Raw genomic sequence first — 906,786 nt, forward strand, 5'->3', positions numbered from 1 at the left:
GCCGGCCCCGCACAGCGTCCAGACGCCGTACCAGCCGGGTCCGTACCAGTCCCAGCCCGGCCCGTACGGCCCGGCGACGCCGGCCCCCGCCACGAATCCGTCGTACGGCTACCCGCAGACGCCCGCCCCGGCCTACCAGAGCCCGGCGCCGATGCAGCACCAGACGCCCGCGCCGTACACGGTCTCGCCGCAGACGGCGGCGTCCCCGGCCTCGGGTGGCGCCAAGCGGAACATGCCGGTGATCATCAGCGCGATCGTCGTCGCGCTGGTGGCGATCGGCGGCCTGATCACGGTCATCGCGCTGAACGGCGACGAGAAGGACAAGGGCGGCACGGACGCCAAGACCACCGAGTCCCCGTCCGGCGACCACCGCGATCCGGAGCGGAACCGGACGATGAAGACCGAGAAGTGCACGGACGCGTCCGAGGACACCAACGACCCGCAGAAGGTCGACGCCCCGAACTTCATGTACAAGGACATCCTCTCGGTACGCGCCTGCGCGGACGCGGCGGGCTGGACGATCAAGCAGAAGAAGGTCGCGGGCAACGCGTACGCGGAGGACCAGGTCATCAACCAGTTCCCGTCGCCGGGGACCGCGGTGCCGGAGGTCGGGGCACACTTCGAGCTGGAGATCTCCACGGGGGACCCCGCGTAGTTCCGGCGTCGCCCCCCGTGGTCCCCGCGTAGTCCCGGCGTCCTCGGAGCGGGCCGGGCGCATGGCTCACCGGCCGCGCGCCGCCATCCGTACGCCTCACCCGGGATGCCGGTCGTGCCGGCGCGTGTGACGGTGACCGCATGGCTTCGGGACGGCTCCATGTGCGCTGCTCCCGGGGCGTGGTCTGCCTGGCGCTGACGGCGGCCGCGGCCCTGGGGGCGGCGGCTCCGGACGCCTCGGGGCCGCCGTCACCGGCCCCCTCGTCCAGCGGCTCGCCGTCCAGTGCCTCGCCGTCCAGTGCCTCGCCGGCCGGCGATTCGCCGGGCGCCGGGGACGTCCAGTCGCCGCTCGCCGGGTGGCCCGCCGGGGCGGGGCGGCAGCGGCCCGGGCGGTCGGCCGCCGAGGTGGCGCGGCAGGACGCGCTGGAGGACCGGCAGCCGCGGCCCTCGCCCTCCGAATCCGCCGCCGTGCCGGCCTTCACCCCCGACCCGGCCGACTTCCGCGATCCCCCGCCCGGGGGGCGGCAGGCGCTGAACGGGGCGGCCGTCGAGCGGTTCCAGCGGCTGTCGCTCGGCGCGGGAATCGCCCTGGTCGGGCTGGGGCTCGGCTTCCTCGCGCTGCGGATGCGCCGGGCCCGCTGACCGTACGACCCTTGCGGTGATCAACATACTCGGTATACATACTCAGTATGTCGATCCGCCACGGGCTTCTCGCCCTCCTGGAGCGCGGGCCGCGTTACGGCTCCCAGCTCCGCACCGAATTCGAGTCGCGCACCGGCTCCACCTGGCCGCTCAACGTCGGGCAGGTCTACACGACGCTGAGCAGGCTGGAGCGCGACGGCCTGGTCGCCCAGGACGGCGAGGACGACCAGGGCCACGCCCTCTACTCGATCAGCGACGCCGGGCGCACCGAGCTGCGCACCTGGTTCGAGACGCCGGTCGACCGCAGCAACCCGCCCCGTGACGAGCTGGCCATCAAGCTGGCCATGGCGGTCGGGGCGCCCGGCGTCGACATCAAGGCCGTCATCCAGGCCCAGCGCCACCACACGGTGAAGGCCATGCAGGACTACACCCGCCTCAAGGCGCGGTCCCTCGCCCAGGCCCCCGCCAACCGCGACGAGGTGGCATGGCTGCTCGTCGTGGAGCAGCTGATCTTCCAGGCCGAGGCCGAGGCGCGCTGGCTGGACCACTGCGAGGCCCGGCTGATCCGGCTCGCCGAGGCCGCCGCCACGGAGCCGGCGGAAGGCCCCTCCCCGGGCCCGGCCGCCCGCACCACCGCCCGGCCGGCCGCCAGGTCCGCCGCCCGCTCCCGCACGCGCCGCTGAGTCCGGCGCCCGCTCCATCCACCGTTCCGAGAGGGAACCATGTCCCTGCACGTCCCGTCTCCGTCCGCCCCGCCCCTGCCGGTGGACGCGCCGGTGCTCGAACTCCGCTCGCTCACCCGCACCCACGGCACCGGCATCGCCGAGGTGCAGGCGCTGCGCGGCATCAGCCTGTCGGTGCACGCCGGTGAGCTCGTCGCCGTCATGGGCCCGTCCGGCTCCGGCAAGTCCACCCTGCTCACCCTCGCCGGCGGTCTCGACACCGCGAGCGGCGGCCAGGTGATCATCGAGGGCCAGGACATCTCCACGCTCGGCCGCAAGGGCCTCGCCGCCCTGCGCCGCCGCAGCGTCGGCTATGTCTTCCAGGACTACAACCTGATCCCCGCCCTGACCGCCGCCGAGAACATCGCCCTGCCCCGCGAGCTCGACGGCGTCTCGGTCCGCAAGGCCCGCAAGGAGGCCCGCGCCGCGCTGGAGGAGATGAAGCTCCTGGAGATCGCGGACCGCTTCCCGGACGAGATGTCCGGCGGCCAGCAGCAGCGCGTCGCCATCGCCCGCGCACTGGTGGGCGACCGGCGCCTGGTCCTCGCCGACGAGCCGACCGGGGCGCTCGACTCGGAGACCGGCGAGACCGTCCTCGCGCTCCTGCGCAACCGCTGCGACCAGGGCGCGGCCGGGGTGATGGTCACGCACGAACCGCGTTACGCGGCCTGGGCGGACCGGGTCGTCTTCCTGCGGGACGGTTCGATCGTGGACCAGACGCTGACGGCCGACGCCGATTCGCTGCTGGCCGCCGGGGGAGCCGAGTGAGCCTCTTCACGGGGTGGCGCGCCGCCCTCCGGATAGCCCGCCGCGACGCCCTGCGGGCCAAGGGCCGCAGCGCCCTGGTGGTCGCGATGATCGCGCTGCCGGTCCTCGGGGTGACGGCCGCCGACATCACGTACCGCAGCGCGGAGCTGAGCCCGGCCGAGCATCTGACGGCCCGGATCGGGGCGGCCGACGCGATGTACAGCGACGTCGGCCTGGGCCCGATCCAGCAGATGCCCGACGGCGGCATGTACGACAGGGCGGGCGGCAAGGAGCCCTCCGAGGAGCCGAAGCCGATCGACATGCGCACCGTGCTCCCGAAGGGCGTACGGGCGATCACCGAGCAGTCCGTGTCCGCGACCGTCACCACCTCGTACGGCATCGCGAGCACCGAGATCACCGAGTTCAGGACGTCGGACCGGATGGCCCGGGGGCGGATCGACCTGGTCGGGGGCGCGTTCCCGCGTGGCACGGGCGAGCTGGTGGCCACCGAGGCGTTCCTGAAGTCGTCGGGCCTGCATGTGGGCTCCGACGTCACGGTGACGACGTCCGGCAAGAAGTACCGGATCACCGGCGCGGTCGAGCTGCCCGCCGACCTGGACGCGAAGGCGCTGTACGCGGAACCGGGCGCGGTCATCGCCCCCTGGGCGGCGCTGGCCGGGCGCGACAAGAAGGTGCCCGCGCCGCAGCCCGGCGAGACGCGGTGGCTGGTCGAGGGGGCCGGGGACGCCGGGATCGGCTGGCCGGACGTGCTGGCCGCCAACAAGGCCGGTGCCCTCGTCAACTCCCGGCAGGTCTTCGAGAACCCGCCGCCCGACTCCGAGATCCCGCTGCTCCGGTCGAACCCGCAGTACGCCGCCGACCGCGTCTACGAGGACAGCGAGACCAGCGCCGCCCTGATCACCGTGGTCGCGATGGCGCTCCTGGAGGTCGTGCTGCTGGCCGGGCCCGCGTTCGCCGTCGGCGCCCGCCGCTCCCGGCGCCAGCTGGGCCTGCTCGGCACCTGCGGCGGCGACCGGAGCCAGGTCCGGGCCGTGGTCCTCGGGGGCGGTCTCGTCCTCGGCGGTGTCGGCGCGGTCGCCGGTGTGGTGACCGGTCTGGTGCTGACGGTGGTGTTCCGGCCGATGATCGAGGGCTGGGCCGGTCACCGCTTCGGCTCCCTCGCACTGCACCCCGCCGAGCTGCTGGTCATCGCCGTGCTCGGGCTGGTCACCGGCCTGCTGGCGGCGTTCGCCCCGGCGATCGTGGCCGGCCGGCAGTCCGTGCTGGAGTCGCTGACCGGCCGGCGCGGGGTGCGCCGCGGCTCCCGGGTGCTGCCGATCACCGGCGGCTGCGTGCTCGCGCTCGGTGTGCTCATCGCCGTGTACGGGGGCACCAGCGGCAATTCCACCCTGGTCGCCGGCGGCTCGGTCGTCGCCGAACTGGGCCTGCTGGCCTGTATCCCGGTGATCGTCGGGCTGCTGGGCCGGCTCGGGCGCAGGCTGCCGCTGTCGCCCCGGATGGCGCTGCGGGACGCGGCCCGCAACCGGGGCCGTACCGCTCCGGCGGTGGCCGCCGTGATGGCCGCGGTCGCGGGCTCCGTCGCCATCGCGACGTACATGTCCAGCAGCCTGGCCGAGTCCGACTACCGCTATATGCCGATGCTGACCAAGGGCACGATCGCCCTGACGGCCGGCGACCCCGAGTCCGCGGAGCGGCTTCCGGCGGCCCGCGCCGCCGTCGAGCACGACATGGCGGTGACCGGCCGCCGGGCCGACATCTCCCGGGTCTGGGCGGGCAGCGACTGCAACGTCTACTACGAGGACGAGAACGGCTGCGGCTCCCTCTCGCTGGTCAAGCCGGCCGGCAAGGGCCACACCTGCCCGCTCGACTCCAAGGGCGCCAAGGAGCTGGCCGCGCGGCTCTCCGCCGACGAGCACCGCGCGATGATGCGGACCCCCGCCTGCGTGGACGTCCACAATTCCGCCGGGTCCTTCAGCTACGACTCCGACAACATCGTCATCGGTGACGCGGCGCTGCTCGACACATACGTGAAGCTGGACGACCCGGCGGCGGCCGCCGCGCTGAAGGCCGGCACCCCGGTGCTGCTCAACGAGGCGTACGCGGAGAACGGCGAGGTCACCCTGAAGGCCGTCCACACGTACAACGCCAAGGACAAGAAGAACCGCGAGCTGCACCCCGGGCCCGCCCGGAAGACGACGGACCGGCTGAAGGTGTACATCGCGAAGGCCGAGTACGCCACGACGCCCGGCATCCGCATGATCCTCCCGCAGCGGACCGCCGAACGCCTCGGCCTGCACACGCAGCCGCTCGGCAGTGTGTACGCCGTCGGCCACGAGCCCACGGACGCGGAGAACCAGCGGGTCACCGCGGCCATCGACCAGGCCGGGGGCGGTGTCTGGGTGCAGACCAACTCCGGGCCCAACGACCGGGGCAGCACCATCCTGCTGATCCTCACCCTGTTCGCCGGGGTGGTGACGGTGGGCGCCGCCGCGATCACGACCGGTCTGGCCAAGGCGGACGCGGAAGCCGACCTCACCACGCTCAGCGCGGTCGGCGCGCCCCCGCGCGTGCGGCGGTCGCTCTCCGGATTCCAGTGCCTGGTGGTGGCGCTGACCGGGGTGCTGCTGGGGACGGCGGCGGGTCTGGTGCCCGCGGTGGCGCTGCGGCTGGTCGATCTGCGCGCGGCGATGGAGTACATGCGGCAGGAGCCCATGGAGTCCGCGTACACGCCGATCGTGCTGCCCTGGGCGACCATCGCCCTGCTGGCCGTGGCGGTCCCGCTGCTGGCGGGCGGCCTCGCGGCACTCTTCACCCGCTCCCGGGTGGCCCTGGCGAGGCGGGCCGGGTAGACGGCTGCGCCGATCGGTGCCCCCGGGTGCGGTGGATCAACCGTTTCCGGGGGCACCACAGTGTTGAGCACCGTGTGTGCGAGACAATGGCGGCATGGAGATGCCGAGGAATGAACGGTCGCAGGAGCACCCCCAGGTCCTCGTAGTGGGGCAGGACGGAATGGCGATCGGCGGCGGTGGCACGGACGACGAGTCGCGGGAGGTCCCGGTGACGGAGATGGTCGAGCAGCCCGCGAAGGTCATGCGGATCGGCAGCATGATCAAGCAGCTCCTGGAGGAGGTCAGGGCCGCTCCTCTCGACGAGGCGAGCCGGGTCCGGCTCAAGGAGATCCACGCCGGTTCCGTCAAGGAGCTGGAGGACGGTCTCGCGCCGGAACTGGTGGAGGAACTGGAGCGGCTGTCCCTGCCGTTCACCGAGGACTCGGTCCCGTCCGAGGCGGAGCTGAGGATCGCCCAGGCCCAGCTGGTGGGCTGGCTGGAGGGCCTTTTCCACGGCATCCAGACCGCGCTGTTCGCCCAGCAGATGGCGGCCCGCGCCCAGCTGGAGCAGATGCGCCGCGCCCTGCCGCCCGGCAGTGGCCCGGAGGAGGACGGCGGCATCGACCCGCACGGCCCGGTCCGCTCGGGGCCGTACCTGTAAACCGACCACGTACGGAAGGGGCCCGGCACATCGCTGTGTGCCGGGCCCCTTCCGTACGCGTGTGATCAGGCGGTCGTCGGCGGCTGGAGCAGCACCTTGCCGATGTGGGTGCTGGACTCCATGACGCGATGGCCCTCGGCCGCGTCCCGCATCGGCACCGTGCGGTCGACCACCGGCCGCACGACGCCCTCCTCGATGAGCGGCCAGACGTGCTCGCGGACCGCCGCGACGATCGCCGCCTTCTCGGCGAGCGGGCGCCCGCGCAGCGAGGTCGCCATGACGGCCGCCCGCTTGTTGAGCAGCATGCCGAGGTTCAGTTCGCCCTTGGCGCCGCCCTGGAGCCCGATGATCGCGAGCCGGCCGTTGACGGCGAGCGCCTGCACGTTCCGGTCGACGTACTTCGCGCCCATGATGTCCAGGATGACGTCCGCGCCCGCCCCGGCCGTGGTCTCGCGGATCTCCTCCACGAAGTCCTGCTCGTGGTAGTCGATCAGGATGTCCGCGCCCAGCTCCGCGCAGCGCGCCAGCTTGTCGGGGCTGCCGGCCGTCACGGCGACCCGTGCGCCGACGGCCTTGGCGAGCTGGATCGCCATCGTGCCGATGCCGCTGGACCCGCCGTGCACCAACAGGGTCTCGGCGGGCCGGAGGTGGGCCACCATGAACACGTTGGACCAGACCGTTGCCGTCACCTCGGGCAGCGCCGCGGCCCGCACGAGGTCCAGCCCCTTCGGTACGGGGAGGAGCTGGCCCGCCGGGACGGCGACCTTCTCCGCGTAACCGCCGCCCGCGAGGAGCGCGCACACCTCGTCGCCCACGGCCCAGCCGTTGACCCCGGGCCCGAGGGCCGAGACGCGGCCGGAGCACTCAAGACCCGGGTAGGGGGACGCTCCCGGCGGCGGGTCGTAGAAGCCCTGGCGCTGAAGCACATCGGCCCGGTTGACCGCACTGGCCGCGACATCGACGAGGACCTCGCCCTCGCCGGGGACGGGATCGGGCACCTCGGCCCACACGAGCGCCTCGGGGCCACCGGGTTCGGGGATCGTGATCGCATGCATGGCCGCGAGGCTACTCCGTGGGCGGGGCGGTCTCAGGAACGCGGGATGCCCTGGTGCGGCGGGTAGCTGGGCGGCTCGTTCGAGGCGCGGACGATGGTGATCAGGCGGTCCGTCAGCTGCAAGGGGCTCGCCGCCGGGTCGTCGTAACCGAGGAGCCGATGGCCCCGCAGCACGTTGACGACGAGGTCGTCGGTCTCCCGCACGCTCTTGCCGACCTCGCTCTTTATGACCGGACGTTCGACCAGGTCGAGGCCGCTGCCCTGCTGGATGAGGTCTTCCATGACCGTGCCCGCGCTGGGGCTGAGCACGGAGAGGCCGAGCAGCCGGCCCGCCGCACTGGCGCTGGTGATGACGGCATCCGCACCGGACTGCCGCAGCAGCGGGGCGTTCTCCTCCTCGCGGACCGCGGCCACGATCTTCGCGCCCCGGTTGAGCTGGCGGGCGGTCAGCGCGACCAGCACCGCGGTGTCGTCGCGCTGGGTGGCGATGATGACCTGACGGGCCTTCTGGAGCTCGGCCCGCAGCAGCACATCGCTGCGCGTGGCGTCCCCGATGACACCGGTGAAGCCCTCGGCAGTGGCGATCTCGATCACCTTGGACTGCGGGTCCACGATGACGATCTGTTCCTTGCTCAGCCCGGTGGCGCACAGGGTCTGGATGGCCGATCGGCCCTTCGTGCCGAACCCGACGACGACAGTGTGGTCACGCAAGTTGGTTCTCCAACGCTTCAGCCGGAAGTCCTCCCGGGTCCGCTCCGTGAGGACCTCAAGGGTGGTACCGACCAGGATGATGAGGAAGAGCACGCGCAGCGGTGTCACGAGCACCACATTGATGAGACGGGCGCCGTCGCTGTACGGGGTGATGTCGCCGTATCCCGTGGTGGAGAGGGTGACCGTCGCGTAGTACACCGAGTCCAGCAGGTCGACCTTGCCATCGGCCGCGTCGTGGTAGCCGACCCGGTCGATCCAGACGATGAACACGGTGATGGCCAGCACCATCAGAGCCATCATCAGCCGCTTGGCGACCTGGCGCGCCGGCCCGTCCACGACCCGGCGCGGAAGCATCACACGGGTGGGGACGACCTGTTCGTCCGCCCGCCTGGCCATCGCGTCTTGGCCGGGAAGTTTCACGTGAAACACCCTTCAGTCCACGGCATCGCCGTGGCCCACGGTAGATCGAGGATCTCCACCTCGGTGCCGGACCGTACCCCGCCCGGCTCCACGACGGCCAACCCGTCCGCGGCGGCGATCCCGCGCAGCATGGCGGGGCCGTTGTAGTGCAGGGGTACGACATGCTCCGCCCCGCCCGCGTTACCGGGTTCTCCGGCCGCCCGGTGGACGACGGGCACCAGCCGGGTGTCGCACGGATGCCCGTGCACATCGTCGCGCACGGCCGCCCGGTAGGGATCATCGGGGGTGCGGCCGGCCAGTCCGGCGAGGACCGGCCCGGCCAGGGTGAGCAGTCCGGAGGCGGCGGCCAGGGGGTTGCCGGGTAGCCCGACGAGCCAGGGCCCGTCGTCGGGGAGCCGGGCCAGCAGCATCGGATGGCCGGGACGCACGGCGACCCCGTCGACCAGCAGCTCGGCCCCGATCAGGTCGAGGACGCGGTGGACATGGTCGACGGGCCCGGCGGCGGTGCCACCGGTCGTGATGATCAGGTCGGCCCCGGAGCCGGTGACCGCCTTCCGCAGGGCCTCCGCGTCGTCGCCGATGCGCTGCGGTGGTGTGACCTCGGCGCCCAGCGCGTGCACCCAGGGCCCGATCATGGGGCCCAGCGCATCGCGGATCAGCCCGTCGTGCGGCAGCCCGGCGGTGAGCAGTTCGTCGCCGAGCACCAGGACGTCGACGCGCGGCCGGGCGCGGACGGGCAGCTCGTCGTACCCGGCGGCCGCGGCGAGTCCGAGGACGGCGGGCGTGACGACCGTGCCGGCGGGAAGCAGGCTCTCCCCGGACCGGCACTCCTGGCCGCGCGGCCGGATGTCCTGCCCCTGGCTCACGGACCGCTGCGCGTACAGCACCCCCTTGGCCTCGTCGGCCTGGGCGTGCTCGCTGCGGATGACGGCGGTGACATCGGCGGGGATACGGGCGCCGGTGGCGATCCGCACGGCCTCCCCGTCGGGCAGCGGGGCGGGCGCGCCGTGCCCGGCGAGGATGCCACCGCCGTCCTGGATGTGCCAGGGCCCGGGCCCGGCGACGGCCCACCCGTCCATGGCCGAGGTATCGAAGGACGGCAGATCGGTGAGCGCCACCAGCTCCTCCCCCAGGACCCGCCCCAGCACCCTGCCGAGCCCGAGCCACTCGGTACGCACGACACCGCGCCGTCCGACCCGGGCGGCGATGCCCCGGGCCACGGACCAGGAGACCGCCGCGTGCCGGTGAGCGCGGGACCGGGGGCCGGGCTGGTCCCCGGCGGGGGAGGCGCCGGGCTGGGAGAACGATGCGTCGGAACCGCGACTTCCCGGCCGGCCCGTACGGCCGGCGCCGCTCAGCGGTCCGCCACCGGGCCCGGGCTCCGACGACGCGGCGGTGCGGCCGTCCGGCGCACCGGGGCGACGGGGGGCGTCGCCCGCCTGCGCGGCGGGCGCGTCGTGGCCGTGGCCTTCTGACGGGTCGATGCGGCCGGCGGGGCCGGCTCCGGGGCCAGCGGTCTTCGGTGCGGCGGGATGGGCGCCGCGCTCACCGGGGGCCGGGGCGTCCGCCCAGTCGTTGTGGAGGCTGGTGAGCCAGTCGGACGGCGAGGGGGAGTGCCGGCCGCTCGGCGGGGCGGTGAAGACGGGCTCGGGCGGGGGCGCGGACTCCGCGTCGCGGGGCGACCGCCCGTTCACGAGGGCCAGGACCTGGGCGACGGCCCGCTCCTCGTCGGCCCGCGCCTCCGCCTCGGCGACGGCGCGCGCCCCGGCTGCGGCGCGAGGGCCGCCCTCGGCGCGATGCCCGTCCGCGGAAGCCGCGTTGCCGCCGCAGCCTTCCGGCTTCACGGGCCCCCCGGCCCCCGTCACGGTGTCTCGTTCTCGTCCGCCCACCGGAGCGCGAGCGCGGCCGCCTTGCGGGCGGCCTCCGCCACGGCCTCGGGCCCTCCGCCGTCGCCGCTCGCCTTCGCCGCCGCGTATCCGACGAGGAAGGTCGTCAGGGGCGCGGCGGGCCGGGCGACGCCATGGGCGGCGTCACGGGCGAGGTCGAGCAGGAGGCCGGTGTCGACGTCGAGGTCGATGCCGAGTTCTTCCTTGACTGCGGTGATCCATTCGTCCAGCACGGACCCATGTTCTCTGATCCGGGCCCGGGCCGAAGCGATGTCCTCCCAGGTGTCGCAGTCGAACGAGGCGAGAGGGTCCGCCGTCACCCGGCACAGCGTCAGCTCCTGGGTGAGCAGCCTCAGCGGCAGCCCGCCCAGGCCCCCGTGCTCGGCGGCGAGGCAGGCCAGTTCGCGCCGGAGCGGTTCGCCCCGGTAGACGGCGACGAGCGGCTGGTCGCGCCCGCCCTCGTCGGAGCACAGGGCACCCTCGGCGCCGCCCCGCTCCGAGGCGGTCAGCAGGGCCGCCACCGTATCGGCGCCCAGGAACGGCAGGTCGGCGGAGAGCACGAGCACCCGCTCCGCCGAGGTGTGCCGCACCCCGGCGCCCAGCGCGGCCAACGGGCCGCCGCCGGCCGGGGCTTCGCGCGCCCAGGTCACCACCCGCGCGGTGGGCCGCCGGTCCCCCACCACCACGGTGGTCCCGGCGTCGGGGCAGGCGGCGAGGACCCGGTCGAGGAGCGGACGGCCGCCCACCCGCACGGCCGGCTTGTCGGCACCGCCCAGCCGTTTGGCGGCCCCTCCGGCGAGAACAATGGCGTCGTACGCGGTCATGGCCCGAGTATGCGGGCCCGGCCGGACCCCTGGTAGGCCGACCGGTTCCCGGTGGGACAAGCCCGCACGCCAGAAGACCTCCTACACGCTCCGGAGCAGCAGGGCCGGCTGCTCCACGCAGTCCGCCACGTACCGCAGGAAGCCACCGGCGGTGCCGCCGTCGCAGACCCGGTGATCGAAGGTCAGGGAGAGCTGGACGACCTGACGCACGGCGAGCCGGCCCTCGTACACCCACGGCTTGGGGACGATCCGGCCGACGCCCAGCATCGCGGCCTCGGGGTGGTTGATGATCGGCGTCGAGCCGTCGACCCCGAAGACCCCGTAGTTGTTGAGCGTGAACGTGCCGCCGGTCAGGTCGGCCGGTGTCAGCCTGCCCGTTCTGGCCGCCTCGGTCAGCCGGGCGATCTCGGCGCCGATCGACTCCGTGGTGCGGGTGTGGGCGTCCCGCACGACGGGGACGACCAGGCCCCGGTCGGTCTGCGCCGCGAACCCGAGGTGGACCTGCGGCAGCCGGACGATCTCGCGCGCCTCCTGGTCCACCGTGGAGTTCAGCTCCGGGTAGCGGGCCAGGGCCGCCGTGCAGATACGGGCGAGTAGGGCGAGCACCGACACCTTGGCCGCCCCGGCCCCGGAGGCGCCGTTCATCGCGGCGCGCGCGGCCATCAGCTCGGTCGCATCGGCGTCGACCCAGCAGGTGGCGTCGGGGATCTCCCGCCGGCTGCGCGCCAGCTTGTCGGCGACCGCTCCCCGTACCCCGCGCAGCGCGACCCGCTCACCGGCGGGGGAGGCGGCAGCGGCGGGCTCCGGAACGGGCGCCTCGGCGGCCGACCGGATCGCGGACTCGACGTCGGCGCGCAGGATCAGCCCATCGGGCCCCGACCCGGCAAGCCGGCGCAGATCCAGATCATGCTGCCGCGCGAGCCTACGAACCAGCGGCGACACAACAGCGACCGGCCCGAACGCGGCATCGGTGACAGGGGCCGGGGCTGATGCCTGAACCTGGCCCGGGCCAGGGGCCGGGGACAGTGCCGGGGCCGGCGCCTGAACCCGGGCCCGCGCCAGGGCCGTGCCCGCGGCCTCAACGGGCGCCGCGGGCACGGCGGCGGCCGCCGCCTTCAGCCCCTCCGGCCGGACCCGCCGGCGCCGCACCGGCGGCGCCCCGGTCCCGTACCCCACGAGCACGTTCCCGGACCCGGAATCCTCCGTACCGGAATCCTCGTCCACTCCGCCCCCGGCGGATTCCACGGGCGATCCGACGGCCACCGTCAGCAGCGGCGCCCCCACCGGAAGCTCGGCGCCCTCGTCGCCGAAGCGGGCGGTCACCACACCCCCGTACGGGCAGGGCACCTCCACCATCGCCTTGGCCGTCTCGACCTCGACCACCGGCTGGTCGATGGCGACGACGTCCCCGACCTCCACCAGCCAGCGCACAACCTCCGCCTCGGTCAGCCCCTCGCCGAGATCCGGAAGTCTGAACTCAAGAACCTGGGCCATCAGTTGTCCGCCTCCCACTGGAGCCGCGCGACGGCGTCGAGGACCCGGTCCACACCGGGCAGGTGGTGCCGCTCCTGCATCGGCGGCGGATACGGAATGTCGAAACCGGCGACCCGCAGCACCGGCGCCTCCAGGTGGTGGAAGCACTGCTCGGTGATCCGGGCCGCGATCTCGCCGCCGGGCCCGCCGAAGCCGGTGGACTCGTGGACCACGACCGCGCGCCCGGTGCGGCGGACGGAGGCGGCGACGGTCTCGTCGTCGAACGGCACCAGCGAGCGCAGGTCGACCACTTCGAGGTCCCAGCCCTCTTCGACCGCAGCCTGCGCGGCCTCCATGCAGACCGGCAGGGACGGACCGTAGGTGATCAGCGTCGCGCTGCGGCCGGGGCGGCGCACGACGGCGCGGCCGATGGGCTCCACGGCGGTGGGGTGCTCCGGCGACCAGCCGGCCTTCGACCAGTACAGCCGCTTCGGCTCCAGGAAGACCACGGGGTCGTCCGAGGCGATCGAGGCCCGCAGCAGCCCGTACGCGTCCTCGACCGTGGCCGGGGTGACGACATGGAGACCGGGGGTCGCCATGTAGTACGCCTCCGAGGAGTCGCTGTGGTGCTCGACGCCCCCGATGCCGCCGCCGTACGGCACCCGCACGGTGATCGGGAGCGGCATCGCGCCCCCGGTCCGGTTCCGCATCTTGGCGACATGGCTGATGAGCTGCTCGAACGCCGGGTAAGCGAACGCGTCGAACTGCATCTCGACCACGGGCCGCAGCCCGTACATCGCCATGCCGACCGCGGCCCCGAGGATGCCCGCCTCAGCGAGCGGGGTGTCCGTGCAGCGCTCGTCGCCGAACTCCTTCGCCAGGCCGTCGGTGATCCGGAAGACCCCGCCGAGCGTCCCGACGTCCTCCCCGAGGACATGCACCGTGGGGTCCTCGGCCATCGAGTCGCGCAGCGCGCGCCCCAGTGCCTGCGCCATGGTGGCGGGCTTGGCCTTCGCCGTCCGCTCCCCGGCCGTCACCGCTGCCGTGGTCATCGCGCCGTTCCCCCGTCTTCCGTGCCGTGCTGGTCGTTCTCCGCGGCCAGCTCCTGGCGCAGCCGGGCCGCCTGCTCCCGCAGCTGCGTCGTCTGCTCCGCGTACACATGGGTGAAGAGGTCCATCGGATCGAGCACCGGGTCCGCGTTCATCCGGTCCCGGAGCGCCGCCGCCATCCGCTCGGCGGCCGCCCGCGCCTCTTCCACCCCCGCGTCGTCGAGCAGGCCGCGCCCGGTCAGCTCGCGCTCCATGAGCTGGACGGGATCGTGGTCCCGCCACGCCTCGACCTCGCTGTCGCCGCGGTAGCGGGTCGCGTCATCGGCGTTCGTATGGGCGTCCATGCGGTACGTGACCGCCTCGACCAGGGTCGGACCGCCACCGCTCCTGGCCCGGGCGACCGCCTCGGAGAGCACCTGATGCACCGCGGCCGCGTCGTTTCCGTCGACCAGCCGGCCGGGCATGCCGTACCCCACGGCCTTGTGGGCCAGGGACGGCGCCGCCGTCTGCTTGGCCAGCGGTACGGAGATGGCGAAGCCGTTGTTCTGCACGAGGAAGACCACCGGGGCCTTCCAGACCGCCGCGAAATTCAGCGCCTCGTGGAAATCGCCCTCGCTGGTGCCGCCGTCTCCGACCATCGCCAGCGCGACCACGTCGTCGCCCTTCAGCCGCGCCGCGTGAGCCAGGCCCACGGCATGCGGCAACTGGGTGGCGAGCGGGGTGCAGAGCGGGGCGATGCGGTGCGTACGCGGGTCGTAGCCGGTGTGCCGGTCACCTCGCAGCAGCGTCAGCGCCTCGACCGGGTCAAGGCCCCGGGCCACCGCCGCGAGCGTGTCGCGGTAGCTGGGGAAGAGCCAGTCCCGCTCCTCCAGGACCAGGGCGGCCGCGATCTCGCACGCCTCCTGGCCCGTGCTCGACGGGTAGACGGCCAGCCGGCCCTGCTTCGTCAGGGCCGTCGCCTGCGCGTTGTACCGCCGCCCGCGCACCAGCTCCGCGTAGAGCCGCCGCAGCAGCTCGGGGTCGGCGTCGGCCACCGCGTCCGTACCGAGGACCCGGTACGGCTCCGGGTCCGGGAGCAGCGGCGCGGGATCGGTCAGCGGCTTCCAGGCCGGGGGCGGCGTGGGCCGGTAGGCGGCCGCACCGGGCAGCTCTTGGACCGTCATGACAGGCACCTCCGAGCATCGAGGGGTGTCGACATATGGTGATATATCGAAAACAGCGTGAGGCACAGGTGTGGCGCGCCTCACCTACCGATTGTTCGGTCGCGAGCGCATTTTGGCTACAGGCACCGCCAGCCTGTGGACAAACGGTTTTCCACAGCCTGGGATAGGGGCAGGTCGTCCAGGACGGAGAGGCGCGGGAACATGCCAGCTGAACAAATGGCCGACGGGGCCGACGGGCCGGGCCGGATTCCACCGGCACGCCCGCTCGACTCCATCGACCACGCCATCCTGCGACTGCTCCAGACGGACGGACGCGCCTCGATACGGTCGGTGGCCGACCGTGTCCACGTATCGCGCGCGAACGCGTACGCCCGGATCAACCGGCTCATCGAGGACGGCGTGATCCGGGGCTTCGGCGCACGGGTGAACCACGAGCGGGCGGGGCAGGGCGCCTCCGCGTACATCACGCTCAAGATCGTCCAGAACTCCTGGCGGACCGTCCGGGAACAGCTCCAGGCACTGCCGGGAGCCACCCATATCGCGCTGGTCAGCGGCGACTTCGATGTACTGCTGCTGGTGCACACACCGGACAACCGGACGCTGCGCGAGCTGGTGCTGACCCGCATTCAGGCCATTCCGGAAGTGCTCTCCACGCGCACGCTGCTGGTGTTCGAGGAAACGGACCTGAACCCGGGACCGGACCGCCCCACGGAGCTCGCCTGAGCGGATACGGGCAGGTCAGGACCCATATTTCGCGAGGAAGCCACGCACCTTGGCCCAGCGCGCGTCGTCGTGGAGCAGCGCCACCCCGTGCGCGCTCTCGTCCTGCACGTAGACCAGCTCGTGGTCCGGCGATTTCGTGCTCTTCTCGTTCATCTCCCGCACTCCGGAGCCGAAGTCGCCGTCCAGATCGGCGACCATGTACAGCACGGGCGAGGTCAGTTCGGGCACGGCCCGCAGGGCGTTCATACCGGCGTACCGCGTCGGGGCGGAGAGCGCGACGACCGCGTCGGGCCGCGGTTCCAGCCGGGGCGCCGCGGCGAGCACCGCGGTGCCGCCCTTGGAGGCGCCCATCAGCAGGAGCTTCTTGGCGCCCTTGTCCCGCAGATAGGCGGCGGCGCCGATGACCTCGGCGACCTCCTGACCGTTCGAGTTGACCGCGAGCACCCGGTAGCCGGCCTTGCTCAGCTCGTCGGCCTTGTCCTTCCACTGGCAGGCCGTTCCGTCGGACTGGTGCGCGAGCACGATCCCGGCGCCGGAGCCGCCGCGCGGCGCGTACGCACCGGTTTCGGAGCCGTCCCCGACCGGGAAGGTGATCGACGCCCGCGCGGCCTCCTCCGGCGTCAGACAGCCGAAATCGTCCGGCTTCCCGGCCGATACGCCACCGCCGTCGCCGTCACCCCTGCCGTCCCCGCCGTCCGACGAACAACCGGCCAGCGAGGCAGTGACGAACAGCGCGGCAGCGGCACAGAGGAGTCCGGGCACCCGGAGCGCAGCGGTCATGGGCGCGATATTGGTCTGGGCCTATGCGGTAGTCAACGGCGGTCCGGACCGGCCTTCATGCCGTCGAAGGCGAGCCGCACCACCGTGTCGGCGAGGCGGTCCCCGTCCGCGCCGCCGTCGGGCAGCGGCCGATACCACTCCACGAGCGAGTTGACCATCCCGAACAGCAGCCGCGTCGCGAGCCGTATGTCCACGTCAGAGCGGAGATCGCCGTCCGCGACGGCCGCCTTCAGCAGCTCGGCGACCCGCTGGTCGAACTCGCGCCGCCGCTCCAGAGCCCAGCGCTCGGTCTTCGTGTTGCCCCGCACCCGCAGCAGCAGCGTGACGTAGGGGAGTTCGGATATCAGCACCTCGACGGTACGGCGAGTGACGTACTCGACCCGCTCGATCGCGCGGCCCCGCGTCGCCCCCGACTCGTCAAGAATCCCGAACAGCCCGTCCAGGGCCCGGCTGACCGCCCGGCGCAGCAGCTCCTCCTTGCCCGCGACATGGTGGTAGATGGACGATTTGGAGATTCCGGCCGCCTTGGACAGGTGCTCCATGGACGTGCCGTCGTAGCCTCGCTCGTTGAACACACGGACTGCGACGGTCAGCAGAGTCTCCGGTGTGTACGTGTCCCGCTTGGCCGTGGTCATGTCCGCGATCCTCCCCTACGAGTTGTCCACAGGTTTCGTGGGCCCCCTTGTCCCGACCGATCGTTCGGTTACTCTAACTCTGTCCGCCCGTCCCTGCCCAGCTCGATGAGGAGTTGGTCCTTCATGGCCGCCGAGCTCTCCCCGCACCTGCTGTCCGAGAAGCACCGCCCCACGCTGGACCGGGCCCTCGAAGCGATCCGCACACGTGATTACTGGTCCCCGCACCCCGAGCACCCGAAGGCTTACGGAGAGGGCGGCGCTCCGGGCAGCCTCGGCGCCGCCGAGGGCAAGGCCGCCTTCGACGCCGTGCTGCGAGGCCGCCTCGACCTCGGGCAGCCGGGTACCGACGGCTGGACGGGCGGGGAGGTCTCTCCGTACGGCCCCGAGCTCGGCGTCGAATACCCGCACGCGGACCTCGACGTGCTGCTTCCGGCGATGCGCGCGGGCATGCCGGCCTGGCGCGAGGCGGGCCCCGAGACCAGGTCCCTGGTCTGTCTGGAGATCCTGGCTCGGATCAGCGCCCGCACCCATGAGTTCGCCCACGCCGTGATGCACACCAGCGGCCAGGCGTTCATGATGGCGTTCCAGGCCGGCGGCCCGCACGCCCAGGACCGCGGCCTCGAAGCCGTCGCCTACGCCTACGATGAGCAGCTGCGCGCGCCCCGGACGGCGGACTGGTCCAAGCCGCAGGGCAAGCGCGACCCGCTCGCGCTGCACAAGACGTTCACCCCGGCGGGCCGCGGCATCTCGCTGCTGATCGGCTGCAACACCTTCCCCACCTGGAACGGCTACCCGGGCCTCTTCGCCTCCCTCGCCACGGGCAACCCGGTCCTGGTCAAGCCCCACCCCCGCGCGGTGCTTCCGCTGGCCCTCACGGTCCAGCTGGCGCGCGAGGTGCTTGCGGAGGCCGGCTTCGCCCCCGATCTCGTCGCGCTGGCCGCCGAGCGCCCGGGCGAGGGCATCGCCAAGACGCTGGCGGTCCGCCCCGAGATCAAGATCATCGACTACACGGGCTCCACGGAGTTCGGCGACTGGCTGGAGGCCAACGCCCGCCAGGCCCAGGTCTACACGGAGAAGGCCGGCGTCAACACGGTGGTCGTGGACTCCACGGACGACTACCGCGGCATGCTCGCCAACCTGGCGTTCTCGTTCTCCCTGTACAGCGGCCAGATGTGCACCACCCCGCAGAACGTGCTCATCCCCCGCTCCGGCATCACCACGGACGCGGGCGACAAGTCGTACGACGACGTGGTCGGCGACATCGCCGCCGCCGTCACCGGCCTCCTGGGCGACGACGCCAGGGCGAACGGCCTGCTGGGCGCCCTGGTCAACCCGGATGTGAAGGCCCGCCTGGAATCGGCGGCCCAGCTGGGCGAGGTCGCTCTCCCGTCCCGCGAGGTGACCAACCCGGACTTCCCGGACGCCACCGTCCGCACCCCCGTGATCGTCAAGCTCGACGCCGCCAAGCCGGACGGCGAGGCCCCCTACCTCTCCGAGTGCTTCGGCCCGGTCACCTTCGCGGTCGCGGTCGACTCGACGACGGACGCCCTGGAGCTGCTCCGCCGTACGATCCGCGAGAAGGGCGCGATGACGGTCGGCGCGTACACCACGTCCCCGGAGGTGGAGCGCGCGGTGGAGGACGTCTGCCTGGACGAGTCCGCCCAGCTCTCCCTGAACCTCACCGGCGGCGTGTACGTCAACCAGACGGCGGCGTTCTCCGACTACCACGGCTCAGGCGGCAACCCGGCGGCCAACGCGGCTCTCTGCGACGGAGCCTTCGTAGCGAACCGCTTCCGCACGATCGAGGTCCGCCGCCAGAAGTAGGCCCGCACGAATCCCGAATCCCATCCTCGCGGGCCTGCCCCCAGCCTCGCCCGCGTGAATCCCAGCCTCGCCGGCGTTTGAGGCGCGGGGTCCGGGGCGGAGCCCCGGTTTCGGGAAGGGGCGGGGAGGGGAAGAGGCCCGCCGCAGGCGCACGCCCCACCCCGCCCCGCACCCACCTCACCCGGGAATCACCGCATACCGCCCCACCCAGGCATGCATAGCGATGGCGGCGGCCGCCCCCGCGTTGATCGACCGCGTAGACCCGAACTGCGCGATGGAGCACACCACCTCCGCACACCGCCGAGCCTCCTCCGTCAACCCGGGCCCCTCCTGCCCGAACAGGAGGACACACCGCCGAGGCAGCACCGTCCGCTCCAGCGGCACCGCACCCGGCAGGTTGTCGATCCCGACGATCGGCAGCCCCTCGGCCGCCGCCCAGGCGGTCAGGCTCGCGGTGTCGGGGTGGTGCCGGACATGCTGGTAGCGGTCGGTGACCATCGCCCCGCGCCGGTTCCAGCGCCGCCGCCCGACGATGTGCACCTCCTTGGCCAGGAACGCGTTCGCGGTCCGCACCACGGACCCGATGTTGAAGTCGTGGCCCCAGTTCTCCACGGCCACATGAAAATCGTGGCGGCGCAGATCGAGGTCGGCGACGATCGCCTCACGGGTCCAGTACCGGTACTGGTCGCCCACGTTGCGCCGGTCTCCCCCGGCCAGCAGCTCGGGGTCGTACCGCTCGCCCTCGGGCCAGGGCAGCGGATGCGGTCCGACACCGACCTCCGTCCCGAACCCCTCGTCGTACTGCGCGGGCTCATCGCCCACGGGCGCGCCGCTGCCGTTGGTCTCACCGGTGCTGCCGGTCTCACTGCTCACCCGACGAGGGTATGGCTCCCGTCGCCGTCGGGCTCAGGTGCCTCCGGGCCGCCGACGGTGGCGCGCGGCACCGGCACCCGTCCCCGCCGCCGGAACACCCGCTCGCGCCCGGCGGTCACCCGCGCGCCGAGCCACACCAGGAAGGCGGTCGGCAGGAAGACGGCGTCCGCGGTGATCATGGCCATCGAGAAGAACGGCAGCCCCAGCAGGACCGCGATCCCCGCGTGCTCGCAGATCATCGCGCCGAGCAGGAAGTTCTTCACGCGCCGGTTGAAGAGGGTGAACGGGAAGGCCACCTGCACGATGACCGTGGCGTACGACAGCACCATGACCATGACGCCGCTGGACGCCAGAAGGCCCGACAGGGCGGGCCACGGCGTGAAGTACTCCAGCTTGAGCGGGTAGTACAGCGCGGTGCCGTCCTGCCAGCGCGAGCCCTGGATCTTGTACCAGCCGGCTGTCGCGTAGACCAGGCAGACCTCCGCCATGATCACGACGAGGGTGGCGTTGTGGGCGAGGTTGGCGATGACGTCGAGCAGGGTGCGGAGCTCGTTGCGCGGCGCGTACCGGTTCACGGCCCACCAAGCGCCCTGGCCGAGCCACAGGCACCACAGGAGGAGCGGCAGCCACACGGTCCCGCCCAGACCGCCCGCCACCGAGGCCCCCACCAGGACGGCGCCGAGCACTGCCCACAGCACGATCCCGGCCGGCTCCCCGGGCACCCGTCGCCCACCGGCCCCCTGGCCGGCGTACTCCGTGGACGCGCGGCGCCGCACTCGTGCGGCGTCCAGCGACCAGACCTGCCCGCAGCGGGTCAGCACCAGGTAGACGGCCATCAGATGGATGACGTTGTCGCCGCCGTCGCCCATGAAGATGCTGCGGTTCTGAAGCGAGAGGACGCCCGCCATGAAGACCACGGAGACGGCGCGGGTGTGCCAGCCGAGCATCAGCAGGAGGGACGAGACCAGCGCCAGCGCGTAGACGATCTCGAACCAGAGGCTGCTGTCCGACCACATGAGGGTCGTGAACGCCTGGTTCCCGGATATCAGCTGCCGCGCCAGGTCCCAGCGCCAGGGCGCGTCGGGGCCGTACATCTCATGCCGGTGGGGCAGCTCGCGGAGCAGGAACAGCAGGAAGGTACCCGCGAAGCCGATGCGGATGACGGCGCTCTGGTACGGGCCGAGGGCCGAGGCCGTGATGCGCTGGATGGAGCCGGCGAGGCCGCGGCCCGGGTGCGGGGTGCTCACTGTCCCGCCTCCTCGGACCGGTCGTCGGCGGTGACCGTCCACCAGGGCAGGACCCGGTAGGACGGGCCGGTGCTGATCTTCTCGTCGCTCCAGTCGGGCGCCGCGACGGAGCGTGTCTCGGACCTGACCTGAATCCTCAGGACGGTCCCGCCGTCGTCACGGCCGCCGAGGCGCAGCATCACGAGGCGGCGGACGTACTTCTCGGACAGGGTGCCGCGCAGGCCGTTGGCCCGGTTCTTGTCGTCGTGCGATCCGACGTAGAAGTCCCAGGCCCGGCGGAGTTCGTTCTGCTGGACGTGGCTGGGCAGCAGATTGCCGCGTATCGCCCGGCCGTCCTCGGCGGAGAGGTCCCGCCAGGCCGTGGTGCGGGGGCCATCGGCGCCGGCTATCTCGGTGCGCACCTGAACGGCCACGTTCTGTTGCAGCGGGTTGGGCGCGAAGAGCTTCCAGTTCTGTTCGAACTCGGGGTACACCCACTCGTCCACCGCCGCGCCGTGCTGCTTGGTGAGCGTGTTCGAGGGCGCGACGTGCAGGAAGACCATGGCCAGATGCATGCAGGCGAGCACCCCCAGGGCGGCGAGCGCCACGGCGGCGACGATCTGGTACGGAAACGAGAGCCCGGCCATTCCGCCGACCGCCGCGGGCGCCGCCTCGACGGCGATATCGGGTCCGCCCTCGCCGCCGGCGACCCTGTCGTCGTCCGAATCCATCCCGCCCCGATCGCGTCGGTTATCCACAGGGTTGACACCCTACGGGCCCCGGACTCACCATTGAAGACATTGAACCGAACGATCGGTCGGTAGGGAGTCCGGGATGGCGGCAGTGACTGCGGGCCAGACAGCGCAGACGGCAGCAGACGGCGAAGCGGGGCCCGACGCGGCCCTCCAGGCCGCCTTCGACGCGGCGGTGGCCGCCGACGAGCGCATCGAGCCGCGCGACTGGATGCCCGACGCGTACCGCGCCTCGCTGGTCAGGCAGATGGCCCAGCACGCCCACTCCGAGATCATCGGCATGCAGCCGGAGGCCAACTGGATCACCCGCGCCCCCTCGCTGCGCCGCAAGGCGATCCTCATGGCCAAGGTGCAGGACGAGGCCGGTCACGGCCTGTATCTGTACAGCGCGGCCGAGACCCTGGGCACCGGCCGCGAGGAACTGCTCGACAAGCTCCACGCGGGCCGCCAGCGCTATTCCTCGATCTTCAACTACCCGACGCTGACCTGGGCGGACGTGGGCGCCATCGGCTGGCTCGTGGACGGCGCCGCGATCACCAACCAGGTGCCCCTCTGCCGCTGCTCCTACGGCCCGTACGCCCGCGCGATGGTCCGCGTCTGCAAGGAGGAGTCGTTCCACCAGCGCCAGGGTTACGAACTGCTCCTCGCGCTGAGCAACGGCACCCCCGCGCAGCACGAGATGGCCCAGGACGCGGTGAACCGCTGGTGGTGGCCCTCCCTGATGATGTTCGGCCCGCCGGACGACTCCTCGGCCCACTCGGCGCAGTCGATGGCGTGGAAGATCAAGCGGCATTCCAACGACGAGCTGCGGCAGCGGTTCGTGGACATCTGCGTCCCCCAGGCCGAGGCGCTCGGCCTGACCCTCCCCGACCCGGACATCCGGTGGAACGAGGAGCGCGGCAAGCACGACTTCGGCGCGATCGACTGGACCGAGTTCCAGGAGGTCCTGAAGGGAAACGGCCCGTGCAATGAGCAGCGCCTCACCCAGCGCCGCCGCGCACACGAGGAAGGCGCCTGGGTCCGCGAAGCCGCCGCCGCATACGCCCACAAGCACACGCCCGGCGCGGACCCGGCCGTACGGAACGGAAAGGCGACAGCATGAGCAGCTCGACGGACTGGCCGCTTTGGGAGGTGTTCGTCCGCTCGCGGCGCGGGCTCTCCCACACCCACGCCGGCAGCCTCCACGCGCCGGACGCCGAAATGGCCCTGCGCAACGCGCGCGACCTCTACACCCGCCGGTCCGAGGGGGTCTCGCTGTGGGTCGTGCCCTCCTCCCAGATCACCGCGTCGTCGCCGGACGAGAAGGGCTCGTTCTTCGAGCCGGCCGGTGACAAGCCCTACCGGCACCCCACGTTCTACGAGATCCCGGACGGGGTGAAGCACCTGTGACCGCGGCCCTCGCCCTGGGCGACGACGCGCTGGTGCTGTCACACCGGCTGGGGGAGTGGGCCGGCCACGCACCGGTGCTGGAGGAGGAGGTCGCCCTCGCCAACATCGCCCTCGACCTGCTGGGCCAGGCCCGCCTGCTGCTCTCCCTCGCCGGCGACGAGGACGAACTCGCCTACCTCCGCGAGGAACGCGCCTTCCGCAACCTCCAGCTGGTCGAGCAGCCGAACGGCGACTTCGCCCACACCATCGCCCGGCAGCTCTACTTCTCGGTCCACCAGCAGGGCCTGTACGAGCAGCTGGCCGCCGGCGACGGTCCGTTCGCGGGGATCGCGGCCAAGGCGGTCAAGGAGGTCGCCTACCACCGGGACCACGCCGAGCAGTGGACGCTGCGCCTCGGTGACGGGACGGACGAGAGCCATGAGCGGATGCAGCGGGCGGTGGACGCGCTGTGGCGCTTCACCGGCGAGCTGTTCCAGCCGGTCGAGGGCGTCGACGTCGACCGGCAGGCGCTGCACAGTCGCTGGCTGGAGGCCGTCACCGACGTCCTCGGCCGGGCCACCCTGACCGTGCCGACGGGCCCGCGGTCCGGCGCCTGGACGGCGGGCGCGGGCCGGCAGGGCATCCACACGGAGTCCTTCGGCCGGATGCTCGCCGAGATGCAGCACCTGCACCGCAGTCACCCGGGGGCGTCATGGTGACCTGGACCTCCGTCGAGGAGGAGCTGCTGAGCCTCGCGGGCTCCGTCCCGGACCCGGAGCTGCCCGTGCTGACGCTGGAGGACCTGGGGGTGGTCCGGGGTGTGGAGGTGCACGCCCCGGACCATGTCACGGTCAGGCTCACCCCGACGTACACCGGCTGCCCGGCGATCGAGGCGATGTCGGCGGACATCGAGCGCGTGCTGCACGACCACGGTGTGGCCGAGGTGGCCGTGGAGACGGTCCTGTCGCCCGCCTGGTCGACGGACGACATCAGCACCGAAGGGCGCCGGAAGCTGGCGGAGTTCGGCATAGCCCCGCCCCGGCCGCACGACACCGCGTCCGGCGGTCCGGTGCCGCTGACCCTGTCCGTGCGCTGCCCGCACTGCGGCTCCACCGAGACGCAGCTGCTGAGCCGGTTCTCCTCCACGGCGTGCAAGGCGCTCCGGCGCTGCGTGGCCTGCCAGGAGCCGTTCGACCACTTCAAGGAGTTGTAGATGTTCCATCCGCTCCGGGTCAGCGGGATCGAGCGGCTCACGGACGATTCGGTGGCCGTCACCCTCGCCGTCCCGCCCGGCCTGCACGAGACCTTCCGGCACAAGCCCGGCCAGCATCTCAATGTCCGCTACACCGTGGGCGGCGAGGAGGTCCGCCGCTCGTACTCGATCTGCGCACCGGCCCCCGAACCCTCGGCCGGTCCGGCGCTGCGGGTGGGCATCCGCCTCGTGGACGGCGGCGCGTTCTCCACGTACGCGCTCAAGGAGCTGCTGGTCGGGGACACGATCGAGGCGATGCCCCCGATGGGACGCTTCGTCCTGACCCCCCGCGCCGGGCAGTTCGCGGCGATCGTCGGCGGAAGCGGCATCACCCCGGTGCTGTCCATGGCGGCCACCCTGCTCGCCCGGGAGCCGAACGCCACGTTCTGCCTGGTCCGCAGCGACCGGACGGCCGCATCGACGATGTTCCTGGACGAGGTCGCCGACCTGAAGGACCGCTACCCGGACCGGTTCCAGCTGGTCACCGCTCTGTCCCGGGAGGAGCAGCAGGCCGGTCTGCCCTCGGGCCGGCTGGACGGCGAACGGCTCTCCGGACTGCTGCCGGCGCTGCTGCCGGTGGCGGAGATCGACGGCTGGTTCCTGTGCGGGCCGCTGGGCCTGGTCCGGGCCGCCGAGGTCGCGCTGCACGGGCTGGGCGTGGACCGCTCCCGCATTCACCAGGAGATCTTCCACGTCGAGGGCACCCCCGCCGCGCCCGCCGGGCCCCGGGTCGAGACGCCGGTCGGCGGCGTCCTGACGGCGACGCTCGACGGCCGCTCCGGCACCTGGCCGGTGGAAGGCGGCGAGTCGCTGCTGGAAACGGTGCTGCGCAGCCGCTCGGACGCCCCGTACGCGTGCAAGGGCGGCGTCTGCGGCACCTGCCGGGCGTTCCTGGTCTCCGGCGAGGTGCGGATGGACCGCAACTACGCCCTGGAGCCGGAGGAGACGGACGCGGGCTATGTGCTGGCCTGCCAGTCCCATCCGGTCACCGAGGAGGTGGAGCTCGACTTCGACCGCTGACGCCGCCGGTGCCGGAGGACCGGGGCGCGGGTCGCGGGTCGGGCTGGTCGCGTCAGACGACGAAGGCCGGGGTGCCGTTGTCGGTGACCATGGGGCGGCCCGCGCCGTCCCAGGCGAGCATGCCGCCGTCGATGTTGACGGCGTCGATGCCCTGCTGCACCAGGTACTGGGTGACCTGGGCGGACCGGCCGCCGACCCGGCACATCACGTGCACGCGCCGGCCGTCCTCCACCGCCTCGGTCAGCTCACCGAAGCGGCCCACGAAGTCGCTCATGGGGATGTGCAGGGCGCCCTCGACGTGTCCGGCCGCCCACTCGTCGTTTTCCCGGACGTCCAGCACGAGGCCGTCCGTCGGGACGGACGCGACGTCGACCGTGGGAAGCGGGCCGAAATTCATGGGCATGCCTTCTCTCGTCAGTGCGCTCGGGGTCACCGAATCAGTGCGCTCGGGCCGCCGAAAACGCTACTGCACCAGAGCCGCGAGCTCCGCCTCCCGCTGCGAGACCTCGCCCAGCAGCTGTTCGGCGATCTCCTCCAGCAGCTGGTCCGGGTCGTCCGGGGCCATCCGCAGCATGGCGCCGATCGCGCTCTCCTCCAGCTCCTGGGCCCACTCGGTCAGCAGTTCCTTGCGCTGGGTCAGCCAGTCCAGCCGGGCGTAGAGCTCGTCGGCCTCGCTCAGCTCCTGCCGCGGCGCGGCCGGTCCCGCCGCCCACTCCTCGGCCAGTTCGTTGAGCTGGGCCTCGTCCCCGCGGCCGTAGGCGGCGTTGACGCGCGCGATGAACTCGTCCCGCCTGGCCCGCTCCGCCTCGTCCTGGGCCAGGTCCGGGTGCGCCTTGCGGACCAGGTCGCGGTACAGCTTGCGGGCCTCGTCGGTGGGCCGGACCCGCTTGGGCGGGCGCACCGTCTGCTCGGTCAGCATGGCCGACGCCTCGGGGGACAGGCCCTCGGAGTCCATCCAGTTGTGGAACAGCTCGTCCACGCCCGCCATGGGCATCACGACCGACCGCGCCTCCTCGGCCTTGCGCAGGTCCTCGGGGTCACCGGTCTTCGCCGCCCGCGCCTCGGCGATCTGCGCGTCGAGCTCGTCCAGCCGCGCGTACATCGGGCCCAGCCGCTGATGGTGCAGCCGGGAGAAGTTCTCCACCTCGACCCGGAACGTCTCCACCGCGATCTCGAACTCGATCAGCGCCTGCTCGGCCACCCGCACCGCCTGAGCAAGCCGCGCCTCGGGCCGCTCCGGCGCCCCGCCCTCGGCCGCGCCGGTCTCGGCCTCACCGGTACCCGCCGAACCGCCCCCGGCCTCACCGGCCCCGCCCCCGGCCCCCGCCGCGTCCCCGCGGCCGGTATCCCGTACGGCGTCATCCGGCCGGCCGGCGTCCGGCCGTGCGTCGTCCTGCGGGTCATCGTCGTTCCGGGAGACCGGCACCCCGGCGGCTTCGTGGGTCACCCGCCCAGCGTATGGCCCCGGGCCCCCACCCCGGACACGCGGTCACCGCAGCAGGCACCCGGCCAACAGCCGGGCCCGCGTGGACCGCCCGCCACCCAGCACCCCGACACACCCGCTCCCCGCTACACGCCCGTCACAGCTACACGCCCGTCACACACCCCGCTCCGCGGCGATCCGCCCCGCCCCGATCGCCCGCACCAGCTCCCCGTGGTCCGCCTCCGTGCGGTCCGCGTAGGTCACCGCGAACGCCGCCATCGCCTCGTCCAGCTCGTCGTTCTTGCCGCAGTAGGCCGCCAGCAGCCTCGGGTCCGCGCTGTGCGCGTGGGCCCGCGCCAGCAGCGCCCCGGTCATCCGGCCGTAGTCGTCCACCTGGTCGGCGGCCAGGGCGGCGGGGTCGACGCTCCCCTTGCGGTTCCTGAACTGCCGCACCTGGAAGGGCCGGCCGTCCACCGTCGTCCACCCCAGCAGATGGTCACTGACGACCTGCATCCGCTTCTGCCCGAGCACCACGCGCCGCCCCTCGTGCGCGACCTCCGGCACCGCGAACCCCACGGCCGCCAGATGCGGCCCGAGCACCGAGGGCCTGGCCTCCTTCACCTGGAGCACCAACGCCTCCCCCCGGTGGTCCAGCAGCAGCACCACGTACGAGCGGGTGCCCACGCTGCCGGTGCCGACCACCCGGAACGCCACGTCGTGGATCGCGTACCGGGCCAGCAGCGGCAGCCGGTCCTCGGAGACGGTCCGCAGATAGTCCCCCAGCCCCGCCGCCACGGCCGCGGCCTCCACGTCCGGGACCCGGCGCAGCACCGGCGGCGCGTCCACGAAGCGGCGGCCGCCGTCCTCGCAGTCCTCCGTGGACTTCGCCGCGAAGCGGGCGCCGGTGTTCCTCCGGGCCTTCTCGGAGACCCGCTCCAGAGTGCCGAGCAGGTCCCGCGCGCCGGTGTGGGAGACAAGCTCCTCGTCCGCGATGGCGTTCCACGCGTCGAGCGTGGGCATCCGGGCCAGCAGCCTCATCGTCCGCCGGTAGGCGCCCACGGTGTCGTACGCACCCTTGCGGCAGGTGTCCTCATCGGCACCGGCCTCCCGGCCCGCGAGCACCAGCGAGGTCGCCAGGCGCTTGAGGTCCCACTCCCAGGGCCCGGTCACGGTCTCGTCGAAGTCGTTCAGGTCGATGACGAGGCCGCCCCGCGCATCGCCGTACAGCCCGAAGTTGGCCGCGTGCGCGTCGCCGCAGAGCTGAGCGGCGACCCCGGTGACGGGGGTGCCCACCAGGTCGTGGGCCATCAGCCCGGCCGAGCCGCGCAGGAAGGCGAAGGGGGTGGCGGCCATCCGGCCCACCCGTATCGGCGTCAGCTCCGCCACCCGGCCCCGGTTGGACTCCTCGACCGCGCGCACCGCGTCCGGCCGCCCGGCCGGCAGGACCAGCGTCGCGTGCGCGGACCTGGGCACCCGCGCCCGCAGCGCCTTGCCCTTCTCCTTCGGCCGGCTCCCGGCCGCCGCATCAGCCCTGCCCGTACGGCGTGCGAAGCCCGGCACGGCCGGTATGCGCGGCCCACCCGGGGCCGCGGGAAGCACGGCCCCCGTCACCGCAGCCTCACCGTCGAGCTCAACGAGCCGCACCGGCGGCAGTCCCGTCCCGGCCTTTTCCATGGCGCGCAGCCTCCCCCGCCCCCGCCCGGCGCAGCCGCCGGGTACCTGCCCCAACATCAACTGCCGCCGACGGTACCGCCGCACACCGACCGCCGTCTGCCCCCGCCCGGCGCCCGGGCCGCACTCGTAAAACGGGTGTTTCACGTGAAACCAAACACACAGGAAAGGGATCGTCCCCGAACGGAAGAAGCCCCCCGGGCTGATGCCTGGGGGGCTTCCTTCTTGTGCGCGAGGGGGGATTTGAACCCCCACGTCCCTAAGGACACTGGCACCTGAAGCCAGCGCGTCTGCCGTTCCGCCACTCGCGCAAGAGTGGTGCTTCCGGGCTCTCTCACTTTTCGGTGCGATCGCCTGGCGACATCCGGAAGATTAGCACGCTGGACAGGGTGGATTCACATCCGTTGTTCGACCCCCTGATCACCGGGTACTCGCCGCACGCTCGGCCGGCGTCCGCAGAACATCCGAGAGGAACCGGGAACCCCCGGCGGTCTCCCCCCACTCCTCCTGAGTGCGTCCAAGGTGCGGGACACTGTGAGGAGGCCACCTCTACGATCCGTGTGAGGGGGGCCACTCGTCCCCAGGGCAGACAAGGGGAACCAGCCGATTTCCCGACGCGTGGATACGATCAGTAAGCAGTACAGGGACGATGACACCGGAGGAGGTGCCCCATGGGAGTGATGAAGCGTTTCGAGCAGCGTCTCGAAGGTCTGGTGAACGGCACTTTCGCCAAGGTCTTCAAATCCGAGGTCCAGCCGGTCGAGATCGCGGGTGCCCTCCAGCGGGAGTGCGACAACAACGCCACCATCTGGAACCGTGAGCGCACCGTCGTCCCCAACGACTTCATCGTCGAGCTCAGCGCCCCCGACTACGAGCGCCTGAGTCCGTACTCCGGTCAGCTGGGCGATGAGCTCTCCGGCCTCGTCCGGGACTACGCCAAGCAGCAGCGGTACACCTTCATGGGCCCCATCAAGGTCCACCTGGAGAAGGCCGAGGACCTCGACACCGGTCTCTACCGGGTCCGCAGCCGCACCCTGGCGTCGAGTTCGTCACAGGGCCAGGGACACGGCCAGGCGCCGAGCCCGGGCCAAAGCTATGGCGGCCAATCCCCTCAGGGGTACCCCGGCCGTTCCGCCCCGCAGGCCCCCGGCGGTTACGGCTACCCGCCCACCTCCGCCCCGCCCATGCCCGCAGGCCCGCCGCCGGGCGCCGGGCGCCACAGCGGTTCCGACCGGCGTCCGCCGGCCACCCCCGCCTCCCCGCCGAACGTGCAGGTGCGGCGCTGGATCGAGATCAACGGCACCCGCCACCAGATCTCCCGCCCGACGCTGGTCATGGGCCGCAGCACCGACGCCGATGTGCGCATCGACGACCCCGGCGTCTCCCGCCGGCACTGTGAGATCAGGACCGGAACGCCCTCGACGATCCAGGATCTCGGGTCTACCAACGGCATCGTGGTAGACGGGCAGCACACCACCCGCGCTACGCTCCGCGACGGCTCGCGGATCGTCGTGGGCAGCACCACCATCGTTTACCGGCAAGCCGAAGGGTGAAGCGGGGGCAATGTCAGAGCTGACCCTGACGGTCATGCGGCTAGGTTTCCTGGCTGTTCTGTGGCTGTTCGTGATCGTGGCCGTCCAGGTCATTCGCAGCGACCTGTTCGGAACGCGCGTCACGCAGCGCGGCTCACGCCGCACCGCGAACGACGCACGTCCGCCCCAGGGACGCCAGAACGCGGCACCGCCGCAGCAGCGCCAGCAGCCCGGCCGCCAGCGCCGGGGAGCCCCGACCAAGCTGGTCGTCTCCGAGGGCACGCTCACCGGCACCACGGTGGCGCTCCAGGGCCAGACCATCACGCTCGGCCGGGCCCATGATTCAACGATCGTGCTGGACGACGACTACGCGTCCAGCAGGCATGCCAGGATCTACCCCGACCGTGACGGCCAGTGGATCGTCGAGGATCTCGGGTCCACCAACGGCACGTACCTGGACCGGACCCGTCTCACCACCCCGACGCCCGTTCCGCTGGGCGCGCCGATCCGGATCGGCAAGACCGTCATCGAGCTGCGGAAGTAGTACGACAATGAGCGAGCGGAGCGAGCGAGCCGCTGGGGTCCGGGCATCGGACCCGGCCAGGCTCCCGACCGGAGGGTGGGCAGTGTGGCTCGAGACCGGCTGTACCCCGAACCGACGGGTGAGGTGCGCATGAGTCTGTCCCTGCGCTTCGCCGCCGGGTCGCACAAGGGCATGATCCGGGAGGGGAACGAGGACTCCGGCTACGCCGGTCCCCGCCTCCTCGCGATCGCCGACGGCATGGGCGGCCAGGCGGCCGGCGAGGTCGCCAGTTCCGAGGTGATCTCCACCCTCGTCCAGCTCGATGACGACGTCCCGGGCTCCGACATCCTCACCTCGCTCGGTACGGCGGTCCAGCGGGCCAACGACCAGCTGCGGATGATGGTCGAGGAGGACCCGCAGCTGGAGGGCATGGGCACCACGCTCACCGCCCTGCTCTGGACCGGCCAGCGCCTCGGCCTGGTGCACGTCGGCGACTCGCGCGCGTACCTGCTGCGCGACGGCGTGCTCACCCAGATCACGCAGGACCACACCTGGGTCCAGCGGCTGGTGGACGAGGGCCGGATCACCGAGGAGGAGGCCACCACCCACCCGCAGCGCTCCCTGCTGATGCGCGCGCTGGGCAGTGGCGACCATGTCGAACCCGACCTCTCCATCCGTGAGGTCCGGGCCGGCGACCGCTATCTGATCTGCTCCGACGGGCTCTCCGGCGTCGTCTCCCACCAGACGATGGAGGAGACGCTCGCCAGCTACCAGGGCCCGCAGGAGACCATCCAGGACCTGATCCAGCTCGCCCTGCGCGGCGGCGGACCGGACAACATCACCTGCATCGTCGCCGATGTCTTCGATGTCGACAGCAACGACACCCTGGCCGGGCAGCTCAATGACACCCCGGTCGTCGTCGGCGCGGTCGCCGAGAACCAGGCGGCCCAGCTGAACGACGGCGGCGCGATGCAGACGCCGGCGGGCCGTGCGGCCGGCCTCGGCCGTCCCGTACCGCCGCCCTCCGGCAGCTTCGGCCCGCCCGGCAGCGGCGACGACGGCGACTACGGCGACATGCCGGAGGGGTCCTTCGGCTCCTACTCCGACGACGACTTCGTCAAGCGCGGCGGCCGCAAGTGGCTGAAGCGGTCCCTGTACATCGTGCTCGCGCTGGCGGTCGTCGGCGGCGGTCTGTACGGCGGCTACCGCTGGACCCAGACCCAGTTCTACGTCGGCGCGAAGAACGACAACGTCGCGCTGTACCGGGGCATCAGCCAGGACCTGGGCTGGCTCTCGCTCTCGAAGGTCGAGACCGACCATCCCGAGATCGAACTCAAGTACCTCCCGCCCTACCAGCGCAAGAAGGTCGAGGCGACGATCGCCGAGGGCAGCCTCACCGACGCCCGCGAGAAGATCACCGAGCTCTCCACCCAGGCGTCCGCCTGCAAGAAGGACGCGGCCCGCCGCGCGGCGGAGAAGCACGGCGACGAGGGCCAGGCGCAGGGCACGGACACCGACGCCACCAAGGCGTCCAAGTCCTCCAAGACGTCCGGTGGCGACACCAAGTCCGAGCAGACTTCCACGACTCCCACTCCTGGGCCCAGCCTCTCGGAGGAAGAGAAGAAGCTGGTCCCGCAGTGCGGTAAGAAGTAGAGCCGTAGGGGGCCTTCAGCACCATGAGCGTTGTCACCAACACGACCACGGTCGGCGCGATCAACGCGCCGAGCCGACGCAACACCGAACTGATGATGATGGTCTTCGCCATCGCCATCTCGGTGTTCGCCTACGCCAACGTGGGCCTGGCGCTGGACGGCAAGCTGCCGTCCGGAATGTTCGGCTACGGAGCGGGGCTCATCCTGCTCGGCGGTGTCGCCCATCTCGTGGTGCGGAAGTTCGCCCCGTACGCGGACCCGTTGCTGCTGCCGCTGGCCACGCTGCTCAACGGGCTGGGGCTGGTGCTGATCTGGCGGCTCGACCAGTCGCCGCGGCTGATCCGGCGTGCGGAGTACCTGTACGGGTCGTACAGCGCCGACGCCCCCAAGCAGCTGCTCTACTCGGCGATCGGCGTCGCCTTCTTCGCCGCGGTCCTGATGATCCTCAAGGACCACCGCATCCTTCAGCGCTACACGTACATCTCGATGGCCGCGGCGCTGGTTCTGCTGGTCGTCCCGATGTTCTTCCCCGCGGTGAACGGCGCGAAGATCTGGATCAGCCTCGGCCCGTTCTCCATTCAGCCGGGTGAGTTCGCCAAGATCCTCATCGCGATCTTCTTCTCCGGCTACCTGATGGTCAAAAGGGACGCGCTGGCCCTCGCCAGCCGCCGTTTCATGGGCCTGTACCTGCCGCGTGGACGCGACCTCGGTCCGATCATCACCATCTGGGCCCTGTCGATCCTGATCCTCGTCTTCGAGACCGACCTCGGTACGTCGCTGCTGTTCTTCGGCCTCTTCGTGATCATGCTGTACGTCGCCACGGAGCGGACCAGCTGGATCGTCTTCGGTCTGCTGATGTCGGCGGCCGGCGCGGTGGGTGTGGCCTCGTTCGAGCCTCACGTACAAGAACGTGTGACCGCCTGGCTCAACCCGTTCGGCAAAGAGACGATGGCACACAGCGACCAGATCGCGCAGTCCCTCATGGCCTTCGGCTCCGGCGGCACCATGGGCACCGGCCTGGGGCAGGGCAACTCCGACCTGATCCAGTTCGCCGCCAACGCGGACTTCATCCTCGCCACGGTGGGTGAAGAGCTCGGCCTCGCCGGGATGATGGCCGTCCTGCTCATGTACGGACTGATCGTCGAGCGCGGCATTCGTACCGCCCTCGCCGCCCGCGACCCCTTCGGCAAGCTCCTGGCAGCAGGGCTCTCCGGCGCGTTCGCCATCCAGGTCTTCGTCGTCGCCGGCGGCGTCATGGGCCTGATCCCGCTCAGCGGCATGACGATGCCGTTCCTCGCCTACGGTGGTTCGTCCGTTCTGGCCAACTGGGCCCTGATCGGCATCCTCATCCGGATCAGCGACACCGCACGCCGCCCCGCGCCGGCACCCGCACCCTCCACCGACGCCGAGATGACCCAGGTGGTCCGACCGTGAACAAGCCCCTGCGCCGGATCGCGATCTTCTGCGGCGTCCTGATCTTCGCCCTTCTCGCGCGGACCAACTACCTGCAGTACGTGAAGGCCGACGATCTCAACACCCGCGACGAGAACCGCCGCGTCCGCATCGAGCGGTACGCCCACGAGCGCGGCAACATCATCGTGGACGGCAAGTCGATCACCGGGTCCGCCGAGACCAAGGACAGCGACTTCAAGTACAAGCGGGTCTGGAAGAACGGCCCCATGTGGGCCCCCGTCACCGGCTACTCCTCGCAGGCGTTCGGCGCCACCCAGCTGGAGAGCATCGAGGACGGCATCCTCACCGGCAACGACGACCAGCTCTTCTTCAACCGCACCATGTCGATGTTCACCGGCGACGAGGAGACGGGCGGCAACGTCGTCACCACGCTCAACGGCGCCGCCCAGAAGGCCGCCTTCGAGGGCCTCGGCAACAAGAAGGGCGCCGTCGCCGCCCTCGACCCGCGGACCGGCGCCATCCTGGCGCTCGCCAGCACCCCCTCGTACGACCCCTCGACCTTCGCGGGCAACAGCTCGTCCGACACCAAGGCGTGGCAGTCCCTGTTGAAGGACAAGGACAAGCCGATGCTCAACCGGGCGCTGCGCGAAACCTACCCGCCCGGCTCGACCTTCAAGGTCGTCACCGCGGCCGCCGCTCTGGAGAACGGGCTCTACGACGATATCGACGCGGACACGGACTCACCGCTGCCGTGGCGCCTCCCGCAGTCGCGCAAGGACCTGGACAACGAAGGCAACATCCCCTGCAAGAACGCCTCGCTCCGTGAGGCGCTGCGCTGGTCCTGCAACACCGTCTTCGGCAAGATCAGCGATGACCTGGGCAACCAGAAGATGATGGACGAGGCCGGCAAGTTCGGCTTCAACAAGGAGATCTTCACCCCGGTCCGCTCGAACGCCAGCGTGTACCCCGAGGACAACCGGCCGCAGAACGCCATGGCGGGCATCGGCCAGGCGTCCAACCGCGCCACCCCGCTCCAGATGGCGATGGTCGCCTCCGCCGTCGCCAACGACGGCAAGCTCATGCAGCCGTACATGGTCGCCGAGCGCAAGGCGCCCAACCTGGACGTGATCTACACGCACGAGAAGGAGGAGTTCAGCCGTCCCCTCTCGGCGGGGAACGCGCAGAAGCTCCAGGAGATGATGGAGACCGTCGTCAAGAAGGGCACGGGCACCAACGCCCAGATCCCGGGCGTCAAGGTCGGCGGCAAGACCGGTACCGCCCAGAACGGTCTGAACAACAAGGGGAACCCGTACGCGTGGTTCATCTCGTACGCGAAGACCGACAGCGGTTCCCCGGTGGCCGTGGCCGTCGTCGTGGAGGACAGCGACGCGACCCGCGAGAACATCTCCGGTGGCGGCCTGGCCGCCCCGATCGCGAAGGCGGTCATGAAGGCGGTCATCGAAAGCGAGAAGTGACACCGCTCACACTCGGCCGCGAAAGCGCCTCTGCGGATACCGGTCGGATATCAGGTACTGCCTGCGGGCCGATCAGCTGATGCGCGGCCGGTAGCGTATGCGCGAACAGCACACCGCCGGACCGCACACCGGTGCGGTCAGGACTGACGGAGAGGGCTGGAACAGTTATGGAAGAGCCGCGTCGCCTAGGCGGCCGGTACGAGCTGGGCTCGGTGCTCGGCCGTGGTGGCATGGCCGAGGTCTACCTCGCCCACGACACCCGGCTCGGACGCACCGTCGCCGTGAAGACGCTCCGGGCGGACCTCGCCCGCGACCCGTCCTTCCAGGCCCGGTTCCGCCGTGAGGCCCAGTCCGCCGCCTCGCTCAACCATCCGGCGATCGTCGCGGTGTACGACACCGGCGAGGACTACGTCGACGGGGTCTCCATCCCGTACATCGTCATGGAGTACGTCGACGGCTCGACGCTCCGCGAGCTGCTGCACTCCGGGCGCAGGCTGCTGCCCGAGCGGACGCTCGAAATGACGGTGGGCATTCTCCAGGCGCTGGAGTACTCGCACCGCGCGGGCATCGTCCACCGGGACATCAAGCCGGCCAACGTCATGCTGACCCGGACCGGACAGGTCAAGGTCATGGACTTCGGCATCGCCCGCGCCATGGGCGACTCCGGTATGACGATGACCCAGACCGCCGCCGTCATCGGCACCGCCCAGTACCTCTCCCCCGAGCAGGCCAAGGGCGAGCAGGTCGACGCCCGGTCCGACCTCTACTCGACCGGCTGCCTGCTCTACGAGCTGCTGACCGTCCGGCCGCCGTTCGTCGGGGACTCCCCGGTGGCGGTCGCGTACCAGCACGTACGGGAAGAGCCGCAGCCGCCGAGCACCTTCGACCCCGAGATCACGCCCGCCATGGACGCGATCGTGCTGAAGGCCCTCACCAAGGACCCCGACTACCGCTACCAGTCGGCCGACGAGATGCGCGCCGACATCGAGGCGTGCCTCGACGGTCAGCCGGTCGCCGCGACCGCCGCGATGGGCGCGGCGGGTTACGGCGGCTACCCCGGCGGGTACGACAACGACCAGCCCACCACCGCCCTGCGCGCCGCCGACCAGGGCGGCGACCGTACGTCGATGCTGCCGCCGGTCAACCCGGACGACGGCGGCTACGGCTACGACGACCGCCCGGACCGCCGCAGGCAGAAGAAGAACCACACCTCGACGATCCTGCTGGTCGTCGCGGGCATCCTGGTGCTGATCGGCGCGATCCTCATCGGCAAGGCGGTCTTCCCCGGCGGCGGTGGCGACGACGGCGCGTTCGACGTGCCCCCCATGGTCGGCATCACGCTCCAGGACGCTCAGAAGCTGGCCGACAACACGAACATCATTCTCAAGGTCGGCCCGAAGGAAGAGTGCAAGGAGCAGCCCAAGGGCAAGATCTGCCGCCAGACACCGGCGGACGGGAAGATGAAGGAGCAGGAGACCGTCACGGTCTTCGTCTCCAGCGGCCCGCCGAAGGTCGAGGTCCCGGACGTCACCGAGAAGTCCGAGGCCAACGCCCGCGAGATCCTTGAGAAGCGGGGCTTCACCGTCCACGTCACCTCGGTCGAGTCCGACCAGGCCGATCCGGGCACCGTCCTGGAGCAGTCCCCGAAGGGCGACACGAAGGCCGAGGAGAACTCCGAGGTCACGCTGAAGGTCGCCACGGAGAAGCTGCTCACCATGCCGCCGGTGACGGGCCGCTCGTACGACGACGCGGTGAACCAGCTGACCGCCTACGGCTTCAAGAACATCGGTCGCAGCGATGTCGACTCCGACAAGCCCGCGGGTACGGTCGTCGAGCAGACCCCCGTGGCCAACGAAAAGGTCGGCAAGGACACCTCGATCATCCTGAAGGTCTCCAAGGGCCCGACGCAGCCCCCGACAGTCCCCATCCCCGAGATCCGCATGCACAAGGTCTCCGAGGCCAAGCAGATGCTGACCCAGGCCGGCTTCACGAACATCCAGTTCGCCGAAGGCAGCTCGGACGACGACAACGCCATTGTCGCCAATGCCGACCCGCAGCCGGGCACACAGTCCGACCCGGCCACCACCACGGTCACTCTCACCACGGTGGGCGGAGGCAACGTCGTCGCCGGGCCGAACGGCGGACAGCGCCACTGACCCGCTCCACACCCCGTACGAACAGAGGGCCCCGGTCACCGCGAAGGTGACCGGGGCCCTCTGCCGTAACGCCTTTCAGCGCAGCTCCACCGGCTTCGTACGGGCGCGGTCGACCTTCTCCGTACGGACCAGCTCGCCCCACACGATGTAGCGGTACTTGGACGTGTAGACCGGGGTGCAGGTCGTGAGCGTGATGTAGCGGCCGGCCTTCTTGGCGCCCGAGCCCTTCGGGACGGGTCCCAGCACGTCGACGTTGTACTTGGACGTCTGCGGCAGCTCGCTGAAGACCTTGTAGATGTACCAGGTGTCCTTCGTCTCGAAGACGATCGCGTCCCCGGTGTGCACCTTGTCGATGTTGTGGAACTTCGCCCCGTGCCCGTCCCGGTGGGCGGCCAGCGCGAAGTTGCCCTCCTTGGCCGAGGGGAGCGCGGATTTCACCGGATCGGTGTAGTAACCGGCGACACCGTCGTTGAGGATGTCGGTGTCGGTGCCCTTCTTGACGAGCACCTCGCCGTTCTTCATCGACGGGACGTGCAGGAAGCCGATGCCGTCCTTGGTGTCCAGCGCGCCGGGCCCGTCGGCCCACTTGTCGCGGACGGTGTGCCCCTGCTTGGTGGCCTCGCGATCGGCGAGCACGTTCGTCCACCACAGCGAGTAGACAACGAAGAGGCCGAGCACCAGACCTGCGGTGATGAGCAGTTCACCGAAGAAACTGACCGCCGTCGCGATGGGATGGCGGCCGCCCTTCCGCGCGGGCGGCGCGGACTCGTCGGTCAGCTCCTGGTCCTCGGTCGTCGCTGTCATCGCACTGCCCTGTCGTCATGGCGTCCGGCCCGTTCAGTCCGCGAGCACGTCGGGCTTCCCCTCGCTGCGCGGCCGTTCGTCGACCATCTTGCCCCAGACGATCAAACGGTACGTACTCGTGAATTCCGGCGTACACGTCGTCAAGGTGATGTACCGGCCGGGCTTGGTGAACCCGGACTGCTCCGGCACCGGCGCGATCACGGAGACGTTGGAGGGCGAGGTCTGCGGCAGCGCGCTCGTCATCTCGTACGTGTAGTACGCCTCCCGGGTCTCGACCACGATCGGGTCGCCGGGCTTCAGGCGGTTGATGTAGCGGAACGGTTCGCCGTGGGTGTTGCGGTGAGCGGCCAGCGCGAAGTTGCCCTGCTTGTCGGAGGGCATCGCCGTCTTCAGCGGCTTCTCGCTGTAGTGGCCGACCATGCCCCGGTCGAGGACCTTCTCCTTGCTGGTGCCCTCGGCGATCGGCGTGACGACGTCCAGCTTGGGGATGTGGATGATGGCGAAGCCCTGCCCCGGCTCGAACGCCTCCTGCTTCACGGGGGTGTTCTCGTTCTTGGCCCAGTCGTCCTGGATCTTGTGGGTCTCCCGGCCGGCGATCTGGTCGGCGCGCACATTCGTCCACCAGAGCTGGTAGGTGACGAACAGCAGCATCAGGACGCCCAGGGTGATGAAGACTTCGCCGATGCCCCGGCTGATGACGATCGCGGGGCTGTCCTTGGCGGCCTTGGCCGCACGGCGCGCCTCCATGCGCGTCATGGGCTTCGCCGGGGTGTCGTCCGCCCCGGCGCCGGGCGGGCGTGGCGCCGGGGCGGCGCGCCGCCTGCCACGGCTCTTCGCGGCACGCCTGCGCTCGGCGCGGCCGCCGGCGGGCGGCTCGGGCTCCGGCCCCGGGCGGGGCGCCGGCCCGGCCGGGTCGCCCGCGTCTATTCGGCCGATGACCTCCGTGGCCGGCTCCACGGCCTCCTCGGCGGGGGGCTGCGGAGGGTCCAGGGGCGGCTGTACGGGCCCCTGGTGGCCGTACCAGTCCCGCTGGTACCCATCGGGGTCGTACCACTCCTGCGGGGCCTGCTGGGGGCCCTGTGGCTCGTAGGGCACCTGCGGCTCCGGGGCCACGGACTGCGGGCCCCCGGGCTCCGGGCCCGGCAGCGGGTCGTTCAACGGGTCCGCCAGCCGGTGGACCGCCGCCTCGAACGCGCCCGGTTCCTCGTACGCCCGCGGATCGTGCGGGTCGTCCTGCCCGGCCCCGGCTCCGTGGCGGGGTGGGGTCACGCGACGGCCTTGCCCACCACCGGAGCGAGGCCCGCCGACCTCTCGACGGCTCCGGTGTCCCCGCAGCGCACCAGCCAGTTGGCCAGCATCAGGTGGCCGTGCTCGGTGAGCACGGACTCCGGGTGGAACTGCACGCCCTCGACGGCCAGCTCGCGGTGGCGCAGGCCCATGATGATGCCGTCGGCGGTCCGCGCGGTGACCTCCAGCTCGTCGGGCACGGTGTCCGGTTCGGCGGCGAGCGAGTGGTAGCGGGTCGCGGTGAACGGCGAGGGCAGTCCGGCGAACACGCCCGCGCCCTCGTGGAGCACCGGCGAAGTCTTGCCGTGCAGCAGCTCGGGGGCGCGGCCGACGACGCCGCCGTACGCCACCGCCATGGACTGCATGCCCAGGCAGACCCCGAAGACCGGGACGCCGGTCGCCGCGCAGTGCCGCACCATGTCGACGCAGACACCCGCGTGCTCCGGGGTGCCGGGGCCGGGGGAGAGCAGGACGCCGTCGAAGCCGTCCTGCGCGTGGGCCGTGGTCACCTCGTCGTTGCGCAGCACCTCGCACTCGGCGCCGAGCTGGTAGAGGTACTGGACGAGGTTGAAGACGAAGCTGTCGTAGTTGTCCACGACCAGGATGCGGGCGCTCACCGGGCGGCCCCCGTCGGCGCGCTCGCTCCGTCGACCGTCACATCGCCGAACGGAAGCAGCGGCTCCGCCCACGGGAAGACGTACTGGAACAGCACATAGACGACCGCCAGGGCGAGCACGAGCGAAATGAACGCACGCACCCACACGTTGCCCGGCAGATGCCGCCAGATCCAGCTGTACATCCAGACCCTCCATTCGGTACCGGGTCCAGACTAAAGGGCCCGGGGCCCGGCGTGGGATGCCTGTGGAAAGCTGTGCGGCGCCTGTCGCCGTCTGCTACTTCACCGGCTCCGCGTAGTGCAGGTCCACCGTGCCCGAGTAGCCGGGGAGGGTCGCCGCCCCCTGCTCGTCCACCTTCCAGCCGAGCCCGTACGCCTTCACGTACAGCAGGTAGTTCTGGATCGCCGGCGAGGCGTCCAGCGCCCGCCGCAGCGCCGCAGTGTCACCGACCGCGGTGATCTTGTACGGGGGTGAGTAGACCCGGCCCTGGAGGATCAGGGTGTTGCCGACGCAGCGCACGGCGCTGGTGGAGATCAGCCGCTGGTCCATGACCTTGACGCCCTTGGCACCGCCCTGCCACAGGGCGTTTACGACGGCCTGGAGGTCCTGCTGGTGGATGACCAGGTCGTTGGGCTGCGGGTCGGGGTAGCCGGGGCTGGCGGTGGCGTTGGGCGGGGCGTCGTCGAGCGTGACGGAGACGGCCGGGCCGGACAGCTCGGTGGTGCCCGCGGTCCGCTCCAGCGCCTTGAGCCTGGCGGCCTCCGCCTTGGTGCTGCCGTTGTCGCGCTGGGCGAGGCTGTCGATGTCCCCGCGCACGGATGCGGCGGACTCCTCCAGCGCGGCGTTCTTCTCGCTGCGCTGCTGGATGAGGTCGGACAGCTTCAGCAGTGAGGCGTCGGTGCGGATATTGGTGCCCTTCGCCGTATTCGCACTGGTCACGAAGATGAGCCCGGCAAGGGCGAAAACGGCAGCCGTGAGCACTCTGGCCGGGTGCCGGAAGGTGCGGCGGACCGGCCCGGGGGGAGAGTCGGCAGAATTGCTCAACGTACCCTTATCTCCTTCGGTGCCACGGAAGGACTACGCTAACGGACGCCCGGGGGAGGCCACATTCCCCCTCGCGCCCCGCCCCGGCGCCAGCCACAGTTCCCTGCGCGGTCACGCAGCGCATCGACAGGAGAGTTCCTCGTGCCGAAGTCACGGATCCGCAAGAAGGCCGACTTCACGCCGCCCCCGGCGAAGCAGGCGACCAACATAAAGCTGACCAGCCGTAGCTGGGTGGCGCCCGTGATGCTGGCGCTCTTCCTCATCGGGCTGGCCTGGATCGTTGTTTTCTATGTGACCGACGGCGATCTGCCGGTGGAGTCGCTGGGGAACTGGAACATCGTCGTCGGGTTCGGCTTCATCGCCGGCGGCTTCGGCGTCTCCACGCAGTGGAAGTAGCCCGCGCGACCGCGTAGAACCACACCCCGGCCCCGCTCCGCAACCCCTGCCCTGAGTTACCCACAGCGTTATCCACAGGTGGGGGAAAAGGTCAGACGATCTGTGGATAACTCTCAGGCCGTTGACGCCGGTGTGACTGCATCCGCCCCCACCCCGGGGCGGGACGCCCCTTGTCCCGACTGGAAAAACCCAGCTCAGGGACAAGGGGCACAGTTGTGCCCGCGATATGCACAAGATCCGGATCAGGCTGTGGAACCCTGTGGACAACTTCGGTCACAAATAGTCCACAAGCGTCCTGTGCGCGTGTACGGGGACGGCCGGATGCGCCCGCTAGGTCAGGGCGGCCGTTCTCGTCACCACGATCAGAACGACGGCCACGAGCACCAGGGCGCAGGTCCCGAACTGCACCAGATCGCGTCGCTCACGCGGGGCGTGCACCATGCCGATCCCAATCAGCACTCCGGCGATCAGTCCCCCGACATGCGCCTGCCAGGCGATCCCGCCCCAGGGGTTGAAGGTGATGATCAGATTGAGCACGAAGATCGCGATGACCGGGCGCATGTCGTAGTTCAGCCGGCGCATCAGTACGGCGGTGGCGCCCAGCAGCCCGTAGATGGCGCCCGAGGCTCCCAGCGACGGCTGGTTCGGCGCCGCGAGCCAGTACGTCAGGGCGCCGCCGGCCAGCCCGGAGAGCAGATAGAGCGCGAGGAAGCGGACCCGGCCCAGCTTCGCCTCCAGCGGTCCGCCCAGCCACCACAGGCCCAGCATGTTGAAGGCGATGTGCCACACCTCCTGGTGCAGGAACATCGACGTCACCAGCCGGTACCACTGGCCTTCCGCGATGCCCTCGGGCGGCCCGCCGTAGTAGAAGTTGGCGCGGCCGAGCAGCATCAGGCGGTCGACCAGCGAATCGTCGGCCAGGACCGCGGCGAACACCGCGATGTTGATCCCCATCAGGATCTTGGTGATCAGCCGGGGGTCCGCCGCGACGACGCCCCCGGCCAGGGTGCGCGGCCGGGCGGCGGACGCGCTGTGCCCCGTACCCGATCCCCGGCGGACGCAGTCCGGGCACTGGAAGCCGACCGACGCGTCGACCATGCAGTCCGGGCAGATGGGCCGGTCGCAGCGGACACACCGGACCGCCGTCTCCCGGTCCGGGTGGCGGTAGCAGTGGGCCGGCCCCTCGACGGGCGGCGGCGGTCCGGCCGCGCCCGGCGGCTGCTGGTCCATCGGTCCCATGGCTTCCCGGTCCCCTCGGTCCTCGTCGTCGCACGGATGCGCACGACACCGCCCCGCGCATCCGTTCTGCCATGAGATACGGACGGGCGGGGCGGTTGGTTCCCGAACGTGGAGTCGGAGAGTGAGAGCGCGAACGCGGAGGGCGATCAGCGCCTCTCGATGGTGACCGACTCGATGACGACGTCCTGCACCGGACGGTCGGTACGCGCGTTGGTCGCGGTGCCCGCGATGGCGTCCACCACCTGCCGGCTCTTCGCGTCCACCACCTCACCGAAAATCGTGTGCTTGCCGGTCAGCCAGGCCGTCGGCGAGACCGTGACGAAGAACTGCGAGCCGTTGGTGCCGGGTCCGGAGTTGGCCATGGCGAGCAGATACGGCTTGGTGAAGGCGAGATCGGGGTGGAACTCGTCCGCGAACTTGTACCCGGGGCCGCCCGTTCCGTTCCCCAGCGGGTCACCGCCCTGAATCATGAAACCGCTGATCACGCGGTGGAAGACGGTGCCGTCGTACAGCCGGGCCCGGGTCGGCTGCCCCGTGGCCGGGTCGGTCCACTCGCGCTCCCCCTCGGCGAGCTCGACGAAGTTCTTGACCGTCTTCGGAGCGTGGTTCGGCAGGAGCCGGATCTCGATGTCGCCCTGATTGGTCTTCAAGGTGGCGTAAAGCTGCTCGGCCACGATCTGCCTTCCGTGAGTCTGCACGTGTGTGCTGCGCGTCTGCGCTGCCCGCCGGCCCGCACCGCTGACCGGGCCGGACCGACGCCCCGATCCTTGCACGGGCCGCCGCCAGGGCGTCCGAGGCGGGAGCCGGGAACCTCCGCGCCGCCGCGGCGCGGACGATGCGGCCAAGTGCGTGACGAACCGGCGCGACAGCGGATGAACCGTGGCATGGTCATCGGAAGGTACCGAATGACCCGGATGCCCGCCCCGCATGCCGCACAGGGCACACGCAGGCATGATCTCGAATTGGGTGGAAAGGCGGAGTACTACCCGCCACCAAGGAGGAGGATCCCGTGACCCGCATCGACAGCGTGCGTGCCGCAACCGACTCGGCGAGGGACAGCGTGCAGCACGCCGCGGAAGTGGTGGCGCCCTACGCCGACTCGGCCAAGGACCAGGCCGTCCACTATGCGCACGAGGCCCGCACGCTGCTCGCACCGAAGGTGTCGAAGGCAGCCATGCAGGCCCGTGTGCAGTACGGCGCGCACGTCGCCCCGCGTATCGAGCTCGCCCGCACACACGTACCCCCCAAGGTTGACGAGGTCGGCCGGCGCGCCGCGCTCCGCACCCGTCGGGCCGCCCGCAGCGCCGCGGACTACACCGTCCCGCGCATCGAGAGCGCCCGCGCCGCCGCCCAGCCGGTGGCGGAGGAAGCCGCCGCGCGCAGCGCCGCCGCGGTGGCCGCCCTGCGCGGCCAGGTCACGGCGAAGCAGATCCGCAAGCTGGCCCGGAAGCACGAGCGGCGGGCCAGGGCGGGCAAGGCGTTCAAGGGCCTGGCCGTGACCGGTGTCCTGGCGGCCGTCGGCTACGCGGTGTGGCGCTGGTGGGACAAGCAGGCCAACCCGGAGTGGCTGGTGGAGCCGCCCGCCCCCACCGAGGTCGACGACCGCGCGCCGCTGTCCTCCGTCGACGGCAGCCCGCACGCCTCGACGCTCCTGGACCCCGAGGTCGAGGCCAAGCAGGCCGACGCCGAGGCAGCCGGCGAGGACGGCCCGGACGACCGCGCCTGACCGGCGTACACCGCGCGGCGGCAAGCGCACCGGAACGGGCGCCGGAGGACCCCGAGGTCTCCCGGCGCCCGTCCGCGTACCCGGGAACCCACCTCCGTAACCGGCCTCGCGCAATGCAAAGAGGCTCCCTGATCCGCGTTTCCGCAGTTCAGGGAGCCTCTTGGGATGTGGAGCCTAGGAGATTCGAACTCCTGACATCTGCCTTGCAAAGGCAGCGCTCTACCAACTGAGCTAAGGCCCCGACAGCACGCAGCCCGAACACCTCGATGTTTCGGCCACCGCCGCAGAACAGAGTACCGGCTCACCCCGGTGATCCTGCAAAAATTCGGGGACTCCCCGTGTGCGACCACGCTCCGTAAGATGCTGGTCGAGGTTCGCAGCAGCGAAGCCGATGCGAAGGGGAGACGCAATGGATGCAGCGCAGCAAGAGGCGACGGCCAGAGCCAGAGACCTCCAGCGCAGTTGGTACGGGGAGCCGTTGGGGGCGCTCTTCCGCCGGCTGATCGACGACCTCGGCCTCAACCAGGCCCGCCTCGCCGCGGCACTCGGACTGTCCGCTCCCATGCTCTCCCAGCTCATGAGCGGTCAGCGCGCGAAGATCGGCAACCCGGCTGTCGTCCAGCGCGTCCAGGCCCTTCAGGAGCTGGCCGGCCAGGTCGCCGACGGCAGCGTCAGCGCGGCCGAGGCCACGGCCCGCATGGAGGAGATCAAGAAGTCCCAGGGCGGCTCGGTCCTTTCCGGCACCGGCCAGACCACATCGAGCGGCGGAGCGCCCACCGTCCGCCGGGTGGTCCGGGAGATCCAGTCGCTGCTGCGCTCGGTCGCGGCGGCCGGTGACATCATCGATGCGGCGGACTCCCTCGCCCCGACCCACCCGGAACTGGCAGAGTTCCTCCGGGTGTACGGAGCAGGGCGCACCGCGGAAGCGGTGGCGCACTACGAGAGCCACCAGAACTAGGCCCCGCACGGGACAGGGCACGGGCCGGAACATGAACGGGGAGCGGGCGCAGCGCCATGGGTGAGGTCTTCGCCGGACGGTACGAACTGGTCGATCCGATCGGACGCGGTGGGGTCGGTGCCGTGTGGCGCGCCTGGGACCACCGGCGCCGCCGCTATGTGGCGGCCAAGGTGCTCCAGCAGAGCGACGCGCACACGTTGCTCCGCTTCGTCCGTGAACAGGCGCTGCGCATCGAGCACCCCCATGTGCTGGCGCCTGCCAGCTGGGCCGCCGACGACGACCAGGTCCTCTTCACCATGGACCTGGTCAGCGGTGGCTCGCTGGCCCATGTCATCGGCGACTACGGCCCGTTGCCCCCTCGGTTCGTCTGCACCCTGCTCGACCAGCTGCTGTCCGGCCTCTCGACGGTGCATGCCGAAGGTGTCGTGCACCGGGACATCAAACCGGCCAACATCCTGATGGAGGCCACCGGCCGGGGCCGCCCGCATCTGCGCCTTTCGGACTTCGGCATCTCCATGCGCAAGGGCGAGCCGCGTCTCACCGAGACGAACTACGTGGTGGGGACGCTCGGTTACTTCGCACCCGAGCAGATGATGGGTGCCGAACCGGACTTCCCGGCGGACCTCTTCGCGGTCGGCCTGGTCGCCCTCTATCTGCTCCAGGGCACCAAGCCCGACTCGCAGCAGCTCATCGAGCACTTCGCGGAGCACGGCACGCCCAGTGCCCCGGACGGCGTCCCGGAGCCGCTGTGGCAGGTCATCGCGGGGCTCCTCCAGCCGGACCCGCAGAACCGATTCCGTACGGCCACGGGGGCGCGCAAGGCCCTGAACGCCGCCGTCGAGATGCTTCCCGAGCCCTCGGACGCCGAGGAGCCGGTGGAGGTCTTCGACCAGATCGGCCCGCTTCCCGAGGGCTTCGGCCCCGACGGCCCCGTGCCGCCCGGCAGTCCTGCGTCAGCGCACTCACCTGGTCCTCAGACAAGTGCCCCGGCTCCCCAGCCGGCGACGCCCCTGGCGACCGGCCCGCACTCCGGCGGGCAGCAGCAGCCCTACCCCTCCGCGCCCGCTCCCATGTCCGAGACGGGCAGCTTCCACCTCCCGCCTCCCGGCCCGGGCGTTCCCGCGCACCAGGCCCCGCAAACCGCCGCACCCGCCGCGGCCCCGTACGGCTACCCGAACCCGGCCGGCTACACCGCCCCCGACGCGGGTCCCGTGCACGCACCGGCTCCCGGCCCGCAGGATCAGTCCTTCACCCACCCCTACACGGCCCCCCGGCAAGGGGCTGCCCCCTTCCAGGCACCGGCGGCCGCCCCGGGAAAGCGTCCGGGACCGCCCCCGAAGGTGACGGTCCCGGTCCTGCTGGTGGCGCTGGTCTGCTTCGCCGTGGGCATCTGGGCGCTGACCCAGTCCTGAGTACGAGGACGGCCGCCCCGCCTACCAAGCCTGGGGCGGCCCTCCGTACGGGTACTGCCCGCCCGTGGGTGCGGCCGGTGCGGCCGCCGCACGGCGTCGCGCGATCAGGGTCCACGCCCCCAGCCAGAGCACCAGCACGGTGCCGGCGCCGATTCCGGCCGCCGCGACCAGCTTCATCGTGCCCCGCTCGCTCCTGGCCTCGGCGGCCTGCGCGCCGCTCTGCCCTTCCCGCGCCGCGTCCTTGTCGCCCTGGGTCACGGTGAAGATCCCTGCATCGCCCTTGTACGGCGACTTCCCCGCCTCGCCCTTCACAGTGATCTTGAGGGTCAGCGCGATCGGCTTCTGCCCGTACGCCTTCGCGACATCCGGGCTCAGCGTGACGGAGAGGTAGTACCAGCCCGCGAACCGCATCCCGCCGACATCGTCACTGGAGTCGTACCGGTTCCGGTACGCCACCGGGGGCAGCGGGTCGAAGGGGACGGAGACCGGCTTTCCCGAATAGGACGTCGGCGACACATCGGTGACATGCCCCAGCGCCGGGTTCTCCAGCGACACCGACAGCGCGTTGCTGACGTACGTGTTCTTCGCGGCGGTGCTGTTGCTCAGCTCGGTGGTGGCGAAGAGCTGCTGGCCCCAGTCCACCGGCACCCGGTAGAAGAGCGTCTGCCCGGGCTCGATCCGGTCCTTCCACTCACCGGTCTCCAGGCTCGTGGCGTCGTAGTAACCGGCGCCCCCGCGACGCGTGGAGTCCGTGGCGGCGGTGGGCGGCGGCGGTGACGCGGATGCCCAGGACGTCGGGGCGCTGGACGGCGCGGAGGAGGGTTTCGCGAGCTCCGGCTCGGAGGCGTAACGCAGCTCCAGGTCCCACTCCCCCTGATCGGAGGTCGCCTTGCTCTCCCGCTCGATCAGCGCGTAGTACGTACCGGCGTCCTGGCAACTGCCGTCGTTGTCGATCCGCCGGGAGGCATAGGCGGCGATGGGGCGCGGATACTGCGCGGACCCGAACACGGCGTCCTGCGAACTGCACTCGTCGTCCGAGCTGTCCCGGATGCTGACCGTGATCCCGTCCCCGTACGACACCTTGCCGCCGCCCTTCGGCACGACGACGGCGGAGACATAGGCATTCGTCTTCGCGTCCAGGTCCAGCCGGTAGTACAGCTTCTGCCCGCCCCGGATCGCGCTCTTGTAGACCCCGCCCGGCTTCAGCTTCGTCGCCTCGGCACTGATCTCGGCGCCGCCGGCCGGCTCTGCGTCCGGATCGAAGGTGTACGAGCCGGAGGCACCGGCCGCGTACGCCTGTCCCGGCAGCGCCGCCACCGCGAACACCGCCGCCACCGCCGCGAGCGCCCCCCGTATCCTGCTGCGCCGCCTCATCACGCGCTTCCCCTCGTCATCCGTACGGCCGCCCGTCGACGGCCGCGTACATATACGAACACGGCCAGAATCGCGGCCATGGCGGCAGCCCCCGCGCCCGCGGCCGCAACGACCGCCCATCCTGCCCCTCCCGCACCACCACTGTCTGCGGCGGCGACCGAATCATCCCGCTTGTCCGCCCCCGTGCCCTCCGCGCCGCCGGTCTTCCCGCCCGCCGGTCCCGTAACCGCCGGAGCGTCACGTCCCGGCCCGGAGCGTTCCTCACCCAGCACCGCCACCCGCAGCACCACACCGACCTCCGGGTTCTCCGCGATCTCCGCGGCCCGGGCGCCCAGCGTCACCGAGATGTAGAAGTCGCCCCCGACGCGCACCGGCTGGACGTACGACCGGCTCTCGTAGCGGTTGGTCCAGGCGATCGGGACCCCGCCCATCCGGACCGCCGCGGGGCTGCCGTCGTACAGCGTGCTCGTGTGGAACTCACCGCCCCCGTCGAGCGGGAAGCGGGCCGGTGTGTAGAGCCGGGTCGCGCCGTACGAGTAGGTGTGGTGGGCCCGGTCCACCGTGGGCTCGTTCGCGAACTCGACGGCGTAGGACACCTGCTGGCCCCAGCCCGCCGGGACCTTGTACCAGAGGGTCTGCGAGGGCAGGACGCGGTCGCGCCACACGCCGGGACCGAGCTTCCGCGCATCGTTGAAGCCGGTGCCGCCCCGCACATCGCGCGGATCGCCCATGGGCAGCTCGGCGTCCGCGTCGCCCTCGCCGAACTCCGTCTCCGACTGGGCGGGCGTCACCCCGTCCGCCGGCGGCGCCTCGGTCCCGTACACCAGCTCAAGGGGCCAACGGGCCGCGTCCGAGCCCTTCTTGCTCGTCCGCTCCACCACGAGCCGGTAGCGGCCCGCACGGTCGCAGACGCGGCCGCCGTCCGGGGAGGGGACCCGGGCGACGGCGGCCGTCAGCGGCACCGCGCCCTCCCGCTGCGAGAAGCGCGCGGTGTCCGTCGCGCAGTACCCGTGTCCGGTGTGCTCGATCCTGGTGGTGAGGGCGTCGAACGTGTCCACGGCCGCCCCCGGCTGCGGGACCGCCGTCGCGGCGAGGTCCGCGGTGGAGACGGCGTCGAAGTCCACCGCGTAATACCGCTTCTCGCCGGGCCCGATGGTGTCCAGGTACTGCCCGGGGGTCAGTACGGGTGCCCGGTCGGCGGTGGCCGCGCCGGTCACCCGGCGGCCCTTCAGCCGGTAGCCGTCCGCCGAGAGCCGGGCGGCGCGCTGGAGTTGGCGGGCCAGCGCGTCGGCGTCCGGGGCGTCGTAATAACGGCCGTTGCCCGCACGCGCGATGCACTCCAGCTGTTCGCGGGCGGGGCCCTTCACCTGGAAGCCGACGGTGTCGATGCGCAGCCCGAGCCCTTCCCCGCCGAGCCGCTCGGCAACCTCGCAGGGCGCCGGCGCACCGCAGTTGTCCTCGCCGTCCGAGACCAGCAGGATCGTGCGCGTACCGATGGCGCCGTCCGCCGGTTCGGGCAGGTCCTCGGCCGCCTTGCGGAGCGAGAGGCCGATGGGGGTGTCGCCCCGGGGCCGCACCGCCTCGACCGCCCGCTTCAGTCCGCCTCGGTCCAGCGCGCGCACCGGCTGGACGAGGCGGGTGTCCGTACAGCCGTGCGACCGGTCGGCGCCGTAGACCCGCAGCCCGGTCGGGAAGCCGTCCGGAAGGCCGTCCACCACCGTGGAGACGGCCGCGCGGGCGCTCTCCATCCGGGTGCGGCCGGTGCCGTCGTCGTCCCCCATGGAGCCGGATGAGTCGAGCACCATCACCAGGCTGCCGTTGCCGCCGGACCGCGCGGCGGCCGGTTTGCCCTGGGCGGCCGTTGCCGCCGGGGTGGGCAGCGCACCCGCCACCAGGGCGAACAGCGCCCCACCGATCAGAATCCCCGCCCGCGCACCGCCGCGGTGATGGCCTGTCCTCACCCGTGCCCCCTCGACCGAACAGCCAATGTCTTTGCTCACGCAAGCTATTGATTTGCTTACGCGAACTCAAGAGCACGGCTGTCACGGTCCCGCAACAGCACGAAGCCCCGGCCGCGTCAGCGACCGGGGCTCGTACCAGGCTGTTCTGTCTCAGACACCCGAACCTGCGGGCACGGAGTCGGTCGCCTCCGTCCACAGATCCTGCTCGGCGCGATCCGCCTGGATCTGGCGGTACACGAGGAGCCCGCCGATGGCGGCCAGTGCGACCAGGAGAAGCTTCTTCACCGCGCGACCTCGTCCTTCGTTGACGTAGGGGACTTCTGGCGCCCGACTATACACACCGGCCGATATCGACCGGTGACCTCCCCGCAACCCAATTGGCGCCTGCCGACGTGCGGCCGGAACCCCTCTGTGCGTGCCCTTCGGAAGCCCTCACGGGAGGCCGGGACGGACCGGTTGAACCATACGAGTGGTGTTCATCTGAAGATCGGCGCATGCGCGGCGTCGGTCCACGAAATCGCGGGCCGGATCCACATCATCGGAAAGGTAAGCAAACCGGACCACCTGAAAGTGAGGGGCCATGAGCACCGTCTCGGCCAAGAACCTCTGGACCGCCCTCGTCACCGCGTTCCTCGCACTCCTCGCGGCCCTGGGCCTCGCGAGCACCACGGCCACCGCCGCGCAGGCCACAACCACGAACACGGAGCCGGCGGCCACGGCCCACGAGCACACCCCCGCCGCCCGCGCAACCGCGACCGGACCTTCGGTGCGATGGACCCTTCCGCGTGACCGGGCGCTGCCGCCCACGATGAAGCAGCGCATCCGCGCCGAGGCCCACGGCTCCTCACCCGCCACCCGGCATCTGTCCGCGGACACGAAGAACGCCGTGAACACCACCGGCTCCGCCCGCACCTCGCACGGCACTCCGGCGCAGGACGCCTCGCTCCTCCCACCGTGACAGCGCCATAGCACCTGACCCCCTGAGCCCCCGGGCCGGTTCACACCGGACGGGGGCTTTCCCGTGCGCCCTGTGAGGGAAGCCGGGGCCCTGCATCTCGTACGAGCTCCAGGCCGGCAGGGCCGGCACCGGGACCTCCCTCCACGAGAGGCCGCCCCACCCACGCGTGAGCACAGACGGATGACGGGCTACCGCTTCAGCGCTCGGTAGCGCTTCAGGAGAGCAGTGATCTTGTCAGGATCAGCACGGCTGTTCAGCTCTGCCAGAAGATCGTCGGGACAGAGTTCGTAGAGGTCACCCCACCAGCGTCGCCCCTTGTTGTCCCAGATCCTGTAGCCGCCCGGCACTCCGCGTGCGACGTACCGCCGTCTGCTCACGCTGCCCCTCCCGTCGTTGTTCCCCTGGTCAGCAAAGCAGGAGGGAGGCCGTGCGTGCGGCTGTACCTGATCCCGGTCCGCATCCTGGTCCTCGGCCTGCGCCGCAGTGAGATGAACGACGAATCGTGGGCGCCGGTGGGCGTCAGCCGTAGATGTCGAAGGCCCCCCACTGTTTCCGGTGAGGGGCCTTCGTTCTGGTGGGGCTAACAGGATTTGAACCTGTGGCCTCATCCTTATCAGGGATGCGCTCTAACCAACTGAGCTATAGCCCCGCCGCGCTTTTCCGTCGCGCTGACTTCTGAAGATTAGCGCACGTCGGGGCCAGTCCCAAAATCGATACCCGGTGGGCTACTCGTCCTCCGCCAGCGTGAGCTCGACACCGCCCACGAAGCCCGCCGACAGGTTGTAGATGAAGGCGCCCAGGGTGGCCAGCGCGGTGGCCAGGACCACGTCGATCACCGCGATGACCGAGGTGAAGATCAGGACCCTGGGCAGCGACAGGAACGCCTGGAGGTCGAAGCCGTTGCCCTCGTTGGAACCGGTCGCCTCGCTGATGGTGCCGCCCACGGTGGAGAAGACGCCCATCGCGTCCATCACCATCCACAGGACCGCCGACGCCATCACCGTGCAGATGCCGAGCGCGATGGACAGCAGGAAGCTGACCTTCATCACCGACCACGGATCGGCCTTGGACACCCGCAGACGCGCCTTGCGGGTACGCGGAGTGGTCCGCGCCCCCGTCCGCGGCTTGCGGGCCGTCTGGGCCGGTCCCACGCCCTGCTGAGCACCGTAGGGCCGCCCACCGCCCTGAGTCCCGCCCGGAGGCGAGGGGTAAGCCTGCGGCGGGTGGTACGGGCCCGCCTGGCCAGGTGCGGGTTCCCGCTCTCCGGGCAGCGGCCCGGTCGCGTAACCCTCGTACTGGGGCTGAGGGCCCCGCGTATCCGTCACAGTGCCCCCTTGGGAGTCCGTGGCGGGGCCACGGGCACCGTTACCTCCGGCTCCGGAAGCGGCCGAACCGGCGCCCGTGGCTCCACTCACGCTTTACTCCTCGTGCTCCCTGGTCGAGGACGACGTGTCCTCGACATTGCTGTCGACCGTGCTGCCCGCGGCCTCGTCGGCCGTGGTCGCCCCGGTCGTGCCGCCTTCGGCGTCGCTGTCGACGGGTCCGTCGACCTCGTCGGCCTCGCGGCCCGCCTCGGCATTGCGGGCGATGCCGACGACGGCGTCCCGCTTGCCCAGATTGATCAGTTGGACGCCCATGGTGTCACGGCCCGTCTCCCTGACTTCGTTGACTCGCGTACGAATCACACCGCCGCCGAGCGTGATGGCGAGGATCTCGTCCGTCTCCTCCACCACCAGCGCGCCGACCAGCGAGCCCCGGTCCTCCACGATCTTGGCGGCCTTGATGCCGAGGCCACCGCGACCCTGGACGCGGTACTCGTCGACCGCGGTCCGCTTCGCGTACCCGCCGTCGGTGGCAGTGAACACGAAAGTACCGGGCCTGACGACATTCATCGAGAGCAGTTCGTCTCCCTCACGGAAACTCATGCCCTTGACGCCCGAGGTGGCGCGGCCCATCGGCCGCAGCGCCTCGTCCGTAGCGGTGAACCTGATCGACTGGGCCTTCTTGCTGATGAGCAGCAGATCGTCATCGGCCGAGACCAGCTCCGCGCCGATCAGCTCGTCGTCGGCGCCGTCCGCGGTCTCCCGCAGATTGATGGCGATGACGCCGCCGGAGCGGGGCGAGTCGTAGTCCTTCAACGCGGTCTTCTTCACCAGGCCGCCCTGGGTGGCCAGGATCAGATAGGGCGCGGCGTCGTAGTCGCGGATCGCCAGGATCTGCGCGATCCGCTCGTCCGGCTGGAAGGCCAGCAGGTTCGCCACGTGCTGGCCGCGCGCGTCCCGGCCGGCGTCCGGCAGCTCGTACGCCTTGGCGCGGTAGACCCGGCCCTTATTGGTGAAGAACAGCAGCCAGTGGTGCGTCGTGGACACGAAGAAGTGGTCGACGATGTCGTCTTCCTTGAGCTTCGTGCCGCGCACGCCCTTGCCGCCGCGCTTCTGCGAGCGGTAGTCGTCCGTCTTGGTGCGCTTCACATAGCCGCCGCGGGAGATCGTGACGACGATGTCCTCCTCGGCGATCAGGTCCTCGATGGACATGTCGCCCTCGAAGGGCACCAGCTTGGAACGCCGGTCGTCGCCGAACTTGTCGACGATCGCCGCCAGCTCCTCGCTGACGATCTGCCGCTGCCGCGCCGGCGAGGCCAGGATCTCGTTGTACTCGTTGATCTTCGCCTGGAGCTCGTCGTGCTCGGCGGTGATCTTCTGGTGCTCCAGCGCGGCCAGCCGGCGCAGCTGCATCTCCAGGATCGCGTTCGCCTGGAGGTCGTCGATCTCCAGCAGGCCCATCAGGCCCTCGCGCGCGATCTCGACGGTCTGGCTGCGCCGGATGAGGGCGATGACCTCGTCAATGGCGTTCAGGGCCTTCAGCAGGCCGCGCAGGATGTGCGCGCGCTCCTCGGCCTTGCGCAGCCGGAACTTCGTACGCCGGACGATGACCTCGATCTGGTGCGTCACCCAGTGGCGGATGAACGCGTCGATCGACAGGGTGCGCGGCACCCCGTCCACCAGCGCCAGCATGTTGGCGCCGAAGTTGGACTGGAGGTCGGTGTGCTTGTACAGGTTGTTCAGAACGACCTTGGCGACCGCGTCCCGCTTCAGTACGACGACCAGGCGCTGGCCGGTACGCGAGGAGGTCTCGTCGCGCACGTCGGCGATGCCGCCGATCTTGCCGTCCTTCACCAGGTCGGCGATCTTCTGCGCGAGGTTGTCGGGGTTGGTCTGGTACGGAAGCTCCGTGACGACCAGGCACTGGCGGTTCTGGATCTCCTCGACCGCCACGACCGCGCGCATCGTGATCGAGCCACGGCCCGTGCGGTACGCCTCTTCGATGCCCTTGCGGCCGACGACCAGCGCACCGGTCGGGAAGTCCGGGCCCTTGATCCGCTCGATCAGGGCTTCCAGCAGCTCCTCCTGGGAGGCTTCCGGGTTCTCCAGGTACCACTGGGCGCCGGACGCGACCTCGCGCAGATTGTGCGGCGGGATGTTGGTCGCCATGCCGACCGCGATGCCCGCGGAGCCGTTGACCAGCAGGTTCGGGAAGCGCGCCGGGAGGACCGTCGGCTCCTGGTTGCGGCCGTCGTAGTTGTCCTGGAAGTCGACGGTCTCCTCGTCGATGTCCCGGACCATCTCCATGGACAGCGGCATCATCTTGCACTCGGTGTACCGCATGGCGGCGGCCGGGTCGTTGCCCGGGGAACCGAAGTTGCCGTTGGAGTCCACCAGCGGCATGCGCATCGACCACGGCTGGGCCAGGCGGACCAGGGCGTCGTAGATCGAGGAGTCGCCGTGCGGGTGGTACGTACCCATGACGTCACCGACGACACGGGCGCACTTGTAGAAGCCCTTCTCGGGGCGGTAGCCGCCGTCGTACATCGCGTACAGCACCCGGCGGTGGACGGGCTTGAGGCCGTCCCGCACGTCGGGCAGCGCACGCGAGACGATGACGGACATCGCGTAGTCGAGGTAGGAGCGCTGCATCTCCGTCTCAAGCCCGACGGGCTCGACACGCATACCCACACCTTCGACGGGCGGAACCTCTTCGGGCGTCACGGGTGCGGGGGTGTTCTCGTCGGCCATTGCTGGTCAAAGTCCTTTCGCGCTGCGGCTTGCTTGTACGGCCGACTCAGATGTCGAGGAAGCGGACGTCCTTGGCGTTGCGCTGGATGAACGAGCGCCGCGCCTCGACGTCCTCACCCATGAGCACCGAGAACAGGTCGTCGGCCTGCGCCGCGTCGTCCAGCGTGACCTGGCCGAGCACCCGGTGGTCGACGTCCATCGTGGTGACGCGCAGCTCCTCGGCGTTCATCTCGCCGAGACCCTTGAAGCGCTGGATCGAGTCTTCCCTGATCCGCTTGCCGTTCTGCTTGCCGAGCGCGACCAGGGCGTCCCGCTCGCGGTCCGAGTACGCGTACTCGGAGTCGTCGCGACCCCACTTGATCTTGTAGAGCGGGGGGCGCGACAGGTAGACGTGGCCGGCCTCGACCAGCGGACGCATGAAGCGGAACAGGAAGGTCAGCAGCAGGGTGTTGATGTGCTGGCCGTCGACGTCGGCGTCCGCCATCAGGATGATCTTGTGATAGCGGAGCTTCTCGATGTCGAAGTCCTCGTGGACCCCGGTGCCGAACGCCGAGATCAGCGCCTGGACCTCGGTGTTCTGAAGGATCTTGTCGACCCGGGCCTTCTCGACGTTCAGGATCTTGCCGCGGATCGGCAGGATCGCCTGGTACATCGGATTGCGGCCGGACTTGGCCGAGCCGCCTGCGGAGTCACCCTCCACGATGAAGATCTCGCACTTGGTGGGGTCGTTCGACTGGCAGTCGCTGAGCTTGCCGGGGAGCGACGCGCTCTCCAGCAGCCCCTTGCGCCGGGTCAGGTCGCGCGCCTTGCGGGCCGCCACACGGGCGGTCGAGGCGGCGATGCCCTTGCGGATGATGTCGGCCGCCTCGTTGGGATTGCGGTCGAACCAGTCCGTCAGCTGCTCGTGGACGACCTTCTGCACGAAGGTCTTGGCCTCCGTGTTGCCCAGCTTGGTCTTCGTCTGGCCCTCGAACTGCGGCTCGCCCAGCTTCACCGAGATGATCGCGGTCAGACCCTCGCGGACGTCCTCACCGGTGAGGTTGTCGTCCTTCTCGCGAAGCAGCTTCTTGTCGCGGGCATACCGGTTGACCAGCGAGGTCAGCGCGGCGCGGAAGCCTTCCTCGTGCGTACCGCCCTCATGCGTGTGGATCGCGTTGGCGAAGGAGTACACACCTTCGCTGTACTGCGTGTTCCACTGCATGGCGATCTCGACCGAGAGCAGCCGGTCCTTGTCCTCGGCCTCGATGTCGATCACCGACTGGTGGATGACATCGCCCTTGCGGGAGTTGAGGTACTTGACGAAGTCGACGATGCCGTTCTCGTAGTGGTACGTGACCGAGCGGGCCACTTCCTCCTCGGGAACCTCCACCGCCTCGGCGCTGTCCGCACCGGCCGTCGCCTTCGCCGACTCGCGTTCGTCGGTCAGCTTGAGAGTGAGGCCCTTGTTGAGGAAGGCCATCTCCTGGAAGCGGCGCGAGAGCGTCTCGAAGGAGTACTCGGTCGTCTCGAAGATGTCGCCGTCGGCCCAGAAGGTGACGCTCGTGCCCGTCTCGTCGGTGGCCTCGTTACGCGCCAGCGGGGCGGTCGGGACACCGAACTTGTAGTCCTGGGTCCAGCGGTACCCGTCGGTCCTCACCTCGACGGCCACCCGCGTGGACAGGGCGTTGACGACGGAGACACCGACGCCGTGCAGACCACCGGAGACGGCGTAACCGCCGCCGCCGAACTTGCCGCCCGCGTGCAGGACGGTGAGCACGACCTCGACGGCGGGCTTGCCCTCGGACGGCACGATGCCGACCGGGATGCCACGACCGTTGTCGACCACGCGCACCCCGCCGTCGGCGAGGATCGTGACGTCGATGGTGTCCGCGTGCCCGGCCATGGCCTCGTCGACCGAGTTGTCCACGACCTCCTGTACGAGGTGGTGGAGACCGCGCTCACCGGTCGAGCCGATGTACATGCCGGGTCGCTTGCGGACCGCGTCCAGACCCTCCAGCACGGTGATCGCGCTGGCGTCGTACGAGGGCTGCGCCTCGGCCGGAGCGGGAGCGGCATCGCCCTCGTCCTGGGTGGACGGAATGTTCTCGTTGGGGTTGCCGGAATCGGCCACGAAGCGCCCTTTCTGGCACAGCACAGGCCGTTCTCCGGGCAGGCGGGAGCGGCTGCGTCGTTCGGCTTGTATCGACGAATCCCGCAAGACACGGGATTGTTCATCAGTCTACCGGTAGCACCGACCCGAATGGGGGTTTGCGGGTACCTGAGTACGCATGTGCCGCCCTGAATGAGCGGCTGACGACTCCCCATATCCGGGACGGGGCCTCAAGGGGCTCACACAGGCGTTGAGCGCTTCGGCCTGTCAGCCCTCCGCTACGGTGAGGGACGCCCGCCCACCACCACCTGGTTTCACGTGAAACGTGACCGGGTCCCCGGACAGCCGGAACCCGGCTCAGGTCCGGCTGCGGATGCCAAAAGCCCAGGTCGCAGCAGGTCAGCCGTAGGTGTCGCCCGGGCCCGTGCTCCCCGGGGCGCGCAGCGGACCGTACCGGTGCTGCGGCCCGCCGGGACCCAGCACCTTGATCATCCGCACCGTGCCGTTTCCCAGGTCCGCGTTGAGCCGGGCCACCAGCTGGGGAGCCAGCAGCCGCAGCTGCGTCGCCCAGGCCGTCGAATCGCACTGCACCGTCAGTACGCGCTGGTCCGGCTCCTCGTCGTACCGCACGGGCACGCAGTGCAGCGCGAGGTCGTCGCCGACGATCTGTGGCCAGCGGCCCATCACCCCGCCCACCGCCGCCGGGGTCTCCCAGCCGCGCTCGGTGATCAGCCGGTTGATCGCGGCGCCCAGCGGCAGCGGATCGCGGCCGTCCCGCCGCGCCCCGGAGCGCAGCCCGCCGCCGCGCCGGGCCTGCTTCTTCTGCTGCGCCGCCTCACCGCGCGCCCGCGCCTGCTCCTTCGCCGCTCGCAGAGCGACCCGAGCCAGGTCCACACCGGACGGCTCCGCCGGCTTCGCCCCGTCCTCGGCGCCCGGGGCCTTGCCCTCACCGTCGCCGCTCACACCCGCTCCACCTCGCCGGCGGACACCGCGTACCGCGTCCCCGCGAGCGCACCCGGCACGTCGTCGTCCACCGCCGCGGTCACCAGCACCTGCTCGGCCGGGGCCACCAACTCCGCCAGCCGCTCCCTGCGGCGGGCGTCCAGCTCGGCGAACACGTCGTCCAGCACCAGCACCGGTTCGTTGCCCTCGCCGCGCAGCAGTTCGTACGAGGCGAGGCGCAGCGCCAGCGCATACGACCAGGACTCCCCGTGGCTCGCGTACCCCTTGGCGGGCATGCCGCGCAGGCCGAGCACCAGGTCGTCGCGGTGCGGGCCGACCAGCGTCACTCCGCGCTCGATCTCCTGCTTGCGGACGCCGGCCAGGGCTTCGATGAGCTGTGCGTACAGCTCCTCACGCGTGCGCGCGGGGCCGGCCCCGCCGCCGACGGAGCCGCGGTAGTCCAGCGCCACCGGGCCGCCGCCCGGCGCCACGTCCCCGTACGCCTTGTCCGCCAGCGGCTGGAGCGTGGCGATCAGATCCAGGCGCTGGGCCAGCAGCTCCGCGCCGACTCCGGCCAGATGCTGGTCCCACACGTCGAGCGTCGACAGATCCAGGGAACGCCCGCCGTGTCTGCGTGCCATCGCGGCGGACTTCAGCAGCGTGTTCCGCTGCTTGAGCACGCGTTCGTAGTCGGAGCGCACCCCGGCCATCCGCGGCGCCCGCGCGGTGATCAGCTCGTCCAGGAACCGCCGGCGCTCGCCGGGGTCGCCCTTGATCAGGGCCAGGTCCTCGGGGGCGAACAGCACGGTCCGCACGATGCCGAGCACATCACGGGGTCTGACCTGCGACGATCGGTTGATCCGGGCGCGGTTCGCCTTGCCGGGGTTGAGCTCAAGCTCGACCAGCTGCGAGCGCTCGCCCTGGGTGACGGCCGCCCTGATCACCGCGCGCTCGGCGCCCATGCGGACGAGCGGAGCGTCGGAGGAGACACGGTGGCTGCCGAGCGTGGCGAGATAGCCGACGGCCTCCACCAGATTCGTCTTGCCCTGACCGTTGGCCCCCACGAACGCGGTGACGCCCGGGTCGAGGGACACCTCGGCCCGGGCGTACGAGCGGAAGTCGGCCAGCGACAGATGCGTGACGTGCATGTGGTGCGCCGACCTTCCCGGCTTCCTGCTCCGTGCTCCGTCGGTGGGAGGGCCGGTCCTGCCCCTCCCACCGCTCGTCGCGGGGTTACTTCTTGTTCTCGACCGCGTGGCCGCCGAACTGGTTGCGCAGCGCGGCGATCATCTTCATCTGCGGGGAGTCGTCCTGGCGCGAGGCGAAGCGCGCGAAGAGCGACGCGGTGATCGCGGGCAGCGGCACCGCGTTGTCGATCGCGGCCTCCACCGTCCAGCGGCCCTCGCCCGAGTCGGCCGCGTAGCCGCGGAGCTTGTCGAGGTGCTCGTCGTCGTCCAGGGCGTTGACCGCCAGGTCGAGCAGCCAGGAACGGATGACCGTGCCCTCCTGCCAGGAGCGGAAGACCTCGCGCACGTCGGTGACGGAGTCGACCTTCTCCAGGAGTTCCCAGCCCTCGGCGTACGCCTGCATCATGGCGTACTCGATGCCGTTGTGGACCATCTTGGCGAAGTGGCCGGCGCCGACCTTGCCCGCGTGGACCGAGCCGAAGTCACCCTCGGGCTTCAGGGCGTCGAAGATCGGCTGGACCTTCGCCACGTCCTCGGCGTCGCCGCCGTACATGAGCGCGTAGCCGTTCTCCAGGCCCCAGACGCCGCCGGAGACGCCGCAGTCCACGAAGCCGATGCCCTTGGCGCGCAGCTCCTCCGCGTGCTTCTCGTCGTCGGTCCAGCGGCTGTTCCCGCCGTCCACGACGATGTCGCCGGGCGACAGGAGCTCGGCCAGCTCGTCCACGGTGGACTGGGTCGCGGCTCCGGCCGGGACCATCACCCACACGACCCGGGGGCCCTTGAGGCTGCCCACAAGCTCTTCCAGGCTGTGGACGTCGGCGAGATCCGGGTTGCGGTCGTAACCGATGACGGTGTGGCCTGCGCGGCGGATGCGCTCGCGCATGTTGCCGCCCATCTTGCCGAGGCCGACGAGACCGAGCTCCATCAGAGATTCCTTAGCGTTGTGCCGATTCGTACCCGCATCCGAGCCTACGCCCGGAAGGGGACAGGACGCCGGGCGTGCTCGGCGCTGAACACGCCCGTCGGGCCCCGCCGGGGCGGGGCCGGGAGAGGTCAGCCGGAGAGGCGGACCGGCATGATCAGGTACTTGTACGCGTCGTCCGCTTCGGCGTCCACGGCCGGGCGGCCGCTGAGCAGCGCCGGCTTGGTGGAGGTCGTGAACGAGAGCTGGGCGACCGGGGAGTCGATGGCGCTGAGGCCATCGAGCAGGAAGGTCGGGTTGAAGGCGATCGAGATGTCGTCGCCCTCCAGCACGGAGTCGACCCTTTCCACAGCCTGTGCGTCGTCGCTGGAGCCGGCCTCCAGGATCAGGACGCCCTGCTCGAAGGTCAGCCGGACAGGGGTGTTGCGCTCGGCCACCAGGGCGACGCGCTTGACGGCCTCCACGAAGGGGGCGGTCTCGATCACGGCAACCGAGTTGAACTCGGTGGGGAAGAGCGTCCGGTACTTCGGCAGGTCGCCTTCGAGCAGTCGGGTGGTCGTACGCCGTCCGGCGCCCTCGAACCCGATGAGCCCTTCGCCCGCGCCGGAGCCGGACAGCGCCAGGGTGACCGTGTCACCGCTGGTGAGGGCCTTGGCGGTGTCGAGCAGCGTCTTGGCGGGGACCAGGGCGACGGCGGACGCCTCCGGGTCCTCCGGCTTCCAGAGGAACTCGCGGACCGCGAAGCGGTAGCGGTCGGTGGAGGCGAGGGTGACGGTGTCGCCCTCGATCTCGATGCGGACGCCGGTCAGGACGGGCAGCGTGTCGTCGCGGCCCGCGGCGATGGCGACCTGGGCGGCGGCGGAGGCGAAGACCTCACCGGGCACCGTGCCGGTCGCGGTCGGCATCTGCGGGAGCGCCGGGTACTCCTCCACAGGAAGGGTGTGGAGTGTGAATCGCGAGGAGCCGCAGGAGACGGTCGCCCGTACACCGTCTGTGGAGATCTCCACCGGCCGGTTGGGGAGGGCGCGGCAGATGTCGGCGAGCAGCCGGCCGGAGACGAGGACGGTGCCGTCCTCCTCGACCTCGGCCTCCACCGAAACCCGCGCCGAGACCTCGTAGTCGAAGCTGGAGAAGCTGAGCGCTCCGTCCTCGGCCTTCAGCAGAAGGCCCGCGAGAACGGGCGCCGGCGGACGGGCCGGAAGGCTGCGGGCCACCCAGGCCACCGCCTCCGCGAGTACATCGCGCTCCACCCGGATCTTCACCGGAACCGCCTCCTGCTGTTCTCGCCCTGTCGGCCTTCGTCGTCTGGTCGGGTCGCTCCACCGATGAGAGAGGGGAGGACGCCGGGGACCAGTCTGACGCACCGCACCGACACTCGTTGCTGCTCGGGGTCAAATCGCGGCGAGCGGCCCGGAGCGCTCCGAGGGCGAGTTGTGCACAGGCCCCACTTCGAAACGGATTCCGGGCTAACTATGGGTGGTGGTAGTAGTAGGCCCTGTGGAAACCGTGGATAACCCCGTTTTCGCAGCTCAGAGCCTATTTTTTATCCACCGACCCTGTGGGTGGAACCGGTGGACAACCCGGGCTTTCTGTGGACACCCGAAAGTTGTGCACAACCCGTACACAGGGGAGGGCGGTTTCTCCCCAGGTCTGTCCCCAGCTTTACCCCCGTTCCCCACAGGCCAACCCTGCCCCTCGGTGTGACGCCTTTCACTCGGGGCGGTGACGGGGCCTGTCGTGTTGCCGAACAGTGGACAGCGATGTGGAGAAGCGGCCTTCTGCTGGGGAAAACAGCCCCGGACCTGTGGGTAGCCGGTGGACAACCACGATCGCGGCCTGTGGACGAAAATCTTGTCCACAGGCTGTGGATCATCGTTGACCACAAATCCCCAACCCGCTGAGCTGGCCTGATGTCCTCCCGGAGGTTCTGCCTGTGGATGCAGTATGGACAACTTTTGGATCCCCAGGCTGTGGAGGGAAAAAAGTGCCCGGATCTGTGGAGAACACCCGTGTCCTCCCGACTAATCGAACAGACCGGGCCCTCAGGGAGCGGACCCGGTGGACGGCCGGCCGGCGTCCGGAGCCGCGCGAAGGGGGTTGCGAGCCGCTTTTTGGGGAACACAGAAGGGCGCTGTGCGGACTCCTGACGAGTCCGCACAGCGCCCTTCGGGGACGTGCGGGAGCCGGCGCGGGGCGCCGTCAGCCGTTCTTGATGCGGTTGGTGAGCTCCGTGACCTGGTTGTAGATGGAGCGCCGCTCCGCCATCAGCGCCCGGATCTTGCGGTCCGCGTGCATCACCGTCGTATGGTCCCGGCCGCCGAACTGCGCACCGATCTTCGGCAGTGAGAGATCGGTCAGTTCGCGGCACAGGTACATGGCGATCTGCCGGGCCGTCACCAGCACCCGGCTGCGCGACGATCCGCAGAGGTCTTCCACCGTCAGGCCGAAGTAGTCCGCGGTCGCCGCCATGATCGCGGACGCCGTGATCTCGGGGGCGGTGTCCTCGCCCCCCGGGATCAGATCCTTCAGCACGATCTCCGTGAGCCCCAGGTCCACGGGCTGCCGGTTGAGGCTCGCGAAGGCCGTCACCCGGATGAGAGCACCCTCCAGCTCACGGATGTTGCGCGAGATCCGCGAGGCGATGAACTCCAGCACCTCCGGAGGGGCGTTCAGCTGCTCCTGCACCGCCTTCTTGCGCAGGATCGCGATCCGGGTCTCCAGCTCGGGAGGCTGTACGTCGGTGGTCAGCCCCCACTCGAAACGATTCCGCAACCGGTCCTCCAGAGTGACCAGTTGCTTCGGCGGCCGGTCTGAGGACAGCACGATCTGTTTGTTGGCGTTGTGCAGCGTATTGAAGGTGTGGAAGAACTCCTCCTGCGTCGACTCCTTGCTCGCCAGGAACTGGATGTCGTCCACGAGCAGGATGTCGACATCGCGGTACCGCTTGCGGAAGGTGTCGCCCTTGCCGTCGCGGATCGAGTTGATGAACTCGTTGGTGAACTCCTCGGAGCTCACGTACCGCACCCGGGTGCCCGGGTAGAGGCTTCGCGCGTAGTGCCCGATGGCGTGCAGCAGATGGGTCTTGCCGAGTCCCGACTCCCCGTAGACGAACAGGGGGTTGTACGCCTTCGCGGGCGCCTCGGCCACCGCCACGGCCGCGGCGTGCGCGAAGCGGTTCGAGGCTCCGATGACAAAGGTGTCGAAGAGGTACTTCGGGTTCAGCCGGGCGTGCGGCTCGCCGGGGCCGGGGGCCGGTGCGGGCTGTGCGCCCATCGGGCCCGGGGCACCGCCGGGCCGGCCGGTGCCGGCACCGGGGCGGTGCTGCGGCTCCGGCAGCTCGGCGCGCTCGGGGCGGGGGTGTTCGGCGTGCTGGGGCTCGTACCCCTGGTGCTCGGGCGGCTGCTGACGGTAATCGCGCTGCGGGGGGCGGCCGCCGCCGTACGGCTCGCGCCACTGGTCGGCCGCTGGCTCGCGGTCCTGGAACCCGCCGAGCCGGGGCTGCTGCCAGGACAGGTCCTCCTGGGTGCGCGGCCAGGCCCCGGGCTCCGGGCGCTGCTGCTGGTAGTCCGGGTAGGCGGGCCGTGCGGTGGGCATGCCGTCGTCCGACGGCCGGCTTCCGTAGCCGTCGTATGCGTCGCCGTGCCGGCCCTCGTCGTGCTGCGGGCCCTGATAGCGGTGGGGCGGCTGGGGGGACTGGTGCAGCGGGGGCGCAGGCGGGCCCGACGGCTCGCCTGCGGAGTCGTCCACCGTGATCGCGATCCGGATGGGCCGCCCGCACTCGCGGCTCAGCGTCTCGCTGATGAGGGGGGCGAGGCGGCCTTCGAGGACCCGCTTGCCCCATTCATTGGGGACGGCGAGGAGCGCGGTGTCGGCGACCAGGGCGAGCGGCTGGCAGCGCTCGATCCACTGCTTGTCCTTCGGTTCAATGCCCTGTTGCCCCTCCCCGAGCAGCTGCTCCAGCACTCGCGGCCACACTGCGGCAAGATCGGCAGGTACGTCAGCCACAGGGCACGCTCTCTCGCTGGTCCCACGAATGTGTGGTTCTCGGGACGGGATGGGTCGGGGTGGGTGAGGACCGGCAGGCGGGAAGAAAAAGAACCGGAGTTCAGCCACGGTAGTCAGCCCGACCCGCGCGGTTCAAGTCGTTGTCCACAGCCTGTGCACAATGGGGGGTGCGACCGGGTCGGTTTGACCGGATGGCGTAGCCGCGCGTACCGTGACCAGGTCGAGTTGTCGATGGCTGCTGCCGCCTGCCTCCGATGGGCAAAGATCACGATCTGTGATTGTGAATGCGGTGCACTAGGGCGTTTACGCGAGTCTCTCGTGGGCGCACGGTGACAGCCAGGCGATGTCCCGCCAACACACGAGTCTTTTCTGGAGCCCCCGAGTGAGCAAGCGCACCTTCCAGCCGAACAACCGTCGTCGCGCGAAGACCCACGGCTTCCGGCTGCGTATGCGCACCCGTGCCGGCCGCGCGATTCTCGCGTCCCGCCGCAGCAAGGGTCGCGCCAGCCTGTCCGCCTGATCGCGTACAGGTCGTCATGACGTGCTGCCTTCCGAGAATCGGCTGAGGCGGCGCGAGGACTTCGCGACCGCGGTGCGACGAGGACGCCGGGCCGGTCGTCCGCTCCTCGTCGTCCATCTACGAAGCGGTGCAACCGACCCGCACGCGCCTGGGGAGAACGTTCCCCCGTCGCGTGCGGGTTTCGTTGTCAGCAAAGCCGTGGGTGGTGCGGTCGTCCGCACAGCGGTGAAGCGCAGGCTTCGCCACCTGGTCCGAGAACGGCTCGCCCTGCTGCCCCCCGGTAGCCTGGTTGTCGTACGAGCGTTGCCCGGATCGGGCGATGCCGGCCATGAACAGCTGGCCCGAGACCTGGACGCCGCCTTGCGGCGGCTACTGGGAGGGGGCGTGCGATGAAGTACCCGCTGCTGGCTCTCATCAAGCTGTACCAGTGGACGATCAGCCCACTGCTCGGGCCTGTCTGCCGTTACTACCCGTCGTGTTCCCACTATGGATATACGGCGATCGACCGGCACGGAGCGATCAAGGGAACGGCGCTGACCGCCTGGCGCATCCTGCGATGCAATCCGTGGTCACCCGGCGGCGTGGACTACGTACCACCACGCAAACGTCCGCGTTGGCACGAACTGCTGCGCAGCGCCATACGCGGCGGCAAGGGCGGGGACTCCGCCGCTGACGTGCCTCCCGGGGGTTCGGCCACCGAGCTCCCGAGTTCGGCCGCAGAGACTTCGCCCAATGCTCAAGGAGCCTGATTAGTGGACACGATTGCCAGTCTGTTCAGCTTCATCACCTGGCCCGTCTCCTGGGTCATCGTCCAGTTCCACAAGTTGTACGGGTGGATCTTCGGCCCTGACACCGGATGGGCCTGGGGTCTGTCCATCGTGTCCCTCGTGGTGCTCATCCGTATCTGTCTGATCCCGCTGTTCGTCAAGCAGATCAAGTCGACGCGGAACATGCAGCTGCTCCAGCCGAAGATGAAGGCGATCCAGGAGCGCTACAAGAGCGACAAGCAGCGTCAGTCCGAAGAGATGATGAAGCTGTACAAGGAGACGGGTACCAACCCGCTCTCCTCGTGCCTGCCGATCATCGCGCAGTCGCCGTTCTTCTTCGCGCTGTACCACGTACTCTCCGCGATCGCCTCGAACAAGAAGATCGGCGTCATCGACCAGTCGCTGCTGGACAGCGCCCGTCAGGCCCACATCTTCGGTGCTCCGCTGGCCGCCAAGTTCATGGACAGCGCGGAGAAGGTCGACGCCCTCGGCGCTTCGCTGACCGACGTCAGGATCGTCACCGCGGTCATGATCGTGATGATGTCGGCCTCGCAGTTCTTCACGCAGCGCCAGCTGATGACGAAGAACGTCGACCTGACGGTCAAGACGCCGTACATGCAACAGCAGAAGATGCTGATGTACATCTTCCCGCTGATCTTCGCGGTCATGGGCATCAACTTCCCCGTCGGTGTCCTCGTCTACTGGCTCACCACGAACGTCTGGACCATGGGTCAGCAGATGTACGTGATCAACCAGAACCCGACGCCGGGCAGCAAGGCGCAGGAGCAGTACCTCGGGCGCGTGCTGAAGAGCGTCACCGCGCACGGTGAGGTCCGCGGCCGGACCCGGCGCAATACCGTCAAGCGGATCGTGGCCAAGGGCCCGGACCGCAATGACATCGAGCGGAAGTTCGTCGTCGGACTGGCCAAGCTCGGCCTCGCTCCCCAGGAGGACGGCACGGTCACCAAGAGCGACACCGCCGCCGCCGAGGCCGAGGGCAGTGCCCCGCAGCGTCGCCAGCAGCCCAAGCGGCAGACGAAGGCGCAGCGCCAGACCGGTGCGGCCCACCAGGGTGGAGCCGGCGACGACTCCGACGAGCCGGAGTCCAAGACCTCCCTGAAGAAGAGCTCCGCGCAGGACGACAAGTCGAAGCCGGCGGGCAAGGCCGCGTCCGGCTCCTCACGCCAAGCCAAGTCCGGACAGCGCAAGGGCCCGCAGCGGCCCAAGCACCCGTCCAAGAAGTAAGAAGGAGTCCATCCGTGACGGAAGGCACCACCTCCACGGCCGCTGAGGGCAGCGACACCCTGACCCGCCTTGAGCAGGAAGGGGAGATCGCAGCGGACTACCTTGAGGGTCTGCTCGACATCGCCGACCTCGACGGCGACATCGACATGGACGTCGAGGCGGACCGGGCCGCGGTCTCGATCATCAGTGACTCGGCGCGCGAGCTGCAGAAGCTCGTGGGGCGCGACGGCGAGGTCCTGGAGGCGCTTCAGGAGCTGACCCGGCTCGCCGTGCACCGGGAGACCGGTGACCGGAGCCGTCTGATGCTGGACATCGCCGGGTTCCGGGCCAAGAAGCGCACGGAGCTCGCCGAGCTGGGTGCCAAGGCGGCGGACGAGGTCAAGAGCACCGGTGCGCCGGTGAAGCTGGACCCGATGACGCCGTTCGAGCGCAAGGTCGTGCACGACGCAGTCGCCGCGGCGGGCCTGCGCAGCGAATCGGAGGGCGAGGAGCCGCAGCGCTTCGTCGTCGTCCTGCCGGCCTGACCGGCTCCTTACCTGTCGGCCCCGTCTGTTCGCAGACGGGGCCGATCTTTGTCAGCCTGATAGACAGCCACCCATGGTGCGTAGTGCGGTATGGAAGGACGGTCCCCCGTGACGGAGGAAGTAGCGCTTCCCCAGGCGCCCGACGAGGCCCGGGAAGTATTCGGTGAGTGCTTTCCCGAGGCTGTCCGGTACGCGGAGCTGCTGGCGGACGCGGGTGTCACGCGCGGGCTGATCGGGCCGCGTGAGGTCCCGCGTCTGTGGGAGCGGCATCTGTTGAACTGTGCGGTGCTCTCCGAGGTTGTCCCCGAGGGGGTCACGGTCTGTGACGTGGGGTCCGGGGCCGGGCTGCCGGGCATCCCCCTGGCGCTGGTGCGCCCGGACTTGAAGATCACCCTCCTGGAGCCGCTGCTGCGTCGGACGAACTTCCTCCAGGAGGTCGTGGAACTGCTGGGGCTCGATCATGTGACGGTTGTCCGCGGCCGGGCCGAGGAGGTTCTCGGCTCTCTTCAGCCGGTGCATGTGGTGACCGCCCGGGCGGTGGCCCCGCTGGACCGGCTGGCCGGCTGGGGCGTGCCCCTGCTGCGCCCGTACGGCGAGATGCTCGCGCTCAAGGGTGACACCGCCGAGGAGGAGATCAACGGTGCTCGGGCCGCGCTCAGCAAGCTGGGCGTGGTGGAGACCGAGGTGCTGCATGTTGGCGAGGGCGTGGTCGACCCGACATCCACCGTGGTCCGAGTGGTGGTCGGCGAGAGCCCGGGCGGTGTGAGGTTCGCCGCAAAGCGTGCCAAGGCTGCGCGGACCAGCAGGACACGACGTCGTCGCTGAGCCCTGCGCGGAGTGTCGTAGCTCCGTAGCCACGCAGCGGAGGCATCGTGTTTCACGTGAAACGTCGTTCTCTGCTGCATGGAATCATCGGCCGCGGTCATGAGGCAGCCGCCCCGCCCCATCGCAGGCCCGTTAGGGCTACGGAGTTGTCCACAGAAGTGGTTTCATCCACAGAAGAGCGGGCCTCGCTGGTTCACGACCCCGAAACCATGACAGGCTCTGCTCATTGCGAGCCTGAAGTCGAGGAGAGTGAATCCTTGCGGTCCGACGCCAACATCGCGGGGCCGATGACCGATCCGGTCCCCGGTCCCCGAACCGAATCGGCGGGGAACGGTGTTTCACGTGAAACACCGCCGCCGATGGACGACACACCCATCGGTCGTGCGGCCCAGCTGGCGGTGGAGGCCCTGGGCCGAGCCGGCGAGGGGCTGCCACGGCCCGAGCAGACCCGCGTCATGGTTGTGGCCAACCAGAAGGGCGGGGTGGGCAAGACCACCTCGACGGTCAACCTCGCCGCGTCGCTGGCACTTCACGGGGCACGGGTTCTGGTGGTGGACCTCGACCCGCAGGGCAACGCCTCGACGGCTCTGGGTATCGATCACCACGCCGAAGTTCCCTCGATCTATGACGTTCTGGTGGAGAGCAAGCCGCTCTCGGACGTGGTTCAGCCCGTCCCGGACGTCGAAGGTCTCTTCTGCGCCCCGGCCACCATCGATCTCGCCGGTGCGGAGATCGAGCTGGTGTCGCTGGTGGCGCGGGAGAGTCGACTCCAGCGCGCCATCCAGGCGTATGAGCAGCCGCTGGATTACATCCTGATCGACTGCCCGCCCTCGTTGGGCCTGCTGACGGTCAACGCGCTGGTGGCCGGTGCGGAGGTGCTGATCCCCATTCAGTGCGAGTACTACGCGCTGGAGGGCCTGGGCCAGCTCCTGCGGAACGTCGAGCTGGTCCGGGGTCACTTGAACCCCGACCTCCATGTCTCGACCATCCTGCTCACCATGTACGACGGCCGGACCCGGCTGGCGTCACAGGTCGCGGAGGAGGTCCGCAGTCACTTTGGCAAGGAGGTGCTGAGGACCAGCATCCCCCGGTCGGTCCGCATCTCCGAGGCGCCGAGCTACGGGCAGACCGTGCTCACCTACGACCCCGGGTCCAGCGGGTCGCTGTCCTACCTCGAAGCAGCCCGCGAGATCGCGCTGCGAGGGGTCGGGGTGCATTACGAGGGCCAGCACGCCCACACGGGCGGTTTGATCAGTCAGCAGAGCAATTCGGAGGGGATCCAGTGAGTGAGCGTCGTCGAGGGTTGGGGCGAGGGCTCGGTGCCCTGATCCCAGCCGCTCCGCAGGAGAAGCAGCTGTCGCCCGCCGGCTCCGGGGCTTCCGCGCCCGTACTGACCACGGAGCGGGGGGTGGCCGCCGCTAAGGTGGCCACGCTCGGGGCCACTCCCGTCGTGCCCGAGCCGAGCTCGCCGATGTCGGGGGCCGAGCCCACGGTCTCGGGCGACGTGGCCGGTGCATACTTCGCCGAAGTCCCGCTCGACTCCATCACGCCGAACCCGCGTCAGCCGCGTGAGGTCTTTGATGAGGACGCGCTCGCTGAGCTGGTCACCTCCATCAAGGAGGTCGGTCTCCTCCAGCCGGTCGTGGTGCGCAAGATCGGGGCCGACCGCTTCGAGCTCATCATGGGCGAGCGGCGCTGGAGGGCCTGCCGCGAAGCGGGCCTGGAGCGCATCCCGGCCATCGTCCGGGCCACGGACGACGAGAAGCTTCTTCTGGACGCCCTCCTGGAGAATCTGCACCGGGCTCAGCTGAACCCGTTGGAGGAGGCGGCTGCCTACGACCAGCTGCTCAAGGACTTCAAGTGCACGCATGACCAGCTGGCGGACCGGATCGGCCGTTCCCGGCCGCAGGTGTCCAACACTCTGCGGCTGCTGAGGCTGTCCCCGCCGGTGCAGCGCAGGGTCGCCGCCGGGGTGCTGTCGGCGGGCCACGCGCGTGCCCTGCTGTCGGTGGACGACTCCGAGGAGCAGGACAAGCTGGCCCACCGCATCGTGGCCGAAGGGCTCTCGGTGCGTGCGGTAGAGGAGATCGTGACGCTCATGGGCTCCAGGCCCACGAGCGCCAAGAAGGCCAAGGGACCCCGGGCCGGGGCGCGGCTCTCCCCGGCGCTCTCCGATCTGGCATCGCGGCTCTCCGACCGCTTCGAGACCCGGGTGAAGGTCGACCTCGGGCAGAAGAAGGGCAAGATCGTCGTGGAGTTCGCCTCGATGGAGGACCTGGACCGCATCCTCGGCAGTCTCGCCCCGGGCGAGGGCCGGGTGCTGGACCACGCTCCCTCCGAGGAGCCGGCCGAGGACGACGAGAGCTGACGTACGCCGAACTCTGAGGGCGGGCTGTTTCCGGTTCACGGATTACAGCCCGCCCTTTGCTTTCTCACGGTGTCGGCTTGATCCGGCGGTGGTTACGATGCGTTCTGGCAGGGCATTTCCGTTCATGGCGCAGTGGGCGAGAGAAGTGAGGAACAGCCTTCATGGGGCGTCGGCTCGTACCGCTCACGCTGGACAACCTTCCCGACCTCCCCCGGCGCTGCCGCTCCTGTGTCTTCTGGGAACTTGACCCGGTCAGCGGAGAAGCCGCCGCCAAGAGCGGGACATCTGCCGGGGAAAAGGAGGCGTGGATCTCCGGGGTTCTTCTGGAGTGGGGTTCCTGCGGGCGGGTGGTCTACGTCGATGATGTGCCGGCCGGCTTTGTGCTCTACGCACCACCCGCGTACGTTCCGCGCGCCACCGCCTTTCCGACGAGCCCTGTCTCCCCTGATGCCGTTCAGCTGATGACCGCGCTGATCATGCCGGGGTACCGGGGGCAGGGGCTGGGCCGGGTCATGGTGCAGACCGTTGCCAAGGATCTGATCCGCCGGGGGTTCAAGGCGATCGAAGCCTTCGGAGATGCCCGGTGGAAGGAGGCGGCCTGCGTGCTGCCTGCCGACCATCTTCTGGCGGTGGGGTTCAAGACGGTGCGGCCGCATCCGGTGCACCCTCGGCTGCGGCTGGAACTGCGTACAACGCTCTCTTGGAAGGAAGACGTAGAGCTGGCCCTGGACCGGCTCCTCGGAGCGGTCCAGAAGGAGCCTGTGCTGCGACCGTTGTGAGGCGCGCGTTCCTGGGCCGCATGCAAAACGGGCCCGTCCTGGGGAGGACGGGCCCGTTTCACGTGAAACAAGCGGACACAGCTTCTTCTTACTGGTCCTTGTCGACGATGAAGCCCGCGAGGTCGCGGAGGATCGCAGCCTTCGGCTTGGCGCCGACGATGGTCTTGGCGACCTCGCCACCCTGGTAGACGTTCAGCGTCGGGATGGACATGACGCCGTACTTGGCAGCGGTGGCCGGGTTCTCGTCAATGTTGAGCTTCACGACCTCGATCTCGCCGTGCTCGGCCGCGATGGCCTCCAGCGACGGAGCGATCTGACGGCACGGGCCGCACCAGGCGGCCCAGAAGTCCACCAGCACGGGCTTGTCGCTCTTGAGGACGAGCTCCTCGAAGGAGTCGTCGGTCACGTTCTTCAGGGCGCCGGCCACGGCGGCCTCCTAACTTCGCGGGGTGTGTGGGGATGTGAGTGAGGCGTGGATCAGACGGCGGCCGCGGGGGCGGCCTTCTCGTCGTCGGCGAGCGCGGCGAGGAAGCGCTCTGCGTCGAGGGCGGCGGAGCAGCCGGTGCCGGCCGCGGTGATCGCCTGGCGGTAGGTGTGGTCGACAACGTCACCGGCGCCGAAGACCCCGGAAAGGTTGGTACGCGTCGAAGGCGCGTCGACCTTCAAGTAGCCCTCGTCGTCAAGTTCGAGCTGGCCCTTGAAGAGCTCGGTGCGCGGGTCATGGCCGACGGCGATGAACAGGCCGGTCACGGGCAGCTCGGACGTCTCGCCGGTCTTGGTGTTGCGCAGCGTCACACCGGAGAGCTTCTGTTCGCCGTTGACTCCGGCGACCTCACTGTCCCAGGCGAACTTGATCTTCGGGTCGGCGAAGGCGCGATCCTGCATGGTCTTGGACGCGCGCAGGGTGTCGCGGCGGTGGATGATGGTGACGGACTTGGCGAAGCGCGAGAGGAAGGTCGCCTCCTCCATTGCGGTGTCGCCACCGCCGACCACGGCGATGTCCTGGTCCTTGAAGAAGAACCCGTCGCAGGTCGCGCACCAGGAAACACCGCGTCCGGAGAGGGCGTCCTCGTTGGGGAGCCCGAGCTTGCGGTGCTGGGAGCCCGTGGTGACGATGACCGCCTTGGCGCGGTGGACGGTGCCTGCCGTGTCGGTGACGGTCTTGATGTCACCGGTGAGGTCGACGGAGACCACGTCGTCCGGGACCAGCTCGGCGCCGAAACGCTCGGCCTGGGCGCGCATGTTGTCCATGAGCTCGGGGCCCATGATGCCGTCCTGGAAGCCCGGGAAGTTCTCCACGTCGGTGGTGTTCATGAGCGCGCCACCAGCGGTGACGGCCCCCTCGAAGACCAGCGGCTTCAGCGAGGCGCGCGCGGTGTACAGGGCGGCTGTGTAGCCGGCCGGGCCGGAGCCGATGATGATCACATTACGCACGTCGCTCACGGGTTTCTTCCTCGTCTCTGCAGACTGCCTACTGTCCACGCCTACTGGGGCCGGTTCAACGACTCTCACCCCACCCAACGGATCCTACGGGGGATGCATTCCCGACGTGCCGGGGCGGCTGGCGGCGCGGTTCTCAGGGGCGTGCGTAGGCGTGCGTCAACAGCAGCTTCCCCTTGGAGGAAGGCTCGGCTCCCACACAGGCCGCGTCCACGACATACGCCTGAACGCTGTCCGGGTTCGTGGGATGGGGCAGAACGACGAGGAACGCGTCGGTGCCCTCGTAGCTGCCCCTCTCGATGGCGAGCGCCGGGCTGTTGCGGCCGATACCTTCTTCCACGCACGCGGGGACGGGCACCGCAGAGGCCCGGAGCGGGGACTCGGGGGACATGGAGTCCGAGGGGTCCGCTTGGAGCGAGGGTTGGGACTGCGGAGAGGACTGGGATCCGATGGAGGGAGCCTCTTCGTTCGCCTTGGGGGCCTGTGGGCTCGACGTGCCGGAGCCCGTGACCAGTAGTGCGTGCACCTGGTCCTTGAGGGTGGACGCGGAGAACTCCTGCGAGCGGCTTTTCGGGGCTGTGACCCTTGTGTCCTGGCTGACCCCGGCAGCGGAAGTGTCGCTTCGCTCCGCTCCCGGGAGGTTCTGGAGCAGGAAGACGCTCATGCCGACCAGGGCAGCGGCCCCGAGTGCGGAGGCGAGCAGAGTGCTACGGCGACGCCTCCGTCCTGGACGTCGGCCGGGACCGGTGTTCGCACGCGCATGTCCGGCCGGACGATCCGGGGCATGTACCCGGGACGGAGGATTCCCGGCTATGCGCGCGGGCTCTGTTTCACGTGAAACATCGGTCGCTGTATCCGGTTCAGCGCGATGCGTCCGCGCCTCGGCAGCGAGAGCGGCATCGATGCGGTTGGCGATATCAGCGGGCATGGGCTCGGGGGCCGACAGCTCGCTGAGTAGCCCGTGAATCTCCTCCAAGGAGGAGAGGACATCGGCACAGAGCTCACAGACGTCAACGTGGCTGCGGATCTCGGCTGCGCGCACTTCGGGGAGCAGGTCCTCGGTCAGGTCGGAGATTTCCGAGACTTCCGGGTGCTGGGTCGTGCCGGGTATTGACGTCATCGGTGTCCACCTCCGCCCTTCATCACAGTGGGGTCGCTCGTGCCCGTGTCTCGTGGACCGGCTGCCGGTGGGACGGATGCTCTGGGCGTCCGGTTCCCTTCCGTACCGGGCGCCTCTCCGGCGCGGCCGTCGCTGCGTAGATGCGTCAGCAGGGGTGCCAGGCGGGCCCGGCCCCGTGCGCAGCGGCTCTTCACGGTGCCCACGGGCACATCAAGGATGCGAGCGGTCTCCGCCACCGGATACCCCTGCATGTCCACGAGGACGAGCGCCGCGCGCTGCTCGGCGGGGAGGGTGGCCAGCGCGGCGAGGAGTTCGCGGTGGAGATCGTGGCGTTCCGCGGGGGCCTCCGCGGACTCATGCGGCTCCAGCAGCCGGTCGAGCCGCTCCGGGTCGTCGACGGGCGAGGTCTTCCGGGACGCGGCCTTGCGGATGCGGTCGAGGCAGGCGTTCACCGTGATGCGGTGCAGCCAGGTGGTGACGGCGGACTGGCCCCGGAAGGTGTGGGCGGCGCGGAAGGCGGAGATCAGGGCGTCCTGTACGGCGTCGGCCGCTTCCTCGCGGTCGCCCAGCGTCCGCAGGGCCACGGCCCACAGCCGGTCGCGATGGCGTCGAGCCAGCTCGCCGAAGGCATCGGGGTCACCGGCGACATGCTGCGCGAGGAGGTCCGCGTCGCTCGGTGGATCGGCGGCACCGGAGCCGTAGTGCTCACGGTCTCCCCCCTCAGCTGTCGCCATCCGTGCATTCAAACCGATCGCCGACGGGAAGTAAATGGCGAGGTCGGCTGGGGTGTATGAGCGATAAAAGGGGATGATTCGGTAGCGCGTCGGACAGGAAATGGGGCTGGGCCGGATCTGAATCCGGCCCAGCCCCATTCTCGGGTTCGAAGCTGTCAGCTGGTGACCTTGATGTCCGAGATCTTCCCCCGGAAGTCGCCCTCGCCGCTCGGCGGGAGCTTTGTGAGCCAGACGAGCAGGTACCGCGCCTGCACAGGCTTGGAGGGCTTCAGCGACACCTGGGTTCCCGACCCCTGGGCGACCTTGTTGAAGCCGGTGGGGCGGGTCGGCACCGTGGAGCCGTCGGTGGTCCGCAGCTCGACCGAGGTGGCGCCGCCGAGGAAGGACACGTCCACCTTGCCGACACGCTGTGTCTTGCCGAGATCCAGGACGACGCCGACGCCTTCCTTGAGCCTGCCGAAGTCGGCTGAGGCGTACCAGTCGGTGTGCCAGTAGGAGCTGGGGTCGTCGTCGTAGACGTTGCCTATGCTCTGCGGCTTCTCACTGCCGTCGCCGAGCGGGTCGTAGTCCTGGGCGGTGACGATCGGAACGGGCTTGCTCTTCTCGACCGGCGGTGGGTCGTTGTTCTCCGGGTTGGACTGGGTGGTGCCGGGGTCACCGCCCGAGTTGTTGTCCCGGTCGATGAGCGTTTCCGCGAGCTGCCAGCTGCCCAGGCCCAGGGCGGCGATCAGCAGCGCGGACACGACCCACTTCAGTGCCCTGCCGGTGCGGCTCTGCAAGGGTGCGGGGGGCACCGGCACGACGGGCTGGGTGACGACGGCACCGGCCGCCGGCCGTCCGTACGTGCCCTGCTGGTAGGTGGTCCGCTGGTACTCGGGCGGGGCGGTGAAGACGGGTTCGGGCGGGGGGATGCGGGGCATGGCCGCCACGGCCTTGGCGAGCTCGTCGGGCGTGGTGCACGGCTGCTCCTGGCGGGACGCCGTGGCACCGTCGTTGGCGAGCGCCCGCATGGCGATCTCGGAGAGGCCCCGGTGGACTCCGGCCCGCACCTGGTCGGGCGGGAGCAGCCCCATCCCCTTGGGCAGACCGGTGAGCCCGTACGCATCGCTCTCGTACGGCCAGCGCTGGGTCAGCGCGGCGTAGAGCAGGGCCCCGATCGCCTCCGTGTCGGCGCGCTGAGGGCCGTCGGACGTGATGCCCCGCAGGGCAGCGTTCACCGCGAGGCCGCGGATGCGGTACTGGCCGGACGAGCTGCGCAGCACGGCCCCCGGGGTGAGCCTCAGGTGGGCCAGGCCCTCCCGGTGCGCGGCCGCCATGGCCTGGGAGACCTGGCTGACGAGCTGGTACGCGTCGTGGGCGTCCATCGGGCCGGCGCTCAGCAGCGCCGTGAGCTCGATGGCGTCGGGAAGCCACTCGTGGACGACGTAGACGAGCTCGTCCTCCTCGACGGCGTCGAGGACCTGCACGAAGCGAGGGTCGCCCAGCAACGCGGAGGACCGGGCGGCGGCCAGGACCGAGCGTGCCCGTGGGTGGTCCGCGGGCAGGAGGTGGACCCCCACCGCGCGGCGCAGCTTCTCGTCGACGGCACGCCAGCTGCTGAACCCGTCCAGACGGGTGACGCATTCCTCCAGCCGGTACCGGCCGGCCAGCTTGTGACCGCTGTGCAGATCCGGGGTGGCCGGGAAGGTCTTCGATGCGGCCTTGTCGTCGTTCTCCTCCTGGGAGCCCGTGTCCGCCGCGTCCTGCGCTTCTGCCGTACCGTCGGTCGTGGCCTCGTCCGCCTTGGCGGTCAGCGGTTCGTCCCCGCTGTTGTCGGCCACGTCGACGGCAGCCGTGCTACGTTCCGCCACCGTCGTTCCTGCCTCCCCATCCGTTGCGCGATGCCAGCCAGCTCTGCTCTGCACAGTCACGCCAATTGTGCCCACACTCCGGCGCTATGCACGACACGCGGAGACCGGCGATGGTTGTGCGGGCCGGCCGGCCTCAGCGGCCGAGCCGCCCCCTGACCATGCCGACCATGCCGTTGATCTCCTCGATCCGCATTTTCCTCGCCGCGACGAAGAACACTCCCAGCAGCAGTGCACCGCCGCAGACGAGCGCGACGAGCGAACCGAAGGCTCCTTCGCCGAGCACCTGGAGGAGGCCGAAGCCCACGGCTCCGCCGACCACGGTGGCGGGCAGTGCGGCGAGGCACAGCCTGGCGTAGGTGCGGACCACGTGCGCGCCGTCCAGGTCGCCGCCCAGGCGGTTGCGCAGCCGGCGCCAGGCGATCCCGACACCGACCGCGTAGGCCAGGCCGTACGAGGCGGCCATGCCGACCACGGCCCACTGGGCGGGCAGCACGACGTAGCAGAGGGCGGAGGCCGCCGCGTTGACCAAGGCGACGATGACGGTGTTGTAGAAGGGCGTCCGGGTGTCCTCGTACGCGTAGAACCCGCGCAGCACCACGTACTGCACGGAGTAGGGGATCAGGCCGAGGCCGAAGGCCATCAGGATGAAGCCCATGGAGCGGGCTGCCTCGGGGCCGCTGGACGAGTAGAGCAGGGTGCACATCGGCACACCCAGGGCGAGGAACGCGAAGGCGACCGGGACGATGGCCACGGCGGAGTTGCGGAGCCCCTGCGAGATGTCGTCGCGGACGGCGCCGGGGTCGTTGTCATGGGCGGCCCGGGAGATCCGGGGTAGCAGGGCGGCCATGACCGAGACGGTGATGATCGCCTGCGGCATGCCCCAGATCAGCTGGGCGTTGGAATAGGCGAGAAAGCCCGCGCCGTCCTTCCCGGATGCCTTGCCGGCCGAGGTCGCGAGCTGGGTGACGACCAGCACACCGGCCTGGTTGGCGAAGACGAACAGCACCGTCCACTTCGCGAGCTTTATCGTCTTGCCCAGCCCGTGGCCCTTCCAGTCGAACCGTGGACGGAAGCGGAAGCCGGCCTCGCGCAGATACGGGATCATGGCCAGCGCCTGCACGACCAGGCCGAGCAGGGTGCCGATACCCAGCAGCCGCACGCCCTCCGGCGGGATCGTGTCCACGCCCATGTGGGACTCGTGGGACGTGCCGTAGACCCAGATGAACATCCCGAAGGTGAAGATCATGACGATGTTGTTCAGGACCGGGGTCCACATCATCGCGCCGAACTTCCCGCGGGCGTTGAGGATCTGCCCCATCACCACGTGCACCCCCATGAAGAAGATGGTGGGCAGGCAGTAGCGGGCGAAGGTGACGGCGACGCTGTTGGCCGCCGGGTCGTCCGCGATCGTCGAGGACATCAGCCGGATCAGCCAGGGGGCCGCGAAGACCACCACGGCGACGATGAGGCCGAGGGCGACCATCACCAGGGTCAGGAGCCGGTTGGCGTACGCCTCGCCGCCGTCCTCGTCGTCCTTCATCGAGCGGACGAGCTGGGGCACGAAGACCGAGTTGAGGCCGCCGCCCACGGTGAGGATGTAGATCATCGTGGGCAGCGTGTACGCGATGGTGAAGCTGTCGCCGAGCAGGGCCGCGCCCAGCGCCGCGGTGATCACGAGGCTGCGGACGAAGCCGGTGAGGCGTGAGACGAGCGTGCCGGCCGCCATGACCGCGCTGGACTTCAGCAGGCTTGAGGCGCGACCGCCGGACTTGGCCGGTGCCGGGGTGGGCTCGGGCTGGGCCGGTGCCGGAGAGGCACCCGGGTTCGCGGGGCCCTCCTGGTCGCGGAAGAGGTGGGCGAAGGCGTCGGGCTCGTCGCGATCGGCTGAAGCCTGTGTGACGAGGTCGTCCACTCCCACGAACTGGGTCGTCGCGGCGTTGTCACCGTACGGGAGATGGCGCGAGGGCCCGGCGGGCTCGGGCGGCGGCGTCTGGGCCCAGATGCGCGGGTCGGGGGCGTACTGCGGCGCCGGCGGCTGCTGGTAGAGCGGCTGTGGCTGCTGGTAGGTGCCGGGAGGCGGCGGCGGATGCGCGGCGCGGTCGTACAGCGCCTCGTCCACCGGGTCCTGGGCGGAGAGGTCCTGCGCCCGGTACGGGTCGTGGTCGTACGCGGACTGCAGATACGGGTCCGGCGCCGGCTGCTGCTGCGGGTCAGGGGGCACCGGAGGGCCGCCGGAGTACCCGGCCCCGCCCGCACCCTGACCGCGGTCACCGTCGTACGGCGCGTTCATCGAAACCCCACCTCATCGTCCCCGGCCGACCGGCCACGACAGACATCGCTCAACGGTCCACTTTCTCACCCGTGCCCGACGGCTCCGCGCTTTCGGGACCGGTGTCCGGTGTCGGGTCACTCGGCTGCTCGGGTTCACTGCCGTCGTCGCCCGCCGCGCCGCCCGCGTTGGCGCGCTTGCGATGTGCATACATCCTGATGCCGGCCAGCACCAGCAGCAGGAGCCCGCCGGCGATGACCAGAAGCACCGTCGGGGTGATCTCGGAGACCTTCACGGTGAAGGCCATTTCCTCGCCGTACGGGGTCCCGTCCTCCGTGTAGAGCTGCGCGGTCATCTGGACCTGGCCGTTGATGTTGGCCGCCGCGTCGAACTTCACGGACTGGCTGTGCCCGGCACCGATCTCGATGGGCTGCTCCGCGATGCTGCCGCCGTCGTTCAGCTTGAGCCGGGTCGCGTTGTCCGACTTCAGCCGCAGCACCAGGTGATCGACGTCCTGCAGCAGCCTGTTCTGCACGGTCACGGGGATCGTGGCGCTCCGGCCGGACAGGGTGATGTCCGACTTCGGGACGAGCTGGACCTCGCCGACGAGCCCTTGCAGATAGGTGCGGACCGAGTCCCGGTACTGCTGGGCTTTCAGCGGCCTCCCCCGCCACGAGGTCGACATGGACCGGTTGACGGCGTTGCCGAAGGGGGTCACCACACGCTCGGGGTGGGTGAGGATGACCTGGAAGTTGTTGAGCGAGGACTGGATGGACTTGATGTCCTGGAACGCCTGTGTGGGCAGCTCCTGGCGGCGCAGCTTCTTGGGATACCGGGAGGCCGGAGGCACATCGGTGGTCGCCTCGGAGTCCGGCTTGGTCGCGGCAGCCTGGGCCAGCCCCTCGGACTTCGTCCAGCGGTCGTCGTCCAGGGCGTGGAGGGCGCGTGCCATCGACTGTGCCTGGGCGACCGTCGGCGTGCGCTGGGGTGCCACGACGACGGAACGGTCCTTGTCCGTGTCCTGCTCGGTCAGGGCGAGGGTCAGGGCGAGGAACTTCTGCACGGCGAGCGTGGAGTTCCCGGCGTTGCCCATGTCGCCCTGGAAGGCGGTGGAGAGCCTCGCGTCGGAGACGACCGCTGTGGTGCCGCCGCCGATCGGGCGGGCTGCGGAAGGCGTGTAGACCAGGTTTCCGGTCTCGTCCAGGCTGTCGCTGCGGGCGATCACATAGTGGGCGCCGGCCGAGGTGGCGACGTCCACGATCGACGGGTCCACCGCACCGTCGACCGGCCATGCGAAGTCGGTGGACGGCTTCAGATGGAGGATCGTCTCCACCGTCATCCCGGCGACTTCACTGGCGGTCTGTAGATGGCTGAGGGTGCCCGAGACGTTCTTGCCGCGGTGGGCGATCGAGGCCAGGTCCGGGTCGCCGAACGGCAGGGCCACGACCTTGCCCTCGGACACGGCCGCTTCAAGCGAGGTCAGCCATTTCTTGGCCACGTCCTGGTTCGTCCCGGCGACCGTGGTGTCCCCGGACTTGACCCGGTAGGGCTTGGTCATCGCGTCGACGCTGGCCAGCAGATCCGGGTCGATGACCCAGGTCACGGGCAGCCGGCTGCCCAGGGAGACCATCTGTTCGAGTCGGCCGCCCGGTGCGATCTCCGCGGCGAGGTCGTCGTCGGCGAACACCGGGGTCTGCTGCTCGTCCGAGCCGGTCTCCGCCGTGAGGTGTGCGGACGCGATCAGTGGCCAGAGGTAGCTGATGCCGATCTTGGAGTCGCGGTCGCCGTCCTGCCAGGGCAGAAAGGTCCGCTTGATGCCGAGGACCTGGTCGTACACGGTGTGCGAGGTGCGCCCCGACAGCGATACGCCCAGCTGGTAGACCCCGTCGTCCCCGAGATTCAGCTTGCTGACCGGAACGGACAGCGTGAAGTCCTGGCTGATTCCCGAGCGCAGCTTGTCGATCTCGACCGTGTACTTGCCGCCGATCGGATAGGGATCGGTACCGGGCAGGTATCCCGTGCGCCGGGCGGCCGCGTCGATGGCGGTTCTGCTGAAGAGGCGGGGGCCGACCCGGAGGTCGACCTGGGCGTCGGTGACGGTTTCCTTGCCCTTGTTGGTCAGCGTCCCGGAGATCCGGAGCGTGTCCCCCTTCTCCGGGGCGCTGGGGGTGATTTCGTCCAGGGACACCGCCACCGTGCTGGATCCCGTCGGAGCCTTGGCCGGGGCGTCGGCCCGGGCCTGCGGGGCTGCGGCGCCCGCCAGCAGGGCGGCGACGAGCGGCGCCCCGGCGAGCACGGCGGCGGTGCGCCGCAGCCACCGGCGGGCAGGAGAGGGATTCATCCCCTGGATGTCTGCCGCCTCGGCCACGCGTACCCGTCCCTCGTCATCGTCAACTGCTGTGGATCGTCGTCCGTTGCTGCGTCCCCGCATGGTAACGAGGTGCGTCGGGGCTAAGTGCCGGGGAGTGCGCTGCATGATCGGGAGAGTCTCGCAGGGCTTGGGAAATGGGTGACGCCCGGACCGGTCCGTGCACGTACCCTTTTCTGTTGTGCCGAATGCCAACGAAGACAACCCCAGCGCCCTGACCCAGGTGCAGCACCGCGCAGTCAGCGAACTGCTGCGGGTCGCCCCGGTCGCCGACGATCTCGCCCGCCGATTCCAGGATGCCGGATTCAGTCTTGCACTGGTCGGCGGCTCGGTCCGTGACGCGCTTCTCGGCAGGCTCGGGAACGACCTGGACTTCACGACCGACGCCCGCCCCGAGGACGTGCTGAAGATCGTCAGGCCGTGGGCCGACTCCGTGTGGGAGGTCGGGATCGCCTTCGGCACGGTGGGGGCGCAGAAGCACGGCTACCAGATCGAGGTCACGACGTACCGGTCGGAGGCGTACGACAGGACCTCACGCAAGCCGGAGGTGTCCTACGGGGACTCCATCGAGGACGACCTCGTGCGGCGCGATTTCACGGTCAACGCTATGGCCGTCGCGCTGCCGGAGAAGGTCTTCATCGACCCCCATGACGGCCGGAAGGATCTGGCCGAGCGGGTTCTGCGTACGCCCGGGACGCCTGAAGCGTCGTTCTCCGACGATCCGCTGCGCATGCTGCGGGCGGCACGGTTCGCCGCGCAGCTCGACTTCGAGGTGGCCCCCGAGGTCGTCAGCGCGATGACGGAAATGGCGGGCCGGATCGAGATCGTCTCGGCCGAGCGGGTGCGCGAGGAACTGAACAAGCTCCTGCTCTCTTCCCATCCCCGGAAGGGCCTGTCCCTCCTGGTGGAGACGGGGCTGGCCCAGCAGGTTCTGCCCGAGTTGCCGGCGCTCCGGCTGGAGAGTGACGAGCACCACCGGCACAAGGACGTGTACGAGCACTCCCTGACCGTCCTGGAGCAGGCGATCGCCCTGGAGGAGGACGGGCCGGACCTCGTTCTGCGTATCGCCGCCCTTCTCCATGACATCGGCAAGCCGAGGACCCGGCGCTTCGAGAAGGACGGGCGGGTCTCCTTCCATCATCACGAGGTGGTGGGCGCCAAGATGACCAAGAAGCGCATGACGGCGCTCAAGTACTCCAATGAGATGGTCAAGGACGTCTCGAAGCTGGTGGAGCTGCATCTGCGCTTCCATGGCTACGGTGACGGCGAGTGGACCGACTCCGCGGTGCGCCGCTACGTACGGGATGCCGGCCCGCTTCTGGAGCGGCTGCACAAGCTGACCCGGTCGGACTGCACCACGCGCAACAAGCGCAAGGCCGCTGCTCTCTCGCGCACCTACGACGGGCTTGAGGAACGCATCGCCCAGCTGAAGAGCCAGGAGGAGCTGGACGCGATCCGGCCGGACCTGGACGGCAACGAGATCATGCAGATCCTGGACGTGGGTCCGGGGCCGGTCATCGGCAAGGCGTACGCGTTCCTGCTGGAGCTCCGCCTGGAGAACGGCCCGCTGGAGCACGATGCGGCGGTCGCGGAACTGAAGAAATGGTGGGAGACGCAGAGCTGACGCTCTCGCTTCTGTTCAAGCGTCGGCGCTCATGTTTCACGTGAAACATGAGCGCCGACGCATACGCCGAGGGCGTTGTTTCACGTGAAACAACGCCCTCGGTCGGTGTTCTGGGTGCTGCGGAGGTTCAGCCGGCCGGATTGAGTGGTGTCAGACAGAGCACCACGCTGTCCCGGCTCTTACGGCGACCCGAGCTCTCGGTATAGGCGGAGTACTTCTCCGCGTCGCAGAGGTCCGTGTCGGTCGTGTTGTCATGCACCTCGGCGACCTTGTACTCGGCGGCGGACGAGTCGCAGTCGACGGAGTTCATGTCGGGGTCGAAGTTGGTGCCCTTGTTCTCCAGGCAGTCCCCGACCGAAGCGGCCTTGGCGTCGGACTCGAACATGTCGCCCAGGCCGAACTTCAGCACGGCGAGCACAACGAGGCCCACGACGATGATGACGATGTTGCGGGTGGCGAGGAACGCCTTCTTGCCGCCCGAGGGTTGCGAAGGCCCCTGAGGAGGAGTGCCCCAGCCCTGCGGCTGCTGAGGCTGCTGCGGGCCGCCCCACCCCTGCTGGGGCTGTTGCGGAGGGTAGCCGTATCCGCCCTGCTGTGGCGGATACGGCTGAGGCTGCTGGCCGTACGGGCCGTTGCCCTGCTGCGGCGGGTAAGTCATCTGGATGCCCCCGTGATTCGTGCGTCGTGTTTGACGCGGGCACGCTATAGGACATCACCGTCCCGACTCCAATGCGTGAGGCACAGGGCAGAACTTGCGTAGAGCACCGCCACGCCGATCACCAGCACGGCGGACCGCCCGTCAGACGGAAGCATCAGCGCGGCGACTGCCGCCGCGGCCACGAAGGCCACGTTGAACAGCACGTCGTAGAACGAGAAGGCCCTGCCCCGGTAGGCGTCGTCCACGGCGGTCTGCACCACGGTGTCCGTGGCGATCTTCGCCCCCTGCGTGACGAGCCCGAGGACGAACGCGGCGACGAGCATCGGCGCCGGAGCGAACCACAGCCCCAGGGCCGGTTCGAGGATCGCGGCGGTGCCCGCGCAGACCACCATCCAACGGAGCCGCCCGAACCGCCCCGCGGCCCAGGGTGTCAGTACGGCCGCCGCGAAGAACCCCGCACCGGAGACGACCACCGCCAGGCCGAGGAGGGCCAGACCGTCGTCCTCGTTGTCCGTCCAGGCGTACCGGCAGAGCATCAGGACCATGACGGTCAGCGCCCCGTAACAGAAGCGGATCACCGTCATCGCGGCCAGCGCCCGGGACGCGCCCCGGTGCTCCAGCAAGTGCCGCAGTCCGTCGAGGAGCCCGCCGGCCGCCGCCGTCAGCGCTGCCCGTAGCGACATGCGGCCGGCCTCGCGGTCCGGCCCGAGGAGCCCCGCCGCCAGGCTCAGCGCCGCCAGCGCCGAGGCCAGGTACAGCGCCGCCCCGAGCAGCACCACGGCGGAGTCCGAAGCCGCCAGCAGCCGCACCACGAAGGCGAGTCCACCGCCCGCGGTGGCGGCAAGGGTGCCCGCGGTCGGCGACAGCGAGTTGGCGAGCACCAGATGCTTCCGCTCGACCACGCGCGGCAGAACGGCGGAGAGGCCGGCGAGGACGAAGCGGTTGACCGCGGTGACGCACAGCGCGGACGTGTAGAAGAGCCACGCCGGAGCCGCGACGATGATCAGGAGGGCGGTGCAGCAGGCGAGCCCGGAGCGCAGCAGGTTGCCGTAGACGAAGACCTGACGCCGGGGCCAGCGGTCCAGCAGCACCCCCGCGAAGGGCCCGACGAGTGAATAGGGGAGCAGCAGCACGGCCATGGCGGAGGCGATCGCCCCGGCGGACGCCTGCTTCTCCGGAGAGAAGACCACGTATGTGGCCAGCGCCACCTGATAGACGCCGTCGGCCGACTGGGACAGGACCCGCACGGCCAGCAGGCGGCGGAAGTCCGGGAGGCGGAGAAGTATGCGCAGGTCGCGCGCGACGGGCATGGGAGCAAGGGTCACACACGACGAGGGCCCCCGGGCGGATTGCCCAGGGGCCCTCAACGGCGCGGCAGCCGAGAAGCGTTGCCGCTCCTCATCTGCGCGGCTGACTCACGGGAGTCAGTTGGAGACCTCACCGCGGATGAACTTCTCGACGTTCTCGCGGGCCTCGTCGTCGAAGTACTGCACGGGCGGGGACTTCATGAAGTACGAGGACGCGGAGAGGATCGGGCCACCGATGCCGCGGTCCTTGGCGATCTTCGCCGCACGGACGGCGTCGATGATGACACCGGCGGAGTTCGGGGAGTCCCAGACCTCCAGCTTGTACTCCAGGTTCAGCGGGACGTCACCGAAGGCGCGGCCCTCAAGGCGCACGTACGCCCACTTGCGGTCGTCCAGCCAGGCCACGTAGTCCGACGGGCCGATGTGGACGTTGTCCGCGCCGAGCTCGCGGTCGCGGATCTGCGAGGTGACGGCCTGCGTCTTGGAGATCTTCTTGGACTCCAGGCGCTCACGCTCAAGCATGTTCTTGAAGTCCATGTTGCCGCCGACGTTCAGCTGCATCGTGCGGTCCAGGATGACGCCCCGGTCCTCGAAGAGCTTCGCCATCACGCGGTGCGTGATGGTGGCGCCGACCTGCGACTTGATGTCGTCGCCGACGATCGGGACACCGGCCTCGGTGAACTTGTCCGCCCACTCCTTGGTGCCGGCGATGAAGACCGGGAGAGCGTTGACGAACGCGACCTTGGCGTCGATGGCGCACTGGGCGTAGAACTTCGCGGCCACCTCGGAACCCACCGGGAGGTAGCAGACCAGGACGTCGACCTTGCGGTCCTTGAGGACCTGGACGATGTCGACCGGGGCCTCGGCCGACTCCTCGATGGTCTGGCGGTAGTACTTGCCCAGGCCGTCGTGGGTGTGGCCGCGCTGGACGGTGACACCGGCGTTCGGCACGTCGCAGAGCTTGATGGTGTTGTTCTCGCTCGCACCGATGGCGTCCGAGAGGTCGAGGCCGACCTTCTTCGCGTCGACGTCGAAGGCGGCGACGAACTCGACGTCCCGCACGTGGTAGTCGCCGAACTGGACGTGCATCAGACCGGGCACCTTGCCGGCCGGATCGGCGTCCTTGTAGTACTCGACGCCCTGGACCAGCGAGGCGGCGCAGTTGCCCACGCCGACGATGGCTACGCGAACCGAACCCATTCCGGTTGCTCCCTGTGTGTAATGGATGTTTCTTATGAGCCCGCCGCGGATCTGCGGTGAACTCACTTGGCGGTGTCGCCGGACGGATCCGGCGGGTTGTCTCCCCGCCGGGGCAGGCCGTCAGGCTCTCCTGAGGTCTTCTGCTGAGCTGAGCCCTCGGGCGAGGATCGTCGCTGATCCCGTCCCGACCGCTCGCTCTCGATGAGCTCGTTCAGCCAGCGCACTTCGCGCTCCACGGACTCCATGCCGTGTCGCTGTAGCTCAAGGGTGTAGTCGTCGAGGCGCTCACGGGTGCGTGCCAGAGAGGCGCTCATCTTCTCCAAGCGCTCCTCCAGCCGGCTGCGACGGCCTTCCAGCACCCGCATTCGCACGTCGTGCTCCGTCTGCCCGAAGAAGGCGAAGCGAGCCGCGAAGTGCTCGTCCTCCCAGGAGTCGGGGCCGGTGTGCGAGAGCAGCTCCTCGAAGTGCTCCTTACCTTCAGCCGTCAACCGGTAGACGATCTTGGCCCGGCGCCCCGCAAGGGACGAGGCGGGAGCGACGGGCCGGCCGGAGCCGGATGCCGCCTCCGCCGGAGCGGTCCCCGGTTCCTCGATCAACCAGCCGTTGGCGACCAGCGTCTTGAGGCAGGGGTAGAGCGTCCCGTAACTGAAGGCACGGAAGATGCCCAATGAGGTGTTGAGACGTTTGCGCAGCTCATAGCCGTGCATCGGGGATTCGCGGAGCAGTCCGAGGACGGCGAACTCAAGGATGCCGGAACGTCTGCTCAACCTCGCCCCTCCTTCTCCGCGTGCTCTCACTTGTCCCTTTGTACCGGGTCGATGTACCGAGCTGATGTATCGACTCGATACATCAGCACGATAGATCGGACCGGCGGCGCCGACAAGGGGAGCCTCAGTGAGCGGCGTCACATCGCCAATTCCTAGGAACCGACTTGCGTTGTTTGGGGTGAAGTTCGGTCCCAGGAGGGTTTTGACCGTGCGTAGTCTGTGCGGCATGCAGACCACCGGGAACCGCGAGACGCGTGCACGCGCGAGTGCTCGCGGGTCATCCGGACGCATAGCGGGCGAGCCCGTCGCCGGGCCGGCCCGTCATTCGGGGGACCGGATCTCACCTGCCGCTTCCAGGCGTTCTCGCCTGCCCGAGGAGTAGTCGTTCGATGAGCGAGCACCGTCGCAAAACGTCGCAACCGCAAGGCGGCGGACGTGCCGCGGCCCGACGAGCCGCCCAGCAGTCCTCAGGACTCCGCGCGGCACCGTCACGCGGAGTAACCTCAGCCTCACCTGCCGGCTCGTACGGCGACGAGGCCCCGTACGAAGGCCGTGCGGCAGCCAGACGGGCGGCCCAGCGCGGTGGCGGCGGCCGTGGAGGTTCCGACGGTGGCGGCGGTGGACGGCGTCGCGGTGGCGGGGACGGCGGGCACGAGGGCGGCGGGCGCGGTGGGCGGCGCCCGGTCAAGAAGCGCTTCATCGACTATCCGCGCGCCGGCCACCAAGGTCTGCGCCGCTGGGTTCCGTCCTGGAAGCTGGTGTCCAGCCTGTGCATCGGCTTCCTCGGCCTGCTGATGGGCCTCGCCGGTCTCGCGTACGCGATGGTCGCCAAGCCGGAGGTCAAGGACGCCGCGAAGGCGGAGAACAACGTCTACTACTGGGCGGACGGCAGCCAGATGGTGGCCACCGGCGGTGAGGTCAACCGCCAGGTCATCGACTACGCGCAGATCCCCGAGGCGATGCGCAACGCCGTCATCTCAGCCGAGAACAAGTCCTTCGACACCGACCATGGCATCGACCCCATGGGTATCGCCCGTGCCGTCTTCAACATGGCCAAGGGCGGCGAGACCCAGGGCGGTTCGACCATCACCCAGCAGTACGTCAAGAACTCGCGGCTGTCGCAGGAGCAGACCCTCAGCCGCAAGTTCGAGGAACTCTTCATCACGCTCAAGGTCGGCAGCGAGATGAAGAAGAAGGACGTCATGGCCGGGTACCTGAACGTCTCGTACTACGGGCGCGGCGCCTCCGGCATCCAGGCCGCTGCCCGTACGTACTACGGCAAGGACGCCAAGGATCTGGACGCGAGCCAGTGCGCCTTCCTGGCCAGCCTCCTCAAGGGCGCCAGCTATTACGACCCGGCAGGTGCGCCGGAGGTCGACTCGGTGCAGGCGACCGCGGAGAAGAACCTCGCGCGGGCGAAGAAGCGCTGGAAGTGGATCCTCGACGAGGAGGTGAAGGACGGCCGGATGTCGCAGAAGGAGCGCGACGGGTACACGGAGTTCCCGATGCCCGACAAGCCGAAGCGGGCCGCACAGCTGGGCGGTCAGATCGGCTACCTCGTCAACACCGCCAAAGCCGAGATCTTCGAGCGCACCAAGATCACCAAGGACATGCTCGACCAGGGCGGCTACGAGATCCACACGACCTTCGACAAGAAGAAGGTCAATCAGCTCAGCAAGGCCGTCAAGCGGGTCTACGACGAGAACATCGACCCCAAGAAGCGTCCGGAAGACACTCACGTGCAGTTCGGCGGTTCGTCGGTCGACCCCAAGACCGGCGCGATCCAGGCGATCTACGGCGGTGTGGACGCGACCAAGCACTTCCAGAGCAACGCCGGTCCCACCGGCGCCGCGGTCGGTTCGACCTTCAAGCCCTTCGTGCTGGCAGCCGCCATGGAGTACGGCAAGCGGGACCCGTCCGGTGGCCCGGAGCAGGACGAGTCGGAGCGTACGAAGGTCTCGCCGCTCAGCATCTACAACGGCGCCGACGGGCTCAAGATCAGGAGGTACGACGGCGACGTCTGGACCGACAAGGAGGGCAAGGAGTGGCTGCAGACCAACGACGACCATGAGTCGTACGGCAACATCACCCTGCGTGAGGCCATGCAGTGGTCCGCCAACTCCCCTTACGTGCAGCTGGGCATGGACGTCGGCACGGACAAGGTGAAGAAGGCGGCCATCGCGGCCGGGCTGAAGGACGACCGGTACATGGCGGACTCCAGCGTGCCGTCGTTCTCGATCGGCACGTCCTCGCCGAGCGCGACGAGCATGGCCGGCGCCTACGCCACCTTCGCGGCCCGGGGCCAGCAGCGCGATCCGTTCTCCGTCACCGAGGTGAAGAAGCGCGGCAAGCCGGAATACCAGCACAAGGTGGTCACCAAGAGCGCCTTCGACAGCGTCATCGCCGACAACGTCACGGACGTCCTCAAGAACGTCGTGGCGAAGGGCACCGGTACGCCCGCCCAGCTCCCGGGCCGTGAGGTCGCGGGCAAGACGGGTACGACCGACGACAACCTGTCGGCGTGGTTCGTCGGCTACACGCCGCAGCTGTCGACGGCGATCAGCATGTACCGGCTGGACGACAACGAGAAGCACAAGAACCGCGGGTTCGAGGAGATGTACGGCACCGGTGGCAAGGACAAGATCCACGGTGCCTCGTTCCCCGCACAGGTCTGGCACGACTACATGGTCGAGGCCATGAAGAAGGAGAAGGCGGAGCCCTTCCCGAAGGCGGAGCCGATCGGGGAGAAGGTCTACGGCGGCGGCGCGTCCAAGAAGCCCTCGCCGACGCCCACGCCCACGCCGACCGAGACCGAGACGACGAAGCCGACCCCGACCCCCACGCCCACGCAGGACGTCCCGACCCCCGACCCGACCGACACCTGCGGTACGTGGGACTGGAACTGCCAGAACAACAACGGCGGCGCCAACGCGGGCACGAGCCAGGGCAACGACGGCGGCACGGACACGGGCACGAGCCAGGGCAACGACGGCGGCACGGATACCGGCACCTCCACCGGCACGACGGGTGGGGACGACGGTTCGGACGGGGGCACCACCACCGGAACCAGCAACGGCACCACCGGAGGCAACACCACCGGCACCGGGAACAACAGCACCGGGAACACCAACTGGTGGGGCGGCACGAACGGGTAGCGCCCGGCACGACAGGCGATGAGGGCCGCGGCACCCCGGTGCCGCGGCCCTCATCCTTCCCACAGCGCCGTACGGCAGGATGTGCGGCATGCCAAGCGCAGAGGACACGAGCGTGCACCAGGAACGGCCCGTCGTACGGCCCACGCACCGGGACGAGGTCGCGGCGGCCGGGAGCGAGCTGATCGGCGGGAGGTCGGGCCGCTGGTCGCGGCTCGGCAGCGCCGCACTCGCCCCGGTGGGGGCGGTCGCCCTGGTGGCCATCGGGATGTTCGCGCTCGGCATGGTGCAGAAGCTGCCCTGCTACAACTGGGCCTGGTTCAGGGGAGCCGGCTCCCAGTACACGCACGCGTGCTACTCGGACATCCCGCACCTGTACTCGGGGCGCGGCTTCGCCGACGGACTGGTGCCGTACTTCGACCGGCTGCCCGGGGACATGCAGTTCCTGGAGTACCCCGTCCTCACCGGGGTGTTCATGCAGGTTGCGGCGTGGCTGACACCGGGCGGCTCCATCCAGGAGCAGGAGCAGGCGTACTGGCTGGTGAACGCGGGGATGCTGATGATCTGCACCGCCGTGATCGCCGTCTGCGTCGCCCGCACGCACCGGCGGCGCCCCTGGGACGGCCTGCTGGTGGCGCTCGCACCCGCCTTCGCGCTCACCGCCACGATCAACTGGGACCTGCTGGCCGTGGCCCTCACGGCCGGGGCGATGCTCATGTGGTCCCGGAGCCGCCCGCTGGCTTTCGGCATCCTGATCGGCCTGGCGACGGCCGCGAAGCTTTACCCCGTCCTGCTGCTGGGGCCCGCGTTCGTCCTGTGCTGGCGGGCGGGGAAGTGGCGGGAGTTCGGGGCGGCGGCGCTGGGAGCCGCGGGCTCCTGGCTGGTGGTCAATCTGCCCGTCATGGTCTTCGCACCCGAGGGGTGGAAGAAGTTCTACACCTTCAGCGAGGAACGCGGCATCGACTTCGGGTCGTTCTGGCTGGTCATCACGCAGCGCACCGGTGAGTCCATCGACGTCGGCACGGTCAACACCGTCTCCACGGTGGCCACCATCGCGCTGTGCGCCGCGATCGGCGTCCTGACCCTGACGGCACCGCGCAGGCCGCGCTTCGCGCAGCTCGCGTTCCTCGTCGTCGCGGTGTTCATCCTCGTCAACAAGGTCTACTCACCGCAGTACGTCCTGTGGCTGATCCCCCTCGCCGCGCTGGCCAGGCCCCGCTGGCGGGACTTCCTGATCTGGCAGACGTGCGAGGTCCTGTACTTCCTCGGGATCTGGCTGTACCTCGCCTACACGACGAGCGGCGACAAGCACCAGGGGCTGCCGACGGAGGGCTACCAGCTGGCGATCGTGCTGCATCTGCTGGGCACGCTGTACCTGTGCGCCGTCGTCGTACGGGACATCGTGCTGCCGGAACGCGACGGGGTGCGGCGCGACGGCTCGGACGATCCGTCGGGCGGGGTGCTCGACGGGGCCGAGGACGTGTTCGTACTGTCCCACCTGGTCACGCCCGGTGCCGCACGCCGGGAGGCGCTGCCCGCGGCGCCCGGGCCGCGGGTGGAGTGGGGTACCGCCGGCGCGCCCGCCGCCGACTGAACGGGGCGGGCGGCGCGCGGACTCAGCGCTCGACGATGCGGTCGTACTGCGTGGTCGTGTGGCGCAGATGGGCCACCAGCTCGTCGCCCACCCGGGGCTCCTCGGCGTCCGAGGGCACGAACAGGATCGACACCTGCATGTGCGGCGGCTCGGCGAACCAGCGCTGCTTGCCCGCCCAGACGAACGGGGACAGATTGCGGTTCACGGTGGCCAGGCCGGCCCGGGCGACACCCTTGGCGCGCGGCATCACACCGTGCAGCGCCTTCGGGGCCTCCAGGCCCACACCGTGCGAGGTGCCGCCGGCGACGACGACCAGCCAGCCGTCGGACGCGGCCTTCTGCTGCCGGTAGCCGAACCGGTCGCCCTTGACGACGCGGGTGACGTCGAGCACGGCGCCCCGGTACTCCGTCGCCTCGTGGTCCCCGAGCCAGAGCCGGGTGCCGATGCGGGCGCGGAACCGGGTCTGCGGGAACTGCTGCTGGAGCCGGGCGAGCTCGTCGGCGCGCAGGTGGCTGACGAACATCGTGTGCAGCGGAAGCCGGGCCGCCCGCAGCCGGTCCATCCACGCGATGACCTCCTCGACCGCGTCCGACCCGTCCGTACGGTCCAGCGGCAGGTGGAGGGCGAAGCCTTCCAGCCGTACGTCCTCGATGGCCGCGTGCAGCTGCCCGAGCTCCTCCTCCTTGACGCCGTGGCGCTTCATGGAGCTCATGCACTCGATGACGACCCGGGCGCCCACCAGGGCGTGCACCCCGTCCACGGAGGACACCGACCGTACGACGCGGTCGGGCAGCGGCACCGGTTCCTCACCGCGCCGGAACGGTGTGAGGACCAGCAGATCGCCGCTGAACCAGTCCTTGATGCGGGCCGCCTCGTAGGTGGTGCCGACCGCGAGGATGTCGGACCCGAAGCGGATCGCCTCGTCGGCCAGCCGCTCGTGACCGAAGCCGTAGCCGTTGCCCTTGCAGACCGGCACGATGCCCGGGAACTGGTCGATAACGGATTTCTGGTGCGCCCGCCAGCGCGCGGTGTCGACGTACAGGGAGAGCGCCATGGCCGGTCCGGAACCCTTCTGGTGGCTGCGGTGGATCAGGGAGGAGAAGCGTGTTCAGGCCCCATTGAAACCAATGGAGCCGGTTTCGTCAGCTGTGGGGCTCGGATCAGCGGCGTGACATGTAGATGTCGAGCGCCTTGTGCAGCAGCTTGTTCAGCGGGAAGTCCCACTCGCCGAGGTATTCCGCGGCCTGGCCGCCGGTGCCGACCTTGAACTGGATCAGGCCGAAGAGGTGGTCGGTCTCGTCCAGCGAGTCGGAGATGCCGCGCAGGTCGTAGACCGTGGCGCCCATGGCGTACGCGTCGCGCAGCATCCGCCACTGCATCGCGTTCGAGGGGCGGACCTCGCGCTTGTGGTTGGCCGAGGCGCCGTACGAGTACCAGACGTGCCCGCCGACGATCAGCATGGTCGCCGCCGCGACGTTCTCGCCCTCGTGACGGGCGAAGTAGAGCCGCATCCGGTTGGGGTCCTCGCTGTTGAGGGCCGTCCACATGCGCTGGAAGTAGCCGAGCGGGCGCGGGCGGAAGCGGTCGCGCTCCGCCGTGATCTCGTACAGCCGCTGCCACTCGGAGAGCTCCGCGTAGCTGCCCTGGACGACCTCGACGCCGGCCTTCTCGGCCTTCTTGATGTTGCGCCGCCAGAGCTGGTTGAAGCCCTTGTGGACATCCTCCAGCGAGCGGTTCGCCAGCGGCACCTGGAAGACGTAACGGGGCTGTACGTCACCGAAGCCGGCGCCGCCGTCCTCGCCCTGCTGCCAGCCCATCTTCCGCAGCCGGTCGGCGACCTCGAAGGCGCGCGGCTCGATGTGGGTGGCCTCGACATCGCGCAGGCGCTTTACGTCCGGGTCCTGGATGCCGGCCTTGATGGCCGCGGCGTCCCAGCGGCGGATGATCACCGGCGGGCCCATCTTCACCGAGAAGGCACCCTGCTGCTTGAGGTGCGCCAGCATCGGCTGGAGCCAGTCGCTGAGGTTGGGGGCGTACCAGTTGATGACCGGGCCCTCGGGCAGATACGCCAGGTAGCGCTTGATCTTGGGGAGCTGCCGGTAGAGCACCAGGCCGGCGCCGACGAGCTGACCGGTCTTGTCGAACCAGCCCAGGCTTTCGGAGCGCCACTCGGCCTTCACGTCCGCCCAGGCCGGGACCTGCATGTGGCTGGCCGCGGGCAGACTCTGGATGTAGGCCAGATGCTGCTCTCGGCTGATGGTCCTCAGGGTCAGGCTCATGCGGGGCGCTCCTCGGCAGGTGTGTCCCCATCGGTCAGGGGCTCCGGCTCTCGCGCCGAAGCCTACTGTGGCCGTGAAGCGAGCGGTCTGGCCCCGTATGCCTGTACGCGTGCGGGGGCGGCCCCGTCCGGTGACGGAGCCGCCCGGGCCGGACCCGGGAGCTCAGCCGATCACGCCGCCGAACAGTCCGCCGTGGGCCATGCCGAGGAAGAACCCGAGGGCGGACGCACCCATGCCGATGATCAGTGGGAACCTTTCGCGCGTGGTGACGGAGATGTACTGGCCGTACGCCCCCGTGAGGATCCCGATGAGGCCCGCCCATGAGCTGAGCAGGTGCAGGTTGTGGAACATCGCCGAGATGAAGGCGAGGGCGCCCAGGACGAGCGTGACCGCCACGAGCGCGTCCTGAAGCGGATGGGGCCTGCCGTCCGTGGCGAAGAGGGAGACGGAGGGGCGGGTCCGCGTTACGTGTGCCATGGAGTACCTCCTGGCCGACATGCGGCGCTTCGTGGCGCCGCTCACACCCGATGTGTACAGATTGCGTCCCCTGACCACTGGATTTCAACCGGAAGGCGGTCTGCGGGTACTCTGGTCGGTCTGCACCGGTGTCTGCCCAGGCCAGCACGGACCGCCCCTCTTACCGAGGGCGCTGTCAGTGGGGGCTGTTTTACTCGGGCACCGTTGCTCAACGCATCACGACCCTCCTGCCACGGAACGACCGTGGCCGCTGAGTCCAAAGGAGGTGGGTTCCACATGCGTCACTACGAGGTGATGGTCATCCTCGACCCCGATCTCGAGGAGCGAGCAGTCTCCCCGCTGATCGAGAACTTCCTCTCCGTCGTCCGTGAGGGCGAAGGAAAGGTTGAGAAGGTCGACACCTGGGGCCGTCGTCGTCTCTCTTACGAGATCAAGAAGAAGCCCGAGGGCATCTACTCGGTCATCGACCTCCAGGCCGAGCCTGCGGTCGTCAAGGAGCTCGACCGCCAGATGAACCTGAACGAGTCGGTCCTCCGGACCAAGGTCCTCCGTCCCGAGATTCACTGAGCTTCCAGCTCAGAGGTCATCGGGTCCGAGTAGCAGCAAGCAGCCAAGAAATCCCCGCCGAGAGGTTCACCCATGGCAGGCGAGACCGTCATCACGGTCGTCGGCAATCTCGTCGACGACCCCGAGCTGCGCTTCACCCCGTCCGGTGCGGCGGTCGCGAAGTTCCGTGTCGCGTCCACTCCCCGCATCTTCGACCGGCAGACCAATGAGTGGAAGGACGGCGAAGGGCTGTTCCTCACCTGCTCGGTCTGGCGGCAGGCGGCGGAGAACGTCGCCGAGTCGCTCACGCGAGGCATGCGCGTTGTCGTGCAGGGCCGGCTGAAGCAGCGGTCGTACGAAGACCGCGAGGGCGTCAAGCGCACGGTCTACGAGCTGGATGTCGAGGAAGTCGGCCCCAGCCTCAAGAACGCCACGGCCAAGGTCACCAAGACCACCGGTCGCGGTGGTCAGGGCGGCCAGGGTGGATACGGCGGCGGCCAGCAGGGCGGCGGTAACTGGGGCGGCGGTCCCGGTGGTGGCCAGCAGGGTGGTGGCGGTGCTCCCGCCGACGACCCGTGGGCCACGAGCGCGCCTGCCGGCGGCCAGGGCGGGGGCCAGCAGGGCGGAGGCGGCTGGGGCGGAAGCTCCGGCGGTTCCGGCGGCGGCTACTCGGACGAGCCCCCCTTCTAGGGAAGCTCGTACCCCCACTTCTTGATCACACAGGAGAAACACCATGGCGAAGCCGCCTGTGCGCAAGCCTAAGAAGAAGGTCTGCGCGTTCTGCAAGGACAAGACCCAGTACGTGGACTACAAGGACACGAACATGCTGCGGAAGTTCATTTCCGACCGCGGCAAGATCCGTGCCCGCCGCGTCACCGGCAACTGCACGCAGCACCAGCGTGACGTCGCCACGGCAGTCAAGAACAGCCGTGAGATGGCGCTGCTGCCCTACACGTCCACCGCGCGATAAGGGAAGGGTGACCGAAACATGAAGATCATCCTCACCCACGAGGTCACTGGCCTCGGTGCTGCGGGCGACGTCGTGGACGTCAAGGACGGGTACGCCCGTAACTACCTGGTTCCGCGTGGCTTCGCCATCCGCTGGACCAAGGGTGGCGAGAAGGACGTGGCGCAGATCCGCCGCGCCCGCAAGATCCACGAGATCGCGACGATCGAGCAGGCCAACGAGATCAAGGCCAAGCTTGAGGCCGTCAAGGTCCGTCTGGCCGTTCGCTCCGGCGACGCCGGCCGGCTCTTCGGCTCCGTCACCCCGGCCGACATCGCCTCGGCGATCAAGGCCGCCGGTGGTCCGGACGTCGACAAGCGTCGCGTTGAGCTCGGTTCGCCGATCAAGACGCTCGGCGGGCACCAGGTGTCCGTCCGTCTGCACCCCGAGGTCGCTGCGAAGCTCGGCGTCGAGGTCATTGCCGCCTGATTGGGCCGCACCTCAGCAGAACAAGTGAAGGGCCGCACCCTCCGGGGTGCGGCCCTTCGCCGTTTCACGTGAAACATGCCGGGTCGGTCAGCGGGTCGCGCCGGTGACCAGCCACTTCCCGGAGCGGGTACGGAGCCAGAGCGTCGCCATCCGCACGAGCATCATCAGCGCCATCGCGCACCACAGGGCGCCGAGCCCGCCGCCCAGGGCGGGGACCAGGAGCGCCGCAGGGGCGAAGACGACCAGTGTCACGAGCATGGCCCAGGCCAGGTACGGCCCGTCGCCGGCGCCCATCAGCACGCCGTCCAGGACGAAGACGACACCGGCGATCGGCTGGGTGGCCGCCACCACCAGAAGGGCGGGCAGCAGGGCATCCTGGACCGCCGTGTCGCTGGTGAACAGGGGAACGAACAGTGGGCGGGCCATGATGATCAGTACGCCCAGGACCACGCCGGACGCGATGCCCCACTCCACCATCCGGCGGCATGCCTCGCGTGCGCCCTGCGCATCGTCCGCGCCCAGGTAGCGCCCGATGATGGCCTGCCCGGCGATGGCGATGGCGTCGAGGGCGAAGGCCATCAGGCTCCACAGGGAGAGGACGATCTGGTGGGCCGCGATATCGGTGTCACCGAGCCGGGCGGCGACCGCCGTGGCGATGAGCAGGACGGCCCGCAGCGACAGCGTCCGGACCAGGAGGGGCGCGCCCGCCTGGGCGCAGGCCCTGATGCCCGCGGCGTCGGGGCGCAGGGAAGCGCCGTGGCGCCGGGCGCCCCGCACGACGACGACCAGATACGCGGCCGCCATAGCGAGCTGGGCGATGACGGTGCCCCAGGCCGAGCCGGCGATGCCCAGACCGGCGCCGTAGACGAGGCCGGCATTGAGGGCCGCGTTGGCGGCGAAGCCTCCGATGGCGACGTAGAGCGGGGTGCGGGTGTCCTGGAGGCCCCGGAGTACGCCGGTCGCGGCCATTACGACCAGCATCGCGGGGATACCGAGGCTGGAGACCCGGAGATAGGTGATGGCGTGGGGCGCCGCTGTGGAGGAGGCGCCGAACACATCGGTGAGCCAGGGGGCGAGGGGGAGCGTCAGGGCGATGACGGCGACGCCGAGCAGGAGCGCCAGCCAGATGCCGTCCATGCCCTGGCGGATCGCGGAGGCCAGATCGCCGGCGCCCACCCGGCGGGCGACCGCTGCCGTGGTGGCGTACGCGAGGAAGACGAAGATGCTCACCGCGGTCGTCAGCAGGGCGGCGGCGACCGCCAGTCCGGCCAGCTGGGGGGTGCCGAGATGGCCGACGATGGCACTGTCGACCATCACGAAAAGCGGCTCGGCCACGAGCGCGCCGAAGGCGGGGACGGCGAGCGCGACGATCTCGCGGTCGTGCCGTCGGCGGCGGGAAGGCGGGGTCCCCGGTGGCTGGATCATGGCAGCCAATCTAATCTTCCACAGGTAAGAGATGCAATCAGCTAGGAGTCCTTACATTTGCTTGCCTGTGGGCAACTCTTGTGCTGGACACATGACGATCTCGGCCCGACCGTCCAACTTTTTCTCCCCCACAGCCGGTGGATGGGAAAGCGGCAGGTCAAGGCGGTATTTGCAGGTGGTCTATGAGTTTGTCCACAGTGCTGTCCCCCGGTCCGTGCACAGGTTCCGGGGGGTTCTCCACAGCATCTGCCCGCCCATCCACAGGCCCTGTGGATAACCAGATTGGCTGACGGTGCCGAGCCGCCTACCGTAGTCCGGCGCCCCCACCCTGTTTCGGCTCTGCGTCCCCGCAGAACTCGACACACCGGAACCGGAGTCGGGGGTCTTGTTTGTCGGTGCCGTGCCGTAAGAAAGAGAAGCACGGCTAGGTCCGCGGAGCGGACGGGAGGAGGTGGCCGGGTGAGCATTCCCGAACCCTTGGACGACCCATGGGCGGACACCGGCCCCAGTGACCGGCTGCCCGTATCCCGTCAGCGCCGGGGTGAGGACCGGGACCGGGGCGACCGTCATGACCGCGGCCGTGAGTCCACCGACTGGGAGGGCGGTTCCGCCGGCTTCGAGCGGGTGCCGCCCCAGGACCTGGACGCGGAGCAGTCCGTGCTCGGTGGCATGCTCCTGTCCAAGGACGCCATCGCGGACGTCGTGGAGATCATCAAGGGCCACGACTTCTACCGCCCCGCGCACGAGACCGTCTATCAGGCGATCCTCGACCTCTACGCCAAGGGTGAGCCCGCCGACCCGATCACCGTGGCCGCCGAGCTGGTCAAGCGCGGCGAGATCACCAAGGTGGGCGGGGCGCCCTATCTGCACACCCTGGTCCAGTCGGTGCCGACGGCGGCCAACGCCTCGTACTACGCGGAGATCGTCCACGAACGCGCGGTCCTGCGGCGGCTCGTGGAAGCCGGTACGAAGATCACACAGATGGGATACGCGGCCGACGGCGATGTCGACGACATCGTGAACTCGGCCCAGGCGGAGATCTACGCCGTCACCGAGCAGCGGACCAGTGAGGACTACCTGCCGCTCGGCGACATCATGGAAGGCGCCCTGGACGAGATCGAGGCGATCGGCTCGCGCAGCGGCGAAATGACGGGCGTGCCCACCGGGTTCACCGACCTCGACGCCCTGACCAACGGGCTGCACCCGGGCCAGATGGTCGTCATCGCGGCCCGTCCCGCCATGGGTAAGTCGACCCTCGCCCTGGACTTCGCCCGTGCCTGCTCGATCAAGAGCAACATGCCCAGCGTGATCTTCTCCCTGGAAATGGGGCGGAACGAGATCGCGATGCGCCTGCTGTCCGCCGAAGCGCGCGTGGCTCTGCACCACATGCGTTCCGGCACGATGACCGACGAGGACTGGACGCGGCTGGCCCGTCGCATGCCGGACGTCTCCGCGGCCCCGCTCTACATCGACGACTCCCCCAACCTCTCCATGATGGAGATCCGGGCGAAGTGCCGTCGCCTCAAGCAGCGCAACGACCTCAAGCTGGTGGTGATCGACTACCTCCAGCTGATGCAGTCCGGTGGTTCGAAGCGCGCCGAGAGCCGTCAGCAGGAGGTATCCGACATGTCGCGAAACCTCAAGCTCCTGGCCAAGGAACTCCAGCTGCCGGTCATCGCGCTCTCCCAGCTGAACCGTGGCCCCGAGCAGCGCACGGACAAGAAGCCGATGGTCTCCGACCTCCGTGAGTCCGGCTCCATCGAGCAGGACGCCGACATGGTGATCCTGCTGCACCGCGAGGACGCGTACGAGAAGGAGTCGCCGCGCGCCGGCGAGGCGGACCTGATCGTGGCCAAGCACCGAAACGGCCCCACGGCGACGATCACTGTCGCCTTCCAGGGCCACTACTCCCGCTTCGTGGACATGGCACAGACCTGACCGGCACCGGACCGGGAAATGGAGTCGCCATCCGCCGGTGCGGACGGTAGTTGTTGATGATGACCTCTCCAGCTGAACAGTTGCTTCCCAACACCCGGCGGGCCTTGCTGCACCGCGTCGCCACGGCTCAGGCCGAAGGGCGTACCCCCTCTCTCGTCGCCGCCGTGCAACGGCAGGGGCAGGTGGTCTGGGAGGGCGCGCGCAGCTGTGTCGACGGGCATGCCCCGGATTCCGACACGCAGTTCAGGATCGGGTCCCTCACCAAGACCTTCACCGCCGTGCTGGTGATGCGGCTGCGTGACGAAGGGCTGCTCGGTCTGGCGGATCCGCTGGAGAAGCACCTGCCCGGCACCGGTGCGGGGGACGTGACCATTCATCAGCTGCTTGGCCACAGCGCGGGGCTCGGAGCCGAGACGACCGCGCCCTGGTGGGAGCGGACACCCGGCAGCCTGCGCCCCACGCTCGCGGACGTGCTCGATGAGCAGGTCGCGATGTACCCGCCCGGCAGTCGGCACCACTACTCCAACCCGGGCTACACGCTGCTCGGTTCGCTGGTCGAGGCCGTGCGCGGGGCCTCCTGGGAAGAGGTGCTGCGCCGCGAGGTGCTGGAACCCCTCGGTATGCACCGGACCAGTGCGCTTCCACAGGCTCCGCACGCCGGCGGCTGGGCGGTGCACCCCTGGGCGGACGTCCTGCTTCCTGAACCGGCGGAGGACCTGGGCCTCATGGCACCCGCCGGACAGCTCTGGTCCACGACCGCGGATTTGCTCCGCTTCGCGGCCTTCCTCGCCGAGGGCGACGACCGGGTGCTCGCCGCGGCTTCCGTGGCGGAGATGAAGCAGCCGTCGGCCGCTCCCGCGCCCGGTGAGTGGGTCGATCACTACGGGCTGGGGCTGCAACTGGTCCGGCGCAAGGACCGCACCTTCATCGGGCACACGGGCTCGCTTCCCGGATTCCTGGCTGCCCTCTGGGTCAGCACCGAGGACGACGTGACGGCCGTGGTGCTCGTCAACGCGACGTCCGGGGTCGCGATCGGCGAGGTGGCCGCCGACCTCGTGGACATCGTCGCCGAGGCCGAGCCCCGCATCCCTGAGCCATGGCGCCCGCTGCCCGAGGTGGACGCGGAACTGCTCGCCCTGACCGGGCCGTGGTACTGGGCCACGCGCCCCAACATCCTGACGCTGACCGCCGATCGCGGGCTGGAACTGCGGCCGGTGAACGGCCAGGGCCGGGGTGCCCGCTTCACTGCCCGCCCCGACGGCACCTGGGTGGGCCTGGACGGTTACTACGCGGGGGAGACGCTGCGGATCGTGCGGAACGCGGACGGCGGCGTGAGCCACCTCGATCTGGGCTCCTTCGTCTTCACGCGTGAGCCGTACGATCCCGCCGCAGCGGTGCCCGGCGGGGTGGACGAGGAGGGGTGGCGCGGTCTGGGGGACTGAGCGCAACCGACGTGCCCGGAACAGGTGTTGTCCGTTTCACGTGAAACGGACAACACCGCTGCTCAGGCCGTCAGCTCCCTTTCCAGCGGGGTCCGGAAGCGCGGGGTGATCCGGGCTTCCCCCACCCAGCCCGCCAGCCGAGCCGCCTCGGCCTCGATCGCTGCCGTGGCCTCCCGGCCCGGATCGGTCAGCAGCCGCCAGATGAGCTCACCGTCGCCCCGCTGCGCCCAGCCGCCGACGATCCGGCCGTCCCACCACACCGTGGGGCCGATATTGCCCGAGCGGTCGAAGAGGGCTGCCCGGTGCTCGGCCGGCAGATGGAAGCCGCGGTCCGCCCAGCCCATGCCGCTCGGGTCGAGCCCGGGCAGCAGGGCCGCCCAGGGCGCCTGGGCGGGCTCGGGCTCCGTGTCCCCGGGGGCGACCCAGGCCGGTGCCCCGTTGTCGAGCCGCACCTCCACGGCCCCGGCCGCCGCGAGAGCGGTACGGACCTCGCGGGCGCCCCAGCCGGTCCACCACTTCAGGTCGGCCTCGGTGCCCGGACCGTACGCCCGGAGCCAGCGCAGAGCCAGTTCCGCCTGGGCCGGAGCGGTCTCCTCCACCGGCCGGGGGCGGGCCAGGGCCCAGCGGAACTGGCTGGAGGTCCAGGAGCCCCGTGGCCGGTCCCTGCGGATTTGGCCCTCGGCGGCCAGTACCCGGATCACCCGGGTCGCGACGCCCTGGACCGTTTCCTGCTTCTTCCCGGGGAAGACGGTGATCTTTGCGCGGAGGGCGGGCACACCGGCGGCGAGCTCGCTGCCCGAGACCGGACCGCTGCCCTCCAGGAAGGCGAGGGCGCTCCTCTCGGTCTCGTCCAGCCAGCGTTCGTCCAGACCGTTGCCGTCCTCATGGAGATGCTTGAGCAGGTTGCGGCGCTCCTTGGCCGCCACAGCGCGTGCGTTTGCCGCCTCGACGTGCGGGGCCATCTCGTTCGACACGACGAAGAGGGTGTTGCGCATGGAGAGCATCCGCACCAGCGAAACGTCGTCGTAGAGACACCGTTCCACTGCGGCGGTGCCCGGCTCGGCGAGCCTGGCGCAGGCCGAGAGGAAGACGGTGGCCGCGTCGGTCGCGTGGAGTGCGACAAGGGCGTCGGCCACCGCGACGGGCGACGACGTGCGTCCCCCGGGGGTCAGCAGATGGCGGCGGACGATCCGGATACGGCGCTGTTCGTCACTGATGCGTTGCACGGCGGCTCCTCGGGAACGCGGCAGGCAGGTCAGAGGGCGAGCTTGAAGCCCACATGGCTGGCGACGAACCCCAGCCGTTCGTAGAAGCGATGCGCGTCGGTGCGGGACATGTCGGAGGTGAGCTGGACCAGCTGGCAGCCCTGCCGGCGTGATTCGTCCACCGCCCACTGGATCAGCCGGGTGCCGAGACCGCTTCCCCGCTCGTCCGCGTGAATGCGGACCCCCTCGATCACGGACCGGGTCGATCCGCGCCGGGACAGCCCCGGGATCACGGTCAGCTGTAGGGTCCCGACGACGCGCTCCTCGCGCACGGCGACCATCATGTGCTGATTCGGGTCGTCGGCCAGCCGCCGGAGCGCCGCTCGGTAGGGCGCGAGGTCGTCCGGCGACTCGCGCTGGGCGCCCAGCGGGTCGTCGGCGAGCAGGGCCACGATCTCGGCCAGATCGGCAGCGGTCGCGCGGCGTATCTCCAGATCGCTCATGATCCGCAGCCTACGCAGTCGGCAGACCTTGAGCGGGAACGGCCTTCAGTTCCTCGACGGCCCGGACGAGCGGGGCCAGTTCGGGATTCTCGGCGGCCTCGTCCAGTGCGGTGCGCAGAGCTCGGTCGTTGGTGGGACGGGCCTCGGAGAGCAGGGTGAGCCCGTCGGGGGTGACGTCGGTGTAGATGCCCCTGCGGTCGGTGTCGCAGAGATACCGGGTCAGCAGTCCGCGGTCTTCGAGGCGGGTGACCAGGCGCGTGGTGGCGCTCTGGCTCAGCCCGACGGCGTCCGCCACCTGCTTCATCTGTAGGTGTCCGCCCGGACCGCTGTGCTGGCGACTGAGCACGTCCAGCAGGGAGAACTCGCGCACGCTCAGCTCATGGCCGCTCTGCAGGGCCCGCTCGATGCGGGTCTCGATCCTGCCGTGGAGCAGGGACAGCGCGATCCAGCCCTGGGAGAGGGCGGTGAGGGCCGGGTCAATGGCGGTCATGGTCTCTCCTCCTGCCGGAGCTGTTACGTCCAGAGTAGCCGACGTCCGCAATAGCCCGCGTTTGCAATTAAAGAGCGTCTGCAACTATTGTCTACACATGTAAGGCGCAGTAGCAATCGTCTGGGAAGGGAACCCATGCCGCTCGCACTCCTCGCCCTGGCCATCGGGGCATTCGGTATCGGGACCACCGAGTTCGTGGTCATGGGGCTGCTTCCCGAGGTGGCCGCCGAGTTCCAGGTGTCCATCCCGGCCGCAGGCTTCCTGGCCACGGGCTATGCGCTCGGCGTCGTGCTCGGGGCGCCGTTGATGACCGCGCTCGGCACGAAGGTCAGCCGCAAGCGGATGCTGATGCTTCTCATGGGGCTGTTCATCGTCGGCAATGTGGTCACCGCGGCCGCCCCCGTCTTCGAGGTGATGGTCGTCGGCCGTGTGATCGCCTCGCTCGCCCACGGTGCCTTTTTCGGCATCGGAGCGGTCGTGGCGGCCGATCTGGTCGCCCCGCAGAAGAAGGCGGGCGCCATCGCCCTGATGTTCACCGGGCTCACCGTCGCCAATGTCGTAGGGGTGCCCGTGGGTACCTACATCGGGCAGCACGCCGGCTGGCGGGTCACGTTCTTCCTGGTCGCCGCGCTGGGCGTCCTCGGCCTGTTCGGCGTTGCCCGGCTCGTTCCCGAACAGCCCCGCGACGAGGGCGTCAGGCTGCGGCAGGAAGTCGCCGCCTTCCGCAATGTGCAGGTCCTGCTGGCCATGGCGATGACGGTCCTCGGATTCGGCGGCGTCTTCGCGGCGATCACCTACATCACGCCGATGATGACGGAGACCGCCGGGTACTCGGCCTCCGCCGTCACCTGGCTGCTGGTCCTCTTCGGTCTCGGCATGGTCGGCGGCAACCTGATCGGCGGCAGGTATGCCGACCGCCGCCCCGCGCTCATGCTCACCGTGTCGCTGGGCGGCCTCGTCCTGGTCCTGGCCCTGTTCACGCTGACCGCCCACAACAAGATCGCGGCCGCGATCACCCTCGTCCTGATCGGTGCCTTCGGCTTCGCGACCGTGCCTCCGCTTCAGAAGCGGGTGCTCGACCAAGCGGTGGACGCCCCGACGCTGGCCTCCGCGATGAACATCGGTGCCTTCAACCTAGGCAATGCGCTCGCGGCCTGGCTCGGCGGGATCGTCATCGGCGCCGGTCTCGGCTACACCGCCCCCAACTGGGTCGGCGCGGCACTCGCGGCATCGGCTCTGGTCCTTGCCCTCGCCTCCAGCGCGCTGGAGCGCCGTACGACCGCACCGAGCCGCCTTGTCGCCACCCGCACCCCGGAGCCGGCAGCGGTCCCCGAGCCCCGAAGCTGATTCCGGGGGTCAGCCCGTGGCCAGGCTGAAGGGCGCGAAGTACCGGGGCCAGTCCGCGTACTGCCGCCCGCCGAGTGTCATCACCGTGGTTTCCACGCTCGACCGCAGTCCACAGCGTCCGAGCCAGTCCAGCAGGTCCTCATGGCGGGCGTCGACATCCACGCGCAGCGGCCGGTCCGTCGCCTCGGCCAGCGAGGCCACGAGCAGCTGCGCCGTGGAGGTGTCCTTGGCGATCAGCGGCCCCACCGCATGGTTCGCCGCGCTCGGCGAGAGCGCGGCGAACCCGGTCAGCTCCCCGTCCTCCTCGGCGACCCGCAGGTGATCGGCGAACGTCGGGAGCCGGGTCAGCAGATGCGTACGATCGAGCCCGAAGACGACCGAGTCCAGCTCCACCATCGCCCGCAGATCGTGTGCGGAAGCAGACCGGATGGCAGTTCCCGAGCCACCGAGAGACCTCGTGCCGGTGGCCGGAGCCGGTGTGAAGGCCCCGCCCAGGCGGACGGTGCGTCCCACCGGGGTGAATCCGAGCGCTTCGTAGAGGGGGCGGCCCGCCGCTGTCGCATGGAGGCTGAGCGGGGTGTCCCCGGCAGCCTCGATCACCCGCTGCATCAGATACCGGCCGACTCCGCGCCGGGCATGGTGCCCGGCAACCAGCAGCATGCCGACGGCGGCCATCTCGGGGCCGTACGGAACCACCACGCAGGTCGCCATCAGGCCCTTGCTGTCGGGGTCATCGATGCCGTAGCCCGTGCCGGCGGCGAGCAGCAGCGTCCAGCGCTCCTCATCGCGCGGCCAGCCCCGGTCCTCGCTGAGGTCGGCGCAGACGACCAGGTCGTCCCGCGTGAGGCGCCGGATGGGGAGATCGGACAGCGGGTGGGGCAATGAGCTGGGCATACGGGCCAGGCTCTCCGACCGATGATCGCCCGTCCACCGCTTTACCGGAACTGGTCGGGTCCCGCAGCGAAATTTGAGCCCGGGCCCCGGCCGCGAACGGTTTCACGTGAAACATGAGCAGGTGCGCGAGCCGGCCTCGTGCGAGCCCGTCGGCACGGGCCGCCCGCGCGTCAGCCCAGGTCGGCGGCGTGCAAAGCCCGGACCCCCTCGATATTGCCGTCCAGATAGTGCCGCAACGACAGCGGTACGAGGTGCACCGCGGCGATGCCGACCCGACTGAAGGGCACGCGTACGACGTCGTACTCGCCGCAGGGGGCGTCGATCTCGGGGCCGTGGCGCAGGGACAGGTCCATGGAGTCGAGGCGGCAGACGAAGAAGTGCTGGACCTTGACGCCCTTCACTCCGCCCTCCTCGATGTGCTCCACGGTGTCGACGAAGCAGGGCACCACGTCGGTGATCTTGGCGCCCAGTTCCTCGTCCACCTCGCGGTGCAGGGCGTCGACAACGGTGGCGTCCTCGGGTTCGACGCCGCCACCCGGCGTGAGCCAGTACGGGTCCACCCCGGGCTTGGTGCGCTTGATGAGGATGAGGTCGTCACCGTCGAGCAGGATGGCGCGTGCGGTGCGCTTGACCACAGGACGTTCGGTCATGGCAGAAGCGTGGCCCATGGGACCGGTTCTGAAACACCGGGGCGCTGGCGGGCGCTCCTGCGGTCACCAGCCGGCCGCCGCCCGCACCAGCCATTCGTGCGCCCGGGCGAGATGTGGAAGGGCGAGCGTGCCGGTCCGCGCGGCCAGGAAGTACGTGCGCAGAGGCGGGACCGGAGGATCGAGAAGCGCCACCACCTCGCCGCGTTCCAGCGCGCCCTCGCACAGATAGCGCGGCAGCACGGCGAGCCCGGCGCCGGCGGCCGCGCACTCCAGGACGGCCCGCAGGTCCGGGGCGATGACGGCACCCGCGGCCGCGGGCGCACTGTCGAAGACGGTGGCCCAGTAGCGGGAGACGAGCGGCAGGCTCTCGTGCACCTCCACCACGGGCAGCTGTTCCAGGATCACGGGACCGTTGCGTCGCAGCGTGCCCGGGCCCAGCCGGCCGGCCCAGCGCGGGGCGGCGACCAGGACGTGCTCCTCGTCGCAGAGCGGGGTGGCGGTGAGCAGTTCCCCGCGCGGCCGGACCGTCACGACGGCCAGGTCGTGGTGGCCGGCTGCCAGGCCCTCCAGGGTCTCGTCCGTATCGGCGGAGAATGAACCGCGCAGCGCGAGGCCCTGGGTGATCAGCGGTGTGAGCGCGGGCAGGACGCGCAGGGCGAGGAATTCCGGTGGGCCCGCCAGATGCAGGGTCCGTACGCCCGACTCCTCATCGAGGTCGGTTTCGGCGATCTCGACCAGTGCGTCCAGGTGCGGGGCTGCTCGGTGCGCGAGTTCGTCGCCGATCGTCGTCGGGGTGACTCCCCGGGCCCTGCGCAGGAACAGCGGCCGGCCCAGCTGGCGTTCCAGGGTGCGTATCTGGGAGGTCACGGCGGGCTGCGAGAGGCCCAGCAGTGCGGCGGCACGGGTGAAAATGAGCCGGCTCGGTGGACGGTGACGAAGGTGCGCAGCAGGGCCAGATCCACGTCCGTCCCTCCCGCCCTCACGCAGTGACGCATCCGATGGGACCCGGACAACTATAAATATGTCGATAGGTCACTGCCGCTACTGTGATTGGACACTGACACAGGGTCAATTAGCCTTGTCGAGGCGGCTCTTCACGGGGTGAAACGCGAGGGGCCGGGGCGGTCCGAGCCACGAGGGGGGAGGCTCGGACCGCCCTGCCGTGCGACGGGATCAGCTCCCGGCGGTGGCCGCGGCCAGCGCCTGTTCGACATCGGCCACCAGGTCGGCGGTGTTCTCGGCGCCGACGGAGAAGCGGATGAAGCCTTCCGGTACGGCGTCTCCGCCCCAGCGGCCCCGCCGCTCGGCGGTGGAGCGTACGCCTCCGAAGCTGGTGGCGTCCTCGACCAGTCGCAGGGCCGCGAGGAAGCGTTCCGCGGTCCCCCGGTCGGCGAGCACGAACGACACCACGGAGCCGAAGCGCCGCATCTGGCGTACCGCGTTCGCGTACGAGGCGTCGGTGGGCAGGCCGGGGTAGCGCAGCCCGGACACGGCCTGGTGCTTGACGAGCACCTCGGCGAGCGCGAGGGCGCTGGCGGACTGCCGCTCGATCCGCAGCTCCAGCGTGGCCAGCGACCGGTGCGCGAGCCATGCCTCCATCGGGCCGGGGATCGCGCCGGCGATCTTGCGCCAGCGCCGCACTCCTGCTGCGAGCTGGGGGTCGCGGCAGGTCACATGGCCGAGCAGTAGATCGCCGTGGCCCGTCATGCCCTTGGTGTCACTGGCCACGGAGAAGTCGGCACCCAGCTCCAGCGGGCGCTGGCCGAGCGGGGTGGCGAGGGTGTTGTCGACGGCGACCAGCGTGCCGCCGGCGTGCGCGGCCTCGACCAGCCGACGCACGTCGCAGACGTCGAGGCCCGGGTTGGAGGGCGTCTCCAGCCACAGGAGCTTGGCGCCCTCCAGGACGGCGAGCTGTGCGTCGCCGCCGGTCGGCGCGGTCCGCACCTCGACTCCGTACGCCTTCAGCTGCTCGCGCAGCAGGGGAAGCGCCTGATAGCCGTCATCGGGGAGGACGACGACATCGCCGGTGCGCGCCTGGGAGAGGACGACGGCCGAGATTGCCGCCATTCCGGAGGCGAAGACGGTGGTCTCCACGTCCTCGCCCGGTGCTTCGAGCTCCCCGATGGCCTGTTCCAGCCGGGTCCAGGTCGGATTGCCGTCCCGGCCGTAGGTGTAGGGGCCGGTCGGCTCGCCGGACAGGTGGTAGTGCGCGGCGAAGACCGGTCCGGGGAGGGTGGGCTCGTACTGCTGCGGTTCCGGCAGTCCCGCGCGTACCGCACGCGTTCCGTCGCCCTGGGTGCTCATGGTTCGTCCTCGCTTCTCTCCCCGGCCGGTCACCGGTCCTGGTCGCACTGTTTCAGGTGGACACGGGTCGCACCCGCCGGGCGGGTCAGTCCTCGTCCGGGAGGACGACGTTCAGCGCCCAGGACACGATCGAGACGATCAGGCCGCCGAGGACGGCGGTCCAGAAGCCCTCGACGTGGAAGCTCAGGTCGAGCACTCCGGCCAGCCACGAGGTGAGCAGCAGCATCAGGGCGTTCACCACGAGGGTGATCAGGCCCAGCGTGAGGATGAAGAGCGGCAGGGTGAGCAGCTTCACAATCGGCTTGACCACGACGTTGACCAGGCCGAAGACCAGCGCGACGAGGATCAGGGTCAGGGCCTTGCGGCCGGTGCTGCCGCCGGTCAGCGTGATGTCCTGGACCAGCCAGATGGCCACGGCCAGCGCACCCGCGTTGGCGATCGTCTTGACTACGAAATTCTTCATGTGTCTGATCGTGGCAGACATGATCGGTGGTGGACACCGGCTGGGCAGAGGCAAGGGGCGGACGGTCCATGAAGGCATTCAGACTGGACGAACTGGAGGCGGAACGGGCCGCCAACGACGGCGCGTACCTGCAGTTTCTTCGCGAGCGGAACATGTCGGTCGGTCTGTACGCCCTGGACGCAGGCGAGCTCGACCCGCAGAAGCCGCACAGCCAGGACGAGGTCTACTTCGTGGTCAGCGGTCGCGCGTCGATCACCGTCGGCATGGAAACGACACAGGTGGGAAGAGGAAGTGTCGTGTACGTACCCGCGGGCACGGCCCACAAGTTCCACCACATCACCGAGGACCTGCGCGTGATGGTGGTCTTCTCGCCGCCCGAGGGATGAGTCCGTCGACGGTGCGTCCCAGGGTTCCCTAAGGGATCGATCAGGGGAGGACAAGGGCTTCCCGGGGTCCGGAGGCCGCCTTTCGCCTCTAGCATCGAAGCAAGGAACTCACAGAGACGAGGTAAGGACGATGGCCGTGCGGGAGATATTCGCTGGGATGCCCTGGTGGGTGAAGTGGATCGCGGTGCCCGTGATCGCGATCGTCGTGTTCGGCGGTCTGATCGCCAGCCTGGTCGCGTTCGTGGTCGGTCTGCTCTTCAAGATCCTGATCTTCGTGATCCTGGTCGGCGGGCTCGTTTTCGTCGTACGGAAGTTCCTGTCGTCGTCCTCCGGGAACGGCTGGTGACCGCACGCCCGACGGGGGATTAGCCCAGCTGAGCTAAGGGAAAGGTGAATCGGCTCCCGGTCACAGGGCGGCCGATACAGTGGCACTCCTCTGCCATCACCTGGGAAAACACCGTAAGTCGCCACCCCGACCAGTGGTTTGTGCGGGATCCGGTCTCCGGACCCCCAGGTCTGCGGCAGACCTGTGGGGGCGGCCCCCACGGGCGGGCTGACCGCCCGTCACCACGCCTGGGGGTGACCGTTGACCACGGCATCGAGTACGGCTGTTCCGACGCTCATCGGGTCGGTGCAGCGGGCGCTGAGGCTGCTGGAGGCTGTGGGTACCCATCGCGACGGGGCCCCGGCCAAACAGCTCGCGAGGGAAGCGGGGCTTCCCCTTCCCACCGCGTACCACCTGCTGCGGACCCTGACCCATGAGGGATATCTGCGCCGGGAGAACGGCGTCTTCCGCTTCGGCGCCGCCGCCGAACGGCTGATGGGTGACCGCGCCGCCCAGAACCGCCGCAGTGTCCTGGCCCGTTCGCTGGGCCGCTGGCGGGACATCGTCGGAGCCCCGGTGTACTGCGCCATCTACCGCGAGGGCGAGATCGAGCTCCTCGCCGTGGCGGACACCCCCGAGCGGCCGGCCGTCGACGAGTGGGCGGCGTTCCGCGAGACCGGGCATGCGCACGCGATCGGTCAGTGTCTGCTGAGCCGGCTGGACGAGAAGGCCCGCGAGGACCACCTGGACCGGCACCCGGTGCGCCCGCTGACCCGGTATTCGGTGCGCGACCGTGCGGCGTTCCTCACCCGGCTGCGGTCGCTGGAGCGTACGGAGCCCGTCATCGAGCGACAGGAGTACGCGCTCGGGACCGTCTGCGCGGCCATCCCCATCACGGCCGGATTCACCGCCGCCGCGATGGCCATTTCAGTACCCCTCCACGAGGAGGATCGGTTGCTGCCCGCAGTCGAACGGCTACGCGGTGAAGTGTCTAGCCTCTTGCGTTCGTTCGTGTTCTCTATCAGTATCTGAAAAATCACTCCTTGTGATCTGCTATCGCGTGCACCACGATGGCGTCAATAGGGCCATGGGGGATCATTCCTGGCCAGATTCATCTACTGCGGGGTTGAACGATGCGCGAGTCGGTTCAAGCTGAGGTCATGATGAGCTTCCTCGTCTCCGAGGAGCTCTCATTCCGTATCCCGGTGGAGCTCCGGTACGAAGTGTGCGATCCGTACGCGATCCGGATGACCTTCCATCTGCCCGGCGACGCCCCCGTCACCTGGGCCTTCGGCCGTGAGCTGCTGCTCGACGGCCTCAACAGCCCCAGTGGTGACGGCGATGTGCATATCGCGCCGACCGAGCCCGAGGGGCTGTGCGATGTCCACATCCGGCTACAGGTGGGCGCCGACCGTGCGCTCTTCCGGGCGGGCACGGCACCTCTTGTCGCCTTCCTCGACCGTACGGACAAGCTGGTACCGCTCGGGCAGGAGTGCACGCTGGGTGACTTCGACGGCAATTTGGAGGAGGCGCTGGGGCGCATTCTGGCCGAAGAGCAGAACGCGGGCTGAAGCGGTCCACGGCCCGGGGAGCCGTCGTGCCACTCGAACACGACACCTGCCGATCGGGTGAATCACGCTGTGTGTTCCGGTCACGACCTCGCCCGCCGTCGCCGGCCCCTGCCGCTCCGCACGGGTGCCGAAGCCCCGGCTTCCGCGCCGACCCCCGTGCGGTCCGCGGTGACGACCAGCGCCGCGAGCGCGGTCGTCACCGGCACGGAGGCGACCAGTCCGATCGAGCCCACGAGGGTGCGCACGATCTCCTCCGCCACCAGCTCGCTGTTGGCGACCGTCCCCACACTGCTCTGCGCGACCGTGAACAGCAGCAGGAGGGGCAGCGCGGCGCCCGCATAGGCGAGCACCAGGGTGTTGACCACGGAGGCGATGTGATCGCGGCCGATTCTGATCCCTGCCCGGTAGAGCTGCTTCGCACTCATGGTGGGGTTCGCCTGGCGCAGCTCCCAGACCGCCGAGGTCTGGGTGACCGTGACGTCGTCGAGCACGCCCAGAGAACCGATGATGACGCCGGCCAGCAGCAGTCCGCTCATGTCGATGTGCGGATACAGGCCGTGGATCAGGCCGGTGTTGTCGTCGGTGTTCCCGCTCAGGCTCGCCCAGCCGATGAAGAGCGAGCCGAGCAGCCCGATCAGGAGCAGTGAGATCAGGGTGCCGATGACGGCGACGGAGGTGCGGGCGGTCAACCCGTGGCAGATGTAGAGCGCGATCAGCATGATCGCACCGGCCCCGACGACCGCCACCAGCAGTGGATTCGAGCCCTGAAGTATGGCCGGAAGGATGAACAGGGTCAGGACGGCGAACGACAGTGCGAGCGCCACCAGGGCCATGACCCCGCGCATCCTGCCCACGAGCACCACCGCGAGGGCGAAGATCCCGGCCAGCAGCATCAGCGGGAACTTCCGGTTCACGTCCGTCACGGAGTACTGGAGGTCATGGGGTGCGTCGGGAGCGTACGCCACCACCACCCCCTGGCCCTCCCGCAACTGCCTCGGGGCGTCCGGCTGGACGACCTCGACGAACCGGCGCCCCGAGTCGGGGCCGGTGGTGACCTCGACGGTGGCCTTCTCGCAGAGTCCGCCGGAAACCGGCCGGTCCTCGGAGGGTTGGGTCTCGCCGCTGACGGGAAGCTGGGCGGCGTTCACGTCCTTGCAGTCGACCTTGACGACGCTCACCACCTTTCCCTGCTGGGTCTGCCGGTCGAAACCGACACCGGTCCGTTCGTGCGCCGGCGCACCATTCGGCCAGAGCGCCACGAGACCGACGAGTACGGCGGTCGCGAAGGGGATCAGCACGGCGGCGATCACCTTGCGCAGATGGGCGGAGACGGGTGCGGCCGGGCCATGGCTGTGCGTGTGCTGATGGCCCTGCGGTTCTGGGTCGCGATGAGGGGGCGTCACCGGCCGATCATCGCAAGAAGGGAGGGGCCCTCTGTTCAGCTCGCCCGTCCGGGGGCTAGCGTGGTGGCACCTTTGCACACGCGGGAGCTCGGAGCACCGGGCTGAGAGGGCGCTGACCGCCGTACGACCGTACGGGACGCTGCGCCGACCGCCGAACCTGTTACCGGGTAATGCCGGCGTAGGGAGTAGGTCTCATGACCACATCGGACACACGCACGCCTGCCTCCGACCAGAGCGACGAGGCCGGGAAGTCCATCGGCTGGCACAAGGGATACGTCCAGGGCCCGCGCCCCGACATCCGGGTGCCGGTCCGCCAGGTGCACCTGACCAACGGCAAGGACGTGACGCTGTACGACACGTCCGGGCCGTACACCGACCCCGCGGCCGGGACCGACGTCCGGCGCGGACTCGCACCGCTCCGGGAGAACTGGGTCATCGCCCGCAGTGACACCGAGGAGTACGCGGGCCGCCCCGCCCGCCCCGAGGACGACGGGCTCAAGCACACCTCGCCGCGGGGTGGGCTGCGCAACCTGGACGCGGTGTTCCCCGGCCGGCCGCGCCGCCCGCGGCGGAGCCGGGACGGCCGTCCCGTCACCCAGCTCGCGTACGCCCGCAGGGGCGAGATCACCCCGGAGATGGAGTACGTCGCCATCCGCGAGAACGTGCCGGCGGAGGTGGTGCGCGAGGAGATCGCGGCCGGCCGTGCGGTGCTGCCCGCCAACGTCAACCACCCGGAGACCGAGCCGATGATCATCGGGAAGCGGTTCCTGGTGAAGGTCAATGCCAACATCGGCAACTCCGCGGTGACGTCCTCCATCGAGGAGGAGGTGGACAAGATGACGTGGGCGACCCGGTGGGGCGCGGACACGGTCATGGACCTTTCCACCGGCCGCAACATCCACACCACCCGTGAGTGGGTTCTTCGCAATTCACCCGTACCGATCGGAACCGTGCCCCTCTACCAGGCCCTTGAGAAGGTCGACGGGCGGGCGGAGGAACTGACCTGGGAGATCTACAAGGACACCGTCATCGAGCAGGCCGAGCAGGGCGTGGACTACATGACGGTGCACGCCGGCGTACGCCTGCCGTACGTGCCGCTGACCGCCCGGCGCAAGACCGGCATCGTCTCGCGGGGCGGCTCGATCATGGCGGCGTGGTGCCTGGCGCACCACAAGGAGTCGTTCCTGTACGAGCACTTCGAGGAGCTCTGCGAGATCCTCGCCGCGTACGACGTGACGTATTCGCTGGGCGACGGGCTGCGCCCGGGGTCGATCGCGGACGCCAACGACGAGGCCCAGTTCGCCGAGCTGCGCACGCTCGGTGAACTGAACACAGTTGCCAAGCGGTTCGGCGTGCAGACGATGATCGAGGGCCCGGGGCATGTCCCGATGCACAAGATCAAGGAGAACATCGACCTTCAGCAGGAGATCTGCGAGGAGGCGCCGTTCTACACGCTCGGCCCGCTGACCACCGACATCGCGCCGGCGTACGACCACATCACCTCGGGTATCGGCGCCGCGATGATCGCCTGGTGGGGGACGGCGATGCTCTGTTACGTGACGCCCAAGGAGCACCTGGGGCTGCCGAACCGGGACGATGTGAAGACCGGGGTCATCACGTACAAGATCGCGGCGCACGCCGCCGACCTGGCCAAGGGGCATCCGGGGGCGCAGGAGTGGGACGACGCGCTGTCGGACGCCCGGTTCGAATTCCGCTGGGAGGACCAGTTCAACCTGGCGCTCGACCCGGACACGGCACGGGAGTTCCACGACGAGACGCTGCCGGCCGAGCCCGCGAAGACGGCGCACTTCTGCTCGATGTGCGGTCCGAAGTTCTGTTCGATGAAGATCAGCCACAGCATCACCGAGCAGTTCGGCGGCGCGGACGGTGCGGAGGCGACGGCCGAGGAGATCGCCGAGGGGATGCTCGGCAAGTCGCGTGAATTCGCGGCGGGCGGGAACCGGGTCTATCTGCCGCTGGCCGACTGACCTGGGACGGGACCGGCCGCGCACGGCTCCGGCGCCTTCCGCCGGAGCCGTGGCGGTCAGTCCGGTTCGTGCTCGGGACCGCCGAAGTCGGGGCTGGTGAAGTCCGGGCTGCTGTACGTGGGGCGGGGCGCCGCCGCCGGGCCCTCGTCCGGGCCTGCGAAGTCGGGCCTGCTGTAGCCGATCTTGGGGAGGCGGCCCGCCGGGCGGTACGGGGCGGGGACCGCGGGTCCGGCGGGCTCGGTGAGGGCGTCGCGCAGGAAGGGCACGATGCCCCGCTCCAGCAGCGCCTGTCGCCAGGCGTCCTTGGCGAGGGCCACGTCGTCGGGCAGTCGCTCGTGGGCTTCCCGGGCCGGCAGGGACGTCGAGCCGTTGCGCAGGGCGGCGATGAGCAGGCCGATGGCGGCGATGAAGATGGCGGCGGCCGTGACGGCGGCGAAGAACCAGCCGGCGTCCACCATGGGGCCTGCGAAGGCCGGTGGTGGCTCCAGCATCTTCAGGAGGTAGCCGACCAGCAGGAATATGGTCGCCGCCGTACCCGCCAGCATGGGCGCCAAAACGGTGACGACCGCTCCTATGCCGGCGCCCGACTGACCGAGGCCGTCCGGCGCCGTGCCGGAAGCCGTGTCCCGGGTGGCGGCGCGTGCTTCGTCACGAGCCTTCACGTACTGCTCGTACTCGGCTGCGGCCGTGGCGGTGATCAGGGCGACGGCGGTCAGCGCCATGGTGCGCAGCTGGGCGGCGCTGAGGCGTTCGCCGACGGCGGCCAGCTCCGGTCGTTCGTGTGCGTGACGCAGTGCGTCGTCGAGGAGCCGTTCGTACTCGGGCCGGTCCTCGGTCAGCAGGTGCGGAGCGCTGTTCATCTGCATCCCCCGATGCTCCGTCGGGCCTGTGTGCCCGCTGGGTCCGGGCAGTTCGGGCGGAAACGGAGGAGAGCCTGCTACTGATAGGCCGATGGTAGAGCGCGCACAGCGCGGGGTGACAGAGGGTTTCCGGAAATAGCCCCTGCACTCGGCGTGGTCAGCTCGGGATGCGTCTTCCCCGCAGGGCGTCAGTCATGCAGGGGGAGTTGGACGACCAGTAGCTTTCCGGCCATGGTCACCCCGCCGTCCATAGCGATGGCGAGCCCCTCCGCGTACACATGCGGTCCGTCGACCTGAGGCCCGGCACCGTCCTCGCCGTCCTCGGAGCCGACCTCGCCGGTCAGGTACGGGATGGGGCTGTGACCATGGACGACGCGCCGGCCGCCGTACGCCGTCATCAGCTCCTGGACGGCCTGGGCGCCCGAGTCGTCGCGGAAGGCGAACCGCTTGGTGAGCTTGCGGAACAGGTCCCAGCACTCGTCGGCGTCGTTGCGCGTGAGGATGGCGTGGACCGTGTCGTTGACGTCCTCGATGGTGGAGCCGTAGTCGAGGTACGCCGTCGTGTCCGAGTGCATCAGGAGGTGCCCGTCCTCCTCGACCACGGCGTCGAGCCGGGACATCCACTGGAGGTGGACGTCCTGAAGGCGCTCCATGTCCGTCTTCTGCCCGCCGTTGAGCAGCCAGGCCGCCTGGAAGGTGGCCGTGCCCGCGCCGGAGTTCACCGGGGTGTCGCCGAACCGCTTGGCGCCGATGAGCAGCAGCTCGTGGTTGCCCATCAGGGCCTTGCAGTAGCCGCCGGCGGCCGCGGCCTCGGCGGAGAGCCGCATGACGAGGTCGATGACGCCGATGCCGTCGGGGCCCCGGTCCGTGAAGTCGCCGAGGAACCAGAGGCGCGCGTTGCCCGCCGCCCAGCGGCCTTCGGAATCGATGAGGCCCTGCTCCGCGAGGGCGGCGAGCAGCTCGTCCAGGTAGCCGTGGACGTCACCGACCACGTAGAGGGGGCCGAGGCCGGGGTCGGCGGAGGGACGCGGTTCGGGCACGGGCTGCACCTGGGCGGGTTTGTCGACGCTGATGACGGGAAGGTCGCGCGCCGTCGGGGTGTACCCCTCCGGCGTCTCGCCCTCGGGGAAGGCGTTCCCCGGGTGCGGCGACGCGGGCGGTGCGGGGGACTGCGCATAGGGCGGTACGCGGAAGTCGCGCAACGTCGCCGTCCGCACCACGGGTTCCTGACCGGCCCCCTGTGTCATCGACCCCTCCACACCACCGTCGCGCCGCCGTACACCTGACGGGCCCTGCTGGTCGGGTTGGTCCGCGGTGTCGTCCGCCCATCATAGGAATGCAGATCGTGCTCTGGGACGCACCAGGGGTGGTGAATCCTTCCGCATGCCAGGTTCGTCGGTCGATTGGTCCTGATTGGGATGATCAGTCCCCTGCCGGGGAACGCGGCGCACTGACCGTGGTGCGGGGTGGGCGGCGTTGCGAGGATGTCCGGACGATGAGCTCCGTCGGCACCACCCGTTCCACCGGACCGTCCTGGTCGACTCCCTCGATGGCGTCGATGAGCAGCTGGACGACGGCCGTGCCGATCCTCCGCGGCTTCAGCGAGAGCGTCGTGATGGGCGGCTCGGTCGTCGCGTACACCGTGGATTCGCTGCAGCAGACCAGGAGCAGGTCCTCGGGGACGCGCAGGCCGTAGCGGCGCGCGGCCGCCAGCAGGTCCGTGCCGTTGGGGTCGAAGAGCCCGTAGACGGCGTCGGGCCGGTCCGGACGGGCCAGCAGCCGGTCGGCGGCCACCGCCCCCGCGCACGGGTCGTGGGCGGGATAGGACTCGTAGACCGGATCCTGTCCCACACGCTCGCACCAGTGCAGGTAGGCGGTGGTGGAGAGCCGGGTGTACGTGTCGGTGGTGGTGCCGGTGAGCAGTCCGATACGGCGGGCCCCGGCGGCGGCGAGATGGTCGAGGAGGTCGAGCACGGCGGCTCGGTGGTCGTTGTCCACCCAGGCGGTCACGGGCAGCGACCCGGCGGGCCGGCCGTCGGAGACGACGGGCAGCCCCTGGCGGACCAGCTCGGAGACGACCGGGTCCTGGTCGGACGGATCGATGACGACGGTGCCGTCGAGCGCCACGTTGGACCAGACGTCGTGGCGCGAGGTCGCCGGCAGGATGACCAGGGCGTAGCCGCGGGCGAGGGCCGCTGAGGTGGCCGCTCTCGCCATTTCCGCGAAGTACGCGAACTCGGTGAAGGTGAAAGGTTCATCCCCGTACGTCGTCACGGTCAGGCCGATGAGGCCGGACTTGCCGGTACGGAGCGTGCGGGCCGCTGCGGAAGGGCGATAGCCCAGGCGCTCTGCGACCTCGCGGACATGGCGGCGGGTGGCGTCCGGGAGCCTGCCCTTGCCGTTGAGCGCGTCGGAGACGGTCGTGATGGAGACGCCGGCGGCGGCGGCCACATCCCGGATTCCGGCACGTCCCTGCCTGCCGCCGCGCCGGGGGGTCTCCGTCCGGCTCACCTGGTGCTTCCCTGCTGCTGTCATGGCGAGCCGATAGTAGGGGTCTGGCGGGGCATTGGTCCGGTCGCATATTCACGCGTTGACAGGCACGTTTCTGCAAGGTCATCGGGTACCAACCACCTTGTGAAACAAGGATGTTGGCGGGATCTGTCGTCATGTGTCATGCATCCGGCCGGATGGACCTGCCGAGGGTGCAAGGTCTCGGGGAGGTCTCAACTCACCTTTTCGAGGGACGCGCGCCACGGAGTGAGCCACCGGCGCGCGCCACTGCCGGTCGCGCTCCCCCTCATTCCGGGGTCCACCGGACGAATCCGCTCTCCACCCGTTCGCAGCGGCGCCCAATCCTCATAAGGTGAGCAGTATTGATGTGTACGGATGGTCGAGGAGGACCTGCGGTGAGCGAGACGAGCCCCAAGCTGCGCGCCGAACTGGACGGCGTTCCCGCCTACGTTCCGGGCAAACCGGCATCGGCGGACGGACCCGCCGCTTTCAAGCTGTCCTCCAACGAGAACCCGTATCCGCCGCTGCCGGGCGTGATGGAGAGCGCCCTCGCGGCCGCCGAGCACTTCAACCGCTACCCGGACATGGCCTGCACCGGTCTGATGAACGAGCTGGCCGACCGTTTCGGTGTGCCCGTGTCGCATCTGGCCACCGGCACCGGTTCGGTGGGCGTGGCCCAGCAGCTGCTCCAGGCCACGTCGGGCCCGGGTGACGAGGTGATCTACGCCTGGCGCTCCTTCGAGGCGTACCCGATCATCACGCAGGTCAGCGGCGCGACCTCGGTCAAGGTGCCGCTGACCGACGGTGAGGTGCACGACCTGGACGCGATGGTGGACGCGATCACCGACCGGACGCGGCTGATCTTCGTCTGCAACCCGAACAACCCGACCGGCACCGTCGTGCGCCGGGCCGAGCTGGAACGGTTCCTCGACCGGGTGCCGAGCGATGTGCTCGTGGTGCTGGACGAGGCGTACAGGGAGTTCATCCGCGACGCCGAGGTCCCCGACGGGCTTGAGATCTACCGGGACCGCCCCAATGTGGCGGTGCTGCGGACGTTCTCCAAGGCGTACGGGCTCGCGGGGCTGCGGGTCGGCTTCGCGGTGGCCCACGAGCCGGTGGCGGCCGCGCTGCGCAAGACGGCGGTGCCGTTCGGCGTGAGCCAGCTCGCCCAGGACGCGGCGGTGGCCTCGCTGCGCGCCGAGGACGAGCTGCTCGGCCGGGTCGGCTCGCTGGTGTGCGAGCGGGACCGGGTCTCCGAGGCCCTGACGCGGCAGGGCTGGACGGTGCCCGTGTCCCAGGCGAACTTCGTCTGGCTGCGGCTGGGCGACCGCACCCTGGACTTCGCGGCGGCCTGCGAGAAGGCCGGTGTGGTGGTCCGGCCGTTCGCGGGTGAGGGCGTGCGCGTGACGATCGGCGAGAGCGAGGCGAACGACCTGTTCCTGAAGGTGTCGGAGTCGTTCCGCCAGGAGCTGTAGCCGGCGCCGTCCGGCGACCGGGCCCCGTGTCTCGTGAGAGGTGCGGGGCCCTTTCGTATGCCCGGTGCGGGGCCGGTCGGTGACAGGGGACCCCGGGCGAAGGTCTCGAAAGTGGGTGCGCCATAATTGCTTGTGAATGTGAACGCGTTCACAAGCGTGTCCTGCTTCCTCCCGTGATCCGTTGGATTTCGCGGACAAATCGTCGCTGTGGCGGCGGTGACGTAAGGAGAAGACGACGTGGAGCTAGCTCTGGCGCCGGAGACCCTGGCGCGATGGCAGTTCGGTACGACGACCGTCTACCACTTCCTCTTCGTTCCTCTGACGATCTCTCTCGCGGCGCTCACCGCCGGCCTGCAGACCGCTTGGGTGCGGACGAACAAGGAGAAGTACCTCAGGGCCACCAAGTTCTGGGGAAAGCTCTTCCTGATCAACATCGCCATGGGTGTCGTCACCGGCATCGTCCAGGAGTTCCAGTTCGGGATGAACTGGTCCGACTACTCGCGGTTCGTCGGTGACATCTTCGGGGCTCCGCTCGCCTTCGAGGCTCTGATCGCGTTCTTCTTCGAGTCCACCTTCATCGGCCTGTGGATCTTCGGCTGGGACAAGCTTCCGAAGAAGATCCATCTCGCCTGCATCTGGATGGTGTCCCTCGGCACCATCCTCTCCGCCTACTTCATCCTGGCGGCCAACTCCTGGATGCAGCACCCGGTCGGCTACCGCATCAACAAGGAACGCGGACGCGCCGAGCTCACCGACTTCTGGCACGTGCTCACGCAGAACACCGCGCTGACCCAGTTCTTCCACACCATCACGGCCGCCTTCCTGGTCGGTGGCGCCTTCATGGTCGGCATCGCGGCCTTCCACCTGGCCCGCAAAAAGCACATCCCGGTGATGCGGACCTCGCTGCGGCTGGGCCTGATCACCGTGGTGATCTCCGGCCTCCTGACCGCCGTCAGCGGTGACCAGCTCGGCAAGGTGATGTTCAAGCAGCAGCCGATGAAGATGGCGGCGGCCGAGGCGCTGTGGGACGGGCAGAACGCTGCCCCCTTCTCGATCTTCGCCTACGGAGATGTCAGCAAGGGCCACAACTCCGTCGAGATCTCGGTCCCCGGGGTGCTGTCCTTCCTCGCCGACGACGACTTCCACTCGTACGTGCCGGGCATCAACGACATCAACAAGGCGGAGCAGGAACGCTTCGGCCCCGGTGACTACCGGCCCAACATCCCCGTCGCCTTCTGGAGCTTCCGGTGGATGATCGGCTTCGGCATGGCCTCGTTCGGCCTCGGCATCCTCGGCCTGTGGCTCACCCGGAAGAAGTTCATGCTGCCCGAGGCGATGCGCACGGGTGAGGACGAGGTGCCGAACCTGGTCCTCTTCAGGACGAAGGCCCTGAGTCCGCGCCTCGCCCGGTGCTACTGGATCGTCGCCCTGTGGACCCTGCTCTTCCCGCTGATCGCCAACTCCTGGGGCTGGATCTTCACCGAGATGGGCCGGCAGCCCTGGGTCGTCTACGGAGTGCTGCGGACCCGTGACGCGGTCTCCCCCGGTGTCTCCCAGGGCGAGGTGCTGACCTCGCTGATCGTCTTCACCGTGCTTTACGCGGTGCTCGCCGTCATCGAGGTCCGGCTCCTCCTGAAGTACATCAAGGCCGGACCGCCGGAGCTGACGGACGACGACCTCAACCCGCCCACCCGGATCGGCGGCGACCACGAAGACGCCGACCGGCCCATGGCCTTCTCCTACTGAGAGCGGGAGCCGAGAAATGGAACTCCACGACGTCTGGTTCGTGCTCATCGCCGTCCTGTGGACCGGCTACTTCTTCCTGGAGGGCTTCGACTTCGGGATCGGTGTCCTCACCAAGCTGCTGGCCCGGGACCGCAAGGAACGGCGGGTGCTGATCAACACCATCGGCCCGGTCTGGGACGGCAACGAGGTCTGGCTGCTCAGCGCCGGCGGAGCGACCTTCGCCGCGTTCCCGGAGTGGTACGCCACGCTGTTCTCCGGCTTCTACCTGCCGCTGCTGGTCATTTTGCTCTGCCTGATCGTGCGCGGCGTTGCCTTCGAATACCGGGCGAAGCGACCCGAGGAGAAGTGGCAGACCAACTGGGAGCACGCGATCTTCTGGGCCTCGCTGATCCCCGCCGTGCTGTGGGGTGTGGCCTTCGGCAACATCGTGCGCGGCGTGAAGATCGACGCGCACATGGAGTACACGGGCAGCGTCCTGGACCTGCTGAACCCCTACGCGCTCCTCGGTGGCCTGGTCACCCTCACCCTCTTCACGTTCCACGGCGCGGTGTTCGCCGGGCTGAAGACGGCCGGTGACATCCGGGCCCGGGCGCGTGGGCTGGCCCTGAAGCTGGGCGCCGTAACAGCGGTGCTCGCGCTCGTCTTCCTCGCCTGGACGCAGACCGAGAACGGGGACGGGCGGAGCCTGATCGCGATGGTCGTCGCCGCGCTGGCGCTGGTCGGTGCGATCGGGATGACCGCGGCGGGGCGTGAGGGGTGGTCCTTCGCGCTCTCCGGCGTGGCCATCACGGCGACGGTCGCCATGTTGTTCCTGACGCTCTTCCCGAACGTCATGCCGTCCTCGCTGAACGACGCCTGGAGCCTCACGGTCACCAACGCCTCGTCCAGCCCGTACACGCTGAAAATCATGACCTGGTGCGCCGGCATCGCCACCCCGGTCGTGCTGCTCTACCAGGGGTGGACGTACTGGGTGTTCCGCAAGCGGATCGGCACCCAGCACATCGCCGAAGCCCACTGACGCAGTGCGTCCCCTGACCGCGCCGAGCCGCAAGGGATGTTTCACGTGAAACCGATCGACCCACGCCTGCTCCGCCACGCCCGCGCCACACGCCTGTTCATGGTGGCCGTGGTGGTTCTCGGCCTGGCCGGGGCGGCGCTGGTCATCGCCCAGGCCATGCTCATCGCCGAGATCGTGGTGGGCGGCTTCGAGGACGGGCTCACGACGGGTGGGCTGCGCACTCCGCTCCTGCTGCTCGCGGGGGTCGCGCTCGGGCGGGCCCTGGTCGCCTGGCTCACCGAACTGGCCGCCCACCGGGCCGGTGCGGCAGTCAAGTCCGAGCTGCGCCGACGGCTGCTCGACCGGGCTGCGGAGCTGGGGCCGGACTGGCTGAGCGGGCAGCGCACCGGCTCGCTGGTGACGCTGGCCACCCGGGGGATCGACGCCCTGGACGACTACTTCGCGCGCTATCTGCCCCAGTTGGGGCTCGCGGTGGTCGTGCCGGCGGCCGTGCTGGCCAGGGTCGTCACCGAGGACTGGGTGTCGGCGGCGATCATCGTGGTCACGCTGCCGCTCATCCCGCTGTTCATGATTCTGATCGGCTGGGCGACCCAGTCGCGTATGGACCGTCAGTGGCGGCTGCTCTCCCGGCTCTCCGGCCACTTCCTCGATGTGGTGGCCGGACTGCCGACGCTGAAGGTGTTCGGCCGGGCGAAGGCGCAGGCCGAATCCATCCGCCGCATCACTTCGCAGTACCGGCAGGCCACCCTGCGCACCCTGCGGATCGCCTTCCTGTCATCGTTCGCCCTCGAACTCCTCGCCACCCTCTCGGTGGCTCTCGTCGCGGTCACCATCGGCATGCGGCTCGTGCACGGTGAACTCGATCTCTACACCGGCCTGCTGGTCCTGATCCTCGCGCCCGAGGCGTATCTGCCGATCCGGCAGGTGGGGGCGCAGTTCCATGCGGCCGCCGAGGGCCTTTCGGCGGCGGAGGAGGTCTTCGCGGTGCTGGAGACGGAGCCCCGCCCGAGCGGTACGGGGGAGGTGCCCGGGTCGCTGCGGCTGGAGCTGGAGGGGGTGACGGTACGCCACGAGGGGCGGTCCGAGCCTTCGCTCTCCGCTGCCTCGCTGACCGTCGAGGAGGGGGAGACGGTCGCCTTGACCGGTCCGAGCGGTGTCGGAAAGTCCACCCTGCTGAGCGTGGTGCTGGGCTTCACGGCCCCCGACGAGGGCCGGGTGCGGGTCGGCGGCACCGATCTGGCGGACGTTTCCCTCGAACACTGGCGGGAGCGCATCGCCTGGGTGCCGCAGCGCCCCCATCTCTTCGCGGGCACCATCGCGGAGAATGTGCGGCTCGCCCGGCCCGCCGCCGACGACAGCGCGGTGACGGCGGCGCTGCGCGACGCGGGGGCGTACGAATTCGTACGAGGGCTTCCGGACGGCGACCGCACTGTGCTCGGTGAGGACGGCGCCGGTCTCTCCGCAGGTCAGCGGCAGCGGATCGCGCTGGCCCGGGCCTTCCTCGCCGACCGGCCGGTGCTGCTGCTGGACGAGCCGACCGCGAGCCTGGACGGCGAGACGGAGGCGGGAATCGTCGAGGCCGTACGGCGGCTGGCCGCGGGCCGGACCGTGCTGCTGGTGGTGCACCGGCCGGCGCTGCTGTCGGTCGCGGACCGGGTGGTGACGCTGACGGGCCCGGCTGGTCTTGCGCGGGATGCGTCTGCTGAGCTGCCCGGCTCCGCGTTCCCGCCCGGTTCCGCGAGCGCTCTTGGCTTCGTGAGCCCGCCCGGTGCCGTTCTGCCGGCGGGGCCGGCGCGCGCAGCCGAAGCGTCCGAGGAGGCCACGCCGGCGCGCGGGCACGTACTGACCCGGGTCCGGGACGCCGCAGGCGCCCAACGTGCCAGGTTCGGGCTCGCCCTGCTGCTGGGAAGCCTGGCTCTGGGGTCCGCCGTGGGGCTCATGGCGGTGTCCGGCTGGCTGATCTCCCGGGCGTCCGAGCAGCCGCCCGTCCTGTATCTGATGGTCGCGGTGACGGCCACCCGTGCCTTCGGCATCGGGCGGGCGGTCTTCCGTTACGCCGAGCGCCTCGTCTCGCACGACGCGGTCCTGCGGATGCTCGCCGAACTGCGCGTCGCCGTGTACCGCAGCGTGGAGCGCATCGCGCCGGGCGGCCTGCGCGGTGCCCGGCGCGGTGATCTGCTCTCGCGGCTGGTCGCGGACGTGGACGCGCTCCAGGACTACTGGCTGCGGTGGCTGCTGCCCGTCGGCACCGCCGTCCTCGTGGGCACCGCGTCCGTCGGCTTCACCGGCCGGCTGCTCCCCCAGGCTGGCCTGGTCCTGGCGGTGGGGCTACTGCTGGCGGGCATCGGGGTGCCGCTCGTCAGCGGTGCCTGTGCGCGCCGCGCGGAACGCAGACTGGCCCCCGCCCGCGCCGGTCTGGCCACCCGGATCACCGACCTGCTGGGCGGGACGGCCGAGCTGACCGTGGCAGGTGCCCTGCCGGGGCGTGTGGCCCGCACTCGCGCGGCCGACGCCGTCCTCACCCGGATCGCATCGCGTGCGGCGACCGCGACCGCGCTCGGGGGCGGCCTCACCGCTCTGATCGCCGGCCTCACCGTGGTGGCCGCCGCCTCGGTCGCCCTTCCGGCGGTGGCGGACGGCCGGCTCGCCGGCGTGGAACTCGCCGTCGTCGTCCTCACCCCGCTGGCCGCCTTCGAGGCCGTGACCGGTCTGCCGCTCGCCGCCCAGTACCGGCAGCGGGTCAGGCGGAGCGCGGAGCGTGTGTACGAGGTGCTGGACGCCCCCGTGCCCGTACGAGAGCCCGAAGCACCGGCCGCGCCGCCGGTGAGCCCATTCCCGCTGGAACTGCGCGGGCTGTCGGCCCGGTACGCGGAGACGGCCCACGACGCGCTCGCCTCCGTCGACCTCACCTTGGAGGCGGGTCGCCGGATCGCCGTCGTGGGGCCCTCCGGGGCCGGGAAGACCACGCTGGCCCAAGTGCTGCTGCGCTTCCTGGACGCGCGGGCGGGCACGTACCGGATCGGCGGCGTGGATGCCTCGGAGCTGGCCGGGGACACCGTGCGGAGGTTCGTCGGGCTGTGCGCCCAGGACGCCCACATCTTCGACAGCTCGCTCCGGGAGAACCTGCGGCTCGCCCGCCCCGCCGCGACCGAGCCGGAACTGCGCGACGCCTTGGCGCGGGCCCGTCTGCTCGACTGGGCGGACGCGTTGCCGGACGGGCTGGACACCCTCGTCGGGGAGCGCGGCGCCCGCCTCTCCGGAGGGCAGCGTCAGCGGCTCGCCCTGGCCCGGGCCCTGCTCGCCGACTTCCCCGTCCTCGTGCTGGACGAGCCCGCCGAGCACCTGGACCTGCCCACGGCGGACGCCCTGACGGCGGACCTGCTGGCGGCGACGCTGGGACGTACGACGGTCCTGATCACGCACCGGTTCGCCGGCCTCGACGCCGTGGACGAGGTGGTGGTGCTGGAGGCGGGCTCGATCGTGCAGCGGGGCCCGTACGACGTACTGGCGTCGGTTGAAGGACCGCTGCGCCGGATGCTGGCGCGGGAACGGGAGAGCACCGGGCAGCCGGCAGCGGCCGTGGGGGCACGCTCGTAGGTCCTGCCCGGCTGCGGGTCCTCGCTTCAGGAAGGGGCACACCGGCTTCAGGAAGGGGCACACCGGCTTCCGGAAGAGGACCGACCTCGCTTACGACTTTCCATGGCAAATGGGACTAATTAGGCTCGCGGTATGTCTGAGGAGGATCCGGGCAGGAACATGCAGGGCCTGTCCGCCGAGCTCACCGCCCAGGTGCCGCGCCTGCTGGAAGCCATGCGCTCCGTGGGGACCGGCCTCGAGCTGCATTCCACGCTCGACCGGATCTGCGAGACGGCAGCGGAGCTGGCCCACGCCCGCTACGCCGCGATCGGGGTCGTGAACGAGGAGGGCGAAGGGCTCTCCGACTTCGTCACCTATGGGGTGCCCGACCCGGTGGCGCACGAGATCGGCCGGCTGCCCGACGGGCACCAGGGTCTGCTCGGTGCCCTCATCCACGACCCTCGCCCGCTGCGCCTCGCGGACCTGACCAGCGATCCGAGGTTCGCCGGCTTTCCGCCCGGCCATCCGCTGATGCGCACGTTTCTCGGTGTTCCGATCAGGGTCCAGGGCGAGATTTTCGGCAACTTGTATCTCGCCGAGAAGGACGGCGGCGAATTCAGCGACTACGACCTGCACCTGGTACGCGTACTGGCGACGGAGGCCGGGATCGCCATCGGCAATGCGCGGCTGTACGAGGCGGCCCGGCAGCGCGAGCGGTGGATCGACGGCTCGGTCGCCGTGACGACCGCCCTGCTCTCCGGCAGCGACGCCGACGACGCCCTCACGGTCGTCGCGGAGCAGGCCCGCCGGCTCGCGGGGGCCGCCGCCGGCATCGTGCTGCTGCCGGCCGAGGGCGGCGGCCTGGAGATCGTCGCCGTCTCGGCGGACGATCCGGCCGACTCGCTCGGGGTGATCGTGCCGGCCCAGAGCCCGGTGGTGGGCATGCTGCTGAGCGGCGAGGCGGTCTTCGTGGACGACTCAGCCACCGACACCCGCCTGATCACCAGGCTGGCGGATCCGTTCGGTCCGAGCATGCTGCTGCCGCTGCGCAGTGGGGGCCGGGTGCTGGGCGCGCTGGCCATGCCCCGGGCCAGGGGCGACCGGCCCTTCACGGAGACCGAACGGACGCTGGCCACCCAGTTCGCCTCGCAGGCCGCGCTGGCCCTGATGATGGCCGACGCCCAGCGCGACCGGGAACGCCTCGCGGTCTACGAGGACCGCGACCGGATCGCCCGTGACCTGCACGATCTGGTCATCCAGCGGCTGTTCGCGACCGGGATGATGCTGGAGAGCGCGCAGCGCCGGTCGGATGTGCCGGAGGTGCAGACCGGGGTCGGCCGGGCGGTGGACGAGCTGGACGTGACCATCCAGGAGATCCGGACCGCGATCTTCGCGCTCCAGCAGGAACCGGCGGAGGCGCCGTCCGGGCTGCGCACCCGGGTCCTGCGTGAGATCAACATGGCGTCCGTGCCCCTGGGCTTCAAGCCGTCCCACCGTTTCGTCGGGGCGGTCGACTCACTGGTCGGCGAGCTGACGGCCAAGAACCTGATCGCGGCGCTGCGGGAGGCGCTGTCCAACGCCTTCCGGCACGCCGGCGCGGCCCGCATCGAGGTGGTCGTCGACGCGACCGTCACGCTGGACGACGGGCGGGAGGCCGTGCGGCTCTCGGTCGCCGACGACGGGGTGGGCATGCCGGAGGGCGGGCGCCGCAGCGGACTGCGGAATCTGGCCCGTCGGGCGGAGTCGCTGGGCGGGGCCAGCTGGTTCGAGCGGGGAATCGGCGCGGGCGGCGGCGGTACGACGGTGGTGTGGCAGGCGCCGCTGTGAGCGCTGGTGCGGGGTGCCCCGGGCCCGCCGGGCCGGGCCCCGGCTCAGCGGCGGCCCGTGAGGCTTCCCGCTCGTTCGGCGAGGATGCGCTCGATGACCACGGCCACACCGTCCTCGTTGTTGGTGACCGTACGGCCGGACGCGGCGGCCAGGGCGGCCGGGTGGGCGTTGCCCATGGCGTACGAGGCGCCGGCCCAGCTCAGCATTTCCACGTCGTTGGGCATATCGCCGAAGGCGACGACCTCGGCGGCCGCGATGCCACGCTCGGCGCAGCACAGTTCCAGGGTGCTGGCCTTGGAGACGCCCGGCCCGCTGACCTCGATGAGCGCGGTGGGGCTCGACCGGGTGAAGGTGGCCCGCTCCCCGGCGGCTGCCCGGGCCAGTGCCAGGAACTCGTCCGGGTCCAGGTCACCGTGGCGGGCGAGCAGCTTCAGCACGGGCGCGCCGTCGCCCGCGGTCTCTTCGTACAGCAGCTTCTCCGCGACCGCGACGGTGGCGCCCGGGTCGAGGTAGAAGGGCGGGTAGGCGGGCTCGTAGTGGATGCCGGTGGCCAGCTCGACGGCGAAGGACGTGCCGGGCGCGGCGGCGCGCAGTGCGTGGACGACGTCGAGCGCCGTCTCGCGCTCCAGGCCCCGGACCTTCATCAGCCGTCCGCCGGCATGCAGATCGGCGACGGCCGCGCCGTTGGCGCAGATCGCCAGACCGTGTCCGTGGACGTGGTCGCTGACGACGTCCATCCAGCGGGCGGGACGGCCGGTGACGAAGAAGACCTCGACCCCCGCTTCTTCGGCGGCCGCGAGCGCCCGGACCGTGCGGTCCGAGACGGTCTTGTCGTCGCGCAGAAGAGTGCCGTCCAGATCCGTGGCGATCAGCCGGGGAGCGACGGGCGCGGACTGCTCGATAACGGTGGTCACCCGTACATTCTCGCGCACGGAAGCGCACGTGCGTGCGGAGGGTCGCACATTTGAGAGCATGCGCCCCTGACCTCAGAACATTCCTCCGGCATATGTCCGCGTCGTCCTGGGAACCCCTCCGCGCCGCGCACGCGATGCGGTGCCTCCTCGTCCTCTCGTAGGGTCGCCCCATGCGACTGAGCACTGTGATTCTGCCGATCCACCGCTGGCACCAGGGCGGACGCGAGCGCTGGCGGCGCGCCGAGGAACTGGGCTTCCACGCCGCATACACCTACGACCATCTGTCCTGGCGGGCCTTCCGGGACGGCCCGTGGTTCGGTGCGCTGCCGACCCTCACGGCGGCCGCGGCAGCCACCGACCGGCTCCGACTCGGCACGCTCGTCACCTCAGTCAAGCCTTTTTCGCCTATCGCAGCGTGACCTGGGCCAACACGGTTCGAGGAGTCGCTTAGGGCCTCAGATGGCACCCGAACACAGCCCTTGCAGACGCTACTTCAACGCCCCACGTCGCAGGTCGAGGACCCAGGGCGCCAACCGGGCACCCCAGCCGTGCCCAGTTTCACGATCAGCACGGCAATGCAAGGTCAGTATCCACTAGGGTTGTTCGCATGACGGGTGGGGACCAGCGAGAGATTGCAGGCTCGCAGGAGACAGAGGACGAGCGGAAATCTACCAGCGTCCCGGAAGACAAAAGGAATTCCGCCCCAGCGACTCGCGCGCGATTTGAATATCAAGACGAGTGTATCGCAAACCTTGTACTTGATCACCTTTCGGGAGATCTCGATGGGGTGCTGATCGAGCACTCAACGGACCTTATCCTCATCCCCTGCGAGGGACCCCCAGAGCTCGTATCAATCAAGCACAGAGAGCCTCATCACGGTGTCGATTCAGGATGGACCTGGAGCGCCCTCAAGAAGGACGCGGTACTAAAAGATCTATACGAAGCCTGGGTTGCCTCAGAGCGACAAGTCACAGTCGCCTTTGCTAGCAATGCCGGGTTGAGTGGGCCAGCTAAAGCCCTCTGGGCCGCACATCGTGGGGTCGATGCTGCGGCACTTCAAAAAGTCGCCTCACGCCTCTCCAAAGAATTTAAGATTAGCGAGAATGAGGCCCGAGTCTTTCTGTCGATTCTGCATTTCCCGAAGAGCCCGCTACCTCGGCGAAATGAGATCACAGATGTAGGGGTGCGCAAAGTGGAGGCGTATCTCGCCGCACTGGGAAAGCGTGCGTGGTTCGCCGAATCCTGTTACAGGGCGCTTGTGGCCCGGATATGCGCAGCAAGCACGGACCTCCCTGATTCTCGTGGCAGCAGGAGCCCAATCTCTGGTGCAACCGTACGGGAGCGCGTCGCAAAGGAGGAGCAGTATCGCCTAGAAGGTCGATACATCTCGGCGGAGGAGTTGCGCTACCTGCTGGTTTCAGAGTACGAGCGCATGCAAGCAGAGGCCGCCCCTCTGACCACAAGGACGGGCACTGTCTTGATTCGCCCTCTGGGTGATCTTGATCCGGTTATCGACCTCGGCGTGCACGTCCCCATGCGGGTTGAGGGTTGGACCGAATTGCCAGCCTACGTCGCGCGTACCGCCGATCTCGATCTTGATCAAGCCCTTACAGCGGGAGGCTTTGTTCTCATTGAAGGGAACTCTGCAGCAGGAAAATCCCGCACTGGGTACGAAGGGCTCTTGCGTAACGTAAAAGACGCAGGCTGGAAAACCGTGGCGGTTCCCAGTAGCGGTGCAGTCCTTCGCGACCTTATCCTTACAGGTCATGATTTTAATAACACCGTTGTGTGGCTCGACGATATCGAACAATACGTGGGTCACGGCGGCTTGGATTCCGGGATTGTGAGGACTCTTCTCTCATATTCAAACCTCACGATCCTTGCCACCGTTCGGTCACGCGCAATGGCTGAGCTCCTCGGCGCCAGCAGGGAGGGATTGAATAACTCCGGAATCCGAAAGATCTTTTCTGGGGCGGCCAAGATCTCATTGGGCCGCAGTCTTGGTGTGGAAGAACGTGCTCACGCTGCCGATTTGCGCGAAGATCCGCGCATCGCTGCAGCCTTGGATAAGGCCGGCGAAGCCGGCTTTGCAGAATATCTGGCGGCGGGGCCAGCCGCAGTGGAACGCTGGAGAAACGGGAAGCACGGCGAAAACGAGGTGGGGGCAGCCCTCGTATCCGCCGCAGTTGACTTTCGGCGAGCCGGATACATGGCTCCGGTTCCGAAGACCTGGCTCACTGCAACCTACAGGCACTACTTGGAAACTCGCACGCATCGGCGGACTTCCGATGCAGCCATTTACGAAGGGTTTATTTGGGCCTCCGTAATGGTCGAAGGGGCGAGTTCATGCCTTGAACCGGTAGCCGATGGCGAACGTTACGAAGTGTTCGACTACCTCGTGGACTATGCCCAGTCGCAGAGGAGGGATGGAGACATGGAGGCGTTGGTCAAAGTGGATGACATTCCAGACGCCGTTTGGCATGAATTGGCTGACCGGATTAGTCTAGACGACCCTCAGTTCATGAGTTGCGTGTCCATTTCTGCCGAATCCCGACATCCTGGCCTTGCGTACGCCTTCAAGAACAGCATGCGCTCGGGTCAGATTCCCACAGGGTACTTCGCAGATCCCGAACGGCTATTCAACTTTGCTCGCTCTTGCATCGCCATCAATTTCTGCATCGCCTGTAAGTGTGCATCCCTGGGCGTGGATTTGGGAATCCTGATTCGGAATTCTCTAGAGTCCATCCTGGCCTTCCATGATTCACCGGGCGAAATTCCCGATTTGCGACAAATTACATGTCTCGAAATATTTGAGCAGTTCGCTAACGAGGGCGAGCTGGAAGCCTCGGATACAATGGTCCGCAATGTGGTCGATGAAATACCCCTGAACTCGCTGCGCAAGTTGGCGACGGTCCTGCAGCGAGAGGGGCGGGTAGATACTGCGCAGCTATGGATAAACTTTATCGACACGCGCCAGTTGACTGAAGGATTGCAACTCCCGTTGCCTGGCATGGAAAAGTAATCGGCACCGAACTGACTGCTCTTTCACTTACGGCGGATCAGCCCAGCTGGTCAAGGGCCTCCGTGGCGATCTCCTCGAAGACGGCCAGGTCCGTGGCGAAGTCGGAGTCCGCAATCGGCCAGTGGAGCACGAGCTCGGTGAAGCCGAGCTCTTGGTGGCGGCCGGCGAAGTCGACGAAGGCGTCTACGGACTCCAGCGGCCTGTTCCGGTCGGGGGTGAAGCCGTGGAGCAGGATTTTGTCGAGGTCGGCGACGTCCCGGTCGGTCTCGGCGCACGCCTTGCCGAGCCTCTCGATCTGCCCGCGCAGCGCCTCCACCGACTGCTCCGGGGTCCCCTCCTCGTACAGCTTCGGGTCACCGGTCGTCACCCACGCCTGCCCGTACCTCGCTGCGAGCTTCAGGCCGCGGGGGCCGGTTGCCGCCACTGCGAACGGCAGTCGGGGGCGTTGTACGCAGCCGGGGAGGTTGCGGGCCTCCTCGGCCGTGTAGAAATCGCCCTTCTGTGAGACGGCGCCCTCGGTGAGCAGGCGGTCGAGCAGTGGCACGAACTCGCCGAACCGGTCCGCCCGCTCCTTGGGCGTCCACGGATCCTGGCCGAGTGCGGTGGCGTCGAAGCCGTTGCCGCCAGCGCCGATGCCGAGGGTGACGCGTCCGCCGGAGATGTCGTCGAGCGAGATCAGTTCCTTGGCGAGCGTCACTGGGTGCCTGAAGTTTGGCGACGTAACCAAGGTGCCCAGGCGCAAGCGGTCCGTAGCCGTGGCGGCTGCGGTGAGGGTGGGCAGCGCGCCGAACCACGGGCCGTCGCGGAAGCTGCGCCAGGAGAGGTGGTCGTAGGTGTACGCGGCGTGGAAGCCGAGTTCCTCGGCGCGCTGCCACTTGGCGCGGCCACCCTCGTGCCAGCGGTCGACAGGAAGGATCACGGTGCTCAGGCGCAGGCTCATGCCGGTGAGCCTACGTCGAGCGCGTCCTGGTCTCGGCTCGACGTAGGCGAGTCCCCACTGTTCAGGCCCCGGGTGCCGTGTGGCCGCCGGGCAGCCCAGAACAGCGAGAAGATTCACCTCGTGACGGTGGCCGGCCATCCGTAGCGGGAGAAGGACGGGCCACCATCCCTGTACGCAGCCAGGGCTCGTGCGGCCGTCGGGAACGCGGGCTCAGGAAGGCGTTCTGCCGCAAGCCACTGGACTGCGAGGTGTTTGTCCGGTTCGGCGTTGGTCAGTTCACCGGTCCATGTGTCGGTGGCGAAGGCGAAGAGCACGAACTGCCCAGACCGGTCCCAGCCCTGCTCGACGTGAACGACGTGGACGAGTGAGAGGTTGGCCGGGTCGACGAGAAGGCCCGTCTCCTCCTTGAGTTCGCGGGCGGCGGCCTCGTCGAGGGGTTCACCGGGTTCGGCCTTGCCGCCGGAAGGGTCCAGACCGGTTTCGGGGACCAGCTACGGGCCCCGTAGAGCAGGGATGCGACCGTGTCGGTGTTCTTGTCGTGGACGATCACGCAGACCGCATTGCGACTGTTCATCACATTCTTGCTGCTCACCGTGTCCGCTCCTTGTCGACGTGCTTCGGATTCTTCGGGGTCGTGCAGGCATCAGGGGGTGCCGGCTCCCTCTGGGAGCGAGGGCGCCTTCAACGCCTAGACGCGAGGTGGTCCGCATCGGTGCGCGAGAACACCAGGTCGGTCATCTCCTTGGGGACCGTGGTGCATCGAACGGGCGGCTGCGGGTGGCGCATGGTCCTGGGATAGGTGGCCGGTTCATAGTCGTTGGCGAGTTTGTACGCGTGGAAGCCGTTCTCGCTCAGGATGTCGATGATCCCGGTGGCGCTCTCGCCCTGCTTGGCCAAGAGCCGAGGGGTGACCTCCACGACAAGTTCCGCGTCGTCCGGCAAGTGCGCGAGCGCCGGTAGGAGTCCGCGAAGGGCTGCTGCTTCGGCGCCTTCGACATCGATCTTGATGACCCGAGTGGTAGCGAACTGGGCGCTGCTGATGAGGCCGGCCAGGGGTGCGGTCTGTACGTCGAAGGCCATGTGGGCGTGGCGGGGCCGCACGGCGGTGGTGTGGCCGAGGTTGGTGGGGTCCTCCAGGTACAGGGTCTGCCTGCCGTGAGTGTCGGAGACTGCCGATCGGATCGACTGGATGTTGGTGCGGCGGTTGGCAGTGATCGCGGCGGTCAGGTCGTCGTGGAACCGCGGGGATGGCTCTACGGCGATGACGTGGCCGTGGGGGCCGACTACGTGGGAGGCGAGGAGGCTGAAAGCGCCTCGGTGGGCTCCGACGTCGATGAAGGTGTCTCCAGGGCGAAGCCGGTCACGAAGGAAGGCGCTCAAGTTGGGCTCCCACTCGCCGAACAGGTACTGGTAGCGCTGGATGACGTCGCTGGTGGTCACGCCGATCTTGTCGCCGGACCGCAGCCCTACGGTGGCGTGGACGGGGTGGGTTCGCAGGTGCTCGTCGAGGAAGCGACCGACGAGCCGGGCCTTGCCCAACGTTCCGGGGGCGTAGCGGACATAGGCCCGCAGCACGCGGGCGAGTGCGGAGGCGGACACGGGCGGTTCCTTCGGGTGGTGGTCAGGCGGAACTGGGCTCTGGGCCGGCCGACGGTGACAGACTGGCCAGGGGACGTTGGTGGTGTGAAGGGAGTTGGCGGTGGCCGAGCGCACTCCGGTGGTGTTCCTGCTGGTGGGGCTCACCGGCTCGGGGAAGACCACCTATGCCCAGCGGAGGTTGGAACCGGAGGGCGCTGTGCGGCTGTCGGTGGACGAGGTCGTCCATGAACGGCACGGTCGGTACGGCGTCGACTACCCGGAGAACACCTACTTCGAGAAGGAGGCTCCGGTCGTCGCCGAGCTGCACGAGCGGCTCGCCGAGTTGGTTGCCGAGGGCCGGGACGTGGTGTGGGACCACGGGTTGTGGCCGCGTAAGGACCGCGATGCGATGAAGGAGCTAGTAGAGGCGGCCGGCGGCCGGTGGCGGCTGCTGTACTTCCCGGTGGAGCGCCAGGAGCTGCTGCGCAGGCTGGCGGAGCGCAATGAGCGGGAAGACGCCAACGCGCTGGTCGTGACTCCGGAGGCGCTGGACGACTTCTTTGCCCGCTTCGAGGAGCCTCAGGACGAGGGCGAGGAGACTGTCGAGCCGGGCTGGCTCTGAGCCGTGTGCGGGCGCCAGATGGCTGTGATCTTGGCGGCTTCGGTGGCCCAGCCGCTCGGCAGCCGATCAAGCGTGACGTGCCGGAAGGCCAGACGCGGGTCGGCGACATCGATTCGGCCATTGTGGCGGTCGATGTGCTGCAACAGGCGGGACGCCTCGCTGCGGACAGCCGGGGTGTGTTCAGCCCAATCGCCGGACGTGAACCGGTCGACCCTTCGGCGCAGGTCGTCCAGGATGCCCGAGCGCCACTTGAAGTGGTGCACGCATGCGAGCGTGTTCAGGTCGGGCTTGTGGCCCGGTGCCCGGTGGTTGCCGGACGCAACGGCCACCGAGGAGTGGGCGAGGACGATCTTGCGGGGATCGCCCTTGAGCAGTCGGTGGGTGAGGTGCCCGCCGAGTGGGAAGGACCGGTCCAGTCCGATTTCCGGGCGCCACAGCGCCAAGCGGCCGTCGTTCGTGGCGCGGTCGAGCATCAGCCCACCGATCACCTTGTGCTTGGCGGCCTCGGCCCAGGCGATCATCTCGTTGAGCGGGGCGGGGTAGGTCTGGAACTCGTCGGAGTCGGCGATCAGGTGCCAGCCGGGGCCTGCCTGCTCGCGCAGGAAGTCGCGGAGCCGGGTGTTGGTGTGCTCGTGCCAGGGGCCGGTGCTGATCCGGGCAGGGACAATGCCGAGGTCGTGGCTGGCTGCGACGAGCTGGTGCCGCCAGGCGTCGTGGATGTGGTCGGGGAAGTGGAAAGCGAGGTGGAACCGCTCGACGCCGAGCCGGCGGTAGTGGGCGGTCCAGGCGGCCAGCAGGGCCGGTTCGACCGGGCCGACCACCGCGACCAGGGTGGGAGAGACGGGTGTTTTCATCGGCATTCCTTGATCAGGCGGGTGTAGGTGTCGGTGAGGAAGGCGGCCTGGTCGGCCGCCGAGTTCATGTCCAGAGCCCCGCACGCTGACGGACCCGGGCGGGCGGGAATGTCTGCCGCGAGCTGGTCCAGCGCCTTGGCGAGGGTGTTCGCATCACCGGAGGGAAAGAGCCTGGTCCACGGCTCCCCGGCGAGGCGGGCGGTCAGCTCGGGGTCGTGCGCGGAGACGATCAGCGGTACGCCGAGGCGGACGGCGTCCATGACCAGCCCGGATTCCTTGCCCACGCCGGACTTCCGGGCGACGAGAGCCGCGTCAGCTGCCGCGTACACGAGCCGCAGCACCTGATCACCGACCGGGCCAGGCACGGTGTGCAGGTGGACGTTGGGTAGTTGGTGCCAGCGTGTGAGGACGGCGTCGTCCAGTGGCGTGCCGCACACCAGGACGTGAAGCGGGGCGGTGAGGCGGGCGAGGGCGGCATCGATGGTGGGGATGTCCTTGTAGGGCCACCAGCCGCCGATCACACATACCGCCGTTGCGTCGGCGGGGATCGTGAAGGCGCTACGAGCCCCGCTGCGTTCGGCGTCGGTCAGCGGGCATCCGTCATCAACCGCGAACGCCCTCACCACGCCGGGAAGGTGAGGGAAGCGCGGTCCGACCTGTTCACGGACGGCGGCGGTCGGGTACAGCGCGATCACCTGTTTCTCGCCTTTGCGGGCGAGCCGGCCCAGCCACCGGATGGGACGATCTTCGGTGGTGATCGCCTCGTGGACGAACCGCAGATGCGGGGCCCCGCCGAGCAGTGCGGTGGCACCGTGCAGGGCCTCGCTCGCGCTGAGGATCACCACGGACGAGGATCGCGGGGCGAGACGGCGTGCGGTACGAAGACAGGCGGCCTCGGTCAGGCACCTGGCGAGAAGGGTGACCTGGTGCGGGGACCTGCGGATCGTCTGCGGCCAGCTCCGGGTGGCGAATACCCGCTGACCGGCGGCAGCGACGCGGGCTGCCGCCCGTGCGACGGCCATAAGGATCCTCGCTGCCGGCCCGGCCGGACCGGCAGCGACTCGGACGCCCGACCGAACCAGCGGGGCCAGGTCCTCGCTCAGGCCGCCGGGGGCGATGACGAGGCTGCCCGGCCGTTCGGGGGCGAGCGCCGCCAGCGTGCGCTGGTGATGTCCGCCGCCCCGGTGGGCGTACGGCTCGATCAGCACCAGCGGCCCGGGAGCGGTGCTCATCCGGTGACCGCCTGTTCGCCGTACAGCGTGGTGAAGTGCTGGTGCAGCCAGGGCGGGTCGTTGAGAGCCTCGAAGCGCTCAGTATCTCGGGCAGCGGCCTTGGCGAAGCCGAGTCCGTCACGGGCGCCGGCCGCCGCATAGACGGCGAATTCGCCGTCGCGGCTGGCCGTCCAGGCAGCAACGCGTTCCTGGGCGGAGGCGTCAGTCATGCCGTACTCGCTGCCGCGCGCCAGCATCGCGCACTCTCGGAAGCCTGCCTTCCACGCGTGGAAGGGGCTCTGATTGAACCGCGTGACCCCGGCGGTCCGGCGGCAGAACTCGACCCGGCCGGGCAGTGCGGCCAGCACGTCGACGGCCTGGCCCATCTCCCTCAGCGCCGCGCGTCGGATCAGCTTGAGCCCGCCGTAGCCGTAGGTCAGACCGTTGACCGGGTTGACCGCCTGCCAGACCCGCATCGCCACACCGTCGGCCAGAGGCTGGACCGCTGCGGTGGGGAACTCGGGGTCGATGGCGAAGTCACCATCCGCGAGGAAGAACTGTTCGGTGTCTACCAGCTCGGCGGTGAGTCGGTAGGCGCGTCGCATCCCGCGCACTCCGTGCAGGCGCTTGACGGTGCCGCCCAGCACCCGGGTGAGGCGGGTGTGCAGAGAGCCGGCCAGTGGCTCGTCGTACGAGAGCTGCACTGCCTCGAATCCGGTCACTTGATGGCCTCCAGGTAACGGGCTGCCACCACGGCGGGCGTGAGGTCGGCGGTGGAGGCATGCGCGCGCTTGGCGTGCACCAGGTAGAACTCGGCATCCGTGGCGAGCCGCTCGGCGATCTGGACTGCCTGCTCGTCGGTTTCGAACAGCAGCTCGTTGTCGATGTGCTCGGCCAGCCAGCCGGTGCGTGGGCCGATCACCGGCAGGCCCATCGCCTGGCAGTCGATCACCGACATGGACCAGGGGCAGCCCGGGCGGAAGGGGGCGATGCCGAAGTGGGCGCCGGCCAGCAGGTTGCGGTAACGGATGCGGTCGCCGCGGTCGGAGGCGATGGTGACGCCGTCCGTGGTCGCCAGCTCCTCCAGGTGCCGTTCGGGGCTGGGGTCGAGGCGGATGCGCTCGGGGCTGCGGGTGCCGAACAGGTCCATCACGGTGAGCCGCACCGGGGAGTCGGCGACGAGGCGGCGGGCGAGCTGAGTGAAGCGGGCGGTGCCGTAATGCCTGTACAGGCGGTGGTTGTAGATGCCGGTGGCCCTGCCTGCGGGCGGGGTGATGTCGGCCGGATCGCGCACCAGTCGCACGTCCCTGGGGGCGGGGACGACGTGCAGCTTGTCGCCGAGTTCGACGCCGGTACGGGCGGCTGCTGCGGCGGTCCAGGAGGCTGCGGTGGAGGAGTGGACGAGGACGCGGTCGCAGGCCCCGAGGCCGGCGGCGAAGGCCAGCAGCACGCTGCGGCCCAGGCCCCGGTCGTTCATCGCGGGGTCCAGCTCCAGGACGCCGGTGTCGGTGAAGGAGAAGGGCAGGTAGTGGCAGTAGCCCGCGATCAGCGCGTCCACCCCTGCTTCCAGGAGCGCGGCCCGGATCGCGGGAGCGGCCTCGATCTGATTGGCCACCACGACCTCGGGTCGCCGGTCGCGGATCAGGGCGACCAAGGCGTCCATGCCGGGATCGAAGCGGGCCCGGTACTTGGTGGACGGCGAGGCGGTGAGCGCGAAGTGCACGCGGGCGTCGCCGACCGGGACGGGCGAGGCCACGGTCACCTCTGCCCCGGCGTCGGTCAGGGCCGGGGCGAGCATGTCGGCGAAGGTGTAGCCGGAATCAGCGGACAGCTGACTGGCGTTGGAGACGTTGAGCAGATACAGCACGCGCATCGCTGAGACCCTCCTCGTTGGGGCCCGGGGGTCGACCTGGGCCGGTAGAGGAAGCAAACTGGCGGACGGGGCCGTGACAGAATGGTGAATCGAGATCACTCACGGTTCATTCATCTCATCCGATGGCCGGGGCGGGGGCTTTGATGGATGCGCGGAACGATGCCTTGACGGTTGAGCAAACCGCCGAGGCGTTCGCGGCGGAGGTCGCCTACTGGCGTGAGGTGCGGGGCCTGGCCAAGCGGGAGTTGGCCAGAAGGATGGGCTTCGACCCGTCTTACGTAAGCCACGTCGAGTCGGGCCGGCACAAGCCGACGGGGGACTTCGCCCGTCGTGCGGAGGAGGCCCTGAACGCCGGCAAGGCCATCTGGAAGCGCTGGCTGGACTACGAGACGGCCAAGGCTCCCGTGGCACCGGCGACGGCTGTCCCCGTCCCCCGCCGGACCGAGCAGCCATACGCGACCGGCTCGGCGATCGTCGTCGAGCACGACGCGGCCCGCCTCGACTACGACGGGCGCCTCTACAGGCTCACGATGCGCCGGCTGCTGCGGAACACCGGAAGCGAGCCGATCACCCGCTACCTGATCCGCATCAGCGTCGACCGCTACCCCGGCGAGCCTGAACAGTCCAACGCCCACTATCGCGAGCATCCGCTGACCTGGGACGAGCTCTCGCTGACCGCGACCTGTCGAGGGGAGGCGATGCGCTGGCAGGCCAAGCACGATCGTGACGCCTTCAAAGAGGTGTGGCTGCTGTTCGAGAACAAGCAGGGTCGCTTCCCTCTCTACCCGGGTGAATCGGTGTGGATCGAGTACGCCTACTCGGTGGGCGAGGAGAAGTGGGGCCGTTGGTTCCAGCGCGCCGTCCGCCTGCCTACCGAGCATTTGGTGGTTGAACTCGCCTTTCCTGCTGAACTCGACCCTGCTGTGTGGGGCACCGAGACGTCCATGACCGCCGAAGCGGCGCCGCTGCGAACGGCGCCGGTCCAGCGCGAGGAGGGAGGAGCGCGCGTCTTCGCGTGGAGCACTTCCGCACCCGCGCTCCACGCCCGATACCGTTTGGAGTGGCGGTTCCGGGCCAGTCCCGAACATGAAGCGGATAACGGGGAGTTCAGGTGATCCAGATGCGACCCAGTGACCAGATGCGGGACCTCGGCGTCGTGCAGCGCGGGGCCCCCGTTCTTGCTGAGCGGGCGCGCGTCTTCGACTTGCCGACTGAGCGCGAGGCGGCCGAGCAGGCCATCGAGCGGCTGTTCGCTTCGATGGAGCGGATCGGGCAAGTTCACCCCTTCGCCAAGGGCATGGGCATCGCGGCACCCCAGATCGGCATCGGCTGCGCCGCCGCCGTTGTCCAGCCCCACGCCCCCGAGGCTCCGGCGATTGTCCTGCTGAATCCCCGAATCACCGACCGTTCCAGCGAGGAAGATGAGCAGTACGAGGGCTGTCTGTCGTTCTTCGACGTTCGCGGCATGGTCCCTCGGCCGCTGTGGATCACCGTGGAGACCACCACGCTGGAGGGCCGTCTGGTGACCACCACTTACGAACGAGGGCTCGCCCGGTTGGTCCACCACGAGATCGACCACCTCGACGGCCTGCTCTACACCGCACAGATGCGGACGGGCGTCGCTCCCATCCCTGTGGAGGAGTACCGCCAGACCGGCCAGGCGTGGGCCTACGAGCAGTAGCAGCCGAGGCAGGGCCAGACCTTCCTTTCCAGCTGTCAGCGCTGCTGGCGGCGTTGATCGGTGAGGGGCGCAAATGCCCTGGTGGGCCTTGGCGCTTGGGGCTGGTGTGTGCTGTGCGTGGAAACGAGCGTCGAGCGGAGGCGGGCGGCTTCGGCGCGGAGGTTGCGTGCGGGGTTGCGGCTGGTGTGCTGGATGCGCGTGATCAGGACGCGGGCGGGCTGGCGAGCGGTACCTAGTTCGCGCTGGGCGGCGGCTTCCTTGAGGAGCTGGTGGGGTTTGTGGCCGCCTGCTTCGGCGTCGGCGAGGACGGTGGCGAGGGCCGGCCAGGCGGGGTCGGTGAGGATGCGGTCGGCGTGGTCGGGCACGGCCGCTCGGACGTCATGGGCCAGGGTTCGGCGGGCCTGGTCGCCCGGCCGGCGAGCGGCGAGGTTGTCGATGACCGGGACGAGCGCATGGTCGGCGGCTGTCTGGAGGTTGTGGAGGGTCTGGCGGGCTGCTTCGGCCTGGTGGGCGTGGTTCTTCGCCTCGTGCCAGCGGGCGGCGATGATCGTGGCCCAGACGAGAGCGGCGAGCAGGGCGGCGAAGGCACTGCCGTCGGGGCCGGTTCCGGTGTGGGCGATGTCGCGGGCCGCACGACGCAGGGTATGGGCGGCCTGGTTCTCAGCGCAGATCTGGGAGCGCTGGGCGCGGGCGAATGTCCTCGCTGCGGTTCGCAGTTCTGCTCGGGAGTAATCAGGGGCTTTCTGTGCGGTGGCCTCAATGAGTTCGCCGAGCGCCGCGATGTGGGCCTGGGCGTGGGTGTCGTCGGTCATGCCCTGGTGGAGGGTGTCGAGGGCGTCAGTGGCCTGGTGCCAGGGGGTGGTGGGGCGCTGTCGGCGTGCGGTGGGGTGTTCTTCAGGTGCGGTGGTTTCGAGGCGGGCCTTGAGCTTGGGGAGGGTGAGGTCGGGGGCGATCTTTCCGCCGGGGTGGAAGATCTGTTTCCCGTCCTTGTTGAGGTCGCCGGGGCGGCCGGCGGCGTAGCCGAGGAGGTCTCCGGACGGTCCGCGGCGGGGTTTGATGGCGATGCCGTCGGCTTCGAGGTAGGCGAGGAGTTCTTCCGTGTTGCTGGCGTGGGGGATGGCGGCGCGGATGCGGTCCTGGAGCCAGTCGGCGCTGGTCTGTTCCCAGCCGAGACGTTGGGCCTTGTGCATCTCGGCTTGGGTGGGGCGGCGTCCGGCGGTGCGGTCGCTCTTCTTCAGTTGGCGCAGGCCGTAGTCGGTCTCGATCTGGCGGCAGGCGTCGCCGACGCGGATGCCGCTGCCGTGGAGTTTGGGACGGCGGCCGTCTTCGCGGACGGTGGTGGCGAGGATGTGGATGTGGTCGTCCGCGTGGCGTACGGCGATCCACCGGCAGCTGAGGTCGTCGCCCGGCGGGGCGATGCCGGCGGCTTCGACGATGCGCTGGGCGATGTCGGCCCACTCGGCATCGGAGAGGTGCCGGTCCTCGGGGGCCGCGCGGACGGGGCAGTGCCAGACGTGGTCGGTGATCTTCTTCCCGAACTCGCTGTTCCGGAGATGCACCGGCTCGTCCAGGTGGTGGGCGAGCTGGGTGAGGGTGGCGTCCGGGTTCCGGCCGGGGTCGGGCATACCGAGCATCGCGAAGCCCGTGACGATGTGCGGGTCGAGGTGCTCGTCGTGGCGGCCGGGGCCGTAGAGGTAGGCGAGCAGGCCACGGGTGTTGGTACCGGCCGGTTTGATGGCGGCTATCACGCGGCCTGCTCCTTCTCCGCCTCGGCGGGGGCACGCAGGGCCTGGGCGAGCAGGTCCAGCAGGTGGTGCAGCTCGTCGAGGCGGTGACGTACGTCGGGTGGGGTGAGGTCGCTGTTGAGTGCGCGGGCGATCTGGTTGACGTTGACGCCGATCCGGTTGAGTTCGCGCAGTACCTGGGCGCGGAACATGTGGGTGCGGCGACGGTCCTCGGACAGCGGCAGGTTCGCTGTGAACCGGCCGGTGATGAAGGCGAGGGCGATGTCCGCGGTGAAGCCGGATTCCCCTTTGTAGCCGTGCTCGGCTGCGGCCTCTTGGAGCGCGGCGTGCTCGTCTCCAGTGAAGCGCAGCGGGCCGACACGGACGGTCCGCTTGGTGCCGGTGAAGCGGCGGATCGTTGGTTGCACGCTCTGCGGTGCTCGTTCGCCGGCTGTCGGATCGGTGGCGGGTGCGGGGTTAAGGATCTGCTGCTGGACGGCGTGGAGCTCGTCCTGGTCAGAGCCGCCCTCGGCCCCGACCTCCCGGCCCAGCGCCCCCTGGCGCTGGGCCGACTCCGCCACCCCTGGGGCGGAGATCCCCGAAGACCGGCCTTGAGTCGGACTCGGGGTACTACTGGCTCCGCCCGGGGCAGCCCGTCCGAACGCCCGACGCAAACGGTCCAAGATCCTGGAGGACTTCGTCGGCGACGGACGTGCGCCGGGGGTACCGATGGGGTGGCGGTCGTGCATCACGATCGGTTTCTCCGTGAGGGGGGTGAGGAGCTAGCCGGGGCGCGGGCTGCGGGCCTTTGGGACGGGGCTTCAAATTCCGGTCGGCCACGAGGATCGTCAGCTGCCGGTCGGGATGGATCCGGCCTCGGTATCGAACTCGGGCCGAAGGGCGTTCATCACTTCGGTCAGCCGTTTACCGCTGACCGAAAGTCCCTTGTCCCGTATGGCCTGCTGGACGATCGCCCGTGTGAGGCTCCTCTTCTCGGCGACGGCGATGCGGCCTATCTCAACCAGTTCATCGAGAGTGGCGCCGGGCGGTCGACCACCGCGTGCCGTGCTCTGCGGAACTGTTCGTTGGGGTTCCGGTCGCTGAACGGAACTACCGGCCACCGAATCAGGGAGTTGATCGGGAACAGGAACCGGACGGTCGGTGGGCTCGGCCACGAGCTGGTGGAGCTGCCGCATCAGGACGCCGAAGGCGAGGAGGGCGGCGCTTGGCGGGACTGCGGCGACGACGTAGTCGAGCCAGTGCGCAGTGGGGGAAGCGTCGGCTCCGCTCACGCCCGCCACATTGAGCGCGATGGAACCGACCGACCCGATGGTGGTGATGGCGATGGCCCATCGGTCGGTCACCTGGCGCAGACCCGCACGGAGCATGAGCAGCTCGCCCGCGATGATGAAGGCGTCCAGGGTGGCAGGCCATGTCCATCGTCGCGCGGGGAAGCCGCCGAGCCCATGCTGCCCTGCGACCTCGGCGAGGTGCGCGTACGAGAGCCAGAAGGCGCCGATGGTGAGGGCGACGATGACCCCTCCGGCCGCCGCGAGCGCGTATCGCTCGGTGCTCTGCTTGGTCATGCCCGCGCTCCCGTCGCAGTGGCGACAAGCGCTGGGGTGGTGTCGGCCGGGGATGTGGTGACGAGCAAGGGTGGTTCTCCACGGGCTGTGAGGGCGGAGGCGTCTACGCTGCCCCCTCTCCAAGGAGGGGGCAGCGCGTACGCGCCCAGGGTGTGAATGCGCCGTTCGATGGCGCGTAAGCGTCTGATCTGCGGTTTCCCGAGATTCGTACGCGGCGGAGGCGGTGCGTACACGCCCTCGGCGGGTCGGGGCGCGTACGGCACCGCGTACGGGTCCGCCGGTCAGGAAACGGCGGTCATGTGGCGGGTGACGGCCTTCCATCGGGTTGCTTGGCCGCCCCCGGTGCCGCCGCCGGCACCGGTCTCCTGGGCAGCGAGCCCGCTCTTGGTGAGGTTCTCCAGGCGACGCCGCGCCCTGGCGATGTCCGCCGCGACGGGCTTGTCCTCGCCGGTGACCTGCGTGGCGAGCTGGCGGGCGGTGAGGCCGTGGGAGCCCGCCTGCCGCAGGAGGGTCAGCGGGTCGAGGCTCGTGTCGACGCGCGACGTACCACGGGGGTGGTCGTGGATGACCGGCAGCGGGCCGATCTCGTCGTTGATGGTCTTGAGGTGATGGAGGTGGACCACCGGGTCCCCGCCCGCGCCGCTGAGGAACAGAACGCTCCCCGCGCCCGCGGTGAACCAGGCTGAACCGTAGACCTGGTCGAGGACAGGGCGCTGGGTGCGCGAGGCGTCGGGGCCCTGCTTGCGCTGGTGGTGCAGTTCGAGAAGCTCGACGCCGTCTCGCAGGAGCTGCTGGCGGGCGTTGTTGTACGCGAGGCCGGCCTCGTCGTCGGTGAGCTTCCCGACCACGTCCTTGAGGCTGTCGATCACCACGGTGTCCGCACCGTGCTCGGCGGCCAGCTCGGCGAGGAGCTGAGGCTCGGTGTTGAGCGAGGCGGGCAGTGGTCCCGACCAGAAGACCAGGCGCCGACCCAGGATGTCCCGGTCGGCCTGGTGCACGACCCGGGTGAAGGCTCGGGCGAGCTGGCTGGGCCGGTCCGCTGCGATGTAGAGGACCTTCTCCCCCTCGCGTACGGGCATGTCCAGGACTTGGGCGAGCAGGCCGAGGCGGGCGAGGACGATCTGCTGGGCGATCGTCGACTTCCCGACGCCGGGAGGCCCGACGAGCATCAGGCTTTCACCCGATGCCCAGGCCGCTTTTCCCGGCGTCCCCCACACGGGTTCGGTGGTGGTGGGGGTGTCGGTGACGAAGGACCAGCCGTCCACGGCGTACCGCTGGAGTCGCCCGCCCGAGCTGTGGCGGGCTCGGTCGGCGGCCTCGCTCAGCGATGCCGCCAGCAGGCTTCGTACCTCCGCCGGGTCGGCTCCCGGCGCGGTGGCGCCTTGGAGCACGCGCAGCGCCGTGGACTGCAGGGCACGCAGGTCGGCGTGGCTGCGGATGATGTCCGCGTAGTACGTGGCACCTGAACCCACGGTCGCCGAGGCCGCCAGGGAATGCAGGTATGAGGAGCCGCCCACGCGCGTGAGGTCACCGGTGGTCTTCAGCTGGTGCGACAGCGCGATCGCGTCGGTCGGCGCTTCCCGCCTGCGCAGCTCCAGCAAGGCGTGCCAGATCGTGGTGTGAGCGGGACGGAAGAAGTCGCCCGGTTCCAACGCCTGCCGGAACTCGTCGATGGCCGCGCTGTGGAACATGCAGGCCCCGAGCACGGCGGCCTCGGCGTCGGCGTCGTGGGGCTGGGGGGCCGTGACGCCGATCGCGTCCTGCGGGCCGGTGTGGGGGTGAGCGGATGGTGCTTGCCACTGCGGGGTCGTACCCTGGGGCACTGAGCTTCCTTGTCTCGGGCCGATACGGACTGGCAGGTCCCGGCACCGTGTAGATCGTTTGGGCGGTCGTCTTGGGAGTAGCAGCGGCCTTGGTGCTCCAACACCGGGGCCGCTTTTCTGCGTGGTGGCTCAGGCAGCCGTTTCGTATCGCGACGCGGTCATCAGGTCGGCCAGCCGTGCCGCGCTGTGAGGGCTGATCGTCGTGGTGAAGCCGGCGCAGACACGCCGCAGGGCTTGGGCTCGGGCTTCCTCGTGTCGTGCGGTTCGGGTCGTGGTGGCGGTTGTCGGTGCTGGGGTCGCCTGGGGCGGCGGGCGCACGGGCAGCTCCTTGCGGCCGATGCGGGGATGGCAGTCCCCGCACCGCGTGAGGTCGTCGGGCGGTCGGTTGCATCGCGCTGCGTCCAGGTGCTCCAACACCTGTGGCCGCGCGTGCCGCGCTCATGGCCGACTGGCAGGCCGTCCGAACGCGACGCCCTTAAGTTTCCGGAGGATCGCCGGTTGGGTGAACCGGCGATCTCGTGGATAATCCGCCCCCGCCCGAGCCTGCCCGGCCCTCAGAGCTGGTTCTGTTCGATGTCGATGCGGTCCCAGTCGAAGACTCCGCTCGGCTTGCCGGACGCGTCTATGACTACGCCAGCGAAGAGGAAGCGGAGCACCGCGTTGCGCCGCTCGTCCGTCATCTCGTCGGCCTCCCAGGCCGCCCTGGCCCCCGGACCCGTAAGTCCGTCGAGCAGCTTCACCGGACGTACGACCATCCGCTTCTGGGCCTTGGCGATTCGGTCGGTGATGCCCTTGCGCATCGCCCGGTACTCCGCCGTGGAGACCTCCTTGGCGGTCCACATCTGGTTGAGTTCGGCGAGCTGCCGCTGGTCCGCCTCCACCGCCTCGGTCAGGGCGTTCGTGGGTGTGGCGGAGGAGAGCCGGCCGGAGACGGTGAGGCGGCCGAGCAGGTCGATCGCGGCCTCGGTGACGAACTCCTCCAGCTTCACAGCGGCGATGCGGCGGACGCACTTCTTCTCGTCGTTACGGCTCTTGCGCGTGCACAGGTACGAGGGCACCGCCCCGACCTTGGTGCCGGACATGAGGGTGCCGCAGCGCCTGCACATGACCAGGCCGCGCAGCAGGTAGAAGCGGCGCAGTTCCAGGTTGGTCTGGTGGATCGCGGACCGGTACTCGCGGCGGGCGCGGACCTCGGCCCAGGTGCCGGCGTCGATGATGGCGGGCCACTTCCCAGCGCCGACCTCCTCGCCCTGGTGCATGCGGATGCCGGCGACGTGGCGGGAGTCGAGCAGCGCCCGGACGGTGCCCTGGGTCCACTCCTTGCCGTACACGGTCCGGATGCCGCGTTTGTGGAGGACCAAGGCGATGGCGACCGGGCTCTGGCCCTTGAGATAGCGGTCGAAGACCTCGCGGACGATCTCGGCCTCGTCCTCCCTGACGGTCATGCCGTCGGGCTCGTACCCGAACCGCCGCTTGCCCGAGTGCGGCATGCCTGTCTCGGCCCGCTCCGCGAGCGCGGACTTCAGGCGGCGGGAGGTGTCGTCGGAGGAGCGGCAGGCGTGGGCGACCTCGATGCGGAGGATGAAGCGGTCGTCGGGGTCAGAGAGGTTCCGGCGGTTCGCCTCGCCGTGCAGCACGATCTCCTGCTCGTCGGAGACCTGGAGCAGCTCCTCCAGGTCGCGCGGCTGCCGCATGAGCCGGTCGGGGTGGTACGCGATGATGTGCCGGAACTCGCGACGCCGGGCGCGTTCGAGGAGCTGGTCCCAGCCGGGTCGCTTGCGGTCGCGGCGCCAGGCGGAGCGGCTGTTGTCAACGAAGACGTGGGCGGGGTCGATGGCCAGACCACGGCGTTCGGCGATCTCCCGGCAGATACGTTCCTGCCGGTCGACGCCGGTCTGGTCGTCATCGTCGGCCTGGGATATTCGGCAGTACAGGGCGGCCGGTTCACCTGGGGTGACGGTCGGCTCTCGGTGCTTGGGGCGGGGCATGGCACCGATGGTATGAGCAACGCTTGGGCTCGCCGAACTTCCGCCACCCGGTCACTCTGGCCAAGGAACTGATCTCGCTCGACGACATCTCGGCGGGCCGGATCACGCTGGGCATCGGTGCGGGCGGCAACGGCTTCGACGCGACGACCCTGTTGCGGAGCGGCGAGGTGCCGTGGACGCCGAGGCAGCGCGCCGACCGCTTCGGCGAGTTCGTGACCCTGCTCGACGCCCTGTTGCGCGAGCCGGCCGGCAAGTCGTACGCGGGGGAGTTCTACGCGGCCACCGAGGCGCGGAATCTGCCCGGCTGCGTGCAGCGGCCCCGCCTGCCCTTCGCCGTCGCCGCCACGGGGCCGCGCGGTCTGGCGCTGGCCGCGCGCCACGGTCAGGCGTGGGTGACCACGGGGGACCCGAAGCTGTACGAGGCGGGCAGCGGCGCACAGTCGGTGGAGGCCCTCGGCCGGCAGATGGACGGGCTGGGGCGCGCGTGCGCGGAGGCCGGGCGGGATGCGGCGGGGCTGGAGAAGGTCCTGCTCACCGGGTTCACGCCGGAGTTCAACCCGGGCCTCGCCGGGGGTGGGGGCCGGCCCCTCGACTCCGTCGACGCGTTCGTGGACTTCGCGGGCATCCATGCGGAGCTGGGCTTCACGGAGATCGTCATCCATGCGCCGGTACCCGCGGACGGGCCGGGGTTCGACGCGGCGGTTCCGGACGAGAAGCTGTTCGAGGAGATCGCGACGCGGGGCGCTGCGCAGCTGGCCGGCTGACGGCGGGGCGCGGGGGCCTGTGCGCTCCCGGGTCCCGATCAGCCCGGCAGGCGCAGGAACTCGGCGGGTACGGCATCGGTGAGCCACACCCCGTTGGCGCTGACCCAGAACGTGTGGCCCGCGCGGTGCATGGCGCCCGTGTCCACGGACAGCACGACGGGGCGCCCGCGCCGGGCTCCCACGCGGGTGGCGGTCTCGCGGTCGGGCGAGAGGTGTACGTGCGTACGGTTCATCGGGCGCAGCCCCTCGGCACGGATCGCGTCCAGGGCCCGGCCGACCGTGCCGTGGTAGAGGTACGCGGGCGGTTCGGCGGGCGGCAGCCCCAGGTCGACGGCCACGGTGTGGCCCTGGCTCGCCCGGATGCGGTCGGCGTCCACGGCGAAGCGCTGCTTGTCGTTGGAGGCGACCACATGGTCGAGCTCCGCCCTGCTGATCGGGAAGCGATGGCGAGCCGCGGCACTCAGTAGCTCCTCGATCGGCACCCAGCCGTGGGCGTCGAGCGTGAGCCCGATCCGCTCGGGCTGGTGCCGCAGGTGCTTGGAAAGGTATTTGGACACCTTGACGGTGCGTCTTTCATCCATCCACTCAGCGTGCCCCTGACACCTCCTCGATGCATCTCCATTTCTCCCGGGCTTCACCGGAAAGATTTTCGCTTCGAGGTTTGATCCACAGTCAGTTTGGGTTATCCACAGGTAAATTGGCATCAGTGTGGACAACTGACGTCTGTAATGGGTGTTTTGCTCAACTTGTCAGTCTCTGTGGGTTGGTGAGGCGAGCGCATCCAACGTCCTCTTGTTCACCTCCCGTTCGGAGGCGGCGGCAATGAAGGCGCCGACCCCGCCCGGCCCAACCAGGCGCTCGACCGCGTCGATTATCGAGACCGGGAGGCTCATGGATACCTCGTTCCTGGCGGCGCTGACCGCTCCGCCGGGCGCATCGACGGCGAGGTGATCCTCCAGGTGCCGCGTTGCGAACATCCTCATCGCACGCGCGAGTTCGACGTCCACAGTCTGCTGGGCGAGTGGTCTCAGCCGCCGCACCATCGATGCCGCGTCATCCGCGTCCGCGTCGGTCGGGGGCCGATGGCCCAGATACCGGGCGAATACATGCTCGGTCGTGAACTCCAGGAAGCGGCAGGCGATCTGCTCGACCTGGCCGCGAAGTTCCCTCAGCTGACCGGCAATCGCGGACAGCGGCACACCCGCCGCGTACAACTCGGCCGCGACCGCGAGTTCCTGGGGGCTCGGTACGGCGAACTCCTCGTTGCTTCCCGGCAGCCGTTCGAGGACGCCGAGCTCGATCGCCTCGGTGATGGCGTGCTCGTCGGCCTCTCCGCCGAATTTCTCGGCCAGTTGGGCGCGGCTGATGCGACCGGCCCGCTCGTCGGTCCACGGGCCGTGCACCTCGGCGACGAGCCCCAGCACACCGCCCAGCCCGCGCCCCGTGTCCCAGGCGTCCAGCAACTCCTTGATGCTGGCCAGGGTGTAGCCCCGGTCCAGCAGATCGGCGATCTGCCGGAGCCGGCCCAGGTGGGCGGGCCCGTACACATTGGCCCGGCCCCTTCGCTCCGGGGCGGGCAGCAGTCCGCGGTCCTGGTAGCTGCGAATCGTACGGACCGTGGCGCCACTCGCGTGCGCGAGATCCTCGATCCGGTATTCAGGCACCAACGGAACCGGCGCCGAGCCAGGTTCGGGCTCGGAGCCCCCGTCCCGCGCCCGGCTCACAGCGGCGGCTTCAGCCGGGCGACGCCCCGCAGCACACCGGGGCCGACGCGCGAAAGGAAACGTACGGCGTGGGACTCCGGCGTCACCGGGACGACGGCCTGATTGCGCACGACTGCACGCAGGATCGCCTGCGCGACCTTCTCCGGTGGGTAGTTGCGCGCGCCGTAGAGCTTGCCGGCGCGCTTCCGCAGGCGCTGCTCCTCCGCCACGTCCGTACCGACGAACCGTGCCGTGGCCGTGATGCCGGTGTTGACGATCCCGGGGCAGATCGCGCTGACCCCGATCGACTTCTCGGCGAACTCGGCGCGCAGGCACTCGCTGAGCATCAGCACGGCGGCCTTCGACGTGCTGTACGCGGGAAGGGCGCGGGACGGCTGAAAGGCCGCCGCGGAAGCGGTGTTGACGATATGGCCGCCCTGCCCGCGCTCCGCCATCTGGCGCCCGAAGAGCCGGCAGCCGTGGATGACCCCCCACAGATTCACATCGAGGACGTTCCGCCAGTCCTCTGACGACGTCTCCAGGAACGGGCCCGAAAGGCCGATGCCCGCGTTGTTGACCAGCACATCGACCACGCCGTACTCATCGGCCACCCGGGCGGCAAGCTTCTCCATGGCCTGCTCGTCGCTCACGTCCACCGCCTCGGCCCAGGCTTCCGGAGCCCCGGCCAGCCGGGCCGACTCGGCGGTCCGCTCGGCCCCTTCGGCATCCCGGTCGACGGCCACCACCCGGGCACCCGCCTCCGCGAAGGCCAGCGCCGTGGCACGCCCTATCCCGCCCGCCGCCCCCGTCACCAGCACGAGCCGTCCGCCGAACCACTGCGCGTAGGGCCCACTCGCACGGGCCTCCACCGGAGCGCCGGTCGTCCGGGCCGACTCGGTGGCCGTCACGAACTCCCCGATCCACGAAGCCAGCTGGTCCGGCCGGGTGCGCGGCACCCAGTGCTTGGCCGGAAGCGAGCGACGGGTCAACTGCGGGACCCAGGACTCCAGATCGTCGTAGAGCCGCTCCGAGAGGAACACGTCCCCGGTCGGCGTGATCAGCTGCACCGGCACGTGTGCGTACGCGTCGGTGCGCGGCCTGCTCAGCCGGGCCCGGACGTTGTCCCGGTAGAGCCAGGCCCCGTGCGCCGCGTCATTGGGCAGCGAGGACGTCGGGTAGTCGCCCGGGGGTACCTTCTCCAGCCGCTCCAGGATGCCCGGCCACCGCTTGCCGAGCGGCCCGCGCCAGGCCAGCTCCGGCAGGACCGGGGTGTGCAGCATGTACACGTACCAGGACTTGGCGCCCTGTCCGAGGAGCTGACCGACCCGGCGCGGGGTGGGCCGGTTCACCCGGTGCTTGATCCAGTGCCCGAAATGGTCCAGGGAAGGGCCGGACATCGAGGTGAAGGACGCGATCCGGCCCTCCGTACGGCTGACCGTGGCGAACTCCCAGGACTGGACCGACCCCCAGTCGTGCCCCACCACGTGCACAGGACGGTCCGGACTCACCGCGTCGGCCACGGCCAGGAAGTCGTCGGTCAGCTTCTCCAGCGTGAAACCGCCGCGCAGCGGCTTCGGTGCCGTCGAGCCGCCGTGTCCGCGCACGTCGTACAGCACGACGTGCCACGCGTCGGCCAGTCGGGCGGCGACCTGTGTCCAGACCTCCTTGCTGTCCGGGTAGCCGTGCACCAGGACGATCGTCGGCCGCTCCGGGTCGCCCAGCTCGACCACGCACAGCTCGATGCCGCCGGTGGCCACCCGGTGCTCGCGCGCGCCCGGCAGATCACGCAGACGCGGGCCGCCGTTCCCTCCGGACCGCCCCGTGCCCACGGGCCGTTCGCTCTTCCCTCGTGACGCCATGCCACCGTCCGTTCGCTGCTGTGTGCGGTACGTGCTCGTAACGTGACACTGATGAATGTGACAATGACTGGCGGCTACGTCAAGGGGTGCGCATGGCCTGTGGATAACTCTCCGCGCAGGCCACGACGGCTTTCGGCCCGGGGCGCCGTGGTCCTCAGTGAGGTCCCCTTACGGGTCCCCTACAACTGAAGGCTGACGCGATCCAGCCGTCAGGTCTGACGACCGCTGTGGTCCGCGCCACTACCGTCGTATCCGTGAATGTCATCGCTGCCGAAGGTCTGAGTAAACGGTTCCCCCGGGTGACCGCGCTTGACCGGCTCACCCTGGACATCGGCCCGGGTGTGACCGGGCTGGTGGGCGCCAACGGGGCCGGCAAGTCCACGCTGATCAAGATCCTGCTGGGGCTGTCCCCCGCGACCGAGGGCAGGGCCGCCGTGCTCGGGCTCGACGTCTCGACCAGCGGCCCCGCCATCCGCGAGCGGGTCGGCTACATGCCGGAGCACGACTGCCTGCCGCCCGACGTCTCGGCCACCGAGTTCGTCGTCCACATGGCGCGCATGTCCGGTCTGCCCCCGACCGCCGCCCGCGAGCGCACGGCGGACACCCTGCGCCATGTCGGCCTGTACGAGGAGCGCTACCGCCCCATCGGCGGCTACTCGACGGGCATGAAGCAGCGGGTGAAGCTGGCCCAGGCGCTGGTGCACGACCCCCAGCTGGTCCTGCTCGACGAACCGACCAACGGGCTCGACCCGGTCGGGCGCGACGAGATGCTCGGCCTGATCCGCCGGATCTACAGCGACTTCGGCATCTCGGTCCTCGTCACCTCGCACCTGCTCGGCGAGCTGGAACGCACCTGCGACCACGTCGTCGTCATCGACGGCGGAAAGCTGCTGCGCTCCAGCTCCACCAGCGACTTCACCCAGACCACGACGACCCTCGCGGTCGAGGTCACCGACAGCGACAGCCACCCGGACGGAACGGGCGCCCTGCGCCGTTCCCTCATCGAGGCGGGCGTCAAACTCGTCGGGCTCGACGGACTGGACACCCAGGGGCTGCCCGGCGCCGGTCACATCCTGCTGGTCGAGGCGACGGGCGAGGAGACGTACGACCTCGTACGCGACAGCGTCGCGGGGCTCGGCCTCGGTCTCGTACGCATGGAACAGCGCCGTCACCACATCGCCGAGGTGTTCCGCAGCGACGAGGCGCCGCCCGCGGCCGTGCCGGCCGGAGCCGTACTGCAGAAGGGGAGCGGACGCGATGAGCACTGAGACCGGCGCCGCCACCGGGAACGAGACCTCCCGGATCCACAACATCGGCTACCGCGCCTACGACGGCCCGCGGCTCGGGCGCGCGTACGCCCGCCGCTCGCTGTACTCGCAGACCCTGCGCGGCTCCTTCGGGCTCGGCCGGTCGGCCAAGTCCAAGGTGCTGCCCATGCTGCTGTTCGGCGTGATGTGCCTGGTGGCGGCGATCATCGTCGCCGTCGCCATTGCCACACCGGGGACGACGAAACTTCCGATCAAGTACACGTCGTTCGCGATCTACCTACAGGCCGTCATCGGCCTGTTCATCGCCGCGCAGGCGCCGCAGGCGGTCTCCAGGGACCTGCGGTTCAAGACCGTACCGCTGTACTTCTCGCGGCCGATCGAGCACGGGGACTACGTCCTCGCCAAGTTCGCTGCCATGGCCTCCGCGGTCTTCGTGCTCACCGGGGCGCCGGTCGTGATCCTCTACATCGGCGCGCTGCTGGGGAAGTTCGACTTCGGCGATCAGACCAAGTGGTTCGCCCAGGGGATGGTTTCCGTGCTGCTGCTCTCCGTGCTGTTCGCCGGACTCGGCCTGGTGATGGCCGCCCTGACCCCGCGCCGCGGCTTCGGTGTGGCGGCCGTCATTGCGCTGCTGATGATCACGTACGGCGCGGTCTCGACCATCCAGGGCATCGCCTGGTCCACGGGTTCGGAGGGCGCGGTGCCGTGGCTGGGGCTGTTCTCCCCGCTCACGCTGGTCGACGGGGTGCAGACCGCGTTCCTCGGCGCGAGCTCGGCCTTCCCCGGCGGGAACGGTCCGGGCGCCGGCACCGGCGTCGTCTACCTGCTCGTTGTCCTCGCGCTCGTCGCCGGCTCGTACGCCGTACTGATGCGCCGCTACCGGAAGGTCGGGCTGTGACCACGATCGAGATCGACCACACCTCCCGCTGGTTCGGCAACGTGGTCGCCGTCAACGACGTCAGCATGACGGTGGGACCCGGCGTCACCGGTCTGCTGGGCCCCAACGGCGCCGGCAAGTCGACGCTGATCAACATGATGGCCGGATTCCTCGCGCCGTCCACGGGTACGGTCACGCTGGACGGGAAGGCGATCTGGCGCAACGAGGCCGTGTACCGGGAGATCGGCATCGTCCCGGAGCGCGAGGCGATGTACGACTTCCTGACCGGCCGCGAATTCGTGGTGGCCAACGCCGAGCTGCACGGACTGGGCGCGGCCGAGGCTGCCGCGGCACTGGCCACGGTCGAGATGGAGTACGCGCAGGACCGCAAGATCGCGACGTACAGCAAGGGCATGCGCCAGCGCGTGAAGATGGCGTCCGCGCTGGTCCACAACCCGTCCGTGCTGCTGCTGGACGAGCCGTTCAACGGGATGGACCCGCGCCAGCGGATGCAGCTGATGGACCTGCTGCGGCGGATGGGCGCGGAGGGCCGGACGGTCCTCTTCTCCTCGCACATCCTCGAAGAGGTCGAACAGCTCGCCTCGCACATCGAGGTCGTCGTCGCGGGCCGGCACGCGGCGTCCGGTGACTTCCGCCGCATCCGCCGGCTGATGACGGACCGTCCGCACCGCTATCTCGTACGGTCCAGCGACGACCGGGCCCTGGCCGCCGCGCTCATCGCCGATCCGTCGACGGCGGGGATCGAAGTCGACCTGAGCGAGAACGCTTTGCGTATCCAGGCGATCGATTTTGCCCGCTTCACCACGCTGTTGCCCAAGGTCGCACGCGAGCAGGGCATTCGTCTGCTGACCGTTTCACCGTCCGACGAGTCCCTCGAATCGGTCTTTTCCTATCTCGTAGCGGCCTGAGGCCGACAAGGAGCTGTGACGTCATGTACGACCCCACAGTCGCCCGGCTCACCTACCGGGCGCTGCTCGGCCGGCGCCGGGCCGCCATCCTCTTCGTGCTGCCCGCACTGCTGATCGTTATCGCGGTGGCGGTACGGATGTTCGCGGGGGCCGACGACCAGGTGGCCTCGGACGTCCTGGGCGGATTCGCCATCGCCACCATGGTGCCGCTGATCGGCGTGATCGCCGGCACGGGCGCCATCGGGCCGGAGATCGATGACGGCTCGATCGTCTATCTGCTGTCCAAACCGGTGAGCCGGCCGACGATCATCTTCACCAAGCTGATCGTCGCGATCGCGGTGACCATGGTCTTCTCGGCGGTGCCGACGATGATCGCGGGCCTGATCCTCAACGGCAACGGCCAGCAGATCGCGGTGGCGTACACCATCGCCGCCCTGGTCGCCTCGATCGCCTACAGTGCGCTGTTCCTGCTGCTGGGCACGGTCAGCCGGCACGCGGTCGTGCTCGGCCTCGTCTACGCGCTGGTGTGGGAGGCCCTGTTCGGCAGCCTGGTGCCGGGTGCGCGCACGCTCAGCGTGCAGCAGTGGTCGCTCGCGCTGGCGGAGAAGGCCGGCGGCAACGGTGCGATCACCTCGGACGTCGGTCTGCCGCTCGCCACGGTCCTGCTGGCCGTGGTCACCGTCGCGGCGACCTGGTACGCGGGGCAGAAGCTGCGCACGCTGAAGCTGGCCGGCGAGGAGTGAGCGGACCGCCGTCCGACATGTGACAACCCCCGGTCATCGGCTGGGGGTTGTCACATGTCGGACAGTCTTACGCGTAACTGTACGTTTATCGGTGCGTTGTTCACGGTGCGTGGAGGCAACTGGAATCCGTGGCGTCGTAGCGTTCGTGAAATGTGCAGATGGCCGATACGGCGAGGGAGTACCCCGTCGGTCGGTTCCTTGAGTGAGTGGCAACCGTGAGCGTCCTCCGCCCCTGAAGCCCGGGGAGAGGGCTGTCCATTTCCGCGAAGCTTTCACGAACGGAAGGCAGCTCATGCCGACGGAAGTCGCCTTGCTCGAATCACGCGCCCTGCGCGTCGAACAGATGGGACGCGTCGACGTCCTGGACAAGGTGAAGTGCCTTGTCATGCTCCCGGATGGGATTCACCTTCGCACAGAGGACGTGGCTCGTTACTTCGAAGTATCCACAAGGACGGTCAGGAGGCTGACCGACCGGCATCAGGTCGAGCTCTCGGAGAATGGTATGCGCGTACTGCGTGGCTCTGACCTGCGTGACTTCCATAGCGACATGGTGTCGCTATGGGGTGGCGACGAAGGGGAAAGTTATCCACAGGCAGCCACTCAGCTGCGTCTCTTCACCCGCCGGACCGTCCTCAACGTCGCCATGCTTCTTCGCGACAGCGACGTCGCCCGGTGCGTGCGTACGTATCTGCTCGACGCCGAGCAGGACCTGCGCGCGGGATACGCGTCGCTCGAACACCGCGTAACCCGGGTCGAGAGCCACCTGGCCGGTGTGGGCATCGCGCTCCAGGAGCTGGGCCCGGTCCTCAACCGGATGTCGCACCGGCTGGACAGCCTCGACCGCAGGCTGGAGGCGACCCACCAGGTCGTCGGCGCCATGAGCGTCAGGCTCAGCGGGGTCTCCGAGGACGTGGTCCGGCTCGACGACCGCATGGACGCCCTGGCGCGCAATCTGAAGGAGCTGAACCGCCGCAACAAGCGCTGATCCGGCGGACCCGGCAGGCGTAAAAAGCTCAGGGACCGAGGCGGCGCCCCGGTCCCTGAGCCGCGCGAAGAGTGTGGGCGGTCTACGACTCCCGCAGCAGCCGTTCCAGCACCACCGCGATCCCGTCGTCATCGTTCGACGTGGTCGTCTCCTGAGCGACGGCCTTCAGATCGGCGTGGGCGTTGGCCATGGCCACGCCGTGCCGGGCCCAGGCGAACATGGGGATGTCGTTGGGCATGTCGCCGAAGGCGATCGTGTCCGCGCCCTTCACGCCCAGCCGGCGCGCGGCGAGCGAGAGGCCGGTGGCCTTGCTCAGTCCCAGCGGCAGGATCTCCACGACCCCGGGCCCCGCCATGACCACGTCTACCAGATTGCCGACCGCCGCCCGCGCGGCCTTCGCCAGCGCGTCGTCGTCCAGCTCCGGGTGCTGTATGTACACCTTGTTCAGCGGAGCGGCCCACATCTCGGCCGGGTCCTGGACGAAGACGGCCGGACGCGGTCCTTCCTGGACGCGGTAGCCCGGCCCGACCAGCACCTCGCCGTCGAGCCCGTCGCGGCTCGCGGCCAGCGCCAGCGGACCGACCTCGGCCTCGACCTTGGAGAGGGCGAGCCCGGCGAGCTGCCGGTCCAGGGTGAGCGACGTGAGCAGCCTGCGCTCACCCGCGTGGTAGACCTGAGCGCCCTGCGCGCAGACGGCCAGTCCCTCGTAGCCGAGGTCCTCCAGGATGTGCCGGGTCCACGGGACGGCGCGGCCGGTGACGACGATGTGCGCCGCGCCGGCGGCGGCGGCGGCTTTCAGCGCCTCGCGCGTCCGCGCGGAGACGGTTTCGTCGTCGCGCAGCAGGGTGCCGTCGAGGTCGGTCGCGACGAGCTTGTAGGGGAAGGTCACTTGGCGACCGGCTCCAGAATCTCGCGCCCGCCCAGGTAGGGGCGGAGCACCTCGGGCACCCGCACCGAACCGTCGGCAAGCTGATGGTTCTCCAGGATCGCGACGATGGTGCGCGGGACGGCGCAGAGCGTGCCGTTCAGGGTGGCCAGGGGCCGCGTGGTCTTCTTGCCGTCGCGGTTGTCCCGCATCCGGACCGAGAGCCTGCGCGCCTGGAACTCGCCGCAGTTGGACGCCGAGGTCAGCTCGCGGTACTTGCCCTGGGTCGGGATCCACGCCTCGCAGTCGTACTTCCGGGTGGCCGAGGCCCCCAGGTCGCCGCTGGCGACGTCGATGACCTGGAAGGGCAGTTCGAGGCCGGTGAGCCACTGCTTCTCCCAGTCCAGGAGGCGCAGGTGCTCGGCCTCCGCCTCCGTTGGGTCGACGTACGAGAACATCTCGACCTTGGTGAACTGGTGCACCCGGAAGATGCCGCGGGTGTCCTTGCCGTACGTCCCCGCCTCGCGGCGGTAGCAGGAGGAGTAGCCGGCGTAGCGCAGCGGCAGCTGCTCCGCGTCGATGATCTCGTCCATGTGGTACGCGGCGAGCGGTACCTCGGAGGTGCCGACCAGATACTGGTCGTCCTTGTCCAGGTGGTAGACGTCCTCCGCGGCCTGGCCGAGGAAGCCGGTGCCCTCCATGGCGCGGGGGCGGACCAGGGTCGGGGTCAGCATCGGGGTGAAGCCGGCCTCGGTGGCCTGGGCGATCGCCGCGTTGACGAGGGCGAGCTCCAGCAGTGCGCCGACGCCCGTCAGGTAGTAGAAGCGCGAGCCGGAGACCTTGGCGCCGCGCTCCATATCGATCGCGCCCAGGGCCTCGCCGAGCTCCAGGTGGTCCTTGGGCTCGAATCCCTCGGCGCCGAAGTCGCGGATCGTCCCGTGCGTCTCCCGGACGACGAAGTCCTCCTCGCCACCGACCGGTACGTCCGGGTGGACGATGTTGCCGAGCCGCAGCAGCAGGTTCCTGGTCTCCGCGTCGGCCTCGTCCTGGGCGGCGTCTGCCGCCTTGACATCGGCCTTGAGTTGCTCGGCGCGGGTCAGGAGTGCGGTGCGCTCCTCGGGAGAAGCCTTGGGGATGAGTTTGCCGAGCGATTTCTGCTCGGAACGGAGTTCGTCGAAAGCGACCCCGGACGACCTGCGCCGTTCGTCGGCGGAGAGCAGGGCGTCGACGAGTGCGACGTCCTCTCCCCGGTTGCGCTGGGAAGCGCGAACACGGTCGGGGTCCTCACGAATCAGGCGAAGGTCAATCACTGCTCCAGGCTACCGGTGTCGGCTTGGCCCACTTGAACCGATAGGGACAAGCGTGGCGCTTTGCCCGAATTGCCAGTATTCGTCATTGTGGAGCGAGTGGGTCACGAGGCTTGCGTGGTGGGGTAGTTGGGCGGCGCTTTTCCACAGGAGTGGCCGACAGGTCAAAGTTATCCACAGGCTGTGGGGGAAGTCTGTGGACGTGGAGGAGATCATTCCGAGGGTCTGGTGGGAACGCGTGGATTCAAGGTTCAAACCCGTTTCACGCTCTCGTTCGAGTGGGAATTGCTAGCCCTAAAGAGTTGATCAACGGAATTGGGCTGACACGGGATGAACAGACGCCCTGTGGATGGGTGTGAGTAGGCCGTGTCGGTTTGTCGACCTTGTCGCATTGTGGTGTCGACTTGTCCCCAGGTGTAATCCCCTACCTGTGGATAACTTTTCCCGAGTTGGAACAATCCTCTGATCACACCAGTCCTGTGGACACAAAGCGGCCCTGGGCCGGGAGACCCAGGGCTCGGTCAGGCCCGCCCGTCCTGGTTGCGTGCCAGCCAGTCGGACGCCTCGGTGAACTCCGCGTCGGACGTTCCCGCGCGCAGCGCGCGTACATCCTCCGGAGTCACACCGGCCCGCGGGTAGGAACCGAGGAAGCGCACATTGGGGCAGATGCGCTTGAGCCCCATCAGGGCCTCGCCGACCCGGCGGTCGGAGATATGGCCCTCCGCGTCCACCGCGAAACAGTAGTTGCCGATGCCGGCCCCGGTCGGCCGCGACTGGATCAGCATCAGGTTCACCCCGCGCACCGCGAACTCCTGGAGCAGTTCGAGCAGGGCGCCGGGGTGGTCGTCGCCCAGCCAGATCACCACGGAGGTCTTGTCCGCACCGGTCGGCGCGGAGGGCCGGGCCGGACGGCCCACGAGCACGAAGCGGGTCTGCGCGTTCTCCGCGTCGTGGATCTCGGTCACCAGCGGTTCGAGGCCGTACCTCTCCGCCGCGAACTCCCCCGCGAAGGCGGCGTCGTAGCGGCCCTCCTGCACGAGCCGCGCACCGTCCGCGTTGGATGCCGCCGACTCCCAGACCGCCTGCGGGAGATGTGCGGCCATCCAGTTGCGTACCTGCGGCTGCGCTGCCGGGTGAGCGGTGACCGTCTTGATGTCGGACAGCTTGGTGCCGGGCCGTACGAGCAGCGCGAAGGTGATGGAGAGCAGCACCTCGCGGTAGATCATCAGCGGTTCGCCGCTGGTGAGCTGGTCGAGGGTGGTGGTGATGCCGCCCTCGACGGAGTTCTCGATCGGTACGAGCGCCGCGGCGGCCGTTCCGTTGCGCACCGCGTCCAGCGCCGCCGGTACGGAGACCATCGGGACGAGTTCGCGGGTGGCGGCCTCCGGGAGCGTACGGAGGGCGACCTCGGTGAAGGTGCCTTCGGGGCCGAGATAGGCGTAGCGCGTGGCGGACATACCGTCACCCTAATGCGCGGTGAAGGCGCAAAGGCCCCGGACGGGTGGGCCCCTGCGGCTCAGGACTCCAGAAGCCGCTGCCCCACGTACTCACCGGCCGCCGCCCCGCCCGGCACCGCGAACAGCCCGCTCGCCTCGTGGCGGATGAAGGGGGAGAGCGCGTCCCCCCGGTCCAGCTTGCGCTGCACCGGGACGAAGCCGCGCAGCGGGTCCGCCTGCCAGCAGATGAACAGCAGCCCGGCGTCCGGGGTACCGTCCTGGGAAATCCCGTCGTGGTACGAGAACGGCCGGCGCAGCATCGCCGCACCGCTGTTGCGCTCGGGGGACGAGATCCGGGCATGCGCGTTGTCCGGGATCAGCAGCTTGCCGTCCGGGCCCGCCTTGTCGAGGTCCATCGCGGTGGTCTCGGTGCCGCCGCTGAGGGGGGCGCCGTCCGCCTTGCGTCGGCCGATGACCCGCTCCTGGCGCTCCACCGCAAGCTTCTCCCAGTCGTCCAGGAGCATCCGGATCCGCCGGACCACCGCGTAGGAGCCGCCCGTGAGCCAGTCGTACGCCGGGTCCTGGCCACCGGGGACGAACAGGCGCTCGGTGAAGTCGTCGTCCGTGGGCTTCGGGTTGCCGGTGCCGTCGATCTGGCCCATCAGGTTGCGGGCCGTCATCGGCTTCGCGGTCGCGCCGGGCGTGCGGTTGAAGCCGTTCATCTGCCAGCGCACGGTGGCCGTCGCGGCGGCCTCCTTCTGTACGGCCCGCAGCGCGTGGAAGGCGACGAGCGCGTCGTCGGCGCCGATCTGGACCCACAGGTCCCCGTTGGACCGGCCGGCGTCGAGGTGGTCGGAGGAGAACGGCGGCAGCGGGGCGAGTCCCGGCGGGCGGTGCGCGGTGAGGCCCGTGCGTTCGAAGAAGGTGGCGCCGAAGCCGAAGGTGACGGTGAGCGAGGACGGGCCCGCGTCCAGTGCGACACCGGTGTCGTGTCCGGTGCCGTCCGCCGCGCCCGTGGTGGGTTCGCCGGCCATCAGTCGCCGCGCCACCGCGGACCACCGGCGCATCAGGGCGGCGGCCTGCTTGCGCCCGGCTCCGGGGGCGAGGTCGAAAGCGATCAGATGGCCGGACGCCTGAAGCGGAGTGGTGATCCCCGGTTGATGTTTCCCGTGAAACATCACCTCGGTGGAGCCGACCGTGGTCAGCGCGGCCGGTGCCTCGTCACGGGTCGCGGCATAGCCGGTGGCGCCGCCGGCCGCGCCGAGGACCAGTCCGGTCGCCCCGGCGGCGCCTGCGGTGCCGAGCAGCCGCCGCCGGGAGAGGGCCTGGGTGTTGCTGGTGTCGCTGCTCGTGCTTTTTCCGCTCACGGTCCTGCTCAGCCGATCTTCACGTTCTTGTCGACCGTCGTCTGGTCGATGTCGGAGGTCCGTACCGTCACCGCGACCTTCCAGTCGCCCGCGATCGGGAGCTGGAGGCCGGTGGCGGTCCAGTGGCCCTCGGTCAGCCGGACCGGGGCGGCCGGCAGGGGGCCGATGTCCTTGGACTCCAGAGTGAAGGCGATCTTCACCTCGGGGACGTCCATGGGCTTCTTGGAGGGGTCCTCGATCCACAGGTGGATCACGTTGGCACCGGTGCGCCCCGGGTCGATGTCCACCCGTACCGTGCCCTTGCCGTTCGCACCGCCCGTGTCGAAGGGCATCGCGAGATTGACGGGACCGCTGTCCACGGGGCCGGCCGCCGCCGCCGACGTGGAGCGGGCCGCCTCTTCCTCCGTACGGCCCGGCTCGGTCGACGTGAGCACGGTGGTCACCGCCAGCAGGGCCACGGCGACGCCGACCTCGGCGAGCACGGAGCGGCGCAGCCCCGACCGGCCGGGGTCGGCGTCGCGTATCCGCTTCTTGTCGGCGGTGGCCACGGCGGCCCGCTGCCGGGCGAGCTGAGCGGCCCGCGCGGGGTCCTCGGCGGTGTCCGGTCCGGGCTCCGGCTCGGCGTCCGGTCCGGCCCCGGGCTCCGCGTCGGCTTCCGGCGTAATCGAGGCCGGGGCATCGCCGCCCTCCGCGAGCCTCGCCGTCCACCGGCGCGACATCGACGCGATCCCCACCAGGACGGCGACGAGCCCCACCTTGACCAGCAGCAGCTGCCCGTAACCCGTGCCGGTCAGCGCCGACCACGTGCCGACCTGCCGCCACGACTGGTAGACGCCCGTCGCGACGAGGACGACCACGCTGACGAAGGCGATCGTGGAGAAGCGGCGTACGGCCGCCGAGGTCAGATCGGGCGTGCGGTAGAGCGCGGTCAGCAGCGCCACAAGACCGCCCAGCCAGGCGGCGACGGCCAGCAGGTGGAGCACGTCCACGGGCATGGCGATGCCGGGCTGGATACCGGTCGACGCGTGCTCGGCGAGCGCCCAGGTGCCGGCGATACCGGCGGCGATGACCGTGCCGCCGATGGCGAGGCCGAAGGTGAGGTCCCTCTTCTCGCGCGGGTCCTCGCGCTTGGCGTACGCGCCGAAGAGCACGGCGACGAACAGCGCACTGGCGCCGAGCAGCAGGAGCCGCGAGACCAGGGCGGCACCGGGCTTGGTGTCGAGGACCGCCTTGAGGCCGTCGAGGTCGAGGACGTCCCCCAGCTTCCCGGACCCGGTGTACGAGCTGCGGAGGAGCAGCATCGCGAGGGTCGCCGCGGTGAGTGTCATCCAGCCGCGTACGACCAGACGTTGCAGCGGACGCGCACCCGCGCCGCGCTGCCAGCAGGCCAGAACGAAGGCGGCACCGCCCGCGAGCACGATGAACCCGGCGTACGCGGCGTAGCGCGCGATGTCGTAGAGCGTGCCGACGAGCCCGCCCCCGGCCTCGTTGTCGGGGAGGGCGACGGAGGTCTCGGAGGGAGCCCCGATGGAGAAGGTGAAGGCGCCGGAGACCGGGTGGCTGTCGGCGGAGACCGCCTGCCAGGCCACGGTGTACGTGCCGTTGCCGAGGCCGTCGCGCAGGGCGACGCCGTACTTCACGGTGGACCCGCTGTGCAGGTCGCGCGGGGCGGCCTTGGTGTCGGCGCGCTTGCCCGAGGGGTCCAGGACGCGGATGGAGTCCGTGCCGAGGGCGACCTGCTCGGAGAAGGTGAGGGTGATCTGTGTGGGTGCCGTGGCGACCACCGCCCCGTCCTGCGGATCGCTCCCGGTGAGCGCGGCATGGGCCGACGCGGGGGCCGCGACGGCCAGCAGCAGACCGAGGACCGCGCCGAGCAGCGCGGTGAGCAGTCCGGCCGCGGCGAGCGGCCGGCGCAGGGCGGACGGGGGCGGCCCGAAGGGCGGGGCGGTGGCTGTCATGGCGTGTCAGTCCCTCACTGCTTCTTCGGGTTGTGGGTGGTCTCCTTCACGGGAAGGTCGACCTCGATCGCGCCGGCCTTCTCGAAGTGCAGTTCCACGGACACCTTCTGGCCCTGCTTGGGCTGCTTCTTGAGCTTCATGAACATGATGTGGTTGCCACCACGTTCAAGGTCCAGCTCACCGCCCGCGGGCACGTCGAAGGACGTCACCTTCCGCATGACCTGGTTCTTCGTCTCGTGGATCGTGACGTCGTCCGAGAGCGGGCTGGTGACCGAGGTGAGGCGGTCGTCGCCGGTGCCGTTGTTCTGTACGACGAGGAAGCCGGCCGCCATGTCGTTGACGGGCTGCGGCATGAACCCGCCGATGACCTTCAGCTCCGGCTTGTCCGAGGAGGTCGAGCACCCCGCCAGCGTCAGGCCGGCGGTCACGGCCAGGACGGCGGCGAGGGTGGCGCGGTGGTTCACGGGTTCTCCCCTTCGACGATCTTGGGGAGGTCCTTGGTGTAGTCGTCGGGTGTGGTGTCCTCGCTGTACAGCAGGTAGCCCTTGTCGGTCTTCGGGGAGAAGGCGATGACCTGCGAGCCGTGCATCGAGACGACCGTGCCGTCCTTCTCCTTCGTCGGCGCGGAGATGCCGATGCCGATCTGCCGGGCGCCCGCCTGGATGGCCGGGAAGTCGCCGGTGAGACCGATGAAGGAGGGGTCCTGCGCCTTGAGCCAGCTGCCGAGGGAGGCCGGGGTGTCCCGTTCCGGGTCGGTGGTGACGAAGACGACCCGGAGGTTGTCCTGGTCGGCCTTGGGCAGGGCCTGCTTGGCGATGGCGATGTTGCTCATGATGAGCGGGCAGACGTCGGGGCAGTGGGTGTAGCCGAAGTAGATGAGCGTCGGCTTGCCCTTGGTCTCCTTGCGCAGGTCGTACTTCTTGCCGTGCGTGTCGGTCAGGACGAGGTCGGGCTTGGTGAACGGCTGGTCGAGCACCGTCGCGGCCTGCGTCTTCGTCTGCATCGACACGTCGGCCACGGGCTTCTTGCTGTCGTTGTCACTGCCGCCGCAGGCGGACAGGGTGAGCGCGGCCGCGACGACGAGCGCCGCGGCCGGAACGATCTTCTTAACCATGGAGCACTGTTCCTGAGAAGTTGGTGGAGCGGGTGGGGGCCAGGAAGAGCCTGGCCCCCGTGGGACCTGTCAGGCCGTACGCCGACGACCGGCCAGGACACCGAAGGCCACGCCGGCGACGCCGATGACGATGCCGACGATGCCGAGCACCCGGGCGGTGTTGTCCGAGGAGTCGGAGGAGGACGCCGAAGCGGCGGTCGTCTCGCCGCCCTTCTCGGCGGAGTCCGAGGACTTCGCGTCCGCGCCGGCCGCCCCGTGCGCGTCATCGGCCGCGGCCGTCAGCTTGAGGACGGGCGCGGGGGACGCGGGCTCGTCGGCGCCCTCCTTGGCCTCCTCGATCCAGCGCACGACCTCCTTGTTGGAGTACGTCTGGATCGCCTTGAACACCAGCTGGTCGGCGTCCTCGGGGAGCTTGCCGACGGAGAGCGGGAACTGCTGGAAGCGGCCGGGCTCGATCTTGCCACCGGTCCAGGTGACCTTGGAGACGGCCTCGTTGATCGTCTTTCCGTGCATCTCCAGCGGCTTGGCCAGCTTGCTCGTCGTCACCTCGATGTCCCAGCCGGGCACCGGCTGCGGCATGACGGACGCCAGCGGGTGGTCGGTCGGGAAGTTCACTTCGAGCTTGGTCGTCGAGGCGTTGTCACGCTCGTTGGGGACCTTGAAGTTGATGACGGCATAGCCGCCCTTGGCGGCCTCGCCCTGCGGCTGGACGGTGACGTGGGCGGAGGCCGTACCGGCGAGCAGCAGCACGGTGGAAGCGGCGACGCCGCCGACGAGGGCGATGCGGGAAACGTTCATAACAGGGATCACTCCACAAGGCACGAAGGGAAGGTGCTCCGGCGCACGGGTGCGCACCGGTATCGCGACGCCATGTCCGTACGGGTGAATGCGCGCCGAAACCCGAAGGGGCGGGTGCGCATCGTGTGGAGGGCGTCGCGTCAGGCTGCGAGAGCGAGCGCGGAGGGCGGTCCGCGCCTGATCACCAGGTGCTGCAAGGGATCCCCGGTGTCCGGGCGCGGTGCGTCCACGGCGGTACGAGGGGTGCGTGGCCCGGTCGCGGGCTCACCGGTCAGGCCGCTGCGCAGGGCGGCGACCAGCCGGAACGCGTCGCGCAGCGCCCGGAGCCGCGCCCCGGCCGCGACCTGCTGGGCACCGTGCGCCGACAGCCGGGCGAGCCGGAACAAGGCGACCTCTCCCCGCCGCAGCAGCCAGCCGGTGGCCAGGGCGGCCAGCAGGTGCCCGAGGAGCATGGGCAGGCCGGGCAGCGTGTGGAGGAGGCCGGCCGGGGTGGCCCAGGCCGGGCCGGAAGGGGCGGCGGCCAGATGCTGGTGCGCCTGAGCGGTCACCGCGGCCGGGTCGATGCCCGCGGTGCCGACGATGTGCCGCGCGTCGGCGGCGTTCAGCTGCTGGGGTCCGGCGCCGCAGACGAGGCTCGCCGCAAACCGGACCAGCGCGTCGTCGCCCGTGGTTCCGGGGGCCGTGGTGTGCGTGCCCAGCCCGAACAGGGTGTGCAGGGCGAGCTGTCCGCCGGCCAGGGCCGCGGTGATGGACGGCAGTGCGCGTTCGCGTCCGGCGAGGGGGACGGCCACCGCGAGGACGCCGAGGAATCCGGCGAGCAGCGTCCACCAGGGGACGGTCGCGCAGGCGGCCAGCGCGTGTCCGGCCGCGGACAACGCGACGCAGACCGCGGCGAACACCGCGGCCCTCAGTAGCCGTAGACCGGCTCCGGCGCGTCCCACTGACACAGACATGGCGGGGCCATCATCGCACCCGGCCCCCCGCCCCCGTACGGCAGGTCCGGAAGGTCGTCTTCCGGACGGATTGGGTGTGAGCAGGGCCGTTCGCGCGGATTCCGGCAGCTCCCGGGCCGGGCGAAACGGGCGTGTGGGACCGGGATACACGGGTGTGGTGCGTGCGGCTATCCGCCGAATGGGCGGCATCAGGGCATCCACGTGCTTACGACCGCCCCGGTGCGGCAATACGTAGCGGTATGTCTAGCCGCAACCAGGAGGCCGGAGCATGAGCATCTGGTGGTCACTCCATTTGCGGCGCGACGCTGCGAGCGTCCCGCTCGCCCGCCGGTTCCTGCTCGGCACGATGGAATCCGCGGGCGTGGACCCGGACATCTCCTTCGACCTGTCACTCGCGCTCAGCGAAGCCTGTGCGAACGCGGTCGAGCACGGTGGGGAGCACGACGCCGCCGCCGACGGCACCGGGAACGACCGGGACGGCTGGGAGGATCCGTCAGCCAGCGGCCAGTACCGGGTCACCGCTTATCTGGACGGCGAGAAGTGCCGTATCGAAGTCGCCGATTCGGGGCCCGGCTTTCCCACCCGGGGCGGGCCTCACACGTCGGAGCGGCAGCCCGGGTGCGGACTGCCGGACCCGCAGTACGCGTCGTATCCGCCCGTCACCGCCGAGGAGGGACGGGGCCTGTGCCTGATCGAACAGCTTGCCGACCACGTCCACTTCGGCAACCGCCCGGGGTGCGCCGGTGCGGTCGTGAGCTTCGACAAGGTCCTGAAATGGCGGAAGGACGCCCTGCTCATGGTGTCCTGAGCGGGCGCCCTCCCGTACGTACGGCAGGCGGCGGATCAGCCCTTGAGCCGGGCCATCCACGCCTCGACCTCGTCGGCCTGCCGGGGCAGCTTGTCCGAGAGGTTCCGGTTGCCGTCCTCGGTGACGAGGATGTCGTCCTCGATCCGGACGCCGATGCCGCGGTACTCCTCGGGCACGGTGAGGTCGTCGGCCTGGAAGTAGAGACCGGGCTCGACGGTGAGGCAGACGCCCGGCTCCAGGGTGCCGTTCACATACGTCTCGGTGCGCGCGGCGGCGCAGTCGTGGACGTCCATGCCGAGCATGTGGCCGGTGCCGTGCAGCGTCCAGCGGCGCTGGAGGCCCAGCTCCAGGACCTTCTCCACCGACAGGTCGCCGAGCAGGCCCCACTCGACGAGCTTTTCGGCGAGGACCCGCTGAGCGGCGTCGTGGAAGTCGCGGAATTCGGCCCCGGGCCTGACCGCGGCGATACCCGCCTCCTGCGCCTCGTACACCGCGTCGTAGATCTTGCGCTGGAGCGGTGTGAACGTGCCGCTGATGGGAAGGGTGCGGGTCACGTCGGCCGTGTAGAGGTCGTTGGTCTCCACCCCGGCGTCCAGCAGCAGCAGCTCGCCCGAGCGGACGGCACCGTCGTTGCGCACCCAGTGCAGGGTGGTCGCGTGCGGTCCGGCGGCGCAGATCGAGCCGTACCCGATGTCGTTGCCCTCGATGCGGGCGCGCAGGAAGAACGTTCCCTCGATGTAGCGCTCGCTGGTGGCCTCGGCCTTGTCGAGGACCTTCACGACGTCCTCGAAGCCGCGCGCGGTGATGTCGCACGCCTTCGTCAGCTCGGCGATCTCGAAGGCGTCCTTCACCAGGCGCGCCTCGGAGAGGTGGACCCGCAGCTCCTCGTCGCGCTCGGCGGTGACCTTGTCGGTCAGGGCGGCCTCGATGCCGGCGTCGTGGCCGCGGACGTTGCGGACGGGGCCGGTGGCCTCGGCCAGCGCGGCGGGCAGCTCGCGGACGTCCTTGGCGGGGATGCCCAGCAGCTGCTCGGCCTCGGCGAGGGAGTGACGGCGGCCGACCCACAGCTCACCCTGGCCGTCGAGCCAGAACTCGCCGTTCTCCCGGTTCGAGCGGGGCAGCAGGTAGAGGGTCGCCTCGTGGCCGTCGTCCGTCGGCTCCAGGACGAGGACGCCGTCCTGCGTCTGGTCGCCGGTGAGGTACGCGTACTCGGTGGAGGCGCGGAAGGCGTAATCGGTGTCATTGGAACGGGTCTTCAGCCGCCCCGCGGGAATGACCAGCCGCTCGCCGGGGAAGCGCGCGGAGAGCGCGGCGCGGCGGTCGGCGGTGTGACCGGCCTGGGCGATCGGCTCCAGGCCGGTCAGCTCGGTGTCGGCCCAGCCGGACTGCATGCTGGCGGCGAGCTCGTCGGAAACGCCCGGGTACAGGCCGTTCTTCCGCTGCTTGACCGGCTCTGTCTCTTCGGTCTCCGGGGTCTCCGGGAACTCCTCAGACACGACTGTTCTCCTTGATACGACACTGGACCACCTCCATCGTACGGGCGTACGGAAGGGGGCCCAGGGCCGGAAGACCTCTTACATGCGAAGGTCCCGGCTCAGTCGAACCGGGCCGCGAGTACGACCACGTCCTCGGCGCGGTCGGCCCGCCCGGCCCCGTCCGGCAGCACGGTGCGCACCACGTGGTCGGCCACCGACGCGGCGTCCCCGCGCAGCGCCCTCGGGACGCTCGCCGCCGCCGACTGGAGGCGCGCGTACGCCCGGTCCATCGAGTCGCCGGCCCGGCGCAGCAGTCCGTCGGTGTACAGCAGAACCGTCTCTCCGGGTGCGGCCGTGAGGTCCACGCTGGGCGCCTCCCAGCAGGACAGCATGCCCAGCGGGGCGGAGAGCGTGGTCTCCACGTACGAGGTGCGGCGCTCACCGATGATCAGGGGCGGCGTGTGCCCGGCCCCGGCGAGCAGGATTCTGCGGCGGGCCGGTTCGCAGTACGCGAAGAGCGCGGTCGCCGAACGGGCCGGCTCGGTCAGCCGGAGCAGCAGTTCGAGGTCGGAGAGCACGGCGACCGGGTCCTCGCCCTCCATCACCGCGTACGCGCGCAGTCCGGCGCGCAGTCGTCCCATGGCGGCGAGCGCGCTGGGGCCCGAGCCGCCCACCGAGCCCACGGCGAGGCCGAGGGCGCCCTCCGGCAGGGCCAGCGCGTCGTACCAGTCGCCGCCGCCCTGCGGGGCCACCTCGTGGCGGACGGCGAGCTGGACGCCGGGGACCCGGGGCAGCCGGGTGGGCAGCAGCTCCTCGGTCACGGTGGCGACGTCCGCCCTGGCCCGTTCCAGTTCGAGCAGGCGGGCCAGGTGCTCGGAGGCGTATCCGGCGTACAGGCCGACGAGGTGGCGCTGGCGTTCCAGGGGTTCCGCGGGTTCGTCGTAGAGCCAGACGGCGGCGCCGAGCCGTCCGGTCCTCGTGGTGGCGAGGGGCAGTGCGTAGCTGGCGGCGTAGCCGAGGCGGGCGGCGACCTCGCGTCTGCGCGGGTCCAGTCCGGTGTCGCCGAGGAGGTCGGGGGTGGTCAGCGGGCCGTCCGGGTTGGGCAGGCCCTCCAGGATGCGTCCGTACGAGGTGGCGCTGCGCGGCACGGTCTCGATCTGGCCCAGTTCGGCGTGGGCAAGGCCGAGCCCGATGGTGCTGACGGGGCCGCGCCGGTCGGACGGTTCGAAGGCGACCAGGCCCCGGCGGGCGCCGACCAGGGCGGCTCCGGCGCCGAGGAACTCGTGCAGTGCGTCGTCCAGGGTGCTGGTTCCGGCCAGGCGCTCGGTGAGCTCGTGGAGCGTGGTGAGGTCGGAGACCCAGCCGGCGAGCCGGTCCTGGATGAAGGCGCCGGGCGCGGCGGGTGCCGCCTCGATCGGCCCGGCAGTCTCATCCGAAACCGGAACTGTGGGATCGATTCCAGCCACTTTTGGCAGGTGCGGAGCGCTCATGTTCGCCGGCTTTCCGAGCGGTGTGTTCCGTCGAATAGCATCGCAAACCCCCATGTCATTCTGCGCCGCTACCAGTGCATCCACATGTACACGCACAAGTGAGGCGATGTCCAGCATTGTCCCCTCGCGAAACCCGGTGTCCATGCCCAAATCAACTTGGCCAAAAAGCGCACCTCGCCGTGTGCATTAGCGGTCGACTGGGTCTGCCCGACGGGGGTGCACCTCCGGGTGAAGTCCCTGGGGCGCGTCATTCCAGGCATGCTGGGTACGTAATTCTTTGGATGGCCAGGGGTGGCCCCGCCCGCCCCCGGAACCTGGCAGCGGGCCCGGACGTCCTCTCTTGTGACGGCCGCGCCCCGCCCCCGAGTGGCGAGGCCGTACGCACGGGCCGCAGGAGCGCGGTGCGCCCCACACCTCGCCACGATGCCGACCGCAAGCAGTTCGATCCGGCTCAGCACGGCTCACGCTCGGTACCGACGAACAACCCGTACCGCAGGCTCGACGAGCACGTACACCCAGAAGATCCGCAGCATGGTGTGACCACGCACGATGCGAGGCGGACCCTCGGCGTTCAACGGAAAGGAACGAGCCCTCATGCGCGAGATCCTCGGAAGGCGACGCAGGCTCGGCCGCAGGGGCGGCTCCGCCCGGCTCGACGCGGCTCTGACCTGCGCCACGGAGTGGCGGTGGCCCGTGCTCCCCGGAGCGGGGCTGTGCGGGGACGGTGCCCGCGGCCGGCGCTGCGCGTGCCCCGATCCCGAGTGCGCGGTGCCCGGCGCGCACCCCTTCGACCCCGGACTGCTCGCCGCGACCACCGATGCCCGGATGGTGCGCTGGTGGTGGACGAACCGGCCGGCCGCGCCGGTGCTGCTCGCCACGGGCGGCCGTGCGCCGTGCGCCCTGAGCCTGCCGGCGGTGGCCGGTGCCCGCGCCCTGACCGCGCTCGACCGGGCGGGCCTGCGCCTGGGCCCCGTGGTGGCGGCGCCCACCCGGTGGGCGCTGCTGGTCGCCCCGTACACCCTGGAACGGCTCGGCGAGCTGCTGTACGCACAGGACCGGGTGCCCAGCTCGCTGCGGTTCCACGGGGAGGGCGGCTATGTCGTTCTGCCGCCGTCGGAGATCGGCACCGGGCAGGTCCGCTGGGAGCGCGCGCCGGAGCGCACTCCGGATGCGCACCCCAAGGGCGCCGCGCCGGCCGCTCCCTGGCTGCCGGACGTCGAGGCCGTGCTCGACGCCCTGGTCGAGGCGAGCACGAGTGCCCCGGACGGCGGTAGCCGGCTGACGCACTGAGCGGTTGGGGGCGGGGTTGGCCAGATTCTGATGCGCGCGTGTTCTTTCAGATGGCATTCATTACGGAGTTCTGTCGCTTCCCTGCCCGGTCCCTGTCCGGTCTCCGGTGAATCCCTTCCGTTCTTCCTCACTCCCTCCTGCTCCTTACCGTCTTGCTTCACGATTTCCGGGTAAACGGCGGCGTTGCTTGAGGCGCATCCGTTTGTCCGGAGGTGTCGGTGATGCCGCGGAATTCAGGGGGTCGCGAAACCCGGTGGGGCGAAGCATTCTGATGGCGCCTCGGGCGCTGTTCCCGTCCCGGCGCAGGTCCAACCGGCTTCCTGGGCAGCGGGGCTGACGCCGGGCCATCGCGCGGAGAGCCTGGGACGGGTGGGCGGCGGGGCGGACCGGGAGGGGCTCGTACGCGGGCCTGTGCGCCCCGGGTGCGCGGAGCGCGCCGTACCCGGAAATGAGGATGCCCGGTCGCTGGCGACGGGGGATGCACCAGCGACCGGGCTTCTTGAACCGTAACAAGAGATCTGCCGTTCGCAAATTCGATCTCGCGTATTCGGACAGCGATTTACCTGCCAGTACGGCGAGTTGTGACGGGCGTCACCGTCCGGTCCGAGCGACGGTCACGGTCAGCTGAGCGTCACCTGGCGGTTGGTGAGACCACCGCGTGCCCGCCGCTCCTCGGCGGTGAGCGGCGCGTCCGACGCGAGTGCCGTCGCGAGCCGCTCCGCGAACGCGGCGGCGGGCTTTTCGCAGTCCTCGGCACCCATCGCGCTCGGCAGGTCCCAGACCGGGACCATCAGCCCGTGCGCCCGGAACGAGCCGACCAGCCGGGTGCCCTCACCGAGCGAGGACTCGCCCGCGGCGTGCAGCCGGGCGAGCGCGTCGAGGAGCTGCTCCTCGGCGTGCGGCATGACCCAGCGCAGGTGGTTCTTCTCCGGCGTCTCGCACCAGTAGGCGGCGTCCACGCCCGACAGCAGGGCGGTCGGGATCGCCGCCTCGTTCGCGCGTTCGAGTGAGGCGGACACCTCGGCCGTGGCGTTCTCCGAGTCCGGCACCCAGAATTCGAAGCCGGAGTGGACGACCGGGGCGAAGGGCGCCTCGTCGTCCAGGAGGTCCTGGAGCCGGGGCCCGTCGGCCGGCACCCGCCGGGCGGCCACGGGTGAACCGGGCGCCGCCTCCAGCGCGCGGCTCAGCGTGTCCGCGAGGTCCCGGCTGAGGTCGCCGGAGGAGGTGTCGTTCTGGAGGGCGAGCAGGACGGAGCCGTCGTCGCGGCGCAGTGCGGGCCACGCCATCGGCAGGACCGTCGCGAGCGTCACCGAGGGCACGCCCTCGGGCAGGCCGCCCTTGAGCGTCAGCCCGGCCGTGGCCGCCGGGACCAGCTCGCGCAGCGCGACCCAGTCGCACTCCCCGGCCAGACCCTCGAACGGGCGCTGGACCAGCTCGGTCACCGCCTGTGCCGCGGCGCGGCCGTGACACGCCTTGTAGCGGCGGCCCGAACCGCACGGGCAGGGCTCACGAGCCCCGACCACCGGGATCTCGCCGTCCTTGAGCTGCTGCTTCCCGGCCTTGGTCTGAGGGCGCTTCTTCGCCATGGTGGGCTAACTCCCGATTGCGACAGTGCGGTCTGGCCCGCGAGCCTAGCCGCCCCACCGCTTCCCGGGGCACCACCACCGTGCCCGCCGGCTCAGCCCACGTACGCGACCCGCACGGCCCCGCCCGGGTGTTCAGCCCGCGTCATCGAACGCGTCGTCGAACGCGCCGCTGAAATCCAGCCCTTCGAGCCCCGGCACGACGGTGGCCTTCGATGCGCCCGGCAGTCCGGTCATCCCGGCCGGCCGCCCGCCGCCCCGCGTGCCGTGGGAGCCGTGGCCCCCGTCGACCAGCACCCAGACGGTGACCTCGCCCGGTGCGTCGTCCCGTACGCCCCACTCCTGGGCCAGGGAGCTGATGATGTTCAGCCCCCGGCCGCCGCGAGCGGTCACCGAGGGGGTGGCCGGAATCGGCCGGGTCGGGCCGCCGCCGTCCGTCACCTCGACGGTCAGTCCGCCCGTCCTGTCGACACGCCAGGCGGCGCGCACATCGCCGTCTCCCGTCTCGGTCTGCCAGCCCAGCGGCCTGCCGTGCCGGCAGGCATTGCTGAGCAGCTCGGAAAGAATCAGTACCGCATCGTCGACGACCGAATCCGACACCCCGTGGCTGCGCAACTGCTCGCGCATCCGGTGCCGCGCCTGGCCCACGCCCGCAGGGCCATGGGGAACGGCCATGCTCGACGACGTGGGCACCTCCTGTGCCACCACCAACGCCACCCCCGAGACCTCCTTTGCCCCACGCCACGGAGTGGATGCCCTCCTGAGCTGTGCCGGAAACCGGCCAAGGGGCTGTGAGTGACGCACTCGTCACCAACAGGCACAGTCCGAGTGCGCCGGTGTACTCCCTGTAGTTGATCTCCTGATGGGCAGATGGGCTGATGCGTTCATACGTAAAGGTGTGGCGAGGTGCGCCGCTGTCACTGACGGCCGAGCTGGGCCAGGACCTGCTTGGGGCGGTTGGTGATGATGGCCTCGACTCCGAGCCGTACGCAGAGCTCGACGTCCTCCGGCTCGTTGACCGTCCAGACGTGCGCCCGGTGTCCGGCACGGTGGAGCCGTTCGATGTAGCCGGGATGGCTGCGCACGATCCGGACGCTCGGCCCGGCGACGCGCGCACCGGCGGGCAGCCGTCCGTCGCGCAGCCGGGGCGACACGAACTGCATCAGATACACGGTGGGCAGATGGGGAACGGCCGCCCGGACGCGGTGCAGCGAGCGGGCCGAGAAGCTCATGACGCGTACCGGCGAAGGGGTGCCGGCCGGCGGCGGCGCGTCGAGCTCGAAGCGTTTCAGCAGGTGCAGAAGACGCTCCTCGACCTGGCCCGCCCAGCGGGTCGGGTGCTTGGTCTCGATCGCCAGCTGGAGCGGCCGCCCGGACGCCCGCGTCTCCACGAGGAGTTCGAGCAGGCGTTCCAGGGTGAGTACGGAGGTGAGCTCGCCGGGCACCGGGTCCCAGTCCGGCGACTCCGTCTCGTCGCGGTCCTTCCAGGAGCCGAAGTCGAGGGCGGCGAGGGCGTTCAGCTCCAGGGCGGAGACCGCGCCGCGCCCATTGGACGTACGGTTCACCCTGCGGTCGTGTACGCAGACGAGGTGGCCGTCGGCGGTGAGGCGTACGTCGCACTCCAGGGCGTCGGCACCGTCCTCGATCGCCTTCCGGTACGCGGCGAGGGTGTGCTCGGGGGCGTCGTCGGACGCGCCCCGGTGAGCGATGACCTGGATGGGATGCTGCATGGGGTGCTGCTGCCGTGCTCGGTTCACCCGGGTCATGGTGTCACCGCGGGAACACGGCCGTGCACACCTTGCGACGCGGGGCCGTTTTGTCCGATGTAAGGGTCGTGCGCAGATGCACAGCTCCTGCTTACAGTGGCCTGACGTGTCGTGGGAAAAGCTGACTGCGGACACGTACACAGCGGATCTCTTGCCGAATGACTGATGTGGAACCGAGGAGTAAAGAGCTGTGAGCACCGAGAACGAGGGCAACGAGGGCAACGCGGCCGAGGCCGCCCCGTCCGTACCTCCCGTGCCGGCCGACGCTCCCCAGGTGCCCCCCGAGGACGCGCCCCCCGCCGCCTCCCACCCGGACGAGACGGTCACCCGGCAGCAGCCGGTCGCGCAGGCGCCGGACCAGCAGCCCGCCGCCGTCCCCGTCCCTTCCCCGCCGGACCCCGCGACCGCGCAGACGGCCGCCTACCCGGCGAACCCGCAGTACACACCCCCGCCCCCGCCGCAGTCGGCGGCCGACGCGGGCTGGCCCCCGCCGCCGCCCGCCGTCCCGGCGTACGCCCAGCAGGCGCACGGCGGTGGCGGCGGCCCGGTCTGGGGCCCGCCCGGCGCCACGCACACGCCGGAGGCGCCGCGCAAGCGCGGTGCGGGCGGTCTGGTGGCCGCCGTGGTGGTGGCGGCGCTCGTGGCGGGCGGCATCGGCGGTGCCCTCGGCTACTGGGCCGCGGACCGCAACGACGACTCGGGCTCGACCACGGTGTCCGCCTCGGCGAACCCGCAGGACCTCAAGCGCGACGCGCACACGGTCGCCGGTGTGGCCGCCAAGGCGCTGCCGAGCGTCGTGACGATCGAGGCTCAGGGCGGTGACGGCGAGGGCGGTACGGGCACCGGCTTCGTGTACGACAAGGAGGGCCATATCCTCACGAACAACCACGTGGTGGCCTCCGCGGCGGACAGCGGCCAGCTCACGGCGACGTTCTCCAACGGCAAGAAGTACGACGCCGAGGTGGTCGGCCGGGCCCAGGGCTACGACGTGGCCGTCATCAAGCTGAAGAACCCGCCGCAGTCCCTGACCCCGCTGCCGCTGGGCGACTCGGACCAGGTGGCGGTCGGCGACTCCACGATCGCGATCGGCGCCCCGTTCGGCCTGTCCAACACGGTCACCACGGGCATCATCAGCGCGAAGAACCGCCCGGTCGCCTCCGGTGACGGCAACGGCGGCAGCAACTCGTACATGAGCGCCCTGCAGACCGACGCCTCGATCAACCCGGGCAACTCCGGCGGCCCGCTGCTCAGCTCGGCCGGCGCGGTCATCGGCATCAACTCGGCGATCCAGTCGACCGGCAGCTCCGGCCAGAGCCAGGCGGGCTCCATCGGCCTCGGCTTCGCGATCCCGATCAACCAGGCGACGACCGTCGCCCAGCAGCTGATCAAGACCGGCCAGCCCGTCTACCCGGTCATCGGCGCCACGGTGACGATGGACGAGAAGGGCGACGGCGCCGTCATCGCGGACCGGGGCACGGGCGGCACGGACGCGGTCACGAAGGACGGCCCGGCGGCCAAGGCGGGCCTGCGCGCGGGCGACGTCATCACGAAGTTCAACGACACCCCCGTCGACAGCGGCCCCACCCTGATCGGCGAGATCTGGACCCACAAGCCGGGCGACCGGGTCACCCTGACCTACGAGCGCGACGGCAAGACGGCGACGGCCGAAGTCACCCTGGGGGAGCGCAAGGGCGACAGCTGACCGGCTAGGCTGTTCCCCGCGCCGGACCGGTCCTCACCGACCGCGCCGGCGCGGGGTGGGTTGCCCGAGCGGCCTAAGGGAACGGTCTTGAAAACCGTCGTGGCGCGAGTCACCGTGGGTTCAAATCCCACACCCACCGCCACAGGTCAGAGAATGCGCAGGTCAAGGGCGGGTCTCCACTCCGGAGGCCCGCCCTCTGCGTTCACCTTGTCTCACCCCGGGTGCCTGTTTCCCGGTGTCGGCCAGGCCGTGTGGGCCATACGTGGGCCAGAACCGCGCCCTACTCCTCCGCGCGAAGCCCCTGCTCAACGAGCAGATTGGCCGCCGCCGAGCCGCCCTTGAGCAGCTTGGCGTAGAACCGGTAGAGCACCGCGAGGCTGTGGCCGGCGCGGGACGCGGCTTCTACCGGGTCCATGCCGGACTTGATCCAGAGGGAGATCGCGGCGTGCCGCAGGGAGTACGGGTCCTCCGCCAATGCGGTTCGGAGCTCCTGCCCGCTGAGTACAGCCTTCCGCGCTTCGCTCCAGACCTCGGAGTACTCGTTCGACGTCAGACGACCGCCACGCACCGCCCGTAACAGTCGGCCGTCCGGTGCAACGCCGAAGCGCGTGATGTGGGCGCGGACCATGCGCACGTATATCGGCGGGACGGGAACGGCCCGTACAGCCTTCCGAGCCCGGTGCTTCAGGCCGCGCTCGTCGTGTGACTTGCCGCTGTCGGTCCAGCTCCCCCGACCTCCGGGTGGCTCTCCGGCACGAGCACTTCGCCCCACGCCTCCGGCTCGCTCTCCGAAGGCAGGATGAAGTCCGACTCCTTGAGTGCCGCGGCTTCGGTGCGGCTCGGGGTCCTGCGCGGGCTGTTACGCGGGCGCGAAGACCGGTCGTGCATGCCGCGGGCCTCGCCCAGCGTCCGGTAGCGGTCGGCCCACCGTTGGGCGGTCGTCGGGGAGACCTGGAAGCGTTCGGCGGCCCGCCGAAGCGGCCAGCAGTCCTCGACCACGCAGCGGGCCAGACGCAGGCGTCCGGTCTTGGTCAGGGGCGCATTGCGGTGGGCATGAGGGCCTTCTGATCGTTCGGTGGAGATGTCGCAATCCACACCGAACCCGGAAGGCCCTCACCCGTTCAAGATCCCTCAGCCGAGACCTGCATCACCCGTCCACAACCTCCCCAGGCAATACACCTAGCCCGGCCCCACGCCGGTCAGGAGACACGTGGGTCGAGACGGAAGCATGTGCACGATCTTCTGAACTGGCGCTTCACGGTTACGCAGCAGCTTTAGAGTTCCCTCGGAGACTCCGCTGACCAGGCACCACAGACCCGCCGCTTGGTGCGACACCCACACGATTAGGCAGTCCACCTATCGCTCGAGACTCAACAGCCCATAATATGCGCACCGAGAGTGACGGATTGCCACGTCAGATGACCTGGGTGCAGGCGACTAAGTCCGTAGGGGGCCGCAGTGGGGTTGGAAGCAGCAAGCGACGAGGGCGCCGAGCAGTTGGCCATCGGCGGCGCGGATGCCATCGAGCCAGGGCCTCGCGTTGCCGTGGCCGACTTCGTTGGGGTCACACGAGACGCGTCCGCCGTCGTGCCCGTGCGCATATCCCTCGAAATCATTGAACGCTTCTCTGAAGGACTTTACAGCTCCCCGAACAAGACATTCGAAGAGCTGGTCTCTAACTCCTACGACGCCGGCGCAAAGCGGGTATGGGTTCACATGCCTGCCGACCTAGAAGCGCCACACGCCTCCATCCTAGTGATCGATGACGGCCTCTCCATGGACGTCTCGGGGTTGAAAGACCTATGGCGCATCGGGAAGTCACGTAAGAGAGAAGCAGATAAGGCGTCACCTCGCGTCCCCATTGGCAAGTTTGGAATTGGAAAACTGGCGACGTATGTTCTCGCCGAAGAGCTAACTTACATTACGCTCAAAGACGGCGCGTATCGGGCCGTCACTATGGACTACAAAAAGGTCCAGGGCGACATGAGTGACCCTCACAACCTTAGTCTGCTTGTTCTGGAGCTCTCGAAAGAGGAAGCTAAGGAAGCTCTCCTTACAAACCTTCGCGACTACGGAACTAACATGCGTCCGGTGATTGAAGCCCTTTTCCCCGAATCAGAGGAGGGACCAGAACACTGGACCGCCGCCGTCATGACGCGCCTAAAAAAGCCGGCACACAATATCAGGCAGGGTCGACTTCGTTGGGTGTTGTCAACCTCGATCCCTTTGAACCCTTCGTTCAAGCTGTACTATAACGGCGACGAGATCGAGGCATCGAAGGCGCAAGGGAAGGAACGCTGGCGCTTCACCATCGGCGAATCGGAATCGCAACTCGCCCCTGACCGTCAGATCGGCGAACCAACTCGGGTTGAGATCGACGGAGACATGGTTCCAGCATATCGACTTCCTAAAGCTGGGGCGGTTTGGGGGTACGCTCAGCTATTCGAAGATGGCCTACAGAAAGGCAAAAGCGAGTTGATTGCCCGCAGTCACGGATTCTTTGTTCGGGTCCGGCAGCGGCTTATTAATCTGGACGATGCTTCTTTCAACGTTGGGCCGGAACTCCATCACGGTACCCTCACGCGCTTTCACATGGTGATCAACGCCGACGATCTAGATGGATTGGTGGCTAGCCCTCGTGAGAGCTTGCAGGACTCTCCGGAGGTAATAGAACTCCGACAGTACATGCTCGCAGTCTTCAATAAGGCTAGGTCGGTTACCAAGACGTCCGATGACGCCGATACCATGCCAGTACTTACGAAGCAAGGACGCATTTCTAACCCCCCTCCCGGCCTTACGCAGGGCCCGCTAAGGCGCATGGTCCGGCGAGCCTCACAAGGTGACGCGGCAATTCGAGAAGTCCTTGGCATGGATCTCTCAGATGCGCCTGAGGCTCAGACGCTAATTACGGAGAACGATGACCTTTTGGAAAAGGTGATCGTTGAACCAGTCGGAGATGATCGACGCCTCGTCAAGTACGACGTTAATCGCCGCGCTGCGATTCTGAATCAGGCACATCCTTTCGTCAGCAATTACATCGATCAACCAGGAATGCAAGAAGCACTGCAGCTCCTTGGGCTGACAGAGCTCCTTACACAGGCATATATGATCGATGAAAGCATTGAGGCGGAGGTTGTGAACCGTATCATGAAGCGGAGAGATGCATTTCTCCGTGATCTGGTGAAACGACACCCAAACTCTGCCCCCGTCGTAGCACGCCAACTACGCGATTCAAGTAGCAACGAGACGGAACTCGAAGACGCTGTTGCAGACGCCCTAGAAATCATGGGATATAGCGTGCAGAGGATTGGAGGAAACGGGCGCCCTGATGGGATCGCCACTGTCAGACTCGGCAGGCGCGGTAACGGTAGTGAGAGCTACGCCTTGACTTATGACGCAAAATCCAGTGGAAAAGAGGCGAGGCAGGCCATGGGCGGGAGCACCTCGGCGAAGCCTCCCAAGATCCAAGCTGGAACAGCCCGCACCTCCATCCTTCGAGTCCACCGCGAGAAGGCTACCAATGCTTTCAATCTGGACGTAAAACCTTCCTACACTCTGATTGTCGCGCCAGGTTTTCAGGGCGACGGTGACGAGGACGCGCTAATCGGTTCCATCTGCAAGAACGATGGCGTTACGCCGATCACAATCACCGATCTGGCTCGACTGGTCGAGCTCTTCCCTTTGAGGCGACTCTCGCCTCTAATTCTTCGAGATCTTTTTAAGCACCACACTCCCGAGGGTGCACGTGCATTCGTCGACGCTATCGAAGCGCAACCTGCTCCGCAGGCCCCGCCAGTAACCGAGGTCATCAACCTTCTGGTCCGTTACTCCGAGCGGAGGACACCCGTTAGAGTCGACACGATCATGACTGCAATCTATGAACGTACTGACGGAGCCATCGATCTAACTCCCGAGGAGTTGACGGCCATCATTCGCGGCCTGGCAGCACTGGCGCCATCGAGTATTTTCTTTGACGGTCAATTGATCGCGCTTAACGCAACACCAAAGGCCCTCTTGCAGGAGCTCAACAGCACCCTGAGGGACTATCCCGCGAGACTCGCCGAAGCTTACAAAGCCGCGGTGCCTACTGAGCTACAGACGGAAGGTCCACAGCGCCGTGAAAATTCAGACTAGGGCGGCGGTACATCCATTTCCCGCACGCATGGCACCAGAATTGGTTGAACGGAAGATTTCAAGCCTTTCAGCCAATGCAGTGGTACTCGATCCCATGATGGGCTCCGGAACATTTCCACTTGCGGCAGGGCTATCAGGACACACTGCTTTTGGGTGTGATACAGACCCCCTAGCTCTTATGATCGCACAGACGGTTGGCACAGATTACGATCTCACTTCCTTTGCGGAGCACGCTAGGGCCATCGCTGGCCGAGCAGACAAGGCGAGGGACCAAGAAATCCAAGTCGATGCGGAAACATCCAAGTTCATCGACTTCTGGTTTGACCCAAAGACGCGACTGCGCTTGACTGCACTTGTAGCTGAGATTGCGATGGCTCCGGAACATTTCAAGGCGCCACTTTGGTGTGCCTTTTCGAGGCTCATTATTACGAAGGACTCTGGTGTCTCGAAGGCCCGTGACGTCTCCCACTCTCGACCGCACCGGGTACGTGAAGCAGCCTCGTTCGATCCCATTGGTAGGTTCGCCGCGTCGGCAGAGACCGTCGCTTCTCGTGTTCGGACACTCCGAAGCGGTTTCCCAGTCGCCTCGATTGAAGCGAAGCTAACAACGCTAAGGGCGGATGCCCGTTCTTTGCCGCTTAACAGCAGCACTGTCGATGCTGTCATGACGAGCCCTCCCTACCTCGTGGCGATTGACTATCTCAGGGGTCATCGGATGAGCCTCGTATGGATGGGGTACTCAATTGGATATCTACGTGGGTTGCGATCGACGAATGTCGGTTCTGAGGTTGGCATGAGGCCAGCCTCAGAGATCGAAGAAATCGCCAAGTCCTCTACGTCTCCAGACATTGCTTCTCGGGCTGCCGGAGTCGTCTACAAATACACCTCAGACATGGATGCCGTATTCTCCGAGATCTCGCGAGTGCTGAAGCCCGGGGGTACAGCATCGTTTGTCATCTCCGATGCTAGGATCAACGGCTTCGAGGTCTCCATTGATCGAATGCTTCAAGACCTTGGCCGGCGTCATAAGCTCGAGCTCCGCGATCGGCATTCCCGCGCTTTGCCGGAAAGTCGACGCTATCTTCCACCGCCCCGAGGCGGTACAAATTCGCTCGACAAGCGAATGAAGGAAGAAGTGGTTCTGACGTTCGCTGTATGAGAGCAGGCTGTAGTTGCCCACAATGCAGCCATGGTCGGAGCGCTAGCCAAAACCAGTGACAGACCCACATGGCGAAATCCGTGGCATGTCTGGACCGAGATCCCATGATCGCTAATCAGATTTTCTGACCTGCAGGTAGTGGGCCACACATACGGGCTCCGGAGCCTTTTTGCACGGAGCAGCTAAGGGCTGTCTCGTAAATGATCTCCTAGTCGCCTCGGGCATGGTTGACCGCCGTGCGGCCCGCTGCCCTATCCGACGAGGGCGAGGTTGTGCATCCGGGTGATTCCGAGCATGGCGTGGTGGACTCCGTCTCCTTTGAGGTGGCAGTCGCGGAGGATCTTCCAAGTCTTCATGCGGGCGAAGACATGCTCGACGCGGGCGCGGACCTGCTTGTGGGACTTGTTGTGTTCTTCTTTCCAGTCCGGAAGTTCGGTCTGGCCGTGCTCGCGCCGGTGAGGGATGACGAGTCCGGCACCGGTGTAGCCGCCGTCGGCGATCGTGAGGGTCTTGCCGACGACGGCCTTGGCGCCGGATTCCTCCCATGCTTTGCAGTCGTTGCGGTTCCCGGCGAGCGGCCGGCCGACCGCAACGACCAGGCGAGTGTCGGCGTCGATGACGACCTGGTGGTTGGTGGAGTACCGATAGTTCTTCGGCCGTTCGGCGATCGTGTGATCCCGGGTCGGGACCAGGGTGCCGTCCAAGATCAGCGCGGTGTCCTTGGCGAACCGCTTGCGGGGCTGGAGAGCGAGCATCGGTCCGAGGTGGTCGATGATCCGGTCCGCCGCCGACTTGGACACCCCGAACGGCGGCGCGAGCTGGCGCATGGCCAGGTTCGTGCGCCAGTAGGCCGCGACCAGCAGGGTCCGGTCCTCCAGCGGAAGGCTCCACGGCCGGCCCTTGCGGACCGGGTCCGCGCCCTCGCGCCTCAGAACCGTCACCAGCTTCCCGAACTGCCGCGGGCTCGGCCCGGTGAACGGGGCTATCCAGGACGGCTCCGACGTCGTGATCACACCAGCCACACCATGATCATCTCGTCCGTGACCAGCAGTTGCGGGACAGCCCTTAGCTGTGAGAGGGCCACGGCAGCCGGCCGCCTGCGGCGTGACCTATGGGATGCCTGGGGCGCCACCCCTGACGATGAGAGAGTGAGACAGATCCGAGATGAGGTACAGACCGTGGGTCGGTCCTTCTCTGAAGCCGTCGACCAAGTCCTTGAGCCTCTAGAGCAGATCAGGATGCTCGGCCCTGACATCGTCGTCAGCGAGGCGGAGTACACCTTGGGGGCTGTGCGACAGTTCGAGGACTCTATGAGTCCAACTGGAGACCCTTTCAAGGGGAAGGGGCACCTACGAGTTCAGCGGGCCACGTTCGCCGTCGTGGCCCGCCAAGTGCTTCTGCAACCCCCAGGAGCGCGTGACGGTTGTAGTAACCGAAGAGTGAAGGGCCGTGCCTCCTAACTCGGGGCCGTTCCGCTGCTGACGGGATCCTGGCTGGGCAACGAGCTGCGATGAGAGGCCAGCATCGTCGGCCTCATTGAGCAGTGCGTTGACGCGGCATGGGCCATACGCGGGCCAGAAGTTAGAGCCGGGGCGGCGTACAGCGCGTAGGTGCAGGTCAAGGCCAAGGTGGTTGTGGCTGCTGCGCGGTCTTGAAAACCGTCGTGGCGCGAGTCACCGTGGGTTCAAATCCCACACCCACCGCGGTGAACGGCCCCCGGCCGGGCGAATCGGTCGGGGGCCGTTCGTGTGTGTGCGGGGGCTCCTAGGATGGCCGGTGGGGGCGGGGTCGTAGCGCAGAGGTCGTCGCGCGCGGTCTCCAAAATCGTGAGGACGTCGGTTCGAATCCGGTCGGGTCCGCCTCCGCCTTTCCCTCGTTCGAGGTCGCTCATGCGGGCGCTGGGCGCATGGTTCGCTCCAGGTCAGGGGTTTGGTTCGGGTTTCTCACGCTTGCGGGGGAACCGGGAGCTGTGGGTGGTTCGGTGGGGTGGCGGTGGGCAGTTCTGGTGCGCGACGTCGTGATCAGCACCGGGCGGGTGGCCGCCGGCCCGGGTCCAGCCTCAGCCCTATTTCCGGTTCCTGGAGGAACAGACATGGCAAGCATCCGTACCGCTCGTGTCCTCGCCGTTGTTGCCGCGCTGCCGCTGGCCGCCGTTCTCCTCGGCGGGGTGGCCCAGGCGGACAACGGCTCGTTCGCGAGCAGCGGTTCCAACGCGGGCGTGGCCACGATCAGCGGCAGCGGGGTCGGCCGGGACAACGCGGGCAACTCCTCGACCTCGCAGCAGCAGGCGACGGGGTCCGGAGCGTCGAACCAGAGCACCTCGGCGCAGGTGAACGGGTCCGCCTTCACCAACATCGACCAGTCCACACACAACCTGGCGGTGAACTTCACGAACCTCTGGTGAGCCCGCGCCGTCCGCCTCAGGGGTGACCCCGACACCCCTGGTGCACCCCCTCCACCTACAGGAGGTGGAGGGGGACCCGGTCCTACACCCTGAGGCGGACGCGGTTTCGGGACCTGGGGGCGATTTGGGCGGCGGGCCCCGCTCCTAGCGTGGAAGCATGACCACGCCAGTCCGCACGGGCACCCGCAGAGGAGCAGCACCGGTACGCACGTACGCGTCGGCGCCCCATCTCCCGTACCCCTCGTTCACGTCGTTCGTGCAGGCGCGCGGTCCGGTGCTGCTGCGGGCGGCGCGCTCGCTCACCGCCAACCCGAGCGACGCCGAGGACCTGTTGCAGACCGCGCTCACCAAGACGTACGTCGCCTGGGACCGGATCGAGGACCACCGTGCCCTCGACGGCTATGTCCGCCGGGCCCTGCTGAACACCAGGACCTCGCAGTGGCGCAAGCGCAAGGTCGACGAGTTCGCCTGTGACGAGCTGCCCGAGCCGGAGGCCGTTCCCGGCCCCGACCCCGCGGAGCGGCAGTCGCTGCACGACGCGATGTGGCGCGCGGTCCTGAAGCTGCCGGCCCGCCAGCGGGCGATGGTCGTCCTGCGCTATTACGAGGATCTGAGCGAGGCGCAGACCGCCGAGGTGCTCGGAGTGTCCGTCGGCACGGTCAAGAGCGCGGTCTCCCGGGCGCTCGGCAAGCTCCGCGAGGACCCCGAGCTGACCTCGGACCGCTGAGCGGTGGCCGCCGCGGAGGCGTGACAGGGTGATCCGGCCCGGTCCCGGATGGTGTGACATTGCGGGACGACACCGATTCGTACCCCCGGAAGTAGTGACATACCAAGTGGTATGTGCGCAGAATCAGCGGAACCCTACTGCCGCGTAGCGCCCACCGGGAGGACGCCGTGCTCAGCACCATGCAGGACGTACCGCTGACTGTCACCCGCATCCTGACGCATGGGATGACGATTCATGGGAAGTCGCAGGTCACGACCTGGACCGGAGAGCCGGAGCCGCACCGGCGCAGCTTCGCGGAGATCGGCCGGCGCGCCACCCAGCTCGCCAACGCCCTGCGCGACGAACTCGGCATCGACGCAGATCAGCGCGTTGCGACGCTCATGTGGAACAATGCCGAGCACGTGGAGGCGTACCTCGCCATCCCGTCCATGGGCGCCGTGCTTCACACGCTGAACCTCCGTCTTCCCGCCGAGCAGCTGGTCTGGGTCGTCAAGCACGCCGACGACAAGGTCGTCATCGTCAACGGCTCCCTGCTGCCGCTCGTCGCGCCGCTGCTTTCCCAGCTGACGTCGGTGGAACACCTGATCGTCTCGGGTCCCGGCGACCGTTCCGTCCTGGACGGCGCGGCGGTGCGCGTGCACGATTACGAGGAGCTGCTCGCCGGCCGCCCCACCAGCTTCGACTGGCCGGAACTGGACGAGCGCCAGGCAGCAGCGATGTGCTACACCTCCGGCACGACGGGGGACCCGAAGGGCGTCGTCTACTCCCACCGCTCGATCTACCTGCACTCCATGCAGGTCAACATGTCCGAGTCGATGGGCCTGACCGACAAGGACACCACCCTCGTCGTCGTTCCGCAGTTCCATGTCAACGCCTGGGGTCTGCCGCACGCGACGTTCATGTCGGGCGTCAACATGCTGATGCCGGACCGTTTCCTCCAGCCCGCCCCGCTCGCCGACATGATCGAGCGTGAGCGCCCGACGCACGCCGCGGCCGTTCCCACCATCTGGCAGGGCCTGCTCGCCGAGGTCACCGCCCATCCGCGCGACCTCACGTCCATGGCCAACGTCACGATCGGCGGCGCCGCCTGCCCGCCCTCCCTCATGGAGGCGTACGACAAGCTGGGCGTGCGCCTCTGTCACGCCTGGGGCATGACGGAGACCTCGCCGCTCGGCACCATGGCCAACCCGCCCGCCGGACTGACCCCGGAGGAGGAGTGGCCCTACCGCGTCACCCAGGGCCGCTTCCCGGCCGGTGTCGAGGCGCGGCTGGTCGGCCCGGCCGGCGAGCACCTGCCGTGGGACGGCGAGTCGGCCGGTGAGCTGGAGGTGCGCGGCGCCTGGATCGCCGGTGCGTACTACGGCGGTGCGGACGGCGAGGCGCTGCGGCCCGAGGACAAGTTCAGCGAGGACGGCTGGCTGAAGACCGGTGACGTCGGTGTGATCAGCGAGGACGGCTTCCTCACGCTCACCGACCGGGCGAAGGACGTCATCAAGTCCGGTGGCGAGTGGATCTCCAGCGTCGAGCTGGAGAACGCGCTGATGGCCCACCCGGACGTCGCGGAGGCCGCCGTCGTGGCCGTCCCGGACGAGAAGTGGGGCGAGCGTCCGCTCGCCACGGTCGTTCTCAAGGAGGGCGCCACCGCCGACTACGAGGCACTGAAGGCGTTCCTCGCCGAGTCCGGCATCGCGAAGTGGCAGCTGCCGGAGCGGTGGTCGGTCATCCCGTCCGTGCCGAAGACGAGCGTCGGCAAGTTCGACAAGAAGGTCATCCGGAAGCAGTACGCGCAGGGCGAGCTGGACATCACACAGCTCTGAGCCGTTGTCCGGTCCTCTGAGGACCGGACGGAGCGAGGGCGGCACGGGTGCGTTCCCGTACCGCCCTCGTCGTATGCCTCGGTACGCCGGTCAGTTCGTGCCGATCTTCGCGAGCAGGTCGACGATGCGGGACTGCACCTCGTCGCTCGTGGAGCGCTCCGCCAGGAACAGCACGGTCTCGCCGGAGCCGAGCCGCGGCAGCTCAGCCTCATCGATGCCGGCCGAGGTGTAGACGACCAGCGGGGTGCGGTTCAGCTGGCCGTTGGCGCGCAGCCAGTCCACGATCCCGGCCCGGCGACGGCGCACCTGCATCAGGTCCATCACCACCAGATTCGGCCGCATCCGGGTCGCCAGCGACACGGCCTCGCTGTCCGTCGCGGCGCACGCCACCTGCATGCCCCGCCGCTCCAGCGTCTCCGTCAGCGCGGCCGCGATGTCCTGGTGCTCCTCGATGAGCAGGACGCGCGGCGGGTGCTGCTCGCTGTCGCGCGGCGCGAGCGCCTTCAGGAGTACGGCGGGGTCGGCACCGTACGCCGCCTCCCGCGACGCCTGTCCCAGACCGGCGGTGACCAGTACGGGCACCTCGGCGGCGACCGCCGCCTGCCGCAGGGACTGGAGAGCCTTTCGGGTGATGGGCCCGGTCAGCGGGTCTACGAAGAGCGCGGCGGGGAAGGCCGCGATCTGCGCGTCCACCTCCTCGCGCGAGTGCACGATCACCGGCCGGTAGCCGCGGTCGCTCAGCGCCTGCTGCGTGGAGACGTCGGGCGCGGGCCAGACGAGCAGCCGGCGCGGGTTGTCCAGCGGCTCCGGGGGCAGCTCGTCGTCAACGGGCTGCGGGGACGGGCGGTTGGCGACCTCGACCGCGCCCCCGGGGCCGTCCAGCGGCTCCGGTCCTTCGGCAGCGCCCTCGTCGGGTGCCCCGATGGCGTACGCGCGCCCTTCGGCCGCGGGTGCGGAGAGCAGCTGCCCCGATCCCTGCCCGTGCGCGGTGGCGGCGGGCGCCGAGGGTGTGGGCGCGGGCTGCGGGGGCGCCGGGGCCGGAGCCGGGGAGGGCGGCGCGGGGCGCTCGTCCTGGCCGGGCTCGGGCTCCGGCTCTGGGGGTGCGGCCAGCTTGCGGCGCCGGCCGACGCTGCTGCCGCCGCCCAGGGTCTGGTTCTGCTGGTGGGCGATGTGCTGGGCGAACGGCACGCCCTGCCCCAGCGTGCGCACGCTGAACGCGCGCCCCTGCGTCGAGTCCGACGCCCCCGGCATCGGTGCCTCGGCCGGCAGCGGCTGCCGACGTGCGTCGAGCGCGGGCGCCAGCGTACGGGGCCGGGCGGGGGGCCCGGCGGGGGCGGCCGTGCCGGTGGCGTGGGTGGTACTCCCGGTGCTCTGCGTCTCCGGCTCGGCGGCGGGCCCCTGCCCGGAGGCGTTGTCGTCCTCCCAGCCGCCGGGGGACAGGTTGGCCGGAACGGCGGGCTGCTCCGGCTGGGCGGGGGGCGCGAGGGGGGCGCCCGGGACGCCGAGCCTGGGGTCGGCATCGGGGCCGGCGGGGGCGGCCTCGGCGGCCGGGCCGGCCGCTGCGGGCAGCGCGAACGGTGCCGGCTGCGCCTCCTGCGAGCCCGTGTCCCCGTGACGGGCGCGGCGCCGGCCGGTGGGGGCGGGCTGCGCCTGCGGCGGTACGGGGGTGGGCTCCGGCTCTCCGGCCGGGGAGCCGGCGGGGGCCCCGGGTACGGCGTCCGGTCCGCCGGGCAGTCCGACCCCGGGCTGGAACGTGGCGGGCTCGGGCTCGCTCGTACCCGGGCGGCCGCCGCGCGAACCGGGGGCGGCGGCTTCGTTCGTGCCCGTGCCGAGTCCGTACGAATCGGGTGCGGCGCCCTCCTGCGTACCCGCCTCGACGCCGTGCGAACCGGCTGCGCCAACCGCGTCCGTACCCGCGCCGACCTCATACGAACCCGACTCGGCGCCTTCAAGCGCGTCGGCGGACCCCGGAACCCCGACGCCCGCGCCCAGGGACCCGTCCGGCCCCCCGGTATCGGGGGCTGACCGGTCCGCTTCGGCGGGTGGGAGGGCGAAGGGGGTGCGGGGGCCGGACTCGGCGGCGGCCGCGCGTTCCTGGGCGGCGGCCAGGGCTCGGCGGCGGCGGCCGGTCGGCTGCGGGGCCGGGGCGGGCAGCTCCGGCGAGGAGGCCACCGGTGCGGGGGCCGGGCGGGCGGCGTCTTCGAGGTTCGAGTAGGCGGCGGGTGCCGTGGACTCGACGGCGTTCACCACCGGGGGAAGGGCGAGGCGGCCCTCGTCACCCGTGTTCCCCCGGTGCCCGCCGGCCGGAACGCCCTGCGGGGGCACCGTCTGCCCGAGCTGCGGCCGCCCACCCTGCGCGCCCTCGGCGGCGGTCACCACGGACCCCTCCGACGGAGCGGCCGCGGGCAGCGCGAGAGCCTGCCCCGGTGCGCCCGTCTCGGCGGGGCTGGGGCGCCCGCGACGGCGTCCGGAGCCCTCGGTGGCCTGCTGGGCGGGGACCAGCTCGCTCGGGGCGGCTTCGGGCGCGGGGGCCACACGGCGCGCACGCCGGCGCCCGGTGGGCGCGGCCGCACCGGTGTCCCCGGGGGCCGCTTCCAGTTCGCCGCTGCCGTCGGAGCCGTCCATGGGGCTCTCCAGGAAGGCGTCGGTGGAGGAACGCCGCGCACGGCGCCGGCCCCTACCCGCCTCGGGCGCGTCCGACACCACCGGCGCCGGATCCGCATGACCGGCCTCCCCGAGGGGAAGGGGCGAGGGCGCCACCGGGGGAGGCGCCACGGTCCCCGCACCCGCTCCGATCGGCACCTCAAGCACGTACGCACTGCCGCTCATGCCCGGCATCTCGTGCGTCTGGAGCACACCGCCGTGCGCGCGGACGATGCCGCTCACGATGGGCACGTGCACCGGGTCTCCCCCGGCGAACGGTCCGCGCACCTCGATGCGTACGACATCACCGCGCTGGGCGGCGGCGACCACGACCGTAGAGTCGACGTAACCGCCACCGGGCACGACGCGCGCCTTGCCGGTCGAGTCGACGCCGGCCACGTCCGCGACGAGGTGGGCGAGGGCGGTCACCAGACGTCCGGCGTCGACCTCGGCCTCGATCGGCGGGGCGTGCACCGCGAACTGGGCGCGGCCCGGCCCGATCAGCTCGACCGAGGCATCGATACCGGCCGTGACGACGCCGTCGAGCAGCACGCGCGTCTTGACCAGCGTCTCGGCGCCGGCGTCGAGACGCTGGTAGCCCAGCACGTTGTCGATGAGCGTCGTCATACGCGCGTAGCCCGCGGCCAGGTGGTGCAGGATCTGGTTCGCCTCGGGCCACAGCTGGCCGGCGGGGTCGGCGGCGAGTGCGGAGAGCTCGCCGCGCAGCTCCTCCAGGGGGCCGCGCAGCGACTCGCCGAGCACGGCGGTGAGCTGGGTGTGCCGGGCGGTGAGGTCGGTCAGCCGTTCGGTCTGCTCCTCCAGCTCGGAGGCGTAACGCTCGGTGCGGTCGGCCAGCTCGGCGGCGTGCGCCTCCTTGAGGGCGGTGAGCTCGGCGGTGTGCCGCTCGGTGAGCTCGCCGACCTCCGCGGTGTGGCTCGCGGTCAGCTCGGCGATCTCGTCCTTGCGCCGCTGGTCCAGCTGCTCATAGGGGCGGCGGTCGGTGAACGTCATCACGGCGCCGACGAGCTGGTCGCCGTCGCGGACGGGGGCGGTGGTCAGGTCGACCGGCACCTGTTCCCCGCTCTTGGACCACAAAACCTGCCCGCGCACCCGATGTTTGCGTCCCGACTTCAGCGTGTCGGCGAGTGGGGACTCCTCGTACGGGAAGGGCTCGCCCTCCGCGCGGGAGTGCAGGATCAGCGGGTGCAGCTCCTGGCCGCCGAGATCGCTGGCCCGGAAGCCGAGGATCTGCGCGGCGGCGGGGTTGACCAGGACGACCCGGCCGTCCGTGTCCGTACCGACGACACCCTCGGCGGCGGCGCGCAGGATCATCTCGGTCTGGCGCTGCGAGCGGGCCAGCTCGGCCTCGGTGTCGACGGTGCCGGAGAGGTCGCGCACGACGAGCATCAGCAGCTCGTCACCGGTGTAGCTGCCCCCGTACGAGCCCTGGACGTCCTTGTAGGCCGCCTGCCCGTCCTCCAGGCTGGCGCTGGTCACCTCGACGGGGTACTCGTTGCCGTCGGTACGCCGCGCGATCATGCGCGTGGGCTTGGTACGGCCCCGCTCGTCCGCAGCCTCGGGCCGGCGCATCGACCCCGGGATCAGCTTGGAGTCGAACTCCGGCAGCAGATCGAGCAGCCCGCGGCCGACGAGCGCGGTGCCCGGCGACTCGAACATTTCGAGGGCGATGGTGTTGGCGTTGACGACCGTACCGTTGCAGTTGACGAGCAGAAGCCCGTCCGGAAGGGCGTCGAGTATGGCTGCGAGGCGAGCAGCGCCTCGGGATGGCCTGCTGCTCACGACGACGCTTCCTCCCTGATTACTGCACCTTGCCGACAGCGGCCCCATCTTGCCCCTCGGGCCTCAGGCTGTCACTGAAGGAGTCTAAAGGCAGGGGAGGGGCGTGGGGCCGCGGATGAGGGGGAGCTCTCACCAAGGTTTGATGCGTACGTTGTACGGCTCCGAGTCGCATCGCGCACCGTGGCGAGCCGCCGACGGGCCTCGGGCCCGGTCACCGCACGTTCGGCAGGACCGGCCGCAGACCGTTCCACCGGGCGATCTCGCACCCGTTGGTCCGCCGGAACGAGGCGTCGACGTGGCGGCCGTGCCAGGTGCCGGTGACCCGGGCGGTGGCTTCCCCGCCGAACTGCTGCGTACACATCGCGTCCCGGGGAACCGGCGCGAAGGGGTCCGTCCCCTCCCCCTCCAGCTGATCCAGCCGCTCGCACGCCTGCGCCGCGACCGGGTGGCTTCCCTTGGCCGGCCCGCACTCCAGCTCGTACCTGCCGTCCGCCTCCGGGTTCCCCGACCCGGCGACGACCACGGTGAGCCGTGTCCCCGCGCCGTCGTTCTGGAGGAGCGGCAGGGACAACGGCAGCGGGAGGGGCCCGGACGCGGCGGAGGCGGCGGGTGCGGCGGCGGACAGCGCGGCGAGGGACGCGACAGCGGTGAGAGCGAGACGGCGCATCATGGCGGACTCCTGTGGCGGAAGAACCTGCGGGGGCGGCGCCCCCGCCTTGCCTAACGCGCGACGCGCCCCGGCGTTGCGCACCGCAACCGCTTTGCCCTCGTGGCCGCCCGCCTAGTACCGTAGGCCGCGATTGGTGGCGCAGCGTGCAGCTGTGTCATCATCTGCACGCACCACCCGCGCTCGCGCGGGCGTTGCGGATGGAGGCGTCGCCTAGTCCGGTCTATGGCGCCGCACTGCTAATGCGGTTTGGGGCTTACCCCCCATCGAGGGTTCAAATCCCTCCGCCTCCGCACCACACCGAAGCCCCGGTCCCCAGGACCGGGGCTTCGGTCGTTCCTCGGCGTCTGCCCAGCTCAGGCCGGGTGCGCCTAATGGATTTCGCGTCCCGGCGCAGGTCATGTAATGTTGTTCTCGCAACGCCGACGGGGCAGAAAAACCCCAGAAGCACAAGCACTCGTAGCTTAACGGATAGAGCATCTGACTACGGATCAGAAGGTTGCAGGTTCGAATCCTGCCGAGTGCACATAGACAAGAGGCCCCGGAGCAATCCGGGGCCTCTTGCGTTGCCTGGACAGCGGCGAAGTACGGCAACCGTGTCAGTCGGTACCGCCCATCGCGTCGCGCACTTCTTCCTCGCTCGCTTCGGCGTGGAACCTCCAGCGTCGCTACAGTCCCGGACATGAGGCTGGGGAGACTGAGGCGGTTCGGCGCGTCGTACATTCGGCATGCTCGCCGGTGTGTGGGCTGTTCGATCGACCCTCCCTCGAAGCCAAGAAGATCAGCAGGCCGACGATTGAATGTGCGGAGCCCGACATCACCGGCTGACACCAGCAAGGACGAACAGCAGCGGACGATCGCCTGCGGAGCGGGCAATGATCGACCTTGATAAGCCGGGCCTCTGGCGTTTGGCGTAGGCGTGAGATCGTCGGGACGTGATCGAGTCCTGGGTGATCGACGACGCTGGTTCTCCTTCCCTTTCGTGTGAGGTGGTCTCTTCAGCCCTGCTGGCGAGGGCGGACGGTGGGCGGCTTGAGACGTGGTTGCGTAGTTCGCGGGGGCGGTTGTTGGCGTTCGTGACCAATGGCGAGCGGGCCATGGTGGTGTTGCTCGACGGGGAGGGCGATCCCGGGGAGCATGCCGTCGATACCGGGGCCGACGGGGAGAGCGACGGGTTCGTGCTGGCCAACGGGCAGGACGACGAGTACCCGGACCGGGACACCGTGCCGCTCGCGGAGGGGCTTCGGATCGTGGAGTGCATCGTGGGGACGGGGGCGTGGCCGGCTGATGCGCGGTGGGTTGTTGATCGGTGAGGGCGCCGAACGTCCGCGTACCGTGGCTGCGTGGCGAACGATGATCTGGGGCGGACTCTGCGGCGGCTGCGGCGGTTGGCTTCTCTGACGCAGGAAGAGTTGGCCGAGCGGGCGGATGTGTCCGTCGATGTGATCAGGCAGCTTGAGCAGGGGCGGAAGCAGTCGGCACGCCTTCCTACGTTGCATGCGCTCGCGAACGGTCTCGGCGTGGAGCTCACCACGCTTCTTGGGGACCCGCCCGCTGTCGCGTCCTCGGGGGAGAACGACGGGCCGCGCTTCGTGGCGGTACGTCGCGCCATCATGCCCGCGCTCTGGGGGCCGGAGCCGGAGCCGCCCGGGGACGGCTTCTCGATGGATCGGCTGCGTGAGCGGATCGCGGAGGGGTGGACGCAGTACCACTCCGCCGAGTTCGACGCCGTGATGACGGCCTTGCCGGAGCTCATTTCGGATGCGCGCGCGGCCAGCGTTTCACCCGAGGGGGATGTGCGGCGGGCCGGCTTCGGCGCACTGGGCAAGGCGCTTCAGCTTGCCGGGCATGTTGCTGTGCGGATGGGGAAGACCGATCTCGCTCTCATCAGTTTGGAGCGCGCGATAGAGGCGGCCGGGCTGTCGGCCGATCCGCTGCTCGTGCCGATGATCGTCAACTCCACGGCGTGGACGTACCAGCGGCAGGGCCGTCTGGAAGACGCGTTGGGCATTGCGCTGCGTACCGCTGACGAGATGGTGAGCGCGGGACGACTCGACACCGTTGACGGGCTGAAGGTGTGGGGAGCGCTGACCATGAGTGCTGCCACGTCCGCCGCGCGGAGTGGGGACTACGACCGTGCGGCGGCGATGATGGGTGCGGCGGAGAAGGAGGCTGCGCGCGTCGCCAAGCTGCCGGAGGGTGGTGACAACCGGATGGTCAGCGTCTTCAGCCCGTCCTCCGTGCGGATTGAGCGTGTTCGGCTGGCCGTTCAGTACGGGCACCCGCAGGATGCCCTGGCTCTGGCCAAGGGGATGCGGCTGAGCAAGGACACGCCGCCGTCCTGGCGGACGTGGTTGCTTCTGGACGTGGCACGGGCGCACACGGACACCGGGGATGCGGCCGGAGCCGTAAAGACTCTCGAATCCCTGCGCCGGGTGGCACCTACGTGGATGCAGCACCACACCTTGGCCGTGGCCATCGTGCGGGACCTTTGGTCCCTGCCCAATCACCCCGTCGGCCTACGGCCGTTGGCCGAGTTCCTGGAGGTCTGCGTTCAGCGTTCTGAAAGTAGGACGTGTTGTGCGGAGGTCTCAGGTGAGGCAACTGAGGACGAGTAATTCCGGCGGGCTCGGGAAGAGCGTAGGGCCGGAGTCCGCGACTACTTGCGCTTCAGCGCTTCCCGTACGGCTGCTGGGTCTGGCGTTCGGTGGTGGACTCGCACACCGTTTTATAGTCCTGGTCCAGGCTGGCCTGCTGATAGTTACGCGCGGCCTGGACCGGGGTAGCCGTGCGGTCCTCGCCGGGGTCGTCGTCGCAGGCCGTCAGCGGCAGGAGCGCCGCGTATATGAGTGCTCCTGCCATCCGTCCGGTCCGCGTAGCCATGTTTGTCCCCGTCCCCCTGTGTTTACGCGGATTACAGCACAGCCCGCCTCCCTCACTGCTCCCCAGCCGCCACCGGCGTGACCGGGGTGGACACCGCGACCGGGCGGCGCCGGGTCGGCATGCCCGTTGTCGGGTTGGCCACGCCCCAGGCGGCGCCCTTGCAGACCAGTTCCTTGTAGACGGCGGCGATACGGCCCGTCAGCGCGGCCTTGACCGCGCGGTCGTCGGCGGTGACGTACTGGATGAGGCCGTCCTTGCGGCCGAGCGAGACGCACTGGTTGAAGTAGCGCAGGGGGGTGGAGGGGATCTTGGTGCCGGCGAGGCGGGCCGCGAGGGCGTCGGCCGCCTGCCAGGCGGTGGGGATGCCCGAGGCGCAGGACATCCGCAGTGGCTTGTCGCCGGGGCCCGCGACGAGGGCCGCGTCCCCGATCGCGTACACATCGGGGTGCGAGACCGAGCGCATGGTCGCGTCGACCACGATCTGGCCGGTCTCCGAGGTCTCCAGGGTGGTCGCCGCCGCGAGCGGGTGGACCGCGAAGCCGGTCGTCCAGACGGTGACCGCCGCCGGGAACGAGGTGCCCTTGGCCGTGGTGGCGTAACCGGCGCCGACCTCCGCGACGGCGGTGTTCTCGTGGACGGTGATCCCGAGCCGGCCGAAGACCTTGCGGACGTGGGCGCGGCCGGCGGGCGAGAGCCAGTCGCCGAGTCCGCCGCGTGCGGTGAGGGCGATGTCGAGGTCCGGGCGGGCCTCCGCGAACTCGGTCGCCGCTTCGACGCCGGTCAGCCCGCCGCCGACGATCAGCACGGACTGGCCGGGTGCGAGGGCGGCCAGCCGTTCGCGCAGCCGGAGCGCGCCGGGGCGGCTCGCGATCTCGTGGGCGTGCTCGGCGGTTCCGGGGACGCCCTGGGTGTTCCAGGCGCTGCCTAGGGCGTAGACGAGGGAGTCGTACGTCAGCTCCTCCTCGCCGTCCGCGCTGCCGACGGTGACCGTCTTGCGGTCGACGTCCACGGCGGTCACCCGGCCGACCTTCAGCTCCACGCCCGTACCGGCGAACATCTCGGTGAAGGGGCGGGGCTTGAGGTCCTGGCCCGCCGCGAGCTGGTGCATGCGGACGCGCTCCACGAAGTCGGGCTCCGCGTTGACGAGGGTGACGCTGACGTCCTCACGGCGCAGCCGCTTGGCGACGCGGCCCGCCGCGATGGCTCCGGCGTATCCGGCTCCGAGGACGATGATGCGGTGCTGCTGCATGTGCCTGCTCCTGTCTCGCGCGGGTTCAGCCCTGCGGGGTGGTTTCTCGCCCCTTGAACCGGGTAGCCCGCGCTTTCCTGACAGGAGAGTGATGTGACCTGAGTCACCAGATGATCAGAAGGCCGTGAGCAGCGGCTTTCCATGTTCCATGGCCGCCCACCGCCGGGTCGCGCGTTCCAGCTTGTCCGGGTTGACCTGGTTGCGGAACGAGGCGATTCCCTCCGGAGTGACTTCTACACACATGACGCCGATGACGCGTTCGCCGACGACCGCCAGGACGGCGGTGGCGCCGTTGGCGTGGGTCATGTGCAGCTCGACGGAACCGCCGGTGTACGCGGTCTTCGCCTTGCCCGGCTTGAGCAGGCCGCGCATGAACGTCGCGACGGCCTTCGCGCCCTCGAACGCCTTGGCGCGTGCGGGCACCTTCCCACCGCCGTCCCCGACGGAGATCGCGTCGGAGGTCAGCAGTTCCACGAGCGGTTCGGTACGGCCGCCCGCGGCGGCGAGCAGGAACTCCTCGATGACCCGGCGGGCGGCGGCCTCGTCCACCTCGGTGCGCGTCCGGCCGTCGGCGATGTGCTTCTTCGACCGGTGGTAAACCTGCTGCACGGCGGATTCGCTCAGTTCCAGGATCTCCGCGATCTCCCGGTGCGGATAGCCGAACGCCTCGCGCAGTACGTATACGGCCCGCTCGCCCGGCGTCAGCCGCTCCATGAGCGTGAGCACGGCGTACGAGACCGACTCGCGCTGCTCCACCGTGTCGGCGGGGCCGAGCATCGGGTCCCCGGCGAGCAGCGGCTCGGGCAGCCAGGCGCCCACGTACGTCTCGCGGCGGACGCGGGCGGAGGTGAGCTGGTTGAGGCAGAGGTTGGTGAGGACCTTCGTCAGCCACGCCTCGGGGACCTCGATCCGACCGGTGTCGGTGGTCTGCCAGCGCAGGTAGGTGTCCTGCACGGCGTCCTCGGCCTCGCTCGCCGAGCCCAGGAGACGGTAGGCGATGGCCTCCAGCCGGGGCCTGGCCGCCTCGAACCGGTCCACGTCCTGCACGGTCGTCATGCCCGGAATCGTAACGCCGGGCCCGTTGTCAGTGCCCGCCCGTAGGCTGCGGGCATGGACTGGCAGTGCACCGGCCTCCGCTGGCCGGAGGGCTCCGACGGCCCCGCGCTGGGCTGGCGCAAGGGGGCGCGGACGCGGGTGAGCGTTCTGGCGTACGGAACGGAGTTCGGCTTCCGGACGTCCGGTGAGCGGCGCTGTTCCGGGGCCCGGGGCAACGCCTGCCCCCTGGGGGCCGTGGTCCCGGCGGGTTCCACAGGCGGCCGCTGCCCGGAGTGCGGGCGGCTCGACCGGGCGCATTCGGTGGCCGCCGACACGATCCCGGACGACCCCCGCACGTACCGGGTGTACCTCGCGTGGTTCGGGCCCGGCATGGTGAAGGTCGGGATCACCGGGGAGGAGCGGGGCGCGGCGCGGCTGCGGGAGCAGGGGGCGGTGGTCTTCAGCTGGCTGGGCCGGGGGCCCTTGATGGCGGCGCGCCGGGCCGAGGAGGTGCTGCGGGCGGCCCTCGGGGTCCCGGACCGCATTCCGTACGCCCGCAAGCGGGAGGTGCGGGCGGCCCTCCCGGACCCGGTGGAGCGGGCGGGCGAGGTCGCGGAGCTGTACGGGAAGGCGGCGGCCCTGGAGGGCGGTGGCTGGCCGGAGGCGCTGGAGCGGCTGCCGTTCGCGGCGGTGGACCATGCGGAGGTGTTCGGGCTGGGGGAGGCGGCGAGCCGGACGAAAGGGGCCGGTCCCGGCGCGACAGCCCGGTCCGGGCCTGCGATACCCCGGTCCGGGCCGGTCCGTGCGGTGGCCGGGCTGGTGGACGGGGGCGCGGTGGCGGGGCGGCTCGTCGCGGCGGCGGGACCGGACCTCCACCTGGACGCGGGCCCGCAGGGCCTTGTCATCGTGGACACCCGGATGATGACCGGCTGGACGCTGACGGCGGCCGGGGCGGGCGGCGCGGCCGGGGTGAGCGTGCCGACCGTCGTGGTGGGGGGTGGGGCGGCGCAGGACGGGCTGTTCTGAGATGGTCGCCCGTATGGGTGACGATCACGACGACGTGGTGCGGTTCCGGCAGCGGCTCGGGCTGCCCGGGCTCATCGACGTACACACGCATTTCATGCCGGAGCGGGTCCTGCGCAAGGTGTGGGCGTACTTCGACTCGGCGGGTCCGCTGACGGGTCTGGAGTGGCCGATCGCCTACCGGCACGAGGAGGCGGAACGGCTGGCCGTGCTCCGCTCGTTCGGGGTGCTCCGCTTCACGTCGATGCTGTACCCGCACAAGCCGGGGATGGCGGCCTGGCTGAACGACTGGGCGGCCGATTTCGCCGCGCGGACGCCGGACTGCCTGCACACCGCGACGTTCTTCCCGGAACCGGACGCCGGGCGCTATGTGCGGGAGGCCGTGGAGGCGGGGGCCCGGGTCTTCAAGGCGCACCTCCAGGTCGGTGCGTACGACCCGAACGACCCGCTGCTCGACCCGGTGTGGGGGCTGCTCGCGGAGGCGGGCATCCCGGTCGTGACGCACTGCGGTTCCGGCCCGGCGCCCGGCAAGCACACCGGCCCCGGTCCCATCGGCCGTGTCCTCGCCCGGCATCCCCGGCTGCCGCTGATCGTGGCGCACATGGGGATGCCGGAGTACGCGGAGTTCCTGACACTCGCGGAGACGTACCCGGAGGTCCGGCTCGACACGACGATGGCGTTCACGGACTTCGTCGAGGGGCTCAGCCCGTTCCCCCCGGCGGAGCTCGGCCGTGTCGCGGCCCTCGGCGACCGCGTGCTGCTGGGCACGGACTTCCCGAACATCCCGTACCCGTACGCCCACCAACTGCACGCCCTGGAACGCCTGGGTCTGGGCGACGACTGGCTCCGGGCGGTCTGCCACGACAACGCGAAGGCGCTGTTCGGCGTCTGAGAGCCCCGGCGCGGCTTTCTCAGGGAATTCACAGAAACGGAAAAGAACTCTCTCAGAGCCGTCCCGGAGGCTGGCGTCATGACGACGACGACCTCGCCCCAGGGGCGTACCGAACTGCTCAGGCCGGATCGCACCCCCGTGCGGGTGCTGGTCGTGGACGACGAGGCTTCGCTCACGGAACTGCTGTCGATGGCGCTTCGTTACGAGGGCTGGGAGGTACGCAGCGCGGGCGACGGCGCGGCCGCCGTGCGTACGGCCCGCGCGTTCCGGCCCGATGTGGTGATCCTCGACGTGATGCTGCCCGACATGGACGGGCTCGCCGTCCTCGGCAGGCTGCGCCGGGAGCTGTCCGATGTGCCGGTGCTGTTCCTGACCGCGCGGGACTCCGTGGAGGACCGGATCGCCGGGCTCACGGCGGGCGGCGACGACTACGTCACCAAGCCGTTCAGCCTGGAGGAGGTCGTGGCCCGGCTGCGCGGCCTGATCCGGCGGTCGGGGACGGCGGCGGCGGCGCGCGGCGAGTCGCAGCTCGTCGTGGGCGACCTGATGCTGGACGAGGACAGCCACGAGGTGAGCCGGGGCGGGAAGAACATCCACCTGACGGCGACCGAGTTCGAGCTGTTGCGGTTCCTGATGCGCAACCCGCGCCGGGTGCTCAGCAAGGCGCAGATCCTGGACCGGGTCTGGAACTACGACTTCGGCGGCCAGGCCAACGTGGTCGAGCTGTACATCTCCTACCTGCGCAAGAAGATCGACGCCGGCCGTGCGCCCATGATCCACACCCGGCGCGGGGCGGGATACCTGATCAAACCCGGTGAGTAGCGCGATGCGGCGGCCGTGGACCCTGCGCACCCGCCTGGTGGTCTCGGCGGTGACACTGATCGCCGTCGTCGCCGCCGTGATCGGCTCGGTCACCGCGATCGCGTTCCACAGTTACATGTACGGGAAACTCGACGACCAGCTGCGGGACATCGCGGTCCGGGCGCAGCGGGCGCCGGGCGTTCCCTCGCCCGGGGGTCCGAAAACATCCCCGGAGCGTGATCCGCTCGGTTTCATCGGCATGGGCGGTCAGCCGCTGGAGACCTTCGGCGCGCTGGTCGAGCGGGGGGAGATCACGGACTCGGCCGTCGTGAAGGACGGCGGGTTCGACGCCGGTGAGAACACCGAACCGCTGACCGACGCCCAGCGGGACGCGGTGACGGCGGCCGGTGTCACGGCGGACGACCGCGCGCACGACGTCGAGCTGCCCGGCCTGGGCGGCTACCGGGTGCGGGCGGTGCCCGCGGACGACGGCGGCACGGTCCTCGTCGGCATCCCCACCACCGAGGTGAGCCGCGCGCTGGGCACCCTCATCCTGGTGGAGGTCTGCGTGACCGGTGCGGGGCTCGTCGCGGCGGGCATCGCGGGCGCGGCGATGGTCGGTATGGCGCTGCGGCCGTTGCGCCGGGTGGCGGCGACCGCGACCCGGGTCTCCGAACTGCCCCTGCACAGCGGCGAGGTGGCCCTCTTCGAGCGGGTCCCGGACGCGGAGGCGGACCCGCGTACGGAGGTCGGCCAGGTCGGCGCGGCGCTCAACCGGATGCTGGGGCACGTCGGTTCGGCCCTGGACGCGCGGCAGCGAAGTGAGACACGGGTGCGCCAGTTCGTCGCGGACGCCAGCCATGAGCTGCGGACACCGCTGGCTTCGATACGCGGCTACGCCGAACTCACCCGGCGCGGTCGGGAGGACCCCGGTCCGGACACCCGGCACGCGCTCGGCCGCATCGAGTCGGAGGCGCAGCGGATGACGGGCATGGTCGAGGATCTGCTGCTGCTCGCCCGGCTGGACGCGGGCCGCCCGCTCTCGTACGAGAGCACCGATCTCTCGCCGCTCGTCGTGGACGCGGTGAGCGATGCCCGCGCGGCGGACCGCGCCGAGCCCGCCCGCCAGTGGCGCCTGGACCTGCCGGACGCCCCCGCGACGGTCCTCGCCGACCCGACCCGCATCCACCAGGTCCTGGTCAACCTGCTGGCCAACGCCCGTACCCACACCCCACCGGGCACCACGGTCACCGCCCGCGTCCTGGCCGGCCCGGAAGCGCCCTGGGTCACCCTGGAGGTCCAGGACAACGGCCCCGGCATTCCCCCGGACCTCCTCCCCCACGTCTTCGAGCGGTTCGCCCGGGGCGACGCCTCCCGCTCCCGCCACGCCGGCTCGACCGGCCTCGGCCTGGCGATCGTCCAGGCGGTGGTCGCGGCCCACGGCGGCGCGGTGGAGGTGCGGTCGGTGCCGGGCGAGACGGTGTTCGCGGTCCGGCTGCCCGCGGAGCGGGCCGAGGCCGGAAAGCCGTGTGACACGGCCGGTCGGGCGCCTCGATCATGAAATGAGTTCTGTCTGTCCTGAGCCATGGCTGTCGGGGCGGTCGAGCGTGGCGAACGGCAGCCGCCGATAGTGGTCGCAGACCGAAGGGAGCGGCGCATGGCAAGGGTGACGGAACTGATCTGCTACCCCGTCAAGGGATGCGCGGGTACGTCGGTGAGCGAGGCGGTCCTGACGCCTGCGGGGCTCGCGCACGACCGCAGCTTCATGGCGATCAGCGAGGACGGGGTCTTCCGCACACAGCGCCGGCATCCCCGTCTCGCCCTGATCCGGCCCGTCGTCAGCGCCGACGGGGCGCGCCTCGTCCTCGGTATGGACGGGCACGGCTCGGTGGGCGTCGATGTGACGACGTCCGCGCCGCGCCGTGATGTCGATCTGTTCGGCGACACGTTTCAGGGGATCGACCAGGGGGAAGAGGCCGCCGCCTGGCTCTCGGAAGTGCTCGGCACCCCCAGCCGTCTCGTCCGTGTGCCGCCGGAGCACGACCGGATCGCCGATGGCCTGGTCTCCGGCCCTTCCGGCTACGCCGACAGCAGCGCCGTGCACCTGCTGTCCGTCGCCTCCCTCGGCCTCCTCAACCGGCGGATGGCCGAGCGGGGCGCCCCGCCGCTGCCGATGGACCGCTTCCGCCCGAACATCGTGGTCGACGGCGGCTGGGCGGGCGAACCGCACGCCGAGGACCGGGCGCGCCGCGTCGTCCTCGGTGGCGCCGAGCTGGGTTACGCGAAACTCGCCGTGCGCTGTGCCGTCACCCTGGTCGCGCAGGAGGCCGGGGTGCGGAGGGGGCCCGAGCCCCTGCGCACGCTCGCCGGCTATCGGCGGGCGGCCGGCGGGGGCGTCGTGTTCGGCGCGAAGTTTGCCGTGGTCGCACCGGGGAAGCTGTCGGCCGGCGACGAGGTGGCCGTCACGGAGTGGGGCGAAGCCGAGCTCTGAGGGCGGGTGTCCCGGACATTTCGGCGTCCGGGACCACTCACATGTGGCCCACAGCCTCAGCACATGGCCGTGACAGCGGAGTTGGCGACTGTCGATGTCATGCGAACAGAGACTCCTTGGAGCACCTTGCCGGCCCGGGACCACCTCCTCGTCGGCGTGGGCGGTGCGGCGGGTGCGCCCGTGCTCGATGTGGTGGTACCCGTCTACAACGAGGAGAAGGACCTCGAACCGTGTGTGCTGCGGCTGCACGAGCACCTGGCCCGCACCTTCCCGTACGCCTTCCGGATCACCGTCGCCGACAACGCCAGCACCGACCGGACGCCCGAGGTGGCGGAGCGGCTGGCGCGGTCGCTGCCGGGGGTGCGGTCCTTCCGGCTGGAGGAGAAGGGGCGCGGCAGGGCGCTGCGTACCGTCTGGACCCACTCGGACGCGCCGGTCCTCGCGTACATGGACGTCGATCTGTCCACCGACCTCAACGCACTGCTTCCCCTGGTGGCACCGCTCATCTCCGGGCATTCCGACCTCGCCATCGGATCGCGGCTCGCGCGCAGTTCGCGGGTGGTGCGGGGGACGAAGCGGGAGTTCATCTCGCGGGCGTACAACATCATCCTGCGTTCGTCGCTGGCCGCGCGGTTCAGTGACGCGCAGTGCGGGTTCAAGGCGATCCGGCGGGAGGTCGCGCAGCGGCTGCTGCCGATGGTGGAGGACACCGGCTGGTTCTTCGACACCGAGATGCTGGTGCTCGCCGAACGGGCCGGGCTGCGTATCCACGAGGTGCCCGTCGACTGGGTGGACGACCCCGACTCCACGGTCCACATCGTCCGGACCGCCACCGAGGACCTGAAGGGCGTGTGGCGGGTGGGGCGGGCGCTGGCCGTCGGCGCGCTGCCGCTGGACCGGCTGGCGCGGCCCTTCGGGGACGATCCGCGCGACCGGGCGATCGGCGGGGTGCCGGGCGGGCTCGCCCGTCAGCTCGTCGGGTTCTGCGTCGTGGGCGCCCTGTCCACGCTGTTCTACCTGGGGCTGTACTCCCTCTTCCGGCTCGGCGCCGGGCCCCAGCTCGCCAACGGGGCCGCGCTGCTCGTCTCGGCCGTCGCGAACACCGCGGCCAACCGGAGGCTCACCTTCGGGGTACGTGGCCGGGGCGGCGCGGTCCGTCACCAGGCGCAGGGGCTCGTGGTCTTCGCCATCGGGCTCGCCCTGACCAGCGGTTCGCTGGCGGCCCTGGGCGCGGCCTCCGGTTCGCCCTCCCACAGCACCGAACTCGCGGTGCTCATCGCGGCGAACCTCGCGGCGACGGTGCTGCGCTTCCTGCTGTTCCGCGCGTGGGTCTTCCCGGACCGGGAGCGGGGAAACCCGGTGACGGCTGCCGCACCGGCCGCGCCCTTCCCGGCCGCGGGCCCGGGAAACCCCGCGCACTCCGCCACGCCCCCCGCCGCCGTTCCCGCACACCCCACCGCCGAAACCGTCCCCGACCCGAGGAACGTCCGATGACCACGCTCGACCCCGCCCACGCTCCGGCCGCCCGGCCGGACACGCCCCCGGGGCACGCAAGGCCAGGTGCCTCCCTGCCCCGCCGGATCTGGCGCGGCCGGGCCGAGGACGCGCCGTGGGTGCGCCCCGCCTTCCTGGCCCTGCTGCTCGTCATCACGCTGGCGTACCTGTGGAACCTCAGCGCCTCCGGTTACGCCAACTCCTTCTACTCCGCCGCCGTGCAGGCCGGCAGCCGCAGCTGGAAGGCGTTCTTCTTCGGCTCGCTCGACGCGGCCAACGCCATCACCGTCGACAAGCCGCCGGCCACCCTGTGGCCCATGGCCCTGTCGGTGCGGGTCTTCGGGCTCAGCTCCTGGGCGATCCTCGCCCCGCAGGTGGTGATGGCCGCCGCGACGGCCGGAGTGCTGTACGCGGCCGTACGCCGCCGGTTCAGCGCCGCCGCCGGGCTCATCACCGTGGCGGTGTTCGCGCTGACGCCCGTCGCCGCGCTGATGTTCCGCTTCAACAACCCGGACGCGCTGCTCGCGCTGCTGATGACGGTCACCGTCTACTGCGTGCTGCGCGCGATGGAGAAGGGCCGCACGAAGTGGCTGGTGTGGGCGGGCGTCGCGGTGGGAATCGCGTTCCTGTCGAAGACCCTCCAGGCGTTCCTGATCCTGCCGCCGCTGGCCGTGCTGTACGCGGTGTTCGCTCCGGTCCCCGTACGCAGGAGGTTCGGGCAGCTCGGCCTGTCCGCGCTCGCCATGGTCGTCTCGGGCGGCTGGTGGGTGGCGGCCGTCGAACTGTGGCCCGCCTCCTCACGCCCGTACATCGGCGGTTCGCAGAACAACTCGTTCCTTGAGCTGACCTTCGGCTACAACGGACTCGGCCGGATCAACGGCGAGGAGACCGGCAGCGTCGGCGGCGGAGGCGGCCGGGGCGGCGGCGGTCAGTGGGGCGAGACCGGCATCGGCCGGATGTTCAACTCCGAGGTGGGCGCCCAGATCTCCTGGCTGCTGCCCGCCGCGCTGATCCTGCTCGTCGCGGGCATCTGGCTGACCTGGCGCGCAGGGGGGCGCCTCCCAGAGGTTAAGCGCTGGGGGAGCACGGACACCGCGCGGACGGCGTTCCTCGCGTGGGGCAGTTCGCTGCTGATGACGGCCGCCGTGTTCAGCTTCATGGCCGGGATCTTCCACCAGTACTACACGGTGGCCCTGGCGCCCTATCTGGCCGCGCTGATCGGCATGGGCGTCACGGTCCTGTGGGAGGAGCGGGCCCATTGGTGGGCGGGCGCCGCGCTGGCCGCGACCGTCGCGGCGACGGCGTACTGGGCGTATGTGCTGCTTGGCCGCACCCCGGACTACCTGCCGTGGCTGCGGACCGCCGTGCTCGTCACCGGGCTCGTGGCGGCGGTCGGCCTGCTGCTCGCGGCCCGGCTCGGCCGGCAACTGGCCCTCGTCGCGGTGGTCCTGGGCTTCGCCGCGTCGCTCGCCGGGCCGGTCGCGTACACCGTGAGCACCCTGAACACGGGCCACCAGGGCTCCATCGTCACCGCCGGCCCGTCCTCGGGCGGCATGGGCGGCGGTCCCGGCGGCGGTGGCGGCCGGGGCGGCGGCCCGGGCGGCCCGGGTGGCGGGGGCGGCGGCATGCCCCCGGGCCAGGGCGGCACGAACCAGCAGGGCACCAACCAGCAGGGCACCAACCAGCAGGGCACCAACCAGCAGGGGACCAACCAGCAGGGCACCAACCAGCAGGGGACCAACCAGCAGGGCACCAACCAGCAGGGCACCAACCAGCAGGGGACCAACCAGCAGGGCACCGGCATGGGACAGCCCCCCACCGGTACCCCACCCAGCCAAGGTCAAAACCAGGGCCAACCCCCCACGCAGAACGGCGGATCCACCCAGAACGGTCGTCGCGGCACCCCGCCCGACATGGGTGAACGCGGCGGAGGCGGAGGTGGCGGCGGCATGGGCGGCCTCCTCAACGGCGCGTCCGTCGGCTCCGAGGCCAAGGCGCTCCTGGAGAAGAACGCCGGCAACTACACCTGGGCCGCCGCGGCCATCGGCTCCCAGAACGCCGCGAGCTACCAACTCGCCACCGAGGAACCCGTCATGGCGATCGGCGGCTTCAACGGAAGCGACCCGTCCCCGACGCTCGCGCAGTTCAAGAAGTACGTCGAGGACGGCCGCATTCACTACTTCGTCCCGGGTGGCGGCATGGGCGGCAGCGGAAGCGGCACCGCCTCGCAGATCTCCTCCTGGGTGGAGAAGAACTTCAAGGAGGTGACGGCGGGCAGCGCCACCTTCTACGACCTCACCCAGCCGACGACGGACAGCTGAACCGCGGAACTCAGCGCCGCAGCAACAGATCGGCCACGACAGGGCGGTGGTCCGAGGCGATCGTCTCCTCGGCCACCGCCGCGTCGCGTACCCGCACGGTGTCCTTCGAAACCGCCACATAGTCGATCCGCTGCACCGGATTCTGCGCCGGGTACGTCGGCCCGCCCGGCTCGATGTCGGTCAGCTCCTTCCACAGCGGCGCCAGCTCCGGCGCGGCCGGCGTCGCGTTGAAGTCACCGAGCAGGATCTGCCGTACCGGCCGCCGTTCGTGGGCCTGGTCCTCCGCCATGATCCGCCGGGTGTCCGCGACCTGGGCGACACGGACGGACGGGTCGGCCCGGTAGTCGAGATGCGTCGCGTACACATGGACGGGAAGGCCACGCACCTTCAGCACCACCTCGCCGAAGCCGGGCGCGGGCGCCGGGACCGGGTCCGGGTCCTGTGTGGAGAGCCGGGTCAGATCGTGGTTCTCGGCGCTCACGATCCGGTACCGGGACAGCACGGCGACGCCGAACTCCCGCCGGGGCGCGCCCTCCTCCACCGGGTCGAGGCTGTAGATCGGCGCGAAGGAGACATGCATCCGCAGCCGGCGGCCCAGCTCGGCCGCCAGGTCCCGCCACTCGCTGCGGTCGCCCCAGCGGACGTCGACCTCCTGAAGCCCGATCACATCCGCGTCCAGGGCGCGCAGCGCGGCCACCTGCCGGTCGAGATCGAAGACGTTGTCCATGCCGGCCCCGGCATGGATGTTGTACGTGGCGACGCGCAGCGGGACCGACTGCCCGGGCGCCCGCCCGTGCCCCGCCGCCGTCGCGGGAGGCGCGAGCGCGACCACCGACAACCCCGCGGCCACCAGGACTTCCACCGTACGACGACGCAGTGACATATCACTCCAGCTTCCGGGGCAGGTCGTATCCGATGCGGCGACCGGCACCGTACCCACGAGAAGACACTTGTACGCCCCAACCACCGCGATACCCGGCCGCCCGGCCGTGACCGCGGCATAGCATCGGGCGGGACCTGCCGGAGGGAGTGCGCCATGGTGTCCGCGGCCGACCGTGTGAACAACCCTGTCCGGTCCAGCGTGTGGCTGAAGACCCGGCAGCCCGCGCGCTCCCGCCGCGCCGACCAGCCGGCCGGGCTCGACCGGGAGCGGATCACCGCGGCCTCGGTCCGGCTGCTGGACGCCGAGGGGCTGGCGAAGTTCTCGATGCGCCGGCTGGCCGCCGAGCTGAACGTGACGGCCATGTCCCTGTACTGGTACGTGGACACCAAGGACGACCTGCTGGAACTGGCCCTCGACGCGGTCTACAGCGAGATCGCGCCGCCGTCCGCCGACGCCCCCTGGCAGGACCGGCTGCGCGCGGTCGCGGTGGCTTACCGGGGGCTGCTGGTGCGGCACGTCTGGGTCTCGCCGCTCGCGGGCCGCTTCCTCAACCTCGGCCCGCACGCGCTTCTGGTGACCCGCACCGTGCGGGACGTCATCCGGGCGACCGGGCTGCCCCCGGAGAGCCGCGGCGGAGCACTGTCGGCGGTCTTCCAGTTCGTGTACGGATTCGGCACGGCCGAGGGCCGGTTCGCGCGGCGCAGCGCGGAGGCGGGGCTCAGCCAGGACGAGTACGTCCGGCAGGCGATGGCGGCGATTCAGGAGCAGCCCCGGCTCGACGGCTTCGTGGAGGATTCGCCGGGCCTGATGGCGGCACGCGGCGGGGCCACCGTCGAGGAGACCCGCGAACGCGACTTCGCCTGCGCGCTGGACCTGCTGATCGCGGGGATCGACGCGATGCGGGGGCGCGCCCGCTGAGGGCTCAGTAACCCCGCCCCGTGTCCACCCTGAGCGCCGGTACCCGCCCCGCCGCCACCTCATGCCAACACGCCGCGAAGTCCGTGACGATGTCCTCGTCCGCCGTGATCCCCGCGGAGTGCGAGGTGACGACCGTACGCGGCAGCCGCCAGCACGCGTCCCCGGGGGCCGCCGGCTCGTCGGGCAGCACATCGAGCACCGCCCGCCGCACCGCCCCGGAACGCAGCGCCCCCTCCAGCGCCCCCAGATCCACCGTCGCGCCCCGCCCCACATTGAGGAACGTCGCCCCGCCCATCGCCGCGAACCGGTCCGCCCCGAAGTAGCCGGTGGTCGCCCCGGTCAGCGGGAGCGCGGCGACCACCCAGCGGGCGGGCACCGGTTCGTCCGCCGGGACCACCGCGTCGAAGCCGGGCGGCACCGGGCGCGGGGTGCGGGCGGCCGCCACGGTCCGGATGCCGCAGGCCCGGAGCAGCGCGGCGACGGCGGAACCGATGCGGCCGGTCCCGTGCACCACGGCGGTCTGTCCGGCGACGAGTTCGGAGTCGATGCGGCGCCACTCGGCGCGGGCGTGCTGGGCGGCGAACTCCTGGACGGACTGGCACTCCGCGAGCACCCAGCCCAGTACGTACTGCGCGATCCGCTCGCCCATCCGCCCCACGGTCCGGGTCAGCAGCACGCCGTCCGGCCAGGGCCCGGGCCGCAGCAGCGCGTCCGTACCCGCGTTGACGCTGTGGAACCACACCAGGTCCGCCCCGCGCACCGCGTCGGGCAGCGCGGCACCCACGTATACGAAGGGGCCCTCACCGGGCCCGCGTTCGATGGTGCGCCCGGTCGCCGCCGCCAGGCCGCGCACGGCGGCCTCGCCGACCTCGGGCCCGGCGACGATCCGGGCCCGGGCGGGCAGGGCGGCGGAGATCACGGGGCGAGGTGGGCCGGGAAGCCGCCGGTGGCGATGGGGCTCCAGCGCTCCGGGGTGATCCGGATGATCGACTTCCCCTGCTTCACCATCGCTGCCCGGTACTCGTCCCAGTCCGGGTGCTCGCCGGAGATGTTCCGGAAGTACTCGACCAGCGGCTCGACCGAGTCCGGCGCGTCGATGACCTCGGCGGAGCCGTCGATCTGGACCCAGGGCCCGTTCCAGTCGTCGGACAGGACGATCACGCTGACCCGTGTGTCGCGCTTGGCGTTACGGGTCTTGGCGCGCTCGGGGTACGTGGAGACCACGATCCGGCCCGCGTCGTCCACGCCGCAGGTGAGCGGGGAGCCCTGGGGGCGGCCGTCGGCCCGGGTGGTCAGCAGGATCGCCCGGTGCCGGGGCCGTACGAAGTCCAGCAGTGCGTCGAGTTCCACGGCGGTGTTCGTTGCGATGTTGGGTGCCATGGACCCGACCCTACGACGGAGGTTTGTCAGACGGTGGGCAGGGAATCGCCCTGCACGGCCTGGATGTCCAGCTCGACGCGGAGTGTGGTGCCGATCGCCGCGATGCCCGCCTGCACCACCTGGTTGTAGTTCATCGCGAAGTCCTCGCGGCGCAGTTCGGCGGTCGCGCTGAACGCCGCGCGCACCCCGCCCCACGGGTCGGGCCCGGTGCCGAGGTAGCTCAGGTCGAGGTCGACGGGCCGCTTCACACCGCGCATCGTCAGCTCGCCGCGCACGGTCCAGCGGTCGGGGCCGGCCGGGGTCAGCCCGCTGGAGCGGTAGGTGATCTCCGGGAAGCGGTCGGCGTCCAGGAAGTCGGGGGAGCGCAGGTGCTTGTCCCGCATGCCGTTGCCGGTGTCGATGCTGGACGCGTCGATGACCGCCTCGACCCGGGAGCTCTCCACGTCCTCGGAGATCTCGACGCGTCCGCCGAACGCGGTGAACCGGCCGTGCACGCTGGAGATCCCGAGGTGCTGGGCGACCGCGCCCACCGAGGAGTGCGCCGGATCCAGCGACCAGGCGCCCGGCGGCGGCAGCTCCACACCGCCCTGGCGGCCCAGCACCACCGTGCCCGCCTCGACCATGCCGCTCGCCGTGACGAGGGCGGTGGAGGCGGCGGGGGCGTACCCGACCGCCGTCACGATAACCGTGTACGCGCCCGCGGACAGCGGGGTGTCGGCCCGTACCGCCCCGGCCTCGTCGGCGCCGGCGCGCAGCACCTGGGTGCCGGTCATGTCAGTGACTGTCACGACCGCGTGCTGTACGGCCCAGCCGTCCCGCGTCCGTACCTGTGCGCGAAGTCCCATCCGTTCTCTCTCCTTGCTCATGACCCGTCGTCCGTCCACCGGACCGGGGCATTCAATGAGTCGGGCCCCGGGGCAGGGGACGGCAGGCCGTCCCCTGCCTGCCGTCCCCGCCGCCGGGGCCCATTTCCGCCGGCGGGTGCGGCACCTCCGCTCGAAGAGCGCCGCCCCCGCCAGGGGTCTTGTAGGGGCCCGGGGTCTACCCCGGACCGCGTGGATTACTCGCCTGGGTGGACGAGTTCGATGTCGTGGCCGTCGATCCCGTGACCGGCCACCGTCAGGGCACCGGCCACCGGCGGGTAGCCGGTCGCGATGACCGTGTACTCGCCCGCGTCCAGGTCGGCGAAGGCGTACGCCCCGTCCTCCCCGGTGGTCGAGTTGGCGATCACGTTGCCGGCCGCGTCGACCAGCGTGACCCGGGCGTCCGGCAGCGGGCGGCGGCTCGCACCGGCCCGTACGACGCCCTGGACCAGCGCACCGGCCCGGAGCTCGGCGTCGACCCGGGTGACCCCCTGGCCGCCGATCTCGACCGGCAGCGCCAGCGGGCGGAAGCCGGCCGCGTTGACCGCGACGGTCACCGCGCCGGGGACCAGCTCGCCGAAGGCGAAGTCGCCCGTCTCGGCGGATTTGCCGGTGGCCAGGACGTCGCCGCGCACATCGGTCACGATGACCATGGCGTCCGCGACCGGTGTGCCGCTCTCGGCGGCGCGCACGGTGCCGGCCAGGCCGCTCGTACCCGCGAGGAGGATGTCGTACACCAGCGGCTCGTCGCCGACGACCACGGTGGACGCCTGCGGCTGGAAGCCGTCGGAGGACGCGATCAGGACGTACGAACCGGCGCCCGGGGCGGCCAGCTCGTAGCCCCCGTCGGCCTGCGCGGCGGCGATGCCCAGCTGCCGGCCGCCGAGCGAGATCAGCGTGACGGCCGCCCGGGCCACGGGCGCGCCCTCGGCGCCCCGGACCACACCGCGGACGGGGGTGCCGCCCTTGCCGAAGTCCATGGGGGCCCCGGCCTCGGCGACGGGAGCCGCCTCGGCGGTGTCGACCGCGGTGACCCCGGCGGCGCCCTCCGCGACCGCCTCGGTGACGGATTCGGCGGGGACCTCGGCGGGCACCCCGGCCGGAGCCTGGGCGTCGTTGCCGGCCCGGGTCTTCAGCGCGACCTCCTTGATGAACAGCGTGATCAGGAAGGCGAGCAGCGCTGCCGGGGCGGCGTACAGGAAGATGTCACCGACGCCGTGCCCGTAAGCGGCCTCCATGACCGTACGGAACGGGGCGGGCAGCTTGTCCAGGTCGGGGATGCCCCCGCCGCCGGTGCCGCCGTGGCCCAGGGCGGCACCCTGCGGACCGAGGTCCGCGAGGCCGTCCTTGACGTAATGGGTGACGCGGTTCGCCATGACGGCGCCCAGCGCCGAGACGCCGATCGCACCACCGAGGGAACGGAAGAAGGTGACGACGGAGCTGGCCGAACCGAGGTCCTTCGGGTCCACCTGGTTCTGCGTGGCGAGCACCAGGTTCTGCATCATCATGCCGATGCCGAGGCCCATGACGAACATGAAGACCGCGATGTGCCAGTACGTCGTGTCGTAGCGGATCGTGCCGAGCATGCCGAGCCCGGCGGTGAGCAGGAAGCCACCGCTGACCAGCCATGCCTTCCAGCGACCGGTCTTGGTGATGATCTGACCGGAGACCGTCGAGGAGAGGAACAGACCACCGATCATCGGAATGGTCATCACACCGGACATCGTCGGCGACTTGCCGCGCGCCAGCTGGAAGTACTGGCTGAAGAAGACCGTGCCGGCGAACATCGCGATACCGACGAACAGCGAGGCGAGCGAGGCGAGCGTGATCGTCCGGTTGCGGAAGAGCCGCAGCGGAATGATCGGTTCGCTGGCGCGGGACTCGGTGAGGACGAAGAGCAGTGCGAGGACCAGGGAGCCCGCGAGCATCACACCGGTCTGCCAGGAGGCCCAGTCGTACTTGTCGCCCGCGAAGGTCACCCACAGGAGCAGCAGCGAGACGGCGGCGCTGATGAAGAAGGCGCCGGTCCAGTCGACCTTGACCTCGCGCTTGACGACCGGGAGCTTCAGGGTCTTCTGGAGCACGATCAGGGCGATCACCGCGAACGGCACACCCACGTAGAAGCACCAGCGCCAGCCCATCCAGCTGGTGTCGGTGATGACGCCGCCGAGCAGCGGGCCGCCGACGGTGGCGACGGCGAAGACCGCGCCCAGATAACCGCTGTAACGGCCGCGCTCGCGCGGGGCGATCATGGCGGCCATGACGATCTGGGCGAGCGCGGAGAGACCGCCGACGCCGATGCCCTGCACCACGCGGCAGGCGATGAGCATGCCGGAACTGGTCGAGAGCCCGGCGACGACCGAGCCGCCGACGTAGATGATCAGGGCTATCTGGACCAGCAGCTTCTTGCTGAACAGGTCGGCGAGCTTGCCCCACAGCGGGGTGGTCGCCGTCATCGCCAGCAGCGAGGCGGTGACCACCCAGGTGTACGCGCTCTGGCCGCCGCCCAGGTCGGAGATGATCTCCGGCAGGGCGTTGGAGACGACGGTGGACGACAGGATCGCGACGAACATGCCGAGCAGCAGCCCGGTCAGCGCTTCCATGATCTGCCGGTGTGTCATCGGCGTGCCGTCGGAGGAGTCGTGGCCCCCGTGCTTGGCGTGGCCGCCCCGCACACCGGTCGGTGTGGTCGTAGCCATGTAAGTCCTTGTCTTTCGCTTCTGTTACGCGGGTGTACGGGTGTACGAGCCGTCATGGCTGTCGGCCCGGCGCGGGCGGCAGTCGCCGCTGTGCTTTCCGGAGGCGCACCCTCCGGTGCCGCGGCAGGAGAAGCTGTCGCGCAGCCGGGCCAGCAACGTGTTGAGCTGCCCGACCTCGTCGTCGGACCAATCCTGAAGATGGCAGGCGAACATCTCGGTCGACCGGCGGTAGAGGTCCTCCAGCACCTCCTGTCCCGCGGGGGTCAGCCGCAGGATGCGGGAGCGCTTGTCCGCCGGGTCCGGGAACCGTTCGATCCAGCCCCGTTCCGCCACGTGGGCGACGTGCCGGCTGGTCACCGACATGTCGACCGCGAGGAGCTCGGCCAGCCGGCTGATCCGCATCTCCCCGTGCCGGCTCAGCAGAGTCAGCACGGCGGCGGAGCCACCGGGGCATTCGGCGGGCAGGATGCGGGCGAGACCGCGCTTCACGGCCCCGATGGCACTCAGCTGCCGGGCCAGTTCTTCGTACTGACTCCGTGCGGCCACGGGACCCCCAGACAATCTCACCGGTCATCTTGTTGCTTAGGGCAACCATAGAAGCCATTGGTTGCTACAGGCAAACGAAAAGGGGCTTGCTGGAGTAAAGGAACGCAAAAGGCTGCGCCGGGTCCTGGTCAAACCCGCAGTGTCTGCGGTATTGGAGGGGGCGGTGTGGTACGCGCCACACCGGTGGTGGATCGGTGGGCGGCGCCCGGGGGTTGGGCCGTTCGCCCGAGTTCGCTAGGGTCCTGCGACATGGCACACAATCCCCACGCACCGCAGGGTCCCGAGGGCTCCTACGACCCGGCCGGCAGCACCCAGATGTTCCGCGCCTTCGTCGACGAGGGCGGCGAGCCGCAGCGCGCGCAGCAGCCCGCCGCCGTCTCCTCCGGTCCGCGGACCGGACTGATCGCCGGAATCGTCGCGGTGGTTATCGTGCTCGGCGCGGTCGCCTGGCTCGCGCTCGGCTGACCGACCCGTTACGCGCTCCGACCCGCATCCGTCTTCGCGCCGCTTCCTCGCGCTGATCTCCGCGCCGTTCTTCGCGCCGCTTCCTCGCCGATCCGCGAGGGGGCGGCGCTTCGGTTTGCGGCCGCCGCGCCATGGGAACGCGCACCGGCCGCCGGGGAGGCCCCGGCGGCCGGTGGTGAGGCGGGTCCGGACTCAGTCCGCGATGAGCCCTTCCCTGAGCTGGGCGAGCGTACGCGTCAGCAGACGGGAGACGTGCATCTGCGAGATGCCCACCTCCTCGCCGATCTGCGACTGGGTCATGTTGGCGAAGAACCGCAGCATGATGATCTGGCGCTCGCGCGCCGGGAGCTTGGCCAGCAGCGGCTTGAGCGATTCGCGGTACTCGACGCCTTCCAGCGCCGTGTCCTCGTAGCCCAGCCGGTCGGCCAGCGAGCCCTCGCCGCCGTCGTCCTCGGGGGCGGGCGAGTCCAGCGACGAGGCGGTGTAGGCGTTGCCCACGGCCAGACCGTCGACCACCTCCTCCTCGGAGACCCCGAGCGCCCGGGCCAGCTCCGGCACGGTCGGCGAGCGGTCCAGCTTCTGCGCGAGCTCGTCGCTGGTCCGGGTGAGGGCGAGCCGGAGCTCCTGGAGCCGGCGCGGCACCCGCACCGACCACGAGGTGTCGCGGAAGAAGCGCTTGATCTCGCCCACGACGGTCGGCATCGCGAACGTCGGGAACTCCACGCCCCGTTCGCAGTCGAAGCGGTCGATCGCCTTGATCAGGCCGATCGTGCCGACCTGGACGATGTCCTCCATCGGTTCGTTACGGCTCCGGAACCGCGCCGCGGCGTACCGCACGAGGGGCAGGTTGAGCTCGATGAGTGTGTCCCGCACATAGGCGCGCTCCGGGCTGTCGGTCCCACCGGGGCCCGGAGCGGGACCCAGCGCGGCGAGCCGCAGGAACAGGGAGCGGGAGAGCGTGCGGGTGTCGATGGCTTCCGGCGAGCTGGTGAGCGCAACGGGTGCCGGCTCGCTCTTTTCGAGCGTGAGCACCTTCGAGCTGCCCTGTTCTTCGGACATGCCACCCCCTTGAGGTCGCGGACGGTCGCGGTGGCCACGACCATCGGAGGAACGCAGCCTCCACCTGAATACCGGAGGTGGGGCTGCGGCAAACTCACTTCCCGCAGAATGTCACATGTCGGCAACACGCTGTAGTGACTTGTCGACAAGTCTGGGGTGAGTCTGCGCAGTTAACAAGGGGTGTGGGGCTTTTGGACCCGGGGAAAAGCTCCGGGAACGGTCTACCCGTTTCGGTTACGCCTCGATCCTGTTTGCGGATCGGAGTCTGGCGAAACTCCGGGCCAGGAGCCTTGACACATGCATCTGAGAGACCCCCAGCTCGGCGCTGATCTGGGACTGCGTCAGGTTGCTGTAGTACCGCAGCAGCAGAATCCGCTGCTCCCGCTCGGGCAGTTGTACGAGGAGGTGCCGGACCAGGTCGCGGTGCTCGACACCGGCGAGGGCCGGGTCCTCGTAGCCGAGCCGGTCGAGGAGGCCGGGGAGCCCGTCGCCCTCCTGGGCGGCCTCCAGCGAGGTCGCGTGGTACGAGCGGCCGGCCTCGATGCAGGCCAGCACCTCGTCCTCGGAGATCTTCAGCCGCTCGGCGATCTCCGCGGTGGTGGGGGAGCGGCCGTGTGCGGTCGTCAGGTCCTCGGTGGCGCCGGTGACCTGCACCCAGAGCTCGTGCAGCCGGCGGGGGACGTGGACGGTGCGTACGTTGTCCCGGAAGTACCGCTTGATCTCGCCGACCACGGTGGGCATCGCGAACGTCGGGAACTGCACGCCGCGTTCGGGGTCGAAGCGGTCGATCGCGTTGATCAGCCCGATGGTGCCGACCTGGACGACGTCCTCCATCGGCTCGTTCCGGCTGCGGAACCGCGCGGCGGCGTACCGCACCAGCGGGAGGTTGGCCTCGATCAGCGCGGTGCGCACCCGGTCGTGCTCCGCGGTGCCCGGTTCCAGGTTCTTCAGCTGCCCGAAGAGCACCTGGGTGAGCGCCCTGGTGTCGGCGGTCCGGGACCTGGCGGGGGCGGCCGTCTCGTCGGGGGTCTCGTGGACCGTCGTCTGCACCTGGCCCGGCGGCGGGGCGGGCGGCCCGGCGGGCGGGACGGCCGGTGCCGTCTGGTGGACCTGGGGAGGCACTTGAGGCGCTGTACTGGCCGGCACGATGACGCCACCCCTTCGCGGTCAACAACTACGGCTTGCGGTCAACTTCGGTCATTTCGTCCCTCAAAGCGGTCATAGCATCACAAGACATGACCACTATGTGCAAGCACCCCATAGCGCCGTGTTGACCTTGCCCGGGTTTAAAACGTGTGCCGGGCGTCCATCGGGTCCTGGGACAAAGAAAAGCCCCTCACCGTCGCGGTGAGGGGCTCGCAGGGCCGAAGGCGTCAGAACGGGTAGTCGGCGATCACCCAGGTGGCGAATTCACGCCACTGACCGGCGGCCGCCTGATGGTCGGGGTGCTCGATGTAACGCTTCAGCGCGGCCTCGTCCGCGACCGCCGAGTTGATGGCGAAGTCGTACGCGATCGGCCGGTCGGTGATGTTCCAGGCGCACTCCCAGAACTCCAGCTCCGGGATGGTCCCCTCCAGCGCCCGGAACGCCTCCGCACCCGAGACGACCCTCGGGTCGTCCCGCTCGACGCCGTCGTTCAGCTTGAACAGGACCAGATGGCGGATCACGCGGTACCCCTAGTTGACGAGCTCGGACATGAAGTCGCCGACGGCCTGCGCGGCGTCCGCGATGCCCTCGAACCCTACTTGCACCAGGTCCGCGGCCCGGGCGGGGGAGTTGATGATCGTGTAGAGCACGAAGACGACAATCACGTAGAGAGCTATCTTCTTCGCTTGCACCATCGGCCCCTGACTCCCCTTCGATCCCCTGCGGTTTCGATCCCCTGTGCGGTCGGGCGAGTCTATCCACACACCTGCGCGGATTCGTCGGCCGTTTCCGTCACGTGCCGAGTCCGTGGCTCCGACGGCCAGGGGACCAACGTCCCGCGCATCGGGGCCCTTGGTCTGCCCGCGCGGGGGTCCCGGCGAGGCAGGATGGAAGATGAGCCCCCCGGACTCCGGGGGGCCGGGAACGGGAGCCCTGCCGGGGACCCATGCCGTGGCCTCCCCCGACCGCGGCAAGGAGCGGCAGGCCCCGTGACCGGGGGAAGCGGCACATCCCCCCGATGCCGCTTCCCCCTTCCTCTCTCTACTTCTTCTCGCGCGAGCCCTGCGCATCGCCCAACGCGTCGTACAGCTCCCGCCGGCTGATCCCGAACGGCCGGAGCACCGTGCTCAGGGTGCGCGCGGTGACCCCCTGCTCCACCAGCAGCGGGACCAGGGGCCGCAGGTCCACGTTCCAGGCGGCGCGCTCCGGCGGCGCCAGGACATACACACCCTCCTCCTCGCCCCCGCCGGCCTCCACCGCCTCGGAGAGCTGCAGCCACGACACCCCGTGCCCGAGATCGGCGGGCCCGTCCGGCACGGCGATCCGGCGGTCCCCGGCGGACCCGGCCAGCACCTCGGCGAGCACGGCGAGATCGGCGGCGGGTGCCCGGAACACCACGGGGGCCGGTGCCGTCCGCACCAGCTCCGTCTGCGGCCCGGCCGCGAGCGCCCGGCGGTCGGTCCGGCCCAGGTGGACCGCCGGCGCGACCGGCAGGCCCGCCGCGAGCAGCGCCGGTACGGTCCCGGTCGCGTCGCCCGTCACCTCGAACCGGGCCCCCTGACCGGCCGCATCGGCCAGCCACGCCCCGGCCGCCTGCGAGACGCCGTCCAGCGGGCCGGAGACGGACGCGGCGATCACCCCGCCGTCCGCGAGGGCCGCGCGCGCCTCGTCCGGGACGCGCGCCGCGTCCAGGTCCACCGAGGCGTCCGCCGCGCGCCACAGCAGCCCCGGGCGCCCCTCCGGCTCCGGCAGGCCGCGGCGGTGGACGAGGACCAGCGGCCGGCGCGGCCCGGTCTCGGTGAGCGTCAGGGTCACCTCGGTCGCCGGGTCGCCCAGCGCCGCCACGAAGTCCGGGTCGAGGTCGCTCGCCACCAGGGTGCTGCGGAAGGCGAAGGTGTCCGGTGAGGCGTGGTCGCTGCGGCGGAGGACCAGGCGGTCGGTCACCTCGTGGTGCGGGTTGACCACGGCGGTGCCGGTCGCGACGTGCGGCCCGGCCGCGAGGCGGACGGCGACGGGGCCGCGCAGGAGGGCCAGACCCTCCTGGTCGAAGGCGGCGGCCACCCCGACGACGCAGGTCGCCCGGGGCGTGATCTCCCGCTCGCCGGTGAACTCCAGGGTCTTCGCATGGGTCGCGCGGACGTGTCCGTGGCCCCGGGCGTGGATCTTCATTGCCTTCTCCAGGGCCTAGGTGCGTTGTCCGGACCGGTCATCGTAGTCCGCGTCCGCGGGCGCGGAGCGGGCCGGCGGGGGCCCAGTAGACTTCCCGGCATGTTCGAACACCTCCGCCATAAGCCGGGCACCCCCCTGCTCCGTAACCGCGAGCTCGTCATCGCGTGCTCGGCGTTTCGCAGCCGTGTGAATCTGTCCAGCGTGGTGCGCACGGCGGGGTGCTGCGGAGTCGAGCGGATCATCGCCTGCGGCAATGTGAAACTCGACCCGAAGATCGCGCGCGACGGTGCCGACAACGTCGAGATCGAAATGCGCCGGAGCCTTCCGCCGGTGCTGAAGAAGATGCGCGAGGACGGTTACACCGTCATCGCGCTCGAACAGGCCACGAATTCGAAGAGCCTGCACGAGATCAGCTTCCCCCGTAAGTCGGTCATCGTCCTCGGAAACGAGCGGACCGGCCTCAAGGAGGACGAGCTGGCGTGCGTGGACGAATGCGTGGAAATCCCGGTCTGGGGCTCCCCGCACAGCTACAACGTCGCCACCGCCGGCGCCATGGCCATGTACGAGTACTGCCGGCAGTTCCCGACCGGCTGACCCGGCCGGCTCACTCCTCCGGTCCGGCCGTGACCGCTGTCAGGGTCGCGATGACCTCGGTGCTGTCCGAGTCCAGCCGGCGCGCCCACGACGAGGAGACGGCAGCGGCCTCCTCGGCCTTCGTGAGCTGGAAACCGGTGACCTTCCAGCCGGCCGCGAGCGCCTTTCCGGTGAGCACCTCTTCGACGTACGGAGGGGTCAGCTCCGGAAGTCCCTGGATGTCCCGCGGCACGGGCTCCCGCCAAATGCTGGTGCCGACCGTCGCCGTGAGCGGCGCATTCGGCCTGGCGACGGTACGAAGACCGCTCCAGATGTCCTCGTCGCCGCGTACGAGACCGTGGAGCAGTTTCCCCCACGGCATCAGGACCAGCAATTCATCGGCGGCCCCCCGAAGCTCCTCCGGGGCATTCTCGATCGCCGCGTTCACGAGCAGCAGATTGGGTACGCCGCCCTTGGCGGGTTTGCGGCGGCTGCGAATGCTCGTCTGTGTCATCCGCTGCCACGCCGGGTCCACGCCCACGACCAGCCAGTCCGGATTCTCCTTGGCGATGCGATAGGACGCCCGGGCGTCCCCCGTACCGACATCGACGACGACCCGGGAACTCTCCTGGACCAGCCGCTCGAATTCACCCTCGGCGGCCTTTTCGAGCTTCTTGCCCCGCACGATCTGCATCACGGCCAGTGCTTTCTTCTCTCGGCTGTCCGGACGGCGGCGGCCGGTCCCGGCGGGCGTCCCGCCGCCCCCGGCATGATCCCCCAGCACGGGGCCCGGTGACCAACCGGCACCGGAGGCGGGCACACGTAAAACCGCCCCCGATCCGTTCACACGGTTCGGGGGCGGTTCTCGCTGGCGGTAGCGGAGGGATTTGAACCCTCGGTGAGTTTCCCCACACTCGCTTTCGAGGCGAGCTCCTTCGGCCGCTCGGACACGCTACCGAGAGAGAGCTTAGACCATGTTGGCCGTACGCCGAAATCCGTTACGGGGCGACGCCACGCGCCCCGGCCGGGCCAGGTCAGCGGTCCCGGAAGAAGGCCGTCAGCGGGGCCGCGCACTCGGCCTCCAGGACCCCGGCGACCACCTCGGGGCGGTGGTTGAGGCGGCGGTCGCGTACGACGTCCCAGAGCGAGCCGGCGGCCCCGGCCTTCTCGTCCCGGGCGCCGTAGACCACCCGGTCCACCCGGGCCTGCACCAGGGCGCCCGCGCACATCGTGCAGGGCTCCAGGGTGACCACCAGGGTGCAGCCGGACAGGCGCCACTCGCCGAGTGCGGCGGCGGCCCGGCGCAGCGCCAGGACCTCGGCGTGCGCGGTCGGGTCGCCGGTCGCCTCGCGTTCGTTGTGCCCGGTGGCCAGCGGGGCGCCGTCCGGGCCGAGGACGACGGCGCCGACCGGTACGTCACCGGTCGCCGCCGCACGGCCGGCCTCGGCCAGGGCGCGGCGCATCACCGCCCGCCACGGGTCCCGTACGGGATCGGGCAGGTCCGGGTCGTGCGGACGGGATGCTTCGCTCACCCGCGGGACCCTAGCGGACGGTCTCCAGCACCTCGGCCGCCCCGAGGGCGTCCGCGATCTCGGCCAGGGCGTCCGTCCGCAGCATCAGCAGCTCGGCCTCGGGGAGCCCGAGGTCGGACAGGACCCCGGAGTCGCCGATCGGGCCGGCCGGGACGACGCCCGCGGAGGGCCCTTCGTCGTCACCGTCGTCGTCGTTGGATGCGGTCTCGGGCTCGCCGTCCTCGGTGCCGTCGAGGCCGACGAGCTCCTCCAGGGCGGCGATCGTGTCCTCGGCGCCTGGTTCGCGGCCGAGCAGTTCGTCGGTGAGCAGGATCTCCCCGTACGAGGAGCGGGCGGCGGCGGAGGCGTCCGAGACGTAGATCCGGGGGTCCTCCTCACCGTCCACCCGGACGACGCCGAACCAGGCGTCCTCCTGCTCGATGAACACGAGCACCGTGTCCTCGTCAACCGAGGCGTCACGGGCCAGATCCGTCAGGTCGGACAGGGTCTCCACATCATCGAGCTCCGTGTCGCTCGCTTCCCACCCGTCTTCGGTGCGCGCGAGCAGTGCGGCGAAGTACACCGTGACTCTCCCTCTGGTCTCGGGGCCAAGGGCCGGTCCGGGCGGGGAACAGCCGGTGCTCCGGCTGCCCTGCGTCCCGCCCATTCGGCATCGTGACAGATACCGGCGCTCCGCGAGAGCAGTTCGGCGGTTGAGTCGGCCACCAGTTCTCTCCACCACCGTCACCAGCGGCTTTTCCGCAGGTCGGAGGGGCTACCAGCGGAACGTGCGCATCCGCATGGCCTGGCGCATTCGGGCGGCTTTGACCCGCCGCGGCTGGACCCGGTCGCGCAGCGCCTTCGCCTCGTGGAGCTCGCGGAGGAACTGGGCGCGCCGCCGCCGGCGCTGTGCGTCGGTCTCAGGAGTGTCGGGGGTGTCCGGTGCGCCGGGGGTGTCCGGTGTGCTCCGGGGAGTCCGCGCGTTCCGGGGGTCCTCGGCGCTCTGTGCCCCGTCGGCCATCGGCTCTTCACCCCCAAGGCTGGCTGCGTCGCTGGGTCCGTATGCCACCACCTTCCCCCCGAACGTGTGGATGATGCCAGCGCACGGGTGCGGGAGGCGCGGCTACGCTGGGAGTCATGCGGATCCACGTCGTCGACCACCCGCTGGTCGCGCACAAACTCACCACCCTGCGCGACAAGCGCACCGACTCCCCGACCTTCCGGCGCCTCGCCGACGAGCTGGTGACCCTGCTCGCGTACGAGGCCACCCGCGATGTGCGCACCGAACAGGTCGACATCGAGACCCCGGTGACACCCACCACCGGAGTGAAGCTGTCGTACCCCCGCCCCCTGGTCGTCCCGATCCTGCGGGCCGGTCTCGGCATGCTGGACGGCATGGTCCGGCTGCTGCCGACCGCCGAGGTGGGCTTCCTGGGCATGATCCGCGACGAGGAGACGCTCAAGGCGTCCACGTACGCGAGCCGGATGCCCGACGACCTCTCGGGCCGCCAGGTCTATGTGCTCGACCCGATGCTGGCCACCGGCGGCACGCTCGTCGCGGCCATCCAGGAGCTGATCAGGCGCGGCGCCGACGACGTCACCGCGGTCGTGCTCCTCGCCGCCCCCGAGGGCGTCGAGGTCATGGAGCGCGAGCTCGCCGGGACGCCGGTCACCGTGGTCACCGCCTCGGTCGACGAGCGGCTCAACGAGAACGGCTACATCGTGCCGGGCCTCGGCGACGCGGGCGACCGCATGTACGGCACCGTCGACTAGACGCCCGACTGGGCACCCGACCGGGCGCCCACCGCGCGAACGCCCCGCCCGGCGCCTTCCCCGGCAGTCAGCAGGAGGAGGGCGCCGGGGAGGGCTTCGTCAGCGCGGACAGCGCGGCGGCGGCCGTCTGCGGCTTGCTGAACGCCGTGAACTTCTTTCCGATGATCAGATCGACCTCCGCGTTCTTGCGGGCGTCGGTCTTCGTCGTGGCCCCGGGCAGCTGGGCGCCCAGCACCGGGAAGGTGCCGTCGGCGGCGGCCGGGGCGCCGAGCAGGATGCCCGTACCCGGCACCTTCTTGTCGTACGCGGCGGTGGCGTTCCCCACCTCGCCGATCTTGAACCCGCGCTTCTTCAGCTCGTCGGCGGCCGCCTTGGCGAGACCGCCGCGCGTGGTCGCGTTGTAGACGTTGACCGTGATCTTCGCGGGCTGCGGCAGCACCTTCGCGGGTTTCGACGCCTGCGGGGACGGGCAGCGCTCGTTCCGGTCGGCGGCACTGGCCGTCTTGTCGCCGCCGGTGAAGACATCGATGAGCTGGAGCGTGCCCCATCCGGCCAGCCCGAGGGCGACCACGGAGGCGATGGTCGCGAAGATCATTCTGCTGCGGCGGCGGGGGCGTCGCATGCGGGGGTACTTGTCACCCGTGATGCGGTACTTTCCGCCCATGCCGGGGGGAGTGAGCATGCTCATGGGCGCAGCGTAGTGCGACCTGGTGATGATGCCTACTAAATGATCAACGGATCGCACCCGTCCGGGTGGGAAAACACCCGAACGAACCCCCGTACGGGCCCCGGGGCGTCAGCCGAGTTCGAGCACGCGGGCGTGCAGCACCTGGCGCTGCTGGAGCGCGGCACGGACCGCGCGGTGCAGCCCGTCCTCCAGATAGAGGTCGCCCTGCCACTTCACGACGTGCGCGAACAGGTCGCCGTAGAACGTGGAGTCCTCGGCGAGCAGGGTTTCGAGGTCCAGCTGGCCCTTGGTGGTGACGAGCTGGTCGAGGCGGACCGGGCGCGGCGCGACGTCCGCCCACTGCCGGGTGCTTTCCCGGCCGTGGTCGGGATAAGGCCGCCCATTTCCGATGCGCTTGAAGATCACACGGAAAGCCTACCGGTCAAGAGCCACCGGGCGCAGCCACGATGGCCACCACGCCGCGCACAAGAGGGCTCACTTGCCCTTCGCCGCGGCTTTCGCGGCCTTCGCGGCCTGCTTCGCCTCCTGCTTGTACGCGCGTACCTCGGCCAGTGACTCGGGGCCGGTGATGTCCGCGACGGACCGGTGCGAGCCCTCCTCGCCGTACGCCCCCGCCGCCTCCCGCCAGCCCGGCGGCCTGACCCCGAACTGCTTGCCGAGGAGCGCGAGGAAGATCTGTGCCTTCTGCGTGCCGAACCCGGGCAGGGCGTTGAGCCGCCGGCGCAGCTCCGCCCCGGTCGCGGCGTCGCTCCAAACGGCGGCTGCCTCACCGTCGTACTGCGCCACCAGGAACTGGCAGAGCTGCTGCACCCGCTTCGCCATCGAGCCCGGATAGCGGTGCAGCGCGGGTTTGGCGGTGAACAGTCCGGTGAACGCCTCCGGGTCGTACGAGGCGATCTCATGGGCGTCCAGATCGTCCTTGCCCATGCGCTGCGCCAGGGTGTGCGGGCCGGCGAAGGCCCACTCCATGGGCACCTGCTGGTCGAGCAGCATGCCCACCAGGGCGGCGAGCGGACTGCGTGCGAGAAGCTCGTCCGCCGCCGGCTCCTGGGCGATCCGGAGGGTGATGTCTCGGCCATCGTCGCTCTTGGTCATGGGCGGCATCATGACGAGCGCCGGGGGCGACGGCCAGCACAACCACCGCCGACCGGACGGTTTGCAGCCGTTTGCCGGTCAGCGGGGGCCGCTCAGGCGCCCGCGGGCGCCGGAACCGGGGCGCTTCCCGGCTCCGGGGCCGGCGTGCGGCGGGTGCGGCGCTCGGCCTGCGCGAGATGGGCGATCACGTGCGAGTGAAAGCGGTCCACGGCGTTGTCGACGCTGCGGATGAACCCGGTCTCGGCGTTGCCCCGGGTGGCGCCCATGCTCTTGAAGAGGGAGAGCCGGAATCCCGTGATCCGGCCGCCGTCGCGGGGAAGCACGTCGCCCGGCTCCGGACGGAGGCGTTCCAGGGTGCCGCGCGGGCCGTTCTGTCCCTCCACCAGCGTTTCGACGTGCAGATCGGCGGGCGCCTCGGCGAGCTGCCGCATCAGGCGCTTGGCCGACGTCAGCGGGTAGGCCCCCTCGGGCACCGGGATCTCCACCGAGGTGCGCAGCTTCCCGGTCCGCAGGTCGGCGACGATCGTGATGGTGCCGGGCGATCCTTCCACCCGCAGTTCGGCGGCGAGCCGCCCCTCCTCGCAGAGCCGGTCGGCGTGTGCCGCGCGGCGCGAGAGGGCGGTGGTGCCGCGCTGGGTGCGCTGGACGGGCAGGGCCTTCTGCCCCAGCTCGCCGCCGATCCGCAGGCAGACCTGGCGGATGAGCCGTTCCCAGCTCTCCACGACCTCCACGGCGCGCGGGTCGCCCTGGCTGAGCGTCTCCTCGTCGATGCCGTTGCGCACGGGCACCCAGGAGGGGCCCATGTTCTGGAAGCCGTGGCAGCCGGAGTTCTCGTGCTGGAGGTAGTGCAGCAGCTCCTGGAGGAGCCATGCGTGGGCGGCGTTGCCCACGCCCTCGTGCCGGATGAGCATCTGGGCCTGGTGCGCCACCTCCGCCCACGACAGGTGCCACAGGGCCACCTTGTGCTTGCGCCGCCCGTCCGTCTTGACCTCGACCAGCGGGCTGCCCTCCAGCGCCACGTCGTTGGAGAGCGTGATCACCGCCTCGTAGCCGCGGCGGGCGGCGATGTCCATGTAGTTCTGGACCTGCTCCGACCTCAGCGCGTTCCCGTTGGTCTTCGTCTCCACGAGCGCGGTCCACAGCTTCCCCGCCCGCTCGACCCGGATCACCCCGTCGGGACGTTTCGGGGTCTCGCCGTGTGGGAGGGAGACCTCGGTGAAGGTCTGCATACGCCCTGCGGGGGCCCCGAAGGCGGCGGTCAGCCGGCGCCCGAACTCCGGGACCTGCGCCATCACGGACAGCAGTACGGAGGTCGCCCGGACCTCGCGCTCCTTGTCGCTCTTGAGGTTCGATGCGGGGAAGAGGCGTGCGGCCCGCCAGGAGTCGTTCTCGGCGAGCGACTTCGTGGCGACGGCGGGCAGGGTCACCTTCTTCTTCGCCGTACGGGCACGGGGGCGCTTGGGGGCGGGGGCGGGTGCGGCTGCGGCCGGCTGCTCGGCCGTCGCGGTTTGCGGGCCCGGCTGCGCGGGAACGGCGGGGAGCGGCTGGGCGGCTCCGGCGGACTCGACGGCGGGCGCGGCGCCTTCCCCGTCACCGGGGTCCGTAACCCTTTCCGCGGCCTCTTCCGCGGCCCCGTCCGACGCCTCGTCCGCGACCTCCGACGCCTCGTCCGCGACCTCCACCGCCTCGTCCGCGACCTCCGCCGCCTCGTTCTCCCCCTCGTCGTCCACATCGATGCCGAAGTCGGTGGCGAGGCCGGCGAGCCCGGTCTCGTAACCCTGGCCGATGGCCCGGTACTTCCACTCCGTACCGCGTCGGTACAGCTCGCCGAAGATGAAGGCGCTCTCCACGGACGCGTCGCCGATCGAGAACCCGAGCAGCACCTCGCCGGAGCGGTCGGCGACGGTCATCCGCAGGTCGTCCAGGTCGCCGAAGCGGGAGCCGCCGTACCGGCTGGCGGCGACGACCAGGCGCTCGACGTCTTCGGGGACGGCGGTCAGGTCGAGGCTGATGCGGTCCTCGCTGCCGCCGTCCGTCGGCGTCTTGCCCAGCAGCTGCACGCTGCCGTCGGCCGCGGAGGGGTTGTTGTAGTAGAAGAAGTCGGCGTCGCCGCGGACCTTTCCGCCCGCGTCCAGCAGAAGCACGGACACGTCCGCGTCACCGTCCCCCGCGGCGCTGCTCCAGCTCAGGCTCGCGATGACCGTGCCGGCATCCTCGCTGAGGTCCGCCAGCCCGACGTTGGCACCCTTGGTCATCTCACGCATGCAGTCCCCCTAGAGCCTGTCGTCAAACTGCCGTCTGCCGGGCGACGCCATGCACGCACTCTCGCCGCACCGGCCCCAGACCCCAGTACATCCAGTACAGAGGTCTGGGGCCGGCACGCCGAGAGCACGCACCTGACGCCGCCCGGCCCGCCCTCCGGGCGGACGACGCCAGTTTGACGACAGGCCCTAGAGCCTTTCGTTCGGCCCAGACGCGCGGCCGCGTCGGGTCGCGCCCTGGCGACGGCAGCAGGTTGTTCCGTGACACAGCGCAACTCGCCGCACACGGGAGAACCGTATCGCCCGTATGGACCACTCGTGAAGGAACCGTGAAGTCCGATTGCGGTCCGCGCGGAGCCGGTGAGGCGGCCTGCCGATATTGCGGGTCGTACGGGGCGCGCTGATTGCTACCGTCGGTGCGACAACGCACCGACCCGTTCGCCGGACGAGAAGGATCTTCCTCATGCATGATGCCCGCGCTCTGATCGACATGGGTGCCGAAGCGGTACGCCGGCTCGCTCGTCGCGGTTACACGCTGGACCTGCCCGCGCTGGAGGATCTCCAGTCCCGGCGGGTCCAGAACATCCGCTCGGCCGACGAGCTGCGCGCGGAGTCCAAGCGGGTGGCGAGCGAGGTCCAGCAGACGGCGCGTCAGGGCGGTGACATCACCAAGCTGAAGGAGCGGGCCCGCGAGCTGAAGGACGAGATCCGGAACATCGACGCGGACCAGGAGCAGGTCCAGGAGCAGCTGAACGACCTCCTCCTGAGCATCCCCAACCTCCCGGCCGACGAGGCCCCGGACGGCGACAGCGACGCGGACGCGGTCGAGGTCAGGCGGGTGGGCACGCCGCCGGTGTTCTCCTTCGAGCCGAAGGACCACGTCGACCTCGGCGAGGCGACGGGCATCCTCGACTTCGCCCGGGCGACCAAGCTCTCGGGCTCCCGTTTCGCGGTCACGCGCGGCGCGGGCGCGGCCCTGGAACGCGCCCTGGCGACCCTCTTCCTCGATCTGCACACCCGCCGCCACGGCTACGTCGAGCACGCGGTCCCGTATCTGGTCACCCGTAAGACCATGACCGGCACCGGGCAGCTCCCGAAGTTCGAGGAGGACCTGTTCAAGACGGGGGTGGCCGAGCGGGAGCTGTTCCTCATCCCGACGGCCGAGGTCCCGCTGACCAACCTGTACGCGGACGAGATCATCCCGCCCGCCGAGCTTCCCCTCGCCCTGACCGCCCAAACCCCGTGCTTCCGGTCCGAGGCGGGTTCGTACGGCCGGGACACCCGGGGGCTGATCCGGCAGCACCAGTTCTCGAAGGTCGAGATGGTCCGCATCGTCGACCCGGCGGAGGCCGACGCGGAGCTGGAGCGGATGGTCGGCCACGCCGAGGCGTGCCTGAAGGAGCTCGGCCTCGCCTACCGCGTCGTCATGCTCGCCGCCGGCGACACGGGGTTCTCGGCGCAGCTCACGTACGACATCGAGGTCTGGATTCCGAGCCAGAACACGTACCGCGAGATCTCCTCGGTCTCCCACTTCGGTACGTTCCAGGCTCGTCGTGCCCATATCCGCACCCGCGACGAGAACGGCAAGCCCAAGCTCGTCGCCACCCTCAACGGCTCCGGCCTGCCCATCGGCCGCACCCTGGCCGCGCTCCTCGAACAGTGCCAGCAGGAGGACGGCTCCCTCGTCCTGCCGGAGGTCCTGGCCCCGTACCTCGGCTTCCGCCGGATCGCGGCGGACGGGACGCCGGAGGCGTAGGGCGCCTCAGCCGGCCGCCGCGCGCGGCACGCCGTGGAACACCTCGCGCGTGTGCCAGTCGCGGTGGTCCGGGGCGACCGGGGCGGCGGCGGACTGCGGTCCGATGAGCGGGCGGCCGGCGAGCGCGATGACGTGCGCGCCGGCCGCCGCGCTGTGGCCGACGAAGCTCTGCGAGACGAGGATGCGGTCGTCGGCGCCGAGGCCGAGGACACCCTTGTCGAACAGCTTGTGGTGCAGGGAGCAGAGGCAGAGCCCGTTCTCGACCACGTCCGGCCCGTCGAACGCCCACCACCGCACATGGGCGGCCTCAAGCCCGACGGGCACGGCGCCGATGCGCCCGTCGTACCCGCAGAACGCGCACCGGTACTCGTACGCCGTCAGCACCTGCTCCCGCATCCGCGGATCCCGCCCCCGCCGCGCGGCCGGCAGCGCCTGCGCGGTCTCGGCCGGCTGGAGCTCCAGCCCGACCGCCTCGCACAACTCCTCGTGCAGGGAGGGCGGGAAGTTGAGGTCGAGCAGTACCCGCGCCATCCGCCCGAGCAACGACGGCTCCCGCCGCAACGCGTCCCGCAACTCCGGCACCAGCCGCCCGGTCGCCCCCGTCGCCCGCAACTCCCGTACGCCGGTGCCGGGACTCCCCGCCCCGTGATCGGTGCGCACCTCCCACACCCCGTCGCTCACGAGATGGTGGAACGGATACGCGGGCGTCGTCGGGCGCCCCGGCCCGTACTCGTCCAGCAGCCGCTTCAGGTCCGCCTCCACGGAGCTGTACCGCAGTTCCCCCGCGGCATCCCGCTGAAACCGCGCAAGCGCGTACAACACCAACAACGGCTTGTGCGGCGCCCGCACCCCGCTCCGGGTCCACTGCCGCAGGGTCGCGGTCCGTTCCAGCCAGTCCATCCGTCAGCCGGCTCTCCTCGTGAGGGTTCGGCCGATCATGGCACACGGCTGCCCGGCTGTTCCCGGCGCTTCCTCAATCGCGCTGTGCCTGGAACACGCGGCCCCGATCGGAGGCGTACGCACTCCCGGACAGCCCGGCGGACCACACCGGTTGGCCCGTTTTCGGCCCTCGCTATCCGGCGCCTCCGGCTCCCGATAGCGGCCGGATAGAGCGGCGGGCAGGGGCGGATAGAGGGCTTCGGGAGAGTGGGCTCTGCCAGGCCGCCCCCGCCCAGATCGTGAGGACTCGAAGATGATCCAAACCCAACCGCGCCCGGTGCCCGAGGAGGTGACGTCCTCGGATGCCGTAAGGCTCAGCTCCGTCGTGAAGCGGTTCACCGATTCCAAGGGAGAGCGGTTCACCGCCGTCGACGGCATCGACCTGCGCATCCGGCGGGGTGAGATCGTGGCCTTCCTCGGACCGAACGGCGCAGGCAAGACGACCACCATCGACATGCTGCTCGGGCTGACCCGGCCCGACGAGGGCTCGGTGCGGTTGTTCGGACGCGAGCCGCGGCAGGCGGTGCGCTCCGGGCAGGTCGCGGCGGTGCTCCAGACGGGCGGGCTGCTGCCCGACCTGAGCGTCGAGGCCACCGTACGGATGCTGGGCTCGCTGCACCCCGGCGCCGACGTCGACGCGGTGCTGTCCCGGGCCGGGCTCGACCAGCTGCGCCGCCGCCGCGTCGCGGAGTGCTCCGGCGGCGAGCAGCAGCGGCTGCGGTTCGCGCTGGCCCTGCTCTCCGGGCCCGAGCTGCTGGTCCTGGACGAGCCGACGGCCGGCATGGACGTCGTCGCCCGGCGGGACTTCTGGGCCACGGTGCGCGAGGACACGGAGCACGGCATGACGGTCATGTTCGCCACCCACTACATGGAGGAGGCGGACCGGTTCGCCGACCGGGTGGTGATGATCGACAGCGGCCGTGTGGTCGTCGACGGACCGGTGTCCGACGTGCGGTCCGCGCTCAGCGGGCGCACCGTGTCGGCGCGGATCGACGAGCGGGGCGCGGCCGCGCTCGCGCAGTCCCCGCTGGTCCGCGCGTACGAACCGCGCGGCGGGCGGTACCACTTCGACACCGACGACTCCGACGCGCTGCTGCGCCTGCTGATCGGGGAGACGTCCGCCACCGACATCGAGGTCACCCCGCGCAGTCTCGAAGAGGCGTTCATGACCCTCACCCACCACAGCCGTACCGAAGGGGGCACCCGATGAACTCCGCCTCGGCCACCCATGAGGTGCGGACCTCGCCGTTCAGCGGCGTCAACACGGTCTTCATCGGCTACGAACTGCGGCGCCGCTTCAACCGGCAGACCACGATCTTCACGCTGCTGCTGCCGGCCGTCCTCTACCTGGCGCTCTTCCGTACCGAACCCGACGGCGCCACCCTCCCGCACGGCAACTTCGCGGCCTGGATGATGACCGGAATCGCCGTGTACGGAGCGGCGACCGCGGCGGTCAGCTCCGCGGCCACCATCTCCGTGGAGAAGGCGTCCGGCTGGATGCGCACCATGGCGCTCAGCCCGCTCGCGCCCCCCGGCTATCTCTTCGTCAAGGTGCTGTCCTCCGTGATCATGGCGGCGGTTCCGGTGGCCGTCGTGGGTGTGCTCGGTGTGTTCACCGGAGTCGAGGCCACGGCCACGGTGTGGGTGTCGTCCCTGCTGGTGGCATGGCTCGGCGCGGCGGTCTTCGCCGCTCTCGGCATCACGCTGGGGCTCGCGCTGAAGCCCGAGACGGTGATGCACATGCCGGGGCTGACCATGACCGCGCTCGCCTTCCTCGGCAACCTCTTCATCCCGCTCTCCGGCACCATGCTGGAGATCTCCCGCTACACGCCGATGTTCGGCGTCTCCACGCTCGCCCGCTACAGCCTGACCGAGGGCTACTCGTTCAGCGGTGAGCACTCCAGCCTCACGATGGCGGTGGTCAACACCGTCGCCTGGTTCGCGGCCTTCTCCTTCATGGCCGTACGCCGCTTCCGCAAGAGCACCGGCCGCAACTGAGGCCCGCGCCCCTCCCTTCCCCTCCCGCACGGCACGACACACCGGGCCCCCGCACCGGTCGACGACAGCTCTACGAAAGGAGATTCGAACTCATGTACGCATTCGTTGCGCCGGGACAGGGCTCCCAGACCCCGGGCATGCTGGCCGGCTGGCTGCGCGACCCGGTACACGCCGAGCGGCTGCGCGCCTGGTCCGAGGCCGCCGATGTGGACCTCGTGCACCTCGGCGGCAGGGCACCGGCCGCGGAGATCGCCCGCACCGAGAACACCCAGCCGCTGCTGGTCGCCGCCGGGCTCCTCGCCCATGAGGCGCTCACCAAGGGCGAGCCGGACGGCCCGCTGGTGGCCGCCGGGCACTCGGTCGGGGAGCTGACCGCGGCGGTGTACGCCGGAGCGCTCGCCCCCGCCGACGCCGTGCGGCTGGCCGCCGTACGAGGCCGGGCGATGGCCGAAGCCTGCGCCGAGGTCCCCACCTCGATGGCGGCCGTGGTCGGCGGCGAGGAGGCCGACGTACTCGAACGCATCAACGAACTGGGCCTGTACGCGGCCACGTTCAACGGTCCGGGCCAGATCGTCGCGGCCGGGGCCACGGCGGACCTGGAACGGCTCGCCGCCGCCCCGCCGCGCTCCGCCACGGTCAAGCCGCTCCAGGTCGCCGGGGCCTTCCACACCCCGTACATGGAGTCCGCGCGCCGGGCCGTCGCCGAGGCGGCCGAGCGGACGCCGTTCCAACGGCCGGCCGGGGCCCTCCTGTCGAACGCCGACGGCTCGGTCGTCCGCGAACCGGACGACATCCGCCGCCGCCTGGTCGAACAGGTCGTCAAGCCGGTGCGCTGGGACCTGTGCATGGAGTCCCTGGGCCGCATCGCACCCGAGGTGACGGTCTGTCTGCCGCCCGCCCGCACCCTCTCGGGCATCTTCAAGCGCCGGCTGCCCGACCTGGCCGTCGTCTGCGTCACCACCCCCCGCGACCTGGACAAGGCGCACGCCCGGATCGGCGCCGCCGGCGCCTGGAACGAGGAGCTCGTCCATGCCGGTGTCTGAGCTGTTCGCACACGCCCGCGCCGAGCGCCCCGGGCACCTCGCCCTCGTCGACGCCACGGGTCCGCTGACCTACGCCGAGCTGGGCACCGAGACCGACCGGGCCGTCGGCTGGCTGCGCGGCCGGGGAGTGGGCGCCGGTGACCGCGTGGTCTACGCGGGCGGCGGCGACCGCACCCTGCTCGCCCTCCTGTGGGCCACGCTCCGCATCGGGGCGGTGTTCGTGCCGGTGCACCCCGAGCTCACCGACCTCCAGATCGACCACATCGTGCGGGACTGCACGGCCGCCCTCGCCATCTGCCCGCCCACCGCGGGCGGCGCCGCCCGCCGGACCGTGGCGGCGGAACAGGCCGCACGGGAGATCGCGGACACGCCCGAGGACCACACCGCGGCCGAGGTCGCCGACGACGCGGTCGCCCTGCTGATCTACACCTCCGGCACCACCGGCCGCCCCAAGGGCGTCGTCTGCCCGCACCGGCAGATCCTCGCCGCGGTGCGCGGCATCAACGCCGGACTCGGCTACCGCGCCGACGACGTGGTGCTGTGCCGGCTGCCGCTCTCCTTCGACTACGGCCTCTACCAGGCCCTGCTGTGCACGCTGGCCGGCTCCGCCCTGGTGCTCACCAACCGGGGCGGCGACGTCGGACTGATCCGGGCGATCGAACGCCATGGCGTCACCGTCGTCCCGCTGGTCCCCTCGCTCGCCCAGATCCTCGTCCTGTTGCAGCGCAAGCTGCGCCGCTCCACCAAGGTCCGGCTGTTCACCAACACCGGCGCCCGGCCCAGCCCGGCGATGATGCGCGAACTGCTCGACGCCTTCCCGGACTCCGTGTTCGCCTCGATGTACGGGATGACCGAGTGCAAGCGCATCTCGGTCCTGGACCCGGCGCTCTACGAACGGCACCCCGACTCGGTGGGCCGCGCCATCCCCGGTGTGCACGTACGGATCGCCGGCCCGGACGGCCGGGACCTGCCGCCGGGCGAGACCGGCGAGATCGTCGTCCGGGGCGAGACCGTGATGGCCGGCTACTGGGGCGTCCCGCTGGAGCGGCAGAGCCGGTACGTGCCCCTCGGCGACGGCTCCCTGGAGCTGCGCACCGGTGACCAGGGCCGGTTCGACGCCGACGGGCTGCTGTACTTCGTCGGCCGCGACGACGACGTGATCAAACGGCGCGGGGTGCGGATCGGCCTGTCCGAGATCGAACTCGCCGCCGAGCGCATACCGGGCGTGTACGCCGCCGTCGTACCGCGCCCCGCCGATGAGGACGCCCCGCTCCTGCTCGCCGTACAGACCGAGCTCGACCCGCAGGAGGTCCGGGCGGCTCTCGTGGACCGGCTGGACCCGGCCCGTCGCCCCGACGGGATCGTCCCGATCGACTCCGTGCCGCTGACCGCCAACGGCAAGCCCGACCGCGCGGCCGTCGCCCTGCTGCTCCAGGCCGGGGCCGGCACCGCACCCTCCACCACCGTCCCCGCCGCACTCACAGGGAGCTCCCATGGACCAGTCGCAGTTTGACCAGCTCGTAGAAGAGATCTGCGCCGTGCAGGTCAGCAGCTCCGAAGTGCCGCTCGTGGACCTCGGCGTGGACTCGCTGCACACCGTCGCCCTGGTGATGGCCGTCGAGGACAGGTTCGACATCGAGCTGGACCCCGACGCGCTCGCCGACCTCTCGCTCACCTCGTCGGCCGGCCTGCTCGGGCTCGTGCACGAGCAGCTGGCGAGCGGTGCGAACGCGCTGTCGGGGAGCTGACCGCCATGTGGACCGACGTAAGACCCTCGCCCGAGATGCCGCAGCTCTTCGAACGGGGCGGCGACCTGATCTCGTTCGCCGGCGGCCTGCCGGACCTGGACCTGCTGCCCCTGAAGGAGCTCTCCGAACAGTTCGCCCGGCTGACCCGGATCGGCGGCCGGATCGCGCTCCAGTACAGCACCCCGCACGTGGCCAAGGCCCTCGTCCCCGCCATCACCGACCTGATGGCCCGTGAGGGCGGCAGCACCGCGGCCGCGAACCTGGTGCCGACCGCCGGCTCCCAGATGGGCCTGCTGGCCCTCGGCCTCGGCCTCGCCGCACCGGGCGAGACCGTCCTGTGCCAGACCCCCGCCTACCCGGGCGCGGCCACCGCCTTCCGCACGGCGGGACTGCGGCTGCACGGCGCCCCCGAGGACGCCGAAGGGCTCGACCCGGTGGCGCTCCGGGAGACCGTGGCCCGGCTGCGGGCCGACGGACAGCGGGTACGGATGCTGTACTGCAACCCGACCTTCCAGAACCCCACCGGCGCCACCCTGTCCGTCGAGCGCCGCCACCGGCTGGCGGAGGCGGCCCGGGAACTGGACCTCCTGATCGTCGAGGACAACCCCTACGGGCTGCTCGGCTTCGACGGCGGCACGGTCCCCGTCCTCCAGGGCATCGACCCGGAGAACGTCGTCTACCTCGGCACCTTCTCCAAGGTCTTCGCCCCCGGACTGCGCTGCGGCTGGATCGCCGCGCCCGAGCCGGTCGCGGACCGGCTGCGCCGTACGACCGAGGTGATGGCGCTGTCGCCGTCGGCGTTCGCCCAGGCCGCGCTCGCCGCGTTCCACGCCCGCGGTGGCTGGGACGGCCTGATCGACGCCTACCGCGAGCGCTACCGGGAGCGGTGCGGCCTGATGGCCGACGCCCTGGAGGCGGAGCTGGGGACCGACGGCCCCTGGCGGTGGGAGCGGCCGGACGGCGGCTTCTATCTGTGGCTGCGGCACGAGGGCGGCGCCGACACCGGCCGCTTCGCCCAAGCGGCCGCCGCGCAGGGCGTGTCCTTCGTCCCCGGCAGCCACTTCGGGCTCGACGGGGAGTGCGGCGACCGGCTGCGGCTCTGCTTCAGCAACGTCCCGCGCAAGCGCATCGCCGAGGGCGTCACCCGGCTCGCGGCGGCACTGCGCGACACGCCGGCCGGCACCGGTGCGGACCTCGAAGCGGACCTCGGGAGGCGGGCCGCGTGACCAGCACCCGTGAAGCGCTGCGCGAGCACGACTGGGCCGACTTCCGGCCGTCCCGGCGCCTCGGCGACAGCGAGTGGCACATGTGGGGCGTCGGACTCCTGCGCAGCGCGGGCTTCCCCGCCTCCGGACTCGACCTGCTCGGCGGGCCCGCGGCCGCCGCCGCGGCCGACCGGGGCGACGAGGACGCCTTCACCGCCGCCTACCTCGCCGACAGCGCGGCCGAGACGCGGCGGCTGGCCGCCCTCGCCCGCGACGAGAAGGTCCGTACGGCCATCGCCTGGCAGAACCGCACCGTCTACCGCGTGCTCGACGCGCTCGCCGCCGGCACCGGCAAGGAGTCCAAGCGCAAGCAGCGCGAGCGCACCCTGGCCATGTACTGGCTGCGCTACTGCGCCAAGGCCGAGACCATCGGCTTCTTCGGCCCGGCCGCCTGGATGTCCGTCGGGCGGGCGCCCGACGGCCTCGCGGTGGACCACGGCGAACGGCTCGTCACGCGCAGCCGTACGTACTTCGAACGCTGGGCCCTGGCCGCCGTCGCGGACTGGATGGTCGCCCAGCCCGGCGCCCGCTGGTGGTTCCCGCCGCTGCCGCGCCCCGACGTCCACCTCGACGGCGACCGGCTGCTGCTGCCGGGCGGACGGGTGACGCGGCTGCGCCCGGAGGACCGGCAGGTCCTCGGCCACGCGGACGGGGAGCGCAACGGCGCGGCGATCACCGAGGCCCTGGTCCGCGAGGACGGCTGGGACCCCGAGGGCGCCCGGCCCCGCGTCGAGAAGATCCTGACCCGGCTGCTCAAGCAGCGCGTGCTGACCTGGGACGCCAACATCCCGGTCGACGTGCGGGCCGAGCGGATTCTGCGACGGCGGGTCGCCGCCGTCGCCGACCCCGAGCTGTTCGTCCGCTTCGAGACCGTCCTGACCGGGCTCGACCGGCACCGCGAAGCCATCGACGCCGCCACCACCTCCGACGAACTCGCGGACCGGCTCGACGAGCTGGACGCGTACTTCGTACGTACGACCGGGCTCGACGCGTCCCGCGACGAGGGCAAGGCTTACGCGGGCCGCACCCTCTGCTACCAGGACGCGGTACGCGACTGCCGGGTCGAGGTCGGCACCGGCTTCGTGGACGGGATCGCCCGGCCGCTCGCCCTGGTGGCCGACGCGGCGGACTGGTTCGGCAACCGCCTTGTGGAGCTGGTCGAGGCGGAGGTGGCCGGATTCGTCCGGGCCGCCGCGGCACGGCGCTCACCCGTCACCCTCGCCGATGTGTGGCCCCAGGTGCTCGGCCTGTTCTGGGGCGACGCCGCCCGGCCGGTGCACACCGCCACGAGGGAGCTCGCCCGCAAGTGGCGCGAGGTCCTCGACCCGGCCGGCACGGAGCCGGTCGAGCTCCGGGTGGACGCCGTCGAGCGGCGGGCCCGCGAGGTCTTCGCCACCGGCCCGGTCCGCTCGCCCCATCTCGCCCTGCACAGCCCCGACCTCCAGGTGGTGCGGGAGGCGGACGGGGAGCTGACCGTCGTCCTCGGCGAGCTGCACGCCTGCCTGGCCACCTGCGACCTGCCGTTCCTCGACTGGACCAGTGACGCCGGCTCGCTGCGCGACAAGGTGAACGCGGCGATCGGCGCACCGCGCCTGGTGCCGCTGCTCCCGGTCGACTGGAAGCGCAACAGCGGCCGGATGGTGCCCGCGCCCATCGGTGAGGGCGACCGGCTCATCGGGTTCACCCGGGCACCGTTCGACGACCGGTCCCGGATCGACCCGGCCGCCGCGGTCAACCTGGCCGAGCGGGACGGGGAGGTCGTCGCCACCACGCCCGACGGGCGCGAGTGGAGCATGGCCGAACTGCTCGCCGTCCCGGTGTCGATCATCGCCGCCGACGCCTTCAAGATCGGGCTCGACCAGCCGCACGCCCCGCGCGTCAGCCTCGACGGGCTCGTCCTGTTCCGGGAGACCTGGCGGGTGCCGGCCGGGGAGATCCCCCTCGCCGCCAAGCCCGACCGGGCCGGCGACTACCTGGCCGTACGGCGCTGGCTGCGCGCACGCGGGCTGCCCGACCAGGCGTTCGTGAAGTTCCCGCAGGAGACGAAGCCGTCCCTGGTCGACTTCACCAGTCCCACCCTCGTGCTCTCCTTCGCCAACCTCGTCCGCCGCACCCGACGCCTCGGCGAGGACGCCACCGTAATCCTCAGCGAGCCGCTGCCGCACCCGCGGGACTCCTGGCTCACGGGGTCCGAGGGCGAGCGCTACGTCAGTGAACTCCGGCTGCAGATCAGCAGAAAGGTACCGGAATGACCGTGGCTCCCACCGACGCGACGGCCCGCGCCGCCACCGCGGCCCGGCCTCGCGACCCGGACATCATCGCGACGATCGGCGCCACCCCGCTGGTCGCCCTCGACCGCCTCTTCCCGCCCGGGCTCTTCCAGGTCTACGGCAAGTGCGAACGGTTCAACCCGGGCGGCTCCATCAAGGACCGGGCCGCCCGCTCCATGATCGAACACGCCCTGTCCACCGGTGCGCTGATACCGGGCATCTCCACGGTCGTGGAGTCCTCGTCCGGCAACCTGGGCATCGCCCTGGCGCAGCTCTGCAACTTCTACCGGCTCGACCTGATCTGCGTGGCCGACCCGCGCACCACCGCCCAGAACACCGCGATCATGCGGGCGTACGGGGCGACGGTCGAGATCGTGGACCGTGACCCGGAGACCGGCGAGTATCTGCCGTCCCGCATCCGGCGGGTGCGGGAACTGCTGCGCACCGTGCCCGACGCCTACTGGCCCAACCAGTACGGCAACGAGTACAACGCCCTCGCCCACCAGCACACCATGCGCGAGATCCACGAAGCGCTGGCCCAGGCCCCCGACTACCTCTTCCTGGCCGCCGGCACCACGGGCACGCTGCGCGGCTGCGCCGAGTACATCGCCGCCGAGGGGCTGCCCACCCAGGTGGTGGCGGTGGACGCGGTCGGCAGTGTGATCTTCGGCCCGCCCGAGTCCTGGGAGCTGGGGCACCGCCGCACCATCCCCGGGCACGGCGCGGCGGTGGTCCCGGCGCTGCTGCGGCCCGGTCTCGCGGACCGGGTGATGAAGGTGACCGACCTGGACTGTGTGCGCGGCTGCCGGGCCCTGCTGGCGAAGGAGTCGATCCTGGCCGGCGGTTCGTCCGGTGCCGTGGTGTCCGCCCTGCTGGACGCCGCCTCCTGGATCACCCCGGGCGCCACCTGCGTCGCGATCCTCCCGGACGGGGGCGACCGCTACCTCGACACGATCTACAGCGACTCCTGGGTCGAGTCCCGGTTCGGCTGACCGTCCCGCCCACGACGCGCCACGCGTCCCATCACACCCGTCTTCTCAGCCCATCTCCCACGCAGAGGAATTGACCAGACATGAGAATCCTCGGTCGCGAGGACGTCGCCGCCGCGCTCGACGGCCTCGACCCCGTCGTGCTCGACGCGGTACGTGCCGCGTACGTGCTGCACGGCCAGGGCCGCTCGGAGGTGCCGTTCTCCGGGTTCCTGCGCCCGCCCGGCGACGACGGCTCCCGCATCATCTCGCTCCCCGCCTACCTGGGCGGGCCGGAGCCCGTCATGGGCCTGAAGTGGATCTCCTCGTTCCCGGCCAACGTCGAGCGGGGCCTCCAGCGGGCCTCGTCGGTGCAGATCCTCAACGACCTGCGCACCGGCTACCCGACCGCCGTCCTGGAGGCCAGCCAGATCTCGGCATCCCGCACCGCGGCATCGGCCGCCCTCGCGAGCCGTACGCTGCACGGCGACCGCCGGGTGCGCACGGCCGGGCTGATCGGCTGCGGCACCATCAACCGGCGCGTCCTGGACTTCCTCGTGCTGGTCCACCCGGAGCTGCGCACGGTCATCGTGCAGGACGCGGTGCCCGGCCGCGCGGCCACCTTCGCGGCCCAGCTGGCGGCCGAGCGCCCGGAGATCAGCTTCGTGCCCGGTGACGTCGCAGACGCGCTGCGCGCCGCCACGGTCTCCGTCGCCACCACCGACTCCAGCTACTGGCTCGACCTCGCCGCCCACCCCGACCGGCCCGGGCACCAGGTGATCCTGCATCTGTCGCTGCGCGACCTGAGCACGGAATCCGTCCTGAACGCCTACAACGTGGTCGACGACATCGAGCACGTGATGCGTGAGCGGACCTCGCTGCACCGTGCCGAGCAGGAGGTGGGGCACCGCCGCTTCGTGGACGCCGAGATCGCCGCCGTGCTCGGCCAGAGCGAGGAGCCGGCCACCGAGGGGACCATCGTCTTCTCCCCGTTCGGCCTCGGCATCCTCGACCTCGCCGTCGCGCAGGCCGTCCTCACCGCGGCCACCAGGGACGGCATCGGCAGCGAGGCGGAGGGCTTCGACCCCGGCCGGCACCGGGTCACCGCGGCCATGGTGGGAGGCGTGGCATGAGCTTCCTGTTCCCCGAGGGCACCCGGGCCCTGGTCACCGGAGCCTCACGCGGCATCGGCGCGGCGACCGCGCTGGCGCTCGCCGAGCACGGGTGCGACGTCGTCCTCAACTACCGCGCCAGCGCGGCGAAGGCGGAGGAGGTCGCCGAGCAGATCCGCGCCCTGGGCCGCAAGGCCCTCCTCGTCCAGGCCGACGTCGGTGACGAGGCCCAGGTCATGGCGATGTTCAAGCGGGTACGCACCGAGTGGGGCCCGGTCCAGGTCGCCGTCCTCAACTCCGGTGTGACCGCGGACGGCCATCTCGCCGCCATGAGCAGCGCCAAGTGGCAGGAGGTCATCGGCACCAATCTCACCGGCTCCTTCTTCACCGCCCGCGAAGCCACCAAGCAGATGTACGCGAGCGGCGGCTCCATCGTCCTGATCGCCTCGACCAGCGGCATCGCCGGCCGGGCCGGCCAGGCCAACTACGCGGCCAGCAAGGGCGGCGTGATCTCCCTGGCCAAGACCCTCTCGTACGAGGTGGCGCCGCGCGGAATCCGCGTCAACGTCGTCGCCCCGGGGTTCATCGACACCGACATGGTGAAGAAGGTCCCCCCGGCCCACCTGAAGGAAGCCCTCCAGGTGATCCCGCTCGGCCGCACCGGCACCCCCGCCGAGGTCGCTCAGGCCGCTGTCTTCATGGCCTCGCCCGCCGCTTCGTACATCACCGGAAAGGTGCTGACCGTCGACGGCGGAATGATCCCCAACTAACCGTAAAAACCATCGATTCACAGGAGATACCCACTATGCCCACCGCCACCTTCGAGGACATCCGTACCCAGGCCGAGAACCGTCTCGACAAGAACATGAAGGTCAAGTCGATGATCATCGACCGGCTCGGGCTCGAAGTCGAGCCGGCCGTCGTCTCCGACAACCAGCCGCTGTTCGGCCGGGGCCTGGAGATGGACTCGCTGGACACGCTGGAGATCGTCGTCATGGTCAACAACGAGTTCGACGTGCTGATCAGCGACGACGACTTCGAGGCGTTCGGCTCCATCAACTCCCTGGTCGACTTCATCGAGGACCGGGAGACGGCCGCATGAGCACCGCGACCACCGCGCTCCTCGAAGCGCCGGCCCCCGCGCCCGTCCGCAAGGCGCTCAGCTACTCCTCGGACGACATCAAGCGGATGCTGCCGCACCGCTGGCCGATGCTGATGATCGACCGCGCGTACGACGTCGTCCCGGGTGTCTCGGGGCGCGGCGTCAAGAGCGTCTCCGTCAACGAGCCGTTCTTCGCCGGGCATTACCCGGACCACTCGATCATGCCGGGCGTGATGATCGTCGAGGCGATGGCCCAGCTGGTCGCCGTCGTGTACGTCGCGGAGATCCTCGAAGGCGCCGCGGGCACCGGCGAGGACGACGCCTCGCGAAGCGTCGGCTACCTCGGCTCCATCAGCAACATGAAGTTCTCCCGGCTCGTCGTCCCGGGCGACCAGCTCACGCTGGACGCCCGCCTGGGACAGCGCCTCGGCGGCCTGCGCCAGGTGAAGGTGCGGGCGAGCGTCGGATCCGAACTCGCCGCCGCCGGGACGCTCGTCGTCACCACCGGCCGCAAGGGCTGAACTCCCGCCCCCCCAGACAAGAAACCAGAACCACAGGACGACAGAAGGAGGTGTGGTCATGGCCCTCACGATCCGCCCGTACCAGGAGGGCGACGCGGACGCCATCGCGGATCTCTACAACCGCCACCGCGACAACCCCAACCCGGTCGCCGGGGGAGTCACCGGTGCCGAGCTGGCCGATGAGCTGGCCGAGCGGGAGACGGCGACATTCCTGGTGGCCGAGGACGACGAGCGGCTCGTGGGCACGTTCGGCCTCTTCCACAACACCGGCCGGCGCTCGGCCCGGGCGGGCGAACTCATCGCGGACATGTTCTTCGTCCACCCCGCCCACCGGGGCGGCCTGGTCACCGGGAAGCTGTTCACCGAGGCCGTCGAGTGGATGATGCGCACCGGCTGCCTGGTGCTGCGGCTCACCGTCAACCCGGCCAACACCGTGGCCTTCCGGCTCTACCGGCGCGTCGGCTGCGTGTCGGTGGGCCGGGCCGTCCCCGGCGAGGACGGCAACGTGGAGCTGCACAACTACATCCCGCTCGTCGTGCGCAGCGTCTTCGCCGACCTGGGCGAGCGGGCGACGGCGGCCCTCGGCAGCCTCACCAGCTTCGCCTCGGTCACGGAGTCCCGCGACGACGAGCTGCGCTCGGACGTACGGATGGTGGCCGGGGCCCGCACCGTCGACTACGGCCTGGCGCTCGGCGAGTTCCGGATCGACGCGTCCGTGGACGTGGACCGGGGCACCGTGCGCGAGGCCCGTCTCACCGAGCCCGACGGCACGGAACGGGAACTGCGCATCACCCGGCCCCCGTACGAGGTGCGGGCCCCGCGCGGGGCGGTGCCGTACCGCTTCACCGAGTCCGCCCTCACCTGTGAGGTGGACGGCGAGGACGGCACGCTGAGCGTCCACGTCGCCGGGCACCGTGGCCCGGTACTCGTCTCGACCTGGCCCAGCTGCCGGGCCGACCGCCCGGCCGGCTGGCGCGAGGGCGAGCCCCGCGACCTCACCCTGGAGCCCGTCGCGGGCGGGGTACGGGTCATCGAGCGGGACGGCGACGCCACCGTCACCGGCACCTTCACCCTGGACGGCTCCGGTCTGCTCCAGGAGTTCACCCGCACCGGCACCGCGACCGGCAGGATCTTCCAGACGGTCGGACTGCGCCAGGGCGTCTTCACCGGCACCGACGGCCGGGACCACCCGATCGGACTGGGCCAGGGGGTGCGCGACGCCTCCGAGATCGTCGCCGCCTCCCGGACCGCCCGGCAGGGCGCGGAACTGACCTGGCGGGGGCGGGACGTACGCCTCGCGCTGACGGTGGACGGGCCCCTGCGCCTGGTGCACAGCACGCTCCTGGAGCGCGGCCTCGAACCCGGCGCGGACGGCGTGGCCCGGATGCGCACCGTCATCCGGCCGAGCGGCGCCGACACCGCCCGCCGCCTGGAGGTGCACGCCGCCGCCGGTGGTGTCACCGTCTGGCGGGAGGGCGCCACCAAGGTGCTGCGCAGCCCCTACCCCCGTACCCGCTCCCACGGCTACAACCCCCACTGGTCCGCGGGCCTGTGGGTGACCCACGAGAACAGCCGTCACGACCGGGCCGCCGGGCTCGGCTGGGGGGTGCCGGCCGCCGGCGGCTGGGAGGAGAAGCACCCGCTCGGCCTCCACGCCCCCGAATCCGGCCTCGACTGGGAGATCGGCGCCGACGGCGACGGACTCCGCGTCGACACCCGGGCGAGCGGCGCCGACCGCGAGACCGTGGTGTGGCTCACCCCGCAGACGCCGCTCAGGACGCCCGTCGTCCTCGAATCGGACGGCGCCCGCTGGGAGCTGAACTCCGGCGACTTCCGCCAGATATGGGCCCGCCGGGCCTCCGTCCGGCTCTCCGACGGGCGGTGGCTGCACTGCGCCCCGGCCGCCGGTCCGCACGACGAACTGGTGCTGCGCGCCACCCCGTCCGGCCTGCTCGTCGGCGGCGTCTCCGCCGCCCGGGAGAGCGCCTGGCTGCTCTCCGTACACGACACCCCCCTTTCCTTCTGAGCCACCGACCCGAAAGGCAACGACAGATCATGACCGCCACCACCATCGCCCCGGCCGTCCGCACCGCCACCGAGGACTACGCCACCCTGCGCACCGCCGTCGGCGCCTACCGCGTCACCGCCCCGCTGGTCCGGCTGACCGGTGACGACCGGCTGACCTTCCTGGACGGCTTCCTCGCCAAGTCCGCCGACTACGTCGAGCCCGACTCCGTCCGCGAGGTCCTGGCGCTGAACGCCGACGGCAAGCCGTTCGCGATCCTGCTGCACTTCGAGATCGGCGAGGAGTCGTGGCTGCTGCCGCGCACCGCCGTCACCTCCGACGAACTCGCCGCCTACCTCGGCCAGTTCGACGCGGTCGGCGGTGTCACCGTCGAGATCGCCCCCGAGGGCTGGGGCGCCGTCGCCTTCGAGGGCCCCGTGGCCTGGTCGGTCGCGGCCGGCTTCGTGGACTTCGACATCTCCGGCCTGACCCTGCACGCCGTCACCGAGGCCACCCTCGACGCCCCCGGCGCCACCGCCCACCTGGCCCGCGTCGGCACCACCGGCGAGTACGGCTACCTGCTGCTCTCCGACGCCCCGCAGGCCGCCCACCAGGCCGTCCTCGCGGGCGTCGCCGACAAGGGCGGCGCCGAGACGGGCGAGGAAGGGCTCTCCCGGGTGCAGGCCGAGGCCGGAATGGGCGTGTACGGCGCCGGGTTCGGCGAGCTGGGCGTCCAGGAGGCCGACCTGGCCTGGATGATCGACTGGAGCCGGACAGGCGAGTTCCACGGCTCCGACGCGCTGACCGAGCCCACCGGCTCCGAGAGCCGCCTCACCGCGCTCGTCGCCCCGGTCGGCAGCCGCTTCGCAGCCGGTACGCCGATCACCGCGGCCGGCCAGGAGGTCGGCACCGTCCTGCACCAGGCGGCGGCCGCCAACCCCGAGGAGGAGCTGATCCTGGCCCTGCTGCACACCCCCTTCTGGGTGCCGGGCCTGGAGCTCTCCGCCGCGGACCGGACCGGCGCCGAGCGCCCGGTGCGCACCGCGACCCTGCCCCGGGTCATCGCCCGCTCCCTCACCGTCAAGATCGCCTGAGGGGCCGGGTCATGACACCTCCGAACATCGCCCTCACGGGCCTGGGACTGATCACCGGCGCCGGTGACGACGTGGAGAAGAGCTGGTCGTCGATCGCGGCCGGCACCACGGGCATCCGCACCAACACCCTCTTCGACACCTCCGAACTGCTGACCGACTGGGCGGGCATGGCCACCGCCGAGCAGCCCGCCGACCTGGACCGCTGCTACGCCCTCGCGGCCACCGCGATCCGCGAGGCCCTGCACGGCAGCGGCCTCGACCTCGACACCGTGGACCGCGACCGGGTGGCCGTCGTGGTCGGCTCCAGCCTCGGCGCCATGCCGACGCTGGAGGCCACCCACCGCACCCTCGTGCTGGAGGGCCGGCTGGACACCGCGCAGGCGGTCGCCTCACAACTGCCCTGCGTGGGCGACTACATCGCGGCGGAGTTCGACCTGCGCGGTCCCCGCGTGGTCCTTTCCAACGCCTGCGCGGCCAGCGCCGTCGCCCTCGGCTACGCCGCCGAGCTGCTGTGGAAGGGCGACGTCGACTACGTCGTGTGCGGTGGCGTCGACCCGCTGGCGGAGCTGTCCGCCTACGGCTTCAGCGCGCTCGGCGCGCTGGACTCCGAGCCGTGCTCGCCGTTGTCCGCCTCCACCGGGCTCACCCTCGGCGAGGGCGCCGGATTCATGGTCCTGGAGTCGGTGGAGCGGGCCGGCACCCGCGGCGCCCGGGTCCTCGCGGAGCTGGGCGGCTACGGACTGTCCTGCGACGGCCACCACCAGACCGCGCCCGACCCCAGCGGCAAGGGCGCCTGCTCCGCCATGGCCCAGGCGCTCGACACGGCGGGCCTCACCCCCGCCGACGTGGACTACCTCAACCTGCACGGCACCGGCACCCCGGCCAACGACGCCTCCGAACCCAAGGCGCTGAAGCTCCTGTTCGGCCTGGAGATCCCGGCGGCCAGCTCCACCAAGTCGATCCTCGGCCACACCCTCGGCGCGGCCGGCGCGGTCGAGGCGGTGGTGAGCACCCTGGCCATCGACCGGGGCACGCTGCCGCCGACCATCAACACCCGGGGCGTCGCCTCGCCGTACGGCCTGGACGTCATCCCGGACACCGGCCGCGAGGCGAGCCCGGAGGTGGTGCTGTCGAACTCCTTCGCGTTCGGCGGCAACAACGCCTCCGTCGTCATCAACCGGCCCGGCCGCACCGGCTCCAGGCCGCCGCGCCGGGAGACGGTCCACGAGGTCGTCGTCACCGGGGTCGCGGGCCTCGCCGGCACGGCGGGCGGCACCGAGGCGCTCGCCGAGGCGTTCGCCGAGGGGCGGCCCTGCTTCGACACCTTCGAGGAGGTCCCGGGCATCGGCACCGTGCCGGTCGGCCGGGCCGACATCAAGGCCGCGTCGCGCGGTACGAACCCCAGCCGGGCCCGCCGCATGGACCCGCTGAGCCTGCTCGCCGCGTCGGCCGTGGGCGACCTGTACGCCCGCCACGGGAAGCCCTCGCGGGCCGTGGCGGAGTCCACCGGCGTCGTCTTCGCCACCGGGTACGGGCCGGTGACCTCGGTCCTGCGGTTCCACGAGGGCGTGGTGCGCTCGGGCATCACCGGTGCCAACCCGTCCCTGTTCGCCAACACCGTCGTCAACGCCGCCGCGGGCCACGTCGCGATGCTGCACCGCTTCCGGGGCTACACCGCGACGATCGCCAACGGCGGCACCAGCTCCGTGCTCGCGCTCCAGCTCGCCGCCCGGGTCATCGCCCGCGGCGCCGCCGAGCGGATCATGGTCGTGGTCGCCGACGAGTTCCCCGAGCAGGCCCTCGCCACCCAGGCGGCGCTGCCCGGCTACGCCCGGACCGCGCGCATCGTGCCCGGCGGGCGCACCGGCACCGTCCTCAGCGAGGGGGCCGCCGCGATCCTGCTGGAGAGCCGGGAGGCGGCCCGGGACCGGGGCGCCGACGTCCTGGCGCGGGTCCGCGGCTTCGGCGCCAGCGGTGAACCGGCCGGCATCGGCCGCATCGCCAGGGACGGCGCGGCCTGGGGGCGTTCGCTGCGCTCCGCGCTCGCCGAGGCGGACCTCGGCCCGGAGGGGATCGGCACGGTCGTCTCGGCCGCGTCCGGCCACCCCCTGGTCGACCTGGCCCAGCGGGCGGCCCTGCGCCACACCGGGCTCGACGGCCGGCCGGTCCTGGCTCCCAAGGCGCTGCTCGGCGAGACCTACGGCAGCGCCGGCGCCCTCGGTCTGGTCGCCGCCCTCACCGGCGCCGGCACCCCCGGCCCGGTGCTGCTGTCGAGCTTCGCGTACGGCGGCAGCTACGCGGCGGCCGTCCTCGACCCGGAGGCGTGATGGGCTCCCTGATGGGGCTGCTCATCGACGCGGGACTGACCGGGTACACGCTGGCGCCCGACGCGCCGGCGGAGCCGGGGGAGGCGGTGGACGTCCTGGTCACCCGGCACCGCGGACTGCCCCGCGACCGGATGGGGCAGCGGCTGTCCGCCTCGGGCCGCTCCCTGATCATCCGGGCGCTCCACTCGACGTACGGCGTCCGGATCACCGCCGAGGGGCTGGCCCGGGACGGGCTCAAGCGCTGGTCGGTGCCGGAGCTGGGCCTGTCCGCGTCGGTGGCGCACGTCGGCGCGTACAGCGCGGTGGCCTTCGCGCCGGCCGGCCGGGTGATCGGCGTGGACCTCCAGGACGAGCGGGACCGGCCGCACGCCCTGCGCTGGCTCGGTGACCTGCTCGGGCTGGCGGAGCCGGCCACCATCCGGGACTTCGCCGAGTGCGAGGCGCTGATCAAAGCCTCGCACCTGACGAAGGAGACCTTCGCCGGCACCCGGCTGCCGCCGTGGCAGCCGGGCTGGCGGCCCACCGGCACCGACGGCTACGAGGTGCGTTCCGTCGTCCTGAGTGCCGAGGGCGAACCGCCCCTGCACCTCGCCCTCGTCTGCGACGCACCGGCCCCGGTGCGCTTCCACCACTTGGAGGAGGAATGACCCTCACCGCCACGCGGCCGTACGCCCGCCGCATCTCCCCGATCGAGCGCGGCTACCTCAACGCCGCCGCGACCGGCACCCCGCAGCTCATCCAGATGGTGATCGAGGGCGAGGGCCCGCTCGACACGGCCGCGCTGCGGCGGGCCGTGCGCGCGGCGACCGAGGCGAGTCCCGGGCTCGCGGTACGCCGCCGGGGCGCGCTGTGGCGCGCCGACGGCACCGTCCCCGAGGTCGTGGAGCTGCCCGCCGGCACCGGCCTCGACCACGCGTTCTTCCACCGCGACCTGTCGGTGGTCACCGGACCCGTCTGCGAACTGGGCGTGATCCGGGACGCGGGGGCCACCCGGCTGATCGTCCGGGCCAGCCACATCGTCACCGACGGGCGCGGTCTGCGGCAGTGGATCGCGGATGTCTTCCGGGTCCTGCGCGCCGAGGACCCGGTGGGCTGCCCGGACACGATGGACGACGCGTACTTCCGCGAGGCGGCGGGCGACGTCCGCCCGGCCCCCGAGGCCACCCGGCTCACCGGACTGCCCCCGATGATCGGGGACGGGCCCGCGAGCGAGCGGCCCCTGTGGCTGCGGCGCCGGGTGCCCGCCGCCCCGTCCGGGGTCACCGCACGCGCCGCGGCCGCGCTCTCCCGTCACCTCACCACCGACACCGGCCGCCTGATCGTCCCGGTGGACCTGCGCCGCCACGACACCTCGACGCGCTCCACCGCCAATCTGACCTCCCGGCTCGTCCTCGACCTGCGCCGCGACGACAGCTGGAAGCGCGTCCACTCCACGCTGGTCCGTGCGCTGATCGCCAAGACCGAGGTCGCCGTGCTCGACAGTGACTTCCTGCGCGACAACCCGTTCGCCAACAACCTGAGCGAGGCCCGCGCCTTCGACGGCAACAGCTTCCCCTGCACGGCGATCATCTCCGACCACGGCGAGGTCGACCCCCTGGCGTACTCGGCACCCGGCTTCCGCGCCACCTCCTTCTCCACGCTGCCGATGCTGGTCCCGTACGCGGAGATGTTCCTGAGCGCCTGTCGCGTGGGCGACAGCACGGAGCTGACCCTGGCCTGCCGCGAGCGTCCGGGTGCCCGGGAGAAGGCCGGGACGCTCCTGGACGACATCGCCGGGGCCCTTACGCCCTCACCCGGGCGTTAGCTCCGGCTGAACCCGGCACCCGCGGGCGACCCGCCCGGGCACCGTCGCACCGCCCCCGCCCGACCCCAAGTCCGATCCACCACACACCCGAAGGACGACCCCGTATGTCCCTGGACCAGAGAACCGAGCCCCCGGCGCCGGCGGCGGACCCGACCCCCGTGGCGGAGGCCGCGTCCGCGGCGGGCCCGACCCTCCCGGAAGACCGTTCCGAGGCGACGGACGCCCGTCCGCAGGAGCCGGCACCCGAGGCACCCGCCGCCGGCACGGACTCCGCCGAGGACTCCTCGGCGGACCGGGGACCGGAGGCCGGCCGTGACGCCGCGGCCGCGGCGGCCACCCGCACCGCGATCATCACGATCGCCGTGGCGGTGGGCGGAGCCTTCATCGCCCAGCTCGACACCACCATCGTCAACGTGTCGCTGGCCGACACCTCGGCCCGCTTCGGCGCCATCACCCAGGTGCAGTGGGTCGTCACCGCCTATCTGCTGGCCCTGGTCGCCCTGATGCCGGCCGCCGGCTGGCTGGCCTCCCGCTTCGGCACCCGCCGCACCTTCATCGCCTCCGTCGCCGTGTTCGGGATCGGCTCGGCGGCCTGCGCCCTCAGCACGACCCTCGCCGAACTGATCGCCGCGCGCGCCCTGTCCGGCGCCGCCGCCGGCGTGCTCGTCCCGGTCGCCACCATGCTGCTCACCAGCGGCATGCCACGTGAACGCCTCGGCCAGGTGCAGGCGCTGAACGGCAGCGTCATGCTGATCAGCCCCCTGCTCGGCCCCACCGTCGGCGGCCTCCTGGTCAACGCCTGGGGCTGGTGGGCGGTCTACGCCGTCAACATCCCGCTGTGCGCGGTGCTGTTGGTGGTCGCGGTGCGCCGCGTCCGCAAGGACGCCCCGGCAGCCGAGGCCGGCTCCCGCCGCCCGCTCGACGTACTGGGCCTGCTGACCGCCGCCGCCTGCACGGTCGGCGTCGTGCTCGCCGTGCACGCCTTCTCCCGGACGGGCCTGTCGGTCCACCCCGCCTCGCTCGTCCCGCTGGTGGTCGCGGTGGCCAGCGGCATCGTCTTCGTACGCCACCAGCTGCGCGCCGAAGCACCGCTGCTGGATCTGCGGCTGTTCACGCACCGCGTCTACCGCACGGCCGCGATCAACATCTTCTGCCTCGGCTTCGTCCTCTTCTCCCCGATGATGCTGATCCCGCTGTACTTCGAGTCGGCGCGCGGCGAGAGCGCCGTCACCACCGGACTGCTGATGTCGGCGGGCGGCACCGGCGTCGTCATCGCGGGCCTCGCCTGCCGTCCGATCATGAAGAAGATCGGCGGCGGCACCACCGTCGTGATCGGGATCGTCCTCACCATGCTGGCCACCGTTCCGCTGACCGCCCTGTCGTCCAGTACGTCGTACGCGCTGCTGTGCGCGGCCATCGCGGTACGGGGCCTGGGCACGGGCCTGACGATCGTGCCGGCCATGACCCGCGCCTTCGAGTCGGTCGAGCCGCGCTCCATCCCGGACGCCTCCGCGCAGCTCAACCTGGTCCAGCGGATCGGCGGCACCTTCGCCCTGGCGGTGGTCACGGTCGTCCTGGACCGGGCCGCGCAGTCCCACCACGGGCTCGTACCGGCCGCGTTCGCCGACTCCTTCGGCCTGCTCCTCGCCGTGTACGCGCTCACCCTCGCCCCGGCCGTGGCGCTGCTGATCGCCGACCGCCGGGAGAAGGCCGCCCGGGCCGCCGAGGCTCAGTAACGGCGGGACGGGAGCGTCCGGTTGACCGCGTCCAGCCGGGAGGTGGCCCCGAGCTTGTCGAAGATGTTCCGCAGATGGCGCTTGACCGTGCCCTCGGTGATGCCCAGCCGGCTGCCGATCTGCCGGTTGCTCAGCCCCTGGGCGACCAGCTCCATCAGTTCCTGCTCGCGGAGGGTGAGCGTGTCCGCGGGGGCCGGGCCCCGCTCGGGCCCCGCGGCGCTCTGCTTGCGCGGCAGGAACATGGTCGTGCCGCCCGACATGGCGCTGCGGATCGCGGAGACCAGGACCTCCCGGTCGGCCTCCTTGTGCAGGTAGCCCACGGCCCCGGCGGACAGCAGCGAGTCGATGAGCTGGCGGTTGTCGTGCATCGTCAGGATGATGACCCGCGCGTCGGGCGCCGCCTGGCGGATGCCCCGCAGATTGGCGAGCGGCCCGGGGCCCGGCATCTCCACGTCGAGCAGCACCAGGTCCGGCCGGTGCAGGCCCGCCATCCGCACACCGCTGGGCCCGTCGTCGGCCTGTGCGACCACCGTCAGCCCCTCGTACATCTCCAGGAGTTCGCACAGTGCCTCGCGCAGCAGCCGGTGGTCGTCCACGGCCAGCACCCGGATGTCCCCGGCGGCGGCGTCCGCTCCCGTGTTCATCGGGAGGCCGCCCCGACGCCGTCCAGCGGGATGCGCAGCTGGACGCGCGTCCCCTGGCCGGGCTCGCTGATCAGGTCCAGCGTCCCGCCGAGGGCCGTCACCCGCTGCCGCATGGCGGTCAGGCCGGTGCCGTCACCGTCGCGCGGGTACGGCAGCCCGACCCCGTCGTCGGTGACGGTGGCGTGCGCGGCGTCGGGGAAGAGGCTGACGAGGATGTCGATGCGGTCGGCCTTGGCGTGCGCGAAGGCGTTGCGCAGGGCTTCGCGCACCACGAGGAAGAGTTCCTGGCGGGTCTGCTCGGGCAGCCAGGACTCGTCGCCGTCGATCCGGGAGACGACTTCGGCCGGCCGGTCGGAGGCGGCGGCGCTGTAGGCGTCGATCTCCTCCTTCAGCCCGTCGTGCAGCTCGTTGACGCGCAGTCCGCTGACCATCGTGCGGGTGAAGCTGAACACGTCACGCAGTGCCTGCCGGGCGTCCTGGAGCCGGTCGCGGGTGGAGGTGACCCCCTTCGCCTGTTCCATGATGTACAGGTCGAGGCAGCGCAGGGCCAGGCCGATGCTGCTGCCGATGTGGTCGTGCAGATCGCGGGCGAGCTGGTGGCGGCGGGCGGTGCTGGCCTGGCCGACGTCCCGCAGGGTCACCGACTCGTAGCCGATGGCGGCGGCGCTGACCCGCGCGAAGATGCCCTTGTGCAGCATCCGTACGGCGGTCAGGAACCGGGAGAGCGCGATTTCGGGGGGCAGTTGGGCGGCGGCCTCGGTCATCGTCTCGACCGCCACGTCGAACAGCACACGGGCCGCGTGCACCGAGTCGATCGGCGAGACCTTCTCGGAGGAACGCTGCACACCGAGGGCCATCGAGGTGAGCTCGGCCTCCGCGGCGACCTGTACGGGGGTGCCGTGCAGGGTGGCGATGCACTCGCCGAGGATCTGGCGGGCCTGTTTCTCGCAGGAGACCCACAGCTCCGGACGCAGGACCAGGGGATTGGTGGCTTTCCGCAGCCCCTCGGCGTAACGGACGACGGAGGCGTCGATCAGACGGGACCGCTCGGTTGCCGGGTCGGCGGAGAGTTCCACGGTGCGCCCCCTCGATATGGGGAGTCAGCAGGGCCAGGACGGCCCGACTCCCCCGATTCACCCGTCCGGCGAGATCATACTAATGAGCCGCTTACCGGAAGGCGAGTCCGAAGAGGTGCCGAGCGGATCAGGTGAGCACGACGGCACCCAGCGCGGACAGATGGACGACGTACTGGGTGGCCATCCAACTCCGGTACGGGGCACGCATTCCGCCGTCCGTGATCCGGGGCGACAGACAGCGGCCCGCCACGCACAGGGCGCCCACGGCGAAGGCACCGGCGGCCACGTCGAGCGGCAGTTCGTGCACCCACAGCGCGCCGGCCGTGAGGACCAGGGTCAACGCCACACCGGAGACGGCGCAGAAGCGCCGGGCGCTGCGCTCGCCGCGGACGACGGCGAGGGTGCGCCGGCCGGCGAGCGCGTCCCCCCGGGTGCTGCCCAGGTCCTTGGCGACGGCCGCGATCAGCCCCACGCCGAGCGAGAGCACCAGGGCGAAGACGACGGCCTCGGCGCTGAGCGCGCTGCCGGAGGACGCGACGCCGGCGAGATAGGTGGTCCCGGCGGCGGCGCAGGTGACCGCGGAGGCCGACCAGGAACGGCACTTGGCGGCGATCCACGGCGCGGAGTACGCGTAACCCAGGACGAGGAAGACGGCCGCGGCCTCGGCCACCCGCCACCCCGCCGCGCAGCCGAGAAGCAGTCCGGCCAGCGCGGTCACCACCACGGTCCGCCGGGCCGCCGCCTCGCTCAGCATGCCGCTCGCCAGTGGTCTCCGGGACCCGTTGGCCCGGTCCTCGCACAGGTCGCTCACCCCGTTGAAGACGTAGACGCTCACCGTCGCCGCCCACCAGGCGGCGGCGCCGATCAACAGGTGGCGCGCGTCGGGGCGCTGGTGCGCGGCGGACGCCGTCAGCAGCGCGCCCGTGACGAACCGCAGCACGAACATCACCTGCACCAGCGGGCGGGCCTCCCGCAGGCACAGCCGCAGGGTGCGGGCCGTCGACCGGAGGGAGGACCACGAGACGTCGAAGACGCCGGAACCGTAGGCGGACGAGGGGGCGAGGTGAGGCGTAAGGGCCTGTGTCATGTGGGGAACCTAAGGCGGGAATTCGCTGTTCCGGCGTGTGTCTTACGAGGTACGCCGTGTGCCTTGGGGAGTACTCACGTTGAATGCGGCGGACCCCCGCGCCTAGCGTCATCGGAGTCGTAATCACGCTGCACGATGGGGAATGTCAGGGGGGACGGGAAATGGATTTCCTGGTTCTGGGACCGGTGGAAGTGCGTGAGTCGGGGGTGCCGGTACGGCTCCGCGGAATGCGCCGCCGCCGACTTCTGGCCCTTCTGCTGCTGCACGCCGGGCACGCGGTGTCCATGGACGCCCTGGTGGACGAGCTGTGGCAGGATCCGCCCGCCTCCGCCCGCCATCAGGTGCACAACGCGATACGTGATCTGCGCGCCGCCCTGACCGGCTCCCAGGGCGCCGGGCTCATCACGGTGGATGTCGGCTACCGCCTGGACGTGCCCGCCGAGGCGGTGGACGCGCACCGCTTCACCGAAGGGGTACGCGCCGCCCGCGCCGCCCGCCGGGAGGGCCGGGAGACCGAGGCGATCCGGCTGCTCCAGGCGGCGGTCGACCTGTGGCGGGGGGACGCGTTCGCCGACATCGACTGCCCGGCGGTGACCGCGGCCGCGGCCGGCCTGGACGAGCAACGGCTCACCGCGGTCGAGGAGCTGATGGAGCTTCGGCTCGCGGCCGGCGAGACCGGCTCCCTGGTCGCCGAACTGTCCGCGCTCACCAGCGGGCACCCCTTGCGTGACGCCCTGCGCGGCAGCCTGATGCTCGCGCTGTACCGGAGCGGCCGGCAGGCCGACGCGCTCGCCGTCTACGACGAGGGCCGCCGGCTGCTCGCGGACGAACTGGGCCTGGAACCCGGTCCGCGGCTGCGCCGCCTCCAGACCGAGATCCTCGCGGACGCCCCCCAGGTGCAGCGCCGTACGCCCGCGCCCGTCCGGCCCGTCCCCGTCCGCCCGGGCCGGGACAACTACCTGCCCCGCGACCTGCCCGACTTCACCGGCCGCGCCGACGAGCTGGCCTGGCTCGACCGGGCCGTCGACGGACCGGGCGGCGGCTCCCCCCGTACGGTCGTGATCGACGGCATGGGCGGCATCGGCAAGACGGCGCTCGCCGTCCACTTCGCGCACCGGCGCACCGCGGACCACCCCGACGGCCAGTTCTACGTGGATCTGCACGGCTTCAGCCCGGTGCGCGCGCCCCTCACCCCCGAGCAGGCGCTGGGCGTGCTGCTGCGTTCCGACGGCGTCGTGCCCGACACCCTCCCGGCGGGGCTGGCGGAGCGCAGCGCGATCTGGCGCTCCCGCCTCGCGGGCCGCAGCGCCCTGCTCGTCCTCGACAACGTGGCGGACGCGGCCCAGGTGGCCCCGCTCCTGCCCGGCGCGGGCGACTCCCTCGCCCTGATCACCACCCGGCGCAAGCTGACCGCGACGGACGGCGCCCTCTCACTGCCCCTGGGCGCGCTGGCCCCGGCGGAGGCGGAGACCCTGTTCCGCCGGATCGCGGGGGACGCCTGCGCGGGCTCGCCCCTGACCGGGACGGTCGCCCTGTGCGGCCACCACCCGCTGGCCCTGCGCATCGCGGCGACCCGGCTGCGCGACCGCCCGTCGTGGACCGTGCCGGACGTGACGGCCCGCCTGTCCACGAGCGCCGGCCGCACCGCGTTCCTGCGCACCGCGGACCGCGACCTGATGTCCGTCCTGGCCCTCTCCTACGCCCACCTGCCCCACGAGGCCCTGGAGTTCATCCGGACCCTCGCGCACCATCCGGCCGCTGTCCACGACATCGCCCGCACCTGCACCACCACCGGCCTCGCCCCCGCGGCCGTGGAGTACCTCTTCGACACCCTCCTCGACCACAACCTGGCCGACGAACCGACCCCGTCCCACCTGGCGATCCCCCTGCTCCTCCAGGACTGCGCCCACACCACCGCACCCCCGGCCCGCGACACCACCCCCCACCTGACGGCGGTGGCCTGACCGCCCACAACGGAGAAGGGCCCCACCGCGAACGGTGGGGCCCTTCAACGTATTGCCCGGTGAGAGCAATGGCGGAGGATACGAGATTCGAACTCGTGAGGGGTTGCCCCCAACACGCTTTCCAAGCGTGCGCCCTAGGCCACTAGGCGAATCCTCCGCCGCAAACAATACAAGACGTTGAGGAGTGCTCGCGAACGCGTTCCCCGGGGAGGGGTCGGGGAGGTGGCCGAGGTGGACTTGTGGGGGTGGGGATCGGCTAAGGTGGGCGTCAGCCCCTCACGTGGCGCTATCTGACTGAACTCCCCCAGGGCCGGAAGGCAGCAAGGGTAGGTCGGCTCTGGCGGGTGCGTGGGGGGCCCTTGCGTTTCCGGGTGGTGCGGGTCACGGTCGGGACCGGTTGTCAGCGCGCCCCGATAACCTCGTAGGTGTGTCGTCCCTTGCGCTGTACCGCCGCTACCGCCCCGAGTCGTTCGCCGAGGTCATCGGTCAGGAGCATGTCACTGACCCGCTCCAGCAGGCCCTGCGGAACAACCGGGTCAATCACGCGTACCTGTTCAGCGGCCCGCGGGGCTGCGGCAAGACGACGAGTGCGCGCATCCTGGCCCGCTGTCTGAACTGCGAGCAGGGGCCCACGCCCACGCCCTGCGGGGAGTGCCAGTCCTGCCAGGACCTGGCGCGCAACGGGCCGGGGTCCATCGATGTGATCGAGATCGACGCCGCTTCCCACGGTGGTGTGGACGACGCCCGTGATCTGCGCGAGAAGGCGTTCTTCGGGCCGGCGTCCAGTCGTTACAAGATCTACATCATCGACGAGGCGCACATGGTGACGTCGGCGGGGTTCAACGCCCTGCTGAAGGTGGTGGAGGAGCCGCCGGAGCACCTGAAGTTCATCTTCGCGACCACGGAGCCCGAGAAGGTCATCGGGACGATCCGGTCGCGTACGCATCACTACCCGTTCCGCCTCGTGCCCCCCGGGACCCTGCGCGACTACCTCGCCGAGGTCTGCGGCCGGGAGAACAGCCACGTGGACGACGGCGTCCTGCCGCTCGTGGTGCGCGCCGGGGCCGGGTCCGTGCGTGACTCGATGTCCGTCATGGACCAGCTGCTCGCCGGCGCGGGCGACGAGGGTGTGACGTACGCCATGGCGACGGCACTGCTCGGTTATACGGACGGCTCGCTGCTCGACTCGATCGTGGACGCCTTCGCGGCGGGCGACGGGGCCGCGGCCTTCGAGGTCGTGGACCGGGTCATCGAGGGCGGCAACGACCCGCGCAGGTTCGTCGCCGACCTGCTGGAGCGGCTGCGTGACCTGGTGATCCTGGCCGCCGTGCCGGACGCCGGGGAGAAGGGCCTGATCGACGCCCCCGCCGACGTCGTGGAGCGCATGCAGGCCCAGGCATCCGTGTTCGGGGCCGCCGAGCTGAGCCGCGCCGCCGACCTGGTCAACGAAGGGCTTACGGAGATGCGCGGCGCCACCTCGCCACGCCTCCAGGTCGAGCTCATCTGCGCCCGGGTCCTGCTGCCCGCCGCCTTTGACGACGAGCGCTCCATGCAGGCCCGGCTGGACCGGCTGGAGCGGGGCGCCTCCTTCGCCACCACCGGCCCCGGCCCCGCCATGGGGTACGTGCCCGGCCCCGAGGCCCTCGCCCACGCACCGGTCCCGCCCGCCTCCCAGCCGGACGCCGGTCCCGCAGCCGCCCGCGCCGCCGCCCGGGGGGACGCGCAGCCCCCGGCCCCGGTCGCCCCCCAGACCCCGCCGCCCCCCGCCCCCGTACAGACCCCGCCGCCCGCAGAGGCGCCCGCCACCGGGCAGCGGCCCGGCGCCTGGCCCGCCGCCGCTCCCGCCGCGTCCGCCGCGCCCGCCCCGGACCAGGGGCGCCGGCCCGGCGGCTGGCCCACCGCCGCCGCACCCGGCCGGACCCCGGCCCCGGCACAGGCCCCCGCCCCGGCCCCGGCTCCGCAGAGCGCCCCCGCCGCGCCCCAGACCGCTCCGGGCATGGCGCAGGGCGCGGGCCAGGTGCGCAACATGTGGCCCGACATCCTGGAGGCGGTGAAGAACCGCCGACGTTTCACGTGGATCCTTCTCAGCCAGAACGCCCAGGTGACCGGATTCGACGGCAGCACGCTGCAAATCGGCTTCCTCAACGCGGGTGCGCGGGACAACTTCACGAGCAGCGGCAGCGAGGACGTGCTGCGGCAGGCGCTGGCGGAGCAGTTCAACGCCCAGTGGAAGATCGAGGCGATCGTCGACCCGTCGGGCGGCGCCGGACAGCCCCAGCAGCCCCCGCCAGGCGGCGCCCAGCGCCCGTACAGCCCGCCACCCGCGGCGCCGCGCCCCGCCGCCGCGCCGGCCCCGCAGCCGTACGAGCGACCCGCCGCCCCCGCGCCCGCCCCGGCCCAGGCCCCCGCGCCGCAGCAGCCGGGCTCCGGCTCCCCGTCCGGCCCGCCGCCCGCCGCCTACGCGCCCCCCGAGGCGCCGAAGCCGGTCGCCCCCGAGGACGACATCCCGGAGGCCGACGACCCCGACCTGGTCGACTCCGCCCTCTCCGGCCACGAGCTGATCGTCCGCGAGCTGGGCGCCACGGTGGTCGAGGAGTTCAACAACGAGTGAGGACGGGCCGCCCCTGTCCACGGACCGGCGGCCGTCGAGGGCGTGGCGCCCCGGCGGCTAGGCTGCACCCCGTGAAGGTCCTCGTCATCGGCGGCGGCGCCCGCGAACACGCCCTGTGCCGCTCTCTGTCCCTCGACCCCGACGTCACCGATCTGTACTGCGCCCCCGGCAACGCCGGCATCGCAGAGGTGGCCGAACTGCACCCGGTCGACGCCCTCGACGGCGCCGCCGTCGCGCGCCTCGCCGCCGAGCTGGGCGCCGGGCTGGTGGTCGTCGGCCCGGAGGCGCCGCTCGTCGCCGGGGTCGCCGACGCGGTGCGCGCCGCCGGCATCCCGTGCTTCGGCCCGTCCGGTGCCGCCGCGCGGCTGGAGGGCTCGAAGGCGTTCGCCAAGGACGTCATGGCCGGGGCCGGCGTGCCCACCGCCCGCAGCTATGTGTGCACCACGCCCGCCGAGATCGACAGCGCCCTCGACGCGTTCGGCGCCCCGTACGTGGTCAAGGACGACGGTCTCGCCGCGGGCAAGGGCGTCGTCGTGACCGAGGACGTCGCGGTGGCCCGCGCCCACGCGCTGGCCTGCGACCGGGTGGTCATCGAGGAGTTCCTCGACGGCCCCGAGGTGAGCCTCTTCGCGATCACCGACGGCACCACCGTGCTGCCGCTCCAGCCCGCCCAGGACTTCAAGCGCGCGCTCGACGGCGACGAGGGCCCGAACACCGGCGGCATGGGCGCGTACTCCCCGCTGCCGTGGGCCGACCCCAAGCTGGTCGACGAGGTCATGGAATCGGTGCTCCAGCCGACCGTGGACGAGCTGCGCAGGCGCGGTACGCCCTTCTCGGGGCTGCTGTACGCGGGCCTCGCGATCACCTCGCGCGGTGTGCGGGTCATCGAGTTCAACGCCCGGTTCGGCGACCCGGAGACCCAGGTCGTCCTGGCGCGCCTGCGGACGCCGCTGGCCGGTGTGCTGCTCGGCTCCGCCAACGGCACCCTGGACCAGCTGCCGCCCCTGGCGTGGCGCGACGAGGCGGCCGTCACCGTGGTCATCGCCTCGCACAACTACCCGGGCACCCCCCGCACGGGTGACCCGATCGAGGGCCTGGACGAGGTCGCGGCGCAGGACGCCCCGCACGCGTACGTGCTGCACGCCGGCACCAGGCGCGACGGCGACACGGTCGTCAGCGCGGGCGGCCGCGTGCTGTCCGTGACGGCGACGGCCGACGACCTCGCGGGCGCCCGCGAGCGCGCCTACGCGGCGGCGGCGCGGATCCGGCTCGATGGTTCCCAGCTGCGTACGGACATCGCGAAGAAGGCTGCGGAGGACGCGGCGGAGGACGCGGCGGCCGCCGGAGCCTGAACCGGACGCGCGACGGGCCCCGGCCCGTACCCCGCTGACCCCTCACACCTCAACACCTTTGACCAAAGCCATTCCATCGAGTGACGGCTAAGCCATCCGGATGACGCCCGCCGCACCCCCAACTAGGGTGCGGCGCAAGCGTTCCGGCACTTGGCCCACCGGCATTGCGATGTCAGTGGCGGGTGCCACAGTGGGGGAGTGAGCAACACCGCCGTGGGGGCAGAGGGGGTGAGGTCCAGCCGTGTCCGGTACCGGTACGGGTGAGGAGCCGGGTGCGCGGGCAGCGCGGGCCCGGGCGCTCGTCCTGCTGCGCATCCGCGGCAGGGCGACCGCGGTCGCGCTGCTGCCCGCCGCACTGGCCGTGGTGCTGTTCGCCGCGGGCGCGCGGGGATTCGCGGACGGCGGCGGCTGGGACGCGGCGCGCTGGGCCGTGGCCGTCTGCGCGTTCGTGGTCCTGCTGATCGCGGGCGCCGTCGCGCTCGCGGTCGTACGGGCGAAGCCGGCGGTCAGTCCGACCGTCCCGCTCAGCGAGGCGGCGGCGCCCGATCTCTACCGCCTGGTCCGCGAGCTCGCGGACCGGCTCGACGTGCCCGTGCCCTCGGCCATAGCGCTCACTCCCGACTGCGACAGCTGGCTGGAGGACCGTGCGCATCCGGCGGCCGGCGGCTCCGCCCGGCGGGCCGGGGCGGCCCCCGTGCTGGTCATCGGCTCACCGTTCCTGTGGTGGATGCGGGTCGCCGAGCTGCGCGCCCTGCTCGCCCCGGTCGTGGCGGGCACCAGCGCGTCCGCCCAGCCCGACATAGCCGCCGCCCGGCGCTTCGTCCGGGGCCTGGACGGAGCGGTCGCCGATGCCGCGGCGCCCGCCCGGGGGCCGGTGCGCCGGGCCCTGCGGCTGCCGCGCCGCTTCGTCGGGCGGATCGCCCGGCTGCTGCTGCGCAGCTGTCGCGGTCATGCCGCGGAGATGGAGCGGGGGGTCGCCGCCGCCGCGTCCTCGCGCGCCCGGGAGGTGGACTACGGGCTGCGGATCGCCGCCCAGGAGCAGGTGGGCCTCGCCTACGCCGGCTGGGACCGGCTGCTGACCCGGGTCGCGCTGCCCGCCTGGCGGATGGGCCGCTGGCCCGCGCGGCTGGACGCGGGCGTCGTCGCCGCGCTCACCGAGCTGTCCCGCCGCGACCGGCTGGCCGAGGGGTACGCCTCCCGGCTCGGCGAGCGGCCCGCCTGCGACCTCCTGGAGGCGCCGGGAGCGGCCGACGAGGCGGCGTCCCTGCTGGCGGCCCGGCTGTTCCACGGCGGGCCCGCCGAGACCGGCCCCGACTGGTCCCCGGTGGACTGGCAGCAGTATCCGGACGAGGTGGTCGACCGGAAGTGGCGCTCGGAGGCGGCCCGGCTGCACCGGGTCCTGGACGCCATGGGTGTTCCGCCCGCCGCCGCCGTCGGCGGGGTGCCCACGCTGGACCGTGTGGTCGAGCACCTGGCGGCGGGCGAGTCCGGTGGCGAGGAGCTGGCGGCCGGGATCAGCGCTGCCGTGGCCCGCGAGGAGGCGGAGGCGGAGGACGAGGCGCGGAGACGGGCGAAGGCCACAGCCCCGGGGGCCCTGTCCGCCCCCGGCACCAGCCCCGGCCCCGCCGCCGGTGACGACCTGCTCGCCCTCTGGGGCCCCGACCCGCTCCCGCTGCTCCCGCTCCAGCCGCCCCGTACCGGCACCGAACTGCTCGCCGATCACGTCGCGGCCATGGTCTGCTGCGCCGCGGTGGACACGGCGGGTGCGGCGCCCGGACTCGACTGGCTCGACGGGCCCGCGCTGCTGGTCGACGGCGAGCGCCGCGCGGACCTCGGCAGCCCCGTGCTCAGCCTGATCGAGGACGGGGACGCCGGACCGCTGCGGTCCTGGCTGGCCTCGGTCGGCGTACGCACCGACAAGCCCGTCCGTCTCGTCTGAAACGGACCCCCGCCGGCATGGAACCCGACGGACGGGATGGCCGAGAACCACCGCATAACCGGAGCGATAGCTTCCGTTAACGTCAATTCACGACGAACGGTGACGGAGTGCGTGCGTTATGTGATGTGCTGGGGAACGGCGCTGACTGACGGCGCACCACTGTTGATCCGGGGGCCTGAGGGAGGGGGAGCGTGATGGGGGCTGAACAGATCCGTCGGTGGGAATCGGGTGCCCTGGCGCATGCCGTGACCGACCCTTTCGGCCAGGGGCCGCTGCCCTGGCTGCGCGGCAGCGAGAACTACTTCGACGACACCGGCCAGGTCGTGCCCTGGTACGCGGACCCCACGCTGTCCGGCGGCGGCACCCGCACCGCCGACGATGTGCGCCGGCAGATCAAGGGCTTCACCTCCACGGGCGCCGCGGCCCCCGGTGAGGCGATCGACTTCCACATCACGGTGGACCCGCCGCAGCAGTTCTCCGTGGACGTCTACCGGATCGGCCACTACGGGGGCGACGGCGCCTCGAAGATCACCACGAGCCCCCGGCTCTCGGGCATCGTCCAGCCGGCCCCGCTCACCGCCGACCGCACGGTCTCCTGCCACCACTGGTGGCTGTCCTGGCGGCTCCAGATCCCCAGCTACTGGTCGCTCGGGGCGTATGTCGCCGTGCTCACCACGCTCGACGGCCACCGCTCGCACATCCCGTTCACGATCCGCGACAACCACCCGGCGGACCTGCTGCTCGTCCTCCCGGACGTCACCTGGCAGGCGTACAACCTCTATCCGGAGGACGGCCGGACCGGCGCCAGCCTCTACCACGCCTGGGACGAGGAGGGCCGGCTGCTCGGCGAGGAGGACGCGGCGGTCACCGTCTCCTTCGACCGCCCCTACGCGGGCGCGGGCCTCCCGCTGCACGTCGGACACGCGTACGACTTCATCCGCTGGGCCGAGCGCTACGGCTACGACCTCGCCTATGCCGACACCCGCGACCTGCACGCGGGCCGGGTCGACCCCACCCGCTACCGGGGCCTGGTCTTCCCCGGCCACGACGAGTACTGGTCGGTGCCGATGCGCCGGGCCGCCGAGCGCGCCCGCGAGCACGGCACCTCCCTGGTCCATCTCTCCGCCAACACCATGTACTGGCAGGTCAGCCTGGGGCCTTCGGCATCCGGGGTGCCGGACCGGCTGCTCACCTGCCGCAAGCGCCGGGGGCCGGGCAAGCCCGCGCTCTGGCGCGAGATCGACCGCCCGGAGCAGCAGTTGCTCGGCATCCAGTACGCGGGCCGGGTCCCCGAACCCCACCCCCTGGTCGTGCGGAACGCGGAGCACTGGCTGTGGGACGCGACGGGTGCCGGCGAGGGCGACGAGATCGCGGGCCTGGTGGCGGGCGAGGCCGACCGCTACTTCCCGCGCACCACGCTGCCCGAACACGACAACCGCATCCTGCTCGCCCACTCCCCGTACCAGGACAGCGAGGGCGCGATGCGGCACCAGGAGACCTCGCTGTACCGGGCCCCCTCCGGCGCGCTGGTCTTCGCCTCGGGCACCTTCGCCTGGTCCCCGGCCCTGGACCGCCCCGGCCATGTGGACCCACGCATCCAGAAGGCCACCGCCAATCTCCTCGACCGGATCTGCAAGCGCGCCTGACCGGACGGCACCCCTCCGCAGCCGGCCGTTCCCGGATACGGGACAATCGGAACGGTTCTTGGAACAACGTACGCGGAGGCAGCGTGTCCGGATTCGTAGAAAAGCCTGAGCCGGTGCAGGTGCCGGGGCTCACCCACCTGCACACCGGCAAGGTGCGCGACCTGTACCGGAACGAGGCCGGTGACCTCGTGATGGTCGCCAGCGACCGGATGTCCGCGTACGACTGGGTGCTGCCGACCGAGATCCCGGACAAGGGCCGCGTCCTGACCCGTCTCTCGATGTGGTGGTTCGACCAGCTCGCCGACCTCGTGCCGAACCACGTCCTGTCGACCGAGGTGCCCGCCGGGGCCCCCGCCGACTGGGAGGGCCGCACGATGATCTGCAAGTCGCTGCGGATGGTCCCGGTCGAGTGCGTCGCCCGCGGCTACCTGACGGGCTCCGGCCTGCTTGAGTACGACGCCTCGCGCACCGTCTGCGGCATCGGGCTGCCCGACGGCCTGGTCGACGGCTCCGAGCTCCCGGGCGCGATCTTCACCCCCGCCACCAAGGCCGCCGTCGGTGACCACGACGAGAACGTGAGTTACGAGGAGGTGGCCCGCCAGGTCGGCACGGAGACCGCGGCCGCGCTGCGCCGGACCACCCTGGACGTCTACGGCCGGGCCCGCGACATCGCCCGCGAGCGCGGCATCATCCTCGCGGACACGAAGTTCGAGTTCGGCTACGCGCCCACCGCCGACGGCGGCGAGGAACTGATCATCGCCGACGAGGTCCTGACCCCGGACTCCTCCCGCTTCTGGCCGTCCGCCTCCTGGGAGCCGGGCCACGCCCAGCCGTCGTACGACAAGCAGTTCGTCCGCGACTGGCTGACCTCCCCCGCCTCCGGCTGGGACCGCAGGAGCGAGCAGCCTCCGCCGCCGCTGCCCCAGGAGATCGTGGACGCGACCCGCGCCAAGTACATCGAGGCGTACGAACTGCTCACCGGCACGTCCTGGTAGGAGCGCCGCACGAAGAAGCCCCCGGCCGAAAGGCCGGGGGCTTCTTTTCCTCTGAGCGGACGACCAGGTTCGAACTGGCGACCTCAACCTTGGCAAGGTTGCGCTCTACCAACTGAGCTACGTCCGCAAGCGCCGAAGCGCGAGACCCACTATACCCATCCCCGCTCGCGTGCGAGACGCACGGCCGCGTGACGGTTCTCCGCACCCAGCTTCGAGGCGGCCGCCGAGAGGTAGTTCCGTACGGTCCCCTGCGAGAGCGAGGCCCGCTCGGCGATCTCCGAGACCGGCGCCCCGTCGACCGCGAGCTCCAGCACCTCGGTCTCGCGCACGGTCAGCGGGGAGTCCCCGGCGGCGATGGCGTCGGCCGCCAACTCCGGGTCCACATAACGGTTTCCCGCCTGCACGGTACGGATGATGCCGGCCAGCTGGCGGGCGCTCACGGTCTTGGGCACGAAGCCCCGCACCCCCGCCGCGAGGGCCCGCTTGAGATGGCCGGGCCGGCCGTGGCTGGTCACGATCATGGTGCGGCAGTCCGGCAGCTCGGCCCGCAGCGATGTGGCCACGCTCACACCGTCGGCCCCGGGCATCTCCAGGTCGAGCACCGCGACATCCGGGCGGTGGGCCCGGGCCATGGCAAGAGCCTCCGGACCCGTCGCCGCCTCCGCGACCACCACCAGGTCCTCCTCCAGCGCGAGGAGGGCGGCCAGCGCGCCCCGGATCAGATGCTCGTCATCGGCGAGCAGCACCCGTACCGCGGTCATCGTCATTCCTCCACGAGGCCGGATCGCGACCTCACCATCACACCCGGGGCCACCATGGCCGCGGGACGCAGGACCAGGGGCGCGCGGCGGGGCTGCGGGACCTCCGCCAGCGGGATCGTCGCCGTCAGCCGGAACAGGCCGCCCCTGGCCGGGCCCGCCTCCAGCGATCCGTCCAGCGCGGCGAGCCGTTCACGGAGGCCGGCCAGCCCGGAGCCCGGCCCGTCGGAGCCCGGCTCGTCCGCGGCGGGCGAGGGCGCCGTCCCGGCGGCCGGTGCGCCGTCGTTCTCCACCTGGAGCGCCACGGAGCCGGCAGTGATCCCGACCCGGATCACGCAGTGGCGCGGGTCGCCGTGGCGCAGCACGTTGGTGGCCGCCTCCCGGACGACCCAGCCGAGCGCCGACTGCACGGGCGCGGGCAGCTGCTCGCCGCTGTCGCCGGTCACCGTGCACTCGATGCCCGCCGCGCTCAACACGCCCTGCGCCCCGGCCAGTTCCGTGCTCAGGTCCGCCTCGCGGTAGCCGCGCACCACATCGCGTACCTCCTGCTGCGAGGCGCGCGCTATCCGCTGCACCTCGATCATCTGGTCCACCGCCTCCGGCCTGCCGCGCTGGGCGAGCTCCACCGCCAGCTCGCTCTTGAGCGCGATCACCGCGAGGTTGCGGCCCAGCACATCATGCATGTCCCGCCCGAACCGCAGCCGTTCCTCCGCCACGGCGAGCCTGGCCTGTATGCCCCGGGCCTGCTCGGTCTGCCACATGACGCTCATGCTCCAGGCGCTGGGCCGGACCGAGATCAGGACCAGCACACAGCCGAAGAGGCTGCACGGCACCACCCCGGCCAGGGTGCCGCCCTGGACGCCGGCCACCGCGAGGGCGCCGGTGATCAGGGCGGTGAGGCAGAGGGACTCGACCAGGAAGCGCCGGACCGGGACCAGCAGCACCCGGGTGATCACGAGGGCCATCGGCGTGTTCAACGTCATGAGCAGCAGCCCCGAGCTTTTGACGCCATCCACCCCGGCCAGGGCCGCCAGGAGCCCGACGGCCACGACCAGAAGGCCGATGGGGGCCAGCAGGCGCCGCTCCGGGAAGACAGAGATGCCCAAGTAGTGCTCGTAGGAAGGGTGCAGGTTGCGGTTGCTCAGCAGGCACTGCGCGAGGCTCACCAGGAGCAGCGCCAGGCCGAGGGTCAGCGGAAGCGGTTCATGGCGGATGTCGTGGTCGAAGGGCGTCCCCTGCCAGGCCAGGGTGAAGAGCCAGGGGATGCAGGAGATGGTGAACCGCGAGTACAGGTCGATCCGCTCCATCTTGCTGCGCTCCTGCCAGCTGCGGTGCCATCCCCGTACGCCCATCACGGCCCAACCTCCTTGTCAGCGGCGGGGGTCCCAGCGGAACCACCGCTGCACAGCAAACACGGCCAGTGCCGTCCAGACCAGCCCGGTCAACGCGGCGCCGAGCACGTCGGTGCCCTCGGGGCCGCCGAACCAGCCGGCCCGGATCAGGGTCATCACACCGGTCAGCGGCAGGTATTCGCAGACCGCGGCGAGCCGGTCGGGGAACAGGTCCAGCGGGATGAAGAGGCCCGAGCCCATCATCGAGACGAGGAACAGCGGCAGCGTCGTCAGCTGGGCGGTCTGCACGGTGCGGGTGATCACGGAGGTGACCGCGGCCAGGACCGTCAGCAGCACCACGCCCAACAGCAGCCCCGCCACCAGCAGTTCCGGTCGCTCCGGAGCGCCGAGGCCGAAGAAGGCTATGCCGGCGACGACGATCACCGCGCTCTGGGTCAGGGCGAGCGCGCCGGCCGGAAGGGCGGTCCCGGCCAGGATCTCCCCGTCGGTGACCTCGCCGGTGCGCAGCCGCTTCAGGACCAGCTCCTCGCGCCGGGCGACGTAGGCGGCGACCAGGTTCATGTAGACGGCCTGGATGAGCACCGTCCCGACGCCGCCCATGAGCGTCGCTCCGGCGACGGAGAGCCCGGTCCCGTCGAGGTCGACCTTCTCGAACGCCGACTTCATCGCCATGATCATCGCCGCCGGCATGAGGAGCGCGACGAAGATCGCCGTCCTGTTCCGGGCGAGCAGCGACAGCTCGGCCCGGCCGAGGGCCGTCAGCCGGCTCACGGCCGTCGTGCGCGCGGGGGCGGCGGCGTGGGCGGCGGGGGTGGTGGTCGCGGTCGTCATGGGACGGGCACCTCTTCGGTTTCGGCGGCGGACTTCGCGATGTCGAGGAACGCCTCTTCGAGCGAGGCGGAGCGGGCGTCGAGCCCGTGGAGCCGAACGTCCGAATCGGCGGCCCAGCGGAGCAGTTCGGCCAGGGCGTCCTGGAGGTGGTGCGTCCGTATCTCGATCCGGGGGCCCTCGGCGGCGGCGTGGAGCTCCAGGGGCAGCCGTGCCGCCGGAACGCCCTCGGGCAGTTCGAAGCGGATGCGGGCGGGGCGGGCGGCCGTCACCTCGGCCGTGGTGCCCGCGGTCACGATCCGGCCGCGGTGCATGATCGCCAGCCGGTCCGCGAGGGCTTCGGCCTCCTCCAGATAGTGCGTGGTGAGCAGCACGGTGGTGCCGTCCTCCTGGAGCCGGCGGACCAGCGCCCAGGTGTCGCGGCGGCCCTCCGCGTCGAGACCGGTGGTCGGCTCGTCCAGGAAGAGCACCTCGGGCCGGCCGAGCAGCGCCAGCGCCAGGTCGAGCCGCCGCCGCTCACCGCCCGAGAGCTGCTTGACCCGGACGCGGGCGCGGTGGCCGAGCCCGACCAGCTCCAGGGCCTCGTCGGTGGGCCGGGCGCCGCTGGTGCAGCCCGCCCACATCCGTACCGTCTCGGCGACCGACAGCTCGGACGGGAAGCCGCCTTCCTGGAGCATCACGCCTATCCGCGGGCGGACCTGCGAGCGCTCGGCACAGGGGTCGTGGCCCAGCACGCGGACCGTGCCGCCGTCAGGCCGGGCCAGACCCTCCAGAAGCTCGACGGTGGAGGTCTTGCCGGCCCCGTTCGTACCGAGGAGGGCGAAGAGCTCGCCGCGGGCCACGGAGAAGGAGACGCCGGACACGGCCTCGAAGCCGCCGGCGTAGCTGCGCCGGACGTCCACCGCCTGGATCACGCACTCTCGGGACATGTCGTCGCTGGTCATGTCTTCAGGTTTCCGTCCGCGCCGGGCCGGGGGCAGTGCGGACTGTCACCACCACTCATGACAAACGTCATGGGTGGTGACGCACGCACCGGGAAGACACAGGGAGCCGACCGGAAGAGAGCCAACCGGAAGAGAAGAGACGGGAACATGAAGAAGGCCCCGGTCGATTCCGACCAGGGCCTTCATATTCTGAGCGGACGACCAGGTTCGAACTGGCGACCTCAACCTTGGCAAGGTTGCGCTCTACCAACTGAGCTACGTCCGCATTGCAACCACTCGGCTTTCACCGGTGGAGCGAGCACTACTCTACCTGATCCACCGGAGTGGTCCTGCAAGTCGTGCAGAGCGGGTGACAGGAATTGCACACTGCGCCTTCCCCCTGGAAGGGGGATGTTCTGCTACTGAACTACACCCGCACGCTGCGTGGGGTTCGGCCTTTTCGGCCTTGCCCCTCGGCGTGTTCCAGACTCTATCCGACCTGCGGGGGTGTCGCGCAAGTCGGCTCCTCCGCAGGCCCTCGGCCGGCGCCCCGCCGGACCTGTCGCCGGGTCAACTCGCTTCCTGGAACGCCTCGTACACGCTCTTCGGGATGCGGCCCCGGGCGGGCACGTCCATCCGGTGCGAGCGGGCCCAGGCGCGCACCGCCGCCGGGTCGGGTGCGAGCGAGGTGTGCCGGTACGGAACGGGAGCCTTGCCGTGCTTGCCGGTGTTTGTCTGCTTGCGGCCGGCCGCCATGTACGGGGCCAGGGCGTTCCGCAGTTTCTTTGCGTTGGACGGATTGAGGTCGATCTCGTACGACTTCCCGTCCAGGGCGAAGGTGACCGTTTCCGCCGCCGTGCCCCCGTCGATGTCGTCGGAGAGTGTGACCACTACGCGCTGCGCCACGGATATCGGTCCTTTCCTACGGCATCGACGCGTCTGACATGCGCCGATGCCGGCCTTCCGGCTGAGAGCGCGGATGCGGGCCGACTGCTGTCGGTGCTCCGGGGCAATGCTGCATTCCCCGGTAATCATTTGTACAGCGACTGGTACCGCATTGTGAAGCCCGTCCAATTACTTCCGCGTGTCCGTCCGCTATGTGTGCCGCTCGTGAGCATTTGTTTCGCGGCTTTTCCACCGTCCGGTGATCGGCCGATATCTGGATGTGATCTATCCCGTTTGATATCTACCCGCGTAGAATTTCCGGCCAGGTACGCTGAGTGGACCCGCGGGGGTCCGGGGTACCCCCTCCGGAGAAACAGCCGCACCACACCACCACACCGGGAGTGCCAGTGGCACGCGTCGTAGTCGACGTCATGCTCAAGCCCGAGATCCTCGACCCGCAGGGACAGGCGGTGCAGCGCGCACTGCCCCGTCTCGGCTTCGAGGGAATCGCGGACGTACGTCAGGGAAAGCGTTTCGAGCTGGAGGTCGAGGGTCCGGTCGATGACGCCGCTCTCGCCCGTATTCACGAGATGGCGGAGACGTTCCTCGCCAACACCGTGATCGAGGACTTCACCGTCAAGGTGGAGAACGCCGAGGAGTCGAAGTGACTGCTCGTATCGGAGTCGTCACCTTTCCGGGCACGCTCGATGACCAGGACGCCCTGCGGGCCGTTCGCGTCGCGGGTGCGGAGCCCGTATCGCTGTGGCACCGCGACAAGGACCTGCACCAGGTCGACGCGGTGATCCTGGCGGGCGGTTTCTCGTACGGCGACTATCTGCGCGCCGGAGCCATCTCCCGGTTCTCGCCGGTCATGGAGACGGTGATCGAGCAGGCGAAGGCGGGCCTGCCGGTCCTCGGCATCTGCAACGGCTTCCAGATCCTGACCGAGGCGCACCTGCTGCCCGGCGCGATGCTGCGCAACAACCACCTGCACTTCGTCTGCCGCGACCAGACCCTGCGCGTCGAGAACGCGGCGACCGCCTGGACCTCGGACTACTCCGCGGGCCAGGAGATCTCCGTACCGCTCAAGAACATGGACGGCCGCTACACCGCCGACGAGCACACGCTCGACGCGCTGGAGGCCGAGGGCCGCGTCGCCTTCCGCTATGTCGGCCACAACCCGAACGGCTCGCTGCGCGACATCGCCGGCATCACCAACGCCGCGGGCAACGTCGTCGGCCTGATGCCGCACCCGGAGCACGCCGTGGAGCCGCTGATCGGCACCGGTCGCACCGACGGTCTCGGTTTCTTCACCTCGATCATCAAGAAGCTGGTCAACGCATGAGCCTGGACACGGTCGAGCACGCGGCCGAAACCCCGGACACCGCGCAGCCCTGGAAGGAGCTCGGCCTCAAGGAGGACGAGTACGCGCGCATCCGCGAGATCCTGGGCCGCCGTCCCACCGGCGCAGAGCTCGCCATGTACTCCGTGATGTGGTCCGAGCACTGCTCGTACAAGAGCAGCAAGGTCCACCTCAAGCAGTTCGGCGAGAAGGTCCCCGCCAACGACGCCATGCTCGTCGGCATCGGTGAGAACGCCGGTGTGGTCGACGTCGGTCAGGGGTACGCGGTCACCTTCAAGGTCGAGTCGCACAACCACCCCTCGTACATCGAGCCCTACCAGGGCGCGGCGACCGGCGTCGGCGGCATCGTCCGCGACATCCTCGCCATGGGCGCCCGCCCGGTCGCCGTCGTGGACCCGCTGCGCTTCGGCGCTGCCGACCATCCGGACACCAAGCGGGTCCTGCCGGGTGTGGTCGCGGGCATCGGCGGGTACGGCAACTGCCTCGGTCTGCCGAACATCGGCGGCGAGGTCGTTTTCGACGCCTGCTATCAGGGAAACCCGCTCGTCAACGCCGGCTGCATCGGTGTGATGAAGCACGAGGACATCCACCTCGCGCAGGCTTCCGGCCCCGGCAACAAGGTCATCCTGTACGGCGCCCGCACCGGCGGCGACGGCATCGGCGGCGTCTCCGTGCTGGCCTCGGAGACCTTCGAGTCGACCGGCCCGGCCAAGCGCCCGGCCGTCCAGGTCGGCGACCCGTTCCAGGAGAAGCTCCTCATCGAGTGCACCCTGGAGATCTTCAAGGAGAAGCTCGTCGCGGGCATCCAGGACCTCGGCGGCGCCGGGCTCTCCTGCGCCACGTCCGAGCTGGCCTCCGCGGGCTCCGGCGGCATGCGCGTCGAGCTGGACACCGTGCCGCTGCGCGACTCCTCCCTCTCGCCCGAGGAAATCCTCATGAGCGAGTCGCAGGAGCGCATGTGCGCCATCGTCGAGCCGCAGCACGTCGACCGCTTCCTGGAGATCTGCGAGAAGTGGGACGTCATCGCCACCGTCATCGGTGAGGTGACCGAGGGCTCGCAGCTGGAGATCTTCTGGCACGGCGAGCAGATCGTGGACGTGCCGCCGCGGTCCGTCGCCCACGAGGGCCCGACGTACCACCGCCCGTTCGCCCGCCCGTCCTGGCAGGACGCGCTCCAGGCCGACGACGCCGGCAAGCTGGCCCGCCCGGCGAACGGCGCGGAGCTGCGCGAGCAGGTCCTCAAGCTGGTCGCCTCGCCGAACCAGGCGTCGAAGTCCTGGATCACGGACCAGTACGACCGGTTCGTGCAGGGCAACACCGTGCTCGCGATGCCCGAGGACGCCGGCATGGTCCGCATCGACGAGGAGTCCAACCTCGGCGTGGCCATGGCGACCGACGGCAACGGCCGGTACGCGAAGCTCGACCCGTACACCGGTGCGCAGCTCGCGCTGGCGGAGTCGTACCGGAACGTCGCCGCGACCGGTGCCAAGCCGCTCGCGATCTCGGACTGCCTGAACTTCGGTTCGCCCGAGGACCCGGACGTCATGTGGCAGTTCGCCGAGGCCACCCGCGGTCTCGCGGACGGCTGCCTGGAGCTGGGCACTCCGGTCACCGGCGGCAACGTCTCGCTGTACAACCAGACCGGTGAGACGGCGATCCACCCGACGCCGGTCGTGGCCGTGCTCGGTGTGATCGACGACGTCACGCGGCGTACGCCGGTCGCCTTCGGGGAAGAGGGCCAGCTCCTCTGCCTGCTGGGCGACACGCGTGAGGAGTTCGGCGGCTCGGCCTGGTCCGAGGTCGTCCACAACCACCTCGGCGGGATGCCGCCCAAGGTGGACCTGGGCCGGGAGAAGCTGCTCGCCGAGATCCTGATCTCGGCCTCCCGCGACGGCATGATCGACGCGGCGCACGACCTGTCGGACGGCGGCCTGATCCAGGCGGTCACCGAATCCTGCCTGCGCGGCGGGAAGGGTGCCCGGCTGGTCGTGCCGGACGGCCTCGACGCGTTCACGCTGCTGTTCTCCGAGTCCGCGGGCCGCGCGGTCGTCTCGGTGCCGCGCAGCGAGGAGCTGCGGTTCAACGACATGTGCGGGGCGCGCGGTCTGCCCGTGACCCGCATCGGTGTCGTGGACGGCGACGCGATCGAGATCCAGGGCGAGTTCAGCATCCCGCTGAGCGAGCTGCGCACGGCGCACGAGGAGACGATCCCGGCGCTCCTCGCGTAGTTCCCGGACCGCACACGCCGAAACCCCCGACCGGTTCCGCCCGGCCGGGGGTTTTCGCGTGGTGCGTACGGGGAAGCGCGGGGCCCCGCTGGGGGGGGGCGGAGGCGGTTCGGCCCTGCTCGTACGGGGAAGGGTCAGGTCCTCGTACGGGTGCCGGGCAGCCGGATCGCCAGGACCAGGGCGAGGAGCATCGCGCCGGTGGCGCAGGCGAAGACCACGTCCGTGGAGGAGACGAAGGCGTCCAGGGCCCGGTCGCGGGCGGCCCCGGTGAGGCGGCCGATGTCGCTGGTCGTTCCGCCGGGGCCCTCGGCGGCGTACACCCTGCTGAGTACGGCTCCGAAGAGGGAGGCGCCCAGGGCCGTGCCGAGGGTCTGGAAGAAGCGGACCCCGGTGGTGGCGACGCCCAGCTGGGCCGGCGGGGCGGTGTCCTGGACGAGCTCGATCAGCTGGCCGATGAGCTGGCCGAAGCCGATCCCCATGAGCAGCAGCGCGCCGCGCACGGTCCACAGCCCGGTGTCCGTGTCGAGCGTGGTCAGCAGGGCGAGGGCGGCCGAGGCGAAGACCGTGCCGCTGACGACGAAGGTCTTCTGCGACCAGCCGGCCGCGACCAGGCGCCCGGAGAGGAGCCCGACGACGGTCATGCCGATCGCCATCGGGACCAGGAAGAGACCGGCCGAGGTCGCGGCGACCCCGCGGACCACCTGGAGGTAGATCATCACGTAGACGATCGACCCCATCATCGCGACGCCGACCAGACCCTGGACCGCGAAGCCGTACCGCATGAGCCGCAGCCGGAAGAGCGAGAGCGGCAGGATCGGTTCGGCGGCCGTGGCCTGGCGCCACAGGAACAGACCGAGCGCGACGACGGCGGCGACGGCGAGGCCGACGATGACCGGCGAGGTCCACGCGTAGTCCTCGCCGCCCCACTCGGTGACCAGGAGCAGCGCGGTGGAGAAGGTGGCGGCGAGACCCGCGCCGAGGAAGTCGATGCGGTGGCGGGTGGTGCGGACGGGGAGCTTCACCACGAAGGCCGCGGCGATCAGCACGGCGATGCCGACGGGCAGGTTGACGTAGAAGATCCAGCGCCAGCCCGCGTGGTCGGCGAGGGCACCGCCCAGCCAGGGGCCGAGCGCCATGCCCGCACCGGCGATGATCCCGCCGATGCTGCCCTTCTTGCCGCCGCCCTCGGCCTTGGAGCCCCCGCCCTCCTTGGGGCCCGCCGTGCCGAGCTGACGCAGGACGACCATCGTGACGCTCATCAGCCCGCCGCCGCCGATGCCCTGGAAGGCGCGTGCGGCGATCAGCTCGCCCATGGACTGGGCCATTCCGCAGAGCGCGGACCCGGTGAGGAAGGTGGCGAGCGCGCCGATGAAGACCTTCTTCGAGCCGAGGGTGTCGCAGAGCTTGCCGTACAGGGGCAGTGCGGCGGTCGCGGCGAGCTGGTAGGCGGCGATCAGCCAGGGGATCCGGTCGACGCCGTGCACCGGGTCGAGGTCGCGGACGATCGGGACGGTCGCCGAGGACACGATGTTCGAGTCCAGGACGGCCAGCAGGATCGTGACGATGCAGAGCGCCACGGCGATCGTGACGCTCCGGCCGCCGGGCTGCTGTCCGTCCGCGGTCGTCGGCCGTGGCGCGGACGCTGTGACTGTTCCGGGCATGACTGGATCCCCCCTGCCGGGCGGTGCTGACGCGCACCGCTGTGGTGAGCCCACTGTTCACGGTATTCATGTACTGAGTCAAGTTTTTAGCTCGGATTAATTTTTATCCTGGTACAGTGCCGCCATGACCGAGGGGATGGGCCTGCGCGAGCGCAAGAAGAGGGAAACCCGGCGGCGGCTGCTGGAAACGGCCACCAAGCTCTTCTCCGAGCGCGGGTTCGACCAGGTCTCCGTCGCGGAGATCGCCGACGCGGCCGATGTATCGAAAATGACCGTCTTCAACTACTTCGACAGCAAGGAAGACCTGGTCTTCGCGCCGCTGGAGGAGCACGTCGGCGACGCCGCCCGGATCGTGCGGGAGCGCGCGCCCGGTGAATCGGCGGTCGCGGCCCTGCGCCGGCAGTTCGTGGCGGCGGTCGAACGTCACGACCCCGCGGTGGGCATGGGGGATTCACCGGTGGCGCTCGGCATCGTGCGGCTCATCCTGGAGACGCCCGCCCTGCTCACCCGCGCCCACTCCTACTTCGTACGTACGCAGGACCAGCTCACCGAGGCCCTGATCGAGGAGGGCGAGGAGCCGGTCATCGCGCGCATCGTCGCTTCCCAGCTCCTCGGTACGCGAAACGCGCTGCTCACCGAGAACCGCAGGCGCCTGCTGGCCGGCGAACCGGCTGCCGCGGTCGTCCCCGACGCCGTCGCCCTGGCCCACCGGGGCTTCGACCTGCTGGAGAAGGGCCTCGGCGACTACGCGACGCGCGCCTGACCCCGGGGCACCGGACGCGGGGCGGACGCCCTGTCGGTGCCGCGTCGTAGGCTCCCGGCATGCCGCCCTCGCAGAAGCGCGCCCGTCGCTACGACCCGGCCAGGAACCGTGCCGCGATCCTCGCCCAGTTCGCCCACGTCCGGGACGGCGTGCGCACGCTGACCCCGCAGCAGCTCGCCGCGCCGAGCGGGCTCGGTGACTGGACGGTGCGCGAGCTCGCCGCGCACATCGCCATGGCTCTCTCGCACGTCAGCCGGACGCTGGAGCTTCCCGCCCCGGCCCTCGCCAAACCCGAGGTGTCCCTCCTGGAGTGGCCGTTCACCACAGCGGCCCGCGCCCCCGAGATCGCGGACGACACCGCCGAATGGGCCGCCACCGCCACCGCCACCGACCTGGACGCGCTCTACGCGGAGGTCGGCGCCCGCTTCGAGGCCCTGGTGACCGGCGCCCCCGAGGACCGGCTGCTGGCCACCCGGGTCGGGGCGATGCGCCTCGGCGACTTCCTGGTCACCCGCACCGTGGAGCTGGTCGTCCACACCTGGGACCTCAACGAGGCGACCGGGCTCTCCGTTCTGTACGACCGGCAGGCACTCGCCTCGTGCAGCAGGCTCCTGGCCGACGCGCTGGCCGAGCGGGCGCCCGGCGGCTCGGTCGAGGTCCGGGTGCCGCCGTTCGCGGTGGTGCAGTGCGTCCAGGGGCCGCGCCACACCCGGGGCACCCCGCCCAACGTCGTCGAGACCGACCCGCTCACCTGGATACGGCTCGCGACCGGGCGTACGGAGTGGGCGCGGGAGGTCGAAGCGGCCAAGGTCACCGCGAGCGGCGAGCGCGCGGATCTCTCCGGGCTGCTGCCGCTGATGGGCTGACCCCGCCCCGGACGCCCGGCAGGCGCCCCGAGATGCCGCATACCGGGCGGCCATGGTGTGAGGCTCGCCACGAAACGACCGGTCGGGCTGCTTGCCCCCGGCGCCCGGAGGACGGCTCACGCAGTGCCACGACGGGCCTCTTCACGGGGTCTTCCGGGTGGCCGGAACCGGTCGGTCGATGGCCGGTGATCCGGGCGTCGCCTGCCCTGTGGCGGTTGCCGCGCGTAGATCGGGGAAGGCCCGCGATTACCGTGTGTGACCGTTCCGAGGGGTGTGGGAGCGCGCTTCCGGGGTGCTTCGCCGGTGGTGGGGCGGAGGATCCCCAATTCGGACCAGTGGTCGACCTCGCCTACACTCGATGGCGTGCCTCGTGGTGATGGACGACTCAACCACGACCTGCTCCCCGGCGAGAAGGGCCCCCAGGACGCTTGCGGCGTCTTCGGTGTCTGGGCTCCGGGCGAAGAGGTCGCCAAGCTCACCTATTTCGGACTGTATGCCCTGCAGCACCGTGGACAGGAGTCCGCGGGCATCGCAGTGAGCAACGGGTCCCAGATCCTGGTCTTCAAGGACATGGGACTGGTCTCGCAGGTCTTCGACGAAACTTCCCTGGGATCGCTCCAGGGCCATATCGCGGTCGGTCATGCCCGCTACTCCACCACCGGTGCCTCGGTGTGGGAGAACGCGCAGCCGACGTTCCGTGCGACCGCGCACGGCTCGATCGCCCTCGGTCACAACGGGAACCTGGTCAACACGGCCCAGCTCGCGGAGATGGTCGCCGACCTCCCGCGCAAGGACGGCCGTGCCACCCAGGTCGCCGCGACCAACGACACCGACCTGGTGACCGCGCTGCTCGCCGGCCAGACCGACGACGACGGCAAGCCGCTGACCATCGAGGAGGCCGCCGGCAAGGTGCTTCCCGAGGTCCGGGGCGCCTTCTCCCTGGTCTTCATGGACGAACACACGCTCTACGCCGCCCGTGACCCGCAGGGCATCCGCCCGCTGGTCCTCGGCCGCCTGGAGCGCGGCTGGGTCGTCGCGTCGGAGTCCGCCGCCCTCGACATCTGCGGTGCCAGCTTCGTCCGCGAGATCGAGCCGGGCGAGATGGTCGCCATCGACGAGAACGGTCTGCGTACCTCGCGATTCGCGGAAGCGAAGCCCAAGGGCTGTGTCTTCGAGTACGTCTACCTGGCGCGCCCCGACACCGACATCGCGGGCCGCAACGTCTATCTCTCCCGGGTGGAGATGGGCCGCAAGCTGGCCGCCGAGGCGCCCGTCGAGGCGGACCTGGTCATAGCGACCCCGGAATCCGGCACCCCGGCCGCCATCGGCTACGCGGAGGCCAGCGGGATTCCGTTCGGCGCCGGCCTGGTGAAGAACGCCTACGTCGGCCGGACCTTCATCCAGCCGTCCCAGACGATCCGCCAGCTGGGCATTCGCCTCAAGCTGAACCCGCTCAAGGAAGTCATCAAGGGCAAGCGCCTGGTGGTCGTGGACGACTCGATCGTCCGCGGCAACACCCAGCGCGCACTGGTCCGGATGCTCCGTGAGGCCGGCGCCGCCGAGATCCACATCCGGATTTCGTCCCCGCCGGTGAAGTGGCCCTGCTTCTTCGGCATCGACTTCGCGACCCGCGCCGAGCTGATCGCCAACGGCATGTCCGTCGAGGAGATCGGCACGTCGATGGGCGCCGACTCGCTCGCGTACATCTCGATCGACTCGATGATCGAGGCGACGACGATCGACAAGCCGAACCTCTGCCGCGCCTGCTTCGACGGCGAGTACCCGATGGAGCTCCCGGACCCGGAGCTGCTCGGCAAGCAGCTGCTGGAGACCGAGCTGGCGGCGGGCCCCGCGGCGACCGCGGCGTCCGACGCGCTGCGGCGTCCGTGACCCGGACCGTCCGGCAGCCCTTCCCTCAGCCCCGTATCTCCACACGAAAGATCCCAGGCAATGTCTGAGACAACAGGTGCTTCCTACGCGGCAGCGGGCGTCGACATCGAGGCCGGCGACCGCGCCGTCGAGCTGATGAAGGAGTGGGTGAAGAAGACACAGCGCCCCGAGGTCGCGGGTCTCGGTGGCCTCGGCGGCTTCGCCGGTCTCTTCGACGCCTCGGCGCTCAAGCGTTACGAGCGTCCGCTCCTGGCCTCCGCCACGGACGGCGTCGGCACCAAGGTCGACCTCGCCCGCCAGATGGGCGTGTACGACACGATCGGTCACGACCTCGTCGGCATGGTCGTGGACGACCTCGTCGTCTGCGGCGCCGAGCCGCTGTTCATGACCGACTACATCTGCGTCGGCAAGGTGCACCCCGAGCGTGTCGCGGCCATCGTCAAGGGCATCGCCGAGGGCTGTGTGCTGGCCGGCTGCGCGCTGGTCGGCGGCGAGACGGCCGAGCACCCGGGTCTGCTGGGCGCGGACGATTTCGACGTGGCCGGAGCGGGTACGGGTGTGGTCGAGGCCGACCGCCTGCTGGGCCCCGACCGCATCCGCGAGGGTGACGCCGTGATCGCCATGGCGTCCTCCGGGCTTCACTCGAACGGGTACTCGCTCGTCCGCCATGTGGTGTTCGACCGGGCCGGCTGGACGCTGGACCGCCAGGTCGAGGAGTTCGGCCGGACCCTGGGCGAGGAGCTCCTGGAGCCGACCCGGATCTACTCGCTGGACTGCCTGGCCCTCACCCGTACGACCGAGGTGCACGGCTTCAGCCACGTCACCGGCGGCGGCCTGGCCAACAACCTGGCCCGGGTCATCCCGGACACCCTGCGCGCCACGGTGGACCGCTCCACGTGGACCCCGGGCGCGGTGTTCGACCTCGTCGGCAAGGCCGGCCAGGTCGAGCGGCTGGAGCTGGAGAAGACGCTCAACATGGGCGTCGGCATGATCGCGGTCGTCCCCGCCGAGTCCGTGGACGCGGCCCTCACGACGCTGGCCGACCGGGGTGTCGACTCCTGGGTCGCCGGTGAGATCACCGCCCGGGGCGACCACACGACCGGCGCCGAGCTGGTGGGTTCGTACGCACGCTGAGCGGGAACACCGGCCGGGCCGACGGGCCCGGCCGGTCACCGGCCGCCTCGCCCTTCCCGTACGTGAGCAGCGCGAACCTTCCGTATGCGGGCAGCACAAAACCCGGTCCGGAGAAGCTCCGAACCGGGGTGATGTGTCAGCGCGAGGTCAAGCGCCGCGGCGCTTGGACGACGGACCGGACTGGTCGTTCTCGTCCTCGTCCTCGTCGTTGTTGTACAGATCCGCGTACTGTGCGTACGGGTCATCTTCCTCGTCGTCGTCCTCGAACGGCTCCGCGTTCGGTGGCTGACTCGAAGTCGATGCGCCCAGCTCATTGGCCAGACGCGACAGGTCCGTCCCGCCGCTGCTGTACTTCAGCTGGCGGGCGACCTTTGTCTGCTTGGCCTTTGCCCGGCCGCGCCCCATGGCTCGACCCCCTCGGTGACGGGGCTCGACGGCCCCAGAGTCTTGACACGCGTTCATGTTTCAGGACGGACTCTCGGTAGAGAGACCGTGCCTGTAGAGCTTTAACGGTACCTGCTTCCGCGGCCATACGGTACGCCGCCCGCATCACGCGCCCCGGAAGAGGACCCGCGAGACGCCCCGTCCTCGCTGGTCAACTGCGATTTTAACCTCTTATCGGCAGGCGACCCGCCGACCGGCGTGAGTCTTGTCTCGCCGGTCGGCGGGCCGCGGCCCGCCGGAGGGGTGCCGGCTCAGCCGCGGCGCGCGTCCGCCATCCGCTGTTCGGCGATCCGGTCGGCCGCCGCGGCCGGCGGAATGCCGTCTTCCTTCGCACGTGCGAATATGGCCAGCGTGGTGTCGAAGATCTTGGTGGCCTTCGCCTTGCACCGGTCGAAGTCGAAGCCGTGCAGCTCGTCGGCGACCTGGATGACCCCGCCCGCGTTCACCACGTAGTCGGGCGCGTACAGGATGGCGCGGTCGGCCAGGTCCTTCTCGACGCCCGGGTGCGCGAGCTGGTTGTTGGCCGCGCCGCACACCACCTTCGCGGTGAGCACCGGCACGGTGTCGTCGTTGAGGGCGCCGCCCAGCGCGCACGGGGCGTAGATGTCCAGGTCCTCGGTGCGGATCAGCGCCTCGGTGTCCGCCGCGACGGCGACCCCGGGGTGCTTGTCGGTGATCCGGCGGACGGACTCCTCGCGCACATCGGTGATCACGACCTCGGCGCCGTCCGCGAGCAGGTGCTCGACCAGGTAGTGGCCGACCTTGCCGACACCGGCGACCCCCACTTTTCGGCCACGCAGCGTCGGGTCGCCCCACAGGTGCTGGGCCGAGGCCCGCATGCCCTGGAAGACGCCGAACGCGGTGAGCACCGACGAGTCGCCGGCGCCGCCGTTCTCGGGGGAGCGGCCGGTGGTCCAGCGGCACTCGCGCGCCACGACGTCCATGTCGGCAACATAGGTGCCGACGTCGCAGGCCGTCACGTACCGGCCGCCGAGCGAGGCGACGAACCGGCCGTAGGCCAGCAGCAGTTCCTCGCTCTTGATCTGCTCGGGGTCGCCGATGATGACGGCCTTGCCGCCCCCGTGGTCGAGCCCGGCCAGGGCGTTCTTGTACGACATGCCGCGCGCGAGGTTCAGCGCGTCGGTGACGGCCTCGGCCTCGGAGGCGTACGGGTAGAAGCGGGTGCCGCCGAGGGCGGGGCCCAGGGCGGTGGAGTGGAGGGCGATGACGGCCTTGAGGCCGCTGGCCCGGTCCTGGCAGAGGACGACTTGTTCGTGTCCGCCCTGGTCCGAGTGGAACAGGGTGTGCAGGACATCGACAGGCGCGCCGGTCACATCGGTCACTGTGGTGACTCCCAAGTACGAAGCGGCGGAAAGACCCTCCTGAAGGTGGGGAGGGCCCACCGGTCCGGCCGCGTGGGCCGGCCCGGTGGGCAAGAGCGTAAGTCCTACCCCCACGTAGATCTGTTCCAGTGCCAAGGATCACCCCCTACCGGGGGACAGGCGTGACACGATCACCGCATGTCGGTGGTGTCTTCGGTGCTGGTTCCCTACGCGTCCTACCTCCGGGTGTACGAGCCACTGGCGGCCTTCCCGGAGGGCGAGCGCGCCCACTGGGCCCGCTATGCGGCCCGCGACCGGATGCCCACGGCACAGGACGAACTCAGGCGCTCGCTGGCGGACTTGGCGGCGACCCCGCCCGCCGGGGTGCCGGTGCACGAGAGTGCCGACGCGTTCGTGGCCGAGGTGGACGGCGTGGTGTGCGTGTGCCCGTGGCGGACCCGGCTGCGCGGCTGGCTGGCGCTGGACGGGCTGGCGGAGCTGTTCCCCGGGCCGGTGCTCGACGCGGTGCTGCCGCCGGTGGTGCGCGGGCAGGCGCTGGCCGACCACGAGCGCTGGGCGGAGCGCAATCCGGACGCCCGGCCGTGGATCAGGACGGCGGTGTGGCAGGTTCCGGTGCGCTGGTTCGTGCTGTTCGCGGACGAGGAGCGGGAGCATGTGGTGGCCGGTCCGGACGGGGAGCCTCCGGTGTTCCGGTACCGGACGCCGATGGTCGAGGCGCGGCGCCGGCTGGCCCGGTCGCTGCGGACACTGCGGGAGACGATGGACGAGGGTCCGCTGACCGCGGGGCTCGTGGACATCGGGCGGTGGCTGGAGGAGTTCCACCCGCGCTCGCTCGTGGAGCTGGACTACGGCGGGCTCGTGCACGCGCTGCCGGAGCGGGAGCTCAGCGTCGACCGGAGCGCGGCCGACGTGGCGGAGGGGATCGCCGCGCTGCGGGCGGGGGACGCGGAGCGGGCGGCCGAGGCGTACGCGCGTCTCGCGGAGCGCTGGCGGGCCGTAAGGGACCGTCAGTTCGCCAACTGACCGCCGCGGCACCTTGTACGGACGGCTCGTGAACCGGTGTCGGATGTGACACGTGTGGGTGAAGGGGCGGAAGGGGTCCAGGGGGTGGCGGGACCTACGTCCCGAACCGGGCCTTTGCCTCAACCGTGATGGATAGCACTTACGGGGCCCTTGCGCCCTTCCCTACCCCTCGTGCCAAAATAGGACAAGGAGTCCGGTGAGGACTCTATCCGTCCATGTATGGGCGGATCACTCAGCATTGCACGCTATGGGGGGTCTGATGACTCCTGATCGCTCTGTGACTGATCGTCACGGTGGTGTGACTGTCCGCTATGGCATGGTCCATCGGCTTTCCGTCGCTGATGGACACCTGGGAGGGCAATTCCATCGGTTTGGCCGACCGGGCTGGACGGATGGTGTAGTTGTAGTGCCGAGGACAAGCCGTTCGTCCTATAACCGACTCGGCCCGCGTCCGCCATTTCGGGCAACGTGGGTCAAGGTGCAGAATTTAGAGGAAAGAACCGAGATGGTTCGGTTCTCCCGAGGAGGCCGCTCATGACCGCTCGCACCCCTGATGCCGAGCCGCTGCTGACCCCGGCTGAGGTTGCCACGATGTTCCGCGTGGACCCGAAGACGGTTACCCGTTGGGCGAAGGCAGGCAAGCTCACGTCCATCCGCACGCTCGGTGGGCATCGCCGGTACCGCGAGGCAGAGGTCCGCGCACTGCTTGCGGGTATTCCGCAGCAGCGCAGCGAGGCCTGACAAACCCCCTGTCACCCCGTCACACCTGGGCTTTTGGGTCCCCCAACCCACTTGCTCACCCATAGCTCCATATGACGGGCGCCCGCCCCAACGGGCGCCATACCTGTGCCGTACGGGTCATGTCATCCGATCGCGCTGGACTCCGCCGGGTCCAGCGCGATTTTTTTTGCGCCTGGAACGGCTCGGCCTTGCGTCTGCCCCCCGTCGGCTTACGGCACCGTTTGCACAGCCGGGCCCCGGCGGCCGGGGCCTCGCCGTGGGGTGTCGGCGTGCGGTGCGGGGGCAACCGGAGGACATCCCTCCGGGGAGTGCAATTGCACATATTAAATTCGCTAGTTGTAGGAAGGGTGTAAAGGACCCCCTTCTCAAAACTGATTCAGTGACACCCGTCACACCACGCAAGTGTTGCCAACTACGAGCCTGTCACTGTGAGGAAGTCGACGCCCGCGCCGAAGGTCATGTCGTAGGAGGACTTACGTCCCCGCTTCGCGACGGCTGTACGGGGACCCGTCGGCGCCTCGTGGGCGCCTCGTGGGCGGCTCGGACGGTCCGGCGAGCCGATCGGGCGTCCGGGCGGCCTGCGGGGCCGTCACGGGCTCCATGGCGAGCCTCAGCAGCCGGGCGCAGACCGCGCAGTGCCGGGTGAGGTGCCGGTAGCCGGAGGCGGCGGCCAGATGTGCGCGCAGCAGCGCGCGGACGTCGTGCCTGGGCGCCCTCGCGCGGCCCTGTTTTCGCTCGCGCCGGCTCTCGCCCGTGGATGCCCCCATCGCGCCACCTCCCGGTGGATGCGCGCCGCCCCGCTCCGGGAATCCGGGGCGGCCCCTGGTTTCTGAGTACTCGTCGGCGGGCACCGCAGTCAAGACGCGCGAAAGCCCGGATCGATGCGATCCGGGCTTTCGTTCTGCGGTCCTGACGGGATTTGAACCCGCGGCCTCCACCTTGACAGGGTGGCGAGCACTCCTAACTGCTCCACAGGACCAGGTTTCGCCGCCTTCCTTGCGTCCGGCTGCGAAAACAGACTGTACAGGAGTTCAGCGGGTGCGGTCGAACTCACTCCGGGTGGCAGTTCCGTTACGGAGACGCGCTAGGGTGCGGCGGCGTCGATCGCCTTCACGATCCGCTTGTCCGAGACCGGGAACGCGGTGCCCAGGGCGTGCGCGAAGTAGCTCACCCGCAGCTCCTCGATCATCCACCGGATGTCCAGTACCTCCTGCGGGACGGGCCGACCCTTGGGCAGCTGCTCCAGCAGCCAGGCGTACTCGTCCTGCATCTCGTGGACCTTCTCCATGCGCGTGGTGTCGCGCTGGACGTTGGTCGGCATCTGCTGGAGCCTGCGGTCCTCCGCCACCAGGTAGCGCATCAGATCGGGCAGCCTGCGCAGCCCGGCCGCGGTGACGAAGCCGGCCGGCATCAGGCGCGCCAGGTGGTCGCGTACGTCCGTGACGTTGTTGATCAGGACCAGGCTGTTGGTGGCCTTCAGCCGGCGCTCGCACGCCTGCCAGGCCGCCAGGATCTGCTGTACCTGGCCGATCGTGCGCACGGTCAGGTCCACCAGGTCCGCGCGCACCTTGTCGTACAGCGTCCGGAACGACGCCTCGTCCCAGGCGGGGCCGCCGTGCGCCGCGATCAGCCGGTCGGCGGCCGCCGTCGCGCAGTCGTCGAACAGGGCCTGGATGGAGCCGTGCGGATTGCGGGACAGGGCCAGCTTCTGCTGGTTCGTCAGCTTGTCCGACGCGAACTTCGCCGGGTTCACCGGGATGTTCAGCAGGATCAGCTTCCGGGTGCCGCGCCACATCGCCTGCGCCTGCTCGGCCTCGGTGTCGAAGAGGCGTACGGCGACTGTCTCTCCCTGGTCGACGAGCGCGGGATACGCCTTGACCGGCTGGCCGGCCCTGCGGGTCTCGAAGACCTTGTTCAGCGTGCCGATCGTCCAGTCCTTCAGGCCCGAGCGCTCGATGGATTCGCCGGAGGGCCCCGCGGTGGCCGCGGCGGCCTTGGAGAGGGCCTGGCGGGCCTTCGGGCGCAGCCGGAGCTTCAGCGCCTCCAGGTCCTTGTCCTCGGCGACCCTGCGGCGCCGCTCGTCCACGATCCGGAAGGTGATCTTGAGGTGGTCCGGGACCCGGCTCAGGTCGAAGTCGTCCGCGGTGACCGGGACCCCGACCATCCGCTGGAGCTCACGGGCCAGCGTCACCGGCAGCGGCTCCTGGAGGGGCACGGCCCGGTCCAGGAACTTGTCCGCGTAGTTCGGCGCGGGTACGTAGTGCCGGCGGATCGGCTTCGGCAGCGAGCGGATCAGCTCGGTGACGACCTCCTCGCGCAGGCCCGGGATCTGCCAGTCGAAGCCCTCCGACGTGACCTGGTTCAGTACCTGAAGCGGAATGTGGATGGTCACACCGTCGGCGTCCGCGCCGGGCTCGAACTGGTAGGTCACCCGGAACTTGAGCTTCCCCTGCCGCCAGGAGTCCGGGTAGTCGTCCTTGGTGACGGCCCCGGCCTTCTCGTTGATGAGCATCGAGCGCTCGAAGTCGAGCGCGTCCGGCTCGTCACGCCGCTTGTGCTTCCACCAGGAGTCGAAATGGGCCCCGGACACGATGTGTTCGGGGATGCGCTGGTCGTAGAAGTCGAACAGCGTCTCGTCGTCCACGAGGATGTCGCGGCGCCGGGCGCGGTGCTCCAGCTCCTCGACCTCGCCGAGCAGTTTGCGGTTGTCGTGGAAGAACTGGTGGTGCGTGCGCCAGTCGCCCTCGACCAGGGCGTTGCGGATGAAGAGGTCCCGCGAGGTCTCCTGGTCGATCCGGCCGAAATTGATCTTGCGCTGGGCGACGATCGGCACGCCGTACAGCGTGACCCGCTCGTAGGCCATCACCGCGGCCTGGTCCTTCTCCCAGTGCGGTTCGCTGTAGGTGCGCTTCAGCAGATGCTGGGCCAGCGGCTCGATCCACTCCGGCTCGACCTTGGCGTTGACCCGCGCCCAGAGCCGGGACGTCTCCACGAGCTCCGCCGACATCACGAACCGCGGCTGCTTCTTGAACAGTGCCGAACCGGGGAAGATCGCGAACTTGGCGCTGCGGGCGCCCAGGTACTCGTTCTTCTCGGTGTCCTTGAGACCGATGTGCGACAGCAGCCCGGCCAGCAGCGAGGTGTGCACCGACTGCTCGGGCGCGTCCTCCTCATTGAGCTCGATGCCCATCTGCTTGGCCACCGTGCGCAGCTGGGCGTAGATGTCCTGCCACTCACGGATACGGAGGAAGTTCAGATACTCCTGCTTGCACATCCGGCGGAAGCTGGAGGAGCCGCGCTCCTTCTGTTGCTCGCGGATATAGCGCCACAGGTTCAGGAAGGCCAGGAAGTCGGAGGTCTCGTCCTTGAACCGGGCATGCTGCTGGTCGGCCTGGGTCTGCTTGTCGGAGGGCCGCTCGCGCGGGTCCTGGATGGAGAGCGCGGCGGCGATGACCATGACCTCGCGGACGCAGCCGTTGCGGTCGGCCTCCACGACCATACGGGCGAGGCGCGGGTCCACCGGCAGCTGCGAGAGCTTGCGGCCGAGCGGGGTGAGCCGCTTCTTCGGGTCCTTCTCCGCGGCGTCGAGGGCGCCGAGCTCCTGGAGCAGCTGCACGCCGTCGCGGATGTTGCGGTGGTCCGGCGGGTCGATGAAGGGGAACTTCTCGATGTCGCCGAGGCCGGCGGCGGTCATCTGGAGGATGACGGAGGCCAGGTTCGTACGAAGGATCTCCGCGTCGGTGAACTCCGGGCGGGTCAGGAAGTCGTCCTCGGAGTACAGCCGGATGCAGATGCCGTCCGAGGTACGGCCGCAGCGGCCCTTGCGCTGGTTGGCGCTGGCCTGCGAGATCCGCTCGATCGGCAGCCGCTGGACCTTGGTGCGGTGGCTGTAGCGGGAGATGCGGGCGGTGCCCGGGTCGATCACGTACTTGATGCCGGGGACGGTCAGCGAGGTCTCGGCGACGTTGGTGGCCAGCACGATCCTGCGGCCGGTGTGGCGCTGGAACACCCGGTGCTGCTCGGCGTGCGACAGGCGCGCGTAGAGGGGGAGCACCTCGGTGTTGCGCAGGTTCCGTTTGCCGAGCGCGTCGGCGGTGTCGCGGATCTCGCGCTCGCCGGAGAGGAAGACCAGGACGTCCCCGGGGCCCTCGGACTGGAGCTCGTCCACGGCGTCGCAGATCGCGGTGATCTGATCGCGGTCGGCGTCGTCCGTGTCTTCGGTGGCCTCTTCGAGCAGCGGACGGTAGCGGACCTCGACCGGATACGTACGCCCGCTGACCTCGATGATCGGGGCGTCGCCGAAGTGGCGCGAGAAGCGTTCCGGGTCGATGGTCGCGGAGGTGACGACGACCTTCAGATCGGGGCGCCGGGGCAGCAGCCGGGCCAGATAGCCGAGCAGGAAGTCGATGTTCAGCGACCGCTCGTGGGCCTCGTCGATGATGATCGTGTCGTACGCCAGCAGCTCGCGGTCCGTCTGGATCTCGGCGAGCAGGATGCCGTCCGTCATCAGCTTGACGAAGGTCGCGTCCGGGTTCACCTGGTCGGTGAAGCGGACCTTCCAGCCGACGGTTTCGCCGAGCGGCGTCTTCAGCTCGTCGGCGATCCGCTCGGCCACCGTGCGCGCGGCGATCCGGCGCGGCTGGGTGTGCCCGATCATGCCCCGGAGGCCCCGGCCCAGCTCCATGCAGATCTTGGGGATCTGGGTGGTCTTGCCGGACCCGGTCTCACCGGCGACGATCACGACCTGGTGGTCGCGTATCGCCTCCAGGATCTCGTCCTTCTTCTGGCTGACCGGGAGCTGTTCGGGGTACGTGATGGCGGGCATCCGGCCGGCCCGCTGCGTGAGCCGCCCGGCTGCCTTGTCCGCCTGGGCGGCGATCTCGTCCAGCACGGCCCGCTGGGCCTCGGGCTTGCGAATACGGCGGGCGCCTTCGAGGCGGCGGCCGAGCCGGTTCGCGTCACGGAGCGAGAGCTGCGCGAGCCGGGACTGGAGATCGGCGAAGGAAGTAGACATACGGATCCCAGGATCTCACCCGGGCCGGACGAAGGGCGAACCCATTTCGGGCGACGGTCCGGCATGGCGAAGGCCCCATCCGGTGGACGGGGCCTTCGGGTGGTGGCTGGGGCCGGGATCGAACCGGCGACCTATCGCTTTTCAGGCGATCGCTCGTACCAACTGAGCTACCCAGCCACAAGGTTTCACGTGAAACCTCAGCGGTCCTGACGGGATTTGAACCCGCGGCCTCCACCTTGACAGGGTGGCGAGCACTCCTAACTGCTCCACAGGACCAAGCAATGTGCGAGACCAAGTCTCGCACACGTTCAAGCGTGCCCCCAACGGGATTCGAACCCGTGCTACCGCCTTGAAAGGGCGGCGTCCTGGGCCACTAGACGATGAGGGCTAAGGGCCCACCTGCGCGCCTTGCAGCGCGTCGGGGACGTGAGAAGCATATGGGATGCCGGCGGCGTTCGCCAAAACGGTTTACGGGGACGGGGTCGGGCCGGTCGGGGACGGGCTCGTGAGGACGGGCTTCTGCTCCGGCAGATGGCGGCTGACCTCGGCCGTTGTCAGTCCGAGGCCGCCGAGGGTGATCTCGTCCCAGGCTTGCAGGCGGCGGGTGGAGCGGTCCAGATAGAGCACCGAGGCGAGCACCTGTTCCGGCTTCTTGTTCTGGACGGCGCGCAGCCCGCCGCCGCCCGTGGAGCCCTCGATCATCAGCCGGGTGCCTTCCCTCAGGACCTCGTTCTGCCGGTGGTGCACATGGCCGGCCAGCGCCAGCGGCACCTCGCCGTCCGTCTCCTTCGCCGCCTCCGGCTCATGGGCGACGGCGATGTCGACGGGGGTGCCGGACCGCTGCTGCTCGCGCAGGGCGGCGGTGAGCGTGCGGCCGGCCACGCTCTCGACGTCCTCCGCCTGCTCGGGGCCCGTCCGGTCCGGGGTGAACTGCGGGTCCCCGGTCCCGGCGACCCGTAGCCCGCCGACGGTCACTGCCCGGCCCTGGTCCAGGACATGGACGTTCGGGAAGCGCTTCTTGTCGGACAGGTACTTCTGCGTCACCGCCGAGTCGTGGTTCCCGCGCACCCAGACATAGGGGGCGCCGAGGTCGGCGATGGGGTCCAGGAAACTGTTCTCGACGGCGGTGCCGTGGTCCATCGTGTCGCCGGAGTCGATGATCACGTCGATGTCGTACTGCTCCACGAGCGAGCCGATGATGTGCCACGCGGCCGGGTTCAGATGGATGTCCGAGACATGCAGGACGCGCAGGGTCGCCGGGTCCGGGCTGTAGACGGGGAGCGTCGAGGTGGCGTCGTACAGCTTGGTGACGTTGGTGACCAGACGGGCCAGCTCCTGCTGGTAGACGTCGAAGTCGCTGACGATCGAGCGGGCGTCGCCGACGACCGAAGGGGCGCTGGAGAGCAGCCCGGAGAACTTGGGCTCCAGGACCGACTTCGGGTTCCAGGTGGCGTACGCGCCGACGCCGGACGCGGCCAGCAGCGCGAGGGCCAGGCCCCCGGCGGCCAGGGCCCGGCGCGGCCGGCGGTACACCGCGAGGCCCAGCGCCGTCGCCCCGGTCACCACCGCCACGCAGGAGCGCAGCGCCAGTTCGCGGGTGCCCGCGGCGACGTCCGACGTGACCTCGTCCTCCAGCCCGGCCAGCCGTTCGGGGTGCTGGACCAGGGCCTGCGAGCGGACCGGGTCGAGCCGGTCCACGTCCACGTCCAGGCGGACCGGGGCGCGGTGCGAGTCCAGCTCCAGGGCGCCGAGCGGGGAGACGTTGATCTTGGTGCCGCCGCTGAGCGAGGGCCGCAGGGTCATCGTCGTGTCCATCGGCCCCACGGTCGTCCGGACGCTGCCCACCGCGAGCAGCCCGAGCCAGGCGCCGAACAGCACCACGACGACCAGTCCGAGCGCGCGGAAGAAGGGGCGGGGTGCGGCGAGAGGGCCGCGGACGGCGCGGCGGGATATCGGGCGGCGGCAGGGGAGTCGGGCGCGGGCCATTGGGTGCCCCTGCCCCGGTCGTGGTGCGGGTATGCCCGGGCGCGGGGACCTGGGCGGGGCGGGTGGCCGTACGGGACAATGGCCGGGTGCTGGAGATGACGCGGGAAGCGTTCGAGGAACTGGTCGCCGAGGCACTGGACCGGATTCCGCCGGAGCTGACCCGGCTGATGGACAACGTGGCGGTCTTCGTGGAGGACGAGCCGGAGTCCGACGACCCGGAGCTGCTCGGCCTGTACGAGGGCACGCCGCTGACCGAGCGCGGCGAGTGGTACGCGGGTGTGCTGCCGGACCGGATCACGATCTACCGGGGTCCGACGCTGCGGATGTGCGAGACGCGCGAGGACGTGGTGGCCGAGACGGAGATCACCGTGGTCCACGAGATCGCCCACCACTTCGGCATCGATGACGAGAGGCTGCACGCGCTCGGCTACGGGTGAGCGGGGCGCGGGGCGGCCGGGGCGACGCGGCCGGGCGCCCGGCTCCTCCGCGCCGGGCGCCCGGGGCGAAGGAGGCGGCCCGGCGGGCGTGTCCCGGGCGGGGTCACGGGAGTTGGGCAGAGCGCACCCGTCTCGTTCATGTCAGGCCCCGTTCTTCCTCGCGTCCCCGGAGGTGCCCCCGTGCGCCAGTTCTCCGTCCCCGTCCGCTGGGCAGCGGTCACCGCTGTCACGCTCGCCACGTCCACCGGCTGTATGAGCGTCGGCTCCGACGGGGCGGAACCGGCGCCCTCGCGGTCCGCCGAGCCGAAGGGGGCCGCGGTCGAGCCGAACGGCTCCACGGTGACGGGGACCGGGCACTCCCGGTTCGGCGGCGCCGGTGCGCAGTCCGAGCGCCGGGGCGCCGGGCCGAGCGCTTCCGCGTCGCCCTCCGGGAGCGCGCCCGCCACCGACGGGTCCGGGGACGGACCGGGGAAGGACGAGGACCGGGCCGCCCGTCCCTCCGTATCGGCGGGCCCGGCCGAGTCCGTGCCGCCGGAGCCCCCGGCGCCGGCCGACCCCGGCCCCGTACCGGGTCCGGAGGATCCGGCGGACACGCCCGCGCCGCCGGACCCGGAGGAGCCCGGGCCGGAGCCCTCCGGGCCCTCGGAGCCCGAGCCGCCGGCGCCCTCGGCGTCTCCGGCCGCTCAGTTCCGTACCGACGCCCTGGGGTGGCCGGATGAGGTGGCGGAGCTGCGTACACCGGAGGTATCACCGCAGGTGGGACCGGCCTGAGGGGGTGGGTGACGGGAGGCGGCTTGCGCAATGTGGGTGAGAGTGCGTATGGTGGTAGATCGTTTGATCCCATTGCCCGGCGCCGACACAGAAGAGCGCCGTGTGGCGCGTACTCTCCCTTGCCGTGGCTGGACCGCATTGAGGCGGTCGACATTGCGAAATCACGGAGTTATGGGCGCGTGCCGAGACTCCGGAAGGTTTCGCATTTCGCATGTCAATTTCCAGTTCTGACCACACCGTCATGCCCGAGAACGTCGAGAACGACGAGCTCACCGCTGTCGCCGAGGCCGTCGTGGCCGAGACCGCCGAGGCCGCTGAGCCGACCGTCACCTTCGCCGACCTGGGCCTGCCCGAGGGCATCGTCCGCAAGCTCGCGCAGAACGGTGTGACCACGCCCTTCCCGATCCAGGCGGCGACCATCCCGGACGCCCTGGCCGGCAAGGACATCCTCGGCCGCGGCCGTACCGGCTCCGGCAAGACCCTCTCCTTCGGCCTGCCGACCCTGTCGGCGCTGGCGGAGGGGTACACCGAGAAGAAGAAGCCCCGCGCGATCATCCTCACCCCGACCCGTGAGCTCGCGATGCAGGTCGCGGACGCGCTTCAGCCGTACGGCGACGTGCTCGGCCTGAAGATGAAGGTCGTCTGCGGCGGTACGTCGATGGGCAACCAGATCTACGCCCTGGAGCGCGGCGTCGACATCCTCGTCGCCACCCCGGGCCGGCTGCGCGACATCATCAACCGCGGCGCGTGCTCGCTTTCGAGCGTCCAGGTCGCCGTCCTGGACGAGGCCGACCAGATGTCCGACCTGGGCTTCCTGCCCGAGGTCACCGAGCTGCTGGACCAGATCCCCGAGGGCGGCCAGCGCATGCTCTTCTCCGCCACCATGGAGAACGAGATCGGCACGCTGGTCAAGCGCTACCTGAGCAACCCGGTCACCCACGAGGTCGACTCCGCGCAGGGCAACGTCTCGACCATGTCGCACCACGTCCTCGTCGTGAAGCCGAAGGACAAGGCGCCGGTCACCTCCGCGATCGCCGCCCGCAAGGGCCGCACGATCATCTTCGTCCGCACCCAGCTGGGTGCCGACCGCATCGCCGAGCAGCTCGTCGACGCGGGCGTCAAGGCGGACGCGCTGCACGGCGGCATGACGCAGGGCGCGCGCACCCGGGTCCTGGAGGACTTCAAGAAGGGTTACGTCAACGCGCTCGTCGCGACCGACGTCGCCGCGCGCGGTATCCACGTCGACGGCATCGACCTGGTCCTGAACGTGGACCCGGCCGGTGACCACAAGGACTACCTGCACCGCTCGGGCCGTACCGCCCGTGCCGGCAAGTCCGGTGTGGTCGTCTCGCTGGCCCTGCCGCACCAGCGCCGCCAGATCTTCCGCCTGATGGAGGACGCGGGCGTCGACGCCTCGCGCCACATCGTGCAGGGTGCGGGCGTCTTCGAGCCGGAGGTCGCCGAGATCACCGGCGCCCGTTCGCTCACCGAGGTCCAGGCCGACTCCGCGAACAACGCCGCGAAGCAGGCCGAGCGCGAGGCCGCCGAGCTGACCAAGCAGCTGGAGCGCGCCCAGCGCCGCGCCGTCGAGCTCCGCGAGGAGGCCGACCGCCTGGTGGCGCGTGCCGCCCGTGAGCGCGGCGACGACCCCGAGGCCGCCGTGGCCGAGGTCACCGCCGAGGCCGAGGCCGCCCTCGCGGCTGCCGCCGCCTCCGTGCCGGAGCAGCCGGCCGTCCGCGAGGACCGCCGCGACGAGCGGGGCAACTACGAGCGCCGCGACAACCGCGGTGGCCACCGGGGCAACGACCGCCGTGACGACCGGGGCGACCGTCCGTTCCGCCGCGACGACCGGCCCTCCGGTGGTTACCGGGGCAACGACCGGCGCGACGACCGTCCGTCGTTCAACCGGGACCGTCGTGACGACCGTCCGTCGGGTGGCTTCCGCTCCGGCGGTGACCGTCCGTTCAACCGGGACCGTCGTGACGACCGTCCGTCGGGTGGCTTCCGCTCCGGCGGCGACCGCCGTGACGACCGCGGTGGCCGCTCCTTCGAGCGCCGCGACGACCGTCCGTCGTTCAACCGGGACCGTCGTGACGACCGTCCGTCGGGTGGCTTCCGCTCCGGCGGTGACCGTCCGTTCAACCGGGACCGTCGTGACGACCGTCCGTCCGGTGGCTTCCGTTCCGGCGGCGACCGCCCGAACGGCCGCCGCGACGACCACCGTTCGACCGGCACCAGCACCGGCTCCTTCGGCCGCCGCGACGACAAGCCGCGCTGGAAGCGCAACGGCTGAGTGCGCTGACGGCCCTCTGAAGGTCTGCTGAGAGCGGGCCCGTCCTTCCTGGACGGGCCCGCTCTTTCGTCGTCCGGCAGTGGTGGAAGCAGGATTTGAACGAGTTCGAAATCATCTGTCGGTGCCTGTGCGTCTGCTGTTAAAGTCGTCGCATTCGCATGGGGGGTTGGGGCCGGGGGGCTTTCACTTCGCATAGACCGCGGCACATCTGCCGCGTCCTCTCCATGCCTTTTCGAGGGTGTCCGGGAGGGACTGAGCTTGAGACGTCATATAGGTGTGCGCAGTGCGGTCGCCGTTGTCGCGGCCCTTGTCATCGGTGCGGGCTTCGTACCACTGAACGCGGGATCCGCGAGTGCGGCGACCGGTGGCGAGGTGGTCTTTCCCGCAGACGTCGCCGCACAGCCGAGAACGGTCATTCCTCTGTCGGCCGGGCCGACGGGGTATCTGCGGTACGAGGAGGGGCGCGGTCAGTTCTGGAGTTCGTACAGCGGTGAGAACCACATCATCTACAACGACCTCGAAGGTCCCGATGCCGATGGCACCTATGGGGCCGGGTCCGACGTCGTGGCCGCGTACCAGAGCCGGGGGATGATCGAGAACGGCCAGATCCGGCTGTATGACGTGGTCGCAGGGACCAACTCCTACGTGCAGTTGCCCGCCGGGCACAAGTACGTGGGTACCTACGGCACGACAGTCGTGACGTACAGCCGCACGAGCCCCACGGCCGCGCCGGTGTGGCATCTGCTGCGGCTCGTGAAGGGTTCCGTCCAGGACACGGAGGTTTTCGGATGGCCCGACGACGCCGAGCGTCCCGTCAAGGCGGTCACCGGCGGGGCCGATGGTGTTCTCGTGCGGTACGGCCAGGGGGCCCGCCTCCGGCCGTTGTGGATTTCGCTGTCGACCGGTGAGGCCCGCCCGGTGGGTCCCGACGTCTCCGCCGCGACGGCGTCCACGGTGGTGTCACGCGACTACGTGGCGGAGTGGACCAAGGACGGCAAGGTGACCTTCTACGCGAAGGGCACATCGCAGTCCGGGCCTCTGTCCGTGAGCCAGGTGAAGAACCTTCCGTACGCGGAAGGCGACAGGCTTCTCGGCGTCACCGGGCAGCACCTGGTGGTCGCACGCGCCTCCGGGCAGGGAGGCTCGACTCCGTACCGGCTCGTGACCGTTCCCCTGGACGGCGGTCCCGAGGAGGTGCTCTTCGCCTACGGGCGGGCCGACGCCATGCCCACCCCGGACGGTGGGCTGCTCGTGGTGGCCGGCTCCCAGCCTGACGGGCTGGGTGTGCAGTTGGTCCGCCCGGGTGACGGCGGACCGACCACGGGCAAGCTGGTCGACGTCACACCGGCGACATCGCGACCACAGGAGATGAGCTTCAGTCAGGGGCAGCTCGAATCACTGGAGCTCCTGTCCGATCAGAGCAAGGGCTTCCGCTCGCGAACCGTATCCGTGTCGGGCCCGCTTGCCATCGGTGGCACGGGGCCGGCCGGTGACCGTGGTTTCGATCTGGCGGACTGCGGGGACAGCGATGGGTGCCCGACCCTGTTCGCCACAGGTGACGGACGAACCGTGATCATGCCGGCGCCCGCGAGCGATGGCCCACAGATGCCGTCGGTCGTGGGGCCGGGAGGTACAGAGGCAGTTCCGTTGTCGGTCCCTGATCTTGAATGGTTCCAGGTCGCGGATGTGTCGGGCCGTTACGCACTGGGGCTCGGCGGCAGTCCTGACGGCGAGGACACCGGCCTCATCACCGTCGACCTGGATACGGGGACGCTGCTGTCGCGCATGTCGTTCGGCGGTGAGGACACCGATCTGTACGGAGACCGGGTGTGGGGCGCGGGCACCGTGGCGGGCACGGTGGTCAGTCGTGACGCGCGGACCGGGGCAGTGCGGCAGACGGTGGATCTCGGCACCGGGTGCAAGGCCGAATTCATCAAGGTGACCCTGCACTGGCTCAGTTGGGACTGCGCCGGAAGTCCCGCCAGGGGCGGCGTGTTCGATCTGGAGAAGAAGACCAATCTGACTCATCTCGACCCGGTGTCCGTGCTCGGCGACGGTTACGTCGTCGGGTGGGGCGCCGAAGACGAGGTGCAGATCACTGATGTGCGGGGAGAGACCCCCGTACCGGTGCACACGTACACGATGACCGGCGACGGTGAGCGGGAGCCGAAGCACGCCATCGACACCGGCACCGGACGTATCGCCTATCAGCGGCAGCCCGACGGGGACATCACGGTCGCCGATCTGGGTATCCCCGCCTCGCCGATGGCCCGTATCGACTCCGACGTGCCGGCATCGACGGCGCTGCGGGGCGGGGTTCCGTCCTGGACGGCGCGCTGGTGGCTGTCGAAGCCTGCCGCCTCTTGGCAGCTGACGTTGAAGAACAAGGCCACGGGCGCCACCGTTCGAACCCTGACGGGCGGAGAGGCGCGCGGCCTGATCACGGCCGCCTGGGACGGGAAGACCGCCACCGGCGCGTACGCCCCGAACGGTTCCTACGCCTGGACCCTGACCGCCGACCCCGCCGACGGGAGCGGCGCCCCCTTCACCACTTCCGGCACTCTCAAACTGACCGGTGGGGCGGCCGCGCCACGGGACTTCGTCGGTGACGACGGGTTCGGGGACCTGCTCGCGTTCACCTCGGCCGGGAAGGCCGACTGGCGGGCCGGTACGGGGACCGGGGCCGGGCGGGTCGAGGACAAGGTGTCGGCCACCGGCTGGACGGGCGGCAACACCGTGACGGCCGCCGTGCCGTTCGAGGACATCAACGGCGACCGGTGCAACGACGTGCTGGTCCGTACGGAGGCGGGCGAGCTGCGCGCGTACACGCCGGGCTGCGGGGCCGCGCTCAAGCCCACCACGCCGTACAAGAAGATCGGCACCGGCTGGAACATGTTCGACGCCCTGACGTCGCCCGGCGACATGTCGGGCGACGGGCGCGCCGATCTGCTCGGCCGGACGCCTGCCGGCGACCTGTACTTCTACCTGGGCAAGGGCAACGGCCTCTTCGAGCCCCGGGTGAAGATCGGCTACAGCTGGCAGGGGTACCTTCTGGCCGGCATGGGCGACATGGACGGCGACGGCAAGGGTGACCTGGTGGCCCGCGACCGCTCGGGCAATGTGTGGCGCTACCCCGCCACCGGCAACGGCACACTCGGAACCCGTACCAAGATCGGGTACGGCTGGACCATGTACGACACGATGGTCGGCTCCGGCGATCTGAACGGCGACGGCCGCGCGGACCTGCTGGCCCGCGACAAGTCCGGCGTGCTGTGGAGCTACCGCGGCGACGGCGAGGGCGCGCTGGCGGCGCGTACCAAGGTCGGCGGCGGCTGGCAGATGTACACGCACCTCTTCTGATCACTCACGCGGCCCGACGCCTTGACCGTCGGGCCGCGTGAACTCCGTACGTACACCGGACGGTTGAGGACCGTGCCCTGCGACAACGGCGCATGCGTGGAGCAGGTCGCCTCGGACCACGGGACGCCGACCCGGGTGCGGATTTCATGGAGCCCCACCGCGCTGACGGCGCCGCGCGGCCGATACCCGATCGGCTGCGCGGCCGGGGCGGGCTATGCTCGGTGGTGATGTGCCGGGGGCCGTTAGCTCAATTGGTCAGAGCAGCGGACTTTTAATCCGTTGGTTGTGGGTTCGAGTCCCACACGGCCTACCTCGTGGCCCCGGGTCAGCGCGTGCGCTGCCCGGGGCTCTGCCGTGTGCGGGGCGGGTGTCAGACCAGGAGCTTCGACTTCGCTCGCTGGTACTCCTCCTCGGTGATCGCGCCCTTGTCCTTGAGGTCGGCGAGCTTCGACAGGTCCTCGACATGGCCGCCGCTCTTGTGGCCGGTGCCGCCCTCCGTACCCGCCGCGTCCCTGATGTACGCCTTGAAGGCGGCGTCGCGTTCCTTCGCCTCCTGGACGTCGCGTTTGCCCATGGACTTGCCGCGGGCGATCACGTAGATCAGCACGCCCAGATAGGGCAGTACCAGCGCCAGGATCAGCCAGCCGGCCTTGGCCCAGCCGCTCAGGTCATCGCTGCGGAAGATGTCCATGATGACCCGGAAGAGGAGGAAGAGCCACATGATCCAGAGGAAGAACCACAGCATCGTCCAGAACAGGTTGAGCAGGGGATAGTCGTCCATCGTCCACTCCCGGAGCCTCGAAATGGCTGAGTCTGAAATCAGTCATATCGCCATATGGGCCCGTGCGCCCGTTGAGGGGGAGCGCTGGGGAGGGCGGTGGCTACTTCTCCGGCTCGGACGGGTCGGCGGCGGTGGCCGCGGTCGTCTTCCTGCTGTGGACCATGATGCCGATGAAACCGGCGAGGAACCCGCTGATCAGGCCCGATATCGCGTGGTTGACCGCGTTGACGGACGCGCTGCCCGGGAGGCCGATCGCCAGGTAGTTCACCGCCGCGCTCATCGCCGCGCCCATCACACCGCCGATGAGGCCGCTCTTGGCGGCGGCGCGTGCGGGGGACGGCGGGGTGGCCGAGGGGGCGGGGGTGTGATCGGAGGCGAGTGGTGCGGCCATGGTCGAGAGCCCTCCAGGCAGGCTGCGATCAGAGACCGGGAGCGGCTCTCGACGCGCGCCGGCATGCGCGGTCGGGGGCCTGCTCACACGGGCAGCCCACCGAGCCGGGGGGTGCAGCAGATACCTTGCGACAGAACACATGTTCCTTGCAACACCTTCTCGTTTTCGGCACTTTGACGCTTGGATCAAGGCGGTCGCGGTCCGCGTGGTCATGAGGGCTCCGAAGATGCCGTAGAGTTGGGTTCACCGACGCGGGGTGGAGCAGCTCGGTAGCTCGCTGGGCTCATAACCCAGAGGTCGCAGGTTCAAATCCTGTCCCCGCTACTGATGGATCAGGCCCGGCACGCAGGCAGCGTGCCGGGCCTGATGCGTTTCCGGCGCAGACGCGTTTCGCTCCTTCGGCGGCCGAGGATTCGCCCGGTGGCCGGGCGGGCGCGAGGCTGGGGGAGGTGCGCGGTCCCGGCCGTGGCCGCACCGGGCAGGAGACCGCAGGTGGGGAAGAGAGCGCGACGGTGGCGCGGGCCCGACGGCGCGGGCAGTCGCCGGTTCGTCCGGGTGCTGCCGGTGGCGATGATCGTCATCGGGGTGGTGTTCGACCTTTTTGCACCACCCTCCTTCACGGCCGTCCCGATGTTCGCGGCCGCCCCGCTGATCGCCGCGCCCTTCTTCGCTCTGGGTACCACGATCCGGATCGGGATCGCCGCGGTGCTCGCCGTCGCGGGCATCCGGCTCTACACCGGTGATCTGGTCAAGGTGGTCTCGTTCATCGAACTGCTCACCGTGCTCACGGTTGCCGTCCAGGCGTGTGTGATCAACCGCGTCGTGCGGCGCGGAAGCGAGCAGCTGGCGTCCGCCCGGATCATCGCCGAGACGGCCATGCGGGCCGTGCTCCCCGCGCCGCCCGAGCGGCTCGGCGGACTCCAGGTGGCCGCGCGGTACGAGGCGGCGCAGGCGGACGAGTTCGTCGGGGGCGACCTCTTCGCGGCCGCTGACACTCCGTACGGCGTACGGCTTGTGCTGGGGGACGTACGCGGGAAGGGGCTGGAGGCGGTCGGCGCGGTGGCGGTGGTGATCGGGGCGTTCCGGGAGGCGGCGGAGCACGAGAAGTCGCTGGAGGGCGTGGCGCAGCGGCTGGAGCGCGCGCTGGCGCGTGAGTCGGTACGGCGGAGCAGTCTGGACGCGTTCGAGGGGTTCGTGACCGCCGTGTTCGCGGAGATCCCGCCGGGCGCGGAGCGCGTACGACTGGTGAACCGCGGCCATCCGGATCCGTTGCTGCTGTACGGGGACGGGGCGGTGGAGGCGCTGACGCCCTCGGAGCCCGCGCTGCCGCTGGGCATGGACCTGGGGGTGCGGCCGGACCGCTCGGACGAGTGGGAGCTGCCGTCCGGCGGGACGCTGCTGTTCTACACGGACGGCCTGTCGGAGGCCCGGGACGCCGAGGGTGTCTTCTACGACCCGGCGGAGCGGTTGCGCGGGCGGCTCTTCCCGGGGCCCGAGGAGCTGCTGTCCGCGCTGACCGACGACGTACGGCTGCATACGGGGGGCGAGTCGACCGACGACATGGCGCTGCTCGCGGTGGCACGGCCGGCGAAGGGGCAGCCCGACCGGCGCAGGACGGTGAAGATCGTCAAAGCGGGTGACACGCTGCGTGACTGAGGAGCGTCGCTCCGCATAACATTTGACGCAACGTCAGAAAATGCGTAGTGGTTGAGTGCCGATCAACTCGCCCGATTGCACCCGGTTGTGTCCCGTAAAGTCCGGGCCCATCGCGTGAACGATCAGCGGGAACAGCTTGGAATCGGACCCGTCTGTCTATTAACGTTCGATAACGCAGCGCGGTTGTCCCAGCCGTCGTCAGGGACGGCGCCGCGCGCGTGCGCCGAATTCCGCAAGGGAACCGGGGAACCACCTACATGGGGTGAATCGGGCGTCTTCGTCTTCACAAGAGGCGGAGGAACCCGTAGGAGACCTTCCTGCTCCGAACCCGTCAGCTAACCCGGTAGGCGAGAAGGAAGGAAAGGAGCGCGCCCGCGTGGCGTCCAACAAGCCTGCCCCCGAATCACCCTCCCGGTTCGTGTCCGAGTACGGCGCCGACTTCGCGTCCGGCCCCGGCACCGCGTACATCCCGGAACAGGGCGGCGACTACGTGACCGATCGGGGCAACGGCTTCGCCACCGGCGCCGGTTTCGACAGCGGCTTCCGCGCCGACGACGCCGAATCGGAGCGGACCTGGGAGGAATGGAATCCCACCGAGGAGTCCGTCCGCCCCGTCCGCGGCAAGCACCGTGTCGCCAAGCAGCGCAATGGTCTGGCCCGCAGCTCCACCGTCCTCGGCGTCGGTGTCATCGCGGCCGTCGGTGCGGGTGGCATGGCCACCGCGCAGAGCAAGCCGCCGGTCTCCATCTCTCTTCCCGATTCCATCGCGGACAATCTCCCCGACGCCAAGTCCCTGCCCGGCGTGGGCGCGTTGTTCTCCGGCGGGAGCGAGGCCGAAACGCCCGCCACCGCCACCGCGGCCGCCCCGCTGACCACCGCCGGCATCACCACCGCCGAGGCCGAGCACGGCACCACGGACGCCGGCGAGGCGCTGCGCGCCCGCATCCTCCAGCAGGCCGAGCAGCAGCAGGGCGCCGCCGACGCCGAGGCGAAGGCGGCCGAGGAGAAGGCCGCCGCCGAGAAGGCGGCCGCCGAGGCGAAGAAGCAGCAGGACGAGGCCGAGGCCAAGGCCGCCGCCGAGAAGAAGAAGGCGGAGGAGGAGGCGAAGAAGAAGGCCGAGGCGTTGCGCCTGGCCAAGCTCGCCGCCAGTTACTCCCTCCCCACCTCCTCGTACACGATCACCTCGACGTTCGGCGAGGCCGGCTCGATGTGGTCCTCCGGCTACCACACGGGCCTCGACTTCGCGGCCCCGACCGGTACCCCGATCAAGGCCATCCACACCGGCACCATCAAGTCGGCCGGCTGGTCCGGCGCCTACGGCTACCGCACGGTGCTGGAGCTGGAGGACGGCACCGAGCTGTGGTTCTGCCACCAGTCCTCGATCGGTGTCACGGTCGGCCAGAAGGTCACCACCGGCGACACCATCGGCCGCGTCGGCGCGACCGGCAACGTGACCGGCCCACACCTCCACCTGGAGGTCCACACCCCGGGCGGCACCGGCATCGACCCGATGGCCTGGCTGCGCGCCCGCGGTCTGACGGTCTGAGATCTCTTTCTCCGACGCCCCGGCCCTTCCCCGCACGCGGCCTTCCGAACCCCGGCAGCCCTGACGCACACCCCCCGACGTCAGGGCTGCCGGTTCGCGTAGCCGCAGCCTGCCGGATGTATGCGGCACGGAATAGCGTCCGAGCCGGAATAGCGTCCGAGCCGGAAGTCGTTGATCCACCCATGACTTCACTGCGCAATCTCGGCCCGTCGGGCCTCCAGGTCTTCCCGCTCTGCCTCGGTGGAAACGTCTTCGGCTGGACCGCGGACGAGGCCCAGTCCTTCGCCGTCCTCGACGCGTACGCGGCGGCCGGCGGCAACTTCGTGGACACCGCCGACGCCTACTCGCACTGGGCACCCGGCAACGAGGGCGGCGAGTCGGAGACGGTCATCGGCAAGTGGCTCGCGTCGCGCGGCAACCGGTCCGACGTCGTGGTGGCCACGAAGGCCGGCGCGCTCCCCGGCTACAAGGGCCTCTCGGCGCCCACGATCAAGTCGGCCGCCGAGGAGTCGCTTCGCCGGCTCGGCACGGACCACATCGACCTGTACTACACGCACTTCGATGACGAGACCGTCCCGGTCGAGGAGATCATCACCGCCCTGGACGCGCTGGTGAAGGAGGGCAAGGTCCGCGAGATCGCCGCCTCCAACATCAGCGCCGCGCGGCTGCGCGCCTCGCTGGAGTTCTCCGAGCGCGAGGGCCTGGCCCGCTATGTGGCGCTCCAGCCGCACTACAACCTCGTCTCGCGGGACACCTACGAGGGTGAGCTCCAGGACACCGCCGCCGACGCCGGGCTCGCGGCTGTCCCGTACTACGCGCTGGCCGCCGGCTTCCTCACCGGCAAGTACCGCCCGGGGACGGCCGTGGACAGCGTCCGCGCCGGGAGCGCGGCCGGTCACCTGAGGTCGGAGCGCGGACAGCGGGTGCTCGCCGCGCTCGACACGGTGGCGCGGGACCGGGGTGCCGAGATCGCGACGGTGGCCCTGGCCTGGCTCGCGTCCCGTCCCACGGTTGCCGCGCCGATCGCTTCCGCCCGCACGGTCGACCAGCTGCCCGCCCTGCTGGCGGTCGCCGGGCTCCAGCTGACGGACGAGGAGCTGACGACGCTGACGGCGGCGTCGGCGTAGGGATCAGGCCGGGGCCTGCCAATCAGACCGGGGGCCCGCCGGCGTGAGGTTGCTGGCCGTGGGGCTGCTGGCCGTGGGGCTGCGTCGTCGGGTATGGGGGCGAGCTGCCGTAGGGGGTCGGGCTGCTGTACGGAGACGGGTTGCCGTACGGAGACGGGCTGCCGTTGTACGGATTCGGATGGCCGTTGTACGGGAACGGGCTGCCGTACGCGTACGGCGTGGGCCCGCCCGCGTACGGCCGGCGGGGTGGCCAGGCGGCGGTGTAGCCGGGCGGCCGGCGGTGTGTGGCCCGGGCCGCGTACGCGAGGGCGGGGCCCGCGATCTCGCGGCGCTGCCACAGGTGGTGCAGCAGCTCCAGCTCGCGCGCGGCGAAGTCCGGGTCGGCCCTGCCCCGCCCGGCCTGCCGGCGCAGGGAGGCCAGGGACGTCGCGAACGCCTCGTACTCGGCGACCGCGCGCGCCGCCGCCCTGCCGCGCTCCTTCGCCTCCTTGGCACGGACCCGCGCGTAGTCCGGGTGGTACGGATGGCCGGAGGCGCTCACCGCATACCGCCGGCGCGCCGCGTTCCTGGCCAGGGCGCGGGCCCGCATCGAGGCGAGGGCGCGGGGCTCCTCGGGGGTGAGCCAGCCGGCTTCGGCGTACGCGGGGAGCTCGACGGCCAGGGAGCGCAGCTCCTTGCGGCGGGCCCGGACCACCTGCCAGGTCAGCAGGCCGAACACCGGGACCATGAACGCCCCGTACACGATGTAGAAGCCGAACCTGCCGAAGGTCGCGGAGCCGTTCCACAGGGCGTGCATGCCCATCGCGAGGACCAGGCCGAGCAGCGGGACGGCGATGCGCCGCACCCGGCGGCCGGGGGCGCTGCTCGCGGCGATCCCGAGACCGATGCCGGTCAGGACGGTGAAGAGCGGGTGGGCGAAGGGGGTCATCACGGCCCGGACCAGGAACGTCACCACGGTCACCGCCGCGAAGCCGGAGCCCAGCTGCTGGTCCTCGCCGAAGGCGTTGCCCAGGTAGAGGATGTTCTCGGTGAAGGCGAACCCCGTCGCGGTGAAGCCGGCGGCGACGGCGCCGTCCACGATCCCGGTGAACTCCCTCCGGCGGAAGAGGAAGAGCAGCAGGACGGCCGCGGCCTTGGCGCTCTCCTCGACCACCGGTGCGATGACCGTGGCACCGAGGGTGTCGGCGTTCCCCGGATCGCTGTCGGCTATCCACCGGATCGCGAACGAGTTGGCGAGGATGGCGACCAGGGCCGCCGCGCACGCCCCCCACGCGAAGGCGAACAGCAGATTCCGCCACGGGGTCGGCTCGACCCGGTCCAGCCAGCGGAAGGCCGTCATCAGCACCGGGACCGGCAGGACGGCCAGGCACAGGCCGACGAGGAAGCCCTCGGTGCCGGTCTGATCGCGGACCAGGGCGAGGATCACCACCCCGCAGAGCGCCAGCAGCGTGAAGACGGCGACCACTCGGAACGTGCGGTTCCGCCAGAGCGGGCCGACGCGGCGCGGCCGGTAACGCCACTGGCCGCGCGCCGGCACGGCGGCCAGGATCTCGCCGACCCGTTGCTCCTGGAGCACCGGGACGGCCGGCTGATCCCACCGTTGTCGCTGAACAGACCCATCGGACACCCCTTGACCCTAACGAGCGGGTCCGACAACGGCCATGGTGCCCGCCGGGCTCAGACGCGCGCGAACAGCAGGTCGTGCACGACGTGGCCCTTCCCCAGACCCTGGCCCTCGAACCGGGTCTGGGGGCGGAACGCGGGGCGTGGGGCGTAACCGCCGTCCGCCACCGTGTTCTCGAAGAGAGGGTGCGCGGTCAGCACTTCGAGCATCTCCTCGGCGTACGGCTCCCAGTCGGTCGCGCAGTGCACGATCGCCCCGGACTTCAGCGGGTCTGCCAGCAGGTTCAGGAATTCCGGCTGGATCAGCCGGCGCTTGTGGTGGCGGGACTTGGGCCACGGGTCGGGGAAGTAGACCCGCAGCCCGTCCAGCGAATCCGGCTCTAGCATCTCGCGCAGCAGGATGATCGCGTCGCCGTTGGCGACCCGGACGTTGGTCGAGCCGTTCCGGTCGGCGAGACCGAGCAGGTTGCCCTGGCCGGGCGTGTGCACGTCGACGGCGAGGATGCCGGTCCCCGGGTCGTCGGCGGCCATCTGCGCGGTGGCCTCACCCATGCCGAAGCCGATCTCCAGGACCACCGGGAGGCCGTCGAACAGGGCGGGCAGGTCGAGGACGCTCAGCCCGTCGATGTCCAGGCCCCACTTGGGCCAGAGCCGTTCCAGGGCGTTCTGCTGGCCGGGTGTGACCCGGCTGCGGCGCGGCTGGAAGCTGCGGATGCGGCGCTCGTGGTGCGAACCGGCCGGGTCGGCCGCGGGGCCGCCGGGGAAGCGGGGCTCCTGGCGCATCCGGCGCGCGCGCTCCAGGGACGCGGCCCGCACGTCGTCGGGGATGCCGGCGGTGGTGGGCACGGTGCCGTCGGGCGTCGGACGGGAGGGGTTCTTGGGCTCAGACACAATGCCCTGATTCTACGGGGCCGGGCATCCCGCCACGGCGGGCGCGGGGATCATCCCGCCGTCGCCCGCTCCGGCGGCTTCCAGCCGGCCGCCCGGGCCCGGAGCAGGGCGCGGCGGGCCACCTCGCGGCCGATGGGCAGCGCGGCGGTGGCGGCGGGCGACGGGGCGTTCAGCACATGCACGGTGTGCGGGGCCTCGCGGATCAGGAAGTCGTCCACCAGCGTGCCGTCCCGGAGCACGGCCTGGGCGCGGACCCCGGCGGGCGAGGGGCGCAGGTCCGCTTCCGTGACCTCGGGCAGGAGGCGGCGGACGGCCTCCGTGAACGCGCGCTTCGAGAGGGAGCGGTGCACCTCGCCCGCCCCGTAGCGCCAGTGTCTGCGGGCGATGCGCCACGAGCCCGGCCAGCTGAGCGTGTCCATCAGCTCGCGGGGCCGGACGACGGGCCAGCCGTAGCCCTCGCGGGCGGCGGCGGGCACCGCGTTGGGACCGACGTGGACGGAGCCGTCGAAGCCCCGGGTCAGGTGGACGCCGAGGAACGGGAACGCCGGGTCCGGCACCGGATAGACCAGCCCGCGCACCAGCTCGGGCCGCGCCAGCTCGTAGTACTCCCCCCGGAACGGCACGATCCGCATTCCCGGGTCGTCGCCGGCCAGCCGGGCGATCCGGTCGCAGTGCAGCCCCGCGCAGTTGACCAGCACCCTGGCCCGGACCACCAGCCCGTCCGCCGTGCGCACGGCCACGCCCCAGGGGCGGCGGTCGATCGCCGTGACCTCGGCGCCGAAGCGGATCACGCCGCCCGCGCCGCGTACCTCGTCGGCGAGGCGCCCGGCGACCGCCCGGAAGTCGCACACGCCCGTCGTGCCGACCCGGATCGCGGCGAGGCCCCGCACCTTCGGCTCGTACTCGGCGATCTGCGCGGGCCCCAGCTCGCTCACCGGCAGCCCGTGCTCGCGGCCACGCTGGACCAGGGCGTGCAGCCGGGGCAGCTCGGCGCGGTCCGTCGCGACGATCAGCTTGCCGGTCACCGCGTGGGCGATGGAGTGCTCCCGGCAGAAGTCGGTCATCTCGGCGCCGCCGCGCAGCGCGTACCGCGCCTTGAGTGATCCCGGCGGGTAGTAGATGCCGCTGTGGATCACCCCGCTGTTGCGCCCCGTCTGGTGGCGCGCCGGGCCCCTCTCCTTCTCCAGCACGGTCACGCGGGTGCCCGGCGCGGTGCGCGTGAGCGCGTACGCGGCCGACAGGCCGACGATCCCGCCGCCGATCACCAGCACATCGCAGTCGTACGCCGCGTGCGTCATCATCACGCCACCTCCCACCCCGATAGTGCACTGACCCACTGACAACGCACTCAAACCGATGCGGCCAGCGTGGCGCTTCCCAGGAAGCGGTACTTCCATGCCGAAGCCGGTGCTTCTATGCCGGGGCGACCAGCAGAGGGCGGGCGCGCTCGCGCAGCTCCACGACGCGCGGCTCGTCCCCGTACGGTTCAAGGCGGTGCAGCAGGTCGCGTACGTACTCCGTGGTGCGCGCCGACGAGATGCGGCCCGCCACCTCCACGGCCCGGGTGCCCGCCGCGCAGGCGGCGTCCAGATTCCCCGACTCCAGCTCGGCGACCGCCGACACGACGAGCCGCAGCCCGTGCGAGCGGACGAACTCCTCGGTGGGGCGGGACAGCGCCTGCTCGGTGAAGCGCCGGACCTGGCGGGGTGCCTTCAGATCGAGATGGCACTCGGCGGCGTCGGCCGCGAACCGGTCGTACGAGTAGAAGCCGAGCCACGCCGGGTCGGCGTCGCCCTCCCGGGAGCGTTCGAGCCAGCTCTCGGACGCCTTGAGCGCGGCCCCCGCGGCCGGCGCGTCGTTCGCCTTCGCGTGGGCGCGGGCCTCTACCAGGCGGAAGAAGCTCATCGTGCGGGCGGTCGCGAGGCCCCGGTTGCGCTCGACGGCGGCCTGCGCGAGGTCGACGCCCTCGTCGGCGAAGCCGCGGTAGGTGGCCTGGAGCGACATCGACGCCAGGACATAGCCGCCGAGCGGCACGTCGGCCGCCGCCCGCGCGAGGCGCAGCGCCTGGATGTAGTACCGCTGGGCCGCCTCCTGCTGGCCGGTGTCGAAGGCCATCCAGCCGGCGAGCCGGGTCAGCTCGGCCGCCGCGCCGAACAGCGCACGGCCGACCTCGTCGCTGTACGAGCCGAGCAGGAGCGGGGCCGCGTCCACGCGTAAGCACTCCGGGACCATCGAGGAGCGCCAGTCCCCGCCGCCGTACTTGGAGTCCCAGCGGCGCGCGTCCTGGGCGGCCTCGCGGAGTTTGGACACATCGCTGTGGCCGACGCGCAATGAGGAGGCATCGCCTCCGGATTCGGGTCCGGGCTGGGCCGGGATCAGAAGGCTGTGGCCGGTGGCGGTGCCGGTCGCCTGGGCGGGCGATACGGGTGTGCCCGGCTGGGCGGGCGCCCCGGCGGAGCCGTGCGCCCCCGGTGCGCCGTGCGCGCCGGGCGGCTGCCCCCCGGCCGTGGCCGGTGCCCGCGCGACCGACGGGTCGGCGGGGGATATCAGCCAGCGGGACGCGGGTGTGGCGTACGCGCTCACCGAGAACGAGCCCGCGAGCGACTGCCAGATCCCGCCGCTGCCCGCGCGCCGCCCGGCCAGATCCAGCCGGTACAGCTCCGTCGCGGACCGGACGGCCGCGTCCACGTCACGCGGGAACGCCAGGCCGACCTCCGGCGCCGGGTCGGCGTCGGCGAGACCGATCTCGTGCAGCGGGACGGGCCGGCCCAGCTTGGCGCCGATCGCCGCGGCGATGAGATGGGGCGCGGCGCCCTGGGGCACCATGCCCTTGGAGACCCACCGGGCGACCGACGTCTTGTCGTAGCGCAGGGTCAGTCCGCGCTGCGCCCCGAGGTCGTTGACCCGGCGGGCGAGCCCGGCGTTACTGATTCCCGCGAGGGCGAGAACGGTGCCGAGCTTCTCGTTCGGTCCTCGTTGCTCCCTGGACATGGCCACCCCTCGACACACAGACGGCAGCCGCGTCACCGTCTCGGCGCGCGGCATTCGTACCGTGTTCTCCCCAGGGATGAACCCTGTCACTCCGCCCGCACACGCATTTGGCCGTGCCCCGGGGAATATGCCGCCCTGTAGAGAACATCAGTGCACCCAGCGTAGTTCGTCGCATCCCTACCGTTAAGGGCCGGACGTCCGTATGGCGGGATTGTTGTCCGTCCCGGCCATGCGCGGGGCGCCGTGGGGCGGGAGGTGTCGCGAGGGGCGTACGGGGCGGTGGAGGCGAACACGCGGCGGAGGAAGGGAAAAGGAAGAGCGGGGGAATGGCGGGGGCGCGGGGGAGAGGTGGTGGAGACCGCCGGCGCGGGGCTGGAGCCGGTCCGTGCGGGCGTGCGATTCCGCTTCGCGACGGCGGTGTCACGTGCTTCGTCGCGCCGCTCCCGCCACTTGCCGACCGGTGCCGACCAGCGCGGACCGGCGCGCGGGGCGTACGTGTCCGCTGTCGTCCCGCTCGCTCCCGGTCGGTCCGGCCGGGGTCCTCCGAGGGCTCCGTGTGTGCACCCCGGTGTGTGGCCGTGCGCCCGCACGTGCGCTCTGGCCCGGTCCCGGAGGCGGCGCTTGCATGGGTGCTGCGTGGATCGGCCCGCTGCGTTTGACGCAGGGGGCTGGGGGATATCGCCGCCTCATTCCCCGCAGGCGGTGGACCGGTCCGGGGGGCGAGGCCCGCCTCCCGGACCGTGTGTTCCCGGGGATTCCGACGGTCCGGCGGCCGCGTGGCCGGGCGGATGCGTTGACCGGCGCGGCGGCGGCCGAATAAGGCCAAATCAGAGTGAATCGGTCAATGGATCATGTGGCCAACGGTTCCACTCCGCCCTGAGATTGGCCGGATGTCGACGGTCTGATGAGGTCGGGCCGGGGGATGTGCGGACCGTTCCGCCGTTGCGGGGTCCGGGCACGGGGATTGGCCGGAAGCGGGCCGTTCGCGCGGGGCCGGACCGGGGAACGCAACGCCCGGAATCCACAATTCCGTTGCTCTCCCGGGCGACGCGCGCGAGCCCCGCGCGGAACGCGCGGCCCGGCTGCCGCCCGGCGGCCTTTGCCAGGGGCGCATGCACTCACGACGTGCGCCGTCCGTAGCCACTCCTGCGCGCCGTTGTCGTGGCAGCATGTCCGCAACGGCGCCGATCGTCACCGGAGTTCTTCCGGGTTCTTGCCTGCCGCGCCGTTTTGTCCACAGCCTGTGGAGGCGGCGATGCGTTGGTTGGTGGGTTGGAGCAGTATCGCCGCGAGCTTCGGCACGGCCGGGGCGGTCGGCGGCGGTGATGACGGGCGCACGATGCACCCCGTGGGCTCCCAGCTCCTGTGGGGCGACCCCGATCCGCTCTGGGCGGTCGGCGACTGGCGGCCCGACGAGATCCGCACCGTCCGGGTGGACACCGCCGAGGGCGCCCCCATGGTCCGGCTCGCCGTCCTCGGCTGCTGCGGGGCCAGCGACGAACAGCTGCGCGTCGGCCTGCTCGCCGCCCGGGGCGGCGCCCTGCGCCACCTCACCGCGTGGACCGGCAGCTACACGGTCGTCGTCCAGATCGGCCGACGGATCACCGTCGTCGGCGACCTCGCCGGGGCCCGCCCGGTCTTCTACACCCCGTGGGCCGGCGGTACGGCGTACGCCACCGCCGCGCTGCCGCTCGCCGACCTCATCGAGGCCCAGCTCGACATCGGACACCTGGCCGCCCTGCTGGCCTGCCCCGAGACCCCGGAGGCGCTGCGCGACGGCACCCCCTACGCGGGCGTGAAGCGCATCCCGCCCGGGCACGCCCTGATCCTCCGCGAGGGCTCGCGGGAGATCACCGGTTACGAGGCGGTGGCCTCCCTCGCCGTCGCGGCGCCCGAGCTCGACCCGGTGAGCGCGGTCGACGGGGTGCGCGACGCCCTGGTCGAAGCGGTACGCGCCCGGCTCCTGGCCCCGCGCCACGCCCCGGAAACCCTGCCGCCCGACCCCGGCCCGGTCCCCGGCATGGGCCCGGCCGAACGCCGCGCCGCCAGGGGCGCGCCGGTGCCCGGCATCGGCGCCGACCTCTCCGGGGGCAGCGCATCGGCGACCCTCGCCCTGCTCGCCGCCGGTCTCCCCGGACTGCCCGGCACGATCCTGGGCCACGGCACCGGGGCGGGGGAGCGGCTGCTCGCCGTCACCTTCAACGACCTGACGACCCGCGCCCACGAACCCGAACTCGAACGGGCCCGCGCCATCGCGGCCAACCCCCGGCTGCACCACGTCGTCGTCGCGGCAGGCGAAGAGGCCCTGCCCTACGCCGAGCTGGGCGCCGGACCGCTCACCGACGAACCGGCACCCTCCCTCGTCCTTGCCGAACGGCACCGGCGCCGGCTCTCCGCGGGCAGCGCCGACCACTTCGTGGGCGCCGGCGCCCGGCAGGTGCTCGACGCCCACCCGGCCCGCCTCGCCGACCTGCTGATGGACCGGCGCCGCCGCCACCTGCTGCGCCCGGTCGCCGCCCTCGCCAAGGCCGAAGGCCCCTCCGCGCACTCGCTGTTCGTGCCGCTGACCGTCTACCGGGCGGCCCGCAAGCTGGCCCGTACGTCCTATCGGACCGGCCTCGAAACGGCCGCGGGCCGGCTGCCCGACGCCAACCGCCTCGCGCCCGGCCTCGACACCCCGGCCGATGCCTCGCTCGCCGCGCTCGCCTGGTCGCGGCCGGGGCCGGCCGCCCGGTGGCTGACCGGAGAGGCGCTGGCTGAAGTATCGGTTCGCCTTCAGGAGGCGGCGATCCGTCCCTCCTCGGTGCAGCGCCCCGGCGAGGCCCGGGCGAGGGCCGCCCTCGCCCGCAGCGCCGCCGACCACCGCATCCTGGAGCAGGCCGCCGAGGTCCGCAGCCAGCGGCTGCACGCCCCCTTCCTGGACAACCAGGTCGTACGCGCGGCCCGGGCGCTCCCCGAGTCGCTGCGGGTCCAGCCGGGCGCCCGCGCGGCGATCCTGCGCCGCGTGCTGGCCGGCGCGGGCATCCACGAACTGCCGCCCGGCTGGGGCGCCCCCTCGCAGCACACCTCGACGGCGGTGACCCGGACCGGGCTGCGCGCCGCCCTGCCCGAGCTGATCGCCCTCTTCGACGCCCCGCTGCTCGCCGATGCCGGTCTGGTGGAGGCCCGCGTCGTACGCAAGGCCCTGCGCGCGGCCTCCGAGGGGGAGCCGCTGCCCCTGGACGGCCTCGCCGAGCTCGCCGCCACGGAACTGTGGCTGCGCCGCCTCGTCTCCCGCCGCGGCACCTGCTGGACCGGCACGGCGGCCCCCCGGCAGCGCGCGGTGGCGGGGGGTGTGGTCCCGGCCCGGCGCTCGCTTCAGGGGTGAGCGGGGGCGGGCGCGCCGGGTGTTCCGAGGGCGAGGGCGCACCGGGGTGGGTTCGTCCCCAGGCGTTCTGGTCCGTCCGACCGCTGCCCACCGCCACTTCCGCGGGGACACAATGGTGCCGTGCGGTATCTGATCCTGGGCGCCACCGAGGCGCGAGACGAGAACGGTGGTGCGCTGCCCCTCGGCGGCAGCAGGCTGCGTGCCCTTCTCGCCGCGCTCGCCCTGCGGCCGGGACGCCCCGTGCCGGTGGCCGACCTCGTGGACGACGTCTGGGCGGACGATCCCCCCGCCGACGCGCCCGCCGCACTCCAGGCCCTCGTCGGGCGGCTCCGCCGGGTGCTGGGCCGGGAGGCGCTGGCCAGCACGCCGGGCGGTTACCGCCTGACGGCCGGCCCGGACGACGTCGACCTCTATGTGTTCGAGCGGCTGGCCCGGCAGGGCGGGGCCGAACTGGATGCGGGCGCGCCGGACCGGGCCGCCCGGACCCTGCGGACCGCCCTCGCCCTCTGGCGCGGCCCGGCCCTGGCCGACCTGCCCGACGGAGACCAGGGCCATGCGCTGCGCCCCGAGGCCCACCGCCTTGCCGCCCTGGAACGCCGCATCGAGGCGGACCTGCGGCGGGCGAGGGGTGGCGCCGGGGGCGCGGGCTCGGGTGGCGCCGGAGGTGCGGGCTTCGGCGGTGCGCATACGGCTCCGGGCGTGGGCTTCGATGGTGCGCATACGGCTCCCGGTGCGGGGCACGCCGCAGTCACCACGGCTGCCGGGGGCCTGGGGGCCACCGTCGCCGAGGTCTCCGGTCTCGCGCAAGCCACGGGGGCCGCCGACGCCACGGAGTCCGCTCCCGAGGCGCCCGCCCTCGTCGATCCCCACCCCGCCGAGCCCGCCGAGCCCGCCGAGGCCCCCGCCCTGCCCGCCGCCGCCCTGGTCGCTGAGCTGACCGAGTTGACCGCCGCCCACCCGTACGACGAGCGCTTCCGAGGCCAGCTGATACGGGCTCTGCGTACCGATGGCCGGCAGGCCGACGTGCTCGCCGCGTACGAGGACGCGCGCCGGGCCCTCGCGGACGGGCTCGGCACCGACCCCGGGCCCGAACTGGCGGCCCTGCACCGCGAACTCCTCGCCCCGGCGCCCGCGCCCGACGAAACCGGGTTGTTTCACGTGAAACCCGGGCGGAGCAATTTGCGCCCCCGGCTGACCTCCTTCGTGGGGCGCGGGCCCGAACTGCGCGCCATCCACGACGACCTGACCCGGTCGAGGCTGGTCACCCTCACCGGCCCCGGCGGCTCCGGGAAGACCCGACTGGCCGAGGAGTCCGCCGCCCAGCTGACCCCCGCCCCGGGCGCCGCTCCGCCGGATGTCTGGATCGCCGAACTCGCCCCCGTCGAGGACCCCGAGGCCGTCCCCGGTGCCGTGCTCTCCGCGCTCGGGCTGCGCGAGACCGCCCTGCTGCGGGACACCGGCCTCGATGCCGCGCCTCCGCGCACGGACCCGGTCGACCTGCTGGTCGACCGTCTGGGCCACGGCGCCCGCCCCACACCCGTTCTCCTCGTGCTCGACAACTGCGAGCACGTCATCGGCGCCGCCGCCGCGCTGGCCGAGACCCTGCTGACCCGCTGCCCGCATCTGCGCATCCTCGCCACCAGCCGCGAACCGCTCGCGGTCCCCGGCGAGTCCGTACGACCGGTCGGCCCCCTTCCCGCCGACCCCGCGCACCGGCTGTTCACGGAGCGCGCCAGGGCCGTGCGCCCCGGTTTTGACCCCGGTCAGGGGCCCGCGCACGACGCGGACGCCGTCGCGGAGATCTGCCGCCGGCTGGACGGGCTGCCGCTCGCCATCGAGCTGGCCGCCGCCCGCTTGCGTCTGCTCGGACCGCGTCAGATCGCGGACCGGCTCGACGACAGGTTCCGGCTGCTGACGGGCGGCAGCCGGACCGTGCTGCCCCGCCAGCAGACGCTGCGCGCGGTTGTCGACTGGTCCTGGGACCTCCTGGACGAGGACGAGCGCACCGCCCTGCGCCAGGTCTCCGTGTTCGCCGGCGGCTGGGACCTGGCCGCCGCCGAAGCGGTCATCAGGACACCTGCCCGCCCCGGCGGGCACGCCGCCGACACCGCCGACCTGCTCGGCGCGCTGGTCGACAAGTCCCTGGTGGTGGCCGCCCCGGGTGCGGACGGCGCGATGCGCTACCGCCTCCTGGAGACGATTCACGAGTACGCCACCGAACGGTGCGCCGAGGCCCCGGAGGCGCGCGCCGCCGCCGAGAGCGCGCACACCGCGTACTTCCTCGCCCTGGTCGAGGAGGCCGACCCGCTGCTGCGCTCCGATGGCCAACTGCCCTGGATCCAGCGTCTGGAGACCGACCTCGACAACATCCGGGCCACGCTCCAGCGCACCACTTCGCCCGCCACCTCATCCGAGGCGGAGGCGGCCCGTCTGGTGCTGGGCATGGGCTGGTTCTGGTGGCTGCGCAACTACCGCTCCGAGGGCCTGTCCTGGACCCGGAAGGCCCGTGCGCTCGGCCCCGAGCCCACCGACGAGTCGGACCCCCGGTACTGGCCGCGGATGAACCTGCACATGCTGTGGTTCTTCTTCGCGGCGGAGAGCGGGCAGTCCGCGATGGCGCACGACGACACCTCGCTCCGCGCGCTCGTGGTGCGGGTGGCCGACGCGTTCGCCGCCTCGCTCACCCACAGCGTCCGGTTCCCGGGACTGCTCTGGCCGATGACCGCCTATCTCACCGGTACGCCGGAGAACGCCCGGGAGAAGATCGACGCGGCGGTCGACAACGCCCGCGAGCACGGCGGCCCGTGGGAGTACGGCGTCATCCTGATGTTCCGCGCGCACATGGTGGTCGACATGCCGGGCGGCATGCCCGGGATCGATGACGACCTGGACGAGCTGCGCACCCTGAGCCGCCGCATCGGCGACCGCTGGATGCGCGCCCAGGTGGCGAGCGCGGCGGCCGAGGCGGGCATGATGCGCGGACGTTACGCCGAGGCCCGCATCGCGTACGAGGAGGCGCTGTTGCTCGCCCGTGAGGTCGGTGCGCACGCCGAGGCGCCGTTCCTCCTGGCCCGGCTCGCCGAACTCTCCTACCGCACCGGAGACCTGGCGGACGCCCTACAGCGGCTGGACAGCTCGGAGGCCGAGGCCGAACGCCACCAGTCCCACGACGCCACCGCGTACGTCCACTACCTGCGCGCCACCATGGCGTTCTACCGGGGCGACATCGCGGACGCCCGGCGGCTGCTCACGGTCGCCCTGGAGGAGGCCGGGCGCGGCGGCCCGCCGTCGCACTTCACCGTGGCGATGGCCGGCCTGTCGGCCCGGATCGCGGTGCACGAGCCAGGGCCCGACGGCGGCCTCGTCGTCGGGGCGCGCGGGCTGACCGACTCCCTGGTCGCGGCCAAGGAGGCCCAGTGCGCCGAGATCGTCACGGGGCATCTGGCGGACGGCGCGGTGTCGGTCCTGGCGAGGCTCGGCCACCACGCGGTGGCCGCCCGCGTGTCCGCCGCCGCCGACGACTGGCGGCGGACGTCGAGCCCGCGGACCGAGGGGGAGCTGGCCGAGACCGACGCGGCCGGGCGCCTGTGCCGCGAGGCGCTGGGCTCCGCACGCTACGAGGAGGAGCGCGCCGCAGGCCACGGGTTGTCCCTGGACGACGTCATCGCCCTGTTGCGGGAGATCGTCGCGGATCTGCCGTGACGAGCGCGGGCCGGCCGCGCCGTGGGGGTCCTCGATCCTCAGCGGCAGCTGATGCGTGACTCGGCCCAGTCCGCGAGGGCGACCCCGCCGAACGGCTGCTCCGGCTCGACCACCAGCCGAATCCGCTCCTGGCCCGCCACATTCACCCCGACCGGCACGGCGGGGTCGTTGCCCCGGACCACCGGGGACTGCCACAGCCGTGTCCCGTCCCCGCCGAACACCGAGAACCGCACCGCGCCGAGTCCCATGGTGAGGTCGTCCACCCCGGCCATGGCCTCGTAACGGGTGCACTGGCGGTTCAGCTGGATGACCACCGAGGAGCGGCCGTTGACGGTCACCCCGTGTGCGTATCGCGTACCGCCGACCGATACGCCGGAGCGCTGCCAGACCCAGCTGCTCTCCCCGAGCACCACCTCGGGTGCGGTGTGGTCGCCGAAGAGGGAGTAGTCCAGCTCGCTGACCTGGTAGACGTCCGGTGCCGGAGCGGGAGGCGGCGGCTTCGGGGCGGGTGTGGTGGGGATGGGCTTCGGCGGTGTGGGCGTAGGCGTCGGCGTGGGGCGCGGCTCAGGAGGCGGCGTAGGCGTCGGCGTGGGAGTCGGTTTGGGCGTGGGAGCGGGAGTGGGCTTCGGCGGTGTGGGGGCCGGCGGCGCGGGCTTCGGGGGCGTCGGCTGCGGCGGGGTCGGCGTCGGCGGCGTCGGTGAGGGCACCGCAGGAGCCACGGCCGGGGGCTTGGGGACCGGCTTCGCCTCGGGCCGCGGGCTGTCGTCGCCCACCAGGGCCCAGACGATCCCGGCCGCCGCCGCGACGGCCACCGCCGCGGCGATGCCGGCCTTCGCGGGTGCGCCCAGCCCCTCGGAGGCCGCCGCACCACCCGCCGTGCCCGCGGACGAGCCGCCTCCGGTCGCCGCCGCTGCGGCACTCGCCCCGGCGGCGCCGACCGCGCCTCCCGCCACGATCCCGGCGGCCTTGAGGGCGTACCCGGCGGCGAACCAGCCGATGACCGCGACCGGCAGCAGCGCGGGGATACCGGCGTTGACCTGGGCCAGCTCGCCCGCCGCGACGCGGCACTTCGCGCACTCGTCCAGATGCCCGCGCAGCCCGCGCTCCGCCCGCATCCGCAACCCGCCCCGGGCATACGCGCCGAGCCGGTCGGCGTACCGCGCGCAGTCGCCGCCGGAGGTGAGCGCCTGGCTCACATGGGCTTGCAGATACGCCTGCTTGAGCCCTTCACGCGCCCGGCTGGCCAGCACCGACGTGGCGTTGGCGGTCAGCCCGAACAGGGGCGCGATGTCGCTGGGCGACTCCTCCTCGACGGTGGTGTGCCACAGGACCGCCTGCCAGCGCTCCGGGAGGCTGCGGAACGCCTGCATGGCCATCGACTGCTCGGCCTCGTGCATCGCGAGCACATCCGCGCCGAGGTCCAGGGTGTCGTCGTCGGACACCTCGGACGACCGGGCGGCCTGGGCGGCGAACGCGGCGAAGTCGTCCACCAGCTGCTCGCGCTTCGCGGTCTTCGTCCAGGCGGCGGCCACATGCCGGACCGCCGTCATCAGGTAGGCGCGCACCGCCTCCTCGGGCCCCTTGCCGCCCCGTACCGCCTGAAGGGTCCGGGCGAAGACCTCGGCGGTCAGGTCGTCGGCGGTGTGCGCGTCCCGGCAGCAGCTGCGGGCGTAGCGGCGCACGGCCTGCGAGTGCCGCCGGAACAGTTCGTCGTAGGCGAGGTTGTCGCCCTCCCGCATGCGCTGGACCAACTGCGCGTCCGACGGCCCCGCCGCCGCGCCGTCCGCCCCGCCGGAGCCCCGCCCCGTCCGCTGCATCGGCACGGCGGGAACGGCCTCGGCGGGACCCGTGCTGGGGCTCTCGGGAGCGCTCTCCGCCCCGCCGTCCTCGGCCGGTGCGGGCGGCCAGGGGCCCGGCAGGACCGTTCCGCCTAGGTCGTCCGCCTGCGCGTCGGCATCGTGCCGACCGGGGCCGGCCTGGCTCGGCACCTGGTGCCCGGGTGAGCCGGCCGGCTCCGTACCGCCGCCGGCGGTGGACACACCGTCGTACGACTCTTCCCTCTGCCCGTCACCGCTCATCGCGGACGCCCCCGTATGCGCCATCGGACCCGAATACCGGGCAAGCGTGCCACAGAGCGCCGATGCTGCGTGCCCTCAGTCCCGCCAACCACTCATCCGGGGTGTCCTCGCCGAATGCGAGCACTGAAGGGCACTCATTCGGGGAAGGCGCGAGGGGTTGGGTTGACGTGCGGGCGGGCGGGAGGCAGGGCGTCGCGGCCCCGCTCCACGCCCGGCGTCCGTCACTCGGGGCGCGAGCGCAGTCCCTCCAGCAGGATGTCCAGCAGCCGGGAAGAGGCCGCCGCCTGCTGGGCCGCGTCCGGCAGGGAGGGGGCGGCCGTCGCGATGACCAGCAGGACGTCCGACACCGTCACATCGTGGCGCAGCTCGCCCGAGGTCCGCGCCCGGTCGACCAGCCGCCCCACGACCTCCAGCAGCTCGGCCGCACCGGCGCCCAGGTCCTCGTCACCGGCCTCCGGATCGGTCCGCTGCCGGGACACCGCCCGGGGCGCGGCCGGGCCCGTCTCCTGCCGCTGCTGGGGGACCCGGGGCTCGTCCCCGGCCTCGACGGCCTCACCGACCACGGTCGAGTCCTCGGCCTCCACACCGACCCGCAGTATCTGCGGGGGCAGGAGCCGGCCCGCCCCCGAGGCCACGGAGGTCCGAAGGAAGCGCGAGAGCGCCGACCACGGCTCGTCCTCCTGCCCGAGCGCGGAACGCGCCTGGTCGGTCAGCCGGGAGGTCTCCTCCTCGGCTATCCGGCGCACCAGCACGTCCTTGCTGGGAAAACGCCGGTAGACCGTGCCGACGCCGACCCTGGCCCGACGGGCCACATCCTCCATCGGGGCCCCGTACCCGAGCTCCCCGAACACCTCGCGCGCAGCGCGCAGTACGTGTTCGAGATTGCGTTGCGCGTCCACCCGCAGCGGGGCCGACCGTGCGTGCGCCGACGCACCACCGGGCTGGGCAACGAGCCCGTTGCCCAGCGCGTTCACCGCCGCCGGAGGCACGGTCGCCGTGGTGCCGCCCGTTCCGTTGAGGGTGCCAACTGCCCCGATGTGCCCGCTGCCTTCAGGCGCGACAGCAGCGGTCGGCCAATGCGATTCCTGAATATCCATAACTGTTCCCCCGGTTATGACGTCTCCCCCCGGAGACTCCCGCCGTGTCCGTCGAGGGGGGACCGATGGTCACCGTCCGACACCCCGACGACATACGAACATAGTTGAGCCCGGGTCAATTCAGAAGAGGGCAGTTCCGCCCGGAGCGCCCCCCGATCGGCGCAAGGACCGGTTGGTCACCACTTGATCCCCGTCCCGGCCCCGTACCGCAATGCCTGACCTGCGGGGCTTGCACACCAACGGTCCGTCCGGCATCACCGGCCCGTCCACGTCCTCCGGTCACACAATTTGCCGGGGCTGTGGACAAACTCCGGCGCACGTTGCGTCATGGGGTGGTGATGGCTTCAGCTTCCGGGGGCACGCCCCCCGGCCCCCCGCCGGGTGCGCGCATCCTCATCGTCGGTGGGGGCTACGTCGGGATGTACACAGCGCTGCGTCTCCAGCGGAAGCTGAAGCAGAGACTGAGAAGCGGCGAGACCGAGATCGTGGTGGTCGCGCCCGAGCCCTACATGACGTACCAGCCGTTCCTCCCCGAGGCCGCCGCCGGCTCGATCTCACCGCGCCATGTCGTCGTACCGCTGCGCCGCGTCCTGCCGCACTGCACCATCGTCATCGGCGAGGCCCGGGCCATCGACCACACCAAGCGCACCGCGACCGTCACCACCCTCGCCAGCGGCGAGGACGGCACCGGCGCCCTGGAGATCGAGTACGACGAACTCGTCCTGGCCCCCGGGTCCGTCTCGCGCACCCTCCCCGTCCCCGGCCTCGCCGACCACGGCGTGGGTTTCAAGACGATCGAAGAGGCCATCGGGCTGCGCAACCACGTCATCGAACAGATGGACATCGCGTCCGCCACCCGCGACCCCGCCGTCCGTGACGCCGCCCTGACCTTCGTCTTCGTCGGCGGCGGCTACGCGGGCGTGGAGGCGCTCGCGGAGCTGGAGGACATGGCCCGCTACACCTCGCGGTACTACCACAACATCAAGGCCGAGGACCTGAAGTGGATCCTCGTGGAGGCCACCGGCCGCATCCTGCCCGAGGTCGGCGAATCCCTCGGCCGGTACGCCGTACGGGAACTGCGGGGACGCAACATCGACGTACGCCTCGACACCCGGCTGGACTCCTGCGAGGACCGCGTCGCCGTCCTCAGCGACGGCTCCCGCTTCCCCACCCGTACCCTCGTGTGGACGGCGGGCGTCAAACCCGCACCCCTCCTCGCCGCCACCGGCCTCCCCCTGGACGGCCGCGGCAGGCTCAGGTGCACCGCGAAGCTGACCGTCGAGGGCACCGAGCACGCCTGGTCGGCCGGCGACGCCGCCGCCGTACCCGACCTCACCGCCGCCGAAACCGGCCGCACGACCGCCCCCAACGCCCAGCACGCCGTCCGCCAGGCGAAGGTCCTCGCGGACAACGTCACCGCCGCGCTCGACGGGGCACCGCTCACCGAATACCGCCACAGCTACGCGGGCTCCGTCGCCTCGCTCGGACTCCACAAAGGCGTCGCGCACATCTACGGGCGCCGGCTGAAGGGCTATCCGGCCTGGCTGATACACCGCATGTACCACCTAAGCCGGGTCCCCACCCTCAACCGGAAGGCACGCGTCCTGGCCGAATGGACGCTCGCCGGCCTCTTCAAACGCGAGATCGTCTCCCTGGGCTCCCTGGAACATCCACGGGCCGAATTCGAACTCGCCGCCGGACGCCGCCCACGGCCCGGCGGGGACGACTGTCAGTAGGGTCCGCCACACTGGACGTGTGACCATGGGTGGGCCCACATCTGCACAGAGTGACCCGGCAGGCAGCAACAGACAGTGACCAGCGAAGACCGCCCCAGGAGCGACGAACGCGCCCGACGCCCTGGCAGAGGAAGCACCCGCCCGAGCGGACCAGACCGACACACGAGGCCAGAAATTCCGTGAACTTCACGCGTTGGAGCGCCCGCCTCCCCGGTACGCAGCGTCGCGCCGCCCGGGAGGACCACAGCTCCGTACCGGCGGCCCGCGCCGAACCGGGCGCCGCCCCGCCGCAGGGCGGCACCGTCGGTGTCCCCCTGCCCTCGGCGCCCGACCTGGAGGACCTCTCCGCCCGCGACATCCTGGGCCGGCTGCCTGCCCTCGTCGCCCTGGTGCACGGCCCCCACCACCACATCGCCTACGTCAACGACGCGTACGCCGCCGCCTTCGGCCCCCGCCCCTGCGGCGCCCCGGCCGCCGAAGTGATGCCCGAGCTGACCGAGATCGGCCTGATCCCCCTCATGGACCAGGTCCTGCGCAGCGGCACCCCGCGCACGGTCAAGTCCCGCAAGGCCGCCGACGGCCGCTCGTACACCGTGACCTGCACACCCGTGCGCCCCGACGAGGAGAAGGGTCGCGACAGCGGAGTCCTCGTGTACGCGGCCGACGTCACCGATCACGCCGAGGCCGCCGAGCGGCTGCGCGCCAGCGAGGGCCGCCACCGGGAGACCGCCGTCACCCTCCAGCGCTCGCTGCTCCCGCAGGAGCTGGAACAGCCCGACGACCTGCGGATCGCTGCCACCTACCAGCCGGGCGGCACGGATGCCGCGGTCGGCGGCGACTGGTACGACGTCATCACCCTGGGCGCGGGCCGCACCGCGCTGGTCATCGGCGACGTGATGGGGCGCGGGGTGCGCGCCGCCGCCGTCATGGGCCAGCTCCGCACCGCCGTACGGGCCTACGCCCGCCTGGACCTTCCGCCGCACGAGGTCCTTCAGCTTCTCGACGGGCTCGCCGCCGAGATCGACGCCAGCCAGATCGCCACCTGCGCCTATGCCGTGCACGACCCCAACGAGGGACTGCTCGTCTACTCCTCCGCCGGCCATCTGCCGATCCTGGTGCGCGACGAGGACGGCACGGTCCGCCGCGCGGAGGACCCGATCGGCCCGCCGCTCGGTACCGGCGGCTGGATCCACACCTCGGGCACGATTCCGCTGCCGCCCGGTTCCACCGCCGTCCTCTACACGGACGGGCTGGTCGAGCGCCGCAGCGAGGACATCGACGAGGGCGTGGGCGCGCTGGAGCGGGCGCTGTCCGGGGCGACGGGCGCGCCGCAGGTCGTCTGCGACCGGCTGATCCGCTCCCTCAACGTCACCGCGGAGCACGACGACGACGTGGCGGTCCTGGTCGTGCAGCACCCGGCACGCACGGGCACCGCCGCCGAGCTGTTCCACAACGCCTCGCTCGACCTGCTCGGCGGCATCGAAGCGGCTCCCCGCGCCCGCGCCTTCGCGACGGGCGTGCTCGCCTCGTGGCGGTTCCCGGTGGAGCTGTGCGACCTCGGGGTCCTCGCCGCCGGGGAGCTCGTCGCGAACTCCCTCCAGCACGGCACCCCGCCGATGCGCCTCGGCCTGCGCCGCACCGACCGCCGCCTGATCATCGAGGTGACCGACGGCGACGACCACCTGCCGCGCCGCCGCCGCGCCGAACCGGCGGACGAGGCGGGCCGGGGCATCTCGATCGTCGCCTCGATCGCCACGTCGTGGGGGAGCCGCCGCACGCCGGGCGGCGGCAAGGCGGTGTGGTGCGAGTTCGTCCTGCCGCGGTGATGGCCGCGCTCAGCGCGCGGCGGCCACGGGCGCCGGCGCGCTCTCCGGCACGGAGACCGCCACCACCCGCGAGGGCACGTGCGCGAGCGAAGGCTGGTCCTGTACGGGGGTGAGCCGTCGGCCGAGCCGCAGCGCGAGCGCGGTGATGCCCAGCGAGAACAGCACGAACGTCACGATGTACGGGCCGTGCAGCGAGGCCCCCATCGGACCGCCCACGGCCGGGCCGACGGCCAGCGCGAGCTGCTTGCAGAGCGCGAACGCCGAGTTGTACTGGCCCACCATCGACTCCGGCGCCAGGTCCGCGACCAGCGGCGCGACGGTCGGCGACAGCATGGACTCGCCGAGCCCGAACAGCGCGTACGTGGAGATCATCGCGGCCGTCGCCATGGTCTGGCTGCCGTGCCCGAGGCCCGCGTAACCGGCCACGATCCAGGCGAAGGCCCAGATCAGACCGACCGCAGCGATGACCCGGGAGCGCCGCCGGCGCTCCACGAGACGAAGCACCACGAACTGGGCGACGACGATCGCGGCGGTGTTGGCGGCCAGCGCGATGCCGAGCGTGGAGGGCTCGATTCCGGCGGCCTCGGTGCCGTACGCCGCGAGCCCGGACTCGAACTGTCCGTAGCAGGCGAAGAACAGCACGAAGCCCAGCACGCACAGCTGCACCATCGCGCGGTGCGAGACCAGCGCCCGCAGCCCGCCGCGCGGGGCCGGTGCCCCGGCCACCGTCTCCGGCGCGCGGACGGGGGCGCTCGGCATCCGCACGGTCGCCGCGATGACGCCGAGCACCAGGAACATCACCGCTTCGATCAGGAACAGCAGCGTGAACGACGCCGGGCTGCTCGTGTCGACGATCTGCCCGCCGACCAGACCACCGATCCCCAGGCCCAGGTTCTGAAGGAAGAACTGCATCGCGAAGGCCCGCGTGCGGGTGGCGGGACCGGTGCACCGGACAAGCATGGTGGCGAGCGCGGGCTGCATGACGGCGGTGCCGGCACCGAGCACGGCCGCCGCCAGAACAGCGGTGGTGACCTGCGAGGACACACCGAGCGCGACGGCACCCAGGGAAGCGACGGCCGAGGCGGCGATCAGCACGGGCAGCGGCCCGCGACGGTCGATCGCCCGGCCGGTGAACGGCAGGACGGCGAGCGCCGCCATGGCGAAGACCGCCAGCACGATCCCGGCCGTACCGGCGCCCAGATCCCGTACCTGCGCCACATAGACGTACAGGTACGGAACGGTGAACCCGAGCCCGAACGCACTCAGCGCGCTCCCCAGCTGGATCCGCCGCAGTGCTGCGCCCATTTCCCTGGTCACACTCACCTACCTCAAACTCTCGAAACCTCTGAGTCGTACCGATCGAACGACTCGAACCCGAAGACTTTATCACTAAAGTTAGATGTTGAACACTACGACTCGAAGGACTTCGACAGCTATGGGGGCGTGTCATACTGCGCGCCATGTCCGACACCACCGAGCCCGGACCCGATGAGCCGAGCCTCGACGAGCAGATCGCCGCCTACCAGCGCGAGTACCGCGACCTGGACCCTCAGGTCGAACAGGTCGTCTCCGCCCTGGGCCGGCTGAACCGCCGGATGAACGTCGCGTACGGGAGACAGCTCGCCGCGCTCGGCATCAGCAACGCGGAGTGGGAGGTCCTGAAGACGCTCGTGCTGGGCGGGGAGCCCTACCGCCTCGGCCCCGGCGAGCTCGCCAAGCGGCTCGGCCTGACGCCGGCCGCGATGACGCACCGGATCGACCGGATGGCCGGTGAGGGCCTGGTGACCCGGGACCGGGACGAGAACAACCGCGTACGCGTCATCGTGGAGCTGACGGACGAGGGCCGTACGAAGTGGCTGGAGGCGATGCGGATGGCCACGGACTTCGAGGCGGACCTGCTCCAGGACCTCGACGGCGAGGAGCGCGGGGTGCTCGGCGCGATGCTGACCCGGCTGCTGCGGAGGGTGGAGCACGCCCAGCCGGACGCCGGCGGCCGGCTCACCGACCTGGACTGAGCGACCCTGCCGGGCAGGCGGGGAGGGGTTGACACGCCCCTCGGCGATCCGTAAGGTTCTTCGGGTTGCCACGGAGCCTGAACGGTTCTGCGGCAGCCGATCCCGCCGCAGACGCGGCACACCAAACTCAGCACGATCTCCCGTTCGGGGAAATTTCGGCATGCCGAAATTCATTTCGAAGGCCCGATTATGAGCCGCCGGGAAAATCCGCTAGAGTTTTGGACGTCAGAAGGGCCCAACAGCCCGGAGGACAAGCCCCGCTGACTGGGAATCAGGCCCGAAAGGATCTGATAGAGTCGGACTCGCCGGAAAGGGAAACGCGAAAGCGAAGAACTGGAAAGCGAAAATCGCTTGACCCGCTTCGGCCGGGAATCGGACACGAAAGAGTCTGATAGAGTCGGAAACGTAAGAACGAAGGGAAGCGCCCGGAGGAAAGCCCGAGAGGGTGAGTACAAAGGAAGCGTCCGTTCCTTGAGAACTCAACAGCGTGCCAAAAGTCAACGCCAGATATGTTGATACCCCGGCCTGCTTCGGCAGGTTGGAGGTTCCTTTGAAAGCGCTACACGGCCCTTCGGGTCCGGGTAGGCAAAACACAGCGAGGACGCAGTGGACAACAGGTCATATTCCGACCTTGTTGTTCCGCTCTCGTGATGTGTTCCCCGATTACGGGAAAACATTCACGGAGAGTTTGATCCTGGCTCAGGACGAACGCTGGCGGCGTGCTTAACACATGCAAGTCGAACGATGAAGCCCTTCGGGGTGGATTAGTGGCGAACGGGTGAGTAACACGTGGGCAATCTACCCTTCACTCTGGGACAAGCCCTGGAAACGGGGTCTAATACCGGATAATACTTTCTCCCTCCTGGGAGAAGGTTGAAAGCTCCGGCGGTGAAGGATGAGCCCGCGGCCTATCAGCTAGTTGGTGGGGTAATGGCCTACCAAGGCGACGACGGGTAGCCGGCCTGAGAGGGCGACCGGCCACACTGGGACTGAGACACGGCCCAGACTCCTACGGGAGGCAGCAGTGGGGAATATTGCACAATGGGCGAAAGCCTGATGCAGCGACGCCGCGTGAGGGATGACGGCCTTCGGGTTGTAAACCTCTTTCAGCAGGGAAGAAGCGAAAGTGACGGTACCTGCAGAAGAAGCGCCGGCTAACTACGTGCCAGCAGCCGCGGTAATACGTAGGGCGCAAGCGTTGTCCGGAATTATTGGGCGTAAAGAGCTCGTAGGCGGCTTGTCACGTCGGTTGTGAAAGCCCGGGGCTTAACCCCGGGTCTGCAGTCGATACGGGCAGGCTAGAGTGTGGTAGGGGAGATCGGAATTCCTGGTGTAGCGGTGAAATGCGCAGATATCAGGAGGAACACCGGTGGCGAAGGCGGATCTCTGGGCCATTACTGACGCTGAGGAGCGAAAGCGTGGGGAGCGAACAGGATTAGATACCCTGGTAGTCCACGCCGTAAACGTTGGGAACTAGGTGTTGGCGACATTCCACGTCGTCGGTGCCGCAGCTAACGCATTAAGTTCCCCGCCTGGGGAGTACGGCCGCAAGGCTAAAACTCAAAGGAATTGACGGGGGCCCGCACAAGCAGCGGAGCATGTGGCTTAATTCGACGCAACGCGAAGAACCTTACCAAGGCTTGACATACACCGGAAAGCATCAGAGATGGTGCCCCCCTTGTGGTCGGTGTACAGGTGGTGCATGGCTGTCGTCAGCTCGTGTCGTGAGATGTTGGGTTAAGTCCCGCAACGAGCGCAACCCTTGTTCTGTGTTGCCAGCATGCCCTTCGGGGTGATGGGGACTCACAGGAGACTGCCGGGGTCAACTCGGAGGAAGGTGGGGACGACGTCAAGTCATCATGCCCCTTATGTCTTGGGCTGCACACGTGCTACAATGGCCGGTACAATGAGCTGCGATGCCGTGAGGCGGAGCGAATCTCAAAAAGCCGGTCTCAGTTCGGATTGGGGTCTGCAACTCGACCCCATGAAGTCGGAGTTGCTAGTAATCGCAGATCAGCATTGCTGCGGTGAATACGTTCCCGGGCCTTGTACACACCGCCCGTCACGTCACGAAAGTCGGTAACACCCGAAGCCGGTGGCCCAACCCCTTGTGGGAGGGAGCTGTCGAAGGTGGGACTGGCGATTGGGACGAAGTCGTAACAAGGTAGCCGTACCGGAAGGTGCGGCTGGATCACCTCCTTTCTAAGGAGCACTTCTTACCAAGCTTTGCTTGGTCAGAGGCCAGAACACCGGCGAGTGTCCGGTGCTGGTAGCTCATGGGTGGAACGTTGACTACTCGGCACGGCACATGAGTGTTCACCAGTACTGCTCTTCGGGGCGTGGAACGTGGAGGCGAATGGGTCGGGTCGGGCACGCTGTTGGGTATCTGAAGGTACGGCCGTGATGGTCGTTCTTCGGTTGCTGGCCCCAGTGAACTCGCCCGGTTTCGGGTGGGGTGGTGGGTGGCTGGTCGTTGTTTGAGAACTGCACAGTGGACGCGAGCATCTGTGGCCAAGTTTTTAAGGGCGCACGGTGGATGCCTTGGCACCAGGAACCGATGAAGGACGTGGGAGGCCACGATAGGCCCCGGGGAGCTGTCAACCGAGCTTTGATCCGGGGGTGTCCGAATGGGGAAACCCGGCAGTCGTCATGGGCTGTCACCCGCTGCTGAACACATAGGCAGTGTGGAGGGAACGAGGGGAAGTGAAACATCTCAGTACCCTCAGGAAGAGAAAACAACCGTGATTCCGGGAGTAGTGGCGAGCGAAACTGGATGAGGCCAAACCGTATGCGTGTGATACCCGGCAGGGGTTGCGTATGTGGGGTTGTGGGATCTCTCTTTCATGGTCTGCCGGCCGTGAGACGAGTCAGAAACCGTTGATGTAGGCGAAGGACATGCGAAAGGTCCGGCGTAGAGGGTAAGACCCCCGTAGCTGAAACATTGACGGCTCGTTTGAGAGACACCCAAGTAGCACGGGGCCCGAGAAATCCCGTGTGAATCTGGCGGGACCACCCGTTAAGCCTAAATATTCCCTGGTGACCGATAGCGGATAGTACCGTGAGGGAATGGTGAAAAGTACCGCGGGAGCGGAGTGAAATAGTACCTGAAACCGTGTGCCTACAAGCCGTGGGAGCGTCGCATGCAAGCTTGCTTGCATGTCGTGACTGCGTGCCTTTTGAAGAATGAGCCTGCGAGTTAGCGGTGTGTAGCGAGGTTAACCCGTGTGGGGAAGCCGTAGCGAAAGCGAGTCCGAATAGGGCGTTTGAGTTGCACGCTCTAGACCCGAAGCGGAGTGATCTAGCCATGGGCAGGTTGAAGCGGAGGTAAGACTTCGTGGAGGACCGAACCCACCAGGGTTGAAAACCTGGGGGATGACCTGTGGTTAGGGGTGAAAGGCCAATCAAACTCCGTGATAGCTGGTTCTCCCCGAAATGCATTTAGGTGCAGCGTCGTGTGTTTCTTGCCGGAGGTAGAGCACTGGATAGGCGATGGGCCCTACCGGGTTACTGACCTTAGCCAAACTCCGAATGCCGGTAAGTGAGAGCGCGGCAGTGAGACTGTGGGGGATAAGCTCCATGGTCGAGAGGGAAACAGCCCAGAGCATCGACTAAGGCCCCTAAGCGTACGCTAAGTGGGAAAGGATGTGGAGTCGCAGAGACAACCAGGAGGTTGGCTTAGAAGCAGCCACCCTTGAAAGAGTGCGTAATAGCTCACTGGTCAAGTGATTCCGCGCCGACAATGTAGCGGGGCTCAAGCGTACCGCCGAAGTCGTGTCATTCATACACATAGGGTTAACGCCTGTATGGATGGGTAGGGGAGCGTCGTGTGCCGGGTGAAGCAGCACTGGAAGGTAGTTGTGGACGGTTCACGAGTGAGAATGCAGGCATGAGTAGCGATACACACGTGAGAAACGTGTGCGCCGATTGACTAAGGGTTCCTGGGTCAAGCTGATCTGCCCAGGGTAAGTCGGGACCTAAGGCGAGGCCGACAGGCGTAGTCGATGGACAACCGGTTGATATTCCGGTACCCGCTTTGAAACGCCCAGTACTGAGCCCATTAATGCTAAGTCCGTGAAGCCGGCCTGATCTCTTCGGAGTTGAGGGTAGTGGTGGAGCCGATGAACCAAGGTGGTAGTAGGTAAGCGATGGGGTGACGCAGGAAGGTAGTCCAGCCCGGGCGGTGGTTGTCCCGGGGTAAGGGTGTAGGACGCACGGTAGGCAAATCCGTCGTGCATATGAGTCTGAGACCTGATGCCGAGCCGATTGTGGTGAAGTGGATGATCCTATGCTGTCGAGAAAAGCCTCTAGCGAGTTTCATGGCGGCCCGTACCCTAAACCGACTCAGGTGGTCAGGTAGAGAATACCGAGGCGTTCGGGTGAACTATGGTTAAGGAACTCGGCAAAATGCCCCCGTAACTTCGGGAGAAGGGGGGCCATCTTTGGTGATCCGATTTACTCGGTGAGCTGGGGGTGGCCGCAGAGACCAGCGAGAAGCGACTGTTTACTAAAAACACAGGTCCGTGCGAAGCCGTAAGGCGATGTATACGGACTGACGCCTGCCCGGTGCTGGAACGTTAAGGGGACCGGTTAGCTGCTCTTCGGGGTGGCGAAGCTGAGAACTTAAGCGCCAGTAAACGGCGGTGGTAACTATAACCATCCTAAGGTAGCGAAATTCCTTGTCGGGTAAGTTCCGACCTGCACGAATGGCGTAACGACTTCTCGACTGTCTCAACCATAGGCCCGGTGAAATTGCACTACGAGTAAAGATGCTCGTTTCGCGCAGCAGGACGGAAAGACCCCGGGACCTTTACTATAGTTTGATATTGGTGTTCGGTTCGGCTTGTGTAGGATAGGTGGGAGACTTTGAAGCGGCCACGCCAGTGGTTGTGGAGTCGTCGTTGAAATACCACTCTGGTCGTGCTGGATGTCTAACCTGGGTCCGTGATCCGGATCAGGGACAGTGTCTGATGGGTAGTTTAACTGGGGCGGTTGCCTCCTAAAGGGTAACGGAGGCGCCCAAAGGTTCCCTCAGCCTGGTTGGCAATCAGGTGTTGAGTGTAAGTGCACAAGGGAGCTTGACTGTGAGACCGACGGGTCGAGCAGGGACGAAAGTCGGGACTAGTGATCCGGCAGTGGCTTGTGGAAGCGCTGTCGCTCAACGGATAAAAGGTACCCCGGGGATAACAGGCTGATCTTCCCCAAGAGTCCATATCGACGGGATGGTTTGGCACCTCGATGTCGGCTCGTCGCATCCTGGGGCTGGAGTCGGTCCCAAGGGTTGGGCTGTTCGCCCATTAAAGCGGTACGCGAGCTGGGTTTAGAACGTCGTGAGACAGTTCGGTCCCTATCCGCTGTGCGCGTAGGAATATTGAGAAGGGCTGTCCCTAGTACGAGAGGACCGGGACGGACGAACCTCTGGTGTGCCAGTTGTTCTGCCAAGGGCATGGCTGGTTGGCTACGTTCGGAAAGGATAACCGCTGAAAGCATCTAAGCGGGAAGCCTGCTTCGAGATGAGTATTCCCACCCTCTTGAGGGGTTAAGGCTCCCAGTAGACGACTGGGTTGATAGGCCAGATGTGGAAGCCTGGTAACGGGTGGAGCTGACTGGTACTAATAGGCCGAGGGCTTGTCCTCAGTTGCTCGCGTCCACTGTGTTTGTTCTGAAATAACGAACGGCCGTGTTGTTGTCCGGTGTTGGTTAATTTCATAGTGTTTCGGTGGTCATTGCGTTAGGGAAACGCCCGGTTACATTCCGAACCCGGAAGCTAAGCCTTTCAGCGCCGATGGTACTGCAGGGGGGACCCTGTGGGAGAGTAGGACGCCGCCGAACTCCTTTTAGGAAGAGCCCCGTGCCCTTGTGGCACGGGGCTTTTTCGCGTTTCAGCCCGGGGTGACCAGGTGGGTGTCGTACGCCAGGATCACCGCCTGGACGCGGTCCCTGGCTCCCGTCTTGGCGAGAATGCGGGAGACATGGGTCTTCACCGTTGATTCCGCGAGATGAAGGCGTTCGGAGATTTCGGAGTTGGTCCAGCCCTGGCCGATCACCGTCAGGATTTCGCGTTCCCGGCCGGTGAGACCGGCGATGCGCGGATCCTGGGCGGCAGGTTCGCCCGGTTCGGCCGGCAAGTGCTGTACGTACGCGTCCAGGAGACGGCGGGTCAGGCTCGGGGCGACCACCGCGTCGCCGAGGGCCACGGCCCTGATGCCGGACAGCATCTCCTCCGGCAGCGCGTCCTTGATCAGGAAGCCGCTGGCGCCGGCGCGGAGACCGTCGTACGCGTACCGGTCCAGGTCGAAGGTCGTGACGATCAGGACGCGGGTGCGGGAGCCCGCCCTGATGATGCGGCGGGTCGCCTCGATGCCGTCCAGGAGCGGCATGCGGATGTCCATCAGGGCCACGTCCGGCTGGTGCCGGGTGACGAGCTGGAGCGCTTCGTGGCCGTTGGCGGCCTCGCCGACGACCGTCATGTCGTCCTGGCTCTCCAGCAGCATGCGGAAGCCGAAGCGTTGCATCGGCTGGTCGTCCGCGATGAGCACGGTCGTCACGAGGGAGAGTCCTCCAAGGGGAGCCGGAGCCGTACCTGCCAGCCGTTTTCGGCGGACGGGCCGGCTCGGAGTGTGCCGTCGTACAGGGAAGCGCGTGCGCGCATCCCGGTGATGCCCTGACCGGTGCCTGCGGTAGCCCGCTCGTCCGGGGACGGGGTGCCATTGTCCGTGACGAGGGCTTCGAGTGCGTCCGGGCGGTACGTCAGTGTGACCTCGGCCGTGAGTGACGGTGACGTGCCCGCGTGCTTCAGGGTGTTCGTCAGGGACTCCTGGACCACCCGGTAGACCGTCAGCTGACGCCCTGGTGTTGGCGGTTGGGCCGGAGGTGTACCCCGTACATCGAGACGTACCGGCAGACCTGCCCGGCGTACGCCTTCCAGGAGCGCGTCGATGTCGTCCAGGGTGGGCTGCGGGGTGCGGTCCGCGTCCTCCGGCCGGTCGCGCAGTACGCCGAGCAGGCGGCGGAGTTCGGCGAGGGCCTGGCGGCTGGTGGTGCCGATGGCTTCCAGCGCCTGGGCCGCGCGCTCCGGGCTGCGGGCCGCCGCGTACGAGCCGCCGTCGGCCAGGCCCGTGATGACGGAGAGATTGTGGCCGATGATGTCGTGCATCTCCCGGGCGATCCGGGTCCGTTCGGCGGCGGCGGCCAGCCGGGCCTGCTGGTCGCGTTCGCGTTCCAGGCGGTCGGCCCGGTCGAGAAGGGCCTCGGTGTACTCCTTGCGCGTACGCACCAGGATGCCCGCCAGGGCGGCGATGGCGAACATCCAGACGTGCGGGAGCAGGAGGCGGCTCCAGACCTCCGGGTATCGGCCCGAGGCGATCACCAACGGTGCCGCGACCAGGGCGCCCGACCAGGCGAGGGTGCGCATCGGGAGGCGTACCGCGATGTTGAAGACCACGATCTCCTGGAGCAGCGACGCCTGGATGACCGCACCCGTCCATACGTTGGCCAGCGAGAACGGGGCCATGAAGGCGAGCACGGCCAGTGGGTGGGAGCGGCGCCACAGCAGCGGTGCGGAGAAGGCCGCGCTCATGGTGAACACCAGAGGCGCCGGCACGTGCGGGTCGACGGCGACCGTGCGCCAGCCGCCGGAGGAGACGTCGAGGACGGCGAACAGCACCCAGAACGTGGTGAGGACGCCGTTCCAGACCGAGGGGCGGCGCCGGTCGAGGGTGCGGATGCGCTGGAACAGGCGCTGTATGTGGCCCGTGAGCGGGGTGGAGGCGGACGGTGGGCCCGGTGTCCGGGGCTCGGTGGTGTCCGCCATGTGAGTCTCCCTCGTACCCGGCAGCGTACGGCTCATGCGTCCCGGCGCCGCAGGAGTACGGCCGCCGCTACCAGTGTGGCCGAGGCCCACAGGGTGAGGGCGAGCAGGGCCGGGCCCGGGGACGCGGCGTCCGGGAGCGGAGTGGCGGAGCCGAGGACGCCCGCGGCCTGGGTGGGAAAGTAGCGGACGGCGGTCTCCACCGCGTCGTACGGGAGCATGGTCAGCACCTCGGGGAGGATCATCACACCGCCGATGAACGCGCCGATCGCTCCGGGGACCGAGCGCAGGAGTGCGCCGAGGCCCAGGGCGATGAGGCCGAGGAGGGTGGTTCCGGCGGCGTTCCCCGCTACGGCGCGCAGTACACCCGGGTCGGTGAGGGAAGCGGCCTGGTCCGTGTCGTGCAGGAAGAACTGGGCGACGACGAAGGTGACCAGCGCGGTCGCGAACATGGCGGTGAACACGGTGACCGTGAAGACGGCGGCCTTCGCCCATAGCACCGGGAGACGGCGTGGCACGGCGGTGAGCGAGGCGCGGATCAGGCCCGAGGAGTATTCGCCGGCCGTGACGAGGATGCCGAGGACCACCGTGCAGAGTGAGGCGAGGAGCGAGCCGTAGAGGACGAGGATGACGGTGTCGATGTCCGAGTCGCCGCCGTCGGAGGTGTAGGTGGTGCCCATGAGGATGCCGACACCGAGGACGAAGACGACGGCCAGGCCCAGGGTGATCCAGCTGGAGCGCAGGGTGCGCAGCTTGTGCCATTCGGAGTGCAGCACGCGGACAGGTGTGACGCGGTGGGGGTGGGGAAGGGCCGTGGTGGTCATGCGGGGGCTCCGGTCGGTTCGGTGGCGTGGGGCCGGTAGTCGACCGACTCCTGGGTGAGGTCCATGAACGCCTGTTCCAGGGATGCGGTGCGCGGGGTGAGTTCGTAGAGGGGGATGGCGTGGGCGGCGGCGGTGCGGCCGATGTGTGCGGCGTCCGTGCCGCGTACGTCCAGGCGGTCGGAGCCGGGCGTGGGGGTGATCTCGATGCCGGGGCCCCGCAGCAGGTCGCACAGGGCTGTGGGCTGGGGGGTGAGGACGGTGACGGAACTGCCGCCGGCCGTGGCGGTGAACTCGGTGACGGTGGTGTCGGCGAGAAGGCGGCCGCGGCCGATGACGACCAGGTGGTCGGCGGTGAGGGCCATCTCGCTCATCAGGTGCGAAGAGACCAGGACCGTGCGGCCCTGTGCGGCGAGGTCTCGGAGGAGGGTGCGGATCCAGAGGACGCCTTCCGGGTCCAGGCCGTTGACGGGCTCGTCCAGGATCACGGTGGCGGGGTCGCCGAGGAGGGCGGCGGCGATGCCCAGGCGCTGGCCCATGCCGAGCGAGAAGCCCTTGACCCGTTTCCCGGCGACGGCGGTGAGGCCCGCGAGGTCCAGGACGTGTTCGACGCGGGTGCGCGGGATGCCGTGGGTGTGGGCGAGCGCCATCAGGTGGTGGAAGGCGGTCCGGCCGGGGTGGACGGAGCGTGCCTCCAGGAGGGCGCCGACCTCGGTGAGGGGCGCGCTGTGGGAGGTGTACGCGCGTCCGCCGATCGTGGAGCGGCCCCGGGTGGGTGCGTCCAGGCCGAGCAGCATGCGCATGGTGGTGGACTTGCCGGCGCCGTTGGGGCCGAGGAAGCCGGTGACCGTGCCCGGGCGGACGGTGAAGTCGAGGTCCTGGACGACGGTGGTGTCCCCGTAGCGTTTGGTGAGTGCGTGTGCTCTGATCATGCGGTCGACGCTACGGAGCGGGCGCGGGCCGGTCGTCGGACCGGGGGCGGGATGTGCGGGGGCGCGTAGTACCGGGGTACGACGGCTGAGGTGGGCGGGTTGAATGCGTTTGCGTGGTCTCGGGAGTGCGGGTCAGGATCGGTGCATGGACTACGTGATACGGCCGGTGCGCGCCGACGAGTGGCGGTCGGTGAAGGAGCTCCGGCTGGCCGCCTTGCAGGATCCGGCCGCCCCGGTGGCGTTCCTTGAGACGTACGAGCAGGGGCTGAAGCGGTCCGACGAGGCGTGGCGGGAGCGGACGGTGGACGCCTCCGAGGACGGTGCGGGCGAGGTGCGGCAGTTCGTCGCGGAGGGCCCGGACGGTGCCTGGGCGGGCTCGGTGACGGTGCTCGTGGAGGGGCCGGAGGCCGAGGCGCGGTTCGGTGAGGCGGCGTCGGTGAACCAGGGGCACCTGGTCGGGGTGTTCGTGCGGCCGGAGGCGCGGGGCGCGGGGGTGGCGGATGCGCTGTTCCGGGCGGCCGTGGACTGGGCGTGGTCGCTGGAGGCGCCGCGGCTGGAGCGTGTGCGGCTGTATGTGCACGAGAACAATCCGCGCGCGGAGGCGTTCTACCGGCGGTTCGGGTTCGTGCCTACGGGCGAGTCGGTGCCGATGCCGGGGGATCCGACGGCGTCCGAGCTGGAGTTCGCGGTGACGCGGCCCTGAGCGGTGCCCTTGCGGACAAGTCCTAGAGGGTGCTGGGGGTCCGGAGCTGTTGTGTCCAGTGTGAGCGGGCCTGTTCCGGGGAACGGAGCAGGGCGATGGCGGACAGGCCCTGGGACTGGCCGGATCTCAGCAGCTCGGGCAGGCGGGGCAGCGGGGCGACGGCCGCGATGTCGTCGAGGACAAGCGTCATTGGTGGGTCGAGCCGGCCGTCGGATGACCGTGCGGCCATGCGGCGGCCGTGCTCGACCACGTCTGCGGCGAGCGCGGTGAGCAGGGGCATCGTTCCTGGACCGGATCGCGGGGTCTCGATGGCTTCACCCACCACATAGAGGCTGCCCCCTTCGTTCGCAAAGGAATCCAGTGCGAGCGCATCTGCTCGATTTGGTGTGCAGGCGTCGCGGACGTGGACGGAGGAGAGGGCGCCGAACGTGCGCACCGTCAGTTCCTGGGCCATTTCGCGGAGTTCGGGATGGCCGGTGAGCGCGGACTCCAGGAGCCCGGCGAGTCCGGGGGCCGCCTTGGGGTGGGTGCGCAGCAGGCGGACCGCTTCGTGGGTGTTGCCGCCGATGGCCCAGCGGTGGACCTGGCGGAAGGGGCGGCCGTCGATGGCGGCGGCGTGCAGCCAGCAGCGCAGGAGGGTTTCGGCGATGTCGGCCGTCGCCGAGTCGACGCGGGCCTGGGGGCGGACGGGGGCGAGCAGCGCGCTTGCGCGGGCCGCGGCCCGGTCGGCCTGTTCGCAGCCGGTGGTGGGCGCCCAGTGCAGCCGGTCCGGGGTGTCGCAGAGGTGGCCGGGGTCGTAGACGAGGACGGGGCCGAGCTTGGCGCGGGCGTCCTTGGTCTCGGCCCAGAGGGTGGGGTCGGAGGTCACGACGAGCACGGGGCCGTCTGCTTCTCGGATGGCCTGGACGGCGGTGGCCCGGCGGGTGGCGGCGGGGCCGTAGAGGACGAGGGGGGTGCGCGGGGCGGGGACGGCCGCGGGGAGTGTTTCGGGTGCGGCTTCGGTGGGGAAGGCCGTCGTCTGCGGTGTGGTTTCGGTGAGGTGTTCGGCGGGAACGGGGGTGGCCGGCGCGGGGGCGGGGGCTGTTTTGCGCAGGGTGTCGGGGGTGGGCTCGGGGGCCGGTTCCGGTTCGGGGAGCGCCGACTCGTACGCGTAATCCCGCTGCTTGTTCCGCCGGCCGGTCTTCCGGCCTCTGGACTGCGCGAGCTTGCGCCGTGCGCGCTCCTCGCGGTGGGCCTGTTCGAGGAGGGCCAGTCGCTCTGTGCGTTCCGTGCGGCGGCGGGCCAGTCCGGCGCGCCAGCGGGTGATGACGCCCATGACGAAGACCGTGAGCACCACGAGCACCATCAGTTCGCCGATGAGCAGGCCCCAGAACAGGCCGTATCCGGAGAGCTGGCCGGGTGGGGTGTGGGGCCAGGCGGCGGGCAGGTCGTGCGGGGCCTCCAGCAGGCGGCGGAGGGCCGGCGGGGTCTCGGTCGGGGTGACGCCGTCGGGCCAGGCGCCGTGGGCGAGGAGGCCGGCGAATCCGGTGGCTGCCCAGGTCAGCAGCGTAAGTCCGAGAAGGAAGGCCAGCAGTCCGACGAGCAGGCCGTCGGGGATGCCGCCTCCCTTGCCGCCGCCGGACCGTCCCCCGTCGCTCCCTGCCATGTCATGCCACCGTTGACTCGGACGACTCGTTCAGCCGCTGCTGGTTCTCGATCCTGGCCGCGCGTTCCTCCGCTTCGAGGTCGGCGGCTCTCACGTCGTCCGGGAGCAGGCCGCTCACGGACGACTCGGTCATGGCGCGGTCGGTGAAGACGAGGGGGCGTTCGGCCTCGGTGATCAGGTGTTTGACGACCTGTACGTTGCCGTTCACGTCCCAGACCGCGATGCCCGGGGTGAGGGTGGGGATGATTTCGACGGCCCAGCGGGGCAGGCCGAGGACCCGGCCGGTGGCTCTGGCCTCGTCGGCCTTCTGGGCGTAGATGGTGCGAGTGGAGGCCATTTTGAGGATGGCGGCGGCTTCGCGTGCGGCGGCGCCGTCGACCACGTCGCTGAGGTGGTGGACGACGGCGACGAAGGAGAGGCCGAGGCGGCGGCCGAACTTCAGCAGGCGCTGGAAGAGCTGGGCGACGAAGGGCGAGTTGATGATGTGCCACGCCTCTTCGACCAGGAAGATGCGCTTCTTGCGGTCGGGCCTGATCCAGGTGTGTTCGAGCCAGACGCCGACGATCGCCATCAGGATGGGCATGGCGATGGAGTTGCGGTCGATGTGCGAGAGGTCGAAGACGATCAGGGGGGCGTCCAGGTCGATGCCGAAGGACGTCGGGCCGTCGAACATGCCGCGCAGGTCGCCGTCGACCAGCCGGTCGAGGACGAGGGCGACGTCCAGGCCCCACGCGCGTACGTCGTCTATGTCGACGTTCATCGCCTGGGCGGATTCCGGTTCGGGGTGGCGCAGCTGCTCGACGATGTCCGTGAGGACGGGCTGGCGGTCGGTCGTCGTGGCGTTGACGTAGGCGTGGGCGACCTTGAGGGCGAAGCCGGAGCGTTCGTCCAGGCCGTGGCCCATGGCGACTTCGATGATGGTGCGCAGCAGGGCGAGCTGGCCGGTGGTGGTGATGGTCGGGTCGAGCGGGTTGAGCCGGATGCCGCCGTTGAGTGCGGAGGTGGGGTCGAGGCGGATGGGGGTGAGGCCGAGCTCCTGCGCGATGAGGTTCCACTCGCCGACGCCGTCCTCGCCCTGGGCGTCGAGGACGACGACCTGGCGGTCGCGGAAGCGGAGCTGGCGGAGCACGTACGTCTTCTCCAGCGCGGACTTGCCGTTCCCGGACTCGCCGAGGACCAGCCAGTGCGGGGCGGGGAGCTGCTGTCCGTACAGCTGGAAGGGGTCGTAGATGTAGCCCTTGCCGGAGTACACCTCGCGGCCGATGATCACACCGGAGTCGCCGAGGCCGGGGGCGGCGGTGGGCAGGTAGACGGCCTGGGCCTGGCCGGTCGAGGTGCGGACGGGCAGCCGGGTGGTCTCCACCTTCCCGAAGAGGAAGGCGGTAAAGGCGTCCGACAACGCGGACAGCGGATCTCGCATGGCGTGACTGACCTCCCTCTCGGTGTCGCGGACTGGCGGTTAGCGGCGGATGCCGGTGGCGAACGGCAGGGTGTTGACGAAGGCTCGGTGGTGCTCGCGGTCGCACCATTCGAGCTTCAGGTACGACTTTCCGGCCGAGGCGCGGATGGTCCGCTTGTCGCGGGCGAGGGCTTCGGGGGAGCGGGACGACACGGTGATGTACCCCACGAGGTTGACGCCTGCGGCGCCGCTGGCGAGGTCTTCACCCCGTTGGTCGAGGCGGCCGTGGGCGGCGATGTCGCGGGGGTCGACGGTGCGGTTCATCTTGGCCTGGCGGCTGGCCTCGGCGTCGTCGTTGGTCTTCTCGGTGAGCATGCGCTCGATGGCGATCTCGGTGGGTTCCAGGTCCATGCAGACGGCGACGGTGCGGATGACGTCGGGGGTGTGGACGAGGAGGGGGGCCAGGAAGTTGACGCCGACGGGGGTCATCGGCCACTCCTTCACCCAGGCGGTGGAGTGGCACCAGGGGGCGCGGGTGGACGATTCGCGGGTCTTGGCCTGGAGGTAGGTCGGTTCAAGGGCGTCGAGCTCGGCGGGCCATGCGTTGCGCTTCGTCATGGCCTGGATGTGGTCGATGGGGTGGTCGGGGTCGTACATGGAGTGGACGAGGGAGGCCAGCCGGCTCTGGCCGAGGGGCTGGCGGACCCGGATGTCGGCCTCGGCGAGGCGGGCGCAGATGTCGGTGAGCTCGCGGGCCATGACGACGGCGAGGCCGGCGTCGCGGTCCAGCTTGCGGCCGGAGTGCGGGCGGGCGGCGCGGGCCATGGCGTGGGCCTCGGCGGCGAGCTCGCGGTTGAAGTGCATGCAGGCGACGAGGTAGGCGCGGTGCTGCTCGCTGGAGGTGGAGACCATGGACTGGAGCTGGTCGTAGGAGTCCTGGAGCCAGCGGGGGGATGCCTGGGCGCCGCGCTGGGCGACGTCCTTGGCGTGGGCGTCGGGGTCGGCGGGGAGGGTGCGGGCGAGCATCTGGAGGCGGGTGACGAAGCCGTCTCCGTTGGCGACGTGCTTGAGGAGGGTGCCGAAGCGGTCGACGAGGGCTTCCTGGTCCTCGCTGTCGCGCAGGCCGACGCCGGGGCCCTCGATCTCGATGGCGGCGGTGACGGTGCGCCGGTCGGCGTGCAGGAGGACGGCGATCTCGTCGGGGCCGAAGGGGGCGGAGAGCCAGTTGATGCGGCCGATGCCGGGGGGCGGGCCGATCTCGATCTCGCGGCCGTCGGCGCGGGTGCCGGCTTCCATGGCGGTGGAGCGGTAGGTGGTGCCGCGGCGGAGGGAGCGCTTGTAGCTGCGGTTGATCTCGAACCACTTGTAGAAGGTCCGGTGCCGGTACGGGACGTAGACCATGGCGATGGCGAGCAGCGGGAAGCCGGTGAGCAGCACGATGCGCAGGGAGAGGACGGGGACGAGCAGGCCGCTCATCATGCCGAGGAACGCGCCGGCGATGATCAGGGCGATTTCGCCCGTCTCGCGGTTCTTGCCGACGATCGCGTTCGGCCGGGCGCGGCCGATGAGATACGTACGGCGGGGCGCGATCGGATGGGACTGTGTGCTCAACGCCCGCCACCTCCTGTGCGGTTGTTACCTGTGCTGCCTGGTCCGCGGGTGCCGCGGCTGCTGTGGGGGGTGCCGGCGGTCGGGGAGCCGCTGCGGGGCGGGGGGGTGGCGGAGGGGGCGGATCCGCCGCCGGTTCCGCCGCCGGGGTTACGGGAGCTGTGGGCGGCGACTCCGCCGCTGACCGGGTTGGCGGGGCGGCCGCCGCCGCTGCCGGTGTCGCCGCTGTTCTGGCCGCCGCGGCTGCTGTGGGTCTTGATGCCCTGGGAGACGAGGGCGGCGGGGGAGCTGATCATGGCGGCGGCCTGGGAGCCGTCGGTGGCCTGTTTGCGGTTGGTACGGGCGCCCTGGATCTCGTCGCCGAAGCCGGGGACGAAGCGGTAGATCATGGCGGAGGCGAAGATGGCCAGCAGGATGATGGCGAGGCCGGAGACGACGGCGGAGAAGGCGTCGGGGCCGTCGTCGGACGAGAGGGCGCCGGCGAGGCCGAGTACGACGACGATGACGGGTTTGACCATGATCACCGCGATCATGATGCCTGCCCAGCGGCGTACGTGTCCCCACATGTTCTTGTCGACGAGTCCGGCGTAGACGGCGGTTCCCAGGAGGGCGCCGACGTAGAGCAGGGCGGCGCGGATGACGAGTTCGAGCCAGAGGATGCCGGCGGCGAGGATGGAGACGAGGGAGACGACGATCAGCATGATCGGGCCGCCGCCGATGTCGGAGTCCTTCTTGAGGGCTTGGGCGAAGGAGCCGAAGAAGACGTCGGTCTGACCGCCGGATGAGGAGGCGATGACGTCGGTGACGCCGTCGGTGGCGGAGACGATGGTGTAGAGGATGAGGGGGGTGAAGGCGGAGGCGAGGACGGTGAGCCAGAGGAAGCCGATGGCTTCGGAGATGGCGGTGGTGAGGGGGACGCCGCGGATGGCGCGCTTGGCTACGGCGAGGAGCCAGAGGACGAGCGTGAGCACGGTGGAGGCGGCGAAGACGATGGCGTACTGCTGGAGGAAGCGGGTGTTCGTGAAGTCGACGTTGGCCGTTTCCTTGACCGCGTCGCTGAGCTTGCCCACGATCCACGCGGCGGCGTCGGCGCAGCCGCGCCCGAGCGAGGTGAGCGGGTCTAGTGCGGGGTCGGTGCTTGCGGGCGGGGTGGACTTGGGGGAGCTGGCGCTTCCGCCTTCGCAGTAGTCCTTGGCGAGTCCCACGATGAGGTCGCATGCATCGTTGCCCTCTTTACTGGGCGACGGGGACGGCGATGGCACCGCTGCGGCCCGTGAGGCGAGCAGGACCATCGCGGGAAGGATGCTCAGTGTGGTCAGGGAGCGCATGCTCCGGCGACGGCTAGCGGGCATAGACGAATCCTCCGTATCCCTCTACCGCGCCGGCGATCTCGTCGGCCGAGGAAGCCCGGTTGTCACCGCTGACGGGAGTGGGCCCCTCTGTCTGACTCGACGACTCGATCTTCCAGTCGTTGCCGATCCACTTGAGCCTTTCCGAGATCGTGAACCAGGTCTCGGTCACTGGCTTCGTGGAGCCCTCACCGGCCATTCCGACGAGACCGGTGCACCAGACCTCGACCGTGGCCGAGTCAGCGGTGTGCTCGATCACCTTCGTTCCTACTGGGACCGTGCGAGAGACGAATGTCAAGCCGCTGGGAGCCTTGCCGTCTTCGCTCAGGCCGACGTTCTTGAGGAAGTCCGGTGAGTAGGCAGTATCAAGATCTGCAGTCAGCTTTCCGACAACGGCCGGGTCGTGGGTGGCCTGCACGATGGCCTGACGGGAAGAGACGACGAACATATCGGCAGACCCCAGGGCCACCGCGAAGTTGGAGGCCGCGCTTTCCGCGCCTTGTTGGTTGTGGGCGAAGCCCGAGGGGATTGTGCCGTTCTTGCCTGTTACCGGCTTCGTGCCCGTGGGTGAGGTCGGCGCGGCGCCCGCCCTGGCGCCGGAGGTGGTGTCGGACTTGCCGTTCGAGTCGGCCTTGTCGCCGCCCATGTTGGCGAAGGCGATGGCGCCCAGGAGGAGGACCACCACGCCGGCGAACGTGATGAGGGAGCGGGAGCTGCGGGCCGGGCGGCGGGGGCCGTAGGGGTCGCCGGCGGGGCCGTCGGGCAGGCGGGTGCGGGTCTGGCGGGTGCCGCCGATCGTGCTGTAGGCGTCGCTCGTGCGTCCCGCGTCGTTGCCGTAGCCGTCCTCGTCGCCGAGACTCATGCCGCGTACGCCCCCTCAACCATTGCTTGAACCACGTCGTAGTACGACGGTAGCCGTGCTGCTCTCCGCGCGGACGCGGTGTGGTGACTCGACATCAGGGGTACGCAACCTCTGCCGGTGGGCACGACGGACGGATGGGAGGGGTGGGGCGGACGAGCCCCGGGTGCGGGGGTGACGCCCGGTCAGACGGCCATCCCGTACACAATGGTGAACAGGGTGCCGAGCGATCCGATGATGAACACACCGGTCAGGCCGGCCACGATCAGCCCCTTGCCCTGTTCCGCGCTGAACGTGTCGCGCAGAGCCGTCGCGCCGATCCGCTGCTTGGCCGCCCCCCAGACCGCGATGCCGAGGCACAGCAGGATGGCGATCGCCATCACCACCTCGATCATCACGCGGGCCTCGTTGCCCAGGGTCCCGAACGGCCCCCAGTTCGGGGCGATTCCGCCGATGATGGTGGTGATGTCGCCCTTTTCAGCTGCCAGGATCATGTAAGTCACCGCCCCAGTTGGGTAGTTCACCGCCCGTACCGCATGGCACGGGTCACTCTCTATCTTCGCTGATGAAACTGGATTCGTACGACGGCTTCACGGCTCTCTTTACCCGGATCTCGCACATTTGACCGGTCTGACCACCCTGACCTGCGGATCGAATCGGTGTGTGGGCGAAATGCGTATGGTCACTCTGTGTATCACGCAGAGTGACGCCGGGCAATGATCGTCATCACGCCAGATCGGCCGAGATATCCCGTAGCAGCCGAATCGCCCACTTCAGAGCGGTGGAGGCGAGGACGGGGCGCCCATCGGACGCAGCAGCGGGTGGCGCGGAACCGGTGGACGGGGCGGCGTCTTCCAGTACGACGGTGGCCGGAAGTCGCACCAGGAGCCGTCGAAGGGAAAGATTCCGGCCTCGGCGAGCTGTGCGACCGTCGTTCCTTCGGACCGGATCGCCTGCGCTTCCTCGGCCGTCCAGTACGCGGGGTGGCCGGTCTTCTCGGCGAAGGACTGCTCGTCCTTCCAGCTCCAGGTCCGGTCCGGGGCGACGTTGATGTCCAGCTCGTGGTCGGCGATGTCGATGTCCGCGCCGTGATGCACGCGCCGTTCGAGGTTGACGTACCAGCCGCGGAACTTGTGTCTGCGGCCGAAGAGCCACAGCACCGAGTGGGCCGCCCCCGTCGGCTGGTAGAAGAGGGCGTCGCCCATCGGCCAGCGGCCCGCGACGACGGGGAATCCCTCGGCCGGGCGCTCGTGCGGGGCGATGTCGCGCAGGTGGGTCGCGCCGCGCGGGAGGGCGGTGCGCCACATCGGGGTGCCCGATTTCATCCACACCAGTTGCCCGGTGTCCGTTCGTTCGACCAGGCGCACGGGTACGGAGGCGCTGAGGTGGCCGCCTATGAACAGGTTCCAGTGCAGGATCTGGCCGGGTGTGCCGCTCGCGGTGTCTCTGTTGTCCTCTTTCATGCGATTGATCATTCCCGCCGCGCGGGCGCCGGACACGTGCCACCGGAGACGTGCGGCCGGACACGTACAGGCAGCTCAGGGAATGTCCCTGACAGGGTGTCATCCGTCAGTCGGTGGCGATGCCCCGGCTTGCGAGGACGTCGGTGTCGAACGACATGCCGATTCCGCAGTTGTCCACGCCCTCGATCAGCCGCAGGTTCGGCAGCAGGTCCAGGTCGTCCAGCGAGCCCACGTCGAAGAGGTCGTCCTCCCCGTCCCAGACCGGGGCGCACTCCTGGTACACCTGAAGGCCACCGTCGACCTCCAGTGTCTCGACGGTCGCAAGCAGTTCCGGGCTGATCTCCAGCGCCTCGAAGTAGGCGCGGGCCTCGTCCAGGACGGTGAAGGCGAGGTCGTTGTCGTAGGCGTAGATCTGCGGGTCGTCGATGCCTTTCGCTTTCAGGCAGTCGGCTATGCGGAAGGCGGGGGTGAGCGTCTCGTCGTCGTACATGAGCTTGTCGATGACGATCAGCTTGAAGTTGAAGTCGCGGAAGGCGGGCATGCCCGGATCGTAACGGTGCCCTCGGACAGACCGTCGTGGTCCGTCCGAGGGCACCGTCGTGGCCCGGGGATCAGGGCTTCATGTTCGCCTGCTTCATGGAGGCCACCGCGTCGGCGACCGTGCGCTCGTACAGGCCCAGCTTCGGGGTGCCGACCTTCACGTCGGGGCCGAGCGGGAAGTTGAGCTGCTCGGCGTTGGCCATGTTGTCGCCGTCGGCGAGTACGTTCAGCTCGTCCACCCAGGTCACGCCGTTGCCGCCGCCCGGGTTGAGGTCGATCACCGCGATCGCGGCGGTCTTCGGCTTCACCGGGTAGGCCGGCGGGCCGCCGAGGCCGCCCGGGACCAGCGGGATGATGTCGCCGCTGTGGTCGGTGGCCTTCGCCGCGCCCAGGCCGACGCGCGGGTAGTAGCTCAGGCCACAGGAGTTCTTGCCGGTGTTGTTGACCTCGATCACGTGCTGGGTGGCCGAACCCTCGCGGGCGTACACGCGCACCGACAGGTCGCCGCTCTTGCAGGGGTGCTTGTACGCGTAGTCGTCACTGGTGTCGCCGGCGGCGGACCCGCTCGTGGAACCGCCCGTCTTCGCGGCGCTCCCGTTGGACTTGCCGGTGCTGGAGGTGACCGCGTCCGTGGAGCCGCCGCCCTTCTTCGCGCCGTCGCCCGCGCTGTTGCCCTGGTCCTGGGAGGCGTCGCCCGCGGTGTCCTTGGAGGTGTCCTTCGCTGCCACGGTGGCGTTGGCCGAGGCGGAGTCGTCGGCCGGGCCGGCCGACTTCGTCCCGCTGCCGTCCCCGCCGCAGGCGGTGAGGGCGAGGGCGAGCACGGCGGTGGCGGCGGCGCCGAGGACGGCGTTGCGCTTGCGGAGCGTATGCATGGGATTCCCCGGAAGTGTGTGGCGGTCGGTGGTTCGGCTCGGTGCAGACAGGGCCCGGATCCGCGGCGTGCCGCTCCCCCTCGGACCGTCTGACATGGGAAGCCTCCCGCGCACCGCTCATGTTCTGCTAACGCCCGCCTGACGTTCCGTTGACGTCCCTCGAAGGAGGGTTCCGGCCCACGCATGACCGGGTGTCCGTGCGGGAAGAGCGGGTCCGCGCGTGACTTCGGCGGTCCGATCACCGTTAGATGTGATGTGCCCAAGCCTGCCGTGTCCGCCGTGCCGCCCGTGACGACCGCTTCCGCCGGAGCGGGTGCCGCCGCTTCGCCGCCGCCCTTCCTGCTCACACCGCGCCAGGGGGAGGGCGCCCGTGCGCTCCTCTCGTACGTGGCCGGCCTGCCGCTGGACTCCGCCGACGCACGGCTTCTGGCGGTCGTCGTGGGGATCAGGGCCGCGTGGACGGGGGCGGGCAACCTCACGGGGACCGATCTGCGGTCTCTGCGGCTGGAGGACCCGGAGGGGGCCCTGGCCGAGCTGGCGGCGGCGGGGTGGGAAGTGCCCGGGCAGCTCATCGGCGGGGACCCGGACGTGCCGTACGCCATCGTGGTGCCGGAACTGGCCCCGGGGCCCGACCGCGCGCTGCGCATCGGCAAGGACGCGCGATCGCGGGTGTCGGGCTGGTCCATGCGTACGAGGCTGGCCAAGCCGGTACGGAAGGGGGCGTCGGGGGTCCGGCTGGCCGCGCTGTTCCTGGCGGCCCAGTGCTCCGACGAGCTGGTCGGCCGGGCGCCGGCCGAGCTGCCCGCCGTCTGTTACGGGGCGGTGCCCGTGCTCCTGGAGAAGGGGTTTCTCGCCGAGGTGTCCGGGCAGACCTACCGGCTCGGCGAGTCGATGAGGCACCTCGCGGGCCGGTTCCGTACCCCGGAGGAGATCGCCGCAATCGCGCGGGCGGAGGAAGAACGGCGGGCGGCCCGGGAGGCGGCGGCCGCCGCCGAGCCCACGCCGGAGAGCTGGGCGGCCTGGAAGTCCGGCGTCAGCCCCGCACTGCTGCGGCACGCGGAGGCGGTCGAGGCGTGCGCGCTCTGCCATCTCCCCTTCGTGCGGCTCGCCCCGGCGTTCATGATCGGGCCCTCCCCGCTGCCGGCGCCCCGGGCGGCTCTCGACGCGTACGAGTCGTGGCGGGCCGCCCACCCGGACTGTGGGCGCGAGGCGGCCCTGTTCACCGTCGAGTTCCGGGCGGAGCACGGCCACGGGCCGTCGCACAGCCAGCTGTGCAAGGGCCTGCGGTGGAAGAAGCTCGGGCGGGAGCTGCGCGGGATCATCGTGCACACCCTCATCGAGGAGGGCTGGCTGACGTCCACGCCTCCGGTGCCGTGGACCCTGCGGCCGGGGAAGACCGCCCAGGCGCAGGGGATCGCCCTGCCCGGACAGGCGGTGCGGGCCGGCCGCTGAGGTCAGTGCGCCGTGATGTGCGCGCTGCCGCTGCCCGCGTCCCGGGAGGCCAGGAACAGGGTCGCCGCGATGAGCAGTGTGGTGATGATGCCCGTGGCCAGGATGGGGGACGGGGCGTAGGTGGCCGCCAGGACCGCGAGCACCGCCACGGGGTGGAGCATGTCGGCCGTGCGGCGGAGTCCCGCGGTGCGGTGGTGCAGCAGCCAGACGAGGGTGATGAACACGGCGACCGGGACGGTGTAGACGGCCGCCGCCGTGCGGTCGGAAATGTGGCCGTGGCCCGCGGTGTGTGCGACGTTGAGGGCGAGCCCGGCGCCGACCGCGGCCGCCGACGCGAAGACGAGGTAGTGCCCGTACCCCCACCGCAGCGCCGTACGCAGGCTCGTCAGCAGCCGGGGTGCGCTCTGCGCGAAGTACAGCCACCACAGGGCGAACACCGTCAGCAGACCGCCCGCGACCAGTGCGGCGAGGTCGGCGAGATCCGCGTGCGTGTCCAGCGCGGCGCGTACGGCCCCGGTGGCCGCGGTGATGGACTCGCCGAGCACGATCAGTGTGAACAGGCCGTACCGTTCGGCGATGTGGTGCGGATGCCAGGTGGTGGTGGTTTTACGTTCCGCCAGTGCGGGAACGGCGATTTCCGCGACGACGAGGACCGCGAACGTCACCAGGCCGGTGTCCTCGGGCAGCGCCAGCCGTACGACCCAGCCGATCTGCACCAGGAAGATCCCGGCCGCGTACCCCAGGCAGGTGCGGCGTCGCTCCGGGTCCGAGCGGGAGGCGCGCAGCCACTGCGTGACCATGGCGAGCCGCATGATCACATAGCCCCAGGTGATGACGGTGAAGTCCTCCTGCTCCAGCGCCTCGGACGCGCCCGCCGCGAGGACGAGCGCGCCGGTGATCTGTACGAGCGTCAGCAGCCGGTACGGGACGTCGTCGGTGTCGTACGCGGAGGCGAACCAGGTGAAGTTCATCCACGCCCACCAGATGGCGAAGAACACCATCGCGTAGCCGAGGACGGCGTGGCCGATGCGGCCTGCCGCGAGTTCGTGTTCGAAGGCGGAGGCGGCCTGGGCGACGGCGGCGACGAAGCAGAGGTCGAAGAAGAGTTCCAGCATCGTCGAGGCGCGGTGCTGTTCGTCGGCGCTGCGCGCCACCATGGGCCGGTGCCAGAAGCTGGGGGAGGGGGACGATGAGCTCATGGGGGCGCATTCTTCCGGCTGAGCGGGGTAAGCACGCGTGAACCGCGCCCGGGGAAAAGTGCTGGCGTGGTGCGGCGGGGCTCTGCCACACTCCGCGCCATGACCTATGGAATCGAGAACCACCCCGCCCGTTGAGCGCCCCGGAAGAGCGCGGAGCGCTCACTCCCCGGCCCTCCTCCCTGTATGCGTGCGCGCTGCGTGTCGAACATGCCGAGCCCGAGGGGCCGTGGTCCCGGGCGGACGCGGCACCGCCTGTACCCCGCCGGGTCCCGTCCAACCGGGCCGGTCGGGATTTCACCCGGACCAGGGACGAGCTGGCCCGTCTCCTCGGTCCGTTGCTGGCCTCCCCCGACCCCGTCGCGGCGGCGGAGGAGGTGCACCGGCGGCTCGACGCCCTGGACCCGCCCGGCAGGCACCGTCCGCTGCGTCTCCTCGTCGCCGGGGTGCCGGTGGAGAACGAGGATCGGGCGCGGGCGGTGGCGCGGGTGCTCGTGCGTACGGGGACCACCTACCTGGCCGTCTGCACCGGGATCGCCCTGCTCACCCGGCTCGGTGGGCCGCAGGATGTGCCGTATCTCCGGACTCTCGGCCGGCTGCGCAGCCTTGTGCGTCCCGTCGTCCATGCGCTCGACGCGCTCGACCGGCCGGCCGGTGCGCTGCTCGAACTCCGCGACCAGTGCGAGCCCGTGACCTTCGGGCCGCTGCTCGCCGCCGTCGACGCCGGTGACCGTACCGCCGTACGGGAACGGGTGACCGCACTGCCGGGTGACCTGGCGCCCGATGTGGCGCGGCGGGTGGCGGAGGCGGCCCGGCTCGTCGATCTGCTGGCGGCCGTTCCCGGCCTTCCGTCCCGCGAGGGCGCTGCCCTGGTCGCCCGGGCCGGACGGCTGCTGTTCCGCATGACCAGCCTTCGCGACTATCGGCCCGAGATCCTTTCCTACCCGGACGCCCCTCGTGCGTACGAAGCGTTCGCGCGGGGCGCCGGGCTTCTTCCCGTCAGGCTCGGCCACCATGCGCTTCTTCTGTCAGCGGTTCAGGAGCTGAGCACGGGGCCCGCCGTGCTGCACGACTGGGGGCCCGGGCGGCGTGAGGCGGTGCTGTCGGAGCTGACGGCCGTCCTGCGGCGGCCGGAGTGGTGTGTGGCGCCGGACGGGGAGGGCGACGAGCCCGGTGTGCGGTGGCGGGTCGCGTGGCTGCGGCGTACGCGGGCGCAGCTGCTGGGGCCGCCGCAGGCGCCGGGTGCGCGGTTGCGTATCGCCGTACACGAGCGTGACCCCGACGATCCGGGCGCCGTCGAGGCGCGCGTCCTTGTCGACGGGCGTCCGCTGGTCCCGGACTACTTCGGTCACGGACCCGCGCACTCCCCGGAGGAGTTGTTGTTCCCCGGCACCCTGCGGGCCACGGACGAACCGCGCGAGGTGCGGCTCGCCGAGGCGTACTGCACGGAGGGCTGTTGCGGTGCGCTGTATGTCACCGTCCGGCGGGACGGGGATCAGGTCGTCTGGTCCGGCTGGCGATGCCCCGTTCCGCCGGGCGGCAAACGCGAACTGCCCGAATTCCGCTTCGACGCCGCCGCGTATGACGCGGAGGTCGCCCGGGCTTCGGGGGACGAGGGCTGGATGTGGCCCGCCCGCCGGGCCGCCCGGCTGATCGCTGCCGGGCTGCGCGGCCGGCCGGACCTCCTCACGCGGTGGAACGTCCGGCTCGACTGGGCCGGGACGGCCTTCAGTAACCCCGACGACACGCTGATCAGCCTCTTCTACGACGGCGAGGACGGCTACGTACGGCAGATCCGCTGGCACATCCCCGAGGACGGCACCCCGCCGGAGGACCGTGCGGCGGCCGCGTTGCGGCGGCTCGGCGAGGAGGATCCGAGGGCGTACGGGGATTAGCACCGGTCCACCGATCGGGTGATCCCCGGTCGGGGGCGAGGCGTTGGCAGGGCCGGGGAGCGGGGGTGTGCCCGCTTCCCGGCCGCTGTGTGTCCGGCGTGTCGGGGTTGCCGTGTTTGGCACAGTGCCGCTCCACGATCTTCGTGATCAAGAACGGGGTGGACGATGAGTGGTGCGCGGTTGAGGCTGGTCGATCTTGCGGGTGGCCCCGCCGGTGGGGGTGGTACTGCCGGCGGGACTGAGTTGCGGCACAGCGGTGGTGCGTGGTTGCGGGCCGCCGGGGGTGCGGAGGGGATGGGGGCTCACCTCGGGCCCGTACGCGGGGAACTGGCGACGGCGCACGAGGGTCTGATCGCCGGGACCGCCGGGCTGAACTCCCTTGCCGAGCTGGGTGCCGTACGGGAGTCCTGGGTACGCCGGGTCGAGTCCGCCCGCCATGAGTGCGGGGCGCTCGCGGGCAGCCTGCGCGCTGTCGCGCGGGCGCAGGGGGAGACGAATGAGTCCGTACGTTCGTCCTTCTCGCCCGTCGCGCGGCTGACCCACGGGGTCGAGCGGTGACCGCGCTGTCCTCCACGTTGACGTGGGCTCAGTTACGCGACCTCAAGTGCGCCGAGCTGGAGAGTGCGGCGGATGGCTGGGGCAAGGCGAGCAACCGGGCGGATGCGGGGCGGGACCGGATCGAGAAGCAGCTCCTCGTCGGTCTGCGCGAGTCCCAGCGCGGCGCGGCGGCCGATGCGGCGGTCGGGCGGCTGCGGGGGATGAGCCGGAATTTGCAGTACGTGTACACCGAGTGCGGGCTGATCCGTACCGCGTTGAACAGTCTCGCGCACGAGATGCGGGTGCAGCAGGGGGTGCTGCGGCGGGCGTTGGAGGAGGCGGAGTCGCTGAAGTTCACCGTGCACGCGGATGGGTCGGTGTCGTATCCGGCCGGGCCCGGGGGCCTGTTCGACGGCGATCCGGTGCCCGGTGGCACGGCTCGGGCGGCCGGCATGCCGGGGCTGCTGCCCGCCTCGGGGCTGGTCGCCCCGGACACGCATGCCGCGCGGGCGCGGGACATCTCGGACCGGGTCACGGGGGCGGTCCGGGCGGCCGCCCGGACCGACTGGCGCTTCACCCGGATCCTGCGCCGGCTCCGCGCGGAGGAGGGCCTGAAGGTCCCGGACCGCACGTGGACCGACGCGGCGGGCGACGCGGCGGCGGTCCGGGAGGCGGCGCGCGGGTACCTCAAGTCCCGCATCCCACGTGACGCGTCGCCCGCGGCGGTGCGTGAGTGGTGGGCCCACCTGACGGACGAACAGCGCGAGGAGTACCTCGCGGTGTACCCGGACCAGATCGGCAACCTGAACGGCATCCCGTCCCTGATCCGCGACACGGCGAACCGCGACAACCTCCAGCTCCTGATCGGTGAGCTGGAGGGGCGGGATGACGAGGTGTCGCGGGTGCGGTTGGCGGGGTTGCGGGAGATTCACCGACAACTGGACGCGGGCGGCCAGCCGCCGATGTACCTCCTCGGCATCGGGGACGAGGGGAATGGGCGCGCGATTGTTTCGTATGGGAATCCTGATACGGCGCGGAATGTGGCGGCGTATGTGCCGGGGTTGAACACTTCGTTGGACGAGGATTTCGCTAGGGGGGACCTCAAGAGGGCCAGAGACACGGCTAAAGCGGCCATGAAGTACGACCATTCAAGTGCGTCGATGGTGTGGTTGGGATATGACGCACCGCAATTCCCGGATGGTTTGAACAGCCTTGCTGTTGGGGGTGACGACAGGGCCGTCAGGGGTGGTGATGCGTTCAACCAGTTTATGGGGGGACTGGCGGCTACGAATGTGCATGAGGACCCGCATATGACAGTGATCGGACACTCGTACGGATCGCGCACGGTGGGAGCTGCAACTCAGCAAGACGGTGGGATCCCTGGGGCCGACGACATCGTCCTGGTTGGAAGTCCCGGGGTTGGTGTGAATCGAGCAGAGGATCTAGGAGTGGGCAAGGGCCACGTCTTCGTGGGCGCGGCGGAGAATGACGTCGTGACCAAGGTGCCGTCTGTTCGGCAGGTTGCCGCAGGGTTCTTCGGGCTGACTGGAGGACCTGCGGCTGCGCACTTGCTTGGAGAGGTCGCGGATCCGGGGGGCGACGACCTCTGGTTCGGGAAGGATCCGGCGAGCGAAGCTTTTGGTGCCAGACGATTTCCGGTGGCGCCCGGGCCGCCCCTCATTGGGTCCGACGGATTTTCGATCGACGCCCACTCGAATTACTTTGATGCCGAACCTCAACGAGATGCGATGTCGGCCGACAGTATCGCTTTGATCGCGGCCGGAAAGGCTGACAAGGTCAAGGTGGAGGAGGTGCGGTGACGCGGCGATTGTTGGGGCTGGGGGCGGTGCTGCTCTTGTTTCTTCTTGTACCTGGTTGCGGAGATGGTGACCGCACTAATGATGGAGGGCGCGCGGCCATGGATATGCAAGAGGCTGCAGATCGAGCTGACGAAATTCTGGACCAAGTCCTCCGGCAGATTAAGCCTGAGGTTCAGTGGGCTCATGGGCCCACTAGTGCCGGGCGTTGTGACGTTTCGCGGATGCGCGTCGTTATGACCATCATCTCTGACGAGCGTCGCGGTAGCTTTCTCGGGATCGTTGACCGCTTCTGGCGGAAAAATGGGTACAGGATCAAGGCTGTTAACAAGGACAACGACCTTCCCGCCATCTATGCCCAAACCAGCGATGGTTTTGGCGTTACGTTGAGTGTCGGAGGGAAGGGCCAAGCCTTCTTCGAGGTAGATAGCCCCTGCGTGGAGGAGTCCGAGGTGGCGGAGGCGACGGCCTCGCCCAATGGGCCGTCCTATGCGGGGGTGTACCCGCTACCACGCCCCAACGTCCGCTCCGACTTCTGGTCTCTCGGCGCTCCCTGAGCGCCCCCGCGCTCCCCCGATGTGACTCGTACACACCCTCGAAAACGCTCCCGAAGCGTGCCCTGATGGGGGATGGTTGACGGGTGCGTAGATTCTGGGTGGCCATGGGGGTCGGGGTCGGGGGGGCCCTGGGGTTTGTGGCTCTGCTTGTTGTGGGGACCTACTCCGCTGCTGCCGGGCTCGTCGGGGGGGCGGGTGGGGGGGCCGTCGCGTTGGCCGAGGGGGCGGTGCCGGCGAAGTATCAGGGGCTGGTGCAGAAGTGGGGGAATCTGTGCCCCGCGATCAACCCGGCTCTGCTCGCCGCTCAGCTCTATCAGGAGAGCGGGTGGAACCCCCGCGCCCAGAGCGCCGCCGCCGCGCAGGGCATCGCGCAGTTCATTCCCGGGACCTGGGCGGGGCATGGGATCGACGGGGACGGGGACGGGGACCGGGACGTGTGGGATCCGGCCGACGCGATCCCCTCCGCCGCTTCGTACGACTGCGAGCTCGCCGGGTACGTGAAGAAGGTCCCGGGTGACCCCACCGACAACATGCTCGCCGCCTACAACGCGGGGGCGTACCGCGTGATCAAGTCGGGCGGCGTGCCCGACATCGCCGAGACCAGGAACTACGTCAAGATCATCCGGTCGCTGGAGAAGAGCTTCGCCCGGCCCGTCGGCCGTGTGCAGCCCTCCCAGCAGGCGGCCGGGGCCATCTACTTCGCGCAGAAGAAGCTCGGCACGAAGTATCTGTGGGGCGGCAACGGTACGCCGGAGCAGGGCGGGCGGTTCGACTGTTCCGGGCTGACCCAGGCCGCGTACCGGACCGTCGACATCGAGCTGCCCCGTGTCGCGAACGATCAGTACAACGCCGGGCCGCACCCCTCGCGCGATGAACTGCTCCCCGGTGATCTGGTGTTCTTCTCCGACGATCTGACCAACTCCCGTGCCATTCATCACGTGGGCCTGTACGTCGGGGGCGGGTACATGATCAATGCTCCGTACACTGGTGCGGTCATCCGGTTCGACAAGATCGACTCGCCCGACTACTTCGGTGCCACCCGCGTGACCAAGGACGGGGCGGCGGCGCTGCCGACCGCGCGGGCGGCTGGCTGAGGTGTGTGCCGGTGGCCGGAACCCTCCGTGAAGCCCGGGCCCTGAGCTGCGACGATGTGTCACTCTTCGATAACGTCATGGTGATCATTCGGTGGAGAGTGGAACGTACGCACGGGGCGCGTCGTTCTCTGGCTGGGCGCGTGAGTGATCGACGTGGACGGACCGAACACGGGGGTTCGTGAAATGCGGCGCACAGGGACGTGTGCCGCAGCAGCAGACAAGGCAAGGGGCCGCAGCAGATGGCTGGACTCGCACTGGATGGGTCGAACCCCGACGTCAGCCTGCTCTACGACATCAACGGACTCGCCAAGTCCGCTCCCACCTGGTTCGACCGGGTCATGGAGTTCGTCGGAGAGTACGGGATCATGCTCGGCATGGTCCTCGTGGTCCTGTGGTGCTGGTGGAGCGTTCGCCGGCGCGGCACGGCCGAGGACTCCGTGTCGGCGGTGGCCGGGCTCGTCTGGGCGCCGCTCGCGGCCGGTATCGCCCTGCTCATCAACATTCCGATCCGTGGCTTCGTGGAACGGCCGCGGCCGTTCAAGGACCACTCCGGGCTCGACGTCCTGGTGGACGGGAAGAACGACTTCTCGTTCGTCAGCGACCACGCCACGATGGCGATGGCTCTCGGCGTCGGGCTCTTCGTCGCCCACCGTAAGTTCGGCATCGCGGCCATCGGGCTCGCCCTGCTGGAAGGGTTCTGCCGGGTCTACATGGGCGTCCACTACCCGACCGACGTGGTCGGCGGCTTCGCGCTCGGTACGGCCGTCGCGCTGCTCCTCGCGCCCCTGGCGATGATGCTGCTGACGCCCCTCGTGGCGGCCGTCTCCCGGTCCGCCCGCCTCGGCCGCCTGGTCCGCTCGCGCCACCCCCGGGCGGCGGACCCCGACCGGAACGACGCGCTCGGGATCCCCGAGCCGCGCCCCGGTTCGCGCGGCGGCGGCTCCGACGGTGAGAAGGGCCTCGCGGCCTGAGCCCGGCCGTCCCCCGGCATGTGCCCCGGAGCCCGCAAGGCGGCCCGGGGCACGCGTGTGTCCAGGGCCGGGACGGGGCCGCCCCTTCCCCGCACCGGCCCCCCTCACACCCCCTGCGCGTACGTGAACAGCCCCTCCGGGTCGTACCGCTTCTTCACCTGGGCCAGGCGCGCCGCGCCCGAGCCGTAGTACGCGGAGCGCCAGTTGGTGAGGGACGGGTCCGTGTAGTTCTGGTACGCCGCCCCGGAGGCGTACGGGCGCATCGCCGCATGGGTTTCTTTCAGCCACTTCTGCTGGGCGGTTCCCGGGGCCCCGGGCCGCCAGGCCCCGATGTACTGGGCGAGCATCCGGGAGCGGCGGTGGACGAACGCCGTGGCCTGCGGGTCCACCCGGTTCACCGCCCCGCCCAGCGCGGTCAGCGCGACCGAGCCGCCGCCGCCCTGGCCGGGGGCGAGCCGGGTGAACGCCAGGACCGCGTCGAGCAGGGCCGAAACGCCCGCAGGGGGCAGTGAGCGGTCGTAGAAGTCGGAGGCGGCGGCGTACGTCTCGCGCTGGAGGGCGCCCTGCGGGGTGCGGCCCGGCGTGGTCCCCGGAAGGTGGCACTGCGCGTCCGTGAGGCCCGAGCAGCCCGCGTACACGAGCATCGCCTCCCGGTAGTCGCGGCGGCGCAGCGAGACCGAGGTGGCGGAGGCGCCGATGCGGTCGGCGAGGCGGTCGACGGCGTTCTGGAGGTCCCCGTACGTGCCGAGGCTGAAGGCCGAGACCGAGACCGTCGGGTTGCTGCCGCCCGGCCCGGCGTCCAGGTGCGCGGCGGACCAGATCTCGTCGGGCTGGTCCGGGCCCCACTCCTGCCAGGCGGTGATGACGTCCCGGGCGCGCGACCAGGGCCAGGACATGTACGCGGTGACGGTCCGGGGGGCGGAGTGCGTACGGAAGCGGAGGCTCGTGACGACGCCGAAGTTGCCGTTGCCCGCGCCGCGCAGCGCCCAGAAGAGGTCCGGGTCGTGTTTGGCGTCGGCGGTCACCGTGCGGCCATCGGCCGTGACGAGGGTGGCGGCGGTGAGGCTGTCGCAGGTCAGGCCGTAGGCGCGGGCGGCGACGCCGTGGCCGCCGCCGAGGGTGAGACCGGAGATGCCGACCGTGGGGCAGGAGCCGCCGGGGATCGTCAGGCCGTGCGCGGCCAGGCCCTCGTAGACGTCCAGGAGCTTGGCGCCGGCGCCGATCGTGCCGTTCGACTCGACGCGGTTGAGTGACGCGACGTCAATCACCAGGCGGCCGTTGCCGCTCGACCAGCCGGCGTACGAGTGGCCGCCGCTGCGGATCGCGACCGGCACGGAGGTGCGGCGGGCGAAGGCCAGGCATTCGCGGACGTCGTCCTCGTGCCGGACGTAGGCGATCCCGGCCGGTTTCTGGCCGTCGAAGCGGGTGTTGTAGAGCTGACGGGCGGTCGGGTACGCGGTGTCGCCGGGGCGGATCAGCGGTCCGTCGAGGCTCTTGCCGAGCGCGGACCAGTCCGCCGGGCCGGAGGGCTTGGCGGACTTGGCGGGTTTGGACGCCGAGGGGGCCGGGGAAGACGCGGGCCCGGTGGTGGCCGGGGTGTCGCCGGGCGACGGGTCCGCCGTGTCGGTGCCCTCGCACGCGGTGGCGGTGGCGCCGGTCAGGACGGCGGCGCCCGCCACGAGGAGCGTGCGCCGGTTCGGCAGGGTCATCGGACCTCCGGGGTGGGGGAGAGGGGGCCCGTGGTCAGGCCGTGGTGCGGTGTTCGTCGGCGTCCGCGCGGGCCCGGTCGCGGGACCGGCGGGCGGGCCCGGACCAGCCGCAGGCGCAGCGGGCGGTGCAGAACGAGCCGCGTTCGACGGTGGTGGGTTCATGGGCGGGGCGGGCCGGCGGGACCTCGGCGGCGTGTTGGTCGTACACGCGAACACGGTACTGGGCGGGGCGGCCCGGCCGGGAGGGGTCCGTCAACCGCGAGGGGGCGCTCGCATCGCGCCGACGGCGCCAATCGGGGGCGTGGACGTTACAGGGGGCACGGGCGGTCGTTATGCGAGGCGGACACGGACTCGGGCAAGCGGTTCGGGGTTTGGGGATGGTCAGGCGATGGTGGTGCAGCAGCACAGGTCCGGAGGCGGGGCGCGCGTCGTGCGCGCCTTCGTCGCGGTGGGCGTGACGGCGGCGGCCGCCGGGTGCGCCGGTGGCGGCGGCGCCGACCGTGCCGCGGCGGCCGCGGACGCCCGGGACGGCGGCGCCGAGGTGGTGCGGCGGGCGGCGGCGGTGCTCGCCGGGGACGGGGTCGCGAGCGCCGAGGTGAGTACGTCGATGGAGACGGCCGCCGGCGGCACCCGGGTCACGATCAGGGGCTCGGGTTCGTACGACTTCCGGGCCGGTTCGGGCCGGCTGAAGGTGGTGCTGCCGCCCGACGCGGCGGGCGAGGAGGAGCACCGGCCGATCACGGAGCTGCTGGCGCCGGGGGCTTTGTACATGATGAACCGGGGCGCGGGGGTGCCCGCCGACAAGTGGGTGCGGATCGACACGACGGCCCTGGAGGACGGGAATCTGGTCACCGGCGGGGTGACCGATCCGCTGGCCGCCGCCGAGCTGCTGCGGGGTGCCGGGGGCGTGACGTACGTGGGTGAGACGGATGTGGCCGGGGTGACCGTGCGGCACTACCGGGGCACCGCGGACATCGGCCGGGCGGCCCGGCTGGCGGCGCCCGGGGCGCGGGCGGCGCTGGTGGCGGCGGCGAAAGGGTTCCGCACGCGGGCGGTGCCGTTCGACGCGTATCTGGACGAGCAGGGGCGGCTGCGGAAGGTGCGCCACCGGTTCAGTTTCGCCAACGAGGGCCCGGCGGCGGAGGTGGTCTCCACGACGCTTCTGTACGGGTTCGGCGTGCCCGTCACCGTACGGCTGCCGCACGACCGGGACATCTACACCGGTGAGATCGAACAGGGGCGGGCGTGAGATGAGTCGCACGGTCCCCGCATGGGTGGGGGCGAAATGGTCCGTCCGTGCCATGCGCGGTGCGTGTCGGGCTCTCTACCCTAGGAAGCCGGTGACGGCAGTGAGAGGTGAGTGACGTGGTGACGCTCAGCCCGACCGTATCGGACCATGTGGCGCTCGCCGAGATCGAGCTGTGCGGGGAGCTGATGATCGCGGCTTCGGCGGCGATCGGGGAACGGCTCAGTGCGGACCGCATCGACGAGGTGCTCGATGTGAAGGCCGGCGGCGACCGCACCACCGTCCCCCGGCAGGGCGAACACCGGGGCTGAGTGATCGCCGGGGGTCAAGTACGCAGCAGGCGGGCGATGGCCTTGGTGGCCTCCTCGACCTTCGCGTCGACCTCGTCGCCGCCCTTGACGGCCGCGTCGGCGACGCAGTGCCGCAGGTGCTCCTCCAGGAGCTGGAGCGCGAAGGACTGGAGCGCCTTGGTGGACGCCGAGACCTGGGTGAGTATGTCGATGCAGTAGACGTCCTCGTCCACCATGCGCTGGAGACCGCGGATCTGGCCCTCGATGCGGCGCAGGCGTTTGAGGTGTTCGGTCTTCTGGTGGTGGTAGCCGTGTATTCCGCGGTCGTGGTCGGTGACGATCGCTTCCACGGGGGCCGCGCCGGGTACCGCGTCCGGTGAGGGCCCGGTCCCCATGGCCTCGGTGGTGGTCATTGCTGCCTCCCGTTTTCCCTTTACCCTGCCGGTTTATATACCCCTGGTGGGTATATCCTAACGAATTCAGCTGAAACGTGACCGGGGTCCCGTGCTGATCACTGTGCCCGATGCGCGACACTGAAGAATGCCGGTTAGCCGTGGCCGGATGATGCGCCTAGCATCAGCCTGACCGAATCCAAAGCACCCCGAGGACCCCACGTGCGCTTTCGTCTGACCCCCAGGGAGACGAGCTTCTACGACATGTTCTCCGCATCCGCGGACAACATCGTCACGGGCTCGAAACTCCTGATGGAACTGCTCGGGGCGGATTCGTCCTCCCGGGCCGAGATCGCGGAGCGCATGCGGGCAGCGGAGCACGCGGGGGACGATGCCACCCACGCGATCTTCCACCAGCTGAACTCCTCCTTCATTACGCCGTTCGACCGTGAGGACATTTACAACCTCGCGTCGTCGCTCGACGACATCATGGACTTCATGGAGGAGGCCGTCGATCTGGTCGTGCTGTATCAGATCGAGACGCTTCCCAAGGGTGTGGAGCAGCAGATCGAGGTGCTGGCGCGGGCGGCCGAACTGACCGCCGAGGCCATGCCGGGTCTGCGCACGATGGACAACCTCACCGAGTACTGGATCGAGGTCAACCGTCTGGAGAACCAGGCCGACCAGATCCACCGCAAGCTGCTCGCGCACCTCTTCAACGGCAAGTACGACGCCATAGAGGTGCTGAAGCTGAAGCAGATCGTGGATGTGCTGGAAGAGGCTGCCGACGCGTTCGAGCACGTCGCGAACACGGTGGAGACCATCGCGGTCAAGGAGTCCTGAACCACGTGGACACCTTCGTACTGATCGTGACCATCGGCGTCGCGCTCGGCTTCACCTATACCAACGGCTTCCACGACTCGGCGAACGCGATCGCCACGTCGGTCTCGACCCGTGCGCTGACGCCGCGTGCGGCGCTGGCGATGGCGGCCGTGATGAACCTCGCGGGCGCGTTCCTCGGCAGCGGGGTCGCCAAGACCGTCAGTGAGGGCCTGATCGCGACGCCCGAGGGCAACAAGGGGATGGGCATCCTCTTCGCCGCGCTCGTCGGCGCAGTCATCTGGAACCTGATCACCTGGTACTTCGGGCTGCCCTCGTCGTCCTCGCACGCGCTGTTCGGCGGGATGGTCGGCGCGGCGCTGGCCGGCGGGACGATGGTGCACTGGGACGGGGTGCTCGACAAGATCGTCATCCCGATGTTCCTGTCGCCGGTGATCGGCCTGGTGGTCGGTTATCTGGTGATGGTCGCCATCATGTGGATGTTCCGGAAGGCCAACCCGCACAAGGCCAAGCGCGGTTTCCGCATCGCGCAGACGGTCTCGGCGGCGGGCATGGCGCTCGGGCACGGTCTCCAGGACGCGCAGAAGACGATGGGCATCGTGGTGATGGCCCTGGTCATCGCCGACGTCGAGTCCCCGAGCGATCCGATCCCGGTCTGGGTGAAGCTGGTCTGCGCGCTGATGCTGTCGCTCGGTACGTACGCGGGCGGCTGGCGCATCATGCGTACGCTCGGCCGGAAGATCATCGAGCTGGACCCGCCGCAGGGCTTCGCCGCCGAGACGACGGGTGCGTCGATCATGTTCGGTTCGGCGTTCCTCTTCCACGCGCCGATTTCGACCACTCATGTGATCACCTCGGCGATCATGGGTGTGGGCGCCACGAAGCGGGTGAACGCGGTGCGGTGGGGGGTCGCGAAGAACATCATCCTCGGCTGGTTCATCACGATGCCGGCCGCCGCGCTGGTCGCCGCCGGGAGTTACGGGGTCGTGTATCTGATGTTCGGCTGACGCCGGCCGCGCGGTACGTGGGTCCGCCCCGCACTCCCGAGGGAGTGCGGGGCGGACCCTTTCGCCTTGTGGTGGCACCGCCATGCAGCACCCCAAGGCCGTACGGGAGGGCCGGGCGGATCAGCCGAAGCGGCCGGAGATGTAGTCCTCGGTGGCCTGGACCGACGGGTTGGAGAAGATGCGTTCCGTCTCGTCGATCTCGATGAGCTTGCCGGGTTTGCCGACCGCCGCCAGGTTGAAGAACGCGGTGCGGTCCGAGACGCGGGCAGCCTGCTGCATGTTGTGCGTGACGATGACGATCGTGAACCGTTCCTTCAGCTCGCCGACCAGGTCCTCGATGGCGAGGGTGGAGATCGGGTCGAGGGCGGAGCACGGCTCGTCCATCAGCAGCACGTCCGGCTCGACGGCGATCGCGCGGGCGATGCACAGGCGCTGCTGCTGGCCGCCGGAGAGGCCGGAGCCGGGCTTGTTCAGCCGGTCCTTGACCTCGTTCCACAGGTTCGCGCCGCGCAGGGACTTCTCCACGACGTCGTTGAGGGTGCTCTTGCGGTACGAGCCGTTGAGGCGCAGGCCCGCCGCCACGTTGTCGAAGATCGACATGGTGGGGAAGGGGTTCGGGCGCTGGAAGACCATGCCGACCGTACGGCGTACGGTCACCGGGTCGACATTCGTCCCGTACAGGTTCTCGTCGTCCAGGAGCACCTTGCCCTCGACGCGGCCGCCGGGGGTGACCTCGTGCATCCGGTTCAGGGTGCGCAGGAAGGTGGACTTGCCGCAGCCGGAAGGGCCGATGAAGGCGGTCACCGAGCGGGGCTCGATGGTCATGGAGATGTCGTCTATCGCCTTGTGACTGCCGTAGTAGGCCGACAGTCCGCTGACGTCGATGCGCTTGGCCATCTGAATCACTGCTTTCCGGCGGGCCTAGCGCCCGGCCTTGGGGGCCTTCCAGCGGGCGATACCGCGGGCCACCAGGTTGAGGATCATGACGAAGGCGATCAGGACCAGGGCCGCTGCCCAGGCGCGGTCGTAGGACGCGGCCTCACCGATCTTGTACTGCTCGTAGATGTAGAAGGGCAGTGACGACTGGGCGCCTTCGAAGGGGTTGGTGTTGATCAGCTGGCTGCCGAAGACCAGCAGGATGATCGGGGCGGTCTCGCCGGCGATGCGGGCGACGGCGAGCATGACGCCGGTCGCGATACCGCCGATCGCGGTCGGCAGGACCACCTTGAGGATCGTGCGCCACTTCGGGATGCCGAGGGCGAGGGACGCCTCGCGGAGCTCGTTCGGGACGAGCTTGAGCATCTCCTCGGTGGAGCGGACGACGACCGGGATCATCAGGATCGTGAGGGCGAGCGCGCCCATCAGGCCGGACGGTTCCAGGCCCGCGATCAGCATGATCGACAGGATGAAGAGACCGGCCACGATCGACGGGATGCCGGTCATGACGTCCACGAAGAAGGTGACGGCCCTGGCCAGCGCGCCCTTGCCGTACTCCACCAGGTAGACGGCGGTGAGCAGGCCGAGCGGGGCGGAGATCAGGGTGGCGATGCCGACCTGCTCCAGGGTGCCGATCAGCGCGTGGTAGACGCCGCCGCTGGCCTCGGGGCCGAGGACCCCGGCCATCGAGTGGGTCAGGAAGTAGAAGTCCAGGCGCTCCGAGCCGCGGCTGACGGTCGTCCAGAGCAGCGAGGCCAGCGGCACGACGGCGACCAGGAAGCACACCCAGACCAGGCTGGTGGCGAGGCGGTCGCGGGCCTGGCGCTGGTTCTCGACGACGCTGGTGGCGGCGTACGAGATGATCAGGAAGAGCAGCGCGGAGATCAGGCCCCACTGCACCCGGCTCTGCCAGCCGGCGGCGAGGCTCAGCCCGATGCCGAGCACGATGGCGGCGGCCGCGAAGCCGAGCGGCGCGAGGCGCGGCAGGGACCGGCTGCTGAGGCTGCCCTTCGGGGCGGCCGGTGCGGGCGTCGGGCGGTCCTGGACGCCGGGGGTGGTGGTGGCGTGGCTCATGCGTTGGCCCCCGAGTACTCCTTGCGGCGGGCGATGATGAGCCGGGCCGCGCCGTTGACCAGCAGGGTGAGGACGAAGAGGACCAGGCCGGAGGCGATCAGGGCGTCCCGCCCGAACGCGTCGGCCTCGCCGAACTTCGCCGCGATGTTCTGGGCGAAGGTCCCGCCGCCCGGGTTGAGCACGTGCAGCGAGATCAGGAAGTTCGGCGACAGGACGGTGGCGACGGCCATCGTCTCGCCGAGCGCGCGGCCGAGGCCCAGCATCGAGGCGGAGATGACGCCGGAGCGGCCGAACGGCAGGACCGAGAGGCGGATGACCTCCCAGCGCGTGGCGCCGAGGGCGAGCGCGGCCTCCTCGTTCATCCGGGGGACCTGGCGGAAGACCTCGCGGCTGACGCTGGTCACGATCGGCAGGATCATGATCGCGAGCAGGATGCCGACGGTGAAGAGGGAGCGGGCGACGCCGATCTCGGTCTTCTCGAAGACGTAGGTCCAGCCGAAGAACTGGTCGAGCCAGAGGTTGAGCCCCTCCAGGTACGGCACGAGGACGAGGGCGCCCCAGATGCCGTAGACGATGCTGGGGACGGCGGCGAGCAGGTCGATGACGTACGCGATCGGGCCGGCCAGCCTGCGCGGGGCGTAGTGCGAGATGAACAGGGCGATGCCGACGGCGACCGGGACCGCGATGGCCATCGCGATGACGGAGCTGACGACGGTCCCGAAGAGCAGGACGGCGATGCCGAAGACGGGCGGGTCACCGGCCGGGTTCCAGTCGAAGGTGGTGAGGAAGTTGCCCTCGTCCTTCGAGATGGCGACCGCCGCGCGGTAGGTGAGGAAGGCGGCGATCGACGCCATGATCACCAGGAGCAGGATGCCGGAGCCGCGGGAGAGACCGAGGAAGATCCGGTCGCCGGTGCGGCCCGTGGACCGGGGGCGGGATCGCCTGCCCGGCGGGGTTTGTATCTGTTGTGTGGTGGAAGCCATGGTCTTTCCGGTCTGTGTGGGGGAGCCGGGGCTCCCCTGGCGGCGGTGCACCGGAGGGGCGGTGGCGGCCGGTCCGGAGGGGTGTTCCGGACCGGCCGCCGGATGCGCTGGGTGTCGTACGGCTGGTGTCGTACGGCTTGGTTACGAGAGGCCGGCGACGGTCTCGCGGACCTTGGCGTTGATCTCCTCGGGGATCGGGGCGTAGCCCGCCTCGGTGAGGAGCTTCTGGCCGTCCGCCGAGGCGGTGTAGGTCAGGAAGGACTTGACGGTGCCGAGGGTGTCGGCCTTGTTGCCGGTGTCGCAGACGACCTCGTACGTGACGAGGACCAGCGGGTAGGCGCCGTCGGCCTTGGTCGTGTAGTCGAGGTCGAGCGCCAGGTCCTTGCCGGTGCCCTTGATCTTGGCGGCGGCGATGGCCTTGGAGGCGTTCTCGGAGGACGCCTTGACCGGGGCGGAGCCGCCGGTGTCGATGTCGACCGTGGAGATCTGCTGCGAGGCGGCGTAGGACAGCTCGAAGTAGCCGATGGAGCCGTCGACCTGCTTGACCGAGGAGGCGACGCCGGAGGAGCCGGACGCGGCCTGGCCGCCGGGGGCGGGCCACTTCTTCTCGGCCTCGTACTTCCAGTCCTTCGGGGCCGCGGCGCCGAGGTACTTGCCGAGGTTCTGCGTGGTGCCGGAGTCCTCGGAGCGGTGGAAGGGCTGGATCGCCTTGTCCGGCAGCTTGGCGTCGGGGTTGAGCTTGGCGATCGCCTCGTCGTTCCACTTCTTGATCTTCGTGTCGAAGATCTTGGCGAGGGTGGGGGCGTCCAGGGTCAGGCTGTCGACGCCTTCGAGGTGGAAGCCGACGGCGACCGGGCCGCCGACCATCGGGAGGTTGATGCCCTGGCCGGTCTTGCAGACCTTCTTGGAGTCGGCGACCTCCTCGGGCTTGAGCGCCGAGTCGGAGCCGGCGAAGCCGACGGTGCCCTGGTTGAAGGCGACGATGCCCTCGCCGGACGAGGAGGAGTTGTAGTTGATCTCCACGCCGGAGCAGGCGGCCATGTACTCCTTGACCCAGAGGTCCATGGCGTTCTTCTGCGCGCTGGAGCCGGAGGCGCGCAGCTGGCCCTTGGCGCCGTCGCACTTGACGTCGGACGCGGCCTTCGTCTTGGCGCCGCCGGTGGCGGAGGTCTCGCCGCTGTTGTCGTCCGAACCGCACGCCGTGAGGACCAGGGCGCCGGAGACGGCGAGGGCACCGAGCGCGGTGGCACGAAGCCGGTTCTTGCGCTGAAGCTTCACTTTCGGGTGTTCCTTCCAGAAGCCGCCGCGGCTGCTTGCGGGCGGCGTGCGACGCGGGCGGTGCAGTGGCTGATCTCTGCACCCGGTAGGTCTGAAATTAGGCAGAACAGGTGACGTGGTTTACGGGGGTGAGTGAACGGAAAGTGAACCGTGGCGGGCGGCCCGGTTCCGGTCCTACGCCTCCGGCAGCGTCTTCAGCGCCGCGATCAGCAGCTCGCGGTCGCGCGGCTGGGTCAGCTGTTCACGGGCGGCCTCCGGGGGAAGCCACAGCACCGCGTCCACCTCGTCGTTCGGGGTGAAGGCGCCCTGCGTGGCCTCGGCGGACCAGTAGGTGACCTCCTTCGGGCGGCCGTTCGCGACGTACCGGACCAGGGGCAGCACGGCCCCCGGCACACAGTGGTGGCCCGTCTCCTCCAGGACCTCGCGAGTCGCCGCCTCCCGCGGGGACTCGCCGCGCTTCAGCTTGCCCTTGGGGAACGACCAGTCGTCGTAACGCGGCCGGTGTACGAGGCACAGCTCCACGCCCCCGGCGGGCGCGGGCGGCCGGCGCCACAGGACGCAGCCCGCCGCCCGCACCGGGCCGCTCACGGCCGCGCCGCCCCCGTCGTCGCACAGGGCCAGCACTCGCGGAAGACCGCGCGCGCCGCCTCCACCTCGTGGCGCTGGTCGGCGTGGAGCACGCCCAGGGCGTACGCGGTCGCCGGGGCGATCCTCGGGGTGCGGGCGGCCGCGGCCGCCGCGCCGGCCGCCTCCGCCGCGTCCCGGTGCAGATCGAGGGCGTGGCCCGGGGCGGCCAGCACCGGGTCGGGGGCGCCGTGCACCACCTCGTGGGCGTAGCGGTGCAGCCGGAGGAGCAGGCGGGTCTGGTGCCAGGGCGCGTCGTGCGCCTCGTTGTACGGCTCCGCCGACTCGTCGGAGGGCAGCGCGGCGACGGCCCCGTGCAGCCGCTGTTCGGCCCGGTCCGCGGGCTCGGCGAGCAGCTCCCCGGCGGGGCCGGTCGCGGCGGGGGCGAGCGGGACCTCGGAGGCGAGCAGCGCGACCGCGTCGGCCACCGCGTGGAAGCGGGCGGAGCCGAGGGCCTGGAGGGCGGCGGAGTGGGCGCGGGTCCGGGCCAGGGTGAGCTGCCGTTCCAGCAGGGCGCCGGCGCGGGCGGCGCCGACGCCGAGGACGGGGCGGCCCGTCCCCGTGGCGTCGCCGGTGCGGGCGGCCGGGAGGACGGGGGCGCCGGACAGGCCGTGCAGCGCCTCCAGGAGCCGGGTGAGCCGGTCCGCGTAGGCGTGTTCGCGGGCGAGGGTGCCGGAGAGCCAGGACAGCTCGGTGCGCAGCTGCTCCGCCCAGAGCGGGTCGAGCGCGGTGCGGAAGGTGTGCAGGGTGGCGCCGATCCGGCGGGCGGAGCGGCGCAGGGCGGTGGCGGCCTGTTCGGCGGCGCGCGATCCGGCGTCCGTGGGAGCGGTGTTCTCGCGGTGCAGGCGCAGGCTGCGCAGGAAGTCGGCGGCCTGGGTGCGCAGATAGGGGCCGAGGACCGACCCCGCGCTCACGCCGGTGATGCCGGGCGCTCGGGCCGGGGCCGCGGCCTCGGGGTGCTGGTCAGGGCGTCGCACGCCGGCGCCTCCGGGCATCGATGAGCATTTCCTGTACGTGCCGCAGAGGCTTGCCGTCCGCGTCCGCGGAGTGCCGGGTCCAGTTGCCGTCGGGGCCCAGGTGCCAGGAGGAGGTGGTGTCGGCCATGCCGGTCTCCAGGAGGCGGCTGAGCGCGGCGCGGTGGGCGGGGTCGGTGACCCGGACCAGGGCCTCGATGCGGCGGTCGAGGTTGCGGTGCATCATGTCGGCGCTGCCGAACCAGACCTCGGGTTCGCCGCCGTTGCCGAAGGCGAAGACCCGGGAGTGTTCGAGGAAGCGGCCGAGGACCGAGCGGACCCGGATGTTCTCGGAGAGGCCGGTGACGCCGGGGCGGATCGCGCAGATGCCGCGTACCCAGATGTCCACGGGGACGCCGGCCTGGGCGGCCCGGTAGCAGGCGTCGATGATCGCCTCGTCCACCATCGAGTTGACCTTGATGCGTACGTAGGCGGGGCGGCCCGCGCGGTGGTGGGTGACTTCCTTGGTGATGCGGGCGACCAGTCCGTCGCGCAGCGACTTGGGGGCGACGAGGAGGCGGCGGTAGGTTTCGCGGCGGGAGTAGCCGGAGAGGCGGTTGAAGAGGTCGGAGAGGTCGGCGCCGACCTGCGGGTCCGCGGTGAGCAGCCCCAGGTCCTCATAGAGCCTGGCCGTCTTCGGGTGGTAGTTGCCGGTGCCGACGTGCGAGTAGCGGCGCAGGGTGTCGCCCTCCTGGCGGACGACGAGGGAGAGCTTGCAGTGCGTCTTCAGGCCGACGAGCCCGTAGACGACGTGGCAGCCCGCCTCTTCCAGCTTGCGCGCCCATTTGATGTTGGCCTGCTCGTCGAAGCGGGCCTTGATCTCGACCAGGACGAGGACCTGTTTGCCGGACTCGGCGGCGTCGATGAGGGCGTCCACTATCGGTGAGTCGCCGGAGGTCCGGTACAGCGTCTGCTTGATCGCGAGGACATCCGGGTCGCCCGCCGCCTGTTCCAGGAACGCCTGGACGGAGGTGGAGAAGGAGTCGTACGGGTGGTGCAGGAGGACGTCCCGCTCGCGTACGGCGGCGAAGATGTCCGGCGCGGACGCGGACTCGACCTCGGCGAGGTCGCGGTGGGTGCCGGCGACGAATTTGGGGTACTTCAGCTCGGGGCGGTCCAGCGACGCTATGCCGAAGAGGCCGGTGAGGTCGAGGGGGCCGGGCAGCGGGTAGACCTCGGCGTCGGACACCTTCAGCTCGCGGACCAGCAGGTCCAGTACGTACGGGTCGATGGACTCCTCGACCTCCAGGCGGACCGGCGGGCCGAAGCGGCGGCGCATGAGCTCCTTCTCCAGGGCCTGGAGCAGGTTCTCCGCGTCGTCCTCCTCGACCTCCAGGTCCTCGTTCCTGGTGACCCGGAACATGTGGTGCGCCAGCACCTCCATGCCCGGGAACAGCTCCTCCAGGTGGGCCGCGATGACGTCCTCTATGGGCACGTAGCGCTGCGGCGACGCTTCCAGGAAGCGGGTCAGCAGCGGCGGAACCTTGACCCGGGCGAAGTGGCGGTGGCCGCTGACCGGATTGCGTACGACGACGGCGAGGTTCAGCGACAGGCCGGAGATGTACGGGAAGGGGTGGGCCGGGTCCACGGCGAGGGGGGTGAGGACGGGGAAGACGCGCTGCCGGAAGAAGGTGAACAGGCGGGCCTGCTCCTTTTCGGTCAGCTCCGGCCAGCGGATCAGCTGGATGCCCTCGTCGGACAGGGCCGGGGCGACGTCCTGCTGGTAGCAGGCGGCGTGCCGGGCCATGAGCTCCCGGGAGCGGGTCCAGATCAGGTCCAGCACCTCGCGGGGCTGGAGCCCGGACGCGGACCGGGTGGCGACCCCGGTCGCGATGCGGCGCTTCAGTCCTGCGACCCGGACCATGAAGAACTCGTCCAGATTCGACGCGAAGATCGCCAGGAAGTTGGCCCGCTCCAGGAGCGGCGTGGCCGGGTCCTCGGCCAGTTCGAGGACGCGTTCGTTGAACGCGAGCCAGCTGCGTTCCCGGTCCAGGAACCGGCCCTGGGGCAGCTCGTCCCCGTCCACCTCGGGTTCGTACGCGTCGGCGTCGGCGTCGATGTCGGGATCGAAATCGGCGGCGGTGGACAGGGCCGCGCTCCTCCCGGAGGGGGCGACGGCATGCGGCCGGTGTGCGGCGAGGGCACCCACGGACGGCTGGGCGGCGGGCTGGACCGGAACCTCGGAGCTGGGCTGCTGGCTCATGAGCCCATTCTTCCGCGCGGAGCGCTCAGGGGGCGCGTCGGAGGAGGACGAGATCGCGTGGACGGCGCGGTCGGGGCGCGTTCTGCCGGTATTACGCCCGTTGCGGGGGGACGGCACAGCTGGCTGCATCCTGCGAGGGTCGCAAGGCCGTCTGAATGCGTGGTTACGACGACATGACGTGCGGGAAGCGGTGGGTGGCCGTGTGTGGGGGCCCGGTCCGGGGCCGGGCCCCCGGACCGGGTTTGGGAACGGCTCAGGCGTGGTAGCGGCGCAGCACCCGGAAGGCGAGGGCGGTGACGGCTGCGGCGAGGACGAGGAGTATGGCGGTTTCGGTGAGCTGGAGGGGCCAGAAAGCTCCGTCGGGACGGACGGCCTCCCGGGCCGCGATCAGCGCGAGGGAGACGACCACGGTGAGGGTCATCGATGCCAGGGCGCGCCGGAGCAGCAGGGCGATGAGCGCGCCGAGGGCGAGGCCGAGCAGGGCGGAGGCCACGGGTACGGGGCCCATCACCCCGTACACCAGGGGCTCGGTCGACTTGGCCGGGTAGTCCGTCTCGTACGTACGGGACCAGCCCCACGCGAACACGGCGGACAGGACGGTGACCCCGGCGATGAGGGCACCGGGGACGGCCAGTCTGGCTGCCAGCCAGCGGGCGGGGCTCACGGACTGGCTCCAGGAGAGCCGGTAGGTGCCGTCCTCCAGCTCCCGGCCGATCACCGGTCCGGCGACGAAGAGGCCGATGAGCGTGGGCAGGGCGGCCATGACCAGCCCGGCGTAGTCGAAGATCCGCCTGTAGTACATCTCGATGCTGAGGAAGTGGCGGGCCTGGATGCCGCAGCCGGGGACGATGTGGTCGACCGAGCACCCGGTCCCGGAGAAGTCGTCGGCGGCGGAGGACGTGAACAACCAGGCGCCGATCACCAGGGCGATCCCGGCGAGGGCGAGCGCACCGCTCACCCACAGGACGAGCCGGTGCTGCCGTACGACGAGCCGTTCCGGACCCCGCAGGCTCAGCGTGCTCATGCCGCCACCGCCTCGTGGACCGTCGCGCTCGGGGTGAGCAGCGTGGGGGCTTTCGGGGAGCGGAGGTGGGCGAGCAGTAGTTCTTCCAGGGAGGGGGCGGAGCGGTCCCAGACCGGGTCGGCCGGGCCCTCCGGGCGGACCAGGGCGGTCAGGGTGCGGCCCGTTGTGCGGGATTCGATCACCGTGTGCGGGGCGAGGTCGCGGACCGGGCCGGTGAGGAGGGCGTGGGCGGCGAGCAGGTCGTCCGTCTCGCCGCCGAGGCGGACGCGGCCGCCGTCGACCAGGAGGAGGTGGTCGCAGGCGCCCTCCAGCTCGCTGAGGATGTGCGAGGACATCACGATGGTCGTCCGGTGCTCGGCGGCCTCGGCCATCAGGGCGCCCATCAGCTGGTGGCGGGCGAGGGGATCGAGGTCGGCCATCGGCTCGTCCAGGAGGAGGAGTTCGGTCCGCTTGCCCAGGGCGAGAGCGAGGGCGAGCCGGGTGCGCTGCCCACCCGAGAGGTCGCGGACCTTCGCGTCCGAGGGCAGCGGTCCGGCGATGCGCGCTGCCGCCTCCCGGTCCCAGCCGTCCGGATTCAGCTCCGCACCCGCCCACAGTGTTTCGGAGACCGTCAACTGCGGGTAGAGCGGCTTGTCCTGGGCCACGTACGCCATCCGGGCCCGCGTCTCGCCGGGCGCTGCGCCCAGGACCCGCAGCCTTCCCTCGGCCGGCCGCAGGAAACCCGCCGCCAGGGCGAGCAGGGTCGACTTGCCGGCGCCGTTGGGCCCGACGAGCGCGCAGACGGCGCCGGTCGGCAGCCGGAACGTGCAGTCCCGCAGTGCCCAGCCGCCCCTGCGGCCCCCATATCGCATGCCGAGCCCTTCGGCCTCCAGCGCGGTACCCGTCATCGGTCCTGGTCCCCCTCGAATTCGCTGTCCAGTACGGCGGTGAAGAGCGCGCTCACGTCGTCGCGTTCGAGTCCGGCCGCCCGCGCCCGGCCCGCCCAGGCGGCGAGTTCGGCGCGCAGCGGGGAGTCGTCGGCGGCCGCCGCGCCACCGAGCGACCGGGTGACGAAGGTGCCGAGGCCGCGCCGGGCCTCGACCAGCCCTTCCCGTTCCAGCTCGCGGTACGCCTTGAGCACGGTGTTCGGGTTGATCGCGGTCGCTTCGACCACCTCCCGGGCGGTGGGCAGCCGGTCGCCCGGCTCCAGCAGTCCGAGGCGCAGGGCCTGTTTGGTCTGCTGGACGATCTGGAGATACGTGGCGACGCCGCTGCGCCGGTCGATGCGGAACTCGACTGCCGCGGACTCTGCCATCTTCACCCTTTCACTAATTGAGTAGTGAAAGGGTGTCGTAAAGAAGGGGCGGCGTCAAGCGACGCCGCCCCGCACGCACTTGAGGAGGGATCAGGACTCCGTGCGGTACATCAGATCGACCTCATGTGTCGTGAAGCCCATCCGTTCGTATACGGCGAGGGCCGCCGGGTTGTCCGCGTCGACGTAGAGCATCGCGGTCGGCAGGCCCTCCGCCGCCAGGTGGTGCAGGCCGATCGCGGTGAGTGCCTTGCCGAGGCCGCTGCCCTGTGCGTCGGGCCGGATGCCGACCACGTACACCTCGCCGAGCCGTTCCTCGGTGTGGACCTTCGTCCAGTGGAAGCCGATCAGTTCGGTGGAGCCCGTGCCGTCCTCGCGCTCGGCCAGGAAGAAGCCCTTCGGGTCGAACCAGGGTTCGGATTTGCGGTCGTCCAGGTCGCGCTGGGTCAGCGAGCCCTGCTCGGGGTGGTGGGCGAAGGCGGCGCGGTTCACCGCGAGCCAGGCGGCGTCGTCCTCGCCCGGGACGAAGGTGCGCACGGTGACGCCCGGGGGGAGGGCCGGTTCGGCGAGGTTCAGCGGGTTCAACGGACGGCGCAGCTGGCGCAGTTCCCGGAACAGGGAGAGGCCGAGGACCTGGGCGAGATGGCGCGCCGCGGCCTTTCCGCCGTGCGCCCAGACCCGCAGCCGCTTCCCGGTGGCGGCGAGCAGCGCGGCCCCGAGCGCGCGGCCGTGGCCGTGGCCCCGGTGCGCGGGGTGCACGACCAGCTCGGCGGCCGGTGCCTCCACGGGGTCGGTGTCCTCCAGCTGCGCGTAACCGGCGAGCACGCCCCCGGCGGACAGCAGGAAGTGCCGTACGCCGGCCCGCTGCCCGCCCCGCAGTTGCAGACGGCCCTGCTCCGATACGGCCTGCCGGCCGTCGGACCGCGCGGCCTCGGCGAGCAGGTCGAGCACGGCCGCGGCCTGGTCGGGGGAGAGGGTGTCGAGCGTCTGGATCTCGCGTCCGGGTGCGGGGAGGGGTGCGTCTGTCGTCATGGGTCCGAGCGTACGGGCCCCTCGGGCGGGGGCGGGCTTTGCCGGACACCCCGGTCCGGAGCGCGGGTTTCCGTCCTCGATCGCCGGACGGGCCGGCGGACACACACCGGCTGGCAACCAGTTCGTAACCGTAAACATCTGTCGCGCTACGCGCGTTGACTCTAGGCTGCGGCTCGAACTTCACCCGCTGAACTCACAAGGGGACCGATGTCAGCGACACCGCAGAAGAACCGGGCGTCACGGCGGGTGCTCGCCGCCGCGGCCGGTCTCGCCACCGTGGGCGCGCTCGTCGCCGCGATGCCGGCCAGTGCCCACGGGCGCGGCCACGGGCACGGCGGCGGCCACGGCCACGGGCACCACACGCCGGCCCGGACCGTCGACGTACAGCTGCTGTCCTTCAATGACCTGCACGGCAATCTTGAGCCGCCGGCCGGCTCGGCCGGTACGGTCACCGAGACGCAGGCCGACGGTACGACGAAGGCGATTCCGGCCGGTGGCGTGGAGTACCTCGCCTCCTCGCTGCGTACCGCCCGCAAGGGCCACCCGTACTCGATCACCGCGGCCGGCGGCGACATGGTCGGCGCGAGCCCGCTGCTTTCGGGGCTCTTCCACGACGAGCCGACCATCGAGGCGCTGAACAAGATCGACCTCGATGTGACGAGCGTCGGCAACCACGAGTTCGACGAGGGCGCGACCGAGCTGGCGCGCCTTCAGAACGGCGGCTGCCACCCGGTCGAGGGGTGCTACGAGAAGGGCAAGAAGTTCCCGGGCGCCGACTTCCCGTACCTCGCGGCCAATGTGACGAGCGAGAAGACCGGGAAGCCGATCCTCAAGCCGTACACCGTATGGAAGAAGAACGGCGTAAAGATCGGGTTCATCGGCGTCACCCTGGAGGGCACGCCGAACATCGTGACGGCCAACGGCGTCAAGGGACTCAAGTTCCACGACGAGGTCGAGACGATCAACAAGTACGCCAAGGAGCTGGACCGCCAGGGCGTGAAGTCGATCGTCGCGCTCATCCACGAGGGCGGCCTGCCCGCCTCCTCCTCGTACAACTACGACTGCGACAGCCCGGGCGCCGGTGACGGCATCTCCGGGCCGATCACGGACATCGCCAAGGGCATCACGCCGAAGGTCGACGCCCTGATCACGGGCCACACCCACCAGGCGTACGTCTGCACCATCCCGGACCCCGCGGGCAACCCGCGTCTGGTCACGTCGGCGGCCTCCTTCGGCCGGCTGTACACGGACACGACGCTGACGTACGACCGCCGCACCGGCGACATCGTGCGCACGGCGGTGAAGGGCAGCAGCAAGAAGGGCTCGAAGCACCACGGTTCGACGCCGTCGAACCCGGTCTCCGCGAACCACCTCGTCAGCCGCGATCAGAAGCCCGCCAAGGACATGACGGACCTGATCGCCCGCTGGAATACCCTCGCGGCGCCGATCTCGAACCGGCCGCAGGGCTATATTTCGGCCGACATCAACGGGCGCGGCTCCACCGCCCCGGAGAAGCCGCTCGGCAATCTGATCGCCGACGCGCAGCTGGAGGGCCTGGCCCCGGCGGACAAGGGCGGGGCGGTCGTCGCCTTCATGAACCCGGGCGGCATCCGCGCGGACCTGGTGTACAAGGCGTCCGGCAGTGAGGGCGACGGCGTCGTCACCTATGGCGAGGCGTTCACCGTGCAGCCGTTCACCAACATGATGAACGTCGTGGACCTGACCGGCGCCCAGCTCGTCAGCGCCCTTCAGCAGCAGGTCAGCGGCTCCAACGAGGCCAGCCCGAAGATCCTCCAGGTCTCCGAGGGCCTCACCTACACGCTGGACATGACGAAGTCCGGCGCGGACCGCGTAGTCACCGACACGATCAAGCTGAACGGTGAGGCGATCGACCCGGGCAAGACGTACCGCGTCGCGATGAACGAGTTCCTGGCGGGCGGCGGCGACGGCTTCGCGGCGCTCGGCGAGGGCACGAACAAGCTGGTCGGCGCCTCCGACCTGGACCTGTTCAACGACTACCTGGCCGCGCACTCCACGGCCTCGTCCCCGCTGGACCCGCCGGCGACGGACCGGATCACGGTCGTGCAGTAGGGGTAACGGAGCGGCAGAAGGGGAAGGGGCTGCGGACCGGTCGAACCGGTCCGCAGCCCCTCTTTCTACGTGTGTGCTCAGGCCCCCGCGCCCGCCTTGCGGCGGCGCACGACGAGCACGGCCGCTCCGCCGAGTGCCACGGCGGCGACCCCGGCGATGCCGAGCGGGACGGTGGCGTCGGACGAGCCCGTGGAGGCGAGGCCGCCGCCGGTGGACGCCGAGCCCTGGGCCTGCGTCCCGGAGGTGCCGGTGGAGCCCGTGGAACCGGTGGAGCCCGTGTCGCCGGTGGACCCGGTGGACCCGGTCGTGCCTCCGGTCCCGGTGCCGGTGTCGCCGGTCGTGCCGGTCCCCGAGCCTGCGGCCTTGACCGTGAAGGCGGCCGTCTCCCCGCCGGGGGCACCGCCGCAGGAGCCGTCCTCGTTGACGTACTCGGCCGAGGTGAGGACGACACCGTTGCCGGCCGGAGCCTTGGCGTCCGCGGTGAGGCGGAGCTTGACGTCGGTCTGCGCGCCCGCCTTCAGCGCACCGATGCCGATGCGGTGGTCCTTGGCGACGGCGTGCCACTTCGGCGACGCGGCGGTGGACCACTGGAGGTGCATGTACCCGTCGGTGGTCTTGAGGCCGGTGGTGTCGGTGGTGTGGACGTACGCGTACGTGGTGACCGCGTCGAGGGTCTGCGCGGTGCCGTTCTTCACGCGCAGCGAGAAGGTGGTGCTCGTGCCGGCGACGACCGAGGAGGGCAGGCCGGTCACGGTGGCGCGGAGGTTCGCGGGTACGCAGTCCGGACCGCCCTCCTCCTCGCGGGCCTTGGCCAGCGCCTCGTCGGCGGCCGTCTTGACGGCGAGCGCGTCGGCCACGGCCTTCTGCAGCACGCCGTAGGCGCGGGCGGCGGCGACGCGGGCGTCGTCGGAGGCGGTGTCGGCCTCCGTTGCCGCGGTTTCCGCCTCGGCCTGGGCGGTCGCCGCGGTGGCGGCCGCGGTCTCGGCGTCGGTGACGGCCTTCTCGGCCTCGGTGCGCTCGGCGTCGGTCGCGGTGTCGGGCAGTGCGGCGAGCGCGGCCTTGGCGTCGGTGACGGCCTCGTCGGCGGCGGTCTTGGCGGCAGCGGCGTCGTCCGCCTTCTTACGGGCGGCCTTGGCCGCCACGGCGAGGGGCGCCTCGGGGGAGAGGGCCTTCTCCAGGACCTCGTAGCCGGCCTTCTGCGCGGCGAGGGCGTCGTCGTACGCCTTCTGCGCCTTGGCGGCGGCCTTCTCGAGTTCCTCGATCGTCGGCTTGGCCTGGGCCTCCGCCGCCGGCTTGGAGTCGGCGAAGGCCGGGGTGACGGAGAGGAGCGCGGCGGGGGTGGTGACGGCGACGGCCACGGCCGTGGCGAGTATGCGGCGAATCTTCACATGAGCCCTTGGGGTCGATCCGGAGAAACGGACGGTTCAGGCAGCGCTGACCACAGCGGAGTGAACACGCGGGCAGCTGTGGAGATCCTATGAGGTATGTGCATGGCCCCTGCAGCGAGGGGGTGTTACTCGCGTACGGCCTCCGGCGGCGGCTGCGGCGCCCCCGGGAGGCTGATCACCGCCTCCGTGCCGCCGCCCCGGGCCGGGGTGAGGGCGATGTCGCCGCCCGACTGCTGGACCGTACGGGCCACGATCGACAGGCCGAGGCCCGAGCCCGGGAGCTGGCGGGCGGACGGGGAGCGCCAGAAGCGTTCGAAGACGTGCGGGAGTTCGTCGGCGGGGATGCCGGGGCCGTGGTCGCGGACCGTGAGCCGGCCCCGGTGCAGCACCACGTCGATCGTGCCGCGCGACGGGCTGAACTTCACCGCGTTGTCCAGGACGTTGACGATCGCCCGCTCAAGGGCCGCCGGTTCGGCCCGTACGTACCAGGGGGCCAGGTCCTCCGTGATCGTCAGCTCCGGACCGCGCAGCCGGGCGCGGTGCAGGGCGGCCCGGGTGATGTCGTGCAGGCCCACGACCTGGAGCGGGCCCGGCTGCGCGGCGTCCGGGCGGGCCAGCTCCTGGAGGTCGCCGATGAGCGCGGCCAGCTCCGTCATCTGCGCCTTCACCGAGGACATCAGGGCCCTGCGGTCGTCCGGCGGGATCGCCCGGCCGGTCTCGTCGCTGCGGGCCAGCAGCTCCACGTTGGTTCGGAGCGAGGTGAGCGGGGTACGCAGCTCGTGGCCCGCGTCCGCGATGAGCTGGGCCTGGCGGTCGCGGGAGGTCGCCAGGGACGCGGTCATCGAGTTGAACGACCGGGACAGGCGGGCGATCTCGTCTTCCCCCTCGGCCGGGATGCGAACCGTCAGATCCTCGGTCCTGGCCACGTGTTCGACGGCCTCGGTGAGCTCGTCCACGGGACGGAGTCCGGACCGGGCGACCCAGAGACCGGCGGCGCCGGCGCCCACTACGCCGATGCCGGATACCAGGAGAAGGACCCAGGCGAGGGTGGTGAGTGGCTTGTCGATCTCGCTGAGGGGGCGGGCGACGGAGAGCCCGAGGGGGATGGGCGGCTCACCCGGAACACCCGTCGCCGTCACCGGGGAGGTGAGGACGCGCATCTTCGCCCCGTCGGAGTCGGTCTCCGTGTGCAGCACGCCGGACGGCTCGCCGCCGATCACCGCGAGGTCGTTCTGCGTCACCGGGAGCCGGGGCGAGCCGGGGGCCACGCACACGTTTCCCTGGCTGTCGATGAGCTGGACGGTGAGGCCGGTGTAGGGCGTGGGCGGCCGTTTGGCGGTGATGCGCTTGCAGTACTGGTACAGGTTGCTCAGATAGTCCTTGTCGACCGTGGCACCGCGCAGCGCCTCGTCCTGCTGCCTCTCCAGCTGCTCCCGCGTCACGAACCAGCACGCCACCGCCACCGCCGCGACCGCCGCCGCGACCGCCGTGGCGACCAGCAGGGCCAGCCGGGAGCGCAGGGGCAGCGCACGGAACCGGCGCAGCGGCCCCGTCATCCGTCGCCCCCGCCCGGGCGGAGCGCGTACCCCACACCGCGCACGGTATGCACGAGGCGCGGTTCGCCGCCGGCCTCCGTCTTGCGGCGCAGGTACATCACGTACACGTCCAGCGAATTGGAGCTCGGCTCGAAGTCGAAGCCCCACACCGCCTTCAGGATCTGCTCGCGGGTCAGCACCTGGCGCGGGTGCGCGAGGAACATCTCCAGGAGCGTGAATTCGGTACGGGTCAGCTCCACGCGCCGGTTGCCGCGCGTCACCTCGCGGGTGGACAGGTCCATGCGCAGATCGGCGAAGGAGAGCACGTTGTCGTCGGGGACCGGGCCGCCCGAGGCCGCCGCGTACGAGCTGCGGCGCAGCAGCGCGCGGATGCGGGCGAACAGCTCGTCCAGTTCGAACGGCTTGACCAGGTAGTCGTCGGCGCCCGCGTCGAGTCCGGTGACGCGGTCGCCGACGGTGTCCCGGGCCGTGAGCATCAGGATGGGCGTGGTGGCGCCCGTGGAGCGGATGCGGCGGGCGGCGGTCAGACCGTCCATGCGGGGCATCTGGATGTCCAGGACGATGAGGTCGGGGGCGTACGACTCCGCCTTGGTGAGGGCGTCGAGGCCGTCGACGGCGACCTCGGTGCCGTATCCCTCGAAGGCGAGGCTGCGTTGCAGGGCCTCGCGCACGGCGGGCTCGTCGTCGACGATCAGGATGCGCTGCGGATCGTCTTCGGCGGGGCTCATCGCTGTCTTGTCCTCTTCTCGGTCGTACGGGCCGGGGGCGCGGGGGCCCAGTTTCTCAGCCCCGTACGGTCAGGAGCCGTTCCCGGCCCGCAGGGTGTCGAGATCGGCCTTCAGGGTGTTCACCGGGATGGCGAAGCCGAGGCCGACGCTGCCCGCGCCGGAGCTGCCCTGGCCGGCGGCGGAGCTCGCCGAGTACATCGCGGAGTTGATGCCGATGATCTCGCCGTTCATGTTGATCAGCGCACCGCCGGAGTTGCCCGGATTGAGCGAGGCGTCGGTCTGGATGGCCTTGTACGTGGTGGTGGACTCGCCGGTGTCGCCGTTGAACTGCTGTCCGCCGAACTCGAAGGGCCACTGCCGCCCGCCGCCCTGCTGCTCCTGGCTCTGGCCGTTGTCGCCCTCCTTGGCAACCGTGACGTCGCGGTCGAGGGCGGAGACGATGCCGCTGGTGACGGTGCCGGTCAGGCCCTCGGGCGAGCCGATCGCGACGACCTCGTCGCCCACGGCGACCTGGGAGGAGTCGCCGAGCGTGGCCGTCTTCAGGCCGCTCGCGCCCTGGAGCTTGATCAGCGCGAGGTCCTTGTCGGCGTCGGTGCCGACGACGTCGGCGGTGTACGTCTTGCCGGTGCTGAGGGTGACCTTGATCTGGGAGGCGTCCGCGATGACGTGGTTGTTGGTGACGATCTCGCCGTCCGAGGTGATGACCACGCCCGAACCGGTGGACTGGCCGGCCGTCGAGGTCGCACCGATCTCCACGATGGCCGGCGAGAGGGCCTTGGCCACACCGGCCACGGTGCCCTTGTCGCTCTGCGAGACGGTGGTGCCGGGGATGACGCCGCTCCCGGCGGTGGTCGCGGTGCCGTCGTCCGTGAGCTTCGCGATCACCGTGGCGGTGCCACCGCCGACGATCGCGGCCGCGATGGCCACCGCCGCGAGGAGCGCGACCGGCTTGCGGACCCGGCGGCGCGGGGCGGGCGGTTCGGCGGCGGGGCCGGGGCCCATCGGGTCCGCGAAGACCGGCTGGACCGGCTGGTATGACGGCGGCGGCGGGTAGGCCGCTTCGCCGTTGCCGTACGAGGGGTACATCGGGTACTCGCCGCTCGGGCGCTGGCTCTCTGTCATGTCTATGAGCCTGTCCGGCCAAGATGAGAGGAGCGTGAGGGCGCCCTGAGAAGCCCGGCAGAACCGCGTATGCCCGATATAAAGCCCGGGGCTCAGGCGGAGGCCGGCGGCTCTCCGCAGCCGCACGAGCGGCGGACCACCAGCGCCGAGGGGAACTGCTTCAGCCGCTCGCGCCGCGACCCCGACACCCGCAGCGAGTCGTCCAGCACCAGGTCCACCGCTGCCCGCGCCATCGCCGGGCGGTCCGAGGAGACCGTGGTCAGCGGCGGATCGGTCAGCCCGGCTTCCTTGACGTCGTCGAACCCGGCGACGGCCAGCTCGCCCGGCACGTCGATGCGCAGCTCGCGCGCGGCCCGCAGCACGCCGATCGCCTGGTCGTCCGTGGCGCAGAAGATGGCCGGCGGCCTGTCCGGCCCGGCAAGCAGCTCCAGGGCCACCTGATAGGCGTCGTAGCGGTTGTACGGGGCCTGGAAGAGCCGGCCCTCCGTCGAGCGGCCCGACTCGTGCATCGCGCGCCGCCACCCCTCGACGTGGTCGGCGACCGGGTCACCGACCGCCGGGGTCTCCTCCGTACCGCCGAGGCAGGCCACGTACGCGTTGCCGTGTTCCAGGAGGTGGCGGGTGGCGAGCTGGGCGCCGCCGATGTCGTCCGTGACGACCGCGACGTCGTCGATGGCCTCGGGCCGCTCGTGCAGCAGCACGACCCGGGCGTCCCACGCCTCTATTTCCGCCGCGGCGCGCTCGCTGGGGCCCTGGCTGACCAGGATGAGACCGGAGACCCGCATGCCGAGGAAGGCCCGCAGATAGTGGACCTCGCGCTCGTCGCGGTAGTCGGAGTTGCCGACGAGGACCATTTTCCCGCGCTCGGCGGCGGCCTGTTCGACCGCGTGCGCCATCTCCGCGAAGAACGGCTGCCGGGCGTCCGGGACGATCATCCCTATGAGATCGGTCCGCCGCGAGGCCATCGCCTGGGCGACCCGGTCGGGCCGGTAGCCCAGCTCCTTGATCGCGGCGAGCACCCGCTCGCGCGTGGCCGGGGCGACCGGCCGGGGTCCGTTGTTGATGACGTAACTGACCACCGCGGTCGACGTCCCCGCCAGTCTCGCCACATCGTCCCGCGTCACCTTGGCCACGCGCGGCAGTCTACGCGGATGGAACTACCTCTTGGCAGGCCGGACCGGGGCTTCTTCCGTGACCTCGCTAACGCGTGACTGCTCCGAACGGGTGACATCCCGCTTGGCCGTCTTGGCCTCCTCCGCCGCCCGCTCGACCTTCTCCGGGGCGACGAAGCGGTAGCCCACGTTCCGCACGGTCCCGATCAGCGACTCGTGCTCCGGGCCGAGCTTGGCGCGCAGCCGCCGTACGTGTACGTCGACCGTGCGCGTACCGCCGAAGTAGTCGTAGCCCCAGACCTCCTGGAGCAGCTGGGCGCGGGTGAAGACCCGGCCGGGGTGCTGCGCAAGATATTTCAGCAGTTCGAATTCCTTGAAGGTCAGGTCGAGGACCCGGCCCTTGAGCTTGGCGCTGTACGTCGCCTCGTCCACCGACAGGTCGCCGTTGCGGATCTCCATCGGGGAGTCGTCGGCGGTGATCTGCTGCCGGCCGGTCGCCAGCCGCAGCCGGGCCTCGACCTCGGCGGGGCCCGCGGTGTCCAGCAGGACGTCGTCGATGCCCCAGTCGGCGGTGACGGCCGCCAGGCCGCCCTCCGTGACGACGAGGATCAGCGGACAGCCGGGCCCGGTGGACCGCAGCAGCTGGCAGAGCGAGCGGACCTGCGGGAGGTCGCGGCGCCCGTCCACGAGGATCACGTCGGCACCCGGGGTGTCCACGAGCGCGGGGCCCTCGGCGGGTGCCACGCGCACGCTGTGGAGCAGGAGACCGAGGGCGGGAAGCACCTCCGTCGACGGCTGGAGGGCATTCGTGAGGAGCAGCAGAGAACTCATCGCCGCCCACCTGCCCGGTTCGTCGGTCGTTGATGGTGCACGGTCTGCTCGCCCATGACGTTCGGTCCTCCTCGTTCCCTGCGAGAGGGGCACTCCCGGGCCGGGCCCGGGGGAGTCTGCGGCTCTGCTTCGTACGGTTCCGCTGAGCTTGTCGAAACGTCGCCGTAACAACGTCCGGAAAGCACAAAAGGATCCGGGGGCTGCTTTGCCCGGATCCTCTTCACAGGAGAATAACCCACATGAGTTCTGTGTCAGAGGGGAGAATTCCGGCTTTCGCTGTTCGCTCGGTCACGCGAGTGCCCCTGAGGGCCGCGTTGCGGGCGGATGACGGGACCTGGATCGAGGCGGTGTACGACCCGTTTACGGGGGATGGCGGCGGGGAAACGGCGATCGTCGTCGCGCACGGATTCACCGGATCGGTGGACCGCCCGGCGGTACGGCGGGCGGTGCGCACGTTCTCCCGGTACGCGGCGGTGGTGACGTTCTCCTTCCGGGGTCACGGCAGGTCCGGCGGGTCCTCCACGGTCGGCGACCGCGAGGTGCTGGACCTGGCGGCGGCGGTCTCCTGGGCGCGCTCGCTGGGACACCGGCGGGTGGTGACCGTCGGCTTCTCGATGGGCGGCTCGGTGGTGCTGCGGCACGGGGCGCTGTACGCCTCCCCGGGGGCGGCCGGCGGGGAGGGCGGGGATGGCCACGGGGCCGAGCGCGTTGCGGAGCGCGAGGGGCGCGCGGGGGCGTGTTCGGGGGCATATGCGGATGCGGTGGTGTCCGTGAGCGCCCCCGCGCGCTGGTACTACCGGGGGACGGCTCCGATGCGCCGGCTGCACTGGATGGTGACCCGGCCCGCCGGACGGCTCGTCGGGCGCTTCGGCTTCCGCACGCGCATCCACCGCGAGGCGTGGGACCCGGTCCCGCTCTCCCCGGTCGCGGCCGCCGCCCTGATCGCCCCGGCCCCGCTGCTGATCGTGCACGGCGACCGGGACCCGTACTTCCCGCTCGACCACCCCCGCATGCTCGCCGCCGCGGCGGGCGACGCGGGGGAGCTGTGGCTGGAGCGCGGCATGGGGCACGCGGAGAACGCGGCCGACGAGAGCTTGCTCACCCGTATCGCCGACTGGGTGGTGCAACGGTGAACCATGATGGGGGTGCGGTGTCCCCCGAACCGGCACCGAAGGAACGGAACGAAAGGAGCGCCGCCATGCCTGCGGGAACGATCCGCTACTGGGCAGCCGCCAAGGCCGCGGCCGGGACCGCGGAGGAGCCGTACGCCGCCGCGACCCTCAAGGAGGCGCTCGACGCGGTGCGCGAGCGGCACCCCGGCGAGCTGAGCAGCGTACTGCGAAGGTGCTCGTTCCTCATCGACGGCGATCCCGTCGGTACCCGGAGCCATGAGACCGTACGCCTTGCCGAGGGCGGCACGGTCGAGGTGCTCCCGCCGTTCGCAGGAGGGTGAACCCCAGCATATGAGCAACGATCAGCAGTATCCGTACCACCCGGGCGGCCAGAGCCCGGAACAGCAGCCGCAGTACGGATACGGGCAGGACCCGCAGCAGTACGGCCACCCGCAGCCGCAGGCGTACCCGCAGCAGGCGTACGGCGAACCCGCGTACGGCGGGCAGATGTATCCGGACCCCTCGGCCGGGCAGCCGGACCAGGGCGCCACACAGACCTGGCAGGGGCAGACCTGGGACACGCAGTACCAGCCGGTCACCGGCTCCCACCCGCTGCCGCCCGAGGTCCACGCGGAGCCCGCGCCGCCCGCCGCCGCGCCGCCCGCCCCCGCCGCCGACGGGTACAGCGCGCCCACCACCCTCGGCAACGCCCGGATCACCGACGCGCAGCGTGCCCGGGCCGAGGGGCGTTCCCCGGTCATCGCGCCGGGAATCCAGCCGGCCGCGATCACCGTGGTGCTCGGGCTGCTGCTGGCGTTCGGCGCGGCGATCGGTTCGTACGCGCTGCTCGTCCCGCTGGTGCTGCTCCAGGCGGTGACGGCGGCGGGCTGGTTCCGGCTGAACGGCATGTGGCCGGCCCGGCAGGGCATCGCGCTGGCGTTCGCCGGCGGCCTGGTCGCCGATGTGGCGCTCCTCGCGGCGGGCCGGGAGAACGGTCCGGCCGCGATCATCGGCACGGGGGGCGTCTGGGTGCTGCTCACCGTGGTGCTCCAGCTGCGCAGCCGGGCCGGCGCCGACGAGCGGATGCAGGGCCTCATGGCGACCGTCGCTTCGGCCGCCCTCGCGGTGCTGGCGGCCGGCCACCTCGCGGCCGTCCCGGACGCCGTGACGGTGGGCGCGGTCGCGGTGGCCGCCGCCGTGCTCGTACGGGCGCTGCCGCTACCCGCGCCGGTGTCCGTGGTGGCCGCGGTGGCCGTCGCGGCGGGGGCAGGAGCGCTGGCGGGGGCGGCTACGGACCTGGGCGCGAAGGGGGCGCTGCTGGGCCTCGCCGCCGGGGTCTGCGCGCTGGTCGGGCTGCGGGTCGCGAGCTATGACTACCCGTCACGCTTCGTGCACATGACGGCGGGTGTGGCCCTGCCGCTGACCGCGGCCGCGCCGGCCGTCTATGTGCTGGGCCGCGTGCTGACGTAGTCGCGTACTGCTCATATCCGTACCGTTCCAGCCGCATGGCGAGGCCCTCCGCGGGGAACCGTTGGGGGGCTTTCGCACGTCGATCACGCCGTACGGACGGCAGGGTGGGGGGAAGGACAGGCATGCGTGCACTGCGGATATGGGGCATCGTCCTGGTGATCCTGGCGGCGCTCTTCGTGGCCGTGGACCGGGTGGCGGTGTACGTCGCCGAGTCGCAGGCCGGGAACCGGGTGGAGATCCAGGGCGCGCAGATCGGCTCCGCCGAGGTCTCCGTCAAGGGCTTCCCGTTCCTCACCCAGCTCGCCGGCTCGGAGCTGGACGAGGTCGACGTGAAGATCACCGGCATCGAGACCCGCGCCGGGGGGCGCACGCTGCGGATCTCCACGATGAACGCCGAACTGCACGACGTGCGGCTGACCGACGGCTTCTCCGGCGCCACCGCCGCTCATGCCACCGGGACGGCCGTCATCTCGTACGAGGACCTGACCAAGGCCGCCAGCGACGGCGTCGCGGTCGAGTACGGCGGCAGGAACAAGGTGAAGGTGACCGGGGCGGTCAACATCCTGGGGCGCCCGATCTCGCGCAGCGTGCTGTCCACCGTCACCCTGCTCGACGGCCGCACCGTCCGCGTCCACGCGGACAAGGTGCCGGGTGAGGGCATCCCCGGCCTGGAGAAGCTGATCCGCGAGAAGACCGACTTCGAGCGCGAGGTCGGCGGGCTGCCGAACGGCCTGAAGCTGGAGAAGATCCAGCCGACCGCCAAGGGTCTGGAGATATCGATGAGCGGCACCGAAGTGCGTCTGGTGGGATGACCGGGTCCGTGAGCGGGTAAGGGCGGGAGCCGGTCCGGCCACATAGTGAGATGGGCCGTCCGGTCCGCAGATGGCCGACCGCCGCGACGGCGCGCGCGACGGTGCCGGGACTGGGGCGTAGCGGCAGTCGTTCCGCATTACGGACGATCCTGTCTCAATATGTGACACGACGGTGACATGTCCGCCCGTACATCCCTACGATCGGACCCATGCAGTGCTCTATTGGCGGCCTCCCTCAGGGGGGTCAGGCGGATCTCACGAAGCGGCGGGCAGTGGACCTGTGCCGCGTCGCCGCCATGCTCTGTCGCACTGTCTGAGCGGGACGCCCGGTTTCCCGCATTCCCAGGCCCTTCGACCGCACGTCGGGGCCATCCCGCATGCCGCCCGTGGACACGGCCCGGCCCGCGCCCCGCACATCCGCATCACGCACGACCCGTGCACCATCTCGCCGCAGACTGCCCCGGAGGAGAAACACATGAGCCGCAGTGACGTCCTGGTAGACGCCGACTGGGTCGAGGCCCACATCGACGACCCGCAGGTCGCCATCGTCGAGGTCGACGAGGACACCTCCGCGTACGAGAAGAACCACATCAAGAACGCGATCCGGATCGACTGGACCAAGGACCTCCAGGACCCGGTCCGCCGCGACTTCATCGACCAGGCCGGTTTCGAGGCGCTGCTGTCCGCGAAGGGCATCGGCAACGACACCACGGTCGTCCTCTACGGCGGCAACAACAACTGGTTCGCGTCCTACGCGTTCTGGTACTTCAAGCTCTACGGCCACCAGGACGTCCGCCTGCTCGACGGCGGCCGCAAGAAGTGGGAGCTCGACTCCCGCGACCTCGTCGACGGCGACCAGATCCCGTCCCGCCCGGCCACGCAGTACCAGGCCCAGCCGCAGGACGAGTCGATCCGCGCCTACCGCGACGACGTCGTGAAGGCCATCGGCACCCAGAACCTGGTCGACGTGCGCTCGCCCGACGAGTTCAGCGGCAAGCTGCTCGCCCCGGCGCACCTCCCGCAGGAGCAGTCGCAGCGCCCCGGCCACGTGCCGAGCGCCCGCAACATCCCGTGGTCGAAGAACGCCAACGACGACGGCACCTTCAAGTCGGACGACGAGCTGCGCGCCCTCTACGAGGCCGAGCAGGTCGACCTGGCGAAGGACACCATCGCGTACTGCCGCATCGGCGAGCGCTCCGCGCTCACCTGGTTCGTGCTGCACCAGCTGCTCGGCCAGGAGAACGTCAAGAACTACGACGGTTCGTGGACCGAGTACGGCTCCCTCGTCGGCGTGCCGATCGAGCTCGGCGCCAACAAGTAATCCGTACGACCTGGACCTGCACGACCCCCGACCAGAAGGACTGAACCATGTGTGGAGCAAAGGCCGGCGGCCCCGACGCTTCGACCATCAAGCCCGGTGAGACCACCATCCAGGGCAGCGTGACCCGCGACGGCGAGCCCGTCACCGGCTACGTCCGCCTGCTGGACTCGACCGGCGAGTTCACCGCCGAGGTCCCGACCTCGGCGACCGGCCAGTTCCGCTTCTACGCGGCCGAGGGCACCTGGACCGTTCGCGCCCTCGTCCCCGGCGGCACCGCCGACCGCACGGTCGTCGCGCAGACCGGTGGCCTGGCCGAGGTGGCCATCGCCGTCTGACGACGGCGGCCGGCTCAGCCGATGACCGGCCGAAGGGCCGTACCCCAGGGGGTTTGGACGCTTGCCTGGCACGGGTACGGCCCTTCGTGCTGCCCGCATGAAGTGCGGGTTCTCCCCGGACCGGCCGAGTAGGCCGATCGGGCCTACGCTGGACTCATGTACCGCCGACGCCGGCGCGCCTACTTCGTACTGATGGGCGTATGCCTCGTCCTCTTCGTCTCGGCCTGGGCCTTCGTGAGGCTCTGGTCGATGCCCGCCGCCATCGCGATGTGTGTGGTCGCGATGGTGATCCCGCCCGTCGCGGCGATGGTCGGCAACCGCAAAGGGCCCGAGGACCGCTGGTGGGACGAGCCCGGCGGGCGGGAGCAGCCGCAGCGGCGGCCGCCGCCCGGTGACGCCGGGACCGGCAAGGGCGGCGGCGCCACCGGCGATCCGGAGTCGGACGCGTGGTGGGACGAGCTGGACGGGCGGAAGCGGCGCGGCTGAGCGGGTTGTGCGGGCTGCTCAGTAGACGAGCGCCTGTACGCCGTCGGCCATGATCTCGCTGACGAAGACCTGCGCTCCGGCGATCCGCACGCCCTCCAGGACATCCTCCTCGGTGATGTCGCGACGGGCCGCGCACTGCGTGCACAGGGTGATCCGGCCGCCCGCCTGGATGGACTCGATCAGATCCGGCAGCGGTGCGGCGTGCGGCAGTTCGAATTCGGCGGCGCGGCCCGGGAGGGCGAACCACGCCGATTCCCCGGTCAGCCAGAGCGAAACCTCCACGCCACTGGCGACGCCCACCGCCGCCACCGTGAACGCCTGCGAGCAGCGCTCGGCGGAGTCGGCACCTGCGGTTACCTTGATCACGAGCTTCTTCGGCATATACGGAACTGTAATCGTCGGCCGTACAACCCCACCCCATACCTGTGGGTCAGTTGTGTGCGCGGATAACGGAATCCGTGCTTCAAGGTCTCGTGGGGGGACCCATTTTGCATCCGAAAGACAGCATTTCCGAGGGGCAGCCCGAGCCGCCCGTCGATGCGGCCGGGGTGGCCGATGAGGCCGAGGCGGGGGAGCGTCCGGAGGCCGTGGCGGAGCCCGTCGTGGAGCCTGCCGCAGAGCCTGCCGCAGAGCCCGTCGTCGCCGTGAAGCGGCGCCCGCGCGGGCGTACGACCCTGATCATCGCCGCCGCGGCCGTGCTCGGCATCGCCGGCGGCATCGCGACCGGTTACGGCGTCCAGGCCGGCCGCGCCCCGACGCCCCTTGCCGCGCTCTCGCAGCCGGGTCTGGCGTACCCGGCGAAGGCCCTGCCCGCAGGCAAGGCGCCCGACCCGCTGCCGGTCTCGCAGGACCGCCGGGTCCGCACCGACGGCGACCTGCGCAAGCTGATCGTGCCCCGGCCGAAGGGCTGGCAGGAGGACAAGGGCCTGACCGCCCTCACCCAGGACGGGTGGCTGGGGGTGGAGAACTACGCCATGAACTTCGAGAACGAGGAGTACATGTACGGCGACCTCCTCGACCAGGGCCTCCGCCGGGTCGCGGGCACGTCCTGGAAGAAGGGCGAGTACCGTGCGGCCGACGTGTACCTGGTGCAGTTCAGCTCGGGCGCGGCCGCCGCCGCGCACGCGGAGGACCAGCGCTCGTACATGCCCGACGAGAAGGGTGCCGGTAACGAGGGCACCGCCATCAAGGGCAGCGCGGAGGGCCGCTACTACCTCTTCCCGGCCGAGCGCAAGGCCGGATACCTGCCCTTCTACCAGGCCAGGGCGATCTTCAGCCGGGGCGACGTGATGGTCGACATCCACATCTACGACAGCGCTCCGATCAGCAAGAAGGACATCCGGACGCTGGCCGAGCGACAGCTGGAGCGCCTGTGAACGACGACCACACCCCCGAGCCCGTTCCCCCGGTGAACGACGGTCACACCTCCGAGCCCGTCCCGCCGGTGAACGACGACCCCTTCGCCGCGCCCGCTCCCGTACGGAAGGGCCGGGCACGCCGGGTGGTCCTCGCGGTCCTCCCCGTCGTGCTGGTGCTCGCCGCGGTCGGTGGCGCCGCCGCGTACACGAAGGTCACCGTCGACGGCGCGGAGCGCACCGTCCCGACGCGGCTGTGGCAGAAGCCCGCCCACGAACCGGCCAAGGACCCCGCCGGGGACCTGGTGCGGGGCAGGGCCACCACCGAGCTGAGCAAGCTGCTGCTGCCCGTCCCGGCCGGCTACCGGCTCGGCCCGGACTCCGGCACGTACGGCAACGACGCCGAACTCAGCGGCGCCGCGGCCACCGCCGAGATGAAGGACGGCGGGCGCGGCCTGTCGGGCCGGCAGCGGCGGGAGTTCGAGAAGCGGGTCGACAAGCTCCGCATCCAGGGCCTGGCGGTCCGCACCTACGCCTCGCACGACAACGACCTGGTTGTCGACACCCAGCTGGTCCGGATGAAGGACAAGAAGGCCGTCCGGGACCTCTACACCTTCCGGCACGAGCTCTTCGACAGCATCGGCGTCCTGCGCGACGGCCCGAAGATCGACGGCCACAAGAAGAACGCCTCCTGCTTCCTCGGCCCCAAGGACGACGACCGGCGGATCGAGGGCATGTTCTGCATGGCGTACGAGGGCGAGGTGATGGTCACCTTCTCGGCGTCGGGCACCAAGCCGTTCCATAAGTCGGCCGTCGCCGAACTGGTGAAGGACCAGCTGAACCACATCACGTCCCCGGGGGAGTACGTATGACCGAGCAGACGGCCGCGCCCGCGACCGGGCCGGAGCCCGAGGCGCCGGCCTCCGCCCCCGTGCCCCCGCGGCTTCCGGACCTCCCGCCCGTGCCGCCCATGCCGCCCGCCCCTGTAGTACAGGGCGCACGGCCCCCGCGCCGGGTGCTGCGGGCCGTGGCGCGGTGGACCGCCGCCGTGCTGGTGTTCGGCGCGGCCGGGGCGGGTACGGCGTACGGCATCACCGAGATGGAGCGCACCGACGTACCCGGTCTCGCCACCGAGGATGACGGGCGCTGGGACTACCCGGCACTCGCTCTTCCCGCGCTCCCGGCGGACAAACCGCGTCCCTACAGCGACGGCAACCCGTCCGAGATCCACCACGCCGACCTGCGCGAACTGCTGCTGCCCGCCCCGGCCGGGGTCAAGGTCGACAAGAAGCTCAAGGGGGGCTGGGTCAGCACCAAGCAGTTCGCCGCCGAGTTCACCGAGGGCGGGCGCGCCGGTATCGGCGAGACCCTGCGCGAGGGCACCCTGCGGCACATCGCGGCGCGCGGCTGGACCATGCCCGACGGCACGTCGAACCGGATCTACCTGCTCCAGTTCAGCTCGGCGGATGACGCCGACGCGTACCGCGACGACCGTTTCATCGGGGCGTCGGCGGGGGACGAGCTGCTCGGCGCGCACGAGATGGAGCTCGACGAGAGCTGGAAGGGCGGCGGGAAGGTGGAGGGCACCGCTTCGTACGTCTTCAGTGAGCCGAAGCCCTACGGCTCCGCCCAGGTGCGCACGGGCTATGTCATCGCGGGGGACACCCTCGCCATGGTCGTCCAGTCCCGCAAGGGCGCTGCCGGGGCGCCGAGCGTGCCGTTCCACCAGACGCTGATCCTCCAGAACCAGCTGCTGGGCTGACCGGCCCCGGAACGGCGGGACCGGGCCCCACCTATTAGGCTGGGGCCCGGTCCTGTACTGCCCTGTACTGCCGCCAAACCGCTCGTCCGAGGAGCCCACCGTGCTTGAGGCATTCTTCTCCGCTCTGCTGGTCCTGGTCTGCGTCGGCGTTCTCGCCTTCGCCGCCGTGACCGTGAAGAAGCTGTACCAGGGTCAGCGCTGACCACCTCCCCGTTCCCGGCGTTCCCGCCTCCCGCCTCACAGATCGACTGAGCCGCTCATGATCGAGATCCCGTCCGACCTCCACCCGGACCTCGTCCCGCTGGCCTTCCTCCTGGGCAACTGGGTGGGTGCGGGAGTCTCCGACTTCCCGGGCGCCGAGAAGTGCAACTTCGGTCAGGAGGTCACCTTCCGCCACGACGGACGTGACTTCCTGGAGTACACCTCGCACTCCTGGGTCCTCGACGCGGACGGCAACAAGACCCGCCCGCTGGAGACCGAGACCGGCTACTGGCGCATCGACAAGGACCGCAAGGTCGAGGTCGTCATGGCCCGCGACCAGGGCGTCATCGAGATCTGGTACGGCGAGCTGGCCGACAAGAAGCCGCAGATCGACCTGGTCACCGACGCGGTGGCCCGCACCGCGGCCTCCGGCCCGTACAGCGGTGGCAAGCGGCTCTACGGCTATGTGAACAGCGACCTGATGTGGGTCGGCGAGAAGGCGACGCCAGAGGTCGAGCTGCGGCCGTACATGTCGGCGCACCTGAAGAAGACCGTCACGCCCGAGGAGGTCGAGGCGATGGCCAAGAGCCTCGGTGACCTGCCGGACGACGGGATCGCGTTCTTCAAGTAGCCGTCGTTTCCGTCGAGTAGCCGGCCGCCCGGACCTACACTGGGGCTGTGGTGAGCACCGACTGGAAGACCGATCTCCGGAAGCGCGGTTACCGGCTGACCCCGCAGCGCCAGCTGGTCCTGGAGGCCGTCGACACGCTCGAACACGCGACGCCCGACGACATCCTCTCCGAGGTGCGCCGGACCGCGTCGGGCGTGAACATCTCGACGGTCTACCGGACGCTGGAGCTCCTGGAGGAGCTGGAGCTGGTCAGCCACGCCCATCTGGGACACGGCGCTCCCACGTACCACCTGGCCGACCGCCACCATCACATCCATCTGGTGTGCCGGGACTGCGCGGACGTGATCGAGGCCGATGTGAGCGTCGTCGCCGAGTTCACCGAGAAGCTGCGCGGCGCGTTCGGATTCGAGACGGACATGAAGCACTTCGCGATCTTCGGCCGCTGCGCGGACTGTGCAGCGAAGGCGGCGAAGGCGGCGAAGGAGAGTGCCGGTCCGGCACCGGCGGCCGGGGCCTGAGACACCGGGCGGCCACGGCCTGACGCACCGGGCGGCCGGGGCCCGAAAACCAGTCGTACGCTGGTCGCATGAAGAGCCCCCTGCTGTCCCTGCCCGGCGCCGTCCCCGCCGAGGGCCGCGACGAAGGCGTCGCCGCGCACTACGGCGACCTGTTCCGCGAGCAGCGCGCCCTCGCCGACGGTTCGGGCCTGGTCGACCTCTCGCACCGCGGCGTCGTCGCCGTCACCGGCGGCGACCGGCTGGCCTGGCTGCACCTCCTGATCACGCAGCACGTGACCGAGCTGGCCCCGGGCCAGGCCACCGAAGCGCTCATCCTCAGCGCGAACGGCCATATCGAACACGCCCTGTATCTCGTGGACGACGGCGAGACGGTGTGGATGCACGTCGAACCGGGTACGCAGGACGACCTCATCGCGTATCTGGAGTCGATGAAGTTCTTCTACCGGGTGGAGGTCGCCGACCGCACCGAGGACTTCGCGGTGGTGTACCTCCCGGCCGGCTCGATCGCCGAGGTCCCGGACGGGGTCGTGGTACGCGAGACACCGTACGGCCGCGACCTGTTCCTGCCGCGCGCCGAGCTGGAGACGTACGCGGCGGAGCACGGCCCGGTCGCCGGGGTGCTGGCGTACGAGGCACTGCGCGTGGAGGGGCATCGGCCGCGGCTCGGCTTCGAGACCGACCACCGCACGATCCCGCACGAGCTGGGCCTGATCGGCGTCGCCGTCCACCTCCAGAAGGGCTGCTACCGAGGTCAGGAGACTGTCGCCCGGGTGCACAACCTCGGCAAGCCGCCGCGCCGACTGGTCTTCCTGCACCTGGACGGCAGCGAGGTCCACCTGCCGGGTCCCGGCACCCCGGTCCGGCTCGCGTCGGACGGGCCGGAGGGCCGCCAGCTGGGCTTCGTCACCACATCCGCCCGCCACCACGAGCTGGGCCCGATCGCCCTCGCCCTGGTGAAGCGGAACGTGCCGGTCGACGCGCGGCTGCTGGCCGGGGACACGGCGGCGGCACAGGAGACGGTCGTGGAGCCGTAGGGCTCCTCAGACCTCGATGATGACGGTGAACGGGCCGTGGTTGGTGAGCGAGACGCGCATGTCCGCCCCGAACCGGCCCGTCTCCACCGTCGCCCCGAGCGCCCGCAGCCGCGCCACCACCTCGTCCACCAGCGGCTCGGCGACCTCGCCGGGCGCGGCGGCGTTCCAGGTGGGGCGGCGGCCCTTCCGCGCGTCCCCGTAGAGGGTGAACTGCGAAATCACCAGAAGCGGCGCATTCACGTCGGAGCACGACTTCTCGCCCTCCAGAATGCGGACCGACCAGAGCTTACGGGCGAGCTGCGCCGCCTTCTCCGGGGTGTCCTCGTGGGTCACCCCCACCAGCACACACAGGCCCTCGCCGGTTATCTCCCCGACGACGCGGGAACCGCCGTCGCCGTCCGCGGCGTCCGCCACCGTGACGCTCGCACCATCCACCCTCTGTACCACTGCACGCATACAGACCAACCTATCTTGGGCCGAACGGGTACAGAGCAACCTCAGAAGGCCCCTCGGGGTGGCACGATGCTCGGGAGGCGGTGCGCCGACGCACCGGGTCGAGGGGATGGACACAAGCATGAGCACCCATGGAACCGGGCAGTCCCCGGGCGCAGTGCCGGTCGCGCGCCCCGGTGCCGGCAGCAGCACGGGCAACGGTACGAATATCAGCACGATGCGCCCGCCCGTACAGCGGACCGGGCAGGGCGACGACACCGGCGACGGCGCGGCCCGGGCCGAACTGGCCGCCCTGCGCCTGCCGGAGCTGCGCGCGCTGCGCCGCGACGCCCAGCGCGACGAGGCCGACCTCAGCTATGTGCGGCGGCTCGTGCAGGGGCGGATCGACATCCTGCGGGCCGAGCTGGCCCGGCGCCGGGACCCGGAGTCGCCGGTGGTGGACCGGCTGTCGGAGATCCTCGCCGACGCCCCGTCCCCGCAGCGCTCGTCCGCCCGGCACGTCACGCTGTCCACACCGCGCAGCGACGAGTACCGCAGGCTCGCCGCCGAGACGCTGGCCGAGGTGGAGCTGTCCGACCTCGACGCCCGGACGGACGAAGAGCTGCACACCGCGATGGGGCGCCTGGTCCGCTACGAACAGCAGGTCTCCCGGCGCCGGCACCGGCTCCAGCGCACGGCGGACGGTTGTGGGGCGGAGATCGCCCGCAGGTACCGTGACGGGGAAGCACAAGTAGACGACCTGCTCGCCTGAGGCGATCCCTCCGGGGACGGGCGGGTCCCTCCCGTCCCCGGAAGGCCACCATGACCTCCAGCGCAGCCCGTACCCCCGCCATATCCGACCCGGCCCCCGGCCTGCCCGTGCTGGCGGAGGTCGTGCGGTCCGGTTTCACCGAGGGCCACCACCGGGGCTCGCTGGTCGTGCTGGCCGCCGACGGCGGTGTGGAACTGTCCCTGGGCGACCCGGCGGCGCCGGTCTTCCCGCGCTCCTCGAACAAGCCGATGCAGGCGGCGGCGGTGCTGCGGGCCGGGCTCGACCTGTCGGGGGAGCGGCTGGCGCTGGCCGCCGCGAGCCATTCCGGCGAGGGCTTCCACCTCGATCTCGTACGCAAGATGCTCACCGAGCACGGACTGTCGCCCGAGGACCTTCAGACCCCGCCGGACCTGCCGCTGGACCCGGTGGAGGCCGAGACGTATCTCGCGGCCGGTCATGTCCGCGAGCGCATCACGATGAACTGCTCCGGCAAGCACGCGGCGATGCTCGCCGTCTGCGCGCGCAACGGCTGGGACATGGACGGCTACCTGGACCCGGCGCACCCCCTTCAGCAGCTGGTGCACCAGGTCGTCGAGGAGGCCGCGGGCGAGGAGGTCGCCGCCGTCGGCACGGACGGCTGCGGGGCGCCGCTGATGGCGATCTCGCTGGTGGGCCTGGCGCGCGCGTTCCGTGGTTTCGTCCTTGCGGAGCCGGGTACGGCGGAGCGCCGGGTGGCGGACGCGATGCGGGCGCACCCGGAGTATGTGGCGGGTACCCGGCGCCCCGACACCTGGCTGATGCGCGAGGTGCCCGGCACCCTGTCGAAGATGGGCGCGGAGGCCGTGCAGGCGGTGGCCCTGGCGGACGGCCGGGCGCTGGCCTTCAAGATCGATGACGGCTCGACCCGGGCGCTGGGCCCGGTCCTGGCCCGAGTGCTGGACCTGCTGGGGATCGACGCCCCGGTGGTCGGGCGGATCGGCCGGGCGCCGCTGCTGGGCGGCCGGGCGCAGGTGGGGGAGATCCGGGCGGCTTTCTGAGCCCCGGCCCTTCCCGTGCGTACGGCCGTCAAAACCGGGCGACATCCCGTATTCCGCTGCCTAGCGTGGGGCGCATGAACGCCCTCGATATCCGCCCTGTCACCCCGTCCGAGTTCCCCGACTGGCTGCGCGCCCTGAACACCGGCTTCCTCCGGCCGCCCACGCCGCCGGAGGAGGAGGTGACCGGGCGCATGGCGTGCCTGGACCTCTCGCGTACGCGCGGGGCGTTCGACGCGGGGCGGTGCGTGGCGACGTTCCGTTCGTTCGCGCAGGAGCTGACGGTGGTCGGCGGTGCCACCGTGCCGGCCGACGCGATCACCAACGTCACCGTCTCGCCGACCCACCGGCGGCGCGGTCTGCTCTCGCGGATGATGGCGACGGACCTGGCGGAGGCGAAGGAGGGCGGGGACGTGGCGGCGACGCTGATCGCCGCCGAGTACCCGATCTACGGCAGGTACGGCTTCGGCCCGGCGGCCCAGGCGACCGTGTGGGAGGTCGACGTCCACCGCACCGGCCTCGACCCGCACCGTCCGGTGCCGGCGGCCGGGGACGGCGGCCGGATCGACCTGGTGGACGGCGCGGAGGTCCGGAAGCTGGGCCCCGTGCTGCACGACCGGCTGCGGGCCCGGCAGCACGGGGCGGTGAGCCGGGACGACCGCTGGTGGGACAAGGTCACGGGAGAGGGGGTCTTCCCCCAGGACCACTGGACCGAACCCTTCTACGCGGTGTACCGGGGCGCGGACGGCACGGTCGACGGAATGCTGGTCTACCGCGCCGACGACAAGTGGGGCGACGCCAAGCAGCCGCTGAACGGTGCGAAGGTGCGCGACATGATCGCGATGACCCCGGCGGCGGAGCGGGCGCTGTGGCACTTCCTGTGCTCGGTGGACTGGATCTCCACCATCCGTACGGGCATCCGCCCGGCGGACGACCTGCTTCCGCTGCTGCTGCCGGACCCGCGCGCGGCGCGTGTGGTGACACAGGCGGACTTCCTGTGGGTGCGCGTCCTGGACGTCGTACGCGCCCTTGAGGCCCGTACGTACGCGGTGCCCGGGTCGCTGGTCCTGGAGGTCCGGGACGCGGCGGGCTACGCGGCAGGCCGCTTCCACCTGGACGCCACGCCGGACGGCGCCACCTGCGCGCCGACGACGCGCTCGGCGGACCTGGCGCTGGACGTCCGGGAACTCGGCACGCTCTGGCTCGGCGACGAATCGGTCCTGCGGCTGGCCGCGCTGGGCCGGGTGGAGGAGCTGACCCCGGGCGCGACGGCGAAGGCGGACGCGGTGTTCCGGGCGGCGCGGCGGGCTTGGTGCCCGGACGTGTTCTGAGGGGGCGGGGCGCCGAGCGGCTGGACGTGTTCTGAGGCGGCCGGGAGCCGAGGGCCCGGAGCGGGGGATCGGTGTGGGCGGCGGCGGTACGACGGTGGTGTGGCAGGTGCCGCTGTGAGTGCTGGTGCGGGGTGCCCCGGGCCCGCCGGGCCGGGACCGGGGCGTGTGCGGGCCGCCTGACCGGGTCCTGAGGGCCCCGGCCTCAGTTTCCCGCCCTTGTTCAGCGGCCCGTGAGGCTTCCCGCTCGTTCGGCGAGGATGCGCTCGATGACCACGGCCACACCGTCCTGATGACGGACATCTTCACCCCGCCCGGCCTGGAGCGGACGGCCGACGAGCGCGAGGCCGCGGTGAAGATCGGCGCGCTCAAGATGACCCATGACCTCAGCCTGGTCGTGCGCGCGTACGCCGGCTACGACGCCTCCGAGGGCTGGAACCGCATCTACCGCGCGGGCCTGCGGCTGACGGACGAACAGGTCACCTCGTTCGCCGAGGAGTACGAGGCGCTGCTGCGCAAGTACCGGACCGCCCCCGGGGAACACCCGGCCGGGTCACGGCAGATGGCCGTGCACCTGGTGATGCTGCCCGACGTGGGGGCCCGGCCGGTCCTGCCGGTGGAGCCGGACGAGGAGTAGCCGCGCGCCGGGCCGGCGTCAGCCGCTGCGCCGCCACCACCGTACGAACGCGTTGCGGTGCCGCAGCGGGCCGCGGGCGCGGGCCGCGCCGGAGCGGACGCCGCGCCGGTCGTACGCGGGCCGCCACGCGTCATCGGGCGAGGCCGTCGGCGCCTGCCGGTCCGCCTGTGCCCGGATCTCGTAGTACGACTCGTGGGCGGTCGCCCGGAACGCCTCGTCGTACGAAGCCAGCGCGGCCCGCATCGCCGATCCGGCGGACCCGCGCCGCCTGACCCGTACGGCCAGCCCGCCGAGCAGGCCCATGACCGCCGCGAGGACGCCGGTGCTGATGAGGAGCGGCAGAAACGAGGCCATGGGGACGAGCGTACGGCGCGGCGCGCCGGGCGTCTTGACCCTGAAGCGCTTCGTCCCGCAGGCGGTCCAGTCGCAGGCGATGGGGCGAGCGCACGGCTGATCCCGTCGTGCGCGGCCCGCCACCCGGACCGGACCGGCCGGCTGGCCCTGATCGCCCCAAGCACGCGGGCGGTCGGCATCGACGTCACCGGGGAGGAGCGGCGGGCGCTCGCGCGGCTGAGGAGCGGCGAACCGTGGTTCCCGGTGGCCTTCCCCGCGCTGGAGGTGATCACACGCGGGAACGGCACCGAATGGGAGGCCGTCGAACCGTTTTTCCACGGCCGCTGGAACGACGCGGCCCGCCGCTTGCAGGTGCTCGGCCGCCCCGGCAACCCGGAGTCCGTCGCCCGCTTCGGCGCCGAGGGCGCGTTCGACCCGCCGGCCACCCGCAAGGCCCTCGCCTCCCTCGCCGCGCCCGTCCTGCTGCTGGCCGGCGCGTACGACCTGAACAGCCCGCCGAGCGCGGTGACCGCGTTCGCCGAGCTGTTCCGGGACGACGGCGGTGCACGCCGTCGTGCAGCCGGGATACGCGGCTGCACGACGGCGCACCACCCGGTCCGCGGGGCGCTCAGGACCGGGCCGGCTCCCAGACCGAGCAGTCGTGCGCGAAGAGCACGCGACGCGGATCGAAGCCGGCCAGCCGGTCCAGCCAGGGCCGATACGGCGGAAGCGGCGGCTCCACCCCTGCCAGGGCCGCCTGGCGCGCCAGCCGCCCGGACGCGAAGTGGGAGGGGCGAAGTCGTGCGCCTGCCCGGCGAGGACCACCGTGCCGTCGCCCTGCCGGACCACCGGCGACTGGTGCCCGTCGGTGTGCCCGGGCATCGGAACGACCGGGACTCCCGGCCAGATCTCGGCTTCCCCGGTGCCCTCCTTCGTACACCACTCCGGGAAAGTCGATCAGCGCGTCGACGGTGTAGTCGCCCGCGCGGGCAGTGGCCAGTTCGACGCCCTGGACCACGATGGGCCGGCCGCCCAGGAGGGGGTTCCCGCCGCAATGGTCGAGGTGCAGAGGGCAGTTGACGACCATCGAGATGCCGTCAAAGCCGACCCCGGCCTCCGACAGAGCCTCCCGCAACGCCCGCCGCCGGGGCCGGTAGCGCGCCTCGGTCCCCGGACCCGCGTCACCGATCCCGGTGTCGAGGAGAAGCAGCACCTCGTCGTGCCGGACCGGTAGGCAAGCGCGGTGAACGGCCCTGGCCCTGGCAGTGGTGAACCGGCATCTCCGGACACAGGTCCGACCGCAGCGAGTACGAGGTCGAGTGCCCCGGCTGCCGGGTTGGCCTGCGGAGCCGACTTCTCCGTCGCCGACCGGATCGGCGCCGACTGGTAACGCGGAACACTTTTGCAAGCGGCTGCTTGCAAAAGTTAGCAAGAGGGGGCAGCATCGGGGCATGGCCTCACTCAACGTCGGCAATCTCGGTGAGTATCTGCGGGAGCAGCGCCGTAGTGCGCAGCTCTCGCTGCGGCAGCTCGCCGATGCCGCCGGGGTGTCCAACCCCTACCTCAGCCAGATCGAGCGCGGGCTGCGCAAGCCGAGCGCCGAGGTGTTGCAGCAGGTCGCCAAGGCGCTGCGGATCTCCGCCGAGACCCTGTACGTACGGGCCGGGATTCTGGACGAGCGGCAGCAGGGCGAGCTGGAGACGCGGGCGGTGATCCTCGCCGATCCGTCGATCAACGAGCGCCAGAAGAGCGTGCTGCTCCAGATCTACGCGTCGTTCCGCAAGGAGAACGGGTTGGACGACGAGCCCGGGGCGGACGCCGGTTTCAATGCCGATGGCAGTGCTGCCGATACAGCCTGAGAGCTCCATCACCCTCACATCCAGTCTGATGATCCGGGAGGACCACAGTCATGGCCATCACCGATGACCTGCGCAAGACCCTCACCGACCCGACCCCCCTCTACTTCGCCGCCGGCACCGCCGACCTCGCCGTGCGCCAGGCCCGCAAGGTGCCCGCGCTGCTCGACCAGCTGCGGGCCGAGGCCCCGGAGCGGATCGAGGCCGTACGGAACACCGATCCCAAGGCCGTGCAGGAGAAGGTCACCGAGCAGGCCCGGGAGGCGCAGGCCGTCCTTCAGGCCAAGGTCACCGAGGTGATCGGCGCCTTCGACACCGACCTGAAGAAGCTCGGCGAGAACGCCCAGGACCTGGCGCTGCGCGGGGTGGGCGTCGCGGCCGAGTACGCGGTACGGGCCCGGGAGACGTACGAGAAGGTCGCCGAGCGCGGCGAGCGCACCGTGCGGACGTGGCGGGGCGAGACCGCCGACGAGGTCGTGGAGATCGCCGTCGTCGTGGAGCCGCGCAAGGAGTCCGAGCCGGCCGCCGCGCCGAAGCCGGCCGCTCCCGCGAAGGAAGCTCCCGTCGCGAAGCCGGCCGCCGCGAAGCCGAAGCCCGCCGCTGCCAAGCCCGCCGCCGCGAAGAAGGCGCCGGTGCGGAAGCCCGCCGCGAAGAAGGCCACTCCGCCCTCCGGCAAGTAGCACCGATGCCCTGGCAGGTGTGCCGGGGCGCCGGGCGGGCACATTCCGGGTGGCCCGTTCGTTGTCCCGGTACCTTGGCCGCTAGGCGCTTTCCACCTGACTAGGCGGTGCACTTCATGTTGCTCGACGGCTTCAACTCGTTCCTCGGGCTGCTCTCCGCGGCCATGCTCGTCCTCGCCGTGGTCGCGCTGGTCATGGCCCTGATGGCCCGCGAGGACGCCTACCGCGCCGCGGGCAAGCAGAAGAAGTCCTTCTGGCTGATCATTCTCGGCATCGTGGTGGCGGTGAACCTCTGGCCCATCTTCATCTTCCTCCAGATCGCCGGCCTGATCGCCACCATCGTCTTCTTCGTGGACGTACGGCCGGCCCTCAAGGCCGTCGGCGGTGGGCGCCGGCGCGGCGGATCCAGCAGCGACGGTCCGTACGGCCCCTACAACGGCGGGCGCTGAGCCCGCGCCGGTGAGGCCGGGCGCGGGCGCGGGATGTTCACGCTCCGCGCACCGCCCGGGGGCCGGAGCCGGGCGGTGTCCTGGTCGCGGTCGAGCAGCAGGACCGCGACGTCGTCCGTCAGCTCGCCGCCGTTCAGCTCCCGCACCTGGGTGACGGCCGCCTCCAGCAGCTCCTCGCCGGTCAGGCCCTCGGCGAGCTGCCGGTTGATCATCGCCACCATGCCGTCCTGGCCGAGGCGCCGCGTGCCGTCGCCGACGCGGCCCTCGATCAGGCCGTCCGTGTACATCATCAGACTCCAGGCGCCGCCCAGCTCCACCTGCCGGCGCGGCCACCTCGCGCGCGGCAGCAGGCCCAGGGCCGGTCCGCCGTCCTCGTACGGGAGCAGCTGCGCCGCCCGTCCGTGGCGGGCGATCAGCGGCGCGGGGTGCCCGGCGAGGCACAGGCCCGCGCGGCGGCCGTCCGGGGCGATGTCCACCGTGCAGAGCGTCGCGAAGATCTCCTCGCTCTCCCGCTCGTGCTCCAGGACCTCCTGGAGCGTGGACAGCAGCTCGTCGCCGCACAGCCCCGCCAGCGTCAACGCGCGCCACGCTATGCGCAGTTCCACGCCGAGCGCGGCCTCGTCCGGGCCGTGGCCGCAGACGTCGCCGATCATCGCGTGCACCGTGCCGTCCGGGGTGCGGACCGTGTCGTAGAAGTCCCCACCGAGCAGGGCGCGGCTGCGGCCCGGGCGATAACGCGCCGCGAAGCGCAGGTCGGAGCCGTCGAGGAGCGGGGTCGGGAGCAGCCCGCGTTCCAGCCGGGCGTTCTCCTGGGCGAGCAGCCGGGACTCGGTGAGCTGGTGCTGTGCGACGTCGGCCCGTTTGCGCTCGACGGCGTAGCGGATGGCCCGGCTCAGCAGCCTGCTGTCCAGCTCGCCCCGGAAGAGATAGTCCTGTGCGCCCACCCGGACCGCCTCGGCGGCCAGCTCGGCGTCGTCCTCCGCGGTGAGGGCGAGCACGGCGTGCCGGGGTGCGATCCGCAGCACGTGCTTGAGCGTGGCGAGCCCGTCCTCCTCGCCCTCCCCGTCGTCCCGCGCCTCGGCGCCGGCCGGCAGGGCCAGGTCCAGCAGGATGCAGTCCACGTCGTCGGTGAGGAGCCGGCCCGCCTCGGTGAGATTCCGGGCGGCACGGATACGGACCCGGGCGCCGGCCGCGGTGGAGAGCTCCGGGGCGGTGAAGGTGCCCGCAGGGTCGTCCTCGATCACGAGGAGGGTGAGGCCGGCGCCGGAGCTGTTCTCCGCGGCGGGCGCGGAACACGGCTGCGGTACGGGTACGGGCATCGGTTCGGGTTTCCTTCCCTCCCCCCGAGGGCGCGGCGGAGCGACGAACGACGTCCCGCCAGACGGGGACCATAGCGGTACGGACCAGGGGAACGGAATGGCGACCCGCCCGCCGCGCCTGGCATATGCACCGCCATAAGCCGCGTCCCACCACGGATCAGACACGGTGGCCGCGCGGAGGCGGCCGATCCCGACATGACAAAGGTCACGCCACGGGGGCCGGCGGAGCCGGCGGGGTTGGCGGGGTTGGCGCACCCGCGTCGGGGGCCGGGCCCGGGGCCGCCCGGCTGGGCTGCGACTGCCCGCGAGCGTCGGGTCGGCGGCGGAGGGCCCGCGTTGACATGGGCCCCGTGCGGGCCCGGGCGTGCGTGGCACTGCGCGTGCGCGGGTCCGGGGCGTGCGGTCAGCCGTGCACGTACCCACCGGGGACCCGGCCCAGGGCCTGCTCGCCGGGCCCCGCGCCGCCCGCCCGCAAGTCAACGAGGAAGCCCGACGCCGCTCCGGGCCGGCCGGTCCGCCGGGCCCACGGCCACGCAGCGGCGTCCGGCCCCGAGGGCGGCGCTTCGCCTCGCCTACCCGGGTGCGGGTTGCCCTCGCTAGGGCAGCTGCGTCCGGTGTGGCGGTGCGCCACCGCCGCCGCGTTCCGGCCTCGGGCCAGCGTCTCGCCTGTCCGGGTGCGGGCTGCCCCCGCTAGGGCAGCTGCGTCCGGTGTGGCGGTGCGCCACCGCCGCCGCGTTCCGGCCTCGGGCCAGCGTCTCGCCTGTCCGGGTGCGGGCTGCCCCGCTGGGTCAGCCGTGTCAGGCGCGGCGGAGTGCCACCGCAGCTGTGCCCGCCCGGGGCACCCGCGTCCGACCCGGCGCCGAGCACCGCGGCCGCACGCCGCCGCGCCCGCCAGGGCGACCGTGTCCGGCGTGGCCGCGCGCCACCGAAGCCGATTCGCACCCCGCCCCGCCAGGGGCACCCGCATCCGCCGCGGCGGGGCGTCACCGCGGCCGCACCCCGCCCCGCCGTCCGCCCAAGGACTACGCGTCGGGGCGGACCACGCCGAGTATCTGCATGGAGCCCGCGCCCGCGAGGGTGACGTCGCGGCCGGGGCGAGGGGCGTGGATGATCTGGCCGTTGCCCACGTACATGCCGACGTGGGTGGCGTCGGAGTGGTAGATGATCAGGTCGCCGGGGCGCATGTCCTGGATCGCGATGTGCGGCAGCAGTCGCCACTGCTCCTGCGAGGTGCGCGGGATCGGGCGGCCCGCCGCCGCCCACGCCTGGGACGTCAGGCCGGAGCAGTCGTACGACTTGGGGCCCTCCGCGCCCCACACGTACGGCTTGCCGATCTGCGCGGTCGCGAAGGCCACCGCCTGCTTGCCGAGCGGGCTCGCGTCCCGGTTGATCTCCTTCAGCGCGCCGGAGTCGAGCCACGCGGTCTGCGCCTGCCGCGCCGCCTCCCGCTCCAGTTCGAGGAGGCGGGCCCGCTCCTCCTTCTCCAGTCGCGATTCCAGCTTCTTCGCCGCCGCTATCTGCGAGTTGATCTTCTTCTTGGCCTTGGCCTGCTTGACCCGGTTGGCTTCCAGCTTGGTCCAGTTGGTGCTGGCGTCCTTGGTGTACGTCTCCAAGTCCTGCTGCGTCTTGGTCAGTTCCTCCAGGAGCCCCTTGCTGGCCTGCTGGCCCTGGCGGGTGCGGTTGATGCCGTCGAGGAAGAGCTGCGGGTCGCCGCTGAGCATGAGCCGAGCGCCCGGTGGGAGTCCGGCGTTGCGGTACTCCTCGCGGGCCTGGGCGCCGGCCCGGTTCTTGAGGGCGGTGATCTTCGCCCGGCCCTCGACTATCGACTGCGCCAGCTCGACCAGCTCGCCGGACTGCTTCCTGGCCTTCTCCTCGGCGAGGTTGTACGCGTCGGTGGCGGCGCCCGCCTCCAGATACAGCTCGTCGATCTCCGCGCGCACCTCTTCGAGGCTCTTCCCGCCGCCGTCGGCGGACTCCGGCGGTGTCGGCGCGGCGAACGCCTGGACCGGCGAGGCGAGGACCGCCAGCGCGCAGACCAGAGTCATCGCGGCTGCGGCACAGTGGCGTCGGTACACGAGCTCCCCCTCCGAGCAGTTCCCAGCTGTTCGAGCAGTACCAGAAAACTGATTAACCGTCAGTAACATGTAGTGTCGACCAGATCGTGCCATGCCGTACTGAAAAGCAACAGAGGCAGACACACTCCGGCCTTCGGGCGGCACTTCGCTATTCCGTCACTCCCCGCTACCCCGCGCCCCCCGGCGTCCCACTCAGTCCGACGAACGGAGCCCGCTGGCCGTTCCCGCCGCGGGGGTGAATCCCGGCGCAACGAGGAAGTGCCCGCGCGCCGTCCGAATGCGCCCCCTCACCACCCCCCGGGCTCCAGCGCCCCCCATGCCACCGTGACCTCGCCCTGGCGCCACCGCCGCCCCCCGTCCGTCAGTGGCCAGTCGCCCGAGAGCGCCCGCACCGCGGTGATCCAGCGCTGCCGGGCCCCCAGCGAGGCGTAGGGCGCCGCGGCCGCCCACGCCCGGTCGAAGTCGCGCAGGAAGGCGTGCACCCGCTCGCCCGGGACATTGCGGTGGATCAGCGCCTTCGGCAGCCGTTCGGCGAGATCGGACGGCCGGTCCAGCGAGCCGAGCCGGGTCGCGAAGGTCACCGTACGCGGCCCCTCCGGCCCCAGCGCCACCCACACGTGCCGGCGCCCGATCTCGTCGCAGGTGCCCTCCACCAGCAGCCCGCCCGGCGCCAGCCGCTCGCACAGCCGCTGCCAGACCCCGGCCACCTCGCCCTCGTCGTACTGGCGCAGCACATTCGCCGCCCGGATCAGGGAGGGCCGCTCCGGCAACGGGATCTCGAAACCGCCGTGCCGGAAGGTGAGGCCCTCGCGGGCGTACGGCTGCGCGGCGGCGACCCGCTCCGGGGAGATCTCGATGCCGACCACCGCCGTGCGCGGTTCGGCGGTGCGCAGGCGCGCCAGCAGCTCGACGGCGGTCCAGGGCGCGGCCCCGTAACCGAGGTCGACGGCGACGGGGGTGTCGGCGCGGCGCAGGGCGGGGCCGTGCGCGGCGGCGATCCAGCGGTCCATACGGCGCAGCCGGTTCGGATTGGTGGTCCCGCGCGTCGCGGTGCCGATCGGGCGCATGACACAGAGCGTAACGATCCGGGAGGATGCGGGCGCAGGGCGGGTGGGAGAGCATCGGGACGGGCCCCGCGTTCGCACCGTAATGATTTGGTAAAACGGAAATGAAAGGGGGGATTCCGCTGTTCCCCACCTTCGAAGGGAACGTGCGCCCCTTCGGTGCCATGCCGTGAACCGCGCCGGCACCGGGGCCCAGCGAGGAGGACGGACGACGTGACCCAGTACGTCTCGCGGCTCGGCAGCAGCCGTGGCGCACCACGTCGCAGGTTCCCCGCAGGTCTCACCGGCTCCTTCACCACCGGTCACCGCAGGCCCCGCCGCATCGCGATGCTCTCCGTGCACACCTCCCCGCTGCACCAGCCGGGGACGGGCGACGCCGGCGGGATGAACGTGTACATCGTGGAGCTGGCCAGGCGGCTCGCCGCGATCAACATCGAGGTCGAGATCTTCACCCGCTCCACCACCGGAGGGCTGCCCCCGGCCGTGGACCTGGCGCCCGGTGTCCTCGTCCGGCACATCGACGCGGGGCCGTACGAGGGGCTGGCCAAGGAGGAGCTGCCCGCGCAGCTCTGCGCCTTCACCCACGGTGTGATGCAGGCGTGGGCCGGTCAGCGCCCCGGCTACTACGACCTCGTCCATTCCCACTACTGGCTCTCCGGACACGTCGGCTGGCTGGCCGCGCAGCGCTGGGGTGTTCCCCTCGTGCACGCCATGCACACCATGGCCAAGGTGAAGAACGCCGCGCTCGCCGAGGGCGACAGCCCCGAGCCCGCCGCCCGGGTCATCGGCGAGACCCAGATCGTGGACGCCGCCGACCGGCTGATCGCCAACACCGCCGAGGAGGCGGGCGAGCTGGTCCGGTTCTACGACGCCGACCCGCAGGCCGTCGCCGTCGTCCACCCCGGCGTCAACCTCGACCGTTTCCGCCCCGGCGACGGCCGGGCCGCCGCCCGGGCCCGTCTCGGCCTTCCGCAGGACGCCCTGATCCCCCTCTTCGCGGGCCGCATACAGCCGCTGAAGGCCCCCGACGTGCTGCTGCGGGCGGTCGCCGTGCTGCTGGATCGGAACCCCTCGCTGCGGCCCCGGATCGTGGTGCCCGTCGTCGGCGGCCCCAGCGGCAGCGGCCTCGCGAAGCCGGAGGGCTTGCAGAAGCTCGCGGCCCGGCTGGGCATCGCGGACGTCGTGCGCTTCCACCCGCCGGTCGGGCAGGACCAGCTCGCCGACTGGTTCCGGGCCGCGTCCGTGCTGGTCATGCCCTCGTACAGCGAGTCCTTCGGGCTCGTCGCGATCGAGGCCCAGGCGACCGGGACACCGGTCGTCGCGGCGGACGTGGGCGGCCTGCCGGTCGCCGTGCGCGACGGCGTCAGCGGCTTCCTGATTCCGGGGCACGATCCGGCCGCTTACGCCCAGGCGCTGGAGCGGTTCGCGCAGGCGCCGGAGCTGGTCGCCCGGATGGGCGGGGCGGCGGCGGAGCACGCCCAGCGGTTCGGCTGGGACACGGCGGCGGCCGCCACGGCGGAGGTTTACACGGCGGCCATTCAGGAACACCGCAGGCGGACGCGTACCCGCGTGTGACCCCCGTACGCCCCCGACCGCGCGCCCTTGCCACCTGACGTACGCTCGAAACATGGCTGACGCACCCGTACCGGCGAAGAACGAGGCCACCCGGGCCGCCCAGGTCCTCGAAGCGAGCTTCGCCGACGCCGGGCTCGACTGGGAGAGCCCCGCACCGGGCAACTACGTCGTCCAGCTCCCCGGTACCCGCAAGCTGTCGACCACCTGCTCACTGATCGTCGGCGCGCACAGCCTCTCCCTCAACGCCTTCGTCATCCGGCACCCCGACGAGAACGACGCGGCGGTGCACCGATGGCTGCTGGAACGGAACCTGCGCCTGTTCGGCGTGAGTTACGCGATCGACCCGCTCGGGGACATCTACCTCACCGGCAAGCTGCCGCTGTCCGTGGTGACGCCCGATGAGGTGGACCGGCTGCTCGGCTCCGTGCTGGAGGCGGCGGACGGCGCCTTCAACTCCTTGCTGGAGATCGGGTTCGCGACCGCGATCCGCAAGGAGTACGCCTGGCGGGTCGCGCGCGGCGAGTCCACCCGTAATCTCGACGCCTTCGCGCACCTCACCCAGCGCCCCGCGGGCTGACCTCGCGTCACCCCCGTACGCGCGTCGCCGACTCGATCTCCTTCAGCGTGGCCTCAAGACGGGGTGCGACCTCGTTCCAGGTCCACTCCAGCTGGTCACCTGACGTGCCGCGCGGCACGGTCTCCACCAGCATGATCAGATACAGATACGCGCGATAGAGCGCGAGCCGCAGCCGGAGCGGACCGTCGAACTCCACGGGCCCGCCCGGCGCCTCTTCCCCGTAACCGGCGAGGAAATCCTTGTCGTCCGCGATGTCACCCAGCAGAGCGAGCGACACGAAGTCGGCGGCCGGGTCGCCCCAGAACATCCGCTCCCCGTCGATGACCCCGCCCACCCGCCGCGCACCCGGCTCACCGGTGACCAGGATGTTCCCCTGCCACAGATCGAAGTGGACCAGGGCGGGCCGGGTCACGTCGTCCAGTGCGTACGAGGCGCCGCCGAGCACCGTGGCGGTCTCCGCCGCCGTACGGGGGAGCCGGGCCGCGTACGTCCGCGCGTCGGCCAGGACCGCGTCCGTCATCGTGGTGAACGCCTGCCGCCAGGTGGGCGCGAGCGGGCCGAGCGCCTGCGAGGGGTAGCCGAAGCCGCCCGGCGCGGGCAGGCCGTGCAGCCGGCCGACGATCCGCCCGAGCTCGGTGCGCAGCCGCGCCTCCTCGCCGTCGGCCATCGTGCCGGTCAGCTCGTGCCAGGGGCGGCCGGGGCGGGCGGACATGACCACGTACGGGCCGGTGGGGGCGGCCGGGTCGAGCTCGGCGCGTACGACGACGGGCACGGTGGCCTCGTCGGCGGCCCGGTAGAACGTCACCTCGTTGACCAGCAGGTCGTGTTCGTACGACAGACGGTCCCCGGCGGCCGGCGGCGGCACCTTCACCACATGTTCCCGCCCGTCCGTCAGCCGGACGAGGCTGACGGCGTTGTACGTGCCCCCGGTGAGCGGTTCGCAGGAGGCGACCAGGCCGGGCGGTGTACCCAGCGCGCCGAGGACGTCGGCGGGAACGGAATCGATCGGCACGGCGGGCTCCCCCTGAACGGTGTGCGCGAAGTGATCACGACGTCGTCACGATCACGTGCGATGCCCAAGGTAAAGGATTGCCAAACCACAGCGGGCTCATAGAGTTGGATCACCCCCACGCACCTCCGTTTCAGCCGCGCCGAACCCGGCGGGGCTGCTCGCGTGCGGGCGAAACACTTTGAGCAGAAGGACGGGCCATGCGACCCACTGTCATACGCCGTACCGCCGTTGCCGCCACCGTGATGTCCCTGGCGCTGTTCACCGCCGCCTGTGGCTCGGACGGTGACGACAAGGGCGCCGACAAGGCGGCCGGCTCCTCGGCCCAGCCGTCGGAGAAGGGCGCCGACAAGGGCGCGGAGGCTCCCGCGAAGGCGCTGTCCGCGGCGGAGCTTGAGCAGGTCTCGCTGGCGCAGGGCGACGTCAAGGACCACAAGATCACCAAGGCCGGTCCGGCCGACCTGATCGAGGCGAAGGACGTGACCGCGGACAAGGAGTCCTGCGACGTCTTCGGCGACGCGCTGATGGGCGCCAAGGCCGGTTCGCCCGCCGCCGCCACGCAGCGCAAGGTGGTCAGCGTGCCGAAGAAGGACGCGGACAAGGACATCAGCGACCCGGAGGAGGCGTTCAAGGCCGCCTTCGACATCACCACCACGATGACCACGCTCGCGTCGTACGACGGCAAGGGCGCCGAGGAGACGCTGGCCGCGCTGCGCACCGCCGCGACGGAGTGCGCGGGCGGCTTCACGCTCACCGTCGCCGGTGACAAGCAGAAGGTCGCCAAGATCACGGAGGAGCAGGTCAAGGGCGGCGAGGAGGCTGCGGCCTGGACCGTGACGGTGGAGTCGGACGGCGAGAAGAACTCGCTCAAGCTCACCGCGCTGCGGCAGGGCGCGACGCTCGCCACGCTCAGCTCGATGAACCTCGCGGCCGCGGGCTCCGGCGAGGACTTCGACCTGCCGACCGCGGTGATCGACGCGCAGGCGAAGAAGCTCGCCTGACCTCTCGTCAAGGAAGCGGAACGAGCCGTACGACGGTGACGGTGAGGACTGAACCGGAGACGTAATAGAGCACGATCGCCCCGGCGACCGTCGCCTCCCGGCGATCGTGCTCTCCCTTGACGGCGGTCGACCCGTGCCCATAGGGCTCATGCCCCAGGGTCGCCGCCATCTCGTCCCGGAATGTTTCACTGTCCGCCATCTTGGCAAGGGTGTCGTCGGCGGGTGGCGCGTAGGAGATCCGGAAGCTCAAGCGACGCTCCGCCTCTCGGCCTCGTCCCGCGCCAGCCGGTCCAGAATCCGCTCGGCCTCCGGATCGGGCACGGCCTCCAGCATCCAGTGCCGCATCACGGCCTGGATCTCATGCACCCCGGCCTCATTGATGGCCCGCTCGAACTCCGCCCGCCGCCCCTCCGGCAACGCGTCCCGGATCGCCGGAATGCTGTTGGGCACCTCGACCTCGGCACCCCCGACAAAGGTCTTCAACGGCTCACCCATAACCGCCCTCCCGCACTCTTCCCCGCATGGGGCACAGGGTACGGGGCGGGGTGACGCGCGTCACTTCCGCCTGTGCCACCACCGGGTCGGGGCGGCCGCCGCGACATCGGCGCCGACTGCGGGTCGCTGCGGCAGGCCCCGTACGGCTGTACGTATGTGATCGAAGGTGGCCACGGGGTGATGCGTCGTCCCGGATTCGCCTTCGCCGGGCAGCAGTACGCCGAGGCACACCAGCCTGAAGTTGCGGTCCGCAAGGTGGCGTGCGACGAAGACCGGCGCCCCGGCACAGCCTTGGGGTACGTGCCCACTCCATACAAACCCACGTCCCTCGCCGTGGCGCACGACCTCGCCGATCACCACGGCCTGTTCGCGCTGCGTGCGGTCCGGTCCCACGTCGTGGCCCAGCGCGTACGCAGGCACCGGGCCGTCGCCCAGCAGAGAGATGTCCTCCGGCTTCGCGGCGATGCCGTCGGTGATCTCGTCGGTCGCCCACGCCCACTTTTTCCGGCGCGCGAGCGCGTGCAGCACGTCGGTGGGCAGGACCGAGACGCCGGAGTCGCCGAGCGGTATCCAGCCTTCCTGGAACCGCAGCATCATCAGGCCGTTCGCGCTCATGGGTGTATCCGACAGCTCGTGCCGCAAACGTATCTCGGCGAGGTCGTACCGGGTCGACGCCCCTGCGGTCACGAGGTACTGCACGTAGGTTTCGCTGTCGTCGTCCTCGGACACGAGATCGTTGAACCAGAACGCCGTCCCGAAGGAATCCCCGTGGTGGGCCCGCTGATACGGCAGCGTCGCGCGGCGGCAGCTGTCGAGGATGGCGTTGATGGTTGACCGGTGATCGGCCGTCTGTTCGGGCACGAGGCCGAACCTATGCGAGGAAGCCGGTGCTCCGCAGTACCTCGCGCGAAGGCCCCCGCCTGACCGTGCAGGGCGGGGGCCTTCGCGGGGGCGGGTGCTACTTCTTGCCCTGGTTCTTCACGGCCTCGATGGCGGCCTTTGCCGCGTCTGCGTCGAGGTAGGTGCCGCCCGGGTTCAGGGGGCGGAAGTCCGCGTCGAGTTCGTAGGTGAGCGGGATGCCCGTGGGGATGTTCAGGCCCGCGATGTCGGCGTCGGAGATGCCGTCGAGGTGCTTGACCAGGGCGCGGAGGCTGTTGCCGTGGGCGGCGACGAGGACCGTGCGGCCGGTCAGGAGGTCCGGGACGATGCCGTCGTACCAGTACGGCAGCATGCGCGTGACGACGTCCTTCAGGCACTCCGTGCGCGGGCGGATCTCCGGCGGGATCGTCGCGTAGCGCGCGTCGTCGCTCTGGGAGAACTCGGTGCCGTCCTCAAGGGCGGGCGGCGGGGTGTCGTACGAGCGGCGCCAGAGCATGAACTGCTCCTCGCCGAACTCGGCGAGCGTCTGCGCCTTGTCCTTGCCCTGGAGCGCGCCGTAGTGGCGCTCGTTCAGACGCCAGGAGCGGTGTACGGGGATCCAGTGGCGGTCCGCGGCCTCCAGCGCGAGCTGGGCGGTGCGGATGGCGCGCTTCTGGAGGGAGGTGTGCAGCACGTCGGGGAGCAGGCCGGCGTCCTTCAGCAGCTCACCGCCGCGGACCGCCTCCTTCTCGCCCTTCTCGGTGAGGTTGACGTCCACCCATCCGGTGAACAGGTTCTTCGCGTTCCACTCGCTCTCGCCGTGACGGAGGAGGATCAGCTTGTACGGTGCGTCGGCCATGAGTCCGAGCGTAATCGAACCCGTCCGAGCCGCGCGCGACCGGTCACAGAGCGGACATGCCGGAGGAGGGGCCTGCCGACGTTTGACGGGGGGCGTCAATTGAGTGGCAGCGGCATCCCTCGGATTCGTAATGTTCGGACCGTCGGTGGGCCTCTTACCTCCCCCGGCTCATCCGTCGTACGCCCCTGGGGGGAACCCGCATGTCTGCCACCGGTCTCGGACGGGCCACCCGCGCCACCCGGGAAACCGTCTCCGGGCTCCCCAGGGAGTTCTGGTGGCTGTGGACCAGCACCCTGGTCAACCGCCTGGGCGCGTTCGTCGCCACCTTCATGGCCCTGTATCTGACCCTGGACCGCGGCTACTCCGCCTCGTACGCCGGTCTTGTCGCCGCCCTCCACGGGCTCGGCGGGGTCGTCTCCTCGCTCGGCTCCGGGGTGCTGACCGACCGCGTCGGGCGGCGGCCCACCATGCTCGCCGCTCAGCTCTCCACCGCCGCCGCGGTCGCCGTGCTCGGTTTCATGACGCATCCGGTGGCCATCGCCGGGGTCGCCTTCCTCGTCGGCATGGCGAGCAACGCCTCCCGCCCGGCGGTCCAGGCGATGATCGCCGACATCGTCCCCGCGAAGGACCGGGTGCGGGCCTTCTCCCTCAACTACTGGGCCATAAACCTCGGCTTCGCGGTCTCCTCCGCGGGCGCCGGGTTCGTCGCCGAGTACAGCTATCTCGCGGGCTTCGTCGGCGAGGCCGCGATGACCCTCGTCTGCGCGGTCGTCGTCTTCCTGAAGGTGCCGGAGTCCCGCCCGGAGCGGTCCGGCGGCGGGCGCACGGCCGGCGGGGTGCCCGCCGAGGACGGCGTACGGCTCTCCACCGTGCTGCGCGACGGACGGTTCATGGGTGTCGTCGGCCTGTCGTTCGTGATCGCGCTGATCTTCCAGCAGGGTTACGTGGGCCTGCCGGTGGCCATGGGCGCGGACGGGCTCAGCAGCTCCGACTTCGGTACGGCGATCGCCGTCAACGGCGTCCTCATCGTGGTGCTCCAGATCCCCGTCACCCGGTTCATCCAGAGCCGCGACCCGCGCCGGCTGCTCGTCGCCTCCTCGCTGCTCGCGGGATACGGCTTCGGGCTGACGGCGTTCGCCGGCTCCGTCGGGGTGTACGCGCTGACCATCAGCGTGTGGACGGTCGCCGAGATCATCAACGCGCCCGTGCAGAACGGCCTGGTCGTCCAGCTGTCCCCGGCCCACGGCAGGGGCCGCTACCAGGGCATGTACACCCTGTCCTGGTCGGCCGCCGCGCTCATCGCCCCGCTGATGTCCGGTGTGGTCATCGACCACTTCGGCGCCGCCTGGCTGTGGGCGACCACCGCCCTCCTGGGCACGGTGGCCTCGGCCGGCTACTGGCTGCTCATGCGCGGGCTGCCGGTGGCGGAGACCGCCGCACCGGCGCGGCCGTCCGGGGCACGGGTCACGAAGGCGGAGGCGTCACCCTCGTAACCCGTACGCCACCCTCGTAACCCGTACGGCCCAGCGGCCGGCGGTGTCAGCCGGAGCAGCCCCCGCACTGGCACGGCGCTCCGGACTGGCAGCCGCACCCGCAGCCCGATCCGCAGCCGCAGGCGCCCAGCACGGTCAGCGGCATCACCTCGGCTGGCGCCTCCCGCTCCGGTTCGGTCATGGGGGAGTCGGCCATGGTTCCTCCTCAAGGCGTACGACAGGGCCGCACGCCCACCGAGGGGCCCGCGACCGGGGCGTACGGACACGTCGTGCCGCCCCGACTCATTGCATGCCCACCCGGACGGGCGCATCAACGGCGCACACGCGCAGGAACGTGTGTACGAGCCGTGCGCGCGGGCGTGCGCCCGGTCACCGAGCGCCCCGCCCTTCCCGCGCCGGAGCCGTCCTAAGCCCCGTTTGTCGAAAGCCCGTCGACTACTAGGCCCCGTCGACCGGCGTGGGCTGCTGGATCTCGTCCGCGTGCTCACCCGTCACCAGATAGACCACGCGCTTCGCCACCGACACCGCGTGGTCCGCGAACCGCTCGTAGTAACGGCCGAGCAGCGTCACGTCGACGGCCGTCTCGATGCCGTGCTTCCAGCGATCGTCCATCAGATGCTGGAACAGCGCGCGGTGCAGCAGGTCCATCTCGTCGTCGTCCTGCTCCAGCTGGAGCGCGAGGTCGACGTCCTTGGTGACGATCACCTCGGCCGCCTTCGCCATCAGGCGCTGCGCGAGCTGGCCCATCTCCAGGATGGTGGCGTGCAGGTCGTGCGGGACCGCGGACTGCGGGAAGCGCAGCCGGGCCAGCTTGGCGACATGCTGGGCGAGGTCGCCCGAGCGCTCCAGGTCCGCGCTCATCCGCAGCGACGTCACCACGATCCGCAGATCGGTCGCCACCGGCTGCTGGCGGGCCAGGAGCGCGATGGCCCGCGCCTCCAGCTCGTGCTGGAGGTCGTCCACCTTCTGGTCGGCGGCGATCACCGACTCCGCCAGCTTCAGATCGGCGTCGAGCATCGCCGTCGTCGCCCGGCCTATCGCCGAGCCGACGAGCCGGGCCATCTCGACCAGGCCCTCGCCGATCGAGTCGAGTTCCTCGTGGTACGCGTCACGCATGGGTGTCCCTCTCCAGTCCTTGACCGAGGCCGGGGCCCGCCGACGACCGGCTCCGAACCCCACGGCACCACCGTGACGGGCGTACGCGTCGGATTCCGACCGGCCAAGTGAACCGGCCCTTGCCCCTCGGTGAACTCTGGGCGACGAGTGACCGAGGAGGGCCCCGGACGGCTGGGAGAGTGTCCGACGTGCCGCATAACCTGGACACATGGACGTGAACGCGGCGGTCGCCGCAGCTGCCGCGATCGCCGGTGTCGGTACCGGTGTGATCGCCATGCTGGCGTTCCGCTGGAGCGAGCGCGACCAGAAGAAGCCGACGCGCACCTCCCCGCGGCCCGACAGCGGCGCCCCGCTGCCCCCGGGCGTCGACACGGTCCTGTCCGTGCTCAGCTCCTCCGCGGTGGTGCTGGACGAGAGCGACAGCGTCGTCAAGGCCAGCTCCGCCGCCTATGCGCTGGGGCTTGTCCGGGGCGGCCGCCTCGCCGTCGAGCCGATGCTCAACATGGCGCGGGACACCCGCCGCGACGGCGAGATACGCCAGGTCGAACTGGACCTCCCGCGCCGCGGCACGGGCCGGGGCGAGGCCCTGGCGGTCTCCGCGCGGGTCGCCCCGCTCGGCTCCCGGCTGGTGCTGCTGCTCGTGGAGGACCTCACCGAGGCCCGCCGCATCGAGGCGGTCCGGCGCGACTTCGTCGCCAACGTCAGCCATGAGCTCAAGACCCCGACCGGCGCCCTGTCCCTGCTTTCGGAGGCCGTGCTCGACGCCTCCGACGACCAGGAGGCCGTCGAGCACTTCGCCCGCCGCATGCAGATCGAGGCGACCCGGCTCACCAATCTCGTCCAGGAGCTGATCGACCTCTCCCGGGTGCAGAACGACGACCCGCTGGAGGACGCCGAGCCGGTCCGGGTGGACGAGCTGGTCGCCGAGGCCATCGACCGCTGCCGCCAGCAGGCGGGCTCCAAGCAGATCACCATGGCCGCCGGCGGCACCGCCGACCTGCGGATATGGGGGAACCGCGGCCAGCTCGCCGCGGCCCTGGGCAATCTGGTCGAGAACGCCGTCAACTACAGCCCCGCCCGCACCCGCGTCGGCATCGCCGCCCGCCGCGTGGTCGTGCCCGGCGGGGACGAGATCGAGATCGCCGTGACCGACCAGGGCATCGGCATCTCCGAGAAGGACCGGGAACGGGTCTTCGAACGCTTCTACCGCGTCGACCCGGCCCGCTCACGCGCCACCGGTGGTACGGGCCTCGGCCTGGCCATCGTCAAACACGTGGCCGCCTCGCACGGCGGGGAGGTCACCGTGTGGAGCTCGGAGGGACAGGGCTCCACCTTCACCCTGCGGCTGCCCGAAGCGGGCTCCGCACGCGGCCGGGACCGTGCGTCCGGCGGCCCGCTCATCGTCAACGGCGACGAGGCGTCCCACCCGGACGCCGCCCCCGACTCCTTTGATTCATTCCCTTCCCCGGAGGCCCTTCCGTGACCCGAGTGCTTGTCGTCGAGGATGAGGAATCCTTCAGCGACGTCCTGTCCTACATGCTCCGCAAGGAAGGCTTCGAGGTCGCCATCGCGGCCACCGGACCCGACGGCCTGGACGAGTTCGAGCGCAACGGCGCCGACCTCGTGCTGCTCGACCTGATGCTGCCCGGACTCCCCGGCACCGAGGTCTGCCGCCAGCTGCGCAGCCGCTCCAACGTGCCCGTGATCATGGTGACCGCCAAGGACAGCGAGATCGACAAGGTCGTCGGCCTGGAGATAGGGGCCGACGACTACGTCACCAAGCCCTTCTCCTCCCGCGAGCTCGTCGCCCGCATCCGTGCCGTGCTGCGCCGGCGCGGCGAGCCCGAGGAGGTGGCCCCCGCCGCCCTGGAGGCCGGACCGGTCCGCATGGACGTCGACCGGCACGTCGTCACGGTCTCCGGCGGCAAGGTCGACCTGCCGCTGAAGGAGTTCGACCTGCTGGAGATGCTGCTGCGCAACGCGGGCCGGGTGCTGACCCGGATGCAGCTCATCGACCGGGTCTGGGGCGCGGACTACGTGGGCGACACCAAGACCCTCGACGTCCACGTGAAGCGGCTGCGGGCCAAGATCGAGCCGGACCCGGGCGCGCCCAGGTTCCTGGTGACGGTGCGGGGCCTCGGGTACAAGTTCGAGCCGTAGGCCGGCCCGTACGCATGACATGGCCGAGGCGCCTCCCCCGGTGGGAAGGCGCCTCGGCCATGTGCGGTGCGGGGTGCGGCTCAGCCGGGCTGGCCGGACTCGGAGGACGAGGCCGACGCGTCGCCGGACGGGCTTCCGGACGCGTCCGGCGACGCGGAGTCGGTGGCGGAGCCGGACGGCGAGGCGTCCGGCGTCGTCGCAGGCTCGGGCAGCGCGCTGGGGCCGAAGCCCTTGAAGTAATGCTTCGCCGGGACGACCGAGGCGGCCAGCGAGATGTCGCCGGAGTTGCTGAGCTTGAAGACCAGCGGCTGCACGTTGCCGTTCTCGGTGGCCTCGTCGCCGTTCTCGATGACGGCGGAGGCGTTGCCCTGTCCGCCCAGGATCACCCGGCCGCCGGCCGGCACGACGACCGGACCCGAGCCCTCGGCGGGGTGCAGCTGCACGGTGCCGCTGCCGCCCTTCAGGGTGATGGACTCCAGGGTCTCCGGCTCGGAGCCGTTGTTGAACAGCGTGGCGGTGACGACCGCCGGGCCCTTGGCGTCGCGCTCGGGCTGGGTGATGACGTTGGCGTTCTGGATCTTGATGGCGCCGGACCGGGTGGAGGCGTTGTCCGGCCGGACTTCGAGCGTCTGCGCGTTGTTGCCCGCACCGCATGCGGTGAGCGCGGTGATCGAGAACGCGATGGCAGTGGCGGCGAGGGCGCCGTGTCGAAGGCTGCGGCTCACGGCGGCGGCAACTCCTTGAACGTGCGGACGGTTCGGACGGGTCGGGCGCCTGAGGTAAAGCCGCCCTAAGGGTCTGTCAGCCGTCAGGTTACCGAGCCCTCCTCGCCGCCCCGCAACCGACCCGCCCCTGACGGTCCCGTGATCGCGGGGCCCGGCCGGGTACGGACATTCGCGGTCCCTCCACATAACGCGCTTGATCAAATTCCGGCCACGTGTTCGCCCCGGGCTTCCTGCGCTGTTCACGGACGGTGGCGCATTCATTGCGCATAATCCCCGCGGGGGTCGTACGTTGATCAATTTCATTGGCCATCGGTACTTACGCTCGAACGAGTGATCCATCATCGAACGGACTACGGAAAGTTCAGCAAGCGGAACCCGACAAAACGGGACGTTCGTCCCCTTCGAAGCGGGCCGGAGTGTGTGTAACGTCCGCGTTTCCGTGTCGCCGGACAGCCGCTCCGACCTGCGAATACCGTCTTCCGTAGGCCCTCCGCAGCACGTCCCCGTCTCTCTTGTCAAGCCCCGAGATATGCCCTGACCTGCGAAAACGCCATTCAGGAGTAGCGATTCTCGTGTTACTCTTGATAGCCACGGAAGGGGTACCTGTCACATGACGTTCAAGGTTGGCGACACCGTGGTCTATCCCCATCACGGGGCCGCGCTGATCGAGGCTATCGAAACTCGCCAGATCAAAGGCGTGGACAAGACCTACTTGGTGCTCAAGGTCGCTCAGGGCGACTTGACGGTGCGTGTGCCGGCGGACAATGCGGAGTTCGTGGGTGTGCGCGACGTAGTCGGGCAGGAAGGGCTGGACCGCGTCTTCGAGGTGCTGCGCGCACCGTATGCCGAGGAACCGACGAACTGGTCCCGGCGCTACAAGGCAAATCTTGAGAAGCTCGCGTCCGGCGATGTCATCAAGGTCGCCGAAGTCGTTCGCGACCTGTGGCGTCGCGAGCGTGAACGCGGACTCTCCGCAGGTGAGAAGCGCATGCTCGCCAAGGCCCGCCAGATCCTGGTGAGCGAGCTCGCTCTCGCGGAGAACACCAACGAGGACAAGGCCGAGGCTCTCCTCGACGAGGTCCTCGCATCCTGAACCGGATGGCACCGGTCGTGACGACCGGATCGCACCGGCCGTAGATAATGTGCCGCAGTGCCCGCTGACCAGCTGTATTCACGCTGTGTCGTCGGGCGCTGCGGCATGTCCGGACCGCGTTCCAACGGCGAATTCCGGCCACTTACCGACGATCCCCCGGTACACGTCCTTGGTACGTTGCTCGCGATCCTGCTCAAACCGGCGTGCGAGACCGACCCCGAACGGCCGCGGCGTGTCCCGGCTCGCCCGGGGTCACGGAAAGGGTCCCGGTCGAGTCATGGCGCAGCGCCCGGCTCGCTTGTGGCCATACCCACGTCGGCCGTGGACACAAACATGCCGAAGCCTCGGAGTGCAACCGATGTCTGAAGAACCGCGTCCTTACCGCACGGCCGCCGTGATTCCCGCGGCCGGCCGCGGCGTACGGCTCGGCCCCGGCGCCCCCAAGGCGCTCCGCGCGCTCGGCGGGACGCCCATGCTCGTGCACGCCGTCCGCGCCATGGCGGCCTCCCGGCACGTGTCCCTGGTCGTCGTCGTCGCACCGCCCGAGGGCGTCGCCGAGGTCCGCGCCCTGCTGGACGAGTACGCCCTGCCGGAGCGCACCGACTTCCTCGTCGTGCCCGGCGCCGACACCCGCCAGGAATCCGTGCGGCGCGGACTCGACGCGCTCCCCGACACCATCTCCGCCGTCCTGGTGCACGACGCGGCCCGGCCCCTCGTCCCCGTGGACACCGTCGACACCGTCGTGGAGGCCGTACGCGACGGCGCCCCCGCCGTCGTTCCCGCCCTGCCGCTCGCCGACACCGTCAAGGAGGTCGAGCCCGGGGCCCCCGGCGCGCCCGAGCCGGTGCTCGCCACCCCGGCCCGCGCCCGGCTCAGGGCCGTGCAGACCCCGCAGGGCTTCGACCGGGCCACCCTGCTCCGCGCCCACGAGCAGGTCGCGGTCAGCGGCGAGGGCGCGACCGACGACGCCGGCATGGTCGAACAGCTCGGCGCGCCCGTCGTCGTCGTCCCCGGACACGAAGAGGCGTTCAAGGTCACCCGCCCCCTGGACCTGGTCCTGGCCGAGGCGGTTCTCGCACGCAGGAGGGCCAACGATGGCTTCTGAGACCCCCGGGCCCGCCCAGGCCCCCGCACCCGTCATCCCGCGCGTCGGCATCGGCACCGACATCCACGCCTTCGAGGAGGGCCGCGAGCTGTGGTGCGCCGGTCTGCGCTGGGACGGTGAGGGCCCCGGCCTGGCCGGCCACTCCGACGCGGACGTCGTCGCCCACGCCGCGTGCAACGCGCTCTTCTCCGCCGCCGGCCTCGGCGACCTGGGGCAGCACTTCGGCACCGGGCGCCCCGAGTGGTCCGGCGCCGCCGGGGTCACCCTGCTCACCGAGGCCGCCCGGATCGTCCGCGCGGCCGGGTTCGAGATCGGCAACGTGGCCGTCCAGGTCGTCGGCGTACGCCCGAAGATCGGCAAGCGGCGCGAGGAGGCGCAGCAGGTGCTGTCCGACGCGGTCGGCGCCCCCGTCTCGCTGTCCGCGGCCACCTCCGACGGGCTGGGTTTCACCGGGCGCGGCGAGGGTATCGCCGGCCTCGCGACCGCCCTCGTCTACCGCACCGGCTGACCCGCACGCGCGAACGCCCGTACCCACCCCCGTAACAACTGCGCCCGCAATATCCACAGGGGCGCGGGGCACTGGTGCGGGCCCACTACCCTTGAGGGGTGACTATTCGCCTGTACGACACCAGCGCCCGGCAGATCCGTGACTTCGTCCCGCTCACAGCGGGCTGCGTCTCGATCTACCTCTGTGGCGCGACCGTGCAGGCCGCCCCGCACATCGGGCACATCAGGTCCGGGCTGAACTTCGACATCATGCGCCGCTGGTTCGCCCACCGCGGCTACGACGTGACGTTCGTCCGGAACGTCACGGACATCGACGACAAGATCATCGCCAAGTCCGCCGAGCAGGGCCGCCCCTGGTGGTCCATCGGTTACGAGAACGAGCGGGCGTTCAACGCGGGCTATGACGCGCTCGGCTGCCTGCCGCCCACCTACGAGCCGCGCGCGACCGGGCACATCCCGGAGATGATCGAGATGATGCGGGGCCTCATCGAGCGCGGCCACGCGTACGCCGCCGACGGCAACGTCTACTTCGACGTGCGCTCGTTCCCCGGCTATCTGGAGCTGTCCAACCAGGAGCTGGATGATCTGCGCCAGCCCTCGGGCGACAACGAGACGGGCAAGCGCGACAAGCGTGACTTCGCCATGTGGAAGGCGTCCAAGCCCGGCGAGCCGAGCTGGGAGACCCCCTGGGGGCGCGGCCGCCCCGGCTGGCACCTGGAGTGCTCCGCCATGGCGCACAAGTACCTCGGCACCGCCTTCGACATCCACGGCGGCGGCATCGACCTGATCTTCCCGCACCACGAGAACGAGATCGCCCAGGCCAAGGCGTTCGGCGACGACTTCGCGGGCTACTGGGTGCACAACGGCTGGGTCACCATGTCCGGCGAGAAGATGTCGAAGTCGCTGGGCAACTCCGTGCTCGTCAGCGAGATGGTCAAGACCTGGCGCCCCATCGTCCTGCGCTACTACCTGGGCACCCCGCACTACCGGTCCATGATCGAGTACAGCGAGGAGGCCCTGCGCGAGGCCGAGTCCGCGTTCGCCCGCATCGAGGGTTTCATCCAGCGCGTCACGGAGAAGGCGGGCGAGACCGTCGCCCCGGCCGCCGAGGTGCCGCCCGCCTTCGCCGACGCCATGGACGACGACCTCGGCGTCCCGCAGGCCCTCGCGATCGTGCACACCACGGTCCGCCAGGGCAACTCCGCCCTCGCCGCCGATGACAAGGAGGCCGCCGTCGCGCGCCTCGCCGAGGTCCGCGCCATGCTCGGCGTCCTCGGCCTCGACCCGCTGGACGAGCACTGGGCCGACGAGAGCGACCGCGGCGACGACCTTCACGGGGTGGTGGACACCCTGGTCCGCCTCGTCCTCGACCAGCGGCAGTCCGCGCGCGCCCGCAAGGACTGGGCCGCCGCAGACGCCATCCGCGACCAGCTCAACCAGTCCGGACTCGTCATCGAGGACAGCCCGTCCGGCCCCCGGTGGACGCTCGGCCCGCGCCAGTAGCCACCACATGCCGCCCGGTCCGCCGGGCGGCACACTGCACTTATACGTACGCACGACGAAGCAACGAAACAGGTAGGTCATGGCCGGGAACAGCCAGCGCAGGAACCGCCGCACGTCCAACAAGAAGGGCGCCACGGTCGGCAGCGGTGGCCAGCGACGCCGGGGCCTCGAAGGCAAGGGCCCCACCCCGCCCGCCGAGCAGCGCAAGAAGCACAAGAAGAACCGCATCGCGACCGCCAAGGCCAAGCAGGCCGCCAACCGCCGCCCCGCCCCCCGGCGCGGCGGCGTCAAGGGCACCTCGGAGATGGTCGTCGGCCGCAACCCGGTGTACGAGGCCCTGCGCGACGGCGTCCCCGCCACCACGCTCTACGTCCAGCAGTACATCGACAACGACGAGCGCGTCCGTGAGGCCCTCCAGCTCGCCGGTGAGCGCGGCAACATCAACCTCATGGAGGCGCCGCGCCCCGAGCTGGACCGCATGACGGGCGGGCTCAACCACCAGGGCCTCGTCCTCCAGGTCCCGCCCTACGAGTACGCCGACCCGCAGGACCTCCTCGAAGCCGCGTACGACAACGGCGAGGACCCGCTCATCGTCGCCCTCGACGGCGTCACCGACCCGCGCAACCTCGGCGCGATCGTCCGATCCGTCTCCGCCTTCGGCGGCCACGGCGTCGTCGTCCCCGAGCGCCGCGCGGCCGGCATGACCGCGGGCGCCTGGAAGTCATCGGCCGGCACCGCCGCCCGTACCCCCGTCTCCAAGGTCACCAACCTGACCCGCGCCCTCGAAGCGTTCAAGAAGGACGGCATCGCGGTCGTCGGCCTCGCCGCCGACGGTGAGCACACCGTCGAGGACCTCGAAGCGCTCGGCGGGCCCGTCGTCGTCGTCATCGGCAGCGAGGGCAAGGGTCTCGGCCGCCTCGTCGGCGAGACCTGCGACTACCGGGTCCGCATCAACATGCCGGGCGGTGCCGAATCGCTCAACGCCGGTGTCGCCGCGGGCATCGTCATGTACGAGGTCGCGCGCCGCCGCGCCTGACCGGACCCGGTCCCAGGGACCACGCGGGGGCGTGCGCGCACGTGCACGCGCCCCCGCGCAACCCCCCACCACCTGTTGACGGGTCTCGGACACCTTCGACACGGTCAAGGCAGTGTCCTAATCACACATCACTCGGTTAGATGAGTGTGGACACCAGAACGCCTCGGTTCGACGAACTACCCGCCCTGAGCATGACCAAGGTGGACTGCGACCCTGCGCAGGTCATCGTCAACCACGCCAGCTTCCGGGTGCAGCTCGCCCCCGGCCAGCGCGCACGGCTGCGCGGTGTGACCCCCGCCGGCGCGCCCAGGATTCCCGCCATGAGCGCCCCCGGAGCCGGCCGCGGCCGGCGCGCCCCCGTCGTCTGGAGCGGCAAGTCCGCCCCCGGCGACCCCGGCGCCACCGGACTCCTCCAGGCCGTACGGAACTCCACCGCGGGCCGCCCCGACACCGCGTACGACCCCTACGACCCGTACGCCTCCTACGAGTTCGACCAGGGGCGCGGCGGCACCGGCACCCAGGTCATCCCGCGCCTCGACGAGTCCCCCCTCGAAGAGACCCAGCCCACCCCGGTCATCGGCGCCCCCCGCTCCGGCGGCCCGCTGCTGCCCCCGATGCGGCGGGCGGTCGGCGCCTACGACCCCGTTGACCCCGGCCCGTACGACCCGGACGGCTACGACGCGCGGGGCCCGTACGACGACGAGCCCGCCGTCGGCCTCACCGACGAGGAGGGCGGCGGCCGCCGCCAGGGCGGCACGGACGATGTACGCCACGCGTACTACCCGGGCCGGCGGATGAACCTCGGCGTCGTCCTGCTGCCGATGCGGGTCTTCCTCGGCTTCATCTCCATCTACGCCGGCATGGGCAAGCTCTGCGACCCCGTCTACTTCGACGGCGGCGAGCGCGGCTCGATGGTCAAGTGGCTCAACTCGCTGCACCCGTGGGCGCTGGCCGAGCCGCTGCGCGAGTTCGCTCTGTCGCACCCCGTCGGCGCCGGGCTCTCGATCGCCTTCCTCCAGGTCGTCGTCGGCGTCCTCACCGTCCTCGGGCTCTGGCAGCGCGTCGCCGCCACCGTCGGCGCCCTGCTGTCCGCCGCCCTCCTGGTCACGGTCAGCTGGCGCACCGTCGCCGCGTACGACGCGCCGGACATCATCTACCTCGCCGCCTGGAGCCCGCTGATCATCGCGGGCGCCCCCGTCTACTCCATCGACGGACGGCTCGCCGGGGAAGCCTGGCGCAAGCTCGGCCCCCGCTCCGAGATCTGGGACCTGCGCCGCCGCGTGCTGCGCCGGGGCGCCGTCGTCGCCAGCGTCGTCGTCGGCCTGACCCTGCTCATCGGCTCGGTCCTCGGCGGCGCCGTCCGCTCGACGGAGGTCGTCACCGTTCCCGGCCCGCACGGCGTCCCGACCAACCAGCTGCCCGGCTCGCCCCTCCCCGACAAGTCCCGCAAGGGCAAGGCGTCCAAGAGCCCCACCGGCCACCAGCCCACGCCCTCGCACAGCACGGCACCGCACACCCCGTCCGCCGACGCCTCGACCCCCTCCTCGGAGAGCGTCCGGGAGACGGGCCAGGCGGCGGGCGCGAGCACCGGGCAGCCCAGCCAGACCCAGGGCACCGGCCAGCAGCCCCCGCAGCAGAGCACCCCCCAGCAGCCCCCCGCCACCAGCTCCGGCCCCAGCTCCTCCGGGACCACCGGCACCGGCGGCGGCTCCAGCACCGGCGGCACCGACCCCGACCCCGGCGCCTCTTCGGGCGGCGACGACGGCAGCGGGGGCCGCAACCCGATCGGCGGCCTCCTCGGCTGACGCGCGGACGCCCGTACGGGAACGGGGTGGGCCCGGAGGGAATCCCTCCGGGCCCACCCCGTTCCCGTACGCCCTACCGCCCGTCCAGCTCCTTGGCGGCCTCCGTCAGGTCCTTCGCGGTGTCGATCGCCCGCCAGTACGCCCCGTGCGGCAACGGATAGCCGGCCAGCCGGCGTTCGCGGGCGAGCCGGGGGAACGTGGTCCGCTCGTGGTCGCCGCGGTCCGGCAGCGCTCCCGTGAAGGCGGGGGAGAACACGTATACCCCGGCATTGATCAGATACGGCGACGGCGGCGCCTCGATGAAGTCGGTGATGTGCCCGAACGCGTCCGTCTCGACCGCGCCCCACGGAATCCGGGGCCGTGCCAGCGCGAGTGTCGCCGTGGCGTCGCGCTCCGCGTGGAACGCGGCCATCTCGCGCAGCGAGAACCGCGTCCAGATGTCGCCGTTGGTCGCGTACCACGGCTCGTCCGGCTCGGGCAGCCGGGCCGCCGCGTACTTCAGGCCGCCGCCGCGCCCCAGCGGCTCGGACTCCACCACCGTGGTCACGCGCAGCGGCAGCACCGCGTCGGCCAGCCACTCCTGGAGCACCTCGGCCAGATGCCCGCACGACACCACGGCGTCGGTCACGCCCTCGGCGGCCAGCCAGGAAAGCTGATGGCCGATGATCGGAGTCCCGGTGCCCGGGATCTCGACCATCGGCTTGGGGCGGTCATCGGTATACGGGCGCAGCCGTGACCCCTGGCCACCTGCCAGGATCACGGCCTGCGTCGGAAACGTATGCATGCCAGGCACGATAAGCCGTGCCCGGCAGCGGGGAGCGTCGCGTCGGTCAGCTGAACTGGGCGACACCCGAGGCGAACGAGGTGTCGCAGACGGGGCGCGAGAAGCGGTGCGCGCGCGTCGGGCCGTACTTCTCGACGGCGGCCTTGCCCAGGGTCTTCGCGATGGACATGCAGTGCTTGGCGAGCGACGGGCGTCCTTCGACGGCGCGCTGGAGGTCCGTCAGCGCGACCCCCGGGTCCTTGGCGCGGAGCTCCTGGAGGAGCCGGTCGCGCAGGACGTCCTGCGGGGCGCGCGGCTTGACGGCGGCCTCGGCACCCTTGGCGTCGGAGACGGTACGGGCCGACGCGGCGAGCAGCTGCGAGTCGGAGTTGCTGGCTGCCCACGGCACGGCGGTGACCGCGAGGGTCCCGGACAGGACCATGACGACGGGCAGTACGAAAGCGAGAGTTCGGCCGATACGGCGCACGGTGTGGGTCACGCAGCCGAGCGTAGCGGCCGGTGATGGCGTGGCGACATTACGTCACCCTCGCGGGGGATGGTTCGAGTGTGCTTTTCGAATCGCGTGTTGACGAATGGAAGCGAAATGCCCGTTCTGGCGGGGATTCCGCCTTCGCCCGCTTCAAACGCCTCCGGCGTTTCGAAGGCGTTCGGGCCCCGGGCCGCGACGCGCGGTGGCCCCGCACGGAGATCGTGCGGGGCCACCGTACAGCGTGCGCGAGGTCAGTCGGTGAGGCGCTCACCGGTCGACGTGGCGAAGACGTGCAGCTCGTCCGGGCGGGGCACGACGTGCAGCTTGGTGCCCTTCTCCGGGACGGCGCGGCCGCCGACGCGGACGACCAGGTCCTTGTGCTCGCCACCGACCTCGGCGGCACCGTAGACGAAGCCGTCGGCGCCGAGCTCCTCGACCACGTTGACCGAGACGGCCAGGCCGGCCGGGGCCTCCGAGGAGTCCTTGGTGAGGGACTTCGCGGCGGCGCCGCCGTGCTCCACGATGTCGAAGTGCTCGGGGCGGATGCCGACCGTGACGGTGGTGTCGCCGCGGTTCGCGGCGGCGGTCAGGGCCTCGCGGGAGACCGGGACGACGCTGTTGCCGAACTTCACGCCGCCGTCGGTGATCGGGACCTCGACCAGGTTCATCGCGGGGGAGCCGATGAAGCCGGCCACGAAGAGGTTCGCCGGCTTGTCGTACATGTTGCGCGGCGAGTCGACCTGCTGGAGGAGGCCGTCCTTGAGGACCGCGACGCGGTCGCCCATGGTGAGGGCCTCGACCTGGTCGTGCGTGACGTACACGGTGGTGATGCCCAGACGGCGCTGGAGCGAGGCGATCTGCGTACGGGTGGAGACGCGGAGCTTGGCGTCGAGGTTCGACAGCGGCTCGTCCATGAGGAAGACCTGCGGCTCACGCACGATCGCGCGGCCCATCGCCACACGCTGGCGCTGACCACCGGAGAGCGCCTTCGGCTTGCGGTCCAGGTAGTCGGTGAGGTCCAGCATCTTGGCGGCCTCTTCGACCTTCGCCCGGATGTCGGTCTTGTTCACACCGGCGATCTTGAGCGCGAAGCCCATGTTGTCCGCGACGGTCATGTGCGGGTACAGGGCGTAGTTCTGGAACACCATGGCGATGTCCCGGTCCTTCGGGGGCAGGTGCGTGACGTCGCGGTCACCGATGCGGATCGCACCGCCGTTGACGTCCTCAAGACCCGCGAGCATGCGGAGCGAGGTGGACTTGCCGCAACCGGAGGGACCGACGAGGACGAGGAACTCGCCGTCCGCGATGTCGATCTCAAGCTGGTCGACCGCGGGCTTCGTGGAGCCGGGGTAGACGCGGGACGCCTTGTCGAACGTGACACTGGCCATGCTGATTCTTCTCCTCCACCGGCAGGAACGTGCCGGACGATCCGTTGTAAGGGAGTGGTCTGGTCCATCGGAGTGAACCTGCGACGACGCTACCTGGAGGTTTCGAATCTGTCAGTAGTTACCAGGCTGTGAATTCCGCCTGCGAAATTTCTGCGCGGTGCCGGGGGCCGGGTTGGTTAGACTGCTCCGGCACGCCTCCTTAGCTCAGCTGGCCAGAGCAACGCACTTGTAATGCGTAGGTCGTCGGTTCGAATCCGACAGGGGGCTCCACTGCCAGGCCGGTCTTCCCCGGCCTGGTTTTTTTATGCCTCGCGCCGCGTCAGCGGGTAGCACCCCAGGCCGATCAGGGCCGCTGTCAGGTGGCCGATGTCCGTGAAGGTCGGGTCGGTGATCAGGGGGACCGTGTAGATCACCAGGACCGCGAAGAGGTACACGGGGCGCCAGGGGCGGGGGACGTAATAAGTGAGGACCGCGACCACGCCGGCCAGGGCGTAGCTGACGCCCACGTCGAGGGTGTTGGCGGCGGTGGCCGGGGCGTGGCCGTGGCTGATGGCCCAGGCGAGGATGCCTTCGCTGACGAGGGTGGCGAGGATGTGTGCGGTGGCGGCGACGGTGAGCCAGCGCGGGGTGCCGAGGCGTCGTTCGGCGGGGGCGTGGAAGACGGTGTAGAGGACGGCGTAGGGGAGCCACTGTCCGCCGTCGATCCAGAAGGCGCTGGTGATGAGGACGCGGACGGGGTTACGGGAGAGCTCGTGAATGTTGGTGGAGCGCTGGCGGAGGAACTCCTCCTCGAAGGCCGGTGACATCTGGTGGACGATCACCGTGGTGACGAAGAGGGCGGTCAGCCAGAGGTACGTGCCGGGGGCGCTGCGGATCCAGGAGCCGAGGGCACGCCCCAGGGCGCGGAGCCGCCGCCCGGTGAGGGTGGTGCGGGGCCGGGCGGGCGGGGCTGGGTGGCCGGAGGGCATGCCCGATTGACGCACGCTCCTACGATCGGGGGCGTGATCGACATCCCGGATGCGCTCCTCGCTACTCAGTCCGCATACAACGGGGCGGCGGGCCGGGCGTTCGTGGCCGCGCTGCCGGGGCTGGCGGCGGAGTTCCTGGAGCGGTGGGGGCTGCGCCGGGACGGTGCGGCGATGTACGGGGTGTGCGCGCTGGTCCTGCCGGTGGTGCGGGCGGGGGACGGGCGGCGGGCGGTGCTGAAGTTGCAGCCGGTGGACGCGGAGACGGCGGGGGAGCCGGTCGCGCTGCGGCTGTGGGGTGCGGCGGGGGCCGGGGCGGTGCGGTTGCTGGAGCACGATCCGGAGTCCGGGTCGATGCTCCTGGAGCGGCTGGACGGACACCGTTCACTGGCGGGTGAACCGGACCCGGACCGGGCGGTCCGGGTGATCGCGGGGCTGCTGGCGGAGCTGACGGCGGTGCGTCCGGGGGCGGGTGCGAAGGGGGCCGGGGCTGGATTCGGGGCGGCCGGTGCCGGGTACGGGGCCGGGCTGCGCGGGCTCGGGGAGGCCGCCGCGCGGATGCTGGCCGCCGCGCCCGGTGTCGTGACGGCGCTGGTGGACGAGGAGGAGCGGGCGCTCGTACGGGACTGTGCGGCGGCGGTGCGTGAGGTGGCGGGGGAGCCGGGGGACCGGCTGCTGCACTGGGACCTGCACTTCGGGAACGTGCTGGCGCGGGAGGGCGGCGCCGGGTGGGTGGCCATCGACCCGAAGCCGTTGGTGGGGGACCCGGGGTTCGAACTGCTGCCCGCACTGGTGGACCGTTTCGACGCGGACGCGGTGGGGAAGCGGTTCGACGCGATGACCGGGGTGCTGGGGCTCGACCGGGGGCGGGCGGCGGCCTGGACGCTGGGGCGGGTGCTCCAGAACGCGTGCTGGTCGGCGGAGGGCGGGGCGCGGCGGCTGGCGCCGGAGCAGGCGGAGATCGCGCGGGTGGTGCGGGGGTCCGTCTGACGGACGGGCCGGGCGTATGGGCCGGTGTACGGGCCGGGCGCGGCTTCCGGCGGGGCGGTGTTTACGCTGCACGCATGATTCGTACCGCTACCCCCGCCGATGTCCCCGTACTCCACGCCATGGTGTGTGAGCTGGCCGATTACGAGAAGGCGCTGCACGAGGTCCGTGCGACGGAGGAGCAGTTGCGGGAGGCGCTGTTCGGCGAGCGGCCGGCCGCCTTCGCGCACATCGCGGAGTCGGACGAGGACGGCGAGGTCGTCGGCTTCGCGCTCTGGTTCCTGAACTTCTCGACGTGGCGTGGGGTGCACGGCATCTACCTGGAGGACCTGTACGTACGCCCGCAGCGGCGCGGTGGCGGGCATGGGAAGGCGCTGTTGACGGAGCTGGCGCGGATCTGCGTCGAGCGGGGTTACGAGCGCCTGGAGTGGTCGGTGCTGAACTGGAACGCCCCGTCGATCGCGTTCTACGAGTCGCTGGGCGCGCGTCCGCAGGACGAGTGGACGGTGTACCGGCTGACCGACGGGGCGCTGGCGGAGCTGGGCGGGGCGTGAGCCGGGCGGGGTCCGCCGTCAGGGGATGAGGACCACCTTGCCGATGGTGCCCCGGGTCTCCAGGTCGCGGTGGGCGTCGGCGGCGCGGGCGAGCGGGTAGCTCTGGACCGCGGGGCGCAGGCGGCCGGCGGCGGCTTCGGCGAGGGCGCGGGTTTCGAGCGCGCGCGGTCCACCGCCCTTGCGGAACAGGCCGGGGCCGAGGACGTTCTGGGAGGTGATGCCGCGTGCTTCGAGTTCGTCGTCGGTGGGGGAGTAAGCGTGGCCGTTGCCGGACCGGCCGTAGATGACGTGCTGTCCGCCCTTGCCGAGGAGGCCGACGGCGGCGCGGGCGGTGGTGGAGCCGACGGAGTCGTAGACGACGGTGGCGCGCCGGCCGAGGGCGTCCAGGTGGGTGCGGACGTGGTGGGGCCAGTCGGGGCGGGTGTAGTCGACGGCGAGGTCGGCGCCGTTCTCCTGGACGCGGGCGGTCTTGGCGGGTCCGCCCGCGAGGCCGATGACGGTGGCTCCGGCGTTCTTGGCGTACTGGACGATCAGGGTGCCGATGCCTCCGGCGGCGGCGGTGACGAGGACGAGGGAGTCGGGGCCGAGGGGGGTGAAGCCGAGGATGCCGAGGGTGGTGCGGCCGGTGCCGATCATGGCGACGGCTTCCGCGTGGCCGAGTTCTTCGGGTACGAGGTGGAGCCGGTCGGTGTCGCTGACGGCGAGTTCGGCGTAGCCGCCGGGGACGTTGCCGAGGTGGGCGACGACGTCGCGGCCGAGCCAGGTGGTGTCGGTGCCTTCGCCGAGGGCGTCGACGGTGCCGGCGATCTCGCGGCCGGGGATGGTGGGCAGCGGGGCGGGCGGGAAGGGGCCGGGGAGGCCCTGGCGCAGTGTCGTGTCGAGGAGGTGGACACCGGCGGCGCGGACGGCGATGCGGACCTGGCCGGGTGCGGGGACGGGGTCCTCGGTCCGCTCGTGGACGAGGTTCTCGGCGGGGCCGAAGGCGTGGAGGCGTACGGCGTGCATGGCGGGGTCCCCCGGAGTGGTGTGTGGGCTCTGATGGCCCCAGCCTGCGACCTCAAGAGAGGTTGAGGTCAAGCGTCGGCGGGGCGTTGTCAGTGGCGTGCGTCACGATGGGGGCATGGTGCGCGGTGGTGGTCGGAGCGGTGGGGTGAAGGCGGCGCGGCGGCCGGAGGTGCGGTTGCCGCCGCTGGTGGATTTCGAGGAGGGCGGGCTCGAAGCGGACGGGGATTACGACGGGGTGCGGTTCGGGGCGTCCGTGGACCTGGCGGACGCGGTGGGGCGGGGTGCGCGGTTCATGGACTGCGCGCTGGAGGGCTGCGCCCTGGACCGGGCGGAGCTGGTGCGGGCCCGGTTCATCGATTCGGTGCTGACGGGCGTACGGGGGGTGGGCACCGATCTCGCGGAGGCGTCGCTGAGGGACGTCGAGGTGGTGGATGCGCGGCTGGGCGGGACGCAGCTGCACGGCGCGGTGCTGGAGCGGGTGGTGGTGCGGGGCGGGAAGATCGACTACCTGAATCTGCGCGAGGCCCGGCTGACGGACGTGGTCTTCGAGGGCTGTGTGCTGGCGGAGCCGGACTTCGGGGGTGCGTGGCTGACGCGGGTCGAGTTCCGGGACTGCGCGCTGAAGCGGGCGGACTTCAGCGCGGCGCGGATGGAGTCGGTGGACTTCCGGGCGGTCGCGGAGCTGGACATCGCGCGCGGGGTGGAGCGGCTGGCGGGTGCGGTGATCAGCCCGGTGCAGCTGATGGAGCTGGCGCCGGCGTTCGCGGCGCAGATCGGGGTGCGGGTGGAGGCGTGAGGCGCTTGGCCGGGCCCGGTCAGAGGCGGGGGAAGCGGGCCTGGAGATCCCAGACGGCCGGGTTGTCGGCCAGGCCCTCGTGCATGTCGGCCAGGTCGGCGATCAGGTCGTGCAGGAAGTCGCGGGCTTCGCGGCGCAGGAGGGAGTGGCTGAAGGTGAGGGGCGGTTCCTCGGGGTCCATCCAGTCGGCCTCGATGTCGACCCAGCCGAAGCGGCGCTCGAAGAGCATGCGGTCGGCGGACTCGGTGAAGTCGAGCTCGGCCTGCTGGCGGCGGTGCGAGCGGCTGCCGCGCGGGTCCTGGTCGATCCGCTCCACGATGTCGCACAGCGCCCAGGCGAAGTCGAGCACCGGCACCCATCCCCAGGCTGTGGATACTTCGCGGTCCTCCTTGGTGTCCGCGAGGTAGACGTCCCCGGAGAACAGGTCGTGCCGCAGCGCGTGGACGTCCGCGCGGCGGTAGTCGGTCTGCGGGGGGTCGGGGAAGCGGCGGGAGAGGGAGTAGCCGATGTCGAGCACGGTTCGATGGTGTCATGCCCGGCGTGTCGGGCCCGCCACCGGCGGACGGGGCTTCAGGGCAGCAGGCGCTGTTCCTTGGCGACGGCGACGGCGCCCGCGCGGGTGTCGACGCCGAGCTTGTCGTAGATGCGGCCCAGGTGCGTCTTGACCGTGGCCTCGCTGATGAACAGGGCGCGGGCGATCTCGCGGTTGCCGAGGCCCCGGGAGAGCTGGCCGAGGATGTCGCGTTCGCGGTCGGTGAGCGTGGGGCGCGGTGCGCGCATGCGGGCCATCACGCGGCTGGCGACGGGCGGGGAGAGCGTGGTGCGGCCCTGGGCGGCGGAGCGGATCGCGGCGAACAGCTCCTCGGGCCGTTCGGCCTTGAGCAGATAGCCGGTGGCGCCCGCCTCGATGGCGCGCGTGATGTCGGCGTCGGTGTCGTACGTGGTGAGGACGAGGACGTGGGTGCCGGGGCCGGCCGCGATGCGGCGGGTCGCTTCGACGCCGTCGATACCGGTGCCGAGCTGGAGGTCCATCAGCACGACGTCGGGGGTGAGCCGGGCGGCGAGCGCGACGGCCTCCTCGCCGCTGCCCGCCTCGCCGATGACCTCGATGTCGGGTTCGCTGCCGAGGAGGGCGAGGAGCCCGGCACGTACGACGGCGTGGTCGTCGCAGAGCAGGATGCGGATGCGCTCTGCGGTCGTGTCGGCGGTGGGGTCCGGGGTCTGGTCGGCGGTCATGCGGGGTCCTGGGGGGTGGGGGCGACGGGGACGGTGGCGGTGACGACGGTGCCTTCGCCGGGGGCCGATTCGATGGTGAGGGTGCCGCCGAGCTGGTGGAGGCGGGCGCGCATGGCGGGCAGCCCGTGGCCGCGCACCCCGCCGGGTGCGCCGGCGGTGGGCGTGAAGCCGTGGCCGTTGTCGGCGATGTCGAGGACGGTGCGGTCGTCCAGGTGCGTGAGCGTGAGGGCGGCCTCGGTGGCGCCCGCGTGTTCGGTGACGTTGGCCAGGGCGCCCTGGGCGATCCGCAGTAGGGCGGACTGGGTGCGGTCGGGCAGCACGGTGTGCGGGGCGCCCTCGATGTGGCAGCGCACGGTGAGCCTGCCCTGTGCCTGGGAGGTTTCGCGGGCGGCGAGTGCGTGCAGGGCGGCGTCGAGGCCGCCGCCCTCGGCCAGGTCGGCGGGGGCCAGGTCGTGGACGAAGCGGCGGGCCTCGGCGAGATTGCGTTCGGCGATGCCTTCGGCGGTACGGATGTGGCGTCGGGCGGCGGCCGGGTCGGTGTCCCAGGTGCGGTCGGCGGCCTGGAGGAGCATCTGCTGGCTGGACAGGCCCTGGGCGAGGGTGTCGTGGATCTCCATGGACAGCCGCTGGCGTTCGGCGAGGGTGCCTTCGCGGCGCTCGGTCGCGGCGAGTTCGCGGCGGGTGCGGAGCAGGTCGTCGATGAGCCTGCTCTGCCGTACGGCCTGGCGCTGCATATGGACGAACACGGCGGTGGCGACGGCGGCGACGGCGGGCGGGGCGAGCACGAGGTTGGGGTCGAAGCCGTGCGCGAGGCGGAGTTGCGCGGCGACGACGAACAGGGTGAGCAGCGCGACGAGCGCGTACGCGGCACGGGGCGGCAGGATGCGCAGCCCGGTGTAGAAGAGCGGCACCGCGCACCAGGCGAAGCTGGGCGCGAGGACGACCACCACCATCCACACGACGACGAGCCCGCCGAGCCAGACGAGGCTGCGGGCGGTGGGGCGCGAGCCGAGCACGGGCCCGATGACATAGAGCACGGCCAGGGCGATCGACAGACCGATGATCCAGGGCGTGCGGGCCTCACCGGGGTGCCGGAGCAGGAACCGGGCGAGCGAGGCGCCGAGGAGCAGGAAGAACGCGGCGTGCATGAGGAGGGCGAGGGAGCGGGTGCCGTCCGCGTCCCGCTCCGGCGCGGGCCGGGGCCCGTCCTCGTACCCGTTCCGCACCTCGGTTACCCCTGTTCTCCGGTCCTGGATGGACCCCGCTGACCTGCGTGGACATTTCATCGTCCCGCCGGTCGGCCGTCCGCGCATCAACCGATCGGCCGATGGGTACGTCAGCCGTTCCGGGTGCCGGGTCGAGCCGGTACGACGACCGTCCGGGGGCGGTTGTGGGCCAACGATGGATGACAGGACGCGGGAACCACCCGCTTCCGTCCCCCCGCTGAGGAGCCCCTGATGAAGAAGATGTCGCTGCGTACCCGTGTCCTGACCGGTGCCGTCGCCGCCGCAGCCCTCGGGGCCGGCACCTTCGGCGCGATGTCCGCGAACGCGTCCGCCCCGGCCGCCGCCCCCGCGACCACCGTCAAGGCCGACACCGCGCACCGCAACCTCCAGCAGTCGACGCACCTGACGCTCGACGCCGCGACGAAGGCCGCGAAGGCCGCCCTGGACGCGGCGAAGAAGGAGAACCAGCGCGTCGCGGTCTCGGTGGTCGACCGCAACGGCAACACGATCCTGACCCTGCGCGGCGACGGCTCGGGCCCGCAGGCGTACGAGTCGGCCGAGAAGAAGGCGTACACCGCCGTGTCGTGGAACGCCCCGACCTCCGAGCTGGCCAAGCGCCTCGCCCAGGCCCCGAACCTGAAGGACATCCCCGGCACACTGTTCCTCGCGGGCGGCGCCCCCGTACAGGTCAAGGGCGCCCCGGTGGCGGGCATCGGCGTCGCGGGCGCCCCGAGCGGCGACCTGGACGAGAAGTTCGCCCGGGCCGGCGTCGCCGCCCTCGCCAAGTAGTACGTACGCACACCTCCCCGGGAGACGGACATGAACGCCCTCGATCACCAGCTGCTCGACGCCGCGCGCACCGGCGACACCGACGGGGTGCGGACCGCGATCGAGGGCGGCGCCCGGGTCGACGCACGCGACGAGGAGCTGCGCACCCCGCTGCTCCTGGCCGTCCACGGCGACCACGTCGCGGCGGCCCGGCTGCTCGTCGCGGCGGGCGCGGACCCGGACGCGCAGGACCGGCGCGAGGAGAGCCCCTGGCTGGCCACCGGTGTCACGGGCAGCGTGGAGATGCTGCACGTCCTGCTGCCGGCCGGGCCGGACCTGAAACTGCGGAACCGGTTCGGCGGGATCGCGCTGATCCCGGCGAGCGAGCGCGGTCATGTCGCGTACGTACGGGAGCTGCTGCGGGCCACCGACATCGACGTCGACCACGTCAACCGGCTGGGCTGGACCGCCCTGCTGGAGGCCGTGATCCTCGGCGACGGCGGCCGGGCGCACCAGGAGATCGTGGAGCTGCTGCTCGCGGCGGGCGCGACGCCGGGTCTTGCGGACGGGGACGGGGTGACCGCGCTGGAGCACGCGGAGCGGCGCGGGTTCGCGGGGATCGTGGCGTTGCTGCGGGGCGCGCACGGCGCGGAGGCGCCGGACAGCGGGGGTACGCGATGAGCGCCCGCCGAGCCGGGGACCGCGCCCGACGCCCTCTGCCCGCCCTCCTGGCCGTCGTCGCCGCTGCGGCCGTGCTCGCCGGGTGCGCCGCCCCCGACGCGCCCGCGTCCCCCGGTACCCCGCCGGCCGCGCAGGCCCCCGCGCCCACCGTCACGCCCGCCCCGCGCACCACCCCCGAAGGGACGCTGCTCGTCGCCGACTTCGGGGCCGACACCGTGTCCTTCGTGGACCCGGTACGAGGTGCCTTCGACCGGGTGAAGGTCGGTACCGCCCCTTATGGCATCGCGGTGGGCGCGGACGGACGGGCGTGGGTCAGTACCGCCGAGGGCGTCGCGGTCGTGGACACCGAGAAGCGGACACGGCTGGACCTGATCCCGTACAAGACGCGGACGGGCCCCGTGACGACGGGTGAATACCGTGGCGGCGGGATGGGTATAGCGCTGGCCCCCGATGGCCGGCACGCGTATGTCGGTGTCAACGTGCCCGGTGGGAACGGGGTGCTTGAGGTCATCGACACCGCGACCCGGAAGGTGACCGGCACGGTCCCCGTCGGGCGTCGGCCCTTCGACGTGGACGTGTCGCGCGACGGCTCGGAGGCGTACGCCACCGGGCACGACTCGTTCGACGTGACGTCCGTCCGTACGGACACGCTCCGCGCGCGGCGCATGGAGGTCGCCCCGTACGGCACCGAGGGCGGGCTCGGGTCCTGGCTGAAGCCGCACTACGCGGTGGTCCGGCCGTCCGACGGGAAGCTGCTGCTGCCGTTCGAGGGCGAGCGGCTCGCGGTCCTCGACCCGCGCACCGGGAAGGTGGCCGTCGAGCGGATGACGGCCAACACCCACCAGCACGGCGCGGCGCTCGCCCCGGACGGCACGCTGCTTGTCGTAGGCACCGGCCCGATCGCATCCGACGACGAGGAGGCGTCGCTGACGATCCGTGAACCGGACGGCTCCGAGCGCGTCGTGAAGCTGGACGGCCCGCACGAGGACGTCGCCGTGTCACAGGATGGCCGTACGGCGTACGTCACAGGAGGCTTCACCCGGGACGGTTACTGGAACGGCATCACGGTCGTCGCTCTCGACGGGAAGACCCCGCCGGTCCGTCTGGCGGCGGGCGAACGGCCGCTGGGGATCGCGGTGCTGTGAGCTCGGCGACCACCTCCGGATTACGACATTCCGCACATAGGATCATCCGTGTGGATCATCGAACCCCGGCCCGCCGGAGGGCGGCCCGCGCCGCCCTCCCCCTGCTCGCCCTCGCCCTTCTCGCGCCCGCCTGCACGGGCGGGGTGGAGGGCAGACCGGGCGCGTCCGGGGTGCGCGATCCGTACTTCCCGAAGCTGGGCAACGGGGGCTACGACGTCACGCACTACGGCCTCACGCTCGACGTGGACCCGGACGGGCAGACCCTGCGCGGGACGGCCGAGATCACCGCGCGGGCCACGCAGGATCTCAGCTCGTTCAATCTGGACCTGGCCGGGCTGACCGTGGACTCGGCGACCGTGGAGGGGCGTCCGGCCGCCGTGAACCGGGCGGGCGACGAGCTGACGCTCCGTACGGACGCGAAGGTCGAGGACCGGCTGCGGAAGGGCGAGACGTTCCGTGCCGTCGTGCGCTACTCCGGCTCCCCGAAGACGATCACCGACCCGGACGAGTCCGAGGAGGGCTGGCTGCCGACCGACGACGGGGCGCTGGCCCTCGGCGAGCCGACCGGTTCGATGGCCTGGTTCCCGGGAAACCACCACCCGGGCGACAAGGCCGCGTACGACCTGACGGTCACCGTCCCGAAGGGGCTGACGGCGGTCTCCAACGGAGTGATGGCGGGCCCGCCGGTCACCGAGAAGGGCCGCACGACCTTCCGCTGGCACACCGCCGAGCCGATGGCGAGCTATCTCGCGACCCTGGCCATCGGGAAGTTCGAGACGAAGACGTCCACGATGGCCGGCGGCATCACCGTGTTCACGGCCGTGGACCCGGAGGTGGCGGAGGCGAGCGCGCGGACGGTCGCCCGGGTCCCGGAGGTCGTGGCGTGGGAGTCGGAGCACTTCGGTCCGTATCCGTTCTCCGCGACGGGCGCGATCGTGGAGCGCGAGGACGACGCCGGGTACGCGCTGGAGACGCAGAACCGGCCCGTCTTCCCCGGCCCGCCGGACCTCGAAACACTCGTGCACGAAATGGCACACCAGTGGTTCGGCGATTCGGTCACGCCGGAGAGCTGGCGCGACATGTGGCTGAACGAGGGCCTGGCGACGTACGCGGGATGGCTGTGGAAGGAGGAGAAGGAGGACACCCCGGCCGAGGAGTCGTTCGAGCACGCCTACGAGGACGAGGACAACTGGGCCTTCCCGCCCGCCGATCCGCCGTCGGCCGCGGAGATCTCGGACGAACCGGTGTACGGACGCGGGGCGATGGTCATCCACAAGATCCGCGAGGCGGTGGACGACGACGAGGAGTTCTTCGCGCTGTTGCGGGGGTGGACGAAGAAGTACCGGCACCGCAACGCGTCGACGGCCGACTTCACGGCGTATGTGGAGGAGGAGACGGGCCAGGACCTGTCGGACCTGTGGAAGGCGTGGCTGTACGGCGGGAGCCGGCCCGCCGCGGACGGCTGACCGGCTCCCGCTTCCCGCGTACGGGTTACTTCACGTTGACGCCGCTCCAGGCCGCGTCGACGGCCTTGAGCTCGGCGCTGTCGGCGCCGTAGAGGTCCGTCGCCGCCTTCTCGGTGGCGGTGCGGGCGTCCGCGTAGTCGGTGGTGGAGGTCATGTACTCGGACAGGGCCTTGTACCAGATCTGGACGGCCTTGTCCCGGCCGATGCCGGTGACGGTGGAGCCGTCGGAGGTCGGGGAGTCGTAGTCGACGCCGTTGATGGTCTTCGCGCCGCTGCCCTCGGACAGCAGGTAGAAGAAGTGGTTGGCGACGCCGGAGGAGTAGTGGACGTCGAGGTCGCCGACGCTGCTGTCCCAGTAGTCGGCCGAGCCGCCGTCCTTGCTGGGCTCGTCCATGTAGCGCAGCGGGCTGCCGTCGCCGTTGATGTCGATCTCCTCGCCGATGAGGTAGTCGCCGACGTCGGTCGCGTTGTCGGCGAAGAACTCGACGGAGGTGCCGAGGATGTCGCTCGTGGCCTCGTTGAGCCCGCCGGACTCGCCGGAGTAGTTCAGGTTGGCGGTGGAAGAGGTGAGGCCGTGGCTCATCTCGTGACCGGCGACGTCGAGGGCGGTGAGGGCGCTCTTGTTGTCGGCGCCGTCGCCGTACGTCATGCAGAAGCAGCTGTCGTCCCAGAAGGCGTTGACGTACGCGTTGCCGTAGTGGACCCGGGAGTACGCGGCCTTGCCGTCGCCCGCGATGCCGTCGCGGCCGAAGGCCGACTTGTAGAAGTCCCAGGTCTGCGCGGCGCCGTAGTGGGCGTCCACCGCGGCGGTCTGGCGGTCGTCGCCGGTGCCGTCGCCCCAGGTGTCGTCGTCGTCCGTGACGAGGTCGCCGGTGCCGCTGGAGCCCTGGTTCAGGTCGTACGTCTTGTGGCCGCCGCGGTCGCCGTCGGTCAGCTCGAAGCCGGAGCCGGACGCGGTGGTGGTGAGGTCGACCTTGCCGCTGTACTGGCTGTTGCCGATGCCGGCGGTCTCGATCTCCTCGTAGCTCTGGAGGACCTTGCCGGTGGTGGCGTCGGTGATGACGCGCTTGCGGCTGGGGGTGCCGTCCTTCCGGACGCCGGTCCGCACGGATTCCAGGGCGAGGACGGGGGTGCCGTCACCGGCCCAGATCACCGTGCGGGCGCTCGCCGCGGTCTTGATCTTCGGCGTGGTGGACGGCACGGATATGCGGGCGGTGGTCGCCTTGGTGACGCTCTTGAGCTTGCCGTTCGCGGCGGTGTGGGTGACGAGGTCGCCGCCGAGGACGGGCAGCCCGGCGTAGGTGCGCTCGTAGCGGGTGTGGACGGTGCCGTTGGCGTCCTTGATCACGTCACGCGCGATCAGCTTCTCCTTGGCGCCCAGCTTCAGCGTGGAGGCGGTGGAGGAGGCGTCGGACTGGGCGGACTTGATGGCGGCGGTGCGCACCGAGGCGCTGCCGAAGGCCGGGGTGGTGGAGGCGGAGTCGCCGGGGGTGGCCGGGCGGGCGTTCGCCGCACCGGACTGCATGCCGACGAGGACCATCGCGGCTACGGCGGCCAGGGCTGCGGCGCGACGGGTGGTGATGTGGGGGGTCATACAAACTCCGTTGCTCGTTCCGTGGGGGGTTACGAGCCGGGAGCCTGCCACCGAATCAGCTCTATTGACGGTGTACCAACAAATGCCTCACATTTCCTTGACCAGTTCTTGTCCGACTGAGGAGCTGTCATGTTCGTTATCCGGCGGCCTTTGACCGGCCGGGACCGGGTCTGACGGGATCGGGCGTCCGGACATGCGGGAGCCCCCGGCCGCAGGACGTTCGGCCGGGGGCTCCTCGGAAGGGCTTGCCCGCGTCAGAGGGTGACGCCGAAGTCCTGGGCGATGCCGCGCAGGCCGGAGGCGTAACCCTGGCCCACGGCGCGGAACTTCCAGTCGGCGCCGTTGCGGTACAGCTCGCCGAAGACCATGGCGGTTTCGGTGGCGGCGTCCTCGCTCAGGTCGTAGCGGGCGATCTCGGCGCCGCCGGCCTGGTTGAGGATGCGGATGTACGCGTTGCGCACCTGGCCGAAGTTCTGGCTGCGGGTCTCGGCGTCGTAGATCGAGACCGGGAAGACGATCTTGTCGACGTCGGCCGGCAGGCCCGCCAGGTTGACGTTGATCTGCTCGTCGTCGCCCTCGCCCGCACCCGTGAGGTTGTCACCGGTGTGCACGATGGTCTGGTCCGGGGTCGCCTTGTTGTTGAAGAAGACGAAGTGGCCGTCGGAGTAGACCTTGCCGCCCGTGTTGACCGCGATCGCCGAGGCGTCGAGGTCGAAGTCGGTGCCGGTGGTGGTACGGACGTCCCAGCCGAGGCCGACCGTGACGGCGGTGAGGCCGGGGGCCTCCTTGGTGAGGGAGACGTTGCCGCCCTTGGACAGGCTTACTGCCATGGGAAGTCCCTTTCATCTGTCGGGTGCGGGCTTCGCGGTCACGAAGTTACCGTCACAGGTCATAACGCCGACAGGGGACCACGAGGTTCCGCCCGGCTTTACTTTCTTTGCCGAATGGGGGCCGGGGCACCGCAAAAAGAGGTGACGAACAGCTGGTGGGGCGGGGAACATGGGTGTCATGTCCGGGCCCTATGTCATCCGCGGCTCGGTCTCCCTGCCGGAGGCCGAGCTGATGTGGCGTTTCTCGCGGTCCTCCGGGCCCGGCGGGCAGCACGTCAACACCAGCGACTCGCAGGTCGAGCTGCGCTTCGACCTCGCGGCGACCGAGGCGCTGCCGCAGGTGTGGAAGGAACGCGCGCTGGAAAGGCTGGCGGGCCGGCTGACCGGCGGTGTGATCGCGGTACGCGCGTCGGAGCACCGCTCGCAGTGGCGCAACCGCGAGACGGCCGCCGTGCGCCTCGCGGCCCTCCTGGCGGAGGCGTCCGCCCCGCCGCCCAGGCCGCGCGTGAAGAAGAAGATCCCCCGAGGGATCAACGAACGCCGGCTGCGGGAGAAGAAGCAGCGCAGCGATACGAAGCGGGGTCGCTCGGGGCGCGACTGGTAGGGCCGCCCCCGGGGCTGGTGGGGCCCGGCTCAGCCCAGTTGCCGGTACTTGCCCCGGAAGTACGTCAGCGGCCCGCCGTCCCCACTCGGGACCCGTGCCCCCAGCACGCGGCCGATCACCAGGGTGTGGTCGCCCGCGACCACCCGCTGCTCCGTGCGGCACTCCAGGGTCGCGAGCGCGCCGCCCGCCAGCGGTGCACCGGTGACCTCGCCGCGTACGTACGGGATGTCCTCGAAGAGCAGCCGGTCGCTGATCCGGCCCTTCATCGCGAACCGGCCCGCGATGTGCCGCTGGCTCTCCGCCAGCACGGACACCGCCCACAGCGGCTGCTCCGCGAGCAGGTCGTCCATCCGCGAGTCGTTGCGCAGGCTCACCATCACCAGCGGCGGGTCCAGGGACACGGACATGAAGGCGGTCGCGGTCATGCCGACGTCCTCACCGCGGCCGTCCTCGTCGAGCGGCGGCTCCTGGGCGGTGACCAGCACCACGCCGGCCGCCAGCCGGGACAGGGCGGCACGGAACTCTTCGTTGCTCACCCCCTCAGCATGGGGGACGGGCTCGGCGCGCGGGGTGGGGGGTTTCGTCTGCAACACACCGGGAACGCTAGCCGCGCGTTCCGCACCCCCGCATCGGGCCAGGGGACCAGCCGGGTCCTAGGACCGCCCTCCCCGCCACTCCTCCGACCTGCCGCGACCCCTTCCCGCTCGTTTGTGACTTGAGTCACAGAGTGCAATATTTGCTGACCCTGTGTACCGGGTGCACAGCTCGCTGTGATTCAGTGGCCGTGACACTGCAGTAAGTACGTCACGTACGTCGATATGAATTCTGGAGTGCTGTCGAGGTCTCGGGGAGTGCGAGCGATGGACGCCGAGTCGGAGCCCTACGTCCGTCTCGCGACGATGCGGCAGCTGCACCAGGCCGTCGCCGATCTCAACACGGCGCGGAGCCTGGCCGACACATTGCAGACGGTGGCCGACGGGATCGTCGCCAATCTCGGCTACGAGCTTGCCTGCGTCAACCTCGTCCGTCCCGACGGCGACCTCGTCGTCGCCGCCCTCGCCGGGAACCATGCCGCCGAGGCCCTGATCACCGGCCGGGTCGGCTCCCGCGCGTCCTGGGAGCGCCGGCTGCTCATGGGCGAGGCGTGGGACGGGCTGCGGTTCATACCGCACACCGAGGGCTGGGTCCTCCTGGACGACGACGTGCCGCAGTGGCACACGGAGGGCCCGGAGCCCCGCTTCGAGGACGAGTGGCACCCGCAGGACCGGCTGTACGCCCCGATGTACGCCTCCGGCGGCGGCCCGGACCTGCTGGGCGTCATATCCGTCGACCGGCCGCGCAACGGACGCCGCCCGGGCGCCTGGGGCCGCGAAGCGCTCCATATGTACGCCTCGCAGTCCGCCATCGCGATCAGCAACGCCAGACTCCGGGCCAACATGCAGCGGGCCCTGGTCCGGCTGGAGCGCGAACAGCAGGCGCTCCGGGCCAGCGAGGAATCCTTCCGCCAGGCATTCGAGTACGCCCCCAGCGGCATGGCCATCGCCGAGCTGGGCGGCGACCAGCAGGGGCGGCTGCTGCGGACGAACGACGCGCTGTGCCGGCTGCTCGGCCGCCCCGCGTCGGTGCTGCGCCGCTACTCCTTCGCCGACCTGGTCCACCCCGAGGACATCGGCACCCTGCTCCGCACCTCCGCCGAGGGCGGCCGGGCCGAGCTGCGCCTGGGCCGGCGGGACGGCTCCTATCTGTGGGTGTCGCTGCGCAACTCCGTCGTCGCGGACACCGCGGACGGGCCGCGCTTCCTGCTGACGCATGTGGAGGACATCGAGGAGCGCAAGCGCCATGAGCTGAACCTCGCGCACCGCGCCTCGCACGACGCGCTCACCGGGCTGCCCAACAGCGCGGAGCTGCGGACCCGGCTCGGTGCCCGGCTGTGCGCCCGCCCGGACGCGGCGGCGACGACCGACGTCGAGGCGGTGGACGCGGCGTACGGGGACGTGGACGAGACGCGGGGGCACTACCCGGCCGGCGGTCCGGGTACGCATCCCTTCGACCACCATGTGCACGCCGTGGCGCCGGACACATCGCGGGACGACGGGGCGAAGGGGCTCGCGGTCCTCTTCTGCGACCTGGACGGCTTCAAGTCGATCAACGACCGGTTCGGGCACCACACGGGTGACGCGGTGCTCATCGAGGTGGCCCGGCGGCTGACCACCTGTGTCCGGGACGGGGACACCGTCGCCCGGCTCGGGGGTGACGAATTCGTCGTCCTCGCGGACGGGCTGGGCGCGGCGGACGCGGCTGACCTGGCCGTTCGCCTGCGCAATGCGATCATTCCGCCCATTCGGGTCGACGGGCGCGCGGTGCGCGTGGGGGCGAGTTTCGGCATCGGCTGGGCGGCCTGCGGGATGACCGCGGAAGAGGTGCTGCGCTCCGCCGACCAGCGGATGTACGTGGAGAAGCGGTCGCGTTCGAAGGTTCACCGAAGAGCCGGCTGACGTTCTTCCGCGCGCCCCCGCCCGGGTTCCCGCCGAGCTCCTTGTCAATTCTTGACATCGTCCATTCGGGGTAGGCTCGGCCGGTCGGCGTCGGCCGGCGCTATTCGGCGACGGCTGGCGACATGGTGAGGAGTGACCCAGGGATGGCCGGGAACAACGGCGCGAGCACACCCGAGGACGACGATCCGTTCGGCTACCTCTACGCGGACGGGCAGGCGGCCGGTGCGCAGCCGCCGGGGCAGGGCGGCTACGGCTACCCGGGTCCCACCGCCCAGCCGGGTGTGCCCCGGACCTCGTACAACCAGGTGCGGACCGTCGGCGAGCGCCAGTACGGGCAGCAGGTGCCGCCGCAGCAGCAGGCGCCGTACGGCTACCCGCAGCAGCCGCCCCAGGGGCAGTACGGCCAGCCCAGCCCGCAGTACGCCGCTCCGGAGACGTATCCCGGCGGCGGGGCCACCACGCAGGTGCCGCAGCAGGGCGGTCGCGGCGGCGGCTCCGGCAAGGGCGGCCCGAACACCAAGGGTCTGCTGATCGCCGCGGTCGCGGTCGTCGCGGTGGTGCTCATCGGCATCGGCGCGGCGCTGATGACGAGCGACGGCGACAAGGACAAGAAGGCCGAGGCGACGTCCTCGGAGGGCCCGGGCAATCAGGTCGAGCAGTCCCCGACCCCGGAGCCCTCCCCGTCCTCCTCGCCCCCGGCGGAGCTCCCGAAGCAGGACGCGGCCGCGCTCCTGCTGGGCGGCACGGCGGAGCTCGACAACACGGTGAAGGGCGCCAAGAGCGAGAACGGGCAGTACATCAACCTCAATGAGGTGGGCCGCTCGGCGACCTGGTCCGTCGAGGTGCCGGAGGCCGGTGAGTACACGCTGTTCGTGACGTACGGCGTGCCGGGCAAGGACGCCAAGACCTCCCTGACCGTCAACAAGGAGGACCCGCGCTCCATCAACATGGAGAACTTCGCGAAGGCCCCCGAGGGCGATCTGGAGAAGGGCTGGACGACGACGTACGCCTACGTCAACCTCGTCAAGGGCGCGAACACGCTGATGATCTCGTGCAACGAGGGCGATCAGTGCGACGCCAACCTGGACCAGCTGTCCCTGAAGGCCGGTCACCAGACCCGCTGACCGTACGACGTACGGCATAACGGCCCCCTCGCCTCCCGGCAGAGGGGGCCGGCGCGTTCTCCGGTGTTACGGGGCCCGGCTCAGCCCATCAGGGCGAGGAAGGCGGCGACCGTGGCGGCCATGGCCTCGCGGCCGGGGGCGAGGTACTTGCGGGGGTCGACGCCCGTGGTGTGCTCGGCCAGGTGCGCGCGGACCGCGCCGGTGAACGCGGTGTTCAGGGCGGTGCCGACGTTGATCTTGACCATGCCGGAGGCGGCGACGGCCTGGCGGATCTCGTCGTCCGGGACGCCGCTGGAGCCGTGCAGGACGAGCGGGACGGGGACGGCGGCGCGGAGCCGGCCGATCAACTCGTGGTCGAGGGCGGCGGTGCGCTCGGTCATGGCGTGCGAGGAGCCGACGGCGACGGCGAGGGCGTCCACGCCGGTCGCGGCGACGTACGCGGCGGCCTCGTCCGGGTCGGTGCGGACGCCGGGGGCGTGGGCGTCGAGCGGGGCCTCGCCCTCCTTGCCGCCGACCTTGCCGAGCTCGGCCTCGATCCAGACGCCGCGCTCGTGGCCCCAGGCGACGGCCTCGGCGGTGGCCCGGACGTTGTCCTCGTAGGTGAGCTTGGACGCGTCGAACATCACGGAGCCGAAGCCCTCGTCGTGGGCCCGGTGGAGCAGGTCCACGGACTCGACGTGGTCAAGGTGCAGGGCGAGCGGCGCGGAGGAGGTCCGGGCGACGGCGGCGGCGGCCGCGGCTATGGCGGTGAGCCGGCCGCCGTGGAACTTCACGGCGTTCTCGGAGATCTGGAGGATGGCGGGCGCGCCGGCCCGTTCGGCGCCGGTGGCGATGGCCTCCGCGTGTTCCAGGGTGATGACGTTGAAGGCGGCGATCCCGCGCCCCTGGGCCTGGGCGGCCGAGACGAGTTCACCGGTGCTGACGAGCGGCATTGCTGACCTCTGTGGTTTCTCCGGACCCGGCGGGCGGGCCCGGTGCGGGGCGGGGCGCGGCGCTCAGGCCGCCCCCGCTGCGTGTTCCTCGATGGCGACGCGCGGCAGCAGCTCCTCGTACGCCGTGCGGTCGAAGTCGCCGGCGGTGGGGGCCAGCACGGTCGCCGTCGACAGTGCCACCGCCCGGCGCAGCCGGTCCGGCCAGCTCAGGGACTCCACGAGGCCGGAGAGCAGCCCGGCCACGGCGGAGTCGCCCGCTCCGGTCGGGTTGCCCTTGACGGGCGCGGGCGGCGAGGCCCGCCAGACGCCGTCCGGGGTGACGGCGAGCATGCCGTCCGGGCCGAGCGAGGCGATGACGCCGTGGGCGCCGCGGCGGCGGGCGTCGCGGGTGGCGCGCAGGGGCTCGCGGGAGCCGGTGAGCCGGGCGAGCTCGTCGGCGTTCGGCTTGATCAGGTCGGGGCGGGCGGCGATGCCCCGGCGCAGCGGTTCGCCGCTGGTGTCCAGGAGGACGGGGACGCCGGCGGTGCGGGCGAGCCGGACGAGTTCGCCGTACGCGCCGACGTGGATGCCGGGCGGGAGGCTGCCGCACAGGGCGACGGCGTCGGCGGTCTCCAGCAGGCCGGCGTACGCGCCGAGGAAGGCGGTCCACTCGTCGGCGGTGACGTGCGGTCCCGCCTCGTTGAACTGGGTGGTGTCGCCGGTGGCGGCGTCGGCCACGGCGAGGGTGCGGCGGGTGTCGCCGGAGACGGGGACGAGCGCGTCGGTGAGGGTGCCGCTCTGCCGGGGGAGCGCGGCGAGCAGGTCGCGCAGGACGGTCCCGGTGGCGCCGCCGGCGAAGCCGGTGACGACGGTGTCGTGGCCGAGGGCGGTGAGGACGCGGGCGACGTTGAGGCCCTTGCCGCCGGGGCGCTCGGAGAGGTCGGTGACCCGGTGGCTGGAGTGCGGCACGAGGGCGGGGACGGAGTAGGTGAGGTCGAGTGCCGTGTTCAGCGTGACCGTGAGGATCACCGCGGCCGCCCTTTCGCGTTCGCTTCCGTGCTGGTTTCCCTGGCGATCATGCCAAAGAGGGGGCGGCCGGCCCAGACCTCGGGGCCAACCGCCGTCTCTTCGTTACGTGTGAGTCAGCTTGTCGCGGCTTCGGGCCTGACGATCCATTCGCCCTTGCGCATGACGCCCTTGAGCCGGAAGTCCGCGTCGAGAACGACCAGGTCGGCGTCCTTGCCGGGCTCCAGCGAGCCGACCTTGTCGTACACGCCGAGGAGCCGCGCCGGGTTGGCGGAGATGGACGTGACCACGTCCTCGACGGGGATGCGGTCGATGGTCACGGCGCGGTGGAAAGCGGTGTCCAGGGTGAGCGTGGAACCGGCGATGGAGTTGCCCTCGACCAGCCGGGCGACGCCGTTCTCGACGTTCACGGCGAGCGGGCCGAGCTGGTAGACGCCGTCTCCGAAGCCGGCCGCGTCCATGGCGTCGGTGATCAGGGCGACGCGGTCGGCGCCCGCGTGGTGGTAGGCCAGTTCGAGCGCGGCCGGGTGCAGGTGCGTGCCGTCGTTGATCAGCTCGACGGTGATCCGCTCGTCCTCCAGGAGGGCGGCGATCGGGCCGGGCGCGCGGTGGCCGATGCCGGGCATCGCGTTGTAGAGGTGCGTGGCGACGGTGGCGCCCGCGTCGATCGCCTCGACGGTCTGCTCGTATGTGGCGTCGGTGTGGCCGATGGCCGCGATGACGTCGTGCTCGGCGAGCAGCCGTACGGACTCGATGCCGCCGGGCAGCTCGGTCGCGAGGGTGAACATCTTCGCGGTGCCGCGCGCGGCGTCCATCAGCTTGCGGACCTCGGCCGGGTCCGGGTGACGCAGCAGGGCCTCGCTGTGGGCGCCCTTGCGGCAGGGGGAGATGAAGGGGCCCTCGAAGTGGATGCCGGCGAGGTCGCCCTGTTCGACCAGCTCCGAGAGGACGCCGGCGCGCTCGGCGAGGAAGTCCATCTCGCCGGTGACCGTGGAGGCGACCAGCGTGGTGGTGCCGTGCTCGCGGTGGGTGCGGACGCCGGTCAGGACCTCGTCCACGGTGCCGGAGGTGAAGGACGCGCCGCCGCCGCCGTGGTTGTGCATGTCCACGAAGCCGGGGACGATCCAGTGGCCGGAGAGGTCCAGGACCGGGGCGTTCTCGGCCTGGGTGCCGGAGATGCGGGTGCCTTCGACGGTCACCCGGCCGTCCTCGACAGTGCCGGTGGGCAGTACCACCCGGGCACCTGCGAGAACGGTGCTGTCTGCGCGTCCGGCCATCAGGCGGATACCTCCGTGGAGAGTAGATCCCAGGCGAGCAGCCCTGCGCCCAGGCATCCGGCGGTGTCCCCGAGGGCCGCCGGGACGATGTGGGGCAGCTTCTGGAACGTGACGCGTTCCTCGACGGCCGCACGGAGTGGTGTGAACAAGGTTTCCCCGGCCTCGGCGAGCCCGCCACCGATGATGAGCGTGCGCGGGTCCAGCAGGGTGAGCGCGGTGACGAGTCCGGCGGCGAGTGCGTCGACGGCGTTCTGCCAGACCGCGACGGCCTTCGGGTCGCCGGATTCGACGGCCTTGGCGCAGTCGGCGGCGTCCGCCTTCGGGTCGCCGGACGCGGCCGCCCAGGCGCGGCTGACGGCGGAGGCGGAGGCCAGGGTCTCCAGGCAGCCGCGCTGGCCGCAGCCGCAGTCCGGGCCGTCCGGCCGGATCACGATGTGGCCGATCTCGCCCGCGTAGCCGTGGGCGCCCTCCTCGATCGCGCCGGCGATGCCGATGGCTCCGGCGATCCCGGTGCCGAGCGGGATGAAGAGGAAGCGGTCGGCGCCCTGGCCCGCACCGATCCGGCCCTCGGCGAGCCCGCCGGTGCGGACGTCGTGGCCGAGCGCCACGGGTACACCGCCGAGCCGTTCGCCGAGCAGCTGCCGCATGGGTACGTCGCGCCAGCCCAGGTTCGCCGAGTAGACGGCGACCCCCTTCTCGGCGTCCACGATGCCCGGCACGGCGACACCGGCCGCGAGGGCGCTCTCGCCGAAGTGTTCCTCGCCGTACGCGCGCAGGTCGGCGGCGAAGGCGAGGATCGACTCCACGACGGCGTCGGGGCCGCGCTTTCTGCCGGTCGCGCGCCGTGCCTCGTGGAGCAGGGCGCCGTCGGCCCCGACCAGTGCGGCCTTCATTCCGGTGCCGCCCACATCGAGGGCGATGACGTGTTTCACGTGGAACAGTTTCGCCCGAGGGACCCCAAAAGGTCTAGTCCACTAGTGCTGTTTGTTGCGCATCCATACAAAATCCCGGTACCGGTTACGGGGAAGGGCCCGGTTTGTCGAGAAGGCCGCCCGGGGAGGGCCCGGCGCCTGCCCGGTACCGGGCCTGTTCCCCATCCGTGCGGGCCCTACTCCGGTCCTACTCCGGCCCTACTCCGGCAGGATCACGCTGCGTGAGAGGTTGCGCGGGTGGTCGGGGTCGTACCCCTTCGACTCGGCCAGGGCCACCGCGAGCCGCTGCGCGCGGATCAGGTCGGCCATCGGGTCCGCCGTCCCGTGCGCGACGAGCGTCCCGCCGACCGCCGCGACCTCGCCGGCCAGCCCTTCGGGCAGGGCGCCGAAGACCCAGGCCACCCGGTTCGGGCCGGTGATCGCGATCGGGCCGTGGCGGTACTCCATCGCCGGGTACGACTCGGTCCAGGCGCCCGCCGCCTCGCGCATCTTCAGCCCGGCCTCCTGGGCGAGACCGTAGGTCCAGCCGCGCCCCAGGAACGTCCACTGCTCGGCCGCGAGCACCGCCTCGGACAGCGGCTCGGTCACCGCCAGCTCCGCGTCGACCGCCGCATCGGCGACCGTCTTCACGCCCGCGGGAAGCGGACCGGCCGCTTCCAGGCCCGCCCGAAGGAAGGCGAGCGCGGTCGTCGCGAACCGGGTCTGGACCACTGATTCCTCGTCCGCCCAGTCCAGCACCGCGACCACGTCGGCGGCCTCCATGACCGGCGTCCTCGGATCGCCGGTCAGCGCGACGGTCGCGGTCGTCCCGCGCAGCTCGCGCAGGAGCGCCAGCACCTCGCTCGTCGTACCGGACCGGGTGATCGCGACCACCCGGTCGTACGGCCGGCCCGCCGGGAATTCCGAGGAGGCGTAGGCGTCCGTCTCGCCCTGTCCGGCGGCCTCCCGCAGGGCCGCGTACGCGATGGCCATGAACCACGAGGTGCCGCATCCCGTGACGGCGACGCGCTCGCCCGGCTTCGGCAGCCCCTCGAATTCCGCGCCCGCCTGTGCGGCGCGCCGCCAGCAGCCGGGCTGGGTGGCAATCTCAGATGCGGTACGCGACATGCGGGGCGGCTCCTTGTGGCTGGGCGGGGTCGGGGCGACGGAACGGGCCCGTACGGGAACTGACGTACCGTCGATTAAAGGTCTGGACCAATAAGACCCTTACGTCGAGACCTACTTAGCAGCCGCCGCGGGCCCCGTGCAATGCTGCTGCGTTGTGGAAGCGATACCTCCGTGGTGTAGACCTCTACGCCGGTGGCGGGGAAAATCGCAGCTCACCCGGAGTGCCCCCGCGCGGACGTGGGAGCCGCGGGCGGTGTAATCGACGAGGACGGACTGAGCTGTGCAGCGGCGTTACTTGGGACTGACGGCGGCTGTCGCCGTGATGGGGATGACGGCGACACTGTCGGGCTGCGGCGCGAGCGGCGGCTCCGGCGATGTGACACTGAAGCTGGTGGCGGCCGACTACGGCACGAGCGAGGCGAACAAGTCCGACAAGTACTGGGACGGCATCGCCCGCAGCTTCGAGGCGTCCCACCCCGGCATCAAGGTCGATGTGACGGTCCTGCCGTGGACCGACATCGACCGCGATGTCGCCAAGATGGTCAAGGACGGCAAGGCCCCCGACATCGCGCAGATCGGCGCCTACGCGGACTACGCGAAGGCCGGGAAGCTCTACTCCGCCGACGAGATGCTGAGCATCCCCACCCAGGCCAACTTCCTGCCGAAGCTGATCGGCGCGGGGCAGGTCAACCGCATCCAGTACGGGCTGCCGTTCGTCGCCTCCACCCGGCTGCTCTTCTACAACAAGAAGCTCTTCTCGCAGGCCGGCCTCGACGCCCCCAAGACCTGGAGCGACATAGCCACCGACGCCGCCACGCTCAAACAGCGCGGGGTGTCCTACCCCTTCGCGCTGCCGCTCGGCCCGGAGGAGTCCCAGGCCGAGACCCTGATGTGGATGCTCAGCGGGGGCGGCGGCTACACCGACGAGGTCGGCTCGTACAACATCGCCTCCGAGGAGAACATCAAGACGTTCGACTGGCTGAAGTCGAACCTCGTGGACAAGGGCCTCGTCGGCCCGGTCGCCCCCGGCAAGCTGAACCGTGCCAAGGCGTTCGAGGAGTTCTCGAAGGGGAAGGTCGGCATGCTCAACGGCCACCCCACGCTGATGGAGGAGGCGCAGAGGCAGGGCGTCAATGTCGGCATGGTCCCGCTGCCCGGCGAGCACGGCCCCACCGAGGGGTCGATGGGCGTCGCCGACTGGATCATGGGCTTCAAGCAGAACGATCACCGGGTCGAGATCGGCAAGTTCTTCGACTACCTGTTCACCGACAAGAACGTGATCGAGTTCGCCGACATGTACGACCTGCTGCCGGCCACGAACAGCGCGTCCGCGGCGATGGAGGACGACGACAAGTACAAGCCGCTGCACCAGTTCCTGGCGGCGTTGCCGGAGTCGGAGTTCTACCCCTTCGGCAAGACGTCCTGGGCGGCGGCCAGCGAGTCGATCAAGGAGAACATCGGCAAGGCGGTGCAGCCGGGGGCGAACCCGCAGAGCGTGCTGGAGCGGATAGCGCGGGACGCGACGCAGGCGGAGGCGGCGGAGTAGCCTCCGCGTTCCGTGGGGGCCGGGCGCGCCATATATTGGCTGATATGACCGCCCACCCCCCGAACGGCCCTGCCGAGTCCGCGCCGCTGTCCGACCGCGACCGCGCGGTGCTCGCGGTGGAGCGGCAGTCGTGGGCGGGCGCGGGGGCGAAGGAGCGGGCGATCCGGGAGCGGCTGGGGTTGTCGCCGACGCGGTATTACCAGCTGCTGAACGCGTTGCTGGATGACCGGCGGGCGCTGGAGGAGGACCCGGTGACGGTGAATCGCCTTCGGCGCGTACGGGAGGCTCGGCGGGGGAGGCGGTAGGGGCGGTGTGCGGGTGCGCTGCGCCTGGGGCGGGCCTGTTCCCCACCCCGCCCCTGCCCGAAACCGGGGCGCTGCCCCGGACCCCGCTGCTCAAACGCCGCAGGGGCTGGATTTGCCCTCGTGACGAGGGTGGGCGGGGATACGCTCAAGCGTATGGGCACCCCACAGACAACCGCAGGCCGTGCCGGGCTGGACGCCATCCTCGCCCGGCCGGCCGAGGCCCTCGTCGCGCTCGACTTCGACGGGACGCTGGCGGACATCGTGCCGGACCCGGAGCAGGCGCGGGCGCACCCCGGGGCCGTGGCGGCGCTGGCCGCCCTCGCGCCGAAGGTCGCGTCCGTGGCCGTGATCACCGGGCGCCCCGCCGAGGTCGCCGTGCGGTTTGCCGGGGTCGCCGGGGTGGAAGGGCTCGACCGCCTCGTCGTGCTCGGGCATTACGGCGCCGAGCGCTGGGACGCCGTGACCGGGAGCGTGCACGCCCCCGCCGCGCACCCCGGCGTCGATGCCGTGCGTGCCGAACTCCCCGGCGTACTGGCGGATTTCGGCCCCGAGGGTGAGATCTGGACCGAGGACAAGGGGCGCGCCCTCGCCGTGCACACCCGGCGCGCCGCCGACCCGCAGGCCGCGTTCGACGCGCTGCGCGGGCCCCTCGGCGAGCTGGCAGCGCGGCACGGGCTGATCGTGGAACCGGGGCGCCTGGTCCTGGAGTTGCGCCCGCCGGGCATGGACAAGGGCGTCGCGCTCACCGCGTACGTGCGCGAGATCGGCGCCACGTCGGTGCTGTACGCGGGTGACGACCTGGGTGACCTCGCCGCGTACGCCGCCGTGGAGAAGCTGCGCACGGACGAGGCGAACCCCGTGCCGGGGCTGCTCATTTGCAGCGGCAGCGCCGAGGTGCCGGAGCTCGCCGACCGCGCCGACCTGGCGCTGTCCGGCCCGGGCGCGGTCGTGGCGTACCTGCGCGAACTCGCCGACCGCCTTCCCTGACCGCGCCGAACCCAATCGCGCCCTGCTAATCGCGCCGCAGCGCATCCAGCTGGTCCAGGAACCAACGCTGCGGCGGCAGCGCGGTCGCCGCCTCGGCCAGCCGTTCCGTGCGGGCGGCCCGCACGTCGTCCGGGAGCGTCAGCGCCTCGTGCAGCGCCTCCGCCGTGGCCGAGACGTCGTACGGGTTGACCGTGAACGCGTACTCGCCCAGCTCCTCGTACGCGCCGGCCTCCCGCGACAGGACCAGCGCGCAGCCCTCGTCGGAGACGACCGGGACCTCCTTGGCGACCAGGTTCATGCCGTCCCGGATCGGGTTGACGAGGGCGACGTCGGCCAGCCGGTACGCGGCGAGCGAGCGGGCGAAGTCGTCCTTCACGTGCAGGACGACCGGGGTCCAGCCGGCCGTACCGTACGACTTGTTGATCGCGTCGGCGACCTGCCGCACCTCCGCGGTGTACTCCCGGTAGACCGCGAGGTCCTGGCGCGAGGGGTAGGCGAAGGCGACGTGCACGACGCGTTCGCGCCATTCGGGGTGCTCGTCCAGCAGCGTGCGGTAGGCGTGCAGGCCCCGGACGATGTTCTTGGACAGCTCCGTGCGGTCGACCCGGACGACGGTCTTCCGGTCCGGCCCGATCTGCTCGCGCAGGGCCGCCATCCGTTCGTCCACATCCGCCTCGTGCGCCCGGCCGCGCAGGAAGCCGGCGTCGGCGCCCAGGCCGTGGACGCCGACGCGGGTACGCCCGGTGCCGCCCAGGATCTCCGTACAGCAGCCGATGAACGCGTCCGCCCAGCGGCGGGTCAGGAAGGCGGCGCGGTCGGCGCCGAGGATGCCGCGCAGCAGCTGTTCGGCGATGTCGTCGGGGAGCAGCCGGAAGTAGTCGACGGGCGCCCACGGGGTGTGCGAGAAGTGGCCGATCCGCAGGTCTGGGCGGAGCTCGTGGAGCATGCCGGGGACCAGCGAGAGGTGGTAGTCCTGCACCAGGACCGCCGCGCCCTCGCCCGCCTCCTCGGCCAGCGCCTCGGCGAAGGCCCGGTTGTATGTCTCGAAGGACGCCCACTGCCTGCGGAACTCCGCGTCGAAAACGGGCTCGACGGGCGTCTGGTACAGCATGTGGTGGACGAACCACAGCACGGAGTTGGCGATGCCGTTGTACGCGTCGGCGTGCACCCCGGCGTCGATGTCGAGCATCCGGACGCCCGGCTCGCCGACCCCCCGGCGCACCGCCTCGCGGTCGCCGTCGCCGAGGGCGGCGCAGACCCACATCTTGTCGTCCACGGCGCTGAGGCCGGAGACGAGCCCGCCTCCGCCCCGTTTCGCTTCGAGGGTGCCGTCCTCGCCCACGGCATACGAGACGGGGCCGCGGTTGGACGCGACGAGGACCTGGGCAGCGGGCTGGGGGGCGTGCTCGGAGACCATGGCCGGAATCTAGCCCGAACCCGATCCGCCCAAACGTACGAAGCCGGACGGCGTGGGGTCGTGAACGGCGTGGGGTCGTGATCAGGCCGCGCGCCGTGCCACGTACTCCTCGATCTCGCACATCGGCGGCCTCTCCTGGGTGTCGACCGGGTACGTGTGGGGAACGAACCCGTCCGCGCCGCGTTCGTACTGGGTCAGCGAGGGCCGCACCAGATGGCCCCGGGAGAGCCGCACCTGTGCGGTGCGGTAGATCGCGGCGGCCATCCGGCCGAGCGCCTGGCCGTCCTGGTGGCGGTGGACGCGTACGCCGACGTCCACCTGGGCGAGGGCGTCGAGGCCCACGGTGTGCAGCGCGTCCACGAGCAGGCCGAGCTCGACCCCGTAACCGACCGGGAACGGCAGCCGCTCCAGAAGCGTGCGGCGTACGGCGTACTCGCCGCCGAGCGGCTGCACGAAGCCCGCGAGCAGCGGCCAGTGCAGATTCAGCAGCGGGCGGGCCACCAGCTCGGTGACGCGGCCGCCCTGGCCGGGCAGCTCCCCGAGCGGACGGTCGTACATCGCCTTGACGAACTGCACCTCGGGGTGGGCGAGCAGCGGGCCGACGATGCCGGAGACGAAGTCGGCCGAGAAGTCCTTCAGATCCGCGTCGATGAAGCACAGGATGTCGCCGCTGGTCACCAGGAGTGACCGCCACAGCACCTCGCCCTTGCCGGGAACGGCGGGGAGGCGGGGCAGGATCGCGTCGCGGTGGACGACCCGGGCGCCCGCGCGGCGGGCGACCTCGGCGGTGGCGTCCGTGGAGCCCGAGTCGATCACGACCAGCTCGTCCACCAGCGGAACGCGCTCCATCAGCTCGCGCCTGATCGTCGCGACGATGTCGCCGACGGTCGCGGCCTCATTGAGCGCCGGTAGGACGACGCTCACGCCCGTACCGTTCGCGGCGGTCCGCACATGGTCCGGCGGATGGTCGGCGGCCGACCAGGAACGCCTGGTCAGCCAGCGTTCGACCTCTTCGAGCACGGTCGATACTCCCTGCATGTGATCCATCTCGCGGTACGGACGGCTATCTCACCCGTCCGGTCCTTCGGTTACAGTCTTGAACAACGCGGACGGCCATCGCATGCCGGGGTCGGTCCGCCGACAAATGCACGGATCCATGATCCGTCGCCATACAGCGCTCATCCAGAGGGACAGAGGGAACGGCCCGTTGAAGTCCCGGCAACCCTCCTGCCGACCGCGAGGTCAGGTGGGGAAGGTGCCAATTCCGTCTTGCGGCGAAACGCGCCGCGAGGAAGATGAGGAGAAAGGGCCTCGCCATCATGGCTGTTGAAACCGTCGCAGCGAACACCGAATCCTCCGTGGACCTTGGTCCCGCCGCGGCTCTTTCCTGTCGCGAGTGCGGTGAACGATTCGCACTCGGCCCCATTTTCGCCTGCGCGTCCTGTTTCGGGCCGCTCGAAGTGGCGTACGACCTGCCGAGCGGCTCCTCCGACGAGCTGAAGAAGCGCATCGAGGCCGGCCCGAACAACATCTGGCGTTACGCGCCGCTGCTGCCGGTACCCGCCGACGTGGCCGACAAACCCAACCTCAACCCCGGCTTCACCAAGCTGGTCAAGGCCGACAACCTGGCCCGCGAGCTGGGTGTGACCGGCGGCCTGTACGTGAAGGACGACTCCGGCAACCCGACGCACTCCTTCAAGGACCGCGTCGTCGCCATCGCCGTCGAGGCCGCCCGAGCCTTCGGCTTCACCACGCTCTCCTGCTCCTCGACCGGCAACCTCGCCGGTGCGGTCGGCGCCGCCGCGTCGCGCGCGGGCCTGCGCTCCTGTGTGTTCATCCCGCACGACCTGGAGCAGGGCAAGGTCGTCATGGCCGCGGTGTACGGCGGTGAGCTGGTGGGCATCGAGGGCAATTACGACGACGTCAACCGCTTCTGCTCCGAGCTCATCGGCGACCCGCTGGGCGAGGGCTGGGGCTTCGTCAACGTGAACCTGCGTCCGTACTACGGCGAGGGCTCCAAGACGCTCGCGTACGAGATCTGCGAGCAGCTCGGCTGGCGGCTGCCCGACCAGATCGTCATCCCGATCGCGTCCGGCTCGCAGCTCACGAAGATCGACAAGGGCCTCCAGGAGCTGATCAAGCTCGGCCTGGTCGAGGACAAGCCGTACAAGATCTTCGGTGCCCAGGCCGAGGGCTGCTCCCCGGTCTCCACCGCCTTCAAGGCCGGTCACGACGTGGTCCGCCCGCAGAAGCCGAACACGATCGCCAAGTCCCTCGCGATCGGCAACCCGGCCGACGGCCCGTACGTCCTGGACATCGCCCGCCGCACCGGCGGCGCCGTCGAGGACGTCAACGACGAGCAGGTCGTGGACGCGATCAAGCTGCTGGCCCGCACCGAGGGCATCTTCGCCGAGACGGCGGGCGGGGTGACGGTCGGCGTGACGAAGAAGCTGATCGACGCCGGCCTGCTCGACCCGGCGCTCACCACCGTCGTCCTGAACACGGGTGACGGCCTCAAGACGCTGGACGCGGTGGCCGACACCTCGCAGGCGACCGCCACGATCCGCCCGAGCCTGGACGCCTTCCGCGCCGCCGGACTCGCCACCAGCTGACCACCCGAGACTTCAGGAAGGCACCGCCATGAGCGTCAAGGTCCGCATTCCCACCATCCTCCGCACCTACACCGGCGGCCAGGCCGAGGTTCCGGCCGAGGGCGCGACCCTCTCCGAGGTCATCGCCTCGCTGGAGAAGGACCACCCGGGCATCGCCGCCCGCGTGCTGGACGACCAGGGCAAGCTGCGCCGCTTCGTCAACGTGTACGTCAACGACGACGACGTGCGCTTTGAAGGCGGCCTCGACGCGGCGACCCCGGACGGTGCCGGCGTCTCGATCATCCCCGCAGTGGCCGGCGGCTGCTGAGCCCAAGGCTCTGTAGCACCACCGCAATTGCCCCCTCCGCGCGAGAAGCGGAGGGGGCAATTCTGCATGGTTGAACGGGGTAGAGTGTGGGAAGTCCCCTTCGCTGCCCGTGCCCCTCGCATACGAGAATGCGCCGCGCCACGATCAGAAGCAGCCAATGTGCCTGAGCCTCTTGCGCCTTAAGTCGCCTTTGCCGGGCCCGACTTGCCCCGCAAGCTCAGCAATTCCTCATATTCGGGCGATCGGTGCTGCGCAGAATTGTCGTCCGATTGACCTGTCGCACAGGGCAGTTGGGCAGATACATTCAGCCGCGGTCGACGCGCTTCGGCGCACTCACGTTACAGGGGAGTTAGGCATGGCTCAGGGCACCGTCAAGTGGTTCAACGCGGAGAAGGGGTACGGCTTCATCGCGGTCGACGGTGGTGCGGATGTATTCGTCCACTACAGCGCGATCCAGATGGACGGGTACCGCACCCTCGAAGAAGGTCAGCGGGTCGAGTTCGAGATCTCGCAGGGCCAGAAGGGGCCGCAGGCGGACATGGTCAAGCTCGCCGTCGGCTGAGCCCGGCACGGCACGTCGGCCGCGACGCCACGCACGTACGAAGGGTCCGTACCTCCAGAGGTGCGGGCCCTTCGCGTTGCCAGGCTCTGTCCACATGCCGAAGGCGACGCTTGCGCCCTCCCGTCGCCCGACCGCCACCCCTCAAGGAGCCTTCGGCGCTTGCACTCAACGGGGTCGAGTGCTAATCATTGGGCTTAGCACTCTCCAGGTGAGAGTGACAGAATTTGGACCGGGCCGGTGAGGCCCGCAGGCCAGGCGGGGAAGGAACCGCAGGGCACGCAGGCCGTCCGTCGCGGGCGCCACTCGGTCCGGAGCAATCCACCCCTGTCCGGGAGGACCACTTCACATGGCCAAGATCATCGCGTTCGACGAGGAGGCCCGGCGCGGTCTCGAGCGCGGCATGAACCAGCTCGCCGACGCCGTCAAGGTCACCCTTGGCCCCAAGGGTCGCAACGTCGTCCTTGAGAAGAAGTGGGGCGCCCCCACGATCACCAACGATGGTGTGTCCATCGCCAAGGAGATCGAGCTGGAGGACCCGTACGAGAAGATCGGTGCGGAGCTGGTCAAGGAGGTCGCCAAGAAGACGGACGACGTCGCCGGCGACGGTACGACCACCGCCACCGTTCTCGCCCAGGCGCTCGTCCGCGAGGGCCTGCGCAACGTGGCCGCGGGTGCGAACCCGATGGCTCTCAAGCGGGGCATCGAGAAGGCCGTCGAGGCCGTCTCCGCCGCCCTCCTGGAGCAGGCCAAGGACGTGGAGACCAAGGAGCAGATCGCTTCGACCGCCTCCATCTCCGCCGCCGACACCCAGATCGGCGAGCTCATCGCCGAGGCCATGGACAAGGTCGGCAAGGAAGGCGTCATCACCGTCGAGGAGTCCCAGACCTTCGGTCTGGAGCTGGAGCTCACCGAGGGTATGCGCTTCGACAAGGGCTACATCTCGGCGTACTTCGCCACCGACATGGAGCGCATGGAGTCGTCCCTGGACGACCCGTACATCCTGATCGTCAACTCCAAGGTCAGCAACGTGAAGGACCTCCTTCCGCTGCTGGAGAAGGTCATGCAGTCCGGCAAGCCGCTGCTGATCATCGCCGAGGACGTCGAGGGCGAGGCCCTGTCGACCCTGGTCGTCAACAAGATCCGCGGCACCTTCAAGTCCGTCGCCGTCAAGGCCCCGGGCTTCGGCGACCGCCGCAAGGCCATGCTCGGTGACATCGCCATCCTCACGGGCGGCACCGTCATCTCCGAGGAGGTCGGCCTCAAGCTGGAGAACGCCGGTCTCGACCTGCTCGGCCGCGCCCGCAAGGTCGTCATCACCAAGGACGAGACGACGATCGTCGACGGCGCCGGTGACAGCGACCAGGTCCAGGGCCGCGTCAACCAGATCCGTGCCGAGATCGAGAACTCCGACTCGGACTACGACCGCGAGAAGCTCCAGGAGCGCCTGGCGAAGCTGGCCGGCGGCGTGGCCGTCATCAAGGCCGGTGCCGCCACCGAGGTCGAGCTGAAGGAGCGCAAGCACCGCATCGAGGACGCGGTGCGCAACGCCAAGGCCGCCGTCGAGGAGGGCATCGTCGCCGGTGGTGGCGTGGCTCTGCTCCAGGCTTCGGCCGTCTTCGAGAAGCTGGAGCTCTCGGGCGACGAGGCGACCGGCGCCAACGCCGTCAAGCTCGCGCTTGAGGCCCCGCTGAAGCAGATCGCCGTCAACGGTGGTCTTGAGGGCGGCGTCGTCGTGGAGAAGGTCCGCAACCTCCCCGTCGGCAACGGCCTGAACGCCGCGACCGGCGAGTACGTCGACATGATCGCCGAGGGCATCCTCGACCCGGCGAAGGTCACGCGCTCCGCGCTCCAGAACGCCGCGTCGATCGCCGCGCTGTTCCTCACCACCGAGGCCGTCATCGCCGACAAGCCGGAGAAGGCCGCCGCGGCCGCTCCGGGCGGCATGCCGGGCGGTGACATGGACTTCTGATCCTGACGGATCGGCGGTTCCAGCAGTACCTGACACCGGCCCCCGGGGATGCGTCCCCGGGGGCCGGTGTCTTTGTGCGTACGTGTACGCGTACGAGCTCAGCCCGCGTCGAGGCCGTCCACGAGACGGGTGAGGAAGCGGTCGAACATGGCGTCCGGGGTGACCGGCCGTCCGGCCGTCGCCAGCGCGTCCGCGAGTTCCGGATGGGCGCCGTCCGCCGCGACCTCCGCCAGATACACCGCCTCGGCGGCCGCCCGCCCGGGGTCCCGGGCCGCCCGTGCCTGGCCGACCTCGTAGGCCACATGGGCTGCCACGAATGACGTGAGCTGGGCGAAGATCTCCAGCCGGGCCGCCCCGTCGAGCCCGATGGGCCGCAGCGCCGCGAGCGCGTGCTCCACGAAGGCGAGCGTGCGGGGGCCCAGGGTGCGGCGGGCCTGCACGGCGGCGGGCAGCCAGGGGTGGCGGAGCATGTTCGCGCGCTGGTGGCGGCCGATGGTCTTGAGGTCGGCGCGCCAGTCGCCGGTGAGCGGGCCGGACGTGGGCAGCTCACCGGAGACGTGGTCGATCATCAGGTCGAGCAGCGTTTCCTTGTCGGGGGCGTAGCTGTACAGCGACATGACGCCGGCGCCCACCTCCGCGGCGACCCGCCGCATGGTGACCGCGTCGATCCCCTCGGCGTCCGCGACGGCGACCGCGGCGGCCGTGATCACCTCTCGGCTGAACGCGGGTCTGCGGCCGCGCCTGGGCCGGTCCTGCTCCCGCCAGAGAACTCGCGGATCGATGCCTCCGGCACCTTCGGTGCGGGTCACGTGCTCAGCCTCTCTCACCCGGGTCGCCTCCGTGGACCATCCAAGCATCCAGTATTCTCGTACTTAGTACGAGAATACTGATGGAGGCGAAGATGACCCGATCGACGCACGACGCCCGCCCCCGGGCCGCATGGACGCCGTCGTCCGCGAAGCCGCCGCGCGCCGCCCGGCTGATGCGCGCCTCCTGGCGCGGTCTGCCCGCCGCGCGCCACAAGGCGGGCGTCGAGCGCGGCCTGGCGGTGCCCGCCGCCGACGGCAGTCCTCTGCTCACCGACCACTACTTTCCGCGCGCCGAGGGCGACTTCCCGACCCTCCTGGTCCGTACGCCGTACGGGCGGGGAGTGCCGTGGTCCCCGCAGTACGGCATCCTCTTCGCCGAACAGGGCTTTCATGTGGTGCTTCAGAGCTGCCGGGGGACGGGTGGTGCGGGCGGCGCGGGCGGCGGTTTCCACCTCTGGCGCAACGAGCCGGCCGACGGCCTCGCGGCGGTCGGCTGGCTGCGCGAACAGCCGTGGTTCGACGGGCGCTTGGGCACCGTCGGCCCCAGCTATCTCGGGTACGTGCAGTGGGCGCTGGCCCTCGATCCGCCGCCGGAGCTGAAGGCCATGGTGGTGCAGGTGGGGCTGCACGATCCGTACGCCCTCTTCCACACCGACGGCGTCCTCAACCTGGAGACCGCGCTCGCCGTGGGCGCCGGCATGACCTACCAGCACCGGGGTATGGGCGCGTTCATCCGGGCGACCCTGCGCCTCCAGCGCCGGCTGCGTTCCGCCGTCACCGCGCGTCCGCTGCGCGGGGCGTACGCGGACGCGCTCGGCGGTGAGATTCCCTGGCTGGACGAGGTGATGGCCCACCCGGACCCGGACGACCCGTACTGGGAGGGCGCGTCGCCGGCGGGGGTGGCGGAAGGGGCGGCGGACCGGATGGCGGAAGGCGCGGCGGACCGGGCGCCCGTGCCCACCGCCCTCGTCACCGGCCGGTACGACGCCCTCGTGGACCAGACCTTCGCGCAGTACGACCGGCTGTGCCGGGCGGGCGGCGAGGCGTCCCTGCTCGTCGGCCCGTGGACCCACACCTCGGCGCTCCAGGCGGGCTGGGCCGAGGTGTTCGCCGAATCCCTGGCCTGGCTCCGGGCCCACCTGTGTGACGACCCGTCCGGTCTGCGCCCGACGCCGGTGCGCGTGCACGTGGGCGGTGCGGAGGCGGGCGTCCGGGACCTGGACGCGTGGCCCCCGGAGGCGTCCACGGCCTCCTGGTACCCGACCGCCGACGGCCACCTCACCCGGGAGGCCCCCACGGACACCGCCCCCGTCGCCGCCTTCCGCCACGACCCGGACGACCCGGTCCCCACGCTGGGCGGCGCGCTGCTCTCCCGTACGGCGGGGGCGCGGGACAACGCGTCATTGGAGGCGCGCGCGGACGTCCTCACGTTCACCGGGCCCGCCCTGGCCAAACCTCTTACCGTGCTCGGTCCGGTTTCCGCCCGGGTCAGCGCCTCCACGGATACCGGGCACGGCGAGGTGTTCGTCCGGCTGTGCGACGTGGACCCGGAGGGCCGGTCGGTCAATGTCTGCGACGGCCTGGCCCGCCTCCGCACCACGGGCCCGGACCCGGTCCGTGTGACGATCCCGATGACCCCCACCGCCCACCGCTTCGCCCCGGGCCACCGCATCCGCTGGCAGATCAGCCCCGGTCCCCACCCGCGCTACGCCCTGAACCCGGGCACGGGGGAGCCCCGGATCGATGCGACGGAATTCGTACCCGTACGGGTGACGGTGCACGCGGACTCAGAGTTGACGCTGTCGGTGGGCCGACCGGGTAAGGAAATGCGCCTGGCGCCATCTGTCAGTCCTGGGTGGTAGACATACGACTGGCCATCGTGAATCAGGTCCGTAGAATAGATTCAACAAGGAGGTGCTAAGTGGATCTCGTGCTAGTGGGGGAGCGGATCCGCCGCGAACGTGAGCGCGCTGGGCTCAACCAGCGTGACCTCGCGCGACGCGCCCAGCTCTCCCAACCGACCCTGACCCGTATCGAGACCGGTACTCGTGCCAACGTGACTCTCGCGGAACTGGATCGCCTCGCTGTCGCGCTGGGTATCCCGGTGCGGCTGCTCACCAGTGGCGACCCTGTGCGAGAGAGGGTCCAGATCGCGGCCAGAACCGACGAGGTGACCCTCGCGGAGCGTGAGGAGGCGCTTCGGCGCACCCTCGAAGTGCTTGAATTGGATGCCCGTCTGGACAAGCTGGGGACGAACACCACGCAGCAGCGAAAGCCACAGGGGCATGTAAAGGTTCCGGACCAGCAGCTTCCCGGGGAGGTGCAGGCCAGCGAACTGGCCGAACGGGTCCGCGAGGCTCTTCATCTGGGCTGCGCCCCCGTTGCCGATGTGGATGAACTGATCGAACAGCTCACCGGTGTCGACACAGCGGTACTGAGGCTACCGAAGGGCGCCGAAGGATTTACCGCCACCGACCCTGCTCGCGACACGACTCTCATTGCCGTTCGTGCGTGCGACGTGCCCGAACGGCAGCGGTTCAGTTTCGCTCACGAGCTCGGACATTTGTTGTGGAATGACGGTGCTCAGGTTCATGCGCTGAACGACGGAAGAACCCCGGGTGAGAGACGTTGCGACGCCTTTGCCCGCAACCTCTTGGCACCGAGGGAAGGCATCAGATCCTGGCTGGCCGCTGAGAGTTTTCCAGAAGGTGGCCGGATGGACGAGCGTACGGCCGCACTTCTGGCACGCCACTTCCGAGTCAGCTTTCCCGTCATCCTCATCCAACTGGAGGAGATGTCACTCGTCACGACCGAGCAGAAGAACGACCTGCGGGGACCGACCGGCGTGCAGTTGGCACACCGTTACGGCTGGGGCCCGGCGTACGAGCAGGAGAAGGACGCCGCCCAGGCTGTACGGGCTCCCAGGCGCATTCTCGAACGGGCCGTTGACGCCTATCGGCAGAATCTTCTGGGTGTGCGGGCTCTGGCCATGCTCGAAGGATGCAAACCGGAAGAGGCCGAAGCCAGACTCGCGGAAGCCGGCATCGTTCCCGACCCTCCGAATCCCAGGCGGGCCAACCTGTCCCGGCTGGTTGCCCGCGGGCTGGCGAAGTAGGAGTAAAGTAATCCCGCCTGGGGATGTCGAAGGGGTGGGGGCTTGCCCAACCAGCACGCGGAAGCGTCAAAGGAGACGGCTTCGCCGGATCAACGCGAACCGCTATGCATTCTGGACGCAGTAATCTGCGTGCACTTCGTCGGTGCGAATGTCCACCGTTTGCTGGTGGACGTTCTCCAGAAGGCGGATCTGACGTTGCTCGTGCCGCAGGAAGTCTGCGATGAAGTCGCGCGCAAGGACAGGAAGTACCCCGGGCTGAAGCTGAAGTGGACGCGTCTGGCGGGCAGTCGTCACGTCCGCGTTCTTCCCGCTCTTGAGGCACGGACAGCACCGGCTCGTGTCATCGAAGTCTTCGAGGATGTGCGAGGCCGACAGGTAGAAGATGCCCTGCGGAACTCAAAGGATCTCGGCGAAGCGGTAGTTGTAGCTCATGGAGTGCACTACCAGGACGAGGGGCACGAAGTGATCGTCGCCATCGACGATCAGGGCGGCCAAGCACTTGCGACCGATCGGGACCTGGAGGTCATGACCGTCGAGGACGTTCTGGTGATGGCCATTGAGTTCGGACGCTTTGCTACCGAGGGTGATCTGAAGAACGTGTACGGAAAGCTCCGGAAGTTCGGCGACGGCCTCCCCTCCTACGCGCAGACGCAGCTGGCCATTTACTACAAGGAGTGGCATGGCCAGCAGGCGGTGCAGAGCTAGGCACCGTCACTCCACGCGAGGTCCTGCATGCCTGTCCCCCGTACCCGTTCCTGGCTTGGGTGCGGGGGGCAGGCATGTACCTCGCACCTTGCGTCTCTTGCGCAAAAATCTGACATGGCGACGCACTTTTCTTGTGTAGGGGCGGGAATATCTCGCGCGCATCTTGTGGGCGGGCCGCCGCGCGCCCTACTGTCGCCTCACTCATGACGGTGGCGGCCTCCCCACGCGTGTATGGCTGTTGAGCCCCGTCGACCCCTCAGAGAAACGGGCATGCGATGTCACGGAAGTTCGCCGCCGTCGCGGCGGCGGTGCGAAGACCGCGCCGGGCCGGGCTGTACGCGTCGACGGTCGCCTCGGTGACCGCGGCCGCCGTCGGGTTCGGGGTGCTGGCCGGTGCGCCCGCGCTCGCCGGACCCCGGCACGCCGCCGCTCCGGCCCCGGTCGTCACGCGCGCCGCGCTCGACCCCGAGCTGGTGCGGGGGCGGGGCGCGAAGGTGGCGTTCGCGGAGCAGGAGGCCGAGAACGCGGTCACCGACGGGACGGTCATCGGCCCGGACCGGGACGCCTACACGCTGCCGTCCGAGGCGTCGGGGCGTAAGGCGGTCAAGCTGGCGCCGGGGCAGCACGTGGAGTTCACACTGCCCGCGGCGGCCAATGCGATCACCGTGCGCTACAGCATCCCGGACGCGCCGGGCGGCGGCGGGATCACGGCGCCGCTGGACGTCTCGGTGAACGGCTCCAAGCGGTCCACGATGACGCTGACCTCGCAGTATTCCTGGCTGTACAACCAGTACCCGTTTTCCAACGACCCGAGCGCCGGGCTCCTCCACCCCGACTGGTGGATCACCGAGTGCGGCTGCGTGCCCGCCGGGACGACGCCCGCCCCGGTCGTGGACAAGCCGTTCCGGCCGAGCCACTTCTACGACGAGCAGCGTCTTCTGCTCGGCCGTACGTACCGCGCGGGCGACACCGTACGGCTGACCGTGCCGGCCGGGAGCCGGGCCGCGTGGACGGCGATCGACCTGCTGGACTCCGAGCGGGTCGGGCTGCCGCACGTCGAACTCCTCGCCGCCAACGTCCTCGCGTTCGGCGCGGACCCGACCGGGCGGCGGGACGCGGCGGGGGCGATCGAGAAGGCGATCGCGTTCGCCCGGCTCACCCGTCTGAAGGTGTACATCCCGCCGGGGACGTACCGCGTGGACCGACACATCGTCGTGGACGACGTCACGATCACCGGCGCGGGCAGCTGGTACACGAAGATCAAGGGCCGCGAGGTCGCGCTGGCCGAGCCCGCCGCCGACGGCTCGACGCACACCGGCGTCGGCTTCTACGGGAAGTCCGCGGCCGAGGGCGGCAGCCGTAACGTGCATCTGTCCGGTTTCGCCATCGAGGGCGATGTGCGCGAGCGCATCGACACCGACCAGGTCAACGCGATCGGCGGTGCGATGAGCGATTCGACCATCGCGGGCCTGCACATCAGCCACACCAAGGTCGGCATGTGGTTCGACGGGCCGATGAAGAACCTGAAGGTCTCCGACACCGTGATCGTGGACCAGATCGCGGACGCCATCAACTTCCACACCGGCGTGACCGATTCGCGGGTCACGAACACCTTCGTACGCAACTCGGGCGACGACGGCCTCGCCATGTGGGCCGAGAAGACCACCAACGCCCGCAACACCTTCGACCACAACACCGTGCAGACCCCGGTCCTCGCCAACGGCATCGCGATCTACGGCGGCAGCGACATCACCGTCTCCGACAACCTCGTCGCCGACCCGGTCCGCGAGGGCAGCGCCCTGCACCTCGGCTCCCGCTTCGGCGCCGAGCCGTTCGCCGGGAAGGTGGACCTCGCGCGCAACACCACGGTCCGCGCGGGCACGTTCGAGCTCAACTGGAAGATCGGGCTCGGCGCGCTGTGGGTCTACGCGCTGGACCGGAGCATCGACGGCGCGGACATCCGGGTCACCGGCAACGACTTCCTGGACAGCACGTACAACGCCGTCATGCTGGTCTCCGACTGGGGGGTGAAGGACCAGTACGTCATCAAGAACATCCACTTCAAGGACATCAGGGTGGACGGCACGGGCACCTCGGTGCTGAGCGCCCGCGCGGCGGGCGGCGCCACCTTCGAGAACGTGGACGCGCGCAACGTGGGTGCGGTGGGGGTCAACAACTGCGGCTCGTTCAACTTCCCTTCGACCGGTTCGGAGTTCGGCCTCACGGACCTGGGCGGCAACGACGGCGGCTGGCTCGCGCCGTGGCTGTTGCCCAACACGATCACCTGCGACGACCGCCCGGAGGTGGTCCCGCCGCCGGCGCCGACCGCGTGGTGATCCGTACGCCCTAGTAGGTGGCCGGTCCGGGCGGACCGGCCACCCCTATGCACGCGCACGCGCCCTCTAGGCTCTCAAGGTAGCGCGGGGGTCCGACAACGCCCGCGCGCAGGGAAAGCAGCTGCTCACGCGACCCACGGGAGACATCCGGCATGGCCGTCATCCACCGCACCACCCTGTCGCCGACCAAGCTCGAAATGCTCACCACCTGGCTTCCGACCCGCCCTTGGTACGTGGGCCCCACGCGCCCCTCCCTCGTCAGGTCCGGCGGCTTCCGCCTGGACGACCCGCAGGGCGAGGTGGGCATCGAATTCATGGTCGTCACCGACACCTCGGGCGCCGATCCGGTGCCGTACTTCGTGCCGCTCACCTACCGGGGCGCCCCGCTCGGGGGCGCGGAGGACGCGTTCGTCGGCATGACCACACACGGCGTGCTGGGCAAGCGCTGGGTGTACGACGGCTGCCACGACCCGGTCCTGGTGGCACAGCTCTTCGCCCTCCTGGACGGCCGCGCCGAACCCCAGGCCCAGAGCCTCACCGACACCCCCGACCCCACCATCACCCATTCCCACACGGGCACCCCCTTCCCCCTGGCGACCCCCAGAGCGACGGACACCCCAGAGGGCACGGACCTGCCCACCACCGGCACCACCCTCCACGTAAACCGCGTCCTGCGCCCCGCCGCAGACACCCCGGACGACGCGACGGGCCACGTCTCGGGCCCGTGGCACACGCCGGAGGACGCGGAGGTGCGGGGGGTGTTCGCGGTGCTGCGTGCGGTGTAGGGCCCGTACAACTGAGACGCGCATGCGCGTATGTGAACAGGCACAACTGAAGGTGTTCCTGGAACCGGGGCGTGGCACATGATCGATGGATTTGCGAAGGAGCATCTGCACGGGCGGTTGCGGCGGGATCGGGAGGTGTTGTTGTGGAAGCTTGAGGGGTTGTCCGCGTACGACACCCGGCGGCCGTTGACGGCGACCGGGACGAATCTGCTCGGGCTCGTGAAGCATGTGGCCACCGTGGAGGCCCGGTACTTCGGGGAGGTCTTCGGGCGTCCTTCGCCCGAGCCGCTGCCTCGGTGGCAGGAGGCCGATGGGAGCGATCTGTGGGCGGCCGAGGGGGAGACGTGCGAGCAGGTCGTCGGGTTCTATCGGCGTACGTGGCAGCACGCCGACGCGACGATCGACGCGCTCTCCCTCGACGCCCCGGGCCACGTGCCGTGGTGGCCGGAGCCCTATGACCGCACGACCCTGTTCGCCGTCCTGGTCCACGTCCTCGGCGACTCCAACCGCCATGCCGGTCACGCCGACATCCTGCGCGAGGGCCTCGACGGCCGGACCGGGCTGCGTCCGGAACACGAGCAGCCGATCGACGAGGACGCCCGCGCGGCGCATCGCGCGATGATCGAGCGGGTGGCGCGGTTGGCCGCGCCCGGCCCGGAGCCCGAGAAGTAAGGCGTAGTCGTGCGCGGATTCTCGTGACGTAAAAGCGTCAAGTTGTCGAGAAAATCGCGTTGCCCACGATATTCTCCGTGCGCCAGTGGGGTCGGCGCGTGACACTGCGCAGGTCTTGGACTCGATGGAGGTCGGAATGAAGCGAATAACGCAACTTGGGATTCTTGCGGCGAGTGCCCTCATGGTCACGGCGTTCGGGACCAGCCCGGCGACCGCCGCCAACACGGCGCGCTACACCAGCTGCAAGACGACTGGCGCCACTGGAAATGCGAATATAATTGGCTGGAAGTCGTTGGATAAAGGCATCCCCGGCGTGGAGATGAGTGTCTACGACTCGCTGGCCGACGGGCATCACGCGAGTGTTCGCCTTGGTGTGACCTATTACCGTGGCGGTATCACCTATTACCCGTGGCATGCCAATAATAATGGCGCCGGAACGTGGAAGACGTTCAGTTCATCCGTTCCGAAGGGCAGTAATGAAATCGCTGCGGTCTGGGTCCAGGTCGCCAGGTTCGAGGGAAGCACGCTGCTGAACGTATGCAGTTCGCCGTATCTCTCGTAGGCGTCGATCGCCGTAACGGCGCCCAGGGGCCGTCAGCGGCCCGGGCGGTCCGACTTGGGGATCAGGCCCGCTCTTACGGCCCGGGCCTGGGCGCGGACCTGTTGGGCGGGGAGGGCCGGGGTCTCGCGGGCCGGTTTGCCCGCGCAGGGGCGGCATTTGCCGCCTGGGAGGGCTTCCGGGGTGCCTGGGGTGCCGCATTCGCCGCATTCCAGGGTGCGCAGGACCGGGAGGGGTTCGCGGGCCGGGGGAAGCTTCGTCTGGAGGCGCCTCGCCACGAATGCCGCCGGGTGGTGGATTCGGTCGGGGAGTCCGGTGGTAAGCGCCCGGAGGACTTCGGGCTCCGTGGCGCCCCTTCGTAGCCACTCCGACGCCTGCGGTTCCAGCGCCACGCACTCGCTGTGCGACAGCGACAGCACGGGGGCCTGGCGGCCCAGCGCGGCCAGCAGGATGAACGCCCGTGAGCGCGTTTCCCGTTGGGCCTCCTTGGGTACGTCGCCCCGGCTGAAGCTCGCCCACCACGTGTCGTCGCGCGCGGTGCGGGAAAAGAACGTCCGGGTCACCCACAACAGGCTCGCCCCGCTCACCACGCACTCGCTGCCCCGGCGCAGGTGCCCGGCTTCCTGGAGGCGGTTCAGCGACGTACGTACCGCGCACTGTCCGTACGGAAGCACCTTGGCCAGTGCCTTTACGGAGATGTCGGCGCCGTCGCGCAGGCTGTCGATGTACGCGGCGATGGCCGCGTCGCGCGGATCGAGGTGGGTGAAGTCCTGGCCCGTACGGGGGCGTTCGTCCGGTGCGGAACGTTTGCCGTAACCGGGGTTCGCCATCGGGTGGTGGGGGAAGGGTGCGCTACTAGACTGGGCGTCAGCCATCTGATCGTCTCCGTCAGCCTTCGATCGAGGTGGTCAGGCCCCTGGCGGTGTGCCAACACCGGCGGGGGCCGTCTTTAGGTCTATGTCTGCGCTGAAGCTAAAGCGTGCCTACCGTTCGTCGCAACTCGGTCGCGGAAAGTCAACCCTTGCGGGTTGCGCGGGGTGGGTGGGTGGGTACAGGCCCGCCCAACCAATCCACTCAAAGAGCGCTCGAATCTCGGGGCTTGAGCCCCGGGGCGGCACGGCAGGACGGCAAGGCGGGAGATGGAATTGCCGGACCTGCGGGCATATCGTGCCCTCATGTCGGTTGACCTGATTCGTATCGTTTCCCGTGATTCGCCGATGGCACTCGCGCAGGTGGCGCGTGTTCGTGCGGAGTTGGCCGTGCTGCATCCCGGTGTCGAGACCGCCGTTCTTCCCGTGAAGACGACCGGTGACAAGTGGATGGGGGATCTCAGTGCGGTTGAGGGGAAGGGGGCGTTCACGAAGGAGGTCGATGCGGCTCTTCTCGCGGGGGAGGCCGATCTTGCCGTGCATTGTGTGAAGGATGTTCCGGCGGACAGGCCGCTTCCGGCCGGGACGGTCTTTGCGGCCTTCTTGAAGCGGGACGACATCCGGGACGCGCTCGTGCACCCCGGTGGGCTCGCGCTTGACGCGCTTCCGGCCGGGACCCGGGTCGGGACCTCGTCCGTGCGGCGGATCGCGCAGCTCGCCGCTTCGCATCCGCACCTTGAGTGCGTTCCGATGCGCGGGAACGCGAACAGGCGTTTGGCGAAGCTCGACGCGGGTAACGCGGACGCGTTGCTGCTGGCCGTCGCCGGGCTGGAGCGGATCGGGCGGACCGATGTCATCACCGAGGTCCTGTCGACCGAGACGATGATGCCGCCGATCGGTGCCGGAGTCCTCGCGCTTCAGTGCCGTGAGGGCGACGCCGAGCTGATCGACGCCATCAGCCCGCTCGGTGACCCCGACGCGTACCGGGAGACGCAGGCGGAGCGGATGCTTCTGCATGTTCTGCAAGGGCACTGCAACAGCCCGATCGCCGGGTTCGCCCGGGCCGAGGGCAACGGCGAACTTTCGCTGCGGGCCTGCGTGTTCTCGCCGGACGGCAAGACCGTGCTGAACGCCCACGAGTGGGCGGGCCGTCTGGACCCGAGCACGCTCGGCACGTCCGTCGCCGTCGCCCTGCTCCGGCAGGGCGCGCGCGAGCTGATCGACGGCATCGCGCACTAGTCCGTAAACGGGTGGCCGTGACCGGCGTTCACGACGGCCTCTGGGCGAGGTTGTCGATGACGCGCTGGAGCACGGCGACCGTGGTCGCGTGGTCCTCGTCCGTGATGTCGCCGAGGATCTGCGCGTGCACCCGGTCCATGTGTTCCTTCGCCGCCGCCAGGCCCTCGCGGCCCTGTTGCGTGAGGATCAGCCGGCCGTCCGCGCCGATGCCGAGCCAGCCCCGGTGTGCGAGGGCGTCGGCGGCGTGGACTATCACTTCGGTGCCCATTCCGTAGGGCACGGCCACGGCGCCGATCTCCTCCCTGGTGAGGCCGCGTTCGGCGCGGGCGATGTTGTTGAGCGCCCACCACTGGGGCCGGGTCACGTCGACGCGCGCCAGGGCGGCCTGCGAGTGCCCCAGGATCGCCTCGGTGGCGCCCCAGGCGACCAGGGCGATGGGCCGCCGGCCGGGAGCGGCGGTGCCGTTCTGCGGGGCGCTTGCGTTCGTCATGATCGCGAGGCTAGGACCTCAATCGCGATTGAGGTCAAGGGTGCCGGTACCACCGTGGCCGTCAGTGGCACCGGCTTCCGGTTTTCGTCGCGTCAGGCGTGCTTCAGGTCGGTGACGAACTGCTGCCAGGCGGTCGTCGCGAAGACGACCGCCGGGCCGTCGGTCATCTTCGAGTCGCGCACGGGGACCACGTCCGGGATGCCGTCGAGGACTTCGAGGCAGTCACCGCCGTCGCCCGCGCTGTACGTGGACTTGCGCCAGGTGGCGACCTCCACGCAGTTGCCGCCGTCGCCGCCGCTGTAGCTCGACTTCTTCCAAATGGCCGTGGACAAGTCGTAGTTAGAACTGTTGTGCCTCATGCTCGTAATCCTCCGCCACAGACTCGATCAACGCCAGAGACGCTGTCGGTGAGAGCGCGCTGGCCACGACCAGATCGTAGGTCAGTTCGTACTGGCGGACCGTTGCCGGATCGTCTTGCAGGCGGCCGATGCCCATGCCGTCTACGTAGGCGAGTGGGGGTTCATCGGCGAACGACATCAGCTTGAGGGGGCCGGTCAGGGCTGCGTGGGCACCTGCGGAGAACGGCAGCACCTGCACGATGATCCGGTGCTGCCTCATCAGCTCGGCGATGTGGCGGAGGGCCCCCGCCATGCATCCGGGTCCGCCGACCTTTCGACGTAACACCGCTTCGTCCAACACGGCCCACAACATCGGCAGTGTTGGATCGTCGAGGAGCTGTGTTCGGGCGAGGCGGGCTGCCACCAGTTCATCGATCACACTGTCGACGGCCGTGGGCTGGTACTCCCTGAACACCGCCCGGGCGTACGCCTCCGTCTGCAACAGACCTGGAATGAGCTGCGGCGCGTACTCCCTGATTTCCGTCGCGCGGGCCTCCGCTTCTGCTGCCTCGGCGAAGTGCTCCGGGTACTTCGACTTCTTCAAGGCCGCGCAGTTGCGCTTGAAGAAGCCGTCAGCCTTCAGGGCGCGGTCAAGTTTGATCGCCTGGTCCATCTGCATGCTGCGGGTGCCGTCCTCCAGCTGGCCGATGAAGGAGCCGCTGACGTACAGCAGGGCGCCCAGCTCGGACTGGGAGAGGCCCGCGCATTCTCTTCGGTGGCGGAGTTCGGCGCCCAGCAGGGCGCGAGGAGAAGAGGCGGGGTCCAGTTTTTTGGGGCCTGGCATGACAACTCCCTGTTACACACGTGTGTTTGTTGGGCCTGCTCCTCTTCCAGGCTAGCGAGAGAATCACCACTCTGGGTATGCATCGTCATTACTCAGCGTGGAAGGAATGGATCATGACGACTACGGAACGGCGCAAGGCGGCAGTGGCGAAGATTCGGGAGGCGGAGGAGGTGGTGGCGTTGCTGAGGGAGGGCTTCGCGTGGGCCGGGGTGAAGCTGCCCTCGCTGCGGATCGACGCGGCTTCGTGTGCGGGTGACGACCCGGCGGTGCTGGTGGATCTGGGGCGCTGCAACCTCGCGGCGGCGCAGCAGCTCAGCCGGGTGCTGGAGGAGAAGGCGGCGGCGTCGTGACCGGCGGGGAGGGCCTGGAGGCGTGTACGCCGGAGCCGGGGTCGTTCGCGGTGGACGTGCGGGACGGGCGGATCGGCCGGGTGCTGGGGCGCGTCGGGCCGTACGTGCGGCTGCGACCGCCGGGGGGCGGGGTGGTGTGGGACTGCCCGGCCGACTCCGTACGGCAGGCGCCGCCGGGGGCGGTGCTGCGGGCGCGGGTGACGGAGATCAACAGGGAGGGGCAGTTGCCGCGATGACGGTGCCCTCCATGGGGCACTGGTTCGCGTTGATCCACTGCCCTGTGGGGCGGCTGCGCCCGGAGCGCGAGGCGATCAGGGAGGACTTGGCGCGGTTTCCGCGTACGCCGCCGGTTAGCCTGCGGAGATGGTGACCATCGACAGTGATGCGGAGGTGGCCCTTCGGGCCGCGTCCGCGGGGGCGGCCGTCGTACGCGAGATGTACGGGGCGCCGTTGACGCGGTACGAGAAGGGCGGCGGTGACTTCGCCACGGCCGCCGACATCGCGGCGGAGGCGGCCGTCCTCGACGTGCTGCGCGCGGCCCGGCCCGAGGACGCGGTGACGGGTGAGGAGAGCGGGGCCACGGGGGCGGCCGGGGCGGGGCGTCGGTGGCTGGTGGACCCGCTGTGCGGCACGCTCAACTACGCGGTGGGCAACATGCTCGTCGCGGTGAACGTCGCGCTCCGGGACGCCTCCTCCGGGATCGTCGCGGCCGCCTCGGCCGACCCGTTCAGCGGCGAGGTCTTCTGGACGGACGGCGCGGGCGCGTGGGTCCGGGATGCGTCGGGGCGCGACGACCGCCTCATACCCTCCGCCGGGTCCCGGCTGGTGGACCTGAACCTGGACCCGCCGTTCCCGCACGCGCCGGGGTTCCGGGCGGTGGAGCTGTTGGCGATGGCGGAGTTCGCGGGGGGCGGTGCGGGGGGCGCCGGGGGCGGCGCCGGGTTCCGGCCGCGCGTCGTCTCCAGCACGGTGGCCGTGGCGTGGGTGGCGGCGGGGCGCCGTGCCGCGTACATCACCGACGGCGGCCCCGGCCTTCGCCTGGACAGCGTCCACTTCGCGGCCGGCATCGCGCTGTGCGAGGCGGCGGGGTGCGTGGTGACGGGGATCGACGGGTTGCCGGTGGACGAGGGCGCGGGCGGGTTGATTGTGGCTGCGGACCGGGAGACGCATGGGGTGTTGCTGGGGTTGGCCCAGAGGCAACGGTGAGCGGCGCTCGGTGCGCCGGTCACTCGGACGTGGGACGCTGAGGAGTGCGGCCCCGTGCCGTGAAACCGCCGATCTACGCTCCTCGGACAGGCTTCAGAAGAAGGGACCCGCGATGACCGCCGCGATGGTCGAACCCCAGCAGGACCCTGAAGGCCGCCAGTGGGACTACCTCCTGCGCACTTGGCAGGAACTGGACGTGCCCGAGGGATGGCGCGCCGAGATCGACGAAGGGCAGATCGTCTTGGTACCGCCGCCGCATGCACATCACAACGGGATCGCAGCCAAGGTGCAGCGCTGTCTCTACGGGAATCTGCCGGACGAACTGGAGATCTACCAGACGCTGGGCGTGCACGTCGCCCCGCTCGACAAGCTCTACGTCCCCGACCTCGTGGTCATGCCGTCCGAGCTGATCGACGCCGCCGACCCCGACGTCAGCGCCCCCATGGACGCCTCCGACGCCCTCCTCGTCGTAGAGATCACCTCGAAGGGCAACGCCCGTGAGGACCGCACGAAGAAGTACCGGGCCTACGCCCGGGCCGGGGCGCCGATGTACCTGCTGATCGACCGGTTCGACACCCGGGGTGCCATGGCCACCCTGTTCACCGAGCCGAGCGAGCACGGCACGTACAAGCACTCCGACGCGGTGCCGTTCGGTAAGCCGCTCGCGCTTCCCGCGCCGTTCGACGTCACGCTGCCCACGGACGGCTTTCCGGTCTGAGGCGTACGGCAAAGCGGCGGCTCCCTCGGTGGAGGGGCCGCCGCTTCGTGCTGTGTGTCAGACCGACGCGGGTGCCTTCTGGGCCGCCGTCTCCGGGGCCGGAGTCGCTGCCCCCGTCGCGGCGTCCTCCTCCTGGCTCACGTTGAACTCCGCCAGGAGTTCCCCGCTGAAGCCGAAGAAGTATGTGGCCAGGAAGCCCGCGAGGTAGCCGACCACGAGGCCGCCCGCGTAGATCGCGATGGTCGCGCCCAGGCCGTGGTTTCCGTCGAGGAGGGGGAACAGGGCCCAGCCGGAGGGGCCGATCGCGGTGGAGCCGACCGCGTCGCCCAGCTGGTTGAAGAAGCCCACGAACGCGCCGCCGAAGGCGCCGCCCACGCAGGCCGTGATGAACGGGCGGCCCAGCGGGAGCGAGACGCCGTAGATCAGGGGTTCGCCGACGCCCAGGAAACCGGCGGGGAGGGCGGACTTGATGGTCTTGCGGATCGACTCGTTGCGCGGGAGGCGGACGTACGTGGCGATGGCCGCGCCGACCTGGCCGGCACCGGCCATGGCGAGGATGGGGAGCAGGACCGTGTAGCCCTGCTGCTCGATCAGGGTCGTGTGGATGGGGATCAGCGCCTGGTGCAGGCCCAGCATGACGAGCGGGAGGAAGAAGCCGCCGAGGATCAGGCCCGCGCCGGCGCCGCCGTTGGAGAGGAGCCAGTCCGCGAAGTCGCCGATCGCGGTGGAGACCTCGCCCGCCACGTACATCAGGCCGAAGATCGTGACCAGGCCGGAGATGAGGACCGTCAGCGTCGGTGTGACCAGCACGTCCAGCGCCTCCGGCACCCAGCGGCGGCACCACTTCTCCACGTACACCGCGAGCACCGCCGCGGCCAGGGCGCCGAGCACGCCGCCCTGGCCGGGGGAGAGCTTCTGGCCGAACGCCTCGATGTTCGCGACGCCCGGGAAGACGATGATCGCCGCGACCGCACCGCCCAGGATCGGCGTGCCGCCGAACTCCTTCGCGGTGTTGTAGCCGACGAAGACCGCGATCAGGGCCATGAAGCCGGAGGCCATCGCCGCGAGCGCCGGGGTGACCGACGGCAGCCATTCGAGGTTGACCAGCAGGCCGTTGAGCCCGGCGATGATGCCGCAGCCGATGAGGGCCGGGATCAGGGGCACGAAGATGTTGGCGATCTTGCGCAGGAACAGCTTGAACGGCGTCGCGTTCTTCGCCTTGCGGGCCGCCTTCATCGCGGCGCCCTGCGCGGCCAGCTCCTCCGCCGTGAGCGGGGCGGCGTCGGCCGGGGCGGGAGCGGGGGCCGCCGCCCTGCCCTCCGCGACCAGCTTCTCGAACTCCGGGGTGACACGGGCGACCGTACCGGGACCGAGGACGATCTGATACGTGTCGTCCTCGACCACGCCCATGACCGCGGGGACGGCCTTCAGCGCGTCGTCCCGGACGAGCGAACGGTCGTGCAGCCCGAGCCGGAGCCGGGTCATGCAGTGGGCGATGGAGCTGACATTCGCGGCGCCACCGACGAGCGGAAGGATCGCGGCGGCAGTGGCGCGGTTCTTGTCTTCTGTAGCCATGGTGCGTGGTGCCTTGCTGTGCGGGGGAGAGGTGGTGCGGCGGATCAGGTGGTGCGGGGGGCGGCGGCGAGCGCGGCGCGGAGGTGGCCGTGCGATTCGGTCAGGAGCGTGGCGGCCGTGGGGCCGTCGACCCGGCCGAGGATCGTCAGGATGGCGTTCTTCACCTCGCCGTCCGTGGCGGCGAGCGCCGCCTCGATCTCCTCGTCGGACGCGCCGGTGGCCAGCGCGACGATGCGCCGGGAGCGGGCCCGCAGCTTCTCGTTGGAGGCACGCACGTCGACCATCAGATTCCCGTACGTCTTGCCGAGGCGGATCATCGTGATGGTCGAGATCATGTTGAGCACGAGCTTCTGGGCCGTGCCCGCCTTGAGCCGGGTGGAGCCGGTCAGCAGCTCGGGGCCGACGACGACCTCAAGCGGATGCTCGGCGGCGGCACCCAGCGCGGAGTCCGCGTTGCACGACAGGCCGAGGGTCAGGGCGCCCTTCGCCCGGGCGTGCTCCACGGCCCCGATCGCGTACGGCGTGCGGCCCGAGGCGGAGATGCCGACCACCGTGTCGTCAGCGGTGAGCTCCAGCGCCTCCAGGTCGGCGGCGGCCAGCTCCTTGCTGTCCTCCGCGCCCTCGACGGCGGTGATCATGGCGGACGGGCCGCCCGCGATCAGACCGATGACGTCCGCCGGGTCCGTGTTGAACGTGGGCGGGCACTCGCTGGCGTCCAGCACGCCCAGCCGGCCCGCGGTGCCCGCGCCCGCGTAGATCAGCCGGCCGCCGCGGGCCATGCGCTCGGCGGTGGCGTCGATCGCGGCGGCGATCTCGGGCAGCCGCTCGGCGACGGCGGCCGGGACGGTCTGGTCCTCGCCGTTCATGATCCGGGCGATCTCCGCGGTGGCCAGCCGGTCGATCTCGGCGAGCTCCGGGCGGAACGCCTCGGTGGTGAGGGTCGCGAGCTCGGCGCGCAGCTCGCCGTAGCCGTCGGGGGTGGCGTCGGTCAGGGAGGTCATGGAGGGCGGCTCTGCTTTCTCGTACGACGTGCGGTTGCGGGGCGGGTGCGGGGCGCTGCCGGAGGGCGTCCGGGTGACGGTCAGCGGGTGCGCGGGGTGTGGCGGTGGGCCAGCGCCTCGTAGGAGGCGGCGAGGGCCGGGGCGGCCGTCTCGTACGTACGCTGCGCGACGCCTATGAACAGGCAGTCGACCACCAGGAGCTGGCTGGTGCGGCTCGACATCGCGGCCGGGCGCAGCTCGCTCTCGCGCGCCGTCGACGTCGTCAGCACGTGGTCCGCGTACTGCGAGACGGGGCCGTCGGGGCGGCCGGTGATCGCGACCGTCGTCGCGCCCCGGTCGAAGGCGACGCGCAGCGGCTCTATGACGTCGCCCGTCGAGCCGGAGTGCGTGATCGCGATGGCCATGTCGCCGGAGCGGAGCTGCACGGCGTTGGTCACCGCGAGGTGCGGGTCCGTGTGGGAGTGGGCGATGAGGCCGATCCGGGACAGCTTCTGGGCCAGGTCCTGGCCGACGAGGGAGGACGCGCCCACGCCGTAGATGTCGATCCGGCGCGCGGTGGCGGCGGCGGCGACCGCGGCGCCCAGCTGCACCGTGTCGAGCCCGGCGGCGGTGTCGGCGAGGGTCTGCTGCTCGTCGTAGGCCAGCTTGGCGACCACGTCGGCGATGGGGTCGTCCACCGCTATGTCCGCGGTGACGGCGGGGGCGCGGCCGGACTCCTGGTGGGCGGCGAGACCGGCGAGCGCGAGGCGCAGGTCGCGATAGCCCGGATAGCCCAGCAGGCGGGCGGTGCGGACCACGGTCGCCTCGCTGGTGCCCGTCAGCTCGGCGAGACCGGTGACCGTCAGGGCGGCGCAGCCCGCCGGGTCGCCGGCGACGGCCTCGGCGACGCGCTGCATGGAGCGGGTCATGGACGGCGACAGCGTCCGCACCTTGGCGGCGAGGGCCGCCGGGGCGGGCGGCGAATCCGGACTGAAACTTTCCTTCAGGTCATTGGTCACCCTTGAAAGATATTTTCAAGCCCCGGGCCCGTCAACCCTCTTTGGTGTGACCTCTGACGAAAGCCGTTGACGCCGCCGTGCGGGTGGGCGGCCGCCGTACGGGTGGACAATGGCTGCATGGAGCAGAATCCGCCGGAGTCCGGTCGGCCCGACCGCCTGGAGCAGGCGTTGCACACCGCCCGCGCCCTCGTCATGGCCGACCTCGCCGCCGGGAACGTCGCCGAGGCGCAGATCGTGTCCATGGTCGAGGACGCCGTGACGCACCGGCGCTGGTGGGTGGAGCAGTGGCCGGAGGGCGCGGAGTTCGTCGTCGGCCTCGTCGCCCAGGACGTCCAGGACGCGCTCCTTGAGCGGTACGGCCGCTGGCCGCTCTGCCCGGTCTGCGACGCGGGCGACCCGCACGCGCTGGAGGTCGAACCGGAGCTCGGGCCGCACCCGCACTGGGTCTGCGCCAAGTCCGCGGTGGCGGTCGCCCCCGTCGGCGCGCTCGGGGGGATACACCGGGCATGACGCTCTATATCGACCCGCCGACCTGGCCCGGGCACGGGCGCCTCTGGTCCCACCTGGTCAGCGATGTGTCCTTTGAGGAACTGCACGTCTTCGCCGCGTCCATCGGCGCCCCGGCGCGGGCGTTCGAGCGCGACCACTACGACATCCCGGCCGCGCGGTACGCGGACGCGGTGCGGGCCGGGGCGCGGGAGATCGGCTCGAAGGAGCTGGTCCGGCGGCTGACCGAGGCGGGGTTGCGGCGGCCGAAGGGGCGGCCGGCGCCGACGCCCTAGCCGGGCGGGCCTCAGCCGTACGCCCCGGCCATGCGTCCGGAGTGCGCCCCGGCGTACGCCCCCTACGCCTCACCCCGTCGCGCACTCCGGCGACTCCACCGGCGCACCCTTGGGCGACCCCTGCGCCACCAGCCGGGAGGCCGCCGCCGAGCCGTGCGCCCGCTGGAGCCGCAGCGAGAACACCACGGCGACCAGCGCCGCCACGGTCATCGCCGCCCCGGCCCAGGCCGTCGCCGCGAAGCCGAAGTCCGCGTCGATCACCGTGCCGCCGAGCCAGGGTCCGCCCGTGTTGCCCAGGTTGAACGCGGCGGTCGTCGTGGCCCCGGCCAGCGTCGGCGCGGCGCCCGCCACGTTGAACATCCGGGCGTTGAGCGCGGGCGCGGTGTAGAACGCCGACAGGCCCAGCAGGAACGACAGCGTGATCACGGCCGCCTGGTTCGACGCGAACAGGGCCAGCGCCGCCAGGAACACCGTGGACGCGGTGATTCCGCTCAGCAGCACCCCGAAGAGGTGCGCGTCCGCGACCCGGCCGCCGATCGTCGTACCGACCAGGGCGCCCACGCCGAACAGCGCGAGGACGGTCGGCACCCAGCCCGAGTCCAGGCCGGCCACGTCCGTCAGCAGCGGCGCGAGATAGCTGAACGCGCAGAACACCCCGCCCGCCGCGAGCGCGGTGATCACGATGGACAGCCACACCTGGCGGTCGCGGTAGATCCCCATCTCCCGCCTGAGCTGCGGCTTCTCCTCGGGCAGCGGGATGCGCGGGATCAGCGTCACCACGCCGGCCAGGGCCACCGCCGAGGCCGCGCCGACCGCCCAGAACGCGGACCGCCAGCCCAGGTTTTCGCCGAGGAACGCGCCCAGCGGGACGCCCAGCACGTTGGCGATGGACAGCCCGCCGATCATCACGGCCATCGCACGGGCCCGCGCGTTCACCGGCACCATCGCGATGGCGACGGCCGCCCCGACCGCCCAGAATCCGGCGCACGCGAACGCGCTGACCACACGGGACGCGAACAGCACCTCGTACGTCGGCGCGAGCGCACCCGCGACCTGGCCGAGGCCGAAGACCGAGATCAGCGCGATGAGCGTCGTGCGGCGCGGCAGCCGCAGCGTCGCCACGGCGAGCAGCGGGGCGCCGACCACCATGCCGATCGCGAACGCGGATATGAGGAGTCCGGCGCGCGGGATCGACACGTTCATGTCGTCGGCGATCGGGGGCAGCAGGCCGGAGAGCATGAACTCGCTCGTGCCCAGGGCGAAGACCGAGAGGCCGAGGATGTATACGGCCAGGGGCATGCGGGAACGGGTGCGCACGGCGGAGTCAGGCATGACAGGTGGCAACAGCGGAAACGTTTCTGTCATTCCCGGGGCGACGGTCCCTGGGCGCCGACCTCTGGCCGCTGGTGCGCCTCAGGTCACCGCGTGAGCAGTTCGAGCTCCGTCAGCAGGTTCTGCCGGGCCTTCGGCTCCCACTCCCTTATCCCGTACGGCGTACGGAACAACTGCGGCAGTCCCAGGAGCTGCCGCAGCACCGCCGCCCGGCCCTCCCGGAACGCCCCGTCCGGCACGAAGCCGTACTCCTCGCGGACCTGCGCCGCGTACTCCCCGTACTCCTTCGGCGGCGCCGCGAGGATGGCCAGGTCCGCGTCGCACAGCACCTCGCCGTTGGTGTCGCCGGCGGCCGGGTCGTGCGTGACGGTGAGCCGGACGAGCCGGGCGACCTCGCCGGTCACCGCGTCCGGCACCCCGGCCTCCGGAAGCGCCCGCTCGGCGAGCACCGCGCTGCGCTCCTCGTTCTCCGACCGGTCGGGCCGGTACACCGCGTCGTGGAACCAGGCCGCCAGCCGTACGGCGTCCGCGTCGGCGGCATGCCCGGCGAGCGTGTCGATCCGGTCCAGGACCGCCGCGAGGTGGGCGGTCGTGTGGTATCTGCGCTGAGGCTCGGCCCAGCGGGCGAGGAGGTTGTCGGCGTACGGGAGCGGAGCCGGCCCGTCCGCACCGCCCCGGGCCGCGACGAGGGCATCGTGCCAGCGGGTGCGAAGCGCTTCCCCGTACTGCGTGCGGTGGTCGTCCGTCATGCGTACGAGGGTAGGCCCGGCGCTCAGGCCGTGGCGGGCAGGCCGAAGTGGTCGATGACGATCCGCAGGGTCACGGCGCCGTCCGCGTTGAACCCGGGCTCGGTCTCGTAACGCGGGGTCTCCCGGCCCACGATCCCGGCGGCCAGCAGTTCGCGTACGAGCAGGTCGCCGTGGCGGCGGGACTCGCGGCGGGCGCCCATGTTGAAGTACGTGACCGAGTGGCCGCGCCTGCTGTTGATGAAGTGGAACGGGTGCGCCTCGCAGTGCGGGACCATGGTGTGCTGCCCGGCGGGGCACTCGCAGGCCGGGGTGGAGGCGAGGAACACGGTTTCCAGGGGGTTGGGGCGGCCGAAGCGATCCTCGTAGCGGAATCCGGTGAGGTAGCTCGCCCGGGTCGCGAGGTCGCCGCCCTTGCAGGTGGCCGCGTCGTGTGTCAGCCAGGCCCAGCCGTCGGATGCGCCCTCCGTACGAGCGGGGAGGCCCAGATCCGTGTAGATCCCGCTCAGTGTGGGAAGGGCGAGGCCCCTGGCGTACGTGACGAACGTGTCCGGGGCGATGAAGGGGACGCTCACGGCGCTGCCACCTCCGGGGCGAGCGGCGGTGAGGGCAGGCCGAAGCAGGCGGCTATCGCGCGCATGATCCGCTCCTCGCGGTCGGACTCGTGGTCGTAGCAGTCGTGACCCGGGTCCGTCTCCCACAGGCGGCACTCCGCGTCCGGGCCTATGAGGTTCGCCGCGAGCAGTTCGGCGGACATGTGGTCCGGGTTGTCGCCGACGCGCTGTTCCACGTCCTCGAAGCTGAAGTGGACGATCCACTTCCCGTCGCGCAGATACGTGAAGTCCGGCCCGTGGGCCTTGGCACTGCACGGCTCGGTCACGATGACCACGACCTCGCCCCGGGGCGCGCAGAGACGCGTGTAGTCGATGTTGTCGTAGTCCTCGATCTCCCAGTTGGCCATGTCATGCACCGCCCATGCCCAGCCCCCCGCCTCCCCCTCGGCAAGCGCCTCCCGGTCCTGCTCCCGCAGCCCCGCCACCAGCGCCGACCGGGACAGCCCCCGGGCGAACACGAGGTTGACCTCGTGCCCGGGGAACTCGCACGCACTGTCGATCAAAGTCATGTGGTGAGCGTAGACGGGGGGACTGACACCGGGGACTGGGGCTGGGGCTGGGGCTGGTGGCGGGGGCGTGGGGCGTGGGGCCGGTCATATTCGGGCGACATGAGGGGTGGGGACCTGGGAATCTACGCGCGGGCTCGGGCCCGATTTCTGGTGTCGACTGAAGGGTGAGCGATGACTTTCGTGCTGGTGGGGCCGGTTCTGGAAGGTTCTCGGGTGCGGCTTGAACCGCTCGAACACCGGCATGCGGAGGGGTTGTTGCTCGCGGGGCAGGAGAACCGGAGTTCGTACGGGTACACCTGGGTGCCCGGGCCCGGGGAGGTCGAGGGGTACATCGACGCCCAGTTGGGGCGGGCCGCCGACGGGAAGCTGGCGCCCTATGTGCAGGTGGACCGGGGGTCCGGGCGGGTCATCGGGGCCACGGCCTTCTGGGAGCCGCGCTACTGGACGGGCGACGACAGCCTCACCGCCATCGAGGTCGGCTTCACCTGGCTCGCCGCGTCCGCGCAGGGCACCGGGGTGAACACCGAGTCCAAGTACCTGCTCTTCCGACACGCGTTCGAGGAGTGGGGCGTCTCGCGCGTTGACCTGAAGACCGATGCGCGCAATCAGCGTTCGCGGGCGGCCATCGAGTCGGTGGGGGCGCGTTTCGAGGGCGTCCTGCGGAACTGGTCCCTGTCGTGGGTGCCCGGTGAGAAGGGGCGGTTGCGGGATTCGGCCATCTTCTCGATCACGGGGGAGGAGTGGCCGGGCGTACGGGGGCGCCTGGAGGCGCGGATGGGGGGTGCGTAGGAGGCTCCTCGGGGTGGCTCCGTGGGTTCGGGGCCACCCCTGAACGGTTCCGTCCTCAACGGTTCCGTCCTGAACGGTTCCGTCCTGAACGGTTCCGTCCTCAAACGCCGGACGGGCTGGGCCTGAACCCCCGCAGGCGCAACGAGTTGCCGACCACGAACACCGACGAGAACGCCATCGCCGCCCCCGCGATCATCGGGTTCAGCAGGCCCGCCGCGGCCAGCGGGAGCGCTGCCACGTTGTACGCGAAGGCCCAGAAGAGGTTCGTCCGGATCGTGCTCAGGGTCCGGCGGGCCAGGCGGATCGCGTCCGGGGCCGCGCGGAGGTCGCCGCGGACCAGGGTCAGGTCGCCGGCCTCTATCGCCGCGTCGGTGCCGGTACCCATCGCCAGGCCCAGGTCGGCCTGGGCCAGCGCGGCGGCGTCGTTCACGCCGTCGCCGACCATCGCCACCGAGCGGCCCTCCGCCTGGAAGCGCTTGACGACGTCCACCTTGTCCTGCGGCAGGACTTCCGCGTACACCTCATCGATGCCGACCTCGGCCGCGACCGACTCCGCCACCGCCCGGTTGTCGCCGGTCAGCAGGATGGGCTTCAGGCCCAGCCGGCGCAGGCGTCCGATCGCCTCCGCGCTGGTGTCCTTCACCGCATCGGCGACTTCAAACACCGCGCGCGCCTCGCCGTCCCAGGCGACCGCGATGGCCGTCCGTCCGGCTGCCTCCGCCTCGGCCTTGCGGGCAGCCAGGTCCGCCGGGAGGCGTATCTCCCACTCCGCGAGCAGCTGTTCGCGCCCGACGAGGACCGCGTGGCCGTCGACCACGCCCTGCACGCCCAGGCCGGGAACGTTTGCGAAGTCCTCCGGGGTGGGAAGAGCGGCGCCCGTGCGTTCGGCAGCCCCGGCCGCCACCGCCTGGGCGATGGGGTGTTCGGAGGCGTGTTCCAGGGAACCGGCGAGGCGGAGGGCGTCGGATTCGGTCGTTCCGGGGGCCGTGTGGACGGCCTGGAGGGTCATGCGGCCGGTGGTGACGGTGCCTGTCTTGTCGAGGACGATCGTGTCGACGCGGCGGGTGGATTCCAGGACCTCGGGGCCCTTGATGAGGATGCCGAGCTGGGCGCCGCGCCCGGTGCCGACCATGAGCGCGGTCGGTGTGGCGAGGCCGAGGGCGCAGGGGCAGGCGATGATCAGGACCGCCACCGCCGCCGTGAACGCGGCCGTCAGCCCCGCGCCGTCCGCCAGCCAGAAGCCCAGCGTGCCGAGCGCGAGCGCGATGACCACGGGGACGAACACCGCCGAGATCCGGTCCGCGAGGCGCTGCGCCGCCGCCTTGCCGTTCTGCGCGTCCTCGACCAGCTTCGCCATCCGGGCGAGCTGCGTGTCCGCGCCGACGCGGGTCGCCTCGACGACGAGGCGGCCGCCCGCGTTGAGGGTCGCGCCGGTGACCGTGTCGCCGACGCCGACCTCCACCGGGACGGACTCACCGGTGAGCATCGACGCGTCGACCGCCGAGGAGCCCTCGACCACCGTGCCGTCCGTGGCGATCTTCTCGCCGGGGCGCACGAGGAAGCGGTCGCCGGCATGGAGGTCCGCCGTGTCCACGGTCACCTCGCGGCCGTCGCGCAGGACGGTGACCTCCTTGGCGCCCAGTTCGAGGAGCGCCTTCAGCGCGGCGCCCGCCTTCCGCTTCGACCGGGCCTCGAAGTAGCGCCCGGCGAGGATGAACGCGGTGACGCCGGCCGCCGCCTCCAGATAGATGTTTCCCGCGCCGTCCGTACGGCCGATGGTCAGCTCGAACGGGTGTGTCATGCCGGTCATCCCGGCCGTACCGAAGAACAGCGCCCACAGCGACCACAGGAACGCGGCCGACGTGCCGAGCGAGATGAGCGTGTCCATCGTCGCCGCGCCGTGCCGGGCGTTTGTCCACGCGGCCCGGTGGAACGGCCAGCCCGCGTACGTGACGACGGGGGCGGTGAGGGTGAGCGCGAGCCACTGCCAGTTGTCGAACTGGAGCGCCGGGATCATCGACATCGCGACCACCGGCACCGCGAGGAGCACGGCCGTGATCAGTCGCTGCCGCAAGGTGTCGACCGCCTGCGGGGCGGGTACGGCCGCCTCCTCCGTCTTACGCGCCGGGGGTGCGGGTTCGTGCGCGGTATAGCCGGTCTTCTCGACCGTGGCGACGAGGTCCTGTACGGAGGCGGCGGCGCCGTCGTACGTGACGTGGGCCTTCTCCGTGGCGTAGTTCACGGTGGCCGTGACGCCGTCCATCCGGTTGAGCTTCTTCTCGATACGGGCCGCGCAGGAGGCGCAGGTCATGCCGCCGATGGCCAGCTCTACCTCGGCCTGTGCGGGATGCGCTGGGTGCGCGGTGTGCGTTGTGGGCGCTGACACGGGGCGGCCCTCCTTGTGGTGGTCCCCGGGTACCCCGTTCTGGGTACCCCCTGGGGGTATCTCTCTCTGCTCTCATGTATACCCCCACCCCCTATGTATGGGCAAGGGTGATCCTTGGTGGTGTGCGCGGGGTGGGCCGGTCGGTCGCTCGTCGGCCGTTTGGCCTCGCGTATCTTCACGTTCACGGTCGGGCTGCGCCCTCGGCCTACCGCCCCGTAGGCTGGGTCATTGGACTAGACCTGTAGCTGCTTCCTGGAGGATTGGGTTCCCATGAGCAACCGTGCAGTCCTGGAGGTGATCGCTCTCGACGCGGAGGACGCGGTCGCTGCCCAGGCGGGTGGTGCGGACCGGCTTGAGCTGGTCACCGACATGGCGGCGGACGGCCTCACCCCGTCCTGTGCGACCTTCGCGGCGATCCGCGCCGCGGTGGACATTCCGCTGCGGGTGATGCTCAGGGTCGCCGACGGTTTCGCGGCCGGTGACGTCGAGATACTCGTACGCAAGGCGCGTGAGCTGCGGGCGGAGGGGGCGGACGAGTTCGTGCTCGGCTTCCTGGACTCCGACGGGAACCCCGACCTCGTCGCGGTCGAACGCCTCGTCGCCGTGTTGGACGGCTGCCGGTGGACGTTCCACCGGGCGATCGACCGGGCGGCCGACCGGGACGCGCTGCGCAAGGCGCTTGCCGATCTGCCCGGGCTCGACACGTATCTGACGGCCGGGGCGGCGGCCGGCGTGGACGCCGGGATACCGACGTTGGTCGCCGAGGCGGGGCGGCGGGGCGAGCCCGGATACGAGCCGCGGATTCTTGTGGGGGGCGGGCTGCGGCTTGAGCACCTGCCCGCACTCCTGGACGCGGGCATCGACGCCGTCCACATCGGCGGCGCGGCCCGGCCGGGGGGCTGGGGCGGGCCGGTGGACGCGGATGCGGTGAGGGAGTGGCGGACGGTGTTGGACGCGTAGCCCTTCGGGCCGGGGCCGGGGCCGGGGCCGGGGCGGGGGCGGGGGCGGGGGCGGTGTGGTGCCGCCGGGTGCGCCCGTCGCGCGTCGTCGTCGCGGGGGCGCCGCCGCCGGGCCTCTGCTCCTCAAGCGCCGGAGGGGCTGATATTGCCGGCGGCGTTGGAATTGGTGGCGGTGCTGGGGCTGCCGGGTGGCGCCGGCGTTGTTGGCGGTGCTGGGCTCTGCCCCTGCGCGTGACCCCGTGGTTTCGGGGGCGCCGCCGCCGGGCCTCTGCTCCTCAAGCGCCGGAGGGGCTGGATCGGGTGGGCTTGGGTGCGCCGCCCGCGCGTTGCGCCGTGGTTTCGGGGGCGCTGCCCCCGCACCCCCGCTCCTCAAGCGCCGGAGGGGCTGAAATTTGCCGGCGGTGCTCGAATTGACCGGGCAGGCCGGCAGCGCGGACCCGGCGGTCCAGGTCAAGGCGGACCGGAGTCAGGGGCCGGGCTCGGGGCGCACCCGGCAAAGGCGGGACGGACCGGGCCCGCCCGGCCATCGCGGGCCGAGGGGCCCAGCCGAGCCCGGCGCCGAGACGCCCGACGGGTCGCCCGACGCACCCGCCCGCCCGGCCCCGCCCGGCCCCGCCCGGACCGGCTCCCCCCCCAGAACCCGCCACCGTAAAACGTCGTCCTGTCATGACCCTGGCGCAACCCCCGCCCCCCGCCCCACAATGGCCTCGCGGCGATGGGAACGCTCCCATGGCGCGCCTCCCCGGCATGCCCGTCGGTTGTGGGAGCGCTCCCATCAACGTCTCGGCTCCCACGACGAAAGGTTCCCGGTGAACGTCTCCTCGCCCCCGTCCTTCGTTCGGCGAAGGCGCCGTGTGTTCGGAGTGCTGGCTGTTGCCGCGCTCTGTGGCGGCATTCTCACCGCGCCCGGTGCCGTTGCCGCTGACGGTGATCCCGCTCCGGAGCAGGTCGTGAATGGTGACTTTTCCGCGGGGGTCGCGCCCTGGTGGTCCACGGCGAATGCGCCGGTCGCCGTCGTGGACGGGCGGTTGTGTGCCGAGGTGGCGGGCGGGACCGCCAACCCGTGGGACGCGATTGTCGGGCAGAACGACATTCCGCTCGTCGCGGGGGAGGCGTACAGCCTTACGTACACGGCGAGTTCGAGCGTACCGCTGTCGATTCACACCAACGTGCAGATGGCGACGGAGCCGTACACCACTGATCTGTCCGCGACGGATCGGATCGGGGCCGAGGCGACCGTCTACACGCACGTCTTCACGGCCGCCGCCGATCAGGAGGGCGCGCAGGTGGCGTTCCAGGTCGGCGGGGGCGCGGAGGCGGCGACCTTCTGTGTGGACGACGTGTCGTTGCGCGGGGGCGCCGAGCCGCCCGTGTACGAGCCGGACACCGGGTCGCCCGTGCGGGTCAACCAGGTCGGCTATCTGCCGAAGGGGCCGAAGAACGGCACCCTGGTGACCGACGCGACCGATCCGCTGCCGTGGGCGCTGAAGGCGGCCGACGGGGAGACCGTCGCGAGTGGGACGACCGTGCCCGGTGGCGAGGACCCGACCTCGCGGCAGAATGTGCACACCTTCGACTTCAGCGACGCCACCGCGACCGGCGACGGGTTCACGATCGAGGCGGACGGGCAGGTCAGCGAGCCGTTCTCGATCCGGGCGGACCTGTACGACAGGCTCCGGTCCGACTCGCTCGCGTACTTCTACCAGAACCGCAGCGGCATCGCGATCGACGCGGATCTGGTCGGTGAGGAGTACGCGCGGCCGGCCGGGCACCTCGGTGTGGCGCCGAACAAGGGCGACACGGACGTGCCCTGCCAGGCGGGCGTCTGCGACTACCGGCTGGACGTGCGGGGCGGCTGGTACGACGCCGGGGACCACGGCAAGTACGTCGTGAACGGCGGCATCGCGGTCGCCGAGCTGATGGACACCTACGAGCGGACGCTGACGGCCGACGGCGCGGAGGCGGCCGAGCTGGGCGACGGCGCGCTGCGGGTGCCCGAGCACGGCAACGACGTGCCGGACATCCTGGACGAGGCGCGCTGGGAGCTGGAGTTCCTGATGCGCATGCAGGTCCCGGCCGGGGAGCCGCTGGCGGGCATGGCCCACCACAAGGTGCACGACGCCAACTGGACCGGCATCCCGATGCGGCCCGAACTCGACCCGGAGCAGCGCGAACTGCACCCGCCGTCGACCGCCGCGACCCTGAACCTCGCCGCGACGGCCGCCCAGTGCGCCCGGCTGTACGCCCCGTTCGACGCGGAGTTCGCGGCCCGGTGCCGTACCGCCGCCGAGACGGCGTGGGCCGCCGCGCGGGCGCATCCGGCGGTGTACGCCAGCCCGGCCGACGGCGTCGGGGGCGGGACGTACGAGGACAACGACGTGCGCGACGAGTTCTACTGGGCCGCCGCCGAGCTGTTCACCACGACCGGCGAGGACACGTACCGGCAGGCGCTGCTGGGCTCGCCGCTGCACGGTGACGTGGACGCGGCCTTCCCCGCCGACGGCGGGATGTGGTGGGGCGGCACCGCCGGGCTCGGCGTGCTGACCCTGGCCACGGTCCCGAACGACCTGACGGCCGCCCAGCTCGCCGGCGTACGGAACGTCGTGACGACCGCCGCCGACCAGTACAGGGCGCAGACCGAGGACCAGCTGTACGGCGTGCCGTACGCGCCCAAGGACCTGAACTACGCCTGGGGTTCGAACAGCCAGGTCCTGAACAACATGATCGTGCTGGCGACCGCCGCCGACCTCACCGGTGACACCGGCTACCGGGACGCGGTGCTGCGCGGCGCGGACTACCTCTTCGGGCGCAACCCGCTCAACCAGTCGTACGTCACCGGCTACGGCGAGCGGTACTCGCAGAACCAGCACCACCGGTTCTGGGCGCACGAGTCCGACCCGTCCCTCCCGCACCCGCCCGCCGGGTCCCTCGCGGGCGGGCCCAACCTGACCGCGCCGACCTCGGGCGACCCGGAGGCCGCCGCGAAGCTCAAGGGGTGCGCGGCCGCGATGTGCTACCTGGACGACAACGGCTCGTACGCGACCAACGAGGTCGCCGTCAACTGGAACGCCCCGCTGGCCTACATCGCCTCCTACCTGGACGACGCGGGCGACGCCACGGGCCCGGAGCGGGCCTGCGAGGTGACGTACTCCTCGCACCCGTGGAACACCGGCTCGACCACCACGGTCACGGTGAAGAACACCGGCAGCGAGGCCGTCACCCCGTGGTCCCTGACCTGGCTGCTGCCCGGCGACCAGAAGCTCAGCCACACCTGGAGCGCCGAACTCGGCCAGTACGGACGGACGGTGACGGCCACTCCGCTGTCCTGGAACCGGACGCTGGCACCCGGAGCCTCGATCGACTTCGGGTTCAACAGCAGCCGCACCGGGCCGGCGGCCGACCCGGGCACGGTGAAGCTCAACGGGCGGGCCTGCACCGCAGGTTGATGACCGGGCGGGGGCGGGAGTGGACGCGAGGGTCCTCCCGCCCCCGCTCCTCCGTTACGCCAACACCCCCGGCAGCGGCGACGCGTGAAGCACCGCCAGGCCGGACACCGCACGGGTCAGCGCCACGTACAGGCGGCGCAGGCCCGTGCGTTCGTCCGGTTCGCCGTCGACCACGGCCGCCGGTTCGTCCAGCACCACGTAGTCGTATTCCAGGCCCTTCGCCAGTGACGCCGGGACCAGGGTCAGCCGGGACTCGGCGGTCGTCTCCTGGCCCGGGGAGAGGTACGCGTGACCGGCCGCCGTCAGCGCCTCGGCCAGGGCCGGGACGCGGGCGTCGGCCGCGATCAGGCCGATCGACCCCTCGTGCGTCAGGGACTCCTCGCAGGCCGCGACGACCGCCGCGTCCAGACCGTCGGCGCCCACCTCCCGTACCGACAGCGAACCGGGCGACTCACGCACCGACGCCACCGGCGTCAGCCCCGGCGAGATCACCGGGAGCAGCCGCGAGGCGTACGCGATCACATCGCGCGGCACGCGGAAGCCGGCCGTCAGCTCCTCCACCAGCGCGTCCGCCTTGCCCAGGTGGTGCAGCGCCTGTTCCCAACTCCGCGTCGACCAGGGCGTGGTGCCCTGCGCCAGGTCGCCGAGGACGGTCGCCGAACCGGTCGAGCAGCGGCGGCCGACCGCGCGGTACTGCATGGGGGAGAGGTCCTGCGCCTCATCGATCACGACATGGCCGAGCGAGTGCGTACGCGACACCAGGTCGGCCGCCTCGTCGATCAGCACCGCGTCCGCCGCCGACCACTTGGCGGTTTTCACGCTGCGCGCCGGCTTGGTCCACAGGATCGCCTTCCGCTCGTCCTCGGAGAGCAGCCCCTCCGCGTGCTCCGCCAGGAACTCCGCGTCGGACAGCAGCCGCAGGACGAGCTTCGCCGGGTCCACGGCGGGCCAGACCGCCTTCACGGCCGCCTTCACCGCGGGGTTGCGGGCCACCGAATTCTGCACCCGGTCGTCGGGGGCCTCGCCCGACTGCTCCATGCGCACCAGGACGGCGTGCGCGATGCGCTGGGGCAGCGCCTCGTGCGCGGCGCCGTAGCGCATGTCCCGGGCCAGCAGCTCCTGGACCATCTCCTCGATCTCGTACGCCGGTACGCGCCAGCGCCGCGAGCCGCGCACCACCATGACCGGCTCGGTCGGCGGGGTGACGTGCGAGCGCAGCGCGCGCCGCAGGACCTCCGCCATGCGGGCGTCGCCCTTCACGACGGCGGCCGGGGCCTCGTCCGTGCCCCGGACCTCGATCTGCGCGGTCACCAGGTCCTCGACGGTCGCCTGCTTGACCTCCAGCTCGCCGAGAGCCGGGAGCACCTGCTCGATGTAGTGCAGGAAGGACTGGTTCGGCCCGACGACCAGGGTGCCGGTGCGGGCCAGCCGCTCGCGGTGCGCGTACAGCAGATACGCCACCCGGTGCAGGCCGACGGCGGTCTTCCCGGTGCCGGGGCCGCCCTGCACACAGACCGTGCCGCCCAGCTCGCTGCGGACGATCTCGTCCTGCTCCGGCTGGATCGTCGCGACGATGTCCCGCATGGGGCCGACGCGGGGGCGCTCGATCTCCGCCTGGAGCAGCTTGCTCGTCTGTTCGGCCAGTGGGGTCTCCCCTGCTCCTTCAGAGCTTGGGGAAGGGGCGGTCAGGTGTTCGTCCTCGTAGGCGGTGAGGTCGCCGCCCGTGTAGCCGAAGCGGCGCCTGCGGCCGACGTCGAGCGGGTCCTTGCGGGAGGCACGGTAGAACGGCTGGGAGACCGGGGCGCGCCAGTCGATGACCATCGGGTCGCCCTGTGCGTCGTGCACATGGCGGCGCCCGATGTAGAACCGCTCGCCCTCCGCGCCTTCCGCCTCCTCCGCCCCGACGACGTGCAGATAGTCCAGGCGCCCGAAGAACAGCGGGGTGTGGGCCAGGTCCGCGAGCGACTTGATGCGCTCGTCGATCTGGGCCTGGAGCACCGCCGCGTTCACCCAGTTCGCGGTGACGTCGCGGATGTCCAGGGCCTGGGCGTCCTCCCGCATGGCGCGCAGCGCGGCGCGGGACGCCGCGAGATGGGCGCGCTCATGGGCGAGGGGGTCGGTGGTGGTGTCGCTCTCGAATTCGTGCGCGGGCACGGTGTTGCCTCCGGCATTCAACGCAGGACGGCGGACCGCGTCTCACCCTTGGGGGTGTGCGGTCCGCTCGGGGATCGATCGTGCGTACGGTGTCGGCCGGTTTCCGTCCGGTCGGCGGCGCTCCCCCGGCTGCCGGAAGGGCCCCTCGGGGGCCGCCGGTACCACGGTGCGGGAGGCGGGCAGACCGGGGAGTGTACCGGGGCGTGGGGGATGGGCGCGAATGCTTTTTTACGGCTCCGAGGCTCGTCGCTCGTCCGTCCCCTAGGTGACGCCGTCCTCCCGTAGGGGGTGCCGTGCGACCGGAGGTGTACGCGCGGGGCGTCGCGCTTCCGTCTGCGGGGCGACGCCCCGGCGTACCCGTCCGGAGCACCATGGATACATGAGCACCGTCACCCTTGACCCGCGAAGGACCGGGGCCACCGCGGCCCCCGGTCACCCCCACAACCGCGCCTCCGGCGCCCTGCGTGCCGTGAAGGTCTTCGCGCAGGCCGCCTTCGGCGTCGTCGTCCTCGGCGAGTACGCGGAGGAGGCGGGGGTGCGGCGGCGCTGACCGCCGCACCCGCGCGCCCCCCCCTCAGCCGTCCGACAGCAGCTCGTCCGCGTCCACGATGCGGTACGCGTACCCCTGCTCGGCCAGGAACCGCTGGCGGTGCGCCGCGAAGTCCTGGTCGATCGTGTCGCGTGCGACGACCGAGTAGAACCGCGCCTCGTGCCCGTCGGCCTTCGGGCGGAGCACCCGGCCCAGGCGCTGCGCCTCCTCCTGGCGCGAACCGAAGGTCCCCGACACCTGGATGGCGACCGTCGCCTCCGGCAGGTCGATGGAGAAGTTCGCCACCTTCGACACCACGAGCACGTTCAGCTCGCCCTGGCGGAACGCCTCGAACAGCTTCTCGCGCTGCGCGTTGCTCGTCTCGCCCTTGATCACCGGGGCGTCCAGATGCTCGCCCAGCTCGTCCAGCTGGTCGATGTACTGCCCGATGACCAGGGTCTGCTCGCCCTTGTGCTTGCGCACCAGCGCCTCGGTGACCTTCCGCTTCGTCGCGGTCGTCGCGCAGAACCGGTACTTCTCCTCGGCCTCGGCGGTCGCGTACGCCAGCCGCTCCGAGTCCGTGAGATTGACCCGGACCTCGACGCAGTCCGCCGGGGCGATGTAGCCCTGCGCCTCGATCTCCTTCCACGGGGCGTCGAACCGCTTGGGGCCGATGAGCGAGAACACGTCCGACTCGCGGCCGTCCTCGCGGACGAGGGTCGCGGTCAGGCCGAGGCGGCGGCGGGCCTGGAGGTCGGCGGTGAACTTGAAGACGGGCGCCGGGAGGAGGTGCACCTCGTCGTAGATCACGAGGCCCCAGTCGCGGGAGTCGAACAGCTCCAGATGCGGGTAGACGCCCTTCCGGCGGGTCGTCAGCACCTGGTAGGTGGCGATCGTGACCGGCCGGATCTCCTTCCGCGTCCCGCTGTACTCGCCGATCTCGTCCTCGGTCAGCGAGGTCCGCTTCACCAGCTCGTGCTTCCACTGCCGGGCGGAGACGGTGTTCGTGACCAGGATCAGGGTCGTCGCCTTGGCCTGCGCCATCGCGCCCGCGCCGACGAGCGTCTTGCCCGCGCCGCAGGGCAGCACGACGACGCCCGAGCCGCCGTGCCAGAAGCCGTCGACGGCCTGCTGCTGATACGGGCGCAGCGCCCAGCCGTCCTCGTCCAGCTCGATCGGGTGCGCCTCGCCGTCCACGTAACCCGCGAGGTCCTCGGCGGGCCAGCCGAGCTTCAGCAGCGTCTGCTTGACCTGGCCGCGCTCGGAGGGGTGCACGGCGACGGTGTCCGGGTCGATCCGCGCCCCGACCAGGGGCTGGACCTTCTTCGACCGGAGGATCTCCTCAAGCACCGGCCGGTCCGTCGTCGTCAGGACGAGCCCGTGCACGGGGTGCTTGGACAGGGTGAGGCGGCCGTAGCGGTCCATCGTCTCGGCGATGTCGACGAGCAGCGCGTGCGGTACGGGGTACCGGGAGTACGTCACGAGCGCGTCCACGACCTGCTCGGCGTCGTGCCCGGCCGCGCGGGCGTTCCACAGCCCGAGCGGGGTCAGCCGGTACGTGTGGATGTGCTCGGGAGCCCGCTCCAGCTCGGCGAATGGCGCGATGGCCCGCCGGCAGGCGTCGGCCTGCTCGTGCTCGACTTCGAGGAGCAGTGTTTTGTCGCTCTGGACGATGAGGGGTCCGCTCACGCGCGTTGGCCCTTCCGGCTCGGGGGAAACCTCCAGTGTGCCGCATCGGCGGGCGGTGTGTCGTTGGCCCGGCCCGTTCCGGAGGGCCTTGCGCGGGTGCCCCGGCCCGGGCGCCGGCTCCGCGCGCGTACAGGCTCAGGAAGTCCTCAAATCGGTGACGGCCCCATGACTCGGGGCGATATACACGTTTTCCCGATGGGCGAGCGAGCGCAGGGAGTGGGCTATGGAGATCGAACTGGCGGCTCTGGCGGGTCAGGCGGCGTCGACGCTGGTGGACGGGCTGGCGACGGCGGGCTGGGAGCGCGCCCGGCAGGCGCTGGCGGATCTCTGGGGACGGGCGCAGCCCGACCGCGCGGACCGGGTGGCGGCCGATCTGACCGACACCCGCACGGACGCGCTCGCGGCCCGCCGCACCGGCGACGAGGAGCTGGCGCAGGGCCTCGTGGACGAGTGGGCGGCCCGGCTCCGGCGGCTGCTGGCCGCCCACCCGGAGCTGGTGCCCGAACTCCGGCGCGTCATGGACGAGCTGCGGCCGGCCGACGCCGGCGACGCGGCGCCGAGGACGGTCACCATGAAGGCGACTGCTTCCGGCCATGCCCGCGTCACGATGGCCGGGCGGGACGTCAACATCACGAAGGGGTGATCGTTTGAGTTACGCAGGAGGGGGCCCCGACGACGCCGACGACGGCGGCATCCGGATGGACGCCCGGGCGTCGGGGCGGTCCCGGATCACGATGGCCGGCCGGGACATCAGCAGCACGTACTTCGTCAGCGCCTCGTCCGCGGTCCTGATCGGCCTCGTGGCCGTCGCCCTCCTGCTGGGCCTGTGGCAGCCGTGGCAGAAGCAGGGCGGCGACGACGACAAGCCCGCATCCGTGGTGTCGGAGCCCTCGTCCCGGCCGCACCGGGACCCGCCGCCGGACAGCCGGGACGACGAGGAGGAGCCGGACCAGGACGCGACGGAGACCCCGACGCCGACGCCCACGCCGAGCCCGACCCCCACCCCCACGCCGACCCCCACGCCCGATCCGCCGGACCCCGTCGACCTGGCGTTCGCGTCCGTCCGGGCCGGCACCTGCCTCAACGTGTTCGATGCCGGCTGGGGCAAGCTGAACCACGACCGGCCCGAGGCCGTCGACTGCGCGGCGAGCTTCGCCTTCACACAGGTGACCATGGTGACCACGTCCGCCCGCAACTGCCCCGACGGCGCGGGCCGTTACGGCTGGGGCCACGTCAACGCCGACGGGTCCCTCATCGCCCTGTGCCTGGACCGGCGGTTCGCCGCCGGCCAGTGCTTCCCCGCCGCCCTGACCAAACAGGCGGACGGCAGCCTCAAGGGCACCGGACGGCTGTTCACCGTCTGGGGCTGCGACCGGACGAAGGGGCCGTCCGGCCAGAACGCGCTCATGGTCATCACCGCGTTGCTGAGCGACGGCCAATGCCCTCGGCGCACCGGCCGCACGACGCTCAGCTGGACGGTCTTCAGCGGGTCGCGCACCTTGTGCGCGATGCTGGTGCAGCGGTGAGCGGGGGCACCCGGCCCGTCCTCAGCGCCCGGGGCGGCTACTCCGCCAGTTCCGCCACACCCGTGATCCGGTGCAGCGGATACGTGCGGATCTCGTCCGCCGTGTGGTCGTACGCCGTCACATAGCCGCCCTCCACGCGGACCGGCGCGATCACGCGCTGGCTCGCGGTGCCCTCCGCGTTGACGTAGCCGATCCACACCGCGGAGCCGGTCATCGCGGCGGCCTGGACGGTGACCAGGGTTTCCGCGGCGGTGGTACGGGGAAGCGCGCCCGGCGGCGCCGCGGGGGCGGCGGTGTCCTTCCGGGCGTGGACGACCGTCGCCGCGTCGTCGCCGGCCCGGATCGCCCGGACCGCCGCGCCGAGGAGCGTGGTGTCCGGCACGGGCGGGCCCTCGGGGACGGGGGCGGGCGCGGACCGGGGCGGGGTGCGGTGGGCCCCGGCCCGGGTGATCAGGACGTCGCCGTCGGCGGACTCCGCGGCGGGGGCGTAGCCCATCTCGCGCAGCCCGTCGAGCAGGGACGTGGGGTCGGCCCGCGCGGCCAGCACCGTCGGCGCGATCCGGCGCAGCCGCAGCGCGGCGGACCGCTTGTCGGCCAGGATCTCGCCGAGCACGGTCTCGTCGTCGCAGCGCACGTACGAGGAGGCCGCGCCGATCCGGAGGTGCCCGTGCCGGCGGGCCACGTCGTCGATGAGATAACTCAGCGGCTGCGGCACCGGCGTACGGCTGTGCGTGGCGAGGAAGGAGTGCAGGTCGGCGGCGGTCTGCCCGGCGTCCAGGGCCCGGCGTACGGACCCGGGCGTGAAGCGGTACACCGTCGCCCCGCCCTTGGACTCGATGTCCGCGAGCGTGCCGAGCAGGCCGGCCAGCGGGCGTTCCAGCGGACCGGGCGCGACGGCCGTCAGGTCGGCCTGGAGCAGGACGTGGTCCAGGGGTTCCGGCAGCAGCGGGGCGAGCAGCCCGGCGGCCTTCGCGGGCCCCTCGGTGAGCAGGGCGCGGGTCTGGCCGGCGAGCGCGCCGCGCCCGGTGACGCCCAGGAGCTCCGACTCGTTCAGCGTCCACAGGGCGATCCGGGACCGCAGATCCGTGGTCCCCTCGGTGGCGCCCCCGCGCAGCGGCCGCTCCCAGCGGAGCCGGGCGAGCACGGACTCGGGGTCGGGCGCGGTGCCGGCCGGCAGCGCGTCGAGCAGGGCGAGGACCCGGTGGCGTACCTCGGGCGCGGCGGAACGGTCCAGGTCGGGGCCGAGCGCGGACAGCGCCCGCCCCTTCGCGTCCTGGCCGCCGACCAGGCCGGAGGTCCGGGTCGCGGTGAGCCAGGCCGTCGCGAGGGTGACCCACCGCTCCTGCGCGGGCGCCTCCAGCCACTCGTCGGAGGCCGGCGTCGGCGCGTACCGCTCGTCCGCCTCGCCGTCGGAGGCCAGCAGCCCGGCGGCGTAAGCGAGTTCCACCCAGAACGCGGCGGCCGGCTCCGGGACGTCCAGCGCGGCGGCCGTCTTCCGCAGCTCCCGGACGCTCAGCCCGCCCGCGCGCAGGACGGCCGGGCCGCCGCCGTTCCAGTGCTTCAGCAGCTCCTCGACGGTCGACACCGCCAGGAACGCCTGGCCGGCCGCCGCGCTGTCCACAGCCTGTGGATCGCGTTCGGCGACGGCGGCCACGGCCGGAGGCCGGGGCTCCGGCGTCCGGTGGGCGCGCCCGGCCCGCAGATGCAGCGCCGCCTCGCGCGGCAGCACGACGGTCCGGGTCGAGACGGGCAGCAGCAGCCCCCGGTCGCGTAGCCACTTCACGGGCGCCGTCGGATTCGGCGTGACCTCCCCGTACGGCGGCCCCCACACGAGCCGGTCCAGCACCGCCAGGGCCTCCGTGGGCGCGGTGTCCAGCAGCTCGCCCATCCGGGCGCGGTCGGTGAACAGCCCGGTCAGGGCCGCCACCGCGGACACCGGGTCGTGCGTGGCGGGCAGCCCGGCGGCGGCCAGGATTTCCTGGAGCCGGCCGGGCGACATGCCCGCGGTCGCCTCGGCGACGGTCGGCCCGAGGCCGGTGGGGGAGGGGTGCTGCGGCGACGGCGACAGCAGCTCCCGCGCCGTGCGGACGAGCCGGAGCCGGTCGTCGTCGCCCCACACGAGCGCCTGCTCCCGCAGGGTCCCGAGCGCGCCGGGCAGCGCCTCGGTGATCGCGGCGCCCACGTCGTCGCGCTGCTCGCCGTCGTCCTGCCCGTCCCCCGTCAGCAGCCCGAGCAGCGTCTCGTACGGTGCCGGGTCGGGCGCCACCGCGAGCGCCTCGGCGGCCTGGAGGGCGAACCGGTCCAGCCGTTCCAGGGCGCGTACGACGGACGCGCGGGTGCCCGCGCGGGTGGCGAGCTGCGTGATGTCGCCCGGCACGGGGGAGAGGAGATCGGGCCGCGCCCGCAACAGCCCGGCCAGTGACTCGTCGTCCCGGGCGCGCAGCGCCTCGGCGAGCGTCCGCGGTGGTGTGGTCGTCCCCATCCGCCCCACGGTAGCCGCTCCGGACAGCCCTGAGGGCGCTACCGTCGGTGCAGGCCGGTGCCGGGGAACCGAGGGGAAGCGACGCGTGGCGATCGAGAGCGACCAGCTCGTCTACGACTACCTGAGCCGGGTCGGCGACCTGGCCCAGCAGCAACAGCTTCCGTCGGGCGCCCGAATGCGCCTGGTGACGGAGCTCCGCACGGAAATCGACCGCCGCCGCGAGGCCCAGGGGGCCCACACCCCCGGCCAGGTCCGCCGCATCATCGGCACCCTGGGCACCCCGGACGCCCTGGTGGCGGCAGCGGCGCGGGCGGGGGCGTCGGAGCCCCCGGAGCCTCCGAAAATCCCGGAACCACGCCGCGCGCGTCTCCGGGGCGTGGGGCGGCGTGGGCCGGACTCGGGCGCCGACGCCTCGGTGCCGCAGCAGGCGGGTCCGGACGACTCCGCCCCGTACCGGACCGGTCCCGACGACTCCGCCCCGCACCGGCTCGGCATGGACGAGCTCGGGGCGGATGCCGGTGACGGCGAGTGGTGGCGGGATGAGCCCGGGCCGTTCGGGGAGGCCGGGCCGGGGGCGTTCGGGGAGTTCGGACCGGGGACGGAGGTGCCGGGGTTCCGGGGCGGCGTGGAGATCCCGGCGCTGTTGCGGCCGCCGGAGGCGGAGGAGGAGCCGGAGGAGGAAGCGGAGGACGAGGTCCCGGATGAGGAGGAGCCGGAGGCGGAGGCGGCTCCGGTGAAGGCCCGTCGCCGGTTCCGCCGCGCCCGCCCGGCGGCCCCGGCGGCCCCCGAGGCGGCGCCTCGCCGGGGCTTCGGCCACCCCGTGCTGCTGCTGGCGGCGGCCCTCCTCGTGGTGGGCGCCGCGATGGGCTCCCTGCTGGCCCTCGCGGGCGGCTGGCTGCTCGCGTACAGCTCCCGCAAGCTGTCCCGCGCGGAGGCGAAGTGGGCCGCGATGGGCCTCCCGGGCGTGGTCGCGGCGGCCGCCCTGGTCTGGCTCTGGGGCCGCCTGGACGGGCGCTGGGGCGCGCCGATCCCGGAGCACGGCATGAAGGACGCGCTGGGCGACGTATGGCCGGTCACGGTCCGCGCGGCGGCGGTGGCCTCGGCGCTGTTCCTGATGTGGCGGGCGAGGCGTCGGTAGAGGGGCCGCCCGGCCGGGCTCGTACGGCCTTCAGAATGGAGGCATGACTCCTTCACCGCTGACGGTCGGCTTCGACCTGGACATGACGCTCATCGACTCCCGCCCGGGCATCAAGGCCGCCTTCGTGGTGCTCGCCGCCGAGACCGGCGCCACGATCGACACCGACCTGGTGGTGAGCCGTCTGGGCCCGCCGCTGGAGCAGGAGATCGCGCACTGGTTCCCGGCCGGCCAGGTGGCCGCGATGGCGGCTCGGTACCGCGAGATATACCCGTCGTACGCGATCACGCCGACGCTCGCCATGCCGGGCGCGCGGGAGTCGATCGAAGCGATCCGCGCGCTCGGCGGCCGGACGATGGTGGTCACCGCCAAGTACGGACCGAACGCCAAGCTGCACTTGGCGCACCTCGGCATCGAGCCGGACGTCGTCGCGGGCGACCTCTGGGCCGAGCAGAAGGCAGTGGCGCTGAAGGAGCACGGCGCCACGGTCTACGTGGGCGACCACGTCGGCGACGTGCGCGGCGCCCGGGCCGCGAACGCCGTCCCGGTGGCCGTCGCGACGGGCCCGTGCGACGCGGAGGAACTGCGTGAGGCGGGCGCGGACGTGGTCCTCGCCTCGCTCACGGAACTGCCCGCCTGGCTGGAGGCGTACACGAAGGCCCTGGGCTAACGCTCCCGCGACCCCGCCCGCGCCGAGCGGAACACGCCCGCCGCCGCGGTCAGGAAGCCGACGCCCATCAGCATGCAGAGGGACCAGGCGATGGACGGCAGGGGATGGGTGCCGAGGAAGAGGGGGGCCATGGTGGCGAGGGTGGAGAGGGCGCCGATGAAGAAGATGATCGCGCCGATCCGGACCAGCCGGTCGCCCGCGCCGGGAGATGAGGTACTCACCTCGTCAGGGTAGTTCCCGGGCGGGGCGGAACCGTGCCCGGGTGGCGCAGGTGTCGTTTCCGGACAGAGTCCGGATGACCAGGCTTGACGAGGGGTACTTCCCCTGTGGAGGCTTCACGCAGCAGGGGAGCGCGACCACAGGACGGCCTGACCTGCTGAGGGCATACGTTCCGGCATACGGGTTGAGATGGGGTGCGTGCTTTGCCGACTGGCAAGGTCAAGTGGTTCAACAGTGAGAAGGGCTTCGGCTTTCTCTCCCGCGACGACGGCAGCGACGTCTTCGTGCACTCGTCCGTGCTCCCGGCCGGGGTCGACGCTCTCAAGCCCGGTCAGCGCGTCGAATTCGGCGTGGTCGCCGGCCAGCGCGGTGACCAGGCGCTCTCCGTGTCGATCCTCGACCCGACCCCGTCCGTCGCGGCCGCCCAGCGCCGCAAGCCGGACGAACTGGCGTCGATCGTCCAGGACCTGACGACCGTCCTGGAGAACATCACGCCGATGCTGGAGCGCGGCCGCTACCCCGACAAGGCGGCGGGCGCGAAGATCGCCGGGCTGCTGAGAGCGGTCGCCGACCAGCTCGACGTGTAGCCGCGACGCATCGTGATGTGGGCGTCCCCGGCCGGGGACGCCCACATCTGTGTCCGCCCCCGGTCCGGCGTCGCTCGGCCAGGGCCGGACAGGCCCTAGGCGGCCTCCTGGTCGGCCACCCCCTGTTCCCACGGTGCTTCGGGGCGGCCCTCACTGTTTCCGAGGGTCCGGTCGAGCCAGCCGAGTTCCTGCGCCCGTGCGCCGAGTGCCAGCCTGCTGTTCACGCCGACCTTGAGCATCAGCCCTTTCACATCACGCTGCACGGTGCGGTGACTCAGGCCCAGGGCGCGCGCCGCCCGGGCATCCTCATATCCGGAATACAGGAGTTGCAGGAGCCTTAGCTCTCTTTCGTTGACTCCGTTACCTATGTCCGACTTACTCATTTCCCCCCCCGGGGATCGCTAAGTCTGTGGCGTGAACCAAGTTATCGCACTCGGGGATGTCGGTCAGCCCCCGCGAATCGCCCCAAGGTTACTCGATGCGCATCCCGGCTGACGTATTTACGTCATGCTCTGCGGGGTTGGCGGCGGGGGTGTGCGGGGAGTTATCGGTATCGGGTGGCGGCCGTGCCGACTCATAAAGGGGCTCATGGAATCCCCTGTTCGCAGATATGGGCAGCCGTTTGCCAGGTCTGCATAATTCAAGGGTAATCAACTTCCGCCCAGCGGAAAGCGGGAAAAGAATGACGCGATCCTGAGGGGCGTCCAGTCGATTCCGGCCAAGCCCAAGGACATCGTCATGCGGGGCTCCCGTGGCCTTTGTGCGACAACCCTCGGGCATCAATGATGTGGCCGCAGGTCCCGCCGATGGATATCGGGCGACTTCCCCTACCCGGGCAATCCGATCTGCCCCAGCATGGGAGCCACCACCATCCGACGCACCGAAGGACCGCCATGAGCGCCGACTACTCCCCGCCGCGTCAGTCCGCGGCCTATCGCGCGATCGCCGGCTGCGGCGGGACCCTCGCGGCCGTCGTCGTCATCGGCTTCGTATGGGTGATGGCGACGCTCCCCGAGCGGCCGTCGCCCCCGATGAGGAGCGAGCGGCAGGTGGCGGGTTCTCATGTGTCGGAGGGCGTCGAGGAGTACGACGCCCGCCTCTTCGCGGCCGCGCGCGGCGGCCCGCTCACCGAGGCCGGGCTCGCCGCCGTGCCCGAGCCGAGATACGTGCGCATCGAGGTCGTCGGGCTCTCGCGGCAGGGCGCGGCCACGGTCGTGACGTACTCCGCGCACGCGGGCTACGGCGACGCCGGCGAGCACCAGGAAGTGGCGGCCTGTTACCGGGTCGAGCTGAGCAGGAAGCTCGGCCACCCCAGGTCGGAGAAGCTGGCCGACCGGGTCTGCGCCGACCCGGTGCGTCGCGACCGTTAGGGCCGGCGTTCCCCCGCCCGGGACCCCCTCCCCGAAACCCCCGGGGCCGTCGGACTCAGCCGAACGACAGCGCGTCCGGGGCCAGCGGCGGGACCAGGCCCTCCGCCGCCGCGCGGGTCAGCAGGCCGCGGACCGCCGCGTAGCCGGCCTCGCCCAGGTCCGCGGTGAACTCGTTCACGTACAGGCCGATGTGCTGGTCCGCGACGGACGGGTCCATCTCCTGGGCGTGCGCGAGGACGTACGGGCGGGAGGTCTCCGGGTCGTCCCACGCCATCCGGACCGACGCGCGGGCGGACTCGGCGAGGAGCTTCAGCGTGTCCGCGCCCAGCGAGCGCTTGGCGATGATCGCGCCGAGCGGGATCGGCAGGCCGGTGGTGTCCTCCCAGTGCCGGCCCATGTCGGCCAGGTTGTGCAGGCCGTAGTTCTGGTACGTGAAGCGCGCCTCGTGGATGACCAGACCGGCGTCCACCTTGCCGTCCCGGACGGCGGGCATGATCTCGTCGAAGGGCATGACGACGATCTCGCCGACCCCGCCCGGCACCACCTCGGCCGCCCAGAGCCGGAACAGCAGATACGCCGTGGAGCGCTCGCTCGGTACGGCGACCGTCTTCCCGGTCAGATCGGTGCCCGCCTCGCGGGTGAGGACGAGCGGGCCGCAGCCCCGGCCCAGCGCCCCGCCGCACGGCAGCAGCGCGTACTCCTCCAGGACCCAGGGCAGCACCGCGTACGACACCTTGAGCACGTCCAGTTCGCCGCGCTCGGCCATGCCGTTGGTGAGGTCGATGTCCGCGAAGGTGACGTCCAGCGCCGGTGCGCCGGGGACCCTGCCGTGCGCCCAGGCGTCGAAGACGAACGTGTCGTTCGGGCAGGGCGAGAAGGCGATGCGCAGCGCGTCAGCCTGCGGTGTCGTCTCGGTCATGGCGGGTCCAGCCTTCCAGTACGGGTATGAGCTTCCCGAACGCCTCGGTCAGCGCGGTCAGCGCGTCGCCGATGCGCCAGGCGTCGCGGTCGCGCGGGCCGACGGTGTTCGACACGGCCCTGAGCTCCAGGACCGGTACGCCGGCCAGGTCCGCCGCCTCCGCGACCCCGAAGCCCTCCATGGCCTCGGCGACCGCCTGCGGGTGGGCGGCCAGCAGGGCGGCGGTGCGGTCCGCCGTGCCGGTGACCGTGGAGACGGTGAGGATGTCGCCGGCCGCCGCCCCGGTCGCCTCGGCGGCGGCCCGGACGAGCGAGCGGGGCGGGAGGTGCGCGGCGCGGCCGAAGCCCAGCTCGGTCACCGGCACGAAGCCGGCGGAGGTCTCGGCGCCCAGGTCCGCCGCGACGACGCGGCGGGACACGGCCAGCGAGCCGACCGGGGCGACCGGGGCGAAGCCGCCGCCGATGCCCGCCGAGATCACCAGGTCGTAGCGGTCCGCCGCCAGCGCGAACGCCGTCGACGCCGCCGACGCGGCCGGGCCCACGCCGCCCGCGAGCACGTCCAGCGGGCCGGCGCGGTGGATCTCCGCGCCGCGGAGCGGGTGGACGGCCGGCTCGTCCCCGTACGCACGCGTGACCGCGTCCCGTTCCACCGGGACCGCGGTCACGACGAGTACGCGCACGTCAGTCGGTCTTCACCAGCTTGAAGTGCCAGATGCCGATCACGTCGTTGCCCTTGGTCTCCACCACGCTGATCTGCGTGTCCTTCGCGGCGGCCTCGCCGGTCCGGCTGGAGAAGAAGGCGCTGCCCGAGATCGAGCGGTAGGTCTTCTTGAACGGCTCCTGCTCGGCGTTGCTGCCGTCGATGAAGAGCGTCCAGCCGTTGTCCGCGATCTCGGGGTCGACCCCGAAGTGCACCGTGTCGGACATCGCGACCTTGACGGTCTTCTCCGCCTCCTTGTTGAGGCACTTCTCGGCCTCGGACCTCTTGAGGGCCTTGCCGTCGTTGTAGCAGGCGGCCTCGGAGCTCACCGAGTTGTCGCCGACCGTCACGGTGGCGAGCGGCGTCGGCTTGTCGCAGGCGGAGAGGACGAGGAGTCCCGCGGACACGGCACCAAGAGCGACGCCGATTCGACGGCCCTTACCGGAGAAGAACGCAACGGTCATGGGCCGAAGGCTATCGGTCGCTCCCGCTCACGCCACGCGGGGGTGCGGCGAGCCGCGCCGCGCGGCGCCCAGCAGCCCCCGTACGGAGGCGGAAGCACCGAGCGCGAGCAGCCCGGCGGCGACGGACATGCCCAGTACGCCGTTGAGGGGGAGGGCGATGCCGATCGCGCCGCCCACCACCCAGGCCATCTGGAGCGCCGTCTCGGAGCGGGCGAACGCGGAGGTCCGCACCTCCTCCGGTACGTCCCGCTGGATCATCGCGTCCAGCGACAGCTTCGACAGCGCCTGCGTGAGCCCCGCCGTCGCGGCGAGCGCGGCGACCATGACCGTGGAGAAGAAGACGGCCGCGAGGACGGCCACGCCCAGGGCCAGGCCCAGCACCGAGGCGACGATGATCTCCGGGCCGCGCGCCCGCAGCCAGGAGCCGACCGCCGTGCCCAGCGCGTTGCCCACGCCCGCCGCCACGCCGACGATGCCCAGCGAGATCGCGGCGCTCTGCCCGGCGAGCGGGTGCTCGCGCAGCAGGAACGCCAGGAAGAAGATCAGGAACCCGGAGAGCGCGCGGTGCGAGGCGTTGGCCTGGAGGCCGTGCAGCACGGACGGACCGACCGACCGCAGACCGGGCCGCCGCTCGCGGCCCTTGGCCCCGGTCTTGGTCCCGGTCTTGGACCCGTTCTTGGTCCCGGTCTTCGTTCCGGTTCCGGAGGGCGGCCGCGGTGCGCTCTCGCCGTGCGGCGGTACGAGCTGGGCCCGGCGTTCGCCCTTCGCCGAGTCGACCTTGGGCGGCAGCGTGAACGCCAGGAAGCCGCCGCCGACGAAGATCGCGCACGCGCCGTACAGCGGCCACTGCGGGCCGATCGTCTGGAGCCCGGCCCCGACGGGCGCGGCGGCCCCGGTGGCCAGCAGCCCGGCGAGGGTCACCCGCGAGTTGGCCTTCACCAGCGAGAACTTCGGTGGCAGCAGCCGCGGTACGACGGCGCTGCGCACCACTCCGTACGCCTTCGAGCAGACCAGTACGCCGAGCGCCGCCGGGTACAGCTCCAGGTCACCTGTGGCGACCGCGCCCGACATGGTCAGCGCCAGCACCGCCCGAGCCAGCATCGATCCCGCCATCGCGGCCCGGCGGCCGTGCGGCAGATGGTCCAGGAGCGGGCCGATGACCGGGGCCAGCAGGATGAACGGCGCCATCGTCACCGCGAGGTACAGCGCGACCCGGCCGCGCGCCTGGTCGGTCGGTACGGAGAAGAACACGGTGGACGCGAGCGCGACGGTGATCATCACATCGCCCGCGCCGTTCACCGCGTGCAGCTCGATCAGCTTGCCGAGACCGCTCTCGCCGGCGCCGTGCGCGTGGGTCGCCTTGCGGATGGAGCGGGCGGTGCCGGTGAAGGGGACACGCAGGGCATGACCGATCGACCGGCCCGCACTGCGGAGCGGGCCGGGACCGTCGTGCGACCTGGCTGAAGCCACTTGGTCATAGTGCCCCAGGACCGGGCCGTGCGAACCGGCATCCCGCCGGGGCACGGCCGGGACCGCCCCGTCGGGTCAGTGCCGGGGTGGGGCGCGCGGCGCCGGGTTCGGCGCGAAACGATCGTGTGCGGGGGGCGGGGAAGGGGCGCGCGCGGGGGCCGGAAACGGTCTTGCGCGGGGGCGGAAACGGCGGCGTTTCGGACGGCAGGTGGGCGGGGAGCGGCGGAGAGGGTAGCGTGCGTAGCGCGCCACCGGCGGTTGTTCTCGGCCGCGCGCCTCTCGGCGATCCCGCAGAATGGATTACGGAAGGCGTGCCCGAGGTTGGCTCAACGGGTGTGGACGTCGACGCGGCCCTCAGGTCCGCTCCGTCCGCGACCGATGGCCGAAATCGATGGTCGAATGTGCTGGCGCGCTCGTGAGACTGGCGTAGGAGAGAAGCGAGACCTGTGAGTGCTGCGACGACGCGAGGCCGTACGGCCCGTACCGCCCGTACCCCCGCTCCCGACCGTCTGTGCGCCGAGGCGGTAGACCTCGCCCGCGCGGCGGCGGAGGAGGCGGCCGCGCCGGGGATCGTGGGTGAGCATGTGGCGGTGGTCTCCGAGGGGGACCGGGTCGTCACGCATTACTTCGAGTGCGAGGACCCCGGCTACCGGGGCTGGCGCTGGGCCGTGACGGTGGCCCGGGCCTCCCGCGCGAAGAACGTCACCCTGGACGAGACCGTGCTGCTGCCGGGCTCCGACGCGCTGCTCGCGCCGGAGTGGGTGCCGTGGAGCGAGCGGCTGCGGCCGGGGGACATGGGCCCCGGCGACCTGCTGCCGACCGAGGCGGACGACCTGCGGCTCGAACCGGGCTACACGGGGGCGGACGAGCCGCCGCCGAACGCGCCGGCCACCGATGAGCTGGCCGACCTGGTGGACGTCGAGGACGCGGAGCTGACGACGCGCCCGGACCCGGCCGCGCGCGGATCTATCGCGGCGGTGGCGGACGAGCTGGGCATGCGGCGGGCGCGGGTCCTCTCGCGTTACGGGCTGCACTCGGCGGCGGACCGCTGGGACGAGGAGTTCGGCCCCAAGACCCCGATGGCACAGGCCGCGCCGGCCTCCTGCGTCTCCTGCGCCTTCCTGGTCCCGCTGACCGGCTCCCTGCGGCAGGCGTTCGGGGTGTGCGCGAACGAGTTCGGTCCGGCGGACGGGCATGTGGTGTCGCTGTCGTACGGGTGCGGGGGGCACTCGGAGGCGGCCGTCATGCCGAAGCCGCCTGCGGCGGCGGCCCATGCGTTGGACACGGTGCGGGTGGACGAGTATCCGTTGCACGAGGCGCCGTCCCCGGACCCGCGCCACGCGTAGCCCGGGCGTTGCCCGGGGCCCCACGGCTCGGGCTTCTCCGGCGATTGAGGACGGAACCCCGTACGCGGAGGACCCGCGCCCCCGGGGACCGGGGAGTTCGCGGTGGTCCGGAACCGGTAGCTTCGCGGGGTACGGTTTCCGGTTCCGGCAGAGGGAGTACGCGCGTGAGCAGCATCGCGACGGAGGGGGATCCGTTCGGGACCGCGCGGTTGCGGCGTGGGGTGCTCGCGGCGTGGGGTGCGGGGCCCGCCCGGTTCCGGGAGGACGCCAATGCGGAGGAGGACCTCGCGCTCGGGGGCTACCGGGACCGGCTCGTGGTCGAGCTGGCGCAGAACGCGGCCGACGCGGCCGCCCGGGCGGGCACCCCGGGCCGGCTGAGGCTCACGCTGCACCCGGCAGGGGACGGGACGCCCGCCGTGCTGGCCGCGGCGAACACCGGCGCACCCCTGGACGCCACGGGCGTCGAATCGCTGTCCACGCTGCGCGCGTCCGCGAAGCGGGAGGGGCACGAGGGCGCCGTGGGACGGTTCGGCGTCGGGTTCGCCGCCGTGCTCGCGGTGAGCGACGAGCCGGCGGTCACCGGCCGGCACGGCGGCGTCCGCTGGTCCCTCGCGGAGGCCCGCGAACTCGCCCGGGAGGCCGCTATCGGCAGCCCCGGCCTGGGCGACGAGCTGCGCCGCCGCGACGGCCACGTACCGCTGCTGCGCCTCCCGCTGCCCGCCGAGGGCACCGCGCCCGACGGATACGACACCGTCGTCGTGCTGCCCCTGCGCGACGGCGTCGCCGAGGACCTGGTCGGACGCCTGCTGGCCGCCGTGGACGACGCCCTGCTCCTCACCCTGACCGGCCTTGACGAGGTCGTTGTGGAGACCCCGGAGGGCGTACGCACCCTCCACCGCTCCCAGCACGGCCCGTACACCCACATCGAGGACTCCGCGCACGGTACGAACCGCTGGCGCACCGCCGCCCACCACGGCCCGATCGAGCCCGCGCTGCTCGCCGACCGCCCGCTGGAGGAGCGCCTTCGCCCGCACTGGTCGGTGACCTGGGCCGTCCCGGTCGACGCGGACGGCGCCCCGCGCCACCCCCGTACCGCACCCGTCGTGCACGCGCCGACGCCCACCGACGAACCGCTCGGCCTGCCCGCGCTGCTCATCGCCTCGCTGCCGCTGGACACCACCCGCAGGCACCCCGCCCCCGGACCGCTCACCGACTTCCTGGTGCAGCGCGCCGCCGACGCGTACGCGGAGCTGCTCGGCGACTGGGACCCGGTGTCCGTCGCGACGATCGCCCTGGTCCCGGGCCCCCTCGGGCAGGGCGCGCTGGACGGCGCGCTGCGCGGGGCGATCCTGGAGCGGCTGCCGCGCGTGGCGTTCCTGGAGCCCGCCGCCCCGCGCGAACCGGAGCGCTGGGAGGACTGGGACGAGGGCGTCCGCAAGGACACGGCCGGGCTGCGGCCGGTCGAGGCCGAGGTGGTGGAGGGCGCCGGCACGCTGACGGTCGCCGTGCTGGCCGAGGTGCTTCCGTGCCTGCTGCCGGCGGGCCTGGAACGGCGCGTCGAGCTGCGCACGCTCGGCGTCGCCCGCGTCCCGCTGACGGAGGCGATCGACCGCCTGGCCGGCCTGGAACGCGAACCCGCCTGGTGGCGGCGGCTCTACGACAGCCTCGCCGGCGTGGACCCGGACCGCCTCTCGGGCCTCCCGGTCCCCCTCGCGGGCGCCACCCCGGACGCGCTTCCCCGTACCACCATCGGCCCCCGCCAGGTCCTCCTCCCGCTCCCCGACGCCCTTCCCGGCCCGGTGCTCGACCGCCTCGGCCGGCTCGGGCTCAAGGTCGCGCATCCGGATGCCGCACATCCGCTCCTGGAGAAGCTGGGGGCGCTGCCCGCCACACCGCGCGCCGTGCTGACGACCCCGCAGGTGCGGGCCGCCGTCGCGGGGTCGCTGGACGCGGGCGAGATCTGGGACGAGGACGCGCTCGACGGCGACGAGCTGGTGGAGACCGTGCTCACCCTGGTCCGCGACGCGGCCCTGGAACCGGGCGAGGAGCCCTGGCTCGGCGCGCTCGCGCTGCCCGACGAGGACGGCGAACTCGCCCCGGCCGGGGAACTCGTGCTGCCCGGCAGCGCGTTCGCGGCCGTCATGCGCGAGGGCGAACTCGCCCTGTGCGACGCGGAGCTGGCCGAGCGCTGGGGCGAACAGCCGCTCACCGCCTGCGGAGTGCTCGCCACCTTCGCCCTCGTGCGGGCCACCGATGTCGTCCTGGACCCGGACGAACTGGAGCCCCGGGACGGTGACTTCGCGGAGCCGGACGACGCCGGGCTGCTCGACGCGGTGGACGTGTGGTGCGAGGACATCCTCGACCAGTGGCCGGACAGCCCCGTGCCGCCGGTCGCGACCGAGCTCGTCGCCGTACGCGACCTGGACCTGGTGGACGACGACGCCTGGCCGCAGGCCCTCGCGATGCTGGCCCGGCCGCCGCTGCGGGACGCGCTCACCCAGCCGGTCCGGGTGCTGCTCCCCGACGGCACCACGGAGTCCGTCCGCCCGTACACCGCCTGGTGGCTGCGCGGCCACCCGGTGCTGGACGGCCGCCGCCCGGCGGGCCTGCGCGCCCACGGCTCGGACCCCCGGCTCGCGGGGCTCTACGACTCCGCCGACGCGACCGGCTTCGAGGACGCCGAGGTGCTGCGCGCCCTGGGCGTACGGACCTCGGTCGCCGCCCTCCTGGACGAGCCGGGCGGCGCCGCCGAGCTGCTGGGCCGCCTCGCCGACGAGGACCGCCCGGTCACCCCCGTACAACTGCACGCGCTGTACACCGCGCTGTCCGCGCTCGACCCGGACCGGGTCACGCTGCCGGACGAGCTGCGGGCGGTCGTGGACGGCGAGGTGCGGGTGGTCGACGCGGCGGACGCGGTGATCGCGGACGCGCCGGATCTGCTGCCGCTTACCGAGGGGCTGCCGCTGCTGCCCGTCGCCCCGGCGCACGCCGCCGAGCTGGCCGAGCTGTTCCAGGTGCGGCGGCTCGGCGAGACCGTGGCGGCCGAGGTCACGAGCGACGGCGAGGAGCACGAGGTGCCCGAGCCCGTCCGCGTCCTGCTGGGGCCCGCCACCCCGGCCACGTACATCGAACACGGCGAACTCCGCGCGGGCGGCGTGGAACTCGACTGGCGCCGCACCCCGGACGGTGTGGTGCACGCCGCGACCCTGGAGGGCGTGGCGGCGGGCCTGGCCTGGGCCGCCGCGCAGTGGCCCCGCCGCTTCGAGGTCGCGGCGCTGCTCGAAGACCCGTCCCGTACGCCCGAGCTGGCCCGCGACCGCTGGTTCGACTGAGGCCCGGGCCGCCGTTTCACCCCCCGAAGCGGCGGCCCACCAGCCGCCACGCGTATTCCAGCGCCGCCGACGCCACCACCGCGATGCCCACCGCCGTCCACGGCATCTCGGTGCCCACCAGCTTCAGGGCGAAGAAGTCCTGGAGCCACGGCACCGCGAGGACGACCAGGAAGGCCAGGCCCATCGCGGCCACCAGGCAGATCCGCCACCAGGTGTACGGGCGGGCGATGATCGCCAGGACCCACATCGAGACCAGGAACAGCGTCAGCGTCGCCGCGCTCGTCTCCGCGTCCAGCGCGCCCGTACCGGAGTAGTGGTGGCGGGCGATCAGGTACATCACGAAGGTCGCGGCGGCGCAGATGACGCCCGAGGGGATCGCGTACCGCATCACCCGGCGTACGAAGTGCGGCTGCGCGCGCTCCTTGTTCGGGGCGAGCGCCAGGAAGAACGCCGGGACGCCGATCGTCAGCGTCGACAGCAGGGTCAGATGGCGCGGCAGGAACGGATACTCGACCTGGAAGCAGACCACCAGGACGGCCAGCAGCACCGAGTACACGGTCTTCGTCAGGAACAGGGTGGCGACCCGGGTGATGTTGCCGATCACCCGGCGGCCCTCGGCGACCACGGACGGCAGGGTCGCGAAGCTGTTGTTCAGCAGCACGATCTGGGCGACCGCGCGCGTGGCCTCGGAGCCCGAGCCCATGGAGACGCCGATGTCGGCGTCCTTCAGCGCGAGCACGTCGTTGACGCCGTCGCCGGTCATCGCGACCGTGTGCCCGCGCGACTGGAGCGCGGCGACCATCTCCCGCTTCTGCTGCGGGGTGACCCGGCCGAACACCGAGTTCCGCTCCATCGCGGACGCCATCTCGTCCGGGTCCTCGGGCATCCGGCGCGCGTCCAGCGGATGGTCCGCGCCCTCCATCCCGAGCTTCGCGGCCACCGCGCCGACCGAGACCGCGTTGTCCCCGGAGATCACCTTCGTGGCGACCCGCTGCTCGCCGAAGTACGCGAGGGTGCGCCCCGCGTCGGGCCGCAGCCGCTGTTCCAGTACGACGAGGGCGGCCGGCTCCGCCCCCGCGGCCGCGTCCGGCGCGTCCAGCGCGCCCCGCGCCCGGGCCAGCAGCAGCACCCGCAGGCCCTGTTCGTTGAGCTGCCCGATCTCCGCGAGCGCCGGGTCGTCCTCGGACAGCAGCACGTCGGGCGCGCCGAGCAGCCAGGCGGAGGAGGCGCCGGCGTCCTCGGTGAACGCGGCGCCGCTGTATTTGCGGGCGGAGGAGAAGGGCAGGGTGCCGGTGGTCGTCCAGGCGCCGTCCGCCGGGGCGTTCCCCGGGGCGTTCTCCGGGGCGTCCTCCGGCGCCGGGTAGGCGTCGATGATGGCCTGGAGGCTGGCGTTGGGCCGGGGCTCGGAGGCGCCGAAGGCCGCCAGGACCCGGCGCAGATACGGTTCCTCGGAGTCCCCCAGCGGACGCAGCTCCGTGACGTCCATGCCGCCCTCGGTGAGCGTGCCGGTCTTGTCCAGGCAGACGACGTCGACCCGGGCCAGGCCCTCGATGGCGGGCAGCTCCTGCACCAGGCACTGCTTGCGGCCCAGGCGTACGACCCCGATCGCGAAGGCGACCGACGTCAGCAGGACCAGGCCCTCCGGGATCATCGGCACGATCCCGCCGACCGTGCGGGCGACGGAGTCCTTGAAGTTGTGCTCCTTGACCACCAGCTGGCTGATCACCAGGGCGGTCGCGGTCGGCACCATCATCCAGGTGATGTACTTCAGGATGGTCGAGATGCCGCTGCGCAGCTCGGACCGGACGAGCGTGAAGCGGGACGCCTCCTCGGCGAGCTGCGCCGCGTACGCCTCGCGGCCGACCTTCGTCGCGGTGAACGCGCCGCCGCCGGCGACGACGAAGCTGCCTGACATCACCGGGTCGCCGGTCTTCTTGAGGACCGGGTCCGCCTCGCCGGTGAGCAGGGATTCGTCCACCTCCAGACCGTCCGCCTCGGCGACCGTGCCGTCCACGACGACCTTGTCCCCGGGGCCCAGCTCGACCAGGTCGCCGAGGACGATCTCGGAGGTGCGGATCTCGGCGGCCCGCCCGTCGCGCCGGACGACGGGTTTCGACTCACCGATGACCGCGAGGCTGTCCAGCGTCTTCTTGGCCCGCCACTCCTGGACGATCCCGATGCCGGTGTTGGCGATGATCACGAAGCCGAACAGGCTGTCCTGGATCGGTGCGACGCTCAGCATGATCACCCAGAGCACGCCGATGATCAGGTTGAACCGGGTGAAGACGTTGGCCCGGACGATCTCGGTCAGCGACCGCGAGGACCGCACCGGTACGTCGTTGACCTCGCCCCGCGAGATCCGCTCGGCGACCTCGGCCGCCGTCAGCCCGCGCCCGGGAGCGCCGGCCCGCTGCTCCCCGGAGAGTTCGGATGCCCGCTGCGTCATGGTTCGACGGTACGGGGCTCCGCCTCAGTCGGCCTGCGGGTCCGCCGCCGTCGCCGCGGCCGCCGCGCGCTTGAGGGCCGCGTCGCGGCCCCGTACGTACCAGATGCCGATCAGGCCGAGGCCCGCGCCGGCCAGGCAGGTCCACACCCACCACAGATGGCCGTGGTCGTCGTACCAGCCGTAGAACGGGAGCTGGGCGAGGAAGAGGACGAACCAGAGGATCGTGCCGCCGGTGATGGTCGCGACGACCGGGCCCTCCAGGGGCTCCGGTGCCTCGTGCTTGGGTGTCCACTTCGCCATGTGGCCAGTGTATGCGGCGCGTATATAAGCGCTGTCGGCCCAGTCGGCCCAAGGGTCTACGCGCGGAGATAGCGATCTTCGACTTATGTATTCATACTGAATCTGCTTATGGCTGGCTCGAATTATTCGTGTAAAAGTCCAAAGCTGACCACTTTTGATCCCCTCTACGTACCCGACTGAGGTCATACATGTCCCCCTCGGCCACCGCTCCGGTCGACGCCCCGACTCCCCGGCCGGCCAACGGCCTGGACCGCTTCTTCAAGATCTCCGAGCGGAAGTCGTCGGTCGCCCGCGAGATCCGCGGCGGATTCGCGACCTTCTTCGCGATGGCCTACATCATCGTGCTGAACCCGATCATCCTGGGCAGCGCGAAGGACATGTACGGCCATCAGCTCGACGGCGGCCAGCTGGTCACCGCGACCGTGCTCACCGCCGCGTTCTCCACGCTGCTCATGGGCGTCATCGGCAACGTGCCGATCGCGCTGGCCGCGGGCCTCGGCGTCAACACCGTCGTCGCCCTCCAGCTCGCCCCCCGGATGAGCTGGCCCGACGCCATGGGCATGGTGGTCCTCGCGGGCATCGTGGTCATGCTGCTCGTCGCGACCGGGCTCCGGGAGCGCGTGATGAACGCCGTACCGGGCTCGCTGCGCAAGGGCATCGCGATCGGCATCGGCCTGTTCATCCTGCTCATCGGCCTGGTCGACTCGGGCTTCGTCTCCCGCATCCCGGACGCCGCGCACACCACCGTGCCGCTCCAGCTCGGCTCGGACGGCCACCTCAACGGCTGGCCCGTCCTGGTCTTCGTGCTGGGCGCGCTGCTCACCCTGATCCTGATCGTCCGCAAGGTGCCGGGCGCGATCCTGATCTCCATCGTGGCGATGACCGTCGTCGCGCTGATCATCGACGCGGTCGCCGACCTGCCGGGCGAGGCGTGGGGCCTGACCGTGCCGGAGTGGCCGGGCAACCCCGTGGCCACGCCGGACTTCGGGCTGCTGGGTCACTTCAGCCTGTTCGGCGGCTTCCACAAGGTCGGCGTGCTGACGGGCATCCTGTTCGTCTTCACCGTGCTGCTGTCCTGCTTCTTCGACGCGATGGGCACCATCCTCGGTGTCGGCGACGAGGCCAAGCTGACGGACGCCGACGGCAACTTCCCGGGCATCAACCGGGTGCTCTTCGTGGACGGTGTCGCGGTCGCCGCGGGCGGTGCCAGCTCCTCCTCCGCCTCGACCTGCTTCGTGGAGTCCACGGCGGGCGTCGGCGAGGGCGCCCGTACGGGGCTGGCCAGCATCGTCACGGGTCTGCTGTTCACGGTGGCGCTGTTCCTCACGCCGCTGGCGACCATGGTCCCCTCGCAGGCGGCGACCCCCGCCCTGCTGGCGGTGGGGTTCCTGATCATCGCGGGCTCGGTGCGGGACATCGACTGGAGCGACTTCACGCTCGCGATCCCGGCGTTCCTCGCGATGGTCATGATGCCGTTCACGTACTCGATCACCAACGGCATCGGCATCGGCTTCATCGCCTTCACCGTGCTGCGCCTGGCCGCCGGCCGGGGCCGCGAGGTGCCCGCCGCGATGTACGCGGTGTCGGCGGTCTTCGTCTTCTACTACCTGATGCCGGCGCTCGGCCTCACGTAGGGGCGGGGCGCGGGCCGGCCCCGGGGGTCAGTTGGCCTCCTCGGCCGGCACGCCGTCCGCCGGGCAGAGCTTCTCCGGCCCGTAGAACTTCTCCGTCTCCTCGACGGCCGACTGGAAGCGCTCGTCGAAGTCGTCGCGAATGAGCGTCCGGACCACATAGTCCTGGACGCTCATTCCGCGTTTTGCGGCATGCTGCTTGAGCCGGTCGAGCAGCTCACCGTCTATGCGCAGGCTGAGCACTGTCGATCCCATGCCAAGCAGGGTTACGCCCCACGGGCCCGCCGCGCGAGATTTTCCGCCACCGGCTCACTCGTTTGGGTGATCGATTGGTGATCCTGCTCCAGCGGGCGAGGTGATCCCGCTTACGCGCGCGTAACACAAGTGGTCTTTAGGGTAGGTAATGAGTTACGCTAACAAACATGCCTGACCTGATCCACGACAGCGACAGTGCCGCCGCCGTGAGCTCCCTCCGTTCCGCCGTCATGCTGCTCGGCCGGCGCCTGAAGCATCAGCGTGTCGACGAGTCGCTGAGCCCGACCGAGATGTCGGTGCTCGGGACGCTCGCCCGTTGTGGTTCCGCCACGCCGGGTGAGCTGGCCCGCAAGGAGCACGTCCAGCCGCCGTCGATGACCCGCATCGTCGCGTTGCTGGAATCGAAGGGGCTGGTCAGGCTGGAACCGCACCCCGATGACCGTCGCCAGAAGATGGTCAGCCAGACCGAGCAGGCCGAGGCGATGCTCGCCGAGAGCCGCAAGAAGCGGAACGCCTGGCTGACCACGCTCGCCGAGGGCCTGGACGAGGACGAGTGGGAGACGCTGCGCAACGCGGCGCCCGTGCTGGAGAAGCTCGCCCACCTGTGAGAGGCGCGGCTCCGTACGGAGACGCCTCACCGTCCCGTCGACCAGCAAGATGTCCACGCCGAGGAGGCGAACCCTTTTGAGTACGGGATCCGGAGCAGACTCCGCCCCCGCACCGACTTCCACCCACGAGAGCAAGACCGGCGGGACCTTCTCGTCGCTGAAGATCCGCAACTACCGCCTGTTCGCCACGGGCGCCGTGATCTCCAACACCGGTACCTGGATGTCCCGCATCACGCAGGACTGGCTCGTGCTGAGCCTCACCGGGTCCGCCGCAGCCGTGGGCATCACCACGGCGCTCCAGTTCCTCCCCATGCTGCTGTTCGGCCTGTACGGCGGTGTCATCGCCGACCGGCTGCCGAAGCGCAAGCTCCTGCTCGTCAGCCAGGCCGCCCTGGGCGCCTGCGGTGTCGTGCTCGCCGTGCTCACGCTCTCCGGCGTGGTCCAGGTGTGGCACGTCTATCTGATCGCGTTCCTGCTCGGCATGGTCACCGTGGTCGACAACCCGGCCCGACAGGCGTTCGTGTCCGAGATGGTCGGCCCCGCGCAGCTGCGCAACGCGGTCAGCCTGAACTCGGCGAACTTCCAGTCGGCCCGGCTCATCGGTCCCGCCGTCGCGGGTGTGCTGATCACCACGGTCGGCAGCGGCTGGGCCTTCATGTTCAACGGCCTGTCGTTCCTCGCCCCGCTCGTCGGCCTGATGATGATGCGGACGAGTGAGCTCCACAAGTCCGCCGTCGTGCCGCGCGCGAAGGGGCAGCTCCGCGAGGGGCTGCGGTACGTCTCCGGGCGCCCCGAGCTGATCTGGCCGATCGTCCTGGTCGGCTTCGTCGGCACCTTCGGCTTCAACTTCCCGATCTGGCTGACGGCCTTCGCGGACGAGATCTTCCACGGCGGCGCCGGGATGTACTCGTTCTTCAACATCCTCATGGCCGCGGGCTCCCTGGCCGGCGCCCTGCTCGCCGCCCGCCGCCGCTCCTCGCGGCTGCGGATGCTGGTCGCCGCCGGTACGGCCTTCGGCCTGCTGGAGATCATCGCGGCGCTCGCGCCGTCGGTCTGGATCTTCGCGGTTCTCCTCGTCCCGATCGGCATGATCGGCCTGACGACCAACATCAGCGCCAACACCAGCGTCCAGATGGCCTCCGACCCGGCCATGCGCGGCCGCGTGATGAGCCTGTACATGATGGTCTTCGCCGGCGGTACGCCGGTGGGCGCCCCCATCGTCGGCTGGATCAGCGACGCGTACGGCGCCCGCACCGGCATGATCGTCGGCGGCGCCCTGTCCCTCACGGCCGCGGTCGGCATCGGCATCATCCTGGCCCGCCTCGGCGGCCTGCGCCTGAAGCTCGACCTGCGCCCGGGCCGCCCGCACGTCCGCTTCGTCCAGCGCGAACAGCTGGCCACGGCGGCGTAGGGGTTACGCCCGTACTGCCCGTACGCCCGTACGCGGCCCCGGTCCCGCGTGCTCGGCCCTGGTCCTGACCACCCGGTCAGGACCAGGGCACCCCTTCGGTCAGCCCGAAGAGCACCGCGAACAGCGCCACCGCCCCGAGCGGGACGATCACGAACGAGTCGGGCCGCTCGCGCCGGATGCCGCCCCAGGCGAGGGCGACGAGCGGCCCGAGAAGGCTCGCCGCCATCAGGGCCCAGCCGGCGTCCCGGCTTCCGAAGATGTTGAACGCCGCGAAGGCTCCTGTGATGAAGAGGGCGGGTGAGGCCCACAGGTGCCGCAGTGCGGGGTGTGTGTCCGTGCCGGTCATCGGGTTCTCCTTCCGGGCGGCTGAACAGGCCGACGCGGCCCCGCTCCCGGTTCTCCGGGGCGGGGCCGCGTCGTGGTCGCGGATGCCGGGGCGGTTACGCTCGTCGGGTGGACCCGAAGACCAGAAACCGCATTATGGCGGCCGTGCTCGTACTGATGTTCGCCGTTGTCGCCGTGGCGGCCGCGCTCGGCTGACGGGCGCTGTTACCAGGCGAAGTTTTCCGGTGACGGGCCCGGGCCGGGGAAGATCTCCTCCAGGGCGTCCAGCACCTCCGCCGACAGCTCCAGCTCCACCGCGCGCAGCGCCGAGTCGAGCTGGTCCCGGGTGCGCGGGCCGGAGATCGGGCCGGTGATCCCGGGCCGGGTCAGCAGCCAGGCGAGGCCCACCTCACCGGGTTCCAGGCCGTGCTTGTCGAGCAGGTCCTCGTACGCCTGGATCTGCGCCCGGACCTTCGGGTCGGCCAGTGCCTCGCCGGAGCGGCCGGAGGTGGAGCGGGCGCCGCCGCCCTCGCGCTCCTTGCGGATCGCGCCGCCGAGCAGGCCGCCGTGCAGCGGCGACCACGGGATGACGCCGAGGCCGTACTCCTGGGAGGCCGGGATGACCTCCATCTCGGCGCCGCGCTCCATCAGGTTGTAGATGCACTGCTCGCTGACCAGGCCGTAGCTGCCGCGCTGCCGGGCGCGCTCGTTGGCCTGGGCGATCTTGTAGCCGGAGAAGTTCGAGGAACCGGCGTACAGGATCTTGCCCTGCTGGATCAGTACGTCGATGGCCTGCCAGATCTCCTCGACCGGGGTGTTCCGGTCGACGTGGTGGAACTGGTACAGGTCGATGTGGTCCGTCCGGAGCCGCTTCAGGCTGGCGTCGACCGCCCGGCGGATGTTGACGGCGGACAGCTTGTCGTGGTTCGGCCACGCCTCGCCGTCGGCGCCCATGTTGCCGTAGACCTTGGTGGCGAGCACGACCTTGTCGCGGCGGTCGCCGCCCTTGGCGAACCAGGTGCCGAGGATTTCCTCGGTGCGGCCCTTGTTCTCGCCCCAGCCGTAGACGTTCGCGGTGTCGAAGAAGTTGACGCCGGCGTCCAGCGCGGCGTCCATGAGGTCGTGACTGTCGCTCTCATCGGTCTGGGGGCCGAAGTTCATCGTCCCCAGGACGAGGCGGCTTACCTTGAGTCCGGTGCGTCCGAGCTGCGTGTACTTCATGGACCCCAAGCCAACTCCTTCGAGCGCGCTCGAAGCAAGCGTGTCTCCTCGCGCCTGCCGGATCACGCCCCCGAGAACCGGTCCAGCGCCGCGAGGACCGCCCGGCTCGTCGCCGCCCCGCCCAGATGCCCCGCGTCCTCGATCACCGTCAGCTCCGCGTCCGGCCATGCCCGCGCCAGCTCCCACGCCGTGCCCAGCGGCCCGCCCATGTCCCGCCGCCCGTGCACCAGCACCCCGGGAATCCCGGCCAGCCGCCCCGCGTCCCGGATCAGCTGCCCCTCCTCCAGCCAGGCGCCGTGCGAGAAGTAGTGCGCGCAGATCCGCACCAGCGCCGCCTGCGCCCGGCCGGGCCGCCCGCTGTACGGGGGAGGGCCCGCGTAAGCCTCCCCGGACAGCACCGCGTCCTCCCAGGTGCACCACTCCGCCGTCGCCCGCGCCCGTATCCCCGGATCGGGGTCCACGGTGCGCCGGGCGTACGCGGCGAGCACATCCGGGGTCGCGTCGCTCGCGGCCTCCGGGACGTGGGCCCGGAAGCGGTCCCGCGCCTCCGGGTAGAAGAGCCCGGCGCCCCGGTACAGCCAGTCGATCTCGGCGCGCCGGGTCGTCGTCACCGCCGGGATCACGATCTCGGTGACCCGCTCCGGGTGCCGCTCGGCGTACGCCAGGATCAGCGTGGAGCCCCAGGAACCCCCGTACAGCAGCCAGCGGTCGACGCCGAGGTGTGCGCGGAGCCGTTCCATGTCGGCGACCAGGTGGTCCGTGGTGTTGTGCCGCAGATCGACGGCAGGGTCGCTCGCGTGCGGCGTCGAGCGGCCGCAGTTGCGCTGGTCGAAGAGGACGACGCGGTAGCGCTCCGGGTCGAAGTACTGCCGGGGCCGCACGGTGCAGCCGGACCCGGGACCGCCGTGGACGACGAGGGCGGGCTTTCCGGCGGGGTTGCCGCAGACCTCCCAGTAGACGCGGTTCCCGTCACCGACGTCGAGCATGCCGTGGTCATGGGGCTCGATCGGGGGGTATTTCTCGTCGGGCAACCGTCCCATGACGCGGCGTCTCCCTAACTAACTCGGCGGCGTACAGCGTATGCCTGTGCGGTCGTAGCCTGGGTGGCGTGAACGCGACTCCCGAGGTGCTGGCCGTACTGGACGAACTGCTCGCCGCCGCGGGCCCCGAGGAGCGGGGGGCCCTGTGGCAGCTGGACCGCCGGGGGAGGGAGCTGGACGCGAACCTCGTGCGGCTGCCGCCGGGCGCGGAGGTCGGGGAGCATCAGGAGGACGTGCTCGACGTGCTGCTGGTGGTCCTCGCGGGCGGCGGCCGGATCGTCCCCGGCGACGGCTCCGCGCCGCTGACGCTGGCCCCGAGCACGGTCACCTGGCTCCCGCGCACCTCGCGCCGCTCCGTGACGGCGGGCCCGGACGGCCTCGCCTATCTGACGGTGCACCGCCGCCGCCCCGGCCTGATGCTCAAGCCGACGGTGTACGCACAGGAGGGCGGCGAGGCGCCCTGCGCGCTGGACCGGGTGTGCCCGGAGTGCGGGCGGATGTCCCCGGAGTCGGCGCCGGTGTTCTGCAGCGCGTGCGGGGAGCGGTTTCCGGGGCGGTGAGCCGGTCCCGGCTCACCGGTGGCGGTCGAAGAAGTCCAGGCTGAGGCGTACGGGTTCCCCCGGATCCGCCCCCTCGAAACAGTGACCGGCCCCCGGGACGAGCCGGTCCGCCAGCCGGTACGGCCAGATCGGGGAGCAGCGGACGGTAGCCGTCGATCTCGGCCTTCCCTCATTGGTCACGGAACCCCCACTTGAGCAGTCGCTCAAACTCATCTACTGTCTGCGCCATCACGATTTGAGCGACTGCTCAATCGGCCCGAGGGGGAGGGTCAGGGGACAGTGGGCGACGGCCTGTACATCGAGGCGCGGATCGGGGTTGACCTGGACGAGGTCTGGGAACGCACCCAGGACCCCGCCCAGCATCAGCGCTGGGATCTGCGGTTCACGCGGATCGCGTATCTGCCGGGTGCGGAGGGGGAGCCGCAGCGCTTCACGTACGGGGTACGGGTGCTGCCCGGGTTCTTCGTCTCCGGCACCGGCATCTCCGCCGGGGAGCGCCACCGCCCGGACGGGACGCGGACGTCTGCGCTCCGGTTCGCCTGCGCGCATCCGCTGTCGTTCCTCACCGAGGGCCGGGGCTACTGGCGTTACGTGCCCTGCGCGGAGGGCGGGCTCCGCTTCCTCACGGGGTACGACTACGCACCGCGCTGGGGCCGGCTCGCGGACCGCCTGCTCTTCCGGCCGCTGATGGGCTGGGCGACCGCCTGGTCGTTCGACCGGCTGCGGCTGTGGTGCGAGCGCGGGATCACCCCGGAACGGGCGCTGTGGCGGGGCCTGGGGGAGGTGGCGGTCCGGCTGGCGGCGGTGGCGCTGGCGGCCTGGGCCGCACTGCCGGCCGCCGTGCCGGTGCTGCTCGCCGCCGTCCTGCTGCCACCGCTGCCCGGCACCCCGGCGGCCCGCCGCTGCCTGCGCCGCCCGCCGGGGCGAGGCCCCGCCACCGCCGCCGCCACCACCGCCGTCGCTACCCCGCCCGCCCTGCTCGACCGCCTGGAGCGCCCGTGAACTCGATCTTCCGGCAGGCCCTGGGGGCCGACTTCGACCGCCTCCACCCCCGCATCCGGCGCCGCTTCTCCGTCGGCCTCGACAGCGGCGAGTCCTGTACGGGGCGCGGGGTGATGGACCGCGTCTGGCACGGCGGCCCATGGGTGCGGCCGTTCCTCGCGCTGGGCGGCACGCGCAACATCCTGCTCCCGCGTGCCGGCCGCGACATCCCCTTCACCATCGAGAACGTGCCCTTCACGGACTCCTTCGGCCGCGAAACGGTCACCTTCGTAAGGACGTTCGCCTTCCCGGACGGGCCCCGGCGCTTCGACGCGACGATGGTCTACAGCCCGGAACGCGGTTGCGTGGTGGACTACCTGGGTACGCACCAGCACCTCGCGACCGACCTGCACCTCTCGGCCGACGACACGGGCGCCCTCGTCATCCGCTCCGGCGAACACCGCTTCCGGGAGGGCCCGGTGGACGCCCGGGTGCCGCATCTGATCGGGGGCGACGCGGTGGTCCGCGAGTCGTACGACGAGGCGGCGGACCGCTTCCGCATCCAGGTCCGCGTCACCAACCGCCGCTTCGGCCCCCTCTTCGGCTACGAGGGCTCGTTCACGGCGGAGTACGCACCGGCGCGCGGGATACGGCAGGATCTGCGTCCGGTACGCGAGGAGGTACGGGCATGAGCGGGGCGTCCGCGGGGAAGAGCGGCGGTTCCGGGGCCAGGGGCACCACGAAGGACACCGCGACGGACACCCGTACCAAACTCCTCACCGGCGCCCTCACCACCCTCACCGAGCACGGCATCGCGAAGACCTCCGCGCGGAGCATCGCCGCGACCGCCGGGGTCAATCAGGCGCTGGTCTTCTACCACTTCGGCACCGTCGACGACCTGCTCGCCGCCGCCTGCCGCCACGGCGCGGAACAGCGCCTCGCCACCTACCGGGAACGCCTGGACGCCGTCCGCTCACTGGCCGAACTCCTCACCGTGGCCCGCGAGCTGAACGCCTCCGAGCGCGCGGGCGGCCAGGTCGCCGTGCTGGGCCAGCTGCTCGCCGGAGGCCAGACGCAACCGCGCCTCGCGGCGGCCACGGCGGCCGGCCTCGCCCTCTGGACCGACGAGATCGAACGGGTCCTCACCCGCGTCCTCGCGGGCACACCGCTCGCCGAGTTCGTGGACGTGACGGGCCTGGCGAAGGCGGCCTCGGCGGCCTTCGTCGGCCTCGAACTGTACGAGGGCGTCGACCCGTCCGGCGCCGAACGCGCCCTGGCATCCCTGGACCAGCTCGCCGCCCTGGCCACCGCCCTGGAGGGCCTGGGCCCGGTCGCCCAGCGAGCGGTACGGTCCCGGCTGCGCAGGTCGGGGCAGCGGGGGCGGGCGTGAGCACGCGGTGGCGGACCGCCGTGCGGTGGCGCGTACGGGAGCGGGCCACGGGTGCCGCCGTGCGGTGGCGGACCCGCGAGCGCGCCGCCGGGCAGGCCCCGGGCACGACCCCGCCCCGCCCCGGCCCCTGGCGGCGCGGCAGGGTCCTCGCCGCCGTCTCCGCCCTCGCCGCGCTGCTCCTCCTCGCTCCCGGCCTCGTCCCCAACACCCCCGGCCGCCTCGGCAGCCTGCTGGAATCGTTCCTGCCGTGGCTGGGGCTCGTCGTCGTACCGCTGCTGACCCTCGCCGTGCTGCGGCGGTCGGCGCTCGCGGCGGTGGCCGTGGTCCTGCCGGTGGTGGCGTGGGCGTACGCGTTCGGCGGGCTGCTGCTTCCGGCGGCGGACCCGGGCCCGCGTGACCTGGTCGTGGTGCAGCACAACGTCAGCGACGTGAACGCGGACCCGGCGGGCACGGCCCGCGCGCTGGCGGCCCGGGGCGCCGATCTGATCGCGCTGGAGGAACTGGTCCCGGAGGCGTTGCCCGCGTACGAGAACGAGCTCGCGGCCCGCTATCCGTTCCACGAGGTCCGGGGCACGGTCGGGGTCTGGTCGCGGCACCCGCTCACCGGAACCCGGGCGGTCGACATCAAGCCGGCGGACATCGCGGGGCCATGGAGCCGGGGGCTGCGCACGGTCGCCCGCACCCCGCACGGCGAGGTCGCGGTGTACGTGGCGCATCTGCCGTCCTTCCGGCTCGGCGCGGGCGGCCTCGGCACTGCCAACCGCGACGAGAGCGCCCGGCTGCTGGGCCGGGCGCTGGACGCGGAGACCACCGGCCCGGTGATCGTGCTCGGCGACCTCAACGCCACGGTGGACGACCGGGGGATCGGCCCCCTGAAGTCCCGGCTGAACGTCTCGGAGCGCGGGTTCGCGTTCAGCTTCCCGGCGTCCTTCCCGCTGGTGAGGATCGACCAGGTGATGGCGAGGGAGGCGACGGTGGGCCGGGTCCGCACCCTCCCGGCGACCGGCAGCGACCACCTGCCGGTGACGGCCCGGGTGACGCTCGACTGAGGGCGCCCCCGAAATCGGGATGCCCTTCCCGTAAGCCGTCCCTAATATGCGCGGGCGACCCGCCAACCGATCGGAGACGTACGGCACATGACGCCCCATCTTTCAGCGATCGGCTTCCACGCCACCGACCCGCCGGACCTGGCCCGCTTCTGGGCCGGTCTCCTGCGCTGGGAGCGGTCCGGTGACGGCACGGTCGTCGTTCCCCCGGACGGCAGGGGTTACGCGCTCCGCTTCACCGAGAGCCAGGCGCCCAAGACCCGGCAGAACCAGGCGCACTTCGACCTGACGAGCGCGACCCCGGAGGCCCAGCGGGAGACGGTGGACCGGGCGCTGGCACTCGGCGCCCGGCACATCGACATCGGCCAGACCCCGGAGGACGGCCACATCGTCCTCGCCGACCCGGACGGCAACGAGTTCTGCGTGATCGAGGCCGGCAACAAGTTCCTCGCGGACACCGGGGTGATCGGCGCGGTCGCCTGCGACGGCTCCCAGGCGGTCGGCTACTTCTGGAGCGCGGCCCTGGACTGGCCGCTGGTCTGGGACCAGGACGAGGAGACGGCGGTCCAGTCCCCGGAGGGCGGCACAAAGCTCACCTGGGGCGGCCCGCCGGTCAACGAGAAGCCGGACACGAACCGCCTGTACTTCGAACTGACCCTCCCGCCGGACGCGGAGCCCGGAATCACCCGCCTCCTGGAACTGGGCGCACGGCGCGGCCCGGACGGGGTGTTCCTCGACCCGGACGGCAACGAGTTCACGATTCGGAGGGCGGCGGAATGACCATCGGAATCGGCTCCCGCCTCCTCGCCCCGGGCGCCACCCGCACGGACGTGGGCCAGGACGCGCAGTAGCCCCGGCCGGCATCCGGGGGACGCCGACCGGGGCGGTATGAGGTGCTGCTACTCGTCGTCCTTCTTCGGGGGCAGCACGAAGCCCCTGGTAGGCCCGCTCTGCCGCGGAGGGGCAGGGTCGGGAGTGGTGGACGGCCGGAACTTTGCCGCCAGGGCTGCCAGCGCGTCAGCAGTGGTGTCCTTGCGGGTTGCCGGATCGGCCTTGTCGAACACGCGCCACGGGCCTGTCAGGTTCTCCGGGTCTTCCGGCGCGACGACACCTGGGATGCCCAACTGCCGCAATACGTGGTCTACCTGTTGGGCCTGTTCCGCGTCCATGTAGTCACCTTCCGTCGTGTGCGGGCAGCGTAGCTACTCGCCGGTGGTCGCACAGTTGCCCGGTCGGACCGGGCCGCAGCCACCGGGCGGCGTGTGCTGGCACTGTGCCGCCACGGATACCAGGGACTTCGTGGGGCTCGTCCACAGGTCCGAGTCCGTCTCGTACCCGGCCTGCCCGATGGTCGCCATGGTGCGGGTGATGATGTGCGCGTCGAAGCGCCCGGGGTCGGGGCGCTCGGGGTAGTGGTGCACGAACCGGCCCAGTCCCTCACACAGCTTGGCGTACAGATCGGTGTGCAGGATCAACGCGTGCCACCCCTCGTCCACCACCTTGGAAGGGGCGATCCTGGTGGTGGGGAACTGCGCTGCGGCGTCCACGAACTTGATCGCCTCCGCGACGATCCGTTGCGCCGTACCCTCGGTCATGCCGGGGTTGTTGTCGATGACCGTTGCGACGACACCCCCAAGCCCTTCGGGGGTGAGTAACGCGAGTGCGTTTCGCATCTGTGTTGCCTTCCTTGTTGGGTTGGCCCGTTCCGACCGTGTGTCCTGTCCAGGGGCGAGAACGGTCGGAACGGGGGTCGAGCCCCGTCCCTGCCGAGATACCGAATCGAGTACGGGGGAGCCTCGACTACGGCCACGTTCGGCAAGGACGGGAGATTAGGGGGCCACCTCGCACTGTCATCCCGCGGTGGTCCGTGCTCGCACTAGGCAACCGTCCGACCACGCACAGCGGTACCGTTGGGAAGAGGGCAGAAGTTAAGAGCGTTAAGCGGTGAGAGCACGGGAGTTGGGGACCAGTGACGACACGGCAGCCGAACGCCGGACTTGAGCGGCTGTACCGCGAGAGCGGGTGGACCCTGCGGCAGTTCGCCCAAGAGATCAACCGCATCGGAACCGAACGCGGCACCCCTCTCAAGTACCAACAGTCGTCAGTGCACCAGTGGTTGAGCGGCCACCTACCGAAAGGATCCGTCCGACCGCTGATTCTCGAAGCGCTCGCCCGGAGACTGCTCCGGCCCATTACGCACGCCGAGGCGGGATTTCCGGCACCCTCGGAAGAGCCGAAGAGTCACCCGACTACCGTGGAAGGGCTGGTCGACCTCGGGAGACAAGACATGGACCCGTCACGCCGAAGCGTCCTAGGTGCAGGGCTGTTCTCCGTCGCGCTCACCGTTCCCGGCTGGCCGGACGTTGTGGGCCGCATGGAAGCCGCGCAGAACGGTACCCGGACCCGCATCGGCGCGTCCGACGTACAAACGGTCACAGCCATGACGGAACAGCTCTCGTCGATGGATGACCAGTTCGGGGGCCGGACAGCCCGCCCCCTTGCCGCGACCTTCCTGGTGAACACGGTTGCGCCGTTCCTGCGGACGGACGGTCCCGAGGACGTACGCAAAGCGATGATGTCTGCGGCCTCCGATCTCTGCTACCTCACCGGATACATGGCCGTTGACGAGGGGTTGCACGGTCTCGCGCAACGCTACTACCTGAAAGCGTTGGAGCTTGCAGGAGCATCGGAAGATCACCTGACGTACTGCACCACGCTCCGGGGAATGAGCGTGCAAGCAGTGGACCTGAACCAAGGGCCGATGGCTATGCGGCTCGCGGATGCTGCGGCGGCTTCCTCCCCGCAGGCTGGTCCGCGGATGCGCGCCTTCTTAGCCGGCCAGCAGGCACATGCAGCCGCGCAGATAAGAGACCGCCGGTCCGCGCTCATGTACTTGCAGGAAGCCGAAATTGCCATGGAGAAGGCGGAGTCGCACGGGAAAGTTTTCGGCTCGTATGACCCCGCGTCGCTCAATTATCACACCAGTCAAGTGCGGTTCGAGATGGGCGACGTGAACGGCGCTGTTGCCGCTATGCAGGAATCGGACCGTCTTCGGTACAGCATTTATCGGCGTACACGCGTCAAGGAACGGGCGATCCTCGCCGAGCGGCAACTAGCCGTGGGTCACCTCGAAGCCGCGTGCCAGACATGGGGGCTCGCTTTGGACGATTACCCTCTGGTCAACTCGGGGCGCATTGACAAGCGAATGACGGACATGTTCAACCTCATCCGTCCTCACATTAGAAACCATGACGCCCAAGCCCTTTATCAGCGTGCCCGAGAGACCGTTCGGCCTGAGCTGGTTCCGGCATAGCAAAGTCCGCCATACCCCCTGGTCGAGCCGTGAGCTATGTCCGAATCGGCTTCGCATTCGCGGCAGCCCGAACGCCCGGTTTGCCGTTGCGCAGTCTCGCGGTTGTGCCATGTGGTCCGCCACCGTGGCCGTGCGACCGAACAGCAGACACCACGGGTTGCGGTACAGGTACGCCTTACGCGTGCGCTGCCACCGTGTGGTGGAGCCGCGTTCGTTGGACGTATCGCGCTGTTGCTCGACCTCGCGTCGGTGAGCCTCGATGAGAGACGAGCTACCGGAAACGCAGGCACCCCCGAAGTTTGAACTCCGCTGCGGCGGGCTTTATCTGACCATCCAACATGTTCCCGGATGGCTGGTGGTGGCCCTTGCCACGGCCACGGGAAGCGGACTTGCCGCGTGGCTCACGTCGCGGTGACGGTTCACGCGGGCAGCGACCACCCTCTGCCAGCCAGGGTGCCGTGAACGCCCTGGCCGTGCTGAAGTCAATTCGTGCCACCCGGCCCGATGGGGCCCGATCTACGTCATCCTGGACAACCTGTCCGCCCACAAAGGCGCTGACCCGATCGAGGCCCACTACGGCAGTTCACCGTTGCCAACTCCAGCCACCCCAACCACACCGTCCAGACACGCGCTCTGCACGCCTATCTGCGCTGGCGGAACAAGAACGCCCGCCAGCCCGACGTTCTGGCCGCCCAACGGCGCGGCCGTGCCCGCATCCGTAGCGAGAAGGGCATCCGCTGGGGCGGCGGACCAGCCCTCGCCGCCTGATCAGACCTCCGGGGCTGAACTCTTCTTCGCCAGGCGGATTGCTGCCCGCCGCCTCAGAGCGTGCCGCAACTGGCGAAATTGGTCTTCTGTACGCGCAGCACCTCGCACCGCCTGCTGCAACGTGTGCTCTGACTCTTCGAGGGACCTCTGAAGTCTGGCAGCTCCCTTTCGGACGGCAGCGCTCCAGTCCCTGACGGGGCCGCTGGATCTGACGAAGTCTGCCAGCGCGCTCCGCTCCGCGTAGACCGATGCCTGTAAAGACACGAGAGCATCCGAGACCTGCATGGCGACATCCTGACACGCGGCGGAAGGACAGCCCTGCCCACTACTCGATCAGCAACCCGGCGAACCTATGCGGTCACAGCACTATCCGGTCAACCGACAGAGGGAGCGCGCTATGCGGTGCGAGAGTGCTCGGACGGGATTTTTGGGGGTTTGATCGGGTTCCGTCCGAGCGGCGGGGCGCGAGGCCGATAACCGCGAGCCGGCCGGCGTGTCGGATTCGCTCAGCTCCCCTCGGCATTACGGTCTCAGTTTCCGTTGCCGTATCGGCCCACGTGTGCCATGTCATTGAGAATGGCAACGGCGTAGAAGCACCGCTCCGGAACGGTCACCGCTTCGCTTCGCCGTTGCGGCAGCCGTGACGTGCCGGAAGTCGTGAAGGCCCTGGCCTTCAGTAAGAAGAAGTGACTCCAAGGCTGATGCCGTCACCCGCCGGTCGGTGCGCCCCCTGAGTGGTGCGTCCGCAGTTCCCCCGCCCGTAGCCCCGCCTGGAAGCGGGAGGCGGCCTTGAGTGTGACCATCAGGTCGGCCACGCGGCGGCGGTAGGTGCGCAGGGACAGGCCGAGGTGGCGGGCGGCCGAGTCGTCGGTGCGGCCCGTGCTCAGGGCTTCCAGGATGCGGCGGGAGTCCGGGGTCAGCTGCGGGGTGTCCATGGCGAGGTAGGCGTCGTAGTCCGGTGACTGGTTCCACATCGCGTCGAGCAGGGAATGCACGCCGTCGATCATGGTCTTCGCGGTCGTGACCGAGTATTCGCGACCGGTGGGCGCCTCGCGGCCCGCGAGGATCATGACCCGGCGGTCGATGATGATCGTCTCGTGCGGGAGCTCCGCGTCGGTGATCCGGACCTGGGCGCCGGCGTCCAGCACCAGCCGCAGGTGCTCGCGGGTCGCCTCGTCCGCCAGGGCCGCCGGGGTGAGCAGCTTCCGTGTCGTGAAGCCGGGGCCCGGGGTCGTCCAGGTCTGCGGCCGGGGCCAGGTCGTCAGCGTACGGGCGGCGCACAGGAACTCGGTGCGGGCGGATTCGAGGAGGTGCCCGGCGCGGGTCAGCAGCTCCGCGTCGCCGTGGACCGAGAAGATCTGTTCGTTCCGCATACCGTCAGTCTGGCAGTACGGCTGGCAGCAACCTGCCACGCGCTGGGCCGTGCCCGGCCCCCCGGAGAGCATGAATCCATGACGACCACCACGTTCGCCCTCGGCGGCGATCTCACCGTCAACCGGCTCGGCTTCGGCGCGATGCGCCTGCCCATGAGCACGTTCGACGGCCCCACCCGCACCCCGGAGAACGGCATCGCGGTGCTCCGCCGGGCCGTCGAGCTGGGCGTGAACCACATCGACACCGCCGCGTTCTACGCCCGGGGCGACGTCCGCGCCAACGCCCTCATCCGGGAGGCGCTCGCCCCCTACCCCGACGACCTGGTCATCGCGACGAAGGTCGGCCCCCTGCCCGGCCCCGACGGCCACCCGAGCGTCCAGGCGACCCCCGACCAGCTGCGCGCCCTGGTCGAGGCGGACCTGACCGCCCTCGGCGTCGACCGGCTCGACGTCGTCAACCTCCGGGTGGGCGGCATGAGCGGCCCCGGCGGCGAGTCCGTCGCCGAACGCTTCACCGCCCTGGCCGCCCTCCGCGAGGAGGGCCTGATCCGCCACCTGGGCGTCAGCAACATCGACGCCGCCCAGCTCGCGGAGGCCCGCGCCATCGCCCCCGTGGTCTGCGTCCAGAACCCGTACGCGGACGACCTGGCCCTCCTCACGGAGTGCGAGGCCGCGGGCATCGCGTACGTCCCGTTCTTCCTCCTCGGCGGCGGCCGCGAGCCCCTGGACACGACCCGCCTGACCAAGGTCGCCACCCGCCTGGGCGCAACGGCCACCCAGGTCCAGCTGGCCCTGCTCCTGACCGCGTCCCCCGCCATGCTCGCCATCCCCGGCACCGGAAACCTCGCCCACCTGGAGGAGAACATGGCCGCCCGCGACCTGGTCCTCACGGAGGAGGACGTGGCGGAGCTGCGGGGCTGACGCCCAGGGGCCGGGCCGTCCGGGCCCTCCCCTACGCGGTCAGGTCGGGCTCGAAGTAGCCCGGTGTGCGGAACAGGCCCGCGAAGGTGCCGGGGCCGTGGCGGTCGTCGAGCCAGGTGCCGAGCTCCGTCGTGGCGCCGCTGATGATGGCGGCGAGCAGATGCCCGTGACACTCGTGCTTCTCGCCGGGGGCGAACTCCCCCAGGAAGTGCGCGTACCGGCGGTTCACGCCCGCTTCGTAGTTCCGGAGCGCCGCGGCGTATCGCGTCCGCTCGGCGCTGTCCGGGACGGTCACCGCTCGGCGGCGGTCGTCCTCGGTGAGCGTTCCCGTCACATCCCGGAAGGCGAGCGAGCCGAGGACGTCCGGGGGTGCCGCGATGCCGGAGCACTCGGCGGCCTTCCGGGCGATGGAGCGGGCCTCCCTGTCGCACGCACCCTCCATGACGATCCCGAGGTTGCGTGTGTGGCGACTTCCTCGCGCATCGGCGGCCGAGTACGACTGACCCGTCACGCGGCGGTAGTTGATCCCGTACTGGGTGCGGACGGGCACCCCGGCCGCGTCCACGTACCGGCGCCGCGAGCCGAAGTGGAGGCAGTCATGGGCGTACGCGCGCAGCAGGTCGAGCAGCGCGAGCGAGGGGTGCTCGGGAGTCCCCCGCTCCATGGGGCCCTGCATGGTGACGACGGCGGCCATCTGAAGGTGCCGGTAGCCCTGGTCGGGGTGATGGAATCCGCCGTAGGCCCCGGGGCGAGAGGACTCGCAGCCGACCAGCACGCGGTCGAGCGGCAGCATCCTCGACAGCCCGAAGCCCGCATACCGCTGCTCGGCGTCCGCCACACCCGAGTGGAAGGGCGACGTGTCGATCCCCTCGGCGTCCCATCGGTCGAGGATGTCCGAGAGCGGGTGGAACACGTGGTCGGGGTGTTTCGCCCTGAGCACGGACGTGTCGGCACGCATGGCGGCGAGGGACGTCAGGGCCCTCGCCCCCGTGACGGACTCGTTCGGGGCGAGTGCCGTCAACGCGTGGGCGCCGACTTGATGAGCTGGACGTGAGACTCCTGCAACCCTTCCGGGAGCGTGTCCGGACTGAACCACTGCGCCTCCAGGATCTCGAAGCTGTCGATCTTGAGCGTTCCGCCGACGTGCAGAGCTTCGTACGCGATTTCCACGCGGAGCCTGTAGCCGCTGGTCACCTGGACGAGCCGCCCGGGCACCACGACGAGGCCGGTCTCCTCCCGGACTTCGCGCACCACCGTCATCGGGAATTCCTCGCCCTTGACTGCGTATCCGGTCGGAAGGCCCCAGGGGCGGCCGGCCGGCCACATGCGGTGCTTCAGGAGCAGGACTTCCCCCGCCTCGTTGCGCACGACACCCGTGACGCCGACCATGAACTTGGCGTGGGCGAACCACAGGACACGCCATTGCAGCGGGCCGCGCATCAGTTTCCACACGCGGGCGACGATCCGTTTCATGGGCCACAACGCTAGAGCGTCCGCAGCCCCGTCACCGAGCAGGTTCTACGGAGTTGCACACCAGTCTCAGCCCAGAGCCGCGAGGGCATCCGCCACGAGCGAGCGGGCGCCGGCCCCGTAGACGGCCAGCCCGCGCAGGTCCGTCCAAGCCTTGACGTACATGCCGACCTCACTCGGCGCGGTCAGGGTGACCTGAGCCGTCAGCAGTTCCACATGTACGCGCTGATCATCGAAGACGTCGAAGGTTTCGAGAGTCCACATGTTCCGGCTTCGTGCGGAGAACGGGATGACGCCCACGGAGACGGCGGGCAGAGACATGACCGACAGCAGGTGGCCCAGCTGGCCCGCCATCGCTTCGGCGTCGCCCACCTGATACCGCAGGACCGCCTCCTCGATGAGCAGCGCGAAGCGATGGCTTCCCTGGTGCAGCACACGGGCGCGCGCCATGCGCGCGTCCACGGCCGCCTCCGTGTCGTCGGGGGTTCCGTGGAACCGGCTCACGGACGACAGCAGCGCCGCGGCGTACGCGGGCGTCTGGAAGAGGCCGGGCACGACGTGCGACGCGTAGCCCCGGTGCAGCCTGGTGCGCTCGTACAGCGGCATGCGCGCCTCTTGCAGGCGACGCAGCCCAGTGCGCTGGAGCCGCTTCCATTCCATGTACATGGAGTCGGCCGTGCGGGAGGCCGCCACGATGTCGTCCGCCTCGGCGTCCGCGCCGCAGGCGGCACACCACGTGCGGATGTCGGCGTCGGACGGCGGCGTGCGTGCGCTCTCGATCCGCGACGTCTTGGACTTGTGCCAGCCACAGCGTGCGGCCAGCTCATGTCCTTTCAGGCCGGAGTCCAGCCGCACTTCACGGAGCCGCCCCGCGACAGCCTTGCGGGCGCTTTCGACACTGGATGACTGGTACTGGGGCATGAGCGGGCGAGGCTAGACCGTGAAAAGCTCGTGCGGGGTCGCGCGCTGCCAGATGGTCTCGAACGACTCGCTGCACTGCGCGATCACCGACGCGTCGTGGCACATCTCGTTGCGGACCAGCGCCCCGTCCCCGGTGAAGTGTCCGAATCGGATCGCCCGGTCATCGAAGATCCACAGGTCGGCGCCCGGTACGAGCAGGGTGGCGGCCTCGGTGCGCGGCAGCCAGCGCACCTGTTCGCCGGCCTCCTGGTTCAGGTGTGTCGCCTCGTACTCGAAGCGGATGTACTCGCTGACCGGTACGGAGACCACACGGACGCGGCGCATCTCGACGCCACGGGCCACGGCCTCGCGTACAAGGCCGGTCCACGCCCGGAAGTCCTCCTCGAAGGCGGGCGTGATCCCGCCCTCCCGCTTCCACTCGGCGAACCGTCCGCCGTCGTCGTATCCCTCGTACGTGTCCCGGAGTTCGAGATGAACGGCCGAACGACGGCACTCCCCGATCAGCTCACTGAACGGCGGAACGCTGCTCGGCCTCATCGCACGCCTTCCTGATCAGCGGCACCATGCGCGCTGGGATACGGATCACCGCTTCGGAGTCGGGAATGTGCCCGACCACCAGACATTCCGCTTCGGTCCCCTCGTCGGCCTTCCAGCCCTGCACCACCAGATCGGCCGACACATCGTCCACCCACACCGTCGGGCAGTTGTCGCCGTTGGTGTTCGGGTCCTTGCCGAAGAGCAGTAAAGCCATGACGTCGACCCCCAGCTACTCGGTTGCGTCTCGTTGCACGAGCGTCGACCGTCGGCTGCGCAGCGTCAAGGCCGCCTGTGCTCGGGCGGCTGGATTTGTTCACCCGAACGAGGTCGTCGCAGTGCTGCCGCGCCCTACAGCCAGTCCGGCTCCGCCAGCAGCGTCTCCAGGTCGTTTATCAGGCGTGCCGTGTGGAAGCCGTCCGCTGCCGCGTGGTGTATCTGCACCGCCAGGGGGAGGAGGACGCGGTCGTCGCGCGACACGTATCGGCCCAGGGTGAAGATCGGGGCCAGGTGGTCCCAGTTCCCGTCGATGTTCAGGTTGAAACCGGTGAAGGCGCGCCAGGGCAGGCTCGACACGTCGAAGGTGTTCGGTGGGGGCGGGCCCTGGGGGAAGAAGGACGTTGCCCCCGCGTGCGCCGCCAGCAGGGGTGCCGCCGCGTCGTGGAATGTGCCGAAGTCCGCGTCATAGGGGGCCCACACGCACGCGAACGTCTCCCGTTCCGCGTTGAACACCGTGAACGCCGGGTGCACCACCGGCCACACCGCCGGGTCCCCCGACTCCGTCAGGCACAGCCGGAATTCCTCGCGCCCGTTCACCACCTTGGCCAGCGCCCAAACCTGTGCCACGTACGACTTACGCGGCGAGTGCCGCAGCGCGGCCGTGAAGGCGGTGACGTCCACCTCCACCGTCATCGAGTACGTGCACGGCACCCGGTGTCGGTAATGCGCGAAGTGTTCCCGGCGCGGCCAGGCGTCCAGGTCGACAGGGATCGGCGCGTCCATCCGGGCATCATCGCAGCCCCGATCCCCCCGGCCCCAGCGGTTTTCGTTGCTGACCGCCCTCGGGGTGCCGCGTTACGCGACGGTGTGGCGGATGAACGTGTCCCAGACGGCGGGGGAGACAGCGAGCGCCGGGACGGTGATGTCCTTGGAGTCGCGGACGTGGACGGTGTGGGGGCAGGTGGCGACCTCGATGCAGTTGCCGCCGTTCGTGCCGCTGTAGCTGGACTTGGACCAGGAGAGTGCGACCTCTACGCAGTCGCCGCCGTTCTGGCCGCTGTAGCTGCTCTTGAACCACTTCAAGTCAGTACTCATAGTCCTTCACCATCTGCTTGATCAACTCGCGTGACTCACCCAGCCCGTGAGCCTGGGAGCGCAGCATCCCATACGTGGCGAACAGGCTCCCTAGTTGGGGCTCTTCACTGATAAGGAAGTTCCGACCCTGCACTTCCAAGTACGCCAGTCGGCGCCGGTCCTCGGTCTCCAGTAGGACGAAGGGGCCGCTGAGGCTGACGTGCGTTTCGCTCATGGGCGGCATTACCTGGATGTGCACGTTGCGCAGCTCACTGATGTCGAGAAGGTGCTGGAGCTGCGCCCGGTGCACGTCCCGCCCGCCGATCGGGCGTGTGAGCGCGCTTATCTCAACGACGAAGCTGATGTCCGACGGCGGTTTGCGGGTCAGCAAGTTCTGCCGGGCTAGACGTCCGGCGACCAGCTTCTCGATCTCGTCGTCCTCAAGCGGCGGATACGCCCCCCGGTACAGCGCACGCGCGTGGGCCTCGGTCTGTAGGAGCCCGGGCATGACGCTGGACTCGTACTGGTACCGCGCGACGCACTTGGCTTCCTCCTCGGCGACCGGTGCGAACCAGGAAGCCAAGTGGCTGAACTTCAGCTTCAGCGCCTCAGCGATCAGTGCCCCGTTCGCCCCCGTCGCCGCATCCGCCTTCGGGACGAAGTCCCCTCTCGGCGGCCTTTGCCCCCGCTCCACCATCGCCACCTGTGACTTGGAGAAGCCGATCTTGAACCCCAACGCCTCCTGTGAGAGCCCGGCCAGCTCGCGGTAGTGCCGTAACAGCGCCCCGAACATCGCGGCGTTACCGTCGCCGGTATGACTGGAGTGCACAGCCCCACCTCCAAGTTCACAAGAGTGCACAGACGGCCTGTGTCCCTGGTCACGTTAAGTGCGGGCGCCGACGCTTAACGTATGGAACAGAAAAATTCACCTGCCCTGGTGCCCAACTGGATTCCCGTCAGCGGTCACGCCCTGCGGCACGCGGGCATCCACTTCGACGCCGTCCGGATCTCCGGCGTGCTGGGCGAGCAAGTCTCGTACGAGATCATGCAGTTCACGGACTTTCAGGCGGGGCCGATCATCCGCTCGTGGATCGGGATGCGGAGCATGTACTTCCTGGTCGAGCCCGGCACGGCGAGTGCGTACCGCTGGCCGGCGGGCGTGGACGCGCTCGTGCGGAAGGGTTCGGACTTCATCGGAGTGCCCGCGCTGCGCGGGCCGACGTACCCGCTGGACTGGCGTTCGCGGCCGACCGCCGACGATCCGTTCGTGGATACAGCACTTCTGTTCGAGCTGGTAATCAGGGTGGTGACGGACGGAATTTCTGCTGTACGGTGATCGCGTCGTTACGCTCCGTGCGCATTGCGCACGGAGCGACCCTCGGGGGGTGGTCGCAACACCCGGGTCCGAGGGCCTTCACCCCTGATGGATTCACGAGGTCCACCGAAGATGCTTTGGCATGCTATCTCGCCCTCCCGCGCCTATGTGAAGGCCGCGCACGATGTCGTACGTCATTCGAATCTGAGCAGTGATGCAAAGGTTCTGATCATGTATGTGCAGGGTTTGCCCGAGTCCTGCGCGAGCGAGGCGCTGAGCGATCACGCGAAGAGGATCGGGATCAAGGGGCGGGCTTATCAGCGGGCCAAGTCCCAGCTGAAGGAGGCCGGTTACGTCCATGAGTGGCGGTGGCAGGGCCAGGGCGGGCTGTGGATGACGGATCAGGTGTTCTCCAACGTGCCGCTCACGGACGAGGAGGCGCGGGGGCTCAGGGGCGCGAAGGCGCAGGCCAAACCGGCTGATCGGTCACCGGCGGGCGGTCAGGCGGGCACTCGGACGGTCGGCACTCCCCAACCAGAGGTTGAAGAAGAACGGGAGAAGAACACCCCCCACCCACCCACCGAAGCGCCTGCGGCAGAGGCGGCGCCGGAGCCGGTCGCGGAGGCCGACCCGGAAGTCGTCCAGGCGGAACGCGTGTTGCTCTCGCTGCGGCACGCGAACCCGCAACTGCACCTCGGCGTACGCGAGGCGCGCAGCCTGTCCGAGATGGCGGCGGACTGGCTGCGGCGGGGCGTGCGGGCGTCGGAGCTGCGGCAGGCGCTGGTGAACTCCCTCCCGGCGGAAGGAGTGCGGTCGGCCTACGGCTTCGTACGCCACCGCCTCGTACACAAGCTGCCGGAGGCACCCGCCCCCGTGGCACCGGTGGCGACGGTCAGGCCGCACGTGACGTGCGAGGGGGAGGGGCCGGAGCATGTCTTCCGGCCCAGGGCGGACGAGACCTTGTGCGGCCCCTGCGCCCAGCAGGCGGCCGAGGAGGCCCACTTCGCGAAGTACCCACCGCGCCCGCAGCCCTGGCGGGAACGGGTCGCGACGATCCTGGCCGTGGACGCCGCAGCGACGTGAGGCGCACGTCCGTTCGCGGTGTGGCGGTCTTTGCCGTGGATGCGGCGGGGCGGGGACAGTGGTGGTTCGGGGGCCGGTTCGGACTGAGGAGGACCCGTGGTGGATACCGTGGTGGAGCTTTGGGACGGCGTACGAGCGGTGCGCGACCCCGCGCGGGTGCGTGCGCAACTCATGGCGGCCGGGCGGACGTTGTTCGCGGTGTACGGCTACGCGCACACGTCCGTCGAGGATCTCTGCGCGGAGGCGCAGGTGGAGGTGCGGGACTTCCACCGCGAGTTCGCCTCGCGCGAGGCGCTGCTCACCGATCTGTACGACGAGGTCGCGATGGCCGGGATGCAGGCCGCGCAGGCGGAGCTGGCGGCGGAGGGCATGGAGACCTGCCCGACCGAGGAGCGGGTCCGCAGGCTCTTCGACGCGTATGTCCGGGCCGTGACGCGGGACCCGCACGCGGCCCGGGTGGCCTTCGTGGAGGTGCTGGGCGTGAGCCGGGCGATGGAGGAGCACCTCACGATGTGGCGCTCGGTGTGGGTGGAGTTCCTGACGGCGGAGTCCGAGCGGGCCCGGACGCGGGGGCACGGGGTGGACGGGGACCTCGCGGTCGTGGTGAAGGTGCTGACCCGGTCCGTGGACGAGCTGCTCGCCCACCATGGGCGGCGGCCCCGGCAGGTGCCGCCGACGTGGCTGACCAGCGAGTTCACACGGCTGTCGATGGCGATGATCGGTCCGGCGGAAGCGGGCTCCCCGGGCGCCACCGGTTGACAAGGTGCCTTGCCGGGTCGGCAAATGGAACCATGGCAGACCCGATGGGTGACGAGGACCTGGCCGCCGTCCTGACGGGCGTCGGCCCCCGCCTGCGCGCGCTGCGCACCGAGCGCGGGACGACGCTGACGCAGCTGAGCGAGACGACCGGCATCTCGCTCAGCACGCTCTCCCGCCTGGAGTCGGGCGGCCGCAAACCGACGCTGGAGCTGCTGTTGCCCCTGGCGAAGGCATACGGCGTCCAGCTGGACGAACTCGTCGGCGCGCCGGACACGGGCGACCCCCGCGTCACCTTCCGCCCCTTCAAGCGCCACGGGATGACCTTCGTCCCGCTCACCCGGCATCTGGGCGGCGTCAACGCGTACAAGCAGGTCATGCCGGGTGCGGCGGGCCCGTCCGGCCCGGTCGAGCAACGGGTCCACGAGGGCTACGAGTGGCTGTACGTCCTCTCCGGCCGGCTGCGGCTGGTCCTGGGCGACCACGACCTGGTCCTGACGGCGGGCGAGGCGGCCGAGTTCGACACCCATACGCCGCACTGGTGGGGGGCGGCGGGGCCGGACCCGGTCGAATTCCTCAGCCTGTTCGGGCCGCAGGGCGAGCGGATGCACGTACGGGCGAAGCCGTCGGGGTGAGGGGTGCGGCGGCCGCGCCCCGCCGTGTCACGGGAACTCCGGAGCGATCCGGGCGCGGCCCGCGGTCGCCGACGCGGAGGCGAGCACGAGGAAGCTGCCGAACGCGTGGAAAACGGCCGAGCCGGCGCTGGAGATCCGGAGCTCCCCCTTCAGCGCCTCGTAGTACGCGGCCTCGGTGAGCTCCACCCTGACGCTGTGCTGCGGGTACGCGGTCTTGTCCCGGTAGGTGTAGTAGTAGCCCGACGCATCCGCTTTCGCGTCCTCGGCCGTACCGGCACCGGTCGCGAACCCGAGCGCGACCAGGCAGATGACGCCCGCGTAGGTGAGCTTGAGGGCGGGTGGCAGCAGCCGGACGTACCTGGCGGCCCGGCCGGCATTGCGGGAGCCCATCAGCTGGGCCGAGGCCCCGCTGATGAAGGCGCAGATGATCGCGAAGGGAAAGACCAGGAACACCGAGAGGAACAACCCCGTCACGACCCGTTCCGGCACGGTGTACGCACCGGGCAGCCAGGTCGAGGCCATACACACCAGATCAGCCCCGCACACCCCCAACACCACCCAGAAACAAACCCGGTAGCCGCCCCGCAGCTCCTCCATGGCGTACATCCCTCCCCCTTCGTAGCTAAAGAGTCTGCCGCGCCCTTGCGCTCGGACTGCCTGGTCAATCCATTGCGCGGGTTCGTCAGCACCGCGTACGTGCGCCATCCAGTGGATCAAGGAGAGCCCGAACACCAGGCTTCTTGCCCGGCTCGCGGGGCGAAGGCCAGCCCCTGAGCCGCGAGCTGCTGTACGCGCTCCCGCCTAGCCGGAACCAGTGTTATATTCGACAACCCCTGGTACACACCGCCATGTTGGATGAGCGTTATGAGACATCGAACGCATCCCTGGTTGGCTGGAGCACGAGCTCGCGGGCACGCCTGACGCGCACGTCAAGCTTGTCCGCCCCTTCCTGTACTGGCTACGACCTGCGGAGATGCCTTTACGGACTCTGCTGTGATCTTCGGTGAGGTCCGCTGCCGGGGGCCAGTGGAAGTTCCATGCGGTTGGACAGGGATACGCAGCGGGCCTGCGCGGCATCCGCTTTAGACTTCGAAAACAACTGGACCAACCCCACCTTGCAGGAGGTGTGGTTCGTGCGAAATGGGCCCTCTCGGCCTAGCCGGCAAGCATTTGGCCGAGAGAGCCCACCGGAACCACCCGTATCGAGTCGGGCAGAAGGGTTCCCATGAGCGAGTTTTCGGAGGCGACGCCGAGCGTATCCCTCAGACCTTCGACGACTGTGCACGGCGGCCACCCATGGCCGTCCTCGGTGAAGCCGCGGTGAGGAATCCGGCCTCGCCTTGTGACTGGCAGCCGATTTCTGGTATTCACGGTTCCTGGATCGGCAGCTATGGATGGCGGGGACTGATGACCTTATTGATGGTACGCCAGGTTGTGCGGGATGTAGTTTCCGAGGTTGCCCCAGAGGAACTGCCTCTCCTCGACGGGGTGCTGGGGCTGCTCGATGACGCTGGTGTGCAACGAGCTCTGACACGCCGCTCACGTGGCCGTGAACCGCTGGGCTTCGGTCTGGAGACTGTCGTCGCCCTGGTCGTCCCAGTGGTGTGGGGTGCTCTGGCCGAGGTCGCCAGGCAGACTCTGCAAGGCGCGGCTCAGGGCGGGATCACCCGCCTCAGGCGGCGATTGGGTCGGTCGACTGCGGCCACCGAGCCGCTGGCCCTGCCGCCGCTGGACCGGGAACAGATCCTTCACGTGCGGCGAACTGTCCTGGTCCGGTGCGCCGCAGCCGGGATGGACGAGGCGCGGGCCGTCACTGTGGCCGACTCGGTGGCAGCCCGGCTCTCGCTCGGCGAACTGCCAGACACGCCGGAGACCCAACCGGAGGCTGGACCGGCCGCGTGAACGCACCGGTGGTCAGCGGCGGCGTCTCCGACCTCGATCGCAGAGTGCTGAGATCGGGCACCACCCTGCGCTTTGTATTGTTGGCCGTGCTGGTCGCGGTGAGCTGCTCGCAGCTGATCTGGCTGAAGGCGCCCCGGCCGGTCCACGGTCTCCGCAACCCGGAGGTCACCTGTGCACTCGCGGCGGGTGAGAACCCAGAAACCTTCAGCCTGGCGAGCGTATTCCGGCTCGCGTTGAATGGCACGTCCCCGGGGTATGAGGAGTGTGTATGGCGCTATTCCTACCGGCCCTGGGTCTGGGTTGTGGCTGGCACGGCCCTGGTGTTTGTCCTTGCACTGGTCTTGTACTGGTGGCTGCCGCGTTGGAAGTCCCGGGGCGGCCGACTCGTATCGATCCGTAACCCGGAACTTCTGGATCTATTAGCCGAGTTGAGCCAGACGGCCGGGTTGAGACCGGCCCAGAAACCGAAGTTTGTCATGGACCCGGTGGCTGTTACTCCGAGCGCGGTGGTGTTCGGGCGCTGGCGCAGCTACACCGTCAGTCTGCACGGCGGGCTCATCGCGCGGCGGGCGGCTGACCCGGAGGGCTTCCGGACGGTGGTCCTCCACGAACTCGCCCACATCCGCAACGGTGACGTCAACATCGCCTACGCCACGGAAGCTCTGCGGCGGGCTTTCATGCTGGTCATCCTGTTGCCCTACACCGTACTGTGCATCTATCCCTTGCCCGGCCACACGACACTCGGCGACGTAATCGAATTGTGGCGCACCCGCTGGCAGTGGGGCCTGCAGCAGCTACTGCACCCGATGGTTCTGGCCGCTGTCGTACTGTTGGCGCGCGCCGACGTGCTGCGCACCCGGGAGCTGTACGCGGATTTGGACGCCGCACGTTGGGCCGGGGCACGGAAGTTGCCCGACAGCACCGTCGAATCGGACCGGGGGGCGCTGGCGAGGTTCGCAGCGTTGTGGCGCACCCATCCAGCATGGTCGGAGCGGGCCGAGTCGCTTCTCGATCCCGCGGCTCTTTTTGGTGTGCGGGCGATCACGATGTTCCTGTCCGCCGTTGCGGCGGCGGAAGTGGCCGCGGGCATCTTCCTGATGTTCAGCGGCACGGGGGTCTCCCATTCTACGGTTGAGTGGCTCGCTGCATGGCCCGCCGCTGCGCTGATCACCGGTATCACCGGGGTTTCTCTGTGGCGAGCGGTCACCCATGCGGTGCTCACCGGGCGGCAGGTGCCATCCGGACTACGGGCTGGAGTCTGGCTGGGGCTTGGGCTCGCCTCCGTAGAACTACTGACGTTCCGTCACGCATACGACGGCTGGTTGCCACCAGTACCACAGGTGCTGCTGGTGCTGGTCGCTGCGCCAGCGATCCTCACCTGGTGGACCACGCAAAGCGCAGAGGTATGGATCCGGACCTCAACGGGACGGTCATTGCATGCCGTTCACCTGCTCGGGCTCGCGGCGATGTTGATCGTCTTCGGTGCCTGGTTCGTATGGTGGTACTCCACGGGGTATCTCTACCTCTACCTTGACGGGGGCCGCCCCTTAACCTCTGCGCTGGCCCTGTCAGCAGTCGAGTCACTCACCGGTACCGCCGGACAAAGCGAGATGATGAGGCAATTTGGGCCCGCCCTGCCCATGGTGTGGCAGATGATGCGGGCGCCACTGCTACCTTTCGGCGGGGCTCTGTTGTGGCTCTTTCCTCTAGCGGCGTGGGCTCGGAGCCCGGTCGGCGGAGTACCGCGGTGGGTTCGCCGGGCACTGCCGTTCACTGGTGCGCAGTCCAACGGCTGGACCGGACTCCCGCCGCTGCACGGGGTGCTGGGGTACGGAGCTGGCGCGGGTGCACTGGCAGTCTGTGCAGTAGTGACCACTCGAGTGTGGCTGCACACCGGGCCGGTCATGACCGGCGGGCACACTGCTCTCTCTGTCGCGCTCGACTCGCTGTGGACTGTCGTCGCGCTCTGTACCACCATTGCCGTCACAGCCGTGATCGCCTATGCCCGGGCTCCCAGCCACCCGCTACCGGTCGCGCTGGTCGCCGCCGGGACCGCCGCGCTGGTCGGTGTGTGCGGAGCATTCGCCCTGAATGCCACCGATGGCTGCGTACCGGCGCTGGCGGTCCACTCCCGAGTCTGCGGCTGGAAGACGGAGTGGGCCTGGTTCCAACTGCGGAACTTCGACGGTCTGTTTATGCTCGGCATGGGCTTCTACATCGTGACTGTCCCGATGCTCGCAGGCCCAGCGGCCCGCAGGCTGGCTGCAAAGCGGTTGGGGAAACCAGCACGTCCGGAGCTCCAGGTTTCACCAACATTCCCGAACGCCGCTGACGGTACCGCCCTCCGGCCGGTCGGTGGGCGCCGGGCATGGGCTCTGGCGGGGCTGAGCGCGGGCCTCGGCGTCCTTGGGGTGGTGGCGGTGCGGGCCTGGCTGCAACGACGTCGACCGGAAGAATGGTCCACGTCGTGGTATCAGTATTCTCAGGAATGGACCGCTGCGGCACTAGTCGCGACCGTGGCGCTGACCGTACTGGTAGCAACGGCGGCGACCGGCCGCCGACCGTTTTGGCACCGGGCGCTAGTGATAACGACCGCTGGCGGGGCTGCGCTGCTGGTCGGGAGCTCAACGGCGTTCTTTCTCGGGGCCACTGACGGTTGTGTGCGACGCCTCAACACCCTTGCAGATACATGCGGTTGGCGTCCGGGCCTCGGATGGGCGCTGATCCGCGTCGGTTTGCTCCCTGCCGCACTCGGACAGGCGATCTGCGCGGCGGCAGTACTGATCGTACTCGCCATCGCATGGCACCGGATGCGCGGCCGGGCATCCGGACCCGGGCTATTACCACAGGGCGGCACCAGGACCGTCCGCCGTCTATGGGCACGCCGGGCGTACGCCCTTGCGGCCTGCCTCGTAGCGCTTGTGGCTACCTCCAGCTGGTGGCAGCCACACAACGGCAGCATCGGACCCACGGCATCCCCCTCAAGGACGCAAACCGGCACTCCCTCGGATCCTTCCACCGGCCAGCGGCGGGCGCGGATCACTGCCTGGCTGGCGACCGGCGGGACGACGGCGATGGACAACCTCACCGACGAGACGACCGCGCTCGGGACCGCACTCGGCGAGGCAGCCAAGAAGGACGGGAAGGTCGACCCCGAGGTCTTCCGCCCGCTCTGCGGCAACTGGATCGCACAAGGCCGCGAGGCCCAGGCTGGCCTGCCGGTACCCGACACACCGCTCCAAACGCTGTGGCAGCAAACCACGGAGGAAGCCGTACAGGGCGGCACCGACTGCGTCCAAGGACTGCGGGACGGCGACAGCGCCAAGCTCACCGACGGCCTGGAGCAGATTCACCGGGCCACCGCGATGCTTCTCCAGTTCGCCACGCTGCTCCAACGGACGCAGGAAGACGGAACGCCGCAGGAGGGCAACGACAAATAGCGCAGCCAGGGGAGCCCTGCGTACGTGTGCCCTTGCCGACGCCGGGGTTGAGTGACGTTCATCCACAGACCGACACGCAGGTTGCCGTACTCCCGTCGGACAATTGGTGCGGGTCCGGCGGGTGCCATCCAGGAGCACACCAGGCGGGCGCCCCTCCGGAGGTCCGGGCGAGTTCCCATTCGGCCGCCGCCAGAGAGCGGTGGCAGGCATGCGGCTCGCCGAGCGCGGCCTGTGCGCGGGCCAGGCGCAGGTGCAACAGACAACGGGTAGCCGGATTGTCCGTGCGGGCGACGGCACTTTTGAGGATCTCCACGGCCGTGCGGGGCTCCTTCAACCAGGTGGCCTGGTAGGTGAGGTTGGACATGATGCCGGCGCCGAAGTCACGGTTGCCGGAGGCGATGCGTGCCGCCGACTCGGTGCTGAACGCGTGACTTCGTCCGCTTTCGCGGACAACGTTGCGTCGCGTCTCCGAGAGGTTTGGCTACGCCTCCAGCGGAGTCCGCCACTCCGGCCCCGCCCCAAGATCCCGCCGGCATTCGTCGCCCATCGCCTGCGATCACCCCGGCCGCAGCCCCGCTGGCCGAATGGAACCGTTGACGACCTCAGCAGGTGCCTGAGGCGGCCGCCCCCGCGTACCGCCCGCCCACTCCCCACGCCTCGTGGAGCGCGTCCGCGAAGGCCGCTGCCAGGTGGTGTTCGCCGGTGGGGTTCGGGTGGGTGCCGTCGTACGTGGAGGTGTGGATGCCGTACGCCGGGGGGTGGGAGGCCAGGAGGAGGGGGGAGGGCGGGGTGGAGAGGTTGGCCGCGGTTTTGGCCAGGAGGGTGTTGAAGTGCGCGCACTCCGCCGCGAACGGGGCGTCGGTCTCCGCGCGGATGTTCGGGATCACCGGGAGGAGGACCACGCGGATGCGCGGGTTCGCCTCGCGGGCCGCTGTCAGGAACGCGGCGGCGTTCTCCGCCGTCTGCGCGCTGTCCGTGTAGAAGCCGAGGTCTATCAGGCCGAGGGAGACCAGGAGGACGTCCGGGCGGTGTGCGGTCACCGCGTCCGCTATCAGGGGGGCCATGTGGAGCCAGCCCTCGCCCCAGCCCGCGAGGTGGCGGCGGGCGGGCGGGGGGAAGTCGTCGGCGGCGTACGCGGAGGACGAGGCCGTGCCCGTAGCGGCGTCGTACAGGGCCGTGCGCGGGCCCACCAGCTCGTGCGGGCCGTCCGGTGCCGCCTCCAGGTGCTGCCACATGCGGTAGCGCCACGTGAAGTCGCCGGCGCGTCCGATGGTCATGGAATCGCCGACACACATGAAACGCATGGCGTCATCATGGCGGATCTTGGCTACGCGCCGGTACGTGACGATGGACACTTGTGCCATGCGTTCGTACCGACTGACGTCTGCCCTAGGCGCCGCCGTCCTCCTCGCCCTCGCCGCGGCCCCCGCGCACGCCGATGACGGGGCCGACCGGAGCTTCACCATCGAGGACCCCCGGATCACCGAGTCCAGCGGGCTCGCCGCGAGCCGGGTCCACCCGGGGATCTACTGGACGCACAACGACAGCGACGACGGCCCTTACGTCTTCGCGGTCGATTCCCGTACGGGAAAGACCGTCGCGACCATCACCATGAAGGGCGTCGGCGCCCCCCGCGACGTCGAGGCCATCTCGATCGGGCCGGACGGGAACATCTACGTCGGCGACATCGGCGACAACCTCGACGGCAGCTGGGACCACGTCTGGATCTACCGCTTCCCGGAGCCGAAGACGCTCAAGGACGCGACCGTCCGGGCCACCCAGTACGACGTGAAGTACGCCGACGGGCCGCGCAACGCGGAAGCGCTGATGGTCCACCCCAAGACCGGGCGCGTCTACATCGCGTCGAAGAACGAGGAGGGCGGCGGCCTGTACGAGGGGCCCGCGAAGCTCACCACCGGCGGCGACAACGTCTTCCGGCGGGTCGGGGAAGTCCCCTGGGTGACGGACGGCGCGTTCTCCCCGGACGGGAAGGAACTCGTCCTGCGCTCCTACTTCAGCGCGCGGGGTTACGCCTTCGCCGACGGCCGCCTCGGCGAGGACCACGACGTGGAGTCGCCGTTGCTCCCGCAGTCCGAGTCCGTGACGTTCACGGCGGACGGTTCGGCGCTGATGTACGGCTCCGAGGGCAAGCGGAGCAGTGTCGTGCGGGTGGACCTGAAGAAGAGCGGGGACGGGGGCGGCGGCGGGGCCGCGCACCGGGCCGGGGGGACGAAGGACACGGCCGGCGGCGGGGACGGGGACGGGGTGCCGGTGAAGGGCACGACGCTGACCGGTGTCGCCGTGCTCGCGGGGATCGGGCTGCTGCTCTTCCTCGGCAGGCGGCGCCGCAAGGGCTGAGCGCGCTCAGGACTCCATCGGCCGGATCTCGTAATGCAGTGTCCGGTCCCGTTTCAGCCGGTGGGCCAGCGGGACCAGGACGCCCTGCATCGCCGGGTACTTCCGGGACAGCATCCGCGACGCGTGCGTGTTCTCCTTCGACCCCGCCGGGAGGAGGCGCGCATGGGCCTCGATCTGCGGGCCCGTGGGGCGGCCGCGTACGGTGCACGGGCCGATCCGCACCATGGGGTGGTTGCGCATGCGTTCCACCTTCCACGCCGAGGAAAACGTCCGGATGTACGCGTGGTCGCCCTCGACCGCGATGTTCACAGGGGTGTCGGCGTGCGTCCCGTCCTGCCGCCGCGTGCTCAGCAGGACCGCGTACTGCTTCACGAAGGGCTTGAGCTGCGGGATCGTATCCATGCCTCCATGGTCCGCCGGTACGGACCGGGGCTCATCCGGGCACGGGGCGCCCCGCAGGGGTTTCCCGTAGGGTCCCCGGCCATGAGCCCCCGCACCCCCGAGCCCTTCGCCACGCCCCGCCTGGCCGCGCTGCCCCTACGGGTGGAGTACGCGGACGAGATGGCCGCGGTCCTGGCCGACCCGGCCCTGCACGCGTTCACGGGCGGCACCCCGGACACCCCCGAGGCCCTGCGGGCGCGGTACGTACGACAGGCCGCCGGGTCGCCGGACGCCGGTGAGCTGTGGTGGAACTGGGCGCTGCGCGCCGAGGACACCCTCGTGGGCTACGTGCAGGCGACGGTACGCGGCGACCGCGCCGAGATCGCCTGGGTGGTGGGCGTCCCGTGGCAGGGGCGGGGGTACGCCGGAGAAGCGGCCCGAGGGCTGGTCGCGCACCTGCGGGAGGTGGGCGTCACGACCGTCGTCGCCCACATCCACCCCGAACACGCCGCGTCGGCGGCGGTGGCCGCCGGGGCGGGCCTGGCGCGGACGGGGGAGTGGGAGGACGGCGAGGAGCGGTGGGGGCTGGGCGGCGGGTGAGCGTACGGTGAGGGCCCCGCACACCGGGTGTGCGGGGCCCTCACCGACGTACGGGCTACAGCTTCTCGATCACGTAGTCGATGCAGGCCGTCAGGGCCTGGATGTCCGTGGGGTCGATGGCCGGGAACATGGCCACGCGGAGCTGGTTGCGGCCGAGCTTGCGGTAGGGCTCGGTGTCGACGATGCCGTTGGCGCGGAGGGCCTTGGCGACGGCGGTGGCGTCGATCTCGTCCGCGAAGTCGATCGTGCCGATGACCTGGGAGCGCTTGGCCGGGTCGGTGACGAACGGGGTCGCGTACTTGGACTCCTCGGCCCAGCCGTAGAGGTGGCCGGAGGAGGCGGCCGTGCGGCCGGTCGTGAAGTCCAGGCCGCCCTGGGTGTTCATCCACGTCAGCTGCTCGTTGAGCAGGAAGAGCGTGGCGAGCGCCGGGGTGTTGTACGTCTGGTTCTTCAGCGAGTTGTCGATCGCCGTGGGCAGCGAGAAGAACTCCGGGATGTGCCGGCCCGAGGCGTGGATCCGGGCCGCGCGCTCCAGGGCGGCCGGCGAGAAGACGCCGATCCAGAGGCCGCCGTCGGAGGCGAAGGACTTCTGCGGGGCGAAGTAGTAGACGTCCGTCTCGGCGATGTCGACCGGGAGGCCGCCCGCGCCGGAGGTGGCGTCCACCAGGACGAGGGAGCCCTCGTCGGCGCCCGCGACGCGCTTGATGGGCGCGGCGACACCGGTGGAGGTCTCGTTGTGCGTGAAGGCGTAGACGTCGACGCCCGCCTCGGCCTGCGGGTCCGGGTGGGTGCCCGGGTCGGAGGCGATGACGGTCGGGTCCGCCAGCCACGGGGCCAGCTTGGCGGCCTTCGCGAACTTCGAGGAGAACTCACCGAAGTTGAGGTGCTGGGACCTGGACTCGATCAGACCGTGCGTCGCGATGTCCCAGAAGGCGGTGGAGCCGCCGTTGCCCAGGATCACCTCGTAGCCCTCGGGGAGGGAGAAGAGGTCGCGTACGCCCTCGCGCACCGCGCCGACCAGGTTCTTCACCGGGGCCTGGCGGTGGGACGTACCGAGCAGAGACGTGCCGGTGGCGGCCAGCGCGTCGAGCGCCTCGGTCCGCACCTTGGAGGGACCGGCGCCGAAGCGCCCGTCTGCGGGCTTGATGTCAGCGGGAATCTGGATGTCGGCCACGAGTCGGAGCGTAACGCCTCGGTGCGGAGGCCACGCGGCCTGTCCGTCGGATGAGACAGGGTTCCGACTCGTGGTCGTCGGAGGAACAGTCGGAGGAACATCCGTGCGTACGTGTCAGCGCAGCGTCACCGGGAGTTCGTACAGGTCGTTCTGCGTCACGATCGGCTTGTTGCGCAGCTCGGACGCCGGGACGGCCAGGGACAGCTCCGGGAACCGGGCGTACAGCGCGGGCAGCGCCACCGACGCCTCAAGGCGGGACAGCGCGGCGCCCGGGCAGACGTGCGGGCCGTGCCCGAAGGAGATGTGGCGGTTCGGGGAGCGGGTCACGTCGAACTCCGTGGCCGACGGCCCCCACTGGCCCTCGTCGTGCGCGATGGCCGCGAAGGAGGTCATGACACCCTCGCCCTTCGGCAGCACCCGGTCGCCCACCCGGATGTCCTCCGACGCGAACCGGATCAGGATGTGCGAGGTCGGCGCCGACCAGCGCAGCGTTTCCTCGATGACCCCGTCCCAGCCCACCTCGCCGGCCAGCACCGCCCGCCGCTGCTCGGGGTGGGTCTCCAGCGCGACCACCGCGTTCACGATGAGGCTGATCGTCGTCTCGTGGCCCGCCGCGATGATCAGCTTCAGGGTGTTGAGGATCTCGTCGTCGGTGAGGTGGTCCCCGTCCTCGGACGCCACCAGCAGGGCGCCGGTCAGGTCGTCGGCCGGGGACTCCTTCTTCTCGGCCAGGATGCGCGCGAACAGGGTGTGGATGTCCGCCATCATCTGCGGCACCTCGGCGCGGGGCGTCAGGTTGGAGAAGAACTTGTCGAACAGTTCCTTCATCCGGGGCAGGTCCGCCGAGTCGATGCCCATCAGCTCGCTGATCACGTTCATCGGCAGCGGGTAGGCGAACTCCGCCTTCAGGTCCACCGTCTCGCCCGCCGCGTGCTCCTCCAGCCGGTCCAGCAGCACCTTCGTCCGCGCCTCGATGCCCTCGCGCAGCCGCTCCACCCGGCGCACGGTGAGCGCCTGCGCGACCAGGCCGCGCAGCCGGCGGTGCTCGGCGCCGTCGGCGGTGAGCATGGTGCGGCCCGGGTTGACCAGGCCGATGAGCGGCCAGTCGAGCGGGATCTCGCCGCGCTGCCAGGCGCCCCACACGTTGATGTCCTTGACCAGGCGGCTGTCGGTGAGCAGCGCCTTCGCCTCGGCGTAGTGCGTGACGGTGTAGACGGGCACCCCGCCCGGCAGCTCGACCCGGGCGAGCGGGCCCGCCGCGTGCAGCCGCGCGCTCTCGCCCGCGAGGTCGGTGACGAAGGGGTCGAGGACGATGCGGTCGGTGGCTTCGGTGCTGGGCGCGGTCATCGGGGGCCTCCGAGAGCGGGGGTGGGCGTGAAGGTCACGGGCAGGGCGGTGAGGCCGCGCAGCCAGGGGGAGGGGCGCCGGGTCAGCCGCTCGGCGGGGACGGCGAGGTCGACGTCGGGCAGCCGGTCGAGGATGACCTCGATGGCCGTACGGGCGATGACCTCGGCGGTCTCCTGCGCCGGGAACGGGCAGCGGTGCTCGCCGTGGCTGAAGGAGAAGAACGCGTTGTTGCCGCCGGTGAGCGTGGAGCCGTCCGTACGGACCTGGGGGTCGGCGTTGGCCCCAGCGAGGGAGAGGACGAGCAGGTCCCCGGCCTTGATGTGGCGGCCGCCGAGGTGGGTGTCGCGGGCGGCCCAGCGGCCGGCGATGTTCTGGCTGGGGGTGTCCTCCCACAGCACCTCGTTCATGGCCTCGGCGACGCTGTGCCGGCCGCCGGAGAGCGAGGCGGAGAAGCGGTCGTCGGTGAGCATCAGCCGCAGCGAGTTGCCGATCCAGTCGGCGGTCGGCTGATGCCCGGCCGCCATCATCACCATGAGGTCCCGGGCCACGTCCTCGTCCGTGAACCCGGCGGTGTTGGCGAGCATCCGGGACGCGACGTCGTCCCCGGGCTCGGCGCGCCGGTCGGCGAGCAGCGCGTACATGGAGCCTGCGATGTGCTTCTGGCCGGCGAGCGCGGTGGGCCCGCCGTTGATCATGTCGTTCATCGCGGTGACGAGGGCGGGGCCCTTGTCGTCGGAGAAGCCGTACAGCTTCGCCAGTACGCGTACGGGGAGGAGCGTCGCGTACTCGGCGATCAGGTCCGTCGACCCGGCCGCGCAGAACGCGTCGATCAGCTCGTCCGCGAACTCCTCGGTGCCCTTCTTGAGCTCGAAGGGGTTCGTGGCCTCCAGCGCCTCGCAGATCACGGCGGCCCGGCGGGTGTGGCGCTCGCCGACCGTGTAGAGGATCGACGGCTGGTCCCGGCTGATCATCGGCATCAGCGGCCAGTCCTCGGGGATCGCGTCCCACTGGTTCCACAGCTGCGAGTCGCGGGTGAAGAGGGCCGGGTCCCCGGTGACCTGGTGCAGCTCGCGGTAGCCGAGGACGAGCCAGGCCGGCACGTCACCGGGCAGCACGATCGGGGCGACCGGTCCGTGGTCGCGCCGCAACTCCCGGTAGAGGGCCGCCGGATCGCCCTGGAAGCGGGGTCCGGACAGCGGCACGGCACCGGCCGCGTGGGGGCACTCGGTCACGGGGTGGGCTCCGGGGTCAGGGCGGTGGCGTCCTCGGCGGGCGCGGGGGTGTCCCCCGTACGGGCCGCCGAGAGCCGGTGCAGATGCTCGACCAGGGTGATCAGCACGTACTTGCTGGAGGACCGGTCGCGCGCGTCGCACTCCACGAGCGGGACGTCCGGGGAGATGTCGAGCGCCTCCCGGATCTGCTGCTCGGTGTGGAGCGGGCCGCCGAAGTCGTTGCAGGCGACGATGAACGGCGTGCCGTGGTGTTCCAGGCGGTCGATCGCGTACCAGGAGTCGGCCAGGCGCCGGGTGTCGACGAGGACGACGGCGCCCAGGGTGCCGGAGAACAGCCGGTCCCAGAGGAACCAGAAGCGCTCCTGGCCGGGCGCGCCGAACAGGTAGAGCACCGAGCGTTCGTCCAGGCTGATCCGGCCGAAGTCGAAGGCGACCGTGGTGGACGTCTTGGACCCGACGCCGTCGAGGTGGTCGACCGCCTCGCCCGCGCGGGTCATCGTCTCCTCCGTGTTGAGCGGACGGATCTCGCTCACGGATCGGACCATGGTGGTCTTGCCGACCCCGAAGCCGCCGACCACGACTATCTTCAGTCCGTTGTCGGCCGTCGCTCTCAGGGCGGCGCGGTCAGAGGTTGCGGAGTCCAACGAGCACCTGTTCCAGGATGTCGGGGGCGGGAAGCCGGTCCGATACGCGTGCGGTACGCGGATGGCGGGCGCTGATCCGGCCGGTGTCGAGCAGATCGCAGAGCAGGATGCGCACGATGCTGACGGGCAGGTCGAGGTCGGCGGCGATCTCCACGACGGCGGTGGGCCGCTCGCACATCCGGAGGATCGCCACGTGCTCCGACTGCATGCCGGGGGCCGGCTCGCACTCGGCGACGACCAGGGTGACCAGGTCGAAGGCGGCGGAGTCGGACCGGGTGCGGCCGCCCGTCAGGGTGTACAGCCGGTCCGGCGCGTCGTTCCTGCCGGGGCGGGAGCGGGGTGTCATACGGCCGTGCCCCGGGCGGCGGCGACCGCGTCGACGGGGTCGCGCGGCGGGGCGACCAGGTGTTCGCCCAGCTGCTCGACCAGCTCGCTCATGTTGTGGCCGACGAGGCCCACGTCGGCGCTCTCGGCGGCGACGACCGCGAGATGGGCGCCGGCGCCGGCCTCCACGATGAAGAGGATGCCGCCGTAGAACTCGGCCATGGCGGAGCGGACGCCGCCGCTGCCGTTGCCGAATTCCACGGACGCGCCGTGGGACAGGCTCTGGATGCCGGCGGAGATCGCGGCGAGCTGGTCGGCCTGGTCGACGGAGAGTTCGGGCGTACGGCACAGCTTGAGGCCGTCCCTCGACAGCACGAGGGCGTGCCGGGCGCCGGGGGTCCGTTCGAGGAGCCCCTCCAGCAGCCAGTTGAGCTTCTCGTCGGTGGTCGCGGTCATCGGGAGCTGTCCTCCGGGGGTGGGGAGTCGGGCCGTACGGCGTTGCGGAAGCTGCTGAAGCGGGCCGCCCGGGCCTTGGGGTCGGGTGCGTCGGCGGCCGCGCCGGTCTCCCGGGCGGGCTCGGGGGCGGCGGCCCGGGCCCTGGCCTCGGCGGCGGCCAGGGTGCGCCCGCGCGAGCGCTTGGGCAGGCCGCTCTCGCCGAACTTCGGGAGATGGCCGGTGGTCTCCGAGGCGGAGTCGGAGCGCATGGGCTCCTGGGCGGGCGGCCGGGCGGCGGGGTCCGTCCCCAGGGTGTGGACGGGCTCGGGCTCGGTCTCGGCGGGGGCCGAGGGGGTGGCGGGCGAGGCGGTGGTGGCCGGGGCGGCGGCGGACGCGGTGGTGGCCGGCGCGGTGGTGGCCGGGGCGGCCGCCGGGGCCGGGGTGGTCCGGGTCGTGGTGGTGCGGGTGACGATCTCCTGCGGGAGCATCATCAGCGCGCCGGTGCCGCCGCGCGCGGAGGGCCGGAAGGAGACGGTCAGCCCGTGCTTGCGGGCCAGCCGGCCGACGACGGCGAGGCCGAGGCGGGTGCCGGTCAGGCCGGTGAGGTCGGCGTCGTCCGCGGAGACCGCGCGCTCCGCCCGGCGCAGCTGCACGTCGCTCATGACGAGGCCGCTGTCCTCGACGGTGACGACGATCCCGGCCGGCACCTCCTCCACGTACACATGGACCTCGGCGGTGGGCGGCGAGAAGTTCGCGGCGTTGTCGAGGAGCTCGGCGAGGGCGTGCATGACGCCCTCGGCGGCGTGGCCGGCGACGGCGACGTCGCTGGTGGAGTGGAGCCGGACGCGCTGGTAGCCGCTGATCCGGCCCATCGCGCCGCGCAGCACGGACTCCATGACGATGGGCTTGGCCCAGCGCCGTCCGGAGCGGGCGCCGGTGAGCACGGCGATGGAGTCGGCGAGGCGGCCGGCCTGGGCGGTGCGGTGGTCGAGGTGGAGGAGGTCGGCGAGGACGTCCTCGGAGGTGTGCCGGTGCTCCATCTCGCGGAGGTCGGCGAGCATGCTCGTGGCCAGGGCCTGCATCCGGCCGGCCGCGTTGGCGCAGGCGGTGAGGGCGGCGGAGCGCTCGGTCTCGGCGCGCGAGGCGCGGGCCTTCAGCCGGGCGTTCTCGGCGGTGAGGCGGGCGGTGCCGGCCTCGGCCTCCTCCCTGGCCCGCGCCGTCTCGGCGGCGGCGGCCGCCCGGAGCCGGGCGCTCTCCGCGGTGAACCGCTGGGCCTCGGCGGCGGAGGCCGAGACCATGCGGGAGACCTCCGCCGTGAACCGGCCGCTCTCGGCGGCGTGGGTCTCGCGGAGGCGGCGCACGGTGGCCCGGGCGTGGACGGCGGTGGTGACGGCGGCCACGAGCAGCACGGCGGCCCCGCCGGAGCCCCAGGCCACCGCGGTCCTGGCCGATTCGGGAGCGGCGAAGGTCGCCCACACGCTCAGGGCTGCGGTGAGGGCCACCGTGACCGGAAGGGCCAGTGCGGTCGGCCGGGTAGAGGGGCGCAAAGCGGAGTCCTTGGGGCGGACGGCGGCGGACGGGGCGATTCGGGCGAGTGTGACGCGAGCGACAAGCGTGACTACTGGAACAGGGGATTCTCAGGTAAGTCCCCGTCACTATATGAGAATTGACGATCCCTTTGGGAAGAACTTGTGGTGAGACCTGTTCTGTTTCTGATTTCAACTTGTCAATTTCTGACCGTTAACCTGGCTGGTGAGGCAATACCGCACGTTTCAGGAGTGAGAAGGGCAGGCCCCCGGTGAACCACCAGACCGCCGCAGAACCGGCCGCCGCCGCCGTCGCCGTGCCGGAGGCGGTCGCATCGCCGGTGCCCGGCGGTCCGGAGCGGCCCGGTGGGCGGCGGGCCGCGCTCGCCCCGGTCGCGCTGGTGGTCGCGGGCGCGCTGTCCGTACAGTTCGGCGCCGCCATCGCGGTGCTGCTGATGCCCCGGGCCGGGGCGCTCGGGGTCGTCACGCTGCGGCTGGCCGCCGCCGCGCTCGTCCTGCTCGTCGTCTGCCGGCCGAGGCTGCGCGGCCACTCGCGGGCCGACTGGGGCACCGTGGTCGCCTTCGGTATCGCGATGGGCGGCATGAACACGCTGTTCTACCAGGCCGCCGACCGCATCCCGCTGGGCGCCGCCGTCACCCTCGAAGTGCTCGGCCCGCTCGCCCTGTCCGTGATCGCCTCGCGCCGCCTGGTCAACGTCGTCTGGGCGGCCCTCGCCCTCGGCGGCGTCGTCCTGCTCAGTGGCGGAGGCTTCGACCGGCTCGACCCGGCGGGCGCCGCCTACGCGCTGGGGGCCGGGGCGATGTGGGCGGGATACATCGTCTTCAGCGCCCGCACCGGCCGCCGCTTCCCGCAGGCGGACGGCCTCGCCCTGGCGATGGTGGTCGCCGCGCTCCTCTCGCTCCCCCTCGGCATCATGGACGCGGGCGCCAGGCTCCTCGTCCCCACGACGCTCGGCCTCGGCGCGGCCGTCGCGCTGCTCAGCTCCGTACTCCCGTACACCCTGGAACTCATCGCCCTGCGCCGCCTCCCCGCCCCCACCTTCGCCATCCTGATGAGCTTGGAACCGGCGGTCGCCGCCATGGCCGGCTTCCTCATCCTCCACCAGGCCCTGTCCCTGACGGACGCCCTCGCCATCGCACTGGTCATCGGGGCGAGCATGGGGGCGGTACGGGGGCAGGTGCGGGGGGCCGCGAAGCGGTGAGTCCGTATCCGGCCGCACACCGGGGGCCCGAGCGCCCCGGTCCTCCAACATAGGCTGCCGGCAACCGACTTGGAGGACCATATGACGGAACGTGACGATCTTCTCGCGCTCATGGACGACCAGCGCACCAACTTCCTCTACACCGTCGCCGGGATCGACGACGACCAGGCGCGGACCCGTACGACGGTGAGTGAGCTGACCCTCGGCGGCATCCTCAAGCACCTCGGTTCGATGCACCGCATCTGGCTCGCCGTGATCGACGGCACCGCTCCGGCCAAGATCGAGTGGAGCGACCTCGATCCGGACAACGACCGGATGACCGACTCCGAGGGTCTGCCGGAGCTGATGGAGACCTTCCGGGCGATGGCGGCCGCGTTCGACCGCGTGGTGCGGGAGGAAGCCGACCTCGACCGGGAGATCGTGCTGCCCACGTATCCCTGGTCGCCCCCCGAGCCGGTCCGCTGGACCGTCCGCCACGTCCTGTGGCACATCTTCCGCGAGACGGCCCACCACAGCGGTCACGCCGACATCGTCCGCGAGGCGCTGGACGGTGCGAGCACCACCGCGAAGATGGTGGGGAGGGAGTAGGCGAGGAGCCGGGCGGGCTTCCGCCCCGCTTCGGCGAAAAAAATCATGCAAGCATGCTTGATTGTTTTACGTTCCGCTGGCAGGCTCCCGGGCACGTCGTCATGCCCCGAGGGGAGCGCACCGTGTCCGATGCCTCAGCCGTGCTGGATGATCTGCGCAGCGAGAGCCTGGAATGCGACTTGCTCGTCGCCGGGGCGAGCGCGCGACAGTGGGCGGGGGAGACTCCCGCGGAGGGGTGGACGGTCGCCCACCAGATCGCGCATCTGAGCTGGACCGACGACGTCGCGCTGATCTCCGTCACCGATCCCGGCCGCTTCGGGGACGAGGTGGCGAGGGCCATGGAGGACCCCGAGGGCTTCGTGGACCGGGCGGCCGAGGGGATCGTCGCCGCTTGTCCGCCGGACGCGCTGCTCGGTCGCTGGCGCGCGGGGCGGGAGCGGTTGCAGGAGGCGCTGCGCGCGGCGCCCGCCGGGACGAAGTTCCCCTGGTACGGGCCGCCGATGAGTGTTGCGTCCATGGCGACCGGGCGGCTGATGGAGACCTGGGCGCACGGCCAGGACATCGCCGACGCCCTCGGAGTCACCCGCACCCCGACCGCCCGGCTGCGGCATGTGGCCCGGATCGGGGTCCGGGCCCGTGACTACGCCTTCTTCGTACGGGGAAAGCAGGCGCCCACCGAGGAGTTCCGGGTGGAGCTGGCCGCGCCCGGCGGTGAGCTGATCACGTACGGGCCCGAGGACGCCGGACAGCGGGTCACCGGGCCGCTGCACGACTTCTGCCTGCTCGTCACGCAGCGCGCCCACCGGGACGACCTGGCGGTCCGCGCGGAGGGGGCCGACGCCGACGCCTGGCTGTCGATCGCGCAGGCGTTCGCGGGGCCCGCGGGGGCGGGGCGGGCGCCGAAGGGGGAGCGATGACGGGGGCCGGGGTGCCTGGGGCCGGGGTGCCTGGGCCTGGGGTGACTGGGCCCGGGGGCCCGGAACCCCTCCGCATCGGCAACGCCTCCGGCTTCTACGGCGACCGCTTCGACGCCCTGCGCGAGATGCTGACCGGCGGCCCGCTCGACGTCCTCACCGGGGACTATCTCGCCGAGCTGACGATGCTCATCCTCGGCCGCAGCCGCCTGAAGGACCCGGCGCGCGGCTACGCCTCCACGTTCCTGCGGCAGTTGGAGGACGGCCTCGGGCTCGCCCACGAACGCGGAGTGCGGATCGTCGCCAACGCGGGCGGGCTCAATCCGGCCGGGCTCGCCGACGCCATCCGGGAGCTGGCCGGGAAGGTCGGCGTGCCGGTCCGGGTCGCGCATGTGGAGGGCGACAACATCCCCGTACCGGAGGGCTTTCTCACGGCCAACGCGTATCTTGGCGGAGCAGGCATCGCGGCTTGCCTGCGGGCCGGTGCCGAGGTCGTCGTCACCGGCCGGGTGACGGACGCCGCCCTCGTCACCGGCCCAGCCGCCGCCCACTTCGGCTGGGGCCCCGAGGACCACGACGCGCTCGCCGGAGCCGTCGTCGCCGGGCACATCCTGGAGTGCGGTACGCAGGCCACGGGCGGCAACTACGCCTTCTTCCGCGACCACGACATCCGCCGCCCCGGCTTCCCGGTCGCGGAGATCCGCGCGGACGGCAGCTCGGTCATCACCAAGCACGACGGCACCGGGGGCGTCGTGGACCTCGGCACGGTCACCGCCCAGCTCCTCTACGAGACCGGCGGCGCCCGGTACGCGGGCCCCGACGTGACCGCCCGGCTCGACACCGTACGGCTGACGCAGGAAGGGCCGGACCGGGTCGCGGTCTCCGGCGTACGCGGGGAGGCCCCGCCGCCCACGCTCAAGGCCGGGCTGACCCGGCTCGGCGGCTGGCGCAACGAGGTCGTCTTCGTGCTCACCGGTCTCGACATCGAGGCCAAGGCGGCGCTGGTCCGGGACCAGTTCGCGGACGCCTTCGCCCGCGCCGGCCGCCGGCCGCGGGACGTCCGCTGGGAGCTGGCCCGTACGGACCGGGCCGACGCCGGCACCGAGGAGACCGCGAGCGCGCTGCTCCGGCTCGTCGTCAGGGACCCCGAACAGGAGCCCGTGGGGCGGGCGTTGTCCGGTGCGGCGATCGAACTCGCCCTCGGCAGCTACCCCGGTTTCCATGTCACGGCGCCGCCCGGGAAGGGCGCGCCGTACGGGGTGTTCGAGGCGCGGTACGTATCGGCGGAGGACGTGGCGCACATCGCCGTACTGCCCGACGGGACGCGCCAACCTGTCAAAGCCCCTGCGCGGACACAGCCTCTACGGGATGTCGAACAGCCGTCCCTGCCAATGCCGTTGGAGCCCGGACCGACCCGCCGCGCTCCCCTCGGCCGCGTCGCCGGGGCCCGCAGCGGGGACAAGGGTGGGGATGCCAACGTCGGGGTGTGGGTGCGGGGCGAGGACGCGTGGCGGTGGCTGGCGCACGAGCTGACCGTCGACCGCTTCCGGGAACTCCTCCCGGAGGCCGACGGACTCACCGTCGTACGCCATGTCCTGCCCAACCTGCGGGCGTTGAACTTCACCGTGCACGGGCTGCTCGGCGAAGGCGTCGCCGCGCAGCACCGCTTCGACCCGCAGGCCAAGGCGCTGGGCGAGTGGCTGCGCGCCCGCCACCTGGAGATACCCGTCACCCTTCTGGAGGTGCCCGCATGACCGTCCTGCCCACCGGGCTCGACACCGCGAGCCCCGACTACGCGGCCAACCGGGCCGCCATGCTCGACAAGCTGGCCGAGCTGGAGGCCGCGCACGCCAAGGCGCTGGAGGGCGGCGGCGAGAAGTACGTGGAGCGGCACCGCAAGCGCGGCAAGCTGCTCGCCCGCGAGCGCATCGAGCTGCTGCTCGACCCGGACACGCCGTTCCTGGAGCTGTCGCCGCTGGCGGCCTGGGGCAGCGAGTACGCGGTCGGCGCCTCGCTCGTCACCGGGATCGGGGTGGTGGCGGGCGTGGAGTGCCTGATCACCGCCAACGACCCGACCGTACGCGGCGGGGCGTCGAACCCGTGGACGCTGAAGAAGGCGCTGCGGGCCAACGAGATCGCCTTCGCGAACCGGCTGCCGGTCATCAGCCTGGTCGAGTCCGGGGGCGCGGACCTGCCGTCGCAGAAGGAGATCTTCATCCCCGGCGGCGCGCTCTTCCGCGACCTCACGCGGCTCTCCGCCGCCGGAATCCCCACCGTGGCCGTGGTCTTCGGCAACTCGACCGCCGGAGGCGCGTACGTCCCCGGCATGTCCGACCACACCGTGATGATCCAGGAGCGCTCGAAGGTCTTCCTGGGCGGACCGCCCCTCGTCAAGATGGCGACCGGCGAGGAGAGCGACGACGAATCGCTCGGCGGCGCCGCGATGCACGCCCGTACGTCCGGGCTCGCCGACCACTTCGCCGTGGACGAGCCCGACGCGCTCCGCCAGGCCCGCCGGATCGTCGCCCGCCTCAACTGGCGCAAAGCGCACGCCGATCCGGGCCCGGCCGAGCCGCCCAAGTACGACGAGGACGAGCTGATCGGGATCGTGCCCGGCGACCTCAAGGTGCCGTTCGACCCGCGCGAGGTGATCGCCCGGCTGGTCGACGGCTCGGACTTCGACGCGTTCAAACCGCTGTACGGGACGAGCCTGGTCACCGGCTGGGCGCGGCTGCACGGCTACCCGGTCGGCATCCTCGCCAACGCGCAGGGCGTGCTGTTCAGCGAGGAGTCGCAGAAGGCCGCGCAGTTCATCCAGCTCGCCAACCAGCGCGACATCCCGCTGCTCTTCCTGCACAACACCACCGGCTACATGGTCGGCAGGGAATACGAGCAGGGCGGCATCATCAAGCACGGCGCGATGATGATCAACGCCGTCTCGAACTCGAAGGTCCCGCACCTCTCGGTCCTGATGGGCGCCTCCTACGGCGCCGGACACTACGGCATGTGCGGCAGGGCGTACGACCCGCGCTTCCTCTTCGCCTGGCCCGGCAGCAAGTCCGCCGTCATGGGCCCGCAGCAGCTGGCCGGGGTGCTCTCCATCGTCGCCCGCGCCTCGGCCGCCGCGAAGGGCCGCCCGTACGACGACGAGGCGGACGCCGCCCTGCGCGCGATGGTCGAGCAGCAGATCGAGTCCGAGTCCCTGCCGATGTTCCTGTCCGGGCGGCTGTACGACGACGGGGTCATCGACCCGCGCGACACCCGGACCGTCCTCGGTCTGTGCCTGTCCGCCATCCACACCGCACCGGTCGAGGGCGCCCGGGGCGGCTTCGGCGTCTTCCGGATGTGAGCTGAGATGATCAAGAGTTTGCTCGTCGCGAACCGGGGCGAGATCGCCTGCCGGATCTTCCGTACCTGCCGGGCCCTCGGTATCGCCACCGTCGCCGTGTACTCGGACGCGGACGCCGGTGCGCTGCACGTCCGGGAGGCCGACACCGCCGTACGGCTGCCGGGCGCGGCGCCCGCCGATACGTATCTGCGCGGCGATCTCGTCGTGACCGCCGCGCTCGCGGCCGGGGCGGACGCCGTGCACCCCGGGTACGGGTTCCTCTCCGAGAACGCGGGCTTCGCCGCCGCCGTGCGGGACGCCGGGCTGCGGTGGATCGGGCCGCCCGTGAAGGCGATCGAGCTGATGGCGTCGAAGACCCGTGCCAAGGAGCTGATGGCCGCCGCCGGGGTGCCGCTCCTCGCGCCGGTCGACCCGGCCGCCGCTACCGCCGAGGACCTGCCGCTGCTGCTGAAGGCGGCGGCCGGCGGCGGGGGGCGGGGGATGCGGATCGTACGGGAACTGGACGACCTGGCCGGTGAGTTGACCGCCGCCCGGGCCGAGGCGCTGTCCGCGTTCGGGGACGGCGAGGTGTTCGCCGAGCCGTACGTGGAGCGCGGCCGGCATGTCGAGGTCCAGGTGATGGCGGACGGGCACGGCGGGGTGTGGGCGCTGGGGACCCGGGACTGCTCGCTCCAGCGGCGGCACCAGAAGGTCATCGAGGAGGCGCCGGCGCCGGGCCTGCCGGACGCGCTGCGGGAGCGGCTGCACGAGGCGGCGGTGGCGGCCGCCCGGGCCGTGGGGTATCAGGGGGCCGGGACCGTGGAATTCCTGGTCGCCCCGGGCGGGCGGCCGTACTTCCTGGAGATGAACACGCGGCTTCAGGTGGAGCACCCGGTCACCGAGGAGGTGTTCGGGCTCGACCTCGTCGCGCTCCAGCTCCGGATCGCGGAGGGCGAGCCGCTGCCCGCCGCCGGGCCGCCGTCGCCGGCCGGGCACGCCGTGGAGGCCCGGCTGTACGCGGAGGACCCGGCGCGAGACTGGCAGCCGCAGACCGGAGCACTGCTCTCGCTGGATGTGCCGGGGGTGCGGGATGTGCCGGGGGTGCGCCTCGACACCGGGTACACCGGCGGCGACACGATCGGCGTGCACTACGATCCGATGATCGCCAAGGTGATCGCCCGGGCGCCGACCAGGTCCGAGGCGGTGCGGCTGCTCGCCCGCGCCCTGGAGCGGGCGCGCGTCCACGGGCCGGTGACCAACCGGGACCTGCTCGTCCGGTCGTTGCGCCACCCGGACTTCGTGGCCGGGCGGCTGGACACCGGGTTCTACGACCGGCACCTGCCGGAGTTGACCCGCGCCCCGGACGCGACCGCGACCCGGCTCGCGGCCACCGCGGCCGCCGTGGCCGAGGCGGCCCGTAACGCCACCTCCACCACCCGGGGCGGCTTCACCCGCTTCGGCGCCTGGCGCAACCTCCCCTCGCAGCCCCAGCTCCGGCGCTACCGCAGCGAACCGGACGGCGGCGAGCACGAGATCGCGTACCGGCCGACCCGCGACGGCGGCCTGATCGTCGGTGGCGTCGGTGGCGTCGGTGGCGTCGGCGTCGGTGTCGGTGTCGGCGGTGGCAGCGGCACCGGCGCCGACGATGTCCGCGTCGTGTCGGCGGGCCGCGCCCGCGTCACCCTCGAACACGGCGGCGTCACCCGGCACTTCGACGTCTTCCCGGCCGACGGCAAGGTCTACGTGGACACCGCCTCCGGCGCGTACACCTTCACCGCCCTGCCCCGCTTCACCGACCCCGCCGACCGCACCGAGCCCGGCTCGCTGCTCGCCCCCATGCCCGGCACGGTCGTCCGCCTCGCGGACGGCCTCGCGGAGGGGGCCGCCGTCGAGGCCGGGCAGCCGCTGATCTGGCTGGAGGCGATGAAGATGGAGCACCGCATCCTCGCCCCCGCCTCCGGTACCCTCACCGCCCTGCACGCCGCGCCCGGCCTCCAGGTGGAGGTCGGCGCCCTGCTCGCCGTAGTCACCGACCCCGCTGAGGAGCAGCCCGCATGAGCACGAGCACCGTCCTCGAAACCGAAGAGCACCAGGCCCTGCGCGCCGCCGTCGCCGCCCTTGGCAAGCGGTACGGGCGCGAGTACATGACGTCCCTCGTCAGCGAGGGGGCCCACCCCCGCGAGTTGTGGTCCGAGGCCGCGAAGGCGGGTTTCCTCGGCGTGAACCTCCCCGAGGAGTACGGCGGCGGGGGCGCGGGCATGGCGGAACTCTCCATCGTCCTCGAAGAGCTGGGCGCCTCCGGCTCGCCGCTCCTGATGATGATCGTGTCGCCCGCGATCTGCGGCACGGTGATATCCCGCTTCGGCACGGACGAGCAGAAGCGGCAGTGGCTTCCCGGGCTCGCCGACGGCTCCCTCACCATGGCGTTCGGCATCACCGAGCCGGACGCCGGCTCCAACTCGCACCGCATCACGACCACGGCGCGCCGGGACGGCGGGGACTGGCTGCTCACCGGCCGCAAGGTGTTCGTGTCCGGCGTCGACATCGCGGACGCCACGCTGATCGTCGGCCGCACGGAGGACGCGAGGACCGGCAAGCTCAAGGCGTGCCTGTTCATCGTCCCGCGCGAGACGCCCGGCTTCCAGCGGAACCGGATCGACATGGAGGTCCACGCCCCGGAGAAGCAGTTCGAACTGGTCCTGGACGACGTGCGGCTGCCGGCCGATGCGCTGGTGGGGGATGAGGACGCGGGGCTGCTCCAGCTCTTCGCCGGCCTCAACCCGGAGCGCATCATGACCGCGGCCTTCGGTATCGGCATGGGGCGTTACGCGCTCGGCCGGGCGGTCGAGTACGCGAAGACGCGCCAGGTCTGGAAGGAGCCCATCGGCGCCCACCAGGCCATCGCCCACCCGCTGGCCCAGGCCCACATCGAACTCGAACTGGCCCGCCTGATGATGCAGAAGGCCGCCCGGCTCTACGACGCGGGCGACGACTTCGGCGCGGGCGAGGCGGCGAACATGGCGAAGTACGCGGCGGGCGAGGCGTGCGTGAAGGCGGTGGACCAGGCGGTGCACACGCTGGGCGGCAACGGACTGACCCGCGAATACGGGCTGGCCTCGCTGATCACGGGGGCACGGGTGGCCCGGATCGCCCCGGTCAGCCGGGAAATGATCCTCAACTACATATCCCACCAGACCCTGGGTCTCCCCAAGTCGTACTGAGAGGCGCACAGTTGCCCGTACGCACGCGAGAGGCAGCCGCCCCCACCGCATCGAAGGGACCGACCCAGCATGGCGCACGTGTTCCGCAGCGATTACCCCGACGTCCAGCCGCTCGACGCCGCCATTCACGACGCGGTGCTCGGGCACGCCACCGAACGGTTCGGCGAGACCGTCGCCCTGATCGACGGCACCGACGAGAGCAGCCGCCTCAGCTACGCGCAGCTCGACGCCTTCCACCGTAAAATCGCGGCCGGTCTCGCCGCCGCCGGGCTGGTCAAGGGCGATGTGCTCGCCCTGCACAGCCCGAACACCATCGCCTACCCGGCCGTCTTCTACGCCGCGACGCGGGCGGGTGCCACGGTCACGACGGTGCACCCGCTGGCCACGGCCGAGGAGTTCGCGAAGCAGCTCCGCGACTCCTCCGCGCGCTGGATCGTCACCGTGTCCCCGCTGCTCGCGGTCGCGCGCCGGGCGGCCGAACTCGTGGGCGGCATCGAGGAGGTGTTCGTCTGCGACCACGCGGAGGGGCACGTCTCGCTCCTGGACATGCTCACCACGACCGCCCCGGAACCGATGGTGACCCTCGACCCGGCGGAGGACGTCGCGGCCCTCCCGTACTCCTCGGGCACGACGGGCGCCCCGAAGGGCGTCATGCTGACGCACCGCTCGATGGCGACGAACCTGGAACAGCTGGGCCCGTTCGTGCCGTTGGGGGAGGGCCACCGGATTCTGGCGGTCCTCCCCTTCTTCCACATCTACGGCCTGACGGCCCTGATGAATGCCCCCCTGCGCCTCGGCGCGACGGTCGTCGTCCTGCCGCGCTTCGACCTCACGCAGTTCCTGGCGGCGATCGAGACGCACCGCATCAACGGCCTGTACGTGGCTCCGCCGATCGTGCTGGCCCTCGCGAAGCACCCGGTGGTCGACCGCTACGACCTGTCCTCGCTGGAGTACATCGTCAGCGCCGCCGCCCCGCTGGACGCGGACCTGGCCGCCGCCTGCTCCCGCCGCCTCGGCCTGCCGCCGGTCCGCCAGGCGTACGGCATGACGGAGCTGTCCCCCGGCACCCACGTCGTCCCGCTCGCCGCCGAGAACCCGCCGCCGGGCGCGGTCGGCACGCTCCTCCCGAGCACGGAGATGCGCATCGTGTCCCTGGACGACCCGTCCGCCGACGCCCCGGCCGGCGAGCCCGGCGAGATCCTGATCCGCGGCCCCCAGGTCATGAAGGGCTACCTCGGCCGCCCCGACGCCACCGCCGCCATGATCGACCCCGACGGCTGGGTCCACACCGGCGACGTCGGCCACGTCGACGAGGCGGGCTGGCTCTTCGTGGTCGACCGCGTGAAAGAACTCATCAAATACAAGGGCTACCAGGTCGCCCCCGCCGAACTGGAAGCCCTCCTCCTCGGCCATGAGGGCGTGGCGGACGCGGCGGTGATCGGCGTCCAGGACCCCGACGGCAACGAGATCCCGAAGGCATTCGTGGTCCGGGGCCCGGGTGCGGCGGTGACGGCGGAGGGTTTGATGGGCTGGGTGGCGGAGCGGGTGGCTCCGTACAAGAAGGTCCGGGAGGTGGAGTTCATCGAGACGGTGCCGCGGGCGGCGTCGGGGAAGATATTGCGCCGGGAGCTGCGGGGGCGGGCGGGGAGTTCCTGAGGGGGCTGGTACGCGGAGGATCTGGACCGCCTCCCGGAAGCACCGCGCCACACCGAGCTGATCGATGGAGCCCTCGTTTTCGTGGTCTCCCCACAGCGGTGGTGGCACGGCCACCTCGTCACGATGCTCACCGTGGCCCTCATGGAGCAGGCGCCGGCCGATGTGCGGGTCGGACGGGAGATGACCATCAGACTCGATCAGCGCAATCGGCCCGAGCCGGATCTGCTCCCGCTGTGGGCGGTCGCGGCCCTCGCGTACGCCGTCGACCTCGGGACCGAGCCGGCGGTGGCCCACTGGACTTCCGAACACGTTCCGAATACCCTCGGTATATGACCATCACGGCTGGCCTCTCCGCCACGACCCGGCGCTCCTCGGACCTGAGCAAGCACCCGGCCGAGGTCTTCGCCGAGGCCGAGAATCACCCCGTCACGGTGACCCGCCGAGACGGTGCGGCGCTGGTCCTGATGTCCCAGCGCGAGGCAGAGGGCCGAGCCCGTCTGCTGGACTTCGCCGCGCAGCTCATCACCGTGACGCTTGACGAGCGCGGCCCGCTCTCCGCGCGCATGGCCAAGGCTTTCCCCTGGATGCTCGCGCTGTCGCCGTCCGACCGGGAGTCCTGCGCGCAGGACCTGGTCGACGCCGCGCGTGCGTCGTTCGCCACCAACCAGCCGCATCTGGCGATCGCCGAGCTGACGTCCTGGAGGGAGACGGCTACGGCGGTGGCCGCGGGACTCGGCGGCGCCGACCTCGAATGGCTGGACGAGGACGAGAGCGTGGAGCGTCCCTGACCGTGGCCGCCGCGAAAAAGGGGGAACTGGTTCCCCGGCCCCCGAGGAAGACCGAGTACGAGATCCGCTTCGCCACCGCCGACGCGCTGAAGGGGTGGCGGGACCTCGTCGCGACGATCCGCAACCAGATGACGGAGACGTGGGACTTCCTCACCCGGACACCGCTGTCCACGACGCCCACGAACTACCGGCTGAAGGGTGAGCTCGGGGTGATCCGGCGTGGTGGCGCCACCCACGACCGCTGGCAGCACAAGCCGACGGCGAAGGGCACCGCCCGCATCTGGTACTTCGTGGACGGGCGCACGGTGTTCCTTGAACAGGTGCACACGAGCCACCCGAACGAGACGAAGTAGTACGGCGCCGTGCCGGACGGAGAGCGTGAGGGGCGTGCGTACTCCCTGCCGGCGCCTGGGCCGGCCCGGGTGCCTACGGCAGCGGCGGGTTCGGCGGCTGCGGTCCGTGACCGGCGAGGTAGAGCTTCATGGCGCACTGATCTTCCGCCTCGATGAACACCTGCTGCCCCCAGTGGGCGCTGAGGCGGTGCGCGACGTCGACCAGTCGGCGGCGTTCCTCCGGCGAGTACGCGGGGAACCGGACCCAGCCCCGTTCGGCGATGGTGTTGCCGAGGTCGCTGAACAGCACCGCCCGCGCGCGCTGCTCCTCCTCCTCGGTCAGCGGCGCAGGGCCGCCTTCCGGCCACTGCACACGGACGTTGTACAGGTCTCGGACCACTGGCTTCTCACAATTCGCCGGGGCTGTTCCGGAGAGACTACCGACGCGGCCGGCGCGTCCCCCAAGTCGGGCGAAAACAAAGGTGCGCAGGGCCCGATGGCGTCGGCAGGGTGCCCGGCGTGACCGACATGCCGGGCAACGCCGACCCCGTGACCCGGCCGCTTACGTCACCGCCGCGCGGACCCCCAGGGCGATCAGGACCGCCGAAGTGGCCCTGGTGGCCGTTCGTTTGAAGCGGGGGGTCTGGAGGACGCGGGTCGCGCGGAGGATGAGGAACGTCCAGGCGGTCAGCCAGAGGGTGATCAGGAGGGCCTGGGCCGTGGCCAGGGTGAGGATTTGGGCGGGCAGGGGGTCGTGGGGTGTGAGGAACTGGGGGACCAGGGTCAGGTAGATCGCGGCCGCCTTCGGGTTGAGGACGTTGGCCAGGAGCGCCTGGGCGTAGACGGAGTCCGTACGCCTCGGCCGAGGGCGGCGTCGGGGCGCGGGCGCTCGCCAGGTCCACACGCCCAGGCCGATGAGGTAGGCCGCGCCGGTGAGCCGTACGACCGTAAAGGCCACGCTGGAGTGCATGACCAGGGCCGACAGGCCGGCCACGGCGAGTGCGGCGTGCACGTACAGGCCGGTGACCGTGCCGAGGACGACGGGAAGCGCCCGGCGCCGGCCGCCGTCGGTGACGTACTGGACCAGCAGGGCCAGGCTGGCGCCGGGGGTGGCGATCAGGGGCAGGACCGCCACCAGGAACCCGGCGACGGCGACCGGGTGGACCACGGGGATCAGAGCACGGCCCGGTAGTGCGTGGTCAGGCGGTGGTCGTCGGACAGGACGTGGAACGCGAGGCCGGGCGGCTGGTCCAGGTCCGCGGGTTCGTCGCCCTCCCATGGCAGGCGCAGCGTCCAGGTGACCGCAGGACCGACGATCAACGGCCGCCCGGCGAAGGCGGACGCGGCCGCGGTGTGGGCGTGGCCCGTGAGGACGGCGACGACCTGCGGGTGCGCGGCGAGCAGGCCGGCCAGGTCCTCCGGGTTTTCGAGCATGCCGGAGTCGGGCAGCGGGTGGTGGAGCGCGACCGGCGGCTGGTGGAAGGCGATCAGCGCGGGGGTGCCCTGCGGCAGCGCGGTGAGCGTGGCGTCGATCCAGGCCAGCGTTTCGGCGTCGAGGCGCCCTTCGTCGCGGCCGGGGATGGTGACGTCGCACATCAGGACGGCGGTGCCGCCGATGTCGTGCGCCCGGTTGACGGGGCCGTCGCCGGGCGCCTCTCCGAGGAGGGCCTTGCGGTACGCCGGCCGCGCGTCGTGATTGCCGGGGCACATGAGTACGGGGAAGGGGGCGGCCAGGATGCGGGCCGCCTCCTCGTACTCCGCCTCCGCGCCGTGATCGGCGATGTCCCCGGTGACCAGGAGCGCGTCGACGGGGCGGGGGAGGGTGCGCAGGTGGTCCATGACGCGGGTGGCGCGGCGGGCCGCCCGCGTACTGCCGTCCAGGTGCAGGTCGCTGATCTGTGCGAGCAGGGTCATGCCGTGGTCACCTCTAACGGTTGTTTTCAATTTTTCCGTTAGGGGCTTTAGGGTGTACGTGGACGTGTGTTCAAGTGGTCGGAACCGAAGAGGAAGGGGCGCGCCTGTGGAGCGGTGGCCGGCACTGGAACTGGCGAGCACGATCCGCCACGACGGAGACGGTGGTGTCGCGGACGACCTGGCCACGGTCGCCGGGACGACGCGCTGGATTCAGGAGCGGGCGGACCTGCCGGCCGGCGGCGTCGCGGCCGGCGACCTCGTGGCGGACGAACCTCTGCGGCTCGCGATCATCGAGCTACGGCAGGCGGTCCGCGCCCTGTTCGCCCGAGCGGTCAGCCCCGCACCCCCCAGCCCGGCGGACGCCCACCGCCTGATGCCCGCCGAAGAGGCGATGTCCCGCCTCAACGCGGCCGCCGCCCGGGAGCCGGTCGCCCCACAGCTCGCCTGGCCGCCCGACGCCACCCCCGCGATGAACCTGCTGACCGCGGAGACCGACCCCCACACCCGCCTCATCGCGGCCCTGGCCCGCGACGCGATCACCTTCCTGACCGGCCCCCAACGCACCCAGCTCCGCTCCTGCACCGCGCCGCGCTGCGTCCGCTACTTCATCAAGACCCACGGCCGCCAGGAGTGGTGCAAACCGTCCTGCGGAAACCGCGCGAGGGCGGCCCGCCACTATCGCCGCCGGCAGTCGGCGGACGACACCGGAGCCGGCCGTGAGACGGACCGCCCGTCGTCCTGACCTCTCCTGCGTTCGGTGATGGTGGCCCGGCGGCCACGATCACCACTCGTTCATCTAACGGCGGAGTGCTGCGACGGGCTGGATGCGGGCGGCGCGCCAGGCGGGGTAGAGGCCGGCCAGTGCCCCGGTCACCAGGCCGATGAGCGGCGCGGCGAACACCGTTGTCGGCTGGACCACCGGTGTCCAGTCCCGTGCCATCGCGACGCCGACGACGGTGAGGACCCCCAGAGAGGTTCCGATCAGTCCTCCAAGGGTGCCCAGGACGGCCGACTCGGTGAGGAACTGGGTGAGGACGTGCCGGGACCGGGCTCCCAGAGCCCGTCGGAGTCCGATCTCGCCGGTGCGCTCCATGACCGCTACCAGCGTGGTGTTGGCGATGCCGACGGCGCCGATGAACAGGGAGACGGTGGCGAGGAGGAGGAACAGCTGACCGAGGTCGTCACTCACCCCACCGCGCAGTCCCTTCGGGTCGGGCGGTGGTATGGACTCGAAGTACTCGGGGTGGTCCGGACGCAGGGCGAAGGGGGCTTCGCGTGCCACCTGCTGGGCCGCGCCGAGGCGGGTGGAAATCAGCATGTCCGCCCCGTCCTTCGGCGGCCCCCACAGCTCCTGGGCGGTACTGCGCGGGACGATCACGGACATCAGCAGATCAGCCCTGCGCCGTACATCGCCGACAATGCCGATGACCGTGAACGCCTCGTCGCCGATGAAGACGGCCGGGCGGGTGTCCAGGGTGCTGATGCCGAGCCGGTCGGCCATGCTCACGCCGAGCAGAGCGACCCGCTGTTCCGTCGCGTCGTGCCAGCGGTTGAACAGGACCCCCTGCCGCAGTTCGGGTTCGGCGGCGCGGACCGCCCCGGACGAGGCCGCGACCACCTGGATCTGCCGCCCGACGGCGGTGTCGGCGACCGGAGAGGAGCTCACCGGCCGTTCGTCTCCGGTCGGCACGGTCCACAGCACCCCAGCGTGCTCGACCCCGTTGAGGCTCTCGACCCGGTGCGCCGCGTCGTCGGGGAACGCCAGCGGCACGAACTCCGTGTGGTCACGGGCGACGTCGTGGACCGTGACCTCGGTGGCGGCCAGCATGGTGAAACGGTTGTCGATCTGTGAGGCGGCGGTAGCGGTGAGGCCGAGGACCGCGACGAAGGAACCGACCCCCAGGACGGTGCCGAGGGCGGTGAGGACGGCCCGAGTCGGGCGCTGGAGGACGCCGAGGGTCGCCTCGGACAGCGCGTCCCGCCAACTGAAGCGTGTGGGCCTGATGTGGTCGGTGCCGTCCCGGCTCCCCTCATGCGCCCCGCCGTCCTGCCCCTGTCCGCCGGACCGCGAAGCGGGCAGGAGCCGGCGCGGCAACCGGCTCCGGCGTCTGGGCGCTTTCCGGTCCCTCATACGTGTCCCCTCCGGGCCTGCGGCTCGGTCAGGACTCCGTCGCGAATGGAGAGCGTCCTGGTGCCTCGCGCGGCCACCGAGGGGTCGTGGGTGATGACGACGATGGTCACTCCGTCGCTGTTCAGCTCCTCCAGCAGGCCGAGGACCTGTTCCGACGTGGCGGTGTCGAGATTGCCGGTCGGCTCGTCACACAGCAGCACGGACGGCGTCCCGACCAGGGCCCGTGCGATCGCGACCCGCTGCCGCTCGCCGCCCGAGAGAGTCGTGGGCAGGGCATCGGCCCGATGCCCGAGGCCCACCCGGGCAAGCAGCTCACGGGCGCGATCCGCCCGTTCCCGACGGGCTACCCGCCGGTAGACGAGGGCGAGTTGTACGTTCTCCGCAGCGGTACGGTGCGGAAGCAGGTGGAACGCTTGGAAGACGAACCCGATACGGCGTCCCCTCAAGGCCGAGCGGGTGGCGTCGCCAAGCTGTCCGGTGTCGACACCGGACAGCCGATATCGTCCTTGCGTCGGCGAGTCCAGCAGGCCGACGATGTTCAGGAACGTCGACTTGCCGGAACCTGAGGGTCCGACGACCGTCACGAAATCCCCTTGGTGGACTTCGAGGTCGCAGGGGAGCAGCGCCGTCACCGCAGGGGGGCCGGGATAGGTGAGGCCGGCTCCCTCCAGTGAGATCACCGGTACCGTCACCTCCCGCCCCCCGCCCGCACTGCTCCGACGACGACCCGTTCTCCGGCCGCGAGCCGTGTGCCCGGCTTCGGCCGGACCTCCACGTATCCGTCGCCGGATGCGCCGGTCGTCACCGGCACCCGCCTGCGGCAGCCGTCGGCGCAGTCGACCGTCACCGTTGTCGCACCGTCCGCCCCGGCGGAGATCGCGGACACCGGAACGACGAGGACCTTGTCCTCGGTGGCCGCGGTCCGGACGGTGAGCCGTACGTCCTGGCCCGTCATCGACGCGGCGAGCGGTTTGTCCGGTGCCACCGTCAGCCGGTAGCCGGGAGCGGCGGCCCGGGCCGGCGCCGGGCCATCCTCCTGGTCTCCGGAGCTTCGGACGGATTCCACGGTGTCCGAAACGGACCGGACCTTTGCCTCGGCCGTGGTGCCGTCGAGTTCGGAGAGGATCTGGACGCGCTGCCCCGCACGTACGAGACCGCGCTGGGTCCGGGAGAGGCTGCCTGTCACCACCAGGGGGCCCGCGGAGATCGTCATGGCCGTACCCGACACCTGGTCGCCCACACGGGCGCCGACGTCGCCGACTCTGGCGGGGAAACTCTTCACATACACCACTTCGGAGGCGGGCAACATGGGGCCGTTGGCAGCCTCCGTGTCGGCCAGTTCCTCCCGCGCCCGTTCCAGATCTTCGCGAGCACGTTCGACCTCCTTCTCCCGCCGGGCGGACGACTCCTCTCCAGAGGCACCGGTCTTCTTGCCTTCGCCCGTGGCACCGGATGGCTCGCGGGCCGATTTGACGTCCTCCAGGTGGCGTGTGGCCTCGGTCACCGCGTCACGCGCGCCGGCCAGGGTCGTCTCGCCCTCCGGGTCGGCAGGCAACGGGTCGTATCCCACGCTTCGGTACAGTTTCGACAGCGCGGTCTTCGTGCCCGCTCCGAAGAATCCCTCCCGGTCGCCGCCCACCGGGTTGCCGGTCTCCTTCAGCGCGCGCTGCAACTGGGTGACGTCCTTGCCCTCGTCTCCCGGCTTGAGGTCGCGGTACACCGGCAGGTCACCCTTGAGGGCGATCACGGGGCGTCCGGAGACCTCGATCAGTACTTTGCCCGGCCGAACGGTCCCACCGGTGTGCACGCCGATCGCGGTCACGACCGAGCCACCGGCTCCCCGCTGCGCGGACCCGGCCGGTACCACCCGCACGGACTGGGAGGCGGAGACAGTGCCGCGGACGACCACGGAGTTGCGCAGGACGCGTTTCTCCACTGCGGCGGTCATCACGCTGGGGGGCGGTGCCGAGGTGTCGGCCGCCGCCTGGGCGGGCGACTTGACGACCTGTGACGCCCCGATACCCAGGGCCGACACGGCGACCGCCCCCACCAGCATGATGACAAGTACGCGTCGGCGCCGGACCAACTGCCGCCCACCGGCGGGTGCGGCATCGTCCGTGCCGGGCGCGTGTCCGGACGGCTCAGCCACGAAGCGCTGCTTCCGCCGCCTTGACCGCCTTGCTGTTCCTGTCCTTCAGCTGCCGCAGGGCGAGTTGGTTCTCTTCCACCTGATGCTCCTGGATCTCGGCATCCACCTGGTGCCACACCTTGATCAGATGCGTCTTCTTCTTGCAGTCGATGTCCGTCAGGGCCAGAGTGATCCCCTCCTCGGTGGAGCTCCCTCTTTCCTTGCCGACCGAGAAGTCGATGGCTGCGAACGGATCGGCGAGCGTGTAGCCCTTGCCCTCCATGCAGCCGGACCACGCATCGATCACCTCACGCACCCGGGGGTCCGCTTGGGACTTGACCAGGCTCTCGTGGTCCAGCCTGGACGGCAGGCCGAAGTCGATGCGCGCACCAAGCTGGTCGAACGCCTTCTGCTGGCAGCCACCCCGAGGGATCTTCTTCCCCTCGTAGGTATCCGGCGCGGGTTCCGCCTGCTGGCCGATGCCCTTGAGTCCGGTCAGCACGGCGCGGGCGGCGGGCGACAGCTCGGGCGGCGGTGGACGCTCCTCCGATTCGGGAGGGAGTTGGTAGCCGTACTGGGCGGCCTTCTCCCGGTCGCTGATGCCGTACCGGCGCGGCAGGTTCGAGTCGTCCGCGTTCGGCGGCGGGTTCACGCCCACGGGTGGGAACTTCACCGTGAACCCGAAGTCGGACATGCACCTGGTTTCCAGCATGCGCCCGGCACGCTCGATCACCATTGAGTCCTCGTAGGTCTGCATGTACGCCTGCAACGGCAGCGTCAGCCCCTTGGCCAGACCCGAATCCGCCACGGCCTTCGGCCACTTCGCCGTGTCACCGACCGCTGGGGTCGCGCCTGCGCCGGTGTCTGCGGCAGGCGTTCCCTGGGTCGACGAGCAGGCGGTGAGCAGGGCGGACGCGGCGGCGGCGGTGACCGCCACCGCGATCCGGAACCGGCGTTCGGCCCTATGCGAAGTGCAACGACGCATTTTCGTTCTTCAGCGTGGAGTCGAGATTGGTGCTGGAGGCGCAGCTCCAGTAGTGCGGGATGGACTGGGAGTGGCCCGCATAGCCCGAGTTGTAGTACACGCGGTAGCCGTCCACGGTCGAGCAGTTGTTGGCGGACGCCGCGTTGTTCTTCACCTTCTGGCCGCCGCCGTCACCCTGGCCCTTGAGGAAGATGTAGATGTAGTGGACGGCGCTGGCCCCGTTGTAATTGACGTAAGTGCCGGCGAGGTCATAGATGTTGCCGTAGAACTGGGCGAAGCTGCCCGACGGGTTTCCCTGGCCCGACGTGGCGACCGAGTGGTAGTTCAGGATGAGGTCGCCGTAGGCGCAGTTCATGAACTCGCAGTTGTCGCTGACGTACTCCGTGGTCACTCCCGCGGCGGCCGGCCCCCCTGAGAACCCGACCGCCGAGACCGCGGAGAACAACGCGGCGATGGCCATGCCTGTGCGTCTCATACGCATGAAACTCCCCCTTTATTCAGCCGTTGCCGCAGCTGGCAACAGCGCCGGAACGGTATAGACCAAGTAGGTCCGGACGTAACCCTGTTCGATCATGGACGCGTCAGTCAAGCCCGAATGGCAGGCGTGACCTCCCTGGGCGGCGTGAGAAGGAACACGTGGTTTAAACCAATCCCTGTGAAGATCCTTGGAGTGTCCTGTGGGCATGATCTTGGCGCGGACCGATCAACATTCGGGTCCGCACCTGTCAACCACCCATGGAAGAAGTCGTGTTGAAACACCCCAGAACGAACCGTCCTTGGATGGCGGGCCTCGCGGCCGGCGCCGTCCTGGCCGGGCTGATACAGAGCGGTGCGGCGCAGGCCGCCATACCGGAACGCCCACCGACGAAACCCTCGCCCAAAGCCGCTGCCCACCCCGAGGGATCGGGCCGGGTCAGCGATCCCGACCAGCGGCTCGGCAAGGGCTGGGCCACCTCCGAGGACCGGGCGGTCACGGCCGCCGCCGACGCCGACGGGTTGCACATCCTCGCCGCCGAGGCCGAGACGGCCTACGCCTGGCAGACGGCAGCGGTCCTCAACGAACCGGGCATGCCCGCCGATTCATGGATCGGCAACCAGTGCGTCATGGACGACTCCCATGTCGCGGCCGTCTACGCCCCGCGAGCGTTCACGAACAAACCGGACCTGATGCAGGGCGGCGCGTTCACCGCGATCGTGAACACGAAGACCGGCGACGTCACGAAGCTGCCCTTCACCGCGACGCTCGCCTACTTCGACCCCACGTGCAACACGACCACGCACACCGCCGCGTTCACCCAGTACCGCGACATGAACGACGTGTCGAAGGTCAAAACGCGAGTGATCACCGTGGACACCGCCGGCAGGACCGTGCTGAAGTCGGGTGAGCTGCGCGGCCAGGTGTCGTCGGCGGCACCGGTGTCGGACGGTTTCGTCGCCGGCCTGGGCCGGGACCTGGTCCACATCAACGGCTCGGGCCGAATCCGCAAGCTCGCCACCGGCGACAGCATTCCCTTCGACATCCGTCCCATGACGGACGGCCGGATCGGCTTCGTGGACCGTAAGGGCACGAAGACGGCACAGGCGAAGGTGTACAGCGGCCGTGGCAGGCCGAAGACCGTGGCCACCGGCCGCCTCGGCGACCTCGACCTCACCCCCGGCGCGAACGGCCGCGCCTTCCTCACCGGACACGCCAAGGACGTCCGGGTGAAGGGAACCGGTGTCACCAGGCTGGACGCACCGGCCGACACCGCTGTCTCCTCGCACGGCCGGCTCGCCGTCGAACCGGTCCTGACGCCCGGGGTCCGAGCCGGACTGACCAGGATCAGGTCGGTCGGCAAGGGGTTCAACAAGGTGGACGAGCCGCAGGCCGGGGTACGCGACCGGTCGGGCGAGGCTCCCGCCACAGGTGCCGACGACACCACACTCACCGTCACCTCGACCGCCACCACGACGGGTGAGGAGATCGAACAACGGGTCGTTTCCACACCGCCACGCATGGACGACGGTCTGTCACCCGCGCTGACCGGTGACACCAAGCCACGCACTCTGTCGCGCACCTCGGCCACGGCGGCGGACGCCCCCGTCTCCCACGACCCGCGGGACACCGACCGCTGGTGCTCGGTGTCCCGCAACGACATGAGCCTCCAGGCGCTGCAGCCGACGCCGAACCAGGTGGAGTGGGCCGTCGACATGGCGGTGCGCGGCGAGTTGCACGGCAACTGGCTGCGCCAAGGCGACTACCGCAGTCAGGCCGGTCTGGGCACCATCGATCCGCAGGGTCTGTTCAAGCGTCCGGAGCTCGTGGGCGGCGGACGGATTCCCGCCAACGTCCTGCTCGGGATCCTGGCCCAGGAATCCAACCTGTGGCAGGCCGAGTCCGGGGCGATTCCCGGCCAGATGGGCAATCCGCTGGCGGCCGTCGACGGCTACTACGGCCATAACGCGAAGGACACCCTGCTCGGATACTGGCGCATCGACTGGGAGGACTCCGACTGCGGTTACGGAGTCGGGCAGGTGACGGACGGCATGCGGCTGCCCGAGCACAAGAAGCCGGGCCAGACCAGTCTCGACCCGAAGCTCCAGAAGCTCGTCTCGATCGACTACGCGGCCAACATCGCGGCTTCCATGAAGATCCTCGCGGACAAGTGGAACGAGGTGCACACCTCCGGGCAGCGGGTCACCGTCAACAACGACGACCCGTCCCGGGTGGAGAACTGGTTCACCGCCGCCTGGAACTACAACCTCGGTTTCAACCCGCCCTCGGCGTCCGGCGAGAACGGGGGCAAGTGGGGCCTGGGCTGGTACAACAACCCGGCGAATCCCATGTACAAGGAAGGCGCCTGGGACCACCCGTTCATGGATGTCAGCATCGACCCCGACTACATCCGGGACGCGGCACACCCGCAGTACTGGCCGTACGAGGAGAAGGTGATGGGCTGGTCCGCCTGGTCCATCGACACCGGCTTCTCGTACGCCACGGACGGCCGGCAGGACTGGAAGGGCGAATCCGGGTTCTCCTCGGCGGGCTTCCGCCCGGCCTGGTGGACGACCGTCGAGGACCGCCGCCATGTCAGCCCGCCGCTCGACACCTTCTGCAACGAGAAGAACAACTGCAGTACGACCAGCCCGATCGACTGCCCGGACGAGGCATGCTATCGGCAGTTCTGGTGGAACGAGGAGAACGCCACCTGGAAGGCCGACTGCGCCACGACCTGCGGAAACGAGAACATCAAGTATGTCACCCTGCGCTCCGAACCCGGCCGGGGCTACCGGCTGAAGAACGGAACGCCGGTGTGCGGCACCGCTCCCTCGGGCTCGGACGTGGTGACATCCATCCCGAACGGCACCGAAACCTGGTCGACCTGCGGTGCGGCGTCCTCCACCGGCAGCTTCCAGTTCACATTTTTCCCCGACTGGGACGGCCACTACGAGGCGAAGGCGGACCTGCACTCGATCGGCGGTGGCCACGGCGGCCACTTCTGGTACACCCATACCCGTAACGAGGACCACCTCGGCGGGGACGGCAACCGGATGTCGATCGAGGGCACCTGGACGGCGGGCAAGTCCTACGACCTCGCCGCCGTGTACGCCTACATCCCGGACACCGGCGCGCAGACCCGGCACGCCCGGTACGTGATCAGTGGTGCCTCCGGCGGCCCGTACGAGCGCTATGTCGACCAGAACGCGAACAACGGCAAGTGGGTCCAGCTCGGCGCCTACCAGTTCACCTCGACGCCGAAGGTCACGCTGACCAACTACACCAAGACAGGCACCGCCGACCGGGACGTCGCCTGGAACTCCGTCGCGTTCAAGCCGATCAAGGGCACTTTTGTGCACCGGTCCGTCACGGCGGCCGCCATCTTCGACCCGAACCAGGAGCTCAACTCGAACTGGCCGGTGTCGACCGAGATCAACTCACCCGTCCGGTCGATGAAGTCGCTCTACGACTGGGGCATGGGGCTCGCCTACCAGGGCCCCCTGTGGAACAACACCGAGGCCGACGCACACGGTCTGACCTCTGAGGCACGCTGCCCGACGGCGGACGCCGTCGGTGAGTGCACGGGACAGAAGACGTGGGACGCGGCCGACGCCTGGGCGAAGGACATCAAGGCAGGCGGCTGGGAGCCACGCGCCGACGGTTCGGCCCCCGCCATGTCGATCCCGGTGTGGATGGCCATGTCCAACCAGCGCCCCGACCCGTCCAAGTCGGCGTCCGAGGCGTACAAGGACCCCAACAGCTACAAGATCAGATCCGATGTGAACGTGACCTTCGTGGTCGGTGAGGACGGAAAGATCGTCGAGGGCAGCGTGGGGTCGGACTTCCGCTCCCGCGTCGGCAACGCCCACCTGCCCCACTTCGTCACGAAGATCATGAAGACCATCGAGGCGGACTACGACATCCCCGCGCCGGACATCGACTACTCCACTCAGGACGCACTGGAGTACGGCGAGGACCGTTACTCACGTCCCTACACGGACGGAGACACGCCTGGCCAGGCATACTTCCCCCACTTCCGCGGTGCCCGCCTCGACGACGCGGGGGAGTGCGTGGACTTCCGTGGCGTCGGTGGCGGTGTGCACGGCTACCGGGCGATGATCGGCCACGAGTACATCAACGACAACGTCAAGGCGTGGGTCGACGCCATCAACTCCAACCTGGAGACGAATTACGCCGTGAAGCGGTTCGCGGGGGACGTCTACTCGATGTTCTTCAAGAACACGGGATCGGGGACCAACAACATGGGCGGATCCATGATCGGCAATGCCCCGCCGATCTGGCAGGACATCTCCGCGGCCTTCTGCGCGGACGGGTCGGTCAAGCCGACCCATCTGCGTGAGGACAAGGACGCCAACCCGTCGAACGGGATCGTCTTCCAGTCCTACATGCCCGACCTGTACGTGTACGTCGACGGCCTCATGACCGACAACCTCGGTAACCCGTCGAACCACCGGGTCAACGTCGGCGACTGGAAGAACTTCTCCAACTTTCCCCTGACCGCTCCGAACGGAAACGCGTACGGCTCGTGTGACGTGTACCACCGCGGCAGCGGCGGCAACCCGTGGGGCGTGGACGCACCGGTTCCGTTCCTTGGTGACGGCCCGGGCAACCGGCCGGACGGGGTGGTGCACTGTGACGAGCCGGCGAACCGGTTCACCGTCAACCTCACACGGTGAGGGGTGAACGAACCGGCGTTCTGACGCACTGAGAGGATGAGGGGACCGACCCGCACCGGTCGGTCCCCTCATCCGGCGATCGGAGGGATGCAGCCTCGTGGGCTTTCTGTACCTGGCCTTCTTCGGCCTACTTCTCTACCTGGGCCCCGCGGTCCTGCTCTGCAGGAAGGTGGCGGTCAGGACGACCAAGCGGATGGGCTGGCTGATGGCGTGCGTGCTGATCGTGTTTCCCGCGGTTCTCCTCACCATCGGGGGATTGATCGACGCCCGGAATGCCGCGTCATGACCCACCCGTGATTAACTGCGCCTCTCCCTCTCCAGGGCGGGGCATACGGTTTTACGGAGGGGGCGCGGGTGTTCGGCAAAGTGGGGCGGATGGTTCGGAACCTGGAGGCGACCGGGGTCGGGCTGGTGCCGGATCACGCGGTCGTCGTGGACGCGCCGGACGCGCGGGCCGTCGAGGCGCTGGCCGCGGCCCGCCGGGGGGCGTACGAGGCGGTGCGCGCGCTCCTTGCCGCCACCCGCGCGGAGGGTGACTGGATGCTGCGGCACGAGGTCGTCACCGCCCTCGCCGAGAGCGGCGCGGTCTGGCCGGGGGCGGCGCCGGACGATCCCGACGCGCTTGTCGTCGAGGCGTTCCGGCGTATCGAGGAGGCGTGGGAGGTCCGTACGGCCGCGTGGGCCGAGGACGTGGGCGAGGAGCGGTTCCGGGCTTTCCACGCGCTGCTGGACGATGCGCTGCCGGTCATCGAGGCGGCCGTCGCGGCGAGCCCCGGCGACCCGGTGCCGTGGTCCGCCGTGCTGCCCCACTGCATCGGTGCCCAGGCCCCGCGTGACGTCTTCGAGGACTGCCTGGGCCAGGCGCTCGCCTGCGCGCCGCACCATCTGCCCACCCATGTGCACGCGGTGCAGTATCTCGCCGCCAAGTGGCACGGCAGCCATGAGGAGATGTTCGGTTACGCGGCGGGCGTCGCCGCCGACGCGCCGGAGGGCTCGCCCCTGCGCGCCCTGGAGGTCGTCGCGCTGGCCGAGCTCGGCCCGGAGGAGAGGAAGCGGGGAGTCCTCGGCCCCGACCGGATCGACGCGATCATCGCCACCGCGCAGGCGTACTCCGTCTCGCGCCCGCCCGAGGACCACGCGGCGCGGCTGATCCGCAACCACCTGGTGTGGGCGCTGAACGGGCGGGAACGCTGGGCCGAGTCGCTGGACGTCTACCGGTCCATCGGGCGGTACGCCACCGCGCACCCGTGGGTCTACATGGGCGAGCCCCTGGCGGCGTTCCGGGAGGTCCGGGAGTGGGCCAGGGCCGGGCTCGCCGCCGCCGTCCCCCGTAACGGCACCGTCCCCGCCCCCGGCGTACCGCTGCCGGAGTCCGCGCGGGCGGAGGCGGCCCACGAGATCGCGTACGTGCCCGGCGTACCGCAGCGCGTCTCGCAGGAGCTGCTGCTGTGCGGGGCGACCGTCCGGCTCGCCCCGGCCGGGCGGTGGACGCTGATGGAGCCGGCCCCCTCGCAGGAGCCGCCGGGCAAGCGCGGGCGCCGGGCGACGGTGCTGCGGCTCGACGGGCTCGCGGCGGTGGCGGAGACCGCGTTCGACTCCGTCGGGCTGACCACGCTGGTCGCCCGCTGCGAGGGGCGCGGGGCGCGGGTCCTCAGCGTCGTAGCCAAGGGCCGGACGGCCGTCCGGCACCGGTGGGCGGGGGCCGGTTCCACGCCGTCCCAGGAGACCGCGCGCGGGCACGCGGAACTGCTCGTCGCGGCGGCCGGGCAGGGCGACGCCCGCGAGATCGCACGGCTGCTGCGGGACCCGGGCGACCCGTCGGAGCTGCTGATCCGCACCCTGACCGCGCTGGGCCTCCCGCCGCTCCCGGCCGGCTACGGCGAGCGTGCCGAGGTGCTGGCCGACGCCCGGGGCGCCACGGTCCACCGGGCCCGGTCGCTGTGGCAGGGCATGAAGGACTTCATGAGCGACGAGACGGACCCGAACCCGCCGTTGCAGCTGGACGGGCGGTGACGGGTGGCCGGTGTCCTACGTTGGGTCACATGAACTCCATACGATGGGACATGGGCGGGGACCTGGGGGTCGCCCGGGTCGGCTACGGCGCGATGAAGCTGACCGGATGGCCCCGGGGCGAACGGCCGGGGCGGGACAGGCCCTAGCCCCCCACCAGCACCCCCACCAGCCGGGTCATCGCCGGGCGGGGGTCCGGCGCGTCCGGCCATGTCGTCATCAGGAGGTGGTGCGCGGTGCCGACCATCGCCAGGGCCGCCGTGGGGGCGTCCACCGTCGATGGCACCCTGCCCCGGGCCTGCTCGTCGGTCAGGTAGGCCGTGATCGCGTCCTGGACCGCGGTGAAGCCCGGGGCGCCGGACTCCAGGGCCTGGCGGACGCGGGTCGTGGCTGCCGGGCGGGTCATGGCCAGGCCCGAGATCGCGGGGCCGCCGGAGGTGAACAGGGCGAGGACCACGGTCTCCAGGTTCTCCTGGACGGTCGCCCGGCCGGTCAGCGACGCGAGGGCGCGGGCCTTCTCGGCCGTCCGGGCGAACCGGTCCAGGCAGAGTTCCGCGATGAACGCGTCGAGGCCCGCGAAGTGCGTGTGCAGGAGCCCCTTGGCGCAGCCCGCCTCCGTCGTGACGGCCCGGCTGGTGAGCGCGCCGGGGCCGTCCCTCTCCGCGATGCGCTCGGCCGCCGCGAACAGCCGCTCGCGCACGTCCGGCGTCGCCACTCCGCGCGGTGACATGGGCCTTCTTCCGTTCTGCTTCCTCCGCCCCTGACGGGCGCGACCGCTCCGGATGGTATCGGGGATTGCGGGTTTGGGCGCTCGCCCATACTGTTTGGGCGTACGCCCATACCTCGGCGCCCACCCAGGAGGCACCCGTGTCCGAGATCGTCAACACCGAGCAGGCGCAGGCGTGGAACGGCCCCGAAGGCGCGCACTGGGTCGTCCATCAGGACCGCTGGAACGCTGTCAATGGCGGCTTCGACGCCCCCCTCCTCGACGCCGCCGGCATCACCGCCGGCCATCGCACCCTCGACCTCGGCTGCGGCACCGGGCGGACCACGCGCCTCGCCGCGCTCCGGGCACCCCGGGGGAGCGCGACGGGCCTCGACCTGTCCGGGCCGATGCTCGCCGAGGCGCGGGCCCGCGCGGAGCGGGAGGGCGTCGGCAACGTGTCCTTCGTCCAGGGCGACGCCCAGACGCACCGCTTCGAGCCCGGCGCCCACGACTCGGCGATCAGCCGGTACGGGGTGATGTTCTTCGCCGACCCCGTGGCCGCCTTCGGGAACATCGGCCGCGCGCTGCGCCCCGGCGGGCGCCTCGCCTTCGTCTGCCCGGCCGACGCCGCGCTCAACGACTGGGTCGTGGCGATGGCCGCCCTCCGCGGTGTCCTCCCGGTCGGCGACTTCGGCCGGCCGGGGCTCCCGGGGATGTTCTCGCTGGCCGCCCCGGACCGCATCCGCGAGATCCTCACGGCGGCGGGCTACTCCCGTATCACCGTCAACCAGGCCCAGGCGTACGGGACATGGGGCGCCGATGCCGGGGACGCGGCGGACTTTCTGCTGGGCACGGGGCCGGGGCGCCATCTGATGCGGCAGGCCGATCCGGCGGCCCGCGCCCGTGCGCGCGAAGTCCTCGCGGGCCATCTGCGCGGCCACGAGGCGGCGGACGGCACGGTCCGGCTGCGCAGCACCTCCTGGCTGGTCACGGCGGACCGGCCCGCACGACCGTAAAATCATGCAAGCGCGCTTGATTGTTCCCGGGCCTGCTGCCACGCTCGACACCACGGCCGGCAGAGAAGGAGTACGCGTATGAGCCCGCTCGCACCGCCCGCCCACACGCGCGGCGTCACCACCCTCACGCTCGACTCGCCCGGCAATCGCAACGCGCTCAGTGCCGGGCTCGTCGCCGGTCTCGCGGAGGCGCTGGACGCGTGCGCGGCCGACGAGTCCGTGCGGGCCGTCGTGCTCACCCACACCGGGACCACCTTCTGCGCGGGCGCGGATCTGCGGGCGCCGGCCGATCCGCACGACTTCGTGGCCCTGATGCGGCGGATCGTCGCGCTGCCGAAGCCCGTGGTGGCCCGGGTCGACGGGCATGTGCGGGCCGGCGGGCTCGGGCTGCTCGCGGCCTGCGACATCTCCGTCGCCGGGACCGGGTCGACCTTCGCGCTCACCGAGGCACGGCTCGGCCTCGCGCCCGCCGTGATCTCGATGCCGCTGCTCCCGCGCATCGACCCGCGCGCCGCCGCCCGCTACTACCTGACCGGCGAGAAGTTCTACGCGGACGAGGCCGAGCGCATCGGCCTCGTCACGATGGCCGCCACCGACGTGGACGGCTCGCTCGGCCTCGTACTGGACGATCTGCGGCGGGCCTCGCCGCAGGGGCTGGCGGCGTCCAAGGCGCTGGTCACGGCTACTGTGCTCCAGAGTTTCGACCAGCACGCCGAAGACCTCATCGCCCGTTCCGCCCGGCTCTTCGCCTCCGACGAGGCCCGGGAGGGGATGACGGCCTTCCTCGAACGACGGGACCCCGCATGGGCGTTGTGACACCGGGCGGCAGCAGCCCGGGCCCCAAACAGGACCGCAGCCGCGCCACCCGCCGGCGCCTCCTGGAGGCCGCGGTGGCCTGCCTCGCCGAGCACGGCTGGGCCGGGTCCACCGTCGCCGTCGTCGCGGAACGGGCCGGGGTCTCGCGGGGCGCCGCCCAGCACCACTTCCCCACCCGCGAGGACCTGTTCACCGCCGCCGTCGAATACGTCGCCGAGGAACGCTCGGCCGCCCTGCGCGCCGTCCCCGACCAGGACCGCGCCGCCGTCGTCGCCGCTCTGGTCGACCTCTACACCGGCCCCCTCTTCCGCGCCGCCCTCCAGCTCTGGGTCGCCGCGTCCAACGAGGAGCAACTACGCCCCCGGGTCACGGAGCTGGAGGCCAGGGTGGGCCGCGAGACCCACCGCATCGCCGTCCACCTGCTGCGCGCCGACGAGGCGCGGCCCGGGGTGCGGGAGACCGTGCAGGGGCTGCTCGACATGGCCCGGGGGCTCGGCCTCGCCAACGTCCTCACCGACGACACCGCCCGCCGCCGCAAGGTGGTCGCCCAGTGGGCGGAGCTGCTGGACACGGCCCTGGGCTGAGCGGACCGGGGAAACGCCTTGGTGTCCCGGGAACGCCCGGATAGGGTCCCCGGCATGACCAGCAGCGCCACGCCCCCCTTCCCCCAGCACATCGAACTCACGGGTGAGGGGCTCGTCCTGCGCGACTGGACCGAGGACGACCTCGCGGCCATGCCGGGGCTCTTCGACCACCCGGACATCGCGCACTGGACGCCGATCGTCTCGCCGTTCGACGCCGAGGCCGCCCGCGCCCGGCTGGTGAAGGCCCGGCAGCTGCGGGCGGACGGCACGGCCGTCCTGCTCGCCATCACGCTGGACGGCGGCGCCCCGCTCGGCGAGGTCATGCTGAGGCGCGCCCCGGAGGGCACGGAGCTGGGTTACGCGGTCGGCCCCGCCCACCGCGGGCAGGGGCTCGCCGGGCGGGCGGTGCGGGTGATGGCCGCGTACGCCTTCGAGGAGCTGGGCGCCGACCGGGTCATCCTGGAGCTGGAGGCGGAGAACGCGGCCAGCGTCGCCGTCGCCACCGCGACCGGCTTCCGGCTGCTCGGCGTACCGCTCATCGAGGGCGAGGAGAAGGGGCGCCCGTACGCCCTCCAGACCTGGGCGCTCGACCGGTCCTAGGGCCTGTCGGACACGCCCTGGACCCCCGCGCCCTCCCGTGTGCCCGGCACCGGCAGTTCCGCCACCGCGTCCACCGGTTCGTCCAGCACCCGCAGGGAGCGGGTCAGGTGCAGGGCGACCGCCAGCGCGGCCATCAGCACCATCAGGAACAGCACCGCGCCCTGCACGCCGAGCCGGTCGCCCAGGAAGCCGGCGGCCAGCGGGCCCGTCCATTGCAGGGCCTGCATGCCGAAGCGGCTCACGGCGGAGACCCGGCCGCTGTACTCGTCGGGCACGAGCCGGACCTCGTACGACTCCAGGATCACGTTCAGCGGGACCATCGCCGCCGTCGCCACGAGCAGCACCGCGCCGATCTGCCAGGGCTCGGGGACCAGGGCGACGACGGCGAAGGACTCCACGAAGACCCAGGCGGAGACCAGCAGCGCGGTCCGGGCGCGGACCCGGGCCAGCAGGAGCGGGCCGATCACCGCGCCGACGACCCCGCCGACCAGGGCCGTCGCGTTGACGAGGCCGATGGTCTGCGGGTCGCCGCCGCGGTGCTTCACGAGGGCGATCAGCAGCAGGAAGAAGCCCTGGGCGACCGCGTTGAGCAGCGCCACCCAGATCACCGTGAACCGCAGATAGGCGTGGTCGCGGACGAAGCGGTAGCCGGCCAGCACGTCCCGGCCGATGCCGGGGCGCTCCGCGCCCGGTGCGCGGTCCGGGCCGAGCGGGCGGCGGATGAGCGCGGCGCCCAGGGACGCGAAGAGGAACGACACCGCGTCCGCCAGGAAGGGCGCCCAGCGCGCCGCCGAGAACAGCAGCCCGCCCAGCGGTGCGCCGATGACCCGGGCCGCCATGTCCCGGCCCATCGAGCGGGCGGTGGCCTCCCCGATCTGCTCCTTCGGCACGATCCGGCGCAGCGAGGGGATCGTCGAGCCCGAGGTGATCCCGGACGCGGCACCGGCCACGCAGGCCAGGACGCACAGCAGCCACAGCGCGAGTTCGCCCCGGTGGACGGCGTACGCGACCGCGCCGAGCGCCGCCGCCTGCACCAGGGGGCCGGTGATCAGGATGAGCCGGCGGGAGACGCGGTCCGCGAGCGCGCCGCCGAGGAGCGTGGTCGCGAGGGTGCCGACCATCGTGGCGGCGGTGATCACCCCGGCCCGGGCGACCGATCCGGTGGCGTACAGGATCAGCAGCGGGAAGGCGATGTTCGAGACGCTGGTGCCGAGCGCGGAGAGGCCGTGCCCCGTCCACCAGCCGACGTAGTCCCGGTTGCGCCACAGCGAGACCCGGGCACCGGCGGGCGGATCGTCCTGGGGCGGGCCCGTCTCCGTACCGTCACGTCGCATGCCCGCTGGTTCCTCTCGGTGGGGTTTCGCGCACTGGTCCCATTCGATGCTGCCGGGGCGAAACCCCGCCGACCAGGCAACGAACCGGCAGTACGGGGCCGTTCGGGGCGGGGTGCCAGTTGCCGGGTTCCTGCCTGGAAGGCGTTCCCGGGCGTTGGCAGGATCGCCGGGGACCCGCCCCCCCGCAGACGTATAGAGGAGACCCGCTATGCCCGCCAGCACCGGCCCCCATGCCGTCGTCCCGTTCGCGGCGACCGTCGCAGCGGAGGGGGTGGCGGCCGGTGACCCCGGCCGTCCGGAGCGGGGCGGGGACGCGGTGGGGCGGGGGCTGCCCGCGATCCGGGCGGCCGTCGCCGCCGCGCTCGCCGGGGTCACCGGGCTGCCGGCCGACGACGTGCCCTGGGACACCGGGCTGACCGCGCTCGGCGTGACCTCGCTGGAGATCGGCCGCGTCTGCGCCCGGCTCGGCGACGCGCTCGGGCGGCCGGTGCCGATCTCGCAGATCTACCGGCAGCGGACCGCCGCCGGGCTCGCGGAGTGGATTCACGCCACGGACGGGCGGCCGCGGCAGGCACCCGGCGAGGGCGCGGAGGCCGGAGACGACACGCGCGCCCCGCTCTCGCCCACGCAGACCTTCATGTTCATGAAGCACGTCTTCAAGCCCGACGACCTGTCGCTGCACTCGGTGCGCTGCTGGCGCATCGAGGGCCGCCCCGACCGGGCCGCGCTGGCCGCCGCCGTGGAGTACCTGCACCGCAGGCACCGCTATCTGAGCGCCGAATACCTCTTCCAGGAGCAGCCGTACGTCCGCCCCGCCGCCCTGCCCGCCCCGCCGCTCGGCGCGTTCCTCGCGGACACCGAGGAGGAGGCGAAGAGCGTGCTCGCCCGCGAACTGGCCAAGCCCTTCCGGCTGGTGCGCGGCGATGTGTGGCGGCCGGTCTTCGTCGCGGTGCGCCAGGCGCACGTCACCCTCTTCGGATACGCCGTCCACCACGTGGCGTTCGACGGCGGCTCTTCCGAGGTCCTGGCGCACGACCTGTCGGCCGCCTACAACGCGTACGCCGAGGGCCGGACGCCCGATCTGGAGCCCGCCCCCGGCCCGCGCGAGGTGGCGGAGGCGCTGGAGGCGCATCTCCCGTACGTGGATCTCGACGCCCAGCGCGAGTACTGGCGGCGCACGATCAACGGCATGACGCCGCTGGACTACCCGGGCGGTGCGGAGGCGCCGCGCGGGACGCCCTGCCGGATGATCGACCTGCCGCTGCCCGCCGGGCTCGCCGACGGGGTGCGGGGGCTCGCGCAGCGCCACGGGGTCAGCCCGTTCGCCGTGTACTTGAGCGCGTACGGGCAGGCCATGGCGGAGCTCGTCGGCGAGCACGACTTCGGTGTCGGCACACCGGTCAACCGGCGCGGCAACAGCGTCCTGAGCCGGGCCGCGGGCTGCCTGATCGACATTTTGCCGCTGCGGCCGAGGACCGACCCGGACGCTTCGCCCGCCGCGTCGATCGCCGCCACCGCGGCGGCCGTCGCGGAGGCGTTCTCCGCGCAGGACCTGTCGATCTCGGAGATCGCCGGGCTCCAGCTGAAGACGGAGTCCACGGACCGCAACCGGATGTTCCAGACGATGTTCGTGCTCCAGGACAACGGCCTGGGCGAACTGGCCCTGAAGGGGATGGCGTCGCAGTTCTTCCGGCCGCACTACCCCGGGGTCTCCGGCGAGGTGCACGCCGAGGTCTGGCCGGCCGCCGGAACGCACGGGCGGCTGGTGATCGGCTACCACCCGGACCGGACGTCCGGCGCCTTCTGCACCCGGCTCGCCGAGTCCGTGCTGGACCGGCTCACCGGATACCTGGCCTGATCCGATGACCGTCACGTCCGGGGACAACCCGTGGATCGGCAGCCGGTTCGGCGCCGTGGACCGGCCGCGTACGCGGGTGATCTGCCTGCCGCAGTCGGGCGCGGGGCCCGCCGCGTTCACCGCCTGGCGGCCGCATCTGCCGCCCGGCGTCGAGATCGCCACCGTGACCCTGCCCGGCCGGGGGCCCCGGACCGCCGAGCCGCTGCCCCCGGACCCGGCCACCGTGACGCGCCGGCTGCTCGACGGGCTGCGCCCCGAACTCGATGTGCCGTACGTCCTGTTCGGGCACAGTCTGGGCGCGCTGCTGGCCCACGCGGTGACCGCGCTGGCCGCCCGGGAGGGGGTGCCCGCACCGGCCGCGCTCGTCGTGTCCGGGTCGCGGGCGCCGCACACCCCGCCCGGCGCCTCGGTCGCGGCCTACGACGACCGGGGCCTGGCCGACTGGCTGACCGGGATCGGCGGGCTGCCGCCGGAGCTGCTGCGGCACGGCGCGTACGCCGCGTACGTGTTCCGCACGGTCCGCGCCGATCTGGCGCTGGCCGAACGGATCGTGACGGCCGGGCCGGTACGGGTCGGCTGCCCGCTCCATGTGTTCGGCGGGGTGGACGACACGCTCGCACCGCCCGCCCTGATCGAGGGGTGGCGCGCCTGCGCGGCCGGCGAGCACACCACGACGCTGCTGCCCGGCGGGCACGGCTTCCCGCAGTCCGAACCGGCGGCGACCGTCGCCGCGCTGACCGGCGTCCTGCCGGTCCCCGTCCCCGTACATCCACCACAGGAAGGACCGTCCCGGTGACCACGACCGAGCAGACCGAAGCCATCCGCACCCAGGTGAGGGCCTATCTGACCGAGGAGCTGGCGACGCCCGTCGCCGACGACCTCAACATCTTCGGCGCGGGCCTCGCCAACTCACTGTTCACCATCCAGCTCGTGACCTACGTGGAGCGCGCGTTCGGCGTCCAGGTCGGCACCGACGAGCTGGACGAAGTGCACTTCTGCTCCGTCGACGCGATCACCGCGTTCGTCGCGGCCAAGCCGTCGCGCTCCGTCGCCTGACCACCCGCCCGCCCTCTCCTGCCGGAGGCTCCACGTGAAGCCGTCTCCTCTCGAAGCGGCCCTGCCCCTGTCGCCGTTGCAGGAAGGGATGCTCTTCCACGCCCTGTACGACGAGGAGGGCGTCGACGTCTACACGATCCAGGTCGCCTTCGGGCTGAGCGGGGCGCTCGACGCGGACCGGCTGCGGGCCGCGTGCGGGGCGCTGCTGGAGCGGCATCCGGTGCTGCGGGCGGGCTTCCAGCAGCGGAAGACGGGCGAGCCCGTGCAGCTGGTACGGCGGCGGGCCGCGACGCCCTGGACGGACCTCGATCTGAGCGGGCTCCCGGCGAACGAGCAGCGGGACCGGCTGGCCCGCTACCGGACCGACGACCGGGCCCGGGGCTTCGACATGGGGTGCCCGCCGCTGATCCGCTTCACCCTGGCGAGGCTCGCCGACGACGAGCACGTGATGATCCTGACGTACCATCACATCCTGCTCGACGCCTGGTCGTTCCAGATCGTGCTGCGCGACCTGCTGGTGCTGTACGCGGCCGGGGGCGACGGCCACGCGCTGCCGCCCGCGGTCCCCTTCGCCCGCTATCTCTCCTGGCTCGCCGGGCAGGACCGGACCGCGTCCCAGGACGCCTGGGCCGAGGCGCTGGCCGGGCTCGGCGAGCCGACCCTCGTCGCGCCCGGCGCCGACGCGGCCGGGGGCGCCGCGATGCCCCGCCTGGCCGCCGCCGAGCTGACCGAGGAGACCACCGGGGCGCTCACCGCCGCCGCCCGCGCGGCCGGGCTCACCCTCAACTCCGTGGTCCTGGCCGCCTGGTCGCTGGTCCTCGGCGGGCTGACCGGGCGCTGGGACGTGGTCTTCGGGCAGACCGTGTCCGGCCGCCCGGCCGGGCTGGACGACGTCGAGGACATCGTCGGCCTGCTCATCAACGCCGCCCCGGTCCGGGTGCGGCTCGACCCGGGCGAGGCGCTGGGCGCGCTGGCCGCCCGCATCCAGCGGGAGCAGTCGGCGCTGGAACCGCACCATCATGTGGGCCTCGCCGATGTGCGGCGGCGGGCCGGGCTCGGCGAACTCTTCGACACCTCCGTGGCGTTCGGGAACGCCCCGATGAGCTGGGACGACGTACGCGCACCGGCCGGCGGCCTGCGGCTGACCGCCGTCGAGGGCGACGGCTCGGCCGGCTCCACCCACTACCCGCTCAGCCTGATGGCCGTCCCCGGCAAGCGGCTGCGGCTTGAGGTCAACTACCGGCGGGACCTGTACGAGCGGGCCGAAGCGGAGAGCGTCGCCGCCCGGGTCCGCCACCTCCTGGAGACCTGGCTCACCGCCCCGGACACCCCGGTGGGACGCGTCGCACTGCTCACCCCGGACGAGCGGCGCCGGGTGCTGGACACCTGGAACGACACCGCGCACCCGGTCGCGGACACCACCCTGCCCCGGATGTTCGCCGAGCAGGCCGCCCGTACCCCCGACGCCGTCGCCCTCGTCGCCGAGGACGCCACCCTGACGTACGCCGAGACCGCCGAGCGGGTCCGCGCCCTGGCCGCCCGGCTGCGCGGGCACGGGGTCCGGCACGGCGACACCGTGGCCGTCGCGCTGCCCCGGTCCGCCGCCCTGGTCGTCGCCCTGCACGCGGTGCAGGCGGCGGGCGCCGCCTATGTGCCGGTCGACCCGGACCTCCCGGCCGAGCGGATCGGGTGGCTCCTGGAAGACGCCGCCCCCGCGCTGCTGCTCACCGGGACCGCGACGGCCGCCGCGCTGCCGGAGACGGCCGCGCCCCGGCTGCTGCTCGACGCACCGGTGGAGCCGGTGGAGCCGGGGGAGGACGTCTCCGGGGCGCCGGACGGGCCGCGAGGGGAGAGCGCGGCCTACGTCATCTTCACGTCCGGGTCGACCGGGCGGCCCAAGGGCGTCATGGTGCCGCACGCCGCCGTGGTCAACCGGCTGCGCTGGATGCAGGACCGGTATCCGATCGGGCCCGGGGACCGGGTGCTCCAGAAGACCCCGTGCGGGTTCGACGTCTCCGTATGGGAGTTCTTCTGGCCGCTGCACACCGGCGCCACCCTGGTCGTGGCGCGCCCGGACGGGCACAAGGACCCGGCCTATCTGGCGGAGCTGGTGCGGCGGGAGCACGTCTCCGTCGCCCACTTCGTGCCCTCGATGCTCCAGGTCTTCCTCCAGGAACCGGCCGCCGCGCGCCGCACCGGACTGCGGCGCGTCTTCTCCAGCGGCGAGGCGCTGCCCGTGGCCACCCAGAACCGCTTCCTGGACCTCCTCGGTCCCGAGGGCGCCGAGCTGCACAACCTGTACGGGCCGACCGAGGCGGCCGTCGACGTCACGTACTGGCAGTGCCGGCCGGACGCCGGGGCCGGGTCCGTGCCCATCGGCCGGCCCGTGTGGAACACCCGCCTGCTGGTGCTCGACAAGGCACTGCTGCCCGTCCCGCCCGGAGTCCCCGGCGAGCTGTACCTCGCGGGCGCGCAGCTCGCCCACGGCTACGCGCACCGGCCCGTCCTCACCGCCGAGCGCTTCGTCGCCGACCCGTACGGGGAGCCCGGCACCCGCATGTACCGCACCGGTGACGTGGTGCGCTGGACGGCCGACGGGGTCCTCGAATACCTCGGCCGCAGCGACGACCAGGTCAAGATCCGGGGCCTGCGCGTCGAGCTGGGCGAGATCGACACCGTCCTGGCCGGCCACGCGTCGGTGGCCCAGGCCGCGACCGTGGTCCGGGAGGACCAGCCGGGCGTGAAGCGCCTGGTGGCATACGTGGTGGCCGCGGGCACCACGGATGCCGGAGGGCGTACGGCCGCGCTCACCGCGCACGCGGCCGGGGCCCTGCCCGAATACATGGTCCCCGGGGCCGTCGTCTGGCTGGACCGGCTGCCGCTGACGCCGAACGGGAAGCTGGACCGCCGCGCGCTGCCCGCCCCGGCCGCCGCGACCGGCTCCGGCGGGCGGGCCCCATCGGGGCACGCCGAGGAGACCCTGTGCGCGCTGTTCGCCGAGGTGCTGGGCGTGGCCGCGCCCGGGGTGGACGACAGCTTCTTCGACCTCGGCGGCGACTCCATCATCTCGATCCAACTCGTCGCCCGGGCCCGCAAGTCGGGCCTGGTCATCACCCCGAAGGACGTCTTCACGCACCGGACCGCCGCCGCTCTCGCCCGGGTCGCCAGGACCGTCGCCGACCGCCCGGCCGAACACCCGGACGCGGGCGTCGGACCGCTCAGGCCCACCCCGGTCATGCACTGGCTCCGCGAGCGCGGCGGGCCCTCCGACGGCTTCCATCAGTCCGTCCTGATCCGCGTCCCGCACCTGGGCACGACCGACCGGCTGGCCCGGGCGGTCCAGCGGGTCCTGGACCGGCACGACGCGCTCCGCATGCGCCGCCTCGCCACCGGACCGGACGGCCGGGACTGGGCCCTGGACATCGCCGCACCCGGCACGGTCCGCGCCGAGGACCTGGTGCGCCGCCGCGACGTCACCGGCCTCGGCCCGGACGCGCTGCGGGCGGCCGTCGCCGAGGAGTCCGCCGCCGCCCGCGACCGGCTCGACCCCGCCGCCCGCCGCCTGGCCGAGGCGGTCTGGTTCGACGCGGGCCCCGACGCGGACGGCCGCCTCCTGCTCACCGTGCACCACCTCGCCGTGGACGGCGTCTCCTGGCGCATCCTGCTCCCCGACCTGCACCGGGCGTGGGAGTCCGCCGCCGACAGCGGTACGCCCGGACTCGACCCCGTACACACCTCGTTGCGCACCTGGTCCGAGCGGTTGCACACGGCGGCGCTCGACCCCCGGCACACCGAGCGGCTGCCGCTCTGGGAAGACATCCTGTCCGGCGGCGATCCCGCGCTCGCCGCGCGGCCGCTCGACCCCGCGCGCGATGTGTACGGGACCGCGCGCTCGCTGACCCTGACCCTGCCGGCCGCGTACACCGAACCGCTGCTGACCGGGGTGCCCGCCGCCTTCCGGACCGGCGTCGACGACATCCTGCTCACCGCGCTCGCCCTGGCCGTCGACTCCTGGCGCCGGGCGCGCGGCACGGACGGGGCGCGCGGGGTGCTCGTGGACCTGGAGGGGCACGGGCGGGAGGAGATCGCGGACGGGCTCGACCTGTCGCGTACCGCAGGGTGGTTCACCAGCCTGTATCCCGTACGGGTGGACCCCGGCACCGGTGGCCTCGACCGGGCCGTGAAGCGGGTCAAGGAGCAGCTGCGGGCCATCCCCGGCCACGGCATCGGCTACGGGCTGCTGCGCCACCTCAACCCGGACACGGCCGGCCCGCTCGCCGCGTACGCGCCCCCGCAGATCGGGTTCAACTACCTCGGCCGCATCTCCGGACCCGGCGAAGGCGTGTGGGACATCGCGGCCGAGGCCGACGCCGTGGTGTCCGGGACCGATGACGGGCTGCCCATGCCGCACGTCATCGAGGTCAACGCCGTCACGCACGACCTGCCGGACGGGCCCCGGCTCACCGCGACCTGGTCCTGGCCCGGGGCCCTGCTCACCGAGGCGGACGCGGCGGAGCTGGGCGAGGCGTGGTTCGCCGCCCTGCGCGAGCTCGTCGCCCACACCGCGCGGCCCGGAGCGGGCGGCCTCACCCCCTCCGACGTACCGCTGGTGGACATCGGGCAGGACGAGCTGGAAACCCTCGAAGCCACCTGGCCCGCGGGCCCGCCCACCGGGCTGCTGCCCGCGACGCCGCTCCAGGAAGGGCTGCTGCACCACGCCCGGTACGACAGCGGGGCCGCCGACGTCTACCACGTCCAGCTCGTCGCCGAACTCGAAGGCGCCCTGGACAGCGGGGCCCTGCGCCGCGCCTGCCAGGCCCTCACCGACCGGCACGAGGCCCTGCGCACCGGCTTCCCGCTGCTGGCCTCCGGCGAACCCGTCCAGGCCGTCGCCGGACGCGTCGAAGTGCCCTGGGCCGAGCTGGACCTGACCTGCCCGGACGGCTCGTCGCCACGCCCCCGGCTGGACGCCTTCCTGGCCCGCGACCGGCGGGCCAGGTTCGCCATGGACCGGCCGCCGCTGCTGCGGTTCACGCTGCTCAGGACGGGGCCGGACCGGCACGCCCTGGTCTTCACCAGCCACCACATCCTGACCGACGGCTGGTCCACCTCGGTGCTGCTGCGCGACCTGTTCACGCTGTACCTGAGCGGCGGAGACCCGGCCGCGCTGCCCCGGCCCGTCCCCGCCCAGGAGTACGCCGCCTGGCTGGCCGGCCGGGACCGCGAGGCCGCCCGCGAGGCGTGGCGCACCGCGCTCAAGGGCCTGCCCGGGCCGTCCCTGATCGCCCCCGGCCACGACACCGGCACCCTGACGACCCTCCCCGAGCGGATCACCGCCGAACTGCCGCAGGACCTCACGGCCGCGTTCACCGCCGCCGCCCGCGCGGCCGGGGTGACCCCGAACACCGTGGTCCAGGGCGCCTGGGGGCTGCTGATCGCCGAGCTGACCGGCCGCCGGGACGTGGTGTTCGGCGCGACCGTCTCCGTGCGGCCGCCCGAACTGCCCGGCATCGAGGACATGGTGGGCCTGTACATCAACACCGTGCCGGTCCGCGTCGACGCGGCCGACCCCACCGAGCCGCTGCGCGCCCTGCTCGTACGCGTACAGGCCGCCCAGGCCGGACTGGCGGACCATCACCACCTCGGACCCGCAGACATCCAGCGCCTCGGGGGCGCCGGGCCGCTCTACGACACGTCGATCGTCTTCGAGAACTACCCGAGAGCCGCGGCCCTGCCCGCCGTACCCGGCGCGGGCCTGCGCGTCGCCGACTTCCACGGCCGGGACGCCTACCACTACCCGCTCAAGCTGATGGCCGTCCCCGGCGACCGGATGTATCTGGAGGTCAGCCACCGCGCCGAGCTGGTGGACGCCGGACAGGCCGCCGCCGTGCTCGACCGGCTCACCGCGCTGCTCACCGCCTTCGCCGAGGACCCGGGGACCCCGGCCGGGGCGCTGCCCGGGACCGCGCTGCCCGTCCTGGCCGTGCGCGGGGTGCCCGCCGCGCCGCCCGCGCCCGCCGCCGCGCCCCCGGCGCGGACCGAGGCGCTGTGCGCGCTGTTCGCCTCGGTGCTGGGGCGCGAACACCACGGCGCCGACGAGGACTTCTTCGACGCGGGCGGCGACTCGCTGCGGGCCCTCCGGCTCGCCGGGCGCGTCCGGGAGGCGCTGGGCGCCGGGCCGGACCTCGTGACACTTCACCGTTATCGCACTCCGGCCGCCCTGGCCGCCGTGCTCGTACCCACCGAAGGAGAGCAGTGATGGCGAACCCGTTCGACAACGAGGAGGGGACCTTCGTGGTCCTGGTCAACGACGAGGGACAGCACTCGCTGTGGCCGTCCTTCGCGGAGGTCCCGGCCGGCTGGTCCGTGGCGCACGCGGAGTCCGACCGGGCGGCGGCGCTCGCGTACATCGAGGCCAACTGGACCGATATGCGGCCCAAGAGCCTCATCGACGCGACCGCGTAACACCCCGTCCCGTTCGTACGCCCCATCCCCTTCGTACGCCGCCGAGGAGAACGAGTCCATGTCCCGCACCCTGCACGACGTCGTGGTCACCGGCCTCGGAGCCACCACCCCGCTCGGCGGCACCGCCCCGGCCACCTGGCAGGCGCTGCTCGCCGGGCGCAGCGGCGCGGTCGCGCTCACCGGGCGGTGGGCGAAGGACCTGCCGGTGCGGATCGCCGCCCGGGCGGCCGTGGAGCCCACGTCCGTGCTGGACCGGATCGAGGCGCGGCGGATGGACCGGGCCGGGCAGTTCGCCGTCGTCGCGCTCCGCGAGGCGTGGGCGGACGCCGGGTTCACCGCCCCGGCCGGGCAGGACGGCGGCCCGGACGCCGACCGGACGGCGGCGGTCGTCGGCACCGCGTTCGGCGGGCTCGGCACGGCCCTCACGGGCGAGGAGGCGCGGCGGACCGGCGGGCCCCGGAAGGTCTCGCCGATCGCGGTCCCGATGCTGATGGCCAACAGCCCGGCCGCCCAGGCCAGCATGGTCATCGGCGCCCGGGCCTGCGCGCAGGCCCCGGCCACCGCGTGCGCGGCGGGCGCCGAGGCCGTGGCGGCCGGGCTGGACCTGATCCGGCTGGGGCGCGCCGATGTGGTCGCGGTCGGCGGGAGCGACGCGGCGATCCATCCGCTGGCGATCGCCGGGTTCGCGAACATGACCGCGTTGTCCCGGCGCAACGAGGACCCGGAGCGGGCCTCGCGCCCCTTCGACACGGGCCGGGACGGCTTCGTCATGGGGGAGGGGGCCGCGGTGCTGATCCTGGAACGGGCCGAGCACGCGCGGGCCCGGGGCGCCAGGATCTACTGCGAGGCCGCCGGGGCCGGGATGAGCGCGGACGCCCACCACATGGCCCGGCCCGAGCCCACCGGGAAGTCCCTGGCCCGGGCGATGGAACGGGCCCTCGCGGACGGCGGCCTCACCACCGCGGACGTGGTCCAGATCGGGGCGCACGCCACCTCGACCCCGGGCGGCGACATGATCGAGAGCCGGGCGATCGGGGCGCTGTTCGGGCCGGGCGGGGTCCCGGTGTCGGCGGTCAAGTCGATGACGGGCCATCTGCTGGGCGCCGCCGGGGCGTTGTCCGCGGTGGCGGCGGTGCTCGCGCTGCGGGACCGGGTGGCGCCGGCCACCGTGAACATCGAGGAGCTGGACGAGACCGTCGAGCTGGACGTGGTCCGGGCGGCCCCGCGCCCCCTGCCCGCCGGACCGGTCGCTGTGCTGAGCAACGCGTCGGGCTTCGGCGGCCACCAGGTGGCGCTGGCCCTGCGGGCGGGGTGAGGGGGAGGGGGAGGGGGCGCGGGATTCCGATGGGCGTCAGGCGCCGAGCGTGCGGCCGGACTCCTCGTCGAGTGTGTCGATGTACGCCTTGATCCATCCGTAGACCCGGTAGCCGTACCGGGTGCCGCGGTGCACGCGGATCAGGGAGGCGTCGGCCAGCTCGGCCAGGCCGCAGACGACGCTGCCCGCCGTCCAGGCGCCCGCCGGGTGGTCGCTCACCACGTCCTCGACGGTGAACGAGTCGAAGGACCGGGCCAAGTGGTGCAGCAGGTCCCGCTGTTCGGCGGTGAGCAGGTCGTAGCTCCAGCGCACGCTGTCCGCGAGATTCCGGTGGTGCGAGACCGCCGACAGGTCGAACCGGTCGAACATGTACAGCGCGGGACCGCTGTACAGCAGGGACTCCAGCGACACGGTCCGGATGCAGTGCGCGGCCGCCTCGATCGCGCGCGGCAGCCCGTCAAGCCGCCGGCACAGCTCGGCCACCTGCGGGAGGCGGCTGCCCAGGTCCAGCGTGGGCACGGTGGACCTGGCACGGCGCAGGAACAGTTCCACGGCGGCGGGGAGGGCGTCCGGGCTCCCGGTGACGCCGTCTCCCGCGTGCGGGGCCGCACCGCTCGTCGCCGGGTCCGCGCACGGCTCGCCCGCCGGGAGCGGGGACACCTCCCAGACGTCCGCGGACAGGACCGCCAGCGGCCGCCGTGAGGTGATCAGCACCCGGAGTCCGGGATGCGTCACGACGAGCCGCAGGACCAGCCGGGAGACCGTCGCGACGACGTGTTCCGCGTTGTCCACGACGAGCAGCAGGTCCAGCTCCCGGCCCGGCTCGCGGGCCACCGCCTCCGCGAGGACCGCGTCGACGGCCCGGTGCACCTGGTCCCGCGCGGCGGCCGGGTCCGCCGACTCGGGGACGCACGCGCCGAGTTCGACCACGCCGACGCCGTCCCGGAAGCGTTCCTGGAGGCGGGCGGCGGCGGTCAGGGCGAGCCGGGTCTTGCCGACGCCGCCGGGCCCGGTGAGGACGAGCAGCCTGCCCCGGCGCATGGTGCCCAGGACATGGCGCAGGTCGTCGTCGCGCCCGGCCATGGCCTCGGTGAGCGGGCGGGGGCCGCGCCAGCGGTCCGGGTCGACCGGATGCGGCCAGTGCCCGGAGGTGTCCCGTTGGCGGGGCAGGAAGAGCGGCGTGACCTCCTGGCCGGGGTGGAGACCCTCCGCGCCGGCGAGTTCGGCGAGCGAGGTCCCGAAGGCGCCCAGCAGCAGGTCGACGGAGGCGCGGCGGGGCCGGTTGTTGGAGCCGGTCTCGATGTTGCGGATGGTGCGCACGCTGACCCCGGAGCGCTCCGCCAGCTCCTCCTGGGTCCAGCCGCGGGCCTGCCTCCGCTCGGCGAGCAGATGGCGCAGCCGGCGGACGTCCGGCGTCGCGGACATGGGCTGTTCGATGGCCTCGATCATGTGCAGATCCCCCGATTGTTTCTCGTGGCCGTGGCGGTGTGACGCCGCCCCGCCCCGCCCGCCGGGAGCGGACGGGGGCACGGGGGCGTCGGGTGCTACCGGGTCACGAGGAAGGGTCGCTGCCGATGTGGGCGATGCGGTTGGCGTCGTCCACGAAGACGACGCGCGGTTCCCGCTTGCCGATCTCGTCCTCCTCCACCGACCCGTACGCGATGATGATGACGATGTCGCCCGGGGCGACCAGGCGCGCCGCCGCGCCGTTGATGCAGACGACGCCCGAGCCGCGCTCGCCCTCGATGATGTATGTCTCCAGGCGCGAGCCGTTGTTGACGTCCACGATGGCCACCTGCTCGCCGATCAGCAGGTCCGCCGCCTCCATGAGGACGGGGTCCAGGGTCAGCGAGCCCACGTAGTTCAGGTCGGCCTCGGTGACCGTCGCCCGGTGGATCTTGGACTTGAGCATGGTGCGGCGCATCGGGAAGTCCCCCTTCGAAGCGGACCGGATTCCGGTGAAGTGAATGAGAGATGGAGGGAATCCGGCCAGATGTTGACGTTGGCGTTTCAGGCGGGGGCCGTCCGTACATGATGGAAGAAACCCCCGCCGGGTGGATTCTGCTCATGCGAACACACGCGCGGAAGGGGGTATTGGTGGCAGCATTTTCCCGATGGCAGCACCATGCCAAAGGCGGTGCGCCGGTTTGCGCCGGCGGCCCGCCGCACCCCTCGCCAGCTGCGGTGACACCCGGACCGGTGGCCGTGGTGGCATGAGGCTGCCGCTGGTCTTTTCCTGCCACCGGAAAACCTTTCCCGGTGCCTTCTTTTCGCTCAGAATGGATCACGGACAGAGCAGGGTTACCCGTTGCCGTCCGGTTTCAGGACCACCCGGCGGGCGGGGATGACAATTGGGGGACAAAGGCATGAGCAGCGCTGGTCGAATTCTCGGTTTCGCGACCGCCGCGGTTGTGTTCTCATTCGCTTCCCTGGGCGCGACCGCCCAGGCCGACACCGGTGCCGGTCCCGCGGACGCCGGTGTCTCCCTGAACTGCGAGGCCGCCGGCGCGACCCTGGAAGGCAACCTGAACTGGGACCTGATCCCCGACGGAAACCTCAACTGGGACTCCGTACCGGACGGCCTGGGCCTGGGCCTCGGCCTCCACGTGGAGCTGCCGGACGGCAACCTCAACTGGGACTCGGCGCCCGTCTGCGCGCTCGACGCCGGGGCGAACTAGTTCAGAGCCAGCCGCGCTGCCCCGCCCGGAGACCGGCCTCGAACCGGCTCCGGGCGTTGAGGCGTTCACTCAGATCGGCCGTCATCCTGCGCACCGTACGCAGCGAGACGCCGAGGCTCTTGCTCGCGGCCGCGTCGGTGAGCCCCTGGGCGAGCAGCCGCAGCAACTCCTGTTCGCGCCGGGCGAGTCCGTGTTCGTCCAGCTCCTCGCAGCGGTCGTGCCCGTCGCCGAGCGGGACCGCGTCCGCCCATACCCGCTCGAAGAGCTCGGTCAGCGCCTTCACCACCCCGGGCGAGTTGATCTGGACGGCGCCCTTGCGGGTGTGATCCGGGTCCATCGGCAGGATCGCCACCGCGCGGTCGATGACCGCCATCCGTATCGGCAGCACCGGCACGGTCCGGACCTGGCCGCCCAGGCCGGTCAGCCAGCCCGCGTACTCCACGGTCGTCGGATCGTTGCGCACACTGTCCAGATAGACCGTGCGCATCCGCACCCCGCGCGCGATGACGTCGCTGTCCAGCGGCTTGCTCGCGGCCAGGCTGGCGGCCGACTGGCCGCCGCCCGGATTGAACGTCATGCACTCCTGCCGGGCCGCGTCCGCCAGATCCTGCATGCGCTCCTGTACGGAGTCCATGCCGATCAGGCGCTCCGCGTCCGGCTGCGAACGCGACGGGTACAGATGGCCGAACTCCGCCAGCATCGCCCGGATGTCCGCTCTGGTGCGCTCGTACTCCTTCTGCCGGTCGTGCAGTTCGGAGAGCTGGTCGCTCAACAAGGAGTACAGGCTCAGATTCGGGTCCACGGGCCGCAGCTCGTCCTGGAACGGGACGGCCAGGAGCTTGCGGTCGATCAGCTGGTCGACGGCCCGCCGTACCTGCTCCTCGGTCAGATTCAGCCGCTGCCGCACATCGCTCGGCCGCAGCCCGTGGTTTTCGAGGATGAGCCGGTACACGTCCTCTTCATGGGATTCGAAGCCCAGTCTGCTCAGCATTGTTGTCCCCCACAACGCATACCGAGGGGTAACGCAAAAGGCGCGCACCCCTTGTGGGGCCGCTGTCCATTGGCCCCTCGACCCGCAGGAGTGTAGCTCCGGTGAAGGGTTGGCTGTAGGTGCGTGTATGCGTATATGTCCCATCCTTTTGGCGGCACGGTTGGCCTAGTGCCAGTCAAAAGAGGGTCAAGAGACGGTAGGGAGAAGCGAGAAGTCTTCACCTTTCGCCAACGCGCTCTCCATACATCTCACAAACCCGTCCCGGTGCCGTTCGGCCGGCAGCCGGCCGGGCTCAAGACGCTGTACGAGGCGCTGAAGAGCCAGAATCAGCCAGGCGTCGCCGCGCACCGCGCTCCGCTCCCGCGCACCCCCGTACAGCCATACGTACAGGCAGGACGCCGCCGCGTGCAGCACGCAGTGCCGGGCCGCCGCGCGGGACGCCGCCACCGAGTCCGGCGACCGGTCCGCCCCGGTGACCTCCGCGTACAGGGCCGCCCGGTGGGACGTCAGCTCCGCCAGTACGAGGGCGAGTTCGGCGGCCGACTCCTCGTCCAGGCGCTCCTTCGCGACGGCGGACGCCTCCTGGACGGCCTCGGTCCAGCCCCGGGTGATCTCGTCCTGGGCGGCGCTGGTGAGTTGCAGGGTGTCGCCGGACGGGGACCACACCGGAGCCTCGCGCGACCAGCCGAACAGGGCGCGCAGCACCTCGCGGCCGCCCTCGGCGGGCCGGTCCGCGACGGCGGCGACCGTCGGCAGCTGCGTCGCGATGCTGTGCAGATTGACGTGCGTCGTGCCCTCGAAGACCGTCGTGATGGCGTGGTCGCGGCGCAGCTTCTGCAAGACCCCCGAGGCGACGCCCTCGCGCAGATAGCCGCGCGCCCCGAGCACCTTGCCCACATGGTCCAGCACCTCTTCGCCCATCACCGGGACCAGGTACTTCACGACCGAGGACCACAGGCTCATCCGCGACGGCACCACCGACAGGGCCCGCGCCACGGGCAGCGCCACGCACTCGGCGATCAGGAGGTCCAGATGGGCACCCACCAGATGCTCCCGCACCACGGGGATCTCCTTGACCGGGGACCCGTACAGCACCCGCTCGTTCGCGTAACGCATCCCGATCCGCAGCGCCGAGTCCATGGTGCCCAGCGACATCGCGCCGATGGCGGTCCGGGTGATCTGGAGGGTCTTCAGCACCGAGGCGAGCCCCCGGTACGGCCGGCCGACCAGCGCCGAGCGGGGGACGCGCGCGTCGTGGAACGTGATCCCGCTCAGGTCGTGGCCGCGCAGCCCGGCGCCCTTCACGAACGGGGTGTTCGTCCAGGCCCCGTCCGCCAGCCGCTCCTTGTCCACCAGGAACAGCGAGAGCCCGCGCCCGTCGTGCTGGGCGAGGACGCTGACGAACCGCGACCTGGTCGCGTTGCCGACCGGCCACTTCTCACCGTTGAGGACGATGTGGTCGCCGTCCGACACGGCGGTCGTGCCGCTCGCCGCGAGGTCGCTGCCGTGGTCGCGCTCCGAGATGCCGAAGCAGGCCATGGCCCCGGCGGCCAGCCCCTCGGCGACCGGGGCCCGCTGCTCGTCGGTGCCCCACAGCCACACGGGCGCGGCGCCCAGCAGCGTCGAGCCGAACAGCACGGAGAAGGTGAGGTTGCGCCGGGCCAGGGTGCGGGTCAGCAGGAGGGCCGACTCCAGGTTCCGCAGCCGGCCGCCGTCGCCCTCGGGCACCAGGAAGCCGGCGAACCCCCATTCCAGCAGCAGCTTCTTCGCGCCGGCCGGCAGTTCGTCGCGCTCCTCGGCCGCGACGATCCCGGCGAACGAGAAGGGCCCTTCGCCGTCGGCCGGGTCGCCGAGGAGCCGTTCCAGGGAGGCGACGGCATCGAGGGTCGGCCGGGCATGCTCCAGCGTCATCGGAACAGCTCCATGAGGGTGTGGGAGGTGTGCCCGCCGGGTCACGGGGGCGGGTGTGCCCATGCTCGGCGCGCGGGCGCGCGGGTCACCAGGCAACCGACCGGCAGCTGTTGATGCCCGCAAATTGCCCAGGGCCTTCCTGGCCGGGCGCCCCCGGGCGGGCGAGGGTGTGGGCCGGGGCCGACGGGCCACGGTGGATGAAAGGATCGCGATCCCGAATGACCGACGTTTCCGTTGAGGGCTCGGCCCCTCCGCGCGGCGAGGACGGCTCGGCCGACTCCACGCTCTTCACCCTCGACCGGGCCCGCGAGGACCTGATGGAGGTCGACGCCTCCATCCGGGCCTGCCTCACCTGGGACTACGACGGGCGCGACAGCCGCATCTGGAAGCTGTACCAGCGCAACAAGCAGAACCAGTGGGACGCCGACACCTACATCGACTGGAGCTACGACGTCCGCTTCGGCGCCCCGCTCTCCGACGACCAGAGCGCCGGCCTCGCCTCGTTCGTCGTCTCCGAGAACAGCCCCGTGCCCCGCGAACTGCTCAACAGCTTCCGCTGGGAGTACCAGGCGTGGATGGTCAGCCAGTTCCTGCACGGCGAACAGGGCGCCCTCGTCACCACGGCCCGGCTGGTGGAGACCGTCCCCGACCTGGAGGCGAAGGTGTACGCGGCCTCCCAGGTCGCCGACGAGGCCCGGCACGTCGAGGCGTTCGCCCGGTACATCGACGAGAAGATCGGCGTCTCCTACCCGATCAACCCCGGCCTCAAGTCCCTGCTGCGCGACCTGCTCGCCGAGTCCCGCTGGGACGTCGTCTACCTCGGCATGCAGGTCATCGTGGAAGGGCTCGCGCTGGCCGCGACCCGGCTCGCCAGCAGCGGCTTCGGCGACCCGCTGATCACCTCGATCACCCGGATGATCGCCAAGGACGAGGCCCGGCACATCGGCTTCGGCGTGGTCTCCCTCACCGGCCTCTACAACGACATGACGACCCGGGAGCGCGACGAGCGCGAGGCGTTCCTCCTTGAGGCGGTGCACCTGATGTCCCGCCGGTTCCTGCTGCGCGAGGTCTGGGAGAACATGGGCCTCGACGTCGAACGGGGCCTGGCCTTCGCCCGTACCGACCCGATGATGTTCGGCTACCGGCAGCTGCTGTTCCAGCAGGTGATCCACGTACTGCGGCAGCTCGGCCTGCTCACCCCCAAGCTGCGCGAGCTGTTCCTCGCCGAGAACCTGGCCCGGCCCGAAGCCCTGCGCACCGCCGCCTAGGCCGCCCGTACGACGTACCCCGAAGCGGAAGGAGAAGGCCGGCGATGTCCGTCGCCCGTACGCGCCTGCCCGAGGTCGTCGTCACCGGCCTCGGCGCCACCACCCCGCTGGGCGGCGACGCCCCCACCACCTGGGCGGGCATCGTCGCGGCCCGGTCCGCCGCCCGCGCCCTCACCGAGCCCTGGGCCGAAGCACTGCCCGTCCGCATCGCGGCCCGGGCCGCCGTCGAACCCGACACCGCCCTGGACCGGACCCGGGCCCGCCGGCTCGACCGGGCCGCCCGGTTCGCACTGGTCGCCGCCGAGGAGGCGTGGCGGGACGCCGGCTTCCGCGGCCCGGCCGGTGAGCACGGGCAGCCGCCCGCCGAACGCGTCGGCGTCGTCATCGGCAGCGGCATCGGGGGCGTCGGCGCCCTCCTGCGCGCCCAGGAACAGCTGCGCACCGGACGGGAACGCGCCATCTCCCCGTACACCGTGCCCATGGTCATGGTGAACGGCGCGGCCGGGGCGGTCAGCCTCGCGCTCAACGCCCGGGCCGCCGCGCACTCCCCGGCGGGGGCCTGCGCGGCCGGGGCGGAGGCGGTCGCGGCGGGCCTGGACATGATCCGGCTGGGCCGCGCCGACGTGGTCGCGGTCGGCGGCGGCGAGGCCGTCATCGGCCCGCTGACGCTCACCGCCTTTGCCGCGATGCACGCGGTGTCCCGGCGCAACGACGACCCGGCGGGCGCCTCCCGCCCCTACGACAAGCAGCGCGACGGGTTCGTCCTCGGCGAGGGCGCCGCCGTCCTCGTCCTGGAGTCCGCCGCGCACGCCCGGGCCCGGGGCGCCCGGGTCTACTGCGAGCTGGCGGGGGCCGGGGTGAGCGCGGACGCCCACCACATGGTGCGGCCCGAACCGGACGGGCTCGGCCTGGCGAGCGCCCTGCGCAAGGCGCTCGCGGACGCCGGGCTGACCCCGGCCGACGTGGCGCACGTCAGCGCGCACGCCACGTCGACCCCGCAGGGCGACATCGCGGAGAGCCGGGCGCTCAACCACGTGCTGGGGGAGTCCGGTTACGCCGTCTCGGCCGTCAAGTCGGCCGCCGGGCACCTGATCGGCGGCTCCGGGGCGCTGGGCGCGCTCGCCGCGGTGCTGTCGCTGCGCGACCGCACGGTCCCGCCCGTCGCGAATCTGGCCGACGTGGACGACGCCATCGCGCTGGACGTGGTGCGCACCGTGCCCCGCGCCCTGCCGGCCGGCGACCTCGCGGCCCTGTCCGACGCGGCGGGCTTCGGCGGCCACAACGTGGTGCTGGCGTTCCGCTCGTACTCTTGAAAACAGCGAGGGGGCCGGTCACCGACCGGCCCCCCTTTCACGTGCGTACGAGTCAGGGCGCGAGCGTCCCGTCGCACAGCTGCTTCCACATCAGCCGCCGGCGCGGCTTGCCGCTCGACGTGACCGCCAGGCCGCTGCGGCGGACGTGGACGAGCAGCAGTTCCGCGTCGGGCAGCGACTCGGTGACGACCTCCCGGGCGATCTCGTCCCACTCCGGCCTGGCGCCCTCCATGACCACGGCGGCCGTCGCGACCCCGTCGCGGAAGCCCAGCAGCACGGCCGTCCGGCGCTCGGTGACGCCCAGCTCGTGCAGCCGGCCCTCCAGGCTCTCCGCGAAGACCATCTTGCCGTTCATCTTGATGCCGTCACCGAGCCGGCCGAGCACGAACAGCTGCCCGTCACGCAGGAACCCGGCGTCGCCCGAGCGCAGCACGCCCGACGCGAGGCTGGTCCCGGACGCCGAACCCGCCTCGCCCACATAGCTGTTGCCGCGCACCGAGGTCCCGCCGACGACGATCTCGCCCACGGTGCCGTCCGGCACGGGCCGGTCGTCCTCGTCCAGCACGGACACCGTGACGCCCTCCATCGGGCGCCCGCAGCCCACGATCCGGGCCGTGCCGGGCCGCCCGTCCCCGCCGTCCGGCGCCGAGGCCGTCCAGCCCTCGTCCGGGGCCAGCCCGGTCACCCCGAGGGTGGCCTCCGCACCGCCGTACGCCGGGGTGAAGACGCCGCGCCGGAAGCCGTACGGGCCGAGCAGCGCCTCGATAGCCTCCAGGGCGTCCGGGTCGATGCGCTCGGCGCCCAGGCTGACCGATCGCAGGGCGCTGAAGTCCATGCCCGCCAGGGCGGCCGGGCGGACCCGGCGCAGGATGTACGCCAGGCCGAAGTTGGGCATCGCGGTCAGGCCGATCCGGTGCTCGCTCATGCAGCGCAGATAGCGGACCGGGTCGCGCAGGAAGTGCTCCGGCTGCATCAGCCAGCCGTCGCACCCGGTGACCACCATGTTGATCAGGCAGCCGGTCAGGCCGAAGTCGTGGTGCACGGGCATCCAGCTGATGCCGGCGTCCTCGGGCCGCCACCGCAGCCTGCGCCGCATCGCGGTGATGTTGGCGCGCAGCGCGTCGGACGCGACCCGCACCCCGCGCGAGAAGCCGCTGGACCCGGAGGTGAACTGGAGCAGCGCATGGTCCGGCAGGGCGTACGGGGCGGGCGCCGGCGCCACGTCGCGTACCAGCTCGTCGAAGAGCACCGGCTGACGGATGCCGAGCCCCGCGCACGTCTTGCTGACCGCCTCGAAGGAGTCCTCGTCGCAGATGGTGAGGGCCGGGGCCGCCGTGCGGAAGAGGTGGTCGGCGTGGCGCTGGTAGTCCTCGCTGCGCTGGAACGCGAACGGCGGCGCGATCGAGGACGGCGTCGCCCCGGCCGCGAGCGCGCCGAACAGGCTGGCCGCGAAACCGGGGCTGGAGCGCTGCACCACGACCACCACGTCGTTGCGCCGCACCCCGTGCGCGCGCAGCGCGGCGGCCGTGCTGAGGGTCAGCCGGGCCAGCGACCGGTAGGAGTGGAAGTCCCAGCTGTCACGGGGTCCGGCGAAGTACAGCCCGCGGTCGGCCGGCGCGTCGGTCAGCCACTCCAGCAGGGCTCGGTCGGGATAGCTCTCGGGACGGGTCAAAGCAGTGGTCCTCTCAGCCTCTGCGGGCATTGCTGCGCATCATGCCGAGCGGCGGCGGGCCCCTTCCAGGCAAGAATCCGGTAACTCGCCCCGGCCGCCGACCGGCAGCCGGCGGCACCGGTTGCCGGTCGCTTTCCTGGTGACCGCACGTGCGTTCGGCGAGCCTTGATGCCACGGCGCCGGCCTGTCGACACCCTGCCGTCGCCGCCCCGCACGCCCCGGGGCGGCCGCGCCCGCCGTCACCCCGGCGCCCCACGACCGCCGGACGTCCCGCCCTGCGGACCGCGCCGAACACCCCGCGATCCGGCCCAGGGCACCAGACCGAGGCGCGCTGGAACGCGCCGGGAAGGTGGTCGTCGTCCGATGACTCCGCTCGTCACCGAAGGCACCCCGTTTCCGCTGACCGCCGCCCAGCGCGGGGTCTGGTTCGCCCACCGGCTCGCCTCGCCCACCTCGATGTTCAACCTGGCCGACTACCTGGAGATCCGGGGCCCGGTGGACGCCGGCATCCTCCGGCGCGCGGTCCGCCGGGCCGAGGTGGAGAGCGGCACCTTCGACGTGGCCTTCGGCGAGGGCCCGCAGGGCCCGTACCAGACGGCCGTCGCACAGGCCGGCGCACTGCTGCGGGAGATCGACCTCACCGGCCGGCCCGACCCGCACACCGAGGCGCTGCGCTGGATGGCCGAGGACCGGCACACCGCCCTCGACCTCGTCCGCGACCCGCTGTTCAACGAGGTGCTGCTGAAGCTCGGGGACGCGCACTTCATCTGGTACAAGCGCTGCCACCACATCCTGATCGACGGCTTCGGCAGCGTCCTCTTCACCCGCCGGGTCGCCGAGCTGTACGCCGCCGAGGCGGCCGGTGAGGAGCCCGCGGGCGCCCCGCTGAACACCCTCGCCGAGCTGGTCGCCGAGGAGGCCGCCTACCGCGCGTCCGACCGCTTCGCGCGCGACCGGGCCTACTGGCTCGACCGGTTCGCGGTGCAGCCGGAGACCGCCACCCTGTCCGACCGCACGGTGCCGGGCCGGGCCGGCGAGGTGCTGCCCACCCGCACCGCCGAGCTGCCCGAATCCGCGCTGGCCGCGCTCCGCACCGCCGGCCGCGAGGCCCGGACCACCTGGACGGTCCCGGTGCTCGCCGCGGTCGCCGCGTATCTGCACGGCATGACCGGGCAGCGCGACCTCACCATCGGCGTCCCGGTCGCCGCCCGGCGCACCGACATCGCCCGCAACAACCCCGGGATGATGGCCAACCAGCTCCCGCTGCGGCTCACCGTCGACCCCGCCGCCACCCGCGCCCAGCTGCTCCGCCAGGTCGCGTCCCGGCTCGCCGAACTCCTGGAGCACCAGAACTACCCGTACGACGACCTGCGGCGCGACCTGAAGCTCGTCGGCAGCGGCGGCCACCTCTTCGGGGTACAGGTCAACATCATCCCCACCAGCGGCGACCTGCTCTTCGACGGCCACCCCACCTACGCCCGCACCCTCCAGGGCGGCCCGGTCCCCGACCTCAACATCAGCGTCCGCCCCCAGGGCACCGGGCAGGGCGCCGCCATCGACTTCGAGGCCCCCGCCGACCGCTACACCGACGACGAACTCGCCGCCCACCAGAACCGCTTCCTGCGCTACCTCACCGCGCTGGCCACCGCCCCCGCCGACCTCCCGATCGGCCGCGTCCCGCTCCTCGGCCCCGCCGAGCACGAACAGGTCCTCGTGACGTGGAACGACACCGGCCGGCCGGACGCCGGGGCCACCTTCCCCGAGCTGTTCGAGCGGCAGGTCCGGGCCACCCCGCGGGCCGACGCCGTACGGGCCGGCGGGACCACGCTCTCGTACGAACGGCTCAACGCCCGCGCCAACCGGCTGGCCCGCCTCCTCGCCCGCAAGGGCGCCGGACCCGACACCCGGGTCGCCGTCGCCATGGACCGCTCCCCGGACGCCGTCGTCGCCGTCCTCGCCGTCCTGAAGGCGGGCGCCGCGCATCTGCCGGTCGACGTGTCGTACCCGGCCGAGCGCATCGCGTACATGCTGGACGACGCCCGCCCCGCCCTCGTGCTCACCACCCGCGCGGCCGCCGCCCGGCTCGACGGCCTCGCGGAACTCCCCGAGCAGCTGTTCCTGGACGAGCTGTTCGTCGGCGACCTCTTCCTGGACGAACTCGTCCTGGACGAGGCGTCCTTGGCGCCGCACGCCGACGACAGCGACCTCACCGACGCGGACCGCACCGCGCCGCTGCGCCCCGGCCACACCGCGTACGTCATCTACACCTCCGGGTCCACCGGGCGCCCCAAGGGCGTCCTGGTCCCGCACACCGGGATCGCCGCCCTCGCCGCCGCCCAGGCCGACCGGCTCGCGCTGCGGCCCGGCGAACGCGTCCTGATGTTCGCCTCGCCCAGCTTCGACGCCTCCGTCTGGGAGCTGTGCACCGCGCTCCTCACCGGCGGCTGCGCGGTCGTCGCCCCCGCCGAACGGCTCCAGCCCGGCCCCGCCCTGGCCGGCCTGATCGCCGAGACCGGCGTCAGCTGCCTGCTGCTCGCCCCCTCCGCGCTGTCCGTGATGGCCGAGGGCTCGATCCCGCCCGGCGTCACCCTGGTCGTCGGCGCCGAGGCGTGCCCGCCCGACCTCGTCGAGCGCTGGTCGCCCGGGCGCCGCATGGTCAACGCCTACGGGCCCACCGAGTCCACCGTCATCACCACCATGAGCGACCCGCTCGCCGGGCGCACCGTGCCCCGGATGGGCCGCCCCGTGCACCGCACCCGGGTACGCGTCCTGGACGAGGCGCTGCGCCCCGTCCCGGCGGGCGTGGCCGGCGAGGTCTACATCGCGGGCTCCGGCCTGGCGCGCGGCTACCTCAGCCGCCCCGGCCTGTCCGCCGGGCGGTTCGTCGCCGACCCGTACGGCGAGCCCGGCGCCCGCATGTACCGCTCCGGCGACCTCGCCCGCTGGACCCCGGACGGCGAGCTGGAATACCTGGGGCGCGGCGACGACCAGGTCAAGGTGCGCGGCTTCCGCATCGAGCCCGGTGAGATCGAGGCCGTCCTAGCCGCCGACCCGGCCGTCGGGCACGCCACGGTCGTCGTCCGCGAGGACGCCCCCGGCGTGCGCCGTCTCGTCGCCTACGCGGTGCCCCGCCCCGGCGCGGTGCCCGAGCCCGCCGCGCTGCGCGAACGGGCCGCCGCCGGGCTGCCCGAATACATGGTGCCCGCCGCCGTCGTGGTGCTCGACGCGCTGCCGCTCACCCCGAGCGGCAAACTGGACCGCAACGCCCTGCCCGCACCGGAGTTCACCGGTGCCGCCGAGAGCCGTGCCCCGCGCGACGACCGCGAACGCCTGCTGTGCGCGCTGATCGGCGAACTCCTCGGCGCCACCGCGGTGGGCATCGACGACAACTTCTTCGACCTGGGCGGCGACTCGATCGTGGCCGTCCAGTTCGTCACCCGCGCCGCCCGCGCCGGGATCGGCCTCACCCCGCAGGACGTCTTCACACACCGCACGGTCGCCGCCATGGCCGCCCACGCGGCGGGCACCGACGCCCCCGGCGGCCGGCCGGCCGGCACCCCGCCGGTCCCCGAACCGGCCGGCGAACCGGTCGGCGAACCGGTCGGCCCCGAGGAGGCCGCCGCCCTGCGCGCCCGCTGGGCCGGGCGGAACGCGGAAGCCCTGCTCCCGCTCGCCCCGCTTCAGGAGGGCATGCTCTTCCACGCCTTCTACTCCGGCGCCGCCCTCCGCGACGGCGACGCGGACGCCGGCCCCGACCCGTACAACGTGCAGAAGGTCTTCGGGCTCGCCGGGCCGCTCGACACCGAGGCGCTGCGCCGCGCCTGCCGGAGTGTGCTCGACCGGCACCCCGCGCTGCGCGCCGGCTTCGACCGCGCCGAATCCGGGGTGCCCGTCCAGGTGATCTGCGGCGGCCTCGAACCGGACTGGGCGTTCCACGACCTCGCGGACCTGGCCGAGCCGGACCGGGCCGCCGCGCTGAGCGGGCTGCTCGCCTCGGACAAGGCCCGCCGCTTCCCGATGGACGCGCCGCCGCTGATCCGCTTCGGCCTCGTGCGCACCGCCCCGGACGAGCATCTGCTCGTCATCACGAACCATCACATCCTGTACGACGGCTGGTCGTTGCCGCTCGTCCTGCGGGACCTGTTCCTGCTGTACGCGGACGGCGGCACCGGGGCCGCGCTGCCGCCCGCCGTCCCGGTCTCCGACCACCTCGCATGGCTCGCCGCCCAGAACCGTACGGCCTCCGAGGACGCCTGGCGCACCGCCCTCGCCGGCCTGGACGAGCCGACGCTCGTCGCCCCCGGCGCCCAGGCCGCCACCGGCACCCCGGCGCTCGCCGTCACCGAGCTGGACGAGGAGCTGACCCGGGCGGTGGGCGCGGCCGCCCGCACCCGGGGCCTCACCACCAGCACCGTCGTCCAGGGCGCCTGGGCGCTGCTCCTCGCGCTGCTGACCGGCCGCGACGACGTCGTGTTCGGCACCACCGTCTCCGGCCGGCCGCCGCTGCTGCCGGGCGTCGAGGAGATGGTCGGGATGCTGATGAACACCGTTCCGGTCCGGGTCCGCGTCGACCCCGCGCAGCCGTTCGCCGCGCTCCTCGCCACCGTGCAGTCGGAGCAGGCCGCGCTGACCGGGCACCACCACCTCGGGCTGCCCGCGCTCCAGCGGCTGACCGGGATGCCCGAACTCTTCGACACCAGCACGGTCTTCGAGAACGCCCCGGTGGACCGCGCGTCCATCGGCCGGGCCGTCCCGGGGCTGCGGATCAGCGTCGAGGAGTCCGATGCCACCGGCGCCACCCACTACCCGCTCAGCCTGATCGCCGCCCCCGGCGACCGGATGCGGCTGGAACTCACCTACCGGGCCGACCTGTACGGCGCGGCTGAGGCGGACGCCGTCCTCACCCGGCTCCGGCTCGCCCTCGCCGCGTTCGCCGCCGACCCGGACCGGCCGGTCGCCGCGATCCCGCTGCTCACCGCCGAGGAGACGGCCGGGGCGCTCGCGGCGGGCCGGGGCCCGGTCCGCGCCTTCCCGGACGCCACCCTGCCGGAGCTGTTCGCGGCCCAGGCCGCCCGCACCCCGGACGCGGTCGCCGTCGTCCGCGGCGCCGAGACCGTCACGTACGCCGGACTGGACGCACGGGCCGGCCGCCTCGCCGCCGCACTCGTCGCCAAGGGGGCCGGGCCCGGCCGGGTCGTCGGGGTGAGCCTGCCGCGCTCGGTGGAGCTGATCGTCGCCCTGCACGCCGTGCACCGCGCCGGGGCCGCCTATCTGCCGATCGACCCGGACTACCCGGCGGAGCGCGTCCGCAACATGCTCAGCGACGCCGACCCGGTCCTGGTCATCGACCCGGCGAACTACGCGGCGCTGACCTCGGGCGCCCCGGCCGCCGGCGGCCCGGCCCCGGACCGCCCGCTGCCGCCGCACCCGGCCTACGTCATCCACACCTCCGGCTCCACCGGCCGCCCCAAGGGGATCGTGGTGGCGCACGCCGGGGTCGCCAACTACCTGCACTGGATGCAGGACGCCTTCCCGCTCGGCCCCGGCGACCGGGTCCTCCAGCGCACCTCGATGAGCTTCGACCCCTCGGTGTGGGAGATCTTCTGGCCGCTGATCACCGGCGCCGCCGTCGTGATCGCCGAGCCGGACGGCCACACCCGGCCCGGCTATCTGCCCGATCTCATCCGCCGGGAGAAGGTCACCGTCGCCCAGTTCGTCCCGTCCACCCTGGAGGTCTTCGTCCAGGAACCGGGCGCGGACCGCTGCGACGGGCTGCGGCGGGTGTTCTGCGGCGGCGAGGCCATGACCGCCGGCCTGGTCGAACGGTTCCGCGCTGTGAGTGGGGCCGCCCTGCACAACCTGTACGGGCCGACCGAGGTGTCCGTCTACTCCACGAGCCACCTGGCGGTCGCCGGCGCCGAACCCGCCGCCGTGCCGGTCGGCCGCCCCGCCGCCAACCTGCGGGTGTACGTGCTCGACGCCCGGCTGCGGCCGGTGCCCCCGGGGGTGAGCGGCGAGATCTGCATCGCGGGACCCGGTGTGACCCTCGGCTACGCGGGCCGGCCCGGGCTCACCGCCGAGCGCTTCGTCGCCGACCCGTACGGCGCGCCCGGCACCCGGATGTACCGCACCGGCGACCTCGGCCGCCGCCGGGCGGACGGGGAGCTGGAATACCTGGGCCGCGCCGACCACCAGACGAAGATCCGCGGCCACCGCATCGAGCTCGGCGAGATCGAGACCGTGCTCACCGCCGACCCCTCGGTCTCCCGCGCCGCCGTCATCGTCCGGGAGGACCGGGCGGGCGCCCCGCGCATCGTCGCGTACGCCGTCCCGGCCGCGGGCCCTCTCGACGCCGACGCGCTGCGGGAACACCTCGCCGCCTCGCTGCCCGGCTACATGGTGCCGTCCGTCCTGATGGAGGTCGCCGCCCTGCCGCTGACCCCGAACGGAAAGCTGGACCGCAAGGCCCTGCCCGCACCGGAATCCTCGGCCGCCCCCGCCGGACGGGAACCGCGCGACGCCCGCGAGACGCTGCTCTGCGGCCTGTACGCCGAACTGCTCGGCCTGGAACGGGTCTCGATCGACGACGACTTCTTCGGCCTCGGCGGCGACTCGATCCTGTCGATCCGGCTGGCCGGCCGCGCCCGCACCGAAGGGCTCGACCTCACCCCGCGCGATGTGTTCACGCACAAGACCGTCGCCGCGCTCGCCCCCCACACCAAGGACGTCGCGGCGGGCGAGGACGCCTGGACCCCCGCCCAGCAGCCCCTCGTCCCGCTCGACCTGGACGAGCTCGAAGAGCTCGAAGCCCAATGGGAGAACTCGAAGTGAAGCAGACCTCGCTGGAAGCGGTCCTGCCGCTGTCCCCCTTGCAGGAGGGCATGCTCTTCCACGCTCTCTACGACTCCGAGGGCGTCGACTTCTACAACATGCAGACGCCCCTGGAGCTGGCCGGGGCCCTGGACACGCAGGCCATGAAGCGCGCCTGCGGGCAGCTCCTGGAACGCCACTCCGGTCTGCGTGCGGGCTTTCTGCAACGCCGCTCGGGGCAGGCCGTCCAGGCCGTGGCCCGTGCCGTCGAGACGCCCTGGGAGGAGAGCGACCTCAGCGGCTTCGGCGAGTCCGAGCAGCGGGCCCGGCTCACCCGGCTCCTCGCCGCCGACCGGGAACGCCGCTTCGACCTGGCCCGGCCCCCGCTCGTCCGCTTCACCCTCGTCCGTCTCGGTGCCGAACGCCACGTCCTGGTCATCACCAACCACCACATCCTGGTCGACGGCTGGTCCCTGCCCATCGTGCTGCGCGACGTCTTCCGCCTCTACCGGCGGGCCCGGGGCGACGCCGGCCTGCCCGGCCTGGAGGCGGTCGTCCCGTTCGGCGACTACCTGGGCTGGCTCGACGCCCAGGACCGGGCCGAGGCCGAACGCGCCTGGGCCGATGCGCTGGACGGGCTCGATGAACCGACGCTGGTCGCCCCGGCCGCCACCGCGGGCACCCCGGGCCGCCAGCAGCGCGTCATCGCGGACCTGCCGGCCGGGCTGACCGCCGCGCTCGGCACGGCCGGGCGGCAGCGCGGGCTGACCCTCAACACCGTGGTCCAGGGTGCCTGGGCGCTGCTCATCTCCTCGCTCACCGGGCGCGACGACGTCGTGTTCGGCGCCACCGTGGCGGGCCGGCCGCCGCAGATCCCGGGCGTCGACCACATGGTCGGCCTGCTCATCAACACCGTGCCGGCCCGGCTGCGCATCGACCCGGACGAGCCGCTGTCCGCGATGCTGGCCCGGCTCCAGGACCAGCAGGCCCGGCTCGGCGGCTACCACTACCTGGGCCTCGCCGACATCCACCGGACCACCGGGCACACCGAACTCTTCGACACCACCGTCGCGTTCGAAAGCTTCCCGATCGACCCGCTGGCCGCGTCCAAGGCGATCCCCGGCATGGCCATCGCCATCGTGGAGGCCACCGGCCACGAGGCCCACGAGGGCACCCACTACCCGCTCAGCCTCGCCGTCTACCCGGGCGAGGAACTGCGCCTCGAACTCAACCACCGCCAGGACCTCTTCGACACCGAGGCGGCGACCGCCCTGCTCGGCCGGCTCCGGCTGCTCCTCGACGGCTTCGTCACCGACCCGGACACCCCGGCCGGCCGCGTCGCCCTCCTCACCGACGAGGAGCGCCACCGCACCCTGCACACCTGGAACGACACCGCCCGCGAGGTCCCCGCCGCCACGCTCCCCGACGTGTTCGAGGCGCAGGTGCGGGCGACCCCCGACGCGACCGCCCTCGTCGGCGGCGGGCAGGCACTCACCTTCGACGCCCTCAACGCCCGTGCCAACCGGCTCGCCCGGCTCCTCGCCGCCCGGGGCGCCGGCCCCGACACCCTCGTCGCGCTCGCGCTGCCCCGTACCGCCGACACCGTGATGGCGATCCTCGCCGTGCTCAAGGCCGGCGCCGGCTACCTGCCGATCGACCCGGAGTACCCGGCCGCCCGGATCACCGCGCTGCTCGCCGACACCGCGCCGGTCCTCCTGGTGACCACGGACGCCGTCGCGGCCGGACTCCCGGACGGCGGCCCGGACCGGCTCTCGCTCGACGCCCTCGCGGACCGGCTCGACGGGGGCACCGGGGCGCAGCCCGACGCCGGGGCGCCCTCGGACACCGGCCTCATGGACACCGACCTCACGGACGCCGACCGCACCGCCCCGCTGCTGCCCGCGCACCTCGCGTACACCATCTCGACCTCGGGCTCCACCGGCACGCCCAAGGCCGTCGCGGTCGAGCACCGCGCCCTGGTGAACATGTTCCACAGCCACCGGGACCGGTTCTTCGCGCCGGAGTCCGAGGCGGCGGGCGGCCGGCGGATGCGGGTCGCGCTCACCAACGCGCTGGTCTTCGACGCGTCCTGGAGCCAGCTCCTGTGGATGACCGGCGGCCATGAACTGCACCTGGTGGACGACGAGACCCGCAAGGACCCGCACGCGCTGACCGCGTACGTCACCGAGCACCGCATCGACGTCCTCGACACCACGCCCAGCTTCGCCCGCACCCTCCTCGCGGCCGGGCTCCTCGGCCACGCGGCCGGGGGACACCGCCCGACCACGCTCGCGCTCGGCGGCGAGGCCGTCGGCGACGACCTGTGGGACGAACTGCGCGCCACCGAGGGCCTGAACGGCTACAACCTGTACGGCCCCGCCGAGTGCACCGTCGACGCGATGCTCTGCCGCACCGGCGACAGCGACCGCCCCGCCATCGGCCGCCCCGCGCACAACACCCGCGTCTACCTCCTGGACGGCCGGCTGCGCCCGGTGCCCGCCGGTACGGACGGCGAGCTGTACATCGCCGGGGCCGGGCTGGCCCGCGGTTACCTCGGCCGCCCCGGGCTCTCCGCCGAACGCTTCGTCGCCGACCCCTTCGGCGCGCCCGGCACCCGGATGTACCGCACCGGCGACCTCGGCCGGTGGCTGCCCGACGGCACGATGGTGTTCGCCGGGCGCGCCGACGACCAGGTCAAGATCCGCGGCTTCCGCGTCGAGCCCGGCGAGATCGAGGCGGTCTGCGCCGCCGACCCGGCCGTGGCACGGGCGGCCGTCGTGGCCCGCGAGGACCGCCCGGGCGTCAAGCGCCTCGTCGCCTACGTGGTGCCCGCCGACACAGCCGCCGACGCCTCCGCCGACGCAACCGCCGACCTCGCCGGGCTGCCCGGCCGGCTCGCCGGGGTGCTGCCCGCGCACATGGTGCCCGCGGCCGTCGTCACGCTGCCCGAGCTGCCGCTGACGATCAACGGCAAGCTGGACCGCCGCGCCCTGCCCGCCCCGGAGTTCGCGGGCGCGGCCGGCGGCCGGGCGCCGAAGGACGACCGGGAACGGCTGCTGTGCGAGCTGTTCGCCGAGGTGCTGCACGTCGAAGGCGTCGGCGCCGACGACAGCTTCTTCGACCTGGGCGGCGACTCGATCCTCTCCCTCCAGCTGGTCTCCCGGCTGCGCAAGGCGGGCCTCGTGCTCACCCCCAGGGACGTCTTCACCCACCGCACCGTCGCCGCGCTGGCCACCGCCGCCACCGAGACCGCCGACGCCGAGCCCGCCTTCGTACCGCCGGAAGGGCCGCTCGTCACCCTCGGCGCCGACGAACGGGCGGAGCTGGACCGGGACTTCCCCGGGCACCTGGACGTCCTGCCGCTGACCCCGCTTCAGCAGGGCATGCACTTCCACGCCCTGCTCGCCGAGGACGGCGTCGACGTCTACAACACCCAGCGGCCCCTGCACCTCGCCGGCGAGGTGGCCCCGGGCGTGCTGCGGACCGCCTGCGAGGCGCTGCTCGCCCGGCACGGCAATCTGCGCGCCGCGTTCGTCCGCCCGGCCGGCGGGGCCGCCGTCCAGGTGGTGCCCGCAGCCGTCACCCTGCCGTGGACGGACCTCGACCTCACCGGGCTCGACGAGGAGACCCGGCGCGACCGGGTCGCGGCGCTGCTCGCCGAGGACCGGGTTCGCCGCTTCGACCTGGCCGAACCGCCGCTGGTCCGGGTCACCCTGGTCAAGCTCGCCGAGGACCGCCACCTCTTCCTGCTGACGCACCATCACATCCTGCTCGACGGCTGGTCGCTGCCCCTGATGTTCCGCGACCTCTTCGAGCTGTACGCGAACGGCGGCGCCACCGCGTCGCTGCCGGCCGTCACCCCGTACCGCCATCACCTCGGCCGGCTCGCCTCCCTGGACGGTACGGGCGAGCGGCTGTGGCGGGACGCGCTGGCCGGGCTCGACGGGCCGACCCTGGTCGCCCCCGGCGCCGACGCGGCCGCCGCCGTCGTCCCGGACCTCGTCGCGCACCGCCTCGGCGCCGACGAGACCCGGGCGCTCACCGCCGCCGCCCGCGCCCACGGGCTCACCCTCAACACCGTCCTCCAGTACGCCTGGGCGGTCGCCCTCGGCCGCCTCACCGGCCGGCGCGACGTCGTCTTCGGCGCCACCGTCGCCGGACGCGACCCGCGGCTGCCCGGCGCCGAGTCCATCGTCGGCATGCTGATGAACACCATCGCGGTCCGGGTGCGCTGGGAGCCCGGCCAGACCCTCTCCGGCGTCCTCGCCCGGCTCCAGGACGAGCAGGCCGCCCTCGGCGAGGCGCACCACGTCTCCCTGGCGGCCGTGCAGCAGGGCGCCGGACACGGCGAACTCTTCGACACCGTCCTCGGGTTCGAGAACACCCCGGTCGACCGCGCCGCCGTCCAGGAGCAGGTCCCCGGGCTCCGGATCTCCGTGGACGACACCGCCGCACCCGGCGCCACCCACTACCCGCTCAGCCTGGTCGTGGTGCCCGGCGAGCGCCTGAGCCTCGAACTGAACTACCGGGGCGACCTGTTCACACCCGACGAGGCGGACCGGCTGCTCGCCGTGGTCGGCCGGGTCCTGGACGCCCTCGCCACCACCCCGGACCTGCCGACGGGCCGCATCGGGCTGCTCTCCGCACCCGAGCTCGACCGCCTGGTCGCCGAGCCCAACCGGGGAGCCGACGCCCGGACCGCGACCCCGGCCACCTTCCCCGAGCTGTTCGCCCGGCAGGTCGCCGCCCGCCCCGACGCACCCGCCGTCACCGGACCCGGCGGCACCCTCTCGTACGCCGGACTCGACGCCCGCGCCAACCGCCTGGCCCGCGTCCTCGCCGCCCACGGCGCCGGACCGGAACGCCTGGTCGTCGTCGCCATGCCGCGCTCGACGGACTCCGTGGTCTCGATCGTCGCCGCGCTCAAGGCGGGCGCCGCCTACCTGCCGCTCGACGTCACCTACCCGGCGGACCGGGTCGCCTTCATGCTCCGCGACGCCGCCCCGCACCTCGTCCTCACCACCCGCGAGGCCGCCGAGGGCCTGCCCGCCGAGGAGGGCGGACCCGCCCGGCTGTACGTGGACGAGCTGACGGTCCCCGAAGACACCTCGGACGCCGAGCTGACCGACGCCGACCGGACGGGCCCGCTGCGCCCGGCGTCCGCCGCGTACGTCATCTACACCTCGGGCTCCACCGGCACCCCGAAGGGCGTCCTCGTCACCCACGCCGGGCTCGCCTCGATGATGGCCGCCCAGGCGGACGGGCTCGACGCGAAGCCCCTGGGCAGGGTCCTGCTCTACGCCTCGCCCAGCTTCGACGCCTCCGTGTGGGAGCTGTGCACCGCGCTGCTCACCGGGTCCTGCGCCGTCGTCGTACCGGCCGCCGAACTCCTGCCCGGGCAGCCGCTCGTGGACACCGTCGCCCGGTACGGGGTGAGCTGCCTGCTGCTGCCGCCGTCCTCGCTGGCCGTGGTCCCCGAGGACGGGCTGCCCGAGGGCGTCACGCTCGTCGTCGGCGGCGAGGCGTGCGCACCCGACCTGGTGGCCCGCTGGTCCGCCGGGCGCCGCATGGTCAACGCGTACGGGCCGACCGAGTCCACCGTCATGGCCACCATGAGCGCCCCCCTGGCCGGGCGCACCGCCCCGCCCATGGGCCGCCCGGTCGCCGGCAGCCGCGTCTACGTGCTGGACGAGACGCTGCGCCCGGTCCCGCCCGGGGTGCCCGGCGAACTGCACATCGCCGGCGCCGGGCTGGCCCGCGGCTACCTCGGCCGGACCGCGCTCACCGCGCAGCGCTTCGTCGCCGACCCGTACGGCGCGCCCGGCACCCGGATGTACCGCACCGGCGACCTCGCCCGGTGGACCGCCGACGGGCAGCTGGAATACCTGGGCCGCAGCGACGAGCAGGTCAAGGTGCGCGGCTTCCGCATCGAGCCCGGCGAGGTCGAGGCCGCGCTCACCGCCGACGCCTCCGTGGCCCGGTCCGTGGTCGTCGCCCGCGAGGACGCCCCCGGCATCCGGCGCCTCGTCGGATACGTCGTCGCCGCACCGGGCCAGCAGGTCAGCCCGGCCGCCCTGCGGGAGCGGGTCGGCGCGGTGCTGCCGGACTACATGGTCCCGGCCGCCGTGGTCGAGCTGGCCGCCTGGCCGGTCACCCCGAGCGGCAAGCTCGACCGGAACGCCCTGCCCGCCCCGGACTTCGCCGCCGCCGCGACCGGGCGCGCCCCGCGCGGCGAGGCCGAGGAGCTGTTCTGCGCGCTGTTCCGGGAAGTGCTCCAGGTGGACCGGGCGGGCGCGGACAGCAGCTTCTTCGACCTGGGCGGCGACTCCATCACCTCCATCCAGCTCGTCACCCGGGCGCGCAAGGCCGGTTACGAGATCGCCCCGCGCGATGTGTTCGCCGGGCGCACCGTGGCCGGTCTGGCCGCGCTGGCCAAACGGCTCGGCTCCGAGGCCCGGCAGCCCGCCGCCCCCGAGGAGCCGCTGGTCACCCTGGACCAGGACGAGCTGGCCGAGTTCACCGCGGAGTGGGACGACGACTCCGCCTGAGAGCGTGTTGGCAAACCCGCGCCCGGGCCCGAGTGGCCTGGCACCGCCGCCTCCCGCGTTGTCGTCAGTCGCCGACGCTCCGCGTCGACTCCCTCCTCCGCCTTGGATTCGACGGCACCAGACCACTCGGTCTGATCCGGACGGGGGTTCGCCAACACGCTCTGAGACCTCCCCGGCGCGCCCGCGCGCCGGGGACCACGCCCGACGACGACCCGGCAGGGACCCTGCTCGGCCGGGTCCGAGGGCGGCGCCACCCCGCGGCCGATGGGGCCGCAACAGGACCGGACCCGACCGGCCACGGCCGGCCAGAGAGAGGACACGACGATGGCGAATCCGTTCGACGCCGAGGAGGGGACCTTCATGGTCCTCGTCAACGACGAGGGGCAGCACTCCCTGTGGCCGTCCTTCGCCGACGTCCCGGCCGGCTGGACGACCGCGCTGGGCGATTCCGACCGGGCGGCGGCACTCGCGTACATCGAGGCCGGCTGGACCGACATGCGCCCGAAGAGCCTGGCCGCCGCCACCGGGGGGAGCGTCCGATGACCGTCCTGGAGAGCGTCGCCGCGTACACCCTCACCGGGCGTGAGACCGCCGAACTCGGGGAAGGGCTCGCCTCGCTGCGCGACAGCGCGGGCGACCCGTCGTTCCCCGGCTTCTACGACCACTCCTGGCAGGCCGTCGAGGTGCTGCCGGCCGGGCTGCGCACCTTCCTGGAGGACTTCCGGCGCACCGAGCAGTCCGCCGCCTGCCTGGTCCACGGCTTCCCCGTGGACGACGAGGCGCTGGGCGCGACCCCCGCGCACTGGAGCGAGGCGATCACCGTCAAGAACGCCCTCGACCAGGAACTGGCCCTCGCCCTGTGCGGAATGGTGCTCGGCGAGCCCTTCGCCTGGGCCACCCTCCAGCAGGGCCGGCTCGTGCAGAACGTCCTGCCGATCGCGGGCGACGAGGAGAACCAGAGCGGCTACGGCAGCGAATCGCTCCTGGAGTTCCACACCGAGGACGGCTTCCACCCGCAGCGCTGCGACTACCTGATGCTGCTCGGCCTGCGCAACCACGACCGGGTGCCGACCATCGTCGCCTCGGTCCGCGACATCCGGCTCTCCGACGAGGACCGCGAGATCCTGGCCTCCGAGAGCTTCCACATCCTCCCGGACACCGAGCACATCCGGCAGCTGGAGGCGTGGAACCCGCACCACCCGGCGCTCGCCGAGGCCCGCCGGATGCTGGAACGACCGGTGCCCAGCGCCGTCCTGCTCGGCGACCGGCTCAGCCCGTATCTGCGCATCGACCGGCCCTTCATGCGCTGCGTGGACGACGACCCCCGGGCCGTCGCCGCCCTGGACCGGCTCATGGCGGAGCTGGAACGCGTCCAGCAGGACGTCGTCGTCGAGCAGGGCTCCCTGCTCGTCGTGGACAACTACCTGGCCGCGCACGGCCGCCGCTCGTTCCGGGCCCGCTACGACGGCACCGACCGCTGGCTGAAGAAGCAACTGGTCAGCCGCAATCTGCGACGCGGTCTGAACACGTCCACCACGGACAGCCACCGGGTGATCCTGTGACCGGGCCCCGTACGGTCGTCGTCTCCGGCGCGTCCAGCGGCATCGGCCGCGCGGTCGCCGCCCGCTTCGCCCGGGACGGCGACCACGTCGTCAACCTGGACGTGGCCAAGCCGGACGGCGAGGCCCCCGGCGTCCAGTGGCTCGACGTGGACGTGGCCGACTGGGACGCCGTGGGCGAGGCCGTCGCCGCCGTGAGCGAGTCCACCGGCCGGCTCGACGTGGTGATCGCCAACGCCGGGATCAGCATCCGCCACGGCGTCCTCGAACTCACCGAGGCCGAGGCGCGCCGGACCCTCGACGTCAACCTCATGGGCGTCCTGGCGCTGTGGCGGCACGCCGCCGGGCACATGGTCCGCCGGGGCCACGGCGTGCTGCTCGCCACCGCGTCCGTCAACGGCTCGCGCGGCTACCCGCTCTACGCGGACTACAACGCCTCCAAGGCCGGCGTCGCCTCGCTCTGCCAGACCTTCGCCATGGAGCTGAGCCCGCTGATCCGGACCGCGTGCGTGACCCCGGGGGCGGTGCTCACACCGATGCAGGAGGCGGAGTACACCCCGGCCATGCTGGACGAGGTCAACGCGCGGATTCCGGCGCGGCGGCACGCCCTGCCGGAGGAGATCGCCGCCGCCTTCCACTATCTGGCGTCGGACGGGGCCCGGTTCATCACCGGGCAGGAACTCGTCGTGGACGGCGGCGAGACCGCCGGCGCCACGACGGCCTTCTTCCCCGGCCACACCGCCCCGCCCACGACCGCAGAAAGGGCACGATCATGACCGAGCGCCCCGTGTTCGACCCGGCGCACCTCGGCACGGCAGACCTGTCCGATCCCCGGCTGCACGCCACGTACGACCTGCGCGAGCTGTGGAGCCACCTGCGGACCGAGTCCCCGGTGCACTGGCACCCGCCGGCCGGCGAGGCCGACGGCTTCTGGGTGCTGACCCGTTACGAGGACGTCGCCGCCGTCTACAAGGACAGCCGCACCTTCACCTCCGAGCGCGGCAACGTGCTCGACACCCTCCTGCACGGCGGGGACTCCGCCGCCGGCCGGATGCTCGCCGTCACCGACGGCCGCCCGCACTCCGCGCTCCGGGGCGTGCTCAGCAAGCCCTTCTCACCGCGCTCGCTGGACGTCGTCGTGGACAGCGTCCGGCGCTCCACCCGCGAGCTGATCCGGCAGGCCGTGGAGCGCGGCGGCTGCGACTTCGCGACCGATGTCGCCGCGCACATCCCGCTCGCCGCGATCTGCGACCTGCTCGGCGTGCCGCCGGAGGACCGGGGCCTGATCATTGAGCTGACGTCCTCGGCGCTCTCCTCCACCGACGGCGCCCCCACTCAGGAGGGCACCTGGTCGTCCCGCAACGATCTGCTGCTCTATTTCTCCGAACTGGCCCAGTCGCGGCGCGAGAAGCCGTACGACGATGTGGTCAGCCTGCTCGTCGGAAAGGAGGTCGACGGGCGCCCGCTGACCCACGAGGAGATCATCTTCAACTGCTACAGCATCATCATGGGCGGTCACGAGACCACCCGGCTCGCCATGATCGGCGGCTTCCGCGCCCTGGTCGACCATCCGGAGCAGTGGCGGGCGCTGTGCGCGGACGAGGTCCCGGTGGCCCAGGCCGTCGAGGAGATCCTGCGCTGGACCACGCCCGCCCTGCACAGCGGCCGCACCGCGACCCAGGACACCTTCCTCGGCGGGCAGTTCATCGAGGAGGGCGATGTCGTCACCGTCTGGAACGCCTCCGCCAACTTCGACGAGACGGTCTTCCCCGACCCCTACCGCTTCGACCTGGCCCGCACCCCGAACAAGCACCTGAGCTTCGCCCACGGGGCGCACTTCTGCATCGGCGCCTATCTGGCCCGGGCCGAACTTTCCGCCGTGGTCGAGGGATTGCGCGAGTACGCCGCGGAGCTGGCGGTCACCGGAGAGGAGAGCCGGGTCTACTCCAACTTCCTCAACGGCCTCGCGAGCCTCCCGGTCACCCTGACCCCTCAGCCCGCCCTGACCTCCGCCTGAACAGCCGCCGCGCCCGGCCCCGTACCACTGTCCGGTACCGGGGCCGGCACGGCCAGGCCCACCCGCAGCAGCCCGCGCCCGGCCGCCCAGGCCCCCCGCAGCAGCTCCGGGAACGGCGGCCCGCCCGGCACCGGCCCGCCGCCCGGCACCCGCGCGGTGAACGTGCCGTCCGCCGAAAGCGAGACCTCCGCGTCCGGGAACCCCAGCGGCAGCCCGGTCAGCGGATGCCACGCCTTGTACACGGCCTCCTTCACACAGAACACCAGCCGGTCCCACGCCACCGGCCGGTGCTCGGCGCGCCCCAGCTCCGCGACGGCCGCCCGCTCCCCGGCGCCCAGCACCCGCCCGGCCACCCCGCGCGGCAGCGGCGCGTTCGGCTCCGCGTCGATCCCGACCGCCCGGAATGCCCCGGCGGGGGCGACGGCGGCGGCCCGGTAGCCCACGCAGTGCGTCAGGCTGCCCACCAGGCCCGCCGGCCACACCGGTCCGTCGCGCCCCTTCCGTACCAGCGGCGCGGGCGGCCTGCCCAACTGCCGCATGGCCTCGCGGGCGCAGCCCCGTACGGTCGTGAACTCGCGCCGCCGCTCCGCGACCACATCCGCGACCAGCGCCTCCTCCGCCGGAAAAAGGCGAATCCCGGCCGCGGCCCCCGTGTCACCGAAGGACTCGACCAGGATCACCCCGGCGGGCAGCAGCCCGGCCGTCACTCCGAGGTCCGGGGACCGGGCGCCGGCGCGGCCGGCTCCCGTACCGGCAGGGTGGAGCCCTTCGCGCGCAGCCCCAGGAAGTACTGCTGGACGAGCAGCGTCACACCCATGCCCAGCCACAGCGCGTTCACGTTGATCGGCTCACCGGTCGTCACATGGGCGATCGCGCCCACCACCAGCCGCGCCGCGATCGTCGCCAGCCACAGCCACATCGTGCCCATGCCGCCCTTGCGGATCACCTTGCCCGCGGTGTCCCGCCACATCGGCATCGACCGGGCGCGCAGCGCGCCGAACAGCACGGAGACGGCGAGCGCGAGCACCAGGAAGCCGATGCCGCCCTTCGTCGCCTCGCTCGGGCCCGGCGGCACACAGCCCCGCGCCACGAGCAGCGCGCACCAGAAGTACATCCGGGGCCGCACCTCCCGCGCGGTGAACTGGGTGACCAGCACCCCCACCGTGATCCCCACGACGAGCACGGTGTTGAACACCACGGCGAAGTCGCCGCTCCCGTCGGCGTGGACCGCCGCGAGCTGCGCGGTGGGGGCGGCGGAGCCGTGGGCGAGCAGGCTGAGCATGGGCGTTCCCTCGGGGTCTGGGTTTTTTGGGGGGCACGGGTTACGCGGTGCGGGCGAGGGCGTCCGTGAGCGCGGCGACCATCGCGGCGGGGTCGGTGTGGGGGTAGTGGTGACCGCCGGGCAGCAGCGTGAGCGAGAACGCGGCCCCGGCGCAGTGCCGCCACTCGGGCAGCCGGTCGGCGCGCGTCACCTCGTCGTCCGCGCCGCCGAACACGTGCAGCGGGCCGGGCAGCGGGTCCGGTGCGGCGAGCAGATAGCTTTCCGCGAGCCGGAGATCGGTGCGCATCGGGCGCATGATCTGGCGCAGGAACTCCGGGTAGGCGAGGAGCTCTTCGGGCAGTCCGCCGTTGCGGAGCAGCCAGTCGAGCAGCCCCTCGTCGGTCGCCCGGGACATGGTCGCCGGGGGCGGGGTGTGCGGGGCCCGGAAGGCGGAGACGAGGGTGGCGACCGGGGCGGGCAGCCCGCGCGCCGCGATCCGGCGGCTCAGCTCGTAGACCAGCGCCCCGCCGAAGCTGTGCCCGAACAGGGCGTACGGCATGGTGAATTCGGGCGTCAGCCCGGCCAGCAGCCGTTCGGCCAGCTCGTCGAACCCGGCCGGCATCGGCTCGTCCTGCCGGGTGCCCCGGCCCGGCAGCTCCACGGGGGCCAGCTCGATCCCCGGCGGGATGTGCCGCCGCCACCCCGCGAAGGCCCCGGCGCCCGCGCCCGCCTGCGGTACGCAGATCAGCCGGGTGTGCGGGGTGCCGACGGCGAGCCGGCCGGAGACCCAGCGTTCGTCCTGCGGCCGTGCCGTCCCACTCATCCGGTCCACCTCTGCCGTCCGTCACGGTCGGACAGCATTGTGGCAGCGACCCAGGTGCCCTCTCCAGGCAACGATTCCGGCATGCGGAGTTGCCGCGCCCTTGCCGGAGTTGTTGCCTGGAGTGCGGGTGATCACCCACCGGAACATGGTGAGGGCCTTCCGTACCGGTGTCCGGCACGGCACCCGCACTCTGGAGAAAGCCCCATGACTGACCGCAGCACCGCGATCGACTCCGGCTCGGTGGAGGAGCTGGTGAGCAGGCTCGTGCTGCTCGTCGCCCCCCAGCGGAACGAGCACAGCCGCCCCGAGCAGCGCCTCATCTCCGACCTCGGCTACCACTCGCTGGCCCTGGCCGAACTCGCCTTCACCCTGGAGGACCTGTTCGGGCTCGACCCGCTCCCGCCGGAGAAGGCGATGTCGCTGGAGAGCGTCGGCGACGTCACCGGGCTGATCGCCGCCGAACTCGCCGGCGGCGCCGGGCACCTGCCGAACGACGACGACATCCAGCTGATCTTCGCCCGCTACGGCGTCGAATGGGTGCCCCAGGCCGCGTAAAGGCATCACCGCGCAAGGCATCACCCGCGCAAGGCGTCACCGCCACCCCCCGGAACGGCCGCATGCCGTGTTGTCCCCCGCACGCGGCATGCGGCTTCACCACGATCAGCCCCTGCCCTGGCCCCCGTTCGGCTCCGCGTACCCCGCCACCTCGCGCGGGCTCCGCGCGCCCGGGCCCACGTAACGCGCCGACGGGCGCACCAGCCGGCCCGTCCGCTTCTGCTCCAGGATGTGCGCCGACCAGCCCGCCGTACGGGCGCAGGTGAACATCGACGTGAACATGGGCGCCGGCACCTCGGCGAAGTCCAGCACGATCGCCGCCCAGAACTCCACGTTCGTCGCGAGCACCCGGTCCGGGCGGCGCGCGTGCAGCTCCTCAAGCGCCGCCCGCTCCAGCGCCCGCGCCACCTCGTAGCGGGGCGCGCCCAGCTCCTCGGCGGTGCGCCGCAGCACCCGGGCGCGCGGGTCCTCGGCGCGGTAGACGCGGTGGCCGAAGCCCATCAGCCGCTCGCCCCGGTCCAGGGCCCCCTTCACGTACGCCGTGGCGTCCCCGGTCCGCTCGATCTCCTCGATCATGCCGAGCACCCGGGACGGGGCGCCGCCGTGCAGCGGGCCCGACATGGCCCCCACCGCGCCGGACAGCGCGGCCGCCACGTCCGCCCCGGTCGAGGCGATCACCCGGGCGGTGAACGTCGAGGCGTTCATGCCGTGCTCGGCGGCGGACGTCCAGTACGCGTCGACGGCCTTCACATGCCGGGGGTCCGGCTCGCCCCGCCAGCGGATCATGAACCGCTCCACCACGGACCCGGCCTTGTCGATCTCCCGCTGCGGGACCATCGGCAGGCCCTGTCCGCGTGCCGACTGCGCCACGTACGACAGCGCCATCACGGCGGCCCGGGCCAGATTCTCGCGGGCGGTCTCCGCGTCGATGTCGAGCAGCGGTTTCAGCCCCCAGACCGGGGCGAGCATCGCCAGCGCGGACTGCACGTCGACCCGGACGTCGCCGGAGTGCACGGGCAGCGGGAACGGTTCGGCGGGCGGCAGACCGGGTTCGAACGCCCCGTCCACCAGCAGCCCCCACACCTGCCCGAAGGAGACGTGCCCGACCAGCTCCTCGATGTCGACGCCCCGGTACCGGAGCGCGCCGCCCTCCTTGTCCGGTTCGGCGATTTCCGTCTCGAACGCGACGACTCCTTCGAGTCCGGGTACGAAGTCGGACATCAGGCGGCTCCCTCGGTTCGACGGTTGCGCCGGGCGGACCTCCGGCCCGTCCGGCCGCTGCGGCAGGATGGCACCGTGCCCACCCCAGACTCCTCCTTCGATTCCACCACCGATCCGGCCGCGATGCGCGAGCAATACCGATCCGAGACCTTCACCGAGGACTCGCTCGCGCCCGATCCGATGGACCAGTTCGCGCGCTGGTTCCGCCAAGTCGCCGCCGGTGGCATGCTCCACGAGCCGAACGCCATGGTGGTCTCCACGGCGACCCCCGAGGGCCGCCCCTCCTCCCGTACGGTGCTGCTGAAGATGTACGACGCGCGCGGCTTCGTCTTCTTCACCAACTACGGCTCCCGCAAGGGCCGCGAGCTGACCGCCAACCCCTATGTCTCGCTGCTCTTCCCCTGGCACCCGCTGGCCCGCCAGGTCATCGTCACCGGCGCCGCCGCCCGCGTCCCCCGCGAGGAGACCGTCGCCTACTTCCGCACCCGCCCGCACGGCTCCCAGCTCGGCGCCTGGGCGAGCGAGCAGTCCACGGTGATCGGCAGCCGTGCGGAGCTGACCGCCCGCTACGAGGAGTTGTCGGCCCGCTACCCGGAGGGCGAGAAGGTCCCGGCGCCCCCGCACTGGGGCGGCTTCCGGGTGGTCCCGGAGACGATCGAGTTCTGGCAGGGCCACGAGAACCGGCTCCACGACCGGCTGCGTTACGTCCGCGAGGGCGGCGAGGAAGGCAAGTGGCGGGTCGAGCGGCTGTGCCCGTAAATCACCCCCGGCATGCGGAAACCCGCAGGCTCTGGTCCCTCCTTGCGGAGGAGCCGGCCGGATCTACCGGCGAGCCTGCGGGTCGGTGACTGCCTGGGTTTCGGCGGACAGCCCGCCGAGGTGCACGAAGTGCGACGACGGGCTGTCAGCCCGCAGCCACCTCACGAATCCGATAAGACTGCACTTTTCGGATCACCTCCTTTCAACGTGTACGGACAGCTTAGGAACCGCCTCCGGGCCGCACAACCGAATTAACGGCGCCTCCCGGACCGGGGTCGCCGGGGTGCCCCGTGAAGGCTCAGTGCCGGTAGAAGATGCGGTCCGCGTACTGCGTCATCACGCGCCCGTTCCACTCGTGGCCGCCGTCCACGTTGCCCGACCGCAGCAGCGGCGGTTCGATGCCGCGCTCCAGCAGCCGCTCCGCGGCCGCGGCCATCATGCCCTGCATGATCGCGCTGGTGACCACCGTGGACGCGGGCGCGAACGGCGCCTCGATGCCGTCCACCTCCAGCTCCGCGTCGCCGATCGCGATCTTGCTGTCGAGGACGATGTCGCAGTGGTCCCGCAGGAAGCCGCCCGAGCTGTGCCGGGACCTGGTCTCCTCCGCGTACGCGACCGAGGTGACGCCGATGACCTTCAGGCCCAGCGCGCGGGCGTTGAGCGCCATCTCGACGGGCAGCGCGTTGCGCCCGGAGAGCGAGATGATCACGAGCAGGTCGCCGGACTTCGCCGGGCTGGAGTCGAGCACCGCGCCCGCGAGGCCGTCCACCCGTTCCAGGGCCGAGCCGAGGGTGGCGGGCATGACGTCCACGCCGAGCGCCCCGGGGACGGCCATGAGGTTCATCAGGGCGAGCCCGCCCGCCCGGTAGACGACGTCCTGCGCGGCGAGCGAGGAGTGCCCGGCGCCGAAGGCGAAGAGCCGGCCGCCCGCCTCGACGGTGTCGGCGATCGCGGCCCCGGCGGCCGCGATGTTCCCGGCCTCCTCGTCCCGTACCCTCCCCAGCAGGCCGATCGCCGCATCGAGGAACTGACCGGCCAGCTTGCTTTCGCTCATCGGGGAGGGCCTTTCCGACGGGGTGGGATGTCCAGGGGGCGTCCGTAACGCCGATCACGTTGCGGTCTGGACCAGTGAACTGTCAATACCGCACGGCCCCGGTGACGACGGCGAGACACGGTTCCGCGCGCGATGCGTCAGAATTGGTGCAGGGCCAGCGCACGATTGCATCGAGGGGCACGAATGTCCGGACTGATCGACACCACGGAGATGTATCTCCGCACCATCCTCGAACTCGAAGAGGAAGGCGTGGTCCCCATGCGCGCCCGGATCGCGGAACGGCTGGACCAGAGCGGTCCGACCGTCAGCCAGACCGTGGCGCGGATGGAGCGCGACGGCCTGGTACAGGTCGCGGGCGACCGCCATCTGGAGCTGACGGAGGAGGGCCGCCGCCTGGCGACCCGCGTCATGCGCAAGCACCGGCTGGCCGAGTGCCTGCTGGTCGACGTGATCGGGCTGGAGTGGGAGCAGGTCCACGCCGAGGCGTGCCGGTGGGAGCACGTGATGAGTGAGGCGGTCGAGCGCCGGGTGCTGGAGCTGCTGCGGCACCCGACGGAGTCGCCGTACGGGAACCCGATTCCGGGTCTGGAGGAGCTGGGTGAGAGCACCGAGGCCGATCCGTTCCTGGACGAGGGCATGGTCAGCCTGTCCGATCTCGACCCGGGCAGCGACGGCAAGACGGTGGTGGTCCGCCGGATCGGGGAGCCGATCCAGACGGACGCCCAGCTGATGTACACGCTGCGGCGGGCGGGCGTGCAGCCCGGCTCCGTGGTCAGCGTGACGCAGTCGCCCGGCGGAGTGCTGGTCGGCAGCAGCGGCGAGGCGGCGGAGCTCGACTCCGAGATCGCCTCGCACGTCTTCGTGGCGAAGCGGTAGACCCGCCTTCCGGGAGACCGGGCACCGGCAGCCGCCGGTGCCCGGTTTCTCTTTTCCGGCCGGTCTCCCTTTTCCGTCCGGATCTGTTTTTTCCGGCCGGAACCGCAGCGCTCCGGCGCGGACCGTGCCAGGCTGTGCCGGAGGGGTGGCTGAGCGTGTCGGCCGCCGCCCCGCCGGGAGGGGAGCCGCGATGCACCCGTCGTACGCGGACAAGCGGATGGCCCCGGCGCCGCGAGGCGCCGGGGCCTGTCCCTCCCTGTGCCCGACCTGGAGCCCCGAGCTCTCAAGGTCGGTCCCGCGAGCCCTCATCCCCGAGCGGCCCGCCTCCCGCCAGAACATCTCCCCGCGGCTGCCGTCGTCAATCCTGGGAAGCAGTCACTCGAACGAGCGGTGTTGGCCGGCAGATCCCGGTTTTCGAATAGGGGTTCGATAGTCTGGCCGACACGACCACCCGGTGATCCAGCCGGGGACCCAGGGAGAGAAGGGGGTGCCAGAAGCTATGGCGCGGCGCATCGAAGTGACCGGATCGGACGGCGTACGCCTCACGGCCTGGGAGTTCGCCGACCCGCCCCGGGCGGGCGCGGACGAGACCCCCGCCCCCGGCGTCTTACTGCTGCACGGCCTGATGGGCCGGGCCTCGCACTGGGCGTCCACCGCCGGCTGGCTCGCCGAACGGCACCGTCCGGTCGGCCTCGACCAGCGCGGCCACGGCGACAGCGGCAAACCGGCCGACGGCCCCTACACCCGCGACGCCTACGTGGCGGACGCCGAGGCCGTCATCGAACAGCTCGGGCTCGCCCCCGTCACCCTCGTCGGCCACTCCATGGGGGCGCTCACCGCCTGGCAGCTCGCCGCCAAGCGCCCCGACCTGGTCCGCGCGCTCGTCGTCTGCGACATGCGCGCCTCCGCGCTCGGCGCGGCCTCCCAGCGCGAGTGGGAGGACTGGTTCGGAAGCTGGCCGCTCCCCTTCGCCTCGCCCGACGCCGTGCGGCGCTGGTTCGGCGAGGAGGACCCCTGGGTGGAGCGCCCCAGCCCGTCCCGGGGCGCGTTCTACGCCGAGGTGATGGCCGAGCGGGACGGCGGCTGGTGGCCCGTGTTCTCCCGCCGCCAGATGCTGGAGTCCCGCGCCACCTGGGTGTTCGACGCGCACTGGGAGGAGCTGGCCCAGGTCAGGTGCCCGACCCTGGTGCTGCGCGGCCTGGACGGCGAGCTGGGCCGGGCGGAGGCCCAGGAGATGGTCCGGGTCCTGCCGCGCGGCCGGTACGCCGAGGTGGCCGACGCCGGCCACCTCGTGCACTTCGACCAGCCGGAGGGCTGGCGGGCCGCGGTCGAACCGTTCCTCGAACAGCTCTCCGAGGACGCGCGGGACGACCGCGAGCCGGTTTCCCCGTAAGCCACCCGTAAGCCCCCCCGTAAATCCGATTTCAGCCCTTGCTGACCGCCGCCAGGATCTCCGGCAGCCGCCGGGCCAGGCGCGGGGCCGCGAACCGCAGACCGCCCCAGCCGATCAGTGCCCCGTACACCGCCCCGACCGGGAGCAGCAGCCACAGCCAGTCCGTGCGGTCCGTGACGTGCAGGGTGATCGTCAGGGCGATCACCGGGGCGCTCAGCACGGCCGCCGAGACCATGCCGCCGAGGATGGAGATCCAGGCGATCCCGGCCTGACCCGGCGCCACGTTCTTGAAGGCTCCCTCCTGCGGAATCGAGTACGGGAAGCTCACCGAGGCCACCGAGCCCGTCGCCAGCATCGCGCCCAGCAGCGCGAACGACAGACCGACCACCCCCGGCAGCGGCTTCCAGTCGCCGAGCAGCGCCGCCGTCACCACCGCCACGAGCACCGTGTACGGCAGCGTGATCAGCAGCAGCGCCAGCGCCCGGGCGCGCAGTTCGAGATACGCGTCCCGGGGCGAGGAGATCGTCTGGGCGACCATCCAGAACGCGGAGGTGTCCTGCCCGAACTGGTTGTACATCTGCATGCCGAGCATCCCGGAGGCGAAGCAGGCGAAGTACACCGTGCCCTGGCCCTGGAGGGCGTTGATCAGCGGGACGATCAGCCCGATCGCCAGCGCGGTCACCCAGGCGGCCTTGGTCTTCGGGTCCCGTGCCACGTACCGCAGGGACCGCTGCATCGCCGTGCCGGTGCGGTCCTCGGGGAGCAGTGCCCACAGGCCCGCGCCGATCCGCCCGGACTTCTCGCGGTCCGGTGCGGCGGCGGTCGTGGAACCGTCCGGCGCGGTCATCAGCTTCGTCAGGCTGCGCTGCCACAGCCACAGCAGCGCCACCAGCGCGGCCGCCGCGATCAGCAGCTGGACGACGGCCCGCCCGTACGCCCCCTCGGCGGCGGAGCCCACGGACCCGACGGCCGAGGCGGGCGGCAGCCAGCGCAGCACGTCCGCCGCCGGGTCGAGCGAGGAGAGCCCGCCGGCCCGCCCGAGGCGCTGGGCCCCGAAGTTGACGACCTGGATGCCCACCGCGATCACCAGGCCGCTGAGAACGGCCAGGTCGCGGCCCTTGCGGGAGGTCAGCAGCCGGGTGTTGGCGGCGGCGACCGCACGGGCCAGGGCCACGCACACCAGCAGGGTCAGCGGGACGGCGAGCACCGCGAAGACGACCGCGCCCGCCCCCTCGGCCAGCGCCGCCACCGAGCCGGCCGCCAGGCACAGCGTGAAGACCGGGCCGAGCCCGATCAGCGAGGACACCAGCAGCGCGACGATCAGCGGCCGGGGCCGCAGCGGCAGCATCACCAGCCGGGTCGGGTCCAGGGTCTCGTCCCCGGCCGAGAAGAACAGCGGCATCACCGCCCAGCCGAGGGCCACGACCGCGGTGAGCAGCACCACCACCGAGTCCGCGTGGGCGTGGCCGCGCAGCAGGACCAGCCCCAGCAGCTGGCCGGCGGCGATCAGCAGGGCGCCCACGACCGAGATCAGGTAGACCGCTCTGCGCCCGCTGGACTGGCGCAGCCCGTTGCGGAGCAGGGCCACCTTGAGCCGGGCGAATACGGGGATCAGCGCCGGGGCCCCGGTCGCGGCCCCGGTCCGGGGGCTGGTGCCGGCGGGGGCGTCGAGCACGCTCATCGGCCGCCGCCCAGCCAGTCCAGGGTCGCTCCGGCGTCCCGGTCGCCCGCGCCGACCAGCTCCAGGAACGCGTTCTGGAGCGAGGACGCCTCGCCGCGCACCTCGGCCAGCGGGCCCTGGGCGCGGATGGTGCCCGCCGCCATGACGGCCACCCAGTCGCACAGCGACTCGACCAGCTCCATCACATGGCTGGAGAACACGACGGTCGCCCCGGAACGCGTATAGCGCTCCAGGACCTTGCGGATGGTCTGCGCCGAGACCGGGTCGACGCCCTCGAACGGCTCGTCCAGGAAGAGCACTTCGGGGTTGTGCAGCAGGGCGGCGGCGAGCCCGATCTTCTTGCGCATCCCGGTCGAGTAGTCGATGACCAGCTTGTGCTGGGAGCCCGCCAGGTCCAGCACGTCGAGCAGCTGGGTGGCCCTGCTGTCCACCTCCTGGCCGGGCAGACCGCGCAACCGGCCGGTGTAGGCGAGGAGTTCGCGGCCGGACAGCCGCTCGAAGAGGCGCAGCCCCTCGGGCAGGACGCCGATCCGGGACTTCACCTCGACCGGGTCGCCCCAGACGTCGCGCCCGCCGATCTCGATCCGCCCCTGGTCGGGCCGGAGCAGCCCGGTGACCATCGAGAGCGTGGTGGTCTTCCCCGCCCCGTTGGGCCCCACCAGGCCGATGAACTTGCCCGCGGGCAGTTCCAGATCGATCCCGGCGACGGCGGTCTGCTCGCCGAACCGCTTCCACAGCCCCTGGACGCGCACCGCGGGCGGTGTCGCCCGCGGTGCCCCGTTCCCTTCCGTGCCCTCGTGTCGTGCCTGGTCCGGCATGCGCGCGCCTTTCGAAGTCCCCGTACGTACGTGTCGTACCCGGGGACCACCCTACGAAAGGGGCGCGTCCGCCTTCGCCCGGCCGCAGGCGTACGCGAGCGGGCCGATCAGCTCCTCGACCTCGGGCAGCCAGCGGTTGGCGGTCGTGGGGGTGCGGGCCCACTGCACCGCGCCCACCCCGCCGACCCGGGTCGGCGGCGCGACGACGTAACCGCCCTCGCCGATGCCGCGCAGGCCGACCGAGGCGGCGTTCCACCCGGCCCGGCGGACCAGGTCGTCCGCCTTCGCGGCGGCGCCGGGCAGCACGAAGAACTGCATGCGGCGGTCCGGGGTGCGGGTGACCGGGCCGAGCGGCAGGCTCATCCGCTCCAGCCGGGCGAGCGCCAGGAAGCCCGCCGACTCCGGCACGTCCACGGCGTCGAACGCGCGCCCGGTGAGCAGCAGCACCGCCGCCCCCGGCCGCCGGGTCCACATCCGGCGGGCCGCCGCGCCGCTGCCGGTGGCGCCGTCCGCCCAGCCGTCCCCGGCCGGATGGGCGCCGGGCGCGGCACACGCCTCCTCGCCGCACGAGCACCGGCGGCCGGCGCCGGACGGCTCCAGCCAGGTGCCCGGGCACACGTCCCAGTGCCGCTCCTCCGTGTACCGCACGGCGGCGTCGAGCAGCTGCTCCACGCGCTGCCGGGGGACCTGCGCCGCTTCCATGACTCCGATGGGCTCTTCCACGTCCAGCTCAACTACGGGCTTCACGAAGAGTTACGGCCGCCCGGTGCGCGGTTCCGCACACGGGGCGCACGGGTGCACGGGCGGGGGCGCGTGGGAGAGGCACGGGCCCGGGGCGGGTAGCTGCTTACGGGACGTCCGGCCGGTGTCGTCCGGCGCGGTCCGGCGCGGCATTTTAGTGACTGGACGTGACGAATGAGGTAAGTCGCGCGGAAAGTGACCAACACGATGAATCGGCGCATTTCTCGGACATATGCCGGGCAGTGATCCCGCCACCTATCACCGCGGCCTCAGGGGGGCACACATGGCAGCCAGGCCACTCGTCGCACGCCAGCCGAACGAACGGCTTCAGGCGCTCATCCAGGAAGCCGGATGCTCCAACGCGGGCCTGGCCCGCCGGGTCAACATGGTCGGCGCCGAACGCGGCCTCGACCTCCGCTACGACAAGACCTCCGTGGCCCGCTGGCTGCGCGGCCAGCAGCCGCGCGGCCGGGCCCCGGGCACCATCGCCGAGGCGCTGGGCCGCAAGCTCGGCCGTACGGTCACGATCGACGAGATCGGCATGGCCAACGGCAAGAACCTCGCCTCGGGCGTCGGCCTCCAGTTCGCGCCGACCGTGATCGGGGCGATCGAGCAGGTCTGCGAGCTCTGGCGCAGCGACGTCGGCCGCCGCGACTTCCTCACCGGCTCGGCGGTCGCCTCGTCCGCGCTCGTGGAGCCCAGCCGCGACTGGCTGATCACCGGCGCCGATCCCCAGGTCGCCCGGGCCGCCGGGTCCCGGGTCGGGATGCCGGACGTGGAGGCGGTGCGGGCGACGACCGCCGCGCTGGTCGACCTCGACCACCGCTTCGGCAGCGGCCATGTCCGCCCGGTCCTCGTGCACTACCTCAACAGCGTGGTCTCCGGGCTGCTTTCGGGGGCGTACCGAGAGTCGACGGGGCGTCAGCTCTTTGCCGCGGTCTCCCGGCTCACCGAACTCGCCGGCTACATGGCGATCGACACCGGCCAGCCGGGCCTGGCCCAGCGCTACTACATCCAGGCTCTGCGCCTCGCCCAGGCGGCGGGCGACCGCGCCTACGGCGGCTATGTGCTGGCCGCGTCGATGAGCCATCTCGCCGCCCAGCTCGGCAATCCGCGCGAGATCGCCCAGCTGGCGCGGGCCGCGCAGGAGGGTGCGCGCGGCCGGGTCACCCCGCGCGCGGAGGCGATGTTCTACGCGGCGGAGGCGCGCGGCCACGCGCTGCTCGGGGACGCGCGCACCTGCCTGGAGGTCGCGGGCCGGGCCGAGGCCGCCCTGGAGCGGGCCGAGCCGGACAGCGGGGACGACCCGGACTGGATCGCCCACTTCGACCACGCCTATCTCGCGGACGAACTCGCGCACTGCCACCGGGACCTGGGGCAGGCGGACGCCGCCGCGCGCCGGGCGAAGGAGTCCCTGGACGGCCACCCGGAGTCCCGCGCCCGGCGCCGCGGCATCGGCCTCGCGCTGCTGGCCACGGCCCAGGTCCAGCTGCGCGAGATCGAGCAGGCGTGCCACACGGGGACCAGGGCGCTGGAGCTCCTCGGCACGGTGCGCTCGACCCGGGGCGCGGAATATCTGGACGACCTCCAGCAGCGGCTGCTGCCGTACGGGGACGAGCCCGCGGTAAGGGAGTTCGGCGCCCGGCTCGAACTCCAGGCGGCCTGAGCGGGGGCGGGGAAGACCCTTAACTGCGTCTTGAGCGGCCCCGCTGTTACACCCCGTGTCACGGGTCCGCTGCGGACCGCGGGCACTTGGCACACCGCGGCCGGCACCCGATAGCGTGAGCCGACGATTCCATAGTTGACACGCACGTAGGAGTCCCGGTGACACAGAGCGGACAGGGCGACGAGCAGCAGCACCCTGCTGTACGACCCGCGCACGAGGGTGTCGTGCTGCCCTCGGACGGCGGCGAGCCCTGGACGCCGGGCAGAGCGGCGGACCAGGCGGCCCCGGCGGGCGGCCGGCCGTGGGGACAGGCGTGGGGCCCGCAGGGCGGCGGCGGGCAGGACGCGTACGGGCAGCCGCAGCAGCAGCCCCAGCAGCAGGCGTACCCGCAGCAGCCGGACCCGTACGGGCAGCAGCAGGGCGGGTACGCGCAGGACGCGTACGGCCAGGGCGCACCCCTGCCGCCCCAGCAGCCCCAGCCCTACGCCCAGCCCCTGCCGCCCGAGGCCGGGCCCGGGGGCGCTCCGGGCGGGGACGCCGACGCCACGCAGTTCATCGCGCCGGTCCCCGGCGGCCCCGCGCCCGGCGGCCCCGCGCCCGGCGGCCCCGCGCCCGGCGGGCTGCCGCCGGAGAACCCCGCGGAGTCCACGCAGTTCCTGGGCCACGCCCCGCAGGGCCCCCAGGGCGGCGGGGACGCCGACGCGACGCAGTACATACCTCCGGTGCCCGGCGGCGCCCCGTACGATATCCGGCCCGGGACGCCCGGTGAGCGGCAGCCGCCCGCCGAGTTCGACAACCTCTTCCGCAGCGACGCCCCCGAGGGCGCGACGCAGCAGATGCCCCGGTTCGACCCGGCCCAGCAGCAGCCCCCGTACCAGCAGAGCCCGCAGCAGCCCCCGTACCAGGCGGGCCCGCCGCCGCAGCAGGGCTTCCGGCAGCCGTCCCCGTACAGCGGCCCCCAGGACGGGCTGCCGCAGGACGAGGGCGACGGCGGGCGGCGCAAGAAGTCCGGCGCGGTGCCGCTGATCGCGGCCGTCGTCGTCGGCTGCGCGGTGATCGGGCTCGGCGCCGGCGCGCTGATGAGCGGCGGCGACGATGACGACAAGGACGCCAAGCAGCCGGTGGCGTCCGCGAGTTCACCGGCCGCCGGTGAGCCTTCCAAGGAGCGGGAGCAGCCCGCGGCCGACCCGGCGAAGCCGCAGGCCGAGGAGCTGGACAAGCTCCTCGCGGACAGCAACAGCAGCCGCGCCGCGGTGATCGGGGCGGTCGAGAAGACCAAGTCCTGCACCGACCTGGACACGGCCGTCACCGACCTCAAGGGCGCCGCCAAGCAGCGCCGCGAGCTGGTCACCCGGCTCCAGGCGCTCTCCGTCGACAAGCTGCCGGACCACGAGCGGCTGACCGCCCAGCTCACCAAGGCGTGGCAGGCGTCCGCGTCCGCCGACGACCACTACGCGGCCTGGGCGGTGCAGGCCAAGAGCAAGAAGGTCTGCAAGCACGGCCACGCGAAGACCACCTCGCACACCCAGCAGGCGACCGTGAAGAGCGGCGAGGCCAGCAACGCGAAGCGGCAGGCGGCCGCGCTGTGGAACAAGATCGCCGAGAAGTACGGCCTGACCAAGCGCCAGGCGACCGCGCTCTGACCGCCCGGACCCGCCGGACCGGTGCGCCCGCGCCGGTTCAGCGGGTCGCGCTGGCCTCGGCCATGGTCTCCGTCACGTCCACGAAGTCCTTCCGCGCGGCGACCAGCCGCCCGTCGCGCACCACCTGGAACGTCACCTTGCTGTTGACGACGCGCGGATACGACCGGGAGCCGATCATGTCCTCGTAGCGCCAGCGCAGCACGGGCGTGAGGCCCCCGGTGTCGGCGCGCACCCCCTGGCCGAGCGCCCGGGTGAGCTTCGCCGCGGTGATCCCGGACTCGTCCATGGACTCGATGACCGACTTCAGCGCGGTGTACGCGATCCAGGTGGTCTGCACGCCCGTGTCGTCCGGGTCGATCCGGTTGTCGCCGAAGGCGTACTCGCGGATCACCTTCCGCATGGTGTCCCACCTGGCGTCGCCCGGGGGCGGGTACCAGCCGGTGACGTACGCCCCCTCGAACGGGCTGTCCCGGCCGCCGGTGCGGTCGATGAGCGGCTGCTCCACACTGCCGAGCACCGAGGCCACGCGCACCGCGGTGCCCTCCGGTTCCAGCCGCCGGAACGAGTCGAAGAAGGTCTCCGTGCGGTCGCCCAGCACAGACGTCACGCATCCGCCGGTGGTGCCCGCGCCGGACAGCGCGCGTTCCGCTTCCGGGTCGTACGAGGTGGCGCCCTCGGCGGCCGGTATGTCGAGCGGCAGGGGCCGGCCGGCCTCCTTGAGGCCGGTGCGCAGCAGCCACGCCTGGCTGTCGCCGGCCAGTGTGTCCGGGCGCACCAGCGAGACCCGGTCGCAGCCGTGCGACAGCTGCTCGGCGGTCCCGGCGAGCAGCGCGGACTGGCCGCCGGTCACCGGGTAGGACGCATAGCTGCGGAACTCCTCCTCGGAGGCCCCGTAACCGCCGATGTACGGAATCCCGGCGACCTCCAGCGGGGCCATGAACGCCCGTCCGTGCCGGCTGTACGAGCCGACGACCGCGACCGCCTTCTCCTCGACGGCCTTGCGGGCGCAGTCCCCGGCCCCGGTCCAGGCGTCCTGTTCGTCACAGGTGATGACGCGCAGCTCGTGCCCGTCGATCCCGCCCCGCGCGTTGATCCAGCGCCCGTACGCCTGTGCCATGGCGGTCATACCGGCCATGTTCGCGGCGTCCGGTGCCGAGCCGCCGCCCGGCGCCCAGGTCACGACGGTGACGGGCTCCCTGGAGCCCCCCGAAGCTCCAGGGAGCGCGCCGCAGCCGGACAGCAGCAGCGCCCCGGCCGTCACCGCACCGGTGAGCAGTCCGAAGGGGCGGGTGGGAAGGGGGCGTCGCCGTCCGGTCATGGACCCAGACCCTTCCGCGCCCCGGGTAACGCCGTGGTGTGCCTCCGTCAACGGCCGGTGACGTCACCGTGAACGCCGGGGGCCGGTCAAGGCCACCGAAAAGGGAACGTACGATCGACAACCGTGCAGCAAGGTTCCGAGAACTCTTCCCGTCGCGGCCGTCGCTCCTCCACCATGGGCGGCATGCCGCTCAACGACCTTCCGTGGTGGCGCTGGCGCAGCAACGTGCGCTCGGCGCTGCACATGCTCTCCGACCCCGTCTTCCACCGCGACTGCTGGCTGGCCGGCCGGGAGGGATACGGCGACGTCACCGACGCCGTGTACCGCCTGGTCGAGGACACCTGGCTCGACAACTGGTCCGCCGAGAAGTACGTCGGCACGATCTTCCGGGACGCCGCCGAGGCGGCCCTCGTGGACGCCGCCGTACTCCGGGTGCTGCGCATCCTGCACCAGGTCGGCGCGGACGCCCATGTCTCCGTCTACCTGGAGCACCCCGGCTGGCCGGAGGCCGTCGCGGCCGCCCGCGAGGCGCATGTGCTGCTCGCCGCCAACGACGGCGAGGACCCCGGCACACCGCCGCGCTCCCTGGACGTCCTCCGCATTCTGACCAGGTCCGCCTGATACCCGGCCGGTGTGGCACGCTACGGGGATGACCGCGCCGCAGCCTGCCCCCGACCAGTACGTCCTCACGCTGTCCTGCCCCGACAAACAGGGCATCGTGCACGCCGTGTCGAGCTACCTCTTCATGACCGGCTGCAACATCGAGGACAGCCAGCAGTTCGGGGACCACGACACCGGGCTGTTCTTCATGCGCGTCCACTTCTCGGCGGGCACCCCGGTCACCGTCGACAAGCTGCGGGCCAGCTTCGCCGCGATCGGCGACTCCTTCGCCATGGACTGGCAGCTCCACCGGGCCTCGGAGCGCATGCGGATCGTGCTCATGGTCAGCAAGTTCGGCCACTGCCTCAACGACCTGCTCTTCCGGTCCCGGACCGGCGCCCTGCCGGTGGAGATCGCCGCCGTCGTCTCCAACCACCCGGACTTCGCCGAGCTCGTCGCCTCGTACGAGGTGCCCTTCCGGCACATCCCGGTGACCCGCGACAACAAGCCGCAGGCCGAGGCGGAGCTGCTGGACCTGGTCCGCGAGGAGAACGTGGAGCTGGTCGTCCTGGCCCGCTACATGCAGGTCCTCTCGGACGACCTGTGCAAGCGGCTGAGCGGCCGGATCATCAACATCCACCACTCGTTCCTGCCGAGCTTCAAGGGCGCCAAGCCCTACCACCAGGCGCACGCGCGCGGCGTGAAGCTCATCGGCGCCACCGCCCACTACGTCACCGCCGACCTGGACGAGGGCCCGATCATCGAGCAGGAGGTCGAGCGCGTCGGCCACAACGTGACCCCGGACCAGCTGGTCGCCATCGGCCGCGACGTGGAGTGCCAGGCGCTGGCCCGCGCGGTGAAGTGGCACGCGGAACGCCGCATCCTGCTCAACGGCCGCCGCACGGTCGTCTTCGACTGAGCGCCGTACGGGGCCGGGCTACAGCCGGCTGAGCGAGGCCGCCGCGGACAGCACATCGCCGATCGCCTCGCGGTCCCCGCGCTGCCCGGCCGCCGCCTCCACCGGCGGCACATGCCCCGCCACCAGCCGGCAGAACTCCACGCCGTCCAGCGCGATCTGCGCCACCGCGTGCTCGGCGCACCCGAGGGCGGCCGGGGAGTCCAGCGCGATGTACCAGTCGCCGCCGCCCGAGCCCTCGATCTCCAGATGCAGCGAGCGCCCCGGGGACCCGGCCGGCACCAGCCGCTTGGCCGGCCCCGCGAGCCCCGCCCGGCGCCGCACCGCCAGCGCCCCCGGCAGCATCCGGACCGCCAGGTCGATCATCCGGTGCAGATGCCCGGCGGACGGCGGCTCGTACGGGTAGTCCACCGCCTTCGCGATGTCCCGCGCGTGCACCCAGCACTCGAAGGCCCGGTCGAGCATCGCGTCCTGCAACGGCAGCGCGAAATCCCCGTACGGCACGGACAGTTCCGAGGCCCCGCGCCGCGCGAACGACACGGTCCTGATCAGCGTGTGGCTCTGCTCCCGCCACGGCTCACGGACCGCGCGGGTGAGCGGGCTCCGGGCGGACGACCAGTACGCCTCGGTGCGCGCGGCCGGGGTGAGCGGGGTGCCGGGGAGCGGGTCGTCCAGGCCGAGCGCGGCGCCCACCAGGCCGTCCACGCTCATCAGATGCCCGATCACCCCGGCGACCGTGGTCCGGCGGCCCGTCCGCCGCTCGTCCTCGAACCACTTCAGCCGCACCGGGGCGTGCCACTCGGCGGCGTCGATGTCCCGCAGCAGCGCGTCGAGCCGCGCCGTCTCGGCGTCGTACGGGGCGGCCCAGTCCGGCACCGGGACCTTCGCGGGGCGCCGGCTCAGACAGCCCTCCAGCACCCGGGACCGCAGCAGCGGATCGAGATCCAGGCTCCGGTCGGTGTGCAGCAGCCCGACCGCGTCCCGCAACCGCAGCGCCTCGTCGGCACAGGGCGGGCACGCGGTCAGATGCGCGTCGACGGCCTCGGCCTCCTCGGGCGAGCACGCGGAGAGCGCCCAGGCCCCCAGGAGCGCCTGAAGCACCCGGTGCGGGAGGACCGGGGCGGGCGGCGGCTCCGGCGGCGATACGCGCCCCAGGTTCCCGAAGTCGTCCGCGGCGGGCCGCGGCCCCGGTATCCGACGGGCGCCGCGCACCTCGTCGCGGCCCTCCTCGTCCCGGTCGCCGTCCGCGTCGCCGCTCACAGCGCCCTCCCGTATCCGGGCGGCGGGGCGCCCTCCACCGGCCGGGTCCGGGCGGTGGACAGCAGCTGGAGCCCGAGCCGCAGCCGGCGCCGCGCCTCGTCCTCCGTGACGCCGAGGTCCGCCGCCGCCTGCCGGTAGTCGCGGCGCTGTACGTAGGCCAGCTCCAGGGCGGCCCGCAGCGGCGCCGGCATCGAGGCGACGATGTAGTCGGCCCGGGCGGCGGCGGTGGCCCGCCGGACCCGCTCGTCCAGACCGTCCGGAGCGCCGGGGTCCGCGTCCGCCGCGTCGCGCAGCCGCCGCACGGACTCGCGGTGCGTGAGGAAGGCCAGCCAGGCCCGCATGGAGCCCTGCTTCGGGTCGTACAGGTCCGGGTTCTCCCAGACGTGGCCGAAGACCTCGCGGGTGACCGCGTCGGCGGCGTCCTCATCGTCCAGCATCCGGTGGGCCTGGCTGTGGACGAGGGCGGCGAACCGGTCGTACATCTCACCGAGCGCGGCGGCCTCGCCGCGTGACAGCCGCTGCTGCATCCTGCGGTCCCAGCGGGGTGGTGCGTTTTCGGCCATCTGCACACCAACCCCTCCACCGTCGGACCTGTGCGTCCCTGTCCCACTCGTCCTGTCCGAATGTAGCCCCCACCTCCCGGGGAGCACGCCCCTTTACGACAAGTACGTCCCCGGGGGTGCCTTGCCGGTCAGGGCCGGGTCCGCGGCGTCTGGCACGGCACCCCCGGAACGCGCCGTCTTTGCGAGACGGGTGTTTCGCGAGGGACGTACGGGGGCAGCCGCCAGAGGAGGAACGCAAACTTCCGGATCACCGGGCTGCCCGGAATCCCCGGAACGAGAGGCCCAGTCGCGTGACCCTGAAAGTCTCGGAGACCGAGCGGGGCGGATGGACCGTGCTGCACATAGGCGGCGAACTGGACCTGCTGACTTCGGCCATCGTCCGCCAGTCCGTCCACGAGGTGGTGGCCGTGGGCCGCCATGACGTGGTCCTCGACCTGTCCGGGGTCCGGTTCTGCGATTCCAGCGGGGTCGGGGTGCTCATCGCCCTGCGCCGCCTGATGCGGTCCTGCGGCGGCCGGCTGCGCCTGATCCTGCCGGCCCGGGGCGCGGAGGAGGGCTCCCACGTCAACCGCGTGCTCGCCGCCCTCGGTGTGCGCCGCCTGTTCGACGTCTTCCCGGACTGGGACGCGGCCGTGGACGAGGAGGCCGAGCCGCTGACGGCCTGAAACGGCCGTCCCCGCACCGGTTCGTGCGGAGCTGTCACAGGGCTGGGCCCCGTAAGTGACACGTGACGCCTGGCGGCGTCGTACGCTCCCCGCATGGACAGCGCAGAGTATGAGCGCAAGATCGCCTTCCGCTTCGCCGCCTTCGACCAGGACGGCAACGGATACATCGATCGCGCGGATTTCAACGCCGCCGCGGCCCGTCTGCTCACCGAGTTCGGCACGACGGCCCGCTGCGACAAGGGCCAGGCGCTCTACAGCGGTGCCGAGGCGTTCTGGCAGGGCATGGCGGGCATCGCCGACGTGGACGGTGACCAGCGCGTCACCCGCGAGGAGTTCGTGGGCGGCGCGGTGAAGAGGCTGCGCGACAACCCGGAGCGGTTCGCGGAGATCGCCCGCCCCTTCCTGCGCGCCGCGCTCGCCGTGGCGGCGGGGCCGTCCGGCGGGAACAGGGCGCCGGTGCCGACCGTGGAGCGGGCCCTCAGGGTCCTCGGCGCCGGCCCGGACGCGGCGGCGTTCGCCGCGCAGAGCCTGGACACGGACCGGGACGGCGGGGTCGTGGAGGAGGACGCGGTGGCCGCGCTGGCGGCGTACGTGACGGTCATCGAGCCGGACTAGGGCCTGTCTTCAAACTGGCGTCGTCCGCCCGGAGGGCGGGCCGGGCGGCGTCAGGTGCGTGCTCTCGGCGTGCCGGCCCCAGATCCCTGTACTGGATGTACTGGGGTCTGGGGTCGGTGCGGCGAGAGTGCGTGCATGGCGTCGCGCGGCAGACGGCAGTTTGAAGACAGGCCCTAGGTGCCGGCGCCCAGGGGTACCCGGCCCCTGGGCGTGACACAGCGCGACCATCGGTCACCGATACCGGCTTGTGTCCTTTGCGTGATTCGTCACGGCGTGGAGTCGGTGCCCGGCTCGGGTACCCTCCGTGGGATGCGAGTGGTTCTGGAACCTGTCGGTCCGGATGCGGCCTGTGGGGCGCGCCGGGTCCCGGTGAGGTGCTGTTCGACTCCCCGCAATGTGCGTCGCACAGTATGCGCCACGCGTACTCCTTCGCGCTGGAATATGCCCGAAGCGCTTGTTGCGGTGACTGTACGTCAACCATGCTGTCGTGCAAGGGAATCACGTTCCGTGACCCTTTGGAGGCGCGAGGCGATGTGTCCGCCGGTTCGGATGGTGTGAGCGGTGCAGGTGCTTCAGGTTCAGTTGGAGGTCGGGCCCGACCCCGCGGAGGTCGGACGGGCCCGCAGATGGGCGCGCTCACGGCTCGCCGGTTCCGGCGTGAGAGACGACGAGCCGCTGGCCGAGACGCTCATCCTGCTCATCTCGGAGCTGGTGACCAACGCGGTCGTGCACACCGGCTGTCCGGCCGTGCTGCGCATGCTCTTCGGCCCGGCCGGCGCCCCCGGCGGCGCCGGGACCGTGCGTGTCGAGGTGGCCGACGCCAGCTGCCGCCCGCCGCAGCAGCGGCACGCGCGGGGTGAGGACACCGGCGGCCGGGGCCTGGAGCTGGTCGACGGCCTCGCCGACCGCTGGGGCTGGCAGCCGGAGGGCGCGGGCAAGCGGATCTGGTGCGAGGTGGACCGCGGCGTCCCGCTGATCCAGGTTCAGCTCCAGCCCGGCACCCACGGCGCCGAGCCCAGCCACGCGGTCTAGGCGCTGGGCGCTAGGCGCTCCTCCCCGCCGTCGAGCGGAACGTGCGGCGGTACACCGTCGGCGAGACGCCCAGCGCCGTCTGGAGGTGCTGCCGCAGTGACGTGGAGGTGCCGAAGCCGGCGTCCCGGGCGACCTGGTCGATGGACAGGTCCGTGGACTCCAGGAGCCGGCGCGCCAGCTCCACGCGCTGCTGGGTGAGCCACTGCACGGGGCTGACGCCGACCTCCTCGCGGAACCGCCGGGTGAACGTCCGTACGCTCATCGACTCCTGCTGGGCCATGTCCCGCAGCAGGATCGGCCGCTCCAGCCGGTCCAGCGCCCAGGCCCGCGCGGTCGTCGTCGTGGCGAACCGGTTGTCCGGCACGGGCCGCTGAATGTACTGCGCCTGGCCCCCGTCCCGGTGCGGCGGCACGACCGTGCGCCGGGCGACGTCGTTGGCGACGGCGGTCCCGTGGTCGCGCCGCACCATGTGCAGGCAGAGGTCGATCCCGGCGGCGACCCCGGCGGACGTCAGCACGTCCCCGTCGTCGATGAACAGCACGTCCGGGTCGACCCGGATGCCGGGGAAGAGCCGCTGGAAGTGGTCGGCGGAGGCCCAGTGCGTGGTGGCGGGGCGCCCGTCGAGGAAGCCGGCGGCGGCCAGCACGTAGCTGCCGGTGCAGATGGACACCATCCGGGTGCCCGGCCGGATGTGCCGGAACGCGGCGGCCAGCTCGTCGGTCAGCCGCCCCTCGTCGTACACGGGCCCCAGCTCGTAACTGGCCGGGACGACGACCGTGTCGGCCGTGGCGAGCGCCTCCGGCCCGTGCTCGACCATGATCGAGAAGTCCGAGTCGGTGTGGACCGGCCCCGGCGGCCGGACCGAGCAGGTCACGACGTCGTACAGCTTCCGCGCCCGGTTCTGCTGCTCCAGGGGGCGGGCGAGCCCGAAAATCCGCTGGGGGATGCCCAGTTCGAAGGGGAGCAGCCCGTCGAGAGCGAGAACGACGACCCGGTGCGGCACAGCGGACTCCCTTCGGCCGGCAGGGCCTGTAAAAAAAGCCTCTGGCTGGTATAGACCATAAGCTGATACATGTCATCGGTGTGAAGGAAAAGTCAGCAGACTCCGTGCGCATTCCCGCCGCGGACCCCCAGGCCGCCCCCGGCGGCCCGTCCCCTCTCCCGCCCCTGCCGCCCCTCTTCGGCGAGGAGCCCGGCAGGCAGCTCTGGAACCGTAACTTCAGGCTGTTCTTCGTCGCCCGCACCGCCGCCGTCTTCGGCGACGGCATGATCCCCGTCGCCCTGACCGCGGGGCTCCTCGGCGCCGGCCGCCCGGCCTCGTCGGTCGGTTACGCGCTGGCCTGCTGGATGGGCCCGCTCGCCGTGTTCGTGCTGTTCGGCGGGGTCCTCGCGGACCGGTTCACACCGCGCCGCATGATGATCATCGCGGACGCGCTCCGGCTCGTCGGCGCCACCGTGCTCGCCGTGTCCTTCGCGACCGGCAACCCGCCGCTCTGGGCGGTGTACGCGCTCAGCTCGGTCGCCGGTGTCGGCGCGGCCCTGTTCCAGCCGGGCGTCGCGTCCACCGTGCCGCGCGTCGCCCCGGACGTGCAGCGCGCCAACGCCACGCTGCGGGTGTCCGAAGCGCTGATGACCATGGCGGGCCCCGCCTTCGCGGGCCTCCTCGTCGGGCTGGCGAGCGCGGGCGCGGTGTACGCCGCCAACGCCTCGACCTTCCTGGTCTCCGGCGCCTGCCTCTTCCTGCTCCGGCTCGCCCCGGCCCCCTCGGACGAGGCGCCGCGCGGCTCGTTCCTCGCCGAGCTGGTGGACGGCTGGCGGGAGTTCACCGCGCGCAGCTGGCTCTGGGGCGTGATCGCCGTCTGGACGGTGTACGGCTTCGCCGTGCTCGGCCCGATGCTTCCGCTCACCGCCGTCCGGGTCACCGAGGCGCACGGCTCGGGGACGTACGGCGCGATGATGGCGGTGAACGGCGCGGGCAGCGTCGTCGGCGGCCTGCTCGCCCTGCGCCTTCGCCCGCGCCGCCCCCTCGCGGCGGGCGCCGTCGCGCTGACCGGCGTCTGCGCGAACCTCGTCGTGCTGGGCCTCGGGCTCTCCGTGGCGGCCCTGGGCGCGGGCCAGTTCGTGGCGGGCGCGGCCTCCGCGTTCTGGCTGGTGATGTGGTCCACCACGGTCCAGACCCACGTACCGCCCGAATCCCTCAACCGCCTGCACGCGTACGACGTCGCCGGATCGCTGCTCATGGTGGCGGCGGGGCGCGCGCTCGCGGGGCCGCTCGCGGACCAACTGGGCGCCCCGGAGGTGCTGTTCGCCGGTGCGGTGGTCAACATGCTGGCGGTGGCCGTGCTGCTCGCGGCCCGCCCGATCCGCCGCCTGGAACGGATCGGCTGAGGGGCTTGATTTCGCCGCGCCGCTGCCCCGGTTCGGGAAGGACCGGTAGGGGGCAAGGGCGGGAGCGTTACTTGTTGCGCGCCCGCTCCTCGGACTGCTGCATCTCGATGACCCGCAGGACGTGTGCGCTGGTGTGGCGGCGCACGAGTCCGGCGACGAGCAGCCCCGTACCGACCACCGAGAGCGGGGCGGAAATGCCCAGCAGGGTCAGCTGCTTGGGCATGGTGGTGTCCATTTCGCAGCGGGAGTAGGCGCGGAAGCAGTACAGCGTGTCCTCGGTGTCCCAGATCAGGGAGCCGACCCACACCCACAGTACGCAGGAGATGAGCAGGAGCAGGACGCCCCAGCCCTGCATCAGCGACGACCCGTGGTTGAAGCGCTGGCGTTCGGCCCACTGCATGGAAATCCCCCGAGGGTTGGACGAAGCGGCATGCGCACGGTGTGGCTGCCGCAGGGCGAGGCAGATCGTATGCACAGACGAGCAGCCCTCCGGGGAGCGTGGCCCGAATCTTGCGAAGCATGACCCTCGGGCCACTCGTTGGAGCCGGGCCGGGCCCGGATGCTGGGCAGGTGAATCCGACAACCGAGAGCGTTGCTCCCGTCGCCCCCGCGCCCAACGTCCCCGGGAAGCCCGGCCGGTGGCGTATCCACCGTGCCTGGATCGTCGCCGCCGTCACCTTCGTGACGATCATCGGCGGGGCCGCCTTCAACTCCCTGCCCGGGCTCCTCTTCGACCCGCTCCAGGACGACTTCGGCTGGTCGCGCGGGCAGATCGGGCTCGCCGTCTCCATCGACATGGGGCTGTACGGGCTCACCGCGCCGTTCGCCGCCGCGCTGATGGACCGGTTCGGCATCCGCCGGGTGGTGGCCGTGGCGCTGACCATGGTCGCGGCCGGGGCGCTGGCGAGTGTGTGGATGACGGCGGCCTGGCAGTTGATGCTCTACTGGGGCCTCCTCGTGGGGCTCGGCACGGGTTCGATGGCGCTGGCGTTCTCCGCGACGGTCACCAATCGCTGGTTCACCACCCGGCGCGGTCTGGTGACCGGTGTCCTCACCGCCGCCGGGGCCTCCGGGCAGCTGGTCTTTCTGCCCCTCTGCGCGTGGATCGTGGACCGGCACGGCTGGCGCCCGGCCTCGGTGACCGTGGCGCTGGCGGCCCTCGTCGTCGTCCCGTTCGTGTGGCTCCTGATGCGCGACCACCCGGCCGACGTGGGGCTCGCCCCGTACGGCGGCGAGTACGCCGAGAAGCCGGCGCCCGCGCGGGGGGCGGCGGGCCGGACCGTGCGGGTGCTGTTCGACGCGGCGCGCACGGGTCCGTTCTGGTTGCTGGCCGGGTCCTTCGCGATCTGCGGCGCCTCCACCAACGGCCTGATCCGTACGCACTTCATTCCCTCGGCGCACGACCACCACATGCCCATCACCGACGCCGCCTCGCTCCTCGCGGTCATCGGGATCTTCGACATCATCGGCACGATCTTCTCCGGCTGGCTCACCGACCGCTTCGACGCGCGCCGCCTGCTGGCGGTGTACTACGCCCTGCGCGGTATCTCGCTGCTCTTCCTGCCGCTCCTGATGCAGGCCACGGTGGAGCCGCCGATGGTCTTCTTCATCGTCTTCTACGGCCTCGACTGGGTCGCCACGGTCCCCCCGACCCTGGCCCTGTGCCGCGAGCAGTACGGCGACGACAGCGCGATCGTCTTCGGCTGGGTCCTGGCCTCGCACCAGCTGGGCGCGGCGCTGGTCGCGTTCCTGGGCGGGGTGGCGCGGGACTACTTCGGTACGTATGACGTGGTCTGGTACGCGGCGGGGGCGCTGTGCGCGGTGGCGACGCTGATGGTGCTGGTGATTCGGCGGGTCCGGGGGCCCGCCGGGACGGCGCTGTTGGCGTAGGGCCAAAATGCACGTGGGAGGGGGTTCCCATGTCGGAGAACACCGCGGAGCGGGTACGGGAACGAGCCGAGGCGTCCGAAGGGCCACCGCCGGTGTGGTCGGGGCGGGCGGTCGCCGCCGGCGCGGGTGCGCTGTACGTGGGGGCCGCGCTCGCCGTCGAGGTGTACGGCTTCGCGGGGCTTGCCGCCGAGGCGCCCGCCCAGGGGGAAGGGCCCGAGGGAGCCATGCTCGTCGTGCCGTTCCTCACCTGCCTCGGCGTCCCGTCCGCCCTGGTGGCGAACGTGTGGCTGGTCCTGCCCACGGTGTCGGCGGCCCGCTGGGCGAGCGCGCGGCTGACCGGGCGCGATGCCTGGTGGTGGGTGCCGGTCATGGCCCTGGTGCCGGTGAGCGCGGCCACGGCCGTCGTCGGGATCTCGAAGCACCTGGGAGCCGGTGCGCCGGCCTGGGCATGGCTGACCGGCGTGGTGCTGCTCGCCGGGGCCGCGCTCATCGCGCGGGACGCCGCGCTGCACGGGCGGCGGCTGCTGCGCGTACTCGGCTACGGCGGGCTGGCGGCGGTGGCCGTGTTCGGCGTGGGCGCTGCGGCGTTCGGGACCGGGCTGGTCACCGAGTACAGCCCACCGAAGGTGAACGCCGCGGGGCTCGTGGGTACCTGGAGCGACGGGCACGGCGGCATCCTGCGGCTGTCACCCGACGGTACGGCCCGCGCCGACGACCTCAAGTTCCACTGCACCGGAACGGGTACCTGGTCGTACGCACCCGACGGTCCTACCGCCTGGGACCAGCTCGTGCTGACCGAGTTCGAGGACTGCGCGCCCGACTGGCGGATCAGTGGTACGCCCGGGCACCCGAAGCTGAACCGGGAATACGGCGTGGTGGACGACCCGCACTGGTACACCCTCACCCGCTGACCCTCAACGCCCCTTGCGGGCCACCCGCTTCGCGATCCGTTCCGCGTCCCGGGCCAGTTCGCGGAGCATGCCGCTGATCGGGTTCGTGAAGCCGGTGAAGTACAGGCCGGGGGCCTGTTTCGGGGTGCGGGGGCCGTGGACGGCCGGGCGGCCCCGGTCGTCCAGGACGCCGAGGTGGCCGACCAGGGGTTCGAGGGCCCGGACGTAGCCGGTGGCCGCGATCACGACCTCCGGGGTGGCCCGGGTGCCGTCCGCGAGGACCACCGCGTCCTTGTCGAACGACTCGACGGCCGCCACCGGGACGACCCGGCCCCGCTTCACCGCGTCGATCAGGCCGACGTCCTGGACCGGGATCGCGCCCTCCTTGACGCGGGAGTACAGGCCCGTGCCGGGGCGGGGCAGCCCGTGTTCGGAGAGGTCGGGGACGGCGGCGCGGGCCATCAGGCGGCCGGCCCGGTCCACCAGGGCGACGGGCAGCCGGCGGACCAGGATGCCGGTCGCCTGCGCGGGCCAGCCCGCCGTGGAGCGGCGCACGATGTGCGGGACGGTGCGCACCGCGAGGCGTACGCGCGCGGCACCGCCTTCCACGAGGTCGACGGCGATCTCCGCGCCGGTGTTGCCGACGCCGACGACCAGGACGTCCCTGCCCGCGTACGGGGCCGGGGAGCGGTAGTCCGAGGCGTGCAGCAGCTCCCCGGTGAACGTCTCGCGGCCCGGCCAGTCCGGCAGGCGCGGGGTGTGGTTGAAGCCGGTGGCGACGACGACGGCGCGCCCGGTCAGCTCCCGGCCGCCGCTCGCGCTCAGCCGCCAGCCGGTGCCGTCCGCCGCGCGGTCGATCCGGGAGACCTCGACGCCGGTGATCACTTCCAGCTCGTGGTGTTCCGCATACTTCTCCAGGTACCGCACGACGTTGTCCCGGGCCACCCAGCGCCCGAACTTCCGCGGCATCGGGAGCCCCGGCAGCGCGGACCAGCGGCGGGTGGTGTGCAGATGCAGCCGGTCGTAGTGGCCCCGCCAGGACGTGCCGACGGCCCCGGACTTCTCCAGCACGACCGCCCGGACGCCCCGCGCGCGCAGGGCGGCCGCCGCGGCGAGTCCGCCGGGGCCGCCGCCGACGACGTAGACGGGGCGGTCCTCGGTGAGGTCGGTGGGGGCCGGGGAGGTGCTACCGGCGGTAGGTGCGCTGTCGGACATGCTTCGGAGCGTAATCGCGTGACTGCTTGATGGGTCTCGGTCAAGACCGGAATCGATTGCGAATTGATCACGCTCGAACGCGGGTGCGGGGCGAGGTGCCCGCGTGCGGGCCGGAACGCCCCCGGTGGCACGCTGGGGGATGCCCGATCCGTACAGCTGTGAGGGAAGCGATCTGTTGAACACCGGCAGCTACTGGACCGAATCGCTTCTGTTGCTCTATGTACTGGCGGAAGACGAATGCACAGTGACGACCGGTACGAATGTTCTGATATTCGGTCATGGCCCAACGGTCTTATGGTTTTCGGTGTGCAGCTTCGGTACTCCTTCCGTGCGTACCCGAATGGTCCTCAGCGTGTTGCGCTGTCGAGGGCGTTCGGGTGCGCTCGGGTCGTGTTCAACGACGCGTTGCGCGCCCGGAAGGACGCGCACGAGCAGGGGCTGCCGTTCCTGAGGTCCGGGGAGCTGTCGAAGCAGGTCATCACCGAGGCGAAGAGGACTCCGGCACGGGCGTGGCTGGGTGAGGTATCGGCGGTGGTGTTGCAGCAGTCGCTGCGGGACCTGGACGCGGCGTTCACGAACTTCTTCGCGTCGCTGAAGGGGACCCGTAAGGGGCCGAAGGTCGCGGAGCCGCGGTTCAAGTCCCGGAAGGACAGCCGTCAGTCGGTCCGCTTCACGAAGAACGCCCGGTGGAGGATCACTCCGGGTGGGGATCTGGTGCTGCCGAAGATCGGCGCGGTGCGGGTGAAGTGGTCCCGTGCCCTGCCCTCGGTCCCTTCCACGGTGACGGTGGTCAAGGATGCGGCCGGGCGGTATTTCGCCTCCTTCGTCGTGGAGGCCGGGCCTGAACCGCTGCCCGTGGTGGAGTCGGTGGTGGGTGTCGATCTCGGGCTCGGACACTTTGCGGTCCTGTCGGACGGGACGAAGGTCGCCGGCCCCAGGTTTTTGCGGCGGGCGGAGAAGAAGCTGAAGCGGGAGCAGCGCAGCCTGTCCCGCAAGGCCAGGGGTTCGAAGAACCGGGAGAAGGCGCGGGTGAAGGTGGCCCGTGCTCATGCGCGGGTGGCTGATGCGCGGCGCGAGTTCCATCACCAGTTGTCCACACAGGTCATTCGCGAGAACCAAGCGGTGGCTGTGGAGGATCTGGCGGTGAACGGGCTCGCCCGCACCCGTCTCGCGAAGTCCGTGCACGATGCGGGGTGGGCGTCGTTCGTCGCGATGCTGGAGTACAAGGCCGCTCTGTACGGGCGGGTCTTCATCCGGATCGGTCGTTTTGAGCCCACGAGTCAGGTGTGTTCCGTCTGTGGTACCAAGGACGGCCCCAAGCCCCTCCACATCCGGGTGTGGCAGTGCCAGGGGTGCGGAGCCGTCCTGGACCGGGACATCAACGCGGCGGTCAACGTCGCACTGGCCGCCGGACTGGCGGTATCAGCCTGTCGAGCGCAGGTAGGCCCGGGATCTCTGATCCCGGCACAGCGCGAAGAAGCAGGAACCCACCGAGACGGTCAACCGACCGTGGCAGGAATCCCCGTCCTTTAGGGCGGGGAGCGGGAGTCAATACGAGCGCATCGACGCAAACCGTCGAGAAGCCGACCGCCCTGGCGAGCGGCGCGTGGAGCGCGGACGAGGTGCACTTCAGCCCGTTCAGCGGACTCCTCGTCCAGCCGTCGAGCGCCCCAACGTGGACCTGACGATCCATCTGCACCGCCGGCCCGGGGCCGCTGGACCGGCCTCGACACCACAGTCGTCTTCGGTCCCACCGGCCAGGGCCTCACCAGCACGGTCCTGCACGACATCGACGGGCCGGTCGGCCGGGCGGAGCAGATTCTCACCGTCCGCCCGCTCTGAGCTCGGCGTATGCCGGCGTCGCCGGCGGCATGGCGGTCATGATGTCCCCATGACATCGGGACCATCGAGCGGTGAAGCCGTCGAAGCGGGCTGGCAGGAGGTCCGCGCCGACGGGCGTGTCCGCCCGGAGCTGCTGGAAGCCGCGTATGCCGAACCGCGCCTGCGGCAGCTGTTCCCCTGGACCGGCATGGGCGAGCTGCACTTCAGCCGGTGCACCGAAGGGCGGTGGACGTGGGACATCCCCTACATCCAGCCTGATACCGGAGGCCGCTACTGGGTATCGGGTCCTCTCCGTTCGCAGACCGTGGGGCCTGCGGAGACGGTCTCGCAAGCCATCGCCATGGTCGTGGAGCGCCTTCCGGCCGGATGCGGGCCGGCCTTCCTCGGCACTCCGGACGAACTCGCGGTCCACGAAGCCGGGCCGCCCGGGGCAAGGGCCTAACCCCGCCGTCTCGTGCGCTCCAGCCACGGGCCGAACTCGCTCTCCAGGACCAGCCGTCCGAGCTTCCGGTACTCCGCCAGCACCGCCCCGACCAGCTGTTCCGTGTCCAGGGGGCGGCCCGACTCCGCCGCCTGGTACGCGGCGGTGACCGCGCAGGCGCGGATCGAGCCGCCCGTCAGCTCGAAGCGGTCCGCGCAGGTCGGCAGGTCGAGGTCCGGGGCGCGGGGGATCTCCGTACCCAGGCAGCGTTCCCACAGGGCCAGGCGTTGCTGGGCGTCCGGTACGGGGAAGTCGGCGACCACGTCGAGGCGGCGGGTGAACGCCTCGTCCAGGTTGGCGCGCAGGTTGGTCGTGAGGACGGCGATGCCGTCGAAGGACTCGACGCGCTGGAGCAGGTACGCCGACTCGACGTTCGCGTGCCGGTCCTGGGCGTCCTTGACCTGCGAGCGCTTGCCGAATACGGCGTCCGCCTCGTCGAACAGCAGCACCGCGTTGACCTCGGACGCCTCCACGAAGATGCGTTCCAGGTTCTTCTCGGTCTCCCCGACGTACTTGTCGACCACGGACGACAGGTCGACCACGTACAGCTCCATGCCCAGGTCCGCCGCGACGACCTCGGCCGACATGGTCTTGCCGGTCCCGGACTCCCCGGCGAACAGCGCGACGATGCCCCGCCCCCGGCCGCCGCCCGGCCGCATCCGCCAGCGGCCGAGCACCTGATCGCGGTGGCGGGCGCGCAGGGCCAGGTCGGAGAGCTGGCGGCGGGTCGCCGGGGGCAGCACCAGGTCGTCCCAGCCGACCGTGGGATCGATGCGCCGGGCGAGCCGGGCGAGCCCCGCGCCGTTCTGCGCGCGGACGGCGGTCCGCAGGTCGGCGGCGCCCACCGGGCGGCCCTCCTGCGCGGCCAGCCGGGCGGCCACGTCGGCGGCCCGGCGGATCTGGCCGGAGTCCAGCCGGTACGCCCGGGTGGCGTCCGCGAGGCGGGCGTCGGCCTCCGCCGTCCCGGCGGCGAGACCGGCCCCCGCACCGGCCCCGGTGAGCGCGCCGCGCCACCGCCGTACCGCGTCCGCCGGGTCCGGCGGCGGGACCGGGACCGTCACCGGGCTCGCCCCGGCCCACAACGGGTCCCAGTGCTTCCGCCCGTACACCAGCAACGGTGAGCCGCCGCCGAGCGCCGCGCACAGCGCCCCGAGCAGCGCGGCGCCCTTGGGCTGTTCCGGGGCCAGCGTCTCCAGCGGCCCGAGCACGAGCCCGCCGCCGCTCAGCCGGGCCTCGGTCGCCAGCATCCCGACCGCCCGCGCCGGTTCGGGCGCCGCCGCCAGGGCCGCCGGGTCCACGACGAGCGGGCGCAGCCCGGACGCGGCGAGCGCGCCGACGGCGAGCCGGGCCGGGTCGCCGCCCCGGTCCAGCAGATGCGTGAACCCGCTCCCCGTCCCGGCCGCCGCCGCGACCCGCCGGGCCACCGGGCCGTCGTCCGGCTCCCCGTCCGGGCCCGCCACCCGGACCAGCCCGTGCAGCCGCGCGTCCACCTCGTCGTCGCCGAGCAGATGCGCGGTGATCCGGTCCGGGACGCGCAACACCCTGGACAGCAGCGGGCGTTCGGGCTCCAGCACCTCCACGAGCCCGGCCGCGACGAGCGGCGCGGCCGGCGCGAACCGGAACCGGCCGGGCCCCGCGCCGGGCAGCCCGCACAGTTCGAGCGCCAGCCCGATCGTGGCGCGGCGCCGGGTCAGGTCGTCGTTGAGATACCCGTACAGCCGCTCGAACCGCGCGTCGACGTCCGGCGCCATGGCGACGAGCAGCAGGTCCACGTCCGGCCCGGTCAGCCCGAACCGCCCGGCCAGCTCCGCGATCCGCCCGCGCTCGGCGGGCGGTTCGGACCCGAGGTCCGGTACGGGGAGGAACGCGTCCCGCGAGTCCAGGACCCGCTCGACACCGGAAGGCGTGAGGTACTGCCCCCGCAGGGGATCGTCCGGCGCGGGGTCCCCCTCGTGCCGCAGCGCGACGGCGGCCCGCACCCGCCGCTCGACCTGCCCGAGCCGTTCCCAGAGCTCGGCGAGGGGGAGCTGCTGAACGGTGGTCACCGGGCGACCCCGCCCCCGCGCCGCCGCCGCCCGGGCGGCAATCGGCGCTCGCGTTCCGTCGCGAAGCCCTCGCCGGACGCGTCCGTGGGGCCCTCGTACCGCAGGCGGCGGCCCGGTTCCGCCGGCTCGCCGTCCACGGCGGCGGCCGTGCGTATGAGCAGGCCCTCGGTGACCGGTGGGCCGGTGGGGTCCAACTCGCCGGAGAGCGGGGCCCATACGCGTACGTCGATCGCGGCCTTCAGCTCGCCGCCCAGCGCGGACCAGACGTCGACCGTGGACGGGCGGTCGCCCGAGCCCGCCGACGCGGCCTCCATCTCGACCGTGAGGGCGAGGTCGGCGAGGCTGCCGGTGAGCATCCGCGCGGGCAGTGCGCGGGTGCGGATCAGGCAGCGCAACACCTCGGAGAGCAGGCGGTGTTCGTCCTGGGGGCGGTTGGTCCACGCCGTCACCAGGTAGGTCAGCTCGAACCAGCGCGGGGGTTCGCGGCGGCCGGTGACCAGGCCCTCGGAGTCGTACTCCTCGGACGTGCCGCTGCGGCGGCGGGTCGCGTCCTCGCGGATGCCGTACAGGAAGACGCTCACCGTGGGGGCGTTGCGGCGGGCGGACCAGTCCTTCGTCGGGGCGTCGAAGACCAGGTCGACGCCGCTGTCCTCCAGGCCCGCGTCCACCAGCAACAGCCGCAGGGCCTCGTCCACTTCGTGGATCACCGGCGCCCCATCTCGTCCGGCGGGACCAGGTTGCCCGTCACCACGAGGAAGTCCGTCTTCACCGGCGAGAAGCCGGGTCCTGACGCGGTGATCGTGCGCGGCCCGGTCCGGTCCTTGACCAGGATCAGGAGCTGGGCGATGAACGTGCCGTCACGGCCCGGCAGGGTGGGCGCGGCGGCGGCCGTGATCCCGGGCTTCCAGGCCAGTTTCACGGGCACCCCGGGCGGGAAGTCCTTGCCGCGCACCGAGGTGACGAACCCGGGCTTGCCGATCTCCGGCACCGAGACGATCCGGGGCTGGAGGATGCGCAGCGGGATACGGGAGACGTTGTCGCCCCGGTCCGCGTCGGTGCCGGTGGTGGTCAGCGTGGCGGTGATCCGGGTCCTGACGGCGTGGTCCGGGGCGAGCACCACCCGCAGGACCGAGGAGGCGCCCGGCGCCAGGTCGGGGAGCGCGCACACCCCGCCGGCGCAGCCCGCCGGGAGCGTCGCCACGGGGATGCCGGCGGGCAGCCCGAGCCGCAGCCGGAGGCCGGTGGCCAGGGCGTTCTTCCCGTTGCGGACGGTGTACGTGACCACGACCCGGCCGCCGGCATAGCCCGGGCTGGGCTGTGCGCGTACGACGACACCGGGACCGGCCTCGGGCACGGGCGGCAGGGGCGGCTGCGCGGGCGGCTGTGCGGCCGGGGGCGGCAGCTTGGGCGGGGTCGCCGGTCCGGAGGGCGGCGGGCTGGGCAGGTCGGGCGTGGTGCGGACCCGTACGGTCGTGCCGGTGGCGTTGTCCGTGGGGTTCGGGTCCACGACCGCGCCGTTGACCGACCAGCCCAGCTGCCAGGGCCCGTTGGTGACGCCGATGAGCCGCACGGTGACCGGCACCTCGTCGCCGGGCGCCAGCACCCCGAGGTCGCAGGCCGGGGAGTCCCCGGCACACGGGCCCGTGGGCGTGGTCATGCCGTCCAGCCGGACGCCCGGCGGGAGGTCGGCGACCAGGGTGGTGCCGGGGGAGGAGGCAGGGCCGTTGTTGGTGACGGTGACCGTGACGGTCACCGAGGAGCCGGTCTCCACGGTGGGCGCGGTGGGCGGCGCGGTGACGGCCAGGTCCACCTTCTGCTGGAACGCGGGCTCCTTCTGCCGGCCGGGCAGCTCCGCGGTGAGCGGGGTCAGGGTGCCGGTGGCCAGGTCTAGTCGGGAGAGCTGCTCCGGGGCGCTGGGCGCCCGGCCCCGGCGGTGGCTGAGGACCAGCCGGGAGGCGTCCGGCGACCAGGCCACGTCACGCGGCTGGTAAGGGCCGGTCGTCTCGACGTCCGGGATCTTCGCGGCGCACGCGCCGGGGTCGTCGCTCCGGCCGGCCGGCAGGACGACCCGGCAGTCCGTCCCGTCCGGCGCGATGACGACGACGCTGGCCCGCTGGTTGATCTGGTCCGCGCGGTCCTTGCGGTTGAAGGCGATGGACCTGCCGTCCGGCGAGAACGCGGGGCTGTCGTCGATGACCTTGCACTCGCCGGGGCAGCCGCCGGTGCGGCTGAGGTCCAGCTGCTGCTCCAGCGCCTTCACCGGCGCGGTCCAGACGTGCTTGATGCCGCCGAGGCCCCGGATGACCTCGGCCCGGGTGAATGCCAGCAGGGTGCCGTCCGAGGACCAGGCGGGCTGCGCGTCGGCGCCGCTGACCTCGCCCTCGGGCGGCACGACCTCGCCGGTGATGCGCCCGGAGGCCACGTCCGCGACGAGCACCCGGCTGGTCCAGGAGCCGTCCGTACCGGGCGTGGACCGGGTGAAGGCGAGCCGGGTGCCGTCCGGCGAGAACGAGGGGTCGGTGTCCCGGTCCCGGGGGCCGCGCCCGTCCAGCTTCATGGCCGAGGGGTGCGTACCGTCCGTGTCGGCGAGCCAGATGCGCTGGACCCGCTGCCCGTCGATGGTCTCGAAGCGGGTCACGGCGATCTGGCGCCCGTCGGGCGTGTACGTCTGCCGCTCGGTCCACGGGTCGTAGCCCTCGCCCGGGTGGAACAGCGGGTCGTCGGCGGGGTCGTCGCTGGTGTTGGTCTTGGCGGCGGGGTCCTCGCGCAGGACGTCGATCCGCAGGTCGCGCGGGTCGGAGCCGTCCTGCCGCATGTCCTGGAGCGTGACGAGGGCGGCGTCCTTCGTGGTGCGGCGGGTGACGACCGCGGACCAGGAGTCCGGGGAGCCGAGCGCCGCCGGGGGCCCCACCTCGCGGTCCTCGTCGAGCACCATGTGCGGGGCGGGGTCGCCGAGGGACACGATCCGGTACACGTGGTCGTAGACGGAGCAGCCGCAGTCCGTGTTGGGGCTGAGGAAGAGCAGGCCCTCGCCGTCCGGCAGCCAGGCCGAGGAGCGGGAGCCCCAGTCGTCGCCGAGCCCGGTCAGCACCGGCCGGGCGGTCCCGGGCCCGTCGGTGACGCGCAGCCGGTGACCGGTGTCCGTGTCGGAGGCCGGCTCGACGTGCAGCGTGTACGAGACGCGGGACCGGTGCACGTCGTCGTCCACCGGATTCCACTCGGGCTCGTCCGCGTCGCCCTCCGCGCTGTCGCTGAGGCAGGTCACCGGGCCGCCGCCCAAGTCGCGGGCGTAGACCTGGGTGCCGGGCTCGGGCCCGCCGTCGCTCGCGTACGCGATGCGGGTGCCGTCCGGGGAGAGCGTCGGGGACGTCTCGTCCGCCGGGGTGTCCGTCAGCTGCCGGGGCTTCCCGGACCCGTCGGCGGGCACCGACCACAGGTCCCGGCGGCCGGCGTTCCCGGGCGCGTCGAAGACCACGGTCCGGCCGTCGCGGGAGAGTTCGGGATGCGCGGCGTCCATCCCGGAGGTCAGCCGCCGTACGGTGCCGTCCGCGCCGCGTACGTACACCTGGGGGCGCACCTCGTCCCGGAGGCCGGTGAAGACGAGCGCGTCGCCGCGCCCGTAGGCGTCCTGGTCGTAGTGGGCCGGGCCGCCACCCCCGAACAGGTCCTCGGTCTCCTTCTCGGACGTGACCCGGCCGAGGCTGCGGTGCCCCGTGCCGGCGAAGGCGATCCGCCCGGTGTCGGCCACCGCCTTCGTCGCGGCGGCGGCCGGCTGGGCGCCCTGCGGGGCGGACACGGACCCCGCCACCAGCAACGGCGTCAGCAGCACGACCGCGCCGCCGAGCCGGCGCAACCGGGCTCCCCTTGCCGGGCCAGCAGGACCGCCCACAGTCCACCTCACAGTCTGGATCGATGGTTCTCCACCTGGATCGATGGTTCTCCACAGTGAGCATCCGCCGCCGGAGACCGGCGGAACAGGGCCGGGAGTACCCGGGGCGGGGGAAGAGGGGGTGCCCTTTGCGGCTGCCGGGCCCGTCAGGCCAGCCGCGTGGTGCCGTAGGTCCGGGCGACGAAGTTGAACCGCAGCACGAACTGCACCCCGCACCCGCTCGTTCACATCGCCGGAGGCCATCGCGGTCAGGGCTTCGAGCACGTGCTGCACGCTCATGCCCGGCGCCTTGCCCAGCGAGGTGGTGATCCCGGCCGCGTGGGCCGGGCTCCCGATGAGCTCGATGTGCGGCTGCTGGTCCTCGGCGATCCGGATCACCAGGGTGAATCCGCGCCCCGCGTACTCGATGCGGAACACCGACTGGAGGCCGTCCGCCCACGCCTCCCGGATGGAGTCCGTCCGCCGCCCTCGCCGATGACGACGTGGTGGCCGCTGGTGTAGGCGCGGGCCCCGACCCCGGCGGCGGACGCGCGGGCCGCTCCGGCGCCTGCCCGGCCCGCCGCAGCAGGTGCAGGGCGGCCGCGTTGCCCAGGGTGCGCTGGACCTCCAGGAGTCCGGCCCGTTCGGCGGGGGCCGGTCCGCGCGATGGGCCGGACCGGGGCACCGAGGGGGCAACCGCGGCTGCCCTCCCGGTACCGACGGTGCGTCAGATCAGTCCGTGCCGCATCGCATACCCCACCGCGTGGGCCCGGTTGCGCAGATTGAGCCGGGTTGCGACCTCGTGCAGCACGTTCTTCACGGTGCGTTCGGAGTACGAGGTCTTCTCCGCGATCTCCGCGGTGCCGTAGCCCTCCGACACCAGCCGGATCATCTCCGCCTCCCGGGTCGTGAGCGTGGACAGCGAGAGGCCCCTCGGGTCCAGGACCGAGCGGTGCAGGCTGCTGACGTGGTCGATGAGCTTGCCGAGGAGGTCCCCGGGAAGGACCCCCTCGCCCCTCGCGATGGCCGTCACGAGATGGACCAGCCGGTCCTGGTCGGCCTCCCCGCGCCGCAGCACGGCGGCCACCCCGTACTCGATGAGTGTCTGGAGGGCGCCCGCCTCGAAGTAGCCGACGACCAGGCCGGTCCGGGTCGCGGTGTTGCGCTGGAGGCGGTGCAGGAGCTGGACGGCGGGCTCGTTCACCACGTCCACCACCACCAGGGAGACCTGGGCCCGGTCCGCCTCCGCCTCCGGGACCAGCTCGATCTCCGGGCGCCGGCGCAGCTGTTGCACCACCCCGGTCCGGAGGATCAGGTCCTCCGCGTACACCGCCACCGAGACCCGGCCGGACGCCGGGGCGGATATCCCCGGCGCGGGCTGCTCGGGCGGGGCGAGGGCGCGGTGGCCCGCCGCCCCCGTCGTCGTCATGTCTGTCGTGATCGTCGTCATGTGCTCGTCCTTCCGGGCCGCTTCCGCCGCATTCCGTTACGTCCGGTGCCGTACGCGTACGCCACGCACCGGCAGGGCGACCTGGCCCGGGGATGCGGTGCGGGCATCCGGCGCGGGTGTGCCCTAGGGCCTGTCTGACAATTCCCGTCTGCCGGGCGACGCCATGCACGCACTCTCGCCGCACCGGCCCCAGACCCCAGTACATCCAGTACAGGGGTCTGGGGCCGGCACGCCGAGAAGTGGGGTCTCCCCTGTTCGAGCGGAGCCGAGAACTTGGGGATGCACCTGACGCCGCCCGGCCCGCCCTCCGGGCGGACGACGGGAATTGTCAGACAGGCCCTAGGGGCACCGCCCCTGCCCGTACATTGCCCTCGCGCCCCTGCTGCCGGGGGCGCGGTGCGGCCTAACGTCGCAGGGTGACCACATCTGCCGAACTCGCAATGCCCACGGTGACGGTGTCGCCCGGCGCCGAAGCGACGACCACGCTCACCGTGCGCAACGACGGGGACATCGTCGAGGCGTACACCCTCGACGTGGTCGGCGACTGTGCGGCGTGGACCACGGTGGAACCGGCCCGGGTCTCCCTCTACCCCGGCACCTCCGAGACCGTCACGGTGCGCTTCGCGCCGCCCCGGTCCCACGAGGTCCACGCCGGTGAAAAGCCTTTGGCTATACGGGTGTTGCCCGCCGAGCACCCCGAGTCGGTGGCCGTCCCCGAGATGACGGTGGTGGTCGAGCCGTTCCACGAGCTGCGCGCACGCCTGGAACCGGGGCGCCGCCGGGGCTGGCTGGGGGCCCGCTTCCGTACCGTCGTACAGAACCGTGGGAACGCTCCCACGGAGGTCGCGCTCGCGGCCCGGCAGCCCGGCGAGGAACTGCGCCTCGCGTTCACGCCGGAGCGCAGGAAGCTGGAGCCGGGCGAGTCCGCCGAGGCGGGCCTCAAGGTCCGGGCGCGGAAGCTGATCTGGTTCGGCGCGCCGGCCGCCTGGCCGTTCGAGGTGGTGGCCGGGGAGCCGGAGGACGCCGGGGCCGAGGGCCCGCGGCCGGGCAGGCCGGAGCCGCTGCCGGGCGAGTTCGCCCAAGTCCCGGTGTTCCCCAAGTGGTTGCTGATCCTGCTCGCGGCGGTCCTCGCGCTGCTGCTCGCCTGGTTCGCGCTGGTGCGCCCGGCCGTCCGCTCCACTGCCGAGGAGGCGGGCGCCAAGGCCGCGCAGGAGGAGAACCGGCAGCCCGGGCAGGGCGGTTCGGCCTCGGGCGGCGGGCAGCAGGACCCCCAGGGTCAGGGGGAGGGCTCGGCGGGTGCCGACGGGTCCGGCGGCGCGACGGGCGGTGCCGGCTCGACCGGGGGCGGCGGCTCGGGCGGTTCCGGTTCCGGTAACGGCGACGGCGAGCAGAGCTCCGAGACCATCGACGTGCAGACCGCCGCCGGGGGCCGGAAGGCCGGCACCTATGTGATCCCGGAAGGCAAGACTTTCGGGGTCACGGACATCGTCGTGGCCAATTTCCAGGGCGACGAGGGGCTGCTGACGATCTCCTTCGGCAAGCGGAAGATCACCACCATTGCCCTGGAGACGTTCAGGAACCAGGACTATCACTGGGTCACCCCCATTCAGATACCGGAGAAGGCGGCGGTCACCGTTTCCGTGACCTGTGCGAAGCCTGGGACTCCGGCCACCGGTAAGCAGGCTTCCGGATGCCACCAAGTGCTCAATGTGAGCGGCGTGCTGAGCGATGTCTCGCGAGAGGAACGATAGCGCCGGGACCCCATCGCGCTGTTCCGGCTGTGTGAACAGACGGGTTTCCCACCTGCGAGGATGCGCCACCGGGCGTTCATCCGGATGTGTCCCTTCACACACCCGGACACACCCGGAAGGACTGGACGGGTAAATGCGCGGACTGCGGTCACCAGGGGAATCACGGGGATTCCCGGGTGATTCCCGGCATTTCCGCGAGTGCCAATTGGACTGGACCACCGGTGTACCAGGTGGGGTGGAGTGGATCGGGCCGCTTCCGGTTCCCCCGGACGACCATGGAAATTCAGCCGATCCCACCCCGTGGCCCGGGTAGTTTCTGGCTGAAATTAATCGGCGGCTGGTGGCTGTGACCCGGCGGGCCCGGAAAGGCAGTGGCCCTGCCCCCGGGCCAGGACTTTGGGGCCTACTGCCGGTGCGTACGCCCCGGCAAGACTGGGCGGGCGAACGTCTGACCAGCCGAAGGAGCGAGCATGCCGTCGTACCTCACCCCAGGTGTATACGTGGAGGAGGTGCAGTCCGGAGCACGGCCCATCGAGGGTGTCGGCACCGCGGTCGCCGCCTTCGTCGGCTTCGCGGAGACCGGCCCCTTCCACCGGCCGACGCTGGTGACCAGCTGGGACCAGTACGTGTCGGAGTTCGGCACCTTCACCCCGGACACGTATCTGACGCTCGCCGTCCACGGGTTCTTCAGCAACGGCGGCGGCGCCGCGTACATCGTGCGCATCGGCGGCCCCGCCGAGGACGCGCCGCGGTCCGACGCGCCCGCGACGGCCCCCTCCGTGGCGGTCGGCGGCTTCCTCGTCTCGGCCCGGGCGGGCGCCGGCGACGGGATCTCCATCGAGATCGCGGACGCCGAGGGCGACAACCCGCCGGAGGACCGCTTCCGCCTGCTGGTCCGTCAGGGCGGCAAGGTCGTGGAGACCTTCGACACCTCCGTACGCAAGAACGTCAAGGGCTACCTGGTCACCCAGGCCCGCCAGTCGAAGCTCATCGAGGTCACCGAGCAGCCCGGCGCGGCGCAGTCCCGCCCGGAGAAGCAGAGCCTCACCCTCGCGCCCGCCACCCCGGACGCGTCCGCCACCGGCCGGACCGGCCCCACCGAGTACGTGGGCGACGCGTCGGCGCGTACCGGCATCGCGGCCCTTGAGGCGATCGACGAGATCACCATGGTCGCCGTCCCCGACCTGATGAGCGCCCACCAGCGCGGCGACATCGACGACGAGGGCGTCCGCGCCGTACAGCTCGCCCTCATCGCGCACTGTGAGCAGATGGGCGACCGGGTCGCCGTCCTGGACACCCCGCCCGGCATGAACGCCCAGCGCGTCCGCACCTGGCGCAACGACGACGCCGGCTACGACTCGCGCTACGCGACCGTGTACTACCCCTGGCTCAAGGTCCTCGACCCGGCCACCGGCCGCCAGACCCTGATGCCGCCCAGCGGCCATGTCGCCGGTGTCTGGGCCCGCAGCGACGGCGAACGCGGGGTGCACAAGGCGCCCGCCAACGAGGTCATCCGGGGCGCCCTCGACCTCGAACTGCGGCTGAGCCGGGGCGAGCAGGACCTCCTGAACCCGATCGGCGTCAACTGCGTGCGCGCGTTCCCCGGCCGGGGCATCCGGATCTGGGGCGCCCGCACCCTCTCCTCCGACCCGGCCTGGCGCTACCTCAACGTCCGCCGGCTCTTCAACTACCTGGAGGAGTCCATCCTCCTGGGCACGCAGTGGGTCGTCTTCGAGCCCAACGACGACCGCCTCTGGTCGAGCATCCGGCGCAACGTCACCGCGTTCCTCTCCGAGGAGTGGCGCCGGGGTGCGCTTTTCGGTCGTACGGCGGAGGAGGCGTTCTACGTCAAGTGCGACCGGGACAACAACCCGCAGGGGTCCATCGACCTCGGCCAGGTCGTCTGCGAGATCGGCGTCGCGCCGGTGAAGCCGGCGGAGTTCGTCGTCTTCCGCCTCTCCCAGTTCTCGGACAGCACGAGCCTCGTGGACGAGTGACCGCGCCCCTCTCCCGTAGCAACTCAGCAGACGGCAACCAACGGAACAGGTGACACACAGTCATGGCAGAGGGCGACGCTCTTTCCACCCACGTCTTCGGCGTGCAGCTCGGCGGCTACCTCGTGGAGTCCATCCAGGAGATCAGCGGCCTGACCGTCGAGGAGGAGGTGGTGGAGGTCCGGCAGGTGACCTCCACCGGCAAGCAGATCATCCGCAAGCAGCCCGGCGCGCGGCAGGCCGGCGAGGTGACGATCACCCGGGGACTCGACAAGAGCAGCGAGTTCACCAAGTGGATCAAGGAGACGCTGAACAACGGCGCCGTCGACACCGCGCGGCAGAACCTCACCATCGAGATCAAGGACTCCAAGGGCGACACCGTCCGCCGCATCCAGCTGATGCAGGGCTGGGCGAGCCGCTGGGAGGGCCCCTCGCTGAAGGCCGGCGAGTCCAGCCCGGCGACCGAGACGGTGACCATCACCTTCGAGGAGATCGTGGTCGAATGAGGCGCAGGACCGTTTCCGGCGGCGGCCTAGAAGAGGTCCTGGACACCCTCGCCGCCGCGACGCCGGCGCCCGCGCCGTCCGAGGCCCCCGCGCCCGTCCCGGCCGCCGCCCGCCGTCCCGACGAGTTCGACTTCGAGCTGCCGCGCGGCTACCTGGACGACGAGGGCCGCACCCACCGCACCGGCACCATGCGCCTCGCCACCGCCCGCGACGAGCTGCGTCCGCAGATCGACCTCCGGGTCAAGGAGAACCCCGCCTACCTGAGCGTGGTCCTCCTCAGCCAGGTCATCACCCGCCTCGGCACGATCACCGACGTGCACGCCGGGGTCGTCGAGCGGATGTACGCGACCGACGTGGCGTTCCTCCAGGACTTCTACCGCCGCATCAACAGCGAGGGCCACACCCACGCGGCGGTCACCTGCCCGCTGTGCCAGGGCTCCTTCGAGGTGGACCTGTCGGGTGAGCGCCTGGGGGAATCGTGACGTACGCGCCTTCCCGGCTGCGGGAGGAGATCGCGTACATCGCCTACCACTTCCACTGGCAGCGCGAGGAGATCCTCGACCTCACGCATGGTGAGCGGCAGGAATGGGTGAGGGAGATAGCGCGGATCAACACCCGCGTGAACGAGAGCGGGTGAGGACGTGGAGTTGAGGAGCTGGTTCCGGAAGCGTGCGGTGGCGGGCGCCCCCGACGCGGCCCGGGCTCCCGAGCCCGGGCCCGGGGACGCCCCGGCACCGGGGCCCGGCTCTCCACGTCCCGGGGCGGACTGGGACGGCGGTTGGCGCCGCGTCGCGCCCCCGGCCGTGACCGTCGCCCGGTCCTCGATCGGCGTCAGCGACGGCCTCCGCTTCCGCTCCCGCCTCGCGTCCTGGCAGAACGTGGCCTACAGCGGCGGCGCCCTTGGCCACGCGGTCCTCCCGTCCGCCCCGGTGGGGCTCGTGCACGGGGTGACCCGGACACCGGGCACCCCGCGTACCGCGTCCTCGGGGGCGCCGTTGGTGTTGCGTTCGGTGGATGCGCCTCCGGAGCCCTCGGCGCCCCCGGCGCCGGGTGAGGGGGAGGCCCAGGCGGGCCGGACCGCGACCGTGCCCAGGCGCGTGGTCCCGGCGGTGCCCGGATCGGCGTCCCGCCCGTCCGGGGACGGACCGCCCGCGCGGACGCCTCCCGCCCCGGTACGCGCCCGGCGCACCGCGCCCCCGCTGATCGTCGCCCGTCACCCGGCGAAGGACACCCCGCGCACGGTGTCCGCCGTCCCGTCGTCCGGGGTGCCCGCGCCGGTGGTCCAGCGCCGGACGGACGCGCCGGGAGGCCCGACCGGGCCTGCCGTACGGCCCGCCCTGGGCGGGCCCTCGGACGAACCGCCTTCTGCGGACGCCCCTTCGCCCCATCCCACCGCTGTGGCCCCGGACCCCTCCGGGCCCGCGCTGCCGGTGGTCCAGCGCCGGGCGGACACGTCCGCCGCTGCCCCGGACGGGCCCGTCCTTCCGTTGGTTCAGCGGCAGTCGGACGCGTCCGCCGCTGCCCCGGAGCGGCCCGCGCCGGGCGCCCCGGCCGGTCCTGATATCCCGTTGGTCCAGCGGCGGTTGGACGCGCTTACCGGTCCGGAGAGCGGTTCTGCCGTACGTCCGACGCTTGGCGGCCCTGTCCAGCGGGAGGCGGATGCCTCCGCCGGATCGGAGCGGCCCGGGCCGGGTGCCCCGCCCGGACCCGCTCTGCCGGTGGTTGAGCGCCGGGCGGACGCGTCCGCCGCGACCCCGTCGCCTGTGGTGCAGCGGCAGTTGGACGCGCCCACCGGTCCGTCGGGTGGTTCCTCCGCACGCCCGAAGCCGGGCGGGCAGCCGTCCGCGACGGGCCCGGGGCCCGTTCCACGCCAGGCGGACGCCTCCACCGGCCCCGAGCACCCCGCGCCGGACGCCCGGAGCGGTCCCGTCTCCCCGGTGGTCCAACGGCAAGCGGACGCGTCCGCGTCCGCCGATCCGGCGGCCAACCCGTCCGTGCGCCCGACGTTGGACGGGCAGTTGCCCGTGGCGTCCCCGGGCGGGCCTGTCCGGCCGGTGGTGCAGCGCGAGGCGGATGCCTCTGGCGTTCCGGGGGGCGGGTCGTCCGTGCGCCCGACGTTGGACGGGCAGTTGCCCGTGGCGGGCCCGGGCGGGCCTGTCCGGCCGGTGGTGCAGCGCCAGGCGGACGCCTCCGGCGCCCCGGGCGGGCCCGAACTGCCGGTGGTGCAGCGGCGAGCGGACGTGTCCGCGTCCGCCGGTCCGGGGGTCGGGGCGTCCGTGCGCCCGCCGCTCGACGCACAGCCGTTCGGGGCGGGCCCGGGCGGGCCTGCCCTCCCGGTGGTGCAGCGCCAGACGGACGCCTCCGGTGTTCCGGGGGGCGGGTCGTCCGTGCGCCCGACGTTGGACGGGCAGTTGCCCGTGGCGTCCCCGGGCAGCCCCGCCCCGCCGGTCATCCAGCGCCAGGCGGACGCCCCCGGCGTTCCAGGGCAGCCCGCGCCGGGTGCCCAGGGCGGCCCCGCCCTCCCGCGCCAGGCGGACGCACCCGCGTCCACCGGTCCGGCGGCCAACCCCTCCGTACGCCCGACCCTGGACGCGCAGCCGCTCGCGGCGGCCCCGGGCATGCCGCGCCGGGCGGACGCCCCCGGGCACCCCGCGTCGGGCACGCCGGCCGGGCCCGCCCTCCCGGTGGTGCAGCGGCAAGCGGACGCGCCCACCGGTCCGGCGGACGACGGCCCCGCCCCCGGCGCGCAGCCGCCCGTGGCGTCCCCGGGCAGCCCCGCCCCGCCGGTCATCCAGCGCCAGGCGGACGCCCCCGCCACCCCGGCCCGCCCCACCCTCGGCAGGCCCCTGCGTGAACTTCCCGCAGGCGCGGCCCCCTTCGTCCCGCCCGCCCGCGAAGCGGGCCCCGCGCTGCCCGTCGTCCAGCGGCAGACCCCCGACCCCGCGCGCCCGGCTCCGGGCACCCCGCCCAGCGGCCCCGGCTCCCACGCCCGTACCCGGGGCGGACTCGGCGCGCCCCTGTCCGCCCTCCCGCCGACCGCAGGCACCGCGCGCCCGGCGCAGGCGGCGGCCACTCCGCATCCCGCGATGCCCCTGCGCGCCGCCCCCACCGTGCCGCCTGTCGTCCAGCGCACCCCGGAGGGGCCCGTCCGTGTCCGCCCCGCCCCCCGGCCCGCCCCCGTCCAGCGCGCCCGCGCGCTCCTCGCGGATCGGGGCATCGCCGTGCGCACCGGGGCCGCCGACGGCTTCACCGCGCGCGAATCCGCCGCGTCCCGGCCCGTCGTACCGGCCACCTGGCGACGCGACACCCCGCGCGCGGAGACCGCTCCCGGCGCCCCGGCCGCTCCCGGCGCCCAGGGCGCCCAGGGCACCCCGGCCGCCCCCGGCGCCCAGGACACCCCGCCCACCCCCGTCATCCAGCGCGTCGCCGCCCACCCCCTCGCCCCGCCCCGCCCGCACGCACCGCTCCCGGCCCGGGCCGCCGCACCGCAGGAGCCCCCCGTACCGGCCGGCCTCGAACCGCGGCCCGTGCCCCGGAGCCCCGCCGTCCGTCCGCACCGGCCCGGCGGCCCCGCCGCCCCCGTACAGCGCCTCGCGACGCCGGTCGCGACGGAGACCGGGGTGCCCGAGGGCGCCGCCTCCGGCCCGCGACCCCGGACGCCCCCACCGCCCACCGCCCAGGCCCTCCAACGCGCCGGCCTGGCCGGCGTGCCGGTCACCGTCGTGCAGCGGCAGCCCGCCCGGGCCCCCGCGCCCGAGCGGCCCGCCGAACCCCCGGCCGACCTCGACGTCGAAGACCTCGCCCGACGACTCATCGACCCCGTCGCCCGGCTGCTCCGGGCGGACCTGCGGCGGGGCCGCGAACGTTCCGGACGCCCGTACGACGGCCGGCGCTGAAGAGAGAAAGCAGCAGATGACGGACAACATCTTCGCGACGAGCGTGTTCTTCAAGCTCACGATCGGCGGCAGCGATCTCGGCGCGTTCCACACCTGCTCGGGGCTCGGCGCCGAGGTGGAGATCGAGCAGTACGCCGAGGGCGGCAACAACGGGTACACCTGGCAGCTGCCGGGGCGGATCACGTGGACGAACATCACGCTGACCCGGCCCGTCACCGCCGACACCCTCAAAATCGCCCGCTGGCTGAACGAGACGACGCAGCGCGTCGAACGCAAGGACGGCGAGATCGTCGCCCTGCGCCCCGACCTCAGCCGGATCGTCAGCTGGCAGGTGCAGGGGATCGTCCCGGTCCGTTGGCAGGGGCCGTCCTTCGACCCGGCCAGCTCGCAGGCGGCCGTCGAGACGCTGGAGATCGCGCACGAAGGGCTGGTGCCCTCCTGATGCGCCGCCGCAGAGGAATCCAGGAAGGAGGGAAGCCGTGGCAGCCGCAGCCCGCACGAGCCGTGCCCGCGCCCAACTGACCATCATGGAGCCGCCGTCCGACGTCGGCGCCAAGCCGGGCGGGACGCTCGCCCGGCTGACGCTCCAGTTCAACCCGGCGACGCTCTCGCTGCGCAAGTCCACCGAGTGGCGCCGCACCCCGTCCCGCACGGCGGGCGAGTCCGCGCTGCCCGAATTCGTGGGCAGCGGGCCGCGCGCCCTGTCCCTGGACGTGTTCCTGGACGCCACCGCCACGCACGACAACTCCGTGGAGAAGGCGGTCGAGCAGCTGATGACCGCCTGCGTGCCGACACCCAGCAGCCTGGGCCGGAAGAAGCCGTCGAGCCCCTGGGTGCGCTTCGACTGGGGGACGTCCAGGACGACGTCGTTCGACGGGGTGCTGTCCAGCCTGTCCGTCTCGTACACGCTCTTCGACGTGGACGGGAAGCCGCTGCGCGCCACCTGCTCGCTGTCCATCGAGGAGGCGAGCGTCGACCCGGCCGGGCAGAACCCCACATCCGGCTCGCGGGAGGCCCGGCGTACGCACACGGTCGTCGCCGGGGACAGCCTGCCGCTGCTCGCCTGGCGGGAGTACGGCGATGCCACGGCCTGGCGCACGATCGCGGAGGCGAACGGCATCGACGACCCCATGCACCTGCCCCCGGGCAGCGAACTCCTGGTGCCCGCGCTGGAGGACGGCGCGGCCGGGGACGGCGTACCGGAGGCGGCCCGATGACCGGCCCCGCCCGCTCCTTCGCCGCCGACCCCATCGTGGAGGCGCCCGCCGAGCTGCCCCAGGCGTGGGCCGCCCAGCTGGTGAGCTGCGCGGTGGACGAGAACATCGGGCTGCCCGACAGCGCGGTCCTGACCTACCGCGACCCGTATCACACACTGCTCACCGCCACCGGGATCACGATCGGCACCGAGCTGAAGATCTCCGTGGTCACCGTCCAGGAACGGGCGCGCGAGCGGCTGTTCACGGGCGAGGTGACCGCGCTGGAACTGGACAGCGACACCACCGGCTCGTTCACCGTGGTCCGCGCGTTCTCCAGGGCGCACCGGCTGCGGCGCGGCCGCAAGGTCGTCGCGTACCGGAACATGAAGGCCGCCGACATCGTCCGCAAGGTCGCCGCCGAAGCCGGGCTGCGGTGCGGGAAGGTCGAGGCGGCCCCGGTGATGTACAAGCAGCTGACGCAGCCGAACATCTCGGACTGGGACTTCCTCCAGTACCTCGCGGGGGAGTGCGGGGCACACGTCCGGGTGGACGAGAAGGGCGTGCTCCAGTTCGTGAAGCCGAAGCCCGCCTCCTCGGCGCCGTCGCCGTCCACCTCCGCGTCCAAACACCCGATGGTCCTGGAGTACGGCCGCAATCTGCTGGCGCTGCGGGCCGTGCTGTCCGCGTCGGACGGGGCGGACAGTGTGGAGGTGCGCGGCTGGGACGTGCAGAACAAGGTCCCGGTCCTGGCCCGCGAGCAGTCGATCCGCTCCGAGACCGTGACCCCGGGCGCCAACCCGGCCACGCCCGCCGCCCTGTTCGGGAAGAACGCCCGGATGACCGTCGCCGACACCCCGTACCGCACCCAGGCCGAGGCCCGCGCGGTCGCCGGTGCCGTCGCCGGACGGGTCGCCGCCGGCTTCGGCGAGATCGAGGCGGTCGCGGAGGGCAACCCGAAGCTCCGCGCGGGCGAACCGGTCGCCCTCGGCAACGTCGGCCCCGACTTCGCCGGGCGCTACACCGCGACCGCCGCCCACCACACCCTGGACCCGCAGAGCGGCTACCGTACGACCGTCCTGGTCAGCACCGACCCGGACCGCTCGCTGACCGGCCTCACCGGCGGGCCGGGCGCACCCGTGCCCGGGCCCCGGATGCCGGGCCTGGCGATCGGCGTCGTCACCGACATCCGCGAGGCCCGGGGCAAGGAAAGCGGCTCGGTGAAGCTCAAGTTCCCCTGGCTGGACGACAGTTACGTCACGGACTGGGTCCGTACGGTGCAGTGGGGCGGCCAGGGCGGCGGCGGGGTGTTCAGCCCCGAGGTCAACGACGAGGTGCTGGTCGGCTTCGAACAGGGCCTGATCGACAGCCCGTACGTGCTCGGCGGGCTCTACAACGGCCGCGACAAACCGTCCCCGCACGACGTGCCCCTGGTGGACCCGACCAGCGGAAAGGTCAACCGCCGCTCCCTGGTGTCCCGTTCGGGCAACCGGATCGAACTGCTCGACACCCCGCGCGGCCCGTCCGGCGTCCGGCTCGCCACCGGCGACGAGCAGCTGGAGGTGGTGCTGGACGAGCGGCGCGGCGAGATCGCGCTCAAGGTGTACGCGCGCGGCACCTCCCGGGTCCTCAGCTCCCTGTCGCTCGGCCGCACCGGGATCACACTCGACGCGGGCACCGGGGACGTCCATGTGAAGGGCGCGTCGGTGACCGTGAACGGCAAGACCGGCGTCACCGTCGACGGCGGCCTGCTCGCCGTCCTGAAGGCCGCACTCGTCCGCATCAACTGACGCGTTCCACCGAGGAGATCACCAGCCATGCCCCAGGCAGCCCGTACGGGCGACCCCACCGTCCACGGGGGCGCCATCGGCACCCCGCCCCCGGGCGCGGCCGCCGTCGCCACCGTGTGGATCGGCGGCAAGCCCGCCGCCGTCACCGGAAGCCTGCACGTGTGCGTCGTGCCCCCGCACGCGCTGCTCGGCCCGGGGAACGTCATCATGCCGAACCCGGCGGCGGCCGCCGGCGGCCAGGTCCTCATCGGCGGGCTGCCCGCCGCCCGCATGGGCGACACCACCAGCTGCGGCGCGAAGATCCTCATGGGGGCGCCCAACGTCCTGATCGGGGGCCCGATATGAGCGAGCACGGGTTCATCGGGCGCGGCTGGGGCTTCCCGCTGCGCGTCGGCGCCACGGGCGGCATCGGCATGGTCGAGCGGGAGCAGGAGATCGAGGAGTCGATCGGCCTGATCCTCGGCACCGCGCCCGGCGAACGGCCCATGCGGCCGGAATTCGGCTGCGGCATTCACGAGTACGTCTTCGCGCCCGGCGACGGCGCGACGGCGGGGCGGATCGCCCATGAGGTGCGTACCTCCCTGGAACGCTGGGAGCCGCGCATCGAGGTCCGGGACGTGGTCGTCGCGTACGACACCGTCGAGGAAGGCACGCTCTACATCGACGTGCACTACACCGTCCGGTCCACCAACGACCTGCGCAACCTCGTCTTCCCCTTCTATACGATCCCCGAGGCGGGAGCCCGCTGATGTCCCTGACCCCGCCCAATCTGGACGACCGCCGCTTCCAGCAGCTCGTGGACGAGGCCAAGCGGTATGTCCAGCAGCGCTCGCCCGAGTGGACCGACCACAACGTGTCGGACCCCGGGGTCACGCTGATCGAGACGTTCGCGTACATGGTCGACCAGCTGCTCTACCGGCTGAACCGGGTGCCCGACCGCAACTACTTCGCCTTCCTGGACCTGCTCGGCGTGCGGCTGTTCCCGCCGACGGCCGCCCGCGCCGACGTCGACTTCTGGCTGTCCGCGCCACAGCCGGACACGGTGCGCCTCCCGGCCGGTACGGAGGTGGCGACCGCGCGCGGCGAGACGGAGGAGGCGGTCGTCTTCTCGACCGGTGAGGACCTGGCGATCGTGCCGAGCTCCCTCGTCCGCCTGGTCACGGTCCCGGCGTCCGGCGAGCAGACCGACCGCACCGCGCCGCTCGCCGAGGGCCGGGACATCCCCTGCTTCCAGGCCCGACCCCAGCCCGGCGACGCGCTCCTGTTCGGGCTGCCCACCGCCGTGCCGCGCTGCATCGTCGCCGTACGCCTGGACAGCCGGGTGGAGGGCGTCGGCGTCGACCCCCGGCAGCCGCCGCTGGTCTGGGAGGCGTGGGACGGCGCCCGCTGGGTGCCGTGCGCGACCGGCGTCGACTCCACCGGCGGGCTCAACAAGCCCGGTGAGATCACGGTGTTCGTGCCCGCCGGGCACACCGCGTCCGTCACCGCCGGCATCCGGGCGGGCTGGCTGCGCTGCCGGGTCACCGAGGCCGCCCCCGGCCAGCCCTTCTACTCCGAGTCCCCGACGATCCGCGAGGCGGAGGTCTTCACCGTCGGCGGCACGGTGGGGGTGGAGCACGCGGAGACCGTGTACGACGTGCCGCTCGGCACCTCCGAGGGGGTCGCGGGCCAGACGTTCGCGGCGCCCCGGACGCCCGTCCTGCTCGACGGGGACCCGCCGCGCGTGGAGGTGTCATCGGCGGACGGCTGGCAGACCTGGACCCCGGTCGAGCACTTCGGCGCGTCCGGCCCGGGCGACCGGCATGTGCGGATCGACGCGGTCGAGGGCCGGTTCGCCTTCCCACCCGAGGTGCGTGAGGCGGACGGCACCATACGGGCGTACGGGGCGGTGCCCCCGAAGGGCGCCCACATCCGCCTCCCCCGCTACCGCACGGGCGGCGGCGCCGCCGGCAATGTGGCGCGCGGCGCGATCCGCGTCCTGCGCAGCTCCGTCCCCTACGTCGCCGGGGTCGACAACCGGGAGGCGGCGCGCGGCGGCGTGGACGGCGAGACCGTCGAGAACGCGAAGCTGCGCGCGCCGCAGATCCTGCGCGTCCAGGAGCGGGCCGTCACCGCCGAGGACCACGAGGCCATCGCCCGCGAGGCCGCGCCCTCGCTGCGCCGCGTCCGCTGCCTGCCCGCCGCCCCCGGCGAGGGCGGCGCCGTCCGCGTCCTGGTCGTGCCGGACGCGGTCCCCGACGAGGGCGGCCGGCTCCGCTTCGAGCAGCTGATCCCGCCGGACACGGTGCTGGCGGCGGTGGCCGGACGCCTGGACGAACGGCGACTCGTCGGCACCCGCCTGGTGGTCGAACCCCCCGCGTACCAGGGCGTCACGGTCGTCGCGGGCCTGGTCGCGGACGAGACCGAAACGGACCGCGTCCGCACGGCCGCGCTCGACGCGCTCTTCCGCCTCATCGACCCGCTGCGGGGCGGCGCGGACGGCACGGGCTGGCCGTTCGGCAGGCCCGTGCAGTACGGGGAGGTGTTCGCCGCCCTCCAGAACGTCCCCGGCGTCCGCCTGGTCGAGGAGGTCCGCCTGTTCCCGGCCGATCCGCTGACCGGGCGACGCGGCGGCGCGGTGGACCGCGTCGAGGTGGCCCCGAACGCGCTCGTCTTCTCCCACCAGCACCAGATCGCGGTGTCGGCTGCGGGGGAGCGCGCATGACGAGGTCCGCCGCCACGAGGTCCGCAGTCACCGCCACCGAGGAGCGCTCATGACCCGGGCCGCCGTTCCCGGCCTCCCCAGCCGCTACCCGATCGGCGCGCTGCTGCCCGCCCTGTACGCGGACGACGACCTGGCCCAGCGCTTCACGGCGGGCCTGGACACGGTCCTCGCCCCGATCCTGTCCACGCTCGACAACCTCCCGGCCTACTTCGACCCGGCGCTTGCCCCCGCGGACTTCCTCCCCTGGCTCTCCTCCTGGGTCGGTGCCGGCATCGACCCCGCCTGGCCGGAGGACCGCCGCCGTGCGGCCGTCGCCCGCGCTGTCGAACTCCACCGCCGCCGGGGCACCCGCCAGGGCCTGGCGGACCACCTGCGCCTGTGCTTCGGCGTGGAGGCGGACATCCAGGACGGCGGCGGCGTCACCTGGTCGTCGGAACCGGACTCCGCGCTGCCGCCCCCCGGGACGGGCGAGCTCCTGATCCGCATCCACACGGACCACCCCCTGGACGAGACCCGCGTCCTGGCAGTGGCCCGCGCGTCCTGCCCGGCGCACCTGACCTGCCGGGTCGACATCACCGGGAGCCCCAGATGACCCGCCCCTGCCCGTCCTGCGGCGCGGCGAACGCGGAGGACGAGGACTTCTGCGGGAGCTGCGGTACGTATCTGGGGTGGTCGACGCGGGTACGGCCCGGGGGGCCGGACGCGGAGCCGCTGGCCCCGGCCCCCGAGCAGCGCACGGCCCCGAGCCCCGCCGCGCCCCCCGAGCCCGTGCCCGTGCCCGCGCCCGAACCGGAACCGGAACCCGAGCCCCGGCCGGCCCTCACGCCGGAACCGGTCGCCCCACGGCCCCCCGCGCCCGCCCCCGTACAGCCGGCGCGGCCGAGAGAGCCGGAACCGGAGCCGGAGTCGGCCGAGGAGCCCGTGGGCGCGGTCCGGCCCGGTGTACCCGTCGCCGCCCGCCCCACCGTCCGGACGGCGGCGGTGGACGACGAACCGGACGGCGAGCCCTGCCCCTCCTGCGGCACGAACAACCGCCCGGGCCGCACGTTCTGCCGCAACTGCGCCGAGCCCCTGAAGCCCCGTGCCACGGCGGCCCCGCTGCCCTGGTGGCGCACCCGCTGGCCGTTCAACCGCCGCGTCCGGGCAGGCTCCGGACGGCTGCTGCGCGGCAGCCTCATCGCCCTCGTGATCGCGGGCCTCCTGGTCGCGGGCTTCCTGCTGATCCCGGCGGGCCGTTACGTCGTGGAGGACGTACGCGACAAGCTCGGCTCCACGGGCGAGGTCTCCCCGGCCCACGTCTCCGCGACCGCCTCGGCCCCCGGACACCCCGCGAAGGCGGCGGTGGACAGCGTGACGAACACGTACTGGGGCGCCCCCGAGGTGGGCGACGCGCTGACCGCCGAGTTCGAGGACCCGTTCCGGCTGGTCGGCGTCACGGTTCACACGGGCGTCTCGACAAAGCCGGAGGTCTTCCAGAAGGGCGCCAGGCCGACCAAGGCGGACCTGACCATCACGACGAAGGACGGCAAGACCCACGAGAAGACGATGACCCTCGCCGACAAACCGGGCGAACAGACCCTGAGGACGGGCATCAGCGACGTCGTATCGATCCGCTTCACGATCCGCGAGGCGACCGGCCAGGACGCCGGCCACCCGATCGCCCTGGGCGAGATCGAGTACTTCAAGCGGACATAGGGGCGGCGGCCACCCGGCTCAGCGTCGGTGCCGCTCCACACAGCGGGGGTCGTCGGCGAGGGCGAGGCCGCTGACGGCCTTGACGCGGACCAACTGGTCGTCCTCGCCCAGGAAACCGGCCAGGATGTCGGCGCGGGCGGGCTCCCGGCCCTCGAACTCGTAGAGGCACTCGCACACGGCCGCACGGACGCGGGCGTCGGGATCGCGCGCCAGCGCGGCGAGCACGTCCCACGCCTCGGGGTGCGTGTACGCGTACCGCGTCCTGTGCAGCAGCGACGGCACCACCATGCGTACGCGGGGATCGGGGTGCGCGCGGTGGGCCGGACCCAGCTCCCCGTCCCCTGCGACGTCGACGTACGTCAGTCCGCGCAGCACCGACGCGAGCACCGCCGGGTCCGTCTCCTCGGCGGCCCACGGCGGGAGGATGTCCGCGGCCCGACGCTCGGCGGACTCCTCGTCGAGGACGAGAAGACCCCATACGAGGTCCGCGGCGAACAGCCGCCGCAGGGGATCGGAGGCCGAACGCAGGGCCGGGACCCTGTCCCAGACCTCCGCACCGGACCGTTCGGCGAGCACCGCGACCACCTCCGTCCAGTCGGCGTGCTCCCCGTCGGCACGAGCCAGCGCACGGGCGAGCAGGACGTCGAACGGCCGGTGCAGGCCGAACACCGCCTCCAGACGGGTGAGGACGGCAGAATGGCCGTCGTACACGCTCATCCCGCCGAGCGTGATCAGGTCGTACGCGGCGATGCCGAAGTCGTCCGCGACCCTGCGGCGCACCGCCGGACCCGCCGCCCCGGTCGCGAGGCGCAGCCCCGCTTCGGCTCCGGTTCCGCACCAGCGCCGGGCACAGGCCATGAGTTCGGCCCGGTCCTCCTCCGTGAGCCGGTCCGCGGCTTGCCTGAGCAGGGCGGCGGTCAGGCCGGCATGGCCGGAGACCACGGCCCGCAGCAGCGGCGTGCTCCCGTCCGGCAGCGGCCGGAGCGGATCGGCACCGGCGTCCAGCAGAGCGTCTGCCACGTACCCGTCGAACGCGGCGACGGCGACGCACAGTACGGGGACCCCGTCGGCGTCCGTCGTCTCCGGGTCGGCGCCCGCCCACAGTGCGTCCCGCACGAGGTGCGCACGCCCGGCCCGCACCTCATCGACCAGCTGGTACCCCGACATGGCCTCGCCCCCCTTGTGTCCACCTGCCCGACGGGCAGAGTAATCCGCCGGAGCGGCTACTCCTCGGACACGAGCTGCGCGGTGACCACGCCGTGCAGCAGCTCCGCGTCCACGAAGTCCCCGTCCTCCGGCGGCCCGCAACGCCAGCTCAGCGGATAGGTGTTGCCGTGGGCTGCCGGAATCCCCACGTAGTGGTCCCGCGCGGCGGGCCCGAAGCACTTGGCGCCGGGCGGCCAGTCGAAGTCCTGGCTGGCCCCGGGCTCCAGCAGGAAGTACGTCCACCGCGCGCCCGCGATCTCCCGTACCACCGGGCCCGGTTCACCGTCCGTGAGGGTCACGAGATGGTGCACCACCGCCTCACCGCGTACGCCCCGGAGCCGGATGGCGTCGAAGTGGATTCCGGTCAGGTGGAGTTGGTGCCCCGAGGAGGGAACCCATTCGGGGAGTTTCTTCTGCGTCATGCCGCTAAGCATTCCGGTATGTGCGTAGCGTGACCAGAAGGTAGCGGTCCACATCGGTGAGATGTGGGGAAGGGGTGGTGGGCTGTGAGGATGGACGAGGTGTCGTATGTACGCCGACTCGTGGGCGAGTTGATTCGAGCCCACCGAATCCGGGCCGGGTACACGCAGAAGAGCGCGGGGGAGAAGCTGCGCATCTCGGAGTCGCTGATGGGCGCGGTGGAGCGCGCGGAGCGCATTCCTGCGAACGAGCTGCTGTTGGAGATGGAGGAGCTGTTCGCGGCCAATGGCGCCTTGAAGGACTGCTGCGACATGCTGGATGAGGAGAAGTACCCGCCGAAGTTCGTGAACTGGGCGAAGTTCCAGCGCACCGCACGAATCATCAATGGGTACGAGACGATGGTGTTCCCCGGGCTGCTTCAGACCGAGGCGTACGCGTACGCATTGCACCGGGCGCGAGTGCCCACGTACACCGAGGCCGAGATCGTCAGCCGCGTCGAAGCGAGGCTGGAGCGACAAGCGGTTCTGACGCGTACGCCGCCTCCGCACATCGGGTTCGTCGTCGAGGAGTCGGTGCTGGAGAGGACGCTCGGCGGCCCGGAGGTGCTGAAGCAGCAACTGCGTCATCTCCTTGACTGCATCGAGCGTCACAATCACCTGACGGTGCAGGTCATGCCGACGTCGCAGCACACCCATGCGGGGCTGATGGGTCCCATGCAGCTGATGTCCACGGCAGAAGGGCGTGCACTTGTGTACGTGGAGGCGCGCGGCGGGGATAGGTTTGTCACGCAGCCGGACCAGGTCGTTGACATGTTCGACCTCTTCGGCATCATGCGGGCCCAGGCACAAAACCCCTGGGAGTCCGCAGAGATCATCGAGAAGAAGATGGGGCAACTGTGAGCTACCACGACGCCGGACTGACCTGGTTCAAGTCCAGCTACAGCGGCAACGAAGGCGCCGAGTGCATCGAGGTCGCCTACAACTGGCACAAGTCCAGTTACAGCGGCAACACAGGCGCCGAGTGCGTAGAGGTCGCCACCTGCCCCCACTCCATCCACGTCCGCGACAGCAAGGTCACCGACGGGCCGACCTTCGCCGTCGACCCCGCCGCCTGGACCGCGTTCCTGGGTCACGCGACCGCGCGCTGATCACCGGGGGCGGGCCCCGTGCGGCGTGGACGCGAACAGGTCCATGCCCAGCGCCCCGGACAGGAAGTGGGCGACGCGCTGCCCCCGCACGCTGTTGCCCGCCTCGTCCAGGCGGGGGGAGAAGACGCCGAGCCCGCCCTTGCCGGGGGCGACGGTGATGATGCCGCCGGAGACGCCGCTCTTGCCGGGCATGCCGACCTCGTACAGCCAGTCGCCGCTGCGCTCGTAGAGGCCCGCCGTGGCCAGTGCGGAGAGGGTGTCGCGGCAGACTCCGGCGTCGATCACCTGCTCGCCGGTGAGCGGGCAGACGCCGCCGTTGGCGAGGGTCGCGCCCATGACCGCGAGGTCGCGCGCGGAGACGGTCAGGGAGCACTGGCGGGTGTAGAGGTCGGTGGTCTCGACGGGGTCCCGGGCGAGGGCGCCGTAGCTGTCGAGGAGGCGGGCGATCGACTCGTTGCGCTGGTTGGTGCCCGACTCGGAGGCGTACACCCGCTCGTCCAGGTGCAGTTCGCGGCCCGCGAAGCGGGAGAGGCCGCGCCGGATGAACTCCCAGCGTTCGTCGGTCGACGCGCCCGGCACCAGCGCGTTGGTGGCCAGGGCCCCCGCGTTGACCATGGGGTTCATCGGGCTGCCGTGGTTCAGCTCGACCGCCAGGACCGAATTGAACGGCAGGCCCGTGCTGTTGACGCCAATCCGCTCGCGCACCGTGTCGCGCCCGAGCTCATGGCTGACGAGCGCGAAGACGAACGGCTTCGAGACGGACTGGATCGAGAACGGGTGCTCCGCGTCGCCCACCGAGAACACGTTGCCGCTCACATGCGCGACGGCGATGCCGAACAGTTCCGGGTCGACCTCGGCGAGCTCCGGGATGTAGTCGGGGACCTGCCCCTCGCGGTCGCCCTGGAAGCGCCGCCGTACGCCGTCCAGCGCGGCCCGGACGGCCTCGGCGGTCGGGAGCCGCCCGGTCGAGACCGCCGCCCGCGCCGTCCGGGCGTCCGGGACGTCCCCGGTGTTGTGGATGACGCCGGCCATGTCCGTACCTCCTGGTGCCCGTTCCGGTCTTTCGGGATATTTCGGACACTACACTGACGCGGGTGCGTCGAGACGAGGAAGCGGCCGGTCCGGACGGCGGGACACTGGCCGAGGGTGTGGGCCCGTTCACCACCCGGCTGACCCTGCGGGGGAGCGGCGGGGCCGAAGCGGTGTGGGAGTCCCGCCGGGCCCGCAGACGGGGGTCGCTGACGGTGCGCGGGGCGGACGGCGCCGCGCCGGTCGTCCACCGCGCCGACGCCCGGACGCTCGCCCGGATGCGCACGCTCAACGCCGTCGCGGCGGTGACGTTCACCCTCGGCGGCCTCCTCTTCGCGGCGGGCGCGGCGCTCGCGCTCACCGGCGCGGCGGCGACGGCCGTGTCGGCCACGTACTTCGGCGGCGGCCTCTTCTTCAACGTCGGGGGTTACGCGTCCCTCCTCCAGGCCGTCAACGCCCCGCGCCGCCCGCCCGGCGCGTACCGCCTGGAGGCGAAGGCGTGGCGGTGGTGGAGCTACGAGCCGATGCGCATCGACTGGCTCAGTGCGTTCCTGCTCTTCACCGGCACCCTGGTCTTCGGGCTCAACCTGCTGGACTCGTTCCTCCAGGGCCTCAGCACCCAGCAGGCGGCCCGCCTGGTGTGGGCCCCGGACGTGATCGGCTGCGTCCTCTTCCTGATCTCCGGCCAGCTCTCCCTCGCCGAGGTCTGCCACGCCCCCACGGGCGTCCGCCCGCACGACCTCGGCTGGTGGATCGTCACCGTCAACATGGCCGGCTCGGCCCTCTTCATGATCGCCGCCCTGGCGGACCTGGTCACCCCGGGCGAACACGTCCCGGTGAGCCTGGCGATCTCCAACACCGGCACCCTCGCGGGCGCCCTGTGCTTCGCGGCGACGGGGGTGCTCCAGTGGTTCGAGCACCCCTGAGTCGGCCCTCTCCACCATCCCCGCCGATTGACGTGCAGCACTATGTGCTGCATCCTGTGATGCATGGCTGCTGTGATCCGTAAAAGTGTTCCCTTGGACGACATGCTCGAAGACGCGATACAGCGTTTCCGGCTCCACGGCGCTCCGGAGAACCAAGCCCTGTGGCAGGTGACGGGCATAAGGGTGGACGACGACACGTCCGAAGCCGAAGTGCTTCGCGCGTTGCTGCATGCCGGCTGTCACGCGGTGGAGGAGAAGGCCATGGAGAACGGCTACGCCGCTCTCGCGGCGGCCCACGACGAGGAGGACCGGGCATACGAGGCAGCTGTGCGGGCCCGAGGGGCCCGTCGGCGGAGCCGAGTCGGGACCGGTGAATGAGCGAGATCGTTCCCATCCGTGGCCGCGTGTACCGCGCCGACCTCGGCGCAGGTCCCAAACCGTGGCTAGTGGTTTCGAACAATGCTCGTAACCGTGCCCTCAACGACGTCCTGGTCGTGCGCATCACCACGTCGGTCAAGCCCGCGCTGGCGAGCATCGTGGAGCTGGGACCCGCCGAACCGCTCGTGGGGCGTGTGCTCTGCGACGACCTGGGCCCCATGTACAGGGACGAGATCATGGAAGACCTCGGCGCGCTCTCGAACCAGACCATGATCAAGGTCTCCACGGCTCTGCAACACGTCCTTGCCCTCTGAAGCGGGATGAACACGTCGCCGGTCTTCGTCACAACCCCGGCGCCCCCCACACCGGAAACCACCGGGACAGGTCCTGCTCCACCCGGAGGTCGTCGCCCAGCACGGCCCGGACCTCCAGCTCCAGCTGGTTGTCGCGTTTCTCGGCGCCGCCCGGGGCCGGGGCGAACGGATAGAACGTGCCGCGTTTGTAGAGGTACACCAGCGCCAGCGAGCGGCCCTCCCCGTCGTGGAAGGCGACCAGTGAGCACAGGAGCTGGGGGCCGAAGCCGCCGTCCTGGAGCAGGGTGTTGACCGCGTGCAGGTCGTTGACCAGCGCGGCGGTGTCCTCCGGTGGCTGCCGGGCCAGCAGCCAGGTGTAGCCGTACGGGTCGTGGCTGAACTCCACCGGGATGCCGCCGCGGCCCGTATCCGCGTCGAGCAGTTCGCGTACGTCCTGCTGGACACGGGCGAAGGCGGAGCCCTCCACGCCCGCGAAGCACACCGAGCCGAGGCCCGTCGGCGTGAAGCCCGTCGCGGCCCGGAGGGTCAGCGCGGCGGACGGGACGGCGAAGAGCTGGTCGAGGTCGGGGCGGACCGGCTTGCTGCGGCCCAGGATCGTGTCGAGCAGGCCCACGGGGACTCCTTACGGACGGGCATCTTCACTCACGGGCGGGACAAGTCGGCCGAGATACGGGCCAGCTGGTCCAGGCGCTGTTCCAGCGTCGGGTGGGTGGAGAGCAGCCGGCCGATGCTCTCCTTCGAGGCGAAGGCCGGGACGAAGTAGAAGGCGTTGTACGGCTCCGCCTTCCGCAGGTCCTCCGTCGGAATCCGGGCCATCTGGCCGCTCACCTTGGTCAGGGCGGACGCGAGGGCCGAGGGGCGGCCGGTCAGCAGGGCGGCCGTGCGGTCGGCGGACAGCTCCCGGTAGCGGGAGAGCACCCGGGTGAGCAGGAAGCTCAGCGCGTAGACGACCGCGCTGACCAGCGGGATGAGCAGGACCAGGATGCCGATCGGGTCGTTGCCGCGGCTGTTGCGGGCGAAGCCGCCCCACAGCGCGACCCGGGTGATGATCCCGGCCAGGACGCCGAGGAACGAGGCGATCGTCATCACGGCCACGTCCCGGTGCGCGACATGCGACATCTCGTGCGCGAGGACGCCCTCCAGCTCCGCCGGCTCCAGTCTGCGCAGCAGCCCCGTCGTGGCGCAGACGAGCGACGACTTCTGGCTGCGCCCGGTCGCGAACGCGTTCGGCACATCGCTCTCCGCGATGGCCACCCGCGGTTTCGGCATATCGGCAAGGGCGCATATCCGGTCGATCGCCCCGTGCAGCTCGGGCGCCTCGGCGGGGGAGACCTCCCGGGCGCCCATGCTGAACGCGGCGATCCGGTCGCTGAACCAGAACTGGGCGACGAACATGCCGCCGGTGATCACGAGGATGATCGGCCAGGCCCCGCGCAGCACCGCCAGGAGCACGCCGACCAGCACCACGTACAGCAGTCCGATCAGGAACATGGTGGTCACCATGCGCGTGGTCAGGCCACGGTCGGTGGCGTACCGGCTACGGGTTCTGGCCATGGGCCGACCTCCACTCCTCGCCTGTCTCCATGGTGCTCCTCGGCGGCCGAAAGTGGATGCCGATGCTCCGTTCGGCGGGTATGGCCGAACATCACCTAGGCCGGGTAGATGCCTGAGGCATCTAGTGAGGGTGATCGGCAGGACGACCACACCCCCTCGTTGCGAGGTCCGTCATGACAGAGATCCAGTCCGGGCCCCGGCCCGTGACCCAGTCCGATACCACCGCCTTCCCGCAGGACCGCACCTGTCCCTACCACCCGCCCGCCGGCTACCCGAGCGAGAGCCGCGGGCAGCGCTCCGTGTCCCGGGTCCGCCTCTTCGACGGCCGTACGGTCTGGCTGGTGACCGGGCACGCGGAGGCGCGGGCGCTGCTGACCGACCCCCGGCTGTCGTCCGACCGCGCGCACCCGGACTTCCCGCTCTTCGCGCCGAGGCTCGCCGCGGTCACGCAGCGTCGCGTCGAACTCCTCGGCGTGGACGACCCGGAGCACAACGCGCAGCGCCGGATGCTGATCCCCAGCTTCACGGTCCGGCGGGCGGCGGCGCTGCGGCCGCGCATCCAGGAGACCGTGGACCGGCTGCTGGACGCGATGGTGGCGCAGGGGCCGCCGGCCGAGCTGGTGGAGGCGTTCGCGCTGCCGGTGCCGTCCATGGTCATCTGCGCGCTGCTCGGGGTGCCGTACGAGGACCACGAGTTCTTCGAGGACCGCTCGCGCAAGCTGCTCCGGGGGCCTGGTCCGGAGGACGTCGTCGCGGCCAGGGAGGACCTGGACGCGTACTTCCGCGAGCTGATCGCCCACAAGCGGCGCGATCCGGGCGACGGGGTGCTGGACGAGCTGATCGCCAAGCAGCTGGAGACCGGGGCGGTGGAGCGGGACGCGCTGGTGCGGCTGGCGGAGATTCTGCTCGTGGCCGGGCACGAGACGACCGCGAACATGATCTCGCTCGGTACGTTCACGCTGCTCCGCCATCCGGACCAGCTGGCCCGGCTGACCGGCGGCGGGGCGGCGGCGGTGCCGGCGGCCGTGGAGGAGCTGCTGAGGTTCCTGTCCATCGCGGACGGGCTGTCCCGGGTGGCGGTGGAGGACATCGAGATCGGCGGCGAGACGCTGCGCGCGGGGGACGGTGTGCTCCTGTCCACCGCGGTGATCAACCGGGACGCGTCGGTCTTCGACACCCCGGACGAGCTGGACCTGGGGCGCGCGGCGCGCGGCCATGTCGCCTTCGGCTTCGGCATCCACCAGTGCCTGGGCCAGAACCTGGCCCGCGCCGAACTGGAGATCGCCCTGCCCGCCCTCTTCCGCCGCCTGCCGGGCCTCCGGCTCGCGGTGGACCCGGAGGAGGTCCCGTTCAAACCGGGCGACACGGTGCAGGGCCTGCTGGAACTGCCGGTGACCTGGTGACGGGGGAGCGAGCCATGCGGATCGACATCGACAAGGACGTGTGCATCGGCGCCGGGCAGTGCGCCCTGGCGGCCCCGAAGGTCTTCACCCAGGACGATGACGGCCTCAGCGAACTCCTGCCGGAGGCGGAGCCGGGCCCGATGGTGGCGGAGGCGGTCCGGGCGTGCCCGGTGGGGGCGATCCGGGCGGGCGGGCTGGGTTCGCCCGCCGGCACCCGCACGTAGCAGCGGCGCGCTTGTCCGGGGCGAAGCCGGGGAGGCCCGCCGTGCCAACGGCCCCTGGGTGGCCCCCGTCCGGATACGCCGACGGCGGACCACAGGTGTGGTCCGCCGTCGGTGAGACAGGACCTGGGGGCGCCGGGGTCGCCGCGCGTCGCCCCAGCGGGGATCGTTACTTCGCCGGCTTCTTGCCCGTGATGCCGAGGTGCACCAACTGCGCCAGATTCGGCTTGAGTTCGGCCTGTTTGACGCCCCAGGACGTGAAGCCCTTCTGGTGCGAGGCGACGCCGGCCAGCATGACGACCAGGGAGCCCGCCATCGCGGCGGCGCTGATGTCCTTGTCGACCTTGCCCTTCGCCTGGAGCTCCTTCACGGACTCCGTCAGGGAAACGGTCACGGAGTTCAGGACCTTCATGCGGATCTTGTTGAACCGCTTGTCGCCCTCCGCCGCGCCGAGATCGATCACGCGCAGGATCGCGTCGTTGCGCCGCCAGAAGTCGAGGAAGCCCTCCACGAGTTGTTCGGAGGTCTGCCAGCCCGCCTTGCCGACCCAGGAGCGGCCGGAGACCAGTTCGGTCAGCCCGGCCCCCTCCCTGGCGACGTCCTCGGCGAGTTCGAGGACGGCGCCCTCGACGTCGGGGAAGTACTGGTAGAAGGTCGCTGGTGAAGTCCCCGCCTTCCGGGCGACGTCGATGACTTTGACGTCCCGGTACGGCGAGGAGCTGAGCATCTCGCTGAGGCAGTCGAGCAGCTTCTGCCGCGTCGCCTGACCGCGTCGACCGGCCACGCGGCCGTCGACGGTGCGTACTTGTCCTGTCATGCCGTCAGCTTACCGACGGGTGATCGGAGCGCGATTCGGCCGAAGCAAATGGGGAACGGGGCCCGTTCGGGCCCCTCGGCGCCCACAGTCCGAACAGTGTTATTAACAGCCTGTGGATAACTTCGGTGGATAACTTTCGAACCGGTGTTCGGGTGTAAATCCTCCGGGGCGCGCCGCCCGCACCGTAAAGCTACCGTGAGTGTGACGGGCGTCACCCCGACGACGGAAGGACCGGGCCCATGGCCGCGTTCGCGCAGTCCGCACCGTGCTGGGTGGATGTGCAGCTCCCCGACCTGGAAGCGGGCAAACGCTTCTACGGCGAGCTGTTCGGCTGGACCTTCCGCCCGGACGGCGATCGCCGCGCCGACGCCCTCGGCGACGGCAGGCTCGTCGCCGCACTGGCCGCGAAGAAGGACGGCCGGATGCCGACCGCCTGGGGTGTCTACTTCGCCACCGACGACATCGAGGCATCGGTCACCCGCGTCCGCGCGGCCGGCGGCCAGGTGATCACCGAACCCGTCCCGGCCGGCCGCCACGGTGTGCTCGCCCAGGCCGCCGACCCGGCCGGCGCGGTCTTCGGCCTCTGGCAGGCCGGCGACCGCGAGGGCTTCCAGCGGCGGAACGAACCCGACTCCTTCTGCTGGACCGAGGTCCACACCCGGTCCAAGGAGCGCGTCGACCCCTTCTACGAGGAGGTCTTCGGCTTCCGCGGCGCGGACGTGGACGACTCACCCCTGGACGTCCCCGACACCGACGAGCACCGCGTGGACTTCCGTACGTGGTCCCCGCCCGGCACCGAACCCGGCCCCGAGACGGCCGTCGGCGGGCGGAGCGTCATCACGGCCGCGTTCCCCGCCGAGCTGCCCAGCCACTTCCTGAACTACTTCAACGTCGCGGACTGCGACGACACCGCCCGTACCGTCCAGCGGCTCGGCGGCCGGGTCACCGAACCCCCACTGGACATCCCGTACGGGAGGAGGGCGGTCCTCCAGGACGACCAGGGCGCCGAGTTCGCCGTACTTCAGGAGCCTGTGTCCTGATACGGGCGGAGTGGCACAGGACACCCCGATCCGCCCCCGGGTTCGCAACCGGGGCCCCGGCCAGGAACAATCGGGGTGCGCACCGCGGGGCCGCGTCCATGGATGAGACGCTGCACCCGGCGGGATTTTCGCGGGCCTCAGGGAACAGAGGCCCGTACGGGGAGGTGGCAAGTAGTGGAGCAGCTGACGCAGCACGACCCGAGGCGGATCGGCCCCTTCGAGGTGCTGGCACGGCTCGGGGCCGGCGGCATGGGGCTGGTCTATCTGGCCCGGTCCGCGTCGGGCCGCCGGGTGGCGATCAAGACCGTCCGTACGGAACTGGCCGAGGACCAGCTGTTCCGGGTGCGCTTCACGCGCGAGGTGGAGGCCGCCCGGGCCGTCAGCGGCTTCTACACGGCCGCCGTCGTGGACGCCGACCCGCGCGCCGCCGTGCCCTGGCTCGCCACCGCGTACGTGCCCGCCCCCTCGCTCGAAGAGATCGTGAACGAGTGCGGGCCCATGCCGACCCAGGCGGTCCGCTGGCTGGCGGCGGGCATCGCGGAGGCGTTGCAGTCCATCCACGGGGCGCAGCTCGTCCACCGCGACATGAAGCCGTCGAACGTGCTCGTCGTCGAGGACGGCCCCCGGGTGATCGACTTCGGCATCGCGTCCGGGGTCTCCAACACCCGGCTCACCATGACCAACGTGGCCGTCGGCACACCCGCGTACATGTCACCGGAGCAGGCCCGGGACTCGCGGAGCGTGACGGGGGCCAGCGACATCTTCTCGCTCGGCTCGACGCTGGTGTTCGCCGCGACCGGGCACGCCCCGTACCGGGGGGCCAACCCGGTCGAGACGGTGTTCATGCTGCTGCGCGAGAGCCCCGACCTGTCGGGCCTGCCGGACGATCTGCGGCCGCTGATCGACTCGTGCATGCAGACCGACCCCGCTCTGCGGCCCACCCCGGCCGACCTCCAGGCCCAGCTCGCCCCGCACCTCTTCGCCGCCGGCGGCGGTGACGACGGCGGTACGGCTTCCGCGTGGCTGCCGGCCGCCGCGACCGCGCTGATCGAGCGGCGCCGGGGCGGCGGCCGCGCCCCGGCCGCCCCGCCCTCGCCGCCCGTCGCACCGCCTGTCGCCCCGCCGGTGCCCGATGCCGGGGGGCCGGTGCGGCTGACCGGGGTCCAGGTGCCGATCGGGCCCGGGCCGCGCGTCCAGGACGTCCGGGCCTCGGCCGCCTCCGGCGCCGACGCGGGCCCCGCGACCGGCTGGGTCCGCCCGCCCGGCGGGGTCAACGGCACGCCTCCGCCCGCCGTGCCCCCGCCGGCCCAGGCGCCCGAAGCCGCGCAGTCCGGGCCCGCCCGCTGGCGGCCCTGGCGGTTCCGCATGTCCAACGACGTGTGGGGCACGCCCGTCGTCGTCGGCGACCTGCTGTACGTCACGTCCTTCGAGGTCCACGCGCTGGACACCGGCAACGGGCGGCGCCAGTTCAAGACCCGGGACGTCGCCTGGGCGATGGCCGTCGACGGCGGCCGCATCCACGCCTCGGACGGTCCCTCCCTCTACGCCCTGGACGCCGCAGGCGGCGCCGAGCGGTGGCGGGTGGGCGCCGACGCCTGGGTGTACGCGCTCAAGGCCGACCGGGGCACGGTCGTCACGGCCACCCGGGGCGGCGGCGTGCAGGCGTGGGAGGCGGCGACCGGCGAGAAGCTGTGGGACCTGAGCGGCGCGCAGACGGACTTCGAGACGCCGGAGGGCGGGCCGGTCATCCACGACGGCACGGTGTACGTCTGGCAGGACGCCCGCCTCAAGGCCCTCGACGCCCGGACCGGCGTCGAGCGCTGGTCGTACCCCATCGGCGACGCGGCCTCCTGCGGCGGCGTCCCGGTCCGGGTGACGCCCGCGCCGGACGGTTACGTGTACATCGCCGCCGGGACGCGGGTGCTCGCGGTGGACATCGCGGCCGGGCACGTCCGCTGGCACTTCGAGTGCCCGGCGGTCTTCCTTTCCCCGCCCGCCTTCGCCCCCGGCCCGGCCGTCACCGGCGGCGGGGTCTACCTCGCGGACTACCTCGGTACGGTGTACGCCCTGGACGCCGCGACCGGCAAGGACCGCTGGCGCATCGCCACGGAGTCCCGCCAGTCGGCGGAGCCGGTGCTCGTCGTCGCGGGCAACGTCCACGTGGGCAGCGGCAGCGCGCTCTACACCCTGGACGCGGTCACCGGCACCCCGAAGTGGCGGTTCGCGGCGGGCGGCGAGGTGGTGGGCGCCCCGGTCGTCGCGGACGGCCGCGTCCACTTCGGCTCCGCGGACCACGTCCTGTACACCCTCGACGCGGCGGGCGGCCAGCTCCGCTGGAAGCTCGCCACGGGCGGCGAGATCACGGGCTCGCCCGTGGTCAGGTCCGGTGTGGTGTACGCGTGCAGCAAGGACCGCTGCGTGTACGCGCTGGACGCGCTGAAGGGCACGGGCACGGGCACGGGGGCCCGAGCCCGGGCGTAGGGCGTTTCCTCAATCGCCGGGCGGGCTTGATCTGTCAGGACCCACGTAAGGGTCGTCCCCCTCCGGCTCCGGCCACGGGCTCGTCTGGACGGAGGGACCGGGTTCGCGGGTCGGGGGCCAGGTGTCGGGGGCGGCGGAGTCCGGTGCGGTGTACTTCGGCGCGGTGTACTTCGGTGCGCGGCGGCGGCCCGGCATCGCACCGGCCCCCGCCAGGATCAGCACACCCCCGCCGGCCGCGAGCGCGACGCCCACGTCCAGGCCCGAGCCGTCGCCCGCGACGGCCAGGCTGTCCGTCACCTGGAAGACGCGGACCATCCACAGCACGGTGAACCCGAGCACCACCACGCCCGCGAGGGCGACGAGCGTACGGGAGCGCAGCAGGACCCCCAGCACCGTGACGACCGCCGCGCACAGGAACGGCAGCCACAGCGAGCCGAACAGGCCGCCGGACTGCGTACCGGTCACACCGGTGCCGGTGAAGAGGTCGCCCAGCCGGTAGTGCCGCCCGAGGCGGCCGTCGTACCAGTCACGGAAGGGGCTCAGCACGGCGGCCGCCGCTCCGGCGAGAGCGAGGACCGCACCGAGGACGTTGCGGATCATCTCCGTACCTCCAGAGCGCTCTCGCTCCGACGCTACGCCGCCCGGGTGACAGCCGCCACCAGACGGAGACGAGACCGTGACAGGGCCATGACCGGCCCGCCGGTCATCCGCGCCATGCTGTGCGTTACGGTTCCGTGTCGCCCGCCATCCGGGCCGGCGACGCCAACAGCAGACAATCGGGGGCGGATTCGATGAGACGGCAGCACGTCAAGCTGACGGTGGTCCTGGTCGCGGTGGTACTCGCGCTCACCGGCTTTTCGAGCGGCAGCCACGGGAGCAAGAGCAGGAGCGGCAAGAGCCGTTCCAGCCACAGCAGCGGTGGTGGCTGCTCCAACGACAAGAAGAGCAACGGCACGTACCACGACACCGACTCCGGCACCCGCTACAACCGGACGTCGGGCACCACCTCGGGCACCACCCGCACCTCCCCGACCCCCACGTCCACCACCGCCCCGAAGGCGTACGTCTTCCGCTGCGCCACCCCCGCGAAGGGCACGGCCAAGGCGGTCACCACCTCCACGGTCCGCCTCACCGCGACCGCGAGCGGCAGTCACACGTACAACGTCGACGTGACCTTCCTCGACGCCTCCGGTGTCGTCGTGGACACGGGCCGCGCCACGGCGAAGGCGTCCCGCGGCGAGACGAAGACGGTGTCCGTCCCGATGGACCACCCGGACAAGGTCACCCGGATCACGAAGTGCGCGGTCACGGCGACGCTGAGCTACTGACCGAACACGCCGCCCCTGCGGGGGCGGTATGGTGTGGTGTATGGCAACCAAGAAGTACACCGTCACCCTGCCGGAGGAGCTGGCCGAGGAGATCCGCGGCGAGGTCGGCCCCGGGGCCTTCAGCGCGTATGTCACGCGTGCCATAGAGCGCCAGCGCGAGCACGACCGGCTGGGTGAGTTGGTGGGGCGGCTTGAGGGTGAGTTCGGCCGGGTGACGGACGCCGAGCTGGAGGCGGCCGAGGCCGAGCGGCGCGAGATCGAGCGGTGGTTTGACGAGCAGCGCGCGAGCGAGGAACCGCAGCGGCGGGATGCCGCCTGATGGCCGATGTGACGTACGTGCTCGACTGCGAAGGGCTTTCCAGGGCCGCGCTCGGCGATACGAAGATGAAGGCCCTGCTCAAGGACGCGCACCGCACCGGTATCCGTGTGATGACCACGTCCATGACCCTGGTCGAGGCATACCACGACAGGATTCGCCGGCCGGCCTGGGACTGGGCGATGTCCGGAATCGTCGTCGAGCCGGTGACCCAGGAGGTCGCCGAGGAGGCGATCCGCCTCCTCCGGGCCACCGGCCTGCACGGCCACAAGTACGCCATCGACGCGGTTCTCGCGGTGATCGCGAACCGGCAGCCCGGCCGGGCGGTGGTCTTCACCTCGGACCGGGACGACATGGAAAAGCTGTGCGGGGCGGGGGTCTTGGTACGGGGGCTGTAGCTCGCCCCCGGACGCGGCCCTCCGGCGGGAAGCGGCCGAACGTCGATGTGATCGCGTTGACCGGCCGGGTGCGGACACGCGGCGGCCGCGGCGGCTTCCCCTCCGCGCCGCCGCGGCCGTTCCCCCTACCCCCGGGGTTCCGCCAGGTGGTTCAACGCGGGTCTGCGCCCGTCATGTGGCTGTCCAGCGGCTTGATCTCGGGCTCACCCGTCATGTGGCTGTCCAGCGGCTTGATTTCGGGCTCGCCCGTCATGTGGCTGTCCGTCGGCTCGACTTCGCCGGTGGTGCCGGGCTTCGGCGTGGTCAGCTTGATCTTCTTGTCGTCGCTCATGCTGTGAACTCCGTTACTCAGTGCATGGTTGGTCGGCAAAGCCCGTCCGGCTGCTCCCCCGTGGGCTGCCGGACGGGCTGTTCAGAGCCGTTCACCTTAGTGCGCGGTTCCACTGTCGAATCGCCTGCCCCCCGACGCGACGCATCGACAGGCACGAGGCTGCCGGGTGGCGATAAACGAACGATGAACGCGGAGTCAGCGGGCCTGGGACGAGGTACGGCCGAGCAGGCCGCGCACCATGTCGCTCTCGGGAGCCTTCAGCTGGTCGAAGAGCACCAGCGCCTCCTGCCAGCAGACCTTGGCACGATCCGCCTGCCCTATGCCGGCCAGGGCCTGCCCCAGCACGGTCAGCACATTGGCCCGCCGCCAGTCGCCTCCGACGTGGAGCAGCACCGTCAGCGCCTGCTCGGAGAACTCGGCGGCGCGGGCCGGACGCCGGGCCGCGAGATGTACTTCGGCCAGCCGGAAGAGGGTCATCCCCTCCCAGAGCCGCTGGCGGCTCTCCCGGAAGACGGAAAGGGCCTCGGTGAGACGCGCCTCGGCCTCGCGCTGCCGGCCCGCCCGAGTCAGGGCGAGCCCTAGCGCGTACCGGCCATTCGCCAGGCGCAGGGTGAGTCCGAGGTGCGCGTAGAGGTCGATTCCCCGGCCGGCCAGCTCGACGGCACTGGCCGTCCGCCCGATGGCCAGATGGACGCGGGACAGGTTGCACAGCGCACTGGCCTCGCCCGCCTGGTTGCCGTCGGCCCGGAACGCGGTGATGGTCTGCTGGAGGAGGACTTCCGCCTCGTCGTGCTGATTGCGGTACGCGGCGATGATCCCGAGTTCGTTCGGCGCGTTGCAATGGGTCCAGACGTCATCGATCGACGAGCCGAGAGCCATGGCCTGCCGGGCTTCCTCCTCCGCCCTGTCGAAACGGCCGGCCGTGCTGTGCACCTGGGCGAGTGTCGTCCGTGCCCTCGCCTCGGAGCGGGCGTCACCAGCCGTAGTCGCGGCATTTCGTACGGTTGTGGCAGCTGATTCGAACTGGCGTGAGTTGGCGCCCGATTCCGCGAGATCCTTGGAGGCGAGAAGCAGGTCGACCGCACGCCGTACCGTTCCGGCGGCACCGCTCTGCTGGACGCACGCGAGGAGCGGGCTCGCCTCCGCGTACAGCCAGTCGAGAGCCCGGCCGTGATCGGAGAACGACAGCCCGGGACGGTTCGTGTGCTCCAGGTGGTCCACGGTGCGGTCCCCCGGCCGCTCCAGCGCATACACCCCCGCCGCCGTCGCCAGATAGAAGTCCAGCAGCCGCGACAACGCCTCCTCCCGCTCCCCGGGCTCCTGCTCGTCCCGTTCCGCGCAGGAGCGGGCGTACAGGCGGACCAGGTCGTGGTAGCGGTAGCGGCCGGGGGCGGCGGACTCGACCAGGGACGTGTCGACCAGGGCCTCCAGGAGGTCCTCCGCCGTGTGGGGGTCGCGGTCGAGGAGGGCGGCCGCGGCGGCCAGGGAGATGTCGGGGCCGTCGGCCAGGCCGAGGAGGCGGAAGGCGCGGGCCTGGGCCGGTTCCAGCTGGCCGTAGCCGAGTTCGAAGGTGGCCTTGACCGCGAGGTCGCCCGCCTGGAGCTCGTCCAGGCGGCGGCGCTCGTCGGCCAGCTTGGCGGCGAGGACCGAGACGGTCCAGGTGCGGCGGGAGGCCAGCCGGGAGGCGGCGATCCGGATCGCGAGGGGGAGGAAGCCGCACGCGGCGACCACGTCGAGCGCGGCCTCCCGCTCCGAGCTGATCCGCTCCTCGCCGACGATCCGGGTGAAGAGCTGAAGGGCCTCCTCCGGCGACATGACGTCCAGGTCGACCAGATGCGCCCCGGCCAGGTCGACCATCCGCACCCGGCTCGTGACGAGCGCCGCGCAGCCCTCCGTACCGGGGAGCAACGGGCGGATCTGGGCCGCGTCATGGGCGTTGTCCAGGAGGACCAGGACCCGGCGCCCGTCCAGCGTGGACCGGTAGAGCGCGGCCCGCTCGTCCAGCGTCTCCGGGATCGCCGAGTCCGCGGTCCCGAGCGCCCGCAGGAACGCGCCGAGCACCGTCTCCGGCTCGGCGGCCCGGGCCCCGGCGCCCTGGAGGTCGACGTACAGCTGCCCGTCCGGGAAGTGCCGACGGGCCCGGTGGGCGACATGGACGGCGAGGGTCGTCTTGCCGACGCCCCCGATGCCGGCCAGCGCGGAGACGGCCATCACGGACCCCTCCGCCGTGCCGAGCCGTTCGCCCAGCTCCCGGACGAACGCGTCCCGCCCGGTGAAGTCGGGCACGGTCGCGGGTAGTTGGGCCGGCCGGACCGGCGCCGCCGCGGGCGCCGGCTCGTCGGCCGGGCGGGCCAGCTCCTCGTCGGCGCGCAGGATGCGCTGCTGGAGCCGGCCCAGCTCCGCACGCGGATCGACCCCCAGCTCCTCGGCGAGCAGCCGCCGGGTGTCCGCGTAGACGGCCAGCGCCTCCGCCTGCCGGCCGCTGCGGTACAGGGCCACCATCAGCAGCTCGCGCAGCCGCTCCCGCAGCGGGTGCGTCGCGGTGAGCGCGGTCAGCTCGGAGACCGCCTCCGCGTGGCAGCCGGCCTCCAGGTCCAGATCGAGGCGGGTCTCGGTGAGCTGGAGCCGCCACTCCTCCAGACGGGTGCGCTGATAGTCCGCGTACGGGCCGGGCACGGAGGCCAGCGCCTCGCCGTCCCACAGCCCGAGCGCCTTGTTCAGGAGGGCCCGCGCCGCGTCCCGGTCGCCGCCCGCCCGCGCCTTCTCCGCGCCGGCCGCCAGCTCCTGAGCCACGGTCAGGTCCAGCGCGTCGGCGCCGGTGCGCATCGCGTAACCGCCGGAGTCGCTGACCAGCGTCTCCGGTCCGAGGACCTTCCGCAGCCGGGACGCGTACGTGCGTACGGCGGCCAGCGCCTGCGACGGCGGCTCGTCGCCCCAGATGCCGTCGATCAGCTCGGCGGCCGTCGCGGTGTGCCCGCCGCGCAGCAGCAACGCGGTCAGCAGCGCGCGCTGCTGGGGCGACCCGGACGACAGCGTCTCGCCGCACCGGTGGACCCGGACCGGGCCGAGTACGGAGAAGTACAGCACGGCCTCGTCCTCCGGGCCCCGCTCGGGAGTCCGCTGCTGCGGAACGCGTACCCGTGGCCCGTCGTCACGGCCCATTGCTGCCTCCTGTCCTGCCTGCGCACGGCCCGGCACGGTCACGGTGTCCGGATCGGTCATAGACCGTCCGGATTGCTCCATACCGTTGATATCGCCGTCAACAGTCTGCCTTGTGAAGGGTCGGCCCGTCAGCAACGGATGACTCTCTGCACAAGCCCTCGACAACGATTCGGAACGGCCCGCGCACGGGCAGGAGCCCCGCTCCTCCGCCGGTGCGGAGGAGCGGGGCTCCTTGGGTACTGCTCTTACCGGCCGCGATCGGCCGACCCGGGCAACTAGGCCGGGGTGACGTTCTCAGCCTGCGGACCCTTGGGGCCCTGAGTGACGTCGAAGTTCACGACCTGGTTCTCCTCGAGGGAGCGGAACCCGGACGCGTTGATCGCGGAGTAGTGGACGAAGACATCCGGGCCGCCGCCGTCCTGGGCGATGAAGCCGAAGCCCTTTTCAGCGTTGAACCACTTGACGGTTCCGGTAGCCATAAGCCCTCCTTGGGCCAAAGGGTTGCCCTGCTCCAGAACCTGCAATGAAGTCTGAAAACTACAAAAGCCTGCGGGTTACATGCTCCGCAGGCTCTGTACTGCAAGGGAAACCAAACTGCAACTTGCCACCGAGCCTAGCACGCAGCGTGTCCGTAGGGGTAGAGGGAAAGATCACTTCACCCGGATGTTTGATAGCCGTCCGGATGAGCCATCCGAGAGCGCCTTCCCGTGTGCCGCCGCCCCCGGTGGGGCGGTCCGGAAGGTACGGGTCTAGCCTCGCGATGTGGACAATTCAACCGTTTCAAACGTCGCGGGCGACGACCGTCGCCCCCGGCCGCGCGTCGGCCACATCCAGTTCCTCAACTGCCTTCCCCTCTACTGGGGGCTGGCACGCACCGGAACCCTGCTCGACCTGGAGCTGTCGAAGGACACCCCGGAAAAGCTCAGCGAGCAACTGGTCGGGGGCGAGCTGGACATCGCCCCGGTCACCCTGGTCGAGTTCCTGCGCAACGCGGACGACCTGGTCGCCTTCCCCGACATCGCGGTCGGCTGCGACGGCCCCGTCATGTCCTGCGTGATCGTCTCGCAGCGGCCGCTGGAGGACCTGGACCGGGCCCGGGTCGCCCTCGGCTCGACCTCCCGCACCTCCGTACGGCTGGCACGGCTGCTGCTCGCCGAGCGGTACGGCGTCACCCCCGACTACTACACGTGCCCGCCGGACCTGGGCCTGATGATGCAGGAGGCGGACGCCGCCGTCCTCATCGGCGACGCGGCCCTGCGCGCCAACCTGCACGACGCCCCCCGCCTCGGGCTCCAGGTCCACGACCTGGGCGCGATGTGGAAGGAGTGGACGGGCCTCCCGTTCGTCTTCGCCGTCTGGGCCGCGCGCAAGGACTACCTGGCGGCCGAGCCCACCGCGGTGAAGCAGGTCCACGAGGCGTTCCTCGCCTCCCGCGACCTGTCCCTGGAGGAGGTCACCAAGGTCGCCGAGCAGGCGGCGCGCTGGGAGGCGTTCGACGCGGAGGTCCTGGAGCGCTACTTCACGACGCTCGACTTCCGCTTCGGCCCGGCCCAGCTGGCGGGCGTCCGGGAGTTCGCCCGCCGCACCGGCGAGGCGGCGGGCTTCCCGGCGGACGTGAAGGTGGAGCTGCTCGGGGGATGAGGTGTCCTATGGGCATTTTTCCCCAGGGGGCGAAATCGCGAAATTGTCCCGGACCTGAAAAGCGGGCCGGTTTCTCGCCGCGCGGGTCCGCGGTCCGTATCCGTCCGGCTATTCGGCCGGCCATGCAATAGGGGACGAATTGAGGCGGCCGCATAAGGCCGGCGCGGGTGAGTCTCCTGACTGGTGGGCCATTTCGAGTGGGCCGGGCGCGGTTGTCCGTCCGGTCCCACCGGCTGTCCGATCTTCTTCCGGATGTTGCTTGTGATGCGGTAGCGTCCCCTGAAACAGCTGAAGTTGTCTGCGATGCGACACGGGGAGGTCTCGGATGGCTGGTGGACCCGGCGGTATCGACCGCGGTGCAAGTCTCACAGAGCTCAAGGGCCTGTACGAAGCGTTCCAGAAGAAGGAGGGAGAGGTCCGCGACCTCATCACTCTCCTGGACGGCAAGTCCAAGAACAGCCACGATTCCTGGCGGGGCCCTGGCGCCGACCGGTTCCGTGACGACTGGACCGGCTTCAAGCCGCACCTTGAGAAGCTCGCCAACTCCCTTGGCGATGCTCACAAGTCCGCGAAGAGCAGTCACGACCGGATCGACGAGGCAACCAGGTAGCGGCCTTCGTACGGGGTGATGCCGGGGCGGTCCGATCGGACCGCCCCGGCATTCTTGTGTGCCGGCTCGGCCCCCGCCCCTACGCTTCCAGCAATGCCTGGACCGGCATCACCTGTCCGTTGCGAATGAGCAGACCACGCCCGGTGGGGCCGCTGCCGGGACTGGGCAGCCGCATGTTGAACAGCTCGCCGTCCGAAGTGCTCTGGGGCGAGAGGATCAGGCCCTGGCGCGACCGCCGGACCTCCACACCGAACCCCCGGTACTGCGAACTGAGCGTGTCCGTGGCACCGGCGGCGATGATGCCGATCGCGCCGTCCCGTCCGGCCTGCGCGACCTCCTCCAGGGCGGTGTCGAGCTCGGAGTCGTAGAGCATCTCGGCATCGTCCACCACGACCGCGTACGTACCGTTCGTACGTCCGGTCAGCTTGGCGAGATCCTTGGCCGAGCTCTCCGAGTCGAGCACGCCGAGGACGCCCGCCTCGGCCTCCAGAGCACGGAGCGGAGAGCGCCGGGGTGTCACGAGGATCAGAGGTACCTGCTGGCCGAGCAGGGTGCGCGCGGCCACCAGGAGCGTTGTGGAACGGCCCGACTTGGGAGGACCGGCGACGAGGAACCCGGGACCGGACTCCTCCAGGTCGATCCCGATCGGCTCCAGCTCGTCGCCGCCCGCGCAGAAGAGCGCCCAGAGCGGTGACGGGGGAGTGAAGTCGGGGGCGAGCGCCCTGGCTTCCGCCACGGTGAGCCGCACGGGCAGCTCGTCCACCCGGAGCGGCCGCAGACCTCGGGGCGGAACGCCGTGGAGTCGCAGCGCCTCCTCGCCGATGTCCCGCAACGCCGCGACCTGGGCCTGCCCGGCCGGGTCGGGTGTCAGGAGCGCGATCTGGCTCTCCTGGACCCCGTGGTCGGTCAGACGCAGGGCCCGGCCGGACGGCATGCTCTTCGGCGTGTCGCGGGTGGACAGGCCGGCCAGTGTGTAGTCGCTGCTGTCGGTCATACGCAGGATGAGCTTGTCGCCGAACGACGGGGAGACCTGGCCGCTGAACCCGCTCCGGTCCGCGGTCATGACCACCTTCACCCCCACGGCAGCGCCCTCCCGGAAGATCTTGATGATCATCTCGATGAGCCGGCCGTAGTCGATGCCCTCCAGCGCCGCGGTGTACCCCTCCCAGCCGTCCAGGAGGAGCACCATCCAGGGCAGCCGGTCCTCGGGGGCCGCCGACGCGCGCTGTTCGGCGGCGCTCGAAAGGCCCTCCATGGCCAGGAGCTGCTGGCGGCGCGAGATCTCGTCGGTCAGCCGGCCGAGCAGCCGTCGCACCCGGTCGGGCTGGTCACGGGTGACCACCGCCCCGCAGTGCGGAAGCCTGGTCAGCGGCAGCAGCGCGTTGGCTCCGCAGTCGATGCCGTAGAGGTGTACGTCCCTCGGCGACGTGGTGGCGACCAGCGAACCGGCGAGGGTACGCAGCGCGGTGGAGCGGCCCGACCGCGCCCCGCCGATCAGCATCATGTGCTCACCGTGGACGAGGTCCAGCGTCAGCGCGGCACGCGCCTGCTCCGAGGGAAGGTCCGTGAGCCCCATCCGGATCGGGGCGACCTCGCCGCCGGGCTCCGGCGCGTCGGTGGCCTCCGGCAGGTCGCCGACCGCCAGCAGCTCGGGCAGCGGCGGGAGCCAGGGGCTGGGCCGGGGGCCGAAACCCATCAGCTCCGCACCGTCGCGTACCGCGTCGACCAGCAGGCTGAGGTCGGTGACCATCGTTCCGTCGTCCTCGCCCTCGGCTGCGCTGGGCGCCGGGCGGCCGAAGTCCCTCCAGCCCACAGCGGCCGCGACGGCCTTGGGACGGTCCGCGCCGATGCTCGGGCGCCGGCCACCGATACGGGCCGACTGGACGGCCACGAGGGACTGCGCGCCGGAACGGACGTACGCCCGGCCAGGTGTGGACTTCGCGATGGCCCCGGCGTCGGGCGCCTCGATGACGTCCGTGGATTCGGTGCTGTCCGTCACCCGGAGTGCGATGCGCAGGTTGGTGTTGGCGCGGATGTCCTGGCTGACGACGCCCGCCGGACGCTGGGTCGCCAGAATGAGGTGCACCCCGAGGGAGCGGCCTCGCCTGGCGATGTCGACGAGGCCCGCGATGAAGTCGGGCAGCTCGGCCACGAGCGAGGCGAACTCGTCGATGATCAGGACGAGCCGGGCCATCGGCTCCAGTCCGGGGCGAAGCCTTCGGGTGTCGTTGTAGTCCTCGATGTCCTTGGTGCCCGTCTCGAAGAGTATTTCCTCGCGCCGTTTGAGCTCGGCGGCCAGGGAGGCGAGGGCACGTTCGGTCAGGTGCGCGTCGAGGTCGCTCACCATGCCGACGGTGTGCGGAAGGCGGGCGCAGTCCATGAACGCGCTGCCGCCCTTGTAGTCGATCAGGACGAAGTTCAGCGCATCGGGCCGGTTGGCGACGGCCAGCGAAGCGATGATCGTCTGGAGCAGCTCGGACTTGCCGGCGCCGGTCGTACCCGCCACCAGGGCGTGGGGGCCGTCGCGCCTGATGTCGAGCGTGAACGGGCCGTCCGCGGCGATGCCGATCGGCACCTCGGTGGTCGACCCGCCCCGCTTCCAGACACCGGCGACATCCGCACCGGCCGGATCGGGCATCCCGAGCAGCGACAGCAGCCGCGCCGCGGTGGGCAGCGCCGCGTTGGCGTCGTCCTGGCTCACGTCCCGTACCGGTGCCAGCGAACGCGCGACGAGCTCGCACCAGGCCGTCGACACTTGATCCGCCAGTACGTCGCCCAGGGCTTCAAGCCCCCCGCCGCTGATCTCGACGTGGTGCGGGGCATCGGTCCGGCCGCTGACGGCCGCCTTGCACTCTTCGGGCAGCAGCCGTTCGTCCTCCTCGATGCAGAGGGCGAACATGCCGAAAAGGGGGCCCTCCTTGAGGAGTTGCGGCATGCCGGGGACGCGCCGCAGCAGCCGCGCCCCGTCCAGAACGATCAGGGTGTACGGATCGGGGCTCAGTCCGCCCGCTGTGCCGAACCCCTGGGACGCCGCTTTCCGGCGCTCCAGTTCGGCCAGCAGCTCCTGGACCCGGCGTCCGATGGCCTCGGGGTCCGAGCCGACCAGCGAAAGGCAGTTCTGCCCCGTCTGGGGGGTGGTGTGCGGCAGCCAGTGCACCCATGTCCAGACGTCCTGGGCATCCGGCGAGGAAGAGAGCGCAACGAGCGCGAGATCCCGGGGACTGTGCAGGATCGCGGCCTGCGCGACCATCCAGTTCGCGACACCGAGGGCGGACCCGCGGTCCCCCGCGACACCGACGACGCCCAGCTCCGCGAGCGGCAGCACGGCGGGTACGTCCGCGAGGACGGGCGGCCGCACCGAATCGTCGAGAGTGCCGCCGTTGGCGGACCGCAGTTCCACGTCCGAAGGGAGAGCGGCGAGACCGGCCCGGAGCTGGAGCGCATCCGGATCGACGATCCGGCGCTCCCAGAGGCGTCTGCGGGGGCCGGTGGCCCACAGCAGCAGCTCCGCCGGATCCGGGTGGGCCTCCCGGCGCCCGCGCTGCTCCTCCACGCCGAGCTCGGTCAGTTTCGTCGCGTACGCCGCGCTGTCCGCCTTGTACTGCTTGACCGCCCGCTTGTACCGCTTGCGTTCGTGCCGGGCCTCGCCGGCCCAGTAGCCGATCATCATCAGCGGACTCATGGCGCAGAACAGCAGTGTGTAGAGCTGCTTGGTCATGAAGTACATCCCGACACCGAAGAAGGCCGGGATCATCGAGGCCAGCAGCTGGAGGCGTGGCCCCTCGCCCTTCACCGGCTCCACCGGGACGATGAGGCGGGGGCGCCGTCGCAGGGGCGACAGCCTCGGCGGACGGTTGTAGGCGTAGCCGCCGTCCTCCGTGGGCGCCAAGTGGGCGTCCGGGCGCTGCGGTTCCCGCAGCCCGATGACGGAGTCACCGACGCGGACGACCGCGCCCACGGGCCAGTCGCAGTCCGCGGTGACCACGTCGTCGCCGATGGAGGCGGAGACGCCTTCCCGGGGATGGAGCGTCACGGCCCCGTCCAGGCCGACCGAGAGTTCGAGGGCGAGCGGGGGCAGCGAGCGGTCGGCGAGCGGAAGGGTGCACGAGGAACCGGTGCCGATGGTCGACCTGCCGACCTGGATACGGGCCACATGCCCGGAACCGGGTCCCCCGCTGACATGGAGTTCGTACCGCCCCGTGGGCTCTCCTGCCCGCATGAACGGCCCGATGGCGTCGTCCGTGGTGACGCGGGCACCGTCCCGCAGGACGGACCGCGCGGGCTCGTCCGGCGCGCACCGATGGCCGTCGACCCAGAGCGGGACCCCGGCGTCGCGGGGGTCCGGTATCCGCTCGCCCCACACGGAACGCGACACCACCACGGCCCGGGACGGCGACTGCCCGGCCGCCGCCCCGGATGCCCGCCCGTCGCCACCGGTCAGGCAGGCCGCCACATCGGCGGCGGTCGCCTCCGCCTCCAGGGTGACCAGAAGGTCCTGCGGGGCAACCCCTTCCCGCACGACCGTCACCAGGACTCGCATGGATTACTTCCTCCCGGTCCGCTGCCGGACCGCCGGTTGATGGGGGCGCGTTCACTTCGGCATGCGACGGCTCAGGTCTTCTGCCTCTGCCGGGCGTCCTTGACCGACTGGTCGCATGTACGGGCCTCCTCGCGCAGCGCCTCCGCCACCGTGTCGCACTTCGCCCGCCAGGACTTCAGCTGCCCACGGGTGCGCTCGGCGTGGGGGCCCTTCCAGGTCTTCATGGTGGCGGTCGCGTATGTGTGCGGGGCGTTCGCGATGCTCGCGATGTGGTCGGCGAGGCTACGGAGCTCGCCCGCGCGCCTGGTGAGTTCTTGGAGTTCCGGGTCTGCCATTTCCTCGATCTCCCCGTTTGATGCGGTCGTGACCGCGCTGCGTGATTCAGTCCATCGGTTCGGGTCGCCGAGGAGTGGTCACCTTGTTGAAGACCTCGATCGCCGCCGCGTACGTGGTGAGTTCGATCGTATCGACCTCCTCGAAAAGGATGGCCAGCGCCAGATCGGTGGCATCGCACTCCCCGGTCGCGGTGCCCCAGCTACAGAGCCCCTTTCCGGCCGGGTTCTTCCTGCGTTCAGTGGTGATTTTCACCCCGGGCCGACTGAGGACGGCTCCCTTTTTCAGCCCCGTTACGGTGTAGTCGTACCTGCGGTCCAGCCAGGACAGCCGCAGTACGCGGTCCTGCTTCCGGAACGCGCGGCTCTTGAAGGACATCTCGACGGGCGTGCCGTCAAGAAGGAGGCGTGGAGCCTTCAGTGTGGGGCGATAGTTGCTGAGTGACGTGTACGTGGCGTCAGGCATCTGCGCGCCATGAAGGCGAAGCTCCAGCGGCTTCGCGGCGGACAACGGCCATTTGATGCGCGTATGTCCAAGACTCACTTCGCCGTAGGGGCCCACGATCCCCTTGCGGCCGGACTCCTTCTTGGTGGTGAACGGTGTGAGTTCGAAGGTGATCTCACTCATTCATGCCTCTCCTTCCTCGTCATGTCAGAACCAGTTCATTGGGTTCGCGTGTTTACCGATGCTCTTTGCGCCGTTCGCAATTCCGGAGCCGACCTTCTTGGCCTTGTCGCCGACCCAGTCCTTCGTATCGTTCCACTTTTCCTTTACTTCGGGCCAGTGCTCCACCACTTTCGCACCGACGTACACACCGCCGAATACGACGGTCGCCCCGATCGTGACAGGGTTCGGAGCGATCATGGCGGCCGTCAACGATGCGTTGAAGCCGACCTCGGCCACGTCCGCCACATACCCGGCCCCCTTCTTCTTGAAGGCATCGACGGGGTTTCCCTGCGCCGCGACGTTGGCGACGCTCACACCCGTTGCGAGGGCGGAGCCCGCGATGCCGGCGCCCCGCAGGAATCCAGCGGTCTTCCCGGTCGCGGCGAGTCCCTTGAGGAACGGGGAGGCGGTCTTGCCGGCGGCGATGACCGAGGGCCGGGCGTTGGAGAGCTGCTGGAAGTAGGACGCGCTGCGCCAGACCTTGAACAGGTTCGCGTTGGCGGCACGTGTGACGAGGGCACCGGAATGGGTCACTCCGCCGTACAGCGCCGCTGCGGCGTCCGATCCGACGATGGCGTTGATGCCACGGCTCACGAAGGGGGAGTTCAGGACAGGGAGTCCCCGGGCCGCATCCCAGGCGGTGCCGAAGATACTGGCTTCACGCGTCCCGGTGAACGGGATTCGGCTGAGAGCCCGGTAGAGCGCGCTACGGCTGTTGACCTGGCCCGCCAGCTGGCTGGGGAGCCAGCTCCCAGGGGCAGAGAGCGAGCGGAGAATTCCCGGAGCGCGGCCTTGCAGGTAGCTGCCGAGCTTCCCGGAATCGACAATGGTGCGCAGCCAGCCGCTGTGCCAGGAGTTCCTGAAGAGCACGTTCGCCATAGCGGGGCCCGAAATAAGGGTGAGGCCGCCGATCTTCAATCCGGTGGTGTAATCCGAAATATCGTTCAGGACCTCTTCGATCTCCTTCTCGCTGTACTTGTCGAGGCCGGGCACTTTCTTCAGATAGTGGGCTTCGATCCGTGCCAGCCATTCGCTGTACGTCTCCCGGTCGCCCCGTTCGAGCAGCTTCTCCTCTCTGACCGTCGTCGCACGGCGGCGCATGTCCGGGCCAGACTCGGTGACCCAGCTGCGCATCGGCTTGATCGGCGCCAGACGGTCCGAGACCCCGAGCGAGGAGGCCCGGCTCAGGGCCTCGGTGAGCTTGTCTCCCATCCCGCCCTTGCCGTCTATGAGCTTGGCGAGTTCATCCAGATCATCTGCGTTGACGTTGCGCACGGTGGTCCCCCGGGTGAAATTCCTGCGGCTACGCGTTGCTCGGGACGAGGTCTTCCTTGTCGGGGAGCAGGTCGGCGAGCTTGTCCCAGAGGTCGCGGGAACTGGTCCGGACGACCCGGAGCGTGGTGTCGGGGCCGATCTGCCCCTCCTGGATGGGCTCCTGGGGCTGTACGCGCTCCCAGTTGCCGTGGTGTCCGCAGTCCCACACCGCGATGCTCCGCACCGAGGCCGCTTCCGATGCGCCGCCCCAGGTGGTGGTCATGCGCCAGGTGGAGTTGAGGGACATGGCCAGTTCGGCCAGGGCCGACAGCTCGGGTTCGGCAAGGTCGCTCGCACCGGAAACGGCGGCGATGACGGCCGTCCTGGTGGCATCCACGTCGTCCGTCGCCTGTTCCATCACCGCGAATGCCGCATCCAGCGCGCCCATCGTCGTCGTGATCTCGGGGACGCCGAGCAACTCGGACTCCTCGATGTCGATGCTTTGCAGCTTGACCTTGCGAGCGAGCTCCCACACCAGAGTGCTCGGCTGGATGGGAACGTATTCGGACTCCTCGTCCCCGGGCCAGCCGTCGTGGGAGAACACGGTGTCCTGGCCGACCACGACGCCGTGGTTCAACGGTCCCTGCGGGCCGGTCACTTCGGCCTGGATCAGGACCAGAGGCTGGGCGAGAGCGGTCAGCAGGTCGCGGAGCAACGGCGAGAGCTCGCCCTCCGGGCCGACGAGGCCGATGCGCTGAAGCTCGCCCAGCGAATGAAAGAGCTCGGCCGGCGGCGCCTCCTTGTCCATGAGGTGTGCCAGTACGGTGATGTGACGGTCCGCCAGTCGAAACCGGCCGCGGGAGCTGTCGAAGGAAGGCATGCCGCTCATCCTCTCCTATCGGTTTTCGGGTGTTCCGTGGGTGGTGGAGCCGGCCAGGGCGGTGAGGAAGGCCATCCGGTCGTGTGTGGCGATGGAGAGCCGTTCGCCCTGCCGGGTACGGATTTCCACGCTTTTCATTCCCATGGGGACACCCCATCCGCCACCGACGAGGCGCGGCGCGGCGCGATCGGACGCCCGGAGCCCCGGAACCGGGGCGTCGATGTTGCCCAGCGACGCGGCGTATCGCTGAGCGGGGCTCAGGGGCTGCCGCTGGATCTCCTGGACGACGGATGCGGGGTCCACATCCGTCAGGGCCATTCGTTCCCGGCCGACGCGGAGCAGGTTCCGCGCCGGATCGATGTGGATGCGGTTGTAAATGGCCTTCGAGATCGGGACGGAGAGGCAGGGGATGAGGACGAGGAGGAAAACCGCCGAAACGGCGAGCCACGGTCCGGTGTCCTCCGGGACCGAGTCGAACCCCATGTAGGCGACGCCGACGACATAGATGCCGATGCAGATGGCGGACCATGTTCTGGGGAGCTTTTCGGTGTACATTCGGGGCCTTTCGGCGGTCGGCTGTATGGAGTTTCCGTCCGATTCCGCTCAACGGTTGATGGCCTGGATTTCCTGGACGGTGATGTTCTGGGTGGTGCCGAAGGTGCCCGTGGGGAGGGTGCCGCCCGCGCCGCCGGTTCCGGTCCAGGTGACGTTCCAGGTCAGGGTGGCCTGGAGCGCGTACGAGCCGTTTCCGGAGGACCGCAGGTAGGTGACTCCGCACGAGGGCGTCTTGTCGGCGTCGCCCTTGGCGTACGGGGTGCCGATGTGGCCGCCGCGGAAGGCGCATTCGCCGCTTCCGGGATGCAGGGTCGCGTCCTTGGTGCCGGGTTTGATGTGCAGGGAGACCGGGGTGGCGGTGACGGTCGACCGGAGGCTGACGCCGCCGGCGTCGAGGGAGGCGGTGACCGAGACGGGTTTGAAGGTCGCTTCGTCGAGCCAGGCCCAGGTGGGAAGGTTGACCTTGGTGTTGCCGGCCGGGGCGAGGCTGACCTCGGTCTTCGGGACATCGACCTGGTTGTAGGCGAGTTGGGCGAGGACTTCGGGGGTGACGCTGTTCTTGACCTGGGGGGCCTTGCCCTTCTCGACCCAGAAGGGCAGTTCGCTACAGCTCCACGCGCCCGGCTCGTCCCAGCGGTCCTCGTCCTGGACCGAGACCCAGAAGGCGCCTTCGTCGGCCTTGTCCAGGTTGTAGTTCTTGTACTTGCCGTCCTTGTACATGTCCCGGTACTGCCCGGCGGCGGTCTTGGCGTAGCTGTGCTGGCCGGGCGTGTTCACGGTCGTCGTGTACATGTCCTCGACGCTTTTCTTGAACTCCGCGGGGGAGCGCGGCTCGTACCAGCAGGCGGGGGGCGTCCAGTTGCCGGTGGGGGCGAAGCCGCCGGACGACTTGCCGGAGGTGCCCTTCGTGGAGCCGGAGTAGCTGATGCGCGAGGTGAGGGTATGTCCGTTCCGCTCCGCGGAAGGTTTCGACTCACCGCGGGATCCCCCGGGGATGATCTCCGCCGAAGCCGTGGCCGGAAGGAGCGCGATCAGGCCGAAGGAAAGGGTGGCTGCCAGGTATGGTGTTCGTCTGTTCACGGCGTGCACTTCTCTTGGCCCTTCTTCGACTTGAGTTCGGTGGTCTGCCAAATGCCGTCCGCGTTCTTCTCCAGACGGGTGCTGTAGAGAACGTAGGAAGTCTTGGTGACCGGAGTCTTATTGATTTTCCCGGTCTTCCGGTTTTTGCTGAAAGCCTGGGACTCATCAGCACAGAAGACGAGTCCTCCGGATTTCGAATCGAACATCTGGAGTTCGGGGTCGTAGTAGCGGACCGTTCCCGTGTAGGTGAGTCCGGCGTCGACGAACGTCTTGACCCAGTCGGCGGCTCCCACCAGCGCATTGCCCCGGTGGTAGAAGGCCAGAGCCGGCTCGTCCGGATCCCCCTGAGTGATCGCGTAGTTGGTGGCGGTCATCGCCTCGGCGGCGTCCGTCAGAACCGCGTCCTTCGTGGGGTCGCTGCTCTTCCAGTCCTCGAAGCTGTCTTTGATGTCGCCGGGCAGCTGGATGTCGGGCCGCTTGACGTCATTTTCGGGGAGTGCGCTCGGGCTCGCGGACTTCGGCCCGCCCGAGTCGACGCCCGCGATCTTGTCGTTCGCCCCGGGCTCGTCGTCGCTGCCGCATGCGGTCAGGAGGAGGAATGCCGCGGTGGTCAGCGCGGTGGCAATGGGCAACGTGCGGCGGTTCACTGGCGACTCCCGTGGGTCAACTGATGTCCGAGGCAACATGACGCTATCCGGGGGCCATTGGTTTCGCCATCGTGAACTTGCCAATCGTCCCGGCGGTCGCTGGACCTGTCCGACGGGCGTGTTGTGGGAGGTGGGTTGTGCTGCGAAGCCCGTCCGTCCCGGCGGATGTGGGGCCGCGCGTCGGCGGCAGGGGAGGTGAACTGTCTTGTGGTGCATCACGGTTGCCGCCGTAACATCTTGATGCTACATATGTGCGAATGTTAAGCTGCAAGGGCCTTTGGGTGTCTTCAGTGTCCGGCCAACTCACCTGTCAGTCCTGACGCGTTGGTGAATGGCCGAATTGTCTGTGGTGGTAAACGGGGAGCGGCTGCGTGAAGGTGCGGGACCGTACGGGGGCGGGGAACCAGCGGAGTTCCGGACCGGCCCAGCATGCAGGTGAGCGGCTTCCGGCGCCGGTGCGTGAACGCAAGCCCGCGCTTGCCGCGCTCGCCGTACTGCTGATTCTCGTCGGCGCACTCGGTGCGACCGTGCTCGTGCTGCGGGCCGGTGACCGGATCAAGGTCGTGCGTCTTTCCGCGGACGTGCCGGCGGGGAAGGCCGTGACCGACGACTCCATGACGTCCGTCATGGTGGCGGACGACCCGGGTATCCACTACGTGCCGTGGAGTCAGAAGAACGAGCTGAAGAAGCTCCGGGCCAAGAGCACTCTGGTCGCAGGCACCATCCCCATCGGTGAGATGTTCTCGGACGACATGGGGCTGCCGGACGGGAAGGCATTCGTGGGGCTCGCCCTCAAGGAGGGGCAGTACCCGGCCGGCATCAAGACGGGCGACGAGGTATCCGCGTACCGCGTCGGCGCCGACAGCGACAAGGATGCCGCCGGCGCCAACGCGTTGATCGTCCGGAGCGCCAAGGTCAGTGACGTCGTCAGGGGCGACAACTCGTTGGTCGGCAGTGGCAGTCTGCCCGTCACCCTCCTGGTCAGCAGTTCCGACGTCGAGGGACTCACCCAGGCCGCCGCGACCGGTCAGGTCGCGCTGGTGCTGGTCCCCTCGCCCACCAGCTGATTCACGAGCGCACAGGAAGCAGAAGAAATGGCGCTCATCGCGCTCGCGGCGGACAAGGGGTCGCCGGGTGTCACCACCGCAGCCGTCGCACTCTCCGCCGTCTGGCCGCGCCGCGTGCTGCTGGCCGAGGCGGATCCCGCCGGTGGCGATCTCGTCTACCGCGGCCAGGCCGCCCACGGCGGTCCGCTGAACCCCAACGCCGGCATGCTTTCGATCGCCGCGACCGCGCGTCGCGGTCTCGCGCCCGACCAGCTCTGGGACCATTCCCAGACGCTGTCGGGCGGCCTCGACGTTCTTGTCGGCATCGGTTCCTCCGAACAGGCGGCGGGGCTGGCCGGCCAGTGGTCCCTGCTCGGCCGTTCCTTCGCCGCGCTGGCGGAGTCCCCGCAGGCCCCCGCCGACGTCATGGCCGACTGCGGCCGGATCAGCGGGGACACCCCCGCCCTCGATCTGTTCGCGCACGCCAGTCTGGTGCTGCTCGTCGCGCGTACCCAGCCCGAGAGCATCGCCCGCGTGCGGGACCGGGTGCTCGCGCTCTCCACTCGGCTGCACGGTGCGTCGCGCGGCGGCGCCCAGCCGGCGACGCCGCTCATCGGCGTCCTGCTGGTCGCCGATCCCAGTGACTCGGCGAAGGTGGCGGGCCAGGTCGACAGCATGCTGATCGGCGCGCAGTCCGGCGCCCGTGTGATGGGCACGCTGGCCCACGACCCGTCCGGCGCCGAGCAGCTGGCCGGGCGCAAGCGCGGCCGGCTCGACAGGTCGCTGCTGATCCGGTCGGCCCGGCAGATCGCTCGTGACATCTACCAGCAGTACGGCGCCGCCTGGACGTTCCCCGTCCAGGGAGCGGCACCGGGGTACATGCCCGGCCAGATGCCCGGAGCGGCGCAGGGCCCGATCCCCGGTGCGCGCCGATGACCGCCGTCGACCACCAGCTGGTCAAACGCTTCCGGCAGGAAGCCGGAGACCGGATCGCCGAACAGCGCCGGATCGACCAGGCGTCCGGCGTCCGCCAGATGTCCAGCGAGGACGAACGCCAGTATGCGCGCGCCGTCATCGCTCAGATCCTGGAGGAGTACGCGCGGGCCGAGATCAACGCCGGCCGGACGCCGTTCGACGCCGAGACGGAGGAGCAGTCCGCCGCGGCCGTGCACGCCGCGCTCTTCGGGGTGGGGCGGCTACAGCCGCTGCTCGACGACCCCCAGGTCGAGAACATCGACATCAACGGCTGCGACCAGGTCTTCGTCGGGTACGCGGACGGCAGGGAAGTGCGTGGGGACCCGGTGGCCGAGACCGACGAGGAGCTTGTCGAGCTGGTCCAGATCCTCGGCGCGTACTCGGGCCTGTCGTCACGGCCCTTCGACTCCGCCAACCCCCAGCTCGACCTGCGGCTGCCCGACGGCTCCCGGCTTTCCGCGGTGATGGACGTGACCCGAAGGCCCGCGCTGTCCATCCGGCGGGCCCGCATGGGCAAGGTCTTCATGTCCGACATGGTGGGGAACGGCACGGTCACCCCGGACCTGGGGCACTTCCTGGCCTGCGCGGTCCGGGCCCGTAAGAACATCATGATCGCGGGCGCGACGAACGCGGGGAAGACCACCCTGCTGCGCGCGCTCGCCAACGAGATTCCGCCGCAGGAGCGGCTCGTCACCGTCGAGCGGGCCCTGGAGCTGGGCCTCGACCAGTTTCCCGACCTGCACCCCAACGTAGTGGCGTTCGAGGAGCGGCTGCCCAACTCCGAGGGCCAGGGCGCCATCATGATGTCCGAACTGGTGCGCCGCTCCTTGCGTATGAACCCGTCCCGGGTGATCGTAGGCGAGGTGCTCGGCGACGAGATCGTCACCATGCTCAACGCGATGTCGCAGGGCAACGACGGCTCGCTGTCCACCATCCACTCGAACAGCTCCAGCGAGGTCTTCACCCGTATCTCCACCTACGCCCTACAGGCCGCCGAACGGCTGCCCATCGAGGCGAGCCAGATGCTGGTGGCCGGAGCCATCAACTTCGTGGTCTTCATCGAGCGCCGCAACGACTTCCGGAAGGGCGGCACCCTGCGCCGTCTGGTCACCTCCGTACGTGAGGTGAACGGCGTCGACGGCCGGGTGCTGTCCAGCGAGGTGTTCGCCGAGACCCCCGACGGCCGGCTCGTACCGCACGCACCCATCGCCTGTGCCGAGGAACTGGCCGCGCACGGCTACCGCCCCAGCGGATCCTGGGGGTGAGCGGAGAGACATGAACGGCATCTCCTCGTTGAGCGGCGTTTTCTCGCTGCCCGTGCTGTACGCGGTGGTATGCGGGGTGTTCGCCGGAGGCGGCCTCGCCCTTCTGGTCCTCGCCGTCCGGGGCACACCCGCGAAGGCACCGCACGAGAAGGCCAGATCGAATGAACGCCTCGCGGAACTGGCCCGGTTCACCGGGCGCCGCGGCTCGGTCTCGATCGGTGCCGGGCTCGTCATCCTGCTGCTGACCCGCTGGATCGTGGCAGGCATCGCAGCCGGTGTGCTGGTCTTCTTCTGGGACCGTCTCTTCGGCGGTGCCGCGGCGGAGCGGGCCGCGATGCGCCGGGTCGAGGCCCTCGCGGCATGGACCGAGTCGCTGCGCGACACCATCGCCGGTGCCGTCGGACTCGAACAGGCCATCCCGGCCTCGGCGCGGGCCGCCGCACCCGCTCTGCGTTCCCACCTGGACATGCTCGTGGACCGGCTGAGGGCGCGTACGCCGCTGCCCGACGCACTTCAGATACTCGCCGACGAGATCGATGACGCATCTGCGGACATCATCGTCGCGGCCCTCATCCTCAACGCACGACTCCGGGGACCGGGCCTGCGACAGGTTCTCGGTGCCCTGGCCAAGTCGGCCCGCGAGGAAGTCGACATGCGGCAGCGCGTGATGGCCCAGCGGTCCAGCACCCGGCGGAGTGTGCAAATCGTCGTCGGCGTCAGCGTCGTCTTCGTGCTCGGACTCGCGATCTTCAACCGGGACTTCGTCTCCCCGTACGGCACACCGCTGGGCCAGCTCGTCCTCCTGTGTGTGTGCGGTCTGTTCGCCCTGGGGTTCTGGTGGCTGCGCAAGCTCTCCACCATCGAGACCCCTGAGCGTTTCCTGGTGCGGGACGACATCGCGGTGCGCTTTGTGCGCCCCCAGCCGTCAGCGTCGTCGCCCCAGCGGGTCCGGTCCTCGGCGCCCGGTAACGAGGAGGTCTTCCCGCGATGAACCTCACCCTGCCCGTGGTGGTCGGGGCCGTACTCGGTCTCGGGGTCTACACACTCGTACGGGCGCTGCTGCCGTCCAGGCGGGGCGCGGTCGCGACGGTGGCCCGTATCGACGCCATGCGTGCGCGTGGCACGGCCTACGAGACGAGCCCGAACGGGGACGGGGACGCGCCCACCGGGCGGCTGGACTCGCTGCGTGTCCGGGCCGGCGCCCGCGTCGCCGACTTCTATGTGCAGCAGGGCTGGGAACAGCGCTCGCTACGGGCTGATCTCTCGGTCCTCGAACGCGGGTGGGAGCACTTCCTGGCGACCAAGATCCTGCTGGGTGCCGCCGGCCTCTTCTTCGGCCCGCTCGTCTTCGTGGTCATCTGGACGCTCGGATTCGGCAGCGGCCCGATCGTCCCGCTCTGGCTGGCGCTGGCCTTCGCTGCCGGGTTCTTCTTCCTGCCGGACCTCGAAGTACGGCGGGACGCCGCCGAGAAGCGCCGCGACCTGCGGCGGGCCATCGGCGCCTATCTCGACCTGGTCGCCATGAACCTGGCCGGTGGCCGCGGCCTTCCCGAAGCGCTGATGGCGGCGGCCGAGGTGAGCGACGGTGCGGCGCTGCGGCGGATCCGTAACACCCTGGCGGACGCCCGCATCACCGGGACCAGCCAATGGCAGGCCCTTGGGCGGCTGGGCGAACAGCTGGGCATCGACGAGCTGAAGGACCTCTCGGCGTCGCTGGCGCTCGTCGCCGACGACGGAGCGAAGGTACGTGAGTCCCTCGCCTCCAGGGCCGAGACGATGCGGCACCGGGAGATGGCCCAGATCGAAGGCAGCGCGGGTGAGAAGTCACAGTCGATGCTCGTCGCCCAGCTGCTGCTCTGCGCCGGATTCCTTGTCTTCCTCATCTTCCCGGCCGCCGTGCGCGTCTTCCAGGTCAGCTGACCTCCGTAACCCGAATGCCCCTTCTCCGAAAGGATCCGAGTCCATGGACGGTCCCCGTATCAGTCATCCGGCCATCGATTTCCTGCTGACCTTCCTGCGGGCCAGGGTGGAGCGGGCCCGCTCAAGCGAGCTCGACCGTGGCGCGTCCGCCGTCGAGTGGGTGATCATCTCGGCCGTGGTCGTGGCGATCGTCGGTGTGGTCGCCGCGATCCTCAACCTCGCGCTCAAGGACGGCGCCACCAAGGTCGGCAAGTGCATCGCGGGCAGCGACGCCGACTCGACCTGCTGACCCGAAGGATGCCCACGGTCGAGCCACTCCGTTCCGATGCCGCGAGCCGCGCCACGCGGCGGCTGCGTGCCGCCGTGCGCCGACGCGTGGACGCGGCGTCCGGGCGCGGTGACTCCGGCGCGACCGCGATCGAGTTCGTCTTCCTGACCCCGCTCCTGTTCTTCATGATCTTCGCAACCGTGCAGTTCGCGCTGTACTCCTTCGCGGATCATGTGGCGCAGGCCGCCGCCCAGGCGGGCGCCCGCGAGGCACGGGCCCAGGCGGACGAGGATCCGGGCGGGTGGCAGGCCAAGGGACGGGCGGTGGCCGGAAGATACATACAGCAGCTGGGGCCGCAGCTGGTCCTGTCGCCCGATGTCCGGGCCTACCAGCCCGACGCGGCCACCGTGGGTGTGGAGATCACCGCGAGGGTGCCGAGCGTCTTTCCGGGGCTCGACCTGACGATTCACGCACAGTCCCAGGGGCCGGTGGAGCGATTCGTACCGGATGGGGAGCAGTGAGGGGGATGAACCGCGTGACCAGTGCGCTGGACCGGGTGCGCGCGCGGACGCGTGGCCGGGCCGCCGGCGACCGGGCTACGGCCGCGGACGTCGCCGGTGACGGCGGCCTGTCCACGATCGAGATGGTCGTCCTCGCACCCGTCATGATCCTCTTCATCCTGGTCCTCGTCGGTTTCGGACAGCTCGTCGAAGGCAGGGGAGCGGTCGACGGTGCCGCACGGGACGCGGCCCGCGCCGGTTCGATCCAGAAGGACCGCGGTCTCGCGATGACCGAGGCGCGGAAGGCGGCCGAGGCCGATCTGGCCGACATCTGCGCGGGACCGGTGACGGTGGCCAAGACCAGCGAGGGCTTCGAGCCCGGGGGATTCTTCACCGTCGAGGTCAGCTGCGAGGTCCGTGGTCTGGGGATGCTCGGTCTCAACATCCCGACCACCCTCACCGGCCGGTCCGCCTCACCGCTCGATCCCTTCAGGAGGGCCGCATGAAGGCGCGGCGGGAGACACCGCTCGCATGGCGGGCGGCATGGCGCGGGCGTCTGGACGACAGGGGCTCGGGCGCCGGCGCCGTCATCATCTTCGCGTTGGTCTTCATGGTGCTGGCCGCCTTCGTCATCGACGGCGGGCTGGCGATCTCCCAGCGCGAACGGGCCGCGGACATCGCCGAACAGGCCGCCCGGTACGCGGCTCAGGACATCGACAGGGCCGCCCTGTACGACGAATCCGGTGGCGCGGCCCCCATCAACTTCGGCAACTGCGACGCCCGGGTACGCGCTTTCGCCCGGGAGCAGGGGATGTCCGAGCCGGACGTCGCCGCTTCGGGCTGTGTGACGGCGGACGCCCAACGGGTCGAGGCCGAGATCCGGCTCACCTACCAGCCCGTGCTGAGCGGAATGCTGTTCGGCGGGCAGCTGACCGTGCACGGCAGATCGGTCGCCGAGTCCGTCGCCGGGTAGTTACGTGGCCGGAGAGCGACCGCTCGCCGCCCTGTCCGACCGTCCTTTTCCAGAGGAACCCTGTTATGGCACGTTCCACCTCCCGTACGAGCAGTGGCCCGGGACCGTCCCGGAGCTTCACCGACTTCGTCAAGGCGTTCCTCGCGCTCCTGGCGCTGGCCGCCCTCGTCGTCGGCGTGCCCGGGGCACTGGCGTACTTCGTGGGCTGGCCGCTGGCGGACGAGATGCCTTCGCTGGAGATGCTTCAGCAGCAGATCACCGTCGACACGTTCATCAGCGTGCTGACGGTGGTGGTCTGGCTGGCCTGGGCGCAGTTCACCGCCTGCGTCCTGGTCGAGGTGAAGGCGGCTGTCTCCGGGGTCGGCATGCCGGCCCGGATTCCGGCTTCCGGGATGAGCCAGGCGCTCGCGCGGCGACTGGTGGCGGCGCTGCTGCTGGTGATGGCGGGAGCGGCGAGCTTTGCCCCCGGCCTCTCCCAGCTGGGCTCCGGCCCGGAGGAGCCGAGCCGCCCGGCGGTGGCCTCGTCCGCCCAGCAGACTCCCGGCCGGCAGATACGGGATGCGGTGCGGGAGCAGGCGGCCGCACAGGCCGAGAGCGCGAAACGAACGGCGGAGACCGGCAAGGAACAGGGGACCAAGTTCTACCGGATCCAGCCTCCGGAGGGCAGGCACCACGACTCGCTCTGGGAGGTCGCCGAACGGCATCTGGGGGACGGGCGCCGGTACAACGAGATCTACCAGCTCAACAAGGACCGGGTACAGCCGGACGGATCGAGGCTTTCGCAGGCGAGCCTCATCCGCCCGGGCTGGATCATGGAGATGCCGGCGGACGCCCACGGCGGTGATGTCGTCGAGATGCCGGACGACGCGCCTCAGGTGTCCAGGGAAGTCCGGGAGCAGATCCAGGAATACGACGACACGCGGGGCAAGGCGCGAGACGGTGCCGAGCAGGGCGGCGACGCCGACACCGCGCAGATCGCGCTGCCCGCGCAGCGGCCGGCCGCCCCGGACAACGGCCCGGCAGGCGAGGAGGCCGCGACCCCGGCCCACTCCTCGGCTTCCTCCTTCGGCCTCTCCGAGGCTCTCATCGCCTCTCCGCTGCTCGCCGTCGGACTGCTCGCGGCCCTGGGCCACCGGCGGCGTACCGCGCTGTGGCAGTCGGCGATGGGCGCCGTCGTGGGCCGGGGCGGCAGGGAACCGTCGGTGCCCACCGGCGCCGCCGCCGACGCCCAGGACGCACTGCTGGTCGGGGCCGACCCCGAGGCCGTGCGTTTCCTGAACCGGGCCCTGCGTGGCCTGTCCGCTTCGCTCGCCGCGGAGTCCCGCCCGTTGCCGGTCGTGCACGCGGCCTGGCTGTCCGAAGGCGAACTGCACCTTCAGCTCGGCCGCCCCGAAGCCCGCCCGCCCGCCCCGTGGCAGGAGGGCAAGGACCCCGGCGTCTGGTACGTGGAGCGGTCCGCCACCGGCACGTACGAGAACGGCGACACCGTCTCCCCCTACCCCGGTCTGGTCAGCCTGGGCACGCGTGAAGGGTCCCGGCTGCTGCTGAACCTGGAGTCCGTACCCGGGCTCGTCTCGCTGACCGGAGCCCCGCAGGACCGTGCCGCCGTACTGGCCTCGATCGCCGCGGAACTGGCCACCAGCGGCTGGTCGGACCGGATGACCGTCACGCTGGTGGGCTTCGGGGAGGAACTCCGCGCCCTGGCCCCCACCCGGCTGCGTCATCTGGAAGGGCTGGACGGCCTGTTGGAGGTCATGGAAGCCGAGACCCGGCAGCGCCGGGGCGCTCTGGGTGCGGCCGGCCACGACTCCGTCCTCACCGGTCGCACCGGTCACGTACAGAACCACCGCTGGGCGCCCCATCTCGTCCTGCTCACCGCCGAGCCGACCGAGGCGCAGGCCGCACGGCTCACCGAACTCGCCTCCGACGCGGGGCGGCTGGGCATCGGCTATCTCGTCAGTACGGGCTCGGCCCAGGTGCCCGGAGCCGTGTGGCAGCTCGACGTCACCCCCGACGGCCGGCTGCTCGCCCCGCTGCTGGGTCTCGACCTCAAGGCGCAGATGCTGCCACGCGTCCAGCACGACGCGGTGATCCAGCTCTTCGCGCAGGCCGAGCCCGGTCACGATCCGGGCCCCGGCCCGTCGTCCGCCCCCTTCCTCGTCGACATCACCGAGCGCGGCCGGCCCGCGGTCTACGCCCGGCTCGTCGGTGCGTACGAGCTGATCGGACTCGATCCCCCGGACAGCGAGCGCAGCGTGCTCCTGCACGAGGCACTGGCGCTGCTCCTGCTGCACCGTGAGGGTGTGCACCCGCAGGTGCTGGCCGCCTCGCTGTGGCCACGCGGGGTGACGGCGGATGTCAGGGACGCGCTCGTCGAGCGGATGCGGGAGTGGCTCGGAGACGACCCGGACGGCACGCCCCGGCTGCGGCTGGACGACGCGGGCCGTCTCACGCTGGCCGTCTCCGTGGTCTCCGACCTGGACGTACTGCGTTCCCTGCACCACGAAGCGACCCGGGGCCGGGGAGCCGGGAACGCGGCCGTGCGCGAGCGGCTGCTCACCGATGCCCTCGGCCTCGTCCGCGGCCCGCTGCTGGCGGGCCGGCCCGAGGGCCGGTACGGCTGGCTCGCCCACGAGATCATCGACGCCCAGCTTCCCCTGCTCGTCGCGGACGTGGCCCTCGCCCTGTCGGAGCACCACCTCGGACAGGGGCAGCCCGAACCGGCCGTTGCCGCGCTCACCGTCGCACTCTCCCCGTCGCAGGGCGACGAGCGGCTGTGGAACGAGCTGCTGCGTGCGACCCATGCCACGGGCGACATGGCGCGCCTGGCGGAGCTGGCCGCGTTCCTTGTCACGCGCGCGGACCGGCCGGGTGCCGGCGGCCGGGGGCTTCCGGCACGTACGGAAGCGCTGCTCGACGAGTTGCTGCCGACCTGGCGCAGCCTCGACGAGGCGGTCGGCTGACCCCTGGGGGCGCCACCCCGCGGCGAGGGTGCGGCGAGAGACGCGCGGGAGTGCTGGCGTACGCTGAACCGGACCGTAGATCCGTTGAAAAACCGCCGAAAGGTGACAGCCCGGTGACCGAGAAGGCCGACCTTCAGCCCATCCTCGACCGAGCCGCCGAAGGCGGCCGGATCACCCCGGAGGAGGCGCTCGACCTCTACCGGTCGGCGCCGCTGCACGCCCTGGGCGCGGCGGCCGACGCCGTGCGCCGACGCCGTTACGCCGGTACGGAGCACATCGCGACGTACATCATCGAGCGCAACATCAACTACACCAACGTGTGCGTCACGGCCTGCAAGTTCTGCGCGTTCTACGCCGCGCCGAAGGACACCGCCAAGGGCTGGTCCCGGGACCTGGACGACATCCTGCGCCGCTGCGCGGAGACCGTCGAGCTGGGCGGCACGCAGATCATGTTCCAGGGCGGGCACCACCCGGACTACGGCGTGGAGTACTACGAGGAGCACTTCTCGGCCATCAAGAAGGCGTTCCCGCAGCTGGTGATCCACTCGCTCGGCGCCTCCGAGATCGAGCACATGGCCCGGATCTCGAAGGTCTCCGCCGAGGAGGCGATCAGCCGTATCCACGCGGCCGGTCTCGACTCCTTCGCGGGCGCCGGCGCCGAGCTGCTGCCGGCCCGGCCGCGCACCGCCATCGCGCCGCTGAAGGAGTCCGGCGAGCGCTGGCTGGAGATCATGGAGATCGCGCACGGCCTGGGCGTCGAGTCCACCTCGACCATGCTGATGGGCACCGGCGAGACGAACGCCGAGCGCATCGAGCACCTGCGCATGATCCGTGACGTGCAGGACCGCACCGGTGGCTTCCGGGCGTTCATCCCGTACACGTACCAGCCGGAGAACAACAAGCTGAAGGGCCAGACGCAGGCCACGCTCTTCGAGTACCTGCGGATGATCGCCATCGCCCGGCTCTTCCTGGACAACGTCGCCCACATCCAGGGCTCCTGGCTCACCACCGGCAAGGAGGTCGGCCAGCTGTCGCTGCACTACGGCGCGGACGACCTCGGCTCGATCATGCTGGAGGAGAACGTCGTCTCCTCGGCCGGCGCCAAGCACCGCTCCAACCGGCTGGAGATCATCGACCTGATCCGCAAGGCGGACCGGGTCCCGGCCCAGCGCGCCACCACGTACGAGCACCTGGTCGTGCACGACGACCCGGCGAACGACCCGGTCGACGAGCGCGTCGTCTCGCACATCTCGTCCGTCGCGATCGAGGGCGGTACGGCACACCCGGAGCTCAAGCTCCTCAGCGCCAACTGACCGCGCCTTGCTGACGATTCACGCCGCCGCCCTGCTCCTGCCGGGCGGCGGCCGCGCACCCGTGCCCGGCGGCGCGGTGGCCGTGCGGGACGCGGTGGTCGCCGCCTTCGGCCCGTACGAGGAACTGGCCGCAGCCCACCCGGGCGCCCGGGTCCGGCGCTGGCCGGGCGTCCTCACCCCGGGGCTGGTGCAGCGGGACGCGGTCCGGCTCCTGGAGGAGTGGTACTTCCCCGACCCCCGCGAGGCGGACGCGCTGGGCACCGAGCCCCTGACCGGCGCCGCGCTCGACGCGCTCGGCCCCGCGGAGACCTGGCGCGCGGGCAGCGTGCGGCGCGGGCTGCAGCAGATGCTGCGGTACGGGACGACGCACCTTGCGGGCCCGTTCACCGATCCGGCGGTCGGCACCGTCGTCACCCGCTCCGGACTGACCGTGGTCCCGCCCTCCGGAGACCGCGGCGAGCCCGCCCTCGACCCCTTCGTGCGGGGCCGGGACGTGCCCGGCGCGGAGCACGGCCCCCTCACCGGAGGCGGCCGCGCCGACCTCGCGGTCTTCGACGTACCGGATGCGACGGCGCTCCGCACGGCGGGCGCGCGGACGTGCGTGGCGACGGTGCTGGGCGGGCGGCTGGTGTACCGCCGGCGGTGAGGGGAAACACCTCCCCCTTACTCAGAGCGGCGGATGACGGAGCGGCGGCGCCGGGCGGCCCGCCCCGGCGCTCCGGGGCGGGGCTGCCGAATCCCTCACGGCACCGACGGCCCGCCCAAGTACGCCCCCTCGGAGTCGTACGGCCAGGCATTCGCGACGCAGCCCTTCAGGCCGTCGATCTGCTGCATCATCGCGGGGGCGGGGCGGCCCTTGCCGGGGCAGGTCTCGTGGCCGTGGCCGAGCCAGTGGCCGACCTCGTGGTTGATGATCAGGGCGCGGTACTCGCCCAGCGGGCCGTCGAATTCGGGTGAACCGGTCTGCCAGCGTTTCAGGTTGACCATCACGACCGTACCGACGCGGCAGTTGACCTCGCCGTGGGTGTCGAGGCCGCTCGCGCCGCAGATGCGGTCGGTGGTCTCCGGGGTCGCGATCCGGATGACCAGCCCTGCCGGGCCCTTCGCGACCTGGCGGAAGCGGTGCTCGCCGTGGTGCGACCAGCCCCGGGGCGAGGCCAGGATGCGGGCGACCACGGAGGCCGCCTTGTCCGCGTCGAGCCCGGAGCCGTCCTCCACCTCCACCCGGTAGGCGTTCCCCGTACCGCTGTCGGTCGCGGCGGCGCGGGCCATGGTGAAGGCGGCGGGTGCGGGCCCGCGCGCGTCGTTCCAGCGGAGGCCGGCGACGGTGGCGGCCGCGAGTACGACGGGGACGACAGCCCATGCGAGCAGCCTGTTCCGGCCGCTCTCCCCCCGGCGCCCTTTCCATCCGGGCATCCGTCATCCTCCCCAGCGATCGACGTTCCGTCCCCCGCTGTAGGACCGGTGATCGGGGCGATTGGTTCAGTCCACTTCCCTGTGGGGTCGTGGGGAGGGCACCGGAGGAATCGTTACGGCACCGAGGGTCCGCCCAGGTATGTCCCGTTATCGTCGTACGGCCAGGCGTTGGCGACGCAGCCCTTGAGCCCGTAGATCTGCTGCATCATCGCGGGGGCGGGGCGGCCCTTGCCGGGGCAGGTCTCGTGGCCGTGGCCGAGCCAGTGGCCGACCTCGTGGTTGATGATCAGCGCGCGGTAGTCGTTCAGCGGGCCGTCGAATTCGGGCGAGCCGGTCTGCCAGCGCTTGAGGTTGACCATCACCACCTCGCCCACCCGGCAGTTCACCTCGCCGTGCGTGTTGAGGTTGTGCTGGCCGCAGATCCGGTCGGTGGTCGCCGCGGTGGCGATCTTTACGACCAGCCCCGCCGGCCCCTCGGCGACCTGGCGGAAGGTGTGCTCCCCGTTGTGCGCCCAGCCGCGCGGCGCGGCCAGGATGGCGGCCACCCGGGCGGCCGCCTCGTCGGGGTCGACGTGGGAACCGTCCTCCACTTCGACCCGGTACGCGTTCCCGCCGCCGGACGACACGCCGGCGCGGGCGACGGTGAACGTGCCGGGGCCCGACGGGGGGATCACGGGCGGCGCCGACTTGGTCTTCCGCGGGGTCGGCGAGGACTTGGCGGAGGCGGAGGCCGTCACGCCGGAGGGGGAGGGGGAGGGGGGCCCGGACGGGGTGCGGGGTGCGCCGGTGGCCGGGGTGGGGCTCGCCTGCCCGCGGTCGGCGGCCGCCGCCGGGCTCGCGCTCTCCCAGGGGGGCGTGACGAGGAGGTACGTCACGGTGACCGCGGCGGCGACCGCCAGGGAGGCGAGGAGCGCCCGGCGCCCCTGTCTGCGTCTTCGGCGCGCCCGGGACTGCCGACGGGTCTGCCCGCGCCCGGGACCCCGGTCCGAATGGGGGCCGTGCGAGGGCCGGCTTCCGCGATCGCGGTGCGATATGCCTTGTTTGTGCTGCCCCGCGTTCATTCGGAGGACCCACCGTCTTTCAGTACGGGATGTTCGTCTGCGTACATCATCAGTTTCCGGAGCCGCTGATCGTTCACCGCCCTGACCAGCTGGGCGGGTGTGACGGGGGCGGAGGCGGCGGACGAGCTGCCGGGCGACACGGTCAGCGACACGTCACTGCCGCCGAACCGGAACCCGACCGACACCTCCGTGGCGCCGTACGCGTGCGAGGGCAGCTTCCGTACGTGGGCGGGCGAGCCGTCCTTCAGCGCGACCACCTCGCACGTCGCGTGCTTGCGCGGCTCGTTCACACAGGATTCGGGGACGGCCTCGGGCCGCGACCGCACACTGAAGACGACCGTGACGGCGCGTCCCGCCGATTCCCCCCGGAAGTAGCGGACGTCGTTGTCCTGCGGACGGATCGTACCGACCGAGGCGGGGAGTACGTCGTCCAGTGTCACGGCGGCCGTCTGCTGGAAGGTGTCCTGCCGTGCGCGTTCGGCCTTCGGCAGCCGGGCGTTCGGGAAGCTCCGGCCAGGCCCGGGCTCCACATGCACGGGAGCGCGCTCCGGGGCGGACGGGGTGGGGGACGCGGACACGGGCGGCCGCGCGGGGGGCGCGTCCGCCTCCCGCCCGGACCACGGACGCAGTACGGACAGGCCCAGGGCCACCGCCGTCACCACCCCGAAGACGCTTCCGGCCACCGCCCCCCGGGCCCGGGCCCTGGCCCGCCGGCGCCGGCCCAGGCTCAGCGCGGCCGGCACCAGATCGGGGAGCGGCGGCAGCGCGTCCGCCGCCTGGCTCATCGCGTCCCTGAGCACGCTCTCCTCGCGCATGTCTTCCTCGCGCTGCCGGCCGGCCGGCAGATCCGCATCCATGATCGCGATCAGCTCCCGGTGGCGTAGAGACGGGCGTCGCCGAGCCGGGTCCGCAGCCTGGCCAGGGAGCGTGAGCACTGGCTCTTGACGGTGGACTCGCTGCACCGCAGGAGGGAGGCCGCCGCGCTGATGCTCAGGTCGTCCCAGTAACGCAGCACGACGATGGCGCGCGCCCTCGGGGTCGCCGCACAGCAGATAGGCCGTCCGGTAGAGGCGCCGTTGGCCCGCGCGCGCGTACGCCTCGAAGCTCGCGTCACTGGGGTCGGTGACCATGTGGCCGGGCCCGGCTCCTGGGTCCGCCGGCATCGCACTCCTCCCCCTCGCACGTCGTGTGTCACCACTTCAGAGCGGCCTCCCGCGGAAAAGGTTGAGAACGAATTCCGGGAATCCTCGGGGCGGGCCCGGTCCCGCCGCCGTCCGGACCGGGCTGCTTGAATGGGGTGCGTGACCCGAGCATCCCTGGACAAGCAGCCGCACGAAGTCGCCTCGATGTTCGACGGCGTGGCGGCGAACTACGACCTGACCAACGACGTGCTCTCGCTCGGCCAGGACCGGCTGTGGCGCAAGGAGGTCGCCAGGGCGGTCGACGCCCGGCCCGCGCAGAAGGTCCTGGACCTGGCGGCCGGCACGGCGACGTCCTCGCTGCCGTTCGCCGCGACCGGCGCGTACGTCGTGCCGTGCGACTTCTCCATCGGCATGCTCCGCGAGGGCAAGAAGCGCCACGCCTGGCTGCCCTTCACCGCCGGCGACGCCACGAAACTCCCCTTCCGCGACGAGACCTTCGACGCGGTGACCATCTCCTTCGGCCTGCGCAACGTCCAGGACACGGACACGGCCCTGCGCGAGCTGTACCGGGTCACCAAGCCGGGCGGCCGGGTCGTCATCTGCGAGTTCTCCCAGCCCGTCTGGACCCCGTTCCGCACGGTCTACATCGAGTACCTGATGCGCGCCCTGCCCCCGGTCGCCCGCGCGGTCTCCTCCAACCCCGACGCGTACGTCTACCTCGCCGAATCCATCCGCGCCTGGCCCGACCAGCCCGGCCTGGCGAAGAAGCTCCAGCAGGCCGGCTGGTCCCAGGTCGCCTGGCGCAACCTCACGGGCGGAGTGGTGGCCCTGCACCGGGGCGTGCGCGACTGATTCCCGCGGTCCCTGGGGCCGCACATGTGCGGGTGCGAAAGCGGTCGCTGGGATTCCGAGTTGACGGGAACCGGTGGACGGGGAAGATGTGTCCGTTGACACGGCACGCGTCGTCCCCGTTTCCGTGTGTCACCGTCTCGCCCGTCCCCGGCCCGCTGCGGAGCACCCATGCCCTCGTACTGCCCCTTCTGTGGAACCCAGGCGCCCGATGAGGCGCGCTTCTGCATGAAGTGCGGGCGGGAACGGCCCGCCGTGCCGGCCACGCCTCCGCAGCCCGCCGCTCCGCCTCCGCCGGCCGGGACACCCGCCGTCGAACCGCCCGCCGTGCCCGCCTATATGACGCGGCCCGCCGCGCCGCCGCCCGGATACGCGCCGGTGCCGGCCGGGCCCTCGCCGGCCGCGCTCTTCTTCGGGCGGGTGGTGCGCGGCGACTGGGCGGGCTCGCTGAAGGCGGCCGTCTGGCCGTCCGGGCTGATCGTCGGGCTCGCCGTGGCGCTCGCCATCCCCGACTACGGGCAGGGGGACGACGTCGTCGTCGGGTGGAGCGACCGGCTCCGGATCGCGCTCGCGATGCTGCTCCAGGCGTTCGGCGGCGGCTTCGAGGTGCGGGCCGTCGTGACGGGCGGCGGCGGATACGGGGGCGCCTCGCCGTACGGGGACACGTACGGCGACTTCGATCCGGGCGGGCAGCGGCAGATGACGCTTTCGCTGATCCCGCTCACCGTCACCGTGCTGTGGATCGCCGCCCTCGTCCTCGGCGCCCGGGGCGTCCGCCGGCAGGGCGGCGGGCTCGACGCGGCGGTCCGGATCAGCGCCCTGGCCACCGCCGCGGTCCTGGTCCTCGGGCTGTACGCCCAGCCGGAGATCGAGGGCTTGTCGCTCCACTCCTCGCCCGTCCTCGCGGCCCTCGGCGCCCTCGCCCTCGCGCTCGTCACCACCTGCGCCGTCCTGCAACGCGACGTCGCGGCCGCCTGGCTGGCCCAGCGGCCGGGCGCGCGGAGCTTCGTACGCGCCACCGGGACCGCCGTCCGCGCGCTCGGCGCGGTCCTGCTGCTCTGCGGCCTGATCGGCTACCTCACGTACGCCACCCAGGACGACGTCCACGGCACGGCCCTGCTGACCGCCCTGCCGCTGCTGCCCAACATCGCGCTGATGGTGCTCTCGGTGTGCTGGGGCGGCTCCGTCGAGTACGACATGCGGGGCCAGGCGGACCTGCTCGGTTCCGGTACGGAGCACGGCGCGTTCGGGCTCGGGGAGCTGAGCGACGCCGCCAACGACTGGGCCCTCGTCGGCGCGCTCGCCGCCGGCCTCGTCTGCGCGCTCATCGTCGGGCTGCTCGCCGGCCGCCGCTCCGCCGACCGGCGCGAACAGGTCACCGCCGGCGGCCTGTTCCTGCTCGGCTTCCTCGCGCTGACCGCGATGAGCGGCCTGTCCGCCGAGTTCTCCGGCAACGTCGCGGACATCGGCGGCTCGGGCACCCTGGACATCTCGCCCAGCGTCGCCGACGCGCTGCTGTTCGGGCTGCTGTGGGTGGGCGGCGCGGTGCTCGTCGCGCCGTACCTCGCGCGGATGACGGGGGGCGGCGGCCCGGGCGGCGGCTCCGGCGGCGGCTCCCCGGCGTACCCGGCCCCGCCGAGCCCGTACGGCCCGCCGCACCAGGGCCCGCCGCACCAGGGCCCGCACATCCCGGGTCCGTACACCCCGGCCCCCGGCCAGACCCCGGCCCCCGGCCCGTACACCCCCGCGCCCGGCCACACCCCGGCCCCCGGCCAGGGCCCGCACACCCCGCCCGCCCAGGCCACGGTCGTCGAGCCCGCCGCACCCCCCGCCCCCCGCCGCCGGCGGCCCGTCCTCGTCTGGGGGGCCACGCTCGTCGCCGCGCTCGTGCTCGGCGGCGGGGCCACCGCGGGCACCCTCGCGCTGCTGGACCGCCACGACGACGCCCCGGGCACCTCGGCGAACGCCCGGGGCAAGGGGAGCGACCGGGCGACGGCCGCCCAGGACCGGACCGGCGAGTCCCCCTCGGCCGAGGCGTCCGCCACCACCGACCCGGCCGAGCCCGTCGTCCCGGACGGCTACAGCGTCATCGCCGACACCGCCGGCTTCGCGTTCGCGCTGCCGGACAACTGGGAGCGCCAGGGCGAGAAGGACCACCAGGTCACCTACGCCGCGGCCCCGGGCGACACCGCCCTGCTCAAGGTCGGCGTCATCGCGGACGCCCCCTACACCTCGTACGAGAACTTCAAGGCGCTGGAGAAGACCACCACCGCCAACCAGCGGAACTACCAGCAGATCCAGCTGTCGGCCAACACCTTCCAGGGCCGCCCGGGTGCCCGCTGGGAGTACACCTACGAGGACAAGAGCGGACAGACAGTCCACGCGGTCGACCAGAGCTACATCGCCGAGGACGGCACCGAGTACGCCATCTACGTCACCGAGCGGGACGTGGACTGGGTCGCCGCCCGGGAGGTCTTCGACACCGCCCTGTCCACGTGGATGCTCAACGACGTCGAGTGATCGTCACAGCTCCAGCCGGAAGACCCGGACCTCCTGGCCCGGCAGCGACGTCGTGAAGGTCTCGGCCGGCTCCATGCCCAGGCGCCGGGCCACCGCGGCCGACCGGTCGTTGAGTATGTCGACCGCGGCCACCACCCGCTCCACCCCCGCCGCGCGCAGCCGCTCCAGCGTGAGGCGCGCGGCGGCCGTCGCGTAACCGCGCCCCCAGGCCGGGCGGGCCAGCCGCCAGCCGATCTCGGTCTCGCCCACCGGACCGTAGGCGGTCGGCCCCCACGGCTGCGCGCCCGTGAAACCGACGACCCGGCCCTCGCCGTCGAGCACGGTCCACAGGCAGTACCCGAGTTCGGCGTCGTGTCTGCGCTGCCGGGCGGTCCACTCCTCGTACATCGACAGCTCCTCGGCCCGGCCGCCGAGGAACCGCATCACCTCGGGGTCGTCGAAGGCCCGGTGCCAGGCGACGGCGTCCTCGTCGGTCGGGACACGCAGCTGTACGACGGGCGGAGCGGCAGGCGCGATTGACATGAGGCAGCCCTTCGGAGGGTTGATCGGCAGGCCCCCATAGACTGCCTTGGACCTGTGCCGCGCGGCACGCGAATTCGAGTCTTCGGGAGAACCGACCGTGACCGAACCCCTGTCCGAACACAGCGCGGACGTCATCGTCGTCGGAGCGGGCCCCGCCGGCTCCACGACCGCGTACTACCTGGCCAAGGCCGGACTCGACGTCCTCCTCCTGGAGAAGACCGCGTTCCCGCGCGAGAAGGTCTGCGGCGACGGCCTCACCCCGCGCGCCACCAAGCAGCTCGTGGCCATGGGCATCGACATCTCCGAAGAGGCGGGCTGGCTGCGCAACAAGGGCCTGCGCATCATCGGCGGCGGCGTCCGGCTCCAGCTGGACTGGCCGGATCTGGCCTCCTACCCGGACTACGGACTCGTCCGCAAGCGCGACGACTTCGACGAGCAGCTGGCCCGGAACGCGCAGAAGGCCGGCGCCCGGCTGTACGAGCGGTGCAATGTCGGCGCCCCGATCACCGACGAGCGCACCGGCCGGATCACCGGGGTGCACGCGAAGCTCGGCGAGGAGAAGACCCCGGTCACCTTCCACGCCCCGCTCGTCGTCGCGGCCGACGGCAACTCCACCCGGCTCTCCCTCGCGATGGGCCTGCACCGCCGCGACGACCGCCCGATGGGCGTCGCCGTGCGTACGTACTTCACCTCGCCCCGGCACGACGACGACTACCTGGAGTCCTGGCTGGAGCTGTGGGACCGGCGCGGCCCCCAGGAGAAGCTGCTGCCCGGCTACGGCTGGATCTTCGGCATGGGCGACGGCACCTCCAACGTCGGCCTCGGCATCCTCAACTCCTCGTCCGCCTTCAAGGAGCTGGACTGGCGCGAGGTCCTGAAGGCGTGGTGCGCGTCCATGCCGGAGGACTGGGGCTACACCCCGGACAACATGACGATGCCCATCCGGGGCGCCGCCCTGCCGATGGCCTTCAACCGCCAGCCGCACTACACCAAGGGCCTGCTGCTCGTCGGTGACGCGGGCGGCATGGTCAACCCGTTCAACGGCGAGGGCATCGCGTACGCCATGGAGTCCGGCCAGATCGCGGCCGACGTCATCGTCCAGGCACACGCCCGGGCGACCCCCGCCCAGCGGGAGCTGGCGCTGAACAACTACCCGAAGGTGCTCAAGGAGACCTACGGCGGCTACTACACGATGGGCCGCGCCTTCGTGAAGCTGATCGGCAACCCGAAGGTCATGAAGGTCGCGACCCAGCGCGGCCTCACGCACCCGCTGCTGATGAAGTTCACCCTGAAGATGCTCGCCAACCTCACCGACCCGGCCGGCGGGGACGCGATGGACCGCATCATCAACGGCCTGGCGAAGGTGGCGCCGCGCTCGTAGCGCCCGTACGCGATCCGATCCCGCCGCCCCTGCCGGGGCGGCGGGATTTTTTTCTGCGGGGAGCGGCCGCCCGGTCGTAGGCACCTTGTGACTCGGGACAACTTCCCTATGTCCAGGGCGAATTGAAATCCCTTGCGGCCCATGAGCACCATTGCTAACCTCCTGGTCTAGACCAACAGCCTCGCCTGTCGCACCGCGTCGGCCAGGTGCCGGTCTGTCCCCACCTGCCTCGGAAATGGAGCATCGTGGAACGTGCACTGCCAGCTCGGCCCTCCTCGGGAATCGCCGAACCCGACGGCAACGAACCGCACGACACCAGGAACCTGCGCTCGGTCACTTCGGGCCTCAGAGTTCTGGATTTCACCGATACGAAGGTCGTCATCAAGCCCTGGGGCCGCGAGCGGTGGCTCCATGAGGACGACGCGCCGTACGGCTTCAAAGTGATCCGCATAACCGCCGGCAGCCGGACCAGCCTTCAGTACCACCGGGAGAAGCGGGAGAGCTACTTCATCCTGGAAGGGGAGGCAGTCCTGCACTACCGGGCCGACCACGACAGCCCCACCCTGAAACTCCCCATGCCGTCCGGCACTCTGGCCCACGTCGACCCGGGCAGTGTGCACCGGGTGGAAGCCCTGACCGACATCGTCCTGGTGGAGGTGTGCACGCCCGACGACGGTTCGGACAATGTGCGTCTCGACGACGACTACCGGCGCGGTGACGGAAGAGTCGAGACGGAGCACTAGGCCGGCCGCCGAAGGGGTTGCGCCAGATGGTGTTCAGGGTGTTGTCGAGGTCGTTACCCGAGGTCGGCAAACACCGCAGGATCGTGGTGGCGGCAGCGGTGGACACCCTCGGGGTCGGCCTGTTCCTGCCCCTGTCCCTCTACTACTTCACTGTCACCACCGGTCTTCCGGTGGCAGGCGTCGGCGCCGCGACCAGCGCGGCGACCCTCACCGCACTGGCACTGGCGCCGGTGGCCGGGGCCGCCACCGACCGGTTCGGTCCCCGCAACATCGCGGTGCTGAGCAATGTGGTGACCGCGGCCGGCTTTCTGGCCTATCCCCTCGTCGGCGGCTACGCCAGCCTCTTCCTTGCGGTGTTCGCCGTGATGGCGGGGGACCGGATGTACTACGCGGCCTGGCCCACACTGATCGCCGCGATCGCCGGTCCCGGCCGGCTGGATGCCTGGTACGCGCTGATGCAGGCCGCCGGGTCGGGCAGTCTCGGCCTGGGCGCCCTGGCAAGCGGAGTGTTCCTGGCGGGTTCGGGTTCGGCTCCGGGCTCGCTCGACGCCCTGGTGGTCGTCAACGCGGCCACCTCGCTGGCCTCGGCCGTGCTCACACTGTCCCTGCCGAGGCGGCACCTGCAACGGGGGCGGACCGCGGCGGCGGACGCGGTCCCGCGAGGCGGCTTCCGCCATGTACTGCGGGACCGCGGCTTTCTGAGACTGCTGGCCGGCCAGGCTCTGATCGCCACGGCCTGGACGCTGCCGAGCAGCTTCCTGTCGCTCTACCTCGTCAGGTCGCTGGATCTGCCGGTCTGGTGGGTCATGGCCGCCACCTGCGTCAACTACCTGCTGCTGTTCGTGTTCCAACTGCCCGTCACCCACCTCGTACGCAAGCAGCGCCGCACCCGGACCATGGCGATCGGCGCCGCCTGTTTCATCGTCACCAGTGTGCTGCTGGCGTTGGCCGCCGAGGTCGGCCGTACGGCGGTGCTGACCATGCTGATCGCGGCCGTCGTCGTCTACAGCGTCGGCGAGATGCTGTGCGTGCCCGCCGGCAACGCGGCCGTCGCCGCACACGCGCCGGAAGCGATGCGCGGCAGTTACATGTCCGTGTTCCAGATGACCGGTGCGGTCGCCTTCGGTATCGCGCCGGTTCTGGTCGGCGCGCTCTACGAGGTCGGCCCCCGGCTCGTGCTCCTCGCGGTCGGCGTGCTGGTCGCGGCCGGCGGCTGCACCGTCCTGTCCAGCCAGCGCGGGCTGGTCACCGATCGTTGAGAAGGAGGCGAAGACCGCGATGGTCCTTCGTGATGCCGACGGCGGCTCCGGGTCACACCTACTGGCCCGCCGGCTGGCCGGCTGCGTCGTGCTGAGCGCCGATCCCGTAGCGCAGAGCACCGCGTGGGGGATGTGGCAGTGGTGCCGCGGCGACTACGCGGCAGCGGTCGCCCAGTACCGCGAACTGGGCGGGGCGCACCTCGCGCCCCTGATCGACGCCCTGGCCGCCGCACCGCGGGACCTCACCTCGTTCCGTGCGCTCACCGAGGCGACCGCCACGATGCTGGACGAGGACCGGGCGACCGCCGCGGCTCTGACGGACACGGTTCGCGCACTGCGGCAGACCGCCAGGATCAGTGCGCACGTCGGCGCGGACGTCACCGAGCGGCCGCCTGTCATCCCGCTCTCCACGGAACGGATTCTCGCGGGAATCGACAGCTCCCGCCGCCGCCCGGCAGCCGGTCCGGTCCTGGCGACCATCGTCGTCCCGTTCCGGTCCGCGGGCGCCGACGACGGACGGGCTCGCAATCTCGCCGCCTGCCTGGCCTCGCTCAACGACCAGGATCTGCCCAGAGACCAGTACCGTGTGGTCATCGTCGAGTCCGACACACGGCCGCGCTGGAAGTCTGTCTTCGGCCCGTACGCGGACAGCTACGTCTTCGCGTATGCGCCGGGTCGTTTCAACAAGGCGTGGACGGTCAACTGCGGTGTGGTGCACGGCGGTGGACCCGACGAACTGGTCTGCGTCCTGGACGGTGACCTGTTGCTCGAACCCGGCTTCCTCTCCCGCTCCATCGCCCGTTTCGAGGATGACACCCTCCAGGGCCACTGGCCTTACCAGCACGTTCTGTTCGCCGACGGCCCCAGCAGCGACCTGGCTGTGGAGCGGCGCTGCGGGCCGGACCGGACCGGTGCGGACGTCGAGGAGCTACGGGGGACCTACCTGCACCGGACGCCGGGCGGCTGCGTCTGGGTCCGCCGAGCCCTGTTCGACCGGATGGCCGGGATGGACGAGCGCCTTGAGGGCTGGGGCGGCGAGGACAACGACTTCGCCTGGCGCGCGGAACTGTACGGCGGGCTGGAGCGGTTCGATACCGGCCTGCTCCATCTCCACCACGAGCGCACCGCGCCCGACACCGCCGACCGGCCCCCCGCGCTGGATGTCTTCCCGTGGTGCACCTGGCCCGCCGACTCCGGCTCCCCCATCGGGGACCTCGGCAAATACAGCGGCGAACAGCCGGGTTCGCCGCTCGGCACTCAGCTCGGCAAGCACCTCTGACACCTCTGAGGAGAAGAACGTGCACCGTTCCCCTTCCGACAGGGAGCAACTCCCCTTCCTCGGCATCGGCCCCGTGTCACGGAACACGGTCGACGCTGCCCTCTCCGCCGCGTACCGCTGCGGGAGCAGGATCATGCTGATACCCAGCCGTTCCCAGGTGGACGCCGAGCGCTTCGGCGGCGGCTACCTGGGCTGGTCGACCGATGAGTTCGCCGAGTACGTGCGTGCCCGCGACCCGCGGCGGCTGGCCCTGCTGTGCCGGGACCACGGCGGTCCGTGGCAGCACCCTTCCGAGCGGTCGCTGACGGCCGAGGACGAAGCGCTGGACTCCTGCATGGAATCCTTCCGGAACGACATCCGGGCCGGCTTCGACATTCTGCACATCGACTCCTCGGTGGAACGGTCGGGTGAGGCGCCGTTCGCCCCGGCCGCACGCCGTCTGGTGTCGCTCTACGAGCGCTGTGCGGCAGCCGCCGACGAGGCACAGCGCGCCATCCGCTTCGAGATCGGTTTCGAGCCGCAGGGGGTGGAGGCCAATGACCCGGAGCAGTTCGCCTCGCAGCTCGACGAGGTGTGGGCCGAGATCATGGGACGCGGTCTCGCCGGCCCGGTCTTCGTCGTGGCCCAGACCGGCACCAAGGTGCAGGAGCTGTCCAACACCGGTGCCTTCCTGAAGCCGGAGTCCCGGGACGCGGTCAGGGCCCGGATCGCCGCCTTCGCCGAGACCTGCCGGGAGCGGGGGACCCTGCTCAAGGCACACAACTGCGACTACCTGAATCCGGCCGACATCGGCGCGCTGGCCCGGGCCGGAGTCCACTCGGCCAACGTCGCACCCGAGTTCGGCACCGCCGAGACCCGGGTGGTGCTCCGGCTTCTCGGGGAGTTCCAGCTCACCAAGGCGACGGAGCGGTTCCTCGCGCTTGCCTTCGATTCGGGCAAGTGGGCCAAGTGGATGAGGGCGGACACGCCCGCGACCGACTACGAACGCGCCGTCATCTCGGGCCATTACGTCTTCGAGACCGAGGAGTTCCACGACATCCGCGCCGAGCTGGACGCCGTGCTCGCGGCACGCGGCCTTCCGGGCCTGCGGGACCGGATCGTCTCCGAACTCACCCTGCTGATCGAGCGCTATCTGCTGGCCGGCTCGGACCGCTGGTACCGGCCCGAGCCGCAGCTCCAGGCCGGGTGAAGGGAAGGCCGGTGCCATGACCAACCCCTCGAAATACCGCGTACCGAAGTACAACTACGCCGACCAGTTCCCCGACATCGACACGGTGACGCTGCCGGCGCTCCGGCGCATCCTTCTCTCCGGCGAGTACGTCCTGGGCCCGGAGGTCGAACGCTTCGAGCGGTCGTTCTCCGACTACCTCGGCGTCGGGCACACCGTCGGCTTCAACTCCGGGACGGACGCACTGGTGCTCGCGCTCGACGCCCTGGGCATCGGGCCGGGCGACGAGGTCGTGACGGTCGCGAACAGCTTCCACGCGACGCTCCAGGCGATCGTCCGGCTCGGCGCCACCCCCGTTCTGGTCGACTGCGGGGAGCAGGACTTCCTGATCGATCTGGACCAGGTGGCCGCCGCCATGACCGCGAGGACGAAGGCCGTCATCGTGGTGCACCTCTTCGGCCGCAGCGTGGATGTGTCCGCCGCCGCCGAGTTGTGCCGCCGGTCGGGGGCCGAGCTGATCGAGGACTGCGCGCAGGCCACGGGCGCCCGGTTCGCCGGCGTCCGGGTCGGCACCACGTCGGCAGCCGGCTGCTGGAGCTTCGCACCGGCCAAGAACCTGGCCGCCGCTGGTGACGGCGGCGCGGTCACCAGCGCCGACGCGGACACCGCTGCCAGGCTGCGGCTGCTGCGCAACTTCGGCCAGTCCCGGCAGAACCAGCACGAGCTGCTCGGCTACAACTCGCGGCTGGACGCACTGCACGCGTGCCTGCTGACGGAGAAGCTCGACCGGCTCGACCGGTGGAACGCGGCCCGCGTCGAGGTGGCCGCCGCATACCGGGAGCGGCTGACCGGCCTGCCGGTGTCGTTCCAGGCACCCGGCGCACCCGGCGAACACGTCTACCACCTGTTCCAGCTGCGCACCGAGTCGCAGCAGGTGCGCGACGGACTGGTGGACCACCTCCAGAGCAGGGGGATCGACGCCGTGGTGCGATACCCGGCACCACTGCACCTACAGCCGGCCTTCGCCCCACTGGGTGGTCGTGCCGGAGCGTTCCCGGTCGCGGAGGCACTCGCCTCACAGAATCTGTGCCTGCCGATCAGGCCGGACCTCGGCGCGAACGACATCGACTTCGTCTGCGAGTCGGCCGCGGAGTATTTCGCCGGCGTCCGGCCGGCAGTCGGCTCGGGTTGAGGAGTGACCACGATGAGCGGGTACGAGATCCGGCCCATGGCGGGCGAGGACGAGCTGAACGCCGCGCTGGTGCACATGCGGCGGTCCTTCGGCAAATCACCGTACGAGCCGGAGACACTGCTGCGCGAGGGGCACGGAAAGGTGGCCACCAAGGGCGGGGAGATCGTCGGCGGCGGCCTTGTCTTCGCCTTCGACCAGTACTTCGGCGGGCGGGCGGTTCCCTCCGGGGGCACCGCCTGGCTGGCGGTGGCTCCCTGGGCCCGCGGTGAACGGCTCGGCAGGCGGATCATGCAGAGCAAACTCGCCTGGCTGAAGGAGGAGTGCGGCGCCGCCGTCACCTCCGGCTGGAGCCCCGCCACCGGCATGTACCGGAGCTGGGGCTGGGAGGTAGGGGCCATCGGCTCGGCCTTCACCGTCCGCCCGTCCGAGATTCCGGTAGCGGACCGGTCCTTCGAGCCGGTGCTGCCCACCACGCAGGAGTGCCGCGCGCTCCACCAGCGGCTGGCTCCTCGCTGGGACGGGCCGCTGCGCCGGCCGGACTGGTGGGACGCCTGGAAGCAGCGGTGCACCCCGTCCCTGCACACGCTGGGCGTGCGCAGGGAGGGCGAGTTGGTCGCCTTCGCGTCCTTCACCGAGGAGCCGGTCCAGCCCTGGGGTTTCCGTGTCGTCGTGCACGATTTCTGGGCCGATCACGCCGAGCACATCCCCGGCGCGTTGGACATGCTGAGCACCAGGGCGCTCCAGGTGCGGGAGATCGAGTTCAGGCGCTCCGTGCTGTCCCGCGCCCCGTACGCGCTCTGGGAGCTGCCGCAGTACACCCTGGTCGAACAGGGCAGATACCCGGTCATTTTCAAGATCCTCGACGTTCGGCGAGCGTTGGAGGCCCGCGGCTGGTCCACCGCCGTCGAAGCCTCGGTCTGTCTGGAGGTGAAGTTCGCAGACGACTCGGTCCGGGCGTACACCCTGGACTTCTCCGGCGGACGGGTGTCGGTCAAGACCGGCGGTACGCCTGCCGTGTGGTGCACCGAGGGCTCGCTGGCGTCCTGGTACGCCGGCGCGATGTCGATGCGCCGGGGCCGGGACTTCGGCCGGGCCTGGGGCGAGGACCGTGAGATCGACCTGCTGGACGCCGCGATCGTGCCGCGCGAGGCATGGATACCCGACACCTTCTGAGCAGAGGAGCCGATGTGACCGGGCAGCAACGATGGACGGCTCGGGCCGTGCTGTTCGACCTGGACGGTGTCCTGGTCGACTCCATGCCGCTGATCAGCAGGCTGTTGGACCGGTGGGCCGATCTGCACCGGCTCGACCGGGCGCTGGTGCACCGGACGGCGCACGGCAGACGGGAGGCGGAGCTGGCGGCGGAGCTGGTCCCGTCGTCCGATCCCGGCGAACAGGTCGCGCTCATGCAGCACTGGCAGCTCACCGAGTTCCACGGCTGCCGGCCCTGTCCCGGAGCCGCCGAACTGATCGAACGGCTCGACGAACGCCAGTGGGCGGTGGTCACCTCCGGTTCCGGTCCGGTGGCGCGCGGCCGGCTGCGCGCCGCGGGCCTGCCGACCCCCAAGACCATGATCACCGCCGACGACGTGGTCCGGGGCAAACCGGATCCCGAACCCTATCTGCGGGCGGCCGCCGAGCTGGGAGTGACCAGCGCACAGTGCGTGGTGATCGAAGACGCCCCGTCCGGCGCTGCTGCCGGACTCGCCGCGGGCATGCGGCTGATCGCGGTGACGGACGCGGGCGCGGCCTGGCCCGACGCGCTGGAAGGGCCTGTCGTCCGGGTGGCCTCGTTGGACCGGATCACGGTGGCGGGCGCCGGGCCGGAGCCGGTCGACCTGTTGATCGAGACCGCCGAGTAGCTGTTCGCGCCGGTTCACAAGCGCAGGCGGCCGGTGTCCGGCCGGTCCGCGATGTCCATGGCGACCGGCGGGGTGGTGGCGCCTTTCCGTGATTCCGCCGGCAGCGGGCCACGGGGCGGGTACTGCGGGAAACGCCGCAGGGCCGTCGCTCCCGAGCGGGGGAGCGACGGCCCTGCGAAGTGCGCCGAGACGCTTGTGAATCCGTGAACGCGGGAGCGGTCCTAGAGGACGCGGACCGCGCCGGTCGGCATGTCGTAGTCCAGCGGGCGCTGCACCACACCGGTGGAGGAGTTCTGCGCACCGACGAACTGGCCGCCGCCCACGTAGATCCCGACGTGGTACGCGCTGCCCGCGCCGCCCCAGTACAGGATGTCGCCCGGCTGGAGGTTGCTCAGCGAGACCTGGGTGCCGGCGGTCGACTGGCTCTGCGAGACGCGCGGCAGGTCGACGCCCACGGTGCGGAACGCGGCCTGGACCAGGCCCGAGCAGTCCCACGAGTTGGGGCCGGTGCCGCCGGACACGTACGCGTCGCCGACCTGCGCCCGGGCGAACGCGACGACGGAGGCCGCGGAGCCGGTGGCGTTGGAGGAGTACGAGGTCGTGGCGGCGGTGGTGGTGCCGGACGACGAGGAGCCGGTGGCCGGCTGGAGCGTGGTGCGCTCGGCGGCCCGGGAGGCGCGCTCGGCGGCCTCCGCCTTGGCCTTGGCGGCCGCCTCGGCCTTCTTCTTGGCCTCGGCCTTGCGGACGGCCTCGGCCTTGGCCTTCTTGGCGTCCTTGGCGGCGCTGCTGGCCGCGGCGTCCTCCTGGGCCTGCGTCTCCAGGTCCTGGGCGATCTGCTGCGTCGCCTCGGCGGAGGCGGCGACGGTGGTGGAGAGTCCCGCCGTGATGGTGGGCATCTCGATCGTCTGGGTGACCGGTTCGGCCTGGGCCGGGCCCGCGGCACCCGCGACCGCGATGGTGCTGAGGACGCCACCGGCAACTCCGGCCCGCAGCGCCGACGTCGAGGCGTTTCGGCGGGGCTTCCGGTGGCTGGGTATGTGAGCGGTGTGGGACATGGGTACTAGCGCTATCAGGGCGCGCGGGGTCCCATCAAGAAACGTGTGTTGCGACACAGTTACGTCCGGAATCTGTGAATCCGCTTTCTGGTGGCCTTTATTGACGCCGTAACGGGCAAATCGGGCAGCCGTGATCATGGCTGTGATCACGGGGTTTCTGTAATACGCCCGAATTGCCCGTCGCTTACCATCCGTTCACACTGTTGGCCAAGCCCGCTTCTATAACGGCTGATGCCGAGTGACGCAGCTCACATGTGGTCCGTGTGAACCCTCGCGTGAGCGATCCGGTCCGGCCTCCGCCCTCGGCCGCCCCCGGCTGCCCCATCCCGGCCCGCACGACCCCAGAGTGGGGCAGATCCCTTTATCACCCGATCGTGTCCACCGCCAATTTTGCGTGCGGCGCCGTGGCTTGATAGTGCAACACCCCTGTGACCAGCGACAACGGTAGTAGATGTCACCTCTCGTGATCACTCGGCCGCTTCGTGTACGAAGATCACCGCTCATCCGACTTCATGATCGTTCGTCAGGTGGTGGAGATCACAAAGACGTTGGTGACCCCCGTGTCGCAGATCACAGGACGGCGGGCATAGGATGCGGGGCAGTCGGGCTTGTGAACTGCCTCACATGTGCACGATCTTGGTGAGGCGGGGAGCCGGTTCGCCCGATGCGGTCCAACGGTCAAGGACGACTGGAAGGAGCGAGGAGCGTGAATGCCTACGCGCCCATCCTCGTGCTCGGCGCCCTCGGGGCAGGGTTTGCGATCTTCTCCGTGGTCATGGCCACGCTTATCGGCCCCAAGCGGTACAACCGGGCAAAGCTCGAAGCGTACGAGTGCGGTATCGAACCCACACCCACGCCGGCCGGAGGCGGCCGCTTTCCCATCAAGTACTACCTGACGGCGATGCTCTTCATCGTCTTCGACATCGAGATCGTCTTCCTCTATCCCTGGGCGGTCAGCTTCGACGCCCTGGGGATCTTCGGGCTCGTGGAGATGCTGCTCTTCGTGCTCACCGTCTTCGTCGCCTACGCGTATGTGTGGCGGCGCGGCGGTCTGGAATGGGACTGAGGGGCTGAGGGGCACACCATGGGACTCGAAGAGAAGCTGCCGAGCGGCTTCGTTCTGACCACCGTCGAGCAGGCGGCCGGCTGGGTGCGGAAGTCCTCCGTCTTCCCGGCGACCTTCGGCCTCGCCTGCTGCGCCATCGAGATGATGACCACCGGGGCAGGCCGTTACGACCTGGCCCGGTTCGGCATGGAGGTCTTCCGCGGCTCGCCGCGGCAGGCGGACCTGATGATCGTGGCCGGGCGGGTGAGCCAGAAGATGGCGCCCGTCCTGCGGCAGGTCTACGACCAGATGCCGAACCCCAAGTGGGTCATCTCCATGGGGGTTTGCGCATCATCGGGCGGAATGTTCAACAATTACGCCATTGTTCAGGGTGTTGATCACATTGTCCCGGTTGATATTTATTTGCCGGGCTGCCCACCGCGGCCCGAGATGCTGATGGACGCGATCCTCAAGCTGCACCAGAAGATCCAGGGCTCCAAACTCGGGGTCAACGCCGAGGAAGCCGCCCGCGAGGCGGAGGAAGCGGCGCTCAACGCCCTGCCCCTCATCGAGATGAAGGGGCTCCTGCGATGAGCGACGAGCAGAACGGCTCAGCCGTCCCCGCCCCGCGCGACGAGCACGGCGAGGTCATCGGCGTACGCAAGGGCATGTTCGGCGCCGACAACGGCGGCGACACCTCCGGCTACGGCGGCCTGGTCCGTACCGTCGCCCTCCCCGGCGCCTCCTCCCGCCCCTACGGCGGCTGGTTCGACGAAGTCGCCGACGAGCTCGAAGGCGCCCTGGAGGAACAGGACCTCCTCCCCGAGAACGCCATCGAGAAGACGGTGGTCGACCGGGACGAGCTCACCTTCCACATCGCCCGCGAGCACCTGGTCACCGTCGCGAAGACGCTGCGCGACGACCCGGCCCTGCGCTTCGAGCTGTGCACGGGGGTGAGCGGGGTCCACTTCCCCGGCGACAAGGGCCGCGAGCTGCACGCGGTCTACCACCTGCGCTCGATCACCCACGGCCGGCTGATCCGCGTCGAGGTCTCCACACCGGACGACGACCGGCACCTGCCCTCGCTGGTCCCGGTCTACCCGACCAACGACTGGCACGAGCGCGAGGCGTACGACTTCTTCGGGCTCGTCTTCGACGGGCACCCCGCCCTGACCCGGATCATGATGCCGGACGACTGGCAGGGCTTCCCGCAGCGCAAGGACTACCCGCTCGGCGGCATCGCCGTCGAGTACAAGGGCGCCCAGATCCCGGCTCCGGACCAGCGGAGGTCGTACTCCTGATGACCACTCCCCACGCGACACCCCGAGCGACCACCGAGGGGACTGTATATACGGTCACCGGCGGCGACTGGGACGAGATCGTAGAGAACGCCGCCGCCTCCGACGACGAACGCATCATCGTCAACATGGGCCCGCAGCACCCGTCCACGCACGGCGTGCTCCGGCTCATCCTGGAGATCGACGGCGAGACCGTCACCGAGGCCCGCTGCGGCATCGGCTACCTCCACACCGGCATCGAGAAGAACCTCGAATTCCGCAGCTGGACGCAGGGCACCACCTTCGTCACGCGCATGGACTACCTGACGCCGTTCTTCAACGAGACGGCCTACTGCCTGGGCGTCGAGAAGCTGCTCGGCATCGAGGACCAGATCCCCGACCGGGCCACCGTCCTGCGCGTGCTCCTGATGGAGCTCAACCGGCTCTCCTCGCACCTGGTGTGCATCGCCACCGGCGGCATGGAGCTGGGCGCCACCACGATCATGATCTACGGCTTCCGCGACCGGGAGCTGGTGCTCGACCTCTTCGAGCTGATCACCGGGCTCCGCATGAACCACGCGTTCGTCCGCCCCGGCGGCCTCGCCCAGGACCTGCCCCCGGGCGCGGTCGACCAGCTGCGCGAGTTCGTGAAGACCATGAAGAAGAACCTGCCGGAGTACGACGCGCTCGCCACCGGCAACCCCATCTTCAAGGCCCGCATGCAGGACGTCGGCTATCTCGACCTCACCGGCTGCATGGCCCTCGGCGCCACCGGCCCGATCCTGCGCTCGGCCGGCCTCCCGCACGACCTGCGCAAGACCGACCCGTACTGCGGCTACGAGACCTACGACTTCGAGGTCCCCACCGCCGACAGCTGCGACGCCTACGGCCGCTTCCTCATCCGCCTTGAGGAGATGCGCCAGTCGCTGCGGATCATCGAGCAGTGCATCGACCGGCTCGAACCCGGACCGGTCATGGTCGGCGACAAGAAGATCGCCTGGCCCGCTCAGCTCGCGCTCGGCCCGGACGGCCTGGGCAACTCGCTGGACCACATCAAGAAGATCATGGGCACCTCCATGGAGGCCCTGATCCACCACTTCAAGCTGGTGACCGAGGGCTTCCGGGTCCCCGTCGGACAGGCGTACACCGCAGTCGAGTCCCCCAAGGGCGAACTCGGCGTGCACGTCGTCTCGGACGGCGGAACCCGCCCCTACCGGGTCCACTTCCGTGACCCGTCCTTCACCAACCTCCAGGCCATGGCGGCGATGTGCGAGGGCGGCCAGGTCGCCGACGTCATCGTCGCCGTCGCATCCATCGACCCCGTGATGGGAGGCGTCGACCGGTGACCGAAGCACGTCAGGAAGTCAGTCTGGGGATGCCGCAGCTCCCCGCCCCCGCCTACCCGGCCGAGGTGCGCGCCAGGCTCGAAGCGGATGCGAAGGAGGTGATCGCCCGCTACCCCGGCAGCCGCTCCGCGCTGCTGCCGCTGCTGCACCTCGTGCAGTCCGAGGAGGGGTACGTCTCGCGTACGGGCATGGCCTTCTGCGCCGAGCTGCTCGGCCTCACCACCGCCGAGGTCACCGCGGTCGCCACCTTCTACACGATGTACCGGCGCAAGCCGAGCGGCGACTACCAGGTCGGCGTCTGCACCAACACGCTCTGCGCGGTGATGGGCGGCGACGCGATCTTCGACCGGCTGAAGGAACACCTCGGTGTCGGAAACGGCCAGCCGGATATGACCACAGCGGACGGCAAGGTCACCCTCGAACACATCGAGTGCAACGCCGCCTGCGACTTCGCGCCCGTCGTGATGGTCAACTGGGAGTTCTTCGACAACCAGACCCCGGAGAGCGCCACCCAGCTGGTGGACGACCTCATCGCCGGCCGCACCGTCGAACCCACCCGCGGCGCGCCCCTGTGCACGTACAAGGACACCGCGCGCATCCTCGCCGGCTTCCCCGACGAGCGCCCCGGCGCCGTCGAGGCCACCGGCGGCGCCGGCCACGCCTCGCTCATCGGCCTCAAGCTGGCCAAGGGCGAGGCCGCACCGCAGGCCCGGGTGGTGGGCCCGCGCGGCGAGACGCCCGGCGACCACCCGGCAGGACCCGCCGCCGAGGAGGGGGAGTGATGACGGTGGCCACCGAACTCAACCAGAACGGGACCAGCCCCGAGAAGCTGCTCGCGCCCGTCCTGTCCGCCTTCTGGGACCAGCCGGAATCCTGGACCCTGGACACCTACCGCCGCCACGAGGGCTACGAGGGACTGCGCAAGGCCCTCGCCATGTCCCCGGACGACCTCATCGCGTACGTCAAGGACTCCGGTCTGCGCGGACGCGGCGGCGCCGGCTTCCCCACCGGCATGAAGTGGCAGTTCATCCCGCAGGGGGACGGCAAGCCGCACTATCTGGTTGTCAACGCCGACGAGTCGGAGCCGGGGACCTGCAAGGACATCCCGCTCCTCTTCGCCAACCCGCACAGCCTCATCGAGGGCATCGTGATCGCCTGTTACGCGATCCGGTCGTCGCACGCGTTCATCTACTTGCGCGGTGAGGTCGTCCCCGTACTGCGACGGTTGCACGAGGCCGTTCGAGAGGCGTACGAGGCGGGATATCTGGGGACGAACATCCTGGGTTCAGGGCTCGATCTGGAACTCACGGTGCACGCGGGCGCCGGTGCGTACATCTGTGGTGAGGAAACCGCGCTGCTCGACTCTCTCGAAGGACGGCGTGGCCAGCCCCGGCTGCGTCCCCCCTTCCCCGCGGTCGCCGGTCTGTACGCCTGCCCCACTGTGGTGAACAACGTCGAGTCCATCGCCTCGGTTCCCGCGATCCTGAACAAGGGCAAGGACTGGTTCAAGTCGATGGGCAGCGAGAAGTCCCCGGGCTTCACGCTCTACTCGCTCAGCGGCCATGTCGCGGGCCCCGGCCAGTACGAGGCGCCGCTCGGCATCACGCTGCGCCAGCTGCTCGACATGAGCGGCGGCATGCGCCCCGGCCACCGCCTCAAGTTCTGGACCCCCGGCGGCTCCTCCACGCCGATGTTCACCGAGGAACACCTCGATGTGCCCCTCGACTACGAGGGCGTCGGCGCGGCCGGGTCCATGCTCGGCACCAAGGCGCTCCAGTGCTTCGACGAGACGACCTGCGTGGTCCGGGCCGTCACCCGCTGGACCGAGTTCTACGCGCACGAGTCCTGCGGCAAGTGCACCCCCTGCCGCGAGGGCACCTACTGGCTCGTCCAGCTGCTCCGCGACATCGAGGCCGGCAAGGGCCAGATGTCCGACCTCGACAAGCTCAACGACATCGCCGACAACATCAACGGCAAGTCGTTCTGCGCCCTCGGCGACGGCGCCGCCTCGCCGATCTTCTCCTCGCTGAAGTACTTCCGCGAGGAGTACGAGCAGCACATCACCGGCAAGGGCTGCCCCTTCGATCCCGCCAAGTCGACCCTCTGGGCCGACGACAAGAACGCTCACCAGGGGGTGAACGCATGACAGTCACCACGAGTGCGCCCTCCGGGGGCGGCGAAGCGGCGATCCCGCCCGAGGACCTGGTCACGCTGACCATCGACGGCATCGAGATCAGCGTGCCCAAGGGCACCCTGGTCATCCGCGCCGCCGAACTCCTCGGCATCGAGATCCCCCGGTTCTGCGACCACCCCCTCCTCGACCCGGCCGGCGCCTGCCGCCAGTGCATCGTCGAGGTCGAGGGCCAGCGCAAGCCGATGGCGTCCTGCACCATCACCTGCACCGACGGCATGGTCGTCAAGTCGCAGATCACCTCGCCCGTCGCCGACAAGGCGCAGCGCGGTGTGATGGAGCTGCTGCTCATCAACCACCCGCTGGACTGCCCGGTCTGCGACAAGGGCGGCGAGTGCCCGCTCCAGAACCAGGCCATGTCGCACGGCGACCCGGACTCCCGCTTCGACGGAAAGAAGCGGACGTACGAGAAGCCCGTGCCGATCTCCACCCAGGTGCTGCTGGACCGTGAGCGCTGCGTGCTCTGCGCGCGCTGCACCCGGTTCTCCAACCAGGTGGCCGGCGACCCGATGATCGAGCTGATCGAGCGCGGCGCGCTCCAGCAGGTCGGCACCGGCGAGGGCGACCCGTTCCAGTCGTACTTTTCCGGGAACACCATCCAGATCTGCCCGGTCGGGGCGCTCACCTCGGCGGCGTACCGATTCCGCTCCCGCCCCTTCGACCTGGTGTCGACGCCCTCGGTGTGCGAGCACTGCGCCGGCGGCTGCGCCACCCGCACCGACCACCGGCGCGGCAAGGTCATGCGCCGCCTCGCGGCCAACGAGCCCGAGGTCAACGAGGAGTGGCTCTGCGACAAGGGCCGCTTCGGCTTCCGTTACGCCCAGCAGCGCGACCGCCTCACCACCCCGCTCGTCCGGGGCGAGTCCGGCGAGCTGGAACCGGCGAGCTGGCCCGAGGCCCTGGCCGCCGCGGCCGAGGGCCTGTCCGCCGCGCGCGGCCGGACCGGCGTCCTCACCGGCGGCCGGCTGACCGTCGAGGACGCGTACGCGTACAGCAAGTTCGCGCGGATCGCCCTGGACACCAACGACATCGACTTCCGGGCCCGGGTCCACAGCGGCGAGGAGGCCGACTTCCTGGCCGCCCGGGTCGCGGGGCGCGGCAAGGACCTGGACGGCGGCGGTGTCACGTACACCTCGCTGGAGAAGGCGCCGGCCGTGCTGCTGGTCGGGTTCGAGTCGGAGGAGGAGGCCCCCGGGGTCTTCCTGCGGCTGCGCAAGGCCCACCGCAAGCACGGGCAGCGCACCTTCTCCGTCGCCTCGCACGCCACCCGGGGCCTGGCCAAGGCCGGCGGCGCGCTGCTTCCCGCCGCGCCCGGCACCGAAACCGAGTGGCTGGACGCCATCGCGGGCGGTGTCGGCCTGGAGGGCGAAGGCGCCGCCGCGGCCGAGGCGCTGCGCGGTGAGGGCGCGCTGATCGTGGTCGGCGAGCGGCTGGCCGGGGTGCCCGGCGGGCTGACCGCCGCGGTCCGGGCCGCGACCGCGACAGGGGCCCGGCTGGTGTGGATTCCGCGCCGGGCGGGCGAACGCGGCGCGGTGGAGGCGGGCGCGCTCCCGTCGCTGCTGCCCGGCGGCCGCCCGGCCACCGACCCGCGCGCCCGGGACGAGGTCGCCGCCGCGTGGGGCGTCGCCGAACTCCCGTCCCGCTTCGGCCGCGACACCGGCCAGATCATCGAGGCCGCGGCCACCGGTGAGCTGGGCGCGCTGGTCGTCGCCGGCGTCGGGACCGAGGACCTGCCGGACCCGGCGCGGGCCCTGGAGGCCCTGGACCGGGTCGGCTTCCTGGTCTCCCTCGAACTCCGGCCGAGCGAGGTCACCGACCGCGCCGACGTGGTGTTCCCGGTGGCCGCGGTCGCCGAGAAGTCCGGGACCTTCCTCAACTGGGAGGGCCGGGCGCGGATGTTCGAGGCCGCGCTGAAGCCCGACCAGATGACGCGGAACCTGGCCCCGGGCGATGCGCGGGTGCTGTACATGCTGGCCGATGTGATGGACGTGCATTTCGCGCTGCCGGACCTGAGGGCCGCCCGCCGCGAGCTGGACCGCCTGGGCGGCTGGCAGGGCGGGTACGCGGACGACCCGCGCGTCTCCGCGCAGCCGCTGCCCCGGCCCGGCGACGGCGAGGCGATCCTGGCCGGCCACCGGATGCTGCTCGACCTGGGCCGCCTCCAGGAGGGCGACACCGCGCTCGCCGGGACCCGGCACGAGGCGGTGGCCCGGCTGTCGGCCGCCACGGCCGCGGAGACCGGGGTCAAGGACGGCGACCCGCTGGCGGTGTCCGGCCCGGCCGGCAGCGTCGAACTCCCGCTCCGGGTCACCGACATGCCGGATCGCGTGGTCTGGGTGCCGCTGAACTCGGCCGGGCGGGGCGTGCCGGCCACGACCGGGGCCCGCCCCGGCGGCCTGGTCCGGATCGGCCCCGCCGCTGCCGGTACTCCCGACGTCACACCGGAGGTGCGGGCGTGACCGCCTTCGCTCAACTGGCCGCGGCACCGCACGGTTCGGTGCTCGCCGCCGAGGACCTGTCGATGTTCGGCAACGACCCCTGGTGGCTCGTCGTCATCAAGGCCGTCTTCTGCTTCGCGTTCCTGATGGTGACCGTGCTCTTCTCCATCGTGTGGGAGCGCAAGGTCGTCGCCTGGATGCAGCTGCGCATCGGCCCCAACCGGCACGGCCCCTGGGGCATGCTCCAGTCGCTCGCCGACGGCATCAAGCTGATGCTGAAGGAAGACGTCATCGTCAAGCGGGCGGACAAGGTCGTCTACGTCCTCGCGCCGATCGTCGCCGCCATCCCCGCCTTCATGGCCATCGCGGTGATCCCCTTCGGGCCCTCGGACAACGAGGTCTCGATCTTCGGGCACCGTACGGCGATGCAGCTCACCGACCTGCCGATCGCGATGCTGTACATCCTCGCGGTCGCCTCGGTCGGCATCTACGGCATCGTGCTGGCCGGCTGGTCGTCCGGATCGACGTACCCGCTGCTCGGCGGGCTCCGGTCCTGCGCGCAGATGATCTCGTACGAGATCGCCATGGGCGCCGCGTTCGCCTCGGTGTTCCTCTACTCCGGGTCGATGTCGACGTCGAAGATCGTGGAGGCGCAGCAGGACCGCTGGTTCATCATCCTGCTGCCGGTCTCCTTCATCATCTACATCGTCACGATGGTCGGTGAGACCAACCGGGCCCCGTTCGACATGCCGGAGTCCGAGGGCGACCTGGTCGGCGGCTTCAACACCGAGTACTCGTCCATCAAGTTCGCGATGTTCATGCTCGCCGAGTACGTCAACATGGTCACCGTCTCGGCCGTCTCCACGACCCTGTTCCTGGGCGGCTGGCGGGCCCCGTGGCCGGTCAGCACCTTCTGGGAGGGCGCGAACCACGGCTGGTGGCCGATGCTCTGGTTCGTCCTCAAGGTCCAGCTGCTGCTGTTCTTCTTCATCTGGCTGCGCGGCACGCTGCCCCGCGTCCGCTACGACCAGCTGATGAAGCTCGGCTGGAAGGTCCTGATCCCGGTCTCCGTCGTCTGGCTGATGCTGGTCGCGACCGTACGGGCGCTGCGCAACGAGGGCTACGACTTCTCCAGGATCCTGCTCTACGTGGCCGGTGCCGTGATCGCGGTGCTGCTGATCTCCTTCGTCGCCGACATCTTCCGCGACAAGAAGGACAAGGCCGCCGCCGAACAGGCCGGGCCCGAGCCGGCGTTCGACCCGATGGCGGGCGGATTCCCGGTGCCGCCGCTGCCCGGACAGACCCTGCCGCCGGTGCCCCGGCGCAGGCCGCGACGCGAGCGGGAGCTCGTTGTCAGTGGCGGGGTGGATACTCAGAGTGACGGAAACCCGAGTGACGGAAAGGAGGCCGACGGTGTCTGAACTGCCTGATTCGCCGGGGTCCAGGAGGCCGGCGAAATCCACCGGCCCGACGGGGTCGACGGCGTCGCAGTCCTCCCAGTCCTCCCAGTCCTCGGAGGACAAGTTCCTCAACCCGGTGGCCGGCTTCGGCGTGACCTTCAAGGCCATGTTCAAGAAGCGGCTCACCGAGCAGTATCCGGAGACGCCGAAGGTGACGGCGCCCCGCTTCCACGGCCGCCACCAGCTCAACCGCCATCCGGACGGGCTGGAGAAGTGCGTCGGCTGCGAGCTGTGCGCCTGGGCCTGTCCCGCCGACGCGATCTACGTGGAGGGCGCGGACAACACCGAGGAGGAGCGCTACTCCCCGGGTGAGCGCTACGGCCGCGTCTACCAGATCAACTACGCGCGCTGCATCCTCTGCGGACTGTGCATCGAGGCGTGCCCGACCCGGGCGCTCACGATGACCAATGAGTTCGAGCTCGCCAACACCACCCGCGAAAGCCTCATCTACACCAAGGACGAGCTGCTCGCGGGCCTGGAGGAAGGCATGGTCGACAGCCCGCACGCGATCTTCCCCGGCATGGACGAGCAGGACTACTACCGGGGCCTGGTCACCGAGGCCGCCCCCGGTACGGAGCGTCAGCTCGCCGTCTCCAAGGGCGAGAAGCCGTCCGACGAGGCCCGGGGCAACGACGCTTCGCAGGAGGTGGACGCATGACCGGCCTGGCCGCAGCGGCCTCGCAGACCTCGACCGGCGAGGCGTTCCAGTTCTGGGTACTCGGCACGGTCGCCGTGATCGGCGCCCTGTCCACGGTGCTCATGAAGAAGGCCGTGCACAGCGCGCTGAGCCTCGCCGGGACGATGATCATCCTCGCGGTGTTCTACCTCGCCAACGGCGCGTACTTCCTCGGCATCGTCCAGATCGTCGTCTACACCGGCGCGATCATGATGCTGTTCCTCTTCGTGGTCATGCTCGTCGGCGTCACGGCGGCGGACTCGCTGAAGGAGACCCTGAAGGGCCAGCGCCGGCTGGCCGCCGGCTGCGGCATCGGCTTCGGCGTCCTGCTGATCGCCGGTATCGGCAACGCCTCGCTGAAGAGCTTCAACGGCCTGGGCACCGCCAACACCGTGCACGGCGGAAACGTGGAGGGGCTCGCCAGCCTCATCTTCACCAAGTACGTCTTCGCCTTCGAGATCACCGGCGCGCTGCTGATCACCGCGACCGTCGGCGCGATGGTGCTCACGCATCGCGAGCGCACCGAACGGGCCAAGACCCAGCGGGAGATGTCCGAGGACCGCGTGCGGAGCAACCACCTCCCGCCGCTGCCCGCCCCCGGCGTCTACGCCCGGCACAACGCGGTCGACATCGCGGGCCTGCTCCCCGACGGCACCCCGTCCGAGCTGACCGTCATGAGCACGCTGCGCAAGCGCGGCCAGATGCGTGACGTGTCCCAGGAATCACTGGCCGGCCTCAAGGCACTGGAGCAGCGCTCCGGTGAGCGGCTGGGCCGGGACACCGAAGAAGAGGAGGTCGCCAAGTGAATCCGGTCAACTACCTCTATCTCGCCGCCCTGCTGTTCACCATCGGCGCGGCCGGGGTCCTGATCCGGCGGAACGCGATCGTGGTGTTCATGTGCGTGGAGCTGATGCTCAACGCCTGCAATCTCGCGTTCGTGACCTTCTCCCGGATGCACGGCAATCTCGACGGCCAGATCATCGCCTTCTTCACGATGGTCGTCGCCGCCGCGGAGGTCGTGGTCGGGCTCGCGATCATCGTGTCGCTGTTCCGTTCCCGCCACTCGGCCTCGGTCGATGACGCCAGCCTGATGAAGCTGTAAGGGGCGTTTGCACTGTGGAGAACCTGATTGCGCTGCTCGTCGCGGCGCCCCTGCTCGGAGCGGCGGTGCTGCTGTGCGGCGGCCGCCGCCTCGACCGCGCCGGGCACTGGCTCGGCACCCTGCTCGCCGCAGCCTCGTTCGTCGTGGCCGTGGTGCTCTTCACCGACATGCTCGGGAAGGGCGCCGAGGACCGGGCGCTGCACCAGAAGCTGTTCAGCTGGATTCCGGTCGAGGGCTTCCAGGCCGATGTGGCCTTCCAGCTCGACCAGCTGTCGATGACCTTCGTCCTGCTGATCACCGGTGTGGGCACGCTGATCCACATCTACTCGATCGGCTACATGGAGCACGACGAGCGCCGGCGCCGCTTCTTCGGCTATCTGAATCTGTTCCTGGCGGCGATGCTGATCCTGGTAATCGCCGACAACTACCTGCTGCTGTACGTCGGCTGGGAGGGCGTCGGCCTCGCCTCGTACCTGCTCATCGGCTTCTGGCAGCACAAGCCCAGCGCGGCGACCGCCGCCAAGAAGGCGTTCCTGGTCAACCGCGTCGGCGACATGGGCCTGTCGATCGCGATCATGCTGATGTTCACCACCTTCGGCACGTTCGCGTACGGACCCGTCCTGGAGGCGACCGGGGAGACGAGCGAGGGCAAGCTGACGGCGATCGGCCTGATGCTGCTGCTCGCCGCCTGCGGCAAGTCCGCCCAGGTGCCGCTTCAGTCCTGGCTCGGTGACGCGATGGAGGGCCCGACCCCGGTCTCCGCCCTCATCCACGCCGCGACCATGGTCACCGCCGGTGTCTATCTGATCGTCCGCTCCGGCGCGATCTTCAACGCCGCCCCGGACGCCCAGCTGGTCGTCGTGGTCGTCGGCGCGGTCACGCTGCTGTTCGGTGCGATCGTCGGTTGCGCGAAGGACGACATCAAGAAGGCCCTCGCCGGCTCCACGATGTCGCAGATCGGCTATATGATCCTGGCCGCCGGGCTCGGCCCCATCGGCTACGTCTTCGCGATCATGCACCTGGTGACGCACGGCTTCTTCAAGGCCGGGCTCTTCCTCGGCGCCGGTTCGGTCATGCACGGCATGAACGACGAGGTGGACATGCGGAAGTTCGGCGGCCTGCGGAAGTACATGCCGGTCACCTTCATCACCTTCGGCCTCGGCTACCTCGCGATCATCGGCTTCCCCGGCCTCTCCGGCTTCTTCTCCAAGGACAAGATCATCGAGGCGGCGTTCGCCAAGGGCGGTACCGAGGGCTGGATCCTCGGCTCGGTGGCCCTGCTCGGCGCCGCGATCACCGCGTTCTACATGACGCGCGTGATGATCATGACCTTCTTCGGTGAGAAGCGCTGGCAGCCCGACGCGGAGGGCCACGAGCCGCACCCGCACGAGTCCCCGAACTCCATGACGATCCCGATGATCGTGCTGGCCTTCGGCTCGGTCTTCGCCGGTGGCTTCTTCTCGATCGGCGACCGCTTCCTGCACTGGCTGGAGCCGGTGACCGGCCACGACCACGGCGACGCCCCGATCGGCGCGTCGACCGTCACCGCGGCCACCATGGTGGCGCTCGTCATCGGTGTCGCCATCGCCTGGGCGATGTACGGCCGCAAGCCGGTGCCGGTGACCGCCCCGCGCGGCTCGCTGCTCACCCGCGCCGCGCGCCGCGATCTCCTCCAGGACGACTTCAACCACGTGGTCCTGGTCCGGGGCGGCGAGCACCTGACCCGTTCCCTGGTCTACGTGGACCACACCCTGGTCGACGGCGTCGTCAACGGCACGGCCGCGTCCATGGGCGGGCTCTCCGGCCGGCTGCGCAAGCTGCAGAACGGCTACGCCCGCTCCTACGCGGTCTCGATGTTCGGCGGTACGGCGGTTCTCATCGCCGCGACCCTGCTGATGAGGGCGGTCTGATCATGTCCTTTCCCCTCCTGACAGCGACGGCGGCGCTTCCGGCGATCGGCGCGGTGGCCACCGCCGCCGTCCCGGCCGCCCGGCGCACCGCCGCCAAATGGCTGGCGCTGGCCTTCTCACTGGGCACGCTCGTCCTGGCGGGCATCGCGCTCGCCCGCTTCGAGCCCGGCGGCAGCCTCCCCCAGTCTCAACTCGGTTCGACCGGGGGGACCCCCTACCAGCTCACCGAATCGCATGCCTGGATCAAGGACTTCGGCGTCCGCTACGAACTGGGCGTCGACGGCATCGGCATCGCGCTCATGGCGCTCACCGCCCTGCTGATCCCGTTCGTCATCCTGGCCGGCTGGCACGACGCCGACCCCCTGGAGACGAACTCCTCGCGCTGGCGCCCCACTCAGGGCTTCTTCGCCCTGATCCTGATGGTCGAAGCGATGGTGATCCTCTCCTTCGAGGCCACCGACGTCTTCCTCTTCTACATCCTGTTCGAAGCCATGCTCATCCCGATGTACTTCCTCATCGGCGGCTTCGGGGACCGGGCGCACACCGGCAGCGACGAGAACGCGGCGGCCCAGCGCTCGTACGCGGCGGTGAAGTTCCTCCTCTACAACCTGGTCGGCGGCCTCATCATGCTGGCCGCGGTGATCGGCCTGTACGTGGTCGCGGGCTCGTTCTCGCTCTCCGAGATCGCCGAGGCCCGGGCCAACGGCACGTTCTCCATGGCGACCGGCACCGAGCGGTGGCTGTTCCTCGGGTTCTTCTTCGCCTTCGCGGTGAAGGCCCCGCTGTGGCCGCTGCACACCTGGCTGCCCAACGCCATGGGTGAGGCGACCGCCCCGGTCGCCGTGCTGATCACCGCCGTGGTCGACAAGGTCGGCACGTTCGCGATGCTCCGCTTCTGCCTCCAGCTCTTCCCCGAGGCCAGCAAGTGGGCGACGCCGGTGATCCTGGTGCTCGCGCTGATCAGCATCGTGTACGGAGCGCTGCTCGCGGTCGGCCAGCGCGACATCAAGCGGTTGATCGCCTACGCGTCCCTCTCGCACTTCGGCTTCATCATCCTGGGCATCTTCGCGATGACCAGCCAGGGCCAGTCGGGCGCGACGCTGTACATGGTCAACCACGGCATCTCGACGGCCGCGCTGATGCTGGTCGCGGGCTTCCTGATCAGCCGGCGCGGCTCGCGCCTGATCGCCGACTACGGCGGGGTGCAGAAGGTGGCCCCGGTCCTGGCCGGCACCTTCCTGATCGGCGGCCTGGCCACGCTGTCGCTGCCGGGGCTCGCCCCGTTCGTCAGCGAGTTCCTGGTCCTGGTCGGCGCGTTCGCCGCGTATCCGGCGGTCGGCATCATCGCCACCACCGGCATCGTGCTCGCCGCGATCTACGTCCTGGTCCTCTACCAGCGCACCATGACCGGCCCGGTCAAGGCCGAGGTGCAGGGCATGGCGGACCTCAAGGCCCGTGAGCTCGTGGTGGTCGTCCCGCTGATCGCGCTACTGCTCTTCCTCGGTGTCTACCCGAAGCCGCTGACGGACATCGTCAACCCGGCGGTGCGGCACACCATGTCGGACGTACAGAAGAAGGACCCCCAGCCCGAGGTGGAGGCCGCCAAGTGAGCGCAACAGCTGTCCACAGCCTGTGGACGACGGCGGGCGGGGTGACATCCGCCGCACCGGACGAGAAGTTCACGGCCCCGGTCATCGAGTACACCCAGCTGACCCCGGTCCTGATCGTGATCGGCGTCGCCGTCATCGGCGTCCTGGTCGAGGCGTTCGTGCCGCGCCGGGCCCGCTATCACACCCAGGTCTTCCTGACCGTCGTCGCGCTGGTCGCCGCGTTCGCCGCGGTGGTCGGCCTCGCGGCCGGCGGTTACGGGACGACCAAGGCGCACATCGCCGCGATGGGCGCCGTCGCGGTCGACGGACCGGCCCTGTTCCTCCAGGGCGTCATCCTGCTGACGTCCCTGGTGGCGGTCTTCACGTTCGCCGAACGGCGGCTCGACCCCGAGTCGCACGGAAACCGCGTGGACTCCTTCGCGGCGCAGGCCGCGTCGGTGCCCGGCAGCGACAGCGAGAAGGCCGCGGTCCGGGCCGGGTTCACCACCACCGAGGTCTTCCCGCTCGTCCTCTTCTCGGTGGCCGGCATGCTGGTCTTCCCGGCGGCCAACGACCTGCTGACGCTGTTCGTGGCCCTGGAGGTCTTCTCCCTCCCGCTGTATCTCCTGTGCGCCGTCGCCCGCCGCAAGCGGCTGATGTCGCAGGAGTCGGCCGTGAAGTACTTCCTGCTCGGCGCGTTCTCCTCGGCGTTCCTGCTGTTCGGGATCGCCCTCCTCTACGGCTACGCGGGCTCCGTCTCGTACGCCAGGATCGCGACCGTGGTCGACGGCTCGATCCAGAAGATCGACCCGGCGCTCGCCGACACCATGGGCAACGACGCGCTGCTGCTCATCGGCGGCGCGATGATCCTGACCGGCCTGCTCTTCAAGGTCGGCGCCGTCCCGTTCCACATGTGGACCCCGGACGTCTACCAGGGCGCCCCGACCCCGGTCACCGGCTTCATGGCCGCCGCCACCAAGGTCGCCGCGTTCGGCGCGCTGCTGCGCCTGCTGTACGTGGTGCTGCCCGGGCTCACCTGGGATCTGCGGCCGGTCATGTGGGGCGTCGCGATCGTCACGATGGTGGGCGGCGCGGTCGTCGCGATCACGCAGACCGACATCAAGCGGCTGCTGGCCTACTCCTCGATCGCGCACGCCGGGTTCATCCTGGCCGGTGTGATCGCGGCCACCCCCGACGGCATCTCGTCCGTCCTCTTCTACCTCGGCACGTACTCCTTCGTGACGGTCGGCGCCTTCGCCGTGGTCACGCTGGTACGGGACGCGGGCGGCGAGGCGACGCACCTGTCGAAGTGGGCCGGGCTCGGCCGCCGCTCGCCGCTGGTCGCCGCGGTCTTCGCGGTGTTCCTGCTGGCCTTCGCCGGTATCCCGCTGACCTCGGGCTTCTCCGGGAAGTTCGCGGTGTTCAAGGCGGCGGCGGACGGCGGCGCGGGCGGCCTGGTGGTGGTCGGTGTGATCTCCTCGGCGATCGCCGCGTTCTTCTACATCCGGGTCATCGTGCTGATGTTCTTCAGCGAGCCGAAGGCGGACGGCCCCACGGTCGCCGTCCCGTCCCCGCTGACGATGACCACCATCGCGATCGGCGTGGCCGTGACCGTGGTCCTGGGTGTGGCCCCGCAGTACTTCCTGGACCTGGCGGGCCAGGCCGGGACGTTCGCGAGGTAGCCGGAGACGGCCGTACGACGGTGCCGGACGGGCTTGGTCTTCCCTCGGGAAGTCAAGCCCGTCCGGCGTTGTCACAGGCGGCGCCTATCGTGGCAGGGGAGAGCGCTGGGACGCAGCGGGGCCGGTATCGGGGGACAGAGCGATGAGCGGGACGGGCGTGACGGGCATGACCACGGATGTGAGCACGGGCGGGGCCGCCGCCACGGCCGAGAGCGAGGCGCGGCGCACCCTGCACCGCGTCTTCGGTTACGAGACGTTCCGCGGCGAGCAGGAGGCGATCGTCGACCATGTGGTGGCCGGCGGGGACGCCGTCGTGCTCATGCCCACCGGCGGCGGCAAGTCCCTCTGCTACCAGATCCCGGCCCTGGTCCGGCGGGGCACCGGCGTCGTGATCTCCCCGCTGATCGCTCTCATGCAGGACCAGGTCGACGCGCTGCGGGCGCTCGGCGTGCGGGCCGGCTTCATCAACTCCACGCAGGACTTCGACGAGCGCCGCTCGATGGAGGCGCAGTTCGCCGCGGGCGAGCTGGACCTGCTGTATCTGGCCCCGGAACGGCTGCGGCTGGACGCCACGCTGGCGCTGCTGGCCCGGGGCGAGGTCTCCGTCTTCGCCATCGACGAGGCGCACTGCGTCGCCCAGTGGGGCCACGACTTCCGCCCCGACTACCTCGCCCTGTCGGTGCTCGGCGAGCGCTGGCCGGACGTGCCGCGCATCGCCCTGACGGCCACGGCGACGGACGCCACGCACCGAGAGATCACCCAGCGGCTCGGCATGCCCGAAGCCAAGCACTTCGTCGCCAGCTTCGACCGGCCCAACATCCAGTACCGGATCGTGGGCAAGGCCGACCCGAAGAAGCAGCTGCTCGCCTTCCTCAAGGAGGAGCACGCCGGGGACGCGGGCATCGTCTACTGCCTCTCCCGCGCGTCCACGGAGAAGACCGCCGAATTCCTCTGCCGCAACGGCATCGAGGCCGTCCCGTACCACGCGGGGCTCGACGCGGGGACGCGCGCGGCGCACCAGTCCCGCTTCCTGCGCGAGGAGGGCCTGGTCGTCGTCGCGACGATCGCCTTCGGCATGGGCATCGACAAGCCGGACGTCCGCTTCGTCGCCCACCTGGACCTCCCGAAGTCCGTCGAGGGCTACTACCAGGAGACCGGCCGGGCCGGCCGCGACGGGGCCCCGTCGACGGCGTGGATGGCGTACGGCCTCCAGGACGTCGTCCAGCAGCGCAAGCTCATCCAGGGCGGCGAGGGCGACGAAGCCTTCCGCCGCCGGGCCGCCGCGCACCTGGACTCGATGCTCGCCCTGTGCGAGACGGCCCAGTGCCGCCGCGCCCAGCTCCTCACGTACTTCGGCCAGGAGCCGGCGACCACCTCCTGCGGCAACTGCGACACCTGCCTCACCCCGCCGGAGACCTGGGACGGCACGGTGTCCGCCCAGAAGCTGCTGTCCACGGTGGTACGGCTGAAGCGGGAGCGCGGCCAGAAGTTCGGCGCGGGCCAGATCATCGACATCCTGCTCGGCCGCCGCACGGCCAAGGTCATCCAGTTCGACCACGATCAGCTGTCGGTCTTCGGCATCGGCGAGGACCTGGCCGAGGCGGAGTGGCGCGGCGTGGTCCGCCAGCTCCTGGCCCAGGGCCTGATCGCCGTCGAGGGCGAGTACGGCACGCTGGTCCTCACAGAGGCGAGCGGCGCGGTCCTGGGCCGCGAGCGCGAGGTCCAGCTCCGCAAGGAGCCGAAGAAGCCGACGGCCTCCCGCTCCTCGTCCGCCCGCGGCGAGCGCAAGCCGAAGGCGGCGGCCGCCGCCGACCTCCCCGAGACGGCCGTCCCCGTCTTCGAGGCCCTGCGCGCCTGGCGCTCCGCCCAGGCCAAGGAACTGGGCCTCCCCGCCTACGTGATCTTCCACGACGCCACCCTCCGCGAGATCGCCACCCTCCGCCCGACGACCCTGGGCGAGCTGGGCGGCATCAGCGGCCTGGGCGAGAAGAAGCTCGCGACGTACGGCGAGGGCGTCCTGGAGGTCCTGGCCGGCCTCGCCCCGGAAGAGCCCCCGACGGCGGTCGCGGAGCCCTCGGCCCCGGCCGCCCCGTCCCGGAAGCCGGTGCCCTCCGCCCCGCACGACGAAGCCGAATTCGGCTGGGACGAGGAGCCCCCGGAGTACGAGTGAGCGGGGCCGGCCGCGGCGGACCCTATCGCGGGTCCGCCGCCCGGCGGCGCGGCGTGATGGCGCTGAGGTCGAGGTCGACCGGGAAGGGGACGGACACCTTCATCCGGTCGTGGAAGATCCCCGTCGAGGTGTAGGCGCCGGTGGCGGGCTCCAGCTCGAAGACGTAGACCACGGCACGGCCGTCGTGGTTCTCCACCCGCCAGAAGTGCGGAATTTTCGCCCGCGCGTACTTCACCGGCTTGGTTTCCCGGTCCCGCGACCGCGACTCCGGCGACACGACCTCGATGGCCAGCTGGACGGATTCGGCGGGGAAGCGGGTCTGGCTCGGGTCCTGGATGACCTCGCCGTCCACCACGATCACGTCGGGTTCGGGCCGGTTGTAGCGGTCGATGTCGATCGTGAACTCACGCACGACCTCCAGGTCGGGCGGTGCCAGTGATTGCAGCTGCCACTCGAAGAAGCTGACCGCCCGAGAATGGAACAGGCTCTGCGGACTCACGAAAACAAGGCTCCCGTCGATCAGCTCCGTATGCGGAGGCAGATTCGGGAGTGTGTCCAGGTCATCGGCGGTCCAGCCGCCCTCGGGCGGGACCGCCCACCGCGGCTCGGGGGCCTCGGGTTCGATGCTCATCAGTGCTCCCATGGACGGAGTCTCGCGGGAGTCTTCAGCGTATCCGCCGGGAACCGGAAGCGGTTCCCCTGAACGTGTGAACGAATCACGCGCCCTTGACCGCCACGCCCCGCCCCGCATAGGCCCGCACATCCGCGTCCGGGTCCGCGACCGCCCCCGCCAACGCCTCCCGGGCCCCGGCGCATCCCGGTGACGCAGCAGCGCCAGCACCGCCGCCTTGCGGACGTCCGCGTTCGCGTCGGTCAGCGCGGCGGCCAGCGGGGCCACCGCGGCGGCCGGTGAAGCCGAGGTCAGCCCCCTCGCCGCGCCCGCGCGGACCTGCCAGGCGGGGTTCGTCAGGTCGGCGGCCGCGCGGTCGGCGTACGGCTCCGGGCAGCCCGTCTCCGCCAGTGCGCCCAGGGCCGCCGCGCGGACCAGCGCGTCCGAGTCGTCCAGGAGCGGGGCGAGCGGGGCCGGGGCGGGGGAGTGGACGGCGGCCAGGCCCTTCGCCACCGCGACGCGGACCTCGCGGGCCGGGTCGTCCGCCGCGCGGGAAAGGCCCGCCACGGCGTCCACCGAGACCAGCGCCCGCACGGTCTCCACCCGGACGCCGGGGTCCGGGTCGCCCAGCGTGTCCGCGTACAGCTCCGCGTCGCCCAGCCGCAGTGCCCGCAGGGTGTCCAGGGCGGCGGCGCGGACCACCGCGTCGGCCGAGGAGAGCGCGGTGGCCAGCGGGGTGCGGAGCTCCGGGGACGGGGGCAGGACCTCCACCAGTTCGCGCAGGGACGCCGCGACGGCCGCGCGCACGGCGGGCGGCGGCGACGGGCACGGTGTGCTCGCGGGTGCGTTCGGCCGGCATGCGGTGGACCATACCGACGGGGTACGGGAGTTGGTGTTGCCGCAGTGTTGCGCCATCAAGGGGGCCCGGCGGAACGGCCCTGACCTGCGAGGACGGGACCGGCCGGGGTGAGATCCGCCACCCGCCGGTCCGGGATGCGGACCGTCCCCGCCCGGTCCGCCGCGCTCACTCCGCGGGCACGACCCGCCCCGAGACCTCGCCCAGCCCCACCCGCGTGCCGTCCGGCCCCGGTGCCCACGCGGTGATCGTCACCGTGTCGCCGTCCTCCAGGAACGTGCGCTTGCCCTCGGGCAGTTCCAGCGGGTCGCGGCCGTTCCAGGTCAGCTCCAGGAGGCAGCCGCGCTGGGACGGCTCGGGGCCGCTGACGGTGCCGGAGCCGAAGAGGTCGCCGGTGCGCAGCGATGCGCCGTTGACCGTCATCTGGGCGAGCTGCTGGGCGGCCGTCCAGTACATCGTGGAGAACGGCGGCTCCGCGACGACGTGCCCGTTGACCGCGACGGAGATCCGCAGGTCGTAGCCGCCGGGCTCGTCCTCGTCGGCGTCCTCCAGATAGGGGAGCAGGGGGAGGTCGCGGGCGGGTGGGGCGGTGCGGGCGGCGTCCAGGGCCTCCAGCGGGGTGACCCAGGCGGAGACGGAGGTCGCGAAGGACTTGCCGAGGAACGGGCCGAGCGGGACGTACTCCCATGCCTGGATGTCGCGCGCCGACCAGTCGTTGAGCAGCGAGAGCCCGAAGACGTGGTCGCGGAAGTCCGTGAGGGCGACGGGTTCGCCCTGCGCGGACGGGGTGCCGACGACGAAGCCGACCTCCGCCTCGATGTCCAGCCTCACGGACGGACCGAAGACGGGTGCCGGGTCGGCCGGGCCCTTGCGCTGGCCGGCCGGGCGGACCACATCGGTGCCGGAGACCACGACGGTCCCGGCGCGGCCGTGGTAACCGATCGGCAGGTGCTTCCAGTTGGGCGTGAGCGGCGCGTCCGCGTCGGGCCGGAAGATCTGGCCCACGTTGGTGGCGTGGTGCTCGCTCGCGTAGAAGTCGACGTAGTCCGCGACCTGGTAGGGCAGATGCAGCGTGACCGCGTCCAGCGGGTGCAGCAGCGGTTCCATGTCCGCGCGGTGCGCGGGCACCGTGACCCATGCGGTGAGCGCCCGGCGCACATCGCGCCAGGCGGTGCGCCCGGCCGCGAGCAGGGCCATCAGGTCGGGCTGGGCCAGGAGTTGGGCGTACGGCGAACCGAGCGCGAGCGCGGCGGCCCCGGCGTCCAGGACGTGGCCGCCGATGCGGACGCCGACGCGCCGCTCGCCCGGGCGGTCGGGGGTGGAGAACACGCCGTACGGCAGGTTGTGCGGGCCGAAGGGGTCGCCCTCGGGCACATCGAGCGGACTGCTCTGCTCGGGCATCGTTCGCTGCCTCGCTTTCCGGGTCGCTTGGGGTCAACGTTACGACCTCACCCGCGAGGTCACCCGGAAGTCCGCGGGATGCTCTTCTCCCAGGTCCGGTGGAAGACGACCTCGCCGCCCTCGGTGCAGACGACCTCGTTGGCGGTGTGGAAGTCGTCCGCGTCGGCGGTGATCTCGGAGCGGGTGTCGATCTGCACGTCCCAGGACATCTCCGGCCGGTGCAGCCGGATCGTCCAGTCGGACCGGGTCCGCGCGGAGAGCGGGTCGCCTTCCTGGATGGTGTACGTCTCCATCGCGTTCTCGGTGAATTCGAGCCCGTCCGGGTAGACCCGCGTGCCGCCGTAGCGGGGGTCCACCTCCAGCCGCCACTCGCCCTTGGCGACATCGCGGACGACGAGCCGTTCGGGGCGCGGCTCGTCCAGCGTCTCCGGGTAGGACACGCCGAGCGGTTCGGACTGCTCGGGCTCCTCGAAGCGGATGGCGGGGTCCTCGGTGTGCCGCCGCACCGGGAGCTCGACCAGGCTGCCGTCCGCCTCCAGGGTGAAGCCCGCCGAGCCCGCCTGCGGCCAGATCCAGGGCCAGTACGAGGAGGAGACGGCGAGCCGGATGCGGTGGCCGGGCGGGAAGGTGTGGCCGATGCCGTTCAGCTCGAAGGTGACGTCCTCGGTGGCGCCGGGCGGCCAGTCCTCGGTGCGGTCGCGGCCGCCCCGGGCGGCGAGGTTGAGCGCGCCGCGCGTGACGAGGGTGGAGGAGCCGTCGGGGGCGACGTCGCAGAGCCGGGCGACGGCCTGGCCGCGCGGGGCGTCCATCGTGAGGCGCAGGCTCACCCGGGGGCGGCCCAGGATCTCGATCGGCGCGTCGGCCACCGGGAATTCGAAGCAGAGCGATTTGGCGTCCTCGTCGCGCTGGTCCGGCGGCAGGTCGGCGTCGTTGCCGAAGGGGAAGAACCGTCCGGCGTCCAGCCCGGTCTGCTGCGGCGAGCGGACGATCTGCGGCCCGCCCTGGAGGGCGTACGCGACCGGCGTGACGTTCTCCGAAGGCCAGCTGGTCTCGCCGACCCAGCGTCCCGGCAGCGTCTCGTACACCGTGGCGGGCGGGTGCGACTCGCTGATCCAGGACCTCAGCAGCGGCTCCGCCATCACCCCGGTGTCCTCGTCCTTCAAGTGCTGGTCCCACCAGCGCAGGGTTTCCTGGAGGAAGCCGATGCCCGGTCCGGGCGGCAGCCCCCGGTCGGGGTACTGGTGCGACCAGGGGCCGATGATCCCGCGCACCTTCGCCGGGTCCAGGTGCTCGACCAGCCGGAGGACGGTGTCCCGGTACGGGTCGTGCCAGCCGCCGACCGCGAGGACGTTCGCCCGGATCGCCGAGTAGTCCTCGCAGACGCTGCCGTGCTTCCAGTAGGCGTCCCGGGTCTGGTGGGACAGCCAGGTGTGGATGAAGGGGTCCACCGCCTCCAGCCGGTCCAGCCACATCTGCCGCCAGTCGTCGCCGACGTCCGCCGGGTCGGGCGGCCGGCAGACGAAGGCCAGCATGGTCGCCGCCCAGGCGTGCATGTCCACGGCGAGGACCGAGCCGCCCATGTAGTGGACGTCGTTGTCGTAGCGGTCGTCCGCCGAGCACACGGTGACGATCGCCTTCAGCGGCTCCGGGGCCAGCGCGGCGATCTGGAGCGAGTTGAAGCCGCCCCAGGAGATCCCGAACATGCCGACCCGGCCCGTGCACCACTCCTGCCGCGCCAGCCAGTGGACGACCTCCACCCCGTCGGCCAGCTCCGTCGCGTCGTACTCGTCGCCCGGCATGCCCTCGCTGTTGCCGTGCCCGCGTACGTCGACCCGGACGGAGGCGTAGCCGTGTCCGGCGTACCAGGGATGGCGCTGCCAGTCGCGCGGCGCGGTCCAGTCGCTCAGCCGGTACGGCAGGTACTCCAGCAGCGCGGGCACGGGTTCGTCCGTGACCGGCCGCCAGATCCGCGCGTACAGCTGGGTGCCGTCCGCGAGCGGGATATAGAGGTCCTCGTGGGTCGTCTCGTACGGGAACGCGGTCTGGATGTGCATGGGCGTACCTCAGTGGACGGGGTGCATCGTGCGCCTGAGCCAGGGTGCGGCGGCGATGACGGCCACACCGGCCACCACCGCGACGGCGCCGTTGACACCGAAGTAGGCGGGGTTGGACACCTCGCCGTACAGCTTCACGATCTGGGCCTGGATGCCGTTGGCGAGGGCCAGCGAGAGGAACCAGAGGGCCATGGTCTGGCTGGCGAACGCCTTCGGGGCGAGCTTGGTCGTCGCCGACATGCCGGAGGTCTCCAGCAGGATGTCGCCGAGCCCGAGCAGCAGATAGGAGCCGACGATCCACCAGGCGGCCATTTTGTACGTGTCGCCGGTGTGCCCGGAGGTGGGCAGGACCATCAGCAGGAACGAGAGACCGCCGAGGATCACCCCGATCGCGATCTTGTTGGACGCGTGCGGCTGGCGCGGCCCCATCCGCGCCCAGACGGCCGCGACCACCGGGGCGAGCAGCACCTCGAAGGCGCCGAGCGCGGAGGCGTACCAGCTCGCCGGGAAGTGGAAGCCGAAGATCTCCGTACGGGCGTTGGTCGACGCGAGCAGCATCATCGTCGAGTACGCCTGGAAGAGGATGAAGTTGAACACCACGGACGCCAGGAACAGCACCACGTACGGGCGCAGCCTGCCGCGCTCGTCGGCGGTGACCCGGGGGCTGCGGAACATCACCACGAAGTAGACGACGGGCGCGATCACCGAGATCAGGGTGAGCAGGTCCACGAACCGGTCCATGGTCAGCCACCCGGCGAGGGCCAGCGCGGTCGCGACCACCGCCACCACCACCGCGCCGACGGCGATGAGCAGGACCGCCCGGCGCATGGGCCCGGGGGCCAGCGCGTATTCGGCGGCGTGCTTTCGCCCGGCCAGGTGACGGCGGCCCGCCACGTACTGGATGAGGCCCAGCGTCATGCCGAAGGCGGCGGCCGAGAAGCCCCAGTGCCAGCTGGCGTGGTCGCCGAGCCAGCCGGTGATCAGCGGACCGAGGAACGCGCCGATGTTGATGCCCATGTAGTAAAGGGCGAAGCCCGCGTCCCGGCGCTCGTCGTCCGTGCGGTAGAGCTTGCCGACCATCGTCGCCACATTGGGCTTCAGCAGCCCCGTACCGGCGCTGATCAGACCGAGGCCGACCCAGGTCATCGCGTCGGTGGGCACCGCCATGGCGTAATGCCCGCAGGCGATCAGGATGCCGCCGTACAGCACCGCCCGGTACGAGCCGAGGATGCGGTCGGCCAGCCAGCCGCCCGCCACGGACACCAGATAGACGAGCGTGCCGTACGCGGCGGAGACGGAGGCGGCCGTCCCGGCCTCCATGCCCATGCCGCCGTCGGCGACCGTGTCCGCGAAGTAGAGGACCAGGATCGCCTGCATGCCGAGGAACGAGAACCGCTCCCAGACCTCCAGGCCGGACAGGGTCATCAGACCCCGGGGCTGGCCGAAAAAGGCGTGGTCGTCGGCCGGGGGTGGCTGCGCCGGTTCGGTGTCTGCTGCTGTGGGGGACAAAGCGGCAACTCCTGATCGTATGAGCTGATCCCGAACATACCGGCGGTGGCGGGAAGGCGCCCACGGTGATCCAAAGGGGACCGGATACGCTGACTTGAGTGGTGACAACGACACATCGACATTCCGTGTGATCGTCAGCAGACAGGAGATCCCCTCGTGACCGTCGTCGGGCCGTTCGGACTGAGCGTGCGGGACCAGGCTCTTGAAGCCGGTGTCCAGGCCGGTTTGGCTGCTGTCGAGTCGGGCCTGCTCGATGCCACCAAGAGCGACGTCCCCTTCATCACGGAAGCCGCCCAGCACCTGGTGCGCGCGGGCGGCAAGCGGTTCCGGCCGCTGCTCGCGATGCTGGCCGCCCAGTTCGGCGACGCCGACGCGCCGGGCGTGGTGCCCGCGGCCGTCGTGGTCGAGCTGACCCACCTGGCGACGCTGTACCACGACGACGTCATGGACGAGGCCGATGTACGGCGCGGGGTCGACAGCGCCAATTCCCGCTGGGGCAACTCCGTCGCCGTGCTGACCGGCGACTTCCTCTTCGCCCGCGCCTCGCACATCCTGGCCGACCTCGGCCCGGAGGCCGTCCGCATCCAGGCGGAGGCGTTCGAGCGCCTGGTCACCGGCCAGATCCTGGAGACCGCCGGCCCGCGCGACGGCCGCGACCCGGTCGACCACTACCTCGAAGTGATGCGCGGCAAGACCGGCTCCCTGATCGCCGTCGCCTGCCGCTTCGGCGCGCTGATGTCCGGCGCCGACGACTCTGCGGTGGACATCCTCACCCAGTACGGTGAACGGCTCGGCGTGGCCTTCCAGCTCGCCGACGACGTCCTGGACATCGCGTCGGACTCCCACGAGTCCGGCAAGACCCCCGGCACGGACCTCCTGGAGGGCATCCCGACCCTCCCCGTCCTCCACCTCAGGGCGCAGGCCGCGGCGGACGGCAAGCCGGACGACCTGGCCCTCGTGGAACTGCTCGACGGGGACCTCGGGGACCCGGACCGGCTCGCCGAGGCGCTGCGTCTGCTGCGCGCCCACCCGGCGCTGGCACAGGCCCGCCGCGACACCGTGCGGTACGCGCAGGAGGCGCGGGCCACGCTGAAGCCGCTGCCGGAGTGTTACGCGAAGCTCGCCCTGGAAGAGATGTGCGACGCGGTGGTCCACCGCGCGGGCTGACGGGCCGCAGGGCCTGTGAGGGCCGGGGTGAGGGCCGGGTGAGGGCCCAACCCCTACTGGACGGCGGAGAAATGGCCCTCCATCGTCATACCGAAGAGGTACGCGAGGTTGCTCCCGGGGGCTGACGCTTCGGGCCGCCCGATTTGGTCAGATGGAGAACAACCACTCCTGACCAAAACGGGTGAGAATGGCGGCACGGAGTGGACGAGTGCATCCCGACGGAAGCCGCCGACCACGGAGGTAGGGCACACATGGCACCGAACGACAGCGCGGAGACCAACGGCACGGCCGCCCGGAGGCCCGCCGGCCGCCGCAGGGCCGCGCGTTACATCGTCCCCGTCGCGGTGGCGGGGGTGGCGGCCGCGACGATCGGCCTGGTCCCCGCGCTCGCCAGCTCGGGCGACCCCGATCTGCCGAAGATCACCGCGCAGGAACTCATCGAGAAGATCGCCGCGTCGGACACCGAGCAGTTCTCCGGCACGGTGAAGATCAGCACCGACCTGGGCATCCCGTCCATGGGCGGCCTGGCCGGCTCCTTCCTGTCCGGCGCGGCCGGGGGCGGCGACGGCGGCAAGGGCGGATCGAGCGCCGACCCGCAGAGCAAGCTCACCGAGCTGGCCTCCGGTACGCACACCCTCCGGGTGGCCGCCGACGGCCCCGACAGGCAGCGCCTGTCCGTCCTGGACCAGGCGTCCGAGTACAGCCTCATCCACAACGGCGACGAGGTCTGGGCCTACGACAGCGGCTCCAACGAGGTCTACCACGCGGACGGCAAGGGCAAGGCGCCGCACGGCAAGGCGCCGCACGGCAAGGCGCCGCACGGCAAGGAGCAGGCCGCCCCCGAGGGCGTCCCGACCACGCCGAAGGCGCTCGCCGAGGAGGCGCTGAAGGCCGCCGACGGCACCACGTCCGTCACGGTCGACGGCACCGCGCGGGTCGCCGGGCGCGACGCGTACCGCCTGGTCCTGAAGCCCGAGCAGAAGGGCTCCACGGTCGGGTCCGTCACCGTCGCGGTGGACGCGGAGAACGGCGTGCCGCTGAAGTTCACGCTTCAGCCCAGCAGCGGCGGCAAGGCGGTCGTGGACGCCGGTTTCACCTCCGTCGACTTCGGGAAGCCCGCCGCGTCCTCGTTCGACTTCACCCCGCCCAAGGGCGCGAAGGTCACCGAGGCCGACGACGCCGAGGCCAAGGCCAAGGCCCACGAGAAGCCGCGGGGCGACCTGGGCAAGCTCAAGGACGCGGAGGGCGTCGGCGCGCCGACGATCATCGGCAAGGGCTGGAACAGCATCGCCGAGTTCAAGACCCCCGGCGGCGCGGCCCTGCCGTCCAAGGCGTCGAAGGACGTTCCGGCCGAGGCCCAGCAGTTCCTGGACGCGCTCGGCGACAAGGTCACCGGCAAGTTCGGCTCGGGCACGGTCTTCAAGACCCGCCTGATCAACGCGCTGATGACGGACGACGGCCGCGTCTACGTGGGCGCGGTCACCAAGGACGCGCTGGTCGCCGCGGCGAACGCGGGCTGACGCGCGAGCGCGGCCGAGCCGCGAGGTTCCTTCGCCCGCCCCGCCGTGCGTGCCGCGCGCGGCGGGGCGGGCGCGACCGTACGACCAGTGGGGAGCACGCATGGCAGGGCCCGACGCCACGCCCATCGGGCGGCCCGGGGCGCCCGGCGCCGCGCCCGTCATCGAGACGCGCGGTCTGACCAAGCGCTACCGGGGCGGGCAGCTCGCCGTGGACGGGCTGGACCTCACCGTCCCCGGCGGCAGCGTCTTCGGCTTCCTCGGGCCCAACGGCTCCGGCAAGACCACCACGATCCGGATGCTCATGGGCCTGATCGCCCCGACCTCCGGCACCGCGAGCGTCCTCGGCCGCCCCATGCCGGAGGCTGCGCGCACCGTGCTCCCCGAGGTCGGCGCGCTGATCGAGGGGCCCGCGCTGTACGGGTTCCTGAGCGGCCGGGACAATCTCCTCCGGTTCGACCGGGCCGACCCCACCGCCGACCCGCGCACCCGCGCCGCCCGGGTCGGCGAGGCGCTGGAGCGGGTCGGGCTCGCCCCGGCGGCCGGCAAGAAGGCGCGCGCGTACTCGCTGGGCATGAAGCAGCGCCTCGGCCTCGCCGCCGCCCTGCTCCGGCCGCGTCGGCTCCTCGTCCTGGACGAGCCGACCAACGGCCTGGACCCGCAGGGCATGCGCGAGATCCGCTCCCTGGTCCGGGAGCTGGCGGCGGACGGCACCACGGTGTTCCTGTCCTCCCATCTCCTGGACGAGATCGAGCAGGTCTGCACACACGCGGCGGTGATGGCCCGGGGCCGCCTGCTGACCCAGGGCCCGGTCGCGGGCCTGGCCGCGGGCGGCCGCCTGGCGGTGACCACGCCGGACCCGGCGGACGCGGCGCGGGTGCTGAAGGAGCGGGGCGTCACGGGCATCACGGTGGACGGCGACCGGGTCCGCGCCGACGCCCCGCCGGGCACGGTGGACGCGGCCGAGCTCAACGCGGCGCTGGTCCGGGCGGGCGTCCGGGTGCGCGCGTTCGGCGTGGAACGGGCTTCGCTGGAGGACGCGTTCGTGGCCCTGACGGGAGAGGGATTCGATGTCACGAGCTGAAACCGCGCCGGAGACCCTGTCCGCAGGGCGCAACCCTCTCTGGACCCTCGGCATCCTCCGCTCCGAGTTCGCCACCACCCTGCGCCGCCGGCGCACCCTCGCGCTGCTCGGTGTGCTGGCCGCCGTCCCCGTCCTGATCGGGATCGCCGTGCGCATCGAGACGGCGGACGGCTCATCGGCGGGGGCCGGGGGAGGGGACGGCGGGCCCGCGTTCCTGTCCCAGGTGACGAACAACGGGCTCTTCCTGGTCTTCGCCGCGCTCGCCGCGACGCTCCCCGTCTTCCTGCCGATGGCGGTCGGCGTCATCGCGGGCGACGCGGTCGCGGGCGAGGCGAATGCGGGGACCCTGCGTTATCTGCTGGTCGCCCCGGCCGGCCGGACCCGGCTGCTGCTCGCGAAGTACGCGGCGACGCTCGGCTTCTGCCTGGTCGCGACGCTCGTCGTGGCCGCGTCGGCGCTGGCGGTGGGCGCGCTGCTGTTCCCGGTGGGCGAGGTCACGACGATCTCGGGGACGACGATCGGCTTCGGCGAGGGCCTGGTACGGGCAGGGGTCGTCGCGGTCTTCGTGGCGGCGTCCCTGACCGGCTTCGCGGCGCTCGGACTGTTCGTCTCGACGCTCACGAACAGTGGCATCGGGGCCATGGCGGCGACGGTCGGAGTGCTGATCACCGTCCAGATCGTGGACACCATTCCCCAGCTGAGCGGGGTGCACCCCTATCTCTTCCCGCACTACTGGCTGTCCTTCGCGGACCTGCTGCGGGAGCCCGTCTACTGGGACGAGCTGCTGAAGAACCTGGAACTTCAGGGGCTGTACGTGGCGGTGTTCGGCTCTGCGGCCTGGGCCCGGTTCACCACGAAGGACATCACCGCCTGACCGGGACACGTGCCCGCACCGTCGGCCGGCGAGCCGTCCCCCGATCGGCTCGTCGCGGCACGAACGGCACGAACGGCGCGGAAACAGAAGGAACGAGCCGACACGGTACGTTCCGTTTCCGCCAGAGCATTGTTCGACTTGTAGCGACGCACTGTCAATAACGTTTGGCTCAAACAGACCTATGCTCACCGAATGAACACATCGCCGAGTTCACTGCGCAGGAGCGAGAGCTCACGCAGGGCGACCCTGCAAGCCGCCCTCGACCTGTGTACGGAGAGGGGCTACGGGCGGGTCACGGTCGAGGCGATCGCGGCGCGGGCGGGCGTGAGCAAGAAGACGATCTACCGCTGGTGGCCGTCGAAAAGCGCGGTCCTGCTGGAAGCCTTTACGGAGATGCTGGTGTCGGCGACTCCGTTCGTGGACACCGGGGACATCGCGAAGGATCTGCGTACCCACCTCACGGGCGCGGTGAACGTCCTCGCCGTACCCCCCTTCGGCCCGGCCTACGCGGGCATCCTTTCGGAGCTCCACCACGACGACCAACTGGCTGAAACAGTTCGCACACAGCTCATCGACCCCCGCTTCCAGGAGGCGGTCGGCCGGCTGCGGAGCGCCCGGGACCGGGGCCAGATCCCGCCGGACGCGGACCTGGACCTCGCGGTGGAGATGCTTTACGGCCCGCTGTACTACCGCCATGTGCTGCGCAAGCCGATGCAGGACGCGGAGGACGTGGCGAAGCTGGTGGACCATGTGCTGCGGGCGCTGGGCGCGACCCTGTAGGGCCTCAGCCGTAGAGCCGTTCCAGCACGACCGCTATCCCGTCCTCCTCGTTGGACAGCGTCACCTCGTCGGCGGCCGCGCGCAGCTCCGGGTGGGCGTTGCCCATGGCGACGCCGTAACCGCAGCTGCGGAACATCGGCAGGTCGTTGGGCATGTCCCCGAAGGCGATCGCGGTGCGCGGGTCGACGCCCAGCTCCTCGGCGGCGAGCGCGATCCCGGCGCCCTTGTCCATGCCGTACGGCTGGAGCTCGACGGTCCCGGGGCCGGAGTGCGTCACCGTGGCGAGGTCCCCGACGACCGCGCGGGCCTCGGCGGTCAGCGCCTCGTCGCTCAGCTCGGGGTGCCGGATGAGCACCTTGATCACGGGCTCGGCCCACAGCTCGTCCCGGTGCCGGGTGCGCTGCGCGGGCAGCGTGGCGTGCGGCAGCCGGTAGCCGGGCTCGACGAGCGTCCGCCCCTCGGCCCCGTCCTGGTCGACGGCCGCGAAGACCTGCCCCACCTGGGCCTCGATCTTCCCGAGCGCGGCCCCGGCCGCCTCCCGGTCGAGCGTGACGGCCCGCACGGTGCGCCGCGCCCCGGCGTCGTACACCTGCGTCCCCTGCCCGCAGACGGCCAGCCCCTCGTACCCGAGCCCGTCCAGCAGCTCCCGCACACCCGGCACGGGCCGCCCGGTCACGACGAGATGCCGCGCGCCCGCCGCGCGGGCCAGGGCGAGCGAGGCGCGGGTCCGGACGCTGACGGTGTCGTCGCCGCGCAGCAGGGTGCCGTCCAGGTCGGTGGCGACGAGGGCATATGCGGGTGGGATGAGCATGGCAACAAGCGTAGGCGCCCGCGCCCGGAGCCCGGCCGGAGTTGTGGCGGGGCGGGGGCGTGGTGGCCCCGGCCGGGACGGTCCCGCCCGTCACGCGGCGGTAATCGTTACAGGCCCCCGGCGGGCGAACCTGCCGGGGGCCTGCTGACTCAGCTGGACATTTGATGCGCGAGCCACCCCATGGCCGTTTCGGTGGCGATCAGTACGAGGGCCGCGCGCCAGGGCAGCGACCAGGATCTTCCGGGGCTGCCCGAACCCAGTTCGCCCGTGTGGCGGGCATAGGCGGCGGCCTGGTCGATCGTCGACCGGGCGCGGTCCGTCCGGCCCATGTCCAGCATCGAGGAGCTGAAGGCCCAGGCGTGCACCACGAAGTCACCGGTGCCCCTGATCTCCAGGCCCGACCTGCTACGCCTGGCATCCACGAAGGAGGTCCAGGGCATCCATGCGCGACCCAATGGGTTGATCACCCGGATTCCCTCGCCCCGGGTAAGGACCACCCGTGACCTGACGACCGCCGACCAGGCGACGGTGCACGCCAGGCCGGTGGCCACACCCAACCGGAGCACGGCCATGCCGTACGACACCCCGGGGTCCAGGTCGATGGTGATGACCGTCATCAGGTTGACCACATGGAGGGCGATGATCAGCACCACTCCGGCGGCCACGGACCCTTTGCGGCGCAACACCAGCACGTCATCGCTTTTCATTCGCCTCACCGCGTGCAGTAACTGGGGCTGAATCCGCCCACGCCGCATCCGACCAGCGCCATCTTGGCATTAGTCGACATGTTGACATAGGTGCGAGCGGCGTCGAACGCGCCCCCGGATGAGCGGGCGACCGCCGACGATGTGAAAGCTGCTCTCCACGTGCTTCCTGTTGCGCGGCCGAGTGCCCCGGCCGCGCCGAACCCGGCCAGTGTGAACAGGGCGTCCGTCGTCATCTGGGAATTCCACTGGCCGTTTCCGATGGCCTTCGCGTTGTTGGCCACGAAGACGGCGGCTCCTGCGGCCAGACACCATCCGGCGGAAGCGGCGACACACACGACGAAGGCGCCGACCTGAAGCATGCCCCGCCAGTGCTCCTTGGTGAAGTCGATCGCACCCATGACCGCGTTCACGTGGGCGTCGACGTAGGCATGGGCGTCGCTCTTCGCGTTGTCCCAGGCCGCGCTGAAGTTCCCCTTGAAGAGGTTGCCGAGGACGCCGTCCTTCTTCCGCTGCTCCGCCGCCTCCTTGTTGGCTTTCTCCGCCAGGGCCTTCTGCCGGGCGGCAGCGGCCTGGGTGGCGCGTTTACGGGCGGCCGAGTCGTCGATCAGGTAGTGCGTCGGGCTGGCCTGGTAGGCGGCGTAGCGCTTGCGGGACTCCTTGTCCTTCTTCGGGGTCTGCTTCCAGTTCCACTTTCCGCCCTCGTAGGTGTACCCGGCGTCCATGCCGCGGTCCTTGGCCCACTTGTTGTCGGCGGTGGTGCCGCCGTCGGTCGGGCCCAGGGGCCGGAGGCCGTCGGGGTCGGACATGGTGACCGGTGAGTTGTCGGCGTAGCTGTAGCCGTTCAGCGACTGCGGCTGCGTCACGTCGAGGACCGGGTCCACGCTGAGGAACTGCCCCGTGGAGGCGTCGTACTCGCGGGCCCCGATGTGGGTCAGACCGGTCGAGTCGTCGACCGGCTTGCCGAGGAACCCCTTGTCGGTGGGCCAGTCGCCGCCCGTCGTGGTACCGCGGTCCGCACCGAACGGGGCGCTGCGGCGCTTGACGACGGCCTGGGTGTCCGAGGCGATCGCCAGGGACTGGGTGCCGTGCTGGTCACCGGCGGTGAAGAACAGTTTCTCCTTGCCCGACTGGTTGGTGCGGAACGCCACCGTCATGGAGCCGGCCCCGTAGGAGCGCTCGGCCCAGGTGGTGCCGTCGGCCTTCAGATGGAGCTCGGTGGTGCCCGCGTACAGCACCCGGTCGCCGTTCTGGGTGGCGCGGATCAGCAGGGTGCCGTCGGCGGCGTACAGGTAGTCGGTGTCGGTGTCGCCCGCGCTGACCTTGCTGAGCCGGCCTTCGTCGGACCAGTCCAGCGTCTGCGTGCCGGTGCCCGTGGCCGCGGGCCGCCGGGTGGTGTTCCCGGTGGCGTCGTAGGCGTAGGACGCGCCCGTCAGGGTGCAGTCGGTGGTGCTGGTTCCGGTCAGGGTGTGGGGCTGGTCCGCGCCGTAGCAGTAGGCCGTCGTGGCCATGCCCGATGCGGTGTGCTCGACCTGCTTCGCCCGCTGGCCCGCCGCGTTGTAGCTCCAGCTGGTCCAGTACGGCGACGGGCCGCCGAGTGCCGTGGTGCCACGGTCGTCGGAGCACTTCTGCGAGGCCGGGGTCCACGCCTCGGTCAGGCGCCGGTGGCCGTCGTAGGCGAAGCACTGCGTCTCGGCGCTCTCCGAGCCCCCCAGGGTGGCGGGGTCGGCTATGGAGGTGACGTTGCCGGCGTCGTCGTAGCCGTAGGTCAGGTCCTGGAGCATGTACGCGTGCGTCTGGTCCGTGACATGGCTGCGCAGCAGGCGTCCGGTGCCCTCGTCCCAGGTCTGGGTGACGTACGCGTTCTTGGCGCCGGAGCCGCCGGTGCCAAGGGTGAGCTGCTGGACCTGGCCGGTCGCCGAGTAGTCGGTGGCGCGGACGTAGCCGCTCGCGCCGGTGACCGATTCGACGGCGCCGAGGTCGTCGTAGCCGTACTCGACGGTCTCGGCGGACAGCCCGCCCAGAGCGGGTTCGGTGTAGTTCTGCTGGGTGCCGTCGATGTTGTAGTACTTCTCGAACTCCAGCGTGCGCGGTGTCCCCGCGCCGACCAGGGGGTCGTCGGCGGGCAGCGTCAGGCTGGTGCCGGTCGGCCGGGACAGGCTGTCGTACGCGGTGACCTTCTGGGTGTAGGCGTCGCCGGTGCTGCCGCCGACGTAACGCACGGTGCTGTCGGCCATGCCCTTGAGCAGGCTGTCGTAGGTGTGCGCGGTCAGCTGGTGGGCGTCGGAGCGCGAGCCGCTGTACGTGGCGGTGACGCGGCCGAGTTCGTCGTAGTCCGTGAGGACCGCCTTGTCCCGGGCGTCGGTGACCTTCACCGGCTGGTCGAGCTCGTCGTAGACGGTGGTGCTGGTGCCGGCGTCCGGGTCATGCGTCGTGGTCTGGCGGCCGAACAGGTCGTAGGCGTAGGTCCATTCCGCGCCGTCCGGTCCCGTGATCGCCGTCTTCTTGTCGTCGAGCGAGAAGGCGTACTTCACCGGGGCGTATCCGGAGCCGGCGAGTCCGCCGCCGTACTCGATGTCGGTGGGGCTGGTGCCGGCGTACTCGCGGGTTTCCACGGTGCGGCCGCGCACATCGAAGATGTTCCGGGTCGCCGAGCCGCCGGCCACGGCCGAGGTGGCCGAGGAATCACCGGTGTAGCTCGTCGTGACGGTCCACTTCTCGGCGCCGTACACGTACAGCGATGTGGCGGTCGTGCGGCCCGCGCCGTCGTAGGAGGTCTGGGTCTGCCGCGGTGCCTCGCCGTAGTCGGCCCGTGTGTAGGTGCCGCTCGGGGCGGTGGTGCTGTCGTAGATGTTCGCGTACGTCTCGTATGCCTTGCCGCGCGAGTCGTAGCGGGTGTCGGTGAGAATCCGGCCGCCGCGCGGGGACGGCGTTTGGGTCTGGAGTTCGCGGAGCATCGAGTCGTACAGCTGGTAGCTGGTGTTGTACGTGGTGCCGTCGGCCTTCAGCGTCGACGTCGACACCCACGACGGCGCGGAGTTGTCCAGGTGGTAGGCGAACGTGGCGCTCGCGGCCTGGCCCGCGGCCTTGTTCCGGTTGGGCTGCCAGACGGCCGTCAGCCGGCCGAGCGCGTCGTAGGTGCTCTCGGTCTTCTTCAGGTTCGGGTCGTAGCTGCGCAGCGTGGTGCCGCGGCGCGGGTCGAGGAACGTCGCCGTGCGGAAGCCCTTGGCGTCCGTGGCGATGGTCTTCGTCAGCGGTCCGGCGCCGGCCGGGGTGTACGTCGTCGAGGACGTGTTCCCGTCCGCGTCGGTGCTGGACAGGGTGCGGCCGAGGGCGTCGAAGGTGTCACGGCTCAGGGTGGCCCAGGCGTTCGGGTCGCGGTCACCGTCGGGGTTCGCGCCCGCCGGGTAGCCGGCAGCGCGGCCGGTCCAGGTGGCGTCGCCCTTGGCGGGCTTCTGGCCGGCGTTCCACGCGGTGGCGTCGGCGTCGTCGTACACCGTCACGGTGTCCGAGAGCACGTCGCCGCGGGTCGCGCTGTTCGCCGGAAGGTCCAGGTCCTTGTCCGGGGTGGCGCAGGTCGCGGCGACGACACGGGTGCGCGAGACGGCGTCCAGCAGGTTCGCCGAGGTGTTGCGGGCGTACCAGGTGCGGGTGCACGTCTCATCGCCGGTTTTCGTGGTGTCGCCGCCGTCCTCCACAGTGCTGACCATGCCGTAGGAGTCGAACGTCTTGGTGGTGCTGGTGGACCGCCACTTCTCGGGAACCGTCAGATACGTGTAGGAGGTGGTCCTCACCGTGTCGACGAAGCGGGCCACCGCGTCGGGGGCGCCGGGCACGGTCTGCCGGGCGGTCTCCTTCGACCACGGGTCTTCGACGGTCGCCGTGATCGCGGTGTCACCGTCGTAGGTGACCTCTTCCCGCAGCCGGCCCTGGTACTGCTCGCTGTCCTTGACGGTCGCGGCGCCCAGGGCGGGCGAGGACAGCGGGGCGACGTTGACGGACTTGGTGGAGCCGTCCTTGTTCTTGTCGCCGTCCATGCCCTGGAGGTAGAGGGAGACCCGTTTGGTGCGCTTGCTGCCGGTGGCGCCGGAGTAGACGGTCACCTGGCGGTAGCCGCGCCAGTCCGACCAGGTGCGCTCGTCGGCCGGGGTGAACGGGGCGTCGCTGTGCCGCCAGGCGGCGCCGGCGTAGGAGTACGCGTTCTCGACCGGCTCGTTGCCGCCGGTCGGATCGGTGGTGACGACGGCCTCCACGCGGTACTTGTGGAACCAGTCGACGGACGCCTCGGTGGCGCCGTTGACGTTCCAGTACTGCGGGTAGCAGGGGCGGGTGTTGGTGTCCTCGGCGGCGCCGGCGACCTGGCTCGCCGTGCACTCGGGCGCGGAGAGCGTCACCGTGGTGATCGCGCCGGTCTCCGAGGTGATGGTGGAGACGCGCGGACGGGTCAGCGGCAGCACGTCGTCGGTGGCGTCCACCCGGTTGGGGCGCATCTGGTACGTGAAGGTCACCGGGTCCTGGGTGAGGGGGGTGCCTGCCTTGGCGGTCCGTCGCAGCGAGGTGAGCGTGAGCACCTGGTCGGAGCTGTCGCCGATGTCCCCGCCGTCGAGGTACTTCTGCTTCAGCGCCCAGGAGTCGACCGGGTCGAAAGCGGCCGAGGAGGCGTTCCAGGAGAAGGTGTCGATGCCGGTCAGACGCTTGCGGGTGAAGAAGGACGGCGCGGTGGCGTAGCAGTCGTCGGCGCCCTTCGCGCATATCGCGTCGAAGGGGACGTCGGGCCAGTTCTCGGCGGTGTCCTTGGTGAGGCTGGTGCAGTCCGACGCGGTGCAGCGTTCGGCGTGCGAGAAGGTGACCTTGGCGTCCGGCTTGTCGGTGAACAGGGCGCCGGCGCGCAGACCGTAGTCGATCTCCTTGAGGTAACCGCCGCGGACGTACGCCGCGTTGGCCGTGCTCGCGTTGTTCTTGGCGTAGTGGTTGGACTCCTTGGTGTACCAGTAGGTCACCGCGTTGCCGTGCGGGTCCTCGACGTAGTCGAGGTTCCAGCGCCACGCCTGGGCGACCGAGCGGTCCGCGAAGGCGCTGCCCTTGGAGTAGCCGGGCTCGCCGGAGTCGTCACCGAAGACCGGGACGGTCCAGGTGGAGTGGGTGCGCTGGTTGTCCGCGCCGTCGAGCTTGTCGAGGCCGAAGACGTACTTTGTTCCGTCGCCGGTGACGACGGTCCAGTACTCGCCGTCGTCGTCGCCGTTGTCGGCACCGGTGGAGCGGGTCACTTTGGAGGCGTCGTCGCCCGCGAGGTGCCAGTGGCCGGTGTCGTCGTCCTTGACGAGCTGCGTCGAGGAGCCGTTGAGCACCAGGGTCGCGTTGTCGTACTTCCAGCACTGGTCGTGGACGCCGCTGTGGCCGTCCTTGTCGCAGCTGCCGTAGGAGCGCTCGACGTAGGAGCCGGTGAGCGAGAAGCCCTCGCCGACGGTGGTGCCCTGGTTGTTGGTGCCGGCGGTCCGGCCGTCGATGCCTGCGGAGTCGTAGGACAGTGACAGTTCGGGGCTCGGGCCCGCCGCGGCGGGCGGCAGGTCGAAGTCGTGGGACCAGGTGAAGGCGCCGGAGCCGGCCCCCGCCTGCCACGAGGACGACTCGGCGAGCGGGGTCGCCGTGTAGTCACCGCTGCCGGTGGCCGCCCCGCCGCCGGACGCGGTTACGGCGAGCACGGTCGCGGAGGCGACCGCCTGGGTGGACACGCCCGCGTCGCCGGCGCCCAGCGGCACGGTCGCGGACAGGGTGTGCGCGGTGACGTCGTTGGCCGTCGCGAGGGGGGTCTGCTCGCGGCACTCGGCCTTCCGCGGGGTGGTGAGCGCGCAGGCGGGCAGTTGGACGAGGTGCAGCCGCCGGCCCCAGTCGCCGCCGACCGCGCCCGCGAACGAGCTGTAGTCGACGGAGAGTTCGGCACTTCCGGGGTTCTGCGCGGTGGCGGTCAGCAGTACGCCGGTCAGCCCGGCGCGGCGGACGGTCTTCTGGTCGAGGACCGCGACCGTCGCGGTTCCGGCGGCGGCCCGCGCGTTCTTCTTCCCGGTGGCCGGGGCGAGGCGTACGGGCAGCCCGCCCGGAGTGGCGGCGGCGTGCTTGCCGCGGGCGAGGGCGACGTCGCTCTCACCCGGCTTCGGCCACGAGGTCCTGCGTTCGGCGGTGGCGCGCTCGGCCCGTGTCGTGTCGGCGGCCTTTTCGGCGGCGACCCGCTTGCGGAGCTTCTTGGCGCCGGGGGACGCCTTGTGCACCTTGCTGACGTGTTGGTCCGGTACGCCGGGGCGGCCCAGTGCCTCCGCCGCCGCGGCGATCGGGGCCAGAGTCGTCGGGACGGCCACGGCCACGGCCAGGGCCGCGGCCAGCTGCCGGGGCCTCAGCAGACGTCTGCCGCGCGCTCCGAATGTGCCAAATCTCATGTGTCTTCCCTGCTCGATCCCCGGTGTGGGGGCGTGAAAGGGGGCTTCCGGGCCGCTGAGGGCAGGCCCGGGGCAGGGCCGGGCCGCCGGTGCTCCCGCACCGCCGCGCCCGGCCCTCGGAGGCCGCGCCGGACACATCCGGCGCGGCCCCGGTCAGTCGCCGACCGTCTCGTCGATCTGCGCGGACGAGGCCATCGCCCCGGCCCACAGCCGTACGTCGGCCAGGCTCGCGGGCAGGTAGTGCCCCCAGGAGCCGCTGTCGAATGCCTTGCCGAGAGCGAAGTCGCCGTGTCCGGTCTTCGCGGTGAACGGGGTGTCGGCGCCGTTCCGGTTGTGGCCCAGATACAGGCTGATGGTTGCGGCCTGGGCGTCGAACACACCGGTCAGACGGACCGGGCTGTCCAGCTCGGCGGTCGCGTCGGAGGTGACCGAGCTGAACGTGCCGTCGCCGTTGAGCCGCCCGAAGTGCCAGATGCCCACGGGCACCGTCTTCTCCTCGAACGTCTCCTCGTCGACGACGGTGTCCTTCCCGGTGACCTCGTACCAGAGGCCCCAGGCGGAGCCGTCCGAGCTGCGCTGGCCGAGGACCTGGCCGACGGTGCCGACCGGGCGGGCGGCCAGCGCGGCCCCGTCCAGGGAGACCGCCGTGGTCACTGTGAACGAACCGGTGTCGTCCACCAGCGGGCCGGCCGTCGTGGCCGCGCCGTCCGCGCCGTCCAGCACGATCGCGCCGTCCTGGAGCGAGGCACCACCGGCCAGGGCCAGGGTGTGCCCGTAGCCGGAGGCGGTGTCGGACACGGTGGTGCCGGTGCCGGACGCGGGGGCCCAGGCCGCCATCAGCTCGGCGCCGTTGAAGCCGTCGCTGGTGGCGAGCGCGGCGTCGTCGGCGATCTCGCCGTCGGTGAGGGCGCGCTGCCAGGCGCTGACCTCGTCGATGGAGCCGGGGAAGTAGTCGCAGTACGAACCGCGCCAGTAGGCCCGGCCGATCTCCAGCGGACCCGACGCCTGCCACGAGGGAGCCACCGTGTGCGTGCCCTGTAGCTTGCCGTTGACGTAGAGGCGGATCTGCTTGGCCTGCGAGTCGTAGGACGCCGCCAGATGCGTCCACACCCCGAACGCCGCGGGCTGCTTCGCGACGATCAACTGCTCGGTGAGATTCCCGTTCGTGTCGTCCGTGGGCGAGGTCCGCAGCGTCCAGGTGCCCTGCGACTCCATGTACGACAGGTAGAAGCCGCTGTAGAAGTCGCCGTCCTGGCCGAGCACCGTCCGGTTGCCGGTCGCACCCGCGTCGAGTCTGGCCCAGGCCGAAACGGTGTAGGAGGCGCGGGTGTCGACGACCGGGCCGTCGGTCACGGCGTACCCGGTGGAACCGTTCAGCGCCAGCCCCCGGTCGGTGACCGGGGCGTCGAGAGGTGCGCCGGAGGCGTCCCGGGTCAGTACGCCGCGGCGGCCCCGGTCGTCCCGGGTGGCGCCACCGGCCAGGGCGGCGTGGTGACGGGTCGAGCCGGCGGCGGTGCCGGAATCGGTGGCCGCGCCGTCCGACTCGGCGAAGTGCCAGCGGCCCACGGGTCCGTCACCGGCCGCCACGAGGAAGTCCAGCAGGCTCTGCGCGCCGGGGCCGGTGGAGTCCTTGGCCCGGACCGCGATCCGTTTCGTGCCGGCGGTGTCCGGGGTGACGGACACGGTGGCCTTGGTGCCGCTGCCCGTGCTCGTCCACTCGCCGTCCGGCTCCAGCCGGTACTCGTAGCCGGTGACGTCGGAGTCCGCGCTGTTCGGGTTGAAGGTGAAGGACGCCGTCTCGCCCGGACCGCCGTGCGGTGCGCAGGCGTCGGCGGTGCACTCGGTGTACGGCGAACCGATCGTCACCCGCGGTGCGTGCGGCCGTTCGGCGTCGACCTTGAAGTAACACCAGCCGGTCGTCGACCCGTTGGACGGGCCGGACAGGTAGCTGGAGCCGCCGTTGTAGTACGAGCGGACCCAGGCCCGGTAGCGGTAGAGGGTGCCGTCGGCCAGCGAGGGCCAGTTCATGTTGAGCGCCGTGTTGTCGCCCACGTACCCGGAGGAGGGGCGTAGGTCACCGTTGCCCGCAGGACTGTCCAGCCAGGTGCCGCCGGAGTCCTGCTGGTCGATGTCGAAGTAGACGCGCAACTGGGCACCGCTCTCACCACCGGAGGCGGTCTGTGCCGTGGCCATGAGGTTGGGCGTCGGGTCGGAGACGATCTGCGGATCGGCGGCGTTGGTCTCGCAGACCGGCTTGTTGCCGGCGTTCAGGCCGATCCCCGAGGGCTTGGCGGGCAGCCCGACGTAGTCGACGGCGAGTACGGCGTCGTTCTTGAAGCGCTTCCAGGCCGAGGTGTCCGACTCGTCGTGGGCGCGCAGCTCCAGAGTGAGCCGGGAGAACTTGCCCGCGGCGAAGTCCTTCACCGTGGGGGTCAGGTTCTCGTTGGTCTCCTCCGGGTTGTCGTTGAACTCGATGGGCGCGGAGGGCTGCGAGGGGCTGCACGCGGAGCCGCGCCCGGCCGACACGTACCGGTCAACCATCCAGTCCAGTTCCTTGGGCCGCGAGGACCAGGTCGTGGACGAGGAGATGTTGTTGGTCCGCACCAGGTCGACCCAGCGCGCGTCACAGGTGAACGACCAGGTCTCGGTGGCGCGGAAGGTGGCGTCCAGGACCTGCTTGCCCTTGAGGCCGGAGGGTGAGAACTCGAAGTACAGCTTCTGGGTGTACCCGCTCCCGCAGTAGTAGCCGCTCCAGGTCCCGCAGTGGCCTACCCCGACCCCCTGGCCGTCGGAGCCGTTGCCCCAGCCGTAGGACTCGTAACCGTCCGAGCGCAGCAGGGTGCGTTCCGACTCGCCCCAGGTGACGGTGGGGTCGATGTAGATCGGGTACTGGTCGGCGGCCGTGGCACGGACCAGGCCGCTGTCGGGCACCACCGACAGGGAGGAGTCCGTCACCTGGGTGTCCATCACCGCGACGTCGTCGTCGTGGGCCGGCTGCTGGGAGCGGTCGACGCCGCCTCCGTCGGAGGGGGCGTCCTCGGATGAGCCGCCCTCGGCCGGCGCGGACTTCGCGGCGGACTTCGCGGCGGCCACCGTGGGCGTGTTCCCGGCGGCACCCGCCGAGTTCCACATCTGGGCGCGTGGGGCGCGGAACAGCGTACGGCCCTGCTCGTCCACGGCCGCCAGGCTGCCGCCCGACTGCTTGCGGATGGTGAGCCCGGTGGCCTTCAGCGCGTAGTCGATCTTCTTGAGCTCCGGATCGGCCGCGGCCTCCGGCGTCTTGACGACCAGCACCTGGCGGTAGCCCTCCACCGTGGCGGTCATCCGCAGGTCGACGTCCGGGAGGACATCGGCGTACAGGGCGGTGGCACCGTCCAGCGTCGGCGCGGGCAGCTTGCCCGGCCAGCCGAGGCTCAGCGAACGTCCCTGGTCGGCGATGCGCACCAGGGCGGAGCCGCCGCCGCCGCCGGAGAACGCCATGTCCACCGCGGCGGCCTTCGGTGCCACCGAGCCGTCCGGGCGGCGCTCCAGGGTGTCGTCCGGCTGCTGCCAGCCGCCGCCCTCCTTGGGGACCCGCACCGGAACCGCCGAGTCCACCAAGTGGAAGGAATAACCGTCAGGGTTCGCGTACGTCGTCTCGTACGGCGTGCGCCGGCCGACGAGCTCCACCCGCTGTCCGGTTTCCTCGGCCTGGGCCAGGGCCTTCTGAGCCTCCGTCCGTGCCGTGGGCTCGGCGGCGGCCGATGGCGTCACCAGTCCCTGGCTCTGCACTCCCACGGTGATCGCCGTGGCGAGCAGCGCCGTAGCGAAGCGTCTGCCGTCCCATCGCCTGTGACCGCGTCGTGCGCGCGGCACGTGCCACCTCATTGTTCCCACCCCGGACTCACATCTTCTTCACACTGACCCGTGCACTAAATCCGCAGGTCAAGGTGATGGCAAGCAGTCCATATGCGGGGCAAACCGGAAGATTTCCTTGTGAGTGGGATCGCGCCGGACGCGGCGCCGCGGGGCCGGGGCGAGGCGGAGTGGCGGAGGGGGTGCGGCGGTCAGCGTCGGCCAAATCGCACGGCATGTGGTGGGGTTGGCCGGCGCTGCCCGAGAGCTGATGTGCCGTCATTTGCTACGTCGGCTCCGCGTTGCGGACGCAACGGGTTGTAACGAAAACGAGACCGGCCTGTACGGCGTGCGGTGGCCGCGCTCCGCCCTGGAGGGCGGCTATGTCATGCCGTGGGCGGGATTTGATGGCTGCGCCTGATTTACGCCTGCGACGCAGGAAATCAACGATGCGGGGCGGGTGGGGCGTCCCCACCCGCCCGGTCCTCGGCTCAGGCCGGTCCGAACCCGCCCTGCCTGACGCCCGCGACGAAGGCGGCGAACGCGTCGGCATGGAGCCGCATGGTGGGCCCGTCCGGGACCTTGGTGTCCCGGACGGGGATGGTGCCGGTGGTGGCGACGAGGTTGGTGGCGACCGCGACGCAGTCGCCGCCGTTGTTGCTGTACGAGGACGTGTACCAGCGGGGGGATTCGGTCGCCACGGGGCTTCCCTTCGTAGGGTGGATCAGAGGGTGTTGAACCCGCCGTCCTTGATGCCCGTCACGAAGGCCGCGTACACGTCGGCGTGGAGACCGAGGGCGGGGCCGGTGGGGTTCTTGGTGTCCCGGACGGGGATGGTGCCGGTGGTGGCGGCGAGGTTGGTGGCGACCGCGACGCACTGGCCGCCGTTCTCGCTGTACGACGAGGTGTACCAACGGGGGGATTCGGTCGTCACAGGGTGCCCTTTCGTAACTTGCTGATCATGGCCACGGACGCGGCGCGTTGCAGCGATTCGGCCTGAAGTTGATGGTAGTCCGTCAGGATGGGCACCACGGAGTCGTTGTCGCGCTCAAGGTGGCCGCGATTTGCTGACTCCGCGTACGAGATGAGCGATCGGTCCGGCATCGTGAGCACCGTTACCGGCAGCGTCATCGGGCGGCGAACACCGATGCTGAACGGTGCCACCTGGAGAACAGTGTTCGGCAGCTCGGAGAACTCGATCAGGCGCTGGAACTGTGCGTCCATGAGGGCGCTGCTCCCGATCGGCCTGAGCAGGCAGCTTTCGTCAAGCACCACGACAATCAGCGGTGCTGGCGTTCGCTCTAGGGTGGCCTGGCGCTGGGCGATCAGGGAGATCCGTTCGTCCGCATGCTCACGGGTCGCGACGCCTCGCTTCACGGTGCTGTCGTTGAGGGCGGATGCGTACTCATGCGTCTGCAACAGTCCAGGTATCACGCCGACCTCGTAGAGCCGGATCTCCACTGCGCGCGCCTCGTGGTCCACGTACTCCGGAAACCCTTCGAGCAGCGATCGATGCTGCGCGGAACGGCACGCCCGCCTGAGTTGGTCCCCGGTTCCCAGCGCCCTGTCAGAACTTGCCGCAAACCGTTGAGTTGATGCCCTGCGACCAGTTTCTACGGCGGAAATATGCGCCCCCGAACAGCCCGCCCGGGAGCCGAGTTCGTCCTGGGTCCAGCCGCGCTCCTCTCGTAACCTGCGAAGCAGTGCCCCGAAGGCCGCGCGGGGGGACTGCTCGGGGTCGAGTTCCTTCCGGTTCACCATCGGCTGTCCAACTTGTCTGTCAGTTTCCGTAAGTTGATGACATGCCGACTCTAAGCCACGCTGAGTCCGCTTGGTAGTGGAACGACTACGGAGAGGGACAGTCATGTCCGAAGAGGAGCAGGTTCCGGCCATCGGGGCGATCGTCGTGGACGTTGGGCGGTGGGATCAGCCGCTGGTGGGGGAGTTCCGAGGGGTCGCCGGCCCCTACTGGACGCTCCGGTCACCGAAGGGCGGGACCGAGTGGGAGGTCCGGCCGGAGCACACCCGGGAGGCGACCCCCACCGAACGGCTCGCGGCGCGGACCGCGAGGGAGAACGCGCGGAGCCGGGGCGAGGTCGCGTGAGCGCCCCGGCGGAGCCCGAACCGTGCCGCACGTGCCAGGAGTTCGACCTCGAAGAGGCCGTCGCCCGGAGCGAGCGGGACGGCAGCCGGGAGACGGACGCCCGGGTACTGCGCCGCCGCCACGTGGCCGCGGACCACGACGACCGTGCCTGAAGGCGCCCGAGTCGACGGACGGCCGGCCGCCCGGTCAGGCCGGCCGCCAGGCCCTCGCTTCGTCCGCCATCGCCGCGCGGGCGCTCTTCACGCGGGGGTCGGCCCGGCCGCCCGTCTTCGCGAGGTTGAGGGGCGGCCGGAGCGCGTGGAGGACGGCGGTCTCCGCCTCGTCGAGCACGGCGCCGGCCGGCCCGGTCCAGACGGAGAGCCGCAGCCTCGCGTGCATCCACTGCGTCAGCCGTTCGTCCCCGGCGCTCTCCAGCGAGTAGTTGGCGCTGCCATCGGGCCGGGCGACGTTACGCGGCACGGCCCGCAGCCCGAGCGGCTCCCGCAGCAGCGCCGCGAGCGTGCGGCGCAGGGTGGAGGAGCCGGTCCGGCCCGTCGCGAAGTGCGTACGCACATCGCGGCCGGCGAGGCTGCGTTCCGCCTTGCCCACATAGAGGGGCCGGCCGGCCGTACCGGCGGCGAGATCCCGGATCGCCGGCAGGTCCCCGTACACCGCGTAGAGCCCGGCCGCACCCGGGACCGCCGTGAGCGCTTCTTCCGCCGTGTGGCGGGGCCCGTCGGTCAGGGCGCCGAGGGCGGCGACCACTTCATCCATGGCGAGCACCCTAGAGACCCATGCGCACGGACGGGAAAGGGCCGCCGCATCCGTACCTTCGGTCCTGACTAGGACCAGCGCCCGATGGCACACGGCCGCGTGATCTCTAAGCTCACTGCCGTCCACGGCCCCGGACGCGCCCGCCGGCCATCGCCGGGCCCGTCCCCATCGGGAGGTACCACAATGCCGGCTGATTCCGCAGCTCACATCCGCTTCGCCCGGCCCTCGCGTGACCTCCGGGCGGCAGAGGACTTCTGGGTCTCGGGCCTCGGCCTCGGCGTCCTGTACCGGCATGCGGCGGACGGCACCCCGGGGCGAAGCTCACTGCTCATGGTCGGCTGGCCCAGCGCCGGCTGGCATCTGGAACTCGTCCACGATCCCGCGGCGCCCGTGGAGCCACGGCCGACCCCCGAAGACCTCCTGGTCGTCTACCTCGGCGAACCGGTGCCCGACTCCCTGGTGGAACGGCTTGAGCGGCACGGCGGGAAGCGGGTGCCGGCTCACAACCCGTACTGGGACACCTGGGGCGTGACGCTCCAGGACCCCGACGGCTATCTGCTGGTGCTGTCCACCCGTACCTGGTCCAACTCGTAGACGGAACAACGGCGCTGGACACCCGGCACGCATGCGGCGGGAAGGTGCTGCGTCCCCCGCCCCCCCTTTCCCGGGCGGACATCCGTGCCGCATGCCCAAGGTGGCGCGTGGCGGTCAACCGCGCGGGCCTGTTCGCATCTCCTTCGCGGGGGACGGGGCGACCTCGCCCACGAGCGGGGCGACGAGCCGGCGGAGGTCGGAGATGTCCCGGTAGAGCACAGCGGTCATCCCCGCCCGGCGGGCCGCCTCGACGTTCGCCCGGCTGTCGTCCACGAAGGCGCAGCGGTGCGCGGGGACGCCCGCCCGCGCGGCGGCGATCTCGTAAATCCCCGCATCGGGCTTCGCGATCCGGACGCGCGAGCTGTTGACCACGTCGTCGGCAAGGCCGGTGAGGCCGAGCCGGGCGAGGTCGTCGTCGAGCCAGACGGTGGCGTTGGTGACCAGGACGACCGGGACGCTGCGACGGACCCGGCCCAACAGCTCGACCACCTGCTGGTCCACCCGGGACGGCGTATGGGTGAAGGCCGCGGCGAGAGCGACCGCCTGCGGGCCGGGGACCCGGGCGGCCAGCGCCTCGGCTATGGACGCCGCCCACTCGTCCCGGCTGATCCGGCCCAGCAGCAACGGAAGATCCCGCTCGGGCGCGAACGCGATCTCCATCGTGGTACCGGGAGCGATCCCGGCGGCTTCCTCCTGGCGGGTCACCTCGTCCAGATCGAAGAAGCGGATGACGTTGTCCAGATCGCACAACAGGGCGTCGAACGCGAGGTCGCTCATGGTCGGCGATCATGCCAGAGTGCTTTCCGGCGCTTGTTACCCGACAACGCGAATATCGGCGCTGTCGCATGGACGGCCCGGGCCTCGTCTCCGTACCTTCGACTGCGGTGGCCCTGCCGGGGCCGTGGACCAGGGGGTTCGACGTGGCTCGTGAGGAACTGACCCGGCTCACCGGGAACGGCAACGGCGAGTGCGGAAAGGACGACTGCCCGAACGTCTACCGTACGGCCGACGGTTCGTTCGTCGTTCAGGGAACGGTCTCCGAGGCTTTCACCCCGCCGGGAGGCGAGGGAATCGTGGAGATCCCCGAGAGTGTGCTGAGGGAGGCCGTACGTGTTCTTGGCTGGTGAGGAATGGTCGGCGCGGTTCGAGGAGTTCCGGCGCGAAGCATGGCGGCTGGAGACGCTGCCCCAGTACCTCATGCCGCAGGAGGAGGCCGAGTTCGCGGCGTTCGGGGCCGGGGCGCGCGTGGACCCCCGCACGGTCGCGAACGAGTACACGGACCGGCTCCGCCGACAGGTCGCGGAGGGGCGCTCGCAGGGGCGCGTACACATCGTGGCCCGGCCGCTCTCCGACTACCTGCGGTTCGAGTTCTCCCAGTACTACGCGCCTCACGCGCTGGCGGGGGAGCAGATCAGGATTCTGGACGTGACCGGCCGGGCGAACCCGCTGGAGGGCGTTCAGGACTTCTGGCTCTTCGACCGGTCCGAAGTGGTCCTCATGAACTACGACCCGGACGGCCGGCAGATCAGCCGCGAAGTCCACGAAGGGGACCCGGCGCCGTTCATCGAGCACCAACGCGTCGCGCTGGCCGAGTCCGTACCGTTCGAGGAGTACGTGAAGGGCCTTGGCGCTTGAGCCCGCGAAGCTGGGGCGATCCAGGTCGGACCTGGCGGCACTGCTGAGAGATGAGCGCAAGCGAGCCGGGAAAACGCAGACCTGGCTCGCTCGCCGCTGCAACATGTCCCAGACCAAGGTCAGCAACATCGAGGGCGGAAGGCTCACGCCGACACCGCTCGACGTCGAACTGATGCTGGAAGCCCTCGCAGTGTCCGACTCGCTGTCGGCCGAGATCCTGGTTCTGGCCAGAAGGGCCAACACGGAATGGCGGGACCACTGGTCATCGCGCCGCAGGGGGCTGGACAAGAAGCAGAACGAGCTTGCCGGGCTGGAAGACGTTTCCCGGCAATTCAGATTCTTCCTGCTTTCCATGATCACAGGTCTGCTCGCCACGCCTGATTATGTGCGGGCAAGCATTGCCGATGTTCCCGGGGATCAGTCGAAGACCATTGCGAAGAAGCTGGAGCGGCAGCAGGTTCTGCACAACCCCGCGAAGTCCTTCACCTTCATTCTTACCGAGCAAGCGGCCAGATGGCCCTTGCTTCCACCGGCGGCCATGTCCGTGCAGTTGGACCGGCTGGTTTCTGTCTCCCGGATCCCTCAGGTGCGTCTCGGGGTGATTCCGCTGAACGGGCACGTACCCGAGAGACCACTGAGTACGTTCACGGTGTACGACCGCAGGCTGGCTACCGTGGAGACGGGCACCGGTGCGCTGCTCCTTCGGGATCACAGAGATGTCTCGGCCTATCTCGCGGAATTCGAGAATTACGAGCGGCACGCTGTCTTCGGTGATGAGTGCCGCGAACTCCTGTCCGAGTGGTCCGTGGCCTTTACCCGACAACGCTAATAAGTCTGGTGGGTAACGGGTGCGGTGCCTAACGTGATTCCCGTAGCCGGAAGCCGAATGTGCCGGCACTGTCGTAGATCGGAGGCGCAGCCCGGATGACGCAGACGACCGCACCATGGGGAACGCAACGAATGGGGCCGTACGCGGCCACCGCCGAGATTCCGGCGTACACGCCCGTAATCGATCCGGAAACACAGATCGCCGTCATCGTGGACGAGCGCGGACAGACGGTCGAGTTGGGCAACCACGGCACCAGCACGAGCGGCCTCACCCCGACCTCGACCAGTCCCGGAGACGGGTCCGGACCCGGGGGTGCGAGCGACTCGGACAGCACCGAGTCGTACGACCAGGACCAGAGTTCAGGCTGATGAGCGACGGCAGGTCGGTTCTGGTGCTGAGCAGCCCCCACGATGTGACGGCGGATGTGGTGCTGAGGCTTCTCGCGGAGCGAGGGGTGCCCGTGGCCCGTTTCGATCCGGGAGCCGACCTGCACACAGGCGCGGTGCTGACCGCCTCCTACCAGCGGGGCGGTCAGCGCGGCACCTTGCGTACGGCCACCCGGGAGATCGACACCACTGGGATTCGGTCCGTCTGGGTCCGAAGGCCCTCTCCTTACGAGGGACCTTCGGGCCTCAGAGGCCAGGACCGCCGTTTCGCCGCCGCGCAAGCGCTGTGGGGTGCGGGAGGAATTCTTGCGTCGCTGCCATGCGCGCAGTACATCAATCATCCTTGGCGCAACCGGGCCGCCGAGTCCAAGCCCGCACAGCTCGTGGCGGCCGAGCACTGCGGATTCCAGGTGCCCGCCACACTGATCACCAACGACCCTTGTGAGGCACGGAGGTTCGTGGCCGGTCAGGCCGGTGGTGTCGTCTACAAGCCGCTGTGGAACACGCCGTATCGCGTCGACGGCCGGCCGCACAGCGTGTGGGTCCGCCGGGTGGGCGCGGACGAGATCACCGATGCGGTGTCCGTCTGCCCGCACATGTTCCAGGAAGAAGTGGCCAAGGCGTTCGACGTGCGGGTGACCGCTGTGGGCGGTCGGCTCTTCGGGACCCGCATCGACAGTCCAGAGGTCGACTGGCGTTACCGGCAGGACCTGATGACATGCGCGTCGATCGATGTGCCCGCGGCGGTCGCCCGGGCGACCGCCGCATATCTGGCGGCGTTCGGCCTGGTCTACGGCGCTTTCGACTTCGCCGTCACTTCCGCGGGCGTCTGGCACTTCCTTGAGTGCAATCCGAATGGCCAATGGGCCTGGCAGCCGGTGGCAATCACTGCGGCGATCGCTCACGCCATCGCCGACCAACTGGAGAGGGGCCCCGAGTCGTGAGCACAGCAGCACAGCTCCGCGCAGCCATGGTGGACGGACTGGCCGAGGCCGGCGTCTTCGCCGGACCCGGGTGGAGGGCGGCCGCCGGTGCGGTGCCTCGTGAACTGTTCACCGGGTCCTACTTCAGGCCCGTGCCCGGCACCGCCCCGACCCGGTTCCGACCGGTCCGGCAGGAGGAGCCCGGGTGGCTGGAGGGGGTGTACGCGGATCAGACGCTGATCACCCAACTCGACGGCCGCATCAGGCCGGACGACGTGTCCGGGGAGGCAGTCCAGGGCTCGCCCTCGTCGTCTTCCACGTTGCCGTCGTTGGTGTTGCGCATGTGGCAGCGGCTAGGGGCCGAACCCGGGTACCGGGTGCTGGAGATCGGCACCGGGACCGGGTACTCGACCGCTCTCGGAGCCCATCGCCTCGGGGATGCCGCTGTCACGAGCATCGAGTACGACCCCGAGGTGGCCGCGTCCGCCGCGACGGCGCTCAAGGCCGCCGGATACGCACCTCGTCTGCTCATCGGGGACGGGCTGCGGGGCGCCCCGGACGGGGGGCCGTACAACCGGCTGATCGCCACCTGCTCGGTCCGGTACATCCCGCTGCCCTGGCTGCATCAGGTAGAGCCAGGCGGGAGAATTCTGGTCACGCTGTCCGGATGGAGTTATGCCAACGCCCTCGCGTTGCTCGAAGTGACCGGGCCGGGAGAGGCCGCCGGGCGGTTTCTGCCCGGCGGCACCAGCTTCATGATCGCCCGGCCGCACGACCGGCCGCCCCGTCCGACGCTGACGCTGCTGCCCGGGGACGAGCGCGCGAGCCGTATCGACCCAGCGAAGCTGGACGACTGGACCGGTGGTTGGATCGCCCAGCTCGCGGCGCCGTCGGCGGAGCGCCTGGGAGCGGGACCGGACCAGATCCTCTGGGACGTTGCCACCGGTTCGCAGGCCCGGACAGCGCCTGACTCCAGGGGTGGGTGGACCGTCGTGCAGCGAGGGCCCGTACGGCTGTGGGACCGGGTGGAGGAGGCGGTGCGAAAGTGGCAGGCCCTCGGTGAGCCCGGCCAGGAGGCGTTCCGCCTCACCGTCTCGGCCGCACGGCAGCGAGTGTGGCCGGCTGCCGACGAGGGCCTGGGGTGGGAGCTGCCAGTCTGAGCCGTGTCCGGCCCCTCTGGTGTACGAACACCGTCGCCGGGTAGGCGAGTTGGGTGGCGTCTGGGACGGGGGCGGGGATGGTTGCCGGGGTGGTCGCGCGGGTGCGGGGGGTGTTTCTGGAGCCTCGGCGGCCTCGGGCCCTGGGGGCGGTGCTCGGGCTCGGTGCGGGGGTCGCGATCGCAGGGGCCGGGGTCGGGTACGACGTGGCGCACAGCGCGCCCTTCTACTACGGGCTCGGCTGCTTCCTGGTCGACTTCGGCGCCATAGCCGTTCTGGTCACGCTCGGTATCCCCTCGGTGGCGCGCGCCGTGTCGTCGCTCCTGATCGGGATCCTCCTCGCCATCGGGGTCCAGAACGGGTTCCGCAGCGCGGTCCTGGACTCGCGGGGCGAGTGGGTGACGGCCACGGTCATCGAGGTGCGCCATCCGCATTCCACGTACACCAGTTCCGACAACCACAACTGCAAGCTCGAAGTGCAGGGGGACACCTTCTGGGTCCAGAACCTCGGGGAGTGCGGCCCGGCCACCCGCCCCGGAGACCGCTTCGAGGTCCTGCACGACCCCGAAGACCTGGTCGGCGTGGCAAGCGGCCACCCGCCGATCACCTTCGCGATCCTGATCCCGGGCACAGCCGCCGCCCTGCTCCTGCTGACCGTCCTGGGCGCCAGGGGCCTACGGGTGCGCACGGCGGAAACCCGGGCGGCCGCCCACCGCGTGGCTGACCGACGCCCTTGACGACACTGCGCCTCACCCTCAATCGTTTGTGGACCGACGCCGAGCACATAGTGAACCGGGGGCTGTCATGACGCTGCGATTCATTGCCAAGGACCCCAACACGGACGGGGCGAACTGCCCGACGGTTTGGGTGGACGAGGCCCGACAGGAGTTAGTGTTCCAGGGCTGGAAGACCGACGCCGATGTGCGGGCCGACTGCCTGAAGGCCGGCCCGATTCCGGAGACTGAGGAAGTCGTGCGGCTGCCCATGCGCATGGTGGCGGCAATTCGGGAGGCTTGTGATGTGGCGGACCGCTCCACCGTTCGGTGAACTGCTCGCAGGGTGTGAACGGTCCGCGGTGCACCTTGAGATGCGCGATCACTACGACGACCCGGACGAGGCCCCGCGTGTCGCCGCCTGGGAATCCGGGTTCCGTCCCGACCCCGCCGACCGTGCTTCCTGGTGGCGCCCCTGGCTCGACATGGTTGCGGAGACGGTCGCTCGCGGGGTGGAGATTCGCCGTGCACGCATCGTTTCGGAACCGGTCAGTCGCTACACCCGCTACCTCTACGACGGTACTTTCGCCAACATCGCGGCCGGCGAGCAGATCCGTTGGCTTCCTCGGAAGGCGGCGTCAGCGCTTGCGCTTCCCGGTAACGACTTCTGGCTCTTCGACGGAACTCTCGTTCGGTTCGGTTACTTCTCGGGTGAAGGCGCCTACTTGGGCGACGAGGTGACCGACCACTCTCCCGTGGCAGAGCTGTGCGCCACCGCTTTCGAGGCCGTATGGGACGCGGCGACACCCCACGACGCGTACAGGATCTGACGGCCGCAAGGAACCATGACCGCTTCCCCCTCATCGAGCGTTCAGGCCGCGCGTAAGGCTGTTGCGGAGCGCTTGAAGGAGATCCGTCGAGATGCGAATCTGACGGCGAAGGACGTTGCCGAGCGGACTGGTTGGTACAAATCGAAAGTCTCGCGGCTGGAGAATGCTGTCACACCTCCATCCGACGATGATGTCCGCGCGTGGTGTGCCGCCTGCGGTGCGGATGGGATGGCCTCTGACGTCATCGCGGCGTCCCGGCTGGCGGATCATGCCTATGTCGACTGGCGCAGATTGCAGCGGACGGGTTTGCGGAGGCTGCAAGAATCCTACGTTTCGCTGTTCGAGCAGACGCAATCGTTCCGCATTTACTGCTCGAACGTCGTGCCCGGCCTCCTCCAGACGGAAGGTTACGCTGCCGCCCTGCTGGGGTCGATCGCCGAATTCCGGCGCACTCCGAACGATGTGTCCGCTGCCGTGGCTGCCCGAATGCGGCGCTCTCGTATCGTTCGTGAGGGCGACCACAGATTTGCTTTGCTGGTCGAGGAATCGGTCCTGCGCCATCGCGTGGGTGGTGCGGAAGTGATGGCGGGGCAGCTCGATCATTTGTTGTCCGTCATGGCGATCCCTTCCGTGTCCCTCGGCATCATCCCCTTCACGGCTGATCGTGGAATGTGGATGATTGAGACATTCAGCATCTATGATCAGCGTCAAGCGCAGGTGGAGACACTGACGGCGCAAGTGAACGTCACCGCCCCTTCCGAGGTGGAGCAGTACGTCAAGGCGTTCAGGGAATTCGCGAGGATCGCTGTGTACGGCGCCCGTGCCCGTGACTTGATCACTTCTGCCGTGGACGCACTTTCCTGACTGCTGTGGAACTGCGTAGAACTGGCTGGCTCGCAGTGGCCTGCATTTCGTAGCGTGACGCCAACCGCACTGCCCGTGGTGGTACCCGACGGAACCACCGACCCGAGGGAGGGCACGCAATGACCACTTCGGTACCGGGGACGGACGGCCTCCGCTCCCCGAACACCGTGCTGGCAAATGCTGTCGACAGCACGCTGGACGTGCTCCGTCCGCGTATCCACGCCGAGAAACCGGACACGATACGGTTCACGGTCGGAACTCAGATCAACGGTCACCCGCACATCGGCACGCACCTGGTGCAGTCGCTAGCCTTCCTGATCGCGGAGCGGGCGCGTGACGACTACGGAATCGACGTGGACGTGGAGTTCCACGCGCTCGACAACGCCCCTGCCGCGACTGTGCGAGAGGCCACGAGCGGATACCGGTACCAGCGGACCTACCTTCACCAGCTCGGACCGGACGCGATTCGCGATGTAATCGCCGAGCACTACACACCGCTGTTCGCGGCGCTCTCGCTTCGGACGGGGGTCCGGTACACCCTGACGACCTACACCGAGCAGCAGAACAGCCCGGAGTTCCGTGCCGAGTTCATCCGCACACTGGAGCACCTGGACGACATCCGGTTCTGGCTCGACCCCTCGGCCGGCTCGGCGCACATTCGTCTTCCGTGCCCCGGATGCGGGTGGGCCGAGAAGTACGCGGAGCGGACGCGGCTGCTGGAACTCGACGACTCGGGCGCCCTGTTCGAGTCCGTCTGCCTGCACCACGGCCGTTACGAATCCGACGTGACGCCGCTGGGTGGTGGGTACGTGGACCTGTCCACGCTGTACCGGAACGTGGTCAAGGAGCGGTCCTACCGCCCCGATGGCACCCTGCGCGTGATGGTCAAGGGGGGCGACTGGGCGTTCGGCTGTTTGTTGGTGGATGGGGCACAGTCCGCCATTGGCTCTGCCGAGTCCGCTCCCGTGCGCGTCTTCACTCCCCAGATCCTCGGTCCTGACGGGGGCAAGCTCAGTAAGAGCCTGCTCCGTGAGGCCGAGACCGAGTCCGGCAGGAGCGCCCTGCTCGGGTGGCTTCTCAACCCTGCGCTGTGGCCAGGAGCCCCCGAGGACTATGTGGAGGCGTTGACCGGGTTCGGTGAGCTGCTGCTCTCCAGTCCCCGGCACTTCTTCCGGTCCTACACGACTACCGAGATGGAACGACTCATGAGCACCCGCCAGCCGACAACTCGCCGGTCCCGGACGCAGGGTTACCGACGCAACATGCAGATCTACAAGCAATACTTCGACCTGATCACCAGTGGAGAGAAGACCGTAGAAGTCCGCGTCGCATACGAGTCCATGAAGCGGGTCAAGGCGGGTGACCTGATCAACTTCACCTGCCGGGGCGAGAGCTGTCTGACCCGTGTGGTCCGCGTGGGGCAGTACCGGACGTTCACCGAGATGTTCGGCACCGAGGACGTGGGGGCCGTCAACCCGCACGCGACCGAGGAGGAGCAGCTTCGGGCGATCCGAGCCATCTTTCCGGCCGCCAAGGAGGCCCTTGGTGTGTTGGTGTTCGAGATCGAACGCGCGGAATCGGATGAGTGACCAGCGCCCTGGACGGGCCCTGGTCGTGTGCAAGGGGAACCACTGCCGCTCTCCGCTTGCCGCGCTGCTGATCGGTGTGCTGTCGGAAGGAAGGATCGAAGCCGCGTCCGCCGGGCTCCGCGACTGGCATGTGGGCATGCCCGCCCACCCCTTGATGGTCGCGGCGGCGACCGGGCTCGGCTACGACTTGACGGGGCATGAGGGGGCCGCACTGACGCCCGCGCTGGTCGAGTGGGCCGATGATCTGCTGGCCGTGGATGACGAGACCGCGCACGCGCTCGCCGAGCGGGCGCCGGGCCGCTCGGTGCATGTACTCGGAGGGGGAATCGCCGACCCCTTCGGGCAGGGGCGCGAAGCGTTCGTGGATGCCGCCCGCAGGATCGAGGAGGCCGCGCGGGCGTATGTGGCCGGCGCCGGAGCGGCGACCGGTCGGTGATGTCTGCGGAAAGGGCCTGGAAGCGGGGCCCGGCCCGCCGCCGCCCCGTCCCGCCGTCCCGGGCGACGGCCCCGCGTCAGCCCCGTAAACCCGCATCACCGCAGGTCACCGCATCCGCGCCCGCGTCCCACAGGTGTCCCGTGCCGACTCATCCGGCTCCCGGGACGGGAAGGCGTGGAGGGATGGGCTTCGGGCTTTCTAGGTTCATTGGCGTCGGCCCCGTCCGGGTCGTCGCACCCCTCAGGAGAGCCCCATCGCCCGGCATGAAGAGCACCTGCTCCGCCGTGCTGCCCACCCACTGACCTCGAAGGGCCTCGCATGACCGCGCTCGACCGATACCAGCCGTACCCGCGCCGCCGGGCCGTACTCACCGGAACGCTCGCGCTCGGCGCCGCCGCGCTGCTGCCGCTCGCCGTGCCGGGGCGGGCGCGGGCCGCGACGGGGCCCGTGATCTCCGACTGCGCGGCCTGGGGGGCGCGTCCGGCGAGCAGTCCGGTGAAGAGCCTGGCCACACCGCCGCAGAAGATCATCGTGCACCACACCGCGGACCCCAACTCCACGGACTACTCGCAGTCCCACGCCTTCGCGCTGGCCCGGTCGATGCAGGCGTACCAGATGGACACCGAGCACTGGATCGACACCGGCCAGCACTTCACGATCAGCCGGGGCGCTTACGTGATGGAGGGCCGGCACGGCAGTCTCGCCGCGCTCCAGGGCGGGGCGCGGCAGGTGGAGTCGGCGCACTGCACCGGGCAGAACACGGTGGCCATCGGCATCGAGAACGAGGGCACGTACACCACGGTCGACCCCCGGAGCGAGCAGTACGCCGCGCTGGTGGAGCTGTGCGCGCACATCTGCCGGCAGTACGGGCTGGCGGCCTACCAGATCTACGGGCACCGGGACTTCAACAGCACCGAGTGCCCCGGCGACCGGCTCTACGCCCTGCTGCCGCGGCTGCGCCAGGACGTGGCGGCCCGGATCGGCGGCGACCCGGCCCCGGCCGTGTGGCCCCTGCTCGCCACCGGGAACACCGGCGAGCGCGTCCGTACGCTCCAGCTCCTGCTGAACGGGCGCGGCGCCGCGCTCACGGCGGACGGCGACTACGGGCCCGCCACGCAGGCCGCGGTGCTCGCCTTTCAGCACACCATGCACGCGACCCCGGACGGCGTCGCGGGCCGCCAGACCTGGAACCAGCTCGCCGCGCCCGCCCGGCAGGGCGACTCCGGCGCGGCGGTGGAGGCGCTTCAGCGCCAGCTGGCCGCGCACGGCATCGCCACGGACGTCGACGGCGCCTTCGGACCCGGGACCGCGGCGAGCGTGGCCCGGTTCCAGACGACCCGGTCGCTGCCCGCGGACGGCGTCGTGGACGCCCGTACGTGGAGCCGGCTCGTCGCGTAGGGCTCGGGTAGGGCCTGATCCGAGGAAAAGCCCCAGCCCCAACTTTCCGTACCTCATCCCACAGGAGAAGAGTTCATGAGACGCGCAGCGTCCGTCATCACCGCGGTGTTCGCCGCCCTCCTCGCCACCCTGCTCGTCGTGCCGGCCGCCCAGGCCGCCGGCTGGCCCGTCGTGGACAGCGGCGACAAGGGCGCCGACGTCACGACCGTGCAGCACCTGCTGACCGCGCGCGGCTACAGCACCACCGCCGACGGGGACTTCGGCCCCGGCACCGTGAGCAGTGTCCGCAGCTTCCAGAGCGCCAACGGCCTGTCCGCCGACGGCGCGGTCGGCCCCGCCTCCTGGCCGAAACTGATCGTCACCGTCAGCAACGGCAGCAACGGCCCGGCCGTCAAGGCCCTTCAGGTCCAGCTCGACAAGTACGGCGCCGGGCTCGCCGTCGACGGGGCCTTCGGCGCCGGCACCGAGGCGAAGGTGCGCGCGTTCCAGCAGTCCAAGGGCCTGAGCCCGGTCGACGGCATCGTCGGCCCGGCCACCTGGGAGGCGCTGCTCTCCGGCTCCGGGTCCACCGGCGGCAGCGGCACCCTGACGCACGCCCAGGCCGCCGCCCGGTTCAACGCGGCCGGCATCGGCTGGGTCTCGTCCGGCAACTGCTCGGACCGCACCAGGAGCACCTGCACCTCCTTCGACGGGCTGCGCGCCACCACGGCCAACGGGGCCGTCGCGCTGAAGCAGGCGGTGGGCGGCTGCACGCTCACCATCACCGGCGGCACCGAGACCGGGCACGCCTCCGGCACGTACAGCCACGGCAACGGCTACAAGCTGGACTTCCAGCGGGTGGCCTGCCTGACCAGCCACATCACCGGCACCTTCACGCACACCGGCACCCGCAGCGACGGCGCCGCGCTCTACACCGCGCCGTCCGGCAACATCTACGCGGACGAGGGCAGCCACTGGGACGTGACCTTCGTCGGCTAGGAGCTGAGGGGGTGCCGGGCCACGGGGCCGGCACCCCCTTCCGCGCCTACTGCACGCAGAACTCGTTGCCCTCGGGGTCCGTGAGTACCGTCCACCGGCCCCCCGGCTCCTCCGCCTCGCGCGCCACCTTCGCGCCCAGCCCCACCACCCGCGCCACCTCGGCCTCGCGGCGCTCCGGGCCCGCGTGGAGGTCGAGGTGGAGGCGGTTCTTCACGGTCTTCGGCTCGGGGACGCGCTGGAAGAGCAGCCGGCGGCCGTGGCCGGTGCCGCTGTCCTCGTCGTACGGGTCGTCGGGGTGCCGGACCGCCGCCAGGTCGAGCCAGGCGCGCCGGCCGTGCGCGGTGGTGGTGAGTGCTTCCGGTACGGCCCCGAGGCCGAGGAGCCGTTCGATGAGGGGGCTGTTGTCCTCGATCTCGTAACCGAGGGCCTGGGACCAGAAGCCGGCCTGCGCGTGCGGGTCGGCGGCGTCGATGACGACTTTCCACTCAAGGGTCATGACCGGCATTCTGGCCCGGCGCCGGGGCTTTCGCTCAGGTCTGCGGCGACCGGGTCCGCTCCGCGCCCGCCGGTGCGGCCGTCGCCGTCGCGGCGAGCCGGGCCGCCTGTGTCCGGGCCCGGTTGCGACGGGCGGTCCGCAGCGCGTCCCAGGTGAGGACGATCAGCGCCGCCCACACCAGGCCGAACCCGGCCCACCGCTCCGGCGGCATCTCCTCGTGAAAGTAGGCGACGCCCAGCAGGAACTGGGCGATCGGGGTCATGTACTGGAGCAGCCCGATGGTCGAGAGCGGGATGCGGATCGCGGCGGCCCCGAAGAGGATCAGCGGCACCGCCGTGACCACGCCGGTCGAGGCGAGGAGCGCGGTGTGCCCGGCGCCCTCGGAGGTCAGGGTCGAGGTGCCCTGCGCGCCCAGCCAGATGAGATAGCCGAGCGCGGGCAGGAAGAGCACGGCGCTCTCCACGGTGAGCGATTCCAGGCCGCCCATGTCGACCTTCTTCTTGACGAGGCCGTACGTCGCGAAGGAGAACGCCAGGATCAGCGAGATCCAGGGCGGCTTCCCGTAACCGATGGCGAGCACGAGGACCGCCACGACGCCGGTGGCGACCGCCGCCCACTGCGCCGGGCGCAGCCGCTCGCCCAGGAGCAGGACGCCCATGGCGATGGTGACCAGCGGGTTGATGAAGTAGCCGAGGGACGCCTCGACCACATGGCCGCTGTTCACGGCCCAGATGTACAGGCCCCAGTTGACGGTGATCGTGGAGGCGGCGACGCAGAGCATCCCCAGCTTGCGCGGCTGCCGCAGCAGCGGGCCGATCCAGGACCACCGGCGCAGGACCAGCAGCAGGACCGCCACCACACCGAGCGACCACACCATGCGGTGGGCCAGGATCTCGACCGCCCCGGCCGGCTTCAGCAGCGGCCAGTACAGCGGGACCGCGCCCCACATCCCGTACGCGGCGAGGCCGGAGAGGAGTCCGGCCCGCTGGTCATTCGTCCCCTGCACGGGCCCTCCTGGTGGCGGCTGTCGTTCGATCGTCAACCACATGAAGGTAGCGCCGCCGGGGCCCGGTGTCATGCCCGTATCGTCAGACGGTCATGACACCGGAGGCGTACGGGTCAGAGCGCCGCGACCGCGGCGGCGACGGTGTCGGCCACCGGGGTGGTCGGGCGGCCGGCCAGGCGGGCCAGATCGCCGCTGGTGCCGGCCAGCCGGCCGCGCCGGACGGCCTGGTCCACGTCGACCAGGATCGCCGCGAAGCCCTCGGGCAGCCCGGCGCCGGCCAGGATCTCCTGGTGGACGGCGGCCGGGACGTCGTTGTGGACGATCTCCCTGCCGGTGGCCTTCGCGACCACGGCCGCGTAGTCGGCGTAGGACAGCGCGGTGTCGCCGCTCAGCTCGTACGCGCGGTTCAGGTGGCCCTCGCCGGTCAGGACGGCGGCGGCCGCGGCCGCGTAGTCGTCGCGGGAGGCGTAGGCGATCCGGCCCTCGCCCGCGCTGGCGACGACCGCGCCGTGCGCCAGGACCGGGGCCAGGTTCTCGGTCTGGTTCTCCGTGTACCAGCCGTTGCGCAGGAAGGTGTACGGCAGGCCGGAGTCCAGGATCAGCCGCTCGGTCGCCCGGTGCTCGTCGGCCAGCGTGAAGTCGGCCTCCGGCCCGCCGAGAATCCCGGTGTACGCGAGCTGGGCGACGCCCGCCGCCCTGGCCGCGTCGATGACCGCCGCGTGCTGGGGGACGCGGCTGCCGACCTGGTTGCCGGAGATGAGGAGGACCCGGTCGCCGGCGCGGAAGGCGTCCGCCAGGGTCTCGGGGCGGTCGTAGTCGGCGATGCGCAGCTCGACGCCCCGGGCGGCGAGGGCGGCGGCCTTCTCCTTGTCGCGGACCACGGCGGCGACCTCGGCGGCGGGGACGGTGGCCAGCAGGTGGTCCACGACGAGCCGGCCGAGTGCTCCGGTGGCTCCGGTGACGACGATGCTCATGGGGGGTATCTCCTCGTTCGGGCGCTTCGTTCTCACACCACCTTATGGAATGCGCTAACTAAAAGAAAGTGTACGAGGTGTGACCTACGCGAAAGCGCGCCGGTCCCGCCCGTGAGGGCAGGTCCGGCGCGCTCCGGCGTAAGACGTCAGCCGACCACGGTCCAGTGGTCGTTCCCGGCGAGCAGCGCCGCCAGGTCGCCCTTGCCGTGCCGCTCCACGGCCGTGTCCAGCTGCTCGGCCATCGTCGTGTCGTACACCGGCCGCTCCACGCTGCGCAGCACCCCGATCGGGGTGTGGTGCAGCGTGTCCGCGTCGGCGAGCCGGGACAGCGCGAACGCCGTCGTGGGGCTCGGCGCGTGCGCGTCGTGGACGAGGATCTGCGACTTGTTGTCCTCGGTGACCGCGACGACCTTGAGGTCACCGGTCAGCGAGTCCCGTACGACACCCTTCGAACCCTCCGCGCCGAAGACGATCGGCTGCCCGTGCTCCAGGCGGATCACCGCCTCCTGCGCCTGGTCCTTGTCCTTCAGGATCTCGAACGCGCCGTCGTTGAAGATGTTGCAGTTCTGGTAGATCTCCACCAGCGCCGTGCCCGGGTGGTCGGCGGCGGCCCGCAGCACGCTCGTGAGGTGCTTGCGGTCCGAGTCGACGGTCCGGGCCACGAACGACGCCTCCGCGCCGATCGCCAGCGACACCGGGTTGAACGGGGCGTCCAGCGAGCCCATCGGCGTCGACTTGGTGATCTTGCCCAGCTCGGAGGTGGGGGAGTACTGGCCCTTGGTCAGCCCGTAGATCCGGTTGTTGAACAGCAGGATCTTGAGGTTCACATTGCGGCGCAGGGCGTGGATCAGGTGGTTGCCGCCGATGGACAGCGCGTCGCCGTCACCCGTGACGACCCAGACCGACAGGTCGCGCCGCGAGGTGGCCAGGCCGGTCGCGATGGACGGGGCGCGGCCGTGGATCGAGTGCATCCCGTACGTGTTCATGTAGTACGGGAAGCGGGAGGAGCAGCCGATGCCGGAGATGAAGACGATGTTCTCCTTCGCCAGACCGAGGTCGGGCATGAAGCCCTGCACGGCGGCGAGGACCGCGTAGTCGCCGCAGCCGGGGCACCAGCGCACCTCCTGGTCCGACTTGAAGTCCTTCATGGACTGCTTCGCCTCGGCCTTGGGCACCAGCTGGAGCAGTTCGTTCACCTCAGGCATCGATGGCCTCCTCAAGAGCTGCCGCGAGCTGCTCGGCCTTGAACGGCATGCCGTTGACCTGGTTGTAACTGTGCGCGTCCACCAGGTACTTGGCGCGGATGAGCGTGGCCAGCTGACCGAGGTTCATCTCGGGGACGACCACCTTGTCGTAACGCTTCAGGACCTCGCCCAGATTCCGCGGGAACGGATTGATGTGGCGCAGATGGGCCTGGGCGATGGAGCGCCCCGAGGAGCGCAGCCGGCGCACCGCCGCGGTGATCGGGCCGTACGTCGAACCCCAGCCGAGCACCAGGGTCCGGGCCTCGGCGGGGTCGTCGACCTCCAGGTCCGGGACCTCGATGCCGTCCACCTTGGCCTGGCGGGTGCGGACCATGAAGTCGTGGTTGGCGGGGTCGTACGAGATGTTGCCGGTGCCGTCCTGCTTCTCGATGCCGCCGATGCGGTGTTCGAGACCGGGCGTGCCCGGGACCGCCCACGGGCGCGCCAGCGTCTGCGGGTCGCGCTTGTACGGCCAGAACACCTCGGTGCCGTCGGCCAGTTCGTGATTCGGGCCGCCCGCGAACTGGATGCGCAGATCGGGCAGCTGGTCGGGCTCCGGGATGCGCCAGGGCTCGGAGCCGTTGGCCAGATAGCCGTCGGAGAGCAGGAAGACCGGAGTGCGGTAGGTCAGGGCGATCCGGGCCGCGTCCAGCGCCGCGTCGAAGCAGTCGGCCGGGGTGCGCGGGGCCACGATCGGGACCGGGGCCTCGCCGTTGCGCCCGTACATCGCCTGGAGCAGGTCCGCCTGCTCGGTCTTGGTGGGCAGCCCGGTCGACGGGCCGCCGCGCTGGATGTCCACGATGAGCAGCGGCAGTTCCAGCGAGACCGCGAGCCCGATGGTCTCCGACTTCAGCGCCACCCCGGGCCCGGAGGTCGTCGTCACGGCGAGCGAACCGCCGAACGCGGCACCCAGCGCGGCCCCGATGCCCGCGATCTCGTCCTCGGCCTGGAAGGTGCGCACGCCGAAGTTCTTGTGCCGGCTCAGCTCGTGCAGGATGTCCGAGGCCGGTGTGATCGGGTACGAGCCGAGGTAGACCGGCAGGTCCGCCTGGCGGCCCGCGGCGATCAGGCCGTAGGACAGGGCGAGGTTCCCCGAGATGTTCCGGTACGTGCCCGCGGGGAACGCCTGCGCGGCCGGCGCCACCTCGTAGCTGACGGCGAAGTCCTCCGTCGTCTCACCGAAATTCCACCCGGCCCGGTACGCGGCCACGTTCGCCTCGGCGATCTGCGGCTTCTTGGCGAACTTCGCCCGCAGGAACGCCTCGGTGCCCTCGGTCGGCCGGTGGTACATCCAGGACAGCAGCCCGAGCGCGAACATGTTCTTGGAACGCTCGGCCTCCTTGCGGGAGAGCCCGAATTCCTTCAGCGCCTCGATCGTGAGCGTGGTCAGCGGCACCGGATGGACGTTGTACGCCTCCAGCGAGCCGTCCTCCAGCGGGTTGGTCTCGTACCCCACCTTCGCCATCGGCCGTTTCGTGAACTCGTCGGTGTTCACGATGATTTCGGCCCCGCGCGGCACATCCGCGATGTTCGCCCTCAGCGCCGCCGGGTTCATCGCGACCAGCACGTTCGGCGCGTCGCCCGGGGTCAGGATGTCGTGGTCGGCGAAGTGGAGCTGGAACGAAGAAACCCCCGGCAGGGTGCCTGCGGGGGCGCGGATCTCGGCGGGGAAGTTCGGCAGCGTGGAGAGGTCGTTCCCGAAGGACGCCGTCTCCGAGGTGAACCGGTCACCTGTGAGCTGCATGCCGTCACCCGAGTCGCCCGCGAAGCGGATGATGACCCGGTCCAGACGACGGACTTCTTTCTCGCCGCTTCCCGCGGCTGCGGACTGGGGGGCGCGCTGTCCCCCTACGAGCGCCTCGCCGGCCTCATCGGCCTGCTCGGCTGGGCTACTGACCTGGCTGGTCACTTACTGGACCTCCCTCGGCACGGTGGCTCGGAACCGTCCGGCCCGCCGGAGGTCCCCCGCCCACCCTACGTCCGTAAGGGTCGCCTTCCTCCGGCAGATCACATGATGGACGGCAATTTGAGACGCGATTCGGCACGTTCGCGTATGGCATGCGGGGACCTTTCCGGTACCGCCCGGCCATGATCCATCAGCCGCCCGGCTCCCCTGGCCGGGCGCGCCGGGCCAGGGGAGCCGGAGCCCGTCAGGAGTTCAGATACGTGAGTACGGCCAGCACCCGGCGGTGGTCGCCCTCGCTCGGGGCCAGGCCCAGCTTCTGGAAGATGTTGCTGACGTGCTTCTCGACCGCCCCGTCGCTCACCACCAGCTGCTTGGCCACCGCGGAGTTCGTACGCCCCTCCGCCATCAGGCCCAGCACCTCGCGCTCACGCGGCGTCAGCCCGGCCAGCACGTCCTGCTTCCGGCTGCGGCCCAGCAGCTGCGCCACCACCTCCGGGTCCAGCGCCGTACCGCCCTGCGCCACCCGGACCACCGCGTCCACGAACTCCCGGACCTCGGCGACCCGGTCCTTCAGCAGATACCCGACGCCCCGGCTGGACCCGGCCAGCAGCTCGGTGGCGTACTGCTCCTCCACGTACTGCGACAGGACCAGCACCCCGATCCCCGGGTACTCCCGGCGCAGCCGCACCGCGGCCCGCACGCCCTCGTCGGTGTGAGTCGGGGGCATCCGCACATCCGCGACCACCACATCCGGCAGCGCGTCCTGCCCCGCGAGGTCGCCGATCGTCTTGATCAGCGCCTCCGCGTCCCCGACGCCCGCGACGACGTCATGCCCGAGATCGGTCAGCAACCGGGTCAGTCCCTCCCGGAGCAGTACCGAATCCTCGGCGATGACCACGCGCACCCTGTCCTCCACGACGCTGTTTCCCCCACTGCTGCTCGCTCGCCGGCACGGCCCGTACGCCGTCCAGCATCCCAGTAACGGCAGTGACGTCGCGAGCGTTCGCGGGGTTGACCCGATAAGTGCCGTGCCGGGGGCCTGCGGTCAGCCGCGCCAGGGCAGCTCCGCGGTGACCTTCGTCGGGCCGCCCGCCGGCGAGTCGACGACCAGGACCCCGTCGACGGCGTCCAGCCGCTCGGTGAGCCCGGCGAGCCCGCTGCCCGACGCCGGGTCGGCGCCGCCGCGGCCGTCGTCGGTCACCTGGAGGAGGAGGCGGTCCTCGGTGCGCCACACGTCGACCGAGGCGCGGGTGGCGCCGGAGTGCTTGCTGATGTTCTGGAGGAGTTCGGAGACGGTGAAGTACGCGATGCCCTCGATGGCCTGCGCGGGGCGGGACGGGAGGTCCACCTCCACGGTGACGGGCACGGTGCAGCGCGAGGCGACGGCGGAGAGGGCGGCGTCCAGGCCGCGGTCGGTGAGGACGGCGGGGTGGATGCCCCGGGCGAGGTCGCGCAGCTCCTGGAGGGCGACCTTCACCTCGCCGTGCGCCTCGTCCACCATCCGCGCCGCCGCCTCCGGGTCGTCCGTCAGCTTTTCCTTGGCCAGGCCCAGGTCCATGGCGAGGGCGACCAGCCGGGCCTGCGCCCCGTCGTGCAGGTCCCGTTCGATGCGACGCAGGTCCGCGGCGGCGGTGTCCACGACGACCCCCCGGTCGGACTCCAGCTCCGTGACGCGCTCGGCCAGCCGGGACGGGCTCAGCAGCCCCGCCACCATCAGCCGGTCGACGGTCGCCAGGCCCCGGATCACCCAGGGGGTGACGAGGACGATGCCCAGGCCGAGCCCGGCGGTCAGCGCGAGATCGACGCCCGAGTCGAGATAGATCTCGTGCTGGTCGTCCCCGTACAGCTGGATGCCCGCGACGCCGGCGTGCGCGGGCACGAACCAGTGCCACAGCGGGTAGGTGAGGGCCGCCCAGCCCCACAGCTGGAGCGGCAGCGCGACGCAGAACGCGAAGACCGCCCACGGGAAGTGCAGCAGCGTGTACAGCAGGTGCCGCCAGGACACCCCGCTCTTCAGGACCGCGCCGATCCAGGACATCAGCCCGCGCTTGCGGCCGCGCACCGGCGCCGGATCGGCCACGTCCACCCGCAGCAGCGCCCGCGCCCGGGTCCGCTCCAGCATCCCGAAGCCCCGGCACAGGACCAGGCCCGCTGCGAGCACCGGGATGCCGAGGAAGGTGACGAGGAGCCCGGCGCTCAGCGAGAACATGGTGATCGCGAAGGTGAAGAGCACGATGCTGATCGGCAGGCTCAGCAGCAGATAGCAGAACTCGCGCCAGGTCCTGGCCTCCAGCGGCGCCCGCAGCGCGGCAGGCAGGACGTGCCGCCGCGCGGGACCGTCCCCGAGACCGCTGCCCGACCGCTGAGGGTCCCGTGTGTCCGGTCCGTATGCCGTGGCCATGGGGTTCCGTCCGTTTCTTCCGCGTCCGTGAAGGTGCGTGCGTCTGTGAATGCGCGTGCGTCTGTGGAGGTGCGTGCGTTCTGTACTTCTAGGGTGCTGGGTCGTGCGCCGTCGCACCATGAGGGCGGTATCCGTCTCGGACCGGGGGTTTTCCCCACCCCTTACGCGCTGCGCGCCCCGGGCGCGCTCTTCTCCGCGCCCCGGTCGCGCCACGGCAGCTCCGCCGTGACGGTCGTCGGGCCGCCGGCGGGCGATTCGAGTACGAAGACCCCGTCCACGGCGTCCAGCCGCTCGGCGAGCCCCGCCATGCCCGTACCGCCGTCCATCGAGGCCCCGCCCCGGCCGTCGTCGCCGACCTGGATCAGCAGCCGGTCGCCCGTACGCCACACGTCGACGGACGCCGTACGGGCCCCGCTGTGCTTGCTGACGTTCTGGAGGAGTTCGGAGACGGTGAAGTACGCGATGCCCTCGATGGCCTGCGCCGGGCGCCCCGGAAGATCCACCCGTACGGTGACGGGCACGGTGCAGCGCGAAGCGACGGCGGAGAGGGCGGCGTCCAGGCCGCGGTCGGTGAGGACGGCGGGGTGGATGCCCCGGGCGAGGTCGCGCAGCTCCTGGAGGGCGACCTTCACCTCGCCGTGCGCCTCGTCCACCATCCGCGCGGCCGCCTCCGGGTCGTCCGTCAGCTTCTCCTTGGCCAGGCCGAGGCCCATCGCGAGGGCGACCAGCCGGGCCTGCGCCCCGTCGTGCAGGTCCCGTTCGATGCGACGCAGGTCCGCGGCGGCCGTGTCGACCACCACGCCCCGGTCCGACTCCAGCTCCGCGATGCGGCGTTCCAGGTCGTCGGAGGGGGACAGCAGCCCGCGCACCATGGCCCGGTCCGCGTTGCCCATCAGCCGCGCCGCATAGGGGAGCGCCGGCCACACGATGAGGCAGACGAGCGTCACGGCGAAGGTGAGGATGCCCCACGGCAGCCGTACGAACGAGTACAGGGCCGCCCGCCAGGCGACCGGGTCGCGCAGGCTGGTCCACAGCCACACGAAGAACCCGTCGTCCTGGCGGCCCCGGGCCGGCGGGCTCGGCTCCTCGACCGCGACCCCCAGCAGCTTGCGGGCGCGGGCGCGCTCGGCGCGGCCGATCAGCCGGGACCCCTGGAGTCCGGCGGCCAGCAGCGGCAGACCGATGACGGTGACCGCGAGGCCCACGCCGATCGCGATCATCAACACTGTGTAAACAAATCCGACGATCGCCATCGGCAGGTTGGAAAGAAGGTGCGCGACCTCCTTCCACGTCCACCGGCCGAAGGCGAAGCGGACGGGGGGCGGCCCGTCGTGGGCGGGCACCTGGGGGCTCATGGTCATACGACAAGCCTGCCGGGCGCGCGGGGCGGATGCCATGGGGCTCGTGGGTGAGGTGAAGTAGGGATATCCCCACCCGTGCCCCACCTCGCACCCCACTCGTGCCCCACCCGTCCCGCTCTCGTTCCCCGTCCGTTGCCCGACGCAACTGCTTACCCGCCCTTTACAGGGCCTAGACTCCCGTGCGTACAGATCGTGGACGGGGCTTCGGACGGGGCTAGGGAGCGAGGGGCGGACGTGACGGGTCTTCCCGGTGCGGCATCGACACCGGCGCGGACGGTGCTCGCGTCGTCGGACTACTTCCACAGCTACTCGGTGGTCGGACTCCTCGCCCTGGTGGGCGTCCTGTTCGTCGCCGTCGCCTTCGGCGCGGGCCGGCTGCTGCGGCCGGTGGTCCCGACGCCGGAGAAGCTGCTCACCTACGAGTGCGGCGTGGACCCGGTGGGGGAGGGCTGGGCGCACACCCAGGTCCGCTACTACGTGTACGCCTTCCTGTACGTGATCTTCGCCGTCGACTCGATCTTCCTGTTCCCCTGGGCGACGGTCTTCGCGGCGCCGGGCTACGGCGCGACCACGCTGGTGGAAATGTTCATCTTCCTCGGTTTCCTGGCCGTGGGACTGCTCTACGCATGGAAGAAGGGCGTCCTCGAATGGACGTGACGAGCCCGTCGTCGGCCGGGGCGGGGGACGAACCCGCCGCCGTACCCACGTTCCTCCCGGAACCGAAGCGCCTGGGCGTCCTGTCCAGGCTCGCGCCGGAACCGATGAAGGTGGTCCTCAACTGGGGCCGCCGCTACAGCCTCTGGGTCTTCAACTTCGGACTCGCCTGCTGCGCCATCGAATTCATCGCCGCCTCCATGGCGCGCCACGACTTCATCCGGCTCGGCGTCATCCCCTTCGCGCCGGGCCCGCGCCAGGCCGACCTGATGATCGTCTCCGGCACGGTGACGGACAAGATGGCCCCGGCGGTCAAGCGCCTGTACGAGCAGATGCCCGAGCCCAAGTACGTCATCTCCTTCGGCGCCTGCTCCAACTGCGGCGGCCCGTACTGGGACTCGTACTCCGTCACGAAGGGCGTCGACCAGATCATCCCCGTCGACGTCTACGTCCCCGGCTGCCCGCCCCGCCCCGAGGCGCTGCTCCAGGGCATCCTGAAGCTTCAGGAGAAGATCGCGCGCGAGTCGCTGGGGGAGCGTTACGCGGCTGCCGCGGGCGCCCGCCCGTCCACGGAGGCGCTGCGCAGCGGCCTGGTGACTTCGCCTCCGGCCGCGGGGGAGGACAAGTGACCGCCGCCTTCGACCGCCTTCCGGACGCCGTCGCCGAGGTCTTCGGCGACGACGCCACCGCCGAGCGGGCGTACGACCTCCTCACGGTCGACGTTCCGCCCACCGCGTGGATCACCGCCCTGGAGACCGCCCGGGACGCCCTCGGCTGCACGTACTTCGACTGGCTGAGCGCGGTGGACGAACCGGGCATGGGCTTCCGGGTGTGCGCGCATGTGGCGGCACTGCCGTCGGCCGGCTCCGGCGTCCGCCGCCTTCTGCTGCGCACGACGGTGCCGCACGAGGCCCCGGCCCTGCCGACCGCGACCGGTGTGTACGCGGGCGCCGCCTGGCACGAACGCGAGACGCACGAGATGTTCGGCGTCGTCTTCGAGGGCCACCCGAACCTGGTCCCGCTCCTCCTCCCCGAGAACTTCGAGGGCCACCCCCTCCGCAAGGACTTCGTGCTGGCCGCCCGCGTGGCGAAGGCATGGCCGGGCGCGAAGGAACCGGGTGAGTCGGACCACGGCGGCCCGAAGCGCCGCACGATGCTTCCCCCGGGCGTCCCGGACCCGAACGAGTGGGGCCCTCTCAAGGGCCAGCTGCCGCCGGCTCCGGCGCGCCCGGCAAGGCGGGCCCGCACGGCGGGCGACGCGACGCCGACGGCCCCGGCGGAACCCCGCCCCCGTCGCACCCGCAGCGCGTCCCAGGGCTCGGCGAGCCAGAGTGCGCCGGGGGCCCGTCCGGCGGCGGACGCCCCGTGGCGCGACGCGCCGGAGAACCAGCCCCCGGTCCGACCCGACACCCCCGACAACGGAGGCGGTCAAGCGTGAACGACGCCCTGGACGTCACCCTCCGCATCGTCATCGTCTTCGCCGTCTTCATGGTCCTCCCCCTCGTCGTCGGCCAGACCGAACACAAGGTCATGGCCCACATGCAGGGCCGCCTGGGCCCCATGTACGCCGGCGGCTTCCACGGCTGGGCCCAGCTCGTCGCCGACGGCGTCAAGTTCGCGCAGAAGGAGGACATCGTCCCCGCCGGCGCCGACCGCAAGGTCTTCCGCCTGGCGCCGGCCGTGGCCCTCCTCCCGTATCTGCTCGTGCTGGTCGCGATCCCGATCGGCCCGGGCGAGGGCGCGGTCGGCCAGGTCGTCGACGCGGGCATCTTCTTCGTGCTCGCCGTGATGGGCGTGGGCGTACTCGGCTCGCTGATGGCCGGCTGGGCGTCGGCCAACAAGTTCTCCCTGCTCGGCGGCCTCCGCACCGCCGCGCAACTCCTCGCGTACGAGCTGCCGATGCTGCTCGCCGCCGCCTCGGTGGCGATGGCGGCGGGCACGGTCTCGCTGCCCGGCATCCTGGACGCGTTCGCGTGGTGGTGGCTGCCCTGGCAGATCACCGGCGCCCTGGTCTTCTTCGTGGCCGGACTCGCCGAACTCCAGCGCCCCCCGTTCGACATGCCGGTCGCCGACTCGGAGATCATCTTCGGCGCGTACACCGAGTACACCGGCCTCCGCTTCGCGCTGTTCCTGCTCGCCGAGTACGCCGGCATCGTCGTGCTCTGCGGGCTGACCACGGTCCTCTTCCTCGGCGGCTGGCACGGCCCGCTGGGCGCCGACGGACTCGGCTGGGTGTGGACCCTGCTGAAGACCGGCATCCTCGCGTTCGTCGTGATCTGGCTGCGCGTGACCTACCCGCGGCTGCGCGAGGACCAGTTGCAGAAGCTCGCCTGGACGACCCTCATCCCGCTCGCTCTCGCGCAGATCGCGCTCACCGGCATCGTGAAGGTGGCGATCAACTAGTGCCCCCGATCCCCGGCTCAGGTCTGGCCAAGGGCCTCGCCGTCACCCTGCGGACGATGACGAAGAAGACCGTCACCGCCCAGTACCCGGACGTGCAGCCCGAACTGCCGCCCCGCTCGCGCGGCGTCATCGCGCTGTTCGAGGAGAACTGCACGGTCTGCATGCTGTGCGCCCGCGAGTGCCCCGACTGGTGCATCTACATCGACTCCCACAAGGAGACGGTGCCGGCCGCGGCCCCGGGCGGCCGCGAACGCAGCCGCAACGTCCTCGACCGCTTCGCGATCGACTTCTCGCTCTGCATGTACTGCGGCATCTGCATCGAGGTCTGCCCGTTCGACGCGCTGTTCTGGTCGCCGGAGTTCGAGTACGCGGAGACGGACATCCTGGACCTCACCCATGAGCGCGACAAGCTGCGCGACTGGATGTGGACGGTCCCGGAACCGCCCGCGCTCGACCCGCGCGCCGAGGAACCGAAGGAACTCGCCGCGGCCCGCAAGACGGCCGACAAGCTCCGAGCCCAGCAGGAGCAGGAGCGCGCCCAGCAGGAGCGGGAGCAGGAGCGCGTCCGGCAGGAGCAGGAGCAGGACACGGGGCAGGAGGGCAACGCGTGATCACCGCCCTCGCGGCGGCCGCCCCGGCGGCCCCCGGCTTCCTCTCCCCGACAGGCGTCGAGATCGCCTTCGTCCTCGTCGGCATCGCCACCCTCGGCGCGGCTCTGGTGACCGTCACGACCAGGCAGCTGGTGCACGCCGCCCTCTGGCTGATCGTGGCGCTCGGCGGCCTCGCCGTCGAGTACCTCCTGCTCACGGCGGAGTTCATCGCCTGGGTGCAGGTACTGATCTACGTGGGTTCCGTCGTCGTCCTCCTCCTGTTCGGGCTGATGCTCACCAGGGCCCCGGTCGGCCGCTCCCCGGACGCCGACTCGGAGAACCGGTGGGCCGCCCTCGCGGTCGCCGCCGCCTCCGCCGGCGTCCTGGTCTGGGTCGTCGTGGACGCCTTCCGCACGACGTGGATCGAGCTGGACGGGCCCGCCCAGGGCTCCACCGAGGTCACCGGCGCCTTCCTCTTCCGCAACTGGGTGCTCCCCTTCGAAGCGCTCTCCGTCCTCCTGCTCGCCGCCCTGGTCGGCGCGATCGTCCTCTCCCGCAAGGGCGGCCGGGCCGACGCCGGGGCCACCGGCCGGCAGGACCCGAGCAACCGAGAGGCCACGCGCTGATGCATCTCGCCTATCCCGCGGTGCTCGCCGCCCTCCTCTTCTGCACCGGGCTGTACGGAGTCCTCGCCCGCCGCAACGCGATCCTCGTGCTGATGTCCGTCGAGCTGATGCTCAACGCCGTCAACCTCAACCTGGTCGCGTTCGACGTCTGGCTCCGCGACCGCCTGCACTCCGGCCAGGCCCTCACCCTGTTCACCATCGCCATCGCGGCGGCGGAGATCGGCATCGGCCTGGCGATCGTCCTCGCCGTCTACCGCAACCGGGGCAGCTCCGACATCGACCGGCTCCGCGACACCGCCGAGACCGACGAGGCCGAGACCGTCCCGGCCGGCGACGACGAGGACGACGCCCCGGCGGACACCGACCGCCCCGAAGACCAGGCCACTGCCGCGGCAGGGAAGGCAAAGAAGGCGGAGGCCACCCCGTGACCACCACGACCCTCGCCGTCCTCGTCCCCCTCCTCCCGTTCCTGGGCGCGGCGGCCGGACTGCTCCTCGGCCGCACCGCACCCGAATACGTGCGCCCGCTCGCCGTACTGCCCTCCCTCGTCTCGCTCGTCCTCGCGGCCACCGTCGCCGCGCGCCAGGGCGGCGGCCGGGCCATCGACGCGGCGACCCAGCTCACCCCCACCGGCTCCGTCCCCATCGACCTCGCGCTGCACCTCGACGGCTTCGCCGTCCTCGTCGCCGTGCTGGTCGCCCTGGTCGCGAGCTGCGTGCAGATCTACTCGACCGCCTATCTGCGCGACGACCCCCGCTACCCCTCGTACGCGGCGCTGGTCTCCCTCTTCACCTCCGCGATGCTGCTCGTCGTCTACTCCGGCGACCTGATGGTGCTGCTGGTCGGCTGGGAGGTCATGGGCATCTGCTCGTACTTCCTGGTCGGCCACTACTGGGAGACGCCCGAGGCGCGCGCCGCGTCCCTGAAGGCGTTCCTGGTCACCAAGCTGGGCGACGTCCCCTTCCTCATCGGCCTGTTCGCGCTCGCCGCCGACACCGGCTCCTTCCGCATCACCCGCATCCTGGGCGCCGTCGCCCACGGCGGCCTCGATCACCCCACCCTCATCGCGCTCCTCCTCCTGGCCGGGGTCGCGGGCAAGTCCGCGCAGTTCCCCCTGCACACCTGGCTGCCCGACGCCATGGCCGGCCCCACCCCCGTCTCGGCGCTGATCCACGCGGCGACGATGGTCGCCGCCGGCATCTACTTCGTCGCCCGCCTCCTCCCCGTCTTCGCGGCCTCCGGCGCCGCCCTCGTCGTCCTCGCCGTGATGGCGGCCGTCACGATGATCGGGTCCGGGCTCGCCGCGCTCGCCCAGGACGACATCAAGCGCGTCCTCGCCTACTCGACCATCGGGCAGCTCGGCTACATGTCGGGCGCCCTGGCCGTCGGCGACCGGGGGGCCGCCGTCTTCCACCTCGTCTCGCACGGTGCCTTCAAGGCGGTCCTCTTCCTCGCGGCCGGCGTCGTCATCCACGCCGCCGGCACCAACTCACTGGCCGCCATGTCCCGGATGGGCGGCCTCGCCCGCCGCATCCCGGACGCCTACTGGACGATGACCGTCGCGCTGCTCGCGCTCGCCGCCATCCCCCCGTTCGCCGGCTTCTTCTCCAAGGAAGCCGTCCTCGTCGCCGCCGAGCACACCGCCCTCGGCGACCGGCACGTCGCCCCGGCCGCCGCCGGCTGGACGGTCCTCGTCGCCGGGCTGCTGGCCGCCGTGCTCACCGCCGGCTACGCCACCCGGCTCTGGCTCCTCGCCTTCCGGGGCCGGGGCGCCGAGGCCCCCGACCACGGCAGGCAGCCCGCCGCCATGACCGCCGTCCTCTGGGTCCTGGCCGTCCCGACCATCGCCCTCGGGCTGAGCGTCGGCGTCATCGGCGACTGGTTCGACGGCCACCGCCTCGTCCCCTCGCTGACCACCGCCGTCCTGTCCACCGGCGTCGGCCTCGTCGGCGGACTGGTCACCTACGCGGCCTGGCGCCACACCACCGCGCTCGCCGCCCGCGTCCCCATGGGCTCGGTCGTCGCCCACCCGGACGCCGAACCGGCTCTCGTGGAGATCGAGGCGATCGAGGCCCGCACCGCCGCCTACGGCCCGGCCGGGGACGCCCCCGACCCCGCCGACCCCGGACGCCTGCTGCTCGGCCCGCTCCACCGCCACGCGGCCACCGGCTTCCACCTGGACGCCCTGTACGCGGCGCTGTTCGTCCGCCCCGTCCAGGCCGCGGCCCGCCTCGTCCGCTTCCTGGACCGCGAGGTCGTGGAGACCTACGTACGCGGCTCCGCCACCGGCGCCCGCTGGCTCGGCACGGCGGTCCGCCGCGCCCAGACCGGCAATGTGCAGACCTACCTCAGCGCACTGCTGGCCGGTTCCCTGGTCCTGGCGGTCGCCGCCGTCGTCTTCGCCAACGTCAACGCGGGGTCCTGAGCCGTGATCGATATCAGCGCATCCGTGATGCAGTTCCTTCTGGCGTTCGTCGTCGTCGGCCCGCTCATCGGGGCCGTCGCCGCCCTGCTCCCCGCCCCGCCCGGGCTGAAGGGCCGCAGCCCCGACCAGGCCGTGCTCCGCCACGGCGTGACCGTCACCGGGGTCATCCTCCTGGCGACCCTGGTGCTGGCCGCCGGCTTCGACCACGACCACCCGTCGAAGATGCAGGCCACCACCGACATCAGCTGGATTCCGGCGCTGGACGTACGCATCCACCTCGGCATCGACGGCATCTCGCTCCCCCTGCTCGTCCTGACCGCGCTGCTGACCTTCCTCTGCGCGCTCTACAGCTACTTCAAGCTCCCCGAAGGCCCCTCCCCGAAGGCGTTCGTCGCGCTCGTCCTCCTCCTGGAGTCCGGCACCCTCGCCACCTTCGCCGTCCTCGACCTGCTCCTGTTCTTCCTGGCCTTCGAGATGGTGCTCATCCCGATGTACTTCCTGATCGCCCGATGGGGCGGTGCGGGGAGGCAGGCGGCCGCCTGGAAATTCATCCTCTACACACTGCTCGGCTCGGTCGTCATGCTGCTGGGCCTGCTCCTCATCGGACTGAAGAGCGGCACCTTCGACATGGTGGCACTCGCCACTGACAACGGCCGCGGGCTCACCTCGTCCGTGCAGGTCACCGCCGTTCTGGCGATCGGGATCGGGCTCGCCGTGAAGACCCCGATGTGGCCGCTGCACAGCTGGCTGCCCGACGCCCACACCGCCGCCCCGACCGTCGGCTCCGTGCTCCTCGCGGGCGTCCTGCTGAAGATGGGCACGTACGGCTTCGTCCGCATCCTGCTCCCGGTCGCCCCCGACGGGATGCACACCTTCGCCCCGTATCTCGCGGCCTTCGCCGTCGCCGGGATCGTCTACGGATCGCTCGCCTGCCTGGCCCTCGCCCGGCCCGGCGCCAAGGGCGACCTGAAACGGCTCATCGCGTACTCCTCCGTCGGCCACATGGGCTTCGTGCTCCTCGGCATCGCGAGCATGACCCCCACCGGCGTCAACGGCGCGCTCTTCGCCAACATCGCCCACGGGCTCATCACCGGCCTGCTGTTCTTCCTGGTCGGCGCCGTCAAGGACCGGTACGGCACCGCCGACCTGGACACCCTCGCCGGAGCCACCGGCGCCGCCCTCTACGGCCGCGCGCCCCGCCTCGGCGGCCTCCTCGCCTTCGCCGCGGTCGCCTCCCTCGGGCTGCCCGGACTCGCCGGGTTCTGGGGCGAGATGCTGGCCCTGTTCGGCGCGTTCGACCCGGCCGACGGGCTGAGCCGGCCCGCCTTCCTGACGTTCATGTCGATCGCCGCCTTCGGCACCCTGCTCACCGCCGCGTATCTGCTGATCGTGGTCCGCCGCGTCTGCATGGGCGCGAACCGCGACGAACCGCAGGCCATCGCCGACGTCCAGAGCTACGAATTCGCCGCCTGGACCCCCCTCGCGGCCCTCACCGTCCTCGCCGGCCTGTGGCCCGCCGTCCTCCTCGGCCTCACCGACCCGGCCGTGCAGAAGCTCCTCGCAGGAGGCAAGTCGTGACCACAGCGGCCGAGAGCACCACCAGCCTCGTCCAGTCCGTCGACTGGCTCGCCCTCGCGCCCCCGCTCACCGCCGCGGCCGTCGCCGTCGTCCTCCTGGTCGCCGACCTCTTCGTCACCGAGGCCCGCAAACCGCTCCTCGGCTACGGGGCCGTCGCCGGGCTCGTCGCCGCGCTCGCCCTGATCGTCCCCCTCCACGAAGGCGACCGCTCCACCTTCTGCCTCACCACGGGCAGCCACGCGTGCAGCTACACCGCCGACCACTTCACGCTGGTCATCCAGGCCCTCGTACTCGGCGGCGCACTGCTCACCGCGCTGCTCTCCCTCGGTGACACCCGCAAACTCCCGGCCGGCGAGTTCTGGTTCCTGCTGCTCTCGTCCGCCGCCGGAGCCGCGTTGCTGCCCGCCGCCCGGGACCTCGCCACGCTGGTCATCGCCCTGGAAGTCGCCTCGCTGCCCGCGTTCGCCCTGGTCGGCATCAAGCGCGGCGACCGGCGCTCCTCCGAGGCCGCGCTGAAGTTCTTCCTGTCCTCCGTGACCGCCACCGCCGTGATGCTCCTCGGCGTCAGCTTCGTGTACGCGGCCACCGGCACGCTCCACCTCACGGACCTGGCCGGGCGCCTCGGCCGCGTCGACCCCCAGCTCTCCACCCTCGCCGGGGCGGGCGTCGCGCTGACCCTGGTCGGCTTCGCCTTCAAGACGGCCGCCGCGCCCTTTCACTTCTGGGTGCCCGACACCTACGTGGGCGCCCCGCTGCCCATCGCCGCCTATCTCTCGGTCGTCGGCAAGGCGGTCGGCTTCACCGGCCTCATCCTCGTCACCGTGATCGCCTTTCCGGCGTACGCGGACGTGTGGGGCCCCGCCCTCGCGGTCCTGGCCGCGCTCACGATGACCGTCGGCAACGTCGCCGCGCTGCGCCAGAGCGCTTCCCGCGCGCGCGGTGCCGTACGCCTGCTCGCCTGGTCCTCCGTCGCCCAGGCCGGATATCTGCTCGTCCCCGTAGCAGCCGCCGCGTACGCCGGGGAGCGCAGGATCGGGTCCACCGTCGCGTACGCCCTGATGTACGCCGTCGTGAACCTCGGCGCGTTCGCGGTGGCCGCCCTGGTCGCCCGTACCCGCCCCGGCAACCGGCTGGACGACTACCGCGGCCTGTACGCCACCCGGCCCCTGGCCGCCCTCGCGCTGGCGTTCTTCCTGCTCTGCCTGGCCGGGCTGCCGCCGGGGATCATCGGGCTCTTCGCCAAGGTCACGGTGTTCTCCGCCGCCGTCGACGCGGGCCTCGGCTGGCTCGCCGTCGTGATGGCCGTCAACGTCGTCGTCGCCTTGTACTACTACCTCCAGTGGACGGCCGCCCTGTTCCGCGCCCCCGCGGACGGGGAAGAGGCCGCGCCCGCCGTACGGCACCGCGTCCCGGCCCCGCTGACCGCGGCGATCGTCCTCACCGCCGCCGCCGGAGTCGTCCTGTCGGGCGCCCCGCAGACCGTGCTGAGGTTCGCCGCCGTCAACCTCTTCTGACTCTTCTGATGATCGAGCGCCAGTTCGAAAGGTGACAAGATCGGTTTGCCCCGGGCCACCCGCACAGGGCAAGGTCGGGTGCCTTGGAACGCGTACGACGTTCTCATCACCACAAGGAGCCAGAGCAGTGCTGAGCGGGTTCAAGGACTTCATCCTGCGCGGAAACGTCATCTCCATGGCGGTCGGTCTCGCCGTCGGAGCCGCGTTCACCGCCGTCGTCACCGGGTTCAGCAACGGCTTCATCGTGCCGCTGATCGGCATCATCACGCGCGGCACCGGTGACTTCAGCAAGGCGCACTTCACGGTCGACGGGGTGAAGTTCCCGTACGGCCTGTTCGTCAGCGCCGCGATCGCCTTCCTCATCACCGCCGCCGTCCTCTACTTCTGCGTCGTCATGCCGATGGCCAAGGTCCAGGACCGCTTCGCCAAGAACGCCGACGAGCCGGTCGACATCAAGGCCGCCCTGCGCGACTGCCCCCGCTGCTACACCGAGATCCCGGCCATCGCCTCCCGCTGCGCCCACTGCACCAGCGAGGTCGAGCCCGACCCCGAGGCCCTGGAACTCGCCAAGCTCCCCGCCCAGCGCTGAGCACACGCCACACCTCTCCACCCGGACGGCCCAGAGCCCGGACCCACGCGTACAGCGGGGGCCGGCCTGGGCCGTCGGGCCGTCCGGACCAGGGAACTCGCTCCCGCCGCCTGGCGTTGACCTGTACGGGAGGCTCCACTGAGCGGTGGAGCCCCACCCGCCAAGGGCTCCCCTGCCGCACGATTTGGAGGGCGTACCGTGCACCGCCGGCACAACGGGCTGAGAACCGCCGTACTCCTCGGGGGCCTGTCCGCACTCATCATCGTCATCGGCAGCTTCTTCGGTCGTACGGGCCTGATCGTCGCCCTCCTGGTGGCGATCGGCACCAACGCGTACGCGTACTGGAACAGCGACAAGCTGGCGCTGCGGGCCATGCGCGCCCGCCCCGTGAGCGAATTCGAGGCGCCCCAGCTCTACCGCATGGTCCGCGAGCTCTCCACCTCGGCGCGCCAGCCCATGCCCCGGCTCTACATCTCCCCGACCCAGGCCCCCAACGCCTTCGCGACCGGCCGCAATCCGCGCAACGCGGCGGTCTGCTGCACCGAGGGCATCCTGAGTCTCCTGGACGAGCGCGAGCTGCGCGGCGTCCTCGGCCACGAGCTGAGCCACGTCTACAACCGGGACATCCTCATCTCGTCCGTCGCCGGCGCGCTGGCCTCCGTGGTGATGTTCCTGGTCAACTTCGCCTGGCTGATACCGGTCGGCCGCTCCAACGACGACGAGGGCCCGGGCCTTCTCGGCATGCTGCTGATCATGATCCTGGGGCCGCTCGCCGCGTCCGTCATCCAGCTGGCCGTCAGCCGCTCCCGGGAGTACGAGGCGGACGCCTCGGGCGCCCGGCTCACCGGCGACCCGCTGGCCCTCGCCGGTGCCCTGCGGAAGCTGGAGGCCGGGACCCAGCGGCTTCCGCTGCCCCCGGAGCCCCGGATCGAGACCGCGAGCCACATGATGATCGCCAACCCGTTCCGCGCGGGGCAGGGGATGTCCAAGATGTTCTCGACCCACCCGCCGATGGCGGAACGCATCGCCCGACTAGAGCAGATGGCAGGTCCTCGCCCGTGAAAACCATTCTCAACGTCATTTGGCTGGTCCTCTGCGGATTCTGGATGTTCCTCGGCTACCTGCTCGCGGGACTCCTGCTCTGCGTCACGATCATCGGCATCCCCTTCGGCCTGGCCGCCTTCCGGATCGGCGTCTACGCCCTCTGGCCCTTCGGACACCGGGTGGTCGACCGCCGGGACGCGGGCGGCCCCTCCTGCGTGGGCAACGTGCTCTGGCTGATCCTCGCCGGCTGGTGGCTGGCGCTCGGCCACATCACCACGGGCATCGCCCTGTGCCTCACGATCATCGGAATCCCCCTGGGCATCGCCAACTTCAAGCTCATCCCGGTGTCCCTGATGCCGTTCGGCAAGGAGATCGTGCGCACCGACGAGCAGTTCGCCGGCTGGTAGGCCCCTCCCGGGACCGCGGCCCGCCGCACGCAACCACCCGCCCGCCCCCGGCGTCTTGGATTCCAGGACAGAGGGACGGGTAGGTTCGCACGCATGACCATTATCGGCTGGATCATTCTCGGGCTCATCGCAGGCGTCATCGCCAAGGTCCTGCTGCCGGGGCGCGACCCCGGCGGCCTGGTGGGCACCACGCTCATAGGGATCGTCGGCGCGTTCCTCGGTGGCTGGATATCGTCGCGCTTCCTGGACCGCGAGATCACCAAGGACTTCTTCGACCCGGCGACCTGGATCGCGGCCATCGGCGGCTCCCTGATCCTGCTGATCGGTTACCGCCTGCTCTTCGGCAACTCCCGCGAACGGCGCTGACGTCAGCCCTTCAGCCCCGTTTCACGCAACGTCACATTGAGCCGGCCACCGCTCATCCCCGTACCGGGAGGGGCGGTGCCGGGCCGGACCACCGGCACCCCGTGGAACGCCCGGCGCGCCGGGCCGCCGAACACGAACAGGTCGCCGGACGCCAGCTCCACATCGGTCCACGGCCTGCCCCGGCCCTCCGTGTTGCCGAACCGGAAGACACAGGTGTCCCCGATGCTGAGCGACACCACGGGCGCCCCGGACCGCTCCTCGGCATCCCGGTGCATGCCCATCCGGGCCGTACCGTCGTAGAAGTTGACCAGCGCGGCATCCGGCGCGTACGCCTCCGAGCCGCCTCCCGGCCCGTACGCCTCCGCCACCGCCGCCCGCCCCAACTCCGCGAGCCACTCCGGGAACGGGGCCACCGGGGCGCCGTTCACATCGTCGGCGGTACGCGAGTAGCGGTACGGCTGCCAGTGCCACCCCAGGCACACCGTCCGCACCGACATGACCCCGCCGCCCGGCAGCGCGGTGTGCCGCAGCGGCACGGGCCCCCGCGCCCACTCCCGGCACGCCGCCACCAACTCCCGCTGCCGCTCCGGCGACAGCCAGTCGGGCACATGCACGGCCCCCGGCGCGATGACGGCCGGTGATCTGGGGAAGAGCCCGTCCATCAGCAGCGGCCCGTCAACGCCCCGTCACCGCCCCGCCAGGGCCCCTTCGAGCCCCAGCAGCCGTTCCTTGCGCTCAAGACCGCCCGCGTACCCGCGCAGCGCGCCGTCCGCACCGATCACCCGGTGACACGGCCGCACGACGAGCAGCGGATTGCGCCCGATCGCGGTGCCCACGGCCCGCACCCCGGCCCCGCTCGCGCCGACGCGCGCGGCGATCTGCCCGTACGAGACCGTCTCGCCGTACGGAACGGCGTCCAGCGCGGCCCAGACCCGCCGCTGGAAGTCAGTGCCCCGCCCCTGCGCGTACACCAGGTCGAAGCGCGTCCGGCGCCCCTCGAAGTACTCCCGCAACTGGGCGGCGACCCCCGCGAACGCCTCCGGCGCGTACACCCAGCCGTCCTGGACGACGGCGCCGCCCTTCTGGCCGGGCACGGAGAGCGAGACGAGCGCGACACCCGCCCCGCCCGGGGCCTCTTCCCCGGCCAGCAGCAGTTCACCCAGCGGGCTGTCGACCGTCGCGTACATGGTCATGACCGGTCCCTCTCCTCGTCCGTACGACCGGCCGGAACGCCGGCCGGCACGGACCAGTCTGCTGCGCCCGAACCGCCGGGACCGGCGGTATTCGGACATGCAGTCCGGGCGCGGAACGAAAGCTTCCGCGCCCGGGCCACAACGCTCTAGCGGTAATTCGCGAACTGCACGTCGAAGTCGAAGTCCTGGGCCTTCAGCAGCGCCTGCACGGCCTGCAGATCGTCCCGGCTCTTCGACGTGACCCGCAGCTCCTCGCCCTGGACCTGGGCCTTGACGCCCTTGGGTCCCTCGTCGCGGATGATCTTCGCGACCTTCTTGGCGTTCTCCTGGGAGATGCCCTCCTCGATCGAGGCGAACAGCTTGTACTCCTTGCCGGACAGCTGCGGCTCCCCGGCGTCCAGCGACTTCAGCGAGATCCCGCGCTTGATCAGCTTGGACTGGAAGATGTCGAGGATGGCCTTGACCCGCTCCTCGCCGTTCGCCTGCATCAGGATCTTCTCGCCGGACCACGCGATCGACGCGTCCGTGCCCTTGAAGTCGTAACGGGTGGAGATCTCCTTGGCGGCCTGGTTGAGGGCGTTGTCGACCTCCTGCCGCTCGACCTTCGAGACGATGTCGAAACTGGAGTCGGCCATGACGTGTGGCTCCTTGGATCGGGGGTGCTGGAAAGTGCGTACTGGCGCAGCGGCCGCGTAAAGCCTAGCCACCCGAGACCGCACGGGCCTCCGAACAATCCGGTGGCGTAGCACCCTCGGTCATCAGGTATTGTTTACGTCGTTGCCGGAGAGCACCACGGGAAACCGGGACTCGAAGGCGGCAACCCTTGGCGGTGTGCCCGAGTGGCCAAAGGGAGCAGACTGTAAATCTGCCGGCTCAGCCTACCCAGGTTCGAACCCTGGCGCCGCCACAAGCAAGGCCCCCGTTCTTCGAACGGGGGCCTTCTTCGTCGTGCCGGTCAGTTGCCCGCGATGTCCTTCACCGCGACCGTCAACGGCACGTTGCCCGAGATCAGTTCCAGGGTCAGGCCCGCCGTGGCCGGGGTGTCCAGCAGCTCGACCAGGGCCGCCGCCACGTCGTCGCGGGGGACCGGGCCCCGGCCCGTGGACGCGGCCAGGAGGACCTGGCCGGTGCCGGCGTCGTTGGTGAGCATCCCGGGGCGCAGGATCGTCCAGTCCAGGGCCGGGCGGGAGCGCACGTCCGCGTCCGCCGCGCCCTTGGCCCGCAGATACACGTCGAACACCTCGTCCCCGGCGTGGTCCGGGTCCGCGCCCATGGACGAGACCACGACATAACGCCGCACCCCCGCCCGCTCCGCCGCGTCCGCGAAGAGCACGGCCGCGCCCCGGTCCACGGTGTCCTTGCGGGCCGTGCCGCTGTTGGGGCCCGCGCCGGCCGCGAAGACCGCCGCGTCGGCGCCCCGCAGCGCCTCGGCGACCTCGTCGACCGTGGCCGACTCCAGATCCAGCACCACCGGCTCGGCGCCCACCGCCCTGAGGTCGTCGCCCTGTCCGGGGTTGCGGATGATGCCGGCCGCCTCGTCCCCGCGCGCGGCGAGCAACCGCTCCAGCCGCAGCGCGATCTGACCATGTCCACCTGCGATGACAATGCGCATACGACCGACGGTACGCCGGAGCGCGTCGCGACGCTCACGGCCCGCCGGTGGATTCAGGCCGTCCCTGGCGGGGAAGACCGGGCCCGCCGCCGGCCTCCGAGTCGCAGTACTCGCGCACCGCGCTGGTCCGGGCCACCACCCGCCCCCGGTGCACCACGATCCGGCTGTACGCCAGCGACAGCGCCCCGGCCAGCCCTTCCCCGCGTACGGCGAGCAGCTCGGCCGGAAAGCCCGCCTCGACGCGGACCTCGGGCAGGCCCATGACGTGCCGGGCCTCGGCGGACACCGCCGCGTAGGCGTGCTCGGGGCGCAGTCCGCCCTGCGAGGCCAGCAGGAACGCCGCCTCCAGCGGGTCGCCGCGCCCCACCGGGTTGGCCGGATCGCGCAGCGCCCCGCCGCCCGCGGCGACCCGCACCCCGGCCTCCCGCAGCAGCCGTACGGGGGCGGCGCCCCGGTGTTCCGTACCGCAGCAGCCGCCCTGGGGGAGGCAGGTGACGCTCACCCCGGCGGCCGCCAGCTGCCCGGCCGCCCGGGCGGCGGCGTCGGCGGGGAGGCGGGCGAGACCGGCGCAGGGGCCGATGGTGACCTCCTGGCGCAGCCCGCCCGCCAGCGCGGCGAACCGGGCGAGCCGGGCGGGGTCGTCGCCGTCCAGGTGCAGGTCCACGGGGCAGCCGTGCTCGGCGGCGACCTCCAGGACGGCTTCCACATATCCCGCCGGGTCCGGGTCGAGGTCCGGACGGCCGCCGACCGCGCCGGCGCCCATCTTCACCGCGTCGCGGAGCATCGCCAGGTTGCCCGCCCCGGCGACGCCGGTCAGCAGCCGGGGGACGGCGACCGGGGTCAGGTCGGCCAGGCCGCGCAGCGAGCGCCGGGCCCGGAGGACGGCTTCGAGCGCCGCCAGGCCCTGGAGATCGCCGATCCGCACGTGCGAGCGCAGGGCCGTCGCGCCGTGGCCGAGCTGGAGCAGGGCGGCTTCGGTGGCGCGGCGCCGGATGTCCTCGGGCCGCTCGGACGCGGGTCCGGGGCCGTCGGCGGTGAGGGCGGTGTCGCTGTGGGCGTGCGGCTCGGCGGGCGCGGGGAGCAGGAGGTGCCCGCGCAGGTCGAGGCGGGCGCCGGGGGCGGCGGTGAGGCTGCCCGCGGTGCCGACGGCCTCGATGCGGCCGCCGCAGACCCGTACGTCCACGACGCGGCCGTCGGCGAGACGGGCGCCGCAGAGCGTCAGGGCGGAGGTCTCCGGGCCGCCGGTGGTGTCGGCCGCGTGGTCGTCGGGCCGCCGCGGCTGGCTGTCGGACATCGTGCTCCTGGGAAGGGGTCAAGATCACGCAGAGTGAGTAGAGCCTAGGGGTGGGCGCGGCCCGGCCGGAGGAGGAGCGCAATAGTCGTACCGGTGCGGCCTTGCTGATCAGCGGTGTGAGGGCGCCCGTAGCGGGGTACGGGACCAGGTCGGCCTGGTGCCGGGAAACGGATTTGGGCGATCGGCGACCGAGCGTGTAATGTCTTCATCGCTCGCCCCAATAGCTCAGTCGGTAGAGCGTCTCCATGGTAAGGAGAAGGTCTGCGGTTCGATTCCGCATTGGGGCTCTGGTGATCGGAAACCCCGCTTCGGCGGGGGGCCCAGTCATCAAAGCGGTGTAGCTCAGTCGGTAGAGCAAGCGGCTCATAATCGCTGTGTCACCGGTTCAAGTCCGGTCACCGCTACTAAAAGTAGCCGATTGTGGGGTCGGTCCTTCGATCGGCTACTCTTTTTTGCGTTCATCCGTCCATCGTCCGTCCAAGGAGCACTCACGTGGCTGCCACCGACGTCCGCCCGAAGATCACGCTGGCCTGCGTGGAGTGCAAGGAGCGGAACTACATCACCAAGAAGAACCGGCGTAACAACCCGGACCGTCTTGAGATGAAGAAGCACTGCCCGCGCTGCAACTCGCACACTGCGCACCGCGAAACGCGCTGAATCAGGCTCGTACACGAGGCCGTCCCCTTCGGGGGGCGGCCTCGTGTCGTTGTGCGGCGGGTTTGGCGTTGAATGGGGCCGGACGCCGTCACAGACCGGCCCAGTCGTTCTTTCATCAGGAGGTTGCGAGTTCATGGCGCTCGACCAGTCCTTCGTGGGACGGACCTATCCGCCCACCGCGCCGTACGAGGTCGGACGGGAGAAGATCCGCGAGTTCGCCGAGGCCGTGGGCGACGCCCACCCCGCGTACACCGATCCCGAGGCCGCGAAGGCCCTCGGCCACGCCGATGTGATCGCGCCGCCGACCTTCGTGTTCTCGATCACCTTCAAGGCCGCCGGCCAGGTCATCGAGGACCCCCAGCTCGGCCTGGACTACAGCCGGGTCGTGCACGGCGATCAGAAGTTCGTCTATGTCCGCCCCGTGCGCGCCGGTGACCGGCTGTCGGTCGTCTCGACCATCGAGGCCGTCAAGTCGATGGCGGGCAACGACATCCTGGACGTCCGCGGCGACGTCCACGGCGAGTCCGGTGAGCTGGTCGTGACCGCCTGGACGAAGCTGGTGGCGCGCGCCGCCGAGGAGGCGTGATGACGGCGAAGGTGAGTTACGAGTCCGTCGAGGTCGGTACGGAGCTGCCGGCGCGGTCCTTCCCGGTCACCCGGGCGACGCTCGTGCAGTACGCGGGTGCCTCGGGCGACTTCAACCCGATCCACTGGAACGAGCGCTTCGCGCGCGAGGTCGGGCTGCCCGATGTGATCGCGCACGGCATGTTCACCATGGCCGAGGCGATCCGGGTGGTCACGGACTGGACCGGCGACCCGGGCGCGGTGGTCGAGTACGGAGTGCGCTTCACCAAGCCCGTCGTGGTCCCGGACGACGACAAGGGCGCGCGGATCGAGGTCAGCGGCAAGGTCGGCGCGCTGCTGGACGACCGGCGGGTGCGCGTGGACCTGACGGTCATGAGCGACGGCAAGAAGGTCCTGGGCATGTCCCGGGCCGTGGTGCGGCTCGCCTAGCGAGGGCGGGCGATCGCGATGCGATGTAAGGGGCACGGGCCATGGGGCCGTGCCCCTTACGCGTAACCCCGTTCCCAACTCCGGGCGACACCCCGCTTGACGAAGTTAGTGATTGGATACTAACTTACGGGCATGGCAAGGATGAGTGCAGATGAGCGACGCGAGAGTGTCATCCGCGCGGCGGTCACCGAGTTCGCCCGCGGCGGGTACAGCGCGACCTCCACCGCGGTGATCGCCCAGCGGGTGGGCGTTTCGCAGCCGTACCTCTTCCGCCTCTTCCCTAACAAGGAGGCGATGTTCCTCGCGGCGGCCGAGCGCTGCTTCGTGGAGACCCGGGAGGTGTTCGCCGCGGCGGCCGAGGGGCTGGAGGGCGAGGACGCGCTGCATGCCATGGCCCGCGCCTATCAGGAGCTGATCGCCGACGACCCCGAGAAGCTGCTCATGCAGATGCAGGTGTACGCGGCGGTCGCCGCCGCGGAGGCTGCCGGGGACCACGAGTTCGGCGAATCGGTGCGGGCCGGCTGGCTGGAGCTCTTCGACTCCGTCAACCTCGCGCTCGGCGCCGAGGCCAACGAGACCACCCAGTTCCTCGCGTACGGCATGCTCGCCAACACGCTGACCTCGCTCGGCTTTCCGGCCGGACACCGGATCTGGTCCGGTTTCTACGACTCCGCGCAGCCGGTCTCCTGAACGCGCACGGCCCCGGGCTCGGCCCGGTTTTCTGCCCGGAAAAGTTAGTAATGGATAACTAACCCTCAGGGGGAGCAGTGAACCAGCAATCGACAGGCCGTGCGGGAACGGCCTGGGCCCTCGTCATCACCAGCGTCGCCGGCTTCATGGCGGCACTCGACAACCTCGTCGTCACCACCGCCCTGCCGTCCATCCGCGAAAGCCTCGGCGGAGAGATGGAGGAGCTGGAGTGGACGGTCAACGCCTACACGCTCACCTTCGCCGTCCTGCTGATGTTCGGCGCCGCCCTCGGTGACCGCTTCGGCCGCCGCCGGCTCTTCCTCACCGGCCTCACCGTCTTCACCGGCGCCTCCGCCGCGGCCGCCCTCTCGCCCGGCATCAACGAACTCATCGCCTTCCGCGCCGTCCAGGGCGTCGGCGCCGCGATCATGATGCCGCTCACGCTCACCCTGCTCACCGCCGCCGTGGAGCCCGCCCGGCGGGGCATGGCGCTCGGCATCTTCAGCGCCGCGACCGGCCTCGCCGTGGCCAGTGGACCCCTGATCGGCGGCAGTCTCACCGAGCACATCTCCTGGCAGTGGATCTTCTGGCTCAACGTCCCGATCGGCCTGCTCCTGCTGCCGCTCGCCCGCTTCCGCCTCGCGGAGTCGTACGCCCCCGGCGCCCGGCTCGACGTCCCCGGCACCCTCCTCGTCAGCGGCGGCCTCTTCGGCCTCGTCTACGGCCTGGTCAACGCCAACGCCGACGGCTGGACCAGCCCGACCGTCCTGACCTCCCTCGTCGTCGGCATCGCGCTCATCGGCGCCTTCGTCCGCCACGGCTTCCGGGGCCGCAAGCCCATGCTCCCCATGCGGCTCTTCCGGGACCGAGGCTTCTTCGGGATCAACATCGCCGGCCTGCTGATGTACCTCGGGATGTTCGGTGCGATCTTCCTGCTCAGCCAGTACTTCCAGGGCGTCCTGGGCTACTCGCCGGCCGAGGCCGGGCTGCGGATGCTGCCCTGGACCGGCATGCCGATGATCGTCGCCCCCGTCGCCGGGATGCTCTCCGACCGGTTCGGCGGCCGCCCGGTGGTCGTGACCGGGCTCGCCCTCCAGGCGGCCGGCCTCGCCCTCTTCGCCATGACCATCGCCCCGGACGCGTCCTACGCCTCGCAGCTGCCCGCCCTGATCATCGGCGGCATCGGCATGGCCCTGTACTTCGCGCCGGCCGCCAGCCTGGTGATGTCCAGCGTCCGCCCCGGTGACCAGGGCATCGCGTCCGGCGCCAACAACGCCCTCCGCGAGGTCGGCGGCGCCCTCGGGGTCGCCGTGCTCACCACCGTCTTCGCCTCGCAGGGCGGCCTGGAGTCCGCGCGGTCCTTCACCGACGGCACCGTGCCCGCCGTCTGGATCGGCTCCGGCGTCGTCGCCCTGGCCGCGCTCGTCGCCCTGATGATCCCCGGCCGCCGCGCCGCCGGTACGCGGGAGACCGCCGCCGAGACGGCCGAGGGCGGCGCCGGCACCCACGCCGAGGAGCCGGTCTCCGTACCCGCCTGACGCACCCCGCACACACCACACGGTCCGTGGCCCCGCCCAGACGGCGGAGCCGCGGACCGTACCCTTGTCCCCGTGCAGGAACTCCACGACGCGCCCCTCGCCCCCCTGACCACCTTCCGGCTCGGCGGCCCCGCCCCCCGGCTTCTCACGGCCACCACGGACACCGAGGTGATCGACGCCGTGCGCGAGGCCGACGACAGCGGCACCCCGCTCCTGATCATCGGCGGCGGCAGCAATCTGGTCATCGGCGACAAGGGCTTCGAGGGCATCGCCCTGCGGATCGCCACCAAGGGCTTCGTCCTCGACGGCGGCTCCCTGGAACTGGCCGCGGGCGAGGTCTGGACCGACGCCGTCGCCCGCACCGTGGAAGCCGGTCTCGCGGGCCTCGAATGCCTGGCCGGCATCCCCGGCTCGGCGGGTGCGACGCCGATCCAGAACGTCGGGGCGTACGGACAGGAGGTGTCCGCCACCATCACGGAGGTCGTCGCCTACGACCGGCGCACCCGGGAAACGGTCGTCCTGCCCAACTCCGCGTGCGCGTTCTCCTACCGGCACAGCCGCTTCAAGGCCGACCCCGACCGGTATGTGGTGCTGCGCGTCCGCTTCGGCCTGGAGGAGGCCGGCGGGCTCTCGGCGCCCCTGAAGTACCCGGAGACCGCGCGGGCCATGGGCGTCCGGGAGGGTGACCGCGTTCCCGCCGCCGAGGCCCGCGAAACGGTGCTCCGGCTGCGTGCCGGCAAGGGCATGGTCCTCGACCCCGAGGACCACGACACCTGGTCGGCCGGGTCCTTCTTCACCAACCCGGTCCTGGAACAGGCCGAGTTCGACGCGTTCCTCGCCCGGGTCGCCGACCGGCTCGGCCCCGAGGTGACGCCCCCCGCCTTCCCCGCCGGCGACGGGCGCACCAAGACCTCCGCCGCCTGGCTCATCGACCGGGCCGGCTTCACCAAGGGCTACGGCACCGGACCCGCCCGCATCTCGACCAAGCACACGCTCGCCCTCACCAACCGGGGCGCGGCGACCACGGAGGACCTGCTCGCCCTCGCGCGAGAGGTCGTGGCCGGGGTGCACGCGGCCTTCGGCGTCACCCTGGTCAACGAGCCGGTGACGGTGGGCGTCAGCCTGTAGCGCGCCCGGGCCCCGTGCCCCGGGCGCCCCGGGCCGTCCGCGCCCCTGCCCCTCCCCGGGCCTCAGTACGCCACGCCCACGCCCTGCTTCACCGTCGCCGGGTCGCCGATCAGTGCCAGCGTCGCGTGGGCCACGTCGGCCCGCGAGATGGACCGGCCGCTGCGTGGGTTGCCGCCGACGACCGTGCGGTAGGTGCCCGTCAGGGGGCCGTTCGTCAGCTTGGGCGGCCGCACCGACGTCCAGTCCGTGGCGGAGGCCGCCAGCGCCGCCTCCATCGCGGTGAGATCCGCGTACACCTCCTTGAGGATCGCGCCGATCATCGACAGCATCATCCGGTCGAGCAGCGGCTCGCCGGCGGGCGTGGGGGCGACCGGGGCGGCGCTGACCACCAGCAGCCGCCGGGTGCCCTCCGCCTCCATGGCCGTCAGCACGGCACGGGTCAGCCGCTCGGCGATCCCGTCCGCCTTCCGGACCCTGGAGCCGAGGCCGGAGAGGACCGCGTCCCGGCCCGCCACCGCCTCCCGCAGCGCCTCCGGGTCGTCCACCCGGGCGGCGGTGTGCACCGTGATGTCCGAGAGCGGGACCGCGAGCCGGGCGGGATCGCGGACCACCGCCGTCACCTCGTGCCCCGCCGCCACCGCCTGGCGGACGATCTCCTGCCCGATACCGCCGGTCGCACCAAAAACCGTGAGCTTCATGGCACACCCCTTCGAGGTGGGTAAGTGTTCACTCACCTCTAGAGTGGGTGGGTAATCACTCACCCGTCAAGTCTTATCGGAGTGCTCATGGAGCAGAAGCCGGCCCGCGTCCGCCTCATCGACGCCGCCCACGAGCTCATGCTCACCAAGGGCCTGGCCCGGACCACCACCAAGGAGATCGCCAAGGCCGCCGGCTGCTCGGAGGCCGCGCTCTACAAGCACTTCCTCAGCAAGGAGGAGCTGTTCGTGGTGGTCCTCCAGGAACGGCTGCCCAGGACCGACCTGCGCGAACTCATCGCCGACCCGGGCGCGGGGGAGCGGTCCGTCGAGGAGAACCTCACCGGCATCGCCCGCCAGGCCGCCCTGTTCTACGAGCAGAGCTTCCCGATCGCCGCCTCCCTGTACGCCGAACCGAGGCTCAAGGAGCGCCACGACGCGGCCATGCGCGAACTGGGCACCGGCCCCCACCTGCCCATCCGCGGCGTCGACACGTATCTGCGGGCCGAACAGAGCGCCGGCCGCGTCCGGCCCGACGCCGACACCTACGCGGCCGCCTCCCTGCTCCTCGGCGCCTGCGCCCAGCGCGCGTTCGCCTACGACGCCACGGAGACCGGCGAGCCGCCCCAGCCGCTGGACGAATTCGCGGCGTCCCTGGCCCGCACCCTGCTCGGCGGCCTCGCCGGCTGAAGCTCAGCCCACCGGCCCGACCGTCCCCACCGGCCCCGCCAGCCACGCGTCGACCCCCGCCAGCAGCTCCGCCCGCACCGGCTCCGGCGCCGTCGAACCGCGCACCGACTGGCGGGCCAGCTCGGCCAGCTCCGTGTCGGTGAACGCGTGGTTGCGGCGCACCAGGTCGTACTGCGCGGCCAGCCGGGAGCCGAAGAGCAGCGGGTCGTCCGCGCCGAGGGCCAGCGGCACCCCCGCGTCGAACAGAGTGCGCAGGGGGACATCGGCGGGCTTCTCGTAGACGCCGAGCGCCACATTGGACGCGGGGCACACCTCGCAGGTCACCCCCGCCTCCGCGAGCCGGCGCAGCAGCCGGGGGTCCTCGGCGGCGCGCACCCCGTGCCCCACCCGGGCCGCGTCGAGGTCGTCCAGGCAGTCCCGGACGCTGGACGGACCCGACAGCTCGCCGCCGTGCGGAGCGGCCAGCAGACCGCCCTCCCGGGCGATGGCGAACGCCCGGTCGAAGTCACGGGCCATCCCGCGCCGCTCGTCGTTGGAGAGGCCGAAGCCGACGACGCCCCGGTCCGCGTACCGCACGGCGAGCCGCGCGAGGGTCCGCGCGTCCAGCGGGTGCTTCATCCGGTTCGCCGCGATGACCACCCGGATCGGCAGCCCGGTCTCGCGCGAGGCGGCGTCCACCGCGTCCAGAATGATCTCGATCGCCGGGATCAGGCCGCCGAGCAGGGGCGCGTACGAGGTGGGGTCGACCTGGATCTCCAGCCAGCCGGAGCCGTCCGCCACGTCCTCCTGGGCGGCCTCGCGGACCAAGCGCTGGATGTCCTCGGGGGCTCGCAGACAGGACCGGGCGATGTCGTAAAGCCGCTGGAAGCGGAACCAGCCCCGCTCGTCCGTGGCGCGCAGTTTGGGCGGCTCGCCGCCGGTCAGGGCCTCGGGCAGCCGCACCCCGTATTTGTCGGCGAGCTCCAGCAGCGTCGTGGGCCGCATCGACCCGGTGAAGTGCAGGTGCAGGTGGGCCTTGGGCAGCAGCCGTACATCACGTTCCATTGCAAGATCCTGCCGCACGGAGGGGGCGGTGCGGTAGCCGCTTTCTCCATCGAGTGCCCCCTCGAACGCGAAAGCGACCCCCGGTTCGGGCATCGGGGGTCGCTTTTACGGGAAGGGGGCGGCGATTACGCCTTCGCCTCGCCCAGCAGCTTCTGGAGCCGCGAGACGCCCTCGACCAGGTCGTCGTCGCCCAGCGCGTACGAAAGACGCAGGTAGCCCGGCGTGCCGAACGCCTCGCCCGGGACGACCGCTACCTCGGCCTCGTCCAGGATCAGCGCGGCCAGCTCCACCGAGGTCTGCGGGCGCTTGCCGCGGATCTCCTTGCCGAGCAGCTCCTTGACCGACGGGTACGCGTAGAACGCGCCCTCGGGCTCAGGGCAGAACACGCCGTCGATGTCGTTGAGCATCCGCACGATGGTCCGGCGGCGCCGGTCGAAGGCGGTGCGCATCTCGGCGACCGCGTCCAGGTCGCCGGAGACGGCGGCCAGCGCGGCGGCCTGCGAGACGTTGGCGACGTTGGACGTGGCGTGCGACTGGAGGTTGGTCGCGGCCTTCACGACGTCCTTGGGGCCGATGATCCAGCCGACCCGCCAGCCGGTCATCGCATACGTCTTGGCGACGCCGTTGACCACGATGCACTTGTCGCGCAGCTCCGGTACGGCCGCCGGCATCGAGGTGAACTTCGCATCCCCGTAGACCAGGTGCTCGTAGATCTCGTCGGTCATCACCCACAGGCCGTGCTCGACGGCCCAGCGGCCGATCGCCTCGGTGTCGGCCTCGCTGTAGACCGCGCCGGTCGGGTTCGACGGGGAGACGAACAGGACGACCTTCGTACGCTCGGTACGGGCCGCCTCCAGCTGCTCGACGGAGACCCGGTAACCGGTGGTCTCGTCGGCCACCACCTCCACTGGGACGCCGCCGGCCAGCCGGATCGACTCGGGATAGGTGGTCCAGTACGGGGCCGGGACGATGACCTCGTCGCCCGGGTCGAGGATCGCGGCGAACGCCTCGTAGATCGCCTGCTTGCCGCCGTTGGTCACCAGGATCTGGGACGCGTCGACCTCGTAACCGGAGTCGCGCAGTGTCTTCTCCGCGATGGCGGCCTTGAGCTCGGGGAGCCCGCCCGCCGGGGTATAGCGGTGGTACTTCGGGGTACGGCACGCCTCGACTGCGGCGTCCACGATGTAGCCGGGGGTCGGGAAGTCGGGCTCGCCGGCACCGAAGCCGATCACCGGGCGACCGGCGGCCTTGAGGGCCTTGGCCTTGGCGTCTACGGCGAGGGTGGCGGACTCGGAGATGGCACCGATGCGGGCGGAGACCCGGCGCTCGGACGGAGTGGTAGCAGCGCTCATGGCCCCATGCTCGCAGACCGTTTTCCGCGTCGGCACGGGGGTTTCAGGGACCGGACAGCACTCGGACAGCATGCGGACATGAAGCGACCAGGAGCGATCAGCAGCTTTCTGTTCGACGCCGGGCCGCTGAGCACGTACACTCTGCTGTCGTTGGCCTTCGCCAGCCGCACCGTTCCTGCACTCGGGTCTTCCGGGAGCATGCGGTAGGTTGGTGGAATCCACAAAGGGTCGTAGCTCAATTGGTAGAGCACTGGTCTCCAAAACCAGCGGTTGGGGGTTCAAGTCCCTCCGGCCCTGCTACACACTCCTTCGCCAGGATGTGTGCGCATGTACGTACTTCAATGCACCGCCGTGCGGCTCCACCGGGCGCGGCACGGCCACGACCCGGAATCAGGTGAGAAGCGTGACGGACGCCGTGGGCTCCATCGACAAGCCTGATGCCGAGGACGAGGCCCCCGAGTCCAAGAAGAAGACTCGGAAGGGCGGCAAGCGCGGCAAGAAGGGCCCGCTGGGCCGTCTCGCGCTCTTCTACCGCCAGATCGTCGCGGAGCTCCGCAAGGTCGTCTGGCCGACGCGCAACCAGCTGACGACGTACACCACTGTGGTGATTGCGTTCGTCGTCGTCATGATCGGCCTCGTAACCGTGATTGACTTCGGTTTCGCGCGGGTCATCAAGTACGTCTTCGGCTGATCCACGCGAAGGGCGCCTGATGGGCGCCCCTTTCGCATGTTCCACCCATATGTATTCAGGAAGAAGCCACCGTGTCTGACCCGAACCTGAACGACGCCGTCGAGCCGACGGCGGGCGCCTTCGAGTCCGCCGAGGACGAGCTCGACATCGTCGAGGCGGCGGACGCCGAGGAGTCGGACCAGGCCGAGGCCGCCGACGCCGACGAGGCCCCTGAGGCCGCCGACGAGGCGTCCGAGGACACCGCCGAGGAGACCGCGGACGCGGCCGACGAGGAGGAGGCCGAGCCGGCCGAGCCCGTCGACCCCGTCACGGCCCTGCGCGAGGAGCTTCGCGGGCTGCCGGGCGAGTGGTACGTCATCCACACGTACGCCGGTTACGAGAAGCGTGTGAAGGCCAACCTGGAGCAGCGCGCCGTCTCGCTGAACGTGGAGGAGTTCATCTATCAGGCCGAGGTGCCTGAGGAGGAAATCGTCCAGATCAAGAACGGCGAGCGCAAGAACGTCCGCCAGAACAAGCTCCCGGGCTACGTCCTGGTGCGCATGGACCTGACGAACGAGTCCTGGGGCGTCGTCCGCAACACCCCCGGTGTCACCGGCTTCGTGGGCAACGCCTACGACCCGTACCCGCTGACGCTGGACGAGATCGTCAAGATGCTCGCCCCGGAGGCCGAGGAGAAGGCAGCCCGCGAGGCCGCCGAGGCCGAGGGCAAGCCGGCTCCGGCCCGTAAGGTCGAGGTCCAGGTGCTGGACTTCGAGGTCGGCGACTCGGTCACCGTCACCGACGGCCCGTTCGCGACGCTCCAGGCGACGATCAACGAGATCAACGCCGACTCGAAGAAGGTCAAGGGCCTCGTCGAGATCTTCGGTCGCGAGACCCCGGTCGAGCTGAGCTTCGACCAGATCCAGAAGAACTGAGCTTTCCGCCCGTTTCTGGACACATGCCTACCGAGCAGGTCAGACAGGCTCCCGCAGCCGGTCTGACCTGCTTGGTTTTTGGTCGCACGGCTATACCCGTTATCGTTGTGCGGTATGCCTGCATCCGGATGACCGGATGAAGGCGAAAACTCTCACTAGGACCCGGAGAGAGCACATGCCTCCCAAGAAGAAGAAGGTCACGGGGCTTATCAAGCTCCAGATCAACGCCGGTGCGGCCAACCCGGCCCCGCCGGTCGGCCCCGCACTGGGTCAGCACGGCGTCAACATCATGGAGTTCTGCAAGGCCTACAACGCCGCGACCGAGTCGCAGCGTGGCATGGTCGTGCCGGTGGAGATCACGGTCTACGAGGACCGCTCCTTCACCTTCATCACCAAGACTCCGCCGGCCGCCAAGCTGATCCTCAAGGCCGCGGGTGTGGAGAAGGGCTCCGGCGAGCCGCACAAGACCAAGGTCGCCAAGCTGACGGCTGCCCAGGTCCGCGAGATCGCCACGACGAAGCTCCCCGACCTGAACGCCAACGACCTCGACGCCGCGTCGAAGATCATCGCCGGCACCGCCCGTTCCATGGGCATCACGGTCGAAGGCTGATTCAGCCCCACGCCCTCAGTGGTAGGACCGGCGCTGGTCCGCACCACGACTCCACACTCTGAAACCATCAGGAGTAGAAGTGAAGCGCAGCAAGAACCTCCGCGCTGCGGACGCCAAGATCGACCGGGAGCGCCTGTACGCCCCGCTTGAGGCCGTCCGTATCGCCAAGGAGACCGCCACCACGAAGTTCGACGGCACCGTCGAGGTCGCCTTCCGCCTGGGTGTCGACCCGCGCAAGGCCGACCAGATGGTCCGCGGCACCGTGAACCTCCCGCACGGCACCGGCAAGACCGCCCGGGTCCTGGTCTTCGCGACCGGTGACCGTGCTGCGGCCGCGGAAGCCGCCGGCGCCGACATCGTCGGCTCCGACGAGCTCATCGACGAGGTGGCGAAGGGCCGTCTGGACTTCGACGCCGTCGTCGCGACCCCGGACCTCATGGGCAAGGTCGGCCGCCTCGGCCGCGTGCTCGGTCCGCGTGGTCTGATGCCGAACCCGAAGACCGGTACGGTCACCCCCGATGTCGTGAAGGCTGTCAACGACATCAAGGGCGGCAAGATCGAGTTCCGCGTCGACAAGCACTCGAACCTGCACTTCATCATCGGCAAGGTCTCCTTCGACGAGACCAAGCTGGTGGAGAACTACGCAGCGGCGCTGGAAGAGGTCCTCCGCCTCAAGCCGTCCGCGGCGAAGGGCCGCTACATCAAGAAGGCCGCCCTGGCGACCACGATGGGCCCCGGCATCCCGCTGGACTCCAACCGCACCCGTAACCTCCTCGTCGAGGAGGACCCGGCCGCCGTCTGAGCCTCCGCGCTCGTACGACCGTCGTGTTACGTGTGACATGGGACGGGCCCCGCAACCTTTCGAGGTGCGGGGCCCGTCCTCATTCGTACGTGGACATGACTGTCGGAGCCCTGCGTTAGCGTGGGTGACCGAGAGTCGAACGAGGGGTGGAATCTCAGATGCTGACCAATACCGTACGGCGCGTGGGCCTGTCCGTCGCTGTGGCCGCGGCGCTGACCTCGGTCGCGGCCTGTGGCGGCTCGGACGACGGGGGCGGCAAGGACGGCGCCAAGAAGGACAGCGCCGCCCGCTCCGTGGCGAAGGTCGACCCGATCGCCGCGCTGGTCGCCGTCCAGAAGAAGACCGGCCAGGCGCACTCGGCCCGGGTCGAGGGCGAGACCAGCATGGGCAGCGCGATGTCCATGAAGCAGTCGGGTGTCATGGACTGGTCCGACGGGATCACCGGCTCCATGAAAATCACGTACACCGGCGGCACCATGGCCGACGCCATGAAGCAGGCCGGCGGCAGCGGCACCATGGAGGCCCGCTACTTCAAGGACGGGTACGCGGCGGACATGGGCGAGGCCATGTCCCAGCAGACCGGCGGCAAGCGCTGGATCAGCTACAGCTACGACGACCTGGAGAAGATGGCCGGCGCCTCGGGGGCGGCGCTGAAGGACCAGATGCAGAACAGCACCCCCGAGCAGGGCGTGAAGTCGCTGCTGGCCTCCGGCGACGTGAAGAAGGTCGGCAAGGAGGACGTCCGCGGCGTCAGCACCACGCACTACGCGGGCACGGTCGACGTCGCCGCCCTGACCGCCAAGAACAGCAGCCTCGGCGCCGACGAGATCGACGCCCTCAAGAAGCAGCTGGCGGACGCGGGCGTCACCACGGAGACCGTCGACATATGGGTCGACGACAACGACCTGCTGGTCAAGAAGACCGAGCGCGGCGAGATGAAGACCGGCGAGCTCAACTCCACGGTGTACTACAGCGACTACGGCACCAAGGTCTCCGTCGAGCGCCCGCCGGCCGCCGAGACCGTCGACTTCGCCGAGCTGATGAAGCAGCAGCAGGGAGCCGCTTCGTAACCCGGTTCCGGCGAGTTCAAACCTCCCCGCACCACCCGAAGCGGGACGGACTTGCCCGGCGCGACCCGAGTCGCGTACTCTCCTGAGGAAGCCAAAGACCGCTGGTCGTTTCTTGAATCTGCGATGGATTCAGGCAACCGAAGGCTCCGTTGATGCGGACGACCTGCGCAGGTGACTGTGGAGAGCTCCCGGACTTCGTTCGGTCGAGCTACGCCCTGGCGCCTGCGCCGGGGCGTTTCGTCTTTCCGGTCCCTTTCGAGCGGTCCTCATCACCCGGAAGGAGGCCGACGCTATGGCTAGGCCCGACAAGGCTGCTGCGGTAGCCGAGCTCGCGGACCAGTTCCGCAGCTCGAACGCCGCCGTGCTGACCGAGTACCGGGGTCTCACCGTGGCACAGCTCAAGCAGCTGCGCCGTTCGCTCGGTGAGAACGCCCAGTACGCCGTGGTGAAGAACACGCTGACCAAGATTGCGGCCAACGAGGCCGGGATCGACACGCTGGACGACCTGTTCGCAGGTCCGACGGCGGTTGCCTTCGTCACCGGTGACCCGGTGGAGTCGGCGAAGGGTCTTCGTGACTTCGCCAAGGACAACCCGAACCTGATCATCAAGGGCGGTGTCCTTGACGGCAAGGCGCTGTCCGCCGATGACATCAAGCAGCTCGCGGACCTTGAGTCCCGCGAGGTTCTGCTCGCCAAGCTGGCCGGTGCCATGAAGGGCAAGCAGACTCAGGCTGCGCAGCTCTTCCAGGCGCTGCCGTCGAAGTTCGTCCGCACCGCGGAAGCGCTTCGCGTCAAGCTGGAGGAGCAGGGCGGTGCCGGTACGCCGGCTCCCGCCGAGGCCGCCGAGTAATCACGCTCAGCGGTCCAGCGGGCACCGTGTACGCCCGCCGACACATACATCCGGCACCTGCCGAATAGTGGAAGGACGCCTGTCATGGCGAAGCTGTCCCAGGAAGACCTGCTCGCTCAGTTCGAGGAGCTCACCCTCATCGAGCTCGCCGAGTTCGTGAAGGCCTTCGAGGAGAAGTTCGACGTCACCGCCGCCGCGGCCGTCGCCGTCGCGGGCCCCGCCGGCCCGGGCGCCACCGCCGAGGCCGTTGAGGAGAAGGACGAGTTCGACGTCATCCTCACCGCCGCCGGTGACAAGAAGATCCAGGTCATCAAGGTCGTGCGCGAGCTGACCTCCCTCGGCCTGAAGGAGGCCAAGGACCTGGTGGACGGCGCCCCGAAGCCCGTCCTGGAGAAGGTCGCGAAGGACGCCGCGGAGAAGGCTGCCGAGTCCCTCAAGGGCGCCGGCGCCTCCGTCGAGGTCAAGTGACCCGAGGAGTCGTCTGACTCCTCAGGACCCCCGTGCCGCGAGGCGCGGAGTCACATCGCGAAAGGCGATCACCCGTACGGGTGATCGCCTTTCGGCGTACCGGAGGAGGGTGCCTTGCCCTTCCCGCGTTGACGAGTATGGTGATCTTCGCCGTGCGCCTCTCGCGAGGCCCGAGGGCGGCCGGGGCCGAGGGGGCCCTTGACGAACCGCACGCGGCGCGCAATTCTCAAGGCGCGTCGTCGAATCGATCCGAATCCGAGGCATGGATCGATGGCGAAGCGGGCAGTAAGGAAGGGCGCACCTCGCGCAGGGCTGGACATAGGTGTTGAGAAGAGCTGTTGAGAGCAACGTGGGTCTCTGAAAACCCCGACTGGACATCAGTGTGGCACTTGGCTACACTGACCCTTTGCGCTGCCTGTTAGCTGCCTCCTGCCCGTCACCAGGGGCATACCCATCTTGAGCATCGTGGACAGATCATCCCTGACCTGGGATTTTCTGCCCTCATGTCCAATTTGGGACCGGTACGCGCGTAGTGAGTCCGAGCCCTCGGAAGGACCCCCTCTTGGCCGCCTCGCGCAACGCCTCGACCGCGAATACGAACAACGGCGCCAGCACCGCCCCGCTGCGCATCTCTTTTGCAAAGATCAAGGAGCCCCTCGAGGTTCCGAACCTCCTCGCGCTGCAGACCGAGAGCTTTGACTGGCTCCTCGGCAACGCCGCCTGGAAGGCTCGCGTCGAGGCTGCTCTGGACAGTGGACAAGACGTCCCCACCAAGTCCGGCCTGGAGGAGATCTTCGAGGAGATCTCTCCGATCGAGGACTTCTCCGGGTCGATGTCGCTCACGTTCCGCGACCACCGCTTCGAGCCCCCCAAGAACTCGATCGACGAGTGCAAGGAGCGCGACTTCACGTTCGCCGCCCCGCTCTTCGTCACGGCCGAGTTCACCAACAACGAGACCGGCGAGATCAAGTCCCAGACGGTCTTCATGGGCGACTTCCCGCTCATGACCAACAAGGGCACCTTCGTCATCAACGGCACCGAGCGTGTCGTGGTGTCGCAGCTGGTCCGCTCGCCGGGTGTCTACTTCGACTCCTCGATCGACAAGACGTCCGACAAGGACATCTTCTCCGCCAAGATCATCCCCTCCCGGGGTGCCTGGCTGGAGATGGAGATCGACAAGCGCGACATGGTCGGTGTCCGCATCGACCGTAAGCGCAAGCAGTCGGTCACCGTCCTCCTGAAGGCGCTCGGCTGGAGCACCGAGCAGATCCTTGAGGAGTTCGGCGAGTACGAGTCCATGCGCGCCACCCTGGAGAAGGACCACACCCAGGGCCAGGACGACGCGCTGCTCGACATCTACCGCAAGCTCCGCCCGGGCGAGCCGCCCACCCGCGAGGCCGCTCAGACGCTGCTGGAGAACCTCTACTTCAACCCGAAGCGCTACGACCTCGCGAAGGTCGGCCGCTACAAGGTGAACAAGAAGCTCGGCGCGGACGAGCCGCTGGACGCCGGCGTGCTCACCACCGACGACGTCATCGCGACCATCAAGTACCTGGTCAAGCTGCACGCCGGTGAGACCGAGACGGTCGGCGAGTCCGGCCGGACGATCGTCGTCGAGACCGACGACATCGACCACTTCGGCAACCGCCGCCTGCGCAACGTCGGCGAGCTCATCCAGAACCAGGTCCGTACGGGTCTCGCCCGTATGGAGCGCGTCGTGCGCGAGCGCATGACCACCCAGGACGTCGAGGCGATCACGCCGCAGACCCTGATCAACATCCGGCCGGTCGTCGCCTCCATCAAGGAGTTCTTCGGCACCAGCCAGCTGTCGCAGTTCATGGACCAGAACAACCCGCTGTCGGGTCTCACCCACAAGCGCCGTCTGTCGGCTCTTGGCCCGGGTGGTCTCTCCCGTGAGCGGGCCGGCTTCGAGGTTCGAGACGTGCACCCGTCCCACTACGGACGCATGTGCCCGATCGAGACCCCCGAAGGCCCGAACATCGGTCTGATCGGTTCGCTCGCCTCGTACGGCCGCGTCAACGCGTTCGGCTTCATCGAGACGCCGTACCGCAAGGTGGTCGACGGCCAGGTCACCGACGAGGTCGACTACGTCACCGCCGACGAGGAAGACCGTTTCGTCATCGCTCAGGCGAACGCGACGCTCTCCGACGACCTGCGCTTCACCGAGCCCCGCGTCCTGGTCCGCCGTCGTGGCGGCGAGGTCGACTACGTCCCCGGTGGCGAGGTCGACTACATGGACGTCTCGCCGCGCCAGATGGTGTCCGTCGCGACCGCGATGATCCCCTTCCTGGAGCACGACGACGCCAACCGTGCCCTCATGGGCGCGAACATGATGCGCCAGGCCGTTCCGCTCATCAAGAGCGAGGCGCCGCTCGTCGGCACCGGCATGGAGTACCGCTGCGCCACCGACGCCGGTGACGTGCTGAAGGCCGAGAAGGACGGTGTGGTCCAGGAGGTCTCCGCGGACTACATCACCGTCACGAACGACGACGGTACGTACACCACGTACCGCATCGCCAAGTTCATGCGCTCCAACCAGGGCACCTCGGTCAACCAGAAGGTCGTCGTCTCCGAGGGCGACCGCGTCATCGAGGGCCAGGTTCTCGCCGACGGCCCGGCCACCGAGTTCGGTGAGATGGCGCTCGGCAAGAACCTGCTCGTGGCGTTCATGCCGTGGGAGGGTCACAACTACGAGGACGCGATCATCCTGTCGCAGCGCCTCGTGCAGGACGACGTCCTCTCCTCGATCCACATCGAGGAGCACGAGGTCGACGCCCGTGACACCAAGCTCGGCCCCGAGGAGATCACCCGGGACATCCCGAACGTCTCCGAGGAGGTCCTCGCCGACCTGGACGAGCGCGGCATCATCCGTATCGGTGCCGAGGTCGTCGCCGGCGACATCCTCGTCGGCAAGGTCACGCCCAAGGGCGAGACCGAGCTGACCCCCGAGGAGCGCCTGCTCCGCGCGATCTTCGGTGAGAAGGCGCGCGAGGTCCGCGACACCTCGCTGAAGGTGCCGCACGGCGAGATCGGCAAGGTCATCGGCGTCCGCGTCTTCGACCGCGAAGAGGGCGACGAGCTGCCGCCGGGCGTGAACCAGCTGGTCCGCGTCTACGTCGCGCAGAAGCGCAAGATCACCGACGGTGACAAGCTCGCCGGCCGGCACGGCAACAAGGGCGTCATCTCGAAGATCCTGCCGATCGAGGACATGCCGTTCCTGGAGGACGGCACCCCGGTCGACATCATCCTCAACCCGCTGGGTGTCCCGTCCCGAATGAACCCGGGACAGGTCCTGGAGATCCACCTCGGCTGGCTCGCCAGCCGCGGCTGGGACGTCTCCGGCCTCGGTGACGAGTGGGCCAAGCGCCTCCAGGCCATCGGCGCCGACCAGGTCGCCCCCGGCACCAACGTCGCCACGCCCGTCTTCGACGGCGCGCGCGAGGACGAGATCTCCGGTCTCTTCGAGGCCACGATCCCGAACCGCGACGGCATGCGTCTGGTGCAGCCCTCCGGCAAGGCCAAGCTGTTCGACGGCCGCTCCGGCGAGCCGTTCCCGGACCCGGTCTCGGTCGGCTACATGTACATCCTCAAGCTGCACCACCTGGTCGACGACAAGCTCCACGCCCGCTCGACCGGCCCGTACTCCATGATCACGCAGCAGCCGCTGGGTGGTAAGGCGCAGTTCGGTGGGCAGCGATTCGGTGAGATGGAGGTGTGGGCCCTTGAGGCTTACGGCGCCGCTTACGCCCTCCAGGAACTGCTGACGATCAAGTCCGACGACGTCACCGGCCGTGTGAAGGTCTACGAGGCGATCGTCAAGGGCGAGAACATCCCCGAGCCGGGCATTCCCGAGTCCTTCAAGGTGCTCATCAAGGAAATGCAGTCGCTCTGCCTCAACGTGGAGGTGCTGTCCTCGGACGGCATGTCCATCGAGATGCGCGACACGGACGAGGACGTCTTCCGCGCGGCGGAGGAGCTCGGTATCGACCTGTCCCGGCGCGAGCCGAGCAGCGTCGAAGAGGTCTGACGGGTTGGCCGGCCGGATCCCCGTGATCCGGCCGGCTCTCCCCGGACCCGTTCAGACCATTGCTGAAGTGCCCCGATTTACTCGCGTGACGCGAGGGGGCTCGAACCCCCGAAAGAGGGATTGACGACAAGTGCTCGACGTCAACTTCTTCGACGAGCTGCGGATCGGCCTTGCCACCGCGGACGACATCCGGACCTGGTCCCACGGCGAGGTCAAGAAGCCGGAGACCATCAACTACCGCACCCTCAAGCCCGAAAAGGACGGACTCTTCTGCGAGAAGATCTTCGGTCCGACCCGGGACTGGGAGTGCTACTGCGGCAAGTACAAGCGTGTCCGCTTCAAGGGCATCATCTGTGAGCGCTGTGGCGTCGAGGTCACGCGCGCCAAGGTGCGCCGCGAGCGCATGGGCCACATCGAGCTCGCTGCTCCCGTCACCCACATCTGGTACTTCAAGGGCGTCCCGTCGCGCCTGGGCTACCTGCTGGACCTCGCGCCGAAGGACCTTGAGAAGGTCATCTACTTCGCCGCGTACATGATCACGTTCGTGGACGAGGAGCGCCGCACCCGCGACCTCCCCTCCCTGGAGGCCCACGTCTCCGTCGAGCGCCAGCAGATCGAGAACCGCCGCGACTCCGACCTGGAGAACCGCGCCAAGAAGCTCGAATCCGACCTGGCCGAGCTGGAGGCCGAGGGCGCCAAGGCCGACGTACGCCGCAAGGTGCGCGAAGGTGCCGAGCGCGAGATGAAGCAGCTGCGCGACCGTGCGCAGCGCGAGATCGACCGCCTCGACGAGGTGTGGAGCCGCTTCAAGAACCTCAAGGTCCAGGACCTGGAGGGCGACGAGCTGCTCTACCGCGAGCTGCGTGACCGCTTCGGCACGTACTTCGACGGCTGCATGGGCGCCGCCGCGCTCCAGAAGCGCCTGGAGTCCTTCGACCTGGACGAGGAGGCCGAGCGCCTCCGCGAGATCATCCGTACCGGCAAGGGCCAGAAGAAGACCCGTGCGCTCAAGCGCCTCAAGGTCGTCTCCGCGTTCCTCCAGACCAGCAACAAGCCCAAGGGCATGGTGCTGGACTGCGTGCCGGTCATCCCGCCGGACCTGCGTCCGATGGTGCAGCTGGACGGTGGCCGCTTCGCGACCTCCGACCTGAACGACCTGTACCGCCGCGTGATCAACCGCAACAACCGCCTGAAGCGGCTTCTCGACCTCGGCGCGCCCGAGATCATCGTGAACAACGAGAAGCGCATGCTCCAGGAGGCCGTGGACGCCCTCTTCGACAACGGTCGTCGCGGCCGTCCGGTCACCGGCCCGGGCAACCGCCCGCTGAAGTCCCTCAGCGACATGCTGAAGGGCAAGCAGGGCCGTTTCCGTCAGAACCTGCTCGGCAAGCGCGTGGACTACTCCGCGCGTTCCGTGATCGTCGTCGGTCCGCAGCTCAAGCTGCACCAGTGCGGTCTGCCGAAGGCGATGGCGCTGGAGCTCTTCAAGCCGTTCGTGATGAAGCGCCTGGTCGACCTGAACCACGCGCAGAACATCAAGTCGGCCAAGCGCATGGTCGAGCGCGGCCGCACCGTGGTGTACGACGTCCTCGAAGAGGTCATCGCCGAGCACCCGGTGCTGCTGAACCGTGCGCCCACGCTGCACCGCCTCGGCATCCAGGCGTTCGAGCCGCAGCTGGTCGAGGGCAAGGCCATCCAGATCCACCCGCTCGTCTGCACCGCGTTCAACGCGGACTTCGACGGTGACCAGATGGCCGTGCACCTGCCGCTGTCCGCGGAGGCGCAGGCCGAGGCCCGCATCCTGATGCTGTCCTCGAACAACATCCTGAAGCCGGCCGACGGCCGCCCGGTCACGATGCCGACCCAGGACATGGTGCTGGGTCTGTTCTTCCTGACCACCGACGGCGAGCTGCGTGACACCAAGGGCGAGGGCCGTGCGTTCGGTTCCGCGGCCGAGGCGATCATGGCGTTCGACGCCGGCGAGCTGGCGCTCCAGTCGTCCGTCGACATCCGCTTCCCGGTGGGCACCATCCCGCCGCGTGGCTGGGTGCCGCCGGTCGCCGAGGAGGGCGAGCCCGAGTACCAGCCGGGTGACACCTTCCGGCTGCGGACGAGCCTGGGCCGCGCGCTCTTCAACGAGCTGCTGCCCGAGGACTACCCGTTCGTGGACTACTCGGTCGGTAAGAAGCAGCTCTCCGAGATCGTCAACGACCTCGCCGAGCGCTACCCCAAGGTCATCGTGGCGGCGACGCTCGACAACCTGAAGGCGGCCGGCTTCCACTGGGCGACCCGTTCGGGCGTCACCGTGGCCATCTCCGACGTCGTCGTGCCCGAGGCCAAGAAGGCCATCGTCAAGGGCTACGAGGAGCAGGACGAGAAGGTCCAGAAGCAGTACGAGCGCGGTCTGATCACCAAGGACGAGCGCACGCAGGAGCTCATCGCGATCTGGACCAAGGCGACCAACGAGGTTGCCGAGGCCATGAACGAGAACTTCCCCAAGACGAACCCCATCTTCATGATGGTTGACTCGGGTGCCCGAGGAAACATGATGCAGATGCGTCAGATCGCCGGTATGCGTGGTCTGGTGTCCAACGCCAAGAACGAGACGATTCCGCGTCCCATCAAGGCGTCCTTCCGTGAGGGCCTCACCGTTCTGGAGTACTTCATCTCCACGCACGGTGCCCGTAAGGGTCTGGCGGACACCGCCCTGCGTACCGCCGACTCGGGTTACCTGACCCGTCGTCTGGTGGACGTCTCGCAGGACGTGATCATTCGCGAGGAGGACTGCGGCACCGACCGCGGCCTCAAGCTGAAGATCGCCGTCAAGGGTGCCGACGGTGTCCTCCGCAAGACGGACGACGTCGAGACCTCGGTCTACGCCCGCATGCTCGCCGAGGACGTCGTGGTGGACGGCAAGGTCATCGCGCCTGCCAACGTCGACCTCGGTGACGTCCTGATCGACGCCCTGGTGGGCGCCGGCGTCGAGGAGGTCAAGACCCGCTCGGTCCTGACCTGTGAGTCCGCGGTCGGCACCTGTGCCTTCTGCTACGGGCGCTCGCTCGCCACCGGCAAGCTGGTCGACATCGGTGAGGCGGTCGGCATCATCGCCGCCCAGTCCATCGGTGAGCCCGGCACCCAGCTGACGATGCGTACCTTCCACACCGGTGGTGTGGCCGGTGACGACATCACCCAGGGTCTGCCGCGTGTCGTCGAGCTCTTCGAGGCGCGTACGCCCAAGGGTGTCGCCCCGATCTCCGAGTCCGCGGGCCGGGTCCGCATCGAGGAGACCGAGAAGACCAAGAAGCTCGTCGTCACCCCGGACGACGGCAGCGACGAGATCGCCTTCCCGATCTCGAAGCGCGCCCGTCTCCTGGTGGGCGAGGGCGACCACGTCGAGGTGGGCCAGAAGCTCACCGTGGGTGCCACCAACCCGCACGACGTGCTGCGCATCCTCGGCCAGCGCGCGGTCCAGGTCCACCTGGTCGGCGAGGTCCAGAAGGTCTACAACTCGCAGGGCGTGTCGATCCACGACAAGCACATCGAGATCATCATCCGGCAGATGCTCCGCCGCGTGACGATCATCGAGTCCGGCGACGCGGAGCTGCTGCCGGGCGAGCTGGTGGAGCGGTCGAAGTTCGAGACCGAGAACCGTCGTGTGGTCACCGAGGGCGGTCACCCCGCCTCCGGCCGTCCGCAGCTGATGGGTATCACCAAGGCGTCGCTGGCGACGGAGTCGTGGCTGTCCGCGGCCTCCTTCCAGGAGACGACCAGGGTCCTGACGGACGCGGCGATCAACGCCAAGTCCGACTCCCTGATCGGCCTCAAGGAGAACGTCATCATCGGTAAGCTCATCCCGGCCGGTACGGGCCTGTCCCGCTACCGCAACATCCGGGTCGAGCCGACCGAGGAGGCCAAGGCCGCGATGTACTCGGCCGTCGGCTACGACGACATCGACTACTCGCCGTTCGGCACCGGCTCCGGCCAGGCCGTTCCGCTGGAGGACTACGACTACGGTCCGTACAACCAGTAAGCGAGTCGCTTGATACGCCCGAAGGGCGGTCGTCCCGGACATCCGGGGCGGCCGCCCTTCGGCGTGTGATACGTCACAGGGGCGGGCCGGACGGCGAGGCTCCCCGGGGCCCCGTGCGGGCCCGTACGGCCGCAGAGGCGCTCTCAGGGGGCCTTGAGGCATCCGTACGGGTCGGGACAAGCCGGGCGCGCGGGCCGGCCGCCCGGGCCGGACGCCATTTGTTTTGACCCAGGTCCGTGAGGTAGGTACGCTCAGACCTTGTGCCTGGGGTGTGCCTGGGTTCGCGTGCGTGTCCTCAACCGCATGGCGAGCCTGTCTTCGGCCACCGTGATCCGTGCTCCTCATACCGTTCCGGTACGGGCTCGCAGGATTCGACACACCCGACCGCGTGGGTCGGCGACGTTCCAGGTTAGTTTCACCGACGGCACACAGAAACCGGAGAAGTAGTGCCTACGATCCAGCAGCTGGTCCGGAAGGGCCGGCAGGACAAGGTCGAGAAGAACAAGACGCCCGCACTCGAGGGTTCGCCCCAGCGCCGCGGCGTCTGCACGCGCGTGTTCACGACCACCCCGAAGAAGCCGAACTCCGCGCTCCGGAAGGTCGCACGTGTGCGTCTGACCTCGGGCATCGAGGTCACGGCCTACATCCCGGGTGAGGGACACAACCTCCAGGAGCACTCCATCGTGCTCGTGCGTGGTGGCCGTGTGAAGGACCTGCCGGGTGTTCGTTACAAGATCATCCGTGGCTCGCTCGACACCCAGGGTGTCAAGAACCGCAAGCAGGCCCGCAGCCGCTACGGCGCCAAGAAGGAGAAGTAAGAATGCCTCGTAAGGGCCCCGCCCCGAAGCGCCCGGTCATCATCGACCCGGTCTACAACTCTCCTCTTGTCACGTCGCTGATCAACAAGATCCTGCTCGACGGCAAGCGTTCCACCGCCGAGCGGATCGTGTACGGCGCCATGGAGGGTCTTCGTGAGAAGACCGGCGCCGACCCGGTCATCACGCTGAAGCGCGCGCTGGAGAACGTCAAGCCCTCGCTTGAGGTCAAGTCCCGCCGTGTCGGTGGCGCCACCTACCAGGTGCCGATCGAGGTCAAGCCCGGTCGTGCCGCCACCCTGGCGCTCCGCTGGGTCGTGGGTTACTCCCGCGCCCGCCGCGAGAAGACGATGACCGAGCGGCTGATGAACGAGCTGCTCGACGCCTCGAACGGTCTTGGCGCTGCCGTCAAGAAGCGTGAGGACACCCACAAGATGGCCGAGTCCAACAAGGCCTTCGCGCACTACCGCTGGTAGTCGCTACCCCCATCGAGACCGAGAGAAGACTGAGCCTTATGGCCACCACTTCGCTTGACCTGGCCAAGGTCCGCAACATTGGGATCATGGCCCACATCGACGCGGGCAAGACGACCACCACTGAGCGGATCCTGTTCTACACCGGCGTTTCGTACAAGATCGGTGAGGTCCACGACGGCGCTGCCACGATGGACTGGATGGAGCAGGAGCAGGAGCGCGGCATCACCATCACGTCCGCCGCGACGACCTGTCACTGGCCGCTCAACGATGTTGACCACACCATCAACATCATCGACACCCCGGGTCACGTCGACTTCACCGTCGAGGTGGAGCGTTCGCTCCGCGTCCTCGACGGCGCCGTCACCGTGTTCGACGGTGTGGCCGGCGTCGAGCCGCAGTCCGAGACCGTCTGGCGTCAGGCGGACCGCTACGGCGTGCCGCGTATCTGCTTCGTCAACAAGCTCGACCGCACCGGTGCCGACTTCCTGCGCTGCGTCAACATGATCGTGGACCGCCTCGGCGCGACCCCGATCGTGATGCAGCTGCCGATCGGTGCCGAGGCGGACTTCACGGGCGTCGTCGACCTCGTGTCGATGAAGGCCTTCGTGTACCCCGAAGAGGCCGCCAAGGGCGAGATGTACAACGTCGTTGACATCCCGGCCGACCTCCAGGAGCAGGCGGACGAGTGGCGCGGCAAGCTGCTCGAAGCCGTGGCCGAGAACGACGACGCCATGATGGAGCTGTACCTGGAGGGCACCGAGCCCACCCAGGAGCAGCTGCACGAGGCGATCCGTCGGATCACGCTGGCCTCCAAGGGCGGCGCCGACTCCGTCACCGTCACCCCGGTGTTCTGTGGCACCGCGTTCAAGAACAAGGGCGTCCAGCCCCTGCTCGACGCGGTCGTCCGCTACCTGCCTTCCCCCCTGGACGTCGAGGCCATCGAGGGCCACGACCCCAAGGACGCCGAGACCGTCATCGAGCGCAAGCCCTCGGACGACGAGCCGCTGTCGGCTCTGGCGTTCAAGATCGCGAGCGACCCGCACCTCGGCAAGCTCACCTTCGTCCGGATCTACTCCGGTCGCCTGGACGCCGGCACCGCGGTGCTGAACTCCGTCAAGGGCAAGAAGGAGCGCATCGGCAAGATCTACCGTATGCACGCGAACAAGCGTGAGGAGATCGACTCGGTGGGCGCCGGCGACATCATCGCCGTCATGGGCCTGAAGCAGACCACCACCGGTGAGACGCTGTGCGACGACAAGAACCCGGTCATCCTGGAGTCCATGGACTTCCCGGCGCCGGTCATCCAGGTCGCCATCGAGCCCAAGTCCAAGGGTGACCAGGAGAAGCTGGGTGTCGCCATCCAGCGCCTCTCCGAGGAGGACCCGTCCTTCCAGGTGCACTCCGACGAGGAGACCGGCCAGACCATCATCGGTGGTATGGGCGAGCTGCACCTTGAGGTGCTCGTCGACCGCATGAAGCGCGAGTTCCGCGTCGAGGCGAACGTCGGCAAGCCGCAGGTCGCGTACCGCGAGACGATCCGCAAGGCCGTCGAGCGCATCGACTACACGCACAAGAAGCAGACTGGTGGTACCGGCCAGTTCGCGAAGGTGCAGATCGCCATCGAGCCCCTTGAGGGCGGCGACGCGTCGTACGAGTTCGTCAACAAGGTCACCGGTGGCCGCATCCCCCGTGAGTACATCCCCTCGGTGGACGCGGGTGCCCAGGAGGCCATGCAGTTCGGCATCCTGGCCGGTTACGAGATGGTCGGCGTCCGCGTCATCCTTCTCGACGGTGGCTACCACGAGGTCGACTCCTCGGAGCTCGCCTTCAAGATCGCCGGTTCGCAGGCGTTCAAGGAGGGTGCCCGCAAGGCGTCCCCCGTGCTCCTTGAGCCGATGATGGCCGTCGAGGTCACCACGCCCGAGGACTACATGGGCGATGTCATCGGCGACCTCAACTCCCGCCGTGGCCAGATCCAGGCCATGGAGGAGCGCAGCGGCGCTCGCGTCGTGAAGGGCCTCGTGCCCCTCTCGGAGATGTTCGGCTACGTCGGAGACCTCCGCAGCAAGACCTCGGGTCGCGCAAGCTACTCGATGCAGTTCGACTCCTACGCCGAGGTTCCGCGGAACGTCGCCGAGGAGATCATCGCGAAGGCCAAGGGCGAGTAACTCTCCCGAGCTCACGCTTTAGGCTTGTCACCGGAGCCCGTGGGGCATTCGTCGCGCAGTTCACACTTCGCGGAGAATGCCCCCGGGGGCCGGCATCCCAGCAAAGATCACCTGGCGCCGATGAAGCAAGGCGTACAGAACCACTCCACAGGAGGACCCAGTGGCGAAGGCGAAGTTCGAGCGGACTAAGCCGCACGTCAACATCGGCACCATCGGTCACATCGACCACGGTAAGACGACCCTCACGGCCGCCATTACCAAGGTGCTGCACGACGCGTACCCGGACCTGAACGAGGCTTCGGCCTTCGACCAGATCGACAAGGCTCCCGAGGAGCGCCAGCGCGGTATCACCATCTCGATCGCGCACGTCGAGTACCAGACGGAGCAGCGTCACTACGCGCACGTCGACTGCCCGGGTCACGCGGACTACATCAAGAACATGATCACCGGTGCCGCGCAGATGGACGGCGCCATCCTCGTGGTCGCCGCCACCGACGGCCCGATGCCGCAGACCAAGGAGCACGTGCTCCTGGCCCGCCAGGTCGGCGTTCCGTACATCGTCGTCGCCCTGAACAAGGCCGACATGGTGGACGACGAGGAGATCCTGGAGCTCGTCGAGCTCGAGGTCCGCGAGCTGCTCTCCGAGTACGAGTTCCCGGGCGACGACCTGCCGGTCGTCAAGGTCTCGGCGCTCAAGGCGCTTGAGGGCGACAAGGAGTGGGGCAACACCGTCCTCGAGCTCATGAAGGCCGTGGACGAGAACATCCCGCAGCCCGAGCGCGACGTCGACAAGCCGTTCCTGATGCCGATCGAGGACGTCTTCACGATCACCGGTCGTGGCACCGTCGTCACCGGCCGCATCGAGCGTGGTGTCCTCAAGGTCAACGAGACCGTTGACATCGTGGGCATCAAGCAGGAGAAGACCACCACCACGGTCACCGGCATCGAGATGTTCCGCAAGCTGCTCGACGAGGGCCAGGCCGGTGAGAACGTCGGTCTGCTCCTCCGTGGCATCAAGCGCGAGGACGTCGAGCGCGGCCAGGTCATCATCAAGCCCGGTTCGGTCACGCCGCACACCGAGTTCGAGGCCCAGGCGTACATCCTGTCGAAGGACGAGGGTGGCCGTCACACCCCCTTCTTCAACAACTACCGCCCGCAGTTCTACTTCCGTACCACGGACGTGACCGGCGTCGTGACCCTCCCCGAGGGCACCGAGATGGTCATGCCGGGCGACAACACCGTCATGTCGGTCCAGCTGATCCAGCCGGTCGCCATGGAGGAGGGCCTGAAGTTCGCCATCCGTGAGGGTGGCCGGACCGTGGGCGCCGGCCAGGTCACCAAGATCAACAAGTAATCACTTGTTCGTCTGACCTGGTTGCTCCGCACAGAGCACCAGGAAGGGCCCCGTCCCACCGCGCGAGCGGTGGGACGGGGCCCTTCCTGCTATGGGCTTACGCGACCGGCCCGGGCCGCAGATTGCGGTCCGGCGCCGACGGGCTGATCCCCGCCCTGACCAGGGCCTCCCGCACCGCCGCCGCCCGCGATCCGGCCCCCGGGGCGAGGGAGTGCGCGATCAGCCCGTCCGCGACCGCCCCCGCCCGGTGCTGCCCGAAGCTGAGCCCCCGCCACCCGGGCCGCGGGTCGGCCGGCTCCCGGGCGAGCGCGACGCCGGGCGCGATCCGGGCCGCGAAGACGGAGGTCCCGTCGCCGGTCGCCCGGCAGCCGGCCACCGCCCCGGCCACGGTGTCCGCGGCCTCGGCGTGGGCGTCCCCGAGGTAGACGACGAGCGCGTCCCGGCGCGGATAGTGGCGGCGGTGCGAAAGGACCTTCGCCTGGTACGGAATCCCCAGCCCCTCCAGCGCGCCGAGCACGGCCGCCCAGACCGGCGCGGCGTCCTCCGGGGCGCGCAGGTGCACATAGACCCGCACCAGCCCGGCGCCCCCGCGCCGCGCACCGCCCGCCGACCCGTGCACCAGCAGGAACCCGGGCGACAGCCACGGCCGCACCGCCGGCACGTCCACCAGGACCGAGGCCCCCGGCACGAGGTCCGGCCCGGTCACCGCGGACCTGGGGACACACAGCCGTACGCCCTGGTGCTCCACGATCACCGCCTCGGCGGCCGGGTCCGTCGCCGAGCCGGCGGGCGCCGGGCCGGTCACGGTGGCGGTGGCCCGGGTCCGGCGGTGCGGGACCGCGTCGATCAGCGCGCGCTCCAGTGCGCCGCCGCCCCGGGGGGCGCCCCGGGGGCGGTCGGATTCGGGTGCCGGGACCATGCCGGCGTGCCAGTCCTCGTACAGCGCGTTCCGCAGGACGGCGCGGGCGTGCTGCGGCTGCTCGAAGGGGTGGACGCGCCCGCCGACCGTGACCGTGCCGGCGGTGTGGTCGACGGAGACGGTGTCCAGCAGCGCGGTCAGGGCGTCGGGGAGGCCGGTGGCCGGGGCAGCGGGCGGGGGTCCCTGCGGTCCGGTCATGGTGCCGGTGGCCGGGCGGTCCATCAGTGTGCCTCCGTCAGTCCGATCGCGCCGGAAGAGCGCTGGGGCGCGAGGATCATGGCCCGGCCGATGCCGGCCTGGGCGCGGTCGAGCGGGTGGAGCCGGTTGGCGTGGCGGGCTCCGGCGAGGATGCGGTCGAAGAGGTGCCAGCCGGCGCGGGCGGCGATCCTGGCGGGGTCGACCGGGCCGCGCCGCGCGCGGTAGGCGGCCATGAGCGCGGTGACGCCGGGCCGGATGCGGGTGAGGGCGAGGCGGCCGCGGGCCATGATCGCGGTGTGGGCGGCCCGCGGGTCGTCCGCCAGTTCGTCGTCCACGGCGTCGGTGAGGCAGCGGACCGCGCGGTGCACGAACTCGCCCACCAGGCTGCCGAGATCCAGCTCGGGTTCGGCGGGGCGGAATTCCTCCCAGTCGGTGAGGTGCAGCCGGTCCCCGTGCAGCAGGAACTGGTCCAGGCGCAGGTCGCCGTGGCAGGGCACGAGCCCCGAGCCGCCCGCGTGCGACAGGGCGCGCAGTCCGTCCGCGAGCGCGGCGTCGTGCTGGAGCAGGGACCACAGCTCCAGCTCGGCGGCGCTGGCGGTCTGCCAGGTCTTCTCGGGGAGGAAGCCCAGGAACCGCAGGACCGGTGCCACGGGGGCGTCCTCCGGAGGCGGCGGCGCGTCGGGCCACGGCAGCATGTGGACCTCCGCCAGGGCCCGGCCCGTACGGCGGCACAGGTCGACGGGCAGGACGCCTTCCGGGGCGAGATCGGCGAGCGATTCGGCGCCCTCCAGCAGGGTGAAGGCGGCCAGTCCGTGCGTGGGGCGCAGGCCGAGCAGGCGCGGGGTGTCCCAGCTGAGGGCCAGGTGCGCCCGGGCGGTGGTGAAGGCGTGGTCGAAGGCGGTCATGCGGGCGATGCGACCGGGCACGTCCCAGCCGTTCATCCGCTTGACGAAGACGGCGGCCCCGGTCGAGGTCGGGCCGAACCAGTTGTCGTTGCGCCCGGCGAACGAACCCGCGTGCTCCTCCCGCAGGATGCCGAGGCCGAGGTCGGACAGCAGCACATTGACGTCCCCCGCAGCGTCGAGCGGGGGCGGTGCGAGGACCGTACGGCCCCCATCGGTGACGGACACGGCGGAGCACTCCTCCCTTCGGGAGGTGCCGTGCGCCGGAGGGCGGCGCACGGCACCCGGAACCTGGATCAGGCGAGGTAGCAGGGCAGCGTGGTCAGCGGGCTCTCCGGGGTGAAGATCGTCGTCTCGGTCTGGGTCATCGTGAGGGTGGCGATGATCGGCCGCGAGACACCGGCGGCCACCAGCTCCTCGGAGTCGGTGTAGGTGCTGTAGCCGGCCAGCAGCTCGTCGATGCCCTGCTGCTCGTTCTGCATGGGTGCTCCTTGTGGCTGGGCCCGAAGCGGGCTTGTCGCGACGCCGCCGGTGCGGCGCCGGGAACAAGCTAGGGCGGCCCCCGCGGGCTGGTATCCGGGAAACCCGCAGGGAAGCGAGGGGCGGGGGACTGCGGGAATCCACGATGTCCGGAGGGCGTCCGGAGCGGACCATCGAGCGGCGCGGTGCCATCCGCGCCGCAGATGTCAGGAGTCATCCACGGGCGGCCCGACGGGCCGTCACAGTCCGGGAGTTCAGGCATGTTCCGTACGCTCCTCCGCCGGCCGGCCAGGGTGCCGTTCCGGCAGCAGCTCGCGCAGTCCGAGTGCGCCGCGGCCTGCCTGTCGATGGTGCTCGGCCACCACGGGCACCACGTCCCGGTCGCCGAGTGCCGCGAGCGGCTGGGGCCAGGACGCGACGGCGTCGGCCTGAACCGGCTGGTGCGGGTGGCCGGCGACTACGGCCTCGATGTGCGTACGGAACGTTCCGGGGCGGAGTCCTGGGCGCCGGATTCGCTGCCCCGGGTGGCGTTCCTGGCCCGGCACCACCTCGTGGTCGTGGAGTCGGTGACGCGGCGCGGGGTGCGGGTGGCCGACCCCGGACTCGGCCGCCACCGGCAGAGCCACGAGGAGTTCCGCCGGGCGTACGGGGGCGTCTCCTTCGCCATGGCGCCCGGGCCCGGTTTCGTACGCCGCCGGATGCCGTGGCGGCAGCTGCCGTTGGCGCGTTACGTACGTGAGTTCGTCGCTGCCCCGGGCAACCGGCGGATGCTCGCCCTGATCACCGTGATCGCCGCGCTGCTCCAGGTGCTGGGGCTCGCGCTGCCGCTGGCCACCAAGGTCGCCGTGGACCGGATCGTGCCCGGCCGGGGCGGGGTGGACATGGGGACCCTGACGGTCGCCCTGTTCGGCTCGGTGCTGCTCTACGGGGTGCTGTCCCTGCTGCGCCAGCTGCTCATGGTGCGGCTGCGGGTGCGCTCGGACGCCGAGCTGACGCAGGGGTTCATCGACCATCTGTGGCGGCTGCCGATCAGCTTCTTCCTCCAGCGCTCGCGCGGCGACCTCATGCTGCGGGTGCAGAGCGTGTCCGGCACCCGGGAGGTCCTGACCCAGCATCTGCTGACCGCCACGCTCGACGGCAGCACCCTGCTGATCTACGCGGCGATCCTCACCGTGATGGTGCCCGGCTACCTGCCCGTCGTACTGCTGCTCGCCGCCCTCCAGGGCGCGGTTCTCGCCGGGGCCTACGGGAGGATCAAACGCCTCGCGCAACGCGAACTGACCCTGCGCTCCGAGGAGCAGGGCTATCTCGTGGAGACCCTGGACGCGATGGTGCCGGTCCGCGCGAACGGGGCGGGGGAGCGGGTGCGCGGGCACTGGCGGACCCTGTTCGACCGGTACCAGGAGGCGATGGCGACCCGGGCCGGCACGGCCGCCTGGGTGCAGGCCGCACAGTCCACGCTGACCGTGCTGGCCCCCCTGATCCTGCTCTGGTGCGGGCTGCGGTTCGTGCTCGCCGGGCAGATGTCCCTCGGCACCATGCTGGCCGCGAACTCACTGGCCCTGTCGGTGCTGCACCCGGTCCAGAGCCTGGTGACCGCCACCCAGAGCTTCTCCACGATGCGCGCCCAGATCGAGCGCGTGTACGACGTCCTGGACACCCCGGCGGAGACGCCCGGCCGCGCCGCGCTCCCCGGCAGCGGCCCGCTGGCCCTCTCGCTGCGCGGCCTGCGCTTCGGCTACCACAGCGACGCCACCCCGGTCCTGGACGGCGTCAGCGCCGAACTCCCGGCCGGCGGCAAGCTCGGCATCGTCGGCCGTACGGGCTCCGGCAAGAGCACCCTCGGCCTCCTGATGCTCGGGCTGCTCCGGCCGCAGGACGGGGAGGTGCTGCTCGACGGTGTGCCCGTCCGGGACATCGACCCGGCCGAACTCCGGTCCGGCTTCGGGGCCGTCCTCCAGGAGCTGCGCCTCTTCAGCGGCAGCATCCGGGACAATCTCCTCCTCGGCCGGCCCGACGCCGACGAGGCGGAGATCGAGCGCGCCTGCGTCATCGCCGGGCTCCACCAGGACGTACGGCGGCTGCCGATGGCGTACGACACCCCGGTCGGCGAGGGCGGTGCGGCGCTCTCCGCCGGGCAGCGCCAGCGCGTCGCCCTGGCCCGGGCGCTCATCCACCGCCCGCGGCTGCTGCTCCTGGACGAGGCGACCAGCCATCTCGACGCGCTGACGGAACAGCAGGTGGACGCGGCCCTCAGCGAGTTGAAGGTGACCCGTGTGGTGATCTCGCACCGGCTCTCGGCCCTCCGCAACGCGGACCTGACGATCGTCCTGGACGGGGGGCGCGTCACGGACGCCGGTACGCACGCCGAACTCACCGCCCGGCCCGGCCTCTACCGCGATCTGTCCGCGGCGTCGGCGGGGGTGCCGGAGCCCGTCCGGGCCGGGGGGTGAGCGGTCAGCGCCCGTCGTACCGGTCCAGGGCGCGGGCCAGCGCCGCGCGGGAGCGGATGCCCAGTTTCTGGTACACGCTGGTGAGGTGGGTCTCCACCGTGCGGACGCTCACGAAGAGCCGCTGGGCCGTCGCCTGGTTCGACAGCCCGTTGGCCACCAGGTCCGCGATCTGCCGCTCCCGGGGCGACAGGCGCCCCGGCCCGGACCCTTCCGGCGCCCCCTCCGAGGCCCCTTCCGGCACCCCGGGCCACGGCAGCACCGGCCGCCGCCGCAGCGCCGCCGCCGCGCGCGGCAGGAAGCCGTCGGCGCCGGCCGACTCCACCAGGGCCCGCGCCCCGGCCTTCTCGAACAGGGCCAGGCCCGCCGCCAGCGAGGCCGCCGCGCCCGCCCCGTCCGCCGATCGGCCCGCCAGGCCCGTGCAGCAGGCCGCCAGGACCCGCGCCTGCCCCGCCCGCACCAGCTGGCCCGCGCCCTCGAACCCGGCGGCGGCCGCCTCGCACGCCTCCGCCGCCGAGGCCGGGTCCTTGCGGAGCACCAGCAGCCGGGCCCGCGCCTGGTCCGCGGCCGCCCGTGCCCCGCGCAGCCCCAGCGCGTCCGCCGACTCCCGGGCCCGCCGGACCAGGGCCGCGACCGCCTCCTCGTCGCCCTCCTCCGCGTACACCGAGGCGGCCAGCTCGCACCGGTAGGCCAGCATCGGGTCCGGGCGGGCGGTGTCGTCCAGCCCGAGCAGCCGCACCGTCTCCGCACCGGCCGGCCGCCGCCCGCAGGCGATGCCCACCTCCACCTCGGCGTACACCAGGGCGGCCCGCCACCAGGCGACGGGCGGTTCCGGCAGGGTGCGCAGCAGGGCCAGCCCCGCACCGGCCGCCTCCGTGCCCCGGCTCCACAGCAGCGGGCGCAGCCGGAACGCCGCCGCGAGGGCCACCATCTCCGTCGAACCGGAAGCGGCGGACACCTCCATCGCGGTGTCGGCCGCCGCCAGCGCCTCCGCCAGGTCGTCGGTCGTGCCGTACAGACAGGCGCGCAGGGTGTGCAGATGCGGCAGCAGGTAGTGCTGGCCGTGCCGCCCGGCCGCGTCCGCCGCCGTGTCCAGGCGCCGCTTCGCCTTCCCGTACCGCTCCAGGAAGAAACCGGCCCAGCCGAATTCCGGGACCACACTCAGGGTGCGCAGCCGGCCGGGACCGCTCAGCCGCTCCCAGAGCCGGGCCGCGTCGTCGACGCCCCGGCGCGCGGCGTCCGTGTCCCCGCCGGCCAGCGCGCACATCGCGGCCAGCACCGTGGGGCCCAGCGATTCCTCCATGTCCGTGGCCCCGGCCCGCAGTGCCTCGGCCCGGCGCGCCGCCTCCCGGACGCGGCCGTTCATCAGCTCGATCCGGGCCAGCTGGAGCTCCGCGCCGTCGCCGTGCGGCAGATCCGCCTGCGGCAGGTGGCGGTCGCCGGGGGCGGGTGGGACGGCGTCGGGCGCTTCCGGGGCGGGCGTCTCCGCCTCGCCGTCCGTCGTCAGGTCCGCGAGCACCTCGTAGGCGCTGTCCGTCCGGCCCTGGAGCCGGTCCATCAGCGCGAGCAGGGCCTGGGCCTGCCGGCCCGGTGCGCCGGACGCCGCGAGCGCGGGCCGCAGCACCCGGCGCGCGTCCACGAACTCGCCCCGCACGGCGAGCGCGCGCCCCAGGTCGATCGCCAGCTCATCGCGTAACGGCAGCTCGCCGCCCTGGTGCTTCATCGCGTGCAGGCCCTTGCTCAGCCACCGCTTGCTCAGCTCGGGGGTGGTGGGCAGCGCGGAGACCGCCGCCCGGGCGAGCTGGGCCAGCTCCTGGGTCTCCACCTCGGGCAGCGCCTGCTCCAGATGCGCGGCCCACTGCGCGGGCTCCCTGCTGTGCCGCATCAGATGGGCGGCGGCCCTGCGGTGCGCGGCGGCCCGCCAGGCCGGGCCGTACTGCCGGTACGCGGCGAGGTGCCCCAGCGGGTAGACGAACCGGAAGCGGCAGTCCGCGACCTCCAGATAGCCGCGCTGCACCAGCAGGTCGAGCTCCGCCGTGACGTCCTCCGGGGGCAGCTCCGCGACCGCCGCCACCTCGCGCGGGGTCACCTCGGGACCGAGCACCGCGGCCGAGGCGAGGACCTGGAGCGTCGGCCCCGGCAGCCCGTCGAACTCCCAGCGGATCGCGGTGGCCTCGCTCGTCCCGCGCAGCGTGCGGCGCTGCACCGGGCGGGCCGGTTCGCTCCACTCCCAGGCCCCGGGCCTGCCCCCGTGGTGCGGATAGCTCTCCGCGAGCTCGGCCAGCCGGTCCGGCGGCAGGCCCGCCAGCAGCCGCAGATGCCGCGGGTTGCCCCGGCTCAGCCGGGCCAGCAGGGCGCGGTCGGCGGAGGAGGCGTCCGGCAGCATCCGGGCCGTCTCCGCCTCGTCCAGCGGGGGCAGCGGCAGATGCAGCGCGTCGGCCGCGCTGAGCGTACGGGCGAGCCCGTCCGGGCATTCACCCTGCCGGTACGCGAGCACGAAGACCGGCGCCTCCGGGGGGCCCGGCATCCGCACCAGCCGTTCCAGCACGGCGAGCGATTCGGTGTCCGACCACTGCACGTCGTCCAGCACCAGCGCGGCCTTCGGCGCGGCGAGCGCGGCGCACACCGCCTTGGCGACCCGCAGGTGCGCGTGGTGGCGGGTGGCCCCGTCGTCGGGGCGGTCGTCGGGCCGGCCGGCCGACGCGCGGGCCAGCACCTCGGCCGCCCCGGTCTCCTGGACCGCGTCCAGCAGCATCCCGTACGGCACCGTCCGGTAGGCGAGCGCCCCGTAGGCCCCGTGCACCTCGCGGCCGGACGCGACGGCGAGCCGGGCCCAGTCCCGCAGCAGCCGCGACTTGCCGATGCCCGGCGGCCCCTCGATCACCGCGACGCGCCGTGGGGCGTCGTCGTCCAGGAGAGCGGTGAGCGCGCGGAGCGCGGACTCCCGCGAGGTGAAAAGCCCGTCCTGCCGCGCCCTGCGCATGCCTTGCTGCACGTCGATATCCCCCTGTACGCAACGTGTCGCCGGGGCGGTGCGAAGGCGGGTCCGATCTTCGCCGAATCCCCCCACGGCGTCCACATTCCACCATGAGTGACCGGCCGTGACCAGACCGTGCCGGTGCGAACTACGGTTGCCGGTAAGGGGGTTGCGCGGAGGGTACGGGCCATCTGACCATGAACACGTCCACCGCGTCCTCCCGCTCGGGGCGCATCACGACAGCCCGGAGCTCGGCTGTGTCGTCCAGGTCGCCGGGGCGGCGGGGCGCAGGTCCCAGCTTTGAGTGGTACGTACATGCATGGCGGGAGTCCGTCAGAGGGCGAGGTGGCCGGGCACTTCCGGCAAAATGCCCCGCATGTGCCATTACTGCGGCTGTCGCGACATCCCGCTGATCAAGGAGTTCATCGCGGAGCACGAGTCCGTCACGGACACGGCGGGCGCGGCGCTGCGCGCGCTGGACGACGGGGACCACGGGGTCGTGGGCGGGTTGGTGGCCCGGATGGAGCGCGAGCTCGTGGCGCACTGGCAGGGCGAGGAGCAGGGCCTCTTCGCGGTGATGAGCGCCGATCCGGAGTACGCGGACTACATCGACGCGCTGGTACGCGAACACCGCGAACTCGGCGCGTTCCTCCGGGAGATCGACCTCACCCGCGCCGAGGACATCGCCCGGCTGCGCGAGGCGGTGGCCGAACTGCACCACCACATCGCCAAGGAGGAGGACGGCCTCTTCCCGGCCTCGCTCACGGCGCTGACGGGCGACGAGTGGGACCGCTCGATGCGGGCCTGGCGGGAGGCGCATCCGGCGTAGCGCGTCCTCAGCAGGGCACCCCGCAGTCGCTCACCGCCTGCGGGCCCGCCAGGACGTCGAAGCCGTACCCGAGCGCGGCGGCTCCCGCGACGCCCGCCACCAGCCCGAACGCGGTGCGCCACCGCCCCCGTACGGCGGCGAAAGCGGCCAGGGCCGCCATGAGGCCGCCGAGCGGGAGCAGGGGCAGGCCCAGCAGGAGGACATCGGTGTTCCGCTCGCCCTCGAAGGCGCCGAAGAGCCCCCGCCGCCCGTACGGCAGCCAGACCGCGAGACCCGCGAGCGCGCCGAGCGCCGCCGTGAGCAGCCCCGCGGTACCGGTGAGCGCTTCGCGCCGGGGGGCCGTCTGTTCGGTGTCCATGCGCGGTTCGGTGTCCATGTACGGGAGGACGCCCCGGCCGGCCGGGCGGTTTCGCCTGGTCGGGCGGCTCTGTACGGTTCCGCTTCGCGGCAGTCCCGGCAGCGGCCCGGTACGCGATCGTCGGCCCCTCGGCCGAGCCGTCGAGCACGGCGACGAGGTCAGTCGCCGATGGCGGGGGGCGGGATGAGGCTGGACCGGGTGACGGGCCGGGGGTTGCACGGGGTGGCGGCGCCCTTGATCGCGGAGAACCAGGCGATCTCGTGGTCGTGCTCGATCACCAGGGTGTCGCCGGGGTGGAGGGTGGCCCGCCAGCCGGTGTCGGGATCAGGGGCCTTCCCCTTGGTGACCGGCGGGGTCGGGACTCCGGGCGGGGCCTTCGCGGGCTTCCCGAATTCGATCTTCATCCCGGGGTCCGCGACGCCCGCCGGGGACTGGATGACCTCCCCCCTGGGCTGGGTGCAGGTGGTTCCGTCGGGCGGGCTGTCGATGCTCACCAGTACGCCCAGCTCGCGCACCCGCGCTACGAGTGCGTCCTGTTCCTCGGGGTCCGGTGTGAGGTCGTAGAGGGTGACGGTGACGCTGCCGTCCCCGTTCCGGTCCACGGCGTACGCCTTCGTTGTCGTGGGTGACCCGGGCAGCAGCACCGCTGCCACCGTCGCCGCGGTGGCCAGTCCGGCCGCGAGCGCGAGCCGCGGTGCTGTGACCACGCGGCGCGGGCGCGCCGGGGCGGGCCGCGGTGCGCGCGCCTCGATCTCCCGCTTCAGCTCTTCGAGCAGCCGGTCCTCGAATGTCGCGTTCATGCTCGCTCCCCTGTGCCCGCGATGAGTGTGTCCCTGGCGAGTGCCGGTTCCGGGGGCGGTTGATCCGGGATGCTGCGGGCCGCCCCGCGCAGCGTCCTGCGCGCCCGGTGCAGCCGCACCCGGGCGGTCACCTGGCGGAGGCCGAGCGCCGAGGCGGCCTCGGGGAGGGTGAGCTGGTCCACGGTGATGAGCTCCAAGAGCGCGCGCTCGCCCTGCGGGAGGCCGGCGAGCGCGGCCAGCGCCCGGCGGCCGGCCGCCTCGGCGTCCAACTGCTCCTCCAGACGCGCGATGTCGTCCGCCTCCAGCAGCCTGCGGCCCGCGATCCGGGCGCCCAGGGCCGCTTGGCGGGCGGTGCGGCGGGCCTCGGCGCCGACCAGGTTGCGGGCTATGCCGTACAGCCAGGCCGTCTCGCTGCCCCGGCCCGGACGGTAGGAGTCCGCGGAGTCGATCGCGGCGAGGAAGACCTCCGCCGTCAGGTCGGCGACCGTGTGGGGGTCGGCGACGCGCCGGGCGACGAAGCGGGTGATCGCGTCGAAGTGGCGCCGGTAGAACTCCTCGAAGAGGTCCGGATCGCGTGCCGCCGCCGCTGGTCCTTCCTTGCTGCGGGTGTCGCTCTTCAAAGTGGTGTCTCCCCGTCTTCCGGCCTGGCTGTCACCCCTACTTGGCAGTGGGCGGGAAAGGCGTTACACGCGCATCACGCCAACGGGTTCGGGCCGGGGCCCAGCGACGCCCCCTTGAGGCCCCGCAGGACCTCCGCCCCGATCTCCGCCAGGCGGTGGGCCTGCGGGGGCGTCGTGCCCAGGCCGATCGCGTAGCCCGTGTGGTCGGGGGTGGTGATCGGGCGGGGCCAGACGCGGGTGTTCGGGGTGCCCGCCTCAGCCAGGGCGGTCGTCAGGGCCAGGAGGCGGCCTCGTAGGCGGCCCTCCTCGGGTGGGGCTGCCGTCGCGAGGGCCCAGGCGGTGTGCTCGGTGAGCGGGGGCGGGGCGCAGAGCGCTTCCGGCTCCGCGTCCAGGGTTTCCCAGGCCCGGAACAGCTCCGCCGTCAGCAAGTCCCGGCCTGCGGGGCTCACTTGGGCCGTGCAGGAGCGGACCGGTGCCGTGGGGGTGTAGATCGTCACCGGGGCGCCCGTCGCCGGGCCCTCGCCCACCGGGGTGCGCCAGTCCCAGGCCGCCCAGGTCGCGAAGAAGTCCTGGAGGCCGCCGCCCTCGTGTGCCGTGCGGGCCGCGAGGGTCGTCCAGGCGAGGCCAGGGAGCCCGCCGCACGGGGCGGAGTCCAGGCCCCTCGCCGCCGCCCACTCCTTCACGTCCCGGGCCAGCGCGGTGAACGCCTCCTGGCGCGGGAACGCCGCCGCGTCGCTCACCGCGCTCAGCGCGACCGCCGCCGCCTCGCCCAACTCCGCGCGGCGCGCCACCGCTTCGGCCGGGGGCACGGTGCCCGTCGCCACGGTGACCAGGTCCACCCGCAGGCCGTCCACGTGCCACCGCAGGCCGGGGACCCGGGCCCCGCTCACCTCGCGCAGGTCCCGCGCCTCCGGGAAGGCGGCGGCGAGCCGGTCCCGTACGCCTGCGACGTCGGGGAGCGCCGCCACCAGGTCCAGGTCGGCACCGGGGAGCGCGCAGCCCATGCGCCGGGAGCCGACGAGGTGGACGTGCGCCTCGGGGAGGGCGGCGGCGACGCGAAGGGTTACGGACTCGGTCTCCGGGGAAGCCGCGCCGAGCCCCACCCGTACCCCGTAATGATCCGACACATGCAGTCCACCCGGCCCGGGCTCTTCCCCGAGCAGCACCGCCCCACACGCCCGCAGCCGGTCCGTGCGCAGCAGCACCCGGTCCAGGCGGGACACCCGGCCCGAGAGAGACGAGATCGCGGCGAGCGGGTTGGCCGACGGGTCGAAGGTCGGGGTGTCGTCGGCGGGGCCGTGGACCTCCGTCCAGGCGTCCGTCAGCGTCAGACGGGTCTGCGGGTGGTCGCCGCCGTCGTTGAAGTCGCCGACGAGCAGCAGTTCGCCCGCCACGTTCGCCAACCCTGTTGCCAGGTCCGCGAGTTCCGCCTCCCGGCGAGCCGTGCCCTCGGGGGAGTGGTCGCTGCTGAGGTGCGTGACGGCCACCGTGACCGGGCCGTCCGCCGTCTCCACCGCCGCCGCCGCGACCGCCTTGTGCGGGCCCAGCACGTGCACCGCCGTCTCGCTCACCGGCAGGCGGCTGAGCAGCAGCAGGCCGTTGTCCGGGACGTCGTGCCCGGCCGGGTCGGTCGCGAGGGTGTAGTGGGCCCGCACCCAGTCGCAGCCCAGCAGCAGCGTGAGCAGCGCGGGTTCCACCTCCTGGAGCGCGATCACGTCCGCGTCCGCCGCGCGCAGCGCCTCGGTCAGCAGGGAGCGGCGGCGCGCGGTGTCGATGCGGTCGCTGTCGTAGCGGTCCCAGAGGGTGTTCCAGGTGACGACCGTCAGCGGACCCGGCGGGCCGGGGGCCGTGGCCGGCGCCGGTTCCCAGGTGCCCGTCGCGGGGGAGTACGCGTGCGGGGTCCGGGCCGTGAAGTACGGGGAAGGCAGGCGGCGCGGGGCCCGTATCCGGCCGGCGTCCGTCGCGTCGATGCGGTCCGTGCCCGTCGCCCGGTCCCAGACGACCTCGCCGTCCGCCTCGAAGAAGAGGACCCGGTGCCACGGGATGTCGCCGCCCGGCGTGAACCGGTCCAGCGGCACCCGCTTCGGCTCCCGGCCGCGCTGCGCCACGCCCAGCACGAAGCGCGCCGGGTCGAAGCGGGCGTCCCAGCGGACCCGGTGGTAGATCTCCTCGCTCGTCCGCATCAGGCCCGGTCCTCCACGGTTCCGCTGGTGCCGATGTACCAGGTGCGGTGCGCCTGGCCGGGGTACGGGGGTACGAACCGGTGCAGCTGCGACGCCAGCACCCGCGGGGGTACGGGGTGCCCCCGGCGCCCGTTGCGCGCGGTCAGCTCCGCCTCGCCGATCCAGGCCACGGCGTGCGTGACCAGGGCGTCGCGGCGGCGGGCGACCGCGTGGACCAGCGAGCGCTGGTGCGGGTTGAGCGAGGTGGCGTCCCAGACCACCGTCGCGCCGGGGACCAGGGCCGCGTCCAGGCGGTCCAGGCCCGCCCGCAATACGTCCCCGTTGGCCCTCTGGCCGGCGCGCGAGCCCCGGGCCAGGCGCAGATCGTCCAGCGAGATGTACGTGGCGACGCCCGGCAGGCCCCGGGCGAAGGTGCTCTTGCCGCTGCCCGAGGGGCCGACCAGCTGGACCAGGTGCGGGAAGTCCCCGGACCGCCACCGCCAGGTCGCGGCGACCGCCTCCTCCGCGGTGGCGATGCGCCCGTCCGCGTACGCCTCGCGGGCCTGCGCCAGGCAGCGCGCGGCGGCCTCCGGCCCGAGGCCGGCGAACGCCCCGGCGAGCCCGTCCGGCTCCCGCACCTCCGCCGCGTGCAGCGCCGACCACTCGACCTGCTCCCCCGCCTCGCCGGTCTCCGCCAGCGCCCCGGACACCGCGTGCAGCACGGGCAGGTCCGAGGCGAGCGCCATCCGGGCCAGCCCGGCGCGCCGCTCCTCGTCGGGGTAGGGCCGGTGCAGCCCGGGCGCCAGCCCGACGAGATCCGCGACGCGACGGGCGAGCGGCATCCCGAGGGCGGGGGCCAGCAGTGGGGTGAGGGCGGCGCGGGGGGTGCCGTGCAGCGTGGCGGCGAGGACACCGGCGAGGCGGTCGTCCCCGGTGCGGCCGAGGGCGTCCAGGGCGTCGGCGGCGGCGAGGGCCTTCTCCGGCCCGGCTCCCGGCGCCGGTCCGGCTTCCGGACCGGCGCCCACCGCCGCGCGCAGCGCCCCCGCGTCCACCGGGGCTCCGCTCCGTACCGCCCACAGCGCCGCCCCCGCACCGAGCCCGTTCTCCACGACCTCCGTGTGCATCCAGTGCGTATCGGTCACCACATGCCCCGGCCGCACCCACTTCCCGACGACGCGCCCGAACAGCGCGGCCGGGAAGCCCGCCGCCGGGCGGACGACGTACCCCTCCTGCCGCCCCGTGTCCGGCTTCAGCGCGCGCAGCGCCTTCGCGTCGAACATCCCGCGCCACAGCACCGGCGGCGCCGGGATGCCCAGGGAGCGCAGGAACTCCACGGTCCGGTCCCAGCCCAGGCAGCGGTCGCCGTCCCACACGGAGAACCCGTAGAAGTGGCTCTCCAGGGAGTCGTACGCGAGGGAGTGCCGGGCGAACATGTTCTCCCCGCAGATCCGCCACCCCTGCGGAATGCGTGCCCCGACGCGGGCCTGGAGTGCCTTCACCCAGGTCCGCGACGGATGGTGCGCCGAGTCCGGCGAACGGGCGTGCAGCCCGTCCGCGTACAGCGTGGTGTTCTCGCCGTCCAGCTTCTCGGTGACGACGACCTCGGTCCCGGCCAGCGCCGCGAGGTCCGTCATCCGTACGTCGTCGGAGGTGGCGCCGGGCGACCAGGGCAGATGAGGCGTCCGTGGATAGTGCGTCCGCATGATTTTCCGCCCCCGTGCCGTTGCCGTATCCGGTCGGAACTGTAGGGGCGGGGCCCTTGCGCGTACGAACGAATAACGCGCGCGTCAGTGCGGCAGCGCGGCCCCGAACGCGTCGCCGTCGCTCCCCGCCGTGAAGCCGAGGTCGGCCTCCGCTAGGGCCACGGCCGACTCCAGGGTGCCGGGCTTGACCTTGAGCACGGTGACCGTGCCGGCCGCGTTGCCGGGGGCGCCGACCAGGGGTTCGACGCGGCCGTTGCCGTCGGTGTCCAGGGCACCGACCGTCCAGCCGAAGTGGTCGCCGACGGCCGTGACACCGGGCACCTTGTCGGTGTCCTGGTCGATCCAGAGCGCGCCCTTGGTGGTGATGCCGCCGGTCGCGTTGCCGAAGAGGATCATGGAGGCGCCGGCGCCGGTCGCGGAGCCGATCGCCTCGCTGCGCATGCCGACGACCAGGTCGTCCGTGCCGTCCCCGTCGAAGTCGCCCGAGGCGAGGCTGGACGCGAAGTAGTCCTCCATCTCGGGGGTGCCGGCGATACCGGGCGAGTCCTGGTCGAAGAGCTTCACACGGCTGGTGGCGGACAGACCCTGGGCGCTCCCGTAGAAGACCGCGAGCCGGCCGGCCGCGCCCTTCCCGCCGACCTGCTCGTCGGACACGCCGACGGCGACATCCGCGTAGGCGTCGTCGTTGAAGTGGCCCACGGCCAGCGCGCTGCCCGCGAACTCGCCGATGCCGTCGACGTTGCCGGAGTCGACGTAACCGCCGGCGGCCGGGGCCCCGTTCTTGAAGGGGCCGTACAGGACGTGCAGCGAGCCCCGGTCGGAACTGCCGGTGATCTGCTCGCCGATGGTGGCGGAGATCAGGTCCCCGACCCCGTCGCCGTTGACGTCGGCCACGGCGAGCTGTTCGCCGAAACGGTCCTCCTTCTCGGGGCCGCCGGGCACATTCGGCGTGTTCTGGTCGATCTGGACGGTGTCCTTGGCGTTCAGGCCGGTGGACGTACCGAACATGATCTTGATGGTGCCCGCGTTGGCCGCGCCGCCGGCGCTGTCGAGCGGCTGGCCGATGGCGAGGTCGCAGTAGCCGTCGCCGTTCACATCACCGGTGGCCAGGGTGTACGTGAAGATCTCGTCCTTGGCCACCGCGCCCGGGTAGGACGCCGTGTCCTCGCTGAAGGTCTCGGTCGTGGCCTTGTAGATCCCGCCGGAGCCGCCGTAGTGGACGCTCAGCATCCCGGCCCCCTCGACGTCCCCCATCGCCTCCATGGGCGAGGACACCGCGAGGTCGGCGTACCCGTTGTTGTCGAAGTCGCAGCTGGCCACCGACTGGCCGAAGGCGTCGTCGTCCTCCGGGTCGCCCCCCACGCCCGGGGACGCCTGGTCGATGCGGACCGCGCTGCGCGAGGGCCCGCTCGCGGTGCCGTTGGCGATGATGACCGAACCGGCGCGCGCGTGGCCGGACACCGTGTTGCCGGGCAGGCCGACGACGAGGTCCGGCTTGCCGTCGCCGTTGAAGTCATACGGCTTGGCCGCGTGGCCGGAGCCGGCCGTGAGGGCGACCGTCGCCACCACGCCCGCGGAGGCGAGCAGGGCGACGGCCGCATGCCACGCCTTGGGCCGACGTTTCGTTGCCTTCTCTTCGGCCATGACTGTCCTTCACTCGTCTCCGGGGCATGCCGAGTTCGCTCCATGGCCGGTTTTCGCACCATGAGTACGTCACGCGGAAGGCGGGAACGGTGTGGCCCGCGGCGCGGTCCGCGCGATCGACGTCGCAGGTTATCCCGCTGATCATCTCGACTTGATCACGGTCGGACGGGCGCGCGGAGCGGTGATTCAGGACTGGCTGAATCTGTTTGTCGCAGGCAGGGATGGGTAGTTGGGGCTGTGGGGGAGGCGTGGAGGCCCTGTGTGACCCGGACTCGGGGTGACATGTCGTTATGAATCCGTTGTCATGGCCATGATTCGGGCGTGCGTTGATCACTTAACGTGTACGCCGCCGAGGTCTCCCTGATCCTCATCGCGGCCCCGGCTCCCTGCTTCCGGCCGATCGCTCCCCATGGGTGGGCGGTCGGTCTTCGGTTTGAAGGAGTTCCGTGCCCAGCCGCCCCCGCCCCCGTCCGCACGCGGTCTTCCGGCACCCCTTCGCGGGGCGTTCCCCGCGCGCCGCCGCCCTGACGGCGGGCAGCGTGCTCCTGGCACTGGGCGCCGCCCTGCTGCCGCCCCCCGCCATGACGCCGTTCGCGCGCGCCGCCGACGCCGCCGCGCCCTGGTCCGACACCCGGCCGCCCGCCCAGCGCACCGGCACCGCGGCGGGCCGCGACCACGAGGTCGCCGCCGGCCGCACCGACGCCACCGGCGACAACGACCTCGACCCGGCGGACCTGGAGACCGGCGACGGCGCCCTGCCGCTGCACGACGGGGGCAACGGGTTCACGACGGTCGAGCCGGAGGCGGCGCGGACCGCCCTCGAACCGGGCACCGAGGCCGCCGACGAGGGCGGCGCGACCGGCTACGACCCGGACGAGAGCGTCGAGATACCCGCCGAACGGACCGCCACCTCCAAGGAGTTCGGCAACCCCGACGGCACCCGCACCACCCGCGTCTACACCGAGCCCGTGCACTACGAGGACGCGGCCGGCAGCTGGCAGGACATCGACACCTCGCTGGTCCCGGCCGACCAGGCCAAGGGCGCCCCCGAGGCCGCGAAGACGGACGGCGACCGGCTCGCCGCCGCCTCCGACGACACCGGACTCACCCTCGCCCCGCAGGGCGACGACCCGGCCCTGGCCCGGCTGACCCTGGACGAGGGCAAGCACGCGGTCGGCTTCGGGCTCGACGGCGCGTCGGACACCACCGCGCAGGTCCACGGCGACACCGCGCACTACGCCGGCATCCGGCCCGACGCGGACGTCAGCCTTCAGGCGACGCACGGCGCGGTCAAGGAGACCATCGTCCTCGCCTCCGCCGACGCCCCGCACGTCTGGACGTTCCCGCTCGACCTCGACGGGCTCACCCCCTCCCTGGACGAGCACGGTGCGGTCCTCCTGAAGGACGCGGACGGCGCCGCCCAGGCCGTCATCCCCAAGGGCTGGATGGAGGACTCCTCGCACGACCCGGAGACCGGCGGCCCCGCCCTCTCCGGCGACGTCGGCTACGCCCTCGCCGAGCAGGACGGCCACTGGTCGCTGAAGGTCGAACTGGACGACGCGTGGCTGGACGCGCCGGAGCGCGTCTACCCGGTCAAGGTCGACCCGAGCGTGGACGACATCGACAGCAACGGCGACGCCTTCGTCCAGAACTCCTGGCCCGACAGCAACTTCGCCGGCGACGACGAGCTGAAGATCGGCAGCTACGACGCGGGCACCAGCCGTGCCATGAGCCTGATGCGGTTCAACAACGTCACCAGCAAGCTCAAGCACCGGTACATCCTCAACGCGGACCTCGGCCTGTTCAACGTCTGGTCGTCCAGTTGCAGCGCCCAGAAAATGACCGTCAACCAGGTCACCGGCTCGTGGAGCTCCACCACGGTCACCTGGAACAACCGGCCGCCGAGCTTCGACCACCTGATCGCCACCGACTCGTTCGCGTACGGCGAGAACTGCGGCGGCTCCAAGTGGCGGACGATCGACCTCGGCAACAAGGGCGTCGACCTCGTCCAGGGCTGGGTCGACGGCTCCATCACCAACAACGGGCTCGCGATCTGGGCCGACTTCGGGACCTCCGGCCCCTGGAAGCGGTTCGGCAGCGCCAACTCGGCGAACAAGCCCTACCTCAGCGTCACCCACAGCGCCTACGGCGCGCGGTACACCGTCGGCTCCCAGACCGCCCCGCTCACCGGCGGCCAGGGCGGCGAGGTGACCGTCACCGTCAAGAACACCGGCGACTTCACCTGGGAGCCCCAGGGCTGGAACGAGGTCCGCCTCGGCACCCGGGTGCGCAACTACAGCACCGGCGCCCTCATGGAACAGAAGGCGTTCACCCGCCTCAACGAGCGCCTGACCCCGGGCGACGACGCGGCCCTCAGCGCCCGGATACCCCCGCTTCCGCCGGGCAAGTACAAACTCAACTTCGACGTGCAGCGGCTGCGCGATCAGAAGTGGTTCTCCACCGAGAGCGTCCCGGTCGCCACCGTCACCGTCACCTCCCAGGACATCGGCCCCCGGGTCACCGACGTCTACCCGCACCCCGGCGGACAGGTCGGCAGCCTCACCCCGACCCTGTTCATGGACACCGAGACCGTCGACCACTACCCGGCCGGCGCCGCGATCGACCACTACTTCGAGGTCTGCTCGGGCACCGCGGCCAAGCCCACCGGCTGCGTCAACTCCGGCTGGCAGACCAAGCGGACCTGGAACGTCCCCGCGGCCAAGCTGACCTGGGGCAAGCAGTACATCTGGCGCGTCAAGGCCCGCGAGAACGGCCTGGCGACCGCGCTCAGCCCCTTCTACACCTTCACCACCGCAGTCGAGCAGCCCGCGATCACCTCGCACCTCGGCGACCAGGGACCGGTCGGTGACGGCCGCGAGGTCGACCCCGGCATCGGCAACTACACCACCACCGACACCGACGCGACCGTCGCCACGACCGGCCCCGGCCTGACCGTGGCCCGCACCTACAACAGCCGCGACCCGCGCTCCGACAACGCCTTCGGGGCCGGCTGGACCACCCGCTACGACATGCGGATCGCGCCCGACGGGGACGGCACCGGCAACGTCGTCGCCACCCTGCCCACGGGCCGCCAGGTCCGCTTCGGCAAGAACCCCGACGGCAGCTACGCACCCCCGTACGGCAGCTTCTCCACCCTCACCTCGGTCACCGGCGGCGGCTGGCAGCTGACCGACAAGGACCAGACCTCGTACGTCTTCGACGGCGACGGGCGCCTCACCCGGGTCACCGACTACCGCGACCGCGCCCAGACCCTCACGTACAACACCTCCGGCGAGCTGACCACCGTCACCGCGGCCGGTGGCCGTGCCCTGCACCTCACCTGGTCCGGCGGCCACGTCAAGACGGTCACCACCGACGCCCCGGCGGCCGGTGCGGACCCGCTGACCTGGACGTACACCTACGACGGCGACCGGCTGACCCAGGTCTGCGGCCCCGAGGACACCACCGGGCACTGCACCGCCTACAGCTACGGCGACGGCTCGCACCACCGCACCGTCGTCCACGACGCCGGACCGTTCTCCTACTGGCGCCTGGACGAGAAGGACGGCGCCACCGACGCCGCGAGCGACCTCCCGCTCGACCGCGACGAGCACGCCGCGACGTACCAGGACGTCCGGCTCGGCACCGCCGGCGCGCTCAAGGGCAGCGCCGACACCGCCGCCACCTTCAACGGCACCACGTCCTACGTGCAGCTGCCGGACCAGCTGATCTCCGACACCCCGTACCTCACCGCCGAACTGTGGTTCCGCACCACCGGCAGCGGTGTCCTGCTCAGCTACCAGGACCACACCCTGGAAGAGGCCACCGCCGGCAAGAACACCCCCGCCCTTTACGTCGGCACCGACGGAAAGCTGCGCGGCGAGTTCTGGAACGGCAAGGCCGCGCCCATCACCTCGGCCGGCACCGTCAACGACGGCACCTGGCACCACGCGGCCCTCACCGCCGCCGGCAACACCCAGACGCTGTACCTCGACGGCAAGAAGGCCGGCAGCCTCAGCGGCGACATCACCCAGTACGACCAGCGCTTCGTCTACCTCGGCGCCGGCTACTGGAACGGCTGGGCCGCCACCACCGGCACCATCGGCCACCTCACCGGCGACATCGACGAGGCCGCCGTCTACAGCCGCCCCCTCGGCGCGAGCACCATCGCCCAGCACCACGCCGCCGCCCAGGTCGCCCAGCAGCTCACCGGGGTGACCCTGCCCAGCGGGCGCGTGCACTCCGCGGTCGCGTACGACACCGTGCACGACCGGGTGTCCTCCTACACCGACGCGAACGGCGGCGACTACACGCTCTCCGACCTCGCGGCGACCGGGACCGACGCCAAGCCCGCCACCGACGACCAGGGCGCCGTCGACGGCACCAGCACCCTCACCGTCACGGTCACCGACCCCGGGAAGCGCACCTCCGCGTACACCTACGACCCGCTCCAGGGCAACCGGCTCATCAGCCGGCGGGACGCGGCCGGCCACACCGGCACCTTCGCCTACGACACCGGCGGCTTCCTGGCCGCCACCACCGGCCCCGACGGCACCGTCACCCGCTTCGGCAACGACGAACGCGGCAACAAGGTCTCCCAGACCACCTGCCGCGACGCCGCCGACGAGGCCACCTGCCACACCGCGTACTACGCCTACTACCTCAACGCCGACAACCCGCTCGACCCCCGCAACGACCAGCTCACCGCCGTCCGCGACGCCCGCTCGGCGAACGCCACCGACGACACGTACAAGACGACGTACGGCTACAACGCCCACGGCGACCGCACGTCCACCACGACCCCGGCCACCCCGGACTTCCCCTCCGGCCGCACCGAGTCCTCCACCTTCACCGACGGCACCGAGCCCGCGGCGGGCGGCGGCACGGTCCCGGCGGGCCTGCTCGCCGACACGACGGACGCCCGGGGCGGGGTGACCGAGCGCGCGTACACCGCGGCGGGTGACCTGGCCGAGGTGACCGATCCGGCGGGCGTGGCCACCGCGTACGCCTACGACGCGCTCGGCCGCGAGACCTCCCAGACGGAGACGTCCGACGCCCAGCCCGACGGCGTCACCACGACGACCGTCTACGACGGCGAATCCCGGCCGGTCACGGTGACCGACCCCGCCGTCACCAACGCGGTCACCGGCAAACAGCACCGGGCGAGGACCACGTACACCTACGACGCCGACGGCAACGTGCTCACGGAGTCGGTCTCCGACACCGTGGGCGGCGACCCGGCCCGCACCACCGAGCGCGGCTACGACACGCACGGGCGGCAGAAGTCGGAGACCGACCCGTCCGGGGCGACCGGGACCAGCACCTATGACGTGTTCGGCCACCGCGTCGCCGGCACCACGGCCGACGGCCAGAGCTACGCGTACACCTACACCGCGCTCGGCGCGGTCGCCGAGGTGACCCTGAAGGACTGGAAGGGCGACCCGAACAACCCGTCCGACCCCGTCGACAAGGTCATCGACTCCTACGCGTACGACCCGGCGGGCCGGCTCGCCGAGCACACGGACGCCATGGGCCGCACCACCCGCACCACCTACTACGACGACGGGCTGGAGGCCCGGCAGATCCTGACCGGGTTCCACGACCCGGACGGCACCACCCGGGATCTCGTCCTGAGCGAGAAGAAGTACGACGCCGCGGGCAACCTCACCTCCGAGACCACCGGCAACGGCACCGTCACCACCGCCTACGAGGTGGACGCGGCCGGCCGCACCACCGCCGAGGTCCTCGACCCCGCCGGCCTGGCGCGGCGCACCGCCTACACCTTCGACGCGTCCGGCGCCGTCCTCACCGAGACGCACACCGGAGCGGGCGGCAGCCGCGCCGAGAAGGTCACCTACGAGCGCGACATCACCGGCGAGGCCACCCGCCTGACGGTGGAGAACGGCGACGAGGACCTGGTCACCACCCGGACCGTGGACGACCGCGGCCTGGTGCTGTCCGAGACCTCGGCGCGGGGCAACGCACCCGGCGCGGACGCCGCCGCGTACACCACCGACTACGGCTACGACGCGCTCGGCCGCCAGACCGAGGCGAAGGCGCCCCCGGTCACCGCGGAGACCCGCGACGGCGGCGCGAGCACCGTCCGCCCGGTCACCCGCACCGGCTACAACGCCTTCGGCGACCCGACCGACCAGCAGGACCCCGACGGGAACGTCACGCACACCGCGTACGACGGACTCGGCCGGGAGACCACCACCACCCTGCCCGGCTACACCCCGCCGGGCGGCTCCCCGCTCGTCACCCGCACCTCCCGCACCTACGACTCCGCGGGGCGGCCGGTCACCGAGACGGACGAGCTGGGCGGGGTCACCACCTACACCTACGACCAGCTCGGCAACCTCGCCGGGGTGACCCGGCCGGCCCCCACCGAGGGCGCCGACCGGCCCGTCACCACGATGACGAACGACCTCCTGGGTGAGCAGCTGTCGGTCACCGGGCCCACCGGCGCCCGCTCCGAGGCCACCTACGACGACCTCGGGCGGCAGATCACCTCGACCCGGCTGGAGCGCACACCCGCTCCGGGCGCCTTCACCACCACGCTGACGTACGACGACGCCGGCAACCTGGTCGCCACGAAGAGCCCCACCGGGCTCACCGAGGGCAGCGAGTACAACGCGGCCGGCGAGCCGGTCTCACAGACCGACACCGCCGGGAAGAAGACGCTCCACACCTACGGGCCGACGGGGCTCACCACCTCGACCACCACCCCGCAGGGCCGGACCACCCGCGCCGGATTCGACCTGGCCGGGCGCGCCGTCTCCGCCTCCGACGAGGACGCCACGGGCAAGGTGCTGAGCACCCGCAGCTCGACGTACGACGCCGACGGCAACCCCGTCACCGTCACGGACGCCCTGCACCACACCGTCCGGCAGAGCTACGACGCGCTGGGGCGGCTCACCGAGCTGGTCGAGCCCGTCGACGCCGACACGTCCATCACCACCACCTTCGGCTACGACGCCGCCGGCCGGCGGACCCGGCTGACCGACGGCCGGGGCAACACCACCTGGACCACCTTCACCAGCCACGGACAGCCGGAGTCGATCGTCGAGCCGTCCACCACGGCCGACCCGGCCGAGGCCGACCGCACCTGGACCACGGTGTACGACGCGGCGGGCCGGCCCGCCGAGGAGCGCCGGCCGGGCGGGGTGACCCAGCGGCGCACCTTCGACGCGCTGGGCCACGTCACCGAGGTCACGGGCTCCGGTGCCGAGGCGGCGACCACCGCCGACCGCTACGGCTACGACGCGGCCGGGAACCTCACCTCGGTGAGCGCCCCGGGCGGGACCGACCACTACACCTACGACGACCGGGGCAACCTGCTCACCACGTCCGGCCCCTCGGGCACGGCCACCCTGTCCTACGACGAGGAGGGCCACCTCACCGGGCGCACCGACGCCGCGGGCCACGCGGTCTTCGGCTACGACACGGCGGGCCGCCTCGCCTCGGCGGCCGATCCGCTGACCGCGACGACCCTGACCTACGGCTACGACAACGCCTCCCGGCTGACCTCGGTCGGCTACGGCGCGTCGGGCGCCAACCGGTCCTTCTCCTACGACGCCCTGGACCGGCTGACCTCCGACACGCTCAAGGCCCCCGGCGGCGCGACGACCGCGGCCACCGGATACGGCTACGACGAGGCGTCCCGCCTGGTCTCGGAGACCACCAGCGGCACGGCGGGCGACGGCGAGCAGGACTACGCCTACGACTGGGCGGGCCGGCTCACCGAGTGGACCGCGGCCGACGGCGCGAAGACGCCGTACGGCTGGGACGCCGCCGGCAACCGCACCAAGGCCGGTACGGTCACGGCCACGTACGACGCCCGGAACCGGCTGCTGACCGCGGGGGACACCTCGTACAGCTACTCACCGCGCGGCACCCGCACCGGCAGCACCGAGGGCGGCGTCACGCACACGGCGGCGTTCGACGCGCTGGGGCGCATGATCACCAGCGACGACACCACCTACACCTACGACGGCCTCGGCCGCGTGGTGGGCCGTGGGGACGACACCTTCGCCTACGCCGACCAGTCGAACAACCTGGTCAGCGGCGGCGGCTCGCTGGTCGTCCGGGATCCCGCAGGGGACGCGCTGGCCACCGCGGACCCGGACGGCGGCAACGCCTCGGCGGTCCTCTCCGACCAGCACGGTGATGTGACCGGCCGCTTCGCACCGGCCACCGGTGAACTCTCGGGCTCCTCCGCGTACTCGCCGTTCGGCCAGGTCACCGCCCGCACGGCGGACGGGACGGGCACCCTGGGCTACCAGGGCGAGTACACCGACCCGGACTCCGGGCAGGTGGACATGCACGCCCGCTGGTACGACCCGTCCACCGGCGGCTTCTCCTCCCGCGACTCCTGGACCCTGAACCCGGCGCCGTCCGGTCAGGCCAACCGTTACGCGTACGGGGCCGGCAGTCCGCTGCTGAACACGGACCCGAGCGGGCACTGCCTTGAGGACCTGTGCGTCGGCGAGGCGATCGTGGTCAGCCTGCTGGCCGGGTACGTGGGGTCGTCCATCTCCGAGTACTACCGGCAGCACCCGGTGCACATCACGTGGCCGTCCTTCTCCTGGCCGTGGTCGCACTCCAGCAGCAGCTCGGCGGCGACCACGTACCCCAACGTCTTCAGCAACGCGACGTCGTCCACCGCGAGCGCCATCGCCGCCCAGGCGGCGGCCCAGGCGGCGGCCGCCCGGAGGAACGCCGGTACCCCGGTGCTGGATCACCCGAGCTCCCCCGGCTACCGCGGCCCCGGCCGCCCGCAGGCCCCCCGTCCCCCGGGCCCGCCCCCGCCGCCCCCGCCGCCGCCGTGGGCCCAGATGATCAAGGCCGTCCTGCGCGTGGTCCAGGCCAGGCCGACAGGCAGCACGGACACGGACGCCGAGCACCAGCGGTACGTGGACGACGCCTTCACCCGCGCCCAGAAGGACCTCAACCTCACCGAGGAGCAGCTGCGCGGCTACTTCAAGCTGTTCCCCGGCAGCACCACCCAGCCGGACCCGAACAGCTCCCCGTCACCGCAGCCGAGTCCGTCCGCGGGCAGTGGCACCTCTTCGCCCGAAGACCCCTGCAAGGCGTCCAGGGACGACCGTCACTACTACGAGCCCCTGGTGAGCGGAACGGCGACCGGTGTCGTGGCCCTGCTGTGTCCGTCCGACCTGAAGGGGAAGAACTCGCGCGCGCGGCGGCCCGCCAACATGAACCCTCCCGGCTATGTAGCCAAGCGGGACGACGACAACCTCTGGACGTATGCGCGCACCCATATTCTGGGCGACCGTTTCAATGGAAAATGGCGCAACGAGAATATATTCACCGGCTACCGGCAGATGAATGATCCCGGAATGAAGCGGTGCGAGAACAAGATGGCGAGCGCACTGGAAAAGAAGCAGCGCGTGATATACTCCGGCCAGCTCGTTTATGGCAATGGGCGTGGCAAGATTCCCACCGGAATCAATATGACGGCTATTTCTGATACTGATGGTGTGCTCTTCAAGGGCGTGTTCGTGTCGAACGCTCCGGGAAGCCAGGTGACGTGCTGATGCTCGATGAACTCGAAGAGGCCCTTCCCGCTCTCCGTGCACACCGCCGCAGCGACCTTTCTCCGGTCGACTGGGCGCTCATCGAGCGGGAGGCCGGCTGCGCCTTCCCGGCGGATTTCGTTGCGCTGGCGACGTACTACCCGCCGTTTGTCCTCGATGACTTCCTCTCCGTCCATATCCCCGAAGCGGGCCGGGAGCGGAACTTCGTTTCAGGGATCCGGCGGATGGCAAGTACGTTGACGAGCCTCCGGGACGACGGAATGTCCCACGGGTACGTTCCCTTTCCCGAGTCCGGTGGTCTTGTTCCCTGGGGTGACTCCTGCGACGGTGACGACTTCTACTGGAAGACCGGGGGAGACGGGCCGGACGAATGGACCATCGTGGTGGCCGGGCGCAACGACGACTGGTGCGAATTTCCCGGCTCCCTCACGCAGTACCTGGCAGGTCTGGTGAAGGGGACGGTGGCACCGGACGGTCTGCCGCCGGACTTCCCGGTGGACAACCCGACGGTCGAGATCGACTGACCAGGCCCCGCCGTCCCGTGGTGGAGCCGGTGTTGCCGGAGGGGTGGCGTACCGGGCCCGCGTGGCAGGAGACGGACGGGCGGCGCAACCGGCTTCGGAGGGCCGCCTTCTCTCTGATGCGCTCGCCTCACCGTGTCAGAGGGAATCGGTTCCCGGCCTCCGCGAGGAGTTCACGGTGGCGCGCGATCCAGTCGGCTTCCGTCGCGACGGGCACGGTGACGAAGACCTGTGAACCGACGACGTCGTAGACACTCACCTCCGTGCACCCGCTTTCGGTCCGCTCCTGCGGAGAGACCGTGAGGCGGGGGGAGCGGCCGCTTTCCAGCCAGGTCACCTGCCGGCCCGTGGCCAGAGCGTCCAGGGCCTCGCCCCAGGCGTCGAGATCATGGGAATTGAGGTACGCCTCGACGCGGCCGTTCAGGAAGTCGGTGCCGATCAGTACCTCGGCGTGGAGAGCGTCATAATCGTCGGAGCCCGAGAAATGCATCCCTTCGATGACGCGAAGGGTGACGCTCTGCTCGCCGTCCGAGATTTTAATGAGATCAAAAGGAATGAAATCGGGCACGAGGTGCTGCCTTTCCGGATTCGCTCGCCACTGGAGGTACACCGTGAGTATCGAGCGACTGGCCCGTGCCGCCGGGCTGACCGTTCCCCGTCGCTACCAGGTGGACTGAGACCGCGCAGAGGCGGCTGTGGGGACGGGGCTGCCGGCGGACTACAAGGAGTATGTGTACTGGTTCGGCCCCGGTGGCTTCGACGACTATCTGATCGTGTGTGTGCCCGGCGTCGAGAACAGCAACACGGAGCTGGCCGCACGCCTTGCCGCGGCGCACGAGGGTGCCCGAGTACGTACTCGGCTCACCGGTGCGGCGCCTCGTGTGCCGTTGTTCCCGGAGCCGGGCGGATGGCTGCCTTGGGGTTTCACCACGGGCGGTGACGGCTTGTACTGGGTCACGTCCGAAGGTGCCCCCGACAGCTGGACCGTCGCGGGCCGCCCGGGCCGAGGGTCGGACCTCGCCTTTTTCGACGAGGGCTTCACCGCGTTCCTGCACACCTTCGTGTGGGACACCGTGGAGATGCCGTTCATCGCTGAGACCGACGGCGAGGTACCGGTCGCCTTCGAGCCTCACGACGGTACGTGGCTGGGCGGCGCGGGTACGTGCTTGGAGGCTTACGGCCGCTTCGAGAAGCCCCCGGGAACATATCCGGCCGAGATCGACTGACCCGCCCCCGCCATCCCTTATCCCCCTCCCACGAAAGAGCCCCCATGAGCGCCGTCATACCCCCCGAGCACCCCGACGACAGACCCGCCGAGGAGCCGGGGACGGGCCGCCGGAGGTGGTGGCGGCGGGAGCGGGTGGTGGAGCCGGTGTTGCCGGAGGGGTGGCGTACCGGGCCCGCGTGGCAGGAGCTGAACGGGCGGCGCAACCGGCTCCGCACCGTTCGTACGGTGTTCGTGCTGGCGCTCGTCTCGGGGGTCGCCCTGGTCGTCGTACGGCCGGCGCTGCTGCTGGACCGGCTGCCCGGGCACCACGCCGACGCCTCGCCGCTGCCCGCCGAGACCGCGCGGCCGGACGCCGCCCCGGCGGCCCGGTCGGGGCTGCCCGACCGGGCGCACCCGTTCCGGGGGTCGCCCGCCGAGCGGTGGGCGTCCGGGGCCGACGCCATCGTGCTGCCGGAGGCGAAGGCGGTGGGCGGGATGAGCAAGGCGGACGTGGCGCTCGCGCTGCGCCTGACCAAGGAGTTCCTGGTCGGCACCAATCTGGACCCGGCCGTGCTGCGCGGCGGGCAGCCCACCGCCGCGATGGCCCTGCTCGACCCGAAGGCGCCGGACACGCTGCCGGAGCTGCGGCGCGCCCTGCGCGACCCGGACGAGAAGCACAACCCGCTGAACCTGGTCACCCGCTTCGACCCGGACGAGGTGGCGCCGGCCGGTGACGTGGTCCGGGTGCGGGGGCGTATGACGTTCGGCGCGGGGAAGAGGGGCGAGGTGCGGGTGCACGCGGACTACACGTTCGTCTATCCGCTGGTACGGGCCGGCGGGGACGGCTCCGTGACGCGGACGATCGTCCGCCGGGACGTGAAGGCTTCCCTGATGGACCCGGCCCGGTGGCTGGTGACCCGGGGCAAGCTCAACCTGGGCTGGTACTACAGCGAGGTCGGTAACAGCGCGTGCAAGGTGTACGACGGCTACTACCACCCGGAATTCGAGGACGGCCCCCACTCCGGAGACCCCGCCGAAGGCCCCGCCGTGGACCCGTACGACCGCCACCGCTCCCTGGGGGTGCCGGCCGACGGCAGCTGCGGAACGGTGACCCGCACCTAGGGCGTGTCCGGCGGATCAGGGCCGCGGGAGCCCCGTACGCGTGCCCGCGTTTGACCGGACACTCGGGCGGGGTAAGATCCCCGGCCCGATTGGCCAGGCTCGCAGCCCGTATGGCACACTAGCCAGGTTGCTCGGTTGAGTGTCAATGCTGCGCGCCTCCCGCCGGGAGGACCGGAAGCGAGTCCCACAGTACTCGTCGGCCCCATGCGGGCCGGACGTACGGGAATCTTCCGGGAAGCGTAAGTGGGGCACCGGCCAGGCACCCGGTGGGGTTTCACCCCCGGCAGCGTGGTATTCGGCCCGCACCCCCTTGGTTGGGAAATCCTTCGGGACTTCTGCGTAGAGGGGATGCGACACGCCCGACCGCGTGGGTCGGAGGAGAAGTTACCGAACCCCGGGTTCCAGAGCGTTAAACGAGAGACAGGACTACTAGTAGCCATGGCGGGACAGAAGATCCGCATCCGGCTCAAGGCCTACGACCACGAGGTCATCGACTCCTCGGCGAAGAAGATCGTCGAGACGGTGACCCGCACTGGTGCGTCGGTCGCGGGCCCGGTGCCGCTGCCCACTGAGAAGAACGTGTACTGCGTCATCAAGTCGCCGCACAAGTACAAGGACTCTCGCGAGCACTTCGAGATGCGCACGCACAAGCGCCTCATCGACATCCTCGACCCCACGCCGAAGACGGTTGACTCGCTGATGCGCCTCGACCTGCCGGCCGGCGTCGACATCGAGATCAAGCTCTGAGGGGACGGGCCGAGATGAGCAAGAACATCAAGGGCGTCCTGGGCGAGAAGCTCGGTATGACCCAGGTCTGGGACGAGAACAACCGGGTTGTCCCGGTGACCGTCGTCAAGGCCGGTCCGTGCGTCGTGACGCAGGTCCGCACGAACGACAGCGACGGCTACGAGTCGGTGCAGATCGCCTTCGGCGAGATCGACCCGCGCAAGGTGAACAAGCCCCTCAAGGGTCACTTCGCCAAGGCCGACGTCACCCCGCGCCGCCACCTGGTGGAGATCCGTACCCCTGACGCGAGCGAGTACACGCTCGGCCAGGAGATCAACGCCGAGGTGTTCGAGTCCGGCGTCAAGGTCGACGTCACGGGCAAGAGCAAGGGCAAGGGCTTCGCCGGTGTCATGAAGCGTCACAACTTCCGGGGCCTCGGCGCCGGTCACGGCGTGCAGCGCAAGCACCGTTCCCCCGGTTCGATCGGTGGCTGCGCCACCCCTGGGCGTGTCTTCAAGGGCATGCGCATGGCCGGTCGCATGGGTAACGAGCGCGTCACCACCCAGAACCTGACCATCCACGCGGTTGACGCGGAGAAGGGTCTGCTCCTCATCAAGGGCGCGGTCCCCGGTCCGAACGGCGGCCTCGTCCTGGTCCGTACCGCGGCCAAGGGGGCTTGAGGTAATGAGCACCATTGACATCCTTTCGCCGGCAGGCGACAAGGCCGGTACCGTCGAGCTCCCCGCGGAGATCTTCGACGCGAAGACCAGCGTTCCGCTGATCCACCAGGTCGTCGTCGCACAGCTGGCAGCTGCCCGTCAGGGCACGCACAAGACCAAGACCCGTGGCGAGGTCCGCGGTGGTGGGCGCAAGCCGTACCGCCAGAAGGGCACCGGCCGCGCGCGCCAGGGCTCGACCCGCGCGCCGCAGTTCGTCGGCGGTGGCGTCGTCCACGGCCCGCAGCCGCGTGACTACTCGCAGCGCACCCCGAAGAAGATGAAGGCCGCCGCCCTCCGCGGTGCCCTCTCCGACCGGGCGCGTCACTCCCGTATCCACGTCGTCACCGGAGTGGTCGAGGGTGGGATCTCCACCAAGGCCGCCAAGACGCTGTTCGGCAAGATCTCGGAGCGCAAGAACCTGCTCCTGGTCGTCGACCGCAACGACGAGGCCGCGTGGCTCTCCGCACGCAACCTGCCCCAGGTGCACATCCTGGAGCCGGGCCAGCTGAACACGTACGACGTGATCGTCTCTGACGACGTGGTCTTCACCCAGGCCGCCTTCGAGTCCTTCGTGTCTGGCCCCCAGACCGCTGAGACCGAAGGGAGCGACGCCTGATGAGCGAGGCGACCGTTACCAGCAAGACCTACGACGACCCGCGCGACGTTCTCGTCAAGCCGGTTGTCTCGGAGAAGAGCTACGCGCTGCTCGACGAGAACAAGTACACGTTCATCGTCGCGCCGGGCTCCAACAAGACCCAGATCAAGCAGGCCGTCGAGGCGGTCTTCTCGGTCAAGGTCACCGGGGTCAACACGATCAACCGCCAGGGCAAGCGCAAGCGCACCCGCACCGGTTTCGGCAAGCGCGCCGACACGAAGCGCGCCATCGTGACCCTCGCTGAGGGCGACCGTATCGACATCTTCGGCGGCCCGACCTCCTAGTGAGGCCGAGTCGTCCGGAATCGGACGAGGACTGAGAAATGGGTATCCGCAAGTACAAGCCGACGACCCCGGGCCGTCGTGGCTCCAGCGTCGCCGACTTTGTCGAGATCACGCGGTCCACGCCGGAGAAGTCGCTGGTCCGCCCCCTGCACAACAAGGGCGGCCGTAACAACACCGGTCGTGTGACCGTTCGCCACCAGGGTGGTGGCCACAAGCGCGCCTACCGCGTGATCGACTTCCGTCGTCACGACAAGGACGGCGTGCCGGCCAAGGTCGCGCACATCGAGTACGACCCCAACCGCACCGCGCGCATCGCGCTCCTGCACTACGCGGACGGCGAGAAGCGCTACATCATCGCCCCGCGTGGCCTGGTGCAGGGTGACCGTGTCGAGAACGGCCCGGCCGCCGACATCAAGCCCGGCAACAACCTGGCGCTGCGCAACATCCCGGTCGGTACCACCATCCACGCCATCGAGCTGCGGCCCGGCGGCGGCGCGAAGTTCGCCCGCTCCGCGGGTGCCTCCGTGCAGCTGCTGGCGAAGGAGGGCACCATGGCCCACCTTCGTATGCCGTCGGGTGAGATCCGCCTGGTCGACGCCCGCTGCCGCGCCACCATCGGCGAGGTCGGCAACGCCGAGCAGTCGAACATCAACTGGGGCAAGGCCGGCCGTATGCGGTGGAAGGGCGTCCGCCCGACCGTCCGTGGTGTCGTGATGAACCCGGTCGACCACCCGCACGGTGGTGGTGAGGGTAAGACCTCCGGTGGCCGTCACCCGGTTTCGCCGTGGGGTAAGAAGGAAGGTCGTACTCGTTCGCCCAAGAAGGCGTCGAACAAGTACATCGTCCGCCGCCGCAAGACGAACAAGAAGCGCTAGGAGCGGGTTTAGATGCCGCGCAGTCTCAAGAAGGGGCCCTTCGTCGACGGCCACCTCGCCAAGAAGGTGGACGTACAGAACGAGGCCGGCACCAAGAACGTCATCAAGACCTGGTCCCGTCGCTCGATGATCGTCCCGGCCATGCTGGGTCACACCATCGCGGTGCACAACGGCAAGATCCACGTCCCGGTGTTCGTCACCGAGTCGATGGTCGGCCACAAGCTCGGCGAGTTCTCGCCGACTCGCACCTTCCGCGGCCACGTCAAGGACGACCGGAAGTCGAAGCGCCGCTAACGCGGGGTGACTGACTATGACTTACACCGAAGGGACAACCATGGAAGCCAGGGCCCAGGCGCGGTACATCCGCGTCACGCCCATGAAGGCCCGCCGCGTGGTGGACCTCATCCGTGGCATGGATGCCACGGAGGCTCAGGCGGTCCTGCGTTTCGCCCCGCAGGCCGCGAGCGTGCCGGTCGGCAAGGTGCTGGACAGCGCCATTGCCAACGCCGCACACAACTACGACCACACCGACGCCTCTTCGCTGGTCATCAGCGAGGCGTACGTGGACGAGGGCCCGACCCTGAAGCGGTTCCGTCCGCGTGCCCAGGGCCGTGCCTACCGGATCCGTAAGCGGACCAGCCACATCACCGTGGTCGTCAGCAGCAAGGAAGGAACCCGGTAATGGGCCAGAAGGTAAACCCGCACGGGTTCCGGCTCGGTATCACCACGGACTTCAAGTCCCGCTGGTACGCCGACAAGCTGTACAAGGACTACGTCAAGGAAGACGTCGCCATTCGTCGCATGATGACGAAGGGCATGGAGCGCGCCGGCATCTCGAAGGTTGAGATCGAGCGCACCCGCGACCGCGTCCGCGTCGACATCCACACCGCTCGCCCGGGCATCGTCATCGGCCGCCGCGGCGCCGAGGCCGACCGCATCCGCGGCGAGCTGGAGAAGCTGACCGGCAAGCAGGTCCAGCTGAACATCCTTGAGGTCAAGAACCCCGAGGTGGACGCTCAGCTGGTGGCCCAGGCCGTCGCCGAGCAGCTCTCCTCCCGCGTCTCCTTCCGTCGTGCCATGCGCAAGAGCATGCAGAGCACGATGAAGGCCGGCGCCAAGGGCATCAAGGTCCAGTGCGGCGGCCGCCTCGGCGGCGCCGAGATGTCCCGCTCGGAGTTCTACCGCGAGGGCCGTGTGCCCCTGCACACGCTCCGCGCGAACGTCGACTACGGCTTCTTCGAGGCCAAGACGACCTTCGGCCGCATCGGCGTGAAGGTCTGGATCTACAAGGGCGACGTCAAGAACATCGCCGAGGTCCGCGCCGAGAACGCTGCTGCCCGTGCGGGCAACCGCCCGGCCCGTGGCGGCGCTGACCGCCCGGCCGGCCGCGGTGGCCGCGGTGGCGAGCGTGGCGGCCGCGGCCGCAAGCCGCAGCAGTCGGCTCCGGCCGCCGAGGCCCCCAAGGCCGAGGCGACCGCCGCTGCTCCGGCTGCTGAGAGCACCGGAACGGAGGCCTGACCGAAATGCTGATCCCCCGTAGGGTCAAGCACCGCAAGCAGCACCACCCGAAGCGCAGCGGCATGTCCAAGGGTGGCACGCAGGTTGCGTTCGGCGAGTACGGCATCCAGGCGCTGACCCCGGCGTACGTGACGAACCGTCAGATCGAGTCCGCTCGTATCGCCATGACGCGTCACATCAAGCGTGGCGGCAAGGTCTGGATCAACATCTACCCGGACCGTCCCCTCACCAAGAAGCCCGCCGAGACCCGCATGGGTTCCGGTAAGGGTTCTCCGGAGTGGTGGATCGCCAACGTCAAGCCCGGACGCGTCATGTTCGAGCTGTCGTACCCCAACGAGAAGATCGCCCGTGAGGCGCTGACTCGTGCGGCCCACAAGCTGCCGATGAAGTGCCGGATCGTCAAGCGCGAGGCAGGTGAAGCGTGATGTCGGCCGGTACCAAGGCGTCCGAGCTGCGCGAGCTGGGCAACGAGGAGCTCCTCAACAAGCTCCGCGAGGCCAAGGAAGAGCTGTTCAACCTCCGCTTCCAGGCGGCGACGGGCCAGCTCGAGAACCACGGTCGGCTCAAGTCCGTCCGTAAGGACATCGCCCGGATCTACACCCTGATGCGCGAGCGCGAGCTCGGTATCGAGACGGTGGAGAGCGTCTGATGAGCGAGAAGACTGTGACTGAGAGCAAGACCGCCGACCGCGGCTTCCGCAAGACCCGCGAGGGCCTCGTCGTCAGCGACAAGATGGACAAGACCGTCGTCGTCGCCGTCGAGGACCGCGTGAAGCACGCGCTGTACGGCAAGGTCATCCGCCGTACGAACAAGCTCAAGGCCCACGACGAGCAGAACGCCGCCGGTGTCGGCGACCGCGTCCTCCTGATGGAGACCCGGCCGCTGTCCGCCACCAAGCGGTGGCGCATCGTCGAGATCCTCGAGAAGGCCAAGTAATTCCTGAGGGGACTTCCCCTCAGGTCAGTTCCGCCAGGCTCGGCAGGGGCTCCCGTGGAAACGGGGCCCCTGCCGGGAACCGGCAGACGATCAGGAGATAGACGTGATCCAGCAGGAGTCGCGACTGCGCGTCGCCGACAACACGGGTGCGAAGGAAATTCTCACCATCCGTGTTCTCGGTGGCTCGGGTCGCCGCTACGCGGGCATCGGTGACGTCATCGTCGCCACCGTCAAGGACGCGATCCCCGGTGGCAACGTGAAGAAGGGTGACGTCGTCAAGGCGGTCATCGTTCGCACCGTCAAGGAGCGTCGTCGCCAGGATGGCTCGTACATCCGCTTCGACGAGAACGCCGCCGTCATTCTGAAGAACGACGGCGACCCCCGCGGCACCCGTATCTTCGGCCCGGTGGGCCGTGAGCTGCGCGAGAAGAAGTTCATGAAGATCATCTCGCTCGCGCCGGAGGTGCTGTAAGCATGAAGATCAAGAAGGGCGACCTGGTACAGGTCATCACCGGCAAGGACAAGGGCAAGCAGGGGAAGGTCATCGTGGCCTACCCCGCTCAGGACCGCGTCCTCGTCGAGGGTGTCAACCGGGTCAAGAAGCACACCAAGGCCGGCCAGACCGCTCGCGGTTCGCAGACCGGTGGCATTGTGACGACCGAGGCCCCGATCCACGTCAGCAACGTGCAGCTGGTTGTTGAGAAGGACGGCAACAAGGTCGTTACTCGCGTCGGCTACCGCTTTGACGACGAGGGCAACAAGATCCGTGTTGCCAAGCGCACCGGTGAGGACATCTGATGACTACCACCACCGCGCCGCGTCTCAAGACGCGCTACCGCGAGGAAATCGCCGGCAAGCTGCGTGAGGAGTTCTCCTACGAGAACGTCATGCAGATTCCCGGTCTGGTCAAGATCGTGGTCAACATGGGTGTGGGCGACGCCGCCCGCGACTCCAAGCTGATCGACGGTGCCGTCAAGGACCTCACCACGATCACCGGTCAGAAGCCGGCCGTCACCAAGGCCCGCAAGTCGATCGCGCAGTTCAAGCTGCGCGAGGGGCAGCCGATCGGCTGCCACGTCACCCTCCGCGGTGACCGCATGTGGGAGTTCCTGGACCGTACGCTGTCGCTCGCGCTGCCGCGTATCCGTGACTTCCGCGGCCTGTCGCCCAAGCAGTTCGACGGCCGTGGCAACTACACCTTCGGTCTCACGGAGCAGGTCATGTTCCACGAGATCGACCAGGACAAGATCGACCGGGTCCGGGGCATGGACATCACCGTGGTCACCACGGCGACCAATGACGACGAGGGTCGTGCCCTCCTTCGTCACCTCGGCTTCCCGTTCAAGGAGAACTGACCGTGGCGAAGAAGGCTCTGATCGCTAAGGCCGCCCGTAAGCCGAAGTTCGGCGTCCGGGGTTACACCCGGTGCCAGCGCTGCGGCCGGCCCCACTCCGTCTACCGCAAGTTCGGCCTGTGCCGCGTGTGCCTTCGTGAGATGGCTCACCGTGGCGAGCTGCCGGGCGTGACCAAGAGCTCCTGGTAATTCTCCTTCGCCCTTTGGGCGTTGGGAATCACCGGAGACTCTCGGTAAGCATCTGGTCGGCAGGAGTCCGGCCCCGCATGCCGTAGGCTTGCAGGGTTGGGCGCCTGCCGCCCATGACCGACTTACTACGCCGTAGGTCCCCGCACCGCACCCGTCCCGCCTCTGAGCGGGGAGAGGGATGGCGCATACAGGAAACCCCGGCGAGAGAGGCCGAAGGCCAACTCATGACCATGACTGATCCCATCGCAGACATGCTCACGCGTCTGCGCAACGCGAACTCGGCGTACCACGACGACGTCGTGATGCCGCACAGCAAGATCAAGTCGCACATCGCGGAGATCCTCCAGCAGGAGGGCTTCATCACCGGCTGGAAGGTCGAGGACGCCGAGGTCGGCAAGAACCTCGTCCTCAACCTGAAGTTCGGCCCGAACCGCGAGCGCTCGATCGCCGGCATCAAGCGCATCTCGAAGCCGGGTCTGCGTGTCTACGCAAAGTCCACCAACCTGCCGAAGGTCCTCGGCGGCCTGGGCGTGGCGATCATCTCCACGTCCCACGGTCTCCTGACCGGCCAGCAGGCTCAGAAGAAGGGCGTAGGTGGGGAAGTCCTCGCCTACGTCTGGTAGTCGGGAACGGAGGAATAGCTCATGTCGCGAATCGGCAAGCTCCCCATCCAGGTTCCCGCCGGTGTGGACGTCACCATCGATGGCCGCACGGTCAACGTGAAGGGCCCCAAGGGCACCCTCACGCACACCGTCGCGTCGCCCATCGAGGTCACCAAGGGTGAGGACGGCGTCCTGAACGTCGTCCGCCCGAACGACGAGCGTCAGAACAAGGCCCTGCACGGCCTGTCCCGCACGCTGGTGGCGAACATGATCACCGGTGTGACCCAGGGGTACATCAAGGCGCTCGAGATCAGCGGTGTCGGTTACCGCGTCCAGGCGAAGGGCTCCAACCTGGAGTTCGCCCTGGGCTACAGCCACCCGATCCTGATCGAGGCCCCGGAGGGCATCACCTTCAAGGTGGAGACCCCCACGAAGTTCACCGTCGAGGGCATCGACAAGCAGAAGGTCGGCGAGACCGCGGCCAAGATCCGCAAGCTGCGGAAGCCTGACCCGTACAAGGCCAAGGGCGTCAAGTACGCCGGCGAGGTCATCCGCCGCAAGGTCGGAAAGGCTGGTAAGTAGCCATGGCATACGGCGTGAAGATCGCCAAGGGCGACGCGTACAAGCGCGCGGCTCGCAAGCGGCGCCACATCCGCGTCCGCAAGCACATCTCCGGTTCGCCGGAGCGTCCGCGCCTGGTCGTGACCCGCTCCAACCGCCACATGGTCGCCCAGATCATCGACGACATCGCGGGCCACACGCTCGCGTCGGCGTCGACCCTGGACGTCTCCATCCGTGGTGGCGAGGGCGACAAGAGCAGCCAGGCCAAGCAGGTCGGCGCCCTGGTCGCCGAGCGTGCCAAGGCCGCAGGCGTCGAGGCCGTCGTGTTTGACCGCGGTGGTAACCAGTACGCCGGGCGGATTGCCGCTCTGGCTGACGCCGCCCGTGAAGCCGGGCTGAAGTTCTAGCCCCGGTTCCTACGCACAGCGGACGTAACAGAGAGAGGTAAATCCAATGGCTGGACCCCAGCGCCGCGGAAGCGGTGCCGGTGGCGGCGAGCGGCGGGACCGGAAGGGCCGTGACGGCGGCGCTGCCGCCGCCGAGAAGACCGCGTACGTCGAGCGCGTCGTCGCGATCAACCGAGTCGCCAAGGTTGTGAAGGGTGGTCGTCGCTTCAGCTTCACCGCGCTGGTCGTGGTGGGCGATGGTGACGGCACCGTCGGTGTCGGTTACGGCAAGGCCAAGGAAGTTCCCGCGGCCATCGCCAAGGGCGTGGAAGAGGCCAAGAAGAACTTCTTCAAGGTCCCGCGCATCCAGGGCACCATCCCTCACCCGATCCAGGGTGAGAAGGCCGCGGGCGTCGTCCTGCTCAAGCCGGCTTCCCCCGGTACCGGTGTGATCGCCGGTGGCCCGGTGCGTGCCGTCCTGGAGTGCGCCGGCGTCCACGACATCCTGTCGAAGTCGCTCGGGTCCTCGAACCCGATCAACATCGTGCACGCGACCGTGGCGGCCCTCCAGGGCCTGCAGCGTCCCGAGGAGATCGCGGCCCGCCGCGGTCTGCCCCTTGAGGACGTCGCCCCCGCGGCCCTGCTTCGTGCGCGTGCGGGAGCGGGTGCGTAATGGCCCGTCTCAAGATCACGCAGACGAAGTCGTACATCGGCAGCAAGCAGAACCACCGCGACACCCTGCGTTCGCTCGGGCTCAAGCGCCTGCACGACGTGGTTGTCAAGGAGGACCGCCCCGAGTTCCGCGGCATGGTGCACACCGTCCGCCACCTCGTGACGGTTGAGGAGGTCGACTGACATGGCGGAGAACAAGCCGCTGAAGGCCCATGACCTCCGGCCTGCCCCGGGCGCCAAGACCGCCAAGACCCGTGTGGGTCGTGGTGAGGCGTCCAAGGGTAAGACCGCCGGTCGTGGCACCAAGGGCACCAAGGCCCGCTACCAGGTTCCGGAGCGCTTCGAGGGTGGCCAGATGCCCCTCCACATGCGTCTCCCGAAGCTCAAGGGCTTCAAGAACCCGTTCCGCACGGAGTACCAGGTCGTGAACCTGGACAAGCTCGCGACGCTCTACCCCGAGGGTGGAGAGGTCACGGTGGCCGACCTGGTCGCCAAGGGTGCCGTGCGCAACAACCACCTCGTCAAGGTCCTCGGACAGGGCGAGATCTCCGTGGCGCTCCAGGTTTCGGTTGACGCCGTCTCCGGTTCCGCCAAGGAGAAGATCACCGCCGCCGGCGGTACCGTCACCGAGCTCGTCTGAGACAACTCGGACACTCAGGTGACCTGAACATCCGACCGGGGATGCCCTCTCAAATAGGGCATCCCCGGTTGGTCGTTCCTAGGGGGGCATGTACGCCGGTAAGGTGGCGTCCGTTGCTGTGGTATCCCCTGGGCGCACGCGTCCGGGCTCCTTGGCTTTTACGTATCCGTCGATCCTCAAGACCGTCACCTCTACGCTCTGCGCGGGGGTCGCAGGAGGCACCGTGCTCACCGGCTTCGCCCGGGCGTTCAAGACGCCCGACCTGCGCAAGAAGCTGCTCTTCACTCTCGGCATCATCGTGCTCTACCGGCTCGGGGCCCACATCCCGGTTCCCGGTGTGAGCTACGAGAACGTCCAGACCTGTGTTGATCAGGCCAGCAAGGGCAACAACAGCCTCTTCGGCCTGGTGAACATGTTCAGCGGTGGTGCGCTGCTGCAGATCACGATCTTCGCGCTCGGCATCATGCCGTACATCACGGCCAGCATCATTCTCCAGCTGCTGACCGTGGTCATCCCCCGACTGGAGGCGCTCAAGAAGGAGGGGTCGTCCGGCCAGGCGAAGATCACGCAGTACACGCGTTATCTGACGGTCGCGCTCGCCATCCTCCAGGGCACCGGCCTGGTGGCCACCGCCCGCAGCGGCGCGCTGTTCAGCGGCTGCCCGGTCGCCGACCAGATCGTCCCGAACGACTCCCTGTTCACGACGATCACGATGGTCGTCACGATGACCGCCGGCACCGCCGCCGTCATGTGGCTCGGTGAACTCATCACCGACCGCGGCATCGGCAACGGCATGTCGATCCTGATGTTCATCTCGATCGCCGCCACCTTCCCGTCCGCCCTGTGGGCCATCAAGACCAGCGGCAAGCTCGCGGACGGCTGGATCGAGTTCGCCGCCGTGATCCTCATCGGCTTCGTCATGGTGGCGCTCGTCGTCTTCGTGGAGCAGGCCCAGCGCCGGGTCCCCGTGCAGTACGCGAAGCGCATGATCGGACGCCGTTCGTACGGCGGCACCTCGACCTACATCCCGCTGAAGGTCAACCAGGCGGGTGTGATTCCCGTCATCTTCGCTTCTTCGCTGCTCTACATCCCGGCCCTGATCGTCCAGTTCTCCAACTCCAAGGCGGGCTGGGCCATCTGGATCCAGGACAACCTGACCAAGGGCGACCATCCCTACTACATGACGGTCTACTTCCTGCTGATCGTGTTCTTCGCGTTCTTCTACGTGGCGATCTCGTTCAACCCCGAGGAAGTCGCCGACAACATGAAGAAGTATGGTGGCTTCATCCCGGGTATCCGGGCTGGTCGACCGACTGCCGAGTACCTGAGCTATGTGCTCAACAGGATCACTTGGCCGGGCTCGCTGTACCTGGGTCTGATCGCTCTGGTGCCGACGATGGCGTTGGCAAGCTTCGGTGGTGGCGCCAACCAGAACTTCCCGTTCGGCGGGACGAGCATCCTCATCATCGTGGGTGTGGGTCTGGAGACCGTGAAGCAGATCGAGAGTCAGCTCCAGCAGCGCAATTACGAAGGGTTCCTCCGCTGATGCGAATCGTCCTCGTCGGCCCGCCGGGTGCCGGCAAGGGAACGCAGGCCGCGTACCTTGCCAAGAACCTGTCGATTCCGCACATCTCCACGGGCGACCTCTTCCGCGCCAACATCAGCCAGGGCACCGACCTTGGCAAGCAGGCCCGCGCCTACATGGACGCGGGGCAGCTGGTGCCGGACGAGGTGACGATCGGGATGGCCAAGGACCGCATGTCCCAGCCGGACGCGGTCAACGGCTTCCTGCTCGACGGCTTCCCGCGCAACGTGGGCCAGGCCGAGGCTCTGGACGTGATGCTCAAGGACGAGGGCGTGAAGCTGGACGCCGTGCTCGACCTGGAGGTCCCCGAGGACGAGGTCGTGAAGCGGATCGCGGGTCGCCGCATCTGCCGCAACGACAGCGCGCACGTCTTCCACGCCACGTACAACCCGCCGAAGACCGAGGGTGTCTGCGACACCTGCGGCGGCGAGCTGTACCAGCGCGACGACGACAGCGAGGAGACGGTGCGTACCCGGCTGGAGGTCTACCACACGCAGACCGAGCCGATCATCGACTACTACCGGTCGCAGGACCTGGTGGTCACCATCTCCGCGCTCGGCAAGGTCACCGATGTGACCGACCGGGCCATGGAGGCGCTGAAGAAGTCCGCGGAGGACTGAGCGCTCCCGTAGCAGCCCCGCAGTACAAGCCGGCCGCGGCGTCCTCGGACGCCGCGGCCGACTGCTTGCCCCCGCGTATCGTGGAAGACCCGCCCCCCGTCACCGTCCCACCGGAAAGGCGCCGCAGCATGGTGCAGATCAAGACCCCCGAGCAGATCGCGAAGATGCGCGAGGCGGGGCTGGTGGTCGCTGCCATCCACGCGGCCACCCGTGAGGCGGCGGTGCCCGGCGCCACCACCCGGGACCTGGACCAGGTCGCCCGCAAGGTGATCGCCGACCACGGCGCGAAGTCGAACTTCCTCGGGTACGGCGGATTCCCCGCGACCATCTGCACCTCGGTCAACGAGGTCGTCGTCCACGGCATCCCGGACGACAAGACGGTCCTCAAGGACGGCGACATCATCTCCATCGACGCCGGCGCGATCGTGGACGGCTGGCACGGCGACGCCGCGTACACCGCCTTCGTCGGTACGGGGCACGCGCCGGAGCTGATCGAGCTCTCCCGGGTGACCGAGGAGTCGATGTGGGCCGGCATCGCCGCGATGAAGGTCAACAACCGCCTGGTCGACATCTCGAAGGCGATCGAGTCCTACATCCGCCGCCAGCCCCGCCCCGCCACCGGCAAGTACGGGATCATCGAGGACTACGGCGGGCACGGCATCGGCACCGAGATGCACATGGACCCGCACCTGCTGAACTACGTCTCCCGGAAGCGCGGCAAGGGCGTCAAGCTGGTCCCGGGCCTCTGCCTGGCCATCGAGCCCATGGTCTCGCTGGGCACCCCGCACACCGAGGTGCTGGCGGACGAGTGGACCGTCATCACCACGGACGGCACCTGGTCCTCGCACTGGGAGCACTCCATCGCCCTCACGGAGCAGGGCCCGCTGGTCCTCACCGCCCCGGACTGCGGCCGCGAGAAGCTGGCGCAGTACGGTGTGGAGGCCGCCCCCGACCCCATTGGCTGATTGGGGTCCGCGGAGAGGTCTAAGGATCTCCCCGGGTGGGCAAACTTGACGGATTCGCCTTTGGGAGTCCGCTGACGTAGACTGACTCGTCGGCTCTCGTGCATCCGTGTGTCCGCATGCGGGGAACGAAAGTCGATCAAGGTAGCCGATTCGAAGGGCGAAGCGTGGCCAAGAAGCAAGGTGCCATCGAAATTGAGGGCACCGTGATCGAGTCCCTCCCGAACGCCATGTTCAAGGTGGAGCTCCAGAACGGTCACAAGGTCCTCGCGCACATCAGCGGCAAGATGCGTATGCACTACATCCGCATCCTCCCGGATGACCGGGTCGTCGTGGAGCTTTCTCCGTACGACCTGACGCGTGGCCGGATCGTCTACCGCTACAAGTAGATCTTGCCGCCGTCCGCTTCGTGCGGACGTGGGCACTGACCCGGAGAACCTGACATCCCATGAAGGTCAAGCCGAGCGTCAAGAAGATCTGCGACAAGTGCAAGGTGATCCGCCGTCACGGCCGGGTCATGGTCATCTGCGACAACCTGCGCCACAAGCAGCGCCAGGGCTGACGCACGACCCCCTGCATCTCGCAGTTCGCGCGACGCACGTAACACGTACATACGCAGAGCCCGTCCAAGCCACGGCTGACGGCACCTCCGGCGGGGGCCGGGGACCCGGACGTACCACCTCTCCCAGCGAGGGGTCGGCGGCCGGGAGTGGCTCTGCGGAAGACCCCCGACTTAACAACTGGAGCCATTGAATGGCACGCGTTTCAGGTGTTGACATCCCGCGCGAAAAGCGCGTGGAGGTTGCCCTCACCTACGTCTTCGGTATCGGGCGCACCCGGTCCAAGGAGATCCTCGCCGCCTCCGGCGTGAACCCGAACACCCGCGTTCGCGACCTGGCCGAAGAGGACCTGGTCAAGATCCGCGAGTACGTGGACGCCAACCTCCGCACCGAGGGTGACCTCCGCCGCGAGATCCAGGCCGACATCCGCCGCAAGGTCGAGATCGGCTGCTACCAGGGTCTCCGTCACCGCCGCGGTCTGCCGGTCCACGGCCAGCGCACCAGCACCAACGCCCGTACCCGCAAGGGTCCGCGTCGCGCGATCGCCGGCAAGAAGAAGCCCGGCAAGAAGTAGTCCTCAGCGGACGCACTGCGGGTGACCGGCATATCCGGCCTCCGCAGCAACCAGCGGTCTTCGCTGTAGGACCGATCACCTCCCCCTCTCCATCTGGAGTCAAGACATGCCCCCCAAGGGTCGTCAGGGCGCAGCCAAGAAGGTGCGTCGCAAGGAAAAGAAGAACGTCGCTCACGGCCACGCGCACATCAAGAGCACGTTCAACAACACGATCGTCTCGATCACGGACCCCACGGGCAACGTGATCTCCTGGGCCTCCGCCGGCCACGTCGGCTTCAAGGGCTCGCGCAAGTCCACCCCCTTCGCCGCGCAGATGGCCGCCGAGTCGGCCGCCCGCCGCGCGCAGGAGCACGGCATGCGCAAGGTCGACGTCTTCGTGAAGGGTCCGGGCTCCGGCCGCGAGACCGCGATCCGCTCCCTCCAGGCCACCGGCCTTGAGGTCGGCTCGATCCAGGACGTCACCCCGACGCCGCACAACGGCTGCCGTCCGCCGAAGCGTCGCCGCGTCTGAGTCGTCACGGCCGGTGACGGCCGTGCGCCAGTAGCGCCGGGTCCGGGCGGTACACCTCTTTTGAGGCGTACCGCCCGTACCCTTGTTACATCTGTCGGGCATCAAATAGTGGGTGCCCCCGACTGAAGGATTCACATCATGCTGATCGCTCAGCGTCCGTCGCTGACCGAAGAGGTCGTGGACGAGTTCCGTTCGCGGTTCGTCATCGAGCCGCTGGAGCCCGGCTTCGGCTACACGCTCGGCAACTCCCTGCGCCGCACGCTCCTCTCCTCGATCCCGGGTGCCGCTGTCACCAGCATCCGCATCGACGGTGTCCTGCACGAGTTCACCACCGTGCCGGGCGTCAAGGAGGACGTGACCGACCTCATCCTCAACATCAAGCAGCTGGTCGTCTCCTCGGAGCACGACGAGCCCGTCGTGATGTACCTGCGCAAGCAGGGCCCCGGCCTGGTCACCGCCGCGGACATCGCTCCGCCGGCCGGCGTCGAGGTGCACAACCCGGACCTCGTCCTCGCCACGCTGAACGGCAAGGGCAAGCTGGAGATGGAGCTGACCGTCGAGCGCGGTCGCGGCTACGTCTCCGCCGTCCAGAACAAGCAGGTGGGCCAGGAGATCGGCCGTATCCCGGTCGACTCCATCTACTCGCCGGTGCTCAAGGTCACGTACAAGGTCGAGGCGACCCGTGTCGAGCAGCGCACCGACTTCGACAAGCTGATCGTCGACGTCGAGACCAAGCAGGCCATGCGTCCGCGTGACGCGATGGCTTCGGCCGGTAAGACCCTGGTCGAGCTGTTCGGTCTGGCGCGCGAGCTCAACATCGACGCCGAGGGCATCGACATGGGCCCGTCGCCGACGGACGCCGCGCTCGCGGCGGACCTGGCGCTGCCGATCGAGGAGCTGGAGCTCACGGTCCGCTCGTACAACTGCCTGAAGCGCGAGGGCATCCACTCGGTGGGCGAGCTGGTGGCCCGCTCCGAGGCGGACCTGCTCGACATCCGCAACTTCGGTGCGAAGTCGATCGACGAGGTCAAGGCGAAGCTGGCCGGTATGGGCCTGGCGCTGAAGGACTCGCCTCCCGGCTTCGACCCGACCGCCGCCGCGGACGCCTTCGGCGCCGAGGACGACGCGGACGCCGGTTTCGTGGAGACCGAGCAGTACTGAGCCTGTCGTCCGGCGGTTGAGGACTCGTCCTCAACCGCCGGACGGGCTCGATTTCACACTTCCGCCCGGCGGCCGCCGGGCGGGAACTGACATCGGTACCTGATACGGCCGGTGCAGCACACAAGGAGAAAACCCATGCCGAAGCCCGCCAAGGGTGCCCGTCTGGGCGGCAGCGCCGCGCACGAGAAGCTTCTTCTCAACAACCTCGCGAAGTCGCTGTTCGAGCACGGCCGCATCACCACGACCGAGGCCAAGGCCCGCCGCCTGCGTCCGGTCGCGGAGCGTTTCATCACCAAGGCGAAGAAGGGCGACATCCACAACCGTCGCCTCGTGCTTCAGTCGATCACGGACAAGGGCATCGTCCACACGCTCTTCACCGAGATCGCGCCGCGGTACGAGAACCGCCCCGGTGGTTACACCCGCATCACCAAGATCGGCAACCGTCGTGGCGACAACGCCCCGATGGCCGTCATCGAGCTGGTCGAGGCGCTGACCGTGGCGCAGCAGGCCACCGGTGAGGCCGAGGCCGCCACCAAGCGTGCGGTCAAGGAAGACGCGGCCAAGAAGGACGAGACCCCGGTCGAGTCCGTCGAGGACGCGCAGGACGCCTGAGCGTTCCGGAACCACTGAACGGGTCCGCATCACCCTCCGGGGCGGTGCGGGCCCGTTCGGCTGTGCGGGATCTTGAAAGGATGCGCTGGTGAGTGACGAGGTGGAGCCCGGTTCCGTACGGGTACGGCTGGACCTGGCCTATGACGGCAAGGACTTCTCGGGCTGGGCGAAACAGACCGCGCGGCGGACGGTCCAGGGCGAGATCGAGGATGCGCTGCGGACCGTGACCCGCTCCTCGCGCACGTACGACCTGACGGTGGCAGGCCGCACCGACGCCGGGGTGCACGCCCGGGGCCAGGTCGCCCATGCCGACCTGCCGGAAGAGGTGTGGGCCGAGCACGCCGAGAAGCTGTTGCGGCGGCTCGCCGGGCGGATGGCCCCCGATGTGCGGGTCTGGCGGATCGCGGAGGCGGCGCCGGGGTTCAACGCCCGGTTCTCCGCGCTGTGGCGCCGGTACGCGTATCGCGTCGCCGACCGCCCCGGCGGCGTCGACCCCCTCGTCCGGGGCCATGTGCTGTGGCACGACCGGCCGCTGGACGTGGCCGCGATGAACGCGGCCGCGGCGCGGATGACCGGGGAGCACGACTTCGCGGCGTACTGCAAGAAGCGCGAGGGCGCGACGACGATCCGGACGCTCCAGAGGCTGCACTGGGTGCGGGACGCGGGGACCGGGATCATCACCGGGACCGTGCAGGCGGACGCCTTCTGCCACAACATGGTGCGCGCCCTGGTCGGGGCGATGCTCTTCGTCGGCGACGGGCGGCGCCCCGACCCGTGGCCGGCCGAGGTCCTGGCCGCCGGGGTGCGCGACCCCGGGGTGCACGTGGTGCGCCCGCACGGGCTGACGCTGGAGGAGGTCGCGTACCCGGCGGACGAGCTGCTGGCGGCGCGCGCGGTGGAGGCGCGCAATGTGCGGACGCTTCCCGGGGCGGGCTGCTGCTAGGTCCTGTCGTCAAATTCCCGTCGTCTGCCCGGAGGGCGGGCCGGGCGGCGTCAGGTGCGTGCTCTCGGTGTGCCGGCCCCAGACCCCTGTACTGGATGTACTGGGGTCTGGGGCCGGTGCGGCGAGAGTGCGTGCATGGCGTCGCCCGGCAGACGGGAATTTGACGACAGGACCTAGGTCGTCGTGATGTCGGCGGCGGCCGATGCCTGGATCTCGCCGCGGTGGCGGATGCGGCGGAACGTGTGGTCCGTCAGGTCGTCGCCGGTCGTGTACACGTCCTTGTCGGCCTTGGTGGCGTTGCGGCCGTCCGTGAAGCCGCCGACCGTGAAATACGCGTACCGGCCGTACGAGCTCGCCGTGCGGCGGCAGGTCACGCCGTCGCGGCAGAAGGCCGGGACGCCGGGCCCGGTCAGCGGGGTCAGGCCGCCGGTCGCCAGCCGGGCGGTCCGCTTCGCCCGGGCCTCCGTGTCGAAGACCGCGATGCCGACGGTGACCGCCACACCGTCCCGGCTGTACGTGGCCCGGATGACCTGGTCGCAGCCGTTGGCGGTGAGGACCGCGCCCAGCCCGCCCTGGGCGGCCGCCGCGCACTGCTCGGTGCGGTGGGTCGCGGCCCTGGCGTACGTACGGCCTCCGGCGGTCAGCCGGTCATCGGGGAAGAAGGCGTCGATGTCGACCGGCAGCCGGTCCGTCCGCACGTCGGCTATGTAGTCCCGGGGGTCCGGCGGGGGCGGGGGCGCCACGGAGGAGAAGGACGGCTCGGGCAGCTCGGCCGGGTGCGTGCCGGCGGAGGTGTCCCGGGCGTCGCCGTTCGCGGAGACCACCGCGGTCGCCACGACCGCGGCGACGGCCGCCGTGGCGAGGGCGCCGCCGCCGGTCAGCAGCCACTTCTTGCGCCGGGCCCGGGCCGCGGAGGCATCGGCCAACGCCTCCCAGTCGGGAGTGCCGCCGCCCCCGGACCCCTCGGAAGGCCCCCCGTCCCCAAAGCTCATGCCGCGCATCCTAGACGCCGCGTAATCCGGTTGGGCCAACCCGGCGGCGCCCGTGACAATGCTCTGTATGGGACATCTCGAAGCGGGCCACCTTGAGTACTACCTTCCGGATGGGCGGGTGCTGCTCGGCGATGCCTCGTTCCGGGTGGCGGATGGTGCCGTCGTCGCTCTCGTCGGGGCGAACGGCGCCGGGAAGACCACGCTGCTGCGGCTGCTCGCCGGGGAGCTCCAGCCGCACGGCGGCTCGGTGTCGGTGAGCGGCGGGCTCGGGGTGATGCGCCAGTTCGTCGGCTCGGTCCGCGACGAGCGCACCGTACGCGACCTGCTGGTCTCCGTCGCGCAGCCGCGTATCCGGGAGGCCGCGCTGGCCGTCGACCGGGCCGAGGAGCGCATCCTCACCGTGGACGACGAGGCCGCGCAGATGGCGTACGCGCAGGCGCTGAGCGACTGGGCGGAGGCGCGCGGCTACGAGGCCGAGACGGTCTGGGACATGTGCACGATGGCCGCGCTCGGCGTCCCGTACGAGAAGGCGCAGTGGCGCGAGGTGCGGACGCTGTCCGGCGGTGAGCAGAAGCGGCTGGTCCTGGAGGCCCTGCTGAGGGGCCCCGACGAGGTGCTGCTCCTGGACGAGCCGGACAACTATCTCGACGTGCCCGGCAAGCGGTGGCTGGAAGAACGGCTGAGGGAGACCCGTAAGACGGTGCTCTTCGTCTCCCACGACCGGGAGCTGCTGTCCCGCGCCGCGCAGAAGATCGTCAGCGTGGAGCCGGGCCCGGCCGGCAGCGACGTCTGGGTGCACGGCGGCGGCTTCGACACCTACCACCAGGCCCGCAAGGAGCGGTTCGCCCGCTTCGAGGAGCTGCTGCGGCGCTGGGAGGAGGAGCACAAGCGGCTGAAGGCGCTCGTGCACCGGCTGCGCCAGCAGGCGGCGATCAGCCCGGACATGGCGAGCCGCTACCACGCGATGCAGACCCGGTTCCGGAAGTTCGAGGAGGCGGGCCCGCCGCCGGAGCCGCCGCGCGAGCAGGACATCCGGATGCGGCTGCGCGGCGGCCGGACCGGGGTGCGGGCGGTGACCTGCGAGGGCCTGGAGCTGACCGGCCTGATGAAACCGTTCGACCTGGAGGTCTTCTACGGGGAACGGGTCGCGGTCCTCGGCTCCAACGGCTCCGGCAAGTCCCATTTCCTGCGGCTGCTCGCGGGCGAGCCCGTCGCGCACACGGGGGAGTGGAAGCTCGGTGCGCGGGTGGTCCCCGGGCACTTCGCGCAGACCCACGCGCACCCGGAGCTGCTGGGCCGCACGCTGGTCGACATCCTGTGGACCGAGCACGCCAAGGACCGGGGCGGGGCGATGTCCGTACTGCGCCGCTACGAGCTGGAGCGGCAGGGGGACCAGCCGTTCGAGAAGCTGTCCGGCGGGCAGCAGGCCCGGTTCCAGATCCTGCTCCTGGAGCTGTCCGGCACGACCGCGCTGCTGCTGGACGAGCCGACGGACAACCTGGACCTGGAGTCGGCGGAGGCGTTGCAGGACGGTCTGGAGGCGTACGAGGGCACGGTGCTCGCGGTGACGCACGACCGGTGGTTCGCCAAGAGCTTCGACCGCTACCTGGTCTTCGGCTCGGACGGGGTCGTCCGCGAGACCTCGGAGCCGGTGTGGGACGAGCGGCGGGTGGCGCGGGCGCGGTAGCGGCGGGCGCGTTTTGACCGGTCCGGGGCCGGGCGGGTAGTCTCGACGTTTGTTATGCGTATGGGCTGCACCGTCAAGGTGCGACGCGCCCGTACGCAGGTTCTCTGGAGCAGTTACCAGTGGCTCGCATACGGGCGTCGTCCCGGCACTGCGGGCCCCAGCTGCATGATCGCTTCAGAGGTGTCGTGTGTCTGGACCCCATCCACTGAAGAAGCGAAGGCTACGAAGTGCGTACGTACAGCCCCAAGCCCGGCGATGTGACCCGCCAGTGGCACGTCATTGACGCGCAGGACGTCGTCCTGGGCCGTCTCGCCACCACGGCTGCGAATCTCCTGCGAGGCAAGCACAAGGCGATCTACGCCCCCCACATGGACATGGGCGACTTCGTCATCATCATCAACGCCGACAAGGTTCACCTGTCCGGCAACAAGCGGACCCAGAAGATGGCCTACCGCCACTCCGGGTTCCCGGGCGGTCTGCGCTCCGTGCGCTACGACGACCTGCTCGCGAACAATCCCGAGAAGGCCGTCGAGAAGGCCATCAAGGGCATGATCCCCAAGAACTCCCTGGGCCGTCAGATGATCTCGAAGCTGAAGGTCTACGCGGGCGACCAGCACCCGCACGCTGCGCAGCAGCCGGTCCCGTACGAGATCACCCAGGTCGCGCAGTAGTTCCGGCCTCCCCCCAAAGACACAAAGAAAGATCTGAGGAGAATCGTGGCCGAGACCACTGTTGAGACCGTCGAGGGCACCGAGGGCGAGGAGACCTTCGCCGAGGTGACCACCTTCGAGTCCGAGGTCCCCGTCGAGGGTGAGTACACCTCCGAGTCGCTCGCCGGCCGCTTCGGCGACCCGCAGCCCGCCGCCGGCCTGGGCCGTCGCAAGAACGCGATCGCCCGCGTCCGGATCGTTCCGGGTACCGGCAAGTGGAAGATCAACGGTCGCACCCTGGAGAGCTACTTCCCCAACAAGGTGCACCAGCAGGAAGTCAACGAGCCCTTCAAGGTGCTCGAACTCGACGGCCGTTACGACGTCATCGCCCGCATCGCGGGTGGCGGCGTCTCGGGTCAGGCCGGCGCCCTGCGCCTGGGCGTGGCCCGCGCGCTGAACGAGGCGGACGTGGACAACAACCGCGCGACCCTGAAGAAGGCCGGCTTCCTCTCCCGCGACGACCGTGCGGTCGAGCGCAAGAAGGCCGGTCTCAAGAAGGCCCGCAAGGCCCCGCAGTACAGCAAGCGCTAAACCGCCTGCTCACCCGCGTTACCGTTCGCCCCGGCGGCACCTCTCGTGCTGCCGGGGCGTTCGTTTATCGACATCCTCGGGCATATAACGGCATAAGGCGTTCATAGGCTTGTTGGTTGTGTGATCTGATCTTTTGCATTTCGGAGCACTTTCGGAGGACACCAGTGGGACGACTCTTCGGCACGGACGGCGTGCGCGGTGTCGCCAATGCGGACCTGACGGCCGAGCTCGCGCTCGGCCTCTCGGTGGCCGCGGCACACGTACTGGCCGAGGCGGGCACCTTCGAGGGCCATCGGCCGACGGCCGTGGTGGGCCGCGACCCACGCGCCTCCGGGGAGTTCCTGGAGGCCGCCGTGGTGGCCGGCCTGGCGAGCGCGGGCGTCGACGTCCTGCGCGTCGGCGTGCTGCCGACCCCGGCCGTGGCCTATCTGACCGGCGCGCTCGGCGCCGACATCGGGGTCATGCTCTCGGCCAGCCACAACGCCATGCCGGACAACGGTGTCAAGTTCTTCGCCCGGGGCGGCCACAAGCTCGCCGACGAGCTGGAGGACCGCATCGAGACGGTCTACGAGCAGCACCGCACCGGAGAGCCGTGGACCCGCCCCACCGGCGCCGGCGTCGGCCGCGTCACGGACTACGTGGAGGGCTTCGACCGGTACGTCGCCCACCTCATCGGCGTCCTGCCGAACCGCCTCGACGGCCTGAAGGTCGTCCTGGACGAGGCACACGGCGCCGCCGCCCGCGTCTCGCCCGAGGCGTTCACCCGCGCCGGGGCCGAGGTCGTCACGATCGGTGCCGAGCCGAACGGGCTGAACATCAACGACGGCTGCGGCTCCACCCACCTGGAGCTGCTGCGCGCCGCCGTCGTGGAGCACGGCGCGGACCTGGGCATCGCGCACGACGGCGACGCCGACCGCTGCCTGGCCGTGGACGGGGCGGGCGAGGAGGTCGACGGCGACCAGATCCTCGCCGTGCTGGCCCTCGCCATGCGCGAGGCCGGTCAGCTGCGCGGGGACACCGTGGTCGGCACCGTGATGTCGAACCTCGGCTTCAAGCTGGCCATGGAGCGCGAGGGCATCCAGCTCGTCCAGACGGCCGTCGGCGACCGCTACGTCCTGGAGTCCATGAAGGCCGAGGGCTTCGCGCTGGGCGGCGAGCAGTCCGGGCACGTCATCGTCCTGGACCACGCCACGACCGGCGACGGCACCCTGACCGGCCTGATGCTCGCGGCCCGGGTCGCCGCGACGGGCCGCTCGCTCGCCGAGCTGGCCGGGGTCATGGAGCGGCTGCCGCAGGTCCTGGTCAACGTCCCGGACGTGGACAAGTCCCGCGTGCACACCTCGCAGGAGCTGTCCGCCGCCGTCGCGGAGGCCGAGCGCGAGCTGGGTGCCACCGGCCGCGTGCTGCTGCGCCCCTCGGGCACGGAGCCGCTGGTACGGGTCATGGTCGAGGCGGCGGACATCGAGCAGGCCCGCACGGTGGCGGGGCAGCTGGCGGACGTCGTGAAGTCGGCGCTGGGCTGAGCGGTCCGGTCCCGGCGGCGGCCCCGGCTCACGGCCGGGGTGCCGCCGTGTCCGGGGCCGCCCGCCCGCCGTCGCCCCGCTCGCGCTCCAGCGCGTCGATGATGCGGGCCAGGTCCGCGGGGGCGGCGGCCAGCCGGACCGGTGCGCCGGCGTCGTCCAGCTCGGCGATGTGCCAGTCCCGGGGGACGGCGTCGCCGTCGCTGCCCCGGGCCCGCCGCAGCTCCGTGACGGTCAGCCGGTCCGCGGGGATGCGGCGGGCGGCGAAGCGGCCGGGACCCGCGTGGGGCGTCACGGCCGGCGGGCCGCCGCCGACGACCACATGGGTGCCGAAGTGGTTCGGGTTGTAGGCGGTGGCCTCCAGGAAACGGGCGGCCAGGAAGTGGTCGTGCCCGTCCGGGGCGGCGGCCCGGGCCTCGCCCGGGACACGGACGCGGGTGGCGCGCCAGGCGAGGCCGAGCGCGGCCGCGCCGGCCACCGTGCCCGCCGCCGCCCAGGCGACCCTCCCGGGCGAGCCCAGCGGGTCCGTGGAGTGCAGGTAGAGCAGGGGCAGCAGCCATACGGCCGTCACGCCGAGGGCGCCCGCGAACGGAAGGGCGGAGGGCAGCAGCTCGTCGTCCCGCAGCCCGCGCCCGCGCCCGCGGACCAGCAGCCGGGCCCCCGCGTAACCCGCGCCCAGCAGGCAGAGCGCGGAGAACACCGCGAGTTCCCCGGGGCTGATCAGGTGGTCGTGCCAGACCCGGTGCTCGCCGGTGACCGTCCTGGCCGAGCCGTGCCAGAAGACCAGCTCCACCTTCTCCCCGGCGCGGAACGCCGCCGCGTCGTCCTGGGAGACCGCGAGTCGGTGGACCGGGCGGTCGTCGGTGAAGTACAGCCAGCTGCTGCCCCTGCCCCGGTTGACGTCGGTCCGCTCGATCACCCCGTCGAAGGTGGCCAGGCAGTCGCGGCGCTCGGCGGCCGGAGTGGCGTCGGTGCAGGCCACGGCCGCCCGCCACGCCCGCTGCTCCGACGCGGCGTCCGCGACGTACGACGCGGCCACGGCCGAGGCGGTGAGCAGCACGACGCCCACGATCCAGGTGATGACGGGCCGGCGCCCCGCCGACCGGGGCGTGATGACCGGGGCCTCGCCGTCCGACGCGGGGCTTCCGTAACGGCGGTGCAGCGCGCGCAGCGCCTCCAGGCCGGCGTCGAAGTCCGTGGTGGCGGCCCCGCTCGTCGGCACCGGCAGCCGCCAGGCGCGCCCGTTCTCCAGCAGCACGCTGACGCGGTGGATGTCCTGGTTCCGGCCGGTCTGGATGTACCGGCGCAGATCCACGATCCGGGACCACGGCACCGTACGGCGGCGCAGCAGGGTCCGGGAGCGCAGTCCGTACGCCCCCGCGCTGAGCCGGGCGGTGGCCGCGTACAGGAAGAGCAGCCCCAGCAGGGCGACCAGTGCCCCCGCGGTGAACCACGGGTCGAGCGGGCCGCCCAGGTGTCCCGCGCGCAGCGCGGCCACGGCCGCCCCGGCGCCGCCCACGCCGACGCCCCACCACAGCGCGCGCCGTGACGGAGCGCGGCAGATCACTTCCCCGATTTCGGCCATGGCGGAAGACTGCCATCGGCTCCCCGCCCGGTACTTGTGGGGGTTACGGAAGTCTCGGCGGCCCTCACCCTGCCGGTCCGGCACCGGCCTATGGTGCCGTCGGCTTCGTGTGGGCGCGCTGGAAGTGCCGGGTCCTGCGCCACAGGGCCTTCTGGGCGAGCAGGGTCAGCGTTCCCGCCGCGACGATCCCGCCGAGGTTGGCCAGCAGCTGCTGGACGGACCCGGTCATCTGGCCGTAGTCCCGGTAGCTGAAGGCCACCGCCGCGTTGGCGGCCGCCGGGACGGTCGTCACCGAGATCGCGACCCCGATGAGCGCGCCGGACTTCGCCGAGGTCAGCGAGAGCGTGCCGGCGATGCCGGCGAGGAACGCCACGACGAACGACATCCAGTCCGGCTGCCAGACGAACGCGGTGTTGGGCCGGTCCCCCTCGATCATCGCGCGGTCGAACAGCCCGAAGACGTCCATCAGCCAGGCGAAGCCCACCGTGAGCAGCATCGCCGCGGCGAACCCGCCGATCAGCGCGGTCAGCGAGCGCCCCACCAGGCGCGGGGCGCGCTGCACGAGCGCCGTCGAGATTCCGGCGAGCGGCCCGAACTCGGGGCCCACCGCCATCGCGCCGACGATCAGGATCGCGTTGTCGAGCATCACCCCGCAGGCCGCGAGCATCGTCGCGACCGCGAGGAACGCGACATAGGTGGCGCTGAACGTCGAGTCGTCGTGCGTGGCCTCGACCAGCTCCTCCCAGAGCACCGCGTCCGACCCCTCGCCCGGCGCCTCCTCCTCCGCCCGGTCGGCGCGCGCGGAGAGCGTCAGGTCCATGTTCTCGACGGTGATCGCTCCGTACTCGTCGAGACCGAGCCGGCGCAGCGCCGCGATCAGCTCGTCGCCCGCCTCGCGCGCCACGTCGCACAGCACCATGTCGCCCACCGGGTCGCGCGAGACGCCCGGCAGCACCGCGAGGTGCGCGGTGCCGACGGTCCGCTCCAGCAGGTCCGTCACCTCGTCCGTGCGGCCGGCGGGCACGATCAGGCGCAGATGCAGCACGGAGCGGCCCCTTCCGGAGTCAGAGTTTGCGCAGTGACAGCCGCTGGACCTTGTGGTCGGGCCCCTTGCGCAGCACCAGCGTGGCACGTCCGCGGGTCGGCGCCACGTTCTCCACGAGGTTCGGCCGGTTGATGGTCCGCCACATGGTGGCCGCGTACTCCATCGCCTCGGCCTCGGAGACCTGGGTGTACTTCCGGAAGTACGAGGACGGGTCCTGGAACGCCGTCTCGCGCAGCTTCCGGAAGCGGTTGAGATACCAGGTCTCGATGTCCTCCGGCCGGGCGTCCACGTACACACTGAAGTCGAAGTAGTCGGCGAGCCCGACCCTGGTGCGGCCGTCCTTGCCGGGCAGGGCGGGCTGGAGGACGTTCAGCCCCTCCACGATCAGGATGTCCGGGCGGCGCACGGTGAGCCGTTCGCCGGGCACGATGTCGTAGATCAGGTGGGAGTAGACCGGGGCGGTGACCTCGTCCTTGCCCGCCTTGATGTCGGCGACGAAACGGGTGAGGGCGCGCCGGTCGTACGACTCCGGGAACCCCTTGCGGGACATCAGGCCGCGCGCGTGGAGCTCCTTCATCGGCAGCAGGAACCCGTCGGTGGTGACCAGCTCGACCCGGGGGTGCTCCGGCCAGCGGGCCAGCAGCGCCCGGAGGATGCGCGCGGTGGTGGACTTCCCCACGGCGACACTGCCCGCGACCCCTATGACGAACGGCGTCCCGCGCTGCGCGCCCTGCCCGTTCCCCGCGTCCCCGAGGAAGGTGTTGAGCGCGCCGCGCAGCCCGGAGGTGGCCTGCACGTACAGGTTCAGCAACCGCGAGAGCGGCAGATAGACGTCCCGCACCTCGTCGAGATCGATGACGTCCCCGAGCCCGCGCAGCCGCTCCACCTCCGCGGCGGTCAGCGGCAGCGGCGTCTTGTCGCGCAGCGCGCTCCACTCCGCCCGGGAGAGATCGACGTACGGCGTCGCCGCGTGCTCGGCGCGCCGGGGGCTCCGTGCGGGTGAAGTGATCACGTATTCATTGTTGCGGGAGTTCCGCGGGAGCGGGGGGTGGGCTCGGTCACGTGGGGGAGCGGCTTCGCACCGGTCGGTTCTCCGCTGGATTCAGCAATCCGGAAGAAGCGAAACGGGCGGTTCGGCAGCAGTCTCTTCGCACAGGTATGTGTTTTCCCGAAGGGACCTCGTATGGATCACTCAGGAATGCCGGGAATGACTGCTATGCCGGGGATGGAGGCCACCGCATCGACGGTGGACACCCTGGGCGCCGTCCTGTTCATCGGGTGGGCCGTGGCGATGTGGGGCGCCGTCGTCGTGCTCGCGGTCGGTAACAGGCGGCCGGTGCGGGCGTGGGTGTACAAGGTCGCCGTCGCGCTCATCGGTATCGGTGTCATCGGCCAGATCGGGCATTTCCAGGAGCACGTCGCCCAGGCCGCGTACTGGATCGGGCATCCCTACGACCCGGCGTGGATGACGCCGTGGGGCAACAGCTTCTCGCGCGGGTTCGGGCAGATCGACGCGAGCAAGCCGTCGCTCGGGATGGAGATCCTGCATCTGATCGGGAACTTCATCTTCCTCGCCGGGCTGGTCGGCATCGTGCAGATCACGCACCGGGTCAGCGGGGTGCTGAAGTCGCGCAAGTGGGGGCGGATGGGCGTCTGGATGCAGGGCATCCACGGCCTGGAGCACGTCGTGCTGACCCTCTCCGTCGCGCTGGGCGCGAGCCGGGCCATCGGCCTGTCGACCTGGTTCGGTGCCATCGAGCCCGGTCCGGCGCTGGCCACGTACCGGATCTGGTGGCACTTCGTGGCCAACGCGGTCGGGACGGCCATCCTCGCGGTCGCCGTGTACCACCTGTGGAAGGAGAAGCGGGCGGTCAGGGCGAGCTTCGGCCTCCCGGAGGACGCCGCGGCCGCGCCCGCCGGGGACGACCCGGTGCGCACCCTCGAACCGGCGGGGCGCCCCTGACCGTGGCTCCGCGCACTTCCCCCGTACGGAACGGAGCCGGCCGGGCACCCCGAGAGGTGTCCGGCCGGTCGTCCGTGCGGGGGCGGGTCAGTCCGTGCCGGACTCCATCGCCGCGCGGTCCAGCATCTCGTCCTGGTCCGAGACCTCGCCGCGCGAGGCGATGGCCTCGGCGCCGCCCTCGGGGAGCTGGCCGATCAGGCCGGTGGCGGCGGCCTGGGCCGCGCCGATGGCCGGGTTCGCGGTGCCGATCATGCCGAGGCCCGCGTACTGCTCCAGCTTGGCGCGGGAGTCCGCGATGTCCAGGTTCCGCATGGTGAGCTGGCCGATGCGGTCGACCGGGCCGAACGCGGAGTCCTCGGTGCGCTCCATGGACAGCTTGTCCGGGTGGTAGCTGAAGGCCGGGCCCGTGGTGTCGAGGATCGAGTAGTCCTCGCCGCGCCGCAGCCGCAGGGTGACCTCGCCGGTGACGGCCGTACCGACCCAGCGCTGGATCGACTCGCGGACCATCAGCGCCTGCGGGTCCAGCCAGCGGCCCTCGTACATCAGCCGGCCGAGGCGGCGGCCCTCGTTGTGGTACTGGGCGAGGGTGTCCTCGTTGTGGATGGCGTTGACCAGGCGCTCGTACGCGGCGTGCAGCAGGGCCATGCCGGGGGCCTCGTAGATGCCCCGGCTCTTGGCCTCGATGATCCGGTTCTCGATCTGGTCGGACATGCCCAGGCCGTGCCGGCCGCCGATGGCGTTCGCCTTCAGGACCAGGTCGACGGCGGTCTCGAACTTCTCGCCGTTGATCGTGACCGGGCGGCCCTGGTCGAAGCCGATCGTGACGTCCTCGGTCTCGATCTCGACCGACGGGTCCCAGAACCGCACGCCCATGATCGGCTCGACGGTCTCCACACCGGTGTTCAGGTGCTCCAGCGTCTTGGCCTCGTGGGTGGCGCCCCAGATGTTGGCGTCCGTGGAGTACGCCTTCTCGGTGCTGTCCCGGTAGGGCAGGCCGTGGGCGACCAGCCACTCCGACATTTCCTTGCGGCCGCCGAGCTCCGTCACGAACTCGGCGTCCAGCCAGGGCTTGTAGATGCGCAGGTGCGGGTTGGCCAGCAGGCCGTAGCGGTAGAACCGCTCGATGTCGTTGCCCTTGAACGTGGAGCCGTCGCCCCAGATCTGGACGTCGTCCTCCAGCATCGCCCGGACCAGGAGCGTGCCGGTGACCGCGCGGCCCAGCGGCGTCGTGTTGAAGTACGCCCGGCCGCCCGAGCGGATGTGGAACGCCCCGCACGTCAGCGCGGCCAGGCCCTCCTCGACGAGTGCGGCGCGGCAGTCGACCAGGCGGGCGAGCTCGGCGCCGTACGTCTTGGCGCGGCCCGGGACCGAGGCGATGTCGGGCTCGTCGTACTGGCCGATGTCGGCGGTGTAGGTGCACGGAACGGCACCCTTGTCGCGCATCCACGCGACCGCGACCGAGGTGTCGAGGCCGCCCGAGAAGGCGATGCCGACGCGTTCGCCGGTGGGCAGGGAGGTGAGGACCTTGGACATAGGAAGATTATGCATCAACTCGCATGATCATGCAACGCCCTCGTCCTCCTGGGCCTGCGACGCCCTCGTCTCCCGCGCCCACAGGGCTCATTTCCGCCAGAACAGGTGGTGCGTCATGCCGCTCGGGCTCGGTACGACGTCCAGGTGGAAGCGGTCGCGGAGGTCGTCCGGGGAGTCCCAGAGACGCAGGCCCGCGCCCAGCTTCTGCGGGGCCACCGCCACGTGCAGGGTGTCGACCAGGCCGGCGTCCAGGAACTCCCTGATGGTGGAGACCCCGCCGCCGAGCCGGACGTCCTTGCCGCCGGCCGCCGCCCGGGCCCGGGCCAGGACCTCGGCGGGCTCGCCGGTCATGAAGTGGAACGTGGTGTCGGAGAGCGTGAAGGAGGGGCGCGGGTGGTGGGTCAGGACGAACACCGGGGTGTGGAACGGCGGCTCCTCGCCCCACCAGCCCTGCCACGCGTGGTCCTCCCACGGGCCGCGCTGCGGACCGAACTTGTTGCGGCCCATGATCTCGGCGCCGATGTTGTGCGAGAAGTCCCGCGTCATGTAGTCGTCCAGACCCCGGCTGCCGCCCGGGTCCGTCCGGTTCGGCCAGCTCGCCGTCGCCCCGGCCCAGGAGAACAGCTGCCCCGGGTCGACATGGCCGAAGGGCCGTTCCAGGGTCTGGTTCTCCCCGCAGGCGACGCCGTCGGCGGAGACGGTGAAGTTCTGGACCTTCAGCAGCTGAGTCATGGGTGCTCTTCTCCCGTGAATGGGTGACAACGCAAGGGGTGACTCCTCGGGCGGCCCGGACTCATCGCCGTACACCGTCCCGGCCCTCATCCCACCGTAAGCACCGCGTTCCCCCGCACCCGGCGCGCCCGGATGTCCGCGACCGCGTCCCCGGTGCGCGACCAGTCGCGGACGGAGCCGATCTCCGGGTGCAGCCGGCCGCCCGGGGGAGCGGCCGTCGAACTCCATCTGCTCACCCGGGGCCGGGGCGCCCGCCCGGCGGGGTCAGCTCCACAGCTGGGCCTTCGTCAGCAGATGGCCGTGGAGCAGGGTGAGGTCCGGGTGCGGAGGGCTGCCCCGGCGGGTGGCCAGGTAGAACGTGTTCAGCGGGGGGATCTCCGGCTCGATGAGCGGGACGATCGTGCCGTCGGCCAGTTCGTCGGCGCACAGATACGTGGGCAGGACCGAGATGCCGGCCGAGGCCCGGACCGCCGCCAGGGCGCCGCGCAGGTCGGGGATGACCAGGGCGGGCGGGGTGGTGAGGGGGAGGCCGAAGACGGTGTGCCAGTAGCGGCGGACGATCGGCAGGGACTCCGCGTAACTGATCATCGGGATGCCGGCCAGGACCCCCGGGCCCTCGGCCGCGAGGCGGTCCGGGGGGAGGCGCGCGGCCAGTTCGGCCGAGGCGGCCAGGACGAACTCCTCGTCGGCCAGCGGGGCGGCCGTCACCCGGCGGCCGCGCGGGCGCACGGTCGAGATGACGAGGTCGAACTCGTCGTCCGCCAGCCGGTCCAGGAGGTCGTCGGAGAGCCCGAAGGTGAAGGTCAGCCGCATGCCCTCCGACACGAGGTCGCTGACGGCCGGGATGACACGGGCCGTCGTCAGCTCGACCGGTCCTGCCACGGTCAGCGGGCGGGCCGCCGGGGCGTCGCCGAAGGCCCGGTCCACCGCGTGGGTCAGCAGATCGATGGGGCCCTGGACCTCGCGGATCAGACCGTCGGCGGCCCGGGTGGGCCGTGCGCCGTGCGGGAGCCGGTCGAAGAGCGGGCGGCCCATCGCCTGCTCCAGGTTGCGGATCTGATGGGTGACCGCGGGCTGGGAGAGACCGAGCCGGTGTGCCGCCTTGGTGAACGAACCGAGCCGGTAGACCGCGACGAACGTGCGTACCCAGCCGAGTTGTACCGACAAGCCATCCCCCCGGAAGCTCTGTGCCGGTCCGGGCGGGCCGGACCGGCGGTGAGCCCGAGATTACGGGACGGGGGGCCGCCCGGTCAGCGGGCGGCCAGTTCCTCGACGACCAGCTCCGCGACCCGGGCGGCCGAGGCCGGGTTCTGGCCGGTCACCAGGCGCTGGTCGGCCACCGCGTGCGGGGCGAAGTTGCCGGTCTTGGTGATCTTCGCGCCGCGCTCGGCGAGGGTGCTCTCCAGCAGGAAGGGGACGACGCCGGTCAGGCCCACCGCCGCCTCCTCCTCGTTGGTGAAGGCCGAGACCCGCTTGCCCGCCACCAGGTGGCTGCCGTCCGAGAGCCTGATGTTGACCAGCCCGGCCGGGCCGTGGCAGACGGCCGCGACCGCGCCGCCCCGCTCGTAGACGGCGGCCGCCAGGGAGGCCAGCTCCGCGGACTCGGGGAAGTCCCACATCGTGCCGTGGCCGCCGGCGAAGTAGATCGCGTCGTACTCCTCGGCCCTCACCTCGCCCGGCGTGGGCGTCGCGGCCAGCGCCTCCGCGGTCGCGGGGTCCGCGAGGAACTCGGTGACGACCGTGTCGTCGGGGTCGACGCCGTCCTGCGGGGCGGCGCCGCCCCGTACGGAGACGTAGGCGATGTCGTAACCGGCCGCGCGGAAGACCGCGGCCGGGTGGGCGACCTCGGGGACGTAGAAACCGGTCCTGCGGCCGGTCGACCCGAGCGTGTCGTGGCTGGTCAGGGCGAAGAGAACCTTCTTGGACATGGTGGAGTCTCCCGTACGGGCCGTGGTGTGCGGTGGGTTCCCCAGGAATCTAGGGACTGCGGGCCGCCGCCGGAAAATAGCTGCGCCCATGCCCGGTATACGGATTCCTATGGCCCCAGGTCCTACCCCCGGAACGGCCGGTACGTCAGCTGCTTCACCCGGCGCAGCAGCGGCATCGACTCCACGTGCTCGACGCCGTCCAGGCCGCCCAGGCGGTCGCTGAGGTAGCGGTACAGGTGGCCGGAATTGCGGGTGATCACGACGGCCATCAGATTCGACGGGCCCGTGGTGGCCGCCGCGTACGCCACCTCGGGGTCGGCGCCCAGCGCCTCGCCCACCGCGTGGAGGGCGCGGGGGGCGGCGGTGACGCAGAGCATGCTGGAGTTGCGGTAGCCGAGGTGGCCGGAGTCGAACTCCACGTCCACGTACAGCGCGCCGGAGGCCACCAGCCGGGCCAGCCGGCGCCGGACCGCCGATTCGGAGAGGCCGGTCGCGCGCTGGAGCTCGGGGTACGTGGCCCGGCCGTCCCGTTCCAGCGCGGCGACCAGGGGCTCGTCGTCGGCGGTGATGACGGCCGGGCCGGGCGGGGCCGGGGGTGCCGGCGGGGCGAGCGCGGCGGTCTCCTCGGGGGTCAGCGCCCCGCTCTTGTGCAGCCAGCCGGCCGGACCGCCGTAGTACCGGTGCAGCAGCTGGTGCGCGCGGATGTCCACGATGTGCGGGGTACGCGGCAGCTTGCCGATCAGCAGGTCGTCCGCGTCGTCCCGGCTGCGCACGTTGACCGTGCACGTCACCTCCGTACCGCCCGACGTCAGCCCGATCCAGGAGGTGTCCGGGCGTTTGGCCAGGGCCTCCGCGATCGGCATCGCGCCCTCCGGCGCGCACCGCACCCGCAGCAGCCAGTGTTCGAACGACTCGGACGCCGCGCACCGCACCCCCACCACCCGAAGCCCGGCCTCCGTCCGCAGCGCGCGGAAGCGGCGCGCGACCGTCTGGTCGGAGACGCCGAGGACGGCCGCGATCCGGCTGAAGGGCGCGCGGGCGTCCAGCTCCAGCGCATGCAGGACGCGCAGGTCCAGGACGTCGCCCCGGGTGTGTGATTCCACTGCCGAAGGCCCCTTCCATGTCGGATTCCGGCGCCGGGGCGTCACTGGCTGGGGGTTCCGGCCGCCTGCGTCCGATCGTACGGGGGTGGCCGCCGGTCACACGGAACCCGTACGGGAGAAGGACACAGGACATGCGTAAGTGGGGGCCGCTCACCGCGGTCTGTCTGGGGACGTTCATGCTGCTGCTGGACGTCACGATCGTCATCGTGGCACTGCCCGACATGGCGAAGGCGCTCGACGCCTCGCTCTCCGACCTGCAATGGGTCATCGACGGCTACGCCCTGGCGCTGGCCGCCCTGCTCCTCGGCATAGGCGCGGCGGCCGACCGGCTCGGCCGGCGCCGGGTCCATGTCGTCGGCGTCGTGCTGTTCGCCGCCGCCTCGCTGGCCTGCGGGCTCGCCTCGACGCCGGGTCTGCTGGTGGCGGCACGCGCCGTCCAGGGCGTGGGAGCCGCCGCGATGTTCGCGACGACGCTGCCGCTGCTCGCCTCGGTCTACCGGGGCAAGGACCGGTCCGTGGCGCTCGGGCTCTGGGGCGCGGTGGCCGGGGGCGCCGCCGCGATCGGGCCCGTGGTCGGCGGGCTGCTCGCCGAGGGCCCCGGCTGGCGGTGGATCTTCTTCGTCAACCTTCCCGTGAGCGTCGCCGCGATCTGGCTGACCGGCCGGACCGTGTCCGAGTCGCACGGGGCGCGGGACCGGCGCACCGACTGGGCGGGGACCGCCGCCTTCGCGGTGTTCGCCGGGGCCGCCACGTACGCCGTCGTCCGGGCGGGCAGCGCCGGCTGGGCGTCCGGGCAGACGCTCGCCACGTTCGGGATCGCCGCGCTCGCCCTGGTCTGCTTCGTCGTCGTGGAGCTGCGCGTCGCACACCCGCTGCTCGACCTGTCGCTGTTCCGCACTTCCGCGTTCACCGGGGTGATGGCCGGGTCGCTCGCCTTCAACATGGCGGCCTTCGGTGTGCTGCCGTACACCTCGATCTGGCTCCAGACGGTCCTCGGACTCAGCCCGGTCCAGGGCGGCCTGGCGGTCCTGCCGCTCGCCGCGACCTCGTTCGTGGTCGCCGCCGCCGGCGGCCGGCTGCTGCACGGGGTGCAGCCGCGCTTCACCATCGGCATCGGACTCGCCCTGATCGGCGCCGGCACCCTCGCCCAGGCGGTCCTGGGCGCGGGCTCCTCCTGGCCCGCCCTGATCCCGGGCCTGGCGCTGGCGGGCATCGGCACGGGCCTGGTCTCGCCGGCCATCGCGGGCGCGGCGCTCGCGGCGGTCCCGCCGGAGCGGGCCGGCATGGCGGGCGGCGCGGTCAACACCTTCCGCCAGCTCGGTTACGCCTTCGGGGTCGCCGTGCTCGGGACGGTGCTGACCTCCCGGATGGCGGAGAGCCTGGGCGACGGCGCGTCCCACGCCCTGGCGGGCGGCGGCGCGGCGGGGCTGCGGGCCGCCGGGATGCCGGAGCAGGCGCTGCGGACGGCGTTCGCCTCGGGGCTGAACACGGCCGCGGTGGTGGCCGGTGCGGTGGGCGTCGTCGCGGGCGTCGCGGTGCTGCTGCTGGTGAAGGGGGAGCGGCCGGTGGCCGCGCCGGAGGCGAAGGAAGCCGCGCCGGAGGCCGTACGGGCGGGATGAGGGCACGGCGGCGCGTGGTCCTCAATCGGCTGATGGGCCCGGTTTTCTGCGATTATGCGAAGAACAGGGGCCAGTGATCGTGAAGGGACCACTATGTGCGGAATCGTGGGTTACGTCGGCGGACAGTCGGCGCAGGACGTCGTCGTCGCGGGCCTCAAGCGGCTGGAATACCGGGGCTACGACTCCGCCGGCATCGCCGTCCTCGCCGACGGCGGGCTCGCCGCCGCCAAGAAGGCCGGGAAGCTGGTCAACCTGGAGAAGGCGCTGAGCGAGCACCCGATCCCGGCCGGCACCGCCGGGATCGGGCACACCCGCTGGGCCACCCACGGCGGACCCACCGACGCCAACGCCCACCCGCACCTGGACAACGCCGGCCGCGTCGCCGTCGTCCACAACGGGATCATCGAGAACTTCGCCGCCCTGCGCGCCGAGCTCGGCGGGCGCGGTCACGACTTGCTGTCCGAGACCGACACCGAGACCGTCGCCCACCTCCTCGCCGAGGCGTACAGCCAGAGCGGGGAGCCGGCCGAGGCCATGCGCCAGGTGTGCCGCCGCCTGGAAGGGGCGTTCACCCTGGTCGCGGTCTTCGCGGACGCGCCCGACGTCGTCGTCGGCGCCCGGCGCAACTCCCCGCTCGTCGTGGGGCTCGGGGACGACGAGTCCTTCCTCGCCTCCGACGTCGCCGCGTTCATCGAGCACACCCGGTCCGCGATCGAGCTGGGCCAGGACCAGGTGGTGGAACTGCGCCGGGACGGCGTCCTCGTCACCGGCTTCGACGGCCGGCCCGCCGAGGTCCGCGAATACCACGTGGACTGGGACGCCTCGGCCGCCGAGAAGGGCGGCTACGCGTCCTTCATGCTCAAGGAGATCGCCGAGCAGCCGAAGGCCGTCACCGACACCCTCCTCGGCCGCATCGACCCGGAGGGCACCCTCCATCTGGACGAGGTCCGCATCACGCGCGGCGAGCTGCGCGAGGTCGACAAGGTGGTGATCGTCGCCTGCGGCACCGCGTACCACGCCGGAATGATCGCCAAGTACGCCATCGAGCACTGGACCCGCATCCCCTGCGAGACCGAGCTGGCCAGCGAGTTCCGCTACCGCGACCCGATCCTGGACCCGCACACCCTGGTCGTCGCCATCTCCCAGTCCGGCGAGACCATGGACACCCTGATGGCCCTGCGGCACGCCCGCGAGCAGGGCGCGAAGGTCCTCGCCATCTGCAACACCAACGGCTCGACCATCCCGCGCGAGTCCGACGCCGTCCTCTACACGCACGCCGGGCCCGAGGTCGCCGTCGCCTCCACCAAGGCGTTCCTCACCCAGCTCGTCGCCTGCTACCTCGTCGCCCTCTACCTCGGCCAGGTACGCGGCACCAAGTGGGGCGACGAGATCCGCACCGTGATCCGGCAGCTCTCCGAGATCTCCGGCTCGGTCGAACGGGTCCTGGCGACCATGGAGCCGGTCCGCGAACTGGCCCGGTCGCTGGCCTCCCACGACACCGTGCTCTTCCTCGGCCGGCACGTCGGCTTCCCGGTCGCCCTGGAAGGCGCGCTGAAGCTCAAGGAACTCGCGTACATGCACGCCGAGGGGTTCGCCGCGGGCGAGCTGAAGCACGGGCCGATCGCGCTCATCGAGGACGGCCTGCCCGTCGTCGTCGTGGTCCCGTCCCCGGCCGGGCGGTCCGTGCTGCACGGCAAGATCGTGTCCAACATCCAGGAGATCCGGGCCCGCGGCGCCCGTACCGTCGTCATCGCCGAGGAGGGCGACGACGAGGTCGTCCCGTACGCCGACCACCTCATCCGCATCCCCGCAACGCCTACGCTGCTTCAGCCGCTGGTCGCCACCGTGCCGTTGCAGGTCTTCGCCTGCGAACTCGCGACGGCCCGCGGCAACGAGGTGGACCAGCCGCGCAACCTGGCGAAGTCCGTCACCGTGGAGTGAGCCGAGCAGTGAGGGTGGGAACGTGATCATCGGGGTCGGGATCGACGTGGCGGAGATCGAGCGGTTCGACGCGGCGCTGGAGCGTACGCCGCAGCTCGCGGCGCGGCTCTTCGTGGACGCGGAGCTGCTGTTGCCGAGCGGCGAGCGGCGCGGCATCGCCTCGCTCGCCGCCCGGTTCGCCGCGAAGGAGGCCCTGGCGAAGGCGCTCGGCGCGCCCGGTGGGCTGCTCTGGACGGACGCGGAGGTGTACGTGGAGGAGAGCGGGCAGCCGCGGCTGCGGGTGAGCGGCACGGTGGCGGCGCGCGCCGCCGAGCTGGGGGTGCGGAGCTGGCATGTGTCGCTCAGCCACGACGCGGGGGTCGCTTCCGCGGTGGTGATCGCGGAGGGGTGACGGGGGCTCCGCCCCTGTGGCCTCGGGGGGTCCGGCGGGCCGGTTCCGTCCTCAGTCGCCGGACGGGCTTGATGCGGCCGGTGGCCGCTTGGCGGTGCCGTCCATCGCCTGCGTGGGGTTCTCGACCTGCGTACGTTGGAAGGCATGCGTACCGCCTACAGCGTTGACACCGTACGGGCCGCCGAAGCGGCCCTCATGGCGCGGTTGCCCGAAGGGGCGCTGATGCAGCGTGCCGCCGCCGGGCTCGCCGCCGCCTGTGCCGATCTGCTGCGCCGGGCCGGGCGGGTCTACGGGGCGCGCGTCGTCCTCCTCGTCGGCACCGGTGCCAATGGCGGCGACGCCCTGTACGCCGGGGCGCGGCTCGCCCGGCGCGGCGCGGGCGTGGTCGCCGTGCGGGTCACCCCGGGCCGGGCCCACGAGGGCGGGAGCGCGGCCCTGGTCGCGGCGGGGGGACACGTGGTCGACGGGGCCGAGAGCACCGCTCACGAGGACTGGGCCGGGCGGATCGACCTCGTCGTGGACGCCATCACCGGGATCGGCGGGCGCGGCGGACTGCGGCCGGGGGCCGCCGAGCTGGTCCGGAAGTACACCGCGCACGGCGCGCCCGTCGTCGCCGTCGACCTGCCCAGCGGGGTCGAGGCCGACACCGGCGAGGTGACCGGGGACGCGGTGCGCGCCGACGCCACCGTCACCTTCGGCGCGTACAAGCCCGCGCTGCTCGTGGACCCGGCCGCCGAACGGGCCGGGGCGCTGCGCCTCGTGGACATCGGGCTCGGGCCCGAACTCCCCGCCGTGCCGGACCTGGAGGCGCTCCAGTACGCGGACGTGGCCGCGCTGCTGCCCGTACCGGCCGCCGAGAGCGACAAGTACCGGCGCGGGGTCGTCGGCATCGCCGCCGGATCGGCGCGCTACCCGGGCGCCGCCGTCCTCGCCGTCTCCGGGGCACTGCGCGCCGGCGCGGGCGCCGTGCGCTACGCGGGCCCCGGCGGCGACGCGGTCATCGCCCGCCATCCGGAGGCCCTGGTCCACGCGGGCCGCCCCTCGGCGGCCGGGCGGGTGCAGGCGTGGGTCGTCGGCCCCGGGCTCGGCGACGGCACCGAGGCCGTGGCGGCCGTCTCCGACGTACTGGCCACCGAGGTGCCGGTGCTGGTCGACGCGGACGGACTGCGGCTGCTCGACCCGGACGTGGTGCGGGCCCGTACCGCACCCACCGTGCTCACCCCGCACGCCGGGGAGGCCGCCGCGCTGCTCGGCGCGGCGCGCGCGGAGGTGGAGGCGGGGCGGCTCGCCGCCGTACGGGAGCTGGCCGGGCGGTTCGGCGCCACGGTGCTGCTCAAGGGCTCGACCACCCTGATCGCCGATGACACCCCGCACACCCCGGTCCGGGTCAACCCGACCGGCACCCCGTGGCTGGCCACCGCCGGCAGCGGTGACGTGCTCTCCGGCCTCACCGGCTCCCTGCTCGCCGCCGGACTCGCCCCGCTCGACGCCGCATCGGCCGGGGCGTATCTGCACGGGCTCGCCGCCCGCCGCGCCGCCGGCGGCGCCCCGCTCGCCGCGATGGACGTCGCCGACGCGATCCCCGGGGCGTGGCGGGACGTCCGGGCCTGAGCGAAGCTGAGGAGGACCCGACCGTCCGAAGGAGAGGTGACCGGCCGTGAGCAGCAGCGGTGACGTACGCGTACGCCGGGTGTACGACGGGGTGGAGGAGGACGACGGCACCCGCGTCCTGGTGGACCGGCTGTGGCCGCGCGGGGTGTCCAAGGAGAAGGCGGCGATCGACCGCTGGCTCAAGGACCTCACCCCGTCGGACGAGCTGCGCTCCTGGTACCACGAGGACCGCTCCGCCACCCGCTACGACACCTTCGTCGAGCGGTACCGCGCGGAGCTGGCGGGACCGGCCGAGACCGCGGCCGTGGACGAGCT

The 906,786-nt window shown here is 71.2% G+C and carries 818 protein-coding genes, 23 tRNA genes, 3 rRNA genes, 1 other RNA gene, 11 pseudogenes and 3 riboswitches (2 of these 859 cut by a window edge); of the genes and pseudogenes, 476 read left to right on the top strand and 380 right to left on the bottom strand.

The features are described from left to right. From OG338_RS14205 to OG338_RS14230, 6 genes are all read left to right on the top strand, one after another. On the top strand, window positions 1-655 hold the 3' portion of the coding sequence (locus OG338_RS14205) for a protein kinase domain-containing protein (protein ID WP_405937690.1). It extends 995 nt beyond the left edge of the window; the window shows 655 of its 1,650 coding nt (coding positions 996-1,650); its start codon lies off the left edge, out of view; it ends in the stop codon at window positions 653-655. Between the two features lie 140 nt (window positions 656-795). Further along, window positions 796-1,296 carry a hypothetical protein gene (locus tag OG338_RS14210; protein WP_405937691.1) on the top strand — a complete coding sequence of 167 codons (501 nt, stop codon included), beginning with the start codon at window positions 796-798 and terminating at the stop codon, window positions 1,294-1,296. A gap of 47 nt (window positions 1,297-1,343) precedes the next feature. Then, complete coding sequence (locus tag OG338_RS14215) at window positions 1,344-1,979, top strand: PadR family transcriptional regulator (protein WP_405937692.1); 636 nt, start codon at window positions 1,344-1,346, stop codon at window positions 1,977-1,979. Window positions 1,980-2,018: 39 nt separating this feature from the next. Beyond that, window positions 2,019-2,786: an ABC transporter ATP-binding protein gene (locus tag OG338_RS14220; RefSeq protein ID WP_405937693.1), complete on the top strand. Its 768-nt coding sequence runs from the start codon at window positions 2,019-2,021 to the stop codon at window positions 2,784-2,786. Beyond that, the gene (locus OG338_RS14225; RefSeq protein ID WP_405937694.1) at window positions 2,783-5,635 is read left to right on the top strand and encodes an FtsX-like permease family protein; all 2,853 of its coding nucleotides are present in this window, start codon (window positions 2,783-2,785) and stop codon (window positions 5,633-5,635) included. Before OG338_RS14220 ends, OG338_RS14225 begins: the two co-directional genes overlap by 4 nt. Before the next feature lie 94 nt (window positions 5,636-5,729). Beyond that, the gene (locus tag OG338_RS14230) at window positions 5,730-6,275 is read left to right on the top strand and encodes a bacterial proteasome activator family protein (RefSeq protein ID WP_073966598.1); all 546 of its coding nucleotides are present in this window, start codon (window positions 5,730-5,732) and stop codon (window positions 6,273-6,275) included. A gap of 65 nt (window positions 6,276-6,340) precedes the next feature. On the opposite strand, the gene OG338_RS14235 is transcribed toward OG338_RS14230, so the two are convergent. The 7 genes from OG338_RS14235 to pdhA all read right to left on the bottom strand — a co-directional run bounded on the left by OG338_RS14235 (window position 6,341) and on the right by pdhA (window position 14,855). Then, complete coding sequence (locus OG338_RS14235) at window positions 6,341-7,330, bottom strand: NAD(P)H-quinone oxidoreductase (protein ID WP_405937695.1); 990 nt, start codon at window positions 7,328-7,330, stop codon at window positions 6,341-6,343. 32 nt (window positions 7,331-7,362) lie between these two features. Further along, entirely contained in the window at window positions 7,363-8,436 is a 1,074-nt protein-coding gene (locus OG338_RS14240) for a TrkA family potassium uptake protein (protein ID WP_018101946.1), read from the bottom strand. Window positions 8,437-8,456: 20 nt separating this feature from the next. Continuing rightward, window positions 8,457-10,304 carry a molybdopterin-binding protein gene (locus OG338_RS14245; protein ID WP_405937696.1) on the bottom strand — a complete coding sequence of 616 codons (1,848 nt, stop codon included), beginning with the start codon at window positions 10,302-10,304 and terminating at the stop codon, window positions 8,457-8,459. 17 nt (window positions 10,305-10,321) lie between these two features. Then, window positions 10,322-11,170 (bottom strand): NTP transferase domain-containing protein, encoded by an 849-nt coding sequence (locus OG338_RS14250; RefSeq protein WP_405937697.1) that lies wholly within the window; start codon window positions 11,168-11,170, stop codon window positions 10,322-10,324. An 81-nt stretch (window positions 11,171-11,251) separates the two neighbouring features. Next, window positions 11,252-12,664 carry a dihydrolipoamide acetyltransferase family protein gene (locus tag OG338_RS14255; protein WP_405937698.1) on the bottom strand — a complete coding sequence of 471 codons (1,413 nt, stop codon included), beginning with the start codon at window positions 12,662-12,664 and terminating at the stop codon, window positions 11,252-11,254. Next, the gene (locus OG338_RS14260) at window positions 12,664-13,695 is read right to left on the bottom strand and encodes an alpha-ketoacid dehydrogenase subunit beta (RefSeq protein WP_405937699.1); all 1,032 of its coding nucleotides are present in this window, start codon (window positions 13,693-13,695) and stop codon (window positions 12,664-12,666) included. The genes OG338_RS14255 and OG338_RS14260 overlap by 1 nt, the downstream gene beginning before the upstream one ends. After that, window positions 13,692-14,855 carry a pyruvate dehydrogenase (acetyl-transferring) E1 component subunit alpha gene (gene pdhA, locus OG338_RS14265; RefSeq protein ID WP_405937700.1) on the bottom strand — a complete coding sequence of 388 codons (1,164 nt, stop codon included), beginning with the start codon at window positions 14,853-14,855 and terminating at the stop codon, window positions 13,692-13,694. Before pdhA ends, OG338_RS14260 begins: the two co-directional genes overlap by 4 nt. 216 nt (window positions 14,856-15,071) lie before the next feature. Here pdhA and OG338_RS14270 point away from each other — a divergent pair, with 216 nt between their 5' ends. Then, window positions 15,072-15,578 (top strand): Lrp/AsnC family transcriptional regulator, encoded by a 507-nt coding sequence (locus OG338_RS14270; RefSeq protein ID WP_405940420.1) that lies wholly within the window; start codon window positions 15,072-15,074, stop codon window positions 15,576-15,578. A gap of 15 nt (window positions 15,579-15,593) precedes the next feature. Here OG338_RS14270 and OG338_RS14275 read toward each other — a convergent pair whose 3' ends face one another. Together OG338_RS14275 and OG338_RS14280 are read right to left on the bottom strand one after the other, a co-directional pair. Next, window positions 15,594-16,358 (bottom strand): alpha/beta hydrolase family protein, encoded by a 765-nt coding sequence (locus OG338_RS14275; RefSeq protein ID WP_405937701.1) that lies wholly within the window; start codon window positions 16,356-16,358, stop codon window positions 15,594-15,596. Window positions 16,359-16,390: 32 nt separating this feature from the next. After that, entirely contained in the window at window positions 16,391-16,993 is a 603-nt protein-coding gene (locus OG338_RS14280) for a TetR/AcrR family transcriptional regulator (RefSeq protein WP_405937702.1), read from the bottom strand. A 123-nt stretch (window positions 16,994-17,116) separates the two neighbouring features. Here OG338_RS14280 and paaN point away from each other — a divergent pair, with 123 nt between their 5' ends. Next, the gene (paaN, locus tag OG338_RS14285; protein ID WP_405937703.1) at window positions 17,117-18,817 is read left to right on the top strand and encodes a phenylacetic acid degradation protein PaaN; all 1,701 of its coding nucleotides are present in this window, start codon (window positions 17,117-17,119) and stop codon (window positions 18,815-18,817) included. A 177-nt stretch (window positions 18,818-18,994) separates the two neighbouring features. Here paaN and OG338_RS14290 read toward each other — a convergent pair whose 3' ends face one another. From OG338_RS14290 to OG338_RS14300, 3 genes are read right to left on the bottom strand one after another with little or no spacing between them, the layout of a single operon-like run. Further along, the gene (locus OG338_RS14290; protein ID WP_405937704.1) at window positions 18,995-19,690 is read right to left on the bottom strand and encodes a TrmH family RNA methyltransferase; all 696 of its coding nucleotides are present in this window, start codon (window positions 19,688-19,690) and stop codon (window positions 18,995-18,997) included. Then, window positions 19,687-20,937 (bottom strand): HTTM domain-containing protein, encoded by a 1,251-nt coding sequence (locus OG338_RS14295; RefSeq protein WP_405937705.1) that lies wholly within the window; start codon window positions 20,935-20,937, stop codon window positions 19,687-19,689. The genes OG338_RS14290 and OG338_RS14295 overlap by 4 nt, the downstream gene beginning before the upstream one ends. Continuing rightward, complete coding sequence (locus OG338_RS14300; protein WP_405937706.1) at window positions 20,934-21,647, bottom strand: DUF5819 family protein; 714 nt, start codon at window positions 21,645-21,647, stop codon at window positions 20,934-20,936. The genes OG338_RS14295 and OG338_RS14300 overlap by 4 nt, the downstream gene beginning before the upstream one ends. 103 nt (window positions 21,648-21,750) lie before the next feature. On the opposite strand from OG338_RS14300, the gene paaA reads away from it, so the two are divergent. The 5 genes from paaA to OG338_RS14325 are packed head-to-tail and all read left to right on the top strand — an operon-like array spanning window position 21,751 to window position 25,308. Then, window positions 21,751-22,770 carry a 1,2-phenylacetyl-CoA epoxidase subunit PaaA gene (gene paaA / locus OG338_RS14305; protein WP_405937707.1) on the top strand — a complete coding sequence of 340 codons (1,020 nt, stop codon included), beginning with the start codon at window positions 21,751-21,753 and terminating at the stop codon, window positions 22,768-22,770. Then, the gene (gene paaB, locus OG338_RS14310) at window positions 22,767-23,057 is read left to right on the top strand and encodes a 1,2-phenylacetyl-CoA epoxidase subunit PaaB (RefSeq protein ID WP_405937708.1); all 291 of its coding nucleotides are present in this window, start codon (window positions 22,767-22,769) and stop codon (window positions 23,055-23,057) included. The genes paaA and paaB overlap by 4 nt, the downstream gene beginning before the upstream one ends. Beyond that, window positions 23,054-23,755 (top strand): 1,2-phenylacetyl-CoA epoxidase subunit PaaC, encoded by a 702-nt coding sequence (gene paaC, locus OG338_RS14315; protein ID WP_405937709.1) that lies wholly within the window; start codon window positions 23,054-23,056, stop codon window positions 23,753-23,755. Before paaB ends, paaC begins: the two co-directional genes overlap by 4 nt. Continuing rightward, window positions 23,749-24,249, top strand: coding sequence for a 1,2-phenylacetyl-CoA epoxidase subunit PaaD (paaD, locus tag OG338_RS14320; protein ID WP_405937710.1), 501 nt, complete (start codon window positions 23,749-23,751; stop codon window positions 24,247-24,249). Before paaC ends, paaD begins: the two co-directional genes overlap by 7 nt. After that, a complete protein-coding gene (locus OG338_RS14325) occupies window positions 24,250-25,308 on the top strand; it encodes a 2Fe-2S iron-sulfur cluster-binding protein (protein WP_405937711.1) in 1,059 nt (352 codons plus the stop codon). A gap of 52 nt (window positions 25,309-25,360) precedes the next feature. Here OG338_RS14325 and OG338_RS14330 read toward each other — a convergent pair whose 3' ends face one another. From OG338_RS14330 to OG338_RS14345, 4 genes are all read right to left on the bottom strand, one after another. Further along, complete coding sequence (locus OG338_RS14330; RefSeq protein ID WP_405940421.1) at window positions 25,361-25,705, bottom strand: rhodanese-like domain-containing protein; 345 nt, start codon at window positions 25,703-25,705, stop codon at window positions 25,361-25,363. Between the two features lie 66 nt (window positions 25,706-25,771). Next, window positions 25,772-26,755, bottom strand: a complete 984-nt coding sequence (locus OG338_RS14335; protein WP_405937712.1) for a hypothetical protein — start codon at window positions 26,753-26,755, stop codon at window positions 25,772-25,774. 150 nt (window positions 26,756-26,905) lie between these two features. Further along, window positions 26,906-28,405, bottom strand: coding sequence for a DUF2252 domain-containing protein (locus OG338_RS14340; protein ID WP_405937713.1), 1,500 nt, complete (start codon window positions 28,403-28,405; stop codon window positions 26,906-26,908). A 225-nt stretch (window positions 28,406-28,630) separates the two neighbouring features. After that, window positions 28,631-28,713 (bottom strand) — tRNA-Leu (locus tag OG338_RS14345). Window positions 28,714-29,073: 360 nt separating this feature from the next. Between OG338_RS14345 and OG338_RS14350 the strand changes: the two genes are divergently transcribed. The 6 genes from OG338_RS14350 to pknB all read left to right on the top strand — a co-directional run bounded on the left by OG338_RS14350 (window position 29,074) and on the right by pknB (window position 37,153). Beyond that, window positions 29,074-29,955, top strand: coding sequence for an FhaA domain-containing protein (locus OG338_RS14350; protein WP_405937714.1), 882 nt, complete (start codon window positions 29,074-29,076; stop codon window positions 29,953-29,955). A 10-nt stretch (window positions 29,956-29,965) separates the two neighbouring features. Then, window positions 29,966-30,478, top strand: a complete 513-nt coding sequence (locus tag OG338_RS14355; RefSeq protein WP_018101923.1) for an FHA domain-containing protein — start codon at window positions 29,966-29,968, stop codon at window positions 30,476-30,478. 129 nt (window positions 30,479-30,607) lie between these two features. Then, window positions 30,608-32,110, top strand: a complete 1,503-nt coding sequence (locus tag OG338_RS14360) for a Stp1/IreP family PP2C-type Ser/Thr phosphatase (protein ID WP_405937715.1) — start codon at window positions 30,608-30,610, stop codon at window positions 32,108-32,110. Between the two features lie 23 nt (window positions 32,111-32,133). Continuing rightward, the gene (locus tag OG338_RS14365; protein WP_405937716.1) at window positions 32,134-33,543 is read left to right on the top strand and encodes an FtsW/RodA/SpoVE family cell cycle protein; all 1,410 of its coding nucleotides are present in this window, start codon (window positions 32,134-32,136) and stop codon (window positions 33,541-33,543) included. Then, window positions 33,540-34,997 (top strand): peptidoglycan D,D-transpeptidase FtsI family protein, encoded by a 1,458-nt coding sequence (locus tag OG338_RS14370; protein WP_405937717.1) that lies wholly within the window; start codon window positions 33,540-33,542, stop codon window positions 34,995-34,997. Before OG338_RS14365 ends, OG338_RS14370 begins: the two co-directional genes overlap by 4 nt. A 167-nt stretch (window positions 34,998-35,164) precedes the next feature. Further along, the gene (gene pknB, locus OG338_RS14375) at window positions 35,165-37,153 is read left to right on the top strand and encodes a Stk1 family PASTA domain-containing Ser/Thr kinase (RefSeq protein WP_405937718.1); all 1,989 of its coding nucleotides are present in this window, start codon (window positions 35,165-35,167) and stop codon (window positions 37,151-37,153) included. Window positions 37,154-37,228: 75 nt separating this feature from the next. Here pknB and OG338_RS14380 read toward each other — a convergent pair whose 3' ends face one another. The 5 genes from OG338_RS14380 to OG338_RS14400 form a co-directional block, all read right to left on the bottom strand. Then, window positions 37,229-37,957, bottom strand: a complete 729-nt coding sequence (locus tag OG338_RS14380; RefSeq protein ID WP_405937719.1) for a class E sortase — start codon at window positions 37,955-37,957, stop codon at window positions 37,229-37,231. A gap of 33 nt (window positions 37,958-37,990) precedes the next feature. Next, window positions 37,991-39,226: a class E sortase gene (locus tag OG338_RS14385; protein WP_405937720.1), complete on the bottom strand. Its 1,236-nt coding sequence runs from the start codon at window positions 39,224-39,226 to the stop codon at window positions 37,991-37,993. Next, window positions 39,223-39,861 carry an aminodeoxychorismate/anthranilate synthase component II gene (locus OG338_RS14390; RefSeq protein WP_018101916.1) on the bottom strand — a complete coding sequence of 213 codons (639 nt, stop codon included), beginning with the start codon at window positions 39,859-39,861 and terminating at the stop codon, window positions 39,223-39,225. The genes OG338_RS14385 and OG338_RS14390 overlap by 4 nt, the downstream gene beginning before the upstream one ends. Next, window positions 39,858-40,043, bottom strand: coding sequence for a hypothetical protein (locus tag OG338_RS14395; protein WP_018101915.1), 186 nt, complete (start codon window positions 40,041-40,043; stop codon window positions 39,858-39,860). The genes OG338_RS14390 and OG338_RS14395 overlap by 4 nt, the downstream gene beginning before the upstream one ends. Window positions 40,044-40,137: 94 nt before the next feature. Beyond that, a complete protein-coding gene (locus tag OG338_RS14400; protein ID WP_405937721.1) occupies window positions 40,138-40,905 on the bottom strand; it encodes a DUF881 domain-containing protein in 768 nt (255 codons plus the stop codon). A gap of 141 nt (window positions 40,906-41,046) precedes the next feature. Between OG338_RS14400 and crgA the strand changes: the two genes are divergently transcribed. Beyond that, on the top strand, window positions 41,047-41,301 hold the full coding sequence (gene crgA / locus OG338_RS14405; RefSeq protein WP_361033578.1) for a cell division protein CrgA: 255 nt from the start codon (window positions 41,047-41,049) through the stop codon (window positions 41,299-41,301). A 330-nt stretch (window positions 41,302-41,631) separates the two neighbouring features. Here crgA and OG338_RS14410 read toward each other — a convergent pair whose 3' ends face one another. Together OG338_RS14410 and OG338_RS14415 are read right to left on the bottom strand one after the other, a co-directional pair. Continuing rightward, window positions 41,632-42,531 (bottom strand): rhomboid family intramembrane serine protease, encoded by a 900-nt coding sequence (locus tag OG338_RS14410; RefSeq protein WP_405940422.1) that lies wholly within the window; start codon window positions 42,529-42,531, stop codon window positions 41,632-41,634. A 155-nt stretch (window positions 42,532-42,686) separates the two neighbouring features. After that, complete coding sequence (locus tag OG338_RS14415) at window positions 42,687-43,214, bottom strand: peptidylprolyl isomerase (protein WP_405937722.1); 528 nt, start codon at window positions 43,212-43,214, stop codon at window positions 42,687-42,689. A gap of 335 nt (window positions 43,215-43,549) precedes the next feature. Between OG338_RS14415 and OG338_RS14420 the strand changes: the two genes are divergently transcribed. After that, window positions 43,550-44,266 carry a DUF5324 family protein gene (locus OG338_RS14420; RefSeq protein WP_405937723.1) on the top strand — a complete coding sequence of 239 codons (717 nt, stop codon included), beginning with the start codon at window positions 43,550-43,552 and terminating at the stop codon, window positions 44,264-44,266. A 168-nt stretch (window positions 44,267-44,434) separates the two neighbouring features. Here the strand turns inward: OG338_RS14420 and OG338_RS14425 are convergent. Then, window positions 44,435-44,507 (bottom strand) — tRNA-Ala (locus tag OG338_RS14425). Window positions 44,508-44,675: 168 nt separating this feature from the next. Here OG338_RS14425 and OG338_RS14430 point away from each other — a divergent pair. Together OG338_RS14430 and OG338_RS14435 are read left to right on the top strand one after the other, a co-directional pair. After that, a complete protein-coding gene (locus OG338_RS14430) occupies window positions 44,676-45,224 on the top strand; it encodes a DNA-binding protein (RefSeq protein ID WP_405937724.1) in 549 nt (182 codons plus the stop codon). Between the two features lie 56 nt (window positions 45,225-45,280). Continuing rightward, window positions 45,281-46,636: a serine/threonine protein kinase gene (locus OG338_RS14435; RefSeq protein ID WP_405937725.1), complete on the top strand. Its 1,356-nt coding sequence runs from the start codon at window positions 45,281-45,283 to the stop codon at window positions 46,634-46,636. Window positions 46,637-46,657: 21 nt separating this feature from the next. Here the strand turns inward: OG338_RS14435 and OG338_RS14440 are convergent, their stop codons facing one another. The 3 genes from OG338_RS14440 to OG338_RS14450 form a co-directional block, all read right to left on the bottom strand. After that, window positions 46,658-47,992, bottom strand: coding sequence for a hypothetical protein (locus OG338_RS14440; RefSeq protein ID WP_405940423.1), 1,335 nt, complete (start codon window positions 47,990-47,992; stop codon window positions 46,658-46,660). Between the two features lie 17 nt (window positions 47,993-48,009). Then, window positions 48,010-49,971 carry a vWA domain-containing protein gene (locus OG338_RS14445; protein WP_405937726.1) on the bottom strand — a complete coding sequence of 654 codons (1,962 nt, stop codon included), beginning with the start codon at window positions 49,969-49,971 and terminating at the stop codon, window positions 48,010-48,012. 150 nt (window positions 49,972-50,121) lie between these two features. Beyond that, window positions 50,122-50,256 (bottom strand): DLW-39 family protein, encoded by a 135-nt coding sequence (locus OG338_RS14450; protein ID WP_003958712.1) that lies wholly within the window; start codon window positions 50,254-50,256, stop codon window positions 50,122-50,124. A 295-nt stretch (window positions 50,257-50,551) separates the two neighbouring features. Between OG338_RS14450 and OG338_RS14455 the strand changes: the two genes are divergently transcribed. Next, entirely contained in the window at window positions 50,552-50,929 is a 378-nt protein-coding gene (locus tag OG338_RS14455; protein WP_405937727.1) for a DUF6344 domain-containing protein, read from the top strand. Window positions 50,930-51,117: 188 nt separating this feature from the next. Here the strand turns inward: OG338_RS14455 and OG338_RS14460 are convergent, their stop codons facing one another. From OG338_RS14460 to dnaA, 10 genes are all read right to left on the bottom strand, one after another. Beyond that, window positions 51,118-51,306: a hypothetical protein gene (locus tag OG338_RS14460; RefSeq protein WP_405937728.1), complete on the bottom strand. Its 189-nt coding sequence runs from the start codon at window positions 51,304-51,306 to the stop codon at window positions 51,118-51,120. 195 nt (window positions 51,307-51,501) lie between these two features. Then, window positions 51,502-51,578 (bottom strand) — tRNA-Ile (locus OG338_RS14465). 76 nt (window positions 51,579-51,654) lie between these two features. After that, entirely contained in the window at window positions 51,655-52,254 is a 600-nt protein-coding gene (locus OG338_RS14470) for a DUF3566 domain-containing protein (RefSeq protein ID WP_330312805.1), read from the bottom strand. Window positions 52,255-52,347: 93 nt separating this feature from the next. Further along, window positions 52,348-55,002, bottom strand: coding sequence for a DNA gyrase subunit A (gene gyrA / locus OG338_RS14475; RefSeq protein WP_405937729.1), 2,655 nt, complete (start codon window positions 55,000-55,002; stop codon window positions 52,348-52,350). Window positions 55,003-55,048: 46 nt separating this feature from the next. Next, window positions 55,049-57,136 carry a DNA topoisomerase (ATP-hydrolyzing) subunit B gene (gene gyrB / locus OG338_RS14480; RefSeq protein ID WP_405937730.1) on the bottom strand — a complete coding sequence of 696 codons (2,088 nt, stop codon included), beginning with the start codon at window positions 57,134-57,136 and terminating at the stop codon, window positions 55,049-55,051. A gap of 354 nt (window positions 57,137-57,490) precedes the next feature. Beyond that, the gene (locus tag OG338_RS14485) at window positions 57,491-58,054 is read right to left on the bottom strand and encodes a DUF721 domain-containing protein (RefSeq protein ID WP_405937731.1); all 564 of its coding nucleotides are present in this window, start codon (window positions 58,052-58,054) and stop codon (window positions 57,491-57,493) included. Further along, on the bottom strand, window positions 58,051-59,181 hold the full coding sequence (gene recF, locus OG338_RS14490; protein ID WP_405937732.1) for a DNA replication/repair protein RecF: 1,131 nt from the start codon (window positions 59,179-59,181) through the stop codon (window positions 58,051-58,053). Before recF ends, OG338_RS14485 begins: the two co-directional genes overlap by 4 nt. An 85-nt stretch (window positions 59,182-59,266) precedes the next feature. Next, window positions 59,267-60,145, bottom strand: coding sequence for a phosphogluconate dehydrogenase (NAD(+)-dependent, decarboxylating) (gnd, locus tag OG338_RS14495; protein WP_365676960.1), 879 nt, complete (start codon window positions 60,143-60,145; stop codon window positions 59,267-59,269). A gap of 128 nt (window positions 60,146-60,273) precedes the next feature. After that, window positions 60,274-61,404: a DNA polymerase III subunit beta gene (gene dnaN, locus OG338_RS14500; protein ID WP_405937733.1), complete on the bottom strand. Its 1,131-nt coding sequence runs from the start codon at window positions 61,402-61,404 to the stop codon at window positions 60,274-60,276. Between the two features lie 937 nt (window positions 61,405-62,341). Next, a complete protein-coding gene (gene dnaA / locus OG338_RS14505; protein WP_405937734.1) occupies window positions 62,342-64,147 on the bottom strand; it encodes a chromosomal replication initiator protein DnaA in 1,806 nt (601 codons plus the stop codon). A gap of 382 nt (window positions 64,148-64,529) precedes the next feature. Here dnaA and rpmH point away from each other — a divergent pair, with 382 nt between their 5' ends. From rpmH to OG338_RS14550, 9 genes are all read left to right on the top strand, one after another. Next, on the top strand, window positions 64,530-64,667 hold the full coding sequence (gene rpmH, locus OG338_RS14510; protein WP_006348049.1) for a 50S ribosomal protein L34: 138 nt from the start codon (window positions 64,530-64,532) through the stop codon (window positions 64,665-64,667). Between the two features lie 21 nt (window positions 64,668-64,688). Beyond that, complete coding sequence (gene rnpA, locus OG338_RS14515; protein WP_405937735.1) at window positions 64,689-65,060, top strand: ribonuclease P protein component; 372 nt, start codon at window positions 64,689-64,691, stop codon at window positions 65,058-65,060. Continuing rightward, the gene (gene yidD, locus OG338_RS14520) at window positions 65,057-65,416 is read left to right on the top strand and encodes a membrane protein insertion efficiency factor YidD (protein WP_164399270.1); all 360 of its coding nucleotides are present in this window, start codon (window positions 65,057-65,059) and stop codon (window positions 65,414-65,416) included. Before rnpA ends, yidD begins: the two co-directional genes overlap by 4 nt. Before the next feature lie 3 nt (window positions 65,417-65,419). Beyond that, on the top strand, window positions 65,420-66,679 hold the full coding sequence (gene yidC / locus OG338_RS14525) for a membrane protein insertase YidC (protein WP_405937736.1): 1,260 nt from the start codon (window positions 65,420-65,422) through the stop codon (window positions 66,677-66,679). Window positions 66,680-66,693: 14 nt separating this feature from the next. After that, complete coding sequence (locus OG338_RS14530; protein ID WP_405937737.1) at window positions 66,694-67,203, top strand: protein jag; 510 nt, start codon at window positions 66,694-66,696, stop codon at window positions 67,201-67,203. A gap of 108 nt (window positions 67,204-67,311) precedes the next feature. Then, window positions 67,312-68,028: a 16S rRNA (guanine(527)-N(7))-methyltransferase RsmG gene (gene rsmG / locus OG338_RS14535; protein WP_405937738.1), complete on the top strand. Its 717-nt coding sequence runs from the start codon at window positions 67,312-67,314 to the stop codon at window positions 68,026-68,028. Window positions 68,029-68,237: 209 nt separating this feature from the next. Beyond that, window positions 68,238-69,314, top strand: coding sequence for a ParA family protein (locus tag OG338_RS14540; protein ID WP_405940424.1), 1,077 nt, complete (start codon window positions 68,238-68,240; stop codon window positions 69,312-69,314). Then, the gene (locus tag OG338_RS14545) at window positions 69,311-70,396 is read left to right on the top strand and encodes a ParB/RepB/Spo0J family partition protein (protein WP_405937739.1); all 1,086 of its coding nucleotides are present in this window, start codon (window positions 69,311-69,313) and stop codon (window positions 70,394-70,396) included. Before OG338_RS14540 ends, OG338_RS14545 begins: the two co-directional genes overlap by 4 nt. A 161-nt stretch (window positions 70,397-70,557) precedes the next feature. Continuing rightward, window positions 70,558-71,175, top strand: coding sequence for a GNAT family N-acetyltransferase (locus tag OG338_RS14550; protein ID WP_405937740.1), 618 nt, complete (start codon window positions 70,558-70,560; stop codon window positions 71,173-71,175). Between the two features lie 88 nt (window positions 71,176-71,263). On the opposite strand, the gene trxA is transcribed toward OG338_RS14550, so the two are convergent. The 7 genes from trxA to OG338_RS14585 all read right to left on the bottom strand — a co-directional run bounded on the left by trxA (window position 71,264) and on the right by OG338_RS14585 (window position 80,956). Then, on the bottom strand, window positions 71,264-71,602 hold the full coding sequence (gene trxA, locus OG338_RS14555; protein WP_405937741.1) for a thioredoxin: 339 nt from the start codon (window positions 71,600-71,602) through the stop codon (window positions 71,264-71,266). A gap of 50 nt (window positions 71,603-71,652) precedes the next feature. Beyond that, window positions 71,653-72,618: a thioredoxin-disulfide reductase gene (gene trxB / locus OG338_RS14560; protein ID WP_161207461.1), complete on the bottom strand. Its 966-nt coding sequence runs from the start codon at window positions 72,616-72,618 to the stop codon at window positions 71,653-71,655. Window positions 72,619-72,751: 133 nt separating this feature from the next. Beyond that, entirely contained in the window at window positions 72,752-73,006 is a 255-nt protein-coding gene (locus OG338_RS14565) for a hypothetical protein (RefSeq protein WP_405937742.1), read from the bottom strand. A 725-nt stretch (window positions 73,007-73,731) separates the two neighbouring features. After that, window positions 73,732-74,469, bottom strand: a complete 738-nt coding sequence (sigM, locus tag OG338_RS14570) for an RNA polymerase sigma factor SigM (RefSeq protein WP_405937743.1) — start codon at window positions 74,467-74,469, stop codon at window positions 73,732-73,734. A 155-nt stretch (window positions 74,470-74,624) separates the two neighbouring features. After that, window positions 74,625-76,319 (bottom strand): protein kinase family protein, encoded by a 1,695-nt coding sequence (locus tag OG338_RS14575; protein WP_405937744.1) that lies wholly within the window; start codon window positions 76,317-76,319, stop codon window positions 74,625-74,627. 133 nt (window positions 76,320-76,452) lie between these two features. Then, window positions 76,453-78,609, bottom strand: a complete 2,157-nt coding sequence (murJ, locus tag OG338_RS14580; RefSeq protein ID WP_405937745.1) for a murein biosynthesis integral membrane protein MurJ — start codon at window positions 78,607-78,609, stop codon at window positions 76,453-76,455. Window positions 78,610-78,658: 49 nt separating this feature from the next. After that, window positions 78,659-80,956 (bottom strand): DUF6049 family protein, encoded by a 2,298-nt coding sequence (locus OG338_RS14585; protein WP_405937746.1) that lies wholly within the window; start codon window positions 80,954-80,956, stop codon window positions 78,659-78,661. Window positions 80,957-81,137: 181 nt separating this feature from the next. Here OG338_RS14585 and OG338_RS14590 point away from each other — a divergent pair, with 181 nt between their 5' ends. Then, window positions 81,138-82,580, top strand: coding sequence for a CCA tRNA nucleotidyltransferase (locus tag OG338_RS14590; protein ID WP_405937747.1), 1,443 nt, complete (start codon window positions 81,138-81,140; stop codon window positions 82,578-82,580). 127 nt (window positions 82,581-82,707) lie between these two features. Here the strand turns inward: OG338_RS14590 and OG338_RS14595 are convergent, their stop codons facing one another. The 5 genes from OG338_RS14595 to OG338_RS14615 form a co-directional block, all read right to left on the bottom strand. Next, window positions 82,708-83,238 carry a hypothetical protein gene (locus tag OG338_RS14595; RefSeq protein ID WP_405937748.1) on the bottom strand — a complete coding sequence of 177 codons (531 nt, stop codon included), beginning with the start codon at window positions 83,236-83,238 and terminating at the stop codon, window positions 82,708-82,710. A gap of 44 nt (window positions 83,239-83,282) precedes the next feature. Then, window positions 83,283-84,548, bottom strand: coding sequence for an MFS transporter (locus OG338_RS14600; RefSeq protein WP_405937749.1), 1,266 nt, complete (start codon window positions 84,546-84,548; stop codon window positions 83,283-83,285). Between the two features lie 114 nt (window positions 84,549-84,662). Then, the gene (locus OG338_RS14605; RefSeq protein ID WP_383751386.1) at window positions 84,663-85,745 is read right to left on the bottom strand and encodes an inositol-3-phosphate synthase; all 1,083 of its coding nucleotides are present in this window, start codon (window positions 85,743-85,745) and stop codon (window positions 84,663-84,665) included. A gap of 62 nt (window positions 85,746-85,807) precedes the next feature. Beyond that, the gene (locus OG338_RS14610) at window positions 85,808-86,512 is read right to left on the bottom strand and encodes a PadR family transcriptional regulator (RefSeq protein ID WP_405937750.1); all 705 of its coding nucleotides are present in this window, start codon (window positions 86,510-86,512) and stop codon (window positions 85,808-85,810) included. Between the two features lie 509 nt (window positions 86,513-87,021). Continuing rightward, window positions 87,022-87,234 carry a hypothetical protein gene (locus OG338_RS14615; RefSeq protein ID WP_405937751.1) on the bottom strand — a complete coding sequence of 71 codons (213 nt, stop codon included), beginning with the start codon at window positions 87,232-87,234 and terminating at the stop codon, window positions 87,022-87,024. 72 nt (window positions 87,235-87,306) lie between these two features. Here OG338_RS14615 and OG338_RS14620 point away from each other — a divergent pair, with 72 nt between their 5' ends. Beyond that, complete coding sequence (locus tag OG338_RS14620; protein WP_405940425.1) at window positions 87,307-89,667, top strand: transglycosylase domain-containing protein; 2,361 nt, start codon at window positions 87,307-87,309, stop codon at window positions 89,665-89,667. A gap of 88 nt (window positions 89,668-89,755) precedes the next feature. Then, window positions 89,756-91,258 carry a glycosyltransferase family 87 protein gene (locus tag OG338_RS14625; protein WP_405937752.1) on the top strand — a complete coding sequence of 501 codons (1,503 nt, stop codon included), beginning with the start codon at window positions 89,756-89,758 and terminating at the stop codon, window positions 91,256-91,258. A gap of 22 nt (window positions 91,259-91,280) precedes the next feature. Here the strand turns inward: OG338_RS14625 and OG338_RS14630 are convergent, their stop codons facing one another. From OG338_RS14630 to OG338_RS14640, 3 genes are all read right to left on the bottom strand, one after another. Then, window positions 91,281-92,312: an alanine racemase gene (locus tag OG338_RS14630; RefSeq protein WP_018101875.1), complete on the bottom strand. Its 1,032-nt coding sequence runs from the start codon at window positions 92,310-92,312 to the stop codon at window positions 91,281-91,283. A 106-nt stretch (window positions 92,313-92,418) separates the two neighbouring features. Then, window positions 92,419-93,537 (bottom strand): lipid II:glycine glycyltransferase FemX, encoded by a 1,119-nt coding sequence (locus OG338_RS14635; RefSeq protein ID WP_383293375.1) that lies wholly within the window; start codon window positions 93,535-93,537, stop codon window positions 92,419-92,421. A gap of 162 nt (window positions 93,538-93,699) precedes the next feature. After that, entirely contained in the window at window positions 93,700-94,014 is a 315-nt protein-coding gene (locus OG338_RS14640) for a hypothetical protein (protein ID WP_405937753.1), read from the bottom strand. A gap of 276 nt (window positions 94,015-94,290) precedes the next feature. Between OG338_RS14640 and rpsF the strand changes: the two genes are divergently transcribed. From rpsF to rplI, 4 genes are all read left to right on the top strand, one after another. After that, window positions 94,291-94,581, top strand: a complete 291-nt coding sequence (gene rpsF, locus OG338_RS14645; protein WP_405937754.1) for a 30S ribosomal protein S6 — start codon at window positions 94,291-94,293, stop codon at window positions 94,579-94,581. Between the two features lie 72 nt (window positions 94,582-94,653). Further along, window positions 94,654-95,250 carry a single-stranded DNA-binding protein gene (locus OG338_RS14650; protein WP_018522065.1) on the top strand — a complete coding sequence of 199 codons (597 nt, stop codon included), beginning with the start codon at window positions 94,654-94,656 and terminating at the stop codon, window positions 95,248-95,250. A gap of 43 nt (window positions 95,251-95,293) precedes the next feature. Next, on the top strand, window positions 95,294-95,530 hold the full coding sequence (gene rpsR / locus OG338_RS14655) for a 30S ribosomal protein S18 (protein WP_003967857.1): 237 nt from the start codon (window positions 95,294-95,296) through the stop codon (window positions 95,528-95,530). 18 nt (window positions 95,531-95,548) lie between these two features. Continuing rightward, window positions 95,549-95,995: a 50S ribosomal protein L9 gene (rplI, locus tag OG338_RS14660; protein ID WP_363204197.1), complete on the top strand. Its 447-nt coding sequence runs from the start codon at window positions 95,549-95,551 to the stop codon at window positions 95,993-95,995. Between the two features lie 87 nt (window positions 95,996-96,082). Here the strand turns inward: rplI and OG338_RS14665 are convergent, their stop codons facing one another. Beyond that, window positions 96,083-97,420, bottom strand: a complete 1,338-nt coding sequence (locus OG338_RS14665) for an MATE family efflux transporter (RefSeq protein WP_405937755.1) — start codon at window positions 97,418-97,420, stop codon at window positions 96,083-96,085. 477 nt (window positions 97,421-97,897) lie between these two features. Here OG338_RS14665 and dnaB point away from each other — a divergent pair, with 477 nt between their 5' ends. Further along, window positions 97,898-99,358 (top strand): replicative DNA helicase, encoded by a 1,461-nt coding sequence (gene dnaB, locus OG338_RS14670; RefSeq protein WP_405940426.1) that lies wholly within the window; start codon window positions 97,898-97,900, stop codon window positions 99,356-99,358. Window positions 99,359-99,417: 59 nt separating this feature from the next. Further along, complete coding sequence (locus OG338_RS14675; RefSeq protein ID WP_405937756.1) at window positions 99,418-100,800, top strand: serine hydrolase domain-containing protein; 1,383 nt, start codon at window positions 99,418-99,420, stop codon at window positions 100,798-100,800. A gap of 62 nt (window positions 100,801-100,862) precedes the next feature. Here the strand turns inward: OG338_RS14675 and OG338_RS14680 are convergent, their stop codons facing one another. The 3 genes from OG338_RS14680 to OG338_RS14690 are packed head-to-tail and all read right to left on the bottom strand — an operon-like array spanning window position 100,863 to window position 102,998. Then, complete coding sequence (locus OG338_RS14680; RefSeq protein ID WP_405937757.1) at window positions 100,863-102,026, bottom strand: winged helix DNA-binding domain-containing protein; 1,164 nt, start codon at window positions 102,024-102,026, stop codon at window positions 100,863-100,865. Window positions 102,027-102,055: 29 nt separating this feature from the next. After that, window positions 102,056-102,508 carry a GNAT family N-acetyltransferase gene (locus OG338_RS14685; protein WP_405937758.1) on the bottom strand — a complete coding sequence of 151 codons (453 nt, stop codon included), beginning with the start codon at window positions 102,506-102,508 and terminating at the stop codon, window positions 102,056-102,058. A 10-nt stretch (window positions 102,509-102,518) separates the two neighbouring features. Further along, window positions 102,519-102,998 carry a MarR family winged helix-turn-helix transcriptional regulator gene (locus OG338_RS14690; RefSeq protein ID WP_405937759.1) on the bottom strand — a complete coding sequence of 160 codons (480 nt, stop codon included), beginning with the start codon at window positions 102,996-102,998 and terminating at the stop codon, window positions 102,519-102,521. Window positions 102,999-103,133: 135 nt separating this feature from the next. On the opposite strand from OG338_RS14690, the gene OG338_RS14695 reads away from it, so the two are divergent. Next, window positions 103,134-104,345 (top strand): MFS transporter, encoded by a 1,212-nt coding sequence (locus OG338_RS14695; RefSeq protein WP_405937760.1) that lies wholly within the window; start codon window positions 103,134-103,136, stop codon window positions 104,343-104,345. Between the two features lie 9 nt (window positions 104,346-104,354). Here the strand turns inward: OG338_RS14695 and OG338_RS14700 are convergent, their stop codons facing one another. From OG338_RS14700 to OG338_RS14720, 5 genes and pseudogenes are all read right to left on the bottom strand, one after another. After that, window positions 104,355-105,239, bottom strand: a complete 885-nt coding sequence (locus OG338_RS14700; protein WP_405937761.1) for a GNAT family N-acetyltransferase — start codon at window positions 105,237-105,239, stop codon at window positions 104,355-104,357. 170 nt (window positions 105,240-105,409) lie between these two features. Further along, window positions 105,410-105,889: an NUDIX domain-containing protein gene (locus tag OG338_RS14705; protein WP_073966680.1), complete on the bottom strand. Its 480-nt coding sequence runs from the start codon at window positions 105,887-105,889 to the stop codon at window positions 105,410-105,412. Window positions 105,890-105,952: 63 nt separating this feature from the next. Further along, window positions 105,953-106,851: pseudogene (locus OG338_RS14710) on the bottom strand (LysR family transcriptional regulator). Between the two features lie 211 nt (window positions 106,852-107,062). Further along, window positions 107,063-108,193 (bottom strand): cystathionine gamma-lyase, encoded by a 1,131-nt coding sequence (locus OG338_RS14715; RefSeq protein ID WP_405937762.1) that lies wholly within the window; start codon window positions 108,191-108,193, stop codon window positions 107,063-107,065. Window positions 108,194-108,278: 85 nt separating this feature from the next. After that, on the bottom strand, window positions 108,279-108,656 hold the full coding sequence (locus OG338_RS14720; RefSeq protein WP_405937763.1) for a phage holin family protein: 378 nt from the start codon (window positions 108,654-108,656) through the stop codon (window positions 108,279-108,281). Between the two features lie 68 nt (window positions 108,657-108,724). Here OG338_RS14720 and OG338_RS14725 point away from each other — a divergent pair, with 68 nt between their 5' ends. From OG338_RS14725 to OG338_RS14740, 4 genes are all read left to right on the top strand, one after another. Then, window positions 108,725-109,042, top strand: coding sequence for a cupin domain-containing protein (locus tag OG338_RS14725; RefSeq protein ID WP_018101857.1), 318 nt, complete (start codon window positions 108,725-108,727; stop codon window positions 109,040-109,042). A 130-nt stretch (window positions 109,043-109,172) separates the two neighbouring features. Then, entirely contained in the window at window positions 109,173-109,388 is a 216-nt protein-coding gene (locus OG338_RS14730; protein WP_405937764.1) for a DUF5326 family protein, read from the top strand. Between the two features lie 240 nt (window positions 109,389-109,628). After that, on the top strand, window positions 109,629-110,399 hold the full coding sequence (locus OG338_RS14735; protein ID WP_405937765.1) for an IclR family transcriptional regulator: 771 nt from the start codon (window positions 109,629-109,631) through the stop codon (window positions 110,397-110,399). A gap of 101 nt (window positions 110,400-110,500) precedes the next feature. After that, window positions 110,501-110,938: an SsgA family sporulation/cell division regulator gene (locus OG338_RS14740; protein WP_018101854.1), complete on the top strand. Its 438-nt coding sequence runs from the start codon at window positions 110,501-110,503 to the stop codon at window positions 110,936-110,938. 80 nt (window positions 110,939-111,018) lie between these two features. On the opposite strand, the gene OG338_RS14745 is transcribed toward OG338_RS14740, so the two are convergent. After that, window positions 111,019-112,341 (bottom strand): YibE/F family protein, encoded by a 1,323-nt coding sequence (locus OG338_RS14745; RefSeq protein ID WP_405937766.1) that lies wholly within the window; start codon window positions 112,339-112,341, stop codon window positions 111,019-111,021. A 70-nt stretch (window positions 112,342-112,411) separates the two neighbouring features. Then, window positions 112,412-112,543: riboswitch (TPP riboswitch) on the top strand. On the opposite strand from OG338_RS14745, the gene thiC reads away from it, so the two are divergent. Further along, complete coding sequence (thiC, locus tag OG338_RS14750) at window positions 112,536-114,329, top strand: phosphomethylpyrimidine synthase ThiC (RefSeq protein ID WP_405937767.1); 1,794 nt, start codon at window positions 112,536-112,538, stop codon at window positions 114,327-114,329. Its footprint overlaps the riboswitch before it by 8 nt. Window positions 114,330-114,385: 56 nt before the next feature. Here the strand turns inward: thiC and OG338_RS14755 are convergent, their stop codons facing one another. From OG338_RS14755 to OG338_RS14765, 3 genes are all read right to left on the bottom strand, one after another. Further along, window positions 114,386-115,195, bottom strand: coding sequence for a hypothetical protein (locus OG338_RS14755; RefSeq protein WP_405937768.1), 810 nt, complete (start codon window positions 115,193-115,195; stop codon window positions 114,386-114,388). Window positions 115,196-115,377: 182 nt separating this feature from the next. Then, the gene (locus tag OG338_RS14760; protein WP_405937769.1) at window positions 115,378-116,436 is read right to left on the bottom strand and encodes a metallophosphoesterase; all 1,059 of its coding nucleotides are present in this window, start codon (window positions 116,434-116,436) and stop codon (window positions 115,378-115,380) included. 175 nt (window positions 116,437-116,611) lie between these two features. Then, the gene (locus OG338_RS14765) at window positions 116,612-117,724 is read right to left on the bottom strand and encodes a LacI family DNA-binding transcriptional regulator (RefSeq protein ID WP_026171354.1); all 1,113 of its coding nucleotides are present in this window, start codon (window positions 117,722-117,724) and stop codon (window positions 116,612-116,614) included. Window positions 117,725-118,095: 371 nt separating this feature from the next. Here OG338_RS14765 and hisC point away from each other — a divergent pair, with 371 nt between their 5' ends. The 5 genes from hisC to OG338_RS14790 all read left to right on the top strand — a co-directional run bounded on the left by hisC (window position 118,096) and on the right by OG338_RS14790 (window position 127,342). Continuing rightward, the gene (gene hisC / locus OG338_RS14770) at window positions 118,096-119,175 is read left to right on the top strand and encodes a histidinol-phosphate transaminase (RefSeq protein WP_405937770.1); all 1,080 of its coding nucleotides are present in this window, start codon (window positions 118,096-118,098) and stop codon (window positions 119,173-119,175) included. Window positions 119,176-119,412: 237 nt separating this feature from the next. Next, window positions 119,413-120,921: a cytochrome ubiquinol oxidase subunit I gene (locus tag OG338_RS14775; protein ID WP_405937771.1), complete on the top strand. Its 1,509-nt coding sequence runs from the start codon at window positions 119,413-119,415 to the stop codon at window positions 120,919-120,921. A 16-nt stretch (window positions 120,922-120,937) separates the two neighbouring features. Further along, the gene (cydB, locus tag OG338_RS14780) at window positions 120,938-121,939 is read left to right on the top strand and encodes a cytochrome d ubiquinol oxidase subunit II (RefSeq protein ID WP_405937772.1); all 1,002 of its coding nucleotides are present in this window, start codon (window positions 120,938-120,940) and stop codon (window positions 121,937-121,939) included. A 45-nt stretch (window positions 121,940-121,984) separates the two neighbouring features. Further along, entirely contained in the window at window positions 121,985-125,536 is a 3,552-nt protein-coding gene (cydD, locus tag OG338_RS14785) for a thiol reductant ABC exporter subunit CydD (protein WP_405937773.1), read from the top strand. A 132-nt stretch (window positions 125,537-125,668) separates the two neighbouring features. Next, window positions 125,669-127,342 carry a GAF domain-containing protein gene (locus OG338_RS14790; protein ID WP_405937774.1) on the top strand — a complete coding sequence of 558 codons (1,674 nt, stop codon included), beginning with the start codon at window positions 125,669-125,671 and terminating at the stop codon, window positions 127,340-127,342. Between the two features lie 44 nt (window positions 127,343-127,386). Here OG338_RS14790 and OG338_RS14795 read toward each other — a convergent pair whose 3' ends face one another. Then, on the bottom strand, window positions 127,387-128,256 hold the full coding sequence (locus tag OG338_RS14795) for a Cof-type HAD-IIB family hydrolase (RefSeq protein WP_405937775.1): 870 nt from the start codon (window positions 128,254-128,256) through the stop codon (window positions 127,387-127,389). A gap of 170 nt (window positions 128,257-128,426) precedes the next feature. Between OG338_RS14795 and OG338_RS14800 the strand changes: the two are divergent. Further along, window positions 128,427-128,669 (top strand): annotated as a pseudogene (locus tag OG338_RS14800) (LLM class flavin-dependent oxidoreductase); the annotation flags it as partial. Window positions 128,670-129,043: 374 nt separating this feature from the next. Beyond that, window positions 129,044-131,278, top strand: coding sequence for a hypothetical protein (locus OG338_RS14805; protein ID WP_405937776.1), 2,235 nt, complete (start codon window positions 129,044-129,046; stop codon window positions 131,276-131,278). Window positions 131,279-131,315: 37 nt separating this feature from the next. On the opposite strand, the gene OG338_RS14810 is transcribed toward OG338_RS14805, so the two are convergent. The 3 genes from OG338_RS14810 to OG338_RS14820 form a co-directional block, all read right to left on the bottom strand. Continuing rightward, on the bottom strand, window positions 131,316-132,218 hold the full coding sequence (locus tag OG338_RS14810; RefSeq protein ID WP_405937777.1) for an LLM class flavin-dependent oxidoreductase: 903 nt from the start codon (window positions 132,216-132,218) through the stop codon (window positions 131,316-131,318). 113 nt (window positions 132,219-132,331) lie between these two features. Continuing rightward, on the bottom strand, window positions 132,332-132,709 hold the full coding sequence (locus OG338_RS14815) for an NUDIX domain-containing protein (protein ID WP_405940427.1): 378 nt from the start codon (window positions 132,707-132,709) through the stop codon (window positions 132,332-132,334). Between the two features lie 190 nt (window positions 132,710-132,899). Further along, window positions 132,900-133,817, bottom strand: coding sequence for an FkbM family methyltransferase (locus tag OG338_RS14820; protein WP_405937778.1), 918 nt, complete (start codon window positions 133,815-133,817; stop codon window positions 132,900-132,902). A gap of 100 nt (window positions 133,818-133,917) precedes the next feature. Here OG338_RS14820 and OG338_RS14825 point away from each other — a divergent pair, with 100 nt between their 5' ends. Further along, window positions 133,918-134,418 (top strand): AAA family ATPase, encoded by a 501-nt coding sequence (locus OG338_RS14825; protein WP_405937779.1) that lies wholly within the window; start codon window positions 133,918-133,920, stop codon window positions 134,416-134,418. On the opposite strand, the gene OG338_RS14830 is transcribed toward OG338_RS14825, so the two are convergent. The 4 genes from OG338_RS14830 to OG338_RS14845 are packed head-to-tail and all read right to left on the bottom strand — an operon-like array spanning window position 134,376 to window position 138,356. After that, complete coding sequence (locus tag OG338_RS14830) at window positions 134,376-135,272, bottom strand: glycosyltransferase family 2 protein (protein WP_405937780.1); 897 nt, start codon at window positions 135,270-135,272, stop codon at window positions 134,376-134,378. The two genes, OG338_RS14825 and OG338_RS14830, sit on opposite strands and share 43 nt — an antisense overlap. After that, the gene (locus tag OG338_RS14835; protein ID WP_405937781.1) at window positions 135,269-136,504 is read right to left on the bottom strand and encodes a hypothetical protein; all 1,236 of its coding nucleotides are present in this window, start codon (window positions 136,502-136,504) and stop codon (window positions 135,269-135,271) included. The genes OG338_RS14830 and OG338_RS14835 overlap by 4 nt, the downstream gene beginning before the upstream one ends. Next, a complete protein-coding gene (locus OG338_RS14840) occupies window positions 136,501-137,205 on the bottom strand; it encodes a hypothetical protein (protein ID WP_405937782.1) in 705 nt (234 codons plus the stop codon). The genes OG338_RS14835 and OG338_RS14840 overlap by 4 nt, the downstream gene beginning before the upstream one ends. Continuing rightward, window positions 137,202-138,356: a glycosyltransferase family 1 protein gene (locus tag OG338_RS14845; protein ID WP_405937783.1), complete on the bottom strand. Its 1,155-nt coding sequence runs from the start codon at window positions 138,354-138,356 to the stop codon at window positions 137,202-137,204. The genes OG338_RS14840 and OG338_RS14845 overlap by 4 nt, the downstream gene beginning before the upstream one ends. A gap of 143 nt (window positions 138,357-138,499) precedes the next feature. On the opposite strand from OG338_RS14845, the gene OG338_RS14850 reads away from it, so the two are divergent. Next, the gene (locus tag OG338_RS14850) at window positions 138,500-139,471 is read left to right on the top strand and encodes a multiprotein-bridging factor 1 family protein (protein WP_405937784.1); all 972 of its coding nucleotides are present in this window, start codon (window positions 138,500-138,502) and stop codon (window positions 139,469-139,471) included. A gap of 5 nt (window positions 139,472-139,476) precedes the next feature. Further along, window positions 139,477-140,037: a peptide deformylase gene (locus OG338_RS14855; RefSeq protein ID WP_405940428.1), complete on the top strand. Its 561-nt coding sequence runs from the start codon at window positions 139,477-139,479 to the stop codon at window positions 140,035-140,037. A 35-nt stretch (window positions 140,038-140,072) separates the two neighbouring features. On the opposite strand, the gene OG338_RS14860 is transcribed toward OG338_RS14855, so the two are convergent. The 5 genes from OG338_RS14860 to OG338_RS14880 form a co-directional block, all read right to left on the bottom strand. Continuing rightward, complete coding sequence (locus OG338_RS14860; RefSeq protein WP_405937785.1) at window positions 140,073-141,785, bottom strand: relaxase/mobilization nuclease domain-containing protein; 1,713 nt, start codon at window positions 141,783-141,785, stop codon at window positions 140,073-140,075. Then, a complete protein-coding gene (locus OG338_RS14865; protein ID WP_405937786.1) occupies window positions 141,782-142,342 on the bottom strand; it encodes a MobC family plasmid mobilization relaxosome protein in 561 nt (186 codons plus the stop codon). The genes OG338_RS14860 and OG338_RS14865 overlap by 4 nt, the downstream gene beginning before the upstream one ends. A gap of 267 nt (window positions 142,343-142,609) precedes the next feature. Next, a complete protein-coding gene (locus OG338_RS14870) occupies window positions 142,610-143,347 on the bottom strand; it encodes a DUF2637 domain-containing protein (protein WP_405937787.1) in 738 nt (245 codons plus the stop codon). A gap of 281 nt (window positions 143,348-143,628) precedes the next feature. Further along, window positions 143,629-145,170: a DnaB-like helicase N-terminal domain-containing protein gene (locus tag OG338_RS14875; RefSeq protein ID WP_405937788.1), complete on the bottom strand. Its 1,542-nt coding sequence runs from the start codon at window positions 145,168-145,170 to the stop codon at window positions 143,629-143,631. 554 nt (window positions 145,171-145,724) lie between these two features. Beyond that, the gene (locus tag OG338_RS14880; RefSeq protein WP_405937789.1) at window positions 145,725-147,158 is read right to left on the bottom strand and encodes a recombinase family protein; all 1,434 of its coding nucleotides are present in this window, start codon (window positions 147,156-147,158) and stop codon (window positions 145,725-145,727) included. A gap of 23 nt (window positions 147,159-147,181) precedes the next feature. Here OG338_RS14880 and OG338_RS14885 point away from each other — a divergent pair, with 23 nt between their 5' ends. Beyond that, window positions 147,182-147,922 (top strand): LLM class flavin-dependent oxidoreductase, encoded by a 741-nt coding sequence (locus tag OG338_RS14885; protein WP_405937790.1) that lies wholly within the window; start codon window positions 147,182-147,184, stop codon window positions 147,920-147,922. A 38-nt stretch (window positions 147,923-147,960) separates the two neighbouring features. Here the strand turns inward: OG338_RS14885 and OG338_RS14890 are convergent, their stop codons facing one another. From OG338_RS14890 to OG338_RS14900, 3 genes are all read right to left on the bottom strand, one after another. Next, entirely contained in the window at window positions 147,961-148,503 is a 543-nt protein-coding gene (locus OG338_RS14890) for an RNA 2'-phosphotransferase (protein WP_405937791.1), read from the bottom strand. A 168-nt stretch (window positions 148,504-148,671) separates the two neighbouring features. Further along, a complete protein-coding gene (locus OG338_RS14895; protein WP_405937792.1) occupies window positions 148,672-149,589 on the bottom strand; it encodes a MerR family transcriptional regulator in 918 nt (305 codons plus the stop codon). A 53-nt stretch (window positions 149,590-149,642) separates the two neighbouring features. Next, window positions 149,643-151,415, bottom strand: coding sequence for an SDR family oxidoreductase (locus OG338_RS14900; protein ID WP_405940429.1), 1,773 nt, complete (start codon window positions 151,413-151,415; stop codon window positions 149,643-149,645). Window positions 151,416-151,783: 368 nt separating this feature from the next. Here OG338_RS14900 and OG338_RS14905 point away from each other — a divergent pair, with 368 nt between their 5' ends. From OG338_RS14905 to OG338_RS14925, 5 genes are all read left to right on the top strand, one after another. After that, entirely contained in the window at window positions 151,784-152,752 is a 969-nt protein-coding gene (locus tag OG338_RS14905) for an ABC transporter ATP-binding protein (protein WP_405937793.1), read from the top strand. Next, window positions 152,742-153,650, top strand: coding sequence for an ABC transporter permease (locus OG338_RS14910; protein ID WP_405937794.1), 909 nt, complete (start codon window positions 152,742-152,744; stop codon window positions 153,648-153,650). Before OG338_RS14905 ends, OG338_RS14910 begins: the two co-directional genes overlap by 11 nt. After that, a complete protein-coding gene (locus OG338_RS14915) occupies window positions 153,647-154,558 on the top strand; it encodes an ATP-binding cassette domain-containing protein (protein ID WP_164399326.1) in 912 nt (303 codons plus the stop codon). Before OG338_RS14910 ends, OG338_RS14915 begins: the two co-directional genes overlap by 4 nt. 23 nt (window positions 154,559-154,581) lie before the next feature. Beyond that, window positions 154,582-155,301: an ABC transporter permease gene (locus tag OG338_RS14920; protein ID WP_405937795.1), complete on the top strand. Its 720-nt coding sequence runs from the start codon at window positions 154,582-154,584 to the stop codon at window positions 155,299-155,301. Between the two features lie 292 nt (window positions 155,302-155,593). Next, window positions 155,594-156,286 carry a hypothetical protein gene (locus tag OG338_RS14925; RefSeq protein WP_405937796.1) on the top strand — a complete coding sequence of 231 codons (693 nt, stop codon included), beginning with the start codon at window positions 155,594-155,596 and terminating at the stop codon, window positions 156,284-156,286. Between the two features lie 82 nt (window positions 156,287-156,368). Here OG338_RS14925 and OG338_RS14930 read toward each other — a convergent pair whose 3' ends face one another. From OG338_RS14930 to OG338_RS14970, 9 genes are all read right to left on the bottom strand, one after another. Further along, a complete protein-coding gene (locus OG338_RS14930; RefSeq protein ID WP_405937797.1) occupies window positions 156,369-157,175 on the bottom strand; it encodes an HAD family hydrolase in 807 nt (268 codons plus the stop codon). Next, a complete protein-coding gene (serS, locus tag OG338_RS14935; protein ID WP_405937798.1) occupies window positions 157,172-158,461 on the bottom strand; it encodes a serine--tRNA ligase in 1,290 nt (429 codons plus the stop codon). The genes OG338_RS14930 and serS (OG338_RS14935) overlap by 4 nt, the downstream gene beginning before the upstream one ends. Window positions 158,462-158,979: 518 nt before the next feature. After that, a complete protein-coding gene (gene pheA, locus OG338_RS14940) occupies window positions 158,980-159,915 on the bottom strand; it encodes a prephenate dehydratase (RefSeq protein WP_405937799.1) in 936 nt (311 codons plus the stop codon). 59 nt (window positions 159,916-159,974) lie between these two features. Next, window positions 159,975-161,261, bottom strand: a complete 1,287-nt coding sequence (efeB, locus tag OG338_RS14945) for an iron uptake transporter deferrochelatase/peroxidase subunit (RefSeq protein WP_405937800.1) — start codon at window positions 161,259-161,261, stop codon at window positions 159,975-159,977. Window positions 161,262-161,269: 8 nt separating this feature from the next. Then, window positions 161,270-163,219 carry a copper resistance protein CopC gene (locus OG338_RS14950; protein WP_405937801.1) on the bottom strand — a complete coding sequence of 650 codons (1,950 nt, stop codon included), beginning with the start codon at window positions 163,217-163,219 and terminating at the stop codon, window positions 161,270-161,272. 14 nt (window positions 163,220-163,233) lie between these two features. Continuing rightward, window positions 163,234-163,683, bottom strand: coding sequence for a copper chaperone PCu(A)C (locus OG338_RS14955; RefSeq protein ID WP_405937802.1), 450 nt, complete (start codon window positions 163,681-163,683; stop codon window positions 163,234-163,236). Beyond that, window positions 163,680-164,333 (bottom strand): SCO family protein, encoded by a 654-nt coding sequence (locus OG338_RS14960; RefSeq protein ID WP_405937803.1) that lies wholly within the window; start codon window positions 164,331-164,333, stop codon window positions 163,680-163,682. The genes OG338_RS14955 and OG338_RS14960 overlap by 4 nt, the downstream gene beginning before the upstream one ends. Window positions 164,334-164,402: 69 nt before the next feature. Continuing rightward, window positions 164,403-165,131, bottom strand: a complete 729-nt coding sequence (locus OG338_RS14965; RefSeq protein WP_405937804.1) for a YcnI family protein — start codon at window positions 165,129-165,131, stop codon at window positions 164,403-164,405. Between the two features lie 140 nt (window positions 165,132-165,271). Beyond that, the gene (locus tag OG338_RS14970) at window positions 165,272-166,084 is read right to left on the bottom strand and encodes a hypothetical protein (protein WP_405937805.1); all 813 of its coding nucleotides are present in this window, start codon (window positions 166,082-166,084) and stop codon (window positions 165,272-165,274) included. A 268-nt stretch (window positions 166,085-166,352) separates the two neighbouring features. Here OG338_RS14970 and OG338_RS14975 point away from each other — a divergent pair, with 268 nt between their 5' ends. Next, complete coding sequence (locus OG338_RS14975; RefSeq protein ID WP_405937806.1) at window positions 166,353-166,892, top strand: ATP-binding protein; 540 nt, start codon at window positions 166,353-166,355, stop codon at window positions 166,890-166,892. A gap of 35 nt (window positions 166,893-166,927) precedes the next feature. Here OG338_RS14975 and OG338_RS14980 read toward each other — a convergent pair whose 3' ends face one another. Both OG338_RS14980 and OG338_RS14985 read right to left on the bottom strand, forming a co-directional pair. Next, window positions 166,928-168,388 carry an aminopeptidase P family protein gene (locus OG338_RS14980; protein WP_405937807.1) on the bottom strand — a complete coding sequence of 487 codons (1,461 nt, stop codon included), beginning with the start codon at window positions 168,386-168,388 and terminating at the stop codon, window positions 166,928-166,930. A gap of 98 nt (window positions 168,389-168,486) precedes the next feature. After that, a complete protein-coding gene (locus OG338_RS14985; RefSeq protein ID WP_405940430.1) occupies window positions 168,487-169,974 on the bottom strand; it encodes a PP2C family protein-serine/threonine phosphatase in 1,488 nt (495 codons plus the stop codon). Window positions 169,975-170,451: 477 nt separating this feature from the next. Here OG338_RS14985 and OG338_RS14990 point away from each other — a divergent pair, with 477 nt between their 5' ends. After that, a complete protein-coding gene (locus OG338_RS14990) occupies window positions 170,452-171,147 on the top strand; it encodes a bifunctional DNA primase/polymerase (RefSeq protein WP_405937808.1) in 696 nt (231 codons plus the stop codon). 620 nt (window positions 171,148-171,767) lie between these two features. Here OG338_RS14990 and OG338_RS14995 read toward each other — a convergent pair. From OG338_RS14995 to OG338_RS15005, 3 genes are all read right to left on the bottom strand, one after another. After that, window positions 171,768-172,733, bottom strand: a complete 966-nt coding sequence (locus OG338_RS14995; protein ID WP_405937809.1) for a DUF5926 family protein — start codon at window positions 172,731-172,733, stop codon at window positions 171,768-171,770. Window positions 172,734-172,865: 132 nt separating this feature from the next. Then, complete coding sequence (locus tag OG338_RS15000; protein WP_405937810.1) at window positions 172,866-173,447, bottom strand: ATP-binding protein; 582 nt, start codon at window positions 173,445-173,447, stop codon at window positions 172,866-172,868. 200 nt (window positions 173,448-173,647) lie between these two features. Then, the gene (locus OG338_RS15005) at window positions 173,648-174,496 is read right to left on the bottom strand and encodes a glycerophosphodiester phosphodiesterase family protein (protein WP_405937811.1); all 849 of its coding nucleotides are present in this window, start codon (window positions 174,494-174,496) and stop codon (window positions 173,648-173,650) included. A gap of 190 nt (window positions 174,497-174,686) precedes the next feature. Here OG338_RS15005 and OG338_RS15010 point away from each other — a divergent pair, with 190 nt between their 5' ends. Both OG338_RS15010 and OG338_RS15015 read left to right on the top strand, forming a co-directional pair. Then, a complete protein-coding gene (locus tag OG338_RS15010; RefSeq protein ID WP_405937812.1) occupies window positions 174,687-176,198 on the top strand; it encodes a trypsin-like peptidase domain-containing protein in 1,512 nt (503 codons plus the stop codon). A gap of 54 nt (window positions 176,199-176,252) precedes the next feature. Then, a tRNA-Ser gene (locus OG338_RS15015) sits at window positions 176,253-176,340 on the top strand. 138 nt (window positions 176,341-176,478) lie between these two features. Here OG338_RS15015 and OG338_RS15020 read toward each other — a convergent pair. Beyond that, a complete protein-coding gene (locus tag OG338_RS15020; RefSeq protein ID WP_405937813.1) occupies window positions 176,479-176,673 on the bottom strand; it encodes a hypothetical protein in 195 nt (64 codons plus the stop codon). 338 nt (window positions 176,674-177,011) lie between these two features. Next, window positions 177,012-177,281, bottom strand: a pseudogene (locus tag OG338_RS15025) (leucine zipper domain-containing protein); the annotation flags it as partial. Window positions 177,282-177,656: 375 nt separating this feature from the next. Between OG338_RS15025 and OG338_RS15030 the strand changes: the two are divergent. Together OG338_RS15030 and OG338_RS15035 are read left to right on the top strand one after the other, a co-directional pair. After that, window positions 177,657-180,332, top strand: coding sequence for an ATP-binding protein (locus OG338_RS15030; protein ID WP_405937814.1), 2,676 nt, complete (start codon window positions 177,657-177,659; stop codon window positions 180,330-180,332). An 892-nt stretch (window positions 180,333-181,224) separates the two neighbouring features. Further along, a complete protein-coding gene (locus OG338_RS15035) occupies window positions 181,225-181,491 on the top strand; it encodes a hypothetical protein (RefSeq protein WP_405937815.1) in 267 nt (88 codons plus the stop codon). A gap of 251 nt (window positions 181,492-181,742) precedes the next feature. On the opposite strand, the gene OG338_RS15040 is transcribed toward OG338_RS15035, so the two are convergent. Next, complete coding sequence (locus OG338_RS15040; protein WP_405937816.1) at window positions 181,743-182,513, bottom strand: transposase; 771 nt, start codon at window positions 182,511-182,513, stop codon at window positions 181,743-181,745. Window positions 182,514-183,118: 605 nt separating this feature from the next. On the opposite strand from OG338_RS15040, the gene OG338_RS15045 reads away from it, so the two are divergent. The 4 genes from OG338_RS15045 (at window position 183,119) to OG338_RS15060 (ending at window position 186,439) form a co-directional block, all read left to right on the top strand. Then, window positions 183,119-183,194 (top strand) — tRNA-OTHER (locus OG338_RS15045). Window positions 183,195-183,583: 389 nt separating this feature from the next. Continuing rightward, window positions 183,584-183,895: a hypothetical protein gene (locus OG338_RS15050; RefSeq protein WP_018101816.1), complete on the top strand. Its 312-nt coding sequence runs from the start codon at window positions 183,584-183,586 to the stop codon at window positions 183,893-183,895. 157 nt (window positions 183,896-184,052) lie between these two features. Beyond that, complete coding sequence (locus OG338_RS15055; RefSeq protein WP_405937817.1) at window positions 184,053-184,622, top strand: SigE family RNA polymerase sigma factor; 570 nt, start codon at window positions 184,053-184,055, stop codon at window positions 184,620-184,622. 167 nt (window positions 184,623-184,789) lie between these two features. Next, on the top strand, window positions 184,790-186,439 hold the full coding sequence (locus OG338_RS15060; protein WP_405937818.1) for a long-chain fatty acid--CoA ligase: 1,650 nt from the start codon (window positions 184,790-184,792) through the stop codon (window positions 186,437-186,439). A 90-nt stretch (window positions 186,440-186,529) separates the two neighbouring features. Here OG338_RS15060 and OG338_RS15065 read toward each other — a convergent pair whose 3' ends face one another. Beyond that, window positions 186,530-190,882 carry a PAS domain-containing protein gene (locus OG338_RS15065; protein ID WP_405937819.1) on the bottom strand — a complete coding sequence of 1,451 codons (4,353 nt, stop codon included), beginning with the start codon at window positions 190,880-190,882 and terminating at the stop codon, window positions 186,530-186,532. A 211-nt stretch (window positions 190,883-191,093) separates the two neighbouring features. Beyond that, complete coding sequence (locus tag OG338_RS15070; RefSeq protein WP_405937820.1) at window positions 191,094-191,552, bottom strand: SSI family serine proteinase inhibitor; 459 nt, start codon at window positions 191,550-191,552, stop codon at window positions 191,094-191,096. A 199-nt stretch (window positions 191,553-191,751) separates the two neighbouring features. Here OG338_RS15070 and OG338_RS15075 point away from each other — a divergent pair. From OG338_RS15075 to OG338_RS15090, 4 genes are all read left to right on the top strand, one after another. Next, window positions 191,752-191,842: transfer RNA gene (locus OG338_RS15075), tRNA-Ser, on the top strand. Between the two features lie 160 nt (window positions 191,843-192,002). Next, window positions 192,003-192,075 (top strand) — tRNA-Arg (locus OG338_RS15080). 409 nt (window positions 192,076-192,484) lie between these two features. Then, window positions 192,485-192,862, top strand: coding sequence for a hypothetical protein (locus tag OG338_RS15085; protein ID WP_405937821.1), 378 nt, complete (start codon window positions 192,485-192,487; stop codon window positions 192,860-192,862). 30 nt (window positions 192,863-192,892) lie between these two features. Next, complete coding sequence (locus OG338_RS15090; RefSeq protein ID WP_405937822.1) at window positions 192,893-194,167, top strand: helix-turn-helix domain-containing protein; 1,275 nt, start codon at window positions 192,893-192,895, stop codon at window positions 194,165-194,167. A 52-nt stretch (window positions 194,168-194,219) separates the two neighbouring features. On the opposite strand, the gene OG338_RS15095 is transcribed toward OG338_RS15090, so the two are convergent. The 3 genes from OG338_RS15095 to sigJ all read right to left on the bottom strand — a co-directional run bounded on the left by OG338_RS15095 (window position 194,220) and on the right by sigJ (window position 196,737). Continuing rightward, window positions 194,220-194,411, bottom strand: a complete 192-nt coding sequence (locus tag OG338_RS15095; RefSeq protein ID WP_405937823.1) for a hypothetical protein — start codon at window positions 194,409-194,411, stop codon at window positions 194,220-194,222. Window positions 194,412-194,484: 73 nt separating this feature from the next. Further along, window positions 194,485-195,681, bottom strand: a complete 1,197-nt coding sequence (locus OG338_RS15100) for an NAD(P)/FAD-dependent oxidoreductase (protein ID WP_405937824.1) — start codon at window positions 195,679-195,681, stop codon at window positions 194,485-194,487. Between the two features lie 114 nt (window positions 195,682-195,795). Next, the gene (gene sigJ / locus OG338_RS15105) at window positions 195,796-196,737 is read right to left on the bottom strand and encodes an RNA polymerase sigma factor SigJ (RefSeq protein ID WP_405937825.1); all 942 of its coding nucleotides are present in this window, start codon (window positions 196,735-196,737) and stop codon (window positions 195,796-195,798) included. 54 nt (window positions 196,738-196,791) lie between these two features. On the opposite strand from sigJ, the gene OG338_RS15110 reads away from it, so the two are divergent. The 7 genes from OG338_RS15110 to OG338_RS15140 all read left to right on the top strand — a co-directional run bounded on the left by OG338_RS15110 (window position 196,792) and on the right by OG338_RS15140 (window position 205,738). Further along, on the top strand, window positions 196,792-197,742 hold the full coding sequence (locus tag OG338_RS15110) for a DUF2797 domain-containing protein (protein ID WP_405937826.1): 951 nt from the start codon (window positions 196,792-196,794) through the stop codon (window positions 197,740-197,742). A 13-nt stretch (window positions 197,743-197,755) separates the two neighbouring features. Beyond that, entirely contained in the window at window positions 197,756-198,631 is an 876-nt protein-coding gene (locus tag OG338_RS15115) for an amidohydrolase family protein (protein ID WP_405937827.1), read from the top strand. Window positions 198,632-198,709: 78 nt separating this feature from the next. Continuing rightward, window positions 198,710-199,453 (top strand): response regulator transcription factor, encoded by a 744-nt coding sequence (locus OG338_RS15120; protein ID WP_330312876.1) that lies wholly within the window; start codon window positions 198,710-198,712, stop codon window positions 199,451-199,453. Between the two features lie 4 nt (window positions 199,454-199,457). After that, on the top strand, window positions 199,458-200,993 hold the full coding sequence (locus OG338_RS15125; protein ID WP_405940431.1) for a sensor histidine kinase: 1,536 nt from the start codon (window positions 199,458-199,460) through the stop codon (window positions 200,991-200,993). Window positions 200,994-201,089: 96 nt separating this feature from the next. Beyond that, the gene (locus OG338_RS15130; protein ID WP_405937828.1) at window positions 201,090-201,923 is read left to right on the top strand and encodes an MOSC domain-containing protein; all 834 of its coding nucleotides are present in this window, start codon (window positions 201,090-201,092) and stop codon (window positions 201,921-201,923) included. Between the two features lie 99 nt (window positions 201,924-202,022). Next, complete coding sequence (locus OG338_RS15135; RefSeq protein WP_405937829.1) at window positions 202,023-203,417, top strand: glycosyltransferase; 1,395 nt, start codon at window positions 202,023-202,025, stop codon at window positions 203,415-203,417. Beyond that, window positions 203,414-205,738, top strand: a complete 2,325-nt coding sequence (locus tag OG338_RS15140) for a glycosyltransferase family 39 protein (protein ID WP_405937830.1) — start codon at window positions 203,414-203,416, stop codon at window positions 205,736-205,738. Before OG338_RS15135 ends, OG338_RS15140 begins: the two co-directional genes overlap by 4 nt. A gap of 10 nt (window positions 205,739-205,748) precedes the next feature. Here the strand turns inward: OG338_RS15140 and OG338_RS15145 are convergent, their stop codons facing one another. Continuing rightward, complete coding sequence (locus tag OG338_RS15145) at window positions 205,749-206,621, bottom strand: endonuclease/exonuclease/phosphatase family protein (protein ID WP_405937831.1); 873 nt, start codon at window positions 206,619-206,621, stop codon at window positions 205,749-205,751. A gap of 153 nt (window positions 206,622-206,774) precedes the next feature. Here OG338_RS15145 and OG338_RS15150 point away from each other — a divergent pair, with 153 nt between their 5' ends. Beyond that, window positions 206,775-207,539 (top strand): TetR/AcrR family transcriptional regulator, encoded by a 765-nt coding sequence (locus OG338_RS15150; protein WP_405937832.1) that lies wholly within the window; start codon window positions 206,775-206,777, stop codon window positions 207,537-207,539. Window positions 207,540-207,543: 4 nt separating this feature from the next. Here the strand turns inward: OG338_RS15150 and OG338_RS15155 are convergent, their stop codons facing one another. From OG338_RS15155 to OG338_RS15175, 5 genes are all read right to left on the bottom strand, one after another. Beyond that, on the bottom strand, window positions 207,544-208,458 hold the full coding sequence (locus tag OG338_RS15155; protein ID WP_405937833.1) for an NAD(P)-dependent oxidoreductase: 915 nt from the start codon (window positions 208,456-208,458) through the stop codon (window positions 207,544-207,546). Continuing rightward, window positions 208,455-208,919, bottom strand: coding sequence for a PPOX class F420-dependent oxidoreductase (locus OG338_RS15160; RefSeq protein WP_405937834.1), 465 nt, complete (start codon window positions 208,917-208,919; stop codon window positions 208,455-208,457). Before OG338_RS15160 ends, OG338_RS15155 begins: the two co-directional genes overlap by 4 nt. A gap of 26 nt (window positions 208,920-208,945) precedes the next feature. Beyond that, the gene (locus OG338_RS15165) at window positions 208,946-209,764 is read right to left on the bottom strand and encodes a YceI family protein (RefSeq protein ID WP_405937835.1); all 819 of its coding nucleotides are present in this window, start codon (window positions 209,762-209,764) and stop codon (window positions 208,946-208,948) included. 215 nt (window positions 209,765-209,979) lie between these two features. Continuing rightward, window positions 209,980-212,481: an MFS transporter gene (locus OG338_RS15170; RefSeq protein WP_405937836.1), complete on the bottom strand. Its 2,502-nt coding sequence runs from the start codon at window positions 212,479-212,481 to the stop codon at window positions 209,980-209,982. A 24-nt stretch (window positions 212,482-212,505) separates the two neighbouring features. Further along, a complete protein-coding gene (locus OG338_RS15175) occupies window positions 212,506-213,027 on the bottom strand; it encodes a MarR family winged helix-turn-helix transcriptional regulator (protein ID WP_405937837.1) in 522 nt (173 codons plus the stop codon). Between the two features lie 249 nt (window positions 213,028-213,276). Between OG338_RS15175 and OG338_RS15180 the strand changes: the two genes are divergently transcribed. Continuing rightward, the gene (locus OG338_RS15180) at window positions 213,277-213,492 is read left to right on the top strand and encodes a hypothetical protein (protein ID WP_405937838.1); all 216 of its coding nucleotides are present in this window, start codon (window positions 213,277-213,279) and stop codon (window positions 213,490-213,492) included. Window positions 213,493-213,684: 192 nt separating this feature from the next. On the opposite strand, the gene OG338_RS15185 is transcribed toward OG338_RS15180, so the two are convergent. From OG338_RS15185 to OG338_RS15205, 5 genes are all read right to left on the bottom strand, one after another. Beyond that, entirely contained in the window at window positions 213,685-214,551 is an 867-nt protein-coding gene (locus OG338_RS15185) for an RNA polymerase sigma factor SigF (RefSeq protein WP_405937839.1), read from the bottom strand. A gap of 234 nt (window positions 214,552-214,785) precedes the next feature. After that, on the bottom strand, window positions 214,786-215,673 hold the full coding sequence (locus tag OG338_RS15190) for an RNA polymerase sigma factor SigF (RefSeq protein WP_405937840.1): 888 nt from the start codon (window positions 215,671-215,673) through the stop codon (window positions 214,786-214,788). A 251-nt stretch (window positions 215,674-215,924) separates the two neighbouring features. Then, complete coding sequence (locus tag OG338_RS15195) at window positions 215,925-216,218, bottom strand: Dabb family protein (protein ID WP_405937841.1); 294 nt, start codon at window positions 216,216-216,218, stop codon at window positions 215,925-215,927. Between the two features lie 9 nt (window positions 216,219-216,227). Further along, a complete protein-coding gene (locus OG338_RS15200; protein WP_405937842.1) occupies window positions 216,228-216,392 on the bottom strand; it encodes a hypothetical protein in 165 nt (54 codons plus the stop codon). Window positions 216,393-216,738: 346 nt separating this feature from the next. Continuing rightward, on the bottom strand, window positions 216,739-217,866 hold the full coding sequence (locus OG338_RS15205) for a DUF371 domain-containing protein (protein WP_405937843.1): 1,128 nt from the start codon (window positions 217,864-217,866) through the stop codon (window positions 216,739-216,741). A gap of 99 nt (window positions 217,867-217,965) precedes the next feature. Here OG338_RS15205 and OG338_RS15210 point away from each other — a divergent pair, with 99 nt between their 5' ends. Further along, complete coding sequence (locus OG338_RS15210) at window positions 217,966-218,460, top strand: TrmH family RNA methyltransferase (protein WP_405937844.1); 495 nt, start codon at window positions 217,966-217,968, stop codon at window positions 218,458-218,460. Window positions 218,461-218,470: 10 nt separating this feature from the next. Here OG338_RS15210 and OG338_RS15215 read toward each other — a convergent pair whose 3' ends face one another. The 5 genes from OG338_RS15215 to OG338_RS15235 all read right to left on the bottom strand — a co-directional run bounded on the left by OG338_RS15215 (window position 218,471) and on the right by OG338_RS15235 (window position 220,971). Beyond that, on the bottom strand, window positions 218,471-219,133 hold the full coding sequence (locus OG338_RS15215) for an rRNA methyltransferase (protein ID WP_405940432.1): 663 nt from the start codon (window positions 219,131-219,133) through the stop codon (window positions 218,471-218,473). A gap of 175 nt (window positions 219,134-219,308) precedes the next feature. Beyond that, window positions 219,309-219,396: transfer RNA gene (locus OG338_RS15220), tRNA-Ser, on the bottom strand. Window positions 219,397-219,473: 77 nt separating this feature from the next. Continuing rightward, window positions 219,474-219,971 carry a tRNA adenosine(34) deaminase TadA gene (gene tadA, locus OG338_RS15225; RefSeq protein ID WP_405937845.1) on the bottom strand — a complete coding sequence of 166 codons (498 nt, stop codon included), beginning with the start codon at window positions 219,969-219,971 and terminating at the stop codon, window positions 219,474-219,476. 10 nt (window positions 219,972-219,981) lie between these two features. Then, on the bottom strand, window positions 219,982-220,533 hold the full coding sequence (locus OG338_RS15230; RefSeq protein ID WP_405937846.1) for a hypothetical protein: 552 nt from the start codon (window positions 220,531-220,533) through the stop codon (window positions 219,982-219,984). A gap of 192 nt (window positions 220,534-220,725) precedes the next feature. Continuing rightward, complete coding sequence (locus OG338_RS15235; protein WP_405937847.1) at window positions 220,726-220,971, bottom strand: hypothetical protein; 246 nt, start codon at window positions 220,969-220,971, stop codon at window positions 220,726-220,728. Between the two features lie 116 nt (window positions 220,972-221,087). Here OG338_RS15235 and upp point away from each other — a divergent pair, with 116 nt between their 5' ends. Beyond that, on the top strand, window positions 221,088-221,723 hold the full coding sequence (upp, locus tag OG338_RS15240) for a uracil phosphoribosyltransferase (protein ID WP_018101779.1): 636 nt from the start codon (window positions 221,088-221,090) through the stop codon (window positions 221,721-221,723). Between the two features lie 67 nt (window positions 221,724-221,790). On the opposite strand, the gene OG338_RS15245 is transcribed toward upp, so the two are convergent. The 4 genes from OG338_RS15245 to OG338_RS15260 form a co-directional block, all read right to left on the bottom strand. Continuing rightward, on the bottom strand, window positions 221,791-222,387 hold the full coding sequence (locus tag OG338_RS15245; RefSeq protein ID WP_405940433.1) for a LytR C-terminal domain-containing protein: 597 nt from the start codon (window positions 222,385-222,387) through the stop codon (window positions 221,791-221,793). A 132-nt stretch (window positions 222,388-222,519) separates the two neighbouring features. Then, window positions 222,520-222,816, bottom strand: a complete 297-nt coding sequence (locus OG338_RS15250) for a type II toxin-antitoxin system VapB family antitoxin (RefSeq protein WP_003955420.1) — start codon at window positions 222,814-222,816, stop codon at window positions 222,520-222,522. Window positions 222,817-222,885: 69 nt separating this feature from the next. Then, a complete protein-coding gene (locus OG338_RS15255; protein WP_405937848.1) occupies window positions 222,886-223,506 on the bottom strand; it encodes an HhH-GPD-type base excision DNA repair protein in 621 nt (206 codons plus the stop codon). 92 nt (window positions 223,507-223,598) lie between these two features. Continuing rightward, a complete protein-coding gene (locus OG338_RS15260) occupies window positions 223,599-225,761 on the bottom strand; it encodes a TerD family protein (protein ID WP_405940434.1) in 2,163 nt (720 codons plus the stop codon). A gap of 469 nt (window positions 225,762-226,230) precedes the next feature. Between OG338_RS15260 and serS (OG338_RS15265) the strand changes: the two genes are divergently transcribed. After that, window positions 226,231-227,523: a serine--tRNA ligase gene (gene serS, locus OG338_RS15265; RefSeq protein WP_405937849.1), complete on the top strand. Its 1,293-nt coding sequence runs from the start codon at window positions 226,231-226,233 to the stop codon at window positions 227,521-227,523. A 6-nt stretch (window positions 227,524-227,529) separates the two neighbouring features. Here serS (OG338_RS15265) and OG338_RS15270 read toward each other — a convergent pair whose 3' ends face one another. After that, window positions 227,530-228,423: a phosphorothioated DNA-binding restriction endonuclease gene (locus OG338_RS15270; protein WP_405937850.1), complete on the bottom strand. Its 894-nt coding sequence runs from the start codon at window positions 228,421-228,423 to the stop codon at window positions 227,530-227,532. A gap of 292 nt (window positions 228,424-228,715) precedes the next feature. On the opposite strand from OG338_RS15270, the gene OG338_RS15275 reads away from it, so the two are divergent. From OG338_RS15275 to OG338_RS15360, 18 genes are all read left to right on the top strand, one after another. Continuing rightward, window positions 228,716-229,672 (top strand): ATP-binding cassette domain-containing protein, encoded by a 957-nt coding sequence (locus tag OG338_RS15275; RefSeq protein ID WP_405937851.1) that lies wholly within the window; start codon window positions 228,716-228,718, stop codon window positions 229,670-229,672. Next, window positions 229,669-230,460 (top strand): ABC transporter permease, encoded by a 792-nt coding sequence (locus OG338_RS15280; protein WP_405937852.1) that lies wholly within the window; start codon window positions 229,669-229,671, stop codon window positions 230,458-230,460. The genes OG338_RS15275 and OG338_RS15280 overlap by 4 nt, the downstream gene beginning before the upstream one ends. 92 nt (window positions 230,461-230,552) lie before the next feature. Further along, window positions 230,553-231,503 carry an ACP S-malonyltransferase gene (locus OG338_RS15285; protein ID WP_405937853.1) on the top strand — a complete coding sequence of 317 codons (951 nt, stop codon included), beginning with the start codon at window positions 230,553-230,555 and terminating at the stop codon, window positions 231,501-231,503. Then, the gene (locus tag OG338_RS15290; protein WP_405937854.1) at window positions 231,490-233,016 is read left to right on the top strand and encodes a class I adenylate-forming enzyme family protein; all 1,527 of its coding nucleotides are present in this window, start codon (window positions 231,490-231,492) and stop codon (window positions 233,014-233,016) included. Before OG338_RS15285 ends, OG338_RS15290 begins: the two co-directional genes overlap by 14 nt. Further along, window positions 232,997-233,251, top strand: a complete 255-nt coding sequence (locus OG338_RS15295; protein WP_405937855.1) for an acyl carrier protein — start codon at window positions 232,997-232,999, stop codon at window positions 233,249-233,251. The genes OG338_RS15290 and OG338_RS15295 overlap by 20 nt, the downstream gene beginning before the upstream one ends. A 5-nt stretch (window positions 233,252-233,256) precedes the next feature. Then, entirely contained in the window at window positions 233,257-234,477 is a 1,221-nt protein-coding gene (locus tag OG338_RS15300; protein WP_405937856.1) for a PLP-dependent aminotransferase family protein, read from the top strand. Next, complete coding sequence (locus OG338_RS15305; RefSeq protein ID WP_405937857.1) at window positions 234,474-236,768, top strand: lantibiotic dehydratase; 2,295 nt, start codon at window positions 234,474-234,476, stop codon at window positions 236,766-236,768. Before OG338_RS15300 ends, OG338_RS15305 begins: the two co-directional genes overlap by 4 nt. After that, entirely contained in the window at window positions 236,765-237,778 is a 1,014-nt protein-coding gene (gene sbnA / locus OG338_RS15310; RefSeq protein WP_405937858.1) for a 2,3-diaminopropionate biosynthesis protein SbnA, read from the top strand. The genes OG338_RS15305 and sbnA overlap by 4 nt, the downstream gene beginning before the upstream one ends. A gap of 80 nt (window positions 237,779-237,858) precedes the next feature. After that, window positions 237,859-238,887 carry a 2,3-diaminopropionate biosynthesis protein SbnB gene (gene sbnB, locus OG338_RS15315; RefSeq protein ID WP_405937859.1) on the top strand — a complete coding sequence of 343 codons (1,029 nt, stop codon included), beginning with the start codon at window positions 237,859-237,861 and terminating at the stop codon, window positions 238,885-238,887. Next, the gene (gene fabG, locus OG338_RS15320; RefSeq protein ID WP_405937860.1) at window positions 238,884-239,636 is read left to right on the top strand and encodes a 3-oxoacyl-ACP reductase FabG; all 753 of its coding nucleotides are present in this window, start codon (window positions 238,884-238,886) and stop codon (window positions 239,634-239,636) included. Before sbnB ends, fabG begins: the two co-directional genes overlap by 4 nt. Window positions 239,637-239,671: 35 nt before the next feature. Beyond that, window positions 239,672-239,968, top strand: a complete 297-nt coding sequence (locus OG338_RS15325) for an acyl carrier protein (protein ID WP_405937861.1) — start codon at window positions 239,672-239,674, stop codon at window positions 239,966-239,968. Further along, the gene (gene fabZ / locus OG338_RS15330; protein WP_405937862.1) at window positions 239,965-240,489 is read left to right on the top strand and encodes a 3-hydroxyacyl-ACP dehydratase FabZ; all 525 of its coding nucleotides are present in this window, start codon (window positions 239,965-239,967) and stop codon (window positions 240,487-240,489) included. Before OG338_RS15325 ends, fabZ begins: the two co-directional genes overlap by 4 nt. Window positions 240,490-240,547: 58 nt before the next feature. Next, a complete protein-coding gene (locus OG338_RS15335) occupies window positions 240,548-242,515 on the top strand; it encodes a GNAT family N-acetyltransferase (RefSeq protein WP_405937863.1) in 1,968 nt (655 codons plus the stop codon). A gap of 29 nt (window positions 242,516-242,544) precedes the next feature. Continuing rightward, on the top strand, window positions 242,545-243,588 hold the full coding sequence (locus OG338_RS15340; RefSeq protein ID WP_405937864.1) for an aminomethyl transferase family protein: 1,044 nt from the start codon (window positions 242,545-242,547) through the stop codon (window positions 243,586-243,588). A gap of 11 nt (window positions 243,589-243,599) precedes the next feature. Beyond that, window positions 243,600-245,915 (top strand): beta-ketoacyl synthase N-terminal-like domain-containing protein, encoded by a 2,316-nt coding sequence (locus tag OG338_RS15345; RefSeq protein WP_405937865.1) that lies wholly within the window; start codon window positions 243,600-243,602, stop codon window positions 245,913-245,915. After that, a complete protein-coding gene (locus OG338_RS15350; protein WP_405937866.1) occupies window positions 245,915-246,562 on the top strand; it encodes a hypothetical protein in 648 nt (215 codons plus the stop codon). The genes OG338_RS15345 and OG338_RS15350 overlap by 1 nt, the downstream gene beginning before the upstream one ends. After that, window positions 246,559-247,719: a hypothetical protein gene (locus tag OG338_RS15355; protein WP_405937867.1), complete on the top strand. Its 1,161-nt coding sequence runs from the start codon at window positions 246,559-246,561 to the stop codon at window positions 247,717-247,719. The genes OG338_RS15350 and OG338_RS15355 overlap by 4 nt, the downstream gene beginning before the upstream one ends. 104 nt (window positions 247,720-247,823) lie before the next feature. Continuing rightward, window positions 247,824-249,455 (top strand): DHA2 family efflux MFS transporter permease subunit, encoded by a 1,632-nt coding sequence (locus tag OG338_RS15360; protein WP_405937868.1) that lies wholly within the window; start codon window positions 247,824-247,826, stop codon window positions 249,453-249,455. Here OG338_RS15360 and OG338_RS15365 read toward each other — a convergent pair. The 3 genes from OG338_RS15365 to OG338_RS15375 form a co-directional block, all read right to left on the bottom strand. Continuing rightward, the gene (locus tag OG338_RS15365) at window positions 249,449-250,099 is read right to left on the bottom strand and encodes a response regulator (RefSeq protein ID WP_405937869.1); all 651 of its coding nucleotides are present in this window, start codon (window positions 250,097-250,099) and stop codon (window positions 249,449-249,451) included. The genes OG338_RS15360 and OG338_RS15365 overlap by 7 nt on opposite strands. Next, complete coding sequence (locus OG338_RS15370; protein ID WP_405937870.1) at window positions 250,096-251,175, bottom strand: sensor histidine kinase; 1,080 nt, start codon at window positions 251,173-251,175, stop codon at window positions 250,096-250,098. Before OG338_RS15370 ends, OG338_RS15365 begins: the two co-directional genes overlap by 4 nt. Window positions 251,176-251,302: 127 nt before the next feature. Next, a complete protein-coding gene (locus OG338_RS15375; protein WP_405937871.1) occupies window positions 251,303-252,262 on the bottom strand; it encodes a UbiA prenyltransferase family protein in 960 nt (319 codons plus the stop codon). Window positions 252,263-252,489: 227 nt separating this feature from the next. Here OG338_RS15375 and OG338_RS15380 point away from each other — a divergent pair, with 227 nt between their 5' ends. Next, window positions 252,490-254,226: a BTAD domain-containing putative transcriptional regulator gene (locus tag OG338_RS15380; protein WP_405937872.1), complete on the top strand. Its 1,737-nt coding sequence runs from the start codon at window positions 252,490-252,492 to the stop codon at window positions 254,224-254,226. Window positions 254,227-254,295: 69 nt separating this feature from the next. Here OG338_RS15380 and OG338_RS15385 read toward each other — a convergent pair. Further along, window positions 254,296-254,383: transfer RNA gene (locus OG338_RS15385), tRNA-Ser, on the bottom strand. 110 nt (window positions 254,384-254,493) lie between these two features. Between OG338_RS15385 and ffs the strand changes: the two genes are divergently transcribed. From ffs to OG338_RS15415, 6 genes are all read left to right on the top strand, one after another. After that, an RNA gene (ffs, locus tag OG338_RS15390) (signal recognition particle sRNA small type) lies at window positions 254,494-254,590 on the top strand. A 63-nt stretch (window positions 254,591-254,653) separates the two neighbouring features. Continuing rightward, the gene (locus OG338_RS15395) at window positions 254,654-256,837 is read left to right on the top strand and encodes a DNA polymerase III subunit gamma and tau (protein ID WP_405937873.1); all 2,184 of its coding nucleotides are present in this window, start codon (window positions 254,654-254,656) and stop codon (window positions 256,835-256,837) included. A gap of 71 nt (window positions 256,838-256,908) precedes the next feature. Continuing rightward, on the top strand, window positions 256,909-258,189 hold the full coding sequence (gene purD / locus OG338_RS15400; RefSeq protein ID WP_405937874.1) for a phosphoribosylamine--glycine ligase: 1,281 nt from the start codon (window positions 256,909-256,911) through the stop codon (window positions 258,187-258,189). A 241-nt stretch (window positions 258,190-258,430) separates the two neighbouring features. After that, complete coding sequence (locus tag OG338_RS15405) at window positions 258,431-260,128, top strand: hypothetical protein (protein WP_405937875.1); 1,698 nt, start codon at window positions 258,431-258,433, stop codon at window positions 260,126-260,128. Between the two features lie 194 nt (window positions 260,129-260,322). Beyond that, complete coding sequence (locus OG338_RS15410; protein WP_405937876.1) at window positions 260,323-261,774, top strand: N,N-dimethylformamidase beta subunit family domain-containing protein; 1,452 nt, start codon at window positions 260,323-260,325, stop codon at window positions 261,772-261,774. Window positions 261,775-261,857: 83 nt separating this feature from the next. Beyond that, window positions 261,858-262,769, top strand: a complete 912-nt coding sequence (locus OG338_RS15415; RefSeq protein WP_405937877.1) for a phosphoribosylaminoimidazolesuccinocarboxamide synthase — start codon at window positions 261,858-261,860, stop codon at window positions 262,767-262,769. A gap of 54 nt (window positions 262,770-262,823) precedes the next feature. Here the strand turns inward: OG338_RS15415 and OG338_RS15420 are convergent. The 8 genes from OG338_RS15420 to OG338_RS15455 form a co-directional block, all read right to left on the bottom strand. Further along, window positions 262,824-262,896, bottom strand: a tRNA-Gly gene (locus OG338_RS15420). A 22-nt stretch (window positions 262,897-262,918) separates the two neighbouring features. Further along, on the bottom strand, window positions 262,919-263,530 hold the full coding sequence (locus OG338_RS15425) for a response regulator transcription factor (RefSeq protein ID WP_018101743.1): 612 nt from the start codon (window positions 263,528-263,530) through the stop codon (window positions 262,919-262,921). 2 nt (window positions 263,531-263,532) lie between these two features. Continuing rightward, a complete protein-coding gene (locus OG338_RS15430) occupies window positions 263,533-264,879 on the bottom strand; it encodes a sensor histidine kinase (protein WP_405937878.1) in 1,347 nt (448 codons plus the stop codon). Window positions 264,880-264,897: 18 nt separating this feature from the next. Beyond that, window positions 264,898-265,710 carry an ABC transporter permease gene (locus OG338_RS15435; RefSeq protein WP_405937879.1) on the bottom strand — a complete coding sequence of 271 codons (813 nt, stop codon included), beginning with the start codon at window positions 265,708-265,710 and terminating at the stop codon, window positions 264,898-264,900. After that, complete coding sequence (locus OG338_RS15440) at window positions 265,707-266,651, bottom strand: ABC transporter ATP-binding protein (RefSeq protein WP_405937880.1); 945 nt, start codon at window positions 266,649-266,651, stop codon at window positions 265,707-265,709. Before OG338_RS15440 ends, OG338_RS15435 begins: the two co-directional genes overlap by 4 nt. Window positions 266,652-266,843: 192 nt before the next feature. Next, window positions 266,844-266,916 (bottom strand) — tRNA-Gly (locus OG338_RS15445). 79 nt (window positions 266,917-266,995) lie between these two features. Beyond that, a tRNA-Gly gene (locus OG338_RS15450) sits at window positions 266,996-267,067 on the bottom strand. Window positions 267,068-267,200: 133 nt separating this feature from the next. Beyond that, a complete protein-coding gene (locus OG338_RS15455; protein ID WP_405937881.1) occupies window positions 267,201-267,536 on the bottom strand; it encodes an Lsr2 family protein in 336 nt (111 codons plus the stop codon). Window positions 267,537-267,922: 386 nt separating this feature from the next. Between OG338_RS15455 and purS the strand changes: the two genes are divergently transcribed. Genes purS through purL form a run of 3 tightly spaced genes read left to right on the top strand, consistent with a single transcriptional unit; the run spans window position 267,923 to window position 271,106 of the window. Then, window positions 267,923-268,183 (top strand): phosphoribosylformylglycinamidine synthase subunit PurS, encoded by a 261-nt coding sequence (gene purS, locus OG338_RS15460; RefSeq protein ID WP_018521910.1) that lies wholly within the window; start codon window positions 267,923-267,925, stop codon window positions 268,181-268,183. Further along, a complete protein-coding gene (purQ, locus tag OG338_RS15465) occupies window positions 268,180-268,860 on the top strand; it encodes a phosphoribosylformylglycinamidine synthase subunit PurQ (protein WP_405937882.1) in 681 nt (226 codons plus the stop codon). The genes purS and purQ overlap by 4 nt, the downstream gene beginning before the upstream one ends. After that, the gene (gene purL / locus OG338_RS15470; protein WP_405937883.1) at window positions 268,857-271,106 is read left to right on the top strand and encodes a phosphoribosylformylglycinamidine synthase subunit PurL; all 2,250 of its coding nucleotides are present in this window, start codon (window positions 268,857-268,859) and stop codon (window positions 271,104-271,106) included. The genes purQ and purL overlap by 4 nt, the downstream gene beginning before the upstream one ends. Window positions 271,107-271,240: 134 nt before the next feature. On the opposite strand, the gene OG338_RS15475 is transcribed toward purL, so the two are convergent. Next, complete coding sequence (locus tag OG338_RS15475; protein ID WP_405937884.1) at window positions 271,241-272,767, bottom strand: MFS transporter; 1,527 nt, start codon at window positions 272,765-272,767, stop codon at window positions 271,241-271,243. Window positions 272,768-272,891: 124 nt separating this feature from the next. Here OG338_RS15475 and OG338_RS15480 point away from each other — a divergent pair, with 124 nt between their 5' ends. From OG338_RS15480 to purM, 4 genes are all read left to right on the top strand, one after another. Beyond that, window positions 272,892-273,530 (top strand): TetR/AcrR family transcriptional regulator, encoded by a 639-nt coding sequence (locus OG338_RS15480; RefSeq protein WP_405937885.1) that lies wholly within the window; start codon window positions 272,892-272,894, stop codon window positions 273,528-273,530. Between the two features lie 59 nt (window positions 273,531-273,589). After that, window positions 273,590-274,396, top strand: a complete 807-nt coding sequence (locus OG338_RS15485; protein ID WP_405937886.1) for a sterol carrier family protein — start codon at window positions 273,590-273,592, stop codon at window positions 274,394-274,396. Window positions 274,397-274,759: 363 nt separating this feature from the next. Next, window positions 274,760-276,286 (top strand): amidophosphoribosyltransferase, encoded by a 1,527-nt coding sequence (purF, locus tag OG338_RS15490; protein WP_405937887.1) that lies wholly within the window; start codon window positions 274,760-274,762, stop codon window positions 276,284-276,286. 60 nt (window positions 276,287-276,346) lie between these two features. Continuing rightward, complete coding sequence (gene purM / locus OG338_RS15495) at window positions 276,347-277,420, top strand: phosphoribosylformylglycinamidine cyclo-ligase (protein ID WP_405937888.1); 1,074 nt, start codon at window positions 276,347-276,349, stop codon at window positions 277,418-277,420. Between the two features lie 147 nt (window positions 277,421-277,567). Here purM and OG338_RS15500 read toward each other — a convergent pair whose 3' ends face one another. Together OG338_RS15500 and OG338_RS15505 are read right to left on the bottom strand one after the other, a co-directional pair. After that, window positions 277,568-277,825, bottom strand: a complete 258-nt coding sequence (locus OG338_RS15500) for a DUF3073 domain-containing protein (protein ID WP_018101730.1) — start codon at window positions 277,823-277,825, stop codon at window positions 277,568-277,570. 290 nt (window positions 277,826-278,115) lie between these two features. Further along, window positions 278,116-279,207, bottom strand: a complete 1,092-nt coding sequence (locus OG338_RS15505) for a Leu/Phe/Val dehydrogenase (RefSeq protein ID WP_405937889.1) — start codon at window positions 279,205-279,207, stop codon at window positions 278,116-278,118. Between the two features lie 177 nt (window positions 279,208-279,384). On the opposite strand from OG338_RS15505, the gene OG338_RS15510 reads away from it, so the two are divergent. Together OG338_RS15510 and bldC are read left to right on the top strand one after the other, a co-directional pair. Further along, a complete protein-coding gene (locus OG338_RS15510; protein ID WP_405937890.1) occupies window positions 279,385-280,230 on the top strand; it encodes a hypothetical protein in 846 nt (281 codons plus the stop codon). Between the two features lie 534 nt (window positions 280,231-280,764). Further along, on the top strand, window positions 280,765-280,971 hold the full coding sequence (gene bldC, locus OG338_RS15515) for a developmental transcriptional regulator BldC (RefSeq protein WP_003949541.1): 207 nt from the start codon (window positions 280,765-280,767) through the stop codon (window positions 280,969-280,971). A gap of 473 nt (window positions 280,972-281,444) precedes the next feature. Here bldC and OG338_RS15520 read toward each other — a convergent pair whose 3' ends face one another. From OG338_RS15520 to OG338_RS15550, 7 genes are all read right to left on the bottom strand, one after another. Next, window positions 281,445-281,738: a DUF6274 family protein gene (locus OG338_RS15520; RefSeq protein ID WP_405937891.1), complete on the bottom strand. Its 294-nt coding sequence runs from the start codon at window positions 281,736-281,738 to the stop codon at window positions 281,445-281,447. A gap of 137 nt (window positions 281,739-281,875) precedes the next feature. Continuing rightward, a tRNA-Asp gene (locus OG338_RS15525) sits at window positions 281,876-281,950 on the bottom strand. A 105-nt stretch (window positions 281,951-282,055) separates the two neighbouring features. Further along, on the bottom strand, window positions 282,056-285,985 hold the full coding sequence (hrpA, locus tag OG338_RS15530; RefSeq protein WP_405937892.1) for an ATP-dependent RNA helicase HrpA: 3,930 nt from the start codon (window positions 285,983-285,985) through the stop codon (window positions 282,056-282,058). Window positions 285,986-286,085: 100 nt separating this feature from the next. After that, window positions 286,086-286,162: transfer RNA gene (locus tag OG338_RS15535), tRNA-Phe, on the bottom strand. Window positions 286,163-286,186: 24 nt separating this feature from the next. Further along, window positions 286,187-286,261 (bottom strand) — tRNA-Asp (locus tag OG338_RS15540). A 39-nt stretch (window positions 286,262-286,300) separates the two neighbouring features. Continuing rightward, a tRNA-Glu gene (locus tag OG338_RS15545) sits at window positions 286,301-286,373 on the bottom strand. Window positions 286,374-286,453: 80 nt separating this feature from the next. Next, a complete protein-coding gene (locus OG338_RS15550; RefSeq protein ID WP_405937893.1) occupies window positions 286,454-287,971 on the bottom strand; it encodes a metallophosphoesterase in 1,518 nt (505 codons plus the stop codon). Between the two features lie 86 nt (window positions 287,972-288,057). Between OG338_RS15550 and OG338_RS15555 the strand changes: the two genes are divergently transcribed. From OG338_RS15555 to OG338_RS15575, 5 genes are all read left to right on the top strand, one after another. After that, complete coding sequence (locus OG338_RS15555) at window positions 288,058-288,408, top strand: metallopeptidase family protein (protein ID WP_018101725.1); 351 nt, start codon at window positions 288,058-288,060, stop codon at window positions 288,406-288,408. Window positions 288,409-288,588: 180 nt separating this feature from the next. Continuing rightward, window positions 288,589-289,179: a hypothetical protein gene (locus OG338_RS15560; RefSeq protein ID WP_405937894.1), complete on the top strand. Its 591-nt coding sequence runs from the start codon at window positions 288,589-288,591 to the stop codon at window positions 289,177-289,179. 241 nt (window positions 289,180-289,420) lie between these two features. Further along, window positions 289,421-291,472: a DEAD/DEAH box helicase gene (locus OG338_RS15565; protein WP_405937895.1), complete on the top strand. Its 2,052-nt coding sequence runs from the start codon at window positions 289,421-289,423 to the stop codon at window positions 291,470-291,472. A gap of 258 nt (window positions 291,473-291,730) precedes the next feature. Further along, window positions 291,731-294,832, top strand: a complete 3,102-nt coding sequence (locus tag OG338_RS15570) for an FG-GAP-like repeat-containing protein (protein WP_405937896.1) — start codon at window positions 291,731-291,733, stop codon at window positions 294,830-294,832. Window positions 294,833-295,068: 236 nt separating this feature from the next. After that, window positions 295,069-295,142: transfer RNA gene (locus tag OG338_RS15575), tRNA-Lys, on the top strand. Between the two features lie 60 nt (window positions 295,143-295,202). On the opposite strand, the gene OG338_RS15580 is transcribed toward OG338_RS15575, so the two are convergent. Continuing rightward, window positions 295,203-295,613 carry an SHOCT domain-containing protein gene (locus tag OG338_RS15580; RefSeq protein WP_405937897.1) on the bottom strand — a complete coding sequence of 137 codons (411 nt, stop codon included), beginning with the start codon at window positions 295,611-295,613 and terminating at the stop codon, window positions 295,203-295,205. Window positions 295,614-295,713: 100 nt separating this feature from the next. After that, window positions 295,714-296,004, bottom strand: a complete 291-nt coding sequence (locus tag OG338_RS15585; protein ID WP_405937898.1) for a hypothetical protein — start codon at window positions 296,002-296,004, stop codon at window positions 295,714-295,716. Window positions 296,005-296,254: 250 nt separating this feature from the next. On the opposite strand from OG338_RS15585, the gene OG338_RS15590 reads away from it, so the two are divergent. The 4 genes from OG338_RS15590 to OG338_RS15605 all read left to right on the top strand — a co-directional run bounded on the left by OG338_RS15590 (window position 296,255) and on the right by OG338_RS15605 (window position 300,333). After that, a tRNA-Met gene (locus OG338_RS15590) sits at window positions 296,255-296,328 on the top strand. Between the two features lie 168 nt (window positions 296,329-296,496). Next, window positions 296,497-297,660, top strand: a complete 1,164-nt coding sequence (locus OG338_RS15595) for a PP2C family protein-serine/threonine phosphatase (protein ID WP_405937899.1) — start codon at window positions 296,497-296,499, stop codon at window positions 297,658-297,660. A 211-nt stretch (window positions 297,661-297,871) separates the two neighbouring features. Next, window positions 297,872-298,025: riboswitch (cyclic di-AMP (ydaO/yuaA leader) on the top strand. Window positions 298,026-298,036: 11 nt separating this feature from the next. Continuing rightward, window positions 298,037-299,206: a M23 family metallopeptidase gene (locus OG338_RS15600; protein ID WP_405937900.1), complete on the top strand. Its 1,170-nt coding sequence runs from the start codon at window positions 298,037-298,039 to the stop codon at window positions 299,204-299,206. Window positions 299,207-299,388: 182 nt separating this feature from the next. Continuing rightward, window positions 299,389-300,333: an aldo/keto reductase gene (locus tag OG338_RS15605; RefSeq protein ID WP_405937901.1), complete on the top strand. Its 945-nt coding sequence runs from the start codon at window positions 299,389-299,391 to the stop codon at window positions 300,331-300,333. 22 nt (window positions 300,334-300,355) lie between these two features. Here the strand turns inward: OG338_RS15605 and OG338_RS15610 are convergent, their stop codons facing one another. The 4 genes from OG338_RS15610 to OG338_RS15625 all read right to left on the bottom strand — a co-directional run bounded on the left by OG338_RS15610 (window position 300,356) and on the right by OG338_RS15625 (window position 305,838). Next, the gene (locus tag OG338_RS15610; protein WP_405937902.1) at window positions 300,356-301,960 is read right to left on the bottom strand and encodes a PrsW family glutamic-type intramembrane protease; all 1,605 of its coding nucleotides are present in this window, start codon (window positions 301,958-301,960) and stop codon (window positions 300,356-300,358) included. 50 nt (window positions 301,961-302,010) lie between these two features. Next, entirely contained in the window at window positions 302,011-302,847 is an 837-nt protein-coding gene (trmB, locus tag OG338_RS15615; protein ID WP_405937903.1) for a tRNA (guanosine(46)-N7)-methyltransferase TrmB, read from the bottom strand. A gap of 50 nt (window positions 302,848-302,897) precedes the next feature. Then, window positions 302,898-304,148, bottom strand: a complete 1,251-nt coding sequence (lhgO, locus tag OG338_RS15620) for an L-2-hydroxyglutarate oxidase (RefSeq protein WP_405937904.1) — start codon at window positions 304,146-304,148, stop codon at window positions 302,898-302,900. Between the two features lie 112 nt (window positions 304,149-304,260). After that, window positions 304,261-305,838 (bottom strand): sporulation protein, encoded by a 1,578-nt coding sequence (locus OG338_RS15625; protein WP_405937905.1) that lies wholly within the window; start codon window positions 305,836-305,838, stop codon window positions 304,261-304,263. Window positions 305,839-307,093: 1,255 nt separating this feature from the next. Between OG338_RS15625 and OG338_RS15630 the strand changes: the two genes are divergently transcribed. Together OG338_RS15630 and OG338_RS15635 are read left to right on the top strand one after the other, a co-directional pair. After that, complete coding sequence (locus tag OG338_RS15630; protein WP_405937906.1) at window positions 307,094-309,205, top strand: asparagine synthase-related protein; 2,112 nt, start codon at window positions 307,094-307,096, stop codon at window positions 309,203-309,205. A 120-nt stretch (window positions 309,206-309,325) separates the two neighbouring features. Further along, window positions 309,326-312,907: an AfsR/SARP family transcriptional regulator gene (locus OG338_RS15635; RefSeq protein WP_405937907.1), complete on the top strand. Its 3,582-nt coding sequence runs from the start codon at window positions 309,326-309,328 to the stop codon at window positions 312,905-312,907. A 38-nt stretch (window positions 312,908-312,945) separates the two neighbouring features. Here the strand turns inward: OG338_RS15635 and OG338_RS15640 are convergent, their stop codons facing one another. After that, window positions 312,946-314,985 carry a sigma-70 family RNA polymerase sigma factor gene (locus tag OG338_RS15640; protein WP_405940435.1) on the bottom strand — a complete coding sequence of 680 codons (2,040 nt, stop codon included), beginning with the start codon at window positions 314,983-314,985 and terminating at the stop codon, window positions 312,946-312,948. 221 nt (window positions 314,986-315,206) lie between these two features. Continuing rightward, window positions 315,207-316,082, bottom strand: coding sequence for a TetR/AcrR family transcriptional regulator (locus OG338_RS15645; RefSeq protein ID WP_405937908.1), 876 nt, complete (start codon window positions 316,080-316,082; stop codon window positions 315,207-315,209). 419 nt (window positions 316,083-316,501) lie between these two features. On the opposite strand from OG338_RS15645, the gene OG338_RS15650 reads away from it, so the two are divergent. Both OG338_RS15650 and OG338_RS15655 read left to right on the top strand, forming a co-directional pair. After that, complete coding sequence (locus OG338_RS15650) at window positions 316,502-317,818, top strand: NAD(P)/FAD-dependent oxidoreductase (RefSeq protein ID WP_405937909.1); 1,317 nt, start codon at window positions 316,502-316,504, stop codon at window positions 317,816-317,818. A gap of 179 nt (window positions 317,819-317,997) precedes the next feature. Continuing rightward, on the top strand, window positions 317,998-319,644 hold the full coding sequence (locus OG338_RS15655; protein WP_405937910.1) for a SpoIIE family protein phosphatase: 1,647 nt from the start codon (window positions 317,998-318,000) through the stop codon (window positions 319,642-319,644). A 9-nt stretch (window positions 319,645-319,653) separates the two neighbouring features. On the opposite strand, the gene OG338_RS15660 is transcribed toward OG338_RS15655, so the two are convergent. After that, window positions 319,654-320,949, bottom strand: a complete 1,296-nt coding sequence (locus OG338_RS15660; protein ID WP_405937911.1) for an MFS transporter — start codon at window positions 320,947-320,949, stop codon at window positions 319,654-319,656. A gap of 155 nt (window positions 320,950-321,104) precedes the next feature. Between OG338_RS15660 and OG338_RS15665 the strand changes: the two genes are divergently transcribed. The 4 genes from OG338_RS15665 (at window position 321,105) to rrf (ending at window position 327,488) form a co-directional block, all read left to right on the top strand. After that, window positions 321,105-321,659 carry a MarR family winged helix-turn-helix transcriptional regulator gene (locus tag OG338_RS15665; RefSeq protein ID WP_404002141.1) on the top strand — a complete coding sequence of 185 codons (555 nt, stop codon included), beginning with the start codon at window positions 321,105-321,107 and terminating at the stop codon, window positions 321,657-321,659. 676 nt (window positions 321,660-322,335) lie between these two features. Next, window positions 322,336-323,861, top strand: a 16S ribosomal RNA gene (locus OG338_RS15670). 307 nt (window positions 323,862-324,168) lie between these two features. Next, window positions 324,169-327,292 (top strand): 23S ribosomal RNA (locus OG338_RS15675). Between the two features lie 79 nt (window positions 327,293-327,371). Next, a 5S ribosomal RNA gene (gene rrf, locus OG338_RS15680) occupies window positions 327,372-327,488 on the top strand. The 16S, 23S and 5S rRNA genes sit together here, the layout of an rRNA operon. 50 nt (window positions 327,489-327,538) lie before the next feature. On the opposite strand, the gene OG338_RS15685 is transcribed toward rrf, so the two are convergent. The 4 genes from OG338_RS15685 to OG338_RS15700 are packed head-to-tail and all read right to left on the bottom strand — an operon-like array spanning window position 327,539 to window position 331,219. After that, complete coding sequence (locus OG338_RS15685; RefSeq protein ID WP_405937912.1) at window positions 327,539-328,204, bottom strand: response regulator; 666 nt, start codon at window positions 328,202-328,204, stop codon at window positions 327,539-327,541. Beyond that, window positions 328,201-329,469 carry a sensor histidine kinase gene (locus OG338_RS15690; RefSeq protein ID WP_405937913.1) on the bottom strand — a complete coding sequence of 423 codons (1,269 nt, stop codon included), beginning with the start codon at window positions 329,467-329,469 and terminating at the stop codon, window positions 328,201-328,203. The genes OG338_RS15685 and OG338_RS15690 overlap by 4 nt, the downstream gene beginning before the upstream one ends. 32 nt (window positions 329,470-329,501) lie before the next feature. Further along, window positions 329,502-330,290: an ABC transporter permease gene (locus OG338_RS15695; RefSeq protein ID WP_405937914.1), complete on the bottom strand. Its 789-nt coding sequence runs from the start codon at window positions 330,288-330,290 to the stop codon at window positions 329,502-329,504. Continuing rightward, entirely contained in the window at window positions 330,287-331,219 is a 933-nt protein-coding gene (locus OG338_RS15700) for an ATP-binding cassette domain-containing protein (RefSeq protein ID WP_405937915.1), read from the bottom strand. The genes OG338_RS15695 and OG338_RS15700 overlap by 4 nt, the downstream gene beginning before the upstream one ends. A gap of 145 nt (window positions 331,220-331,364) precedes the next feature. Here OG338_RS15700 and OG338_RS15705 point away from each other — a divergent pair, with 145 nt between their 5' ends. After that, window positions 331,365-331,922 (top strand): GNAT family N-acetyltransferase, encoded by a 558-nt coding sequence (locus OG338_RS15705; protein ID WP_405937916.1) that lies wholly within the window; start codon window positions 331,365-331,367, stop codon window positions 331,920-331,922. A 22-nt stretch (window positions 331,923-331,944) separates the two neighbouring features. Here the strand turns inward: OG338_RS15705 and OG338_RS15710 are convergent, their stop codons facing one another. From OG338_RS15710 to OG338_RS15750, 9 genes are all read right to left on the bottom strand, one after another. Continuing rightward, complete coding sequence (locus tag OG338_RS15710; protein WP_405937917.1) at window positions 331,945-333,567, bottom strand: type VI secretion protein; 1,623 nt, start codon at window positions 333,565-333,567, stop codon at window positions 331,945-331,947. Between the two features lies 1 nt (window position 333,568). Further along, window positions 333,569-334,987, bottom strand: a complete 1,419-nt coding sequence (locus OG338_RS15715; RefSeq protein WP_405937918.1) for an ATP-binding protein — start codon at window positions 334,985-334,987, stop codon at window positions 333,569-333,571. Window positions 334,988-335,026: 39 nt separating this feature from the next. Then, entirely contained in the window at window positions 335,027-336,577 is a 1,551-nt protein-coding gene (locus OG338_RS15720; protein ID WP_405937919.1) for an SCO6880 family protein, read from the bottom strand. Continuing rightward, window positions 336,574-337,866 carry a hypothetical protein gene (locus OG338_RS15725; RefSeq protein WP_405940436.1) on the bottom strand — a complete coding sequence of 431 codons (1,293 nt, stop codon included), beginning with the start codon at window positions 337,864-337,866 and terminating at the stop codon, window positions 336,574-336,576. Before OG338_RS15725 ends, OG338_RS15720 begins: the two co-directional genes overlap by 4 nt. A gap of 49 nt (window positions 337,867-337,915) precedes the next feature. Further along, complete coding sequence (locus OG338_RS15730) at window positions 337,916-338,785, bottom strand: hypothetical protein (RefSeq protein WP_405937920.1); 870 nt, start codon at window positions 338,783-338,785, stop codon at window positions 337,916-337,918. 182 nt (window positions 338,786-338,967) lie between these two features. Beyond that, complete coding sequence (locus tag OG338_RS15735; RefSeq protein ID WP_018101695.1) at window positions 338,968-339,276, bottom strand: hypothetical protein; 309 nt, start codon at window positions 339,274-339,276, stop codon at window positions 338,968-338,970. A 279-nt stretch (window positions 339,277-339,555) separates the two neighbouring features. Further along, complete coding sequence (locus tag OG338_RS15740; RefSeq protein ID WP_405937921.1) at window positions 339,556-340,245, bottom strand: DUF402 domain-containing protein; 690 nt, start codon at window positions 340,243-340,245, stop codon at window positions 339,556-339,558. A 106-nt stretch (window positions 340,246-340,351) separates the two neighbouring features. After that, a complete protein-coding gene (locus tag OG338_RS15745; protein WP_405937922.1) occupies window positions 340,352-340,786 on the bottom strand; it encodes a DUF6892 domain-containing protein in 435 nt (144 codons plus the stop codon). Window positions 340,787-340,856: 70 nt separating this feature from the next. Then, window positions 340,857-341,657: a DUF4232 domain-containing protein gene (locus OG338_RS15750; RefSeq protein ID WP_405937923.1), complete on the bottom strand. Its 801-nt coding sequence runs from the start codon at window positions 341,655-341,657 to the stop codon at window positions 340,857-340,859. A gap of 288 nt (window positions 341,658-341,945) precedes the next feature. On the opposite strand from OG338_RS15750, the gene OG338_RS15755 reads away from it, so the two are divergent. Continuing rightward, window positions 341,946-343,109 carry a hypothetical protein gene (locus tag OG338_RS15755; protein ID WP_405937924.1) on the top strand — a complete coding sequence of 388 codons (1,164 nt, stop codon included), beginning with the start codon at window positions 341,946-341,948 and terminating at the stop codon, window positions 343,107-343,109. A gap of 2 nt (window positions 343,110-343,111) precedes the next feature. Here the strand turns inward: OG338_RS15755 and OG338_RS15760 are convergent, their stop codons facing one another. Next, complete coding sequence (locus OG338_RS15760) at window positions 343,112-344,308, bottom strand: low temperature requirement protein A (protein ID WP_405937925.1); 1,197 nt, start codon at window positions 344,306-344,308, stop codon at window positions 343,112-343,114. Window positions 344,309-344,643: 335 nt separating this feature from the next. On the opposite strand from OG338_RS15760, the gene OG338_RS15765 reads away from it, so the two are divergent. From OG338_RS15765 to OG338_RS15790, 6 genes are all read left to right on the top strand, one after another. Then, window positions 344,644-346,200 carry a hypothetical protein gene (locus OG338_RS15765; RefSeq protein WP_405937926.1) on the top strand — a complete coding sequence of 519 codons (1,557 nt, stop codon included), beginning with the start codon at window positions 344,644-344,646 and terminating at the stop codon, window positions 346,198-346,200. Window positions 346,201-346,494: 294 nt separating this feature from the next. Beyond that, window positions 346,495-346,758 (top strand): hypothetical protein, encoded by a 264-nt coding sequence (locus tag OG338_RS15770; protein ID WP_164628592.1) that lies wholly within the window; start codon window positions 346,495-346,497, stop codon window positions 346,756-346,758. Next, a complete protein-coding gene (locus OG338_RS15775) occupies window positions 346,755-348,557 on the top strand; it encodes an alpha/beta hydrolase (RefSeq protein ID WP_405937927.1) in 1,803 nt (600 codons plus the stop codon). Before OG338_RS15770 ends, OG338_RS15775 begins: the two co-directional genes overlap by 4 nt. A 98-nt stretch (window positions 348,558-348,655) precedes the next feature. Then, complete coding sequence (locus tag OG338_RS15780) at window positions 348,656-349,111, top strand: hypothetical protein (RefSeq protein ID WP_405937928.1); 456 nt, start codon at window positions 348,656-348,658, stop codon at window positions 349,109-349,111. 104 nt (window positions 349,112-349,215) lie between these two features. Beyond that, window positions 349,216-350,205, top strand: a complete 990-nt coding sequence (locus OG338_RS15785; protein ID WP_405940437.1) for an NlpC/P60 family protein — start codon at window positions 349,216-349,218, stop codon at window positions 350,203-350,205. Between the two features lie 239 nt (window positions 350,206-350,444). Then, window positions 350,445-351,176, top strand: a complete 732-nt coding sequence (locus OG338_RS15790; protein WP_405937929.1) for a phosphatase PAP2 family protein — start codon at window positions 350,445-350,447, stop codon at window positions 351,174-351,176. Window positions 351,177-351,280: 104 nt separating this feature from the next. Here the strand turns inward: OG338_RS15790 and OG338_RS15795 are convergent, their stop codons facing one another. Further along, on the bottom strand, window positions 351,281-352,885 hold the full coding sequence (locus tag OG338_RS15795) for an FAD-binding oxidoreductase (RefSeq protein WP_405937930.1): 1,605 nt from the start codon (window positions 352,883-352,885) through the stop codon (window positions 351,281-351,283). Between the two features lie 34 nt (window positions 352,886-352,919). Beyond that, complete coding sequence (locus OG338_RS15800) at window positions 352,920-353,093, bottom strand: hypothetical protein (protein ID WP_018101683.1); 174 nt, start codon at window positions 353,091-353,093, stop codon at window positions 352,920-352,922. A gap of 180 nt (window positions 353,094-353,273) precedes the next feature. Between OG338_RS15800 and OG338_RS15805 the strand changes: the two genes are divergently transcribed. Together OG338_RS15805 and OG338_RS15810 are read left to right on the top strand one after the other, a co-directional pair. Further along, the gene (locus tag OG338_RS15805; protein WP_405937931.1) at window positions 353,274-354,134 is read left to right on the top strand and encodes a hypothetical protein; all 861 of its coding nucleotides are present in this window, start codon (window positions 353,274-353,276) and stop codon (window positions 354,132-354,134) included. A 116-nt stretch (window positions 354,135-354,250) separates the two neighbouring features. After that, complete coding sequence (locus tag OG338_RS15810; RefSeq protein ID WP_405937932.1) at window positions 354,251-354,442, top strand: hypothetical protein; 192 nt, start codon at window positions 354,251-354,253, stop codon at window positions 354,440-354,442. A 14-nt stretch (window positions 354,443-354,456) separates the two neighbouring features. Here the strand turns inward: OG338_RS15810 and OG338_RS15815 are convergent, their stop codons facing one another. Next, window positions 354,457-354,834, bottom strand: coding sequence for a metal-sensitive transcriptional regulator (locus tag OG338_RS15815; RefSeq protein WP_405937933.1), 378 nt, complete (start codon window positions 354,832-354,834; stop codon window positions 354,457-354,459). 201 nt (window positions 354,835-355,035) lie between these two features. Here OG338_RS15815 and OG338_RS15820 point away from each other — a divergent pair, with 201 nt between their 5' ends. Continuing rightward, window positions 355,036-355,656, top strand: coding sequence for a DUF47 domain-containing protein (locus tag OG338_RS15820; protein ID WP_026171331.1), 621 nt, complete (start codon window positions 355,036-355,038; stop codon window positions 355,654-355,656). A 5-nt stretch (window positions 355,657-355,661) separates the two neighbouring features. Next, the gene (locus tag OG338_RS15825) at window positions 355,662-356,660 is read left to right on the top strand and encodes an anion permease (protein ID WP_405937934.1); all 999 of its coding nucleotides are present in this window, start codon (window positions 355,662-355,664) and stop codon (window positions 356,658-356,660) included. Window positions 356,661-356,780: 120 nt separating this feature from the next. On the opposite strand, the gene pstB is transcribed toward OG338_RS15825, so the two are convergent. From pstB to mshD, 11 genes are all read right to left on the bottom strand, one after another. Further along, a complete protein-coding gene (pstB, locus tag OG338_RS15830; protein WP_164624265.1) occupies window positions 356,781-357,557 on the bottom strand; it encodes a phosphate ABC transporter ATP-binding protein PstB in 777 nt (258 codons plus the stop codon). Between the two features lie 24 nt (window positions 357,558-357,581). Then, window positions 357,582-358,670, bottom strand: a complete 1,089-nt coding sequence (pstA, locus tag OG338_RS15835; protein WP_405937935.1) for a phosphate ABC transporter permease PstA — start codon at window positions 358,668-358,670, stop codon at window positions 357,582-357,584. Next, window positions 358,667-359,653 (bottom strand): phosphate ABC transporter permease subunit PstC, encoded by a 987-nt coding sequence (gene pstC / locus OG338_RS15840; RefSeq protein ID WP_405937936.1) that lies wholly within the window; start codon window positions 359,651-359,653, stop codon window positions 358,667-358,669. Before pstC ends, pstA begins: the two co-directional genes overlap by 4 nt. 141 nt (window positions 359,654-359,794) lie before the next feature. Next, window positions 359,795-360,931 carry a phosphate ABC transporter substrate-binding protein PstS gene (gene pstS / locus OG338_RS15845; RefSeq protein ID WP_405937937.1) on the bottom strand — a complete coding sequence of 379 codons (1,137 nt, stop codon included), beginning with the start codon at window positions 360,929-360,931 and terminating at the stop codon, window positions 359,795-359,797. Between the two features lie 174 nt (window positions 360,932-361,105). Next, a complete protein-coding gene (locus tag OG338_RS15850; protein ID WP_405937938.1) occupies window positions 361,106-361,519 on the bottom strand; it encodes an NUDIX hydrolase in 414 nt (137 codons plus the stop codon). Next, window positions 361,516-362,550 (bottom strand): CHAD domain-containing protein, encoded by a 1,035-nt coding sequence (locus OG338_RS15855; protein ID WP_405937939.1) that lies wholly within the window; start codon window positions 362,548-362,550, stop codon window positions 361,516-361,518. Before OG338_RS15855 ends, OG338_RS15850 begins: the two co-directional genes overlap by 4 nt. Continuing rightward, window positions 362,519-364,771 carry an RNA degradosome polyphosphate kinase gene (locus OG338_RS15860; protein WP_405937940.1) on the bottom strand — a complete coding sequence of 751 codons (2,253 nt, stop codon included), beginning with the start codon at window positions 364,769-364,771 and terminating at the stop codon, window positions 362,519-362,521. Before OG338_RS15860 ends, OG338_RS15855 begins: the two co-directional genes overlap by 32 nt. Before the next feature lie 253 nt (window positions 364,772-365,024). Beyond that, window positions 365,025-365,795, bottom strand: a complete 771-nt coding sequence (locus OG338_RS15865; protein WP_405937941.1) for a hypothetical protein — start codon at window positions 365,793-365,795, stop codon at window positions 365,025-365,027. Then, window positions 365,792-366,682 carry an ABC transporter ATP-binding protein gene (locus OG338_RS15870; RefSeq protein WP_405937942.1) on the bottom strand — a complete coding sequence of 297 codons (891 nt, stop codon included), beginning with the start codon at window positions 366,680-366,682 and terminating at the stop codon, window positions 365,792-365,794. Before OG338_RS15870 ends, OG338_RS15865 begins: the two co-directional genes overlap by 4 nt. Beyond that, window positions 366,679-367,089 carry a GntR family transcriptional regulator gene (locus OG338_RS15875; protein ID WP_405937943.1) on the bottom strand — a complete coding sequence of 137 codons (411 nt, stop codon included), beginning with the start codon at window positions 367,087-367,089 and terminating at the stop codon, window positions 366,679-366,681. The genes OG338_RS15870 and OG338_RS15875 overlap by 4 nt, the downstream gene beginning before the upstream one ends. 90 nt (window positions 367,090-367,179) lie before the next feature. Continuing rightward, window positions 367,180-368,118, bottom strand: a complete 939-nt coding sequence (mshD, locus tag OG338_RS15880) for a mycothiol synthase (RefSeq protein ID WP_405937944.1) — start codon at window positions 368,116-368,118, stop codon at window positions 367,180-367,182. Window positions 368,119-368,325: 207 nt separating this feature from the next. Here mshD and OG338_RS15885 point away from each other — a divergent pair, with 207 nt between their 5' ends. Beyond that, window positions 368,326-370,209, top strand: coding sequence for a bifunctional metallophosphatase/5'-nucleotidase (locus OG338_RS15885; protein WP_405937945.1), 1,884 nt, complete (start codon window positions 368,326-368,328; stop codon window positions 370,207-370,209). Between the two features lie 77 nt (window positions 370,210-370,286). On the opposite strand, the gene OG338_RS15890 is transcribed toward OG338_RS15885, so the two are convergent. From OG338_RS15890 to OG338_RS15915, 6 genes are all read right to left on the bottom strand, one after another. Next, complete coding sequence (locus tag OG338_RS15890; RefSeq protein ID WP_405937946.1) at window positions 370,287-371,597, bottom strand: LPXTG cell wall anchor domain-containing protein; 1,311 nt, start codon at window positions 371,595-371,597, stop codon at window positions 370,287-370,289. 125 nt (window positions 371,598-371,722) lie between these two features. After that, the gene (locus OG338_RS15895; RefSeq protein ID WP_405937947.1) at window positions 371,723-373,153 is read right to left on the bottom strand and encodes an ATP-binding protein; all 1,431 of its coding nucleotides are present in this window, start codon (window positions 373,151-373,153) and stop codon (window positions 371,723-371,725) included. Beyond that, the gene (locus OG338_RS15900; RefSeq protein WP_405937948.1) at window positions 373,150-373,881 is read right to left on the bottom strand and encodes a response regulator transcription factor; all 732 of its coding nucleotides are present in this window, start codon (window positions 373,879-373,881) and stop codon (window positions 373,150-373,152) included. The genes OG338_RS15895 and OG338_RS15900 overlap by 4 nt, the downstream gene beginning before the upstream one ends. A gap of 69 nt (window positions 373,882-373,950) precedes the next feature. Beyond that, a complete protein-coding gene (locus OG338_RS15905; RefSeq protein ID WP_405937949.1) occupies window positions 373,951-375,003 on the bottom strand; it encodes a S1C family serine protease in 1,053 nt (350 codons plus the stop codon). 92 nt (window positions 375,004-375,095) lie between these two features. Then, window positions 375,096-376,136, bottom strand: coding sequence for a LacI family DNA-binding transcriptional regulator (locus OG338_RS15910; RefSeq protein WP_018101660.1), 1,041 nt, complete (start codon window positions 376,134-376,136; stop codon window positions 375,096-375,098). A 24-nt stretch (window positions 376,137-376,160) separates the two neighbouring features. Next, window positions 376,161-376,946, bottom strand: coding sequence for a response regulator transcription factor (locus tag OG338_RS15915; protein WP_405937950.1), 786 nt, complete (start codon window positions 376,944-376,946; stop codon window positions 376,161-376,163). Window positions 376,947-377,185: 239 nt separating this feature from the next. Here OG338_RS15915 and OG338_RS15920 point away from each other — a divergent pair, with 239 nt between their 5' ends. From OG338_RS15920 to OG338_RS15955, 8 genes are all read left to right on the top strand, one after another. Continuing rightward, window positions 377,186-378,079, top strand: a complete 894-nt coding sequence (locus tag OG338_RS15920; protein WP_405937951.1) for an alpha/beta fold hydrolase — start codon at window positions 377,186-377,188, stop codon at window positions 378,077-378,079. 65 nt (window positions 378,080-378,144) lie between these two features. Next, on the top strand, window positions 378,145-378,399 hold the full coding sequence (locus tag OG338_RS15925; protein ID WP_018101657.1) for a MoaD/ThiS family protein: 255 nt from the start codon (window positions 378,145-378,147) through the stop codon (window positions 378,397-378,399). A gap of 10 nt (window positions 378,400-378,409) precedes the next feature. Beyond that, entirely contained in the window at window positions 378,410-379,528 is a 1,119-nt protein-coding gene (locus OG338_RS15930) for a hypothetical protein (RefSeq protein WP_405937952.1), read from the top strand. 122 nt (window positions 379,529-379,650) lie between these two features. After that, on the top strand, window positions 379,651-380,340 hold the full coding sequence (locus tag OG338_RS15935; RefSeq protein WP_405937953.1) for a DUF2993 domain-containing protein: 690 nt from the start codon (window positions 379,651-379,653) through the stop codon (window positions 380,338-380,340). Between the two features lie 209 nt (window positions 380,341-380,549). After that, on the top strand, window positions 380,550-380,657 hold the full coding sequence (locus OG338_RS15940; protein ID WP_365679305.1) for a putative leader peptide: 108 nt from the start codon (window positions 380,550-380,552) through the stop codon (window positions 380,655-380,657). A gap of 158 nt (window positions 380,658-380,815) precedes the next feature. After that, entirely contained in the window at window positions 380,816-381,661 is an 846-nt protein-coding gene (locus OG338_RS15945) for a sulfurtransferase (protein WP_405937954.1), read from the top strand. Window positions 381,662-381,708: 47 nt separating this feature from the next. Further along, on the top strand, window positions 381,709-381,996 hold the full coding sequence (locus tag OG338_RS15950) for a DUF1416 domain-containing protein (RefSeq protein ID WP_018101653.1): 288 nt from the start codon (window positions 381,709-381,711) through the stop codon (window positions 381,994-381,996). A 156-nt stretch (window positions 381,997-382,152) separates the two neighbouring features. Continuing rightward, window positions 382,153-382,482: a DUF3099 domain-containing protein gene (locus OG338_RS15955; RefSeq protein WP_405937955.1), complete on the top strand. Its 330-nt coding sequence runs from the start codon at window positions 382,153-382,155 to the stop codon at window positions 382,480-382,482. 18 nt (window positions 382,483-382,500) lie between these two features. Here OG338_RS15955 and OG338_RS15960 read toward each other — a convergent pair whose 3' ends face one another. After that, window positions 382,501-382,863 (bottom strand): DsrE family protein, encoded by a 363-nt coding sequence (locus tag OG338_RS15960; RefSeq protein WP_405937956.1) that lies wholly within the window; start codon window positions 382,861-382,863, stop codon window positions 382,501-382,503. 107 nt (window positions 382,864-382,970) lie between these two features. On the opposite strand from OG338_RS15960, the gene OG338_RS15965 reads away from it, so the two are divergent. The 6 genes from OG338_RS15965 (at window position 382,971) to OG338_RS15990 (ending at window position 387,983) form a co-directional block, all read left to right on the top strand. Beyond that, window positions 382,971-383,858 carry a hypothetical protein gene (locus tag OG338_RS15965; RefSeq protein ID WP_405937957.1) on the top strand — a complete coding sequence of 296 codons (888 nt, stop codon included), beginning with the start codon at window positions 382,971-382,973 and terminating at the stop codon, window positions 383,856-383,858. Between the two features lie 32 nt (window positions 383,859-383,890). Next, complete coding sequence (locus OG338_RS15970) at window positions 383,891-384,709, top strand: hypothetical protein (protein ID WP_405940438.1); 819 nt, start codon at window positions 383,891-383,893, stop codon at window positions 384,707-384,709. After that, window positions 384,706-385,599, top strand: a complete 894-nt coding sequence (locus OG338_RS15975) for a hypothetical protein (protein ID WP_405937958.1) — start codon at window positions 384,706-384,708, stop codon at window positions 385,597-385,599. Before OG338_RS15970 ends, OG338_RS15975 begins: the two co-directional genes overlap by 4 nt. A gap of 259 nt (window positions 385,600-385,858) precedes the next feature. Next, on the top strand, window positions 385,859-386,431 hold the full coding sequence (locus OG338_RS15980; protein ID WP_405937959.1) for an FABP family protein: 573 nt from the start codon (window positions 385,859-385,861) through the stop codon (window positions 386,429-386,431). A 47-nt stretch (window positions 386,432-386,478) separates the two neighbouring features. Continuing rightward, on the top strand, window positions 386,479-386,949 hold the full coding sequence (locus OG338_RS15985) for a Fur family transcriptional regulator (RefSeq protein ID WP_405937960.1): 471 nt from the start codon (window positions 386,479-386,481) through the stop codon (window positions 386,947-386,949). 68 nt (window positions 386,950-387,017) lie between these two features. Then, entirely contained in the window at window positions 387,018-387,983 is a 966-nt protein-coding gene (locus tag OG338_RS15990) for a YgfZ/GcvT domain-containing protein (protein WP_405937961.1), read from the top strand. A gap of 6 nt (window positions 387,984-387,989) precedes the next feature. On the opposite strand, the gene dtd is transcribed toward OG338_RS15990, so the two are convergent. Beyond that, complete coding sequence (gene dtd / locus OG338_RS15995) at window positions 387,990-388,439, bottom strand: D-aminoacyl-tRNA deacylase (RefSeq protein ID WP_143621042.1); 450 nt, start codon at window positions 388,437-388,439, stop codon at window positions 387,990-387,992. Between the two features lie 118 nt (window positions 388,440-388,557). On the opposite strand from dtd, the gene OG338_RS16000 reads away from it, so the two are divergent. The 4 genes from OG338_RS16000 (at window position 388,558) to OG338_RS16015 (ending at window position 392,186) form a co-directional block, all read left to right on the top strand. Beyond that, a complete protein-coding gene (locus OG338_RS16000; RefSeq protein WP_405937962.1) occupies window positions 388,558-389,187 on the top strand; it encodes an ABC transporter substrate-binding protein in 630 nt (209 codons plus the stop codon). A gap of 50 nt (window positions 389,188-389,237) precedes the next feature. After that, entirely contained in the window at window positions 389,238-390,224 is a 987-nt protein-coding gene (locus OG338_RS16005) for an asparaginase (RefSeq protein ID WP_405937963.1), read from the top strand. A 74-nt stretch (window positions 390,225-390,298) separates the two neighbouring features. Next, the gene (locus OG338_RS16010; protein ID WP_405937964.1) at window positions 390,299-391,552 is read left to right on the top strand and encodes a GNAT family N-acetyltransferase; all 1,254 of its coding nucleotides are present in this window, start codon (window positions 390,299-390,301) and stop codon (window positions 391,550-391,552) included. 289 nt (window positions 391,553-391,841) lie between these two features. Further along, window positions 391,842-392,186, top strand: coding sequence for a hypothetical protein (locus OG338_RS16015; RefSeq protein ID WP_405937965.1), 345 nt, complete (start codon window positions 391,842-391,844; stop codon window positions 392,184-392,186). 18 nt (window positions 392,187-392,204) lie between these two features. Here the strand turns inward: OG338_RS16015 and OG338_RS16020 are convergent, their stop codons facing one another. Next, the gene (locus tag OG338_RS16020) at window positions 392,205-392,540 is read right to left on the bottom strand and encodes a hypothetical protein (protein ID WP_405937966.1); all 336 of its coding nucleotides are present in this window, start codon (window positions 392,538-392,540) and stop codon (window positions 392,205-392,207) included. A 607-nt stretch (window positions 392,541-393,147) separates the two neighbouring features. Beyond that, a pseudogene (locus OG338_RS16025) lies at window positions 393,148-393,732 on the bottom strand (MBL fold metallo-hydrolase). Between the two features lie 238 nt (window positions 393,733-393,970). On the opposite strand from OG338_RS16025, the gene OG338_RS16030 reads away from it, so the two are divergent. The 3 genes from OG338_RS16030 to OG338_RS16040 all read left to right on the top strand — a co-directional run bounded on the left by OG338_RS16030 (window position 393,971) and on the right by OG338_RS16040 (window position 395,504). After that, complete coding sequence (locus OG338_RS16030) at window positions 393,971-394,378, top strand: helix-turn-helix domain-containing protein (RefSeq protein ID WP_405937967.1); 408 nt, start codon at window positions 393,971-393,973, stop codon at window positions 394,376-394,378. Window positions 394,379-394,428: 50 nt separating this feature from the next. Continuing rightward, window positions 394,429-395,055, top strand: a complete 627-nt coding sequence (locus tag OG338_RS16035) for a hypothetical protein (protein ID WP_405937968.1) — start codon at window positions 394,429-394,431, stop codon at window positions 395,053-395,055. 116 nt (window positions 395,056-395,171) lie between these two features. Further along, window positions 395,172-395,504: a DUF2516 family protein gene (locus OG338_RS16040; RefSeq protein WP_405937969.1), complete on the top strand. Its 333-nt coding sequence runs from the start codon at window positions 395,172-395,174 to the stop codon at window positions 395,502-395,504. Here OG338_RS16040 and OG338_RS16045 read toward each other — a convergent pair. From OG338_RS16045 to OG338_RS16055, 3 genes are all read right to left on the bottom strand, one after another. Beyond that, window positions 395,486-396,823 carry a PP2C family protein-serine/threonine phosphatase gene (locus tag OG338_RS16045; RefSeq protein ID WP_405937970.1) on the bottom strand — a complete coding sequence of 446 codons (1,338 nt, stop codon included), beginning with the start codon at window positions 396,821-396,823 and terminating at the stop codon, window positions 395,486-395,488. The genes OG338_RS16040 and OG338_RS16045 overlap by 19 nt on opposite strands. A gap of 1,022 nt (window positions 396,824-397,845) precedes the next feature. Continuing rightward, window positions 397,846-398,898: an NlpC/P60 family protein gene (locus OG338_RS16050; protein ID WP_405937971.1), complete on the bottom strand. Its 1,053-nt coding sequence runs from the start codon at window positions 398,896-398,898 to the stop codon at window positions 397,846-397,848. A 287-nt stretch (window positions 398,899-399,185) separates the two neighbouring features. Next, window positions 399,186-399,965, bottom strand: a complete 780-nt coding sequence (locus OG338_RS16055; RefSeq protein WP_405937972.1) for a class I SAM-dependent methyltransferase — start codon at window positions 399,963-399,965, stop codon at window positions 399,186-399,188. A 210-nt stretch (window positions 399,966-400,175) separates the two neighbouring features. On the opposite strand from OG338_RS16055, the gene mshA reads away from it, so the two are divergent. Both mshA and OG338_RS16065 read left to right on the top strand, forming a co-directional pair. After that, window positions 400,176-401,537: a D-inositol-3-phosphate glycosyltransferase gene (mshA, locus tag OG338_RS16060; RefSeq protein ID WP_405937973.1), complete on the top strand. Its 1,362-nt coding sequence runs from the start codon at window positions 400,176-400,178 to the stop codon at window positions 401,535-401,537. A 52-nt stretch (window positions 401,538-401,589) separates the two neighbouring features. Beyond that, a complete protein-coding gene (locus OG338_RS16065; RefSeq protein WP_405937974.1) occupies window positions 401,590-402,114 on the top strand; it encodes a YbjN domain-containing protein in 525 nt (174 codons plus the stop codon). Between the two features lie 7 nt (window positions 402,115-402,121). Here the strand turns inward: OG338_RS16065 and OG338_RS16070 are convergent, their stop codons facing one another. Next, a complete protein-coding gene (locus OG338_RS16070; RefSeq protein WP_405937975.1) occupies window positions 402,122-403,126 on the bottom strand; it encodes a phosphotransferase family protein in 1,005 nt (334 codons plus the stop codon). 197 nt (window positions 403,127-403,323) lie between these two features. On the opposite strand from OG338_RS16070, the gene OG338_RS16075 reads away from it, so the two are divergent. After that, complete coding sequence (locus OG338_RS16075) at window positions 403,324-404,124, top strand: hypothetical protein (RefSeq protein WP_405937976.1); 801 nt, start codon at window positions 403,324-403,326, stop codon at window positions 404,122-404,124. Window positions 404,125-404,131: 7 nt separating this feature from the next. Here OG338_RS16075 and OG338_RS16080 read toward each other — a convergent pair whose 3' ends face one another. The 4 genes from OG338_RS16080 to OG338_RS16095 all read right to left on the bottom strand — a co-directional run bounded on the left by OG338_RS16080 (window position 404,132) and on the right by OG338_RS16095 (window position 406,336). Beyond that, window positions 404,132-404,374 (bottom strand): hypothetical protein, encoded by a 243-nt coding sequence (locus tag OG338_RS16080; RefSeq protein WP_405937977.1) that lies wholly within the window; start codon window positions 404,372-404,374, stop codon window positions 404,132-404,134. Next, entirely contained in the window at window positions 404,371-404,619 is a 249-nt protein-coding gene (locus OG338_RS16085) for a hypothetical protein (protein WP_073964763.1), read from the bottom strand. The genes OG338_RS16080 and OG338_RS16085 overlap by 4 nt, the downstream gene beginning before the upstream one ends. Window positions 404,620-404,679: 60 nt before the next feature. Further along, window positions 404,680-405,480 carry a hypothetical protein gene (locus OG338_RS16090; RefSeq protein ID WP_405937978.1) on the bottom strand — a complete coding sequence of 267 codons (801 nt, stop codon included), beginning with the start codon at window positions 405,478-405,480 and terminating at the stop codon, window positions 404,680-404,682. 97 nt (window positions 405,481-405,577) lie between these two features. Continuing rightward, a complete protein-coding gene (locus OG338_RS16095; RefSeq protein WP_405937979.1) occupies window positions 405,578-406,336 on the bottom strand; it encodes a phosphoglyceromutase in 759 nt (252 codons plus the stop codon). Between the two features lie 200 nt (window positions 406,337-406,536). On the opposite strand from OG338_RS16095, the gene OG338_RS16100 reads away from it, so the two are divergent. Next, on the top strand, window positions 406,537-407,829 hold the full coding sequence (locus tag OG338_RS16100) for an MDR family MFS transporter (RefSeq protein WP_405937980.1): 1,293 nt from the start codon (window positions 406,537-406,539) through the stop codon (window positions 407,827-407,829). A gap of 46 nt (window positions 407,830-407,875) precedes the next feature. Here OG338_RS16100 and OG338_RS16105 read toward each other — a convergent pair whose 3' ends face one another. Together OG338_RS16105 and phoU are read right to left on the bottom strand one after the other, a co-directional pair. Continuing rightward, on the bottom strand, window positions 407,876-408,025 hold the full coding sequence (locus tag OG338_RS16105; protein WP_405937981.1) for a hypothetical protein: 150 nt from the start codon (window positions 408,023-408,025) through the stop codon (window positions 407,876-407,878). Window positions 408,026-408,267: 242 nt separating this feature from the next. Continuing rightward, complete coding sequence (gene phoU / locus OG338_RS16110) at window positions 408,268-408,945, bottom strand: phosphate signaling complex protein PhoU (protein WP_161207976.1); 678 nt, start codon at window positions 408,943-408,945, stop codon at window positions 408,268-408,270. Between the two features lie 208 nt (window positions 408,946-409,153). Here phoU and OG338_RS16115 point away from each other — a divergent pair, with 208 nt between their 5' ends. Then, entirely contained in the window at window positions 409,154-410,428 is a 1,275-nt protein-coding gene (locus tag OG338_RS16115; protein ID WP_405937982.1) for a sensor histidine kinase, read from the top strand. Continuing rightward, a complete protein-coding gene (locus OG338_RS16120) occupies window positions 410,425-411,105 on the top strand; it encodes a response regulator transcription factor (protein ID WP_018519642.1) in 681 nt (226 codons plus the stop codon). Before OG338_RS16115 ends, OG338_RS16120 begins: the two co-directional genes overlap by 4 nt. An 80-nt stretch (window positions 411,106-411,185) precedes the next feature. Here the strand turns inward: OG338_RS16120 and OG338_RS16125 are convergent, their stop codons facing one another. Next, complete coding sequence (locus OG338_RS16125) at window positions 411,186-411,830, bottom strand: DUF461 domain-containing protein (protein WP_405937983.1); 645 nt, start codon at window positions 411,828-411,830, stop codon at window positions 411,186-411,188. A gap of 610 nt (window positions 411,831-412,440) precedes the next feature. Between OG338_RS16125 and OG338_RS16130 the strand changes: the two genes are divergently transcribed. From OG338_RS16130 to OG338_RS16155, 6 genes are all read left to right on the top strand, one after another. Next, on the top strand, window positions 412,441-412,923 hold the full coding sequence (locus tag OG338_RS16130; RefSeq protein WP_006380568.1) for a CarD family transcriptional regulator: 483 nt from the start codon (window positions 412,441-412,443) through the stop codon (window positions 412,921-412,923). 358 nt (window positions 412,924-413,281) lie between these two features. Beyond that, window positions 413,282-414,028, top strand: a complete 747-nt coding sequence (ispD, locus tag OG338_RS16135) for a 2-C-methyl-D-erythritol 4-phosphate cytidylyltransferase (RefSeq protein ID WP_405937984.1) — start codon at window positions 413,282-413,284, stop codon at window positions 414,026-414,028. Next, window positions 414,018-414,536 (top strand): 2-C-methyl-D-erythritol 2,4-cyclodiphosphate synthase, encoded by a 519-nt coding sequence (ispF, locus tag OG338_RS16140; protein ID WP_405937985.1) that lies wholly within the window; start codon window positions 414,018-414,020, stop codon window positions 414,534-414,536. The genes ispD and ispF overlap by 11 nt, the downstream gene beginning before the upstream one ends. A gap of 98 nt (window positions 414,537-414,634) precedes the next feature. Continuing rightward, a complete protein-coding gene (gene cysS, locus OG338_RS16145; protein WP_405937986.1) occupies window positions 414,635-416,038 on the top strand; it encodes a cysteine--tRNA ligase in 1,404 nt (467 codons plus the stop codon). A gap of 79 nt (window positions 416,039-416,117) precedes the next feature. Further along, complete coding sequence (gene rlmB / locus OG338_RS16150; protein WP_405937987.1) at window positions 416,118-417,074, top strand: 23S rRNA (guanosine(2251)-2'-O)-methyltransferase RlmB; 957 nt, start codon at window positions 416,118-416,120, stop codon at window positions 417,072-417,074. Between the two features lie 191 nt (window positions 417,075-417,265). Continuing rightward, a complete protein-coding gene (locus tag OG338_RS16155; RefSeq protein WP_405937988.1) occupies window positions 417,266-418,879 on the top strand; it encodes a DoxX family membrane protein in 1,614 nt (537 codons plus the stop codon). Between the two features lie 73 nt (window positions 418,880-418,952). Here OG338_RS16155 and OG338_RS16160 read toward each other — a convergent pair whose 3' ends face one another. The 3 genes from OG338_RS16160 to OG338_RS16170 form a co-directional block, all read right to left on the bottom strand. After that, window positions 418,953-419,663 (bottom strand): NDP-sugar synthase, encoded by a 711-nt coding sequence (locus OG338_RS16160; RefSeq protein ID WP_405937989.1) that lies wholly within the window; start codon window positions 419,661-419,663, stop codon window positions 418,953-418,955. Window positions 419,664-419,709: 46 nt separating this feature from the next. Beyond that, window positions 419,710-420,141 (bottom strand): hypothetical protein, encoded by a 432-nt coding sequence (locus OG338_RS16165; protein ID WP_383305627.1) that lies wholly within the window; start codon window positions 420,139-420,141, stop codon window positions 419,710-419,712. 242 nt (window positions 420,142-420,383) lie between these two features. Next, the gene (locus tag OG338_RS16170; RefSeq protein WP_405937990.1) at window positions 420,384-421,520 is read right to left on the bottom strand and encodes an ABC transporter ATP-binding protein; all 1,137 of its coding nucleotides are present in this window, start codon (window positions 421,518-421,520) and stop codon (window positions 420,384-420,386) included. A 193-nt stretch (window positions 421,521-421,713) separates the two neighbouring features. Between OG338_RS16170 and OG338_RS16175 the strand changes: the two genes are divergently transcribed. Then, window positions 421,714-421,790 (top strand) — tRNA-Thr (locus tag OG338_RS16175). Between the two features lie 32 nt (window positions 421,791-421,822). On the opposite strand, the gene OG338_RS16180 is transcribed toward OG338_RS16175, so the two are convergent. Continuing rightward, window positions 421,823-422,488, bottom strand: a complete 666-nt coding sequence (locus OG338_RS16180; protein ID WP_405940439.1) for a rhomboid-like protein — start codon at window positions 422,486-422,488, stop codon at window positions 421,823-421,825. 33 nt (window positions 422,489-422,521) lie between these two features. Here OG338_RS16180 and OG338_RS16185 point away from each other — a divergent pair, with 33 nt between their 5' ends. Continuing rightward, window positions 422,522-423,475, top strand: a complete 954-nt coding sequence (locus OG338_RS16185) for an aminoglycoside phosphotransferase family protein (protein WP_405937991.1) — start codon at window positions 422,522-422,524, stop codon at window positions 423,473-423,475. A gap of 74 nt (window positions 423,476-423,549) precedes the next feature. Then, window positions 423,550-424,026 (top strand): GNAT family N-acetyltransferase, encoded by a 477-nt coding sequence (locus tag OG338_RS16190; RefSeq protein ID WP_405937992.1) that lies wholly within the window; start codon window positions 423,550-423,552, stop codon window positions 424,024-424,026. 18 nt (window positions 424,027-424,044) lie between these two features. Here OG338_RS16190 and OG338_RS16195 read toward each other — a convergent pair whose 3' ends face one another. After that, window positions 424,045-425,031, bottom strand: a complete 987-nt coding sequence (locus OG338_RS16195) for a zinc-binding dehydrogenase (RefSeq protein WP_405937993.1) — start codon at window positions 425,029-425,031, stop codon at window positions 424,045-424,047. Window positions 425,032-425,146: 115 nt separating this feature from the next. Here OG338_RS16195 and OG338_RS16200 point away from each other — a divergent pair, with 115 nt between their 5' ends. Beyond that, window positions 425,147-425,827 (top strand): pentapeptide repeat-containing protein, encoded by a 681-nt coding sequence (locus OG338_RS16200; RefSeq protein ID WP_405937994.1) that lies wholly within the window; start codon window positions 425,147-425,149, stop codon window positions 425,825-425,827. A 19-nt stretch (window positions 425,828-425,846) separates the two neighbouring features. Here the strand turns inward: OG338_RS16200 and OG338_RS16205 are convergent, their stop codons facing one another. Genes OG338_RS16205 through OG338_RS16215 form a run of 3 tightly spaced genes read right to left on the bottom strand, consistent with a single transcriptional unit; the run spans window position 425,847 to window position 428,289 of the window. Next, a complete protein-coding gene (locus OG338_RS16205; RefSeq protein ID WP_405937995.1) occupies window positions 425,847-426,344 on the bottom strand; it encodes a hypothetical protein in 498 nt (165 codons plus the stop codon). Window positions 426,345-426,397: 53 nt separating this feature from the next. After that, window positions 426,398-427,063 carry a response regulator gene (locus OG338_RS16210; RefSeq protein ID WP_405937996.1) on the bottom strand — a complete coding sequence of 222 codons (666 nt, stop codon included), beginning with the start codon at window positions 427,061-427,063 and terminating at the stop codon, window positions 426,398-426,400. Then, window positions 427,060-428,289: a sensor histidine kinase gene (locus OG338_RS16215; protein WP_405937997.1), complete on the bottom strand. Its 1,230-nt coding sequence runs from the start codon at window positions 428,287-428,289 to the stop codon at window positions 427,060-427,062. The genes OG338_RS16210 and OG338_RS16215 overlap by 4 nt, the downstream gene beginning before the upstream one ends. 231 nt (window positions 428,290-428,520) lie before the next feature. Here OG338_RS16215 and OG338_RS16220 point away from each other — a divergent pair, with 231 nt between their 5' ends. From OG338_RS16220 to OG338_RS16235, 4 genes are read left to right on the top strand one after another with little or no spacing between them, the layout of a single operon-like run. Then, window positions 428,521-429,078 carry a heme-binding protein gene (locus OG338_RS16220; protein ID WP_405937998.1) on the top strand — a complete coding sequence of 186 codons (558 nt, stop codon included), beginning with the start codon at window positions 428,521-428,523 and terminating at the stop codon, window positions 429,076-429,078. Between the two features lie 30 nt (window positions 429,079-429,108). Beyond that, complete coding sequence (locus OG338_RS16225) at window positions 429,109-429,738, top strand: ankyrin repeat domain-containing protein (protein WP_405937999.1); 630 nt, start codon at window positions 429,109-429,111, stop codon at window positions 429,736-429,738. Beyond that, on the top strand, window positions 429,735-430,883 hold the full coding sequence (locus OG338_RS16230) for a hypothetical protein (protein WP_405938000.1): 1,149 nt from the start codon (window positions 429,735-429,737) through the stop codon (window positions 430,881-430,883). The genes OG338_RS16225 and OG338_RS16230 overlap by 4 nt, the downstream gene beginning before the upstream one ends. A gap of 50 nt (window positions 430,884-430,933) precedes the next feature. Continuing rightward, window positions 430,934-432,349, top strand: a complete 1,416-nt coding sequence (locus tag OG338_RS16235) for a M1 family metallopeptidase (RefSeq protein WP_405938001.1) — start codon at window positions 430,934-430,936, stop codon at window positions 432,347-432,349. 25 nt (window positions 432,350-432,374) lie between these two features. Here OG338_RS16235 and OG338_RS16240 read toward each other — a convergent pair whose 3' ends face one another. After that, complete coding sequence (locus tag OG338_RS16240) at window positions 432,375-433,943, bottom strand: M4 family metallopeptidase (protein WP_405938002.1); 1,569 nt, start codon at window positions 433,941-433,943, stop codon at window positions 432,375-432,377. Window positions 433,944-434,197: 254 nt separating this feature from the next. Further along, complete coding sequence (locus OG338_RS16245; RefSeq protein ID WP_330313017.1) at window positions 434,198-434,773, bottom strand: TerD family protein; 576 nt, start codon at window positions 434,771-434,773, stop codon at window positions 434,198-434,200. 169 nt (window positions 434,774-434,942) lie between these two features. On the opposite strand from OG338_RS16245, the gene arfB reads away from it, so the two are divergent. Next, the gene (arfB, locus tag OG338_RS16250; RefSeq protein WP_018101588.1) at window positions 434,943-435,377 is read left to right on the top strand and encodes an alternative ribosome rescue aminoacyl-tRNA hydrolase ArfB; all 435 of its coding nucleotides are present in this window, start codon (window positions 434,943-434,945) and stop codon (window positions 435,375-435,377) included. Between the two features lie 29 nt (window positions 435,378-435,406). On the opposite strand, the gene OG338_RS16255 is transcribed toward arfB, so the two are convergent. Then, window positions 435,407-435,913, bottom strand: coding sequence for a flavin reductase family protein (locus tag OG338_RS16255; protein ID WP_405938003.1), 507 nt, complete (start codon window positions 435,911-435,913; stop codon window positions 435,407-435,409). 324 nt (window positions 435,914-436,237) lie between these two features. Between OG338_RS16255 and cdgB the strand changes: the two genes are divergently transcribed. Together cdgB and OG338_RS16265 are read left to right on the top strand one after the other, a co-directional pair. Continuing rightward, window positions 436,238-437,872, top strand: a complete 1,635-nt coding sequence (cdgB, locus tag OG338_RS16260; RefSeq protein ID WP_405938004.1) for a diguanylate cyclase CdgB — start codon at window positions 436,238-436,240, stop codon at window positions 437,870-437,872. Window positions 437,873-438,015: 143 nt separating this feature from the next. Continuing rightward, window positions 438,016-438,996, top strand: a complete 981-nt coding sequence (locus tag OG338_RS16265) for a carbohydrate-binding protein (protein WP_405938005.1) — start codon at window positions 438,016-438,018, stop codon at window positions 438,994-438,996. An 80-nt stretch (window positions 438,997-439,076) separates the two neighbouring features. On the opposite strand, the gene OG338_RS16270 is transcribed toward OG338_RS16265, so the two are convergent. From OG338_RS16270 to OG338_RS16290, 5 genes are all read right to left on the bottom strand, one after another. Further along, window positions 439,077-439,928, bottom strand: coding sequence for a ketose-bisphosphate aldolase (locus OG338_RS16270; protein WP_405938006.1), 852 nt, complete (start codon window positions 439,926-439,928; stop codon window positions 439,077-439,079). Window positions 439,929-439,991: 63 nt separating this feature from the next. Further along, entirely contained in the window at window positions 439,992-440,936 is a 945-nt protein-coding gene (locus OG338_RS16275; protein WP_405938007.1) for a 1-phosphofructokinase family hexose kinase, read from the bottom strand. 113 nt (window positions 440,937-441,049) lie between these two features. After that, window positions 441,050-442,210, bottom strand: coding sequence for an N-acetylglucosamine-6-phosphate deacetylase (nagA, locus tag OG338_RS16280; protein WP_405938008.1), 1,161 nt, complete (start codon window positions 442,208-442,210; stop codon window positions 441,050-441,052). Next, window positions 442,210-443,103 carry an ROK family protein gene (locus tag OG338_RS16285; RefSeq protein WP_405940440.1) on the bottom strand — a complete coding sequence of 298 codons (894 nt, stop codon included), beginning with the start codon at window positions 443,101-443,103 and terminating at the stop codon, window positions 442,210-442,212. Before OG338_RS16285 ends, nagA begins: the two co-directional genes overlap by 1 nt. Before the next feature lie 237 nt (window positions 443,104-443,340). Further along, on the bottom strand, window positions 443,341-444,249 hold the full coding sequence (locus OG338_RS16290; RefSeq protein WP_405938009.1) for an SIS domain-containing protein: 909 nt from the start codon (window positions 444,247-444,249) through the stop codon (window positions 443,341-443,343). A gap of 328 nt (window positions 444,250-444,577) precedes the next feature. Here OG338_RS16290 and OG338_RS16295 point away from each other — a divergent pair, with 328 nt between their 5' ends. The 3 genes from OG338_RS16295 to otsB all read left to right on the top strand — a co-directional run bounded on the left by OG338_RS16295 (window position 444,578) and on the right by otsB (window position 447,087). After that, entirely contained in the window at window positions 444,578-445,795 is a 1,218-nt protein-coding gene (locus OG338_RS16295; protein WP_405938010.1) for an extracellular solute-binding protein, read from the top strand. Window positions 445,796-445,839: 44 nt separating this feature from the next. Further along, window positions 445,840-446,100, top strand: a complete 261-nt coding sequence (locus OG338_RS16300; RefSeq protein ID WP_164401777.1) for a DUF3263 domain-containing protein — start codon at window positions 445,840-445,842, stop codon at window positions 446,098-446,100. Between the two features lie 153 nt (window positions 446,101-446,253). After that, window positions 446,254-447,087, top strand: a complete 834-nt coding sequence (otsB, locus tag OG338_RS16305; RefSeq protein ID WP_405938011.1) for a trehalose-phosphatase — start codon at window positions 446,254-446,256, stop codon at window positions 447,085-447,087. Between the two features lie 25 nt (window positions 447,088-447,112). Here otsB and OG338_RS16310 read toward each other — a convergent pair whose 3' ends face one another. Both OG338_RS16310 and OG338_RS16315 read right to left on the bottom strand, forming a co-directional pair. After that, window positions 447,113-448,504 (bottom strand): trehalose-6-phosphate synthase, encoded by a 1,392-nt coding sequence (locus tag OG338_RS16310; RefSeq protein ID WP_405938012.1) that lies wholly within the window; start codon window positions 448,502-448,504, stop codon window positions 447,113-447,115. 81 nt (window positions 448,505-448,585) lie between these two features. Then, window positions 448,586-449,524 (bottom strand): glucosyl-3-phosphoglycerate synthase, encoded by a 939-nt coding sequence (locus tag OG338_RS16315; RefSeq protein WP_405940441.1) that lies wholly within the window; start codon window positions 449,522-449,524, stop codon window positions 448,586-448,588. Window positions 449,525-449,679: 155 nt separating this feature from the next. Further along, window positions 449,680-449,806, top strand: a riboswitch (SAM riboswitch). 17 nt (window positions 449,807-449,823) lie between these two features. On the opposite strand from OG338_RS16315, the gene thrC reads away from it, so the two are divergent. The 4 genes from thrC to groL all read left to right on the top strand — a co-directional run bounded on the left by thrC (window position 449,824) and on the right by groL (window position 453,954). Continuing rightward, a complete protein-coding gene (gene thrC / locus OG338_RS16320; protein ID WP_405938013.1) occupies window positions 449,824-451,116 on the top strand; it encodes a threonine synthase in 1,293 nt (430 codons plus the stop codon). Between the two features lie 28 nt (window positions 451,117-451,144). Continuing rightward, on the top strand, window positions 451,145-451,423 hold the full coding sequence (locus OG338_RS16325) for a MoaD/ThiS family protein (protein ID WP_018101573.1): 279 nt from the start codon (window positions 451,145-451,147) through the stop codon (window positions 451,421-451,423). A 355-nt stretch (window positions 451,424-451,778) separates the two neighbouring features. Beyond that, window positions 451,779-451,985, top strand: coding sequence for a cold-shock protein (locus OG338_RS16330; protein ID WP_003967346.1), 207 nt, complete (start codon window positions 451,779-451,781; stop codon window positions 451,983-451,985). Window positions 451,986-452,331: 346 nt separating this feature from the next. After that, the gene (gene groL / locus OG338_RS16335) at window positions 452,332-453,954 is read left to right on the top strand and encodes a chaperonin GroEL (protein WP_018101572.1); all 1,623 of its coding nucleotides are present in this window, start codon (window positions 452,332-452,334) and stop codon (window positions 453,952-453,954) included. A 98-nt stretch (window positions 453,955-454,052) separates the two neighbouring features. Here groL and OG338_RS16340 read toward each other — a convergent pair whose 3' ends face one another. Beyond that, window positions 454,053-454,763 carry a TetR/AcrR family transcriptional regulator C-terminal domain-containing protein gene (locus tag OG338_RS16340; RefSeq protein ID WP_405938014.1) on the bottom strand — a complete coding sequence of 237 codons (711 nt, stop codon included), beginning with the start codon at window positions 454,761-454,763 and terminating at the stop codon, window positions 454,053-454,055. A 92-nt stretch (window positions 454,764-454,855) separates the two neighbouring features. On the opposite strand from OG338_RS16340, the gene OG338_RS16345 reads away from it, so the two are divergent. The 7 genes from OG338_RS16345 (at window position 454,856) to OG338_RS16375 (ending at window position 462,938) form a co-directional block, all read left to right on the top strand. After that, window positions 454,856-456,625, top strand: a complete 1,770-nt coding sequence (locus OG338_RS16345) for a CocE/NonD family hydrolase (protein ID WP_405938015.1) — start codon at window positions 454,856-454,858, stop codon at window positions 456,623-456,625. Window positions 456,626-456,684: 59 nt separating this feature from the next. Then, complete coding sequence (locus tag OG338_RS16350) at window positions 456,685-457,878, top strand: helix-turn-helix domain-containing protein (protein ID WP_405938016.1); 1,194 nt, start codon at window positions 456,685-456,687, stop codon at window positions 457,876-457,878. A 42-nt stretch (window positions 457,879-457,920) separates the two neighbouring features. Then, window positions 457,921-458,583: a hypothetical protein gene (locus tag OG338_RS16355; protein WP_405938017.1), complete on the top strand. Its 663-nt coding sequence runs from the start codon at window positions 457,921-457,923 to the stop codon at window positions 458,581-458,583. A gap of 275 nt (window positions 458,584-458,858) precedes the next feature. Beyond that, window positions 458,859-460,919 carry a glycosyl hydrolase family 28-related protein gene (locus tag OG338_RS16360; RefSeq protein ID WP_405938018.1) on the top strand — a complete coding sequence of 687 codons (2,061 nt, stop codon included), beginning with the start codon at window positions 458,859-458,861 and terminating at the stop codon, window positions 460,917-460,919. 152 nt (window positions 460,920-461,071) lie between these two features. Beyond that, window positions 461,072-461,704, top strand: a complete 633-nt coding sequence (locus OG338_RS16365; protein WP_405938019.1) for a maltokinase N-terminal cap-like domain-containing protein — start codon at window positions 461,072-461,074, stop codon at window positions 461,702-461,704. 78 nt (window positions 461,705-461,782) lie between these two features. Continuing rightward, window positions 461,783-462,376, top strand: a complete 594-nt coding sequence (locus tag OG338_RS16370; protein ID WP_405938020.1) for a DinB family protein — start codon at window positions 461,783-461,785, stop codon at window positions 462,374-462,376. Between the two features lie 136 nt (window positions 462,377-462,512). Continuing rightward, complete coding sequence (locus tag OG338_RS16375; RefSeq protein WP_405938021.1) at window positions 462,513-462,938, top strand: hypothetical protein; 426 nt, start codon at window positions 462,513-462,515, stop codon at window positions 462,936-462,938. Between the two features lie 32 nt (window positions 462,939-462,970). Here the strand turns inward: OG338_RS16375 and OG338_RS16380 are convergent, their stop codons facing one another. Beyond that, entirely contained in the window at window positions 462,971-463,810 is an 840-nt protein-coding gene (locus OG338_RS16380) for a hypothetical protein (RefSeq protein WP_405938022.1), read from the bottom strand. Window positions 463,811-464,110: 300 nt separating this feature from the next. Here OG338_RS16380 and hemC point away from each other — a divergent pair, with 300 nt between their 5' ends. Continuing rightward, window positions 464,111-465,043 (top strand): hydroxymethylbilane synthase, encoded by a 933-nt coding sequence (gene hemC / locus OG338_RS16385; RefSeq protein ID WP_405938023.1) that lies wholly within the window; start codon window positions 464,111-464,113, stop codon window positions 465,041-465,043. Window positions 465,044-465,071: 28 nt separating this feature from the next. On the opposite strand, the gene OG338_RS16390 is transcribed toward hemC, so the two are convergent. From OG338_RS16390 to OG338_RS16400, 3 genes are all read right to left on the bottom strand, one after another. Continuing rightward, entirely contained in the window at window positions 465,072-465,533 is a 462-nt protein-coding gene (locus OG338_RS16390) for a MarR family winged helix-turn-helix transcriptional regulator (RefSeq protein ID WP_405938024.1), read from the bottom strand. Between the two features lie 92 nt (window positions 465,534-465,625). Next, the gene (locus OG338_RS16395; protein ID WP_405938025.1) at window positions 465,626-465,892 is read right to left on the bottom strand and encodes a DUF397 domain-containing protein; all 267 of its coding nucleotides are present in this window, start codon (window positions 465,890-465,892) and stop codon (window positions 465,626-465,628) included. After that, window positions 465,873-466,715 carry a helix-turn-helix domain-containing protein gene (locus OG338_RS16400; protein WP_405938026.1) on the bottom strand — a complete coding sequence of 281 codons (843 nt, stop codon included), beginning with the start codon at window positions 466,713-466,715 and terminating at the stop codon, window positions 465,873-465,875. Before OG338_RS16400 ends, OG338_RS16395 begins: the two co-directional genes overlap by 20 nt. 113 nt (window positions 466,716-466,828) lie before the next feature. Between OG338_RS16400 and OG338_RS16405 the strand changes: the two genes are divergently transcribed. From OG338_RS16405 to OG338_RS16420, 4 genes are all read left to right on the top strand, one after another. Further along, a complete protein-coding gene (locus OG338_RS16405; RefSeq protein WP_405938027.1) occupies window positions 466,829-467,065 on the top strand; it encodes a hypothetical protein in 237 nt (78 codons plus the stop codon). Beyond that, on the top strand, window positions 467,062-467,301 hold the full coding sequence (locus tag OG338_RS16410; RefSeq protein ID WP_073964713.1) for a hypothetical protein: 240 nt from the start codon (window positions 467,062-467,064) through the stop codon (window positions 467,299-467,301). The genes OG338_RS16405 and OG338_RS16410 overlap by 4 nt, the downstream gene beginning before the upstream one ends. Window positions 467,302-467,428: 127 nt before the next feature. Next, a complete protein-coding gene (locus OG338_RS16415; RefSeq protein WP_405938028.1) occupies window positions 467,429-468,271 on the top strand; it encodes an inositol monophosphatase family protein in 843 nt (280 codons plus the stop codon). 112 nt (window positions 468,272-468,383) lie between these two features. Continuing rightward, window positions 468,384-468,989, top strand: coding sequence for a Uma2 family endonuclease (locus tag OG338_RS16420; protein WP_405938029.1), 606 nt, complete (start codon window positions 468,384-468,386; stop codon window positions 468,987-468,989). A gap of 57 nt (window positions 468,990-469,046) precedes the next feature. Here the strand turns inward: OG338_RS16420 and OG338_RS16425 are convergent, their stop codons facing one another. From OG338_RS16425 to OG338_RS16435, 3 genes are all read right to left on the bottom strand, one after another. Continuing rightward, on the bottom strand, window positions 469,047-470,564 hold the full coding sequence (locus tag OG338_RS16425; protein ID WP_405938030.1) for a PTS transporter subunit EIIC: 1,518 nt from the start codon (window positions 470,562-470,564) through the stop codon (window positions 469,047-469,049). A 44-nt stretch (window positions 470,565-470,608) separates the two neighbouring features. After that, on the bottom strand, window positions 470,609-471,565 hold the full coding sequence (gene murQ, locus OG338_RS16430) for an N-acetylmuramic acid 6-phosphate etherase (RefSeq protein WP_405938031.1): 957 nt from the start codon (window positions 471,563-471,565) through the stop codon (window positions 470,609-470,611). An 80-nt stretch (window positions 471,566-471,645) separates the two neighbouring features. Further along, the gene (locus OG338_RS16435; RefSeq protein ID WP_405938032.1) at window positions 471,646-472,563 is read right to left on the bottom strand and encodes a MurR/RpiR family transcriptional regulator; all 918 of its coding nucleotides are present in this window, start codon (window positions 472,561-472,563) and stop codon (window positions 471,646-471,648) included. A gap of 117 nt (window positions 472,564-472,680) precedes the next feature. Here OG338_RS16435 and OG338_RS16440 point away from each other — a divergent pair, with 117 nt between their 5' ends. Further along, entirely contained in the window at window positions 472,681-473,073 is a 393-nt protein-coding gene (locus tag OG338_RS16440) for a hypothetical protein (RefSeq protein ID WP_405938033.1), read from the top strand. Beyond that, on the top strand, window positions 473,070-473,345 hold the full coding sequence (locus tag OG338_RS16445; protein ID WP_405938034.1) for a DUF4031 domain-containing protein: 276 nt from the start codon (window positions 473,070-473,072) through the stop codon (window positions 473,343-473,345). Before OG338_RS16440 ends, OG338_RS16445 begins: the two co-directional genes overlap by 4 nt. 69 nt (window positions 473,346-473,414) lie before the next feature. Here OG338_RS16445 and OG338_RS16450 read toward each other — a convergent pair whose 3' ends face one another. The 4 genes from OG338_RS16450 to OG338_RS16465 form a co-directional block, all read right to left on the bottom strand. Then, entirely contained in the window at window positions 473,415-474,644 is a 1,230-nt protein-coding gene (locus tag OG338_RS16450; protein ID WP_405938035.1) for a Cmx/CmrA family chloramphenicol efflux MFS transporter, read from the bottom strand. 119 nt (window positions 474,645-474,763) lie between these two features. After that, window positions 474,764-475,426: a hypothetical protein gene (locus tag OG338_RS16455; protein WP_405938036.1), complete on the bottom strand. Its 663-nt coding sequence runs from the start codon at window positions 475,424-475,426 to the stop codon at window positions 474,764-474,766. A 23-nt stretch (window positions 475,427-475,449) separates the two neighbouring features. Next, window positions 475,450-475,998, bottom strand: a complete 549-nt coding sequence (locus OG338_RS16460) for a hypothetical protein (RefSeq protein WP_405938037.1) — start codon at window positions 475,996-475,998, stop codon at window positions 475,450-475,452. After that, the gene (locus OG338_RS16465) at window positions 475,995-476,540 is read right to left on the bottom strand and encodes a hypothetical protein (protein ID WP_405940442.1); all 546 of its coding nucleotides are present in this window, start codon (window positions 476,538-476,540) and stop codon (window positions 475,995-475,997) included. Before OG338_RS16465 ends, OG338_RS16460 begins: the two co-directional genes overlap by 4 nt. Window positions 476,541-476,717: 177 nt before the next feature. On the opposite strand from OG338_RS16465, the gene OG338_RS16470 reads away from it, so the two are divergent. Next, entirely contained in the window at window positions 476,718-477,335 is a 618-nt protein-coding gene (locus OG338_RS16470; RefSeq protein ID WP_405938038.1) for a GNAT family N-acetyltransferase, read from the top strand. Between the two features lie 100 nt (window positions 477,336-477,435). Here OG338_RS16470 and OG338_RS16475 read toward each other — a convergent pair whose 3' ends face one another. Next, window positions 477,436-479,646 (bottom strand): heavy metal translocating P-type ATPase, encoded by a 2,211-nt coding sequence (locus OG338_RS16475; RefSeq protein WP_405940443.1) that lies wholly within the window; start codon window positions 479,644-479,646, stop codon window positions 477,436-477,438. 345 nt (window positions 479,647-479,991) lie between these two features. Here OG338_RS16475 and OG338_RS16480 point away from each other — a divergent pair, with 345 nt between their 5' ends. Together OG338_RS16480 and OG338_RS16485 are read left to right on the top strand one after the other, a co-directional pair. Further along, on the top strand, window positions 479,992-480,681 hold the full coding sequence (locus OG338_RS16480; RefSeq protein ID WP_405938039.1) for a copper homeostasis protein CutC: 690 nt from the start codon (window positions 479,992-479,994) through the stop codon (window positions 480,679-480,681). Window positions 480,682-481,489: 808 nt separating this feature from the next. Further along, on the top strand, window positions 481,490-484,126 hold the full coding sequence (locus OG338_RS16485; RefSeq protein ID WP_405938040.1) for a glycoside hydrolase family 9 protein: 2,637 nt from the start codon (window positions 481,490-481,492) through the stop codon (window positions 484,124-484,126). A 54-nt stretch (window positions 484,127-484,180) separates the two neighbouring features. Here the strand turns inward: OG338_RS16485 and OG338_RS16490 are convergent, their stop codons facing one another. Then, window positions 484,181-486,280 (bottom strand): HelD family protein, encoded by a 2,100-nt coding sequence (locus OG338_RS16490; RefSeq protein ID WP_405938041.1) that lies wholly within the window; start codon window positions 486,278-486,280, stop codon window positions 484,181-484,183. Window positions 486,281-486,659: 379 nt separating this feature from the next. Between OG338_RS16490 and OG338_RS16495 the strand changes: the two genes are divergently transcribed. After that, window positions 486,660-486,830, top strand: a complete 171-nt coding sequence (locus tag OG338_RS16495; RefSeq protein ID WP_185992977.1) for a hypothetical protein — start codon at window positions 486,660-486,662, stop codon at window positions 486,828-486,830. A gap of 24 nt (window positions 486,831-486,854) precedes the next feature. On the opposite strand, the gene OG338_RS16500 is transcribed toward OG338_RS16495, so the two are convergent. Next, entirely contained in the window at window positions 486,855-488,498 is a 1,644-nt protein-coding gene (locus tag OG338_RS16500) for a DNA repair helicase XPB (protein WP_405938042.1), read from the bottom strand. Window positions 488,499-488,721: 223 nt separating this feature from the next. Between OG338_RS16500 and OG338_RS16505 the strand changes: the two genes are divergently transcribed. Both OG338_RS16505 and OG338_RS16510 read left to right on the top strand, forming a co-directional pair. Further along, window positions 488,722-489,141 carry a hypothetical protein gene (locus tag OG338_RS16505; protein WP_405938043.1) on the top strand — a complete coding sequence of 140 codons (420 nt, stop codon included), beginning with the start codon at window positions 488,722-488,724 and terminating at the stop codon, window positions 489,139-489,141. 4 nt (window positions 489,142-489,145) lie between these two features. Then, window positions 489,146-490,024, top strand: a complete 879-nt coding sequence (locus OG338_RS16510; protein WP_405938044.1) for a hypothetical protein — start codon at window positions 489,146-489,148, stop codon at window positions 490,022-490,024. Between the two features lie 37 nt (window positions 490,025-490,061). Here the strand turns inward: OG338_RS16510 and OG338_RS16515 are convergent, their stop codons facing one another. Continuing rightward, complete coding sequence (locus OG338_RS16515; protein ID WP_405938045.1) at window positions 490,062-492,506, bottom strand: helicase C-terminal domain-containing protein; 2,445 nt, start codon at window positions 492,504-492,506, stop codon at window positions 490,062-490,064. Window positions 492,507-492,591: 85 nt separating this feature from the next. Here OG338_RS16515 and OG338_RS16520 point away from each other — a divergent pair, with 85 nt between their 5' ends. Next, entirely contained in the window at window positions 492,592-493,644 is a 1,053-nt protein-coding gene (locus tag OG338_RS16520) for a hypothetical protein (protein ID WP_405938046.1), read from the top strand. A gap of 43 nt (window positions 493,645-493,687) precedes the next feature. Further along, window positions 493,688-494,311: an HAD family hydrolase gene (locus OG338_RS16525; protein ID WP_405938047.1), complete on the top strand. Its 624-nt coding sequence runs from the start codon at window positions 493,688-493,690 to the stop codon at window positions 494,309-494,311. On the opposite strand, the gene OG338_RS16530 is transcribed toward OG338_RS16525, so the two are convergent. Then, window positions 494,308-494,532, bottom strand: a complete 225-nt coding sequence (locus OG338_RS16530; protein WP_405938048.1) for a hypothetical protein — start codon at window positions 494,530-494,532, stop codon at window positions 494,308-494,310. The two genes, OG338_RS16525 and OG338_RS16530, sit on opposite strands and share 4 nt — an antisense overlap. Before the next feature lie 201 nt (window positions 494,533-494,733). On the opposite strand from OG338_RS16530, the gene OG338_RS16535 reads away from it, so the two are divergent. After that, the gene (locus OG338_RS16535; protein WP_018101528.1) at window positions 494,734-495,117 is read left to right on the top strand and encodes a cold-shock protein; all 384 of its coding nucleotides are present in this window, start codon (window positions 494,734-494,736) and stop codon (window positions 495,115-495,117) included. A 95-nt stretch (window positions 495,118-495,212) separates the two neighbouring features. Here OG338_RS16535 and OG338_RS16540 read toward each other — a convergent pair whose 3' ends face one another. After that, complete coding sequence (locus tag OG338_RS16540; protein WP_405938049.1) at window positions 495,213-495,500, bottom strand: LuxR C-terminal-related transcriptional regulator; 288 nt, start codon at window positions 495,498-495,500, stop codon at window positions 495,213-495,215. A 510-nt stretch (window positions 495,501-496,010) separates the two neighbouring features. Here OG338_RS16540 and OG338_RS16545 point away from each other — a divergent pair. After that, on the top strand, window positions 496,011-496,487 hold the full coding sequence (locus OG338_RS16545) for a hypothetical protein (RefSeq protein WP_405938050.1): 477 nt from the start codon (window positions 496,011-496,013) through the stop codon (window positions 496,485-496,487). A 55-nt stretch (window positions 496,488-496,542) separates the two neighbouring features. Here OG338_RS16545 and OG338_RS16550 read toward each other — a convergent pair whose 3' ends face one another. From OG338_RS16550 to OG338_RS16565, 4 genes are read right to left on the bottom strand one after another with little or no spacing between them, the layout of a single operon-like run. Continuing rightward, complete coding sequence (locus tag OG338_RS16550; RefSeq protein WP_405938051.1) at window positions 496,543-497,406, bottom strand: 1,4-dihydroxy-6-naphthoate synthase; 864 nt, start codon at window positions 497,404-497,406, stop codon at window positions 496,543-496,545. Beyond that, window positions 497,381-498,085: a futalosine hydrolase gene (locus OG338_RS16555; RefSeq protein WP_405938052.1), complete on the bottom strand. Its 705-nt coding sequence runs from the start codon at window positions 498,083-498,085 to the stop codon at window positions 497,381-497,383. The genes OG338_RS16550 and OG338_RS16555 overlap by 26 nt, the downstream gene beginning before the upstream one ends. A gap of 1 nt (window position 498,086) precedes the next feature. Then, window positions 498,087-498,569, bottom strand: a complete 483-nt coding sequence (locus tag OG338_RS16560; RefSeq protein WP_405938053.1) for a DUF2771 domain-containing protein — start codon at window positions 498,567-498,569, stop codon at window positions 498,087-498,089. Window positions 498,570-498,596: 27 nt separating this feature from the next. Further along, window positions 498,597-500,039 carry an MFS transporter gene (locus OG338_RS16565; RefSeq protein WP_405938054.1) on the bottom strand — a complete coding sequence of 481 codons (1,443 nt, stop codon included), beginning with the start codon at window positions 500,037-500,039 and terminating at the stop codon, window positions 498,597-498,599. A gap of 446 nt (window positions 500,040-500,485) precedes the next feature. Here OG338_RS16565 and OG338_RS16570 point away from each other — a divergent pair, with 446 nt between their 5' ends. Continuing rightward, window positions 500,486-501,385, top strand: a complete 900-nt coding sequence (locus tag OG338_RS16570) for a DUF3027 domain-containing protein (protein WP_405938055.1) — start codon at window positions 500,486-500,488, stop codon at window positions 501,383-501,385. A 164-nt stretch (window positions 501,386-501,549) separates the two neighbouring features. Next, complete coding sequence (locus OG338_RS16575) at window positions 501,550-504,717, top strand: sacsin N-terminal ATP-binding-like domain-containing protein (protein ID WP_405938056.1); 3,168 nt, start codon at window positions 501,550-501,552, stop codon at window positions 504,715-504,717. Window positions 504,718-504,733: 16 nt separating this feature from the next. Here the strand turns inward: OG338_RS16575 and OG338_RS16580 are convergent, their stop codons facing one another. Together OG338_RS16580 and OG338_RS16585 are read right to left on the bottom strand one after the other, a co-directional pair. Next, the gene (locus tag OG338_RS16580) at window positions 504,734-507,163 is read right to left on the bottom strand and encodes an HAD-IC family P-type ATPase (RefSeq protein ID WP_405938057.1); all 2,430 of its coding nucleotides are present in this window, start codon (window positions 507,161-507,163) and stop codon (window positions 504,734-504,736) included. Window positions 507,164-507,187: 24 nt separating this feature from the next. Beyond that, window positions 507,188-507,463, bottom strand: coding sequence for a DUF2530 domain-containing protein (locus tag OG338_RS16585; protein WP_405938058.1), 276 nt, complete (start codon window positions 507,461-507,463; stop codon window positions 507,188-507,190). Between the two features lie 188 nt (window positions 507,464-507,651). Here OG338_RS16585 and OG338_RS16590 point away from each other — a divergent pair, with 188 nt between their 5' ends. Continuing rightward, a complete protein-coding gene (locus tag OG338_RS16590; protein ID WP_405938059.1) occupies window positions 507,652-509,097 on the top strand; it encodes an NCS2 family permease in 1,446 nt (481 codons plus the stop codon). A gap of 27 nt (window positions 509,098-509,124) precedes the next feature. On the opposite strand, the gene OG338_RS16595 is transcribed toward OG338_RS16590, so the two are convergent. After that, on the bottom strand, window positions 509,125-509,349 hold the full coding sequence (locus tag OG338_RS16595; RefSeq protein ID WP_405938060.1) for a hypothetical protein: 225 nt from the start codon (window positions 509,347-509,349) through the stop codon (window positions 509,125-509,127). Window positions 509,350-509,516: 167 nt separating this feature from the next. On the opposite strand from OG338_RS16595, the gene OG338_RS16600 reads away from it, so the two are divergent. Continuing rightward, complete coding sequence (locus OG338_RS16600) at window positions 509,517-509,957, top strand: MarR family winged helix-turn-helix transcriptional regulator (protein WP_018101514.1); 441 nt, start codon at window positions 509,517-509,519, stop codon at window positions 509,955-509,957. Window positions 509,958-510,033: 76 nt separating this feature from the next. Continuing rightward, window positions 510,034-511,368 carry an MFS transporter gene (locus OG338_RS16605; protein WP_405938061.1) on the top strand — a complete coding sequence of 445 codons (1,335 nt, stop codon included), beginning with the start codon at window positions 510,034-510,036 and terminating at the stop codon, window positions 511,366-511,368. Window positions 511,369-511,444: 76 nt separating this feature from the next. Here the strand turns inward: OG338_RS16605 and OG338_RS16610 are convergent, their stop codons facing one another. The 3 genes from OG338_RS16610 to pip all read right to left on the bottom strand — a co-directional run bounded on the left by OG338_RS16610 (window position 511,445) and on the right by pip (window position 513,953). Further along, window positions 511,445-511,714: a hypothetical protein gene (locus OG338_RS16610; RefSeq protein ID WP_405938062.1), complete on the bottom strand. Its 270-nt coding sequence runs from the start codon at window positions 511,712-511,714 to the stop codon at window positions 511,445-511,447. A gap of 203 nt (window positions 511,715-511,917) precedes the next feature. Then, window positions 511,918-512,913 carry an aldo/keto reductase gene (locus OG338_RS16615; RefSeq protein WP_405938063.1) on the bottom strand — a complete coding sequence of 332 codons (996 nt, stop codon included), beginning with the start codon at window positions 512,911-512,913 and terminating at the stop codon, window positions 511,918-511,920. A 62-nt stretch (window positions 512,914-512,975) separates the two neighbouring features. Further along, complete coding sequence (gene pip, locus OG338_RS16620) at window positions 512,976-513,953, bottom strand: prolyl aminopeptidase (RefSeq protein ID WP_405938064.1); 978 nt, start codon at window positions 513,951-513,953, stop codon at window positions 512,976-512,978. A gap of 68 nt (window positions 513,954-514,021) precedes the next feature. Here pip and OG338_RS16625 point away from each other — a divergent pair, with 68 nt between their 5' ends. The 6 genes from OG338_RS16625 (at window position 514,022) to OG338_RS16650 (ending at window position 518,710) form a co-directional block, all read left to right on the top strand. Beyond that, the gene (locus OG338_RS16625; RefSeq protein ID WP_405938065.1) at window positions 514,022-514,513 is read left to right on the top strand and encodes a hypothetical protein; all 492 of its coding nucleotides are present in this window, start codon (window positions 514,022-514,024) and stop codon (window positions 514,511-514,513) included. Between the two features lie 279 nt (window positions 514,514-514,792). Beyond that, window positions 514,793-515,515, top strand: a complete 723-nt coding sequence (locus OG338_RS16630) for a hypothetical protein (RefSeq protein ID WP_405938066.1) — start codon at window positions 514,793-514,795, stop codon at window positions 515,513-515,515. Beyond that, on the top strand, window positions 515,512-516,186 hold the full coding sequence (locus OG338_RS16635) for a DUF4166 domain-containing protein (protein ID WP_405938067.1): 675 nt from the start codon (window positions 515,512-515,514) through the stop codon (window positions 516,184-516,186). Before OG338_RS16630 ends, OG338_RS16635 begins: the two co-directional genes overlap by 4 nt. Beyond that, window positions 516,183-516,884: a TetR/AcrR family transcriptional regulator gene (locus tag OG338_RS16640; RefSeq protein WP_405938068.1), complete on the top strand. Its 702-nt coding sequence runs from the start codon at window positions 516,183-516,185 to the stop codon at window positions 516,882-516,884. The genes OG338_RS16635 and OG338_RS16640 overlap by 4 nt, the downstream gene beginning before the upstream one ends. A gap of 59 nt (window positions 516,885-516,943) precedes the next feature. Then, complete coding sequence (locus OG338_RS16645) at window positions 516,944-517,933, top strand: endonuclease/exonuclease/phosphatase family protein (RefSeq protein ID WP_405940444.1); 990 nt, start codon at window positions 516,944-516,946, stop codon at window positions 517,931-517,933. 87 nt (window positions 517,934-518,020) lie between these two features. Next, window positions 518,021-518,710 (top strand): VOC family protein, encoded by a 690-nt coding sequence (locus OG338_RS16650; RefSeq protein ID WP_405938069.1) that lies wholly within the window; start codon window positions 518,021-518,023, stop codon window positions 518,708-518,710. Between the two features lie 119 nt (window positions 518,711-518,829). Here OG338_RS16650 and OG338_RS16655 read toward each other — a convergent pair whose 3' ends face one another. Both OG338_RS16655 and OG338_RS16660 read right to left on the bottom strand, forming a co-directional pair. Beyond that, window positions 518,830-519,099 carry a hypothetical protein gene (locus OG338_RS16655; protein ID WP_405938070.1) on the bottom strand — a complete coding sequence of 90 codons (270 nt, stop codon included), beginning with the start codon at window positions 519,097-519,099 and terminating at the stop codon, window positions 518,830-518,832. Window positions 519,100-519,132: 33 nt separating this feature from the next. Next, entirely contained in the window at window positions 519,133-519,603 is a 471-nt protein-coding gene (locus OG338_RS16660; protein ID WP_405938071.1) for a glycine-rich domain-containing protein, read from the bottom strand. 296 nt (window positions 519,604-519,899) lie between these two features. On the opposite strand from OG338_RS16660, the gene OG338_RS16665 reads away from it, so the two are divergent. Both OG338_RS16665 and OG338_RS16670 read left to right on the top strand, forming a co-directional pair. After that, complete coding sequence (locus tag OG338_RS16665) at window positions 519,900-521,243, top strand: tetratricopeptide repeat protein (RefSeq protein WP_405938072.1); 1,344 nt, start codon at window positions 519,900-519,902, stop codon at window positions 521,241-521,243. Window positions 521,244-521,692: 449 nt separating this feature from the next. Next, window positions 521,693-522,011, top strand: a pseudogene (locus OG338_RS16670) (IS630 family transposase); the annotation flags it as partial. Window positions 522,012-522,718: 707 nt separating this feature from the next. Here the strand turns inward: OG338_RS16670 and OG338_RS16675 are convergent. Beyond that, complete coding sequence (locus OG338_RS16675; protein ID WP_405938073.1) at window positions 522,719-523,384, bottom strand: DNA-binding response regulator; 666 nt, start codon at window positions 523,382-523,384, stop codon at window positions 522,719-522,721. 78 nt (window positions 523,385-523,462) lie between these two features. Here OG338_RS16675 and OG338_RS16680 point away from each other — a divergent pair, with 78 nt between their 5' ends. After that, the gene (locus OG338_RS16680) at window positions 523,463-524,305 is read left to right on the top strand and encodes an oxidoreductase (RefSeq protein ID WP_405938074.1); all 843 of its coding nucleotides are present in this window, start codon (window positions 523,463-523,465) and stop codon (window positions 524,303-524,305) included. A gap of 31 nt (window positions 524,306-524,336) precedes the next feature. Here OG338_RS16680 and OG338_RS16685 read toward each other — a convergent pair whose 3' ends face one another. From OG338_RS16685 to OG338_RS16720, 8 genes are all read right to left on the bottom strand, one after another. Next, window positions 524,337-525,263 carry a hypothetical protein gene (locus OG338_RS16685; RefSeq protein WP_405938075.1) on the bottom strand — a complete coding sequence of 309 codons (927 nt, stop codon included), beginning with the start codon at window positions 525,261-525,263 and terminating at the stop codon, window positions 524,337-524,339. A 59-nt stretch (window positions 525,264-525,322) separates the two neighbouring features. Further along, entirely contained in the window at window positions 525,323-525,778 is a 456-nt protein-coding gene (locus OG338_RS16690) for an NUDIX domain-containing protein (protein WP_405938076.1), read from the bottom strand. A gap of 66 nt (window positions 525,779-525,844) precedes the next feature. After that, window positions 525,845-526,696 carry a helix-turn-helix domain-containing protein gene (locus tag OG338_RS16695; RefSeq protein ID WP_405938077.1) on the bottom strand — a complete coding sequence of 284 codons (852 nt, stop codon included), beginning with the start codon at window positions 526,694-526,696 and terminating at the stop codon, window positions 525,845-525,847. A gap of 12 nt (window positions 526,697-526,708) precedes the next feature. After that, window positions 526,709-527,233, bottom strand: coding sequence for a DUF6879 family protein (locus OG338_RS16700; protein ID WP_405938078.1), 525 nt, complete (start codon window positions 527,231-527,233; stop codon window positions 526,709-526,711). Next, the gene (locus OG338_RS16705; RefSeq protein ID WP_405938079.1) at window positions 527,202-527,447 is read right to left on the bottom strand and encodes a hypothetical protein; all 246 of its coding nucleotides are present in this window, start codon (window positions 527,445-527,447) and stop codon (window positions 527,202-527,204) included. The genes OG338_RS16700 and OG338_RS16705 overlap by 32 nt, the downstream gene beginning before the upstream one ends. A gap of 134 nt (window positions 527,448-527,581) precedes the next feature. Continuing rightward, window positions 527,582-528,232: a type A chloramphenicol O-acetyltransferase gene (catA, locus tag OG338_RS16710; protein ID WP_405938080.1), complete on the bottom strand. Its 651-nt coding sequence runs from the start codon at window positions 528,230-528,232 to the stop codon at window positions 527,582-527,584. A gap of 72 nt (window positions 528,233-528,304) precedes the next feature. Then, the gene (locus tag OG338_RS16715; RefSeq protein ID WP_405938081.1) at window positions 528,305-528,544 is read right to left on the bottom strand and encodes a DUF397 domain-containing protein; all 240 of its coding nucleotides are present in this window, start codon (window positions 528,542-528,544) and stop codon (window positions 528,305-528,307) included. Further along, window positions 528,534-529,316 carry a helix-turn-helix domain-containing protein gene (locus tag OG338_RS16720; protein WP_405940445.1) on the bottom strand — a complete coding sequence of 261 codons (783 nt, stop codon included), beginning with the start codon at window positions 529,314-529,316 and terminating at the stop codon, window positions 528,534-528,536. Before OG338_RS16720 ends, OG338_RS16715 begins: the two co-directional genes overlap by 11 nt. A gap of 117 nt (window positions 529,317-529,433) precedes the next feature. Here OG338_RS16720 and OG338_RS16725 point away from each other — a divergent pair, with 117 nt between their 5' ends. From OG338_RS16725 to OG338_RS16740, 4 genes are all read left to right on the top strand, one after another. Further along, entirely contained in the window at window positions 529,434-529,859 is a 426-nt protein-coding gene (locus tag OG338_RS16725; protein WP_405938082.1) for a hypothetical protein, read from the top strand. A 210-nt stretch (window positions 529,860-530,069) separates the two neighbouring features. Then, on the top strand, window positions 530,070-530,921 hold the full coding sequence (locus OG338_RS16730; protein ID WP_405938083.1) for a hypothetical protein: 852 nt from the start codon (window positions 530,070-530,072) through the stop codon (window positions 530,919-530,921). Between the two features lie 96 nt (window positions 530,922-531,017). Then, window positions 531,018-531,680 (top strand): TetR/AcrR family transcriptional regulator, encoded by a 663-nt coding sequence (locus OG338_RS16735; protein ID WP_405938084.1) that lies wholly within the window; start codon window positions 531,018-531,020, stop codon window positions 531,678-531,680. Between the two features lie 44 nt (window positions 531,681-531,724). Next, complete coding sequence (locus tag OG338_RS16740) at window positions 531,725-532,312, top strand: helix-turn-helix domain-containing protein (protein ID WP_405940446.1); 588 nt, start codon at window positions 531,725-531,727, stop codon at window positions 532,310-532,312. Window positions 532,313-532,339: 27 nt separating this feature from the next. Here OG338_RS16740 and OG338_RS16745 read toward each other — a convergent pair whose 3' ends face one another. Beyond that, the gene (locus OG338_RS16745) at window positions 532,340-532,918 is read right to left on the bottom strand and encodes a hypothetical protein (protein WP_405938085.1); all 579 of its coding nucleotides are present in this window, start codon (window positions 532,916-532,918) and stop codon (window positions 532,340-532,342) included. 801 nt (window positions 532,919-533,719) lie between these two features. Here OG338_RS16745 and OG338_RS16750 point away from each other — a divergent pair. Next, window positions 533,720-534,214 (top strand): hypothetical protein, encoded by a 495-nt coding sequence (locus tag OG338_RS16750; protein ID WP_405938086.1) that lies wholly within the window; start codon window positions 533,720-533,722, stop codon window positions 534,212-534,214. Beyond that, window positions 534,211-537,654, top strand: a complete 3,444-nt coding sequence (locus tag OG338_RS16755; protein ID WP_405938087.1) for a M48 family metallopeptidase — start codon at window positions 534,211-534,213, stop codon at window positions 537,652-537,654. The genes OG338_RS16750 and OG338_RS16755 overlap by 4 nt, the downstream gene beginning before the upstream one ends. A 602-nt stretch (window positions 537,655-538,256) precedes the next feature. Here the strand turns inward: OG338_RS16755 and OG338_RS16760 are convergent. Beyond that, window positions 538,257-538,958, bottom strand: coding sequence for a GDSL-type esterase/lipase family protein (locus tag OG338_RS16760; protein ID WP_405938088.1), 702 nt, complete (start codon window positions 538,956-538,958; stop codon window positions 538,257-538,259). A 58-nt stretch (window positions 538,959-539,016) separates the two neighbouring features. Between OG338_RS16760 and OG338_RS16765 the strand changes: the two genes are divergently transcribed. Then, window positions 539,017-540,012: a WD40 repeat domain-containing protein gene (locus OG338_RS16765; RefSeq protein WP_405938089.1), complete on the top strand. Its 996-nt coding sequence runs from the start codon at window positions 539,017-539,019 to the stop codon at window positions 540,010-540,012. Between the two features lie 6 nt (window positions 540,013-540,018). Here OG338_RS16765 and OG338_RS16770 read toward each other — a convergent pair whose 3' ends face one another. Further along, window positions 540,019-540,414, bottom strand: a complete 396-nt coding sequence (locus tag OG338_RS16770; protein ID WP_405938090.1) for a PPOX class F420-dependent oxidoreductase — start codon at window positions 540,412-540,414, stop codon at window positions 540,019-540,021. An 81-nt stretch (window positions 540,415-540,495) separates the two neighbouring features. Here OG338_RS16770 and OG338_RS16775 point away from each other — a divergent pair, with 81 nt between their 5' ends. Beyond that, window positions 540,496-540,993 carry a GNAT family N-acetyltransferase gene (locus OG338_RS16775; RefSeq protein ID WP_405938091.1) on the top strand — a complete coding sequence of 166 codons (498 nt, stop codon included), beginning with the start codon at window positions 540,496-540,498 and terminating at the stop codon, window positions 540,991-540,993. 55 nt (window positions 540,994-541,048) lie between these two features. On the opposite strand, the gene serC is transcribed toward OG338_RS16775, so the two are convergent. The 7 genes from serC to OG338_RS16810 form a co-directional block, all read right to left on the bottom strand. Then, the gene (gene serC / locus OG338_RS16780; protein WP_405938092.1) at window positions 541,049-542,167 is read right to left on the bottom strand and encodes a phosphoserine transaminase; all 1,119 of its coding nucleotides are present in this window, start codon (window positions 542,165-542,167) and stop codon (window positions 541,049-541,051) included. Between the two features lie 114 nt (window positions 542,168-542,281). After that, window positions 542,282-543,514, bottom strand: a complete 1,233-nt coding sequence (locus tag OG338_RS16785; RefSeq protein WP_405938093.1) for a cytochrome P450 — start codon at window positions 543,512-543,514, stop codon at window positions 542,282-542,284. Further along, window positions 543,511-544,746 carry a cytochrome P450 gene (locus OG338_RS16790; RefSeq protein ID WP_405938094.1) on the bottom strand — a complete coding sequence of 412 codons (1,236 nt, stop codon included), beginning with the start codon at window positions 544,744-544,746 and terminating at the stop codon, window positions 543,511-543,513. Before OG338_RS16790 ends, OG338_RS16785 begins: the two co-directional genes overlap by 4 nt. Then, the gene (locus tag OG338_RS16795) at window positions 544,743-545,390 is read right to left on the bottom strand and encodes a GTP-binding protein (protein ID WP_405938095.1); all 648 of its coding nucleotides are present in this window, start codon (window positions 545,388-545,390) and stop codon (window positions 544,743-544,745) included. Before OG338_RS16795 ends, OG338_RS16790 begins: the two co-directional genes overlap by 4 nt. After that, entirely contained in the window at window positions 545,371-545,736 is a 366-nt protein-coding gene (locus OG338_RS16800; protein ID WP_405938096.1) for a DUF742 domain-containing protein, read from the bottom strand. The genes OG338_RS16795 and OG338_RS16800 overlap by 20 nt, the downstream gene beginning before the upstream one ends. Continuing rightward, a complete protein-coding gene (locus OG338_RS16805; protein WP_405938097.1) occupies window positions 545,733-546,170 on the bottom strand; it encodes a roadblock/LC7 domain-containing protein in 438 nt (145 codons plus the stop codon). The genes OG338_RS16800 and OG338_RS16805 overlap by 4 nt, the downstream gene beginning before the upstream one ends. Then, entirely contained in the window at window positions 546,167-547,696 is a 1,530-nt protein-coding gene (locus OG338_RS16810) for a sensor histidine kinase (RefSeq protein ID WP_405938098.1), read from the bottom strand. The genes OG338_RS16805 and OG338_RS16810 overlap by 4 nt, the downstream gene beginning before the upstream one ends. 251 nt (window positions 547,697-547,947) lie before the next feature. Here OG338_RS16810 and OG338_RS16815 point away from each other — a divergent pair, with 251 nt between their 5' ends. From OG338_RS16815 to OG338_RS16865, 11 genes and pseudogenes are all read left to right on the top strand, one after another. After that, the gene (locus OG338_RS16815; protein WP_405938099.1) at window positions 547,948-548,898 is read left to right on the top strand and encodes an EamA family transporter; all 951 of its coding nucleotides are present in this window, start codon (window positions 547,948-547,950) and stop codon (window positions 548,896-548,898) included. An 81-nt stretch (window positions 548,899-548,979) separates the two neighbouring features. Continuing rightward, window positions 548,980-549,486: a DinB family protein gene (locus OG338_RS16820; protein WP_405938100.1), complete on the top strand. Its 507-nt coding sequence runs from the start codon at window positions 548,980-548,982 to the stop codon at window positions 549,484-549,486. A 122-nt stretch (window positions 549,487-549,608) separates the two neighbouring features. Beyond that, window positions 549,609-550,403, top strand: a complete 795-nt coding sequence (locus OG338_RS16825; RefSeq protein ID WP_405938101.1) for a TIGR03084 family metal-binding protein — start codon at window positions 549,609-549,611, stop codon at window positions 550,401-550,403. Continuing rightward, window positions 550,400-552,154 carry an acyclic terpene utilization AtuA family protein gene (locus OG338_RS16830; RefSeq protein ID WP_405938102.1) on the top strand — a complete coding sequence of 585 codons (1,755 nt, stop codon included), beginning with the start codon at window positions 550,400-550,402 and terminating at the stop codon, window positions 552,152-552,154. The genes OG338_RS16825 and OG338_RS16830 overlap by 4 nt, the downstream gene beginning before the upstream one ends. Continuing rightward, window positions 552,151-553,749 (top strand): acyl-CoA carboxylase subunit beta, encoded by a 1,599-nt coding sequence (locus OG338_RS16835; protein WP_405938103.1) that lies wholly within the window; start codon window positions 552,151-552,153, stop codon window positions 553,747-553,749. Before OG338_RS16830 ends, OG338_RS16835 begins: the two co-directional genes overlap by 4 nt. Before the next feature lie 6 nt (window positions 553,750-553,755). Then, window positions 553,756-555,786, top strand: a complete 2,031-nt coding sequence (locus tag OG338_RS16840) for an acetyl/propionyl/methylcrotonyl-CoA carboxylase subunit alpha (protein WP_405938104.1) — start codon at window positions 553,756-553,758, stop codon at window positions 555,784-555,786. Further along, window positions 555,783-556,949, top strand: a complete 1,167-nt coding sequence (locus OG338_RS16845) for an acyl-CoA dehydrogenase family protein (protein WP_405938105.1) — start codon at window positions 555,783-555,785, stop codon at window positions 556,947-556,949. Before OG338_RS16840 ends, OG338_RS16845 begins: the two co-directional genes overlap by 4 nt. A 69-nt stretch (window positions 556,950-557,018) precedes the next feature. Beyond that, entirely contained in the window at window positions 557,019-558,605 is a 1,587-nt protein-coding gene (locus tag OG338_RS16850) for an AMP-binding protein (RefSeq protein WP_405938106.1), read from the top strand. 21 nt (window positions 558,606-558,626) lie between these two features. Then, window positions 558,627-558,833, top strand: a pseudogene (locus OG338_RS16855) (Uma2 family endonuclease); the annotation flags it as partial. A 101-nt stretch (window positions 558,834-558,934) separates the two neighbouring features. Continuing rightward, complete coding sequence (locus tag OG338_RS16860; protein ID WP_405938107.1) at window positions 558,935-559,393, top strand: prevent-host-death protein; 459 nt, start codon at window positions 558,935-558,937, stop codon at window positions 559,391-559,393. 2 nt (window positions 559,394-559,395) lie between these two features. Then, the gene (locus OG338_RS16865; protein ID WP_405938108.1) at window positions 559,396-559,746 is read left to right on the top strand and encodes a hypothetical protein; all 351 of its coding nucleotides are present in this window, start codon (window positions 559,396-559,398) and stop codon (window positions 559,744-559,746) included. A 73-nt stretch (window positions 559,747-559,819) separates the two neighbouring features. On the opposite strand, the gene OG338_RS16870 is transcribed toward OG338_RS16865, so the two are convergent. The 3 genes from OG338_RS16870 to OG338_RS16880 all read right to left on the bottom strand — a co-directional run bounded on the left by OG338_RS16870 (window position 559,820) and on the right by OG338_RS16880 (window position 561,639). After that, on the bottom strand, window positions 559,820-560,098 hold the full coding sequence (locus OG338_RS16870) for a hypothetical protein (RefSeq protein WP_405938109.1): 279 nt from the start codon (window positions 560,096-560,098) through the stop codon (window positions 559,820-559,822). A gap of 189 nt (window positions 560,099-560,287) precedes the next feature. Next, window positions 560,288-560,893, bottom strand: a complete 606-nt coding sequence (locus OG338_RS16875; protein ID WP_405938110.1) for a LysE family translocator — start codon at window positions 560,891-560,893, stop codon at window positions 560,288-560,290. 5 nt (window positions 560,894-560,898) lie between these two features. Then, entirely contained in the window at window positions 560,899-561,639 is a 741-nt protein-coding gene (locus OG338_RS16880; protein WP_405938111.1) for a metallophosphoesterase, read from the bottom strand. A gap of 106 nt (window positions 561,640-561,745) precedes the next feature. Here OG338_RS16880 and OG338_RS16885 point away from each other — a divergent pair, with 106 nt between their 5' ends. Further along, window positions 561,746-562,381 (top strand): CGNR zinc finger domain-containing protein, encoded by a 636-nt coding sequence (locus OG338_RS16885; RefSeq protein ID WP_405938112.1) that lies wholly within the window; start codon window positions 561,746-561,748, stop codon window positions 562,379-562,381. Window positions 562,382-562,435: 54 nt separating this feature from the next. Here the strand turns inward: OG338_RS16885 and OG338_RS16890 are convergent, their stop codons facing one another. The 5 genes from OG338_RS16890 to OG338_RS16910 are packed head-to-tail and all read right to left on the bottom strand — an operon-like array spanning window position 562,436 to window position 567,358. Then, window positions 562,436-563,770: an ABC transporter permease gene (locus tag OG338_RS16890; protein ID WP_405938113.1), complete on the bottom strand. Its 1,335-nt coding sequence runs from the start codon at window positions 563,768-563,770 to the stop codon at window positions 562,436-562,438. Further along, window positions 563,767-564,450 (bottom strand): ABC transporter ATP-binding protein, encoded by a 684-nt coding sequence (locus OG338_RS16895; RefSeq protein ID WP_405938114.1) that lies wholly within the window; start codon window positions 564,448-564,450, stop codon window positions 563,767-563,769. The genes OG338_RS16890 and OG338_RS16895 overlap by 4 nt, the downstream gene beginning before the upstream one ends. Before the next feature lie 8 nt (window positions 564,451-564,458). Continuing rightward, complete coding sequence (locus OG338_RS16900) at window positions 564,459-565,919, bottom strand: peptidoglycan-binding protein (protein ID WP_405938115.1); 1,461 nt, start codon at window positions 565,917-565,919, stop codon at window positions 564,459-564,461. Beyond that, entirely contained in the window at window positions 565,912-566,835 is a 924-nt protein-coding gene (locus OG338_RS16905) for a hypothetical protein (protein WP_405938116.1), read from the bottom strand. Before OG338_RS16905 ends, OG338_RS16900 begins: the two co-directional genes overlap by 8 nt. 25 nt (window positions 566,836-566,860) lie before the next feature. Then, window positions 566,861-567,358, bottom strand: coding sequence for a hypothetical protein (locus OG338_RS16910; RefSeq protein ID WP_405938117.1), 498 nt, complete (start codon window positions 567,356-567,358; stop codon window positions 566,861-566,863). A 305-nt stretch (window positions 567,359-567,663) separates the two neighbouring features. On the opposite strand from OG338_RS16910, the gene OG338_RS16915 reads away from it, so the two are divergent. The 3 genes from OG338_RS16915 (at window position 567,664) to OG338_RS16925 (ending at window position 574,071) form a co-directional block, all read left to right on the top strand. After that, on the top strand, window positions 567,664-572,058 hold the full coding sequence (locus OG338_RS16915) for a hypothetical protein (RefSeq protein ID WP_405938118.1): 4,395 nt from the start codon (window positions 567,664-567,666) through the stop codon (window positions 572,056-572,058). A gap of 97 nt (window positions 572,059-572,155) precedes the next feature. Continuing rightward, window positions 572,156-572,344: a hypothetical protein gene (locus OG338_RS16920; RefSeq protein ID WP_405938119.1), complete on the top strand. Its 189-nt coding sequence runs from the start codon at window positions 572,156-572,158 to the stop codon at window positions 572,342-572,344. An 89-nt stretch (window positions 572,345-572,433) separates the two neighbouring features. Beyond that, window positions 572,434-574,071: a hypothetical protein gene (locus OG338_RS16925; RefSeq protein ID WP_405938120.1), complete on the top strand. Its 1,638-nt coding sequence runs from the start codon at window positions 572,434-572,436 to the stop codon at window positions 574,069-574,071. 142 nt (window positions 574,072-574,213) lie between these two features. On the opposite strand, the gene OG338_RS16930 is transcribed toward OG338_RS16925, so the two are convergent. Next, complete coding sequence (locus OG338_RS16930; RefSeq protein ID WP_405938121.1) at window positions 574,214-574,798, bottom strand: TetR/AcrR family transcriptional regulator; 585 nt, start codon at window positions 574,796-574,798, stop codon at window positions 574,214-574,216. A 137-nt stretch (window positions 574,799-574,935) separates the two neighbouring features. Between OG338_RS16930 and OG338_RS16935 the strand changes: the two genes are divergently transcribed. From OG338_RS16935 to OG338_RS16950, 4 genes are all read left to right on the top strand, one after another. Next, window positions 574,936-575,790: a class I SAM-dependent methyltransferase gene (locus OG338_RS16935; protein ID WP_405938122.1), complete on the top strand. Its 855-nt coding sequence runs from the start codon at window positions 574,936-574,938 to the stop codon at window positions 575,788-575,790. A 78-nt stretch (window positions 575,791-575,868) separates the two neighbouring features. Next, window positions 575,869-576,606: an enoyl-CoA hydratase family protein gene (locus OG338_RS16940; RefSeq protein ID WP_405938123.1), complete on the top strand. Its 738-nt coding sequence runs from the start codon at window positions 575,869-575,871 to the stop codon at window positions 576,604-576,606. Beyond that, on the top strand, window positions 576,594-577,190 hold the full coding sequence (locus tag OG338_RS16945) for a TetR/AcrR family transcriptional regulator (protein ID WP_405938124.1): 597 nt from the start codon (window positions 576,594-576,596) through the stop codon (window positions 577,188-577,190). Before OG338_RS16940 ends, OG338_RS16945 begins: the two co-directional genes overlap by 13 nt. A 54-nt stretch (window positions 577,191-577,244) precedes the next feature. Then, entirely contained in the window at window positions 577,245-577,790 is a 546-nt protein-coding gene (locus OG338_RS16950; protein ID WP_405938125.1) for a GNAT family N-acetyltransferase, read from the top strand. Here the strand turns inward: OG338_RS16950 and OG338_RS16955 are convergent. Continuing rightward, on the bottom strand, window positions 577,787-579,124 hold the full coding sequence (locus OG338_RS16955; RefSeq protein WP_405938126.1) for an MFS transporter: 1,338 nt from the start codon (window positions 579,122-579,124) through the stop codon (window positions 577,787-577,789). The genes OG338_RS16950 and OG338_RS16955 overlap by 4 nt on opposite strands. Window positions 579,125-579,332: 208 nt before the next feature. Between OG338_RS16955 and OG338_RS16960 the strand changes: the two genes are divergently transcribed. The 6 genes from OG338_RS16960 to OG338_RS16985 are packed head-to-tail and all read left to right on the top strand — an operon-like array spanning window position 579,333 to window position 589,818. Continuing rightward, window positions 579,333-580,982: a condensation domain-containing protein gene (locus OG338_RS16960; RefSeq protein WP_405938127.1), complete on the top strand. Its 1,650-nt coding sequence runs from the start codon at window positions 579,333-579,335 to the stop codon at window positions 580,980-580,982. A 4-nt stretch (window positions 580,983-580,986) separates the two neighbouring features. Next, window positions 580,987-581,778, top strand: a complete 792-nt coding sequence (locus OG338_RS16965; RefSeq protein ID WP_405938128.1) for a thioesterase II family protein — start codon at window positions 580,987-580,989, stop codon at window positions 581,776-581,778. Beyond that, the gene (locus OG338_RS16970) at window positions 581,775-582,038 is read left to right on the top strand and encodes an acyl carrier protein (RefSeq protein WP_405938129.1); all 264 of its coding nucleotides are present in this window, start codon (window positions 581,775-581,777) and stop codon (window positions 582,036-582,038) included. The genes OG338_RS16965 and OG338_RS16970 overlap by 4 nt, the downstream gene beginning before the upstream one ends. A gap of 34 nt (window positions 582,039-582,072) precedes the next feature. Further along, window positions 582,073-588,297: an amino acid adenylation domain-containing protein gene (locus OG338_RS16975; RefSeq protein WP_405938130.1), complete on the top strand. Its 6,225-nt coding sequence runs from the start codon at window positions 582,073-582,075 to the stop codon at window positions 588,295-588,297. Continuing rightward, the gene (locus tag OG338_RS16980; RefSeq protein WP_405938131.1) at window positions 588,297-588,503 is read left to right on the top strand and encodes an MbtH family protein; all 207 of its coding nucleotides are present in this window, start codon (window positions 588,297-588,299) and stop codon (window positions 588,501-588,503) included. Before OG338_RS16975 ends, OG338_RS16980 begins: the two co-directional genes overlap by 1 nt. A gap of 58 nt (window positions 588,504-588,561) precedes the next feature. Next, window positions 588,562-589,818, top strand: coding sequence for a beta-ketoacyl-[acyl-carrier-protein] synthase family protein (locus OG338_RS16985; RefSeq protein ID WP_405938132.1), 1,257 nt, complete (start codon window positions 588,562-588,564; stop codon window positions 589,816-589,818). A 36-nt stretch (window positions 589,819-589,854) separates the two neighbouring features. Here OG338_RS16985 and OG338_RS16990 read toward each other — a convergent pair whose 3' ends face one another. Together OG338_RS16990 and panD are read right to left on the bottom strand one after the other, a co-directional pair. After that, window positions 589,855-591,267 carry an ATP-binding protein gene (locus tag OG338_RS16990; RefSeq protein WP_405938133.1) on the bottom strand — a complete coding sequence of 471 codons (1,413 nt, stop codon included), beginning with the start codon at window positions 591,265-591,267 and terminating at the stop codon, window positions 589,855-589,857. Between the two features lie 103 nt (window positions 591,268-591,370). After that, entirely contained in the window at window positions 591,371-591,742 is a 372-nt protein-coding gene (panD, locus tag OG338_RS16995) for an aspartate 1-decarboxylase (RefSeq protein ID WP_405938134.1), read from the bottom strand. Window positions 591,743-592,229: 487 nt separating this feature from the next. Between panD and OG338_RS17000 the strand changes: the two genes are divergently transcribed. Then, window positions 592,230-592,496, top strand: a complete 267-nt coding sequence (locus OG338_RS17000; RefSeq protein ID WP_405938135.1) for a hypothetical protein — start codon at window positions 592,230-592,232, stop codon at window positions 592,494-592,496. A gap of 1 nt (window position 592,497) precedes the next feature. Here OG338_RS17000 and OG338_RS17005 read toward each other — a convergent pair whose 3' ends face one another. After that, window positions 592,498-593,487: a LuxR C-terminal-related transcriptional regulator gene (locus OG338_RS17005; protein WP_405938136.1), complete on the bottom strand. Its 990-nt coding sequence runs from the start codon at window positions 593,485-593,487 to the stop codon at window positions 592,498-592,500. 186 nt (window positions 593,488-593,673) lie between these two features. Further along, the gene (locus OG338_RS17010; RefSeq protein WP_405938137.1) at window positions 593,674-595,398 is read right to left on the bottom strand and encodes an acyl-CoA dehydrogenase family protein; all 1,725 of its coding nucleotides are present in this window, start codon (window positions 595,396-595,398) and stop codon (window positions 593,674-593,676) included. 218 nt (window positions 595,399-595,616) lie between these two features. Between OG338_RS17010 and OG338_RS17015 the strand changes: the two genes are divergently transcribed. Both OG338_RS17015 and OG338_RS17020 read left to right on the top strand, forming a co-directional pair. Beyond that, window positions 595,617-596,666, top strand: coding sequence for a ferritin-like domain-containing protein (locus OG338_RS17015; RefSeq protein WP_405938138.1), 1,050 nt, complete (start codon window positions 595,617-595,619; stop codon window positions 596,664-596,666). Window positions 596,667-596,710: 44 nt separating this feature from the next. Further along, window positions 596,711-597,979: a beta-ketoacyl-[acyl-carrier-protein] synthase family protein gene (locus OG338_RS17020; RefSeq protein ID WP_405938139.1), complete on the top strand. Its 1,269-nt coding sequence runs from the start codon at window positions 596,711-596,713 to the stop codon at window positions 597,977-597,979. Window positions 597,980-598,031: 52 nt separating this feature from the next. Here OG338_RS17020 and OG338_RS17025 read toward each other — a convergent pair whose 3' ends face one another. Further along, window positions 598,032-599,651, bottom strand: coding sequence for an AMP-binding protein (locus OG338_RS17025; RefSeq protein WP_405938140.1), 1,620 nt, complete (start codon window positions 599,649-599,651; stop codon window positions 598,032-598,034). 363 nt (window positions 599,652-600,014) lie between these two features. Between OG338_RS17025 and OG338_RS17030 the strand changes: the two genes are divergently transcribed. The 6 genes from OG338_RS17030 (at window position 600,015) to OG338_RS17055 (ending at window position 616,585) form a co-directional block, all read left to right on the top strand. Beyond that, the gene (locus OG338_RS17030; protein WP_405938141.1) at window positions 600,015-606,482 is read left to right on the top strand and encodes an amino acid adenylation domain-containing protein; all 6,468 of its coding nucleotides are present in this window, start codon (window positions 600,015-600,017) and stop codon (window positions 606,480-606,482) included. Next, complete coding sequence (locus OG338_RS17035) at window positions 606,464-613,009, top strand: amino acid adenylation domain-containing protein (RefSeq protein ID WP_405938142.1); 6,546 nt, start codon at window positions 606,464-606,466, stop codon at window positions 613,007-613,009. Before OG338_RS17030 ends, OG338_RS17035 begins: the two co-directional genes overlap by 19 nt. Before the next feature lie 324 nt (window positions 613,010-613,333). Further along, complete coding sequence (locus tag OG338_RS17040) at window positions 613,334-613,552, top strand: MbtH family protein (protein ID WP_405938143.1); 219 nt, start codon at window positions 613,334-613,336, stop codon at window positions 613,550-613,552. Next, the gene (gene gntD, locus OG338_RS17045) at window positions 613,549-614,571 is read left to right on the top strand and encodes a guanitoxin biosynthesis L-enduracididine beta-hydroxylase GntD (protein ID WP_405938144.1); all 1,023 of its coding nucleotides are present in this window, start codon (window positions 613,549-613,551) and stop codon (window positions 614,569-614,571) included. Before OG338_RS17040 ends, gntD begins: the two co-directional genes overlap by 4 nt. Next, window positions 614,568-615,344 carry an SDR family NAD(P)-dependent oxidoreductase gene (locus OG338_RS17050; protein ID WP_405938145.1) on the top strand — a complete coding sequence of 259 codons (777 nt, stop codon included), beginning with the start codon at window positions 614,568-614,570 and terminating at the stop codon, window positions 615,342-615,344. The genes gntD and OG338_RS17050 overlap by 4 nt, the downstream gene beginning before the upstream one ends. Then, window positions 615,341-616,585 carry a cytochrome P450 gene (locus OG338_RS17055; RefSeq protein ID WP_405938146.1) on the top strand — a complete coding sequence of 415 codons (1,245 nt, stop codon included), beginning with the start codon at window positions 615,341-615,343 and terminating at the stop codon, window positions 616,583-616,585. Before OG338_RS17050 ends, OG338_RS17055 begins: the two co-directional genes overlap by 4 nt. On the opposite strand, the gene OG338_RS17060 is transcribed toward OG338_RS17055, so the two are convergent. Genes OG338_RS17060 through OG338_RS17070 form a run of 3 tightly spaced genes read right to left on the bottom strand, consistent with a single transcriptional unit; the run spans window position 616,561 to window position 618,669 of the window. Further along, window positions 616,561-617,292, bottom strand: a complete 732-nt coding sequence (locus OG338_RS17060) for a 4'-phosphopantetheinyl transferase (RefSeq protein ID WP_405938147.1) — start codon at window positions 617,290-617,292, stop codon at window positions 616,561-616,563. The two genes, OG338_RS17055 and OG338_RS17060, sit on opposite strands and share 25 nt — an antisense overlap. Beyond that, a complete protein-coding gene (locus tag OG338_RS17065; RefSeq protein ID WP_405938148.1) occupies window positions 617,289-617,867 on the bottom strand; it encodes a hypothetical protein in 579 nt (192 codons plus the stop codon). The genes OG338_RS17060 and OG338_RS17065 overlap by 4 nt, the downstream gene beginning before the upstream one ends. 40 nt (window positions 617,868-617,907) lie before the next feature. After that, entirely contained in the window at window positions 617,908-618,669 is a 762-nt protein-coding gene (locus OG338_RS17070; RefSeq protein ID WP_405938149.1) for a thioesterase II family protein, read from the bottom strand. A gap of 204 nt (window positions 618,670-618,873) precedes the next feature. Between OG338_RS17070 and OG338_RS17075 the strand changes: the two genes are divergently transcribed. Further along, a complete protein-coding gene (locus tag OG338_RS17075) occupies window positions 618,874-619,224 on the top strand; it encodes an acyl carrier protein (RefSeq protein ID WP_405938150.1) in 351 nt (116 codons plus the stop codon). A 105-nt stretch (window positions 619,225-619,329) separates the two neighbouring features. Here OG338_RS17075 and OG338_RS17080 read toward each other — a convergent pair whose 3' ends face one another. Further along, entirely contained in the window at window positions 619,330-620,445 is a 1,116-nt protein-coding gene (locus tag OG338_RS17080) for a citrate synthase 2 (protein ID WP_405938151.1), read from the bottom strand. 123 nt (window positions 620,446-620,568) lie between these two features. Here OG338_RS17080 and pdxH point away from each other — a divergent pair, with 123 nt between their 5' ends. Continuing rightward, window positions 620,569-621,204 (top strand): pyridoxamine 5'-phosphate oxidase, encoded by a 636-nt coding sequence (pdxH, locus tag OG338_RS17085; RefSeq protein ID WP_405940447.1) that lies wholly within the window; start codon window positions 620,569-620,571, stop codon window positions 621,202-621,204. Window positions 621,205-621,502: 298 nt separating this feature from the next. Here pdxH and OG338_RS17090 read toward each other — a convergent pair whose 3' ends face one another. Next, a complete protein-coding gene (locus OG338_RS17090; RefSeq protein WP_405938152.1) occupies window positions 621,503-622,258 on the bottom strand; it encodes an SIS domain-containing protein in 756 nt (251 codons plus the stop codon). A gap of 183 nt (window positions 622,259-622,441) precedes the next feature. Here OG338_RS17090 and OG338_RS17095 point away from each other — a divergent pair, with 183 nt between their 5' ends. Both OG338_RS17095 and OG338_RS17100 read left to right on the top strand, forming a co-directional pair. After that, a complete protein-coding gene (locus OG338_RS17095) occupies window positions 622,442-623,134 on the top strand; it encodes a metal-dependent transcriptional regulator (RefSeq protein WP_405938153.1) in 693 nt (230 codons plus the stop codon). Between the two features lie 499 nt (window positions 623,135-623,633). Then, entirely contained in the window at window positions 623,634-624,527 is an 894-nt protein-coding gene (locus tag OG338_RS17100) for an alpha/beta fold hydrolase (protein WP_405940448.1), read from the top strand. A 31-nt stretch (window positions 624,528-624,558) separates the two neighbouring features. Here OG338_RS17100 and OG338_RS17105 read toward each other — a convergent pair whose 3' ends face one another. The 3 genes from OG338_RS17105 to OG338_RS17115 are packed head-to-tail and all read right to left on the bottom strand — an operon-like array spanning window position 624,559 to window position 627,728. Next, entirely contained in the window at window positions 624,559-626,208 is a 1,650-nt protein-coding gene (locus tag OG338_RS17105) for a transporter (protein ID WP_405938154.1), read from the bottom strand. After that, complete coding sequence (locus OG338_RS17110) at window positions 626,205-627,026, bottom strand: ABC transporter ATP-binding protein (protein ID WP_405938155.1); 822 nt, start codon at window positions 627,024-627,026, stop codon at window positions 626,205-626,207. Before OG338_RS17110 ends, OG338_RS17105 begins: the two co-directional genes overlap by 4 nt. A 51-nt stretch (window positions 627,027-627,077) precedes the next feature. Then, on the bottom strand, window positions 627,078-627,728 hold the full coding sequence (locus tag OG338_RS17115; RefSeq protein WP_405940449.1) for a bifunctional DNA primase/polymerase: 651 nt from the start codon (window positions 627,726-627,728) through the stop codon (window positions 627,078-627,080). Window positions 627,729-628,050: 322 nt separating this feature from the next. Here OG338_RS17115 and OG338_RS17120 point away from each other — a divergent pair, with 322 nt between their 5' ends. Beyond that, complete coding sequence (locus OG338_RS17120; RefSeq protein WP_405938156.1) at window positions 628,051-629,433, top strand: transcriptional regulator; 1,383 nt, start codon at window positions 628,051-628,053, stop codon at window positions 629,431-629,433. A 224-nt stretch (window positions 629,434-629,657) separates the two neighbouring features. Next, the gene (locus OG338_RS17125; protein WP_405940450.1) at window positions 629,658-631,076 is read left to right on the top strand and encodes a hypothetical protein; all 1,419 of its coding nucleotides are present in this window, start codon (window positions 629,658-629,660) and stop codon (window positions 631,074-631,076) included. A 37-nt stretch (window positions 631,077-631,113) separates the two neighbouring features. On the opposite strand, the gene OG338_RS17130 is transcribed toward OG338_RS17125, so the two are convergent. Further along, window positions 631,114-632,394 (bottom strand): ABC transporter substrate-binding protein, encoded by a 1,281-nt coding sequence (locus OG338_RS17130; protein ID WP_405938157.1) that lies wholly within the window; start codon window positions 632,392-632,394, stop codon window positions 631,114-631,116. Window positions 632,395-632,568: 174 nt separating this feature from the next. On the opposite strand from OG338_RS17130, the gene OG338_RS17135 reads away from it, so the two are divergent. Both OG338_RS17135 and purU read left to right on the top strand, forming a co-directional pair. Beyond that, window positions 632,569-633,015 carry an SCO4402 family protein gene (locus OG338_RS17135; protein WP_408997408.1) on the top strand — a complete coding sequence of 149 codons (447 nt, stop codon included), beginning with the start codon at window positions 632,569-632,571 and terminating at the stop codon, window positions 633,013-633,015. A 28-nt stretch (window positions 633,016-633,043) separates the two neighbouring features. Then, entirely contained in the window at window positions 633,044-633,913 is an 870-nt protein-coding gene (gene purU, locus OG338_RS17140) for a formyltetrahydrofolate deformylase (protein WP_405938159.1), read from the top strand. Window positions 633,914-633,931: 18 nt separating this feature from the next. On the opposite strand, the gene OG338_RS17145 is transcribed toward purU, so the two are convergent. Together OG338_RS17145 and OG338_RS17150 are read right to left on the bottom strand one after the other, a co-directional pair. Continuing rightward, complete coding sequence (locus tag OG338_RS17145) at window positions 633,932-635,170, bottom strand: zf-HC2 domain-containing protein (protein ID WP_405938160.1); 1,239 nt, start codon at window positions 635,168-635,170, stop codon at window positions 633,932-633,934. After that, window positions 635,167-635,733, bottom strand: a complete 567-nt coding sequence (locus tag OG338_RS17150; protein ID WP_405938161.1) for an RNA polymerase sigma factor — start codon at window positions 635,731-635,733, stop codon at window positions 635,167-635,169. Before OG338_RS17150 ends, OG338_RS17145 begins: the two co-directional genes overlap by 4 nt. A gap of 290 nt (window positions 635,734-636,023) precedes the next feature. On the opposite strand from OG338_RS17150, the gene OG338_RS17155 reads away from it, so the two are divergent. From OG338_RS17155 to OG338_RS17165, 3 genes are all read left to right on the top strand, one after another. Then, the gene (locus OG338_RS17155) at window positions 636,024-636,398 is read left to right on the top strand and encodes an STAS domain-containing protein (RefSeq protein ID WP_405938162.1); all 375 of its coding nucleotides are present in this window, start codon (window positions 636,024-636,026) and stop codon (window positions 636,396-636,398) included. Between the two features lie 93 nt (window positions 636,399-636,491). Next, window positions 636,492-637,013: an EF-hand domain-containing protein gene (locus OG338_RS17160; protein ID WP_405938163.1), complete on the top strand. Its 522-nt coding sequence runs from the start codon at window positions 636,492-636,494 to the stop codon at window positions 637,011-637,013. Between the two features lie 561 nt (window positions 637,014-637,574). Then, window positions 637,575-638,045: an ATP-binding protein gene (locus tag OG338_RS17165; RefSeq protein ID WP_405938164.1), complete on the top strand. Its 471-nt coding sequence runs from the start codon at window positions 637,575-637,577 to the stop codon at window positions 638,043-638,045. 10 nt (window positions 638,046-638,055) lie between these two features. On the opposite strand, the gene OG338_RS17170 is transcribed toward OG338_RS17165, so the two are convergent. Further along, window positions 638,056-639,048 carry a GlxA family transcriptional regulator gene (locus tag OG338_RS17170; protein WP_405938165.1) on the bottom strand — a complete coding sequence of 331 codons (993 nt, stop codon included), beginning with the start codon at window positions 639,046-639,048 and terminating at the stop codon, window positions 638,056-638,058. A 104-nt stretch (window positions 639,049-639,152) separates the two neighbouring features. On the opposite strand from OG338_RS17170, the gene OG338_RS17175 reads away from it, so the two are divergent. Then, window positions 639,153-640,433: an MFS transporter gene (locus tag OG338_RS17175; protein WP_405938166.1), complete on the top strand. Its 1,281-nt coding sequence runs from the start codon at window positions 639,153-639,155 to the stop codon at window positions 640,431-640,433. Between the two features lie 67 nt (window positions 640,434-640,500). Here OG338_RS17175 and OG338_RS17180 read toward each other — a convergent pair whose 3' ends face one another. Next, window positions 640,501-640,833 (bottom strand): hypothetical protein, encoded by a 333-nt coding sequence (locus OG338_RS17180; RefSeq protein WP_405938167.1) that lies wholly within the window; start codon window positions 640,831-640,833, stop codon window positions 640,501-640,503. Between the two features lie 170 nt (window positions 640,834-641,003). Between OG338_RS17180 and OG338_RS17185 the strand changes: the two genes are divergently transcribed. Then, on the top strand, window positions 641,004-642,323 hold the full coding sequence (locus OG338_RS17185) for an MFS transporter (protein WP_405938168.1): 1,320 nt from the start codon (window positions 641,004-641,006) through the stop codon (window positions 642,321-642,323). A 29-nt stretch (window positions 642,324-642,352) separates the two neighbouring features. Beyond that, entirely contained in the window at window positions 642,353-643,234 is an 882-nt protein-coding gene (locus OG338_RS17190; RefSeq protein WP_405938169.1) for a hypothetical protein, read from the top strand. A gap of 3 nt (window positions 643,235-643,237) precedes the next feature. On the opposite strand, the gene OG338_RS17195 is transcribed toward OG338_RS17190, so the two are convergent. Continuing rightward, window positions 643,238-644,428: a flavin-containing monooxygenase gene (locus OG338_RS17195; RefSeq protein ID WP_405938170.1), complete on the bottom strand. Its 1,191-nt coding sequence runs from the start codon at window positions 644,426-644,428 to the stop codon at window positions 643,238-643,240. A gap of 306 nt (window positions 644,429-644,734) precedes the next feature. On the opposite strand from OG338_RS17195, the gene OG338_RS17200 reads away from it, so the two are divergent. From OG338_RS17200 to OG338_RS17210, 3 genes and pseudogenes are all read left to right on the top strand, one after another. Further along, a complete protein-coding gene (locus OG338_RS17200) occupies window positions 644,735-645,961 on the top strand; it encodes an RNA-guided endonuclease InsQ/TnpB family protein (RefSeq protein WP_405938171.1) in 1,227 nt (408 codons plus the stop codon). A 136-nt stretch (window positions 645,962-646,097) separates the two neighbouring features. After that, window positions 646,098-646,270: pseudogene (locus OG338_RS17205) on the top strand (thioesterase family protein); the annotation flags it as partial. 49 nt (window positions 646,271-646,319) lie between these two features. Further along, complete coding sequence (locus tag OG338_RS17210; protein ID WP_405938172.1) at window positions 646,320-646,712, top strand: DUF6193 family natural product biosynthesis protein; 393 nt, start codon at window positions 646,320-646,322, stop codon at window positions 646,710-646,712. Here OG338_RS17210 and OG338_RS17215 read toward each other — a convergent pair. The 4 genes from OG338_RS17215 to OG338_RS17230 form a co-directional block, all read right to left on the bottom strand. Next, complete coding sequence (locus tag OG338_RS17215) at window positions 646,709-648,796, bottom strand: ATP-binding protein (RefSeq protein ID WP_405938173.1); 2,088 nt, start codon at window positions 648,794-648,796, stop codon at window positions 646,709-646,711. The two genes, OG338_RS17210 and OG338_RS17215, sit on opposite strands and share 4 nt — an antisense overlap. Further along, window positions 648,793-649,503, bottom strand: coding sequence for a DUF4255 domain-containing protein (locus OG338_RS17220; RefSeq protein ID WP_405938174.1), 711 nt, complete (start codon window positions 649,501-649,503; stop codon window positions 648,793-648,795). The genes OG338_RS17215 and OG338_RS17220 overlap by 4 nt, the downstream gene beginning before the upstream one ends. After that, window positions 649,500-652,685 carry a hypothetical protein gene (locus OG338_RS17225; protein ID WP_405938175.1) on the bottom strand — a complete coding sequence of 1,062 codons (3,186 nt, stop codon included), beginning with the start codon at window positions 652,683-652,685 and terminating at the stop codon, window positions 649,500-649,502. Before OG338_RS17225 ends, OG338_RS17220 begins: the two co-directional genes overlap by 4 nt. A 706-nt stretch (window positions 652,686-653,391) precedes the next feature. Further along, the gene (locus tag OG338_RS17230; RefSeq protein ID WP_405938176.1) at window positions 653,392-654,114 is read right to left on the bottom strand and encodes a response regulator transcription factor; all 723 of its coding nucleotides are present in this window, start codon (window positions 654,112-654,114) and stop codon (window positions 653,392-653,394) included. A gap of 440 nt (window positions 654,115-654,554) precedes the next feature. Here OG338_RS17230 and OG338_RS17235 point away from each other — a divergent pair, with 440 nt between their 5' ends. The 5 genes from OG338_RS17235 (at window position 654,555) to OG338_RS17255 (ending at window position 659,002) form a co-directional block, all read left to right on the top strand. Then, window positions 654,555-655,865, top strand: a complete 1,311-nt coding sequence (locus OG338_RS17235; protein ID WP_405940451.1) for a hydrolytic protein — start codon at window positions 654,555-654,557, stop codon at window positions 655,863-655,865. Window positions 655,866-656,335: 470 nt separating this feature from the next. Continuing rightward, window positions 656,336-657,862, top strand: a complete 1,527-nt coding sequence (locus tag OG338_RS17240) for a phage tail sheath family protein (RefSeq protein WP_405938177.1) — start codon at window positions 656,336-656,338, stop codon at window positions 657,860-657,862. Window positions 657,863-657,924: 62 nt separating this feature from the next. Continuing rightward, entirely contained in the window at window positions 657,925-658,365 is a 441-nt protein-coding gene (locus tag OG338_RS17245; RefSeq protein ID WP_405938178.1) for a phage tail protein, read from the top strand. After that, on the top strand, window positions 658,362-658,847 hold the full coding sequence (locus OG338_RS17250; RefSeq protein ID WP_405938179.1) for a hypothetical protein: 486 nt from the start codon (window positions 658,362-658,364) through the stop codon (window positions 658,845-658,847). The genes OG338_RS17245 and OG338_RS17250 overlap by 4 nt, the downstream gene beginning before the upstream one ends. Next, a complete protein-coding gene (locus OG338_RS17255; protein WP_018101391.1) occupies window positions 658,844-659,002 on the top strand; it encodes a DUF6760 family protein in 159 nt (52 codons plus the stop codon). The genes OG338_RS17250 and OG338_RS17255 overlap by 4 nt, the downstream gene beginning before the upstream one ends. Before the next feature lie 576 nt (window positions 659,003-659,578). Here the strand turns inward: OG338_RS17255 and OG338_RS17260 are convergent. Continuing rightward, a complete protein-coding gene (locus OG338_RS17260; protein WP_405938180.1) occupies window positions 659,579-659,818 on the bottom strand; it encodes a hypothetical protein in 240 nt (79 codons plus the stop codon). Window positions 659,819-660,530: 712 nt separating this feature from the next. On the opposite strand from OG338_RS17260, the gene OG338_RS17265 reads away from it, so the two are divergent. From OG338_RS17265 to OG338_RS17305, 9 genes are all read left to right on the top strand, one after another. Further along, window positions 660,531-662,261, top strand: coding sequence for a hypothetical protein (locus OG338_RS17265; RefSeq protein WP_405938181.1), 1,731 nt, complete (start codon window positions 660,531-660,533; stop codon window positions 662,259-662,261). 16 nt (window positions 662,262-662,277) lie between these two features. Further along, window positions 662,278-662,703 (top strand): phage tail protein, encoded by a 426-nt coding sequence (locus OG338_RS17270; protein WP_018101390.1) that lies wholly within the window; start codon window positions 662,278-662,280, stop codon window positions 662,701-662,703. Between the two features lie 85 nt (window positions 662,704-662,788). Beyond that, complete coding sequence (locus OG338_RS17275; protein WP_405940452.1) at window positions 662,789-663,478, top strand: LysM peptidoglycan-binding domain-containing protein; 690 nt, start codon at window positions 662,789-662,791, stop codon at window positions 663,476-663,478. After that, window positions 663,475-665,244 (top strand): VgrG-related protein, encoded by a 1,770-nt coding sequence (locus OG338_RS17280; RefSeq protein WP_405938182.1) that lies wholly within the window; start codon window positions 663,475-663,477, stop codon window positions 665,242-665,244. Before OG338_RS17275 ends, OG338_RS17280 begins: the two co-directional genes overlap by 4 nt. A 27-nt stretch (window positions 665,245-665,271) precedes the next feature. Beyond that, window positions 665,272-665,589 carry a PAAR domain-containing protein gene (locus tag OG338_RS17285; protein WP_405938183.1) on the top strand — a complete coding sequence of 106 codons (318 nt, stop codon included), beginning with the start codon at window positions 665,272-665,274 and terminating at the stop codon, window positions 665,587-665,589. Beyond that, complete coding sequence (locus OG338_RS17290) at window positions 665,586-665,993, top strand: GPW/gp25 family protein (protein ID WP_383297800.1); 408 nt, start codon at window positions 665,586-665,588, stop codon at window positions 665,991-665,993. The genes OG338_RS17285 and OG338_RS17290 overlap by 4 nt, the downstream gene beginning before the upstream one ends. Continuing rightward, a complete protein-coding gene (locus OG338_RS17295; protein ID WP_405938184.1) occupies window positions 665,993-667,948 on the top strand; it encodes a putative baseplate assembly protein in 1,956 nt (651 codons plus the stop codon). Before OG338_RS17290 ends, OG338_RS17295 begins: the two co-directional genes overlap by 1 nt. A 49-nt stretch (window positions 667,949-667,997) precedes the next feature. Then, window positions 667,998-668,540 (top strand): phage tail protein I, encoded by a 543-nt coding sequence (locus tag OG338_RS17300; RefSeq protein WP_405938185.1) that lies wholly within the window; start codon window positions 667,998-668,000, stop codon window positions 668,538-668,540. Then, window positions 668,537-669,643: an NADase-type glycan-binding domain-containing protein gene (locus tag OG338_RS17305; protein ID WP_405938186.1), complete on the top strand. Its 1,107-nt coding sequence runs from the start codon at window positions 668,537-668,539 to the stop codon at window positions 669,641-669,643. The genes OG338_RS17300 and OG338_RS17305 overlap by 4 nt, the downstream gene beginning before the upstream one ends. Window positions 669,644-669,661: 18 nt before the next feature. Here the strand turns inward: OG338_RS17305 and OG338_RS17310 are convergent, their stop codons facing one another. Together OG338_RS17310 and OG338_RS17315 are read right to left on the bottom strand one after the other, a co-directional pair. Next, window positions 669,662-670,810, bottom strand: a complete 1,149-nt coding sequence (locus OG338_RS17310) for a HEAT repeat domain-containing protein (protein ID WP_405938187.1) — start codon at window positions 670,808-670,810, stop codon at window positions 669,662-669,664. Between the two features lie 56 nt (window positions 670,811-670,866). Beyond that, window positions 670,867-671,271, bottom strand: a complete 405-nt coding sequence (locus OG338_RS17315) for a hypothetical protein (protein ID WP_405938188.1) — start codon at window positions 671,269-671,271, stop codon at window positions 670,867-670,869. A 90-nt stretch (window positions 671,272-671,361) separates the two neighbouring features. Between OG338_RS17315 and OG338_RS17320 the strand changes: the two genes are divergently transcribed. Next, the gene (locus tag OG338_RS17320; RefSeq protein WP_405938189.1) at window positions 671,362-672,168 is read left to right on the top strand and encodes a Scr1 family TA system antitoxin-like transcriptional regulator; all 807 of its coding nucleotides are present in this window, start codon (window positions 671,362-671,364) and stop codon (window positions 672,166-672,168) included. Next, window positions 672,165-672,416 carry a DUF397 domain-containing protein gene (locus OG338_RS17325; protein ID WP_405938190.1) on the top strand — a complete coding sequence of 84 codons (252 nt, stop codon included), beginning with the start codon at window positions 672,165-672,167 and terminating at the stop codon, window positions 672,414-672,416. The genes OG338_RS17320 and OG338_RS17325 overlap by 4 nt, the downstream gene beginning before the upstream one ends. Here OG338_RS17325 and glsA read toward each other — a convergent pair whose 3' ends face one another. Beyond that, the gene (gene glsA, locus OG338_RS17330) at window positions 672,417-673,448 is read right to left on the bottom strand and encodes a glutaminase A (protein ID WP_405938191.1); all 1,032 of its coding nucleotides are present in this window, start codon (window positions 673,446-673,448) and stop codon (window positions 672,417-672,419) included. A 62-nt stretch (window positions 673,449-673,510) separates the two neighbouring features. Between glsA and OG338_RS17335 the strand changes: the two genes are divergently transcribed. The 3 genes from OG338_RS17335 (at window position 673,511) to OG338_RS17345 (ending at window position 675,063) form a co-directional block, all read left to right on the top strand. After that, window positions 673,511-674,371, top strand: coding sequence for a hypothetical protein (locus OG338_RS17335; RefSeq protein WP_405938192.1), 861 nt, complete (start codon window positions 673,511-673,513; stop codon window positions 674,369-674,371). A gap of 63 nt (window positions 674,372-674,434) precedes the next feature. Then, window positions 674,435-674,749, top strand: coding sequence for a hypothetical protein (locus OG338_RS17340; RefSeq protein WP_405938193.1), 315 nt, complete (start codon window positions 674,435-674,437; stop codon window positions 674,747-674,749). Next, window positions 674,746-675,063 (top strand): type II toxin-antitoxin system PemK/MazF family toxin, encoded by a 318-nt coding sequence (locus OG338_RS17345; RefSeq protein WP_405938194.1) that lies wholly within the window; start codon window positions 674,746-674,748, stop codon window positions 675,061-675,063. The genes OG338_RS17340 and OG338_RS17345 overlap by 4 nt, the downstream gene beginning before the upstream one ends. Before the next feature lie 28 nt (window positions 675,064-675,091). On the opposite strand, the gene pspAB is transcribed toward OG338_RS17345, so the two are convergent. Together pspAB and htpX (OG338_RS17355) are read right to left on the bottom strand one after the other, a co-directional pair. Beyond that, window positions 675,092-675,676: a PspA-associated protein PspAB gene (gene pspAB, locus OG338_RS17350; RefSeq protein WP_405938195.1), complete on the bottom strand. Its 585-nt coding sequence runs from the start codon at window positions 675,674-675,676 to the stop codon at window positions 675,092-675,094. 29 nt (window positions 675,677-675,705) lie between these two features. After that, the gene (gene htpX / locus OG338_RS17355) at window positions 675,706-676,617 is read right to left on the bottom strand and encodes a zinc metalloprotease HtpX (RefSeq protein WP_405938196.1); all 912 of its coding nucleotides are present in this window, start codon (window positions 676,615-676,617) and stop codon (window positions 675,706-675,708) included. Window positions 676,618-676,790: 173 nt separating this feature from the next. Between htpX (OG338_RS17355) and OG338_RS17360 the strand changes: the two genes are divergently transcribed. Both OG338_RS17360 and OG338_RS17365 read left to right on the top strand, forming a co-directional pair. Continuing rightward, window positions 676,791-678,020 carry a cytochrome P450 gene (locus OG338_RS17360; protein ID WP_405938197.1) on the top strand — a complete coding sequence of 410 codons (1,230 nt, stop codon included), beginning with the start codon at window positions 676,791-676,793 and terminating at the stop codon, window positions 678,018-678,020. Between the two features lie 14 nt (window positions 678,021-678,034). Further along, a complete protein-coding gene (locus OG338_RS17365; RefSeq protein ID WP_405938198.1) occupies window positions 678,035-678,244 on the top strand; it encodes a ferredoxin in 210 nt (69 codons plus the stop codon). Window positions 678,245-678,410: 166 nt separating this feature from the next. Here OG338_RS17365 and OG338_RS17370 read toward each other — a convergent pair whose 3' ends face one another. Beyond that, the gene (locus tag OG338_RS17370; RefSeq protein ID WP_405938199.1) at window positions 678,411-679,058 is read right to left on the bottom strand and encodes a TetR family transcriptional regulator; all 648 of its coding nucleotides are present in this window, start codon (window positions 679,056-679,058) and stop codon (window positions 678,411-678,413) included. A 239-nt stretch (window positions 679,059-679,297) separates the two neighbouring features. On the opposite strand from OG338_RS17370, the gene OG338_RS17375 reads away from it, so the two are divergent. Both OG338_RS17375 and OG338_RS17380 read left to right on the top strand, forming a co-directional pair. Next, the gene (locus tag OG338_RS17375; protein ID WP_405938200.1) at window positions 679,298-680,098 is read left to right on the top strand and encodes a VOC family protein; all 801 of its coding nucleotides are present in this window, start codon (window positions 679,298-679,300) and stop codon (window positions 680,096-680,098) included. A 174-nt stretch (window positions 680,099-680,272) separates the two neighbouring features. Continuing rightward, on the top strand, window positions 680,273-682,579 hold the full coding sequence (locus tag OG338_RS17380) for a PQQ-binding-like beta-propeller repeat protein (protein ID WP_405938201.1): 2,307 nt from the start codon (window positions 680,273-680,275) through the stop codon (window positions 682,577-682,579). A 9-nt stretch (window positions 682,580-682,588) separates the two neighbouring features. Here OG338_RS17380 and OG338_RS17385 read toward each other — a convergent pair whose 3' ends face one another. Then, the gene (locus OG338_RS17385; RefSeq protein ID WP_405938202.1) at window positions 682,589-683,179 is read right to left on the bottom strand and encodes a hypothetical protein; all 591 of its coding nucleotides are present in this window, start codon (window positions 683,177-683,179) and stop codon (window positions 682,589-682,591) included. A gap of 191 nt (window positions 683,180-683,370) precedes the next feature. On the opposite strand from OG338_RS17385, the gene OG338_RS17390 reads away from it, so the two are divergent. Genes OG338_RS17390 through OG338_RS17400 form a run of 3 tightly spaced genes read left to right on the top strand, consistent with a single transcriptional unit; the run spans window position 683,371 to window position 684,621 of the window. Then, complete coding sequence (locus OG338_RS17390) at window positions 683,371-683,907, top strand: hypothetical protein (protein ID WP_405938203.1); 537 nt, start codon at window positions 683,371-683,373, stop codon at window positions 683,905-683,907. A gap of 40 nt (window positions 683,908-683,947) precedes the next feature. After that, window positions 683,948-684,226: a hypothetical protein gene (locus OG338_RS17395; RefSeq protein ID WP_405938204.1), complete on the top strand. Its 279-nt coding sequence runs from the start codon at window positions 683,948-683,950 to the stop codon at window positions 684,224-684,226. Further along, on the top strand, window positions 684,226-684,621 hold the full coding sequence (locus OG338_RS17400) for a hypothetical protein (protein WP_405938205.1): 396 nt from the start codon (window positions 684,226-684,228) through the stop codon (window positions 684,619-684,621). Before OG338_RS17395 ends, OG338_RS17400 begins: the two co-directional genes overlap by 1 nt. A gap of 151 nt (window positions 684,622-684,772) precedes the next feature. Here OG338_RS17400 and OG338_RS17405 read toward each other — a convergent pair whose 3' ends face one another. The 3 genes from OG338_RS17405 to OG338_RS17415 all read right to left on the bottom strand — a co-directional run bounded on the left by OG338_RS17405 (window position 684,773) and on the right by OG338_RS17415 (window position 688,593). Next, entirely contained in the window at window positions 684,773-684,952 is a 180-nt protein-coding gene (locus tag OG338_RS17405; RefSeq protein WP_405938206.1) for a hypothetical protein, read from the bottom strand. 195 nt (window positions 684,953-685,147) lie between these two features. Further along, on the bottom strand, window positions 685,148-688,114 hold the full coding sequence (locus tag OG338_RS17410; protein WP_405938207.1) for a BTAD domain-containing putative transcriptional regulator: 2,967 nt from the start codon (window positions 688,112-688,114) through the stop codon (window positions 685,148-685,150). 275 nt (window positions 688,115-688,389) lie between these two features. After that, window positions 688,390-688,593: a cold-shock protein gene (locus OG338_RS17415; RefSeq protein ID WP_003967102.1), complete on the bottom strand. Its 204-nt coding sequence runs from the start codon at window positions 688,591-688,593 to the stop codon at window positions 688,390-688,392. A gap of 283 nt (window positions 688,594-688,876) precedes the next feature. Here OG338_RS17415 and OG338_RS17420 point away from each other — a divergent pair, with 283 nt between their 5' ends. Beyond that, window positions 688,877-689,755 (top strand): menaquinone biosynthetic enzyme MqnA/MqnD family protein, encoded by an 879-nt coding sequence (locus tag OG338_RS17420; RefSeq protein WP_405938208.1) that lies wholly within the window; start codon window positions 688,877-688,879, stop codon window positions 689,753-689,755. A 325-nt stretch (window positions 689,756-690,080) separates the two neighbouring features. Continuing rightward, window positions 690,081-690,365: a WXG100 family type VII secretion target gene (locus tag OG338_RS17425; protein WP_403989716.1), complete on the top strand. Its 285-nt coding sequence runs from the start codon at window positions 690,081-690,083 to the stop codon at window positions 690,363-690,365. 79 nt (window positions 690,366-690,444) lie between these two features. On the opposite strand, the gene OG338_RS17430 is transcribed toward OG338_RS17425, so the two are convergent. The 8 genes from OG338_RS17430 to OG338_RS17465 all read right to left on the bottom strand — a co-directional run bounded on the left by OG338_RS17430 (window position 690,445) and on the right by OG338_RS17465 (window position 700,320). Then, window positions 690,445-694,905, bottom strand: coding sequence for an FtsK/SpoIIIE domain-containing protein (locus OG338_RS17430; protein ID WP_405938209.1), 4,461 nt, complete (start codon window positions 694,903-694,905; stop codon window positions 690,445-690,447). 71 nt (window positions 694,906-694,976) lie between these two features. Further along, window positions 694,977-695,240 (bottom strand): hypothetical protein, encoded by a 264-nt coding sequence (locus OG338_RS17435; RefSeq protein ID WP_405938210.1) that lies wholly within the window; start codon window positions 695,238-695,240, stop codon window positions 694,977-694,979. Between the two features lie 46 nt (window positions 695,241-695,286). Beyond that, window positions 695,287-695,865, bottom strand: a complete 579-nt coding sequence (locus OG338_RS17440; protein ID WP_405938211.1) for a hypothetical protein — start codon at window positions 695,863-695,865, stop codon at window positions 695,287-695,289. Between the two features lie 24 nt (window positions 695,866-695,889). Then, the gene (locus OG338_RS17445; RefSeq protein WP_405938212.1) at window positions 695,890-697,179 is read right to left on the bottom strand and encodes a PE-PGRS family protein; all 1,290 of its coding nucleotides are present in this window, start codon (window positions 697,177-697,179) and stop codon (window positions 695,890-695,892) included. A 28-nt stretch (window positions 697,180-697,207) separates the two neighbouring features. Further along, window positions 697,208-698,038 (bottom strand): hypothetical protein, encoded by an 831-nt coding sequence (locus OG338_RS17450; protein ID WP_405938213.1) that lies wholly within the window; start codon window positions 698,036-698,038, stop codon window positions 697,208-697,210. Window positions 698,039-698,053: 15 nt separating this feature from the next. Further along, a complete protein-coding gene (locus OG338_RS17455; protein ID WP_405938214.1) occupies window positions 698,054-698,593 on the bottom strand; it encodes a hypothetical protein in 540 nt (179 codons plus the stop codon). A gap of 48 nt (window positions 698,594-698,641) precedes the next feature. After that, on the bottom strand, window positions 698,642-699,673 hold the full coding sequence (locus tag OG338_RS17460; protein WP_405938215.1) for a hypothetical protein: 1,032 nt from the start codon (window positions 699,671-699,673) through the stop codon (window positions 698,642-698,644). Further along, window positions 699,670-700,320 (bottom strand): hypothetical protein, encoded by a 651-nt coding sequence (locus OG338_RS17465; RefSeq protein ID WP_405938216.1) that lies wholly within the window; start codon window positions 700,318-700,320, stop codon window positions 699,670-699,672. Before OG338_RS17465 ends, OG338_RS17460 begins: the two co-directional genes overlap by 4 nt. A gap of 371 nt (window positions 700,321-700,691) precedes the next feature. On the opposite strand from OG338_RS17465, the gene OG338_RS17470 reads away from it, so the two are divergent. The 12 genes from OG338_RS17470 (at window position 700,692) to OG338_RS17525 (ending at window position 712,189) form a co-directional block, all read left to right on the top strand. Next, window positions 700,692-701,387 (top strand): hypothetical protein, encoded by a 696-nt coding sequence (locus tag OG338_RS17470; protein WP_405938217.1) that lies wholly within the window; start codon window positions 700,692-700,694, stop codon window positions 701,385-701,387. 27 nt (window positions 701,388-701,414) lie between these two features. After that, on the top strand, window positions 701,415-702,302 hold the full coding sequence (locus tag OG338_RS17475) for a hypothetical protein (RefSeq protein ID WP_405938218.1): 888 nt from the start codon (window positions 701,415-701,417) through the stop codon (window positions 702,300-702,302). Beyond that, complete coding sequence (locus tag OG338_RS17480) at window positions 702,299-703,606, top strand: CpaF family protein (RefSeq protein ID WP_405938219.1); 1,308 nt, start codon at window positions 702,299-702,301, stop codon at window positions 703,604-703,606. The genes OG338_RS17475 and OG338_RS17480 overlap by 4 nt, the downstream gene beginning before the upstream one ends. A gap of 10 nt (window positions 703,607-703,616) precedes the next feature. Continuing rightward, complete coding sequence (locus tag OG338_RS17485; RefSeq protein ID WP_405938220.1) at window positions 703,617-704,597, top strand: type II secretion system F family protein; 981 nt, start codon at window positions 703,617-703,619, stop codon at window positions 704,595-704,597. Next, entirely contained in the window at window positions 704,594-705,526 is a 933-nt protein-coding gene (locus OG338_RS17490; RefSeq protein ID WP_405938221.1) for a type II secretion system F family protein, read from the top strand. Before OG338_RS17485 ends, OG338_RS17490 begins: the two co-directional genes overlap by 4 nt. A 43-nt stretch (window positions 705,527-705,569) precedes the next feature. Then, window positions 705,570-705,815, top strand: a complete 246-nt coding sequence (locus tag OG338_RS17495) for a hypothetical protein (RefSeq protein WP_405938222.1) — start codon at window positions 705,570-705,572, stop codon at window positions 705,813-705,815. Between the two features lie 8 nt (window positions 705,816-705,823). Further along, window positions 705,824-706,315, top strand: a complete 492-nt coding sequence (locus tag OG338_RS17500) for a TadE family protein (RefSeq protein WP_405938223.1) — start codon at window positions 705,824-705,826, stop codon at window positions 706,313-706,315. A 5-nt stretch (window positions 706,316-706,320) separates the two neighbouring features. Then, window positions 706,321-706,800: a TadE/TadG family type IV pilus assembly protein gene (locus OG338_RS17505; protein WP_405938224.1), complete on the top strand. Its 480-nt coding sequence runs from the start codon at window positions 706,321-706,323 to the stop codon at window positions 706,798-706,800. Beyond that, complete coding sequence (locus tag OG338_RS17510; RefSeq protein WP_405938225.1) at window positions 706,797-707,267, top strand: TadE/TadG family type IV pilus assembly protein; 471 nt, start codon at window positions 706,797-706,799, stop codon at window positions 707,265-707,267. The genes OG338_RS17505 and OG338_RS17510 overlap by 4 nt, the downstream gene beginning before the upstream one ends. 65 nt (window positions 707,268-707,332) lie before the next feature. After that, the gene (locus OG338_RS17515) at window positions 707,333-710,230 is read left to right on the top strand and encodes a BTAD domain-containing putative transcriptional regulator (RefSeq protein WP_405938226.1); all 2,898 of its coding nucleotides are present in this window, start codon (window positions 707,333-707,335) and stop codon (window positions 710,228-710,230) included. Window positions 710,231-710,343: 113 nt separating this feature from the next. After that, entirely contained in the window at window positions 710,344-711,543 is a 1,200-nt protein-coding gene (mqnC, locus tag OG338_RS17520; protein WP_018101360.1) for a cyclic dehypoxanthinyl futalosine synthase, read from the top strand. Between the two features lie 7 nt (window positions 711,544-711,550). Beyond that, on the top strand, window positions 711,551-712,189 hold the full coding sequence (locus OG338_RS17525) for an imidazolonepropionase-like domain-containing protein (RefSeq protein WP_405938227.1): 639 nt from the start codon (window positions 711,551-711,553) through the stop codon (window positions 712,187-712,189). Window positions 712,190-712,284: 95 nt separating this feature from the next. Here OG338_RS17525 and OG338_RS17530 read toward each other — a convergent pair whose 3' ends face one another. The 4 genes and pseudogenes from OG338_RS17530 to OG338_RS17545 all read right to left on the bottom strand — a co-directional run. Further along, window positions 712,285-712,959, bottom strand: coding sequence for a DUF3152 domain-containing protein (locus OG338_RS17530; protein ID WP_405938228.1), 675 nt, complete (start codon window positions 712,957-712,959; stop codon window positions 712,285-712,287). A gap of 113 nt (window positions 712,960-713,072) precedes the next feature. After that, window positions 713,073-713,834, bottom strand: coding sequence for a DUF3152 domain-containing protein (locus OG338_RS17535; RefSeq protein WP_405938229.1), 762 nt, complete (start codon window positions 713,832-713,834; stop codon window positions 713,073-713,075). 182 nt (window positions 713,835-714,016) lie between these two features. Further along, window positions 714,017-714,877, bottom strand: a complete 861-nt coding sequence (locus OG338_RS17540; RefSeq protein WP_405938230.1) for a hypothetical protein — start codon at window positions 714,875-714,877, stop codon at window positions 714,017-714,019. 8 nt (window positions 714,878-714,885) lie between these two features. After that, window positions 714,886-715,056, bottom strand: a pseudogene (locus OG338_RS17545) (RNA polymerase sigma factor); the annotation flags it as partial. Window positions 715,057-715,321: 265 nt separating this feature from the next. Here OG338_RS17545 and OG338_RS17550 point away from each other — a divergent pair. The 3 genes and pseudogenes from OG338_RS17550 to OG338_RS17560 all read left to right on the top strand — a co-directional run bounded on the left by OG338_RS17550 (window position 715,322) and on the right by OG338_RS17560 (window position 718,531). Beyond that, window positions 715,322-716,014, top strand: a complete 693-nt coding sequence (locus OG338_RS17550) for a demethylmenaquinone methyltransferase (protein ID WP_405938231.1) — start codon at window positions 715,322-715,324, stop codon at window positions 716,012-716,014. 168 nt (window positions 716,015-716,182) lie between these two features. Next, window positions 716,183-716,251: pseudogene (locus OG338_RS17555) on the top strand (zinc-ribbon domain-containing protein); the annotation flags it as partial. 15 nt (window positions 716,252-716,266) lie between these two features. Beyond that, window positions 716,267-718,531 (top strand): hypothetical protein, encoded by a 2,265-nt coding sequence (locus OG338_RS17560; protein WP_405940565.1) that lies wholly within the window; start codon window positions 716,267-716,269, stop codon window positions 718,529-718,531. A 3-nt stretch (window positions 718,532-718,534) separates the two neighbouring features. On the opposite strand, the gene OG338_RS17565 is transcribed toward OG338_RS17560, so the two are convergent. Next, entirely contained in the window at window positions 718,535-719,053 is a 519-nt protein-coding gene (locus OG338_RS17565; protein WP_405938232.1) for a GNAT family N-acetyltransferase, read from the bottom strand. A gap of 97 nt (window positions 719,054-719,150) precedes the next feature. Here OG338_RS17565 and OG338_RS17570 point away from each other — a divergent pair, with 97 nt between their 5' ends. The 8 genes from OG338_RS17570 to OG338_RS17605 all read left to right on the top strand — a co-directional run bounded on the left by OG338_RS17570 (window position 719,151) and on the right by OG338_RS17605 (window position 727,937). After that, entirely contained in the window at window positions 719,151-720,434 is a 1,284-nt protein-coding gene (locus OG338_RS17570) for a geranylgeranyl reductase family protein (protein ID WP_405938233.1), read from the top strand. A gap of 245 nt (window positions 720,435-720,679) precedes the next feature. Next, a complete protein-coding gene (locus OG338_RS17575) occupies window positions 720,680-721,177 on the top strand; it encodes a cupin domain-containing protein (RefSeq protein ID WP_405938234.1) in 498 nt (165 codons plus the stop codon). Window positions 721,178-721,218: 41 nt separating this feature from the next. Then, window positions 721,219-722,436 carry an MFS transporter gene (locus OG338_RS17580; protein ID WP_405938235.1) on the top strand — a complete coding sequence of 406 codons (1,218 nt, stop codon included), beginning with the start codon at window positions 721,219-721,221 and terminating at the stop codon, window positions 722,434-722,436. A gap of 19 nt (window positions 722,437-722,455) precedes the next feature. Beyond that, window positions 722,456-723,715, top strand: coding sequence for a glycosyltransferase (locus tag OG338_RS17585; protein ID WP_405938236.1), 1,260 nt, complete (start codon window positions 722,456-722,458; stop codon window positions 723,713-723,715). Window positions 723,716-723,788: 73 nt separating this feature from the next. Then, entirely contained in the window at window positions 723,789-724,904 is a 1,116-nt protein-coding gene (locus OG338_RS17590) for a class II D-tagatose-bisphosphate aldolase non-catalytic subunit (RefSeq protein ID WP_405940453.1), read from the top strand. 16 nt (window positions 724,905-724,920) lie between these two features. Then, a complete protein-coding gene (locus tag OG338_RS17595; RefSeq protein ID WP_405938237.1) occupies window positions 724,921-726,075 on the top strand; it encodes a DegT/DnrJ/EryC1/StrS family aminotransferase in 1,155 nt (384 codons plus the stop codon). A 12-nt stretch (window positions 726,076-726,087) separates the two neighbouring features. Further along, window positions 726,088-727,248, top strand: coding sequence for an enhanced intracellular survival protein Eis (locus OG338_RS17600; protein ID WP_405938238.1), 1,161 nt, complete (start codon window positions 726,088-726,090; stop codon window positions 727,246-727,248). A gap of 14 nt (window positions 727,249-727,262) precedes the next feature. Next, on the top strand, window positions 727,263-727,937 hold the full coding sequence (locus OG338_RS17605) for an HAD-IA family hydrolase (protein ID WP_405938239.1): 675 nt from the start codon (window positions 727,263-727,265) through the stop codon (window positions 727,935-727,937). 221 nt (window positions 727,938-728,158) lie between these two features. Here OG338_RS17605 and OG338_RS17610 read toward each other — a convergent pair whose 3' ends face one another. Next, window positions 728,159-728,992: a C40 family peptidase gene (locus OG338_RS17610; RefSeq protein ID WP_405938240.1), complete on the bottom strand. Its 834-nt coding sequence runs from the start codon at window positions 728,990-728,992 to the stop codon at window positions 728,159-728,161. Between the two features lie 706 nt (window positions 728,993-729,698). Here OG338_RS17610 and OG338_RS17615 point away from each other — a divergent pair. From OG338_RS17615 to recQ, 15 genes are all read left to right on the top strand, one after another. Then, window positions 729,699-730,058 (top strand): NADH-quinone oxidoreductase subunit A, encoded by a 360-nt coding sequence (locus tag OG338_RS17615; RefSeq protein WP_003967084.1) that lies wholly within the window; start codon window positions 729,699-729,701, stop codon window positions 730,056-730,058. Between the two features lie 18 nt (window positions 730,059-730,076). Next, window positions 730,077-730,631, top strand: a complete 555-nt coding sequence (locus tag OG338_RS17620; protein ID WP_073964532.1) for an NADH-quinone oxidoreductase subunit B family protein — start codon at window positions 730,077-730,079, stop codon at window positions 730,629-730,631. Then, window positions 730,628-731,338 (top strand): NADH-quinone oxidoreductase subunit C, encoded by a 711-nt coding sequence (locus tag OG338_RS17625; RefSeq protein WP_405938241.1) that lies wholly within the window; start codon window positions 730,628-730,630, stop codon window positions 731,336-731,338. Before OG338_RS17620 ends, OG338_RS17625 begins: the two co-directional genes overlap by 4 nt. Then, window positions 731,338-732,660, top strand: coding sequence for an NADH-quinone oxidoreductase subunit D (locus OG338_RS17630; RefSeq protein WP_405938242.1), 1,323 nt, complete (start codon window positions 731,338-731,340; stop codon window positions 732,658-732,660). The genes OG338_RS17625 and OG338_RS17630 overlap by 1 nt, the downstream gene beginning before the upstream one ends. Before the next feature lie 29 nt (window positions 732,661-732,689). Next, entirely contained in the window at window positions 732,690-733,442 is a 753-nt protein-coding gene (nuoE, locus tag OG338_RS17635) for an NADH-quinone oxidoreductase subunit NuoE (RefSeq protein WP_405938243.1), read from the top strand. Beyond that, window positions 733,439-734,806 carry an NADH-quinone oxidoreductase subunit NuoF gene (gene nuoF / locus OG338_RS17640; RefSeq protein WP_405938244.1) on the top strand — a complete coding sequence of 456 codons (1,368 nt, stop codon included), beginning with the start codon at window positions 733,439-733,441 and terminating at the stop codon, window positions 734,804-734,806. Before nuoE ends, nuoF begins: the two co-directional genes overlap by 4 nt. After that, window positions 734,803-737,310: an NADH-quinone oxidoreductase subunit G gene (locus OG338_RS17645; protein ID WP_405938245.1), complete on the top strand. Its 2,508-nt coding sequence runs from the start codon at window positions 734,803-734,805 to the stop codon at window positions 737,308-737,310. The genes nuoF and OG338_RS17645 overlap by 4 nt, the downstream gene beginning before the upstream one ends. After that, window positions 737,307-738,710: an NADH-quinone oxidoreductase subunit NuoH gene (gene nuoH / locus OG338_RS17650; RefSeq protein ID WP_405938246.1), complete on the top strand. Its 1,404-nt coding sequence runs from the start codon at window positions 737,307-737,309 to the stop codon at window positions 738,708-738,710. Before OG338_RS17645 ends, nuoH begins: the two co-directional genes overlap by 4 nt. Next, window positions 738,703-739,407: an NADH-quinone oxidoreductase subunit NuoI gene (gene nuoI, locus OG338_RS17655; RefSeq protein ID WP_405938247.1), complete on the top strand. Its 705-nt coding sequence runs from the start codon at window positions 738,703-738,705 to the stop codon at window positions 739,405-739,407. Before nuoH ends, nuoI begins: the two co-directional genes overlap by 8 nt. Then, a complete protein-coding gene (locus OG338_RS17660; protein WP_405938248.1) occupies window positions 739,404-740,231 on the top strand; it encodes an NADH-quinone oxidoreductase subunit J in 828 nt (275 codons plus the stop codon). Before nuoI ends, OG338_RS17660 begins: the two co-directional genes overlap by 4 nt. Next, window positions 740,228-740,527, top strand: a complete 300-nt coding sequence (gene nuoK, locus OG338_RS17665) for an NADH-quinone oxidoreductase subunit NuoK (protein WP_018101339.1) — start codon at window positions 740,228-740,230, stop codon at window positions 740,525-740,527. The genes OG338_RS17660 and nuoK (OG338_RS17665) overlap by 4 nt, the downstream gene beginning before the upstream one ends. A gap of 14 nt (window positions 740,528-740,541) precedes the next feature. After that, the gene (gene nuoL, locus OG338_RS17670) at window positions 740,542-742,437 is read left to right on the top strand and encodes an NADH-quinone oxidoreductase subunit L (protein ID WP_405938249.1); all 1,896 of its coding nucleotides are present in this window, start codon (window positions 740,542-740,544) and stop codon (window positions 742,435-742,437) included. A 2-nt stretch (window positions 742,438-742,439) separates the two neighbouring features. Beyond that, a complete protein-coding gene (locus OG338_RS17675; RefSeq protein WP_405938250.1) occupies window positions 742,440-744,047 on the top strand; it encodes an NADH-quinone oxidoreductase subunit M in 1,608 nt (535 codons plus the stop codon). Further along, window positions 744,044-745,708: an NADH-quinone oxidoreductase subunit NuoN gene (nuoN, locus tag OG338_RS17680; protein WP_405938251.1), complete on the top strand. Its 1,665-nt coding sequence runs from the start codon at window positions 744,044-744,046 to the stop codon at window positions 745,706-745,708. The genes OG338_RS17675 and nuoN overlap by 4 nt, the downstream gene beginning before the upstream one ends. Window positions 745,709-745,850: 142 nt before the next feature. After that, the gene (recQ, locus tag OG338_RS17685) at window positions 745,851-747,878 is read left to right on the top strand and encodes a DNA helicase RecQ (protein ID WP_405938252.1); all 2,028 of its coding nucleotides are present in this window, start codon (window positions 745,851-745,853) and stop codon (window positions 747,876-747,878) included. Between the two features lie 22 nt (window positions 747,879-747,900). On the opposite strand, the gene OG338_RS17690 is transcribed toward recQ, so the two are convergent. The 5 genes and pseudogenes from OG338_RS17690 to OG338_RS17710 form a co-directional block, all read right to left on the bottom strand. Next, complete coding sequence (locus tag OG338_RS17690) at window positions 747,901-748,509, bottom strand: Uma2 family endonuclease (protein ID WP_405940454.1); 609 nt, start codon at window positions 748,507-748,509, stop codon at window positions 747,901-747,903. A gap of 444 nt (window positions 748,510-748,953) precedes the next feature. Beyond that, window positions 748,954-749,403: pseudogene (locus OG338_RS17695) on the bottom strand (hypothetical protein); the annotation flags it as partial. Window positions 749,404-749,512: 109 nt separating this feature from the next. After that, a complete protein-coding gene (fahA, locus tag OG338_RS17700) occupies window positions 749,513-750,745 on the bottom strand; it encodes a fumarylacetoacetase (protein ID WP_405938253.1) in 1,233 nt (410 codons plus the stop codon). Window positions 750,746-750,804: 59 nt separating this feature from the next. Further along, a complete protein-coding gene (locus OG338_RS17705; RefSeq protein WP_405938254.1) occupies window positions 750,805-752,799 on the bottom strand; it encodes a CocE/NonD family hydrolase in 1,995 nt (664 codons plus the stop codon). Window positions 752,800-752,808: 9 nt separating this feature from the next. Next, window positions 752,809-754,308: a peptide MFS transporter gene (locus OG338_RS17710; protein ID WP_405938255.1), complete on the bottom strand. Its 1,500-nt coding sequence runs from the start codon at window positions 754,306-754,308 to the stop codon at window positions 752,809-752,811. A gap of 156 nt (window positions 754,309-754,464) precedes the next feature. On the opposite strand from OG338_RS17710, the gene OG338_RS17715 reads away from it, so the two are divergent. From OG338_RS17715 to OG338_RS17735, 5 genes are all read left to right on the top strand, one after another. Next, window positions 754,465-755,475, top strand: coding sequence for a polyprenyl synthetase family protein (locus OG338_RS17715; protein WP_405938256.1), 1,011 nt, complete (start codon window positions 754,465-754,467; stop codon window positions 755,473-755,475). A 251-nt stretch (window positions 755,476-755,726) separates the two neighbouring features. Continuing rightward, window positions 755,727-756,995, top strand: coding sequence for a LolA family protein (locus tag OG338_RS17720; protein ID WP_405938257.1), 1,269 nt, complete (start codon window positions 755,727-755,729; stop codon window positions 756,993-756,995). A gap of 100 nt (window positions 756,996-757,095) precedes the next feature. Continuing rightward, window positions 757,096-758,076: an ATP-binding cassette domain-containing protein gene (locus OG338_RS17725; RefSeq protein WP_405938258.1), complete on the top strand. Its 981-nt coding sequence runs from the start codon at window positions 757,096-757,098 to the stop codon at window positions 758,074-758,076. Beyond that, complete coding sequence (locus OG338_RS17730; RefSeq protein ID WP_405938259.1) at window positions 758,063-758,950, top strand: ABC transporter permease; 888 nt, start codon at window positions 758,063-758,065, stop codon at window positions 758,948-758,950. The genes OG338_RS17725 and OG338_RS17730 overlap by 14 nt, the downstream gene beginning before the upstream one ends. A gap of 192 nt (window positions 758,951-759,142) precedes the next feature. Continuing rightward, window positions 759,143-759,730, top strand: a complete 588-nt coding sequence (locus OG338_RS17735; protein WP_405938260.1) for a TetR/AcrR family transcriptional regulator — start codon at window positions 759,143-759,145, stop codon at window positions 759,728-759,730. Between the two features lie 4 nt (window positions 759,731-759,734). Here OG338_RS17735 and OG338_RS17740 read toward each other — a convergent pair whose 3' ends face one another. The 7 genes from OG338_RS17740 to OG338_RS17770 form a co-directional block, all read right to left on the bottom strand. Further along, window positions 759,735-760,541 (bottom strand): HAD family hydrolase, encoded by an 807-nt coding sequence (locus OG338_RS17740; RefSeq protein ID WP_405938261.1) that lies wholly within the window; start codon window positions 760,539-760,541, stop codon window positions 759,735-759,737. Between the two features lie 149 nt (window positions 760,542-760,690). Further along, window positions 760,691-761,248 (bottom strand): hypothetical protein, encoded by a 558-nt coding sequence (locus OG338_RS17745; protein WP_405938262.1) that lies wholly within the window; start codon window positions 761,246-761,248, stop codon window positions 760,691-760,693. 5 nt (window positions 761,249-761,253) lie between these two features. After that, window positions 761,254-767,676 carry an RHS repeat-associated core domain-containing protein gene (locus OG338_RS17750; RefSeq protein ID WP_405938263.1) on the bottom strand — a complete coding sequence of 2,141 codons (6,423 nt, stop codon included), beginning with the start codon at window positions 767,674-767,676 and terminating at the stop codon, window positions 761,254-761,256. A 153-nt stretch (window positions 767,677-767,829) separates the two neighbouring features. Beyond that, complete coding sequence (locus tag OG338_RS17755) at window positions 767,830-771,543, bottom strand: LamG-like jellyroll fold domain-containing protein (protein WP_405938264.1); 3,714 nt, start codon at window positions 771,541-771,543, stop codon at window positions 767,830-767,832. 458 nt (window positions 771,544-772,001) lie between these two features. Continuing rightward, on the bottom strand, window positions 772,002-772,211 hold the full coding sequence (locus OG338_RS17760) for a DUF397 domain-containing protein (RefSeq protein ID WP_405938265.1): 210 nt from the start codon (window positions 772,209-772,211) through the stop codon (window positions 772,002-772,004). A gap of 23 nt (window positions 772,212-772,234) precedes the next feature. After that, window positions 772,235-772,444, bottom strand: coding sequence for a DUF397 domain-containing protein (locus OG338_RS17765; RefSeq protein WP_405938266.1), 210 nt, complete (start codon window positions 772,442-772,444; stop codon window positions 772,235-772,237). Next, on the bottom strand, window positions 772,441-773,271 hold the full coding sequence (locus OG338_RS17770; protein WP_405938267.1) for a helix-turn-helix domain-containing protein: 831 nt from the start codon (window positions 773,269-773,271) through the stop codon (window positions 772,441-772,443). Before OG338_RS17770 ends, OG338_RS17765 begins: the two co-directional genes overlap by 4 nt. A 103-nt stretch (window positions 773,272-773,374) precedes the next feature. Here OG338_RS17770 and OG338_RS17775 point away from each other — a divergent pair, with 103 nt between their 5' ends. Together OG338_RS17775 and OG338_RS17780 are read left to right on the top strand one after the other, a co-directional pair. Continuing rightward, window positions 773,375-773,614, top strand: coding sequence for a hypothetical protein (locus OG338_RS17775; RefSeq protein ID WP_405938268.1), 240 nt, complete (start codon window positions 773,375-773,377; stop codon window positions 773,612-773,614). Continuing rightward, complete coding sequence (locus OG338_RS17780; protein ID WP_405938269.1) at window positions 773,611-773,766, top strand: hypothetical protein; 156 nt, start codon at window positions 773,611-773,613, stop codon at window positions 773,764-773,766. The genes OG338_RS17775 and OG338_RS17780 overlap by 4 nt, the downstream gene beginning before the upstream one ends. Before the next feature lie 34 nt (window positions 773,767-773,800). Here the strand turns inward: OG338_RS17780 and OG338_RS17785 are convergent, their stop codons facing one another. Then, window positions 773,801-774,367 carry a GIY-YIG nuclease family protein gene (locus OG338_RS17785; RefSeq protein ID WP_405938270.1) on the bottom strand — a complete coding sequence of 189 codons (567 nt, stop codon included), beginning with the start codon at window positions 774,365-774,367 and terminating at the stop codon, window positions 773,801-773,803. Between the two features lie 183 nt (window positions 774,368-774,550). On the opposite strand from OG338_RS17785, the gene OG338_RS17790 reads away from it, so the two are divergent. Further along, on the top strand, window positions 774,551-774,961 hold the full coding sequence (locus tag OG338_RS17790) for a VOC family protein (protein WP_405938271.1): 411 nt from the start codon (window positions 774,551-774,553) through the stop codon (window positions 774,959-774,961). A gap of 114 nt (window positions 774,962-775,075) precedes the next feature. Here OG338_RS17790 and OG338_RS17795 read toward each other — a convergent pair whose 3' ends face one another. Further along, window positions 775,076-775,738, bottom strand: a complete 663-nt coding sequence (locus tag OG338_RS17795; protein WP_405938272.1) for an HAD family hydrolase — start codon at window positions 775,736-775,738, stop codon at window positions 775,076-775,078. Window positions 775,739-775,881: 143 nt separating this feature from the next. Between OG338_RS17795 and OG338_RS17800 the strand changes: the two genes are divergently transcribed. From OG338_RS17800 to OG338_RS17870, 15 genes and pseudogenes are all read left to right on the top strand, one after another. Next, window positions 775,882-776,088 carry a hypothetical protein gene (locus OG338_RS17800; RefSeq protein WP_405938273.1) on the top strand — a complete coding sequence of 69 codons (207 nt, stop codon included), beginning with the start codon at window positions 775,882-775,884 and terminating at the stop codon, window positions 776,086-776,088. Further along, the gene (locus OG338_RS17805) at window positions 776,072-776,596 is read left to right on the top strand and encodes a DUF6879 family protein (RefSeq protein ID WP_405938274.1); all 525 of its coding nucleotides are present in this window, start codon (window positions 776,072-776,074) and stop codon (window positions 776,594-776,596) included. The genes OG338_RS17800 and OG338_RS17805 overlap by 17 nt, the downstream gene beginning before the upstream one ends. Then, window positions 776,586-777,425, top strand: a complete 840-nt coding sequence (locus OG338_RS17810; RefSeq protein WP_405938275.1) for a helix-turn-helix domain-containing protein — start codon at window positions 776,586-776,588, stop codon at window positions 777,423-777,425. Before OG338_RS17805 ends, OG338_RS17810 begins: the two co-directional genes overlap by 11 nt. 131 nt (window positions 777,426-777,556) lie before the next feature. Further along, window positions 777,557-777,793, top strand: coding sequence for a putative ATP-grasp-modified RiPP (tgmA, locus tag OG338_RS17815; protein ID WP_405938276.1), 237 nt, complete (start codon window positions 777,557-777,559; stop codon window positions 777,791-777,793). Beyond that, window positions 777,793-778,755, top strand: coding sequence for an ATP-grasp ribosomal peptide maturase (gene tgmB / locus OG338_RS17820; protein WP_405938277.1), 963 nt, complete (start codon window positions 777,793-777,795; stop codon window positions 778,753-778,755). The genes tgmA and tgmB overlap by 1 nt, the downstream gene beginning before the upstream one ends. Further along, window positions 778,752-779,894, top strand: a complete 1,143-nt coding sequence (gene tgmC / locus OG338_RS17825) for an ATP-grasp peptide maturase system methyltransferase (protein WP_405938278.1) — start codon at window positions 778,752-778,754, stop codon at window positions 779,892-779,894. The genes tgmB and tgmC overlap by 4 nt, the downstream gene beginning before the upstream one ends. A 110-nt stretch (window positions 779,895-780,004) precedes the next feature. Next, window positions 780,005-780,628 carry a hypothetical protein gene (locus OG338_RS17830; protein WP_405938279.1) on the top strand — a complete coding sequence of 208 codons (624 nt, stop codon included), beginning with the start codon at window positions 780,005-780,007 and terminating at the stop codon, window positions 780,626-780,628. Between the two features lie 67 nt (window positions 780,629-780,695). After that, complete coding sequence (locus tag OG338_RS17835) at window positions 780,696-780,938, top strand: hypothetical protein (RefSeq protein WP_405938280.1); 243 nt, start codon at window positions 780,696-780,698, stop codon at window positions 780,936-780,938. Then, window positions 780,910-781,434, top strand: coding sequence for a DUF6879 family protein (locus tag OG338_RS17840; protein WP_405938281.1), 525 nt, complete (start codon window positions 780,910-780,912; stop codon window positions 781,432-781,434). Before OG338_RS17835 ends, OG338_RS17840 begins: the two co-directional genes overlap by 29 nt. Window positions 781,435-781,449: 15 nt before the next feature. Further along, a complete protein-coding gene (locus OG338_RS17845) occupies window positions 781,450-782,298 on the top strand; it encodes a helix-turn-helix domain-containing protein (protein WP_405938282.1) in 849 nt (282 codons plus the stop codon). Between the two features lie 119 nt (window positions 782,299-782,417). Beyond that, window positions 782,418-783,887 (top strand): ASCH domain-containing protein, encoded by a 1,470-nt coding sequence (locus tag OG338_RS17850; RefSeq protein ID WP_405938283.1) that lies wholly within the window; start codon window positions 782,418-782,420, stop codon window positions 783,885-783,887. Beyond that, complete coding sequence (locus OG338_RS17855; RefSeq protein ID WP_405938284.1) at window positions 783,880-784,323, top strand: low molecular weight phosphatase family protein; 444 nt, start codon at window positions 783,880-783,882, stop codon at window positions 784,321-784,323. The genes OG338_RS17850 and OG338_RS17855 overlap by 8 nt, the downstream gene beginning before the upstream one ends. A 318-nt stretch (window positions 784,324-784,641) precedes the next feature. Then, window positions 784,642-785,721 carry an N-acetylmuramoyl-L-alanine amidase gene (locus OG338_RS17860; RefSeq protein ID WP_405938285.1) on the top strand — a complete coding sequence of 360 codons (1,080 nt, stop codon included), beginning with the start codon at window positions 784,642-784,644 and terminating at the stop codon, window positions 785,719-785,721. A gap of 75 nt (window positions 785,722-785,796) precedes the next feature. Further along, window positions 785,797-786,054, top strand: a pseudogene (locus tag OG338_RS17865) (peptidoglycan-binding domain-containing protein); the annotation flags it as partial. Window positions 786,055-786,075: 21 nt separating this feature from the next. Beyond that, window positions 786,076-786,699 (top strand): peptidoglycan-binding protein, encoded by a 624-nt coding sequence (locus OG338_RS17870; protein ID WP_405940455.1) that lies wholly within the window; start codon window positions 786,076-786,078, stop codon window positions 786,697-786,699. A 46-nt stretch (window positions 786,700-786,745) separates the two neighbouring features. Here OG338_RS17870 and OG338_RS17875 read toward each other — a convergent pair whose 3' ends face one another. The 8 genes from OG338_RS17875 to OG338_RS17910 all read right to left on the bottom strand — a co-directional run bounded on the left by OG338_RS17875 (window position 786,746) and on the right by OG338_RS17910 (window position 796,087). Further along, window positions 786,746-787,204 (bottom strand): VOC family protein, encoded by a 459-nt coding sequence (locus tag OG338_RS17875; RefSeq protein ID WP_405938286.1) that lies wholly within the window; start codon window positions 787,202-787,204, stop codon window positions 786,746-786,748. A 25-nt stretch (window positions 787,205-787,229) separates the two neighbouring features. Further along, complete coding sequence (rarD, locus tag OG338_RS17880; protein WP_405938287.1) at window positions 787,230-788,201, bottom strand: EamA family transporter RarD; 972 nt, start codon at window positions 788,199-788,201, stop codon at window positions 787,230-787,232. Between the two features lie 113 nt (window positions 788,202-788,314). After that, window positions 788,315-789,175 (bottom strand): SDR family oxidoreductase, encoded by an 861-nt coding sequence (locus OG338_RS17885; protein WP_405938288.1) that lies wholly within the window; start codon window positions 789,173-789,175, stop codon window positions 788,315-788,317. A gap of 146 nt (window positions 789,176-789,321) precedes the next feature. Continuing rightward, on the bottom strand, window positions 789,322-790,380 hold the full coding sequence (locus OG338_RS17890; RefSeq protein WP_405938289.1) for a 2-oxoacid:ferredoxin oxidoreductase subunit beta: 1,059 nt from the start codon (window positions 790,378-790,380) through the stop codon (window positions 789,322-789,324). Then, window positions 790,373-792,328, bottom strand: a complete 1,956-nt coding sequence (locus OG338_RS17895) for a 2-oxoacid:acceptor oxidoreductase subunit alpha (RefSeq protein WP_405938290.1) — start codon at window positions 792,326-792,328, stop codon at window positions 790,373-790,375. The genes OG338_RS17890 and OG338_RS17895 overlap by 8 nt, the downstream gene beginning before the upstream one ends. A 241-nt stretch (window positions 792,329-792,569) precedes the next feature. Further along, window positions 792,570-793,229, bottom strand: coding sequence for a response regulator transcription factor (locus OG338_RS17900; protein WP_361024065.1), 660 nt, complete (start codon window positions 793,227-793,229; stop codon window positions 792,570-792,572). Between the two features lie 141 nt (window positions 793,230-793,370). Further along, complete coding sequence (locus OG338_RS17905; protein WP_405938291.1) at window positions 793,371-794,726, bottom strand: sensor histidine kinase; 1,356 nt, start codon at window positions 794,724-794,726, stop codon at window positions 793,371-793,373. Window positions 794,727-794,887: 161 nt separating this feature from the next. Continuing rightward, the gene (locus tag OG338_RS17910) at window positions 794,888-796,087 is read right to left on the bottom strand and encodes a sensor histidine kinase (RefSeq protein ID WP_405938292.1); all 1,200 of its coding nucleotides are present in this window, start codon (window positions 796,085-796,087) and stop codon (window positions 794,888-794,890) included. A 234-nt stretch (window positions 796,088-796,321) separates the two neighbouring features. Between OG338_RS17910 and OG338_RS17915 the strand changes: the two genes are divergently transcribed. The 14 genes from OG338_RS17915 to OG338_RS17980 all read left to right on the top strand — a co-directional run bounded on the left by OG338_RS17915 (window position 796,322) and on the right by OG338_RS17980 (window position 808,283). After that, entirely contained in the window at window positions 796,322-796,744 is a 423-nt protein-coding gene (locus OG338_RS17915; RefSeq protein WP_376455720.1) for an NADH-quinone oxidoreductase subunit A, read from the top strand. Then, window positions 796,735-797,370, top strand: coding sequence for an NADH-quinone oxidoreductase subunit B (locus tag OG338_RS17920; RefSeq protein WP_405938293.1), 636 nt, complete (start codon window positions 796,735-796,737; stop codon window positions 797,368-797,370). Before OG338_RS17915 ends, OG338_RS17920 begins: the two co-directional genes overlap by 10 nt. Next, window positions 797,367-798,179: an NADH-quinone oxidoreductase subunit C gene (locus OG338_RS17925; protein WP_405938294.1), complete on the top strand. Its 813-nt coding sequence runs from the start codon at window positions 797,367-797,369 to the stop codon at window positions 798,177-798,179. Before OG338_RS17920 ends, OG338_RS17925 begins: the two co-directional genes overlap by 4 nt. Next, window positions 798,176-799,144 carry an NADH-quinone oxidoreductase subunit H gene (locus OG338_RS17930; protein ID WP_405938295.1) on the top strand — a complete coding sequence of 323 codons (969 nt, stop codon included), beginning with the start codon at window positions 798,176-798,178 and terminating at the stop codon, window positions 799,142-799,144. The genes OG338_RS17925 and OG338_RS17930 overlap by 4 nt, the downstream gene beginning before the upstream one ends. Continuing rightward, window positions 799,144-799,755 carry a NuoI/complex I 23 kDa subunit family protein gene (locus OG338_RS17935; RefSeq protein WP_405938296.1) on the top strand — a complete coding sequence of 204 codons (612 nt, stop codon included), beginning with the start codon at window positions 799,144-799,146 and terminating at the stop codon, window positions 799,753-799,755. Before OG338_RS17930 ends, OG338_RS17935 begins: the two co-directional genes overlap by 1 nt. Further along, window positions 799,752-800,360, top strand: coding sequence for an NADH-quinone oxidoreductase subunit J (locus OG338_RS17940; protein ID WP_405938297.1), 609 nt, complete (start codon window positions 799,752-799,754; stop codon window positions 800,358-800,360). The genes OG338_RS17935 and OG338_RS17940 overlap by 4 nt, the downstream gene beginning before the upstream one ends. Next, on the top strand, window positions 800,360-800,788 hold the full coding sequence (gene nuoK, locus OG338_RS17945; protein ID WP_405938298.1) for an NADH-quinone oxidoreductase subunit NuoK: 429 nt from the start codon (window positions 800,360-800,362) through the stop codon (window positions 800,786-800,788). Before OG338_RS17940 ends, nuoK (OG338_RS17945) begins: the two co-directional genes overlap by 1 nt. Then, complete coding sequence (locus tag OG338_RS17950) at window positions 800,785-802,785, top strand: NADH-quinone oxidoreductase subunit L (protein WP_405938299.1); 2,001 nt, start codon at window positions 800,785-800,787, stop codon at window positions 802,783-802,785. Before nuoK (OG338_RS17945) ends, OG338_RS17950 begins: the two co-directional genes overlap by 4 nt. 27 nt (window positions 802,786-802,812) lie before the next feature. Beyond that, window positions 802,813-804,363, top strand: coding sequence for a NuoM family protein (locus tag OG338_RS17955; protein WP_405940456.1), 1,551 nt, complete (start codon window positions 802,813-802,815; stop codon window positions 804,361-804,363). After that, window positions 804,360-805,877, top strand: coding sequence for an NADH-quinone oxidoreductase subunit N (locus OG338_RS17960; protein WP_405938300.1), 1,518 nt, complete (start codon window positions 804,360-804,362; stop codon window positions 805,875-805,877). Before OG338_RS17955 ends, OG338_RS17960 begins: the two co-directional genes overlap by 4 nt. 127 nt (window positions 805,878-806,004) lie before the next feature. Then, window positions 806,005-806,466 (top strand): large conductance mechanosensitive channel protein MscL, encoded by a 462-nt coding sequence (gene mscL / locus OG338_RS17965; RefSeq protein ID WP_405938301.1) that lies wholly within the window; start codon window positions 806,005-806,007, stop codon window positions 806,464-806,466. Window positions 806,467-806,664: 198 nt separating this feature from the next. Continuing rightward, complete coding sequence (gene htpX, locus OG338_RS17970) at window positions 806,665-807,528, top strand: zinc metalloprotease HtpX (RefSeq protein ID WP_405938302.1); 864 nt, start codon at window positions 806,665-806,667, stop codon at window positions 807,526-807,528. Beyond that, window positions 807,525-807,917 (top strand): YccF domain-containing protein, encoded by a 393-nt coding sequence (locus OG338_RS17975; RefSeq protein ID WP_405938303.1) that lies wholly within the window; start codon window positions 807,525-807,527, stop codon window positions 807,915-807,917. The genes htpX (OG338_RS17970) and OG338_RS17975 overlap by 4 nt, the downstream gene beginning before the upstream one ends. Before the next feature lie 93 nt (window positions 807,918-808,010). Then, the gene (locus tag OG338_RS17980; RefSeq protein ID WP_405938304.1) at window positions 808,011-808,283 is read left to right on the top strand and encodes a GlsB/YeaQ/YmgE family stress response membrane protein; all 273 of its coding nucleotides are present in this window, start codon (window positions 808,011-808,013) and stop codon (window positions 808,281-808,283) included. 2 nt (window positions 808,284-808,285) lie between these two features. Here OG338_RS17980 and OG338_RS17985 read toward each other — a convergent pair whose 3' ends face one another. From OG338_RS17985 to OG338_RS17995, 3 genes are all read right to left on the bottom strand, one after another. After that, a complete protein-coding gene (locus OG338_RS17985; RefSeq protein WP_405938305.1) occupies window positions 808,286-808,945 on the bottom strand; it encodes an alpha-ketoglutarate-dependent dioxygenase AlkB family protein in 660 nt (219 codons plus the stop codon). Window positions 808,946-808,969: 24 nt separating this feature from the next. Then, window positions 808,970-809,476, bottom strand: coding sequence for a methylated-DNA--[protein]-cysteine S-methyltransferase (locus tag OG338_RS17990; protein ID WP_405938306.1), 507 nt, complete (start codon window positions 809,474-809,476; stop codon window positions 808,970-808,972). 146 nt (window positions 809,477-809,622) lie between these two features. Beyond that, the gene (locus OG338_RS17995; RefSeq protein ID WP_018101275.1) at window positions 809,623-810,111 is read right to left on the bottom strand and encodes a YajQ family cyclic di-GMP-binding protein; all 489 of its coding nucleotides are present in this window, start codon (window positions 810,109-810,111) and stop codon (window positions 809,623-809,625) included. A gap of 190 nt (window positions 810,112-810,301) precedes the next feature. Between OG338_RS17995 and OG338_RS18000 the strand changes: the two genes are divergently transcribed. Beyond that, window positions 810,302-810,383, top strand: a tRNA-Tyr gene (locus OG338_RS18000). Window positions 810,384-810,431: 48 nt separating this feature from the next. On the opposite strand, the gene OG338_RS18005 is transcribed toward OG338_RS18000, so the two are convergent. Both OG338_RS18005 and OG338_RS18010 read right to left on the bottom strand, forming a co-directional pair. After that, window positions 810,432-811,088, bottom strand: coding sequence for an SDR family oxidoreductase (locus OG338_RS18005; protein ID WP_405938307.1), 657 nt, complete (start codon window positions 811,086-811,088; stop codon window positions 810,432-810,434). Window positions 811,089-811,122: 34 nt separating this feature from the next. Continuing rightward, entirely contained in the window at window positions 811,123-812,382 is a 1,260-nt protein-coding gene (locus OG338_RS18010) for an amidohydrolase family protein (protein WP_405938308.1), read from the bottom strand. A 214-nt stretch (window positions 812,383-812,596) separates the two neighbouring features. Here OG338_RS18010 and OG338_RS18015 point away from each other — a divergent pair. The 8 genes from OG338_RS18015 (at window position 812,597) to OG338_RS18050 (ending at window position 817,409) form a co-directional block, all read left to right on the top strand. Further along, window positions 812,597-812,669 (top strand) — tRNA-Thr (locus OG338_RS18015). 44 nt (window positions 812,670-812,713) lie between these two features. Next, window positions 812,714-812,786: transfer RNA gene (locus OG338_RS18020), tRNA-Met, on the top strand. 88 nt (window positions 812,787-812,874) lie between these two features. Beyond that, entirely contained in the window at window positions 812,875-813,039 is a 165-nt protein-coding gene (rpmG, locus tag OG338_RS18025) for a 50S ribosomal protein L33 (RefSeq protein WP_003956487.1), read from the top strand. 133 nt (window positions 813,040-813,172) lie between these two features. Further along, window positions 813,173-813,625 (top strand): MaoC family dehydratase N-terminal domain-containing protein, encoded by a 453-nt coding sequence (locus OG338_RS18030; protein WP_405938309.1) that lies wholly within the window; start codon window positions 813,173-813,175, stop codon window positions 813,623-813,625. Next, window positions 813,625-814,053 (top strand): MaoC family dehydratase, encoded by a 429-nt coding sequence (locus OG338_RS18035; protein ID WP_405938310.1) that lies wholly within the window; start codon window positions 813,625-813,627, stop codon window positions 814,051-814,053. The genes OG338_RS18030 and OG338_RS18035 overlap by 1 nt, the downstream gene beginning before the upstream one ends. Before the next feature lie 141 nt (window positions 814,054-814,194). Further along, complete coding sequence (locus tag OG338_RS18040; protein WP_405940457.1) at window positions 814,195-814,743, top strand: TetR/AcrR family transcriptional regulator; 549 nt, start codon at window positions 814,195-814,197, stop codon at window positions 814,741-814,743. 77 nt (window positions 814,744-814,820) lie between these two features. Continuing rightward, on the top strand, window positions 814,821-816,281 hold the full coding sequence (locus OG338_RS18045; protein WP_405938311.1) for a DHA2 family efflux MFS transporter permease subunit: 1,461 nt from the start codon (window positions 814,821-814,823) through the stop codon (window positions 816,279-816,281). Between the two features lie 72 nt (window positions 816,282-816,353). Continuing rightward, window positions 816,354-817,409, top strand: a complete 1,056-nt coding sequence (locus tag OG338_RS18050; RefSeq protein WP_405938312.1) for a UDP-N-acetylmuramate dehydrogenase — start codon at window positions 816,354-816,356, stop codon at window positions 817,407-817,409. 62 nt (window positions 817,410-817,471) lie between these two features. Here OG338_RS18050 and OG338_RS18055 read toward each other — a convergent pair whose 3' ends face one another. Beyond that, complete coding sequence (locus tag OG338_RS18055) at window positions 817,472-818,107, bottom strand: NAD(P)-dependent oxidoreductase (protein ID WP_405938313.1); 636 nt, start codon at window positions 818,105-818,107, stop codon at window positions 817,472-817,474. Window positions 818,108-818,194: 87 nt separating this feature from the next. Between OG338_RS18055 and OG338_RS18060 the strand changes: the two genes are divergently transcribed. After that, a complete protein-coding gene (locus OG338_RS18060; RefSeq protein WP_405938314.1) occupies window positions 818,195-818,794 on the top strand; it encodes a TetR/AcrR family transcriptional regulator in 600 nt (199 codons plus the stop codon). Window positions 818,795-818,797: 3 nt separating this feature from the next. Here the strand turns inward: OG338_RS18060 and OG338_RS18065 are convergent, their stop codons facing one another. Further along, window positions 818,798-819,838, bottom strand: a complete 1,041-nt coding sequence (locus OG338_RS18065; RefSeq protein WP_405938315.1) for an adenosine deaminase — start codon at window positions 819,836-819,838, stop codon at window positions 818,798-818,800. Between the two features lie 125 nt (window positions 819,839-819,963). Then, a complete protein-coding gene (locus tag OG338_RS18070) occupies window positions 819,964-821,190 on the bottom strand; it encodes a pyridoxal phosphate-dependent aminotransferase (protein WP_405938316.1) in 1,227 nt (408 codons plus the stop codon). Between the two features lie 224 nt (window positions 821,191-821,414). Here OG338_RS18070 and OG338_RS18075 point away from each other — a divergent pair. The 14 genes from OG338_RS18075 (at window position 821,415) to tuf (ending at window position 839,486) form a co-directional block, all read left to right on the top strand. After that, window positions 821,415-821,487: transfer RNA gene (locus OG338_RS18075), tRNA-Trp, on the top strand. A 106-nt stretch (window positions 821,488-821,593) separates the two neighbouring features. Beyond that, window positions 821,594-821,881, top strand: coding sequence for a preprotein translocase subunit SecE (gene secE, locus OG338_RS18080; RefSeq protein ID WP_018101263.1), 288 nt, complete (start codon window positions 821,594-821,596; stop codon window positions 821,879-821,881). A 71-nt stretch (window positions 821,882-821,952) separates the two neighbouring features. Then, window positions 821,953-822,795 carry a transcription termination/antitermination protein NusG gene (gene nusG, locus OG338_RS18085; protein ID WP_405938317.1) on the top strand — a complete coding sequence of 281 codons (843 nt, stop codon included), beginning with the start codon at window positions 821,953-821,955 and terminating at the stop codon, window positions 822,793-822,795. Between the two features lie 175 nt (window positions 822,796-822,970). Next, window positions 822,971-823,405 (top strand): 50S ribosomal protein L11, encoded by a 435-nt coding sequence (gene rplK, locus OG338_RS18090; protein ID WP_018101261.1) that lies wholly within the window; start codon window positions 822,971-822,973, stop codon window positions 823,403-823,405. 79 nt (window positions 823,406-823,484) lie between these two features. Then, window positions 823,485-824,207 (top strand): 50S ribosomal protein L1, encoded by a 723-nt coding sequence (rplA, locus tag OG338_RS18095; RefSeq protein WP_405938318.1) that lies wholly within the window; start codon window positions 823,485-823,487, stop codon window positions 824,205-824,207. Between the two features lie 158 nt (window positions 824,208-824,365). Next, window positions 824,366-825,277, top strand: coding sequence for a hypothetical protein (locus OG338_RS18100; RefSeq protein ID WP_405938319.1), 912 nt, complete (start codon window positions 824,366-824,368; stop codon window positions 825,275-825,277). Window positions 825,278-825,569: 292 nt separating this feature from the next. Further along, window positions 825,570-826,127, top strand: a complete 558-nt coding sequence (rplJ, locus tag OG338_RS18105; protein ID WP_018101258.1) for a 50S ribosomal protein L10 — start codon at window positions 825,570-825,572, stop codon at window positions 826,125-826,127. An 84-nt stretch (window positions 826,128-826,211) separates the two neighbouring features. Continuing rightward, window positions 826,212-826,595, top strand: coding sequence for a 50S ribosomal protein L7/L12 (gene rplL / locus OG338_RS18110; protein ID WP_405938320.1), 384 nt, complete (start codon window positions 826,212-826,214; stop codon window positions 826,593-826,595). 562 nt (window positions 826,596-827,157) lie between these two features. Continuing rightward, window positions 827,158-830,643 carry a DNA-directed RNA polymerase subunit beta gene (gene rpoB, locus OG338_RS18115; protein WP_018101256.1) on the top strand — a complete coding sequence of 1,162 codons (3,486 nt, stop codon included), beginning with the start codon at window positions 827,158-827,160 and terminating at the stop codon, window positions 830,641-830,643. A gap of 130 nt (window positions 830,644-830,773) precedes the next feature. Beyond that, on the top strand, window positions 830,774-834,673 hold the full coding sequence (locus tag OG338_RS18120) for a DNA-directed RNA polymerase subunit beta' (protein ID WP_405938321.1): 3,900 nt from the start codon (window positions 830,774-830,776) through the stop codon (window positions 834,671-834,673). A 446-nt stretch (window positions 834,674-835,119) separates the two neighbouring features. Next, entirely contained in the window at window positions 835,120-835,491 is a 372-nt protein-coding gene (gene rpsL / locus OG338_RS18125; RefSeq protein ID WP_003948652.1) for a 30S ribosomal protein S12, read from the top strand. Between the two features lie 2 nt (window positions 835,492-835,493). Next, window positions 835,494-835,964, top strand: a complete 471-nt coding sequence (gene rpsG / locus OG338_RS18130; RefSeq protein WP_073964452.1) for a 30S ribosomal protein S7 — start codon at window positions 835,494-835,496, stop codon at window positions 835,962-835,964. Window positions 835,965-836,002: 38 nt separating this feature from the next. Beyond that, a complete protein-coding gene (gene fusA / locus OG338_RS18135; RefSeq protein WP_405938322.1) occupies window positions 836,003-838,132 on the top strand; it encodes an elongation factor G in 2,130 nt (709 codons plus the stop codon). Between the two features lie 160 nt (window positions 838,133-838,292). Continuing rightward, window positions 838,293-839,486, top strand: coding sequence for an elongation factor Tu (tuf, locus tag OG338_RS18140; protein ID WP_136317104.1), 1,194 nt, complete (start codon window positions 838,293-838,295; stop codon window positions 839,484-839,486). Window positions 839,487-839,583: 97 nt separating this feature from the next. Here the strand turns inward: tuf and OG338_RS18145 are convergent, their stop codons facing one another. The 3 genes from OG338_RS18145 to OG338_RS18155 all read right to left on the bottom strand — a co-directional run bounded on the left by OG338_RS18145 (window position 839,584) and on the right by OG338_RS18155 (window position 841,987). Continuing rightward, window positions 839,584-840,627: a T3SS effector HopA1 family protein gene (locus OG338_RS18145; protein ID WP_405938323.1), complete on the bottom strand. Its 1,044-nt coding sequence runs from the start codon at window positions 840,625-840,627 to the stop codon at window positions 839,584-839,586. Then, window positions 840,627-841,733 (bottom strand): class V lanthionine synthetase subunit LxmK, encoded by a 1,107-nt coding sequence (gene lxmK / locus OG338_RS18150; RefSeq protein WP_405938324.1) that lies wholly within the window; start codon window positions 841,731-841,733, stop codon window positions 840,627-840,629. Before lxmK ends, OG338_RS18145 begins: the two co-directional genes overlap by 1 nt. Before the next feature lie 68 nt (window positions 841,734-841,801). After that, window positions 841,802-841,987 carry an LxmA leader domain family RiPP gene (locus OG338_RS18155; protein WP_405938325.1) on the bottom strand — a complete coding sequence of 62 codons (186 nt, stop codon included), beginning with the start codon at window positions 841,985-841,987 and terminating at the stop codon, window positions 841,802-841,804. 258 nt (window positions 841,988-842,245) lie between these two features. On the opposite strand from OG338_RS18155, the gene OG338_RS18160 reads away from it, so the two are divergent. After that, on the top strand, window positions 842,246-844,438 hold the full coding sequence (locus OG338_RS18160; protein WP_405938326.1) for a peptidase domain-containing ABC transporter: 2,193 nt from the start codon (window positions 842,246-842,248) through the stop codon (window positions 844,436-844,438). Window positions 844,439-844,442: 4 nt separating this feature from the next. Here OG338_RS18160 and OG338_RS18165 read toward each other — a convergent pair whose 3' ends face one another. Then, complete coding sequence (locus tag OG338_RS18165; RefSeq protein WP_405938327.1) at window positions 844,443-847,430, bottom strand: AAA family ATPase; 2,988 nt, start codon at window positions 847,428-847,430, stop codon at window positions 844,443-844,445. A gap of 358 nt (window positions 847,431-847,788) precedes the next feature. Between OG338_RS18165 and OG338_RS18170 the strand changes: the two genes are divergently transcribed. Next, window positions 847,789-848,241: a hemerythrin domain-containing protein gene (locus OG338_RS18170; RefSeq protein WP_405938328.1), complete on the top strand. Its 453-nt coding sequence runs from the start codon at window positions 847,789-847,791 to the stop codon at window positions 848,239-848,241. Window positions 848,242-848,248: 7 nt separating this feature from the next. Here OG338_RS18170 and OG338_RS18175 read toward each other — a convergent pair whose 3' ends face one another. From OG338_RS18175 to OG338_RS18200, 6 genes are all read right to left on the bottom strand, one after another. Continuing rightward, complete coding sequence (locus OG338_RS18175) at window positions 848,249-848,599, bottom strand: hypothetical protein (RefSeq protein ID WP_405940458.1); 351 nt, start codon at window positions 848,597-848,599, stop codon at window positions 848,249-848,251. Between the two features lie 158 nt (window positions 848,600-848,757). Next, window positions 848,758-849,399, bottom strand: coding sequence for a hypothetical protein (locus tag OG338_RS18180; protein ID WP_405938329.1), 642 nt, complete (start codon window positions 849,397-849,399; stop codon window positions 848,758-848,760). Next, window positions 849,396-850,019, bottom strand: coding sequence for an RNA polymerase sigma factor (locus tag OG338_RS18185; RefSeq protein ID WP_405938330.1), 624 nt, complete (start codon window positions 850,017-850,019; stop codon window positions 849,396-849,398). The genes OG338_RS18180 and OG338_RS18185 overlap by 4 nt, the downstream gene beginning before the upstream one ends. Window positions 850,020-850,093: 74 nt before the next feature. Continuing rightward, window positions 850,094-852,202 (bottom strand): RNA repair domain-containing protein, encoded by a 2,109-nt coding sequence (locus OG338_RS18190; RefSeq protein WP_405938331.1) that lies wholly within the window; start codon window positions 852,200-852,202, stop codon window positions 850,094-850,096. Beyond that, window positions 852,202-853,884 (bottom strand): RNA ligase family protein, encoded by a 1,683-nt coding sequence (locus tag OG338_RS18195; protein ID WP_405938332.1) that lies wholly within the window; start codon window positions 853,882-853,884, stop codon window positions 852,202-852,204. Before OG338_RS18195 ends, OG338_RS18190 begins: the two co-directional genes overlap by 1 nt. A gap of 84 nt (window positions 853,885-853,968) precedes the next feature. Then, entirely contained in the window at window positions 853,969-855,528 is a 1,560-nt protein-coding gene (locus OG338_RS18200) for an FG-GAP and VCBS repeat-containing protein (protein ID WP_405938333.1), read from the bottom strand. Window positions 855,529-855,974: 446 nt separating this feature from the next. Here OG338_RS18200 and OG338_RS18205 point away from each other — a divergent pair, with 446 nt between their 5' ends. Next, entirely contained in the window at window positions 855,975-865,085 is a 9,111-nt protein-coding gene (locus tag OG338_RS18205) for a DNRLRE domain-containing protein (protein ID WP_405938334.1), read from the top strand. Beyond that, complete coding sequence (locus tag OG338_RS18210; RefSeq protein WP_405938335.1) at window positions 865,085-865,609, top strand: SMI1/KNR4 family protein; 525 nt, start codon at window positions 865,085-865,087, stop codon at window positions 865,607-865,609. Before OG338_RS18205 ends, OG338_RS18210 begins: the two co-directional genes overlap by 1 nt. A gap of 127 nt (window positions 865,610-865,736) precedes the next feature. Here OG338_RS18210 and OG338_RS18215 read toward each other — a convergent pair whose 3' ends face one another. After that, on the bottom strand, window positions 865,737-866,174 hold the full coding sequence (locus OG338_RS18215; RefSeq protein WP_405938336.1) for a DUF5959 family protein: 438 nt from the start codon (window positions 866,172-866,174) through the stop codon (window positions 865,737-865,739). Window positions 866,175-866,301: 127 nt separating this feature from the next. Between OG338_RS18215 and OG338_RS18220 the strand changes: the two genes are divergently transcribed. The 33 genes from OG338_RS18220 (at window position 866,302) to truA (ending at window position 885,580) form a co-directional block, all read left to right on the top strand. Beyond that, a complete protein-coding gene (locus OG338_RS18220; RefSeq protein ID WP_405938337.1) occupies window positions 866,302-866,832 on the top strand; it encodes a hypothetical protein in 531 nt (176 codons plus the stop codon). Between the two features lie 44 nt (window positions 866,833-866,876). Further along, window positions 866,877-867,935: a hypothetical protein gene (locus OG338_RS18225; RefSeq protein ID WP_405938338.1), complete on the top strand. Its 1,059-nt coding sequence runs from the start codon at window positions 866,877-866,879 to the stop codon at window positions 867,933-867,935. Window positions 867,936-868,373: 438 nt separating this feature from the next. After that, on the top strand, window positions 868,374-868,682 hold the full coding sequence (rpsJ, locus tag OG338_RS18230; protein ID WP_003948644.1) for a 30S ribosomal protein S10: 309 nt from the start codon (window positions 868,374-868,376) through the stop codon (window positions 868,680-868,682). Between the two features lie 14 nt (window positions 868,683-868,696). Continuing rightward, entirely contained in the window at window positions 868,697-869,341 is a 645-nt protein-coding gene (gene rplC, locus OG338_RS18235; protein WP_018101228.1) for a 50S ribosomal protein L3, read from the top strand. 4 nt (window positions 869,342-869,345) lie between these two features. Continuing rightward, the gene (rplD, locus tag OG338_RS18240; protein WP_405938339.1) at window positions 869,346-869,996 is read left to right on the top strand and encodes a 50S ribosomal protein L4; all 651 of its coding nucleotides are present in this window, start codon (window positions 869,346-869,348) and stop codon (window positions 869,994-869,996) included. Continuing rightward, complete coding sequence (rplW, locus tag OG338_RS18245) at window positions 869,996-870,319, top strand: 50S ribosomal protein L23 (protein ID WP_111337412.1); 324 nt, start codon at window positions 869,996-869,998, stop codon at window positions 870,317-870,319. Before rplD ends, rplW begins: the two co-directional genes overlap by 1 nt. Before the next feature lie 38 nt (window positions 870,320-870,357). Further along, complete coding sequence (gene rplB / locus OG338_RS18250) at window positions 870,358-871,194, top strand: 50S ribosomal protein L2 (RefSeq protein WP_361023596.1); 837 nt, start codon at window positions 870,358-870,360, stop codon at window positions 871,192-871,194. Between the two features lie 12 nt (window positions 871,195-871,206). Then, window positions 871,207-871,488, top strand: a complete 282-nt coding sequence (rpsS, locus tag OG338_RS18255; RefSeq protein ID WP_018101224.1) for a 30S ribosomal protein S19 — start codon at window positions 871,207-871,209, stop codon at window positions 871,486-871,488. 40 nt (window positions 871,489-871,528) lie between these two features. Next, a complete protein-coding gene (gene rplV, locus OG338_RS18260) occupies window positions 871,529-871,876 on the top strand; it encodes a 50S ribosomal protein L22 (protein ID WP_004571827.1) in 348 nt (115 codons plus the stop codon). Beyond that, window positions 871,876-872,712, top strand: a complete 837-nt coding sequence (gene rpsC / locus OG338_RS18265) for a 30S ribosomal protein S3 (protein WP_018101223.1) — start codon at window positions 871,876-871,878, stop codon at window positions 872,710-872,712. Before rplV ends, rpsC begins: the two co-directional genes overlap by 1 nt. 5 nt (window positions 872,713-872,717) lie before the next feature. Next, on the top strand, window positions 872,718-873,137 hold the full coding sequence (gene rplP / locus OG338_RS18270) for a 50S ribosomal protein L16 (protein WP_018101222.1): 420 nt from the start codon (window positions 872,718-872,720) through the stop codon (window positions 873,135-873,137). Beyond that, the gene (gene rpmC, locus OG338_RS18275; RefSeq protein ID WP_014047786.1) at window positions 873,137-873,361 is read left to right on the top strand and encodes a 50S ribosomal protein L29; all 225 of its coding nucleotides are present in this window, start codon (window positions 873,137-873,139) and stop codon (window positions 873,359-873,361) included. Before rplP ends, rpmC begins: the two co-directional genes overlap by 1 nt. Continuing rightward, window positions 873,361-873,648 carry a 30S ribosomal protein S17 gene (gene rpsQ / locus OG338_RS18280; protein WP_403989429.1) on the top strand — a complete coding sequence of 96 codons (288 nt, stop codon included), beginning with the start codon at window positions 873,361-873,363 and terminating at the stop codon, window positions 873,646-873,648. The genes rpmC and rpsQ overlap by 1 nt, the downstream gene beginning before the upstream one ends. A 103-nt stretch (window positions 873,649-873,751) precedes the next feature. Beyond that, entirely contained in the window at window positions 873,752-874,120 is a 369-nt protein-coding gene (rplN, locus tag OG338_RS18285) for a 50S ribosomal protein L14 (RefSeq protein WP_003966950.1), read from the top strand. Between the two features lie 2 nt (window positions 874,121-874,122). Then, window positions 874,123-874,446, top strand: a complete 324-nt coding sequence (rplX, locus tag OG338_RS18290; protein WP_003966949.1) for a 50S ribosomal protein L24 — start codon at window positions 874,123-874,125, stop codon at window positions 874,444-874,446. After that, entirely contained in the window at window positions 874,446-875,003 is a 558-nt protein-coding gene (rplE, locus tag OG338_RS18295; RefSeq protein WP_018101220.1) for a 50S ribosomal protein L5, read from the top strand. The genes rplX and rplE overlap by 1 nt, the downstream gene beginning before the upstream one ends. 2 nt (window positions 875,004-875,005) lie before the next feature. After that, window positions 875,006-875,191 (top strand): type Z 30S ribosomal protein S14, encoded by a 186-nt coding sequence (locus tag OG338_RS18300; RefSeq protein ID WP_003948630.1) that lies wholly within the window; start codon window positions 875,006-875,008, stop codon window positions 875,189-875,191. A gap of 224 nt (window positions 875,192-875,415) precedes the next feature. Continuing rightward, the gene (gene rpsH / locus OG338_RS18305) at window positions 875,416-875,814 is read left to right on the top strand and encodes a 30S ribosomal protein S8 (protein ID WP_164399965.1); all 399 of its coding nucleotides are present in this window, start codon (window positions 875,416-875,418) and stop codon (window positions 875,812-875,814) included. A gap of 21 nt (window positions 875,815-875,835) precedes the next feature. Further along, entirely contained in the window at window positions 875,836-876,375 is a 540-nt protein-coding gene (rplF, locus tag OG338_RS18310; RefSeq protein WP_018101218.1) for a 50S ribosomal protein L6, read from the top strand. A 2-nt stretch (window positions 876,376-876,377) separates the two neighbouring features. After that, window positions 876,378-876,761: a 50S ribosomal protein L18 gene (rplR, locus tag OG338_RS18315; RefSeq protein ID WP_018101217.1), complete on the top strand. Its 384-nt coding sequence runs from the start codon at window positions 876,378-876,380 to the stop codon at window positions 876,759-876,761. Between the two features lie 46 nt (window positions 876,762-876,807). Then, window positions 876,808-877,413 carry a 30S ribosomal protein S5 gene (rpsE, locus tag OG338_RS18320; RefSeq protein ID WP_018101216.1) on the top strand — a complete coding sequence of 202 codons (606 nt, stop codon included), beginning with the start codon at window positions 876,808-876,810 and terminating at the stop codon, window positions 877,411-877,413. After that, window positions 877,413-877,595 carry a 50S ribosomal protein L30 gene (rpmD, locus tag OG338_RS18325; protein WP_018550611.1) on the top strand — a complete coding sequence of 61 codons (183 nt, stop codon included), beginning with the start codon at window positions 877,413-877,415 and terminating at the stop codon, window positions 877,593-877,595. Before rpsE ends, rpmD begins: the two co-directional genes overlap by 1 nt. A 1-nt stretch (window position 877,596) precedes the next feature. Next, the gene (gene rplO / locus OG338_RS18330; RefSeq protein WP_018519290.1) at window positions 877,597-878,052 is read left to right on the top strand and encodes a 50S ribosomal protein L15; all 456 of its coding nucleotides are present in this window, start codon (window positions 877,597-877,599) and stop codon (window positions 878,050-878,052) included. A 223-nt stretch (window positions 878,053-878,275) separates the two neighbouring features. After that, the gene (gene secY, locus OG338_RS18335; protein WP_405938340.1) at window positions 878,276-879,598 is read left to right on the top strand and encodes a preprotein translocase subunit SecY; all 1,323 of its coding nucleotides are present in this window, start codon (window positions 878,276-878,278) and stop codon (window positions 879,596-879,598) included. Continuing rightward, window positions 879,598-880,257 (top strand): adenylate kinase, encoded by a 660-nt coding sequence (locus tag OG338_RS18340; RefSeq protein WP_405938341.1) that lies wholly within the window; start codon window positions 879,598-879,600, stop codon window positions 880,255-880,257. Before secY ends, OG338_RS18340 begins: the two co-directional genes overlap by 1 nt. 128 nt (window positions 880,258-880,385) lie before the next feature. Continuing rightward, entirely contained in the window at window positions 880,386-881,222 is an 837-nt protein-coding gene (map, locus tag OG338_RS18345; RefSeq protein WP_405938342.1) for a type I methionyl aminopeptidase, read from the top strand. A gap of 164 nt (window positions 881,223-881,386) precedes the next feature. Next, window positions 881,387-881,608: a translation initiation factor IF-1 gene (infA, locus tag OG338_RS18350; protein ID WP_003956442.1), complete on the top strand. Its 222-nt coding sequence runs from the start codon at window positions 881,387-881,389 to the stop codon at window positions 881,606-881,608. A 59-nt stretch (window positions 881,609-881,667) separates the two neighbouring features. Further along, entirely contained in the window at window positions 881,668-881,781 is a 114-nt protein-coding gene (gene rpmJ / locus OG338_RS18355; protein WP_003956441.1) for a 50S ribosomal protein L36, read from the top strand. A 191-nt stretch (window positions 881,782-881,972) separates the two neighbouring features. Beyond that, on the top strand, window positions 881,973-882,353 hold the full coding sequence (gene rpsM / locus OG338_RS18360; RefSeq protein ID WP_018101211.1) for a 30S ribosomal protein S13: 381 nt from the start codon (window positions 881,973-881,975) through the stop codon (window positions 882,351-882,353). 106 nt (window positions 882,354-882,459) lie between these two features. Beyond that, entirely contained in the window at window positions 882,460-882,864 is a 405-nt protein-coding gene (rpsK, locus tag OG338_RS18365; RefSeq protein WP_003948617.1) for a 30S ribosomal protein S11, read from the top strand. Between the two features lie 138 nt (window positions 882,865-883,002). Next, window positions 883,003-884,025: a DNA-directed RNA polymerase subunit alpha gene (locus tag OG338_RS18370; protein WP_019526960.1), complete on the top strand. Its 1,023-nt coding sequence runs from the start codon at window positions 883,003-883,005 to the stop codon at window positions 884,023-884,025. 135 nt (window positions 884,026-884,160) lie between these two features. Beyond that, on the top strand, window positions 884,161-884,637 hold the full coding sequence (rplQ, locus tag OG338_RS18375; RefSeq protein ID WP_328901794.1) for a 50S ribosomal protein L17: 477 nt from the start codon (window positions 884,161-884,163) through the stop codon (window positions 884,635-884,637). Window positions 884,638-884,725: 88 nt separating this feature from the next. Further along, window positions 884,726-885,580 (top strand): tRNA pseudouridine(38-40) synthase TruA, encoded by an 855-nt coding sequence (gene truA, locus OG338_RS18380; RefSeq protein ID WP_405938343.1) that lies wholly within the window; start codon window positions 884,726-884,728, stop codon window positions 885,578-885,580. Window positions 885,581-885,753: 173 nt separating this feature from the next. Here the strand turns inward: truA and OG338_RS18385 are convergent, their stop codons facing one another. Then, on the bottom strand, window positions 885,754-886,572 hold the full coding sequence (locus tag OG338_RS18385; RefSeq protein ID WP_405938344.1) for a hypothetical protein: 819 nt from the start codon (window positions 886,570-886,572) through the stop codon (window positions 885,754-885,756). A 58-nt stretch (window positions 886,573-886,630) separates the two neighbouring features. Between OG338_RS18385 and OG338_RS18390 the strand changes: the two genes are divergently transcribed. From OG338_RS18390 to glmM, 4 genes are all read left to right on the top strand, one after another. Beyond that, the gene (locus OG338_RS18390) at window positions 886,631-888,259 is read left to right on the top strand and encodes an ABC-F family ATP-binding cassette domain-containing protein (RefSeq protein ID WP_405940459.1); all 1,629 of its coding nucleotides are present in this window, start codon (window positions 886,631-886,633) and stop codon (window positions 888,257-888,259) included. Window positions 888,260-888,486: 227 nt separating this feature from the next. After that, window positions 888,487-888,930 (top strand): 50S ribosomal protein L13, encoded by a 444-nt coding sequence (rplM, locus tag OG338_RS18395; RefSeq protein WP_111337447.1) that lies wholly within the window; start codon window positions 888,487-888,489, stop codon window positions 888,928-888,930. A gap of 45 nt (window positions 888,931-888,975) precedes the next feature. Then, the gene (rpsI, locus tag OG338_RS18400; protein WP_018101205.1) at window positions 888,976-889,500 is read left to right on the top strand and encodes a 30S ribosomal protein S9; all 525 of its coding nucleotides are present in this window, start codon (window positions 888,976-888,978) and stop codon (window positions 889,498-889,500) included. Between the two features lie 164 nt (window positions 889,501-889,664). After that, on the top strand, window positions 889,665-891,023 hold the full coding sequence (gene glmM / locus OG338_RS18405; protein WP_405938345.1) for a phosphoglucosamine mutase: 1,359 nt from the start codon (window positions 889,665-889,667) through the stop codon (window positions 891,021-891,023). A gap of 28 nt (window positions 891,024-891,051) precedes the next feature. Here the strand turns inward: glmM and OG338_RS18410 are convergent, their stop codons facing one another. The 3 genes from OG338_RS18410 to coaA form a co-directional block, all read right to left on the bottom strand. Then, a complete protein-coding gene (locus tag OG338_RS18410) occupies window positions 891,052-892,605 on the bottom strand; it encodes a PH domain-containing protein (RefSeq protein ID WP_405938346.1) in 1,554 nt (517 codons plus the stop codon). A gap of 88 nt (window positions 892,606-892,693) precedes the next feature. Then, window positions 892,694-893,650 carry a DUF389 domain-containing protein gene (locus OG338_RS18415; RefSeq protein WP_405938347.1) on the bottom strand — a complete coding sequence of 319 codons (957 nt, stop codon included), beginning with the start codon at window positions 893,648-893,650 and terminating at the stop codon, window positions 892,694-892,696. A gap of 19 nt (window positions 893,651-893,669) precedes the next feature. Beyond that, complete coding sequence (coaA, locus tag OG338_RS18420) at window positions 893,670-894,662, bottom strand: type I pantothenate kinase (protein ID WP_405938348.1); 993 nt, start codon at window positions 894,660-894,662, stop codon at window positions 893,670-893,672. Between the two features lie 204 nt (window positions 894,663-894,866). Between coaA and OG338_RS18425 the strand changes: the two genes are divergently transcribed. After that, complete coding sequence (locus OG338_RS18425; protein ID WP_405940460.1) at window positions 894,867-895,613, top strand: DUF6008 family protein; 747 nt, start codon at window positions 894,867-894,869, stop codon at window positions 895,611-895,613. Between the two features lie 87 nt (window positions 895,614-895,700). On the opposite strand, the gene argG is transcribed toward OG338_RS18425, so the two are convergent. From argG to OG338_RS18455, 6 genes are all read right to left on the bottom strand, one after another. Beyond that, entirely contained in the window at window positions 895,701-897,146 is a 1,446-nt protein-coding gene (gene argG / locus OG338_RS18430) for an argininosuccinate synthase (protein WP_161211382.1), read from the bottom strand. A gap of 87 nt (window positions 897,147-897,233) precedes the next feature. Then, window positions 897,234-897,878 (bottom strand): dihydrofolate reductase family protein, encoded by a 645-nt coding sequence (locus OG338_RS18435; RefSeq protein ID WP_405938349.1) that lies wholly within the window; start codon window positions 897,876-897,878, stop codon window positions 897,234-897,236. Between the two features lie 86 nt (window positions 897,879-897,964). Next, entirely contained in the window at window positions 897,965-898,114 is a 150-nt protein-coding gene (locus OG338_RS18440) for a hypothetical protein (RefSeq protein ID WP_405938350.1), read from the bottom strand. Window positions 898,115-898,142: 28 nt separating this feature from the next. Then, window positions 898,143-899,045: a LysR family transcriptional regulator gene (locus OG338_RS18445; protein ID WP_405938351.1), complete on the bottom strand. Its 903-nt coding sequence runs from the start codon at window positions 899,043-899,045 to the stop codon at window positions 898,143-898,145. A gap of 83 nt (window positions 899,046-899,128) precedes the next feature. Further along, on the bottom strand, window positions 899,129-899,806 hold the full coding sequence (locus OG338_RS18450; RefSeq protein ID WP_405938352.1) for a type 1 glutamine amidotransferase domain-containing protein: 678 nt from the start codon (window positions 899,804-899,806) through the stop codon (window positions 899,129-899,131). 122 nt (window positions 899,807-899,928) lie between these two features. Beyond that, entirely contained in the window at window positions 899,929-900,909 is a 981-nt protein-coding gene (locus tag OG338_RS18455; RefSeq protein WP_405938353.1) for an Lrp/AsnC family transcriptional regulator, read from the bottom strand. A 131-nt stretch (window positions 900,910-901,040) separates the two neighbouring features. Here OG338_RS18455 and OG338_RS18460 point away from each other — a divergent pair, with 131 nt between their 5' ends. The 5 genes from OG338_RS18460 to OG338_RS18480 form a co-directional block, all read left to right on the top strand. Next, window positions 901,041-902,528, top strand: coding sequence for an MFS transporter (locus OG338_RS18460; protein WP_405938354.1), 1,488 nt, complete (start codon window positions 901,041-901,043; stop codon window positions 902,526-902,528). Between the two features lie 93 nt (window positions 902,529-902,621). After that, window positions 902,622-904,469, top strand: coding sequence for a glutamine--fructose-6-phosphate transaminase (isomerizing) (gene glmS, locus OG338_RS18465; RefSeq protein ID WP_405938355.1), 1,848 nt, complete (start codon window positions 902,622-902,624; stop codon window positions 904,467-904,469). Window positions 904,470-904,491: 22 nt separating this feature from the next. Then, complete coding sequence (locus OG338_RS18470) at window positions 904,492-904,860, top strand: holo-ACP synthase (protein ID WP_405938356.1); 369 nt, start codon at window positions 904,492-904,494, stop codon at window positions 904,858-904,860. Between the two features lie 144 nt (window positions 904,861-905,004). Then, window positions 905,005-906,471 carry an NAD(P)H-hydrate dehydratase gene (locus OG338_RS18475; protein ID WP_405938357.1) on the top strand — a complete coding sequence of 489 codons (1,467 nt, stop codon included), beginning with the start codon at window positions 905,005-905,007 and terminating at the stop codon, window positions 906,469-906,471. 46 nt (window positions 906,472-906,517) lie between these two features. Beyond that, window positions 906,518-906,786 carry the 5' portion of a DUF488 domain-containing protein gene (locus OG338_RS18480; protein WP_405938358.1) on the top strand. It continues 118 nt past the right edge of the window, so 269 of the gene's 387 nt are visible here — the first part of the coding sequence; it begins with the start codon at window positions 906,518-906,520; its stop codon lies off the right edge, out of view.

The organism is Streptomyces sp. NBC_00726 (genome assembly GCF_045161735.1).
Lineage (GTDB): Bacteria > Actinomycetota > Actinomycetes > Streptomycetales > Streptomycetaceae > Streptomyces.

Excerpts from the sequence above, each read along its gene's own strand:
- OG338_RS14210 (WP_405937691.1), top strand. The coding sequence starts at position 796 with ATGGCTTCGGGACGGCTCCATGTGCGCTGCTCCCGGGGCGTGGTCTGC.
- OG338_RS14215 (WP_405937692.1), top strand. The coding sequence starts at position 1,344 with ATGTCGATCCGCCACGGGCTTCTCGCCCTCCTGGAGCGCGGGCCGCGT.
- OG338_RS14220 (WP_405937693.1), top strand. The coding sequence starts at position 2,019 with ATGTCCCTGCACGTCCCGTCTCCGTCCGCCCCGCCCCTGCCGGTGGAC.
- OG338_RS14230 (WP_073966598.1), top strand. The coding sequence starts at position 5,730 with ATGGAGATGCCGAGGAATGAACGGTCGCAGGAGCACCCCCAGGTCCTC.
- OG338_RS14235 (WP_405937695.1), bottom strand. The coding sequence starts at position 7,330 with ATGCATGCGATCACGATCCCCGAACCCGGTGGCCCCGAGGCGCTCGTG.
- OG338_RS14240 (WP_018101946.1), bottom strand. The coding sequence starts at position 8,436 with ATGGCCAGGCGGGCGGACGAACAGGTCGTCCCCACCCGTGTGATGCTT.
- OG338_RS14250 (WP_405937697.1), bottom strand. The coding sequence starts at position 11,170 with ATGACCGCGTACGACGCCATTGTTCTCGCCGGAGGGGCCGCCAAACGG.
- OG338_RS14255 (WP_405937698.1), bottom strand. The coding sequence starts at position 12,664 with ATGGCCCAGGTTCTTGAGTTCAGACTTCCGGATCTCGGCGAGGGGCTG.
- OG338_RS14260 (WP_405937699.1), bottom strand. The coding sequence starts at position 13,695 with ATGACCACGGCAGCGGTGACGGCCGGGGAGCGGACGGCGAAGGCCAAG.
- pdhA (WP_405937700.1), bottom strand. The coding sequence starts at position 14,855 with ATGACGGTCCAAGAGCTGCCCGGTGCGGCCGCCTACCGGCCCACGCCG.
- OG338_RS14270 (WP_405940420.1), top strand. The coding sequence starts at position 15,072 with ATGGCCGACGGGGCCGACGGGCCGGGCCGGATTCCACCGGCACGCCCG.
- OG338_RS14275 (WP_405937701.1), bottom strand. The coding sequence starts at position 16,358 with ATGACCGCTGCGCTCCGGGTGCCCGGACTCCTCTGTGCCGCTGCCGCG.
- OG338_RS14280 (WP_405937702.1), bottom strand. The coding sequence starts at position 16,993 with ATGACCACGGCCAAGCGGGACACGTACACACCGGAGACTCTGCTGACC.
- paaN (WP_405937703.1), top strand. The coding sequence starts at position 17,117 with ATGGCCGCCGAGCTCTCCCCGCACCTGCTGTCCGAGAAGCACCGCCCC.
- OG338_RS14300 (WP_405937706.1), bottom strand. The coding sequence starts at position 21,647 with ATGGATTCGGACGACGACAGGGTCGCCGGCGGCGAGGGCGGACCCGAT.
- paaA (WP_405937707.1), top strand. The coding sequence starts at position 21,751 with ATGGCGGCAGTGACTGCGGGCCAGACAGCGCAGACGGCAGCAGACGGC.
- paaB (WP_405937708.1), top strand. The coding sequence starts at position 22,767 with ATGAGCAGCTCGACGGACTGGCCGCTTTGGGAGGTGTTCGTCCGCTCG.
- paaD (WP_405937710.1), top strand. The coding sequence starts at position 23,749 with ATGGTGACCTGGACCTCCGTCGAGGAGGAGCTGCTGAGCCTCGCGGGC.
- OG338_RS14325 (WP_405937711.1), top strand. The coding sequence starts at position 24,250 with ATGTTCCATCCGCTCCGGGTCAGCGGGATCGAGCGGCTCACGGACGAT.
- OG338_RS14330 (WP_405940421.1), bottom strand. The coding sequence starts at position 25,705 with ATGAATTTCGGCCCGCTTCCCACGGTCGACGTCGCGTCCGTCCCGACG.
- OG338_RS14340 (WP_405937713.1), bottom strand. The coding sequence starts at position 28,405 with ATGGAAAAGGCCGGGACGGGACTGCCGCCGGTGCGGCTCGTTGAGCTC.
- OG338_RS14350 (WP_405937714.1), top strand. The coding sequence starts at position 29,074 with ATGGGAGTGATGAAGCGTTTCGAGCAGCGTCTCGAAGGTCTGGTGAAC.
- OG338_RS14355 (WP_018101923.1), top strand. The coding sequence starts at position 29,966 with ATGTCAGAGCTGACCCTGACGGTCATGCGGCTAGGTTTCCTGGCTGTT.
- OG338_RS14360 (WP_405937715.1), top strand. The coding sequence starts at position 30,608 with ATGAGTCTGTCCCTGCGCTTCGCCGCCGGGTCGCACAAGGGCATGATC.
- OG338_RS14365 (WP_405937716.1), top strand. The coding sequence starts at position 32,134 with ATGAGCGTTGTCACCAACACGACCACGGTCGGCGCGATCAACGCGCCG.
- pknB (WP_405937718.1), top strand. The coding sequence starts at position 35,165 with ATGGAAGAGCCGCGTCGCCTAGGCGGCCGGTACGAGCTGGGCTCGGTG.
- OG338_RS14380 (WP_405937719.1), bottom strand. The coding sequence starts at position 37,957 with ATGACAGCGACGACCGAGGACCAGGAGCTGACCGACGAGTCCGCGCCG.
- OG338_RS14395 (WP_018101915.1), bottom strand. The coding sequence starts at position 40,043 with ATGTACAGCTGGATCTGGCGGCATCTGCCGGGCAACGTGTGGGTGCGT.
- OG338_RS14410 (WP_405940422.1), bottom strand. The coding sequence starts at position 42,531 with ATGGACCAGCAGCCGCCGGGCGCGGCCGGACCGCCGCCGCCCGTCGAG.
- OG338_RS14430 (WP_405937724.1), top strand. The coding sequence starts at position 44,676 with ATGGATGCAGCGCAGCAAGAGGCGACGGCCAGAGCCAGAGACCTCCAG.
- OG338_RS14435 (WP_405937725.1), top strand. The coding sequence starts at position 45,281 with ATGGGTGAGGTCTTCGCCGGACGGTACGAACTGGTCGATCCGATCGGA.
- OG338_RS14455 (WP_405937727.1), top strand. The coding sequence starts at position 50,552 with ATGAGCACCGTCTCGGCCAAGAACCTCTGGACCGCCCTCGTCACCGCG.
- gyrA (WP_405937729.1), bottom strand. The coding sequence starts at position 55,002 with ATGGCCGACGAGAACACCCCCGCACCCGTGACGCCCGAAGAGGTTCCG.
- recF (WP_405937732.1), bottom strand. The coding sequence starts at position 59,181 with ATGCACGTCACGCATCTGTCGCTGGCCGACTTCCGCTCGTACGCCCGG.
- gnd (WP_365676960.1), bottom strand. The coding sequence starts at position 60,145 with ATGGAGCTCGGTCTCGTCGGCCTCGGCAAGATGGGCGGCAACATGCGC.
- yidD (WP_164399270.1), top strand. The coding sequence starts at position 65,057 with ATGAAGTACCCGCTGCTGGCTCTCATCAAGCTGTACCAGTGGACGATC.
- OG338_RS14540 (WP_405940424.1), top strand. The coding sequence starts at position 68,238 with ATGACAGGCTCTGCTCATTGCGAGCCTGAAGTCGAGGAGAGTGAATCC.
- OG338_RS14550 (WP_405937740.1), top strand. The coding sequence starts at position 70,558 with ATGGGGCGTCGGCTCGTACCGCTCACGCTGGACAACCTTCCCGACCTC.
- OG338_RS14565 (WP_405937742.1), bottom strand. The coding sequence starts at position 73,006 with ATGTCCCCCGAGTCCCCGCTCCGGGCCTCTGCGGTGCCCGTCCCCGCG.
- sigM (WP_405937743.1), bottom strand. The coding sequence starts at position 74,469 with ATGGCGACAGCTGAGGGGGGAGACCGTGAGCACTACGGCTCCGGTGCC.
- murJ (WP_405937745.1), bottom strand. The coding sequence starts at position 78,609 with ATGAACGCGCCGTACGACGGTGACCGCGGTCAGGGTGCGGGCGGGGCC.
- OG338_RS14595 (WP_405937748.1), bottom strand. The coding sequence starts at position 83,238 with ATGACTTACCCGCCGCAGCAGGGCAACGGCCCGTACGGCCAGCAGCCT.
- OG338_RS14600 (WP_405937749.1), bottom strand. The coding sequence starts at position 84,548 with ATGCCCGTCGCGCGCGACCTGCGCATACTTCTCCGCCTCCCGGACTTC.
- OG338_RS14605 (WP_383751386.1), bottom strand. The coding sequence starts at position 85,745 with ATGGGTTCGGTTCGCGTAGCCATCGTCGGCGTGGGCAACTGCGCCGCC.
- OG338_RS14620 (WP_405940425.1), top strand. The coding sequence starts at position 87,307 with ATGGGCCTCGCCGGTCTCGCGTACGCGATGGTCGCCAAGCCGGAGGTC.
- OG338_RS14625 (WP_405937752.1), top strand. The coding sequence starts at position 89,756 with ATGCCAAGCGCAGAGGACACGAGCGTGCACCAGGAACGGCCCGTCGTA.
- OG338_RS14630 (WP_018101875.1), bottom strand. The coding sequence starts at position 92,312 with ATGGCGCTCTCCCTGTACGTCGACACCGCGCGCTGGCGGGCGCACCAG.
- OG338_RS14635 (WP_383293375.1), bottom strand. The coding sequence starts at position 93,537 with ATGAGCCTGACCCTGAGGACCATCAGCCGAGAGCAGCATCTGGCCTAC.
- OG338_RS14640 (WP_405937753.1), bottom strand. The coding sequence starts at position 94,014 with ATGGCACACGTAACGCGGACCCGCCCCTCCGTCTCCCTCTTCGCCACG.
- rpsF (WP_405937754.1), top strand. The coding sequence starts at position 94,291 with ATGCGTCACTACGAGGTGATGGTCATCCTCGACCCCGATCTCGAGGAG.
- OG338_RS14650 (WP_018522065.1), top strand. The coding sequence starts at position 94,654 with ATGGCAGGCGAGACCGTCATCACGGTCGTCGGCAATCTCGTCGACGAC.
- rpsR (WP_003967857.1), top strand. The coding sequence starts at position 95,294 with ATGGCGAAGCCGCCTGTGCGCAAGCCTAAGAAGAAGGTCTGCGCGTTC.
- rplI (WP_363204197.1), top strand. The coding sequence starts at position 95,549 with ATGAAGATCATCCTCACCCACGAGGTCACTGGCCTCGGTGCTGCGGGC.
- OG338_RS14665 (WP_405937755.1), bottom strand. The coding sequence starts at position 97,420 with ATGATCCAGCCACCGGGGACCCCGCCTTCCCGCCGCCGACGGCACGAC.
- OG338_RS14675 (WP_405937756.1), top strand. The coding sequence starts at position 99,418 with ATGACCTCTCCAGCTGAACAGTTGCTTCCCAACACCCGGCGGGCCTTG.
- OG338_RS14685 (WP_405937758.1), bottom strand. The coding sequence starts at position 102,508 with ATGAGCGATCTGGAGATACGCCGCGCGACCGCTGCCGATCTGGCCGAG.
- OG338_RS14690 (WP_405937759.1), bottom strand. The coding sequence starts at position 102,998 with ATGACCGCCATTGACCCGGCCCTCACCGCCCTCTCCCAGGGCTGGATC.
- OG338_RS14695 (WP_405937760.1), top strand. The coding sequence starts at position 103,134 with ATGCCGCTCGCACTCCTCGCCCTGGCCATCGGGGCATTCGGTATCGGG.
- OG338_RS14700 (WP_405937761.1), bottom strand. The coding sequence starts at position 105,239 with ATGCCCAGCTCATTGCCCCACCCGCTGTCCGATCTCCCCATCCGGCGC.
- OG338_RS14705 (WP_073966680.1), bottom strand. The coding sequence starts at position 105,889 with ATGACCGAACGTCCTGTGGTCAAGCGCACCGCACGCGCCATCCTGCTC.
- OG338_RS14715 (WP_405937762.1), bottom strand. The coding sequence starts at position 108,193 with ATGAGCACCCAGGGCGACGGAACGCGTGCGGTACGCGCGGGACTGCCG.
- OG338_RS14720 (WP_405937763.1), bottom strand. The coding sequence starts at position 108,656 with ATGAAGAATTTCGTAGTCAAGACGATCGCCAACGCGGGTGCGCTGGCC.
- OG338_RS14725 (WP_018101857.1), top strand. The coding sequence starts at position 108,725 with ATGAAGGCATTCAGACTGGACGAACTGGAGGCGGAACGGGCCGCCAAC.
- OG338_RS14730 (WP_405937764.1), top strand. The coding sequence starts at position 109,173 with ATGGCCGTGCGGGAGATATTCGCTGGGATGCCCTGGTGGGTGAAGTGG.
- OG338_RS14740 (WP_018101854.1), top strand. The coding sequence starts at position 110,501 with ATGCGCGAGTCGGTTCAAGCTGAGGTCATGATGAGCTTCCTCGTCTCC.
- thiC (WP_405937767.1), top strand. The coding sequence starts at position 112,536 with ATGACCACATCGGACACACGCACGCCTGCCTCCGACCAGAGCGACGAG.
- OG338_RS14755 (WP_405937768.1), bottom strand. The coding sequence starts at position 115,195 with ATGCAGATGAACAGCGCTCCGCACCTGCTGACCGAGGACCGGCCCGAG.
- OG338_RS14760 (WP_405937769.1), bottom strand. The coding sequence starts at position 116,436 with ATGACACAGGGGGCCGGTCAGGAACCCGTGGTGCGGACGGCGACGTTG.
- OG338_RS14765 (WP_026171354.1), bottom strand. The coding sequence starts at position 117,724 with ATGACAGCAGCAGGGAAGCACCAGGTGAGCCGGACGGAGACCCCCCGG.
- cydB (WP_405937772.1), top strand. The coding sequence starts at position 120,938 with ATGGAACTCCACGACGTCTGGTTCGTGCTCATCGCCGTCCTGTGGACC.
- OG338_RS14790 (WP_405937774.1), top strand. The coding sequence starts at position 125,669 with ATGTCTGAGGAGGATCCGGGCAGGAACATGCAGGGCCTGTCCGCCGAG.
- OG338_RS14810 (WP_405937777.1), bottom strand. The coding sequence starts at position 132,218 with ATGAGCCTGCGCCTGAGCACCGTGATCCTTCCTGTCGACCGCTGGCAC.
- OG338_RS14830 (WP_405937780.1), bottom strand. The coding sequence starts at position 135,272 with ATGAAAACACCCGTCTCTCCCACCCTGGTCGCGGTGGTCGGCCCGGTC.
- OG338_RS14835 (WP_405937781.1), bottom strand. The coding sequence starts at position 136,504 with ATGAGCACCGCTCCCGGGCCGCTGGTGCTGATCGAGCCGTACGCCCAC.
- OG338_RS14845 (WP_405937783.1), bottom strand. The coding sequence starts at position 138,356 with ATGCGCGTGCTGTATCTGCTCAACGTCTCCAACGCCAGTCAGCTGTCC.
- OG338_RS14850 (WP_405937784.1), top strand. The coding sequence starts at position 138,500 with ATGGATGCGCGGAACGATGCCTTGACGGTTGAGCAAACCGCCGAGGCG.
- OG338_RS14855 (WP_405940428.1), top strand. The coding sequence starts at position 139,477 with ATGCGACCCAGTGACCAGATGCGGGACCTCGGCGTCGTGCAGCGCGGG.
- OG338_RS14870 (WP_405937787.1), bottom strand. The coding sequence starts at position 143,347 with ATGACCAAGCAGAGCACCGAGCGATACGCGCTCGCGGCGGCCGGAGGG.
- OG338_RS14880 (WP_405937789.1), bottom strand. The coding sequence starts at position 147,158 with ATGCCCCGCCCCAAGCACCGAGAGCCGACCGTCACCCCAGGTGAACCG.
- OG338_RS14890 (WP_405937791.1), bottom strand. The coding sequence starts at position 148,503 with ATGGATGAAAGACGCACCGTCAAGGTGTCCAAATACCTTTCCAAGCAC.
- OG338_RS14910 (WP_405937794.1), top strand. The coding sequence starts at position 152,742 with ATGAGCACTGAGACCGGCGCCGCCACCGGGAACGAGACCTCCCGGATC.
- OG338_RS14920 (WP_405937795.1), top strand. The coding sequence starts at position 154,582 with ATGTACGACCCCACAGTCGCCCGGCTCACCTACCGGGCGCTGCTCGGC.
- OG338_RS14925 (WP_405937796.1), top strand. The coding sequence starts at position 155,594 with ATGCCGACGGAAGTCGCCTTGCTCGAATCACGCGCCCTGCGCGTCGAA.
- pheA (WP_405937799.1), bottom strand. The coding sequence starts at position 159,915 with ATGTCCGCCACGCGCTACGCCTATCTCGGCCCCGAAGGCACCTTCACC.
- OG338_RS14950 (WP_405937801.1), bottom strand. The coding sequence starts at position 163,219 with ATGACAGCCACCGCCCCGCCCTTCGGGCCGCCCCCGTCCGCCCTGCGC.
- OG338_RS14960 (WP_405937803.1), bottom strand. The coding sequence starts at position 164,333 with ATGGTTAAGAAGATCGTTCCGGCCGCGGCGCTCGTCGTCGCGGCCGCG.
- OG338_RS14965 (WP_405937804.1), bottom strand. The coding sequence starts at position 165,131 with ATGAACGTTTCCCGCATCGCCCTCGTCGGCGGCGTCGCCGCTTCCACC.
- OG338_RS14970 (WP_405937805.1), bottom strand. The coding sequence starts at position 166,084 with ATGTCTGTGTCAGTGGGACGCGCCGGAGCCGGTCTACGGCTACTGAGG.
- OG338_RS14975 (WP_405937806.1), top strand. The coding sequence starts at position 166,353 with ATGAGCATCTGGTGGTCACTCCATTTGCGGCGCGACGCTGCGAGCGTC.
- OG338_RS14985 (WP_405940430.1), bottom strand. The coding sequence starts at position 169,974 with ATGCTGGACATCGCCTCACTTGTGCGTGTACATGTGGATGCACTGGTA.
- OG338_RS14990 (WP_405937808.1), top strand. The coding sequence starts at position 170,452 with ATGCGCGAGATCCTCGGAAGGCGACGCAGGCTCGGCCGCAGGGGCGGC.
- OG338_RS14995 (WP_405937809.1), bottom strand. The coding sequence starts at position 172,733 with ATGGCGAAGAAGCGCCCTCAGACCAAGGCCGGGAAGCAGCAGCTCAAG.
- OG338_RS15005 (WP_405937811.1), bottom strand. The coding sequence starts at position 174,496 with ATGACCCGGGTGAACCGAGCACGGCAGCAGCACCCCATGCAGCATCCC.
- OG338_RS15035 (WP_405937815.1), top strand. The coding sequence starts at position 181,225 with ATGGATGCCGTATTCTCCGAGATCTCGCGAGTGCTGAAGCCCGGGGGT.
- OG338_RS15050 (WP_018101816.1), top strand. The coding sequence starts at position 183,584 with ATGGCAAGCATCCGTACCGCTCGTGTCCTCGCCGTTGTTGCCGCGCTG.
- OG338_RS15055 (WP_405937817.1), top strand. The coding sequence starts at position 184,053 with ATGACCACGCCAGTCCGCACGGGCACCCGCAGAGGAGCAGCACCGGTA.
- OG338_RS15070 (WP_405937820.1), bottom strand. The coding sequence starts at position 191,552 with ATGATGCGCCGTCTCGCTCTCACCGCTGTCGCGTCCCTCGCCGCGCTG.
- OG338_RS15095 (WP_405937823.1), bottom strand. The coding sequence starts at position 194,411 with ATGGCAGGAGCACTCATATACGCGGCGCTCCTGCCGCTGACGGCCTGC.
- OG338_RS15100 (WP_405937824.1), bottom strand. The coding sequence starts at position 195,681 with ATGCAGCAGCACCGCATCATCGTCCTCGGAGCCGGATACGCCGGAGCC.
- sigJ (WP_405937825.1), bottom strand. The coding sequence starts at position 196,737 with ATGACGACCGTGCAGGACGTGGACCGGTTCGAGGCGGCCAGGCCCCGG.
- OG338_RS15110 (WP_405937826.1), top strand. The coding sequence starts at position 196,792 with ATGGACTGGCAGTGCACCGGCCTCCGCTGGCCGGAGGGCTCCGACGGC.
- OG338_RS15115 (WP_405937827.1), top strand. The coding sequence starts at position 197,756 with ATGGGTGACGATCACGACGACGTGGTGCGGTTCCGGCAGCGGCTCGGG.
- OG338_RS15120 (WP_330312876.1), top strand. The coding sequence starts at position 198,710 with ATGACGACGACGACCTCGCCCCAGGGGCGTACCGAACTGCTCAGGCCG.
- OG338_RS15125 (WP_405940431.1), top strand. The coding sequence starts at position 199,458 with ATGCGGCGGCCGTGGACCCTGCGCACCCGCCTGGTGGTCTCGGCGGTG.
- OG338_RS15130 (WP_405937828.1), top strand. The coding sequence starts at position 201,090 with ATGGCAAGGGTGACGGAACTGATCTGCTACCCCGTCAAGGGATGCGCG.
- OG338_RS15135 (WP_405937829.1), top strand. The coding sequence starts at position 202,023 with ATGCGAACAGAGACTCCTTGGAGCACCTTGCCGGCCCGGGACCACCTC.
- OG338_RS15140 (WP_405937830.1), top strand. The coding sequence starts at position 203,414 with ATGACCACGCTCGACCCCGCCCACGCTCCGGCCGCCCGGCCGGACACG.
- OG338_RS15145 (WP_405937831.1), bottom strand. The coding sequence starts at position 206,621 with ATGTCACTGCGTCGTCGTACGGTGGAAGTCCTGGTGGCCGCGGGGTTG.
- OG338_RS15150 (WP_405937832.1), top strand. The coding sequence starts at position 206,775 with ATGGTGTCCGCGGCCGACCGTGTGAACAACCCTGTCCGGTCCAGCGTG.
- OG338_RS15160 (WP_405937834.1), bottom strand. The coding sequence starts at position 208,919 with ATGGCACCCAACATCGCAACGAACACCGCCGTGGAACTCGACGCACTG.
- OG338_RS15165 (WP_405937835.1), bottom strand. The coding sequence starts at position 209,764 with ATGGGACTTCGCGCACAGGTACGGACGCGGGACGGCTGGGCCGTACAG.
- OG338_RS15170 (WP_405937836.1), bottom strand. The coding sequence starts at position 212,481 with ATGGCTACGACCACACCGACCGGTGTGCGGGGCGGCCACGCCAAGCAC.
- OG338_RS15180 (WP_405937838.1), top strand. The coding sequence starts at position 213,277 with ATGGCACACAATCCCCACGCACCGCAGGGTCCCGAGGGCTCCTACGAC.
- OG338_RS15185 (WP_405937839.1), bottom strand. The coding sequence starts at position 214,551 with ATGTCCGAAGAACAGGGCAGCTCGAAGGTGCTCACGCTCGAAAAGAGC.
- OG338_RS15200 (WP_405937842.1), bottom strand. The coding sequence starts at position 216,392 with ATGGTGCAAGCGAAGAAGATAGCTCTCTACGTGATTGTCGTCTTCGTG.
- OG338_RS15205 (WP_405937843.1), bottom strand. The coding sequence starts at position 217,866 with ATGAAGATCCACGCCCGGGGCCACGGACACGTCCGCGCGACCCATGCG.
- OG338_RS15210 (WP_405937844.1), top strand. The coding sequence starts at position 217,966 with ATGTTCGAACACCTCCGCCATAAGCCGGGCACCCCCCTGCTCCGTAAC.
- OG338_RS15215 (WP_405940432.1), bottom strand. The coding sequence starts at position 219,133 with ATGCAGATCGTGCGGGGCAAGAAGCTCGAAAAGGCCGCCGAGGGTGAA.
- OG338_RS15235 (WP_405937847.1), bottom strand. The coding sequence starts at position 220,971 with ATGGCCGACGGGGCACAGAGCGCCGAGGACCCCCGGAACGCGCGGACT.
- upp (WP_018101779.1), top strand. The coding sequence starts at position 221,088 with ATGCGGATCCACGTCGTCGACCACCCGCTGGTCGCGCACAAACTCACC.
- OG338_RS15245 (WP_405940433.1), bottom strand. The coding sequence starts at position 222,387 with ATGGGCGGAAAGTACCGCATCACGGGTGACAAGTACCCCCGCATGCGA.
- OG338_RS15255 (WP_405937848.1), bottom strand. The coding sequence starts at position 223,506 with ATGACCAAGAGCGACGATGGCCGAGACATCACCCTCCGGATCGCCCAG.
- OG338_RS15260 (WP_405940434.1), bottom strand. The coding sequence starts at position 225,761 with ATGACCAAGGGTGCCAACGTCGGGCTGGCGGACCTCAGCGAGGATGCC.
- serS (WP_405937849.1), top strand. The coding sequence starts at position 226,231 with ATGCATGATGCCCGCGCTCTGATCGACATGGGTGCCGAAGCGGTACGC.
- OG338_RS15270 (WP_405937850.1), bottom strand. The coding sequence starts at position 228,423 with ATGGACTGGCTGGAACGGACCGCGACCCTGCGGCAGTGGACCCGGAGC.
- OG338_RS15275 (WP_405937851.1), top strand. The coding sequence starts at position 228,716 with ATGATCCAAACCCAACCGCGCCCGGTGCCCGAGGAGGTGACGTCCTCG.
- OG338_RS15280 (WP_405937852.1), top strand. The coding sequence starts at position 229,669 with ATGAACTCCGCCTCGGCCACCCATGAGGTGCGGACCTCGCCGTTCAGC.
- OG338_RS15285 (WP_405937853.1), top strand. The coding sequence starts at position 230,553 with ATGTACGCATTCGTTGCGCCGGGACAGGGCTCCCAGACCCCGGGCATG.
- OG338_RS15290 (WP_405937854.1), top strand. The coding sequence starts at position 231,490 with ATGCCGGTGTCTGAGCTGTTCGCACACGCCCGCGCCGAGCGCCCCGGG.
- OG338_RS15295 (WP_405937855.1), top strand. The coding sequence starts at position 232,997 with ATGGACCAGTCGCAGTTTGACCAGCTCGTAGAAGAGATCTGCGCCGTG.
- OG338_RS15300 (WP_405937856.1), top strand. The coding sequence starts at position 233,257 with ATGTGGACCGACGTAAGACCCTCGCCCGAGATGCCGCAGCTCTTCGAA.
- sbnA (WP_405937858.1), top strand. The coding sequence starts at position 236,765 with ATGACCGTGGCTCCCACCGACGCGACGGCCCGCGCCGCCACCGCGGCC.
- sbnB (WP_405937859.1), top strand. The coding sequence starts at position 237,859 with ATGAGAATCCTCGGTCGCGAGGACGTCGCCGCCGCGCTCGACGGCCTC.
- fabG (WP_405937860.1), top strand. The coding sequence starts at position 238,884 with ATGAGCTTCCTGTTCCCCGAGGGCACCCGGGCCCTGGTCACCGGAGCC.
- OG338_RS15325 (WP_405937861.1), top strand. The coding sequence starts at position 239,672 with ATGCCCACCGCCACCTTCGAGGACATCCGTACCCAGGCCGAGAACCGT.
- fabZ (WP_405937862.1), top strand. The coding sequence starts at position 239,965 with ATGAGCACCGCGACCACCGCGCTCCTCGAAGCGCCGGCCCCCGCGCCC.
- OG338_RS15335 (WP_405937863.1), top strand. The coding sequence starts at position 240,548 with ATGGCCCTCACGATCCGCCCGTACCAGGAGGGCGACGCGGACGCCATC.
- OG338_RS15340 (WP_405937864.1), top strand. The coding sequence starts at position 242,545 with ATGACCGCCACCACCATCGCCCCGGCCGTCCGCACCGCCACCGAGGAC.
- OG338_RS15345 (WP_405937865.1), top strand. The coding sequence starts at position 243,600 with ATGACACCTCCGAACATCGCCCTCACGGGCCTGGGACTGATCACCGGC.
- OG338_RS15350 (WP_405937866.1), top strand. The coding sequence starts at position 245,915 with ATGGGCTCCCTGATGGGGCTGCTCATCGACGCGGGACTGACCGGGTAC.
- OG338_RS15355 (WP_405937867.1), top strand. The coding sequence starts at position 246,559 with ATGACCCTCACCGCCACGCGGCCGTACGCCCGCCGCATCTCCCCGATC.
- OG338_RS15360 (WP_405937868.1), top strand. The coding sequence starts at position 247,824 with ATGTCCCTGGACCAGAGAACCGAGCCCCCGGCGCCGGCGGCGGACCCG.
- OG338_RS15365 (WP_405937869.1), bottom strand. The coding sequence starts at position 250,099 with ATGAACACGGGAGCGGACGCCGCCGCCGGGGACATCCGGGTGCTGGCC.
- OG338_RS15375 (WP_405937871.1), bottom strand. The coding sequence starts at position 252,262 with ATGACACAGGCCCTTACGCCTCACCTCGCCCCCTCGTCCGCCTACGGT.
- OG338_RS15380 (WP_405937872.1), top strand. The coding sequence starts at position 252,490 with ATGCGCCGCCGCCGACTTCTGGCCCTTCTGCTGCTGCACGCCGGGCAC.
- OG338_RS15410 (WP_405937876.1), top strand. The coding sequence starts at position 260,323 with ATGGGGGCTGAACAGATCCGTCGGTGGGAATCGGGTGCCCTGGCGCAT.
- OG338_RS15425 (WP_018101743.1), bottom strand. The coding sequence starts at position 263,530 with ATGACCGCGGTACGGGTGCTGCTCGCCGATGACGAGCATCTGATCCGG.
- OG338_RS15430 (WP_405937878.1), bottom strand. The coding sequence starts at position 264,879 with ATGGGCGTACGGGGATGGCACCGCAGCTGGCAGGAGCGCAGCAAGATG.
- OG338_RS15435 (WP_405937879.1), bottom strand. The coding sequence starts at position 265,710 with ATGACGACCGCGACCACCACCCCCGCCGCCCACGCCGCCGCCCCCGCG.
- OG338_RS15440 (WP_405937880.1), bottom strand. The coding sequence starts at position 266,651 with ATGACCAGCGACGACATGTCCCGAGAGTGCGTGATCCAGGCGGTGGAC.
- purL (WP_405937883.1), top strand. The coding sequence starts at position 268,857 with ATGAGCCTGGACACGGTCGAGCACGCGGCCGAAACCCCGGACACCGCG.
- OG338_RS15475 (WP_405937884.1), bottom strand. The coding sequence starts at position 272,767 with ATGCCCGGAACAGTCACAGCGTCCGCGCCACGGCCGACGACCGCGGAC.
- OG338_RS15480 (WP_405937885.1), top strand. The coding sequence starts at position 272,892 with ATGACCGAGGGGATGGGCCTGCGCGAGCGCAAGAAGAGGGAAACCCGG.
- OG338_RS15485 (WP_405937886.1), top strand. The coding sequence starts at position 273,590 with ATGCCGCCCTCGCAGAAGCGCGCCCGTCGCTACGACCCGGCCAGGAAC.
- purM (WP_405937888.1), top strand. The coding sequence starts at position 276,347 with ATGTCTGAGACAACAGGTGCTTCCTACGCGGCAGCGGGCGTCGACATC.
- OG338_RS15500 (WP_018101730.1), bottom strand. The coding sequence starts at position 277,825 with ATGGGGCGCGGCCGGGCAAAGGCCAAGCAGACAAAGGTCGCCCGCCAG.
- OG338_RS15510 (WP_405937890.1), top strand. The coding sequence starts at position 279,385 with ATGTCGGTGGTGTCTTCGGTGCTGGTTCCCTACGCGTCCTACCTCCGG.
- bldC (WP_003949541.1), top strand. The coding sequence starts at position 280,765 with ATGACCGCTCGCACCCCTGATGCCGAGCCGCTGCTGACCCCGGCTGAG.
- OG338_RS15520 (WP_405937891.1), bottom strand. The coding sequence starts at position 281,738 with ATGGGGGCATCCACGGGCGAGAGCCGGCGCGAGCGAAAACAGGGCCGC.
- hrpA (WP_405937892.1), bottom strand. The coding sequence starts at position 285,985 with ATGTCTACTTCCTTCGCCGATCTCCAGTCCCGGCTCGCGCAGCTCTCG.
- OG338_RS15550 (WP_405937893.1), bottom strand. The coding sequence starts at position 287,971 with ATGGCCCGCGCCCGACTCCCCTGCCGCCGCCCGATATCCCGCCGCGCC.
- OG338_RS15565 (WP_405937895.1), top strand. The coding sequence starts at position 289,421 with ATGCCCGAGAACGTCGAGAACGACGAGCTCACCGCTGTCGCCGAGGCC.
- OG338_RS15580 (WP_405937897.1), bottom strand. The coding sequence starts at position 295,613 with ATGGACGACTATCCCCTGCTCAACCTGTTCTGGACGATGCTGTGGTTC.
- OG338_RS15585 (WP_405937898.1), bottom strand. The coding sequence starts at position 296,004 with ATGGCCGCACCACTCGCCTCCGATCACACCCCCGCCCCCTCGGCCACC.
- OG338_RS15605 (WP_405937901.1), top strand. The coding sequence starts at position 299,389 with ATGACTTCACTGCGCAATCTCGGCCCGTCGGGCCTCCAGGTCTTCCCG.
- lhgO (WP_405937904.1), bottom strand. The coding sequence starts at position 304,148 with ATGATGACGCACGCGGCGTACGACTGCGATGTGCTGGTGATCGGCGGC.
- OG338_RS15625 (WP_405937905.1), bottom strand. The coding sequence starts at position 305,838 with ATGTCCAGGGAGCAACGAGGACCGAACGAGAAGCTCGGCACCGTTCTC.
- OG338_RS15630 (WP_405937906.1), top strand. The coding sequence starts at position 307,094 with ATGCGTTGGTTGGTGGGTTGGAGCAGTATCGCCGCGAGCTTCGGCACG.
- OG338_RS15640 (WP_405940435.1), bottom strand. The coding sequence starts at position 314,985 with ATGAGCGGTGACGGGCAGAGGGAAGAGTCGTACGACGGTGTGTCCACC.
- OG338_RS15645 (WP_405937908.1), bottom strand. The coding sequence starts at position 316,082 with ATGGATATTCAGGAATCGCATTGGCCGACCGCTGCTGTCGCGCCTGAA.
- OG338_RS15650 (WP_405937909.1), top strand. The coding sequence starts at position 316,502 with ATGTACACAGCGCTGCGTCTCCAGCGGAAGCTGAAGCAGAGACTGAGA.
- OG338_RS15660 (WP_405937911.1), bottom strand. The coding sequence starts at position 320,949 with ATGGGCGCAGCACTGCGGCGGATCCAGCTGGGGAGCGCGCTGAGTGCG.
- OG338_RS15665 (WP_404002141.1), top strand. The coding sequence starts at position 321,105 with ATGTCCGACACCACCGAGCCCGGACCCGATGAGCCGAGCCTCGACGAG.
- OG338_RS15690 (WP_405937913.1), bottom strand. The coding sequence starts at position 329,469 with ATGGCGGACACCACCGAGCCCCGGACACCGGGCCCACCGTCCGCCTCC.
- OG338_RS15695 (WP_405937914.1), bottom strand. The coding sequence starts at position 330,290 with ATGACCACCACGGCCCTTCCCCACCCCCACCGCGTCACACCTGTCCGC.
- OG338_RS15700 (WP_405937915.1), bottom strand. The coding sequence starts at position 331,219 with ATGATCAGAGCACACGCACTCACCAAACGCTACGGGGACACCACCGTC.
- OG338_RS15705 (WP_405937916.1), top strand. The coding sequence starts at position 331,365 with ATGGACTACGTGATACGGCCGGTGCGCGCCGACGAGTGGCGGTCGGTG.
- OG338_RS15710 (WP_405937917.1), bottom strand. The coding sequence starts at position 333,567 with ATGGCAGGGAGCGACGGGGGACGGTCCGGCGGCGGCAAGGGAGGCGGC.
- OG338_RS15715 (WP_405937918.1), bottom strand. The coding sequence starts at position 334,987 with ATGCGAGATCCGCTGTCCGCGTTGTCGGACGCCTTTACCGCCTTCCTC.
- OG338_RS15725 (WP_405940436.1), bottom strand. The coding sequence starts at position 337,866 with ATGGTCCTGCTCGCCTCACGGGCCGCAGCGGTGCCATCGCCGTCCCCG.
- OG338_RS15730 (WP_405937920.1), bottom strand. The coding sequence starts at position 338,785 with ATGAGTCTCGGCGACGAGGACGGCTACGGCAACGACGCGGGACGCACG.
- OG338_RS15735 (WP_018101695.1), bottom strand. The coding sequence starts at position 339,276 with ATGATCCTGGCAGCTGAAAAGGGCGACATCACCACCATCATCGGCGGA.
- OG338_RS15740 (WP_405937921.1), bottom strand. The coding sequence starts at position 340,245 with ATGAAAGAGGACAACAGAGACACCGCGAGCGGCACACCCGGCCAGATC.
- OG338_RS15745 (WP_405937922.1), bottom strand. The coding sequence starts at position 340,786 with ATGCCCGCCTTCCGCGACTTCAACTTCAAGCTGATCGTCATCGACAAG.
- OG338_RS15750 (WP_405937923.1), bottom strand. The coding sequence starts at position 341,657 with ATGCATACGCTCCGCAAGCGCAACGCCGTCCTCGGCGCCGCCGCCACC.
- OG338_RS15760 (WP_405937925.1), bottom strand. The coding sequence starts at position 344,308 with ATGAGCTCATCGTCCCCCTCCCCCAGCTTCTGGCACCGGCCCATGGTG.
- OG338_RS15770 (WP_164628592.1), top strand. The coding sequence starts at position 346,495 with ATGGGGGCTCACCTCGGGCCCGTACGCGGGGAACTGGCGACGGCGCAC.
- OG338_RS15780 (WP_405937928.1), top strand. The coding sequence starts at position 348,656 with ATGGATATGCAAGAGGCTGCAGATCGAGCTGACGAAATTCTGGACCAA.
- OG338_RS15785 (WP_405940437.1), top strand. The coding sequence starts at position 349,216 with ATGGGGGTCGGGGTCGGGGGGGCCCTGGGGTTTGTGGCTCTGCTTGTT.
- OG338_RS15790 (WP_405937929.1), top strand. The coding sequence starts at position 350,445 with ATGGCTGGACTCGCACTGGATGGGTCGAACCCCGACGTCAGCCTGCTC.
- OG338_RS15795 (WP_405937930.1), bottom strand. The coding sequence starts at position 352,885 with ATGACCCTGCCGAACCGGCGCACGCTCCTCGTGGCGGGCGCCGCCGTC.
- OG338_RS15805 (WP_405937931.1), top strand. The coding sequence starts at position 353,274 with ATGGTGGTGCAGCAGCACAGGTCCGGAGGCGGGGCGCGCGTCGTGCGC.
- OG338_RS15815 (WP_405937933.1), bottom strand. The coding sequence starts at position 354,834 with ATGACCACCACCGAGGCCATGGGGACCGGGCCCTCACCGGACGCGGTA.
- pstB (WP_164624265.1), bottom strand. The coding sequence starts at position 357,557 with ATGGCCAAGCGCATCGACGTCAGCGGACTGTCGGCCTACTACGGCAGT.
- pstA (WP_405937935.1), bottom strand. The coding sequence starts at position 358,670 with ATGAGCCACGCCACCACCACCCCCGGCGTCCAGGACCGCCCGACGCCC.
- pstC (WP_405937936.1), bottom strand. The coding sequence starts at position 359,653 with ATGGCTTCCACCACACAACAGATACAAACCCCGCCGGGCAGGCGATCC.
- OG338_RS15855 (WP_405937939.1), bottom strand. The coding sequence starts at position 362,550 with ATGCCCGGAGGCGCCGGCGTGCGACGCCCTGACCAGCACCCCGAGGCC.
- OG338_RS15860 (WP_405937940.1), bottom strand. The coding sequence starts at position 364,771 with ATGAGCCAGCAGCCCAGCTCCGAGGTTCCGGTCCAGCCCGCCGCCCAG.
- OG338_RS15865 (WP_405937941.1), bottom strand. The coding sequence starts at position 365,795 with ATGAGCACGCTGAGCCTGCGGGGTCCGGAACGGCTCGTCGTACGGCAG.
- OG338_RS15870 (WP_405937942.1), bottom strand. The coding sequence starts at position 366,682 with ATGACGGGTACCGCGCTGGAGGCCGAAGGGCTCGGCATGCGATATGGG.
- OG338_RS15875 (WP_405937943.1), bottom strand. The coding sequence starts at position 367,089 with ATGGCAGAGTCCGCGGCAGTCGAGTTCCGCATCGACCGGCGCAGCGGC.
- mshD (WP_405937944.1), bottom strand. The coding sequence starts at position 368,118 with ATGACGACAGACGCACCCCTCCCCGCACCCGGACGCGAGATCCAGACG.
- OG338_RS15885 (WP_405937945.1), top strand. The coding sequence starts at position 368,326 with ATGTCAGCGACACCGCAGAAGAACCGGGCGTCACGGCGGGTGCTCGCC.
- OG338_RS15895 (WP_405937947.1), bottom strand. The coding sequence starts at position 373,153 with ATGACGGGGCCGCTGCGCCGGTTCCGTGCGCTGCCCCTGCGCTCCCGG.
- OG338_RS15900 (WP_405937948.1), bottom strand. The coding sequence starts at position 373,881 with ATGAGCCCCGCCGAAGACGATCCGCAGCGCATCCTGATCGTCGACGAC.
- OG338_RS15905 (WP_405937949.1), bottom strand. The coding sequence starts at position 375,003 with ATGACAGAGAGCCAGCGCCCGAGCGGCGAGTACCCGATGTACCCCTCG.
- OG338_RS15915 (WP_405937950.1), bottom strand. The coding sequence starts at position 376,946 with ATGAGTTCTCTGCTGCTCCTCACGAATGCCCTCCAGCCGTCGACGGAG.
- OG338_RS15920 (WP_405937951.1), top strand. The coding sequence starts at position 377,186 with ATGAGTTCTGTGTCAGAGGGGAGAATTCCGGCTTTCGCTGTTCGCTCG.
- OG338_RS15925 (WP_018101657.1), top strand. The coding sequence starts at position 378,145 with ATGCCTGCGGGAACGATCCGCTACTGGGCAGCCGCCAAGGCCGCGGCC.
- OG338_RS15930 (WP_405937952.1), top strand. The coding sequence starts at position 378,410 with ATGAGCAACGATCAGCAGTATCCGTACCACCCGGGCGGCCAGAGCCCG.
- OG338_RS15935 (WP_405937953.1), top strand. The coding sequence starts at position 379,651 with ATGCGTGCACTGCGGATATGGGGCATCGTCCTGGTGATCCTGGCGGCG.
- OG338_RS15940 (WP_365679305.1), top strand. The coding sequence starts at position 380,550 with ATGCAGTGCTCTATTGGCGGCCTCCCTCAGGGGGGTCAGGCGGATCTC.
- OG338_RS15945 (WP_405937954.1), top strand. The coding sequence starts at position 380,816 with ATGAGCCGCAGTGACGTCCTGGTAGACGCCGACTGGGTCGAGGCCCAC.
- OG338_RS15950 (WP_018101653.1), top strand. The coding sequence starts at position 381,709 with ATGTGTGGAGCAAAGGCCGGCGGCCCCGACGCTTCGACCATCAAGCCC.
- OG338_RS15955 (WP_405937955.1), top strand. The coding sequence starts at position 382,153 with ATGTACCGCCGACGCCGGCGCGCCTACTTCGTACTGATGGGCGTATGC.
- OG338_RS15960 (WP_405937956.1), bottom strand. The coding sequence starts at position 382,863 with ATGCCGAAGAAGCTCGTGATCAAGGTAACCGCAGGTGCCGACTCCGCC.
- OG338_RS15975 (WP_405937958.1), top strand. The coding sequence starts at position 384,706 with ATGACCGAGCAGACGGCCGCGCCCGCGACCGGGCCGGAGCCCGAGGCG.
- OG338_RS15980 (WP_405937959.1), top strand. The coding sequence starts at position 385,859 with ATGATCGAGATCCCGTCCGACCTCCACCCGGACCTCGTCCCGCTGGCC.
- OG338_RS15990 (WP_405937961.1), top strand. The coding sequence starts at position 387,018 with ATGAAGAGCCCCCTGCTGTCCCTGCCCGGCGCCGTCCCCGCCGAGGGC.
- dtd (WP_143621042.1), bottom strand. The coding sequence starts at position 388,439 with ATGCGTGCAGTGGTACAGAGGGTGGATGGTGCGAGCGTCACGGTGGCG.
- OG338_RS16000 (WP_405937962.1), top strand. The coding sequence starts at position 388,558 with ATGAGCACCCATGGAACCGGGCAGTCCCCGGGCGCAGTGCCGGTCGCG.
- OG338_RS16005 (WP_405937963.1), top strand. The coding sequence starts at position 389,238 with ATGACCTCCAGCGCAGCCCGTACCCCCGCCATATCCGACCCGGCCCCC.
- OG338_RS16010 (WP_405937964.1), top strand. The coding sequence starts at position 390,299 with ATGAACGCCCTCGATATCCGCCCTGTCACCCCGTCCGAGTTCCCCGAC.
- OG338_RS16015 (WP_405937965.1), top strand. The coding sequence starts at position 391,842 with ATGACGGACATCTTCACCCCGCCCGGCCTGGAGCGGACGGCCGACGAG.
- OG338_RS16020 (WP_405937966.1), bottom strand. The coding sequence starts at position 392,540 with ATGGCCTCGTTTCTGCCGCTCCTCATCAGCACCGGCGTCCTCGCGGCG.
- OG338_RS16030 (WP_405937967.1), top strand. The coding sequence starts at position 393,971 with ATGGCCTCACTCAACGTCGGCAATCTCGGTGAGTATCTGCGGGAGCAG.
- OG338_RS16035 (WP_405937968.1), top strand. The coding sequence starts at position 394,429 with ATGGCCATCACCGATGACCTGCGCAAGACCCTCACCGACCCGACCCCC.
- OG338_RS16040 (WP_405937969.1), top strand. The coding sequence starts at position 395,172 with ATGTTGCTCGACGGCTTCAACTCGTTCCTCGGGCTGCTCTCCGCGGCC.
- OG338_RS16045 (WP_405937970.1), bottom strand. The coding sequence starts at position 396,823 with ATGCCCGTACCCGTACCGCAGCCGTGTTCCGCGCCCGCCGCGGAGAAC.
- OG338_RS16055 (WP_405937972.1), bottom strand. The coding sequence starts at position 399,965 with ATGCGCCCGATCGGCACCGCGACGCGCGGGACCACCAATCCGAACCGG.
- OG338_RS16065 (WP_405937974.1), top strand. The coding sequence starts at position 401,590 with ATGGCTGACGCACCCGTACCGGCGAAGAACGAGGCCACCCGGGCCGCC.
- OG338_RS16075 (WP_405937976.1), top strand. The coding sequence starts at position 403,324 with ATGCGACCCACTGTCATACGCCGTACCGCCGTTGCCGCCACCGTGATG.
- OG338_RS16085 (WP_073964763.1), bottom strand. The coding sequence starts at position 404,619 with ATGGGTGAGCCGTTGAAGACCTTTGTCGGGGGTGCCGAGGTCGAGGTG.
- OG338_RS16095 (WP_405937979.1), bottom strand. The coding sequence starts at position 406,336 with ATGGCCGACGCACCGTACAAGCTGATCCTCCTCCGTCACGGCGAGAGC.
- OG338_RS16100 (WP_405937980.1), top strand. The coding sequence starts at position 406,537 with ATGTCTGCCACCGGTCTCGGACGGGCCACCCGCGCCACCCGGGAAACC.
- OG338_RS16105 (WP_405937981.1), bottom strand. The coding sequence starts at position 408,025 with ATGGCCGACTCCCCCATGACCGAACCGGAGCGGGAGGCGCCAGCCGAG.
- phoU (WP_161207976.1), bottom strand. The coding sequence starts at position 408,945 with ATGCGTGACGCGTACCACGAGGAACTCGACTCGATCGGCGAGGGCCTG.
- OG338_RS16115 (WP_405937982.1), top strand. The coding sequence starts at position 409,154 with ATGGACGTGAACGCGGCGGTCGCCGCAGCTGCCGCGATCGCCGGTGTC.
- OG338_RS16130 (WP_006380568.1), top strand. The coding sequence starts at position 412,441 with ATGACGTTCAAGGTTGGCGACACCGTGGTCTATCCCCATCACGGGGCC.
- ispD (WP_405937984.1), top strand. The coding sequence starts at position 413,282 with ATGTCTGAAGAACCGCGTCCTTACCGCACGGCCGCCGTGATTCCCGCG.
- ispF (WP_405937985.1), top strand. The coding sequence starts at position 414,018 with ATGGCTTCTGAGACCCCCGGGCCCGCCCAGGCCCCCGCACCCGTCATC.
- rlmB (WP_405937987.1), top strand. The coding sequence starts at position 416,118 with ATGGCCGGGAACAGCCAGCGCAGGAACCGCCGCACGTCCAACAAGAAG.
- OG338_RS16155 (WP_405937988.1), top strand. The coding sequence starts at position 417,266 with ATGACCAAGGTGGACTGCGACCCTGCGCAGGTCATCGTCAACCACGCC.
- OG338_RS16160 (WP_405937989.1), bottom strand. The coding sequence starts at position 419,663 with ATGCATACGTTTCCGACGCAGGCCGTGATCCTGGCAGGTGGCCAGGGG.
- OG338_RS16170 (WP_405937990.1), bottom strand. The coding sequence starts at position 421,520 with ATGGCCAGTGTCACGTTCGACAAGGCGTCCCGCGTCTACCCCGGCTCC.
- OG338_RS16180 (WP_405940439.1), bottom strand. The coding sequence starts at position 422,488 with ATGCCCTCCGGCCACCCAGCCCCGCCCGCCCGGCCCCGCACCACCCTC.
- OG338_RS16190 (WP_405937992.1), top strand. The coding sequence starts at position 423,550 with ATGATTCGTACCGCTACCCCCGCCGATGTCCCCGTACTCCACGCCATG.
- OG338_RS16195 (WP_405937993.1), bottom strand. The coding sequence starts at position 425,031 with ATGCACGCCGTACGCCTCCACGCCTTCGGCCCCGCCGAGAACCTCGTC.
- OG338_RS16200 (WP_405937994.1), top strand. The coding sequence starts at position 425,147 with ATGGTGCGCGGTGGTGGTCGGAGCGGTGGGGTGAAGGCGGCGCGGCGG.
- OG338_RS16210 (WP_405937996.1), bottom strand. The coding sequence starts at position 427,063 with ATGACCGCCGACCAGACCCCGGACCCCACCGCCGACACGACCGCAGAG.
- OG338_RS16220 (WP_405937998.1), top strand. The coding sequence starts at position 428,521 with ATGAAGAAGATGTCGCTGCGTACCCGTGTCCTGACCGGTGCCGTCGCC.
- OG338_RS16225 (WP_405937999.1), top strand. The coding sequence starts at position 429,109 with ATGAACGCCCTCGATCACCAGCTGCTCGACGCCGCGCGCACCGGCGAC.
- OG338_RS16230 (WP_405938000.1), top strand. The coding sequence starts at position 429,735 with ATGAGCGCCCGCCGAGCCGGGGACCGCGCCCGACGCCCTCTGCCCGCC.
- OG338_RS16240 (WP_405938002.1), bottom strand. The coding sequence starts at position 433,943 with ATGACCCCCCACATCACCACCCGTCGCGCCGCAGCCCTGGCCGCCGTA.
- OG338_RS16245 (WP_330313017.1), bottom strand. The coding sequence starts at position 434,773 with ATGGCAGTAAGCCTGTCCAAGGGCGGCAACGTCTCCCTCACCAAGGAG.
- arfB (WP_018101588.1), top strand. The coding sequence starts at position 434,943 with ATGGGTGTCATGTCCGGGCCCTATGTCATCCGCGGCTCGGTCTCCCTG.
- cdgB (WP_405938004.1), top strand. The coding sequence starts at position 436,238 with ATGGACGCCGAGTCGGAGCCCTACGTCCGTCTCGCGACGATGCGGCAG.
- OG338_RS16265 (WP_405938005.1), top strand. The coding sequence starts at position 438,016 with ATGGCCGGGAACAACGGCGCGAGCACACCCGAGGACGACGATCCGTTC.
- OG338_RS16270 (WP_405938006.1), bottom strand. The coding sequence starts at position 439,928 with ATGCCGCTCGTCAGCACCGGTGAACTCGTCTCGGCCGCCCAGGCCCAG.
- nagA (WP_405938008.1), bottom strand. The coding sequence starts at position 442,210 with ATGGCCGGACGCGCAGACAGCACCGTTCTCGCAGGTGCCCGGGTGGTA.
- OG338_RS16285 (WP_405940440.1), bottom strand. The coding sequence starts at position 443,103 with ATGAAGGCCGCACTGGTCGGGGCCGACGGCGCCCTGCTCCACGAGGCA.
- OG338_RS16290 (WP_405938009.1), bottom strand. The coding sequence starts at position 444,249 with ATGTCGCGTACCGCATCTGAGATTGCCACCCAGCCCGGCTGCTGGCGG.
- OG338_RS16295 (WP_405938010.1), top strand. The coding sequence starts at position 444,578 with ATGACGGCGACACTGTCGGGCTGCGGCGCGAGCGGCGGCTCCGGCGAT.
- OG338_RS16300 (WP_164401777.1), top strand. The coding sequence starts at position 445,840 with ATGACCGCCCACCCCCCGAACGGCCCTGCCGAGTCCGCGCCGCTGTCC.
- otsB (WP_405938011.1), top strand. The coding sequence starts at position 446,254 with ATGGGCACCCCACAGACAACCGCAGGCCGTGCCGGGCTGGACGCCATC.
- OG338_RS16310 (WP_405938012.1), bottom strand. The coding sequence starts at position 448,504 with ATGGTCTCCGAGCACGCCCCCCAGCCCGCTGCCCAGGTCCTCGTCGCG.
- thrC (WP_405938013.1), top strand. The coding sequence starts at position 449,824 with ATGGCTGTTGAAACCGTCGCAGCGAACACCGAATCCTCCGTGGACCTT.
- OG338_RS16325 (WP_018101573.1), top strand. The coding sequence starts at position 451,145 with ATGAGCGTCAAGGTCCGCATTCCCACCATCCTCCGCACCTACACCGGC.
- OG338_RS16330 (WP_003967346.1), top strand. The coding sequence starts at position 451,779 with ATGGCTCAGGGCACCGTCAAGTGGTTCAACGCGGAGAAGGGGTACGGC.
- groL (WP_018101572.1), top strand. The coding sequence starts at position 452,332 with ATGGCCAAGATCATCGCGTTCGACGAGGAGGCCCGGCGCGGTCTCGAG.
- OG338_RS16345 (WP_405938015.1), top strand. The coding sequence starts at position 454,856 with ATGACCCGATCGACGCACGACGCCCGCCCCCGGGCCGCATGGACGCCG.
- OG338_RS16360 (WP_405938018.1), top strand. The coding sequence starts at position 458,859 with ATGTCACGGAAGTTCGCCGCCGTCGCGGCGGCGGTGCGAAGACCGCGC.
- OG338_RS16365 (WP_405938019.1), top strand. The coding sequence starts at position 461,072 with ATGGCCGTCATCCACCGCACCACCCTGTCGCCGACCAAGCTCGAAATG.
- OG338_RS16370 (WP_405938020.1), top strand. The coding sequence starts at position 461,783 with ATGATCGATGGATTTGCGAAGGAGCATCTGCACGGGCGGTTGCGGCGG.
- OG338_RS16375 (WP_405938021.1), top strand. The coding sequence starts at position 462,513 with ATGAAGCGAATAACGCAACTTGGGATTCTTGCGGCGAGTGCCCTCATG.
- OG338_RS16380 (WP_405938022.1), bottom strand. The coding sequence starts at position 463,810 with ATGGCTGACGCCCAGTCTAGTAGCGCACCCTTCCCCCACCACCCGATG.
- hemC (WP_405938023.1), top strand. The coding sequence starts at position 464,111 with ATGTCGGTTGACCTGATTCGTATCGTTTCCCGTGATTCGCCGATGGCA.
- OG338_RS16390 (WP_405938024.1), bottom strand. The coding sequence starts at position 465,533 with ATGACGAACGCAAGCGCCCCGCAGAACGGCACCGCCGCTCCCGGCCGG.
- OG338_RS16395 (WP_405938025.1), bottom strand. The coding sequence starts at position 465,892 with ATGAGGCACAACAGTTCTAACTACGACTTGTCCACGGCCATTTGGAAG.
- OG338_RS16400 (WP_405938026.1), bottom strand. The coding sequence starts at position 466,715 with ATGCCAGGCCCCAAAAAACTGGACCCCGCCTCTTCTCCTCGCGCCCTG.
- OG338_RS16405 (WP_405938027.1), top strand. The coding sequence starts at position 466,829 with ATGACGACTACGGAACGGCGCAAGGCGGCAGTGGCGAAGATTCGGGAG.
- OG338_RS16415 (WP_405938028.1), top strand. The coding sequence starts at position 467,429 with ATGGTGACCATCGACAGTGATGCGGAGGTGGCCCTTCGGGCCGCGTCC.
- OG338_RS16420 (WP_405938029.1), top strand. The coding sequence starts at position 468,384 with ATGACCGCCGCGATGGTCGAACCCCAGCAGGACCCTGAAGGCCGCCAG.
- OG338_RS16425 (WP_405938030.1), bottom strand. The coding sequence starts at position 470,564 with ATGGCTACAGAAGACAAGAACCGCGCCACTGCCGCCGCGATCCTTCCG.
- murQ (WP_405938031.1), bottom strand. The coding sequence starts at position 471,565 with ATGACCTCCCTGACCGACGCCACCCCCGACGGCTACGGCGAGCTGCGC.
- OG338_RS16440 (WP_405938033.1), top strand. The coding sequence starts at position 472,681 with ATGGAGCAGAATCCGCCGGAGTCCGGTCGGCCCGACCGCCTGGAGCAG.
- OG338_RS16445 (WP_405938034.1), top strand. The coding sequence starts at position 473,070 with ATGACGCTCTATATCGACCCGCCGACCTGGCCCGGGCACGGGCGCCTC.
- OG338_RS16450 (WP_405938035.1), bottom strand. The coding sequence starts at position 474,644 with ATGCCCCTGGCCGTATACATCCTCGGCCTCTCGGTCTTCGCCCTGGGC.
- OG338_RS16455 (WP_405938036.1), bottom strand. The coding sequence starts at position 475,426 with ATGACGGACGACCACCGCACGCAGTACGGGGAAGCGCTTCGCACCCGC.
- OG338_RS16470 (WP_405938038.1), top strand. The coding sequence starts at position 476,718 with ATGACTTTCGTGCTGGTGGGGCCGGTTCTGGAAGGTTCTCGGGTGCGG.
- OG338_RS16475 (WP_405940443.1), bottom strand. The coding sequence starts at position 479,646 with ATGACCTGCGCCTCCTGCGCGGCCCGTATCGAGAAGAAGCTCAACCGG.
- OG338_RS16480 (WP_405938039.1), top strand. The coding sequence starts at position 479,992 with ATGAGCAACCGTGCAGTCCTGGAGGTGATCGCTCTCGACGCGGAGGAC.
- OG338_RS16495 (WP_185992977.1), top strand. The coding sequence starts at position 486,660 with ATGAGCACCGTCACCCTTGACCCGCGAAGGACCGGGGCCACCGCGGCC.
- OG338_RS16505 (WP_405938043.1), top strand. The coding sequence starts at position 488,722 with ATGGAGATCGAACTGGCGGCTCTGGCGGGTCAGGCGGCGTCGACGCTG.
- OG338_RS16515 (WP_405938045.1), bottom strand. The coding sequence starts at position 492,506 with ATGGGGACGACCACACCACCGCGGACGCTCGCCGAGGCGCTGCGCGCC.
- OG338_RS16525 (WP_405938047.1), top strand. The coding sequence starts at position 493,688 with ATGACTCCTTCACCGCTGACGGTCGGCTTCGACCTGGACATGACGCTC.
- OG338_RS16540 (WP_405938049.1), bottom strand. The coding sequence starts at position 495,500 with ATGAGTAAGTCGGACATAGGTAACGGAGTCAACGAAAGAGAGCTAAGG.
- OG338_RS16545 (WP_405938050.1), top strand. The coding sequence starts at position 496,011 with ATGAGCGCCGACTACTCCCCGCCGCGTCAGTCCGCGGCCTATCGCGCG.
- OG338_RS16550 (WP_405938051.1), bottom strand. The coding sequence starts at position 497,406 with ATGACCGAGACGACACCGCAGGCTGACGCGCTGCGCATCGCCTTCTCG.
- OG338_RS16560 (WP_405938053.1), bottom strand. The coding sequence starts at position 498,569 with ATGACCGTTGCGTTCTTCTCCGGTAAGGGCCGTCGAATCGGCGTCGCT.
- OG338_RS16580 (WP_405938057.1), bottom strand. The coding sequence starts at position 507,163 with ATGACGCAGCGGGCATCCGAACTCTCCGGGGAGCAGCGGGCCGGCGCT.
- OG338_RS16585 (WP_405938058.1), bottom strand. The coding sequence starts at position 507,463 with ATGGCGAAGTGGACACCCAAGCACGAGGCACCGGAGCCCCTGGAGGGC.
- OG338_RS16590 (WP_405938059.1), top strand. The coding sequence starts at position 507,652 with ATGTCCCCCTCGGCCACCGCTCCGGTCGACGCCCCGACTCCCCGGCCG.
- OG338_RS16595 (WP_405938060.1), bottom strand. The coding sequence starts at position 509,349 with ATGGGATCGACAGTGCTCAGCCTGCGCATAGACGGTGAGCTGCTCGAC.
- OG338_RS16600 (WP_018101514.1), top strand. The coding sequence starts at position 509,517 with ATGCCTGACCTGATCCACGACAGCGACAGTGCCGCCGCCGTGAGCTCC.
- OG338_RS16610 (WP_405938062.1), bottom strand. The coding sequence starts at position 511,714 with ATGACCGGCACGGACACACACCCCGCACTGCGGCACCTGTGGGCCTCA.
- OG338_RS16615 (WP_405938063.1), bottom strand. The coding sequence starts at position 512,913 with ATGAAGTACACGCAGCTCGGACGCACCGGACTCAAGGTAAGCCGCCTC.
- pip (WP_405938064.1), bottom strand. The coding sequence starts at position 513,953 with ATGGGACGGTTGCCCGACGAGAAATACCCCCCGATCGAGCCCCATGAC.
- OG338_RS16640 (WP_405938068.1), top strand. The coding sequence starts at position 516,183 with ATGAGCGGGGCGTCCGCGGGGAAGAGCGGCGGTTCCGGGGCCAGGGGC.
- OG338_RS16650 (WP_405938069.1), top strand. The coding sequence starts at position 518,021 with ATGACGCCCCATCTTTCAGCGATCGGCTTCCACGCCACCGACCCGCCG.
- OG338_RS16655 (WP_405938070.1), bottom strand. The coding sequence starts at position 519,099 with ATGGACGCGGAACAGGCCCAACAGGTAGACCACGTATTGCGGCAGTTG.
- OG338_RS16660 (WP_405938071.1), bottom strand. The coding sequence starts at position 519,603 with ATGCGAAACGCACTCGCGTTACTCACCCCCGAAGGGCTTGGGGGTGTC.
- OG338_RS16675 (WP_405938073.1), bottom strand. The coding sequence starts at position 523,384 with ATGCGGAACGAACAGATCTTCTCGGTCCACGGCGACGCGGAGCTGCTG.
- OG338_RS16680 (WP_405938074.1), top strand. The coding sequence starts at position 523,463 with ATGACGACCACCACGTTCGCCCTCGGCGGCGATCTCACCGTCAACCGG.
- OG338_RS16685 (WP_405938075.1), bottom strand. The coding sequence starts at position 525,263 with ATGCGTGCCGACACGTCCGTGCTCAGGGCGAAACACCCCGACCACGTG.
- OG338_RS16690 (WP_405938076.1), bottom strand. The coding sequence starts at position 525,778 with ATGAAACGGATCGTCGCCCGCGTGTGGAAACTGATGCGCGGCCCGCTG.
- OG338_RS16695 (WP_405938077.1), bottom strand. The coding sequence starts at position 526,696 with ATGCCCCAGTACCAGTCATCCAGTGTCGAAAGCGCCCGCAAGGCTGTC.
- OG338_RS16700 (WP_405938078.1), bottom strand. The coding sequence starts at position 527,233 with ATGAGGCCGAGCAGCGTTCCGCCGTTCAGTGAGCTGATCGGGGAGTGC.
- OG338_RS16705 (WP_405938079.1), bottom strand. The coding sequence starts at position 527,447 with ATGGCTTTACTGCTCTTCGGCAAGGACCCGAACACCAACGGCGACAAC.
- catA (WP_405938080.1), bottom strand. The coding sequence starts at position 528,232 with ATGGACGCGCCGATCCCTGTCGACCTGGACGCCTGGCCGCGCCGGGAA.
- OG338_RS16715 (WP_405938081.1), bottom strand. The coding sequence starts at position 528,544 with ATGAGTACTGACTTGAAGTGGTTCAAGAGCAGCTACAGCGGCCAGAAC.
- OG338_RS16720 (WP_405940445.1), bottom strand. The coding sequence starts at position 529,316 with ATGTTCGGGGCGCTGTTACGGCACTACCGCGAGCTGGCCGGGCTCTCA.
- OG338_RS16725 (WP_405938082.1), top strand. The coding sequence starts at position 529,434 with ATGGAACAGAAAAATTCACCTGCCCTGGTGCCCAACTGGATTCCCGTC.
- OG338_RS16730 (WP_405938083.1), top strand. The coding sequence starts at position 530,070 with ATGTATGTGCAGGGTTTGCCCGAGTCCTGCGCGAGCGAGGCGCTGAGC.
- OG338_RS16740 (WP_405940446.1), top strand. The coding sequence starts at position 531,725 with ATGGGTGACGAGGACCTGGCCGCCGTCCTGACGGGCGTCGGCCCCCGC.
- OG338_RS16745 (WP_405938085.1), bottom strand. The coding sequence starts at position 532,918 with ATGTACGCCATGGAGGAGCTGCGGGGCGGCTACCGGGTTTGTTTCTGG.
- OG338_RS16750 (WP_405938086.1), top strand. The coding sequence starts at position 533,720 with ATGACCTTATTGATGGTACGCCAGGTTGTGCGGGATGTAGTTTCCGAG.
- OG338_RS16760 (WP_405938088.1), bottom strand. The coding sequence starts at position 538,958 with ATGCGTTTCATGTGTGTCGGCGATTCCATGACCATCGGACGCGCCGGC.
- OG338_RS16765 (WP_405938089.1), top strand. The coding sequence starts at position 539,017 with ATGCGTTCGTACCGACTGACGTCTGCCCTAGGCGCCGCCGTCCTCCTC.
- OG338_RS16770 (WP_405938090.1), bottom strand. The coding sequence starts at position 540,414 with ATGGATACGATCCCGCAGCTCAAGCCCTTCGTGAAGCAGTACGCGGTC.
- OG338_RS16775 (WP_405938091.1), top strand. The coding sequence starts at position 540,496 with ATGAGCCCCCGCACCCCCGAGCCCTTCGCCACGCCCCGCCTGGCCGCG.
- OG338_RS16785 (WP_405938093.1), bottom strand. The coding sequence starts at position 543,514 with ATGACCGCGCCCAGCACCGAAGCCACCGACCGCATCGTCCTCGACCCC.
- OG338_RS16800 (WP_405938096.1), bottom strand. The coding sequence starts at position 545,736 with ATGACACCCCGCTCCCGCCCCGGCAGGAACGACGCGCCGGACCGGCTG.
- OG338_RS16805 (WP_405938097.1), bottom strand. The coding sequence starts at position 546,170 with ATGACCGCGACCACCGACGAGAAGCTCAACTGGCTGCTGGAGGGGCTC.
- OG338_RS16820 (WP_405938100.1), top strand. The coding sequence starts at position 548,980 with ATGACGGAACGTGACGATCTTCTCGCGCTCATGGACGACCAGCGCACC.
- OG338_RS16830 (WP_405938102.1), top strand. The coding sequence starts at position 550,400 with ATGACGGGGGCCGGGGTGCCTGGGGCCGGGGTGCCTGGGCCTGGGGTG.
- OG338_RS16835 (WP_405938103.1), top strand. The coding sequence starts at position 552,151 with ATGACCGTCCTGCCCACCGGGCTCGACACCGCGAGCCCCGACTACGCG.
- OG338_RS16840 (WP_405938104.1), top strand. The coding sequence starts at position 553,756 with ATGATCAAGAGTTTGCTCGTCGCGAACCGGGGCGAGATCGCCTGCCGG.
- OG338_RS16845 (WP_405938105.1), top strand. The coding sequence starts at position 555,783 with ATGAGCACGAGCACCGTCCTCGAAACCGAAGAGCACCAGGCCCTGCGC.
- OG338_RS16850 (WP_405938106.1), top strand. The coding sequence starts at position 557,019 with ATGGCGCACGTGTTCCGCAGCGATTACCCCGACGTCCAGCCGCTCGAC.
- OG338_RS16860 (WP_405938107.1), top strand. The coding sequence starts at position 558,935 with ATGACCATCACGGCTGGCCTCTCCGCCACGACCCGGCGCTCCTCGGAC.
- OG338_RS16880 (WP_405938111.1), bottom strand. The coding sequence starts at position 561,639 with ATGACCCTGCTCGCACAGATCAGCGACCTGCACCTGGACGGCAGTACG.
- OG338_RS16890 (WP_405938113.1), bottom strand. The coding sequence starts at position 563,770 with ATGAGGGACCGGAAAGCGCCCAGACGCCGGAGCCGGTTGCCGCGCCGG.
- OG338_RS16910 (WP_405938117.1), bottom strand. The coding sequence starts at position 567,358 with ATGAGACGCACAGGCATGGCCATCGCCGCGTTGTTCTCCGCGGTCTCG.
- OG338_RS16915 (WP_405938118.1), top strand. The coding sequence starts at position 567,664 with ATGGCGGGCCTCGCGGCCGGCGCCGTCCTGGCCGGGCTGATACAGAGC.
- OG338_RS16925 (WP_405938120.1), top strand. The coding sequence starts at position 572,434 with ATGGTTCGGAACCTGGAGGCGACCGGGGTCGGGCTGGTGCCGGATCAC.
- OG338_RS16930 (WP_405938121.1), bottom strand. The coding sequence starts at position 574,798 with ATGTCACCGCGCGGAGTGGCGACGCCGGACGTGCGCGAGCGGCTGTTC.
- OG338_RS16940 (WP_405938123.1), top strand. The coding sequence starts at position 575,869 with ATGAGCCCGCTCGCACCGCCCGCCCACACGCGCGGCGTCACCACCCTC.
- OG338_RS16945 (WP_405938124.1), top strand. The coding sequence starts at position 576,594 with ATGGGCGTTGTGACACCGGGCGGCAGCAGCCCGGGCCCCAAACAGGAC.
- OG338_RS16950 (WP_405938125.1), top strand. The coding sequence starts at position 577,245 with ATGACCAGCAGCGCCACGCCCCCCTTCCCCCAGCACATCGAACTCACG.
- OG338_RS16955 (WP_405938126.1), bottom strand. The coding sequence starts at position 579,124 with ATGCGACGTGACGGTACGGAGACGGGCCCGCCCCAGGACGATCCGCCC.
- OG338_RS16960 (WP_405938127.1), top strand. The coding sequence starts at position 579,333 with ATGCCCGCCAGCACCGGCCCCCATGCCGTCGTCCCGTTCGCGGCGACC.
- OG338_RS16965 (WP_405938128.1), top strand. The coding sequence starts at position 580,987 with ATGACCGTCACGTCCGGGGACAACCCGTGGATCGGCAGCCGGTTCGGC.
- OG338_RS16980 (WP_405938131.1), top strand. The coding sequence starts at position 588,297 with ATGGCGAACCCGTTCGACAACGAGGAGGGGACCTTCGTGGTCCTGGTC.
- OG338_RS16985 (WP_405938132.1), top strand. The coding sequence starts at position 588,562 with ATGTCCCGCACCCTGCACGACGTCGTGGTCACCGGCCTCGGAGCCACC.
- OG338_RS16990 (WP_405938133.1), bottom strand. The coding sequence starts at position 591,267 with ATGATCGAGGCCATCGAACAGCCCATGTCCGCGACGCCGGACGTCCGC.
- panD (WP_405938134.1), bottom strand. The coding sequence starts at position 591,742 with ATGCGCCGCACCATGCTCAAGTCCAAGATCCACCGGGCGACGGTCACC.
- OG338_RS17005 (WP_405938136.1), bottom strand. The coding sequence starts at position 593,487 with ATGCTGAGCAGACTGGGCTTCGAATCCCATGAAGAGGACGTGTACCGG.
- OG338_RS17010 (WP_405938137.1), bottom strand. The coding sequence starts at position 595,398 with ATGACGCTGGAGCATGCCCGGCCGACCCTCGATGCCGTCGCCTCCCTG.
- OG338_RS17015 (WP_405938138.1), top strand. The coding sequence starts at position 595,617 with ATGACCGACGTTTCCGTTGAGGGCTCGGCCCCTCCGCGCGGCGAGGAC.
- OG338_RS17020 (WP_405938139.1), top strand. The coding sequence starts at position 596,711 with ATGTCCGTCGCCCGTACGCGCCTGCCCGAGGTCGTCGTCACCGGCCTC.
- OG338_RS17030 (WP_405938141.1), top strand. The coding sequence starts at position 600,015 with ATGACTCCGCTCGTCACCGAAGGCACCCCGTTTCCGCTGACCGCCGCC.
- OG338_RS17035 (WP_405938142.1), top strand. The coding sequence starts at position 606,464 with ATGGGAGAACTCGAAGTGAAGCAGACCTCGCTGGAAGCGGTCCTGCCG.
- OG338_RS17040 (WP_405938143.1), top strand. The coding sequence starts at position 613,334 with ATGGCGAATCCGTTCGACGCCGAGGAGGGGACCTTCATGGTCCTCGTC.
- gntD (WP_405938144.1), top strand. The coding sequence starts at position 613,549 with ATGACCGTCCTGGAGAGCGTCGCCGCGTACACCCTCACCGGGCGTGAG.
- OG338_RS17055 (WP_405938146.1), top strand. The coding sequence starts at position 615,341 with ATGACCGAGCGCCCCGTGTTCGACCCGGCGCACCTCGGCACGGCAGAC.
- OG338_RS17065 (WP_405938148.1), bottom strand. The coding sequence starts at position 617,867 with ATGCTCAGCCTGCTCGCCCACGGCTCCGCCGCCCCCACCGCGCAGCTC.
- OG338_RS17070 (WP_405938149.1), bottom strand. The coding sequence starts at position 618,669 with ATGAGTGGGACGGCACGGCCGCAGGACGAACGCTGGGTCTCCGGCCGG.
- OG338_RS17075 (WP_405938150.1), top strand. The coding sequence starts at position 618,874 with ATGACTGACCGCAGCACCGCGATCGACTCCGGCTCGGTGGAGGAGCTG.
- OG338_RS17080 (WP_405938151.1), bottom strand. The coding sequence starts at position 620,445 with ATGTCCGACTTCGTACCCGGACTCGAAGGAGTCGTCGCGTTCGAGACG.
- pdxH (WP_405940447.1), top strand. The coding sequence starts at position 620,569 with ATGCGCGAGCAATACCGATCCGAGACCTTCACCGAGGACTCGCTCGCG.
- OG338_RS17090 (WP_405938152.1), bottom strand. The coding sequence starts at position 622,258 with ATGAGCGAAAGCAAGCTGGCCGGTCAGTTCCTCGATGCGGCGATCGGC.
- OG338_RS17095 (WP_405938153.1), top strand. The coding sequence starts at position 622,442 with ATGTCCGGACTGATCGACACCACGGAGATGTATCTCCGCACCATCCTC.
- OG338_RS17100 (WP_405940448.1), top strand. The coding sequence starts at position 623,634 with ATGGCGCGGCGCATCGAAGTGACCGGATCGGACGGCGTACGCCTCACG.
- OG338_RS17105 (WP_405938154.1), bottom strand. The coding sequence starts at position 626,208 with ATGAGCGTGCTCGACGCCCCCGCCGGCACCAGCCCCCGGACCGGGGCC.
- OG338_RS17110 (WP_405938155.1), bottom strand. The coding sequence starts at position 627,026 with ATGCCGGACCAGGCACGACACGAGGGCACGGAAGGGAACGGGGCACCG.
- OG338_RS17115 (WP_405940449.1), bottom strand. The coding sequence starts at position 627,728 with ATGGAAGCGGCGCAGGTCCCCCGGCAGCGCGTGGAGCAGCTGCTCGAC.
- OG338_RS17120 (WP_405938156.1), top strand. The coding sequence starts at position 628,051 with ATGGCAGCCAGGCCACTCGTCGCACGCCAGCCGAACGAACGGCTTCAG.
- OG338_RS17130 (WP_405938157.1), bottom strand. The coding sequence starts at position 632,394 with ATGACCGGACGGCGACGCCCCCTTCCCACCCGCCCCTTCGGACTGCTC.
- OG338_RS17135 (WP_408997408.1), top strand. The coding sequence starts at position 632,569 with ATGGGCGGCATGCCGCTCAACGACCTTCCGTGGTGGCGCTGGCGCAGC.
- purU (WP_405938159.1), top strand. The coding sequence starts at position 633,044 with ATGACCGCGCCGCAGCCTGCCCCCGACCAGTACGTCCTCACGCTGTCC.
- OG338_RS17150 (WP_405938161.1), bottom strand. The coding sequence starts at position 635,733 with ATGGCCGAAAACGCACCACCCCGCTGGGACCGCAGGATGCAGCAGCGG.
- OG338_RS17160 (WP_405938163.1), top strand. The coding sequence starts at position 636,492 with ATGGACAGCGCAGAGTATGAGCGCAAGATCGCCTTCCGCTTCGCCGCC.
- OG338_RS17180 (WP_405938167.1), bottom strand. The coding sequence starts at position 640,833 with ATGCAGTGGGCCGAACGCCAGCGCTTCAACCACGGGTCGTCGCTGATG.
- OG338_RS17190 (WP_405938169.1), top strand. The coding sequence starts at position 642,353 with ATGTCGGAGAACACCGCGGAGCGGGTACGGGAACGAGCCGAGGCGTCC.
- OG338_RS17195 (WP_405938170.1), bottom strand. The coding sequence starts at position 644,428 with ATGTCCGACAGCGCACCTACCGCCGGTAGCACCTCCCCGGCCCCCACC.
- OG338_RS17210 (WP_405938172.1), top strand. The coding sequence starts at position 646,320 with ATGACATCGGGACCATCGAGCGGTGAAGCCGTCGAAGCGGGCTGGCAG.
- OG338_RS17230 (WP_405938176.1), bottom strand. The coding sequence starts at position 654,114 with ATGACGACGATCACGACAGACATGACGACGACGGGGGCGGCGGGCCAC.
- OG338_RS17235 (WP_405940451.1), top strand. The coding sequence starts at position 654,555 with ATGCCCACGGTGACGGTGTCGCCCGGCGCCGAAGCGACGACCACGCTC.
- OG338_RS17240 (WP_405938177.1), top strand. The coding sequence starts at position 656,336 with ATGCCGTCGTACCTCACCCCAGGTGTATACGTGGAGGAGGTGCAGTCC.
- OG338_RS17245 (WP_405938178.1), top strand. The coding sequence starts at position 657,925 with ATGGCAGAGGGCGACGCTCTTTCCACCCACGTCTTCGGCGTGCAGCTC.
- OG338_RS17250 (WP_405938179.1), top strand. The coding sequence starts at position 658,362 with ATGAGGCGCAGGACCGTTTCCGGCGGCGGCCTAGAAGAGGTCCTGGAC.
- OG338_RS17270 (WP_018101390.1), top strand. The coding sequence starts at position 662,278 with ATGACGGACAACATCTTCGCGACGAGCGTGTTCTTCAAGCTCACGATC.
- OG338_RS17275 (WP_405940452.1), top strand. The coding sequence starts at position 662,789 with ATGGAGCCGCCGTCCGACGTCGGCGCCAAGCCGGGCGGGACGCTCGCC.
- OG338_RS17280 (WP_405938182.1), top strand. The coding sequence starts at position 663,475 with ATGACCGGCCCCGCCCGCTCCTTCGCCGCCGACCCCATCGTGGAGGCG.
- OG338_RS17285 (WP_405938183.1), top strand. The coding sequence starts at position 665,272 with ATGCCCCAGGCAGCCCGTACGGGCGACCCCACCGTCCACGGGGGCGCC.
- OG338_RS17290 (WP_383297800.1), top strand. The coding sequence starts at position 665,586 with ATGAGCGAGCACGGGTTCATCGGGCGCGGCTGGGGCTTCCCGCTGCGC.
- OG338_RS17295 (WP_405938184.1), top strand. The coding sequence starts at position 665,993 with ATGTCCCTGACCCCGCCCAATCTGGACGACCGCCGCTTCCAGCAGCTC.
- OG338_RS17300 (WP_405938185.1), top strand. The coding sequence starts at position 667,998 with ATGACCCGGGCCGCCGTTCCCGGCCTCCCCAGCCGCTACCCGATCGGC.
- OG338_RS17305 (WP_405938186.1), top strand. The coding sequence starts at position 668,537 with ATGACCCGCCCCTGCCCGTCCTGCGGCGCGGCGAACGCGGAGGACGAG.
- OG338_RS17310 (WP_405938187.1), bottom strand. The coding sequence starts at position 670,810 with ATGTCGGGGTACCAGCTGGTCGATGAGGTGCGGGCCGGGCGTGCGCAC.
- OG338_RS17315 (WP_405938188.1), bottom strand. The coding sequence starts at position 671,271 with ATGACGCAGAAGAAACTCCCCGAATGGGTTCCCTCCTCGGGGCACCAA.
- OG338_RS17320 (WP_405938189.1), top strand. The coding sequence starts at position 671,362 with ATGGACGAGGTGTCGTATGTACGCCGACTCGTGGGCGAGTTGATTCGA.
- glsA (WP_405938191.1), bottom strand. The coding sequence starts at position 673,448 with ATGGCCGGCGTCATCCACAACACCGGGGACGTCCCGGACGCCCGGACG.
- OG338_RS17340 (WP_405938193.1), top strand. The coding sequence starts at position 674,435 with ATGGCTGCTGTGATCCGTAAAAGTGTTCCCTTGGACGACATGCTCGAA.
- OG338_RS17345 (WP_405938194.1), top strand. The coding sequence starts at position 674,746 with ATGAGCGAGATCGTTCCCATCCGTGGCCGCGTGTACCGCGCCGACCTC.
- htpX (WP_405938196.1), bottom strand. The coding sequence starts at position 676,617 with ATGGCCAGAACCCGTAGCCGGTACGCCACCGACCGTGGCCTGACCACG.
- OG338_RS17360 (WP_405938197.1), top strand. The coding sequence starts at position 676,791 with ATGACAGAGATCCAGTCCGGGCCCCGGCCCGTGACCCAGTCCGATACC.
- OG338_RS17365 (WP_405938198.1), top strand. The coding sequence starts at position 678,035 with ATGCGGATCGACATCGACAAGGACGTGTGCATCGGCGCCGGGCAGTGC.
- OG338_RS17370 (WP_405938199.1), bottom strand. The coding sequence starts at position 679,058 with ATGACAGGACAAGTACGCACCGTCGACGGCCGCGTGGCCGGTCGACGC.
- OG338_RS17375 (WP_405938200.1), top strand. The coding sequence starts at position 679,298 with ATGGCCGCGTTCGCGCAGTCCGCACCGTGCTGGGTGGATGTGCAGCTC.
- OG338_RS17385 (WP_405938202.1), bottom strand. The coding sequence starts at position 683,179 with ATGATCCGCAACGTCCTCGGTGCGGTCCTCGCTCTCGCCGGAGCGGCG.
- OG338_RS17390 (WP_405938203.1), top strand. The coding sequence starts at position 683,371 with ATGAGACGGCAGCACGTCAAGCTGACGGTGGTCCTGGTCGCGGTGGTA.
- OG338_RS17395 (WP_405938204.1), top strand. The coding sequence starts at position 683,948 with ATGGCAACCAAGAAGTACACCGTCACCCTGCCGGAGGAGCTGGCCGAG.
- OG338_RS17400 (WP_405938205.1), top strand. The coding sequence starts at position 684,226 with ATGGCCGATGTGACGTACGTGCTCGACTGCGAAGGGCTTTCCAGGGCC.
- OG338_RS17405 (WP_405938206.1), bottom strand. The coding sequence starts at position 684,952 with ATGAGCGACGACAAGAAGATCAAGCTGACCACGCCGAAGCCCGGCACC.
- OG338_RS17410 (WP_405938207.1), bottom strand. The coding sequence starts at position 688,114 with ATGGGCCGTGACGACGGGCCACGGGTACGCGTTCCGCAGCAGCGGACT.
- OG338_RS17415 (WP_003967102.1), bottom strand. The coding sequence starts at position 688,593 with ATGGCTACCGGAACCGTCAAGTGGTTCAACGCTGAAAAGGGCTTCGGC.
- OG338_RS17425 (WP_403989716.1), top strand. The coding sequence starts at position 690,081 with ATGGCTGGTGGACCCGGCGGTATCGACCGCGGTGCAAGTCTCACAGAG.
- OG338_RS17430 (WP_405938209.1), bottom strand. The coding sequence starts at position 694,905 with ATGCGAGTCCTGGTGACGGTCGTGCGGGAAGGGGTTGCCCCGCAGGAC.
- OG338_RS17435 (WP_405938210.1), bottom strand. The coding sequence starts at position 695,240 with ATGGCAGACCCGGAACTCCAAGAACTCACCAGGCGCGCGGGCGAGCTC.
- OG338_RS17440 (WP_405938211.1), bottom strand. The coding sequence starts at position 695,865 with ATGAGTGAGATCACCTTCGAACTCACACCGTTCACCACCAAGAAGGAG.
- OG338_RS17450 (WP_405938213.1), bottom strand. The coding sequence starts at position 698,038 with ATGCCTTCCTTCGACAGCTCCCGCGGCCGGTTTCGACTGGCGGACCGT.
- OG338_RS17455 (WP_405938214.1), bottom strand. The coding sequence starts at position 698,593 with ATGTACACCGAAAAGCTCCCCAGAACATGGTCCGCCATCTGCATCGGC.
- OG338_RS17475 (WP_405938218.1), top strand. The coding sequence starts at position 701,415 with ATGGCGCTCATCGCGCTCGCGGCGGACAAGGGGTCGCCGGGTGTCACC.
- OG338_RS17480 (WP_405938219.1), top strand. The coding sequence starts at position 702,299 with ATGACCGCCGTCGACCACCAGCTGGTCAAACGCTTCCGGCAGGAAGCC.
- OG338_RS17485 (WP_405938220.1), top strand. The coding sequence starts at position 703,617 with ATGAACGGCATCTCCTCGTTGAGCGGCGTTTTCTCGCTGCCCGTGCTG.
- OG338_RS17490 (WP_405938221.1), top strand. The coding sequence starts at position 704,594 with ATGAACCTCACCCTGCCCGTGGTGGTCGGGGCCGTACTCGGTCTCGGG.
- OG338_RS17495 (WP_405938222.1), top strand. The coding sequence starts at position 705,570 with ATGGACGGTCCCCGTATCAGTCATCCGGCCATCGATTTCCTGCTGACC.
- OG338_RS17500 (WP_405938223.1), top strand. The coding sequence starts at position 705,824 with ATGCCCACGGTCGAGCCACTCCGTTCCGATGCCGCGAGCCGCGCCACG.
- OG338_RS17505 (WP_405938224.1), top strand. The coding sequence starts at position 706,321 with ATGAACCGCGTGACCAGTGCGCTGGACCGGGTGCGCGCGCGGACGCGT.
- OG338_RS17510 (WP_405938225.1), top strand. The coding sequence starts at position 706,797 with ATGAAGGCGCGGCGGGAGACACCGCTCGCATGGCGGGCGGCATGGCGC.
- OG338_RS17515 (WP_405938226.1), top strand. The coding sequence starts at position 707,333 with ATGGCACGTTCCACCTCCCGTACGAGCAGTGGCCCGGGACCGTCCCGG.
- OG338_RS17530 (WP_405938228.1), bottom strand. The coding sequence starts at position 712,959 with ATGCCCGGATGGAAAGGGCGCCGGGGGGAGAGCGGCCGGAACAGGCTG.
- OG338_RS17540 (WP_405938230.1), bottom strand. The coding sequence starts at position 714,877 with ATGGATGCGGATCTGCCGGCCGGCCGGCAGCGCGAGGAAGACATGCGC.
- OG338_RS17565 (WP_405938232.1), bottom strand. The coding sequence starts at position 719,053 with ATGTCAATCGCGCCTGCCGCTCCGCCCGTCGTACAGCTGCGTGTCCCG.
- OG338_RS17585 (WP_405938236.1), top strand. The coding sequence starts at position 722,456 with ATGGTCCTTCGTGATGCCGACGGCGGCTCCGGGTCACACCTACTGGCC.
- OG338_RS17595 (WP_405938237.1), top strand. The coding sequence starts at position 724,921 with ATGACCAACCCCTCGAAATACCGCGTACCGAAGTACAACTACGCCGAC.
- OG338_RS17600 (WP_405938238.1), top strand. The coding sequence starts at position 726,088 with ATGAGCGGGTACGAGATCCGGCCCATGGCGGGCGAGGACGAGCTGAAC.
- OG338_RS17610 (WP_405938240.1), bottom strand. The coding sequence starts at position 728,992 with ATGTCCCACACCGCTCACATACCCAGCCACCGGAAGCCCCGCCGAAAC.
- OG338_RS17620 (WP_073964532.1), top strand. The coding sequence starts at position 730,077 with ATGGGACTCGAAGAGAAGCTGCCGAGCGGCTTCGTTCTGACCACCGTC.
- OG338_RS17625 (WP_405938241.1), top strand. The coding sequence starts at position 730,628 with ATGAGCGACGAGCAGAACGGCTCAGCCGTCCCCGCCCCGCGCGACGAG.
- OG338_RS17630 (WP_405938242.1), top strand. The coding sequence starts at position 731,338 with ATGACCACTCCCCACGCGACACCCCGAGCGACCACCGAGGGGACTGTA.
- nuoE (WP_405938243.1), top strand. The coding sequence starts at position 732,690 with ATGCCGCAGCTCCCCGCCCCCGCCTACCCGGCCGAGGTGCGCGCCAGG.
- OG338_RS17645 (WP_405938245.1), top strand. The coding sequence starts at position 734,803 with ATGACAGTCACCACGAGTGCGCCCTCCGGGGGCGGCGAAGCGGCGATC.
- OG338_RS17660 (WP_405938248.1), top strand. The coding sequence starts at position 739,404 with ATGACCGGCCTGGCCGCAGCGGCCTCGCAGACCTCGACCGGCGAGGCG.
- OG338_RS17675 (WP_405938250.1), top strand. The coding sequence starts at position 742,440 with ATGTCCTTTCCCCTCCTGACAGCGACGGCGGCGCTTCCGGCGATCGGC.
- recQ (WP_405938252.1), top strand. The coding sequence starts at position 745,851 with ATGAGCGGGACGGGCGTGACGGGCATGACCACGGATGTGAGCACGGGC.
- OG338_RS17690 (WP_405940454.1), bottom strand. The coding sequence starts at position 748,509 with ATGAGCATCGAACCCGAGGCCCCCGAGCCGCGGTGGGCGGTCCCGCCC.
- fahA (WP_405938253.1), bottom strand. The coding sequence starts at position 750,745 with ATGCCCGAGCAGAGCAGTCCGCTCGATGTGCCCGAGGGCGACCCCTTC.
- OG338_RS17705 (WP_405938254.1), bottom strand. The coding sequence starts at position 752,799 with ATGCACATCCAGACCGCGTTCCCGTACGAGACGACCCACGAGGACCTC.
- OG338_RS17720 (WP_405938257.1), top strand. The coding sequence starts at position 755,727 with ATGGCACCGAACGACAGCGCGGAGACCAACGGCACGGCCGCCCGGAGG.
- OG338_RS17725 (WP_405938258.1), top strand. The coding sequence starts at position 757,096 with ATGGCAGGGCCCGACGCCACGCCCATCGGGCGGCCCGGGGCGCCCGGC.
- OG338_RS17730 (WP_405938259.1), top strand. The coding sequence starts at position 758,063 with ATGTCACGAGCTGAAACCGCGCCGGAGACCCTGTCCGCAGGGCGCAAC.
- OG338_RS17735 (WP_405938260.1), top strand. The coding sequence starts at position 759,143 with ATGAACACATCGCCGAGTTCACTGCGCAGGAGCGAGAGCTCACGCAGG.
- OG338_RS17740 (WP_405938261.1), bottom strand. The coding sequence starts at position 760,541 with ATGCTCATCCCACCCGCATATGCCCTCGTCGCCACCGACCTGGACGGC.
- OG338_RS17745 (WP_405938262.1), bottom strand. The coding sequence starts at position 761,248 with ATGAAAAGCGATGACGTGCTGGTGTTGCGCCGCAAAGGGTCCGTGGCC.
- OG338_RS17750 (WP_405938263.1), bottom strand. The coding sequence starts at position 767,676 with ATGAGATTTGGCACATTCGGAGCGCGCGGCAGACGTCTGCTGAGGCCC.
- OG338_RS17755 (WP_405938264.1), bottom strand. The coding sequence starts at position 771,543 with ATGAGGTGGCACGTGCCGCGCGCACGACGCGGTCACAGGCGATGGGAC.
- OG338_RS17770 (WP_405938267.1), bottom strand. The coding sequence starts at position 773,271 with ATGGTGAACCGGAAGGAACTCGACCCCGAGCAGTCCCCCCGCGCGGCC.
- OG338_RS17775 (WP_405938268.1), top strand. The coding sequence starts at position 773,375 with ATGTCCGAAGAGGAGCAGGTTCCGGCCATCGGGGCGATCGTCGTGGAC.
- OG338_RS17785 (WP_405938270.1), bottom strand. The coding sequence starts at position 774,367 with ATGGATGAAGTGGTCGCCGCCCTCGGCGCCCTGACCGACGGGCCCCGC.
- OG338_RS17790 (WP_405938271.1), top strand. The coding sequence starts at position 774,551 with ATGCCGGCTGATTCCGCAGCTCACATCCGCTTCGCCCGGCCCTCGCGT.
- OG338_RS17795 (WP_405938272.1), bottom strand. The coding sequence starts at position 775,738 with ATGAGCGACCTCGCGTTCGACGCCCTGTTGTGCGATCTGGACAACGTC.
- tgmA (WP_405938276.1), top strand. The coding sequence starts at position 777,557 with ATGGGGCCGTACGCGGCCACCGCCGAGATTCCGGCGTACACGCCCGTA.
- tgmB (WP_405938277.1), top strand. The coding sequence starts at position 777,793 with ATGAGCGACGGCAGGTCGGTTCTGGTGCTGAGCAGCCCCCACGATGTG.
- OG338_RS17835 (WP_405938280.1), top strand. The coding sequence starts at position 780,696 with ATGACGCTGCGATTCATTGCCAAGGACCCCAACACGGACGGGGCGAAC.
- OG338_RS17840 (WP_405938281.1), top strand. The coding sequence starts at position 780,910 with ATGTGGCGGACCGCTCCACCGTTCGGTGAACTGCTCGCAGGGTGTGAA.
- OG338_RS17845 (WP_405938282.1), top strand. The coding sequence starts at position 781,450 with ATGACCGCTTCCCCCTCATCGAGCGTTCAGGCCGCGCGTAAGGCTGTT.
- OG338_RS17850 (WP_405938283.1), top strand. The coding sequence starts at position 782,418 with ATGACCACTTCGGTACCGGGGACGGACGGCCTCCGCTCCCCGAACACC.
- OG338_RS17855 (WP_405938284.1), top strand. The coding sequence starts at position 783,880 with ATGAGTGACCAGCGCCCTGGACGGGCCCTGGTCGTGTGCAAGGGGAAC.
- OG338_RS17860 (WP_405938285.1), top strand. The coding sequence starts at position 784,642 with ATGACCGCGCTCGACCGATACCAGCCGTACCCGCGCCGCCGGGCCGTA.
- OG338_RS17875 (WP_405938286.1), bottom strand. The coding sequence starts at position 787,204 with ATGCCGGTCATGACCCTTGAGTGGAAAGTCGTCATCGACGCCGCCGAC.
- OG338_RS17885 (WP_405938288.1), bottom strand. The coding sequence starts at position 789,175 with ATGAGCATCGTCGTCACCGGAGCCACCGGAGCACTCGGCCGGCTCGTC.
- OG338_RS17890 (WP_405938289.1), bottom strand. The coding sequence starts at position 790,380 with ATGCCTGAGGTGAACGAACTGCTCCAGCTGGTGCCCAAGGCCGAGGCG.
- OG338_RS17905 (WP_405938291.1), bottom strand. The coding sequence starts at position 794,726 with ATGGCCACGGCATACGGACCGGACACACGGGACCCTCAGCGGTCGGGC.
- OG338_RS17910 (WP_405938292.1), bottom strand. The coding sequence starts at position 796,087 with ATGACCATGAGCCCCCAGGTGCCCGCCCACGACGGGCCGCCCCCCGTC.
- OG338_RS17920 (WP_405938293.1), top strand. The coding sequence starts at position 796,735 with ATGGACGTGACGAGCCCGTCGTCGGCCGGGGCGGGGGACGAACCCGCC.
- nuoK (WP_405938298.1), top strand. The coding sequence starts at position 800,360 with ATGCATCTCGCCTATCCCGCGGTGCTCGCCGCCCTCCTCTTCTGCACC.
- OG338_RS17955 (WP_405940456.1), top strand. The coding sequence starts at position 802,813 with ATGCAGTTCCTTCTGGCGTTCGTCGTCGTCGGCCCGCTCATCGGGGCC.
- OG338_RS17980 (WP_405938304.1), top strand. The coding sequence starts at position 808,011 with ATGACCATTATCGGCTGGATCATTCTCGGGCTCATCGCAGGCGTCATC.
- OG338_RS17985 (WP_405938305.1), bottom strand. The coding sequence starts at position 808,945 with ATGGACGGGCTCTTCCCCAGATCACCGGCCGTCATCGCGCCGGGGGCC.
- OG338_RS17990 (WP_405938306.1), bottom strand. The coding sequence starts at position 809,476 with ATGACCATGTACGCGACGGTCGACAGCCCGCTGGGTGAACTGCTGCTG.
- OG338_RS17995 (WP_018101275.1), bottom strand. The coding sequence starts at position 810,111 with ATGGCCGACTCCAGTTTCGACATCGTCTCGAAGGTCGAGCGGCAGGAG.
- OG338_RS18005 (WP_405938307.1), bottom strand. The coding sequence starts at position 811,088 with ATGCGCATTGTCATCGCAGGTGGACATGGTCAGATCGCGCTGCGGCTG.
- OG338_RS18010 (WP_405938308.1), bottom strand. The coding sequence starts at position 812,382 with ATGTCCGACAGCCAGCCGCGGCGGCCCGACGACCACGCGGCCGACACC.
- OG338_RS18030 (WP_405938309.1), top strand. The coding sequence starts at position 813,173 with ATGGCGCTCGACCAGTCCTTCGTGGGACGGACCTATCCGCCCACCGCG.
- OG338_RS18035 (WP_405938310.1), top strand. The coding sequence starts at position 813,625 with ATGACGGCGAAGGTGAGTTACGAGTCCGTCGAGGTCGGTACGGAGCTG.
- OG338_RS18040 (WP_405940457.1), top strand. The coding sequence starts at position 814,195 with ATGAGTGCAGATGAGCGACGCGAGAGTGTCATCCGCGCGGCGGTCACC.
- OG338_RS18055 (WP_405938313.1), bottom strand. The coding sequence starts at position 818,107 with ATGAAGCTCACGGTTTTTGGTGCGACCGGCGGTATCGGGCAGGAGATC.
- OG338_RS18060 (WP_405938314.1), top strand. The coding sequence starts at position 818,195 with ATGGAGCAGAAGCCGGCCCGCGTCCGCCTCATCGACGCCGCCCACGAG.
- OG338_RS18065 (WP_405938315.1), bottom strand. The coding sequence starts at position 819,838 with ATGGAACGTGATGTACGGCTGCTGCCCAAGGCCCACCTGCACCTGCAC.
- OG338_RS18070 (WP_405938316.1), bottom strand. The coding sequence starts at position 821,190 with ATGAGCGCTGCTACCACTCCGTCCGAGCGCCGGGTCTCCGCCCGCATC.
- rplK (WP_018101261.1), top strand. The coding sequence starts at position 822,971 with ATGCCTCCCAAGAAGAAGAAGGTCACGGGGCTTATCAAGCTCCAGATC.
- OG338_RS18100 (WP_405938319.1), top strand. The coding sequence starts at position 824,366 with ATGCTGACCAATACCGTACGGCGCGTGGGCCTGTCCGTCGCTGTGGCC.
- rplJ (WP_018101258.1), top strand. The coding sequence starts at position 825,570 with ATGGCTAGGCCCGACAAGGCTGCTGCGGTAGCCGAGCTCGCGGACCAG.
- rplL (WP_405938320.1), top strand. The coding sequence starts at position 826,212 with ATGGCGAAGCTGTCCCAGGAAGACCTGCTCGCTCAGTTCGAGGAGCTC.
- rpsG (WP_073964452.1), top strand. The coding sequence starts at position 835,494 with ATGCCTCGTAAGGGCCCCGCCCCGAAGCGCCCGGTCATCATCGACCCG.
- fusA (WP_405938322.1), top strand. The coding sequence starts at position 836,003 with ATGGCCACCACTTCGCTTGACCTGGCCAAGGTCCGCAACATTGGGATC.
- OG338_RS18145 (WP_405938323.1), bottom strand. The coding sequence starts at position 840,627 with ATGGACCGCCCGGCCACCGGCACCATGACCGGACCGCAGGGACCCCCG.
- OG338_RS18155 (WP_405938325.1), bottom strand. The coding sequence starts at position 841,987 with ATGCAGAACGAGCAGCAGGGCATCGACGAGCTGCTGGCCGGCTACAGC.
- OG338_RS18160 (WP_405938326.1), top strand. The coding sequence starts at position 842,246 with ATGTTCCGTACGCTCCTCCGCCGGCCGGCCAGGGTGCCGTTCCGGCAG.
- OG338_RS18170 (WP_405938328.1), top strand. The coding sequence starts at position 847,789 with ATGTGCCATTACTGCGGCTGTCGCGACATCCCGCTGATCAAGGAGTTC.
- OG338_RS18175 (WP_405940458.1), bottom strand. The coding sequence starts at position 848,599 with ATGGACACCGAACAGACGGCCCCCCGGCGCGAAGCGCTCACCGGTACC.
- OG338_RS18180 (WP_405938329.1), bottom strand. The coding sequence starts at position 849,399 with ATGAACGCGACATTCGAGGACCGGCTGCTCGAAGAGCTGAAGCGGGAG.
- OG338_RS18190 (WP_405938331.1), bottom strand. The coding sequence starts at position 852,202 with ATGCGGACGAGCGAGGAGATCTACCACCGGGTCCGCTGGGACGCCCGC.
- OG338_RS18195 (WP_405938332.1), bottom strand. The coding sequence starts at position 853,884 with ATGCGGACGCACTATCCACGGACGCCTCATCTGCCCTGGTCGCCCGGC.
- OG338_RS18200 (WP_405938333.1), bottom strand. The coding sequence starts at position 855,528 with ATGGCCGAAGAGAAGGCAACGAAACGTCGGCCCAAGGCGTGGCATGCG.
- OG338_RS18210 (WP_405938335.1), top strand. The coding sequence starts at position 865,085 with ATGCTCGATGAACTCGAAGAGGCCCTTCCCGCTCTCCGTGCACACCGC.
- OG338_RS18225 (WP_405938338.1), top strand. The coding sequence starts at position 866,877 with ATGAGCGCCGTCATACCCCCCGAGCACCCCGACGACAGACCCGCCGAG.
- rpsJ (WP_003948644.1), top strand. The coding sequence starts at position 868,374 with ATGGCGGGACAGAAGATCCGCATCCGGCTCAAGGCCTACGACCACGAG.
- rplC (WP_018101228.1), top strand. The coding sequence starts at position 868,697 with ATGAGCAAGAACATCAAGGGCGTCCTGGGCGAGAAGCTCGGTATGACC.
- rplD (WP_405938339.1), top strand. The coding sequence starts at position 869,346 with ATGAGCACCATTGACATCCTTTCGCCGGCAGGCGACAAGGCCGGTACC.
- rplW (WP_111337412.1), top strand. The coding sequence starts at position 869,996 with ATGAGCGAGGCGACCGTTACCAGCAAGACCTACGACGACCCGCGCGAC.
- rplB (WP_361023596.1), top strand. The coding sequence starts at position 870,358 with ATGGGTATCCGCAAGTACAAGCCGACGACCCCGGGCCGTCGTGGCTCC.
- rpsS (WP_018101224.1), top strand. The coding sequence starts at position 871,207 with ATGCCGCGCAGTCTCAAGAAGGGGCCCTTCGTCGACGGCCACCTCGCC.
- rplV (WP_004571827.1), top strand. The coding sequence starts at position 871,529 with ATGGAAGCCAGGGCCCAGGCGCGGTACATCCGCGTCACGCCCATGAAG.
- rpsC (WP_018101223.1), top strand. The coding sequence starts at position 871,876 with ATGGGCCAGAAGGTAAACCCGCACGGGTTCCGGCTCGGTATCACCACG.
- rplP (WP_018101222.1), top strand. The coding sequence starts at position 872,718 with ATGCTGATCCCCCGTAGGGTCAAGCACCGCAAGCAGCACCACCCGAAG.
- rpmC (WP_014047786.1), top strand. The coding sequence starts at position 873,137 with ATGTCGGCCGGTACCAAGGCGTCCGAGCTGCGCGAGCTGGGCAACGAG.
- rpsQ (WP_403989429.1), top strand. The coding sequence starts at position 873,361 with ATGAGCGAGAAGACTGTGACTGAGAGCAAGACCGCCGACCGCGGCTTC.
- rplX (WP_003966949.1), top strand. The coding sequence starts at position 874,123 with ATGAAGATCAAGAAGGGCGACCTGGTACAGGTCATCACCGGCAAGGAC.
- rplE (WP_018101220.1), top strand. The coding sequence starts at position 874,446 with ATGACTACCACCACCGCGCCGCGTCTCAAGACGCGCTACCGCGAGGAA.
- rpsH (WP_164399965.1), top strand. The coding sequence starts at position 875,416 with ATGACCATGACTGATCCCATCGCAGACATGCTCACGCGTCTGCGCAAC.
- rplF (WP_018101218.1), top strand. The coding sequence starts at position 875,836 with ATGTCGCGAATCGGCAAGCTCCCCATCCAGGTTCCCGCCGGTGTGGAC.
- rplR (WP_018101217.1), top strand. The coding sequence starts at position 876,378 with ATGGCATACGGCGTGAAGATCGCCAAGGGCGACGCGTACAAGCGCGCG.
- rpsE (WP_018101216.1), top strand. The coding sequence starts at position 876,808 with ATGGCTGGACCCCAGCGCCGCGGAAGCGGTGCCGGTGGCGGCGAGCGG.
- rpmD (WP_018550611.1), top strand. The coding sequence starts at position 877,413 with ATGGCCCGTCTCAAGATCACGCAGACGAAGTCGTACATCGGCAGCAAG.
- rplO (WP_018519290.1), top strand. The coding sequence starts at position 877,597 with ATGGCGGAGAACAAGCCGCTGAAGGCCCATGACCTCCGGCCTGCCCCG.
- OG338_RS18340 (WP_405938341.1), top strand. The coding sequence starts at position 879,598 with ATGCGAATCGTCCTCGTCGGCCCGCCGGGTGCCGGCAAGGGAACGCAG.
- map (WP_405938342.1), top strand. The coding sequence starts at position 880,386 with ATGGTGCAGATCAAGACCCCCGAGCAGATCGCGAAGATGCGCGAGGCG.
- rpmJ (WP_003956441.1), top strand. The coding sequence starts at position 881,668 with ATGAAGGTCAAGCCGAGCGTCAAGAAGATCTGCGACAAGTGCAAGGTG.
- rpsM (WP_018101211.1), top strand. The coding sequence starts at position 881,973 with ATGGCACGCGTTTCAGGTGTTGACATCCCGCGCGAAAAGCGCGTGGAG.
- rpsK (WP_003948617.1), top strand. The coding sequence starts at position 882,460 with ATGCCCCCCAAGGGTCGTCAGGGCGCAGCCAAGAAGGTGCGTCGCAAG.
- OG338_RS18370 (WP_019526960.1), top strand. The coding sequence starts at position 883,003 with ATGCTGATCGCTCAGCGTCCGTCGCTGACCGAAGAGGTCGTGGACGAG.
- rplQ (WP_328901794.1), top strand. The coding sequence starts at position 884,161 with ATGCCGAAGCCCGCCAAGGGTGCCCGTCTGGGCGGCAGCGCCGCGCAC.
- OG338_RS18385 (WP_405938344.1), bottom strand. The coding sequence starts at position 886,572 with ATGAGCTTTGGGGACGGGGGGCCTTCCGAGGGGTCCGGGGGCGGCGGC.
- OG338_RS18390 (WP_405940459.1), top strand. The coding sequence starts at position 886,631 with ATGCTCTGTATGGGACATCTCGAAGCGGGCCACCTTGAGTACTACCTT.
- OG338_RS18410 (WP_405938346.1), bottom strand. The coding sequence starts at position 892,605 with ATGGCCGAAATCGGGGAAGTGATCTGCCGCGCTCCGTCACGGCGCGCG.
- OG338_RS18425 (WP_405940460.1), top strand. The coding sequence starts at position 894,867 with ATGCCGGGGATGGAGGCCACCGCATCGACGGTGGACACCCTGGGCGCC.
- argG (WP_161211382.1), bottom strand. The coding sequence starts at position 897,146 with ATGTCCAAGGTCCTCACCTCCCTGCCCACCGGCGAACGCGTCGGCATC.
- OG338_RS18435 (WP_405938349.1), bottom strand. The coding sequence starts at position 897,878 with ATGACTCAGCTGCTGAAGGTCCAGAACTTCACCGTCTCCGCCGACGGC.
- OG338_RS18450 (WP_405938352.1), bottom strand. The coding sequence starts at position 899,806 with ATGTCCAAGAAGGTTCTCTTCGCCCTGACCAGCCACGACACGCTCGGG.
- OG338_RS18460 (WP_405938354.1), top strand. The coding sequence starts at position 901,041 with ATGCGTAAGTGGGGGCCGCTCACCGCGGTCTGTCTGGGGACGTTCATG.
- glmS (WP_405938355.1), top strand. The coding sequence starts at position 902,622 with ATGTGCGGAATCGTGGGTTACGTCGGCGGACAGTCGGCGCAGGACGTC.
- OG338_RS18475 (WP_405938357.1), top strand. The coding sequence starts at position 905,005 with ATGCGTACCGCCTACAGCGTTGACACCGTACGGGCCGCCGAAGCGGCC.